General features: G+C 71.9%; 877 protein-coding genes, 16 tRNA genes, 3 pseudogenes and 3 riboswitches (1 of these 899 cut by a window edge). Of the genes and pseudogenes, 355 read left to right on the top strand and 541 right to left on the bottom strand.

Going from position 1 to position 902,911, the window contains the following annotated elements:
• On the bottom strand, positions 1-646 hold the start of the coding sequence (gene ligA / locus NMQ01_RS04470) for an NAD-dependent DNA ligase LigA (RefSeq protein ID WP_255185667.1). It extends 1,565 nt beyond the left edge of the window; only the first 646 of its 2,211 coding nucleotides appear in the window; its start codon is at positions 644-646; its stop codon lies off the left edge, out of view.
• Between the two features lie 94 nt (positions 647-740).
• On the opposite strand from ligA, the gene NMQ01_RS04465 reads away from it, so the two are divergent.
• Positions 741-2,240, top strand: coding sequence for a long-chain fatty acid--CoA ligase (locus NMQ01_RS04465; protein WP_255185666.1), 1,500 nt, complete (start codon positions 741-743; stop codon positions 2,238-2,240).
• Positions 2,241-2,370: 130 nt separating this feature from the next.
• On the opposite strand, the gene NMQ01_RS04460 is transcribed toward NMQ01_RS04465, so the two are convergent.
• From NMQ01_RS04460 to NMQ01_RS04435, 6 genes are read right to left on the bottom strand one after another with little or no spacing between them, the layout of a single operon-like run.
• Positions 2,371-3,348 (bottom strand): methionine synthase, encoded by a 978-nt coding sequence (locus tag NMQ01_RS04460; protein WP_255185665.1) that lies wholly within the window; start codon positions 3,346-3,348, stop codon positions 2,371-2,373.
• Positions 3,345-4,460: a tRNA 2-thiouridine(34) synthase MnmA gene (mnmA, locus tag NMQ01_RS04455; protein ID WP_255186321.1), complete on the bottom strand. Its 1,116-nt coding sequence runs from the start codon at positions 4,458-4,460 to the stop codon at positions 3,345-3,347. Before mnmA ends, NMQ01_RS04460 begins: the two co-directional genes overlap by 4 nt.
• Complete coding sequence (locus NMQ01_RS04450; protein ID WP_255185664.1) at positions 4,460-5,644, bottom strand: cysteine desulfurase family protein; 1,185 nt, start codon at positions 5,642-5,644, stop codon at positions 4,460-4,462. Before NMQ01_RS04450 ends, mnmA begins: the two co-directional genes overlap by 1 nt.
• A 31-nt stretch (positions 5,645-5,675) precedes the next feature.
• Positions 5,676-6,002, bottom strand: a complete 327-nt coding sequence (locus NMQ01_RS04445) for a type II toxin-antitoxin system PemK/MazF family toxin (protein WP_255185663.1) — start codon at positions 6,000-6,002, stop codon at positions 5,676-5,678.
• A gap of 2 nt (positions 6,003-6,004) precedes the next feature.
• Positions 6,005-6,244 carry an antitoxin MazE5 gene (locus NMQ01_RS04440; RefSeq protein ID WP_255185662.1) on the bottom strand — a complete coding sequence of 80 codons (240 nt, stop codon included), beginning with the start codon at positions 6,242-6,244 and terminating at the stop codon, positions 6,005-6,007.
• A gap of 34 nt (positions 6,245-6,278) precedes the next feature.
• On the bottom strand, positions 6,279-7,283 hold the full coding sequence (locus tag NMQ01_RS04435) for an ABC transporter permease (RefSeq protein ID WP_255185661.1): 1,005 nt from the start codon (positions 7,281-7,283) through the stop codon (positions 6,279-6,281).
• Between the two features lie 105 nt (positions 7,284-7,388).
• Here NMQ01_RS04435 and NMQ01_RS04430 point away from each other — a divergent pair, with 105 nt between their 5' ends.
• Positions 7,389-7,949 (top strand): TetR/AcrR family transcriptional regulator, encoded by a 561-nt coding sequence (locus NMQ01_RS04430; protein WP_255185660.1) that lies wholly within the window; start codon positions 7,389-7,391, stop codon positions 7,947-7,949.
• 22 nt (positions 7,950-7,971) lie between these two features.
• Here the strand turns inward: NMQ01_RS04430 and NMQ01_RS04425 are convergent, their stop codons facing one another.
• The 10 genes from NMQ01_RS04425 to NMQ01_RS04380 all read right to left on the bottom strand — a co-directional run bounded on the left by NMQ01_RS04425 (position 7,972) and on the right by NMQ01_RS04380 (position 15,743).
• On the bottom strand, positions 7,972-8,913 hold the full coding sequence (locus NMQ01_RS04425) for a cation diffusion facilitator family transporter (protein ID WP_255185659.1): 942 nt from the start codon (positions 8,911-8,913) through the stop codon (positions 7,972-7,974).
• A complete protein-coding gene (locus NMQ01_RS04420) occupies positions 8,910-9,191 on the bottom strand; it encodes an ArsR/SmtB family transcription factor (protein ID WP_369694846.1) in 282 nt (93 codons plus the stop codon). Before NMQ01_RS04420 ends, NMQ01_RS04425 begins: the two co-directional genes overlap by 4 nt.
• A gap of 251 nt (positions 9,192-9,442) precedes the next feature.
• On the bottom strand, positions 9,443-10,354 hold the full coding sequence (locus NMQ01_RS04415) for a hypothetical protein (RefSeq protein ID WP_255185658.1): 912 nt from the start codon (positions 10,352-10,354) through the stop codon (positions 9,443-9,445).
• Between the two features lie 176 nt (positions 10,355-10,530).
• Entirely contained in the window at positions 10,531-11,472 is a 942-nt protein-coding gene (locus NMQ01_RS04410; RefSeq protein ID WP_255185657.1) for an electron transfer flavoprotein subunit alpha/FixB family protein, read from the bottom strand.
• Positions 11,473-11,503: 31 nt separating this feature from the next.
• The gene (locus NMQ01_RS04405) at positions 11,504-12,283 is read right to left on the bottom strand and encodes an electron transfer flavoprotein subunit beta/FixA family protein (RefSeq protein WP_255185656.1); all 780 of its coding nucleotides are present in this window, start codon (positions 12,281-12,283) and stop codon (positions 11,504-11,506) included.
• Between the two features lie 192 nt (positions 12,284-12,475).
• Positions 12,476-12,829 carry a hypothetical protein gene (locus NMQ01_RS04400; protein WP_255185655.1) on the bottom strand — a complete coding sequence of 118 codons (354 nt, stop codon included), beginning with the start codon at positions 12,827-12,829 and terminating at the stop codon, positions 12,476-12,478.
• A gap of 1 nt (position 12,830) precedes the next feature.
• Complete coding sequence (locus tag NMQ01_RS04395; protein WP_255185654.1) at positions 12,831-13,475, bottom strand: acyltransferase; 645 nt, start codon at positions 13,473-13,475, stop codon at positions 12,831-12,833.
• An 8-nt stretch (positions 13,476-13,483) separates the two neighbouring features.
• Positions 13,484-14,446 (bottom strand): class I SAM-dependent methyltransferase, encoded by a 963-nt coding sequence (locus tag NMQ01_RS04390; RefSeq protein ID WP_255185653.1) that lies wholly within the window; start codon positions 14,444-14,446, stop codon positions 13,484-13,486.
• The gene (locus NMQ01_RS04385; protein ID WP_255185652.1) at positions 14,446-15,228 is read right to left on the bottom strand and encodes an enoyl-CoA hydratase/isomerase family protein; all 783 of its coding nucleotides are present in this window, start codon (positions 15,226-15,228) and stop codon (positions 14,446-14,448) included. The genes NMQ01_RS04390 and NMQ01_RS04385 overlap by 1 nt, the downstream gene beginning before the upstream one ends.
• Positions 15,225-15,743, bottom strand: a complete 519-nt coding sequence (locus tag NMQ01_RS04380) for a YbjN domain-containing protein (protein WP_255185651.1) — start codon at positions 15,741-15,743, stop codon at positions 15,225-15,227. Before NMQ01_RS04380 ends, NMQ01_RS04385 begins: the two co-directional genes overlap by 4 nt.
• Before the next feature lie 34 nt (positions 15,744-15,777).
• Here NMQ01_RS04380 and glgX point away from each other — a divergent pair, with 34 nt between their 5' ends.
• A complete protein-coding gene (glgX, locus tag NMQ01_RS04375) occupies positions 15,778-17,841 on the top strand; it encodes a glycogen debranching protein GlgX (RefSeq protein WP_255185650.1) in 2,064 nt (687 codons plus the stop codon).
• 255 nt (positions 17,842-18,096) lie between these two features.
• Here glgX and glgP read toward each other — a convergent pair whose 3' ends face one another.
• Entirely contained in the window at positions 18,097-20,673 is a 2,577-nt protein-coding gene (gene glgP, locus NMQ01_RS04370; RefSeq protein WP_255185649.1) for an alpha-glucan family phosphorylase, read from the bottom strand.
• A 98-nt stretch (positions 20,674-20,771) separates the two neighbouring features.
• Here glgP and NMQ01_RS04365 point away from each other — a divergent pair, with 98 nt between their 5' ends.
• The 3 genes from NMQ01_RS04365 to glgB are packed head-to-tail and all read left to right on the top strand — an operon-like array spanning position 20,772 to position 26,448.
• The gene (locus NMQ01_RS04365; protein ID WP_303708221.1) at positions 20,772-22,817 is read left to right on the top strand and encodes an alpha-1,4-glucan--maltose-1-phosphate maltosyltransferase; all 2,046 of its coding nucleotides are present in this window, start codon (positions 20,772-20,774) and stop codon (positions 22,815-22,817) included.
• Positions 22,817-24,229, top strand: a complete 1,413-nt coding sequence (locus NMQ01_RS04360) for a phosphotransferase (protein WP_255185648.1) — start codon at positions 22,817-22,819, stop codon at positions 24,227-24,229. Before NMQ01_RS04365 ends, NMQ01_RS04360 begins: the two co-directional genes overlap by 1 nt.
• A complete protein-coding gene (gene glgB / locus NMQ01_RS04355) occupies positions 24,226-26,448 on the top strand; it encodes a 1,4-alpha-glucan branching protein GlgB (protein ID WP_255185647.1) in 2,223 nt (740 codons plus the stop codon). The genes NMQ01_RS04360 and glgB overlap by 4 nt, the downstream gene beginning before the upstream one ends.
• On the opposite strand, the gene NMQ01_RS04350 is transcribed toward glgB, so the two are convergent.
• The 6 genes from NMQ01_RS04350 to NMQ01_RS04325 form a co-directional block, all read right to left on the bottom strand.
• The gene (locus NMQ01_RS04350) at positions 26,424-26,900 is read right to left on the bottom strand and encodes a C40 family peptidase (RefSeq protein WP_255185646.1); all 477 of its coding nucleotides are present in this window, start codon (positions 26,898-26,900) and stop codon (positions 26,424-26,426) included. The two genes, glgB and NMQ01_RS04350, sit on opposite strands and share 25 nt — an antisense overlap.
• Positions 26,901-27,023: 123 nt before the next feature.
• Entirely contained in the window at positions 27,024-28,010 is a 987-nt protein-coding gene (locus NMQ01_RS04345) for a co-chaperone YbbN (protein ID WP_255185645.1), read from the bottom strand.
• A gap of 70 nt (positions 28,011-28,080) precedes the next feature.
• Positions 28,081-29,049 (bottom strand): hypothetical protein, encoded by a 969-nt coding sequence (locus tag NMQ01_RS04340; protein ID WP_255185644.1) that lies wholly within the window; start codon positions 29,047-29,049, stop codon positions 28,081-28,083.
• Positions 29,046-29,690 (bottom strand): hypothetical protein, encoded by a 645-nt coding sequence (locus tag NMQ01_RS04335; protein ID WP_255185643.1) that lies wholly within the window; start codon positions 29,688-29,690, stop codon positions 29,046-29,048. Before NMQ01_RS04335 ends, NMQ01_RS04340 begins: the two co-directional genes overlap by 4 nt.
• An 89-nt stretch (positions 29,691-29,779) precedes the next feature.
• Positions 29,780-30,091 carry a thiamine-binding protein gene (locus NMQ01_RS04330; protein ID WP_255185642.1) on the bottom strand — a complete coding sequence of 104 codons (312 nt, stop codon included), beginning with the start codon at positions 30,089-30,091 and terminating at the stop codon, positions 29,780-29,782.
• A gap of 12 nt (positions 30,092-30,103) precedes the next feature.
• On the bottom strand, positions 30,104-31,597 hold the full coding sequence (locus tag NMQ01_RS04325) for a serine/threonine-protein kinase (protein WP_255185641.1): 1,494 nt from the start codon (positions 31,595-31,597) through the stop codon (positions 30,104-30,106).
• Between the two features lie 102 nt (positions 31,598-31,699).
• Here NMQ01_RS04325 and NMQ01_RS04320 point away from each other — a divergent pair, with 102 nt between their 5' ends.
• Positions 31,700-32,257 carry a hypothetical protein gene (locus tag NMQ01_RS04320; RefSeq protein WP_255185640.1) on the top strand — a complete coding sequence of 186 codons (558 nt, stop codon included), beginning with the start codon at positions 31,700-31,702 and terminating at the stop codon, positions 32,255-32,257.
• A gap of 52 nt (positions 32,258-32,309) precedes the next feature.
• Here the strand turns inward: NMQ01_RS04320 and meaB (NMQ01_RS04315) are convergent, their stop codons facing one another.
• Both meaB (NMQ01_RS04315) and NMQ01_RS04310 read right to left on the bottom strand, forming a co-directional pair.
• A complete protein-coding gene (gene meaB / locus NMQ01_RS04315) occupies positions 32,310-33,275 on the bottom strand; it encodes a methylmalonyl Co-A mutase-associated GTPase MeaB (RefSeq protein WP_255185639.1) in 966 nt (321 codons plus the stop codon).
• A gap of 2 nt (positions 33,276-33,277) precedes the next feature.
• Positions 33,278-34,477 carry an acetyl-CoA C-acetyltransferase gene (locus NMQ01_RS04310; protein ID WP_255185638.1) on the bottom strand — a complete coding sequence of 400 codons (1,200 nt, stop codon included), beginning with the start codon at positions 34,475-34,477 and terminating at the stop codon, positions 33,278-33,280.
• 230 nt (positions 34,478-34,707) lie between these two features.
• Here NMQ01_RS04310 and mce point away from each other — a divergent pair, with 230 nt between their 5' ends.
• Together mce and ccrA are read left to right on the top strand one after the other, a co-directional pair.
• A complete protein-coding gene (gene mce, locus NMQ01_RS04305) occupies positions 34,708-35,139 on the top strand; it encodes a methylmalonyl-CoA epimerase (RefSeq protein WP_255185637.1) in 432 nt (143 codons plus the stop codon).
• Between the two features lie 272 nt (positions 35,140-35,411).
• Positions 35,412-36,752, top strand: a complete 1,341-nt coding sequence (gene ccrA / locus NMQ01_RS04300) for a crotonyl-CoA carboxylase/reductase (protein ID WP_255186319.1) — start codon at positions 35,412-35,414, stop codon at positions 36,750-36,752.
• Positions 36,753-36,966: 214 nt separating this feature from the next.
• Here the strand turns inward: ccrA and NMQ01_RS04295 are convergent, their stop codons facing one another.
• The 4 genes from NMQ01_RS04295 to NMQ01_RS04280 form a co-directional block, all read right to left on the bottom strand.
• Positions 36,967-38,967, bottom strand: coding sequence for an ABC transporter ATP-binding protein (locus tag NMQ01_RS04295; RefSeq protein ID WP_303708220.1), 2,001 nt, complete (start codon positions 38,965-38,967; stop codon positions 36,967-36,969).
• On the bottom strand, positions 38,964-40,697 hold the full coding sequence (locus NMQ01_RS04290; protein ID WP_255185636.1) for an ABC transporter ATP-binding protein: 1,734 nt from the start codon (positions 40,695-40,697) through the stop codon (positions 38,964-38,966). Before NMQ01_RS04290 ends, NMQ01_RS04295 begins: the two co-directional genes overlap by 4 nt.
• 163 nt (positions 40,698-40,860) lie before the next feature.
• The gene (locus NMQ01_RS04285; RefSeq protein ID WP_255185635.1) at positions 40,861-41,145 is read right to left on the bottom strand and encodes a hypothetical protein; all 285 of its coding nucleotides are present in this window, start codon (positions 41,143-41,145) and stop codon (positions 40,861-40,863) included.
• A 136-nt stretch (positions 41,146-41,281) separates the two neighbouring features.
• Positions 41,282-42,490, bottom strand: coding sequence for a 3-hydroxyacyl-CoA dehydrogenase NAD-binding domain-containing protein (locus tag NMQ01_RS04280; RefSeq protein ID WP_255185634.1), 1,209 nt, complete (start codon positions 42,488-42,490; stop codon positions 41,282-41,284).
• A gap of 106 nt (positions 42,491-42,596) precedes the next feature.
• Here NMQ01_RS04280 and nucS point away from each other — a divergent pair, with 106 nt between their 5' ends.
• Entirely contained in the window at positions 42,597-43,292 is a 696-nt protein-coding gene (gene nucS, locus NMQ01_RS04275; RefSeq protein ID WP_255185633.1) for an endonuclease NucS, read from the top strand.
• Positions 43,293-43,295: 3 nt separating this feature from the next.
• Here the strand turns inward: nucS and NMQ01_RS04270 are convergent, their stop codons facing one another.
• The 5 genes from NMQ01_RS04270 to NMQ01_RS04250 all read right to left on the bottom strand — a co-directional run bounded on the left by NMQ01_RS04270 (position 43,296) and on the right by NMQ01_RS04250 (position 47,616).
• Positions 43,296-43,610, bottom strand: coding sequence for a hypothetical protein (locus NMQ01_RS04270; RefSeq protein ID WP_255185632.1), 315 nt, complete (start codon positions 43,608-43,610; stop codon positions 43,296-43,298).
• A gap of 104 nt (positions 43,611-43,714) precedes the next feature.
• A complete protein-coding gene (locus NMQ01_RS04265; RefSeq protein WP_255185631.1) occupies positions 43,715-43,972 on the bottom strand; it encodes a hypothetical protein in 258 nt (85 codons plus the stop codon).
• Positions 43,969-45,984: a protein meaA gene (locus NMQ01_RS04260; RefSeq protein WP_255186317.1), complete on the bottom strand. Its 2,016-nt coding sequence runs from the start codon at positions 45,982-45,984 to the stop codon at positions 43,969-43,971. The genes NMQ01_RS04265 and NMQ01_RS04260 overlap by 4 nt, the downstream gene beginning before the upstream one ends.
• 177 nt (positions 45,985-46,161) lie before the next feature.
• Positions 46,162-47,229 (bottom strand): DUF418 domain-containing protein, encoded by a 1,068-nt coding sequence (locus NMQ01_RS04255; RefSeq protein WP_255185630.1) that lies wholly within the window; start codon positions 47,227-47,229, stop codon positions 46,162-46,164.
• A 30-nt stretch (positions 47,230-47,259) separates the two neighbouring features.
• On the bottom strand, positions 47,260-47,616 hold the full coding sequence (locus NMQ01_RS04250) for an STAS domain-containing protein (RefSeq protein ID WP_255185629.1): 357 nt from the start codon (positions 47,614-47,616) through the stop codon (positions 47,260-47,262).
• Positions 47,617-47,780: 164 nt separating this feature from the next.
• Here NMQ01_RS04250 and NMQ01_RS04245 point away from each other — a divergent pair, with 164 nt between their 5' ends.
• A complete protein-coding gene (locus NMQ01_RS04245; protein WP_255185628.1) occupies positions 47,781-48,413 on the top strand; it encodes a cob(I)yrinic acid a,c-diamide adenosyltransferase in 633 nt (210 codons plus the stop codon).
• Between the two features lie 17 nt (positions 48,414-48,430).
• Here the strand turns inward: NMQ01_RS04245 and NMQ01_RS04240 are convergent, their stop codons facing one another.
• The 19 genes from NMQ01_RS04240 to rpmE all read right to left on the bottom strand — a co-directional run bounded on the left by NMQ01_RS04240 (position 48,431) and on the right by rpmE (position 64,008).
• Positions 48,431-48,865 (bottom strand): DUF2550 family protein, encoded by a 435-nt coding sequence (locus NMQ01_RS04240; protein WP_255185627.1) that lies wholly within the window; start codon positions 48,863-48,865, stop codon positions 48,431-48,433.
• 10 nt (positions 48,866-48,875) lie between these two features.
• The gene (locus NMQ01_RS04235; RefSeq protein WP_255185626.1) at positions 48,876-49,142 is read right to left on the bottom strand and encodes a F0F1 ATP synthase subunit epsilon; all 267 of its coding nucleotides are present in this window, start codon (positions 49,140-49,142) and stop codon (positions 48,876-48,878) included.
• A 72-nt stretch (positions 49,143-49,214) separates the two neighbouring features.
• Positions 49,215-49,682, bottom strand: coding sequence for a DUF2752 domain-containing protein (locus tag NMQ01_RS04230; protein ID WP_255185625.1), 468 nt, complete (start codon positions 49,680-49,682; stop codon positions 49,215-49,217).
• Positions 49,679-50,227, bottom strand: coding sequence for an NINE protein (locus NMQ01_RS04225; protein WP_255185624.1), 549 nt, complete (start codon positions 50,225-50,227; stop codon positions 49,679-49,681). Before NMQ01_RS04225 ends, NMQ01_RS04230 begins: the two co-directional genes overlap by 4 nt.
• A gap of 109 nt (positions 50,228-50,336) precedes the next feature.
• Positions 50,337-51,791: a F0F1 ATP synthase subunit beta gene (gene atpD / locus NMQ01_RS04220; protein WP_255185623.1), complete on the bottom strand. Its 1,455-nt coding sequence runs from the start codon at positions 51,789-51,791 to the stop codon at positions 50,337-50,339.
• 17 nt (positions 51,792-51,808) lie between these two features.
• Positions 51,809-52,708, bottom strand: a complete 900-nt coding sequence (locus NMQ01_RS04215) for a F0F1 ATP synthase subunit gamma (RefSeq protein WP_255185622.1) — start codon at positions 52,706-52,708, stop codon at positions 51,809-51,811.
• A 107-nt stretch (positions 52,709-52,815) separates the two neighbouring features.
• The gene (gene atpA / locus NMQ01_RS04210; RefSeq protein ID WP_255185621.1) at positions 52,816-54,453 is read right to left on the bottom strand and encodes a F0F1 ATP synthase subunit alpha; all 1,638 of its coding nucleotides are present in this window, start codon (positions 54,451-54,453) and stop codon (positions 52,816-52,818) included.
• Between the two features lie 72 nt (positions 54,454-54,525).
• Complete coding sequence (locus NMQ01_RS04205) at positions 54,526-55,335, bottom strand: F0F1 ATP synthase subunit delta (protein WP_255185620.1); 810 nt, start codon at positions 55,333-55,335, stop codon at positions 54,526-54,528.
• Entirely contained in the window at positions 55,335-55,931 is a 597-nt protein-coding gene (locus tag NMQ01_RS04200) for a F0F1 ATP synthase subunit B (protein ID WP_255185619.1), read from the bottom strand. The genes NMQ01_RS04205 and NMQ01_RS04200 overlap by 1 nt, the downstream gene beginning before the upstream one ends.
• A gap of 50 nt (positions 55,932-55,981) precedes the next feature.
• Positions 55,982-56,188 (bottom strand): ATP synthase F0 subunit C, encoded by a 207-nt coding sequence (locus NMQ01_RS04195; protein WP_211596790.1) that lies wholly within the window; start codon positions 56,186-56,188, stop codon positions 55,982-55,984.
• 91 nt (positions 56,189-56,279) lie between these two features.
• Positions 56,280-57,077, bottom strand: a complete 798-nt coding sequence (atpB, locus tag NMQ01_RS04190) for a F0F1 ATP synthase subunit A (RefSeq protein ID WP_255185618.1) — start codon at positions 57,075-57,077, stop codon at positions 56,280-56,282.
• The gene (locus tag NMQ01_RS04185; protein ID WP_255185617.1) at positions 57,074-57,454 is read right to left on the bottom strand and encodes an AtpZ/AtpI family protein; all 381 of its coding nucleotides are present in this window, start codon (positions 57,452-57,454) and stop codon (positions 57,074-57,076) included. Before NMQ01_RS04185 ends, atpB begins: the two co-directional genes overlap by 4 nt.
• A complete protein-coding gene (locus NMQ01_RS04180) occupies positions 57,451-57,870 on the bottom strand; it encodes a hypothetical protein (RefSeq protein WP_255185616.1) in 420 nt (139 codons plus the stop codon). The genes NMQ01_RS04185 and NMQ01_RS04180 overlap by 4 nt, the downstream gene beginning before the upstream one ends.
• 120 nt (positions 57,871-57,990) lie before the next feature.
• Complete coding sequence (locus NMQ01_RS04175) at positions 57,991-59,127, bottom strand: glycosyltransferase family 4 protein (RefSeq protein ID WP_255185615.1); 1,137 nt, start codon at positions 59,125-59,127, stop codon at positions 57,991-57,993.
• 76 nt (positions 59,128-59,203) lie between these two features.
• Positions 59,204-60,481, bottom strand: coding sequence for a serine hydroxymethyltransferase (gene glyA / locus NMQ01_RS04170; protein ID WP_255185614.1), 1,278 nt, complete (start codon positions 60,479-60,481; stop codon positions 59,204-59,206).
• Positions 60,478-61,443: an L-threonylcarbamoyladenylate synthase gene (locus NMQ01_RS04165; RefSeq protein WP_255185613.1), complete on the bottom strand. Its 966-nt coding sequence runs from the start codon at positions 61,441-61,443 to the stop codon at positions 60,478-60,480. The genes glyA and NMQ01_RS04165 overlap by 4 nt, the downstream gene beginning before the upstream one ends.
• Before the next feature lie 287 nt (positions 61,444-61,730).
• Positions 61,731-62,606 (bottom strand): peptide chain release factor N(5)-glutamine methyltransferase, encoded by an 876-nt coding sequence (prmC, locus tag NMQ01_RS04160; protein ID WP_255185612.1) that lies wholly within the window; start codon positions 62,604-62,606, stop codon positions 61,731-61,733.
• Positions 62,603-63,688 carry a peptide chain release factor 1 gene (gene prfA / locus NMQ01_RS04155; protein ID WP_255185611.1) on the bottom strand — a complete coding sequence of 362 codons (1,086 nt, stop codon included), beginning with the start codon at positions 63,686-63,688 and terminating at the stop codon, positions 62,603-62,605. Before prfA ends, prmC begins: the two co-directional genes overlap by 4 nt.
• A gap of 101 nt (positions 63,689-63,789) precedes the next feature.
• The gene (rpmE, locus tag NMQ01_RS04150) at positions 63,790-64,008 is read right to left on the bottom strand and encodes a 50S ribosomal protein L31 (protein WP_072623991.1); all 219 of its coding nucleotides are present in this window, start codon (positions 64,006-64,008) and stop codon (positions 63,790-63,792) included.
• Positions 64,009-64,199: 191 nt separating this feature from the next.
• On the opposite strand from rpmE, the gene NMQ01_RS04145 reads away from it, so the two are divergent.
• Positions 64,200-64,787, top strand: coding sequence for a GNAT family N-acetyltransferase (locus tag NMQ01_RS04145; RefSeq protein ID WP_255185610.1), 588 nt, complete (start codon positions 64,200-64,202; stop codon positions 64,785-64,787).
• A 109-nt stretch (positions 64,788-64,896) separates the two neighbouring features.
• Here NMQ01_RS04145 and NMQ01_RS04140 read toward each other — a convergent pair whose 3' ends face one another.
• From NMQ01_RS04140 to argS, 10 genes are all read right to left on the bottom strand, one after another.
• A complete protein-coding gene (locus NMQ01_RS04140; protein ID WP_255185609.1) occupies positions 64,897-66,870 on the bottom strand; it encodes an ATP-binding protein in 1,974 nt (657 codons plus the stop codon).
• Positions 66,867-68,324, bottom strand: a complete 1,458-nt coding sequence (locus NMQ01_RS04135) for a glycosyltransferase family 2 protein (protein ID WP_255185608.1) — start codon at positions 68,322-68,324, stop codon at positions 66,867-66,869. The genes NMQ01_RS04140 and NMQ01_RS04135 overlap by 4 nt, the downstream gene beginning before the upstream one ends.
• Entirely contained in the window at positions 68,324-69,412 is a 1,089-nt protein-coding gene (locus NMQ01_RS04130) for a HEAT repeat domain-containing protein (RefSeq protein WP_255185607.1), read from the bottom strand. The genes NMQ01_RS04135 and NMQ01_RS04130 overlap by 1 nt, the downstream gene beginning before the upstream one ends.
• Before the next feature lie 2 nt (positions 69,413-69,414).
• Complete coding sequence (locus NMQ01_RS04125; protein WP_255185606.1) at positions 69,415-69,789, bottom strand: response regulator transcription factor; 375 nt, start codon at positions 69,787-69,789, stop codon at positions 69,415-69,417.
• Between the two features lie 135 nt (positions 69,790-69,924).
• Positions 69,925-71,832: a transcription termination factor Rho gene (rho, locus tag NMQ01_RS04120; protein ID WP_303708377.1), complete on the bottom strand. Its 1,908-nt coding sequence runs from the start codon at positions 71,830-71,832 to the stop codon at positions 69,925-69,927.
• A gap of 305 nt (positions 71,833-72,137) precedes the next feature.
• Positions 72,138-73,079, bottom strand: a complete 942-nt coding sequence (thrB, locus tag NMQ01_RS04115) for a homoserine kinase (RefSeq protein ID WP_255185604.1) — start codon at positions 73,077-73,079, stop codon at positions 72,138-72,140.
• Positions 73,080-73,081: 2 nt separating this feature from the next.
• On the bottom strand, positions 73,082-74,185 hold the full coding sequence (gene thrC, locus NMQ01_RS04110) for a threonine synthase (RefSeq protein WP_255185603.1): 1,104 nt from the start codon (positions 74,183-74,185) through the stop codon (positions 73,082-73,084).
• A 3-nt stretch (positions 74,186-74,188) separates the two neighbouring features.
• Complete coding sequence (locus tag NMQ01_RS04105; RefSeq protein ID WP_255185602.1) at positions 74,189-75,511, bottom strand: homoserine dehydrogenase; 1,323 nt, start codon at positions 75,509-75,511, stop codon at positions 74,189-74,191.
• On the bottom strand, positions 75,508-76,968 hold the full coding sequence (gene lysA, locus NMQ01_RS04100) for a diaminopimelate decarboxylase (protein WP_255186316.1): 1,461 nt from the start codon (positions 76,966-76,968) through the stop codon (positions 75,508-75,510). The genes NMQ01_RS04105 and lysA overlap by 4 nt, the downstream gene beginning before the upstream one ends.
• A gap of 19 nt (positions 76,969-76,987) precedes the next feature.
• On the bottom strand, positions 76,988-78,631 hold the full coding sequence (argS, locus tag NMQ01_RS04095; protein ID WP_255185601.1) for an arginine--tRNA ligase: 1,644 nt from the start codon (positions 78,629-78,631) through the stop codon (positions 76,988-76,990).
• Between the two features lie 95 nt (positions 78,632-78,726).
• Between argS and NMQ01_RS04090 the strand changes: the two genes are divergently transcribed.
• Positions 78,727-78,799: transfer RNA gene (locus tag NMQ01_RS04090), tRNA-Arg, on the top strand.
• A gap of 129 nt (positions 78,800-78,928) precedes the next feature.
• On the opposite strand, the gene NMQ01_RS04085 is transcribed toward NMQ01_RS04090, so the two are convergent.
• From NMQ01_RS04085 to NMQ01_RS04070, 4 genes are all read right to left on the bottom strand, one after another.
• Positions 78,929-79,834, bottom strand: coding sequence for a hypothetical protein (locus NMQ01_RS04085; RefSeq protein WP_255185600.1), 906 nt, complete (start codon positions 79,832-79,834; stop codon positions 78,929-78,931).
• Between the two features lie 118 nt (positions 79,835-79,952).
• Positions 79,953-80,096 (bottom strand): methionine/alanine import family NSS transporter small subunit, encoded by a 144-nt coding sequence (locus NMQ01_RS04080; protein WP_255185599.1) that lies wholly within the window; start codon positions 80,094-80,096, stop codon positions 79,953-79,955.
• Entirely contained in the window at positions 80,093-81,643 is a 1,551-nt protein-coding gene (locus NMQ01_RS04075; protein WP_255185598.1) for a sodium-dependent transporter, read from the bottom strand. The genes NMQ01_RS04080 and NMQ01_RS04075 overlap by 4 nt, the downstream gene beginning before the upstream one ends.
• 193 nt (positions 81,644-81,836) lie before the next feature.
• Positions 81,837-82,976 carry a helix-turn-helix domain-containing protein gene (locus NMQ01_RS04070; protein ID WP_255185597.1) on the bottom strand — a complete coding sequence of 380 codons (1,140 nt, stop codon included), beginning with the start codon at positions 82,974-82,976 and terminating at the stop codon, positions 81,837-81,839.
• 232 nt (positions 82,977-83,208) lie between these two features.
• Here NMQ01_RS04070 and NMQ01_RS04065 point away from each other — a divergent pair, with 232 nt between their 5' ends.
• Positions 83,209-83,655 carry a hypothetical protein gene (locus NMQ01_RS04065; RefSeq protein WP_255185596.1) on the top strand — a complete coding sequence of 149 codons (447 nt, stop codon included), beginning with the start codon at positions 83,209-83,211 and terminating at the stop codon, positions 83,653-83,655.
• A 117-nt stretch (positions 83,656-83,772) separates the two neighbouring features.
• Here NMQ01_RS04065 and NMQ01_RS04060 read toward each other — a convergent pair whose 3' ends face one another.
• The 3 genes from NMQ01_RS04060 to NMQ01_RS04050 all read right to left on the bottom strand — a co-directional run bounded on the left by NMQ01_RS04060 (position 83,773) and on the right by NMQ01_RS04050 (position 87,227).
• On the bottom strand, positions 83,773-84,711 hold the full coding sequence (locus tag NMQ01_RS04060) for a hypothetical protein (protein WP_255185595.1): 939 nt from the start codon (positions 84,709-84,711) through the stop codon (positions 83,773-83,775).
• A gap of 138 nt (positions 84,712-84,849) precedes the next feature.
• A complete protein-coding gene (locus tag NMQ01_RS04055) occupies positions 84,850-85,881 on the bottom strand; it encodes a hemolysin family protein (RefSeq protein WP_255185594.1) in 1,032 nt (343 codons plus the stop codon).
• Positions 85,878-87,227 carry a hemolysin family protein gene (locus NMQ01_RS04050; RefSeq protein ID WP_255185593.1) on the bottom strand — a complete coding sequence of 450 codons (1,350 nt, stop codon included), beginning with the start codon at positions 87,225-87,227 and terminating at the stop codon, positions 85,878-85,880. The genes NMQ01_RS04055 and NMQ01_RS04050 overlap by 4 nt, the downstream gene beginning before the upstream one ends.
• Positions 87,228-87,388: 161 nt before the next feature.
• Here NMQ01_RS04050 and NMQ01_RS04045 point away from each other — a divergent pair, with 161 nt between their 5' ends.
• The 5 genes from NMQ01_RS04045 to NMQ01_RS04025 all read left to right on the top strand — a co-directional run bounded on the left by NMQ01_RS04045 (position 87,389) and on the right by NMQ01_RS04025 (position 94,120).
• Positions 87,389-88,390 (top strand): ABC transporter ATP-binding protein, encoded by a 1,002-nt coding sequence (locus NMQ01_RS04045; RefSeq protein WP_255185592.1) that lies wholly within the window; start codon positions 87,389-87,391, stop codon positions 88,388-88,390.
• The gene (locus tag NMQ01_RS04040; RefSeq protein WP_255185591.1) at positions 88,390-89,196 is read left to right on the top strand and encodes an ABC transporter permease; all 807 of its coding nucleotides are present in this window, start codon (positions 88,390-88,392) and stop codon (positions 89,194-89,196) included. Before NMQ01_RS04045 ends, NMQ01_RS04040 begins: the two co-directional genes overlap by 1 nt.
• A 230-nt stretch (positions 89,197-89,426) precedes the next feature.
• Positions 89,427-93,230, top strand: coding sequence for a multifunctional oxoglutarate decarboxylase/oxoglutarate dehydrogenase thiamine pyrophosphate-binding subunit/dihydrolipoyllysine-residue succinyltransferase subunit (locus NMQ01_RS04035; protein WP_255185590.1), 3,804 nt, complete (start codon positions 89,427-89,429; stop codon positions 93,228-93,230).
• Positions 93,230-93,415, top strand: a complete 186-nt coding sequence (locus NMQ01_RS04030; protein ID WP_255185589.1) for a DUF6104 family protein — start codon at positions 93,230-93,232, stop codon at positions 93,413-93,415. The genes NMQ01_RS04035 and NMQ01_RS04030 overlap by 1 nt, the downstream gene beginning before the upstream one ends.
• A gap of 45 nt (positions 93,416-93,460) precedes the next feature.
• Positions 93,461-94,120, top strand: coding sequence for a GDSL-type esterase/lipase family protein (locus NMQ01_RS04025; RefSeq protein WP_255185588.1), 660 nt, complete (start codon positions 93,461-93,463; stop codon positions 94,118-94,120).
• A 182-nt stretch (positions 94,121-94,302) separates the two neighbouring features.
• Here NMQ01_RS04025 and NMQ01_RS04020 read toward each other — a convergent pair whose 3' ends face one another.
• The 4 genes from NMQ01_RS04020 to NMQ01_RS04005 all read right to left on the bottom strand — a co-directional run bounded on the left by NMQ01_RS04020 (position 94,303) and on the right by NMQ01_RS04005 (position 99,117).
• A complete protein-coding gene (locus tag NMQ01_RS04020; protein ID WP_255185587.1) occupies positions 94,303-94,926 on the bottom strand; it encodes a hypothetical protein in 624 nt (207 codons plus the stop codon).
• A 724-nt stretch (positions 94,927-95,650) separates the two neighbouring features.
• Entirely contained in the window at positions 95,651-96,628 is a 978-nt protein-coding gene (locus NMQ01_RS04015; RefSeq protein WP_255185586.1) for an acyltransferase family protein, read from the bottom strand.
• Positions 96,629-96,664: 36 nt separating this feature from the next.
• On the bottom strand, positions 96,665-97,666 hold the full coding sequence (rfbB, locus tag NMQ01_RS04010) for a dTDP-glucose 4,6-dehydratase (RefSeq protein ID WP_255185585.1): 1,002 nt from the start codon (positions 97,664-97,666) through the stop codon (positions 96,665-96,667).
• A gap of 2 nt (positions 97,667-97,668) precedes the next feature.
• Entirely contained in the window at positions 97,669-99,117 is a 1,449-nt protein-coding gene (locus NMQ01_RS04005) for a bifunctional dTDP-4-dehydrorhamnose 3,5-epimerase family protein/NAD(P)-dependent oxidoreductase (RefSeq protein ID WP_255185584.1), read from the bottom strand.
• Positions 99,118-99,152: 35 nt separating this feature from the next.
• Here NMQ01_RS04005 and rfbA point away from each other — a divergent pair, with 35 nt between their 5' ends.
• Positions 99,153-100,016 (top strand): glucose-1-phosphate thymidylyltransferase RfbA, encoded by an 864-nt coding sequence (rfbA, locus tag NMQ01_RS04000; RefSeq protein WP_255185583.1) that lies wholly within the window; start codon positions 99,153-99,155, stop codon positions 100,014-100,016.
• 176 nt (positions 100,017-100,192) lie between these two features.
• Here rfbA and NMQ01_RS03995 read toward each other — a convergent pair whose 3' ends face one another.
• The 3 genes from NMQ01_RS03995 to NMQ01_RS03985 form a co-directional block, all read right to left on the bottom strand.
• Positions 100,193-100,969: an SGNH/GDSL hydrolase family protein gene (locus NMQ01_RS03995; RefSeq protein ID WP_255185582.1), complete on the bottom strand. Its 777-nt coding sequence runs from the start codon at positions 100,967-100,969 to the stop codon at positions 100,193-100,195.
• A 9-nt stretch (positions 100,970-100,978) separates the two neighbouring features.
• On the bottom strand, positions 100,979-102,130 hold the full coding sequence (locus NMQ01_RS03990; protein ID WP_255185581.1) for an O-antigen ligase family protein: 1,152 nt from the start codon (positions 102,128-102,130) through the stop codon (positions 100,979-100,981).
• A 154-nt stretch (positions 102,131-102,284) separates the two neighbouring features.
• The gene (locus NMQ01_RS03985; RefSeq protein WP_255185580.1) at positions 102,285-102,872 is read right to left on the bottom strand and encodes a low molecular weight phosphatase family protein; all 588 of its coding nucleotides are present in this window, start codon (positions 102,870-102,872) and stop codon (positions 102,285-102,287) included.
• An 83-nt stretch (positions 102,873-102,955) separates the two neighbouring features.
• Between NMQ01_RS03985 and NMQ01_RS03980 the strand changes: the two genes are divergently transcribed.
• Positions 102,956-104,380: a polysaccharide biosynthesis tyrosine autokinase gene (locus tag NMQ01_RS03980; RefSeq protein ID WP_255185579.1), complete on the top strand. Its 1,425-nt coding sequence runs from the start codon at positions 102,956-102,958 to the stop codon at positions 104,378-104,380.
• A 25-nt stretch (positions 104,381-104,405) separates the two neighbouring features.
• Here NMQ01_RS03980 and NMQ01_RS03975 read toward each other — a convergent pair whose 3' ends face one another.
• On the bottom strand, positions 104,406-105,884 hold the full coding sequence (locus tag NMQ01_RS03975; protein ID WP_255185578.1) for a polysaccharide biosynthesis tyrosine autokinase: 1,479 nt from the start codon (positions 105,882-105,884) through the stop codon (positions 104,406-104,408).
• A 206-nt stretch (positions 105,885-106,090) separates the two neighbouring features.
• Here NMQ01_RS03975 and NMQ01_RS03970 point away from each other — a divergent pair, with 206 nt between their 5' ends.
• From NMQ01_RS03970 to NMQ01_RS03945, 6 genes are all read left to right on the top strand, one after another.
• A complete protein-coding gene (locus NMQ01_RS03970) occupies positions 106,091-107,893 on the top strand; it encodes a nucleoside-diphosphate sugar epimerase/dehydratase (RefSeq protein ID WP_255185577.1) in 1,803 nt (600 codons plus the stop codon).
• Positions 107,890-109,050 carry a DegT/DnrJ/EryC1/StrS aminotransferase family protein gene (locus tag NMQ01_RS03965; protein ID WP_255185576.1) on the top strand — a complete coding sequence of 387 codons (1,161 nt, stop codon included), beginning with the start codon at positions 107,890-107,892 and terminating at the stop codon, positions 109,048-109,050. The genes NMQ01_RS03970 and NMQ01_RS03965 overlap by 4 nt, the downstream gene beginning before the upstream one ends.
• Entirely contained in the window at positions 109,047-109,658 is a 612-nt protein-coding gene (locus NMQ01_RS03960; protein ID WP_255185575.1) for a sugar transferase, read from the top strand. Before NMQ01_RS03965 ends, NMQ01_RS03960 begins: the two co-directional genes overlap by 4 nt.
• Positions 109,651-110,295 carry an acetyltransferase gene (locus tag NMQ01_RS03955; protein ID WP_255185574.1) on the top strand — a complete coding sequence of 215 codons (645 nt, stop codon included), beginning with the start codon at positions 109,651-109,653 and terminating at the stop codon, positions 110,293-110,295. The genes NMQ01_RS03960 and NMQ01_RS03955 overlap by 8 nt, the downstream gene beginning before the upstream one ends.
• Before the next feature lie 44 nt (positions 110,296-110,339).
• A complete protein-coding gene (locus tag NMQ01_RS03950) occupies positions 110,340-111,278 on the top strand; it encodes an NAD-dependent epimerase/dehydratase family protein (protein WP_255185573.1) in 939 nt (312 codons plus the stop codon).
• A gap of 149 nt (positions 111,279-111,427) precedes the next feature.
• A complete protein-coding gene (locus NMQ01_RS03945; protein ID WP_255185572.1) occupies positions 111,428-112,555 on the top strand; it encodes an O-antigen ligase in 1,128 nt (375 codons plus the stop codon).
• On the opposite strand, the gene NMQ01_RS15945 is transcribed toward NMQ01_RS03945, so the two are convergent.
• The 4 genes from NMQ01_RS15945 to NMQ01_RS03930 all read right to left on the bottom strand — a co-directional run bounded on the left by NMQ01_RS15945 (position 112,491) and on the right by NMQ01_RS03930 (position 119,313).
• Positions 112,491-113,804: a glycosyl hydrolase family 28-related protein gene (locus NMQ01_RS15945; protein WP_369694859.1), complete on the bottom strand. Its 1,314-nt coding sequence runs from the start codon at positions 113,802-113,804 to the stop codon at positions 112,491-112,493. The genes NMQ01_RS03945 and NMQ01_RS15945 overlap by 65 nt on opposite strands.
• A 76-nt stretch (positions 113,805-113,880) precedes the next feature.
• Complete coding sequence (locus NMQ01_RS03940) at positions 113,881-114,972, bottom strand: acyltransferase (RefSeq protein ID WP_255185571.1); 1,092 nt, start codon at positions 114,970-114,972, stop codon at positions 113,881-113,883.
• Complete coding sequence (locus tag NMQ01_RS03935; RefSeq protein ID WP_255185570.1) at positions 114,969-116,177, bottom strand: hypothetical protein; 1,209 nt, start codon at positions 116,175-116,177, stop codon at positions 114,969-114,971. Before NMQ01_RS03935 ends, NMQ01_RS03940 begins: the two co-directional genes overlap by 4 nt.
• A gap of 919 nt (positions 116,178-117,096) precedes the next feature.
• On the bottom strand, positions 117,097-119,313 hold the full coding sequence (locus NMQ01_RS03930) for a glycosyltransferase (protein ID WP_255185569.1): 2,217 nt from the start codon (positions 119,311-119,313) through the stop codon (positions 117,097-117,099).
• A 149-nt stretch (positions 119,314-119,462) separates the two neighbouring features.
• Between NMQ01_RS03930 and cysD the strand changes: the two genes are divergently transcribed.
• The 3 genes from cysD to NMQ01_RS03915 are packed head-to-tail and all read left to right on the top strand — an operon-like array spanning position 119,463 to position 122,214.
• A complete protein-coding gene (gene cysD, locus NMQ01_RS03925) occupies positions 119,463-120,377 on the top strand; it encodes a sulfate adenylyltransferase subunit CysD (protein WP_255185568.1) in 915 nt (304 codons plus the stop codon).
• Positions 120,377-121,708 (top strand): sulfate adenylyltransferase subunit 1, encoded by a 1,332-nt coding sequence (locus tag NMQ01_RS03920; RefSeq protein ID WP_255185567.1) that lies wholly within the window; start codon positions 120,377-120,379, stop codon positions 121,706-121,708. Before cysD ends, NMQ01_RS03920 begins: the two co-directional genes overlap by 1 nt.
• A 53-nt stretch (positions 121,709-121,761) precedes the next feature.
• Positions 121,762-122,214 (top strand): type II toxin-antitoxin system Phd/YefM family antitoxin, encoded by a 453-nt coding sequence (locus NMQ01_RS03915; protein ID WP_255185566.1) that lies wholly within the window; start codon positions 121,762-121,764, stop codon positions 122,212-122,214.
• 4 nt (positions 122,215-122,218) lie between these two features.
• On the opposite strand, the gene NMQ01_RS03910 is transcribed toward NMQ01_RS03915, so the two are convergent.
• From NMQ01_RS03910 to NMQ01_RS03900, 3 genes are all read right to left on the bottom strand, one after another.
• A complete protein-coding gene (locus tag NMQ01_RS03910) occupies positions 122,219-123,082 on the bottom strand; it encodes a nucleotidyltransferase family protein (protein ID WP_255185565.1) in 864 nt (287 codons plus the stop codon).
• Positions 123,079-123,354, bottom strand: a complete 276-nt coding sequence (locus NMQ01_RS03905) for a hypothetical protein (protein WP_255185564.1) — start codon at positions 123,352-123,354, stop codon at positions 123,079-123,081. Before NMQ01_RS03905 ends, NMQ01_RS03910 begins: the two co-directional genes overlap by 4 nt.
• A 61-nt stretch (positions 123,355-123,415) precedes the next feature.
• A complete protein-coding gene (locus NMQ01_RS03900; protein WP_255185563.1) occupies positions 123,416-124,576 on the bottom strand; it encodes an NADP-dependent malic enzyme in 1,161 nt (386 codons plus the stop codon).
• A 338-nt stretch (positions 124,577-124,914) separates the two neighbouring features.
• Here NMQ01_RS03900 and NMQ01_RS03895 point away from each other — a divergent pair, with 338 nt between their 5' ends.
• Positions 124,915-125,742, top strand: a complete 828-nt coding sequence (locus NMQ01_RS03895; protein ID WP_255185562.1) for a helix-turn-helix domain-containing protein — start codon at positions 124,915-124,917, stop codon at positions 125,740-125,742.
• 67 nt (positions 125,743-125,809) lie between these two features.
• Positions 125,810-127,792 (top strand): hypothetical protein, encoded by a 1,983-nt coding sequence (locus NMQ01_RS03890; RefSeq protein WP_255185561.1) that lies wholly within the window; start codon positions 125,810-125,812, stop codon positions 127,790-127,792.
• Between the two features lie 9 nt (positions 127,793-127,801).
• Here the strand turns inward: NMQ01_RS03890 and NMQ01_RS03885 are convergent, their stop codons facing one another.
• The 3 genes from NMQ01_RS03885 to NMQ01_RS03875 form a co-directional block, all read right to left on the bottom strand.
• On the bottom strand, positions 127,802-129,061 hold the full coding sequence (locus NMQ01_RS03885) for an HD-GYP domain-containing protein (RefSeq protein WP_255185560.1): 1,260 nt from the start codon (positions 129,059-129,061) through the stop codon (positions 127,802-127,804).
• A complete protein-coding gene (locus NMQ01_RS03880; RefSeq protein ID WP_255185559.1) occupies positions 129,058-130,161 on the bottom strand; it encodes an HD-GYP domain-containing protein in 1,104 nt (367 codons plus the stop codon). Before NMQ01_RS03880 ends, NMQ01_RS03885 begins: the two co-directional genes overlap by 4 nt.
• A 125-nt stretch (positions 130,162-130,286) precedes the next feature.
• Positions 130,287-130,505 carry a hypothetical protein gene (locus NMQ01_RS03875; RefSeq protein ID WP_255185558.1) on the bottom strand — a complete coding sequence of 73 codons (219 nt, stop codon included), beginning with the start codon at positions 130,503-130,505 and terminating at the stop codon, positions 130,287-130,289.
• 561 nt (positions 130,506-131,066) lie between these two features.
• On the opposite strand from NMQ01_RS03875, the gene NMQ01_RS03870 reads away from it, so the two are divergent.
• From NMQ01_RS03870 to galE, 3 genes are read left to right on the top strand one after another with little or no spacing between them, the layout of a single operon-like run.
• Positions 131,067-131,717: a sigma-70 family RNA polymerase sigma factor gene (locus NMQ01_RS03870; RefSeq protein WP_255185557.1), complete on the top strand. Its 651-nt coding sequence runs from the start codon at positions 131,067-131,069 to the stop codon at positions 131,715-131,717.
• The gene (gene rsrA / locus NMQ01_RS03865; RefSeq protein ID WP_255185556.1) at positions 131,714-132,013 is read left to right on the top strand and encodes a mycothiol system anti-sigma-R factor; all 300 of its coding nucleotides are present in this window, start codon (positions 131,714-131,716) and stop codon (positions 132,011-132,013) included. Before NMQ01_RS03870 ends, rsrA begins: the two co-directional genes overlap by 4 nt.
• A 39-nt stretch (positions 132,014-132,052) precedes the next feature.
• Positions 132,053-133,072: a UDP-glucose 4-epimerase GalE gene (gene galE, locus NMQ01_RS03860; protein WP_255185555.1), complete on the top strand. Its 1,020-nt coding sequence runs from the start codon at positions 132,053-132,055 to the stop codon at positions 133,070-133,072.
• Positions 133,073-133,157: 85 nt separating this feature from the next.
• Here the strand turns inward: galE and NMQ01_RS03855 are convergent, their stop codons facing one another.
• Positions 133,158-134,402, bottom strand: coding sequence for an acyl-CoA desaturase (locus NMQ01_RS03855; protein WP_255185554.1), 1,245 nt, complete (start codon positions 134,400-134,402; stop codon positions 133,158-133,160).
• Positions 134,403-134,404: 2 nt separating this feature from the next.
• Complete coding sequence (locus NMQ01_RS03850) at positions 134,405-135,517, bottom strand: ferredoxin reductase (protein ID WP_255185553.1); 1,113 nt, start codon at positions 135,515-135,517, stop codon at positions 134,405-134,407.
• 106 nt (positions 135,518-135,623) lie between these two features.
• On the opposite strand from NMQ01_RS03850, the gene NMQ01_RS03845 reads away from it, so the two are divergent.
• On the top strand, positions 135,624-136,805 hold the full coding sequence (locus NMQ01_RS03845; protein WP_255185552.1) for a CdaR family transcriptional regulator: 1,182 nt from the start codon (positions 135,624-135,626) through the stop codon (positions 136,803-136,805).
• 78 nt (positions 136,806-136,883) lie between these two features.
• On the opposite strand, the gene NMQ01_RS03840 is transcribed toward NMQ01_RS03845, so the two are convergent.
• Together NMQ01_RS03840 and NMQ01_RS03835 are read right to left on the bottom strand one after the other, a co-directional pair.
• On the bottom strand, positions 136,884-137,507 hold the full coding sequence (locus NMQ01_RS03840) for an alpha/beta family hydrolase (RefSeq protein ID WP_255185551.1): 624 nt from the start codon (positions 137,505-137,507) through the stop codon (positions 136,884-136,886).
• Positions 137,500-138,336: an SOS response-associated peptidase gene (locus tag NMQ01_RS03835; protein WP_255185550.1), complete on the bottom strand. Its 837-nt coding sequence runs from the start codon at positions 138,334-138,336 to the stop codon at positions 137,500-137,502. The genes NMQ01_RS03840 and NMQ01_RS03835 overlap by 8 nt, the downstream gene beginning before the upstream one ends.
• 98 nt (positions 138,337-138,434) lie before the next feature.
• On the opposite strand from NMQ01_RS03835, the gene NMQ01_RS03830 reads away from it, so the two are divergent.
• The 4 genes from NMQ01_RS03830 to hisN are packed head-to-tail and all read left to right on the top strand — an operon-like array spanning position 138,435 to position 142,247.
• Entirely contained in the window at positions 138,435-138,950 is a 516-nt protein-coding gene (locus tag NMQ01_RS03830; protein WP_255185549.1) for a DoxX family protein, read from the top strand.
• 6 nt (positions 138,951-138,956) lie between these two features.
• A complete protein-coding gene (gene aroA, locus NMQ01_RS03825) occupies positions 138,957-140,261 on the top strand; it encodes a 3-phosphoshikimate 1-carboxyvinyltransferase (protein ID WP_255185548.1) in 1,305 nt (434 codons plus the stop codon).
• Positions 140,261-141,406, top strand: a complete 1,146-nt coding sequence (locus NMQ01_RS03820; RefSeq protein ID WP_255185547.1) for a ribosome small subunit-dependent GTPase A — start codon at positions 140,261-140,263, stop codon at positions 141,404-141,406. The genes aroA and NMQ01_RS03820 overlap by 1 nt, the downstream gene beginning before the upstream one ends.
• Before the next feature lie 43 nt (positions 141,407-141,449).
• On the top strand, positions 141,450-142,247 hold the full coding sequence (gene hisN, locus NMQ01_RS03815) for a histidinol-phosphatase (protein WP_255185546.1): 798 nt from the start codon (positions 141,450-141,452) through the stop codon (positions 142,245-142,247).
• A 147-nt stretch (positions 142,248-142,394) separates the two neighbouring features.
• Here hisN and NMQ01_RS03810 read toward each other — a convergent pair whose 3' ends face one another.
• The 4 genes from NMQ01_RS03810 to NMQ01_RS03795 form a co-directional block, all read right to left on the bottom strand.
• Positions 142,395-143,198: a hypothetical protein gene (locus NMQ01_RS03810; RefSeq protein ID WP_255185545.1), complete on the bottom strand. Its 804-nt coding sequence runs from the start codon at positions 143,196-143,198 to the stop codon at positions 142,395-142,397.
• Positions 143,199-143,388: 190 nt separating this feature from the next.
• Complete coding sequence (locus NMQ01_RS03805; RefSeq protein ID WP_255185544.1) at positions 143,389-144,765, bottom strand: pitrilysin family protein; 1,377 nt, start codon at positions 144,763-144,765, stop codon at positions 143,389-143,391.
• On the bottom strand, positions 144,762-146,057 hold the full coding sequence (locus tag NMQ01_RS03800; RefSeq protein ID WP_255185543.1) for a pitrilysin family protein: 1,296 nt from the start codon (positions 146,055-146,057) through the stop codon (positions 144,762-144,764). The genes NMQ01_RS03805 and NMQ01_RS03800 overlap by 4 nt, the downstream gene beginning before the upstream one ends.
• A gap of 34 nt (positions 146,058-146,091) precedes the next feature.
• Positions 146,092-147,471 (bottom strand): NAD(P)/FAD-dependent oxidoreductase, encoded by a 1,380-nt coding sequence (locus NMQ01_RS03795; RefSeq protein WP_255185542.1) that lies wholly within the window; start codon positions 147,469-147,471, stop codon positions 146,092-146,094.
• 185 nt (positions 147,472-147,656) lie between these two features.
• On the opposite strand from NMQ01_RS03795, the gene NMQ01_RS03790 reads away from it, so the two are divergent.
• Positions 147,657-148,178, top strand: a complete 522-nt coding sequence (locus NMQ01_RS03790; protein WP_255185541.1) for a 4'-phosphopantetheinyl transferase superfamily protein — start codon at positions 147,657-147,659, stop codon at positions 148,176-148,178.
• Here the strand turns inward: NMQ01_RS03790 and NMQ01_RS03785 are convergent.
• The 4 genes from NMQ01_RS03785 to NMQ01_RS03770 all read right to left on the bottom strand — a co-directional run bounded on the left by NMQ01_RS03785 (position 148,145) and on the right by NMQ01_RS03770 (position 156,463).
• The gene (locus NMQ01_RS03785; protein ID WP_255185540.1) at positions 148,145-149,458 is read right to left on the bottom strand and encodes a M1 family metallopeptidase; all 1,314 of its coding nucleotides are present in this window, start codon (positions 149,456-149,458) and stop codon (positions 148,145-148,147) included. The two genes, NMQ01_RS03790 and NMQ01_RS03785, sit on opposite strands and share 34 nt — an antisense overlap.
• Entirely contained in the window at positions 149,455-153,327 is a 3,873-nt protein-coding gene (locus NMQ01_RS03780) for a Pls/PosA family non-ribosomal peptide synthetase (protein ID WP_255185539.1), read from the bottom strand. Before NMQ01_RS03780 ends, NMQ01_RS03785 begins: the two co-directional genes overlap by 4 nt.
• A 135-nt stretch (positions 153,328-153,462) precedes the next feature.
• Positions 153,463-153,539: transfer RNA gene (locus NMQ01_RS03775), tRNA-Met, on the bottom strand.
• A 44-nt stretch (positions 153,540-153,583) separates the two neighbouring features.
• Positions 153,584-156,463 (bottom strand): UPF0182 family protein, encoded by a 2,880-nt coding sequence (locus NMQ01_RS03770; protein WP_255185538.1) that lies wholly within the window; start codon positions 156,461-156,463, stop codon positions 153,584-153,586.
• A 120-nt stretch (positions 156,464-156,583) separates the two neighbouring features.
• On the opposite strand from NMQ01_RS03770, the gene NMQ01_RS03765 reads away from it, so the two are divergent.
• Genes NMQ01_RS03765 through NMQ01_RS03750 form a run of 4 tightly spaced genes read left to right on the top strand, consistent with a single transcriptional unit; the run spans position 156,584 to position 158,897 of the window.
• Complete coding sequence (locus NMQ01_RS03765) at positions 156,584-157,159, top strand: PPA1309 family protein (RefSeq protein WP_255185537.1); 576 nt, start codon at positions 156,584-156,586, stop codon at positions 157,157-157,159.
• Positions 157,160-157,201: 42 nt separating this feature from the next.
• The gene (locus NMQ01_RS03760) at positions 157,202-157,693 is read left to right on the top strand and encodes an RNA polymerase sigma factor (protein WP_255185536.1); all 492 of its coding nucleotides are present in this window, start codon (positions 157,202-157,204) and stop codon (positions 157,691-157,693) included.
• Entirely contained in the window at positions 157,690-158,289 is a 600-nt protein-coding gene (locus tag NMQ01_RS03755; RefSeq protein WP_255185535.1) for a methylated-DNA--[protein]-cysteine S-methyltransferase, read from the top strand. Before NMQ01_RS03760 ends, NMQ01_RS03755 begins: the two co-directional genes overlap by 4 nt.
• Entirely contained in the window at positions 158,286-158,897 is a 612-nt protein-coding gene (locus NMQ01_RS03750) for a DNA-3-methyladenine glycosylase I (protein ID WP_255185534.1), read from the top strand. The genes NMQ01_RS03755 and NMQ01_RS03750 overlap by 4 nt, the downstream gene beginning before the upstream one ends.
• 9 nt (positions 158,898-158,906) lie before the next feature.
• Here NMQ01_RS03750 and NMQ01_RS03745 read toward each other — a convergent pair whose 3' ends face one another.
• Positions 158,907-160,004, bottom strand: coding sequence for a PDZ domain-containing protein (locus tag NMQ01_RS03745; RefSeq protein ID WP_255185533.1), 1,098 nt, complete (start codon positions 160,002-160,004; stop codon positions 158,907-158,909).
• A 92-nt stretch (positions 160,005-160,096) separates the two neighbouring features.
• On the opposite strand from NMQ01_RS03745, the gene NMQ01_RS03740 reads away from it, so the two are divergent.
• The 4 genes from NMQ01_RS03740 (at position 160,097) to NMQ01_RS03725 (ending at position 164,522) form a co-directional block, all read left to right on the top strand.
• Positions 160,097-161,545 (top strand): zinc-dependent metalloprotease, encoded by a 1,449-nt coding sequence (locus NMQ01_RS03740; protein ID WP_255185532.1) that lies wholly within the window; start codon positions 160,097-160,099, stop codon positions 161,543-161,545.
• Complete coding sequence (locus NMQ01_RS03735; protein ID WP_255185531.1) at positions 161,542-162,168, top strand: NUDIX hydrolase; 627 nt, start codon at positions 161,542-161,544, stop codon at positions 162,166-162,168. Before NMQ01_RS03740 ends, NMQ01_RS03735 begins: the two co-directional genes overlap by 4 nt.
• A 141-nt stretch (positions 162,169-162,309) precedes the next feature.
• The gene (locus tag NMQ01_RS03730; protein ID WP_255185530.1) at positions 162,310-163,215 is read left to right on the top strand and encodes a hypothetical protein; all 906 of its coding nucleotides are present in this window, start codon (positions 162,310-162,312) and stop codon (positions 163,213-163,215) included.
• Complete coding sequence (locus NMQ01_RS03725) at positions 163,212-164,522, top strand: AarF/ABC1/UbiB kinase family protein (RefSeq protein WP_255185529.1); 1,311 nt, start codon at positions 163,212-163,214, stop codon at positions 164,520-164,522. The genes NMQ01_RS03730 and NMQ01_RS03725 overlap by 4 nt, the downstream gene beginning before the upstream one ends.
• Before the next feature lie 34 nt (positions 164,523-164,556).
• Here the strand turns inward: NMQ01_RS03725 and NMQ01_RS03720 are convergent, their stop codons facing one another.
• The 6 genes from NMQ01_RS03720 to nudC form a co-directional block, all read right to left on the bottom strand.
• Complete coding sequence (locus tag NMQ01_RS03720) at positions 164,557-165,135, bottom strand: HhH-GPD-type base excision DNA repair protein (protein ID WP_255185528.1); 579 nt, start codon at positions 165,133-165,135, stop codon at positions 164,557-164,559.
• Between the two features lie 131 nt (positions 165,136-165,266).
• Positions 165,267-165,395, bottom strand: coding sequence for a hypothetical protein (locus tag NMQ01_RS03715; RefSeq protein WP_255185527.1), 129 nt, complete (start codon positions 165,393-165,395; stop codon positions 165,267-165,269).
• A 26-nt stretch (positions 165,396-165,421) separates the two neighbouring features.
• The gene (locus tag NMQ01_RS03710; protein ID WP_255185526.1) at positions 165,422-165,688 is read right to left on the bottom strand and encodes a WhiB family transcriptional regulator; all 267 of its coding nucleotides are present in this window, start codon (positions 165,686-165,688) and stop codon (positions 165,422-165,424) included.
• 130 nt (positions 165,689-165,818) lie between these two features.
• A complete protein-coding gene (locus tag NMQ01_RS03705) occupies positions 165,819-165,989 on the bottom strand; it encodes a hypothetical protein (protein WP_255185525.1) in 171 nt (56 codons plus the stop codon).
• 137 nt (positions 165,990-166,126) lie between these two features.
• Positions 166,127-168,280, bottom strand: a complete 2,154-nt coding sequence (locus NMQ01_RS03700; protein ID WP_255185524.1) for an ATP-dependent DNA helicase UvrD2 — start codon at positions 168,278-168,280, stop codon at positions 166,127-166,129.
• A gap of 58 nt (positions 168,281-168,338) precedes the next feature.
• Positions 168,339-169,247 (bottom strand): NAD(+) diphosphatase, encoded by a 909-nt coding sequence (nudC, locus tag NMQ01_RS03695; protein WP_255185523.1) that lies wholly within the window; start codon positions 169,245-169,247, stop codon positions 168,339-168,341.
• 102 nt (positions 169,248-169,349) lie between these two features.
• Between nudC and NMQ01_RS03690 the strand changes: the two genes are divergently transcribed.
• Positions 169,350-170,834, top strand: a complete 1,485-nt coding sequence (locus tag NMQ01_RS03690) for a phosphotransferase (protein WP_255185522.1) — start codon at positions 169,350-169,352, stop codon at positions 170,832-170,834.
• A gap of 322 nt (positions 170,835-171,156) precedes the next feature.
• On the opposite strand, the gene NMQ01_RS03685 is transcribed toward NMQ01_RS03690, so the two are convergent.
• Positions 171,157-174,447, bottom strand: coding sequence for an ATP-dependent DNA helicase (locus tag NMQ01_RS03685; RefSeq protein WP_255185521.1), 3,291 nt, complete (start codon positions 174,445-174,447; stop codon positions 171,157-171,159).
• Complete coding sequence (locus tag NMQ01_RS03680; protein ID WP_255185520.1) at positions 174,444-177,596, bottom strand: ATP-dependent DNA helicase; 3,153 nt, start codon at positions 177,594-177,596, stop codon at positions 174,444-174,446. Before NMQ01_RS03680 ends, NMQ01_RS03685 begins: the two co-directional genes overlap by 4 nt.
• Positions 177,597-177,708: 112 nt before the next feature.
• Between NMQ01_RS03680 and NMQ01_RS03675 the strand changes: the two genes are divergently transcribed.
• From NMQ01_RS03675 to NMQ01_RS03665, 3 genes are all read left to right on the top strand, one after another.
• Entirely contained in the window at positions 177,709-178,371 is a 663-nt protein-coding gene (locus NMQ01_RS03675; protein ID WP_255185519.1) for a TetR/AcrR family transcriptional regulator, read from the top strand.
• Positions 178,372-178,414: 43 nt separating this feature from the next.
• Positions 178,415-178,633 carry a DUF3107 domain-containing protein gene (locus NMQ01_RS03670; protein WP_255185518.1) on the top strand — a complete coding sequence of 73 codons (219 nt, stop codon included), beginning with the start codon at positions 178,415-178,417 and terminating at the stop codon, positions 178,631-178,633.
• A 149-nt stretch (positions 178,634-178,782) separates the two neighbouring features.
• Positions 178,783-179,034, top strand: coding sequence for a GlsB/YeaQ/YmgE family stress response membrane protein (locus NMQ01_RS03665; protein WP_255185517.1), 252 nt, complete (start codon positions 178,783-178,785; stop codon positions 179,032-179,034).
• Positions 179,035-179,121: 87 nt separating this feature from the next.
• On the opposite strand, the gene NMQ01_RS03660 is transcribed toward NMQ01_RS03665, so the two are convergent.
• Entirely contained in the window at positions 179,122-179,823 is a 702-nt protein-coding gene (locus tag NMQ01_RS03660) for a ferritin-like fold-containing protein (RefSeq protein ID WP_255185516.1), read from the bottom strand.
• Between the two features lie 215 nt (positions 179,824-180,038).
• Between NMQ01_RS03660 and NMQ01_RS03655 the strand changes: the two genes are divergently transcribed.
• Both NMQ01_RS03655 and NMQ01_RS03650 read left to right on the top strand, forming a co-directional pair.
• Positions 180,039-181,586: a DEAD/DEAH box helicase gene (locus NMQ01_RS03655; protein ID WP_255185515.1), complete on the top strand. Its 1,548-nt coding sequence runs from the start codon at positions 180,039-180,041 to the stop codon at positions 181,584-181,586.
• Positions 181,587-181,655: 69 nt separating this feature from the next.
• On the top strand, positions 181,656-183,323 hold the full coding sequence (locus tag NMQ01_RS03650) for a glycosyltransferase family 4 protein (protein WP_255185514.1): 1,668 nt from the start codon (positions 181,656-181,658) through the stop codon (positions 183,321-183,323).
• 6 nt (positions 183,324-183,329) lie between these two features.
• On the opposite strand, the gene NMQ01_RS03645 is transcribed toward NMQ01_RS03650, so the two are convergent.
• The 19 genes from NMQ01_RS03645 to NMQ01_RS03555 form a co-directional block, all read right to left on the bottom strand.
• Complete coding sequence (locus tag NMQ01_RS03645; RefSeq protein ID WP_255185513.1) at positions 183,330-185,033, bottom strand: glycosyltransferase; 1,704 nt, start codon at positions 185,031-185,033, stop codon at positions 183,330-183,332.
• Complete coding sequence (locus NMQ01_RS03640) at positions 185,030-187,147, bottom strand: glycosyltransferase family A protein (RefSeq protein WP_255185512.1); 2,118 nt, start codon at positions 187,145-187,147, stop codon at positions 185,030-185,032. The genes NMQ01_RS03645 and NMQ01_RS03640 overlap by 4 nt, the downstream gene beginning before the upstream one ends.
• Positions 187,148-187,155: 8 nt before the next feature.
• The gene (locus NMQ01_RS03635; protein ID WP_255185511.1) at positions 187,156-187,929 is read right to left on the bottom strand and encodes a ParA family protein; all 774 of its coding nucleotides are present in this window, start codon (positions 187,927-187,929) and stop codon (positions 187,156-187,158) included.
• A gap of 132 nt (positions 187,930-188,061) precedes the next feature.
• A complete protein-coding gene (locus tag NMQ01_RS03630) occupies positions 188,062-189,393 on the bottom strand; it encodes a DUF2252 domain-containing protein (protein ID WP_255185510.1) in 1,332 nt (443 codons plus the stop codon).
• Complete coding sequence (locus NMQ01_RS03625; protein WP_255185509.1) at positions 189,390-190,232, bottom strand: PHP domain-containing protein; 843 nt, start codon at positions 190,230-190,232, stop codon at positions 189,390-189,392. Before NMQ01_RS03625 ends, NMQ01_RS03630 begins: the two co-directional genes overlap by 4 nt.
• Before the next feature lie 33 nt (positions 190,233-190,265).
• The gene (locus NMQ01_RS03620; protein ID WP_255185508.1) at positions 190,266-191,051 is read right to left on the bottom strand and encodes an enoyl-CoA hydratase/isomerase family protein; all 786 of its coding nucleotides are present in this window, start codon (positions 191,049-191,051) and stop codon (positions 190,266-190,268) included.
• A 22-nt stretch (positions 191,052-191,073) separates the two neighbouring features.
• Positions 191,074-192,282 carry a 3-oxoadipyl-CoA thiolase gene (gene pcaF, locus NMQ01_RS03615; RefSeq protein ID WP_255185507.1) on the bottom strand — a complete coding sequence of 403 codons (1,209 nt, stop codon included), beginning with the start codon at positions 192,280-192,282 and terminating at the stop codon, positions 191,074-191,076.
• Entirely contained in the window at positions 192,279-192,821 is a 543-nt protein-coding gene (locus NMQ01_RS03610; protein ID WP_255185506.1) for a DUF6158 family protein, read from the bottom strand. Before NMQ01_RS03610 ends, pcaF begins: the two co-directional genes overlap by 4 nt.
• Positions 192,822-192,843: 22 nt before the next feature.
• Positions 192,844-193,365, bottom strand: coding sequence for a gamma carbonic anhydrase family protein (locus NMQ01_RS03605; protein WP_255185505.1), 522 nt, complete (start codon positions 193,363-193,365; stop codon positions 192,844-192,846).
• A 1-nt stretch (position 193,366) separates the two neighbouring features.
• On the bottom strand, positions 193,367-194,227 hold the full coding sequence (locus NMQ01_RS03600; protein ID WP_255185504.1) for an amidohydrolase family protein: 861 nt from the start codon (positions 194,225-194,227) through the stop codon (positions 193,367-193,369).
• Positions 194,228-194,233: 6 nt separating this feature from the next.
• Positions 194,234-194,563, bottom strand: a complete 330-nt coding sequence (gene fdxA / locus NMQ01_RS03595) for a ferredoxin (protein WP_255185503.1) — start codon at positions 194,561-194,563, stop codon at positions 194,234-194,236.
• 11 nt (positions 194,564-194,574) lie between these two features.
• Positions 194,575-195,591, bottom strand: a complete 1,017-nt coding sequence (locus NMQ01_RS03590; protein ID WP_255185502.1) for an NAD(P)/FAD-dependent oxidoreductase — start codon at positions 195,589-195,591, stop codon at positions 194,575-194,577.
• A complete protein-coding gene (locus NMQ01_RS03585) occupies positions 195,588-197,171 on the bottom strand; it encodes a benzoate-CoA ligase family protein (RefSeq protein ID WP_255185501.1) in 1,584 nt (527 codons plus the stop codon). Before NMQ01_RS03585 ends, NMQ01_RS03590 begins: the two co-directional genes overlap by 4 nt.
• Positions 197,172-197,176: 5 nt before the next feature.
• Entirely contained in the window at positions 197,177-198,910 is a 1,734-nt protein-coding gene (gene boxC, locus NMQ01_RS03580) for a 2,3-epoxybenzoyl-CoA dihydrolase (RefSeq protein ID WP_255185500.1), read from the bottom strand.
• 105 nt (positions 198,911-199,015) lie between these two features.
• Positions 199,016-199,732 carry an ABC transporter ATP-binding protein gene (locus NMQ01_RS03575; RefSeq protein WP_255185499.1) on the bottom strand — a complete coding sequence of 239 codons (717 nt, stop codon included), beginning with the start codon at positions 199,730-199,732 and terminating at the stop codon, positions 199,016-199,018.
• Positions 199,729-200,565, bottom strand: a complete 837-nt coding sequence (locus NMQ01_RS03570) for an ABC transporter ATP-binding protein (RefSeq protein ID WP_255185498.1) — start codon at positions 200,563-200,565, stop codon at positions 199,729-199,731. The genes NMQ01_RS03575 and NMQ01_RS03570 overlap by 4 nt, the downstream gene beginning before the upstream one ends.
• Positions 200,562-201,524, bottom strand: a complete 963-nt coding sequence (locus NMQ01_RS03565) for a branched-chain amino acid ABC transporter permease (RefSeq protein WP_255185497.1) — start codon at positions 201,522-201,524, stop codon at positions 200,562-200,564. The genes NMQ01_RS03570 and NMQ01_RS03565 overlap by 4 nt, the downstream gene beginning before the upstream one ends.
• Positions 201,521-202,426 (bottom strand): branched-chain amino acid ABC transporter permease, encoded by a 906-nt coding sequence (locus NMQ01_RS03560; protein ID WP_255185496.1) that lies wholly within the window; start codon positions 202,424-202,426, stop codon positions 201,521-201,523. Before NMQ01_RS03560 ends, NMQ01_RS03565 begins: the two co-directional genes overlap by 4 nt.
• A 34-nt stretch (positions 202,427-202,460) precedes the next feature.
• Positions 202,461-203,642 (bottom strand): ABC transporter substrate-binding protein, encoded by a 1,182-nt coding sequence (locus tag NMQ01_RS03555; protein WP_255185495.1) that lies wholly within the window; start codon positions 203,640-203,642, stop codon positions 202,461-202,463.
• A gap of 269 nt (positions 203,643-203,911) precedes the next feature.
• On the opposite strand from NMQ01_RS03555, the gene NMQ01_RS03550 reads away from it, so the two are divergent.
• Entirely contained in the window at positions 203,912-204,778 is an 867-nt protein-coding gene (locus NMQ01_RS03550; protein ID WP_255185494.1) for a PaaX family transcriptional regulator C-terminal domain-containing protein, read from the top strand.
• A gap of 75 nt (positions 204,779-204,853) precedes the next feature.
• Here NMQ01_RS03550 and boxB read toward each other — a convergent pair whose 3' ends face one another.
• The 4 genes from boxB to NMQ01_RS03530 all read right to left on the bottom strand — a co-directional run bounded on the left by boxB (position 204,854) and on the right by NMQ01_RS03530 (position 209,570).
• Positions 204,854-206,350, bottom strand: coding sequence for a benzoyl-CoA 2,3-epoxidase subunit BoxB (gene boxB / locus NMQ01_RS03545; protein WP_255185493.1), 1,497 nt, complete (start codon positions 206,348-206,350; stop codon positions 204,854-204,856).
• Positions 206,351-206,434: 84 nt separating this feature from the next.
• Positions 206,435-207,994, bottom strand: a complete 1,560-nt coding sequence (gene paaZ / locus NMQ01_RS03540; protein WP_255185492.1) for a phenylacetic acid degradation bifunctional protein PaaZ — start codon at positions 207,992-207,994, stop codon at positions 206,435-206,437.
• Positions 207,991-208,863 carry a 3-hydroxyacyl-CoA dehydrogenase family protein gene (locus NMQ01_RS03535; protein ID WP_255185491.1) on the bottom strand — a complete coding sequence of 291 codons (873 nt, stop codon included), beginning with the start codon at positions 208,861-208,863 and terminating at the stop codon, positions 207,991-207,993. Before NMQ01_RS03535 ends, paaZ begins: the two co-directional genes overlap by 4 nt.
• Positions 208,860-209,570 (bottom strand): SDR family NAD(P)-dependent oxidoreductase, encoded by a 711-nt coding sequence (locus NMQ01_RS03530; protein ID WP_255185490.1) that lies wholly within the window; start codon positions 209,568-209,570, stop codon positions 208,860-208,862. The genes NMQ01_RS03535 and NMQ01_RS03530 overlap by 4 nt, the downstream gene beginning before the upstream one ends.
• A 138-nt stretch (positions 209,571-209,708) precedes the next feature.
• Between NMQ01_RS03530 and NMQ01_RS03525 the strand changes: the two genes are divergently transcribed.
• Complete coding sequence (locus tag NMQ01_RS03525; RefSeq protein WP_255185489.1) at positions 209,709-211,211, top strand: aminopeptidase P family protein; 1,503 nt, start codon at positions 209,709-209,711, stop codon at positions 211,209-211,211.
• A gap of 15 nt (positions 211,212-211,226) precedes the next feature.
• On the opposite strand, the gene NMQ01_RS03520 is transcribed toward NMQ01_RS03525, so the two are convergent.
• On the bottom strand, positions 211,227-211,919 hold the full coding sequence (locus NMQ01_RS03520) for a type IV toxin-antitoxin system AbiEi family antitoxin domain-containing protein (protein ID WP_255185488.1): 693 nt from the start codon (positions 211,917-211,919) through the stop codon (positions 211,227-211,229).
• 277 nt (positions 211,920-212,196) lie between these two features.
• Here NMQ01_RS03520 and NMQ01_RS03515 point away from each other — a divergent pair, with 277 nt between their 5' ends.
• Complete coding sequence (locus NMQ01_RS03515; RefSeq protein ID WP_255185487.1) at positions 212,197-213,249, top strand: MaoC family dehydratase; 1,053 nt, start codon at positions 212,197-212,199, stop codon at positions 213,247-213,249.
• Between the two features lie 47 nt (positions 213,250-213,296).
• Positions 213,297-214,169, top strand: a complete 873-nt coding sequence (locus NMQ01_RS03510; protein ID WP_255185486.1) for a crotonase/enoyl-CoA hydratase family protein — start codon at positions 213,297-213,299, stop codon at positions 214,167-214,169.
• Between the two features lie 123 nt (positions 214,170-214,292).
• Here NMQ01_RS03510 and NMQ01_RS03505 read toward each other — a convergent pair whose 3' ends face one another.
• The 7 genes from NMQ01_RS03505 to NMQ01_RS03475 form a co-directional block, all read right to left on the bottom strand.
• Positions 214,293-215,222, bottom strand: coding sequence for a type IV toxin-antitoxin system AbiEi family antitoxin domain-containing protein (locus NMQ01_RS03505; protein ID WP_255185485.1), 930 nt, complete (start codon positions 215,220-215,222; stop codon positions 214,293-214,295).
• A gap of 184 nt (positions 215,223-215,406) precedes the next feature.
• Positions 215,407-216,147, bottom strand: a complete 741-nt coding sequence (locus tag NMQ01_RS03500) for a PIG-L deacetylase family protein (protein WP_255185484.1) — start codon at positions 216,145-216,147, stop codon at positions 215,407-215,409.
• Between the two features lie 53 nt (positions 216,148-216,200).
• Entirely contained in the window at positions 216,201-216,788 is a 588-nt protein-coding gene (locus tag NMQ01_RS03495) for a general stress protein (protein WP_255185483.1), read from the bottom strand.
• Between the two features lie 142 nt (positions 216,789-216,930).
• Positions 216,931-218,133 carry an acyl-CoA dehydrogenase family protein gene (locus NMQ01_RS03490; RefSeq protein ID WP_255185482.1) on the bottom strand — a complete coding sequence of 401 codons (1,203 nt, stop codon included), beginning with the start codon at positions 218,131-218,133 and terminating at the stop codon, positions 216,931-216,933.
• A gap of 165 nt (positions 218,134-218,298) precedes the next feature.
• Complete coding sequence (locus NMQ01_RS03485) at positions 218,299-219,003, bottom strand: peptidoglycan-binding protein (protein WP_255185481.1); 705 nt, start codon at positions 219,001-219,003, stop codon at positions 218,299-218,301.
• A 176-nt stretch (positions 219,004-219,179) separates the two neighbouring features.
• A complete protein-coding gene (locus tag NMQ01_RS03480; protein ID WP_255185480.1) occupies positions 219,180-220,049 on the bottom strand; it encodes a CoA ester lyase in 870 nt (289 codons plus the stop codon).
• A gap of 3 nt (positions 220,050-220,052) precedes the next feature.
• A complete protein-coding gene (locus NMQ01_RS03475) occupies positions 220,053-221,123 on the bottom strand; it encodes a CoA ester lyase (RefSeq protein WP_255185479.1) in 1,071 nt (356 codons plus the stop codon).
• A 118-nt stretch (positions 221,124-221,241) separates the two neighbouring features.
• On the opposite strand from NMQ01_RS03475, the gene NMQ01_RS03470 reads away from it, so the two are divergent.
• The 4 genes from NMQ01_RS03470 to NMQ01_RS03455 all read left to right on the top strand — a co-directional run bounded on the left by NMQ01_RS03470 (position 221,242) and on the right by NMQ01_RS03455 (position 225,038).
• A complete protein-coding gene (locus NMQ01_RS03470; protein ID WP_255185478.1) occupies positions 221,242-221,757 on the top strand; it encodes a hypothetical protein in 516 nt (171 codons plus the stop codon).
• Between the two features lie 36 nt (positions 221,758-221,793).
• Entirely contained in the window at positions 221,794-223,068 is a 1,275-nt protein-coding gene (locus tag NMQ01_RS03465) for a magnesium transporter MgtE N-terminal domain-containing protein (RefSeq protein WP_255185477.1), read from the top strand.
• Entirely contained in the window at positions 223,061-223,615 is a 555-nt protein-coding gene (locus tag NMQ01_RS03460; RefSeq protein WP_255185476.1) for a DUF1003 domain-containing protein, read from the top strand. The genes NMQ01_RS03465 and NMQ01_RS03460 overlap by 8 nt, the downstream gene beginning before the upstream one ends.
• Positions 223,616-223,892: 277 nt before the next feature.
• Positions 223,893-225,038 (top strand): Mrp/NBP35 family ATP-binding protein, encoded by a 1,146-nt coding sequence (locus NMQ01_RS03455; RefSeq protein WP_255185475.1) that lies wholly within the window; start codon positions 223,893-223,895, stop codon positions 225,036-225,038.
• A gap of 108 nt (positions 225,039-225,146) precedes the next feature.
• On the opposite strand, the gene NMQ01_RS03450 is transcribed toward NMQ01_RS03455, so the two are convergent.
• From NMQ01_RS03450 to sigE, 3 genes are read right to left on the bottom strand one after another with little or no spacing between them, the layout of a single operon-like run.
• The gene (locus NMQ01_RS03450) at positions 225,147-225,524 is read right to left on the bottom strand and encodes a hypothetical protein (protein ID WP_255186315.1); all 378 of its coding nucleotides are present in this window, start codon (positions 225,522-225,524) and stop codon (positions 225,147-225,149) included.
• Positions 225,525-225,535: 11 nt separating this feature from the next.
• Complete coding sequence (locus NMQ01_RS03445; RefSeq protein ID WP_255185474.1) at positions 225,536-226,957, bottom strand: S1C family serine protease; 1,422 nt, start codon at positions 226,955-226,957, stop codon at positions 225,536-225,538.
• A gap of 36 nt (positions 226,958-226,993) precedes the next feature.
• On the bottom strand, positions 226,994-227,620 hold the full coding sequence (gene sigE / locus NMQ01_RS03440; protein WP_255185473.1) for an RNA polymerase sigma factor SigE: 627 nt from the start codon (positions 227,618-227,620) through the stop codon (positions 226,994-226,996).
• A gap of 66 nt (positions 227,621-227,686) precedes the next feature.
• Here sigE and NMQ01_RS03435 point away from each other — a divergent pair, with 66 nt between their 5' ends.
• Entirely contained in the window at positions 227,687-228,319 is a 633-nt protein-coding gene (locus NMQ01_RS03435; RefSeq protein WP_255185472.1) for an O-methyltransferase, read from the top strand.
• Positions 228,320-228,360: 41 nt separating this feature from the next.
• Here NMQ01_RS03435 and NMQ01_RS03430 read toward each other — a convergent pair whose 3' ends face one another.
• The 6 genes from NMQ01_RS03430 to dapE form a co-directional block, all read right to left on the bottom strand.
• Entirely contained in the window at positions 228,361-228,717 is a 357-nt protein-coding gene (locus NMQ01_RS03430) for a hypothetical protein (RefSeq protein ID WP_255185471.1), read from the bottom strand.
• A 142-nt stretch (positions 228,718-228,859) separates the two neighbouring features.
• Positions 228,860-229,036 (bottom strand): DUF3117 domain-containing protein, encoded by a 177-nt coding sequence (locus NMQ01_RS03425; protein WP_007923758.1) that lies wholly within the window; start codon positions 229,034-229,036, stop codon positions 228,860-228,862.
• Between the two features lie 114 nt (positions 229,037-229,150).
• Positions 229,151-230,401: a hypothetical protein gene (locus NMQ01_RS03420; RefSeq protein ID WP_255185470.1), complete on the bottom strand. Its 1,251-nt coding sequence runs from the start codon at positions 230,399-230,401 to the stop codon at positions 229,151-229,153.
• Complete coding sequence (locus NMQ01_RS03415) at positions 230,379-230,705, bottom strand: DivIVA domain-containing protein (protein ID WP_255185469.1); 327 nt, start codon at positions 230,703-230,705, stop codon at positions 230,379-230,381. Before NMQ01_RS03415 ends, NMQ01_RS03420 begins: the two co-directional genes overlap by 23 nt.
• Positions 230,706-230,708: 3 nt before the next feature.
• Positions 230,709-231,491 (bottom strand): TIGR00730 family Rossman fold protein, encoded by a 783-nt coding sequence (locus NMQ01_RS03410; protein WP_255185468.1) that lies wholly within the window; start codon positions 231,489-231,491, stop codon positions 230,709-230,711.
• A gap of 10 nt (positions 231,492-231,501) precedes the next feature.
• Positions 231,502-232,578, bottom strand: coding sequence for a succinyl-diaminopimelate desuccinylase (dapE, locus tag NMQ01_RS03405; protein ID WP_255185467.1), 1,077 nt, complete (start codon positions 232,576-232,578; stop codon positions 231,502-231,504).
• Between the two features lie 203 nt (positions 232,579-232,781).
• Here dapE and NMQ01_RS03400 point away from each other — a divergent pair, with 203 nt between their 5' ends.
• From NMQ01_RS03400 to NMQ01_RS03390, 3 genes are all read left to right on the top strand, one after another.
• Positions 232,782-233,690 carry an endonuclease domain-containing protein gene (locus tag NMQ01_RS03400; RefSeq protein WP_255185466.1) on the top strand — a complete coding sequence of 303 codons (909 nt, stop codon included), beginning with the start codon at positions 232,782-232,784 and terminating at the stop codon, positions 233,688-233,690.
• Positions 233,691-233,817: 127 nt separating this feature from the next.
• Positions 233,818-234,750 (top strand): 2,3,4,5-tetrahydropyridine-2,6-dicarboxylate N-succinyltransferase, encoded by a 933-nt coding sequence (dapD, locus tag NMQ01_RS03395; RefSeq protein ID WP_255185465.1) that lies wholly within the window; start codon positions 233,818-233,820, stop codon positions 234,748-234,750.
• A 1-nt stretch (position 234,751) separates the two neighbouring features.
• The gene (locus tag NMQ01_RS03390; protein ID WP_255185464.1) at positions 234,752-235,627 is read left to right on the top strand and encodes a hypothetical protein; all 876 of its coding nucleotides are present in this window, start codon (positions 234,752-234,754) and stop codon (positions 235,625-235,627) included.
• A gap of 90 nt (positions 235,628-235,717) precedes the next feature.
• Here NMQ01_RS03390 and NMQ01_RS03385 read toward each other — a convergent pair whose 3' ends face one another.
• The 3 genes from NMQ01_RS03385 to fdxA (NMQ01_RS03375) all read right to left on the bottom strand — a co-directional run bounded on the left by NMQ01_RS03385 (position 235,718) and on the right by fdxA (NMQ01_RS03375) (position 238,602).
• Positions 235,718-237,001 (bottom strand): citrate synthase, encoded by a 1,284-nt coding sequence (locus tag NMQ01_RS03385; RefSeq protein ID WP_084450154.1) that lies wholly within the window; start codon positions 236,999-237,001, stop codon positions 235,718-235,720.
• Positions 237,002-237,095: 94 nt separating this feature from the next.
• A complete protein-coding gene (gene dapC, locus NMQ01_RS03380; protein ID WP_255185463.1) occupies positions 237,096-238,259 on the bottom strand; it encodes a succinyldiaminopimelate transaminase in 1,164 nt (387 codons plus the stop codon).
• A 16-nt stretch (positions 238,260-238,275) separates the two neighbouring features.
• A complete protein-coding gene (gene fdxA, locus NMQ01_RS03375; protein WP_072626107.1) occupies positions 238,276-238,602 on the bottom strand; it encodes a ferredoxin in 327 nt (108 codons plus the stop codon).
• 22 nt (positions 238,603-238,624) lie between these two features.
• Between fdxA (NMQ01_RS03375) and NMQ01_RS03370 the strand changes: the two genes are divergently transcribed.
• The gene (locus NMQ01_RS03370; RefSeq protein ID WP_255185462.1) at positions 238,625-239,632 is read left to right on the top strand and encodes an N-acetyltransferase; all 1,008 of its coding nucleotides are present in this window, start codon (positions 238,625-238,627) and stop codon (positions 239,630-239,632) included.
• Here the strand turns inward: NMQ01_RS03370 and NMQ01_RS03365 are convergent.
• A complete protein-coding gene (locus tag NMQ01_RS03365) occupies positions 239,614-240,162 on the bottom strand; it encodes a 4'-phosphopantetheinyl transferase superfamily protein (protein ID WP_255185461.1) in 549 nt (182 codons plus the stop codon). The two genes, NMQ01_RS03370 and NMQ01_RS03365, sit on opposite strands and share 19 nt — an antisense overlap.
• Positions 240,163-240,223: 61 nt before the next feature.
• Between NMQ01_RS03365 and NMQ01_RS03360 the strand changes: the two genes are divergently transcribed.
• From NMQ01_RS03360 to NMQ01_RS03345, 4 genes are read left to right on the top strand one after another with little or no spacing between them, the layout of a single operon-like run.
• Complete coding sequence (locus tag NMQ01_RS03360; RefSeq protein WP_255185460.1) at positions 240,224-242,800, top strand: AMP-binding protein; 2,577 nt, start codon at positions 240,224-240,226, stop codon at positions 242,798-242,800.
• Between the two features lie 21 nt (positions 242,801-242,821).
• On the top strand, positions 242,822-243,841 hold the full coding sequence (locus NMQ01_RS03355) for an iron ABC transporter substrate-binding protein (protein WP_255185459.1): 1,020 nt from the start codon (positions 242,822-242,824) through the stop codon (positions 243,839-243,841).
• 10 nt (positions 243,842-243,851) lie between these two features.
• A complete protein-coding gene (locus NMQ01_RS03350; RefSeq protein ID WP_255185458.1) occupies positions 243,852-245,363 on the top strand; it encodes an iron ABC transporter permease in 1,512 nt (503 codons plus the stop codon).
• Complete coding sequence (locus NMQ01_RS03345; RefSeq protein ID WP_255185457.1) at positions 245,360-246,400, top strand: ABC transporter ATP-binding protein; 1,041 nt, start codon at positions 245,360-245,362, stop codon at positions 246,398-246,400. The genes NMQ01_RS03350 and NMQ01_RS03345 overlap by 4 nt, the downstream gene beginning before the upstream one ends.
• Positions 246,401-246,419: 19 nt before the next feature.
• Here NMQ01_RS03345 and NMQ01_RS03340 read toward each other — a convergent pair whose 3' ends face one another.
• The 5 genes from NMQ01_RS03340 to typA are packed head-to-tail and all read right to left on the bottom strand — an operon-like array spanning position 246,420 to position 253,220.
• Complete coding sequence (locus NMQ01_RS03340; protein ID WP_255185456.1) at positions 246,420-248,165, bottom strand: VanW family protein; 1,746 nt, start codon at positions 248,163-248,165, stop codon at positions 246,420-246,422.
• A 4-nt stretch (positions 248,166-248,169) separates the two neighbouring features.
• A complete protein-coding gene (locus NMQ01_RS03335) occupies positions 248,170-248,658 on the bottom strand; it encodes a flavin reductase family protein (RefSeq protein WP_255185455.1) in 489 nt (162 codons plus the stop codon).
• Positions 248,655-249,566 carry an N-acetyl-1-D-myo-inositol-2-amino-2-deoxy-alpha-D-glucopyranoside deacetylase gene (mshB, locus tag NMQ01_RS03330; RefSeq protein WP_255185454.1) on the bottom strand — a complete coding sequence of 304 codons (912 nt, stop codon included), beginning with the start codon at positions 249,564-249,566 and terminating at the stop codon, positions 248,655-248,657. Before mshB ends, NMQ01_RS03335 begins: the two co-directional genes overlap by 4 nt.
• Positions 249,563-251,311: an ABC transporter substrate-binding protein gene (locus tag NMQ01_RS03325; RefSeq protein WP_255185453.1), complete on the bottom strand. Its 1,749-nt coding sequence runs from the start codon at positions 251,309-251,311 to the stop codon at positions 249,563-249,565. Before NMQ01_RS03325 ends, mshB begins: the two co-directional genes overlap by 4 nt.
• A 13-nt stretch (positions 251,312-251,324) precedes the next feature.
• A complete protein-coding gene (gene typA, locus NMQ01_RS03320) occupies positions 251,325-253,220 on the bottom strand; it encodes a translational GTPase TypA (RefSeq protein WP_255185452.1) in 1,896 nt (631 codons plus the stop codon).
• Between the two features lie 264 nt (positions 253,221-253,484).
• Between typA and NMQ01_RS03315 the strand changes: the two genes are divergently transcribed.
• The 5 genes from NMQ01_RS03315 to NMQ01_RS03295 all read left to right on the top strand — a co-directional run bounded on the left by NMQ01_RS03315 (position 253,485) and on the right by NMQ01_RS03295 (position 259,462).
• Positions 253,485-255,143, top strand: coding sequence for an ABC transporter substrate-binding protein (locus tag NMQ01_RS03315; protein ID WP_255185451.1), 1,659 nt, complete (start codon positions 253,485-253,487; stop codon positions 255,141-255,143).
• Between the two features lie 89 nt (positions 255,144-255,232).
• Positions 255,233-256,237: an ABC transporter permease gene (locus tag NMQ01_RS03310; RefSeq protein WP_255185450.1), complete on the top strand. Its 1,005-nt coding sequence runs from the start codon at positions 255,233-255,235 to the stop codon at positions 256,235-256,237.
• Positions 256,234-257,259, top strand: a complete 1,026-nt coding sequence (locus NMQ01_RS03305) for an ABC transporter permease (protein ID WP_255185449.1) — start codon at positions 256,234-256,236, stop codon at positions 257,257-257,259. Before NMQ01_RS03310 ends, NMQ01_RS03305 begins: the two co-directional genes overlap by 4 nt.
• Before the next feature lie 5 nt (positions 257,260-257,264).
• Positions 257,265-258,320 (top strand): ABC transporter ATP-binding protein, encoded by a 1,056-nt coding sequence (locus tag NMQ01_RS03300; protein ID WP_255185448.1) that lies wholly within the window; start codon positions 257,265-257,267, stop codon positions 258,318-258,320.
• The gene (locus NMQ01_RS03295) at positions 258,317-259,462 is read left to right on the top strand and encodes an ABC transporter ATP-binding protein (protein WP_255185447.1); all 1,146 of its coding nucleotides are present in this window, start codon (positions 258,317-258,319) and stop codon (positions 259,460-259,462) included. The genes NMQ01_RS03300 and NMQ01_RS03295 overlap by 4 nt, the downstream gene beginning before the upstream one ends.
• A 78-nt stretch (positions 259,463-259,540) precedes the next feature.
• Here the strand turns inward: NMQ01_RS03295 and NMQ01_RS03290 are convergent, their stop codons facing one another.
• The 6 genes from NMQ01_RS03290 to malQ form a co-directional block, all read right to left on the bottom strand.
• A complete protein-coding gene (locus NMQ01_RS03290) occupies positions 259,541-260,683 on the bottom strand; it encodes an ABC transporter ATP-binding protein (protein ID WP_255185446.1) in 1,143 nt (380 codons plus the stop codon).
• The gene (locus tag NMQ01_RS03285; RefSeq protein WP_255185445.1) at positions 260,676-261,683 is read right to left on the bottom strand and encodes an ABC transporter ATP-binding protein; all 1,008 of its coding nucleotides are present in this window, start codon (positions 261,681-261,683) and stop codon (positions 260,676-260,678) included. Before NMQ01_RS03285 ends, NMQ01_RS03290 begins: the two co-directional genes overlap by 8 nt.
• A 19-nt stretch (positions 261,684-261,702) precedes the next feature.
• Positions 261,703-262,701 (bottom strand): ABC transporter permease, encoded by a 999-nt coding sequence (locus NMQ01_RS03280; RefSeq protein WP_255185444.1) that lies wholly within the window; start codon positions 262,699-262,701, stop codon positions 261,703-261,705.
• The gene (locus tag NMQ01_RS03275) at positions 262,694-263,623 is read right to left on the bottom strand and encodes an ABC transporter permease (protein ID WP_255185443.1); all 930 of its coding nucleotides are present in this window, start codon (positions 263,621-263,623) and stop codon (positions 262,694-262,696) included. Before NMQ01_RS03275 ends, NMQ01_RS03280 begins: the two co-directional genes overlap by 8 nt.
• A 166-nt stretch (positions 263,624-263,789) precedes the next feature.
• The gene (locus NMQ01_RS03270) at positions 263,790-265,388 is read right to left on the bottom strand and encodes an ABC transporter substrate-binding protein (RefSeq protein WP_255185442.1); all 1,599 of its coding nucleotides are present in this window, start codon (positions 265,386-265,388) and stop codon (positions 263,790-263,792) included.
• Between the two features lie 294 nt (positions 265,389-265,682).
• On the bottom strand, positions 265,683-267,812 hold the full coding sequence (malQ, locus tag NMQ01_RS03265) for a 4-alpha-glucanotransferase (RefSeq protein WP_255185441.1): 2,130 nt from the start codon (positions 267,810-267,812) through the stop codon (positions 265,683-265,685).
• Positions 267,813-267,875: 63 nt separating this feature from the next.
• Here malQ and NMQ01_RS03260 point away from each other — a divergent pair, with 63 nt between their 5' ends.
• Together NMQ01_RS03260 and NMQ01_RS03255 are read left to right on the top strand one after the other, a co-directional pair.
• A complete protein-coding gene (locus NMQ01_RS03260) occupies positions 267,876-268,796 on the top strand; it encodes a pirin family protein (RefSeq protein ID WP_255185440.1) in 921 nt (306 codons plus the stop codon).
• 1 nt (position 268,797) lies between these two features.
• Positions 268,798-269,493 (top strand): alpha/beta fold hydrolase, encoded by a 696-nt coding sequence (locus NMQ01_RS03255; protein ID WP_255185439.1) that lies wholly within the window; start codon positions 268,798-268,800, stop codon positions 269,491-269,493.
• A gap of 13 nt (positions 269,494-269,506) precedes the next feature.
• Here the strand turns inward: NMQ01_RS03255 and NMQ01_RS03250 are convergent, their stop codons facing one another.
• Both NMQ01_RS03250 and NMQ01_RS03245 read right to left on the bottom strand, forming a co-directional pair.
• On the bottom strand, positions 269,507-270,421 hold the full coding sequence (locus tag NMQ01_RS03250; protein WP_255185438.1) for a universal stress protein: 915 nt from the start codon (positions 270,419-270,421) through the stop codon (positions 269,507-269,509).
• A gap of 42 nt (positions 270,422-270,463) precedes the next feature.
• On the bottom strand, positions 270,464-270,916 hold the full coding sequence (locus NMQ01_RS03245; protein WP_255185437.1) for a deaminase: 453 nt from the start codon (positions 270,914-270,916) through the stop codon (positions 270,464-270,466).
• Between the two features lie 44 nt (positions 270,917-270,960).
• On the opposite strand from NMQ01_RS03245, the gene NMQ01_RS03240 reads away from it, so the two are divergent.
• A complete protein-coding gene (locus tag NMQ01_RS03240) occupies positions 270,961-272,184 on the top strand; it encodes an MFS transporter (protein WP_255185436.1) in 1,224 nt (407 codons plus the stop codon).
• On the opposite strand, the gene NMQ01_RS03235 is transcribed toward NMQ01_RS03240, so the two are convergent.
• From NMQ01_RS03235 to thiC, 4 genes are read right to left on the bottom strand one after another with little or no spacing between them, the layout of a single operon-like run.
• The gene (locus NMQ01_RS03235; protein WP_255185435.1) at positions 272,165-272,815 is read right to left on the bottom strand and encodes a thiamine phosphate synthase; all 651 of its coding nucleotides are present in this window, start codon (positions 272,813-272,815) and stop codon (positions 272,165-272,167) included. The two genes, NMQ01_RS03240 and NMQ01_RS03235, sit on opposite strands and share 20 nt — an antisense overlap.
• Positions 272,806-273,618, bottom strand: coding sequence for a hydroxyethylthiazole kinase (gene thiM / locus NMQ01_RS03230; protein ID WP_255185434.1), 813 nt, complete (start codon positions 273,616-273,618; stop codon positions 272,806-272,808). Before thiM ends, NMQ01_RS03235 begins: the two co-directional genes overlap by 10 nt.
• Positions 273,615-274,964, bottom strand: a complete 1,350-nt coding sequence (locus NMQ01_RS03225) for an MFS transporter (RefSeq protein WP_255185433.1) — start codon at positions 274,962-274,964, stop codon at positions 273,615-273,617. Before NMQ01_RS03225 ends, thiM begins: the two co-directional genes overlap by 4 nt.
• Complete coding sequence (gene thiC, locus NMQ01_RS03220; RefSeq protein ID WP_303708374.1) at positions 274,961-276,637, bottom strand: phosphomethylpyrimidine synthase ThiC; 1,677 nt, start codon at positions 276,635-276,637, stop codon at positions 274,961-274,963. The genes NMQ01_RS03225 and thiC overlap by 4 nt, the downstream gene beginning before the upstream one ends.
• 72 nt (positions 276,638-276,709) lie before the next feature.
• Positions 276,710-276,817: riboswitch (TPP riboswitch) on the bottom strand.
• Between the two features lie 52 nt (positions 276,818-276,869).
• On the opposite strand from thiC, the gene thiD reads away from it, so the two are divergent.
• The 3 genes from thiD to NMQ01_RS03205 all read left to right on the top strand — a co-directional run bounded on the left by thiD (position 276,870) and on the right by NMQ01_RS03205 (position 279,116).
• Positions 276,870-277,700 carry a bifunctional hydroxymethylpyrimidine kinase/phosphomethylpyrimidine kinase gene (thiD, locus tag NMQ01_RS03215; RefSeq protein ID WP_255185432.1) on the top strand — a complete coding sequence of 277 codons (831 nt, stop codon included), beginning with the start codon at positions 276,870-276,872 and terminating at the stop codon, positions 277,698-277,700.
• Between the two features lie 54 nt (positions 277,701-277,754).
• Positions 277,755-278,510: a LuxR family transcriptional regulator gene (locus NMQ01_RS03210; RefSeq protein WP_255185431.1), complete on the top strand. Its 756-nt coding sequence runs from the start codon at positions 277,755-277,757 to the stop codon at positions 278,508-278,510.
• 165 nt (positions 278,511-278,675) lie between these two features.
• Positions 278,676-279,116: a hypothetical protein gene (locus NMQ01_RS03205; RefSeq protein ID WP_255185430.1), complete on the top strand. Its 441-nt coding sequence runs from the start codon at positions 278,676-278,678 to the stop codon at positions 279,114-279,116.
• A gap of 16 nt (positions 279,117-279,132) precedes the next feature.
• Here NMQ01_RS03205 and NMQ01_RS03200 read toward each other — a convergent pair whose 3' ends face one another.
• Complete coding sequence (locus NMQ01_RS03200; RefSeq protein WP_255185429.1) at positions 279,133-279,660, bottom strand: DinB family protein; 528 nt, start codon at positions 279,658-279,660, stop codon at positions 279,133-279,135.
• 22 nt (positions 279,661-279,682) lie between these two features.
• Here NMQ01_RS03200 and NMQ01_RS03195 point away from each other — a divergent pair, with 22 nt between their 5' ends.
• Positions 279,683-280,027 (top strand): multidrug efflux SMR transporter, encoded by a 345-nt coding sequence (locus NMQ01_RS03195; RefSeq protein WP_255185428.1) that lies wholly within the window; start codon positions 279,683-279,685, stop codon positions 280,025-280,027.
• Positions 280,027-280,347, top strand: coding sequence for a multidrug efflux SMR transporter (locus NMQ01_RS03190; RefSeq protein ID WP_255185427.1), 321 nt, complete (start codon positions 280,027-280,029; stop codon positions 280,345-280,347). The genes NMQ01_RS03195 and NMQ01_RS03190 overlap by 1 nt, the downstream gene beginning before the upstream one ends.
• A gap of 30 nt (positions 280,348-280,377) precedes the next feature.
• Here the strand turns inward: NMQ01_RS03190 and NMQ01_RS03185 are convergent, their stop codons facing one another.
• From NMQ01_RS03185 to NMQ01_RS03170, 4 genes are read right to left on the bottom strand one after another with little or no spacing between them, the layout of a single operon-like run.
• Positions 280,378-280,818 carry an SRPBCC family protein gene (locus NMQ01_RS03185; RefSeq protein ID WP_255185426.1) on the bottom strand — a complete coding sequence of 147 codons (441 nt, stop codon included), beginning with the start codon at positions 280,816-280,818 and terminating at the stop codon, positions 280,378-280,380.
• Positions 280,819-280,828: 10 nt separating this feature from the next.
• Complete coding sequence (locus tag NMQ01_RS03180) at positions 280,829-281,332, bottom strand: hypothetical protein (protein WP_255185425.1); 504 nt, start codon at positions 281,330-281,332, stop codon at positions 280,829-280,831.
• Complete coding sequence (locus NMQ01_RS03175) at positions 281,325-281,699, bottom strand: hypothetical protein (protein ID WP_255185424.1); 375 nt, start codon at positions 281,697-281,699, stop codon at positions 281,325-281,327. The genes NMQ01_RS03180 and NMQ01_RS03175 overlap by 8 nt, the downstream gene beginning before the upstream one ends.
• Before the next feature lie 9 nt (positions 281,700-281,708).
• Positions 281,709-282,632, bottom strand: coding sequence for an NADP-dependent oxidoreductase (locus NMQ01_RS03170; protein ID WP_255185423.1), 924 nt, complete (start codon positions 282,630-282,632; stop codon positions 281,709-281,711).
• A gap of 82 nt (positions 282,633-282,714) precedes the next feature.
• Between NMQ01_RS03170 and NMQ01_RS03165 the strand changes: the two genes are divergently transcribed.
• Positions 282,715-283,839 carry a PLP-dependent cysteine synthase family protein gene (locus tag NMQ01_RS03165; protein WP_255185422.1) on the top strand — a complete coding sequence of 375 codons (1,125 nt, stop codon included), beginning with the start codon at positions 282,715-282,717 and terminating at the stop codon, positions 283,837-283,839.
• Positions 283,840-283,851: 12 nt separating this feature from the next.
• On the opposite strand, the gene NMQ01_RS03160 is transcribed toward NMQ01_RS03165, so the two are convergent.
• Positions 283,852-285,618 carry a GNAT family N-acetyltransferase gene (locus tag NMQ01_RS03160; RefSeq protein ID WP_255185421.1) on the bottom strand — a complete coding sequence of 589 codons (1,767 nt, stop codon included), beginning with the start codon at positions 285,616-285,618 and terminating at the stop codon, positions 283,852-283,854.
• Between the two features lie 53 nt (positions 285,619-285,671).
• Between NMQ01_RS03160 and NMQ01_RS03155 the strand changes: the two genes are divergently transcribed.
• A complete protein-coding gene (locus NMQ01_RS03155; RefSeq protein ID WP_255185420.1) occupies positions 285,672-286,451 on the top strand; it encodes an alpha/beta fold hydrolase in 780 nt (259 codons plus the stop codon).
• Positions 286,448-287,062 carry a hypothetical protein gene (locus tag NMQ01_RS03150; RefSeq protein ID WP_255185419.1) on the top strand — a complete coding sequence of 205 codons (615 nt, stop codon included), beginning with the start codon at positions 286,448-286,450 and terminating at the stop codon, positions 287,060-287,062. Before NMQ01_RS03155 ends, NMQ01_RS03150 begins: the two co-directional genes overlap by 4 nt.
• Here NMQ01_RS03150 and NMQ01_RS03145 read toward each other — a convergent pair.
• The gene (locus tag NMQ01_RS03145; protein ID WP_255185418.1) at positions 287,049-288,149 is read right to left on the bottom strand and encodes a sorbosone dehydrogenase family protein; all 1,101 of its coding nucleotides are present in this window, start codon (positions 288,147-288,149) and stop codon (positions 287,049-287,051) included. The genes NMQ01_RS03150 and NMQ01_RS03145 overlap by 14 nt on opposite strands.
• Before the next feature lie 34 nt (positions 288,150-288,183).
• On the opposite strand from NMQ01_RS03145, the gene arr reads away from it, so the two are divergent.
• Together arr and NMQ01_RS03135 are read left to right on the top strand one after the other, a co-directional pair.
• The gene (gene arr / locus NMQ01_RS03140) at positions 288,184-288,642 is read left to right on the top strand and encodes an NAD(+)--rifampin ADP-ribosyltransferase (RefSeq protein WP_255185417.1); all 459 of its coding nucleotides are present in this window, start codon (positions 288,184-288,186) and stop codon (positions 288,640-288,642) included.
• Between the two features lie 31 nt (positions 288,643-288,673).
• A complete protein-coding gene (locus NMQ01_RS03135; RefSeq protein WP_255185416.1) occupies positions 288,674-289,111 on the top strand; it encodes a VOC family protein in 438 nt (145 codons plus the stop codon).
• A gap of 14 nt (positions 289,112-289,125) precedes the next feature.
• Here the strand turns inward: NMQ01_RS03135 and NMQ01_RS03130 are convergent, their stop codons facing one another.
• The 5 genes from NMQ01_RS03130 to NMQ01_RS03110 form a co-directional block, all read right to left on the bottom strand.
• Positions 289,126-289,482 carry a DUF488 domain-containing protein gene (locus NMQ01_RS03130; RefSeq protein WP_255185415.1) on the bottom strand — a complete coding sequence of 119 codons (357 nt, stop codon included), beginning with the start codon at positions 289,480-289,482 and terminating at the stop codon, positions 289,126-289,128.
• The gene (locus NMQ01_RS03125) at positions 289,479-290,510 is read right to left on the bottom strand and encodes a tellurite resistance/C4-dicarboxylate transporter family protein (RefSeq protein WP_255185414.1); all 1,032 of its coding nucleotides are present in this window, start codon (positions 290,508-290,510) and stop codon (positions 289,479-289,481) included. Before NMQ01_RS03125 ends, NMQ01_RS03130 begins: the two co-directional genes overlap by 4 nt.
• Positions 290,511-290,672: 162 nt before the next feature.
• Positions 290,673-291,341, bottom strand: a complete 669-nt coding sequence (locus NMQ01_RS03120) for a hypothetical protein (protein WP_255185413.1) — start codon at positions 291,339-291,341, stop codon at positions 290,673-290,675.
• Positions 291,338-292,042, bottom strand: coding sequence for a hypothetical protein (locus NMQ01_RS03115; RefSeq protein WP_255185412.1), 705 nt, complete (start codon positions 292,040-292,042; stop codon positions 291,338-291,340). The genes NMQ01_RS03120 and NMQ01_RS03115 overlap by 4 nt, the downstream gene beginning before the upstream one ends.
• Positions 292,039-292,878 carry a hypothetical protein gene (locus NMQ01_RS03110; protein ID WP_255185411.1) on the bottom strand — a complete coding sequence of 280 codons (840 nt, stop codon included), beginning with the start codon at positions 292,876-292,878 and terminating at the stop codon, positions 292,039-292,041. The genes NMQ01_RS03115 and NMQ01_RS03110 overlap by 4 nt, the downstream gene beginning before the upstream one ends.
• 90 nt (positions 292,879-292,968) lie before the next feature.
• Between NMQ01_RS03110 and NMQ01_RS03105 the strand changes: the two genes are divergently transcribed.
• Positions 292,969-293,571, top strand: coding sequence for a histone deacetylase (locus tag NMQ01_RS03105; RefSeq protein ID WP_255185410.1), 603 nt, complete (start codon positions 292,969-292,971; stop codon positions 293,569-293,571).
• Between the two features lie 35 nt (positions 293,572-293,606).
• Here the strand turns inward: NMQ01_RS03105 and ychF are convergent, their stop codons facing one another.
• The 5 genes and pseudogenes from ychF to NMQ01_RS15940 form a co-directional block, all read right to left on the bottom strand.
• Entirely contained in the window at positions 293,607-294,692 is a 1,086-nt protein-coding gene (ychF, locus tag NMQ01_RS03100) for a redox-regulated ATPase YchF (RefSeq protein WP_255185409.1), read from the bottom strand.
• A 12-nt stretch (positions 294,693-294,704) separates the two neighbouring features.
• A complete protein-coding gene (locus NMQ01_RS03095; protein ID WP_255185408.1) occupies positions 294,705-295,004 on the bottom strand; it encodes a hypothetical protein in 300 nt (99 codons plus the stop codon).
• Positions 295,001-295,555: an NUDIX hydrolase gene (locus tag NMQ01_RS03090; RefSeq protein ID WP_255185407.1), complete on the bottom strand. Its 555-nt coding sequence runs from the start codon at positions 295,553-295,555 to the stop codon at positions 295,001-295,003. The genes NMQ01_RS03095 and NMQ01_RS03090 overlap by 4 nt, the downstream gene beginning before the upstream one ends.
• A 25-nt stretch (positions 295,556-295,580) precedes the next feature.
• Positions 295,581-295,772: pseudogene (locus NMQ01_RS03085) on the bottom strand (DUF664 domain-containing protein); the annotation flags it as partial.
• Positions 295,773-295,896: 124 nt separating this feature from the next.
• Positions 295,897-296,094: pseudogene (locus tag NMQ01_RS15940) on the bottom strand (DUF664 domain-containing protein); the annotation flags it as partial.
• 93 nt (positions 296,095-296,187) lie between these two features.
• On the opposite strand from NMQ01_RS15940, the gene NMQ01_RS03080 reads away from it, so the two are divergent.
• The 3 genes from NMQ01_RS03080 to NMQ01_RS03070 are packed head-to-tail and all read left to right on the top strand — an operon-like array spanning position 296,188 to position 300,054.
• A complete protein-coding gene (locus NMQ01_RS03080) occupies positions 296,188-298,116 on the top strand; it encodes a DUF222 domain-containing protein (protein ID WP_369694858.1) in 1,929 nt (642 codons plus the stop codon).
• A 37-nt stretch (positions 298,117-298,153) separates the two neighbouring features.
• Positions 298,154-299,425 carry a DNA recombination protein RmuC gene (locus NMQ01_RS03075; RefSeq protein ID WP_255185406.1) on the top strand — a complete coding sequence of 424 codons (1,272 nt, stop codon included), beginning with the start codon at positions 298,154-298,156 and terminating at the stop codon, positions 299,423-299,425.
• Positions 299,422-300,054 (top strand): DUF664 domain-containing protein, encoded by a 633-nt coding sequence (locus NMQ01_RS03070; RefSeq protein WP_255185405.1) that lies wholly within the window; start codon positions 299,422-299,424, stop codon positions 300,052-300,054. Before NMQ01_RS03075 ends, NMQ01_RS03070 begins: the two co-directional genes overlap by 4 nt.
• A 7-nt stretch (positions 300,055-300,061) precedes the next feature.
• Here NMQ01_RS03070 and hutI read toward each other — a convergent pair whose 3' ends face one another.
• The 4 genes from hutI to hutH all read right to left on the bottom strand — a co-directional run bounded on the left by hutI (position 300,062) and on the right by hutH (position 305,509).
• A complete protein-coding gene (gene hutI / locus NMQ01_RS03065; protein ID WP_255185404.1) occupies positions 300,062-301,222 on the bottom strand; it encodes an imidazolonepropionase in 1,161 nt (386 codons plus the stop codon).
• A gap of 2 nt (positions 301,223-301,224) precedes the next feature.
• Positions 301,225-302,154: a formimidoylglutamase gene (gene hutG, locus NMQ01_RS03060; RefSeq protein WP_255185403.1), complete on the bottom strand. Its 930-nt coding sequence runs from the start codon at positions 302,152-302,154 to the stop codon at positions 301,225-301,227.
• A 2-nt stretch (positions 302,155-302,156) separates the two neighbouring features.
• Positions 302,157-303,845, bottom strand: coding sequence for a urocanate hydratase (gene hutU, locus NMQ01_RS03055; protein ID WP_255185402.1), 1,689 nt, complete (start codon positions 303,843-303,845; stop codon positions 302,157-302,159).
• 107 nt (positions 303,846-303,952) lie between these two features.
• Positions 303,953-305,509 carry a histidine ammonia-lyase gene (gene hutH / locus NMQ01_RS03050; protein ID WP_255185401.1) on the bottom strand — a complete coding sequence of 519 codons (1,557 nt, stop codon included), beginning with the start codon at positions 305,507-305,509 and terminating at the stop codon, positions 303,953-303,955.
• 79 nt (positions 305,510-305,588) lie between these two features.
• On the opposite strand from hutH, the gene NMQ01_RS03045 reads away from it, so the two are divergent.
• The gene (locus NMQ01_RS03045; protein ID WP_255185400.1) at positions 305,589-306,329 is read left to right on the top strand and encodes an IclR family transcriptional regulator; all 741 of its coding nucleotides are present in this window, start codon (positions 305,589-305,591) and stop codon (positions 306,327-306,329) included.
• A 39-nt stretch (positions 306,330-306,368) separates the two neighbouring features.
• On the opposite strand, the gene NMQ01_RS03040 is transcribed toward NMQ01_RS03045, so the two are convergent.
• On the bottom strand, positions 306,369-307,421 hold the full coding sequence (locus NMQ01_RS03040; protein ID WP_255185399.1) for a 4-hydroxy-3-methylbut-2-enyl diphosphate reductase: 1,053 nt from the start codon (positions 307,419-307,421) through the stop codon (positions 306,369-306,371).
• A gap of 166 nt (positions 307,422-307,587) precedes the next feature.
• Here NMQ01_RS03040 and NMQ01_RS03035 point away from each other — a divergent pair, with 166 nt between their 5' ends.
• From NMQ01_RS03035 to NMQ01_RS03020, 4 genes are all read left to right on the top strand, one after another.
• Positions 307,588-308,334: a hypothetical protein gene (locus NMQ01_RS03035; RefSeq protein WP_255185398.1), complete on the top strand. Its 747-nt coding sequence runs from the start codon at positions 307,588-307,590 to the stop codon at positions 308,332-308,334.
• A gap of 99 nt (positions 308,335-308,433) precedes the next feature.
• Positions 308,434-309,666 carry an exodeoxyribonuclease VII large subunit gene (xseA, locus tag NMQ01_RS03030; RefSeq protein ID WP_255185397.1) on the top strand — a complete coding sequence of 411 codons (1,233 nt, stop codon included), beginning with the start codon at positions 308,434-308,436 and terminating at the stop codon, positions 309,664-309,666.
• A gap of 26 nt (positions 309,667-309,692) precedes the next feature.
• Positions 309,693-309,923: an exodeoxyribonuclease VII small subunit gene (locus tag NMQ01_RS03025; RefSeq protein ID WP_255185396.1), complete on the top strand. Its 231-nt coding sequence runs from the start codon at positions 309,693-309,695 to the stop codon at positions 309,921-309,923.
• Positions 309,924-309,933: 10 nt separating this feature from the next.
• A complete protein-coding gene (locus tag NMQ01_RS03020) occupies positions 309,934-310,338 on the top strand; it encodes an NUDIX hydrolase (protein ID WP_255185395.1) in 405 nt (134 codons plus the stop codon).
• Between the two features lie 20 nt (positions 310,339-310,358).
• Here NMQ01_RS03020 and NMQ01_RS03015 read toward each other — a convergent pair whose 3' ends face one another.
• Positions 310,359-311,051: a DUF4245 domain-containing protein gene (locus NMQ01_RS03015; RefSeq protein ID WP_255185394.1), complete on the bottom strand. Its 693-nt coding sequence runs from the start codon at positions 311,049-311,051 to the stop codon at positions 310,359-310,361.
• A gap of 98 nt (positions 311,052-311,149) precedes the next feature.
• Here NMQ01_RS03015 and glpX point away from each other — a divergent pair, with 98 nt between their 5' ends.
• A complete protein-coding gene (gene glpX / locus NMQ01_RS03010) occupies positions 311,150-312,169 on the top strand; it encodes a class II fructose-bisphosphatase (protein WP_255185393.1) in 1,020 nt (339 codons plus the stop codon).
• A 13-nt stretch (positions 312,170-312,182) separates the two neighbouring features.
• The gene (locus NMQ01_RS03005) at positions 312,183-313,145 is read left to right on the top strand and encodes a PfkB family carbohydrate kinase (RefSeq protein WP_255185392.1); all 963 of its coding nucleotides are present in this window, start codon (positions 312,183-312,185) and stop codon (positions 313,143-313,145) included.
• A gap of 43 nt (positions 313,146-313,188) precedes the next feature.
• On the opposite strand, the gene NMQ01_RS03000 is transcribed toward NMQ01_RS03005, so the two are convergent.
• From NMQ01_RS03000 to NMQ01_RS02985, 4 genes are all read right to left on the bottom strand, one after another.
• Positions 313,189-314,448, bottom strand: coding sequence for an ABC transporter ATP-binding protein (locus NMQ01_RS03000; protein WP_255185391.1), 1,260 nt, complete (start codon positions 314,446-314,448; stop codon positions 313,189-313,191).
• A 31-nt stretch (positions 314,449-314,479) separates the two neighbouring features.
• Positions 314,480-315,337 carry a carbohydrate ABC transporter permease gene (locus NMQ01_RS02995; RefSeq protein WP_255185390.1) on the bottom strand — a complete coding sequence of 286 codons (858 nt, stop codon included), beginning with the start codon at positions 315,335-315,337 and terminating at the stop codon, positions 314,480-314,482.
• Between the two features lies 1 nt (position 315,338).
• Positions 315,339-316,181: a carbohydrate ABC transporter permease gene (locus NMQ01_RS02990; protein ID WP_255186312.1), complete on the bottom strand. Its 843-nt coding sequence runs from the start codon at positions 316,179-316,181 to the stop codon at positions 315,339-315,341.
• A gap of 95 nt (positions 316,182-316,276) precedes the next feature.
• Positions 316,277-317,587 carry an extracellular solute-binding protein gene (locus NMQ01_RS02985; protein ID WP_255185389.1) on the bottom strand — a complete coding sequence of 437 codons (1,311 nt, stop codon included), beginning with the start codon at positions 317,585-317,587 and terminating at the stop codon, positions 316,277-316,279.
• Positions 317,588-317,822: 235 nt separating this feature from the next.
• Here NMQ01_RS02985 and NMQ01_RS02980 point away from each other — a divergent pair, with 235 nt between their 5' ends.
• From NMQ01_RS02980 to NMQ01_RS02970, 3 genes are all read left to right on the top strand, one after another.
• Positions 317,823-318,344, top strand: coding sequence for a carbonic anhydrase (locus NMQ01_RS02980; RefSeq protein ID WP_255185388.1), 522 nt, complete (start codon positions 317,823-317,825; stop codon positions 318,342-318,344).
• 64 nt (positions 318,345-318,408) lie between these two features.
• Complete coding sequence (locus tag NMQ01_RS02975; RefSeq protein ID WP_255185387.1) at positions 318,409-319,482, top strand: Glu/Leu/Phe/Val dehydrogenase dimerization domain-containing protein; 1,074 nt, start codon at positions 318,409-318,411, stop codon at positions 319,480-319,482.
• Positions 319,479-319,874, top strand: a complete 396-nt coding sequence (locus NMQ01_RS02970) for a nuclear transport factor 2 family protein (protein ID WP_255185386.1) — start codon at positions 319,479-319,481, stop codon at positions 319,872-319,874. The genes NMQ01_RS02975 and NMQ01_RS02970 overlap by 4 nt, the downstream gene beginning before the upstream one ends.
• 73 nt (positions 319,875-319,947) lie before the next feature.
• Here the strand turns inward: NMQ01_RS02970 and glmM are convergent, their stop codons facing one another.
• On the bottom strand, positions 319,948-321,297 hold the full coding sequence (gene glmM, locus NMQ01_RS02965; RefSeq protein WP_255185385.1) for a phosphoglucosamine mutase: 1,350 nt from the start codon (positions 321,295-321,297) through the stop codon (positions 319,948-319,950).
• A 115-nt stretch (positions 321,298-321,412) separates the two neighbouring features.
• Between glmM and NMQ01_RS02960 the strand changes: the two genes are divergently transcribed.
• Positions 321,413-322,549: a glutamate--cysteine ligase gene (locus NMQ01_RS02960; RefSeq protein ID WP_255186311.1), complete on the top strand. Its 1,137-nt coding sequence runs from the start codon at positions 321,413-321,415 to the stop codon at positions 322,547-322,549.
• Positions 322,550-322,672: 123 nt separating this feature from the next.
• Here NMQ01_RS02960 and rpsI read toward each other — a convergent pair whose 3' ends face one another.
• On the bottom strand, positions 322,673-323,182 hold the full coding sequence (gene rpsI / locus NMQ01_RS02955; protein ID WP_255185384.1) for a 30S ribosomal protein S9: 510 nt from the start codon (positions 323,180-323,182) through the stop codon (positions 322,673-322,675).
• 30 nt (positions 323,183-323,212) lie between these two features.
• On the bottom strand, positions 323,213-323,656 hold the full coding sequence (gene rplM / locus NMQ01_RS02950) for a 50S ribosomal protein L13 (protein WP_255185383.1): 444 nt from the start codon (positions 323,654-323,656) through the stop codon (positions 323,213-323,215).
• A gap of 230 nt (positions 323,657-323,886) precedes the next feature.
• On the opposite strand from rplM, the gene NMQ01_RS02945 reads away from it, so the two are divergent.
• The gene (locus tag NMQ01_RS02945; RefSeq protein ID WP_255185382.1) at positions 323,887-324,450 is read left to right on the top strand and encodes a helix-turn-helix domain-containing protein; all 564 of its coding nucleotides are present in this window, start codon (positions 323,887-323,889) and stop codon (positions 324,448-324,450) included.
• An 18-nt stretch (positions 324,451-324,468) separates the two neighbouring features.
• Positions 324,469-325,161: a signal peptidase I gene (gene lepB / locus NMQ01_RS02940; RefSeq protein WP_255185381.1), complete on the top strand. Its 693-nt coding sequence runs from the start codon at positions 324,469-324,471 to the stop codon at positions 325,159-325,161.
• 1 nt (position 325,162) lies between these two features.
• Here lepB and truA read toward each other — a convergent pair whose 3' ends face one another.
• The 8 genes from truA to infA all read right to left on the bottom strand — a co-directional run bounded on the left by truA (position 325,163) and on the right by infA (position 330,224).
• Entirely contained in the window at positions 325,163-325,990 is an 828-nt protein-coding gene (gene truA / locus NMQ01_RS02935) for a tRNA pseudouridine(38-40) synthase TruA (protein WP_255185380.1), read from the bottom strand.
• A gap of 112 nt (positions 325,991-326,102) precedes the next feature.
• Positions 326,103-326,831 carry a 50S ribosomal protein L17 gene (gene rplQ, locus NMQ01_RS02930; RefSeq protein WP_255185379.1) on the bottom strand — a complete coding sequence of 243 codons (729 nt, stop codon included), beginning with the start codon at positions 326,829-326,831 and terminating at the stop codon, positions 326,103-326,105.
• Positions 326,832-326,890: 59 nt separating this feature from the next.
• On the bottom strand, positions 326,891-327,925 hold the full coding sequence (locus tag NMQ01_RS02925; RefSeq protein WP_255185378.1) for a DNA-directed RNA polymerase subunit alpha: 1,035 nt from the start codon (positions 327,923-327,925) through the stop codon (positions 326,891-326,893).
• Positions 327,926-328,073: 148 nt separating this feature from the next.
• Complete coding sequence (rpsD, locus tag NMQ01_RS02920) at positions 328,074-328,682, bottom strand: 30S ribosomal protein S4 (RefSeq protein ID WP_255185377.1); 609 nt, start codon at positions 328,680-328,682, stop codon at positions 328,074-328,076.
• 29 nt (positions 328,683-328,711) lie between these two features.
• The gene (rpsK, locus tag NMQ01_RS02915) at positions 328,712-329,110 is read right to left on the bottom strand and encodes a 30S ribosomal protein S11 (protein WP_007928041.1); all 399 of its coding nucleotides are present in this window, start codon (positions 329,108-329,110) and stop codon (positions 328,712-328,714) included.
• 74 nt (positions 329,111-329,184) lie between these two features.
• Positions 329,185-329,556, bottom strand: coding sequence for a 30S ribosomal protein S13 (gene rpsM, locus NMQ01_RS02910; protein ID WP_255185376.1), 372 nt, complete (start codon positions 329,554-329,556; stop codon positions 329,185-329,187).
• Positions 329,557-329,782: 226 nt separating this feature from the next.
• The gene (gene rpmJ / locus NMQ01_RS02905) at positions 329,783-329,896 is read right to left on the bottom strand and encodes a 50S ribosomal protein L36 (protein WP_007928044.1); all 114 of its coding nucleotides are present in this window, start codon (positions 329,894-329,896) and stop codon (positions 329,783-329,785) included.
• 106 nt (positions 329,897-330,002) lie between these two features.
• Entirely contained in the window at positions 330,003-330,224 is a 222-nt protein-coding gene (gene infA / locus NMQ01_RS02900; RefSeq protein WP_007928045.1) for a translation initiation factor IF-1, read from the bottom strand.
• A gap of 167 nt (positions 330,225-330,391) precedes the next feature.
• Here infA and NMQ01_RS02895 point away from each other — a divergent pair, with 167 nt between their 5' ends.
• Entirely contained in the window at positions 330,392-331,903 is a 1,512-nt protein-coding gene (locus NMQ01_RS02895) for a type II CAAX prenyl endopeptidase Rce1 family protein (RefSeq protein ID WP_255185375.1), read from the top strand.
• Positions 331,904-331,914: 11 nt separating this feature from the next.
• Here the strand turns inward: NMQ01_RS02895 and meaB (NMQ01_RS02890) are convergent, their stop codons facing one another.
• The 30 genes from meaB (NMQ01_RS02890) to NMQ01_RS02745 form a co-directional block, all read right to left on the bottom strand.
• Complete coding sequence (gene meaB / locus NMQ01_RS02890; RefSeq protein ID WP_255185374.1) at positions 331,915-332,910, bottom strand: methylmalonyl Co-A mutase-associated GTPase MeaB; 996 nt, start codon at positions 332,908-332,910, stop codon at positions 331,915-331,917.
• Complete coding sequence (gene scpA / locus NMQ01_RS02885) at positions 332,903-335,113, bottom strand: methylmalonyl-CoA mutase (RefSeq protein WP_255185373.1); 2,211 nt, start codon at positions 335,111-335,113, stop codon at positions 332,903-332,905. Before scpA ends, meaB (NMQ01_RS02890) begins: the two co-directional genes overlap by 8 nt.
• Positions 335,110-336,993 carry a methylmalonyl-CoA mutase family protein gene (locus NMQ01_RS02880; RefSeq protein WP_255185372.1) on the bottom strand — a complete coding sequence of 628 codons (1,884 nt, stop codon included), beginning with the start codon at positions 336,991-336,993 and terminating at the stop codon, positions 335,110-335,112. The genes scpA and NMQ01_RS02880 overlap by 4 nt, the downstream gene beginning before the upstream one ends.
• 170 nt (positions 336,994-337,163) lie before the next feature.
• Positions 337,164-338,012 (bottom strand): type I methionyl aminopeptidase, encoded by an 849-nt coding sequence (gene map / locus NMQ01_RS02875; RefSeq protein WP_255185371.1) that lies wholly within the window; start codon positions 338,010-338,012, stop codon positions 337,164-337,166.
• A 3-nt stretch (positions 338,013-338,015) separates the two neighbouring features.
• On the bottom strand, positions 338,016-338,579 hold the full coding sequence (locus tag NMQ01_RS02870; protein ID WP_255185370.1) for an adenylate kinase: 564 nt from the start codon (positions 338,577-338,579) through the stop codon (positions 338,016-338,018).
• Complete coding sequence (gene secY, locus NMQ01_RS02865; protein ID WP_255185369.1) at positions 338,579-339,901, bottom strand: preprotein translocase subunit SecY; 1,323 nt, start codon at positions 339,899-339,901, stop codon at positions 338,579-338,581. The genes NMQ01_RS02870 and secY overlap by 1 nt, the downstream gene beginning before the upstream one ends.
• Before the next feature lie 204 nt (positions 339,902-340,105).
• On the bottom strand, positions 340,106-340,588 hold the full coding sequence (gene rplO / locus NMQ01_RS02860; protein WP_255185368.1) for a 50S ribosomal protein L15: 483 nt from the start codon (positions 340,586-340,588) through the stop codon (positions 340,106-340,108).
• A 2-nt stretch (positions 340,589-340,590) separates the two neighbouring features.
• Complete coding sequence (rpmD, locus tag NMQ01_RS02855) at positions 340,591-340,773, bottom strand: 50S ribosomal protein L30 (protein ID WP_072623779.1); 183 nt, start codon at positions 340,771-340,773, stop codon at positions 340,591-340,593.
• The gene (gene rpsE / locus NMQ01_RS02850; protein WP_255185367.1) at positions 340,773-341,438 is read right to left on the bottom strand and encodes a 30S ribosomal protein S5; all 666 of its coding nucleotides are present in this window, start codon (positions 341,436-341,438) and stop codon (positions 340,773-340,775) included. The genes rpmD and rpsE overlap by 1 nt, the downstream gene beginning before the upstream one ends.
• A 34-nt stretch (positions 341,439-341,472) precedes the next feature.
• On the bottom strand, positions 341,473-341,847 hold the full coding sequence (gene rplR / locus NMQ01_RS02845; RefSeq protein WP_303708048.1) for a 50S ribosomal protein L18: 375 nt from the start codon (positions 341,845-341,847) through the stop codon (positions 341,473-341,475).
• A gap of 3 nt (positions 341,848-341,850) precedes the next feature.
• Positions 341,851-342,387: a 50S ribosomal protein L6 gene (gene rplF / locus NMQ01_RS02840; RefSeq protein WP_255185366.1), complete on the bottom strand. Its 537-nt coding sequence runs from the start codon at positions 342,385-342,387 to the stop codon at positions 341,851-341,853.
• A 12-nt stretch (positions 342,388-342,399) separates the two neighbouring features.
• Positions 342,400-342,798, bottom strand: coding sequence for a 30S ribosomal protein S8 (gene rpsH / locus NMQ01_RS02835; RefSeq protein WP_255185365.1), 399 nt, complete (start codon positions 342,796-342,798; stop codon positions 342,400-342,402).
• 130 nt (positions 342,799-342,928) lie between these two features.
• Positions 342,929-343,114, bottom strand: a complete 186-nt coding sequence (locus NMQ01_RS02830) for a type Z 30S ribosomal protein S14 (RefSeq protein WP_007924699.1) — start codon at positions 343,112-343,114, stop codon at positions 342,929-342,931.
• A 1-nt stretch (position 343,115) separates the two neighbouring features.
• Complete coding sequence (gene rplE, locus NMQ01_RS02825) at positions 343,116-343,688, bottom strand: 50S ribosomal protein L5 (RefSeq protein WP_255185364.1); 573 nt, start codon at positions 343,686-343,688, stop codon at positions 343,116-343,118.
• A gap of 1 nt (position 343,689) precedes the next feature.
• A complete protein-coding gene (gene rplX, locus NMQ01_RS02820) occupies positions 343,690-344,028 on the bottom strand; it encodes a 50S ribosomal protein L24 (RefSeq protein WP_255185363.1) in 339 nt (112 codons plus the stop codon).
• 3 nt (positions 344,029-344,031) lie between these two features.
• Complete coding sequence (rplN, locus tag NMQ01_RS02815; RefSeq protein WP_068315433.1) at positions 344,032-344,400, bottom strand: 50S ribosomal protein L14; 369 nt, start codon at positions 344,398-344,400, stop codon at positions 344,032-344,034.
• Positions 344,401-344,509: 109 nt separating this feature from the next.
• Positions 344,510-344,770 carry a 30S ribosomal protein S17 gene (gene rpsQ / locus NMQ01_RS02810; protein ID WP_303708372.1) on the bottom strand — a complete coding sequence of 87 codons (261 nt, stop codon included), beginning with the start codon at positions 344,768-344,770 and terminating at the stop codon, positions 344,510-344,512.
• A gap of 20 nt (positions 344,771-344,790) precedes the next feature.
• Positions 344,791-345,018, bottom strand: coding sequence for a 50S ribosomal protein L29 (gene rpmC, locus NMQ01_RS02805; RefSeq protein ID WP_303708045.1), 228 nt, complete (start codon positions 345,016-345,018; stop codon positions 344,791-344,793).
• The gene (rplP, locus tag NMQ01_RS02800; RefSeq protein WP_255185361.1) at positions 345,018-345,437 is read right to left on the bottom strand and encodes a 50S ribosomal protein L16; all 420 of its coding nucleotides are present in this window, start codon (positions 345,435-345,437) and stop codon (positions 345,018-345,020) included. The genes rpmC and rplP overlap by 1 nt, the downstream gene beginning before the upstream one ends.
• Position 345,438: 1 nt before the next feature.
• Positions 345,439-346,254 carry a 30S ribosomal protein S3 gene (gene rpsC, locus NMQ01_RS02795; RefSeq protein ID WP_255185360.1) on the bottom strand — a complete coding sequence of 272 codons (816 nt, stop codon included), beginning with the start codon at positions 346,252-346,254 and terminating at the stop codon, positions 345,439-345,441.
• Positions 346,254-346,664, bottom strand: a complete 411-nt coding sequence (gene rplV / locus NMQ01_RS02790; protein WP_255185359.1) for a 50S ribosomal protein L22 — start codon at positions 346,662-346,664, stop codon at positions 346,254-346,256. The genes rpsC and rplV overlap by 1 nt, the downstream gene beginning before the upstream one ends.
• A complete protein-coding gene (gene rpsS, locus NMQ01_RS02785; RefSeq protein WP_007924678.1) occupies positions 346,664-346,945 on the bottom strand; it encodes a 30S ribosomal protein S19 in 282 nt (93 codons plus the stop codon). The genes rplV and rpsS overlap by 1 nt, the downstream gene beginning before the upstream one ends.
• Before the next feature lie 15 nt (positions 346,946-346,960).
• A complete protein-coding gene (gene rplB, locus NMQ01_RS02780) occupies positions 346,961-347,797 on the bottom strand; it encodes a 50S ribosomal protein L2 (RefSeq protein ID WP_255185358.1) in 837 nt (278 codons plus the stop codon).
• 19 nt (positions 347,798-347,816) lie between these two features.
• Positions 347,817-348,119, bottom strand: a complete 303-nt coding sequence (gene rplW, locus NMQ01_RS02775; protein WP_255185357.1) for a 50S ribosomal protein L23 — start codon at positions 348,117-348,119, stop codon at positions 347,817-347,819.
• Entirely contained in the window at positions 348,116-348,763 is a 648-nt protein-coding gene (gene rplD / locus NMQ01_RS02770; RefSeq protein ID WP_255185356.1) for a 50S ribosomal protein L4, read from the bottom strand. Before rplD ends, rplW begins: the two co-directional genes overlap by 4 nt.
• A 1-nt stretch (position 348,764) precedes the next feature.
• On the bottom strand, positions 348,765-349,421 hold the full coding sequence (gene rplC / locus NMQ01_RS02765; protein ID WP_255185355.1) for a 50S ribosomal protein L3: 657 nt from the start codon (positions 349,419-349,421) through the stop codon (positions 348,765-348,767).
• An 11-nt stretch (positions 349,422-349,432) separates the two neighbouring features.
• Complete coding sequence (gene rpsJ / locus NMQ01_RS02760; RefSeq protein WP_007924661.1) at positions 349,433-349,741, bottom strand: 30S ribosomal protein S10; 309 nt, start codon at positions 349,739-349,741, stop codon at positions 349,433-349,435.
• A 394-nt stretch (positions 349,742-350,135) separates the two neighbouring features.
• The gene (locus NMQ01_RS02755) at positions 350,136-351,230 is read right to left on the bottom strand and encodes a YihY/virulence factor BrkB family protein (protein WP_255185354.1); all 1,095 of its coding nucleotides are present in this window, start codon (positions 351,228-351,230) and stop codon (positions 350,136-350,138) included.
• 133 nt (positions 351,231-351,363) lie between these two features.
• Entirely contained in the window at positions 351,364-351,885 is a 522-nt protein-coding gene (locus NMQ01_RS02750) for a hypothetical protein (protein WP_255185353.1), read from the bottom strand.
• 158 nt (positions 351,886-352,043) lie between these two features.
• Complete coding sequence (locus NMQ01_RS02745; RefSeq protein WP_255185352.1) at positions 352,044-352,619, bottom strand: LuxR C-terminal-related transcriptional regulator; 576 nt, start codon at positions 352,617-352,619, stop codon at positions 352,044-352,046.
• A 16-nt stretch (positions 352,620-352,635) separates the two neighbouring features.
• Here NMQ01_RS02745 and NMQ01_RS02740 point away from each other — a divergent pair, with 16 nt between their 5' ends.
• Positions 352,636-353,298 (top strand): hypothetical protein, encoded by a 663-nt coding sequence (locus tag NMQ01_RS02740; RefSeq protein ID WP_255185351.1) that lies wholly within the window; start codon positions 352,636-352,638, stop codon positions 353,296-353,298.
• 73 nt (positions 353,299-353,371) lie between these two features.
• Here NMQ01_RS02740 and tuf read toward each other — a convergent pair whose 3' ends face one another.
• The 9 genes from tuf to rpoB all read right to left on the bottom strand — a co-directional run bounded on the left by tuf (position 353,372) and on the right by rpoB (position 366,921).
• On the bottom strand, positions 353,372-354,565 hold the full coding sequence (gene tuf / locus NMQ01_RS02735; protein WP_255185350.1) for an elongation factor Tu: 1,194 nt from the start codon (positions 354,563-354,565) through the stop codon (positions 353,372-353,374).
• A 110-nt stretch (positions 354,566-354,675) separates the two neighbouring features.
• A complete protein-coding gene (gene fusA, locus NMQ01_RS02730; RefSeq protein ID WP_255185349.1) occupies positions 354,676-356,799 on the bottom strand; it encodes an elongation factor G in 2,124 nt (707 codons plus the stop codon).
• Between the two features lie 88 nt (positions 356,800-356,887).
• Positions 356,888-357,358: a 30S ribosomal protein S7 gene (gene rpsG / locus NMQ01_RS02725; protein WP_072623757.1), complete on the bottom strand. Its 471-nt coding sequence runs from the start codon at positions 357,356-357,358 to the stop codon at positions 356,888-356,890.
• Positions 357,358-357,732 carry a 30S ribosomal protein S12 gene (rpsL, locus tag NMQ01_RS02720; RefSeq protein WP_007930014.1) on the bottom strand — a complete coding sequence of 125 codons (375 nt, stop codon included), beginning with the start codon at positions 357,730-357,732 and terminating at the stop codon, positions 357,358-357,360. The genes rpsG and rpsL overlap by 1 nt, the downstream gene beginning before the upstream one ends.
• 297 nt (positions 357,733-358,029) lie before the next feature.
• Complete coding sequence (locus NMQ01_RS02715; RefSeq protein ID WP_255185348.1) at positions 358,030-358,560, bottom strand: GNAT family N-acetyltransferase; 531 nt, start codon at positions 358,558-358,560, stop codon at positions 358,030-358,032.
• Complete coding sequence (locus tag NMQ01_RS02710; RefSeq protein ID WP_255185347.1) at positions 358,561-358,836, bottom strand: hypothetical protein; 276 nt, start codon at positions 358,834-358,836, stop codon at positions 358,561-358,563.
• A gap of 84 nt (positions 358,837-358,920) precedes the next feature.
• A complete protein-coding gene (locus NMQ01_RS02705; protein WP_072623754.1) occupies positions 358,921-359,196 on the bottom strand; it encodes an HU family DNA-binding protein in 276 nt (91 codons plus the stop codon).
• A 220-nt stretch (positions 359,197-359,416) separates the two neighbouring features.
• The gene (locus NMQ01_RS02700) at positions 359,417-363,298 is read right to left on the bottom strand and encodes a DNA-directed RNA polymerase subunit beta' (protein ID WP_303708039.1); all 3,882 of its coding nucleotides are present in this window, start codon (positions 363,296-363,298) and stop codon (positions 359,417-359,419) included.
• Between the two features lie 140 nt (positions 363,299-363,438).
• Positions 363,439-366,921 (bottom strand): DNA-directed RNA polymerase subunit beta, encoded by a 3,483-nt coding sequence (rpoB, locus tag NMQ01_RS02695; protein WP_255185346.1) that lies wholly within the window; start codon positions 366,919-366,921, stop codon positions 363,439-363,441.
• 368 nt (positions 366,922-367,289) lie between these two features.
• Between rpoB and NMQ01_RS02690 the strand changes: the two genes are divergently transcribed.
• Complete coding sequence (locus NMQ01_RS02690) at positions 367,290-368,546, top strand: phosphatidylserine/phosphatidylglycerophosphate/cardiolipin synthase family protein (RefSeq protein WP_255185345.1); 1,257 nt, start codon at positions 367,290-367,292, stop codon at positions 368,544-368,546.
• Positions 368,547-368,674: 128 nt separating this feature from the next.
• On the opposite strand, the gene rplL is transcribed toward NMQ01_RS02690, so the two are convergent.
• The 7 genes from rplL to NMQ01_RS02655 all read right to left on the bottom strand — a co-directional run bounded on the left by rplL (position 368,675) and on the right by NMQ01_RS02655 (position 372,756).
• On the bottom strand, positions 368,675-369,067 hold the full coding sequence (rplL, locus tag NMQ01_RS02685; protein WP_007929164.1) for a 50S ribosomal protein L7/L12: 393 nt from the start codon (positions 369,065-369,067) through the stop codon (positions 368,675-368,677).
• Between the two features lie 73 nt (positions 369,068-369,140).
• Positions 369,141-369,761 carry a 50S ribosomal protein L10 gene (gene rplJ / locus NMQ01_RS02680; protein ID WP_255185344.1) on the bottom strand — a complete coding sequence of 207 codons (621 nt, stop codon included), beginning with the start codon at positions 369,759-369,761 and terminating at the stop codon, positions 369,141-369,143.
• Between the two features lie 333 nt (positions 369,762-370,094).
• A complete protein-coding gene (gene rplA / locus NMQ01_RS02675) occupies positions 370,095-370,838 on the bottom strand; it encodes a 50S ribosomal protein L1 (RefSeq protein WP_255185343.1) in 744 nt (247 codons plus the stop codon).
• Between the two features lie 65 nt (positions 370,839-370,903).
• Positions 370,904-371,338 carry a 50S ribosomal protein L11 gene (gene rplK / locus NMQ01_RS02670; protein ID WP_255185342.1) on the bottom strand — a complete coding sequence of 145 codons (435 nt, stop codon included), beginning with the start codon at positions 371,336-371,338 and terminating at the stop codon, positions 370,904-370,906.
• A gap of 87 nt (positions 371,339-371,425) precedes the next feature.
• Positions 371,426-372,298, bottom strand: a complete 873-nt coding sequence (nusG, locus tag NMQ01_RS02665; protein ID WP_255185341.1) for a transcription termination/antitermination protein NusG — start codon at positions 372,296-372,298, stop codon at positions 371,426-371,428.
• A 70-nt stretch (positions 372,299-372,368) separates the two neighbouring features.
• Entirely contained in the window at positions 372,369-372,626 is a 258-nt protein-coding gene (secE, locus tag NMQ01_RS02660; RefSeq protein ID WP_255185340.1) for a preprotein translocase subunit SecE, read from the bottom strand.
• 57 nt (positions 372,627-372,683) lie between these two features.
• Positions 372,684-372,756, bottom strand: a tRNA-Trp gene (locus tag NMQ01_RS02655).
• Positions 372,757-372,941: 185 nt separating this feature from the next.
• On the opposite strand from NMQ01_RS02655, the gene NMQ01_RS02650 reads away from it, so the two are divergent.
• The 4 genes from NMQ01_RS02650 to NMQ01_RS02635 all read left to right on the top strand — a co-directional run bounded on the left by NMQ01_RS02650 (position 372,942) and on the right by NMQ01_RS02635 (position 377,402).
• Positions 372,942-374,213 carry an aminotransferase class I/II-fold pyridoxal phosphate-dependent enzyme gene (locus NMQ01_RS02650; RefSeq protein WP_255185339.1) on the top strand — a complete coding sequence of 424 codons (1,272 nt, stop codon included), beginning with the start codon at positions 372,942-372,944 and terminating at the stop codon, positions 374,211-374,213.
• A 2-nt stretch (positions 374,214-374,215) separates the two neighbouring features.
• Positions 374,216-374,719: a DUF5709 domain-containing protein gene (locus tag NMQ01_RS02645; protein ID WP_255185338.1), complete on the top strand. Its 504-nt coding sequence runs from the start codon at positions 374,216-374,218 to the stop codon at positions 374,717-374,719.
• Between the two features lie 17 nt (positions 374,720-374,736).
• The gene (locus tag NMQ01_RS02640; protein ID WP_255186307.1) at positions 374,737-375,777 is read left to right on the top strand and encodes an adenosine deaminase; all 1,041 of its coding nucleotides are present in this window, start codon (positions 374,737-374,739) and stop codon (positions 375,775-375,777) included.
• A 131-nt stretch (positions 375,778-375,908) separates the two neighbouring features.
• Positions 375,909-377,402 carry a S8 family serine peptidase gene (locus tag NMQ01_RS02635; RefSeq protein ID WP_255185337.1) on the top strand — a complete coding sequence of 498 codons (1,494 nt, stop codon included), beginning with the start codon at positions 375,909-375,911 and terminating at the stop codon, positions 377,400-377,402.
• Positions 377,403-377,600: 198 nt separating this feature from the next.
• On the opposite strand, the gene NMQ01_RS02630 is transcribed toward NMQ01_RS02635, so the two are convergent.
• The 8 genes from NMQ01_RS02630 to NMQ01_RS02595 form a co-directional block, all read right to left on the bottom strand.
• Complete coding sequence (locus tag NMQ01_RS02630) at positions 377,601-378,677, bottom strand: UDP-N-acetylmuramate dehydrogenase (RefSeq protein ID WP_255185336.1); 1,077 nt, start codon at positions 378,675-378,677, stop codon at positions 377,601-377,603.
• Positions 378,677-379,102, bottom strand: coding sequence for a MaoC family dehydratase (locus tag NMQ01_RS02625; protein WP_255185335.1), 426 nt, complete (start codon positions 379,100-379,102; stop codon positions 378,677-378,679). The genes NMQ01_RS02630 and NMQ01_RS02625 overlap by 1 nt, the downstream gene beginning before the upstream one ends.
• 2 nt (positions 379,103-379,104) lie before the next feature.
• Positions 379,105-379,551: a MaoC family dehydratase N-terminal domain-containing protein gene (locus NMQ01_RS02620; protein WP_255185334.1), complete on the bottom strand. Its 447-nt coding sequence runs from the start codon at positions 379,549-379,551 to the stop codon at positions 379,105-379,107.
• A 98-nt stretch (positions 379,552-379,649) separates the two neighbouring features.
• Positions 379,650-379,820 carry a 50S ribosomal protein L33 gene (gene rpmG / locus NMQ01_RS02615; RefSeq protein ID WP_084450001.1) on the bottom strand — a complete coding sequence of 57 codons (171 nt, stop codon included), beginning with the start codon at positions 379,818-379,820 and terminating at the stop codon, positions 379,650-379,652.
• A gap of 172 nt (positions 379,821-379,992) precedes the next feature.
• Positions 379,993-380,066 (bottom strand) — tRNA-Met (locus NMQ01_RS02610).
• A gap of 39 nt (positions 380,067-380,105) precedes the next feature.
• A tRNA-Thr gene (locus tag NMQ01_RS02605) sits at positions 380,106-380,178 on the bottom strand.
• Between the two features lie 83 nt (positions 380,179-380,261).
• A complete protein-coding gene (locus NMQ01_RS02600) occupies positions 380,262-380,693 on the bottom strand; it encodes a thioesterase family protein (RefSeq protein ID WP_255185333.1) in 432 nt (143 codons plus the stop codon).
• 98 nt (positions 380,694-380,791) lie between these two features.
• Positions 380,792-380,877: transfer RNA gene (locus tag NMQ01_RS02595), tRNA-Tyr, on the bottom strand.
• 68 nt (positions 380,878-380,945) lie between these two features.
• Here NMQ01_RS02595 and NMQ01_RS02590 point away from each other — a divergent pair.
• Positions 380,946-381,440 (top strand): YajQ family cyclic di-GMP-binding protein, encoded by a 495-nt coding sequence (locus NMQ01_RS02590; protein ID WP_255185332.1) that lies wholly within the window; start codon positions 380,946-380,948, stop codon positions 381,438-381,440.
• Between the two features lie 85 nt (positions 381,441-381,525).
• On the opposite strand, the gene NMQ01_RS02585 is transcribed toward NMQ01_RS02590, so the two are convergent.
• The 10 genes from NMQ01_RS02585 to NMQ01_RS02540 all read right to left on the bottom strand — a co-directional run bounded on the left by NMQ01_RS02585 (position 381,526) and on the right by NMQ01_RS02540 (position 395,838).
• Complete coding sequence (locus NMQ01_RS02585; protein WP_255185331.1) at positions 381,526-382,875, bottom strand: MFS transporter; 1,350 nt, start codon at positions 382,873-382,875, stop codon at positions 381,526-381,528.
• A 137-nt stretch (positions 382,876-383,012) separates the two neighbouring features.
• Complete coding sequence (locus NMQ01_RS02580; protein ID WP_255185330.1) at positions 383,013-384,683, bottom strand: AMP-binding protein; 1,671 nt, start codon at positions 384,681-384,683, stop codon at positions 383,013-383,015.
• 15 nt (positions 384,684-384,698) lie between these two features.
• Positions 384,699-387,926 carry a carboxyl transferase domain-containing protein gene (locus tag NMQ01_RS02575; RefSeq protein WP_255185329.1) on the bottom strand — a complete coding sequence of 1,076 codons (3,228 nt, stop codon included), beginning with the start codon at positions 387,924-387,926 and terminating at the stop codon, positions 384,699-384,701.
• Between the two features lie 34 nt (positions 387,927-387,960).
• Positions 387,961-389,157, bottom strand: coding sequence for an acetyl-CoA C-acyltransferase (locus NMQ01_RS02570; RefSeq protein ID WP_255185328.1), 1,197 nt, complete (start codon positions 389,155-389,157; stop codon positions 387,961-387,963).
• 79 nt (positions 389,158-389,236) lie between these two features.
• On the bottom strand, positions 389,237-390,343 hold the full coding sequence (locus NMQ01_RS02565; RefSeq protein ID WP_255185327.1) for an acyl-CoA dehydrogenase family protein: 1,107 nt from the start codon (positions 390,341-390,343) through the stop codon (positions 389,237-389,239).
• Positions 390,340-391,509, bottom strand: a complete 1,170-nt coding sequence (locus NMQ01_RS02560) for an acyl-CoA dehydrogenase family protein (protein WP_255185326.1) — start codon at positions 391,507-391,509, stop codon at positions 390,340-390,342. The genes NMQ01_RS02565 and NMQ01_RS02560 overlap by 4 nt, the downstream gene beginning before the upstream one ends.
• Positions 391,502-392,719 carry an acyl-CoA dehydrogenase family protein gene (locus NMQ01_RS02555; RefSeq protein ID WP_255185325.1) on the bottom strand — a complete coding sequence of 406 codons (1,218 nt, stop codon included), beginning with the start codon at positions 392,717-392,719 and terminating at the stop codon, positions 391,502-391,504. Before NMQ01_RS02555 ends, NMQ01_RS02560 begins: the two co-directional genes overlap by 8 nt.
• A 16-nt stretch (positions 392,720-392,735) precedes the next feature.
• Positions 392,736-394,262 carry a class I adenylate-forming enzyme family protein gene (locus NMQ01_RS02550; protein WP_255185324.1) on the bottom strand — a complete coding sequence of 509 codons (1,527 nt, stop codon included), beginning with the start codon at positions 394,260-394,262 and terminating at the stop codon, positions 392,736-392,738.
• Positions 394,259-395,077, bottom strand: a complete 819-nt coding sequence (locus NMQ01_RS02545) for an SDR family oxidoreductase (RefSeq protein ID WP_255185323.1) — start codon at positions 395,075-395,077, stop codon at positions 394,259-394,261. Before NMQ01_RS02545 ends, NMQ01_RS02550 begins: the two co-directional genes overlap by 4 nt.
• Complete coding sequence (locus NMQ01_RS02540; protein WP_255185322.1) at positions 395,077-395,838, bottom strand: SDR family oxidoreductase; 762 nt, start codon at positions 395,836-395,838, stop codon at positions 395,077-395,079. The genes NMQ01_RS02545 and NMQ01_RS02540 overlap by 1 nt, the downstream gene beginning before the upstream one ends.
• A 107-nt stretch (positions 395,839-395,945) precedes the next feature.
• Between NMQ01_RS02540 and NMQ01_RS02535 the strand changes: the two genes are divergently transcribed.
• Positions 395,946-396,416 carry a MaoC family dehydratase gene (locus NMQ01_RS02535; protein WP_255185321.1) on the top strand — a complete coding sequence of 157 codons (471 nt, stop codon included), beginning with the start codon at positions 395,946-395,948 and terminating at the stop codon, positions 396,414-396,416.
• On the opposite strand, the gene NMQ01_RS02530 is transcribed toward NMQ01_RS02535, so the two are convergent.
• The 3 genes from NMQ01_RS02530 to NMQ01_RS02520 are packed head-to-tail and all read right to left on the bottom strand — an operon-like array spanning position 396,406 to position 398,914.
• A complete protein-coding gene (locus NMQ01_RS02530) occupies positions 396,406-396,915 on the bottom strand; it encodes a thioesterase family protein (protein ID WP_255185320.1) in 510 nt (169 codons plus the stop codon). The genes NMQ01_RS02535 and NMQ01_RS02530 overlap by 11 nt on opposite strands.
• Positions 396,912-397,865 (bottom strand): NADPH:quinone oxidoreductase family protein, encoded by a 954-nt coding sequence (locus tag NMQ01_RS02525; protein WP_255185319.1) that lies wholly within the window; start codon positions 397,863-397,865, stop codon positions 396,912-396,914. Before NMQ01_RS02525 ends, NMQ01_RS02530 begins: the two co-directional genes overlap by 4 nt.
• A 47-nt stretch (positions 397,866-397,912) precedes the next feature.
• The gene (locus NMQ01_RS02520; RefSeq protein WP_255185318.1) at positions 397,913-398,914 is read right to left on the bottom strand and encodes an NADP-dependent oxidoreductase; all 1,002 of its coding nucleotides are present in this window, start codon (positions 398,912-398,914) and stop codon (positions 397,913-397,915) included.
• 135 nt (positions 398,915-399,049) lie between these two features.
• Here NMQ01_RS02520 and NMQ01_RS02515 point away from each other — a divergent pair, with 135 nt between their 5' ends.
• Positions 399,050-399,835 (top strand): SDR family oxidoreductase, encoded by a 786-nt coding sequence (locus tag NMQ01_RS02515; RefSeq protein WP_255185317.1) that lies wholly within the window; start codon positions 399,050-399,052, stop codon positions 399,833-399,835.
• A 19-nt stretch (positions 399,836-399,854) separates the two neighbouring features.
• Here NMQ01_RS02515 and NMQ01_RS02510 read toward each other — a convergent pair whose 3' ends face one another.
• From NMQ01_RS02510 to NMQ01_RS02495, 4 genes are read right to left on the bottom strand one after another with little or no spacing between them, the layout of a single operon-like run.
• A complete protein-coding gene (locus tag NMQ01_RS02510; RefSeq protein WP_255185316.1) occupies positions 399,855-400,535 on the bottom strand; it encodes a TetR/AcrR family transcriptional regulator in 681 nt (226 codons plus the stop codon).
• A 10-nt stretch (positions 400,536-400,545) separates the two neighbouring features.
• Positions 400,546-401,562 carry a phosphotransferase family protein gene (locus tag NMQ01_RS02505; RefSeq protein WP_255185315.1) on the bottom strand — a complete coding sequence of 339 codons (1,017 nt, stop codon included), beginning with the start codon at positions 401,560-401,562 and terminating at the stop codon, positions 400,546-400,548.
• The gene (locus NMQ01_RS02500; protein ID WP_255185314.1) at positions 401,559-402,779 is read right to left on the bottom strand and encodes an acyl-CoA dehydrogenase family protein; all 1,221 of its coding nucleotides are present in this window, start codon (positions 402,777-402,779) and stop codon (positions 401,559-401,561) included. The genes NMQ01_RS02505 and NMQ01_RS02500 overlap by 4 nt, the downstream gene beginning before the upstream one ends.
• Before the next feature lie 39 nt (positions 402,780-402,818).
• The gene (locus NMQ01_RS02495; protein ID WP_255185313.1) at positions 402,819-403,487 is read right to left on the bottom strand and encodes an HAD family phosphatase; all 669 of its coding nucleotides are present in this window, start codon (positions 403,485-403,487) and stop codon (positions 402,819-402,821) included.
• A gap of 131 nt (positions 403,488-403,618) precedes the next feature.
• On the opposite strand from NMQ01_RS02495, the gene NMQ01_RS02490 reads away from it, so the two are divergent.
• The 3 genes from NMQ01_RS02490 to NMQ01_RS02480 are packed head-to-tail and all read left to right on the top strand — an operon-like array spanning position 403,619 to position 406,402.
• Positions 403,619-404,935: an MFS transporter gene (locus NMQ01_RS02490; protein WP_255185312.1), complete on the top strand. Its 1,317-nt coding sequence runs from the start codon at positions 403,619-403,621 to the stop codon at positions 404,933-404,935.
• Positions 404,932-405,744 carry an enoyl-CoA hydratase-related protein gene (locus NMQ01_RS02485; protein WP_255185311.1) on the top strand — a complete coding sequence of 271 codons (813 nt, stop codon included), beginning with the start codon at positions 404,932-404,934 and terminating at the stop codon, positions 405,742-405,744. Before NMQ01_RS02490 ends, NMQ01_RS02485 begins: the two co-directional genes overlap by 4 nt.
• Positions 405,745-405,799: 55 nt before the next feature.
• Entirely contained in the window at positions 405,800-406,402 is a 603-nt protein-coding gene (locus NMQ01_RS02480; protein WP_255185310.1) for a dienelactone hydrolase family protein, read from the top strand.
• Between the two features lie 3 nt (positions 406,403-406,405).
• Here NMQ01_RS02480 and NMQ01_RS02475 read toward each other — a convergent pair whose 3' ends face one another.
• From NMQ01_RS02475 to NMQ01_RS02465, 3 genes are read right to left on the bottom strand one after another with little or no spacing between them, the layout of a single operon-like run.
• The gene (locus tag NMQ01_RS02475) at positions 406,406-407,365 is read right to left on the bottom strand and encodes a phosphotriesterase (RefSeq protein WP_255185309.1); all 960 of its coding nucleotides are present in this window, start codon (positions 407,363-407,365) and stop codon (positions 406,406-406,408) included.
• Between the two features lie 55 nt (positions 407,366-407,420).
• Positions 407,421-408,761, bottom strand: a complete 1,341-nt coding sequence (locus NMQ01_RS02470) for an MFS transporter (RefSeq protein ID WP_255185308.1) — start codon at positions 408,759-408,761, stop codon at positions 407,421-407,423.
• Between the two features lie 28 nt (positions 408,762-408,789).
• Positions 408,790-409,314, bottom strand: a complete 525-nt coding sequence (locus NMQ01_RS02465) for a methylated-DNA--[protein]-cysteine S-methyltransferase (protein ID WP_255185307.1) — start codon at positions 409,312-409,314, stop codon at positions 408,790-408,792.
• Between the two features lie 79 nt (positions 409,315-409,393).
• On the opposite strand from NMQ01_RS02465, the gene NMQ01_RS02460 reads away from it, so the two are divergent.
• A complete protein-coding gene (locus tag NMQ01_RS02460; protein ID WP_255185306.1) occupies positions 409,394-410,383 on the top strand; it encodes an NADPH:quinone oxidoreductase family protein in 990 nt (329 codons plus the stop codon).
• 78 nt (positions 410,384-410,461) lie between these two features.
• Here the strand turns inward: NMQ01_RS02460 and pepN are convergent, their stop codons facing one another.
• A complete protein-coding gene (gene pepN / locus NMQ01_RS02455) occupies positions 410,462-412,939 on the bottom strand; it encodes an aminopeptidase N (RefSeq protein ID WP_255185305.1) in 2,478 nt (825 codons plus the stop codon).
• A 135-nt stretch (positions 412,940-413,074) separates the two neighbouring features.
• On the opposite strand from pepN, the gene NMQ01_RS02450 reads away from it, so the two are divergent.
• Both NMQ01_RS02450 and NMQ01_RS02445 read left to right on the top strand, forming a co-directional pair.
• Positions 413,075-415,393 (top strand): molybdopterin cofactor-binding domain-containing protein, encoded by a 2,319-nt coding sequence (locus NMQ01_RS02450; RefSeq protein WP_255185304.1) that lies wholly within the window; start codon positions 413,075-413,077, stop codon positions 415,391-415,393.
• 10 nt (positions 415,394-415,403) lie between these two features.
• Positions 415,404-415,880 (top strand): (2Fe-2S)-binding protein, encoded by a 477-nt coding sequence (locus NMQ01_RS02445; protein ID WP_255185303.1) that lies wholly within the window; start codon positions 415,404-415,406, stop codon positions 415,878-415,880.
• A 12-nt stretch (positions 415,881-415,892) separates the two neighbouring features.
• Here the strand turns inward: NMQ01_RS02445 and htpX are convergent, their stop codons facing one another.
• The 11 genes from htpX to NMQ01_RS02390 form a co-directional block, all read right to left on the bottom strand.
• Positions 415,893-416,747, bottom strand: coding sequence for a zinc metalloprotease HtpX (htpX, locus tag NMQ01_RS02440; RefSeq protein WP_255185302.1), 855 nt, complete (start codon positions 416,745-416,747; stop codon positions 415,893-415,895).
• Between the two features lie 24 nt (positions 416,748-416,771).
• Positions 416,772-418,268, bottom strand: a complete 1,497-nt coding sequence (locus tag NMQ01_RS02435; protein WP_255185301.1) for a proton-conducting transporter membrane subunit — start codon at positions 418,266-418,268, stop codon at positions 416,772-416,774.
• Positions 418,265-419,755 (bottom strand): NuoM family protein, encoded by a 1,491-nt coding sequence (locus NMQ01_RS02430; protein WP_255185300.1) that lies wholly within the window; start codon positions 419,753-419,755, stop codon positions 418,265-418,267. Before NMQ01_RS02430 ends, NMQ01_RS02435 begins: the two co-directional genes overlap by 4 nt.
• Entirely contained in the window at positions 419,752-421,596 is a 1,845-nt protein-coding gene (locus tag NMQ01_RS02425; protein ID WP_255185299.1) for an NADH-quinone oxidoreductase subunit L, read from the bottom strand. Before NMQ01_RS02425 ends, NMQ01_RS02430 begins: the two co-directional genes overlap by 4 nt.
• Positions 421,596-421,895, bottom strand: coding sequence for an NADH-quinone oxidoreductase subunit NuoK (nuoK, locus tag NMQ01_RS02420; RefSeq protein WP_255185298.1), 300 nt, complete (start codon positions 421,893-421,895; stop codon positions 421,596-421,598). The genes NMQ01_RS02425 and nuoK (NMQ01_RS02420) overlap by 1 nt, the downstream gene beginning before the upstream one ends.
• Entirely contained in the window at positions 421,892-422,398 is a 507-nt protein-coding gene (locus NMQ01_RS02415) for an NADH-quinone oxidoreductase subunit J (protein WP_255185297.1), read from the bottom strand. Before NMQ01_RS02415 ends, nuoK (NMQ01_RS02420) begins: the two co-directional genes overlap by 4 nt.
• Positions 422,395-422,922: an NADH-quinone oxidoreductase subunit I gene (locus NMQ01_RS02410; protein ID WP_255185296.1), complete on the bottom strand. Its 528-nt coding sequence runs from the start codon at positions 422,920-422,922 to the stop codon at positions 422,395-422,397. Before NMQ01_RS02410 ends, NMQ01_RS02415 begins: the two co-directional genes overlap by 4 nt.
• Positions 422,919-423,875 carry a complex I subunit 1 family protein gene (locus tag NMQ01_RS02405; protein ID WP_255185295.1) on the bottom strand — a complete coding sequence of 319 codons (957 nt, stop codon included), beginning with the start codon at positions 423,873-423,875 and terminating at the stop codon, positions 422,919-422,921. The genes NMQ01_RS02410 and NMQ01_RS02405 overlap by 4 nt, the downstream gene beginning before the upstream one ends.
• Positions 423,872-424,396 (bottom strand): NADH-quinone oxidoreductase subunit C, encoded by a 525-nt coding sequence (locus NMQ01_RS02400; protein WP_255185294.1) that lies wholly within the window; start codon positions 424,394-424,396, stop codon positions 423,872-423,874. Before NMQ01_RS02400 ends, NMQ01_RS02405 begins: the two co-directional genes overlap by 4 nt.
• Before the next feature lies 1 nt (position 424,397).
• The gene (locus NMQ01_RS02395; RefSeq protein ID WP_255186306.1) at positions 424,398-424,919 is read right to left on the bottom strand and encodes an NADH-quinone oxidoreductase subunit B; all 522 of its coding nucleotides are present in this window, start codon (positions 424,917-424,919) and stop codon (positions 424,398-424,400) included.
• A 69-nt stretch (positions 424,920-424,988) separates the two neighbouring features.
• Positions 424,989-425,345: an NADH-quinone oxidoreductase subunit A gene (locus NMQ01_RS02390; protein WP_255185293.1), complete on the bottom strand. Its 357-nt coding sequence runs from the start codon at positions 425,343-425,345 to the stop codon at positions 424,989-424,991.
• A 131-nt stretch (positions 425,346-425,476) separates the two neighbouring features.
• On the opposite strand from NMQ01_RS02390, the gene NMQ01_RS02385 reads away from it, so the two are divergent.
• The 5 genes from NMQ01_RS02385 (at position 425,477) to NMQ01_RS02365 (ending at position 431,149) form a co-directional block, all read left to right on the top strand.
• Positions 425,477-426,982 (top strand): M28 family metallopeptidase, encoded by a 1,506-nt coding sequence (locus NMQ01_RS02385; protein ID WP_255185292.1) that lies wholly within the window; start codon positions 425,477-425,479, stop codon positions 426,980-426,982.
• A gap of 191 nt (positions 426,983-427,173) precedes the next feature.
• Positions 427,174-427,602 (top strand): DUF4870 domain-containing protein, encoded by a 429-nt coding sequence (locus NMQ01_RS02380; protein ID WP_255185291.1) that lies wholly within the window; start codon positions 427,174-427,176, stop codon positions 427,600-427,602.
• Complete coding sequence (locus NMQ01_RS02375; RefSeq protein ID WP_255185290.1) at positions 427,599-428,051, top strand: hypothetical protein; 453 nt, start codon at positions 427,599-427,601, stop codon at positions 428,049-428,051. Before NMQ01_RS02380 ends, NMQ01_RS02375 begins: the two co-directional genes overlap by 4 nt.
• Positions 428,052-428,174: 123 nt before the next feature.
• The gene (locus tag NMQ01_RS02370; RefSeq protein ID WP_255185289.1) at positions 428,175-430,052 is read left to right on the top strand and encodes a 2-oxoacid:acceptor oxidoreductase subunit alpha; all 1,878 of its coding nucleotides are present in this window, start codon (positions 428,175-428,177) and stop codon (positions 430,050-430,052) included.
• Positions 430,049-431,149 carry a 2-oxoacid:ferredoxin oxidoreductase subunit beta gene (locus NMQ01_RS02365; protein WP_255185288.1) on the top strand — a complete coding sequence of 367 codons (1,101 nt, stop codon included), beginning with the start codon at positions 430,049-430,051 and terminating at the stop codon, positions 431,147-431,149. Before NMQ01_RS02370 ends, NMQ01_RS02365 begins: the two co-directional genes overlap by 4 nt.
• A gap of 3 nt (positions 431,150-431,152) precedes the next feature.
• Here the strand turns inward: NMQ01_RS02365 and NMQ01_RS02360 are convergent, their stop codons facing one another.
• Both NMQ01_RS02360 and NMQ01_RS02355 read right to left on the bottom strand, forming a co-directional pair.
• Positions 431,153-432,463, bottom strand: coding sequence for a D-arabinono-1,4-lactone oxidase (locus NMQ01_RS02360; RefSeq protein ID WP_255185287.1), 1,311 nt, complete (start codon positions 432,461-432,463; stop codon positions 431,153-431,155).
• Positions 432,460-433,617 carry an alanine racemase gene (locus tag NMQ01_RS02355; RefSeq protein ID WP_255185286.1) on the bottom strand — a complete coding sequence of 386 codons (1,158 nt, stop codon included), beginning with the start codon at positions 433,615-433,617 and terminating at the stop codon, positions 432,460-432,462. The genes NMQ01_RS02360 and NMQ01_RS02355 overlap by 4 nt, the downstream gene beginning before the upstream one ends.
• Positions 433,618-433,790: 173 nt before the next feature.
• Here NMQ01_RS02355 and NMQ01_RS02350 point away from each other — a divergent pair, with 173 nt between their 5' ends.
• The 3 genes from NMQ01_RS02350 (at position 433,791) to rarD (ending at position 437,687) form a co-directional block, all read left to right on the top strand.
• Entirely contained in the window at positions 433,791-435,857 is a 2,067-nt protein-coding gene (locus NMQ01_RS02350) for a PhoX family phosphatase (protein ID WP_255185285.1), read from the top strand.
• 119 nt (positions 435,858-435,976) lie between these two features.
• On the top strand, positions 435,977-436,711 hold the full coding sequence (locus NMQ01_RS02345) for a class F sortase (RefSeq protein ID WP_255185284.1): 735 nt from the start codon (positions 435,977-435,979) through the stop codon (positions 436,709-436,711).
• Positions 436,712-436,751: 40 nt separating this feature from the next.
• Positions 436,752-437,687, top strand: a complete 936-nt coding sequence (rarD, locus tag NMQ01_RS02340) for an EamA family transporter RarD (protein ID WP_255185283.1) — start codon at positions 436,752-436,754, stop codon at positions 437,685-437,687.
• 60 nt (positions 437,688-437,747) lie between these two features.
• Here rarD and NMQ01_RS02335 read toward each other — a convergent pair whose 3' ends face one another.
• The 17 genes from NMQ01_RS02335 to NMQ01_RS02255 all read right to left on the bottom strand — a co-directional run bounded on the left by NMQ01_RS02335 (position 437,748) and on the right by NMQ01_RS02255 (position 456,802).
• The gene (locus NMQ01_RS02335) at positions 437,748-438,755 is read right to left on the bottom strand and encodes a polyprenyl synthetase family protein (protein ID WP_255185282.1); all 1,008 of its coding nucleotides are present in this window, start codon (positions 438,753-438,755) and stop codon (positions 437,748-437,750) included.
• Positions 438,756-438,757: 2 nt separating this feature from the next.
• Positions 438,758-440,320 carry an NADH-quinone oxidoreductase subunit NuoN gene (nuoN, locus tag NMQ01_RS02330; RefSeq protein ID WP_255185281.1) on the bottom strand — a complete coding sequence of 521 codons (1,563 nt, stop codon included), beginning with the start codon at positions 440,318-440,320 and terminating at the stop codon, positions 438,758-438,760.
• Positions 440,320-442,002 (bottom strand): NADH-quinone oxidoreductase subunit M, encoded by a 1,683-nt coding sequence (locus NMQ01_RS02325; RefSeq protein ID WP_255185280.1) that lies wholly within the window; start codon positions 442,000-442,002, stop codon positions 440,320-440,322. The genes nuoN and NMQ01_RS02325 overlap by 1 nt, the downstream gene beginning before the upstream one ends.
• Entirely contained in the window at positions 442,002-443,882 is a 1,881-nt protein-coding gene (nuoL, locus tag NMQ01_RS02320; protein ID WP_255185279.1) for an NADH-quinone oxidoreductase subunit L, read from the bottom strand. Before nuoL ends, NMQ01_RS02325 begins: the two co-directional genes overlap by 1 nt.
• 9 nt (positions 443,883-443,891) lie before the next feature.
• Entirely contained in the window at positions 443,892-444,191 is a 300-nt protein-coding gene (nuoK, locus tag NMQ01_RS02315) for an NADH-quinone oxidoreductase subunit NuoK (RefSeq protein WP_084449949.1), read from the bottom strand.
• Complete coding sequence (locus NMQ01_RS02310) at positions 444,188-444,955, bottom strand: NADH-quinone oxidoreductase subunit J (RefSeq protein WP_255185278.1); 768 nt, start codon at positions 444,953-444,955, stop codon at positions 444,188-444,190. Before NMQ01_RS02310 ends, nuoK (NMQ01_RS02315) begins: the two co-directional genes overlap by 4 nt.
• Positions 444,952-445,551: an NADH-quinone oxidoreductase subunit NuoI gene (gene nuoI / locus NMQ01_RS02305; RefSeq protein ID WP_255185277.1), complete on the bottom strand. Its 600-nt coding sequence runs from the start codon at positions 445,549-445,551 to the stop codon at positions 444,952-444,954. Before nuoI ends, NMQ01_RS02310 begins: the two co-directional genes overlap by 4 nt.
• Positions 445,544-446,947 (bottom strand): NADH-quinone oxidoreductase subunit NuoH, encoded by a 1,404-nt coding sequence (gene nuoH, locus NMQ01_RS02300; RefSeq protein WP_255185276.1) that lies wholly within the window; start codon positions 446,945-446,947, stop codon positions 445,544-445,546. Before nuoH ends, nuoI begins: the two co-directional genes overlap by 8 nt.
• Positions 446,944-449,313 (bottom strand): NADH-quinone oxidoreductase subunit G, encoded by a 2,370-nt coding sequence (locus NMQ01_RS02295; RefSeq protein ID WP_255185275.1) that lies wholly within the window; start codon positions 449,311-449,313, stop codon positions 446,944-446,946. Before NMQ01_RS02295 ends, nuoH begins: the two co-directional genes overlap by 4 nt.
• Positions 449,310-450,629, bottom strand: coding sequence for an NADH-quinone oxidoreductase subunit NuoF (gene nuoF / locus NMQ01_RS02290; RefSeq protein ID WP_255185274.1), 1,320 nt, complete (start codon positions 450,627-450,629; stop codon positions 449,310-449,312). Before nuoF ends, NMQ01_RS02295 begins: the two co-directional genes overlap by 4 nt.
• Positions 450,626-451,483 (bottom strand): NADH-quinone oxidoreductase subunit NuoE, encoded by an 858-nt coding sequence (gene nuoE / locus NMQ01_RS02285; RefSeq protein ID WP_255185273.1) that lies wholly within the window; start codon positions 451,481-451,483, stop codon positions 450,626-450,628. Before nuoE ends, nuoF begins: the two co-directional genes overlap by 4 nt.
• Complete coding sequence (locus tag NMQ01_RS02280) at positions 451,480-452,832, bottom strand: NADH-quinone oxidoreductase subunit D (RefSeq protein ID WP_255185272.1); 1,353 nt, start codon at positions 452,830-452,832, stop codon at positions 451,480-451,482. The genes nuoE and NMQ01_RS02280 overlap by 4 nt, the downstream gene beginning before the upstream one ends.
• Positions 452,832-453,647, bottom strand: a complete 816-nt coding sequence (locus tag NMQ01_RS02275) for an NADH-quinone oxidoreductase subunit C (protein WP_255185271.1) — start codon at positions 453,645-453,647, stop codon at positions 452,832-452,834. Before NMQ01_RS02275 ends, NMQ01_RS02280 begins: the two co-directional genes overlap by 1 nt.
• Complete coding sequence (locus NMQ01_RS02270) at positions 453,644-454,231, bottom strand: NADH-quinone oxidoreductase subunit B family protein (RefSeq protein WP_255185270.1); 588 nt, start codon at positions 454,229-454,231, stop codon at positions 453,644-453,646. The genes NMQ01_RS02275 and NMQ01_RS02270 overlap by 4 nt, the downstream gene beginning before the upstream one ends.
• A gap of 27 nt (positions 454,232-454,258) precedes the next feature.
• Entirely contained in the window at positions 454,259-454,621 is a 363-nt protein-coding gene (locus tag NMQ01_RS02265; protein ID WP_255185269.1) for an NADH-quinone oxidoreductase subunit A, read from the bottom strand.
• Positions 454,622-454,702: 81 nt separating this feature from the next.
• A complete protein-coding gene (locus tag NMQ01_RS02260; RefSeq protein WP_255185268.1) occupies positions 454,703-456,013 on the bottom strand; it encodes a geranylgeranyl reductase family protein in 1,311 nt (436 codons plus the stop codon).
• A 96-nt stretch (positions 456,014-456,109) separates the two neighbouring features.
• A complete protein-coding gene (locus tag NMQ01_RS02255; protein ID WP_255185267.1) occupies positions 456,110-456,802 on the bottom strand; it encodes a demethylmenaquinone methyltransferase in 693 nt (230 codons plus the stop codon).
• A 41-nt stretch (positions 456,803-456,843) separates the two neighbouring features.
• Between NMQ01_RS02255 and NMQ01_RS02250 the strand changes: the two genes are divergently transcribed.
• Positions 456,844-458,145, top strand: a complete 1,302-nt coding sequence (locus NMQ01_RS02250) for an isochorismate synthase MenF (RefSeq protein WP_255185266.1) — start codon at positions 456,844-456,846, stop codon at positions 458,143-458,145.
• 7 nt (positions 458,146-458,152) lie between these two features.
• Here the strand turns inward: NMQ01_RS02250 and menD are convergent, their stop codons facing one another.
• From menD to NMQ01_RS02215, 7 genes are all read right to left on the bottom strand, one after another.
• Positions 458,153-459,904, bottom strand: a complete 1,752-nt coding sequence (gene menD, locus NMQ01_RS02245) for a 2-succinyl-5-enolpyruvyl-6-hydroxy-3-cyclohexene-1-carboxylic-acid synthase (RefSeq protein ID WP_255185265.1) — start codon at positions 459,902-459,904, stop codon at positions 458,153-458,155.
• A gap of 46 nt (positions 459,905-459,950) precedes the next feature.
• Positions 459,951-461,405: a hypothetical protein gene (locus tag NMQ01_RS02240; protein WP_255185264.1), complete on the bottom strand. Its 1,455-nt coding sequence runs from the start codon at positions 461,403-461,405 to the stop codon at positions 459,951-459,953.
• Positions 461,398-461,715 (bottom strand): hypothetical protein, encoded by a 318-nt coding sequence (locus tag NMQ01_RS02235; RefSeq protein WP_255185263.1) that lies wholly within the window; start codon positions 461,713-461,715, stop codon positions 461,398-461,400. The genes NMQ01_RS02240 and NMQ01_RS02235 overlap by 8 nt, the downstream gene beginning before the upstream one ends.
• Before the next feature lie 91 nt (positions 461,716-461,806).
• Positions 461,807-462,802, bottom strand: a complete 996-nt coding sequence (locus tag NMQ01_RS02230; RefSeq protein WP_255185262.1) for an o-succinylbenzoate synthase — start codon at positions 462,800-462,802, stop codon at positions 461,807-461,809.
• A complete protein-coding gene (locus NMQ01_RS02225) occupies positions 462,799-463,206 on the bottom strand; it encodes a VOC family protein (RefSeq protein ID WP_255185261.1) in 408 nt (135 codons plus the stop codon). The genes NMQ01_RS02230 and NMQ01_RS02225 overlap by 4 nt, the downstream gene beginning before the upstream one ends.
• Before the next feature lie 9 nt (positions 463,207-463,215).
• Positions 463,216-464,208 carry a GTP pyrophosphokinase family protein gene (locus tag NMQ01_RS02220; RefSeq protein ID WP_303708025.1) on the bottom strand — a complete coding sequence of 331 codons (993 nt, stop codon included), beginning with the start codon at positions 464,206-464,208 and terminating at the stop codon, positions 463,216-463,218.
• 22 nt (positions 464,209-464,230) lie between these two features.
• Positions 464,231-465,064 (bottom strand): oxidoreductase, encoded by an 834-nt coding sequence (locus tag NMQ01_RS02215; protein ID WP_255185260.1) that lies wholly within the window; start codon positions 465,062-465,064, stop codon positions 464,231-464,233.
• Positions 465,065-465,157: 93 nt separating this feature from the next.
• Between NMQ01_RS02215 and NMQ01_RS02210 the strand changes: the two genes are divergently transcribed.
• The 6 genes from NMQ01_RS02210 (at position 465,158) to NMQ01_RS02185 (ending at position 470,289) form a co-directional block, all read left to right on the top strand.
• Positions 465,158-466,579 (top strand): GntP family permease, encoded by a 1,422-nt coding sequence (locus tag NMQ01_RS02210; RefSeq protein ID WP_255185259.1) that lies wholly within the window; start codon positions 465,158-465,160, stop codon positions 466,577-466,579.
• Between the two features lie 43 nt (positions 466,580-466,622).
• Positions 466,623-467,579, top strand: a complete 957-nt coding sequence (locus tag NMQ01_RS02205) for a 1,4-dihydroxy-2-naphthoyl-CoA synthase (protein WP_255185258.1) — start codon at positions 466,623-466,625, stop codon at positions 467,577-467,579.
• 83 nt (positions 467,580-467,662) lie between these two features.
• Positions 467,663-467,908 (top strand): hypothetical protein, encoded by a 246-nt coding sequence (locus tag NMQ01_RS02200; protein ID WP_255185257.1) that lies wholly within the window; start codon positions 467,663-467,665, stop codon positions 467,906-467,908.
• Positions 467,905-468,225 (top strand): type II toxin-antitoxin system RelE/ParE family toxin, encoded by a 321-nt coding sequence (locus NMQ01_RS02195; protein ID WP_255185256.1) that lies wholly within the window; start codon positions 467,905-467,907, stop codon positions 468,223-468,225. Before NMQ01_RS02200 ends, NMQ01_RS02195 begins: the two co-directional genes overlap by 4 nt.
• A gap of 5 nt (positions 468,226-468,230) precedes the next feature.
• The gene (gene menE, locus NMQ01_RS02190; RefSeq protein WP_255185255.1) at positions 468,231-469,376 is read left to right on the top strand and encodes an o-succinylbenzoate--CoA ligase; all 1,146 of its coding nucleotides are present in this window, start codon (positions 468,231-468,233) and stop codon (positions 469,374-469,376) included.
• 22 nt (positions 469,377-469,398) lie between these two features.
• Positions 469,399-470,289, top strand: coding sequence for a 1,4-dihydroxy-2-naphthoate polyprenyltransferase (locus NMQ01_RS02185; RefSeq protein WP_255185254.1), 891 nt, complete (start codon positions 469,399-469,401; stop codon positions 470,287-470,289).
• Positions 470,290-470,415: 126 nt separating this feature from the next.
• On the opposite strand, the gene NMQ01_RS02180 is transcribed toward NMQ01_RS02185, so the two are convergent.
• From NMQ01_RS02180 to rsmI, 7 genes are read right to left on the bottom strand one after another with little or no spacing between them, the layout of a single operon-like run.
• Positions 470,416-470,733, bottom strand: coding sequence for a DUF4229 domain-containing protein (locus NMQ01_RS02180; RefSeq protein ID WP_255185253.1), 318 nt, complete (start codon positions 470,731-470,733; stop codon positions 470,416-470,418).
• A 10-nt stretch (positions 470,734-470,743) separates the two neighbouring features.
• Positions 470,744-471,709 carry a c-type cytochrome biogenesis protein CcsB gene (ccsB, locus tag NMQ01_RS02175; RefSeq protein ID WP_255185252.1) on the bottom strand — a complete coding sequence of 322 codons (966 nt, stop codon included), beginning with the start codon at positions 471,707-471,709 and terminating at the stop codon, positions 470,744-470,746.
• Positions 471,706-473,274: a cytochrome c biogenesis protein ResB gene (locus NMQ01_RS02170; RefSeq protein WP_255185251.1), complete on the bottom strand. Its 1,569-nt coding sequence runs from the start codon at positions 473,272-473,274 to the stop codon at positions 471,706-471,708. The genes ccsB and NMQ01_RS02170 overlap by 4 nt, the downstream gene beginning before the upstream one ends.
• Complete coding sequence (locus tag NMQ01_RS02165; RefSeq protein WP_255185250.1) at positions 473,274-474,050, bottom strand: cytochrome c biogenesis CcdA family protein; 777 nt, start codon at positions 474,048-474,050, stop codon at positions 473,274-473,276. The genes NMQ01_RS02170 and NMQ01_RS02165 overlap by 1 nt, the downstream gene beginning before the upstream one ends.
• Complete coding sequence (locus tag NMQ01_RS02160; protein ID WP_255185249.1) at positions 474,047-474,637, bottom strand: TlpA disulfide reductase family protein; 591 nt, start codon at positions 474,635-474,637, stop codon at positions 474,047-474,049. The genes NMQ01_RS02165 and NMQ01_RS02160 overlap by 4 nt, the downstream gene beginning before the upstream one ends.
• 9 nt (positions 474,638-474,646) lie before the next feature.
• A complete protein-coding gene (locus NMQ01_RS02155) occupies positions 474,647-475,414 on the bottom strand; it encodes a histidine phosphatase family protein (protein WP_255185248.1) in 768 nt (255 codons plus the stop codon).
• 18 nt (positions 475,415-475,432) lie between these two features.
• The gene (rsmI, locus tag NMQ01_RS02150; RefSeq protein WP_255185247.1) at positions 475,433-476,269 is read right to left on the bottom strand and encodes a 16S rRNA (cytidine(1402)-2'-O)-methyltransferase; all 837 of its coding nucleotides are present in this window, start codon (positions 476,267-476,269) and stop codon (positions 475,433-475,435) included.
• Between the two features lie 28 nt (positions 476,270-476,297).
• Here rsmI and NMQ01_RS02145 point away from each other — a divergent pair, with 28 nt between their 5' ends.
• The 5 genes from NMQ01_RS02145 to NMQ01_RS02125 all read left to right on the top strand — a co-directional run bounded on the left by NMQ01_RS02145 (position 476,298) and on the right by NMQ01_RS02125 (position 481,643).
• Positions 476,298-477,851: a dolichyl-phosphate-mannose--protein mannosyltransferase gene (locus NMQ01_RS02145; protein WP_255185246.1), complete on the top strand. Its 1,554-nt coding sequence runs from the start codon at positions 476,298-476,300 to the stop codon at positions 477,849-477,851.
• Positions 477,852-477,916: 65 nt separating this feature from the next.
• Positions 477,917-479,434 (top strand): TM0106 family RecB-like putative nuclease, encoded by a 1,518-nt coding sequence (locus NMQ01_RS02140; protein WP_255185245.1) that lies wholly within the window; start codon positions 477,917-477,919, stop codon positions 479,432-479,434.
• Between the two features lie 26 nt (positions 479,435-479,460).
• A complete protein-coding gene (locus NMQ01_RS02135) occupies positions 479,461-480,282 on the top strand; it encodes a DUF3152 domain-containing protein (protein WP_255185244.1) in 822 nt (273 codons plus the stop codon).
• Between the two features lie 2 nt (positions 480,283-480,284).
• Positions 480,285-480,872, top strand: a complete 588-nt coding sequence (locus NMQ01_RS02130; protein WP_255185243.1) for a hypothetical protein — start codon at positions 480,285-480,287, stop codon at positions 480,870-480,872.
• Positions 480,873-480,929: 57 nt separating this feature from the next.
• Entirely contained in the window at positions 480,930-481,643 is a 714-nt protein-coding gene (locus tag NMQ01_RS02125; protein WP_255185242.1) for a YcnI family protein, read from the top strand.
• 21 nt (positions 481,644-481,664) lie between these two features.
• On the opposite strand, the gene NMQ01_RS02120 is transcribed toward NMQ01_RS02125, so the two are convergent.
• Entirely contained in the window at positions 481,665-482,876 is a 1,212-nt protein-coding gene (locus NMQ01_RS02120) for an alpha-hydroxy acid oxidase (protein ID WP_255185241.1), read from the bottom strand.
• A gap of 86 nt (positions 482,877-482,962) precedes the next feature.
• Here NMQ01_RS02120 and NMQ01_RS02115 point away from each other — a divergent pair, with 86 nt between their 5' ends.
• Entirely contained in the window at positions 482,963-486,544 is a 3,582-nt protein-coding gene (locus tag NMQ01_RS02115) for an indolepyruvate ferredoxin oxidoreductase family protein (RefSeq protein WP_255185240.1), read from the top strand.
• Positions 486,541-487,236 (top strand): GntR family transcriptional regulator, encoded by a 696-nt coding sequence (locus NMQ01_RS02110; protein ID WP_255185239.1) that lies wholly within the window; start codon positions 486,541-486,543, stop codon positions 487,234-487,236. Before NMQ01_RS02115 ends, NMQ01_RS02110 begins: the two co-directional genes overlap by 4 nt.
• A gap of 3 nt (positions 487,237-487,239) precedes the next feature.
• Here NMQ01_RS02110 and NMQ01_RS02105 read toward each other — a convergent pair whose 3' ends face one another.
• The gene (locus NMQ01_RS02105; RefSeq protein ID WP_255185238.1) at positions 487,240-487,977 is read right to left on the bottom strand and encodes an IclR family transcriptional regulator; all 738 of its coding nucleotides are present in this window, start codon (positions 487,975-487,977) and stop codon (positions 487,240-487,242) included.
• Positions 487,978-488,110: 133 nt separating this feature from the next.
• Between NMQ01_RS02105 and NMQ01_RS02100 the strand changes: the two genes are divergently transcribed.
• From NMQ01_RS02100 to NMQ01_RS02085, 4 genes are read left to right on the top strand one after another with little or no spacing between them, the layout of a single operon-like run.
• Positions 488,111-489,166: an ABC transporter ATP-binding protein gene (locus NMQ01_RS02100; RefSeq protein ID WP_255185237.1), complete on the top strand. Its 1,056-nt coding sequence runs from the start codon at positions 488,111-488,113 to the stop codon at positions 489,164-489,166.
• Between the two features lie 33 nt (positions 489,167-489,199).
• Positions 489,200-490,243 carry an ABC transporter substrate-binding protein gene (locus NMQ01_RS02095; protein WP_255185236.1) on the top strand — a complete coding sequence of 348 codons (1,044 nt, stop codon included), beginning with the start codon at positions 489,200-489,202 and terminating at the stop codon, positions 490,241-490,243.
• A complete protein-coding gene (locus tag NMQ01_RS02090; RefSeq protein WP_255185235.1) occupies positions 490,240-491,946 on the top strand; it encodes an iron ABC transporter permease in 1,707 nt (568 codons plus the stop codon). The genes NMQ01_RS02095 and NMQ01_RS02090 overlap by 4 nt, the downstream gene beginning before the upstream one ends.
• 21 nt (positions 491,947-491,967) lie before the next feature.
• Positions 491,968-493,041: a mandelate racemase/muconate lactonizing enzyme family protein gene (locus tag NMQ01_RS02085; RefSeq protein ID WP_255185234.1), complete on the top strand. Its 1,074-nt coding sequence runs from the start codon at positions 491,968-491,970 to the stop codon at positions 493,039-493,041.
• A 20-nt stretch (positions 493,042-493,061) separates the two neighbouring features.
• Here NMQ01_RS02085 and NMQ01_RS02080 read toward each other — a convergent pair whose 3' ends face one another.
• The 3 genes from NMQ01_RS02080 to NMQ01_RS02070 are packed head-to-tail and all read right to left on the bottom strand — an operon-like array spanning position 493,062 to position 497,129.
• A complete protein-coding gene (locus NMQ01_RS02080) occupies positions 493,062-494,417 on the bottom strand; it encodes an amidase family protein (RefSeq protein WP_255185233.1) in 1,356 nt (451 codons plus the stop codon).
• Positions 494,414-495,787: an FAD-binding oxidoreductase gene (locus NMQ01_RS02075; protein WP_255185232.1), complete on the bottom strand. Its 1,374-nt coding sequence runs from the start codon at positions 495,785-495,787 to the stop codon at positions 494,414-494,416. The genes NMQ01_RS02080 and NMQ01_RS02075 overlap by 4 nt, the downstream gene beginning before the upstream one ends.
• A 13-nt stretch (positions 495,788-495,800) precedes the next feature.
• The gene (locus NMQ01_RS02070; RefSeq protein ID WP_255185231.1) at positions 495,801-497,129 is read right to left on the bottom strand and encodes an MFS transporter; all 1,329 of its coding nucleotides are present in this window, start codon (positions 497,127-497,129) and stop codon (positions 495,801-495,803) included.
• 194 nt (positions 497,130-497,323) lie between these two features.
• Here NMQ01_RS02070 and NMQ01_RS02065 point away from each other — a divergent pair, with 194 nt between their 5' ends.
• Positions 497,324-498,223: a LysR family transcriptional regulator gene (locus NMQ01_RS02065; protein ID WP_255185230.1), complete on the top strand. Its 900-nt coding sequence runs from the start codon at positions 497,324-497,326 to the stop codon at positions 498,221-498,223.
• A 15-nt stretch (positions 498,224-498,238) separates the two neighbouring features.
• Here the strand turns inward: NMQ01_RS02065 and NMQ01_RS02060 are convergent, their stop codons facing one another.
• Both NMQ01_RS02060 and NMQ01_RS02055 read right to left on the bottom strand, forming a co-directional pair.
• Positions 498,239-498,817 (bottom strand): dihydrofolate reductase family protein, encoded by a 579-nt coding sequence (locus tag NMQ01_RS02060; RefSeq protein WP_255185229.1) that lies wholly within the window; start codon positions 498,815-498,817, stop codon positions 498,239-498,241.
• Positions 498,818-498,877: 60 nt separating this feature from the next.
• A tRNA-Ala gene (locus NMQ01_RS02055) sits at positions 498,878-498,953 on the bottom strand.
• 89 nt (positions 498,954-499,042) lie between these two features.
• On the opposite strand from NMQ01_RS02055, the gene NMQ01_RS02050 reads away from it, so the two are divergent.
• Positions 499,043-500,326 (top strand): AI-2E family transporter, encoded by a 1,284-nt coding sequence (locus NMQ01_RS02050; RefSeq protein WP_255185228.1) that lies wholly within the window; start codon positions 499,043-499,045, stop codon positions 500,324-500,326.
• Between the two features lie 14 nt (positions 500,327-500,340).
• Here NMQ01_RS02050 and NMQ01_RS02045 read toward each other — a convergent pair whose 3' ends face one another.
• The 4 genes from NMQ01_RS02045 to NMQ01_RS02030 are packed head-to-tail and all read right to left on the bottom strand — an operon-like array spanning position 500,341 to position 503,265.
• Complete coding sequence (locus tag NMQ01_RS02045; RefSeq protein WP_255185227.1) at positions 500,341-500,496, bottom strand: hypothetical protein; 156 nt, start codon at positions 500,494-500,496, stop codon at positions 500,341-500,343.
• Positions 500,472-501,176, bottom strand: coding sequence for a hypothetical protein (locus tag NMQ01_RS02040; RefSeq protein ID WP_255185226.1), 705 nt, complete (start codon positions 501,174-501,176; stop codon positions 500,472-500,474). Before NMQ01_RS02040 ends, NMQ01_RS02045 begins: the two co-directional genes overlap by 25 nt.
• Before the next feature lie 41 nt (positions 501,177-501,217).
• Entirely contained in the window at positions 501,218-501,871 is a 654-nt protein-coding gene (locus NMQ01_RS02035; RefSeq protein ID WP_255185225.1) for a GNAT family N-acetyltransferase, read from the bottom strand.
• Positions 501,868-503,265 carry a UTP--glucose-1-phosphate uridylyltransferase gene (locus tag NMQ01_RS02030; RefSeq protein WP_255185224.1) on the bottom strand — a complete coding sequence of 466 codons (1,398 nt, stop codon included), beginning with the start codon at positions 503,263-503,265 and terminating at the stop codon, positions 501,868-501,870. The genes NMQ01_RS02035 and NMQ01_RS02030 overlap by 4 nt, the downstream gene beginning before the upstream one ends.
• 23 nt (positions 503,266-503,288) lie before the next feature.
• Between NMQ01_RS02030 and NMQ01_RS02025 the strand changes: the two genes are divergently transcribed.
• The 5 genes from NMQ01_RS02025 to mscL all read left to right on the top strand — a co-directional run bounded on the left by NMQ01_RS02025 (position 503,289) and on the right by mscL (position 506,686).
• On the top strand, positions 503,289-503,870 hold the full coding sequence (locus tag NMQ01_RS02025; protein ID WP_255185223.1) for a 5-formyltetrahydrofolate cyclo-ligase: 582 nt from the start codon (positions 503,289-503,291) through the stop codon (positions 503,868-503,870).
• Between the two features lie 40 nt (positions 503,871-503,910).
• On the top strand, positions 503,911-505,428 hold the full coding sequence (locus NMQ01_RS02020) for a potassium/proton antiporter (RefSeq protein WP_255186305.1): 1,518 nt from the start codon (positions 503,911-503,913) through the stop codon (positions 505,426-505,428).
• An 11-nt stretch (positions 505,429-505,439) separates the two neighbouring features.
• The gene (locus NMQ01_RS02015) at positions 505,440-505,730 is read left to right on the top strand and encodes an FmdB family zinc ribbon protein (protein WP_255185222.1); all 291 of its coding nucleotides are present in this window, start codon (positions 505,440-505,442) and stop codon (positions 505,728-505,730) included.
• A gap of 41 nt (positions 505,731-505,771) precedes the next feature.
• A complete protein-coding gene (locus tag NMQ01_RS02010; protein WP_255185221.1) occupies positions 505,772-506,206 on the top strand; it encodes a hypothetical protein in 435 nt (144 codons plus the stop codon).
• 111 nt (positions 506,207-506,317) lie between these two features.
• The gene (gene mscL, locus NMQ01_RS02005; protein WP_255185220.1) at positions 506,318-506,686 is read left to right on the top strand and encodes a large conductance mechanosensitive channel protein MscL; all 369 of its coding nucleotides are present in this window, start codon (positions 506,318-506,320) and stop codon (positions 506,684-506,686) included.
• Positions 506,687-506,796: 110 nt separating this feature from the next.
• Here the strand turns inward: mscL and NMQ01_RS02000 are convergent, their stop codons facing one another.
• Genes NMQ01_RS02000 through NMQ01_RS01990 form a run of 3 tightly spaced genes read right to left on the bottom strand, consistent with a single transcriptional unit; the run spans position 506,797 to position 511,878 of the window.
• Positions 506,797-506,994: a hypothetical protein gene (locus NMQ01_RS02000; RefSeq protein ID WP_255185219.1), complete on the bottom strand. Its 198-nt coding sequence runs from the start codon at positions 506,992-506,994 to the stop codon at positions 506,797-506,799.
• A complete protein-coding gene (locus NMQ01_RS01995; protein WP_255185218.1) occupies positions 506,991-510,632 on the bottom strand; it encodes a hypothetical protein in 3,642 nt (1,213 codons plus the stop codon). Before NMQ01_RS01995 ends, NMQ01_RS02000 begins: the two co-directional genes overlap by 4 nt.
• A 10-nt stretch (positions 510,633-510,642) precedes the next feature.
• Positions 510,643-511,878 (bottom strand): MFS transporter, encoded by a 1,236-nt coding sequence (locus tag NMQ01_RS01990; protein WP_255185217.1) that lies wholly within the window; start codon positions 511,876-511,878, stop codon positions 510,643-510,645.
• A gap of 60 nt (positions 511,879-511,938) precedes the next feature.
• Here NMQ01_RS01990 and NMQ01_RS01985 point away from each other — a divergent pair.
• Positions 511,939-512,010, top strand: a tRNA-Arg gene (locus NMQ01_RS01985).
• Between the two features lie 14 nt (positions 512,011-512,024).
• Here the strand turns inward: NMQ01_RS01985 and NMQ01_RS01980 are convergent.
• On the bottom strand, positions 512,025-513,461 hold the full coding sequence (locus NMQ01_RS01980; protein WP_255185216.1) for an HNH endonuclease signature motif containing protein: 1,437 nt from the start codon (positions 513,459-513,461) through the stop codon (positions 512,025-512,027).
• Positions 513,462-513,652: 191 nt separating this feature from the next.
• Between NMQ01_RS01980 and NMQ01_RS01975 the strand changes: the two genes are divergently transcribed.
• From NMQ01_RS01975 to mnhG, 6 genes are read left to right on the top strand one after another with little or no spacing between them, the layout of a single operon-like run.
• Complete coding sequence (locus NMQ01_RS01975; RefSeq protein ID WP_255185215.1) at positions 513,653-516,472, top strand: Na+/H+ antiporter subunit A; 2,820 nt, start codon at positions 513,653-513,655, stop codon at positions 516,470-516,472.
• Positions 516,469-516,912 (top strand): Na(+)/H(+) antiporter subunit C, encoded by a 444-nt coding sequence (locus NMQ01_RS01970; protein WP_255185214.1) that lies wholly within the window; start codon positions 516,469-516,471, stop codon positions 516,910-516,912. The genes NMQ01_RS01975 and NMQ01_RS01970 overlap by 4 nt, the downstream gene beginning before the upstream one ends.
• Positions 516,909-518,540, top strand: a complete 1,632-nt coding sequence (locus NMQ01_RS01965; protein ID WP_255185213.1) for a Na+/H+ antiporter subunit D — start codon at positions 516,909-516,911, stop codon at positions 518,538-518,540. The genes NMQ01_RS01970 and NMQ01_RS01965 overlap by 4 nt, the downstream gene beginning before the upstream one ends.
• Entirely contained in the window at positions 518,537-519,103 is a 567-nt protein-coding gene (locus tag NMQ01_RS01960) for a Na+/H+ antiporter subunit E (RefSeq protein WP_255185212.1), read from the top strand. The genes NMQ01_RS01965 and NMQ01_RS01960 overlap by 4 nt, the downstream gene beginning before the upstream one ends.
• Positions 519,100-519,366 carry a monovalent cation/H+ antiporter complex subunit F gene (locus NMQ01_RS01955; protein ID WP_255185211.1) on the top strand — a complete coding sequence of 89 codons (267 nt, stop codon included), beginning with the start codon at positions 519,100-519,102 and terminating at the stop codon, positions 519,364-519,366. Before NMQ01_RS01960 ends, NMQ01_RS01955 begins: the two co-directional genes overlap by 4 nt.
• Positions 519,363-519,740 (top strand): monovalent cation/H(+) antiporter subunit G, encoded by a 378-nt coding sequence (gene mnhG / locus NMQ01_RS01950; RefSeq protein WP_255185210.1) that lies wholly within the window; start codon positions 519,363-519,365, stop codon positions 519,738-519,740. Before NMQ01_RS01955 ends, mnhG begins: the two co-directional genes overlap by 4 nt.
• 60 nt (positions 519,741-519,800) lie before the next feature.
• On the opposite strand, the gene NMQ01_RS01945 is transcribed toward mnhG, so the two are convergent.
• The 3 genes from NMQ01_RS01945 to NMQ01_RS01935 form a co-directional block, all read right to left on the bottom strand.
• Positions 519,801-520,706 (bottom strand): C40 family peptidase, encoded by a 906-nt coding sequence (locus NMQ01_RS01945; RefSeq protein WP_255185209.1) that lies wholly within the window; start codon positions 520,704-520,706, stop codon positions 519,801-519,803.
• A 2-nt stretch (positions 520,707-520,708) separates the two neighbouring features.
• Positions 520,709-520,884, bottom strand: a riboswitch (cyclic di-AMP (ydaO/yuaA leader).
• A gap of 116 nt (positions 520,885-521,000) precedes the next feature.
• Complete coding sequence (locus NMQ01_RS01940) at positions 521,001-521,717, bottom strand: metal-dependent transcriptional regulator (protein WP_255185208.1); 717 nt, start codon at positions 521,715-521,717, stop codon at positions 521,001-521,003.
• Between the two features lie 7 nt (positions 521,718-521,724).
• A complete protein-coding gene (locus tag NMQ01_RS01935; RefSeq protein ID WP_255185207.1) occupies positions 521,725-522,924 on the bottom strand; it encodes an MFS transporter in 1,200 nt (399 codons plus the stop codon).
• 42 nt (positions 522,925-522,966) lie between these two features.
• Here NMQ01_RS01935 and NMQ01_RS01930 point away from each other — a divergent pair, with 42 nt between their 5' ends.
• Genes NMQ01_RS01930 through NMQ01_RS01920 form a run of 3 tightly spaced genes read left to right on the top strand, consistent with a single transcriptional unit; the run spans position 522,967 to position 525,747 of the window.
• On the top strand, positions 522,967-523,707 hold the full coding sequence (locus tag NMQ01_RS01930; protein WP_255185206.1) for a hypothetical protein: 741 nt from the start codon (positions 522,967-522,969) through the stop codon (positions 523,705-523,707).
• Positions 523,704-524,444 carry an SDR family NAD(P)-dependent oxidoreductase gene (locus tag NMQ01_RS01925; protein ID WP_255185205.1) on the top strand — a complete coding sequence of 247 codons (741 nt, stop codon included), beginning with the start codon at positions 523,704-523,706 and terminating at the stop codon, positions 524,442-524,444. Before NMQ01_RS01930 ends, NMQ01_RS01925 begins: the two co-directional genes overlap by 4 nt.
• Position 524,445: 1 nt before the next feature.
• On the top strand, positions 524,446-525,747 hold the full coding sequence (locus NMQ01_RS01920; RefSeq protein WP_255185204.1) for a hydroxyacid-oxoacid transhydrogenase: 1,302 nt from the start codon (positions 524,446-524,448) through the stop codon (positions 525,745-525,747).
• A gap of 185 nt (positions 525,748-525,932) precedes the next feature.
• Here the strand turns inward: NMQ01_RS01920 and pdxH are convergent, their stop codons facing one another.
• The 3 genes from pdxH to NMQ01_RS01905 are packed head-to-tail and all read right to left on the bottom strand — an operon-like array spanning position 525,933 to position 530,698.
• Positions 525,933-526,637, bottom strand: a complete 705-nt coding sequence (gene pdxH / locus NMQ01_RS01915) for a pyridoxamine 5'-phosphate oxidase (protein ID WP_255185203.1) — start codon at positions 526,635-526,637, stop codon at positions 525,933-525,935.
• 21 nt (positions 526,638-526,658) lie between these two features.
• Positions 526,659-528,692 carry an acyltransferase family protein gene (locus NMQ01_RS01910; RefSeq protein ID WP_255185202.1) on the bottom strand — a complete coding sequence of 678 codons (2,034 nt, stop codon included), beginning with the start codon at positions 528,690-528,692 and terminating at the stop codon, positions 526,659-526,661.
• On the bottom strand, positions 528,689-530,698 hold the full coding sequence (locus NMQ01_RS01905) for an acyltransferase (RefSeq protein ID WP_255185201.1): 2,010 nt from the start codon (positions 530,696-530,698) through the stop codon (positions 528,689-528,691). The genes NMQ01_RS01910 and NMQ01_RS01905 overlap by 4 nt, the downstream gene beginning before the upstream one ends.
• Before the next feature lie 91 nt (positions 530,699-530,789).
• On the opposite strand from NMQ01_RS01905, the gene NMQ01_RS01900 reads away from it, so the two are divergent.
• The 3 genes from NMQ01_RS01900 to serC are packed head-to-tail and all read left to right on the top strand — an operon-like array spanning position 530,790 to position 534,000.
• Positions 530,790-531,899: a citrate synthase 2 gene (locus NMQ01_RS01900; protein WP_255185200.1), complete on the top strand. Its 1,110-nt coding sequence runs from the start codon at positions 530,790-530,792 to the stop codon at positions 531,897-531,899.
• Between the two features lie 5 nt (positions 531,900-531,904).
• A complete protein-coding gene (locus tag NMQ01_RS01895; RefSeq protein WP_255185199.1) occupies positions 531,905-532,819 on the top strand; it encodes an LppX_LprAFG lipoprotein in 915 nt (304 codons plus the stop codon).
• 59 nt (positions 532,820-532,878) lie between these two features.
• Positions 532,879-534,000 (top strand): phosphoserine transaminase, encoded by a 1,122-nt coding sequence (gene serC / locus NMQ01_RS01890; RefSeq protein ID WP_255185198.1) that lies wholly within the window; start codon positions 532,879-532,881, stop codon positions 533,998-534,000.
• On the opposite strand, the gene NMQ01_RS01885 is transcribed toward serC, so the two are convergent.
• Positions 533,979-534,140, bottom strand: coding sequence for a hypothetical protein (locus tag NMQ01_RS01885; RefSeq protein WP_255185197.1), 162 nt, complete (start codon positions 534,138-534,140; stop codon positions 533,979-533,981). The genes serC and NMQ01_RS01885 overlap by 22 nt on opposite strands.
• On the opposite strand from NMQ01_RS01885, the gene NMQ01_RS01880 reads away from it, so the two are divergent.
• Positions 534,132-535,496, top strand: a complete 1,365-nt coding sequence (locus NMQ01_RS01880; protein ID WP_255185196.1) for a glycosyltransferase family 39 protein — start codon at positions 534,132-534,134, stop codon at positions 535,494-535,496. The genes NMQ01_RS01885 and NMQ01_RS01880 overlap by 9 nt on opposite strands.
• Before the next feature lie 86 nt (positions 535,497-535,582).
• Here NMQ01_RS01880 and NMQ01_RS01875 read toward each other — a convergent pair whose 3' ends face one another.
• The 5 genes from NMQ01_RS01875 to NMQ01_RS01855 form a co-directional block, all read right to left on the bottom strand.
• Complete coding sequence (locus NMQ01_RS01875; RefSeq protein ID WP_255185195.1) at positions 535,583-536,866, bottom strand: MFS transporter; 1,284 nt, start codon at positions 536,864-536,866, stop codon at positions 535,583-535,585.
• Positions 536,863-537,309: a MarR family winged helix-turn-helix transcriptional regulator gene (locus NMQ01_RS01870; protein WP_255185194.1), complete on the bottom strand. Its 447-nt coding sequence runs from the start codon at positions 537,307-537,309 to the stop codon at positions 536,863-536,865. The genes NMQ01_RS01875 and NMQ01_RS01870 overlap by 4 nt, the downstream gene beginning before the upstream one ends.
• Before the next feature lie 110 nt (positions 537,310-537,419).
• Entirely contained in the window at positions 537,420-538,904 is a 1,485-nt protein-coding gene (locus tag NMQ01_RS01865) for an NCS2 family permease (protein WP_255185193.1), read from the bottom strand.
• The gene (locus NMQ01_RS01860) at positions 538,901-539,638 is read right to left on the bottom strand and encodes a DUF3027 domain-containing protein (RefSeq protein ID WP_255185192.1); all 738 of its coding nucleotides are present in this window, start codon (positions 539,636-539,638) and stop codon (positions 538,901-538,903) included. Before NMQ01_RS01860 ends, NMQ01_RS01865 begins: the two co-directional genes overlap by 4 nt.
• Position 539,639: 1 nt before the next feature.
• Positions 539,640-540,035, bottom strand: coding sequence for a cold-shock protein (locus tag NMQ01_RS01855; protein ID WP_255185191.1), 396 nt, complete (start codon positions 540,033-540,035; stop codon positions 539,640-539,642).
• Between the two features lie 126 nt (positions 540,036-540,161).
• Here NMQ01_RS01855 and NMQ01_RS01850 point away from each other — a divergent pair, with 126 nt between their 5' ends.
• The gene (locus NMQ01_RS01850; protein ID WP_255185190.1) at positions 540,162-541,472 is read left to right on the top strand and encodes an MFS transporter; all 1,311 of its coding nucleotides are present in this window, start codon (positions 540,162-540,164) and stop codon (positions 541,470-541,472) included.
• A gap of 14 nt (positions 541,473-541,486) precedes the next feature.
• Positions 541,487-543,685, top strand: a complete 2,199-nt coding sequence (locus tag NMQ01_RS01845) for a helicase-associated domain-containing protein (protein WP_255185189.1) — start codon at positions 541,487-541,489, stop codon at positions 543,683-543,685.
• A gap of 41 nt (positions 543,686-543,726) precedes the next feature.
• Here the strand turns inward: NMQ01_RS01845 and NMQ01_RS01840 are convergent, their stop codons facing one another.
• Positions 543,727-544,665 (bottom strand): hydroxymethylglutaryl-CoA lyase, encoded by a 939-nt coding sequence (locus NMQ01_RS01840; protein WP_255185188.1) that lies wholly within the window; start codon positions 544,663-544,665, stop codon positions 543,727-543,729.
• A gap of 69 nt (positions 544,666-544,734) precedes the next feature.
• Between NMQ01_RS01840 and NMQ01_RS01835 the strand changes: the two genes are divergently transcribed.
• The gene (locus NMQ01_RS01835) at positions 544,735-545,199 is read left to right on the top strand and encodes a hypothetical protein (RefSeq protein ID WP_255185187.1); all 465 of its coding nucleotides are present in this window, start codon (positions 544,735-544,737) and stop codon (positions 545,197-545,199) included.
• A 1-nt stretch (position 545,200) separates the two neighbouring features.
• The gene (locus tag NMQ01_RS01830; RefSeq protein ID WP_255185186.1) at positions 545,201-546,841 is read left to right on the top strand and encodes a DNA repair helicase XPB; all 1,641 of its coding nucleotides are present in this window, start codon (positions 545,201-545,203) and stop codon (positions 546,839-546,841) included.
• Positions 546,842-546,845: 4 nt separating this feature from the next.
• Here NMQ01_RS01830 and ehuA read toward each other — a convergent pair whose 3' ends face one another.
• The 4 genes from ehuA to ehuB are packed head-to-tail and all read right to left on the bottom strand — an operon-like array spanning position 546,846 to position 549,883.
• The gene (gene ehuA / locus NMQ01_RS01825; RefSeq protein WP_255185185.1) at positions 546,846-547,646 is read right to left on the bottom strand and encodes an ectoine/hydroxyectoine ABC transporter ATP-binding protein EhuA; all 801 of its coding nucleotides are present in this window, start codon (positions 547,644-547,646) and stop codon (positions 546,846-546,848) included.
• Positions 547,636-548,304, bottom strand: coding sequence for an amino acid ABC transporter permease (locus NMQ01_RS01820; protein ID WP_255185184.1), 669 nt, complete (start codon positions 548,302-548,304; stop codon positions 547,636-547,638). The genes ehuA and NMQ01_RS01820 overlap by 11 nt, the downstream gene beginning before the upstream one ends.
• The gene (ehuC, locus tag NMQ01_RS01815) at positions 548,304-549,002 is read right to left on the bottom strand and encodes an ectoine/hydroxyectoine ABC transporter permease subunit EhuC (RefSeq protein ID WP_255185183.1); all 699 of its coding nucleotides are present in this window, start codon (positions 549,000-549,002) and stop codon (positions 548,304-548,306) included. Before ehuC ends, NMQ01_RS01820 begins: the two co-directional genes overlap by 1 nt.
• Positions 548,999-549,883, bottom strand: a complete 885-nt coding sequence (ehuB, locus tag NMQ01_RS01810; protein WP_255185182.1) for an ectoine/hydroxyectoine ABC transporter substrate-binding protein EhuB — start codon at positions 549,881-549,883, stop codon at positions 548,999-549,001. The genes ehuC and ehuB overlap by 4 nt, the downstream gene beginning before the upstream one ends.
• A gap of 197 nt (positions 549,884-550,080) precedes the next feature.
• On the opposite strand from ehuB, the gene NMQ01_RS01805 reads away from it, so the two are divergent.
• From NMQ01_RS01805 to NMQ01_RS01785, 5 genes are all read left to right on the top strand, one after another.
• Positions 550,081-550,794, top strand: coding sequence for a response regulator transcription factor (locus NMQ01_RS01805; RefSeq protein ID WP_255185181.1), 714 nt, complete (start codon positions 550,081-550,083; stop codon positions 550,792-550,794).
• A gap of 7 nt (positions 550,795-550,801) precedes the next feature.
• Complete coding sequence (locus NMQ01_RS01800; RefSeq protein WP_255185180.1) at positions 550,802-552,277, top strand: cell wall metabolism sensor histidine kinase WalK; 1,476 nt, start codon at positions 550,802-550,804, stop codon at positions 552,275-552,277.
• Positions 552,278-552,382: 105 nt separating this feature from the next.
• Complete coding sequence (locus NMQ01_RS01795; RefSeq protein ID WP_255185179.1) at positions 552,383-553,672, top strand: S1C family serine protease; 1,290 nt, start codon at positions 552,383-552,385, stop codon at positions 553,670-553,672.
• A 251-nt stretch (positions 553,673-553,923) separates the two neighbouring features.
• Positions 553,924-555,858 (top strand): DUF2339 domain-containing protein, encoded by a 1,935-nt coding sequence (locus NMQ01_RS01790; RefSeq protein ID WP_255185178.1) that lies wholly within the window; start codon positions 553,924-553,926, stop codon positions 555,856-555,858.
• Between the two features lie 50 nt (positions 555,859-555,908).
• The gene (locus NMQ01_RS01785) at positions 555,909-556,205 is read left to right on the top strand and encodes a WXG100 family type VII secretion target (RefSeq protein ID WP_255185177.1); all 297 of its coding nucleotides are present in this window, start codon (positions 555,909-555,911) and stop codon (positions 556,203-556,205) included.
• Positions 556,206-556,276: 71 nt separating this feature from the next.
• Here NMQ01_RS01785 and NMQ01_RS01780 read toward each other — a convergent pair whose 3' ends face one another.
• The 4 genes from NMQ01_RS01780 to groL form a co-directional block, all read right to left on the bottom strand.
• A complete protein-coding gene (locus NMQ01_RS01780) occupies positions 556,277-558,811 on the bottom strand; it encodes an ABC transporter permease (RefSeq protein ID WP_255185176.1) in 2,535 nt (844 codons plus the stop codon).
• The gene (locus tag NMQ01_RS01775) at positions 558,811-559,551 is read right to left on the bottom strand and encodes an ABC transporter ATP-binding protein (RefSeq protein ID WP_255185175.1); all 741 of its coding nucleotides are present in this window, start codon (positions 559,549-559,551) and stop codon (positions 558,811-558,813) included. Before NMQ01_RS01775 ends, NMQ01_RS01780 begins: the two co-directional genes overlap by 1 nt.
• Before the next feature lie 102 nt (positions 559,552-559,653).
• Positions 559,654-561,309 (bottom strand): alkaline phosphatase D family protein, encoded by a 1,656-nt coding sequence (locus tag NMQ01_RS01770; protein ID WP_255185174.1) that lies wholly within the window; start codon positions 561,307-561,309, stop codon positions 559,654-559,656.
• A 103-nt stretch (positions 561,310-561,412) separates the two neighbouring features.
• Positions 561,413-563,047: a chaperonin GroEL gene (gene groL / locus NMQ01_RS01765; protein ID WP_255185173.1), complete on the bottom strand. Its 1,635-nt coding sequence runs from the start codon at positions 563,045-563,047 to the stop codon at positions 561,413-561,415.
• Between the two features lie 222 nt (positions 563,048-563,269).
• On the opposite strand from groL, the gene NMQ01_RS01760 reads away from it, so the two are divergent.
• Positions 563,270-563,734 (top strand): hypothetical protein, encoded by a 465-nt coding sequence (locus tag NMQ01_RS01760; RefSeq protein ID WP_255185172.1) that lies wholly within the window; start codon positions 563,270-563,272, stop codon positions 563,732-563,734.
• Positions 563,735-563,824: 90 nt separating this feature from the next.
• Positions 563,825-564,400: a hypothetical protein gene (locus NMQ01_RS01755; RefSeq protein ID WP_255185171.1), complete on the top strand. Its 576-nt coding sequence runs from the start codon at positions 563,825-563,827 to the stop codon at positions 564,398-564,400.
• 9 nt (positions 564,401-564,409) lie between these two features.
• On the opposite strand, the gene NMQ01_RS01750 is transcribed toward NMQ01_RS01755, so the two are convergent.
• Positions 564,410-564,757, bottom strand: a complete 348-nt coding sequence (locus NMQ01_RS01750) for a hypothetical protein (RefSeq protein ID WP_255185170.1) — start codon at positions 564,755-564,757, stop codon at positions 564,410-564,412.
• A gap of 204 nt (positions 564,758-564,961) precedes the next feature.
• Here NMQ01_RS01750 and NMQ01_RS01745 point away from each other — a divergent pair, with 204 nt between their 5' ends.
• Positions 564,962-565,525, top strand: a complete 564-nt coding sequence (locus NMQ01_RS01745) for a hypothetical protein (protein WP_255185169.1) — start codon at positions 564,962-564,964, stop codon at positions 565,523-565,525.
• 146 nt (positions 565,526-565,671) lie between these two features.
• Here NMQ01_RS01745 and NMQ01_RS01740 read toward each other — a convergent pair whose 3' ends face one another.
• Positions 565,672-565,971 (bottom strand): DUF3263 domain-containing protein, encoded by a 300-nt coding sequence (locus tag NMQ01_RS01740; protein WP_255185168.1) that lies wholly within the window; start codon positions 565,969-565,971, stop codon positions 565,672-565,674.
• Positions 565,972-566,198: 227 nt separating this feature from the next.
• Between NMQ01_RS01740 and NMQ01_RS01735 the strand changes: the two genes are divergently transcribed.
• The gene (locus NMQ01_RS01735; RefSeq protein ID WP_255185167.1) at positions 566,199-566,513 is read left to right on the top strand and encodes a hypothetical protein; all 315 of its coding nucleotides are present in this window, start codon (positions 566,199-566,201) and stop codon (positions 566,511-566,513) included.
• 18 nt (positions 566,514-566,531) lie between these two features.
• Here the strand turns inward: NMQ01_RS01735 and NMQ01_RS01730 are convergent, their stop codons facing one another.
• Positions 566,532-567,866, bottom strand: a complete 1,335-nt coding sequence (locus tag NMQ01_RS01730; RefSeq protein WP_255186304.1) for an aminotransferase class V-fold PLP-dependent enzyme — start codon at positions 567,864-567,866, stop codon at positions 566,532-566,534.
• Positions 567,867-567,968: 102 nt separating this feature from the next.
• Here NMQ01_RS01730 and NMQ01_RS01725 point away from each other — a divergent pair, with 102 nt between their 5' ends.
• From NMQ01_RS01725 to NMQ01_RS01695, 7 genes are all read left to right on the top strand, one after another.
• Positions 567,969-568,232: a three-helix bundle dimerization domain-containing protein gene (locus NMQ01_RS01725; protein WP_255185166.1), complete on the top strand. Its 264-nt coding sequence runs from the start codon at positions 567,969-567,971 to the stop codon at positions 568,230-568,232.
• Between the two features lie 67 nt (positions 568,233-568,299).
• Positions 568,300-568,977, top strand: coding sequence for a uracil-DNA glycosylase (locus NMQ01_RS01720; protein ID WP_255185165.1), 678 nt, complete (start codon positions 568,300-568,302; stop codon positions 568,975-568,977).
• The gene (locus NMQ01_RS01715; protein ID WP_255185164.1) at positions 568,974-569,792 is read left to right on the top strand and encodes an SGNH/GDSL hydrolase family protein; all 819 of its coding nucleotides are present in this window, start codon (positions 568,974-568,976) and stop codon (positions 569,790-569,792) included. The genes NMQ01_RS01720 and NMQ01_RS01715 overlap by 4 nt, the downstream gene beginning before the upstream one ends.
• A 72-nt stretch (positions 569,793-569,864) precedes the next feature.
• A complete protein-coding gene (locus NMQ01_RS01710; RefSeq protein WP_255185163.1) occupies positions 569,865-570,266 on the top strand; it encodes a molybdopterin-binding protein in 402 nt (133 codons plus the stop codon).
• Positions 570,263-571,024, top strand: a complete 762-nt coding sequence (gene modA, locus NMQ01_RS01705; protein ID WP_369694833.1) for a molybdate ABC transporter substrate-binding protein — start codon at positions 570,263-570,265, stop codon at positions 571,022-571,024. Before NMQ01_RS01710 ends, modA begins: the two co-directional genes overlap by 4 nt.
• Positions 571,021-571,797, top strand: coding sequence for an ABC transporter permease (locus NMQ01_RS01700; protein WP_255185162.1), 777 nt, complete (start codon positions 571,021-571,023; stop codon positions 571,795-571,797). Before modA ends, NMQ01_RS01700 begins: the two co-directional genes overlap by 4 nt.
• A complete protein-coding gene (locus tag NMQ01_RS01695) occupies positions 571,794-572,864 on the top strand; it encodes a sulfate/molybdate ABC transporter ATP-binding protein (protein ID WP_255185161.1) in 1,071 nt (356 codons plus the stop codon). The genes NMQ01_RS01700 and NMQ01_RS01695 overlap by 4 nt, the downstream gene beginning before the upstream one ends.
• Here the strand turns inward: NMQ01_RS01695 and NMQ01_RS01690 are convergent.
• On the bottom strand, positions 572,857-573,993 hold the full coding sequence (locus tag NMQ01_RS01690; protein ID WP_255185160.1) for an LCP family protein: 1,137 nt from the start codon (positions 573,991-573,993) through the stop codon (positions 572,857-572,859). The genes NMQ01_RS01695 and NMQ01_RS01690 overlap by 8 nt on opposite strands.
• Positions 573,994-574,069: 76 nt before the next feature.
• Here NMQ01_RS01690 and NMQ01_RS01685 point away from each other — a divergent pair, with 76 nt between their 5' ends.
• Complete coding sequence (locus NMQ01_RS01685; RefSeq protein ID WP_255185159.1) at positions 574,070-575,230, top strand: acyl-CoA dehydrogenase family protein; 1,161 nt, start codon at positions 574,070-574,072, stop codon at positions 575,228-575,230.
• A gap of 15 nt (positions 575,231-575,245) precedes the next feature.
• On the opposite strand, the gene NMQ01_RS01680 is transcribed toward NMQ01_RS01685, so the two are convergent.
• Positions 575,246-576,583, bottom strand: coding sequence for a nitrate/nitrite transporter (locus NMQ01_RS01680; protein WP_255185158.1), 1,338 nt, complete (start codon positions 576,581-576,583; stop codon positions 575,246-575,248).
• A gap of 143 nt (positions 576,584-576,726) precedes the next feature.
• Here NMQ01_RS01680 and NMQ01_RS01675 point away from each other — a divergent pair, with 143 nt between their 5' ends.
• The 3 genes from NMQ01_RS01675 to NMQ01_RS01665 are packed head-to-tail and all read left to right on the top strand — an operon-like array spanning position 576,727 to position 578,518.
• On the top strand, positions 576,727-577,650 hold the full coding sequence (locus tag NMQ01_RS01675; protein ID WP_255185157.1) for a hypothetical protein: 924 nt from the start codon (positions 576,727-576,729) through the stop codon (positions 577,648-577,650).
• A complete protein-coding gene (locus NMQ01_RS01670; RefSeq protein ID WP_255185156.1) occupies positions 577,647-578,024 on the top strand; it encodes a GntR family transcriptional regulator in 378 nt (125 codons plus the stop codon). Before NMQ01_RS01675 ends, NMQ01_RS01670 begins: the two co-directional genes overlap by 4 nt.
• Positions 578,021-578,518, top strand: a complete 498-nt coding sequence (locus NMQ01_RS01665) for a GNAT family N-acetyltransferase (RefSeq protein WP_369694857.1) — start codon at positions 578,021-578,023, stop codon at positions 578,516-578,518. Before NMQ01_RS01670 ends, NMQ01_RS01665 begins: the two co-directional genes overlap by 4 nt.
• 4 nt (positions 578,519-578,522) lie before the next feature.
• On the opposite strand, the gene NMQ01_RS01660 is transcribed toward NMQ01_RS01665, so the two are convergent.
• The 3 genes from NMQ01_RS01660 to NMQ01_RS01650 are packed head-to-tail and all read right to left on the bottom strand — an operon-like array spanning position 578,523 to position 581,001.
• Positions 578,523-579,182, bottom strand: coding sequence for a hypothetical protein (locus tag NMQ01_RS01660; RefSeq protein ID WP_255185155.1), 660 nt, complete (start codon positions 579,180-579,182; stop codon positions 578,523-578,525).
• Positions 579,179-580,039, bottom strand: a complete 861-nt coding sequence (folP, locus tag NMQ01_RS01655) for a dihydropteroate synthase (protein WP_255185154.1) — start codon at positions 580,037-580,039, stop codon at positions 579,179-579,181. The genes NMQ01_RS01660 and folP overlap by 4 nt, the downstream gene beginning before the upstream one ends.
• Positions 580,036-581,001, bottom strand: a complete 966-nt coding sequence (locus tag NMQ01_RS01650) for a glucosyl-3-phosphoglycerate synthase (RefSeq protein ID WP_255185153.1) — start codon at positions 580,999-581,001, stop codon at positions 580,036-580,038. Before NMQ01_RS01650 ends, folP begins: the two co-directional genes overlap by 4 nt.
• 23 nt (positions 581,002-581,024) lie before the next feature.
• Here NMQ01_RS01650 and NMQ01_RS01645 point away from each other — a divergent pair, with 23 nt between their 5' ends.
• On the top strand, positions 581,025-581,435 hold the full coding sequence (locus NMQ01_RS01645; protein ID WP_255185152.1) for a transporter substrate-binding domain-containing protein: 411 nt from the start codon (positions 581,025-581,027) through the stop codon (positions 581,433-581,435).
• A gap of 566 nt (positions 581,436-582,001) precedes the next feature.
• On the opposite strand, the gene NMQ01_RS01640 is transcribed toward NMQ01_RS01645, so the two are convergent.
• From NMQ01_RS01640 to NMQ01_RS01610, 7 genes are all read right to left on the bottom strand, one after another.
• Positions 582,002-582,304, bottom strand: a complete 303-nt coding sequence (locus tag NMQ01_RS01640; RefSeq protein WP_007924834.1) for a thioredoxin family protein — start codon at positions 582,302-582,304, stop codon at positions 582,002-582,004.
• Between the two features lie 641 nt (positions 582,305-582,945).
• Positions 582,946-583,021: transfer RNA gene (locus NMQ01_RS01635), tRNA-Thr, on the bottom strand.
• 75 nt (positions 583,022-583,096) lie between these two features.
• Entirely contained in the window at positions 583,097-583,822 is a 726-nt protein-coding gene (locus tag NMQ01_RS01630) for a transglycosylase family protein (RefSeq protein ID WP_303708012.1), read from the bottom strand.
• Between the two features lie 262 nt (positions 583,823-584,084).
• Positions 584,085-584,876 (bottom strand): transglycosylase family protein, encoded by a 792-nt coding sequence (locus NMQ01_RS01625; RefSeq protein WP_255185151.1) that lies wholly within the window; start codon positions 584,874-584,876, stop codon positions 584,085-584,087.
• A gap of 178 nt (positions 584,877-585,054) precedes the next feature.
• Positions 585,055-586,641 (bottom strand): threonine/serine exporter ThrE family protein, encoded by a 1,587-nt coding sequence (locus tag NMQ01_RS01620; protein WP_255185150.1) that lies wholly within the window; start codon positions 586,639-586,641, stop codon positions 585,055-585,057.
• Positions 586,638-588,437 (bottom strand): serine/threonine-protein kinase, encoded by a 1,800-nt coding sequence (locus NMQ01_RS01615; RefSeq protein ID WP_255185149.1) that lies wholly within the window; start codon positions 588,435-588,437, stop codon positions 586,638-586,640. The genes NMQ01_RS01620 and NMQ01_RS01615 overlap by 4 nt, the downstream gene beginning before the upstream one ends.
• A gap of 70 nt (positions 588,438-588,507) precedes the next feature.
• Entirely contained in the window at positions 588,508-588,936 is a 429-nt protein-coding gene (locus tag NMQ01_RS01610) for a CBS domain-containing protein (protein ID WP_255185148.1), read from the bottom strand.
• Positions 588,937-589,024: 88 nt separating this feature from the next.
• Here NMQ01_RS01610 and NMQ01_RS01605 point away from each other — a divergent pair, with 88 nt between their 5' ends.
• Genes NMQ01_RS01605 through NMQ01_RS01590 form a run of 4 tightly spaced genes read left to right on the top strand, consistent with a single transcriptional unit; the run spans position 589,025 to position 593,107 of the window.
• A complete protein-coding gene (locus NMQ01_RS01605; protein WP_255185147.1) occupies positions 589,025-590,461 on the top strand; it encodes a trehalose-6-phosphate synthase in 1,437 nt (478 codons plus the stop codon).
• Position 590,462: 1 nt separating this feature from the next.
• Positions 590,463-591,212, top strand: coding sequence for a trehalose-phosphatase (otsB, locus tag NMQ01_RS01600; RefSeq protein WP_255185146.1), 750 nt, complete (start codon positions 590,463-590,465; stop codon positions 591,210-591,212).
• A 57-nt stretch (positions 591,213-591,269) separates the two neighbouring features.
• The gene (locus NMQ01_RS01595; protein WP_255185145.1) at positions 591,270-592,520 is read left to right on the top strand and encodes a DUF4032 domain-containing protein; all 1,251 of its coding nucleotides are present in this window, start codon (positions 591,270-591,272) and stop codon (positions 592,518-592,520) included.
• Positions 592,517-593,107: an RDD family protein gene (locus NMQ01_RS01590; protein WP_255185144.1), complete on the top strand. Its 591-nt coding sequence runs from the start codon at positions 592,517-592,519 to the stop codon at positions 593,105-593,107. The genes NMQ01_RS01595 and NMQ01_RS01590 overlap by 4 nt, the downstream gene beginning before the upstream one ends.
• Positions 593,108-593,274: 167 nt before the next feature.
• On the opposite strand, the gene rlmB is transcribed toward NMQ01_RS01590, so the two are convergent.
• Positions 593,275-594,231 (bottom strand): 23S rRNA (guanosine(2251)-2'-O)-methyltransferase RlmB, encoded by a 957-nt coding sequence (rlmB, locus tag NMQ01_RS01585; RefSeq protein WP_255185143.1) that lies wholly within the window; start codon positions 594,229-594,231, stop codon positions 593,275-593,277.
• Positions 594,231-595,664 (bottom strand): cysteine--tRNA ligase, encoded by a 1,434-nt coding sequence (gene cysS, locus NMQ01_RS01580; RefSeq protein WP_255185142.1) that lies wholly within the window; start codon positions 595,662-595,664, stop codon positions 594,231-594,233. Before cysS ends, rlmB begins: the two co-directional genes overlap by 1 nt.
• Before the next feature lie 40 nt (positions 595,665-595,704).
• Here cysS and NMQ01_RS01575 point away from each other — a divergent pair, with 40 nt between their 5' ends.
• The gene (locus NMQ01_RS01575; protein WP_255185141.1) at positions 595,705-596,163 is read left to right on the top strand and encodes a hypothetical protein; all 459 of its coding nucleotides are present in this window, start codon (positions 595,705-595,707) and stop codon (positions 596,161-596,163) included.
• Between the two features lie 9 nt (positions 596,164-596,172).
• Here NMQ01_RS01575 and NMQ01_RS01570 read toward each other — a convergent pair whose 3' ends face one another.
• Complete coding sequence (locus NMQ01_RS01570; protein ID WP_255185140.1) at positions 596,173-596,802, bottom strand: MBL fold metallo-hydrolase; 630 nt, start codon at positions 596,800-596,802, stop codon at positions 596,173-596,175.
• Positions 596,799-597,887, bottom strand: coding sequence for an S-(hydroxymethyl)mycothiol dehydrogenase (locus NMQ01_RS01565; RefSeq protein ID WP_255185139.1), 1,089 nt, complete (start codon positions 597,885-597,887; stop codon positions 596,799-596,801). Before NMQ01_RS01565 ends, NMQ01_RS01570 begins: the two co-directional genes overlap by 4 nt.
• 91 nt (positions 597,888-597,978) lie before the next feature.
• On the opposite strand from NMQ01_RS01565, the gene NMQ01_RS01560 reads away from it, so the two are divergent.
• Together NMQ01_RS01560 and NMQ01_RS01555 are read left to right on the top strand one after the other, a co-directional pair.
• On the top strand, positions 597,979-598,308 hold the full coding sequence (locus NMQ01_RS01560) for a hypothetical protein (RefSeq protein ID WP_255185138.1): 330 nt from the start codon (positions 597,979-597,981) through the stop codon (positions 598,306-598,308).
• Positions 598,305-599,006, top strand: coding sequence for a type 1 glutamine amidotransferase (locus NMQ01_RS01555; protein WP_255185137.1), 702 nt, complete (start codon positions 598,305-598,307; stop codon positions 599,004-599,006). Before NMQ01_RS01560 ends, NMQ01_RS01555 begins: the two co-directional genes overlap by 4 nt.
• A 10-nt stretch (positions 599,007-599,016) precedes the next feature.
• Here NMQ01_RS01555 and ispF read toward each other — a convergent pair whose 3' ends face one another.
• Complete coding sequence (gene ispF, locus NMQ01_RS01550) at positions 599,017-599,520, bottom strand: 2-C-methyl-D-erythritol 2,4-cyclodiphosphate synthase (protein WP_255185136.1); 504 nt, start codon at positions 599,518-599,520, stop codon at positions 599,017-599,019.
• Here ispF and NMQ01_RS01545 point away from each other — a divergent pair.
• A pseudogene (locus tag NMQ01_RS01545) lies at positions 599,464-600,450 on the top strand (NAD(P)-binding domain-containing protein); the annotation flags it as partial. The gene ispF and the pseudogene NMQ01_RS01545 overlap by 57 nt on opposite strands.
• A gap of 252 nt (positions 600,451-600,702) precedes the next feature.
• Here the strand turns inward: NMQ01_RS01545 and ispD are convergent.
• Positions 600,703-601,359, bottom strand: coding sequence for a 2-C-methyl-D-erythritol 4-phosphate cytidylyltransferase (ispD, locus tag NMQ01_RS01540; protein WP_255186300.1), 657 nt, complete (start codon positions 601,357-601,359; stop codon positions 600,703-600,705).
• Between the two features lie 59 nt (positions 601,360-601,418).
• Positions 601,419-601,901, bottom strand: coding sequence for a CarD family transcriptional regulator (locus tag NMQ01_RS01535; protein WP_007927253.1), 483 nt, complete (start codon positions 601,899-601,901; stop codon positions 601,419-601,421).
• A 155-nt stretch (positions 601,902-602,056) separates the two neighbouring features.
• Between NMQ01_RS01535 and NMQ01_RS01530 the strand changes: the two genes are divergently transcribed.
• Positions 602,057-602,581: a hypothetical protein gene (locus tag NMQ01_RS01530; RefSeq protein ID WP_255185135.1), complete on the top strand. Its 525-nt coding sequence runs from the start codon at positions 602,057-602,059 to the stop codon at positions 602,579-602,581.
• A gap of 76 nt (positions 602,582-602,657) precedes the next feature.
• On the opposite strand, the gene NMQ01_RS01525 is transcribed toward NMQ01_RS01530, so the two are convergent.
• Complete coding sequence (locus NMQ01_RS01525; RefSeq protein ID WP_255185134.1) at positions 602,658-603,338, bottom strand: response regulator transcription factor; 681 nt, start codon at positions 603,336-603,338, stop codon at positions 602,658-602,660.
• A complete protein-coding gene (locus tag NMQ01_RS01520) occupies positions 603,338-604,564 on the bottom strand; it encodes a cell wall metabolism sensor histidine kinase WalK (protein WP_255185133.1) in 1,227 nt (408 codons plus the stop codon). The genes NMQ01_RS01525 and NMQ01_RS01520 overlap by 1 nt, the downstream gene beginning before the upstream one ends.
• Before the next feature lie 156 nt (positions 604,565-604,720).
• Here NMQ01_RS01520 and phoU point away from each other — a divergent pair, with 156 nt between their 5' ends.
• On the top strand, positions 604,721-605,395 hold the full coding sequence (gene phoU / locus NMQ01_RS01515; RefSeq protein ID WP_255185132.1) for a phosphate signaling complex protein PhoU: 675 nt from the start codon (positions 604,721-604,723) through the stop codon (positions 605,393-605,395).
• 75 nt (positions 605,396-605,470) lie between these two features.
• Here phoU and NMQ01_RS01510 read toward each other — a convergent pair whose 3' ends face one another.
• Genes NMQ01_RS01510 through NMQ01_RS01495 form a run of 4 tightly spaced genes read right to left on the bottom strand, consistent with a single transcriptional unit; the run spans position 605,471 to position 608,841 of the window.
• Positions 605,471-606,205 (bottom strand): phosphoglyceromutase, encoded by a 735-nt coding sequence (locus tag NMQ01_RS01510; RefSeq protein ID WP_255185131.1) that lies wholly within the window; start codon positions 606,203-606,205, stop codon positions 605,471-605,473.
• 22 nt (positions 606,206-606,227) lie between these two features.
• Positions 606,228-606,779, bottom strand: a complete 552-nt coding sequence (locus NMQ01_RS01505) for a YbjN domain-containing protein (RefSeq protein ID WP_255185130.1) — start codon at positions 606,777-606,779, stop codon at positions 606,228-606,230.
• Positions 606,776-608,071 carry a D-inositol-3-phosphate glycosyltransferase gene (gene mshA, locus NMQ01_RS01500; protein ID WP_255185129.1) on the bottom strand — a complete coding sequence of 432 codons (1,296 nt, stop codon included), beginning with the start codon at positions 608,069-608,071 and terminating at the stop codon, positions 606,776-606,778. The genes NMQ01_RS01505 and mshA overlap by 4 nt, the downstream gene beginning before the upstream one ends.
• The gene (locus NMQ01_RS01495) at positions 608,068-608,841 is read right to left on the bottom strand and encodes a hypothetical protein (RefSeq protein ID WP_255185128.1); all 774 of its coding nucleotides are present in this window, start codon (positions 608,839-608,841) and stop codon (positions 608,068-608,070) included. Before NMQ01_RS01495 ends, mshA begins: the two co-directional genes overlap by 4 nt.
• Before the next feature lie 40 nt (positions 608,842-608,881).
• Between NMQ01_RS01495 and NMQ01_RS01490 the strand changes: the two genes are divergently transcribed.
• Positions 608,882-609,703, top strand: coding sequence for a class I SAM-dependent methyltransferase (locus NMQ01_RS01490; RefSeq protein ID WP_255185127.1), 822 nt, complete (start codon positions 608,882-608,884; stop codon positions 609,701-609,703).
• Here the strand turns inward: NMQ01_RS01490 and NMQ01_RS01485 are convergent.
• From NMQ01_RS01485 to NMQ01_RS01455, 7 genes are all read right to left on the bottom strand, one after another.
• A complete protein-coding gene (locus tag NMQ01_RS01485; RefSeq protein ID WP_255185126.1) occupies positions 609,691-610,056 on the bottom strand; it encodes a phosphomannose isomerase type II C-terminal cupin domain in 366 nt (121 codons plus the stop codon). The two genes, NMQ01_RS01490 and NMQ01_RS01485, sit on opposite strands and share 13 nt — an antisense overlap.
• A 48-nt stretch (positions 610,057-610,104) precedes the next feature.
• A complete protein-coding gene (locus NMQ01_RS01480; protein ID WP_255185125.1) occupies positions 610,105-610,398 on the bottom strand; it encodes a DUF2516 family protein in 294 nt (97 codons plus the stop codon).
• 9 nt (positions 610,399-610,407) lie between these two features.
• A complete protein-coding gene (dtd, locus tag NMQ01_RS01475; RefSeq protein ID WP_255185124.1) occupies positions 610,408-610,836 on the bottom strand; it encodes a D-aminoacyl-tRNA deacylase in 429 nt (142 codons plus the stop codon).
• On the bottom strand, positions 610,833-611,822 hold the full coding sequence (locus NMQ01_RS01470) for an asparaginase (RefSeq protein WP_255185123.1): 990 nt from the start codon (positions 611,820-611,822) through the stop codon (positions 610,833-610,835). The genes dtd and NMQ01_RS01470 overlap by 4 nt, the downstream gene beginning before the upstream one ends.
• A gap of 100 nt (positions 611,823-611,922) precedes the next feature.
• Entirely contained in the window at positions 611,923-612,549 is a 627-nt protein-coding gene (locus NMQ01_RS01465) for a hypothetical protein (protein ID WP_255185122.1), read from the bottom strand.
• Positions 612,546-613,253: a helix-turn-helix domain-containing protein gene (locus tag NMQ01_RS01460; protein WP_255185121.1), complete on the bottom strand. Its 708-nt coding sequence runs from the start codon at positions 613,251-613,253 to the stop codon at positions 612,546-612,548. Before NMQ01_RS01460 ends, NMQ01_RS01465 begins: the two co-directional genes overlap by 4 nt.
• Before the next feature lie 84 nt (positions 613,254-613,337).
• Positions 613,338-614,357, bottom strand: a complete 1,020-nt coding sequence (locus tag NMQ01_RS01455) for a folate-binding protein YgfZ (RefSeq protein WP_255185120.1) — start codon at positions 614,355-614,357, stop codon at positions 613,338-613,340.
• A 56-nt stretch (positions 614,358-614,413) separates the two neighbouring features.
• On the opposite strand from NMQ01_RS01455, the gene NMQ01_RS01450 reads away from it, so the two are divergent.
• On the top strand, positions 614,414-615,415 hold the full coding sequence (locus tag NMQ01_RS01450; RefSeq protein WP_255185119.1) for an LCP family protein: 1,002 nt from the start codon (positions 614,414-614,416) through the stop codon (positions 615,413-615,415).
• Positions 615,416-615,566: 151 nt separating this feature from the next.
• On the opposite strand, the gene NMQ01_RS01445 is transcribed toward NMQ01_RS01450, so the two are convergent.
• Both NMQ01_RS01445 and NMQ01_RS01440 read right to left on the bottom strand, forming a co-directional pair.
• Positions 615,567-616,064, bottom strand: a complete 498-nt coding sequence (locus tag NMQ01_RS01445) for an FABP family protein (protein ID WP_255185118.1) — start codon at positions 616,062-616,064, stop codon at positions 615,567-615,569.
• Between the two features lie 44 nt (positions 616,065-616,108).
• The gene (locus NMQ01_RS01440; RefSeq protein ID WP_255185117.1) at positions 616,109-616,951 is read right to left on the bottom strand and encodes a hypothetical protein; all 843 of its coding nucleotides are present in this window, start codon (positions 616,949-616,951) and stop codon (positions 616,109-616,111) included.
• A 40-nt stretch (positions 616,952-616,991) separates the two neighbouring features.
• Between NMQ01_RS01440 and NMQ01_RS01435 the strand changes: the two genes are divergently transcribed.
• The 8 genes from NMQ01_RS01435 to pstB all read left to right on the top strand — a co-directional run bounded on the left by NMQ01_RS01435 (position 616,992) and on the right by pstB (position 626,080).
• A complete protein-coding gene (locus tag NMQ01_RS01435) occupies positions 616,992-617,696 on the top strand; it encodes a response regulator transcription factor (protein WP_255185116.1) in 705 nt (234 codons plus the stop codon).
• Complete coding sequence (gene mshD / locus NMQ01_RS01430; RefSeq protein WP_255185115.1) at positions 617,693-618,586, top strand: mycothiol synthase; 894 nt, start codon at positions 617,693-617,695, stop codon at positions 618,584-618,586. The genes NMQ01_RS01435 and mshD overlap by 4 nt, the downstream gene beginning before the upstream one ends.
• A 5-nt stretch (positions 618,587-618,591) precedes the next feature.
• On the top strand, positions 618,592-620,874 hold the full coding sequence (locus NMQ01_RS01425; RefSeq protein ID WP_255186299.1) for an RNA degradosome polyphosphate kinase: 2,283 nt from the start codon (positions 618,592-618,594) through the stop codon (positions 620,872-620,874).
• A 2-nt stretch (positions 620,875-620,876) separates the two neighbouring features.
• The gene (locus tag NMQ01_RS01420) at positions 620,877-621,833 is read left to right on the top strand and encodes an NUDIX hydrolase (RefSeq protein WP_255185114.1); all 957 of its coding nucleotides are present in this window, start codon (positions 620,877-620,879) and stop codon (positions 621,831-621,833) included.
• Positions 621,834-622,047: 214 nt separating this feature from the next.
• The gene (gene pstS / locus NMQ01_RS01415; RefSeq protein WP_255185113.1) at positions 622,048-623,139 is read left to right on the top strand and encodes a phosphate ABC transporter substrate-binding protein PstS; all 1,092 of its coding nucleotides are present in this window, start codon (positions 622,048-622,050) and stop codon (positions 623,137-623,139) included.
• 93 nt (positions 623,140-623,232) lie between these two features.
• Positions 623,233-624,177, top strand: coding sequence for a phosphate ABC transporter permease subunit PstC (gene pstC / locus NMQ01_RS01410; protein ID WP_255185112.1), 945 nt, complete (start codon positions 623,233-623,235; stop codon positions 624,175-624,177).
• Complete coding sequence (gene pstA / locus NMQ01_RS01405) at positions 624,177-625,274, top strand: phosphate ABC transporter permease PstA (RefSeq protein ID WP_255185111.1); 1,098 nt, start codon at positions 624,177-624,179, stop codon at positions 625,272-625,274. Before pstC ends, pstA begins: the two co-directional genes overlap by 1 nt.
• Before the next feature lie 26 nt (positions 625,275-625,300).
• A complete protein-coding gene (pstB, locus tag NMQ01_RS01400) occupies positions 625,301-626,080 on the top strand; it encodes a phosphate ABC transporter ATP-binding protein PstB (RefSeq protein ID WP_255185110.1) in 780 nt (259 codons plus the stop codon).
• Positions 626,081-626,179: 99 nt separating this feature from the next.
• On the opposite strand, the gene NMQ01_RS01395 is transcribed toward pstB, so the two are convergent.
• From NMQ01_RS01395 to NMQ01_RS01365, 7 genes are all read right to left on the bottom strand, one after another.
• Entirely contained in the window at positions 626,180-627,181 is a 1,002-nt protein-coding gene (locus NMQ01_RS01395; protein WP_303708006.1) for an inorganic phosphate transporter, read from the bottom strand.
• A 5-nt stretch (positions 627,182-627,186) separates the two neighbouring features.
• Positions 627,187-627,816, bottom strand: coding sequence for a DUF47 domain-containing protein (locus NMQ01_RS01390; RefSeq protein ID WP_255185109.1), 630 nt, complete (start codon positions 627,814-627,816; stop codon positions 627,187-627,189).
• Between the two features lie 293 nt (positions 627,817-628,109).
• Complete coding sequence (locus NMQ01_RS01385) at positions 628,110-628,712, bottom strand: hypothetical protein (protein WP_255185108.1); 603 nt, start codon at positions 628,710-628,712, stop codon at positions 628,110-628,112.
• Positions 628,713-628,714: 2 nt separating this feature from the next.
• Positions 628,715-629,437: an enoyl-CoA hydratase/isomerase family protein gene (locus tag NMQ01_RS01380; protein WP_255185107.1), complete on the bottom strand. Its 723-nt coding sequence runs from the start codon at positions 629,435-629,437 to the stop codon at positions 628,715-628,717.
• A 70-nt stretch (positions 629,438-629,507) separates the two neighbouring features.
• Positions 629,508-630,551, bottom strand: coding sequence for an ABC transporter substrate-binding protein (locus tag NMQ01_RS01375; protein WP_255185106.1), 1,044 nt, complete (start codon positions 630,549-630,551; stop codon positions 629,508-629,510).
• Positions 630,548-631,348: an ABC transporter ATP-binding protein gene (locus NMQ01_RS01370; protein ID WP_255185105.1), complete on the bottom strand. Its 801-nt coding sequence runs from the start codon at positions 631,346-631,348 to the stop codon at positions 630,548-630,550. The genes NMQ01_RS01375 and NMQ01_RS01370 overlap by 4 nt, the downstream gene beginning before the upstream one ends.
• Complete coding sequence (locus NMQ01_RS01365) at positions 631,345-632,403, bottom strand: iron ABC transporter permease (RefSeq protein ID WP_255185104.1); 1,059 nt, start codon at positions 632,401-632,403, stop codon at positions 631,345-631,347. Before NMQ01_RS01365 ends, NMQ01_RS01370 begins: the two co-directional genes overlap by 4 nt.
• A 40-nt stretch (positions 632,404-632,443) precedes the next feature.
• A riboswitch (cobalamin riboswitch) is annotated at positions 632,444-632,622 on the bottom strand.
• An 83-nt stretch (positions 632,623-632,705) separates the two neighbouring features.
• Between NMQ01_RS01365 and NMQ01_RS01360 the strand changes: the two genes are divergently transcribed.
• Together NMQ01_RS01360 and NMQ01_RS01355 are read left to right on the top strand one after the other, a co-directional pair.
• Positions 632,706-633,275 (top strand): sugar O-acetyltransferase, encoded by a 570-nt coding sequence (locus NMQ01_RS01360; RefSeq protein WP_255185103.1) that lies wholly within the window; start codon positions 632,706-632,708, stop codon positions 633,273-633,275.
• A gap of 51 nt (positions 633,276-633,326) precedes the next feature.
• The gene (locus NMQ01_RS01355; protein WP_303708004.1) at positions 633,327-635,021 is read left to right on the top strand and encodes a S8 family serine peptidase; all 1,695 of its coding nucleotides are present in this window, start codon (positions 633,327-633,329) and stop codon (positions 635,019-635,021) included.
• A 51-nt stretch (positions 635,022-635,072) separates the two neighbouring features.
• Here the strand turns inward: NMQ01_RS01355 and NMQ01_RS01350 are convergent, their stop codons facing one another.
• The 7 genes from NMQ01_RS01350 to NMQ01_RS01320 all read right to left on the bottom strand — a co-directional run bounded on the left by NMQ01_RS01350 (position 635,073) and on the right by NMQ01_RS01320 (position 641,085).
• Positions 635,073-636,266 (bottom strand): MarP family serine protease, encoded by a 1,194-nt coding sequence (locus tag NMQ01_RS01350; RefSeq protein WP_255185102.1) that lies wholly within the window; start codon positions 636,264-636,266, stop codon positions 635,073-635,075.
• A gap of 75 nt (positions 636,267-636,341) precedes the next feature.
• Positions 636,342-636,415, bottom strand: a tRNA-Lys gene (locus NMQ01_RS01345).
• A 55-nt stretch (positions 636,416-636,470) separates the two neighbouring features.
• Positions 636,471-637,178 (bottom strand): ABC transporter ATP-binding protein, encoded by a 708-nt coding sequence (locus tag NMQ01_RS01340; protein ID WP_255185101.1) that lies wholly within the window; start codon positions 637,176-637,178, stop codon positions 636,471-636,473.
• A complete protein-coding gene (locus tag NMQ01_RS01335; protein WP_255185100.1) occupies positions 637,175-637,954 on the bottom strand; it encodes an ABC transporter ATP-binding protein in 780 nt (259 codons plus the stop codon). Before NMQ01_RS01335 ends, NMQ01_RS01340 begins: the two co-directional genes overlap by 4 nt.
• The gene (locus NMQ01_RS01330) at positions 637,954-638,973 is read right to left on the bottom strand and encodes a branched-chain amino acid ABC transporter permease (protein ID WP_255185099.1); all 1,020 of its coding nucleotides are present in this window, start codon (positions 638,971-638,973) and stop codon (positions 637,954-637,956) included. The genes NMQ01_RS01335 and NMQ01_RS01330 overlap by 1 nt, the downstream gene beginning before the upstream one ends.
• The gene (locus NMQ01_RS01325; protein WP_255185098.1) at positions 638,970-639,836 is read right to left on the bottom strand and encodes a branched-chain amino acid ABC transporter permease; all 867 of its coding nucleotides are present in this window, start codon (positions 639,834-639,836) and stop codon (positions 638,970-638,972) included. The genes NMQ01_RS01330 and NMQ01_RS01325 overlap by 4 nt, the downstream gene beginning before the upstream one ends.
• 40 nt (positions 639,837-639,876) lie before the next feature.
• Entirely contained in the window at positions 639,877-641,085 is a 1,209-nt protein-coding gene (locus tag NMQ01_RS01320; protein WP_255185097.1) for an ABC transporter substrate-binding protein, read from the bottom strand.
• A 206-nt stretch (positions 641,086-641,291) separates the two neighbouring features.
• Here NMQ01_RS01320 and NMQ01_RS01315 point away from each other — a divergent pair, with 206 nt between their 5' ends.
• The gene (locus tag NMQ01_RS01315; protein WP_255185096.1) at positions 641,292-642,548 is read left to right on the top strand and encodes an FAD-binding oxidoreductase; all 1,257 of its coding nucleotides are present in this window, start codon (positions 641,292-641,294) and stop codon (positions 642,546-642,548) included.
• Positions 642,549-642,614: 66 nt separating this feature from the next.
• Here NMQ01_RS01315 and NMQ01_RS01310 read toward each other — a convergent pair whose 3' ends face one another.
• Positions 642,615-643,871: a DUF445 domain-containing protein gene (locus tag NMQ01_RS01310; RefSeq protein WP_255185095.1), complete on the bottom strand. Its 1,257-nt coding sequence runs from the start codon at positions 643,869-643,871 to the stop codon at positions 642,615-642,617.
• Between the two features lie 41 nt (positions 643,872-643,912).
• Here NMQ01_RS01310 and NMQ01_RS01305 point away from each other — a divergent pair, with 41 nt between their 5' ends.
• The 7 genes from NMQ01_RS01305 to NMQ01_RS01275 all read left to right on the top strand — a co-directional run bounded on the left by NMQ01_RS01305 (position 643,913) and on the right by NMQ01_RS01275 (position 650,938).
• Positions 643,913-645,349: a GuaB1 family IMP dehydrogenase-related protein gene (locus NMQ01_RS01305; RefSeq protein WP_255185094.1), complete on the top strand. Its 1,437-nt coding sequence runs from the start codon at positions 643,913-643,915 to the stop codon at positions 645,347-645,349.
• A gap of 4 nt (positions 645,350-645,353) precedes the next feature.
• Entirely contained in the window at positions 645,354-646,403 is a 1,050-nt protein-coding gene (locus NMQ01_RS01300) for a PHP domain-containing protein (protein WP_255185093.1), read from the top strand.
• Positions 646,404-646,500: 97 nt separating this feature from the next.
• Positions 646,501-646,573, top strand: a tRNA-Glu gene (locus tag NMQ01_RS01295).
• Positions 646,574-646,643: 70 nt separating this feature from the next.
• A tRNA-Asp gene (locus NMQ01_RS01290) sits at positions 646,644-646,717 on the top strand.
• Positions 646,718-646,743: 26 nt separating this feature from the next.
• Positions 646,744-646,820 (top strand) — tRNA-Phe (locus NMQ01_RS01285).
• A gap of 78 nt (positions 646,821-646,898) precedes the next feature.
• Positions 646,899-648,740, top strand: a complete 1,842-nt coding sequence (locus NMQ01_RS01280; protein WP_255185092.1) for a glycosyltransferase — start codon at positions 646,899-646,901, stop codon at positions 648,738-648,740.
• A 41-nt stretch (positions 648,741-648,781) separates the two neighbouring features.
• On the top strand, positions 648,782-650,938 hold the full coding sequence (locus NMQ01_RS01275; protein ID WP_255185091.1) for a glycosyltransferase family 4 protein: 2,157 nt from the start codon (positions 648,782-648,784) through the stop codon (positions 650,936-650,938).
• Positions 650,939-651,005: 67 nt separating this feature from the next.
• On the opposite strand, the gene NMQ01_RS01270 is transcribed toward NMQ01_RS01275, so the two are convergent.
• The 3 genes from NMQ01_RS01270 to NMQ01_RS01260 all read right to left on the bottom strand — a co-directional run bounded on the left by NMQ01_RS01270 (position 651,006) and on the right by NMQ01_RS01260 (position 655,495).
• Positions 651,006-653,150 (bottom strand): acyltransferase family protein, encoded by a 2,145-nt coding sequence (locus NMQ01_RS01270; RefSeq protein ID WP_255185090.1) that lies wholly within the window; start codon positions 653,148-653,150, stop codon positions 651,006-651,008.
• Positions 653,147-654,247, bottom strand: coding sequence for a non-hydrolyzing UDP-N-acetylglucosamine 2-epimerase (gene wecB, locus NMQ01_RS01265; RefSeq protein ID WP_255185089.1), 1,101 nt, complete (start codon positions 654,245-654,247; stop codon positions 653,147-653,149). The genes NMQ01_RS01270 and wecB overlap by 4 nt, the downstream gene beginning before the upstream one ends.
• A 111-nt stretch (positions 654,248-654,358) precedes the next feature.
• Complete coding sequence (locus tag NMQ01_RS01260; protein WP_255185088.1) at positions 654,359-655,495, bottom strand: glycosyltransferase family 2 protein; 1,137 nt, start codon at positions 655,493-655,495, stop codon at positions 654,359-654,361.
• A gap of 33 nt (positions 655,496-655,528) precedes the next feature.
• Here NMQ01_RS01260 and NMQ01_RS01255 point away from each other — a divergent pair, with 33 nt between their 5' ends.
• Positions 655,529-656,068 (top strand): hypothetical protein, encoded by a 540-nt coding sequence (locus tag NMQ01_RS01255; RefSeq protein WP_255185087.1) that lies wholly within the window; start codon positions 655,529-655,531, stop codon positions 656,066-656,068.
• 82 nt (positions 656,069-656,150) lie between these two features.
• Here the strand turns inward: NMQ01_RS01255 and NMQ01_RS01250 are convergent, their stop codons facing one another.
• Entirely contained in the window at positions 656,151-657,587 is a 1,437-nt protein-coding gene (locus tag NMQ01_RS01250; RefSeq protein ID WP_255185086.1) for a hypothetical protein, read from the bottom strand.
• Positions 657,588-657,712: 125 nt separating this feature from the next.
• Between NMQ01_RS01250 and NMQ01_RS01245 the strand changes: the two genes are divergently transcribed.
• Genes NMQ01_RS01245 through NMQ01_RS15935 form a run of 3 tightly spaced genes read left to right on the top strand, consistent with a single transcriptional unit; the run spans position 657,713 to position 661,609 of the window.
• A complete protein-coding gene (locus NMQ01_RS01245; RefSeq protein WP_255185085.1) occupies positions 657,713-658,969 on the top strand; it encodes a nucleotide sugar dehydrogenase in 1,257 nt (418 codons plus the stop codon).
• Positions 658,966-659,865, top strand: coding sequence for an ABC transporter permease (locus NMQ01_RS01240; RefSeq protein WP_255185084.1), 900 nt, complete (start codon positions 658,966-658,968; stop codon positions 659,863-659,865). The genes NMQ01_RS01245 and NMQ01_RS01240 overlap by 4 nt, the downstream gene beginning before the upstream one ends.
• Complete coding sequence (locus NMQ01_RS15935) at positions 659,858-661,609, top strand: ATP-binding cassette domain-containing protein (protein WP_369694830.1); 1,752 nt, start codon at positions 659,858-659,860, stop codon at positions 661,607-661,609. Before NMQ01_RS01240 ends, NMQ01_RS15935 begins: the two co-directional genes overlap by 8 nt.
• Before the next feature lie 75 nt (positions 661,610-661,684).
• Here the strand turns inward: NMQ01_RS15935 and NMQ01_RS01230 are convergent, their stop codons facing one another.
• On the bottom strand, positions 661,685-662,827 hold the full coding sequence (locus NMQ01_RS01230) for a glycosyltransferase family 4 protein (RefSeq protein WP_255185083.1): 1,143 nt from the start codon (positions 662,825-662,827) through the stop codon (positions 661,685-661,687).
• Between the two features lie 202 nt (positions 662,828-663,029).
• Between NMQ01_RS01230 and NMQ01_RS01225 the strand changes: the two genes are divergently transcribed.
• Positions 663,030-663,227: a DUF3073 domain-containing protein gene (locus NMQ01_RS01225; protein WP_255185082.1), complete on the top strand. Its 198-nt coding sequence runs from the start codon at positions 663,030-663,032 to the stop codon at positions 663,225-663,227.
• A 10-nt stretch (positions 663,228-663,237) separates the two neighbouring features.
• On the opposite strand, the gene NMQ01_RS01220 is transcribed toward NMQ01_RS01225, so the two are convergent.
• The 4 genes from NMQ01_RS01220 to NMQ01_RS01205 are packed head-to-tail and all read right to left on the bottom strand — an operon-like array spanning position 663,238 to position 666,887.
• Complete coding sequence (locus NMQ01_RS01220) at positions 663,238-663,825, bottom strand: LuxR C-terminal-related transcriptional regulator (protein WP_255185081.1); 588 nt, start codon at positions 663,823-663,825, stop codon at positions 663,238-663,240.
• A gap of 20 nt (positions 663,826-663,845) precedes the next feature.
• Positions 663,846-664,979 carry a phosphoribosylformylglycinamidine cyclo-ligase gene (purM, locus tag NMQ01_RS01215; protein WP_255185080.1) on the bottom strand — a complete coding sequence of 378 codons (1,134 nt, stop codon included), beginning with the start codon at positions 664,977-664,979 and terminating at the stop codon, positions 663,846-663,848.
• Entirely contained in the window at positions 664,976-666,499 is a 1,524-nt protein-coding gene (gene purF, locus NMQ01_RS01210; RefSeq protein ID WP_255185079.1) for an amidophosphoribosyltransferase, read from the bottom strand. Before purF ends, purM begins: the two co-directional genes overlap by 4 nt.
• Positions 666,500-666,530: 31 nt before the next feature.
• Positions 666,531-666,887, bottom strand: a complete 357-nt coding sequence (locus tag NMQ01_RS01205) for a MerR family transcriptional regulator (RefSeq protein WP_255185078.1) — start codon at positions 666,885-666,887, stop codon at positions 666,531-666,533.
• A 60-nt stretch (positions 666,888-666,947) separates the two neighbouring features.
• Between NMQ01_RS01205 and NMQ01_RS01200 the strand changes: the two genes are divergently transcribed.
• Together NMQ01_RS01200 and NMQ01_RS01195 are read left to right on the top strand one after the other, a co-directional pair.
• The gene (locus tag NMQ01_RS01200) at positions 666,948-667,154 is read left to right on the top strand and encodes a hypothetical protein (protein ID WP_255185077.1); all 207 of its coding nucleotides are present in this window, start codon (positions 666,948-666,950) and stop codon (positions 667,152-667,154) included.
• A 189-nt stretch (positions 667,155-667,343) separates the two neighbouring features.
• Entirely contained in the window at positions 667,344-667,472 is a 129-nt protein-coding gene (locus NMQ01_RS01195) for a hypothetical protein (RefSeq protein WP_255185076.1), read from the top strand.
• A 3-nt stretch (positions 667,473-667,475) separates the two neighbouring features.
• Here the strand turns inward: NMQ01_RS01195 and NMQ01_RS01190 are convergent, their stop codons facing one another.
• Complete coding sequence (locus tag NMQ01_RS01190) at positions 667,476-667,709, bottom strand: hypothetical protein (RefSeq protein WP_255185075.1); 234 nt, start codon at positions 667,707-667,709, stop codon at positions 667,476-667,478.
• A gap of 22 nt (positions 667,710-667,731) precedes the next feature.
• Between NMQ01_RS01190 and NMQ01_RS01185 the strand changes: the two genes are divergently transcribed.
• Entirely contained in the window at positions 667,732-668,778 is a 1,047-nt protein-coding gene (locus tag NMQ01_RS01185) for a Gfo/Idh/MocA family protein (RefSeq protein ID WP_255185074.1), read from the top strand.
• On the opposite strand, the gene NMQ01_RS01180 is transcribed toward NMQ01_RS01185, so the two are convergent.
• Positions 668,762-669,139 carry a sterol carrier family protein gene (locus tag NMQ01_RS01180; protein WP_255185073.1) on the bottom strand — a complete coding sequence of 126 codons (378 nt, stop codon included), beginning with the start codon at positions 669,137-669,139 and terminating at the stop codon, positions 668,762-668,764. The two genes, NMQ01_RS01185 and NMQ01_RS01180, sit on opposite strands and share 17 nt — an antisense overlap.
• Positions 669,140-669,290: 151 nt before the next feature.
• Between NMQ01_RS01180 and NMQ01_RS01175 the strand changes: the two genes are divergently transcribed.
• Both NMQ01_RS01175 and NMQ01_RS01170 read left to right on the top strand, forming a co-directional pair.
• Entirely contained in the window at positions 669,291-671,456 is a 2,166-nt protein-coding gene (locus NMQ01_RS01175) for a bifunctional UDP-sugar hydrolase/5'-nucleotidase (protein ID WP_255185072.1), read from the top strand.
• A 129-nt stretch (positions 671,457-671,585) separates the two neighbouring features.
• Positions 671,586-672,401 carry a spermidine synthase gene (locus NMQ01_RS01170; RefSeq protein ID WP_255185071.1) on the top strand — a complete coding sequence of 272 codons (816 nt, stop codon included), beginning with the start codon at positions 671,586-671,588 and terminating at the stop codon, positions 672,399-672,401.
• A 3-nt stretch (positions 672,402-672,404) separates the two neighbouring features.
• Here the strand turns inward: NMQ01_RS01170 and NMQ01_RS01165 are convergent, their stop codons facing one another.
• Together NMQ01_RS01165 and NMQ01_RS01160 are read right to left on the bottom strand one after the other, a co-directional pair.
• On the bottom strand, positions 672,405-673,073 hold the full coding sequence (locus NMQ01_RS01165; protein ID WP_255185070.1) for an HAD family phosphatase: 669 nt from the start codon (positions 673,071-673,073) through the stop codon (positions 672,405-672,407).
• Positions 673,066-673,524, bottom strand: a complete 459-nt coding sequence (locus tag NMQ01_RS01160) for a MarR family winged helix-turn-helix transcriptional regulator (protein ID WP_255185069.1) — start codon at positions 673,522-673,524, stop codon at positions 673,066-673,068. The genes NMQ01_RS01165 and NMQ01_RS01160 overlap by 8 nt, the downstream gene beginning before the upstream one ends.
• A 154-nt stretch (positions 673,525-673,678) precedes the next feature.
• Here NMQ01_RS01160 and NMQ01_RS01155 point away from each other — a divergent pair, with 154 nt between their 5' ends.
• Positions 673,679-674,830, top strand: a complete 1,152-nt coding sequence (locus NMQ01_RS01155; protein WP_255186400.1) for an MFS transporter — start codon at positions 673,679-673,681, stop codon at positions 674,828-674,830.
• Positions 674,831-674,928: 98 nt separating this feature from the next.
• Here the strand turns inward: NMQ01_RS01155 and purL are convergent, their stop codons facing one another.
• From purL to purS, 3 genes are read right to left on the bottom strand one after another with little or no spacing between them, the layout of a single operon-like run.
• Complete coding sequence (purL, locus tag NMQ01_RS01150; protein ID WP_255185068.1) at positions 674,929-677,202, bottom strand: phosphoribosylformylglycinamidine synthase subunit PurL; 2,274 nt, start codon at positions 677,200-677,202, stop codon at positions 674,929-674,931.
• Complete coding sequence (gene purQ, locus NMQ01_RS01145; protein ID WP_255185067.1) at positions 677,199-677,870, bottom strand: phosphoribosylformylglycinamidine synthase subunit PurQ; 672 nt, start codon at positions 677,868-677,870, stop codon at positions 677,199-677,201. Before purQ ends, purL begins: the two co-directional genes overlap by 4 nt.
• Positions 677,867-678,157 carry a phosphoribosylformylglycinamidine synthase subunit PurS gene (gene purS, locus NMQ01_RS01140; protein ID WP_255185066.1) on the bottom strand — a complete coding sequence of 97 codons (291 nt, stop codon included), beginning with the start codon at positions 678,155-678,157 and terminating at the stop codon, positions 677,867-677,869. The genes purQ and purS overlap by 4 nt, the downstream gene beginning before the upstream one ends.
• A 62-nt stretch (positions 678,158-678,219) precedes the next feature.
• Here purS and NMQ01_RS01135 point away from each other — a divergent pair, with 62 nt between their 5' ends.
• Entirely contained in the window at positions 678,220-679,875 is a 1,656-nt protein-coding gene (locus NMQ01_RS01135) for an AarF/ABC1/UbiB kinase family protein (RefSeq protein WP_255185065.1), read from the top strand.
• Positions 679,876-679,891: 16 nt separating this feature from the next.
• On the opposite strand, the gene NMQ01_RS01130 is transcribed toward NMQ01_RS01135, so the two are convergent.
• Complete coding sequence (locus NMQ01_RS01130) at positions 679,892-681,445, bottom strand: fatty acyl-CoA synthetase (RefSeq protein WP_255185064.1); 1,554 nt, start codon at positions 681,443-681,445, stop codon at positions 679,892-679,894.
• Positions 681,446-681,595: 150 nt separating this feature from the next.
• On the opposite strand from NMQ01_RS01130, the gene NMQ01_RS01125 reads away from it, so the two are divergent.
• Positions 681,596-683,350, top strand: coding sequence for an alpha/beta hydrolase (locus tag NMQ01_RS01125; protein WP_255185063.1), 1,755 nt, complete (start codon positions 681,596-681,598; stop codon positions 683,348-683,350).
• Between the two features lie 139 nt (positions 683,351-683,489).
• On the opposite strand, the gene NMQ01_RS01120 is transcribed toward NMQ01_RS01125, so the two are convergent.
• From NMQ01_RS01120 to soxR, 6 genes are all read right to left on the bottom strand, one after another.
• Positions 683,490-683,690, bottom strand: a complete 201-nt coding sequence (locus tag NMQ01_RS01120; protein ID WP_255185062.1) for a hypothetical protein — start codon at positions 683,688-683,690, stop codon at positions 683,490-683,492.
• Positions 683,691-683,780: 90 nt separating this feature from the next.
• Positions 683,781-684,680 carry a phosphoribosylaminoimidazolesuccinocarboxamide synthase gene (locus tag NMQ01_RS01115; RefSeq protein ID WP_255185061.1) on the bottom strand — a complete coding sequence of 300 codons (900 nt, stop codon included), beginning with the start codon at positions 684,678-684,680 and terminating at the stop codon, positions 683,781-683,783.
• Positions 684,681-684,723: 43 nt separating this feature from the next.
• A complete protein-coding gene (locus tag NMQ01_RS01110) occupies positions 684,724-685,581 on the bottom strand; it encodes a hypothetical protein (RefSeq protein ID WP_255185060.1) in 858 nt (285 codons plus the stop codon).
• A complete protein-coding gene (locus NMQ01_RS01105; protein WP_255185059.1) occupies positions 685,578-686,096 on the bottom strand; it encodes a SigE family RNA polymerase sigma factor in 519 nt (172 codons plus the stop codon). The genes NMQ01_RS01110 and NMQ01_RS01105 overlap by 4 nt, the downstream gene beginning before the upstream one ends.
• 73 nt (positions 686,097-686,169) lie before the next feature.
• A complete protein-coding gene (locus NMQ01_RS01100) occupies positions 686,170-686,673 on the bottom strand; it encodes a hypothetical protein (protein WP_255185058.1) in 504 nt (167 codons plus the stop codon).
• A 36-nt stretch (positions 686,674-686,709) separates the two neighbouring features.
• Positions 686,710-687,168: a redox-sensitive transcriptional activator SoxR gene (soxR, locus tag NMQ01_RS01095; RefSeq protein WP_255185057.1), complete on the bottom strand. Its 459-nt coding sequence runs from the start codon at positions 687,166-687,168 to the stop codon at positions 686,710-686,712.
• A 54-nt stretch (positions 687,169-687,222) separates the two neighbouring features.
• Here soxR and NMQ01_RS01090 point away from each other — a divergent pair, with 54 nt between their 5' ends.
• Complete coding sequence (locus NMQ01_RS01090; protein WP_255185056.1) at positions 687,223-687,465, top strand: WhiB family transcriptional regulator; 243 nt, start codon at positions 687,223-687,225, stop codon at positions 687,463-687,465.
• A gap of 77 nt (positions 687,466-687,542) precedes the next feature.
• Here NMQ01_RS01090 and purD read toward each other — a convergent pair whose 3' ends face one another.
• Positions 687,543-688,826 carry a phosphoribosylamine--glycine ligase gene (gene purD, locus NMQ01_RS01085; protein WP_255185055.1) on the bottom strand — a complete coding sequence of 428 codons (1,284 nt, stop codon included), beginning with the start codon at positions 688,824-688,826 and terminating at the stop codon, positions 687,543-687,545.
• A 225-nt stretch (positions 688,827-689,051) separates the two neighbouring features.
• Here purD and NMQ01_RS01080 point away from each other — a divergent pair, with 225 nt between their 5' ends.
• On the top strand, positions 689,052-691,382 hold the full coding sequence (locus NMQ01_RS01080; RefSeq protein WP_255185054.1) for an AAA family ATPase: 2,331 nt from the start codon (positions 689,052-689,054) through the stop codon (positions 691,380-691,382).
• A gap of 70 nt (positions 691,383-691,452) precedes the next feature.
• Here the strand turns inward: NMQ01_RS01080 and NMQ01_RS01075 are convergent, their stop codons facing one another.
• The 7 genes from NMQ01_RS01075 to NMQ01_RS01045 all read right to left on the bottom strand — a co-directional run bounded on the left by NMQ01_RS01075 (position 691,453) and on the right by NMQ01_RS01045 (position 697,874).
• Positions 691,453-691,632 carry a DUF5302 domain-containing protein gene (locus NMQ01_RS01075; protein ID WP_255185053.1) on the bottom strand — a complete coding sequence of 60 codons (180 nt, stop codon included), beginning with the start codon at positions 691,630-691,632 and terminating at the stop codon, positions 691,453-691,455.
• 95 nt (positions 691,633-691,727) lie between these two features.
• Positions 691,728-693,017 (bottom strand): adenylosuccinate synthase, encoded by a 1,290-nt coding sequence (locus NMQ01_RS01070; protein ID WP_255185052.1) that lies wholly within the window; start codon positions 693,015-693,017, stop codon positions 691,728-691,730.
• An 87-nt stretch (positions 693,018-693,104) separates the two neighbouring features.
• Positions 693,105-693,902 (bottom strand): hypothetical protein, encoded by a 798-nt coding sequence (locus NMQ01_RS01065; protein ID WP_255185051.1) that lies wholly within the window; start codon positions 693,900-693,902, stop codon positions 693,105-693,107.
• Positions 693,903-694,172: 270 nt separating this feature from the next.
• Positions 694,173-694,577, bottom strand: a complete 405-nt coding sequence (locus NMQ01_RS01060; protein WP_255185050.1) for a DUF3151 domain-containing protein — start codon at positions 694,575-694,577, stop codon at positions 694,173-694,175.
• The gene (fbaA, locus tag NMQ01_RS01055) at positions 694,577-695,611 is read right to left on the bottom strand and encodes a class II fructose-bisphosphate aldolase (RefSeq protein ID WP_255185049.1); all 1,035 of its coding nucleotides are present in this window, start codon (positions 695,609-695,611) and stop codon (positions 694,577-694,579) included. Before fbaA ends, NMQ01_RS01060 begins: the two co-directional genes overlap by 1 nt.
• Before the next feature lie 191 nt (positions 695,612-695,802).
• A complete protein-coding gene (locus NMQ01_RS01050; protein ID WP_255185048.1) occupies positions 695,803-696,681 on the bottom strand; it encodes a GNAT family N-acetyltransferase in 879 nt (292 codons plus the stop codon).
• On the bottom strand, positions 696,678-697,874 hold the full coding sequence (locus NMQ01_RS01045) for a pyridoxal phosphate-dependent aminotransferase (RefSeq protein ID WP_255185047.1): 1,197 nt from the start codon (positions 697,872-697,874) through the stop codon (positions 696,678-696,680). The genes NMQ01_RS01050 and NMQ01_RS01045 overlap by 4 nt, the downstream gene beginning before the upstream one ends.
• Positions 697,875-697,951: 77 nt before the next feature.
• Here NMQ01_RS01045 and putP point away from each other — a divergent pair, with 77 nt between their 5' ends.
• The gene (gene putP, locus NMQ01_RS01040) at positions 697,952-699,478 is read left to right on the top strand and encodes a sodium/proline symporter PutP (protein ID WP_255185046.1); all 1,527 of its coding nucleotides are present in this window, start codon (positions 697,952-697,954) and stop codon (positions 699,476-699,478) included.
• Between the two features lie 23 nt (positions 699,479-699,501).
• Here the strand turns inward: putP and NMQ01_RS01035 are convergent, their stop codons facing one another.
• Positions 699,502-700,125, bottom strand: coding sequence for a TrmH family RNA methyltransferase (locus NMQ01_RS01035; RefSeq protein ID WP_255185045.1), 624 nt, complete (start codon positions 700,123-700,125; stop codon positions 699,502-699,504).
• A 93-nt stretch (positions 700,126-700,218) separates the two neighbouring features.
• On the opposite strand from NMQ01_RS01035, the gene NMQ01_RS01030 reads away from it, so the two are divergent.
• The 3 genes from NMQ01_RS01030 (at position 700,219) to NMQ01_RS01020 (ending at position 702,796) form a co-directional block, all read left to right on the top strand.
• Entirely contained in the window at positions 700,219-700,869 is a 651-nt protein-coding gene (locus NMQ01_RS01030) for a DedA family protein (protein ID WP_255185044.1), read from the top strand.
• A gap of 95 nt (positions 700,870-700,964) precedes the next feature.
• Positions 700,965-701,930 (top strand): ATP-binding cassette domain-containing protein, encoded by a 966-nt coding sequence (locus tag NMQ01_RS01025; RefSeq protein ID WP_255185043.1) that lies wholly within the window; start codon positions 700,965-700,967, stop codon positions 701,928-701,930.
• Entirely contained in the window at positions 701,927-702,796 is an 870-nt protein-coding gene (locus NMQ01_RS01020; protein WP_255185042.1) for an ABC transporter permease, read from the top strand. Before NMQ01_RS01025 ends, NMQ01_RS01020 begins: the two co-directional genes overlap by 4 nt.
• 144 nt (positions 702,797-702,940) lie before the next feature.
• Here NMQ01_RS01020 and NMQ01_RS01015 read toward each other — a convergent pair whose 3' ends face one another.
• Together NMQ01_RS01015 and serS are read right to left on the bottom strand one after the other, a co-directional pair.
• Positions 702,941-705,688 carry a LuxR C-terminal-related transcriptional regulator gene (locus NMQ01_RS01015; RefSeq protein WP_255185041.1) on the bottom strand — a complete coding sequence of 916 codons (2,748 nt, stop codon included), beginning with the start codon at positions 705,686-705,688 and terminating at the stop codon, positions 702,941-702,943.
• 100 nt (positions 705,689-705,788) lie between these two features.
• Positions 705,789-707,108, bottom strand: a complete 1,320-nt coding sequence (gene serS / locus NMQ01_RS01010) for a serine--tRNA ligase (RefSeq protein ID WP_255185040.1) — start codon at positions 707,106-707,108, stop codon at positions 705,789-705,791.
• Positions 707,109-707,200: 92 nt separating this feature from the next.
• Here serS and NMQ01_RS01005 point away from each other — a divergent pair, with 92 nt between their 5' ends.
• Positions 707,201-708,331 carry a diacylglycerol kinase family protein gene (locus tag NMQ01_RS01005; RefSeq protein ID WP_255185039.1) on the top strand — a complete coding sequence of 377 codons (1,131 nt, stop codon included), beginning with the start codon at positions 707,201-707,203 and terminating at the stop codon, positions 708,329-708,331.
• A 130-nt stretch (positions 708,332-708,461) separates the two neighbouring features.
• Here NMQ01_RS01005 and NMQ01_RS01000 read toward each other — a convergent pair whose 3' ends face one another.
• Positions 708,462-708,986, bottom strand: a complete 525-nt coding sequence (locus NMQ01_RS01000) for a gluconokinase (RefSeq protein WP_255185038.1) — start codon at positions 708,984-708,986, stop codon at positions 708,462-708,464.
• A gap of 1 nt (position 708,987) precedes the next feature.
• Positions 708,988-710,391 carry a GntP family permease gene (locus NMQ01_RS00995; protein WP_255185037.1) on the bottom strand — a complete coding sequence of 468 codons (1,404 nt, stop codon included), beginning with the start codon at positions 710,389-710,391 and terminating at the stop codon, positions 708,988-708,990.
• A gap of 129 nt (positions 710,392-710,520) precedes the next feature.
• Here NMQ01_RS00995 and NMQ01_RS00990 point away from each other — a divergent pair, with 129 nt between their 5' ends.
• Positions 710,521-711,231: a FadR/GntR family transcriptional regulator gene (locus NMQ01_RS00990; protein ID WP_255185036.1), complete on the top strand. Its 711-nt coding sequence runs from the start codon at positions 710,521-710,523 to the stop codon at positions 711,229-711,231.
• A 58-nt stretch (positions 711,232-711,289) separates the two neighbouring features.
• Here NMQ01_RS00990 and NMQ01_RS00985 read toward each other — a convergent pair whose 3' ends face one another.
• Both NMQ01_RS00985 and NMQ01_RS00980 read right to left on the bottom strand, forming a co-directional pair.
• Positions 711,290-712,708: an acyl-CoA synthetase gene (locus NMQ01_RS00985; protein ID WP_255185035.1), complete on the bottom strand. Its 1,419-nt coding sequence runs from the start codon at positions 712,706-712,708 to the stop codon at positions 711,290-711,292.
• Positions 712,708-714,099: an SLC13 family permease gene (locus NMQ01_RS00980; protein ID WP_255185034.1), complete on the bottom strand. Its 1,392-nt coding sequence runs from the start codon at positions 714,097-714,099 to the stop codon at positions 712,708-712,710. The genes NMQ01_RS00985 and NMQ01_RS00980 overlap by 1 nt, the downstream gene beginning before the upstream one ends.
• A 104-nt stretch (positions 714,100-714,203) precedes the next feature.
• Between NMQ01_RS00980 and NMQ01_RS00975 the strand changes: the two genes are divergently transcribed.
• Complete coding sequence (locus NMQ01_RS00975) at positions 714,204-715,067, top strand: IclR family transcriptional regulator (protein ID WP_255185033.1); 864 nt, start codon at positions 714,204-714,206, stop codon at positions 715,065-715,067.
• Here NMQ01_RS00975 and NMQ01_RS00970 read toward each other — a convergent pair.
• Positions 714,986-716,440 (bottom strand): HAD-IB family hydrolase, encoded by a 1,455-nt coding sequence (locus tag NMQ01_RS00970; RefSeq protein WP_255185032.1) that lies wholly within the window; start codon positions 716,438-716,440, stop codon positions 714,986-714,988. The two genes, NMQ01_RS00975 and NMQ01_RS00970, sit on opposite strands and share 82 nt — an antisense overlap.
• Positions 716,441-716,502: 62 nt before the next feature.
• On the opposite strand from NMQ01_RS00970, the gene NMQ01_RS00965 reads away from it, so the two are divergent.
• Positions 716,503-717,165: a 4a-hydroxytetrahydrobiopterin dehydratase gene (locus tag NMQ01_RS00965; protein WP_255185031.1), complete on the top strand. Its 663-nt coding sequence runs from the start codon at positions 716,503-716,505 to the stop codon at positions 717,163-717,165.
• A gap of 37 nt (positions 717,166-717,202) precedes the next feature.
• Here the strand turns inward: NMQ01_RS00965 and NMQ01_RS00960 are convergent, their stop codons facing one another.
• Positions 717,203-718,033: a hypothetical protein gene (locus NMQ01_RS00960; RefSeq protein ID WP_255185030.1), complete on the bottom strand. Its 831-nt coding sequence runs from the start codon at positions 718,031-718,033 to the stop codon at positions 717,203-717,205.
• 92 nt (positions 718,034-718,125) lie between these two features.
• Here NMQ01_RS00960 and NMQ01_RS00955 point away from each other — a divergent pair, with 92 nt between their 5' ends.
• From NMQ01_RS00955 to NMQ01_RS00900, 12 genes are all read left to right on the top strand, one after another.
• Positions 718,126-718,854, top strand: a complete 729-nt coding sequence (locus NMQ01_RS00955; RefSeq protein ID WP_255185029.1) for a hypothetical protein — start codon at positions 718,126-718,128, stop codon at positions 718,852-718,854.
• Complete coding sequence (locus NMQ01_RS00950; protein ID WP_255185028.1) at positions 718,851-719,585, top strand: hypothetical protein; 735 nt, start codon at positions 718,851-718,853, stop codon at positions 719,583-719,585. Before NMQ01_RS00955 ends, NMQ01_RS00950 begins: the two co-directional genes overlap by 4 nt.
• The gene (locus NMQ01_RS00945; RefSeq protein WP_255185027.1) at positions 719,582-720,304 is read left to right on the top strand and encodes a hypothetical protein; all 723 of its coding nucleotides are present in this window, start codon (positions 719,582-719,584) and stop codon (positions 720,302-720,304) included. Before NMQ01_RS00950 ends, NMQ01_RS00945 begins: the two co-directional genes overlap by 4 nt.
• Entirely contained in the window at positions 720,301-721,080 is a 780-nt protein-coding gene (locus tag NMQ01_RS00940) for a hypothetical protein (RefSeq protein ID WP_255185026.1), read from the top strand. The genes NMQ01_RS00945 and NMQ01_RS00940 overlap by 4 nt, the downstream gene beginning before the upstream one ends.
• Positions 721,077-721,835, top strand: coding sequence for a hypothetical protein (locus NMQ01_RS00935; RefSeq protein WP_255185025.1), 759 nt, complete (start codon positions 721,077-721,079; stop codon positions 721,833-721,835). The genes NMQ01_RS00940 and NMQ01_RS00935 overlap by 4 nt, the downstream gene beginning before the upstream one ends.
• A gap of 40 nt (positions 721,836-721,875) precedes the next feature.
• A complete protein-coding gene (locus tag NMQ01_RS00930) occupies positions 721,876-725,517 on the top strand; it encodes a DUF2126 domain-containing protein (RefSeq protein WP_255185024.1) in 3,642 nt (1,213 codons plus the stop codon).
• A 185-nt stretch (positions 725,518-725,702) separates the two neighbouring features.
• Positions 725,703-726,653: a WXG100 family type VII secretion target gene (locus tag NMQ01_RS00925; RefSeq protein WP_255185023.1), complete on the top strand. Its 951-nt coding sequence runs from the start codon at positions 725,703-725,705 to the stop codon at positions 726,651-726,653.
• Complete coding sequence (locus NMQ01_RS00920; RefSeq protein WP_255185022.1) at positions 726,650-727,231, top strand: hypothetical protein; 582 nt, start codon at positions 726,650-726,652, stop codon at positions 727,229-727,231. Before NMQ01_RS00925 ends, NMQ01_RS00920 begins: the two co-directional genes overlap by 4 nt.
• A 58-nt stretch (positions 727,232-727,289) precedes the next feature.
• Entirely contained in the window at positions 727,290-727,745 is a 456-nt protein-coding gene (locus NMQ01_RS00915) for a MarR family winged helix-turn-helix transcriptional regulator (RefSeq protein WP_255185021.1), read from the top strand.
• 2 nt (positions 727,746-727,747) lie between these two features.
• Entirely contained in the window at positions 727,748-728,170 is a 423-nt protein-coding gene (locus NMQ01_RS00910; RefSeq protein WP_255185020.1) for an organic hydroperoxide resistance protein, read from the top strand.
• 5 nt (positions 728,171-728,175) lie between these two features.
• Entirely contained in the window at positions 728,176-729,186 is a 1,011-nt protein-coding gene (locus NMQ01_RS00905) for an NADP-dependent oxidoreductase (RefSeq protein WP_255185019.1), read from the top strand.
• Entirely contained in the window at positions 729,186-730,532 is a 1,347-nt protein-coding gene (locus NMQ01_RS00900; RefSeq protein WP_255185018.1) for a deoxyribodipyrimidine photo-lyase, read from the top strand. Before NMQ01_RS00905 ends, NMQ01_RS00900 begins: the two co-directional genes overlap by 1 nt.
• A gap of 48 nt (positions 730,533-730,580) precedes the next feature.
• Here NMQ01_RS00900 and NMQ01_RS00895 read toward each other — a convergent pair whose 3' ends face one another.
• The 4 genes from NMQ01_RS00895 to NMQ01_RS00880 all read right to left on the bottom strand — a co-directional run bounded on the left by NMQ01_RS00895 (position 730,581) and on the right by NMQ01_RS00880 (position 734,028).
• Positions 730,581-731,204, bottom strand: coding sequence for a hypothetical protein (locus tag NMQ01_RS00895; protein ID WP_185221334.1), 624 nt, complete (start codon positions 731,202-731,204; stop codon positions 730,581-730,583).
• On the bottom strand, positions 731,201-732,157 hold the full coding sequence (gene egtD / locus NMQ01_RS00890) for an L-histidine N(alpha)-methyltransferase (protein ID WP_255185017.1): 957 nt from the start codon (positions 732,155-732,157) through the stop codon (positions 731,201-731,203). The genes NMQ01_RS00895 and egtD overlap by 4 nt, the downstream gene beginning before the upstream one ends.
• Positions 732,154-733,404, bottom strand: a complete 1,251-nt coding sequence (gene egtB / locus NMQ01_RS00885) for an ergothioneine biosynthesis protein EgtB (protein WP_255185016.1) — start codon at positions 733,402-733,404, stop codon at positions 732,154-732,156. The genes egtD and egtB overlap by 4 nt, the downstream gene beginning before the upstream one ends.
• 150 nt (positions 733,405-733,554) lie before the next feature.
• The gene (locus NMQ01_RS00880; protein ID WP_007927195.1) at positions 733,555-734,028 is read right to left on the bottom strand and encodes a pyridoxamine 5'-phosphate oxidase family protein; all 474 of its coding nucleotides are present in this window, start codon (positions 734,026-734,028) and stop codon (positions 733,555-733,557) included.
• Positions 734,029-734,271: 243 nt separating this feature from the next.
• Here NMQ01_RS00880 and NMQ01_RS00875 point away from each other — a divergent pair, with 243 nt between their 5' ends.
• Positions 734,272-735,063, top strand: a complete 792-nt coding sequence (locus tag NMQ01_RS00875) for an isocitrate lyase/phosphoenolpyruvate mutase family protein (RefSeq protein WP_255185015.1) — start codon at positions 734,272-734,274, stop codon at positions 735,061-735,063.
• Positions 735,064-735,950: 887 nt separating this feature from the next.
• On the opposite strand, the gene NMQ01_RS00870 is transcribed toward NMQ01_RS00875, so the two are convergent.
• Entirely contained in the window at positions 735,951-736,400 is a 450-nt protein-coding gene (locus NMQ01_RS00870; RefSeq protein ID WP_072623437.1) for an isoprenylcysteine carboxylmethyltransferase family protein, read from the bottom strand.
• A gap of 167 nt (positions 736,401-736,567) precedes the next feature.
• Positions 736,568-737,380 (bottom strand): helix-turn-helix domain-containing protein, encoded by an 813-nt coding sequence (locus tag NMQ01_RS00865; protein ID WP_255185014.1) that lies wholly within the window; start codon positions 737,378-737,380, stop codon positions 736,568-736,570.
• A gap of 78 nt (positions 737,381-737,458) precedes the next feature.
• Here NMQ01_RS00865 and NMQ01_RS00860 point away from each other — a divergent pair, with 78 nt between their 5' ends.
• On the top strand, positions 737,459-737,968 hold the full coding sequence (locus tag NMQ01_RS00860) for a glyoxalase/bleomycin resistance/extradiol dioxygenase family protein (RefSeq protein ID WP_114204390.1): 510 nt from the start codon (positions 737,459-737,461) through the stop codon (positions 737,966-737,968).
• 18 nt (positions 737,969-737,986) lie between these two features.
• On the opposite strand, the gene NMQ01_RS00855 is transcribed toward NMQ01_RS00860, so the two are convergent.
• The gene (locus NMQ01_RS00855; RefSeq protein ID WP_255185013.1) at positions 737,987-738,997 is read right to left on the bottom strand and encodes an aldo/keto reductase family protein; all 1,011 of its coding nucleotides are present in this window, start codon (positions 738,995-738,997) and stop codon (positions 737,987-737,989) included.
• Between the two features lie 20 nt (positions 738,998-739,017).
• Positions 739,018-739,818, bottom strand: coding sequence for a maleylpyruvate isomerase family mycothiol-dependent enzyme (locus tag NMQ01_RS00850; RefSeq protein ID WP_255185012.1), 801 nt, complete (start codon positions 739,816-739,818; stop codon positions 739,018-739,020).
• 250 nt (positions 739,819-740,068) lie between these two features.
• Here NMQ01_RS00850 and NMQ01_RS00845 point away from each other — a divergent pair, with 250 nt between their 5' ends.
• Both NMQ01_RS00845 and NMQ01_RS00840 read left to right on the top strand, forming a co-directional pair.
• Positions 740,069-740,650, top strand: coding sequence for a hypothetical protein (locus NMQ01_RS00845; protein WP_255185011.1), 582 nt, complete (start codon positions 740,069-740,071; stop codon positions 740,648-740,650).
• Positions 740,651-740,679: 29 nt separating this feature from the next.
• Positions 740,680-741,522: an SDR family NAD(P)-dependent oxidoreductase gene (locus NMQ01_RS00840; protein WP_255185010.1), complete on the top strand. Its 843-nt coding sequence runs from the start codon at positions 740,680-740,682 to the stop codon at positions 741,520-741,522.
• 6 nt (positions 741,523-741,528) lie between these two features.
• On the opposite strand, the gene NMQ01_RS00835 is transcribed toward NMQ01_RS00840, so the two are convergent.
• A complete protein-coding gene (locus NMQ01_RS00835) occupies positions 741,529-742,614 on the bottom strand; it encodes a hypothetical protein (protein ID WP_255185009.1) in 1,086 nt (361 codons plus the stop codon).
• Positions 742,615-742,724: 110 nt separating this feature from the next.
• Between NMQ01_RS00835 and NMQ01_RS00830 the strand changes: the two genes are divergently transcribed.
• A complete protein-coding gene (locus tag NMQ01_RS00830) occupies positions 742,725-743,507 on the top strand; it encodes an acyl-CoA thioesterase II (RefSeq protein WP_255185008.1) in 783 nt (260 codons plus the stop codon).
• A 117-nt stretch (positions 743,508-743,624) separates the two neighbouring features.
• Here the strand turns inward: NMQ01_RS00830 and NMQ01_RS00825 are convergent, their stop codons facing one another.
• Positions 743,625-745,169 (bottom strand): DEAD/DEAH box helicase, encoded by a 1,545-nt coding sequence (locus NMQ01_RS00825; protein WP_255185007.1) that lies wholly within the window; start codon positions 745,167-745,169, stop codon positions 743,625-743,627.
• Between the two features lie 212 nt (positions 745,170-745,381).
• On the opposite strand from NMQ01_RS00825, the gene NMQ01_RS00820 reads away from it, so the two are divergent.
• Positions 745,382-745,969, top strand: a complete 588-nt coding sequence (locus tag NMQ01_RS00820; RefSeq protein WP_255185006.1) for a hypothetical protein — start codon at positions 745,382-745,384, stop codon at positions 745,967-745,969.
• 31 nt (positions 745,970-746,000) lie between these two features.
• Positions 746,001-746,261 carry a hypothetical protein gene (locus tag NMQ01_RS00815; protein WP_255185005.1) on the top strand — a complete coding sequence of 87 codons (261 nt, stop codon included), beginning with the start codon at positions 746,001-746,003 and terminating at the stop codon, positions 746,259-746,261.
• A gap of 126 nt (positions 746,262-746,387) precedes the next feature.
• Here the strand turns inward: NMQ01_RS00815 and gdhA are convergent, their stop codons facing one another.
• Positions 746,388-747,743, bottom strand: coding sequence for an NADP-specific glutamate dehydrogenase (gene gdhA, locus NMQ01_RS00810; protein WP_255185004.1), 1,356 nt, complete (start codon positions 747,741-747,743; stop codon positions 746,388-746,390).
• 107 nt (positions 747,744-747,850) lie between these two features.
• Between gdhA and NMQ01_RS00805 the strand changes: the two genes are divergently transcribed.
• The 4 genes from NMQ01_RS00805 to NMQ01_RS00790 are packed head-to-tail and all read left to right on the top strand — an operon-like array spanning position 747,851 to position 750,340.
• Positions 747,851-748,165, top strand: a complete 315-nt coding sequence (locus tag NMQ01_RS00805) for a GNAT family N-acetyltransferase (protein ID WP_255185003.1) — start codon at positions 747,851-747,853, stop codon at positions 748,163-748,165.
• 2 nt (positions 748,166-748,167) lie between these two features.
• Positions 748,168-749,079, top strand: coding sequence for an exodeoxyribonuclease III (locus NMQ01_RS00800; protein ID WP_255186399.1), 912 nt, complete (start codon positions 748,168-748,170; stop codon positions 749,077-749,079).
• A gap of 16 nt (positions 749,080-749,095) precedes the next feature.
• The gene (locus NMQ01_RS00795) at positions 749,096-749,974 is read left to right on the top strand and encodes a bile acid:sodium symporter family protein (protein ID WP_255185002.1); all 879 of its coding nucleotides are present in this window, start codon (positions 749,096-749,098) and stop codon (positions 749,972-749,974) included.
• A gap of 9 nt (positions 749,975-749,983) precedes the next feature.
• The gene (locus NMQ01_RS00790) at positions 749,984-750,340 is read left to right on the top strand and encodes an ArsC/Spx/MgsR family protein (protein ID WP_255185001.1); all 357 of its coding nucleotides are present in this window, start codon (positions 749,984-749,986) and stop codon (positions 750,338-750,340) included.
• A gap of 85 nt (positions 750,341-750,425) precedes the next feature.
• On the opposite strand, the gene NMQ01_RS00785 is transcribed toward NMQ01_RS00790, so the two are convergent.
• Both NMQ01_RS00785 and NMQ01_RS00780 read right to left on the bottom strand, forming a co-directional pair.
• Positions 750,426-750,743, bottom strand: a complete 318-nt coding sequence (locus tag NMQ01_RS00785) for a putative quinol monooxygenase (RefSeq protein WP_255185000.1) — start codon at positions 750,741-750,743, stop codon at positions 750,426-750,428.
• Positions 750,744-750,775: 32 nt separating this feature from the next.
• Entirely contained in the window at positions 750,776-752,068 is a 1,293-nt protein-coding gene (locus NMQ01_RS00780) for a hypothetical protein (protein WP_255184999.1), read from the bottom strand.
• Between the two features lie 89 nt (positions 752,069-752,157).
• On the opposite strand from NMQ01_RS00780, the gene NMQ01_RS00775 reads away from it, so the two are divergent.
• Entirely contained in the window at positions 752,158-753,225 is a 1,068-nt protein-coding gene (locus NMQ01_RS00775; RefSeq protein WP_255184998.1) for an App1 family protein, read from the top strand.
• Positions 753,218-754,078 (top strand): Fpg/Nei family DNA glycosylase, encoded by an 861-nt coding sequence (locus NMQ01_RS00770; RefSeq protein ID WP_255184997.1) that lies wholly within the window; start codon positions 753,218-753,220, stop codon positions 754,076-754,078. Before NMQ01_RS00775 ends, NMQ01_RS00770 begins: the two co-directional genes overlap by 8 nt.
• Before the next feature lie 3 nt (positions 754,079-754,081).
• On the opposite strand, the gene NMQ01_RS00765 is transcribed toward NMQ01_RS00770, so the two are convergent.
• Positions 754,082-754,810 carry a FadR/GntR family transcriptional regulator gene (locus tag NMQ01_RS00765; protein ID WP_255184996.1) on the bottom strand — a complete coding sequence of 243 codons (729 nt, stop codon included), beginning with the start codon at positions 754,808-754,810 and terminating at the stop codon, positions 754,082-754,084.
• A 173-nt stretch (positions 754,811-754,983) separates the two neighbouring features.
• Between NMQ01_RS00765 and NMQ01_RS00760 the strand changes: the two genes are divergently transcribed.
• Genes NMQ01_RS00760 through NMQ01_RS00745 form a run of 4 tightly spaced genes read left to right on the top strand, consistent with a single transcriptional unit; the run spans position 754,984 to position 759,579 of the window.
• A complete protein-coding gene (locus NMQ01_RS00760) occupies positions 754,984-756,714 on the top strand; it encodes an L-lactate permease (RefSeq protein ID WP_255184995.1) in 1,731 nt (576 codons plus the stop codon).
• Entirely contained in the window at positions 756,711-757,475 is a 765-nt protein-coding gene (locus NMQ01_RS00755; protein ID WP_255186398.1) for a (Fe-S)-binding protein, read from the top strand. The genes NMQ01_RS00760 and NMQ01_RS00755 overlap by 4 nt, the downstream gene beginning before the upstream one ends.
• Positions 757,472-758,938 carry a LutB/LldF family L-lactate oxidation iron-sulfur protein gene (locus NMQ01_RS00750; RefSeq protein WP_255184994.1) on the top strand — a complete coding sequence of 489 codons (1,467 nt, stop codon included), beginning with the start codon at positions 757,472-757,474 and terminating at the stop codon, positions 758,936-758,938. Before NMQ01_RS00755 ends, NMQ01_RS00750 begins: the two co-directional genes overlap by 4 nt.
• A complete protein-coding gene (locus tag NMQ01_RS00745; protein ID WP_255184993.1) occupies positions 758,935-759,579 on the top strand; it encodes a lactate utilization protein C in 645 nt (214 codons plus the stop codon). Before NMQ01_RS00750 ends, NMQ01_RS00745 begins: the two co-directional genes overlap by 4 nt.
• 120 nt (positions 759,580-759,699) lie before the next feature.
• Here NMQ01_RS00745 and NMQ01_RS00740 read toward each other — a convergent pair whose 3' ends face one another.
• The 5 genes from NMQ01_RS00740 to NMQ01_RS00720 form a co-directional block, all read right to left on the bottom strand.
• Positions 759,700-760,548, bottom strand: coding sequence for a hypothetical protein (locus tag NMQ01_RS00740; RefSeq protein ID WP_255184992.1), 849 nt, complete (start codon positions 760,546-760,548; stop codon positions 759,700-759,702).
• 4 nt (positions 760,549-760,552) lie between these two features.
• Positions 760,553-761,245 (bottom strand): response regulator transcription factor, encoded by a 693-nt coding sequence (locus NMQ01_RS00735; protein ID WP_255184991.1) that lies wholly within the window; start codon positions 761,243-761,245, stop codon positions 760,553-760,555.
• On the bottom strand, positions 761,245-762,531 hold the full coding sequence (locus NMQ01_RS00730; protein ID WP_255184990.1) for a sensor histidine kinase: 1,287 nt from the start codon (positions 762,529-762,531) through the stop codon (positions 761,245-761,247). Before NMQ01_RS00730 ends, NMQ01_RS00735 begins: the two co-directional genes overlap by 1 nt.
• 85 nt (positions 762,532-762,616) lie before the next feature.
• Positions 762,617-763,396, bottom strand: a complete 780-nt coding sequence (locus tag NMQ01_RS00725) for a fructosamine kinase family protein (RefSeq protein WP_255184989.1) — start codon at positions 763,394-763,396, stop codon at positions 762,617-762,619.
• Positions 763,397-763,736: 340 nt separating this feature from the next.
• The gene (locus NMQ01_RS00720) at positions 763,737-765,212 is read right to left on the bottom strand and encodes an NAD-dependent malic enzyme (RefSeq protein ID WP_255184988.1); all 1,476 of its coding nucleotides are present in this window, start codon (positions 765,210-765,212) and stop codon (positions 763,737-763,739) included.
• A gap of 165 nt (positions 765,213-765,377) precedes the next feature.
• Between NMQ01_RS00720 and NMQ01_RS00715 the strand changes: the two genes are divergently transcribed.
• From NMQ01_RS00715 to NMQ01_RS00705, 3 genes are all read left to right on the top strand, one after another.
• Positions 765,378-766,592: an ATP-binding protein gene (locus NMQ01_RS00715; RefSeq protein ID WP_072623412.1), complete on the top strand. Its 1,215-nt coding sequence runs from the start codon at positions 765,378-765,380 to the stop codon at positions 766,590-766,592.
• A gap of 36 nt (positions 766,593-766,628) precedes the next feature.
• Positions 766,629-767,684 carry a zinc-dependent alcohol dehydrogenase family protein gene (locus tag NMQ01_RS00710; RefSeq protein ID WP_255184987.1) on the top strand — a complete coding sequence of 352 codons (1,056 nt, stop codon included), beginning with the start codon at positions 766,629-766,631 and terminating at the stop codon, positions 767,682-767,684.
• Positions 767,685-767,753: 69 nt separating this feature from the next.
• Positions 767,754-768,338, top strand: a complete 585-nt coding sequence (locus NMQ01_RS00705; protein ID WP_255184986.1) for a dihydrofolate reductase family protein — start codon at positions 767,754-767,756, stop codon at positions 768,336-768,338.
• Positions 768,339-768,557: 219 nt separating this feature from the next.
• Here NMQ01_RS00705 and NMQ01_RS00700 read toward each other — a convergent pair whose 3' ends face one another.
• The gene (locus NMQ01_RS00700) at positions 768,558-770,150 is read right to left on the bottom strand and encodes an HNH endonuclease signature motif containing protein (RefSeq protein WP_255184985.1); all 1,593 of its coding nucleotides are present in this window, start codon (positions 770,148-770,150) and stop codon (positions 768,558-768,560) included.
• Positions 770,151-770,250: 100 nt separating this feature from the next.
• Positions 770,251-771,189: an MBL fold metallo-hydrolase gene (locus NMQ01_RS00695; RefSeq protein ID WP_255184984.1), complete on the bottom strand. Its 939-nt coding sequence runs from the start codon at positions 771,187-771,189 to the stop codon at positions 770,251-770,253.
• 96 nt (positions 771,190-771,285) lie between these two features.
• On the opposite strand from NMQ01_RS00695, the gene NMQ01_RS00690 reads away from it, so the two are divergent.
• Both NMQ01_RS00690 and NMQ01_RS00685 read left to right on the top strand, forming a co-directional pair.
• Entirely contained in the window at positions 771,286-772,125 is an 840-nt protein-coding gene (locus NMQ01_RS00690; protein WP_255184983.1) for a sigma-70 family RNA polymerase sigma factor, read from the top strand.
• 70 nt (positions 772,126-772,195) lie between these two features.
• Complete coding sequence (locus NMQ01_RS00685) at positions 772,196-772,432, top strand: hypothetical protein (protein ID WP_084450809.1); 237 nt, start codon at positions 772,196-772,198, stop codon at positions 772,430-772,432.
• A 22-nt stretch (positions 772,433-772,454) separates the two neighbouring features.
• Here the strand turns inward: NMQ01_RS00685 and NMQ01_RS00680 are convergent, their stop codons facing one another.
• Positions 772,455-772,679 (bottom strand): DUF2809 domain-containing protein, encoded by a 225-nt coding sequence (locus NMQ01_RS00680; protein ID WP_255184982.1) that lies wholly within the window; start codon positions 772,677-772,679, stop codon positions 772,455-772,457.
• On the opposite strand from NMQ01_RS00680, the gene NMQ01_RS15930 reads away from it, so the two are divergent.
• The gene (locus tag NMQ01_RS15930; RefSeq protein WP_369694866.1) at positions 772,596-773,024 is read left to right on the top strand and encodes a GMC oxidoreductase; all 429 of its coding nucleotides are present in this window, start codon (positions 772,596-772,598) and stop codon (positions 773,022-773,024) included. The genes NMQ01_RS00680 and NMQ01_RS15930 overlap by 84 nt on opposite strands.
• Positions 773,025-773,039: 15 nt before the next feature.
• Here the strand turns inward: NMQ01_RS15930 and NMQ01_RS00670 are convergent, their stop codons facing one another.
• The 3 genes from NMQ01_RS00670 to NMQ01_RS00660 form a co-directional block, all read right to left on the bottom strand.
• Complete coding sequence (locus NMQ01_RS00670) at positions 773,040-773,666, bottom strand: maleylpyruvate isomerase family mycothiol-dependent enzyme (protein ID WP_255184981.1); 627 nt, start codon at positions 773,664-773,666, stop codon at positions 773,040-773,042.
• Positions 773,667-773,772: 106 nt separating this feature from the next.
• Positions 773,773-774,438: a hypothetical protein gene (locus tag NMQ01_RS00665; RefSeq protein WP_255186404.1), complete on the bottom strand. Its 666-nt coding sequence runs from the start codon at positions 774,436-774,438 to the stop codon at positions 773,773-773,775.
• Between the two features lie 304 nt (positions 774,439-774,742).
• Entirely contained in the window at positions 774,743-776,059 is a 1,317-nt protein-coding gene (locus tag NMQ01_RS00660; RefSeq protein ID WP_255184980.1) for an alpha-hydroxy-acid oxidizing protein, read from the bottom strand.
• A 186-nt stretch (positions 776,060-776,245) separates the two neighbouring features.
• On the opposite strand from NMQ01_RS00660, the gene NMQ01_RS00655 reads away from it, so the two are divergent.
• The 4 genes from NMQ01_RS00655 to NMQ01_RS00640 are packed head-to-tail and all read left to right on the top strand — an operon-like array spanning position 776,246 to position 779,742.
• Positions 776,246-777,940, top strand: a complete 1,695-nt coding sequence (locus tag NMQ01_RS00655; protein ID WP_255184979.1) for a sodium:solute symporter family protein — start codon at positions 776,246-776,248, stop codon at positions 777,938-777,940.
• A gap of 15 nt (positions 777,941-777,955) precedes the next feature.
• Complete coding sequence (locus NMQ01_RS00650) at positions 777,956-778,087, top strand: putative transporter small subunit (protein WP_255184978.1); 132 nt, start codon at positions 777,956-777,958, stop codon at positions 778,085-778,087.
• A gap of 37 nt (positions 778,088-778,124) precedes the next feature.
• Complete coding sequence (locus NMQ01_RS00645) at positions 778,125-778,592, top strand: GNAT family N-acetyltransferase (protein WP_255184977.1); 468 nt, start codon at positions 778,125-778,127, stop codon at positions 778,590-778,592.
• Positions 778,593-778,596: 4 nt separating this feature from the next.
• Positions 778,597-779,742 carry a hypothetical protein gene (locus NMQ01_RS00640; RefSeq protein WP_255184976.1) on the top strand — a complete coding sequence of 382 codons (1,146 nt, stop codon included), beginning with the start codon at positions 778,597-778,599 and terminating at the stop codon, positions 779,740-779,742.
• Between the two features lie 63 nt (positions 779,743-779,805).
• Here NMQ01_RS00640 and NMQ01_RS00635 read toward each other — a convergent pair whose 3' ends face one another.
• Positions 779,806-781,044 carry an MFS transporter gene (locus NMQ01_RS00635; protein ID WP_255184975.1) on the bottom strand — a complete coding sequence of 413 codons (1,239 nt, stop codon included), beginning with the start codon at positions 781,042-781,044 and terminating at the stop codon, positions 779,806-779,808.
• A gap of 163 nt (positions 781,045-781,207) precedes the next feature.
• Between NMQ01_RS00635 and NMQ01_RS00630 the strand changes: the two genes are divergently transcribed.
• Genes NMQ01_RS00630 through NMQ01_RS00600 form a run of 7 tightly spaced genes read left to right on the top strand, consistent with a single transcriptional unit; the run spans position 781,208 to position 789,599 of the window.
• The gene (locus NMQ01_RS00630; RefSeq protein ID WP_255184974.1) at positions 781,208-782,716 is read left to right on the top strand and encodes an aspartate aminotransferase family protein; all 1,509 of its coding nucleotides are present in this window, start codon (positions 781,208-781,210) and stop codon (positions 782,714-782,716) included.
• Complete coding sequence (locus NMQ01_RS00625) at positions 782,713-784,050, top strand: lysine N(6)-hydroxylase/L-ornithine N(5)-oxygenase family protein (RefSeq protein ID WP_255184973.1); 1,338 nt, start codon at positions 782,713-782,715, stop codon at positions 784,048-784,050. Before NMQ01_RS00630 ends, NMQ01_RS00625 begins: the two co-directional genes overlap by 4 nt.
• Entirely contained in the window at positions 784,047-786,485 is a 2,439-nt protein-coding gene (locus NMQ01_RS00620; protein ID WP_255184972.1) for a GNAT family N-acetyltransferase, read from the top strand. Before NMQ01_RS00625 ends, NMQ01_RS00620 begins: the two co-directional genes overlap by 4 nt.
• A complete protein-coding gene (locus NMQ01_RS00615) occupies positions 786,482-788,356 on the top strand; it encodes a penicillin acylase family protein (protein WP_255184971.1) in 1,875 nt (624 codons plus the stop codon). Before NMQ01_RS00620 ends, NMQ01_RS00615 begins: the two co-directional genes overlap by 4 nt.
• Positions 788,353-788,865, top strand: coding sequence for a GNAT family N-acetyltransferase (locus NMQ01_RS00610; RefSeq protein WP_255184970.1), 513 nt, complete (start codon positions 788,353-788,355; stop codon positions 788,863-788,865). The genes NMQ01_RS00615 and NMQ01_RS00610 overlap by 4 nt, the downstream gene beginning before the upstream one ends.
• 51 nt (positions 788,866-788,916) lie before the next feature.
• Positions 788,917-789,093: a hypothetical protein gene (locus NMQ01_RS00605; RefSeq protein ID WP_200811194.1), complete on the top strand. Its 177-nt coding sequence runs from the start codon at positions 788,917-788,919 to the stop codon at positions 789,091-789,093.
• Entirely contained in the window at positions 789,090-789,599 is a 510-nt protein-coding gene (locus NMQ01_RS00600; protein WP_255184969.1) for a GyrI-like domain-containing protein, read from the top strand. The genes NMQ01_RS00605 and NMQ01_RS00600 overlap by 4 nt, the downstream gene beginning before the upstream one ends.
• Before the next feature lie 8 nt (positions 789,600-789,607).
• On the opposite strand, the gene NMQ01_RS00595 is transcribed toward NMQ01_RS00600, so the two are convergent.
• Entirely contained in the window at positions 789,608-790,459 is an 852-nt protein-coding gene (locus NMQ01_RS00595; RefSeq protein ID WP_255184968.1) for an SDR family oxidoreductase, read from the bottom strand.
• 13 nt (positions 790,460-790,472) lie between these two features.
• Positions 790,473-790,787: a hypothetical protein gene (locus NMQ01_RS00590; protein ID WP_255184967.1), complete on the bottom strand. Its 315-nt coding sequence runs from the start codon at positions 790,785-790,787 to the stop codon at positions 790,473-790,475.
• A gap of 76 nt (positions 790,788-790,863) precedes the next feature.
• Between NMQ01_RS00590 and NMQ01_RS00585 the strand changes: the two genes are divergently transcribed.
• Together NMQ01_RS00585 and NMQ01_RS00580 are read left to right on the top strand one after the other, a co-directional pair.
• Positions 790,864-792,042: a thiolase family protein gene (locus NMQ01_RS00585; protein ID WP_255184966.1), complete on the top strand. Its 1,179-nt coding sequence runs from the start codon at positions 790,864-790,866 to the stop codon at positions 792,040-792,042.
• Positions 792,042-792,791, top strand: coding sequence for an enoyl-CoA hydratase/isomerase family protein (locus NMQ01_RS00580; protein WP_255184965.1), 750 nt, complete (start codon positions 792,042-792,044; stop codon positions 792,789-792,791). Before NMQ01_RS00585 ends, NMQ01_RS00580 begins: the two co-directional genes overlap by 1 nt.
• An 83-nt stretch (positions 792,792-792,874) precedes the next feature.
• On the opposite strand, the gene NMQ01_RS00575 is transcribed toward NMQ01_RS00580, so the two are convergent.
• Complete coding sequence (locus NMQ01_RS00575; protein WP_255184964.1) at positions 792,875-793,381, bottom strand: DUF4395 domain-containing protein; 507 nt, start codon at positions 793,379-793,381, stop codon at positions 792,875-792,877.
• Between the two features lie 74 nt (positions 793,382-793,455).
• Here NMQ01_RS00575 and NMQ01_RS00570 point away from each other — a divergent pair, with 74 nt between their 5' ends.
• Together NMQ01_RS00570 and NMQ01_RS00565 are read left to right on the top strand one after the other, a co-directional pair.
• On the top strand, positions 793,456-793,848 hold the full coding sequence (locus NMQ01_RS00570) for a hypothetical protein (RefSeq protein WP_255184963.1): 393 nt from the start codon (positions 793,456-793,458) through the stop codon (positions 793,846-793,848).
• A gap of 10 nt (positions 793,849-793,858) precedes the next feature.
• Positions 793,859-794,326 (top strand): aminoacyl-tRNA deacylase, encoded by a 468-nt coding sequence (locus tag NMQ01_RS00565; RefSeq protein ID WP_255184962.1) that lies wholly within the window; start codon positions 793,859-793,861, stop codon positions 794,324-794,326.
• Positions 794,327-794,559: 233 nt separating this feature from the next.
• On the opposite strand, the gene NMQ01_RS00560 is transcribed toward NMQ01_RS00565, so the two are convergent.
• Positions 794,560-795,318 carry an SDR family NAD(P)-dependent oxidoreductase gene (locus tag NMQ01_RS00560; protein ID WP_255184961.1) on the bottom strand — a complete coding sequence of 253 codons (759 nt, stop codon included), beginning with the start codon at positions 795,316-795,318 and terminating at the stop codon, positions 794,560-794,562.
• Between the two features lie 80 nt (positions 795,319-795,398).
• On the opposite strand from NMQ01_RS00560, the gene NMQ01_RS00555 reads away from it, so the two are divergent.
• From NMQ01_RS00555 to NMQ01_RS00545, 3 genes are all read left to right on the top strand, one after another.
• Positions 795,399-796,358 (top strand): 5,10-methylenetetrahydrofolate reductase, encoded by a 960-nt coding sequence (locus tag NMQ01_RS00555; RefSeq protein WP_255184960.1) that lies wholly within the window; start codon positions 795,399-795,401, stop codon positions 796,356-796,358.
• A 171-nt stretch (positions 796,359-796,529) separates the two neighbouring features.
• A complete protein-coding gene (locus NMQ01_RS00550; protein WP_255184959.1) occupies positions 796,530-797,693 on the top strand; it encodes an LLM class flavin-dependent oxidoreductase in 1,164 nt (387 codons plus the stop codon).
• Positions 797,690-798,331: an FMN reductase gene (locus NMQ01_RS00545; RefSeq protein ID WP_255184958.1), complete on the top strand. Its 642-nt coding sequence runs from the start codon at positions 797,690-797,692 to the stop codon at positions 798,329-798,331. Before NMQ01_RS00550 ends, NMQ01_RS00545 begins: the two co-directional genes overlap by 4 nt.
• Before the next feature lie 28 nt (positions 798,332-798,359).
• Here NMQ01_RS00545 and NMQ01_RS00540 read toward each other — a convergent pair whose 3' ends face one another.
• Both NMQ01_RS00540 and NMQ01_RS00535 read right to left on the bottom strand, forming a co-directional pair.
• Complete coding sequence (locus NMQ01_RS00540; RefSeq protein ID WP_255184957.1) at positions 798,360-799,844, bottom strand: hypothetical protein; 1,485 nt, start codon at positions 799,842-799,844, stop codon at positions 798,360-798,362.
• Between the two features lie 31 nt (positions 799,845-799,875).
• Positions 799,876-800,796 (bottom strand): nitronate monooxygenase family protein, encoded by a 921-nt coding sequence (locus NMQ01_RS00535; protein ID WP_255184956.1) that lies wholly within the window; start codon positions 800,794-800,796, stop codon positions 799,876-799,878.
• Positions 800,797-800,834: 38 nt separating this feature from the next.
• Between NMQ01_RS00535 and NMQ01_RS00530 the strand changes: the two genes are divergently transcribed.
• Entirely contained in the window at positions 800,835-801,518 is a 684-nt protein-coding gene (locus NMQ01_RS00530) for a peptidylprolyl isomerase (RefSeq protein WP_255184955.1), read from the top strand.
• A 26-nt stretch (positions 801,519-801,544) separates the two neighbouring features.
• The gene (locus NMQ01_RS00525; RefSeq protein WP_255184954.1) at positions 801,545-801,880 is read left to right on the top strand and encodes an MGMT family protein; all 336 of its coding nucleotides are present in this window, start codon (positions 801,545-801,547) and stop codon (positions 801,878-801,880) included.
• Between the two features lie 145 nt (positions 801,881-802,025).
• Here the strand turns inward: NMQ01_RS00525 and NMQ01_RS00520 are convergent, their stop codons facing one another.
• Positions 802,026-803,534, bottom strand: a complete 1,509-nt coding sequence (locus tag NMQ01_RS00520; protein WP_255184953.1) for a DHA2 family efflux MFS transporter permease subunit — start codon at positions 803,532-803,534, stop codon at positions 802,026-802,028.
• Between the two features lie 113 nt (positions 803,535-803,647).
• Between NMQ01_RS00520 and NMQ01_RS00515 the strand changes: the two genes are divergently transcribed.
• On the top strand, positions 803,648-804,883 hold the full coding sequence (locus tag NMQ01_RS00515; RefSeq protein WP_255184952.1) for an XdhC/CoxI family protein: 1,236 nt from the start codon (positions 803,648-803,650) through the stop codon (positions 804,881-804,883).
• Here NMQ01_RS00515 and NMQ01_RS00510 read toward each other — a convergent pair.
• On the bottom strand, positions 804,874-805,434 hold the full coding sequence (locus NMQ01_RS00510; protein ID WP_255184951.1) for an NTP transferase domain-containing protein: 561 nt from the start codon (positions 805,432-805,434) through the stop codon (positions 804,874-804,876). The two genes, NMQ01_RS00515 and NMQ01_RS00510, sit on opposite strands and share 10 nt — an antisense overlap.
• A 167-nt stretch (positions 805,435-805,601) precedes the next feature.
• Between NMQ01_RS00510 and NMQ01_RS15890 the strand changes: the two genes are divergently transcribed.
• The 5 genes from NMQ01_RS15890 to NMQ01_RS00485 all read left to right on the top strand — a co-directional run bounded on the left by NMQ01_RS15890 (position 805,602) and on the right by NMQ01_RS00485 (position 811,930).
• Positions 805,602-806,270, top strand: coding sequence for a TetR/AcrR family transcriptional regulator (locus NMQ01_RS15890; protein ID WP_303707981.1), 669 nt, complete (start codon positions 805,602-805,604; stop codon positions 806,268-806,270).
• Positions 806,267-807,283, top strand: a complete 1,017-nt coding sequence (locus tag NMQ01_RS00500; RefSeq protein ID WP_255184950.1) for an ABC transporter ATP-binding protein — start codon at positions 806,267-806,269, stop codon at positions 807,281-807,283. The genes NMQ01_RS15890 and NMQ01_RS00500 overlap by 4 nt, the downstream gene beginning before the upstream one ends.
• Complete coding sequence (locus NMQ01_RS00495) at positions 807,280-808,869, top strand: ABC transporter permease (protein WP_255184949.1); 1,590 nt, start codon at positions 807,280-807,282, stop codon at positions 808,867-808,869. Before NMQ01_RS00500 ends, NMQ01_RS00495 begins: the two co-directional genes overlap by 4 nt.
• 894 nt (positions 808,870-809,763) lie before the next feature.
• Positions 809,764-811,026 carry a beta-propeller fold lactonase family protein gene (locus NMQ01_RS00490; RefSeq protein WP_255184948.1) on the top strand — a complete coding sequence of 421 codons (1,263 nt, stop codon included), beginning with the start codon at positions 809,764-809,766 and terminating at the stop codon, positions 811,024-811,026.
• Positions 811,027-811,036: 10 nt separating this feature from the next.
• The gene (locus NMQ01_RS00485) at positions 811,037-811,930 is read left to right on the top strand and encodes a diacylglycerol kinase family protein (RefSeq protein WP_255184947.1); all 894 of its coding nucleotides are present in this window, start codon (positions 811,037-811,039) and stop codon (positions 811,928-811,930) included.
• A gap of 79 nt (positions 811,931-812,009) precedes the next feature.
• On the opposite strand, the gene NMQ01_RS00480 is transcribed toward NMQ01_RS00485, so the two are convergent.
• Positions 812,010-813,491 carry a peptide MFS transporter gene (locus NMQ01_RS00480; protein WP_255184946.1) on the bottom strand — a complete coding sequence of 494 codons (1,482 nt, stop codon included), beginning with the start codon at positions 813,489-813,491 and terminating at the stop codon, positions 812,010-812,012.
• Positions 813,492-813,857: 366 nt separating this feature from the next.
• Here NMQ01_RS00480 and NMQ01_RS00475 point away from each other — a divergent pair, with 366 nt between their 5' ends.
• Positions 813,858-814,922: a phosphotransferase family protein gene (locus NMQ01_RS00475; protein ID WP_255184945.1), complete on the top strand. Its 1,065-nt coding sequence runs from the start codon at positions 813,858-813,860 to the stop codon at positions 814,920-814,922.
• Between the two features lie 31 nt (positions 814,923-814,953).
• Positions 814,954-815,712, top strand: a complete 759-nt coding sequence (locus NMQ01_RS00470; protein ID WP_255184944.1) for an SDR family oxidoreductase — start codon at positions 814,954-814,956, stop codon at positions 815,710-815,712.
• Between the two features lie 78 nt (positions 815,713-815,790).
• Here NMQ01_RS00470 and NMQ01_RS00465 read toward each other — a convergent pair whose 3' ends face one another.
• Positions 815,791-816,753 (bottom strand): YafY family protein, encoded by a 963-nt coding sequence (locus NMQ01_RS00465; protein ID WP_255184943.1) that lies wholly within the window; start codon positions 816,751-816,753, stop codon positions 815,791-815,793.
• Positions 816,754-816,775: 22 nt separating this feature from the next.
• On the opposite strand from NMQ01_RS00465, the gene NMQ01_RS00460 reads away from it, so the two are divergent.
• The 4 genes from NMQ01_RS00460 (at position 816,776) to NMQ01_RS00445 (ending at position 820,473) form a co-directional block, all read left to right on the top strand.
• Entirely contained in the window at positions 816,776-817,471 is a 696-nt protein-coding gene (locus tag NMQ01_RS00460; RefSeq protein WP_255184942.1) for a DUF664 domain-containing protein, read from the top strand.
• A gap of 7 nt (positions 817,472-817,478) precedes the next feature.
• On the top strand, positions 817,479-818,108 hold the full coding sequence (locus NMQ01_RS00455) for a VOC family protein (RefSeq protein WP_255184941.1): 630 nt from the start codon (positions 817,479-817,481) through the stop codon (positions 818,106-818,108).
• Between the two features lie 167 nt (positions 818,109-818,275).
• Complete coding sequence (locus tag NMQ01_RS00450) at positions 818,276-818,788, top strand: MarR family winged helix-turn-helix transcriptional regulator (protein ID WP_255184940.1); 513 nt, start codon at positions 818,276-818,278, stop codon at positions 818,786-818,788.
• A complete protein-coding gene (locus tag NMQ01_RS00445; protein WP_369694824.1) occupies positions 818,785-820,473 on the top strand; it encodes an MDR family MFS transporter in 1,689 nt (562 codons plus the stop codon). The genes NMQ01_RS00450 and NMQ01_RS00445 overlap by 4 nt, the downstream gene beginning before the upstream one ends.
• 379 nt (positions 820,474-820,852) lie before the next feature.
• Here NMQ01_RS00445 and NMQ01_RS00440 read toward each other — a convergent pair whose 3' ends face one another.
• Positions 820,853-821,725, bottom strand: coding sequence for a pseudouridine synthase (locus NMQ01_RS00440; protein WP_255184939.1), 873 nt, complete (start codon positions 821,723-821,725; stop codon positions 820,853-820,855).
• Positions 821,726-821,786: 61 nt separating this feature from the next.
• On the bottom strand, positions 821,787-822,311 hold the full coding sequence (locus NMQ01_RS00435; RefSeq protein ID WP_255184938.1) for a hypothetical protein: 525 nt from the start codon (positions 822,309-822,311) through the stop codon (positions 821,787-821,789).
• Between the two features lie 91 nt (positions 822,312-822,402).
• Between NMQ01_RS00435 and NMQ01_RS00430 the strand changes: the two genes are divergently transcribed.
• The 3 genes from NMQ01_RS00430 to NMQ01_RS00420 all read left to right on the top strand — a co-directional run bounded on the left by NMQ01_RS00430 (position 822,403) and on the right by NMQ01_RS00420 (position 825,509).
• Positions 822,403-823,425, top strand: coding sequence for a pirin family protein (locus tag NMQ01_RS00430; RefSeq protein WP_255184937.1), 1,023 nt, complete (start codon positions 822,403-822,405; stop codon positions 823,423-823,425).
• Positions 823,426-823,502: 77 nt separating this feature from the next.
• Positions 823,503-824,606, top strand: a complete 1,104-nt coding sequence (locus NMQ01_RS00425) for a DUF2330 domain-containing protein (RefSeq protein WP_255184936.1) — start codon at positions 823,503-823,505, stop codon at positions 824,604-824,606.
• A 54-nt stretch (positions 824,607-824,660) separates the two neighbouring features.
• Positions 824,661-825,509 (top strand): hypothetical protein, encoded by an 849-nt coding sequence (locus NMQ01_RS00420; protein ID WP_255184935.1) that lies wholly within the window; start codon positions 824,661-824,663, stop codon positions 825,507-825,509.
• Between the two features lie 8 nt (positions 825,510-825,517).
• Here the strand turns inward: NMQ01_RS00420 and rsgA are convergent, their stop codons facing one another.
• The 3 genes from rsgA to NMQ01_RS00405 form a co-directional block, all read right to left on the bottom strand.
• Positions 825,518-826,615: a ribosome small subunit-dependent GTPase A gene (gene rsgA, locus NMQ01_RS00415; protein ID WP_255184934.1), complete on the bottom strand. Its 1,098-nt coding sequence runs from the start codon at positions 826,613-826,615 to the stop codon at positions 825,518-825,520.
• Positions 826,616-826,685: 70 nt separating this feature from the next.
• Entirely contained in the window at positions 826,686-827,189 is a 504-nt protein-coding gene (locus NMQ01_RS00410; RefSeq protein WP_255184933.1) for a hypothetical protein, read from the bottom strand.
• 9 nt (positions 827,190-827,198) lie between these two features.
• Positions 827,199-827,678, bottom strand: a complete 480-nt coding sequence (locus tag NMQ01_RS00405; RefSeq protein ID WP_255184932.1) for an ATP-binding protein — start codon at positions 827,676-827,678, stop codon at positions 827,199-827,201.
• Between the two features lie 100 nt (positions 827,679-827,778).
• Between NMQ01_RS00405 and NMQ01_RS00400 the strand changes: the two genes are divergently transcribed.
• Genes NMQ01_RS00400 through NMQ01_RS00385 form a run of 4 tightly spaced genes read left to right on the top strand, consistent with a single transcriptional unit; the run spans position 827,779 to position 831,827 of the window.
• A complete protein-coding gene (locus NMQ01_RS00400; RefSeq protein WP_255184931.1) occupies positions 827,779-828,660 on the top strand; it encodes a DUF5926 family protein in 882 nt (293 codons plus the stop codon).
• 14 nt (positions 828,661-828,674) lie between these two features.
• On the top strand, positions 828,675-829,364 hold the full coding sequence (locus NMQ01_RS00395) for a glycosyltransferase (RefSeq protein ID WP_255184930.1): 690 nt from the start codon (positions 828,675-828,677) through the stop codon (positions 829,362-829,364).
• Positions 829,361-830,839, top strand: coding sequence for a hypothetical protein (locus NMQ01_RS00390; RefSeq protein WP_255184929.1), 1,479 nt, complete (start codon positions 829,361-829,363; stop codon positions 830,837-830,839). Before NMQ01_RS00395 ends, NMQ01_RS00390 begins: the two co-directional genes overlap by 4 nt.
• Positions 830,840-830,873: 34 nt before the next feature.
• Positions 830,874-831,827: a hypothetical protein gene (locus NMQ01_RS00385; protein ID WP_255184928.1), complete on the top strand. Its 954-nt coding sequence runs from the start codon at positions 830,874-830,876 to the stop codon at positions 831,825-831,827.
• Between the two features lie 20 nt (positions 831,828-831,847).
• On the opposite strand, the gene NMQ01_RS00380 is transcribed toward NMQ01_RS00385, so the two are convergent.
• Positions 831,848-834,220 carry a hypothetical protein gene (locus NMQ01_RS00380; protein WP_255184927.1) on the bottom strand — a complete coding sequence of 791 codons (2,373 nt, stop codon included), beginning with the start codon at positions 834,218-834,220 and terminating at the stop codon, positions 831,848-831,850.
• Positions 834,221-834,298: 78 nt separating this feature from the next.
• Between NMQ01_RS00380 and NMQ01_RS00375 the strand changes: the two genes are divergently transcribed.
• The 3 genes from NMQ01_RS00375 to pheA are packed head-to-tail and all read left to right on the top strand — an operon-like array spanning position 834,299 to position 836,909.
• Positions 834,299-835,546, top strand: a complete 1,248-nt coding sequence (locus tag NMQ01_RS00375) for a glycosyltransferase 87 family protein (RefSeq protein ID WP_255184926.1) — start codon at positions 834,299-834,301, stop codon at positions 835,544-835,546.
• Positions 835,543-835,950, top strand: coding sequence for a DUF4446 family protein (locus NMQ01_RS00370; protein ID WP_255184925.1), 408 nt, complete (start codon positions 835,543-835,545; stop codon positions 835,948-835,950). The genes NMQ01_RS00375 and NMQ01_RS00370 overlap by 4 nt, the downstream gene beginning before the upstream one ends.
• A gap of 26 nt (positions 835,951-835,976) precedes the next feature.
• Positions 835,977-836,909: a prephenate dehydratase gene (gene pheA / locus NMQ01_RS00365; RefSeq protein WP_255184924.1), complete on the top strand. Its 933-nt coding sequence runs from the start codon at positions 835,977-835,979 to the stop codon at positions 836,907-836,909.
• Positions 836,910-837,220: 311 nt separating this feature from the next.
• On the opposite strand, the gene NMQ01_RS00360 is transcribed toward pheA, so the two are convergent.
• The 6 genes from NMQ01_RS00360 to NMQ01_RS00335 all read right to left on the bottom strand — a co-directional run bounded on the left by NMQ01_RS00360 (position 837,221) and on the right by NMQ01_RS00335 (position 845,107).
• Entirely contained in the window at positions 837,221-838,231 is a 1,011-nt protein-coding gene (locus NMQ01_RS00360) for an alpha/beta hydrolase (RefSeq protein ID WP_255184923.1), read from the bottom strand.
• A complete protein-coding gene (locus tag NMQ01_RS00355) occupies positions 838,228-839,256 on the bottom strand; it encodes a 1-acyl-sn-glycerol-3-phosphate acyltransferase (protein ID WP_255184922.1) in 1,029 nt (342 codons plus the stop codon). Before NMQ01_RS00355 ends, NMQ01_RS00360 begins: the two co-directional genes overlap by 4 nt.
• Positions 839,253-840,080 (bottom strand): patatin-like phospholipase family protein, encoded by an 828-nt coding sequence (locus tag NMQ01_RS00350; protein ID WP_255184921.1) that lies wholly within the window; start codon positions 840,078-840,080, stop codon positions 839,253-839,255. Before NMQ01_RS00350 ends, NMQ01_RS00355 begins: the two co-directional genes overlap by 4 nt.
• Positions 840,081-840,090: 10 nt before the next feature.
• Positions 840,091-841,161, bottom strand: coding sequence for a transglutaminase family protein (locus tag NMQ01_RS00345; protein WP_255184920.1), 1,071 nt, complete (start codon positions 841,159-841,161; stop codon positions 840,091-840,093).
• Positions 841,158-843,752, bottom strand: coding sequence for a circularly permuted type 2 ATP-grasp protein (locus NMQ01_RS00340; RefSeq protein ID WP_255184919.1), 2,595 nt, complete (start codon positions 843,750-843,752; stop codon positions 841,158-841,160). The genes NMQ01_RS00345 and NMQ01_RS00340 overlap by 4 nt, the downstream gene beginning before the upstream one ends.
• Before the next feature lie 146 nt (positions 843,753-843,898).
• Positions 843,899-845,107 carry an endonuclease/exonuclease/phosphatase family protein gene (locus NMQ01_RS00335; RefSeq protein ID WP_255184918.1) on the bottom strand — a complete coding sequence of 403 codons (1,209 nt, stop codon included), beginning with the start codon at positions 845,105-845,107 and terminating at the stop codon, positions 843,899-843,901.
• A gap of 112 nt (positions 845,108-845,219) precedes the next feature.
• Here NMQ01_RS00335 and NMQ01_RS00330 point away from each other — a divergent pair, with 112 nt between their 5' ends.
• Both NMQ01_RS00330 and NMQ01_RS00325 read left to right on the top strand, forming a co-directional pair.
• The gene (locus tag NMQ01_RS00330) at positions 845,220-845,801 is read left to right on the top strand and encodes a helix-turn-helix domain-containing protein (protein WP_255184917.1); all 582 of its coding nucleotides are present in this window, start codon (positions 845,220-845,222) and stop codon (positions 845,799-845,801) included.
• Complete coding sequence (locus NMQ01_RS00325) at positions 845,798-847,102, top strand: MFS transporter (protein WP_255184916.1); 1,305 nt, start codon at positions 845,798-845,800, stop codon at positions 847,100-847,102. Before NMQ01_RS00330 ends, NMQ01_RS00325 begins: the two co-directional genes overlap by 4 nt.
• A gap of 43 nt (positions 847,103-847,145) precedes the next feature.
• Here the strand turns inward: NMQ01_RS00325 and NMQ01_RS00320 are convergent, their stop codons facing one another.
• From NMQ01_RS00320 to NMQ01_RS00305, 4 genes are read right to left on the bottom strand one after another with little or no spacing between them, the layout of a single operon-like run.
• A complete protein-coding gene (locus NMQ01_RS00320) occupies positions 847,146-848,309 on the bottom strand; it encodes an acyl-CoA dehydrogenase family protein (protein ID WP_255184915.1) in 1,164 nt (387 codons plus the stop codon).
• 23 nt (positions 848,310-848,332) lie between these two features.
• The gene (locus tag NMQ01_RS00315; RefSeq protein ID WP_255184914.1) at positions 848,333-849,175 is read right to left on the bottom strand and encodes a CoA transferase; all 843 of its coding nucleotides are present in this window, start codon (positions 849,173-849,175) and stop codon (positions 848,333-848,335) included.
• Position 849,176: 1 nt separating this feature from the next.
• On the bottom strand, positions 849,177-851,351 hold the full coding sequence (locus tag NMQ01_RS00310; RefSeq protein WP_255184913.1) for a 3-hydroxyacyl-CoA dehydrogenase NAD-binding domain-containing protein: 2,175 nt from the start codon (positions 851,349-851,351) through the stop codon (positions 849,177-849,179).
• A 35-nt stretch (positions 851,352-851,386) separates the two neighbouring features.
• A complete protein-coding gene (locus NMQ01_RS00305) occupies positions 851,387-852,607 on the bottom strand; it encodes an acetyl-CoA C-acetyltransferase (protein WP_084450918.1) in 1,221 nt (406 codons plus the stop codon).
• Positions 852,608-852,721: 114 nt separating this feature from the next.
• Here NMQ01_RS00305 and NMQ01_RS00300 point away from each other — a divergent pair, with 114 nt between their 5' ends.
• Positions 852,722-853,294 (top strand): TetR/AcrR family transcriptional regulator, encoded by a 573-nt coding sequence (locus NMQ01_RS00300; RefSeq protein WP_255184912.1) that lies wholly within the window; start codon positions 852,722-852,724, stop codon positions 853,292-853,294.
• 104 nt (positions 853,295-853,398) lie between these two features.
• Here NMQ01_RS00300 and NMQ01_RS00295 read toward each other — a convergent pair whose 3' ends face one another.
• A complete protein-coding gene (locus tag NMQ01_RS00295; RefSeq protein ID WP_255186403.1) occupies positions 853,399-853,530 on the bottom strand; it encodes a hypothetical protein in 132 nt (43 codons plus the stop codon).
• 75 nt (positions 853,531-853,605) lie between these two features.
• Here NMQ01_RS00295 and NMQ01_RS00290 point away from each other — a divergent pair, with 75 nt between their 5' ends.
• The gene (locus NMQ01_RS00290; RefSeq protein WP_255184911.1) at positions 853,606-854,154 is read left to right on the top strand and encodes an NYN domain-containing protein; all 549 of its coding nucleotides are present in this window, start codon (positions 853,606-853,608) and stop codon (positions 854,152-854,154) included.
• A 15-nt stretch (positions 854,155-854,169) separates the two neighbouring features.
• Positions 854,170-854,769, top strand: a complete 600-nt coding sequence (locus tag NMQ01_RS00285) for a dihydrofolate reductase family protein (protein ID WP_255184910.1) — start codon at positions 854,170-854,172, stop codon at positions 854,767-854,769.
• 34 nt (positions 854,770-854,803) lie between these two features.
• Here the strand turns inward: NMQ01_RS00285 and NMQ01_RS00280 are convergent, their stop codons facing one another.
• Together NMQ01_RS00280 and NMQ01_RS00275 are read right to left on the bottom strand one after the other, a co-directional pair.
• Positions 854,804-855,040, bottom strand: a complete 237-nt coding sequence (locus NMQ01_RS00280; RefSeq protein ID WP_255184909.1) for a hypothetical protein — start codon at positions 855,038-855,040, stop codon at positions 854,804-854,806.
• The gene (locus NMQ01_RS00275) at positions 855,031-855,576 is read right to left on the bottom strand and encodes a hypothetical protein (RefSeq protein ID WP_255184908.1); all 546 of its coding nucleotides are present in this window, start codon (positions 855,574-855,576) and stop codon (positions 855,031-855,033) included. Before NMQ01_RS00275 ends, NMQ01_RS00280 begins: the two co-directional genes overlap by 10 nt.
• Positions 855,577-855,650: 74 nt before the next feature.
• Between NMQ01_RS00275 and NMQ01_RS00270 the strand changes: the two genes are divergently transcribed.
• On the top strand, positions 855,651-856,889 hold the full coding sequence (locus NMQ01_RS00270) for a hypothetical protein (RefSeq protein WP_255184907.1): 1,239 nt from the start codon (positions 855,651-855,653) through the stop codon (positions 856,887-856,889).
• A 19-nt stretch (positions 856,890-856,908) separates the two neighbouring features.
• Here the strand turns inward: NMQ01_RS00270 and NMQ01_RS00265 are convergent, their stop codons facing one another.
• Positions 856,909-857,172 carry a hypothetical protein gene (locus NMQ01_RS00265; RefSeq protein WP_255184906.1) on the bottom strand — a complete coding sequence of 88 codons (264 nt, stop codon included), beginning with the start codon at positions 857,170-857,172 and terminating at the stop codon, positions 856,909-856,911.
• Positions 857,173-857,236: 64 nt separating this feature from the next.
• On the opposite strand from NMQ01_RS00265, the gene NMQ01_RS00260 reads away from it, so the two are divergent.
• Entirely contained in the window at positions 857,237-857,842 is a 606-nt protein-coding gene (locus NMQ01_RS00260; protein WP_255184905.1) for a M23 family metallopeptidase, read from the top strand.
• A gap of 55 nt (positions 857,843-857,897) precedes the next feature.
• Here the strand turns inward: NMQ01_RS00260 and NMQ01_RS00255 are convergent.
• Both NMQ01_RS00255 and NMQ01_RS00250 read right to left on the bottom strand, forming a co-directional pair.
• Positions 857,898-857,980 (bottom strand) — tRNA-Leu (locus tag NMQ01_RS00255).
• 78 nt (positions 857,981-858,058) lie between these two features.
• Positions 858,059-858,211: a hypothetical protein gene (locus NMQ01_RS00250; protein ID WP_255184904.1), complete on the bottom strand. Its 153-nt coding sequence runs from the start codon at positions 858,209-858,211 to the stop codon at positions 858,059-858,061.
• Positions 858,212-858,235: 24 nt separating this feature from the next.
• Between NMQ01_RS00250 and NMQ01_RS00245 the strand changes: the two genes are divergently transcribed.
• From NMQ01_RS00245 to NMQ01_RS00190, 12 genes are all read left to right on the top strand, one after another.
• Positions 858,236-858,733, top strand: coding sequence for a monooxygenase family protein (locus NMQ01_RS00245; RefSeq protein ID WP_255184903.1), 498 nt, complete (start codon positions 858,236-858,238; stop codon positions 858,731-858,733).
• A 308-nt stretch (positions 858,734-859,041) separates the two neighbouring features.
• Complete coding sequence (gene urtA / locus NMQ01_RS00240; RefSeq protein ID WP_255184902.1) at positions 859,042-860,292, top strand: urea ABC transporter substrate-binding protein; 1,251 nt, start codon at positions 859,042-859,044, stop codon at positions 860,290-860,292.
• A 2-nt stretch (positions 860,293-860,294) separates the two neighbouring features.
• Positions 860,295-861,179, top strand: a complete 885-nt coding sequence (gene urtB / locus NMQ01_RS00235; protein ID WP_255184901.1) for an urea ABC transporter permease subunit UrtB — start codon at positions 860,295-860,297, stop codon at positions 861,177-861,179.
• Positions 861,176-862,330 carry an urea ABC transporter permease subunit UrtC gene (gene urtC, locus NMQ01_RS00230; RefSeq protein ID WP_255184900.1) on the top strand — a complete coding sequence of 385 codons (1,155 nt, stop codon included), beginning with the start codon at positions 861,176-861,178 and terminating at the stop codon, positions 862,328-862,330. Before urtB ends, urtC begins: the two co-directional genes overlap by 4 nt.
• Entirely contained in the window at positions 862,327-863,091 is a 765-nt protein-coding gene (gene urtD, locus NMQ01_RS00225) for an urea ABC transporter ATP-binding protein UrtD (protein WP_255184899.1), read from the top strand. Before urtC ends, urtD begins: the two co-directional genes overlap by 4 nt.
• Positions 863,091-863,774, top strand: a complete 684-nt coding sequence (locus tag NMQ01_RS00220; protein WP_255184898.1) for an ATP-binding cassette domain-containing protein — start codon at positions 863,091-863,093, stop codon at positions 863,772-863,774. The genes urtD and NMQ01_RS00220 overlap by 1 nt, the downstream gene beginning before the upstream one ends.
• A 1-nt stretch (position 863,775) precedes the next feature.
• Positions 863,776-864,078 (top strand): urease subunit gamma, encoded by a 303-nt coding sequence (locus tag NMQ01_RS00215; protein ID WP_255184897.1) that lies wholly within the window; start codon positions 863,776-863,778, stop codon positions 864,076-864,078.
• Between the two features lie 8 nt (positions 864,079-864,086).
• The gene (gene ureB, locus NMQ01_RS00210; protein ID WP_255184896.1) at positions 864,087-864,413 is read left to right on the top strand and encodes an urease subunit beta; all 327 of its coding nucleotides are present in this window, start codon (positions 864,087-864,089) and stop codon (positions 864,411-864,413) included.
• Positions 864,413-866,116: an urease subunit alpha gene (locus tag NMQ01_RS00205; protein ID WP_255184895.1), complete on the top strand. Its 1,704-nt coding sequence runs from the start codon at positions 864,413-864,415 to the stop codon at positions 866,114-866,116. Before ureB ends, NMQ01_RS00205 begins: the two co-directional genes overlap by 1 nt.
• Before the next feature lie 7 nt (positions 866,117-866,123).
• Complete coding sequence (locus NMQ01_RS00200) at positions 866,124-866,777, top strand: urease accessory protein UreF (RefSeq protein WP_255184894.1); 654 nt, start codon at positions 866,124-866,126, stop codon at positions 866,775-866,777.
• Positions 866,770-867,540, top strand: coding sequence for an urease accessory protein UreG (gene ureG / locus NMQ01_RS00195; protein ID WP_255184893.1), 771 nt, complete (start codon positions 866,770-866,772; stop codon positions 867,538-867,540). The genes NMQ01_RS00200 and ureG overlap by 8 nt, the downstream gene beginning before the upstream one ends.
• Positions 867,524-868,222: an urease accessory protein UreD gene (locus tag NMQ01_RS00190; RefSeq protein ID WP_255184892.1), complete on the top strand. Its 699-nt coding sequence runs from the start codon at positions 867,524-867,526 to the stop codon at positions 868,220-868,222. Before ureG ends, NMQ01_RS00190 begins: the two co-directional genes overlap by 17 nt.
• A 285-nt stretch (positions 868,223-868,507) precedes the next feature.
• Here NMQ01_RS00190 and NMQ01_RS00185 read toward each other — a convergent pair whose 3' ends face one another.
• The gene (locus tag NMQ01_RS00185) at positions 868,508-869,422 is read right to left on the bottom strand and encodes a LysR family transcriptional regulator (protein ID WP_255184891.1); all 915 of its coding nucleotides are present in this window, start codon (positions 869,420-869,422) and stop codon (positions 868,508-868,510) included.
• Between the two features lie 81 nt (positions 869,423-869,503).
• Here NMQ01_RS00185 and NMQ01_RS00180 point away from each other — a divergent pair, with 81 nt between their 5' ends.
• The 7 genes from NMQ01_RS00180 to pknB all read left to right on the top strand — a co-directional run bounded on the left by NMQ01_RS00180 (position 869,504) and on the right by pknB (position 877,312).
• Complete coding sequence (locus tag NMQ01_RS00180; protein ID WP_255184890.1) at positions 869,504-869,695, top strand: hypothetical protein; 192 nt, start codon at positions 869,504-869,506, stop codon at positions 869,693-869,695.
• A 139-nt stretch (positions 869,696-869,834) separates the two neighbouring features.
• Positions 869,835-870,770, top strand: coding sequence for a DUF3662 and FHA domain-containing protein (locus tag NMQ01_RS00175; protein WP_255184889.1), 936 nt, complete (start codon positions 869,835-869,837; stop codon positions 870,768-870,770).
• Between the two features lie 36 nt (positions 870,771-870,806).
• On the top strand, positions 870,807-871,307 hold the full coding sequence (locus NMQ01_RS00170) for an FHA domain-containing protein (protein ID WP_255184888.1): 501 nt from the start codon (positions 870,807-870,809) through the stop codon (positions 871,305-871,307).
• A 3-nt stretch (positions 871,308-871,310) separates the two neighbouring features.
• On the top strand, positions 871,311-872,546 hold the full coding sequence (locus tag NMQ01_RS00165) for a Stp1/IreP family PP2C-type Ser/Thr phosphatase (RefSeq protein WP_255184887.1): 1,236 nt from the start codon (positions 871,311-871,313) through the stop codon (positions 872,544-872,546).
• Positions 872,543-873,919 carry an FtsW/RodA/SpoVE family cell cycle protein gene (locus NMQ01_RS00160; RefSeq protein WP_255184886.1) on the top strand — a complete coding sequence of 459 codons (1,377 nt, stop codon included), beginning with the start codon at positions 872,543-872,545 and terminating at the stop codon, positions 873,917-873,919. The genes NMQ01_RS00165 and NMQ01_RS00160 overlap by 4 nt, the downstream gene beginning before the upstream one ends.
• Positions 873,916-875,370: a penicillin-binding protein 2 gene (locus tag NMQ01_RS00155; protein WP_255184885.1), complete on the top strand. Its 1,455-nt coding sequence runs from the start codon at positions 873,916-873,918 to the stop codon at positions 875,368-875,370. The genes NMQ01_RS00160 and NMQ01_RS00155 overlap by 4 nt, the downstream gene beginning before the upstream one ends.
• Positions 875,371-875,416: 46 nt before the next feature.
• A complete protein-coding gene (gene pknB / locus NMQ01_RS00150; RefSeq protein ID WP_255184884.1) occupies positions 875,417-877,312 on the top strand; it encodes a Stk1 family PASTA domain-containing Ser/Thr kinase in 1,896 nt (631 codons plus the stop codon).
• Between the two features lie 123 nt (positions 877,313-877,435).
• On the opposite strand, the gene NMQ01_RS00145 is transcribed toward pknB, so the two are convergent.
• Genes NMQ01_RS00145 through NMQ01_RS00135 form a run of 3 tightly spaced genes read right to left on the bottom strand, consistent with a single transcriptional unit; the run spans position 877,436 to position 879,904 of the window.
• Complete coding sequence (locus NMQ01_RS00145) at positions 877,436-878,416, bottom strand: YihY/virulence factor BrkB family protein (RefSeq protein ID WP_255184883.1); 981 nt, start codon at positions 878,414-878,416, stop codon at positions 877,436-877,438.
• 16 nt (positions 878,417-878,432) lie between these two features.
• A complete protein-coding gene (locus tag NMQ01_RS00140) occupies positions 878,433-879,089 on the bottom strand; it encodes an aminodeoxychorismate/anthranilate synthase component II (protein ID WP_255184882.1) in 657 nt (218 codons plus the stop codon).
• Positions 879,090-879,106: 17 nt separating this feature from the next.
• The gene (locus NMQ01_RS00135; RefSeq protein ID WP_255184881.1) at positions 879,107-879,904 is read right to left on the bottom strand and encodes a DUF881 domain-containing protein; all 798 of its coding nucleotides are present in this window, start codon (positions 879,902-879,904) and stop codon (positions 879,107-879,109) included.
• 81 nt (positions 879,905-879,985) lie between these two features.
• Here NMQ01_RS00135 and NMQ01_RS00130 point away from each other — a divergent pair, with 81 nt between their 5' ends.
• Positions 879,986-880,345 carry a cell division protein CrgA gene (locus NMQ01_RS00130; protein WP_255184880.1) on the top strand — a complete coding sequence of 120 codons (360 nt, stop codon included), beginning with the start codon at positions 879,986-879,988 and terminating at the stop codon, positions 880,343-880,345.
• A gap of 137 nt (positions 880,346-880,482) precedes the next feature.
• On the opposite strand, the gene NMQ01_RS00125 is transcribed toward NMQ01_RS00130, so the two are convergent.
• Both NMQ01_RS00125 and NMQ01_RS00120 read right to left on the bottom strand, forming a co-directional pair.
• On the bottom strand, positions 880,483-881,403 hold the full coding sequence (locus tag NMQ01_RS00125; RefSeq protein ID WP_255184879.1) for a rhomboid family intramembrane serine protease: 921 nt from the start codon (positions 881,401-881,403) through the stop codon (positions 880,483-880,485).
• Positions 881,404-881,407: 4 nt separating this feature from the next.
• Entirely contained in the window at positions 881,408-881,929 is a 522-nt protein-coding gene (locus NMQ01_RS00120) for a peptidylprolyl isomerase (protein ID WP_255184878.1), read from the bottom strand.
• Positions 881,930-882,050: 121 nt separating this feature from the next.
• On the opposite strand from NMQ01_RS00120, the gene NMQ01_RS00115 reads away from it, so the two are divergent.
• Positions 882,051-883,097, top strand: a complete 1,047-nt coding sequence (locus tag NMQ01_RS00115; protein ID WP_255184877.1) for a hypothetical protein — start codon at positions 882,051-882,053, stop codon at positions 883,095-883,097.
• 157 nt (positions 883,098-883,254) lie between these two features.
• Here NMQ01_RS00115 and NMQ01_RS00110 read toward each other — a convergent pair whose 3' ends face one another.
• The 4 genes from NMQ01_RS00110 to NMQ01_RS00095 form a co-directional block, all read right to left on the bottom strand.
• A complete protein-coding gene (locus NMQ01_RS00110; protein ID WP_369694822.1) occupies positions 883,255-883,461 on the bottom strand; it encodes an alpha/beta fold hydrolase in 207 nt (68 codons plus the stop codon).
• Positions 883,419-884,084: an alpha/beta fold hydrolase gene (locus NMQ01_RS00105; protein ID WP_369694821.1), complete on the bottom strand. Its 666-nt coding sequence runs from the start codon at positions 884,082-884,084 to the stop codon at positions 883,419-883,421. Before NMQ01_RS00105 ends, NMQ01_RS00110 begins: the two co-directional genes overlap by 43 nt.
• 76 nt (positions 884,085-884,160) lie before the next feature.
• Positions 884,161-884,661: a hypothetical protein gene (locus NMQ01_RS00100; RefSeq protein WP_255184876.1), complete on the bottom strand. Its 501-nt coding sequence runs from the start codon at positions 884,659-884,661 to the stop codon at positions 884,161-884,163.
• 177 nt (positions 884,662-884,838) lie between these two features.
• Positions 884,839-886,293, bottom strand: coding sequence for an MFS transporter (locus tag NMQ01_RS00095; protein ID WP_255184875.1), 1,455 nt, complete (start codon positions 886,291-886,293; stop codon positions 884,839-884,841).
• Between the two features lie 67 nt (positions 886,294-886,360).
• On the opposite strand from NMQ01_RS00095, the gene NMQ01_RS00090 reads away from it, so the two are divergent.
• Positions 886,361-886,888: a MarR family winged helix-turn-helix transcriptional regulator gene (locus tag NMQ01_RS00090; RefSeq protein ID WP_255184874.1), complete on the top strand. Its 528-nt coding sequence runs from the start codon at positions 886,361-886,363 to the stop codon at positions 886,886-886,888.
• Positions 886,889-886,892: 4 nt separating this feature from the next.
• A complete protein-coding gene (locus NMQ01_RS00085; RefSeq protein ID WP_255184873.1) occupies positions 886,893-887,246 on the top strand; it encodes an MmcQ/YjbR family DNA-binding protein in 354 nt (117 codons plus the stop codon).
• A gap of 46 nt (positions 887,247-887,292) precedes the next feature.
• Here the strand turns inward: NMQ01_RS00085 and NMQ01_RS00080 are convergent.
• From NMQ01_RS00080 to dnaA, 16 genes are all read right to left on the bottom strand, one after another.
• Positions 887,293-887,365 (bottom strand) — tRNA-Ala (locus tag NMQ01_RS00080).
• Positions 887,366-887,378: 13 nt separating this feature from the next.
• Positions 887,379-887,552, bottom strand: a complete 174-nt coding sequence (locus NMQ01_RS00075) for a hypothetical protein (RefSeq protein ID WP_255184872.1) — start codon at positions 887,550-887,552, stop codon at positions 887,379-887,381.
• A 20-nt stretch (positions 887,553-887,572) separates the two neighbouring features.
• A tRNA-Ile gene (locus NMQ01_RS00070) sits at positions 887,573-887,649 on the bottom strand.
• A gap of 86 nt (positions 887,650-887,735) precedes the next feature.
• On the bottom strand, positions 887,736-888,206 hold the full coding sequence (locus NMQ01_RS00065) for a DUF3566 domain-containing protein (RefSeq protein WP_255184871.1): 471 nt from the start codon (positions 888,204-888,206) through the stop codon (positions 887,736-887,738).
• Positions 888,203-890,773: a DNA gyrase subunit A gene (gene gyrA / locus NMQ01_RS00060; RefSeq protein ID WP_255184870.1), complete on the bottom strand. Its 2,571-nt coding sequence runs from the start codon at positions 890,771-890,773 to the stop codon at positions 888,203-888,205. The genes NMQ01_RS00065 and gyrA overlap by 4 nt, the downstream gene beginning before the upstream one ends.
• A 63-nt stretch (positions 890,774-890,836) precedes the next feature.
• A complete protein-coding gene (gyrB, locus tag NMQ01_RS00055) occupies positions 890,837-892,909 on the bottom strand; it encodes a DNA topoisomerase (ATP-hydrolyzing) subunit B (RefSeq protein ID WP_255184869.1) in 2,073 nt (690 codons plus the stop codon).
• A 304-nt stretch (positions 892,910-893,213) separates the two neighbouring features.
• On the bottom strand, positions 893,214-894,098 hold the full coding sequence (locus tag NMQ01_RS00050) for a hypothetical protein (protein ID WP_255184868.1): 885 nt from the start codon (positions 894,096-894,098) through the stop codon (positions 893,214-893,216).
• Position 894,099: 1 nt separating this feature from the next.
• Positions 894,100-894,960 (bottom strand): hypothetical protein, encoded by an 861-nt coding sequence (locus NMQ01_RS00045; protein ID WP_255184867.1) that lies wholly within the window; start codon positions 894,958-894,960, stop codon positions 894,100-894,102.
• Positions 894,957-895,586: a hypothetical protein gene (locus NMQ01_RS00040; protein ID WP_255184866.1), complete on the bottom strand. Its 630-nt coding sequence runs from the start codon at positions 895,584-895,586 to the stop codon at positions 894,957-894,959. The genes NMQ01_RS00045 and NMQ01_RS00040 overlap by 4 nt, the downstream gene beginning before the upstream one ends.
• 2 nt (positions 895,587-895,588) lie before the next feature.
• Positions 895,589-895,957 carry a 2Fe-2S iron-sulfur cluster-binding protein gene (locus NMQ01_RS00035; protein ID WP_255184865.1) on the bottom strand — a complete coding sequence of 123 codons (369 nt, stop codon included), beginning with the start codon at positions 895,955-895,957 and terminating at the stop codon, positions 895,589-895,591.
• A 128-nt stretch (positions 895,958-896,085) separates the two neighbouring features.
• Positions 896,086-896,640: an LURP-one-related/scramblase family protein gene (locus NMQ01_RS00030; protein ID WP_255184864.1), complete on the bottom strand. Its 555-nt coding sequence runs from the start codon at positions 896,638-896,640 to the stop codon at positions 896,086-896,088.
• A 14-nt stretch (positions 896,641-896,654) separates the two neighbouring features.
• A complete protein-coding gene (locus NMQ01_RS00025; RefSeq protein ID WP_255184863.1) occupies positions 896,655-897,221 on the bottom strand; it encodes a DUF721 domain-containing protein in 567 nt (188 codons plus the stop codon).
• Positions 897,218-898,423: a DNA replication/repair protein RecF gene (gene recF, locus NMQ01_RS00020; RefSeq protein WP_255184862.1), complete on the bottom strand. Its 1,206-nt coding sequence runs from the start codon at positions 898,421-898,423 to the stop codon at positions 897,218-897,220. Before recF ends, NMQ01_RS00025 begins: the two co-directional genes overlap by 4 nt.
• 1 nt (position 898,424) lies before the next feature.
• Entirely contained in the window at positions 898,425-899,471 is a 1,047-nt protein-coding gene (gene gnd / locus NMQ01_RS00015; RefSeq protein WP_255184861.1) for a phosphogluconate dehydrogenase (NAD(+)-dependent, decarboxylating), read from the bottom strand.
• A gap of 49 nt (positions 899,472-899,520) precedes the next feature.
• Positions 899,521-900,654, bottom strand: a complete 1,134-nt coding sequence (dnaN, locus tag NMQ01_RS00010; protein ID WP_255184860.1) for a DNA polymerase III subunit beta — start codon at positions 900,652-900,654, stop codon at positions 899,521-899,523.
• A 754-nt stretch (positions 900,655-901,408) separates the two neighbouring features.
• Positions 901,409-902,911, bottom strand: coding sequence for a chromosomal replication initiator protein DnaA (gene dnaA, locus NMQ01_RS00005; RefSeq protein WP_255184859.1), 1,503 nt, complete (start codon positions 902,909-902,911; stop codon positions 901,409-901,411).

The following is a 902,911-nucleotide window of genomic DNA, read 5'->3' as shown; positions in this document are numbered from 1 at the left end:
GCTTGCCCGCCTCGACGAGGCCGGCGTTGAGCTCGGCGAAGTCCTCGAGCCGGAAGAAGACCTCCCCGCGGATCTCGACGAGGTCGGGCACGGGGTGCACGCTGTCGTCGAGCTGGGTCGGGATGCCCTCGATGGTGCGCACGTTGAGCGTGACGTCCTCGCCAGTGCGCCCGTCGCCGCGGGTCAGGGCCCGGGTGAGCTTGCCGCCCTCGTAGAGCAGGTTGATCGCGACGCCGTCGATCTTGAGCTCGCACAGGTAGTGGAAGCCGCTCACCTCGGTCTCGACGCGCTGCGCCCAGGCGAGCAGGTCGTCGCCCTCGAAGGCGTTGTCGAGGCTGAGCATCCGCTCGAGGTGGTCGACCGCGGTGAAGTCGGTGGAGAAGATCGCCCCGCCCACCTGCTGCGTCGGCGACTCGGGAGTGCGAAGGGAGGGGTGCGCCTCCTCGATCTCCTGCAGCCGACGGATGAGCCGGTCGTACTCGGCATCACTGATCGTCGGGGCGTCCCTGACGTGGTAGGCGAACTGCGCGGCCGTCGCCTGCTCGGCGAGGTCGGTCCACTCCTGACGCAGCTCGTCGGGCACGTCGGCGGGGGTCTCCGGCTGCGCGTGCGCTGCGGACTCGTCCGTCTCGGGGATCTCGCTCACCGGACCATCCTGCCGCACACCCCCGACACCTCTTCCCTCCACGCGGGAGACCGTGTTGGATGGGGCCACCCGAACCAGCATTCAGGAGTCGACGATGACGAATCTGGCGAGCAACCTCGTCACCACAGCCCAGGCCCACCCGGACAAGGTGGCGATCAAGCTCGACGATGCCGAGCTGACGTGGTCACAGCTGCACGGCCTCGCGGCCAAGGCGGCCGGCTCCCTTCGTGCTGCCGGGCTCGAGCCCGGCGACCGGGTCTCGCTGATCCTGCCCAACATCCCGGCCTTCCCCGTGCTCTTCTACGGCACCCTCCTCGCCGGTGGCGTCGTCGTGCCGATGAACCCCCTGCTCAAGGCCAACGAGATCGAGTACTTCTACACCGACTCCGGCGCGAAGTTCTCCTTCGTCTGGGGCGACTTCGCCGCGGAGGCGCAGGCCGGTGCCGAGGGCACCGACACCCAGGTCATCGTCTCGGGCCCCGTCGGCCCGGCCGAGGACGCGCTGCCGGCCGGCGAGCCGATCGCCGTGCCCGCCGAGCGTGCCGGCGACGACGACGCCGTCATCCTCTACACCTCCGGCACCACCGGCCGGCCGAAGGGGGCCCAGCTCACCCACGACAACCTGCGGCTCAACGCGCAGCGCTCCGCCGAGGACATCATCGGGATCCGACCCGAGGACGTCATCATGGGCTGCCTGCCGCTCTTCCACGTCTTCGGCCTGACCTGCGGGCTCAACACCGCGGTGCTGCAGGGCGCGACCCTGACCCTCATCCCCCGCTTCGACCCCGGCAAGGCGCTCGAGGTCATCGCCCGCGACCAGGTGACGATCTTCGAGGGCGTGCCGACGATGTACGGCGCGATGCTCCACCACCCGTCGGTCGCCGACACCGACACCTCGAGCCTGCGCACGTGCGTCTCCGGTGGCTCATCGCTGCCCGGCGAGACGCTGCGCGAGTTCGAGGAGACCTTCAAGGTCAGCCTCCTCGAGGGCTACGGCCTCTCCGAGACCTCGCCGGTCGCCTCCTTCAACATGCTCGACCAGCCGACCAAGCCCGGCACGATCGGCCGCGCGATCCCCGGCTGCGAGATGAAGCTCATCGGCGAGGACGGCCAGGCGGTCGGCCCCGGCGAGGGCGTCGGCGAGATCGCGATCCGCGGCGACAACGTCATGAAGGGCTACTGGAACAAGCCGGAGGCGACCGAGGCCGCGATCCCGGACGGCTGGTTCCGCACCGGCGACATCGCGAGCGTCGACGAGGACGGCTACTACACGATCGTCGACCGCAAGAAGGACCTCATCATCCGCGGCGGCATGAACATCTACCCGCGCGAGGTCGAGGAGGTGCTCTACACCCACCCCGACGTCCTCGAGTGCGCGGTCGTCTCCGTGCCGCACCCCGAGCTCGGCGAGGACGTCGGCGCCGCCGTCTCGCTGCGCGAGGGCGCCTCGGGTGACCTCGAGGAGATCAAGCAGTACGTCAAGGACCGGGTCGCGGCCTACAAGTACCCGCGCACCGTCTGGGTCCTCGACGAGCTGCCCAAGGGCCCGACGGGCAAGATCCTCAAGCGGGAGATCCACGCGCCGACCTCCTGACGCCTCTGGCCCGCGAGCCTCTGGCCGGGAAATCCTGAGCGGGCCGGGAAAACCGGAGATGACCGTGCAATTGCGCGGTCGTCTCCGGTTTTCCCGGCCATTTGCGGTTTTCCCGGCCTGGGCGGGTGGCTCAGCCGGCGGCGAGGTCGGTGAGGGCCGAGGCAAGATCCGTCGTGGTCCGCACCGCTGCCACGGCGGACGAAGTGGGAGCCCCCGCTAGTCCGCAGGTCGGCGTGACGACGACGTCCGCGAGCGCGGAGACTGGCAGGCCGATCCGCTGCCAGGCACCGACGAGCCGGTCCCGCGCCGTGCGCCACTCGCCGCCGGCCGTCGGCACGGCACCGGCCCAGAGGGTCACTCCGGCCTCGACGGCCTCGGCGATCTGCTCCCAGCGGGCGCCGTCGAGCAGCGAGGTGTCGAGCGAGATGCCACGAGCACCGCTCTCCCGCACCAGCTGTACCGGCACCTCGCCGGCGCAGCAGTGCACGAGCGTCGTCCGCTCTCCCGCCGCATCAAGCACCTCGCGCAGCCCGTCGCGCACCTCCGAGCGGTCGACCGCGCGCAGGGTGCCGTAGCCCGAGGCGGTGGGCAGCCGCCCCTCGAGCACTGCCGGCAGTCCCGGCTCGTCGACCTGGACGATCACCTCGGCACCGGGCACGAGGCGCTCGACGTCGGCGATGTGCGCGCGCAGTCCCTCGGCGAGAGAGCCGACGAGGTCGCGGCGAGCACCGTGGTCGGCGACCGCCCGCTCACCGCGCGGCAGCTCGATCGTCGCGCCGAGCGTCCACGGTCCGGTGACCTGGATCTTCAGCGGGCCGGTCCACCCGTCGTAGGCCTCGGCGAGCTCGTCGAGGTCCTCGCGCAGGAGCGCGCGGGCCCTCCCTTCGTCATGGCCGGGACGACCCGCGAAGCGCCACCCGTAGGGCTGGGTCTCGACGTGCAGCCCCTCGAGCAGGGCCGCGGCCCGGCCGACCATGTCGGCGCCGACGCCCCGCGCGGGCAGCTCGGGCAGGTGCGGGATGCCGTCACCGAGCAGGTCGCGGACGGCGACGACGGCCTCGCGGGATCGCGTGCCGGGCCAGGACCCGACACCGGACGCCCGGGTCACGCGCTCGCCCTCGCGGCGCGCCCGGCGCGCGCGATGGTGCCCGAGCCGACGACACGGGTGCCGTCGTAGAGGACGATCGACTGACCGGGGGCGGCACCGCGCACGGCCTCGTCGAGACGGACCACGAGACGCAGACCCCCTTCGGCAGCAGCATCGACGACCACCTCGGCGGTCGCCGCGATCTCCTCGCCGTGGGCCCGGATCTGTGCGCCGAGGCGGTGCCGTCCGGAGGCCGCCGGCCCGCACCACCGCACGTGGTCGGCCTCGATCTCGTCGGTGCCGAGCAGGTCCGCGGTGCCGATGAAGACCCGGTTGGACGCGGCCTCGACCCGGGTGACGTAGCGCGGCTGCCCGTCGAGGTCGGAGCGGTCCAGGCCGAGCCCGCGACGCTGGCCGACGGTGAACCCGTAGGCCCCGCGGTGCTCGCCGACGACCTCGCCGGAGCCCTCGTCGACGATCTCGCCGGGCTGCTCGCCGAGCCGCTGGGTCAGCCAGCCGCGGGTGTCGCCGTCGGAGATGAAGCAGATGTCGTGGCTGTCGGGCTTCTTGGCCACTGCGAAGCCGCGCGCGGCGGCCTCCTCGCGGATCTGCGGTTTCGTCGTGTCGCCGAGGGGGAAGAAGGCGCGCGCCAGCTGCTCCTCGTCGAGCACGCCGAGGACATAGGACTGGTCCTTGGCGGAGTCGACCGCACGGTGCAGCTCGCGACCGTGGGGACCGTCGACGATCTGCGCGTAGTGACCGGTCGCCACGGCGTCGAAGCCCAGGGCCAGCGCCTTGTCGAGGAGCGCGGCGAACTTGATCTTCTCGTTGCAGCGCAGGCAGGGGTTGGGCGTGCGGCCGGCCTCGTACTCGGCGACGAAGTCGTCGACGACGTCCCGGGCGAAGGGGGTCGCCATGTCCCAGACGTAGAAGGGGATGCCGAGTCGGTCGGCGACCCGTCGCGCGTCACCGGCGTCCTCGATGGTGCAGCAGCCGCGGGCGCCCTCGCGCAGCGTCTTGGCGTTCTTGGCCAGGGCGAGGTGGACCCCGACGACGTCGTGCCCGGCCTCGATCATCCGCGAGGCGGCGACTGCCGAGTCGACGCCCCCGCTCATCGCGGCGACGACGCGCATCACGCGGCCCCGCTGGCCCGTCGCGCGCGGGCGATGGCCTCGGGCAGGGCGGCGAGCACGGCGTCGACGTCGGCCTCGGTCGAGGTCCAGCCGAAGGACACGCGCAGAGAGCCGCGTGCCTCCTCCTCGGAGCGCCCCATCGCGAGCACGACGTGCGAGGGCTGCGGGATGCCGGCCTGGCAGGCAGAGCCGGTCGAGACGGCGATGCCCGCGGCGTCGAGCAGGTAGAGCATGGAGTCGCCCTCGCACCCGGGGATGGTGATGTGGGCATTGCCCGGCAGCCGGGTCGTCACGTCCCCGGGCTCCCAGCAGCCGGTGACCCGGATGCCGAGGTCGAGGGCCTGGGTGCCGGCGAGGAAGCGGTCGCGCAGCGCACCGACGCGCGCCGCCTCGGCCTCGCGCTGCTCCACGGCCTCGGTGAGGGCGACGGCGAAGCCCCGGATCGCCGGCACGTCGAGCGTGCCCGAGCGCACGCCGCGCTCCTGGCCGCCGCCGTGGCTCAGGGCGACGAGCCGCGCATCGCGCTTGGCGACGAGCGCCCCGATGCCGAGCGGCCCGCCGAACTTGTGCGCGCTGACGCTCATCAGGTCGACGCCGCTGCCGGCGAAGTCGACGGGCAGGTGGCCCGCCGCCTGGACCGCGTCGGTGTGGAAGGCCAGCCCGTGCTCGTGGGCGATCGCCGCCATCGTCGTGACGTCCTGGACCGTGCCGACCTCGTTGTTGGCCCACATGACCGAGACGAGACCGACGCTCGCGGGGTCCTCCTCGATCGCGGCGCGCACCGCGTCGGGCTGGACGGTGCCGCACTCCCCCGGCGCCACGAAGGTCGCCTGCGCGCCCTCGTGCTCCACCGCGTGGTCGACGACGTCGAGGACGGCGTGGTGCTCGACGCCGCTCACGACGACCCGATGGCGAAGGGGGTCCGCCGCACGGGCCGCACGGAGCGAGCCGGTGATGGCGAGGTTGTCGGCCTCGGTCCCGCCGGAGGTGAAGACGATCTCGCTCGGTCGGGCCCCGAGGGCGGTCGCGATGCGCTCGCGCGACTCCTCGACGACCCGGCGGGCGTCGCGCCCGGGGCCGTGGAGGCTGGAGGCATTGCCGGTGAGCCCGAGCTGCTCGACCATCGCCTCCCGGGCAGCGGGAGTCATCGGCGTGGTCGCCGCGTGGTCGAGGTAGGTGGTCATCGGATGAAGTCTACGAGTCAGGTCGCCGACGTCAGTCCGAGCAGCCGGTCGCCACCCCCAGTGCGGCGCACAGCCGACGCACCGCCTCGTCGCTCAGTCGCCCGAGCCGTCGCGTGAGGAGGGCCACCGGCAGGTCCGTGACGGCGTCCAGCTGTGCCGCGCAGAGACGGTCGACCGGTTCCTCGCCGGGCTCGAGGAGCACCTCGCTCGGCAGGTCGCGGACCACCGTGCTGCACGGCGCGACCAGGGTCCGGCGGCGACCCGCGATGGCCGCCCCCCTGCTGAGCACCACGACCGGCCTGGCCCCGGCATCCGCCAGGTCCGCCCACCACAGCTCACCTCGCGCAGGCAGTGCCACCCTCAGCGCCTCGCCGCCTCGTCGAGGAAGGACCCGAGGTCGCCCCAGTCGTCCGACAGGTCTGCAGGTGCCTCGCGGTAGGCCCTGCGGTAGGCCTCGTCGATCTCGGCCGCCCGGTGGGTGCGCAGCAGGGCCTGCAGGGAGGCCTCGACCAGCGACGCATCCGTCGCTGCCCCGTGCGCCGCGCGAGCCCGCTCGAGGAGGTCGGCGTCAACCGTCGTGCTCACCCTGACCTTGGCCATGCCACAAGTATGCCACGGTGATGGCACATCGGGTTCAGGCCGAGGCCAGCGCCTCCTCGCGCTCGGCCGTCGCGACGTGCGTGCCACGCCCCTGCCGCGCGACCCCGAGACCCGCGAGCGCGACGCCGAGGACGATCCACACGGCGAGGACGACGAAGTGCGACATCGCGCCGCCCCCGTCGAAGAAGGCGACCGAGCGGACGAGCGAGCCGGCCGCACCGACGGGCAGCAGCTGCCCGACCTCGCCCCAGACCCCGGGCAACCACTGCGGGCCGTTGGCCATGCCGGAGAGCGGGTTGGCGACGAAGAGCATCGTCACGGCACCGATGCCGATGCCGGGGGCGCCGACGAGCGTGCCGAGACCGAGCACGGTGGCCGAGATGGCGAGGATCCCCGCGGAGATGGACAGCGAGGTCAGCCAGTAGTCACCGTCGAGCGCACCGAAGCCGAGCTGGAGGATCGCGGTGGCGACGAAGCCCGCGAGCAGGGCGATGGCGGTCGCACCGACGAAGCGCATGAGGGTCGAGCCCTTGTAGACGAGCACGAGCAGCGCGGCCGTGGCCATCCCGCCGAAGACGAGCGGCAGGCCGAGGGTCGAGACACCGACGGCCTGCGGGTCGTCGGTGGTCGTCGGGGCGAGCTCGACGTAGGTGACCTTCTGGCCGGACTCCTCGAGGCCGGCGCCGACGCCCTTGAGCACCTGGGTGTAGGCCGTGCCGGCACCCGTCGCGGTCTGGACGGTCACCCCCTTCGCCCCGACGGTGATGCCACCGATGGCCTCGCGGTCGGTGATGGCCTCGGCCCCCTCCTGCTCGGTGGCATAGGTCGTGACGTCGAAGGTGCCGGACGCCTGCTTGTCCAGGGCGGCGGTGACCTTCGAGGTGGCCTGCTCGGGGCCGCTCACGGCGAGCGGCAGGTCCTTCGGACCGGAGGTGAGCGCCGGTGCGGCGAAGGCGAGCAGCATGAGCGCGACCATGACCGTGATGCCGACGACGATCGCGACGAGCGTGCGGGGTGAACTGGTGGTGCGGGTGGCCATGGCCGACTCCTTGGCTAGAAGCGGAGGATAAAACTCCATTTACAAATGGAGAGCATTCCTCCGCTATGGTGGTTGGCACGTCAGCCACCGTCGAAGGGAGCGCCCGTGCGCGCCGACGCCCGCGCCAACCGCGCCGCGATCATCGATGCCGCCCGGCGCCTCTACACCACTCGTGGTCCGGACGCCCCCCTCTCCGCGATCGCCGAGGAGGCCGGCGTCGGGGCGGGCACCCTCTACCGCCACTTCCCCACCCAGCAGGACCTCGTGCTCGGGGTCGTCGAGTGGCTGAGCGCGACGATCCACGAGGTCCGCGAGCGCTGGCTGGGGCCGATGCAGACGAACCCGCACGAGGCCTGGCCCGGCTTCGTCGCCGACATCGTCGAGCTACGGGTCGCCGCCCTCATGCCCCGCGTCGTCGAGGGCGTCGACATCGAGACGGTCATCGCCCAGATCTCTCGGCGCCGCGACGCCGCACTGGCCGCCGTCGGTGAGGTCGTCGAGCTGGCGAAGGGGGCCGGCCTGGTCCGCGAGGACGTCACCGCCGCGCAGTTCCAGATGGGCCTGGCGGTCGCCACGCGCCCCCTGCCGAGCGCCGCCTCGGCCCTCGTCCCCGACGTGAGCAGCTGGCTCGTCGAGGTGTACCTGCGGGGCCTGCGCCCGGACTGACGGCTCGGGCCGGCGCCCGACCTCAGACGTGCTCCATCGACCCGCACGTGCGCTCGCGCACGGCTGCGGTCTCGAGCTGGATCGTCGCGTGGTCGAAGGAGACCGGGAAGTGCTCGCGCAGGCACCCACGGATCTGCTCGAGGATCTGCGGTGCATGCCCGGACTCGAAGCAGCCGTCGTCGATGACGACGTGGGCCGAGATCACCGGCAGCCCGGTGCCGATCATCGAGGCGTGCAGGTCGTGGACCTCGCACACGTGCTCGAGCTCGAGGACGTGGGCGCGCACGACGTCGAGGTCGACGTCCTCGGGGGCGAACTCCATGAGCACCCGCGTCGTCTCCCGCAGCAGCCGCACCGCCCGCGGCACGATGAGCGCCGCGATGAAGAGACCGGCGATCGTGTCGGCCCGGGTGAAGCCGGTCGTCGCGATGACGATCGCCGCGACGATGACCCCGAGCGAGCCGAGCGCGTCGCCCACGACCTCGAGGAAGGCCGCGCGCATGTTGACGTTGGCCCCCCGCCCCGAGGCGAGCACGGTCATGGCGACGAGGTTGGCGAGCAGGCCGAGCACGCCGAAGACGAGCAGCTCGCGGGCGGGCACCTGGGCCGGCTCGACGAGGCGGCGCACCCCCTCCACCGCGGCGTAGAGCCCGACGACGAGCAGCAGGCAGGCCTGGCCGAGCGCCGCGATGACCTCGATGCGCGCGAATCCCCACGTCCGCCGGCTGCTCGGCGGCCGCAGCATCATCGTCGCGGCGACGAGGGCGACGAGCAGCCCCACGGAGTCGGCGAGGGCGTGCGCGGTGTCGGTGAGCAGCGCGAGACTGCCGGTGAGCAGGGCACCCACGGCCTGCGCGACGACGACGAGCACCGTGATGCCGAAGGCGATCGCCAGCCGGTTGCGCAGCCCCCGGCCCGGGGCCGCCGAGGTCGGCGTGTGGGAGTCACCGTGCCCGTGGCTCATGCCGCCTCCCCCGCCAGCACCTCGGCACAGCGCAGCAGGTCCTGCAGACGCTCCGGATGGCGAAGGGAGAACCAGCTGGCCCTCCCTTCGGCACGGACCTGCACGAGACCGGCGTCGCGCAGGCAGGCCAGGTGGACGCTCACGGTGGACTGCGCCAAACCCATGTGGTCGACGAGGTCGCGCACCCGGTGCTCGCCGCTGCGCAGGTGCTCGAGGAGCGCGAGCCGCGTCGGCTCGGACAGCGCGTGGAAGACGAGCGTCACGTCATTCATCGTCATGTGACGATGTTATACCCACGCGACGATCACCGGCAGGTGCGAGCGGGCGCGGACTCGGGGCGCGGATGACCGCCTACGCCGTTGCTCCGTGCTCTGAACCCCGGCTCACGGCACGGAGCAACGGCGTAGCGCGATGTGGGCGTCCCGGCTCCGCCCAGCGGGGAGCCGCGGCCCGTCGTACGGAGCAACGGCGGGCCGGACGCCGACAGCCCCGGCACGCGGGGCGTGCCGGGGCTGTCGGGTGCGGGGTCTCAGTTGACCGAGACGTGCACGTGGTCGTAGTGGTTCTGCGTCGGGTCGCCGCGGTCCTCCATCATCTTCCAGCTGCCGCCGGGCATCCAGATGCGCTGCTGCCAGATGATGTACTTGATGTTGAGCGAGCCGGCGTTGGACTGCAGCCAGGCCGCGATCTGGTCGCCGCGGGCGCCGGTCACCATGATGTCGACGGCATTGCCGGTGCCGTGGTCGCCCGGGTCGCCGGCGCGGTAGCCACCGATGTTGGTCATGTCGGGGAACTGGGTGCGCACGGCGGAGTAGACCTGCTGCGCGTTGGGGCCCAGGCCGAGACCGGCAGCCTCCTCGGCGAAGTTGCCCGTCTGGGGCGCGCCGGTGGAGGTGCTCTCGGTGGACTCGGTCGACTCCTGCGGGGCCTCGTCGGCCGTCGCGTCGCTCTCCTGCTCGGTCGGCTCGGGGGCCTCCTGCGTCGCCTCGTCCTCGGCCGGGGTCTCGGTCTCCTCGACGGGCTCGGGCTTCGGCTCCGGCTTGGGCTCGGGCTTCGGCGGCACGTAGTCCGGCTTCGACACCGCGTCGACGTCGAGCTCGCCGACGTCACCCTGGGAGTCCTCGGACTGGGAGCTGGCGGGGGCGGTGATCGCGGCGCGGGCCGTCGACCGCGAGGCGGCCTCGCCCTTGCGGTCGGCGAAGAGGTCGCTCGCGCTCGTGCGCGCCGTGGCGACGGAGTCGATGCTCGGGGTCGAGGTGCCCTCGGCCTGGCTCGGGGCGACGACGAAGGCGCCGGAGCCCAGGACGATCCCGATGCCGGCGACCGACTTGGCCGCGGTGCGGGCGCCGTGCGAGCCGACCGACGACGGCAGGCTGCTCAGGCGGGACAGGGGGCTGGGACGACGGCTGCCGTGGCGGCCGACGTAGCGGGGGGAACTCACGCGAGACCTCGGGGTGGAAAACAGGGGACGGGCCTCACGGCCGCCAACACCATAACCACACCTCCCGCCAGAAGTCACGTTTTGGTAAAGGGCGGTGTCACAGGTCACTGCCCGGGACGGCGAAAGGCGCCGCCCCCTGATGGGGAGCGGCGCCCTTCGTCAGGCGTGACCGGAGGTCACTTGCCCTTGACGGCCTCCGTGGCCTGGGGCAGGACGGTGAAGAGGTCACCGACGACACCGAAGTCGACGAGCTCGAAGATCGGGGCCTCCTCGTCCTTGTTGATCGCGACGATCGTCTTGGAGGTCTGCATGCCGGCCCGGTGCTGGATGGCACCGGAGATGCCCGCCGCGACGTAGAGCTGCGGCGAGACCTGCTTGCCGGTCTGACCGACCTGCGACGAGTGGGGGTACCAGCCGGCGTCGACCGCGGCGCGCGAGGCACCGACGGCGGCACCGAGCGCGTCGGCGAAGGTCTCGACCGGCGAGAAGTCACCGCCGGTGCCACGACCACCGGAGACGACGATCGCCGCCTCGGTGAGCTCGGGACGACCGGAGGCCTTCTTCGGCTCGGACGCGGTGACCTTGGCGGCCTTCGCGCCGTCGGAGAGGCTCACGGAGAGCTCCTCGAAGGCACCGGCGCCGTTGGCCTGCTCCGGCGCAGCGGAGTTGGGCTTGACGCAGATGATCGGGGTGCCCTTGGTGACCTTGGCCTGGACCGTGTAGCTGCCGGCGAAGACGGACTGGGTCGTGACCGGCCCCTCCTGCACGTCGACGGCGTCGGTGATCAGACCGGAGTCGGTCTTGACCGCGAGGCGGGCACCGATCTCCTTGCCGGCGGAGTTGCTCGGGATGAGCACCGCGGCGGGGGACGTCGACTGGACCAGCTGCGCGAGGATCTCGGCCTGGGGGGCGACGAGGTGCTCGAGGGCGGCCGGGTCGGAGACGGCGTAGATCTTCTCGGCGCCGTAGCGGGCGAGCAGGTCCTTGGCGGTCTCGGCGCCGGGGCCGATGAAGACGGCGGAGGGCTCACCCAGGCGGCGGGCGATGGTCAGCATCTCCGCGGCGGGCTTCTTCACCTCACCGTTTGCGTGGTCGACGAGGACGAGGACTTCAGCCATGTCTGTTGCTCCTTGGTGTCCGGGTCGTCGCTCAGACGAACTTGTTGGTGGTCAGGAACTCGGCGAGCTTCGTGCCGCCGTCACCCTCGTCGGTGACGATCGTGCCCTGCTCGCGCGGGGGACGCTTGGTCGTCGCCTCGACGGCGGTCGCGGCGTTGGCCAGACCGACCTGGCCGGCGTCGACACCGAGGTCGGCGAGGGTCCACTCCTCGACCGGCTTCTTCTTCGCGGCCATGATCCCCTTGAAGGAGGGGTAGCGCGGCTCGTTGATCTGGTCGGTGACCGAGATGAGGGCCGGGAGGGAGGCCTCGACGGTCTCGCTCGCGGTGTCGCCGTCCCGGCGCATCTTCGCGACGCCGCCGTCGACGGTCAGCTCGGAGGCGTAGGTGACCTGCGGCAGACCGAGACGCTCGGCGAGCATCGCGGGGACGACACCCATGGTGCCGTCGGTCGAGGCCATGCCGGTGAGGACGATGTCGGGGGTGCCGATCTTCTTGATCGCCTCGGCGAGGATGAGCGAGGTGGCGAGCGCGTCGGAGCCGGCGATCGCGTCGTCGGAGACGTGCACGCCCTTGTCCGCACCCATCTGGAGCGACTTCTTGACCGCCTCGGCAGCGTCGGCGGGACCGATGGTCAGCACGGTGACCTCGCCCTCACCGGCCTCGACGATCTGCAGGGCCTGCTCGACGGCGTACTCGTCGAGCTCGGACAGCAGACCGTCCACGCCTTCGCGGTCGGTCGTGTTGTCCTCGTTGAATCCGCGGTCGGACTGTGCGTCCGGAACGTACTTCACGCAGACGACGATGTTCATCGGCGAATCGTCCTCTTCCTGGGTGAGGGGGCTGGGTACCGGGCGATCCTCTCAGCAGCCGCGCCGGTTGGGCCCGAACTGTGGGGAGGCTCCCAGTCCGCTCACGCTATCCAGCGCGGCACCAGACCTCCAACGCGGGTGAGGGTGCCCTTCACCACACCGCCCTTCGAGGCGGTCGCTGCGCGACCTTCCTCAGGGAGCGGGAGGGACGGAGGGCGTCTCGTCCCCGACGTTGGTGAGCACGTGGAAGGAGGGCTCCTCGTAGGGGTGCGCCGCGCGAAGCGCCTTGACCACCAACGCCCTTCGCGATCGCGGGAAGGTCACCTCGACCCGGTCCTCGACGACCCGCTCGGGCCGGCCGACCTCGCCGATCGTCGGGTTCGCCCCGCCCACGGGACGGAACCTCCCTTCGCCACGCTGGACGAAGGCGCACTCGCGGTACTCCCCCACCGCACCCGCGCCGGCGTCGAAGAGCGCTGCCAGCACCTGCTCGGTGTGGGTGGCCGGGATGTGCGCCACGAGGACGTCGAGGGCTTCGCGGGTCACGTCACCACCCCGCGGGCAGGTCGAGGTCGTCCGGGACCGGGACGGGCTGGCGCTGCTTGACGACGCGTGCCGGCACACCGCCGAGGACGACGAAGGGGGGATGCGTCCCGCGGACCACGGCGCCGGCACCGACGACCGAGTGGTCGCCGATGTCCGTGCCGCGGGTGATGACGCACTTCGTCGCGACCCACACGTCGTCGCCGATGCGCACCGGCGACTTGATGATCCCCTGGTCCTTGATCGGCGTCTCGAGGTCCTCGGTGCGGTGGTCGAAGTCGCACACGTAGACGTCGTCGGCGAAGAGGCAGGCCTCACCGATCTCGATGTCGAGCCAGGTGTTGAAGGTGTTGCGAATGCCGATGACCGTCTTGGCCCCGATGCGCAGCGTGCCCTCGTGGGCGCGCAGCGCCGACCCGCCACCGATGTGCGTGTAGGCACCGATGACGAGGCGGGCGGTGCCGGGCGCGACCTGGAACTGCACGTCCGGCCCGATGAAGCACGGACCCTCGAAGACGAGGCCGGGGGTGCGGGCCTTCGCCCGGACCATCCGCAGGTAGCCGAGGACGTGGTGGTGGCTCCAGGCCCGGTTGGCGACGACCCACCGGGCCCAGTGCCACCACGTGAGGTGCGAGGAGCGCGCTGTCACCGCTCGCGTCACCGCAGGGGCTTGGTGCCGGTGACGCCGACGTTGTAGAAGAAGCGCTGCGGCACGACGCGGCCGAGGACCGCGTCGACCTTCATGAGGTTCTTCCACGTGCCGTAGGCGAACTTCGCCCAGCCGAAGCCGAGCGCGTCGTCGGCGACGGCGTACTCGAAGGTGCGGATCGGCCACCCGGCGAGCGCGGAGGTCAGCTCCTCCGTCGCCGTGCCCACGTGCTTCGCACCCGCGTGACGGGCCATGGCCGCCAGCTGCTTCGGGTCGAAGGTGTGCAGGTCGACGACCGCCTCGAGGGCCGCTGCGCGGGAGGACTCGTCGAGCTCGGCCTGGGCGCGAGCCCACTTGCGGCGCAAGGGAGGCAGCTTGGCCACCCGCGTCGCCGTCTCCCACGTCGCCCGGGAGATGTGCCGGGCGTACCAGTGCCCGATGGTCGTCGGCTCACCCGCGATGACGAAGCGCCCGCCCGGCTTGAGCACGCGCACCACCTCGCGCAGGGCGCCCTCGACGTCGGGGATGTGGTGGATCACCGCGTGCCCGACGACGAGGTCGAAGCTGTCGTCCTCGTAGGGCAGGGCCTCCGCGTCCGCGACCTGTCCCTCGATCTCGAAGCCGAGCCGCCGCGCATTGGCCTTGGCCGCCTCGACCATGCCGGGTGACAGGTCGGAGACGTGCACCTCGTCGACGAGGCCGGCGAGCTTGAGGTTGAGCGAGAAGAAGCCGGTGCCGGCGCCGAGCTCGAGCGTGCGCCCGTAGGGCAGCGACTCCCCCGGCTGGCGGGTCGACTCGAGCACGTGGAGGAAGCGGTCGCGCACGACGGAGGTACAGCGGTCGTCGAAGCTGATCGACCACTTCTCGTCGTAGGTCTGCGCCTCCCAGTCGTGGTAGAGCACCTGGGCCAGCTTGTTGTCCTCCCAGGCGGCCTCGACCTGCTCTGCGCTCGCGGCGCCGGCAACGGTCATCAGATGCCCTCGAAGGTGGCCTTGCCGGGGCCGTTGTCGACGAAGCTGCGCATGCCGGACTTCTGGTCCTGCGTGGCGAAGAGCGCGGAGAAGAGCTGCGCCTCGATCTGCAGACCGGTGTCGAGGCTCGTCTCGAGCCCGCGGTCGACGGCCTCCTTGGCGGCACGCAGGGCCTGCGTCGGCCCGGTGACGAAGGGGGCGACGAGCGCCTTCGCGGCGTCGAGGACCTCGGCGGCGGGCACGACCCGGTCGGCGAGACCGATCTCCAGGGCCTCGGCGGCGTCGACCATCCGGCCGCTGAAGATCAGCTCCTTGGCCTTCGCCGGGCCGACGAGGCGCGGCAGGCGCTGGGTGCCACCGGCGCCGGGGATGATGCCGAGCGTGATCTCGGGCAGGCCGACCTTCGCGTTGTCGGCGACGACCCGGAAGTCGCAGCACAGCGCCGTCTCGAGACCGCCGCCGAGCGCGAAGCCGGTGATCGCGGCGACCGTCGGCTTGGGGATCGAGGCGAGCGCGCGGGAGAAGCGCTGGAGCAGACGCACGTGGGCGGCCATGTCCGTGTAGGACATCTCTGCCATCTCCTTGACGTCGGCGCCAGCGGCGAAGACCCGCTCGCCACCCCAGACGATGACCGCCTTGATGTCGTCGCGCTCGGCGGCCTCGTCGGCCACGGCGACGAGCTCGCGCTGCATCTGCGCGTCGAGGGCGTTCATCTTCGGGCGGTCGAGGACGATCGTGCCGATGCCGTCGGCGACCTCGAGCCGGACGACCTGCTCGCTCATGCCGGGGCCTGCCCGTCGGTCTGCTGACCCTGCTGCTCGGCGACGGCCTCCTCGAGGTCCTGGCCGGTGGCGCGCTGGTGCCACAGCTGCACGCCCTGCAGGACGAGCGGGAGGGCGAGGCCGAGCAGGCCGCGCACGTCGGCGCCGCGCGGGAGGATGTGCTCGCTCGTCACGAGGAGGGTGTCGCCGGCGACGGCGGCCTTGACGAGGTTGAAGGCGACGTTGAGGTCGTTGCTGACCTGCAGCCGCTCCATCGGGTCGGTCGGCACCGGGTCCTCGAGGGCCCACTGGCCGAAGACGCGCAGCACGTTGGACTCGTCGTCCGCGGCGCGCACGAACATCTGCTGCTCGGAGAAGGTGAAGGCCACGTCACCCTCGTCGTCGATGCGCGGCTCGAGGCCGAGCTCGCGCAGCGCCGCCTCGATGCGGTCGCGCAGCGGGGCCTCGGGCTCGCTCTGCTCGCCGGAGGGGGTGGGGGTGGTGCCGAAGTTGGGAAGGGCGGTCGGATCGCTCATGGCCTCAACGTACCGACTGCTTACCCTGTGAGCCATGTCGACGACCACAGCCCAGGCGCTCCCCGACCGTCCCGCCCCGGGTGTGCGCCCCGTCGCGGGCGGGGTCGAGGTGGCCGTGCCGGCCGCGCACGCCACCGCCGTGTGGCTGTGCCTCTTCGACGACGAAGGGGAGGAAACTCGCGTCTCCCTGCCCGCCGCGGGCGAGGGCTGGTGGGGCGGCTTCGTCCCCGACGTGCACCCCGGCACCCGCTACGGGCTGCGGGCCGACGGCCCGTGGGACCCGGCCGCCGGGCACCGTCACAACCCCGCGAAGCTGCTGCTCGACCCGTGGGGCCGCGCCGTCGAGGGCCGCGTGACCTACGAGCCGGCCGTCTACGGGCATGCCGTCGACGAGGCCGGCGAGGGCGACGTGACCGTCCGCTCGGAGCTGGACTCGGCCCCCTTCGTCCCCCGCAACGTCGTGCTCGACACGACCTTTGACTGGGGCGACGACGCCCCGCCGGCGCACCCGCGTGACGAGCGGGTGGTCTACGAGGCGCACGTGCGCGAGGTGACCCGACTGCTCGACGGCGTGCCGGAGCACCTGCGCGGCACCTACGCCGGCATGGCGCACCCGGTGACCATCGAGCACCTGCAGCGGCTCGGCGTGACGACCGTGGAGCTGCTGCCGGTGCACGCCTTCGCCGACGAGCCGCACCTCGTCGAGCTCGGCCTGACGAACCACTGGGGCTACAACACGCTCGGCTTCTTCGCCCCGCACGCGCCCTATGCCAGCGACGCCGACCCGCACGAGGTGCTGCGCGAGATCAAGGGCATGGTCAAGCTGCTGCACGCGGCCGGCATCGAGGTGCTGCTCGACGTCGTCTACAACCACACGGCCGAGCAGAGCACCGGTGGCGCGACCCTCTCGTGGCGGGGGCTCGACGCGGCGACCTGGTACCGGCTCGACGAGCAGGGCCACGACGTCGACGTCACCGGCTGCGGCAACACGCTCGACCTCACCGAGCCACTCGTGCTCGAGATGGTCCTCGACTCGCTGCGCTACTGGGTCGAGGAGGTCCACGTCGACGGCTTCCGCTACGACCTGGCCGTCGCGCTCGGCCGCGGTGACGACCTCGGCTACGACCCCGACCACCCCTTCCTCGTCGCGCTGCGCGAGGACCCGGTGCTCTCGCGGGTGCTGCACGTCGCCGAGCCCTGGGACCTCGGGCCCGACGGGTGGCGCACCGGGCAGTTCCCCGGGGCGTGGGCGGAGTGGAACGACCGCTTCCGCGACGCGACCCGCGACTTCTGGCTCGCCGACGCGGGGGCGCTCTCGCGCGGCGAGGTGAGCGGCCCCGGTGTGCGCGAGATCGCGACCCGGCTCGTCGGCAGCCGCGACCTCTTCGGCGAGCGCACTCCCCTGTCGTCGGTCGGCTTCGTCACCGCGCACGACGGCTTCACCATGGCCGACCTCGTCGCCTACGACACGAAGCACAACGAGGCCAACGGCGAGGACAACCGCGACGGCAACGACCACAACCGGTCGTGGAACCACGGCGCCGAGGGCCCCACCGACGACGCCGTCATCTCGCTCGCCCGCCGCCGCTCGGTGCGCAACCTGCTCGGCACCCTGCTGCTGTCGGCGGGTGTGCCGATGATCGCCTCCGGCGACGAGATCGGCCGCACCCACGACGGCAACAACAACCCCTACTGCCAGGACAACGAGATGACCTGGCTGCACTGGGACCTCGACGACGCCCGGCGCGACCTGCTCGCCACCGCCGCCCACCTCACGGCGCTGCGGCGCGAGGTCCCCGTGCTGCGCGACCACGACGAGTCGGTCATCGGCTGGTACGACGAGACCGGTGCCGCGATGACCGACGAGACCTGGGCCCAGGACGAGCGGCGGACCCTGCAGCTGCACCTCGCCGGCGAGCCCGCGGCGCTGCTCGTGGTGCACGGGGGCCTCGCCGAGGCTGCCGTCACGCTCCCGGACGTCGGCCCCCTTCGCCTGAGGTGGGACAGCGCCTGGGAGCGCCCGCAGGACGCCGACTCGGGCTCCACCGACCGCCAGCAGACCCTCACCCCCCTCAGCCTGCGCCTCTACACGACCTGACGCCGCGAGAGGGCGGGTCGAGGTACCAGCGACCGCATAGCCGGACGCCACCACCTCCACCCAACGCGCTCCAGGAGCGGACGAAGGGAGGGGTCGGCCCGACTCATGGGAAAGTCCGGCTGCCCGCACGACGTGAGTCGGCTTGCCAAGCGGCCGGACTTTTCCTTAGGGCCACCCCTCCCTTCGCCCGCGACGCCAGAGGCGCCGGCGACGCCGGAGGCGACCCCGCGGGTATTGAGCAGCGGGGGGCGAAGATCAGGCGTTGGCGACGAGCCCCAGGCTCGACGGGAAGGCCATGAGCTCGTGCCGGGGCAGCACGCGCACGGTCCAGCCGAACTGGCCGGTGCGCTCGATGGGGACCTGGCCGGAGAACTTCGCCTTGCCGTCCTCGTAGGACTCGACGAAGCCCAGCGACGTGGCGTCCCAGTCGACGAGGTCGTCGGTGCCGAGCTCGACGCGGCCGGCGACGACCTGCACGTCGACCTCGTGCGGCGCGAGGCCGTCGAGGGCGACGTAGGCGTCGACGCTCAGCTGCTCGCCGACGAGCGGGCTGTCGGAGATGCCGGAGCCCTCGACGTGGTCGACGTGCACGGCCGACCAGCCGGCGCGGGCGCGGGCCTTGTAGTCGGCGAGCGCGCGGGCGCCGGCGTGGTCGTCGGCGTTGACCCGGGCGTTGTGCGCGGCCGCGGGGGCGTAGAGCTGCTCGGTGTAGTCGCGGACCATCCGGGTGGCGAGCACCTTGGGCCCCAGGGTGGTGAGGGTGTGGCGCAGCATCGACAGCCAGTGCTGCGGCAGCCCCTGCTCGTCGACGTCGTAGAAGCGCGGCGCGACCTGGGTCTCGATGAGGTCGTAGAGCGCGGCGGCCTCGATGTCGTCGCGACGCCCTTCGTCCTCGACACCGTCGGCGGTGGGGATCGCCCAGCCGTTGTCGCCGTCGTACCACTCGTCCCACCAGCCGTCGAGGATGGAGAGGTTGAGCCCGCCGTTGAGCGCGGCCTTCATGCCCGAGGTGCCGCAGGCCTCGAAGGGGCGCAGCGGATTGTTGAGCCACACGTCGCACCCCGGGTAGAGGGTGCGGGCCATCGCGATGTCGTAGTTGGGCAGGAAGACGATGCGGTGGCGCACGTCGTGCTGGTCGGCGAAGCGGACCATCTGCTGGATGAGCTGCTTGCCGGTCTCGTCGGCCGGGTGCGACTTGCCGGCGATGACGAGCTGGACCGGGCGCTCCGGGTGGAGCAGCAGGGCCTTGAGCCGCTCGGGGTCGCGCAGCATGAGGGTGAGGCGCTTGTAGGTCGGCACCCGGCGGGCGAAGCCGATCGTCAGGACGTCGGGGTCGAGGACGGAGTCGGTCCAGCCGAGCTCGGCGTCGGTCGCCCCGCGCTTGCCCCAGCTCGCCCGCAGGCGGGCACGGGCGTCCTCGACGAGCCGGGCGCGCATCTGCGCCTTGGCCGCCCAGATCGCCTCGCCGGGCACGTCCCCGATCTGCAACCACTGGTCACCGGCCTCGACGTCTCGGCCCCCGAGGTACTCGGCGGCGACGTCGAAGACCGCGTCGTCGACCCAGGTCGGGGCGTGCACGCCGTTGGTGATCGAGGTGATCGGCACCTCCGAGTCGTCGAACCCCGGCCACAGCCCGTCGAACATCTCACGGGAGACGTGCCCGTGCAGCTGCGAGACGCCGTTGGCGCGCTCGGCGAGGCGCAGCCCCATGACCGCCATGTTGAAGATGCCCTCGGAGCCGCCCTCGTAGGTCTCGGCGCCGAGCGCCCGCAGCTTGTCGAGCGGCACGCCCGGCAGCTCCTGCGCACCACCGAAGTAGCGCTCGAGCAGGCTGACGTCGAAGCGGTCGATGCCGGCGGGCACGGGGGTGTGCGTCGTGAAGACGGTGCCGGCCCGGGCGGCCTCCATCGCCTCCTCGAAGCTCATCCCCGCGGACTGGGTGAACTCGCTGATCCGCTCGATGCCGAGGAAGCCGGCGTGGCCCTCGTTGGTGTGGAAGACCTCCGGCTCGGGTGCTCCGGTGAGGCGCGACCACAGCCGCAGGGCACGCACACCACCGATGCCGAGGAGCATCTCCTGCTGGAGCCGCTGCTCACCCCCGCCGCCGTAGAGGCGCTCGGTGACCGCGCGCATCGCGTCGTCGTTGCCGGGGACGTCGGAGTCGAGCAGGAGCAGCGGCACGCGGCCGACCTGGGCGCGCCACACGTGCGCGCGCAGCTGACCGCCCCCGGGCATCGCGATGCTGATGACGCAGGGGGTGTCGTCCGCCTCGCGCAGCAGGTGCAGCGGCAGCCCCTGCGGGTCGGCGACGGGATAGGTCTCCTGCTGCCAGCCGTCGGCGTTGAGGCTCTGCTTGAAGTAGCCGGTCTTGTAGAAGAGACCGACGCCGACGATCGGCACGCCGAGGTCGGAGGCCGCCTTGAGGTGGTCGCCGGCGAGGATGCCGAGGCCGCCGGAGTACTGCGGCAGCACGGCGGTGATGCCGTACTCGGGGCTGAAGTAGGCGATCGAAGCGGGGGCGTCACCCTTCGCGCTCTCCTCCTGGAACCACCGCGGGGCGGACAGGTAGGCGTCGAGGTCGGCCTTGGCGGCGGCGACGCGGGAGACGAAGTCGGTGTCCGCGGCCAGCGCGTCGAGCTCGCTCGCCGAGAAGGCGGAGAGCATGCGAACAGGATCGTGGTGCACGGTGTCCCACCGCTGGGGGTCGATGCCGGCGAAGAGAGCGCGGGTCGGCGAGTGCCAACTCCAGCGCAGGTTCATGGCCAGGTCGCCGAGGGCGGCGATCGGCTCGGGGAGGGCAGTTCGGACACTGAAACGTCGGATGGCCTTCACCCGGGCCATCTTTGCGCCTCCCAGCCGTTGTGGCCAAGTCCACACCGATGACCTCCCCCCGCTGGGGTCGACGCCCTGCGGCGGGTAGTTTCACAGGGGTGAGCACCGACTTCACCGTTGCCCCGTCCCCGACGACCGGCACGCCGGTCTCCGGGCCGCCGCAGTTCCCCCTCGGCCGCATCCCCGTCACGGGGGTGCGTCCGGTGGTCGACCACGGCGCCCGCCCCGCGAAGTCCGTCGTCGGCGAGCCCTTCACCGTCACTGCCGAGGTCTTCCGCGAGGGGCACGACGCGGTGAGCGCCACGCTCGTGCTCACCGACCCCGACGGCGCCGAGCGCCACCTGCCGATGACCTGCACCAACCCCGGCCTGAGCCTGTGGGAGGCCGAGGTCGTGGCCGACCGCGAGGGCCTGTGGCACTACCGCGTCGAGGGCTGGTCGCACCCGTGGGGCACGTGGGTGCACGACGCCGGCATCAAGATCCCGGCGGACATCGACGCCGACCTCATGCGGGAGGAGGGGGCGATCGTCCTCGACCGGGCCGCGGCCGAGCCCTTCCGTGACGAAGTGGGGCGGACCTCCCTTCGCCAGGCAGCGGCGGTCCTGCGCGACCTCACGGGTCACCAGGCGACCGCGGCGCTGCACCTCGTGACGACCGGTCCCGCTGCCGCGGAGCTCGAGGCCCGCCCGCTGCGCGAGCTGGTCAGCCCGAGCACGGACCTGCCGCTGCTCGTCGAGCGCGAGCTGGCGCTCTTCGGGTCCTGGTACGAGATCTTCCCCCGCAGCGAGGGGGCACGCTTCGACGAGGCGACCGGGCGGTGGGTCACGGGCACGCTGCGCACCGCGGCCCAGCGGCTGCCGGCGATCGCGGCGATGGGCTTCGACGTCGTCTACCTCACGCCGATCCACCCCATCGGCACGACCGCGCGCAAGGGGCCCAACAACACCCTCGAGGCCGGGCCCGACGACCCCGGCTCGCCGTATGCCATCGGCTCCCCCGACGGCGGGCACGACGCGATCCACCCCGAGCTGGGCACCTTCGAGGACTTCGACGCCTTCGTCGCCGACGCCACCGGGCTCGGCCTCGAGGTCGCCCTCGACCTCGCGCTGCAGTGCTCCCCCGACCACCCGTGGGTCACCGAGCACCCCGAGTGGTTCACGACGCGCGCCGACGGGACCATCGCCTATGCGGAGAACCCGCCGAAGAAGTACCAGGACATCTACCCGGTCAACTTCGACAACGACCCCGCCGGCATCTACGCCGAGGTCCGTCGCGTCGTCCAGGTGTGGATCGACCACGGCGTGAAGATCTTCCGCGTCGACAACCCGCACACCAAGCCGGTGGAGTTCTGGCAGTGGCTCATCGCCGATGTCGCCGTCGACCACCCCGACGTCATCTGGCTCTCGGAGGCTTTCACCAAGCCGGCGATGATGCACACCCTGGCCAAGGTCGGCTTCCAGCAGAGCTACACCTACTTCGCCTGGCGCACGACCGTGCCCGAGCTCGTCGAGTACGGCACCGAGGTGAGCGGCGAGGCCGCGGCCTACATGCGGCCGAGCTTCTGGCCGACGACGCACGACATCCTCACGCCCTACATGCAGTTCGGCGGGCGGGCCGCCTGGCAGGTGCGTGCCGCCCTCGCCGCGACGATGGTGCCGACGTGGGGCATCTACGCCGGCTACGAGCTCATGGAGCACGTCGCCCGCCCCGGCGCCGAGGAGCAGATCGACAACGAGAAGTACGAGTTCAAGGACCGCCGCTGGGCCGAGGTCGCCGAGCGCGGCGACTCGCTCATCGGGTGGCTGACGATGCTCAACCGCGCGCGCCGGCAGCACCCGAGCCTGCAGCTGCTGCGCAACCTGACCTTCCACCACGTCGACGACGAGAACCTCATCGCCTACTCGAAGTCGCGCACCCTCGATGACGGCACCGTCGACACCGTCATCGTCGTCGCCAACGTCGACCCGCACACCACGCGCGAGTCGACCCTGCGTCTCGACATGGGCGCCCTCGGCCTCGAGCCCGACGCGCGCTTCGAGGTGGAGGACCACGTGACCGGCGCGCGCTGGGAGTGGGGCCAGGCCACCTATGTGCGCCTCGGCCCCGACGCCGAGCCGGTGCACATCGTCTCGGTGCGGCGCTGATGGCCACCGTCCACGACGCCACCCTCGTCCCGACGAAGCTCGAGCTGCTCGCCGGCTGGGTCGGCGACCAGCGGTGGTTCCCCGGCCAGGGCCGCCCGCGCCTGCGCCGTCTCGACTCGTGGCGCCTCGACGACCCGGCCGGCGAGGTCGGCATCGAGGTGATCATCGTCCTCGACGAGTCCGGGCCGAGCCCGACCGTCCACCAGGTGCCGCTCACCTACCGCGGCGCTCCCCTGCCCGGCGGCGAGGCCGCGCTCGTCGGCGAGATGGAGCACTCCGTCCTCGGCCACCGGTGGGTCTACGACGCCCCGCACGACCCCGTCTTCGTCACCCAGCTCATGGCACTGCTCCGCGGGCGCGTTGCAGCACAGGCCGGCTCGGTGTCCGACGACGTCGACCCCGACGTCGTCGGGGCACCGCACCCGGCGTGGCCCGACGACCCGGTCGTCGCCTCGAGCCGGGTGCTCACCGGCGAGCAGTCCAACACCTCCGTCGTCGTGCAGCCGGTCCCCGGCACGGGCGCCCCGGTGATCCTCAAGGTCTTCCGCACCCTCTCCCCGGGCGACAACCCCGACATCACCCTCCAGGGTGCACTCGCCGCGTCGCACTCCCCCTTCGTCCCCGCGAGCGTCGGTCACGTGGCCGGCGCCTGGCAGCGGCCCGATGGCGAAGGGAGGGACGTCGGTCAGCTGGCCTTCGCCCAGGAGTATCTCGAGGGCACGACGGACGCGTGGCGCGAGTGCCTGCGGATGGCTGGCGACGGCACCGACTTCACCGCCCGGGCCCGCGAGCTCGGCCGGGCGACCGCCGAGGTCCACGCGACCCTGGCCCGCGCCCTGCCCACGGTGGCGCCCGGCGCCGACGAGGTCGCCCGCCGGGTCGCGGCCATGCGCCGCCGGGCCGCGATGGCGACGAGCGAGGTGCCCGGGCTGGCCGCCCAAGCGGCCGACCTGGAGGCCGTGTGGGCGGCCGCCGAGGAGGCGAGCTGGCCTGCGCTGCAACGCATCCACGGCGACCTCCACCTCGGCCAGGTGCTCGACGCGCCCGACCGCGGCTGGGTGCTCATCGACTTCGAGGGCGAGCCCCTGCGCCCCCTCGCCGAGCGCAACGCACCGGACTGCACCCTGCGCGACGTCGCCGGGGTGCTGCGCTCGCTCGACTACGTCGCCGGCACCGTCGAGCGGGCCGAGCCCGGCCGCGACGTCCGCCGCTGGTGCACGGCCGCACAGACCGCCTATCTCGACGGCTACGCCGACGTGGGCCCCGACCCGCGCTCCCACGGCGCGCTGCTCACCGCCTTCGTCCTCGACAAGGCCCTCTACGAGGTCGTCTACGAGGCGCGCACCCGCCCGACCTGGCTCGAGCTGCCGACGACCGCGATCGACCGACTGCTGCAGGAGGCACGCCCGTGACGCCCGTCCCCGACTCCGCCCTGCCCGGCGCCCTGTGGGCCGTGACCCACGGGCGCAGCGCCCAGCCGCACGACGTCCTGGGCCAGCACCTCGAGGAGGGCGGACTGCGCGTGCGGGTGCGTCGACCGCTCGCCACCCGGGTGCGCGTGCGCTTCGAGGACGACGTCGTCGTCGATCTCCAGCACGAGAACGATGGCATCTTCTCCGGCCTGCGCCCCGACGCGACCCGCACGATGGACTACCGGGTCCTCACGACCTGGGAGGACGGCATCGAGCACGTCGGCGACGACCCCTACCGCTTCGTCCCGACGCTCGGCGACGTCGACCTGCACCTCATCGGCGAGGGCCGCCACGAGCAGCTGTGGACCGTGCTCGGCGCCCGACCGCAGCGCTACGACGGGCCGATGGGGCCGGTGCACGGTGTCGCCTTCGCCGTGTGGGCCCCACGGGCCAAGGCCGTGCACGTCATCGGCGACTTCAACGGCTGGGACGAGCGCACCCACCCGATGCGACTGCTCGGCGAGTCCGGCGTGTGGGAGCTCTTCGTCCCCGACGCCGCGGTCGGCAGCGTCTACAAGTTCGCCGTGCGCGGCGCCGACGACGTGCTGCGGCACAAGGCGGACCCGATGGCCCGGCTCGCCGAGACCGCCCCGGCGACCGGCTCGGTCGTCACCGAGAGCACGTATGCGTGGCGCGATGCCGAGTGGCTGGCCGAGCGTGCCGAGCGCGACCCGCACACCGGCCGGATGAGCGTCTACGAGGTGCACCTCGGGTCCTGGCGCCAGGGGCTGACCTATCGCGAGCTGGCGACCGAGCTCGTCGACCACGTGCGCGAGCACGGCTTCTCACACGTCGAGCTCATGCCGGTCATGGACCACCCCTACCCGCCGTCGTGGGGCTACCACGTGACGAGCTACTTCGCGCCCAACTCGCGCTTCGGCCACCCCGACGACTTCCGCCACCTCGTCGACGAGCTGCACAGCGCTGGCATCGGCGTGCTGCTCGACTGGGTGCCGGGGCACTTCGCGACCGACGAGTGGGCCCTCGTGCGCTTCGACGGGCTGCCGCTCTACGAGCACCCCGACCCGCGCCGCGGCTGGCAGCCCGACTGGGGCAGCTATGTCTTCGACTTCGGTCGCCCCGAGGTGCGCAACTTCCTCGTCGCCAACGCGCTGTACTGGCTCGAGGAGTTCCACGTCGACGGGCTGCGCGTCGACGGCGTCGCCTCGATGCTCTACCTCGACTACTCCCGCCAGGCCGGCGAGTGGGTGCCCAATGTCCACGGCGGGCGCGAGAACCTCGAGGCCGTCGCGCTCCTGCAGGAGATCAACGCGACCGCCTACCGCCGCTCCCCCGGCATCGTCACCATCGCCGAGGAGTCGACCGCCTGGCCGGGCGTCACCCGGCGCACGAGCGAGGGCGGCCTCGGCTTCGGGCTGAAGTGGAACATGGGCTGGATGAACGACGCCCTGCGCTATCTCGCGGAGGACCCGATCAACCGCGAGCACCACCACCGGCTGCTCACCTTCGCGATGATGTACGCCTACGCCGAGCACTACCTGCTGCCGATCAGCCACGACGAGGTCGTCCACGGCAAGGGCTCGATGCCCTACAAGATCCCGGGCGGCGACGCCGAGCGTTTCGCGACGCTGCGCGCCTTCTACGCCTACCAGTGGGCCTTCCCGGGCAAGCAGCTGATCTTCATGGGCACGGAGTTCGGGCAGACGAGCGAGTGGTCGGAGAGCCGCTCCCTCGACTGGCACCTGCTCGACCACGCCGACCACCGACGGCTGGGCGAGCTCGTCGCCGACCTCAACTCCTTCGCCACGGCGCATCCGGCGATGTGGGCGCTCGACGCGCAGCCGGCCGGATTCCAGTGGCTCGACGCCGACGACGAGCAGGGCAACACCGTCTCCTTCCTGCGCTTCGGCGACGGCGAGCGCCACGACGACGTCGTCGCCGTGGTCGTCAACTTCGGCGGGGTGGCGCGGACCCCCCTTCGCATCGGTCTGCCGAAGGGGGGTCGCTGGGAGGTCGCGCTCGACACCTGCGGCTACGACGGGGCCGGCTCACCGAGCCAGGCGGGCGTCGTCGTCACGGCGCAGGAGTGGCCCTGGCAGGGCCAGCCGTGGTCGGCGGAGGTGCACGTGGCGGCGCTCGGCGCGGTTTACCTCACGCCGGTCGCCGAGGTGGGTCAGGCCGGGCGCAGCGTGCCGTAGGTCCGGGAGCCGGACCACATCTTGCGCTTGCTGACCACGCGGCCCGAGGAGGGCGCGTCGACGATGTAGCCGTTGCCGACGTAGACGCCGACGTGGTAGCTGCCGTAGAAGACGAGGTCGCCGGGGCGCAGCCAGGTCTTCGAGGTCTGGCGCACGGCCGCCTTCTGCTGGGAGACGGTGCGCGGGAGCTTCACGCCCTGCTTGGCGAAGACCGTCTGGACGAAGCCGGAGCAGTCGGCGCCGGTCCACAGCGAGGTGCCGCCGTAGCGGTAGGGGGTCTTGCTGACCCGCGACTTCGCGAGCGTCGTGGCGTCCGTGCGGTCGCCCGACGAGGCGGTGACCTTCGTGGCGGCCTCCGCCGGCGTCGGGGCGACGGTCTCGGCAGCGACACCACCGGTGGCGGCGACCGCGAGGGCGGACAGGGCGGTCGTGATCTTGGGCAGGTGACGCATGGCGTGGCTTCCGGATAGGCGCAGGGGCGCACCGATGGTCACAGACAGATCACGGGTCGGTCAAGTCGAGGTCACGGGCAGCGTGTCGTCGTTGCCAACTTCACGCCACCCGCGGCCGGTGATCTAGAAGAGCGCGCTCATGAGCGTCGTGCGGCCCTTGCGCACGCGCTCGTCCTGCGAGCCCACGACGGAGAAGAGGTCGAGCAGGTGCGCCTTGACCCGCTCGCGGTCCTCGTCGGCCGTGACCCGCACGAGGTCGATGAGCCGGGTGAAGGCGTCCTCGACGTGCCCGCCGAGGACGTCGAGGTCGGCGACGACGAGGGCCGCGTCGATGTCCTGCGGGTCTCCGGCAGCTGCCTCGCGGGCGGCCTGCAGGTCGACGCCGCGGGTACGGCGCATCAGGCCGACCTGGGCGAGCCCGAGCTGGGCCTCGGTGTCCTTGGGGTCGGCGGCGATGGCCTGCTCGTAGGCGGCGGCCGCCGCGTCGAGGTCGTCGCGCTCGATGGCCTCGTAGGCCTCCTGGTGCAGGGGCGGCAGCTCGTCCTCGGCGCCCTCGGGCGCGGCCGCGCCGCTGACCCGTCCGGTGACCCCGTGCTGGACCGCGACCTGCAGCAGCTGGTCGACGACCTGGCGGAACTGCTCGCGGTCGACGAGCCCGCTGAAGAGCGGCACCGGCTGCCCGCCGACGAGACCGAGGGCGAGGGGCACCTCGGGCGGCTGGATCGCCTGGGTGATCTGGGGGTTGGTCGCGATGTCGATGCTCACGACCTGCAGGCGACCGTCGAGGGCGCCGGCGATGTCGAGCGCGTCGTCGAGCAGCGCCTTGCTCTGCGGCTGCCGCGACGACCAGACGACGGCGACGGAGGGCACGACGCTGGAGCGGCCGACGATCTGGTTGAAGGTCGCGTCGGTCGCCTCGACGAGCATGGCGTCGAGACCACCGGCGGGAGCACCGGCGGGGGGCGCACCAGCAGGCGCGCCGCCAGCGGCCGCACCCCCAGCGGCACCACGCGGTGCACCGGCGCCAGCGGCCGGGGAGTCGGGACGGGCGGGGGCGCCGAGCCCGGAGAGGTCGACGGCGCCGCGCAGGGCTCGGGTCGGGTCGTTCATGCCGTCATTGTCCCCCACCGGCCCGGGCCGCCGGCACCCGGCGTCGAGCGCCGGGAGCCGGTCGGGCCCGTCAGCTGCCGGCTGCGGAGGCGACGACCTCGCTGGCACCGACGACGCGGGCCTTGCCCTGCTCCGGGGTGACGAGCGCGAGGGTCTCGACGTGCTTGACCGAGAGCGCGCGCTCCACCGTCGACGCGTCGAGCACGTACTTGAGCGCCGGCTCGCGGACCTTGAGCTCCTTGAGCTTGTTGGTCGCGCGGATCGTGTCGGTGCGGGTCATCGGCAGGAAGGTGATCGCCCCGCCGTCGGCGAGCTCGAAGCTCACCGTCTCGCCCTTGGCCACCGTCTGGCGCTGCGCGTAGTAGCCGAGGTCCCCGAGGTCCTCCTTGGTCTTCGCGGCGTTCTTCTTCAGCGCCTGGGAGAAGCCGTCGCCGACGGACACCTCCTTGGAGGCCTTCTTCGACGCGGGGAAGGCGACCCCCTTCGCCCAGGCATTGGCGGCGGAGGTGACGTCCTGCTCGGGCGCGGAGGAGAGCTTGACCGCGGCTCCCTCCTCGACGGGCGGCAGCGCGGGGACGCTCGCCCCGGCGGCCATCGGCACGTCGGCGAAGAGCGTGTAGGCCCGGTCCGCGCTCTGCGCGACGAGCACGTGCAGGTGCTGCACGTCGCCGGTGCGCGAGGTCGCGAGGACGGCCCGAGGCCAGTCGGTGCCGCGGCTGACCGCGAGCACCTCGAGGTCCTTGGGGGTGGCCGTGGAGCGGCCGGAGACGTCCTTGCTCGTGACGACGGCCTCGATCTCGCGCAGGGCGGGGCCGCTGAGCAGCTCCTTGCGCAGCCGGGTGTCGTCCTCGGCGAGGCTCACGCCGGCGACGTCGCCGACGACCCGACTGGCGACCTTGGTCGCGGTCGTCGTCGTGATCGACGCGCCGTCGGAGCGCTCGGCCGGGGCGTCGTGGACACCGGCGATGGACGAGCCGACGCCGCAGCCACCGAGGGCGAGCGGCAGGGCCAGGACGAAGGGGGTCAGACGGCGGCTCATGCGCGGGCCTCCTCGGTGGTCGGGCGGGCGGTCCGGTCACGGCGACCGCCGAGGCGCCCGAAGGAGCGGGCGAGCAGGGCCAGGCCGAGCAGCAGCACGACGATGCCGACGACGAGGGTCGTCAGGGCCTTCGTGCCCCAACCACCGTCGACGACGGTCATCGTCACGGAGTCGACCTCGGCGCCCGTGGGGGCCGCGACGACGAGGGTCTGCGGGGCGTCGGCCTGCTCGATGGTGCGGGTGACCTCGCCGTCGCCGGTGGTCGTCTCCTGCCACACGTCGAGGGTGCCCGGCGAGACCGCCTTGCCGGAGCCCTCGTCGGTGCTCACGAGGGCCCAGTCGGAGACGTCGACACCGGCCACGTGGGCGCGGGCGCCGTCGCCGAGGAGGGCCTCGACGTCGGAGGGGCGCGCGGTCCCGGACCACATGCGGCCGGAGCCGGTCGCGGTGATCTCGACGGGGTGGTCGACGCGGTTGAGCACGTCGGGCTCGAGGACGACGACGCGCTGGCCGGGCTCGGCGGTGAAGGTGGCGGTGCCGGAGGTGCCGAGGTTGGCGAGGAACCAACCGCCGACCACCGCGGCGACGAGGCCGAGGAGGGCCAGGATCGCGCCGGCCACGCGCTGCAGGAGCGTGCTCACATCGGGGACTTTCCGTGGGACATCAGGGGGTGCCCACCGAGGTGGCGGACGATCCACCATCCCAAAGACCCCCGAAGGTCACAAAATCGTCACGACTGCGTCGGGTCGTCGAGCAGGCCCCGGACCCGCTCGACCTTGGCGCTCATCTGGCCCGAGCGACCGGCGCGGATGTCGGCCTTCATGACCAGGCTCACCCGGTCTCCGTAGGGCCCCATCGCGTCGACACAGCCCTTGACGACGGCCATGACCTCGTCCCACTCCCCTTCGATCGTCGTGAACATCGAGCCGAGGTCGTGCGGCAGCCCGCTGTCACGCACGACCCGCAGGGCGGCGGCCACGGCCTCGGCGTAGGAACCGGTCGGGTCAGGCGTGGCCGGGGCGATCGAGAAGGCAAGCAGCACAGGGGACTCCGATCACTTCGTCATCTTGATCTGACCGTCGATGCGGGTCAGCACATAGGTGTGGGTCTCGGCGCTCGGGGGCTTGGCCTTGCCCTTGCCCTTGGCCTTGGGGTGGTACTCGATGGTGACGGTCGCGGCGCTCGCGTCCTCGTCCCACGACAGGTCCGTGACCTTGGCCTTGTCGATCGAGTCCCAGAAGCCGTCGTAGCCGGCCCGGTCGGTCTGCCGCGTCGGGGCGAGCATGTCCCAGGCCGCATCGCGGTCGCTCGTCACGGTCGCGAAGTAGGTGTCGATGAAGTCGCGCGCCTCGTCCCCGCCGATCTGCTCCTCGTCCGCGTCCGGACTCGTGGGCTCCTCCGAGGAGCTCTCGGAGGTGGACGACTGGGTGGGGGTCGAGGTCGTCGTCTCCGTCGTCGTCTCGGTGAGCGTCTCCGGTTCGCTGGAGGTCGGCTCCTGCTGGGTACCGGTCGACGACGAGCCACCGCTCCCGGTGCTGTCCCCCTGCGACATCGCGAAGGCGATCGCCCCGACCGCCAGCGCGACGACACCGGCGACGAGCAGGGCCCACAGCAGGGCATTGCCCCGGCGCGGCGGCGGCGCCTGCCCGGTCTGAAGGGGGGCTCCCACCGGTCCCGCAGCCCCCGCCGCGGGTGCCACGGTCGTCGCGGCGGGTGCGGGCGAGGCGCCGGCCGTGCCACCGGCGGCGACGCTCTCGAGCCGGCGCAGGACCTGGGCCATCGTGCCGCGACGTGCGGTGTCGCGGGAGAGCATGTCGGCGAGCACGGGCTCGAGCGGGCCGGCGCGCTCCGGGCGGCGCGGGGGCCGCGAGGAGATGCTCCGCAGGGTCGCCAGGGCATTGCCCTGCGAGGGGTAGGCGTCCTGGCCCTCGACGGCGAAGTAGATCGTCGCGCCGAGCGCCCAGACATCCGCGGACTCGCCACCCTCGCCGCCCACGGCGACCTCGGGGGCCATGTAGCTGGGGGTGCCCGTCACGAGACCGGTCTGGGTCAGCTGGTCGTCGGTGCCGGCCCGGGCGATGCCGAAGTCGCCGAGCTTGGGGCGGCCCCCGCCGATGAGGACATTGGCCGGCTTGACGTCGCGGTGGACGATGCCCGCCCGGTGCGCCGCCGCGAGCGCGCCCGCGAGCTGCGCACCGAGGTCCGCCGCTCCCTTCGGCGTCATCGGGCCGCGCTCGCGCACCGCCGACGAGAGGGTCGGGCCGGCGACGTACTCCATGACCAGCCACGGGGTGCCGTCGTGCTCGGTGACGTCGTAGACGGCGACGACGTTGGGGTGGTTGAGCGCGGCCGCGGCCCGTGCCTCGCGCATGGCGCGACGGGTCTCCCCTTCGCTCTCGCCGGGGAAGTCACCGATCTGCTTGACCGCCACCCGGCGGCCGAGGACGGTGTCGCGAGCCAGCCACACGGTGCCCATACCCCCACGGCCGATCGGTCGCAGGCGCTCGTAGCGGCCACCGATGAGCTCGGGCGTTGTGTCGTCAGTCATGTCCGGGCCAGCGTAGACGGCCGGGCCCGGCTACCGGGACGTAGACTGCCGACCCAGGGCACTCGCCCAGTCCAGACACCTCAGATCCAGGGGGATCCACGCATGTCCTACCCAGCCCCGCCTCCGCCCGGTGGCGCCGGTGGCCCCAACCCCTACCAGGCGCCGTACGGCAGCGCGCCCCAGGGCATCCCGCCGAAGAAGCAGGACAACACCCTGTGGTGGGTCCTCGGCATCATCGCCGCGGTCGTCATCCTGTGCTGCTGCTCGGTCGGCGGGTTCTTCCTCTTCGTGGCCAACGAGGCCAGCGACCAGGTCTCGAGCTACAGCTCGTCGGCCAACTCGTCGAAGAATGCCGACGCGGCCGGAGCGAGCACCGTCTCGGAGGGCGGCTCGATCACCGTCGACGGCGCCGCCGTCCAGAGCGGGTGGTCGATCGACTCGACCGGCGACGTGGTGAACCTGAGCGTCAGCAACACGAGCGGCACGGCCGACTCCTTCTACCTGACCTTCTACCTGATGGAGGACGGCAACGTCCTCGACGACGTCACGTGCAACACGTCCTACCTCGAGCCCGGCGAGACGGACAGCAACGTCACCTGCATCGGCGCGGTCTTCGACGTCGACGACCGCGACGAGATCCGGGTCTCCGAGGGCCTCTGACCCAGCCCTCCCGCACCGTCCTGAGTCCGCATCTCCCTGGGGAGATGCGGACTCAGGACATGTCGAGGGTCGTGAGCAGCTCGTCGACGGCGGCATAGGGGTCGCTGCTGCCGTCGACGACGCGCTCGGCGAGCGACTGCAACAGCCCACCCGAGCCGAGGTCGCCCATCCGGGCGCGCAGCCGGGCGATGGCCAGGGCCGTGATCTCGTCGCGGGCGCGCGCGGTGCGCCGCCGGCGCAGGGTGCCGCTCGAGGCGAGGTGCTGCAGGTGGTCGGTGACGGCCGTGACGACGTCGTCGACGCCGTCGCCGTTCATCGCGGAGGCGCGCACGACCCGGCGGCGCCAGCCGCCGGGGGCGGTCCCCTCGCCCAGCTGGATCATGTGCCGCAGGTCGCGGACGGTCGCGTCGGCACCCTCACGGTCGGCCTTGTTGACGACGAACACGTCACCGATCTCGAGGATCCCCGCCTTGGCCGCCTGGATCCCGTCGCCCATGCCGGGCGCGAGGAGCACGAGCGTCGTGTCGGCGGCGCCGGCGATCTCGACCTCCGACTGGCCGACGCCGACCGTCTCGACGAGCACGGTGTCGAAGCCCGCGGCGTCGAGGACCCGCACGGCTTGCGGCGTCGAGACCGACAGCCCGCCGAGGTGCCCGCGGCTGGCGAGCGAGCGGATCCACACGCCCGGGTCGCTCGCCGAGTCGGTCATCCGGATGCGGTCGCCGAGCAGCGCACCGCCGCTGAAGGGTGAGGACGGGTCGACGGCCAGCACCGCGACCCGCTGACCCTGCTCGCGCAGGGCCCGCACGAGGGCATTGGTCGTCGTCGACTTGCCGACGCCGGGGGCCCCGGTGATGCCCACGACGTGCGCCCGGCCGGTGTGCGGCGCGAGCAGCCGCATGACCTCGGGGAGGTCCGGGTGCTGGTCGTCGACGAGCGAGACCAGACGCCCGATGGCACGGGACGTCCCCGTCCTGGCCTCCTCGACCAGGACGGGGACGTCGACGCTGCGGCTCAAGCTCAGGCGCTCGGCACGCGGATGATCAGCGCGTCACCCTGACCGCCACCACCGCACAGGGCAGCGGCACCGACGCCGCCACCGCGGCGCTTGAGCTCGTGGGCGAGCGCGAGGGTGATGCGGGCGCCGGACATGCCGAGCGGGTGACCCATGGCGATCGCGCCGCCGTTGGGGTTGACCTGCTCGTCCGCGAGGCCGAGCTGCTTGGCCGAGGCCAGGCCGACGGCCGCGAAGGCCTCGTTGATCTCGACGACGTCGAGGTCGGAGACGGCGATGCCCTCCTTGGCCACGGCGGCCTCGATGGCATTGGCCGGCTGGGCCTGCAGGGTCGAGTCGGGGCCGGCGACGACGCCGTGGGCGCCGATCTCGGCGAGCCAGGTCAGGCCCAGCTCCTCGGCCTTGGCCTTGCTCATGACGACGACCGCGGCAGCACCGTCGGAGATCTGCGAGGCGGAGCCGGCGGTGATGGTGCCGTCCTTGGCGAAGGCGGGACGCAGCTTGCCGAGGGACTCGGCGGTCGTGTCGGCGCGCACGCCCTCGTCGGTCGCGAAGACGACCGGGTCGCCCTTGCGCTGCGGGATCTCGACCGGGACGACCTCGTCGGCGAACTTGCCGTCGGCCCAGGCCTTGGCGGCCTTCTGGTGGCTCGCGGCGGCGAAGGCATCCTGCTCCTCGCGGGTGAAGTCCGAGTTCTCGGCGTTCTTGGCCTCGGTGAGCGCGCCCATCGCCTGGTTGGTGATGACGTCGTGGAGACCGTCGTAGGCCATCGAGTCCTTGAGCGTGGCGTCGCCGTACTTGATGCCGTCGCGGCTCTTGGGCAGCAGGTGCGGGGCGTTGGTCATCGACTCCTGGCCACCGGCGACGACGATGTCGAACTCGCCGGCGCGGATGAGCTGGTCGGCGAGCGCGATGGCGTCGATGCCGGACAGGCAGACCTTGTTGACGGTCAGGGCCGGGACGTTCTTGGGGATGCCGCCCTTGATGGCCGCCTGACGGGCGGGGATCTGGCCCTCGCCCGCGGTGAGCACCTGGCCCATGATCACGTAGTCGACGTCCTCGCCCTTCACGCCGGCCTTGTCGAGCGCGCCCTTGATGGCGAAGCCGCCGAGGTCGGAGCCGGAGAAGCCCTTGAGCGAGCCGCTCATGCGGCCCATCGGGGTGCGGGCCCCGGCGACGATGACGGACACGGGACGATCGGACATGTAAAAGCCTCCAACATGTGTGGTCCCACGGGCACCGGTCCCGGGCCGCGGCTTGCGCTCACCCTAGCGACGAGGACGAAGGGAGGGCAGGCCCCACCCGGGTGGGGCCCGCCACACACGCGCCGGCACGACGGGCCGCGTCGGGGCCCGACCACGCACCACCTGCGGGTGGGACAGACCACAGCCGAAGGGGGGCGCGGCGCCCCCCTTCGGCTCTCTAGAGTGCGAACATGACTGATCTCTTCACCGCCATCGACCACGTCGGTGTGGCCGTTCCCGACCTCGACGAGGCCATCGCCTTCTACCGCGACTCCTACGGCATGGAGCTCGCCCACGAGGAGACCAACGAGGAGCAGGGCGTGCGCGAGGCGATGATGCGCGTCGGCGACTCCGGCTCGTGCATCCAGCTCCTGGCGCCCCTCTCCCCCGAGTCGACGATCGCGAAGTTCCTCGACCGCAACGGCCAGGGCATCCAGCAGCTCGCCTACCGCGTCGAGGACATCGACGCCGTGTGCGCGACGCTCCGCGAGCGCGGCCTGCGCCTGCTCTACGACACCCCGAAGCGCGGCACGAGCAACTCGCGCGTCAACTTCATCCACCCCAAGGACGCCCGCGGCATCCTCGTCGAGCTCGTCGAGCCGGCCGCCGACGGCGGTCACTGACACTCCGCAGCAGCACGCGAAGGGGGTGGCGCACCGATCGGTGCGCCACCCCCTTCGTCGTGTGAGAGGGAGGTCACGAGCCGGGGTCCTGCGTCGGATCGTCGGACGGGACACGATGGCTCCGATGCGGTCCGCACCCCGGTGCGCACCGTCCCACAGCGATGTGTGAACTGGGTCATGAGTGCCGCCCCCACGGCGCCATGACGACCTAAGTTGCACGCAGACGCATCACCCAGACACCCCGACGAGGCCGAGGAGCCCCCTTCATGGCAATCGACCAGATCCGCGACGCGATCCTCTCCGGTGACCGCAGCGAAGAGACCTACGCCAACCTCCCCCTGCCGGACACCTACCGCGCGACGACCGTCCACAAGGACGAGGTCGAGATGTTCAAGGGTCTGCAGAGCCGCGACAAGGACCCGCGCAAGTCGCTGCACATCGACGACGTGCCGATCCCCGAGCTCGCCCCCGACGAGGCGCTCGTCGCCGTCATGGCCAGCGCGATCAACTTCAACACCGTGTGGACCTCGATCTTCGAGCCGGTCTCGACCTTCGGCTTCCTCGAGCGCTACGGCCGGCTCAACAAGTACTCCAAGCGTCACGACCTGCCGTACCACATCGTCGGCTCCGACCTCTCCGGCGTCGTCCTGCGCACCGGCGGCCACGTCTCGAAGTGGAAGCCCGGCCAGGAGGTCGTCGCCCACTGCCTGTCCGTCGAGCTCGAGGACGCCGACGGCCACGACGACACGATGATGGACCCGCAGCAGCGCATCTGGGGCTTCGAGACCAACTTCGGCGGCCTCGCCGAGCTCGCCATCGTCAAGGCCAACCAGCTCATGCCCAAGCCGGAGCACCTCACCTGGGAGGAGTCCGCCTCCCCCGGTCTGGTCAACTCCACCGCCTACCGCCAGCTGATCTCCAAGAACGGCGCCGCCCTCAAGCTCGGCGACCGCGTCCTCATCTGGGGCGCCTCGGGTGGCCTCGGCTCCTACGCCACGCAGATGGCCCTGGCCGCCGGCGCGACCCCGATCTGCGTCGTCTCCTCCCCCGAGAAGGCCCAGATCTGCCGCGACATGGGTGCGGAGCTGATCATCGACCGCAACGCCGAGGGCTACAAGTTCTGGAACGACGACAACACCGAGCAGAACCCCAAGGAGTGGCAGCGCCTCGGCAAGAAGATCCGTGAGCTCACGGGTGGCCACGACGTCGACGTCGTCTTCGAGCACCCGGGCCGCGAGACCTTCGGCGCCTCGGTCTACGTCACCCGCAAGGGCGGCAAGATCGTCACCTGCGCCTCGACCTCTGGCTACATGCACGAGTACGACAACCGCTACCTGTGGATGAACCTCAAGAGCATCATCTCCAGCCACTTCGCGAACTACCGCGAGTCGTGGGAGGCCAACGAGCTCATCAACCGCGGTCTCGTCCACCCGACCCTGAGCAAGACCTACAAGCTCGAGGAGGTCGGTCAGGCGACGCTCGACGTGCACCACAACAAGCACCAGGGCAAGGTCGGCGTCCTCGCCCTCTCCCCCGAGCCTGGCCTCGGCGTCACGGACCCCGAGAAGCGCGCCAAGTTCGAGAAGCAGATCAACCGCTTCCAGGCGGTCTGACCGCACCAGCACCACAGAAGGGGGCTGCACCGGATCACCGGTGCGGCCCCCTTCGTCATGCCGTGAGGCGCGCCTGTGGTCGAGCGAAGGGGGCGGACGGCGAGGAGGGTCGGCGCAGCAACGACAACGGGACGACACGACGACGACGGACGTCGGCAGCGCGCCGGCCCTCCACGCCGGGAGCGGCCCCCTGCCTCGGGCTGCTCGGCGCTCCTCAGGCGAGGCTGACCGAGGTGTCCAGCTCCGTGACGGCTGCGGCGAACTGGCTGCGGTACAGGCGCGCATAGGCACCGTCGGCGGCGAGCAGGCTCTCGTGCGTGCCCTGCTCGGCGATGTGCCCGTCCTCCATGACGACGATGAGATCCGCGTCGCGGATCGTCGAGAGCCGGTGCGCGATGACGAAGCTCGTCCGGTCGCCCCGCAACGCCGCCATCGCCTGCTGCACGAGACGCTCGGTGCGGGTGTCGACCGAGCTCGTCGCCTCGTCGAGGATGAGCAGGCTCGGGTCGGCGAGGAAGGCGCGGGCGATGGTCACCAGCTGCTTCTCGCCGGCGGAGATGTTGCCGCCCTCGTCGTCGAGGTGGGTGTCGTAGCCGTCCGGCAGCGAGTGGACGAAGCGGTCGACGTAGGTCGCCTCCGCTGCCGCACGGACCTCCTCACGCGTCGCGCCCGGGCGCCCGTAGGCGATGTTGTCGCCGATCGTCCCGCTGAAGAGCCAGGTGTCCTGCAGGACCATGCCGGTGCGCGAGCGCAGCTCGGCCCGCGACATCGTCGTGATGTCGACGCCGTCGATGGTGATCCGCCCGGAGTCCAGCTCGTAGAAGCGCATGATGAGGTTGACGAGCGTCGTCTTCCCGGCGCCGGTCGGACCGACGATCGCGACCGTCTGTCCCGGCTCGACGACGAGGTCGAGCCCCTCGATGAGGGGCTTCGCGGGGTCGTAGCGGAAGCTGACGTCCTCGAAGGCCACCCGCCCGTGCCCCTCGCCGCGCGCCGCCGGCACGGCCGGGTCCTCGAGCTGCTCCTGCGCGTCGAGCACCTCGAAGACCCGCTCGGCCGAGGCGACCCCCGACTGCATGAGGTTGGCCATCGACGCGACCTGGGTGAGGGGCTGGGTGAACTGCCGCGAGTACTGGATGAAGGCCTGCACGTCACCGAGAGTCATCGTGCCGGAGGCGACCCGCAGGCCACCGATGACGGCGATGACGACGTAGTTGAGGTTCCCGACGAACATCATCGCCGGCATGATGATGCCGCTGACGAACTGCGCGCCGAAGCCCGCGGACCGCAGCTGCTCGTTGCGCTCGGCGAAGGCCGCGTCGACCTCCGCCTGCCGCCCGTAGACCTTGACGAGCGAGTGGCCCGTGTAGGTCTCCTCGATGACCGAGCTGAGCTCGCCGGTGGACTTCCACTGCTGGATGAAGTGCCGCTGGCTGCGCTTGCCGATCGCGCCGGTGAGCACGATCGAGATCGGGATCGTCACGAGCGCGATGAGCGAGAGCAGCGGCGAGATCCACACCATCATCGAGACCATCGCGACGACGGTGATGAGGCTCGTCAGCAGCTGGCTGAGGGTCTGCTGCAGCGACTGCGCGACGTTGTCGATGTCGTTGGTCACCCGGCTGAGCACCTCGCCGCGCGGCTGCTTGTCGAAGTACGGCAGCGGCAGCCGGTGCAGCTTCGCCTCGACCTCGGCCCGCAGGTCGAAGACGACCTGGTTGACCGCGTGGACGATGACCCGCCCCTGCAGCCACGACAGCACCGCGGCGACGACGTAGAGGCCGAGCGCGAGCAGCAGGATCCGGCCGATCGCCCCGAAGTCCATCCCCTGCCCCGGCACGAGGTGCGGCATGGCCGCGAGCATGTCGGCCTGCCGGTCCTCCCCCTGCGCCCGCAGCTGCTCGACGATCGTGTCGAGCGGGACACCGGCGGGCAGCTCGGAGCCGATCCACCCGGCGAAGATCCGGTCCGTGGCCCGGGCGAGCACGAGCGGTCCGACCGCGCTCAGCGCGACGGAGACGACGGTGAGGACGATGGCCGTGAGCACCCGCGAGCGCTGCGGGCGCAGCCGACCGAGCAGCCGTTTGGCCGAAGGGAGGAAGTCCTGCGACTTCTCCCCCGGCGTGCCCATCTGCATGGGTCCGCGACGCGCAGCTGCACCCGGCCCCCGTCGCGCCTGTGCGGCCTTCTCCTCCGCGGTGGGTACCTCGCTCATGCTGCCTCCTCCCGCGATGCCTGGGACTCGACGATCTCGACATAGGTCGGGCAGGTCTCGAGCAGCTGCTCGTGGGTGCCGTCGCCGACGACCCGGCCGTCGTCGAGGACGACGATGTGGTCGGCGTCCATGATCGAGGAGACCCGCTGGGCGACGACGAGGACGACGCTGTCGGCGACGACGGGACGAAGGGCGGCGCGCAGCCGGGCATCGGTCGTCAGGTCGAGCGCGGAGAAGGAGTCGTCGAGGAGGTAGATCGCCGGTCGACGCACGATGGCGCGGGCGATCGACAGGCGCTGGCGCTGCCCGCCGGAGAGGTTGGTCCCGCCTTGGGCGACGGGGGCCTCGAGCCCGAGGTCGAGGGCCCGGACGAAGTCCTCGGCCTGCGCGACCCGCAGCGCCTCCCACAGCTCGTCGTCGCTCGCGTCGGGCTTGGCCTGGCGCAGGTTGGAGGCGATGGTGCCGCTGAAGAGGAAGGCCTTCTGCGGCACGACGGCGATGCTCGACCACAGCTGCGCCGGGTCGAGCTCGCGGACGTCGACGCCACCGACGAGCACCCGCCCACCCGTGACGTCGTGCAGCCGCGGCACGAGGTCGAGCAGGGTCGTCTTGCCGGCACCCGTCGAGCCGATGATCGCCGTCGTGCGACCGGGCTCGGCCCGGAGGTCGACATCGCACAGGACCGGCGAGTCGGCGCCCGGGTAGGAGAACTCGACGTCCTCGAGGACGACCGCTGGCCGCTCCTCGAGCATCGGCCGCGGGGCGATCGGCGGGACGACGCTCGACTCGGTCGAGAGCACCTCGTCGATGCGCCCGGCCGAGACCGCCGCGCGCGGCAGCATCATCGACATGAAGGTCGCCATCATCACCGACATGAGGATCTGCATGAGATAGGTCATGAAGGCCGTGAGCGCACCGATCTGCATCTGGCCGCTGTCGATGCGCTGGGCGCCGAACCACAGGACCGCGACGGTCGAGAGGTTGAGGATCACCATGACGATCGGGAAGGCGAGCGACATCAGCCGGCCGACGGCGACGGCCGAGGCCGTGTACTCGGCATTCGCCACCCCGAAGCGCTCGCGTTCACTCCCTTCGCGCACGAAGGCACGGACCACGCGCACGCCGGTGATCTGCTCGCGCAGGATCCGGTTGACCGTGTCGACGCTCGTCTGCATCCGGCGGAAGTTGGGGATCATCGCCCGGATCACGAGGCCGACGCACACGGCGAGGAGGGGGACCGCGACGGCGACGAGCCAGCTGAGGCCGACGTCCTCGCGCAGCGCCATGATCACGCCGCCGATCATCATCATCGGCGCGGTGACCATCATCGTCAGCGCCATGTTGGTGACGGTCTGCACCTGCGTGACGTCGTTGGTCGTGCGCGAGATGAGCGTGGGCGCGCCGAAGCGGGCGACCTCCTGCGCGCTGAAGCTGCCGACCCGGGAGAAGACCGCCGCCCGCAGCCGCGCGGCCATCGTCGCCGACAGCCCGGCACCGATCCACGTCGCGGCGATCGTGGCGACGATCTGCACGACGGAGACCGCGAGCATGAGCCCACCGTGCCGGACGATGTAGCCCGTGTCGCCGGTGGCCACGCCGTTGTCGATGATCTCGCCGTTGAGGCTGGGGAGGTAGAGGGAGGCGAGCGTGGCGGCCAGCTGCAGCACGAGGAGCAGCACCACCCGTCCGCCCGTGCCGCTCAGATGGCGGCACACGAGGGGTAGGAGCACCCCGTGATTGTTGCACCGTGCACGTAGTGCACCAACATCTTTTCGGTCCCTGCCCTTCGAGATGCTCGCCCGCTTCGCGGACTCGCTCCTCAGGATCCGGAGGCCCCCCGCGGCCGTCTCGTGCCCGCTCCCTGAAGAGGCCGCCCGCGGCCGTCTCGAAGGGTCAGCGCCCGTAGCGCCCCTGGTCCCGCGCCTGCCAGCACCGCGAGTGCCAGTGCCGCCGGTCGTCCGCTCCCCCGAGCCCGTCGTCGGGCCAGACGACGACGTGCGGGGTCCCGGGCCGGATCTCGTGCGTGCACCCCGGGCAGGTGTAACTGCGCTCCGAGGTCTGCCCGGTGAGCCGGCGCACGATCCAGGCCCGCCCCATCCACGTCTCCCGCGTCTGCGGCGCCCGACCGAGCGCGAGCGGTCGGTGCTCGTCGCGTCGACGACGGTTGTTGCGGGGCATGGCTCCAGTCTCCCAAACCGATGGCGGCGCGTCGTCCTGCAGTTCACCAAACCGAAGGGAGCCAACCACCGGTGATCCGGGGGTTGGCTCCCTTCGTGCGGCCGAACTGCAGGACGACGCGCTGTGACGCAGGTGCTCAGTAGGTGCGGAAGCCCTCACCGGTCTTGCGGCCGAGCTTGCCGGCGGCGACGACCTCGCGCAGGAGCGGGGCCGGGGTGAGCGAGGCGTGCTCGAACTCCGCGAGCAGCTCCTCCTCGATCGCGAGCGCGACGTCGTTGCCGACGACGTCGAGCAGGGCGAAGGGACCCATCGGGTAGCCGTAGTGCTCGGTGATCGCGCCGTCGATCGCGTCGAGCTCGGCACCCTCCTCGTGCGCCTTGATGGCGTCGTTGAGATAGGGGAAGAGCAGCGCGTTGACGATGAACCCGGAGCGGTCGGCGCAGCTGACGGCGACCTTGCGGGTGCTGCGGCACAGGTCGAGGACGGTGTCGAGCACGTCCTGGCCGGTCGTCGGGTGGTTGATGACCTCGACGAGCTTCATCACCGGCGCGGGGTTGAAGAAGTGCATGCCGACGACGTCCTGCGGGCGCTTCGTCTGCGCGGCGAGGTCGGCGATGCTCAGCGAGGAGGTCGTCGTCGCGAGGACGGCGCCGGGCTTGCAGATGCGGTCGAGGTCGGCGAAGAGCTGGTTCTTGATGCCGATCTCCTCAGCGATCGCCTCGACGACGATGTCGACGTCACCGAGTGCCTCGCGCTCGGTGGCACCGGTGAGGCGGCCGAGGATCGCGTCGGCGTCGCCCTGCTCGAGGCGGCCCTTGTCGACCTGGCGGGCGAGGTTCTTCGCGATCTTGGCGGCGACGGCGTCGACCTTGTCCTGCGTGCGGGCGACGTAGGTCACGGGGAAGCCGTTGGCCGCGAAGACCTCGACGATGCCGCTGGCCATGGTGCCGGAGCCGACGACGCCGACGGTCTTGACCGGGCGGGCCGCGCCCTGACCGGTGCCGGAGGGGGTGAGCTCGTCGGCGACGACCTCGTCACTCTCGTAGGTGTAGAAGCCCTTGCCGGCAGCCTTGCCGGTGCGCCCCTCGGCGATGAGTCGCTCGATGGCGGGGTTGGGCTGGTGGCGCGGGTCGCCGGTCTGCTCGAAGCGGGCGGCGAGCGCGTCACGCACGGTCTCGAGGCCGAGCTCGTCGATGACGGTGAGCGGCCCCTTGGGCAGACCGCAGCCGAAGCGCATGCCGTTGTCGATGTCCTCACGCGAGGCGTACTGCTCGTCGAACATCGAGGCGGCGTGGTTCAGGTACGGGAAGACCAGGGCGTCTGCAAGGGCGCGGGAGTCTGACATGTCGAGCACTATCGCAGTCCCCATGACCCCCCGGTAGGGGTTCGTGGCGTGATGGTCCGCACAGGGATGTCGCCGTCGATTTCTTTGTGCGCGTAGGGTCTGCGGGGTGCGAGTGGTGATTGCGACCTGCAGCGTCGACTACGAGGGGCGGCTCAACGCCCACCTGCCCCTGGCGACCCGTCTGCTCATGGTCAAGGCCGACGGCTCGGTCCTCGTCCACAGCGACGGCGGCTCCTACAAGCCGCTCAACTGGATGGCCCCGCCCTGCTCGATGGCCGAGGTCGACCCCGACGAGGCCGAGGCCGCCGAGGGCGTCGAGTCCGTGTGGGTGGTCCAGCACGCCAAGACCGAGGACCGCCTACGGGTGAAGCTCCACGAGGTCCACCACGACTCCGCCCACGACCTGGGCGTCGACCCCGGTCTCGTCAAGGACGGTGTCGAGGCCCACCTGCAGAAGCTGCTCGCCGAGCACATCGAGACCCTCGGCGAGGGCTACACCCTCGTGCGCCGGGAGTACATGACCGCGATCGGTCCGGTCGACATCCTCGCCAAAGACGCGCAGGGCGTCTCCGTGGCCGTCGAGATCAAGCGTCGCGGCGAGATCGACGGCGTCGAGCAGCTGACCCGCTACCTCGAGCTGATGAACCGGGACCCCGCCCTGCGCCCGGTCACCGGCGTCTTCGCCGCCCAGGTCATCAAGCCGCAGGCGCGCACGCTCGCGGAGGACCGCGGCATCCGCTGCGTCACCCTCGACTACGAGGAGCTCAAGGGCATCGACACGAGCATGCACCGCCTCTTCTGAGGCTCAGTCCAGCTCCAGCCGGACGAAGGGAGCGCCCCTCGCCTCCCCGGGTGGCGTGAGCACGAGGACCGTCTCCCCACGGTGCAGGTCCGCGATCGCGTCGAGGGTCGCCGGGTCGGGCTCGTCAGCGGCGAGGCCGACCTCGTCCTCCAGCGGTGCCCCGAGCCGCTCCGCGAGCTCTTGCCCGACCGCCACGCCGGGGGCCCGCACAACGGCCAGCACCCGGTCGCCCGTGAGGGCGTCGACGAGGGAGGCCGCCCCCTTCGCATCACGCGGAGCAGGGGCCACGAGCAGTGTCGCCGGGCAGTGCAGGGCCATCCCCCGACACTAGCCCTCCCAACACTGCAGGACCCTAGGGTTGTGCAGGGTTACCGGGCCCCAACCCCGCAGGACCCTAGGGTTCTGCGCAGTTACCGGCCAGCTCACATCAGGCTGACGGCGAGACCGATCGCGCACGGCAGCATCGTGACGATGGAGCCGAGACCGGCGCCGCGCGCTCCGGGCCGGGGCACGAGCAGCAGCACGGCACCCACGGCCGCGCCGACGCCACAGGCGACGAGGCCACCGAGGGCGATGTCACCGAGCACATAGGCGAGCGCTCCGGAGACGACGACCCACACGACCGCCGCGACCGGGATCGCGACGACCGCGTGGAGCCAGGAGACGCGGGCAGCGCTCACGCGTCGACGGTCTCCCGGTCCGCGAGGCCGCGGCGCTCGCGGATGATGTCGACGAAGGAGCCCATGATCTCGTTGAGCCCGAAGTCCTTGGGCGTGAAGACGGCGGCCACGCCGAGCTCGCGCAGCTTCGCCGCGTCGGACTCGGGGATGATGCCGCCGACGACGACCGGGATGTCACCCGCGCCCTCGGCCTTGAGCCCCTCGAGCACGTCGGGGACGAGCTCCATGTGCGAGCCGGAGAGGATCGAGACGCCGACGAGGTCGACGTCCTCGGCGACGGCCGCGGAGACGATCTGGTCCGGCGTGAGGCGGATGCCCTGGTAGACGACCTCGAAGCCCGCGTCACGCGCCCGCACGGCGATCTGCTCGGCGCCGTTGGAGTGGCCGTCGAGACCCGGCTTGCCGACGAGGACGCGCAGCTGGCCGCCCAGCTCCTCCCCCGTCGCCTTGACCCGCTCGCGGACCTCGACGAGGTCGGACGAGCCGCCGTCGGCGACGCCGACCGAGCCCGAGACGCCCGTCGGGGCGCGGAACTCGCCGAAGACCTCGCGCAGCGCCTGGGCCCACTCGCCGACGGTGACACCGGCGCGGGCGCAGGCCAGGGAGGCCTCCATGAGGTTGTCGTCGGTCTTCGCCGTCTCCTGCAGGGTGGCGAGCGCGCTGCGGGCGGCCTCGGCCTGCTCCGGGTCGGCGTCCCGCTCGGTGCGCCAGGCCCGCACGGCCTCGATGGCCTTGGCCTCGACGTCGGCGTCGACCGTCTGGATCGCGGTGTCGAGGTCGGCGGTCAGCGGGTTGGGCTCGGTGGTCTCGAACTTGTTGACCCCGACGACGATGTCCTCGCCGGCCTCGATCCGCTGGCGGCGCAGCGCGTGGCTCGCGACGAGGGCGGACTTCATGTAGCCCGACTCGACGGCGGGCACGGCGCCGCCCATCTCCTGGATGCGCTCGATCTCGGCCTTGGCGCCCTCGACGAGCTCGGCGACCTTGCGCTCCACGACCGGCGAGCCGGTGAAGAGGTCGTCGTACTCGAGCAGGTCGGACTCGAAGGCGAGGACCTGCTGCAGGCGCAGCGCCCACTGCTGGTCCCACGGGCGGGGCAGGCCGAGCGCCTCGTTCCACGCGGGCAGCTGGACGGCGCGGGCGCGCGCGTCCTTGCTCAGCGTGACGGCGAGCATCTCGAGGACGATGCGCTGGACGTTGTTCTCCGGCTGGGCCTCGGTGAGGCCGAGGCTGTTGACCTGGACGCCGTAGCGGAAGCGGCGCTGCTTGGCGTCGGTCACGCCGTAGCGCTCGCGGGTGATCTCGTCCCACAGCTCGACGAAGGCGCGCATCTTGCACATCTCCTCGACGAAGCGCACGCCGGCGTTGACGAAGAAGGAGATGCGGGCGACGACCTTGCCGAAGTCCTCCTCGGCCACGCGGCCGGAGTCACGCACGGCGTCGAGGACGGCGATGGCCGTCGACATCGAGTAGGCGATCTCCTGCACCGGCGTCGCGCCGGCCTCCTGCAGGTGGTAGCTGCAGATGTTGGTGGGGTTCCACTTGGGGATCTCGCCGACGGTGTAGGTGACCATGTCGGTGATCAGCCGCATCGAGGGCCCGGGCGGGAAGACGTAGGTCCCGCGGCTCAGGTACTCCTTGATGATGTCGTTCTGCGTCGTGCCGGCGAGGCGGGCGCGCACCTCGGCGGGGTCCTCCCCTGCGGCCTCGGCCTGCTCCTCGGCGGCGACCTGGTAGAGGGCGAGGAGGTACATCGCGACGGCGTTGATCGTCATCGACGTGTTCATCTCGCCGAGCGGGATCTGGTCGAAGAGCCGGCGCATGTCACCGATGTGGCTGATCGGCACGCCCACCTTGCCGACCTCACCGCGGCTGAGCACGTGGTCGGGGTCGTAGCCGGTCTGGGTCGGCAGGTCGAAGGCCACGGAAAGACCGGTCTGGCCCTTCGCGAGGTTGCGGCGGTAGAGCTCGTTGGACGCCGCAGCGCTCGAGTGCCCCGCGTAGGTCCGCATCACCCACGGACGGTCACGCTCGGGACGCACTGCCTCGGCTGCAGGGGTGGGGGCATCGGTGCTGTCGGCCATGGTGGCAACGTACCCGCGGCGCCCGCCGCCGCGTAGGCCTGTCCGCGGTGAATGACGCCACACCCGGCGCATGTGGCCGCCTCCCCACGACGAAGGGAGCCCGCCTCACCCGATGCGGTCGGTCACCGCGGCGACGACCCACTCGACCGGCCCCTTGCCCAGTCGCGCCCACCACAGGTGGCAGACGACGAGGGTGACCAGGAGGATCCCGCCGCCCAGCGGGGCCCACCACGCCTGGGCGGTCGGCCACGGGACCGCGCGCATCGCGACGGCGATGAGGCACACGTGCAGCACGTAGGCGGTGAGGGCGAGCGCCCCGGTCGCGCGCACCGGGGCCGACGCCGCGACGAGGGGGCGCGCCGGCGTCCAGCGGGCGAGCAGGACGACGGCGCCGCACGCCGTCGCCGCGAGGGCGAGGTCGAGCAGGGCGTCCGGCAGGTCACCGGAGCGCACCTCGCTGACACCGAGCCCGTGACCGGCCAGCCGCAGTGCCACGACGCCGAGGCCGGCGACCAGCCCGAGCCCGAGGGTCGCGCCGGCGACCCTCGGTGTCAGCCGCAGGCGGGCGAGCACCACCCCGAGCAGCACGAAGGGCAGCAGGCTCACCACGCGGTAGTGGGTCGACAGGACGACCCACTGGAGCACCTGGTCGAGCAGTGCTGGCGAGTGCACCCGAGCAGGGTTGAAGGCCGAGCGGGCGGCGGCGGTGACCCAGGGCCCGACGGCGAAGCTCGCGGCGGCGAGGCCGGCGACCGCAGGCAGGGGCAGCAGGGCGAGCGGGGCGGCGACGGCCAGGGTCAGCCCGAGGGACATCAGCACGATCGCGACGAAGGTGCCGAGCGACTGCAGGGCCAGGCCGACGAGCACGAGCAGCAGACCCCGCACGACATCGCGCGCGACGAAGACGGGACCGCTCACCCTCCGCTCGCGGCGGGTGAGGACGATGCCGGCCGAGATGCCCATGACGAGGGCGAAGAGCGGCGAGGCGACGTTGTTGACGAGCAGCAGGACGAGCCGGGCAGGACCGGAGTCGAAGGGGGACCACACCCGCACGTGGGCGATGACCATGCAGACGACGGCGATGCCCCGCACGAGGTCGACGGCGGGGTCCCTGCGGCCGTCCCAGGGCATCCGGGCTCGGGCACTCTCCGCGGGCGGGTCGACGTCGATCACCCGCGCGAGTCTAGGCAGGAGCGGGCGCGGTCAGACGGCGGCGCGGCGGCGCCGCACGGCGACGGCGGGCTCCGGGGTGCCGTGGAGCAGCCGGGCGAGGCCGGCGCGGCGCAGCAGACGGGTGGTGCGCTCGTCGGCGCCGACGTAGCGCAGACGACGGCCGGCGCGCGCGGCCCGGGCGTGCGCCCCCACGAGGGTCGCGAAGCCGACCTTGTCGACGACCGTGGACTCGGTGAGGTCGACGAGGAGGAGGTCGCCCCCTTCGTGCAGGGCGGCGACGAAGCCCTGCCGCAGGTCGGCGCTGTGCCGGATGTCGAAGGGCACGTGCACCCGCACGCGAGTGGTCCCGGTGCCGCCCACTGGGCTCAGCGCGGTCATTGCGCTCATGACGGTTACCTGCTTTCCCCTGCCGAACCGTTGTCATCCAGTGTGACGTGCGAGACACCGATCCGGTTGCACCCAGCCGTCACGATGCGATCACGTCATCTCCTGCAGCGAGTCAGGACCGCACCGCCGGGCGGTCAGGCGGCGGGGTCTGCCACGATGGCGGCATGGTCAACCTCACCCGGATCTACACCCGCACCGGCGACGAGGGGACGACCGCGCTCGGCGACTTCAGCCGCACGAGCAAGACCGACTCCCGCCTGCAGGCCTACGCCGACGCCAACGAGGCCAATGCCGTCATCGGCGTCGCCATCGCGACGGGCGAGCTTTCGGAGGAGGTCGTCACGACGCTCACCCGGGTGCAGAACGACCTCTTCGACCTCGGGGCCGACCTGTCGACGCCACTGCAGAGCGACCCGGAGTACCCGCCGCTGCGCGTCAAGCAGGAGTGGGTCGACGAGCTCGAGGCGGACTGCGACCACTACCTGACGCAGGTGGAGAAGCTGCGCTCCTTCATCCTCCCCGGCGGCACCCCGGGCTCCGCCCACCTGCACCACGCGACGACGGTCGTGCGCCGCGCGGAGCGCTCCGCGTGGGCGGCGCGCGAGGACTACGGCACGGAGACCGCCGACGAGCGCGGCGTGGGCGGGGTCAACCCGCTGACGACGACCTATCTCAACCGGCTGTCGGACCTGCTCTTCATCCTCGCCCGCGTGGCCAACCTGCCGATCGGCGGCGACGTGCTGTGGCAGCCCGGCGGCGGCCGCGAGGAGCGCCCCACCAAGGGCGCACGACCTTAAGCAGATGCGAAGGGGGCTCAGGTCACGTTGACGTTGTGGCCGGGGGGCGCCGACTCCAGCCACGACCGCACGGCCGGGTAGATCTTCGGCTCCAGGGCCAGGCGGGCGACCTCGCTGCCGTGGGTGGTCAGCGTGATGGCCACGGCCGCGTCGAGCCCGGGGATCGAGATCGTCTCACCGGACGTCGGCGTGGAGATCTCGAGGCCCGCGCGGTGCCAGGACATCGTCGGGTGGGTCGTCACTCCCCCGACGCTGAACCAGTCGAGCTGCTCGGAGCCGAGACGCAGCAGCCCGAGTCGCCAGCGGGGCGACTCGGGCAGCTTGACGGCGCAAGGGCTGACGGGTCCGTGGGCGGCCAGCGACCGGCGTCGCAGCCAGAGGACGACGAGCCAGAGCGCGATGACCACGCACCCTGCCAGCAGGACGAGCTCGACCGCCTGCAGGGTGGACATGGGACCTGTGTCAGGCCTTGGCCGGGGTCTGGACGGTCTCGGCGACGATGGTCACGGTGTCGCTGTCGACGGAGAGGAAGCCGCCATCGATCGTGGCGGTCTGCTCCCCACCCTCGGTCTGGATGACGACGTCGCCCTCGACGAGGACGCCGAGCAGGGGGGTGTGGCCGGGCAGGATGCCGATCTCGCCCTCGGTGCTGCGGGCACGGACCATGCTGGCCTCGCCGGACCAGACCTTGCGGTCGGCGGCGACGAGTTCGACGTTGAGGGAGCTCACTGCGGGGTCCTTCGTCTCGGGGTGGTGCGGGAGTCCATCGTATCCCGCACCCGGAGGGGGTCTGCGCGCGCCTCAGGCGACGACGAGCGCGAAGTAGTCCTGCCCCAGCGAGAGGCTGATGATCCGCACGGCTGAGTAGGCCAGCCACAGCACCGTCAGGCCGAGCAGGATGCGGGGGTTGACCTTGTCGAGCAACGAGTGCGTCGGTACCCGCCGCACGAGGGCGTAGACGGTCCACACGACGATGCCGGCGGCCGCGGCCATGGCGACCGGGCCGAAGAGGTTGTACTCGAAGGCGGTCGCGACGTCGCCGTGCGCCAGGTGCACCCACGAGCGGGTCATGCCGCACCCGGGGCAGGGCAGCCCGGTGAGGGTGCGCATGAGGCAGGTCGGTGTCCCGCCGTCGACGGAGGGGACGGGCCACAGCCGGGCGATGACCAACCCGACGAGGCTGATCGCGGCGACGACGGGCACGACCCATCGCTCCGCGATGCTGACGCCTCGCGCCAGGTGGACCCGGCCGTGGACCTGCTGGGTCACCGCAGCGGCCGCCCGTCGACGTCGACCATCTTGCGGGTGACCACGAAGATGATGTCGATGATCTGCCAGATGCCCGCGCCACCGCAGGTGAGCAGCTTGAGGACGCCGAGGCCGGTCTGGCCGAGGTAGAAGCGGTCGACGCCGAGGCTGCCGACGAAGATCGACAGCAGCAGGGTCGTCATCCACTCGCGGCTGGAGAAGAGCCCGGGCACCTGCGACGCGGGGAACCAGTTCTGCTGCCCCTCCGCCCGCACCGGGGTGTCGCCCTTGAGCTGGCCGCCGGTCGCCATGCCGGCGAGCTCGGTCAGTCCGTAGGGGCCGTACTCCTGGCCCATGACGTTGAGGTGGTAGCGCTCGCCGCCGGTCAGCTGGGGCGCCTGCTGGTAGCCGGGCGCCTGCTGGTACCCACCCTGCTGCTGGTAGGCACCGTGCTGCTGGTAGCCGCCGGCCGTGGGCTGACCGCCCTGCCCCTGCGGGGCGCTCTGCGCGCCGGGCGGAGGGGGCGGACCGGGCTGCTGGTCGGGGTGCTCACCGGGAGTCGTCATGGCCGCCAGTGTAGGTGCCGCGGCCCCCTTCGCCCCAACGGGTCCGGGGACGGCGACGGCCGCCCCCTTCGAGCGAAGGGAGCGGCCGTCACGGTGACGCGGGGTCGGGTCAGAGGCTCTTCTGGATGTCCGCCCACTGGCGCTCGACGTCGTCGAGGCCACCGCACATGAAGAAGGCCTGCTCGGCGACGTGGTCGTACTCGCCGTCGGCAATCTTGGTGAAGGCCTCGATCGTGTCGGTCAGCGGGACCGTCGAACCCTCGATGCCGGTGAACTGCTTGGCGACGTAGGTGTTCTGCGACAGGAAGCGCTGGATGCGACGGGCACGGTTGACGAGGATCTTGTCCTCCTCGGACAGCTCGTCGATACCGAGGATCGCGATGATGTCCTGCAGCTCCTTGTTCTTCTGGAGGATCTGCTTGACGCGCACCGCGGTGTTGTAGTGGTCCTCCGCGATGTACCGACGGTCGAGGATGCGGCTCGTCGAGGTGAGCGGGTCCACAGCCGGGTAGATACCCATGGACGCGATCTCACGGTTGAGCTCGGTCGTCGCGTCGAGGTGGGCGAAGGTCGTCGCCGGGGCCGGGTCGGTGTAGTCGTCGGCCGGCACGTAGATCGCCTGCATCGAGGTGATCGAGTGACCACGCGTCGAGGTGATGCGCTCCTGGAGGACACCCATCTCGTCGGCGAGGGTCGGCTGGTAGCCCACGGCGGAGGGCATGCGACCCAGCAGCGTGGAGACCTCGGAGCCGGCCTGCGTGAAGCGGAAGATGTTGTCGATGAAGAGCAGGACGTCCTGCTTCTGCACGTCGCGGAAGTACTCCGCCATCGTCAGCGCGGACAGGGCGACGCGCAGACGCGTGCCCGGCGGCTCGTCCATCTGGCCGAAGACCAGGGCGGTCTGACCGAGGACGCCGGCCTCCTCCATCTCGACCATGAGGTCGTTGCCCTCACGGGTGCGCTCACCGACACCGGCGAAGACGGAGACACCACCATGGTCGCGCGCGACACGGGCGATCATCTCCTGGATGAGGACGGTCTTGCCGACACCGGCACCACCGAAGAGGCCGATCTTGCCACCCTGGACGTAGGGGGTGAGCAGGTCGATGACCTTGATGCCGGTCTCGAACATCTGCGTCTTCGACTCGAGCTGGTCGAAGGCCGGGGCGGAGCGGTGGATGCCCCAGCGCTCGTTGACCTCGAGGGTCTCGCCCTCCTCGAGGTTGAGGCAGGCGCCGGTCGTGTTGAAGACCTTGCCGAGGGTGACGTCGCCGACGGGGACGCTGATCGGGCCGCCGGTGTCCTGGACCTGGGCGCCGCGGACGAGACCGTCGGTGGGCTGCAGGGAGATGGCTCGCACCATGTTGTCGCCGATGTGCTGGGCGACCTCGAGGTTCAGCGTGCGGGTGGTGTCCCCGATCGTGACCTCGGTGGTGAGCAGGTTGTACTGGTCGGGCATGGTGTCGGCGCTGAACTCGACGTCGACGACCGGGCCGGTGACGCGGGAGATGCGCCCGACCCCACCCGCCTGGGTGGTGTTCTCTTCGGTGACGGTGGCAGTCATGGGTTCTCTCTACCTTCTCACTTGGACTCGGCCAGGGCCCCGGCCCCGCCGACGATCTCGGAGATCTCCTGGGTGATCTCGGCCTGACGGGCCTGGTTGGCCAGTCGGGTGTACTTCTTGATGAGCTCCTCGGCGTTGTCGGTCGCCGACTTCATGGCGCGCTGACGGGCCGCGAGCTCGGAGGCCGCCGCCATGAGGAGGCAGTTGAAGATGCGCGCGTTGACGTAGCGCGGGAGCAGCGTGTCGAGCAGCTCCTCGCCGCTCGGCTCGAACTCGTAGAGCGGGTGCACCTCGTCCTCGCTCGGCTCCTCGACGCCCTCGACGACCTCGAGCGGGAGCAGCCGGATGACCTCGGCCTCCTGGGTGACCATGGAGACGAAGCGGGTGTAGACGACGTGGACCTCTTCGACGCCACCGTCCTCGTAGTCCTTGATGAAGTCCGCCACGAGGCGCTCGCCGATCTCGCGGGCGTTCTCGAAGGTCGGCTTCTCGGACGAGCCGGTCCACTCGGCGACGAACTCCCTCTTGCGGAAGGAGTAGTAGGAGACCGCGCGACGACCCACGAGGTACGTCTGGACCTCCTTGCCCTGGTCACGCAGAGCGGCAGAGACCCGCTCGCCCTCCTTGAGGACGTTGGCGTTGTAGCCGCCCGCGAGACCGCGGTCGGCCGCGACGACGAGGACCGCGGCGCGGCGCACCGTCTCCGGCTCGGTCGTCAGCGGGTGGTCCTCGTCCGAGTGGGTGGCCACGGCCGAGGCCGCGCGGGTCAGCGCGCGGGCATAGGGCGTGGACTCACGCACCGCCTGCTGGGCCTTGACGACACGCGAGGCCGCCATGAGCTCCATGGCGCGCGTGATCTTCTTGGTCGAACTGACGGCCCGGATGCGCTGCCGGTACTCCCGGATCTGCGCTCCCATGTGCTTCCGCCTCTCTGATGGTCTGTGGTCGGCTCACCCGGGGTGGGCCGGTCGGGGGTGCTGCTCCCCCGGTCGGGCGCCGCTGGCGACGCCCGACCGGTGGTGGGTCAGCGCTTCTGCTTGACGATCTGGACCTGCTCGGAGTCCTGGGCGTCCTCGCCCGACTCCTCGGCAGAGCCCACCGGGACGTCCTCGACGTTGGAGGGGGCGAAGGTGTCGCGGAAGCTGGCGATCTCGGCCTCGAGGGCGGAGATCGTCGAGTCCTCGAGCTTGCCCGTCTCCTGGATGCCCTCCATGAGGTCGTTCTTGTTGCGACGCAGGTGGGCGAGGAACTCCGACTCGAAGCGACGGATGTCCTCGACCGCGATCGAGTCGAGCTCACCGGTGGTACCGGCCCAGATCGCCACGGCCTGCTCCGGCACCGGGTAGGGGTCGGCCTGCTTCTGCTTGAGCAGCTCGACGAGGCGGGCGCCGCGGGCCAGCTGCTGCTTCGAGGCCGGGTCGAGGTCGGACGCGAACATCGCGAAGGCCTCGAGCGCGCGGTACTGGGCCAGGTCGAGCTTGAGGCGACCGGAGACCGACTTCATCGCCTTGGTCTGCGCGGCCGAGCCGACACGCGAGACCGAGACACCCACGTCGATGGCGGGGCGGACGTCGGAGTTGAAGAGGTCGGCCTGCAGGTAGATCTGGCCGTCGGTGATCGAGATGACGTTGGTCGGGATGTACGCCGAGACGTCGCCCGCCTTCGTCTCGATGATCGGCAGACCGGTCATCGAGCCGGCGCCCATGTCGTCGGAGAGCTTGGCGCAGCGCTCCAGCAGACGCGAGTGCAGGTAGAAGACGTCACCCGGGTAGGCCTCGCGGCCCGGCGGGCGGCGGAGCAGCAGCGACATCGAGCGGTAGGCCTCGGCCTGCTTGCTCAGGTCGTCGAAGACGATGAGGACGTGCTTGCCCTGGTACATCCAGTGCTGGCCGATGGCCGAGCCGGTGAAGGGGGCGAGGTACTTGAAGCCGGCGGCGTCGGACGCGGGGGCCGCGACGATCGTCGTGTACTCCATGGCGCCGGCCTCCTCGAGCGTGCCCTTGACGGACGCGATCGTGGAGCCCTTCTGGCCGATGGCGACGTAGATGCAGCGGACCTGCTTCTGCGGGTCGCCGGTCTCCCAGAACTGCTTCTGGTTGATGATCGTGTCGACCGCGACCGTGGTCTTGCCGGTCTGGCGGTCACCGATGATCAGCTGACGCTGGCCACGGCCGATCGGCGTCATGGCGTCGACCGACTTCAGACCGGTCTGCAGCGGCTCGTGGACCGACTTGCGCTGGACGACGCTCGGAGCCTGCAGCTCGAGCTGGCGGCGCTCCTCGGACTCGATGTCGCCGAGTCCGTCGATCGGCTGGCCGAGCGGGTTGACGACGCGGCCGAGGAAGCCCTCGCCGACCGGCACCGAGAGGACCTCGCCGGTGCGCTTGACCGCCTGGCCCTCCTCGATCTTGGAGAAGTCGCCGAGGACGACGACACCGATCTCGTGGACGTCGAGGTTGAGCGCGAGGCCGAGGGTGCCGTCCTCGAACTCGAGCAGCTCGTTGGTCATGGCCGAAGGGAGTCCCTCGACGTGGGCGATGCCGTCACCGGTGTCGGTGACGCGGCCGACCTCTTCGCGGGAGGCCGCGCCCGGGTTGTAGGACCGCACGTAGCCGTCCAGGGCGTCCCGGATCTCCTCCGGACGGATCGAAAGCTCCGTCATGTTGTCTTCTCCTCGTTGCCGGCCGCTGTGGTGGCCGAATATGTGGTCTGCATGGTGGGTCTGGACCCGGGCTCAGCCGGCCAGGTGGCGCTTCGCCTCGTCGAGACGTCGCAGGACAGTCCCGTCGACGACCTCGTCGCCGATCTGGACCCGGATCCCGCCGATGACGTCCTCGTCGTGGACGATCTGCAGCTGGACGGGCTTGCTGTAGATCTGCTGCAACGCGGCGGCGAGCCGACTGCGCTGCTCCTGCGTGAGGTCGACCGCGGACGTGACGACGGCGGTCAGCTGCTGGCGACGCTCCGCGGCGAAGTCGAGGAACTCCTCGATCGTCCGGTCGAAGCGGCGGCCCCGGGGCGCGAGCACGGCCTGTCGGGCCAGGCGCACGGACTCGGGACGGGCCTTGCCGTCGAGCAGTCGGCTGATGACCTCGGCCTTGCCCTGCGGGTCGCCCTGCCGGTTGGCGAGGGCGTCACGCAGCTCCGGCGAGCCGTCGACGAGGCGCTCGAAGCGGAAGAGCTCGTCCTCGACCTGGTCGAGCGCACCGGCGGCCTCGGCTCCCTTGAGGGTGGCCTCGACGGCGAAGCGCTCGAGCGTGTCGGTGAGGTCGCGCTCCTGGGCCCAGCGCTGACCGGCGAGCACCGAGACGATGCCGACGGTCTCGTTGGACACCTTGCCGTGGAGCAGGCGGGTGACCAGGTCGGACCGGTCCTTGCCCTCGCGGGAGGGGTCGGCGACGCTGCGGCGCAGGGCCGCGTTGTCGTCGAGCAGCCCGGTGACGGCGAAGAGCTCGTCGGCCACGACGGCCGCGTCACCCGACGTCAGCGCGGTCTCGAAGGACTGGCGTCCCTCGGCCACGGCGGCGCGGGAAGAGCCTCGCATCAGGCGTCACCCTGCTGCGTCTGCCCGACCTTCTCCGGCTGGACCTGGCCCGACTCGAGCTCCGCGAGGAAGCGGTCGATGAGGCCCTGACGGCTGGAGGAGTCCTGCAGCTCGTGGCCGACGATGCGACCGGCCAGGTCGGTCGACAGACGACCCACCTCACCGCGCAGCGAGACGGAGGCCTGCTGGCGCTCGGCCTCGATCTGCTTGTGCGCCGACTCGGTGATGCGGTTGGCCTCGTCCTGCGCCTGCCCGCGCATCTCCGCGACGATGGCCGCGCCCTCGGCGCGTGCGTCCTCACGGATCTTCGCGGCCTCGGCGCGGGCCTCGGCCAGCTGGGCCTCGTACTGGGCCTTGGCGGCCTCGGCCTCTGCCTGGGCGTTCTCGGCCTGGGCAATGCCACCCTCGATCGCGGCGTGGCGCTCGGCGTAGGCCTTCTCGATGTTCGGGACCACGAACTTCGCGACGACGAAGTAGAGGATCGCGAACATGACGAGACCGAAGACGAGCTCCGGGATGTGCGGGATGAGCGGCATGCTCTCCCCGTCGGCCGCGGCGAGACCCACGACCGACGAGGCGGTTGCGGTGATGTGCACGGGTACTCCTAGTTACTGGTGCCGATGACGGATGGCCGTTGCCGGCAGGCTCAGAGGAAGAAGAGCACCAGACCGAAGATGGCGAGCGCCTCGGCGAGGGCGAAGCCGAGGATGGCGATCGGCTGCAGCAGGCCGCGGGCCTCGGGCTGACGGGCGACACCGTTGATGTACGCGGCGAAGATCAGACCGACGGCGATGGCCGGGCCGATGGCGGACAGGCCGTAGCCGACGAGCGAGAGGTTGCCTTCCACGATGATTCCTCTTTCGTGTGTTTCGTGTGACCCCTGAGCTTGTGCCCTGGGGAAGTTCAGTGTGGGGACGATCTTCAGTTGTAGGTCGGTGGGTGACTCAGTGGTCGTCGGCGAGCGCCCCAGCGATGTAGCTGGAGGTCAGGAGGACGAAGACGAAGGCCTGGAGGAACTGCACCAGCGCCTCGAAGAGCACCATGACGCCGGCCATGAGGAAGGTCGGCAGCGACAGCACCTTCAGCAGGGCGCCACCGTCGAGCAGGAAGTAGGCACCCGCCGTGACGAAGAGGTAGATGACCATGTGGCCGGCGAACATGTTGCCGAAGAGTCGCAGCGCCAGCGTCAGCGGCCGGGTGATGAAGTAGGTGATCAGCTCGAGCAGGAAGACCACGGGCACGATCCAACCCGGCAGGCCCGGCGGGACCATGTGCTTGAAGTAGCCGACGAAGCCCATCTTCTGGAAACCGATCCAGTGGTAGACCACGTAGACGACCGCGACGAGGGCGATCGGGAATCCGATCTTGCCCGTCACCGGGTTCATCGCGAAGGGGAAGATGCCCATCAGGTTGTAGAAGAGCACCATCGTGAAGAGGGTGACGATGAGCGGCACGAACTTGCGGAACTCCTTGGTCCCGATCATGTCGCGCGCCACGCTGTTGCGCGGGAAGTTGTAGAAGCCCTCGAGGAGCCACTGGCCCTTGCTCGGGACGACGGCCGCCTTGCGGCTCAGGGTGACCAGCGCGATCGAGACGACCGCCGTGACGATGGCGGCCCACGCCATCTGGTTGGTGACGACGATGCCGCCGACCTCGAAGAGCGGCTGCCAGAAGATCTCCGGCGTCGGGGAGTGGAACTCCCCCCCACCGGCAGCAGGCAGCGCGGGCGCAGTCAGGATCACTGGTTCTCCTCGTTGTGTGGCTGGGCACCGAGCGTCGACGCGGTGGCGCGGTCGGAGTGGGGTGCTTGGGACGTACCGTACCGGAGCCAGATCACGTACAGCGACAGAGCCATTCCGCCGACGACACCGACGACGACGAGGAACGACGTTCCCAGCCAGCGGTCGAGCAGCCAGCCGATGGCTCCGTACAGGATCGGCCCGGTGATCAGGTGTGCCAGGACCGTCGCCGCCATCGCATCCGACCCTGCGGCCGGATGCGGAGCGGACGGGTCGTGGCGGTAGCGCGCGGTCTGTGCCGCGGAGTCCTCGGCGCTGGGGAGCGCCTTGGTCACGAGTCGGGGGTTGCCGCCCTTCGCCCGGCGGGTCAGGGCGCTCATGCGCCGACCCCGGCCGGGTGGATCAGGTGGCGGCTACGCACGTATCCGGCGATGACACCCACCTGGAGCAGCACGGCGGCGGCAACAGCCGACAGCGCGGCGGTGCGGCCGTCGAGCCACGTCATCTCGCGCAGCGCGGCGACCGCGGCGACGAGGATGATGAGCTGCCCGAGGTAGACGACCCCGGCTCCGGCCATCGACGTGCCGACGTCGCCGGCGACGATGAGCGAGATCGCCACGAGGCCGGTCAGCACGACGAAGAAAGCGAGCAGGGAGCCGGCCAGCGCGCTGAGGGCGGCGTCTCCCCCCTTCGCCACGGCCGCGACGGCGGTGGTCAGGACCGTCCCGACGACACCGGCGACGAGGACACCACGGCGCATGCCCGGCACGGGGCTGCGGCGCTGAGTCGTGGTCATCGGCTCACTTCGGGAACGGGAGCACGAGGTGCTCTGGCGGGTCGGACCGAACGGTCCGGTGGGCGCTTGTGAAAGTTTACACAAGCGCCGCGAGGGCCACCAATTCGCCCTGGCCGGCCCTCAGACGTCGAGACGCTGGCCCTGGGTGTCGTACGTCTTCGGGCGGTGGCCCGGGCGCGAGAACCGCGGCAGCCAGATCGTCAGGACGGCGGCGACGACGAGCATCACCACTCCCCCGATGCCGGCGACGAGCAGGGGCAGGAAGACCAGGCTCACGGCGCCGAGGGCGACGACGGCCGCCCAGAGCCACAGCAGCAGGACCGCACGCCGGTGACCGTGGCCGATCTGGAGCATCCGGTGGTGCAGGTGCTGGCTGTCGGCGTCCCAGGGGCGCTGGCCGCGGGCGGTGCGCCGCGCGACCGCCCACACGACGTCGAGCAGCGGCAGCAGCATGATCGAGATCGGGATGAGCAGCGGCAGCACGGTGGCCGCGAGCGCGTTGGCGCTCACCTGGTCGGGGTTGATCTGACCGACGTTGGAGATCGTCGCGGCCGCTAGCAGCAGGCCGAGGAGCAGCGCGCCGGAGTCACCCATGAAGAGCTTCGCCGGGAAGACGTTGTGCGGCAGGAAGCCCAGGCAGCACCCGGCGAGCGCCGCGGAGACGAAGGTCGCCGAGGAGAAGACATTGGGCGGGTCGTAGCTGCCCGAGATGAGATAGCTGTAGATGAAGAAGGCGCCGGCGGCGATCGCCACGAGGCCGGCGGCCAGGCCGTCGAGCCCGTCGATGAAGTTGACCGCGTTGATGCACAGCACGACGACGAAGATCGTCAGCAGCACGAGCAGCGGCGCCGGCAGCACGGTCACCGTGCCCAGCGGCAGCGAGAAGAACTGCACCCCCGCGAAGGCGATGATCGCCGCGGCGACGAGCTGGCCGCCGAGCTTGGTCAGGGCGTCGAGCTCCTTGACGTCGTCGATCGCCCCGACGAGGCAGACGACGGCCGCGCCGACGAGGATCCCGATGAGCTCACCGGTCTCGAAGACCTGCCGCAGGAAGGGCATGCGCGAGGCCGCGAGGGTCGCGGCCGCGTAGCCGAAGAACATCGCCACCCCACCGAGGCGCGGGATCGGCACGACGTGGACGTCGCGCTCCCGCACCTCGGTGAAGGCGCCGACGCGCACCGCGATGGTGCGCATCAGCGGGACGAGGACATAGGTCGTCGCGAGCGCGACGAGGAAGACGAAGAGGTACTCCCTCACCGCTCACCCCTCCCCTGCGAGGCGTCGAGGCCCCGTCGCGGAGCTCCTCGCACCTCGACCACGGTCCGGAGGGGGATCAGCGCGGGTAGGCGGGGAAGGTGGTGACCAGCTCGCTCACCTGGGCACGCACCTCGCGGGAGACGGCGTGCTCGGGGTCGGCGTCGCCCGTCGTCACGGCGGTGTGGATGAGCTCGGCGATCTTGACCATCTCGTCGGTACCCATGCCCTGCGTCGTGACGCAGGGGGTGCCGACGCGGATGCCGGAGGCGACCGAGGGCTTCTGCGGGTCGTTGGGGATGGCGTTCTTGTTGAGCGTGATGCCGGCCGCGTCGCAACGCGCCTCGGCGTCGACACCGGTGACGCCCACGCCCTGCAGGTCGAGCAGCGCGAGGTGGGTGTCGGTGCCGCCGGTCGTCGGGCGGATGCCGCGCTGGAGCAGCTCGTCTGCGAGGACCTTGGAGTTGGCGATGACGTCGGCCGCGTACTGCTGGTACTCGGGCGTCGCACACTCCTTGAAGTTGACCGCCTTGGCGGCGATCGTGTGCATCTGCGGGCCGCCCTGCATCATCGGGAAGATCGCCTTGTCGAGCGCCTTGGCGTGCTCCTCCTTGCACACGAGTGCACCGGAGCGGGGGCCACGCAGCACCTTGTGCGTCGTGAAGGTGACGACGTCGGCGAGCGGGACCGGGCTCGGGATCGCCTTGCCGGCGACGAGGCCGATGAAGTGCGCCGCGTCGACCCACATGATCGCGCCGACCTCGTCGCAGATCGCGCGGATGCGCTCGAAGTCGAGCAGGCGCGGGATCGCGGAGCCGCCGGAGCAGATGACCTTGGGACGGTGCTCCTTGGCCAGGCGCTCCATCTCGTCGTAGTCGACGTCCTCGGTCTCCGGGTGCACGCCGTAGTGGACGGCGTCGAACCACTTGCCCGAGAAGGAGACCTTGGTGCCGTGGGTGAGGTGGCCACCGTGCGGCAGCGACATCGCGAGGATCTTCTCCCCCGGCTGGAGGAAGGCACCGTAGACGGCCTGGTTGGCGCTGGCGCCGGAGTGGGCCTGCACGTTGGCGTGCTCGGCGCCGAGCAGGCTCTTGGCGCGCTCGATGGCGAGGTTCTCGGCCTTGTCGACCTCGGAGCAGCCGCCGTAGTAGCGACGCCCCGGGTAGCCCTCGGCGTACTTGTTGCTCAGCGTCGACCCGAGCGCGGTGAGCACCTCGGGAGAGGAGATGTTTTCGCTCGCGATGAGCTGGAGGCCGCCGCGGATGCGGTCGAGCTCGCTGGTGAGGACACCGGCGATCTCCGGGTCGAAGGCGCTCAGGGCGCCGAAGTCGGAGCCGTAGAAGGTGTCGTCGGTCATCGCGGGGCCTCCGTGGGGGTGGTGGGGTCGGTCTGCGGCGGGTCGGTGGGCGCGGCCTGCGCCGTCGCACGGTCTGACGAAGGGAGATCCTCCCACTCGGCGTCGGCGGCGTCACCGCCGGTGCCGTGACGCGGCTCGCGCAGGCGGGCGGCCTCGGCGGCCGCGACCTCGGGGTCCTCGTCGTCGTAGGTTGGCAGGTCGCCGCGCTGCGGCTCGGACCCGGCCTCGGCCTCTGCCACGTCGGCGACGGGCGACTCCGGCTGGGGCTCGGGCTCGGCACCGGGGTCCGCGACGTCGGCGACGCCCTCCCCCGCGTCGTCCGGCCGGTCGAAGCCGACACCGAGGATCTCCTCGAGCCGCTCGCGGCCGACGGCGCCCTGACGCAGCACGACGGGGTGCTCGCCGGTGCAGTCGATGATCGTCGACGGCTCCTGGGTGGCCCGCGGACCACCGTCGAGGTAGACGCTCACGGCCGGCCCGAGCTGCACGGCGGCGTCGGTGACGGTCGTGGCCGCCGGCTCGCCGGTGCGGTTGGCGCTCGTCACGGCGAGCGGGCCGGTCTCGCGCAGGACCTCGAGGGCGATCTCGTCGTCGGGCATGCGCAGCGCGACGGTGCCGGCGGTCTCACCGAGGTCCCAGTGCAGCGAGGGCTGCGCCCACAGCACGAGGGTCAGCGGACCGGGCCACAGCTGGTCGACCAGCCGGCGGGCCCACTCGGGCACGGCGCGGGCCAGTCCGTCGACGGTGCGCACGTCGGGGATGAGGACGGGCGGGGGCATGTCGCGGCCCCTCCCCTTCGCGCTGAGGACGGCGGCCACGGCCTCGGGGTCGAAGGCGTCGGCCCCGATCCCGTAGACGGTGTCGGTGGGGATGACGACGACCTCGCCGCGGCGGACGGCGTCGACCGTCGCCGTCACGCTCTGCTCGCGGTCTGCGGTGGTCGCATCAACGACGGGACTCATGGGGCCCACCCTATGCCGCAGGCTCGCGGCGGACGGGCCCGGTCGGGACGCCGCCGAATTGGTGACGCCGCTTCGCCCCCCACGCGCCCCTCGCGGCGATAGGTTGAACGACCGCCCAAAACCGATCCCCTCGAGGAGGAGAACATGCGAGGCTCAGGTCTCATCTGGACGATCGTCGGCGTGCTGCTGATCATCGTGCTGCTGATGTACATCCTCTGAAGTTCCCAGCACCACCGAAGGGGGCGTGGCCGACCGGCCACGCCCCCTTCGTCATGCTCGTGCCGGGCTCAGGCGCGACGTGCGGTCGTGGTGCGGGGGCGTCCGGCGAGGTCGGTGTGGTCGGTGGCGTCCGCCCAGTCGCCCGTCGCCACCAGCGCGCGGGGCAGGCTCTCGCCCTGGCTGTCGGCGTGCTCCATGACGAGCAGCCCGCCCGGCCGCAGCAGGCGCGCGGCGGTCGCGGCGACCGCGAGCGGGATCGCCAGCCCGTCGGCGCTGCCGCCGTAGAGCGCCACCTGGGGGTCGTGCTCGGCGACCTCCGGCTCGAGCGGCACCATCCCGACGGGGATGTAGGGCGGGTTGGACACGACGACGTCGACCCGGCCGACGAGCTCGGCGAGCTCGGGCACGGTGGCCGGGTCGGCGGTGGCGTCGGCGGCGACGAGCCGCACGGGCAGCCCGCTCGCCTCGATGTTGCGGGCGGCCCAGGCCACGGCGAGCTCGCTGAGCTCGACGGCGGTCACCTCGGCACCCGGCGCCTCGTCGGCGACGCCCAGCGCGAGCGCGCCCGAGCCGGTGCACAGGTCGACGACGACCGGCGCGTCGAGCCCGTCGAGCGCCGCCAGCACGTGGTCGACGGCGGCCTCCGTCTCGGGGCGGGGCACGAAGACCCCGGGCCCGACGTGCAGCTCGAGCCGGCGGAAGGGGGCGGTGCCGGTGAGGTGCTGCAGCGGCACCCGGGTGGCGCGCTCCTCGACGAGCGCGTCGAGCCGCCGCGAGGTCATCTCGTCGAGGTCGGCACCGAGCAGCATCCGGCGCTCCACCTCGGCCCGGTCGCAGCCCAGGGCGTGGGCCGCGAGGAGCAGCGCGTCAGGTCGTGGGGTCGGCACGCCCGCAGCGGTGAGCGTCGCCGTCGCCTCCCCCACCGCCGAGCGAAGGGAGGTCACTCCCCGTCCCCGGCGAGAGCCGCGAGCCGCGCCTCCTCGTCGGCCTGCACCGCGGAGTCGATCACCGCGTCGAGGTCGCCGTCGAGCACGGTGTCGAGCCGGTTGGCCTTGAAGCCGGTGCGGTGGTCGCTGATCCGGTTCTCGGGGAAGTTGTAGGTGCGGATCCGCTCCGAGCGGTCGACGGTGCGCACCTGCGAGGCACGCGCCTCCTTGGCCTCGGCCGCCGCCTCGTCCATCGCCATCTGGTGCAGCCGGGCGCGCAGCACGCGCATCGCCGACTCCTTGTTCTGCAGCTGCGACTTCTCGTTCTGGCAGGAGACGACGGTGCCGGTCGGCAGGTGGGTGATCCGCACGGCCGAGTCGGTCGTGTTGACCGACTGCCCGCCGGGACCCGACGAGCGGTAGACGTCGATCTTCAGGTCGTTGGGGTCGATCTCGACCTCGACGACGTCGCCGACGTCGGGCATGACCCACACGCCGGCCGCGGAGGTGTGGATACGACCCTGGCTCTCGGTGACGGGGACGCGCTGGACGCGGTGGACTCCCCCTTCGTACTTGAGGCGGGCCCACGGGGCGGCGCCCGGCTCCGGCGTGCCCTTGGCACCGACCGCGACCCGCACGTCCTTGTAGCCGCCGAGGTCGGACTCGGTGGCGTCGAGCAGGCGCGTGGTCCAGCCGCGCTTCTCCGCATGGCGCAGGTACATGCGCAGCAGGTCGCCGGCGAAGAGGGCGGACTCCTCTCCCCCTTCGCCCGCCTTGATCTCGAGGATCACGTCACGGTCGTCATCGGGGTCACGCGGGATGAGCAGGCGGCGCATCCGGTCCTCGCCGGCGGCAACCGCCTCCTCGAGCGCGGGGACCTCGGCGGCGAAGGCCGCGTCCTCCGCGGCCAGCTCGCGGGCGGCCTCGAGGTCACCGACGGCCAGGTCGAGCTCACGCTGGGCCGTGACCACCGGGGTCAGCTCGGCATAGCGCCGGTTGACGTCGCGCAGGCGGTCGGGGTCACCGATGACGGCCGGGTCGGCGAGCGACGCCTCGAGCTCGGCGTGCTCGGCGAGCAGCGCCTCGACGGACTCGAGCACGGTGGCCTCCCGGCGGTCGGTGGGTGGAGCGGAGGTGGAGGGGTGGTGGAAACGACTGATGCGCCGGCCAGCCCTGTGGGCTGACCGGCGCATCGAGTGGGTTACTTGGCCTCGGTCTTCTGGCCGTAACGCTTCTGGAAGCGGGCCACGCGACCACCGGTGTCCATGATCTTCTGCTTGCCCGTGTAGAAGGGGTGGCAGTTGCTGCAGATCTCGACGCGGATCTCGCCGCCCGGCTTGGTGCTGCGGGTGGTGAAGGTGTTGCCGCAGGTGCACGAGACGCTGGTGGCCTCGTAGGTGGGGTGGATGTCCTTCTTCACGTGGTGCTCCTTGGTCGTGTCGTCCGGGTCGGCGTTGCGCCCTCGCTGGGGCCGACAACTGCGAGCGTCTGTGCCGCGTGCCGTGAACCGGACCAGCAGTCGATTGTGCCAGAGCAGGCACGGTGGTCCAAACACGACGTCGGTCCCGGATGTTCCCGTGCGGGCGCACCCGGCTGGGGCAGGATGGGCGCATGGCACCTCGAGCCCCCCGCCTGCCCCGCCGCACCACCCGTGACCGGCGAAGGGAGCCCGCGCCCGGGCCCGTGGAGGGCTCGGTGATCCGGCCGGCCACGGCCGGCGACATCGGCACCATCGTCGCCCTGCGGGCACTGATGTTCGAGGCGATGGGCACCTCCTCCGAGGAGGTCTCCGACATCGGCTGGCAGCAGGACGCCGCCCGCTGGCTGCAGCTGCGACTCGGTGAGGACGACGTGCGGGTCGTCGTCGCCGAGGCCCACGGCACCGTCGTCTCGTGCGCCATGGGTCAGGTCACCGACCTCATGCCGGCGCCCGGCCGCCGCGGCACGGGTGGCCTCGTGTCCAACATCGCCACCTTCCCCCGGCACCGTCGCCTGGGCTTCACCCACGCCGTCGTCGCCGAGCTCATCGCGTGGTTCGAGGACGAGACCGACGTCGAGGTGCTCTCGCTCAACGCGACCGAGATGGGCCGCGACATCTACGAGGACTTCGGCTTCACCGAGGCGGCCTTCCCCGAGATGCGCCGACGCATCGACCGCACCTCCCCCGAGCTGGACGCCACCACCCCCGACGAGGCTTGACCTCCCCTCCCTTTTCGCATTCCCCAACGGCAATGCAGGCTCAGCCACCCCCAACTTCGCAAAACCCTAGGGTTTTGCAGGGTTGGCCGCCCCTCAACTTCGCAAAACCCTAGGGTTTTGCAGGGTCGGGGGCGAGGGTGATCGTCACCGTCGTCCCCTCCCCTTCGACCGAGTCGAGGGTGACGCCGCCGCCGTGGGCCCGGGCGATCGTCTCGACGATGACCAGGCCCAGACCGGTTCCGGGCACGTGGCCCTCCTGGGCGTTGGACGCCCGGAAGAAGCGGGTGAACAGCCGCTGCTGGTCGGCAGCGGGGATGCCCATGCCCGTGTCGGAGCAGACGATGCGCACCTCGCCGCCCTCCTGCCGGGTGGTCAGGTGCACCCGACCACCGGCGGGCGTGAACTTCACGGCATTGCTCACGACGTTGCCGACGGCACGCTCGATCTGCCCCGCGTCACCGCGCACGAGCAGCGGCTCGTCACCGTGGTCGAGGACGAGCTCGACGCCGGCGGAGCGCGCCACGGGCTCGAGCTGCTCGACGACCCGGGTGGCACCGCACCGCACGTCGTGCTCCTCGTGCGTCTGCTGGACGGCGCCGCTGTCGAGCCGGTTGAGCAGAAGCAGGTCGTCGATAAGGCTGCGCAGCCGCTCGACGTTGCGCGAGATGACACCGAGCGCATTGCCCTGCGGCGCGGTGAGCTCGCCGAAGTCACCGTCCTCGAGCAGCTCGAGGTAGCCGGCGATCGAGGTCAGCGGGGTGCGCAGCTCGTGGCTCGTCGTGGCGGTGAAGTCCGACTTCTGCTGGTCCAGCTCCTCGAGCGAGGCGACGTAGCGCTGCTCGACGAAGGTGTGCGCCGCGTACTCGGCGACCCGCTCCATCGCCTGGACCTCGGCCTGGTCCCAGTCGTGCGGGGTGAGCGTGGCCACCGACAGCGCGCCCACCGCCTCGTCACCGAAGAGCAGAGGATGCAGCACCCAACCCTCGATGGACTCGCCGGCGGCCACCTTGGGCAGCGGCCGCGGGAAGGTCGCGGTGACCTCCTGCAGGTCCCGGGCGCGCAGGATCGGGGTCTCGGCGAGCAGCCGGGCCAGCCCCGGGATCTCCAGCTCCTGCACCGCAACCGAAAATCCCGCGCCGCTGGAGCTCCAGCTCCCGATCCGCTCGGCGGTGCGGGTCCCGGTGAGCCGGTAGATGGACACGGCGTCCACCCCGAGCCCCTCGCCCAGCCGGGCGCACGCGCTGTCCCAGCCACCGTCCCGGGCGGTGAGCAGTCCGGGCACGCTGCCGGTCACCCGGTAGAGATCGATCCGACGTTCGCGCTCCCGGTGCATCGAGGCATTGGACTCGGCGAGCGTGTTGAAGGCGCCCGCGAGCGCGATGACCTCGTCGGCGCCGTCGGTGACGTCCGCCCGCTCCAGCGTCGTCCCCGTCTGGTGCCCGGTGACGACCCGGTGCAGGGCCTGCAGCGGCCGCGCGAGTCGGCGGTGGGTGCGCCGCGTCTGGCCGATCGTCACGACGAGGGCGACGAGCGCCGCGCCCCCCATGACCGCCACCCCGCCCGTCATGAGCAGCCCGTAGCGGTCACGCCGCTCCTGCCGGACCTCGGTGATCTGCGTGACGAGGGCGTCGTGCTCCCGCTCGACCTCGGCGAAGGCCGGCGCGGTCTGCCGCAGGGGCGCCCGGGAGGGAGACCTCATCTGGGCGTCGGCGAGGCGGAACCACTCGTCGGCCGCGGCGATGAAGTCCTCGACCCTCCCTTCGTCCATGTCGGCGCGCTCGGCCCGCTGCAGCAGCACCGCCTCACCCCGCCGGAAGTCGTCCCTGGAGGCGACGTAGTCCTCGCGGAAGGTCTCCTCCTCGGTGAGGAGGTAGGCGCGATAGCTGCCCTGGGCCTCGGAGACGGTGATCCGCATCTGCCCGCTCTGCTCGTTGAGCGGACTGATCGTGCGCGTCGTCTCGAGCACCTCCTGGCGGATGACGAAGATCGAGGCGATCGACAGCAGCGACATGACGAGGATGACGAGCGAGAGCACGATGACGAGGCGCTCGAGCACCCGGGCGACGGTGTTGCGAGGGCTCATGACGTCGTCTCGTCACGGGTGTCGAAGCCGGTGCGGGTCATCGTCCCCCACTCGTGGCGGCTCCCCCGCAGGCTCTGCCACCACCCTTCGAGCCGCCAGACGGCGGTGGCCTGGCGGTAGCCGATGTTTTCGACCACGGCCGACGCGAGCGTGCTCAGCAGGTCACGCCAGCGCGGGTACTTGTGGAAGCTCAGCTCCTCGACGGTCATCGCCGCGAGCGTCACCAGCCCCGCGTAGCCGTAGGCGACGGCCATGAAGAGCAGGAAGTAGCCGACATCGACCACCCCGAGCAGCGAGCCGACGACGACGAGGACGAGGCCGAAGAGCTCGAGTGCGGGGGCGAGCAGCTCGAAGACCCAGTAGTAGGGCACGGCGATCATGCCGACCCGACCGTAGCGCGGGTTGAGCAACATCGAGCGATAGGCCCAGAGGGTCTCCCACAGCCCGCGGTGCCACCGGCGGCGCTGCTTGCGCAGCACCTTCGTCGTCTCGGGGACCTCGGTCCAGCAGATCGGCTCGGAGATGAACTCCACCCGGTAGTCACGCCGCTGCCGTCGCATGTGACGGTGCACCCGCAGGACGAGCTCGAAGTCCTCGCCGATGCTGTCCGGGTCGAGCCCACCCACCTCGACGAGCGCGTCCCGACGGAAGATCCCGAAGGCGCCGCTGATGAGGATGAGCGACTTCAGCCGTGACCAGCCGCTGCGCCCGAGGTGGAAGGCGCGCAGGTACTCGACGACCTGGATGCGAGCGAGCCAGTTGCGCGACATCCGCACCTCGGTGACCCGGCCGCCCCGGACGACGCAGCCGTTGACCGCCCGGATCACTCCCCCGCCGGCGACCATCCGCACCGGGTCCTCCGCGAAGGGCCGCACGACGGCGAGCAGGGCGTCGGGGTCGAGCACGGAGTCGGAGTCGACGAAGACGACGAGGTCCTGGGTGGCGAAGTTGACCCCGACGTTGAGCGAGTCGGAGCGCCCGGAGTTGGGCTTGCGCACGACGGTCAGCCGGGTGCGGCCGTTGCGGGGCACGTGCACGGAGGTGGCGTGCTCGCGCACCGCGAGGTCCTCGGGCATGCGACGCGGCACCTCGACGAGGTCGAAGGTCTCCCGCAGCACCTCGAAGCCCCGATCGCTGCTGCCGTCGTCGACGATGACGACCTCGTGCCGCGGGTAGTGCAGCGCGAGCATCGCCTGCGCCGCGACCCGGATGCCGGCCTCCTCGTTGTACATCGAGGTGACGACGCTGACCCCGGGCACGAGCCCGGAGCCGAGGAGCTCCTCGCGGCCGGCGAAGGGGAGCTGCCGGGACGAGCGTCGGAACTCCAGTGCCGCGGCGACGACGAGGACGAGGTAGGAGGTGTTGATGATGAGGAAGTAGACGAGGACCGGGAGCGCGATGGCCCCGAAGATCGCCTCGACGACAGGGGTGACCGGCTCCAGGACCTCGTCCATCAGCCTCGGCCTCGCCGCAGCTGGTGGACGGCCAGGCCGTAGGCCGCGGCCTGGCCGGAGGCGCCGGCGTCGTCCGCGTGGGCCTCGAGAGCGGCGATGCCGGCCGGTCCGTGGTCGACGAGGATCTCGGCCACGAGCTCACCCAGCCGCGGGTCGTCGTCGCCGAGGAGATCTGCGAGAGCGGCCACGGCATCCGGTCCGCCGAGCTCGCCGAGGGCGAGCGCCGCCGCCAGACGCACCGACCGGGGGCGGCCCGCGCGGGCCAGCGGGAGCAGGGTCCCGACGTCCGTGGCGGTGCCGACGGAGCCGAGAGCCCCGGCAGCCGCGGTGAGGACGACGGGGTCCTCCTCGTGGTCGAGCAGCGCTCGCAGCGCCGGTGCCTGCGAGAGGTGCTGGGCGCGACCGATCGTCAGCGCGGCAACGGCGCGCGTGCTCGCGTCATCGCTGGCGAGGGCGGCGCCGACGGTCGACGCCGCGGCCGGCCCGAGGGCGACGAGCGACTCGACGACGACCCACACGGGCAGCTGGCCGCGTCCCCGGCTGCCGGGGACGACGGCGTCGAGGAGCGAGCGCGCCGTGGCCGGGTCGCCGAGCAGTCCGAGCGAGCGAGCTGCGGTGACCGACACCCCGCGGTCACGGTCCTGCAGGAGGGGCGCGACCGCCTGGGATGCACCGTCCGCACGCATCGTGCCGAGCGCCCATGACGAGCGGGCCCGCTTCGTGCCGGACCAGGAGTCGACGCCGGCGAGGGCCCGCTCGTGCATCCCGTGCGCGGCGAGGACCTCGGTGATCCGCTCCGCAGGGGTGCCGCGCACCTTGCTCAGGTAGCCCACGAGCACCGGCTCGACGAGATCCGCCGAGCGGCCGCGGAGCCCGGCGAGCAGAGCTCGGGATCGCCCGTCGTCATCGCCGGAGACGACGGCCAGCACGTCCTCGCGCAGCGGGCCGACCCGCCGGGTCACGGCCCGGGCCCGCTCGCGGCGGGCCAGTCGCGCGACGACGATCGTCGCGACGAGGGCGACGACGGTGCCGAGCATGATCCACAGGCTCAGCCGCAGGATCCAGGGTTGGACGACGATCTCGCCCACGGTCAGCCTCGCTCGAGCAGAGCGGTGACGCGGTGCACGAGCTCGCGAGGGCTGAAGGGCTTGGTGAGGTAGTCGTCGGCGCCCGTGCTGAAACCCGCGTCGACGTCGACGTCCCGGGCCCGGGCGGTCAGCAGGATGACCTTGGTCGCGGTGAGCGCGTCGTCGGCACGGATCGCCCGCAGGACATCCAGTCCGGAGCGCCCGGGCATCATCACGTCGAGCACGGCGAGGTCAGGCCGGTGCTCGTCCACGGCGCGCAGGGCCTCGTCGCCGTCCGTGACCGGCACGACGGTGTAGCCGGCGTTCGAGAGCTTGAAGGACACCAGGTCTCGGATGTCCGCATCGTCGTCGGCGACGACGACGGTCCGCTCGGTCATGTGCGACCTCCGCAACGAATCGTGGTGTGCCGCAACCCTAGGCGTCATGCCCGGGTCGCGCAGGATGAGTGCTGACGACGAAGGGGGCCGCCGCGCACGTAGCGCAGCGGCCCCCCAGCCGTGTGTGGTCAAGACTCAGGCGGTCTCGTCCTCGTCGTCGAGCTTGATCGAGCTCGTCTGCTGGACCTGCATGAGGAACTCGTAGTTCGTCTTGGTCTTGCGCAGCCGGTCGATGAGCAGCTCGACGCCCTGCTGGGTGTCGAGGGCAGCGAGCACGCGACGCAGCTTCCACATGATCTTCAGCTCCTCGGGCGCGAGGAGGATCTCCTCGCGCCGGGTGCCGGACGCGTTGACGTCGACCGCGGGGAAGATGCGGCGGTTGGCCAGGCCACGGTCGAGCTTGAGCTCCATGTTGCCGGTGCCCTTGAACTCCTCGAAGATCACCTCGTCCATGCGCGAGCCGGTCTCGACGAGCGCGGTCGCGAGGATCGTCAGCGAGCCGCCGTTCTCGATGTTGCGGGCCGCGCCGAAGAACTTCTTCGGCGGGTAGAGCGCCGCCGAGTCGACACCACCGGAGAGGATGCGCCCGCTCGCCGGGGCGGCGAGGTTGTAGGCGCGACCCAGCTTGGTGATCGAGTCGAGCAGCACGACGACGTCGTGGCCCATCTCGACGAGGCGCTTGGCGCGCTCGATGGCCAGCTCGGCGACCGTCGTGTGGTCGTCGGCCGGGCGGTCGAAGGTGGAGGCGATGACCTCACCCTTGACCGCGCGCTGCATGTCGGTGACCTCCTCGGGGCGCTCGTCGACGAGGACGACCATGAGGTGGCACTCGGGGTTGTTGGTCGTGATCGCGTTGGCGATCGACTGCATGACCATCGTCTTGCCGGCCTTGGCCGGGGCGACGATGAGGCCACGCTGACCCTTGCCGATCGGGGCGACGAGGTCGATCATCCGCGTCGTGAGGACATTGGACTCGGTCTCGAGGCGCAGTCGGTCCTGCGGGTAGAGCGGCGTGAGCTTGCCGAACTCCGCGCGGCGCTTCGCGTCGTCGGGGGTCATGCCGTTGACCGTCTCGAGCTTGGCCAGCGGGTTGTACTTGCCGCGGTTGCCCTTGGTTCCGACGGTCTGTTGCTGCGGCTCCTCGCCCTCGCGGGCGGCCTTGACCTGGCCTGTGACGGCGTCACCCTTGCGCAGGCCGTTGCGCTTGACCATGCCGAGCGGCACGTAGACGTCGCCCGGGCCGGGCAGGTAGCCCGAAGTGCGCACGAAGGCGTAGTTGTCGAGGACGTCGAGGATGCCCGCGACCGGGACGAGCACGTCGTCCTCGGAGATCTGCGGCTCGGTGTCGTCGAACTGCTGGCCGCCGCCGCGACGCTTGTCCCGGTTGCGGTTGCGGTTGCGGTTGCGCCGACGGCCGCCGCGCTCGTCGTCGCCGCCCTGCTGGCCGCCGCCACCCTGGTTGCCACCCTGCTGGTTGCCACCCTGGTTGCGGTTGTCGTTGCGGTTGCCGCCCTGACGGTCGTTGCCGCCCTGGTCGTTGCGGTTGCCGCCCTGGTTGCGACCACCCTGCTGGTCGTTGCGGTTGCCGCCCTGACGGTCGCCCTGCTGGCGGTCACCGCCCTGCTGACGGTCGTTGCGGTCGCCGCGCTGCTGGCGGTCGTTGCCGCCCTGCTGGCGGTCATTCCCCTGACGGTCGTTGCCGCCGCGGCGCTCGCCGGAGTCGCGCTGGCCGCGCTCCTGCTGGTCGTTGTCCTGCTGGCCGCGGTCCTGCTCGGCGGGAGCCGACTCGCGGGAGGGGCGCTCGCCCCCCTTCGCCTCGGGGGCGGACTGCTCGGCCGGAGCGGCCTGCTCGACCGGGGCGCTCTGCTTGGCCGGGGCGCTCTGCGCTGCCGAAGTGCTCTTTGCCGCGGACTTCGCCGGGGCGGGCGCGGAGGAGCCGGACTGCTGGGCGCGGATGGCGGAGATGAGGTCGCTCTTGCGCATCTTGGCGGTGCCGGTGATCCCCATGCTCGAGGCGAGCTGCTGGAGCTGGGCGAGGCGCATGGCGCTCAGGGCGCCGGAGCGACGGGGCTGCTCGCTGGTCGCGGGAGCAGCGCTGTCGCCAGTCGTGGTGTCGGTCACGAAGGACCCTTCCCTCGTTGGGGCCACCCGGGACGGGCAGGCCTGATGAATCCCGTCAAGAGCGGGACGACTTGTCACTGATCCCCACGGCTGCGTGCCGGACCCGGAGGCCGATGGCACTCACGTGGGAGGAGGCTCCGGCCCATCGTGTGCGACTCGACGACGTCGCCGAGGCACCGGACCTGAAGGAGCACCGCCAATGTATCACTGCGGTGCCGGGTGAGGGATCACCCGCGCAGCTGCACCCCGTGCGCGGGCACCCCGGGGGTGAGCACCTGCCAGCCGGCGGCCACCTCCACCGTCACCCGACGCACCTCGTCGACGCGGTCGGCGTCGACGAGGACGAGGACGGACGGCCCCGCGCCGGAGATCGTCGCGGCCAGCCCTGCGGCGCGCAGGGCGTCGACGAGCCCCATGCTCTCCGGATAGCTCGGGCGACGGGCCTCTTGGTGCAGCAGGTCCGCGGTGGCGTCGACGAGCAGCTCGGGGGCGCTCGTCAGCGCGTGGACCAGCAGGCCGGTGCGCGCGGAGTTGGCCGCGGCGGTCGCCAGGGGCACGACCTCCGGCAGCACGGAGCGTGCGGTGTGCGTGCTCAGCGTCGTGCCCGGCACGAGCACGACCGGCGTGATCCGCGGGTCGAGGCGAAGGGGGACGGTCCGGGTCCGCGGCAGCGGCGCGCCGGCCTCCGTGACGGAGAGCGTCGCCCCACCGAAGACGCTGGCGGACGAGTTGTCCGGGTGCCCCTCGAGAGCTGCCGCGATGGTGTTGACGACCTCGAGGTCGAGCTCCTCCCCCGCGAGTGCGCCGCCGCGCACGGCCAGGGCGTGGGCAGCTGCCACGCCGGTGACGATCGCCGTCGCCGACGAGCCCAGCCCGCGTCCGTGGGGCACCGCGTTGGTCGCCTCGAGCCGCAGCCCGGCCGGAGCCGTGACGTCGAGGTGCTGCCACGTGGTCGCCATCGTCCGCACGACGAGGTGGCTCTCGTCGCGGGGCACCGAGTCGGCGCCCGAGCCCGTGACCTCGACCTGCAGGCCGGGCTGCTCGGTCACGGTGACCGTGCACTCGTCCCACACGCCGAGCGCGAGCCCGACGCAGTCGAATCCCGGGCCGAGGTTGGCGCTGGACGCGGGCACCGCGAGGGTGACCGACGTCCCGACGGGGATCGACATGGTCAGTCCTGCAGACCGAGCTCGCGGGCGATCGCGTAGGCCTCGGCGGGCACGCTCACGGGAGCGACGTCGGAGCCGTCGGCGTTCTTCAGGGCCCACTGCGGGTCCTTGAGGCCGTGGCCGGTGACCGTGCAGACGATCGTCGCGTCGGCCGGGACCCGGCCGGCGGCCGAGGCCTTGAGCAGGCCGGCGACCGAGGCGGCGGAGGCTGGCTCGACGAAGATGCCCTCGCGCGCGGAGAGGATGCGGTGGGCGGCGAGGATCTCCTCGTCGGTGACCGCCTCGATGCGCCCGCCGGACTCGTCACGGGCGGCCTCGGCCTGCTGCCACGAGGCGGGGTTGCCGATGCGGATCGCCGTGGCGATCGTGTCGGGCTCGTCGACCGGGTGGCCCAGGACGATCGGCGCGGAGCCGGCGGCCTGGAAGCCCCACATCTGCGGGGTGCGGGTCGACACCGGCGCGAGCGTGCCCGAGACGCCCTCGGTCTCGGTGGCGTACTCGCGGTAGCCGCGCCAGTAGGCGGTGATGTTGCCGGCATTGCCGACGGGCAGGCAGTGGATGTCCGGGGCGTCACCGAGCGCGTCGACGATCTCGAAGGACGCGGTCTTCTGCCCCTCGATGCGCGCGGGGTTGACCGAGTTGACCAGCTCGACCGGGTAGGTCTCGGCGAGCTTGCGGGCCACGTCGAGGCAGTGGTCGAAGTTGCCGTCCACCTGCAGCAGGGTCGCGCCGTGCGCGATCGCCTGCGAGAGCTTGCCCATCGCGATCTTGCCCTCGGGCACGAGGACGGCACAGGTCATGCCGGCCTTGGTCGCATAGGCCGCAGCCGACGCCGAGGTGTTGCCGGTGGAGGCGCAGATGACGGCCTTGGCCCCCTTCGCCGCGGCCATCGACATCGCGGTCGTCATGCCCCGGTCCTTGAAGGAGCCGGTGGGGTTGAGGCCCTCGTACTTGACGTGGACCTGCGCGCCGACGAGCTCGCTGAGGTGCTCGGCGGGGATGAGGGGGGTCCCCCCTTCGCGCAGGGTGACGGTCGGGGCACCGGCCAGCATCGGCAGCCGGTCGGAGTACTCGGTGATGACGCCGCGCCACTGGTGGGCTGCCATGTGTCAGTTCCCTTCAACACGCATGACGGAGGTGACCTCGTTGACCGTCTCGAGCCGGGCGAGCTCGGCGACGGTCGCGGAGAGTGCGGCATCGGTCGCCGCGTGGGTGACGATGATGAGCATCGCCCGCGCCTCGCCGTGGTCGTCGGTGACCACCTGCTGGCGCACGGTCTCGATGGACACGCCGTGGTCGGAGTAGACCTGCGCGACGCTCGCGAGGACACCCGGACGGTCGGCCACGTCGAGGCTCACGTGGTAGCGCGTGATCGCCTGCCCGATGGGCAGGACCGGCAGGTGCGCATAGGCGCTCTCCCCCGGCCCGCGACCGCCGGTGACCCGGGTGCGCGCGACGGCCACGATGTCGCCGAGCACGGCGCTGGCCGTCGGGTCGCCGCCGGCGCCCTGGCCGTAGAACATCAGGTCGCCCGCGCCCTCGGCCTCGACGAAGACCGCGTTGTAGGCCTCGCGCACGGAGGCGAGCGGGTGGCTGAGCGGGATGAGCGCCGGGTGCACCCGGGCGGAGATGCCCGGGGTGCCGTCGGGGCCCTCGACCCGCTCGCAGATCGCGAGCAGCTTGACGGTGCAGTCCATGTCGCGCGCGGCCGCGATGTCGCGGGCGCTCACCTCGGTGATGCCCTCGCGGTGCACGTCGGCGCTGCCCACGCGGGAGTGGAAGGCCAGCGAGGACAGGATCGCGGCCTTGGCCGCCGCGTCGAAGCCCTCGACGTCGGCGGTCGGGTCCGCCTCCGCGTAGCCGAGTGCCTGGGCGCGCTCGACCGTCTCGGAAAAGCCGGCGCCCGTGGAGTCCATGGCGTCGAGCACGAAGTTCGTCGTGCCGTTGACGATGCCGATGACCCGACGGATCGAGTCGCCGGCGAGCGAGTCGCGGATCGGGCGCAGGATCGGGATCGCCCCGGCGACCGCAGCCTCGTAGTAGAGGTCGACGCCGTGGTCGGCGGCCGCCGCGTAGAGGGTCGGGCCGTCCTCGGCGAGCAGCGCCTTGTTGGCCGTCACGACGGAGGCGCCGTGCTCCATCGCCGAGAGGATGAGGCTGCGGGCCGGCTCGATGCCGCCGATGACCTCGACGACGATGTCGGCGCGGGTCACCAGCTCGGCGGCGTCCGTCGTGAAGAGCGCCGGGTCGACGCCCAGGTCGGAGCGGTCGCGGCCGGCGCGGCGCACCGCGATGCCGACGAGCTCGAGCGGGCGACCGATGCGCTGGGCGAGGTCGTCGGCCTGCGTGATCAGCTGGCGGGCGACGCTGCCGCCGACGACGCCGCCACCGAGCAGGGCGACGCGAAGGGGGGTCTGCTGGTCGGTGGTCATCGGACCTCCTGCGGGGCGGGCTCGTCCACGTCGAGGGCGAGCAGGTCGTCGATCGTCTCGCGGCGCACGATGACGCGCGCGACACCGTCCCGCACGGCGATGACCGGCGGGCGGGGCGTGTGGTTGTACTGGTTGGACAGGCTGCGGCAGTAGGCGCCGGTGCCGGGGACGGCGATGAGGTCGCCGGGCGTGATGTCGGCCGGCAGGTACTCGTCCATGACGACGATGTCGCCGCTCTCGCAGTGCCGCCCGACGACGCGGACGAGGCGCGGGCCGGCGCTCGACGTGCGGCTGGCGAGGGTGCACGAGTAGTCGGCGCCGTAGAGCGCGGTGCGCACGTTGTCGCTCATGCCGCCGTCGACGCTGACGTAGGAGCGGATCGCGTCGTGGGCGACCTCGACGTCCTTGACCGTGCCGATCTCGTAGAGGGTGAAGGCGCTCGGGCCGGCGATCGCACGGCCGGGCTCGATGGAGATCCGCGGCAGCGGCGCCTCGGGGTGCCCGTCACGCAGCTCCTTGAGCTCCCGGTCGACGAGGGCGGCCATCTGGCTGCCGAGCTCGCCGGCGGTCAGCGGCGTGTGCTCCGAGGTGTAGGCGATGCCGTAGCCACCACCGAGGTCCATCTCGGGCATCGCGATGCCGTGGACGTCGGCGACCTCGGTGTGCAGCGCGACGAGCCGCCGGGCGGCGATCTCGAATCCGGAGACGTCGAAGATCTGGCTGCCGATGTGGCTGTGCAGCCCGAGCAGGCGCAGGTGCTCCCCCTTCTCCACGATGGCGTCGATCGCGGCGCGGGCCTGGCCGCCGGCGAGGGAAAAGCCGAACTTCTGGTCCTCGTGCGCCGTCGCGATGAACTCGTGGGTGTGGGCCTCGACGCCGACGGTCACGCGGACCATCACCGGCGCGACGACCCCGAGCTCGGCGGCGACGGCGGCGACGCGGTCGATCTCGGCGAAGGAGTCGACGACGATCCGGCCGACGCCGTACTCCAGCGCCTGGCGCAGCTCGGCGACGGACTTGTTGTTGCCGTGCAGGGCGATCCGCTCGCCGGGGAAGCCGACGCGCTGCGCGACGGCGAGCTCGCCACCGCTGCAGGTGTCGAGGTTGAGCCCCTCCTCCATGACCCAGCGGGCGACCGCGGTGCACAGGAAGGCCTTGCCGGCGTAGTAGACGTCGGCACCGGCCACGGCGTCGAAGGGAGCGGTGAAGTCGTCGCGGAAGGCCCGTGCGCGGGAGCGGAAGTCGTCCTCGTCGAGGACGTAGGCGGCGGTGCCGAAGTCACGGGCGATGTCCGTGACGGGCAGGCCCGCCACCGCGAGCACGCCGTCGACGTTGCGCTCGACGTGGGTCGGCCACAGCTGCGGGAGCAGCTCGTTGACGTCGTGCGGCGTCGGCAGCCACTGGGGCGCCGCCCCGTAGCCGTCGGCGTGGAGGATGCCGGCCTCGTGGGCCCTCATGTTCGTCGCCATGCCGGCCTCACATCCGCTCGGGCGCGGAGACGCCGAGCAGGTCGAGGCCGTTGGCGAGCACCTGGCGGGTGGCGTCGTTGAGCCACAGGCGGGTGCGGTGCGTGTCGGTCGTCTCCTCGTCGGAGCGCGGGCGCACGCGGCAGGTGTCGTACCACTTGTGGAAGTGGCCGGCGAGGGTCTCGAGGTAGCGCGCGACCCGGTGCGGCTCACGCAGCTCGGCGGCATGGGCAACGACCCGCGGGAAGTCGCCGAGCGTCGCGAGCAGGGTCGCCTCGGTCGGGTGCGACAGCAGGCCGGGGTCGAAGGCGTCCTCACGACGCACGCCGTCCTCGGCCGCCAGACGGGCGACGTTGAAGGTGCGGGCGTGGGCATACTGCACGTAGAAGACGGGGTTGTCGTTGGTCTGCTTGCGCAGCTCCTCGCCGTCGAGGCTGAGCGGGCTGTCCGCGGGGTAGCGGGCCAGCGAGTAGCGCACGGCGTCGGAGCCGATCCACGAGATGAGGTCGCGCAGCTCGACGATGTTGCCGGCGCGCTTGGACAGCTTGGCTCCGTCGAGGTTGACCAGCTGCCCGATGCGGATCTCGATGTTCTTCGCCGGGTCGTCGCCCGCGCAGGCGGCGATCGCCTTGAGCCGGGCGACGTAGCCGTGGTGGTCGGCGCCGAGGAGGTAGATCTTCTCCGGGAAGCCGCGGTCCTTCTTGCTCAGGTAGTAGGCGGCGTCGGCGGCGAAGTAGGTCGGGACGCCGTCGGCGCGCACGAGCACGCGGTCCTTGTCGTCGCCGAAGTCGGTCGTGCGCAGCCAGACGGCACCGTCGCGGTCGTCGACGTGGCCCTGCTCGCGCAGGCGGGCGATGGCCTGCTCGACCGCTCCCCCGTCGTGCAGCGTCTTCTCCGAGAACCACACGTCGAAGGTGACGCCGAAGTCCTCGAGGGTGCTGCGGATGTCGGCGAGCTGCGCCTCGTAGCCGATGGAGCGGGCGGTCGCGAGGGCCTCGTCGGCGGGCAGCTCGAGCAGGTCGGGGCGCTGCTCGAGGGCGGTCGCGGCCAGCTCGTCGACGTAGGCGCCGGGGTAGCCACCCTCGGGAGTCGGCTCCCCCTTCGCCCGGGCGAGGACCGAGGCGCCGAAGTTGTCCATCTGGGCGCCGGCGTCGTTGATGTAGTACTCGGCCGTGACGTCGGCGCCGGAGGCGGCGAGCAGGCGGCGCATCGAGTCGCCGAGCGCGGCCCAACGAGTGTGGCCGATGTGCAGCGGGCCGGTCGGGTTGGCCGAGATGAACTCGAGGTTGACCACGTGGCCGGCCATCGCGTCGTTGCGGCCGTAGTCGGCACCGGCCTCGACGATGGTGCGCGCGAGCGCGCCCGCGGAGGCGGCCTCGAGGGTGATGTTGAGGAAGCCGGGGCCGGCGACCTCGACGGAGGCCACGCCCTCGGCCTGCTCGAGGCGGGCGGCGATCGCGGTCGCGACGTCACGGGGCTTCATGCCGGCAGGCTTGGCGAGCTGCATCGCGACATTGGTCGTCCAGTCGCCGTGGCCCTTCTGCTTCGGTCGCTCGACCCTGATCCCGGTGGGCACCTCGACGGTCAGGTCGCCGGCCTCGACGGCGGCGGTGAGGGCGGCACGGATGGCGTCGACAAGCTCTTCGGGGGTCACGGTCGCTCAGTCTAGGTGCGCTACCACGTGCGTCGATGCGCTGGCCGATTCTCGGGACGCCCACCCCCGGTGCTAATCTCACCGGGCACCACCCCGCCTCCGTAGCTCAGGGGATAGAGCACTGGTTTCCGGTACCAGGGGCCGCAGGTTCGAATCCTGCCGGGGGCGCGTTTTTTCACGAAGGGCCGCCAGCACTCGCTGGCGGCCCTTCGTCGTGCCCGGCGGTCCTCCCGCGGGCTGGGTCGATGTATCCGGGTGCGTCAGGACTCACCCGGATACATCGACCCAGGTGCTCACTCAGCCGGTCTGCACGACCTTGGGGATCTCGGGGGTCGGCGCCGTGACCACGGGGGTGCCGGCGTCGTCGCCCGGCTCCTCCGTGCCGGTGCCCGGGTCGTCGGTGCCGGGCTCGTCGCTGCCGGGCTCGTCGGTGCCGGGCTCGTCGGTGCCGGGCTCGTCGCTGCCCGGATCGTCCGTACCGGGGTCAACCGTCCCGTCGTCGCTGCAGTCTGGCGCGGTGACGGTGACGCTGTCGAGCAGCTCCCCCTTCGCCCCGTAGAGGCTGTAGGTGTGCTCGCCCTCCTCCATCGCGATCGCCTGGGTGCGGCTGCCCCCGGGGCTGACGAAGGTCCCGAGCTGGACGAGGCCGTCGACGGCGTAGGCGATGAAACCGTTGTCCGTGCCGGTGTTGTCGTAGTCGAAGGGCAGGACCGGCGGCTCGAGGGACTGCTCGGTCGGGTTGGTGCACGTCGGCTCGGTGAAGGCCCCGTCGACGACCGCCGCGGCGACCCGGTCGTTGGGGAACACGTCGGACGTCGGGTCCGGCGATCCCTCGGGACACTCCGGCGCGGTCACGGTGAGCTCCTGCTCGCCCCCGGCGACCTCGCGCAGCCGGTGCTCGCCGCTGGCGATCGGCGCGAGGGTCTCGGTGACCGTGGTCTGCCCCTCCTGCAGCGCGGTACGTGAGTAGCCGGACTGGTCGTCGACGGCGAAGAGGATGTTGCGCCAGGAGGTCACCGCGGTCGGCACCGTGTACGTCACCACGGGCGAGGGCGCGCCGTGGTTGCGGCACGACGCCTGCGTCTCCCACTCGACGACCTGGAAGCTCCCCTCGACCGGCGCGGAGGTCGCGGCGGGCGCCGCGATCCCGACGAGAGCCACCCCCAGCGCTCCGGACATGACCCAGCTCGGCAACGTGCGCATGGCATCTCCCCTGGTCCTTGCGCGGCCCATCGCCGCGCCGGCAGTCACAAGATAGCGGCACCACAGCACGAAGGGAGCCGACGACACCTGGTCGTCGGCTCCCTTCGTCCTGCTGCGGTCAGAGGTCGCGGTGGACCTCGAACTCACGCACGTCCTCGGCGGCGGAGTCGCCGTTGCGGGCCAGGTTGGTGATCGCCAGCGCGAGGCCTCCCCAGATGACGAGGATCGCGACGATCATCATGATGATCGCGGTGGTGGTCATGACTGCTCACCTCCGTCGACGGCCACGGTCGGGTCCTCGAGCGAGACGTCCTTGCGCCACGGGATGAAGGACAGCACGATCGCGATGATCGGCAGCGCGATGACCATGCCCCAGCCGAAGACGTTGAGCAGGTCGGCCGGGTAGTCCTCGTAGGGCGCGGCGAGCCTGTCCCGCAGCGCCTGCCAGAGCATGACGATCAGCAGGATCGGGACGACGACGGCCACGAGCGCCGGCCACCAGCCCTTGAGCTTGACCGAGCTGCGCGCGTCGAGGTGCTCGCGCAGCACGGGCAGCTTGCGGAAGACGTAGGTGACGGCGAGCATCATCACGGCCGCGACGGCGATGATGCCGAAGCTGTTGACGAAGGCGTCCATCGTGTCGAGCACGTAGAGCCCACCGGTCGTCGCAAACATCAGCACGCTGATGACGGCGATCGGCACACCCACGACGAAGGTCGCCGCGAGGCGGGAGATGCCGACCTTGTCGCGCACGGCACCGATGATCACCTCGACGATCGAGATGAGCGAGGTGATGCCGGCGAGCAGCAGCGAGACGAAGAAGAGCACGCCGATGATGACGCCGCCGGGCGCTTCGTTGATGATCGTCGGGAAGGCGATGAAGGCCAGACCGATGCCGCCGCTGCCGAGGACCTCGCCGACAGAGGTGCCCGCCGTCGTGGCCATGAAGCCGAGGGCGGCGAAGACACCGATGCCGGCGAGCAGCTCGAAGCCCGAGTTGGAGAAGGCGACGACCGCACCCGAGCCGGTCATGTCGGTCTTGCGGCCGACATAGCTGGCGTAGGTGATCATGATGCCGAAGCCGACGGAGAGGCTGAAGAAGATCTGCCCGACCGCGGAGATCCACACGGCGCCGTCGGTCAGGGCACCCCAGTCGGGGGTGAAGAAGGCGTTGAGCCCCTCCATCGCACCGTCGAGCGTCAGCGCCTGGATGACGAGCACGATGAAGGCGAGCACGAGCACCGGGATGAAGACGACGGCCGTGCGGCCGATGCCGGTCTGGACGCCGAGGGCGAGCACGCCGATCGTCACGACCCAGACGATGACCATCGTCCAGGTGATCTCGGGGACGAAGTCCATCGTCGGCCCGGGGGCCTTGGCCCGCTGCAGGTAGTCGTGCATGAAGTACGTCTCGGGGTCGTCGCCCCAGCCCTTGGTGAAGGACAGGACCGCGTACTTGCTCGCCCACGCGAGGATCGCCGCGTAGTAGACGGCGATGATCACGCAGATGAGGACCATCCACCAGCCGAGCCACTCGGCGCCCCGGCCGAGACGGCGAAGGGAGAGCGGCGCCGACCCGCGGTAGCGGTGACCGATCGCGTAGTCGAGGTAGAGCAGCGGGATGCCCGCGAAGAGCAGCGCGCAGAGGTACGGGATGATGAAGGCTCCGCCGCCGCCCTCGTAAGCGACGTAGGGGAAGCGCCAGATGTTGCCCAGGCCGACGGCCGAGCCGATGGCCGCGAAGATGAAGACCTTGCGTGAGGAGAAGCCTTCCTTCGCGGGGGCCTGCACCTCTGGTGTGCTGGACATGTCACTCTCCTGGTGTCGGATGAACCCCAGCATGTTCCAGTATCCGCCCCAGATGTGGCCCACGCCACGCCGACTTCGCCGCGATCCGCCCCTGCTCCCTGCTCCCTGCTCCCTGCTCCCTGCTCCCTGAGGAGCTTGCGCAGCAAGCGTCTCGAAGGGAGGCGTCGTCCGGGACCGCCAACAGCGGCCGGGCTCAGTCCTCCGCCGCCAGCGCGGTCAGCAGCAGGAGCAGCTCGGAGCGCACCTGGGCGTCCTCGAGCTCGTCGGCGAGCAGGTCGCGCAGCCGGTTGATCCGGCCGCTCACCGTCTGCGGGTGCACCCCGAGCGCCTTGGCGGTCGCAGGCCGGTGGCCCCAGTGCCGCAGCCACTCGTGCAGGGTCTGCAGCAGCGGCTCGCGGACCTCCGCGGGCAGGCGGTCGATCTCGACGAAGTACTTGCGCCGCAACGCCTCGAGCACCGAACGGTCGGCAGTGCTGGCCAGCTCGAGGAGCTCGTCGTCGACGAAGACCGGACCCGCCCCCGACGCCCGGCGTCCGGTGAGCCGGTCGCCCAGCGCGAGCGAGTCGGGCAGCCCGGCCAGCGGCACGACGGGGCCGACGGTGCAGTCGACGTCGGCGACGAGCGGACGCAGCGTGGTGGCGAGCAGCCCCTCGGTCACGGGCGCGACGAGGACGACGTCGCGCTCCCGCTCGTACCGGGCGAAGGGGAGGTCCCCCCGGCCCCGTAGCCGGTCGGCGTCCTCGGGCGCGACGACGACCGCGCTCACGTGGGTGCCCGCCGGCCACCCGACGAGGGCGGCGAGGTCGGCCGCGCCGGGCGCGCCCGCGACGAGCAGCTCGCCGAGGCGCCGCGCCTGCACCGACTCACCGTCGCCTGCCGCGAGGGCGTGGCCGCGCAGCGCGGCGACGACGACCGCCTCCCCCGCGGCGACGACGCGCGCGAGGAGCCCGACGACGGCTTCGGGGTCGGCAGGGGTGGCCCCGGCGAGAACGAAGCGGTGGACCTGCGCCTGGGTTCGCACGGCCGACAGCCGGATCCCGACGGCCAAGTCGTCGGCGGAGATGCCCGCGCCGGCGGCGCCAGTCCCGACGCGCTCGTAGATGCTGCCCGGGGCGTCGATGCGCTGGAGGTCGTCGGCCACGAGGACGTCGAAGAAGTCGCGGAGCAGCTCGGTCACGAGGCCGGGCCATTGGCTCTCCGCGGGGACGTCGAGGCGCCCGAGCCGGCGGGCGACGTCACGCATGAGCCCGGGCGTCAGCTGCTCGACCTGCTCCGCGTGGGTGGCCAGGAGCTCGCTCGCCAGCCGGCTGGCGGCCGCGGTGGTCCCCGTCATCGCACCGCCTCCCTCGCGGTCTCGCGGGCCCCTCCCCAGGTCCCGTCGTCCGGAGGATCGTCACACATCCCCTCTCGAGATGCGAGGACTGTCATGTCGTGATATTGGCAACCCTCGCTCCTGTCACCTCGGGCGAAGGCGCGGGGGCGGGCGGCTGAGCACGATGACGCGTGGCGGGGGCCGGTGTTGGAGGGGGTCCGCGCGACACCGACATCATCAGGAGAAGCACCACATGAGCACCCCGCAGATCTCTCGCCGCAGCGTCGCCAAGGGCATCGCCTGGACCGCGCCGGCCATCACCATCGCCGCCACCGCCCCGTCGCTCGCCGCGTCCGAGAGCGAGATCCCGAGCATCGACGAGGGCCGCAGCCACGGCACCCGCTGCCAGGGCGCCTCCCAGGAGCCGGCCGGCTACAACAAGGGCTACCGCGTCTTCCTCGCCGTCGAGCCCGCGACCGCGCCGGCCCCGGTGCTCGTCTCCGTGGTCAACGGCAGCGGCGAGACCCAGACCGTCGTCCGCGGCCCGCTCGCCGTCTCCGGCGAGCCCGGTGTCTACGAGTACGTCGTCGAGGGCGGCTCCAGCGCGACCTGGCTCGACATCACCTACACGATCGGCGACGGCCCGGTCACGGCCGCCCGCATCCAGACCAGCCCGCACTGCGCCGGCTACGAGTACTGAGCGACTGGCCGTCTCCCTGCCAAGCGCTGCATCAGGTGGTCGAGTGGTGCTGCATACCCGCAGGTATGCAGCACCAACTGACCACCTGATGGCGTTGTCAGCGCTCTCGCACCATGGTCACGCCCCGCACGGGCGGACGGGAGCCCCGGGGAGCTCGAGGGAGTCCTCGATCGCGGCCAGGCCCGCCGGATCGAGCGCGCAGTCGAGATGTCCCGCCAGCCGCCGGAGCAGGGCCAGTCGCCGTGGCCGCGCGTAGTAGTCACCCTTGGTGAAGTCGACGAAGAGCCACCCGCTGCCCTCGATCAGTCGCCGCCGCGCGATGTCGTCGTCACCGCGCCCGTAGTCGCCGAAATGGTGCGCGCCCTGGTACTCCCCCACGACCCGCCGCTCGCGCCAGACGAGGTCGCTCGTGGCGAGCCAGCCGCCGTCGGGGTCGTGGATCTCGACGTTGAGCGCGGGCTCCGGCAGACCCGCCCGCACGAAGAGCACCCGCGATCGGGTCTCCATCGCCGACCGACTGCCCAGCCGGATCCACTCGAGCGCCTCCCGCGCGCGGACCGCTCCCGGCACCCGGCGCCCCGCCCGCTGGCGAAGGGGGTCCATGCTCCTCAGGCGTCGGGCGACCGCGTCCCCGAGCACGACGAGGTCGGCGAGGGGCAGACTCGCCGCGAGGTCGATCCACGTGTCGGCGAGAGAGGTCACCGGCACTCCCGCGACCCGGTCCGCCTCGCGCGCGCCCCGGTGTGCGACCACCCCCGGTCGACGCAGCCGCGTGCCCGGTGCCGTGACGTGCAGGGCCAGGTGCTCGCAGGAGCGTGGGACCGGCAGATCCCACACCAGGGCCGCCGAGCAGTGCGACAGCAGCAGGCCAGGCCGCACGAGCGAGAGCATCGCGAAGCGCTCGGCGATCGTCACCGGCGGGGCGTGGGCCCGGACCCCGCGATAGGGGTTGGGCAGAGTCCGCAGACTGCTCATCGGGACCTTGGCCCCCTTCGCCACGCGCACGGCGAAGGCCCCCTGGGCGAAGGGGTCGGGAAGGTCTCGAGGTCGGGCCACCTCCTCAGCGTGCCGGAGTCGCCGGGGGCCGCCGCGATGTTGTGCACATCCAGAGGTCAGGTGGTCACGTGGTGCTGCATACCCGCGGGTACGAAGCACGACCCGACCACCTGACCCGCCAGATCCGGACGAAGGGGATCACCCCCGCTGCGTGGAGTCCGTCACCTCGCCCACGAGCTCCTCGATGACGTCCTCGAGGAAGACGACGCCCAGCGTGGAGCCGGCGTCGTCGACGACGCGGGCCAAGTGGGTGCCGGTGCGCTGCATGGTCGCCAGCACATCCTCGACCTCGTCGGCCGGCTGGACCGTCGCCATGCGGCGCAGACGCTTGCGGGGCACCGGCTCGGCGCGCTCGGTCTCGTCGGCGTAGAGCACGTCCTTGAGGTGCAGGTAGCCCATGAGCTCGCCGGACTCGTCGGTCGTCGGGTAGCGCGAGTACCCGTAGCGGGCCACGAGCCGCTCGATGTCGTCGGGCGTCGCGTCGCGCGGCACGGTCACCAGGTCGGCGACGGGCACCCCGACGTCACGGGCGTCCTTGTCGGAGAACTCGAGGGCCGCGCCGACGAGGCCGTACTTCTCGGTCTCGACGAGCCCCTCGCGGTGCGACTCGGTGACGATGTGCTGCACCTCCTCGGCCGTGAAGGCCGAGCCGACCTCGTCCTTGGGGTCGATGCCCATGGCCCGGACGAAGGCCTTGGAGACCCAGTCCATGACGAGGATGACCGGCTTGGCGATCTTCATGACCCACATGAGCGGCGGCACGAGCATGATCGCGGAGCGCTCGGGGCCGGCGATGGAGAGGTTCTTGGGGACCATCTCGCCGACGACGACGTGCAGGTAGACGACGATCGCGATGGCCAGGACGAGCGAGGCCGCGTCGGTGAAGGCGTGCGGCACGCCGATGCCCTCCATGACGGGGTGCAGCGCGTGGTGCAGCGCCGCCTCGGAGATGGCACCGAGGAGCACGGAGCAGATGGTGATGCCCAGCTGGCAGGTGGCGAGCAGGACACCGGTGTGCTGCAGGGCGTCGACAGCGATGGCCGCGCGCTTGTTGCCGGCGTCGGCGAGGGGCTCGAGCTGCGAGCGCCGCGCGGACATCGCGGCGAACTCGGCGCCGACGAAGAAGCCGTTGGCGAGCAGCAGGGCGACGGTGATCAGCACGGTCGTCACTGGAGCTCACCCCCCTTCGTCCCACGCTCGTCGCTCGAGGCGTCGCCCTCCGCGGGGGCCTGCCGGACGAAGCGGAGGCGGTCGACGCGGCGGGTGTCCATGTCGGTGACGGTCACCTGCCAGCCGTCGAGCTCGACGACGTCACCGACCTCGGGGACCCGGCCGAGCTCGGCCATGACCCAGCCGCCGACGGTCTCGTAGGCCGCACCCTCGGGCACCTCGGCGCCGAGACGGTCACGCACCTCGTCGGGGCGCCACAGGCCGGGCACGGTCCACACGCCGTCGCGGAGGCGACGACCGGTGGTCTGCGCGAGGTCGTGCTCGTCGCTCACCTCGCCGACGATCTCCTCGACGAGGTCCTCGAGCGTGACGACGCCCGCGGTGCCGCCGTACTCGTCGACGACGACGCCCATCTGCAGGCCGGAGTCACGCAGCTGGATGAGCAGCGGGTCCAGGCGCAGGGTCTCGGGGACGACGATCGGGTCGATCATCAGCGCGGAGACGGGCACGCCCGCGCGGCGGTCGTGCGGGACGGCGATGGCCTTCTTGACGTGGACGACGCCGTCGATGTCGTCCCAGTCCTCCCCCGTGACGGGGAAGCGCGAGTGACCGGTGCGGCGCGCGAGCGAGACGAGATCCTCGGCGGACGCGGTGCGGTCGATGGCGCTCGCGCGGTTGCGGGGCGTCATGACGTCGGCCGCGGTCTGCTCGCCGAAGCCGAGCGAGCGGGTCACGAGCCGGGCGGTGCCGTAGTCGAGCGTGCCGGCCTCGACGGAGGTGCGCACGAGCGAGGCGAGCTCGGCAGGGCTGCGGGCGGCCGACAACTCTTCCTGCGGCTCGACTCCCATGCGGTGCAGCACCCAGTTGGCGCTGCCGTTGAGGACGAAGATCAGCGGCTTGAAGAGCACGCCGATGACGCGCATCGGCACGGCGACGAGCTTGGCGACACCCAGCGGCTCCGACACGGCGAGGGTCTTGGGCACCATCTCGCCGAGGATCATGGAGAAGACGGTGGCGATGATCAGGGCCAGTCCGTCGGACGAGGAGGACGCCACGCTCTCCGGCACCCCGACGGCCTCGAGCCCCGGCTGGATGAGCGAGCCGACCGCGGGGCTGGCGATGTAGCCCAGCGCCAGGGTCGTGACGGTGATGCCGATCTGGCACGCGGAGAGCAGCGTGGAGAGCTGGCGAAGGGAGCCCAGCACGGGCTTGGCCGCGGTGTCGCCGTGGTCGACGGCTCGCTGGACGGCGGGTCGGTCGAGGGCGACGAGGGAGAACTCGGCAGCCACGAAGAGGGCGGTACCCAGAGTGAGCACCAGGGCCAGGATGAGAAGACCTATGGTCATGGTGGGCGAGATTCTACGGGGAGCTCGCTGAGCATTGCCTGTGTGCGCCAACTCTGCAAAACCCCAGGGTTTTGCAGAGTTCGGCTGGGCGGTCTCCCCCGACGGGGGGAGGTGAGGTTCAGACGAAAGGCGGATGCCCTCCCTTCGGCCGGGATGGTTGCATGGTCTGCGACATCACCGACGAAGGGGACCTGATGACCACGACAGGAGCGCGCGTCGAGGTGCGCAACCTGACGAAGCGGTTCGGCGGCTTCACGGCCGTCGACGACCTCAGCTTCAACGTCGAGCCCGGGAGGATCACCGGGTTCCTCGGACCCAACGGCGCCGGCAAGACGACGAGCCTGCGCATGCTGCTCGGCCTCGTCCACCAGACCTCCGGCACCGCGACGATCGACGGCCAGGACTACCGCGAGCTCGACCAGCCGCTGCGGGTCGTCGGCTCGGCGCTCGAGGCGACCAACTTCCACCCCGGCCGCTCCGGCCGCGACCACCTGAGGGTCCTCGCCGCCACCGCCGGCATCCCCGCCACCCGCGTCGACGAGCTGCTCGAGCTCACCGGGATCCCCGCCGCCGCCCGCAAGCGGGCCGGCGGCTACAGCATGGGCATGCGCCAGCGCCTCGGCCTGGCCGCGGCCCTGCTCGGCGACCCGCGCCTGCTCGTCCTCGACGAGCCGGCCAACGGCCTCGACCCCGAGGGCATCCGCTGGCTGCGCGGCTTCCTGCGCCACCTCGCCGCCGAGGGCAAGACCGTGCTCGTGTCGAGCCACCTGCTGCAGGAGATCGAGCAGACCGTCGACGACGTCGTCATCATCGCCAACGGCAAGCTCGTCAAGGAGGGCACGGTCGGCGAGCTGCGCGGCACCGCGACGTCGCTCGTGCGCACGACCGACTCCGACGCGCTCGTCGGCGCGCTGCGCATCGCCGACGTGCCGGCCGCGGTCCAGGCCGACGGCGGCATCGTCGCCGAGACCGACGACCTGCGGCTGGTGGGCGACGTCGCCCTGCGCGCCGGTGTGCCGGTCCACGAGCTGCGGCCGCTCTCCGCGGACCTCGAGCAGCTCTTCTTCTCCCTCACCGAGGGCACCAACCGCAACCTCGGCGACGACCCGATGGCCGGCATCTCCCCGGTCTCGGCCCCGGGCCAGGAAGGAGGGACGCACTGATGCTGGGTGCGATCCGATCCGAGTTCCTCAAGTACTTCTCCACGCGCATGTGGTGGGGCATGGCCATCGCCGTGCTCCTCGTGAGCGCCGCCTTCGCCGCGCTCTTCGGCATCGTCTACACCCTCGACCAGAGCGGGGTGCCGCCGGAGTCGCAGATGCAGGCCGACCCGACGCAGATCGCCAACTCCGTCTACACGGGCGGCCTCGGCATCGCCTACCTGATCACGCTGGCCATCGGCGTCATGCAGATCGGCAGCGAGTACCGCCACAAGACGATCACGAGCACCTTCCTGTCGACGCCCAAGCGCACCACCGTCATGGGCGCCAAGGTCATCTCCCTGCTCGTCATCGGCGCCTTCTACGGCGTCATCTCGCTCATCGGCTCGGTGGGCGCCGGCGGCATCGTCCTCGCCGCGCGCGGGGCCGAGGTCTTCCCGAGCGCGGAGGTCGGGCGCACGCTGCTGCTCAGCCTGCTCGTCCTCGGGCTGTGGGCGCTCATCGGCCTCGGCGTCGGCATCCTCATCCCCAACCAGGTGGCCGCGCTGCTCATCGCCATCGGTGTCGCGTGGATCGTCGAGCCGATCGCCGGCGTCATCCTCAGCTTCTGGGACTGGGGCGCCGACATCGCGAAGTTCCTGCCGTCGAGTGCGACCAATGCGATCGTCAGCGGGGTCGACGCCAGCGCCATGGGCGGCCCGGGCGGCGACCAGCTGCAGTGGTGGGCAGGGGCGCTCGTGCTCATCGCCTACGCCGCGGTCCTCGCCGGCATCGGCACCCTCCTCACTGTCCGCAAGGACATCGCCTGAGGAGCGAGGCACCAGCAGGACGAAGGGGGGAGCGAGTGCTCCCCCCTTCGTCACGTTATGGGGTGCGGGGGCGGCGGCTCGTGCCTCGCGTCAGCGGGCGGACCGGGGGCTCGCGCATGGGCTGCGTCACGTTAGGCTGACCCGAGTGGGGTCCGCGCTGACTTCGGGCCCTGATTCGCGACTGTGACGAAAGAGGCGTATGCGCCGTGCCTGACCCCCAGGATGGCTCCGTGTCCCTGAACGACTTCGGCCCCAACGAGTGGCTCGTCGACGAGCTGTACGAGCAGTTCAAGAACGACCGCAACAGCGTCGACAAGGCCTGGTGGGAGTTCTTCGAGAACTACACGCCGGGCCAGTCCGGCGGGGACAACGGCACCAGCCCGAAGGGGGCTGCCGCACCTGCCGCGACGAGCGCCCCGACCTCCGAGCCGAAGAAGGCCGAGGCCCCCGCCCCGGCGAAGGCGGAGCCGAAGAAGGCAGAGCCCAAGAAGGCGGAGGCCGCCCCGGCCAAGGCCGAGCCGAAGAAGGCCGAGCCCAAGGCCGAGGCGAAGAAGGCCGAGCCCACCCCGCGTGACGAGCAGAAGCCCGCCTCCGCCCAGAAGCCGGTCGAGGAGGACGTGCACACCCCCCTTCGCGGTGCTGCCGCCCGGGTCGTGACCAACATGGAGTCCTCGCTCGAGGTCCCGACCGCCACGTCGGTGCGCGCCGTCCCGGCGAAGCTGCTCATCGACAACCGCATCGTCATCAACAACCACCTCAAGCGCAGCCGCGGTGGCAAGGTCTCCTTCACCCACCTCATCGGCTACGCCCTGGTCAAGGCGCTGCGCGCCATGCCCGAGATGAACGTCGGCTACACGACGAACGACAAGGGCAAGCCGGTCGTCATCCAGCCGGCCCATGTCGGTCTCGGCATCGCCATCGACCTGCAGAAGGACGACGGCTCCCGTCAGCTCATGGTCCCGGCGATCAAGCCGGCCGAGACGATGGACTTCACCGCCTTCTGGAATGCCTACGAGGTCGTCGTCAAGAAGGCGCGCGACGGCAAGCTGACCGTCGAGGACTTCCAAGGCACGACGATGTCGCTGACCAACCCCGGCGGCATCGGCACCGTCCACTCGATCCCGCGCCTGATGAAGGGCCAGGGCGCGATCATCGGCGTCGGTGCCCTCGACTACCCCGCTGAATGGCAGGGCGCGAGCACCGAGACGCTCAACCGCAATGCCGTCTCCAAGATCCTCACGCTGACCTCGACCTACGACCACCGCATCATCCAGGGTGCGCAGTCGGGCGAGTTCCTGCGGATCGTCCACCAGCTGCTCCTGGGTGCCGAGGGCTTCTACGACGAGATCTTCGAGAGCCTGCGCATCCCCTACGAGCCGGTGCGCTGGGTGCAGGACATCTCCACCACGCACGACGACGACATCAACAAGGTCGCACGTGTCCAGGAGCTCATCCACGCCTACCGCGTGCGCGGTCACCTCATGGCCGACATCGACCCGCTGGAGTACAAGCAGCGTCGCCACGAGGACCTCGACATCACGAGCCACGACCTGACGCTGTGGGACCTCGACCGGCACTTCGCCACCGGCGGCTTCGGCGGCGAGCCCTTCCTCAAGCTGCGCAAGATCCTCGGCATCCTGCGTGACTCCTACTGCCGCACCACCGGCATCGAGTACATGCACATCCAGGACCCGGAGCAGCGCCGCTGGATGCAGGAGCGCGTCGAGGTCGGCTACGCGAAGACGACGAGCGACGAGCAGCTGCGGATCCTGCGCCGCCTCAACGCCGCCGAGGCCTTCGAGACCTTCCTGCAGACGAAGTTCGTCGGGCAGAAGCGATTTTCCCTCGAAGGCGGCGAGTCGGTCATCGCCGTGCTCGACCGCATCCTCACCCGCGCTGCCAGCGAGGGCATGGACGAGGTCTGCATCGGCATGCCGCACCGCGGCCGCCTCAACGTGCTGGCCAACATCGCCGGCAAGTCCTACGCGCAGATCTTCCGCGAGTTCGAGGGCCAGCTCGACCCGAAGTCCGTCCAGGGCTCCGGCGACGTCAAGTACCACCTCGGCACCGAGGGCGAGTTCACCGGCGAGGACGGCGAGACGACCAAGGTCTACCTCGCGGCCAACCCGAGCCACCTCGAGGCGGTCAACCCCGTCCTCGAGGGCATCGTCCGCGCCAAGCAGGACCGCCTCAACCACGGCGGCGAGGACTTCCCGGTGCTGCCGATCCTCATGCACGGTGACGCGGCCTTCGCCGGTCAGGGTGTCGTGGCCGAGACGCTGCAGCAGAGCCAGCTGCGCGGCTACCGCACCGGCGGCACGATCCACGTGGTCGTCAACAACCAGGTCGGCTTCACCACCTCGCCGTCCGCGAGCCGCTCGTCGGTCTACAGCACCGACGTCGCGCGGATGATCCAGGCGCCGATCTTCCACGTCAACGGTGACGACCCGGAGGCCTGCGTGCGGGTCGCCGAGCTCGCCTTCGAGTTCCGCCAGCGCTTCCACAAGGACGTCGTCATCGACGTCGTGTGCTACCGCCGCCGCGGTCACAACGAGGGCGACGACCCGTCGATGACCCAGCCGCTGATGTACAAGCTCATCGAGTCCAAGCGCTCGGTGCGCAAGCTCTACACCGAAAACCTCATCGGCCGTAAGGACATCACCCCGGAGGAGGCCGACGCCGCGCTGCGCGACTACCAGGCCCAGCTCGAGCGGGTCTTCGTCGAGACCAAGGAGGCCCTCAAGGCCCCCGCCTCGCCGGCCGACGCCTCGAGCGACTCCGGCGACACCGGCTCCGACGCGCCGGACAACGCCGGCCTGGAGCGTCCGTCGTCGCAGACGAGCGACGCGACGACCCGCTCCGCCGACGAGACCGGCATCTCCGAGACCGATCTCAAGCACATCGGTGACCTCTTCGACTCCCCGCCGGCCGACTTCACGATCCACCCCAAGCTGCAGCAGGCCATGCAGAAGCGCGCGGCCTCGGTCAGCGAGGGCGGCATCGACTGGGGCACCGGCGAGATGCTCGCCTTCGGCTCGCTCCTCATGGACGGCACCCCGGTGCGTCTGGCCGGTCAGGACTCGCGTCGCGGCACCTTCGTGCAGCGGCACGCGGTCCTCATCGACAAGAACGACGGTGAGGAGTGGACGCCGCTCAACTACCTCGGTGGCGGCCAGGCCCGCTTCTGGGTCTACGACTCGCTGCTGTCGGAGTTCGCGGCCCTCGGCTTCGAGTACGGCTACTCCGTCGAGCGCCCCGACGCGCTCGTGCTGTGGGAGGCCCAGTTCGGTGACTTCGTCAACGGCGCGGCCACGATCATCGACGAGTTCATCTCCTCCTCCGAGCAGAAGTGGGGCCAGAACTCCTCGGTCGTCCTCCTCCTGCCGCACGGCTACGAGGGCCAGGGGCCGGACCACTCCTCCGCCCGCATCGAGCGCTTCCTCGCCCTCTGCGCGCAGAACAACATGACGGTCGCCTTCCCGTCGACGCCGGCGAGCTACTTCCACCTGCTGCGTCGTCAGGCCTACCACCGTCCGCGTCGCCCGCTCATCGTCTTCACCCCGAAGTCGATGCTGCGCCTCAAGGCCGCGAGCAGCCAGCCCGAGGACTTCACCAGCGGCGGCTTCCGCGCGGTCCTGCCCGACATGACCCAGCCGAAGGGGGATCAGGTCACCCGGGTGCTCATCGCCGCGGGCAAGGTGACGTGGGACCTCGAGGCCGAGCGCAAGAAGCGCGGCGACGAGCAGACCGCGATCCTGCACCTCGAGCGCTTCTACCCGCTGCCGGGTGAGGAACTCGCGGCCGAGCTGGCGCAGTACCCGGGCGCCGAGCTCGTCCTCGTGCAGGAGGAGCCGGAGAACCAGGGCGCCTGGCCCTTCCTCGGGATGAACCTGCCGGCCGACCTGGCCAAGCACGGCGAGACCCGCGCCCTGACGGCGGTCACCCGCCCGCCGAGCGCCTCCCCCGCCGCCGGTACCGCGAAGAAGCACGCGCAGGAGCAGGCGGACCTCATCGCCCGCGCCTTCGACCGCTGATGTACTTCACGGACCGCGGCATCGAGGAGCTCGCGGACCGACGTGGTGAGGAGCAGGTCACTCTCGAGTGGGTGAGTGACCAGCTCCGAACCTTCGTCGACCTCAACCCCGAGTTCGAGACGCCGATCGAGCGACTCGCGTCGTGGCTGGCACGCCTCGACGACGAGGAGCTCGACGACGAGTAACGTCGGCCGGGACCCACAGACCGACCCACCCCAGGAGTACCCCACGTGAGCGGCCACCCGATGACGGACGCAGCCGGCAACGAGTTCACCCCCAGCGCGACCTTCGGCCAGGAGGACGGGCGCCGGGAGATCTCGCTGGTCTTCATCGGCGACTCCTTCGTCGCCGGCGAGGGTGACGACAAGGCTCTTGGGTGGGTCGGTCGGGTCATGGCCCGCACCCAGGTCAAGGACGCGGTCGTCGCGCACTACAACCTCGGGGTGCGCGGCGAGACCGCCGGCGGGGTCGCCGAGCGCTGGCTGCGCGAGTCCCCCGCCCGCTTCGAGGGGGTCTTCGAGCGGCGGCTGGTCGTCCAGATCGGCCATGCCGACGTCGCCCAGGCCACCTCGATCGCCCGCCTGCGGCTCAACCTCGCCAACATCCTCGACGAGGCCTCGAGCCAGGGTGTCGCGACCTTCGTCGTCGGCCCCCCGCCCTCCGCCGACCCGGAGGTCAACAACCAGCTGCGCCACGTCGTCGAGGCCCAGCGCGACGTCTGCGACCGCCGGGGCGTCACGTTCGTCGACACCTTCACCCCGCTGGCCGGCCACGACCAGTGGGAGTCCGACATCGCCGCCTCCGCTGATGGCGTGCACCCCGGCCAGGCGGGCTACGGCCTGATCGCCTGGCTCGTGCTGCACCACGGCTGGGGCGAGTGGATCGGCTGACCCCGGTCCCCCTTCCCACCTTCGTCGCCTCCTGCGAGCCCTCCTGCAGGGCCCCCGGACCGCTCGGTTGAGGTATCCCTGACCGACTATCCGGTCGCTCACACCTCGACCCAGCAGGCAACCTCCGGCCCCCGCTCCCCCAACGCGCGGGTTGAGGTATCTCTGACCGACTATCCGGTCGCTCACACCTCGTCCGGTGGCACCTCGAGCGTGTCTGCGTTGTGTCTGGCGAGGTTTTCCCGTGCCCACCCGGAGCGAAGGGCGGCAGTCACCTGATCCATGAAGGCGTCGGCATCGAGCCGCCAGCCCAGGACGTTGATGCGCAGCACGCGGTCTCCGTCGATGACGACTTGATTGGCTCGGAGGGCGTCGGCGATACCGTTGAGTCCCCAGAGGTGGCCGGCACCATCGATCTCGACGACCAGCCCGTGCTTTTCGAAGAGCACGTCGAGGTACACCCTCCCTTTGGACCCCGTGCGCACCGCCTGACGAGTCGGCTCCGGAAGCCCCCGCGCCCGGCACGCCGCCGCGAAGTCGAGCTCGTTGAGCGAGTGGGCGCCGGTGGCGATGTCGGCGACGACCTGTGCGATGAAGGCTCTGCGCGTCCGCCCCTTGACGATCTGCCCTGCCGTGACGAGTTGATCGGGGGTGACAAGGCGCTGTTGCACGGCCATCGCGAGCAGAGTCGCTGCCGCGCGGTCGCTCGCTGCCCAGTGCGCGGCCCGGATCGCTGCCACTGCGGGGCGCGTGCGCGGTACCCCCGAGGAGATGACCTCGTCGGGGACGCGGCGAGCGAGCTTGCGCACCTGTACTCCCTCACGGTGAGTCCGGTCGTGCCGGTGGACGACGGACACGAAGACGACGTCGCCTTCGTCCCACCCCTTGAGCCCGGCGAGCCGGAGCGAGCTCACCCCGTCGATGACGGCGATCCTCTCCCCCGTCTCCCACACGCCTCGCCAGCACCGGGCGTGAAACCCCAACGGCCCGGTGCGCACAGCGAAGGTCCGGCTGCCGCACTTCGTCCAACGACCGGCCGAGACCTGACGCGCTGCCTGCTGCCGGCTCACTCCGATGGCGCGCAGCATCTGGTGGCTAACGACGAAGTCGGTGTCCTCCGCGACGGCGAGCACCCGCTGATGGCGGTCCAGCGGTCCTTCGCGCGTGACGTGCGGTCGACCCCCTTCGTCGTCGTGGCTGTGGGCATCCTCTGGCTGCTCGGGCGTGGTGTCGGTCATCTCCGAACAGTGGAGGAGAGTGCTCCCCTCGCGGCCCCCCTCGCGAGATCGGTGGACAACTGGACCCGCCCAGACAAACTTGGGGACAACCGTGTCGACGCGTCGAGGTATCAGCGGACGAGGTACCTCCGACCGATTAGTCGGTCACGGTTACCTCGACCCAGCGCTATGAGCGCGAGCACGCCCCGCTGACCCCGCCAGTAGAGGTACCTCCGACCGAATAGACGGTCGCGATTACCTCAACCGAGCTGCTGGGGGTGGGGCAACCGACCTCCCGACCTCCCGACGCAGAGGCTCACGCAGCCGGCACCAGCGGCTTGGGCCGAGAGCAGCCGAAGACCCACCCCCACCGCGTGCGCGCGAGCAGCAGCCCGAGGGTCCACGGCACGACCACCGCCACGACGGCGACGGCCCAGGGGTGGTAGTCCTTGCCCAGCCACACGAAGAGCGCGTGCAGCAGGATCACCGCCATGCCCGACTGGGCGAGCGTGCTGATCCGGTGCGACCACACCCCGCCGATGTAGATCGGGGCCATGATCATCCCGGCGCTGATGAGGATCCCCGCGAGGACGGCCCACACCGGCTCGTTGAACTGCGCGAACTTCAGGTTGAGGTTGCCCACCCCCGGCCACGTCGTGATCCACACCCCGGCCGCAAAGGTCGCGATCGCCATCACCCACAGCGTCCGGCGACTCCACCGCGAGCGCTGCCCCGAGCGCCCGGTGAGCAGCCGCGCCAGGTAGCCCGCCTGCACGAAGATGACGCACCCCAGCCCCTGCGCGATCGCGAAGGGCGAGTTCACCGAGATGTCCTGGTAGATCTGCACGAGCGCGCACAGCCCCACGCCCACCCCGATCTGCAGCCACAGCGGCAGGCGCAGCGCCTCCATGGCGCGGACGACGACGACGGCGACGAAGAGCGCGGTGATGAACCAGAAGGCGGAGTACGGCTCGATCGCATAGGCCCCGCCCGGCAGCTGCTCCTCGACCTTGCCGGTGCTGTCGCGCCCCCTTCGCCACAGCTCGAGCCCGTAGACGAGGGAGACGATCGCAAACCACGGGACGTACGGCAGCAGCAGGGTCTTGGCGCGCACCTTGACCTCGCTGCCGAAGTCACGTGACCCCGGCCGCCACAGCCACCCCGACAACATGAAGTACAGCGGCACGTGCCAGGGGTAGACGTAGTCCGGCAGCGGCTTGAGACCCTCGATGTGCCCGAGGACGATCGCGACCGTGCCGACGACCCGCAGCAGGTCGAGATAGCCGTTGCGCATCCCGGCATGGTCCCAAAAACCGAGGGCGAAGGGGAATCACAGCACCTTTTCGCTCCGGGCGTAGCGGGCCTCGGTGGCCGACTTCTGCGGCCGCCACCACTCCTCGTGGGTCCGGTACCAGTCGATCGTCGCCGCCAACCCGGACCGGAAGTCGCGGTACCGAGGCTGCCAGCCGAGCTCCTCGCGCAGCCGGCTCCAGTCGATGGCGTAGCGCCGGTCGTGCCCGGGGCGGTCGGTGACGTGGTCGTAATCGCCGGCCTCGCGGCCCATGAGCTCGAGCACCGACTCGACGACGGTCGTGTTGTCGACCTCGCCGTCGGCGCCGATGAGATAGGTCTCGCCGAGCTGCCCGCGGTCGATGATCGCCCAGACGGCGCTGTTGTGGTCGTCGACGTGGATCCAGTCGCGCACGTTGAGCCCGTCGCCGTAGAGCCGCGGCCGGCGCCCGTCGATGAGCTCGGTGATCTGGCGCGGGATGAACTTCTCGACGTGCTGGCGGGGGCCGTAGTTGTTCGAGCAGTTGGAGATCGTCGCCTCGACGCCGAAGGACCTCACCCACGCCCGCACGAGCAGGTCACTCGCCCCCTTCGTCGACGAATAGGGGCTCGACGGGTTGTAGGGCGTGGCCTCGCTGAAGCGCTCCGGCGAGTCCAGCGCGAGGTCGCCGTAGACCTCGTCGGTGGAGATGTGGTGGTAGCGCACGTCGTGGCGGCGGACGGCTTCGAGCAGCTCGTAGGTGCCGACGACATTGGTCTGGACGAAGGGCCCCGGCGAGGCCAGCGAGTTGTCGTTGTGCGACTCCGCGGCGAAGTGCACGACGACGTCGGCCTCCCCCACGAGCCGGTCGACAAGGCCACCGTCCTCGACCCGGCCTTCGACGAAGCGCACGTCGTCGAGCACCCCGTCGAGCGAGGTCCGCGACCCGGCGTAGGTCAGCGCGTCGAGCACGGTCACCTCCGCGTCCGGCCGCGTCGCCAGCGTCTGGTGCACGAAGTTGCTCCCGATGAACCCGGCTCCCCCGGTCACGAGCACCCGCATGATCAGCTCCCCTCTCCTTCCGGTCCCTGAGGAGGCCGTCCGCGGCCGTCTCGAAGGGCCACGAAGCGCCGCAGCGCCTCCACCTGGTCCACGGGCTCGTACCCCGCGGCCACCAGCTTGTCGAGCGCGAGCGTCGAGTGCCGCGGGCGCGGCGCGCTCACGCGTTCGCCGAGCCCGGCCTCGTAGGCGGCCGTCGTCACCGCGGTCACGTCGTCGCGCGAGCGTCCCCGCAGCGCAAAGACCTCCCGGGCGATCGCCGCCCAGGTCATCGGCTCCCCCGCCTGCGTCACGTCATAGGTGCCGAAGGGGGCCCCGCTCGCCACGAGGTGGAGCGTCGCCGCCGCGATCTCGTCGGCGAAGGACAGCCGGCCCCACTGGTCGTCGACGACGCGAGGGGACCTCCCTTCATCCGCCAGGCGGGCCATCGTCGCGACGAAGTTGCCCCCGTCCCCCACCACCCAGGACGTGCGCAGCACGTAGTGGCGCGGGGCGACGCCGACGGCGAGGTCGCCGGCGGCCTTGGTGCGGCCGTACTCGCTCACCGGGGTGAGGGGCTCACCTTCGTCATGGACCTCGCGCTGCCCGTCGAAGACGTAGTCCGTGGAGTAGTGCACGAGCGTGCAGCCTTGCGCCGCAGCCTTCCTCGCGAGCTGGGCGGGCAGCTCGGCATTGAGCCGCCAGGCGAGCCGACTGCCGTCGGGCGTCTCGGCGGCGTCGACGGCGGTCATCGCCGCGGCATTGATGACCAGGTCGTGACCGCTGAGGTCGAGGGCTTCGACGGCGGCGGGGTCGGTGAGGTCGAGCTCGTCGCGGCCCGGCGCGACGGCATCGGGCAGGAGACGATGCAGGGCCGAGCCGACCTGCCCGCTGCCACCGAGGACCAGCGCCGGCCGCGGGACGAAGGGGGTGACCTCCGCCAGTCGCGGGTTGGTCCGGTCCTTGTCGCTGATCTGCGCCCCCTCACACCCACTCTGCGACAACGGGATCGGCCAGTCGATGGCGGCAGTGGGGTCGTCGAGGGCGAGAGCGGGATAGGTGAGATCGGGGCGCCAGTGCTCGTTGACGAGATAGGAGTAGACGGTCTCGTCGGCGAGGGCCTGGTAGGAGTTGCCGACGCCGCGCGGGACGAAGACGGCGGTGCTCTCGTCGAGCTCGAGGGTGACGGTGGCGCCGAAGCCCTCACCCGCGCGCAGGTCGACCCAGGCACCGAAGACCCGGCCGTGGACGACGGTGACGAGCTTGTCCCAGGGTTCGGCGTGGATGCCCCGGGTGGCGCCGCGCGCGGCGTTGTGGGAGACGTTGTGCTGCACCGGCCCGAAGTCGGGCAGCCCCGCCGCGACCATCTTTGCCCGCTGCCAGGACTCGGTGAACCACCCCCGCGCGTCACGGTGCACCGGGCGCCGGACGACGAGCAGGCCTGCGATCGAGGTCGGCTCCACCGAGAGTGACATGCGCACAGGTTAACCAGTCCCCTAGGCTCGCTCGCATGCGAGGCATCATTCTCGCCGGGGGGACTGGATCCCGGCTGCACCCGATCACCTTGGGCATCTCGAAGCAGCTCGTCCCGGTCTATGACAAGCCGATGATCTACTACCCGCTGAGCACGCTCATGCTGGCCGGGATCCGAGACATCCTGGTGATCACCACCCCGCACGACGCCCGCCAGTTCGAGGCCCTTCTGGGCGACGGCTCCCAGTTCGGGATCTCCATCACCTTCGCGCAGCAGCCGAGCCCCGACGGGCTGGCGCAGGCCTTCCTCATCGGCGAGGAGCACCTCGCCGGAGGCCCCGCGGCCCTCGTCCTCGGAGACAACATCTTCTACGGTCCCAGTCTGGGCACCCAGCTGCGACGATTCGAAGCCATCGACGGCGCCGCGGTCTTCGGCTATCAGGTGGCAGACCCCAGGGCCTACGGGATCGTCGAGTTCGATGGCAACGGTCGAGTCCTGTCGCTCGAAGAAAAGCCGGAGACTCCGAAGAGCCGCTACGCCGTCCCGGGCCTCTACTTCTACGACGACAGTGTCGTCGAGCGCGCGAAGAAGGTCCGCCCGTCGGGGCGAGGTGAGCTCGAGATCACGGACCTCAACCGTAGTTACCTCGACGAGGGCAAGCTGCAGGTCGAAATCCTCCCCCGCGGCACGGCGTGGCTGGACACGGGCACCTTCGACTCGCTCAACGACGCGAGCAACTTCGTCCGCACCCTCGAGAGTCGGCAGGACACCAAGATCGGCGCCCCTGAAGAGGTCGCTTGGCGTATGGGTTACCTCGACGACGACGGCCTCCGCCAGCGCGCCGAGCCCCTCGTCAAGAGCGGCTACGGCCAGTACCTCCTCGACCTCCTCGGTCCCTGAGGAGCTTGCGGTCCCTGAGGAGCTTGCGGTCCCTGAGGAGCTTGCGGTCCCTGAGGAGCTTGCGGTCCCTGAGGAGCTTGCGGTCCCTGAGGAGCTTGCTCTGCAAGCGTCTCGAAGGGCTGCAAGCGTCTCGAAGGGCTGCAAGCGTCTCGAAGGGCTGCAAGCGTTACGAAGGGCTACCCCAGCGCCTCCGCCACCGTCTCCGCCCACAGCTGCGAGCCCGCCAGCGACGGGTTGATCTCACCGTCGAGCAGCTCCTCGGTCGAGTCCGTGTCCTCGAAGGCCGCCGCGACGTCGATCGTCGGCAGCCCCGCGCCCTCCGCCCAGTCGGCAATGGCGGTGCGGGTCGGCTCGTTGGCGTCGTCGGCCTGCGGGTTCTGCAGGACGACGACGACCGGTGCCTCGGGGTAGCGGTCGGCAACCTGCTCGCTGAGCTCCTCGAGCCCCTCCGCTGCGGCGTCGCCCGACTCCTCGTAGTGGCCGTAGTTGAGCAGCACGAGGTCCGGGTCCTGCGCGGGCCAAATCGCGTCGTGGTCGAGCGGGTAGTCGGCAGTGCCCCTGTTCATGGCGCCCGACCAGATCCGCGTCTCCTCGGTCTCGTCGACGTAGCCCGCCTCGCCCGCCGTGTCCCAGAGCGCGACGGGCATCTGGGCCTGCTGCCCCCACTGGCTCACCCAGTCCTCACTGCCGTTGCCGGTCGAGTCGCCGAGCACGAGCACCCGCGACCCGTCGCCGGCGAGGGCATCACGCGCCTGGTCGATGGTCCAGGTCGGCTCGGCGACCGACGGCGAGCTCGTGGACGAGGACGATGACGAAGGGGGGGCTGCCGCCGTCGCCCGGGCCGGCGCCGTGCCCTGCTCGGCGAAGACCCAGGCCCACGCGCCCCCGACCGCCAGCACGAGCGCGAGCAGCGCCGCTCCGACCACGACCGGTGAGCTCCACGCTTTCGACATGGCTAAAACCTACGTGTCATCGGGGGTTGAGGGGCGACGAAGGAGCCTCGAAACCAACCCCGGTCCCTGAGGAGCTTGCGCAGCAAGCGTCTCGAAGGGCCCCACCACCAGCACCGCACACCAGAAGAGCAGCGCCGAAGGAAACCCCCGCACCAGATACGTCTCGACCAGCATCGCGGGCAGCGCGAGCAGCACAGCCACGGCGACGAGCTCGAGCTCCCCACCTCGCCGGATCTCCCGGACGCACCGCCGCACGACCAGCCCGAGCACGACCACCAGCAGGGCGAGCCCCACCATCCCGTACTCGACGAGCAGCTCCAGATAGGTCGAGTGCGCGTGGTAGAGCACGGCACCCCACGGCCCGTCGTACTGCAGCGGTCCGTCGAACTGCTCCCCGGGCCGCCCTCGCTCGAGCTCCAGCCACGGCCACATCCGCATGGGCCCGAGCCCGAAGAGCACCGCGCTCGTCGAGCCGGACCATGCATCGAGGCCGGTGGTGATGTTGTGCCAGCGCGCCTCGTCGACGAAGAGGCTGAGCCCCCGCCGACGGGTCAGCTCACCCAGCCCGACCGCGACGACGAGCAGGACGGCCGGGCCGCCCCATCGCAGGTTCCAGTGGCGATGTCGCACGATCGCCACGACCGCGACGACGAGCGCCAGCGCCCACCCCGCGCGCGAGAGGCTCTGCACGACGAGCAGTGCCGTCACGGCGGCGAGACACCACCACAACCAGCGCCGCTCGGGCCACATCCGTCGACCGGTGATCACGCCCGCGAGCACGAGGGTCAGGCCGACCGCGTTGTTGGACGCACCACCGATCGGCAGGCCCGGCCGCCACCCGACGCCCTGGTGGAGGACGAGTGGGACGATCCACGCCGCGAGCGCCGTCCCGACGGCCGCCGCCCCGAGCACGAGGACGAGGGCCTGCGGTCTCTCCTCGGGTTTGACCGCGCGGGCCCACGCCCACGCGGTGAGCAGCGCGAGTGTCGTCAGAGCCGTGGCAGCCAGAGCCGTGTCCCAGCGCTCCCCGGACCGCAGCAGGCAGAGCCAGAGCCAGCCGAGCAGCGCGCCACCGGCCCACACCTCACCGCGCGAGACTCCCCTGCGCCCGTGCCCGGCTGCGCCGAACCACCACAGCGCACCGGTCAGCACGAGCAGCACCCACACGTACCCCAGCGGCCCCGGCCCGACATTCGACGCCGGCGGCCCGATGGCCAGCAGGAAGGCGACAACCGCCCCACCTTTCGCCCCCGGCCCCTGAGGAGTGAGGCCGCCCGCGGCCGAACGTCTCGAAGGGCCCGACCCCCACCCCTCCCTAATCGAACTGCCGCTCGAAGGCCACGACCCGCTCCACGGCCGCGTCGACCTCGGCGGCCATCCGGTCGAAGACCTCCTGCGGCTGCCGGTAGGGGTCGTCGATGTCGTCGGCGCCTTCGGGGACCCTGCTCAGTCCCCGCTCCCGCGCCAGGTGCGAAGGGAGCGCCGCCCACCTCTCCTCAGGCGTGGCCAGCCCTGCGAGACGCTCGGTCCACGGTTCCCGCTCGTCGGCGGAGTCGAGGAGGCGGGCCAGCTCCTTGACCGTGTAGGCCCGCTTGAGGTGGCGCGGGGAGTAGGAGAGCACGATCTTGCGGTGGCTCACCTCGAGCGGCAGGACGATGTCGATGTCGTCGAGCATGCGCTCGCTGATCTGCCGCGCAGCGAAGTGGTCGTGGGTGATGTCCTTCGCGTCAAGGATCGAGGCGCTCCCCGGCTCGACCGGGTTGCCGATGAGCGCCTGGGTCCCCGCACTCACCACCTCGAAGGCGCCCGGACGCACGCCCTCGAGGGCATGTCCCAGCGCCAGCTGGGCATAGGGCGATCGGCAGATGTTGCCGGTGCAGACGGTCATGATGCGCACGCTCATGGGGCAATCCTGCCGGATGCTTGCCCCTGTGCCAGACTCGCGGTTGCTGTCATCATTTGCGACCCGAGAGAGGCACCAAGAGCGTGGAGCTGCAGGACTACCTGAGGATCGTCCGCAAGCGGTGGATCACCATCGTCGTCACCACCTTGGTCGTCGTCGGGCTCGCCGCGGTCGTCACCGCGCTCCAGACGAAGAAGTACACCTCCTCGACACAGTTCTTCGTATCGGTGTCAGGTGCCGACACCACCCAGCTGAGTCAGGGCAGCACCTTCACCCAGCAGCGGGTGAAGTCGTACGCCCAGCTGCTCAAGACTCCGAGGGCGCTCAACCCGGTCGTCGACGAGCTCGGGGACGACACGACGACGTCGGACCTGGCGCAGCAGCTGGCGGTCACCACACCGCCCGAGACGGTCATCCTCGAAGTCGCCGTCACCGACACCGACCCCGCGCACGCGCAGGAGATCGCCACGGCGATCGGCGAGACCTTCCCCCAGGTCGTCTCCGAGGTCGAGCGACCCGAGGGGTCCAATCGCACCTCTCCGATCAAGGTCTCGCTCGTCGAGCCCGCCTCTACGGGCGAAACCCCGACCAGCCCGGTACCCGCTCGCAACCTCGCGCTCGGGGTAGTGCTCGGCCTACTGCTCGGACTGGGCCTGGCCGCGCTACGTCACCTCCTCGACACGACGGTCCGCACCGACGAAGACGTCGAGGAGATCACCGAGGAGCCGGTCATCGGCGCCGTGCACTTCGATCCGCGCGCGGGCAAGGAGCCGCTCATCGTCGAGTCGGACCCGTCGTCGCCGCGGTCCGAAGCCTTCCGCGCAGTGCGCACCAACCTCATGTTCGTCGACGCGGCCAACCACCCGCGGACCATCCTGCTCACCTCCTCCATCCCGGGCGAGGGCAAGTCGACGACCATCGCCAACCTCGCGCTGACCCTCGCCCAGTCCGGCTCGACGGTCTGTCTCATCGAGGGCGACCTGCGCCGACCTCGACTGCTCGAGTACCTCGGTCTCGAGGGCGCCGCAGGTCTGACCGACGTGCTTATCGAGCGTGCCGACATCAACGACGTGCTCCAGCCCTATGGCCAGGACCGTCTGGAAGTCATCGGCGCGGGAGCCATCCCGCCCAACCCGAGCGAGCTGCTCGCCTCCGACGCCATGAGTCGCGTGCTCACCCACCTTTCGGCACGCTTCGACTACGTCCTCATCGACACCCCACCCGTGCTTCCTGTGACGGATGCAGTAGTGCTGAGCACCAAGGTCGACGGCGTCATGGTTCTCGTCGGGACGACGATCGTCCGCAAGGAGCAGCTCAAAGCGACCCTCGAAGCACTGGGCGGTGTCGACAACACCCTCCTCGGGCTCGTTCTCAACCGTGTCGGGCACAAGTCGGCCGGCGGCTACGGTGCCAGCTACTACGGCTATTACGACCCTGAAACTGCCCCTCGCTCGGAACGTCGGGCCAAGCGTCAGCTGGGCCTGCCCGGAAGGAGCGCCCAGCGCTGACCTCCAGCCTCAGTCAAGCGTCCGTTCAGGACCGACCGCGGCGGGCGGCCTTGACGTCGCGACGCGACATGGCACCGTCGGCCTCGGCGGTGTACTCCTTCTCGTAGGACGTGACGTTGCCGTACTCGACGTCGCCGTAGCGGATCCGGTCGACCTTCTTCGTCGATGCCTGGTTGAGCACAGCACCGAGCACCTTGGCATCCACGCCCCTTAGTGACGCGGCCGCCCGATCGAGCGCCTCCTTGTGCGTCCTACCAGCGGCGACGACGAGCACTGCGCCGTCCGCGCTGCGGGTGAGCAGGACCGCATCGGTGACCGGCAGCAGCGGCGGCGCATCGAGGATGACGAAGTGTCCGTGGGCGAGCTCCTCGATGAGCTGCTCCATCCGGTGCGACCCGAGCAGCTCCGACGGGTTGGGCGGGGTCGCGCCTGCCGCGAGGATCTGCAGACCGGGCACGTCAGTGTCCTGGAGTGCGTCGGGCAATGTGATCGTGCCGGCGAGCACCTCGGTGAGCCCCACCGACCCATCGAGGTCGAAGGCGCGAGCCACCGCCGAGCGTCGCAGGTCGGCATCGACGAGCACGACCCGCTCCCCCGACTCGGCCAGGACGGTGGCGAGGTTGCCGGCCACGGTCGACTTGCCCTCGCCCTGGTTGGCGCTGGTGACGACGATCGAGCGCGGCTGGTTGTCGACGTCGACGAAGCGCAGGTTGGTGCGCAGTTTGCGCAGCGCCTCTCGCTCGTGGAAGGCCTTGGACCGGCGCGCCTCCCCGCGTTCCGACCCCAGGTCCTTGCTCATGGGCAGCACCCCGAGCACGCCCGCGCCTACTGTCTCCTCGACATCATCGACGTGTCGCAGCTTGGTGTCGTTGTAGTGCCGGACCGCAGCGATGCCGTAGCCCACGAGCAGGCCAAACACGAGGCCAAGCGGCAGGACGCGGGTGGGATCCGGCGACGAAGGGGCCGTGGGCAGGATCGCTGATTCATTGGGCTCGATGAGCACCTGAGCCTGCGACTTGACCGTGCGGGTGCTGCCGTCCGCCTGCACCACCCGCCTCGTCGGCCCGGACTCCTCAATCCGCTTGGCTTCCGCCGCTGCGGCGGTGACGACAGAGTCGGCGATCGACTTCGCCTCCTGTGGTGAGGGCCCGGAAGCAGTCACGCTGATCGAGACCCCCTCGTCGGGCACGGTGGCTGTGATTCGCCCTGCCAGAGCCTGTGGCGTGGCGTCGAGACCGAGGTCCTTGATGACTGCTTCGGTCACGCGCCGGTTGGTGAAGAGGGTGACGTACGCCTGAGCCTTCTGCTGCGCCAGCGTCTGCGACGAATAGGACTCGCCGATGCTCGAGCCGCCACCAGCCGTGACGTAGCCGGCGGCGGTCGCGGTGTAGACCTTGGGCTGCAGGCTCATCCACACGAAGGCCAGCAACAGCCCGGCGAGCGCGGCAGCGCCAATGACGACGAACTGTCTGCGAGTCAGCTTCCAGAGATCTTCCAGGGTCACGCGGTCTCCTCGTCGGTGTCGCGCCCCCCGAGTCGTGCGCGTCGGCCGTCGGCAAGTATAGGTCGGAGGCGATCGCGGCGGTCTGCGCGCATCCGGTCAATCGGCGCGTTGAGACCTGGTCAGAAAGTGGCTCCGATCGCCTATACGATGAGGCCGCAACGCCCCAACGAACGACGGTTGGCATGCGCGCGAGGGAGGCACAAAGGGTGGGCAAGGCTGGGGCGACATCTGCATCAACACGGTGGCGCTGGGCGGGGATTGACGGGGGGCTCTGGATCGGGGCTACCGTCGCTGCGGTCTTTCTACGATTCGACTTCAGCTTCACGGAGGCGCTGGCAAGCGGCACCCTGCTGTTTGCCTTGCTCTCCGCAGCCGCCTACTTGGCGCTCGGCGGGCTAGCCGGCCCGTACGCAGTGGGCCACTCCCGCGGTTCCTTCGAGGAGATCGTCGACCTGACGAAGACGGCATTGATCGTCGGCCTGCTGGGTCTGGTTGTGAACGCGTTGCTGCCGGCGCAGCTCGTCCCGCGGTCGGTGCCTCTAACCTCTGCACTGGTCGCTGCCATGGCCATGTTGGCTGCACGTACCGTGCTACGTACGCGGCGGGCTCGGCACCGTGCCACAGATGACGACCGTCGCGTCATAGTCCTCGGTGCCGGCGAGGGTGGCCGCCAGCTCGTGCGCACGATGCTCCGCGACCCCAAAGCCGGCCTCTTACCTGTTGCGCTGGTCGATGACGATCCGGCCAAGGCACGCTTGAGCATCGACGGGGTACGCGTGCGCGGCACCCGTCACGACATCGCCGCGCTGGCGGACCAGACCAACGCGTCAACTGTGGCCGTGGCCATTCCATCCGCGAACTCTTCCCTCCTGGCCGAGGTGCGGGAGCTCACACGCGACGCAGGCCTCGACGTCCTCGTCCTACCCCAGACGAGCGAACTCTTCCGCCGTCCGACCGGCCGCGACTTGCGCGCCCTGGATCTTGCCGACCTCCTGGGGCGCCGCCCGATCGAACTCGATTCCGCTGCCATCGCCGAGTCGATCAACGGCAAGGTGGTCCTCGTCACCGGCGCCGGCGGTTCAATCGGGTCCGAGCTGTGCCGCCAGATCGCGAAGTTCGGCCCACGCAAGTTACTCCTGCTCGACCGCGACGAGTCCGCCCTGCACGCCACCCAGATCAGCATGTCCGGGCGCGGACTGCTCGACAGCGACGACACCGTCCTCGCTGACATCCGCGACCCAGGACGACTGCAGGAAATCTTCAGCGAGCACCGGCCACAAGTGGTCTTCCACGCAGCCGCCCTGAAGCACCTCCCGCTGCTGGAGCGCTATCCGATGGAGGCGTGGAAGACCAACGTGCTCGGCACGCTCAACGTCCTGCAGGCGGCCTCCGACCACGGCGTGGAGACATTCGTCAACGTCTCGACGGACAAGGCAGCCAATCCGACCAGTGTCCTCGGCTACAGCAAGCGCCTGACGGAGAGGCTGACGTCCGAATTCGCCGCACGCGACGACAACACCTACGTGAGCGTCCGCTTCGGCAATGTGCTGGGCTCGCGAGGTTCCGTGATCACCGCTTTCACAGCGCAGATCGAGGCGGGCGGCCCGGTGACTGTGACCCATCCCGAGGTCGAGCGGTATTTCATGCTCATCCCCGAGGCCTGCCAGTTGGTGCTTCAAGCAGCAGCGATCGGCGCCGATGGCCAGGTGATGGTTCTCGACATGGGCACACCGGCCAAGATCAACGACGTGGCCACTACCCTCATCGACCTGTCGGGACGAGACGACATCGAGATCGTCTACACCGGTCTGCGGCCCGGCGAGAAGCTTTCGGAGGAGCTCTTCACCCCCGGGGAGGACATCCAGCAGTCCGCCCACCCACTCGTCAACCACGTCGACGTCGCGGCCCTAACTCCACACGATGTGCTGGCAGCCGACTCCGCGAGCGACACCGTCGCTTACATGCGAGCCGAGGGCCTGCGCGGCAACCACGAGGTTTCAACCGCATGAGCGAACGCATCCTGATGTCCCAGGCCGTGGTCTCCGACCTTGAAGAAGAGTTCGTCCTCGACGCCCTGCGTTCCGGGTGGGTCGCCCCCCTCGGGCCGCACGTCGACGCCTTCGAACGCGAGATCGCTGAACGGGTCGGAGTGGAGCATGCCCTCGCGCTGAGCTCGGGCACCGCTGCCTTGCATCTCGCGCTGCTCCATCTGGGCGCTCGACCGGGGGCCAAGGTGGTGGTGGCCAGCATGACCTTCGCAGCCACGGTCAATGCTGTGGTCTACACCGGCGCCGACCCGGTCTTCGTCGACAGCCTGACGAGCGACGGCAACGTTGATGTCGAACTCATGCTCGACGCGGTGAGATCCCTCCAGGCCGAGGGCGAGACCGTAGTCGCGGCGATCCCGGTCGACCTCTTCGGCCGGGCTGCCGACTACTCGGTGGTCGAGCCCGGACTGGCCGAGCTCGGCGTCCCGCTCCTGGAGGATGCGGCGGAGTCCTTGGGCGCCTCGCTCTCCGGCCGTGCCGCCGGCTCCTTCGGCCGGGCCGCCGCCTTGTCCTTCAACGGCAACAAGATCATGACCACCTCGGGTGGTGGCATGCTCCTGAGCGACGACGCGGAACTGATCGACCACGCACGGAAGCTGTCGACCCAGTCCCGTGAGCCCGTGCCGTGGTACGAGCACACCGAGATCGGCTACAACTACCGCCTCTCCAACGTGCTGGCGGCTCTTGGACGGGGCCAGCTGCAGCGCCTCGACGGGATGATCGCCCGTCGTCGGGAGATCCGTGACCGCTACGCAGCCGCCTTCGCCGACCTGCCCTTGCGCTTCCTCGGCCGAGACGACGCCGACCGTGACGACTCCGACGACAACTGCTGGCTCACCACCGTTGTCCTCGACCCATCGCTGGTTGAGGAGCGAGGGAGCGGCACCACCCCCGCAGACAAGATCGTTGAGGCCATGTCCGCCCAGCAGATCGAAGTCCGCCACCTATGGAAGCCGATGCACCTTCAGCCGGTCTTCTCCGACGCCCGCTCCTTCACGACCGGAGTCAGCGAAGACCTCTTCAGCCGAGGGGTCACCCTGCCCAGCGGCCCCGCCCTGACAGACGCCCAGATCGACCGCGTCATCGATTCACTTACGCAGGTGGTCGAGGCTCCATGAGCTACCGCGGCAAGCGCGCCCTCGACCTCCTGGTTGCCGGGCCCGCCCTGGTCCTGTCACTGCCGGTCCAAGCCATCACCGCGATCGCCATCCGGATCAAGCTGGGCCGACCGGTGCTCTTCCGTCAGGCTCGCCCCGGCCTCAACGGTGAGGTCTTCGAAATGCTCAAGTTCCGCACGATGCTGCTCCCGGATCCCGAGCGCGGTCTCGTGACGGACGCCGAACGCATGACTCGGTTGGGCGCCTTCCTGCGCAGCACGAGCCTCGACGAGCTGCCGACGCTGTGGAACATCGTCCGGGGAGACCTGTCCGTCGTCGGCCCCCGGCCGCTCCTCGTGCAGTACCTCGAGCGCTACTCCCCCCACCAAGCCCGTCGCCACGAAGTCCGCCCGGGCCTCACCGGGCTTGCTCAGGTCAACGGACGCAATGCGATCTCATGGGAGGAAAAGTTCGCGTACGACGTCGAGTATGTCGACAAGCACGACTTGGCGCTCGACGTGCGGATCATCCTCCGCACGGCGCTCCAGGTGCTCCGGCGGGATGGCATCTCTGCCGGAGGCGAGGCCACCATGCCGGAGTTCATGGGCTCCACGGTGCCTGATGCGTGACCTCGTCATCGTCGGTGCCGGTGGGTTCGGCCGCGAGACCATCGACGTCGTCCGTGCGATCAACTCCGTGTCTCCGACGTGGCGACTGCTCGGGGTCGTCGACGACGCCCCGTCGGAGGCCAACCTCGAGCGTCTACACGCGCTCGACGTCGACCACCTGGGCACGCTCAGCGACATTCCGGCGGACACCGCTGTCGCCGTCGGGGTCGGCAGCCCGTTGGCGCGTACAGCGATCGTGTCTGCGCTGTCGTCACCCGGTCGCCACTTCCCCGCCCTCATCCATCCGACCGCCATCGTCGGCAGCCAGTTCCGCCACGGCGAGGGCCTGATCGTGCTGGGCGGGGTCTCGATCGGGACCAATGTCCGCCTCGGGCAGCATGCCCATCTCAACGGTCACGCCGTGCTCGGCCACGACACTGTCTGTCACGACTTCGTAAGCATCAACCCCAATGCCACCCTGTCGGGTGAGTGCACCGTGGGCGCACATACCCTCGTGGGAGCCAACTCAACCGTGCTGCAGCAACTGACGCTTGGTGCAGGAGTGACGGTGGGCGCAGGCGCCTGCGTCACTCGCAATGTCTCTGACGGCACTACCGTCGCAGGAATCCCGGCGCGCCCTCTTCAAAAGCGGGCCTAGAGCAGTCCAACAGGTTCACACGACAGACAGGATCCCTTCCAACGATGCGCATTCTCATCACAGGTGGAGCTGGCTTCATCGGATCCAACCTCGCAAAGACAATGATCGAGGCTGGCCACACCGTTACAGTTATTGACGACCTGTCGACCGGCTACGCCGACAATCTCGACAACATGAACATTGAGTTTCACCACGCATCGATACTCGACGAAGGAACGCTCGACCAAGCAGTCGCTGGACAAGACTCAATTGTCCACCTCGCCGCACTTGGCAGCGTCCCGCGCAGCATTCGCAACCCTGGCCGCTCGCACGAAGTCAACGCGACCGGCACGTTGAAGGTCCTCGAGTCAGCTAGGCGCGAAGGCGTCGGGCACGTCATTATGTCCAGTTCATCCTCAGTTTATGGATCAAATCCCGCCCTGCCAAAGCATGAACGCGAATGGGTCCGCCCCATGAGCCCTTACGCGGTGAGTAAGTTGGCTGCTGAACAGTACCTTCTCGCCTACCAAAGCGCCTACGACATGCAGACTCTCGCCTTCCGGTTCTTCAACGTCTATGGGCCTGGGCAAAGAGCCGGGCACGTCTATGCAGCAGTAATTCCCATCTTCCTTGACGCACTGCTCCGAGGAGAACCACTCCCCATTAACGGCGACGGAACCAACTCCCGGGATTTCACCTACGTGGGCACGGTATGCGAAGTCCTGAAAAGGGCAGTGGAGAATCGTTCCGAAAGCCCTGAACCCGTCAACCTTGCATTCGGAACGAACACTAGCCTCATCGAATTGACGGAAAAAATCGCAGAGGTTACCGGTTTCCCAGTGGATCTGGACTTCCGAGCGCCCAGAGCAGGTGACGTGCCACACTCCCAAGCCGCAAATGAAAAGCTGCGCAACCTGTTTCCAAGCCTTCAACCCACATCTCTCACACAGGGTCTCAGGGAAACTTTCGCCTGGTTCCAGTCCACCATCTCCAAGAACTCATGAAGCCCTCTGGAAGTCCCGCAGGACAACCTCACAGCACCCATACTGTTCCGGAACCCTGGTCCATCGGAGCTGCGCTATCAGGGATCACCTTCCTCCTCATCCCTCTCGGCACAACCGCCGACATGGGCATTTCAAGCCTCCCGCTTCCCATGCCCTATCTCGTCGCACCGCTCCTACTGCTCCACACAGTCGGCGCGCGGATGCAGAAAGACCCTGCCGGCAAGGGGCGCATCGAGTCACTCGGACCTCTGGGGCTGTGGAGTCTCATTCCGCTCGCCGCGCTCATCCTGGTCATCCACCCAATAACCTCCAGGGCCGCACTAACAGCCCTCCACTTCATGGTCGGAGTCCTTCTCGGCGCCCTCATCGGTGTGAACTGGCGCAAGGCCGGCCTCGGGAAAAGCTTCATATCCCTTGGCCTACTCGGGTTCACCGCAATTACCGTTGCCCAGCTTGCCCTGATCTTTCTGGAGAGCGGATCGCCAACAGCCTTCCACTCGGAGGCCGTCCTATCGTGGGGCGCATCGAATTATATCGCCGGGGTGCTCGTCACAGCAGCATTCGTTCTCATCGGACAGAAGCCTTTCGCGCGCCTCAGCGTCTTGGTGGGCTTTGCCGCTCTAGTTGCGGCCCTGGGAACCCTCTCAAGAGGTGCCATCCTTGCAGTCGGCGTAGCAGCGGCCGCCCACTTGTGGTCCACAGGACGCACCCCCGCGTCGCGATTCGCCTTGCGCCTTTCATGCATCGGCCTTCCCGTCCTTGGGCTGACGCTTCTCGGAAAGGTAACGGCACTTCGCTCCGTCGGCGGCTACGACCCAACACAGAACACCGATGCCCGGTTCATTCTTTACCGCGCAGCGTGGGATCAGTTCCGGACGAATCCGATCTTTGGCACAGGATGGACTGGATTGGAGGGCGCACTCCCCTCCCAGTTTGTCACCTCCCTAGCCCACAACATTGTCCTTTCACTGCTGCAGATTGGCGGCACGCTGGGAATCATAATGCTGGCGATTCTCTTGCGACTCAATGGAGCCGCTTGGCGCACAGCGAGTGCTCGCGGAGCCATTGCAGGAGCTGCGACGATCAGCATGTCTGACCCCTTCTACGAAGGGCTAGTCGGGTCTATGCTCATTTTGGCCTTCATCGTTTCCGTCACGAGGTATCCCGGGTCGCCCCCAGACGCAAACTCCGATCCACGGACCTCACCTGCGTCTACATCACTTGTGCGGAACCATCGTCAACGAAGCGGCACGCAGTCCCTTTCGGCCAACCCTTGAGTTGGACTCCCTCCAACTTCCACCCCTCGACATCACCTGGCCCCCCGATCCCAAACGCGCCGCGGGCCCCGCGGGACAAATCCCCAGAAATGCGAACCCCGGTAGATCTACCACTAACCGCCTTGCTGATTAGCCCCGAGTTTACTCCCGGATCTCGCAGCGTCATCGCAATGGATGACTGCGAGAGTCCGTAGACATCAATCAGGTTCCCCTCTCCACCAGTAAGCGCTCCAGTTAGCTGGAGGTTCTCCACTCCGGCTCTCTGTCCAAGAGACACTCCTCGAGGGCCGATGCGATCTGCCACCAAACCCACACGAATATGACGTGCGTCATCGATGGCTAGAACCTGCGTTGACACGCCGACCGCCCGAGACACCTCAACTAGTTCAATTCGCACATTCTGCGCCCCGCGAATGTGGACGTCACACCCTTCCACCGGGGCCCCCTGAAGTTTAGAAAGACTGAACCGCCCCACACGCACGTCGTTTACTGGAGAGCCAAACGCCGCAATAACGCCCAAGCCAGTAGCGCCGGCAGTAGAGATCGTGGCTGACCGCAAACTCACCCCGTCCACACGGTCTCCACGATTTGGCTCAATAAGAAAGCCTCCGGGCATCGCGGGCGAAGTATGGGGATACCCCACGTTGAATCCGTAGACGTCACCAAACTTGAGATCCTCTCCGGCGACGATAGACACGACATTGCGGCCGGAGTGGATACTCGACGTAGCGACGATGCGCTCAATGCTGACACGCTCATTAGCCCCGTCACCACCAGCGAGGTAGAGCACATCTCCCGTCGGATCGACGCTCTCCAATAGGTCAATACGAACATCCTGACACTGATCCAGACGTAGAGAATGGCTCACCTCGTCAAAAGGAACCGAACCTCCGTCATCGGTGGCCCGACGATTCCCCACCACATTGCCATCAAGCCGAATGGAACGACAATGCATGTTTCGACACTTAACGAACGAAAGAAGAGGTTGTTGCGCACTGTTCGGCTTCCGAACAAATGCGCCTTGCATATCAAGTTCAAACCCGGCTACGCCTCGAACCATGATTGGCGCCTCTACGACGTAACGACCGGGTGGCACGATCAATGGCCGTCGAGAGCGGGACGCCTCATCAATGGCCATTTGGACAGCGCGAGTGTCATCAGTGACCCCATCCCCCACCGCACCCTTGTCAAGGACCGACAGAGGGGGACGACCATCGGCGCCGATTACGTAGGCGGCGCCTGCCCCCATTAGCCCAAGGCCGCCTCCGATCAGCGTCCTCCGTGAAAGCTTGGAGCCGCGCCACCTTGTGCCCTGAGCCCTCAAGTCACTTCCGTCCATCTCGGACCTTAGAACTCCGGGCACGTGGAACGGGAACCACCGACGTGGCCGCGCGCCGCGCCCTTACCCACCTGAGGGCCGGCCGCTCCACTGCGCACCAGCTGAGGTACGCCACGGGAACAGTTGCGAGGATGCTCACTACGACGAACGCTCCCGGCCCCAGGCCGGACATCCCAGCCGCCGCCATCATTTGTTGAACCGGAAAGGCAAAGACGTACATCCCGTAGGAGAGATCATTGGTGACTCCAACTCTCGTCCAGGTCCCAGGGAGACGCGCACCAAGCCAAAGAATCACGTAGGCGGTCGGGATCGACGCGAGTGAAGTACCCCAACCCGACGCCACAACGAGCCCCAGCGCCGCTAGGGCCAACAGGAATAGCCAGAGCCTACCTGAGACAACACTTCTAAACTTGTAGATCGTCGATCCAGCGAGAAAGAACGGCAACAGATAGGCCACATTTGCGATCGAGCCATCCGCCGAAGCCTGGGCGACAGCGAGCGACAGAAATTGGGCACCGACCAGGGCGACGACCAGGTGTGCCCCCCTCCACAAGACCTTGCTCCACACGACGATGGCGATTCCTGCGTAGCACGCCACCTCGTAGGTCAAAGTCCACAGAGAACCGTTCATAGCGTCTAGAGGATTCCCGCGAAGGACATCTCCGACCCTATTTCCGCCGTCGGTAAACGTCATTGTGTGCCACGCATACGACCAAGCCTCGCTGAAACGCCATTCCGCAGAGTTCAACCACCCAATGAATGGGCTGATAACAAACGCCGTCACTAGCGCACAGAACCAGAGGCCCGGCAATATCCGGAGCAGTCGGGCACGAATATAGGCGCTCTTCCCAGACCCCTCTGCACTTCTGGTGATCAAATAGCCACTGATGGCGAAGAAGCCTCCGACCGACCAGGTGCCCAACTTCAATCCGGCCCAGCTCGGATCAGAAGAGAATCCTGCGATGGGATACGAATGGGACACGATGACGAGACACGCAAGAATCAAGCGTAAAGCATTGAGAGCATTCGCTCGTGGGTGGAATATGTCGTCGAAGGTTATCGGCGAGCGAGCAATCACGAGTTGTACCTTCGCTTGAGGGCGTTCAGGCACCAGAGGCACACCACTACCTCTGCCGCGTTCATCGCCCACATTACGGCAGAAGCCCCACTCGTTCTCGCAGCCAGAACGATCAATGGAACCCCAATTACAGTGCCCGCGATACGGGCAGCGGCCACTTCCCTAACTTGGCCGAGGGGAACAAGCCAGTGAAAGGCCAGAGTGGCACTCAGCGCGACCGGCAGGGCTCCAGCAGCTAGCGCCATGGCTAGCTGGCGGTCTACCGGCGCCACATCGCCAAAGAGGACCTCGGCAATCCACGGTGCGACGACTGCGAGCGCTACCGCTGAGATTGCGCCGCAGATGACCACGAGGACTGATGCCGTGACCCGCTTGCGGGCCGCCCTACCGTCATCGTCGTCAGGAACCCATCCTTGAAGCGCCGTGGTTACCGAATTGGTCCCGAACTGGCCTAATGTTTTGATGCGGAATGCCGAGGCTAGGCTGGAAACGGCTCCCACTTGAAGCCCCGATGCGCTAGCCAATGGCACCGCTAGGCTCGTGTAACCCGCACCGACCACCGACGACAAGGCCAGGGCCACGTTGGTCCGCAGACGATCCGACGCCCCTGGGGGTGCAACCGTCGCTTGACCCCGGGGAACGAGCATTCTGTGGGCCAATGTGACCGGAAGGAGGGATCCCAAGAGCACGAGAGTGGGATAGAAGTACGCGACTCCCGTGAAGTGGACGAAGGGTATGGCCATCAGAGAGGCAGCTAGGCGCGGAAGCGTCTCAAAGTTGAGAATCCCTCTCGGATTCCCCACGCCGACGAAATACCAGCTAGGCGTTAGTCCCCAAGAGGCCATCGCAATCGCCATGGCTACTGCCAGTCCCCGCGCACCGTCAGGGGCGAGCATCGCGGCGGCGACGCTCGCCACGGTGGAAGTGGCCACGAAGCAGTAGGTGCGCGTACGGACACTTTCCAGATAGTAGGCGGCGCGCACATTAGGAGACTCGATTGCGACAAGACTCGGCCCAACAACCGGCCACGCCAGCGCGACCATGATCGCGGCAGCCGCACCGATTCCATAGCCGATTGAGAGACCTACCCACCCGTGTTCGCCCACTTGCGCCACAACGACCGGAAGAACGAGGACTGGGGAGATTGCGGCTACAAGTTGCAGGACGCCAAACTGCAGGAGACGACGCCAAGGCGCTCCCGTCACGGCTGATCATATGAGGGCAGCGTCGGCGGCTTGCCCCTAAGCAGGTGAATCGCGCTGCGAACGATTCCCTTTGAGTGAGAGGTCTTGGGAATATCCACCCATGGCACAACGAACATTCGTCCAACGGACGCTACGGCACATAGGTATCGGGCGCGACGAGGAGGCAATCCCATTGTGATGAGATACATCGCGGCAGACCAAGCAGCGACAGGCAAGACTGTTTCCGGGTACTTGCGACTCGTACCGGAGCGCAGATGATCAAGGCCCCGAAGCGTCGGGTAGGACACCTCGGCGCCCATTTCAATTGCACGTCGCCCAAAATCGGCGTCCTCAAAGGTATAGATGAGGCGTCGATCAAATCCGCCAAGCCTGTTCCAAAGGTCGCGGTCGAACGCCACGATGCTGAATGGCTTGAACGTTGGCTGCTCAGCGAGGCGTTGGACACTGGGCCGCGTTCGAAACAACTTTGCCCTCAGCACTAGCTTTAGCCGTGAAGCGACCCCTCCCCACAGGCTGACTTGTCCTAGAACGTTGGCAACTCCCGGAATTTTTTTCCTGGGCCCCTGATCCAGATAGACTAACTGACCTGGCGGCCTGCCCTGCCATGTCGCGACCTCGGCACGAAGTTCGTCGGAGTGGACCTCGACATCGTCGTTTACGGGCATCAACCAATCCCACGCTCCGACCTGCTCTTGGGCCAGAGTCAAGGCTGCGCCAAATCCGGGATTTGCGCGGATTGACCTGTATGGAATGCCAGTTCCTTCGAGCGAGGATTCGACCCGGGAACTTGTGGGAACGACGAACGGTTCAACGCCGGCCTCTTCGAGTGATTTCACCAGGGCGCCCAGTTCCGAGACGGACCGTGAATAGGAAAGAATTAGCGCCACAACGCGCGGACTATTGTTCAAATCGACGCTCCTCAACAAGCCCGACGATCGGGCCGACGTTCGTACAGTTCCTCATACAAAGCAGCGGTCGCCTCAATAGAGAAGTCTCTTGCCCGCAATCTCGCCATTTCAGAGTGGCGGCGCCATGAAATCGGGTCACGCAACGAACTGAGTGCCCGCGCCGCACTGTCAAGATCCCCGGGCTCGAAGAGAATTCCCGCGTCACCGACGATCTCCGTAAGGCCGGGGACCCGTGGAGCCACAACTGGGAGGCCGGCCGCCATGGCTTCCAGCGCCGCAATGCCAAAGCCCTCATAGGTCGAGGTACTGAGGAATACGTGCTGGCCGGCCAGCAATGCTGGAACGTCATTACGTTGACCTAGAAGTTTGACCTGCCCCCTCCGTGCCGCCGCCTCTCGTGACAAATTGTCCCTTTCCGGCCCATCACCAACAATTACGAGAGCGGATGGAACGAGCACTCTGTCCATGATTTGAATCGCGGCGGAGATATTCTTACGGTGATCTAACCGACCTACGGTAATTACACGTAGCGGGTCCGCAAGTGTTGGCGCGTTGGTGACAGGCTTGATGGCGTTCAAATCAATCCCGTTTGGCACGGTGGTCACGTTTACGTCGTGCCCGATCCTGCCTCGGAGCGCCTCCTCCACCCCATCGCTGATGGCGGCAACCTTTCCATGCCTGCGATAGATCGCCCTGTCCAGATATCGGCCGAACGCTGAATCCGCACGGCGATTATGGGGTGAATGTTCAGTGACGACGGTCTTCCTCCTAGGAAGAATTGCCACAAGCCACACCACAGGGAACAGATGTCCGTGGACGACGTCGGCACCTCCAGCTATGCGAATCATTCTGAGCCACGCCAAGGGGCTCAGCCGGTGTCCGCCCAATACCTGGACGGGTACGTCACGACGCGCAGCCTGCTCCGCCAGATGTGAACTGCCCGATCCCCTGAGAGTGAAGATTCGAGCGTCGTGTCCGGCCCGTCGCTGCTCATACGCAAGTTGGACTACGAGGTTCTCCGCTCCTCCCGGTCGGAGGTCGTTGATAACGTGCGCAACGCGGCGAGAGTCGCTAGCAAGGGAACCCAACGCCAGGGGCTCAAGGAGGGACGCCACCACCTTGGAGGGCTCGAATTCTGTGGCCATCCACTCGCGAGCACGCATCCCCATGGTGCGCGCCTCAGTTGGGTTCTCGAGTACCGCGGACATGGCCGCCGCGAGCTCCGTGGCGCTCTTAACGGTCGTGACCAGTCCGGTCTCTCCATGCCGGACGCTGTCAACGGCACCGGTCGCATCGCTCACGATTGCGGGTACGGCGCATGCGGCAGCTTCCATCACAACGTTGGGGAAGCCTTCGCGATAGGAGGGCAGCAGCAGCGTGTCCATTTGCGCATAGAACGGTCTTAGATCCTCCTGACGTCCGACGCACACCACCCTGTTGTCGCGTTGTAGTGCCTCGAGGTACCGGATGGAATCAGGTTCGTTTTGGGGCCCCACCACCAACACGTTGAACGACCGGTCAGACAGTATGTGGAGTGCCTCAATCAACTCATCGATGCCCTTGTCTCGAGTTAGCCTCCCAACGAATCCGAACGTGGGGACTTCACGGTCTAGGCCCAAGTCCTTGGCCATCTGCGGGTCACGTGAACGTGGAGAAAAGTAGACGGCGTCCACGCCGTGGCTGCTAGCCGGGACCGTTTTAGCCATCTTGCGTGGGTGGTACAACCCGAGCTGCTGAGCACGAGTGAAGGCAGATTCGGAGTTCAGCGTCACGACCGTTGCGAAGGCAGCGGTTAACTTCTCCATGAGCTGCAACACGACCCGCTTTGCCCCGCGGTCACCCTCAAAACGCAGCCCTCCCACGTAGTAGAGACGTTTGCGCGCCCCGAACAGTAGTCCGCAAGCCTGACCGAGGAGACTTGCCTTCGGTGTCGCGGTAACCACCACCTCGGGTCGCACTCGGCGCATCACGGTCAACCATCGGAAGAAGGACACGAGGTCCTGGCGAGGCGAAATGCTGCGGGTCATGGGAACAGCGTGCGTCTCCACCCCCATCTCGGTGCGCAGTGCCTCCAAGTCGCGCCCGGGCGAGGAGACGACGTGCACGTGATGCGTGGTCTGCATTTGCCGGATGAGCTCGCGATGGAAGAGGTTCAACGTTTCCGGGACCGTCGATGCAACCAGCGCGGTGGGCGGCCCCGCGGCCGTTCTGGCCAGCCGAGTACTCATGCCGCAATGTTAGGCGACAGCAGGGCGACGACTGCGACCCTCCGCCGGACCGAGCATCAAGCTCCCGACATCCAACACCTGAACACGAGTTTGGTCATCCATAACAGACAGTTATGCTCCGAGGGTCCCGTTCGAAGAGAGGTTCCCTCGTGCCCACTGCCGCCCCACAGGCTGCCCTGACGCACCTCGACGCCCTCGAGTCCGAGTCGATCCACATCATCCGTGAGGTCGCTGCGGAGTTCGAGCGCCCCGTCCTGATGTTCTCCGGTGGCAAGGACTCGATCGTCATGCTCCGGCTGGCCGAGCGAGCCTTCGCCCCGGCCAAGATCCCCTTCGGCCTGCTCCAGGTCGACACCGGCTTCGACTTCCCCGAGGTCCTCGCCACGCGCGACCGGTGGGTCGAGCGCCTGGGCATCGAGCTGCACGTCGCCTCGGTCGAGCAGGCGATCGCCGACGGCATCGTCATCGACGACGGCAAGACCTCGCGCAACCGGCTGCAGATCGGCACGCTGCTGCACGCCATCGAGGAGCGCGGCTACACCGCAGCCTTCGGCGGCGGCCGACGCGACGAGGAGAAGGCACGGGCCAAGGAGCGCATCTACTCCCACCGCGACGACTTCGGCCAGTGGGACCCCAAGAACCAGCGCCCCGAGCTGTGGTCGCTCTACAACGGGCGCATCCACGAGGGCGAGCACATGCGGATCTTCCCGCTGTCCAACTGGACCGAGCTCGACATCTGGCAGTACATCGGCCGTGAGCAGCTCGACATCCCCGAGATCTACTACTCGCACCAGCGAGCAGTCTTCGAGCGCGACGGGATGCTGCTCACCGCGAGCGAGCACAACCCCCTTCGTCCCGGCGAAGAGGCCCGCGAGCGCACCGTGCGCTTCCGCACCGTCGGCGACCTGACGCTCACCGGCTGCGTCGAGTCCGACGCCAGCACTGTGGACGAGATCATCGACGAGATCTCCGTCGCCCGTCTCACCGAGCGCGGCGCAACCCGTGGCGACGACCGATTCAGCGAGGCAGCCATGGAGGACCGCAAGAAGGAGGGCTACTTCTGATGAGCACCGACACCCTGACCACTCCCCCGCCCGAGACGACGACCGTCGGCACCGACCTCGACCTGGGGCTGCTCCGTGTCGCGACGGCCGGGTCGGTCGACGACGGCAAGTCGACGCTCATTGGGCGGCTCCTGCTCGACAGCAAGGCGATCTTCGAGGACCAGCTCGAGGCCGTCGAGGCCACGAGCAAGTCGAAGGGTCACGACCACACCGACCTCGCGCTGCTCACCGACGGTCTGCGCAGCGAGCGCGAGCAGGGCATCACCATCGATGTCGCCTACCGCTACTTCGCGACGCCGCGGCGCAAGTTCATCCTCGCCGACACCCCCGGCCACGCGCAGTACACGCGCAACATGGTCACCGGCGCCTCGACGGCCGACCTCGGCCTCGTGCTCGTCGACGCCCGCCACGGGCTGACCGAGCAGTCGCGCCGGCACACCGTGCTGCTGTCGCTGTTGCAGGTCCCCCACATCACTCTCGTGGTCAACAAGATGGACCTCGTCGGCTACGACGAGTCCGTCTACACGCAGATCCGCGAGGACTTCCTCGCCTTCGCCGAGCAGCTGCAGGTGCCGGCCGTCGCGACCTTCCCCATCAGCGCCCTCGTCGGCGACAACGTCGTCGAGACCAGCGATGCGATGCCCTGGTACACGGGCACGAGCCTGCTCGAGCACCTCGAGACCGCTGAGAGCGCCGACCTCTTCGAGACGAAGGGGGACCGCTTCCCCGTCCAGTACGTCATCCGTCCGCAGCAGGGCGAGCACCGCGACTATCGCGGCTACGCCGGCCGCGTCGAGGCGGGGACATTCCGCGTCGGCCAGGACGTCGTCGTCCTGCCGAGCGGGGTGCGGACAACCGTCGCCGGCATCGACACCCTCGACACCACCCACAACCAGGCCGTCACCGGGCAGTCCGTGACCCTGCGTCTGGGCGACGAGGTCGACGTCTCCCGCGGTGACCTCATCGCCGATGTCGAGCACTCCCCCGAGGTGACCCGCGAGATCACCGCGACCGTCTGCTGGATGACGACCGGCACGCTGCACAGCCGTCAGAAGCTGCTGCTCAAGCACACGACCCGCACGGTCAAGGCGATCGTCGACGGCCTCGGAGCACGCTTGGACGTCAACACGCTCGAGCGTGACGGCGAGGCCAGTGAGCTGGGGCTCAACGAGGTCGGGACCGTCTCCCTTCGCCTGTCGCAGCCACTCGCCGTCGACGCCTACGCGACCCACCGGGCGACGGGATCCTTCATCCTCATCGACCCGGCCACCGGCAACACGGTCGGCGCCGGGATGATCTCGGGCACCCACGGGGTCGAGTACACGATCTGAGCGCGTCCCCAATTTCCCTTGATTGTTCTGAATGCATTCAGAACAATCAAGGGATGGCTCTGCTGACTACCTGTCGAGCGTCGGACCTGTCCAGCGACAGTGCACAGGCCTTCCGGTCGACGGACATCTCTCCTGTTGAGGTCACTCGTCGCGATGGCGAGTCGCTCCTGCTGATTCGCAAGAGCGAGTACGACCGACACCACGCAGTCGTCGCGATTGCGGCGGACCTCATCGCGATCGCTCTGGCTCCAGACGACCCACCGCGTGAATCGCGTCTCCAGGCACGCTTCCCCTGGCTTGCCCTCCTCGATGTCGAGGACCAACGGTGCTTCACCACCGAAATCGTCAGCACGCTCCGGGAGTGCGCGACCGCCCACGACTTCGAGCCCTTCCTCGTCGAGCTGCACGAGTGGCAGCAGACGGCAGCCGCAGTCGCCGCCGGTTACACCGCCCCAGCGGATCTGGAGTGGCTGGAGCGTCCCAACCCTGTCGCCGGCATCGAGTAGCGAACTACCGCGACCGACCGTCTCGCCTCATGACCAAGCCGCGCAGCCGGAGCCACAGCACCTGCCGCCGGCTGCGGTAGGTCACGCCATGCGCCTCTGCCCACCATCGGGCGTGCTTCTCCGGCAAGTTGATCTGCTGCCACAACACCCGGGGGATGGACTGCGGCGATCGAGTCACGATCCGCCAGAAGTAGATCCGGCTGCGGAAGCGACCTGCCTCCTTCGCCCAACGTAGGAACTTTGGCGACGCGTGCGGGGCCGGCGGGCCACCGAGGGCTGAGATCAACGCGCTAGCGGACTCGGTGGCTCCGAGCTCTTCCGCCGCACGACGGACCTGCGCGAGCTCATGCCACTGCGCCGCGTCGACGACAGCTCGGGCAGTGTCGTCCCACTGGCCGACCCCCACGGCCTTGAACTTGTTGAGCGCCTCGAAGATCAGCGCGTGTGCACTCGGCATTGTGACCACCTGGGCGTGCGCCATGTCGACGCTGACCCGCTGCGTCCACATGGCCTCGAAGGCGTCGGCGCGCGCGAAGACCCCCGAATAGTAGTGGTGCACGTCGACCGATGCTGGGAACGAAGGGTGCGCGTACGTCACCGAGTAGATGACATCGTCCAGCGCAGGTGGGAACCAGTGGGAGATGCTCTGCCACCTTGCCGCCTCGAGAAGGCCCGCCACTCGCTCGCGGTCATCAGGGTGGATCAGCAGGTCGATGTCGTTGCTGTGCTTGGGCTTGCGCACGCCCAGCTCGACGAAGGCCGGCCCCTTGATCACCAGCGAGCGGATCCCCGCGTCGTCGAGCAGCCGCTGGAGCAGGACGGTGCCGAGCGGCACGGCTTCGGCCAGCGTCAGCGGGATGCTGCTCACGACCTGACCTCCGCGACGACACCCAGCCCGCCGAGGGACTCGACGAAGCTCGCGACGAAGGCGGCTTCCTCCCCTTCGTCCACGACGCCCGCGGCAGCGAGCTCGAGGTCCGCCTGCGCGACCGGACCGTCCTCGAGGGCGGTCCACAACGTGGCGAAGGGGGCCTGCACGTGCATCGGCACCGCCTCCGCCCCGCGGCGGGTGTCGACCAGCGCGACGCGGTGGGCATCACCCACCCAGGCGACGCCGTGGGCGATCCGCCAGCGGGTCATGCGGCTCCCTTCGTCATGGTCTCGAGGCTCGCAAGCTCGCACCTCGACCACCGTGAGGAGGCTAGCCCGCGTGCGCGGCGACCGCAGCGGCGACGGCCTCGGCGACGCCCTCCTGGAAGACCGGCGGGACGATCTTGTCCGCCGAGGGATCCTCGACGAGGTCGGCGATGGCGCGCGCGGCGGCGAGCTTCATCTCCTCGCTGATCTGGACCCCGCCGGCGTCGAGCGCCCCGCGGAAGATGCCGGGGAAGGCGAGCACGTTGTTGATCTGGTTGGGGTAGTCGCTGCGACCCGTCGCGACGATCGCGGCGTACTTGTGCGCGAGGTCGGGGTGCACCTCGGGCGTGGGGTTGGCCAGCGCGAAGATCATGCAGTCCTCGGCCATCGAGGCGACCTGCTCCTCGGGGACGGAGCCACCGGAGACGCCGACGTAGACGTCGGCACCCTTGAGCGCGTCACCGATGGTGCCGGTCTTGCCCGAGACATTCGTCGTCGCCGCGAGCATCTCCTTGTGCGCCACGAGGTCGTTGCGGTGCTTGCCGATGATGCCGCGCGAGTCGCACACGACGATCTCGGTGACGCCGGCGAGCTGCAGCAGCTGGGTCACGGCGACACCGGCCGCACCCGCGCCCGAGACGACGACGCTCAGCGTCGACATCTGGCGGTCGAGGACCCGGCAGGCGTTGATCAGGCCCGCGAGAACGACGATCGCCGTGCCGTGCTGGTCGTCGTGGAAGACGGGGATGTCGAGCCGCTCGCGCAGCTTGCGCTCGAGGTCGAAGCACCGCGGCGCCGAGATGTCCTCGAGGTTGATCCCGCCGAAGCTCGGCGCCATCCGGGCGATCGCGTCGACGAGCTCGTCGACCGACCCCGACTCGATGCACACCGGGATCGCGTCGACCCCGCCGAAGTGCTTGAAGAGCACCGCCTTGCCCTCCATGACCGGCATGGCGGCGAGCGGGCCGATGTCACCCAGACCGAGGACCGCGGTGCCGTCGGAGACGACCGCGACGGTGTTGTTGCGGGCGGTGAAGCGGCGCGAGAGCGACGGGTCCTGCTCGATGGCCAAGCACACGTCGGCGACGCCGGGCGTGTAGAGCAGCGACAGGTCGTCCTGGTCGCGCAGCGGCTTCGTGGCCCGTACCTCGACCTTGCCACCCTCGTGCGCCGCGAAGGGGGGCGACGTCAGGTCGAAGGTGGTGGTGGGCTCGGACGCAGACACGGCAGACAAACCTCGGACTAACTCGATGAAGCAGATGGTGGGGCGCCCTGCGGCAGCCGGGTGTGGCCACGACGGGCGGCGGGTGAGCCGAGCGCAATCCTCGCACATCGGGTGAGCGGGTTTCGAGGCTCCTCCGTCACATCCCGACCCGCGAGCAGGTTTCGAGGCTCCTGCGTCGCACCTCAACCAGCGAGGGGTGCCATGATCGAATTCGGACACGATGCGGGCGGATTCGGACATGCGGCGAAGAGTCAGGAGATGGTCAGTTGAATCTTGAAGGGCAGCACACCAGCCTCCGGGGGGAGACGCCGAACGCATCGGCGGCCACGTGGCGCCCCGTGACGGATGACATCCGGGGCCGCCACGTGGCGGGGCCAGCCGCCGTCGACGTCGACCGACAGCGCCACCCCGTCCACATGGCCCTCGTCCTCGAGGGCGCCTGCCGGCTGCGGCACCACGACGGCGGGCTCGTGCCGCTCCCCCACTCAACGCTCCTCATCGAGCCCACCCACGCCACCATCGAGGTGCTCGAGGGCGCCAGGCTGGGACTGGTGAGCTTCCTGTCGGTCGCCTCGGGCCCCGGCCTGCTCGAGGTCACCCCCGGGCTGCGACAGATCGCCCCCGTCGACCCCGCCCTGACCCGCATCACCGAGGTCGTGAGCGCCTGGGTCCTCGCCGAGCCGCCGACCGGCACCTTCGCCCGCCACATCATCGAGCGCACCATCCGCGACCTCGTGGGTGGCGTCATCCTCGACAGCCGGCTGCGGCCGACGAGCGAGCGCGAGCAGAGTCTCTACTCGGCCGCGCTGCACCACATCGCCGACCACTACGCCGACCCCCACCTCGGGCCGGAGAGCATCGCAGCCGCCTTCAACGTCTCGACGCGCCATATGACTCGCGCCTTCCAGGAGGAGGCCACGACCATCACGGCGAGCATCGCCTCGATCCGGGTCAACGTGGCGGCCGCCCTCATCAGCCAGCAGCCCGAGCTCGGGCTGGCCGAGGTCAGCGCCAAGAGCGGATTCCCGTCGCTGCAGGCGATGCGGCGGGCCTTCCGCGCAGGTGAGCGTCCCTCCCCTTCGGCCGTGCGGACGCTGGCTGCACGACGTCACCAAGCCGCCAACCGCTCCCGCCGCGAGCCCGACGGCGCGGGTGACGACCAGTGAGGTGTCCGCGGTCTACGATCCGGTGAGCGAGGCCGGTCGGTGCCTCCCCTTCGCCACGGAGCACCACTTGCGCGCACGCCCTCTCCTCGCCGTCCTGCTCAGCCTCGGCCTCGCCGGTGGCACGCTCGCCGCGTCCGCCCAGGCCAGCCCTGCCGCCCCCGACGGCCGCGTCCGTCTCACCGGTGACCTCGTGCGCACGTCCGTCGAGTCCGCGGGCAGCCAGCCGTCCTTCGGCGTCCTCGTCGACGGCCGTCTCGTGCCCGTCGCGGGCGACGAGCTGACCACCACTACGGGCCGCTCCCGCGTCACCGTCGACGTCGCGGTCCCGCAGACCGTCGCCGACGCGGCCGCCGCGGGGCGCACCCTGCACGTGCCCACGACGAAGGGGGGCGCTCGCCATGACCTGCACCGCGCGGACCTCGCCGCGGCCGCCGACGCCACCCCCGCGCCTGCAGACTCCGACATCGCCGCCGCGAGCATCGACACCGCCCTGGCTCCCGGCTCCGAGCCGCTCGAGGTCACCCACCTGGCCGGCGCCACCCAGGCGGCGGCGAGCTACACCCCAGCCACCCGCGCCATCACCTATGTCGAGGTCACCCCGCGCGGGATGACCCGCGAGCCGGTCACGACGACCTCCGCCACCCAGCAGGTCACCAGCGCCGACGGCTACTGGCGCGACCAGTCGCGCAGCGAGATCAAGATCGGGGCGCCGTCGATGCGCACCCACTACACGTCCGCCTACTCCTGCGCCGACGACCCGATCGCCCGCTTCCAGGAGGCCGCCGACCGCGTCGGATATGCCTTCCGGGACAACTCCAGCCTCGTGCTGCGCCTGCCGCGCGCCGCCGAGGCCGGCTGCGGCTACGGCCTCGGCATCGTCGGCGACTCCCCCAACGACTGGGGCGTGCTGCACGTCGCCGACTCGCGCTGGCCGGTCCTCGCCCACGAGCTCGGGCACAACATGTCCTATGGCCACGCCAACTCGCTCGTGTGCAGCGGCCGCAGCGACGACACCGAGCGCAGCGGCGAGTGGAGCACCTGCCGGGAGGAGGGCTACGGCGACGCCCTCGACGTCATGGGCATCTCCGGCGACACCGCCGGCATGCTCTCCGCACCCCAGGCCCTCGCCACCGGCATGCTCGCGTCGGCCGCGTCGGTGTCGGTCGGCGCCGGCACGAGCACGGTGACGCTCAAGCCGGTCTCGGGCCGGGCGGGCGTGCGCGCCGCGGTCGTCACCCACCGCCGCACCGGCGTGAAGTACTGGGTCGAGTACCGCACCGCCACCGGCCGCGACGCGACCAACCCCACCGGCCAGTCGACCGGCGTGCGCGTGCTGCGCCGCAACTCCCAGACCGGCGACACCGTGCTCCTCGACCCCACGCCGACCGGTGCCCACGACCGCAGCATGAGCCTCGCGGTCGGTCGCACCCTGACGAGCAGCGACGGCAAGATCACCGTGACGACCCAGTCCGCGAGCGCCACCGAGGCCGTCGTGCGGATCAGCAACACGTCGACGCCGGGCACCTTCAGCCTCGTCTCGTCACCCAGGATCACCGGGACGAAGGGGGTCGGCAGCACCCTCACCGCGTCGACCGGCTCGTGGTCGCCGACGCCGACGTCCTACAGCTACCAGTGGCGGCGCAACGGCGTGGCGATCAGCGGTGCGACCGGCCGCACCTACCGCGCCACGACGTGGGACGCCGGCCGCTACCTCACGGTGACCGTGACGGCCCGGCGCAGCCACTACACCTCGCGCTCGGCGACGTCGGCGAAGGTGGGCATCCCGATCCACGCGACCACCCGCCCGTCGATCAGCGGCACCCCGCGGGTCGGCCGCACCCTGACGGTCATGGTCGGGTCGTGGACCCCGAAGCCGAGCTCCTACAGCTATCGGTGGTACCGCGACGGCGCCGCGATCAGCGGCGCGAGCGCGAAGACCTACACCGTGCGCTCGGCCGACCGCGGCCACAAGGTGCAGGCGAAGGTCACCGCCCGCCGCACCGGCTACGTCACGGGCTCGAAGCTGACCTACAGCGTCGTCCCGCAGTGACCAACGCGCTCACCTCCACGCGACCGCCCGCTCGAGGGCGGTGACGACCTCCGGGTCGTAGTCGTAGCCCAGGCCGAGGTGCAGCCGCTCGAGGGCGACGGCCTGGGCCCGGGCCGAGACGGCACCCTCGGTGATGTCGTCCCAGGCATTGGCGACCCGCACGATGCGCGAGGGCAGCGGGATGTGCTCGCCGAACTCCCGGGTGCGGCGGAAGGGCGTGCGCACCTGGTCGAGATAGGGCGTGAGCTCCGCGAGCTGTGGGGTGCCGGCGATGACCCGCGCGACCGACCGGGCCATCGTCGCCTCCTCGGCGGTGCTCGCGTGGATCGTCGCTCCCCCGCGCAGCTGCTCGCGCAACCCGAGCTGCCCGACGTCGTGCAGCAGGGCGGTGCGCTCGATGGCGCGCAGGGTGACGACGTCGGCGCCCATCTCCCGGCCGATGGCGACCGAGAGGTCGGCGACCCGCTGCACGTGACCGACCCGGGTCAGGCCGGTGATCTCGCTGAACCTCGACAGCGCCACCACGGCCTCCTCGAGGGCCTGGCGGGTCGCGACGACGCGCTGGACGGACAAATAGCTGAGCAGCACGGGCAGGGTGAGCAGCGGGGTGGCCGCCCAGTCGAGGACCGGGCTCGCGAGGGCGATGAGCGGCCCGGTCGCGACGGTCGCTGCGGAGATGCCGGCGAGCGGCCCGACCTCGGCGGCAACGACGTGCCGCCACCCGCCGCGCTCGGCGAGCCAGACCACGACGTTGTCCAGACCGCGCTCGACGAGGCCGCCGACCATGGCCGCGACGAGCAGGCCGAGGGCGCCGAGCGCGCTGTGGGTGCGCTCGTCGAAGGCCCACTCGACGAGGGTCTGGCCGTCGCTGACGATGCCGCGTGCGAGCAGGGTCGTCACGACCATTCCGAGGAAGCGCGAGCCGAGCGAACCCTCGACGACCGAGAGCCCACGGGCCCTGGCGACGAGGCCTCCGGCGAGGATGCTCAGCCACACGACGGCCAGCACGGTCCATGCGCTCGGCGCCTCGCCGCCGAAGCTCAGTGGGCTGAGGATCAGGCCGAGGGCCGGGGCGGTCGTCAGGGGCGCGATGACCCGGCCGGCGATGCGCAGCGGCAGCTGCTCGCCGAGGACGATGGCGATGATCGCCACGACGCTCGCCGCGGTGACCATCTCCGGCGTGACGTCCGCCCACAGGGCGGCGACCGAGCCGATGAGGATCGCCAGGCAAAAAAGGATCAGGCCAGGGCGCTGCACGAGGCCGCTCATGGCGCGCCCACCCGCGGCAGCTGGCGACGCTCGAACGCCCGGCGGAGCGCGGCGACGCACTGCCCGTCGAGGCCGTGGCCAACCACCGACTCGCAGTGGTCGATGGCATCGGCCGGGCTCCCCCCTTCGGCCACGAGGCGGCCCCAGGTGTCGGCGACCGCCAGCACGCGCCCCCCGATCGGGATGCCCTCCCCGACGAGCCCCCGGGGATAGCCCTCGCCGTCGATGCGCTCGTGGTGCGCGGCGACGAGCTCGAGGGGCTCGCGCAGGAAGGTCACCGACCCGAGCACGCGGGCCGCCGCCTCGGGGTGGTCACGGCGCACGATCGCCGGCGCGGCCCCGTCGAGGGCGAGCATGCCGACGTCGCGCAGGCGGGCGGCCGTCGCGACCTCGTCGACCTCGGCGGGCCCGAGCCCGATGCCGGTGGCCACGGCCGTCGCTGCCCCCGTGACGAGCCGGGTCTCCTCGGCGGCGCCGGGGTGGCGCAGGTCGACTGCTTCGACGAAGGGGGTGAGCAGCGAGTGCCGCGTCGACCACTCGCGGGCGTGGGTGTGCAGACCCCACTGGATGACGAGGATGGCCGGGAGGAAGAGGACCGCCGACGCCAGCCCGAGGCCGGCCGGGGCCCAGAGGACGACGAAGAGGTAGGCCGCGAGCGCGTAGCTGGAGTACGAGGAGACGACCTGCGGCACGAGGTCGGCGACGATGGCGCGCAGCGAGCCGTCGGAGCTCAGCTGGATGACGACGGCGAGGAGGATCGCGTTGGTCAGACTCGCCGCGACCGCGGCGGCGCCCATCTGGAGGGCCAGTCCCACGGGGTCGACGAACTCGTCGGTCCCGAGCTGAGTCCCACCAGCGGCGGCGTAGGCCGCGGAGCTGGCAACGACGATGAGGACGCGCTGCCCGGCGTTGAAGACGCGCTTGACGAGTTCAGCGCGGTCGAAGGCCAACGGGACGAGCGCCACGAGGATCGCGCCGACGGGTCCGGTGAGGGGGATCGCTCCCATCTGCACGATGGGAGCGACGGAGACCTGCATCGGCCCCAGTGCCTGCGCGCGGCCGATGGTGCTGAGGCAGGCCACGACGACGGTGGCGGCCACCCAAGTGAAGTGATGAGGAAGTCCGGCAACGAGAGTGGTCGCGAGCGTCGCGACCAGCGCCGCAGCTGCTACTCCTGCGACGTATGCGTTGGTCGACCGGTCAGGGGTCGACCCAGGCGTCTGGCTCAGGCGTCGCCGAGGTGGGTGCTGCCGGCGTCAGGCGCCGCCCACTCCCAGTTGTCAGCATTGCCGCCCGCCCACTCGAAGTTGGCGGACGTCTTGGCCCACTCCCAGTTGTCCCCGGTGGTGCCCGCCCACTCGTAGTTGGCGGCACGGAAGCCGAGGAAGCCGGCGAGGGTCAGGGCCATCGTGGCGGCGCCGAGCATCACAGTGATCTTCTTCACGTGGTCGATTATGCCACCTGAGCGGGGTCCGACGGAACCACCACGACTGAGTTCACACGCGCGCGTGTGACAGAATGACGCGTTGTTCTGAGTCCCGCTCCGGTGGGACACCACCGTCAAGGAGTCACCATGAGCAAGCGCGCCCGCAAGCGTCGCTCCCGCAAGGGCAAGGCCGCCAACCACGGCAAGAAGCCCAACAGCTGAGCACTGCACCACCCCGAAGGGGGCCGCACCGGATCACCGGCGCGGCCCCCTTCGCGTGTCTCCGCTGGTCGCCACCACCCGCTGGTCGAGGCGCGAGGCCGCCGGGGCGCGGCCCCGCATACGCCGTTGCTCCGTACGGCGGGCACGGCCTGGCTCGCGGTACGGAGCAACGGCATAGCACTCCAGGAGACCCCTTGGAGCGACGCTCCCGGTACCCCCAGACCCGGCCACCGGGACGGGAATGGGGACGAGCGTTGGGCTGTTGGACCGCGGGAAGACATGCCGCGAAGGACAGGAGTCCAGGTGCTCGTACTGCACGCCGGAGAGCGCACCGCCACCCCGCTAGGGTGGAGCGCGATGACTGAACCCACGACCGACGAGCTGGCCGCCCAGGCGCAGGCCGATGCCGACGTCGACGTCGCCTCCGAGACCACCGAGCAGCGGCGCGCGCGATTTGAGCGCGAGGCGATGCCGCTGCTCGACCAGCTGTACTCCGCCGCCCTGCGCAACACGCGCAACCCCACCGACGCGGAGGACCTGGTCCAGGAGACCTACGCGAAGGCCTTCGCCGCCTTCCACCAGTACCGGCCGGGGACCAACCTCAAGGCGTGGATGTACCGCATCCTCACCAACACCTACATCAACAGCTATCGCAAGAAGCAGCGCGAGCCGAAGCAGTCCGACTCCCCCGAGGTCGAGGACTACCAGCTGCACAAGGCGGAGCAGCACACCAGCCGTGGGCTGCGCTCGGCCGAGGTCGAGGCGCTCGACCGCATGCCCGACACCGAGGTCAAGCGCGCGCTGCAGGAGCTGCCCGACGACTTCCGCATGGCGGTCTACCTCGCCGACGTCGAGGGATTCGCCTACAAGGAGATCGCCGAGATCATGGGCACGCCCATCGGCACCGTCATGTCGCGTCTGCACCGCGGCCGCCGGCAGCTGAGGGAAAAGCTGAGTGACTACGCCGCCGAGCGCGGCGTGGCGAGCGCGAAGGGGACGCAGGCATGAGCCACCCCGACCACATGGACTGCTCGCAGGCCCTGCTGCGGATGATGGAGTACGTCGACGGCGAGATGACCGCCGAGGACGCCCGCGACTTCGCCGCCCACCTAGCCTCCTGCAGCCCCTGCCTCGCCGAGCACGACCTCGACCAGGTCCTGCGCGAGGTCGTGCACCGCTCGTGCGCGCAGGAGCAGGCTCCCCCGCAGCTGCGGGCGACGATCATGCAGCGCATCACGACGATCTGCGACGACGGGTCGTGGAGCGAGGTCACGCAGGTGCGTCACATCTCCACCGAAGGGTGACCACAGGGGCCGCACAGGCCCCCTCACGACGGTGGGCGCATGCGCGTCCTCGTCACCGGCGGAGCCGGATACATCGGCTCCCACACCGTCGTCCAGCTCATCGCCGCGGGCCATCAGCCCGTTGTCGTCGACAGCTTCGTCAACTCCCGGCCGAGCGTCATCAGGCGCCTCGAGGAGCTGACCGGTGAGTACGTCGAGACCCACTCCTTCGATCTGCGGGACGTGGACAAGACGTCGGCGCTCCTGGCGGGGGGCGGTTTCGACGCGGTGATCCACTTCGCCGGGCTCAAGGCGGTCGGCGAGTCCGCGCGGTTCCCGCGCGGCTACTACGACAACAACCTCGGCTCGACCCTCACCCTCGCGCGGGCGATGGAGCGCCACGAGGTGCGCCGCCTCGTCTTCTCGTCGTCGGCGACGGTCTACGGCGAGGCCGCGCCCGTCCCCTACGTCGAGGGCTTCGAGCCGCTCGCCGCGAGTAGTCCTTACGGCCGCAGCAAGGTCATGCAGGAGTTGATCCTCGGTGACGTCGCCGCGACCGGCGGGCTGCAGGTCGCGCTGCTGCGCTACTTCAACCCTGTCGGCGCGCACGTCTCCGGCCGGATCGGCGAGGACCCGCTGGGCGTGCCCAACAACCTCATGCCCTTCGTCGCGCAGGTTGCGGTCGGACGAAGGGAGCGGCTCCAGGTCTTCGGTGCCGACTACCCGACACCGGACGGGACCCCCCTTCGTGACTACATCCACGTCGAGGACCTCGCCGCCGGCCACGTCGCCGCACTCGACCACCTGGCCGACCATCCCCAGCTCACGGTGCGCGCGTGGAACCTCGGCGGCGGGCACGGCACGTCGGTGCTCGTGATGGTCGCGGCCTTCGAGGCTGCGAGCGGTCGGCCGGTCCCCTACGACGTGGTCCCCCGCCGGGCGGGGGACCTCGCGGCCTTCTGGGCCGACCCGACCCGCGCCGAGACCGAGCTCGGCTGGCGGGCCACCCGGACCATCGAGGACATGTGCGCCGACACGTGGCGGTGGCAGTCGGCCAACCCTCTGGGCTACCCGGGCTGATCTCCCTTCGGCCCAACCCCGCTCCTGTCGAAGAAGGAACGCCCGCTCGAGCGGGCGTTCCTTCTTCGATACATCGGTGACGGGCTCAGTCAGCCAGGCGGAAGCGGGTGGCGCGGGCGCGCGCCTTGAGGCCCTTCATCCCCTTCGTCGCCAGGATCTGGAGCGTCTGGCGCAGCGAGGTGTCGTTGGGCAGGGAGAGGCGGATGATCTCGCTCCACGCGGAGGCGACCTGCTTGGGCAGGGGGCCGGTGACGTAGTCGAGGTCGTACTTGACGAAGAGCGCCCGGATCTGCGGGGCGATTTCCTGGTAGCGGCGGCTCGGCATGTCGGGGAAGAGGTGGTGCTCGATCTGGTAGCTGAGGTTGCCGGTCATGACGTGCATGGCCTTCGACCCGGAGATGTTGGCGGAGCCGAGCATCTGGCGCAGGTACCACTCGCCGCGGGTCTCGCCCTCGATCGAGGTCTTGGTGAAGGTGCGCACGCCCGCCGGGAAGTGGCCGCACATGATGACCGAGTGCGTCCAGTAGTTGCGCACGAGGTTGGACACGGCATTGGCCGCGAGGGTCGACAGGAAGTTGGGCCCGGAGAGCAGCGGGAAGAGCAGGTAGTCCTTCGCGGCCTGCTTCTTGATCTTGTTGACGACCTGCTTGGCCTCGGCGCGCCACTGGGGGTTGTCGTGGCGGGTCGGCCAGTTCTTGCCGAGCTCGAGGTCGTAGGCGGCGATGCCGTACTCGAAGAGGGTCGCGTTGATGAACTGCGTGACCGGCTGGATCAGGTAGCCGGGGTACCACTTCTGCGCGTCGTCGACCCGCATGATCCCGTAGCCGAGGTCGTTGTCGTGGCCGACGACGTTGGTGTAGGTGTGGTGCACCTTGTTGTGGCTGTTCTTCCAGTGCGCGGCCGGGGTGACGTTGTCCCACTCCCACACCGAGGAGTGGATCTTGGGGTCGCGCATCCAGTCCCACTGGCCGTGGATGATGTTGTGCCCGATCTCCATGTTGTCGAGGATCTTGGCGACGCTCAGCCCGGCGGTCCCGGCGACCCAGGCGATCGGGTTGCCGCTGAAGAGCAGGACCGCGCGCGAGCCCATCTCGAGGTAGCGCTGCGTCGTGATCATCCGACGGATGTAGCGGGCATCGGCCTCGCCGAGGTCGTCCATGACCGACGCGCGGATCGCGTCGAGCTCGCGGCCGATGTCCTCGATGTCGTCGGGGGTCAGGTGCGCGATCGGGTCGTCGGTCGCGTTGACCCGGGTGTGGACGACGTCGGAACGGCCGCCGGTGATCCGGGCGTCGGGGGTGCGGGTGGGGCGCTCGAGAGTTGCGGTCATGGTCACTTCTCCTGGGTCTCGATCGTGCAGGCACCGGCGACGGCGGAGATGCAGGTCTGCACCTTGACCGCCGGGTCGTCGGGAGTGGTCGTGGTCAGCTCGCCGGTGCGCAGGTCGCGCACGGAGCCGTCAGTCATGGGCAGCACACAGCCGAAGCAGATGCCCATCCGGCACCCGCTCGGCATGAGGACGCCGGCGTCCTCCGCCGCGTCGAGGATCGTCGTGCCGCCGTCGAGGTCGAGCGTGGTCGTGTCCGACCCCACGCGAAGGGAGGCGGTCCCCCCTTCGCCCGCCTCGACGACGCTCGGGCGGAAGCGCTCCACGTGCAGCAGCTCGGTGTGGCCGTGCGCCGCGTAGTGCTCCTCGAAGGCGTCGAGCATCGGGGTCGGGCCGCAGATCCACGTCTCGCGCTCGCGCCAGTCGGGGACGACCTCGTCGAGCTGGTCGGGGGTGAACATGCCCTCGTCGTCGGTGTGCCGGACGATCGCCCGCACGCCGGTCGGGGCGTCGGCGAGCTCACGGGCGAAGATCACGTCGTCGGCCGTCGGCGCGGAGTGCGCGTGGACGACGTCGAGACCGTCGAAGTCGTGGTTGCGCAGCATGCCCATGACCGGCGTGATGCCGGAGCCGCCGGTGAGGAAGAGGACCTTGGCCGGCACCGACTGCGGCAGGACGAAGTCGCCGCTCGCCTGGTCGATCTGGATGATCGTGCCCGGCCGGGCGTGGTGCACGAGGTGCTGCGAGACGAGGCCGTCGGGCATCGCCTTGACGGTGATCGAGATCAGGCCGTCGCGGGCGCTCGTGTCGGAGGTCAGGGAGTAGGCGCGCCAGTGGCGCACCCCGTCGACGTCGACGCCGACGCGGATGTACTGCCCGGGGGCGTGGCCCTGCCAGTCGCGGCCGGGGCGGATCGTGATCGTCGCGGCGTCGCGGGTCTCGGGCGTGATCGCCACGATCCGGCCGCGCAGGTCGGCCCCGGAGCGAAGGGGGGCGAAGAGGTCGAGGTAGTCGTCCGGCACGATCGGCGTCGCCAGGCTGTGCGCGATGCGAACGGCGGCGTCACGGAGCGAGCGTGCGCTGCCCGCGGGGCGGGGACGGGACGCTGTAGCTGTCATGCCTCCATCCTCCCGCCTCAACCCCTCGCTCCTGCTGTCCTTCACGAGTAGGGTTCGTGGCACCCGTTTGTTCGCTCGGGACAAAGGGGTGGCGAAGGGAGCGGCAGTGGCAGCAGCAGGGTCCGGGCGCACCGCCCGGCAGGCGGCCGGGCTGGTGCTCGACGAGGCGACGGTCGACGCCCTGCGCGCGCAGCTGCCGAGGGTTGCCTCGGTCGTCGTCGCCGAGGTCATGCAGCAGGTCCCGGCCTACGACGTGCCCTTCCAGGGACGGATGGGCAAGATCATCGAGCGGGCGGTCCAGGTCTCGCTCGCCAGCTTCGTCACGCTCGCGGCCGGCGCCGCGCCGCAGGGCGCCCCCGTCGGGGTGGGTGTCGCCGCCGCGCGCGAGCTGGGGCAGGCGGAGGCCAAGCGGGGCCGCCCCGTCGAGGCGCTGCTGTCCGCCTATCGCGTCGGCGCGAGCGCCGCGTGGCGCGAGCTGTCGGTCGAGGCCATCGCGGCCGGGGTCGACGCCGCGACCCTGGGGCGCTTCGCCGAGCTGGTCTTCACCTACATCGACGAGTTGTCGGCCGCCTCGGTCGCCGGGCACAACCAGCAGACGAGCAGCGCCGAGCGCGAGCGCCTCGTCCAGCTCGACCGCCTCACCCGAGGGCTCCTCACCGGCCTGCCGGAGGCGGCACTCGAGGACGCGGTCGCCGCGGCCGGCTGGGTGCCGCCGCGCACCCTGACCGCCGTGCTCGTCGAGCGCGATCGGGTGCTCACCACCGCGGGCGTGCTCGACCCGCGCACCCTGACCCTCGCCGAGGACCTGCCGGGTGCCGACGACCACGCCGTCCTGCTCGTCCCCGACAGCGGCGGGCGCTCGCGGGCGCGCCTGCTCGACGTCCTCGCGGGGCACGACGCGGTCGTCGGGCCCGCCCGACCCTGGGCCGAGGTCTCCGGGTCCTACTCCCGCGCTCTCTCGGCCGTGGAGCTCGGGCGCCCGGGCGTCCTCGACACCGACGCCGTGCTGCCGGAGCTCGTGATGCACGCCGACCCGGCCGCCCTGGCGGAGCTGCGCGAGGCCGTGCTGGCTCCCTTCGCGCAGGTGGCCGAGGGCACCGCCGAGCGGCTCATGGAGACCCTGCGCGCGTGGCTGCTGCTCCAGGGGCGACGTGAGCTCGTCGCCGAGTCGCTGCACGTGCACCCGCAGACCGTGCGCTACCGGATGAACCAGGTGCGCGACCTCTACGGCGAGCGGCTCAACGACCCCGACGAGGTGCTCGCGCTCGTCCTCGCCCTCGGCCGCTGAACCGCAACCCTGCAGGACCCTAGGGTCTTGCGCAGTTGGTCGGCCGCAACCCTGCAAAACCCTCGGGTCTTGCAGGGTTCAGCGGGTCCAGTGGTCGGCCACGGCGTCGGCGACCGCGCCGCCGCCGGTGAAGGAGTGCGTCCCGGGCGCTTCGTCGACGCGGACGTCGGCGGCCTTGTCCCCCAAGGCTGCTCGCACCACACCCGGTGAGCCGAAGGGGTCCTTGGCGCCCTGCACCACCTGCACGGTCAGCCCCGCCTCGACCGGCAGGAGCAGCTCGTGGATGCGGGACTTGTCGGGGCCCTTGCCCGGCGGCACGAGCGGGAAGCTCAGCGCGAGCACCCCGTCGGCCCCGAGCTCGGCGGCAAGCCGGCAGGCCACCCGCGCGCCCGCACTGCGACCGCCGAAGACCACCCGCTCCCCCAGCGAGTCCCGCACGCCCGCGACGATCTCGCGCCACGCGGCGTCGAGCTTCGGCGGCATGGGCGCGACCTTCTTGCCCGCCACCCGCCACGGCATCTCGACGAGCGCGACCTGCCAACCGTGGGCGGGCAGCCGGGACGCGATGGCCTGCAGGTCCTTGGCCCCGATGCCGCCGCCGGCCCCGTGGGTGAGCAGCAGGCTGCCGAAGGGGGTCCCCGTCGCCTCGTGCAGGTGGACGCGGGCGGGGCCCTGGGCCGTGGGGGTCTCGAGCTCAACCATCGGGGTTGACCACCTCTCCGGTCTCGGGGTCGACGACGCCGACCAGGTCGGACGCGGGCGCCGGCTCGATCAGGCCTGGCCCGTTGTTGCGGGTGGCGTTGACCGCGGTCGAGATCGGGTGGGCGGCAAATCGGCCCGGCTGGGCGAAGCCGAGCATCTCCCCCACGTCGTCGAGGTCCGTCAGACCCGGGTCGAGCCAGCGCGCCCAGTCGTCGGGCTCGAGCACGAGCGGCTGCCGGTCGTGGATGCGGTCCATGCCCGGGTCGGCGCTCGTCGTGATGATCGTGAAGGTCGTCAGCCACGCGTCGGGGTCGTCACCGGCCGCGACCGCCGGATCGCGCCAGAACTCGTAGAGGCCGGCGAAGGCGATGGGCGCACCGTCGCCACGGTGGATGTAGAAGGGCTGCTTGCGCGGCTTCCCCTTCGCGTCCTTCGCCACCGGCGAGACCTGCCACTCGTACCAGCCGGCCGCCGGCACGATGCAGCGGCGGCTCGCCGCCGCCTTGGCGAAGGCCGGCTTGTCGAGGACCGACTCGGCCCGCGCGTTGATCATCCGCAGGCCGACCCCGGTCTCCCTCGCCCACGACGGCACGAGACCCCAGGTGAGCAGCCGCAGCTGACGCACCGCAGCGTCCTCCCCCTTCGGCACGCGGGTGAGGACCACCGGAGCCTGCTTCGTCGGCGCCATGTTGAAGTCGGGGGTACCCGCCGGCGGGTCCTGGGGTGACTTGAGGATCGAGCGGGCCGGGTCGCCGACGCGGTCGGCATCGATCTCGAACTCCTCGACCAGGTCGTCGGGGTTGGCCGTGGCCGCATATCGTCCGCACACGCCTCCGAGACTAGGCCCACAGCCGATCCCGACTACGGTAGGAGACGTACCCGCCGGGAGATTCCTGGCGACCACACGACGACAAGGAGCACTCACCCATGATCGTTCGTCGCATCGCCCGACCCATGCTGGCCGGCATCTTCGTCTGGGGCGGCATCAACGCCCTGCGCTACCCCGCTGCCCACGTGCCCGCGGCCGAGCCCGTGACCAAGCCGCTGGCCGCGAAGACCCAGCTGCCCGACGACACCGAGCTCCTCGTGCGCGCCAACGGTGCCGCCATGGTCGCCGGCGGCGCGCTCCTCGCCACCGGCAAGGCCCCGCGCCTGGCCTCCACGCTGCTGCTCGGCACGATGGTGCCGACGACGGCGACCCACAACTTCTGGGCCGAGTCCGACCCGCAGGCCAAGGCCGGCAAGCTCACGCAGTTCATCAAGGACGTCAGCCTCATGGGCGGCCTGCTCCTCGCCGCGGTCGACACCGCGGGCAAGCCCGGCGTGGCCTACCGCGCCAAGCTCGCCGGCGAGAGCGTCGAGCGCACCGCGCGCCAGGCCCGCAAGGCGGCCGCCCGCGAGGCGAAGCTCGCCGCGCTCCAGGCCAAGCAGGCGGTGTCCTGACCCGCGATGAGCAGCCCTGATTGGCATGCCCCGGCAGCGTCCGGTCGCCTCGACGCGACCGTGACGCTGCCGGGGAGCAAGTCCCTCACCAACCGCTACCTCGTGCTCGCGGCCCTCGCCAGCGACACCTCACGCCTGCGCCGTCCCCTTCGCTCCCGGGACACCGAGCTCATGGCCCAGGCCCTGCGCCAGCTCGGCGCCGGCGTCGACGACGCCACCTCGGCCTCCGCCCAGGGCGCCTCCCCCGACTGGATCATCACCCCCGCGACGCTGCGCGGCGGGCGCACCGTCGACTGCGGCCTCGCCGGTACCGTCATGCGCTTCCTGCCGCCGGTCGCGGCGCTCGCGAACGGCCCGGTGACCTTCGACGGCGACGAGCACGCGCGGGTGCGGCCGATGGCCGCGATCATCGACGCGCTGCGTGACCTCGGCGTCACCGTCGAGGACGAAGGGAGGGCCACGCTCCCCTTCGTCGTGCAGGGACAGGGCTCCGTGCGGGGCGGGCGGGTCGTGCTCGACGCCTCCGCGTCCTCCCAGTTCATCTCGGCGCTGCTGCTCGCCGGCTCGCTCTTCGACGAGGGCGTGACCGTCGTGCACGACGGCAAGCCGCTCCCTTCGCTCCCGCACATCGAGATGACGGTCGAGGCGCTGCGCGATGCCGGTGCCGCCGTCGACGACTCCGAGGCCAACACCTGGCGGGTCGAGCCCGGTGAGCTGCTGCCGCTCGACGTCACCGTCGAGCCCGACCTGTCCAATGCCGCGCCCTTCCTCGCCGCCGCGCTCGTCGCCGGTGGCCGGGTCGCGGTCCCCGACTGGCCCGGGCACACCACCCAGGCCGGCGACATGATCCGCGACGTCCTCGCCCAGATGGGCGCCGAGGTCACCCTCGACGCGCGCACGCTCACGGTGACGGGCGACGGGCGGGTCTCCGGCATCGACATCGACCTGCACGACGCGGCCGAGCTGACCCCCGTCGTCGCGGCTCTCGCCGCGTGCGCCGACGGGCCCTCGATCATCCGCGGCGTCGGGCACATCCGCGGCCACGAGACCGACCGGATCGCCGCGCTCTCGCGCGAGCTGGGAGGCCTCGGCGTGGGGGTCACCGAGCTCGAGGACGGGCTGCGGATCGACCCGGCGCCGTTGCGCCCCAGCACCTTCCACACCTATGCCGACCACCGCATGGTCATGGCCGGTGCGCTGCTCGCGCTGCGCGCGCCGGGCACGGTCATCGAGGACCCGGCGACGGTGGGCAAGACGCTGCCGCAGTTCGTCCACCTGTGGGACGGCATGCTCGAGGCCACGGAGGGCTGATGGGCAGGTCCGCGCGCAGCTGGGACGAGTCGGACGTCCGCGTGCGCCCCAACCGCCGCGGCTCCCGCCCCCGCACCAAGGACCGGCCCAAGCACGAGGACGCGATCGTCGGCCGGGTCACGGCCGTCGACCGCGGCCGGTGGACGACGCTCGTCCCCGCGGGCGACGGCCTGCCGGAGCGGGTCGTCATCGCCATGCGCGCCCGGGAGCTCGGCCGCTCGCCCGTCGTCGTCGGCGACCAGGTCGGCATGGTGGGCGACACCTCCGGCCGGCCCGACACCCTGGCGCGCATCGTGCGCATCGAGGAGCGGGCGACCGTGCTGCGGCGCACCGCCGACGACACCGACCCCGTCGAGCGGGTCATCGTGGCCAATGCCGACCAGCTCGTCGTCGTCGCCGCCCTCGCCGACCCGCAGCCCCGCCCGCGCCTGATCGACCGGTGCCTCGTCGCGGCCTACGACGCCGGCATGGACCCGCTGCTCGTCCTCACGAAGTCCGACCTCGCCTCCGCCGACGACTTCCTCGCCCAGTACGCCCCGCTCGACGTCCCGCACGTCGTCACCTCGGTCCTCACCGAGGGCAGCGCCGGCCTGGCCGAGCTGCGCCGTCGGCTCGCCGGCCGGGTCTCGGTGCTCGTCGGCCACTCCGGCGTCGGCAAGTCGACGCTCGTCAACGCGTTGTGCCCCGACGCCGACCGCGCCACCGGTCACGTCAACGACGTCACCGGTCGGGGCCGGCACACCTCGACGAGCGCGCTCGGCCTGCGCCTGCCTCCCCTCCCCCCTTCGCCCGAAACTCCGCAAGACCCTAGGGTTTTGCAGAGTTCGGACGCCTCAACCCTGCAAGACCCTAGGGTTTTGCAGGGTTCGGAGCCGGACCCGGACGCGGCGGGCTGGATCATCGACACCCCGGGCATCCGCTCCTTCGGGCTGGCCCACGTCGAGCCGGACCGGATCATCGGGCACTTCCCCGAACTGGCCGAGGGCGCCGAGGCCGGCTGCCCGCGCGGCTGCACCCACGACGAGCCGGACTGCGCCCTCGACGCGTGGGTCGCCGCCGGCCACGCGGGGCCCGGCGGAGCGCTGCGGCTGGACTCCCTTCGCCGCCTGCTGCGAGCGCGGTCCGGCGAGTCCGACGAGCGCTGAGCCGGTCCCCCGCCGGGGCCACCGGTGCAGGTACGTTGACCGGATGGCTGACAGCTCCCCCTACGCCGATGACCTGCGGCTGGCCCACGTGCTGGCAGACCAGGTCGAGCGGATCACGATGGCTCGCTTCCAGGCGTCCGACCTCGTCGTCGAGTCCAAGCCCGACCTGACTCCCGTGAGCGACGCCGACCGCTCCTGCGAGGAGGCGATCCGCGCCCAGCTGGCCCGCTCCCGTGGCCGCGACGCCGTGCTGGGCGAGGAGTTCGGCAGCGTCGGCAACTCGCAGCGCCGCTGGATCATCGACCCGATCGACGGCACGAAGAACTACGTGCGCGGCGTCCCCGTCTGGGCCACGCTCATCGGGCTCGTCGACGGCGAGGACTGCGTCGTCGGGCTGGTCGCGGCACCCGCCCTCGGCAGGCGCTGGTGGGCGGCGAAGGGGGCGGGAGCCTGGACCGGTCGTTCGCTCGCCCAGGCCAAGCAGATCCACGTCTCGGGGGTCTCGCAGCTGGCCGATGCGTCGATGTCCTACAGCTCGCTCGACGGCTGGCGCGAGGCCGGGCGCGCGCGCAACTTCCTCAACTTCACGTCCGACCTGTGGCGCACCCGCGCCTACGGCGACTTCTGGTCCTACATGCTCGTCGCCGAGGGCGCCGTCGACGTCGCGGCCGAGCCCGAGCTCGAGGTCTACGACATGGCCGCGCTCGTCGCGATCGTGCAGGAGGCCGGCGGCCGCTTCACCTCGCTCGAGGGCGCCCCCGGCCCCTGGGGTGGCAATGCCGTCGCGACCAACGGCCTGCTGCACGACGAGGTCCTGCGCCGGCTGGCGCCGGACGCCTGAGGAGCCTCGCTCGTCCAGGCGCCCACTCGGGCCGCTCGGGCCGCCCCGGCCCCGCTGGTTGTGTGTTGAAGTGGTAGTCCAGCCTGCCTGCACGACGCACCAGAGGCTGCCGGCACCAACGGCTACTGGTTCAACACACAACCATGGTCAGAGCGCCCAGCGGTCCGGCGGGTCCAGGTGTCGCCCCGACCGGATCACCTGCAGCAGGGTGGCGGACGTCCTCGCCCAGCCTGCAAAGGTCATCGCGTGCGTCAGCCGGGTCGTGAAGTAGCCCAGCTCGAGCGCGCGCAGATCACGCGCCCGGTCCTTGGCGTAGGTGTCCTTGCCCGTGTGGTGATGACGGCTGTCGCACTCGATGATCCACCGCCGACCCGCAAGATTGTCCACAAAACCGACGCCCGGGATCTTCATCTGAGGAGTGACGCTGACGTTGTGGAGCAACAGGAAGAGCCTGACCTTGCTCTCCGTCCCCGACTGGGCCTTGCCGGATGCCCGCTCGAGTACTCGTCGGACTCCCCGAGGCGCCGTCGCGGCCAGCTCGGTCACAGTGTCCTGGTCCACCAGCTTGTTGTGCAGGGCACTGTCGGCCAGGATGCCGACCTCGAGCGGGTCGAGACACCTGATGGAGTGCTCGAGCAGGAGCCGAGGCGAGGCGATCGGGCTCGGCTCCGGCCACGACTGGTGCCATCCGTGGCCCACCCAGCCGGCACCCACCTGCCCGCGCCGGCCGTACACGTGCAGCCCGGCTGCGGGCGGCACCCACAGCCCGTGCTGCTCGACCGCCGTGACACAGGTCGGGCGCAGGCCGGCTGTCAGAGCCGCGCGGACCCCTTCGTCAGTGTCGGGCGTGACGTAGTAGCGGCCCGCGCGGACCAGCTCACCGCGCCCCACGATCTGTGGGATCGCGCGCGCAGCGACGCGGTCATGGACCTGACGGCTCGTGTAGATCATCCCGCCAGCACAGCCGGGGGGTGCGGTCCCTTCCACGGGCCGACGCGATGTGTGGACAACCTCGAGATGCTCCACACGGTTGTGCGTTGAAGTGGTAGCCCAGCCTGCCGGCAAGCCTCACCAGAGGCTGCCGGCTCGCAGGGCTACCTGTTCACCACACAACCATCGGCCCCACCGGCCGGTTTGGCCCTCAGTTGGCGACGACGGTCACCGACCCGAGCCCGAGCTCCTCGACCTCGTCCCGGTAGAGCGAGGCATCGCCGACGACCACGATGGTCCACTCGGGCCGCACGTGCTCACGCCACGCGGCGTCGAGGTCGGCAGCGGTGAGCTCGCGCATCGCGGCGATCATGTCGCTGGTGAAGGTCAGCGGCAGGTTGTCGCCGGCCAGCCCGCTCGTCTCGTCGGCGATCGCGTCGGCCGTGTCGTAACGGCCCGGCGCCGTCAGGCTCATGAAGTCGACACCGGCGCGGGTCTCGGCATCGGTGAAGCCCTCACCGACCCCGCTGAGGATCTCCGCGAGCAGGCGAAGGGAGTCGACCGTCGAGTCGGCGCGGACCGACCCCGAGACGGTGAAGGCGGAGCCCACCTGCCGAGGGCGGAAGCCGGCCCGGATGCCATAGGTGTAGCCCTTGTCCTCGCGGAGCACCTGGTCGATGCGGGCATTGGGCGCGCCGCCGATCACCCAGGCGAGGACGGGGAAGGGGGCCCACCCGGACTCGACCCGTCGGTCCGGGCCGGGCCCGCCGATGAGGATCTCCGACTGCACCGACCCCGGCCGGTCGACGAGCACGACCCGGGCGGCGTCGTCGGCGCGGGGCGCAGGGGTCCGCTCGACGGAGACCGCGCGACCAGCGGTTTCCCACGCGCCGATCGTCCCGGCGAGCAGATCGTCGACGTCGACCCCGGTGAGGTCACCGGCGACGACGACGGTCGCCCCCTCGGGGTGCACGTGCGTGGCGTGGAAGTCGACGACGTGCTCACGACGGATCGCCGCGACGGTCTCGGCCGAGCCCGACGCCGGGCGGCTGGCCCGGGTGTCCACGTCGTAGTAGGTCGCGGCCCACTCCTTGAAGGCACGACGCCCGGCGGAGGCGCGCTCCTGCTCGATCTCGGCGAGACGGGTGCGCGTCACCCGCGCGACCTCGGCCTCCTCGAAGACCGGCTCCGACAGGCACTCGGTGAGCAGGTCGAGCGCCTCGCCCAGGTGCCGCTGCGGCACGTCGACGTCGACGCCGAGAGCCGCTTCGCTCATGCCCGCGCCGAGGGCGATGCCGCGGCGCTCGAGCAGCTCGGCGAGCTCGCGCTGGCCATGGGTGCTCGTGCCCTCGTCGAGCAGGCGCGCCATGATCCAGGCGACGCCCTCGACCTCGCGCGGCTCGTGCCGCAGGGCCACGGGCACGGTGACCCGCACCGAGACGACGTACTGCCCCGGCACGTGGTGGACCAGTGCCCGGATGCCGTTGGGCAGATCCAGCTCGCGCGGCTCGGGGAAGGCCCACTCCCCCGGCGGCGTCACCTCGGGCCGCGGGACGACCGGCGTGCTCATGCTCTCGACCTCGCTCACGCGACCTCCTCCTGCTCCTGGGCGACCCGGTAGACGACGGCGGCTCGGCTCTGCGGCCGCAGCCACCGGTCGGCCGCGGCACGCACCTGCTCGGGGCTGACCTCGGCCAGCCGGTCGAGGAAGGTGTTGATGAAGCCGGGGTCGTCGTGCAGGCAGGTGTAGTGCCCGATGAGGTCGGCCCGCTCGTCCTTGGCCGCGAGCGCCGACAGCCAGGCCCGCTCGGCCTGGGTGCGCACGGCCTCCATCTGCTCGGGCGTCGGCCCCTCGTCGGCGAAGGCCGTCAGCTCGGCGCACACCCGCTCCTCGAGGGCGTCGGTGTCGACCCCCTCGGCGACGTCGACGACGACGAGACCGAGCGAGACGCCGTCGACGAAACCCATCGCCCCGACGTCGACGCTGTTGGCCACCTGCTCCTCACGGACCAGACGCTGCTCGAGCGGTGAGAAGCTCAGGCCGCCGAGGCAGTCCAGGGCCATCGAGGCGGCGAGGAACTCGTCACGGGTGTCACCCCCTTCGGCAGGCAGGCGGAAGGCCAGGTGGATCCGGTCGTTGGGCACCTCGTCGACGACCTCCTCCCGCAGCGGCTCCGGCAGCGGCGGCAGGGGCGCAACCGGCGCCCGCCGCGGCTCGGCCCGGTGGGTGATGTGCCCGAAGTAGCGCTCCGCCAGCTCCAGCGCCCGCTCGGCGGTCACGTCACCGACGATCGTCAGGACGGTGTTGTCCGGGGCGTAGTGGCGGGTGAAGAAGTCGTGGACGTCCTGCACGGACGCGGCGTCGAGGTCCTCCATCGACCCGATCGTCGGGTGGTGGTAGGGGTGCCCCTGCGGGAAGACCGTCGCGTAGACGCGGGTCAGCGCCTGACCGTAGGGCTGGTTGTCGTAGCGCTGGCGCTTCTCCTCCTTGACCACGTCGCGCTGGTTGTCGAGGTTGGCCTGGTTGACCGCCGCCAGCAGGTTGGCGTGGCGGTCGGCCTCGAGCCAGAGCGCGAGCTCGAGCGCCCCGGAGGGGATCGTCTCGAAGTAGTTGGTCCGGTCGAACCACGTCGTCGCGTTGAGCCGGCCGCCGACCCCCATGAGCGCCTGGAAGTGCTCGCCGTTGGCCACGTGCTCGCTGCCCTGGAACATCAGGTGCTCGAAGAGGTGGGCGAAGCCGGTGCGGCCGGGCTCCTCGTGACGTGACCCGACCCCGACCCACAGGTTGACTGTGACGGTCGGGGTCGTGTCGTCCGGCTGCACGACGACGCGCAGGCCGTTGGGGAGGGTGCGGTCCTCGAGGGTGAAGTCCAAGGGCATGGACGCACCTTACGACGCGCGTGCGCGCATCGGGTCAGGAGGCGTCGCGCTGCTCCTGCTCACCGGTGCGCGGCAGCTCGGGGAAGGCGTCCTCGCCGAGGTCCTCGATCGCCCGGCGGGCGAAGACCTGCTGCATCGTCGTCGCACGCTCGTTGCGGTTGTTGCCGACGAAGGTGATGATCCAGTTGAGCAGCGTGGAGACGCGGTTCTTGAAGCCGACCATCGCCATGAGGTGCACGGCCAGCCAGGCGAGCCAGGCGATGAAGCCGGTGAGCTTGATCTTGCCGATGCTCGCGACGGCGGAGTACTTCGAGATCGTCGCCATCGAGCCCTTGTCCTTGTAGACGAAGGGGGCCTGCGGCTCCTTGCCCTCGAGACGGCCGATGATCTCCTTGGCCGCGTAGCGGCCGCCCTGGATCGCCAGCTGGGCGACGCCCGGGTAGCCCTTGAGGTTGATCATGTCGCCGACGAGGAAGATCTCGGGGTGACCCTTGAGGGTCAGGTCCTCCTCGACGTGGACGCGCCCAGCGCGGTCGATCTCGGCGCCGGCCTGCTCGGCGACGAGCTTGCCGAGCGGCGAGCCGGCGACACCGGCGGCCCAGACCTTGGTCATGGCCTCGATGCGCTGGGTCGAGCCGTCCTTGTACTTGACGTCGATGCCGGCGCCGTCGACGTCGGTGACCATCGCCCCGAGCTGGACCTCGACGCCACGCTTCTCGAGGCTGGCGCGGGTCTTGCCACCGAGGTGGTCACCGAAGGAGGGCAGCACCTGGTCGGCACCGTCGAGCAGGATGACCCGGGCGTCCTTGGGGTCGATGTGGCGGAACTCGTGGGCGAGCGTCTTGTGCGCGAGCTCGGCGATCTGGCCCGCCATCTCGACTCCGGTCGGGCCGGCGCCGACGACGACGAAGGTGAGCAGCCGCTCGCGGTCCTCGGGGTCGGTCGTGGTCTCGGCCAGCTCGAAGGCACCGAAGATGCGGCCGCGCAGCTCGAGGGCGTTGTCGATGTCCTTCATGCCCGGCGCGTAGCGGGCGAAGTGGTCGTTGCCGAAGTACGACTGTCCGGCACCGGCGGCGATGATCAGGCTGTCGTAGGGCGTGACCGTCTCCTGGCTCAGCGAGCGGGAGGTGACGGTGCGCGCCTCGATGTCGATCTCGTGGACGTCGCCGAGGATCGTGCGCACGTTCTTGTCGCGGGCGAGGATGTCGCGGGTCGCCGGGGCGATGTCGCCCTCGGAGAGGATGCCCGTGGCCACCTGGTAGAGCAGCGGCTGGAAGAGGTGGTGGCCGGTGCGCGAGATGAGGGTGACCTCGACGTCCTTGCCGCTCAGGGACTTCGCGGCGAAGAGGCCGCCGAAGCCGGAACCGATGATGACGACGCGGTGCTTGCCAGAGTTAGCGCTCACGCCTTCCATTGTGGCCCAGCCCATGCCGAAGGGAGAAATCGTGCCCCTATTCCTCTGGTCACAACCGCCCCGGACCTGATAAAGCCCTCACCTCCCCGGCCGCCACCCACCTCCAGTCCGCATTGCCCAACGGCAATGCGGACTGGATCTGCATTGCCGTTGGGCAATGCGGACTCAGGGCCTAGCCTCGCCCCGTGGACATCCAGTGGCACCGGGGGCTGAGCGCGGACGCCGCCCTGCGCGCCCACCTTCTCCGCGGGTCGAGGTGCGAGCTTGCGAGCCTCGAGACCGCCACCGGCCGGCACTGCACGGCCTGCGGCTCCGAGCGCCACGGCCGCCCGTGGGCGCGGCTGGCCGACGGCTCCCGGCCGCACGTCAGCCTGGCCCGCTGCGGCGACGTCGTGGTAACGGCGGTGGACCCCCTTCGTCCCGTCGGCGTCGACGTCGAGGACATCACCGCGGTCGACGCCCGCTGGGACCCCACCCTCGTCCTCGCGCCCGGCGAGCGTGCCGACACACCTGCCGAGCGGGCCGCGACGTGGTGCCGCAAGGAGGCGATCCTCAAGGCGCTGGGCACCGGCCTGCGCACCCCGATGAGCGAGATCCGGTGCGCCAACTGGCCCGTCGAGGACCTGGCCGCACCACCGGGACTGGCCGCGGCCGTCGTGGCGCTCCCGCCCGGTCAGACCGGCAGCGGCGGCAGCTCGACGGCGTAGAGCCAGGCCTCGAAGAGCTCACCGAGGTCTTCGCCCGTGACCCGCTCGGCGTGCTCGACGAACATCGCCGTCGTCACCGTGCGGTGCTGCTGCTCCTCGCACCACGTCCGCAGCACCTCGAAGAAGCGCGCATCCCCGACCCGGCAGCGCAGCGCATGCAGCGTGAGCGCGCCCCGCTTGTAGACCCGGTCGTCGAACATCAGGTCCGGCCCGGGGTCGCCGAGGAGCAGCTCGTCGCCGTCGTCGGTGCGCACCCGCTCGTGGTGCACCTCGGCCCGCTCGCCCACGGTCATCAGGCCGATCCGCTCCGACCACAGCCACTCGGAGTAGCAGGCGAAGCCCTCGTGCAGCCAGATGTCGCGCCAGTGCCCGAGAGTGACCGAGTTGCCCCACCACTGGTGGCTCAGCTCGTGGGCGACGAGCCGGATGCACTCCCAGTCGTCACGCATGAAGTTGCGCCCGAAGGTCGACAGGCCCTGCGACTCCAGCGGGATCTCGAGGTCGTCGTCAGTGATCACGGCGGTGTACGACGCGAAGGGGTAGTCGCCGAAGGTCTCCGCGAAGAAGCCGAGCATCTGCGGCTGCATCCCGAAGGCCGCCTCGAAGCCCTTCTCCGGCCGGTCGGCGGGCGCGACGACGCGCACGGGCACGGGCGCACCCGCCTGGTCGATGACCTCGTAGCGCCCGATCTGCACGGTCGCGAGATAGGTCGCCATCGGCGCGTCCTGCACATAGGTCCACGTCGTCGTGCTCCCCCGGGTCGAGCGGTCGACGAGCTCGCCGGCGATGGCGACGTGGTAGTCGCGGGAGGTGCTCAGCACGAGGCGGTAGGTCGCCTTGTCGTCCGGACGGTCGTTGCACGGGAACCACGACGGGGCGCCATGGGGCTGGGCGGCGACGATGACGCCGTCCGTCAGCTCCTCCCAGCCGGCCTCGCCGAGACGGCGGCTGCGCACCTGCTTGGGGGTGCCCGCGTACCGCACCCGCACCTCGAAGCCCTCCCCCTCGGGCACCGTGCGCCCGAGCGTCACGGCGAGCCGGTCGCCGCGGTGGGAGTAGCGGGCGCTCTCGCCGTCGACGTGGACGCGAGCGACCTTGAGCGCGTGCAGGTCCAGCTCGACCCGGCTCGCCGGCTGCAGCGCGCGGCAGCGCAGCGTGGCCTCGCCGGAGAGCCGGTTGCCGGCGACCTTGTAGTCGAGCTCGAGGTCGTAGTGCTCGACGGCGAAGCTCGCGTCGCCGTGCCCGGGCACGTAGTCGTCGGTGCCGTCCTGGCGCCTCACTCTGTCTCCTCCCACGGACCGATCGGGTTGCCGATCCAGCGTGTGCGCGACGGTACGCCCTCGCCGCGCATGACGAGCGACGCGGGTCCGACGGTCGCGTCCCGGCCGACGCTGGACGAAGGGAGGATGACGCTGTTGGGCCCGAGGGTCGCCCCGGCCTCGAGCACGACCTTGTCCATCTGCAGGACCCGGTCGTGGAAGAGGTGGGTCTGCACGACGCAGCCGTGGTTGACCGTCGAGCCGTCGCCGAGCTCGACGAGGTCGCTCTCGGGGAGCCAGTAGGTGTCGCACCAGACTCCCTCGCCGACCTTGCTGCCCATGAGCCGCAGCCAGGCGTTGAGCGCCGGGGTGCCGGCGGTGATGCGGGCGAACCACGGGGCGGCGAGCATCTCGGTGAAGGTGTCGGCGAGCTCGTTGCGCCAGACGAAGGAGGTCCACAGCTCGTGGTCGCCGGCGCGGTGGCGCCCGACGATGAGCCACTTGGCGAGCACGGTGACGGCGGCCGCGAGGTGCCCGGCGACGAGCAGGACCGGGCCGGCGAGCAGCACGGCCGCCCACACCGACCGGTCGAGGAGGGCGAGCAGGGTCGCCCCGACCCCGACGGGCAGCGCGACGCTGCAGACGAGAGGCACGACGCGGCAGAGCTCGACGACCGACCGCAGGGCCTTGAGCCGGGTCGGCGGGTCGTAGGTGCGGCTCGCGTCCTGCTCGTCGGCGGTGCGCCGCAGCTTGCGCGGGGGCGAGCCGATGTAGGAGGCGCCGGCCTTGGCCTTGGCCCGCTGCGGGGCGGCGGAGAGCACGGCGACGAGCGAGCGCTTGGGCACCCGGCGGCCGGGCGCGAGCATGCCGGAGTTGCCGACGAAGGCCCGCTTGCCGACCTTGACCCTCTCGACGCGGACCCAGCCGCCACCGAGCTCGTAGGAGCCGATGAGGGTGTCGTCGGCGAGGAAGGCGTGGCCGCCCACCCGCACGAGCTTGGGCACGAGCAGCACCGTCGAGGCCTCGACGCCCTCGCCGACGCGAGCGCCGAGCAGCCGCAGCCAGATCGGGGTGAAGGCGCTGGAGTAGATCGGGAAGAGCCACTCGCGCGCCTCGTCGAGCAGCCGCACGGTGTAGATGATCGCCAGCCCCTGCACCGAACGCACCGGGAAGTGACCGGGCTCGATCCGGCTGCCGAGCAGCCGGGTGAGGCCGAGGACGAGCAGGGCGAGCGCGATGAACCCGACGACGGCGGCCAGCGGCAGCCACGGCAGCGCGGCGCGCACCGCCTCGCCGAGCGAGTCGGCCCCCGAGACGCCCGGCCAGAGCACGAGGCCACCGACGAGGGTCGCCACACCGGGCAGGCTCGCGACGAGCGGGGCGATGAGCCCCATGCCGACGAGCCAGCGGCGCGGGGCCGGCGCGTCCTCCCGCGACCACGGGCCCCGGGCCGATGCCTGGCGCTCGGCCGGCGAGCCGGACCAGAACTCCCCCGCCGTCACGCTCCCGAGGACGTGCGAGCCGGGGGCGACCTCGGCCCCCGCGCCGACGACCGTGCCGGGCGAGAGGGTGCTGCGTGCGCCGACGCGCGCGTGGTCACCGATGGTGATCGGGCCGACCTGCACCCGGTCGCCGTCGATCCAGGAGCCGAGCAGGTCGACCTCGGGCTCGATGGCCGCACCCGCGCCGACGTCGAGCCAGCCGGTGACCGGCGGGAGGGCGTGCAGGTCGACGCCCTCGCCGATCCGTGCCCCGAGCAGCCGCGCGTACCAGCGGAACCAGACGGCCCCGGACAGCGCCGCCGCCGCGAGCTCGTCCTGCGTGCGAGCGGCCAGCCACAGCCGCAGGTGGACCTTGCCGCCGCGCGGGTGGGAGCCCGGGGTCACCCCGCGCAGCACGAGCCGGGCCAGGGCCGCGGCGAGCAGCATGCGCCCGGGGCCGGTGAGGAAGACCAGGCCCATGGGCACGACGAGCCACAGCGGGAAGGTCGGCAGCCACGGCAGGGCGAGGTGGCCGATGGTGGAGCCGAGCATGATCCAGGCGAGCCAGCGCATGCCGGCCAGAGCACGAAGGGGGATCATCCCGACGAGCTGCGCCACCTGGGTCTTCGTGCGGATCGGGCGGACCTTGCGGTTGGTCCGCACCATCGTCGAGGTCGCCATCGCCTCGTCGAGCCAGGCGCCGAGGTCTCCGATCGTCGGGTGGGCGTAGAGGTCGCCGACGGTCGTCTCGGGGTGCTTCTCCCGCAGCCGGCTGACGACCTGCGCGGCGGTGAGCGAGCCTCCCCCGAGGTCGAAGAAGTCGTCGCTCGGGTCGCCGACGTCGGCGCCGATGACCTCGGCCCAGATGCCGGCGACCCACTGCGCGGTCTCGCCGAGCTCCCCCTTCGCCGGGGTGTCGCCGGAGGTGGGCAGGGGCCACGGCAGGGCGTCGCGGTCGACCTTGCCCGAGGTGCGGGTCGGCAGCTCGTCGACGACGGCCAGGCGCGGCACGAGGGCTGCGGGCATCCGCTCGCGCAGCAGGTCGCGGGCGTGCGCGGCGTCGTAGCGCTCGTCGGTCGTCAGGTAGCCGACGAGCAGCTTGTTGCCCGCGGCGGTCGCACGCACGGCGGCGGCCGCCGAGACGACGCCGGGCACGCGGAGCAGCTGCTCGTCGATCTCGCCGAGCTCGATGCGTCGGCCGCCGAGCTTGATCTGGTCGTCGGCGCGACCGGCGAAGACGAGACCGGCCGGGTCGTTGCGCACGACGTCGCCGGAGCGGTAGGCGCGATCCCAGCCGAGGGTGGGCATGGGGGCGTACTTCTCGGCGTCCTTGGCCGGGTCGAGATAGCGGGCGAGGCCGACACCGCCGATGATCAGCTCGCCGGACTCCCCTTCGGCCACCGGGTGGCCCTCGCCGTCGACGACCGCGAGGTCCCAGCCGTCGAGCGGCAGGCCGATGCGCACGGGGTCGGAGCCGTCGAGCATCGCGCCGCACGCGACGACGGTGGCCTCGGTGGGACCATAGGTGTTCCACACCTCGCGGCCCTCACGCTGCAGGCGCGAGGCGAGCTCGGGCGGGCAGGCCTCGCCGCCCATGATGAGCAGCCGCACCCGCTCGAGCGAGCTCGGCGGCCACAGCGAGACGAGGGTCGGCACGGTCGAGACGATGGTGATCTCGTTGGCCACGAGCCACGGGCCGACGTCGACGCCGGAGCGCACGAGCGAGCGCGGCGCGGGCACGAGGCAGGCGCCGTAGGCCCAGGCGAGCCACATCTCCTCGCAGCTGGCGTCGAAGGCGACCGACAGGCCCGCCATGACCCGGTCGCTCGGCCCGATCGGGTCGTCGACGAGGAACATCCGCGCCTCGGCGTCGACGAAGGCGGCGGCATTGCGGTGGGTGACGGCGACCCCCTTCGGCGTGCCGGTGGAGCCGGAGGTGAAGATCACCCAGGCGTCGTCCTCGGGGGTGGGCGCCGCCGGCTCGATCGGCGAACGGCCCTGTGCCACAGCGGTGGTCGTGACGACGAGGTCGTTGCCGATGATCGCGGCCGCCCGCGACTCCGAGAAGACGACCCGCGCCCGCTCGTCGGGGTCGTCGGCGTCGACGGGCACGTAGGCGGCGCCGGCGACGAGCACGCCGATGATCGCCACGTAGAGGTCGGTGGAGCCGGAGCGGATGCGCACCCCGACCTTGTCCCCCGGCCCGATGCCGAGCTCCGCGAGCTGATCGGCCAGCGCCGTCGCGGCCTCGGCGAGCTCGGCATAGGTGAGCATCTCCTGGCCGCTGTCGACGGCCCGCGCGTCCGGGTGCTCCTCGACGACCCCCATGAAGATGTCGACGAGCGTGCGCGGCGCGGGCGCGCGATCGCCGGCCAGGAGCGAAGGGAGCAGGGGCGAGGGTGGCGTCACGCGCTGAAGGATCCCCCACGAAGGTGAACGATCGGCGCACCGGGTGCCCCGGTCCCTGAGGAGGCCGCCCGCGGCCGTCTCGAAGGGCCGGACATGCGAGAGGCCCCCGACCAGATGGTCGGGGGCCTCTCGGAGTGGTAGCGGGGGCAGGATTTGAACCTGCGACCTCCGGGTTATGAGCCCGGCGAGCTACCGAACTGCTCCACCCCGCGTCGTTGCGTTCTCAACTCTACGTGAACGCACGGGGCACACCAAATCAGCCCTCGTCGAGAGTCGCCGAGCCGCCTCCCGGCTGCGCCTCGGCGGCGTCCTCGAGGTACTTCTTCAGCTCCTTCTGGGCCTCGCCGTAGGCGGTGAAGTCGCCCTTCTCGAGGGCCTCCTCCGAGTCCTTGTAGGCCTGCTGCATGCCGGCGATCGCCTCGCGGAGCTTCTTCTCGTCGGCGGTGAGGTTCTTCGGCTCGGCCGGCTCCTTGCCCTTCGGCTCCTTGCTGCCGTCGTCACCGCCGTCCACGCCCGCGTCGCCGCCGAAGAGCTCGTCGAGGGCGGCGTCGAGGGTCTGGCCCCACGCCACCCGCCCGGCGAAGGTCGCGACGACGACCCGCAACTGCGGGTAGCTCGTGCCCGAAGCCGAGGAGACGTAGATCGGCTCGACGTGGAGGAAACCCTCGCCCACCGGCAGCGCGAGCTGGTTGCCGAAGTGCACCTGCGAGCCACCGCGGTTGGCGTTGTTGATCCAGTCGGTCAGCGTCTGCGAGCCCGAGCCGGTCGTCGCCGTCGAGGAGACGATGTTGTTCTGCACCTGGCCGACGCCCGGGACGGTCGTGTCCCGTGGCACCGAGAGCAGGCGCAGGTCGCCGTAGCCGTCGGCCGGCTTGCCCGCCGTCGACCCGGCATCGCCGTCGGCCGACAGGTAGCCGGCCATGACATTGCGCGTGCCCCGCGGGATGTAGGTCGAGGTGAGCGACCACACCGGCTCGCGCTGGTCGGGCATCGCGAGCGAGAGGAAGTAGGGCGGCTGGGCCACACCGTCGTCCCCGCGGGAGGGATCGTCCGGCACCCGCCAGCGGTCCTGTCCGGCGCGGAAGTCGCTCGCCGCGGTCACGTGGTAGTCGGCGAGGACCGCGCGCTGCATGCGGAAGATGTCCTCGGGGTAGCGCAGGTGCGACATGAGGTCGCCGCTGATCGACTGCGTGCTCTTGAGCAGCCCCGGGAAGGCCTTGTCCCAGGCGTTGACGATCGGGTCCTCGTCGTCCCACTTGTAGAGCCGCACGGTGCCGTCGTAGGCGTCGACGGTCGCCTTGACCGAGTTGCGCATGTAGTTGATCCGGTCGCCGACGAGCGAGCTGTTGCGCTGCGTCTGCACCGAGGAGACCTGCCCCGACTGCACGCCCGAGATGGAGAAGGCGGTGCTGTAGGGGTAGTCGTTGGAGGTCGTGTAGCCGTCGACGACCCACTGGATGCGACCGTCGACGACCGTCGGGTAGACGTCGTCGTCGAGGGTCAGCCACGGCGCGACCCGCTGGACGCGCTCGGTGGGCGTGCGGTGCTCGAGCAGGCGCGAGTCGCCACCGACCGCGTCGGAGAGCAGGAACTTCAGGTCGCGGTGGGTGATGGCATAGGCGGCTTGCCGGGGCCACGAGCCGATGCCCACGCCGCCCTCGCCCTGGTAGGTGTAGCGCGACTCCTCGCCGCCCGTCGGCCGGTCGACCTCGCGCGGGGTCGAGGTGTCGCCCTGCCCGACGATGGAGAAGTGGCGCATCTCCTCGCCGAAGTAGATCCGCGGCTCGTACTCGCCGATCGCGCTCGTGGGGTTGAGCCACTCCGGGTCGCCACCGCGCGACTGCGCACCGCGAGCCATGACCAGGCCGTAGCCGTGCGTGTAGACGGTGTGGTCGTTGACCCAGTCGCGCCGGTCCGAGGGCACCTTGTCGAGGTCGAGCTCGCGGGCCCCGACGACGACGTCGACCATGTCGCCGTCGACGTCGTAGCGGTCGACGTCGAGCTCGTCGTGGAAGGTGTAGTAGGGCTGCTGCGCCTGCAGCTCCTGGTAGGTCGGGCTGACGACCGCCGGGTCGAGCAGGCGGATGCCGGGGATCGAGTCGGCGTCCTCGCGCAGCTGCCCGGACGAGACGTCGGAGACCGCGTCATAGCTCGACGTCTTGACGTCGGTGACGCCGTAGGCCGCCCGGGTCGCGTCGATGTTGCGCTGGAGATAGGGCTCCTCGAGCGAGTTGCGCGAGGGCGAGACCTTGTAGGTCTCGACGAGGGCCGGGTAGATCGAGCCGACGACGACCGACAGCACGACGAGCGTGCCGACGGCGATGACCGGCAGGCGCCACGAGCGCGAGCGCACCGAGGCGAGGAAGAGCCCGGCGCACATCGCCGCGGCGACGGCGAGGATGTACTTCGTCGGCACGATGGCGTGCGCGCCGGTGTACCCGACACCGGTGAGGACCTCCCCTTCGCGCGTCGTCAGGCCGTGGGCGTCGAGGACATAGCTCCACGCCCGCAGCAGCGCGAGGACGGCGGCGATGATCGCCAGGTGGAGGAAGGCCGCGCGGCTGGACCGGCCGCGGCCCGGCGGGACGATGCCGCCGTAGACGTAGTGCGCGAAGAGCGCGGCGAGCAGGGTCGCGATGGCGACGACGGTGAGGAAGCCGACGAGGAAGCTCCACCACGGCAGGGCGAAGAGGTAGTAGCCGACGTCGCGGCCGAACTCGGGATCGGTCACGCCGGTGGAGCTGCCGTTGCGCCACAGCATCCAGGTCTGCCACTGGGCGGCGGCGGCCAGTCCGCCGAGGATCCCCAGGACCGAAGGGAGGGCGATCGCCGTCGCGCGACGGAAGGGTTCGATGGCGCTGCGGTACTGCGCGAGCGCGTGCTCGCCGGCCGTCATCGGCACGGTCAGCGGGCGGGTGCGGTGGGCGAGCCACAGGCTCACCCCGACGGGCACGGCCGTGAGCAGGCCGCCGACGACGAAGAGCATGACCTGGGTGCGCAGCCGCGACCACCACATGCCGGAGTAGCCGAGGGAGCCGAACCACAGCGACTCGGTCCACAGCGAGGCGGCGAGGCTGACGGCCACGACCACCGCCGCGACGGCGAGCAGCACCTTGGCCAGGCGTGCCTGCGGCACGCGTGAGGCGGGGGGCCCCTCTCCCCGGGGCGGCTGCTCGCCCCCCTTGTCTTCCGGCCAACTCGCGCTGCTCATGGTGGGGCCACCGTACCCAGCCCGGCTGGGGGCCCGTAGGGCAGCATGGTCTTCGTGCCCGACTCGTCACCAGACCAGACCCCCGACCCCGCGCCGCAGCCGACCACCGAGCCGCTCGCCGTCGCCGCCCTCGAGACCGAGCGCCACGTCGCCTCCGCCGGGTGGGACCAGAACCCCCGCGTCTTCGCCCTCGTCGACACCGCCTCCCTCGCCGCGGCCGAGCCGCAGCTGGCCGCTGCCCTGAGCGGCGACGCCGACCGGGCCCCCGGCGCCCTCACGGCCATCGAGCAGGAGGACCTGCCCCGCACGTCCAACCTCGAGTCCCTCCTCGGTCGGATGGCCTGGCCCGAGACCGTCGACGGGGTCGCCCTCGCCGTCGAGCGGGTCGTCATCCCGCCGGGCGCCGAGCGCGACCTGCCGCAGGACCCCGACGAGGCCGTCGACGCCCTCGCCCAGCACCCGCAGCGGCAGGACGTGCGCCTGCTCGTCGCCGTCCACCGCGACGGCCGGGCCGTGTGCCTGCTGCGGCAGCGGGCCAACGACCGCGACGACCGGGTTGCCACCGGTGAGGACATCGCCCCCGGCCTCGTCCACGCCCTGCGGGCGACGCTGGAGGACTGACCTCACACCCGGGCGCGCCCACGCGTCTACCCGGTGATGACGATGCAGCAGCCCTTCGAGACCGCGGTCGCGCAGCACGGCGACACCGTGCTGCGGGTCTGCCGCGCCGTCCTCGGCCCCGGGCCGGACGCCGACGACGCGTGGTCGGAGACCTTCCTCGCGGCGCTCCGCTCGTGGCCGGACCTCGACGAGGACACCACCGTCCAGGCCTGGCTCGTGCGCGTCGCCCACCGCAAGGCGATCGACGTGACCCGGGCCAGGGCCCGGCAGGCGGTGCCCACGGACGACCTGCCGGACCTCCCTTCGCCCGTCGGCAACCCCGGCGAAGGGGGTGGCGACCTCTGGCAGGTCGTGGCCCGGCTGCCGGAGCGCCAGCGGCTGGCCGTCGCCTACCACTACCTCGGCGGGCTGCCGCACACGCAGACGGCCGAGCTCATCGGCGGCACCCCGGCGGCCGTGCGCCGCGCCGCCTCCGACGGGATCGCGCGGCTGCGCGCGATGCTCGCCGACGACCGACAAGGAGAGATGTCATGACGACCGACGTGAGCCCGGAGGACTTCACCGTGACGGCCGGCGACCGTGAGCGGCTGCGCGGGCGGCTGGCCGCGGCCGCCGACGCCGAAGGGCTGCTCGACGTCGCCTACCGGACCGTCGACTCCCCCGTCGGGCCGCTGCTGCTCGCGGCGACGACGACCGGGCTGGTGCGGGTGGCCTTCGAGCGGGAGGGCTTCGACGAGGTGCTCGAGTCGCTCGCCGCGCGGGTGAGCCCGCGGGTGCTCGAGGCGCCGGCCCGGCTCGACGCGGTCGCCGCGGAGCTCGAGGAGTACTTCGCCGGCCGCCGGCACGACTTCGACCTGCCGCTCGACCTGTCGCTGTCGTCCGGGTTCCGCCAGGAGGTGCAGGCCTGGCTGCCGCACATCGGCTACGGGAGCACGCAGACCTATCGCGAGGTGGCCGAGCACGTCGGTCGGCCGCGCGCGGTGCGCGCCGTCGGCACGGCCTGCGCGACCAACCCGCTGCCCGTCGTCGTCCCCTGCCACCGGGTGCTGCGCTCCGACGGGTCGCTCGGCGGCTACCTCGGCGGTCTCGAGGCGAAGTCGACCCTCCTCGCGCTCGAGGCGGCCGCATGAGCGCCGACACCGGCGTCGTCGTCGGCGAGGACGGGCTGGCCCGACCCACGTGGGCGAGCACCGACCCCCTGATCCGCGACTACTACGACACCGAGTGGGGCATGCCGGTGCGAGACGAGCAGGGGCTCTTCGAGCGGATCAGCCTCGAGGCCTTCCAGTCCGGGCTGTCGTGGGCGACGATCCTGCGCAAGCGACCGGCCTTCCGCACGGCCTTCGACGGCTTCGACCCCGAGGTCGTCGCGGCCTACGGCGACGACGACGTCGAGCGCCTCATGGCCGACGCCGGCATCGTGCGCAACCGGGCGAAGATCCTCGCCACGATCGGCAATGCCGCCGCGACCGTCCGGCTGCGCGAGGACGGCGGGCTCGTCGACTTCGTGTGGTCCTTCCAGCCGGAGCAGACGCCCCGGCCGCGCACCATCGCCGAGGTCCCGACCCGCTCCCCCGAGTCGCTCGCCCTGTCCAAGGCGCTGCGCGCCCGCGGCTTCTCCTTCGTCGGCCCGACGACGATGTACGCGCTCATGGAGGCGGTCGGCATCGTCGACACCCACCTGCTCCACTCCCACCGGCGCGGCAGCTCCGGCGTCTGGGAGGAGCACTCCGGCTGACGGACCACCTCAGCGGGACGTCGCCACGACCTGCTCGCACGTGGGCAGGTCGGAGGTCTTCCCCTTCGCGATGGCCTCGACGGCCTCCGTGGCCTCCTCGAAGTCGCCGACCGCGGTGACGTGCAGACCCTCGGGGACGTGCCCGACGACCTCGTCGCAGTTGCTCTCCGGGGCGAGGAACCACTTCGCGCCGCCGTCCTGGGCGCCGATGAGCTTCTGCGCGATGCCGCCGATCGGGCCGACGGTGCCGGAGTCGTCGATGGTGCCGGTGCCGGCGATCTCCTTGCCGCCGGTCATCTCGCCCGGCGTGATGCGGTCGCGCACGGCGAGGGCGAACATCATCCCCGCGCTCGGCCCGCCGACGTCGCCGGCGTCGATGCGCACCTCGTAGGGGTAGTCGTACTTCGGCTCGATGCCGATGCCGATGCCGGCGCGGCCGCCGCCGAGGTCGGTGGTGCGCACCCGGACCTCGCGCTCACGGCCCTTGCGCTCGACGGTCAGCGTCACCGTGTCACCCGGCTCGCGGTCGGAGATCGCGGCGACGATGTCGGCGACGTGCGGGGTGCGCGTGCCGTCGACGGCCTGCACCCGGTCCTCGAGCGCGAGCCGACCGTCGGCCGGCAGGCCCTCCGCGATCGTCGCGACGAGGTTGTCCTGCGGGACCTTGACCCCGGTGCTGCGCATGCCGACGGCGATCGAGTTCTTCTGCGCGCCCTGCATCTGCGCGGTGTTCATCTGCTTGATCTGCTCGTCGGTGCTGTCCTTGGGGAAGACCTCCTCCTCCGGCACCACCCGCGCGCTGGAGTCGAGCTTGCCGGCGACCCACTCCCACGCCGAGATGTGGCGGTCGGGGCCGCCGATGACCCGCACGGTCGTGAAGAAGAGGGCGCCGTCGGTCGGGTAGGTCTTCGCGCCCGTGACCCGCACGAGGTCGGTGCCGTCGTCGAGCCTGCCGAGGGTGTCGGTCACCGGGCCCGGCTTCTCCACGGCATAGGGCACCTTGATGAAGCTGCCGCCGACGACGACGATGAGCAGGACGAAGGCCACGGCGAGGACCCATCTGGCGATGCGCTCGCTGCGCGGGATGGAGTGCACCGGCTCGGTCACAGGACCTCCTGCCCCGGGTGGGAACCATCCGGGACCGCTCGTGGTTGGGTTGAAGGACAGCACATCCTCTCAGGAAGAGACGAGACGCCCACGTGAGCAACGACCCCAGCACCCCATCCGGTTCCCCCGGGGACGACGGTCTGCCTCCGGAGATCGCGAGGATCTTCCGCGATCTCAACGGCGGACGTGACCTGCCGCCCCAGGTCGTCGAGCAGCTCAAGGCCATGGGCATCGGCGACGCCGACCCCGCGCAGGTCGCGGCGATGACCTCCCAGATCACGTCGATGTTCACCCCCGGCGCCATGACGAAGGGGGTGGACATCACCTCCGCGGTGACGGCCGCGCAGGAGGCCGCCGAGGACGACGACCACGAGATGGGTCCGCGCGAGCGCGGCCTCGCCGAGCAGGCCGTGCACGTCGCGTCGATGTGGCTCGACCAGGTGACCGACCTCGAGGCCCCCGGGCTCACCGGCGCGGCCCTGTCCCGGGCCGAGTGGATCGAGGCGACCATGCCGGTCTGGGCCTCGCTCGTCGACCCGGTCGCCGACGGGCTGTCCGCCGCCATCCGCGACTCCTTCACCTCCCGGCTCCAGGGGCCCGACGCCCCCGACCTGCAGGCCCTCGGGCTGCCGGCCGGCATGGACCTGTCGATGCTGGCCCAGCAGATGGCTCCCTTCGTCGACACGATGGCGTCCTCCCTCATCACCGGCCAGACCGCGGAGGCCGTCGGGGCGCTGTCGTCCGAGACCCTGACCGCGACCGAGGCCGGCGTGCCGCTGCTCACGACGCAGGTGGGGCTGCTGCCGGGCAATGTCGCCGACTTCGCCGAGGGGCTCGACGTCGAGCTCGACGAGGTGTGGCTGCACCTGGCGGCCCGGGAGGTCGCGCGGATGCGGCTCTTCACCGCCGTGCCGTGGATCGGCCCGCAGATCCTCGCCGCCATCCAGTCCTATGCCCGCGGCATGGCGATCGACACCGACGCCATCGACGCCGCCGTGCGCGAGGTCGACCCAAGCGACCCCTCGGCGATCCAGGAGGCGCTGACCGGCAGCTTCCTCAACCCCGCGCCCACCGCCGCCCAGCAGCACGCCCTCGGCCAGCTCGAGACCTGGCTGGCGCTCATCGAGGGCTGGGTCGACCACGTCGCCGCCCGGGCCACCGCCGACCATCTGCCGCACACCGTGGCGATGACCGAGATGATCCGTCGTCGGCGCGCGACCGGTGGGCCGGCCGAGCGCACCTTCGCCGGGCTCGTCGGGCTCGAGCTGCGGCCGCGCCGCCTGCGCGACGCCGCCAACCTCTTCGCCGCCCTCGAGGAGCGGGTCGGCGCCGCCGGTCGCGACGGCGTGTGGGCGCATCCCGACGTCGCGCCGACCGCCGCCGACCTCGACGACGTGCTCGGCTTCGTCGAGCGCACCGCCGCCGGCGGGGGTGGCAACGAGCGCAGCGACCTCGACGACGTGCTCGAGTCGATCCTGCGCGAGGCGGACGAAGGCGGCTCTGCCGCAGGCGGATCCGGCTCCGACGACCCGACCGCGTGAGCGCGCCGGGGAACGGCGCGGCCAGCGGTGGCCCGGCCGGCGGCGGCGCGGCTGGCGGCGGCGCGGCAGCAGCCACCGGTACGCACGCCCACCTCGACGCCGACCTGCGCGCCGTGCTCGAGGCCTGGCCCGCGCCGACGCCCGAGCAGGAGCAGCTGCGCCGCGACTACCTCGCCCACCTCTCCGCGCACGCCGACGCGAGCGCCAAGGCCGGCCCGCCGGCCCACTTCACCGCGTCGTGCCTCGTCGTCGACGAGCCGCGCGAGCGGGTGCTGCTCACCCTGCACCGCAAGGTCGGTCGCTGGCTGCAGTTCGGCGGGCACATCGAGGCCGACGACCCGAGCGTCGCCGCCGCCGCGCTGCGCGAGGCCGTCGAGGAGTCGGGTCTGCCCGCCGGCAGCCTCCACCTCCTCCCCGGTCCGGCGCAGCTCGACCGGCACGCGCTGGGGTCGGGCTTCACGAGGTGCACCGAGCACCTCGACCTGCGGTGGATCGCCGTCGCCGACCCCGGCGCCGAGCCGGTCGTCTCGCCGGAGTCGCTCGACGTCGCGTGGTGGCCGGTCGACGCCCTGCCGCCCGACACCGACGCCTCCATCCGCGCCCTCATCTCCGCATTGCCGTAGGGCAATGCAGACGGCCGCGCTCCCATCTCTGCATTGCCCAACGGCAATGCAGCGTCCAAGGCCTGTGGATGACGCGGCCGCCGCCGCGGCGAGATCCGACACAGTGGGCAGACCATCGTCCACCTCGTCGAGCGAGCCGCCATGCCCCACCCGTCGCACCCTCCCCGCCCACCACGCGGGGCGCGCCTGCACCCCCTTCGTCGTCCTGACGGCAGCGTCCAGCTCGGCACCGGGCCGCACTCCGCCCGGCTCCTCGGGCTGACCGACGCCGAGGTCCGCTGGCTCGCGGCCCTCGACCCGGGGCAGGCGCTCACCGAGTCGCTGACGACCGCCGCGCTCGAGGGGGTCGACCCGACCCGCGCCGCGGACGTCCTCGACCGGCTCGTCGGGCTCGGGCTCGTCCGCCCGGTCGACCCCGAACGCCGACCGCGGGTCGCCGTCGTCGGTGCCGGCGCGCTGCCCGCGCTCCTCGCCGACGTCCTGCGGCAGGGCGAGCAGGTCGAGGTGACCCGGGTGCGCCCGGGCGGGGAGTGCACCGCCGACGACCTCGCCGTCGTCGTCAGCCCGGCGCCGGCCGACCCCGCCGGCATCCACCCCTGGCACGCGGCCGGAACCGACGTGCTGCCGGTGTGGTGCCAGCCCGAGCACGCGAGCATCGGGCCGGTGCTCACCCCTGCCGGCGGTCCGTGCCTGCACTGCCTCGACCTCACCCGGGCCGCCGCCGACCCCGACTGGCCCTATCTGCGCGCCCAGCTCGTGCGACCGCGCGTCACCGGGCCCGAACCGACGGACGGGCTGCCCGCCGTCCGGCTGCTCGCCGCCGGCCTGACGACCGCGCTCGCCCTCGACCACCTCGCGGGTCTGGTCGCCACCCCGGAGTGGTCCTTCGAGGTGGCCACGCCCGGCCCCACCCTCGAGCGGCACCGGTGGCCCTCCCACCCGGGCTGCCCGGGGTGCGCGCGGACCGGGGGCGCACCCCCGGCCGACACCACGCCCGAAGGGGGGTGCGCCGCAGCGTCAGGGTGGGGCGACACAATGGCCGTGTGAGCCAGATCCCACGACGAGCCGCCGGGCGCGCGGCACGGTTGGCAGCCGTGCCCCTCGGCCATGCCGGCCGCAGCGCCCGCGGCGTCGGGCGCCGCCTCACGGGCACACCCGCCGACGTCGTCACCGAGGAGATCCAGCGCCGCACCGCGGAGCAGCTCTTCGCCGTGCTCGGCTCGCTCAAGGGCGGCGCGATGAAGGTCGGCCAGGCCCTCTCCGTCCTCGAGGCCGCGATGCCCGAGGAGATGGTCGAGCCCTACCGCGAGATGCTCGTGCGCCTGCAGGACGCCGCTCCCCCGATGTCGACCGCCGAGGTCCACGAGGTACTCGCCCGCGACCTCGGGGCCCGGTGGCGCGAGCACGTCGACATCGAGGACGCACCGGTCGCGGCCGCGTCGATCGGCCAGGTGCACCGCGGCATCGCCGCCGACGGCCGGGAGGTCGCCGTCAAGGTGCAGTACCCCGGCGCCGACCGGGCGCTTCGCTCGGACCTGCAGCAGATCGCCCGGCTGGCGCGGGTGGCGACGACGTGGATGCCGGGCATCGACATCAAGCCGGTGACCGACGAGCTGCTCGCGGCCGCCGACGAGGAGCTCGACTACGGGCTCGAGGCGGCCAACCAGCGGGCCTTCGCCCAGGCCTTCAGGGACGACCCGCACGTCGCGGTCCCCGACGTCGTGCTGCACACCCGGCACGTCATCGTCGGCGAGTGGCTCGCCGGGGCACCGCTCAGCCAGGTCATCCGCGACGCCGACCAGGACGTGCGCGACCGGGTCGGTCAGCTCTACCTCGAGTTCCTCCTCGACGGGCCCGGCCGGGCTGGGCTGCTCCACGCCGACCCGCACCCGGGCAACTTCCGGCTCACCCCCGACGGGCGGCTCGGCGTCATCGACTACGGCGCCGTCGCGCACCTACCCCACGGCATCCCCCCGGTCGTCGGTCGCCTCGTGCGGCGGGCGCTCGCCGGTGACGCCGAGGGTGTCGTCGACGGGCTCCGCTCGGAGGGCTTCATCCTCCCGGGCATCGAGGTCGACGCCGACGAGGTGCTCGCCTACCTGCTCCCCTTCGTCGAGCCGCTGCGCGAGCCCGAGCACGCCTTCACCCGCGAGTGGCTGCGGGCCGCGGCCCGCGGGGTCACCGACCTGCGCGCGCCCGAGTTCGCCACCGGGCTGCGGATGAACATGCCGCGCGAGTACGCGATGATCCACCGCGTCTTCGTCGGGTCGACCGGCGTGCTGTGCCAGCTCGGCGCGACGATCCCGGCCCGGGGGTCGATGGAGCGGCTGCTGCCGGGCTTCGCCGACGGCTGACGCCCGCCCCGTGTTCGCATTTCCTCGAGGGGCGTCAGCCCTTGGCGGCCTTCGCCTTGGCCTTTGCGGCCTTCTTGTAGTCCCGGACCTCCTGCAGCGAGGTCTCGTCGGTGACGTCGGCGACCGAGCGGCGCGAGCCCTCCTCCGCGTAGGGGCCGATCGCCTCGCGCCAGCCGGCCGGCTGCACGCCGAGCTGCTTGCCGAGCAGGGCGGCGAAGATGCGCGCCTTCTGGTCGCCGAAGCCTGGCAGCGCCTTGAGGCGCTTGACGATCTCGGCGGGGTCGTCGGTGCTCGTCCAGATGCGGGTGACGTCGCCGTCGTAGTCGTCGCGCACGACCTCGGCGACGGCCTGGATGCGACCGGCCATCGAGCGGCCGTAGCGGTGCACGGCCGGCGGCGTCGCGCACAGGTCGGCGAACTTCTCCGGGTCGGCCGCCGCGATCTTCGCGGGGTCGAGCGACCCGAAGCGCTCCTTGACCTTCGCCGGACCGGCGAAGGCCCGCTCCATCGGGAACTGCTGGTCGAGGAGCATCCCGAGCAGCAGGGCGAAGGGGTCGGAGGAGAGCAGCTCGTCGGCAGTCTCGTCCTGGGCGATGCGCAGCGTGGTGGCCATGCGCACCAGAGTGCCACGTGCACTCCCTTCGCCTCCCGCAGCGCAGACGACAACAGGCCCCACCCGGGGCATCGGGTGGGGCCTGTCGGCCTCTCGGGCGGAGTCGTGATCGACGCCGCCGGCGATCCTGCTCATCGGAAGCTCAGGTGAGCGGGTCGGGGGTCGTGGCGGCGAGCCAGCAGCTCACGGCGCTCACGCTCGGGCACGTAGGCCAGCGGTCGGTCCGTGTGCCGCAGACGCGGCATCTTGGGGAACTTCATGGTGTCTCCTCCTCTCGGTCTCTCGCTCAGGCGGGGATCGGGTGCTTGCGGGGGCGGCCACGCGGCCGCTTGCGGGGGATGACGCGTCCGGCGTCGAAGAGCTCTCCGCCCCAGACACCCCAGGGCTCGCGGCGCTCGAGCGCGCCCTGGAGGCACATCGTCTGGAAGGGGCAGTCCTGGCAGAGCGCCTTGGCGTACTCGACGCCGGCGGGCGTCTCGGCGAACCAGATCTCGGGCTCCTCCGCCTGGCACGGGGTCAGGCGCTGTATCGGTGGGTGGGTCAGGGTCGTCACGTCGGGTTCTCCTGGTGGCGTGTGATGCGTGGGTGGCGGGTGCTTGTGGCGGTGCCGGGACACGACGAAGGCCGCGGTTCCCGGTGTCGGGATGCCGCGGCCTGAGAAGGAGGACCTGTGAGTCCGTCTCCTAGACGGGAGGTCCTGCAGGGCGCGGGTCCACGACGAAGGGGGTCTTCGGCTCAGCGGCCAGGGTGCGGCCACGGTCGATGAAGACGCCGGTGGCGTCGCCGATGCAATCGGCGGACGGCACGAGGGCAGCCCAAGACTCCGGGATGAGGTTCATCGTGATGTTGTCCATGGGTCCTGCCCTCCTCTCGTCGACGCGCTCTCGGATCACACGCGATGGCGTGACCGACTGACAAGGACCAACGTAGAGCACGCTTCTCGTGCGCGCCACCGAATTAAATTTCGCGTGCCGGTCGAGGTGGTCCCGGGTCAGTCCTCGGGCTCACCGACGGCGGCCTCGGCGACCTCGTCGGGGTCCGCTCCGCCGACGACGGCGAGGACCTGGTCGGCGTAGAGCGAGAGCTTGCGCGGGCCCACCCCGCTGATGGCGGACAGGTCACGCTGGTGGGCCGGCTCGGCCTCCGCGATCGCCTCGAGGGTGGCGTCGGTGAAGACGACGAAGGCGGGCACGGAGGCCGCCCTGGACACCGCGAGCCGCCAGGACCGTAGGCGCTCGAAGGTCGCCTCGTCGTAGGTCGGCGGGCACTGCGGGCAGCGCCCCGAGGCCCGCTCGGTCGCGGTCTGCAGCTCGGTGCCGCACACCTTGCACACCTTGGGCCGGGCGGCCTTGAGCGGGCCGCCCGAGCCGCGAGCGGCCTTGGCGCGCTTGGGGGTCGAGCGCGCGCCCTCGCCGAGGATGCCGCTCGCCTGGTCGAGAAATCGGCTGACCCGTCGCGTCCCGCGGGCACCCGGGGTCCGGGCGCGCGCCCACGACAGGTGGAGGACCTCACGGGCGCGGGTGACGCCGACGTACATCAGGCGCCGCTCCTCCTCGATCTCCTCCGGCCCCTCGGCCATCATGATCGGCATCAGCCCGTCGGAGCAGCCGACGAGGAAGACGACGTCCCACTCCAGGCCCTTGGCCGCGTGGAGCGACGCAAGGGTCACGCCCTCGACGTCCGGCGCGTGCTGGGCGGCGATGCGCTCGTCGAGGTCGCGCACGAGGTCGGGCAGCCGCGCGTCGGGTGTCGTCGACGCCAGCCTGGCGGAGAGATCGACGAGCGCCTTGAGCGACTCCCACCGGGCCCGCACGGCGCCCGAGCTCGAGGGCGGGTCCTCGTGCCAGCCCATGCCGCCGAGCACGTCGCCGACGAAGGCGGGCAGTGGCTTGCTCCCGTCGTCGGTGCGGGCAGCGCCGCGCAGCAGCAGGACGGCCTCGCGCACCTCCTTGCGGGAGAAGAAGCGCTCGCCCCCGCGCACGAGGTAGGGCACGTCGGCGTCCGCGAGCGCGGACTCGAAGGCCTCGGACTGGCCGTTGGTGCGGAAGAGGACCGCGATCTCGCGCAGCGGTCGCCCCTGGGCGACGAGCTCCTTGATCCGGTCGGCGACCCAGGCCGCCTCGGCAGGGTCGTCGTCGAGCGCCGTGAGGCGGGGCGGCTCGCCGCCCTCGCGCTGCGGCACGAGCTCGACGGCACCGCCGCGTCGCTGGCCGCTCGGGTCGGTGAGCAGCCGGTTGGCCAGGGCGAGCACGGGCGGGGTGGAGCGGTAGTTGCGCACGAGGCGCACGGTCGCCGCGCCGGGGTGGGTGCTCGTGAAGCGCAGCAGGTGATGGGGGGTGGCGCCGGTGAAGGAGTAGATCGTCTGGGCCGGGTCACCGACGACGCAGATGTCGCCGCGGCCGCCGACCCACAGGTCGAGCAGGCGCTGCTGCAGCGCGTTGACGTCCTGGTACTCGTCGACGACGAAGTGCCGGTACTGGTCGCGCACGGTGCGGGCGATGTCGTCGCGCTCCTCGAGGATGCCGACGGTCAGCAAGAGCACGTCCTCGAAGTCGATGACGCCACGCTCCCCCTTGACCTCCTCGTAGGTCGCGATGAGCCGGGCCATGGCGGTGTGGTCCATGCCGGGTGCCTCGCGCTGGTCACGTCGGGCCGCGGCCGCATAGCTCTCGGGGGTGAGCAGCGAGACCTTCGACCACTCGATCTCGGCGGCGACGTCGCGCAGCTCGCTGCGGTCGAGCCGCATGCCCATGCGGGAGGCGGCCTCGGCGACGGCCGGCACCTTGTGCGCCATGACCTCGGGGGCCGCGCCGCCGATGGCCTGGGGCCAGAAGTAGTGCAGCTGCCGCAGCGCGGCGGCGTGGAAGGTGCGGGCCTGCACCCCGACGACTCCGAGGTCGCGCAGGCGGGTGCGCATCTCGCCGGCGGCGCGGGCGGTGAAGGTCACGGCGAGCACGCGCTGCGGCTGGTAGGCGCCGGAGCGCACGCCGTAGGCGATGCGGTGGGTGATGGCGCGCGTCTTGCCGGTGCCGGCACCGGCGAGCACGACCATGGGTCCGCTCGGGTTGGCCGCGACCTCGCGCTGCTCGGGGTCGAGCGCCGCGAGGATGTCGTCCGCGGTCTGCGGGTCGGCCGAAGAAATCACCCCGGCACTCTCTCACCCGCGCCCGACACCCGTGGTCCCCGGGCCGCGGCTGCGGCCGTCAGGCCACCTCGTCGAGCCGCTCCCCGAGCCAGCCCTCGATGAGCCGGGCCGAGATCGACAGCCGGCCGGCGGCGCGCAGGTAGCCCTCGCGCAGCTCGCGGCGGAAGTCGTCGCGGGTGAACCACCGCGCCTCGGCGATCTCGTCGGGCTGCGGGGTGATCGCCGTCGTCGTGGCGCGGGCGGTGCAGCCGATCATCAGCGACGCGGGGAAGGGCCACGGCTGGTCGGCGACGAAGCGCACGTCGGTCACCTCGACCCCCGTCTCCTCCCCCACCTCGCGAGCGACGGCGCCGGCGATGGTCTCGCCGGGCTCGAGGAAGCCGGCGAGGACGGAGAAGCGGCCCTCCGGCCACCCGACGTTGCGCGCGAGGAGCAGCCGGTCCTGGTCGTCGGTGACCGCCATGATGACGGCCGGGTCGGTGCGCGGGTAGTGCTCCGATCCGTCCTGCGGGCAGCGGCGCACCCAGCCGGACTGCACGACCTCGGTGGGCGTCCCGCAGCGGGGGCAGCGGGGGTGGCGCACGTGCCAGTTGGCCAGGCCGAGCGCCGTGGCGAAGAGCGCCGCCTCGGTCGGCGGCAGCTGGACCGCGACCTCACGCAGGGTGGCGAAGGGGGCGGAGTCCAGTCGCTCCTCGCGGGGCACCGGCTCGCCGGGGGGCGCGGGGTGGCAGGTGGCGACGTGGGCGATGCCGTCGACGAGACCGAGGTGGACGAGCAACCCGTCGGCGTCGTCCGGCTGCGGTGGGCGCAGCGCCAGCCGACCGTCGGGGCGAAGGGGGGACCGGTCGCCGCGCAGCTCGAGCACCCGCGTGGCCGGGTCGGCGAGCAGGCGCGGCAGGAGGTCGGGGTCGGACCGCCGCTGGCCGTCGCGGTCGATGTCCGAGGCGGTCATGGGCAGGTCGCGCATCGGGTCATGGTCCACGTCACCCACCCTAGGCCCGGGCACGGATCCCCGGCTCGGAGGGCGTTGCTCCCCGTCTCGGGGCCGCCGGGCTCGTACGGTGGGCGGGTGACCTCTCGTGGACCGCTGACTCTCGCCGCTCTGGCCAGCGCTGCCGTGCCCGGCCTGGACCCCGACTCGGTCGAGGGGGTCGTCACGCCGTCGGTCTCCCCCTTCGACGTCGCCTTCGTCCAGGACCACGACCACCGCCGGTGGGTGGTGCGTGCTCCCCGGACCCCTGCTGCCTCGGCGCAGCTCGAGCAGTCGGCAGCCCTGCTGGCGCTGCTCGCGCGGCGACTGACGATGCCGGTGCCTGCGGTCAAGGGGTGGGCCGCGCTGCCCGAGGGTGGGCGCGCGTGCGTCAGCAGCTACCTCACCGGGCGGATGGTCGACGTCGCGTCGATCGCGCCCGGGTCCACGCTCGCTGCCGGCCTCGGGCGGGCCCTGGCGCAGCTGCACAACCTCGACGTGCGCATCTACGAGGAGGCCGGCGTCCCCGTCTACGACGCTGCGGCCTACCGGGCCCGCCGGCTCGCCGAGCTGGACCGCGCGGCCGCGACCGGCCGGGTGCCCACCGGGCTGCTCGGTCGGTGGGAGGGCATCCTCGACGACGAGTCGCTGTGGGGCTTCACCGCCACCCCGACCCACGGGGCGATCGGTCCCGGCACGATCCTCGCGAGCCCCGACGACGGCGACGAGCCGGACGTCAAGGGATTCCTCGGCTGGGAGTCCGCGCAGGTCGCCGACCCCGCCGACGACCTCGCGCCCCTGGTCGGTGAGCTGCACCCGGAGGCGCTCGACACCGTCCTCGAGGCCTACGCCCACGCCCGCGTCGAACGCCCCGACAAGCACCTCCAGCGCCGCGCCCGTCTCGTCCACGAGATGCAGCTGGTGCGCACGATGATGGTCGCCGTCGCGGCTGGCGACGACGCCGGCGCCGAGCGTCGCGCCGCCGAGCTGCGCCGCCTCGACGAGCAGCTGGCTGCCGAGGAGGAGGCCGAGCGCGCCCGCCTCGAGGCGAAGGGGGCGGACCGCGCAGCCTCGGCCACGGCCGCGTCGGGCGACGCGACGTCCGCCACGGACGACGCGAGTGCGGACGAGGCGCGTGCCGACAAGGCGACGGCTGCGGACGGGAACGCTGACGAGCAGTCCGCCCCGGCACCCGCGGCCCGGTCCGCCCAGGTCACGCAGCCCGTGGCCACTGCCGCGGTGGCTGCACAGGCCACCCCCGACGCTGACCCGGAGGACTCTGACGCCGACGAGGCTGTCGAGGTCGAGCCGGCACCGCCCGCCCAGCCGGTCGCGGTCGCTGCGCCCCTCGACGCCGACGGCGAGGGCGAGGGCGACGACGGTCAGGACCACCCCCAGCAGGACAGCGACCTCCAGCAGGATGTCGGGGCCAGCGAGGACAGCTCGGGCGGAGCCGACGAGACGGCCGCCAGCCTGCCGGAAGCACCCCGTCGCCCCGGCACCGACCACGCAACCGCCGAGATCGTCCCGATCAACGACGAGGACGACGGCGACGACATCATCCCGGTCCACCCCCGCCGCTGACGGACGGCGGCGTCCGGACCAGCGCACCACGATCGGGCTCTCCGCCCACTACGCCGTTGCTCCGTACTCCGGGCACGCCCCCACCAGCCCACCCCGACCGGGCTCTCCGCCCACTACGCCCTTGCTCCGTACTAGGGCACCGAGCCGGCCTGCCGTGCGAACCGCCGGCTCATCCGCTGGCTCATCGGACGGAGCAGCGGCATAGGCGCTCCGCACCCCGACGTCCCTGCTCCACCGGGCCGACGCGCCCCCGGCTCACCGTACGGAGCAGCGGCATAGGCACCGCCGCGGCCCACGATCGGGCGGCGGCGGCCGCCCCCGATCAGGCGACGACGTCGCCGAGGAGGCGGACCACCTCGTCCTCGTCGAGCAGGCGGGGTCGGGTCGTCTCGCCGGTCGCGGCGTGGAAGAAGGCGCCCCGGACCCGCTCGGGGTCGAGCCCGCGCCAGCGCGCATAGGCGATGCGATAGGCCGACAGCTGCACAGCGCGCACCTCGGCCTCGGGGCCGCGGGGCGGGCGCCCGGTCTTCCAGTCGACGACCGTGACTCCCCCGTCCTCGTCGGCGAAGACCGCGTCGACCCGCCCCCGCACGGCGTGCTCGCCGAGGACCGTCTCGAGCGAGAGCTCCACCTCGAGCGGCACGCGGTCGGCCCACTCGCTGGCGAGGAAGTGCTCCTGCATCGTCGACAGGTCCGTATCGGCCAGCGAGTCGTCCGCGCTGCCCGGTAGCTCGAGCACGTCGACGAGACCGGCATCGGCGTAGTGCTGCTCGACCCACGCGTGGAAGGCCGTGCCGCGTCGTCCGGCCACCTGCGGCGGCTGCGGCATGGGGCGCCGCAGGTCCATCGCGAAGGCCTGCGGGTCCCGCGCGAGCGCGACGAGCTGCGAGGTCGACAGGTGGGCCGGCAGGTCCACGCCGACGTCCTCCCCCCGCGCCCGACGGCGCTGCTCACGCTCGGTCAGCAGCAGCCGCATCGTGTCGTCGATCGGGTCCGGCCCACCGTCATCAGCGTCGACGCCACCGGCGCCACCTCTGTCGGCAGCACCAGCGCGCGCAGCCATCCCTGCAGCCGCCGCCTCGAGCCCGGCCCGCTCGGGCGCCGGCTCGGCGCCGGGCCACACGACCTGCCGCTCGACCGCCAGCGAGGGGTTGGGCTCGTCCTTGGTCTCCGGCATGTCCGTCCACTCGAGGATCTCGACCGGACCGGCAGCGCGCGCCTCGTCGAGGAATCGTGACTGCAGCCGCGGCTGCTGCCCCGTCGCGCCCCACACCCACGACCCGAGCAGCAGCTGGCTGCGCGCGCGGGTGAAGGCGACGTAGGCCAGACGGCGCTCCTCGAGCAGCCCGTGCTCGCCGTTGGCCGCGCGATAGCGCTTGAGCTCGTCCTGGAGCGCCTTCGTCTCGCCGAGCGACAGGTCGAGGTGCGGCAGCCCCTCGCGGTCACCCCGCAGCGGGAAGGGCACGCCGTCGAGCCCGGTGATCCACCCCGAGTCGTTGACCTGCCCGACCACCCATGTCCCGTCGTCCTTGAGGGAGGCCCGCGACAGGTGCGTCGGGAAGACCCCTTCGGACAGGCCGGGCACGGCGACGACGTCCCACTCGAGGCCCTTCGCCGCGTGGCAGGTGAGGATCTGCACGGCGTCGGCGGCCGGCTCGACGACCGGCTTCTCCAGGCCCCGCTCCTGCTCGACGGCGGCCTCGATCCAGTCGATGAAGCCACCCAGCGTCGGGCGGTCGGCGCTCGAGGAGAACTGCGCCGCCACGTCGGCGAAGGCGTCGAGGTGCGCCCGCGCGGCACCCGGCGACCACTTCGGCCGGGCCAGCACCTCGATGTCGACCCCGAGCTCCCGCTCCGCCTCGCCGACGAGGTCGGGCAGGGGCATACCGGCCTGGCGTCGCAGCCGGGCGACCATCGCCCCGATCTGCTGCAGCCGGCGCAGCGCCGTGTCGGAGATCGACTGCCCGCCGTCACCCCGCCACCCCGGGTCGGGCAGCCGGTCGAGGGCGTCGACGATCGTGACCGCATCGTCCGGCCCGGGCGGAGGCGCGTCCTCGCCGAGGTCGTCCCGGGCAGCCTTGGCCAGCTGACGCGCCCACGCCCCCAGCCCGTCGAGGTCGGCCGGACCGAGGAGCCCGGGGGGCCCGGTGAGCAGCCGCATGAGCCGGTCGCCGCGGGAGGGGTCCTGCACGATCGTCAGCAGGGAGACGACGTCGGCGACCTCCGGCGTGAGCAGCAGCCCGCCGAGACCCACGACCTCGTGCGGGATCCCCCGCGCGGCGAGCGCCTCGGCGACGAGGGTGAACTGACTGCGCTTGCGGCACAGCACCGCCGCTGAGCGCCGGCCACCGGACCACCGGGTCTCGATCCACTCCGCGACGGCGGCCGCCTCGTCGTGGGCGGTGAGGCTGCGCATCACCTGCACCTGTCCCCGACCGGCCCCGGGCCGAGGACGAAGGGAGGTCACCGGCACCCCGCTCACGGCACCGAGCGGCCCGGCCACGGCATTGGCGACGGACAGGATCGACTCGTCGTTGCGCCAGCTCGTCGACAGGTGCTTGACGGGAGCGGCCTCCCCTTCGGTGGAGAAGAAGCGGGGGAAGGTCGCCAGGGTCGTCGCGCTCGCCCCGCGCCAGGCGTAGATCGACTGGTGCGGGTCGCCCACGGCCGTGACCGCAGCCGGCGGCTGCCCCTCCGGGGCGAAGAGCTCCCGCATGAGGACCAGCTGCGCCTCCGAGGTGTCCTGGAACTCGTCGAGGAGCACGACGCGGAAGCGGTCGCGCTCGGCCTGCCCGAGGTCGGGGAAGCGCGTCGCCAGGGCCGCCGCGAGCGCCATCTGGTCGGAGAAGTCCATGACCGAGCGCTCGCGCTTGACCTCGCGGTAGCGCTCGACGATCGGCAGCACGAGCCGCTGCTGCTCCATCGGCGTCATGACCTTGCCTCGGAAGTCCTTCGTGAAGTCCTTGCCTGCCGCCGCCACGGACTCGAGGTGAGCGAGGGTTCGGCGGGCGAAGTCGTCGACGTCGGCCGGCGTGCGCAGGTGCTCAGCGAGCTCGCCCGCCAGCGAGACCACGGCATTGGTCACCGTCGATTCGGTCTTGTCGATGTCCTCCATCGGGCCGTCCCACGCGACGACCACCTCGTGGGCCAGCTGCCAGGTGGCGGCCTCCGAGAGCAGGCGGGAGTCCTTCTCGTAGCCCAGCCGCAGCGCGCCCTCGCGGACGAGGCGCCCGGCATAGGCGTGGTAGGTCGAGATCGTCGGCGCGCCACCGAGACCGCCGGCGTCGGCCTCCCCGTCGGCCTGCGCATCGGGCGCCCACACGCCGGCCTGCTCGAGGGTGGCCAGCCGGCGGCCGACGCGCTCGGCGAGCTCGCCGGCCGCCTTGCGGGTGAAGGTCAGGCCGAGCACCTGCTCGGGCGTGACGAGGCGGTTGGCGACGAGCCAGACGACCCGGGCGGTCATCGTCTCGGTCTTGCCCGAGCCGGCTCCCGCGACGACGAGCAGCGGCTCGAGCGGGGCCTCGATGATCTCGCGCTGCTCGTCGGTCGGCGGGTGCTCCTGGCCGAGGGCCCGGGCGAGGTCGACGGCGGAGATGACGGGCGGGTAGCTCATCGCAGCCGCCCTCCTTCCTCGTGGGCGGGGCAGGACGAGCGCACCGGGCAGATCCGGCAGCGGTTGTCCTCGGGCTGGGCGACGAAGGTCGCCGCCGCCATCCCCTCGGCGGTGTCGGTGATCAGGTCGTGGAAGTGGCGCGGCTCGTCGCTGCTCGCGATCGGCTGCTGCTCCTGCACGGCATTGCGCGAGGTGCGGGCCCGGCCGAGGTGGACGAGCGCGGCCCCGGCACCCTCGCTGCCGTGCCCGACAAAGCCGCTCTCGGCGATGGCCACCTGGTAGGACCCGAGCTGGGGGTGCTCGGCGAGCTCGGCGGCCGTCGGTGCCGAGGCGCCGGTCTTGTAGTCGATGACCCGCAGCCGGCCGTCGGCGTCGGCCTCGAGCCGGTCGACGCTGCCGGCGAGCACCGCCCGACCGAGTTCGACGCGGAAGCCGACCTCGGTGGCGACCGGGCGCCACCCCTCGCTCTCGGCACGCCGGTGGTAGTCGGCCAGCCAGTGTGCCATGCTGCGCGCGCGCTCGAGCTTCTGGTCGGTCACCCACCCGGGCGCCATGCCGAGCTCCGGCCAGCGCCGCTCGAGCTCGGCGAGGAAGGCCTCCTCACCCGCGTCGCCGAGCTCGTGCGCGATGTCGTGGATGAGGGTGCCGACCTCCTGCGAGACGCTGCTCGGCCCGTCGCCGCCCGAGGACTGCAGCAGCCAGCGCAGCGAGCAGTCGGCGAACTGCGCGACCTTCGACGGGCTGACCCTCACCGGGTCCTGCGGACCCCGCACGGACCGGGTGTCGCTGAGGTCGCGCAGCGCCCACCACGTCGACGGCGAGGCGCCCGGCACCCCGGCGTCGGCGAGGTGCGCCAGCCGGGCCACCGCGCGGGCCACCTCGCCCGGGTCGGGGCTCGCGAGTCGCTGCCGGAGCACGGCGACGAGGCCGGTGAGGTCGAGCGGCGCGGGCACCTGGGTCGGCTCCCGTCGGCTGCCGTCGTCGGGCAGCGGGTCGACGAGGTCGAGGTAGACCGACGGCTGCTCGTCCTCGGCGGCCACTGCGGTGACGATCACCCGCTCGCTCGCGCGGGTGATCGCGACGTGGAAGAGGCGGGTCTCGTCGTGCCGGACCGCGGTCGCCGCCCCCGCCCCGGTGCGGTCGCGACCGGTGACGACGTCGACGAGGCGCTCGGAGCCCAGGAGGGATCCGCGCAGCCGCAGGTCGGGCCACACGCCCTCCTGCACTCCGGCGACGACGACCGTGTGCCACTCGTGGCCGGCCGCCGTCTGCGGGGTGACGAGGGCGACCGCATCGGCGTCGGGGCTGCGGGCGGCGAGGGAATCGGCGGCGACGGCCTGGCCGGCGACCGCGTCGAGGAAGGCGTCGGGGCCCGAGGCCGGCAGCGCATCCTGGTGCGCCGCGGCGGCGTCGAAGAGCGCGACGACGGCATCGAGCGCCCGGTCGTGACGGGCGCCCGTGGCGCCGCCGGCGAGCGCCGCAGCGCGCCAGGTGTCGGCGACGCCGAGGGCCTGCCAGAGCGCCCAGAGCACCGACTCGGCGGAGACCCCGGGCGCCCACCCCGTCTCGCTCGTGACGGCGGCCGCCCGCCCCGCGGCGAGGGCCACGGCGAGCCGGTGCAGCGGGGCGACGTCCTCGCCGAGGTGGGCTAGCCGCTCGGTGTCGAGGACGAGCTCGCCGAGCAGCTCGTCGCTCGTGCGCTTGCCACCGGCGAGCAGCTCCTCGTGGCGCAGCACCCGGCGCAGCCGGCGCACGGCGACGGTGTCGGCGGCGATGACCGGCGAGGTGAGCAGGTCGAGCACGTCGGCCGCGTCGAGCGCCTCGACCCGTCCGCGGGCGAGGTCGACCGCGGACGCGAGCAGCTGGAGCAGCGGCCGTGCCGCCGGCTCGTCGCGCACCGGCACCCGGTGGGCATCGCCCTGCACGGGCACGCCGCGAGCAACGAGGACCCGGCGCAGCGTCGCCTGCCGTGAGGAGCCGCGCACGACGACGGCGAGCCGGTGCCACGGCACCCCGTGGAGCAGGTGCGCGGCCCGCAGCTCGTGGGCGACGAAGGCCGCCTCCTGGGCCCCGGAGTGCAGCACGTGCGCCTCGACGATCCCGCCGCCGGCCGCGGGCGCCGCCTCGCGCTGCCGGCCACCGCCGAGCGCCGCGATCTTGGGGGTCACCCGCGCGGCCGCCTCGTGCACCGCCTGCGGCAGCCGGTGCCCGCGACCGAGGACGTGCGTCTCCTCAGTGCGCCCGGGCCAGACGTCGACGAGGTGGTGCGGGTCCGCCCCGCGGAATCCCTGGACCGTGGCGTCGGGATCGCCGACGAGGACGAGGTCGACGCCCGCCCCGGTGAGCACCCGCAGCAGCCGCGCGGCGGGAGCGGTGAGCTCGTGGGCGTCGTCGACGACGACGACCCGCATCCCCGAGCGCACCCGCTCGCGCGCCTCGGGGTCGTCCTCGAGCAGCTCGGCCGCGGCCGCGAGGACCCAGGCGGGGTCGAAGGCCCCCGGCCGCGACAGTGCCGTCACCTCGTCGTACTCACGGGCGACCTGGGCGGCGGCGACCCACTCGGGGCGACCGTGCTCGCGTCCGAGGGTCGCGAGGTCGTCGGGCGAGACCCCGTGCTCGATGGCCCGCATGAGCAGGTCGCGCAGCTCCTCGCGGAACCCGCGGGTCGTCAGCGCCTCGGCGAGGTCGTCGGGCCAGGCCGGTCCGCGGCCCGACTCGCGATGGCCGGCGAGCAGCTCGCCGAGCACGAGGTCCTGGTCCGCACCGGAGAGCAGCCGCGGAGCCGGCTGGCCGAGCAGGACCGCCTGCTGCCGCAGCACGGCGAAGCCCAGGGACTGCATCGTGCGGGCCATCGGCTCGGTCGTCGCGCCCGTGAGACCGGCGGTGACGGCGTCGCGCGCCTCGGCGGCGCCGAGGCGGGTCGCGGCGACGAGGAGCACCTCGTCGGGCCGGCACTCCCCCTGCCGCACCCGGTCGAGGACGGCGGCGACGGCGACCGTCGTCTTGCCCGTGCCGGGACCACCGAGGACCCGCACGAGGTCGGCGCGGGAGGCGACGGCCCGCGCCTGGTCCTCGTCGAGACGAAGGGGGGCGTCCTCCCCCTTCGTCGTCGGCCGCCGCAGGTGCACGCTCGTCAGGTCCTCAGCCACGACGCCATCCCATCACCTCGGCCCGACAGCCTCCCCCGCGCGCAGGTTGTCACTACCGCGCAGTAGGATCCTGTGACTCACCACACGGTGAGCCACCCATCCCGGAGGAACCATGAGCTCCCACGCGACCGGTACCCGCGTCCAGCGGATGCCCCGTGCCCAGCGGCGGGCGCAGCTGCTCGGCGCCGCCCTGACCGTCTTCGTCTCGAAGGGCTACCACGCCGCCGCGATGGAGGACATCGCCGACGAGGCGGGCGTCTCCAAGCCCGTTCTCTACCAGCACTTCCCGGGCAAGCTCGACCTCTACCTCGCCCTCCTCGACGACCAGTGCGACCACCTCGAGTCACTCGTGCTCGAGGCGCTCAACTCGAGCGACGACCACGAGGAGCGGGTCTACGCGACCGTCCGCGCCTACTTCGACTTCGTCGCCGACGAGGGCGGCGCCTTCCGCCTGATCTACGAGTCGGACCTGACCAACGAGCCGCAGGTGCGTCACCGGATCGACGCCCTCGAGGCGCAGCTCGGCGAGGCGATGACCCAGCGGATCACCGAGGACACCCCGCTGCCCAAGGAGCTGGCCGAGATGCTCGGTCTGGCGATGTCCGGTGCCGCGCAGGTCATGGCGCGCACCTGGCTCGCGCACGGCGCCCACTTCACCAAGGACGTCGCCGCGCAGGCCGCCGGCCACCTCGCCTGGCGCGGTCTCGGCTCCTTCCCCGTCAACCGCATGGGCACCACCGACGACCCCGGCACCGCCGCTGTCGGGAGTGAGTGACACGATGAGCCCGAGCTCACCCGTCGACAACGAAGGAGTGACCGTGGAGGTCAAGATCGGGATCCAGAACGTCGCCCGCGAGATCGTCATCGAGGCGACCGGCGCCGAGGCGGAGATCGAGGCCGCCGTGCGCACCGCACTCGACGGCGGAGCGCTCGTGCTCACCGACGACAAGGGCCGTCGCGTCATGGTCCCGGCCGGCGCCCTCGGCTACGTCGAGGTCGGCGAGCCCAGCCGCGGACGGGTCGGTTTCGGCGCCTGATCGCCGGGCCTGCGGGTCGCCGCACCCAAATCGTCACTTCCTGAGAGTCGCCCCACCCGCCTCAGGAGTCTATGTTGGTCACGGAAGCCCGCACGGGCTGCCTGAGCGCGTCCGCTCACCCCTGTCGGACGCAGAAGGAGTGATTCACTGTGTGGACCATCATCGTCACCGTCATCGTCGGCGCCATCATCGGCGCGCTCGCTCGTCTGGTCCTGCCGGGCAAGCAGAGCATCTCGACGCTCGTCACCGTCATCCTCGGTGTCCTGGGCGCGCTGATCGGCTCCTACCTGATCAACGGCACGAAGACGGACTTCAGCTTCCTCGCCGTCATCGTCGGTGTCGTCGTCGCCGCCGTCCTGATCGTCCTCTACGGGATGATCGCCGGCCGCAAGCAGGTCTGACGCACCACGACGAAGGGGGGTCCCGCCGAGTCGGCGGGACCCCCCTTCGGCATGTCGTGGGGACGGGTCACCCTCGGGACGCGGCGCTCAGGCGGACATGCCGAGGCGGGCCATCCGCTGCTGGTGCCGGTCGGTGAGCCGCTGCATGAGCTCACCGACCTCCGCGAGGGTGGCGCCGGGGCGGTCGTGGCTCAGGCCGAGGACGAGCTCGCTGAGGGCCTCGCGCTGGGCGGCCACGACCTGCCCCTGCGTCAGGGCCTCGCCCATGAGCCGTCGGCCCCACAGCGCGAGCGGACCGCCGCGACGCGGGTCCTGCTTGATGCCGCGACGCACCGCGTCGACGATCGTGTCGCGGTCGGCCTGCAGACCCCCGGTCTGCTCGATGACCGCCTGGGCGGAGGGGTCGACGTAGCGCGAGATCTCGACGAAGAAGTCACGGGCGATGCCGTCGCCGATGTAGGCCTTGACCATGCCCTCGAGCAGGTCACGCGGGCGGGTGCGCGCGTGGTAGGCCTCGAAGGCGTCCTCGAAGGGCGCCATGGCGGCGACCGGGTCGCCGCCGAGGGCGACGATGTGGTCGCACAGCTGCTCGTGGCTCTGGAACTCCCGGACCGCCATGCGCGCCAGCGCCCGCTTGAGGACGAGGTCGCGGGCCATCTCGGAGTCCGCCGCCATCCGCGTGAAGCCGGAGATCGCGCCGTAGGCGATGACCCCGAGGAGCTCGATCGTCCCCTCGCGCTCGCGGGTGCCGAGCTCGGGCGTGGACGAAGGGGGAACCTGCTCGCTCATGGGTCGCAGCCTAGTGGCGCACCGGCCACGTTTCGGCTCCGGGAGGGGGTCGCGGGTAGCATGACGACGACCAGCGGTGCCCGGTCGGCATCCTTCTCCCCGGACGAGACGTCCGGCGCGGTCGCCCCTCGTGGCGGCGGACCGCTTGACTCACCTCCGATCGGCCCGTGCCATCCACGGCGCGCGATGCGTCGTCCACGCTGATCGAGAGATTCATGACTGAGCCCGACACGACCGTGCCCGCGTCCGACGCCGAGCGCGAGGCCGTCCAGGCCACCCCCGACATCGAGGGCACCGCGCCCGAGGCCGCGCAGCAGACCTTCGGCGACTTCGACGTCCACCCCGAGATCGTCGCGGCCCTCGCCGACGCGGGGATCGTCCACCCCTTCCCCATCCAGGCGATGACCCTGCCCGTCGCCCTCGCCGGTCACGACATCATCGGCCAGGCCAAGACCGGCACCGGCAAGACCCTCGGCTTCGGCGTCCCGATGCTCAACCGCATCGACCTCGAGTCCGACGACGTCCGCCCGCAGGCCCTCGCGGTCGCCCCGACCCGTGAGCTGGCCAGCCAGGTCGCCGCCGACCTCGAGCGCGCCGGCAAGCGCCTGGGCATCAAGGTGCTCACCGTCTACGGTGGTCGCGCCTACGAGCCGCAGATCGAGGCGCTGAAGAAGGGCGTCCACGTCGTCGTCGGCACCCCCGGTCGCCTCATCGACCTGGCCCAGCAGCGCCACCTCGACCTGTCGGGCACCAAGACGGTCGTCCTCGACGAGGCCGACGAGATGCTCGACCTGGGCTTCCTGCCCGACGTCGAGAAGATCATGGCGATGACCTCCCCGGCCCGCCACACGATGCTCTTCTCCGCGACGATGCCCGGCGCGATCGTCGCCCTGGCCCGTCGCTACATGACCCAGCCGACGCACATCCGCGCGATGAGCGAGGACGGCGAGGGCGACAGCCACACCGTCAAGGCGATCGAGCAGTTCGTCTACCGCGCGCACGCGATGGACAAGGTCGAGATGCTCGCCCGTATCCTGCAGGCCAAGGACCGCGGCCTGACGATCATCTTCTCGCGCACCAAGCGCACCGCCGCCAAGGTCGCCGACGAGCTCACTGACCGGGGCTTCGCCGCGGCGTCGATCCACGGTGACCTCGGCCAGGGCGCCCGCGAGCAGGCGCTGCGTGCCTTCCGCAACGGCAAGGTCGACGTCCTCGTCGCCACCGACGTCGCCGCGCGCGGCATCGACGTCACCGACGTCACCCACGTCATCAACTACCAGTGCCCCGACGACGAGAAGACCTATGTCCACCGCATCGGCCGCACCGGCCGCGCGGGCAACACGGGCATCGCCGTCACCTTCGTCGACTGGGACGACGAGACGAAGTGGGCGATGATCAACCGCGCCCTCGACCTGGGCATCCCCGAGGCCGTCGAGACCTACTCCTCGAGCCCGCACCTCTTCACCGACCTCGACATCCCCGAGGGCACCAAGGGCCGCCTCCCCCGCGGGCAGCGCACCCGCGAGGGCCTCGACGCCGAGCGCCTCGAGGACCTCGGCGAGACCGGCAAGTCCAGCGGTCGCCGCTCCGGTGGCGGTCGTGGCGGCAACGGTGGCGGTCGTGGTGGCAACGGCGGAGGCCGTGGTGGCGAGCGCTCCGGTCAGGGCGAGGCGAAGGGGGACGGCGAGTCCCGTCCCCGTCGTCGCCGCAACCGCCGCCGCACCCGCGGTGGCCAGTCGCAGTCCTCGGGCTCGGAGAGCTGAGCAGCTCCTCCGGTGCGAAGGGGGCCGGCCTCCCGGCTCCCTTCGGCCCGGCGAACTAGGCTGCCTCGGGTGCGTGACCCCAAGAGCCTCGCCCGCGGCGCCGCCCGCCGGACCTACGCGACCCTGCAGCGCCTGCGTCCCCGTCCCACCGCCTCGGACGGGTCGAGCGCGGCGGCCGTCACCGCCCGTCTCGCGGCGCTGACCGAGCAGCGCGACCACGCCGCGGCCGTCGACCTCGTCCGCGCCGAGCTCGACGCCCTCGGTCGGGACACCGGATTCCTCGACCAGGCGCGGCGCAGCTCCTCGCGGGCCGGCGAGCCGAGCCTGCAGGCGGAGGTGACTCGGGCCGAGCTCGCGGCGACGCCGCGCTTCGCCGGTCCGGCCCGCACCCGGCTCACGGCGGCCCTCGACCAGGTCACCGGCCGGCTGCGCGAGACCGACCCGACGTGGTCCCCTTCGCTCGACCCGGCCGCCGTGGCCGCCGCCCGCACCCTGCAGGAGCGGTCCGAGCCCGGAGCCGGGCGCCGCGTCGTCCACCTGCTGAAGATCGCCCTGCCCCACCGGCAGTCCGGCTACTCCGTGCGCACCCGCTACAACCTCGCCGCCCAGACCGACGCGGGCATGGAGCCGGTCGCGATCACGGCGCTCGACTTCCCGGGCGGCGACGCACCCGACGTCGAGATGGTCCACGGGGTGCGCCACCGTCACCTGCTGCGCGACCACGTCCCCGGCACCGAGCGCGTCGACAGCTATCTCGACGCCTATGCCAGCGCCCTGCTGCCCGCCGTCGCCGAGGAGGCCCCCGACCTGCTCCACGTGCACTCGGGTGGCCGCGGCTACGAGGCCGCACTCGTCGGGCGGGCCGTCGCCGAGGCCCTCGACATCCCGTGGGTCTACGAGGTCCGCGGCTTCTTCGAGGCGATCTGGAGCCAGGACCTCGACCGGGCCGAGTCGGCCGAGACCTATCGCCGGCGCCGCGACACCGACACCCGCTGCATGCTCGCCGCCGACGCCGTCATCACCCTCAGCGAGTCGATGCGCTCCGACATCATCAGCCGCGGCGTGCCCGGCGACCGCGTCCACGTCGTGCCGAATGGCGTTGACGCGCAGGCCTTCTCACCCCGCCCCCGGCGAGATGACCTCATCGACCAGTACGGCCTGCGCGACCGCTTCGTCTTCGGCTACGTCTCAAACCTCGACCACTACCGCGAGGGTCAGGAGCTGCTCGTCGACGCCGCCGTCGCCCTGCGCGAGCGTGGCATCGACGCCGTCGCGCTCGTCGTCGGCGACGGCACCCGCCGCGCCGAGCTCGAGGCACACGCCGCCGCGGTCGACGCCGGTGACGCCGTCGTCTTCACCGGCCGGGTCCCCCACGACGAGGTCCTCGACCACTACGCCCTCATCGACGTCTTCGTCGTGCCCCGGGTCGACGAGCAGGCGGCCCGGCTCGTCACGCCGCTCAAGCCCTTCGAGGCGATGGCCACCGGGCTGCCCGTGCTCGTCTCCGACCTGCCGGCCCTCACCGAGATCACCGGCGAGGGCGCGTGGGGCGAGTCCTTCGCCGCCGGGGACGCCGACGCGCTGACCGATGCGCTCGCCCGCCTGGCCGGTGACCCGGAGCGTCGCACGGAGCTCGCCGCCGCCGGCCGTGCCTGGGTCGAGGCCGAGCGCTCCTGGGCCGCCAACGGCCCGCGCTACGCGCAGGTCTACGAGCAGGTGCTCGGCGCCCGGGAGTGACCCGCGTCAGACCTCGACCTGCTCCCGCGGGTCGCCGTAGAAGACCACCCGGCTCGAGGCATTCATGAAGGACGCGTCCTCGAGGGTCCACGTGTGGGCGTGCCGGTCGGTGCCCCGGATGCTCACGAAGTTGAACCGGTCGGCCGAGTAGGTCCGCACCCCCGCAGCCTGCGCGCGGTTGAGCAGGTCGGTGTCGACCGCCCGCGGCAGGTCGGAAAATCGCAGCCCCCGCGCCACCTCACCACGCATGAGGATCGAGCCGCCCTGCACGAGCCGCTCGTAGCGGTGCTCGCTCTTGGGGAAGCGCAGGATCACGGCGCCGGTGCTGCGCAGCCACGTGTAGTGCGCCCACTTGCCCGCGATCCCCGCCCCGGAGTAGTCGACGGCGTCGACGAGGTCGAGCAGGTAGTGGCGACCGTAGAAGTTGTCGTCGTCGATCTTCGCCACGTGCGCGCCGTCGCTGGCGTCGATGCCGAGGTTGAGGCAGGCGCCGAGCGTGAGCGAGGCGTCGGCGGGCACGACGACGAGCTGGTCGATGCCTCGCTCGCGGAAGCGCGCCTCCACCTCGGCGACGTCGACGTCGAGCCCGTGGAGGACGAGGACGACCTGCAGCTCGCCGCTCTCGCGCAGCGACTGCCGGGCCATGTTGTCGGCGACGGTGTCGAGCTCGTGGGCCCGGTTGGTCGAGATGACCGCGCTCACGCTCCGGTCGAAGGGAGCGCCCGTCGCCTCCCGCAGGTCGCGGGAGCGTCCGACGAGGGCCTCGAGGTCGGCGGCCCGGTGGGCGAAGGTGTGCCCGCCCCGCACGACGCGGGCGGCCGGCAGGGCGACCCGCTCGACGAGCTCGTCCTGCCACAGGTGGGCGCGCACCTGCAGCGCCAGCTGGGTGTCGTCCTCAACGCGGCAGGCACGGTCGGCCAGCTCGTCGGGCAGCCGCTCGATCGTGGGGCCGGTGCCGACGAGGGCCGTGCCGGCGGCGGCGGCCTCGAGGGCGAGCCAGGGGGTCAGGGGTCGATCGGCGACGAGGGCGGCCGCGCGGTAGCGCCCGAGGACGGGGCGGTCGCCCGGCAGCTCGCTCGCCGCGTCGTCACCCCCGACGACGTCGAGCCGCTGCGGCTGCACGGGCGCCAGTCGCTCGAGGTCGACGTCGGCGTCACCGACGAGGGCGACGACCTGCTCCCGCCGTGCGGTGGAGCCGACGACCGAGGGTGCGTGGACGGTGTGGTCGACGGCGGGCGCGAGGTGGCGCACCTCGCGCCCCAGTGCGGCGGCCCACTCGGGCACGCTCGCGGCGTCGTCGACGTGGATGTGCACGGGCGCGGTGACGCCCTCGACGAGCCGCGCGACGTCGTCGGCGACGACCCGGGCGCTGCTCGTCACCCAGACGATGACCGGCACCTCGACCCCTGCGACGGCGGCACGCTGCCGGGCGAAGGGCGCCGCCACGGTCACCGCCGAGCGCGCGTCGACCTCGACGAGCACCGCCTCGGGGTCCTCGTCGGTGATCAGCCACTGACCGGCCAGGCCGGCGCGCACCCGCTCCGAGGCGTGCACCTCGACGCGCAGCCGCTCGTGGGAGCGTCGCTCCCCGGCGGCCGGGGCCATGACCCGGGCACGCCGCCTGCTCTCCTCGCGCCGGGCACGCGGCCCCGCGGTCGCGTCGCGGACGGCGGACCGCACCGCCTGGGCCGGTCCGGACAGTGCACTCATCGCATCTCCTCGGCGAGCTGGTGGATCCGGGCGCGGACCTCGTCCTCGGGCAGCCAGAGGGCGCTCCCCTCGGGCACGCCCCACGTGGCGAGCTCGGCCTCGACGGCGGCGTGGGTCCACGCCGGGTCGACCCGGTGGGTGCGGGTCGCGGTGGGCCGGGTGACGAGCACCTCGCCCGTCGTCAGGTCGGGCGCGGGCCGGCCGACGGACAGTGCCTCGGCGCGGCGCACCCAGGTGACCGCCGCCTCGACGTGCTCCTCGGGGTGCACCTGCACGAGGTCGTCGGCGTGGTCGACGAGCCGGCGCACCGCAGGCAGCAGGCCCTTGCGGTAGAGGCGCAGGCGCGCGGGGTTCTCGCGGTGGAGCAGCGCGACCCGCAGGTCGAGGTCGAGCAGCTCGTCGAGCACACCCCGCAGCTCGGCCGGGTCGGCCATCGTGTCGGCGGCGTCGTCGACGACGAGCAGGTCGAAGGGAGCGAGCGGCCGCGTCGAGATCCAGGCGTGGGGTGCGGTGAAGGGACGGCCCGGCGCGCTCTCTCGCTCGGGGTCGGACTCGCCGTGCCGGGTGGCCCAGTCGAGGACGAGCTCCTGCGGGACGTCGGCCCCCTCGGCCATCGGCGGCAGCTCCCCCTTCGTCCTGGCGGTGGCGAGGCGGCGGTGCCACGCCTTGTAGGCCGAGCGATAGGCCAGCCGCGCGCCGATGCCCCAGCCGACGCCGAAGTCGCTGCGGGACAAGGACCCCGAGCGCAAGCGGGTGATCTGCAGGGGCGGGGTGACCATGGGCGGGACCTGGCCGGTGACGGCTTCGATCCGGGCGTTGTACTCGCTGTCGGCGCTCTTGCGCACGTCGTCGAAGCTGCCGACGCGGTCGTGCGTCGACCGCCGCATGACGAGCCCGGCGGCGTTGTGCCGCACCGCCGGGTAGCCAAGCCAGGCGAGCCGGAGGTCCTCGCTCGCGCGGATCGCCAGGGCGTGGGTCGCGACGAGCGAGGGGTCGGCGAGCAGCGGGAGCACCTGGCGCTCGATGCGCTCGGGGTGGCACCAGTCGTCGGCGTCGAGGAAGGCGAGGTACTCCCCCTTCGCCTGGGCCAGACCGAGGTTGCGCGCGCGATAGGCCCCGCCGTTGCGCTCACGGGTGATGACCCGCGCCCGCGGGTCCAGCGCGGCGATGCGGGCGATCTCGTCGGCGAAGTCCGGGCCGGACGCGTCGTCGACGACGAGCACCTCGAGCCGTGACCAGGTCTGGTCGAGCAGGGCGCGGATCGCCGTGGCGAGCCACGGGCCCGGGCGATAGGCGGTGACGACGACGCTGACGAGCGGCAGCTCGTCGGGGTCGATGTCGCGGCCGGTCGCCTCACGGACCCGCTCGCGCAGACCCTCCCGGCGGGCGGCGAGCTCGCCCCGGTCGGGGCCGACGCGGTCGTAGACATCGAGGTCGTCGCCGAAGGCCGCGACCGACTCCGCCCCGACGACCGCCGCGAGCTCGTCGTCGGTGAGCCGGCGGGGCACGAGCATCCCGGCGTCGCGCCAGCGGCGGGTGAGCAGCGCCCACCACGCCTCGCCGTCACCGGCGGTGCCGGGGTGCGCCAGGTCGGTCTCGAGGTCGAGCCGCTCGTCGTCGGAGAGCTGGGTGAGCTCGGGCAGCTGGGCCGCGAGGACGGCCGCGCCCTCGCCCGCCTCGGTCTGCCGGGCGAGCAGGGTGTGGGCGTGCAGCAGGCACTGCCGCGCGGTCAGGGCACCGGCGTGACCCTCGTCGACGAGCTCGCGGAAGACGGCCGACCCGGTCCGGGCCAGCTCGGCGTCACCGCTGGTGACGAGCAGCTCGGCCCAGCCGGCCCGCCAGCTCGGGGCGCCGGTGCGCTCGGCGAGCAGCCGCGCGGCATCACGCAGCAGCGCGGAGCGGGTGCGGTGGCCGGTCGCGACCAGGTCGTCGACGCCGATCTGCTCCGCGCCGCGGGCATAGGCGGCGACGAGCGGGGCGGCGCCGGTGAGCGGGGTCGGCCGCAGCCGGGCACGAAGGGGGTCGACGACCCGACGTCGTGCGGCGGGATCACGGGTGACGACGGCGCGCAGGCCGCCGACGGCGAGGGTACGAGCGCGTTGCAGGGTGGGCACGGGGCGACTCAGATCGCGGCGAGGATGGCCTCGGTGACCTCGCGGTAGGCGGCGGCACCCTTGCTCGAGCGGGCGGTGTCGAGGATCGAGCGGCCCGCGGCCGGCGCCTCCGCGAAGCGCACCGTGCGCGGGATCGGCGGCGAGAGCACCGGCAGCTTGTAGCGCGTGCCGAGGTCCTCGAGCACCTCGCGGGCGTGGTTGGAGCGGCCGTCGTACATCGTCGGGAGGATGCCGATGGTCTTGAGCTTCTTGTTGAGCAGCTTCTTGACGTCCTTGACCGTGTCGAGCAGCTGGCCGACGCCGCGGTGGCTGAGCATCTCGGCCTGCATCGGGATGATCAGACCGGTCGCGGCCGTGAGCGCCGAGAGGGTGAGCACGCCCAGGCTCGGGCTGCAGTCGAGCAGGACGACGTCGTAGTCCTCGCGGACATCCTCGAGGACCGACTGGAGGACGAACTCGCGCCCCGGACGGGTGAGCAGCTGGGCCTCGGAGCCCGCGAGCTCGATCGTCGAGGGCAGCAGGTCGATGCCGTCGCTCGCCTCGAGGATCGCGTCGGCGATCTCGGCCTGGCCGAGGACGACCTCGTTGACCGACAGCTCGACGGCGTCGGGGTCGATGCCGAGGCTGAAGGTCAGGCTCGCCTGCGGGTCGAGGTCGACGAGCAGCACGCGCTTGCCGAGCTCCGCCATGGCGGCGCCGATCGAGGCCACGGAGGTCGTCTTGGCGACCCCGCCCTTCTGGTTGGCGACCGCGATGATCGCCGCCTTCTTCGCACGTGCCACGTGTGACGCCCTTCTGTCCGTCGGGATGCGCCGCCATCCTCTCAGGTCGGCGCCCTGCCGGGGCGTCACCACCCCGCGGCGCGCGTCACGTCGCGGCCTCGTCGAGGTGACGGGCTCCCCCTTCGCCCCGGGTCAGACCGCCTGCACGCGCCCGATGCGGCCCCGGCGGAAGGCCTCGACGAAGAGCGCGTGGTCGGCACGGACCCGCTCGGCGTAGGCGACGGCGAAGTCGACGAGGTCGCCCACGAGCTCCTCCTCGCGGCCCTCGAGGACCGAGGCGATCGCCTCCTCCGTCTGGAAGTCGACGACGGTGTGGTCGCTGTCGGCGTCGGAGACGCAGTGGATCTTGGCCGTCGCCCGCCCGAGGTCGCGCACGACCGGCTCCATGTCGACCGGCTCGTGCAGCTCGTCCCACGACAGGTCGATCTCGTAGGGCGAGACCTCGTCGACGACGAAGCCGACGCCCGCGACCGTCGTGTAGCCGAGCAGCGGGTCGGCGTGCACCTGCAGCGCCCGCTGGCTGACGACGGTCCGCTCCCCCTCGTGGGCGAAGAGGTCACGAGCCTGCGGCAGGTCGACGACGTCGGCGAGCGCGGGGTGGTTGGCCTGCTTCATCGACAGGAGGATGTCATTTTCGTGCGCCTCGTCGAAGCCCTCGATGAGCAGGCTGTAGGCCGGCAGACCGGCGCTGCCGATGCCGAAGCCGGAGCGCCCGACGACGTCCTTGACCTCGTAGAAGGTCTCGTGCTCGGCCCGCTTCGCCTCCGGGATCGTCTCGACGTAGCGCGCGAAGGCCTCGAGGACCCGCCCGCGCTCGTCGTCGTCGAGGCGGCGCACGCCGGGCCCGTCGGTGAACCGGCGCCCCTCGTCGGTCACCTCGCTCGCCGCGTCGAGCAGCGCGGACCGGCTGTTGCGCCGAGCCGCCTGCAGGGTCGCGTGCACGGCACCCTCGGTGTTGCCCAGCCGGAGCGCGAAGTCGGTGTCCATGGCACCGGCGACGAAGTCGTGGACCTGCTCGAGATAGCTGCGCAGGTAGGTCGCCGCCAGGTCACGGACGTCCTGCTCGGGCAGGGCCTTGCGCCAGCCCATGACCGCCAGCCCGGCGACGAATCGCCGCAGGTCCCACGTGTAGGGCCCGACATAGGCCTCGTCGTAGTCGTTGACGTCGAGGACGAGCTCGCCGTGGGAGTTGATGTAGGTGCCGAAGTTCTCCACGTGCAGGTCGCCGTGGATCCACACCCGCGAGGTCCGCTCGTCGGTCCACGGCTCGTCGAGCGAGGCCATGTCGCGGTGGAAGAGGCAGGCGCTGCCGCGATAGAAGGCGAAGGGGGAATCGGCCATCTTGCGGAACTTCACCCGGAAGGCGTCGGGCGAGGCGGCCATGAGGTCGGAGAAGGCGGACTCGAGGGTGTCGACGACGTGCTGCTGGCGAGCCCGCTCGTCGCCCGTCTCGACCCAGCTCATCGCAGGACCGGCAGCCCGGTGGCCAGCGACTCGAGGCGGGCGAGCACCTCGGGGTCGGTCGTGTTCTCACCGAGCCGGTTGGTCTTGCCGTCGCCGTGGAAGTCGCTGCTGCCGGTGACGAGCAGGTCGTGCTCGGCGGCGAGCTCGCGGGCCAGGCGGCGACCGGCGTCGTCGTGGTCGCGGTGGTCGGCCTCGAGGCCGAGCAGCCCGGCGTCGACGAGGCGGGCGACGTCGTCGGCGTCGAGCGAGCGCTGGCGCTTCGCGGCGAAGGGGTGGGCGACGACCGGGACCCCGCCGGCGGCGCGCACGAGCCGGACGGCCTCCTCGGTGCCCACCGCGTAGTGCGCCTCGTAGTAGCGCGAGCCGTTGTGCAGCCAGTCGGCGAAGACGGCATTGCGGTCGGGGGCGAGCCCCTTGGCCACGAGGGCGTCGGCGAGGTGCGGGCGGCCGAGGGAGGCCGGGCCGTCGGCCTGCGCGAGGACGTCGTCCCACGTGATGTCGAAGCCGTCGGCGGCCATGTACTCGACGATGCGCTGCAGTCGCGGCACGCGGTCGTCCCGCATCCGGCGCATCTCCTCGGCGAGGGCCGCGTCCTGAGGGTCGAAGAGGTAGGCGAGCAGGTGGACCGAGCGCCCCTGGTGCCGCGTCGACAGCTCGGCCCCGCGGACGAGGGCGACGCCGTGCTCGGCGGCCGCCTGCGCCGCCTCCTCCCACCCGACGGTCGTGTCGTGGTCGGTGAGCGCCACCGTCGTCAGCCCGGCCCCCGCCGCCTGACGGACGAGCTCACCGGGCGCGTCGGTGCCGTCGCTGCGGGCGCTGTGGGTGTGCAGGTCGATCACATCTGCACCCTATGGCCTCGCACCGACGGCCGGTCAGCCCAGACCGGGCCAGTCGGGCGTGCGCTTCTCGGCGAAGGCGCGCACGCCCTCGGCGCGGTCGGCGCTGAAGGCCGTGTCGTGCCAGCGGGCGTCCTCGAGGTCGAGGCCCTCGTCGAGGGTGAGGTCGAGGCCGCCACGCATGGCCGCCTTGGCATTGCGCATCCCCACCGGCGAGTGCTGGGCGATGGTCGCCGCCATGGCGAGAGCCTCCCCCTTCGCGTCGTCGACGAGGCGGTCGGCCAGGCCGAGGCGCAGGGCCTCCTCGCCATCGACCCGGCGCGCGGTGAAGATCAGGTCGGCCGCCCGCGACCAGCCGATGCGGCGGGTCAGCAGCTGCGTGCCGCCACCGCCGGGGATGACCCCGACCGAGACCTCCGGCAGCGCGAAGAGCGCCCGCGGCCCGGCGACGATGAGGTCACAAGCGAGCGCGAGCTCGCAGCCGCCGCCCATGGCATAGCCGTCGACCGCGGCGATCGTCGGCACCGGCAGGTCGAGCAGCGCGCGGTAGGCCAGCCGGTTGCCCGGGCGCTGGGCGCGCAGCTGCTCGTCGGTGAAGCCGTTGCGCTCCTTGAGGTCCGCGCCGACGCAGAAGGCCTTGTCATGGCTCGAGGTGAGCACCACGGCCCGCACCGAGGTGTCGTCGGCGAGGGCTCCACCGGCCGCGGTGAGGGCGGTCGCCATCTGCGTGGAGACGGCGTTCATCGCCTCGGGGCGGTCGAGGACGACCTCGACGACGCCGGACTCGTGGCGGTCGATGCGGATGAGCGGGGTGTCGATCATGGGGTCCATCCAACCAGTCGGGTCACGGGCGCGAGAGCAGAGCGGCGATGCCCTGCCCGACGCCGATGCACATCGTCGCGATCGCGTGGTCGTGGTCGCCGTCGGCCATCGACAGGGCGGCCGACCAGGCGATCCGGGCACCACTCATCCCGAGCGGGTGACCGAGGGCGATCGCACCGCCGTGCGCGTTGACCCGCGGGTCGTCGTCGGCGATGCCGAGCCGGCGCAGCACGGCCAGGCCCTGCGAGGCGAAGGCCTCGTTGAGCTCGATGACGCCCACCTCGTCGAGCCCGACGCCGGTGTGCGTCAGCAGTCGGGTGACGGCCGGCGCGGGGCCGAGCCCCATGACCCGCGGCTCGACGCCGATGGCGGTCACCGCGTCGACCCGGGCGACCGGCGTCAGGCCGTGACGCTCCACCGCCTCCTCCGAGGCGACGAGCAGCGCGGCGGCGCCGTCGTTGACGCCCGACGAGTTGCCGGCGGTCACCGACCCACCGTCGAAGAGCGGCCGCAGCCGACCGAGCGCCTCGAGCGAGGTCGCGCGCGGGTGCTCGTCGGCGTCGACGACCACGGGGTCGGCCTTGCGTCGGGGCACGGTGACCGGGACGATTTCCCGGGCCAGCCGGCCCGAGGCGATGGCGGCGGCCGCCCGCTCCTGCGAGCGCAGCGCGAAGGCGTCCTGGTCCTCGCGGGAGACGGCGTCGTCGACGGCGACGTTCTCCGCCGTCCTCGGCATCGGGTCGGTGCCGTGGCGCCGCTCCATCTCGGGGTTGACGAAGCGCCACCCGATCGTCGTGTCCTCGACGCCCATCCCCCGGGCGAAGGGGGTCTCGGCCTTCGGCAGGACGAAGGGGGCCCGGCTCATGCTCTCGACCCCACCGGCGACGACGAGGTCGGCGTCGCCGGCGACGACCGCGCGGGCCGCGTAGCCGACGGCGTCGAGCCCCGAGCCGCACAGCCGGTTGATCGTCGTCCCGGGGACCGTGACGGGCAGGTCGGCGAGCAGCGCGGCCATCCGTGCGATGTTGCGGTTGTCCTCCCCCGCCTGGTTGGCGCAGCCGACGACGACGTCGTCGACGAGCTCCGGGTCGAGGTCGGGGTGCCGGGCGAGCAGCTCGCGGATCGTGTGCGCCGAGAGGTCGTCGGGGCGCACGCTCGACAGCGCCCCGCCATATCGACCGATCGGCGTGCGGACCCCGTCGACGAGATAGGCCCGGCGGGCGCCGCTCATCCGGCGCCCTGGCCGCTCAGCCGGGCGCGGCCGGCGTCGGTGAGCACCCGGTCGGTGCCCTCCGTGGCGACGAGCTGGGGGTCGGCACGGTAGAGCTCGGCCCGCACGGCCGGGTCGAGCCCGACCTCGCGGGCGACCTGGTGGGCCTCGAGCTTGTTGAGCCGGCCGCCGTTGTCGGCGAGCCGCTGGAGGAAGGCGGCCACCGGGTCGGCGGTCGCCGAGGCGTCGCTCGGCGCGGGGTCGGGCAGCTCGACGAGCGCCTCGAGCTGGGCGATGACCGCCCGCACCGTCTCGCGCCAGGAGGCGGCGGTCTGGGCGAGGTCGGTGGCCGCGCCGCCGCTGCCCTGCCAAGTGCGCTTGGGGTGGCGGCGCACGTACTCGCGCTCGAGCTCGAGCATGCGGGCCGTGTGGTGGGCGAACTGCTCGGCGCTGCCGTGGAGGAAGACCCAGTTGCGGGTCTCGTGCGCGCTCTTGCCCTGCGCCTCGAGCTCCTCGTCGCTCAGCTCGGACGCCGGGACGCCGGTGGTGGCATCGGACATGGTGGGTTCCCTTCCTCGTGCGTCAGTCGAGCCGACGCAGCTGGTCGCGATAGCGGGTGGAGTTGTCCAGGTACTCGCCGACGCCGAAGCGGATCCACTCCGCCGCGTCGGCCGGGACCGGGCGCACCTGCGCGGGCACGCCGACGGCCATCGAGCCGGCGGGCACCTGCGCCCGCTCGCGCACGACGGCACCGGCCGCGATGACCGAGCCCGTGCCGACGGACGCGAAGTTGAGCACGACCGACCCGGACCCGACGAGGCACCAGTCGCCGATCGTGCAGCCCTCGAGGTGCGCGTTGTGCCCGACGACGCAGTCGGCACCGATCGTCGTCGGCTGCTCCTCGATGACGTGGACGACGGTGCCGTCCTGCACCGAGGTGCGGTCGCCGACGACGATCCGGCCGAAGTCGGCACGCAGGACCGCGGTGGGCCACACCGAGGCGCGCTCGCCGAGCGTCACGTCGCCGATGACGACGGCGTCGGGGTGGACGAAGGCGGAGGCGGGGATCGTCGGCACCGCGTCGCCGAGGGCGTAGATCGCCATGTCAGGCCGCCTCGGTCAGGTGCTTGTAGATGCGAAGGGCGTTGCCCCCCAGGACCGCAGGCACATCCTCGTCGGGCACGAGGTCGGCGACCGCGCGGGCGTTGACGTCGGTGCCGGGCACGCCCGGCCAGTCGGTCGCGAAGATCATCTTGCGCGCCAGCCGCTCGAGGCCGGAGGCCGCGTAGTACTGCGGCAGGCGCTTGGGCGGCAGGCCCGACAGCTCGATCCACACGTGCGGGTTGCTCAGCGCCATGAAGGCCGCCTGCTCGTACCACCAGCCGCGCCCGCCGTGGGCGAGGACGATGTCGAGCTCGGGGAAGTCGCGCGTCACGGCGAGCAGGTGCGAGGGGTCGGCGTACTGGTTGGACGACCCGGCGAAGGTCGAGGTGCCGCAGTGCACGACGAGCGGCGCCCCCTCCTCGCACAGCACCTGGTAGGCCGGGTAGAGCATCGGGTCGTCGCAGGTGAAGCCGCCGTGGACCGGGTGCAGCTTCAGCCCCGCGGCACCGTGCCCGAGCTGGCGGCGCACCTCGTCCCCGAGGGGGAAGTGCAGGTGCGGGTTGACGTTGGCCATCGGGCGGAAGCGCTGCGGGTTGTGCTCGACGACGGGTAGGAGGTCGTCGAAGAGCTGCATGCCCGTCGCCTTGGGGCTGTACTCGCAGAAGAGGATCGCGACGTCGACGCCCTGCTCGGCGAAGAGCTCGTCGACGACCGCCGGGCGTGGGACGCCGTCGGCGTCCCACGCACGCTCCAGCAGGCCCTCGGGCCCGAACTGCCGCGCCCAGTCGATCCACGACGGGGACAGGGTCGGCAGGACGGGCAGGTGGACGTGCGCGTCGACGAGGGTGTGACCGTCGAGCACGGCGCCTCAGAGGTCCGCGACCATCGGGGTGTCGACCCCGATCGGCCCGGTCTTGTGGCTGCCGCCGGGTGCGCCGAGCGGCTCGTCGCGGCCGTCGAGGACCTCGGTGAAGAAGCGCCGGTTGTCCTCGATGTGCTCCTGCATCTCCTCGGGCACCCGTCGGTCCTGGCTGATCGCCTCGACGGGGCACACCGGCTCGCAGGCGCCGCAGTCGATGCACTCCTTGGGGTTGATGTAGAGCTTGCGCTCGCCCTCGTAGATGCAGTCGACGGGGCACTCCTCGGTGCACGAGGTGTCCATGACGTCCAGGCAGTGTCCGGCGATGACGTACGGCATGTGAGTTCCTCTCAGGCGGGCTGCGGGACCGCGGGCTGGTTGTCGGTGGAGTGCCCGGGGAAGAGCTGGGCCTCCGGGTCGATGTGGACGGCCGCGTTGTTGACCGCGGTCGCCACCTCGCCGAAGCCGACGGCGATGAGGCGCACCTTGCCGTCGTAGTCGGTGATGTCACCGGCCGCGAAGATGCCGGGGACGTTGGTGCGCATCGCCGGGTCGACGACGAGGTGCCGGTTGTCGTGGAGCTCGACGCCCCAGTCGCGCAGCGGGCCGAGATTGGCGGTGAAGCCGAGGGCGGCGACGAGCCGGGTGCAGCGAAGGGAGCGGGGCTCCTCCCCCTTCGGCGTCACCATGACCGACTCGAGGGCACGGCCACCGACGGTCTCGGTCACCTGCGCGTTGAGCACGATCTCGACGGGCGCCGCGTGCAGCTGCTCGACCGACCCGTGGTGGGCGCGGAACTGGTCGCGTCGGTGCACGAGCGTCACGGACTCGGCGATCGGGTGGAGCATGTTGGCCCAGTCGACGGCCGAGTCACCGCCGCCGACGACGACGACGTGCTGGCCGGCGTACTCCGCCGAGCTCGGGACGAAGTACTCGAGCCCGCGACCGAGGAAGTCCTCGCCCGCCGGCAGCTTGCGCGGGGAGAAGGTGCCGATGCCGCCGGTGACGACGATCGCCCCCGCCTCGACGCGGTCGCCGGTGCTCGTCGTCACGACGAGCCGCTCACGGCCCTGGTCGTCGGTGGTCCGCTCGAGCTCCTGCGCCTCCTGGCCCAGCAGGTAGACCGGGTCGTAGGGCGCGGCCTGCTCGACGAGGTTGGCGATGAGCTGGCGGCCCGAGACGGCGGGGAAGCCGGCGATGTCGAAGATCTGCTTCTCCGGGTACATCGCGCTCACCTGGCCGCCCACCTGGCTGAGGCTGTCGACGACGGCGGTCCGCAGGCCGCGGACGCCGGCGTAGTAGGCGCCGAAGAGCCCGACGGGGCCGGCTCCGACGATGAGCAGGTCGACACGGGTGGTGGTGCTCATGAGACGACCTCCATCGCGGCGAGCTCCTTGACGAGAGCGCGCACCTTGAAGCGCTGCATCTTGCCGGTCGCGGTTTTGGGCAGCTCGTCGACGAAGTAGACGTGCCGCGGCCGCTTGAAGGGCGCGAGCCCCTCCCGGCACCAGGCGTCGAGCTCGTCGGCGGTGACCTGCCCGCGGGTGACGACGACGGCGACCGGCTTGACCAGGCCGTCGGCGTCCTCCTGCCCGACGACGGCGCACTCGGCGACGGCGTCGTGCGCGAGGAGCCGGTCCTCGACCTCGGTCGGGCTGACCCAGATGCCGCCGGCCTTGAGCAGGTCGGTGGCCCGGCCCATGCAGGCGTAGTAGCCCTCGCTGTCGCGGACATAGGTGTCGCCGGTGTTGAGCCACTCCCCCTGGAAGACGGTGCGGGTGGCCTCGGCGCGACGCCAGTAGCCGAGCGCGGCGGAGGCACCCCGCACGAAGAGGGTGCCCGGCTCGCCGTCGGGGACGAGGGCGCCGTCGAGGTCACGGATCTCGAGGTCGTAGCCCGGAACGGCCTTACCCGTCGTGCCGGGCTTGATCTCACCCGGCCGGTTGGACAGGAAGATGTGCAGGCACTCGGTCGACCCGATGCCGTCGAGGATCTCGAGGCCGAAGCGCGAGAGCATCCGCTCCTGCACCCCGCGCGGCAGCGGCTCGCCGGCCGAGGCGCCCAGCCGGACCCCTGCGAAGGTGTCGTCGGGGATGTCGCTCGCCAGCAGGCCGGCGTAGAAGGTCGGGACGCCGAAGAAGAGCGTGGGTCGCCCCTCGCGGATGCGCTCGGCCATGCCGGTCGGGGTCGGCCGCTCGGGGTTGAGCACGGCGGTCGCCCCCACCGACAGCGGGAAGAACATCGAGTTGCCGATGCCGTAGGCGAAGAAGAGCTTCGCCACCGACAGGCACCGGTCCTCCGACGTGATGCCGAGGACCTGAGCGCCGTAGGTCTCGGTGACGATGCGGAGGTTGTCGTGCCGGTGCATCGCGCCCTTGGGCTTGCCGGTCGTGCCCGAGGTGTAGAGCCACAGGGCCCAGGCGTCGGGACCCGTGGGCACCGGGGCGTGCTCGGCCGGGTCTGCCTGCGCGCCGCGGGCGACGAGCTCGTCCCACGACTGCTGACCGACGTCGCCGAGGTCGGCGGCCACGGCCCCGGGGTCGCCGTCCCAGACGACGTGGCGCAGCTCGGGGCACCGGCCGGCGGCACGCACGGCCGCCTCGGCATAGGTCGAGCTCGCCACGAGGGCGACGGCACCGGAGTCGGCGATGATCTCGGCGAGCTCGTCCGGGCCGTACATCGTCGAGACGGGGACGGCGACGAAGCCGCCCCGGATCGCGCCGAGGATGCCCGCGAAGAGGGCGACGTCGTCGTTGGCCACGAAGACCACCCGGTCGTCACGGCGCAGCCCGAGGGAGCGCAGTCCCGCGGCGGCGCGACCGGTGAGGTCGACGAGGTCGGTGTAGGTGACGGTCTGCGTCGGGGTCTCGACGGCCGGGTGGTCACCGCGCTCCTGCGCGATCCGGTCGACGAGCCAGGCTGCTGCGTTGAAGCCTGCGTCGCTCATGGTGCTCAGACCCTCTCGAGGTTGTAGTCGCCCTTCTGACCCGAGCCGTAGCGGCGCAGGGCGCCGTCCGGACCGGAGGCATTGGGCCGGATGAAGATCCAGTTCTGCCAGGCCGTGAGCCGGCCGAAGATCTTGGTCTCGACGGTCTCGGGACCGACGAAGCGGTGGTTGGCCTCCATGCCCGTCAGGGCGTCGGGGCTGAGGGCCGCACGCTCCTCGAGGACGATGCGCAGCTCCTCCTCGAAGTCGATGTCGTCGAGGGCCACCGTCACGAGGCCGGCGGCATCGGCAGCCGCGGCGTCGAGGTCCGTGCCCGCCGTCGCGAGCGCGGCCTCGAGGTCCTCGTCGCGCCCGTAGAAGCGCGACTCGAGCCGGGTCAGGCCGTTGCCCATCGGGTAGCGGCCGCGGTTGGCGTCGGTGATCCGCACGGTCGCCGGGTCGGCGTCGGGGTCGACGTCCTCGAAGACCCCCTCGAGCATGTACTGCCGGTCGGCGGCGAGCGCCAGCTCGAGCAGGGTGCCGACGAAGGCCGACCCCGGCTCGATGACCGCGACGAGGCTGCGGGAGGTGACGTCGAGGCGCTTGAGCGTGCGCTTGAGGTAGTGCACGACCTCGTTGACGAACCAGTGCTCGGACCACTCCGCGAGCTTGTCGTCGTGGGCGATGACGAGGGCCTGGTCGCCCTTCGCGCGCAGCACCCACGTGCCGAGCTGCAGCTCGTTGGTGCGCAGGTGGAGGATCAGGTCGTCGAGCTCGCGAGCCAGCGCCAGCGGGTAGTAGTCGACGCCCTGGGCGCGGGCGGCCTCGGCATCGGCCGGCGGCTCCTCGGTCGGGGCGGAGACGACGATCTCGACCCGGCGCCCAGCCCGGTCGAGGGTCGCGGTCACGTGACGGTAGGAGATCGTGTCGCCGTCCTCGGCGCGCTCGACCGGGGTGAGCTCGACCCCCTCGCCGGCGGCACCGCCTCGGGTCGAGGCCGCAGCGGCGGCGTGCGCGCGCTCGGCGATCTTCTCGTCCCACTCACGACGCGGGATGGTCGCGTCGATCAGGCCCCAGTCGACCGCGGTCTGGCCGCGGTAGCCCTCAGACTTCGTCGCGAAGAGGTCGGCACGATCCTTGCGCACGTGGCGCTTGTCGACGACGCGGGTCAGGCCGCCGGTGCCGGGGAGCACGCCGAGCAGCGGCACCTCGGGCAGCGAGACGGTCGAGCTGTTGTCGTCGACGAGGACGATGTCGTCGCAGGCCAGGGCGAGCTCGTAGCCACCACCGGCGGCCGTGCCGTTGAGCGCGGCGATCCACCGCTGGCCGGAGTTCGCCGTCGCGTCCTCGATGCCGTTGCGGGTCTCGTTGGTGAACTTGCAGAAGTTGACCTTCCAGCTGTGCGGCGAGCCGGCGAGCATCCGGATGTTGGCCCCGGCGCAGAACATCCGCTCGATGCCGCCGGTCATGACGACCGCCTTGACCTCGGGGTGCTCGAAGCGCAGCCGCTGGACGATGTCGTAGAGCTCGATGTCGACGCCGAGGTCGTAGGAGTTCATCTTCAGCTCGTAGCCGGGCACCAGACCGCCCTGGTCGTCGACCGCGAGCGCGACCGTCGCGACGTCACCGTCGTAGGTGACGCGGAAGTGCCGGTAGCGATCGGGCGAGGTGCGGAACTCGACGACCGGGGGGCCGTCCTGCGCTGCGGGCGCGGCCTGGGCCTCTGCGGGTGCCGCCTTGTCGATGGTGGTCTCGCTCACGTCATGCCTTCCGTCGATCGACGTCGGACGCCACGGACCGCGGCGTCGGGGTACGACACTTATTCTCTACATTGCATCTGCGATACGTCAAGAGGTTGTAGCACTTTATTGCCCCACGCCGAGGAGCCGGCGGGCCCGGTCGGCGTCACCGCGGAAGTCGGCGGTGCTGCTGTCGTGGACGATGCGCCCCTTGTCCATGACGACGACGCGGTCGGCGACCGAGAATGCGGCGCGCAGGTCCTGCTCGACGACGAGCACGGTGATGCCCTCACGGGCGAGCTCGTGCACGACCCCCATGACCTGCTGGACGATCGCCGGCGCCAGGCCGTCCGAGGGCTCGTCGAGCAGGAGCACCCGGGGGCCGAGCAGCAGGGCCCGGCCGATCGCGAGCATCTGCTGCTCGCCGCCCGAGAGCTGGTCACCTCGGTTGCCTCGGCGCTCACGCAGCCTCGGCATGAGCTCGTAGACCCGCTCGAGGGTCCACTCGCTCTCGCGCGCCCCCTCGGCGATGCGCAGGTTGTTGTGCACGGTCAGCGGCGCGAAGACCCGCCTCCCCTGGGGGACGATCGCCAGCCCGGCTCGCGCCCGCGCGTGGGTCGGCAGCGCGGTCACCTCGTCGTCGCCGATGTGGATGCTCCCCCGCTGTGCGCGGACGAACCCCACGACGGTCGACGTGAGCGTCGTCTTGCCGACGCCGTTGCGGCCGAGCAGCGCGACGGTCTCCCCCGCCGCGACGTGCAGGTCGACGCCGGTGAGGACGGTGCTGCCGCCGTAGCCGGCCTCGACCCCCTCGACCCGCAGGTCCGCTCCCTTCGCCGTCATCGCGTGCTCTCCTCGGGCAGGGCCGGCACGGTGACCGGCGGTGGTGCGGTGGGGGTCTCGTCGAAGAGCTCCTCGAGGGAGTCCTCGCCGAGGTAGGCCTGCTGGACGACCGGGTCCTCACGGACCTCGCTCGTCGGCCCGTCGGCGATGAGCGCCCCCAGGTGGAGCACGCTGATCCGGTCGGCGAGCTCGAAGACGAGCTCGAGGTCGTGCTCGATGATGACGACCGTGAGGTCGTCGGGCAGCGACCGGACGAGGTCGGCGAAGCGGGCGCTCTCGGCGGGCGACATCCCGGCCGCGGGCTCGTCGAGCAGCAGCAGCCGCGGTCGGGTCGCCAGGGCGACGGCGACCTCGAGCTGGCGCCGCTCGCCGTGCGAGAGGTTGCCGGTCATGATGTGCGACCGGTCGGCGAGGCCGACGTCGGCGACGCACTGCTCGGCGACGTCGTCGATCTCGCTCGAGCGGCGGGAGGCCGGCGTCAGCCAGGACATCCCCTTGCCCGCGACCCGCTGGGCCGCGAGGGCGACGTTGTCGAGCGGGCTCATCGACAGGAAGAGCGAGCTGTGCTGGAAGGTCTTGCCCAGCCCCCGCCGCGCCCGCCACGCGGCCGAGCGCGCGGTGACGTCCTCGTCGCCGAAGAGGATCTGGCCGGACGTCACCGGCAGCCCGCCGGCGACGAGGTTGAAGAGCGTCGACTTGCCCGCGCCGTTGGGGCCGATGAGGGCGTGGCGGCCCCCCTTCGCCACCTCGAGGCTCACGTCGTCGACGGCGGTGAGCGCGCCGTACCGCTTCGTCACGCCGCGCAGGGTGAGCGCGGGGGCCTGGGTGGTCATGCCGATCCCTCCTGGGTGCGACGGGAGAGCAGCCGACGCCAGCTCGTGCTGGCGAAGCCGTGCGGGAGCAGGTAGACGACGGCGATGAAGACGAGGCCGAGCAGCAGCGGTCCGCGACCGCCGAGCGAGGCGCCGATGTCGTCGCGCACGATCGTCACGAGCGCGGCGCCGAGCACGGCACCCCAGAGCCGACCGCGACCGCCGACGACGACGGCGAGCAGCGCCATGGCGGAGACCTCGAAGGCGAGGTCCTCGGGCGAGACGAAGCGGTTCTGCGCCACCCACATCGAGCCGGCCGCGCCGGCGACCGCACCGGCGATGGCGTAGACGGTCAGCTTGAGGCGGAAGGTCGAGTAGCCGAGCGAGCCCATCCGCTCCTCGTTGTCGCGCAGCCCGCGCAGCGACCGGCCGAGGGCGGTGCGGGAGGTCCACCAGACGACGGCGAAGCCGACGAGGAAGACGAGCAGCACCCACCAGTAGCGGATGCCGGCGAGCGTCACCGGCTCACCACCGGGCACGAGCGTGATCGACGGGATCCCGTAGAGCCCGTTGGTCCCGCCGGTGAGGCCGACCCAGCGCTGCGCGAGCACGTGCGCGAGCTCGGCGACGGCCAGCGTGAGCATGAGGAAGTAGGTCCCCTTGGTCCGCACCATGAGCACGCCCGTGAGGAGGGCGAAGATCCCGCCTGCGAGCACCGCGACGAGGAGCGGGACGGGAGCCCAGGCGTCGACGTCGCGGGCGACGAGGGCTGCGGTGTAGGCACCGACACCGAAGGGGGCGGCGTGCCCGAGCGAGGGCATGCCGGAGACCCCGACGAGCAGGTCGAGGGAGACGGCGAGCAGGGCGAGGGCGAGGACCCGGCTGAGCGTGTTGGCGGCGTCCGCCGGCAGCACGAGGGGCACCGCGGCGAGGAGCAGGACGACGACGAGGCCGACGAGCGTCGTGGCGCGGGACCTCATGCCGCCGCCTCCTTGCGCCCGAGCAGGCCCTGCGGCCGCAGCAGCAGCACCAGGCCCATCGCGCCGAAGACGAGGAAGCTCGCGTGGTCGGGCAGCAGCGAGACGCCGAGCGTCTCGATCTGCCCGATGACGAGCGCCCCGACGAGGGCACCGCTCACCGACCCGAGACCGCCGATGACGACGACCACGAGGCCGAGGAGGAGCACCCGGTTGTCCAGGCCCGGGTAGGCGGAGAGGATCGGGCCGCCGATGACCCCGCCCGCGGCGGCGAGCGCCGCCCCGGCGGCGAAGACGCCGGTGACCAGTCGCCGGGTGTCAACCCCCAGGGCGGAGACCATCTGGGGGTCGACGACCGCGGCGCGCACGAGCGAGCCCACGCGGGTGCGCTCGATGACGTAGAGCGCGACGACGGCGAGCAGCCCGCCGACGCCGATGACGACGAGCCGGTAGAGCGGGTAGGACTGGCCGAGGATCGACACGCTCCCGTCGAGGCCGGTCGGGGCCGGGATCGAGCGCACGTCGTTGCCGAAGCGCATCGAGACCAGGTCGCTCACGACGAGCGCGATGCCGAGCGTGAGCAGGGCCTGGTCGAGGTGGCCCCGGTGGGCGACCGGCCGCACCATCGCCGACAGGCCCCACCCCCCGAGCCCGCCGACGAGCGCCGCGACGAGCACGGCGGCGACGAAGGCGAGCAGCGTCATCGTCGAGCTGCCCCCGAGGAGGGCGACGGCGACGTAGGCGCCGACGAGGTAGAGCGCGCCGTGGGCGAGGTTGAGCACGTCCATGACGCCGAAGACGAGCGAGAGGCCGAGGGCGATGACGAAGAGCAGGACGCCGGTGGCGAGCCCGTCGATCATCGTCACGCCGTTGTCGGTGATGAAGTTGGCCGGCAGTGCGGTCACGAGATCCTCCTGGCAGTCGGTCGGGATGGCCGGGTCAGGAGGCGGGCGTGGTCAGCTCACCCTCGACGACATTGGTCCACGCGCCGTCCTTCTCCTCGACCTTGCGCAGGTAGTAGGTCTGGTCCGGCCCCTGCTCGTCGGAGAAGGACCACGTGCCGCGCGGGCTGTCGATGTCGCCGGTCGCCTTGAGCCCGTCGACGATCTCGTCGCCGCCGGTGCCCTCCTCGAGCGCGCTGTCGAGGACCGCGCCGGCGTCGTAGGCCTGCACCGAGTAGACGGTCGGCGTGCCGTCGTTGGCCGCCTCGTAGTCCTTGACGAAGGCGGTGTTGGTCTCGTTGTCGAGCTCGGAGGAGTAGTGCAGCGAGGTGAAGATGCCGTCGGCGGACTTGCCCTGGGCGGTCAGGGCGCCGCCCTCGGTGAGGAACCCGGTGCCGTAGAAGGGGATCTCGTCGTGCAGGCCGAGCTGGTCGTACTGCTTGACGAAGGTGACCGCCTCGGAGCCGGCGTAGAAGGCGAAGACCGCCTTCGGCTGGGCCTTGCGCACCTTCTGGAGGTAGGGCTGGAAGTTCGTCGTCTTGCCGAAGGGGGTCATCTGGGTGCCCGCGATCTGGCCGCCGGCCTTCTCGAAGGCGGTCTTGAATCCGGCGAGGAACTCGTCGCCGGCCGCGTAGTCGGGCCCGACGAGGTAGACCTTGCCGTCGCCGACCTCCTCGGCGACCTTCTCGCCGATGGCGCCGCCGACCTCGCCGTTGGCGAAGCTCGTGCGCCACACGTAGGGCGAGCCCTGCGCGCCGGTGATGTCGTCGGCGCCGGCGTTGGCGACGATGAGCGGCTTCTTCGCCTCGTTGAAGGCATCGGTCAGGCCCAGTGCAGTCGCGGAGTTGACGACGCCGACGACGGCGTCGACGGACTCGTCCTGCGCGAGCTTCGTGCCGGCGGGGACACCGTCCTCCGGGCCGCCGCCCTCGTCGACGACGGTGAGCTCGACCTCCTTGCCGCCGAGCTTGCCGTCGTGCTGCTCGAGGTAGAGGCGGAAGCCCGCCTCCATGTCCTTGCCGAGCGGGGCGTAGACGCCGGACTGCGGGACGAGCAGGGCGATCTTCACCGAGTCGTCGTCGCCACCACCACCCCCGTCACCGGAGAGCGCCGAGCCGCCGCAGGCGGTGAGGGCGAGGGTCAACGTCAGGGCCAGGGGGAGAGAACGGGTGGCGCGCATCGGGACTCCAGGTGCGATCTCGTCATTGAGGGCACGACGGGACCGCTGGGAAACCGACCCCGTCGTCGGTGGAATGAGGATGGCGGTCAATCCTTCTACAGTCAATAGCCGTATCGAAAGAAATTAGTAGTAGATTTTTCGATGCGGCCTCCCCACCGAGGTGGGGCGTCCACGGCACACGCACGGACTCGTCACGGGCGCCTGCGCGACGCCGGACCACTTCGGTGCAACCCTGACGGGAGACCACGAGACGAGGAGCAGACCGACCCATGACGACGAAGGCCGACACCGGACGTGCGACGACCACCGTCGGCGAGCGCCCCACCGCGGCGAGCGCGCGCGCCCTCCTGCTGACGATCCTCGGCGAGTTCGCCCACCCTCGCGACGGGTCCGCGTGGACCGGCACCCTCGTCTCAGCACTCGCGGCCCTCGGCGTCGAGGAAAAATCGGCCCGCCAGACCATCGCCCGCACCGCCGGCCAGGGTCTGGTCGCGTCGGAGCGGCACGGCCGCCGGGTGCGATGGCAGACGACCCCGGAGGGCCGCACGCTCCTCGCCGAGGGCACCGAGCGCATCTACTCCTTCCTGCGCAGCCCGCACACGTGGGACGGCGAGTGGCTCGTCGTCGCCGCCGCGGTCCCCGAGTCGCAGCGCGCCACCCGGCACAAGCTGCGCACCCGCCTGACCTGGCTCGGCCTCGGCTGCCCGACCCCCGGGATGTGGATCATCCCCGACGCGCACAAGGAGGCCGAGGTGCAGTCCACGCTGGCCGACCTCGGCCTCGCGGACCGCGCCTTCGCCTGGGTCGGCCGCCGCGCGGCAGGCACCGACCCCGCCTCGCTCATCGACGCGGCATGGGACCTCGCCGAGGTCCGCGCCGGCTACCACGACTTCATGGTCGACTTCGCCGACCGGACCGTCGACTCCGACGAGGAGGCCTTCGTCGCGCAGGTGGAGCTCATCCAGGCCTGGCGGCACTTCCCCTTCGTCGACCCGGACCTGCCCGCCGAGCTGCTGCCCGCCGACTGGCCGGGACCGCAGGCCGCAACCCTCTTCCACACCCTCCGCGACCGCTGGCACCGCCGTGCGCAGCGCGAGTGGGAGCGCCTCGAGCAGGCAGCCGGCGAGCGCACCTGACGACACCGCACCTGACGAAGGGGGTGCCCCGGGACTCGATCCCGGGGCACCCCCTTCGCACGTCGTGGCGGCCGGTCAGGCCATGCCCTCCTGACGCAGGCCCTCCTCGTAGAGGTGGACGTAGTCATACTCCACGGGCTGGCCGTTGATGCCCGTCGGGGGCTCGGCGATCCAGCTGGCGAACTTGCCGTACTCGTACTCGGGGACCATGAGCTCGGCGACCCGGGCCCGGTCCTGCTCGCTCGGCAGCCACTCGTCCTTGCGGGACTCCCACGTCGCGTCGTCGAGGACCTCGCCCTGCGGGCTCACGTGGTGCCCGGCGTAGACGCCGACCTGGCGGTGGAAGCCCTCGTGCGGCAGGTAGAGGCGCTCCTCCACGCCGGCGTCCTCGAGCGCCTGGTTCCACCGGTTGACGCCGTTGGCGCAGTCGGCGACGTACTCGTCACGCAGGTCGAGGTTGAGCGCGGAGATCATCGGGACCTTCTTCGTCCGGATCTCGCCGTCCTCGACGTAGGACATCTCACGCTCGTCGTCGAGGAGCGTGTGGTCGTCCTTGCGGCGGGTCTCCTGCCAGCGGCCCTTGAGGCCGGAGGAGTAGTAGTTGCCCGCATTCGTCGACTGCTCCGAGCCGAAGAGGTCCATCGAGACGGAGAACTGGAAGTTCAGGTACTTCTGGATGACGTCGAGCGGGATGACCCCGTCCTCGAAGGTGGCATCGGTCCCCTTGTCCTGCATGACCTGCGCGGTGCGCTCGACGGTGCGCTGCACGCCGGTCGTGCCGACGAACATGTGGTGCGCCTCCTCCTTGAGCATGAACTCGCAGGTGCGCGCCAGCGGGTCGAAGCCCGACTCCTTGAGCGTGCCGAGCTGGTACTTGCCGTCACGGTCGGTGAAGTAGGTGAACATGAAGAACTGCAGCCAGTCGGTCGTCTCCTCGTTGAAGGCGCCGAGGATCCGCGGGTTGTCGTAGTCGCCGGAGTTGCGCTTGAGCAGCTGCTCGGCCTCCTCGCGCCCCTCGCGGCCGAAGTAGGCGTGCAGCAGGTAGACCATCGCCCACAGGTGCCGCCCCTCCTCGACGTTGACCTGGAAGAGGTTGCGCATGTCGTAGATCGACGGCGCGGTGTTGGCGAGGACGCGCTGCTGCTCGACCGAGGCCGGCTCGGTGTCGCCCTGGACGACGATGAGCCGCATGAGGTCGGCGCGGTACTCGCCCGGCACCTCCTGCCAGGCCGGCTCGCCCTGGTGCTTGCCGAAGTTGATCTTGCGGTCGGGGTCGCCCTCGGCGAGGAAGATCCCCCAGCGGTACTCCTCCATCGGCACGTGGTCGAAGTGCGCCCAGCCGTCGCGCCCCACGGCCACGGCGGTGCGCAGGTAGACGTCCTGCGTCGGCAGCTGCGGGCCGAGGTTCTTCCACCAGTCGAGGAACTTCGGCTGCCAGCCCTCGAGCGCCCGCTGCAGACGACGGTCGTCGCTGAGGTTGACGTTGTTGGGGATGCGCTGGCTGTAGTCGATGGGGCTCGTCGGGCCGTCGGGGTCCGGGGCGGAACCGATGCGGTCGTCAGTGGTCGTCATGGTCTCTCCTTGGGTCGCGTCCGTGCGAGGTCCTGTCATATGTTCTACACCTTGCAGGGCGTCACGACAAGACTTTGTGGAATATCAGTCGCCGAGCGAGCCGAGCCGCTCGAGGACGGCGGGGCTGCCCTGGACCGCGGAGCGCTGCAGGTGGGCGTGCACCGCGCGCAGGCCGCCCTCCTCCTGGCCGCCACCGGCACGGCCGGGGCCGCCGTGGACGAGCTGGGGCATCGGCGTGCCGTGGCCGGTCGACTCCGGCGCGCTGTCGCGGTCGAGCACGAGGAGGCGGCCGTGCCAATGCGCCGCTCCGGCGACGACCCGGTCGACGAAGTCGGCGTCGGCCGAGACGACGGAGCCGGCGAGGCTGCCCTCGCCGCGGGCGAGCAGCTCGACCGCGTGCTCGGCGTCGCGATAGCCCATGAGCGAGCTCACCGGGCCGAAGGCCTCGACCTCGTGGGGCTCGGCGCGATCGGCGTCGTCGACGCGCACGAGCACGGGCGAGAGGAAGGCGCCGCGCTCGGCGTCGGCGCCCACGACGTCGACGCGGTCGAGGTCGCCGTGGACGACCGTGCCCGCGGCGGCGATGCGCCGGGCGGCGTCACGCACGTCGTCGCGCTGCTCGGTGCCGACGAGCGCACCCATGCGCACCCCCTCGGCACCCGGGGCACCGATCGTCACGCCGGCGAGGCGCTCCGAGACGGCCTCGGCCACCGCGTCGACCCGGTCGGCAGGCACGAGGGCGCGGCGGATCGCCGTGCACTTCTGCCCGGCCTTGACGGTCATCTCGGTGACGAGCGCCTTGACGAAGAGGTCGAACTCCGGCTCCCCCGGCGCCGCGTCGGGGCCGAGGACGGAGGCGTTGAGGCTGTCGGCCTCGGCGTTGAAGTGCGCCGAGCGGCGGGTGACGGCCGGGTCGCCGCGCAGCGCGGCCGCGGTGTCGGCCGACCCGGTGAAGCCGATGTGGTCCTGGCCGCCGAGCTCGTCGAGCAGCCCGGGGATCGAGCCGGCGACGACCTGCAGCGAGCCCTCGGGGAGGGCCCCCGAGTCGATCATCATCCGCACCGCCTCGACGGCGATGTAGGCCGTCGGCGTCGCGGGCTTGACGATCGTCGGCACGCCGGCGAGGAGCGCGGGTGCGAGCTTTTCGAGCATGCCCCAGACGGGGAAGTTGAAGGCATTGATCTGCAGCGAGATGCCGTGCGGGCTGGTCAGCACGTGCCGACCGCCGAAGACGCCCTCCTTGCCGAGCTGGATGAACTCGTCCTCGACGACGACCCGGGCGTCGGGCAGGCCCTTGCGCCCGAGCGAGGCGTAGACGAAGGCGGTGCCCGTCCCGCCGTCGACGTCGACGGCGGCGTCCCGGGTGGTGCACCCGGCCCGGGCGGACAACTCGTAGAGCCGGTCCTTGCCCTCGTGCACCGCGGTCGCGGCGGCCTTGAGGGCGGCGGCCCGCTCGTGGAAGGTCATCGCGCGAAGGGCGGGACCCCCCTTCGCCCTGGCGTGCGCCACGGCGGCGCCGAGGTCGAGGCCCTCGCTCGACACCCGGTTCACGGTCTCGCCGGTCACGGCGTCGCGGACCTCGCGACCCGAACCGGTGCCGGCGCTCCAGCGGCCGGCGACATAGCTCTCGAGGATCTCGCTCATACGGTGCTCTCCTTGGTCCAGTCGTAGAAGCCGCGTCCGGTCTTGCGGCCGTGGTGGCCCTGCTCGACGAAGTCGACGAGCAGCTGTGGTGGGGCGAATCGGGGGCCGAGCTCGCGCTCGAGATAGCGGGCGATGCCCAGGCGCACGTCGAGCCCGACGAGGTCGGTGAGGCGAAGGGGGCCCATCGGGTGCCCGTAGCCGAGCGACATCGCGGCGTCGATGTCCTCCGCCGAGGCAACGCCCGCCTCGAGCATCCGGATCGCCTCGAGGCCGAGCGCGACACCGAGCCGGCTGCTGGCGAAGCCCGGCGAGTCGGCGACGACGACCGGCGTCTTGCCCAGCCCGTCGCGCACCCAGGTGACGGCTCGCTCGCGCCAGGCCTCGTCGGTGGCCGAGGCGATGACGATCTCGACGAGCTTGCTCGCCGGCACGGGGTTGAAGAAGTGCAGGCCGAGCAGGCGCTCGGGGCGGCGCAGCGAGGTGGCGAGCGCGTCGAGCGAGATGCTCGAGGTGTTGGTCGCCAGGGCCGCGTCGTCCGCGATGACCGCCTCGACCCGCTGGAGCGTCTCGCGCTTGAGCTGCTCGTCCTCGGGCACCGCCTCGACGACGAGGCCGCAGGCGGCGAGGTCCGCGGCATCGGTCGTCGTCGTGAGGCGACCCATCGGCTCGGCGGCGTCGGCGATCTTGCCCCGCTCGACGCTCTTGTCGCACGAGCGGCCCACCCGCTCGTCCGCCCCCTGCGCGGCCGTCGGGTCACGCTCGAGCAGGACGACCTCGCTGCCGGCGAGGAGCAGCGCGTGGACGATGCCCGCGCCCATCTGGCCCCCACCGACGACACCGGTGCGGGTGGGGATCTCTCCGAGGGTCATGCCAGGCCTCCCGTGGCGTCGATGACGTCGCCGGTGACCCAGGCGGCGTCGGGCGAGACGAGCAGCGCGACGACGCCCGCGATGTCCTCGGGGGTGCCGAGGCGGCGCATCGCATTGCTCCCGGCCATCGCGTCGATGGCCTTGTCGCTCGTGATCGAGCGCATGTACTCGGTGTCGGTGGCCCCGGGGCGCACGACGTTGACGGTCACGCCCCGGCGGGCGACCTCCTTGGCCGCGACGCGGCTGGCGGCCTCGAGACCGGCCTTGGCGGCGGCATAGGTGCTCTGCCGAGCCGGGGCGACGCGGGCTGCCGCGCTGGAGACCATGACGACGCGGCCGCCGTCGGCCACGCGCCTGGTCGCCTCGCGCAGGACGAGCAGCCCCGAGACGAGGTTGAGCGAGAGGGACTCGTGGATCTGCTCGCTCGTCAGCTCGGTGATGCGGGGGTAGTCCCAGCCGCCGACGCAGTCGACGACGACGGTCAGCTCGCCGCGCTCCTGCGCCGCGTCGAAGGCCGCCACCACCCCCTCCTCGGTCGTCGCATCGGCCGTCACCGTGCGCACCCGGTCGCCGAGCTCGGCGGCGAGCGCCTCAGCCCGCTCGGGGTGGCCGTGGTGGGTGATCGTCACGTCGTGGTCGGCCGCGAGGCGGCGGGTCACGGCCGCGCCGATCCCTCCGGCGCCGCCCAGCACCAGGGCAGTGGTCATCGTCGACTCCCTTCGTCGAGACCAACATGCCACATATTTGTGTCGCCACGCCAGTGCTTATGTAGAACATGAAGAAGGGAGGCGGCCTCCCCCTTCGCCCGCCCGAGACGGGGATCCACGAAGTGAGACGATGGGGCGATGAGCGAGGAGCAGCAGCAGGCAGACAACCGCAAGCGGCCGACGACCGACGAGTTCCGGGCCTTCGTCGCGCAGGACTGGGCCCCGCGCTCGGGCGAGCGCCCGACGCTCACCGAGGCGGCCGAGCGGGCCGCCGAGCGCCGCGCCGCGGTCTCCGTCGCCCACCAGGGCGAGCGCCTCGTCATCCCCGCCGGCGGTCTCAAGGTGCGCAGCAACGACTGCGACTACGTCTTCCGCCCGCACTCGGCCTTCGCCCACCTCACGGGTCTCGGCGCCGACCGCGAGCCCGACGCCGTGCTCGTCATGGAGCCCCTCGGCGGGCCCGACGAGCAGGCCGGCCACGAGGCCAGCCTCTACTTCCGCCCGCTCGCACCGCGCGACTCCGAGGAGTTCTTCGGCGACGCCCGCTACGGCGAGTTCTGGGTTGGTGCGCGTCCGTCCATCGAGGACATCGAGGCCGAGCTGGGCCTCGTCGGTCGGCACGTCGAGCAGCTCGAGGACGCCGTCGGCAAGGACGCGGGCCAGGTCACCGTGCGCGTCGTGCGCGACGCCGACCGCGACCTCACCGCCCGCCTCGACACGGTGCGCAGCCAAGCCGGCGCCGACACCGAGACGCTCGCCGAGGGCGACGCCGCGCTCGCCCACGACCTGTCGCACCTGCGGATGATCAAGGACGACTGGGAGCTCGACCAGATGCAGCAGGCCGTCGACGCGACGCGCGTCGGCTTCGAGGCGGTCATCCGCGAGCTGCCCGGCCTGCCCGAGCGCGGCCGCGGCGAGCGCTGGGTCGAAGGCACCTTCGGCCTGCACGCCCGCCACCAGGGCAATGGCGTCGGCTACGACTCGATCTGCGCCTCCGGCGACCACGCCAACACGCTGCACTGGATCAAGAACGACGGAGAGGTCAAGGACGGCGACCTCATCCTCCTCGACGCCGGTGTCGAGGTCGACTCGCTCTTCACCGCCGACATCACCCGCACGCTGCCGGTGAGCGGCGCTTTTTCCCCCACCCAGCGCGAGGTGCACGAGGCCGTCGCCGCCGCGCAGGCCGCGGGCATCGCCGCGGTCAAGCCGGGCAACAAGTTCTCCGACGTCCACGCCGCCGCGATCCGCGTCGTCGCCGAGCACCTCCACGCGTGGGGGCTGCTCCCCGAGGGCGTCTCGGTCGAGGACACGCTCGACACCGAGCACGGCCAGTACCACCGCCGCTGGATGGTGCACGGCACGAGCCACCACCTCGGCATCGACGTCCACGACTGCGCCCTGGCGACCCGCGAGGAGTACATGGACGCCGAGCTGCAGCCGGGCATGGTCCTCACCGTCGAGCCGGGCATCTACTTCAAGGCCGACGACCTCAAGGTGCCCGAGCGCTTCCGCGGCATCGGCGTGCGCCTCGAGGACGACGTCGTCGTCACCGAGGACGGTTGCCGCAACCTCTCCGGCGACTGGCCGCACACCGCCGACGAGGTCGAGGCCTGGATCGCCGAGGTCCAGGGGCGCTGACCCTCCCTTCGCCTCTCACACGGGCGAGGTGGCCGAGAAGTCCTGAGATGGCCGGGAAATCCGGACCTGGCCGTGCAATTGCGCGGTCATCCCCGGACTTCCCGGCCATCGGCGCTCTCCCCGGTCAGGCCACCCGCGCGCCTGCCCCACGAGGAAGTCCACCCGGCCGATCTTGCCGCGACGGTCGTAGATCTCGACCTGCGGCCCCGTCACCTGCTCGGTGTGCAGCGCCCCGTCGAGGCAGACGAGACCGGGGAGGAGTCCGTACTCGTCGGTGACCTGGGCGACGGCGGTCGCGACGGGGACGACGCGCAGCCCGTCGACGACCTCGGCCTCCACCCCGTCGGGCCAGGGATGCAGGCGCACACCCCCACGCAGCCGCCGTCGGGGCGACGAGCAGATCACCTCGACGGTCGAGAGCCCCACGCCCCAGAGCGGTAGCCCGTGGAGCACCGCGGCGCTGGCGTGCGATGCGGCTGCGTCCGGCCTCTCCCCCAGAACCGCTCGGGTGCACAGGGCAAGACGAGCTTCGGGCTTCGCCGAGCGCCACCTCTCGCCCGCGGCGTAGAGCCCGCGACGCAGTCGCACGAGCTCCCCGGACCGCACCAGACGCTCGGTCTCGTCCGCATCGATCTCGATCGCCCGCAGCCTGGCGGTCGTGCACACCTGATCGCCCGCGACGAGCACACCTGCGAGTCGTGGATCCATCACGACATCCTTGCGGGGTCCTCCCTTCGCTCGCCGGCGTCATCCACAGGCCACCGGGCTGCGCTGCCCACGACGGCCGAGAGATCCGGAGATGGCCGGGAAACCCGGAGTTGACCGAGCAATTGCGCGGCCAGGTCCGGCGATCTCGCCCAGTCGCGCGCGGCCCGGCCAAGTGGCCGGGTGTGGCCGGGTCAACAGCCGGACGGCCTGACCACCACGGGGGCGAAGGGGGAAGATGTCACCGACCCCCTTCGCCCCCACCGAAAGGCCCACGCACATGTCGACCAAGACGGTCCCCGGCAACTACTTCGAGGACTTCTCGATCGGCCAGGAGATCCGGCACGCGACGCCGCGCACGGTCACCGAGGGCGACATCGCGCTCTACACCGGCCTCTACGGCTCGCGCTTCGCGGCGACGAGCGCGGCGACCTTCGCGCAGGCGATGGGCTTCGAGCGGATGCCGGTCGACTCCCTGCTCGCATTCCACCTCGTCTTCGGCAAGTCGGTGCCCGACATCAGCCTCAACGCCGTGGCCAACCTCGGCTACGCGGGCGGGCGCTTCGGGGCCCCGCTGCACGTCGGCGACACGGTGACGACGACCTCGACCGTCATCGGGCTCAAGGAGAACTCCAACGGCCGCACCGGCGTTGTCTACGTCAACTCCGTGGGCGTCAACCAGCGCGGCGAGATGGTCGTCGACTACGTCCGCTGGGTCATGGTCCACAAGAAGGACGCGGCCTCCCCCGCCCCCGAGACGGTCATCCCCGACCTGCCGGGCGCCGTTGCGGCAGAAGACCTCCTCGTCCCCTTCGACCTCACCGGTCGCGACTACGACGTCGAGCTCGCGGGCTCCCCCTTCCTCTGGGGTGACTACGAGGTCGGCGAGCGAATCGACCACGTCGACGGCATGACGATCGAGGAGTCGGACCACATGCTGGCCACGCGGCTCTACCAGAACACCGCGAAGGTCCACTTCAACCAGCACGCCCAGTCGCAGGCGAAGATCGGGCGCCGCCTCATCTACGGCGGCCACATCATCAGCCTCGCGCGGGCCCTGTCCTTCAACGGTCTGGCCAACGGCCAGCTCGTCGCGGCGATCAACGCCGGCGCCCACGCCAACCCGACCTTCGCCGGCGACACGATCTACGCCTGGTCCGAGGTGCTCGAGCGCATCGAGCTGCCCGGCCGCACCGACGTCGGCGCCCTGCGCCTGCGCACGGTCGCCACGAAGGACACCCCGTGTGCCGACTTCCCCTACAAGGGCGAGGACGGCAAGTACCTGCCCGAGGTCGTCCTCGACCTCGACTACACGGTGCTCATCCCCCGCTGAGGCGAAGGGAGCGCACCGCCCGTCACCACCACCCAGGAGGCCACCCGATGAGGACCGACCACGAGACCATCTCCCTGAGCGTCACCGACGGGATCCTCCTCGTCACCCTCGACCGCCCGGAGGCGATGAACTCCTTCACGGTGACGATGGCCGACGAGCTCGAGGCGACCTTCCGCGAGGTCAACGACGACGACGCGGTGCGCGCGGTCGTCGTCACCGGCGCGGGCCGCGCCTTCTGCGCGGGCATGGACCTCACTGCCGAGGGCAATGTCTTCGGTCTCGACGAGAGCCTCACGCCGGTGCTGTCCGACATGGAGGACCTCGAGGACCCCGGCCTGGCCCGCGTGCGGGACACCGGCGGTCGGGTGGCCCTGGCGATCCACGCATGCCGCAAGCCGGTCATCGCGGCGATCAACGGCGCCGCGGTCGGCATCGGCGCGACGATGACCCTGCCGATGGACGCCCGACTCGTGTCGACGAAGGGGAGGATCGGCTTCGTCTTCGGCCGCATCGGCATCACGCCCGAGGCGACCTCGTCGTGGTTCCTCCCCCGCATCGTCGGCATGCCCGACGCGCTCGACCTCGTCTACTCGGCCGACATCATCGACGCCGAGGGGGCCCTCGAGATAGGCCTGGTCCGCTCGGTCCACGAGCCCGACGAGCTGCTCGACGCGGCGATCGCCCTCGCCGACCGGTGGACCAAGGACCGCTCGCCGGTCGCCACGGCCCTCACCCGCCAGCTGATGTACCGCAATGCCGGCCTCGACCACCCGGTCGACGCGCACCGGGTCGACTCGCTCGCGATCTTCTACGCGAGCATCGGCGACGGCAAGGAGGGCGTGGCCGCCTTCCTCGACAAGCGCACGCCGGTCTACTCGGGCAAGGCCTCGCAGATGCCGCCCTTCTACGGCGCCTGGTAGCCACCACTCGTCGCGGAGGGGGCGACCACGCGCCGGTTGTCGAGCGCCGCACGGGTTGTCGAGCGCCGCACGTGGAATACCCAGCGCGGGACTCGACAGGACCGGCACCGCTCGACGTCCCCGTCAGGCCGCCCGCGCCGCCAACCGCATCAGCGCCTCCTGCACCCGGGCCTCCACGCGCTCCGGGTGCTCCAGGTCCGCCCAGACGAGTCGGATGACGATGCAGCCGAGCCCGGTGAGCCGTTCCTCGCGCGCCTTCTCCCGGGCCAGGGCCTGCTTGCCCTCGGCCCCCTCGTACTTGACCAGGCCGTCGAACTCGATGACGAGCAGGTCGCCGACGAGGAAGTCCACCCGGCCGACGAAGTTGCCGTCGCGGTCGCTGATCCGCACCTGGCTCCGCAGGTCGAGGTCCAGCTCGCGCAGCAGCATCCGGGTGCGGGACTCCCCGACCGACTCGCACTTCGCATCGCTCGCGTCGATCACCGCCCGCAGGCGGGCGCGCTGCAGAGGACCCCGAGCGAGCCGGTCCCCGGCAGCCTCCACCTGCTCGATCCGGCACCGACGGGTCTTCAGCGCATGATCCAGCGACACGACGGCGGCGGTCGTGCTCTCGGAGAGCGCGACCTGGACGAGCGCGACGGCCACCGCGACGCAGGGAACGCCCTCGACCTCAGTGGGCTCGATCCCCTCTCGCAGGCGGTGGATGCGCAGGGTGGGGTCCCGTCGGGACCGTGTCACCGCTGACGTGACCTGCACCGTCTGCACCGGCAGGCCCCACAGCGAGATGCCGTGCAGGGCCAGAGCGCTCTGGTGGCTCGCGAGGTCACCCGGTCGGGTCCGCAGCACGGCCCGGGTGGCGAGCGCCAGCTGCTCCTCGGGTCCGGTGCCCTGCCAGGCCTGCGCCAGGACGTAGGCATCGCGGCGCACCCGGATCGCCTCACCCTGCCGCAGGGCGAGGCGCAGGTCGTGCTCACCCTGCAGGCACGCGCGGGCGTCACCCCACGTGAAGACCCCCGCCTGCCGCTCCGCCCGCCGCCTGAGTCGCTCGTCCATCCCCCGATCATCACGGAGACCGCCCGGAGACGGCCGACGTTCTCCACAGGGCCCGCGAATCCGGCACCACATGTCGAGCCGCGCGTGGGTTGGCGAGCGACGCGCGGGACATACCCAGCGCGGGACTCGACAACCCCTGCCCCTCTCGCCCTCCCGCGCATGACGAAGGGGGCACCGGTTCCCCCTACCGCTCGAAGACCTCGAGCAGCAGCGCGTGCTCGACCGCCGGGTCGGCGACGGCCTGGCCGCCACCGCCGAGGATGTTGCCGAGCAGCTGCGCGGGCTTCGGGAAGTCGTCGGGCAGCGCGGCGTTGTAGAGCCGGTGCTCCTCGAGCGACTCGATCGCGTCGTCGAGGTGGCCCGTCACGTCGACGAAGTGCGTCGGTCGCTGGCTGCCGCCGACCGCGAGCAGCTTGACGTGCCACGGCTCGAGGCCGTCGGCGACGAGCTCGGGGAAGATCCACCGGTTGCCCGCGTCGGCGCACGCGTCGACCGTTGCCAGACCCACGGCCCGGTGGTCGGCCTGGTTGAGGATGCCACCGGGGAAGGTCACGTCGAAGGTCGTGCCGATGACGAGGTCGGGGCGAGCCCGCCGGATCGCCGCGGCGATGTCGCGCCGCAGGGTCAGGCCGTACTCGATGGTCCCGTCGGGGTGGTCGCCGAACTCGACCTCCTCGACACCGACGACGGACGCGCTCGCGCGCTCCTCGTCGGCGCGGGCCGGCGCGGCGTCGACGGGGTCCATCGTGTCGATGCCCGCCTCGCCGCGGGTCAGCAGGAAGTAGCGCACGCGCTTGCCGGCGGCGGTCCACCTCGCGACAGCGGCGGCGGTGCCGTACTCGATGTCGTCGGGGTGGGCGACGACGCACAGCACGGAGTCGAAGGAGGTCTCGTCGAGGGCGGCCAGGTCGGGCTGGGTGCTCACACCGACGACGCTAGTCCCGCCCCGCCGCCGGGGGAAGGGCGCGCGGGGCGGGATCAGCCCTGCTGCGGGTGCTGCTGGGCGCGGTCCATCTGCTCCTGAGCGGCACGCGCCGCCTCCTGGTTGCGCCGCAGCTGCTCGAGCCCGGCGCGGGTCGGGTCGAGCTCGTGCAGCAGCTCGTTGGCCCGCGCCGCGTGGCGGTGCTCGGTGAGCACCTCGTAGCGGGAGGCGACCACCTGGGTCACCGAGGTGAAGTCGCGCTGGCCACCGGTGGAGCGGTAGCCGAGCCAGGCCCACACGGCACCGAAGAGCGCGCCCATCGCCACCGTCGAGGCCAGCCGCAGGAGCAGGCCGTCGCTCCCTTCGAACATCGCGAAGATCAGGCCGACGAAGACACCGATCCAGATGCCGGAGAGCAGTCCCCCGAGGACGACCTTGCCGCTCGTCAGCCGGCCACGAACCCGCTCGACCTGCTTGAGGTCGGTGCCGACGATCATGACGTCCTGGACCGGGAACTCCTTGTCCGCGAGGAAGTCGACCGCGCGCTGGGCCTCGGCATAGCTGTCGTAGGTCGCCAACGACCGCGGGTACTCCAGACGCAGGAACTGCTGCATGTGGGCGGCCATACCGGGCTGGGTGCTCATGGGTCCAGTCTCCCACCCCGACCTGTGGGCCCGGTGGACGGGGCGGATGGACGAAGGGGGCTGGCCCGTCACCTGGGTGACGGCCAGCCCCCTTCGATCGGGCGAGCGCGAGCGGTGTCGGTGCCGGGCACCTACCCGGACATCACCCCTTGAGCTGGTAGTCCTTGAGGATGCTCTTGCCGATGATCATCTTCTGGATCTCGGCGGTGCCCTCACCGATGAGCAGCATCGGGGCCTCGCGGTAGATCCGCTCGATCTCGTACTCCTTGGAGTAGCCGAAGCCGCCGTGGATGCGGAAGGACTGGTTGACGACGTCGGCGCAGTACTCGGCCGCCATGTACTTCGCGATGCCGGCCTCGAGGTCGTTGCGCTCGCCCTTGTCCTTCAGACGCGCGGCCTTGACCATCAGCTGGTGCGCGGCCTCGACCTTGCTCGCCATGTCGGCGATGCGGAAGAGGATCGCCTGGTGGTCGACGATCTTCTTGCCGAAGGTCTCGCGCTGCTGGGCGTACTGGACGCCGAGCTCGAAGGCGCGCATCGCCAGGCCGCAGGCGCGGGAGGCGACGTTGACGCGACCGACCTCGACGCCGTCCATCATCTGGTAGAAGCCCTTGCCGGGCTCGCCACCGAGGATCTGGCCGGTCGTCGTCTTGTGGCCCTCGAGGATGAGCTCGGTCGTGTCGACGCCCTTGTAGCCCATCTTCTCGATCTTGCCGGGGACGGTGACGCCCTGGGCGGTCTCGCCGAAGCCCTCGGTCTTGTCGATGAGGAAGGTCGTCATGTTCTTGTGCGGGCTGTCGTGACCGAGGTCGGTCTTGACGAGCACCGCGACGAGGTTGGCGGAGGCGCCGTTCGTCAGCCACATCTTCTGGCCGTTGATCGTCCAGTCGTCGCTGTCGCCGTCACGCACGGCCTTGGTCTTGATGCCGGCGACGTCGGAGCCGAGCCCCGGCTCGCTCATCGAGAAGGCGCCGCGGATCTCGCCCGTGGCCATCTTCGGCAGGTAGTGCTGCTTCTGCTCCTCGGTGCCGTGCTTGAGGATCATGTAGGCCACGATGAAGTGGGTGTTGATGATGCCGGAGACCGGCATCCAGCCGCGGGCGATCTCCTCGACGCACAGCGCATAGGTGAGGAGGGACTCGCCGAGCCCACCGAACTCCTCGGGGATCATCAGGCCGAAGATCCCCATCTCCTTCATCTGGTCGACGATCTTCTGCGGGTACTCGTCCGCGTGCTCGAGCTCCTGCGCGACCGGGATGATCTGCTCGTCGACGAACTCCTTGACCAGGCCCAGCAGGTCGACCTGCTCCTCGGTCAGTCCGTCGGTCGTCTGCAGTCGGGACATGCGTCCACCTTTGCTCTCGTGGTTCAAGGATCCGGGTCAGTATCCCAGCGCACCCCGCCACCCGCCACGGAGTCTCAGGGTGTCCTCGGCCACGATGAGACGGACGAAGGGAGATGTCAGCGCATGCTGTGCGCTGACATCTCCCTTCGCCCGTCGTGTGGAAGGTCAGTAGACCTTGACCGTGCGCCCGATGGGCGCGAGGTTCTTCCACCAGATGTAGTTGATCGCCGGGTCGCTCAGTCGGGCGCAGCCGTGCGAGGCCGGGTAGCCCGGGATCGACGGCGAGCCGTGGATCGCGATGCCGCCGTTGAAGTAGCGCGGCCGCCACAGCTCGCCGAGCGGGGCATTGCGCATGCCGTTGATCGCCCGGTAGAAGCGGAAGGTGCCGCTCGGGGTCGTCGCGTAGACGTAGGCGCCGGAGGCCGAGGACCAGTAGCGCTCGCCGTTGCCGGTGCTCGTGTTGAAGACCCACTGGGCCCAGCCGTAGCGGGCGACGATCTGCAGCTGACGGGTCTTGTCGATCTCGAAGGCCGAGGTCGTGCGGGGCCGCGGGGTGCGCGGCGAGTAGACGGCCGACCAGGTCTGCGGGCCGACGACGCCATCACGGGTCAGACCGTGCGCCTTCTGCAGGGCCATGACGGCCTGCTGGGTCGTCTGGTCGTAGCTGCCGTTGGCGGTGCGCAGCCAGAACTTCGCCTTGAGCAGACGCTGCTGCAGGTTCTGCACCCACCAGCCGGTGTCACCCTGCTTGAGCGTCGTGGGGCGGGCTGCGTGCGCGTCCTCCCCGGCCGTGACGAGCAGGCCACCGGCGACGGCCGTGGCAGCGGCGCCGCGGAAGAGGTCGCGGCGGTCGAGCGAGATGGTGTCCATGTTTCCCCCCTGATGAGAGCGCTGATACCGGGACAGACGCCTGGATCGTCCGGCAGGTTGCGCGGTGATGAGGAAAATATAGCGCCACGGCGCACGGCCCCCGGACGACGACATCCCGCACGCGATGGCGTGCGGGATGTCGTGCGCAGCCGGGCTGCGGCGGGGCGAACCGAGGGTCAGCCGCGGGCGGCGATCGCCTCGTGGGTCGCGAGCACGCGACGGGCGATGTCGACGTGCAGGTTCTCGATCATCTTGCCGTTGTGGGTGACCACGCCCTTGCCGGCGCCGTCCTCCCAGGCCTGCAGGACCCCCTTCGCCTCCTCCACGGCCTCCTCGCTCGGGGCGAAGGTGGAGTTGCACACCTCGACCTGGCCGGGGTGGATGAGGGTCTTGCCGTCGAAGCCCATGTCGCGGCCCTGCTCGCACTCCGCGGTGAAGCCCTCGAGGTCCTTGACCTTGTTGTAGACGCCGTCGAGGACCGCGATGCCGGCCTCGCGCGCGGCCAGCAGCGCCCACGACAGCGACGTGAGGAGCGGGGCGCGGCCAGGCACGTGGTCGGCCTGCAGCTCCTTGACGAGGTCGTTGGTGCCCATGACGAAGGCGACGAGACGGTCGGACGCCTGCGCGATCTCGCGGATGTTGAAGATCGCGGCGGGCGTCTCGATCATCGCCCAGAGCTTCGTGTGCTCGGGGGCGCCGGCGGCCTCCATCGCGGCGACGAGCTGGCGGACCTCGTCGGCGGTGTTGACCTTGGGCACGACGATGCCGTGCGGGCCGGCCTGGGAGGCGGCCGCGATGTCCTCGTCGTGCCACTGGGTGCCGATGCCGTTGACCCGGATCGTCAGCTCACGCTCGCCGTACTCGCCGGAGCGCACCGCGGCGCACGCGGCCTCACGGGCGGCCGGCTTGTCGTCGGGGCCGACGGCGTCCTCGAGGTCGAGGATCAGGGCGTCGACCGGCAGGGTCTTCGCCTTGTCGAGGGCGCGGGCGTTGGAGCTCGGCATGTAGAGGACCGAGCGGCGGGGGGTGTAGGTGCTCTCGGTCATGGCTCAGGCCTCCGCGTAGAGCTTGGCGAGCTCGGGGTCGTTGGCGGACAGGCGCTCGGCGAGCTCGAGGATGACCATGCACTGCTTGTAGCTGGCGTCGTCCTCCATCTTGCCGTCGATCATCACGGCGCCACCGCCGCTCGGCATCGCGTCACGCACCTCGCGGGCGTGGGCGACGTCCTCGGCACTCGGGCTGAAGACCTTCTTGGCGATGTCGATCTGCACCGGGTGCAGGCTCCACGCGCCGACGCAGCCGAGGAGGAAGGCATTGCGGAACTGGTCCTCGCAGGCCACGACGTCCTTGATGTCGCCGAAGGGGCCGTAGAAGGGGAAGATCCCGTGCATCGCGCAGGCGTCGACCATGCGGGCGATCGTGTAGTGCCACAGGTCCTGCTGGAAGACCGTGCGCTGGCCCTGGTAGTCGGGGGTGCCGTCGGCTCCCTTCGAGGGGTCCTGACGCACGAGGTAGCCGGGGTGGCCGCCACCGACGCGGGTGGTCTTCATCCGGCGGTCGGCGGCCAGGTCGGCCGGGCCGAGCGAGATGCCCTGCATGCGCGGGCTGGCACCCGCGATGGCCTCGACGTTGGCCATGCCGCGGGCGGTCTCGAGGATCGCGTGGACCATGATCGGGCGCTGCACGCCCCCCTTCGCCTCGAGCTGCGCGAGGAGACGGTCGACGTAGTGGATGTCCTCGGGGCCCTGCACCTTGGGGACCATGACGACGTCGAGCTTGTCGCCGACCTCGGTGACGAGGGTGGTCAGGTCGTCGAGGACCCACGGGCTGTCGAGGGCGTTGACCCGGGTCCACAGCTGGGTGTGCTCGCCGAAGTCGACGTCCTTGGCGATCTGCACGAGGCCCTCGCGCGCGGCCTCCTTCTTGTCCGCCACGACGGCGTCCTCGAGGTTGCCCAGGAGCACGTCGGCGACGCCGACCATGTCGGGGACCTTGGCGGCCATCTTGGGGTTGCTCGGGTCGAAGAAGTGGATCATCCGGCTGGGACGCGCCGGCACCTCACGGGCCGGGGCGGGCGCCCCGACGGCGAGTGGGGCGAAGAAGTCCTTGGCACTGCGCATGTGTGGCTCGAGTCCTCTCGGGTGAGCGAAGGGGGGTTCTCGCGCAACCTAGCAAGGCGCCTCACCGCGCCGTTATGACGGACGACACCCGGACGGGCCCGACCCCTAGGCTGCTGGCATGAGCGAGGTCAACCTGTCGGCACTGACGACCGAGGCGCTGGCGAAGTCCGACGTGCTGTGGCTGCGGGTCGACGGCCGCGAGCGCCTCACCTGGTTCGCCAGCGGCGCCGACGAGCTCGCCGGGCAGGTCCTGCTCGTGTCCGGCGGGGCCGAGGCCGACCTCGGGCCCCTGCCCGAGCAGGTCGAGGTCGTCCTGCGCAGCAAGGGCGACGGCGGTCGACTGCTCACCCTGCGCGCCCGCGCCCAGGCCCTCTCCCCCGGCAACCCGTGGTGGGAGCCGGCGGCCGCCACCCTGCTCGCCGAGCGGCTCAACGCCCCCGCCGACCTGCTCGACCGGTGGCGCGCGGGGTCGACGATCTGGCTGCTCTCCCCCTTCGGCCTGCCGGTGCAGGCACCGGGGCGGTCTGGACCCGACGGCTCGGCCCGGGCCGACGCGCCGATCACCGCGGGCGCCGCCGCCACGCGGGTGCGGCATCCGTGGCACTTCGGGGGCCGCGGCACCCGACGCGGCTGACGGGCGCACCCGCTCGCCGCCGTTACCCTGTCAGGCGTGAGTGCTCCCACCCGGTTCTTCGTCGCGCGTCTGGCGAGCCTCAATGTCTTCGACCCGCTCGGTGACCAGGTCGGCCGCGTGCGCGACGTCGTCGTCACCTTCTCCCCCTCGCGGCGTCCGCGCGTCATCGGTCTCGTCGTCGAGGTGCCCGGCCGGCGCCGCGTCTTCGTGCCGATGACCCGGGTGACCTCCGTCGAGGGCGGGCAGGTCATCACGACCGGCCTGGTCAACATGCGTCGCTTCGAGCAGCGCGCCACCGAGACGCTCGTGCTCGCCGAGCTCCTCGAGCGGCCGGTCACCGTGCGCACGGACGACGGCCAGGTCGACGCGACCGTCGAGGACATCGGGGTCGAGCAGTCGGCCAACCGCAGCTGGTTCGTCACCAAGGTCTTCGTCCGCGGCGGGCGACAGTCCCGGCGCGGCCTCCTTGTGCGGCGAAGGGGGGAGACCTTCACCGTCCCCGTGGAGGAGGTGACCGGCCTGTCCGCGACGGTGAGCGCCGCCGAGCACTCCGCGGTCAAGCTCCTCGAGTCGGTCGAGGACCTCAAGGTCGCCGACCTCGCCGAGGTCATCGCGGACCTCTCCCGGGACCGCCGCGAGGCCGTCGTCGCCGCCCTCGACGACGACCGGCTCGCCGACATCCTCCAGGAGCTCGGTGACGACGACCAGGCCGAGATGGTCGGGCTGCTCACCCAGGCACGGGCCGCCGACGTCCTCGAGGCGATGGACCCCGACGACGCCGCCGACCTGTTGTCCGTGCTGCCGCCCGAGCGCGCCGAGACGCTGCTGCAGCTGATGAAGCCGGACGACGCCGAGCCGCTGCGTCGACTGCTCAGCTACGACGAGAACACCGCGGGTGGTCTCATGACGACCGACCCCGTCGTGCTCGCGCCCGAGGACACCGTCGCCGAGGCGCTCGCCGTCGTGCGTCGCGAGGAGATCACCGCCGCCCTGGCCGCGACCGTCTACGTCTGCCGCCCGCCGCTCGAGACCCCCACGGGCAAGTACCTCGGCATGATCCACATCCAGCGGCTGCTGCGCGAGCCTCCCCACGAGAGCATCGGGCGCTACATCGACAAGGCGATCGACCCCCTTCGTCCGGAGGCCCCGCTGGGGCAGGTGACGCGCACGCTCGCGACCTACAACCTCATCTCCGCGCCGGTCGTCGACGAGGACGAGCACCTGCTCGGCGTCGTCACGGTCGACGACGTGCTCGACCACATCCTCCCCGAGGACTGGCGCGAGGAGCGCCACGAGGTGACCGATGAGTGACCGCCGCACCACGACCCGCGTCGACACCCCCCAGGAGGTGCGGCGCCAGCTGATCCGCAAGCCGTCGAGCTTCTCGACGGAGGCCTTCGGCGTCATCTCGGAGAAGTTCGCGCGCTTCATGGGCACGCCGCGCTTCCTCATCTGGATGTCGGTCTTCGTCGCCGTCTGGCTGGCGTGGAACACCTTCGCCCCGGAGCCGGCGCAGTTCGACCCGCGGGCGCTCAACTACACCCTGCTCACGCTGATCCTCTCGCTGCAGGCCTCCTACGCCGCGCCGCTCATCCTGCTCGCGCAGAACCGGCAGGACGACCGCGACCGGGTCGCCCTCGAGCAGGACCGCGTGCAGGCCGAGCGGGCCCTCGCCGACACCGAGTACCTCACCCGCGAGGTCGCCGCGCTGCGGCTGGCCCTGCGCGACGCCGCGACCCGCGACTTCATCCGCAGCGAGCTGCGCGACCTGCTCGAAGAGCTCGAGGCCCGCCGGCGCGAGGACGACGCCGAGGCCGACTCCGACGAGCTCACCGAGCCCAAGCCGCTCGCCCCCTGATCCCCCGGTCCCTGAGGAGGTCGCCCCGCGACCGTCTCGAAGGGTTCGCTGTCGGCTCTGCTCCCGGCGAGGGGGTCCGACGCGCTGCCGATGTCCTTCGTCGTCGTGTGGTCCCGTTGTCGTCTTCGACATCGGCTTGACGCTGCGCCGGGCCCCCTCGCCGTCCGCTCCGCCTGGTCCTGCGCCGGGCCTCCTCGCCGGGAGCGGCGGCTGGCAGCGGCGGGAGCCTCGACGGGTGAGACACAGGCCACTCCGTGGGGCGATCTACGATGGGGCAATGGCTTCTTCGCACCCCACGATCACCGATGAGCAGCTCCGCGAGGCGCTGAGCACGGTCATCGACCCCGAGATCCGTCGTCCGATCACCGAGCTCGGCATGGTCGAGACCGCGGCGGTCGACGCCGACGGCCTCGCCACGGCGACCATCCTGCTCACGGTGTCCGGGTGCCCGATGAAGGACACGCTGACCACCGACACGACCAAGGCGCTCGCCGCGATCGACGGCGTCACGGACGTCAAGGTCACGCTCGGCGTGATGAACGACGAGCAGCGCGCGGAGCTCAAGACCCACTTGCGCGGCGGCCAGGCCGAGAAGGAGATCCCCTTCGCCAAGCCGGGCTCGCTGACCCGCGTCTACGCCATCGCCTCGGGCAAGGGTGGCGTCGGCAAGTCGTCGATCACCGCCAACCTCGCCGCCGCGCTGGCCGCCGAGGGGCTCAAGGTCGGGGTCGTCGACGCCGACATCTACGGCTTCTCGATCCCCCGCATGCTCGGCGTGACGCACCCGCCGACGCAGGTCGACGACATGATCCTGCCGCCCATCGCCTCGGACGTGAAGGTCATCTCGATCGGCATGTTCGTCCCCGGCAACCAGCCGGTCGTCTGGCGCGGGCCGATGCTCCACCGCGCGCTGCAGCAGTTCCTCGGCGACGTCTTCTGGGGCGACCTCGACGTCCTCCTGCTCGACCTGCCGCCCGGGACCGGTGACATCGCGATCTCCATCGCCCAGCTGATCCCCAACAGCGAGATCCTCGTCGTGACGACCCCGCAGCAGGCCGCCGCGGAGGTCGCCGAGCGCGCCGGCTCGATCGCGATGCAGACGCACCAGCGCCTCGTCGGCGTCATCGAGAACATGTCCTGGCTCGAGCTGCCCGACGGCTCGCGCCAGGAGCTCTTCGGCTCCGGTGGCGGTCAGGCCGTCTCCGAGTCGCTCAGCCGCACGGTCGGCGCCGAGGTCCCGCTGCTCGGCCAGATCCCGCTCGACGTCTCGCTGCGCGAGGGCTCCGACCACGGCAACCCCGCGGTCCTGTCCAACCCCGACGGCCCGGCCGCCGTCGCCCTGCGCGGCATCGCCCGCAGCCTGGCCACCCGCTCCCGCGGTCTCGCCGGCCGCAGCCTGGGGCTCACCCCGACGGGTCGCTGACGCAACGGGCCCCGGCCCACAAGACCCCGGCCAGCACGAGTTCACCCTCGCGCTCGGCCGGGGTCTTCTCTCAGCCCGAGGCGCCGCGCACCACCCGGTCGAGGAGGCTCAGGTCGCCTCGCGGTCCCAGGGGGTGCCGGCGACTGCGGCGGCAACCGGAGCCTCGTCGGGTGCGGTCGAGGTGCTGGCACGCGAGGCCGCGCTGCCGGCCGGCGCCGCGTCGATGGTGAAGGCGTCCTCGAGGGGCTCCATGAGGGCCTGCTTGACGATCCGTCGCGGGTCGTACTGACGCGGGTCGTACTGACGCCAGTCGAGGTCGTCGTACTCCGGGCCCATCTGCTCCTTGAGCTGGACCTTGGCGTCGTTGGCCATCCGGCGGACCCGGACGACGAGACGGGCGAGCTTGGCCGCGTACTCGGGCAGCTGCTGCGGACCGAGGATGATGATGGCCAGGACGATGAGGACGACGAACTCCCAGCCGTTCATGATCCCCACGTCTACTTCTCCTCGGCCGCTTCAAGCGTCATCGACAGGTCCTGCTGCTTGCCATCCCGCTGGATCGTCAAGGTGACCTTATCGCCCACGGCCTTGGCGCGGATCCGGGTGATCAGCTGGTCGAGATCGGTGATCCGCCGCCCGTCGAGCTCGGTGATGACATCACCCGGCTCGACACCGGCGTTGTCCGCCGGCCCGTCGGGGATGACGGCCCGGCCGCTGTCGACGTCGGAGTCCTCGAGTACCTTGGCGCCCTCGCCGTCCCAGCGCCGGTCGAGGCTGACCCCGATGATCGGGTGCTGGGCCGTACCGGTCTCGATCAGCTGGTCGACGGTGCGCACGACGACGTCCGAGGGGATCGCGAAGCCCACCCCGATCGACCCGCTCGCCTGCTGCTGCCCCGGGACCTGGGCGATCGCCGAGTTGACCCCGATGACGTCGCCGTCGCCGTTGAGCAGCGGCCCTCCGGAGTTGCCGGGGTTGATCGCGGCGTCGGTCTGGATCGCGGAGATGAAGGACTCGTCGCCCGCCTCGCCCGCGGTGACCGGACGCTCGAGCGCCGAGACGATGCCGGCGGTGACCGTCGACCCCAGGCCCAGCGGGGAGCCCACGGCGACGACCTCGTCGCCGACGACGACCTCGCTGGAGCGGCCGATCGCGAGCGGCTCGAGGCCCTGGGGGTCGACCTCGAGGACGGCGAGGTCGTAGGAGGAGTCCTTGCCGACGACCTTGGCGTCGCGGCGGCTGCCGTCGCTGAGCTCGATGCTCACCGAGCCGCCGCTGCCGGCGCCCTCGACGACGTGGTTGTTGGTGACGATGTGGCCGCTGTCGTCGTAGACCCATCCGGAGCCGGTGCCGCCGCCCCCGGCGGCCCGCACCCGGACGGTGACGACGCTCGGCACGGCGTCGGCTGCGATGGACGCGACCGAGCCGTCGGGGCGCTGCGCCGTGTCGCCGTCGCGCTGGACGATCGTCGGTCCACCACCGGTGTCGTCGGCGGTCACGCCGCCTACGAGGCCGCCGAGGCCACCGGCGACGAGGGCCGCGGCGAGCGCCAGGGCGATGGCGCCACCCCACCCGGGACCGCGACGTCGCGTCGGCGGCGGCGTGGTGAGGTGCTGCTGCGTGTAGAGCTGGTGGTCCATGTTGTAGGGCTGCGGCGTCGCGCCCCAGCCGGCCTGACGCGGGGCCTGCCCCTGGCCGCCCAGGCTGTCGAAGGGGAGGTACGGGCTGCGCGGGAGCGGCTCGTTGTGCTGCGTGGCCGGCTGTGCGCCGCCGGGCTGCCCACCAGCGGGCTGATCACCAGCGGACTGCTCGTGAGCGCTCGGCATGGCCCGCTGCTCGGGCGTCGCCGGCACCGGTCGGGTCGGCTCGGTGGGGGCGTCCTGGGGACGCGGCTCCTCACCTGGGTGCGGAGAGCTCATGGCTGTAGATCATGCCTTGTCGGGACGGTGCCGACCTCAGAGGGTGCCGGTGACCGGGCGGGCCAGCGGGAAGCCGGAGCCGCCGCGGCGACGGCTCTCGGTGCGGGTCGACGGGGTGGGAGCGCGGTGGCTCAGGCTCTCGCGCAGGAGCGAGCGGCCGCGGTGGATGCGGGAGCGGACGGTGCCGAGCTTGATGTCGAGGGCCTCGGCGACCTCTTCGTAGGTCAACCCCTCGATGTCGCACAGGACGACCGCCGCGCGGAACTGCGGCGGCAGGGCGTCGAGCGCCCGCTGGATGTCGGCGTCGAGGTGGTGGTCGAGGACGACCTGCTCGGGGGTCGGCGAGCCGCTGTGCAGCAGTGCGGCGAACTCGTCGGTCAGCGCGTCGAAGCGGATGCGCTGCTTGCGGCGGGCGCGGTCGAGGAAGAGGTTGGTGGTGATCCGGTGCAGCCACCCCTCGAAGGTGCCCGGCGTGTAGCCGTCGAGGGAGCGGAAGACGCGCACGAAGACGTCGTGGGTGAGGTCCTCGGCGTCGTGGACGTCGCCGGTCAGTCGGTAGGCGAGCCGGTAGACGCGGGCGCTGTGCTCCTCGACGATCTCCGCCCAGGTCGGGGGGACCCACTCCTGCCCCTCGAGGTCGCGGACGTCGGTGTTGCTGGTCACCCCTCAATGCTCACGCGTCAACCTGAGGGAAGTCTGTGATCCAGCGCGCCACTAGGGTGGACTCCCATGACCGCCGCCCAGCTCAACAGCCATGCCTACGCCGAGCAGTTCGTCCCCGAGGACGAGAGCTTCGAGGCCGCACGTCGCACCGGGACCGAGCTCGGGGCGGTGCCGATCGGTACGGGCGGAGGCGCCGCCCTTCGTCTGCTCGCGGCAGCCAGCGGTGCCCGCCACGTCGTCGAGGTCGGGACCGGGGCCGGCACCTCGGGCCTGTGGCTGCTCGCCGGCATGCCCGCCGACGGCGTGCTGACGACGATCGAGATCGAGCCGGAGCACGCGCTGCGCGCGAAGCGCTCCTTCGCGGCCGCGGGCATCGCCCCGCAGCGCACCCGGGTCATCACCGGCCGCGCCGTCGACGTCCTGCCGCGGATGAACGACTCGTCCTACGACCTCGTCCACATCGACGCCGACAAGGAGGGCTACCCGCAGTACGTCGAGCACGCGATCCGGCTGCTGCGCCCCGGCGGCGTGCTCGCGATGGACAACATGCTCTGGCACGACAAGGTCGCCGACCCCGCGGCGCGGGACGCGACGACCGTGCTGCTGCGCGACCTGGGCAAGCAGCTGCGTGACGACGAGCGGCTCGTCATGAGCCTGCTGCCGGTCGGTGACGGCATGATCGCCGCCGTCAAGCGGTAGGTGCCGGCTCGGGCCGCGCCAACGGCCGCCCGGCGGCTCGGTCAGACCGAGCCGGGTCCGGGGCCGCGGCGGAACTGCGCCGGGCCCTCGGCGATGGCGACGACCTCGAAGGGCGTGATCTCGATCGGCGCGGAGCCGATGATCCGCGAACCGGCCGACTCCGTCGCCGTCGCCGTGAACTCCTCGCAGAAGTCGTCTCGGTCCTTCGCGGCGTCGAAGACGTAGGTGCCCTCGAACCACTCCCCCTCGCGCATGCGCCAGGTCTTGAAGGCCAGGCCGTCGAGAAACATGAAGTTGGCCATCGAGGTACCGACGACGTACTCCCGCAGCTGCTCCGCGACATCGCCTGACGCCTCGGTCAGCGACCAGCGGACGGCGAGTCCGTATCCAGCGTTCATGCAGTCCTCTCGTGGGCCTCGGTCGAGGTCGACAGTGGTCTCGGCACGGTAACCACTCGCACCCACGACTGACAGTCCCGTGTCACCATCCGAGCACGACGAAGCCCCCGGACGCAGGTGTCCGGGGGCTCTCGTACGGGGCTTACTTCTGCAGGCCCTCGCAGTTGTCGATGGCCTCACCGAGGGCGAGGACCTCGTCGGGCTTCATCTCGACGACGAGACGACCACCGCCCTCGAGGGGCATCCGCAGGACGATGCCACGACCCTCCTTGACGACCTCGAGAGGACCATCCCCCGTGCGTGGCTTCATTGCCGCCATGTGCGTTCCCTTCGATCAACACCGGACGGAGCCTCACCGACCGGGCGGCGCAGTCGCGCCGACGCTGGGCTCCATTATCCACCTCCCGTGCGCGCTCGGCCTAATCGCCGCCGGTCACGGAGGAGTGACGTGCCAGGGCACGTAGGGCAGCAGTCCGCACGACCAGGCGAAGATCCCACCGACGAGGACGAGCACGACGACGGCGGCCCTGCGACGCCAGTGCTCGACGATCCGACCGCCGCTCGAGGTGCGCATGACGACCGACGCGAGGAGCGCGGCGAGCGGGAAGTCGAGGAGCAGGAAGCGCCACATGCTCGTGATCGGCCGCACGACCGCGAAGAGGTACATCGGGTAGACGAGCGCCCACATGCGCACCTCGAGCGGGATCCACTGACCGTGGCGGCCGAGGACGAGCGCGAGGTAGGTACCGACGAGCGCCACCATGACGACGACGGCGAAGAGCCCGCGCTGCTCCCACGCCCAGCTGAACCACAGGACGAAGGGCCCCTCGTCGGGGCGCTGGCCCCACGCCGCCTGCACCCGGAAGAAGGCATCGGGCAGTCCCGACAGGTAGCCGACGGTGAGCGGCCAGGCGATGCCGGACACCCCGGTGGCGAGGACCATGACGGCGATCCGCAGGCGGTCGTGGGCGAAGGGGGCGACCCCCGCCTCGCGCTCCTGCCGCCAGCGCAGCCACAGGTGGGCGAGCACGGCCAGGCCGAGCGGGGCGGCGACGCCCCGGGTGAAGCCGAGGAGGAGGGCGATGCCCGCGACGCCGAGGTAGTTGCCGCGCATGAGCAGCAGCAGGGCGCCGGCGATGAGGACGGCGGCGAGCGCCTCGGTGTAGGGGATGACCATGACGCCGGTTGCCGGGTAGAAGCACCACAGGGCGGCGGCGACGAAGGCGAGCCGCTCGCGGGCCGGCTGGGCCGCCGCGTGGCCGGAGAAGCTGAGGACCTTCCACACGAGGACGGTCGCGGCGGCACCGAGCACGAGGTTGAGCACGACCGCGGAGGCGGTGAAGCCGATGCCCGTCGCCATGACGAGGCGCACCAGGCCCGGGAAGAGCGGGAAGAAGGCCCAGGCGCTGTAGGTGATCTCGCCGGTCTCGGGGTCGGCGGGCAGGGGGATCGGGTAGCCCTCGGTGACGATCCTGCGGTACCACTGCGTGTCCCAGAGGCCGAACATGTCGGGCAGGCCGGGATCGAGGTGCCCCACGCCGGCCGGGGACTGGTAGTAGCGGGCGGCGACCCAGATCGCGAGGACCGCGACGACCCGGGAGAGGGCGTAGACGACGAGGAGGGAGCGGATCGGTCGGGCGACCGCCTCGTCAACCCACGCGTCAACCCTCGCGCGGACCGACATCGTCTCGGGCGGCCGACATGTCCGGGACGGCCGACGTGTCCCGGGCAGCCGACTCGAGCTCGGCGAGGCGCTGCTGCAGCCGGTCGAGCACCTCGTCGACCTGGTCCATCCGGTATCCGCGGAGCGCGGTGTCGAAGCGGACGGCGTCGACGTCGCTCGCGGCGAAGTCCGACTCCGGGAGCCCGTGGTGCGGCGCGGAGGCCACCGGCTCGGCCATCGGGTCGGTGGTGATCCGGCCGGTGACCGCGGCGGCGACGGCGACGACGACGAGCAGTGCGACGAGGACGAAGAAGATCCAGACCACGGTCTACTCCGGCTGCTTCGTCGCGGCGGGGCGCACCCGGTCGGACGCGGTCCGCAGGTACTCGACCGCCTCGACGAGGTCGTCGGTGACGAAGAGCCGGTCGATGTCCTCGGGGCTGATCATGCCGCCCTCGAGGACCGAGTCGCGCAGCCAGTCGATGAGGCCCTGCCAGTAGTCGACGCCGACGAGCACGATCGGGAAGCTCGTCACCTTGCCCGTCTGGGCGAGGGTGACCGCCTCGAAGACCTCGTCGAGCGTGCCGAAGCCTCCGGGCAGGACGACGAAGCCCTCGCTGTACTTGACGAACATCGTCTTGCGGGCGAAGAAGTAGCGGAAGTTGATGCCGAGGTCGCAGTAGGGGTTCAGACCCGCCTCGAAGGGCAGCTCGATCCCCAGGCCGACGCTCGTGCCGCCGGCCTCCCTGGCCCCACGGTTGGCCGCCTCCATGGCGCCCGGACCGCCGCCGGTGATGACGGCGTAGCCGGCCTCGGCGACGAGGCGGCCGAGCTCGATGCCCTGGGCGTAGCGCGGCGAGTCCACGGGGGTGCGGGCGCTGCCGAAGATGCTCACGGCCGGCCCGAGCTCGGCGAGCGCACCGAAGCCTTCGACGAACTCCGCCTGGATCCGCAGCACCCGCCACGGGTCGGTGTGCAGCCAGTCGGCGTGGCCGCGGTCGTCGAGCAGTCGCTGGTCGGTCGTGGACTTGGGCACCTGGCGGCCGCGCATGAGGACCGGGCCCTTGTGGTACCAGCGGTCGGACGCCGGCTGCTTCCCCTGATCAGTCACGTCAGCGACCCTACGCGAGCCACCGCAGGACGGCCGCCTCCGCGGTCTCGATCTGCTCGACCGGGCAGCGTTCCTCGTCGTGGTGGGCGAGGTTGGGGTCCCCGGGGCCGAAGTTGACCGCCGGGATGCCGAGCGCGGAGAAGCGCGCGACGTCGGTCCAGCCCTCCTTGGGCCCGACGGGCACGTCGAGCGCGGCGACGAAGGCCTGCGCTGCAGGCAGGTCCAGCCCGGGCCTGGCCCCCTCGGCGACGTCGCGCAGGTGCAGCTCGCGGCCGGGCAGGACGGTCTGGACGTAGGCGAGCGCCGCCTCGGTGTCCTTGTCCGGGGAGAAGCGGTAGTTGATGAGGACGCTGCAGCTGTCGGGGATGACATTGCCCGCGATGCCGCCGGTGATGCCGACGGCCTGCAGGGCCTCGTGGTAGTCGAGTCCGTCGACGGTGACGGTCTGCTCCTCGTGGGCGGCGAGGGCGGCGAGGACCTCGTGGGCGTCGTGGATGGCGTTGTGGCCGTTCCACGGCCGGGCCGAGTGCGCGGCGATCCCCTTCGTGATCACCTCGACGCGCATCGTGCCCTTGCACCCGCCCTCGACGGCAGCATTCGTCGGCTCGAGCAGGACCGCGAAGTCGGCCGCCAGCAGGTCGGGGTCGGAGTCGGCGAGCAGCTGCAGGCCGTTGTAGACCGCGTCGACCTCCTCGGCCTCGTAGAAGAGGAAGGTGATGTCGCGGCTCGGCTCCTCGAGCAGCGCGGCCTTGAGCTGGACGGCGACCCCGCCCTTCATGTCGACGGTCCCGCGCCCCCAGAGGACGTCCTGGCCGCCGACCTGCTCGCGCCGGGTCGGCAGGTTGGCGGGGTCGCTCGTGAGCGGCACGGTGTCGATGTGGCCCGCGAGGACGACCCGCTCGTCGCGGCCGAGGTGGGTGCGGGCGATGACCGTGTTGCCCCGGCGGACCACCTCGAGATGACGAAGGGGGCGCAGCGCCGCCTCGATCGCGTCGGCGATCGTCTCCTCCTCGTGGCTCACCGACTCGATGTCGCACAGCTGCTGGGTGAGGGTCACGACGTCCGCGGTCAGGTCCAGGCTCGGCATGCCGCCACCCTACGACCGCTCACGCCCCCTCCCCCACAAACTGTGGCTGGCCACAGCTTGGATGGTCGGCCACAGCACGTCGTGCGGCTGACCATCCAAGGTGCGGCTGGCTGGAGCCGGACGAAGGGGGGTGCCGCCACCTTGGGCGGGCCCGCTGTGGAAAAGCCCGCGGCGAGGCGTGTCGCGGACGCCAGACTCCAGCCATGGAGGACGAGGTCGAGCTGCTGCGTCAGGCGTCGGTCAACGGTGTCTTCTCGAGCGCTGACGCGGAGCGCCATGGCATCCCACGACTCCGCCTGGTGGCCCTGGCGAAGGTTGGCCTGCTCACCCATCTCACCCGTGGCATGTGGTCGACCATCCACACCGTCGACGCTGCCCAGACCCATCTGCTGAGGACCGTGGCGATCATCCGGCGACTGCGCCAGCCCGCGGGCGCCACCGCCCAGTCGGCGCTGGTCCTCCACGACCTGCCGATCCTCGACACCGACCTCGATCGCGTGCACCTCGTCCGTGGCCGCGGGCACGCGACCAGACGAAGCCACGACTACACCGTCTGGGGGTGCGCGGGTGGGCTGCGCGCGGCGACACGACCTCCCTTCGTCGACACGCCGCTGGCCTGCGCTCCCGTCGCCGTGGCGCTGACCCACACCGGGGTGACCTGCACTCCCCGCGCCGCCCTCGCCGCGGCGGATGCCGCCGTGCGGCGCGGCCTCGTGACGTCGACCGAGATCGAGGTCGCCGCCGCTGACCTGCCGCTCGGAACCCCTGGGGCGGCCGCCGTCCGGCGGGCACTGGCCGATGTCGACGGTCGCCACGAGTCACCGGGTAAGACCCTGACGGCCCGGGTGATGCGCGATCTGGGGTACTCACTCGAACCCCAGGTCTGGATCGGGCCGTATCGCGTGGACTTCCTCGTGACCGGAACCCGGGTGATCGTCGAGTTCGACGGCGCCGTCAAGTACGACGACCGCCAAGCCATCGTCGCCGAGAAGCGCCGGGAGGACGATCTCCGTCGCCGCGGGTACGTCGTCGTCCGGCTCATGTGGTCGGACCTGCACGACCCGGCGCGGGTACGTCGCCTGGTCGTCGCGGCGCTGACAGCAGCCGCATGAGTCGGCCACAGTTCGTAGGGTGGGCCACAGCACGTCGTGTGGCTGATCATCCAAACTGCGGTCAGCCACAGTTTGTGGGGGCGGGCGAGATCGCGGGACGGGGCCGCCGTTTCGTAGGATCTGGCCCATGACGACGACGCGCGCAGCCTGGGGCCACGGAGTGGCCACCGTGACGACCGAGGGCACGGTCCTCGACACCTGGTACCCCGAGCCGGCGCTCGGCGAGGCCCCCGAGGCCACCCGGGTCCCCGAGGAGCTGCTCGCGCTGGCCGGCGACGACGAGGCGCGCGGCGTGCGCACCGAGGTCGTCACCGTCGCCATCGACCTCGACGCCGCCCCCGAGGGCGCCTCCGACGCCTACCTGCGGCTGCACCTGCTCTCGCACCGGCTCGTCCAGCCCAACTCGATCAACCTCGACGGCCTCTTCGGCCAGCTGAGCAATGTCGTGTGGACCAACCACGGCCCGTGCGCGGTCGAGGGCTTCGAGACCACCCGCGCCCGGCTGCGCGCCCGCGGCCCGGTCCAGGTGACGAGCATCGACAAGTTCCCCCGCCTCACCGACTACGTGACCCCCTCCGGCGTGCGCATCGGCGACGCCGACCGGGTGCGCCTGGGCGCCCACCTCGCCTCCGGCACCACCGTCATGCACGAGGGCTTCGTCAACTTCAACGCCGGCACCCTCGGCACCTCGATGGTCGAGGGCCGGATCAGCCAGGGCGTCGTCGTCGGCGACGGCTCCGACATCGGCGGCGGCGCGTCGACGATGGGCACTCTCTCCGGCGGCGGCACCGAGCGCGTCTCCATCGGCGAGCGCTGCCTCGTCGGCGCCGAGGCCGGCGTCGGCATCGCCCTGGGCGACGACTGCGTCGTCGAGGCCGGGCTCTACGTCACCGCCGGCACCAAGGTCACCCTGCCCGACGGCGCCGTCGTCAAGGCCGCCGAGCTCTCCGGCCGCAGCGGGCTGCTCTTCGTGCGCAACTCCGTGACCGGCACCGTCGAGGCACGTGACCGCACCGGCCACGGCATCGCGCTCAACGACGCGCTGCACGCCAACGACTGACGTGCCCAGGGCCGAGCACCCACCGCTGCCCGACGACTCCGGACCGCGCTGGTCCGGGGTCGTCGCGCTCGTGTGCGTGCTCGCGCTCGTCGTCGGGGTCGGCGCCTGGTACGCCCGCGACCGGATCGGCCTCTTCCTCGGCGAGCAGTGCAGCGCGACCGCCCTCGGCGAGACGGTCACCTTCGCGCCCGACCAGATGCACCACGCGAGCACGATCGTGCTCCTGGGGGTCAAGCGCGGCCTGCCCGCCCGCGCCGGCACGATCGGCATCGCCACGGCGATCCAGGAGTCGAAGCTGCGCAACCTCTCCTACGGCGACCGCGACTCCGTCGGCCTCTTCCAGCAGCGACCGAGCCAGGGCTGGGGCACCGCGGCACAGCTGCAGGAGCCGGTCTACGCGACCAATGCCTTCTACGACGCCTTGGTCAAGGTCGACGGGTGGCAGCAGATGGTGATCACCGAGATCGCCCAGGAGGTCCAGCGCAGCGGCTACCCCGAGGCCTACGCCGACCACGAGCACGAGGGGCGGGCGATCGCCTCCGCCCTCAGCGGCCACTCCCCCGAAGGCTTCGTCTGCCGCCTCGACGACCCCACGGCCGCCGGCCGCCCCGACCGCTTCGTCGCCGCGCTCGACGAGGAGACCGGGCACTCCGGCACCGCCGACGGCCAGACCATCAGCATCACCGCCGCGGACTCCCGCCACGCGTGGGCGGTCGGCTCGTGGTCGGTCGGCCAGGCCAAGGCCCGCAACGTCGTGCGGGTGCAGGTCGGCGACCGCGAGTGGGTCCGTGGCTCCGGGGACGACGCGATGCAGTGGCGCGACGCCGACGAGCCGATCGAGGACACCCGCGTCATCGTCACCCTCCACGAGAGCTGAGCGCACCCCCCTTCGCCCGGCCCGACATGCGGCGACCCCCTCCGCCCGTGAGGACGAAGGGGGTCGACGTGCCGTGCCGCAGGTGGCGGCTCAGCGGCCCTCGATGCCGACGTAGTCGCGCTCGGTCGGGCCGGTGTAGATCTGGCGGGGACGGCCGATCTTGGTGTCCTTGTCCTCGATCATCTCGCGCCACTGGGCGATCCAGCCCGGCAGGCGGCCGATGGCGAAGAGGACGGTGAACATCTTCGGCTGGAAGCCCATGGCCGTGTAGATCAGGCCGGTGTAGAAGTCCACGTTGGGGTAGAGCTTGCGCTCGACGAAGTAGTCGTCCGCCAGCGCGATCTCCTCGAGCTTCATGGCGATCTCGAGCTGCTCGTCGCCACCCATCTTCTCGAGGATGGTGTGCGCGGTCTCCTTGACGATCGCCGCGCGCGGGTCGTAGCTCTTGTAGACCCGGTGGCCGAAGCCCATGAGGCGGACGCCGTCCTCCTTGTTCTTGACCTTCTTCATGAAGGTCTCGGCGCCGTCGTCGGAGGCCTGGATCTGCTGGAGCATCTCCAGGACCGCCTGGTTGGCGCCGCCGTGCAGCGGGCCGGAGAGGGCGTGGATGCCCGCGGAGACGGAGTTGAAGAGGTTGGCGTGGGCCGACCCGACGAGGCGCACCGTCGACGTCGAGCAGTTCTGCTCGTGGTCGGCGTGCAGGATGAAGAGCTGGTCGAGCGCGCGCACGATCTCGGGGTCGAGGTCGTAGGGCTCGGCCGGGAAGCCGAAGGTCATCCGGAGGAAGTTCTCCGTCAGGCTCAGCGAGTTGTCCGGGTAGAGGAAGGGCTGGCCGACGCTCTTCTTGTGCGCGTAGGCGGCGATCGTCGGCAGCTTGGCCAGGAGGCGGATCGTCGAGATCTCGACGTGCTCCGGGTCGAAGGGGTCGAGGCTGTCCTGGTAGAAGGTGCCCAGCGCGGAGACGGCCGAGGACAGGACCGGCATCGGGTGCGCGTCGCGCGGGAAGCCGTTGAAGAAGGCCTTGAGGTCCTCGTGGAGCATCGTGTGGCGCGAGATGCGCTCCTCGAAGTCGCCGAGCTGGTCGGCCGTCGGCAGCTCGCCGTAGATCAGCAGGTAGGCGACCTCGGTGAAGGTCGACTTGCTCGCCAGCTGGTCGATCGGGTAGCCGCGGTAGCGCAGGATCCCGGCGTCACCGTCGATGTAGGTGATGTCGCTCTTGCAGGAGGCGGTGTTGACGAAGCCCACGTCGAGCGTGGTGTTGCCCGTCTCCTTCATCAGCGTGGAGATGTTGTAGCCGTCATTGCCCTCGGAGGCCTTGACGAGGGGGAACGTCAGGTCCTTGCCCGCGGCGGAGAAGGTGGCGTCATCGGTCATGGAGGTCATCAGCCCTTCGGTCGTGCCGTGCCGCAGGGGCGGTGGCCCCGGGCATGCGGTGTCATCACTGAAACTACCCCAGCCGTGTGCTGGGTCACGATGCGGGTCCGGCGGCCAGCCGGGCCGCCGCCATCGCGATGCGTTGGTCGGTCGCCGTGAGGGCGACCCGCACGTGCTGCTCGCCGGCCGCGCCGTAGAAGTCGCCCGGCGCGACGAGGATGCCGCGCTGCGCGAGCCGATCGACGGTCACCCGGCTCGGCTCCCCCGCGCTCGCCCAGAGGTACAGGCCCGCCTCGGAGTCGTCGATGCGCAGGCCGAAGCCCTCGAGCGCCGGGCGCAGCACCTCGCGGCGGGCCCGGTAGATCTCCCGCTGGGCCGCGACGTGCGCGTCGTCGCCGACGGCTGCGAGCAGCGCCCGCTGGACCGGCCACGGCACGATCATGCCCGCGTGCTTGCGCACCTCGAGCAGCCGCCCCACGAGGGCGGGGTCACCGGCGACGAAGGCCGCGCGATAGCCCGCGAGGTTGGACTGCTTGGAGGTCGAGTAGACGGCGAGCAGGCCCTCGTGGGAGCCACCGGTGACGCGCGGGTCGAGGATCGACGGCGTCGTCGGCAGGCTGTCGTAGCCCTCGCCGCGCGCCTCCTCGGTGCGCCAGTCCAGCTCGGCATAGCACTCGTCGGAGGCGACGACGACGCCGCGCTCACGGGCCCAGGCGACGACCTTGGCCAGGTGCTCGACCCCCAGGACCTTGCCCGTGGGGTTGCTCGGGGTGTTGAGCCACAGCAGCTTGGGTGCGGTGGCCGACGTCGTGGGACCGAAGGCGGTCGTGGCGTCGGCGGCGAAGGGGGTCGCCCCCGCCATCCGCGCGCCCACGTCGTAGGTCGGGTAGGCCACCCGGGGGAAGGCGACGGTGTCGCCCGCGCCCAGGCCCATGAGGGTCGGCAGCCACGCGACGAGCTCCTTGGAGCCCACCGTGGGCAGCACGCCGTCGGGGTCGATGCCCGGGGCGCCGCGGCGGCGCTCGAACCAGCCGGCGATGCCCTCGCGCAGGTCGGCCGTGCCCCAGGTCTGCGGGTAGCCGGGCGCGTCAGCGGCGTCGCGCAGGGCCGTCTGCACCACCTCGGGGGTGGAGTCGACGGGGGTGCCGACCGACAGGTCGACGATGCCCTCGCCCTGGGCGGGGTCGGAGGAGACAAAGGAGCTCGCCCGCTCCTTGGCAGGAGCGAGCGAGTCCCAGGGGAAGTCAGGCAGGTCCATCAGCGGGCGCCGACCATCACTCGTCGTGCTCCTGCGGGGGCAGGGCGGCGATGATCGGGTGATCCTTGTCGATCATGCCCATCTTCGCGGCGCCGCCCGGGCTGCCGAGGTCGTCGAAGAACTCGACGTTGGCCTTGTAGTAGTCGGCCCACTCCTCGGGGGTGTCGTCCTCGTAGTAGATGGCCTCGACGGGGCAGACGGGCTCGCAGGCACCGCAGTCGACGCACTCGTCCGGGTGGATGTAGAGGCTGCGCTTGCCCTCGTAGATGCAGTCGACCGGGCATTCCTCGATGCAGGCCTTGTCCTTGAGGTCCACACAAGGCTGCGCGATCACATACGTCATGCGGCACATACTATGACGCCCCATGAGTGATCTGCCCGCGGGTCTCACCACAGGTCAACGCGTCGCCGTCCGCTCCCGGATCGACCCGCCCCCGACCGCGGGCCCCACCCTCACGGACACCGTCGGCGAACTCGTCGACATCGACGCGACCCACCTGTGCATCGCCACCCGCACCGGCGACGTCACCGTGGCCCGTGACCGGGTCGTCGCCGCGCGCGTGATCCCTCCGAAGCCCACCCGTCGCGGCGCCCCGCACCGTGCCATCACGCTCGAGGACCTGCACCTCGTCATGACCCGCGGTCAGCCGGGCGTCGAGGAGGCCTGGCTCGGCGCACCGGGCTCCGGCTGGCTGCTGCGGGCCGGTCTCGGGTGGACCGGTCGCTCCAACTCCGCTCTGCCCGTGGGCGACCCGGGCCTGCCCCTGCCGGAGGCCGTCGACGCCGTGGAGGCCTGGTACGCCGAGCGCGACCTCCCTCCGCTCGTCATGCTCCCCCGGCCGGCCGGTGCCGGCACCGCGGACGACGCCCTCGGCCGGCTGCTCCTCGACCGCGGCTACCGCGAGCGCACCGTCGCCGAGGTGCTCACGGGGTGGACGGACACCCTGCTCGACGCGCCCGTCCCCGCGCCCGCGGGCATCACCGCGGAGTGCCGCGACCACGTCGACGAGGCGTGGCTCGCCGGCAGCTCGCCGCGGGTCCTCGAGCACCGCGACGCGGCCCGGGAGATCCTCGCTCTGCCCCGCCACCAGGTCTTCCTCACCGCCCACGACGACGAAGGGAGCACCGCCGGCGTCGTGCGCGTGGCACTGAGCGACGGGTGGGCCGGCGTCTTCGGCCTGCACGTCGCCCCCGAGCACCGCGGCCGCGGCGTCGGCCGATGGCTCACGGTCGAGTCGCTGCGGGCAGCCGCAGCCGACGGCGCCAGCCTGACCTACCTGCAGGTCGAGCCGGGCAACGCGCCCGCCCAGCACCTCTACCGCGATATGGGCCTGACGACCCACCACGACTACGTTTACCTCGCGCTGCGCTGAGCGGCGGCCGACTCCGACGGCCCGTGCGTGACGAGGGTGACGTCGGCGCCGGCCACGGCGAGCGCCGCGCGGTAGCCCGGCACCGGGACCTCGAGATCGACGACCCGGACGCCGGCTGACGAGCGCGCCCCCGTGGCCTTGAAGGTCGCCTCCTCGACGACCCATCCGGCGACGTCCCCTCCGCGCCGGAGCGACTCGACGTCGACACCGACCGGCACCGCAGCGGTGGCGACGAGGACGAGCGGCCCGGCGTGCGCGACGCTCACGTGCGTGCCGTGCACGAGCGGCCGCCCGTGCGGCCCGCCGCAGTCGGTGCAGGTCCGCTCGACGGCGACGGAGCGGGGGTCGGTCCCCGTCGCGGCCCCCACTGCGACCCGCAGCAGCCACGCCCCGACGACGAAGCGCCCGAGGTCGGCCGAGCCGGCGATGCCCGCGGCCCGTGCCGCCTCGACCGGGTCGAGCAGCGGCAGGAGCGCCAGGTCCATCGCCCGCAGGTCCGACCACCAGACGTCCACGACGTGGTTGTCCATGTGAGGTCCTGACATCAACGGTTGTACTCTCGCCCTAGCTACTAAGGATAGGCACACCAACATGACTCCCACGGCGACGCTCACGGAGGTGGCCCGCCCGGCTCCCGAGCGCGTCCCGGGCCGGGGGACCGCCCCCTTCGTCCACCCCGGGTCGACCCGTCCCGCGCTCCTCGACGGCGACCGGGTGCTGACGCACGCCGACCTGGCGGCACGGGTCGCGGCGCTCGCGGAGCGCCTGCCCGACGCGGCGACCGGTCGTCGCCTGGTCCACCTCCACCCGACGCGCGACGTCCCGGGTGTCGTGGCCCACCTGGCGGTGCTCGCCGCCGGTCACGTCGGGCTCGTCACCGGACCGGGCGCGGAGTCGGTCACCGAGCGCTTCGCCCCGGACGTGAGGCTCGTCGGCGAGCGCGTCGAGGCCCTCTCGACCGAGCCCCAGCACCTGCTGCACCCCGACCTCGCGCTGCTGCTGTCGACCTCCGGCAGCACCGGCAGCCCCAAGCTCGTGCGCCTCTCGCACGACAACCTCACGAGCAACGCCGCAGCCATCGCCGAGGGCCTGGGCCTGCGCGCGGACGACCGCGCGATCACCTCACTCCCCCTCCACTACTGCTACGGCCTGTCCGTCCTGCACAGCGCGCTCCTCGCCGGCGGCGGCATCGTCGTCACCGAGCGCTCGGTGACCGACGACGAGTTCTGGCGGCTGCAGGCCGAGCACCGCGTCACCGTCCTCGCGGGGGTGCCGCACACCTTCGACCTCGTCGATGCGCGCCTGCGCGCCGGGACGCCCGGGCTGCGCCTCGTGACCCAGGCCGGCGGCGCGCTCGGCGTCGAGCGGGTGCGCGAGTTCGCGGTGCTCGGCCGGCGCCAGGGCTGGGAGCTCGCGGTGATGTACGGCCAGACCGAGGCGACCGCCCGGATGGCGATCCAGCGCGGCGCCGAGGTCCTCGAGCACCCGGACGCGGTCGGGCGGGCCGTCGCCGCCTCGGCCTTCCGCCTGGACCACGACGTCCCGGGCGGGAGCGACGAGGTCGGCGAGCTCGTCTTCACCGGCCCCGGCGTCATGCTCGGCTACGCCGAGCACCCCGACGAGCTCGCCCTCGGCCGCATGGTCGCCGAGCTGCGCACCGGCGACCTCGGGCGGCTGGACGACGGCCGCGTGCGTATCGTCGGCCGCCGCGACGACATCGCCAAGGTCCTCGGCCTGCGCATCGACCTCGGCCGCGTCGCCGACGCGCTCGCGGATGCCGGTCACGAGGTGGTCGTCACCGCCGACGCCCGCCACCTCCTCGTCACCCTCGTCACCGACGAAGGGGGCAACCCCCACCTCGTCCGCTCGGTCCGCGAGCGGGCGGTCCGGGCCGCCGGCCTCGCCCCCGGGGCCGTCATCGTCGACACCGTCGCCGAGCTGCCCCGGCTGCCCAACGGCAAGACCGACCGGGCCGCGTGCCGCGAGCGCGCGCTCGCGGCGACGACCGGCGACCCCCTGCCCTCCGGCGACCAGCTCGCCGCCACCGTCGCCCTCGTCGCCGCCGCCCTGCGGCGCGAGGACGTCGACCCGGACCGCTCCTTCGCCGAGCTGGGCGGGGACTCCTACAGCCTCGTGCAGACCTCGGTCGCCCTCGAGCGGGCCCTCGGGCCCCTCCCCGACGGCTGGCACCGGGTCCCCCTTCGTCGTCTCGCGGCGCAGGCCGGCACCCCCGGACGCGTCGTGCGCTGGGCCGAGACACCCGTCGTCGTGCGCGCTCTCGCCGCCCTGGCGATCTGCGCCAGCCACCTCGGGATCATCTCCGTCCCCGGCGGCGCGCACACCCTCCTCGCCCTCGCCGGCTGGTCGCTCACCAAGTTCACCCTCGACGACCCGCGGCCCGCGGAGCGGCGCCGACGCGGCCTGCGCTCGATCGCGACCTTCGCGGTGCCGTCGATGGCGGTCGCCCTCTTCGGGCTGGTCACCGCCTCGGGCTACGGCTGGGAGAACGTGCTGCTCGTCAACTGGCTCGTGGGCGAGGTCGAGTGGGGCGCCCGGATCAACCTGTGGTTCATCGAGGCCCTGCTCGCCTGCAGCGTGCTCGCCCTCGCGCTCGTCTCCGTGCCCGCGCTCGGGCGGCTCCACGTGCGCCACCCGTGGGCGTGGAGCATGGCCCTGGCCGCGGTCGCCCTGGTGCCCCGGTGGATCCTCGTCCCGGAGTCGACCGGCGCGACGCGTGGCCTGCCCGGGTCCGTCCTGTGGCTCTTCGCCCTGGGCATGGCCCTCGGCGCCGCCCGCACCCACCGCCAGCGCGCGGCGACCCTGGCGCTCACCGCCGTCGGCATGTGGGACTTCTTCGTCGAGCCCAGCCGCGGCCTGACGGTGCTCGTCGCGATCGCCGTCCTCGGCCTCGTCCCGCGCGTGCCGCTCCCGCGCCCCCTCGCCCTCCCGCTCGGGCTCGTCGCGGCCGCGTCGCTGCACATCTACCTCGTCCAGTGGCAGGTCTTCCGGGTCGTGGACGACCCGTGGCTCGCCCTGGCCGGGTCCCTCGTCCTCGGGGTCGTGCTGTGGTGGCTGCTGCAGCGCCCGACGCACGCCCTGGCCGACCTGGCCACCCGGGACCGCCGTCCCGCCCCCGCACCGACCGGCCCCCGGGCCGAGACCGCCTGAACGATCGGAGACCCCGCGATGATGACCCGACGCACCCTCATGGTGAGCGCCCTCGGCGCCTCCGTCCTCGCCCTCGCCGCCTGCGGCGGCTCGGACGGCCCGGCGACCGACCCGGACGCGCTGCAGATCTACTCCAGCCAGCACGACACCCTCACCAAGGCCTGGGCCGAGGGCTTCACCAAGAAGACCGGCATCAAGACGCAGGTCCGCGCCGGCAAGGACTCCTCGATGGGTCACCAGATCGTCCAGGAGGGCGATGCCTCGCCCGCCGACGTCTTCCTCACCGAGAACAGCCCCGCGATGACTCTCGTCGAGGAGGCAAAGCTGCTCGCCCCCATCGACGCGAAGACGCTCGCCAAGGTGCCCGAGGACCGCCGCCCCAGCAGCGGCGACTGGACGAGCGTGGCCGCCCGGTCCACCGTCCTCGTCTACAACCCCGACAAGATCGACGCCAAGGACCTGCCGGCCTCGCTCATGGACCTGCAGGACCCGGAGTACAAGGACCAGTGGGGCGCCGGCGCGACGGGCGCCGACTTCCAGGCGATCGTCGCCGGCATGCTCGCCGACCAGGGCGAGGCGAAGACGAAGACCTGGCTCGAGGGCATGAAGACCAATGCGCGCATCTACGAGAACAACATCGCGACGATGAAGGCCGTCAACGCCGGCGAGGTCCCGATGGGCGTCATCTACCACTACTACTGGTACCGCGACCAGGCCGAGACCAAGGAGGGCACGGCCAGCACCAAGCTGCACTACTTCAAGCACGAGGACCCCGGCGCCTTCGTCAGCCTCTCCGCCGCGGGCGTGCTCAAGAACGCCAAGCACGCCGACGAGGCCCAGCAGTTCGTCGACTACGTCCTCTCGAAGGAGGGCCAGCAGGTCCTCGAGACGAGCGGCTCGAAGGAGTACGCGGTCGCCACCGGCGCCGCCTCCGACCCGGACCTGCCCACTCTCGACTCCCTCGAGTCGCCCGACGTCGACCCCTTCGGCCTCGACTCCGAGAAGGTCACCCGGCTGATGACCGATGCCGGTCTCCTCTAGGCACCTCGTGGTGGCCGCGGCGGTCCTCGCCGCGGCCATCACCCTGCTCCCGATCGGGGTCGTCGCCGTCGACGCGATCGGGCGGACCCCCGGCGGGCTCGGCGGCGCCGCGGACTACCTCGTGCGCCCGCGCATCGGCGAGCTGCTCGCCAACACCCTCCTGCTCATCGCCGTCACCGTCCCCGCGACGGTCGTCCTCGGTGTCGGCTCCGCGTGGCTCGTCGAGCGGACCGACCTGCCCCTCGCCGGCGTGTGGCGGGTGCTCCTCGGCGCCCCGCTCGCCGTCCCGGCCTTCGTCGCCGCCTATGCCTGGGTCTCCTTCCGCCCCGGCCTCGACGGGCTGGGCGGGGCGGCGCTCGTGACGACCGCCGCGTACTTCCCCTTCGTCTACCTGCCCGTGGCGGCCATCCTGCGTGACCTCGACGCCGCCCCGGAGGAGGACGCCCGGGCGCTCGGGGCCGGACCGTGGGCTGCCTGGCGGCGCACCGTCCTGCCGCGGCTGCGCCCCGCGATCAGTGGCGGCGCGCTGCTCGTCGCGCTGCACCTGCTCGCGGAGTTCGGCGTGCTCGAGATGATGCGCTACCCGACCTTCACCACCGCGATCCTCGTGCAGTACCAGGTGAGCTTCAGCAGCAACCAGGGCAGCCTGCTCGCGCTCGTCCTCGTGCTGCTGTGCGTCACCGTCCTCACCCTCGAGCACCTGGTGCGCGGCAGCGCCCGCACCTCCCGCGTCGGCCGCGGCGTCCACCGCCGGGCCGAGGCCGTGCGCCTGGGCCGCTGGGCCCCGCTCGCCTGCCTCGCGCTGACGGCCGTCGTCCTCGTCTCCCTCGTCGTCCCCGTGACGCTCGTCGGACGCTGGCTCGCGCGCTGGGCCGCCGCCCCCGCCGCAGAGATCGCGATGCGCCCCTCCCTGCTGCTCACCACCGGCTCGACGATCTCCCTCGCGCTCGCCGCGGCCGCCCTCACCCTGCTGTTCGCCCTCCCCGGGGCCTGGCTGCTCAGCCGCCGTCGCTCCGGGTGGACGCTCCTGCTCGAGCGCGTCACCTATGTCGCCAGCTCGCTGCCCGGCGTCGTGATCGCGCTGGCGCTGATCACCCTGTCGGTGCGCTACCTCCCGGCGGCCTACCAGAGCCCCGCCCTGCTCGTGCTCGGCTACACGATCCTCTTCATCCCGCGGGCGATGGTCTCGCTGCGCTCCGGCCTGGCCGCCGCGCCCCCGGAGCTCAGCGACGCAGCGCGCTCGCTCGGCAGCAGCCCGGCCGAGGCCTTCCGCCGGGTCGTGCTGCCGCTCATCCTCCCGTCGGCCCTCACCGGAGCGGCGCTCGTGGCCATCGCGACGGCGACCGAGCTCACCGCGACCCTGCTGCTCGCGCCGACGGGCACCTCGACCCTCGCGACGGCCTTCTGGGCCGCCAGCGACGAGTTCGACTACACGGGGGCGGCCCCCTTCGCGGCGATGATGATCCTGCTGTCCGCCCCGCTGACCTTCCTGATGCTCCGACAGAGTGGGATCGAAGAATGAGCACCGTCGACATCCACGGCATCACCGTCGGGTACGGCTCCGAGCCGATCCTGCACGGCGTCGACCTCACGGTCCCCACCGGCACGACGACCGCGGTCCTCGGCGCCTCCGGTGGCGGCAAGACGACCCTGCTGCGGGTCATCGCCGGCTTCCTCGCCCCAGACGCGGGGACCGTGCGCATCGGTGAGCGGATCGTGTGCGGCGAAGGGAGGTCCGTCCCGCCCGAGCGGCGCGGCATCGGCTACGTGCGCCAGGACGGGGGACTCTTCCCGCACCTCGACGTCGCGCACAACATCACCTTCGGCATGCGCCGCGCCGCGCGGCGCCGCGGCGACCGGGTCGGCGAGCTCCTCGAGCTCGTCGGCCTGCCCGCGAGCACCGCGAGCCGCCGGCCCGACCAGCTCTCCGGAGGGCAGCAGCAGCGCGTGGCCCTGGCCCGCGCGCTCGCCCTCTCCCCCGCCGTCGTCCTGCTCGACGAGCCCTTCTCGTCCCTCGACACGGCGCTGCGGGCGAGCACCCGTGAGGCGGTCGCCGCCGCCCTCGCCGAGACCGCGGCGACGACGATCCTCGTCACCCACGACCAGCAGGAGGCGCTCTCCTTCGCCGACCAGGTCGCGATCATGCGCGGAGGCAGCTTCAGCCAGGTCGGCACGCCGCACGAGATCTACGAGACGCCGGTCGACGCGCGCGAGGCGGCCTTCCTCGGCGACGTCGTGCGTCTGCCCGGGCGGGCCGGCTCCGAGGGCATCACCTGCGCCCTCGGGCTCCTCACCCCGCGTGCCGACGTCGCGCCCGGCGACGTCGAGGTCGTCCTGCGCCCGGAGGACCTCTCGCTCACCGACTCCCCCGGTTGCCCGCACGGCACGGTCCAGCGCATCACCTACCACGGGGCCCACGCCCTCGTGCAGGTCGCCCTGGGCGACGGCATGCTCGTCGCCGTCCGCGTCACCGGCCGCCGCGCCCCCGCGCCCGGCGAGCAGGTCCCGGTGAGCGTCGACGGCCCGGTGCTGGCCTACCCGGGCTCCGCACTCGGCTGACCCCGCTCGGGTGGCCCCGTCAGGGGTTGGTGCAGGTGACGTCGTCCTGGGGGATGTAGGTCGTCGTGAAGCTCGACGACTTCACGGTGCGCCCGCCCTTGATGAAGGTGCGGGTGATGTCGACGGAGAAGCCGGGCGCGGGCGACTGGGGCACGCAGCCCTTCTTGTTGTCGGTGATCTTCTTGGGCTGCACGAGGTTGCGACGGGCGCTCTTGTTCGCCTCGACCTTGTCGTAGGCCTTGCGCCCGTCGAAGCTCACCGTCACCTCGTCGCCGTTGACCGAGGCGTTGATGAGGATGCCGGCGCCGGTGTCGTTGGTGAAGCGGTTGTCGACGTCGGGCCAGGAGATCGTCGCCTCGCGGCCCTCGGGGTAGCGCGAGATGTAGAAGGAGTGCGGGTGGAACTCCTCGATCTTCGCCCCCGAGAAGAAGACCGCGTTGAAGAGGGTCGTCGACAGCTGCGAGATGCCGCCGCCGTAGTCCTCCGTGAGGCGGCCGGCGTTGATGACGCCCGCCTTCTGGTAGCCCTTGGCCGCGGTGCGCGGACCGAGCAGACCGTTGAGCGAGAAGGTCTCGCCGGGCGCCACGTAGGCGCCGTTGAGCTGGCGAGCGGCGATCTTGATGTTGTTGGTGCGCACCGGGTTGTCCGGCAGATAGGTCGTGAAGGTGGAGATCTGCTCCTTGGGCAGGGTGCGCCGCGCCTCCATCGTCGTGAAGTCGGGCTTCGTCTGCTTCGACGTCGCCGCCACGGTGCGCTGCGCACCGGACTTCTTCATCGCCTCGGCGACCTTGGCGCCCAGTCCGGTGGAGTCCAGCTCGAGACCGGTGCTCGAGGGTGAGACGGAGAAGCTGCGCCCGTTGCGCGTCACGACCGCGTCCTGCGCCGCGCGGAAGCGACCCGAGCCCCGGCCGGCGGCGGCCGCCATCTCCTGGAGCTTCGCCTCGTCGACCTTCGCCGAGAGCTTGCCCTGCGAGTCCTGGACGGACACGGCGGCGGCGAGCTGCTCGGCCGTGACCTCGAAGGAGATGTTCTTCGCGGCGCCGGACCCCTTGGGATCGGTCGTCGTGACCTTCACCGGCGCGGAGACGAGCGGCGTGAGGTCGTCCTTGGCGAAGCGGTCGATCTCCGCCTGGCTCAGCTTCGGCTTCGGCGCGGTGGTCGGCACCTCGAAGCTGCGCTCGGCCGGCCACCCGTCGGCGATCGCCGCGACGGCCTTGTCCCGCTCCAGCGCCAGACCGGGCTTCGAGGAGGTCTTGACGACCTTGGCCCCGTCGAGCGAGACCTTGCCCTCGGTCGGCTTCTTGTCCATGCCGTCGGTGGCCTCGTCCACGGCCGCGGCGAGCGCGTCCTCGTCGACCTGCACCTCGACCTCGCGCTCGACGCCGCCGCGCACGTGGTTGACGAGGTCGACGGGGTTGAGGCTGAAGCCGGTCAGGCCGGCGACGGAGGCCTCGTAGTCGTAGGACAGGCCGGCCTCGGCCGGGGTGAGCTCCACGCTCTTGCCGGCGACGTCGAGGGTGACCGGCTCGGCCTCCTCGTCCGCGAGCTGCTCCTCGAGCGTGCTCTGGGCCTCGGCGGGCGTCTTGCCGCCGACGGCGACGCCGCCCACGCGGGTGTTGGCCGGCACCTTGTCGCCGAAGTACATCGCCGCGGCGACGTAGAGCGCCGCGATGACGAGCAGCACGAAGGCGCCGGCGATCCAGCCGCGCCCCCGGCGGGGCCGGTCGACGAGCTCGTCGTCGCTCCAGCGGTCGTCGTGGGTCATGCGGTCACCTCGTGCTCGTGTACTGGCTGCGGTAGTAGATCAGTGGGTCGTCTCGGCGGGCATCGGCCCGGCTCGTCACGACCTCGCCGACGACGATGGTGTGGTCGCCGGCATCGTGCAGGGCGCTCGTGCGGCACTCGAGGGTGCCCAGGGCGTCGTCCAGGAGGGCGACGCCGAGCTCGCCGCGGTGGTGCGGCACGCGCGAGAGCTGTCCCTGCAGCGGCCGACCACCGGTGCTCAGCCAGCTGGCCGCCGGTCGAGCCGCGCTCGGGAGGATCGAGATCCCCCACACGCCGGATTGTGTCACGGCCTCGTGCCAGCCGGTGTCCTTGACGACGCAGACGAGGACGAGCGGCGGGTCGAGCGAGACCGACGTGACCGAGTTGGCGGTCATCGCGTGGTCGTGCCCGTCGGCAACCGTCGTCACGACGGTCACCCCGGTCGCGAAGTGGGCCATGGTGTGCCGCAGGGTCGTCGGCGACAGCCCGGTCATCGGCGGGCCACGAGCGGCGGGCGCTCCCCCACGACGACGGCCGGCACGGGCTGCCCGGTCGTCAGGTCGAGCCGGGCGAAGCCCTCCCGCCCCGGCAGCCGCGCCGCGATGTCGTTGGACAGGGCATAGGTGCGCGAGGGCCCGAGCGTCACCTGGGTGCGGTGGTGCCGCAGCGCGGCCTCCTGCCGGTCCACGGCGACCTCGTCGACGATCGCGTGGGTCACGACCGCGTCGTCCACGACCGAAGGGGGCAGCTCCCCCGTCGGCTGCGTCCAGCCGTGCTGGGCCGGCGCGTGCAGCGTGGCGAGGACCTCGCGGTCCTCCAGGGCCCACGAGCGCGGGGTGAAGACGCCGAAGAGCGCCGGGCGGCTGCCCTCGGGCCGGGCGGCCACGGCCGCCCGGGTCACCTCGTGGGTGCGGATGTGGTCGGGGTGGGCATAGCCACCGTGGGCGTCATAGGTGACGACGACGTCGGGGTCGATCTCGTCGATGACCGCGCCGACGGCGGCGACCGCCTCGTCGGTGTCGGAGCGCACCCACGCGCGCGGGTCGTGCGCGCTCGGCGTGCCGGCCATGCCGGAGTCGCGCCACCGCGAGAGCCGGCCGGCGGCCGGGTCCTCGCCGAGCACCCGGCTGCGGGCGCCGATGGCCGTCATCGCGCCGCGCAGCTCGTCGCGGCGGAAGTCGCCGAGGGTGTCCTCGTGGTCGGCGTCGAGGTGCGCCAGCTCGGGCGGGATGACCTCGCCCTGCTCCCCGAGGGTGCAGGTGAGCACGTGCACCTCGTCGCCGGCGGCGACGTGGTGCGCGATGGCGACCCCCGTCGCGAGGCTCTCGTCGTCGGGGTGGGCGTGCACGAAGAGCAGCCGCGCGGGCCGCCCTTCGACCAGGACGGGCTCGGCGCGGCTCATCGAGACACCCCGATCAGACCCATCTCCGGCGTCCCGCCGTGCACGGGGTTGCCGACGAGCGAGGTGACCTCGGAGCCGGCGACATAGGTCAGTCGGCTCTGACGAAGGGGGATGTAGGCCCCGTCGCGCAGGAGGTCGGTGTCGACCTCGGCCCAGGCCTTCGCCCGCTTGCCGCGGTCGGTCTGCTTGCTCGCCCGGTCCATCGCGGCGTCGACCTTGCGGTCGGCGAGCAGGCCGTAGTCGCGGCCGACCGAGGTCTTCGACAGGTTGACCCGGTCGTCGAAGAGCGGCGGCAGGACGCTGGCGGCCGAGGGGATGTCAGGACCCCAGTTGGCCCAGACGACGTCGAGGTCCTCGGCGACCTTGCGGGTGCCGATCTGCTCGAAGTAGTCGTCCTCGGGGATCGCCTTGAGTGTGACGTCGAAGCCCGCGTCCTCCCACGGGCCCTCGAGCGCCCGCATCGCCGCGTCGGCACCCTCCGTGTCGCGGTAGCCGACGGTGATCTTCACCGGGGTGCGCACCTTGGCCTCGCGCAGCTGCTCGCGAGCGGCGGCGGTGTCGCCGCTCGGGCCGTGGTCGAGCACGGTGTCGTGAGCGGAGGGCAGCGCGGTGCCGAGCAGCGACCAGGTCGGGGTGCCGGAGCCGGCGCCGAGCGCCTCGGTGTAGGCCTCGCGGTGGGTCGCGGCGGCCAGTGCGGTGCGCACCGAGGACTTCTTCAGCGCGCTGCTGCGCACGTTGACCGCGAGGTAGTCGACGAGCTGCCCGTCGACGGAGACGGTCTGCGCGAGGTCGCCGGCCTCGTCCACGGCGGGGGCGAGGGATGCGGGCAGCGGGTCGAGCGCGAGCGTGCGTCCGCCGTCCTTGCCCTCGACGATCGTCTCGACGGCGTCCTTGGGCTCGACGCCCTCGCGGTGCTCGATGGTCCGGGGGCCGGTGCGGCGCAGCGGGTCGCTGCTGCGCGACCACTCGCGGTTGCGCACCCACGTGCCGCCCTTGCTCGGGTCCCACCCGTCCTCGAGCCGGTAGGGCCCGGAGGAGAAGGCCGCGTGCGTCGCGTCCTTGCCCTCCTGCGAGGCCTTGAAGGGGGCGAACTCCGGCAGCGAGACGATCTCGCCGAAGTTGCCCACCGGCTCGGCGAGGTGGAAGACGACCGTCCGCTCGTCACGGCACTCGACCGCTCGCTCCAGGAGCCGACGGTTGGCGGCGGAGGTACCCCCCTTCGCCAGCGGTCCGGGGTAGCGCGAGGTGCCGTCCGGCTTCTTGGGGATGTCGAGGTAGGTCAGGGCGTAGCCGCTGGAGGTGATGTCGGCGTCGAAGGACCGGGCGACGCCGTACTGCACGTCCTCGCAGGTGATCGCGGAGCCGTCCTGCCACGTCACCCCGGGGCGAAGGGAGAAGGTCCACGTCGTCGCGTCCTTGCTCGGGCGGCCGGAGCTCGTGGCGAGGTCACCGCGCAGGGTGCGCTGACCGGCGAGGTCGGCCGCCGGGGCATAGGCGGTGAGCGTGCGCATCCACGTGCGCGAGGCGAAGCCCGCCGTCTGACGGCTGGTGATGCGCTGCGGGTCCCACGAGGGCAGCGGACCGGCGGAGAGCACGGTCAGGCGGTCCTTCGGGCCGCTGACGCCGCCGGTGCTCGTCCCCGGGCCGGGCCCGGGACCGCCGCCGGAGTGGGTGCACCCGGCCGCGCCCGCCGCGAGGGCGAGCGCGGTCGCGGTGGCGACCAGGGCGGCGGTGCTGCGCCTCATCGGCGCCCCGACCTCAGGAGTTGCGGGCGCGCGCTGCCGCCCGGGCCCGCAGAGAAGCGGTCAGCTCGACCTTGCGGATGCGGACCGCGTCGGGGGTGACCTCGACGCACTCGTCCTCGCGGCAGAACTCGAGCGACTGCTCGAGGCTCAGCTTGCGCGGCGGGACGACCTTCTCGAAGTTGTCCGCGGAGGAGGCGCGCACGTTGGTGAGCTTCTTCTCCTTGGTGATGTTGACGTCCATGTCGTCGGCGCGCGAGTTCTCGCCGACGATCATGCCCTCGTAGACCTCGGTGCCCGGCTCGACGAAGAGGGCACCGCGCTCCTGGAGGTTGACCATCGCGTAGGCGGTGACCGGCCCGGAGCGATCGGCGACGAGCGACCCGGAGACGCGGGTGGTGATCGTGCCGAACCACGGCTCGTAGCCCTCGAAGACGTGGTGCGCGATGCCCGCGCCCCGGGTCTCGGTGAGGAATTCGGTGCGGAAGCCGATGAGACCGCGCGAGGGCACGAGGAACTCCATGCGGATCCAGCCGGTGCCGTGGTTGGTCATCTGCTCCATGCGGCCCTTGCGGGCGGCGAGGACCTGGGTGATCGAGCCGAGGTACTCCTCGGGGGTGTCGATCGTCAGGCGCTCGACCGGCTCGTGGACCTTGCCGTCGACCTCACGGGTGACGACCTGCGGCTTGCCGACGGTCATCTCGAAGCCCTCGCGGCGCATCTGCTCGACGAGGATCGCCAGCGCGAGCTCGCCTCGGCCCTGGACCTCCCACGCGTCGGGGCGCTCGGTCGGCAGCACGCGCAGCGAGACGTTGCCGATGAGCTCCTTGTCGAGGCGGTCCTTGACCATGCGGGCGGTGACCTTCGTGCCCTTCGTCGGGCCGCGGCCCACGAGGGGCGAGGTGTTGGTGCCCAGGGTCAGCGAGATGGCCGGCTCGTCGACGGTGATGACCGGCAGCGGGATCGGGTTGTCGGCGTCGGCGATGGTGTCGCCGATCATGATGTCGGGGATGCCCGCGATGGCGATGATGTCGCCGGGGCGCGCCGCACCGGTGTCGAGCGGCTTGCGCTCCAGACCCTCGGTGATGAGCAGCTCGGTGATCTTGACCCGCTCGGTCGTGCCGTCGTGGCGGCACCAGGTGACCTGCTGGCCCTTGCGCAGCTCGCCGTTGAAGACGCGCAGCAGCGCGAGGCGGCCGAGGAAGTTGCTCGAGTCGAGGTTGGTGACGTGCGCCTGGAGCGGGGCGTCCGACTCGTAGGAGGGAGCCGGGATCGTCTCCATGATCGTCTTGAAGAGCGGCTCGAGGTCCTCGTTGTCCGGCAGGGTGCCGTCCGCGGGGCGGGCCAGGCTCGCGGCGCCGGCCTTGCCCGAGGCGTAGACGATGGGGAACTCGATCTGGTCCTCGTCGGCGTCGAGGTCCATGAAGAGCTCGTAGACCTCGTCGACGACCTCGCTGATCCGGCTGTCGGGCCGGTCGACCTTGTTGATGCACAGGATGACCGGCATCTTGGCGGCGAGCGCCTTGCGCAGGACGAAGCGGGTCTGCGGCAGCGGGCCCTCGGAGGCGTCGACGAGCAGGACGACGCCGTCGACCATCGACAGGCCGCGCTCGACCTCGCCACCGAAGTCGGCGTGGCCGGGGGTGTCGATGATGTTGATCGTCACGCCGTCGGGGGCGTCGTGGGCCGCGGCCGACGGGCCGTTGTAGTGGATCGCCGTGTTCTTGGCGAGGATGGTGATGCCCTTCTCCCGCTCGAGGTCACCGGAGTCCATCGCCCGCTCGTCGACGTGGTCGTGCTCGCCGAAGGCACCCCCCTGCCAGAGCATCTTGTCGACGAGGGTGGTCTTGCCGTGGTCGACGTGGGCGACGATGGCGACATTGCGGATGTCGCTGCGAGAGATCAGGGGCATGCTCGCGATCATCTCAGCCCGTGGGCCCCTGCCCCAAATGGACGAAGGGGGGACCCTCCCCCTTCGCACGGAGCAGGTGAGGGTTTTCCCCCTTCGCCGGACATCCTGCGGTCGGTCGGGTCTCGCTCCGATAAAGGTCGTCGCCTCGCCGCGCCCCGACCGCAGGATCGGGCTAGATTGCCGCAACCGTGTGCGCTGGGTCACTGGCGCCCCGGTCGCGGCCCGGTCGACCCCGCTGGGCCGGATCTGACAAGCGAGGAACACATGTCGATGAGGAAAGCAGCGCCCCTGGCCGCTCTCGCCGCCACCGCACTGACGCTCAGCGCGTGCGCCCAGAGCGACCGCGACGACTCCGGCTCCGGCGGTGGCGACACCGACGGCACCTTCACCTTCGGCGCGGCCGGCGCCCCCGAGGTCTTCGATCCCTTCTACGCGAGTGACGGCGAGACCTTCCGCGTCACCCGCCAGATCTTCGAGGGTCTGGTCGAGGTCGAGGAGGGCAGCTCCGAGATCGGGCCCGGCCTGGCCGAGAAGTGGGAACCGTCCAAGGACGGCAAGACGTGGACCTTCACCCTGCGCAAGGGCGTGAAGTTCAGCGACGGCGAGACCCTCGACGCGCAGGCGGTCTGCGACAACTTCGAGCGCATGGCCGACCAGAACGAGACCGCCCAGGCCGGCCCCGCCGAGTACTGGGCCTACTCGATGGAGGGCTTCGGCAAGGACTCGCTCTACCGCAGCTGCGAGGCGAGCGACGACCAGACCGTCGTGCTCAAGATCGCCCGGGCCACCTCGAAGTTCCCGGCGATGCTCTCGCTGTCGGCCTTCGGCATCCAGTCCCCCAAGGCGCTGGAGGAGGGCAAGGCCAACGACGTCAAGAAGCAGGGCGAGGGCTTCGCCTACCCGAAGAACTCCGAGAACCCCGTCGGCACCGGCCCGTACACCTTCGACAGCTACGACGAGGCCAACAAGACGGTCACGCTCAAGCGCAACGACGACTACTGGGGCGACAAGGCGAAGAACGCCGAGATCGTCTTCGACATCATCCCCAACGAGTCGACGCGCCGGCAGGAGCTCGAGGCCGACAGCATCAACGGCTACGACCTGCCCAACCCCGTCGACTGGAAGGGTCTGGAGGACGCCGGCAACCAGGTCGAGGTCCGCGACCCCTTCAACGTCCTCTACGTCGCCTTCAACCCGGAGAAGAACCCGGCCCTGAAGGACCTCAAGGTCCGCCAGGCGCTCGACATGGCGGTCAACCGCGAGCAGCTGGTCAAGTCCCAGCTGCCGGAGGGCGCCACCGCGGCCTCGCAGTTCTACCCCGACACCGTCGAGGGCTACAACAAGGACCTCGCGGTCACGAAGTACGACCCCGAGGGTGCCAAGAAGCTGCTCAAGGAGGCGGGCCAGGAGAACCTCAAGCTGACCTTCGCCTACCCGAGCGAGGTCACCCGGCCCTACATGCCCAACCCGCAGAAGATCCACGAGGCGATCCGCAAGGACTTCGAGAAGGCCGGCGTCAAGGTCGAGGTCGTCACCAAGCCGTGGAACGGCGGCTACCTCGACGGCGTCGACAACGGCCAGTTCGACGCCTGGCTGCTCGGCTGGACGGGTGACTACAACTCGGCCGACAACTTCATCGGCACCTTCTTCGGCAACCTCAAGTCCAACGACTTCCACACCTCCGCGACGGACTTCGGCTCCGACCTGAGCAAGGAGCTCAAGGACGCCGACCAGACGGTCGACGAGGCCGAGCGGACGAAGAAGTACGAGGACCTGAACAAGAAGATCCACGACGAGTACGTGCCCGGCCTGCCGATCTCGCACTCGCCGCCCGCGATCGTCGTCAACGAGGACGTCGAGGGTCTCGTCGCCAGCCCGCTGACCGCCGAGCGCTTCTCGTCGGTCACGGTCGGCGGCAAGTGACCCACACCCGCAGGTGACCTCGTGACGGGGCCGCCTCGACCGACCGGTCGGGGCGGCCCCGGTCCGCGGTCCACGTCAGGAGTCCCCACGTGCTGAGATTCATCATCCGCCGGCTCATGCAGCTGGTGCTCGTCGTCTTCGTGCTCTCGCTGCTGCTCTTCCTGTGGTTGCGCGCGCTGCCGGGCGGCATCGTCTCGGCGATGCTCGGTGAGCGCGCCACCCCCGAGACCCGCGCCCGGCTGACCCACGAGCTCGGCCTCGACGAGCCGATCTGGGTGCAGTACTGGACCTTCCTCAAGCGCGCGGTCACCGGCGACTTCGGCGTCTCCAACGGCGTCCAGCCCGGCAAGCCGGCGATGGACCTCCTCCTCGAGCGCTTCCCAGCGACGATCGAGCTCAGCGCGGTGGCCCTGGTCATCGCCATCGGCCTCGCCCTGCCGCTCGGCTACCTCGCCGCCAAGCGCCGTGGGGGCCTGCTCGACAACCTCAGCATCGTCGGCTCGCTCGTCGGCGTGGCCGTCCCCGTCTTCTTCCTCGCCTTCCTCCTGCGCTACGTCTTCGCCCAGGAGCTGCACTGGCTGCCGGTCTCCGGGCGCCAGGAGGTCGACGCCACCCGCGTGACGGGCTTCTTCATCCTCGACGGCCTGCTCACCCGCGAGTGGGATGCGTCGTGGGATGCCTTCAAGCACCTCATCCTGCCGGGCATCGCCCTGGCCTCCATCCCCTTCTCGATGATCTTCCGCATCACCCGCGCGAGCGTGCTCGAGGTCCTCGACGAGGACTACGTGCGCACCGCCCAGGCCAAGGGCCTGACCCAGCGGGTCGTGCGCGGTCGACACGTCATGCGCAATGCCTTGCTGCCCGTGCTCACCGCGATCGGTCTGCAGATGGGCGGCCTGCTCGCCGGCGCGGTGCTCACGGAGTCGGTCTTCAACATCGCCGGCATCGGCGACGCCCTGCGCCAGGCCTTCACCCTGCGCGACTACCCGGTGCTGCAGGTGCTCATCCTCGCGGCCGCGGTCACCTACGTCATCGTCAACCTGGTCGTCGACGTCCTCTACGCCGTCGTCGACCCCCGAGTGAGGACCCGATGAGCCAGGACTCCCAGCACCCGGACGAGCAGCCGGACCGGCCCCGCCGCGGCCTCGGCGCCCGGCGCAAGCAGCGCATCGACGACCTCGCCGCCACGAGCGGCGCCACGGGCGGCGCGACCGTCATCGAGGCCGGCACGATCGACGACGGAGCCGGGGTCGGCCTCGTCGCCTCCGCGTGGCGCCGGCTGCGCCGCAACCCGATCTTCCTGCTCGGCCTGGCCATCACCATCGCCTTCGTCGTGCTCGCGATCATCGCGCCGTGGATCGCACCGCACGACCCGGCCGACAACCCCCTCATCGACAAGGTGAGCCCGCAGTCCAACCCGATCCCCGGCGCGGAGCCGGGCTTCCCCCTCGGGGCCGACAGCTCGGGACGGGACTTCTTCTCCCGGCTGCTCGTCGGCTCGCGCCAGACCCTCGTCGTCGGCGTGGCCGCGACGCTCGGCGGGCTGGGCGGGGGGCTGGCGCTCGGCACCCTCGCGGGCGCCTTCGGCGGGGTGGTCGACGCGGTCATCATGCGCGTCGTCGACGTCATGCTCTCGATCCCGAGCCTCCTGCTCGCCTTCTCCATCGCGGCCATCGCCGCCCGACCGAGCCAGTGGACGGTCATCATCGCCATCGCCGTCGTCCAGGTGCCGATCTTCGCCCGGCTGCTGCGTGGCTCGATGCTCGCGCAGCGCAGCAAGGACCACGTCCTCGCCGCCCGGGCACTCGGCGTCAAGCGCTCGGCCATCGTCCTGCGGCACATGCTGCCCAACTCGCTCGGCCCGGTCATCGTCCAGGCGACCCTCGTGCTCGCGACGGCGATCATCGACGCCGCGGCGCTCTCCTACCTCGGTCTCGGGCTGCCCGACGACCGCGTCCCCGAGTGGGGCCAGATGCTCGGCACCTCGGAGGTCTACTTCCAGGACCACCCGCACCTGGCCTTCTACCCGGCCATCTGCATCATCGTCGTCGCCCTCGGCTTCACCCTCATGGGCGAGTCGCTGCGCGAGGCGCTCGACCCCAAGAGCCGGAGGTGAGCGGCATGACGACCGCCCCCACGCCCCGCGGTGCCCGTCCGGGCGCCGGCACTCCCCTGCTGTCCGTGCGCGACCTGTCGGTGACCTTCACGCGGCAGGGGCAGGCCCCCTTCGCCGCCGTCGACGGGGTCAGCTTCGACGTCCAGCCCGGTCAGACCGTCGGCCTCGTCGGCGAGTCCGGCTGCGGCAAGTCGGTCACGTCGCTCGCGATCATGGGCCTGCTGCCCGGCCGCGGCAACGAGGTCAGCGGTTCGGTGACCTTCGACGGCACCGACCTGCTCGGCCTCTCCGACAAGCAGATGCGCGCGCGGCGTGGCCGCGACGTCAGCATGATCTTCCAGGACCCGCTCTCCTCCCTCAACCCCGTCGTCCCCATCGGCCGACAGGTCACCGAGGTGCTCGAGCGGCACAAGGGCATGTCGCGCAAGGAGGCCACGCCCCACGCGCGCGACATGCTCAAGAAGGTCGGCATCCCCGACCCCGACCGCCGGCTCAAGGACTACCCGCACCAGCTCTCCGGCGGCATGCGCCAGCGCGCGCTCATCGCCATGGCCCTGGCCTGCGAACCCCGGCTGCTCATCGCCGACGAGCCGACGACGGCGCTCGACGTGACGATCCAGGCCCAGATCCTCGCGCTGCTGCGCGAGCTGGTCGAGGAGACGGGCACGGCCCTGATCATGATCACCCACGACCTCGGTGTGGTCGCCGGGCTGTGCGACGAGATCAACGTCCTCTACGGCGGCCGCATCGTCGAGCGGGCGGAGCGCCACGACCTCTTCGCCCAGCCGCGCCACCCGTACACCGGCGGGCTGCTCTCGAGCGTCCCGAGCCTCGACGGCGAGCGCGGCGCGCGGCTCGACCCCGTGCCCGGGTCGGTCGCCGACAACCTCCCGTGGACGAGCTCGTGCGCCTTCGCCCCACGGTGCGCCAGCGCGACCGACCACTGCCGCGAGGCCACCCCCGACCTCGCCGTCGGGGGCTCGCGTGCGCTGCGCTGCTTCAACCCCCTCGCCGGCGACCCCTCGCCCGCCGAGGCCGCGACGACCGAGGAGGTCCGATGACCACCACGAGCCCCGAGCCGACCGCCACGACCAGCGACACCGACGTCCTCGTCGACGTCCGCGGCCTCAAGGTCCACTACCCGATCACCAAGGGCGTCGTCTTCGACAAGGTCGTCGGCCACGTCTACGCCGTCGACGGTGTCGACCTGCAGATCCGTCGCGGCGAGACCTACGGACTCGTCGGCGAGTCCGGCTGCGGCAAGTCCACCCTCGGCCGCGCGATCCTCCACCTCGAGCCGGCGACCGACGGCACGGTCACCTTCGACGGCGAGCCGATCTCCACGCTGACGGGCGAGGCACTGCGGAGCCGGCGCAAGGACCTGCAGATGGTCTTCCAGGACCCGATGGGCAGCCTCGACCCGCGCCAGAGCGTCGAGGCGCTGCTCGTCGAAGGGATGAAGGCCCACGGGATCGCCAAGGACGCCAAGGAGGCCGAGCCCCGCCTGCGCCAGCTGCTCGCCGACGTCGGTCTGCCGCCCGCCGCCCTGAAGAAGTACCCCCACGAGTTCTCCGGCGGTCAGCGCCAGCGCATCGGCATCGCCCGGGCCCTGAGCGTCGACCCCGAGCTCATCGTCGCCGACGAGCCAGTCTCCGCGCTCGACGTGTCGGTGCAGGCGCAGGTCATCAACCTCATGTCCGACCTGCAGGACGAGTACGGCCTGACCTATCTCGTCATCGCCCACGACCTCGCGGTGGTGCGGCACATCAGCGACCGCGTCGGGGTCATGTACCTCGGCGGCATCGTCGAGGAGGCCCCGGCCGACGACCTCTACGCCACTCCCCTGCACCCCTACACGCGGGCCCTGCTGTCCGCCGTGCCGGTGCCGGACCCGGTCGTCGAGGACACCCGGGAGCAGATCCTGCTGAGCGGCGACCTGCCCTCCCCCGCCAACCCGCCGTCGGGCTGCCGCTTCCACACCCGCTGCCCCTGGCGGCAGGAGACCCGCTGCGACACCGAGCGTCCGCAGCTGCGGGTCGTCTCCGACGCCGCCGAGCACAAGGTCGCCTGCCACTGGGCCGAGCAGATCGCCTCCGGCGAGATCCAGCCGCACGCCGTCACGGCGACGGTCGACGAGACCGGCGCGGCCCTCGCAGCGGAGGCGGAGGCCGAGCGGATCGTCGGGGAGATCCCCTTCTCCTAGCGGATACCGGCACGGCGAAGGGGGTGTCCCACCGATCGGTGGGACACCCCCTTCGTCGTGGTGCGGTCGGTGACCCGACTACGCCCCGGCCGTCGAGGTGTCGGTCGTGGCCCCACCGGCGGCAGCGCCACCGGCTCGGCCCGCGGCCATCACGTCGTCGACGTCGGCGAGGCCCTGGCCGGCGAAGAGGCCCGAGTCGATGTCGGTCACGTCCTGCGTCTCGACGATGACCCGCGGCTCGGCGAAGTGGCAGCGCGAGGGGTGCTCGCCGGCACCGTCGCTGCGCAGCTCGAGCACGGGGGTCTCCGTGCGGCAGATGTCCTGCGCCTTCCAGCAGCGGGTGTGGAAGTGGCAGCCCTGCGGCGGGTTGGCCGGGGACGGCACGTCGCCGCTGAGGACGATCTGGTCGCGCTTGCCGCGCAGGGTCGGGTCCGGCACCGGCACGGCGGAGAGCAGAGCCTGGGTGTAGGGGTGCGTCGGGCGCGAGTAGATGTCGTCCTCGTCGCCGATCTCGACCATGCGGCCGAGGTACATGACCCCGACCCGGTCGGAGATGTGGCGCACCACGGACAGGTCGTGGGCGATGAAGATGTAGGACAGGCCGAGCTCGTCCTGCAGCTTTTCCATCAGGTTGATGACCTGCGCCTGGACCGACACGTCGAGCGCGGAGACCGGCTCGTCGCAGATGAGCACCTTGGGGTTGAGCGCGATGCCACGGGCGATGCCGATGCGCTGGCGCTGGCCGCCGGAGAACTGGTGCGGGTAGCGGTTGATGTGCTCGGGGTTGAGACCCACGAGCTCCAGCAGCTCCTGGACCCGGCGCTTGCGTCCACCACGCGGCACGACGTCGGAGTGGATCTCCAGCGGCTCGGCCACGATCTCGCCGACGGTGCGCCGGGGGTTGAGCGAGGTGTAGGGGTCCTGGAAGACGATCTGGATGTCGCGACGCAGCTTGCGCATCGCGGACCCCGACTGGCTGTACATGTCGACCCCGTCGAAGTCGACGGTGCCCTCGGTCGGCTCCTCGAGCCGCATGAGCAGTCGACCCAGGGTCGACTTGCCGCAGCCGGACTCACCGACGATGCCGAGCGTCTCGCCCTTGTAGAGCTCGAAGTCGACACCGTCGACGGCCTTGACGTGGCCGACGGTCGTGCGGAGCACACCGCCCTTGATCGGGTAGTGCTTCTTCAGGCCCTTGGCCGTGAGGATCGCCTCAGGCATCGAGCACCTCCTGGCTGAAGTGGCAGGCGGACTGGCGACGCGGGCCGATGTCGAGCAGCTCGGGGCGCTCGGTCCGGCAGATGTCCTGCGCCATGACGCAGCGCGGGTTGAAGGCGCACCCCTCGGGGATGCGGGTGAGGTTCGGCGGCAGGCCACCGATGGCCGAGAGCGACTGGCCCTTCTGGTCCAGGCGCGGGATCGACTCGAGCAGACCCCGGGTGTAGGGGTGACCCGGCCGCGCGTAGATCTCGTCGACGTCGGCCCGCTCGACGATCCGACCGGCGTACATGACCGCGATGCGGTCAGCGACGTCGGCAACGACACCCAGGTCGTGCGTGATGAGGATCAGACCCATCTTGAACTCCTCCTGCAGCTCCTGCAGGAGGGACATGATCTGGGCCTGGACCGTCACGTCGAGCGCCGTCGTCGGCTCGTCGGCGATGAGCACCTTGGGGTCGAGCGCGATCGCCATGGCGATCATGATGCGCTGCCGCATACCGCCCGAGAACTGGTGCGGGTAGGCCTTGACGCGGTCCTTGGCCGCCGGGATGTTGACGCGCTCCATGAGGCGCACGGCCTCGGCGTAGGCGTCCGCGCGGTTGGACCCGCGGTGCACGCGGAACATCTCCGCGATCTGCCAACCGACCGGGAAGACGGGGTTGAGCGAGCTGAGCGCGTCCTGGAAGATCATCGAGATCTCCGGGCCACGGGTCGCGCGCCGCGCCTCCTCTGGCATGGTCAGCAGGTCCTGACCCTTGTAGAGGATCCGCCCGCCCGGGATGACGGCCGGGGGCATGTCGAGGATGCCCATGATCGCCTGCGCGGTCACGGACTTGCCCGACCCGGACTCGCCGAGGATCGCCAGCGTCTCGCCCTCGTCGAGGGTGAAGTTGACGCCGTTGATCGCCTTGGCGATGCCCTCCCGGGTGTGGAACTCGACGTGGAGGTCGTCGACCTCGAGCAGGTGCTCGCCGGACGACGGGGTCGTCGGTGTGGTCATGTGGTCACTCACCTGTCTCTCAGCGCCCCTTCGGGTCGAAGGCGTCACGCACGGCGTCGCCGAGCATGATGAAGGCCAGGACCGTGATGCTCAGGAAGAGCGCCGGGAAGAAGAGGATGTGCGGGTAGGTCTGCAGCGGCACGAGGGCGTCGTTGATCATCACACCCCAGGACACGGTCGGCGGGCGCAGACCGATGCCGAGGAAGGACAGCGTCGCCTCCGCGGCGATGTAGCTGCCGAGGTTGATCGTCGTGACGACGATCGCCGGGGCCATCGCATTGGGCAGGACGTGCCGGCGGATGATCCGCATCGGCGAGGCGCCGAGGGCGCGGGCCGCCTGGACGTAGTCGTTGGGCTTGACCTGGATGACCGAGCTGCGCATGAGGCGCATGAGGCTCGGCCAGCCGAAGAGGACGAAGACGAGCACGACCTGCATCACGACGCCGAAGTAGCCCTGGATCGGGATGCCGAAGATCTCCTCCCGCTCCCGGATCGAGGACAGGAAGATGATGCCCGACAGCAGCAGCGGGATGGCGAAGAAGATGTCGCCGGCACGGCTGATGAGGGCGTCGACCCAGCCGCCGATGTACCCGGCGATCAGACCCAGCAAGGACCCGAGCAGGAGCACGCCGAGGGTCGAGAGCACGCCGACGATGATCGACGCGCGGGCGCCGTAGATCGTGCGGGTGTAGATGTCCTGGCCCTGGGTGTCGGTGCCGAACCAGTGCTCGCCACTCGGGGTCTGGCGGGCCTTGCTCAGGTCGTTGAACTTCAGGTCGTAGGTCGTGAAGAGGGAGGGCCAGATCGCCATCAGCAGGAGGATGATGATCAGCACCCCCGAGATCCAGAAGAGCGGGTTGCGACGAAGGGAGGCGAAGGCGTCCGCGGTGAGGGAGCGGGCCTCGCCCCCTTCGGGCGCGGTGCCGACCGCGATGGCCGCCTCGCGCGTCGTCGTCGACGTCGCCTCGTCCTGGCCGGGGTCCTGTGCGGCGTCCTGGGCCGTGCTCTTGTCAGTCATTGCTGATCCTCGGGTCGAGGGCGCCGTAGAGGAGGTCGACGATGAGGTTCATCACCAGGTAGACGATGACCAGCGCCGTGACCGCCCCGACGACGGCGATGCCGTCACGGTTGCGGATACCGGTGAAGATGTAGCCACCGACGCCCATGATGTTGAAGATGCCCTCCGTGACGATGGCGCCACCGAGCAGGGCACCGAAGTCGTAGCCCATGAAGGTGATGACGGGGATCATCGAGTTGCGCAGGGTGTGGATGCCGATGATGCGCTTGGGCGAGAGGCCCTTGGCCTTCGCGGTGCGCACGTAGTCGGACTTGATGTTCTCGGCGATGTTGGTGCGCATGAGGCGCGCGATGTAGGCCAAGGAGGTCGAGCCGAGCACCATCGCCGGCATGATCAGGCTGTAGAAGCTCGGGTCCTTGCCGGACGCCAGCGCCGGGAAGATGCCCCACTTGAGGCCGAGGAAGTAGCGGGCCGCGAAGCCGACGACGAAGATCGGCACGGAGATGACGAAGAGCGTGCTGATGAGCACGAGGTTGTCGATGAACCCGCCCTTGCGCAGACCTGCGAGGACACCGGCGATGATGCCGATGACGCCCTCGAAGACCAGGGCCATGACGGCGAGCTTGCCGGTGACCGTGAAGCGCTCACCGAGCTCCTCGGCCACGGAGTTGCCGTACTGGTTCTCGCCGAAGTCGCCCTGCAGGACGTTCTTGGCGTAGTAGCCGTACTGGACCGGCAGCGGGTCGTCCAGGTGGTACTTCTCGTTGAACTTCTCGACGTAGGCAGCGGGACACGGCCGCTCGCCACACTTGCCTGCCGTGGGGTCGCCGGGCATGGCGAAGACCATGGCGTAGATCAGGAACGTGGAGAGGATGATCACCGGGATCATCTGGAGCAATCGGCGAACGATGTACTTGCCCACGTGCACCTCCTATGGAGCTGGTAGCGCACCTCAGTCCCGGGGTGCCGGGAGAGGGTAACTCATTGGGTGTGACCGGTATCCGCGATCGGCGGGAGGTCGGCACGCCACCGGCCGGCCATCGAGCGATGGCCGGCCGGTGCAGTGCGAAGTCAGCCCTGGATCAGGGTCACTCCTTGACGGTCATCGCCGCCAGGTCGGGGCTGCCGAAGGGCGTCGCCTGGACGTCGCCCACGCGCTCCGACCAACCGATGATGGTCTTGCCGTACCACGTCGGGATGGTCGTGAACTCCTTCGCGATCATGCCCTCGGCCTCCTGGTACAGCTTGTTGGCCTCCTCGGGGGTCTCGGCAGCGCCGGCCTCCTTCATCTTGGCCTGGAAGTCGGCGTTGTCGTAGCCGTAGTAGTTCGAGCCGGCACCCTTGCCGTAGATCGGCGCGAGGTAGTTCTCGATCGACGGGTAGTCCATGACCCAGCCCATGCGGAACATGCCCTTGAGCTCGTCCTCGCCGAGCTTGGTCAGCATGGTCTTGAAGTCGACCGCCGGGGTGGCGACGCAGTCGATGCCGATGGCCTTGTTGACCGAGTTGCAGACCGCCTCGGTCCACTCCTTGTGGCCGCCGTCACCGTTGTAGGTCAGGGTCAGCTTGCCCTTGAAGCCGCCACCCTCCTTGAGCAGCTGCTTGGCCTTCTCCGGGTTGTACGTGCAGTACTCGCCGCAGGCGCCTTCCTTGTAGCCGTCGACGATCGGGGAGACCCAGCCGGTGGCCGGCGTCATCGCGCCGTTGAAGATCTGCTTGACGATGGTCGGCCGGTCGATGGCCATCGAGATCGCCTGGCGGACCTTGACGTTCTTCAGCTCCGGCGTGACGTGGTAGTTCATGCCGATGAACTGGAGGGTGGAGTTCTCCTTCTCCAGGTAACGGCCCTCACCGAGGTCGCTCTTGAACTTGTCGTCGATGAGCGCGCTCGCCGGGATCTGGCGGACGACGTCGATCTCGCCGGCCTGGAGGGCGGTGTACTCGGCGTCGGCGTCCTGGAAGATCTGGAAGGTGATCTTGTCGGCCTGGCCACCGAAGTCACCCGCGTAGTCGTCGAACTTGCTGACGACGATCGAGGAGTTCTCGTCCCACGAGTCGAACTTGTACGGGCCGGCGGCGACGGGCTTCTTGCCGAAGGCCTCCGGGTCGTCGAAGAAGGAGTCGGGCTGCGGGGCGAAGGCGGTGTAGCCGAGGCGCAGCGGGAGGTTCGAGACCTTCTCGGAGGTCTTGATCGTGAAGGTGTAGTCGTCGACGACCTTCAGGCCCGACAGCTCCTTGACCTTGGACTTGGGGTCCGAGACCTTGTCGTAGCCCTCGAAGGGCTCGAAGAAGTAGCCACCCTGCTGGCCGTTGGGGCCGAAGGCGGTGTAGTTCCAGGCGTCGACGAAGTTCTTCGCCTTGACCTCGGTCCCGTCGTGGAACTTGTAGCCCTTCTTGATCTTCACCGTGAAGTTCTGGTTGTCATCGGTGTCGATCGACTCGGCGATGTCGTTCTCGGGCTCGGCCGTCTCGGGGTTGTAGTGGACCAGCTTGGCGGTCAGGACGTCGAGGACGTCACCGCCACAGGTCTCTGCGGTGTTGCCCGCAACCAGCGGGTTCTCGGGGTTGCAGCCACCGGCCTTGATCTCGCCGCCGGCGCCGCCGCCGCCCGAGGTGCTGTCGCTGTCGCTGTCGCCGCCGCACGCGGTCGCGAGAAGTGCGATCGCGGAGATGCTGGCAACTGCCATCGCGCGAGACTTCACTCGCATGGGTCCTCCTACGTCATGCCGCCGGGAAGGCGGGTCTATCGGCTTTCCCGGCTCGATGCGGGTCCACCCCTGGGGTCGCAGCGCGGTCCGCGACTGCTCGTGACATCAAAAACCACGAGGTCGATTCGCACCATGACCCGGTGTGCCCTGAGACACAACTGTGACTCTTCGGTGACCGCCCCGGCACCGGTCAAAGGAGATGCAGGGTTAACCCTCACGTTCCGGAAACCTTGCGGTGATCCGGCCGTGACACCGCCGATATCGCGGCGCGGGTCAGGATCGCGGCGACTCCGGCGAGCGGGTCCCCACGACCCCCTCGACGACGTCGTCGAGGCTGACCTGCCGCCGGTCGGGGCCGGCGAGCGGCAGCCGCCAGTTGGGGTACTCCTCGTCGGTGCCGGGCTGGTTGATCGCCCGCACGTCGCCGACGAGGTCGGTCAGGGCGATGCCCCGCAGGCGCGAAGGGGTCAGCCCCAGCCAGTGGTGCAGCGCGGCCACCACCTCAGCCGGGTCGGCGTCGACGTCGGCGAGCAGCCCCCGCTCGTGCAGGGCCTCACGCACCGCCCGCACGCTCGCCTCCTCGGCGGCGCGCTCCTCGTCGACGGGTCGGGTGAGCAGGCCGAGCCGTTCACGGATGGCGACGTGCTCGAGGCCGAGGTAGCCCGCGCTCGGCGGCAGGTCGTGGGTGGTCACGGTCGCCAGGCACAGCTCGCGGTAGGCCTCCGGCGGCAGCGGCCGGCCGTCGTCGCCCCACTCGAACCACGCGACGCTCGTGCCGAGGACGCCCCGCTCGGCGAGGTGCTCGCGCACCCACGGCTCGACGACACCGAGGTCCTCGCCGACGACGAGGGCACCGGCCCGGTGGGCCTCGAGGGCGAGGATCCCGACGAGCGCCTCGTGGTCGTAGCGCACGTAGGCCCCCTCCCCCGGCGAGCAGTCCTCGGGCACCCACCAGAGGCGGAAGAGCCCGATGACGTGGTCGACGCGCACGCCACCGGCACCGGCGAGCACGGCCCGCAGCATGTCGCGGAAGGGGGCGTAGCCGAGCTCGGCGAGCCGGTCGGGCCGCCACGGCGGCTGCGACCAGTTCTGCCCGAGCTGGTTGAACTGGTCGGGCGGTGCGCCGACGTCCACGCCCCGGGCGAGCGCATCGCATAGCGCCCACGCGTCGGCACCCTCGGGGTGGATGCCGACGGCGAGGTCGGTGACGACACCGATGCCCATGCCCGCCTGGCGCAGGCGCTGCTGGGCCCGCGTCAGCTGGGTGCGCACGACCCACTGGAGCCACACGTGGAAGGAGATCTCCTCGCGGTGGGCCTCGCGGTGCGCGCGGACGGCGGGCCCTGCGGGATCGTGCAGGTCGGTCGGCCACTCGCTCTCCCACAGCGCCCCGTGGGTGGCCGCCAGCGAGCACCACGTCGCGAAGTCGACGAGCGCCTGCCCCTCGGTCGCGTGCAGCGCGCCGACCTCGCGCGCCTGCCCCGCGCCGAGGTGGCGGAAGGCGGTGCGCAGGGCCGGCTCCTTGAGCGCCCAGACCGCGTCGCGGTCGATGGTGTCGTGGGCGTCGAGGACCCTGGCCTGCACGGCGAGGGCCTCGATCTCCGCGCGCGCCTGCGGCGGCAGCGTCTCGGCCCCGGGCAGCTGTCGCAGGTCGATGTAGACGGGGTTGAGGAAGCGGCGCGAGGTCGGCAGGTAGGGCGAGGGCTCCATCGGTGGCACCGGCTCGGCCGCGTGCAGCGGGTTGACCAGGACGAAGTGCGCGTCGTGCTCGCGGGCCGCCCATTCGCCGAGCGTGGCGAGGTCGCCGAGATCGCCGATGCCCTGGCTGCCGGAGCCGCGCACCTGGTACAGCTGCGTCAGCAGGCCGGTGCGCGGCGCCTCCTGCACCACCGCGGGCAGCTCGAGACGCTGCGGCACGGTGACGAGCACGGCCCGGTCGGTGCCCGGCGACAGCGGACCGGCCTCGGGCTCGGCGACGATCTCGTGCCAGCCGAGCGGCAGGTCGCCCGGGACCTCGAAGGCGGCCTCGCCGACGAGCCCACCGTCGACGTCGTGCGGCTCGACGACGTGCTCGAGCTGCTGCAGGTCACGGCGGGACCCCCCTTCGAGCGTGATGTGCACGGCCACACCACTGCCGTGCGGCACGTGCACGAGGAGGCGAAGGGGGTCCCCCTCGCGCTGGACGACGGTCGGGGGCAACGTACGGCGCCACGGCGCCGTGCGGGTGCGCTCGAGCGAGGCGAGGACCGAGGCGTCGTCGCCGACCTCCTCCCCCATCGCCGCGAGGACCGCGCGCAGCGACTCCGGCGGCACCTCGCGGTGCTCGCCGCGCCAGTCCCACCACTGGGTCTCGACCCCCTTCGCGGCAGCCAGGGCGTGCAGGTGGTCCGTCGACTCCGTCACGGCGACAGCCTCTCCGAGCGGACGGATCCCTGTCCACCACGACGCGGGGGTAGCGTGGGAGTGGTGGACGACGTGCAGATCCTGGCGCCCCGGGAGGTCCCCCTCGGCGGCCCCCGGGCGATGACGGTGCGACGCACCCTCCCCTCCAGAGCCCGCTCCCTCGTGGGCGGCTGGTGCTTCCTCGACCACTACGGGCCCGACGACGTCGCGGCCACCGGCGGCATGGTCGTGCCGCGGCACCCGCACACCGCGCTGGCGACCGTCTCGTGGCTCTTCACCGGCGAGATCGAGCACCGCGACTCGACGGGTGCGCACGCGATGGTCCGCCCCGGCGAGCTCAACCTCATGACGGCCGGGCGCGGCGTCAGCCACTCCGAGTTCTCCACGCCGGACACGAGCGTGCTGCACGGGGTGCAGCTGTGGTTCGCGCTGCCGGGCGACGCCGTCGACACCGAGCCGACCTTCGACCACCACGTGCCCGAGCCGGCCTACGTCCCCGGCGGCATCGCCCGAGTCTTCCTCGGCGAGCTCTTCGGCGAGCGCTCCCCCGTCGTCACCCACGGCGCCCTCACCGGGGCCGAGCTGCTGCTCGACGCCGACGCCGAGACCGTCGTCGAGGTCCCGGCCGGCCACGAGCACGCCGTGCTGCTCGACGACGGCGACGTGAGCATCGACGGCACCGCCCTCGAGCGGGGCGAGCTGGGCTACGTCGGCACCGGCCGCGAGCGCTTCACCCTCACCTCCCGCACCGGCGCCCGCCTCGTGCTCGTCGGCGGTGAGCCGCTCGGCGAGCAGATCGTCATGTGGTGGAACTTCGTCGGCCGCAGCCACGAGGACGTCGTCGCCGCCCGCGACCGCTGGATGGCCGAGATCGGCGAGCAGCCGCCGGAGGGCGAGGAGCGCTTCGGTCCCTTCCCCGAGGGGCAGCCCGCCCCCCTTCCCGCCCCGGCGCTGCCCGGCGGACGGCTGCGGGCGAGGGGCTGACATGGGCTGGCACACCCCGACCGTGCGCACGGTCTTCATCCACGGCCGCGGCCGCAGCGGCGCGCAGGCCTGGCCCCTCCAGGCGGAGGAGGCCGACCCCGACCACGTCTTCCTCGAGCGCACCTGCGCCGCCGACCAGCCCGAGCGCGACGCCGACCGCGTCGTCGAGGCACTCGGCGGGCGCGGGCACGTCGTCGGCCACTCCTACGGCGCCGTCACCGCGATGCTCGCCGCGCAGCGGCGGCCCGACCTGCTGCGCAGCCTCGTGCTCATCGAGCCCGCGTGCTACGACGTCGCCCGCGGTGGCCGCCATGTCGAGGCCCACATCGCCGCGATGGCGCCGGTCTACGCCGTCGCCGACGACCCGGAGGTCGACGGACGGGACTTCCTCGACCGATTCGCCGCCGGCATGAGCCACGCCCCGCTCGACATCGACACCGTCACCTGCGATGCCCTCGCCGCGCGGATCCGAGCCACCCCGGCCCCCTGGGAGGTCGCGCTGCGCACCGACACCCCGCGCCTGGTGCCGACGCTCGTCATCACCGGCGACGACCGGCCGATGTACACGGAGGTCGCCGCCGCCCTCGAGGCGAAGGGGGCGACGCACCTCGTCCTGCCGGGTGCGGACCACCGCCCCCAGGACCACCCGGAGGGGTGGGCCGCCATGCGCGACTTCCAGGCGGCCCACGCCCGCTGAGGCGGCCGGGCGATCAGCCCCGGTGGTGGAGCACCGCGACCGGGCAGGTCGCCAGGGCGAGCACCCGCTGCGAGACGGAGCCGAGGAGCAGCCCGCGGAAGCCGCCGCGACCGCGCGAGCCGACGACGAGCAGGTCGGCGCCCGCAGCGACCTCGACGAGGGCGTCGGCGGCCCGGCCGTGCCGGACCTCGACGGTGACGTCGACCTCGGGGTGGGCCGCACGGCCCTCGGTGATGGTGCGCTCGGCCATCTCGCGGTAGCGGGAGTCGACCCTCTCCCACTCCGGCGAGCCGGGCTCGGTGACGACGACGCCGTTCTCGACCTCGACATTCCACGAGGTGACGGTCGTGACCGCGCGACCACGCACGAGCGAGGCGTCGAGGGCGTAGTCGAAGGCGAGGCGGCTGTGCTGGCTGCCGTCGATGCCGACGACGACGCGACCGTCCCCCTTGGTCCCGACGTCCTCCGGGACCAGGACGACGGCGCACGGGGCGTGCGCGACGACACTCAGCGAGGTCGTGCCGAGGACGATCCGCTCGGCGCGGTTCTTGCGGGCGGAGCCGACGACGAGGACCCGGGCCCCCTCGGCAGCGGCGAGGAGGGCGCCGGTGGGCGAGCCCGTCGGCAGCGCGGTGGTCACGGCGAGGTCGGGACTCTCCGACCGCACCCGCGCGGCGGCGGCGACGACGACCTTCGTCGACTCCTGCTCGACCCGCTCGACGATCTCGGGGCTCGTGAGCAGCTCGCCGTAGGCGGACAGCGGGGTACCGAGGTCGACGGCGTGCACGAGGTGCAGGGGCGCGGACAGCGCCGCGGCCTCGGCGACCGCCCAGGCGGTGACGGCGTCGTCGCGGTGGCTCCCGTCGAGGGCAGCCACCACGGCGCCGGAGGGTGTCGGGGTGTCGTGGGTGCTGGCGTCGGTGCTCATGCCTCATTGTCCCCATGAAGGCGCCTCAGCGGGAGGGGAGAGTCACCCCCAGTTCGTCAGACCCCGACGATCGTGGGAGCCGCCGGGCCACACGGCCCGCACGATGCCGGCCGCGGCGAGCGCCTTGCGGCACCCCGGGCACGGAGGGTCGGTGATGTAGGCCGTCGCGCCCTTGGTGTCCCGGGTCGCGAAGAGCAGCGCGTTGACCTCCGCGTGGATCGCGATGCAGAAGCCCTCGGTGCCCGGCCGGTCGTAGTCACCCAGACCGGGCACGGCGTCGTAGCCGAGCCGGCCACGGGGACAGGCGCCCTCGAGGCAGTCGGGCTCGCCGGGGGCCGCGCCGTTGTAGCCCGTCGCGATGATCCGGTGGTCGATCGTCAGCACGGCACCGACGCGGCGGCGGGTGCACTTGGCGCGGGCGGCGACGGCCGTGGCGATGCCGAGGAAGTAGTCGTCCCAGCTCGGCACGCTCGTGGTGGGGGTCTCGTCGGGCACGGACCGATCCTAGGCAGACCGGGCGCGCGTGATAGACCGCTGGGGTGACGAGCCACGAGACGACGCGACGGACTCCGCCCTTCGGACCCGGGCTCGCGCTCCTCGGCGTGGCACTCATCTCGATCAACCTGCGCCCGGGGGCCACCTCGATCGGCCCGCTCCTGGCGGAGGTGCGCGCCGCCCTGGAGATCGGCCCCACCCTCGCCGGTGTCGTCACGGCGCTCCCGGGCTTCGCCTTCGCCGTCGCCGGTGGTGGTGCCGTCGCCCTGGCCCGGCGCGTCGGGGTCTCCGCGGGCATCGCACTCGGCGTCGCCGCGGTCGTCGTCACGCTGCTGGCCCGCGTGCTCACCGACTCCTCCGGCGTCTTCCTCGTGCTCACCGCGGTCGGACTCGCCGGCATGGGGCTGGGCAATGTGCTCGTCCCCGCGTGGATCAAGGCGCACTCCACCGACGGCGGGGTGCGGCTCATGACGATCTACTCGATGGGGCTGACCGTCGGCGGCACCCTCGGGCCGCTGCTCGCCGCCCCGGTCGCCGCCGTCGCCCCCGGCCAGTGGCGCGGCGCGCTCGGCATGTGGGGGCTCGTCGCCCTGCTCGCCCTCGTCCCCTGGGTCGTCATCGCCCTGCGCGACCGGGTCCACCGCCGCGCCGCGGGCGAGACCCCGACGTCGCGGATCTGGCACTCCCCCATCGCGATCGCGCTCACCGTGCTCTTCGGCGTGCAGTCGACCAATGCCTACGTGCAGTTCGGCTGGCTGCCGCAGATCTACCGCGACGCGGGGCTGTCGGCCGCGACCGCCGGCCTGCTCACCTCGGTGCTCGCCGCGCTCGGCATCTTCGGCGGGCTGCTCATGCCGACCGTCATCGCCCGCAGCCGCGACCTGTCCGCGTGGATGATCGGCTTCGGGACGCTCGCCGTCGCCGGCTACCTCGGTCTGCTGCTCGCGCCGGCGACCGTGCCGTGGTTGTGGGCGGTGCTGCTCGGTCTGTCGGGCTTCGCCTTCCCCACCGCCATCGCCCTCATCGCGGCCCGGACCCACAACCCGCACGTGACGGCCCAGCTGTCGGGCTTCGTCCAGCCGGTCGGCTACCTGCTCGCGGGCATCGGCCCCTTCGCCGTCGGCCTCCTGCACGAGCTGACCGGCGGTTGGACCGTCGTGCTCCTGCTGCTCATGACGACCGGTGTCGGCATCACCCTCGCCGGCCTGCGCGTCGCTCGCCCGGTGCTCGTCGACGACGAGATCGGCGTCAGCTCTCCCACGCCCTGAGGCACGCGGCGGCAGCGGCCCCCGGGTCGGCAGCGCCCATCACCTCGCGCACGACCGCGACACCGGCGACGCCCGTGCGGGAGAGCGGCGCGACGTCGGCGAGCGTGACGTCCCCGATGGCGACGACGGGCAGCCGCGTCGCCGCGATCCGAAGGGGGTAGCCCGCCAGCCCGATCGGCGGACGGCCCACGTCCTTCGTCGGCGTGGGACGGAAGGGCCCGCTGCCCAGGTAGTCCGGACGGTGCGCACCGGTGCGCGCGTCGGCCTCACGGACGTGGTCGAGGGTGCCGGCGGTCAGCCCGACGAGCGCGTCGGCGCCGAGGAGGGCGCGCGCCTCGCCGACGGGCAGGTCGGCCTGGCCGAGGTGCACCCCGTGGACCGGGGCGCCCCGTCGGCGGGCTGCGTGGGCGACGTCGGCGCGGTCGTTGACGAGCACGCGCGTGTCCGGGGCGACGTCGGCCACGGCGGACGCGACGTCGAGGACGAGCTCGAGCAGCTCGCCGGCGAGCAGGTGCTTGGCCCGCACCTGGACGACCCCCGCTCCGGCCGCAGCGGCGGCTGCCGCGGCCCGCACGGTCGCCGGCCCATCGCCCGAGGTGACGAGGTAGAGGCGCCAGTCGATCACGGCCACGCGAGGTCCACCTCCGCGGCGACCTCGTCGCCGGTCACCGCGTCGAGCGCGTCGAGGAGCCCGATCCTGAAACTCCCCGGCCCGGTCGCGCGCACCCGGTCGGAGGCCACGGTGAGCAGCGCCGTGGCCGCGACCGCTGCGACGAAGGGGGTGGCCCCCGGCAGGTGCGCCGCGGTGAGCGCCCCGAGGAGGCAGCCGGTGCCGCTGACCCGGGTCAGCAGCGGTGAGCCGGAGGCGATCCGGGCCACGCGCTCGCCGTCGGTGACGAGGTCGACCGCGCCGGAGACCGCGACGACGCAGCCGGCGCGGCGGGCGAGCGTCGTCGCGGGGACGGCCGCGGCGTCGGGCCCGAGGGTGCTGTCGGCGCCCCGTCCCCCGCCGCTGCCGCCCGCGAGGGTGAGGACCTCGGAGGCATTGCCGCGCACCACCGTCGGGCCGAGCGCCAGCAGCTCGTGGGCGAGCGGGGTGCGCACCGGGGCCAGCCCGACCGCGGTCGGGTCGAGCACCCACGGCACCCCGTGGGTGGCGGCAGCACGCGCGGTCGGCAGCAGTCCGGCCATGCCGTCGCCGCTCAGCGAGCCGAGATTGACGAGCAGGGCGTCGGCGACGCCGACGAGGGTGGGCGCCTCCTGCTCGCTCTCGGTGAGCATCGGCCGGGCCCCCGCGGCGAGCAGACCGTCGGCGACCAGAGCGCGGGTCACCGAGCCGGTCGCCCCGTGGACGAGCGGCGCCGAGGCGCGCACGGCGTCGACCGCCGCGGCGATCTCCGCCCGGTGGTCGCGAGCCCGCGCGACGCCGATCATGCGAGCGCCCCTGCGGCAGAAGGGGCCTCGGGCCGCTGGGCGACGAGCTCGACGTCACGGTCGAGGTCGGGGCCGGCGAGGCGGGGGCCGAGCGCCCCGCACCCGGCGACGAGCAGACCACCCACGACCAGGACGGCGGCGACCGATCCGTCACGGCCCAGCACGGACTGCAGCTCCGGCAGCCACCACGGCCACAGCGCCGGGACGACGATCGACAGCGAGTAGGCCGTGCCGTAGCCGGTGGAGCGCACGTGCGCCGGGAATCGCTCGCACAGGTAGGCCCCGACCGGCCCGTAGCCGCACACCGTGACGACCTGGAGCAGCGCGACGCCGACGACGGCCGGCACGACCTGCGTCGCCATCGTGCCCGCCCACAGGAGCGGGGCGACGACCGCGGCGCCCAGCCCCCACCCGACGAAGAAGCGTCGCCGCCCGAGGAGGGTCGACCAGTGGCCGGTGAGCGACATGACGAGCGCCTGGGCGACCGACGCGATGCCCATGACGAGCGCGACCTCTCCCCCGTCGGACCCCGGGTCCGCCGAGAGCCGGCCGGTTGCGTGGATGACGACCATGTTGGTCATGAGCCACAGCCCGCTCATCAGGCCGAAGATCTGCCAGAAGGCACCGGCGAAGGCGCCACCGAGGACCGCGCGCAGACCGAGGGAGGCGGGGGCCCTCCCTTCGTCGGCCTGCTCGCGCTGCCGTACGACCTGCGGTGCGTCGGCGACGCGCGCGGAGTAGTAGGCCAAGAGAGCCAGGCTCGCGAGGCCGCCGCAGACGAAGGCGAGCCGCCACCCCCACTCCGCGTAGGCCTGCGGCCCGAGCGCGGCGAGCAGGCCCGCGGTGGGGAAGGCGATCGTCGACTGCGCCCACGGCGCCATCGACATGATGAGCCCGGAGACGAGGCCGCGGCGTCGCGGCACCGACCACTCCATCGCGAGCGGGATGGCCGAGGTGTACTCCCCGGCGAGGAAGACCCCGCCGACGAACCGCAGCACGACCACCGCCGCGATCGCCAGGGCGCCGATGCTCTCGTGCGTCGGCACCGCGGCGATCGCGAGGCTGCACGCCGCGGTGCCGGCGATCGCCACCTGGGTCGTGCGGGTGCGCCCGGCCCGGTCGGCGATGCGGCCGAAGACCATCGCGCCGATCGGCCGACCGAGGAGCGTCGCGACGATGACGACGGCGCCCGCGGTGACGCCCGCGTGCGGGCCGGCGAGGGTCGCCAGCGCCGGGGCGAGCGCGACGACGGGCAGGAAGATGTTGATCTGGTCGACGTAGTTGCCGACGATGCCGGCGCGCACGGCCGCGCGGCCGGTCGGCGGCAGCCCGGGCACGAGGCTCACCGGGTCGCCTCGTCGCGCACGTAGACGCTCGAGCCGAGCTCGACGAACTGACGCGACTTCGCCGCCATGCCGGCCTCGGCGATGGCCTGCTGCGCCGCACCGGACCCGTAGGCGTCGCGGATGTCCTGGCTGATCCGCATGGAGCAGAACTTCGGTCCGCACATCGAGCAGAAGTGCGCGGTCTTCGCCGGCTCCGCCGGCAGGGTCTCGTCGTGGAAGGCCATCGCGCGCGGCGGGTCGAGGGCGAGCGCGAACTGGTCGTGCCAGCGGAACTCGAAGCGCGCCCGGCTGAGCGCGTCGTCGCGCTCGCGTGCCCGCGGGTGCCCCTTGGCCAGGTCGGCGGCGTGCGCGGCGATCTTGTAGGTGACCACCCCGGTGCGCACGTCGTCGCGGTCGGGCAGGCCGAGGTGCTCCTTGGGCGTGACGTAGCAGAGCATCGCCGTGCCGTGGCGGGCGATCTCGGTCGCGCCGATCGCCGAGGTGATGTGGTCGTAGCCGGGCGCGATGTCGGTGACGAGCGGGCCGAGCGTGTAGAAGGGCGCCCCGTGGCACCACTCCTGCTCGAGGTCGACGTTGTCCTTGACGAGGTGGAGCGGCACGTGGCCCGGGCCCTCGACCATGACCTGCACGTCGTGCTCCCAGGCCCGCAGGGTCAGCTCGCCCAGGGTGCGCAGCTCGGCGAGCTGCGCCTCGTCGTTGGCGTCGGCGACCGACCCCGGCCGCAGCCCGTCGCCGAGCGAGAAGGCGACGTCGTAGCGGGCGAAGATCTCGCACAGCTCGTCGAAGTGCGTCCAGAGGAAGGACTCCTCGTGGTGGGCCAGGCACCAGCCGGCCATGATCGACCCACCCCGGGAGACGATGCCGGTGACCCGCTCGGCCGTCAGGGGCACGAAGGCGAGCCGCACCCCGGCGTGGATCGTCATGTAGTCGACGCCCTGCTCGCACTGCTCGATGACGGTGTCGCGGAAGATCTCCCAGGTGAGCTCCTCCGCCTTCCCGTCCACCTTTTCGAGGGCCTGGTAGATCGGCACGGTGCCGATCGGTACGGGGCTGTTGCGGATGATCCACTCGCGCGTCGTGTGGATGTCGTCGCCGGTCGACAGGTCCATGACCGTGTCGGCACCCCAGCGGGTGGCCCAGGTGAGCTTGTCGACCTCCTCGGCGATCGACGAGGTGACGGCCGAGCTGCCGATGTTGGCGTTGATCTTCGTGAGGAAGGCGCGGCCGATGACCATCGGCTCGGACTCCGGGTGGTTGACGTTGGCCGGGATGATCGCCCGGCCGGCGGCGACCTCGTCGCGGACGAGCTCGGGCGAGCAGCCTTCTCGCAGTGCGGCGCTGCGCATCTCCGCGGTGATCTCGCCGCGCCTGGCGTAGTGCAGCTGGGTCACCGTGCTGCCGGCCACGGCACGAAGGGGGCGACGCGCCGGGCCCTGCCACGCCGCCGCAGCAGCACCGCGCCGCTGCGCCGCACGGCCGTCGTCGGCGAGGTGACGGGGTCTCCCTTCGTAGGGCTCGACGTCACCGCGACCGGTGATCCACGCACCCCGGTGGTCGGGCAGGCCGACCTCCGGGTCGGCACCGGGCCCGCTGGTGCGGTAGACGTGGACGTCCTCGTTGGGGGTGCCGTCGGGGCTGTCGGCCAGGGAGATCGCGGTGACCGCGACCCTGATCGACGGGTCGTGGGGGTCGACGACCTCTTCGCGACGGTGCTGGGGGTGGAGCTCTGACTCGACGGGTGTGCGCACGCGGGCGCCTCCTCTTCCTTCGCCGGCATGATCCGGACAGGTTCAGACGGTCCGGACGGCAGCAGTCCGATCTCAGCCCGTGCCCGGGCTCCCGCGGGGGTACCCCGATCCAACCACACGCCGTCGGTGCCCCGCCGGGCACCGTTACGGTGCGACCATGACCGCCCTCCCGCGACCGCCGGTCGCCCTGTCCGTCGCCGGCTCCGACCCGTCGGGCGGTGCCGGGGTCCAGGCCGACCTGAAGACCTTCAGCGCCCTGGGCGCCTACGGCACCTGCGTCATCACGGCCCTGACGGCGCAGTCGACGCGGGGCGTGACGCTCGTGCACGAGGTGCCCGTCGACGTCGTGCGCGCCCAGGTCGAGACGCTCGTCGAGGACGTGCGCATCGACGTCGTCAAGGTCGGGATGCTCGCCTCCGCGGAACTCGTCGAGACCGTGCACGAGCTGCTGACGAGCGAACCCCTCGCGACCACGCCGGTCGTCCTCGATCCCGTCATGGTCTCGACCTCGGGGTCGCGCCTGCTCGCCCCCGAGGCCGTCGACGCCGTGCGCGCGCTGCTCCCCCGCGCCGACGTCATCACCCCCAACGTGCCCGAGGCCGCCGTCCTCCTCGACGCGTCCCCGGCCGGCAGCGAGGCGGACCTGCCGGAGCAGGCCGGGCGGCTGCGCGCGCTCGGTGCCCGCCGGGTGCTGCTCAAGGGTGGCCACCTCGACGGCCCGGAGGCCGTGGACCTCTGGCACGACGACGACGGAGCCGTGCCGCTGCGCGGGCCGCGGATCGCGACGACGGCGACGCACGGCACCGGCTGCACGCTCAGCTCGGCGGTCGCCGCCCTTCGCCCCCGGCACGAGCGGTGGCTGCCGGCCGTGCGGGAGGCGCGCGGCTGGCTCACCGAGGCGCTGCGGCACGGGGAGTCGCTCGGGATCGGGTCCGGCGCCGGGCCGGTGCACCACTTCCACGAGCAGCGGCGGTGGCAGCACCCGTGACCATCTGCTGACCACGCCTTTACCATCCCCCGACGCGCGAGGAAGATGTCCCCCATGTCGGGCAAGGGCATCGACGAGTACGCGACGGTCGTCAGGCTCGTCACGGGGGTCGCTGGCGCCTCCGAGCACGTCGACGCCCGGCTGGCGCGGATGAGCGACCTGCTCGTCGACCTGCTCTCCTCACCGACCGGGCTCATGGTCCACGGGGCCCCCGACGGCTTCGAGGTCCGCGCCGTGGGCAGCGCCGCGACACCGGCGGCCCGCGCCCGGATGAGCGACGAGCTGCGCATCACGGGTGGCCCCGACCCGCTGCTCGACCCGATCCGTGCCGGAGACCTCGAGCCGACGACCGCCGGCCTCGCCTACGGCGGCCAGGCCGCGTGGCAGGCCTCCGGCAAGTGCCGCGGCAGCCTCGAGATCTGGGGCATCGACCAGGTCGCTGCCCTGCCCGTGCGGTCCGGCACCGAGTTCGTCGCCTTCCTCGTGGGGCGCCGCGGGGAGGACTACGGCGAGCGCGACCTCGCGCTGCTCACCGCGGTGCAGCCCGTCGTCGCCGGGCTCGTGCGTCTGCTCGAGCCGGAGCACCTGGCGCCGCCCACCCTGCACGTCGCCCAGCTGACCCAGCGGGAGCACGAGGTCCTCTGCCTGCTGGCCGCCGGCCACAAGGCCGCGACCATCGCCCGTCACGCCGGCTGCTCCGAGCGCACGGTCCACCGCCATCTCGCCCACATCTACGCCAAGCTCGGCGTCACCGATCGGCTGAGCGCCGTCGTCAAGGCGCAGCGGATCGGTCTGCTCGCGACGGGCTGAGGGCGAGCCACGACCGGCTGGTCCGGGGCCACGGCTGGCCGCCACCACGACTCGGCCGGGCCCTCCCCCTGTGGGTAGAACTGCCAATAGCGGCGCCCGGCGCAGCAGGAGTCTGCTGGGTCCGAGGCCGCCGCAGCGGAGCGGCGGCCCGGGAGAGGAGCAGACATGTCACACCACATCCTGCGTCGGGCGGCGACCACGACGGCAGCCGCAGCGGCCCTCGGCCTGGCGACGGCCAGCATGGCCTCGGCCCACCACTGCTACAAGGTCGACTGGAACGAGCGTGCCTACGCCCAGCTCTCGCAGGGCGGCACCCCGTGGATGTCGCTGACCACGCTCGGCAGCATGATCATCGCCGAGGACATCGGCATGCCGGAGTGCGCCGGCTACGCCTCCGTCGCGATCGACCACTGGATGGCCGAGACCGGCGCGACCTCGGTGCCGCTCATCCACTCGAAGGCGACCGTGGGTGGTGGCGCGCTCCACAACAACCCGCAGGGCAGGACGCCCACGGCGATCAACTTCCTGGGCGAGGCCGACTTCCCCATCCTCGACGAGGGGCTCGGCATGGCGATCGCGCAGTGCCAGGCGGACCAGGCGAGCTGAGCCGCTGGCACCGCCGTCAGGCCCCGACGTCGTGCAGGTGGTGCTCCACGTCGTGGAGCAGGTAGCGGCTCAGGCCGGCGATCGTGAAGGGCGCGCCGTCACCCCGGGTGCCGGCGCGCTCCCACGCCTCATCGCGCACGCGGTCGAGGACGGCGACGGTGCGCTCGGTCTCCTCGGCGATCTGGCGCGCCACGACCTGCGGGTCACTGGCCCAGAACTCCTGGCGCACCGCCTCGGCCTCCCCGTCGTAGCTCGCGAAGGGGGCGCCCTCCCGGGCGAGCACGGCGCCCACCCGCTCGCCGAGGACCCGGACGAGGTCGCGCGCGTGGCAGGCGTACTCGAGGGGTGACCACACCCCCGGGGCCGGCCGTTCACCCACCCCCGGACGCTGCAGGGCCGCGGCCCAGCGGGGCACGCCGGCGAGGAGCCGGGCACTCGTCGTCGCCGGGTCGTGCGGGACGTAGCCGCACTCGTCGCACCCGTCGTCGACGACGAAGGTCCAGTCACGGGTGTCGTGGTCGGCCGGCGGCGGCGTGGCGCTCATGCGTCCAGCCTAGGGTCGGGGCATGACGACCTGGCAGCTGCTCGCCGCCGCCATCGCCTGCGAGGTCGCGGCCACCGTGAGCCTCAAGGCGGCGCTCGACCGGCCGGCGCTCTACGTCGTCGTCGTGACCGGGTACGCCCTGTCCTTCGGCCTGCTCGCCGTCGTGCTCCGGCGAGGCACGCCGCTGGGCATCGCCTACGGGATCTGGTCGGCCTGTGGTGTCGCCCTGACCACCGTCCTGTCGACCCTGCTGCTCGGCGAGGCCTTCACCCCCCTCATGGGGCTCGGCGTCGTGCTCGTCATCGGAGGCGTCCTGCTCGTGGAGACGGGCGCCCCGAGCGCGACGACAGCGCCCGAGGAGCCGTGATGACCGCCTGGGTGTGGCTGGTCGTCGCCGTGGCGGCCGAGGTCGCCGGGACGCTGTCGCTGCGCGGGGCGGTGCACACCGACCGTCGGTGGTACGCCGCCGTGGCCCTCGGCTACGTCACGGCCTTCGCCGCGCTGTCGACGAGCCTCGCGCGCGGCATGCCCCTCGGCGTCGCCTACGGGACGTGGGCCGCGGCCGGGGTCGCGCTGACCGCCATCGGCTCGCGCGTGCTCTTCGGCGAGGTCCTCACCCGGCGGATGGTTGCCGGGATCGGCCTGATCATGGTCGGTGTGCTGCTCGAGCTCGGCGGCGGGCACTGACCGAGCGCGCGCGGCCCGGTCCGGTGCAGGTCAGCCGAAGAGCGCGGCGAGCCGGTCGAGGGACGAGCGCAGGTTGGCCTCGGTCGTGTTGCGCGCCCGCTCGAAGCGCGACTCGTCGGTCAGCTCGCCCCAGTCGTAGGTGTGGGTGACCTCGGTGCCGCCGTCGTCGGTCGGGGTCAGCTCCCACCCCCACTGGTGGCCGAAGGGGGCCTGCCCCTGCGCCGCCGGACGCCAGGCGATGCGACGCCCCTCCTCGAAGTCCACGACGTGGTTGTAGCGGTCGTTGCCCGAGGTCGTCGTCGTCATGAAGACGTCGCCGACCGCGTGGACCCGCTGGCCGGGTGCGGACGCGCCGAGGTTGTCGTTGCCGTCCCACGCGAGCTGGCGCGCGGGGTCGGCGATCTCCTCGAAGACCGCCTCGGGCGCGGCGGGGATGGTGGTGGATGCGGTGACGACCTTGGTCTCGTCCATGCCCGCCACTCTAGGGGCGCTGCGCGAGGCTCGCTCGGACATCGCGGGCCAGCTGCGGGGTGCGACCCTGCGCCACCCCGGACCACCACCTGGTGACGGGGAAGGCCAGTCGTCGGAGCGAGTAGTTGACCAGCTCGACGACCCCGAAGCACCAGACGAGCAGCAGCAGGACCAGCCACGCGGTGGAGGGCGCCGCGACGAGCGTCACGACGAGCCCACCCGCGAGGAGCAGCGCGGCGAGCGCCCCGAGACCGAGGTAGGTCACGGCGAGCGCGCGCGGCATGGGCGCCACGCCGACCCAGCGTCGGGCGAGCAGCCAGTAGACGCCGGCGGCGACGAGCACGAGGACGAGCGGTCCCACGGCGCCGGCGACCGCGGCACGGCCGTGCCACCCGAGGTCGGCGCCGTACCAGGTGGCCACGCCGCCGAAGACCCCTGCGGCGACGAGCTCACCCAACCCGAGGGACAGGTACTGGCGCCGTCGCAGCTCGCGCCGGTCGGTCGGCTCAGCCACGTGGGACGACGGGCACCACGCGCCGCAACGCCTCGACGTCGGGCTGGTGCACGCCGAACCCGAGTGCCGCGACCCGCTTGCCGGTCGGCACGTGGAGCAGGTTCTTGCCGTCGAGGACGAGATCGCGGGGCTCGGTGAGGGGGAACCGGCGCAGGGTCATGCCCAGGGGGTTGCACATGCGCACCTCGTGCGGCTCGATCCGCAGCATCGGGTTGACGAGCTGGAGGATGCCGAGGGCGGTGAGCACGACGCCCGCCGCGACGGTGACCCAGGCCGAGGTCAGCAGGGACACGAGCGCGATGAGCACGCCCAGTGCGACGAAGGTGATACCCATGGGACGGCTGTGGCGGATGGTCAGCGGCTGCATGGCCGCACCCTAGTCGGCGACCTCGATGACGAGCTTGCCGCGGGCGGCGCCGGACTGGCTGGCCGCGAAGGCCTGCGGCACGTCCTCCAGCGCGAACGTCCGCTCGACGTCGACCCGCAACCGGCCGGCGGCGACCTCGTCGAGCAGGTCGGCGAGCCGTGCCCCGTCAGGTCGCACCCACACCCAGCGGCCGCCGTGCTCCTCGACGCCGGGGTCGGTGATCGAGGCGAGCCGTCCGCCGTCACGCAGCACCGCCCGGCTGACGTCGAGGACGCCGCCGACGAGGTCCGCGACCGCGTCGAAGCCCTCGGGCGCCACCTCGCGCAGCCGCTCCTCGAGCCCGTCGCCATACTCCACCGGCGTGACACCGATGTCGCGCAGCTTGTCGTGGTTGGCCGCGGAGGCGGTGCCGACGACGGTGGCCCCGGCGGCGACCGCCAGCTGGGCGGCGGCGAAGCCGACGCCACCGGAGGCGGCGTGGACGAGGAGGGTGTCCCCCTTCGTCACGGCCAGGGTCTCGAGGACACGAAGGGCGGTGAGCCCGGCGAGCGGAAGCGCCGCGGCGACGTCGTCGGTGACCTCGTCGGGAACGGCCGCGACGTCGTCGACACGCACGGTGACGTACTCGGCGAAGGTGCCGGCGGACAGGACCTGCTTGCGGGCGTAGGCGGCGACCCGGTCACCGGGGGCGAACTCCGGGGTGTCGGGGCCGACGGCGTCGACGACCCCGGCGACGTCCCAGCCCGGGATGACCGGGAAGTCCGCGGCGAGCATCGGGTCGAGGCCGCCGGACATGAGCTTCCAGTCGACGGGGTTGACCCCGGCCCGGGTGACCCGGATGCGGACCTCGCTCGGCCCGACCTTCGGGACCGGCTGGTCGCTGATCCGCAGCTCGTCGGTGGTGCCGTACTGGTCATAGGTGATGGCGCGCATGCTCGGTGCAACTCGCACGGACGGGCACGGCATTCCATCGCCCGCCCGCCACGTGGCCCAGCGATCTCGCACAATGGGCGGCATGCCGCTCGACCACGCTGACCCCTTCGTCGACGTCGAGGAAGACGTCAACCGCTACGACCCCGACTACCGGCGCTGGCTGGCCGCCGCGATCCGGACCGTCCGCAGCGACGCCACGCGGTCGGCCGACACGCACCTCGTGCGGGTGCCGCTGCCGGCGGAGTGGGGCGTGCACCTCTACCTCAAGGACGAGTCGGTGCACCCCACCGGCTCGCTCAAGCACCGGCTGGCCAGGTCGCTCTTCCTCCACGCGCTGTGCAACGGCTGGATCCGGCCGGACCGGCCGGTCATCGAGGCGTCGAGCGGCTCGACGGCCGTGTCGGAGGCCTACTTCGCCTCGCTCATCGGCGTGCCCTTCCTCGCCGTCATGGCCCGGTCGACGAGCCGGCAGAAGGTCGACCTCATCGAGTTCCACGGCGGCCGGTGCCACTTCGTCGACAACGCCCACGAGGTCTACGCCGTCGCCCAGTCCCTCGCGCAGGAGACCGGCGGTCACTACATGGACCAGTTCACCTACGCCGAGCAGGCCACCGACTGGCGCGGCAACAACAACATCGCCGAGTCGATCTTCCAGCAGATGTCGATGGAGGAGCACCCCGAGCCGACGTGGATCGTCGCGACAGCGGGCACCGGCGGCACGTCGGCGACCCTCGCCCGCTACGTGCGCTACACGGGCCGCGACACGGGCATCTGCGTCGCCGACCCGGAGAACTCCGCCTTCTTCCCCGGGTGGCGCGACGACGACCCGTCGGTGACGACCTCGGTCGGCTCGCGCATCGAGGGCATCGGGCGCCAGCGGGTCGAGACGAGCTTCATCGCCGCGAGCATCGACCGGATGATGCGGGTGCCCGACGCCGCCGCGGTCGCCGCGGTGCGGCTGCTCGAGCAGCTCATCGGCACGCGCGCCGGCGCCTCGACCGGCACGAGTCTGTGGGCCGCGCTGCGGATCGTCTCGGAGATGGTCCGGGCCGGCGAGACCGGGAGCGTCGTCTCGCTCATCTGCGACCCGGGCGAGCGCTATCTCGACAAGTACTACTCCCCGCAGTGGCTGGCCGACGAGGGCATCGACATCGAGCCCTACGAAGGGCGACTCGAGCAGCTCATGCGCACCGGTCGCCTGCCCTGACGGCGGGGTCGCTCACAGCGGACGCTTGAAACCGAGGTGGCTCGCCTCGTAGCCCAGTCGGTCGTAGAAGGCATGCGCCCGGGTGCGCACCCGATCGGTCGTCAGCTGGGACAGGACCGCGCCGTGCGCGCGCCCGTGCTCGTGGGCCCACTCGAGCATCGCGGCACCGAGTCCCATGGACCGCTCGCTCCCGGCGACGCGCACCCCCTCGACCTGCAGTCTGGTCGCGCCGTTGCGCGAGAGTCCCGGCACGATCGACAACTGCATCGTCGCGACGACGCGGTCCTGCTCGTCGCGCACGACGGCGAGGTACTGCGCGCGGTCACGGCTGATCGCGTCGAAGACCCGCTCGTAGTGGGCGAGGTCGGTGCCCTCGCGGGTGGCGCCGAGCTCGTCGTCGGCGAGCAGGGCGACGATCGACGCGACATCGGTGCGCACCGCTCGGCGGACGCGGTAGCGACGCTCCCCGAGCTCGAGGACCCCGCCGACGGACTCGGCTGCCCGAGCCCTCAGATCGAGTGCGAGGGCGTCGAGCCAGCCGCCGACGTGCCGTCGGGCCTCGTCGGTGTCGGGGTATCGGCAGCGCAGGTGAAGGCCGGCCTCGTCGAGGATGAACCACAGCATCACCCCGTCGGAGCGGATCGTCGCCCCGACGTACTGGGCGTCCAGACCCGCCGCGTCGACCCGTACCGGCAGCCGCCGCAGGTCGAGCCAGGAGACGGCGAACATGCCGGGTGCCTCCGGCATGCCGCCCCACGGACGCATGACGTCGTCGAGCGGCCACGAGCCGAGGTGCACCGCTTCTCTGACGGCGGCGGCGCAGGCCTGCGGGTCAGGGTCGGACGACTCGAGGACCGAGTTGGCGATGAACCACCCGACCGAGTCGTGCCACCTCGCGTCGTATCGCGAGTGGACGGGGAAGACGGCGCGCAGCGGTGAGTCGGCGAGGTCGCGGGTGACGGCGGTCATCGCGGCGACGACGGTGGTCAGGATCGAGACACCGTCACCGCGGGCCTGTGCGGCGAGCGCGGCCGCGTCGTCGACGTCGAGCACGTCGCGCAACTCGACGCGCTCGGCGTGCGGCACCGGCTCCCCGAGCGGCAGCGGGAAGCGGGGCATGACGTCACCGCTGGCGGCGAGCACCTCGGCCCACCGCCGGCGGACGTCGTCGGGCGCGGGGTCACGGTCGGCCAGGGCCGCGGTGTGGTCGGCGAAGGGAGGAACGAGCGTCAGCTCGGGGATGCTCTCGCCGTCGGTGAGGTCGAGCGCCGCGAGGAGGTCGCGGATGACGACGAGCATCGACCACATGTCGACGTGGGCGTGGTCGGCGCCGATGACCACCGTGGGACGTTGCGCGGTCTCGAGGACGAGGAGTCGGTGCGAGGGCGTGGCGAAGGGGGTGCACGTCGCGTCGAGCACGTCCCGGACGCAGTCGTTGACCGCCTGCCCCGAGGCGACGGGGTGCTCGACCCACTGCCCCGGCGTGACCTCGAGCTCCTCGAGCACGGGCACCCCGTCGGGACCGGGTGCGAAGCCCGACCGCAACGTGCCGTGTCGCGCGATGACGGCGAGCCAGGCGGCCGAGAGCCGTTGGCGCGCAACGGGGGCGGGCAGGGTGAAGCAGATCGCCATCCACGAGCCGGGCCGGTCGCCACCACCGACGTGGCGACGCTGGTCGAAGGAGAGCGGCAGGGCGCGTCCTGTGCGGTGGGCGGTGACGTCGTAGCCCAGGAGCCTCCCGAAGGGCAGCCGCAGGTGGGCGACGTTGGACAGCCTCATGGCGGTTACCGTAGCCGCACGGTGCCGCCCGCGCGCCGGGCGAGGAGGTACCCGTGACCAGCTTCGACGTCCCCGGTGCGCGGCTGAGGCTGGAGTACAGCGACGAAGGGGGCCACCCCGTCGTCCAGCTCCACGGCCTGACCTCCAGCCTGGAGCGCGACCGGGTCCTCGACCTCGACCTCGGTCGCGGCCTGAGCGGTACTCGGCTGCTGCGCTACGACGCCCGCGGGCACGGTCGGTCGACGGGCCGGCCGGTGGGCGACGACTACCGGTGGCCCCGGCTCGCCCAGGACCTGCTCGCCCTGCTCGACGTGTGGTTCCCGGGCGAGCGCGTGCACGGGGTCGGGCCGTCGATGGGCTGCGCGACCTTGCTGCACGCGGCGCTGCTCGACCCCGGGCGCTTCAGCGGGCTGACCCTCATGGTGCCGCCGACGGCCTGGGAGACCCGCGCGGCCAAGGCGCACGACTACGAGCGCTCCGCCGAGGCTGTCGAGGCCCATGGTCTCGAGCTGCTGCGGGCCCAGGCAGCGGCGCCGGCGCCGCCGGCGACCGCCGGGGCACCGGACACCGTGCCCGACGTGCGGACCGACCTGCTGCCGTGGGTCTTCCGCGGAGCCGCCCGCAGCGACCTGCCCGACCGCAAGGCACTGCGCTCGATCGACCTGCCGACGACGATCCTCGCCTGGACGGACGACCCGGCGCACCCGCTGTCGACGGCCGAGGCGCTGCTCGACCTGCTCCCCCGCGCGACCCTGCAGGTGGCGAGCACCCGGGCCGAGGTCGACCGCTGGCCCGCGGTGCTCATGGCCGACGTCGAGAGGACCGTGCGATGAGCGGCCCGCCACCCCTGCACCAGGCGATCGCCGTGCTCGACGCGGGCGGGCAGGTGCGTGTCGCGCGCTCGCGCGGCTACGCGATCGGCCTCCTCGTGCTGGGTCTGCTCGTCGGAGCGGGGCTGCTCGCCTGGCTCGTCTTCGCCGTCGCCGACGGACTGCGCCGCGAGCGGATGGGCGTGGTGCTCGCGCATCCGGTGACCTGGGCCAGCACCATCGCCGTCGTGGCCTGCGCCCTCCTGCCGGTGGTCATCGCGGTGCGGCTCCACCGCCGTGAGGCCCTCGTCGTCACCCACGGGGGGCTGGCCACGGAGTCGGGTGGCGTCATCCGCTCACACGTGCCGTGGACCGGCATCGAGCGCGTCGGCTTCGAGAGGGTGACCGGCCCGTATTACAACTTCGCCCCGCGGTCGGTGACCTACGTGCTGACTCCGGCGGCCGTCGAGGCCAGGGACCGCGCCATGGTGGCCGCGGGCCGGCGCCCGCCCCGCTACGGGCTCCTGGGTCCCGGCGGCTACGTCCTCGAGGCCGGGTACGTCGGTGGGCGGCGGCGCCTCTACGAGCTGCTCGCCGCAGCGCACCAGCACTACGGCGGCGTCAGGCCTTCCTGACGACGCCCACGCGCAGGATGCGGTCGTCGCCGTCGTCGGGATCACCCCGACCGTCGGTGTTGTTGGTGAGCACCCACAGCGAGCCGTCGGTCGCCACGGCCACGTCACGCAGCCGCCCGTGCTCGCCGACGAGGTGCTCGGTGGACGTGCTCGGGTCGTCGAGCGGGACCTCGCGCAGCCGCGCGCCGCGCAGGTTGGCGATCCAGATGCTGCCGTCGGCGATCGCGATGCCGCTCGGGCTCGCCTCGTCAGGCGCCCACTGCTGGACCGGGTCGGTGAAGCGCTCGTCGTCGGCGATGCCCTCGACGGTCGGCCAGCCGTAGTTGTCGCCGGCCGTGATGACGTTGAGCTCGTCCCACGTGTCCTGGCCGAACTCGCTCGCGTACATCGTCCCGTCGTCGGCCCAGGCGAGGCCCTGCGGGTTGCGGTGGCCGAGAGTCCAGACGAGCGAGTCCTCGAAGGGATTGCCCTCGGGCACCTCGCCCTCGGGTGTCAACCGCAGGATCTTGCCAGCGAGGCTCTCCCGGTCCTGGGAGCGCTCCGTCTCGCCGGCGTCCCCTGTCGTCACGTAGAGCATGTCGTCGGGCCCGAAGGCGATCCGACCACCGTTGTGAAAGCTCGCCGACGGGATGCCCGCGAGGATCGTCTCGGCATCGCCGAGGCCGAGCGCGCCGGGCTCGCCGGTCAGCTCGTGGCGCACGACGCGGTTGTCCTCGTCGGTCGTCAGGTAGGTGTAGAGGTGGTCCTCGTGGAGGGCCAGGCCGAGCAGGCCCCCTTCGCCTCCCGCGGAGACGCCCTCGACGGTGCCGACCTCCCTGGTGCCGCCGTCGTCGGTGATCTCGAGGACGAGGCCGGAGTCACGCTCGCTGACGAGCGCCACCTCGTCGTCGATCGCGATGGACCAGGGCGCCTCGAGGTCGGTGACGACGTCGGTCGGCGCGCTGCCGGACGATGACGAAGGGAGTGCACCCGACGTCGTCGTGCCGGACCCGGAGGAGCCGCGGTCCGTCACCTCCCCCGAGCACCCGACGAGCAGGGCCACCGCCGCGGCGAGCGTGGCGACGCGGGGAGCTGTCCGGCGGTCCATGACCTGACGCTACCGGCGGGCCCAGCCTGTGGCCATGGACGAGACGACGCGGCCGGGCCCGACGAAGTCGGCGCTGGCGGAGCAGGGCCCCTTCTTCCACGGGACGATCGCGCGGCTCGAGGTCGGCGACCTGCTCACCGCCGGCTTTCCCTCCAACTACCGCTCCGACGTCCTGATGAACCACGTGTACTTCACGGCGCTGCGCGACGGCGCCGGCGTCGCCGCCGAGGTCGCCGTCGAGCTCGCCGCGCAGGGCTCGGGAGCGGGTGGGCTGGGCCCGCACGTGTACGAGGTGGTGCCCACCGGGGACTTCGAGGACGACCCCAACGTCACGGACAAGAAGTTCCCCGGCAACCCGACCCGCTCGTACCGCAGCCGGGACCCCCTTCGTGTCGTCGCCGAGGTCGACGACTGGACCCGCCTGACCCCGGAGGCACTCCGGGCCTGGCGTGAGCGACTCGGGACGCTGCGGCAGTGCGAGATCGTCAACTGACGCGCCCGCCCGGCCTCCCTACGCTGGGGTGATGGGACTGCGTCTGGACAACGTCGGCATCGTCGTGGAGGACCTCGCCGCGGCGGTGGACTTCTTCCGCACGCTCGGTCTCGAGCTCGAGGGCGAAGGGGAGGTCTCCGGCGAGTGGGCCGGTCGCGTCACCGGTCTGGGCGACCAGCGCGTCGAGATCGCGATGATGCGCACCCCGGACGGTCACGGGCGGCTCGAGCTGTCGCGCTTCGTCGAGCCGGCGGTCGTCGCCGACCACCGCACGGCGCCGGTCAACGCCCTCGGCTACCTGCGGGTGATGTTTGCCGTCGATGACCTCGACGAGACCCTGGATCGCTTGCGGGACAAGGGAGTCGAGATGGTGAGCACCGAGGTGGTGCGCTACGAGGACGCCTACCGGCTCTGCTACGTCCGCGGACCCGAGGGGCTCCTGCTGGGGCTGGCGGAGGAGCTGCGCTGAGCAGCTGACGCGAGTCAGCGCGTCAGCAGGTCCTGCAGGACGATCGCCTGGTTGTGCTCGTGGTCGGCAGCTCCGAAGAGCAGGGTGACCCGGCCGTGGTCGGCGACGATGTCCTGCAGCTGCTGCCAGGCCTGCGAGCCGTCGAGCTCACGCTCGTAGCGCTGCGCGAACTCCTCGAAACGCTCCGGGTCGTGGCCGAACCACCTGCGCAGCTCGGTGGAGGGCCCGACCTCCTTGAGCCACTCGTCGAGGGCGGCGGCCTCCTTGCTCACCCCGCGCGGCCACAGCCGGTCGACGAGGACCCGGTAGCCGTCTCCAGGCGCCGCCTCGTCCCGGACCGAGCGGACGTGGACCTGCGCTGTGGTGCTCACGCCCCGACCGTACTCCCGCGTGGGCGTACCCAGCTCAGAGCCATCGTGCCTGCCGTGTAGAGCCACGCGACGACGGCGACCCACAGCCAGCTGGCACCGATCTGCTCGACGAGCGGCAGCTCGTCGGCGCGACCGAGGTACATGCCCGCGACCGCGTACATGCCGAGGGGAAAGACGATGCTCCACCACGTCGACTCGTAGCGCAGCGGGATGCGGTGGATGACGTGGCGCCATACGCCGACGGCGAAGAGCACGGGGATCAGCCAGGTCGCCCATGCCCAGCAGAGCACGACGAGGCCGGCGATGAGCCCGCCCGTCGCGTCGACGATCGGCGTCGAGTCCATCTCGACGATCTTGGCCCCGGCGACGATCGAGATCGCCACGGCACCCATCGAGACCCAGTAGGGCGGGCTGAGCTCGTGCACGTCGAGGGGGTAGAGCGTCAGGCGCAGGGCGACGAGGACCGCGCACGCGGCGTACAGGACGATCCCGACCGACCACGCGCAGACGGCGAGGACGGCGAGCTCGGACTGCCCGCGGCCGACGAGCGGCTCGAGTCCGGCCGCGGTCGTCGCGACCGACTGGCTGGCGACGACCCAGATGAACCACGTGCCGTTGGCCTCGGCGAGCGCCGGCCGCTCTCTGCGGGAGAGCACGGCGGCCCACGGGACGGCATAGCTGAGCAGCAGCCCGACCGGGGCCGCGACCGCCAGCAGCACGGCGCTCACGGTGTGGCCGAGGTCGAGCAGGCGCACCGCGACGACCCCTGTGCCGGCGATGATCGTGTAGAAGCCGAAGGCCTTGCGTGGGTCGCGCAGGTCAGTGATCACCCGGCCGCGGTAGGCGACCAGTCGCGCAGCGAGCGCGACCAGCAGCACGATCCACGCGCCGCCGGCGATGACGAGCAGGACGAGCGAAGGGAGGTGCAGCCCCTGCTGGTCGAGCCCGATCGACACGATGCCCGTCGCCATGACGAAGGCGAAGGCTCCCGGTGGCAGGTCCGCGACCGCGGATCGGATCCTCTGCACGGGTCAGCCGACGACGTCGTGGGGATGGAGCTGGACGTCATGGAGCAGGCAGCGGCACCCGGCAAGGTCGTGCCCGGTGGGTGGCGGTGCGGCGTCCATGTCGCCATGGTGCCACCGGGTCCAGGGTCAGCGGGTGGAGAGGGCTGAGCGCCCGCCCATGCCTCACCCGAAGTCGTCGCCCCGCAACCACACCTCGACGCCGTGGGCCTCGGCGATCGCCACGATCTGCGGCGCAGCGGCGGCGAAGGACCCGGGTGACAGCGGGAGCGTGAGGTCGCGGTGGCCGCGTCTGCCGTCGACGAGCACCAGCTCGACGGCTCGGTGACCGTCGCGCATCCCCAGGCCCGTGCCCGCCGTGCGGTCGAGGCCGGTCTTGACCGACTGCCGCAGACGGAACTCGGGGTCGAGCTCTGCCACGGCAGAGGTGCGCCGCGCACCCGGCCCCCGGGCGGTGAGATCGATCCTCGAGATCTCGCCCCAGTCGATGTGCGGCTGGTCTGCGCTCACCATGCCGTCGACGACGGTGGTGCCGTCGACGCCGGTCTCGTCGACGACGAGCAGCGGCTCCTCCTGCCGGGAGTCCCGGCGGATCGTCATGAAGACCTCGGCCGCGCTCACGAGGCTCGCGAGGGCGAGCAGGACGAAGAAGGCCCCGAAGCCGCAGCCGATGATCCGGCCGCCGAGATCCAGCTGCTGGAAGGAGGCGATGATCATCCACGCGCCGAGGGCGCCCAGAGCGACCATGAGCAGAGCGGCGACGCCGAAGCCGACGACCTGCCGGCCGGCGCGGCCGGGGTCGTAGCGCAGCGCCACTGCCGGCGGATGCGTCATGGCTGAGCCCACGGCACGAGGTCCGACCGGCCCAGCCACGAGCCGTGCTCGGACAGCGGCCGGAAGCGGTAGGTCGCGAACTCGTGGTGGAAGTCGCGCCGCTCCCGCTCGCGCATCGCCGCGGAGTGCCGATCCGGCTCGGGCACCTCGGAGCGGCCGTGGACCATCTCGACCATCTCGCGCACGCTGCGCCAGATCGAAAAGGTCGAGACCGTCCGCGGTGGGCGCAGTGCCGCCCCGGCGAGCGTCACCCCCGGGTGGTCGCGGACCAGGCGCTCGACCGGCCGCCCGTGGTGCAGGAAGCGCGGGAGCTCGGGGATCTTCATCCGGGCGAGGGTGACGGCGACGACGGGCTCGTCCTGACGCATCGTGCCGGTGCGGGCCGGCAACCCGTCGAAGGCCGCGATCGTCGACCAGCGCCGCACGAACTCCAGCCGCACGTGCCAGCCGGTGTCGAGCCGCTGCCCCAGCGGGTCGCGCTCGAGGAACTGGGCGAGGGCATCCTCGTCGCGCCACTGGGCGAAGACTGCCAGCCGGGTCAGCTGGAGCCGCTCCGGCGAGACGACTGGCGCCCCGAGCCGCATGAGGGAGAGGCTCTCGAGGTGGTCGAGACCGGGCACGGTCGCCGGGGTGGGCGGCCGGACGAGTGCCGCCGCGCCGGCCCGGACGGGCACCTGCGCGAGGTGGAAGCTGTGGATCATGCGGCGGGCTCCAGCTTGTAGTGCAGGCGAAGGGCGGGACGGTCCCACATGCGCAGCACGTGATCGGTGCGCAGCACCCCCTGCGGGTCGAGGTACATGTGGAAGGTCTCCCGCAGCGGCACCTTCGCCGCGTGGCTGCGTTGCCCCCGGACGACGACGTAGGCACCGTCGTCGCCGAAGCGGCCGCCGAGGGACTCGAGGAGGAAGCCGCCGTCGTCGAGGACCGTGGGGCGCAGGAAGACCTGGAGGTTGCCCGACTCGAGGGGGAAGGTCACGTGGACGCTCGGGCGGTCGACCCCGGGGAGGGTCCGGGTCGAGTAGGCACCGCTGAAGACGGTGCGGCCGGTGGCGCGCAGGGCGCGGGTCCATGCGGCGGCCACCTGCTCGCCCTGCCCGTCGAGGATCGGGGTCACGACGCTGTCCATGCCGTGGGCGACGTCGAGCGGGCGCATCGGCAGGGCCAGCTGCTCGACCCGCCTCCCCCACAGCCGGGCGACCAGCTCCCCGCCCGGCCAGAAGAGCGGGGACCAGGACGACCAGACCTCCATCTGCCACGAGGCGGTGTGCTCGTAGAAGTCGCGCACCGCCGGGTGCAGCCGGGTCGCGTCGAAGCCGGGGCCGTCGAGGAGTGACATCGACGGCAGCAGACCGGCACTCGGGTCCGCCTCGGCCACCGAGCCGCCGTGGCGCTCGGCCTCGGCTGCCAGCCAGTCGGAGGCCACCCGAGGTGAGCCGCTCACGGGGCCGTCGAGCCAGCTCTCGTCGCCATCGAGGTCGACGGATCGCCCGGTGATCGTCCAGAACTTCCGGGATCCGATGTCGAGCAGGTGCGGCACGCGCTCGATTGTGCCGCAGAGCGCGGGAGGGTCGGGCGCGATCGCGGGGCCGGTGCCTCCGGTCGGAGGCGGGGGACGACAATGGGAGGGATGCTCCCTTCGCACCTCTGGTACGTCAGCTACGGCTCCAACATGTCCCGCCGACGTCTCGGCTGCTATCTCGCCGGCGGCCAGCCGCCCGGGTCGATGAGGACCTATGTCGGGGCGCGCGACCGGACCATGCCGACGCGCGATCACGCGGTGACCCTGCCGGGGAGCCTGTACTTCGCCGGCGAGTCACGGACCTGGGGTGGCGGGGTCGCCTTCTACGACCACGACTCCCCCGGCGAGACCGCCGGCCGGGCCTACCTGCTGACGATCGGCCAGTTTGTCGACGTCGCCAACCAGGAGATGCACCGGCCGGCCGACCCGGACGACCCGCTCGAGGAGGTGCTGCTCACGGGGCTGCCCGGCGAGCGCCACCAGGCTGGGCCCGGCCACTACGAGACGCTCGTGCGTGTCGGCGAGCACGAAGGGCTGCCGATGCTCACCTTCACCGCGCCCCACGGCATGCACGCGGTCCCGCACACCGCTCCCCGACCGGCCTACCTCGCGATGCTCGCCGAGGGACTGCGCGAGGCGCACGAGTGGGACGAGGAGCGGATCGAGGGGTACTTCGCGGCGCGTGCGCTGCGCGATCAGCCGATCGTGTAGACCATGCCGCGGCCGCTCTGCGCGAAGGCCCGGCGTCACACGTTGAAGCGGAACTCCACCACGTCACCGTCGGCCATGACGTAGTCCTTGCCCTCCATGCGCACCTTGCCGGCGGCCTTCGCCTCGGCCATCGAGCCGAGCGAGTCGAGATCCTCGAAGGAGACGACCTCGGCCTTGATGAAGCCGCGCTCGAAGTCGGTGTGGATGACACCGGCGGCCTTGGGGGCGGTGTCGCCCTTGTGGATCGTCCACGCGCGCGACTCCTTGGGGCCGGCGGTGAGGTAGGTCTGCAGGCCGAGGGTGTTAAAGCCCTTGCGCGCCAGCTGGTCCAGGCCCGGCTCGTCGATGCCGACGCCCTCGAGCAGCTCGCGGGCGTCCTCGTCGTCGAGCTCGGCGACCTCGGACTCGAGCTTGGCGTTCAAGAAGATCGCCTCGGCCGGCTCGACGAGTGCCTGCCACTGGGCCTGCAGGTCGGTGTCGGTCAGCTGGTCCTCGTCGACGTTGAAGACGTAGAGGAAGGGCTTGGTCGTGAGCAGCCCGAGCTGGGAGGCGATGGTCATGTCGACCCCGGCCGCGGCCCCCTTCGCGAAGAGGGTGTCGCCGGCCTCGAGGACCCCGCGGGCGGCGATGGCCGTGTCGAGGACGTCCTTGTCGGTCTTCTTGCCCTTGACCTCCTTCTCGATCCGCGGGATCGCGGACTCGAGGGTCTGCAGGTCGGCGAGGACGAGCTCGGTGTTGATCGTCTCCATGTCGGAGGCGGGGTCGATCTTGCCGTCGACGTGGGTCACGTCGTCGTCGACGAAGGCGCGCACCACCTGGCAGATCGCGTCGGCCTCACGGATGTTGGCGAGGAACTTGTTGCCCAGCCCCTCCCCTTCGCTCGCACCACGGACGATGCCGGCGATGTCGACGAAGGAGACGGTCGCGGGCAGGATCTTCTCGCTGCCGAAGATCTCGGCGAGCCGGCCCAGCCGCGCGTCCGGCAGCGGGACGACGCCGACATTGGGCTCGATGGTCGCGAAGGGGTAGTTCGCGGCGAGGACGTTGTTCTTGGTCAGTGCGTTGAACATCGTCGACTTGCCGACGTTGGGGAGACCGACGATTCCGATGGAGAGTGCCACGGGGACAGGAGTCTAACCGGGCGAAGGGGGCTCCCCCGCCTCGTCCCGTCGGCCGGCGGCGACCCAGCGCCGCAGCACGGCCCGCAGGGCCCACCAGATCGCGACGAAGAGGACGAGCAGACCGAGCAGTCGCGGCCACGACCCGCCGGACGTCGCGATGACCGGCACGTAGACCAGAGCGCACACGATCGGCAGCGCCGCGAGCAGCAGGACGAAGTCCTTGGCCGTCTCGCGGCCCCACATCTGCCACAGGAGGGTCCGGTTCGTCGGCTGGCGGCGGGGCACCTTCAGGTCGTCGAGGGGGTCGCTCACGGGTCGGCCCGTTCCGTGGAGTTCTCGAGGTAGAGCGTCGTGTCGGTCGCGACTGCCTCGGCGATCATCGCAGCGGTATAGGGCGCGACCCGCTCGGCAACCGTCGCAGGGTCGACCCAGTGCACGGCCTTGATCTCGCGGGCCTGCAGGGTCGCGTCGTCGAGCAAGGTGCTGGGCACGGCCCCGAGGTCGAAGAGGCACAGCAGCGCGTCGTCCCACCCGCGGTAGGGCGGCAGCCAGTTGACCGCGAGCATCCCGCGGACGGTGACGTCGAGGCCGAGCTCCTCGCGCACCTCGCGGACCACGCAGTGGGCCGGTGACTCCCCCGGGTCGACGATGCCGCCGGGCAGGTCCCAGTCGCGCTTGTAGACGAGCTCGCAGAGGGCAATGCGTCCGTGCTCGTCGCGCAGCAGGCCCTGAGCGATGAGGCGCTTCTTGGGCAGGCGGGCGTTGAGGACCTTGATGAAGGCGAGCCGGCCGGCCTCCGTCGCGAGGTTCGGGCGGGTCGTCGCCGCCTTGACCTCTTCCTCGGTGGGCTCGTCGCTCGTCATGGCCACGAGGCTACAGAGGGCGCCGCTACTCCCCGAGCCGGCCGTCGATCCGCTCGCGCAGCAGGTCGGCGTGCCCGATGTGGCGGGCGTACTCCTCGATCATGTGGAGCACGAGTCCGCGCACGCTCCATGTCCACCCACCGTGGTCCTCGAAGGTGTCGTCCAGCGCGTGCCGCGCGATGATCTCGTCCGAGGCCAGGCACTCCGCCCGCCACGTGGCGAAGGCGTCGTCGACGCACCTGCGTACCCACCGCGTCGTCCCACTCGCCGTCCATGTTGCCCGGGCCGCGGTAGAGGGTGGCGACGTCCTCCCCTTCGACGCACTGGCGGAACCAGCCCCGCTCGACCCGCGCCATGTGCCGCACGAGACCGAGCAGCGAGATCGTCGACGGCTCGACCGAGCGCGTGGCCAGCTGCTCGGGCGAGAGGTCGGCGCACTTCGCCGCGAGCGTCTCGCGCTGCCACCGCAGGTACTCGCCGAGCAGGTGCCGCTCGTCGCCGACCGGGTCGACCGGCGTCCGCGGGTCGTCGTCGATCATCTGCGCCCGCTGGGTCTCGCTCATGGAGCCACGCTCCTGCGTCGGCGGGCCGGCGTCAACAGGCCGAGTGGGCTGTCGGTGCTCGGCGAGAGCATGGGTCATGGGTCGTCGACGATGACGAAGGGGGATGACGTGACGGTCATGCAGGTGGACACGGTGGGGGCCGAGGCGGTCGGGGAGGTGCGGTCTCGGACGGGTCCGGGTGACGGGCCTGACGACGGGTCCGATGAGGTGCGTTCGGGGCCACTCGAAGACGGGCCCGGGCACGCATCGCGGGTCGCAGACCAGTGGCTCGACGGGGTGCTGGCGTCGGTGGGCGCGGCCCGTGACCGGGCGGTGCGCGATGCCGCACGGCTCGACGACGGGCAGCTGGAGCGGGCACTCGTCGCGACCGAGGCGGTGCGCCGGGCCGTGGACGGCCTCGAGCTCGTCCTCGTCGCCGAGGTCGGACGCCGGGGCGAGGAGCGCGGACCGGATGGGCAGTACCGCGAGGTGCGGTTGCCGGCGGGTGAGGTCGCCGAGATGGCGCCCGACGCGGTGGCCGTCGCCATCGGCACCGGTCCCACCGAGGCGGGCCGACGGTGCGCCGTCGCCTCCCGCGCCGCGACCGACCTGGCCGCCCTGGCCGAGCTCGTCGCCGAGGGCCGCCTCGGACGCCGCGCCCTGGAGCAGGTGCACAAGCACACGCGCGACACGACCCCCGAGACGACGCAGGCGATCGTCGAGCACCTCCTCAGCGCTCGGCGCGGGGCGCCCGGGTCGATCCGGATCATCGACATGGAGCCGCACGAGGTCGCCAAGACCTGCCGGCGCCTCATCACGCGCCTCGAGCCCGAGCTCATGCAGGCGCGGGCCGATGCCAACCGCGCCAGCAGGCTCGACGTACGCACCGAGGCCGGCCCCGTCGGCACGACGTGGCTGACGGCCGTGCTGCCGAGCGAGATCGGCGCGGCGATCAAGGCGGCCGTCGACGCCGCCGGGCAGCGATGGCGGGCCGACGACCCGGAGATGCCGATCGGCACGGCCCGTGCGATGGGCCTGGCGGACCTCGTCCTGTGCGGCAGCGAGGTGACTGCCGAGGTGCGGCTCGGCGTGCCCGTCATCGCGTCGGCGGTCTCGCGGCTGACCTTCGCGCCGGTGGACGACCCGTCGTGCCCCATCTGCAGTGGCGAGGAGGATCCCGTGGCCGGCCTCCTCGAGGAGGGCATCACCTATGACCGGGTCGATCACGAGCGCGTGCGCATCGTCAGCGGCGAAGGTGCCGACCAGGTCGACGTCCTCGCCGAGGAGTGGATGAGCGACGACGTGGCGACGCAGGTGCGCGTCGGGTGCGGTTGCACGTGCACCACCGACGCGTGCCACCACGGCGAGGACAGCACGGGCGGGGGCGGCCATCCGTGCACATGCCGCACGGGCGGTGGGCGATGGGTCTCCGGGACGACGATCCCGGGCGTCGGCTACGTGCCGCCGGACGTCGTCGCCGCGATCGTCCGGCGTCTCGACACCCGGGTGGGCCGGGCACTGATCGATGCCCGGACCGGCACGCTCCTCGAGACCTCGACGTCGGCCTACGCGATCCCGAAGGCGCAGCGCGAATTCGTCGCGACGCGTGATGGCGTCTGCCGGATGTGGGGTTGCGAACGGCCGGTCCAGTCACGGCGGCTGGGATGGGCGGCGGACGTCGACCACGCGACGCCGTGGCCGCACGGCGACACGAGCCCGGCCAACCTGTCGGACCTGTGCCGGCACCACCACCGCGTCAAGCACTCCGCACGCTGGAGCCACCGGCTCCGAGAAGACGGGTCGACCGAGTGGATCACCCCCGGCGGCGTCGTCGCCCTCACCTTCCCGGTCCACGCCGTGGACGAAGGGGAGGAGAGTTCGTCCCCGCCGGTGGGGACGAGCGATCTGGACAACGCCTCGTCCCCGCTGGCGGGGACCCACGACCCGTACACCTCTTCGTCCCCGCTGGCGGGGACCAACGAGGCAGAGGAGGCCGCCGACAACCCGCCGCCCTTCTGATCCGCGGGTTGTCGGAGGTCGCTGGTTGGCTGGCCCCATGGACATCACGACCCTGATCACGGGACTGCTGGTGGGCCTCGTCGTCGGCGGGCTGCTCGCCTGGCTGGCCGTGCGGGCCGAGGTCGCCGGCCTGCGCGCCGAGCGCGACGGGCTGCGCGAGCAGCTCGAGGGACTGCGTGAGCGCCTCGACGAGCAGGCCCATGCTGCCGACGAGGACGACCGCACCGCGGCCGCGCTGGCGCCCCTCGGCGAGACGCTGCGCCGCGTCTCGGCCAAGGTCGAGCAGCTCGAGCGGGACCGGGTCTCGCAGTTCGCCTCGGTGCGCGAGGCCCTCGGCCGCGTGGAGGACACCACCACCCGGGTGGGTCGCGAGGCTTCCTCCCTCGCCTCGTCGCTGCGGGTGTCGTCCGTGCGTGGCGCCTGGGGCGAGGTCCAGCTGCGCCGGGTCCTCGAGGTGTCGGGCATGATCGCGCGCTGCGACTTCGACGAGCAGGCGCGTGGGGCGACCGCTGCCGAGCGCGAGGTGCGCCCCGACGTCGTCGTCCACCTGCCGGGAGGCAAGCACCTCGTCGTCGACGCCAAGGCACCGATGAGCCACTGGCTGCAGGCGCAGGCCGAGGAGATCGACCCGTCGGAGCACGACCGCCTGCTCGAGGCGCACGCCGCCTCCCTTCGCGCGCACGTGACGACCCTGTCGAGCAAGGCCTACTGGACCGCCTTCGAGCCGTCGCCGGAGATGGTCGTGTGCTTCGTCCCCTCTGACGCGACCCTCGCGGCCGCCCTGTCGCGCGCGCCGGGCCTGCACGAGGAGGCGATGGCCGAGCGGGTCGTGCTGGCCTCCCCCGGCACCCTGCTCGCGCTGCTGCGCACGGTCGCCTATGCCTGGCAGCAGGATGCCGTGACCCGCGACGCCCAGGAGCTGCTCACCGTCGGTCGCGAGCTCTACGCGCGGCTCGGCACGCTCGGCGAGCACGCGACGCGCATGGGGCGTTCGCTCCAGCGCAGCGTCGAGGACTACAACCGGCTCGTCGGCTCGCTCGAGTCGCGGGTGCTCGTCAGCGCCCGACGCATGGGTGAGATCGGGCTGAGCAGCGACGAGATCGACGAGGTCCCCGCCGTGACGACGACGCCGCGGCCGCTCACCGCCCCCGAGCTCCTCGACGTCGTCGCCGACCATCGGCCCGAGCTCGACCTCGACCTCGGTCTGCCGCACCCGCGCGAGCAGGCGGCAGACCCCCGAGAGCAGGTGGCGCGCTCCCGCGCGCAGGAGGAGGGTGGTCGCACGACATCCCGCGAGGAGGCCTCATGACCGACGCACCCGGCACGCCCGACGCCCCCGGTACGCCCGACGCCCCCGGCACGCCTGGCGGGGGCGCACCCGGCACCGGCGCCCCGGCCTGGGAACCACCGCTCACCGGCACCGACGCGGAGCAGATCGTGGCGGCGCTCGACCGGCAGCGCGCGACCTTCCGATGGAAGGCCGATGGACTCGACGCCGCCGGCCTCAGCCAGCGCATCGGCGCGTCCGAGCTGACCCTGGGTGGCCTGCTCAACCACCTCGCCTTCGTGGAGGACCTCTACTCCACGCTCCGGCTCGACGACTCGGCCCTCGACGAGCGCTGGGCCACGATGCGCAGCCAGGATGCGTGGGAGGCGCACTTCCACCCGACGGACTCGCCCGCCGAGCTCTACGCCCGCTACGACGCGACGGTCGCCCGCGCCCGTCAGCGCGTGGCCGACGCGATCGCCTCCGACGGCATCGACCAGCGGGTCACGACGGGCAGCGACGAGACCGGCTGGGCCAACCTGCGCCGCCTGCAGCTCGACCTGCTCGAGGAGTACGGCCGGCACACCGGCCAGGCCGACATGCTTCGCGAAGCCGTCGACGGACGCACCGGCGAGGACCCGTCGCCGGACTGGCGCCCGGCCTGGCTCTGAGGGGCCCTCAGACCTCCAACGCCCGCGCGATCGGCACACCGGCCCGGTAGCTCAGGTGCAGGTGGTTGGGCGCCTCCAGCACCGCGAGGTCAGCGCGCGCGCCGACCTCGACCCGACCGATGTCCTCGCGGTGCAGCGCGCGAGCACCACCGCGGGTCGCGGCGACGACGGCTTCGCTCGGCGTCAGCCCCATCTCGCGCACGGCGAGCGCGATGACGAAGGGCATCGAGCTCGAGTAGCAGGTGCCGGGGTTGCAGTCGCTCGCGAGCGCGATGGAGACCCCCGCGTCGAGGAGCGCCCGCGCGTCCGGCCACGGCGAGCGGGTCGAGAACTCCACGCCGGGCAGCAGCGTCGCCGTCGTCGTCCCGGCCGACTGCACGAGAGCGTCGACGTCGGCGTCCGACAGGTAGGTGCAGTGGTCGACGCTCGCGGCACCGAGCTCGCAAGCGAGCTGCACCCCGGGCCCGTGGCCGAGCTGGTTGCCGTGGACCCGCAGCCCCAGACCGGCGTCACGCCCGGCGACGAGCACCTCGCGGGACTCCTCCCCGGTGAAGGCGTGCGGCGAGTGCGGCTCGCAGAAGACGTCGACCCACCGGGCATGCGGCGCGCACGCCGCGAGCATCTCCCCCGTGACGAGCGAGACGTAGCCGGCACGGTCCTCCCGGGCCTCGGCGGGCACGACGTGCGCCCCGAGATAGGTCACCTCGTCGGTGACCTCGGCCGCCAGGCGCAGCGCCCGTTCCTCGTCGGCGACGGTCAGCCCGTAGCCCGACTTCACCTCGACGGTCGTCGTGCCCTGCGCGCGCATCTCCGCGACCCGTGCGGCCAGGGCGGCGCGCAGCCAGTCATCGCTCGCCTCCCGGGTCGCGGCGACCGACACCCCGATGCCACCGCCGTCGTAGGCCTGGCCGGCCATCCGCGCGGCGAACTCCGCGGACCGGTCGCCCGCGAAGACGAGGTGCGCATGGCTGTCGACGAAACCCGGTGTGACACAACGCCCTTCGACGTCGACGACCTCGTCCGCGGCGGGCGCGGACGCAGCCGGCCCCACCCAGACGATGCGTCCGGCGTCGACGACGAGCGCGTGGTCGATGCGGGCGCCGACGCCCCCTTCGCCCGTGCCGTCGCAGGTGACGAGCTCACCGATGTTGGTCACGAGGGTCGACATGCTCAGGCCTCCTGGTGGCGTGGGGTGCTCGCGTGGCGGGTGATGATCCGGTGGACCAGGCGCGCCGCGACCCGCGCGGTGCGCTGGTCGACGTCGAAGCGCGGGTTGAGCTCGGTGACGTCGAGGTGGACGAGCTTGCCGGAGGCGACCACCGCGTCGCACACCGCCTGGATGACGAAGGGGGGAACCCCCAGTGCCGCAGGCGCGCTCACGCCGGGCGCCACGGCAGCCGGCAGCACGTCGAGGTCGATCGTCAGGTAGACCGCGTCGACCCCGGCGAGGAAGTCCTCGACGAAGCGCACCGGCGCGCCGGGCTCCTGACTGTCGTCGTCGAGCAGCCAGCGCACGCCGAGCTCGTCGGCGGTGTCGAAGAGCGTGCCCGTGTTGCTCGTGCGCGAGATGCCGACGACGGCGTAGTCGAAGTCGACGCCCGCCTCGTGGCGGTCGGCCGCGATCTGCCGGAAGGGCGTGCCTGACGTCGGCCGCTCCGCCGCCCGCAGGTCGAAGTGGGCGTCGAGGTTGAGCACACCGAGTCGCGGGCGCGGCCCGAGCCCGAGGTGGCTGCCGTAGGCCGTCTCGTGGCCCCCACCGAGGACGACGGTCAGGTCGGCGCTCTCGCGGGCGGCGGCGATCACCTCGCCGAGGCGACGCTGCCCCCCTTCGAGATCACCGTCGGTGACCGCGACGTCCCCGTGGTCGACGACCGTGAGGTCCTCGTGGACCGCGAGCGAGGCGAGCGCCGCACGCAGCGCGCCGGGCCCCTCGGCGGCGCCGACCCGACCGTGGTTGCGCCGGACCCCTTCGTCGCTCGCGAAGCCGACGAGCGCGACGTTCGTCTGCCGGCCCCGCTCTGGCTCGCTCACGACATTCCAGAAGCGCCGGTGCTCGGGGCCGTCACCGTCACTGCGTCCGCTCCAGGCGAAGGGGGCCACGCTCAGGCCTCCTTCGCGTCCCGGACGACCGGCTCCATCGGCACGCGCACCCCGCGCTCGGCGGCGACCTCCGCGGCCCGCGAGTAGCCGGCGTCGACGTGCCGCAGCACGCCCATGCCGGGGTCGTTGGTGAGCAGTCGGTCGAGCTTCTGCGCGGCGAGGTCGGTGCCGTCGGCGACGCCGACCTGACCGGCGTGGATCGAGCGGCCGATGCCCACGCCACCGCCGTGGTGAATCGACACCCAGGTCGCGCCGGAGCTCGTCGCGGTCAGCGCGTTGAGCAGCGGCCAGTCGGCGATCGCGTCGGAGCCGTCGAGCATCGACTCGGTCTCGCGGTAGGGCGAGGCGACGGAGCCGGAGTCGAGGTGGTCGCGGCCGATGACGATCGGTGCCTTGACCTTGCCCTCGCGCACGAGCTCGTTGAAGAGCAGGCCCGCCTTGTGCCGCTCGCCGTAGCCGAGCCAGCAGATGCGCGCCGGCAGCCCCTCGAACTCGACGAGCTCGCCGGCCGCGTCGAGCCAGCGGTGCAGGTGCTCGTTCTCCGGGAAGAGCTCCTTGAGCGCGGCGTCGGTGACGGCGATGTCCTCGGGGTCACCCGACAGCGCCACCCAGCGGAAGGGCCCGAGCCCCTCGCAGAAGAGCGGCCGGATGTAGGCCGGGACGAAGCCGGGGAACTCGAAGGCCCGCGTGTAGCCGGCGTGCCTGGCCTCGTCGCGGATGCTGTTGCCGTAGTCGAAGACCTCGGCGCCCTCGTCCTGGAACTCGACCATCGCCTGGACCTGCGCGGCCATCGACTCGCGGGACTTCTTCGTGAAGCCCTCCGGGTCGGCCTCGGACTCGCGCTGCCACTCGTCGAGCGCGACCTCCGCGGGCAGGTAGCTCAGCGGGTCATGCGCGCTCGTCTGGTCGGTGACGACGTCGACCTCGATCTCTCCGGCACGGTGGCGGCGCAGGATCTCGGGGAAGACCTCAGCGGCATTGCCGACGAGACCGACGGACAGGGCGCGGCGCTCCCCCTTCGCCTGCATGACCTTGGCCAGGGCGACCTCGAGATCGGTCTCGACCTCGTCGAGGTAGCGCTTCGACTGGCGCCGGCGCAGCCGCGTCTCGTCGACGTCGACGATGAGGCAGGCGCCGCCGTTGAGCGTGACGGCCAGCGGTTGCGCGCCGCCCATGCCGCCGCAGCCGCCGGTGAGGGTCAGGGTGCCGGCGAGCGTGCCTCCGAACCGCTTGCGCGCGACCGCGGCGAAGGTCTCGTAGGTGCCCTGGAGGATCCCCTGGGTGGCGATGTAGATCCACGACCCGGCGGTCATCTGGCCGTACATCATCAGGCCCTCGGCCTCGAGCTTGCGGAACTCCGGCCACGTGGCCCAGTCACCGACGAGGTTGGAGTTGGCGAGGAGCACGCGCGGCGCCCACGGGTTGGTCCGCAGCACGCCGACCGGCTTGCCCGACTGCACGAGCAGGGTCTCGTCGTCGGCGAGGTCGGTCAGCGTCTCGACGATCGCGTCGAAGGCCTCCCACGACCGCGCGGCCCGGCCGGTGCCGCCGTAGACGACGAGGTCGTCGGGGCGCTCGGCGACCTCGGGGTCGAGGTTGTTCATCAGCATCCGCAGCGGCGCCTCGGTCTGCCAGCTGCGGGCGGTCAGCTCGGTGCCTCGGGGGGCACGCACGGGACGGGCTCCGTCCATGGTGGGACTCCTTTGTCTTCTCCCCGCTCCCTGAGGAGCCAGGTCTCTTCCCCCGCTCCCTGAGGAGCTGGCGCAGCAAGCGTCTCGAAGGGACGGGACGGGATGGATTACTTCAGCGGGCCGGTGACCGACTGGGCGGCCGCGAGGACCGACCCGTCGACGACGGCGAGGTGGGCGGCGGTGAGGTCGGGCGAGGTGAAGCGGTCCGGGCCGGGTCCGGTCTGCCCGTGCTCGGCGAGGGCGTCGATGACGGCACCCGTCGCCGGCGCGGGACGAAGGGGGGCGCGCAGCGCGATCCCCCGCGCGGCGGTGTGCAGCTCGATGGCGATGACCCGGGCGAGCGCGTCGACGCTGCGGCGCAGCTTGCGGGCGGCACCCCAGCCCATCGAGACGTGGTCCTCCTGCATGGCGCTGCTCGGGATCGAGTCGACGCTGGCGGGGGTGGCCAGGCGCTTCATCTCCGAGACCATCCCGGCGGCGGTGTACTGCGCGATCATCAGACCGGAGTCGGTGCCGGGGTCGTCAGCGAGGAAGGGCGGCAGCCCGTTGGACCGCTTGACGTCGAGGAAGCGGTCGGTGCGCCGCTCGCTCATGCTCGCGACGTCGGCGGCGACGATCGCGAGGAAGTCGAGGACGTAGGCCACGGGCGCCCCGTGGAAGTTGCCGTTGGACTCCACGCGCCCGTCGAGGGTGACGACGGGGTTGTCGATGGCCGAGGCGAGCTCGTGGCCGGCGATGGTCGCGGCGTGCTCGACGGTGTCGCGGGCGCCACCGTGCACCTGCGGCGCGCAGCGAAGGGAGTAGGCGTCCTGGACCCGTGTGCAGGCGGCCGGGTCGCGGTGGCTGTCACGGATCGGGCTGTCGGCGAGCACCGCGCGCATGTTGGCGGCCGAGAGCGCCTGGCCGGGCTGGGGGCGCAGCGCCTGCAGGTCGGCGGCGAAGACGTCGTCGGTGCCGAGCAGGCCCTCGACGCTCATCGCGGTGGCGATGTCGGCGGTGGCGAGCAGTCGGCGCAGGTCGTGGACGGCGAGGCACAGCATGCCGAGCATGCCGTCGGTGCCGTTGATGAGGGCCAGGCCCTCCTTCTCGTGGAGCTCGACGGGCGTCAGGCCGGCGTCGGCGAGCGCGCCTGCGGCGTCGACCTCGTCGCCGCCGTCGACGCGCACGCGGCCCTCTCCCATGAGCGTGAGCGCGCAGTGGCTGAGCGGCGAGAGGTCGCCGGAGCAGCCGAGCGAGCCGTACTCGTGGACGACCGGCGTGATCCGCTGCTGCAGCAGGGCGAGGTAGAGGCGCAGCGTCTCCTCGCGGATGCCGGTGCGGCCGGTCGCGAGCGTCTGCACACGCAGCAGCATGAGCGCGCGCACGACCTCCTCCTCGACCTCGGCGCCCGCGCCGGCGGCGTGGCTGCGCACGAGCGAGCGCTGCAGCTGGGCGCGCTTCTCATGGGGGATGTGGGTCGTGGCGAGCGCGCCGAACCCGGTCGAGACGCCGTAGTGGGCGACGGTGTCCTCCGCGAGGCCCTCGATGACGGTGCGCGCGGCCCGCACCCGCTCCCAGGCGCCGACACTGATCTCGACGGGGGCGTGGTGGCGGGCGACGGCGACGACCTCGTCGATGGTGAGGGGCCGGTCGCCGAGGACGACGGTGGTGGTGTCGGTGCTCATGGGTCCATGCAACCCCCCTTCGCCCCGGCTCGTGAGGCCCGCGCAGGCGATAGTGTCTCGGATACAAGACAGGAGCCCCATGCCCAATGCCACCTCCGCCGGTCACGCCCTGCGCGCCCTGACCCACCTCGCGAGCCGGGCCGAGCCGATCCCCGCTGCGCACCTCGCGCGAGCCCTCGACCTGCCGCGCAGCAGCACCTATCACCTGCTCGCGGTGCTCGTGGAGCACGGCTACGTCGTGCACTACGCGGAGGAACGCACTTATGGCATCGGGGCGGCGGTGCACGAGCTCGGCGCCGGCTACCAGCGGCAGGACCCGCTGCAGCGGCTCGCCCGGCCCCTCGTCGAGCGCCTCGTCGACGCGACGACCCACAACGCCCACCTCGCGGTGCTCTCGGGTCGCGACGTCCTCTACGTCATCGAGGAACGTGCCGCGGGACGCCCTTCGCTCGTCACCGACGTCGGGGTCCGGCTGCCGGCGACGCTCACGGCGAGCGGCCTGGCGATGCTCGCCGCGCTCCCCCGCAAGCAGGTCACCGCGCTCTACCCGTCGGCAGCGGTCATGGTCGGGGGAGGTCCGGCGACCCCGTCGGCGCTGCGCCGGCTCCTCGTCGACGTGCGCGCTCGTGGCCACGCCGTCGAGGCGGGCAGCGTCTCGCCCGACCTGTCATCCGTCGCCTCTGCGGTCCTCGACCGCGACGGTCACCCCGTGGCCGCCGTGGCGGTCACCTATCGCACCGCCGACGTCGACGAAGGGGGCGCCGCCCACCTCGCGCAGGCGGCCGCCGACACCGCCGCGCGGATCAGCCAGCGGCTCTAGCCGCTCCCTGAGGAGGCCGCCCGCGGCCGTCTCGAAGGGCTAGTGCAGCTGGCCCGCGTCGCCGAGCGCGCCGGCGTCGTGCTTCATCTGGTCGCTCATGCCTGCGGCCTTGAGGTCGCGGCGCAGCTCCTTGGGCAGCGCGAAGAGGAGCGACTCCTCGGCCGCGGTCACCGGCTGAGGCTCGCCGTAGCCACGCTCGGCGAGGAAGTCGAGGACCCCGCGCACGAGGATCTCGGGGACCGAGGCACCGGAGGTGACGCCGACGGTGCGCACGCCGTCGAGCCAGGACTCGTCGATCTCGTCGGCGTAGTCGACGAGGTGCCCGTCGCGCGAGCCGTGCTCGATGGCGACCTCGACGAGGCGCACCGAGTTGGACGAGTTGCGCGAGCCGACGACGATCATCAGGTCGCAGTCCTTGGCCATCTGCTTGACGGCGAGCTGACGGTTCTGCGTCGCGTAGCAGATGTCGTCGGACGGCGGGTCCTGCAGCTTGGGGAACTTCTCGCGCAGCCGGCGCACCGTCTCCATCGTCTCGTCGACCGACAGGGTGGTCTGCGACAGCCACACGACCTTGTCGGGGTCACGGACCTCGACGTTGGCGACGTCGTCGGGGCCCTCGACGAGGGTGATGTGCTCGGGCGCCTCGCCGGAGGTGCCGATGACCTCCTCGTGCCCCTCGTGGCCGATGAGCAGGATGTCGAAGTCGTCGTCGGCGAAGCGCACGGCCTCGCGGTGCACCTTGGTGACGAGGGGGCAGGTCGCGTCGATCGTCTTGAGGCTCAGGGCCTTGGCCTCGTCGTGCACGACCGGGGCGACTCCGTGCGCCGAGAAGACGACGGTCGCACCCTCGGGGACCTCGTCGGTCTCCTCGACGAAGATCGCGCCGCGCTTCTCGAGAGTCGTCACGACGTGCTTGTTGTGCACGATCTCCTTGCGCACGTAGACGGGGGGACCGTAGAGCTCGAGGGCCTTCTCGACCGTCACGACGGCCCGGTCGACGCCGGCGCAGTAGCCGCGGGGGGCGGCGAGCAGGACGCGCTTGGCGTCCTGCGGGGCGTCGGTCTCGGCGGGAGGGGTCACGCTCGTCGTCATGCCACCCATCGTAGGTGAGTGGGCTGGACGGCCCCTGATCGTGGCCCATCCCACGGCCGGGGGCCGGTGTCAATGGGCAGATCCGACCGGTGTCGGGCGCCGTCGTCGCGGACCGACACTGGCGGGGACCTCGTCGACGACGACGAGGCTCTCGGGAGGAACCACCATGCACACGCTCGACCCCCTTCGTCCGCTGCGCGTCGGCACGGCACTGCTCGCCGCCCTCGCGCTCGTCCTCGCCGCCCTCGCCCTCGCGCCACCGGCCGGGGCCGCCACCCAGCACTGCACCGACCACACGACCGCGACGAAGATCGACGCCGACCTCGACGGGCCGACAACGGTGACCGTCACCGACACCCGCACCGGCGACCCGATCGACGTCGTCGTGACCATCACCGGGACGAGCTTCACCCTCGTCAGCGGCGACCCGGACCTCACCCTCGAGGACGCCTCGTGGTGCCTGAAGTCCGCCACCCTCGCGCACGACGGCAGCGGCACCTCCGGCGTCAGCAGCAGCACCAACAAGCAGGGCAGGACCCAGGACATCTCCTACCTCGTCCTCTACTCGGTGACCACCACCGACCCGACGCCGGTGACGCCGTGCAATGCGTCGACCTCGTCCGGCGGCGCGGGGGTCACGACCACCGTCCACGGCATCGGGGCCGCGGGCCCGACCTCCTTCCTCTTCGAGTGGGAGGCCTATGGCGTACCTGACCAGTTCCAGGTCTTCTACGAGGGTGCCCTGATCCACGACACCGGTGTCGTCGGCGACGACATCAACGAAGGCACCGGCTCGGCCACGCTCACCCTGCCCGCGGGGACGAGCACTGAGGTGACCGTCGTCGTCACCGGCCCCGACGGCACGGCGTGGGACTACCGCGTCAACTGCCCGGCCGGTACCACCGCTCCCTGACCCACCCACGGGCACACGCTCCCTTCGCCCCGGACCCCGGCTCGCGCCTCGCAGCGAGCCGGGGTCCGGCCGTCGGCACGGGCTGCTTGACTGTGGGCCGTGAGCACCCCCCTTCCCGACAAGGCAGCCGACACGACGGCCGAGCAGCCGTGGCCGGTGCGCCTGCTGAGCATGAAGATCGCCGACTACGTCGACAAGATGTCGGTGACCTGGGTCGAGGGTCAGGTCGTGCAGCTGACCCGGCGCCCGGGGGCGCGTACGGCCTGGCTGACCCTGCGCGACCCCGACGTCGACATGTCGCTGTCGTGCATGGTGCGGGTCACCGCGCTCGACGCGATGGCCGCGCCGCTCGGCGAGGGCGCGCGGGTCGTCGTGCAGGCCAAGCCGAGCTACTGGACCCAGCGCGGGTCGCTGTCCATGGACGTCCGACAGATCCGACCGGTCGGCGTCGGTGAGCTGCTCGCCCGCATCGAGTACCTCAAGCAGCACCTGCGCTCCGAGGGGCTCTTCGAGGCCTCGCGCAAGCGACCGCTCCCCTTCCTCCCCCGCCGCGTCGGCCTCGTCTGCGGCCGCGCGAGCGCCGCCGAGCGTGACGTGGTCGAAAATGCGCGGCGCCGCTGGCCGGGGCTGCCCTTCGAGATCCGTCAGGTCGCCGTGCAGGGGCCGACCGCGGTGACCGAGGTGACCGCGGCCGTCGCCGAGCTCGACGCCGTCGACGAGGTCGACGTCATCGTCGTCGCCCGCGGCGGCGGGTCGGTCGAGGACCTGCTGCCCTTCAGCAACGAGACGATGGTGCGCGCCGTCGCCGACGCGCGCACCCCGGTCGTCAGCGCCATCGGCCACGACGTCGACAGCCCCCTGCTCGACCTCGTCGCCGACGTGCGCGCCTCCACCCCCACCGACGCCGCGAAGCTCATCTGCCCCGACGCCGCCCAGGAACGCGCCGGGGTCGTCGACGCCCGCACCCGGGCCCGAGCCGCGCTCGCCGGCCTCGTCGAGCGCGAACGCCGTGGCCTGGTCCACCTGACGAGCCGGCCGGTGCTCACCGACCGCACCGCCTTCGTCCGGGCGCAGCGCGAGGTCGTCACCTCCCTGCGGCGGCGGGCCCACGGCCGGGTCGAGGCGCTGCTGCACCGCGAGCGCGACCGCATCGGCCACCTGCGGTCGCAGGCGAGGGTCCTCTCCCCCGCCTCCACCCTCGAGCGCGGCTATGCCATCGTCCAGCGGCCCGAAGGGGAGGTCGTCGCCTCCCGCGCCGCCCTCGCCGTCGACGACCTGCTGCGGGTGACCGTGGCCGACGGCGACTTCGCCGTGCGGGTCACGGACTCCTGACGGCAGCCCCGCCTACAGTGGTCGCCATGGCCACCGACCCGCAGCCCGAGCAGGAGCAGCCCGACGTCGCCGACCTGTCCTACGAGGAGGCGCGCCAGGAGCTCATCGAGCTCGTCGCCCGGCTCGAAGGGGGTCAGGCCGGTCTCGAGGAGTCGATGCGGCTGTGGGAGCGGGGCGAGGCCCTCGCCGCCCACTGCGAGGCATGGCTCGACAAGGCCGAGGCGAGCCTGGGGTCGCAGGACACGACCGACGAGTGAGCGGGCTGCCGTGACGGGGCGCCTGCACCGCGTCGCGATGGGGCTTCTCGTCGCCGACGGCTGCGTGCTGTTGGCGCACCGGCACCCCCGTCGTCAGCACTACCCCGACTGCTGGGACGGGGTGGGCGGTCACATCGAGGCCGGCGAGTCACCCGAGGAGGCGCTCGTGCGCGAGTGCCGTGAGGAGATCGGCGTGACCGTCACCCGGTGGCGCGCGCTCGACCCGCCGGTGGTGCGGCTCGGCGACGACCTGGAGCTGCACACCTTCGTCGTCGACGGCTGGCAGGGCACGCCGGCCAACCTCGAGCCCGAGGAGCACGACGACCTCGCCTGGTGGCAGCTCGACGAGATCAGCGGGCTCCACCTCGCCCACTCCGGTCTGGTCCCGCTCGTCACCACGGCGTTGGGCCGCTGAGCGAGGGACCTCTCAGGACGTCATGAGGACGGCGACGCGCTCGGGCTCGCACTGCCGCCGGGCTTCGTCACCTTCGCGGGGGTCAGGTGCTCGGCGAAGGCCTGCAGCTGCTCCCAGCTGCCCGTGCCGGTGACGAGGGTCGTCAGCTCCCCCTTCGCGTCGGGGACGTTGACGAGGCTGCGCTGGACCTTGCCCTCGCGGTCACGCTTGGCCCACTCGCGACCGTCGGAGGTCTCGACGGTGCCGACGGGGCGACCGTTGTTGGTCTGCGTGTCGATCCAGGCCTGGCCGGGGTCGACCGCCTGCTGCACGGAGACGAACTCGCCGTCGGGGGTCGTGTAGCCGGCATTCCACACCATGACGCCGCCCTTGGAGCGCACGTAGCGCACGCTCGTCGCGGTCCACCCGTCGGGCAACTGGTCCGCGTAGGCGAAGGGCTCACCCGCCTCGGCGGCGCGGTACTCCGCGGCGGCGGAGACGTCGACGGCCTGCGGCGTGACGCTGTTGGGGCGCCCGGTGACGAGGAAGAGGGCGAGCGCGAGCCCGACGATGACGACCATCGAGCGAACCATGTTGGCGCTCGTGCCCTTGGCGTAGTGGCTCGCGCCGCGTGCGGGGACCCCCTGCTGGGCGGCGAGCTCCTCGGGGGTCGACTCGCGATCGGGAGCCGACGAGGAGGGGGTCGCGGCCTGGTCGCCGGGGGCTGAGCTCATGCCTTCCATGGTCGCACGCGCCACAGCGCGGCCCGGACACCTGTCGGCGGCCCGGCCGATAGGCTCGGCCCGACGACCAGCCGTATCTGAGGAGAAGCATGAGCCAGGCCCAGACGTCCACCCCGAGCGCCGGGGTGATGCACCCCGACCGCAACCTCGCGATGGAGCTCGTGCGGGTCACCGAGGCCGCCGCCCTCGCCGGGGGCCGGTGGGTGGGTCGCGGCGACAAGAACACCGCCGACGGCGCCGCCGTCGACGCGATGCGCTCGATGATCTCCAGCGTCCAGATGCGCGGCGTCGTCATCATCGGCGAGGGCGAGAAGGACGAGGCCCCGATGCTCTTCAACGGCGAGGAGGTCGGCGACGGCACCGGCCCCGCCTGCGACGTCGCGGTCGACCCCATCGACGGCACGACACTGACGGCGAAGGGGATGACCAATGCGGTCTCCGTCCTCGCCGTCGCCGACCGGGGCACGATGTACGACCCCAGCGCCGTCTTCTACATGGACAAGCTCGTCACCGGGCCCGAGGCCGCCGACGTCGTCGACATCCGCCTGCCGGTGAAGGAGAACATCAAGCGCATCGCCAAGGCCAAGGGCCAGCAGCCCGAGGACGTCACGGTCGTCATGCTCGACCGCCCGCGGCACACCGACCTCGCCGACGAGGTCCGCGCCGCCGGGGCGCGGATCCGCTTCATCTCCGACGGCGACGTCGCGGGCGCGATCATGGCCGCCCGCCCGGACACCGGCATCGACCTGCTGCTCGGCGTCGGCGGCACCCCCGAGGGCATCATCACCGCCTGCGCGATCAAGTGCCTCGGCGGAGTCATCCAGGGCCGCTTGTGGCCCCGCGACGACGAGGAGCGCCAGCACGCGGTCGGCGCCGGCCACGACCTCGACCAGGTCCTCACGACCGACGACCTCGTCCAGACCGACAACTGCTACTTCGTCGCGACGGGCATCACCGACGGCGAGCTGCTGCGCGGCGTGCGCTACCGCGCCGGCGGCGCGACGACCCACTCGCTCGTCATGCGCAGCAAGTCGGGCACGATCCGCACCGTCGAGGCGCACCACAACCTGACGAAGGTCCAGCGCGTCTCCCCCTACCCGACCGCCTGACCCGACTGGTCCCGTGCCCCGCCGCCGCCGCTCCGCACCGCCCGCCCCGACGCTCGTCATCGGCGAGTCGCTCGTCGACGTCGTCGTCGGGGCGGACGGGCAGCGCAGCGAGCACGTCGGCGGCAGCCCCCTCAACGTCGCCGTCGGGTTGGCCCGCCTCGACCACCCGGTGACGCTCGCGACCCACTTCGGCCGCGACGCCCGGGGGGCCGCGATCGGCGAGCACCTCGCCGCGGCCGGCGTCGCCCTCGTCCCGGGCAGCGACCGCGCCCGGGACACCTCGATCGCCACGGCGACCCTCGACGGGAGCGGCGCGGCGACCTACACCTTCGACCTCGACTGGCGCCTGCCCGAGCTGCCCGAGGTCGGTGGCCACGTGCACACCGGCTCCCTCGGCGCCCTGCTGCGCCCCGGTGGCGTCGACGTCCTCTCCGCGATGACCGGTGCCGCGCGCGCCCACACGATCTCCTACGACCCCAACTGCCGACCGGACCTCATGCCCGACCGCGACGCCGCCCGGGCCGAGATCGAGCGCCGCATCGCGGTGAGCGATGTCGTCAAGGCGAGCGACGAGGACATCGCCTGGCTCGCCGGCCGCCCGCTCGACCACAACGAGATCGCCGACGTGCTGCGCTCTTGGCGAGACCTCGGGCCCGCGCTCGCCGTGTGCACGCTGGGCGCCGCCGGGGCCCTGGCGATCCTCCCTTCGGGCCGCCGCATCCAGCTGCGCGCTCCCCGCGTCGACGTCGTCGACACCGTGGGTGCCGGCGACTCCTTCATGGCGGGCCTGCTCTCCGGCTTGCTCGACGCCGGCCTCCTCGGCGGGGCCGAGCCCAAGGCCCGCCTGCGCAAGGCCCGTGGCCGGGTCGTCTCCGCGGCCATCGAGCGCGCTGTCGACGCCGCCGCGCGCACCGTCGCCCACGCCGGGGCACACGCACCGAGCCGCGCCGACCTGGGGGTCGACGCGGCTCGATAGGCCTTCGGGACGGCGCCGACGCGTCGCCCGTCAGCCCTGCTCGTCAGCCGGTGGTGACGGACTCCGCCTCGCGGGCCCGGGCCCGCTCGAGCGCGCGCTGCCGGTCCTCCTCGGACTGGTGGGCGATCTCCGCGGCCTTCGCGTCGTCACGGGTGAGGCAGTCGCCGGTCTCCGGGTCGAAGACGTGCATGAGGGCGGGGTCGAAGACAAAGTTGCCGTCGTCCCCCTCACGCACCCGCGAGCGGGGGTCGAGGTTGATGACCATCTGGGTGCGCATACCCTCGCCGTCGAGCTCCTTGTCGAGCTCGTCGAGCTTGTGCTTGACGTCGCCCTCGACGGCGAAGGGGATGTAGGCGTACTGCTCGTTGCCCAGCCACTCCGTCTGGTCGACCGGTGCCGCGAAGCGCACGCCGCCGGCGGGCACGTCGCCGAGGTCGGCGTCCTTGATGTGCTCGGGGCGGATGCCGACGATGAGCAGGTCCTTGCCCCCGGCGCGCTCGCGCACGGCCTGCGGCATCGGCACCCGGCAGAAGGGCAGCTGCAGCTCGTCGCCGTGGACCTCCGCGGGCAGGAAGTTCATCGGCGGCGTGCCGATGAAGCCCGCAACGAAGAGGTTGACCGGCTGGTCGTAGAGCTCGCGCGGACTGGCGCACTGCTGCAGGACGCCCTTCTTGAGCACCGACACCCGGTCGCCGAGGGTGAGCGCCTCGGTCTGGTCGTGGGTGACGTAGATCGTCGTCGTGCCCATGCGGCGCTGCATGCGGGCGATCTCGGTGCGCATCTGGCCGCGCAGCTTGGCGTCGAGGTTCGACAGCGGCTCGTCGAAGAGGAAGGCGTCGGCGTCGCGGACGATCGCCCGGCCCATCGCGACGCGCTGCCGCTGACCACCGGAGAGGTTCGCCGGCTTGCGGTCGAGGTGCTCGTCGAGCTCGAGCATCGAGCTGGCCATGCGCACCTTGCTGTCGATGTCGGTGTCGCTGTGCTTCCCCTTCGACAGGCGAAGGGGGAAGGCGATGTTCTCGTACACGCTCAGGTGCGGGTAGAGGGCATAGTTCTGGAAGACCATCGACAGGTTGCGGTCCTTGGGCGAGAGGTCGTTGACCCGCTTGCCGTCGATGAGCAGCTCGCCGCTCGTGATGTCCTCGAGCCCGACGACCATCCGCAGGAGCGTGGACTTCCCGCAGCCGGAGGGGCCGACGAAGATCATGAACTCGCCGTCCTTGATGTCCAGGCTCACGTCGTTGACCGCGGGGAAGCCGTCGCCGTACTTCTTGACGATGTTGTTGAGGGTGATCTCAGCCATGGGGTGTTCTCCAGTTCTGTGAAGGCGGGGGTCAGCCCTTGACGGCGCCCGAGGTCAGGCCGGCGACGATCCGGCGCTGGAAGATCAGCACGAGGATGACGACCGGGATGGTGACGACGACCGAGGCCGCCATGATCGCGCCCGTCGGCTGCTCGAACTGGCTGGCACCGGTGAAGAAGGCGAGCGCGGCGGGGACCGTGCGGGCCTGGTCGGAGGTCAGCGAGATCGCGAAGACGAAGTCGTTCCAGGCGGTGAAGAAGGTGATGATCGCGGTCGTGAAAACGCCCGGCGTCGCGAGCGGGATGATCACCTTGCGGAAGGCCTGCCAACTCGTCGCGCCGTCGACCTGCGCCGCCTGCTCCATCTCCCACGGGATCTGCTGGAAGAAGGCCGACATCGTCCAGATCGACAGCGGCAGGGTGAGCGCGAGGTAGGGGATGATCAGGCCGGGGATGGTGTCGAAGAGACCGATCCGGCTCCACACGTCGAAGAGCGGCGTGACCATCGCGACGACCGGGAAGAAGCTAACCGCGAGGGCGGTCGTGAGGATCATCTTCTTGCCCTTGAACTCCAGCCGCGAGATCGCGTAGGCGCAGAACATCGCGAGCACGACGGAGATGAGCGTCGCGAGCAGGCAGACGATGAGCGAGTTGCGCAGCGCCGGCATGAAGAGGTCGCTCGCGCCGCCGGTGAAGATCAGCCGGTAGTTGTCGAGCGTCGGGTCCTTCGGCCAGAAGTTGCCGAGGTAGGCCTTGTCGGGGTTGGCCAGGTCGCTCGCGCTCTTCAGCGAGAGCGAGAGCATCCACAGCAGCGGCAGCACGGTCCAGATCATGATCGGGATCGCGAGGACGCTCCAGATGCCGGTGCCCTTGGCGGATTCCTTCGCCATGTCAGCTCCTCCCCTGCGTCAGGTCGACCTTGAAGCCCTTGACGAAGAGCGCCGCGATGATCAGCACGCAGATGAAGAGGATCACCGACAGCGCCGACCCGAGCCCGATCTCCGTCCGGTCGATGGTCTGGCGGTAGATGAGGCCGGAGAGGGAGTTCGTCCCGTTGGCACCGCCGGTCATGATGAAGATGTTGTCGAAGATGCGGAAGGCGTCGAGGGTGCGGAAGAGCACCGCGACCATGATCGCCGGCTTCATGTTCGGCAGGATCACCTTCGTCAGCACCTGCATCCACGAGGCGCCGTCGACCTTGGCCGCCTCCTCCATCGAGGTGTCGACCTGGGCCAGGCCGGCGAGGAGCAGCAGCGACATGAAGGGCGTCGTCTTCCAGATCTCAGAGAGGCAGATGACGAAGATCGAGGGCCAGAAGCTGCCGAACCAGTCGTAGTTGTCGCTCACGCCCGGCAGCCAGCTCGTCCAGCGGTTCACGAAGCCGGTGTCCGTCTGGTACATGAAGAGCCAGGTGAAACCCGAGACGACCGTGATGATCGAGTACGGGATGAGCACGATCGTGCGCAGCGTGCGCCGCGGGATGACGATCCGGTGCATCACCAGGGCGATGATGAAGCCGAGGACCAGCTCGACGACGACGGTGATGACGGTGATGAGGACCGTCGCCGCCATCGCGCTCCAGAAGACCGAGTCGCCGAAGGAGACGACGTAGTTGTTGAGCCCGACGAACTCGCGGTTGTCGGGGTCGGTGAGCCGGTACTTGAAGAAGCTGTTCCAGATGGCCTGCAGGATCGGGTAGGCCGTGACGAGCAGCATGACGACGAAGGCCGGCATCGCGAGCTTCCAGCCGAGCCGCTGCTCGGCCCGGGCCCGGTCGGACAGCCGGGGCGCTCCCCCCTTCGCCGTCGTCGTGGTGTCGGTGGTGGCGCTCACAGCAACGCATCCCCCTTCAGGACGTCCTCGAGCAGCGTCGTCGCCTGCTTCGGGGTGGAGCCCGGGGCGACCGACCCGGGCGGGCTGTACTCACGCTGGATGCCCGAGGAGACGTCGCCGTAGTACTGCGTCAGCGGGCGCGGGCCGCTGGAGTCGAGGGACTGGCGGATGAGGGCCGCCATCGGGAAGTCCTTCTTGACGTCGGCGTCGTCGTAGACGGCCTTGCGCGCGGCGGGGTTGCCGGTGCCGAGCATGTAGGCCTTCTGGCTCTCCTTCGAGGTGAGGCACTCGACGGCCTCCCACGCCTGCTCCTGCTTCGACGAGGACTGGGCGACGCCCATCTCGATGCCGCCGAGCGGGGGCTTGGACTCCGTGCCCTCGGTCGTCTGCGGGTAGCGGGTCCAGGCGAGGTCCTTGATCCAGTCGACCTCTGCGCCCTTGAGCGCGGCGTAGACGTAGGGCCAGTTGACCATGAAGCCGGCCTGCTCGTTCTGGAACATGTCGAGCGTCGTCGTCTCGTCGGTCGAGCCCATCGCCGGGCCGCCGACGCCCTCGTCGCTGACCTTCTGGATGATCTCGGCGGCCTTCTTGCCGCCCTCGGACTCGAGGCCGAACTTCAGCTCCGGCCCGTCCGCCCCCGGGTTCTCGACGATGTGGTCGCCACCGCCCTCGACGAGCGCGTTGATCCACACCATGTAGCCCTCGTAGCGCGAGGCCTGGACGCCGACGTTGCTGTCGCTCTTCTTCGCCGCGTCGATGACCTGGTCCCAGGTGACCGGCTTGGTCATGTCGAGTCCGGCCTTCTTCGCCACCGACTTGCGGTACCAGAGCAGTTGGGTGTTGGCCCAGAAGGGCGCCGCGTAGAGCTCGTCCTTCCACGTCGCGTTGGTGACGGCCGGGTCGACGACGTCGTCGGTGAAGGTCGACTGCTTGTCCTCGGGCACCGGCGCGAGGTAGCCGGCCTCGGCGAACTCGGCGACGAAGACCGGGTCGATCGACATGATGTCGACACCCTTGTCGTTCGACGCCAAGCGCCGCAGCAGCTGCTGACGCTGGTCGCTCGCGCTGTTGGGCAGCAGCTGGATGCCGATCCTGTAGCGGCCGTCGGAGGCGTCGGAGCACTCCTTGGCCAGCTGCGCCTGCCCACCGCCGGCGGGGTCGGAGCCACCGCCGTCGGGGTTGATGTACCACGTCAGGTGGGTGGTCCCGCCTGACGAGCTGTCGCTGCCGCAGGCCGCCAGTCCGAGGCTCGCGGCCGTGGCCGCAGCCGCCACGAAGGCGATCCGACGTCGTCGTCGACTCTCCACGTCGTTCCTTTCGTCCGCAGGGGCGGCGTGGACCGGCGCCCGACGCTGCCTCCTAGTCATGTGTCTACACCCCCGCTGCGCTCTGCGTCACGCAAGCGGGCCGACGACTTGGGCCACGGGCTGATTCGTGACCACCCGGGGTCGGTCGCCAACGTGACCGACAGCGCGCGGACGGCCGTCGAAGGGAGGTCACGCGCAGGTCTACTGTGCAAGGGACCCCACGAAAGGTGCACCCATGACCGACCCCACCACGACCGCCGGCGACTCCCCCTTCGCCGATCTGATCGCCGCCAACCAGGCCTTCGCCGACGACTTCACCCTCGGCGGCTTCGACGGCGTCGCCAAGGCAGGCGTTGCCATCGTCACCTGCATGGACAGCCGCATCGACCCGCTCGGCATGCTCGGGCTCAAGCCGGGCGACGCGAAGATCTTCCGCAACCCCGGTGGCCGCGTCACGGCCGCCGCGCTCGAGGCCCTCGTCCTCGGGGTGCACCTGCTCAACGTCAACCGCGTGCTCGTCATCCCGCACACCCGGTGCGCGATGACCAGCTCGACCGAGGTCGAGCTGCGGCAGAAGGTCGGAGAGTCCGCCGGGCAGGACGCCTCGTGGCAGGGCTTCCACGTCGTCACCGACCAGCTGGGCTCCCTGCGTCAGGACGTCTCGGCCGTCCGCTCGCACCCCCTCATCGCCGAGCGCGCGTCCGTCGGCGGCTTCGTCTACGACGTCGACACCGGGCTGATCAGCCAGCACTACTGAGGCCCCCCGCCGGGACACCCGGGGTCGGTGACGGCGGTCACTCCCGCAGTGCCACCATGGGCGCATGACCACCGTCACCGAACCCACCCCGACGTCTGACGCCGTCGCCGCACCCTGGGCGAGCGAGCAGATGATCACCTGCCACGACGACCGCGTCGGACTGCGTGCCGTCATCGCGATCGACGACACGACCCTCGGTCCCGGCTTCGGAGGGGTGCGCTACCGCGCCTATCCCTCGACCGAGGCCGCCGCGCGCGAGGCCCAGCGCCTCGCCGCCGCAATGACCCTCAAGCACGCACTCGCCGAGCTGCCCTACGGCGGCGCCAAGTCCGTCGTCGTGCTCGACGGCGAGCCCGCTGCCCCCGGCTCTCCCGAGCGCCGGGCGCTCTTCGCCCGCTTCGGCGAGATGATCGCCCGCACCGCCGGCTTCTACGTGCCCGGCGTCGACATGGGCACCCTGCTGGAGGACATGCAGACGATCCGCGACGACGGCCACGCCCGCGCCTTCTGCGACGAGGTGAGCCCCTCCCCCTTCACCGCCCGCGGCGTCTACGCGGCGATGCGGGCCGCGGCGGTCCACCACCACGGCGAAGGGGGTCTGTCCGGTCTGCGCGTCGTCGTCCAGGGCGTCGGCAGCGTCGGCGAGGAGGTCGCCCGCCTCGCGCACCGTGACGGCGCCCGCGTCACCGTCGCCGACATCGACACCGCCCGCGCGAGCGCCCTCGCCACCGAGCTCGGCGGCGACACGGTGCCGACGCAGGATGCCCCCTTCGCCGAGGCCGACGTCTTCGCCCCGTGCGCCATCGCCCGGGTCGTCACCCGCGAGGCGATCGACCGGATCCCCGCGCGCATCATCGCCGGCGCGGCCAACGACACCCTCGACACCCCCGACTGCGCCGAGGCGCTGCAGGCGGCGGGCATCACCTTCGTCCCCGACTTCGTCGCCAACGCCGGCGGCGTCATCCAGGTCCACGGCGGTGTCGCCGGCTGGTCCGACCACGAGACGCTCGCCGCGATCGACCGGATCGGCGAGCGGGTCACCGGCCTGCTCGAGACCGCCGAGGCGGAGGGCATCACGCCCCTCGAGGCCGCGCTGCGCCGTGCGGACGCCGCGCTCGGGCGCACGGTGCCGCGATGATCGGCGGCGCGGGCACGGAGCCGGGCACCGAGGTGCCGCGCGACCCGCAGGAGGCGGTGCGGCGCTACTACGCACTCGTCGACGCGGGTGACGTGCCCGGTGTCGTGGGGTGCTTCGCGGCGGAGGCCGTCTACCACCGGCCGGGCTACCCGCCGATGGTCGGGCACGCGACCCTGACCGACTTCTACGCCGGCGAGCGGGTCATCGCCGACGGCCGGCACGAGCTCGACGAGGTCGTCACGCAGGGGCGTCGCGTCGCCGTCCACGGTCGCTTCGTCGGCACGCTCAAGGACGGCAGCGCCGCGAGCGTCGGCTTCGCCGACTTCTGGGTGCTCGACGAGACCGGCCGGGCCCTGACCCGCCGGACCTTCTTCGACTCCCCCGCCGTCTGACCCTGCAAAACCCTCGGGTTTTGCAGGGTTGGACCTGCAGGACCCTAGGGTTTTGCGGAGTTAGGGGGCGGCGTCAGAGGGCCAGGCGCTCCTTGACGACGACGGACAGGCGCTCGGCGGACTCCTGGGCCCGCTCGTGGGTGGCGGCCTCGACCATGACGCGCACGACCGGCTCGGTGCCGGACTTGCGCAGCAGGACGCGGCCCTCGTCGGCGAGCGCGGCCTCGGTCTCGGCGACCGCGGCCCGCACGCCCTCGTCGCCGTCGACGCGGTGCTTGTCGACGCCCTTGACGTTGATGAGCACCTGCGGCATCCGGGTCATCGCACCGGCGAGCTCGGCCATCGAGCGGCCGGTCTCGGCGACCCGCGCCGCGAGCATGAGGCCGGTGAGGACCCCGTCTCCGGTCGTCGCGTGCTCCTGGAGGATGACGTGGCCGGACTGCTCGCCACCGAGGGAGTAGCCGCCCTTGCGCATCTCCTCGAGGACGTAGCGATCGCCGACGCCGGCCTGCACGACGTGGATGCCGGCGGCCTCCATCGCCCGGATGAGACCGAGGTTGCTCATGACCGTCGCGACGAGGGTGTCCTGCGCGAGCTCGCCGTGCTCCTTGAGCGCCAGCGCGAGGATCGCCATGATCTGGTCGCCGTCCACCTCGTTGCCCGTGGCGTCGACGGCCAGGCAACGGTCGGCGTCGCCGTCGTGCGCGATGCCGAGGTCGGCGTCGTGCTCGACGACCGCGGCGCGCAGGCCCTCGATGTGCGTCGAGCCGACGCCGTCGTTGATGTTGAGCCCGTCGGGGCGGGCACCGATGACGTGCACCTCGGCGCCGGCGAGGCGGAAGGCCTCGGGCGAGACCTGGCTCGCCGCGCCGTGGGCGCAGTCGAGGACGATCGTCAGGCCGTCGAGGCGCTGCTCGACCGCGTCGAGCAGGTGCCGCACGTAGCGGGCGCCGGCGTCCTCCATCGGGGTGACCCGACCGACGTCGATGCCGGTGGGCCGGTCGGGGGTGTCGTCGAGAGCCGCCTCGATGGCGTCCTCGACGGCGTCGGGGAGCTTGTGGCCCCCCTTCGCGAAGAACTTGATGCCGTTGTCCGGCATGGCGTTGTGCGATGCCGAGAGCATGACGCCGAAGTCGGCGTGCACCTCGGCGGTGAGGAAGGCGACGGCCGGCGTCGGCACCACACCCGCGTCGAGGACGTCGATGCCGCTGCTCGCGAGCCCGGCGACGACCGCGGCGGAGAGGAACTCGCCCGAGGCGCGCGGGTCGCGGCCGACGACCGCCACGGGGCGGTGGCCCTGCAGGCCCTCGGGGTCACGCAGGACGCGGGCGGCGGCCTGGGCGAGCGAGAGGGCGAGGTCTGCGGTGATGACCTCGCCGTTGGCGAGGCCGCGAACACCGTCGGTGCCGAAGAGTCGGGACATGTGCGTGCTGAACCTTCCGTGGGGGGCCCGTCGCATGACACACGAGAGACGGGCTCGTGCGACGATACCCGCTGGTTAGGCTGGGAGACCGTAGGTGCGACGTCGAGAGGCCCTCATGATCGAGTTCACCCCGTCAGACGGCCCCACCCTCGGGGTCGAGTGGGAGATCGCCCTCGTCGACCGGGAGACCCTCGACCTCGTCCCGCTCGCCGACAGCGTCGTCGAGCCGCTCGCCGCCGAGGACGGCCTCGCGCCCAAGGTGCACCGCGAGCTGCTCACCAACACCGTCGAGCTCGTCACCGGCATCTGCCACGACGTCCCCGAGGTCGTCGCCGACCTCTCCGACAGCCTCGCGAGGTTGCGCGGGGTGACCGACGGGCTCGGGCTGGAGCTCATCAGCGCCGGCACCCACCCCTTCGCCCGCTGGGAGTCGCAGCAGGTGAGCGAAGGGGAGCGCTATGCCACGCTCATCGACCGCACCCGCTGGTGGGGCCGGCAGATGGTCATCTACGGCGTGCACACCCACGTCGGCGTCACCCACCGCGACAAGGTCCTGCCGCTGCTCGGCGGCATGCTCACCTATGCCCCGCACCTGCAGGCGCTGTCCGCCTCCTCCCCCTGGTGGGGCGGGGTGCCGACCGACTACGCGAGCAACCGCGCGCTGCTCTTCCAGCAGCTGCCGACGGCCGGGCTGCCCTTCCAGTTCGACACCTGGGCCGAGTACGAGCGCTATGTCGACGACCTGCTCGTCACCGGCGTCATCGACGAGCTCAAGGAGGTGCGCTGGGACCTGCGCCCGGCCCCGCACCTGGGCACGCTCGAGGTGCGGGTGTGCGACGGGGTGCCGACCCTGCACGAGATCGCGGCCCTCACCGCCCTGACGCAGTGTCTGCTCGTCCACCTCGACGACCGGCTCACCGACGGCGGCACGATCCCGACGCTGCCGCCGTGGCACGTGCAGGAGAACAAGTGGCGCACCGCGCGCTACGGCATGGACGCGATCATCATCCTCGACTCGCGCAACCGCGAGCGGCTCGTCACCGACGAGCTGCACGACCTGCTCGAGCGGCTCTCCCCGATCGCCCGCCGCCTGGGCTGCGAGGCCGAGCTCGCCGGCGTCGAGGAGATCATCCGCTGCGGCGCGAGCTACCAGCGCCAGCTGGCCGCGGCCGACGCCCACGGCGGCGACCTCGTCGAGGTCACCCGCTCGCTCGTGGCGGAGATGCGCGCCGGGCGACCGCTGACGGTCTAGCCGGGGCGTCTCGAGGCTCGTTCCTCGCACCTCGACGACCGGAGCGGGTATGACGAAGGGCGGTGCCCACCGTGAGGTGAGCACCGCCCTTCGTGGTCTCGAAGACCAGCGTCGATCCGTGGATCAGCGCTTGCTGTACTGCGGCGCCTTGCGGGCCTTCTTGAGACCGGCCTTCTTGCGCTCCGGGACGCGGGCGTCACGGGTGAGGTAGCCGGCCTTCTTGAGGGTGGCGCGGTTGAGCTCGGGGTCGACGCCGTTGAGCGAGCGGGCGACGCCGAGACGGACGGCACCGGCCTGGCCGGAGGGGCCACCGCCGTGGACGCGCACGAGCACGTCGTAGGCGCCGTCGAGCTCGAGCGCGACGAGCGGCTCGTTGACGATCTGCTGGTGGACCTTGTTCGGGAAGTAGTCCTCGAGCGCACGCCCGTTGACCTTCCACTCGCCGGTGCCCGGGACGATCCGGACGCGGGCGATGGCCTGCTTGCGGCGGCCGGTGGCCGAGCCGGGGGCCGACGCGGAGGGGCGGCGCACGGGCTCGTCGGTGCCGACGGGGCCCTCGGACTCGGAGGTGTAGGAGCTCAGCTCGGGCTCGTCGCCCTCGAGCACCTCGGTGTTGTCGGTGGTGTCAGCCACAGTGGTTCCTCAGTTCCTTGTGGGCGGCGCTTACTGCGCGACCTGGGAGATCGTGTAGGGGGTGGGCTGCTGAGCGGCGTGCGGGTGCTCGGCACCGGCGTAGACCTTGAGCTTGCTCAGCTGCTGGCGGCCGAGGCTGTTGCGGGGCAGCATGCCGCGCACGGCCTTCTCGACGGCGCGCGTCGGGTGCTTCTCCAGCATCTCGGTGTAGTTCATCGAGGACAGACCGCCCGGGTGACCCGAGTGACGGTAGGCGCGCTTCTGCTCGGCCTTGGCGCCGGTCAGCGCGATCTTGTCGGCGTTGATGATGATGACGAAGTCGCCGGTGTCCACGTGGGGGGCGAAGGTCGTCTTGTGCTTGCCGCGCAGCAGCGTCGCGGCCTGGCTCGCCAGACGGCCGAGCACGACGTCGGTGGCGTCGATGACGTGCCACTGACGGGTGATCTCACCGCCCTTGGGGGTGTACGTGCGCATGATGATGCCTTCTGCTCGTCGTTCGCTTGCCCCTGCGGGGGCGAAGGGGAGGCGCCGCACGTCGCGAGGACGGGGCGCCGCTGGGTTCAATTCTACGGACACCGCACCCGCGGCAGAAATCCGCACACCGGCCGCAAAACCCTTGGTAGATCAAGGATCTCCCACCTCCAGCGGCCTCCCCCGGCAGCCCGGGACCGGAGATTGCACAAAACTTGTGCGATTCTGGGCAGGTGAGCGACTCCCCTTCGACCGATGCCTGGCGACTGCTCGCGCACCCGCTGCGCTCGCGCATCCTCGCCCACCTGCGGCTGCACGGCGCCGCGACCGCGGCCGAGCTCGCCCGCGCGCTCGGGACCAACACCGGTGCGACGAGCTATCACTCGCGGGTGCTCGCCGAGGCGGGGCTGCTCGAGGACACCGGCCTGGGCGACGGCCGCTCCCGGGTGTGGGCCGCCGCCGAGGAGGACGAGGAGCGCGCCGTCGACACCTCGGTGGCCGTGAGCACGATCGACGACGCCGACGACCTGGCCGACGCCCTGTGGCTCGCCCACGACCTCGTCGACCACCACACGCAGCGCATGCACGGGTGGGTCGACGCGCAGGTGTCGTGGCCGCTGGTGTGGCAGGAGGAGTGCGGCCTCGACGACCGCGAGGTGCTCGTCGACGAGACCCAGCTCGCGGCGCTGCGGGCCGAGCTGGGCGCGGTGCTCGACCGCTACCGGCGACGCGGCGCCGGCACACCGGGCGCTCGTCGGGTGAGCGCCGTCGTCGCCCTCACCCCCCTGCCCCGCTGACCGGCCTAGGCTGACGGCGTGGGCGGAGACGGGACGGGCACCGAGCGGCACTGGCTGTGGGGCGTGCTGCTGCGCCTGGTCATCGCCTTCGCGGTCGTCGCCGTCGTCACGCACACACTCGTGCGCCCCTTCGTCATCCCGTCGGCGTCGATGGAGCCGACCCTCATGACCGGCGACCGGGTCATGGCGCAGATCGTCGGGGTCGACGGCGAGCACCTCGAGCGCGGCGACGTCGTCGTCTTCGGCCACGGCGAGACGTGGGCGTCGGACGGCATCGACGAGCCCAACCCGGTCAAGGACGTCATCCGCTACGGCGGCGACCTCCTCGGCGCCGGGCCGAGCCACACCGCGCACACGGTCAAGCGCGTCATCGGCCTGCCGGGCGAGACGATCTCCTGCTGCGACGACCAGGGCCGCGTCCTCGTCGACGGCGAGCCCCTCGACGAGCCCTACGTGCGGCGCGACCTCCCCTTCGCCGGAGGGTGCGAAGGGGGCACCGCCGCCCGCTGCTTCCCCGACGTCACGGTCCCCGAGGGCTCCTACCTCGTCCTCGGCGACAACCGCGCCAACAGCGACGACTCCGTCGCCGGGTGCCGCGGCCGGGCCACGGGTCGCTGCGACGCGAAGTTCGTCGGCGCCGACCACGTCGTCGGCACCCTCGGCTGGCGCTGGTGGCCCCTGCCACCCGGCCGCGCCGAGCGGCTCGACTGACTCAGTCGCGACGGGCGCGGGCCTCGACGGCTCGCGCCCCGAGCGCGTCGTCCGCCGGATAGGTCACCTCGACGAGGCACAGCCCGTGCGCCGGCATGACCTTGACCCGAGGGTCGCGGGCCCCGGCCGTGAGCACCTCGGCGGGGAAGTCGACGTCTCGTTGACCGGCACCCACCGGCACGAGGGCCCCGATGAGGGCGCGCACCATCGAGTGGCAGAAGGCATCGGCCACGACCGTGGCCTCGAGCAGCCCGTCGTCACGGCGGGTCCAGGCGTAGCGCAGCAGGGTGCGGGTGGTCGTCGCCCCCTCCCGCTTCTTGCAGAATGCCGCGAAGTCCCGCAGGCCCAGCAGGCGCTGCGTGGCGGCGTTCATCGCGTCGACGTCGAGCGGCGTGCGGAGCGAGACCACCTCACGACGACGAAGGGGGTCCACCCGTGCCGGGTCGTCACCGACGAGATAGCGGTAGCGCCGGCTCGTCGCGGAGAAGCGCGCGTCGAAGCCCTCAGCAGCCCGGGTGACGCGGTGGACGACGACATCGGGTGGGAGCACTCCCCGCAGCCGGGTGGCCAGGGCCTCCTCCGCGGGCCGGTCGGAGTGGCCCCGCGCCCGCTCGAGCTCCGCCGGCTCGACGTCGACGTGCACGACCTGACCGGCAGCGTGGACGCCGGCGTCGGTGCGACCGGCGACGGTCAGCCGCGCCGGCTCGGGCAGGCGCAGGACGGTCGTCACCCCGCGCGACAGCTCCTCCTCGACCGTCCGCAGCCCCGGCTGCGCGGCCCAGCCGTGGAAGTCCGTGCCGTCGTAGGCGAGGTCGAGTCGCAGCCGCATGCGGGCCAGCGTAGGCGACGCCTCCGACGTCACCGCCGAGCCAAGACCAAGGGAGCGCCGCCCACCCCGTGGGGTGAGCGGCGCTCCCTTCGCATGCAGTCGGCCGTCAGGCTCAGGCCTCGTCGGACTCCTGCTGCTTGGCCTCGCCACCGGCGGGCTCGAAGCCCGCGGCCTTGGCCTCGTCAGCGGTCTTGAACCAGACCTCGGCGACCGTCTGGTCGTACCACTGCGAGCCGGCGACGTGGTACTTCATCGAGTCGAGGTTGCCCTTGACCGTGTAGTCGTCGCTCGGCGCGGCGCCGTCCTCGAGGGGCGCGGCGGCACCCTCGGGCAGGTCGGCGACGGCGGCCGGAGCGGCGGTCTCCTCGGCGGCAGCCTCGGTGGTCTCGACCGGGGCCTCGGCCTCGGCGGCCTCGTCCTGGGCGGAGCGCTTCGTGGCGGCCTCGGCCTCGGCGACGACGGCGCGCTTCGGCTTGGCGTTGACGGGCTCGCGGACGAGCTCGATGACGCACATCGGGGCGTTGTCACCCTTGCGGGGGGCGATCTTCGTGATGCGGGTGTAGCCACCCTCGCGCTCGGCCATGTCGGGCGCGATCTCGACGAAGAGGCGGTGGACGACGCTCTTGTCCTGGACGGTCGTCATGACCTTGCGGCGGGCGTGCAGGTCACCGCGCTTGGCGAAGGTGATCAGACGCTCGGCCAGCGGACGCAGACGCTTGGCCTTGGCCTGCGTCGTCGTGATCTGGTCGTGCTCGAAGAGCGCGGTGGCGAGGTTCGCGAGGATGAGCCGCTCGTGAGCCGGGCCGCCACCGATACGGGGACCCTTGGTGGGGGTGGGCATGGTGTTCTCCTTGGAAGTTCTGACCTACCGCGTCAGCGGTGAGGTCGGGAAGCGGTGGGTCAGAGCTGCTCGTCCTCGGCGAACGAGGCGTCCTCGTCGCCGGACTCGTCGTAGTCGTCCTCGCCGTAACCGGGGATGGTCGTCGGGTCGAAGCCGGGAGGGCTGTCCTTGAGGGCCAAGCCCATCTCGTGCAGCTTGGCCTTGACCTCGTCGATCGACTTCGCACCGAAGTTGCGGATGTCGAGCAGGTCGGCCTCGCTGCGGCCCACGAGCTCACCCACGCTGTGGATGCCCTCGCGCTTGAGGCAGTTGTAGGAGCGGACGGTCAGGTCCAGGTCCTCGATCGGCAGGGCCAGGTCGGCGGCGATCGCGGCGTCGGTCGGCGAGGGGCCCATGTCGATGCCCTCGGCCTCGACGTTGAGCTCACGGGCCAGGCCGAAGAGCTCGACGAGGGTCTTGCCGGCGGAGGCCAGCGCGTCCCGCGGGGAGATCGAGTTCTTCGTCTCGACGTCGACGACCAGCTTGTCGAAGTCGGTGCGCTGCTCGACACGGGTCGCCTCGACCTTGTAGGTCACGGCGAGGACCGGCGAGTAGATCGAGTCGACCGGGATGCGGCCGATCTCCTGGTCACCGGTCTTGTTCTGCTGCGCGGAGACGTAGCCGCGGCCGCGCTCGACGGTCAGCTCCATCTCGAGGGAGCCCTTGTCGTTGAGCGTCGCGATGTGCAGGTCCGGGTTGTGGACCTCGACACCGGCCGGGGGGTTGATGTCGGCAGCGGTGACCGCGCCGGCGCCCGACTTGCGCAGGTACATCACGACCGGCTCGTCGTTCTCCGAGGAGACGACGAGGGACTTGATGTTGAGGATGATCTCGGTGACGTCCTCCTTGACCCCAGGGACCGTGGAGAACTCGTGGAGCACGCCGTCGATCCGGATCGAGGTGAGGGAGGCACCCGGGATGCTCGAGAGCAGGGTGCGACGCAGCGAGTTGCCGATGGTGTAGCCGAAGCCGGGCTCGAGGGGCTCGATGACGAACCGCGAGCGGTTGTCGGCGATGACCTCTTCGCTGAGGTTGGGGCGCTGTGCGATGAGCACGTCTGTTTCCTTCCCACGGGCGACCGCTATATGACGCCTCGTGAAGGTGCCGGTCTGGTGGCCGGCGGTTGGTGCGCCTCTGTCCGTGCACCAACCGTGAGGCTCCTGCTCCCTTCGCACGAGGCGAAGGGAGCAGGAGCGACGGTGATCAGTTCTTCGAGTAGAGCTCGACGATCAGCTGCTCGGTGAGCTGGGTGTCGATCTGCTCGCGGGTCGGCAGCTGGTGCACGAGGATCTTCAGGCTGCCCGGGACGACGTGGAGCCACGCCGGGACCGGACGCTCGCCGAAGGTCTCACGCGCGAGCTGGAAGGGGAAGGCCTCCACCGACTGCTTGCGGATCGTGATGATGTCGTACTGCTCGACGCGCTGGCTCGGGACGTCGGTGCGGACACCGTTGACCTCGAAGTGGCCGTGCGTGACGAGCTGGCGAGCCTGACGACGCGTGCGGGCCAGGCCCGCGCGGTAGATGACGTTGTCGAGGCGCGACTCGAGGATGGTCAGCAGGTTGTGACCGGTCTGGCCGGGGCGGTTGGCCGCCTCCTTGTAGTACCGGACGAACTGCTTCTCCATGACGCCGTAGGTGAAGCGGGCGCGCTGCTTCTCCTGCAGCTGGGTGAGGTACTCCTTCTCCTGGATCCGCCGACGGCCGTGCTGGCCGGGCGGGAAGGGACGGAGCTCGAAGTTCTTGTCGCCGCCGACGAGGTCGAGCTTGAGTCGACGCGACTTCTTGGTGATGGGGCCGGTGTAACGAGCCATGTCTTATCTGTCTCCCGTATCTCTGCTGCTCAGACGCGACGGCGCTTGGGCGGGCGGACACCGTTGTGCGGGCTGGGCGTGACGTCCTGGATCGCGCCGACCTCGAGGCCGGCGGCGGTCAGGGAGCGGATCGCGGTCTCACGACCGGAGCCCGGGCCCTTGACGAAGACGTCGACCTTCTTCATGCCGTGCTCCATGGCGCGGCGTGCAGCGGCCTCGGCAGCCATCTGGGCGGCGTACGGGGTGGACTTGCGCGAGCCCTTGAAGCCGACCTGGCCGGCAGAGGCCCACGAGATCACGGCACCGGTGGGGTCGGTGATCGAGATGATGGTGTTGTTGAACGTGCTCTTGATGTGGGCCTGGCCCACGGCCACGTTCTTCTTGACCTTGCGGCGCACCTTGGCGCCGGAGCGGGTCTTGGGGGGCATGTTTCTCCTACGAAGCTCTTCGGTGTGTGGTGATCACCGCGCGGCCGGAGCCGGCTGCGGCGACACGTGGTGTGTCAGGCCTTCTTCTTGCCTGCGACGGTGCGCTTCGGGCCCTTGCGGGTCCGGGCGTTGGTCTTGGTGCGCTGACCGCGGACCGGGAGACCGCGGCGGTGCCGCAGGCCCTCGTAGGTGCCGATCTCGACCTTGCGGCGGATGTCGGCGGCCACCTCCCGGCGGAGGTCACCCTCGAGCTGGACGTTGGCCTCGAGGTAGTCACGGAGGGCGACGAGCTGGTCGTCGTTCAGGTCCTTCACGCGGGTGCTCGGGTCGACGCCGGTCTCGGCGAGGGCCTTCTGTGCGGTCGTGCGTCCCACACCGAAGATGTAGGTCAGGGCGACCTCGGCGCGCTTCTCGCGCGGCAGGTCGACTCCAACAAGTCGTGCCATGTGCTGGCTTCCTTCTCGTTCTCTCGGAGGTCTGGTGCACCACCGGTCCGGCGGTGGGTCCCGCCGATGGTGGCGGGCCGCTCGGTCCCCGGCCTCCGAGCCGGGGGTGACGTCCTGCTCCGCGAAGGGAGAGGGGCCGGGTGGTGCGTCGTTCTTCAGTTGGCGTTGCTCGAGGATCTGTGGCGATGAGCCAAGGTCCCCGCCGTGCGGGCCGTGGTGGCCGCGATCAGCCCTGGCGCTGCTTGTGGCGCAGGTTGTCGCAGATCACCATGACCCGACCGTTACGGCGGATCACCTTGCACTTGTCGCAGATCTTCTTGACGCTCGGCTGAACCTTCATTGCCGTCTCGCATCTTTCATCGATCTGTCCCGACCCACGGGTGGTGGATGCCGGGTCGTGCGGGAGTTGCGTCCCTCGTCGGTCGCCGTGTCGACGACCGCCTCGGTCAGCGGTAACGGAAGACGATCCGGCCGCGGGTCAGGTCGTACGGGCTGAGCTCGACGACAACCTTGTCCTCGGGGAGGATTCGGATGTAGTGCTGCCGCATCTTGCCCGAGATGTGGGCGAGAACCTTGTGACCGTTGGTCAGCTCGACCCGGAACATTGCGTTCGGGAGCGCTTCGACGATCGTGCCCTCGACCTCGATGACACCGTCCTTCTTGGCCATACCCTCTCAATCCGTTGGTGGTCGCCTCCTGGATGGAGGCCACCGCGTGTGGCACGCGCGAGATGACCTCCCCGGAGACGGGAAGGCATGACACACGTGACCGACAGTCAAGAGTAGGGCACCGGCCCACTCGGAGGGAAATCGCACCCCCCACGTAGGCTCGCTGCATGACCGGCCTGACCATCGCACTCGTCGGCTCCGCGGACTGGCCGGACGCCCCCTTCGTCTCGCGGGCGGTGACCGCCCTCGCCCCCGACGCGCAGGTGCGGTGGCTGCCGGCGGGGGCCACGATCACCCCCGACGTCGACGCCGTGTGGCTCCTCGCCCCGCCGGCCTCCGCCCCGGCGACGACCCACGACGCGACGACCGGCTGGGCCCTGCAGCTCGGCGTCCCGGTCGTCGGTCCACTGCGTGCGGGCGAAGGGGGTCACCTGGCCCCCTCCCCCGGCAGCCGCTTCGCCGCGATCACCGGCACGGCGCCGGTCGACCTGCCGGCACACCGGGGCGCCGCCCGCCCCGGCCGCGACTACGTCGACGCCCCCGGCACCGTCTGGTACCCGCAGGCCCACCGCGGCGGCGAGCCGGCGGTCGTGAGCGCGGGCGGGTCCCCCTTCGCCACCCTCACCGACTTCCCCCTCGCCACGGCCGACGGGGTCCACCCGCTCGCCCTCGACCTCGTCGCCGCGGCCCGGCAGCGGGCCGCCGGCCGCAGGGCGCCGGTCGCGTCCGGACCGTCGATGCGGGCGCTGCCCGACGACGAGCCGCGCAGCTATGTCCACCAGATGCGCACAGCCGGCCACCGCTGGTGGCGACCCCTGCTCGCCCTGACCGCAGGGGTGGGGACGTGGCTCGTGCTCGCGACGGTGCTGAGCATCGGATGGTTCATCGCCGACCCCTCGCTCCTCGAGGCCTCGAGCGCCACCGAGATCGACCCCTCGGACCCGCTGACGATGCTCATCAGCAACCTCACGCTCGCCGCGCTCATCCCCGCGACGCTCGTCGCCACCCGCGTCGGCCACTGGCGGCCCATGGGCAAGGTGTGGTCGGTGACCGGTCGCATCCGGTGGCGCTGGCTCGGCACCGCCTCGCTCGTCACCCTCGTCGTCTGGGGTGGCTATCTCGCGGCGACGTGGGTGCTCTCGGGCGAGGAGCCCACCGAGCGGCCCGAGCACTGGCCCTGGCTGCTCGTCATCACCCTGCTCACGACGCCGCTGCAGTCCGCCGGCGAGGAGGTCGCCTTCCGCGGCGGGCTCATGCAGGGCGTCGGCGCGTGGATCCGCCGCCCGGTCGTCGCGCTCGTGGTGACGACCGTCCTGTCGGCGGTGATCTTCGCGCTGGCGCACACCTCGCTCGACCCGTGGGTGCTGCTCGACCTCGGCGGCATGGCCGTCGCCTGCTGCTACCTCACCTGGCGCACCGGCGGCCTCGAGGCCGCCATCGTGCTGCACGTGGTCAACAACCTCGTCATCATCGTCGGCCTGACCCTGCTCGGTGGGCTCGACACCGCCTACGTCACCGAGGACACGACGAGCACCGCCGCCTCGGGCGGGCTCGGGGTCGTCGCCACCTTCGTCATGACGGCGATCCTGCTGTGGCTGGCCCGGCGCTCGGGCATCGCGCCCCGGGGCTTCGGCCGCCCGGCCCTCTCCCCCGACCGCGCCGTCCCCGCGCCCAGGTAGGCCGCATTTCCCTAAGGTCGTGCGGCGAGGTCCTCGGCGAAGGACGCGATGATCCGGGCGGCGCCGTCGACGGCGCTCACCTCTCCGGTGCGCACGCCCGGGGTGATCTCGGCGAGCAGCTCGCGCACCCGCGGCGAGCGCCGCACGGCGTCCCGCAGCTCGGAGTCGACCATCGCCCACATCCACTCGCGCTGCTGCTCGGCCCGACGGGCGTGCAGCGATCCCTGCGCCTCGAGCCACTCGCGGTGCTCGAGCACCGCGGCCCACACGTCGTCGAGCCCGTCGCCGGTCTGCGCGCTGCACGTGAGCACCGGGGGGCGGCGGGCGTCGGGGTCGGAGTTCATCAGCCGCATCGCGCCCGAGAGCTCGCGAGCAGCGACCCGGGCGTCGCCGGCGTGCTCGCCGTCGGCCTTGTTGACCGCGATGACGTCGGCCATCTCGAGGATGCCCCGCTTGATGCCCTGCAGCTGGTCGCCGCCACGGGCGAGGGCGAGCAGGAGGAAGGTGTCGACCATCTCGGCGACAGCGACCTCCGACTGACCGACGCCGACGGTCTCGACGAGCACGACGTCATATCCAGCGGCCTCGAGGACGAGCATCCCCTCACGGGTCGCGCGGGCGACACCGCCCAGGTGCGCCCCCGACGGCGAAGGCCGGACGAAGGCGTCCTCGCTCGCCGTCAGCTGCGCCATCCGGGTGCGGTCACCGAGGACCGACCCACCGGTGCGCGAGCTGCTCGGGTCGACGGCGACGACGGCGACCCGGTGCCCGCGCTCGATGAGGCGGGTGCCGAGGGCGTCGATGAAGGTCGACTTGCCGGCACCGGGGATGCCGGAGATGCCCACGCGCATGCCCTGCCCGGTGTCGGGGGCGATGAGCGCGAGCAGCTCGCGAGCCCGCTCCCGGTGGTCCGGGCGCGAGGACTCGACGAGCGTGATCGCCCGGGCGATGTGGGCGCGCGAGCGCTCCCGCACCCCCCGGGCGAGGTCGGCGACCGACTCAGGCATCGGTGCCGGCGGCCTGCTCCCGCAGGCGGTCGACGAGTCGGCCGGCCGCCTCGGCGATGACCGTGCCGGGCGGGTAGATGTCGTCGGCCCCGGCGGCACGCAGCTCGTCGAAGTCCTGGTCGGGGATGACACCACCGACGACGATCATCAGGTCCTGGCGCCCGAGCGCGTCGAGCTCCTGGCGCAGCGCCGGCACGAGGGTCAGGTGACCAGCGGCCAGCGACGACACCCCGACGACGTGCACGTCGCCCTCGACGGCCTGACGGGCCACCTCGCCGGGGGTCTGGAAGAGCGGGCCCACGTCGACGTCGAAGCCGAGGTCGGCGAAGGCCGTCGCGATGACCTTCTGCCCGCGGTCGTGACCGTCCTGGCCCATCTTGGCGACGAGGATGCGGGGGCGACGCCCCTCCTCCTGCTCGAAGTCCTCGACCTTGGCCAGGACCTCGTCCACGGCGCCGCCCTTGCCAGCCTCGTCCCGGTACACACCGGAGATCGTACGGATCTGCGCGGTGTAGCGGCCGTAGACCTCCTCGAGCGCCGCGGAGATCTCGCCGACGGTGGCCTTGGCGCGGGCCGCGTCGATGGCCAGCGCGAGGAGGTTGGTCTCCATCGTGCCGCCGTCGGCCTTGGCCGCCTCGGTGAGCGCTGCGAGAGCCGCGCGGGTCTCCCCTTCGTCACGCTCCGACCGCAGGCGCTCGAGCTTGGCGATCTGGGAGGCGCGGACCGCGGCGTTGTCGACCTTGAGGATCTCGATGGCCTCGTCGGCGGTGCTCTCGGTGACCGGATAGGTGTTGACGCCGATGACCGGCTGCTGGCCGGAGTCGATGCGCGCCTGGGTGCGGGCGGCCGCCTCCTCGATGCGCATCTTGGGGATGCCGGCCTCGATCGCCTTGGCCATGCCGCCGGCCGCCTCGACCTCCTCGATGTGGGCCCAGGCACGCTGCGCGAGGTCGTGCGTCAGGCGCTCGACGTAGGCGCTGCCGCCCCACGGGTCGATGACGCGGGTCGTGCCCGACTCCTGCTGGAGGACCAGCTGGGTGTTGCGCGCGATGCGGGCGGAGAAGTCCGTCGGCAGCGCGATCGCCTCGTCGAGCGCATTGGTGTGCAGGCTCTGCGTGTGGCCCTGCGTCGAGGCCATCGCCTCGACGCACGTGCGCACGACGTTGTTGTAGACGTCCTGCGCCGTCAGGCTCCAGCCGGAGGTCTGCGAGTGGGTGCGCAGCGAGAGCGACTTGGCGCTCTTCGGCTCGAAGTTCTCCTTGACCAGGCGCGCCCACAGCAGGCGGGCCGCGCGCAGCTTGGCCACCTCCATGTAGAAGTTCATGCCGATGGCCCAGAAGAAGGACAGCCGCGGCGCGAAGGCGTCGACGTCCAGGCCCGCCTCGCGGCCGGCGCGGATGTACTCGATGCCGTCGGCGAGGGTGTAGCCGAGCTCGAGGTCCTGCGTCGCCCCGGCCTCCTGCATGTGGTAGCCGGAGATCGAGATGGAGTTGAAGCGCGGCATCCGCTGGCTGGTGAAGGCGAAGATGTCGGAGATGATCCGCATCGAGGGAGCCGGCGGGTAGATGTAGGTGTTGCGGACCATGAACTCCTTGAGGATGTCGTTCTGGATGGTGCCGCTCAGCTGCTCCGGGCTCACCCCCTGCTCCTCGGCCGCGACGACGTAGAGGGCGAGGATCGGCAGGACCGCGCCGTTCATCGTCATCGACACGCTCATCCGGTCCAGCGGGATGCCGTCGAAGAGCGTGCGCATGTCGTAGATCGAGTCGATGGCGACACCGGCCATGCCGACGTCTCCCTCGACCCGCGGGTGGTCGCTGTCGTAGCCGCGGTGGGTCGCCAGGTCGAAGGCGACGGACAGGCCCTTCTGCCCCGCGGCGAGGTTGCGCCGGTAGAAGGCGTTGGACTCCTCGGCCGTCGAGAAGCCGGCGTACTGCCGGATCGTCCACGGCTGGTTGACGTACATCGTCGGGTAGGGACCGCGGAGGAAGGGGGCGGCGCCGGGGGCGGTCTCGAGGAAGTCGAGGTCGGCGGTGTCGGCCTCGGTGTAGACCGGGGCGACCTCGATCTTCTCCGGGGTCTCCCAGCCGTCGGCCGCACCGGGGGTGGCGTCGAGGGCCTCCTGCCAGCGCTCGGCGGCGTCGGCGGACGGGACTCCGTCGCCGAGGTCGACGGTGTCGAAGGTGGGGATCTGCGCGCTCATGCGTCTGCTCCTGCCTGCGTGGCGCCCGGGGCGCCGAGGGTGTCGAGGAGATCAAGAAGTTCTGCGAGGAAGTCCACGATGTTGATGCCGTCGCGGACCTCGCCGTCGACGGTGGTGTCGCCGACCTCGGTGGCCTTGCCGGCGACGAGGATGCGCTGCACACCGGCATCGCGAAGGGAGGCGACGCCCGCCTCGGCATGTGCCTCGTAGCCGCGGGCGGAGGAGGCGAGGATCGCGACGGGCGCGCCCTGCGCGGCGCTCGCCACGGCGCCCGGGTCGCTACCCTCACCGACCTCGACGACCTCGGGGCGGATGCCCGCGACGCCGAGGAGGTTGGTGACGAAGGTCAGGCGGGCGGTGTGCTCCTTGGCCGGGCCGAGGGCGAGGACCGGCACGCTGACGTCGCCGGCGGCGGTGCGCTCGCGCAGCGCCTCGAAGACCTCGCTGTCGCGGCGACGCGGCAGGCCGCCGGTCGGCTCGGTGCGCGGCGTGCGGGTCAGCAGGGTCTCCCCCGCGAGCGGGAAGGTCGAGGTGCCGGTGATCGGCATCGCCCGGGTGGCCAGGGCCTCGTCCCGCTCGGCGCGGGTGGCGGCGAGGCGCTCGGCGACGGCGCCCGCGGCGAGCGCGGCGGCGGCACCGCCGGCGGCGTCGAGCTGACCGAACCAGGTCCAGGCAGCGCGGGCGAGCTCGTCGGTGAGGGCCTCGACGTAGGCGGAGCCGCCGGCCGGGTCGGCGACCCGCGCGACATTGGACTCCGACGACAGCAGCGACTGCGTGTTGCGGGCGACCCTGCGGGAGAAGGCGGTCGGCAGGCCGAGCGCGTGGTCGTAGGGCAGCACGGTGATCGCGTCGGCGCCACCGGCGGCGGCTGCGAAGCAGGCGATCGTGTCGCGCAGCAGGTTGACCCACGGGTCGGTGCGCGTCTGCATGCGCCACGAGGTGACGGCGTGGATCCAGGCGCCCCGGTCGGCCTCGGGCACCTCGAGGACCTCGCCCACGCGGGCCCAGGTGCGTCGCAGGGCGCGCAGCTTGGCGATCGTCGCGAACTGGTCGGCGGTCGCTGCGACGCGGAAGTCGATGCGACGGAAGGCCTCGGCCGGCTCGACGCCCGCCTCGGCGAGGTGGCGCACGTAGTCGAGGGCGGTCGCCAGGGCGAGGGCGATCTCGTCCTGCGCGTCGGCACCGGCGTCGTGGTGGACCCGGGTGTCGACGGTGATGGCGCGCACCCCGGCGAAGCGGTCGCGGCAGGTGGCGACGGCCTCGACGAGCGGCGCGAGGTCGGGCGTGCCGCCGACCGTGGCGACCTGACCGATGGGGTCGTGACCGAGGCTGCCGCTCACGGCGGTGGGGTCGACCCCCTTCGCCTCCCAGGCGGCGACGAGCGCGGCCGCGGCGGCGCTCTGGTCGTCGGTCGAGCTGACGACGACCGGGGCGAGGTCGGCCATGACGTCGGTGAGGACCTCGGCGACGTCACCGGCGGCGATGCCGTCGGCGCCGACGTGCAGCCACACCGAGCTCACGCCGTGCTCGAGGTCGTCGAGGACCGCCTTGCGGCTCGCGGCCGCGTCGGGGTCGTCGTGCAGCTGGCGTACGTCCCACGGCAGGTCGGGGTTGCGGGGGCCACGGCCACGGGTGAAGGGCATCGCGCCCGGCACGCCGAGGGCGGTGCCCGGCTGCGGCCAGTAGATCGGGTCGATGTCGATGCCGCCGGGCAGGTGGCTGGTCAGGGCCTCGCGGGCGCCGGCGCCGTCGACCTTGCGGTCGTCGGGACGGGACTTGTTGACGACGGCGGCGGCCAGGTCCGCCCACGCGTCCGGGCCCACCGGGGCGAAGCCCTCGGCCAGGCCCATGACGTCGTCACGTGCAGGGGGAAGGGTCATCCTCGAAAGCTCCTCATCGACCCGGCCGCGGCGTCACGGCGTCGGACATGACTGACTTCGCACCCTACCGACCGTCACCACGGTGCGAAGGGGGTGTCCAGCGTCGCGTGGGCCACACCCCACGCTCCCTGAGGAGCTTGCTCTGCAAGCGTCTCGAAGGGTGTCCGAGATCAGTCCAGCGGACCGAAGGGAGCGCCCAGCGCGGTGAGCTCTGCCTCGCCACCGTCGAGGGCGGTGAGCACCCACAGGCCGCGCTCGGTGAGCGCGACGGTGTGCTCCCAGTGGCTGGCGACGGAGCCGTCGTCGGTGACGACGGTCCACTCGTCGGGCAGCACGTGGTTGGCCTGGTCGCCGAGGGTGACCATCGGCTCGATGGCCAGGGTCGTGCCGACCGGCGTGCGCGGCTGACGGCCGGGCTCGCGGTAGTTGGGCACATTGGGCGGCAGGTGCATGTGCTCACCGATGGCGTGACCGGTGTAGTCCTGCACGATGCCGTAGTCGACGCCGTCGGCGCGCGCGTCGTCGGTGATCGAGTCCTCGACCGCGCCGCCGATGTCGTTGAGGTCCCCTCCGGGGCGAAGGGCGGCGAGCCCGGCCCAGAGGGAGCGTCGGGTGACCTCGTTGAGCCGCACGGCGGCCGGGTCACCTGCGGCATCGCCCCCGACGACGAGGGTGATGGCGGAGTCGCCGTTCCACCCGTCGACCTCGGCGCCGCAGTCGATGCTCAGCAGGTCGCCGTCACGCAGCACCCGGTCGCCCGGGATGCCGTGCACGATCTCGTCGTTGACCGAGGTGCACAGCGTGTTGACGTAGCCGGGGACGAGCTGGAAGTTGGACACTCCCCCGCCGCTGCGGATGAAGTCCTCCGCGAGGGCGTCGAGCTGCCCGGTCGTGACGCCGGCGCGGACCTCGCCGCGCAGCATCTCGAGGGTGCGACCGGTGAGCAGACCCGCCACGCGCATCGCCCGGAGCTGGTCCGGGGTGCGCGGGCGGATCCGCTCACGGCCGAAGAGGGACAAGACTCAGGCGCCCAGGGCCGCGACGATGCGCTCGGCGACCTCGTCGACCTCGCCCTCACCGTCGACGGTGACGAGCAGGTTGCGCTCGGCGTAGGCGTCGGACAGCGGCTTGGTCTCACGGTGGTAGATGGCCATCCGCTCGCGGATGACCTCCTCGGTGTCGTCGACGCGACCCTCGAGCTCGGCCCGCTTGAGCAGGCGCGCGACGACGACCTCGTCGTCGACGACGAGCTCGAGCACCTTGTCGATCGCGTGGTCGCCCTTGGCGAGCATCGCGTCGAGGGCGGTCACCTGCGCGGTCGTGCGCGGGTAGCCGTCGAGGAGGAAGCCCGGAGCGGCGTCGTCCTGCGCGAGGCGGTCCTCGACGATCGCGTTGGTGATGTCGTCGGAGACGTAACCACCGGAGGCGAGGATCTCCTTCACCTGGAGACCGAGCTCGGTCTCGTTCTTGATGTTGGCGCGGAAGATGTCACCCGTGGAGATCGCGGGGATGCCGTAGTGCTCGGCGATCCGGCCGGCCTGGGTGCCCTTGCCGGCACCGGGGGGACCCAAAATGATCAGACGCATCAGCGGAGGAATCCTTCGTAGTGGCGTTGCTGGAGCTGGGACTCGATCTGCTTCACCGTCTCCAGACCGACCCCGACCATGATGAGGATAGAGGTACCGCCGAAGGGGAAGTTCTGGTTGGCCCCGACGAGCACGAGTGCGATGAGCGGGATCAACGAGACGAGAGCGAGGTAGATGGCGCCCGGCACGGTAATGCGGGTGAGCACGTACTGGAGGTACTCGGCCGTGGGTCGCCCGGCCCGGATACCTGGGATGAAGCCTCCGTACTTCTTCATGTTGTCGGCAACCTCGGTGGGGTTGAACGTGATCGACACGTAGAAGAAGGTGAAGAAGAGGATCATCGCGGTGAAGACCGCCATGTAGATGGGATGGTCACCCCGCACGAGATAGGTGTTGATCCAGTCGACCCAGCCGGGGTTGTCACCCTGCGGGTCGGTCTGGAACTGCGCGATCATCTGCGGCAGCGCAAGCATCGAGCTCGCGAAGATCACCGGGATGACGTTGGCCATGTTGACCTTGATCGGGATGTAGGTCGAGGTGCCGCCGTACATCTGCCGGCCGACCATCTTCTTGGCGTACTGGACCGGGATGCGGCGTTGGCTCTGCTCGACGAAGACGACCGCGGCGATGATGACCAGGCCGATCGCGATGACGAGGAAGAAGAGGTCCCAGCGGCCGTCGCGCTGCTGGATCGCCCACAGCGAGCTGGGGAAGGTCGCGGTGATCGACGTGAAGATCAGCAGCGACATGCCGTTGCCGACGCCCTTGTCCGTGACGAGCTCGCCGAGCCACATGATCAGACCGGTGCCGGCCGTCATCGTCAGGACCATGAGGATGATCGAGAACATCGAGTCGCGGTAGAGGATCGGCCCGCACTCGGCGTTGTTGAACAGGCTCGCGGGGTTGCGCGCGAAGGTGATGAAGGTGGCCGACTGGAGGATGGCCAGGGCGATCGTCAGGTAGCGCGTGTACTGCGTCATCTTCGCCTGACCCTGCTGCCCCTCCTTCTTCAGCGCCTCGAAGCGAGGGATGACGACCGTGAGCAGCTGCACGATGATGCTCGCGGTGATGTACGGCATGATCCCGAGCGCGAAGATCGACAGCTGGAGCAGCGCCCCACCGCTGAAGAGGTTGGCCATCCCGAGGAAGTTGTTGCCGGCGTCCTGCCGGGCCCCCGCGATGCAGTCCTGCACCGCCGTGTAGTTGACGTTGGGCGTCGGCACGTGCGACCCGAGGCGGAAGAGCACGATGATGCCCAGCGTGAAGAGCAGCTTGCGCCGCAGGTCGGGCGTCTTGAACGCCCGGGTGAAGACGGAGAGCACGTGGGTTCCTCCAGGACGGTGCCGGGATGCAGATGTGGGCTGCGGGCAGGGCCCACCGACGGTGAGCAACCTGTCAGACGATACCTGCCGCGACTGCGAGGTCGCGACGTGACCCGCATCCCCCTTCGACGAAGGGGGCCGGGAGACGCGTCGAGGCCGTCCCGGTGAGCCGGGACGGCCTCGATGCAGATGGACCGAAAGGGGTCAGCGAGCAGTGATGCTGCCGCCGGCCGCCTCGATCTTCTCCTTGGCGCTCGCGGAGAAGGCGTCGACCGTGAGGTCGACCTTCACCGTGATCTCGCCGGAGCCGAGCACCTTGACGAGGTGACCGTCGCGGACGGCACCCTTCGCCACGAGCTCCTCGACGCCCACGCTGCCACCCTCGGGGAAGAGCGCGGAGATGCGGTCGAGGTTGACGACCTGGTACTCGGTCTTGAAGGGGTTCTTGAAGCCACGGAGCTTGGGCAGACGCATGTGCAGCGGCGTCTGACCACCCTCGAAGCGCTCCGGCACCTGGTACCGGGCCTTGGTGCCCTTGGTACCGCGGCCGGCGGTCTTGCCCTTCGAGCCCTCACCGCGACCCACGCGGGTCTTGGCGGTCTTGGCCCCGGGGGCCGGACGCAGGTGGTGCACCTTGAGAGCGTGCGTGCCCTGCTCCGGGGTCGGGTTGGCCTTGGAGTCAGCCATGATCAGTCAACCTCCTCGACGGTCACCAGGTGGCGAACCGTCTGGACCATGCCACGGATCTCCGGGCGGTCCTCCTTGACGACGACGTCGCCGATGCGCTTCAGACCGAGGCTGCGCAGCGTGTCGCGCTGGTTCTGCTTGCCACCGATCTCCGAACGGGTCTGGGTCACCTTGAGCTGTGCCATCACGCACCCGCCTTTGCCTTCTCGGCGGCCTCGGCGCGACCAGCGGCCTGGGCGCGCAGCATGGCTGCCGGGGCGACCTCGTCCAGGGGCAGACCGCGGCGAGCCGCGACGGCCTCGGGACGCTCGAGGCCGCGCAGGGCCTCGACGGTCGCGTGGACGATGTTGATCGCGTTGTCCGAGCCGAGGCTCTTGGACAGCACGTCGTGGATGCCGGCGCACTCGAGCACCGCACGCACCGGGCCACCGGCGATGACACCGGTACCGGGGCTGGCGGGGCGGAGCATGACGACGCCGGCCGCGGCCTCACCCTGGATGGGGTGCGGGATCGTGCCCTGGATGCGCGGGACGGTGAAGAAGTTCTTCTTCGCCTCCTCGACACCCTTGGCGATCGCGGCCGGGACCTCCTTGGCCTTGCCGTAGCCGACACCGACGGTGCCGTCGCCGTCACCGACGACGACCAGGGCGGTGAAGCTGAAGCGGCGACCGCCCTTGACGACCTTGGCCACGCGGTTGATGGTCACGACGCGCTCGAGGAACTGGCTCTCGGTGCGGTCACGGCCACCGTCACGACGGTCACGGCCACCGCCGCGGTTGTCACGACGGTCGTTGTTGGAGCGCTCGTTGGTGCCTGCGGCACCGGCGCCTCGACGCTGGGGTCCGGGCATCAGATGTTCCTCTTCTCGACGTTCTGGGTCTGCATCACAGCGTCAGACCCCCTTCGCGGGCGCCGTCCGCGATCGCGGCGACGCGACCGTGGTAGCGGTTGCCACCGCGGTCGAAGACGACGGCCTCGACACCAGCGGACTTGGCGCGCTCGGCAACGAGCTCCCCGACCTTCTTGGCCCGCTCGGTCTTGTCGGCCTCGAGCGCACGCACGTCGGCCTCCATGGTCGACGCGGACGCGACGGTCTTGCCGATCGTGTCGTCGACGACCTGGACGAAGACGTGGCGGCTGCTGCGGGTGACCACCAGCCGCGGACGGGCCGCGGTGCCGGTGACCTTCTTGCGCAGGCGAAGGTGGCGACGCCCGCGAGCGGCGCTCTTGCCCTTGGCACGCTTGACGATCTTGGCCATGGGTTACTTACCAGCCTTTCCGACCTTGCGACGGATCTGCTCGCCCTCGTACCGGACACCCTTGCCCTTGTACGGGTCGGGGCGGCGGAGCTTGCGGATGTTGGCAGCGGTCTCGCCGACGAGCTGCTTGTCGATGCCCTGGACGCTGAAGCGCGTGGGGTTCTCGACGTTGAAGCTGATCCCCTCGGGGGCCTCGATGGTGATCGGGTGGCTGTAGCCGAGCGCGAACTCGAGCGAACCGCCCTTGTTCTGCACGCGGTAACCGGTGCCGTGGATCTCGAGCTTCTTCTCGTAGCCCTCGGTGACACCGACGACCATGTTGTTGATGAGGCTGCGGGTCAGGCCGTGGAGCGAGCGCGACTCGCGCTCGTCGTCGGGACGCTTGACCTCGACGCCGGCCTCGGTCTTCTCGACCGTGATCGGCTCGGTCACGATGACCTGCAGCTCGCCCTTGGGGCCCTTGACCTTGACGGTCTGGCCCTCGATGGCGATGTCGACACCGCTGGGGATGGCGACCGGGAGTCGTCCGATACGCGACATGTCTGCTTCCCCTTACCAGACGTAGGCGAGGACTTCCCCGCCCACACCCTTGGTTGCGGCCTGCTTGTCGGTGAGGAGGCCGGAGGACGTGGAGATGATCGCCACGCCCAGGCCGCCGAGCACCTTCGGCAGGTTGGTGGACTTCGCGTAGACGCGCAGACCGGGCTTGGACACCCGGCGCACGCCCGCGATGGAGCGCTCACGGTTGGGGCCGTACTTGAGGTTGATCGTCAGCGTCTTGCCGACGGTCGCCTCCTCGACCTCCCACCCCGCGATGAAACCCTCCGCCTGGAGGATCTCCGCGATGTGCGACTTGAGCTTGGAGTACGGCATGGAGACGACGTCGTGGTGCGCCGAGTTGGCGTTCCGGACGCGGGTCAGCATGTCCGCAATCGGGTCGGTCATGGTCATGGGCTCTGCCTGCCCTCTCTCATCGCGGTTTCCCTCCGGAGCCCGGAGCGACCTTCGATGTAGAACGGTTCGTGGGTTGTGGTGCGACCTGGGTCGCGGTGGGCCCGACAGGTGTCGGACCCAGGGTGGGTCACCAGCTGGACTTGGTCACACCGGGGAGCTCGCCGCGGTGTGCCATCTCGCGAAGGCACACACGGCACAGGCCGAACTTGCGGTAGACCGAGTGCGGCCGGCCGCAGCGCTGGCACCGCGTGTAGCCGCGGACCTTGAACTTCGGCTTCTTGTTCGCCTTGTTGATCAGGGCGGTCTTCGCCATGTCAGTTCTCCTTGAAGGGGAAGCCCAGCTGCTTGAGCAGCGCGCGGCCCTCGTCGTCGTTCGTCGCGGTCGTGACCACGGTGATGTCCATGCCGCGGACGCGATCGATCTTGTCCTGGTCGATCTCGTGGAACATCGACTGCTCGGTCAGACCGAAGGTGTAGTTGCCGTTGCCGTCGAACTGCTTCGGGTTCAGGCCACGGAAGTCACGGATACGGGGCAGCGCGATCGCCGTGAGGCGGTCGAGGAACTCCCACATGCGCGCACCGCGCAGCGTGACGTGGCAGCCGATCGGCATGCCCTCGCGCAGCTTGAACTGCGCGATGGACTTGCGGGCCTTGGTGACCTGCGGCTTCTGACCGGTGATGGCGGTCAGGTCGCGGATCGCGCCCTCGATCAGCTTGCTGTCCTTGGCGGCGTCGCCGACGCCCATGTTGACGACGACCTTGACGACGCGGGGAACCTGCATCGCGTTGTCGTAGCCGAACTGCTCCTGCAGCGCGGGGACGACCTGATCGGCGTACTTGCCCTTGAGGCGCGGGGCCTCGACGGCGGTCTCGATGGTGTCAGTCATCTCAGAGGTCCTTGCCCGAGCGGCCCGCGACGCGGGTGCGGCTCGCCTTGGTGCGACCGTCGCGCTCGACGGTCTCGACGCGGGTCTTGATGCGGGTCGGCTTGTTGTCCTCGGGGTCGACGATCGCCACGTTGCTCACGTGGATCGGCGCCTCGGAGACGACCAGGCCGCCGGCCTGGCCGCCGATGCCGGCCTTGGTGTGGCGGGTGACCCGCTGGACACCCTCGACCACGACGCGCTGGGTCTCGGTGTTGACCGAGATGACCTTGCCCTGCAGGCCCTTGTCCTTGCCGGACAGGACCTGGACGAGGTCGCCCTTCTTGATCTTGAGCTTGGCCATGGATCAGATCACCTCCGGTGCGAGCGAGACGATCTTCATGAACTTCTTGTCGCGCAGCTCGCGACCGACCGGGCCGAAGATGCGCGTCCCGCGCGGCTCGCCGTCAGCCTTGAGGATGACGGCGGCGTTCTCGTCGAACTTGATGTAGGAACCGTCGTTGCGACGACGCTCCTTGGTGGTGCGGACGATGACGGCCTTGACGACGTCACCCTTCTTGACGTTGCCACCGGGGATGGCGTCCTTGACGGTGGCGACGATGGTGTCGCCGACGCCGGCGTACCGGCGGCCGGAGCCACCGAGCACGCGGATGCACAGGATCTCCTTGGCACCGGTGTTGTCGGCGACGCGCAGTCGCGACTCCTGCTGGATCACTTCTCACTCCTGTCGTCGTGCTGGTTCTCGCTCGCGGCGAGCCTGGCCGAACTGATGTGGTCTTCGCGGGCGAAGGGGGCGGATGCGCCCCCTTCGCTCCGGGGTGGCCTTACTTGGCCTTCTCGAGGATCTCGACGAGCCGCCAGCGCTTGTTGGCGGACAGCGGTCGGGTCTCCATGATGAGGACGTGGTCACCGATGCCGGCGACGTTCTCCTCGTCGTGCGCCTTGACCTTGGAGGTCTTGCGCATGACCTTGCCGTAGAGCGCGTGCTTGACGCGGTCCTCGACCTCGACGACGACGGTCTTGTCCATCTTGTCGCTGACGACGTAGCCGCGGCGGGTCTTGCGGTCGTTCCGCTGGGTCACGATGGTGTCCTTCTCGTTCTCGGTCACTTGCTCTCACCGATCCCGAGCTCGCGCTCGCGCATCTCGGTGTAGATGCGGGCGATGTCCTTGCGGACGGCGCGGAGCCGGCCGTGGTTCTCCAGCTGGCCGGTGGCCGACTGGAAACGGAGGTTGAAGAGCTCCTCCTTGGCCTTGCGCAGCTCGTCGACCAGGCGGTCGTCGGTCAGCTCGCGCAGGTCGGCCGGGGTCAGGTCCTTGGATCCGACTGCCATCAGTTGACACCACCCTCACGCACGACGAAGCGGCACTTCATCGGCAGCTTGTGCATCGCCAGGCGCATGGCCTCGCGTGCGACGGTCTCGTCGACACCGGAGATCTCGAACATGATCCGGCCCGGCTTGACGTTGGCGACCCACCACTCGGGCGAGCCCTTACCGGAACCCATGCGGGTCTCAGCCGGCTTCTTGGTGAGCGGACGGTCCGGGTAGATGTTGATCCAGACCTTGCCGCCACGCTTCATGTAGCGCGTCATGGCGATACGAGCCGCCTCGATCTGGCGGTTCGTGACGTAGGCCGGCTCGAGAGCCTGGAGGCCGTAGTCACCGAAGGAGACGACGGTGCCGCCCTTCGACATGCCGGAGCGCTTGGGGTGGTGCTGCTTGCGGTGCTTGACCCGTCGGGGGATCAACATCTCAGGACTCTCCCTCGGTCTTGGCCGGGGCCTCGGCGGCGGGGGCCTCAGCGGGGGCGGCCTGGGCCTGACCCTCGTTGCGGTCGCCGCGGCGGGCGCGGGCGGGACGGTCGTCGCGGTCGCGACGCGGGCCACGACCACGGGGGGCCGCGGTCGCCTGCTGGGCCGCGAACTCCTTCTCGGTCATGTCGCCCTTGTAGATCCAGACCTTGACGCCGATGCGGCCGAAGGTCGTGCGGGCCTCGTAGAAGCCGTAGTCGATGTTCGCGCGGAGGGTGTGCAGCGGCACGCGACCCTCGCGGTAGAACTCCGAGCGCGACATCTCGGCGCCACCGAGGCGACCGGAGCACTGGATCCGGATGCCCTTGGCACCGGCGCGAAGGGAGGACTGCATGCCCTTGCGCATGGCGCGACGGAAGGTGACGCGAGCAGCGAGCTGCTCGGCGATGCCCTGGGCGACGAGCTGAGCCTCGATCTCGGGGTTCTTGACCTCGAGGATGTTCAGCTGGACCTGCTTGCCGGTGAGCTTCTCGAGCTCGCCGCGGATGCGGTCGGCCTCGGCGCCACGGCGACCGATGACGATGCCCGGGCGCGCGGTGTGGATGTCCACACGCACGCGGTCACGGGTGCGCTCGATCTCGACGCGGGCGATGCCGGCGCGCTCCATGCCCGTGGACATGAGCTTGCGGATCGCGACGTCTTCCTTGACGTAGTCGCGGTAGCGCTGACCCTCCTTGTTGGAGTCGGCGAACCAGCGGCTCTTGTGGTCGGTGGTGATGCCCAGACGGAAGCCGTGCGGGTTGATCTTCTGACCCATCAGCGGGTCCCTCCCTTCGCGGCCTTCTCAGGCTTGCTCGTCACGAGGACGGTGATGTGGCTGGTGCGCTTGTTGATCCGACCCGCGCGGCCCTGGGCCCGGGGACGGAAACGCTTCATCGTCGGGCCCTCGTCGACGAAGGCGGAGGAGATGACGAGGTTGCGCTCGTCGAAGGGCTCCCCGGCCTCGTCAGCCTTGACGCGGAGGTTGGCGATGGCGCTCTGCAGGACCTTGAGGGTCGGCTCGGCCGCACCCTGGGGGGCGAACTGCAGCGACGCGATCGCGGTCTGGGTGTCCTTGCCGCGGATCATGTCGACGATGCGACGCGCCTTCTGGGGCGTGACGCGGACGTGGCGGGCGGAGGCGCGGGCGACCAGCGTCTCCTGCTCGGTGGTCTCGGTGGCAGGCATCAGCGACGACGTCCCTTCTTGTCGTCCTTCACGTGACCGCGGAAGGTGCGGGTCGGTGCGAACTCGCCGAGCTTGTGGCCGACCATCGCCTCGGTGACGAACACCGGGACGTGCTTGCGGCCGTCGTGGACGGCGAAGGTGTGACCCAGCATGTCCGGCGAGATCACCGAACGGCGCGACCAGGTCTTGATGACGTTCTTGGTGCCCGCTTCGTTCTGGACGTCGACCTTCTTCTGAAGGTGGTCGTCGATGAAGGGGCCCTTCTTCAAACTACGAGGCATGTCCAAAGGCTCCTATCAGCGCTTCTTGCCGGTGCGGCGACGACGGACGATGAGCTTGTCGCTCGCCTTGCCGGGACGCCGGGTACGGCCCTCGGGCTTGCCCCAGGGCGAGACGGGGTGACGGCCACCGGAGGTGCGGCCCTCGCCACCACCGTGCGGGTGGTCGACCGGGTTCATGACGACACCACGGACGGTCGGGCGCTTGCCCTTCCACCGCATGCGGCCGGCCTTGCCCCAGTTGATGTTCGACTGCTCGGCGTTTCCGACCTCGCCGACGGTGGCGCGGCAGCGCACGTCGACGCGACGGATCTCGCCGGAGGGCATGCGCAGGGTCGCGTACGGACCCTCCTTGCCCAGCAGCTGGATGCTGGTGCCGGCCGAGCGAGCGAGCTTCGCTCCCCCACCCGGACGCAGCTCCACGGCGTGGATCGTCGTACCGGTCGGGATGTTGCGCAGCGGCAGGTTGTTGCCCGGCTTGATGTCCGCGGCGGGACCGTTCTCGATGACGGTGCCCTGCGTCAGCTTGTTCGGCGCCAGGATGTAGCGCTTCTCGCCGTCGGCGTAGTGCAGGAGCGCGATGCGCGCGGTGCGGTTCGGGTCGTACTCGATGTGCGCGACCTTCGCCGGGACGCCGTCCTTGTCGTGACGACGGAAGTCGATCACGCGGTAGGCACGCTTGTGGCCACCACCGATGTGACGGGTGGTGATGCGGCCGGAGGCGTTGCGGCCACCGGACTTCGTCAGCGGGCGGACGAGCGACTTCTCGGGGGTGGAGCGCGTCACCTCGACGAAGTCGGCGACGGAGCTGCCGCGACGACCCGGGGTGGTCGGCTTGTACTTACGGATTCCCATGTCTTCCTTGTCCTCTCCGTCAGCCCTGGCCGCCGAAGATGTCGATCGAGCCCTCACGGAGGGTGACGATCGCGCGCTTGGTGTCCTTGCGCTTGCCGGTGCCGAACCGCGTGCGTCGGGCCTTGCCGACACGGTTCATGGTGTGGACGGAGTCGACCTTGACGCCGAAGATCTGCTCGACGGCGATCTTGATCTCGGTCTTGTTCGCCCGCGGGTCGACGATGAAGGTGTACTTGCCCTCGTCGAGCAGGCCGTACGACTTCTCCGAGACGACGGGGCGGATCAGGATGTCGCGCGGGTCCTTGAGCTGGGACGCGGTCACTTGCTGACCTCCTCGGTCTTGGTCGGGCCAGCGAGGAAGGCCTCGAGGGCCGCCTGGGTGAAGACGACGTCGTCGGCGCACAGCACGTCGTAGGTGTTGAGCTGGTCGGCCGGCAGCACGTGGACGTCGGCCAGGTTGCGCACCGACTTCCACGCGGTCTCGTTGCCGCGCTCGATGACGACGAGCAGGTTCTTGCGCTCGCTGAGGCCACCGAGGACGGTCGCGACGCCCTTCGTCGAGGGGGTGTCCCCGTCGACGAGGGAGCTGAGGACGTGGATGCGGCCGTGACGCGCCCGGTCGGAGAGGGCACCGCGCAGGGCGGCGGCCTTCATCTTCTTGGGGGTGCGCTGCGAGTACTCACGCGGCTGCGGGCCGTGGACGGTGCCACCGCCGGCGAACTGCGGAGCGCGGGTCGAGCCCTGACGGGCGCGGCCGGTGCCCTTCTGGCGGTACGGCTTGCGGCCACCACCGCGGACGTTGCCGCGGGTCTTGGTCGCGTGCGTGCCCTGGCGCGCCGCGGCGAGCTGGGCCACGACGACCTGGTGGATCAGCGGGACGTTGACCTGCACGTCGAAGATCTCGGCGGGCAGCTCGATGGTGCCGTTGGCGGCACCCTGCGGGCTGATGATGTCGATGGTCGGCACGTCAGGCTCCCTTCACCGCGGTGCGGACGAGGACGACGCCGCCACGGGGGCCGGGGACGGCGCCCTTGACGAGCAGCAGGCCCTTCTCGGCGTCCACGGCGTGGATCGTGAGGTTCTGGGTGGTCTGGCGCACGCCGCCCATGCGGCCGGCCATGCGCATCCCCTTGAAGACGCGACCCGGGGTGGCGCAGCCACCGATCGAGCCGGGCTTGCGGTGATTGCGGTGCGCACCGTGGGAGGCGCTGACACCGGCGAAGCCGTGACGCTTCATGACGCCGGCGAAGCCCTTGCCCTTGGTCGTGCCGGTGACGTCGATGGCCTGCCCGGACTCGAACAGCTCGACGGTCACCTCCTGACCCAGGGAGTACTCGGAGGCGTCAGCGGTGCGCAGCTCCACGAGGTGGCGGCGCGGGGTCACGCCGGCCTTGGCGAAGTGGCCGCTCTTGGGCTGGTTGACCTTGCGCGGGTCGATGGCGCCGTACGCGATCTGGACGGCGTCGTAGCCGTCGGTCTCGGCATTGCGGACCTGGGTGACGACGCACGGGCCGGCCTGGATGACGGTCACGGGGACGAGACGGTTGTCCTCGTCCCAGACCTGCGTCATGCCGAGCTTCTCGCCGAGGACGCCCTTGACGGTCTTGGTGGCAGTAGTAGTCATCTCGTTCAGCCTCAGAGCTTGATCTCGATGTTGACGTCAGCCGGGAGGTCGAGACGCATCAGCGAGTCGACGGCCTTGGGCGTCGGGTCGATGATGTCGATGAGGCGCTTGTGGGTGCGCATCTCGAAGTGCTCGCGGCTGTCCTTGTACTTGTGGGGCGACCGGATGACGCAGAACACGTTCTTCTCCGTGGGCAGCGGCACGGGGCCCACCACCGTCGCGCCGGCACGGGTCACGGTGTCGACGATCTTCCGCGCCGAGTTGTCGATGACCTCGTGGTCATACGACTTCAACCGGATGCGGATCTTCTGTCCCGCCATCTTGTGTCCGTCTCTCTCTCGCCGTCTTGCCTTGGTCTGTGTCGGTCGGCCTGGCCTCCGACCCACGCGGTCGGGTGTGTCGCACCCGCTCCGCGACGCGACGACATGCCGAAGGGCAGGTCGCGCGATCTGGTCGTCGACCCGGTCGAACCGGATCGTGCTTCGTGTCCGATGTGTCGCCCCGCCTCAGGCGGTTCGATGCGTTGTCATCGGGGGAGGCGGTGGCACCTGGCGATCGGGGCAAAGTCCGATAGCGGCGTCACCGCACAACAAGCAACCTGAACAGTGTGCCAGAGCCTGCAGGCTCAGTCCAAATCGGGCCGGGCCGGTGCTTGACAGGCCCCCCACCGGCTCTCCGGTGCGGTCGGCCGGGGTCGCACCCGGCCGACCGGAGTCAGTCCTGGTCGGCGAGGTCGGCGGTCGACCTGCCCTGGTCGCGCAGCCCGTCGATGCGCAGGGAGCGGGCCTCCTCGCGCACCTCCACCTCGGCCTCGGCGGCCGCGTCGGACTTGGTCGTGTCGCGCAGCGGGAGGAGCAGGTCCTCCTCGGCCGCCATGCCGGCCTGCAGCTGGCGGGAGCGCTCGATCTCGGAGTCGACCTCGGCACCCAGGAGCAGCACGTTGTTGAGGATCCACAGCCACAGCAGGAAGACGATGACACCGGCCAGCGAGCCGTAGGTCGCGTTGTAGGAGCCGAAGTTGGAGACGTAGAAGCCGAAGGCCACGGACGCGACGATCGCCACGACGATCGCGACGGCCGCGCCGGGGCTGAGCCAGCGGAACGTCGGCTGCTTGACGTTGGGGGTGGCCCAGTAGAGCAGGCCCACCATGAAGGTGACGACGAGCAGGATGACCGGCCACTTGGCGAGGTTCCACGTCATCACCGCGGCCTCGCCGAGGCCGATGGTGTTGCCGATGGCCCGGGCCACGTCACCGCTGACGGCGACGGACATGATCGTGGCGGCGGCCAGGACGAGCAGCACCGCGGTGACCGCGAGCTGCATGGGCCGCAGCTTGACGAAGCCGCGCCCCTCGGGGACGTCGTAGATCCGGTTGAGGGCGCGGCCGAAGGCTCCGACGTAGCCCGAGGCCGACCACAGGGCACCCGCGATACCGACGACGAGTCCGAGGCCGGCCCCGCTGGAGTTGACCATCTGGTCGATCGGGCCCTCGAGGATGTCGACGACGTTGTCCTGGCCCAGCTGGCCGATGACGTCGAGCAGGGTCTTCTTCGTCTCGTCGGGGTCGCCCACGAGACCGATGATCGAGACGAGCGCCAGCAGCCCGGGGAAGATCGACAGCACCGCGAAGTAGGTGAGCGCGGCGGCCAGGTCGGTGCACCCGTCGGCGCTGAACTCCTTGATCGCCCGCTTGAAGGCGAAGACCCAGCTGCGCTTCTTCATCTGGCGCAGGGTCGGCTTGGCCACCTCGTCGAGGCCCTCCTCCTCGGGGGCGAGGTCCTCGGTCGTGGTGCTCTCGTCGGTGGCCATGTGGCGCGGTCTCCGTGGTCGGGTGCAGCGGTCGTCCCCACCATAGGCCGAAGGGGGCCGCCCCACCCGTTGTCACACGCCAACGCGCCCACCGCCCCGAAGGGCGATGGGCGCGTCGGTGTCGGTGACTCGCTCAGTCGTTGGGCGAGCTGCAGACGCTCACCAGGGTGCCCACGCCAGCCGCGAGGGTGAACTCGGCCGTGGCGCCGAGGACGGCCAACTGGTAGGTGCCCAGCGCATTGATGTTCAGCCCCTCGGGGAAGACCTGGACGGTCACGGTCTGGCCGGGCGCGATGTCGTTGGCCAGGGTCGCACTGCCGATGTCGGAGCCGAAGGTGAGCACGCCGACGTTGAGGTCCACGAGCGCAGTCAGGCCGATCGACGCCAGCGCGCCACCCGTCAGCGAGACCGGGGTTCCCTGCGGGATGGTGCAGTCGGGGCCAGCGGTGATCGTGAAGCTCGCCTCGGGCGACAGGAGCCCAACGAGGGTGCAGTTGGAAACACCCAGCGTGATGTCTGCGCCGGTGCAGACCGGGTTGGGCGAGGCGGCGAGGGTGGGTGCGGCGGCCGCGACGGTGACGGCGGGGACGGCCCAGGCGGCCCCCTTCGCGATCTGACGGCGCGACGGACCGGCGGTGGTGATGTCCTTGGACAAGGCGGGGCTCTCTCTGCGGACAGGCGCGGTCAGGTGTGCCGCGCGGATGCCACGGCCGGATCCAGGGTCCTCCCCCCGGCGAACGCCCCCCTGTCGAGGCACTCACGCGTGAGATTAGGGACACCTTCGGGACCCCACCTCGAATGCCCCCAGAAGGACTAGAGCCACTCGGACACGACGAGCGCTCGCCGCAGCCCTTCGCGCGTCTCGGCGCCCCGGTGACCCGCCTTGGCGCGGATGTTGGCGATGTGCACCTTGAGGGTGCGCTCGCTGATCCCGAGCCGCCGCGCCACCTCCGCCCGGGGGTGGTCCGACCAGTCGGCGAGGTAGGCCCGCGCCACCTCCTGCTCCCGCTCGGTCAGCCGCACCATCGCCTCCGGCGGCGGTGGCCACGGCACGGGTTGCCCGGCCAGCACCCGTCGCACGACGTCGACGACCTGCTGGGGTGGCTCGAGCATGGAGACGTACGCCGCCGCTCCCGCCTGCCGCAGGGCCGCGACCCGGGGCGAAGGGAGGACCCCACCCCAGACGACCGTCGCCAGCCCCGCGGACCGTCGCCGCTCGAGCAGGTCGGTGAGGTCCGGCAGCAGCGCTCCCCCCACGAGCAGGCCGGTGGCCTCGTCGACCGACGCCACCGTCCTGGCATCGAGCCAATCGGCCACGAGCACCGAGGTGACCGCGTCCGCGTGCAGCCGCCAGCGCGACCAGACGAAGACCTCGGCGTCGGCGCGCATGGGAGCATCGTGCCCGATGTCCGCAGCCACCCGCCTCGACCTGGTCCACACCTCCCCTGTGGTGACGATGGCTCTGCGGCAGGAGCTGCAGTCCGGACCGCGACCGCTGCGCGTGACGACGGCGGTCCACGCCTGGACCGACTTCCAGGCCGAGTGGGACTTCGCCGGGGACTTCGTCGTCGTCGACGCACAGCTCGACGACCACCTGCCGCTGGCCGTCAAGGTGCGGGCCCTGCGCCGACTCGGTTCGCACCCGATCATCATCGGGCCGCAGCGGCACTCCCCCTTCGCCCGCCGGGCAGCCGCCGAGGGCGCGACCGCCTGGATCGAGCCGACCCTCGGTCTGGCGCAGACCGCCGACGTCATCCGCTCGGTCGCCGCCGGCGAGACCCCCGACATCGCGCGCGTCGAGCCGGCCGAGCCGCCCGAGGTGCACCTGACCGATCGCGAGCTCCAGCTGCTCTCCCTCTTCGTCGCCGCCCGCGGGCACTCCCCAGCCTTCCTCGCGCGCGTGCTGTCGCTGCGCACCGAGACCGTGCGCAGCCACATCGAGCGTGGCCGGGCCCGCTACCGGGAGGCCGGCCACGCGACCAACAACCGTGCTGCGCTGCGCACGGCGATGGTCGCCGACGGGTGGACCTACGACCCGCAGGTGTGGATCGACGCCGGCCGGCCGTGACACGACGAAGGGCCCGCCTCCCCTGACGGGGAGACGGGCCCTTCGTGGTTGCTGACTCGAGGTCAGCCCAGGATCACTTGACGATCTTGGTAACGCGACCGGCGCCGACGGTGCGGCCACCCTCGCGGATGTTGAACTTCAGGCCCTCCTCCATGGCGATCGGCTGGATGAGCTCGACCTTCATGTCGGTGTTGTCGCCGGGCATGACCATCTCGGTGCCCTCGGGCAGGGAGACGACGCCGGTGACGTCGGTGGTCCGGAAGTAGAACTGCGGACGGTAGGAGTCGTAGAACGGCGTGTGCCGGCCACCCTCCTCCTTCGACAGGATGTAGACCTGCGCCTCGAACTCGGTGTGCGGGGTGATCGAGCCCGGCTTGCAGATGACCTGGCCGCGCTCGACGTCCTCGCGCTTGGTGCCACGAAGGAGCAGACCGACGTTCTCACCCGCGCGGCCCTCGTCGAGCAGCTTGCGGAACATCTCGATGCCCGTGACGGTCGTGGTGGTCTTCTCCTCGCGGATACCGACGATCTCGACCTCCTCGTTGACGTTGAGGATGCCGCGCTCGATACGACCGGTGACGACGGTGCCACGACCGGTGATCGTGAAGACGTCCTCGACCGGCATCATGAACGGCTTGTCGAGGTCGCGCTCCGGCTCGGGGATGTACTCGTCGACGGCCGTCATGAGCTCCATGATCGACTCGCCCCACTTGGCGTCGCCCTCGAGCGCCTTGAGCGCCGAGACCTTGACGACCGGGACGTCGTCGCCGGGGAACTCGTAGGAGGACAGCAGCTCGCGGACCTCCATCTCGACGAGCTCCATGATCTCCTCGTCGTCGACCATGTCGGCCTTGTTGAGCGCCACGACGATGTAGGGGACGCCGACCTGGCGGGCCAGGAGGACGTGCTCCTTCGTCTGCGGCATCGGGCCGTCGGTGGCGGCGACGACGAGGATCGCACCGTCCATCTGGGCCGCACCGGTGATCATGTTCTTCACGTAGTCGGCGTGACCCGGGCAGTCGACGTGCGCGTAGTGACGCGACTCCGTCTGGTACTCGATGTGCGCGATCGAGATGGTGATACCGCGCTGCTTCTCCTCGGGAGCCTTGTCGATCGTGTCGAACGCCGAGGCCTCGTTGAGGTCGGGGAGCTGGTCGTGCAGCACGCGGGAGATCGCGGCCGTCAGCGTCGTCTTGCCATGGTCGATGTGACCGATGGTGCCGATGTTGACGTGCGGCTTGCTCCGCTCGAACTTTGCCTTCGCCACTGTGTTGTCCTCCTCAGGACGTTTTCTCGGTTACGCCTTTGCCCGGCAGGGTGGCGTCGTGTGTGGGTGTGTGTGGATGGTCCGTGTCGGGATCCCGGTAATGCTACCGGTCACTCGCCTCGGGTCTTCTTGATGATCTCCTCGGCGACCGCCTTGGGGACCTCCGCGTAGGAGTCGAACTCCATGGAGTAGTTCGCCCGGCCCTGGGTCTTCGACCGCAGGTCGCCGACGTAGCCGAACATCTCCGACAGCGGGACGAGGCCGGTGACGACCTTGGCTCCGCTGACGTCCTCCATGGACTGGATCTGGCCACGGCGGGAGTTGATGTCGCCGATGACGTCGCCCATGTAGTCCTCGGGCGTACGCACCTCGACCTTCATCATCGGCTCCATGAGCACCGGGTCGGCCTTGCGGGCGGCCTCCTTGAAGGCCATCGACCCGGCGATCTTGAACGCCATCTCCGAGGAGTCGACGTCGTGGTAGGCACCGTCGATGAGGGTGGCCTTGACACCGACGACCGGGTAGCCGGCGAGCACGCCGTACTGCATGGCGTCCTGGATACCGGCGTCGACGCTCGGGATGTACTCACGCGGGATGCGACCACCGGTGACGGCGTTCTCGAACTCGTAGAGCTCGCCGTCCGTGTCCTCCGTGGCCTCGAGGGGCTCGAAGGTGATCTGGACCTTGGCGAACTGGCCGGAGCCACCGGTCTGCTTCTTGTGCGTGTAGTCGTACTTCTCGACCGCGCGACGGATCGTCTCGCGGTAGGCCACCTGCGGCTTGCCGATGTTGGCCTCGACCTTGAACTCGCGCTTCATGCGGTCGACGAAGACGTCGAGGTGCAGCTCGCCCATGCCGGCGATGATCGTCTGGCCGGTCTCCTCGTCGAGGCTCACCTGGAAGGTGGGGTCCTCGGCGACGAGCTTCTGGATCGCGGTGCCCAGCTTCTCCTGGTCACCCTTCGTCTTGGGCTCGATGGCGACCTGGATGACCGGCGCCGGGAAGGACATCGACTCGAGGATGACCTGGTCGTTGACGTCGCTCAGGGTGTCACCCGTCGTGGTCTCCTTGAGACCGATGACGGCGTAGATGTGACCCGCCATCGCCTCGTCGACCGGGTTCTCCTTGTTGGCGTGCATCTGGAAGAGCTTGCCCAGACGCTCCTTCTTGCCCTTGGTCGAGTTGATGACCTGGGTGCCCGGCGTGATCCGACCCGAGTAGACCCGGATGAAGGTCAGCGTGCCGAAGAAGGGGTGCGCCGCGATCTTGAAGGCCAGCGCGGAGAAGGGCTCCTCGGTGCTGGGCTTGCGCAGGACGACCTCGTCCTCGTTGCCCGGGGCGTGGCCCTCCATGGCCGCGACGTCGAGCGGGTTGGGGAGGTAGTCGACGACCGCGTCGAGGACCGGCTGGACACCACGGTTCTTGAAGGCGGAGCCGCAGAAGACCGGGTAGAGCTCGGAGTTGACCGTCAGCTTGCGCACGGCGGCCTTGATCTCGTCGGTCGTCAGCTCCTCGCCACCGAGGTACTTCTCCATGAGGTCGTCGTCGGACTCGGCGACGCGCTCGACGAGGTGGTTGCGGTACTCCTCAGCCTTGGCCTGGAGGTCCGCGGGGATCTCCTGGACCTCGTAGGAGGCGCCCATGGTGACGTCACCCTTGGCGTCGCCGGGCCAGACGAGCGCCTTCATGCTGATCAGGTCGACGACACCGACGAAGTCGTTCTCGGCGCCGATCGGCAGCTGCATGACGAGCGGCTCCGCACCGAGGCGGTCCTTGATGGTGTCGACGGTGAAGTAGAAGTCGGCGCCCAGCTTGTCCATCTTGTTGACGAAGGCGATGCGGGGGACGTCGTACTTGTCCGCCTGGCGCCAGACCGTCTCGGACTGGGGCTCGACACCCTCCTTGCCGTCGAAGACGGCGACGGCGCCGTCGAGGACGCGCAGGGAGCGCTCGACCTCGACCGTGAAGTCCACGTGGCCGGGGGTGTCGATGATGTTGATCTGGGTGCCCTCCCAGAAGGAGGTGACCGCGGCGGAGGTGATCGTGATGCCGCGCTCCTTCTCCTGCTCCATCCAGTCGGTGGTGGAGGCACCGTCGTGCGTCTCGCCAAGCTTGTGGTTGACGCCGGTGTAGAAGAGGATGCGCTCAGTCGTCGTCGTCTTGCCGGCGTCGATGTGCGCCATGATGCCGATGTTGCGGACCTTGGTGAGGTCCGTCAGGACGTCCTGTGCCACTCGTTATCTCATCTCGCTCGTTGCGGTCGTGTCTGCCCGGGAGGGCGGGTGGTGGTCGGGGCCGACGGTCGCCGGCCCCGACCTGCTGTCACCAGCGGTAGTGCGCGAAGGCCTTGTTGGACTCGGCCATCTTGTGCGTGTCCTCGCGACGCTTGACCGCGGCACCCAGGCCGTTGCTCGCGTCGAGGATCTCGTTCATGAGGCGCTCGGTCATCGTCTTCTCGCGACGCTGACGGGCGTAGCCGACGAGCCAGCGCAGCGACAGGGTCGTGGCGCGGCCGGGCTTGACCTCGATCGGGACCTGGTAGGTCGCACCACCGACGCGGCGGGACTTGACCTCCAGAGAGGGCTTGACGTTGTCGAGCGCGCGCTTGAGCGTCTGGACCGGGTCGGTGCCGGTCTTCTCGCGGCAGCCCTCGAGGGCGTCGTAGACGATGGACTCGGCGATGGACTTCTTGCCGTCGAGCAGGATCTTGTTGACCAGCTGGGTGACCAGCGGGGACTGGTAGACCGGGTCGACGACGAGGGGGCGCTTCGGAGCAGGACCCTTGCGAGGCATTACTTCTTCTCCTTCTTCGCGCCGTAGCGGCTGCGGGCCTGCTGGCGACCCTTGACACCCTGGGTGTCGAGCGAACCGCGGACGATCTTGTAGCGGACACCGGGGAGGTCCTTCACACGACCACCACGCACGAGCACGATGGAGTGCTCCTGCAGGTTGTGGCCGACACCCGGGATGTACGCGGTGACCTCGATGCCGGACGTCAGGCGCACACGGGCGACCTTGCGCAGGGCAGAGTTCGGCTTCTTGGGGGTGGTCGTGTACACGCGAGTGCACACGCCACGGCGCTGCGGCGACCCCTTGAGGGCCGGGGTGGCGGCCTTGGACGGCTTGTCCTGCCGCCCCTTGCGCACCAGCTGGTTGATGGTAGGCAACCTGTTCTCCGTACGTCGGTGATGTTGTCTGCACCGTCCGGCGTGAGCCGGCCGATGCTCCTTGGATGCCACCGGCGACCCACGCACTCGGGTGTGTCGTCGGTGGTGCTCTCCCCTGCACTTCCGGTCACGGCCTGTCGGTCCGCCACCGGACGCCCGGCGAGAGAGGCGAGTCGGGTCGTCTCCGACCCTCCTCAGCACGCGTCACGGCACAGCCGTGCCACGTGCGGAGATCAACGATACCGGCGGCCCCCGTGGGGTCACAAATCCATACCGTCCGGAGGGCGCTCCGCGCGTTCAGCCCAGGGCGTCGAAGGCGGGGGCGTACCGGAAGTCCCCGGCCATCTCGGGCCGCCAGGCGCGCAAGGTCAGGGCCTGGAAGTACCTGTCCCCCCAGGGGCCCGGTGACCCGATCCCCAGGCCGGAGGCGGTGACGAAGCCGAAGAACCCGTAGTAGTCGGGGTCGCCGAGCAGGACGAGCGCCGGCTCAGCCTGCTGCTCGGCACTGGCGACGACGGCCATCATGAGGGCGGCACCGATCCCCTGCCGCTGCAGGTCCGGGCGCACACCGATCGGGCCGAGCCCGACGCTGGGCGCGCCCGCGAGGCTGCCGCGGCTGCAGACGACGTGGCCGACGACCTGCCCGTCGAGCTCGGCGACGAAGGTCAGCTCGTCGATGACCGAGCCCTCGGCCCGCAGCGCGCGCAGCAGCTCGCGCTCGACCGACTCGCTGCGCCCTGACGGCACCCCGAAGGCCGCGTCGTGCAGGGCCTCCGTGGCCGCCGCGTCGTCCGGCGTCTCGCGCCGGATCACCATGTCGTCGCGCATTCAGTACCTGTCCGTGATCCAGTGGCTGTTGCCGGAGAGGAAGGCGCCGACGTAGACCGCCGCCACCACGAGTAGCACGACGGTGACGACCGTGGCATCGCTGCGCGAGCGCCGGGTGAAGATCGCGACGGCCGCGCCGGCGAGCACCAGCGCCAGGAGCTTGCTCAGCCCGCCCGGCTTGAGCAGGAGCACCAGGGCACCGACGACGAGCAGGGCCCCGAGGGCCCACCGGGCCGCGGTGGCCCGCACCGACATCGGTTGTTCCCGGTCACTCATGGCGCCATCCTCCCCCATCCGGGCACGGCGAAGGGGGCCGACCACCTCGACGGTGGTCGGCCCCCTTCGCGTGGTGCCGGGCAATCAGCCCTTGGCGGCCGCCTTGAGGGCGCTGCCGGCGGTGAGCTTGGCGGCGTAGCCACCGGGGATGGTCATCTCCTCGCCCGTCTGCGGGTTACGGCCCTTGCGCTCGGCGCGCTCGACGCGCTCGAGGCTGAAGAAGCCGGGGACGGTGACCTTCTCGCCCTTGGCGACGGAGTCGGACAGGACCGCCTGGAGGGCGGTGATGACCTCGGACGCCGCGGAAGCGGACACGCCAGCCTTCTCGGCGACGGCGCTGGCGAGCTCGGACTTGTTCATAGTGGGATCTCCATCCTTGAAGTTCGTAGGTCGAACAAGGCCAATCAACCACGAAACCGGGGCCTTCGTCGACTTCGCCCACGGCGTGTTTCCCTTGATTTTCCGGCGATCTGTCGCCCGTCGGCCCCTCTGGCCACACCGCTCACGTGCGTCTCGCGGACGACGAAGGGGGTCGCCTCCCTCGCGGGAAGCGACCCCCTTCGGGTCACGAGAGGACGGCTCAGACGTCCAGGTCCAGGTCGTCGAGGCGGATGGCCTCGCCGGAGCCAGGACCGAAGACCGGGTAGGCGTACTCGTCGTAGTTGGGCAGCGAGTACATCGCGGCCTTGGCCTCCTCGGTGGGCTCGACCTCCACGTTGCGGTAGCGGGGCAGGCCCGTACCGGCGGGGATCAGCTTGCCGAGGATGACGTTCTCCTTCAGACCCAGCAGCGGGTCCGAGCGGCCCTCCATCGCGGCCTCGGTGAGGACACGAGTCGTCTCCTGGAAGGAGGCGGCGGAGAGCCAGGAGTCCGTGGCCAACGAGGCCTTGGTGATACCCATGAGCTCCGGACGACCCGAGGCCGGGCGACCGCCCTCGGCGACGACGCGACGGTTCTCCGCCTCGAAGCGGGCGCGCTCGGCGAGCATGCCCGGCAGGAGGTTGGCGTCGCCCGACTCGAGGATCGTGATCCGGCGCAGCATCTGCCGGACGATGACCTCGATGTGCTTGTCGTGGATCGACACACCCTGCTGGCGGTAGACCTTCTGGACCTCGTCGACGAGGTGCTTCTGCGCGTGGCGCGGGCCGAGGATGCGCAGGACCTGCTTGGGGTCGATGGCGCCCTGGACCAGCTGGGTGCCGACGGCCACCCGCTCGCCGTCCTCGATGAGCAGGCGCGAACGCTTGCTCACCGGGTAGGCGTGCTCCTCGCCGTCGCGGTCCGCGACGAGCAGGATGCGCCGGCCCTTGTCGGTCTCCTCGATCGTCACGCGGCCGTCGGCCTCGGCGATCGGGGCGACACCCTTGGGGGTGCGCGCCTCGAAGAGCTCGACGACACGCGGCAGACCCTGCGTGATGTCGTCACCGGCCACACCACCGGTGTGGAAGGTACGCATCGTCAGCTGGGTGCCGGGCTCACCGATCGACTGGGCCGCGATGATGCCGACGGCCTCGCCGATGTCGACGAGCTGGCCGGTCGCCAGGCTGCGGCCGTAGCACTTGGCGCAGGTGCCGACCTTGGACTCACAGGTGAGGACCGAGCGGATCTTCACCTCGTCGACGCCGGCCTTGTAGAGCTTGTCGATGACGACGTCACCGAGGTCGGACCCGGCCTCGGCGAGGACGGCGCCCTCGTGCTCGACGTCGGCGGCGACGCAGCGCGCGTAGACGGTGAACTCGACGTCGTCGTGCTTGCGGCGGGTGCCGGTCAGCTCGTCGAACTGGGCGATCGGCATGGTCAGACCACGCTCGGTGCCGCAGTCGTCCTCGCGGATGATGACGTCCTGCGAGACGTCGACGAGACGACGCGTCAGGTAGCCGGAGTCGGCGGTACGAAGGGCGGTGTCGGCCAGACCCTTGCGCGCACCGTGCGTCGAGATGAAGAACTCGACGACGGAGAGACCCTCACGGAAGTTCGTGCGGATCGGGCGCGGGATGATCTCGCCCTTCGGGTTGGCCATGAGGCCTCGCATACCGGCGATCTGGCGCAGCTGGAACCAGTTACCACGGGCACCCGAGTTGACCATGCGGAAGATCGGGTTGTCCTTGGGGAAGTTGGCCTGCATCTCCGCGGAGACCTCGTTGGTCGCCTGGGTCCAGATCTCGATCTGCTCCTGACGACGCTCGTCGTCGGTGATCAGACCGCGCTCGTACTGCTTCTGGACCTTGGTGGCCTTCTCCTCGTAGGTCGCGAGGATCTCCGGCTTGCGCGGCGGCGTGACGACGTCGGAGACGGCGACCGTCGTGCCCGAGCGGGAGGCCCAGTGGTAACCGGCCTCCTTGAGGGCGTCGAGCGATGCCGCGACCTCGACCTTGGTGTAGCGCTCGGCGAGGTCGTTGACGATCGTCGACAGACGCTTGCGGTCGACCGGCTCGTTGACGAAGGGGTAGTCCTCCGGCAGCGTCTCGTTGAAGAGCGCGCGGCCGAGGGTGGTCTCCGCCGTCCACGTCGCGAGCATGCCGCGCTCGTCGAGCTCGGCACCCTCGGGCACCGCGTCGCCGGTCGGCAGCACGACGTCGTTGAGCCGCACCTTGATCGGCGTGCCGATCTTGATCTCGCCGGCGTCGAAGGCCATGCGGGCCTCCGCCGTCGTCGCGAAGGCGCGACGGTGCTCGGTCTCGAGGGCCACCTCGGAGGTGAGGTGGAAGAGACCGATGACCATGTCCTGCGTCGGCATGGTGACGGGGCGACCGTCGGCCGGCTTGAGGATGTTGTTGCTCGAGAGCATGAGGATCCGGGCCTCGGCCTGGGCCTCCGCGCTCAGCGGCAGGTGGACGGCCATCTGGTCACCGTCGAAGTCGGCGTTGAAGGCCGTGCAGACGAGCGGGTGGATCTGGATGGCCTTGCCCTCGACGAGCTGCGGCTCGAAGGCCTGGATGCCCAGACGGTGCAGCGTGGGCGCACGGTTGAGCAGCACCGGGTGCTCGGTGATGACCTCTTCGAGGACATCCCACACGACGGAGCGCTGACGCTCGACCATGCGCTTGGCCGACTTGATGTTCTGGGCGTGGTCGAGGTCGACGAGCCGCTTCATGACGAAGGGCTTGAAGAGCTCGAGCGCCATCGCCTTGGGCAGACCGCACTGGTGCAGCTTCAGCTGCGGGCCGACGACGATGACCGAACGGCCCGAGTAGTCGACGCGCTTGCCGAGGAGGTTCTGACGGAAGCGACCCTGCTTGCCCTTGAGCATGTCGGACAGCGACTTCAGCGGGCGGTTGCCCGGGCCGGTGACCGCACGACCGCGACGACCGTTGTCGAAGAGGTTGTCGACGGCCTCCTGCAGCATCCGCTTCTCGTTGTTGACGATGATCTCGGGAGCACCGAGGTCGAGCAGTCGCTTGAGGCGGTTGTTGCGGTTGATGACCCGGCGGTAGAGGTCGTTGAGGTCGGAGGTCGCGAAGCGGCCACCGTCGAGCTGGACCATCGGGCGCAGGTCCGGGGGGATGACCGGGACCGCGTCGAGGACCATGCCGGCGGGCTTGTTGTCCGTGGTGAGGAAGGCCGTGACGACCTTGAGGCGCTTGAGGGCGCGGGTCTTCTTCTGACCCTTGCCCGTCGCGATGATCTCGCGCAGCTTCTCGACCTCGGCCTCGAGGTCGAAGGTCTCGAGGCGCTTCTGGATCGCCGCGGCACCCATGCCGCCCTCGAAGTACAGACCGAAGCGGTCACGCATCTCGCGGTAGAGGACCTCGTCGCCCTCGAGGTCCTGGACCTTGAGGTTCTTGAAGCGGTCCCAGACCTGGGAGAGGCGCTCGACCTGCTGGTCGGCGCGCTTGCGGATCTGGTTCATCTCGCGCTCGGCGGAGTCGCGGACCTTGCGCTTGGCGTCGGACTTGGCGCCCTCGGCCTCGAGCTCGGCGATGTCCTTCTCGAGCTTCTGCGTGCGGGTCTCGACGTCGGCGTCGCGACGGTTCTCGAGCTCACGCTTCTCGGCCTCGATCTGCGCCTCGAGCGAGGGCAGGTCGCTGTGACGCTGGTCCTCGTCGACGCTCGTGATCATGTAGGCGGCGAAGTAGATGACCTTCTCGAGGTCCTTCGGCGCCAGGTCGAGCAGGTAGCCCAGACGGCTCGGGACACCCTTGAAGTACCAGATGTGGGTGACGGGGGCGGCGAGCTCGATGTGGCCCATCCGCTCACGACGCACGCCGGCGCGGGTGACCTCGACGCCGCAGCGCTCGCAGATGATCCCCTTGAAGCGGACGCGCTTGTACTTGCCGCAGGAGCACTCCCAGTCCCGGGTGGGGCCGAAGATCCGCTCGCAGAACAGGCCCTCCTTCTCGGGCTTGAGGGTGCGGTAGTTGATGGTCTCGGGCTTCTTGACCTCGCCGTGGCTCCACGTACGGATGTCCTCCGCGGTGGCCAGGCCGATGCGCAACTCGTCGAAGAAGTTGACGTCCAGCACTGTGTGCTTCCTTCTCTCGTTCTCTCGAGGATGACTCTCGATAAGTTCAGTTGCCCTGGGGCGACCGGGGTCGCCCTGCGGGCTTGTGGGGGGCCGGAGCCGGGGACCGCCGACCGGTCAGGTCGGCGGACCCCCGGGACTCAGACCTCCTCGACGCTGCTCGGCTCGCGCCGGGACAGGTCGATACCAAGCTCCTCCGCGGCGCGGAAGACATCGTCCTCGTTGTCGCGCATCTCGATGGTGCCGCCCTCGGAGTTGAGGACCTCCACGTTGAGGCAGAGGGACTGCATCTCCTTGATGAGCACCTTGAAGGACTCCGGAATCCCCGGCTCGGGGATGTTGTCGCCCTTGACGATGGCCTCGTAGACCTTGACGCGACCGGTCACGTCGTCGGACTTGATCGTCAGCAGCTCCTGGAGCGCGTAGGAGGCGCCGTAGGCCTCGAGGGCCCACACCTCCATCTCGCCGAAGCGCTGGCCACCGAACTGGGCCTTACCACCCAGCGGCTGCTGCGTGATCATCGAGTACGGCCCCGTGCTGCGGGCGTGGATCTTGTCGTCCACGAGGTGGTGCAGCTTGAGGATGTACATGTAGCCGACGGACACCGGGTCCGGGTACGGCTCGCCGGTGCGGCCGTCGAAGAGGTTGGCCTTGCCGGAGCGGTCGATGAGCCGGACGCCGTCGCGGGTCGGGGTCGTCGAGTCGAGCAGACCGGTGATCTCCTCCTCGCGCGCACCGTCGAAGACGGGGCTCGCGACGCGCGTGTTGGCCGGGGCCTGGCGCGCGTCCTCGGGGATCATCTCGGCCCACTCGGGATCGCCCTCGATCTGCCAGCCGCGGCTGGCAGCCCAGCCGAGGTGCAGCTCGAGGATCTGACCGATGTTCATTCGACCGGGGACACCGAGCGGGTTGAGCACGACGTCGACCGGCGTGCCGTCCTCGAGGAAGGGCATGTCCTCGACGGGCAGGATCTTGGAGATGACGCCCTTGTTGCCGTGACGGCCGGCGAGCTTGTCACCGTCGGTGATCTTGCGCTTGTTGGCCACGTAGACGCGGACGAGCTGGTTGACGCCCGGGGGCAGCTCGTCGCCCTCGTCCTTGTCGAAGACCTTGACGCCGATGACCGTGCCGGTCTCGCCGTGCGGGACCTTCATGGACGTGTCGCGGACCTCGCGCGCCTTCTCGCCGAAGATGGCGCGCAGCAGGCGCTCCTCCGGGGTCAGCTCGGTCTCACCCTTGGGCGTGACCTTGCCGACGAGCAGGTCGCCGTCGCGGACCTCGGCACCGATGCGGATGATGCCGCGCTCGTCGAGGTCGGCGAGGACCTCCTCCGAGACGTTGGGGATGTCGCGGGTGATCTCCTCGGGGCCCAGCTTGGTGTCGCGGGCGTCGACCTCGTGCTCCTCGATGTGGATCGAGGAGAGGACGTCGTCCTGCACCAGGCGCTGGCTGAGGATGATCGCGTCCTCGTAGTTGTAGCCCTCCCACGGCATGAAGGCCACGAGCAGGTTGCGCCCGAGGGCCATCTCGCCGCCGTCGGTCGCGGGACCGTCGGCGATCAGCTGGCCGGCCTCGACACGGTCGCCCTCGGAGACCATGACGCGCTGGTTGTAGCTGTTGCCCTGGTTGGACCGGGAGAACTTCATCATCTTGTACGAGCGCGAGCCGCCCTCGTCGTGGGTGACCGTGACCAGGTCCGCGGAGACCTCGGTGACGACACCGGCCTTCTCCGCACGCACGACGTCACCGGAGTCGAGCGCCGCGCGGTACTCCATGCCGGTCCCGACGAAGGGGGCCTCGGCCTGGACGAGCGGCACGGCCTGACGCTGCATGTTGGCGCCCATGAGCGCGCGGTTGGCGTCGTCGTGCTCGAGGAAGGGGATCATCGCGGTCGCGGCCGAGACCATCTGGCGCGGCGAGACGTCCATGTAGTCAACGTCCTCGGCCGGGATCTGGTCGACCTCGCCACCCTTGGTGCGGGCGAGGACGCGCTCCTCGGCGAAGGTGCCGTCGTCGAGGAGGACGGCGTTGGCCTGGGCCACGATGACCTTGTCCTCCTCGTCCGCGGAGACGTAGACGATCTCGTCGGTGACGCGACCGTCGACGACCTTGCGGTACGGGGTCTCGATGAAGCCGAAGGCGTTGATCCGCCCGTAGCTCGCGAGCGAGCCGATCAGACCGATGTTGGGACCCTCAGGGGTCTCGATCGGGCACATGCGGCCGTAGTGCGACGGGTGGACGTCACGGACCTCCATCTGGGCACGGTCACGGGAGATACCGCCCGGGCCCAGCGCGTTGAGACGACGCTTGTGCGTCAGACCCGACAGCGGGTTGTTCTGGTCCATGAACTGCGACAGCTGGCTGGTGCCGAAGAACTCCTTGATGGAGGCGACGACCGGCCGGATGTTGATCAGGGTCTGCGGCGTGATGGCCTCGACGTCCTGGGTCGTCATCCGCTCGCGCACGACGCGCTCCATCCGGGACAGGCCCGTGCGGACCTGGTTCTGGATGAGCTCGCCGACGCTGCGCAGGCGACGGTTGCCGAAGTGGTCGATGTCGTCGGTCTCGACGGGCACCTCGAAGGGCTCGCCGTCGCGCGTCCCCGGCAGGGTCGGCTGGTCGGCGTGCAGCGCCACGAGGTACTTCAGCGTCGCGACGATGTCCTCGAGCGTGAGCACCGAGGCGTCGAGCTCGGCCTCGACACCCAGCTTGCGGTTGACCTTGTAGCGGCCGACCTTGGCCAGGTCGTAGCGCTTGGGGTTGAAGTAGAGGTTGTCGAGCAGATTCTGCGCGGCCTCGCGGGTCGGCGGCTCGCCGGGGCGCAGCTTGCGGTAGATGTCGAGCAGGGCAGCGTCCTGGTCCTCGACGGTGTCCTTCTCGAGGGTGGCGCGCATCGACTCGTAGTCGCCGAACTCCTCGAGGATCTCGGCGGAGGTCATGCCCAGGGCCTTGAGCAGGACGGTGACCGACTGCTTGCGCTTGCGGTCGACGCGCACGCCGACCATGTCGCGCTTGTCGACCTCGAACTCGAGCCAGGCACCCCGGCTGGGGATGACCTTGGCCGAGTAGATGTCCTTGTCGGACGTCTTGTCGGGCGTGCGCTCGAAGTAGACGCCCGGGCTGCGGACGAGCTGCGAGACGACGACGCGCTCGGTGCCGTTGATGATGAAGGTGCCGCGCTCGGTCATGAGCGGGAAGTCACCCATGAAGACCGTCTGGCTCTTGATCTCGCCGGTCTCGGCGTTCATGAACTCGGCGGTGACGAAGAGGGGCGCGGAGTAGGTCTGGTCGCGCTCCTTGCAGTCGTCGACGGAGTACTTCGGCTCCTCGAAGCGGCTCTCCCGGAAGGAGAGGCTCATCGAGCCGGAGAAGTCCTCGATCGGGGAGATCTCCTCGAAGATCTCCTCCAGCCCCGGGTGCTCCGGGACATCGCGTCGACCAGCGTCGAGAGCCTCAGCGAGACGCTCCTGCCACTTCTCGTTGCCGAGGAGCCAGTCGAAGCTCTCGGTCTGGAGGGCCAGGAGGTCTGGGACCTCGAGCGGCTCGCGGATCTTCGCGAAGGACAGACGGCCACTGGCCGTCCGTGCGGTGGACATCGGGGAAGCGGTGCGCGAGGCAGCCAAGGATGGATCCTTCCACGGGCCTGAGAGTCGGGCGGTGCCACCAGGTCCGGACCATCACCTGACGGGGGGCTCGACACACCTCGGAGAAGAGGGGATTGGAGCGATCCGACCGGGCGACGACAGGAACAAGGCAGCGCAAAGCGACAGCGTAATGCACAAACACACAAGTGTCCAACCCGGTCGAGCCGACGGCTCGACGGTGGTCCACGGCCCGCCTCCCGCAGAAGCGGTGGGGCCGGATCAATCGACGCCATGAGGATGGACGACACGGCAGCCGACGTCAAGGCTGTCTCCCGGCGGGTCGCGAAGGGGGGCCGGCGCACGAGGGGCGGGGACCCCCCTTCGCCCGGTCCCCCTAGGGTGGGGCCATGGACCTGCGCAAGATCCGCCGCCGACGCCGGCGGCTCGAGGTGCAGCGCACCGTGCGCCGCGCCGCCGGAGCCGCGCTCGCCACCCAGCTCCTCACTGCCGCAGGGCTGCTCGTCTTCGACAGCCAGCGACGCAAGGACCGCCCGGACAAGGAGTTCCCCCACCGTCACGGCGGACCGGTGCCCGTCCCCGGCGGCGACGTGCGCATCTACACCTTCGGCGAGAACCTCTTCGAGGACATGCTCGCGGACATCGAGGCGGCCACCGAACGGATCTACCTCGAGACCTACATCTGGAAGGGCGACGCGACCGGTGAGCGCTTCCGCAAGGCCCTCACCGACGCGCACGCGCGCGGCGTGCAGATCTACGTCGTCTACGACACCTTCGCCAACCTCGTGGTCCCCCGCGACTTCTTCCGGCAGCTGCCCGAGGGCATCCACGTCAACCGCCACCCGCTCGTCACCGGCGGGGTGGCCTTCCTCAGCCCGCGACACTGGGGGCGCAACCACCGCAAGCTGCTCGTCGTCGACGACACCGCCGCCTACCTCGGCGGCTACAACATCGGCCAGGACTACGCCAACCGCTGGCGCGACACCCACGCCCGCTACTCCGGGGAGATGGTCGTCGAGCTCGAGAACGCCTTCGTCGACTACTGGAACCTCTACGGCGGGCGCCCGGAGCTGCCCCAGCCGCGCCGGCGCACGTGGAGCCGGGACATGCGCGTGCACCGCAACATGCCCGCCGACATGGTCTACCCGATCCGCAACATGTACCTCGAGGCGATCGACCGGGCCAGCACGCGCGTCTGGCTGACGACGGCCTATCTCATCCCCGACGACGCCTTCGTCCGCAGCCTCGTCAACGCCGCCGGCCGCGGGGTCGACGTGCGCGTCATCGTCCCCCACTTCAGCAACCACATCGTCGCCGACTGGCTCAGCCGTGCCCTCTACGAGCGGCTGCTGCGCGGCGGCGTGCGGCTGCTGCGCTTCGAAAATGCCATGGTGCACGCCAAGACCGCGACGATCGACGGCCTGTGGTCGACGATCGGCACCGCCAACATCGACCGGCTGAGCCTCGCCGGCAACTACGAGATGAACATGGAGATCCTCGACGCGGACGTCGCCGCCCGGATGGAGGAGATCTTCGCCCTCGACTCCGGCAACTGCACCGAGCTGACCCTCGACGAGTGGACCCGGCGCCCGCTGATCAGCCGGGTCACCGAGGGCATCCTCTCCCCCTGGCGCCCGCTGCTCTGACCCTTCGAGACGGTCGCTGAGCGACCTCCTCAGGGACCGAAGACCGGAGCGCACGACGAAGGGCGGGTCGCACCAGATGGTGCGACCCGCCCTTCGGCAGATCAGTGCTCGTCAGTGACGAGCCGAGATCACTTGAGCTCGACGGTGGCGCCGGCGCCCTCGAGGGCCTCCTTGGCCTTCTCCGCGGCGTCCTTGTCGACCTTCTCGAGGACGGGCTTGGGGGCGCCGTCGACGAGGTCCTTGGCCTCCTTGAGGCCGAGGCTCGTGAGCGCGCGGACCTCCTTGATGACCTGGATCTTCTTGTCGCCGGCCGCGGCGAGGATGACGTCGAACTCGTCCTGCTCGGCGGCGGCGTCGCCACCGGCGTCGCCACCGGCGGCCGGGGCGGCACCCGCGACGGCAACCGGGGCCGCGGCGGTGACCTCGAAGGTCTCCTCGAACTGCTTCACGAACTCGGAGAGCTCGATGAGGGTCATCTCCTTGAAGGCCTCAAGGAGCTCGTCGGTGCTGAGCTTCGCCATGATGGGCGTCCTTTCTCGAAAAAACGTGTGTGCCGAAAGTGGCGGGGTCGTGCAGTGGCCGGAGGCGGGTGCCTCAGGCCTCGTCGCCACCCTCGGGGGTGGTCTCGGTGGAGGCGTCGGCCTCGGCGGCCGGCTCCTCGGTCTCCGCAGCGGGGGCGTCGGTCGCGACCGGGCCCTGCTCCTCGACCTTCGCGCGCAGCGCGTCGACGACGCGAGCCGTCTGCGCGAGCGGCGCGTTGAAGAGGTACGCGGCCTGGGTGAGCTGGGCCTTCATGGCGCCAGCCAGCTTGCCCAGGAGAACCTCGCGGGACTCGAGCTTCGCGAGCTTGTCGATCTCCTCCGGCGTGAGCGGGTTCCCGTCGAGGATTCCGCCCTTGATCACCAGGAGGGGGTTGTCCTTGGCGAAGTCACGCAGACCCTTGGCAGCCTCGACGGGGTCGCCCTCGACAAAGGCGATCGCGTTGGGGCCGACGAGCTGGCCCTCGAAGGCGGACTCGATGCCCGCCTCCTTGGCAGCGCGCTCGGTCAGCGTGTTCTTCACCACGGAGTAGGTGGCGTTGCCACGGAGCTTGCTGCGCAGCTCGCCGAGCTGCGCCACGGTCAGACCGCGGTACTCCGTGATCACGGCCGCGCTGGAGCTGCGGAACTTCTCCGCGAGCTCGGCGATGGCGGCGTCCTTCTGGGGGTTCGCCATGCGGGCCTCCCTTCTCGTGTGGTGCCACCGGGGCCCGGAACGAGAAAAGGAGCCCCGGCGCAGGCACGGGACTCCGGCACGCACGTCACGAGGACGGGTGCGAATCAGGTGGCCTGCGCGGGTCGCCCGCTCTCGCGGAACCTTCAGTCACGATCACGTGGATCACGACAACCGGCGGTCAGTGGTCGTGGACAACGGTACGGCAGGTGGGCCCGGTGTCCAAATCGCGGCAGGCGGGCCGGCCCCATCGCCTCTGCCTCACCCTGCCGCGGCATGACGAAGGGGGGCGCCTCCCTCGCGGGACGCGCCCCCCTTCGTGGCTGCAGCCTCGGATCACTCCGCGGCGGGAACCTCGTCGGCGGCCACCGGGGTGGACTCCTCCAGGAGGTTCTTGACCCGCGAGCTGTCGAGCTGGATGCCGGGGCCCATGGTCGTGCTCAGCACGGCCTTGGTGATGTAGCGACCCTTGGAGGCAGACGGCTTGAGACGCAGGATCTCGTCGAGCGCGGTCTGGTAGTTCTCCACGAGCGCCTTCTCGTCGAAGCTCGCCTTGCCGATGATGAAGTGCAAGTTGGCGTGCTTGTCGTTGCGGAACTCGATCTTGCCGCCCTTGATGTCGGCGACGGCCTTGGCCGTGTCCATCGTGACGGTGCCCGTCTTGGGGTTGGGCATGAGGCCACGGGGACCGAGGACCTTGCCGAGACGACCGACCTTGCCCATGAGGTCCGGGGTGGCGACGACGGCGTCGAAGTCCATCCAGCCGCCCTGGACCTTCTCGAGCATGTCGTCGGACCCGACGAAGTCGGCGCCGGCCTCACGGGCGGCGTCGGCCTTGTCGCCGTTGGCGAAGACGAGGACGCGGGCGGTCTTGCCCGTGCCGTGCGGGAGGTTGACCGTGCCGCGGACCATCTGGTCGGCCTTGCGGGGGTCGATGCCGAGTCGGAAGACGACCTCGACGGTCTCGTCGTAGGACTTCTTCGCGCCCTCCTTGGCGAGGCGGACGGCCTCGAGGGGGGCGTAGGCGAGGTCGCGGTCGATCTTGTCGGCTGCGGCGCGGTAGCTCTTGCTGCGCTTCATGCGTGCTCCTTGGTGGTGGTGGAGGTGTGGTGCGGGCCAGCGCGTGGCCCTCCCACGGGTCGGGCTCAGATACCCGGGGTCTCGATGCCCATCTGGCGGGCGGTGCCGGCGATGATCTTCATCGCGGCGTCGATGTCGTTGGCGTTGAGGTCGGGCATCTTGGTCTGCGCGATCTCACGCACCTGGTCGGGGGTGAGGGAGCCGACCTTGACCTTGTGCGGCTCGCCCGAGGCCTTCTTCAGGCCAGCAGCCTTCTTGATCAGCTCGGCGGCCGGCGGGGTCTTCGTGATGAAGGTGAAGGAGCGGTCTTCGTAGACCGTGATCTCGACCGGCACGACGTTGCCGCGCATGTCCGCCGTGGCGTCGTTGTACGCCTTGACGAACTCCATGATGTTGACGCCGTGCTGACCCAGCGCCGGACCGACCGGCGGGGCGGGGGTGGCGGCACCAGCCTGGATCTGCAGCTTGATGTAGCCGGAGACCTTCTTCTTGGGGGGCATGCGGTGTTCCTACTTCCTGTGTTGTGGGCCCACGCCGTGGGCGATGACCCGGTTGCAGATGTGCCGCCGGTCGGCGGCACTGGACCATCAGATCTTCGCGACCTGGTGGAAGCCGAGCTCGACCGGGGTCTCCCGGCCGAAGATGGAGACGAGGACCTTGAGCTTCTGGCTCTCGGGGAGGATCTCGGAGATCGTCGCCGGCATGGTCTCGAAGGGGCCGTCCATGACGGTGACCGACTCGCCGATCTCGAAGTCGACGTCGACCGCGGTGGCCGGCGCGACGCCGTCCTGGGCCGGGGCCGCACCCGCGGCGGCCGGGGCGGCGGGCTTCTCGAGGTCGGCCGGCTTGATCATCGTGAAGACCTCGTCGAGGCTCAGCGGCACCGGGTCGTGCGCGTTGCCGACGAAGCCGGTGACGCCCGGGGTGTGCCGCACGGCGCCCCACGACTCGTCCGTCAGGTCCATGCGGACGAGGACGTAGCCGGGCATGCGCGGCTGCTTGCGCACCTTCTTCTGGCCGGACTTGATCTCGGTGACCTCGTCGATCGTGACGGCCACCTCGAAGATGTAGTCCTCCATGTCGAGGTTGGCGACACGCGTCTCGAGGTTGTGCTTCACGCGGTTCTCGTAGCCCGCGTAGGTGTGGATGACGTACCAGTCGCCGAACTTGCCGGCGAGGTCGTCCTTGAAGGCCTGGACCGGGTCGGCGCTGTCCTCGGGCAGGACGTCGCCGTCCTCGTCGGCGGCGGCCGCGGTCGGCTCGTCGGCGACCTGCTCGTCGTCGGCCTGCTCGGCAGCGGCCTCCTCGAGGGCCTCGTCGGCGGCGCGGGCGTCGTCCGCGTCCTGGGCCGAAGGGAGGTCCGCCGGCGGCTGCGCAGCGTGCTCGGCCTGCTCGGCGGCGATGACGCTCGAGGTGCCCTCGGTGTCCTGGGACTCGGGGGTCGGGGCCTGCTCGGACATGACCTGTTTCCTCATTTCGACTTCGTACGACGGCGCGGGAGCGCCCGGGATGCGGATCGGTGCGGCGGCGTCAGCCGCCGAACACCCAGAGCACAACCCGGGTGAAGACCGCGTCCAGTCCCGAGACGACGAGCATCATCACGGTGACGAAGACGATCACCACGAGCGTGTAGTTGATCAGCTCGGACCGAGTCGGCCGGACGACCTTGCGGAGCTCGTCGAGCACCTGGGCAAGGAAGAGGCCGATGGACCCGAAGAAGCGAGAGATCGGGTTGCCACCCTTCGGCTCGCGCCGCGCCTTGGTCGGCTGCGCTCCGAGCTGGCTCACGTCGTCTCATCTCCGTCGAGGGGTCTCACCTGGCTGCGCAACGGGTGTCGTGCAACGCAGGGCAGGAGGGACTCGAACCCCCAACCGCCGGTTTTGGAGACCGGTGCTCTACCAATTGAGCCACTGCCCTTCGGGAGGTCGCGTTGGGGGCGATCTCCCGCGGTCGTCCCGGTCCGTCGTCACCGATGTGCGGGCACGCCGGAGAGTCTGGTCCAAGTCAACCGAGGCATCACTGTACGTCACGCAGGCACTGCACCGCGAACCCGCACGAGGTGGAAGACTGTCCGCGTGACTTCGACGCCCGACGCTCGCCCCATGTCCGATCTCTCCGCCGAGGAGCTGCGCACCCTCGCGCAGACCCAGCGGGAGGCCCACGCGGCCCAGGCCGCGAAGGGCGCCAAGCTGGACGTCACCCGCGGCAAGCCGAGCTCCGCACAGCTCGACCTCGCCGACCCGATGCTCTCCCTCCCTTCGGCCACGACGGACCGCGCCGGGACCGACGTGCGCAACTACGGCGGCCTCTCCGGCCTCACCGAGCTGCGCGAGATCTTCGCCGAGCTCCTCTGGGTCGAGCCGGAGCAGATCGTCGCCGGGGGCAACTCCTCGCTGACGATGATGCGCGACGTCCTCGTCGACCTGCTGCTCTTCGGTGCCATCGACTCCCCCCGCCCGTGGGCGAAGGAGGACAAGGTCACCTTCATCTGCCCGGTCCCGGGCTACGACCGCCACTTCGCCCTGCTCGCGGACCTGGGCATCGAGATGGTGACCGTGCCGATGACGGACGACGGGCCGGATGTCGAGGAGGTCGCCCGCATCGCCGGCTCCGACCCCTCGGTCAAGGGCATGTGGATCGTGCCGACCTATGCCAACCCGACCGGCTCGATCGTCACCCACGAGGTCGCCAGCCGTCTGGCCGGCATGGAGACGGCCGCCCCCGACTTCAAGATCTTCTGGGACAACGCCTACGCGGTGCACCACCTCACCGAGGACGAGGCCAAGAGCGCCGACATCATCACGCTGTGCTCGGGCGCCGGCCACCCGCACCGCACCGTCATGTTCGCCTCGACCTCGAAGATCACCTGGGCGGGCGCGGGCGTGGCCTTCCTCGCCTCGTCCGTGGAGCAGGTCGCCTGGTACCTCGAGCACCTCGGCAAGGGGTCGATCGGGCCCGACAAGGTCAACCAGCTGCGCCACGTCGAGTTCTTCGGCGACGCCGAGGGCGTGCGGGCGCACATGCGCAAGCACGCGGAGATCATCGCGCCGAAGTTCGCCGAGGTCGACCGCGTCCTCACCGAGCGGCTCGGCGGCCTCGGGGTAGCCACGTGGAACCGCCCGACCGGTGGCTACTTCGTCAACCTCGACGTCCTGCCCGGCACCGCCTCGCGCGTCGTCGCCCTCGCCAAGGAGGCCGGCCTCTCGCTCACGCCGGCCGGCGCCTCCTTCCCCCACGGCGACGACCCGCAGGACACCAACATCCGCCTCGCCCCGACGATGCCGCCCATGGCGGAGCTCACCGAGGCGATGGAGACGGTCGCGACCTGCGTCCTGATCGCGGCCGCGGAGCAGCTGGAGACCACCAAGGAGTGATGATGAGCGAGCGCGAGGACCTCGACACCGACCTCACGAGCTACAGCCTCGACGACGAGGACCAGCTGCAGCCCGGCGACAGCCTCATGGGCACGGGGGCGGAGGGCGAGGACGTGCTCGACGCGGGGTACTCCCCGCCCGACTCCCCCCGCGGGTCCTACGCGCACGGGGTGACCGCTGCGGAGCAGGCCGTCGGCGAGACGATCGACGAGCGGCTCAAGCAGGAGGAGCCCGACACCACGTGGTCCGAGGAGGACCCCTCGCGACGCGGCGACGGTCGGGTGGGCGGCGACGACCCCGACGCCATCGCCGCCGAGGACGACTGGATCGGCGACTCCGAGGTCGGCGACGCTCGCGCCGGACGCCTCGTCAGCCCCGACGAGGGCAGCCACGAGGACCACGACGACCAGGCCTGGTGTCGCGACGTCGGCGTCGACGGCGGCGCCGCCTCGGCCGAGGAGGCGGCGGTGCACATCATCGACGGCCGCGACGAGGAGCGGGACTGAGCGCCCCGGCACGGGACCTGCGGGCCCTGCCCAAGGCGCACCTCCACCTGCACTTCACCGGGTCGATGCGCGTCGAGTCGGTCCGGGACCTCGCCTCGGCCCACGGGCTGCGGCTGCCCGACTCCCTCCGCTCGGCCTATCCCCCGCGGCTGTCCGCGGCCGACGAGCGCGGCTGGTTCCGCTTCCAGCGGCTCTACGACGCCGCGCGGCACTGCGTGCACGGCGAGGCCGACATGCGGCGCATCGTGCGCGAGGCCGCCCTCGACGACGGCGCCGAGGGGTCGCGCTGGCTCGAGATCCAGGTCGACCCGACGTCCTACGCCGGACCGGTCGGCGGGATCACGCCCGCGATGGAGATCGTGCTCGACGAGGCCCGGTCGGTGAACGCCACCGCCGATGCGACCGGCTCGGCCCGGGTCGGGGTCGTCATGGCCGCCAGCCGGATCCGGCACCCGCTCGAGGCACGCACGCTCGCCCGCCTCGCGGCCCGGCTCGCCGACCGCGGGCCCGAGGGGGTCCTCGGCTTCGGGCTGTCCAACGACGAACGCCGCGGGTCGACGCCGGACTTCGCCCCGGCCTTCCGCATCGCCGAGCGGGCCGGGTTGGCCCTCGTGCCCCACGCCGGCGAGCTGCTCGGGCCGCAGGCCGTCGCCGAGACGCTCGAGACCCTGCGACCGCAGCGGTTGGGCCACGGCGTCCGCAGCGTCGAGGACCCACGCGTCCTCGACCTCGTCGTCGAGCGCGGCGTGGCGCTCGAGGTGTGCCCGGGGTCCAATGTCTCGCTCGGCGTCTACCGCGAGGCGCCCGACGTGCCCCTGCGCACGCTGCTCGACGCCGGGGCCACGGTCGCGCTCGGCGCCGACGACCCGCTGCTCTTCGACTCGCGGCTGCTCGCGCAGTACGAGACCGCCCGCACGGTCCACGGCCTCACCGACCCCGAGCTCGCCGAGCTCGCCCGCGGCTCCTTCCGCGCCAGCCGCGCTCCGGAGGAGGTCGTCGCCACCGCCCTGGCGGACATCGACGCCTGGCTGGAGACACCCCCTTCGTCCGCGGCGTAGCCGTCTCTCCCGGAGCGCGAACGCGGCCGAAGATCCTGCGGCTCTCATCCCGCACGGCGTGACATCTTCTGCCAAGATCGCAGTGCCGCGGCTCGATCCCCGGCCCGCGGTCACCAAGGGAGGAAATGCACATGGCTTCACGCATGCGACCGCGCGGCGCGCGCCTGGCGGCTGCTGCCGCCGTCATCGGGCTCGGCGTCATCGGCGCCCAGTCCGCCACGGGCGCGACCCAGGACGAGCCGACCTCGACCCCGGTCCCGATCTCGACCCCGGACGGTCAGATCTCCAGCTACGTCATCAACACCAAGCTCGTCACCCCGGGCCAGGTCCGCAAGGTCGAGTCGGCCGTGACCGCCGCCGGTGGCGTCGTCGTCCAGTCGTGGCCGCAGATCGGCGTCGTCGTCGCCCACTCGACGAAGGCCGACTTCCGCACCGCCGTCGTCGCGGCCTCCGGCAATGCCATCGAGTCGGTCGGCCCGACCCGCTCCGTCGCCGTCAGCGAGGGCACCCCAGCCGGCGCGCAGGCCCCGTGGGGCCCCGGCACCGGGCAGCAGAAGAAGGCCCTGACGAAGAAGGGCGACGTCTCCGAGGGCACCGCCGCCACCTCCACCGACCCGCGCGAGGGCGAGCAGTGGGACATGGCGATGATCAAGGTGCCGCAGGCGCACGCGATCACGACCGGCTCCCCCGACGTCCTCGTCGGCGTCCTCGACTCGGGCATCGACCCCGACCACCCGGACCTGGCCAACCAGATCGACCGCGCCAACTCCGTCGGCTGCACCGACGCCGGCCGCCCGGCCACCGGTGAGTCCGCCTGGGCCCCGACGACGAGCGACCACGGCACCCACGTCGCCGGCACCATCGGCGCCGAGCGCAACGGTGTCGGCATCGTCGGCATCGCGCCGGGCGCGAAGATGGCCTCGGTCAAGGTCGTCAACGACGACGGGTTCATCTACCCCGAGTACGCGGTCTGCGGCTTCATGGAGGCCGGGCTCAAGGGCATGGACGTCACCAACAACAGCTACTACGTCGACCCCTTCGAGTTCTGGTGCGGTGACCAGCCCGAGCAGGCCCCGGCCATGGAGGCCGTGCGTCGCGCGGTCGACTGGTCGACGAAGCGCGGCACCGTCCACGCGGCGGCCGCGGGCAACAGCTCCTACGACCTGTCGAACAAGACGACCAACGACTCGAGCCCCAACGACGGCACCTCCGTCGAGCGCACGATCAACAGCTCGTGCAAGGACATCCCGACCGAGCTCGACGGCGTCGTCACCGTCTCCTCGCTCGACCGGGCGGGCACGCTGTCGTCCTTCTCCAACCGCGGTCTCGGCTCGATCGACGTCTCGGCCCCGGGCCGCTCGATCCTGTCGACGATCGTCAAGGACAACGGCTGGGGCCTCAAGAGCGGCACCTCGATGGCCTCGCCGCACGTCGCCGGCGTCCTCGCCCTCATGAAGTCGGCGCACCCGACGTGGGGCCCGCAGAAGATGATCACCGAGCTGCGGGCGCAGGCCACCGACACCCCGTGCTCGACCACGACCGCCGGCGCCCCCTGCGTCGGCACCCCGGAGGAGAACTCCTTCTACGGCGACGGCATCGTCGATGCCTACGCGGCGGTGCGCTGACCCGCACGCCCACGCAGAACGCAGGGCCCCCGGCCATTCGGCCGGGGGCCCTGCGTTCTGCCGGGTCTGAACTCTGCACAACCCTGGGGTCTTGCAGAGTTGCCGGGCCCGGACCGCGCAAAACCCTAGGGTTGTGCAGAGTTGCCGGGCCTGGACCGTGCACGACCCTAGGGTCGTGCAGAGTTGGCGCCGGGCGGCCTAGAGGGCGTGCCCGACGAAGACGGGCTCGTTGACGAGCGTCACCCCGAAGGCCTCGCGCACGCCATCGCGCACCTCACGAGCAAGGGCGGCGACGTCGGCCGCCGTCGCGTCGCCACGGTTGGTGATCGCCAGGGTGTGCTTCGTCGACAGCGCAGCGGGGCCGGGCATGCGGTGCCCCTTGCCGAAGCCCGCCTTGTCGATGAGCCAGGCCGCGCTCGTCTTGACCCGCCCCTCCCCCGCGGGGAAGACCGGCGGGACCGGCCCGTCAGGACCGAGCCGGGCGGCCGCGCGCTCGACGAGCTCGTCCATCTGCTCCGTCGGCAGGATCGGGTTGGTGAAGAAGGAGCCACAGCTCCACGTGTCGTGGTCGGGCTCGTCGAGCACCATGCCGCGGATGCCTCGCTGGGCGAGCACCGCCGCCCGGGCATCGGCCAGCGGGACCCGGGCGCCCTGCTCGACACCGAGCTCGCGGGCGAGGTCGGCGTAGGCGACCGGCGCGGACAGCCCGTCGTCGCCGAGGCGGAAGGTCACCTCGAGCACGACGTAGCGGCCGGTCTCCTTGAAGACCGAGTGCCGGTAGGTGAAGGCGCAGGCGGCGTTGTCGAAGGTGACCTGCGCCCCCTGCCGCCGGTCCCACGCGAGGACCCGCACGATGGTCTGGGCGACCTCCTGGCCGTAGGCGCCGACATTCTGCACCGGGGTCGCCCCGGCGAGGCCGGGGATGCCGGACAGGGCCTCGATGCCGGACCAGCCCTCGGCGACGGCGCGGGCGACGACCTCGTCCCACACCTCACCGGCGGCGACGGTGACCTCGACGGTCCCGGCCTGCGACGACGGGGCGACGTCCACCCCCTTCGTCATGATCCGCACGACGGTGCCGCGGAAGCCGTCGTCCGCGATGACGAGGTTGGACCCACCCGACAGCAGGAGAAGGGGGGTGCCCGCGTCATCCGCGGCGCGCACCGCCTCGACGACCTCGCTCGTCGTCGTCGCGGTGACGAGCGTGTCGGCCGGGCCACCGACACGCATGGTCGTCAGCGGCGCCAGCGCGGCGCCGTGCTCCGTGCCGCCCATCAGTCGAGCTGGACGGTCGCCCGGCAGCGGCCGAGGACCTTGTCGTCGCCGCAGGTCACGGTGAGCTCGACGGTGACCTGCCGGGTCTGCGCGTCGAGCGACCGCACCGCGCCGGACACCTCGATGGCCGCGCCCCCGTCGTGGGGGACGACGACCGGCTTGGTGAAGCGGGTGCCGTAGTCGACGACGCGGCCGGCGTCGCCGACCCAGTCGGTGACGACCTGGACCGCGGCACCCATGGTCCACATGCCGTGCGCGATGACGTCGGGCAGGCCGACGGCCTGCGCGGTGCGCTCGTCCCAGTGGATGACGTTGCGGTCGCCGGAGGCTCCGGCGTAGTGCACGAGGGTGGCCCTCGTGACCGGGATGGTGCGGCTGGGGAGGGCCTCGCCCTCGCTCACCTGCGAGAACTCGCGCACGGCCATGGTCACTCTCCTCCTCGCACGACGATCGTCGACAGGCTCGTCGCGACCGGCTCGTCGTGGGCGTCGATGATCTCGCTGCGCATCGTCACCATCTGGTGGCCGCCGGCGGCGCGGATCGCGTCGATGTGCAGCACGCCGCGCAGCTCGTCGCCCGCGACGATCGGTCGGTGGTGGGTGAAGCGTTGCTCGCCGTGGACGACGCGCGTGTAGTCGACGCCGGCCTCGGGGTCGACGACGAACTGGCGGTCGGTGCGCTGCCCGGGGATGACGGCGAAGGTCGGCGGGGCGACGAGGTCGGCGTAACCGGCGGCCCGCGCGGCCTCGACATCGGTGTGGATCGGGTCGGTCGCACCGACGGCCGCGGCGAAGTCGCGGATGTGCTCACGCCCCACGTCGAAGGGGGGTGTGGGCTCGTAGCTGCGCCCCTGGAAGTCCTCGTTCACGGCCATGCGGTCAGTCTAGGCGGGCACCTCGTGCACGACGACGCGGCCGCTCGAGCAGGTGCTCGGGCGGCCGCGTCGGGAAGCGTGCAGGTGCTGCTGGGACCTCAGCGGGTCTCGCGGTGCGCGGTGTGCTTGCGGCACCGCGGGCAGAACTTCGCCAGCTCCATGCGGTCGGGGTTGTTGCGGCGGTTCTTCTTGGTGATGTAGTTCCGCTCCTTGCACTCCGTGCACGCCATGGTGATCTTGGGGCGGACGTCGGCGCTCTTCGTGGCCACGGTAAGAACCTGCTCTCAGACACTTCGGGTGGTACTCGCCTGGCGCCGGTCTGCGCTGGGCGGGAGGTGTGTGGTGCGTTGCCACCTCGGGGGCACAACACAACGACGCACAAGAATAGTCCACGGGGCGGCCCCACCGGAAATCGGTGGTGGTCGCACCCGTGGCACTGCGTAGCGGGAGCGGGACTCGATCCCGCGACCTCACGATTATGAGTCGTGCGCTCTAACCAGCTGAGCTACCCCGCCGTGGCGGTCGACCTGCGCGCGCGGCGCGGGCCGAACCCGAGCCCCCTGTCGGAATCGAACCGACGACCTTTTCCTTACCATGGAAACGCTCTGCCGACTGAGCTAAGGGGGCAGGTCCTCCGGCTCTCGGGGAGATCCGGTGGACAACCTCGGGAGAGATTACACGCCAGATGGCGTGGTCATGAAATCGAGGGCTCACCCGCCGGCGACGAGGGCCTCCAGAGCGGGCCTCAGCCCGGCCGGGACCGGCACCGGACGCCGCGTCTGACGGTCGACGAAGACGTGCGCGGAGGTCGCGATGGCGACGGCCTCGCCGTCGCTCGCCCGCAGGAGCGCGCACTCCCAGCGCACGCTCGTGCGGCCCACGGCGAGGCTGCGCAGCCCGATCTCGAAGACGTCGGGGTAGGAGATCTCGGCGAGGTAGCGGCAGCCGGTCTCGGGGATGAGGTTGATCGTGTCGCCACCGGCGGCGACGTCGAAGCCGTGCGCCTTGAGCCAGTTGTTGATCGTCGTGTCCATGACGGAGTAGTGCACGGCGTTGTTGACGTGGCCGAACTGGTCGTTGTCGCTCCAGCGCGTGGGCATCGTCGTCCAGTGGCCGTAGCTCGAGCGGTCGAAGGGGGTCACCCGGCCCATCCTGCCCGACCGGCTCCGCGCGGTGGCCGGGTGCCCGGGCACGAGCAAGGCCCCCGGGACGCGGACGTCCCGAGGGCCTCGTGCACTGCTGGTGGCAGGTGAAGGATTCGAACCTTCGTAGGGATAACCCGACGGATTTACAGTCCGTTTCCATTGGCCGCTCGGACAACCTGCCGTGTGCGTCTGAGAGGATAGCAAGCCGAACGCCCAACAGCAGAATCCACCCCGAGGAGCGCCCCGGACATGGCCAGCAGCAGCTTCGACATCGTCAGCAAGGTCGACCGCCAGGAGGTCGACAACGCGCTCAACCAGGCGGCCAAGGAGGTCGCGCAGCGATACGACTTCAAGGGCGTCGGCGCCTCGATCGAGTGGAGCGGCGAGAGCATCGTCATCAAGGCCAACACCGCCGAGCGGGTGCTCGCCGTCCTCGACGTCTTCGAGTCCAAGCTCGTGCGCCGCGGCGTCTCGCTGAAGAACATCGACTTCGGCGACAAGGAGCCCAAGCCCTCCGGCAAGGAGTACGTCCTGTCGGGCCCGACCAAGGAGGGCATCGACCAGGACAACGCGAAGAAGATCTCCAAGATCATCCGCGACGAGGGCCCGAAGGGCGTCAAGCCGCAGATCCAGGGCGACGAGCTGCGCGTCACCGGCAAGTCCCGCGACGAGCTGCAGGAGGTCATCTCGCTGCTCAAGGGCAAGGACCTCGACGTGGCGCTGCAGTTCACCAACTACCGCTGACCCTCCCTTCACCCCCGGCACGCCGGGCAGCACGAGACGACCGGCCGCGACCCTCGGGTCACGGCCGGTCGTCTCGTCCGCAGGGTCAGACCGCCACGGGGGCGACGTCGTCCGCGGGGTCGCCGACGGGGTTGTCGGCGTCGTGCCGGCGCAGCAGGCGAGCGAGCAGCGGCACGCAGAGCAGTCCCAGGCAGGTGGCCGCGATGAGCACCCACAGACCCGACGAGGGCGCGCCCGTCGCCTGCTCCGCGAGACCGAAGGCATAGGGCCCGACGAAGCCACCGGTGAGGCCGATGGTGTTGACGAAGGCGAGGCCGGCGGCCGCACCCACTCCCCCGAGCCGGGCCATGAGCACCGACCAGTAGAGCGGCTGGACGCCGACGATGAAGAGCATCGTCGCGCTGAGGATGATCATCCGGGCGACCGGCTGCTCGACGGCGACGAAGCACAGCGCGAGGACGATCGCGGCTGCGGTCGTGATGCCGATGAGCCGCACCTCGCTGCCGGGGTTGCGCCGCAGGACACGGGGCACGACGAGCACACCGATGACCGCCCCGATGCCGACGACACCGGAGATCAGCCCGATGAGGAAGCTGTCGGTGACGTTCATCGCCTGGACGATCGAGGGCACGAAGAAGATGACGCCGTAGGTGGCGATCTGGTTCATGAAGTAGATCGCCGCGACGGTCAGCAGGAAGGGCGTGGACATCGCCTGGCGGACGATCGCCCCGGGGCTGCCGACCGGCTCCTCCGCACCGACCGCGCGCCGGGTCAGCTCGGCGGCCTCGTCGGGCGTCAGCCAGCTCGCCCTGGCCGGCGCGTTGGGCAGAACGAAGAAGATGATGACGCCGAGGAGCACCGTCGGGATGCCCTCGAGGACGAAGAGCCACTGCCAGCCGTGCAGGCCGCCGACGCCGTCCATCTTCATCAGCGCACCGCCGATCGGGTTGGCCACGATGAAGGCGACGGACGAGGCGGTGAGGATGAGCCCGACGGCGGTGGCGCGGTCCTTCTGCGCGAACCACGTCGTGATGAGATACATGATCCCGGGATAGAGGCCCGCCTCCGCGGCACCGAGCAGCAGGCGCAGCACGTAGAAGATCGTGGGGCTGGAGATGAACATCATCGCCATCGTGATCAGGCCCCACGTCACCGCGATCCGGCTGATCCAGACCTTCGCGCCGATGCGGTGGAGGATCAGGTTGCTCGGCACCTCGAGGACCGCATAGGTGATGAAGAACAGGCCCGCCCCGAGCCCGTAGGCGGCGGCGTCGATGCCGGCGTCGACCTCGAGCGCGGACTTCGCCAGGCCCACGTTGGTCCGGTCGACGAAGGCCATGAAGTAGGCCGCCATGAGCAGCGGGACCAGACGCACGAAGGCCTTGCGCGTCGCCGAGGAGTGGAGCGCGTCCGACGTCGTTGTCGGTGTCGTCATGTGATCTCCCAAGATCTGAGGATTGAATCCACATTCATATTGAATGTGGATTCAAGTTGTGTCAAGGGTCACGTCAGCGTGCGGACGCCCGCGAGCGGGGCGGGCAGGGCCACGGCGGAGCCGGCGGACGAAGGGGGTCACCCCCGGGCGGCGAGCACCTCACCGGCGCGGTCGAGCAGCTCGCCCTTGCGGATCTTGCCGGTGTCGGTGAGCGGGAAGGCACCGAGCACCTCGACGAGCGGCACCTTGTAGACCGCCATCTGCTCGCGGGCCCAGACCTCGAGCGCCGGTGCGTCGACCGCGGCGCCGTCGCGCAGCGTGGCGAAGGCGACCGGCCGCTGCCCGGTGCCCCCGTCGCTCGCGGGCACGACGGCGACGGTGTCGACGTCGGGGTGACCGGCGAGCATCATCTCGACCTCGGCCGGGAAGACGCTCATGCCGTTGACCTTGATCATGTCCTTGGCCCGCGCCAGGTAGTGCAGGCAGCCGTCCTCGTCGAGGTGTCCGGTGTCGCCGGTGTGCAGCCAGCCGTCGCGCAGCTGGCTCGCCGTCGCCTCGGGGTTGCGCCAGTAGCCGGTCGTGATCGAGGGGCTGCGCAGGATGATCTCGCCGGGCTCGCCCTGGGGCATCGGCTCCGCGGTCACCGGGTCGACGACGAGCACGTCGGTGCCGGGCACCGGCAGTCCGCAGAAGACGGGCGTGGTCGTCAGGTCGTGGTCGTCGTCGGCGAAGCCGTAGGGCACGACGTCGACCGTGTGGCTCTCGGTGAGCCCGTAGGAGCCCTCGCGCAGCACCGAGTGCTCCCCCACGACCTGCGCCCACCGACGGCGCACCTCCGGCGTCAGCTTGCGGATGAAGGACATCGCCATCGGCCCGGTGAAGCTCGACAGGTCGCGCTCGGCGATGTCGGGCAGCTCGAGGATCTCGAGATAGCTCTCGACGGTCGCGGCGGTCATCGTCACGCCGTGGCGCTCGACGAGGTCGACGACGGTCGCGGCATCCCACCGGGGCAGCAGCACGCTCGTGCCACCCATGACGAGCGGGATGAGGATGCCCAGGTCCTCGCCGGCGATCCAGAAGACGGGCACGAAGCACAGCGAGACGACCTCGCGACCCAGGCCGTTGGCCCCCGCACCGCTCACCGCCGTGTAGACCATGTGACGCTGCGAGTGCTCGCAGCCCTTGGGCAGGCCGGTCGTGCCCCCGGTGTAGTTGAGCGCCGCGAGCGCGTCGAGGTCGCGCTCCGGCTCGACGAGCGGGTCCGCGGTGAGCGCCTCGTCCCACGGGACGATCTCGACCCCCTCCCGGCGAAGGGAGGAGACCTCACCTCCCACGACGACGACCGTCTCCACTCCGGCCTCTGCGGCTGCCGGCAGCAGGCGCTCGACGAGCGCGGCGTGGGTGACGACGACGCGGGCACCGCTGTCGGAGAGCTCGTGGACGAGCTCGGCCCGCTGGAACATCGGGTTGACCGGCACGTGGACGCAGCCGGCGCGCAGGGTGCCGAGCATGGCGACGACGAACTCGTGCGCATTGCCCAGGTGCACGCCGACGCGGTCACCGGGGTCCACCCTCCTCGCGCGCAGCCACCCGGCCCACCGGGAGTGCCGACCGGCGAGGTCGGCGTAGGTGAGCGTCTCGTCGCCGACGACGACCGCCGGGTGCTCGGGCTGGCGGTCGGCCCACGCGTCCACGTACTCGGGCACGGTCATCTCGCCGAGCGGGTGGACGACCTCGCGGGGCGTGTCGGCGGGGCGCACCCGCTCCTGCCGGGCGCGCACGTCGGCGAGGTGCTGCGTGTAGTCCATCGGGCACTCCTTGGGTCACCAGGTGTCGACGTACCTCCGGGGCACGTCCTCGGGGACGGCCGAGCCCATGGCGGTGACGATCCACCGCCGGGTCTCGACCGGGTCGATGACGTCGTCGAGCTCGACGACGGCCGCGGCGTTGACCGCCCGCCCGCGCTCGTACATCTGCGCGAGCAGCTCGGCCTCGAGCTCGGCCCGCTCCGCCGGGTCGGCGACGGCCTCGAGCTCGCGGCGGAAGCCCAGGCGCACGGCGCCCTCGAGCCCCATGCCGCCGACCTCGCCGGTCGGCCACGCGAGGGTCGCCGCGGGTCGGTGGAATCCGCCGGCGGCCATCGCCTGCGCCCCGAGGCCGTAGGCCTTGCGCAGGACGACGGTGACGACCGGCACCCGCAGGTGCGAGCCGATGACGAAGAGCCGCGAGAAGTGGCGCACCGTCGCCGTGCGCTCGTGCTCGGGGCCGACCATGAAGCCCGGGGTGTCGCAGAGCGAGACGACGGGCAGGCCGTGCGCGTCGCACAGCTGGAGGAAGCGCGCGAGCTTGTCGGCCGCCGGGGTGTCGATGGCGCCGCCGAGGTGACGCGGGTTGTTGGCGACGAGGCCCATCGGCCGCCCTTCGACCCGCACGAGGGCGGTGATGACGCCGGGCGCGAAGCCGGCCCGCAGCTCGAGGACGGAGCCCTCGTCGGCGAGGGTGTCGATGGCGACGTGCACGTCGTAGGCGCGCACCCGGCTCTCCGGCACGACGTGCCGCAGCCGCCTCTGGTCGGGTGCGCTCCACTGCTCGTGGGAGCCCTGGAAGTAGCCGAGGTAGCGCTGCGCGACGGCGACCGCCTCGGCCTCGTCGTCGACGACCACGTCGACGACGCCGTTGCTGCCCTGCACGCCGATCGGGCCGACCTCCTCGGGCGCGAAGACACCGAGGCCACCGCCCTCGATCATCGCCGGGCCGCCCATGCCAATCGTCGAGTCACGGGTGGCGATGATGACGTCGCAGCAGCCGAGCAGCGCGGCATTGCCGGCGAAGCAGCGCCCGGCCGCGATGCCCACGGTCGGCACGAGCCCGCTCAGGCGACCCATCGTCGCGAAGGTCGGCACGTCGAGCCCGCTCGCCACCGTCGTGTCGGTGTCGCCGGGGCGGCCGCCGCCCCCTTCGGCGAAGAGGACCACGGGCAGCCGCTGCTGCTCGGCGATCTCGAGCAGCCGGTCGGTCTTCTTGTGGTTGAGGTAGCCCTGCGTGCCAGCGAGGACCGTGTAGTCGTAGGCGAGGACCGCGGTGCGGGTGCCGGTCGCACCGGGGCTCGTCGTCACGTGCCCGATGCCGGTGACGATGCCGTCGGCCGGGGTGCTCGCGACGAGGTCCTCCTCGCTGCGTCGGGCGCGCTGGGCCGCGACGGCGAGCCCGCCGTACTCGACGAAGCTGCCCTCGTCGACGAGGTCGGCGACGTTTTCACGAGCGGTCCGCTGGCCGCGGGCGTGCCGCTTGGCGATCGCATCGGGGCGGGCAGCGTCGAGGCGTCGCTCCTGCCGCTCGCGCAGGCGGGTGAGGTCGGCGCGCTCCGCGTCGAGGTCGGGACCGTCGTCGACGCTCGCGGTCTCCTCCCCCACCGACGAAGGGAGCAGCCGCACCAGGAGGTCTCCGGCAGCCGCGGTGGCCCCGGGCCGTGCCGCCACCGCCGTGACCGTGCCGGAGGCGGGCGCGGTGACGACGTGCTCCATCTTCATCGCCTCGACGACGAGCAGGGGCGCGCCGAGCGCGACCTCGTCACCCGCGGCGACGAGCACGTCGACGACCGCTCCGGTCATCTCGGCGCGCACCTCACCGACCGGGCCGGCCTCGCCGCTCGCGGTCTGCGCGAGCCCGGCCTCCCCGATCCAGCGGGTGGTCACCCGCCAGTCGGCGACGTCGTCGTGCGCGAGCAGCTCGCGCAGCAGGGGCAGGTTGGTCTCGACACCGTCGATCGAGCACTCGAGCGCGGCCCGGAGCGCCTTGTCGAGCGCGCCGGAGACACCGGAACTCTGCAAGACCCTAGGGTCCTGCAGAGTTCCGGTGCCGTGGCTGTGGGTGACGACCTTGGCGACGAGGGAGTCGAAGCTCCCGTCGATGCGGGTGCCCTCGACGAGGTGGGTGTCGACCCGCACGCCCGGGCCGCTCGGCCAGGCGAGGCCGGTGGCGACGCCGTGGGCGGGCAGCGCCTCACCACCGGAGCCGACCCGCTCGGCCGCCACGCGCAGCTCGACCGCGCTCCCCCGCACCTCCGGGGGTCGGTCGAGACCGATCTCGGCGAGGGTGCGGCCCGCGGCGAGCGCGAGCTGGGTGAGCACGAGGTCGACGCCGGTCACCATCTCGGTCACCGGGTGCTCGACCTGCAGGCGCGGGTTGACCTCGATGAACCACCAGCGGGTCGGGTCGTCGGCGTCGAGGAGGAACTCGACCGTCGCCAGCCCGCGGTAGCCGCGCCCGGCGAGCAGCCGCACGGCCGACTCGTGCAGGGCGGCGCGCACGTCGTCGGGCAGGCCGGGTGCGGGAGCGACCTCGACGACCTTCTGGAAGCGCCGCTGGAGGGTGCAGTCACGCTCGCCGAGGTGGGTGATTCCCCCTTCGCCGTCGGCCGCGACCTGCACCTCGACGTGCCGCGCCCGCTCGACGTAGAGCTCGGCGAAGAGGTCACCGGAGCCGAAGCTGCGCTCGGCCTCCGAGCGGGCCCGCTCCCAGGCGGGGGCGACCGGCTCGCCCGCCGGGACGGCCCGCATGCCGCGTCCACCACCGCCGGAAGCGGCCTTGATCATCACCCCGCCCGGCAGCTGCGCGCGGGCGAAGTCCTCGACCTCGGCCGCGCTCGCCCCGACCGCCGTCGCCGGCAGGACCGGGACCCCGGCCTCCTGTGCGGCCGCACGGGCTCGGCCCTTGTCGCCGAAGAGCTCGAGCAGGTCGGCCTCGGGGCCGACGAAGGTCACGCCCGCCGCGGCGCAGGCGCGCGCCAGCTCCGGCGACTCGCTGAGGAACCCGTAGCCGGGGTGGAGCAGGGTGCATCCGTGCTCCCGGGCCCCGGCCGCGAGGGCCGCGGCGTCGAGATAGGCCGCCGGGCCCTCGCCGGGGAGCACGTGGACGCCGCTCGCCAGACGCGCGGCGAGGCCGTCGGCCTCGGCCCGCGTCACCGCGACGACCGCCTCCAGCCCGGCTTCCCGGGCCGCCCGCACGATGCGGACGGCGATCTCACCACGGTTGGCGACGAAGACGCCCACGGTCTCTCCCTTCGGCTCGGACACTCTCTTCGGCTCAGAAGATCTCGAAGAGCCCGGCCGCACCCATGCCGCCGCCGACGCACATCGTCACGACGCCGTAGCGAGCCCCGCGGCGCTTGCCCTCGATGAGGACGTGGCCGGCCATGCGGGCGCCGGACATGCCGTAGGGGTGACCGATGGAGATCGCACCGCCGTTGACGTTGTACTTCTCCGGGTCGATCCCGAGGGTGTCGCGGCAGTAGAGCGCCTGGACCGCGAAGGCCTCGTTGAGCTCCCACAGGCCGATGTCGTCGACGGTCAGGCCGTGCTGCTTGAGCAGCTTCGGCACGGCGAAGACCGGGCCGATGCCCATCTCGTCCGGCTCGCAGCCGGCGACGGCCATCCCGCGGAAGGCGCCGAGCGGGGTCAGGCCACGGCGGGAGGCCTCCTCGGCCTCCATGACGACGGACGCCGAGGCGCCGTCGGAGAGCTGCGAGGCATTGCCGGCGGTGATCGAGAAGCCCTCGGTGCCGTCCTTGGCCAGGACCGGGTTGAGCTTGCTCAGGTCCGCGAGCTGCGTGCCGGGGCGGTTGCCCTCGTCCTTGGCGAGGGTCACCTGCTGGGAGCCGACCTCGCCGGTCGCCTTGTCCTTGGTGAGCATCGTCGACGGCAGCGGCACGATCTCGTCGTCGAGGGCTCCGGCCTCCTGCGCGGCGGCGGTGCGTCGCTGCGACTCGAGGGCGTACTCGTCCTGCGCCTCGCGGCTGATGCCGTAGCGCTGCGCGACGACCTCGGCGGTCTCGAGCATCGACATGTAGGTCGCGGGCACGTGCTCGACGAGCCACGGGTCCTGGGCGCGATAGGTGTTCATATGCTCGTTCTGCACGAGCGAGATCGAGTCGACGCCACCACCGACGGCGATCTGCTGACCGTCGACGATGACCTGCTTGGCGGCGGTCGCGATGGCCATGAGACCGCTGGCGCACTGGCGGTCGACGGACATGCCGGCGACGGTGACGGGCAGGCCGGCCCGCAGCGCGGCCTGGCGGCCGATGTTCATCGCGGTCGAGCCCTGCTGGAGGGCGGCGCCGATGACGACGTCCTCGATCTGCTCGCCCTCGACGCCGGCGCGCTCGACGGCGTGCCGCACGGCGTGGCCGATGAGCTCCTGGGCCTGGGTGTCGTTGAAGGCGCCGCGGTAGGCGCGGCCGATCGGGGTGCGGGCGGTGGAGACGATGACGGCTTCGCGCATGGTCACTCCTGGTGTGGTCGAAGGGGGGATGGGGCCAGTCTGTCGTGGTGGCGGACGGGCAGGTCAGGCGACGGGGAGGTCAGGCGACGGGCAGGTCGACGAGCGTGGCCAGATCGGCACGGTGCCGGTCGGGGGTGCCCAGGGCCAGCTGGTCGGACTTCGCCCGCTTGAGGCGGGTGTGCACGGAGTGCTCCCACGTCATGCCGATGCCGCCGTGCAGCTGCAGCGCCTCCTCCGCGGCGCGGACCGCGGCGTCGGAGCAGAAGGCCTGCGCCGTGGCCGTGGCGATCTCTCCCTGCACGGTGTCCTGTGGTGCGGCGGAGGAGCCTCGAAGGGCGGCGCCGTCGGCGAGCACGCCGGCGGCCTGGCGGGCCGCGGCCTGGGTGTTGACGAGCAGCAGGTAGAGGTCGGCGAGGCGGTGCTTGATCGCCTGGAAGGAGCCGATCGGGCGGGCGAACTGCACCCGTGTCTTCGCGTAGTCCACGGTCGTCTCGAGGCACCACTGGGCGAGCCCGAGCTGCTCGGAGGCGAGCAGGGCGGCACCCGCGGCCAGCGCGGCGTCGACGGCCGCCACGGCGGCCTCGCCCGAGGCGACCTCGGTGCCGGTGCCGGTGACCGTCACCCGGGCGAGCGGGCGGGTCATGTCGAGCGAGGTGATCGGCTCGAGGTCGACCTCCTCCCGCCCCAGGGCACGAAGGGAGGTCCCGCCCCCTTCGCCGGTGACCGGCACGAGGAAGAGGTCGGCGTCGAGGGCACCGGCGACCGGCGCCACCACCCCGTCGACCGGCGACCACGCGCCACGGCTCGCGGTCCACGGCAGGACAAGGGCGGCGGTGCGCTCACCGGACGCGAGTGCCGGCAGGTGCGCCTCGTCGCCGGCGGCGAGCAGGGCGCTCGTCGCGACGACCGCGCTGGTGAGGAAGGGCACCGGCGCGACGGCGCGGCCGAGCTCCTCGAGGACGACGGCTGCCTCGCGGGCACCGGCACCGGCGCCGCCGAGGGACTCGGGCACGAGCAGTCCGGCGAGGCCGAGCTGCTCGGCCAGGGCGCGCCAGATGCCGCTGACGTCGGTGTCCGGCTCGTCGTAGAGCCGGGCCGCCAAGCCGTCGTCGAGGACGCGCTGGAGGGTCGAGCGCACGCTGCCGCGCAGCGACTCCTCGACATCGGAGTAGAGCAGGTCGGTCATCGCGGCACGTCCTTGAAGGCGACGCCCTTGTCGGGGCGGTGGTCTGGGGGCAGGCCGAGCACCCGCTCGGCGATGACATTGCGCATGATCTCGCTCGTCCCGCCCTCGATGGAGTTGCCCTTGGCGCGCAGGTAGCGGAAGCCGGGGCCGTGGCCGAGGAAGGAGCCACCCCGGGGGCGGACCATGGTCCAGTCGTGGTACTCGAGCCCCTCCTCGGGGGCGAGCTCGAGGGCGAAGCCGCTCACCTGCTGCGCCTGCTGGGCGAAGGCGAGCTTCATCGCCGAGCTCTCCGGGCCGGGCTGCCCGGCCTCGAGGCCCTGCCGCAGCCGCTCACCGGCGAGCCGGGTCACCTCGGTCTCGACCCACCACTGCATGAGCTCGGCGTGGTGGCCCGGGGTGCGCACCGACGGGTCGCTGCGCCAGCGCTCGGTGACCAGCCCGATCTGGCCGGCCTCGCGCTCGCTGCCGGCGCCGATGGCGACGCGCTCGTTGTTGAGCGTCGTCGTCGCGACCCGCCAGCCCTCGCCGACCTTGCCGACCCGCTCGCGGTCGTGGACGCGGACACCGGTGAGGAAGACCTCGTTGAACTCCGCCTCGCCGGTGATCTGGCGCAGCGGGCGCACCTCGACGCCGGGGTCGGTCATGTCGACGAGGAAGTAGGTCATCCCGGCGTGCTTGGGCACCGAGGTGTCCGTGCGGGCCAGGAGGATCGCGAAGTCGGCGTTGTGCGCACCGGAGGTCCACACCTTCTGCCCGTCGACGACCCACTCGTCACCGTCGGGCACCGCGCGCGTGGCGACCCCGGCGAGGTCGGAGCCGGCGCCCGGCTCGCTGAAGAGCTGGCACCAGATCTCGGTGCACGCGAAGAGCGGGCGCAGGTAGCGCTCCTGCATCTGCGGCGTGCCGAAGGCGAGGATCGTCGGGGCGGCCATGCCCAGGCCGATGCTGTTGCGGGCGACGTCGGGCCGGGGTGCGCCCGCCGCCTCGAGCAGGGCGTCGACCTCGAGCTGGCGGCCACGGGGCAGGCCGAGCCCGCCGCGCCCCTCGGGGAAGTGCACCCACGCCAGCCCGGCGTCGAACTGCGCACCGAGAAATTCTGGAGGAGGCGTCTTCTTGGGGTCGTGGCTCGCGAGGAGCTCCTCGACCCGCTGCTGCAGATCAGGCACGGCTGGTCATCCTCCGGATCTCGTGACGGGCGAGGGCATTCTTGTGCACCTCGTCGGGGCCGTCGGCGAAGCGCAGCGTGCGCACCTGCGCATACCACTCGGCGACGGGGAAGTCCTGGCTCAGGCCGCCGGCACCGTGGACCTGGACCGCCTTGTCGACGATCCACTCGACGGTCGCCGGGGCGGCGATCTTGATCGCCTGGATCTCGGTGTGGGCGCCCTTGTTGCCCACGGTGTCCATGAGCCAGGCGGCCTTGAGGGTGAGCAGCCGCAGCTGCTCGATGCGCACCCGGGACTCGGCGATCCAGTCACGGATGACGCCCTGGTCGGACAGCGGCTTGCCGAAGGCGACCCGGCTCGCGGCCCGCTCGACCATGAGCTCGAGGGAGCGCTCGGCGATGCCGATGAGGCGCATGCAGTGGTGGATGCGGCCGGGGCCGAGGCGGGCCTGGGCGATGGCGAAGCCGGAGCCCTCCTCGCCGATGAGGTTGCTCACCGGCACGCGCACGTCGTGGAAGTCGATCTCGGCGTGGCCGCCGTGGTCGCGGTCGTCGTAGCCGAGGACCTTCATCCCCCGCCGCACCTCGACGCCCGGGGTGTCGCGCGGCACGAGGATCATCGACTGCTGCCGGTGGCGGTCGGCCGACGGGTCGGTCTTGCCCATGAGGATGAAGACCTTGGCGTTGGGGTTCATCGCGCCGGAGATGTACCACTTGCGGCCGGTGATGACGTATTCGTCGCCGTCGCGCACGATCGCGGTCTCGATGTTGGTCGCGTCGGAGCTGGCGACCCGCGGCTCGGTCATGGCGAAGGCCGAGCGGATCTCGCCGGCGAGCAGCGGGGTGAGCCACTGCTCCTGCTGCTCGGGGGTGCCGAACATGTGCAGCACCTCCATGTTGCCGGTGTCGGGCGCCGCGCAGTTCGTCGCCACGGGGGCGATGTGCAGGCTGCGGCCGAGCACCTCGCACAGCGGGGCGTACTGCAGGTTGGTCAGGCCGGCGCCGTCCTCGCCGGGGAGGAAGAGGTTCCACAGCCCCTGGCTGCGGGCGGCCTCCTTGGCCGGCTCGATGATCGGCGGCGGTGCCCACACGTCGGGGGCGGCGTCGAGCTGCTCCTGGTAGGTCGCCTCGATCGGGTAGACGTGCTCGTCCATGAAGGCGGTGAGCTGCTCGCGCAGCTCGAGGGTGCGGGCGTCCAGCGCGAAGTCCACGGGTCGCTCCCTTCGGTCAGGTGGTGGGGGTGGTGGCCCGGGCGGGCCGCTCACCGGAGGTGGCGATCGTCGGGCGGTCGAGGGCCCGCTTGAGGATCTTGCCGGTGGCGCCCTTGGGCAGCTCCTCGACGAGCTGGTAGATCCGCGGCACCTTGTAGGCCGCCAGTCGCTCCTCGAGCCAGGCCCGCAGCGCTCCCGGCTCGATGTGCGCACCGGGCTGCGGGGTGACGACGGCGGCGATCTCCTCGCCGAGCCGCTCGTCGGGCACGCCGACGACCGCGGCCTCGCGGATGTCGGGGTGGCCGTAGAGGACCTCCTCGATCTCGCGGGGGTAGACGTTGTACCCACCGCGGATCACGAGGTCCTTCTTGCGGTCGACGATCCACAGGTCGCCGTCCTCGTCCATGCGACCGATGTCGCCGGTGAGGAACCACTCCCCCTCGAAGACCGCGGCGGTCGCCTCGGGCCGCTGCCAGTAGCCACTCATGACGTAGGGACCGGCGATGGCCACCTCACCGGTCTCGCCGGGCGGCAGCTGGTTGCGGTCGTCGTCGAAGATCGCGAGCGCACCGCCGGGCAGGGCCCGGCCGACGCTCATCTCCTTGCGCGGGAGGTCGGACCGGTTGAAGGTCGCCGCCCCCGCGGTCTCGCTCAGGCCGTAGCCGTCGAGGACGACCGCGCCGAAGCGGTCGCGGAAGGCCTTGGCCACCTCGAGCGGCAGCGCCGCGCCCCCCGAGCACGCCAGGCGAAGGGAGGTCAGGTCCTGCGGGGTCACGTCGGTGTCGGCGTGGAGCATGGCATTCCACATCGTCGGGACCCCGGCGACCGAGGTGAGCTGCTGGTCGGCGGCCATGCGCAGCAGGCCCGCCGGGTCGAAGGGCCGCTGCAGCGACAGGCAACCGCCGGCCGTGTAGACGGTGAACATCACCGACGACTGGCCGAAGACGTGGAAGAGCGGCAGGGCCGTGCCCATGCTCTCCCGAGGCCCGAGGTCGAGCGCCTCGGCGAGCGAGGCACCGCAGCCGAGGAGGTTGCCGTGGGTGAGGATCGCGCCCTTGGGGGCTCCCGTCGTGCCCGAGGTGTAGAGCAGCACGGCCGGGTCGTCGGTGCCGACCGACGCCGGCTCGGGCGTGCCCTCGGGCTGCGGCACGCACCCCGGCTCGAGGACCCAGGCGTCGAGCCCACCCTCCTGCGCGGTCGCGGTGAGCGCCTGTGCCCCCTCGTGCCAGCCGATGGCGAAGGAGCAGCCGGCGTCCTGGACGAAGTGGGTCAGCTCGCGCTGGGTGCACAGCGGGTTGACCGTCACGGCGGTCGCCCCGAGGGCGAGCAGGGCGTGGTAGGTCAGGACGAACTCGGCGCTCGTCGGGACGACGACGAGGACCCGGTCGCCGGGACGCACGCCCCGGCGGGTCAGCTCCTCCATCGCGCCGCGGATGCCCGTGCGCAGCTCGTCAAAGGTCCACGAGCGCTCGCCCTCGCGCAGGGCGGGGGCGTCGGGCGTCGTGTCGGCCCAGCGCCACATCAGCTCGGCGGTGCCGGTCATCGCGTGCTCTCCCTCAGGTGGTGCTGGTAGCGCTGCATGCCGCCGATCCACCGGTCGTGGTCGTCGACCTTGCGCCGGAGGAACTCGCGCACGTCCTCGTGCGGGGTGATGAGGAAGCGCCCCTCGGTGACGGCGGCCAGCACCTGGTCGGCGACGTCGCTCGGGGCGAGCACCTCACCGGCCCCGGTGACCGCGGCCGCGGCGACCCGGCCCCCTTCGTCGTCGCCGGAGGTCATGCCGCTGCGGAGCAGGTCGGTGTCGACACCCATCGGGCAGAGGCAGCTGACGCCGATGCCGTCGTCGCCGTAGGTCACGGCGAGCCACTCGGCGAAGGCGACGGCACCGTGCTTGGAGACGGAGTAGGTCGCCGAGCCGATCTGCGTGAGCAGCCCTGCGGCAGAGGCGGTCGAGACGAAGTAGCCGGTGCCGCGCTCCACCCATCCGGGCACGAGCTGACGGGCGGCGCGCACGTGCGCGAGGAGGTTGATGTCGAGCGCGGCCTGCCACTGGGCGTCGGTGGCCGAGAGGCCGAGGCCGTCGCCGATGCCGGCATTGGCGAAGAAGAGGTCGACCGGTCCGTGGGCCTGCTCGGCCGCCGCGATCATCGCGGCGATGACCTCGTCGCTCGAGGCGTCACCGGCGACGGCGACCGCGCCGAGGCGCTCGGCCGTCGCGACCACGCGGGCCTCGTCGAGGTCGGAGACGACGACGTGCGCACCCGCGTCGACGAGGGCCTGCGCGATGGCGGCACCGATGCCGCCGGCGGCGCCGGTGACGACCGCGACCTTGTCCTGGAGCTGCATCGGGGCGCCCATCAGTCGCACGGCCCGCCGGCGACGTAGAGGACCTGACCGGTGGTGAAGCCGGCCCCCTCGCTCGCGAAGAAGGACGCCGCATGGGCGATGTCGGCCGGGGTGCCCGTGCGGGCGACCGGTGCGGCCGCGCTCGCCTGCGCCTTGAGGTCCTCGAAGGAGATCCCGATGCGCTCGGCCGTCTCGGCGGTCATCTCGGTCTCGATGAAGCCCGGGGCGATGGCATTGGCCGTGACGCCGAACCTGCCGAGCTCGATGGCCAGGGTCTTGGTGAAGCCCTGCATGCCCGCCTTGGCGGCCGAGTAGTTGACCTGGCCACGGTTGCCCTGGGCGGAGGTCGAGGAGAGGTTGACGATGCGGCCGTGGCGCTGGGCCGTCATGTGCGTCTGGCAGGCGCGGGTCATGAGGAAGGCCCCGCGCAGGTGCACCGCCATGACCGCATCCCAGTCGGCGACCGACATCTTGAAGATGAGGTTGTCGCGGATGATGCCGGCGTTGTTGACCAGGACCGTCGGCGGACCGAGCTCGTCGGCGATGCGCTGCACCGCCGCGGCCACCTGCTCCTCGTCGGAGACATCGGCCCCGACGGCCAGGGCACGGCCCCCGTCGGCGGTGATCTCCTCGACGACGGGCACGCAGGCCGACTCGTCGAGGTCGAGGACGGCGACGGCCATCCCGTCGGCGGCCAGGCGGCGGGCGACGCCCGCACCGATGCCCCGGGCTGCGCCCGTGACGACGGCGACGCGCTGCTGGTCAGTGGTCATGTGAGAGCTCCTGTGGTCTCGACTGCCGGATGCCCGTGACGCTACTTGAAGCCGGGTTCAAGTTCAACTAGGTTCGAGGGACAAGACCGTGACCGAAGGAGCTCACCGTGACCCAGACCGCGCAGTACCGCCCCACGTCCGTGCAGGACCTCAAGGACCTCGTCGGCACCGAGCTCGGCCCGACACAGTGGCACGTCGTCGACCAGGCGAAGATCGACGCCTTCGCCGACCTCACCGGCGACCACCAGTGGATCCACGTCGACCCGCAGCGGGCGGCGGACTCCCCCTTCGGCTCGACGATCGCGCACGGGCTCTACAGCCTCTCGCGCACGCCGGCCTTCCTCGAGGAGCTCATGGCCTTCGACGGCTTCGCCCACAGCCTCAACTACGGCTACGACAAGGTCCGCTTCATCCACCCGCTGCCGGTGGGCTCGCGGATCCGCCTGCGCGCCGAGCTGGCCTCCGTCGAGGAGACCGGCCCGGGCGCGGTCAAGGTCGTCACGACCCTCACCGTCGAGGCCGACGGCATCGACAAGCCGATCCTCGTCGCCGAGTCGATCGGCCGCTTCAGCGCCTGATGCCGATGGCCCCGCACGTCGGGGCCGGCCACGGCAGCGCCGTGTGGGCCTCCACGAGCTCGTCGATCCGCTCGGCGATCGTGGGGGCCCACGCGCATGCCCGGCGGGTCGTCAGGTCGACGTGCGCCTCGAGGACCTCGAGCGAGTTGGCCACCCGCCCGGTGGTGCGGTCGACGACGAAGGAGATCGCGTGCATGACCTTGTCGCCACGGGCCACCCAGCGCAGGTGGACGCTCACCTCGTGGCCGACGTGCACCTCGCCGAGGAAGCGCAGGTGCTGCTCGACGCTGAAGACGCTCCACCCGGTCTCGGCCCGGTAGGCGTCGTCGACCCCGAGCGCCCGCAGTGCCGCCTCGGCGCCGCGCAGGTGCAGGTCGTAGTAGCGGGCGACGTTGACGTGCCCGTTGACGTCCTCCCACTCCGGCGGGGCCGTCTCGACGACCGCCGCCGGGAGGGCGAGGACCTCCTGGGCCGAAGGGGGTGCCGCCACCGTCGTCATGGGAGCAGCAGCACCTTGCCGGTGACCTGTCGCGTCTCGAGGGAGGCGATCGCCTCGGCGGCCTGCTCGAGCGGGTAGGTCGTGCCGAGCACCGGGTCGAGGGCGCCGCTGCGCAGGTGGGGGAGCATCGCCTCCCACTCGGTGCCGATGTGGCCGGGGCGGGACATCGCGTAGGCGCCCCAGCCGACCCCGACGACGCTGATGTTGTTGAGCAGCAGCCGGTTGACCTTGACCTCCGGGATGCTGCCGGCGGTGAAGCCGATGACGAGCAGGCGGCCGTGCTCGCGCAGCGAGCGCAGCGAGTCGGTGAAGCGGTCGCCGCCGACCGGGTCGACGACGACGTCGACGCTCGCCTTGCCCACCGCGTCGAGGAAGCCGTCGGCGAGGACGACCTCGTCGGCACCCGCCGCCCGGGCGATCTCCCCCTTCGCCTCGGTGGAGACGACCCCGATGACCTTGCCGGCACCGAAGGCCTTGGCCATCTGGATCGCCGCGGTGCCGATGCCGCCGGCGGCGCCGTGCACGAGGACGGTCTCGCCCTCGGTGAGGTGGCCGCGCTCGAGCAGCGCGAAGTAGACCGTCGCGTAGTTGAAGGTGAAGGCGGCGCCGGACTCGAAGCCGACCTCGTCGGGCAGGTGGAAGGTCAGGTCGGGCTGGGCCTGGACGACCTCCGCGAAGCCACCGAGCATCGACAGCGCCGCGACGCGGTCACCGGGCGCGAAGCCGCTGCCCTCGGGTGCGGCCGTGACGACACCGGCCACCTCGGCCCCCGGGACGAAGGGGAGGTCGGGCTTCATCTGGTAGAGCCCGCGGGTCTGGAGCAGCTCGGGGAAGGCCACGCCGGCGGCCCTGACCTCGATCGTCACCAGACGCGGGTCGGCCGGGGCGGGGACGTCGACGACCTCGACGGCCTGCGGCCCCTCGAGGGAGGAGATGTGGATGGCGCGCATAAGAAATCCTTTCGGTGGTCGAGGTGCGAGGGACGAGCCTCGAGACCTCAGACCTTGAGCAGCAGCTTGCCGGTGTTGACCCCGTCGAAGAGGCCGAGGAGGGCATCGGGGAAGGCGGCGACGCCGCCCTCGAGGATCGTCTCGGTGGCGACAAGACGCCCGTCGCGGATGAGCTCGCTGATGCCGGCGATCGCCTCGGCGTAGCGGTCCTCGTAGTCCATGACGACAAAGCCCTGCATGCTCGCGCGGAAGACGAGCAGGGCCATGTAGCGCCGCGGCCCCTCGGCGAGGGTCTCGTCGTTGTAGGTCGAGATCGCGCCGCAGATGGCGATGCGCGCGCCGTGGGCGAGGTTGGCCAGGGCGGCGTCGAGCAGCTCGCCGCCGACGTTGTCGAAGTAGACGTCGACGCCGTCGGGCGCTGCCCGGCGCACCTGGCGCAGCAGGTCGCCGTCCCGACGGTCGATGACCTCGTCGAGGCCGAGCTCGCGCAGCCAGGCAACCTTGTCCGGGCCACCGGCGACGCCGATGACCCGGCACCCCTTGGCCTTGGCGAGCTGCGCGACGGTGGACCCGACGGCACCGGCCGCGGCGGAGACGAGGACGGTGTCACCGGGCTGGGCCCGGCCGACGTCCTCGAGCCCGAACCACGCGGTCATGCCCGGCATCCCGAGGGCACCGAGCCAGGTGCTCATCGGGGCGACGTCGAGGTCGAGGTGGGCGACCCCCGTGCCGTCCGAGATCGCGTACTCGCGCACCCCGAAGGTGCCGCTCACGACGTCACCGACGGCGAAGTCGTCGTGCTGCGAGGCGATGACGGTGCCGGCGCCGAAGGCCCGCATGACGGCACCGATCTTCACCGGCGGCAGGTAGGAGCGCACGTCGTTGAGCCAGCCGCGCATCGCGGGGTCGAGGGAGATCTGCTCGAGCTCGACCAGGAACTCCCCCGGTCCCGGCTCGGCGACCTCGGTCGTGGCGAGCTCCCAGGTGCTCGCATCGGGGCGGCCCTGCGGACGGGCGGCGAGGCGGATCTCCTGCGAGGTCCGGGACATGTGAGCTCCTGTGGTCGACGTGCCGGTGTGGCGCCAGCCTGTCACAACGTGAATCCGGCTTCAACTACTGTTGAACCCTGATTCAGGTCACGCTACGGTCGACGGGACAACCCCCCTTCGAGCGTCAGGACCAGCATGGACCTCACTGCACTCTTCTCCCTCGAGGGCCGCATCGCCCTCGTCACCGGCGGCAGCCGCGGCATCGGCCGGATGATCACCGAGGGCCTGCTCGCGCAGGGCGCCACGGTCTACATCACCGCCCGCAAGGAGGAGGCCTGCCGGGCCACCGCCGCCGAGCTGTCGCAGCAGTACGGCGAAGGGCGCTGCGTCGCCCTGCCCTGCGACGTCTCGACGACCGCCGGGATCGGTGCGCTGCTCGAGGCCTTCGGCGAGCACGAGGACCACCTCGACGTCCTCGTCAACAACGCCGGCGCGGCGTGGGGGGCGGGCTTCGACGAGTTCCCCGAGAGCGGCTGGGACAAGGTCATGGACCTCAACGTCAAGGCGCCCTTCTTCCTCACCCAGGCCGCCAAGCCGCTGCTGCTCGCCGGCCGCGAGCGCAGCGGTCACCTGGCCAAGGTCATCAACATCGCCTCGATCGACGGGCTCTCCCTCAACCCGCTCGAGACCTACAGCTACCACGCGAGCAAGGCGGGCGTCGTGCACCTGACGAAGCGGATGGCCGTGCGGCTCGCCCCCGAGGGCATCGTCGTCAGCGCCATCGCGCCGGGCGCCTTCGCCTCGTCGATGAACAAGGAGGCCCGCGACCAGGAGGCCGAGACCGCCGCGCAGATCCCCTCCGGCCGGATCGGCCGCGACGAGGACATGGCCGCCGCTGCGGTCTACCTCGCCTCGGACGCCGGCGACTACGTCGTCGGCAGCACGCTGACGGTCGACGGCGGGGTCAACATCGCCCGATGAGGCCGCTCGGTCCTGCGCGTCAGTCGGCGCGCAGGACCGGCTCGGTCAGGCCGAGGGCATTGGTCCACAGGCGGGTCGCGGTCGCGACGACGTCCTCGACCGTCTCCGGCCCGCCGATGACGAAGATGTCGTAGGCGAGGCGGGCGACCATGCCCGACAGGGCCATCGCCGCGAGCTCGGGGTCGACGTCACGGTCGGCCAGACCGCGCTCCTGCAGGTCGCGAATCGCCCGCGAGTTGCGGGCGACGAAGGCCTCGCTGCGCGCGCGGCGCATGTCGCGGAAGCGCGGGTCGACCGCCGCGACCTGCTGGAGCAGGGCGTTGAGCTTCGCATTGCGGCGGAAGGCCTCGAAGTAGGCGCGGTTGCTCGCGGCGATGATCGCGATCGGGTCGTCGGTCGCCTCGATCCGGCTGGTGCCGGGGTGAAGCATGTCGCTCTGCGCCTCGTGGAGGACGGCGGCCAGGACCTCGTCCTTGCTGTCGAACCACGTGTAGAAGCTGCCGATCGAGCACTTCGCCTCCGCCGCGATGTCGACGAGCCGCGAGTCGACGTAGCCGTCACGCTCGAAGACGGTGCGCGCGGCGGCGATCAGGGCGTCCCGGGTGCGCTTGCCCCGGGGGGTCTGGGGCAGCGTCCCGAGCTTGGCGGCGTCGACGAGGTCAGGGACCTCGGGGACGGCGGAGTCGGTGTCGCTGGGCATGGCGGACACCCTAGTCCGCGTCGAGGACGGCGTGCGCACACGCGACGAGCTCGTCGACCGCCTCGGCGGGGATGCGGCCCATCGCGGTGAGGTTGCGCGGGTCGTCGAGCTGTCGGCGACGCACCCCCTCGAGGATGATCGCGAGCTTCCACAGCCCCAGGCCGTGCCAGAAGGGCACGTGGGTGACGTCGCGCCCGGTGGCCGCGACGTAGCGCTCGACGAGCTCCTCCCGCGTGGCGAAGCCCTCGACCATCGAGGCGTCGAAGCGCATCGTCGGCCGGTCGCCCGGCTGCGGCCAGTAGGCGAGGACCGTGCCGAGGTCGGCGAGCGGGTCGCCGAGGGTGCACAGCTCCCAGTCGAGGATCGCCCGCACCGACGCGTCGTCGGGGTCGACGATGACATTGCGCAGGTGGCTGTCGCCGTGGACGAGCACGACCTCCCCCGGCTCCGGCTCGAGCGCCCGCAGGCGCTCGGTGAGCTGCTCCAGCGCCGGCAGCTCCCGGGTGCGGGAGAGCTCCCACTGCCCGGACCAGCGCTTGAGCTGGCGGGCGGCATAGGGCTTGTGGCTCGCCAGGTCGTCGAGCCCGACCGCGGTCAGGTCGACGCCGTGGATCCGGCCGAGGGTGTCGACGAGCGCGAGCCCGATCGCATGCCGGGCCGCCGGCGCGAGCGCCTCGGCGTCGGGCCGCTCGTCGACGACCGTGCCCTCGACGTGGGACACGGCGAGGACCGGCACGTCGGTGACGCTCGGGTCCTCGCACAGCCCGAGCACCCGCGGCAGCGGGACGTCCGTGCCCTGCAGCGCCGAGAGGATCCGGTGCTCGCGGGCCACGTCGTGGGCCGAGGCGAGCAGCTCACCGAGGGGCGGCCGACGCAGGACCAGCCGCTCCCCCTTCGCATCGGTGACGAGATAGGTGAGGTTGGACTGGCCCAGGCCGACGCGCTCGTAGGTCAGGGGCGCCTGCAGGCCGACCCCGAGACCGACGAGCCAGCCGGTCAGCGCGTCCTCGCGCAGCCCCTCGGTCACTTCTTGCCCCACTCCGGGCTGCGGCGGCGGTACTCGCGGCGGGCGATGGTCATCTTGTGCACCTCGTCGGGCCCGTCGGCCAGGCGGAGGGTGCGCATGTGGGCGTACCACTGGGCGAGCGGGAAGTCGTCGCTCACGCCACCGCCGCCGTGGACCTGGATCGCCCGGTCGAGGACCTTCAGCGCCACCTGCGGCGCGGCCACCTTGATGGCGGCGATCTCCGTGCGGGCGACCTTGTTGCCCACCGTGTCCATCATGTGCGCGGCCTTGAGCGTCAGCAGGCGGGCCATCTCGATCTCGATCCGCGCCTCGGCGACCCAGTCCATGATGTTGGCCCGGTTGGCGATCGGCTCGCCGAAGGTCACCCGCGACTGGGCGCGGTCGATCATCAGGTCGAGGGCGCGCTCGGCGACGCCGATGGCGCGCATGCAGTGGTGGATGCGGCCGGGGCCCAGGCGGGCCTGGCTGATCATGAAGCCATCGCCCTCGCCCGCGAGCAGCGCCTCGCGCGGCACCCGCACGTGGTCGAACTCCACCTCGGCGTGGCCCTCGCGGTCCCAGTAGCCGAAGACGGGCAGGCCGCGCAGGATCTTCACGCCCGGGGCGTCGATCGGGACGACCATCATCGACTGCTGACGGTGGGTCGGGGCGTCGGGGTCGGTCTTGCCCATGACGATGAGGACCTTGCAGTTCTTGTGCAGGGCGTTGGAGGTCCACCACTTGCGGCCGGTGATGACGTACTCGTCGCCGTCGCGGACCATCCGGGTCTCGACATTGGTCGCGTCGGAGCTGGCGACGGCCGGCTCGGTCATCGCGAAGGCCGAGGCGATCTCGCCCGCGAGCAGCGGCTTGAGGTAGCGCTCCTTGTGCTCGTCGGTGCCGAAGAGCGTGAGCACCTCCATGTTGCCGGTGTCGGGGGCATTGCAGTTGATCGCCTCGGGGGCGATCTCGATGCTGCGCCCGGTGATCTCGGCGAGGTGGGCGTACTCGAGGTTGGTCAGCCCGGGCCCCCACTCGGGGTGCGGGTGGAAGAGGTTCCACAGGCCCCGGCTGCGCGCCTCGGCCTTGAGGTCCTCGAGGACCTGCGGGTGGTGGTTGGCGTCGCCGGAGGCGCGCATCTGCTCGCGGTAGACGCTCTCGGCGGGGTAGACGTGCTCGTCCATGAAGGCGAGCAGGCGGTCGCGGTAGTCCTGGCCGCGGTCACTGAGGTCGAACATCGTGGGGTCCTTTGGTGAGTGGTTCAGGGGCGAAGGGGGTCACGCTGCGGTCTGCGTCGGCAGGCCGAGGGCGGCCCGCACGCGCGGGATGGTCTCGTCGGCGGTGCGGTGGTGGATGCCGCGGATGTCGAGGCGGGCGGCCCCGACGAGGTTGTGCTCGAGGTCGTCGACGAGCACGCACTGCCCGGGGTCGACCCCGAGCCGCTCGCAGGCGATGCGGTAGATCTGCCGGGAGGGCTTGCGCACCCCGACCTGACCGGAGATGACGGTGACGTCGAAGAGCTCGTCGAGGTCGACCCGGGCGTAGCAGTCGCGGCCCAGGGAGTTGGAGACGAGCGCGACGGGCACGCCGGCGGCGCGGACCTCGCGCACGAGGTCGATCATCGGCTCGTCGAGGTCCATGTGCTCGGCGAGGCGGGCGAGCAGGCCGCGCGGCTCGGGGTGGCCGCCGGCCTCGGTGAGGGCGGCGGCGAAGGCGTCCTCGAAGCCCTCGTCGTCGAGGCGGCCGACCTCGTGCTCACCCAGCGCGGTGCGGGCGCCCTCGTGGGTGGCGAGGAGGCGCAGACCGGCGTCCGGGTCGAGCCCGATGTCGGTGGAGAGCGCGCCGAAGGCGGCGCGGAGGGGGACGGTGAGCACTCCCCCGAAGTCGATGAGCAGCGCTGCGGCACAAGCGGTCTCGCCCGCTGCGGCATCCGACGTCGTCGTCATGGTGCGCATCCTCTGGTCGGTCGGCTCTGGTCGTCCGTGGTCCTCACAGGTATACTTGAACTCGGATTCAGATACAAGCCGACGAAGGGGTCGACATCGCCACCGCACCCGCCACCGAGCACCGGGGCGCCGTGGCGAGCGCGATCGCCGTCCTCTTCGGGGTCACCGGCATGGGCAGCGCGGCCGTCGCCGTCGCCCTGCCCACCCTCGCCGACGACCTCGAGCTCACCGCGGGCCGGGCAGCCCTCGTCGTCAGCTGCTACTCCCTCGCCCTGGCCGTCGGCAGCGCGATCTGCGGTCGGCTCGGCGACCTCCTCGGCATCCGACTACCCCTGCTCGTCGGGCTCGGCGTCATGGTCGCCGCGGCCTGCGCCGGCGCGCTCGTCGACAGCCTGCCGGCGCTCATCGCTACCCGCACCCTCCAGGGGCTGGGCGCGTCGGCGATCCCCGCACTCACCCTCGCGGCGGTGCAGGCGCTCTTCGCCGGCGACGCGCGGGCCCGGGCACTGGCCACCTATGCCGGGGTGGGCGGCACGGTCAACGCGCTCGGGCCGGTCATCGGCTCGGCGCTCGTCGACCCCTTCGGCTGGCGACCGGTCGTCGCGATCCCGCTCGTGACGCTCGCGCTCGTGCCCGTCGCCTGGCGCTGGCTGCCCACCGAGCGGCAGCCGGGCGCCACCCTCGACCCCGCCGGCGTGCTGCTCGTCGCGCTCGCCGCCACCGGCGCGGTCCTCACCCTCCAGGCCGCCACCCTCGGCCCGGCCGTCGCCGTCGGCGGCGCGGTGCTGCTCCTCGTCGCCGCCCCGGTCGTCGTGCTCCGCTCGCGGGGCACCCCCTTCGGCATCGTCCCGCTGGCGCTCGTGCGCAGCGCCGCCGCCCGCCGCTCCCTACTCACCGCGGGCAGCCTGTCGTCGGCGTGGTTCGGCATGCTCGTCGCCGTCCCGACGAGCCTCGCCGCACGCGGCTGGACCGGCGTGCAAGTCGGGCTGATGCTCCTGCCGGCGGCCGCGCTCGGGGTCGTCGCGCCGCGCATCACCGGGCCGGCGCTGCTGCGGCTCGGGACCGCCCGCGCCCAGCTCGTCGCGACGACCGGCGTCACCGCCGCCGTGCTCGTCGCCGCCGTCGGCACGACCCTCGCCCAGCCGGCCGTGCTCGTCGGCGCGACGCTCGCGCTCATGCTCTCCTTCGGGCTCGGGCAGCCGGCGATGACCGCCCTCGTCGCCGACTCCGTGCCCGCCCGCACCCGCGGCAGCGCACTCGGCCTGCTCACGCTGTGCTTCCTGCTCGGCGGCAGCCTCGGCGCGGCCGCCGTCGGCGGGCTCGGCGACGTCATCGGGTGGCCCCGCTCGCTGCTCCTGCTCGCCCTGCTGCCGGCCCTCGGCGCCCTCGCCTTCGCCCGCCCCCTTCGTCCCGCCGTCCCCGACCCGACCCCTCAGGAGTGCCCATGACCGCCCCCACCGACCACGTGCTGCTCGACGTCACCGACGGCATCGCGACGATCACGCTCAACCGGCCGGAGCGACGCAATGCCATGTCGCCGGAGATGGTCGAGCGCCTCGGCGAGCTGCTCGCGCAGACCGAGGCCGACCCCGCCGTGCGGGTCCTCGTCCTCACCGGCGCCGGTCGCGCCTTCTGCTCCGGCGGCGACGTCCAGCAGTTCGACGCCGACGGTGGCGAAGGGGGTGGCGCCAGCGAGGTCGACCCGGCGGCGGTCGCGGAGCAGCTGCGCCACCAGGAGCTGACCGTCGGGCGGATCCACGCCTTCGCCAAGCCGGTCGTCGCCGCCCTGCCGGGCGCGGCCGCGGGCGCCGGGCTGGGCTTCGCGCTCGCCGCCGACCTGCGCATCGGCACCCCGCGGACCGTCGTCGCGACGGCCTTCGCGAGCATCGCCCTGTCCGGGGACTTCGGTGTCGCCTGGCTGCTCGAGCGACTCGTCGGGCCGGCGACCGCCCGCGAGCTGATGTTCCTCAACCCTCGCCTCGACGGGCAGGCCTGCCTCGACCTCGGCCTGCTCAACCGGCTCGTCCCCGAGGAGGAGCTCGAGGCGCGCACCCGCGAGCTCGCCGAGCAGCTGGCGGCCGGCTCGGCTGGCACGCTCGCGAGCATCAAGCGCAACCTCCTCGAGGCCCCCGGCCAGACCCTCGCGGAGTCGATGGCGGCCGAGGTGCCGCGGCACAAGGCGTGCGGCCTGACCGCGGACCACGTCGAGGCCGCCCGGGCCTTCGTCGAGAAGCGGCCGCCGGTCTTCACTCGCTGACCGGACGGCGGCTCGCTGACGCGACGTTGTCGGCGCCCGGGTCTACGGTCGGGACATGGCACAGGTACTGCTCTTCCCGTCCGTCCTCGGTGTGCGTCAGGGCATCACCGACCTCGCCGACGCCCTCACCGGCGCGGGCCACAGCGTGACCACCGTCGACCACCTCGAAGGCGTCACCTTCGACGACTACCCGGCCGCCGCAGCCCGCTCGCAGGAGATCGGCTTCCCCGCGCAGATGGCCTACGCGCTCGAGGCCGCGCGAGCCGTCGAGGGCGCCTTCGTGGCCGTCGGCTTCTCCAACGGCGCCGCGATGGCCCAGTGGATCGCCGCACAACGCCCGGCCGACGCCCGCGGCGTCATCATGGTCGGCGGCGGCATGCCCATGCGCCACCTCGAGGCGACGTGGCCGCCCGGGGTGCCGGGGCAGGTCCACGTGACGGCCGGCGACCCCTTCCACGAGGAGGACCGGCAGTTCGACCCGATGGTCGACGAGCAGCTCCAGGACGACGTCGAGCACGCCGGCGGCGCCTACTCCTACGTCGAGTACCAGGGGGACGGCCACCTCTTCAACGACCCGACGCTGCCGGCGGAGTACCAGCCCGAGGAGGCCCGCATCCTCACCCGACGGGTCATCGAGTTCGTCGACGAGGTGGGCTGAGCCTCACTCGAAGTAGCGGCGCGGGTTGTCGACGAGCATCGTGTCGATGTCGGCCTCGCTCGCGCCGCCCTCGAGGAGGGCGGGCAGCACGTCCTGGCTGATGTGCCGGTAGTTCCAGCGCGGGACGACCTGCCGCTTCGCCTCCGGGTCGAACCAGTCGATGAAGCACGACGCGTCGTGCGCGAGCACCATGCGTTCGGCGTACCCGCGCCGCAGCAGCTCGAGCACCGTCGCGATGCGGTCCTCGAAGGGCAGCAGCACGTCGAGGCCGAAGCGGTCCATGCCCAGGAGGGAGCCGGCGTCGGCGACCGTGCACAGGTAGTCGACATCGGTCGAGTCGCCGCTGTGACCGATGACGACCTTCGTCAGGTCGGCCCCCTCCTCGGCGAGCACCTGCTGGGTGACCAGCCCCGACTGCGTGTGCGGGTTGGTGTGCACGGTGATGGGGGCGCCGGTCTGCACGTGGGCCTGGGCGACCGCGCGCATGACCCGCTCGACGCCGGGGGTCAGGCCCTGCTCCTCGATGGCGCACTTGAGGAAGCCGGCGCGGACCCCCGTGTCGGCGATGCCCTCGGTGAGGTCCTTGACGAAGAGCTCGGTGAGCGGCTCCGGCACGTCGAAGAGCAGACCCGGCCCGGTGTAGTGGAACTGGAAGGGGATCTCGTTGTAGGTGTAGACCCCGGTCGCGACGACGACGTTGAGGTCGATCTGCTCCGCGACGCGCTGCACGCGGGGCAGGTACCGGCCCAGGCCGATGACCGTCGGGTCGAGGATCGTGTCGATGCCCAGGCCCTTGAGCTCGGACAGCTGGGTCACGGCGTCGGCGACCTTGGCGTCCTCGTCCCAGTCGGACTGGTAGTTCTGCCGGTACTCCTCCCCCACGACGAAGATGTGCTCGTGGGCCAGCACCCGGCCCAGGTCGGCGGAGTCGATGCTCCCGGTCACGGTGGGGACGGCGGCCATGCTGACTCTCCTTCGAGTACGGGTGGCCCGAGACTATGCCCACCTGAACCTCGTTTCAAGTATCGAGCGCGCGTCCTCGCGTCTCGGGCAGGAGGAAGGCCGCCGCGGCCGCGACGACGAAGGCCGCGGTGAAGATCGTGAAGACGAGGACGTCGCCGCCACCTCGCTCGAGGAGCACCGGCACCACGAGCGGCGCGGCGATCGAGGCGAGTCGCCCGAAGCCCGCAGCCGCACCGGCTCCCGAGCCGCGCACCGCCGTCGGGTAGATCTCGGGCGTGATCGCGTAGAGGGCGCCCCAGGCGCCGAGGTTGCAGAAGGAGAGGGCCGAGCCCGCGACGATGATCGACGTCGCCGAGTCCGACTGCCCGAAGAACCACGCGGCCACCGCCGAACCCAGCAGGAAGAGGGCGAGCGTCGAACGCCGACCCCAGGCCTCGACGAGGACCGCCGCGAGGGCATAGCCCGGCAGCTGGGCGAGCGTGATGACCAGCGTGTAGCCGAAGGAGGTCGTCACGTCGTGGCCCCGCGCGACGAGGAGCGAGGGGATCCACAGGAAGGCGCCGTAATAGCTGAAGTTGACCCCGAACCACACGAGCCAGATGCCCAGGGTGCGGCGGCGCAGCCCACGCGACCACAGGCCCGGCGCCGGCTGCGGGACCGGCTCGGCCACCGCAGCGGGCACCCCCTTCGGGCTCGTGGGCGGCGCGACCACCCCCGCCGACGCCTCGAAGCCGCGCACCACCCGCTCGGCCTCCTCGCGCCGGCCGCGGCGCTCCAGCCAGGCGGCCGACTCCGGCAGGCCGAAGCGCACGACGAGCGCGTAGGCCGCCGGGACCAGCCCGAGGGCCAGGCCCCACCGCCAGCCGTCGTCGCCGCGGGGCACGACGTAGAAGCCGATGACCGCGGCGAGGATCCAGCCGAGCGCCCAGAAGGACTCGAGCGCCACGACGAGGCGACCGCGGATGCGCGTCGGGGACAGCTCGCTGACGAGGGTCGAGGCGACGGGCAGCTCGGCGCCCAGCCCGAGGCCGACGACGAGCCGCAGGACAAGGAAGGCCGCGAGCCCGCCGACGAGGGCGGACGCGCCGGTGGCCAGCCCGTAGACGAGCAGGGTCGTCGCGAAGACCGCCCGCCGACCGAAGCGGTCGGCCAGCCACCCGCCGACGGTCGCGCCGATCGCCATGCCGATGAAGCCGACCGTGACGATCCACGACCGCTCGCCCGTCGTGAGGTCCCACTGGTCGGCGAGGACGACGATGACGAAGGAGATCAGCCCGACGTCCATGGCGTCGAGGGCCCAGCCGGTCCCCGACCCGACGAGCAGGCGGGTGTGGCGGCGGGTGTACGGCAGCGCGCCGAGGCGCTCGGCTCGCGACGGGGTGGGGGTGGTGCTCATGCGGCGACGGTAGCCCCGACGCCGTCGCTCAGAAGAGCGCGTCCCGCTCGACGGCGCTCGGCTCCTCGAGGGCGAGCAGGGTGCGCTTGCGCTCCAGTCCGCCGGCATAGCCGGTGATCGACCCGTCCGCACCGATGACCCGGTGGCAGGGGACGAGGATCGAGATCGGGTTGGCCCCGACGGCGCGGCCGACGGCCTGGGCCGCGCCCCCCGTCTCCCGGGCGAGGTCGCCGTAGGTCACGGTCTGCCCGTAGGGGATCCGCTCGAGCAGCGCCCACACCTGCCGGTGGTGCGCGCCGCCGCGCAGCTCGTAGGCCACCTCGAAGTCCGTGCGCTCCCCCGCGAGGTACTCGCGCAGCTGGTCGGCGAGCGCGGCGACGACCGGCTCCTGCGCCACGTCGACCCGGGGGCCGTGGTCGGCGCCGTCGGGCAGGGTCCAGTGGCCCGGGAAGTACAGGCCGATGAGCACCGCTCCCCCGCCGTCGCGGGCGTCGTCGACGACGGCGGTCAGCTCGCCGAGGCTCGTGGAGATGCGGGCGTGCCGGGTGGTCATGGGGTCGATCATCGTGGATGTGCTCACACCCTGCAGACGCGTGGGCGGGACGGGGTGTGAGGTCGGTAGCCTCCGCGACATGACGATCCGTGCATGGCAGGCCCAGCAGCTGGGCGACCCCTCCGACGTGCTCCGCCTCGTCGACCTCCCCGAGCCCACCCCCGGGCCGGGCCAAGTGCGGGTCGCGGTGCGCGCGAGCGCGGTCAACTTCGCCGACACCCTCATGTGCCGCGGCGAGTACCAGGTCCGGCCGGAGCCTCCCTTCGTCCCGGGGCTGGAGGTCTGCGGCGACGTCCTCGAGGTCGGCGAGGGCGTCACCCACGTCGCCGTCGGCGACCGCGTGCTCGGGGGCACCGCGGTGCCCGCGGGCGGCTTCGCCACCGAGTGCCTCATGGACGCGGCGAGCACCTTCGCCGCACCGGCCGGGCTCGACGACGCCGCCAGCGCGGCGCTGATGATCAGCTACCAGACCGGCTGGTTCGGCCTGCACCGCCGGGCCCACCTGCGCGAAGGGGAGACCCTCCTCGTCCACGCCGCCTCCGGTGGCGTCGGGTCGGCGGCCGTCCAGCTGGGGAAGGCGGCGGGAGCGCGGGTCATCGGCGTCGTCGGTGGCGCCGACAAGGTCGAGATCGCGCGTGACCTCGGCTGCGACGTCGTCGTCGACCGTCGCGAGCAGGACGTCATCGAGGCGGTCAAGGAGGCGACGGGCGGCCGCGGCGTCGACGTCGTCTACGACCCGGTCGGCGGCACGGCCTTCACCCAGAGCACGAAGTGCATCGCCTTCGAGGGGCGGATCATCGTCGTCGGCTTCGCGAGCGGCCGGGTCCCCGAGCCGCGGCTCAACCACGCGCTCGTGAAGAACTACACGATCCTCGGGCTGCACTGGAGCCTCTACCAGCAGCACGACCCCCAGTCGGTGCTCGACGCCCACGCCGAGCTCGTGCGCCTGGCCGACGCGGGGCAGGTCGCCCCGCTCGTCGCCGAGACCTACGACTTCGCCGACACCCCGGCCGCGCTCGCCCGCCTCGCCGGCGGGTCGAGCACCGGTCGGATCGTCATCACCGCCTGAGACCTCCGCATTTCCTTGAGGTCGTGCGCACCCGGGTTCGCATGTCCTTGAGGTCGTGCGCACCCTGGCCGCATTTGCCTAAGGTCGTGCGGCGGGGAAGGCGCGGCGTGAGGCCAGGGCCTCCTCGAGCTCGGACTGCGCGTCGACGATCGAGCGCCGCACGCCCTGGTCGATGTCGGTGCGCGCCAGCGTCGCCCGCGACAGCTCGAGGGTCTCGTCGCTGACGAAGCGCGACGGGTAGGTCATCGCCGCCACGCGGGCGAGGGCGTCCTCGCCGAGCCACTCCCGCATCGGCGGGACGTCGGCGAAGTAGCGCTCGACGTAGGGCTCGACGAGCGAGCGGTCGGCCGGCCCCCAGAAGCCGGCGGCGATCGCGACGAGCTCGTGGTTGCTGCGCTCCCGGTTGGTCGTCAGGTCGGCCCAGGCCGCGGCCTTGCCCTCCTCGGTGGGGATCGCGGCGCGAGCGGTGAGTGCGCCGAGCTGCCCCGACATCGTGCGGTCCTGCGCCAGGGCCTCGTCGACCTCGGCCGCGCCGACGAGACCACGGCGGGTCAGCTGCCCGATGAGGATCCAGCGGAAGTCGGCATCACCCTCGAGCCCGGCCGGCAGGTCCCGGCCCTGCGACCACGGCACGAGCCGACCCTCGACGTCGTCGCTCGTGCGGGCGACGAGGCGCGCGGCGTGCAGCGCGAGCGAGGAGCCCGGCTCGGCCGCCGCGAGCACCTGCTCGCCGACCGCGGCCAGACGCGCCCGCGCGGCGTCCTGCTCCTCCTGCGGCAGCAGGACCCGGATAACGCGGTTGGTCAGGTGCAGGCCGGCGCGGGAGAAGATCGAGTCGTTGGTCTCGGTGACCAGGGCCGCCTCGCCGAGGTCGACGAGCAGGCGCGGGTCGACCTGGGCGAGCGCGACGCCGTCGCGCAGGCCGACCCAGATGACGGCTCGCGCCTGGGCATCGGTCATCGCCGGCAGCTCGGTGCGCAGTGCGGCGAGCGACTGCTCGTCGAGCAGCGGGGTGGCCCAGGTGCGGTCGCCGGCATTGGGCAGCACGAGCGGGGCGGCGAGGTCGACGCCCTCGAGCGGGGCCGAGTCGGCGTCGAGGGTCAGGGTCGTGCGGGAGGTCTCGGCGCCCTGGGCATAGGTCGCGACGTCTACGGCGTGTGGCCGCTGCGCGGGGTGCCCCGCGGGTGCCTGCCGCGTGACCGTGCCGGCCGCCCGGTCCACGGCGATGGTGTCGACGCCGGAGGTCTCGAGCCAGGCGGCGCTCCACGCCGCGAGGTCCTGCCCGCTCGCGCGGGACATCGCCGCGAGGAAGGCCGCGAGCGTGCCGTTGCCGAAGGAGTGCGCGGTCAGGTAGTCGCGGATCCCCTCGAGGAAGGCCTCGTCGCCGATGAACTCGATGAGCTGACGGATGACGGCCGCGCCCTTGGCGTAGGAGATGCCGTCGAAGTTGGCCAGGGCCGACTTCGCGTCGGGCGCGGGCGAGCCGGCGACCGGGTGGGTCGAGGGCGAGCGCTCGGCGCCGTAGCCCCACGACTTGCGCGACATCGTCGAGTCGACCCAGGCCTCGGTGTACTCCGTGGCCTCGACGAGGCAGCGGTGGGCCATGTACTCGGCGAAGGACTCGTTGAGCCACAGGTCGTCCCACCACCGGGGGCTGACGAGGTCGCCGAACCACATGTGCGCCATCTCGTGGCTGATCGTGTTGGCCCGGGTGAGCATCTCGTCGCGGCCCACCGCCCCGCGGTAGAGGTAGGCATCGCGCAAGACGACGCACCCCGGGTTCTCCATCGCGCCGGCGTTGAACTCCGGGACGAAGACCTGGTCGTAGTCGTCGAAGGGATAGCGGATGCCGAAGATCGAGTGGAAGTAGTCGAAGCTGCGTCGGGTCACCTCGAGCATCTCGGGCGCGTGCTCCTCGAGCTGCTGGCGAAGGGAGCGCCGCGCCCAGAGCCCGAGCTTGATGCCGTCGTGCTCGTCGGTCACGGACACGTAGGGTCCGGCGCACAGCGCGACGAAGTAGGTCGACAGCGGCTGGGTCTGGGCGAGGTGCCACACCCCGCCGTCGGCGATCTGGCCGGAGCCGTTGCCGATGACGTGCCACTCCTGCGGCGCCTTGACGCACACCGCGTAGGGCGCCTTGACGTCGGGCTGGTCGATGCACGCGAAGACCGCCGGGGCGGCATCGAGGAAGAGGTGGCTGAAGACGTAGTCCTCCCCGTCGGCGGGGTCGGTCGCCCGGTGCAGCCCCTCGCCGTCGTGGCTGTAGGCCATCGTCGCCTCGACCTCGACGACGTGGTCTCCCGCCGTCACCGTCAGGGGCAGCCGCCCCTCGTCGAGGGTCGTCACGTCGATCTCGGCGCCGTCGAGGCTCGCGCGGTGCAGGGTCCGCGGCTTGACGTCGACGAAGGTCGTGCCGTCACCGCTCGCCGTGAGGTGGATGCGGGTCACCGACCCGAAGGTCTGCGGCCCACGGTCGAGATCGAGCTCGACCTCCATGAGCGACACGGTGAGCAGGTCTGCGCGGGCGACGGCTTCGTCGCGGGTCAGGGAAGGCACACCGGCATCCTGTCACCCCCTTCGTCCGAAGGGGGTGAGCCACATCGTGGACGTCGGTGGCTCTCCGGTCGCGAGACCCCACCGACAGGTGTCTACTGCTCGGTAGCGACAGCGCCGTCGACCATGGGAGACATCGTGACCGAACCTCAGCCCAGCATCGAGAGCACCTCGTCGGGCCCGAGCCGTCGTGCCTTCATGGGCTACGTCATCGCCGGGGCCACGCTCGTCACCGGGGCCGAGATGAGCCTGGGTGCACCGACCGCGGAGGCGGTCGTGCCCACCCCGCCGCAGCCGGCGGAGATCCTCGATCTCAACGACCTGCTCACCCTCGCCGCGGCCCCGACGGCCGCCCTCATCACGGTGACGATCGGCACCGACGGACGCGCCTCCTTCGCCCTGCCGCGGGCCGAGGTGGGCCAGGGCATCGTCACCTCCACCGCGATGATCATCGCCGAGGAGCTCGACCTGCCCGTCGACCGCGTCGACGTCACCCTGGCGCCGGCCCGACCGGAGCTGCTCTTCAACCAGCTGACCGGCGGGTCCAACACGACGATCTCGACCTACACGCCGATCCGAGTCGCCGCCGCGCTGGCCCGACAACAGCTGCTCAAGGCCGCCGCGACCGTCCTCGGGACCACGGTCGACGCGCTGACCATCAAGGCGGGTGTCATCACCGACGCCGTGGGCAATGCGCTCACCTTCGGCGAGCTGTCGTCCAAGGCGGCGGCCACCACGACCACCCGGGCCTCGGTGACCCTCAAGGACGCCTCCGATCGCACCGTCGTCGGCACCCCGCAGGGGCGGACCGACGCCCGGGACGCGGTGACCGGCGCGAAGACCTTCGCCATGGACGTCAAGGTCCCCGACGCCCTGCCGACGATGGTCTGCCGACCGCCGACGCACAACGGACGCCCCGTCGCGCTGCGCAATGCCGCCGACATCGAGGCCATGCCGGGCGTCACCGACGTCGTCAAGGTCGCCACCGGCATCGCGGTGCGCGCCCGGACCTTCGGCCAGTGCATCGACGCGATCCAGCAGATGGACGTCGAGTGGGAAGGGGGCCGCCTCGCCGGCGCCACCGACGCCTCCGTGCTCGAGGGCGTGAAGAAGGCCGAGCTGCCCATGCTCACCCCCAAGGTGTCGCTGCTCGCCAAGAAGATCGACGCTTCCTTCACCTTCCGCTTCCGCAGCAACTCCTCGCTCGAGCCCAACTGCGCGATCGCCGACGTGCGCTCCGACTCGGCGACGATCTGGGGCTCGCTGAAGTCGCCCGTCGTCGCCCAGGAGAACATCGCGCTGGAGCTCGGCCTGCCGGTGTCGAAGGTCAAGGTCCACGTCACCCAGGGCGGGGGCTCCTTCGGGCGCAAGCTCTTCCACGACGCGGCCCTCGAGGCCGCCCGCATCTCGAAGGCGATGGGCAAGCCGGTGCGCCTCATGTGGCACCGCGCCGACGAGCCCCGGCAGGGCCGGCTGCACCCGATGGCGACCTCTCGTGTCCGGGCGGCCTACCTCGGCGGCGAGGTCCTCTCCTTCGAGCAGAAGCACACGAGCGTCACGACCGACTTCGGCCACGGCCTCGGCGACATCATCACCAACCACGCGGCCAAGCTGCCCGTCGGCCAGATGACCTTCGCGCAGACGATCTTCGCCCTGACCCAGGAGGTGCCCTACAACTTCGGGGCCGTGAGCCAGACGCTCACCGAGACCGACGACCGCTTCAACACCGGCAGCATGCGCCAGATCTACTCCCCCGACGTGCGCTGCGCCAACGAGCTCGTCATCGACGAGCTGGCCCGGCGGATGCGGATGGACCCCGTCGCCTTCCGCCGGAAGTTCCTGCGGGACAAGCGCACCCGGGCCGTGCTCGACAAGGCCGCCGAGGTCGGCGAGTGGGGCCGCTCCCTGCCCGACGGCGTCGCCCAGGGCATCGCGGTCCACAAGGAGTACAAGGGCGCGACCGCCTGCCTCGTCGAGATCGACTGCCGCCCCGAGACGGTGAACCGCACGGTCCGCGATGCCGTCACCGGGCCGCGGGTCACCAAGGTCGTCTTCGCCGTCGACGCCGGCCTGGTCATCAACCCCACGGGCCTCGAGGCCCAGATGCTCGGTGGCGTCATGGACGGCATCGGCCTGGCCCTGACGACGAGCTGCCACCTCGAGGAGGGCCACTTCCTCGAGGCCAGCTGGGACAACTACTTCTACACGCGGCAGTGGAACGTCCCACCCGAGATCACCGTCGAGATCATGCCGTCGGACTCGCAGCAGCCCGGCGGCGCGGGCGAGGCGGGCGTCGCGTCGAGCTTCGCCGCGATCGCCTGCGCCTACGCGCGCGCCACGGGCCGCATGCCGACCGAGTTCCCCATCAACCACCCCGACCCGATCAGCTTCGAGGTCAAGAGCTTCGTCCCATCCGTCCCGCAGTCGCCGACCGACGGCCTCGACCACACCCGCTGAGGAGCGCGCCATGTCCAGCCACACCTTCGTCCTCAACGGCGAAAAGGTCACCGTCGACGTCGAGCCGGGCGTGCGCCTGCTCTGGGTCCTGCGCGACGTCCTCGGGGTCACCGGCCCCAAGTACGGGTGCGGGATCAACGTCTGCAAGGCCTGCACGAGCCACATCAACGGCAAGGCCTTCAACCCCTGCGCCGTGCCCGTCGACCAGATCAAGGAGACCGACGAGGTCACGACGATCGAGGGTCTCGCCGACACCGTCGACGGCGACCTGCACCCCATGCAGGAGGCCTGGATCGAGCACGACGTCGCGCAGTGCGGCTACTGCCAGCCGGGCCAGATCATGGCCGCGGTCGCGCTCGTGCGCAAGGTGCAGCGCGAGGGCCGCGCGATCACCGAGGCCGACCTCGACACGATCCGCAATGTCTGCCGCTGCGGGACCTATCCACGCATCCGCGACGCGATCAAGGACGGCGCCCAGCGCATGTGATGCACCCGGGGGTCACCGCAGGTGGTGGCCCCCGGCCATGCCCTCGAGGCGCGCGATCCGCTGGTCCATCGGCGGGTGGGTCGAGAAGAGCTTGCCCACGTCGCGGGCGCTGAAGGGGTTGGCGATCATCATGTGACTCGCGTTCTGCAGCTGCGGCGTCGGCTCGAGCGGCGCGCGCTGCACGCCGCCCTCGAGCTTGCGCAGGGCCGAGGCCAGAGCGAGCGGGTCACCGGTGAGCCTGGCGCCGTCCTCGTCGGCGTCGTACTCACGGGTGCGCGAGATCGACATCTGGATGACCATCGCGGCGATGGGCGCGAGCAGCGCGACCGCGATGCCGGCGATGGGATTGCGGTCGCGGTCGCCGCCGAACCACAGGGCCATCGAGGCGACGGAGGAGATGACTCCGGCGATCGCCCCGGCGACCGAGCCGGTGAGGATGTCGCGGTTGTAGACGTGCATGAGCTCGTGGCCGAGCACTCCGCGCAGCTCGCGCTCGTCGAGCAGTTGGAGGATTCCCTCGGTGCAGCACACGGCGGCGTGCTGGGGGTTGCGCCCGGTGGCGAAGGCATTGGGCGCGGCGGTCGGGCTGACGTAGAGCCGCGGCATCGGCTGCCCGGCGCGCTGGCTGAGCTCCTCGACGATGCGGTACATCTGCGGGAACTGCTGCGGATCGGCGGGCTGGGCACGCATCGCCCGGATCGCGAGCTTGTCGGAGTTCCAGTAGCTGTAGGCGGTCGTGGCCAGGCCGATGAGGGCGAAGATCCACACGTAGCGCGCACCGGCGAGGGCGTAGCCGACGAGGATGAGCAACGCGAAGATCGAGCCGAAGAGGCCGGCGGTCTTCAGACCGTTGTAGTGGTTGTGCATGTCATCCCCAACGCTCGCAGGGGGTCACGGCGTTCCCGTCCCCAGCAGCAGGACGGGCACGAGGGTGGCGGCGAGCAGCACGACCCCGGTGACGACGGCGACGACGGTCGCGGTCCGATCGGTCCGCTCGGGCGGCCGGTGCTCGTCGCCGGGCTGCAGCACGAGCGCCACCCAGCGCAGGTAGACGGCCAGGCCGATGACCGCGGCGACGACGGCCGGCAGAGCCACCCACCACAGGCCCTCGGTGGCGAGGGGGCGCAGCGCCATGACCTTGGCGAGCAGGCCGGCGACGCCCGGCGGCAGGCCGGCCATCGTGAGCAGCGCGAGGGTGAGGACGGCGGCGTGCACGGGCCGGCGGCGCAGCAGCCCGCGGTCGTCGTCGAGGCGTCGCGGACCGTCGACCGACAAGGCGGCGACGACGGCCAGGGCGGCGACGACCGCGACGACGTAGACGGCGAGGTAGCCGACGGCGGCGAAGGTGTCGCCGGCAACGAGCGGGGCGAGGATCCAGCCGCCCTGGGTGACCCCGGACCAGGCGATGAGGCGAAGGGGGTCGCTCGCCCCGAGCGCGAGCACCGCACCCCCGATCATGGAGACGACGGCGAGCACGCCGAAGGCCGGGGTCGCGGCCGCGCGCACGCTGGCTGCACCGTCGGTGACGGCGACGAGCCCACCGACGGCGGCGACAGTCGAGACGCCCGCGAGGAGCATCGCCACCTCGAGCCCGGCGCGGGGATAGGTCGCCGGCGCCCAGGCGTGGAAGGGCACGAGCGAGAGCTTGAAGCCGACGGCCGCGAGGAGCAGGACGACCGCGAGGGTCAGCACGGCGCGGGTCTCCCCCGTCTGACCGGCCGCCCACGAGGCGACCCCGCTCAGGCGCAGGCTCCCGGTCGCGGTGACCCACAGCCCGGCGCCGACGACCGCCACGGCGAAGCTCGCGACGGACGTCGTCACCAGCTGCATCGCCCCGCTGTCGCGCCCGCCGCGCAGGACCGCGAGCGCGACGATGGGCAGCGTGGCCAGCTCGAGGCCGACGAGCCAGGTGCCGAGGTCGTGCGCGACCGAGACGGTGCACGCGCCGGTGACGGTCGCCAGGAGCAACGCGGCCTCGACGACGCCGTCGGGGCGGTGGGTCGTGCCGTCCTCGAGCGAGGGCACGCCACGCTGCCGGGCGAGCAGGACGAGCACGGCGAGACCGGCCGCGCCGGCGAGCGCCTGGAGCAGTGCACCCGACTGGCTCACCCGCAGCAGGCACTCGCTCGCCTGCGTGCCCGGCGGCGGGGTGAGGCTCATGGCAGGGTCCCCGGGCCGGCACAGGGTCGTGACCTCGCCGCCCCCGGAGGCCTGTACGCGCAGGGCGAGAGCGGTACCGAGCGAGACGAGGAGCGCGAGGGCCGCCAGCAGGATCGCGGGCAGGCGACGTCGCGGGGCGAGGGCGTCGACCGCGAGGACGAGCACGGCCCCGACGGCGGGGGCGAGGACGGGCGCGGCGACGGCCACGTCGATCTGCGGGGCGCTCATCGGGTCACCACCGCGGCGAGGGCCGGGTCGGTCACGGCGAGGACGAGCCCCGGCGCGACGCCGAGGGCGACGACCGCGAGGGCGAGGACGGCACCGGGCACGAGATCGGTGACGGGCAGCTCCGCGCGCCGCTCGGCCGGCGTCGGGGCGTCCGGCGCCCCGCTGCCCTCGCCGAGCCAGACGAGCCGGGCGACGCGCAGGGAGTATGCGGCGGCGAGGGCCGCACCGACGGCCGCGACGACCGCGCACCCGACGAAGAGCGGCCCAGGGCGGCCGTCGGCGGGCGAGAGCGCGGCGACGACGGCCATGATCTCGCCCCAGAAGCCGGCGAGGCCGGGCAGCCCCAGCCCGGCGGCCAGGCCGGTGACGAGGAGCAGCCCGGTGACCGGCGCCTCCTCGCGAAGGGGGGTCCGCGCCGTGTCGAGGAGGTCGTCGCCCCAGCGGTGCTTGAGCCCGCCGACCACGAGGAAGAGCAGTGCGGAGATGACGCCGTGCGCGAGGTTGGCGTAGAGCGCGGCGGCGACACCGGTGTCGGTGCCCGAGGCGAGCGCCAGGGCGACGAAGCCCATGTGCGCGATGGACGACCAGGCGATGAGCCGCTTGAGCTCGCGCTCGACGAGGCAGACGAGCCCGCCCCAGATGATGCCGATGGCGCCGCAGACGGCGAGCACTGGCGCGACCCGGGCGAAGCCCTCGGGCACGGCAGCCAGGGGGAGCCGCACGAGGCCGTAGGTGCCCATCTTGAGCAGCACGGCGGCGAGCACCATCGAGCCGGCGGTCGGTGCCGTCGTGTGCGCCATGGGCAGCCACGAGTGCAGCGGCCACACGGGCACCTTGATCGCGAGGCCGAGGGTGAGCAGCACGGCGACGGCCACCTGCACGCCGGTCGACAGACCCCGGCCGTGGGCGGCGCCGAGCGTGCCGAGGTCACCGGTGCCCGACTGGGAGACGAGCAGCAGCACCCCGAGGAGCAGGAGCGTCGAGCCGAGCCCGGTGTAGAGGACGAAGCGGGCGCCGGCCTCGCGGCGGGCCACCGGGTCGCGGTCGTCGCCGAAGCGGGTGATGAGCACCCACATCGGCACGAGCACGAGCTCGAAGGCGACGACGAAGAGCAGTGCGTCGCGCGCCGCGAAGGTGCCGATCGCCCCGCCGAGGGTGATGAGCAGGGTGCCGACGAAGGTCGCGGCGCTGCCCCCGCGCGGCGCGTCACCGAGGGCGGTCGTGCAGGCCGCAGCGGTGACGACGGCGGCGAGGAGGGCGAGCGGCCCGCTGATGCCGTCGAGCCCGAGGTGGATGCGCAGGTCGAGGGCGGGCAGCCAGGCGATGTCGACGACGGCGTGACTGCTCCAGGCGACGACGACGAGGGCCGCGGTGACGAGGGCGCCGGCCAGACCGATGCGGGCGGCGAGCCGGGCGCTCATCTCCGTGCCGGCGCCGAGCAGGACGGCACCGAGGAGCAGCGGCAGGACGCAGGCGAGGCCGATCACGAGTCCCCCAGCAGGACGAGGGCGGTGACGACGGCGACGAGCAGCAGGCCCCCACCGAGCAGGGCGAGGCCGTTGGCCGGCCGGGCGCGACGGTGGGCCTCGGTGCCGACACCGCTCGCGCCGAGCACGCCCCAGGCGGCGGCGCGCACATAGGTGTCGACGACGCCGCGGTCGAGGAAGGCGACGAGCCCGGCGAGAGCGGTGACCGGCCGGGCGACGACCGCGCGCTGGGCCCGGTCGGCCCCGAGGCCGGCGCCGACGAGGCCACCGAGGCGGCCGGTGACGAGCCGCTGCTGCCACCCGGAGGCGTGGAGCAGCCAGCCGAGCGCGATGCCGGCGACGACGAGCACGAGGACGACGGCGAAGAGCGCGAGCGGGACGTGCCCGGCGTCGGGCAGCCGGGGCCCGAGGGCCAAGCCACCGAGGATGCTGGCGGCGGTGAGCACGAGCAGGATCCCGGCCACCGCGGTCGGCATGACCGCCCGGTCGCGCACCCGGCCCTCGTCGCCGAGGGCGACGACGAGCAGGGCGCGGGTGGCGTAGGCCGCGGTGACGACCGTCGTCGCGAGCAGAGCGACGAGCACGATCGCGGCGACCGGGCCGCGGCTGCCGACGTCGCTCCCGACGGCGGCGATGACGTGCTCCTTGGTCAGGCCGCCGAGGACGAGCGGGATGCCCGCGAGGGAGACGAGACCGGCAGCCCACGCGGCGAGCCCGACGGGGTGGGCCCGTCCGCTGCCGACGAGGGCACGCGCGGCGGTCGAGCCACGCGTCGTGGCGAGCCAGCCGACGGTGAGGAAGAGCAGCGCCTTGAAGATCGCGTGGCCATAGAGGTGCCCGAGGGCGGCGCCGGCCGTCGGGCCGCTGCCGGCGGCCGCGAGCGGCGCGAGCATGACGCCCACCTGGCTGATCGTCGACCACGCGAGCAGCCGCTTGAGGTCGGGCTCGACGAGCGCGCACAGGGCGGCGAGCAGCATCGTCGCGGCGACCGAGAGGCCGAGGAGCGCCCGGGCCGGGTCGGAGCGCAGCAGCAGCGGGAGCAGCTGGGTCAGCACGACGGTGCCGGCGGCGACCATCGTCGCCGCGTGGATGAGTGCGGAGGCGGGGGTGGGGCCCTCCATGGCGTCGAGCAGCCAGTGGTGGAAGGGGATCTGCGCGGACTTGCCGAGCACCCCGACGACGACGAGGACGAGGGCGATCGAGCGGGCGGTCGGGTCGGCCGCGGCGGAGGTCCAGTGGTCGATGACGTCGGCGCGGGCGGTCGTGCCGGCGCCCGCGACGAGCACGGCGGTGCCGAGCAGCAGCCCGATGTCGGCGACCCGCGTGACCATGAAGGCCGCGTGGGCGGCCCGCCGCGGCCGCTCGCGACGCGACCAGTGGCCGATGAGCAGGTAGGAGCACCAGCCCATCACCTCCCAGCCGACGACCGTGAGGAGCAGGTCGGCGGAGAGGACGACGAGCACCATCGCGGCGCTGAAGAGGGCGACGGTCGCGTGGAAGGCGCCGCGCCGGTCGTCGTCGGCGAGGTACCACGCGGCATAGGCCTGCACGAGCGCGGTGACGAGGGCGACGACGAGGACGAGGAAGGCGCTCGTCGCCGACAGGCCCAGACCCAGCGGGAGGTCGGTGCCGCCCATGACGAGGCCCGGTCCGGTGGCGTGCTCCTCGGCGAAGGGGGCGCCCCGCACCCCCGCGGGTGCGCCGGCGAGCGCGATGACGGACAGCACGAGCGTGCCCACGCCTCCGGCGACGCCGGTGAGGGCGGACAGCGGCCCGCTGCGTCCGACGAGGAAGGTGAGCACCGCTGCGGCCAGGGGCAGCACGACGAGGGACCAGGCCATCACTCGGCGTCCTGCGCGAGGTCGATGTGGCCGCGCCGGCGGTAGGCGGCGACGATGACGGCGAGGGCGAGGACGACCTCGGCGGCGGCGATGGTGATGACGAAGAGGGCGAGGACCTGGCCCGACCAGGTCGCGTCGTTGCCCAGGGCCCCGGCGGTGACGAGCAGCAACCCACCACCGGCGAGGACGAGCTCGGCGCCGACGAGGACGAGCACGGCATGGCGCCGGGCGAGGATGCCGTAGACACCGAGCGCGACGAGGACGCTCGCGAGCAGGTAGGGACCGGCGCTGTGGATCATCGGCGCTCCCGGTCGGTCGTCAGTCCGGCGACGGCGAAGGCCCCGACGAGCGCCGCGAGCAGCAGCAGCGAGAGCAGCTCGAAGGGCCACACCCAGGTCGAGAAGATCTGCCGGGCGAGCTCGTCGGTGCCGCCGGGGCGGACCTGCGTGGGCACCGCGATCGGCAGCAGCACCGCGACGAGCAGGCCGCCGGTGCCGGCGCCGACGAGCGCGGCGAGCAGCCGGTGGGCACGGCTCGTCGAGTGCTCGGTGCGCGGCCCGATCGGGGCCCGGGTGAGCATGAGCGCGACGATGACGAGCACGACGACGGCGCCGACGTAGACGAGCACCTGGACGAGGGCGACGAGCTCGGCGCCGAGGACGAGGTAGCAGCCGGCGAGCCCGAGGAGGGCGACGACGAGCCACAGCGCGGCGTGGACCACCTGACGGGTCGTCACGGCCAGGGCCGCGGCCGCCGCCGTGATGAGACCGGTCGCGGCGAAGGCGAGGTCGAGGCCCGTCATCGGCGCCCCTTGCGCGCCGGCTTGTTGGCGGCGCTCACCTCGGGGGCCTCGGCGGCGGCGGGGTCGAGCTCCGGCGGGGCCGGGACGTCGGCGGCCCACTGGCCGAGGCGCTCCTTGTCGTGGAGCAGGTCGCGGATGTCGGTCTCGGCGTACTCGAACTGCGGGCTCCAGAAGAGCGCGTCGAAGGGGCAGACCTCGATGCAGATGCCGCAGTACATGCACAGCGAAAAATCGATGTCGAAGCGGTCGAGGACATTGCGCTGGCGGGCGCGCCCCCCTTCGCTCGCCGGGGGGACCTCCTCCTTGTGCGAGTCGATGTGGATGCACCAGTCGGGGCACTCCCGGGCGCAGAGCATGCACGAGGTGCAGTTGCTCTCGACGAGCGCGATGACCCCGCGGGAGCGTGCCGGCAGCTCCGGCGCGACGTCGGGGTACTCCGCGGTGTGGGGCGGCCGCATCATCTGGCGGGCGGTCGTCGCCATGCCCTTGACGAGCCCGGGGACGAAGCTGCGGTCGGTGCTCATGCGGTCATCACCACTCCCACGGCGGTCAGGGCGAGCTGGGCCAGGGCCAGCGGGACGAGGACGGTCCACGCGAGCCGCTGCAGCTGGTCCTCGCGCAGCCGCGGCCACGACACCCGCATCCAGATGATGAGCAGGACGACGAGGCCGCCCTTGAGCAGGGTCCACAGCCAGCCGAGGTGGTCGGCGAAGGGGCCCTGCCAGCCGCCGAGCCACAGGATCCCGAAGAGCAGCCCCATGACGACCATGCCGGCGTACTCGGCGAGCATGAAGAAGGCGAAGCGCAGCCCCGTGTACTCCGTCCACGGGCCCATGACGACCTCGCTGTCGGCGATGGGTGCGTCGAAGGGGGGTCGCTGCAGCTCCGCGGTCGCGGCCACGAGGAAGACGATCGCGCCGGGCAGCTGCCACAGCAGCCACCACGGGGACCAGGCCTCGACGACGCCGGCGAGCGAGAGCGTGCCCGCCGCCATGGCCACCGAGGCGACGGCCAGGACGAGCGGCAGCTCGTAGGCGAGCAGCTGTGCGGCAGAGCGCATCCCGCCCACGAGGGCGTACTTGTTGGCGCTGGCCCAGCCGGCCATGAGGGTGCCGAGCACCCCGACCCCGGTCACGGCGAGCACGAGGAGGACGCTGCCCGGCACCTGAGCGGCGGCGACCCCGGGGTGGATCGGCAGCAGGGCCATGGCGATGACATAGGGCACGAGCGCCACGGCCGGCGCGAGGCGGAAGACGCCGCGGTCGGCGGCGGCCGGCGTGATGTCCTCCTTCTGGACGAACTTCACCCCGTCGGCGACGAGCTGGGCCCAGCCGTGGAACCCGCCGGCGTACATCGGGCCGAGCCGGCCCTGCATGTGCGCCATGACCTTGTGCTCCGTCTGGCCGGCGACGAGCGGGAGCACGAGCACCGCGGCGAGGGAGGCGAGCGAGCGCAGGGTGATCTCGAGCAGGCTCATCCCTGCCCCCACTCCGGGCCGGGCACACCGGGCGCGGTGACGCGGCGGCGGCTCGGCGACTTGCTCGAGTGCCCCTCCCCCGGCTCCTTGCCGCCGGGCCAGGGGCGGGTCGCCCGCGAGGCGAGGACGAAGGACTTGCGCAGCGGCGTGCCCTCGAAGCCGTCGGGCAGGAGCAGCGGCCGCAGCCCGAGGCCGGTGCCGTCGACGAAGCCGGTGAAGTCCTGGCCGAACATCTCGTGCGTCTCGCGCTCGTGCCACGCGGCGCCGGCGAAGATGCCGGTGATGCTGTGCAGGCTGTCGCCGAGCGGGACCCGGGTGCGCAGGAGCGCGGTGCGCTGGTCGCGCTCGGGCGTCGGGCGCGGGTCGACGAGGTGGCAGACGATGTCGAGACCGGGGTGCTCCTCGCGGTCGGTCTCGTCGACGGCGCTCAGCCAGTCGAAGAAGGTGTAGCCGCGGTCCACGGCGTCGCGCACGGCGCGCAACCACTCCAGCGGGCTGACGGTGAGGTCCTCCTGGGGCACGTCACGCCCCCTTCGTCGGTCGTCGCAGCAGGCCGCGGCGCACCTCACCGGCACCGGCGGACCGGTGCCCGGCATAGCGCGCCCGCATCCCGGCGGTCGTCAGCGACTCCGCGGCGATCTTGTCCTGGAGGGTGAGGATCCCGTGCAGGAGCGCCTCCGGGCGCGGCGGGCAGCCGGGCACGTAGACGTCGACGGGGACGAGCTGGTCGACCCCCTTCGTCACGGAGTAGGAGTCCCAGTAGGGGCCACCGGAGTTGGAGCAGGCGCCGAAGGAGATGACGTACTTGGGCTCGGGCATCTGGTCGTGCAGGCGGCGGATCGCCGGCGCCATCTTGTCCGTCACCGTGCCGGAGACGACCATGAGGTCCGCCTGCCGCGGGCCCGGGGCGAAGGGGATGACCCCGAGCCGGATGAAGTCGTGCCGGGCCATCGACGCGGCGATGAACTCGATGGCGCAGCAGGCCAGACCGAAGTTGAAGACCCAGAGGGAGTAGCGCCGGCCCCAGCTGAGCACGACCTTCATCGGCTTGGGGGCATGGGCCCCGACGGGGCCCACGCGCGGCATCGGCAGGTCGGTCGTCACGAGATCACCTCACGTCCACCGCAGCAGGCCGCGGCGCACGGCGTGGAGGAGGCCGATGAGCACGACGCCGATGAAGATCGCGACCTCGACGAGGCTCACCGGGCCGAGGTCGCTGCGCAGCACGAGCGCCCACGGGAAGAGGTAGACGGCGTCGACGGCGAAGACGACGTAGAGGAAGGCGTAGGCGAGGTAGCGCACCTGGGTCTGCGCCCAGTCCTGCCCGACGGGGTCGACGCCCGACTCGTAGGTCGTCAGCTTGGCTCGGGTGGGCGCGGCCGGCGCGATGAGCCGCCGCGCGGTGTAGGCCGCGACGACGAGCAGCACACCCACGACGAGGGTGCCGGCGACGACGAGGTATCCATCCACCCCCGCACCCTATCCACGCCCACCCGCCGACGAGGGGACCCCGTAATCCCCCGCAGCGCCGACGCCACCCCTATGGTCTGCGTCACACCGGCGGGCAAACGGCGCCCGCCGGCCTACCGGAGGAAACCATCGTGCGATCACGTACCGCTGCCGCTACCGCGGCCGCCGCGACCGCGGCCCTGGCACTCACCACCCTCGCCAGCAGTCCGGCCCAGGCAAGCAACCCCAACAACAGCAAGAAGATGACGAAGGCCGTCACGGTCGAGAACGTCCACAAGCACCTCGAGGCCTTCCAGGAGATCGCCGACGCCAACGACGGCAACCGCGGCGCCGGGACCTCCGGCTACGAGGCCAGCGCCCGCTACGTCGAGAAGACCCTGCGCGACGCCGGCTACACGACGGAGCGGCAGCCCTTCTCCTTCGTCTACGAGGAGGTCCACTCCTCGAGCCTGACCGAGATCTCGCCCGAGGCACGCACCGTCGACGCCGTCGAGATGTCCTACAGCCAGCCGACGCCCGACGACGGGGTCACGGCCACCCTCGCCGCGCCGACGACGGCCATCGGCTGCACCGCCGGTGACTACGCCGGCGCCGACGTCGCCGGCAAGATCGCGCTCGTCAGCCGCGGCACCTGCTCCTTCGCGGAGAAGGCGATCGCCGCCAAGGCGGCCGGCGCCTCCGCGGTGATCATCTACAACAACGCGCCGGGCACCCTCAACGGCACGCTCGGTGGCGTCGAGCCCGACAGCGCGCCGGCCACCGGCGTCACCCAGGAGGAGGGCCAGAACCTCCTCGCCAAGATGGCCGCCGGCCCGGTGACGATGAAGCTCGTGCTGACCAAGACGATGGAGGAGCGCGAGACCTTCAACGTCATCGCGGAGACCACGAGCGGGCGCGACGACAACGTCGTCATGCTCGGCGCGCACCTCGACAGCGTTGGCGACGGCCCCGGCATCAACGACAACGGTTCCGGCAGCGCCGGCATCCTCGAGACCGCGGTCCAGCTGGGCAAGGTCAACAAGCTCAACAACAAGGTGCGCTTCGCCTGGTGGGGCGCCGAGGAGCTCGGCCTGCTCGGCTCCGACCACTACGTGGCCGACCTGCAGGAAAATGACCCGGCCGCTCTGGACGACATCGCGACCTACCTCAACTTCGACATGATCGCCTCGCCCAACCACATCATCGGGGTCTACGACGCCGACGAGTCGACCTACGAGGCCCCGGTCGAGGTCCCGGCCGGCTCCGCCGCCACCGAAGAGGTCTTCACCGACTACTTCGACGGCACGAACCAGGCGTGGGTCGACACCGAGTTCTCCGGTCGCAGCGACTACTCCGCCTTCATCGCCGCGGGCGTGCCCGCGTCGGGTCTCTTCACCGGCGCCGACGGGGTCAAGACCCCCGAGGAGGTCGAGAAGTTCGGCGGTGAGGCCGGTGTCATCTACGACCCGAACTACCACACCCCCGCTGACGACATCTCCAACGTCAACAGGGAGGCCCTCGACACGATGAGCGATGCGATCGCCCACGCGACGATCACCCTCGCCCAGTCGACGGCGGACATCAACGGCAAGACCAGCCGCGGCAAGTCCGGCAAGCCGGCGCCGACCGTGCTGCCCGAGGACGTCGACGCGGCCTGACCGCAGACCCGTCCCGACGGGGGCGTCCCGGCACCGTGGATCCACGGTGCCGGGGCGCCCCCTTCGTCGTGCCGGGCCCGCGCTGGACCAGGCGAAGGGGGGATGTCCCCCGACCGGTCCGGCGGCGGGCCGCATTGGCCCGCGGGCCCGTCCACGGCAGAGTCGTGCCGAGACCACAGGAGGTACACCCCATGAGCGAGCACCCGCAGCTCCCGCCCCAGCAGGGCTTCCCCGGCCGGACCCCCCCGCCGCCTGCCTACACGCCGGCCCCGATGTCACCGACCGAGGAGCGCAACCTCGGCATGATCGCCCACCTCGTGCCGGCCGTGCTGCTGCCGCTGAGCGCCGGCACCCTCGGCTTCGTCGGGTCGCTCGTCATCTACCTCGTCTACAAGGACCGCGGCCCCTTCGTGCGGGCGCACGCGGCCAACAGCCTCAACGTGCAGATCATCACCGCGATCCTGCTGCTCGCCTCGAGCGTGCTCATGCTGCTGCTCGTCGGCTTCATCCTCTACCCGCTCGTCATCGTCGTCGCGACCGTCATCCACGTGCTCGGTGCGGTCAAGGCCAACAACGGCGAGTGGTGGACCCCGCCGATGACGCCGCAGCTGGTCAAGTGACCCAGCAGGCGAAGGGGGTGGTCGTCGCCGGGCACGGGGTCGCCTCCGGCCGGGCGAGCGACTCCCCCTTCGCCGCGGGGACGATCGAGCTGCAGGCGCCGCACTTCGCGGCCCGCGGACTGGACCTGTCCCCCTTCGTCATGGCGACGGTCAACGTCGACCTCGCCCCGCACCGGCTCGTGCTGCGGGAGCCGCGGTGGACCTTCGTCGACGTCGACTGGACCGAGGTGCACCCGCCGGAGACCTTCTCCTTCGTGGGGTGCACGGTGACTCGCGGCGACGAGCAGGTCGAGGGCCTCGTCTACCACCCGCACCCCGAGACCAAGCCGATGCACCACCAGCCCTCGACCGTCGTCGAGCTGCTCCTGCCCCGGTTGACGGGCCTCGCGACCGGCGAGGTCCTGGGGCTGCGCCTGCCCGACGCCACCCAAGCCACCCTCATTGCATAACGGCGCGTTATCCATCTCATAACGTGACCGATTGATTGGCCCGGAGGTCGCGGACCTACCATGGACAGATGTCCGGGGAGCGCCCGCGACACGACCGACCTGCGAGGGGCACGACCACCCATCATGAGCAGTACTGCGACGACCCAGGCCAAGGACCGCGTCATCATCCGCTTCGCCGGCGACTCCGGCGACGGCATGCAGCTGACCGGCGACCGGTTCACGGCCGACAGCGCGGCGCTGGGCAACGACCTGTCGACCCTGCCCAACTTCCCCGCCGAGATCCGCGCGCCCCAGGGCACGATCCCCGGCGTCAGCTCCTTCCAGCTGCACTTCGCCAGCTGGGACATCCTCACCCCCGGCGACGCCCCCGACGTGCTCGTCGCGATGAACCCCGCGGCGCTCAAGGCCAACCTCGGTGACGTGCCGCGCGGCGCGACGATCATCGTCAACACCGACGAGTTCACGACGCGCAACCTCAAGAAGGTCGGCTGGACGACCAGCCCGGTCGAGGACGACAGCCTCGAGTCGTGGCACGTGCACGCCGTGCCGCTGACCTCGATCACCGTCGAGGCGCTCGCGGACTTCGACACCCTGACCCGCAAGGAGAAGGAGCGGGCGAAGAACATGTTCGCCCTCGGCCTGCTGTCGTGGATGTACTCGCGTCCGACGACGGCCACCGAGGACTTCCTCGCCTCGAAGTTCGGCGCCAAGCCCGACATCCTCGCCGCCAACCTCGCCGCGCTGCGCGCCGGGTGGAACTACGGCGAGACGACCGAGGACTTCGCCGTCCCCTTCACCGTCGCCGCGGCGCCGACGCCGCCCGGCACCTACCGCAACATCACCGGCAACACCGCGCTCTCTCTCGGCCTCGTCGCCGGTGCCCACCGCGCGGGCCGCCCGCTCGTGCTCGGCTCCTACCCGATCACCCCGGCGAGCGACATCCTGCACAGCCTCTCCGGTCTCAAGCGCCACGGCGTGACGACCGTGCAGGCCGAGGACGAGATCGCCGGCATCGGCGTCGCGCTCGGTGCCTCCTTCGGCGGTGCGGTCGGCGTGACGACGACCTCCGGCCCGGGCGTCGCCCTGAAGTCCGAGACGATCGGCCTCGCGGTGAGCCTCGAGCTGCCCCTCGTCATCGTCGACGTGCAGCGCGGCGGACCCTCGACGGGTCTGCCGACGAAGACCGAGCAGTCCGACCTGCTGCAGGCGATGTTCGGTCGCAACGGCGAGTCGCCGGTGCCGATCGTCGCGCCGCAGACCTCGGCCGACTGCTTCGACGCGGCGCTGGAGGCGGTGCGCATCGCGACGACCTACCGCACCCCGGTCTTCCTGCTCTCCGACGGCTACCTGGCCAACGGCTCCGAGCCGTGGCAGGTCCCGCAGGTCGCCGACCTGCCGTCCTTCCCCGTCGAGCTGGCCAGCGAGCCCAATGCCACCGACGCCAAGGGCAACCCGACCTTCCACCCCTACGTCCGCGACGAGGAGACCCTCGCCCGGCCGTGGGCGGTGCCCGGCACCCCCGGCCTCGAGCACCGCATCGGCGGGATCGAGAAGGACGCGGTCACCGGCAACATCTCCTACGACCCCGACAACCACGACCTCATGGTCCGCACCCGCCAGGCCAAGGTCGACAAGATCGCCGACTCCATCGGTGACCTCGAGGTCGACGACCCGAGCGGCGAGGCCAAGGTCCTCGTCCTCGGCTGGGGCTCGACCTACGGGCCCAACCTCGCGGCGGTCCGCCGCCTGCGCGCGGCCGGCAAGAGCGTCGCCCACGCGCACCTGCGCCACCTCAACCCCTTCCCGGCCAACACCGGCGAGGTCCTCCAGCGCTACGAGCGCGTCATCGTGCCCGAGATGAACCTCGGTCAGCTGGCGATGCTGCTGCGCGCGAAGTACCTCGTCGACGTCCGGTCCCACACCTCGGTCCGCGGTCTGCCCTTCAAGGTCGCCGACCTGGCCGAGGTCATCGACGCTGCCCTCCAGGAGGTCACGGCATGAGCATCGATCTCGGCATCCCCACGGTGGCGTCCGGCACGGCCGGCGTCCCGACCCTCCCCGAGGGCGAGAAGCAGACCCGCAAGGACTTCGCCTCCGACCAGGAGGTGCGCTGGTGCCCCGGCTGCGGTGACTACGCGATCCTCGCGGCCGTCCAGGGCTTCCTGCCCGAGCTCGGCCTGCGCAAGGAGAACATCACCTTCGTCTCCGGCATCGGCTGCTCCTCGCGCTTCCCGTACTACCTCGACACCTACGGCATGCACTCGATCCACGGGCGCGCCCCGGCGATCGCGACGGGACTGGCGACGAGCCGCCCCGACCTGTCGGTGTGGGTCGTCACCGGTGACGGCGACGCCCTGTCCATCGGTGGCAACCACCTGATCCACGCGATGCGGCGCAACGTCAACATGACGATCCTGCTCTTCAACAACCGCATCTACGGCCTGACCAAGGGCCAGTACAGCCCGACCTCGCAGCCGGGTCTGGTCACCAAGTCCTCCCCCATGGGCTCCGTCGACGCCCCCTTCAACCCCATCTCGCTGGCGCTCGGTGCCGAGGGCACCTTCGTCGCGCGGACGATGGACTCCGACCGCAAGCACCTCACCGAGGTGCTCAAGGCCGCTGCGGCACACCGCGGCACGTCCATCGTCGAGATCTACCAGAACTGCCCGATCTTCAACGACGGCGCCTTCGAGCTCATCAAGGACGTCGAGCAGCAGAAGGCGCGTCTGGTGCACCTGCGCGACGGCGAGCCGGTCGCCATCGGCGACGAGGGCGAGCGCGAGCTGCTGGTCCGCGGCGAAGGGGGCTCCGTCCGCTTCGTGCCGGAGGCCGAGGTCTCCGAGCAGGGGCTGGCCGACCAGGTCGTCGTCCACGACGTCACCCTGTCGGACCCGAGCCAGGCCTTCTCGATCAGCCGGCTGGACTCCGAGTCGATGACGCACGTGCCGATGGGCATCTTCCGTGCCGTCGACCGGCCGACCTACGACGACCAGACCCGCGCGCAGGTCGAGTCCGCGGTCGACCTCGCCGGCGGCCCGGCCACCGACGACGACCTGCAGGCGCTGCTCCACGGCAAGGACACCTGGACCGTCGAGTAGCCCTCAGTCGCCGAGGACCCTCGTCAGGTAGTCGTTGGCGAGGATCCGGTCTGGGTCGAGCCGGTCGCGCAGGGCGACGAAGTCGCCGTGCCGCGGGTAGAGCGCGGCCAGCCGCTCCGCGTCGAGGGTGTGCAGCTTGCCCCAGTGCGGGCGCCCCGCGTGGGCCGCGACGATCTCCTCGAAGGCCGCGAAGTAGGCCGTCGGGTCGGCGCCCCGCACGTGCTGGTGCACCGCGACGTAGGCGTTGGCCCGCTCGTGGCCCGTCGAGAGCCAGATGTCGTCGGGCGCGGCGACCCGCACCTCGACGGGGAAGCTGATCGGCTCGCGCCGACGCTCGACCCACGCCCGCAGGTCGGTGAGCACGTCGGCGACCGCCTCGCGCGGGACGGCGTACTCCGACTCGACGAAGCGGACGGTCCGCGGCGTGACGAAGACCTCGTGCGAGGGCGCGGTGTAGGAGCGCTGCGACAGCGCCCGGGCGGCAACGGCGTTGAAGGGCAGCACCGCTCGCGGCGCGTGGGCGAGGACGCGGTTGACGGCGCCGAAGACCGTGTTGGAGAGCAGCTCGTCGTCGAGCCGCCGGCGCCACTCGGGCAGCGGCTCGTCGACCTCGTCGGGCACGAGGTCGTTGGCCTTGGTCTGCACCCGCCCCGTGCCGGGGAACCAGTACATCTCGAAGTGCCGGTGGGCGTCGAAGTGCTCCTGAATCCGCGGCAGCACGACGTCGAGCTCGTCGGGCGACTCCACGGCGCGCAGCCGGTAGGCGGGCAGGCAGGCGAGCTCGATCTCGGTGACGACGCCGAGCGCGCCGAGCCCGACCCGCGCCGCCCCGAAGAGCTCCGGGTCGCTCTCGTCGACCCACCGCTCCTGCCCGTCGGGCGTGACGAGCTGCAGCCCGACGATGCCCGCGGCGAGCCCCGGCAGCCCGGCGCCGGTCCCGTGGGTGCCGGTCGACGTGGCGCCGGCGAGGGTCTGGGCGTCGATGTCGCCGAGGTTGGGCATGGCCAGCCCGAGCCAGTCGAGGGCCTGGTTGAGGATGCGAAGGGGGGTCCCCGCCAGCACCCGGACCCGCCCGGTGTGCCGGTCGGCCGAGACGATGCCCGACAGGTGGTGCAGGTCGAGCCGCAGCTCGTCGGCCTGCGCGATGGCCGTGAAGGAGTGGCCGCTGCCGACGGGGCGGATGCGCCGCCCTTCGCCCGCCGCGGAGCGGACCGCCTCGGCGACCTCCTCCGGGGTGCGTGGGGCCACCGCCTCGGCGCTGTCCGTGACATTGCCGGCCCAGTTGGACCACGTGTGCCGTCGGCGAGACCTCATCCGAAGCACTTCCCTTCGCCGCGGTAGGTCGGCACGACGTCGACCACCTCTCCTCCGCTGATGACGACGTACTCGGCGAAGCGCTCGGCGAGCTCGCCGGCCTTGGCATGCCGCCACCACACCCGGTCACCGATCGCCAGGTCGCGAGCAGCCTTGCCGCGCACCGGAGTCTGCACCTCACCGGCACCCTCGGTCCCGACGAGCGAGAGCCCGGCGGGGTGCACCGGGGTCGGTACCCGGGAGTCGCCCGCGGGGCCGGAGGCGATGTAGCCACCGGAGAAGCAGGTGACGACGTCGCGGGCCGGGCGGCGCACGACGGGCAGCGCGAAGCCGACCGCGGGCTGCGGGGTGAAGGCGTCGTAGCCGTCGAAGAGGGTCGGCCCGATGAGCCCCGACCCGGCGGCCAGCTCGGTGAGCGCGGGGTCGGCGCCGGTCACCTCGAGCGAGCCGGTGCCGCCGCCGTTGACGATCGTCAGCGGGCCGACGGCCCGCTCGAGGGCGGCCCGCACGGCCCGGCGACGGCGCCGCAGCGAGGCATCGCTGCGCCGCTTGACCAGACGCACGGCCGGCGAGCTGTCGGGCAGCCCGGCGATCTGGGCGTCGTAGAACATCAGGCCGACGACCCGCAGCCCGGCACGCTGTGCAGCGGTCGCCACGGCCGCGGCGGCCCGCGGGGAGCGAAGGGGGCTGCGCCGCACCCCGAGGTGGGCCGGCCCGACCCGCAGCGAGGCGTCGACGTCGACGACGACCCGCACCGGGGCGCCGTGCGGCAGCCACCGGCGCAGCGCGTCGACGTGCTCGGCCGAGTCGACGGCGATGCTCACCTCCCGCAGCGCCCGCTCGTCGCCGGCGAGCGCGGCGAGCGCCTCGCGGTCGACGCTCGGGTAGGCGACGAAGACGTCGCGCACGCCGTTCCCGACGAGCCACAGCGCCTCGGGCAGCGAGTAGGCCATCACCCCGGCGAAGCCGGGCGTCGCCAGGGCCCGCTCGAGCAGGTGGCGCACCCGGATCGACTTGCTCGCCACCCGGATCGGGCGGCCACCGGCCCGCCGCACGAGGTCGGCGGCATTGGCGTCGTAGGCATCGAGGTCCACGACGGCGAAGGGGGCGGACCTCCCCTTCGTCGCCCGGTCCCACGTCTCGAAGCTCGTCACCCGCCCGACGCTACCGGCTGGTCACCACCGGCGCGGGGGACGTGCGACGTTCGACTGGGCGTTACCTGCTCGTCACGTCGATGCCGCCCGGGGTGACCCGCGCCTCCCTAGGTTCGGCTCGTCACCCCTGCTCACCCCCGCCCGTGCTCGGGCGGATCTCCCGGAGGAACCTGATGACGCCCCCTCGCAACGACCGCACCCTGCTGCCCCTGGCCACCGGCCACCGTGACGGCGGCCGCGCCGCCGCGACCTGCACCTGGAAGTGCAACGACGCGTGCAGCAAGCCGGTCCCCAACACCTCGGACAACGACTACTTCGGTGACGTCGTCGCCGCCTCGCGTCGCTCCGTGCTCAAGGCCGGCGGCGCCGCCGCGGCCCTCGCCGGCCTGACGACCGTCGCCACCGGCGCGGCCACCCCCGCCGCCGCTGCCGGCCCGGGCAAGAAGGCCCCCTTCGGCTTCACCCCCATCTCCCCGGTACCCGCCGGCACCGACGAGGTCGTCGTCCCCGAGGGCTTCCAGTGGGCCCCGGTCATCGCCTGGGGCGACCCGATCCTCAAGGGTGCACCGGCCTTCGACTTCGACCACCAGACCGCCGCCGCGCAGGCCGGCCAGATGGGCTACAACTGCGACTACGTCGGTGTCGTGCGCACCAAGGGCGCGAACAACGCGGTGCTCGTCGTCAACAACGAGTACACGAACAACAACCTCATGTTCCACGGCTACACGACCGCGGCCGCGATGACCGACGACCAGGTCCGGATCACCATGAACGCCCACGGCATGACCGTCGTGGAGATGTCGCGCAAGAACCCCAACAGCAAGTGGGTCTACACCAAGGGCGCGCCGCTCAACCGCCGCATCACGGCCACGACCCCCTTCGAGCTCGTCGGCCCGGCCCGCGGCAGCGACCTCGTCAAGACCTCCGCCGACCCGGCCGGCACGACGCCCCTGGGCACCTTCGGCAACTGCGCCGGCGGCACGACGCCGTGGGGCACGATCCTGTCCGGCGAGGAGAACTTCAACGGCTACTTCACCCAGCCGGCCGCCCCGACCGCCGACCTCAGGGGCCAGGCCGCCAAGCGCTACGGCCTCGCCGGCGGCAGCACGAGCCAGCACAACTGGGACCGCCTCGACTCCCGCTTCGACCTGACGAAGGAGCCCAACGAGGCGCACCGCCACGGCTGGGTCATCGAGGTCGACCCGAGCGACCCGACCGCTCCCCCGCGCAAGCTCTCCGCGCTCGGCCGCCTCAAGCACGAGGGCGCCAACGTCGTCATCGCCGACGACGGCCACGTCGTCGCCTACATGGGTGACGACGAGCGCTTCGACTACATGTACAAGTTCGTCTCGAAGCGGACCTACCGCGAGGGCGACCGCGCCCACAACAAGACTCTCCTCGAGGAGGGCGACCTCTACGTCGCGAAGTTCACCGGCGACGGCGCCGCGGACGGCGAGCACGACGGCACCGGCCAGTGGCTGCCGCTCGTCGTCGGTGGCGAGTCCAAGGTCGACGGCATGAGCGTCGAGGAGGTCCTCGTCTACACCCGCGTCGCCGCCGACAAGGTCGGCCCGACGAAGATGGACCGCCCCGAGGACGTCGAGGTCAACCCGGTCAACCGCCGCGTCTACGCCGCCCTGACCAACAACTCGGCCCGCACCCCCACGCAGGTCGACGAGGCCAACCCGCGCGCCAACAACAAGCACGGCCAGGTCCTCGAGATCACCGAGGACGGCGGCGACCACACCGGCACGACCTTCGCGTGGAAGCTCGTCCTCATCTGCGGTGACCCGAGCGACCCGCAGACCTACTTCAACGGCTACGACACGTCGCAGGTCAGCCCGATCTCCTGCCCGGACAACGTCGCCTTCGACGGTGACGGCAACCTGTGGGTCGCCACCGACGGCAACGCCCTGGGCCACTGCGACGGCATGTACCTCATGCCGCTCGAGGGCGCCCACAAGGGACACCTGCAGCAGTTCCTCTCGGTGCCCGCGCACGCCGAGTGCTGCGGCCCACTCATCGAGTGGGACGACCGCGTCGTCTTCGCCGCGATCCAGCACCCGGGCGAGTCGGACGGCGCCACCACCGCCGCCCCGACGAGCCTCTTCCCCTACCAGGGCAACACGCAGCCCCGCCCCTCGGTCATCATGATCTGGCCTGAGGCGAAGGGCGGCAAGGGCGCCGGTCAGCGCAAGGGCAAGAACAACGGCAAGGGCGCTGGCAAGGGCAAGGGCTGATCCCAGCCCGAGGCAGCACCCGCAGGGCCGTCCGCGACATCCGCCGCGGGCGGCCCTGCGCCGTGTCGTGCGCTCGCCCGGCCCACGGCGTCCTCGCTCGCCGTGGCAGGGTGAGCGGCATGCGCTCCCGTCGTGGCTCGGTCGTGGTCCGTGGCCTCGGCGTGGGGCTGGCGCTGGGGCTGGGGCTGGGCACGGCACTCGGTGGGTGCGGCGGCGGGGCGAGCGAGGACCCGGTGCCGGCGACCGGCTCGACCTCCGCGAGCAGCGCGAGTACGTCGACGAGCTCGACCGCGACCACGGCGACCACCTCGACCACTGGCGGGGGCTCCCCTTCGTCCTCGGCGCGGAGCGACCCACCCCAGCCCGCCGACGCCCGAGACGCCGGCCTCGCCGACGTCGACACCGGCGCGGAGGCGATGACCCTCGACGTCCCCGCGCTCGACCTGACCGCGCAGCTGTCACCGCAGGCACTGCGCGACGGACGCCTCGACCCCGGCCCGGGCCGCGTCGTGCGGGCGACCGGCGGGGGCCGGGTGGCCCCTGGCGCCGAGGGCACCGCGCTGCTCGCGGCCCGGGCTCGCTCCGGCGGGGCCGCCGACGTCTTCGCCGACCTCGCGGCGCTGCGGCCCGGCGACGGGGTCGTGCTCACCTACCCCAGCGGCACCCAGCTGCGCCTCGAGGTGACCCGCACCGCCGTCGTCGACCGCACGGCGCTCGCGAGCGACGACGCGCTCCGCGCCCGCCCCGCCGCCGGCACCCGACGGGTCGTGCTCGTCACGAGCGACGACCGGATCCACCTCGACCACGGGCCCCGCTACGCCGCCCTCCTCGTCGTCGCCGAGGTGCCGTCCTGACCGGTCGGTGCGGCCCGCCGGCCCGGAGTAGCCTCGCCGGGTGACACCCTCTCGCGACGGCCGCGGCATCATCGCCGCCTGGCTCGCCTACGGCATCTGGGGCCTCTTCCCCCTGTACTTCCACGCCCTTCGCCCCTCCGGCTCGGTGGAGATCCTCGCCCACCGGATCATCTGGACCTTCGCCCTGTGCGTGATCGTCCTGCTGCTGCGGCACGAGCTCGTCGCGCTCGTGCGTCGCCTGCGTGGGCGGCTGGCCCTCGGCGTCGGCATCGCCGCCTACCTGATCGCCGGCAACTGGTTCGTCTACGTCTACGCCGTCGGCACCGGCCGCACGAGCGAGGCGGCGCTCGGCTACTTCCTCAACCCCATCGTCACCGTCGCCCTGGGCGTCCTCGTCCTCGGCGAACGGCTGCGGCGCCTGCAGTGGGTGGCCGTCGGCATCGGCGCCCTCGCGGCGCTCTACCTCACCGTCGCCGGCGGCGGGCTGCCGTGGATCTCCCTCGTGCTCGCCATGACCTTCGGCGGCTACGGCCTGACCAAGAAGCGCCTCGGCGCGAGCCTGCCCGCCCTGCACTCCCTGTCGGCGGAGACGATCTTCCTGCTGCCGCCGGCGCTCGGGCTCGTCTGGTGGCTCACGGCGACCGGCGAGTCGACCTTCACCATCGACGCCCCGTGGCACCCGCTGCTGCTCGTCTCGGCGGGCGTGGTCACGGCGATCCCGCTGCTGCTCTTCGCCGAGGCGGCCCGGCGCATCCCGCTCGTGACGATCGGACTCATCCAGTTCATCACCCCGGTGCTCCAGCTCGTCGTGAGCGTGACCCTCCTCGGCGAGCATCTCGAGCCGGCCCGGTGGATCGGCTTCGCCATCGTCTGGGTCGCCCTGGCCTGCCTGACGGTCGACTCGCTCGCCTCCGCGCGGCGTCGGCGGCGGCCCGCCGACGAGTGCGAGTCCCTGGAGCCGGTCGAGCCGGTATGACGTGACGAAGGGAGGACCGGTCCGGTCCTCCCTTCGATCCCGTGCCGGGCTCGCCCCTCGTCAGCCGACGCGGTGGATGACGCCGTCCATGAGCGCGAGGAGCGCGGTCTTGGCGTCGCTGTCCGGCAGCACGTCGAGGGAGGCGGTGGCCCGGCGGCCGACCTCGAGGGTCTCCTCGCGGGCCGCGGCCATGCCGGGGTGGACCCGCAGCAGCTCGAGCGTGCGCTCGAGGCGCTCGTCGTCGTCCTTGAGCTCGGAGCGCAGCAGCTCCTGCAGCTCGGCGTCAGCCGGGTCGCTCGAGGCCAGGGCATTGAGCACCGGCAGGGTGCGCTTGCCCTCGCGCAGGTCGGTGCCCGGCGTCTTGCCGGTCTCGCCCGACTCGCTGGCGATGTCGATGATGTCGTCGACGAGCTGGAAGGCCATGCCCAGCTGCTCGCCGTACTCCGTGACCAGCTCGACGACCTGCGGCGGGCAGCCGCCGTACATCGCGCCGTAGCGCGCCGCGGTCGCGACGAGCACGCCGGTCTTGTCGGCGAGGACCCCGCGGTAGTACTCGCGCGGGTCGGTGCCCTCGGGGCAGGGCCGGTCGTCGCGGATCTGGCCCGAGCAGAGCCTGATGAAGGTCTGCGCCTGGATCTTGACCGCGTCGGCTCCGAGGTCGGCGATGATGTCGGACGCCGTGCCGAAGAGCAGGTCGCCGACGAGGATCGCCGTCGAGTTGTCGTACTTCGCGTTGGCGCTCGGAGCGCCTCGCCGCAGGTCGGCCTCGTCCATGACGTCGTCGTGGTAGAGGCTCGCCAGGTGGGTCAGCTCGACGCCGGCGGCCGCGGCGACGACCTCGTCGGTGATGCCCTCGCCGAGCTCGGCGACGAGCATCGTCAGCACCGGGCGAAACCGCTTGCCGCCGGCACGGGCGAGGTGGAGGTTGGCCTCGGTGATGAAGTCGTCCTCGTTGCGCGTGCGCTCGACGATGAGGGCCTCGACCCGCTCGAGCCCCTCGGCCAGCCTCGAGCTCAACGCGTCACTGGCCTCCGGCAGAGCGAGGACAGGGGGCGTTGCGCTGGTCATGGTCACCTCGGGATGAAGACGCTGGACTGCTGGGCCAGCTCCAGGAGCGGACCGGGGAAGACACCGAGAGCGATCGTCGCGAGGACGCCGATGCCGATGACGACGAGGGACAGCGTAGCCGGGGCCGCGACGGTGACCTCACCGCCCGGCTCGGTGAAGAACATCAGCACGATGAGGCGGATGTAGACGAAGGCGGTGACGGCCGACATGAGCACGCCGATGACGACGAGCAGGACACCGGAGAGCCCACCGTGCTCGACCGCCGGGATGAAGGCGGCGACCTTGGCCGTGAAGCCGGAGGTCAGCGGGATGCCGGCGAAGGCGAGCATGAAGAGCGCGAAGGTCCCGGCGATGTAGGGGTGCGCCCGGCCGAGCCCAGCCCACTGCGACAGGTGGGTCGCCTCGGCCCCGCGCTCGCGCACGAGGTTGACGACCGCAAAGGCGGCGATCGTCGTGATGCCGTAGGCGACGACGTAGAAGAGCACACCCTCGACCGCCGTGCGGTCGAAGCTGATCAGTCCGACGAGGATGAAGCCGGCGTGGGCGATCGAGCTGTAGGCGAGCAGCCGCTTGATGTCGGTCTGGGTCACCGAGAGCACCGCGCCGATGACCATCGTCAGGGCGGCGATGACGACGACGCCCATCCGCCACTCCCAGCGGGTGGTCTCGAGACCGACGTAGAGCAGACGCAGCAGGGCACCGAAGGCCGCGGCCTTGGTGCACGCGGCCATGAAGCCGGTGACCGGGGTCGGGGCGCCCTGGTACACGTCCGGGGTCCACGAGTGGAAGGGGACGGCGCCGACCTTGAAGAGCAGGCCGACGAGCACCATGACGACGCCCGGCAGGAGCAGCCCCTCGAGGTCGCCGGTCGAGGTCGACGCGGCCGCGGCGATGCGGGCCAGGTCGATGGAGCCGGCGTAGCCGTAGAGCAGGGCCGCACCGAAGAGGAAGAAGCCCGACGAGAAGGCGCCGAGGAGGAAGTACTTCAGGGCCGCCTCCTGCGAGAGCAGGCGACGGCGGCGGGCCAGGCCCGACATGAGGTAGAGCGGCAGCGACAGCAGCTCGAGCGCGACGAACATCGTCAGCAGGTCGTTGGCAGCAGGGAAGAGCAGCATGCCCGCGAGGGCGAAGAGCGCGAGCGGGAAGACCTCGGTCGTCGACCAGCCCTTGCGCGCGGCCTGGGACTCGAGCGTCGAGCCCGGGCTCGCGGCACCCATCGGGGTGAAGGCATCGGCGGTGTCGCCGCCGAGCCGGTCGGCCATGACGAGCAGGCCGAGCAGCCCGAGGACGAGCAGCGCACCCTGCATGAATCGGGTCGGGTCGTCGATGGCGACGGTGCCGCCGACGGTCACCCCGGCGGAGTCACCGGTGAGGACGAGCGCGACGAAGGCGATGACGATCGTGGCGACCGAGACGACGACCTGCGCGAGGTGGCGGGTGCTGCGCGGCGCGAAGGCCTCGACGAGGACCCCGACGAAGGCCCCGACGAGCAGGACGATCATCGGCGAGAGCGCCTGGTAGCTGATGTCGGCGGCCTCGAAGGCCGCGGGCACGGTCAGGGTCATCAGTGGTCACTCCCGGAGGTCGAGCCGGCGTCGGCGGGGGCGGACGGGGCCGGGTCGCTGACGCCGACGATCTGGAGGGTCCGCTCGACCGCCGGGTCGAGGGTGTCCAGCACCGGCTTGGGGAAGAAGCCGAGCACGACGAGGGCCACGACGACGGGGGCCACGACGGCCTTCTCCCGCCAGCCGAGGTCGCGCAGCGGCGCGGACAGCCGGGCCGGGGTGACGCCCTCGTCGAGGTCGGCCCGCACGTAGGGCAGCTCGGCCGCGGCCGGCGTGGCCTCCTGCGTCCGGGCGGCGACGGCGAGGTCGTCTGCTCCGGCCTCGGCCTCGGCGTCACCGACGACGACCGGCGGCGGGCCGGTGAAGATCCGCTTGTACATGAGCAGCACGTAGATCGCGGCGAGGACGACGCCCCACACCGCGAAGGCCGTCGCAACCGGCTGGCGCGACCAGGACCCGGCGATGACGAGGAACTCCGAGACGAAGGTCGACAGACCCGGCAGCGACAGGGTGGCGAGCCCGGCGATGAGGAAGGAGCCGGCCAGCCACGGGGTGGCGCGCTGCCAGCCGCCGTAGTCGTCGATGCGCTGGCTGCCGCGGCGGGCGATGAGCATGCCGGCCACGAGGAAGAGGCCGGCCGTCGCGAAGCCGTGGTTGACCATGTAGAAGTTCGCGCCCGACTGGGAGACGGACGTGAAGGCGAAGATGCCCAGGACGATGAAGCCGAAGTGGCTCACCGAGGTGAAGGCGATCAGGCGCATCATGTCGCGCTCGCCGATCGCCAGGATCGCCCCGTAGAGGATCGAGATCACCGCGAGGGTGACGACGACCGGCGTCGCCCACTGGCTCGCCTCGGGGAAGAGCTGGAGGCAGAAGCGGATCATCCCGTATGTGCCGACCTTGTCGAGGACGCCGACGAGCAGCGTCGCGACGGCGGGCCGCGAGGCCGCGGCGGCGTCGGGGAGCCAGGTGTGCACCGGCCACATCGGCGCCTTGACCGCGAAGGCGATGAAGAAGGCGACGAAGATCCAGCGCTCGGCCGAGCCGCCGATCTCGAGGCCGGTGAGCCGCTGGACGAGGAAGCCCTCGGACCCGCCCGGACCCTGGAGGTAGAGGGCGATGACGCCGACGAGCATGATCAGCCCGCCTGCGAGGGAGAAGAGGAGGAACTTCATCGCAGCGGCCTGGCGGTGGGCACCGCCGTACATCCCGATGAGGAAGTAGACCGGGATGAGCATGGCCTCGAAGAAGACGTAGAAGAGGAAGACGTCGATCGCGGAGAAGACACCGACCATGAAGGGCAGGAGCGAGAGCAGCAGGGCGAAGTAGCCCTTGTGCCAGGCGCCCCCCTCGGGCACGTCGTCCCACGCGGCGAGGATGCACACCGGCACGAGCACGAGCGCCATGAGGATCAGGGCGAGCGAGATACCGTCGACGCCGAGGGCGTAGCTGACGCCGAACTGCGGGATCCAGTCGTGGCGCTCGACCATCTGGAACTGCTCGCTGCTGCCGCGGCTGAAGCTCGTCGCGGTCGCGACGATGCCGAGCACGAGGGTGAGCAGGGAGACCCCGAGGGCGATGGGTCGGGCGAGCTGCGCACTGCGCGAAGGGAGGACCGCCACCACGAGCGCGCCGACGAGCGGCACGACCATGAGCAGGGTCAGCCAGGGCAGGTTGTCCATCAGTTGATCACCCACAGTGCACCGAGAAAGACGACGACACCGGTGAGCATCGTCAGGGCGTAGGAGCGCGCATAGCCGTTCTGGGCCGTGCGCAGCCAGGAGGAGGTCGTCTCGATCGCGCGGGACAGGCTCAGCACGGAGCCGTCGACGAGCTCACGGTCGGAGGAGGTCAGACCCCGGGTGAGCCCGATGCCGGGCCACTGCAGCAGGGTCGAGTTGAGCTCGTCCTGGTAGAGGTCGGCGCGAGCCGCGCGGGTGAGCGCGCTGCCGGCCGGCGCGACGACGGGGACCTCGTCGCGGCCGTAGACCAGCCAGGCCCAGACGGCGCCGACGGCCACGACGAGCAGCGTGCCCGCCATGAGGACCGGCACCGGCAGCACCGGCTCGTGGTGCTCGACGTGGCCGAGGACCGGCTCGAGCCAGGTCGTGATCGGGGCGACGGTCGCGAGGACGAGACCCAGCAGGGCCGAGCCGACGGCGAGGACCATCATCGGGATCGTCATCGTCAGGGGCGACTCGTGCGGGTGGACGTCGTCGGTCCAGCGCCGCTTGCCGTGGAAGGTCATGAAGAACAGGCGCGACATGTAGAAGGCCGTGATGCCGGCGCCGAGGAGCGCGACGAGTCCGAAGACCCACGGCCGCCAGCCCTCGCCGACGAAGGCGGCCTCGATGATCTTGTCCTTGCTCCAGAAGCCGGCGAAGGGGGGAACCCCGAGGATCGCGAGCCAGCCCAGGCCGAAGGTCACCCAGGTGATCTTCATGACCGTCGACAGGCCGCCGAAGCGGCGCATGTCGACCTGGTCGCCCATGCCGTGCATGACGGACCCGGCACCGAGGAACATGCCTGCCTTGAAGAAGCCGTGCGTCACGAGGTGGAAGATCGCGAAGGCGTAGCCGACCGGGCCGAGACCCGCGGCGAGCATCATGTAGCCGATCTGGCTCATCGTCGAGGCGGCGAGCGCCTTCTTCATGTCGTCCTTGGCGCAGCCGACGATCGCTCCGTAGACGAGGGTGATCGCGCCGACGACGACGACCGCGAGCTGGGCATTCGGCGCCGCGTCGAAGATGTGGTGGCTGCGCACGACGAGGTAGACACCGGCGGTGACCATCGTCGCGGCGTGGATGAGCGCTGAGACCGGGGTCGGGCCCGCCATCGCGTCACCCAGCCAGGACTGCAGGGGGAACTGCGCCGACTTGCCGCAGGCGCCGAGCAGGAGCAGCAGGCCGATCGCGGTGAGCACGCCCTCCCCCGCGCCCCCGACCGCGGCGTCGACCGCGGCGAAGTCGACGGTGCCGAAGGTCGCGAGCATGAGCGTCATCGCGAGGATCAGGCCGACGTCGCCGATGCGGTTGGCGATGAAGGCCTTGTTGGCCGCCGTGGCGTAGGCGGGGTTGTGGTTCCAGAAGCCGATGAGCAGCCAGGAGGCCAGGCCCACGCCCTCCCAGCCGACGAAGAGCAGCAGGTAGGAGTCGGCGAGGACGAGCAGGAGCATCGACGCGACGAAGAGGTTGAGGTAGGCGAAGAAGCGCCGCTTGTCGGGGTCGTGCTCCATGTAGCCGAGCGAGTACACGTGGATGAGCGACCCGACGAAGGTGATGAGCAGGACGAAGGCGACCGAGAGCGGGTCGACGAGCAGCCCGGCGGCGACGTCGATGCTGCCGGCGGGGACCCAGTCCCACAGCTGCACGGTGCCGGAGCGCTCCTCCGCGGAGGTGCCGAGCATCGAGACGAAGATGGCGGCGCCCACGAGGAAGGAGCCCCAGGACAGGGCGGTCGCGAGCAGCGGCCCGAAGGAGTCGGTGAGGCGGCCGCCGAGGAGCAGCAGCGCCGCCCCGAGGAGGGGCAGGGCCACGAGGAGCCAGGCGATGTCGGTGAGCAAGGTGGCTCCTTACAGCTTCAGCAGGTTGGCGTCGTCGACCGAGGCCGAGCGGCGGGCACGGAAGACGGCCATGATGATGGCGAGTCCGACGACGACCTCGGCGGCGGCCACGACCATGACGAACATGGCGATGACCTGCCCCTCGACCGACCCGTGCATGCGGGCGAAGGTGACGAAGGCGAGCGAGGCGGCGTTGAGCATGAGCTCGACACCCATGAAGACGATGATCGCGTTGCGTCGCAGCAGGACGGTCGCGCCACCGATCACGAAGAGGATCGTCGCGAGGTAGATGTAGTTCATCGGGCTCACTGCTGCTCACCTCCCTCGGTGGTGGTCTCGGTGTCCTCGAGCTGGCGGTAGCGCGTCGGGGTCGTCACCTGGTCACGGGCGACGAGCACGCGGTTGAGCGAGAGCTCGGAGATGCTGCCGTCGGGCAGCAGGGCCGGGGTGTCGACGGCGTTGTGCCGCGCGTAGACGCCCGGGACCGGCAGACCGGAGAGGTGCTTGCCCTCGCGGAAGCGGCGCTCCATCCACTCTCGCTGGGTCGGCTTGGCGATGATCCGCTCGCGGTGCGCGAAGACCATGGCGCCGAGCGCGGAGACGGTGAGCAGACCGGCGGTGACCTCGAAGAGCCACACGTAGCGACCGAAGACGAGGTAGGCGATGGCCTCGACGTTGCCGGGGTCGGCGTTGACCTCCGCGAGCGTCGGGTTGCCCTCGTAGACGACCCGGCCGATGGCGGAGAAGAGCAGCAGCAGGCCGGCGACCGAGACGAGCACGGTGAGCAGACGCTGGCCCTTGATCGTCTCGACGAGCGAGGACGAGTGGTCGACGCCGACGAGCATGACGACGAAGAGGAAGAGCATCATCACCGCGCCCGTGTACACGAAGATGTGCACGACGCCGAGGAAGGGAGCCTCCTGCAGGAGGTAGAAGACGCCCAGGACGATCATCGTCGTCACCATGCCGATGGCCGCGTGCACCGCCTTGCGGGCGAAGAGCAGGGCGAGCGCGCCGGGGACGGCGACGAGACTGAGGACCCAGAAGACGACGGCCTCACCGGTGCCGGTCATCGGCCCTCCTCCGAGCTCGCGTGCTGCTCGACCCACTCGCGCTGCTCGGGCGTGGCCGTGGCGACCTTGCCCTGGTAGTAGTCGCGCTCCTCCATGCCCTCGACCATCGGGTGGGGCGCGGGGAGCATCCCCTCCTGGAGCGGCGCGAGGAGCTGCTCCTTGGTGAAGATCAGGTCGGCGCGGTTGTTGTCGGCGAGCTCGTACTCGTTGGTCATCGTCAGCGCCCGGGTCGGGCAGGCCTCGATGCACAGCCCGCAGAAGATACAGCGCAGGTAGTTGATCTGGTAGATGTGCCCGTAGCGCTCGCCGGGGCTGAAGCGCAGCCCCCGCTCGTCGTCGTTGCCGCGGCCCTCGACGAGGATCGCGTCGGCCGGGCAGGCCCAGGCGCACAGCTCGCAGCCGACGCACTTCTCGAGACCGTCGGGGTGACGGTTGAGCTGGTGGCGGCCGTGGAAGCGCGGCTGGGTGGGCCACTTGACCTCGGGGTACTCCTGGGTCGCGACCTTGCGGAACATCGTCGCGAAGGTCACGCCGAAGCCGGCCACGGGGGCGAAGAGGTCGGCGAAGAACCCTCCCTTGGCGGTGTCGTCAGCCACGGTGCTCCTCCTCGGAGGTGGACGGGGTGCTGGTCTCGGTCGAAGGGGGTGCCGGCCGGGTGTCGATGGCCGTCCCACCACGGGGCGCCTCGACGAGGCGCTGGCCGGGCAGCGGCGGCACGGGGTAGCCCTCGGCCCAGGGGTCGACCTCCTCGGGCACCTCCGCGGCGGCCTCCTCCTCGCGGGCGCGCTGGTCGACCTTCGTCTCCCAGATCCACGTGGAGCCGAGGACGAGGACACCCAGGACACCGACGATGATCAGCGAGGAGATCGGGAACTCGCGGCCGAGCAGGCCGACCGTTCCGTCACCGAAGAAGCCGGCGTCGGCGCCGCGGATGAAGGCCACGGCGATGACCCACGCGACGGTGACGGGGATGAGGAACTTCCAGCCGAAGCGCATGAACTGGTCGTAGCGGGTGCGGGGCAGGGTGCCGCGCAGCCAGACGAAGAAGAACATGAAGAGCCAGAGCTTGACGGTGAACCACAGCAGGCCCCACCAGCCGGTGTTGAGCATGCCGTCGCCGATGGCGGCGATGCCGGGAGGCGCCTGCCAGCCACCGAGGAAGAGCGTCGTCGCCAGGGCGGAGACGGTGAACATGCTGATGTACTCGCCGAGGAAGAACATCGCGAAGCGCATGCCGGAGTACTCGGTGAAGTACCCGCCGACGATCTCGCCCTCACCCTCGGCGAGGTCGAAGGGCAGACGGTTGGTCTCGCCGACCATCGTGATGACGTAGATGACGAAGGAGACGCACGCCGGGACGATGTACCAGAGGTCGCTCTGGGCGGCGACGATCTCGCTCGTGCTCATCGAGCCCGCGTACATGAAGACGGCGACGAGGGCCAGGCCCATGGCGATCTCGTAGGAGATCAGCTGGGCGGTCGCCCGCAGGCCACCGAGCAGGGGGTAGGTCGAGCCGGCGGACCAGCCGCCGAGGACGATGCCGTAGGCCGCGACGCCGGCGACGGCGAGGACGAGCAGCGCGGCGACCGGCAGGTCGGTCAGCTGCAGCGGGGTGTGGTGACCGAACATCCAGACCATCCCGCCGAGCGGCATGATCGAGAAGCCGACGAAGGCCATCGACGCGAAGATCACCGGCGCGATGGTGAAGATCAGGGCGTCGGCGGCCTTGGGCCGCACGTCCTCCTTGAACATCGACTTCATGCCGTCGGCGAGGGTCTGCAGCAGGCCGAAGGGGCCGTTGCGGTTGGGGCCGGGGCGCTGCTGCATGCGACCGATGACGCGGCGCTCGAACCAGATGACGAGCAGCACCGACACGAGCAGGTAGACGAAGAGCAGCAGCGCCTTGACGAGCGAGAGCCACAGCGGGGTGTCGCTGAAGTCCGCCGGGACCGGCTTGTCGGCTGCGGCGGCGAGGAGGGTCATGCCCGTCATGCCGCACCCCCCTTCGTCACGGAGACGATCGCTCCGGCTCGGCCGGAGAGGCTGCGCAGGTCGCAGCTCTCCGAGTGGGTCGGCAACCACACGACGTGGTCGACCATGTCGCGGATGACGACGGGGACGGTGACCCGCAGGTCCTCGGCGCTCACCGTGACGAGGTCACCCTCGACGAGGCCGAAGGACTGCGCCGTCGCCGGCGACACGAGCGCTCGCGGCGCCTGGGCCGTGCCGGCGAGGAAGGCCTCGCCGTCCTGCAGGCTGCCCTTGTCGAGCAGCAGGCGCCAGGTGGCGAGGACGAGCTCTCCCTCACCGGGCTGCGCCGGGTCCGCCTGCGGCACCTGCGGGGCCTCGCCGGTCGCGCGGGGCGCGGCGGTGGCCTCGAGCGCGCGGCGCGCCTCGGCGGTCGTGCGCGTGCCGAGGAACTCGCCCATCTCGTCGGCGAGCATGTGCAGCACCCGGTGGTCGGGCAGGGCGGTGGTCGACAGCGCCGCCTCGAAGGACCGCACGCGACCCTCCCAGTTGACGAAGGCGCCCTCGCGCTCGGCGTGCGGGGCCACCGGCAGCACGACGTCGGCGTGCTCGGTGACGCTGCTGGGCCGGATCTCGAGGGAGACGACGAAGGCGCGCTCGAAGGCCTCACGGGCACCGGCGACCCCGAGGTCGTCGGCGTCGACGCCACCGACGACGAGGCCGCCGACCGAGCCGGAGGCGGCCGCGGCGACGATGCCGGCGGTGTCGAGACCGCCCTCGCCGGGCAGGCAGCCGGCATCGATCGCGCCGCGCTCCCCCGCCCGTCGCGGGACCCAGGCCAGGCGGGCCCCGGTCACCTCCGCCAGGCGGGCAGCCGCGGTGAGGGCACCGGGCACGGTGGCCAGACGCTCGCCGACGAGCACGACCGGCCGCTCGCCGCGCAGCGCGGCGTGGGCGGCGGTCAGCGGGTCGCCCTCGGAGCCGGGCCCGATCTCGCCCGTGAGCGCGGTGAGCACCTCGGTCTCGGTGCCGGGCGCCGACGGGATGAGCGTGCCGCCGAGCTTGTCGAGGCCGCGGGTCGCCAGCGGGGCGACGGTGAAGACGCTCGTGCCGGCCTTGCGGTGCGCCTTGCGCAGCCGCAGGAAGAGGATCGGGCTCTCCTCCTCGGGCTCCAGCCCGACGAGCAGGACCGAGCTGGCCCGGCCGACCTCCTCGAAGGTCACGCCGGTCTCCGGCGTCGTCCCCGCGACGTGCCGCAGGAGGAACTCGCGCTCCTCGGCCGAGTGCGGCCGGGCGCGGTGGTCGACGTGCTCGGTGCGCAGCACCGAGCGGGCGAAGGTGGCGTAGGCGTGGGCGTCCTCGACGCTCACCCGGCCGCCGACGAGCACCCCGTGACCCTGTGCGGCGCGCAGCCCGTCGGCCGCGACGGCCAGGGCCTCCTGCCACGAGGCGACCCGCAGCTCGCCCTCGGCGTCGCGCACCATCGGCAGCTCGAAGCGGTCACCGAGGTCGGCGGAGACGAAGGCCCAGCGGCCCTTGTCGCAGTTCCACTCCTCGTTGACCTGCGGGTCGTTGCCGGCCATGCGGCGCAGCACGCTGCCCCGGCGGTGGTCGGTGCGAAGGGAGCAGCCGTCGGCGCAGTGCTCGCAGACGTCGGGGCTCGAGACGAGGTCGAAGGGCCGGGAGCGGAAGCGGTAGGCGGCACCGGTGAGCGCGCCGACCGGGCAGATCTGGACGGTGTTGCCGGAGAAGTAGCTCTCGAAGGGCTGCTCCTCGTAGATGCCGACCTGCTGCAGCGCCCCGCGCTCGACGAGCGCGATGAAGGGGTCGCCGGCGACCTGGTCGGAAAACCGGGTGCACCGGGCGCACAGGACGCAGCGCTCGCGGTCGAGGAGCACCTGCGAGGAGATGTTGATCGGCTTGGGATAGGTGCGCTTGACGTCGTCGAAGCGCGAGGTGGCCCGGCCGTTGCTCATCGCCTGGTTCTGCAGCGGGCACTCGCCGCCCTTGTCGCACACCGGGCAGTCGAGCGGGTGGTTGATGAGCAGCAGCTCCATGACGCCCTGCTGCGCCTTGTCGGCGACCGGCGAGGTGTGCTGGGTGCGCACCTGCATGCCCTCGCTCACCGTCATCGTGCAGCTGGCCTGCGGCTTGGGCATCGGCTTGACGTTGCCCTCGCGGTCGGGCGTCGCGACCTCGACGAGGCACTGCCGGCAGGCGCCGACCGGCTCGAGGAGCGGGTGGTCGCAGAAGCGCGGGATCTGGATCCCGGCCTCCTCGGCCGCCCGGATGACGAGGGTGTCCTTGGGCACGGCGACGGCGATGCCGTCGATGCTGAGGTTGATCAGCTCCGGGGGTGCCTGCTGGTCGGTAGTGTCTGCGACGGTCATGCGGTCACCTGTGCGGTCTCGTGGTGGAAGAGCGTCGAGGCGGCGGGCGGGAAGAGCTCGCTCGCCGGGGTGTGGCACCCGGCCTCGAACTCCTCCCGGAAGTGCTTGACCGCCGAGGTGATCGGGCTGGTCGCACCGTCACCGAGGGCGCAGAAGGAGCGGCCGAGGATGTTGTCGCAGATGTCGACGAGCTTGTCGATGTCCTCGGGCGTGCCGTGACCGTGCTCGAGGCGCTCGAGGATCTGGGCGAGCCACCACGTGCCCTCGCGGCACGGGGTGCACTTGCCGCACGACTCGTGCTTGTAGAAGTCGGTCCAGCGGCTGACGCAGCGCACGACCGAGACGGTGTCGTCGAAGATCTGCAGCGCGCGGGTGCCGAGCATCGAGCCGTGGGCCGCGACCGACTCGAAGTCGAGCGGCACGTCGAGGTGCTCCTGGGTGAAGATCGGCGTCGACGAACCACCCGGCGTCCAGAACTTCAGCGGGTGGTTGGGGTCGCGCATGCCACCGGCCATGTCGATGAGCTCGCGCAGCGTGATGCCGAGCGGTGCCTCGTACTGCCCCGGCCGCTTGACGTGGCCCGAGAGCGAGAAGATGCCGAAGCCCTGCGACTTCTCCGTGCCCATGTCGGAGAACCACTCGGCGCCCTTGCGGATGATGACCGGCACCGAGGCGATGGACTCGACGTTGTTGACGACCGTCGGTCGCGCGTAGAGGCCGGCGACGGCCGGGAAGGGCGGCTTGAGCCGCGGCTGGCCGCGACGGCCCTCGAGGGAGTCGAGCAGGGCCGTCTCCTCGCCGCAGATGTAGGCGCCGGCGCCCGCGTGCACCGTGACGTCGAGGTCGAAGCCGGTCCCGAGGATGTCCTTGCCGAGGTAGCCGGCCGCGTAGGCCTCCTCGACCGCGCGCATGAGGCGGCGGTAGACGTGGACGACCTCACCGCGCAGGTAGATGAAGGCGTGGTTGCAGCCGATGGCGAAGGAGGTGATCGCCACCCCCTCGACGAGGAAGTGCGGCGCCGCCATGAGCAGCGGGATGTCCTTGCACGTGCCCGGCTCGGACTCGTCGGCGTTGACGACGAGATAGCGGGGCCCGCCGTCGGGCGGGGGCAGGAAGCCCCACTTCATGCCGGTCGGGAAGCCGGCGCCGCCACGGCCGCGCAGGCCGGAGTCCTTGGCCGCCTGGACGAGATCCGCCGGGTCGCTCTGCAGCGCCTGACGAAGGGCGGCGTAGCCGTCGTTGTCCTCGTAGGTCGCGAGGGTCCACGACTGCGGGTGGTCCCAGAACTTCGTGAGGATCGGGGTCAGCGTCGTCACTTGTCAGCCTCCGTGCCCTCGCTCGTCGGGCGCTCGTCGGGCGCATTCGCCGGGGTGTCGACCGAGGTCTGCTCGCCGGTGGCGATGCCCTCGGTCGACGCTGCGGTCGTGGACGTCGCCGCGTCGGCGTCGCCCCCTTCGCCCGGTGCCGTCCAGCCCTCGCGTCGGGCCAGCTCCACACCGCGAAGGGAGGCCTCCCCCGCCCCGATGCCCTCGTCGGCGAGCCCGTCGGGGAAGCCGGCGAGCACGCGCGAGACCTGCTTGAAGGTGCACAGGCGGTCGGGTCCGCGGGTCGGCCGCACCGGTGTGCCGGCGCGCAGGTCGTCGACGAGCCGGACGGTCGACTCCGGGGTCTGGTTGTCGAAGAACTCCCAGTTGGTCATGACGACCGGGGCGTAGTCGCACGCGGCATTGCACTCGATGCGCTCGAGGGTGATCGTGCCGTCCTCGGTCGTCTCGTCGTGGCCGATGCCCAGGCGCTCGCTGACGGTCTCCCAGATCTGGTCGCCGCCCATGACCGCGCACAGGGTGTTGGTGCACACGCCGACGGTGTAGTCGCCGTTGGGGTGGCGCTTGTACTGGGTGTAGAAGGTCGCGACGCCCGAGACCTCGGCCGTCGTCAGGCCGAGCGTGCTCGCGCAGAAGTCGATGCCGCGACCGGTGACGTAACCGTCGACGCTCTGCACGAGGTGCAGCAGCGGCAGCAGCGCCGAGCGCGGCTGCGGGTAGCGGGCCACGACCTGCTCGGCCTCGGCCGACAGCTGCTCGAGGACCTCCGCCGGGTAGGGCTCCTTGCTCTCCGACGGCACGTGCAGGTGCCCGGACGCGGTCTGCTCTCCGAATCCACCGCTCATCGGTCGACTCCTCCCATCACCGGGTCGATCGAGGCGACCGCGACGATGACGTCGGCGAGGTTGCCCCCTTCGCACATGGCCGCGACGGCCTGCAGGTTGTTGAAGCTCGGGTCCCGGAAGTGGGCCCGGTAGGGGCGGGTGCCGCCGTCGGACACGACGTGGCAGCCCAGCTCGCCCTTCGGCGACTCGACGGCGACGTAGGCCTGGCCCGGCGGGACCCGGAAGCCCTCGGTCACGAGCTTGAAGTGGTGGATCAGGGCCTCCATCGAGGTGCCCATGATCTCGCGGATGTGGTCGAGGCTGTTGCCCATGCCGTCGCCGCCCACGGCGAGCTGCGAGGGCCACGCGACGCGCTTGTCGGCGACCATGACCTGGCCGGGGTTGCGCTGCAGCTCGTCGGTCACCTGCTCGACGATCTTGAGGCTCTCGCGCATCTCCGCCAGGCGGATCGCGAGCCGGTCGTAGGCGTCGGCGCCCGTGCGGGTGATGACGTCGAAGTCGTACTTCTCGTAGCCGCAGTAGGGCGTGAGCTTGCGCAGGTCGTGCGGCAGACCGGTCGAGCGCAACACCGGGCCGGTGATGCCCAGGGCGGTGCAGCCGGTGAGCGAGAGCTCTCCGACCCGCTTCGTGCGGCCCTTGAGGATGGGGTTCTCGAGGAGGAGCTGCTCGAGCTCGCCGATGCCCTTGCGCACCTGCGGCACCATCTCGCGGATCTTGTCGATCGCGCCGTGCGGCAGGTCCTGGGCGACGCCGCCGGGGCGGATGTAGGCGTTGTTCATCCGCAGGCCGGTGATGTTCTCGATGACCGACAGGATCCGCTCGCGCTCGCGGAAGCTGATCGTCATGATCGTCGTCGCGCCCATCTCCATGCCGCCGGTGCCGAGGCAGATGAGGTGGCTCGAGATGCGGGTCAGCTCCATCATGAGCACCCGGATCACGCTGGCCCGCTCGGGGATGTCGTCGGTGATGCCGAGGACCTTCTCGACCGCGAGGCAGTAGGCGGCCTCCTGGAACATCGGCGTCAGGTAGTCCATGCGCGTGCAGAAGGTCACCCCCTGCGTCCACGTGCGGAACTCCATGTTCTTCTCGATGCCCGTGTGGAGGTAGCCGATGCCGGCGCGGGCCTCGGTGACCGTCTCGCCGTCGAGCTCGAGGATGAGCCGCAGGACGCCGTGCGTCGAGGGGTGCTGCGGACCCATGTTGAGGACGATGCGCTCCTCGGGGTTCATCCCGAGCTCGCCCATCTCCTGGTCCCAGTCACCGCCCTGGACGTTGACGATGCGGCCCTCGGCGAGGTCGTCGGCGCCCGGGGTCGCGTGGACCCGGCCACCCTGCGTGTGCGTAGCCATCAGTTGTACGACCTCCGCTCGTCGGGCGGCGGGACGGTGCCGCCCTTGTACTCCACCGGGATGCCGCCCAGCGGGTAGTCCTTGCGCTGCGGGTGCCCGGCCCAGTCGTCGGGCATGAGGATGCGGGTGAGCGCGGGGTGCCCGTCGAAGACGACGCCGAACATGTCCCACGTCTCGCGCTCGTGCCAGTCGGCCGCGGGATAGGTCTCGACGATGCTCGGGATGTGCGGGTCGGCGTCGGGGGCGGTGACCTCGACGCGCAGCCGCCGACCACCGTGGGTGATCGAGAGCAGGTGGTAGGCGACGTGCAGCTCGCGCCCGCTCTCCTGCGGGAAGTGCACGCCGGAGACCGACATGCACATCTCGAAGCGCAGGTCCGGTCGGTCGCGCAGGGCGCGCATGACGACCGGCAGGTCCTCGCGGGCGACGTGCAGGGTCAGCTCGCCGCGGTGGACGACGACCTGCTCGAGCAGGTCGCCCCCGGTGGCGTCGGCGAGCCGGTCGACGACCTCGTCGAACCAGCCGCCGTAGGGGCGCTCGCTCGCGCCGGGGAAGGCGACGGTCGTCTTGAGCCCGCCGTAGCCGGAGGTGTCCTGACCGTTGCGGGCGCCGAACATGCCGCGACGCTCGTCGCGCACGACGGGGGCGTGCGCCGGGTCGACCTCGCCGGCACCCTCCCCTTCGACATTGCTGTACTCGACCGGCCGGTTGCCGCCGGTCAGACCCTGGGTCGAGGGGAAGCCCTTGTTGGCGGTGCCGCTCAGGCCGACGCCGTCCGGGTGGACGCCCTCGGCGGGCTTGTCGATCTCGCTCATGCCAGGAGGTTCCTTCCGAGCAGGCCCTCGTGGTCGTGCGTCGGGGGCTGCAGCTCCGTCGGGGTGGCGCCGAGGGCAGCCTGCTCCGCGGCCCGGGCGGCGGCGACGCGGTTGACACCCAGCGGCGTGCTCTGGATCTGCTGGTGCAGCTCGATGATCGCGTTGAGCAGCATCTCCGGGCGGGGCGGACAGCCGGGCAGGTAGATGTCGACGGGGATGATGTGGTCGACGCCCTGGACGATCGCGTAGTTGTTGAACATGCCGCCGGAGCTGGCGCACACGCCCATCGAGATGACCCACTTGGGGTTGGCCATCTGGTCGTAGACCTGACGCACGACGGGGGCCATCTTGTTGCTCACCCGGCCGGCGACGATCATCAGGTCAGCCTGGCGCGGGGTCGCGGCGAAGCGCTCCATCCCGAAGCGGGCCAGGTCGTAGTGCGGCGTGCCCACGGCCATCATCTCGATGGCGCAGCAGGCCAGCCCGAAGGTCGCCGGCCAGATGGACGCCTTGCGCATGTAGCCGGCCAGCGCCTCGACCGTCGTGAGGGCGATGCCCGACGGCAGCTTTTCTTCGATCCCCATTGATCCGTCTCCTCGTCCTCGTCCTCGTCAGTCCCACTCGAACCCACCGCGGCGCCACACATAGGCATCCGCGATGAAGAACGCGTTGAACAGGAACAGCACCACGGCAGCGAGGGTGAAGGCCCCGAGCTCGTCGAAGGCGACGGCGAAGGGGTAGAGGAAGAGCGCCTCGATGTCGAAGATGATGAACAGCATCGCGGTCAGGTAGTACTTGACCGGGAAGCGGCCGCCCTCGGCGGCCTGCGGCGTCGGCTGGATGCCGCACTCGTAGGCCTGCGCCTTGGCGGCGTTGTAGCGCGCCGGGCCGACGACCAGGCTCGTGCCCACGGACACGAGCGCGAAGCCGAGACCGATGGCGAAGAGGATGAGCAGCGGGATGTACGGGTTCATCACTGCTCCCGCCTTTCTTCCGTCATGTGATCCAGTCCACGCCCGATCCTAGGGGTGACGCCGGACACACCCGACACCGCCTCACGCATCGGGGGCCACCCGGGTCATCAGCTGGACGAGGCGGTCGTCGAGACCCCCGCCCTTCTCCTCCGGGAGGTTGGCCATGAGCTTGAGCATGAACTTCATCAGCGTCTGCCGGGGCAGGCCGTACTTCGTCGCCAGGCGCATGATCTCGGGCTTGCCGATGAGCTTCGCGAACTGCGCGCCGAGCCGGAAATAGCCGCCGTGCATGTCCTTCATCCGGGCGACGTAGGACTGCAGCACCCGCTCCCGGTCCACGGCGGTCGGCCGGGCGAGGGCCTGGACGATGACCTCGGCCGCGGCGTGGCCGGCCTCGAGCGCGTAGTCGATGCCCTCGCCGTTGAAGGGGTTGACCATGCCGCCCGCGTCACCGACGAGCATGAGGCCGTCGGCGTAGAGCGGCTGGCGGTTGAAGGCCATCGGCAGCGCGGCCGCGGTGATCTCGCCGGTGATCGTGCCCTCGTTGATGCCCCACTCCGCCGGCATCGTCTCGACCCAGCGACGCATGACGTCCTTGTAGTCGGTGCGACCGAAGGCCTCGGAGGTGTTGAGGACACCCAGCCCGATGTTGGAGCGCCCGTCCCCCAGCCCGAAGAGCCAGCCGTAACCCGGCATGAGGATGCGCCCCCCTTCGGGCGTCGTCGACCACAGCTCGAGGTGGCTCTCGAGGTACTCGTCGTCGTGGCGGGGCGTCTCGTAGTAGGCGCGCACGGCGACCGCCATCGGCCGGTCCTCGCGCTTCTCGCGGCCCATCTTCACCGACAGGCGGGAGGAGACGCCGTCCGCGGCGACGACGACGGGGGCGCGATAGGTCTCGGTCTCGCCCGTGGCGCGGCCGCGCTCGTCGACGACCTTGGCCACGACGCCGACGATCCGGCCGGACTCGTCACGGATCGGCTCGGAGACATTGCGCCCCTCGAGCAGCTCGGCGCCGCAGGAGGCGGCGTGGCGGGCCAGGACCTCGTCGAGGTCCTGGCGGGCCCGGACCATGCCGTAGCCGGGGAAGGAGGTCACGTCGGGCCAGTCGAGCTGCAGCCGCATGCCGCCGCCGATGATCCGCAGACCCTTGTTGTGCGCCCACCCGTCGGTCTCCGACAAGGGGACGCCGAGGTTGATCAGCTGGCGCACCGCGCGCGGGGTGAGCCCGTCACCGCAGATCTTGTCGCGGGGGAAGCGGGACTTCTCCAGCAGGACGACGTCCTTGCCGGCCTTCGCCAGCCACGCGGCGGTGGCGCTGCCACCCGGGCCGGCTCCGACGACGATGACGTCGACACTGCGGTCTCCGTCGGCCGCAGGCAGTGCACTGGTCACGAAAGGTTCCTCAGCTGCTTGTGAAGCAATTCACGATCGCGGGTGACACTACCCGGCAGGAACTTCGGCGGTCACACAGGTAGACCTAACCCGTCGTCAGCTCTTGGTGGCTCGGTGCAAGGCCACGATCCCACCCGTCAGGTTGCGCCACTCGACGCCGCCCCACCCGGTGCCGGTGATCATCTGCGCGAGCTGCTCCTGCGCCGGCCAGCTCTGGATCGACTCGGCGAGGTAGACGTATGAGTCGGGGTTGGAGCTCAGCCGCCGGGCCACCGGCGGGAAGGCCGCCATGAGGTACTCGGAGTAGATCGTGCGGAAGGCCCGGTTGACCGGCTGGCTGAACTCGCAGATGAGCAACCGCCCGCCGGGCCGGGTCACCCTGAGGAACTCGCCCAGGGCGACCTCGGGCTCGACGACGTTGCGGAAGCCGAAGGACATCGTCACGACGTCGAAGGAGGCGTCGGCGAAGGGGAGCCGGGTCGCGTCGGCAGCGGTGAAGTCGAGCTCGGGGCTCTGCACGAGCCCCTGGCGCAGCATGCCGAGGGAGAAGTCGGCCGAGGCGACCTGCGCGCCGGCGCGGCGCAGCGGCAGGCTCGAGGAGCCGGGGCCGGCGGCGATGTCGAGGATGCGCTCCCCCGGCTGCGGGTCGATGGCGTCCACGACCGCCCGCCGCCACAGCCGCGTCTGACCCAGCGACATCACGTCGTTCATCAGGTCGTACTTCGCGGCGGTCTCGTCGAACATCGCGGCGACGTCCTTGGGGTCCTTCTGCAGGGTGGCGCGGCTCATGTCCTCATCCTCGCACCCGCCGCCGTAGGCTGATGCCCGACATGTCATCGCCTTCCCCTGCCGACGCCCCCACCCCCACGGGCGTCCCCCACCCCGCGCTCGTCGTCCGCACCGTCGCCGTCCCCGCGGCCAGGGTCGCGGACCTCCTCTCCCTCCTGCCGGAGCCGGACGACGCGGGCGACGTCGTCTCCTGGGTGCGCAAGGGCGAGGGCTTCGTCGGCTGGGGCCGGGTCGCGACCTTCCGGGCGAGCGGCCCCGACCGCTTCGACCGGGCGCAGGAGTGGTGGCGGCAGGTCACGGCCGAGGCGATCGTGCGCGACGACGTCGACGAGCCGGGCACCGGGCCGATCGCCTTCGGCTCGATGGCCTACTCGCGGCGCTCGCAGACCGAGTCGGTCCTCGTCGTGCCCGAGGTCGTCGTCGGCCGGCGCGGCGCCCTCGCGTGGGTCACGACGATCACGACCGATGCGACGGTCCCCGCGGCCGACCAGCCGCTCGAGCGCCAGCCCGAGCCGCGGACCCCCGGCCCCGTGGACTTCGCCGACCTCGACCTCACCGCCGACCGCTGGGCCGCCGCGGTCGACGAGGCGGTCGCCCGGATCAGCGCCGGCGAGCTCGACAAGGTCGTGCTCGCCCGCTCCGTGCGGGCCACCGCGCAGCAGCGCATCGACCCCCGCTGGGTCCTCGCCCGTCTCGCCGAGGACTACGACACGACGTGGGTCTTCGCCGTCGACGGTCTCGTCGGCGCCACCCCCGAGATGCTCGTGCGCCTCGAGCGGGGCCTGGTCACCTCGCGGGTCCTCGCCGGCACGATCCGCCGCACCGGCGACGACAGCCACGACCTCGCCCTCGCCGGCTCCCTCGCCCGCAGCAGCAAGGACCTCGAGGAGCACGAGTACGCCGTGCGCTCGGTCGCCGACGCCCTGACGGCACACACCTCCTCGATCAACGTGCCGGACTCCCCCTTCGTCCTGCACCTCAACAACGTCATGCACCTGGCGACCGACGTCGCGGGAGTCGTCGACGACGACTCGACCTCGCTCGCGCTCGCCGCCTCGCTGCACCCGAGCGCCGCGGTGTGCGGCACGCCGACCCTCGTCGCCGACGGGGTCATCGCCGAGCTCGAGCAGATGGATCGCGGTCGCTATGCCGGACCCGTCGGCTGGATGGACGCCTCCGGTGACGGCGAGTGGGGCATCGCGCTGCGCTGCGGCGCCTACGAGAGCGCGTCCTCGCTGCGCCTCTACGCCGGGTGCGGCATCGTCGCCGGCTCGGTCGCGGCCGACGAGGTCGCCGAGTCGGCGGCCAAGCTGCTGCCGATGCGCACCGCCCTCGGCGGCTGACCGACGGTCAGCCGCCCAGCGCCGCCACGACGGTCTTGCGAGCGAGTCGGCCCGCCTCGCGCCGCGCGGCCCCGTCGACGGGCACCCGCACCACCCGGATCCCCTCGCTCGGGCGCGCCACGAGTGCGGTGAGCTGCTCCGCCGACGTCGCCGTCGTCGCCGGCACCCCGTGGGCGGCGCAGAGCACCTCGATGTCGGTGCCCGTCGGTGTCGTGAAGAGCCGGCGCATCGGTCCCGCGAGCTCGTCGGCGCCGTACTCGAGCGTGCCGAAGATGCTGCCCCCGTCGTCGTCGACGACGACGAGGGTCAGGTCGGGGCGCGGCTCGTCGGGCCCGATGAGCAGGCCGTTGGCGTCGTGGAGGAAGGTCAGGTCGCCGAGGACCGCCACCGTCGGCCCGGTGCGGGAGAGGGCCAGCCCGACGGCCGTGGAGACGCAGCCGTCGATGCCGGCGAGCCCGCGGCTGGTGATGACCTCGACGTCGGCGCGCACCCGGGCGACACCGTGGGCCACGTCGCGGGCGACGCTGCTGCTGCCGAGGAAGAGCGCGCTGTCGTCGGCGAGCGCGTCGTGCACCGCCCGGGCCACGGCGGGCCCGTCGAGCGTGGCACCGGTCGGGGCGAGCGCGGCGGCGACCGTCTCGCCGGCGGCGAGCCACTCCCGGGCGAAGGGAGTCGGCTCCTGCCCCGCACCCTCGGTCCGCAGCGCCGCGAAGGGGTGGACGGCGGCCGCCGTGTGGGCGGCATCGGCCCAGCCGTCGGCGCCGGGTTCACCGCTCGTCACGACCTCGACCCGCAGCCCCGGCGTGCGGGTGAGCGCGGGCACAGCCCGGCCGAGGGTGGGTCGGCCGACGACGACGACGCGCGAAGGGAGGTGCCCCCCGACCCACTTCGTCGCGGCGAGCAGCCGGTCGCCGTGCGGCAGGACGAGCGGGCTCGTGCCGGGGCCGGGCTCGGCGAGCACGGGGGCGCCGTGGTGCTCGGCCCAAGCGAGGGCGGCCGCCCGGTGCTGCGCCGTGGGCAGCTCGCCGACGACGACGAGGGTCCGCTCGTCGTGCGCGAGCGGGGTCGCGGCGCCGGAGAGGACCTCGGGCGGTGCGGGCAGGGCGAGCGACGGGTCGCCGCCCGGGCGCCCGGCGCGCGCCGGGTCGAGGTGATCCCGACCGGATAGCCGGTCGCCGGTACCTCGACCCGACGGGTGGTCGTCCGGCGCGAGCGGGTCGCGGAAGGGCACGTCGAGGTGGACCGGGCCGGCCCACCCCTGGCCGGTGAGCGCACCGGTCGCGGCGGCGACGGCGCGGGCCGCTGCCGTGCGCCAGGCCGGCGTCTGCCGCTCGGGGTCGGCGGGGGTCTCGAGCTCGAGGGTCAGGCGCACGGCACCGCCGAAGACGCCCGGCTGGACGGTCGCCTGGTTGGCCCCGACCCCGCGCAGCTCGGGCGGCCGGTCGGCGGTGAGCAGCAGCAGCGGCACGGCGCCGTGGTGCGCCTCGAGGACCGCGGGGTGGAGGTTGGCGACCGCGGTGCCGCTCGTCGTGATGACCACGGCGGGGCGGCGCGAGGTCTTGGCCAGCCCGAGCGCGAGGAAGGCGGCGCTGCGCTCGTCGACCCGCACGTGCAGCCGCAGGCGCCCCGCCGCCTCGAGGTCGTGGGCGGCATAGGCCAGCGGGGCCGACCGGGACCCGGGGCACAGGACGACCTCGCGCACGCCGAGGCGGACGAGCTCGTCGAGCAGCACACGGGCGGCGGCGGTCGAGGGGTTCACCCGCCCGATCCTGCCACTGGCACCCGCCGGGCCCGACGACGACCGCTCACCGGCGGGCGACGTCGTAGTCGGTGGTGACGGTCGTGGCGAGCGGCGACCCGACGAAGGGGGCGGCGCCGTCTCGCCAGGCCTGCACCGACGGGTCCTCGCTCGCGTCGACGAGACGGGCGGTGTCGACATAGGCCGCGTTGTCGTGCGCCTGCGACGCCCGACCGTCGGGCCCGAGGTCGTCCGCGAGCGACCGCTCGACGGTCACCCAGCCACGGCGGTCGGGGTTGTCATCGCCCTCGAGACCGGGCACGAGGTCCTCGTCGTGCTCGAGGCTGAGCACGCTCACCTCCTCGGGTACGGCGAGCGAGGCGACGGGCGCTCCCGAGGTGACGACGTGGGTGACCCGGTGGCGGGAGCGGAAGGCCGGGTCGGCGGCGAGCGCCGCCGCCGTGAGCCCGCCCTGGCTGTGCCCGGTGAGCATGACCCGGCTCGTGGTGCTCGTGTCGCCCGCGCGGCGACGGGCGTCGTCGAGGGCTTGCGCGACCGCCTGCATGACGAGCGGACGGCGGCCGGCGACGAGCAGCGCATTGGTCGTCATGTCCCAGGGGTTCTCGCCCGCGCGCGGGTCGAAGGTCTGCGTCCCCGGGACGTCGACGACCCAGCTCCAGCTGCCGTCAGGCCCGCGGATGCCGGCGACCCGCACGCGGGAGCCGCCCGAGGTGGGGCCGTGGTTGGACACGAGGTCGGCAACCCCGGCGGGCGGCCGACCTGCGAACGACGGCCGCGCGCTCACGCGGACCGACCGGCCCGACTCGTCGAGGACGATGCCCCTGGTCGCGGCGAGCACGACACCGAGCGCGTCGGCCTCGTTGCGCGGCGGGTAGGGCACCCCCGCGCGGCCGCTGCGCCAGGCGAGGAGCACCCCGAGCGCGGGCAGGCCCTCGCCGAGACCGATGAGCAGCCCGTCGAGACCCTCGGCGGCCGCAGGCACGAGCCACGGGTGGTCGAAGAGGATCTCGTCGACCTCCTGCCCCAGCCCGAGCCCGACGGCGACGGCCGCATCGCGCCCGGCGGGGGTGGACAGCACGACGGCGGCCACGGGGGCGGCAGCCACCGCGACCCCGAGGGCGACCGGCGCGACGGATCGCCCGACCCACCGCCCCACCTCGGTCGCCACCCCGTCGGCGAGGGCCTCGACCGCGCGCTCGCCCTCGCGATAGGCCCGGACCGCGGCCCGCGTCGCGACACCGGTGGCGGCGACGTCGACCGACAGGCCCGCCGCCCCTGTGGGCCCGGCGCAGGTCAGCACCGCCCGCTCGACGGCGAGGTACTCCAGCGGTGCCGTCAGCGCCGCGAGCTGCACCCGCGGGTCGAGCCCGACGAGCCCCACGGCGACGGCGACCTCACCCACCTCGGTCGCGACCCGGCCCAGACGGTCCGCCGCGGCCTCGAGCTCGTCGAGCGCCACGGACAGGCCGGCTGTCCCACCGCTCACCCTGATCTCAGCCACGGCCGACCACCTCGACCGGCCAGTCACCGGCGGTGACGTCGACGTCTCCCACGAGGTCGATCCGCCGCCGCGCGGCCGCCTCGAGATCGCGGACCAGCCCGGCCGCCTCGCGCAGCCGACGGGCGAGCGCGCGCAGGTCGCTCGCGTGCTCGTCGACCCGGTCGTGGTGGAGCACCGCCGCCTCGCCGCGCCAGGTCGTCGACGTGGCGGTGCGCGCCTGCACGGCGCACACCTCGACCCGTCCGGCGGCCCGCTCGAGGCGGGCAACGACGTCGCTGAGGTCGACGGGGTTGAGGGGCGAGATCTCCATGCCGTCAGCCAACCCCGGCTGGTCGGCGCGCGGCCGGGCGCGGCCGGTTCTGTGGACGGACGGCTGCGGCGCCGCGCGGCTGTGGACGACCTCAGCCGCGGGCCGCCCACGCGGCCCGGACCCGCTCGCGCCACCACATCACCCGCTCCGGCGGCGCGGCGTGCGCCGCCAGCCGGTCGGGGTCGACGACGACATCCCGCACGGCCAGAGCCCCGGCCACGGGGACGAGCGGGTCGCTCGTGACGTCGGCCGTGAGCAGGGCGGCGGTGCCGAGACCGCAGGCGTGCGGCAGCTCGGGCAGCGCCGCGGCGAGCGCGACGCCGGCGCGCAGGCCGACGCTGGAGTCGATGGCCGAGGAGACGACCGCGGGCAGGCCGCAGTCCTCGACGATGTGCAGCGCGGAGCGCACTCCCCCGAGGGGCGCGACCTTGACCACGACGACGTCGGCCGCCCGCAGCCGCGCGACCTCGAGCGGGTCCTGCGCCTTGCGGATCGACTCATCGGCAGCGACCGGCACGTCGAGGCCCTGGTGGGCGAGCTCGACGCGCAGCCGGGCGAGGTCACGGACGTCGGCGCACGGCTGCTCCGCGTACTCGAGGCCGAAGGGAGCCAGCCCGGCCAGCGCATCGGCGGCCTGGGTCAGCGACCAGCCGCCGTTGGCGTCGACCCGGATGCGGGCCCCGGGCCCCATGACGTCACGCACCGCGGCGACCCGGTCGAGGTCGTCGGCGAGGGCCTGGCCGCGCTCGGCGACCTTGACCTTCGCCGTCGTGCACCCGTCGTAGCGGGCGAGCACCCCGGCGACCTCGTCCGCCGCGACGGCCGGGACGGTCGCGTTGACCGGGACCTCACCGCGCTGCGGCTGCGGCCAGCCGGCCCAGGCCGCCTCGATCGCCGCGTCGAGCCAGCGGGCGGCCTCGGCCGGTCCGTACTCGACGAAGGGGGCGAACTCCCCCCACCCGAGCGGCCCGCGCACGAGCGCGACCTCTCGCTCCTGCACCCCGCGAAACCGCGTGGCCAGCGGCAGGACGACGACGTGCAGCCCGTCGAGGAGCTCGTCGACGGTGCCCGGACCGGCGCCGCTCACCGGTCGCGGGAGGAGAGCACGCAGAACTCGTTGCCCTCCGGGTCGGCGAGCACGGTCCACGTCACCTCGTCGTCGTCCTGACCGACAGCGGCGCGGGTCGCTCCCTTCGCCAGGAGCGCCTCGATCTCCGCGTCACGGTCCTGGTCGACGTGGGGGGCCAGGTCGATGTGCAGGCGGTTCTTCACCGTCTTGCCCTCGGGGACCGGGACGAAGCTGAGCATCGTGCGGCGGGCCAACCACGTCGCGGTCTCGTCGACGGGATCGGGACTCGCCTCGGGCGGGAGCACCTCGCACTCGTGCTCGTCCTCGTAGCCGATCCGCCACCCGAGGACGTCGGCCCACCACCGGGCCAGGGTCCGGTGGTCCCGGGCGTCGACGGTCAGCGAGTACAGGTGCAGGGCCATGCCCCGACGTTAGTCCGCGAGGCGGGCCAGCCGGGCGCGCAGCAGGGCGAGCCGGTGGGCATTGCCGTGGAGCGCGATGTAGCGCTCGCCGTAGACCGACAGCAGGGCGTCGTCGAGGCGGCGCACCGCACCGGGCGGGTAGCGGTAGCCCATGTGGTGGTCGATGGCGGGGACGTCGACCTCACGCAGCACCTCGCGCAGCTCGGACAGCGAGCTGATGCCGAGCTCGAGCAGCAGGCCGCTGATCCACGCGTAGTGGTCGGTGCGCGACCAGCCGGCATCCGTGAACTGCCCGGCGAGGAAGGCCGCCAGGTCGGTCGGGCTGATCCGCGGGTCGTCGTCGTCGCCGTCGGCCGGTGAGGTCAGCTCGTCGCGGTGCCGGTCACGGATCGCGGAGAACTGCTGGTCGGCCAGCTCGAGCAGCCCGGCCGCGAGGGTGAAGCGGCGGTCGAAGTCGGGTGCGTGCTCGGCCGAGACCGAGCCCTTGTAGCGCACGTCGTGCTCGAACTCGGCCCAGGCGTGCTGGAGCACGGTGCGGATCTGCACCGAGGCGGGACGCTCGGGCGGGATGCCCGGCTCGTCCCGGTCCTCGCCCAGCCCGACGAGCAGGTGCCGGCTGGAGTAGCCGAAGCGGCCGGCGGCCGCCGTCTCCTGGCCCATGTCGCGGTCCTCGTGGACCTCGAGCTGAGAGGAGAGCAGCTGGGCTACCGCATCGACGTCGGCGAGGACATAGGTGACGACCCGCACCCCGACCTGGTCGGTGATGTCGGTGAGCGGCTTCGGGTGGGCCATCCGGCCACCGGGCAGCCGGCGGGCGGCCTTGCCCGCGAAGGACTCGACCGACTTCGTCCGACCCGTGACCGTCAGGTAGTTGATACCCGCGTCGTCGAGCAGCCGGGTGACGAGCGCGACGTAGGCGTCGGTGACACCGCGCAGCTCGTCGAAGCTCGCGGCGTACCGCTGGACTGCCCGGCGCACCCGGGTCGACTGCGTGGTCGCCATGGGGGACAGCCTGCCTCAGTGCTCAGCGTCGGTGTGTGCCGAACATGCGCCCCATCACCGCATCCATCACCGGGCTGGGCACGACCTTGGTCGCCGCGACCATCGCCCGGGCGGACGCGGGCACCTGGTAGCGGCTGCGCGGTCGTCGCGCCGTCGCCGCGTGGACGATCGCGTCGACGACGACGTCGACCTCGGCCGCGTCGGCGCCGAACATCCGCTCGTGGGCCCGGGCCATCCGGCGCGCCTGCGCGGCATAGGCGCCCGAGCCGGAGTACTCCGCGAGCGAGTCCGCCGCGATGTCGCCGAACTCGGTGCGGATCGCCCCCGGCTCGATGATCGAGACGCGCACCCCGTGCGGCGCCAGCTCCATCCGCATCGCGTCGCTGAGGGCCTCGACCGCGTACTTGCTCGCGTGGTACCAGCCGCCGAGCGGCTCGCTGACGTGGCCGGCGACGGACGCGATGTTGATGATCCGACCGGAGCCGGCAGCGCGCATGTGCGGCAGCACGAGCTGACTCATCCGTGACAGGCCCAGCACGTTGACCTCGAGCTGGCGGCGGGCGACCTCGACCGGCACGTCCTCGACCGCGCCGAAGACCGAGTAGCCGGCATTGTTGACGAGGACGTCGATGCGTCCGTGCTCGGCGACGACGTCGTCGACGAGGGTCACCATCGACTCGTCGTCGCTGACGTCGACGACGTGCGGCGTCACCCCCTTCGCCCGGAGGGACTCGAGTCGCTCCAGACGCCGGGCGGCGCCGACGACGGTCCACCCCGCTCCCGCGAGTGCGACGGCGGCGGCCTCGCCGATGCCCGAGGAGGCACCGGTGACCAGGGCGACACGTGAGTCGGTCATGGGTCCATGAGACGCGAAGGGGGTCGGCGCCGCCAGTCCCGAGGAGCGGGCTGCTGGTGTGACGGTGCTCACGGACGCGTAGGGTCGGCTGCCGTGGACATCGCACTGACGCTCGTCGCGATCGCCCTGGCGATCGTGCTCATCCTCCGCTTCAAGGTCGACCCGGTGATCTCGCTGATCATCTCCTCGGTCTTCCTCGGCCTGTCGGCGGGGGTGGGGCCGGCCGACACGGTCGCGGCGATCACGACCGGCTTCGGCGAGATCATGGGCGAGGTCGGTCTGCTCATCGGCTTCGGCGTGCTCATCGGCTCGCTCCTGCAGGCGACGGGCACCTTCCGCGCGCTCGTCGAGATCATCGCGCGACGGGTCGGCCGCAAGCTGCCCTATGCGATGACCGCGGCGCTCTCGGCGATCTTCCCCTCGATCTACGTCGACGTGCAGGTCGTCCTCGCCTCGCCGATGGCGCGGCAGGCGGCACCGGTCGTCGACCGTCGCAAGGGCCTGCCGTGGCTCGCCGGCGCGATCGGCATCGGCATCTTCGCCGGCTACGTCTTCGTCGTGCCGGGCCTGGCTGCGGTCGCCGTCGCCGGGCAGCTGAAGCTCCCGCTCGGCGAGTACCTGATCTTCGGCGCGCCGATCGGCATCGCCACGGCCCTGCTCACGACCTTCCTCTTCCGCCTGCTGCTGCAGACCCGCTTCTGGGACGAGCGCACCGACGTCGACCCCGACGAGGAGGAGCACCCCGACAACCCGGGCCACGCCGCCTACCTCGCCCGCGGGGAGGTCGGCCACGACGGCACCGGCCACAGCGCCGACGCCGACCTCGACGACCCGGATGCCGTGCCGGAGCGGGCGCTGCGCCTGCCCCTGCTGCTGCGCCTGACGCCGATCCTCGTGCCGCTCGTGCTCATCGCCTTCGGCGCCTTCATGGACCTCTTCGACGCGAGCAATGCGGTCATCGCCTTCGTCGGCGACGCCAACATCGCGCTCTTCATCGGCCTGCTCATCGCCTTCGTCATCGGCCGCTCGACGCTCGGCTCCGACGGCACCGAGCACGCCCTGTCGGGTGGGTTCCGCACGACCGGCGAGATCCTGCTCATCACCGGTATCGGCGGCTCGCTCGGCGCGGTCATCACCGAGACCGGCCTCGACAAGACGCTCGAGGGCCTCTTCTCCGCCGACGCCGGCGCACCGGTGCTCATCACCGTGCTGCTCGCGTGGTTCATCGCGGCCCTGCTGCACTTCGCCATCGGCTCGGTGTCGGTCGGCGCGATCACCGCCTCGGGCATCATCGGCCCGGTCGTCGCCTCGACGGGCGTCGAGCCCGTCGTCGTCGCCCTGGCCATCGCCTCCGGCGCGATGTTCGCCCTGCACGTCAACAGCAACTTCTTCTGGATGTTCAAGTCGCTGCTCGGCCTGTCGACCAAGGGCGCGCTCAAGACGCTCACCCTGGCCACCTCGCTCGGGGCCGTGGTCTCACTGCCGATGGTCCTGCTGGCGAGCCTCGTCGCCTGACGGGGGCGGCCCCCTTCGTCCTCGCGGTGGTTAGGCTCGCCCCGTGAGTGCACTGGACGACGTCAGCGAGACCTTCGACCCGCAGGCCTGGGAGGTGGTCCCCGGCTTCGAGGACCTCACCGACCTGACCTACCACCGCGCCAAGGACGTCGGCTGCGTGCGCATCGCCTTCGACCGACCAGAGATCCTCAACGCCTTCCGGCCGCACACCGTCGACGAGCTCTACCGCACCCTCGACCACGCCCGCCGCACCCCCGACGTCGGCGTCGTCCTGCTCACCGGCAACGGCCCGACTCCGCGCGAGGGCAGCAGCGCGACGACCGAGGGCTGGTCCTTCTGCACCGGCGGCGACCAGCGCATCCGCGGCCGCTCCGGCTACCAGTACGCCGCCGACCCCGGTGGCGACGACTCCGCGGCCGGCATCGACGAGCGTCGGGTCAAGGCCGAAGGGGGGCGCCTGCACATCCTCGAGGTCCAGCGCCTCATCCGCACCATGCCCAAGGTCGTCATCGCGCTCGTCGGCGGCTGGGCCGCCGGCGGTGGGCACTCGCTGCACGTCGTGTGCGACATGACCCTCGCCAGCCAGCACGCCCGCTTCAAGCAGACCGACGCCGACGTGGGCTCCTTCGACGGCGGCTACGGCAGCGCCTACCTCGCAAAGATGGTGGGGCAGAAGCGCGCTCGCGAGATCTTCTTCCTCGGCCGCGCCTACACCGGCCAGGAGATGTACGAGATGGGTGCGGTCAACGCGGTCGTCGAGCACGCCGAGCTCGAGGTCGAGGGGCTGCAGATGGCCCGCGAGATCATGGCGAAGTCGCCCACCGCGATCCGGATGCTCAAGTTCGCCTTCAACCTCACCGACGACGGGCTCATGGGCCAGCAGGTCTTCGCCGGCGAGGCGACCCGTCTGGCCTACATGACCGACGAGGCGGTCGAGGGGCGCGACCAGTTCCTCGAGAAGCGCGACCCGGACTGGTCGCCCTTCCCCTGGTACTTCTGAGGGCTGGTCCCGCAGCGATCACGCCGCGCACCCTGTGGACGAGGCCCAGCAAGGGACGGAGGCTGCGGCGTAAACTCGGATGCATGTCGGTGAACGAGTCGGAGTTCTACGAGGCAGGGATGTCGCTGCCTCCCGACGTGCGCCGAGAGGTGGCGCTGCGCCTGCTCGAGTCGGTCGACGGCGACGACGCCTGGAGCCTGGCCACCACGTCGTGGCTGCACCGCGAGGTCGGTGCGGCCTACGACGCGCTCAAGGCGGACCCTGACCGAGCGATCCCGGCCGCTGACGTGCGTGCCCACTTCGAGAGCAAGTGGGCCGCCCGTTCATGACGGAGCGGATCAGCTACACGCCAGAAGCCCAACGCCAGCTCGACGATCTCGACAACTGGATCACCGCCAACGCGGGTCCCGAGATCTCACAGCAGTTCATCTCGGCCATCATCGACCACATCGAAGGCATCCCTGCCTTTCCCGATGCGGGCAGGAACCGTGACGACGTCCGCCCCGGGGTGAAGACCACCAGCTTTCGGAGGCGGACCCTCATCGCCTACGAAGTTGTCGGCTGCGCGACCGACCTGACCGTGATCGTCCTCGGGATCTTCCACCGCGGTCCCGACTGGGAGACCGCTCTGCGAGAGAAGGAATGAGTCCGGTGCCGATCACCCCACTCCCCCTGCCCGCCGGCCCCGCCGTGCTCGACGCGCTGCCCGCGCTCGAGCGGGCGCTGACCGGCACCGCGCCGATCCACCCGCACGCGCCCGGCGAGACGCCGACCCTGCCGGAGGGTGAGCTGCCCGACGACCTCGCCGTCGCCATCGCGACCTCCGGCTCGACCGGCACACCGAAGCTCTCTCTGCTCACCGCCGCCAACCTCCTCGCGAGCGCCGAGGCCACCGCGCACCGCCTCGGGGGCCCCGGTCAGTGGCTGCTCGCCCTGCCGCCCCACCACATCGCCGGCCTGCAGGTGCTGCTGCGCAGCATCGCCGCCGGCACGACGCCGGTCGTCGTCGACGCGTCGGCTCCCCCCTTCGCCCTCGTCGAGGCCACGGCGGGCATGCACGCGGAGCGCCGCTACACCTCGCTCGTCCCCACCCAGCTGACCCGACTCGTCGAGGACCCGATGGGCCTGGAGGCGCTGCGGCGCTTCGACGCCGTGCTCGTGGGCGGGGCCGCCACTCCCGGGGCGCTGCTCGACCGCGCCCGCTCCCTCGGCGTGCGGGTCGTGACGACCTATGGCATGTCCGAGACGGCCGGCGGGTGCGTCTACAACGGCCAGCCCCTGCAGGGTGTCGCCGTGCGCACCGGCGCCGACGGCGTCATCGAGCTCTGCGGTGCGGTCGTCGCCCACGGCTACCTCGGTCTCGACACAGGGGCCTTCCGGACCGAAGGGGGTCAGCGCTGGTTTCGCACCGGCGACCTCGGCACCGTCGACGGCGACGGCCGGGTGAGCGTCACCGGCCGGGCCGACGACGTCATCAACACCGGCGGCCTCAAGATCGCGCCCCGCGTCGTCGAGGAGGCCGTGGTCGCCCACGTCCCTGCCGTCACCGAGGCGGTCGTCGTCGGGGTGCCCGACCCGCAGTGGGGGCAGGCGGTCGCGCTGGCCGCGGTCACCTCGCCCGGAGGCCCGCCCGTCGGGCCCGTCCCCGACGCCGGGGTCGCCGAGATCCGCGAGATGCTGCGGCCCCACCTCGAGCCCGCGGCCCTCCCCCGCCGCGTGCTCGTCGTCGACTCGCTGCCGATGCGCGGACCCGGCAAGCCGGACCGCTCCGCCGTGGCGCGTCTGCTCGGAGGCTGAGCGCCTCGTAAGATCGGCGGTCGTGGCCACCCTCAAGCAGTGGATCGCCGGCGCCCGCCCGCGAACCCTCCCCGCAGCACTCGCCCCCGTCATCGTCGGCACCGCCGCCGCAGCGGCCAACCGTGACCTCGAGGAGGGGACGAAGGGGGCCAACCTCGGCCTCGCGCTCCTCGCCCTCATCGTCTCGTGCTGCCTGCAGATCGGCGTCAACTACGCCAACGACTACAGCGACGGCATCCGCGGCACCGACGAGGAGCGGGTCGGCCCGGTGCGGCTCGTCGGCCAGCGCCTCGCCGACCCGGCCAACGTCAAGCTCATGGCCTTCACCTTCTTCGGCATCGGCGCCTTCGTCGGGTTCGCGCTCGTCGCCCTGAGCCAGGCGTGGATCATGATCCCCATCGGTGCCCTGGCGATCCTCGCGGCCTGGCGCTACACCGGCGGCGGCAACCCCTACGGCTACCGCGGCCTCGGCGAGGTCTACGTCTTCATCTTCTTCGGCCTGGTCGCCACCCTCGGCACGCAGTACACCCAGATCGGCTCGATCACCCCGGTCGGCGTGCTCGGCGCCATCGGCGTCGGCGCCCTCGCCAGCGCGATCCTCGTGGCCAACAACCTGCGCGACATCCCCACCGACTCGGTGACCGGCAAGACGACCCTCGCGGTCCGGCTGGGCGACGCGCGCACCCGCCAGCTCTACCTCGGGCTCTTCGGCGTCACGGTCGTGTGCACCCTGCTCATGGCGATCTGGCGCCCGTGGGCCCCGATCGGCCTCGTCGGGCTGGTCATCGCCTGGCCCGGCATCCAGGCCGTGCGCTCCGGCGCGACCGGCAAAGCGCTCATCCCGGCCCTCGGGCTCACCGGCTTCGCCGAGCTGATGTGGGCGATCTGGCTCTTCGCGCCGCTCGCCCGCTGACCCTCCCGGGCGCCGCTCGCGCGCGTGGCCGGGAAAGTCCCTGGTGGACGCGATCATCCCGGCCAGCTGCGAGGATCTCGGCCTGCACGGCCTGAGCCACCGCGGGGCCGAGCGCGGCGTCACTCCTCAGCGGAAGGTCTCGGGCTCCTCGGCCTCGGCCTCCGCCTCGGGCTCGGGCTCGCTCGTACCCCGCCCGTCCTCGACGGCCTCGTCGGTGTCGGTGCGCTCGGCGCGAGCGCGAGCCTTGGCGGCCTGGCGGTCCTGGATCTGCTGGATCATCTCGGCGCGGAAGGGCTTGAGCACGATCGCGGAGATGACCATCGACGCGATCGCCGAGATGACGACGAGCCAGGGCAGCTCGGTGGGCTCACGCAGGCCGACGAGCCACAGGGCCGCGAGGCAGCCGAAGAAGATGAGCATGCGCAGCAGCGAGTAACGGATCATGCGGGGGACCTCACTGCGCGTAGCTGTGCTGGCCGATGAAGTAGAAGTTCACGACCGTGTAGTTGATGACGATGCAGGCGAAGCCGGCCAGGGCGATCCAGTTGGCCGTGCGCCTCGAGGTGTTCTTCGTGGCCCGGGCGTGCAGGTAGGCGGCGTAGACGACCCAGATGACGAAGGTCCACACCTCCTTGGGGTCCCAGTTCCAGTAGGAGCCCCAGGCCTCGCGGGCCCAGATAGCGCCGGCGATGAGGGTGAAGGTCCACAGCGGGAAGCCGATGATGTGCAGCGAGTACGCGAGCTTCTCGAGCTGCTGCGCCGCGGGCAGCTTGCGCCAGAAGCGCTCGCCACCGACCTCGCGGTCGCTCATGAGGTAGAGCGCGCTGAGGATCGCGCCGACGATGAAGATGCCGACGGACAGGGTCGCGACGGTGACGTGGATCGGCAGCCAGTAGGACTTGAGCGAGGGGACGAGCTCGTCGGCCTCGACGTACCAGGCGGTCGAGGCGACCATGAGCACGAGCACGACGAAGGCCGTGACGAAGACGCCCAGCCAGCGCAGGTCGCGGCGCAGCCCGGCGACGCAGAAGACGGCCATCGCGAAGAAGCACCCGGCGATGCTGAACTCGAAGAGGTTGCCCAGCGGCACCCGGTCGACGGCCACCCCGCGCAGGACGATCGAGCCGAGCAGCAGCAGCGCGCCCAGCCACGAGAGGGACCCACCGATGCCGGCGGCCTTGCGGGCCCGGGCGGGGGTCTCGACCGGCTCGTCCCCGGCGGCTGCGCCCCCTTCGTCCGTCAGGTCCTCGCCCGCACCGCCACCGACCGTGGCCGGCACCCGCGCCGTGGACTCGGCGCGCTCACGCACCGGGACCGACTGGGCGAGGTAGAGGGCGTAGCAGAGCATCGCCACGGTGATCACCAGCGCGGCCGAGGCCAGCGCGTAGTTGGCGTTCTGGGCCAGCATCTCGTTCGTCATGATGTCCTCGATTGTCCCACGAGCTCGTCGCGGATCTCCTGGACGACCTCGGGCAGGCCGTCGTCATCGTCTCGGCTCATGCCGCCGACCTCGACGCGCACGACGTCGCCGTCCTGGACGAGCCGGACGAAGACCCGGCGGCGCTTGATGGTCAGGGTGGCGATGAGCCCGGCGAGGGCGGCGAGCGCCGACCACAGGGTCAGCCCCTTGCCGGGGTCGTGCCGCACGGAGAAGCCGGCGAAGCGCTCCACCCCGTCGAAGGTGATCGTGCCGCGATCGTCGGGCAGGTTGGCTCCCTCGCCGGGCTTGAGCCAGATGCGCAGCTGGTCGGTGCCCTTGGCGTTGGTGACCTTGTCCATCGACTCGGTGTCGAGCGTGAAGACCGACTGCGGGCGCCCGCCGGGGTAGAGGTCGCCGGTGTACATGCTCAGGGCGAGCGCCGGGTCCTTGGTGTCCGGGAAGACCGAGACCGGCCCCTGGTCGGGGTCGATGTAGGCCGTCGGCAGGAAGAGCCCCATGAAGCCGAACTGCTCGGGCGTCGCGGCCCCGACCTTGATCGCGCCGGTGGAGCGGTAGTTGCCGTCCTGCGCGAGGAAGGGGGTGGCCCCCGAGTAGAGGACCTTGCCGTCGGCGTCCTTGACCGTGACGACGGGGGCGTAGCCGTTGCCGAGGAGGAAGACGGTCGCGTCCTGCATCTCCAGCGGGTGGTTGACCTTGACGACGTCGGTGAAGTCCTCGCCGTCGGCGGTCGTGCCGGTGACGTGCGCCTCGAAGTCCCGCGGCTGGCCGAAGGTCTGCGCCCCGGGCTCGCGGTCGTTGAAGTCCGCGGTCATCTTCGTGACCTTCATGCCGAAGGGGGCGAGCGAGGACTCGTCGACGAGCGGCCCCGGGGCGAAGGTGTCGTAGCGCGTCACGGTGTTGACGAAGGAGTCCCCGGCGGGGACGACGACGTCGGCCTTCCAGCCCCACAGGTGGCCGACGGCGACGCCGATGATCAGCGTGACGAGGGCGGTGTGGAAGACGAGGTTGCCGGTCTCCTTGGCATAGCCCTTCTCCGCCGACACGGAGGCGTCGTCGTGGCTGGCGACGCGGAAACGACGCTTGCGCAGCACCCGGGTCGCGGCCTCGCGCACCTGCTCGAGGTCGTCGGCGACCTCGCCGTCGGCGTGCGCCTCGAGCCGAGCGAGCCGCTTGGGAGCGCGGGGAGGCTTGCTGCGCAAGGACTTCCAGTGCACCGCCGTGCGCGGCACGATGCAGCCGATGAGCGAGATGAAGAGGAGCAGGTAGATCGCGGAGAACCACGGCGAGCTGTAGACCTCGAAGGCCCCGAGCTTGTCCAGCCACGGACCGGTGGTCTCGTGCCGGGCGATCCAGTCCTCGGTGCGCGCCGGGTCGAGGCTGCGCTGGGGGAAGACCGAACCGGGCACGGCACCGATCGCCAGGAGCAGCAGCAGGAAGAGCGCGGTGCGCATGCTCGTCAGCTGGCGCCAGCCCCACCGCAGGTAGCCGATCGCGCCGAGCCGGGGCTGGGTCACCTCGGGCCGCTGACGGGTCGAGCTGGCCATCAGAGGATCACCTCCGTGTCGCTGATGAGATGGATCTGCAGCCACTGGGTGATCGCGTCCCAGCCGCCGGTGAGCAGGAGCAGCCCGATCGCGATGAGCAGCACGGCGCCGACGACCTGGATGGCGCGCTGGCGGCGGCGCAGCCAGGCCGAGACCGGCGCCCACCGCTCGTAGGCGGCGGCGATGAGCAGGAAGGGCAGCCCCAGACCGAGGCAGTAGGCGACGGCGAGGACCACGGCGCGGGTCGTCGAGCCGTCACCGGTGAGGTTGAGGGCGAGGACCGCGCCGAGCGTCGGGCCCATGCAGGGCGCCCAGCCGAGGCCGAAGACCGCGCCGAGCACCGGCGCCCCGGCGAGCCCGGTCGCGGGCTTGATCGGCAGGCGGAAGGTCCGCTGCGAGCCGGCGCCGAGGAAGACGAGGGCCATGAGGATGACAAGCACGCCGCCGATGCGCATGAGCAGCTCGCGGTGCTCGACGAGCGCCCGGCCGGCGGTCGCGACGAACATCGACGCGAGGACGAAGACGGCGCTGAAGCCGAGGATGAACAGCAGCGTCCCCAGGACCATCCGCCCGCGGCTGCGCTCCTCGAGGGCGACATCGGACAGGCCGGTGACGTAGCCGAGGTAGCCGGGCACGAGCGGCAGCACGCAGGGCGTGGCGAAGGAGACGAGCCCGGCGAGGGCGGCGACGAGGACGGCGAGCGGCAGCGCCCCCTCGGTGACCTGATCGCTCAGTCCGCCGGCGAGCGAAGGGAGCGTGGCCAGGGCCCCGCTCATGCCGTCTCGGCGGCGGTGTCCTCGACGAGCCCCACGAGGGTCGAGGTGGTCACCGGACCGAGGACGACGGCCGCGATGCGGCCCTCACGGTCGAGCACGGCGGTGGACGGCGTGGCGGTCATCTTGCCCTGCATGTCGAGGGCGCTCTGGCCGGACTTGTCGTAGACCGAAGGCCAGGTGAAGCCCCACTCCTGCGCCTGCGCCCGGCCGGTCTCCTTGGAGGACTCGCGGAAGTTGATGCCGACGAACTCGACGTCCTCCCCCTTCGTCTGCTCCTGCGCGTCGACGAGGTGCGGGGCCTCCGTGGCGCACGGGCCGCACCAGCTCGCCCAGCTGTTGACGACGACGACCTTGCCGCGCTGGTCCGCGCTGTCCCAGGTCTTGCCGTCGATCGTCTCGCCGGCGAGCTCCACCGGCTTCCCCCGGTCGGCCTCGGCGATGAGGTGCGTGGAGCCGTCACCGTTGCGGGTGCCGAACTCCTTGGCCGCCTTCTCCGACGGCGAGTCGCTGCAGGCGGCGACGCCGCCGGCGAGGGCCAGGGCGCTCGCCGTCGCGACGAGGGTGCGGGTGATGCGGTGTCGTCTCATCGAAGGGGGTCAGGCTCCAGGGGTCTTGGCCGCGTGCGCGTAGAGGTGCGCCGCCGGCTCGCTGTAGGTGACGTCGACGACCTCGTCGCCGACGAAGGTGACCGAGGTCAGGGAGGCGAGGTTGCACTCCCGGCGCCGCGGGTCGTGCCACAGCGGCCGCTGCTCGAGGACGCTGCGGATGGTCCAGATCGGCAGCTGGTGGCTGACGACGAGCGCCTCGTGGCCGCGGGCGTGGTCGCGGGCGTCCTCGATGGCGGCCATCATCCGCTTGCCGATGGCGCGGTAGTGCTCGCCCCAGGTCGGCTTCGTGGGGTCGCGCACCCACCACCAGCGGCGCGGGTCGAGCAGCAGCCGCTTGCGGAAGCGGCGGCCCTCGAACTTGTTGCCCGCCTCGATGACCCGGGGGTCGACGACGGCGGTCAGGCCGTGGCGGGCGAGGGTCGGTGCGGCCGTCTCTGCGGTGCGCTCGAGCGGGCTGTGGACCACGAGCGCCAGGTCGGCGTCGCCGAGGTGCTCGCCGACGACCTCGGCCATCTCTCGGCCCAGGGGCGAGAGGTGGTAGTCGGGCAGGCGGCCGTAGAGGATCTTGTGCGGGTTGTCGACCTCGCCGTGGCGCAGGAGGTGGACGACGGTGCGCTCGCTGCCGGGACGGGTCCCGTGCTCGGCGTGGGCCTCACGGGCGCCCTCGGCGGCCTCGGTCGTGGCTCCGCGGGCCTGGGCGGAGGACTCCTCGTCGATGGGCAGGTCGGTGCCGGAGTCGGGCATCGGCTCGGTCATGGCCGGGATTGTCCCACCTCAGTCTGAGTGCTCCCTGCGGTGGTCGACGACGGCGTCGTAGAGCGCCTTCTTGGAGTGGCCCGTCGACGTGGCGACGGCCGCGCAGACGTCCTTGAGCCGGGCGCCGCGGTCCTTGCGGGCGAGCACCTCGGCGATCGCGTCCTCCATGGAGATCGTCGTGCGCTCGGCGCCGCCGACGACGATCGTGATCTCGCCCTTGACCCCCTCGGCCGCCCACTGGGCCAGCTCGGCCAGGCCACCCCGGCGGACCTCCTCGTAGGTCTTCGTCAGCTCGCGGCACACCGCGGCCGGCCGGTCGGGGCCGAGGATCTCGGCCATCGCCTCGAGGGTGGCGGCGATGCGGTGCGGCGCCTCGAAGAAGACCATGGTGCGCCGCTCCTGAGCGACCTCGGTGAGCAGCCGGCGACGCTCGCCGCCCTTGCGCGGGAGGAATCCCTCGAAGGTGAAGCGGTCGACCGGCAGTCCCGAGACGGCCAGGGCCATGAGCACGGCGCTCGGCCCGGGCACGCAGGTGACGACCTCGTCGGCGTCGATGCACGCCCGCACGAAGCGGTAGCCGGGGTCGGAGACCGAGGGCATGCCGGCGTCGGTGACGAGCACGACCCGCTCCCCCGCGACGACCGCCTCGAGCAGCTCGGCGGTCTTCGTCGCCTCGTTGTGCTCGTGATAGCTGACGACCCGCTCGGGCAGCGTCACCCCGATCTCGCCGGCGAGACGGCGCAGCCGACGGGTGTCCTCGGCGGCGACGATGTCGGCCCCCTCGAGCTCCTCCCGCAGCCGGGGGCTGGCGTCGCGCGGGTCTCCGATGGGCGTGGCGGCGAGGACGAGTGGCATGCGTCCATCCTCGCCTACGATGGCGGCCATGGACCGGGGGGAGCAGCTGCGCGCGCGTCTGCTCGGCTTCCGCCCCAGCGACGTGCTGTGGGGCTGGCTCGGTCCGCTCCTCTTCGCCGCGATCGGTGGCGTGCTGCGCTTCTGGTCCCTCGGCCGCCCCCACCAGCTGGTCTTCGACGAGACGTACTACGTCAAGCAGGGCGTCTCGATGCTCGAGTACGGCGTCGAGATGCGGTGGAAGGGCGAAGGGGAGAAGGTCGACCCGCTCTTCACCGCCGGCAACCTCGACGTCTTCAAGACGACCGAGGGCGACATGGTCGTCCACCCGCCGGTCGGCAAGTGGATCATCGCCTTCGGCGAGTGGGTCTTCGGCTCGACGTCGAGCTTCGGCTGGCGTTTCTCCGTCGCGCTGCTCGGCACGATCTCGATCCTCATGGTGGGCCGGATCGCCCGTCGCCTCTTCGGCTCGAGCTGGCTCGGCACCATCGCGGCCTTCCTCATGGCCTTCGAGGGGCACCACTTCGTCCACTCGCGCACCGGCCTGCTCGACCTGATCCTCATGTTCTTCGCGCTCGCGGCCTTCGGCGCGCTGCTCGTCGACCGCGACTGGTCGCGCGCCCGCCTGGCCGACCGGGTCGCCGCCCTGCCGAGCACCTCCTTCGGCACCGGCCCGATGCTGTGGTGGCGCCCCTGGCGGCTCGTCGCCGCCCTCTCCCTCGGTCTGGCCTGCGGCACGAAGTGGTCCGGGCTCTACTTCTTCGCGGCCTTCGGCCTGATGACCGTCTTCTGGGACATGGGTGCCCGCCGCGCCGCCGGCGCCCGGCACTGGGCCGTCGCCGGCATCGGCAAGGACGGCGTGTGGGCCGGCATCTCGATGACGGTCGTCGTGCTCGCGACCTACCTCGCCTCGTGGACCGGCTGGTTCGTCACGAAGACGGGCTACAACCGCACGTGGGCCGTGGACCACCCCGGCGAGGGCGTGCAGTGGCTGCCGCCCGCCCTTCGCTCGCTGTGGCAGTACCACGTGCAGGTCCTCGACTTCCACGACCACCTGACCTCGCCGCACACCTACATGTCCAACCCGTGGTCGTGGATGATCCAGTCGCGGCCGACCTCCTTCTTCTACGAGACGAAGTCCGCCGGCATGACCGGCTGCGAGGTCGACAAGTGCTCCAAGGCGATCACCTCGCTCGGCTCGGTCTCGATCTGGTGGCTCGCGACCGCCGCCCTGTTCTTCCTGCTGTGGCACTGGGCCTTCCGCCGCGACTGGCGGGCCGGCGCGATCCTCGTCGGCTTCGTCGGCGGGTGGCTGCCGTGGTTCTTCCTGCAGCACCGCACGATCTTCACCTTCTACACGATCGCCTTCGAGCCCTGGGTGATCCTCGCGGTCGTCTTCATGCTCGGTCTCGCGCTCGGCCCGCCGGGTGCGAGCGCCCGTCGCCGCCGCATCGGGCACCTCGTCGTCGGCGCCTACCTGCTCCTCGTCCTGGCCAACTTCGCCTTCTTCTGGCCGATCTGGACCGCCCAGGTCATCCCCTACGACCACTGGCGCTGGCGCATGTGGTTCCCGAGCTGGGTCTGACCCTTCGAGGCTCCTCCGTCGCACCTCAGGGAACGTTGTGGGTGCGGGCTCGTACCCTCGAGGCCATGGACCTCCCCCTCCTCGACGGCCGGCCGCAGCCCGCGGTCATCACCGCGGGCGACCTGCGTCGCGGCCGCGAGTGCGAGTTCGGCCTGCTCGTCGAGCTCGACGTGCGGCTCGGTCGTCGTGAGGCGGTTCCCGCCGAGGTCGACCCGATCCGCGAGCGCTTCGGCGACCTCGGGCGCGACTACGAGCAGGAGGTCACCGACGAGCTGACCGCGGCGATCGGCGACGGCGTCATCGACGCCGGCCGCATGTCCGCCACCGAGGTCCTGCGCGTGCTGCAGGACCCTGCTGTGCGGCTGGTCCACCAGGTCCCGGTCGCCGGCGAGCGCTTCCGTGGCCGGGCCGACCACCTGCTGCGTGACGAAGGGGGCTGGGTCGCGGCGGAGACCAAGCTCGCCCGCAAGGCGCACCGGCACGCCCAGCTGCAGGTGGCCGCCTACGCCGAGGCGCTGGAGTCCGCCGGGGTGCCGTTGGCCCCCTTCGTCCGGCTGATCCTCGGCGACGGGACGCACGTCGACACCCCGCGCGAGGAGCTGGCCGACGAGTTGCACGAGGTGCGCTCGCGCATCCTCGAGGTCATCGACGCGCACGCCGCCGAGAGCGGGCCGGTCGTGTGGGAGGACCCGCGGTGGAAGGCGTGCCTCTTCTGCGACGCCTGCCGCGCCGAGCTCGCCGTGCGCGAGGACGTCGGGCTCGCCGCCGGGGTGCGCGCGACGACCCGGGCGCGGCTCGTCGACGCCGGGGTCACGACGCTCACGGCACTCGCCGAGCGGACCCGACCGGTCGAGGGGCTCGACGACGAGCAGCTGGCCGTGCTGCGCAGCCAGGCCGGGCTGCAGCTCATCGAGCCGACGCCGCAGGAGCCGCTGCCCTACGAGGTCTTCGCGCCCGAGCTGCTCGCGCAGCTGCCGGCGCCGAGCGAGGGCGATGTCTTCTTCGACTTCGAGGGCGACCCGATGTGGCGGGGCGCGACCCCGACCGACACGGGTCTGGAGTACCTCTTCGGGTCGCTCACGGCGAGTGGCGACTTCGTGCCCTTCTGGGCCCACGACCGTGAGCAGGAGCGGGCCGCGCTCGTCGGCTTCGTCGACTGGCTGCGGGAGCGGCTGCAGCGGTGGCCCGGCCTGCACGTCTTCCACTACTCCGGCTACGAGCGCTCCGCCCTGACCCGCCTGGCCGCCCGGCACGGCGTCTACGAGGCGGAGGTCGCGCAGCTGCTCGATGGCGACGTCTTCGTCGACCTCTACGCCGTGGTCAAGTCGGCCGTGCGGGTCGGCAGCCGCTCCTACTCGATCAAGGCGCTCGAGCCGCTCTACATGGGTGACGAGCTGCGCGACGCCGACGGCGTGACGGCCGGCGGCGACTCGATCATCGAGTACCAGCGCTACCGCGAGGCGGTGGCCGCGGGCGACGAGCTCGAGGCGGCGGCCCGGCTCGAGGACCTGCGGCAGTACAACGAGTACGACTGCCTCTCGACGCTGCGGCTGCGGGACTGGCTGCTCGACCACGCCGGCTGAGCGCGGGCCGCGCCTATCCTGTGGGGGTGTCCCCCCTTCGGTCCCTGGCTCCGGCGAGCGCTGTGCAGGCGCGGCGCCGACAGCTCGCCGCGACCGCCCTCGTGCTGCTCGTCGTGCTCGCGGTCGCCGTGGGCCTGACGACCGCAGAGGGCGCCCCCACCCGGGATGCTCCCGATGCGGGCGGGGCGGTGACGAGCTCCTCCGGGACCGACCGGGACGAGGCCGCCGGCACCGGCTCCGCCACGACGAGCCCGCAGACCTCCCCTTCGCCCACCGCGCCGGAGTACTGGTCAACGGGCCGCTACACGCGGCTGACCGCCGGCACCGGCGTGCGCGGCGAGTCCGGCCAGCTCGTCACCTACCGCGTCGAGGTCGAGCAGGGCGCCCGGGTGACGAGCGGCGACTTCGGCCGGGTCATCGACCGCGCGCTGTCGCACCCGCGCGGGTGGACCGGCGGCGGGCAGTGGCGCTTCCGCCGGGTCGTCGACGAGCCGGCGCAGTTGACGATCCGCCTCGCGACGCCCGCGACCGTCGACAAGCAGTGCGAGGCCGCCGGCGCCTCGACCGACGGCTACACCTCCTGCCGCGCAGGGGAGTTCATCATGCTCAACCTCGACCGGTGGTTCCTCGGGGTGCCGCACGTCGACGACATCGACGCCTATCGGACCTATCTCGTCAACCACGAGGTCGGGCACGGGCTGGGGCTGGGGCACGAGCGCTGCCCCGCCCCGGGGTGGCGCGCGCCGGTCATGCTCCAGCAGACGCTCGGTCTCGACGGCTGCACGGCCAACCCGTGGCCGCTCGACACCGACGGCAAGATGATCAGCGGACCTCCGGCGGCGGAGTGAGCGTGACCGAACCGAGCCGGGGTGTGCTGCGAGTGGCGCGCACCCTCGCCTGGACGATCGCGGCCGGCGGGCTGTCCACCGGCGCCCACCTCGCCGCCGGCGGCGGACTCCCTTCGGCCGGAGGGATGGTGCTCATCGTCGGGCTGCTGCTGTGGAGCGGTCTCGTCCTCACGCAGTGGCGGCTCGGCCGCGCGGCGATGGCCGTCACGCTCGGCGGGTCCCAGGTGGTCCTGCACACCCTGCTCTCCGCGGGGCACCCCGACCCGACGTGCGCGGTCGGCGGTGGTCACCACGAGATGGTCCTCGGGTGCGCGGGCGGCGCCGAAATGTCCCACACCAGCCCGGCCATGCTCCTCGCGCACACCGTCGCCGCACTGCTGCTGGCCCTCGTCCTCGCCCGTGGTGAGGAGGCGGTCTGGTTCCTCGCCGGCCTGCTGCGACCGGTCCTGCCGGAGACGGTGCGGCGGGTCGTCATCCCCGCGCCGTGTGCAACCCCGGCCGTCGCGGACCAGCCGCGGCGGCCCCCCTTCGTCCTCGGTGGGGTGGGCCGACGCGGCCCGCCGGCGCTGCCCGCTCCCACTCCTGCCTGACCCGCCCCTCGCCGTGAGGGCGCGGGCGGGCCCCGCACACCTCACCGAAGGACTCTCATGAACCGCACCATCCTGCGCTCCGGCGCAGCCCTGACCCTCGCCCTCGCCGCCACGGCCGCGACGGCCCTGCCCGCCTCCGCCCACGTGCGCGTGATCCCGGACGCCACGGCGTCCGGCGGCTACGCGGCGCTCACCTTCCGCGTGCCCAACGAGTCGGACACCGCGTCGACGACGAAGCTCGTCGTCACGCTCCCCCAGGACCGGCCGCTCGCGACCGTCTCCGTCCGCCCGGTCCCGGGATGGACGGCGAAGGTGACGACGGCGAAGCTCCCCGAGAAGGTCACCGCCAACGACCTCGTCCTCAGCGAGGCGCCGCGGACGGTCACGTGGACCGCCGACTCCGACGCGGCCGGCATCGCGCCGGGCGAGTACGCGGAGTTCGCGATCAGCGCCGGCCCGCTCCCCACCCCCGGCGAGCTCGTGCTGCCGGCGAAGCAGACCTACTCCGACGGCGAGGTCGCCGACTGGTCGGACGTCGCCACGGAGGGCGGTGAGGAGCCGGAGTCCCCGGCTCCGAGCTTCGAGGTCACGGCCGCCGAGGAGGGTGGCCACCACGCCACCACCGATGACGAGGGCAGCAAGGACGCGCGCAAGGACGCAGGGAGCGAGCCCGCCGCCTCCGACACCCTCGCCCGCACGCTCGGCGGTCTGGCCCTCGTCGTCGCGCTCGCGGGCGCGGGTGTCGCCGTGGCCGGGCGTCGCCGGGCCTGACCCGTCAGGAACCCGCCGGGCTCACCCCAGGGTCACGTACTCCGGGGTGAGCTCGGCGACGCTCGTCACGCCGAGGAGCTGCATGGTGCGACGCACGTCCTCCTCGAGCAGTCGCAGGGCCCGCCGGGCACCGTGCTCACCGGCAGCCATGAGGCCGTAGAGGTAGGCGCGACCGACGAGGACGAAGTCCGCCCCCAGCGCCAGTGCCGCCACGACATCGGCCCCGCACATCACGCCGCTGTCGACGACGACCTCGGCCGAGGTCCCGGTGAGCGCCGCACGGACCTGCGGGAGCCTGCGCAGCGGCGCGGTCGTCCGGTCCAGCTGGCGCCCGCCGTGGCTCGAGATGACGACACCATCGGCCCCCAGGTCGACCGCACGCCGGGCGTCCTGCGGGTCCTGCAGGCCCTTGACGAGCAGTCGGCCCGACCAGTGCTCCCGGAGCCAGGCGAGGTCGTCGAAGGTCAGGGTCGGGTCGAACATCTCGGTGATGAGCTCGCCGACCGACCCGTCGAAGGCGCTCAGCGAGGCGAAGGCGGGCGGCTCGGTGGTGAGGAAGTTGGCGAGCCAGACCGGCTTGGTGGCCACCCGCGCCGCGTCGAGCAGACCGAAGGACGGCGGGATCGTCATGCCGTTGCGCACGTCGCGCAGGCGCTGCCCGCCCACGGGCGTGTCGACGGCGAGCAGCAGGGTGTCGTACCCGTGGGCGGCGGCGCGGGCGACGACGTCCATCGACCTCTCGCGGTCCTTCCACAGGTAGAGCTGGAACCAGCGCCGTGCATCCGGGGCAGCCGCCGCGACGTCCTCGAGGGAGACCGAGCTCATCGTCGACAGGGCGAAGGGGATGCCCGTGGCGGCCGCCGCCCGCGCGCCCGCGGCCTCGCCCTCGTGGTGGAGCAGGCGCGTCAGCCCCACGGGGGCCACGCCGAAGGGCAGCCGTGACCTCTCCCCGCAGACGGTGGTGGACAGGTCCACGGTCCCGACGTCGGTGAGCACCCGCGGGTGGAAGTGCACGTCGGCGAAGGCCTGCCGCGCGCGCAGCAGCGAGGTCTCCGAGCCGGCCGCCCCGTCCATGTAGTCGAAGGCGACGGCAGGGACCCGGCGACGCGCGAGCCGGCGCAGGTCCTCGATGCTCGCCGCCCGGTCGACGCGGTCACGGTGCGGGTGGCGGGGCAGGCGGGGCGCCCGCAGCGTCTCCCGGAGGAAGGTCGGCGACGGCCACTGACGACTCACGATGGTCCTCCTCGGACTCGCGCGGAGCCCCTCGGCACTTGACGGCCGCGTCGTCGCGCCCGCAGACTGATTGTGACACAAAGACTGTGTCACAATCTTGGAGGACGATGTCAATGAAGTTGTCGGACCGCCTGGTGGCCGAGCGCGGCACCCACTACCTGCCCGGGATGCAGGCCCTCATCCGCTTCCCCCTCGAGCAGGCTCGACGGGACCGCGAGGACGGCCTGCGCATCGGCACCTTCATCTGCGGCTACCCGGGCTCGCCCATCGGCAGCCTCGACCTCAACCTCGAGCGCATCCCCGACCTCCTCGCCGAGCACGACGCGACCTTCCTGCCCGCGGGCAACGAGGAGCTCGCGATGACGGCACACATGGGGACCCAGATGCTCGACGACCACCCGCACTCGCAGTGGGACGGCGTGACGAGCATCTGGTTCGGCAAGGGACCGGGCGTCGACCGCAGCGGTGACGCCCTGAAGCACGGGAACTTCGCGGGCACCTCGACCCACGGGTCGGTCGTGATCCTCTCCGGTGAGGACCACGAGGCGAAGTCGTCGACGATGCCCTTCCAGCAGGAGTACGCGTTCATGTCGGCCGGCGTCCCGGTCGTCTACCCGTCGTCGGTCGCGGAGTTCCGCACCTTCGGCATGCACGCCATCGCGATGTCGCGCTTCTCCGGGTGCTGGGTCTCGATGAAGCTCACCAGCGCCCTGTGCGACTCCGCCGCCTCCGTGACCTTCGACCCGGACGACGCCCGACCGGTCCTTCCGGAGGTGACGATCGAGGGCGCCCCCTTCGTCAAGCGGACCGACTTCTCCTTCTTCCCCGGCAAGAACATCGAGATGGAGCGCCACCTCTACCAGGAGCGTCACGTCGCCGTCCGCGAGTACGCCCGGGCCAACCACCTCGACGAGGTGGTCGTGAGCGGCGACCACGACACGGTCGGCATCGTCACCGCGGGCAAGTCGTACACCGACCTGCGGCAGGCACTGAGCGACCTCGGGGTGGACGAGGAGGCGCTGGTCGCCGCCGGCGTGCGCATCCTCAAGCTGGGCCTGATCTACCCGATCGACGGTGACGCCGTCCGCAGCTTCGCCGAGGGGCTCGACCGGGTCATCGTCATCGAGGAGAAGCGCGACGTCATCGAGCAGCAGGTGCGCGCCGCCCTGCAGCCCCTCGGACGCCCGGTCGACGTGACGGGCAAGACCGACCGCTCTGGGCGCCGGGTCTTCCCCGTCGAGGGGGCCATGGACGCGGACTTCGTCAGCGCACGCCTCGCCGAGCTGCTCGGCGACGTCGTCCCCGGCCTGTCGCACTCACCCCACCTGGGCCTCCTCGCGGACGTGGCCGCGCGAGCCCACGAGGTCCACCAACCGCGGACCCCGAACTTCTGCTCCGGCTGCCCCCACAGCGCCTCGACCGTCCTCGCCCCCGGCCAGGAGGCCTGGGGGGCGCCCGGGTGCAACTGCTTCAACACGGTCATCGAGCAACCCGAGCGCCACATCGACGTCATGACCCAGATGGGCGGCGAGGGGCTGCCGTGGATCGGGCTGAGCCGGTACACGGACAAGCAGCACATGGTCCAGCACCTCGGCGACGGTGCGCTCTACCACTCGAGCTATCTCAACATCCGCTGGGCCGTGACGACGGGCACCAACATCACGTACAAGATCCTCTACAACGGCGTGCTGGCCAACACCGGAGCCCAGGACCCCGTCGGGCAGCACGGCCTGGCCGACCTCACCCGCGGGCTCGAGTCCGAAGGGGTGCGGCGCATCGTCATCCTCACCAAGGAGCCGCGCAGGTACGCCGACCAGCCCGTCGCGCCACTCGTCGAGGTACGCCACGCCGACCGGATGGTCGAGACCGCGGCCGAGCTCGAGCAGGTCCCCGGGTGCACCGTGATGATCTACGACGAGTCCTGCGCCAACGAGCGACGCCGGCTGCAGAAGCGGGGGAAGCTCGCCAGGCCCACGGAGTTCGTCGTCGTCAACGAGGAGGTCTGCGAGAACTGCGGCGACTGCGGCCGGTCCAGCAACTGCATGTCGCTGCAGAAGACCTCGACGGAGTTCGGGCCGAAGACGAGGATCCACACCTCGTCGTGCAACCAGGACTTCTCCTGCGTCAAGGGCGACTGCCCCGCCTTCGTCACGGTCCGGACGGAGGAGGGCCACGGGTACCGGCGGCGCGACCCGCGCACACTCGACGCCGCCGACCTGCCCGAGCCCACCTCCCGCCGGTCCGTGCCGACTGACGAGGCCTTCCACCTCTACATGCCCGGGGTGGGTGGCACGGGGGTCCTGACGCTCAACGGCGTGCTCTCGGTCGCCGCCATGCTCGACGGCTACGACGTGCACTCCTTCGACCAGACGGGAGCCGCCCAGAAGTGGGGTCCGGTCCTCTCCAGCCTGGCCATCGTGCCGAAGGGGGTGACCCACTGGACGAGCAAGACCGGCGAGGGACGGGCCCACGCCTACCTCGCGCTCGACGAGGTCGGCGCGGCATCGGTCGCCAACCTGCGCCGCTGCCACCCGGACCGCACCAGCGCGGTCCTCAACTCCGACCTCTTCCCGACCGGCGAGCAGGTCCGCGACGTGTACGCGAGCGTCGACTCCGAGGGCCTGCGGGCCAGCATCGCCGCGGTCACCGATCGGATGGTCGAGGTCCGTGCCCGGTGGATCGCCGACGAGCTCTTCGCCGACTACATGCTGACCAACATCATCGTCGTCGGCACCGCCTACCAGCACGGACTGCTCCCGCTGTCTGCGCAGTCCATCGAGGAGGCCCTCCGGGTCAACGGCGTGGCCGTCGAGCGCAACATCCAGGCCTTCCGGTACGGGCGGCTGTGGGCCGTCGACCGGCAGCAGGTCGTCGACGAGATCACGCCGCCACCCACCGACGCCGAGACGGAGCTCTCGCGTCGACGGGTCGCGCTGCCCTCCCGCGCCCGGTCGGCACTCGACGACCTCTGGGTCCGGACCGCGGGCCTCGACGAGGAGAGCCGCCGGCTGCTCGCGGTGCGCCTCCCCGAGCTGCTCGACTACGCCAACCGGGCCGAGCCGGCGACGGCATACCTCGACCGGGTCGTCGCGGTGGCGCGGGCCGAGGACCTGGCCGCCCCCGGTCGTCGCGAGCTGACCCACGCCGTCATCCGGTACTTGTACAAGGTCATGACCTACAAGGACGAGTACGAGGTCGCCCGGCTGCACCTCAAGCCGGAGTTCGCCGAGCACGTCCGCGAGACCTTCGACGGCGACGTCGAGATGGCCTACAACCTGCAGCCACCGCTCGCCCGGCGCCTCGGCTCCGGCAAGATCCGCGTCGGGTCGTGGTTCGACGTCGGGTTCAAGGCGCTGCGTGCGGGCCGCCGCCTCAGGGGCACCGTCGTCGACCCCTTCGCGCGGCAGTCCTCGCGGGTCGAGGAGCGCGAGGTCCGCGACTGGTACGCGGAGATCGTCGACGAGATCGTCGAGCGCGTCTCGCCGCTCAACCACGCGGTGGCCGTCCAGCTGGCCGAGCTGCCCGACGGCATCCGCGGCTACGAGCAGGTCAAGCACGCCGGCGTCGTGTCCGCCCGCGAGCGCGCCGAGCTCCTCCGTGGCCAGCTGTCCCGGCCACCGCTCACCCTGAGCGTGGTCGCCCGGGACCACGCGGGGCTGACAGGATGACCGACGTGGGCACGGAGTCGAGCAGGTCGAAGGTCGTCGGCACGGTGCGCGACCTCCTGCTCGACGGGCGCCTGCGTCAGGGTGAACGCATCACCGAGGAGTCGGTGGCTCAGACGCTCGGCGTCGGTCGCCACACGGTGCGTGCCGCCTTCGCCGAGTTGATCTCCATGGGCCTCCTCGAGCACGTGCCCCATCGCGGGGCACGCATCCCGGTGCTCGACGCCCCCCGGATCAACGACCTGTGGGACTACCGCCTGACGCTCGAGGCCGGCGCCATGCGCATCATCCTCGACCGGGGTCACGACCTGGAGCCGCTCGCCGAGCGCACCCAGGACCTGCTCGACCTGCCCGGGGACGCCCCACCGGGCAGGGTCGCCTCGGTGCACCAGCGGATCCACAGCACCATCGTCGAGCTCTCGGGCGTCCAACGCCTCCAGGAGGCCTACCAGCGCTGCGAGGTCGAGCTGCTCTGGACCGTGTCGACCGTGGGCGACGTGTACGACGCCCGCGTCCTCGGCGAGATGCACCGCGACCTGCTCTCCGCCGCCCGCGAGGGAGGGCAGGTCGCCCTCGACACCCTGGTCACGGACATCGAGAACGGTCGCGCCGCACTGCTCGAGACCGTGTGGCGCGACCAGATGACACGCGCCCCCTTCGCCGCAGCCATGGGGGCACAGACCATCGAGGGCTGACGTTCAGCCGAGGTCCCACCGGGCGATGTCGGCGACGACCTCCAGCAGGCGCGGCCCCATGCTCGCGATCTGCTCCGCGGTGATGCGCTCGGTGGGTGCGGCGATCGCGAGCGCCGCCTCAGGCCCGCCCCGCGTCGGGATGGCCGCGGCGACCCCGGAGACGCTCGCCCGCCACTCCCCCGTGTTGATGGAGTAGCCACGCTCCCGGATCCCGTCGAGCTCCTCGAGGAGCGCATCCGGGTCCACGAGGGTGCGGTCGGTGAACTGCTCCAGCGCGCGGTCGACGTAGGCCGCCCGGTCCTCGGGCGTCGCGGCTGCGAGCAGCGCCTTGCCCGACGACGACGCGTGCATCGGCACCGGGATGCCCAGGGGGTCGTAGACCCGCACCCCGTGCGTCGACTCGACCTTGTCGACGATGACGATGACGTCCCCGTGCCGCACGGTGAGGTGGACGTTCTCGTTGAACTCGTCGCGCAGCGCGACCATGGCCCGACGCACGTTCTCCGTCCGCAGCTGGGGGCCGCCCTGGGCCGCCACCGCGAGCGCGCGGGTCGTGACCACCCATCGGGTCGTGGCACTGCCCGCGGCCGGCTCGATCCACGACACGTCGGCGAGCTCGTTGAGCGCGCGCTGCACGGTGCTCTTGGGGATCTTCAGTCGCCGCGCCAGCTCACCCACGCCGACCGGCTGGTGCGCCGCCACCCCCTCGAGCACCCGGATGGCCGTCCCGATCGCACTCATGCCTCACACCCCTGTCGTCGCGTCACGAAATTGTGGAAACCCCTTGACGTGGCCACCCCGGCTCGATCAAAGTGTTCCGTATTGGAGCACACTGTGCCGCAAATCGGCACAACTCACAAGGGAGTGAGCAGCGATGACCGAGATCCAGCTACGAGGACTGACCAAGGTCTTCGGCGACGCCACCGCGGTGGACGACATCGACCTGGCGGTCTCGTCGGGCGAGTCCGTCGTCCTCCTCGGACCCAGCGGGTGCGGGAAGACGACGACCCTGCGGATGATCGCGGGCTTCGAGCGCCCGACATCGGGGACCATCTCCATCGGCGGGTCCGTCGTCGTCGGGGACGGGACCTTCGTCCCACCGGAGAAGCGGCACGTCGGGATGGTCTTCCAGTCCTACGCGCTGTGGCCCCACATGACCGTCGCGGAGAACGTCGCCTTCGGTCTGACCACCCGCCGGCCCCGCGTGCGCAAGCAGGACGTGCGCGAGCGGGCCGACCAGGCCATGGCGACCGTCCAGCTCGAGGGGCTCGGCGACCGGTACCCCCACGAGCTCTCCGGCGGGCAGCAGCAACGGGTCTCGCTTGCCCGCGCCCTGGTCACGCGGCCCGGCGTGCTCCTCATGGACGAGCCGCTGTCCAACCTCGACTCCCGGCTCCGGGAGGACATGCGCCGGATGATCCGCACGCTGCAGCAGGACCTCGGCATCACGATGGTCTACATCACCCATGACCGCACCGAGGCGCTCGGCCTCGCGGACCGGGTCGTCTCCCTTCGCTCCGGTCGCGTCCAGCAGGTCGCTCCGCCCGCGGAGATCTACAACCGCCCGACGACGGGCTTCGTCGCCCGGGCCCTCGGGCCGGCCAACCTCGTCCCCGGCACCCGCACCCCGGAGGGCACCGAGGTCCGCCTCGTCACCGGGCAGACGGTGAGCGCCTCCGGCCTCCAGGGAGTCGGCGACGCCGTCGCGTGCATCCGCCCTCACGACATCGAGCTCACCCCCGCTGAGGACGCGTCCGGCGTCATCACCGACGTCGCGTACTTCGGCGACGAGACGCACTACCGCGTGGCCCTCGACGACTGGGACGGAGTCATCGACGCGCACGACCGGGGCGTGGAGCAGCACTCCGTGGGCGACCGCGTCCGCGTCCACGCCGACGCCCGTCGGCTCTCTTTCGTCGATGCCGCCTGACCCCCTGACCGCACGCAGACCGAAGGAATCGTCATGACCCCGCTGACCCGCAACGCCCTCGCCCTCACCATCACCCTCGGCCTCGCCGCCACCGCCGCGTGCGCTCCCCCGCAGGCCGCGGACACCGAGCCGCTGCCGGACGACCAGAGCGCCCTCGTGGAGCGCGCCAAGGAGGAGGGTGAGGTCCGGCTCGGCGCCGGAGGCCACACCAAGCCCCAGGCCGACCTCCTCGCCAAGGAGTTCAAGAAGAAGTACGGGATCGAGGTGAAGTACGTCCGCGAGAACTCCGGCCAGATCGCGCAGAAGGTCGAGGCCCAGGGTGAGGGCAACCGGCCCTTCGACGTCGTGAGCCTCAACGACGGCGGCACGATGAAGCAGTGGGCGGACGACGGCCTGCTCGAGGAGGCGCCCGTCGACAACCTCGACGACGTCCTCCCACCCCTGCAGTCGGACGCTGCCTACGTGCCCTTCACCTGGTACGCCCTCGGCTTCGCCTACAACTCCAGCCGGACCGAGGCCGCCGACGTCCCGAAGACCTGGGAGGAGCTGTCGAAGGCCCAGGGGAAGAAGGCCGTCGCCGACCCGTCCGCCTCGGGCGCCGCGCTCACCTTCGCCACGGGGATGCAGGAGATCGAGCCCGACTTCGTCCCCACCGTCGGCAAGGACAAGTCGCTGGTGACGGACTCGGCGCTGGCCCTGAGCCAGCTGCTGACGACCGGCGAGGCCACGTGGGGCATCCCCGGGATCGAGTCCGACGTCGCCACCGCTCGCGCGGCCGGCGAACCGCTGGCGATGGCCTACCCCGAGGGGAAGATCGGCTCGATGCCCTCCTTCGCCGCTCCGCTCAAGGGGGTGGCCAACCCGGCGGCAGCCCGCCTCCTCATCCAGTTCATGCTGTCCGACGACTTCCAGGCCCAGCAGGTCGGCATCGGGTCCCGCTCGGTCCTCGCCGACCAGGAGGTGCCCGAGGGCGGCCAGGAGATCGACGCGAAGGACATGCTCGTGCTCACCCCGGAGAGCCTCGAGGAGTCCAAGGAAGAGGTCACCACCGGCTTCGACGAGGCCTTCGGTCGATGACCGCCCACACCCAACGGCAGCCGGGGGTCCTCGTGCGCGCACGGCGGAAGGGCCGCGCCGTCATCGGCGTCGCGCCGGCCCTCTGGATCGCTGCCATCGCCTTCTTCGTCGTCGTCCCCCTCGTCGCGGTCCTGGCGCGAAGCCTCCAGCACCGGGACGAGGGGCTGGGGCTGGCCAACTACGCCGAGGTGCTCTCGCGGCCGCAGATCTGGGAGGCGATGCTCAACTCGCTCCTGCTGGGCCTCGGCTCCTCCGTCGGCTGCCTCGCCATCGCGGTGCCGTACGCCTACCTGGTGAGCCGGACCAACCTGCCGATGCGCGGGTTCTTCCGGTCGACCGCGGTCCTCACCTTCGCCGCCCCCGGCTTCGTCGCGGCGATGGGGTGGATCCTGCTCCTCGGCCCGGAGAGCGGGCTGATCAACACCTACGTTCTGGACCCGCTCGGCCTGCCGCGCTTCAACGTCTTCAGCATGCCGGGGATCCTCCTGTGCCTCGTGCTCTTCCTCTACCCGCTGATCTTCCTGCCGCTCGTCGAGGCGCTCGACACCATGGACTCCCGTCTCGAGGAGGCCGCGCAGTCGGTCGGCGCGTCCCGCCTGACGGTGCTGCGCAAGGTGACGCTCCCGCTCACCACTCCGGCGCTCTTCTCCGGGACGCTGCTCGTCTTCGTCAGCGCCTTCACGATCTTCGGGCCCGTCGCGCTGCTCGGCAGCCCGGTCGGCATCGACTCGATCCCCACGGCGATGTTCGGCCTCATGTCCTCGCCGCCTCGCATCGAGTACTCCGCCGTCCTCGGCCTGCCCGTCGTGCTCGTCCTGGCGCTGCTCCTGTGGGTGCAGCACCGGATCAAGAACCGCCGGCGCTACACGACGGTCACGGGCAAGCCCGGCACCGCGCAGCGAGTCGACCTCGGCCGGATGCGGTGGCCCATGTGGTGCGCCTGCCTCGGGGTCTTCGTCGCCAGCATCGTCCTGCCCTTCGGCGTCCTCGTCCTCACCTCCTTCCGACGTGCCGTGGGTGAGCCGCTCTCGTGGGACAACCTCGTGCTCTGGGACAACTACGCGGCCCTGCTCGAGCAGGAGACGGTACTGCGCTCCTTCGTCAACAGCATCTGGATCGCGCTCGTCGCGAGCCTGGGTGCCATGGCCCTGGGCTATCTCGCGGTCTGGCTGCGGACGAGGGCGGGGTGGCGCGGGGCCAAGGTCGTCCAGCCCCTCATGCTCGCTCCGCTCGCCTTCCCGGGAGCGATCCTCGGCATCGCCATGCTCATCGCCTACAGCGGTGGCCCCATGTGGCTCGGCGGCACGCTGACGATCATGGTCGTCGCCTACATGATCCGGGTGATCCCGCAGTCCTTCTCCTACATCGACGCGGGCGTGGAGCAGATCAACAGCGAGACGGAGGAGGCGGCGCGCAACCTCGGGGCGGGATGGTTGCAGACGGTGCGGCGGGTGTCGATCCCGCTCATCCGCGGCCCGCTGCTCGCCGTCGGCATCCTCAACTTCGTCATCCTCTTCCGCGAGCTGGACATCTCGATCTTCCTCTACACCGGCAACAACGGCGTCGCGCCGGTCATCCTCTACAACCTCGCCGCCGAGTCCCAGTTCCAGGTGATGGGCGCGCTCTCGGTCGTCATCCTCGCCATCAACCTCGGCGTCGTCATCGCCGCCACCCGTCTGCTCAGGATCAGGCTCTCCGCCTGAGTCCGCATCCGAAAGGACCCCATGCACACCATCGAATCCTTCGAGACCTACGTTCTCCGGATCCCCTTCACCCCCAGCAGCGCCGACTACGACGGGGCGATGCACGAGCTCATGGTCGTCGAGGTCGCCGCGGCCGGCGAGACCGGCCTCGGGTACTGCTTCATCACCGACGTCACGGCGGGCGCCTCGGTCAAGCGCCTGGTGGACGACCTGCTGGGCCCGCGACTCATCGGGCAGTCGGTCCGGGACGTCGAGCGGATCTTCACCGACAACACCGCGCTCACCCACCGCATGGGCGAGGGGCACAACCGGTTCGCGATCGCCGCGATCGACATCGCGCTGTGGGACCTGCGCTCGCGCATCGACGGGCTCCCGCTGGCCAAGGCGCTCGGGCAGCTCGTCGACAGCGTCCCCGTCTACGGGTCGGGCAAGGCCGGCAACCGGCTGTCGACCGACGACCTCGTCAGGCTGAGCGCCGGCTACGCCGAGGAAGGCCTGGCCGGGGTGAAGATCCGCGTGGGTCTCGAGCCCACGGAGGACCATCGTCGCGTGGCGGCGGTGCGGGCCGAGGTCGGCGACGACCTGCTCATCATGTGCGATGCCAACGAGCGGCTCGACCTCCCCGGCGCCCTGCACCTCGGGCGCCGGCTGGCCGAGTCCGACATCTACTGGTTCGAGGAGCCCGTCGCGAGGCACGACATCCGCGCCCACGAGATCCTCGGCGAGCGGCTCCCCATGGCGATCACCGGCGGTGAGCACCACTGCGCGGCAGCGGAGTTCGTCCCCTACACGCATTCGGCGCTCCAGATCCTCCAACCCAATGCCTGCATGGTGGGCGGCATCACGGAGATCATGCGGGTCGCCCGGCTCGCCGAGCTGCACGGCCTGGGGTTCGCGCCGCACCTGATGACCGAGCTGCACGTCCACGTCGCGGCAGCGACGACGAGCAGCTCCTACCTCGAGTACTTCCCCTTCCTCGAGCCCTTCATCACCGAGCCGCTCAAGCTCGACGGCGGACGAGCGGTCGTCCCGACCGGCCCCGGTCACGGCATCCGCTTCACGCCGGACGCGATCGAGCGCTGGCGGACCCACTGAGGCCGGGGCCGGGCAGCCCCTCAGGGCAGCCCGGCCTCGAGGCTCTCCCCGAGGGCCAGCAGGTCGTCGTCGGCGAAGAAGACTCCCTCGAGGCACAACCCCACGGGGAGACCCGACGCACTCGTCCCGGCCGGCAGCGACAGCATGGGGACCCCGGCGACGCTCCCCGGCCCGGCGTTGCGGATGATCGTCGCGAAGGTGGGGGCCGGCCGACCGTCGACGTCGAGCACGTCGTCCGCACCGATGGGCGGGGGGAGGACCGGCGACGTCGGCCCCACGAGTGCGTGGGCACCCGAGGCGGCCAGGGCATCCCCGTACGCCCGCCTGAGCTCCGCGCGGGCCAGCCGCGCCGCCTCGTAGTCCGCCGCGGAGAGACCGCAGGCCGCCAGGTGCTCGACGAGCGCACGCACGTCGGGTGAGGCGATCCGGTCGAGCATCGTGACGAGGTTGACCGACCCCGGTCCCGGCCCCAGCGCGAAACGCGCCGGAAGCAGTCGGGCGGCCTCGTAGAAGACCAGGTCCAGCCCGGCACCACCCGCCACCGCCAGGTCGCCGGGCACCTGCACGTCGACGAAGGTCACCCCGTGCTGCCGAAGCAGCTCGAGCGCACCGTCCAGCGCCTGCGCCACCTCCGTCTGCAGGTCGTCGAACCGGGAGGGGACCAGACCGAGCACGACTTCGGAGAGGTCGGGAGGTGGCGCCGGGCGCGCGCTCGGCGCGATCACCCGGTCGACGAGTCGCACGTCTCGCACGCATCGGGTGTGCAGCCCCACCGTGTCGCGCGACGTCGACAGGTTGACCACACCGGTGCCCGGGTACCGACCCGTGGTCGGCCGGAACCCCACAACCCCGCAGAATGCCGAGGGAACCGTCACGGACCCCCCGGTGTCGGTGCCCAGAGCGAAGGGGACGCTGCCCAGCGCCACCGCGGCCGCGCTACCTCCGCTCGACCCACCGGCGACCCGGGTCGGATCGACGGGGTTGCGGACGGCGCCGTGGGTGCGGTTGTTGCTGGTCCCCCCGAAGGCCAGCTCGTGCAGGTTGGTCTTGCCGAGCACGACGGCTCCGGCCTGCCGCAGCAGGCTGACGACATCGGCGTCGAGCACCGGACGCTGGTGCTCGAGCAGCGGACTCCCCGCAGTGGTCGTGAAGCCCGCGACGTCGATGTTGTCCTTCACGGCGAAGGGGATGCCGTCGAGCGGGCCCCCGCGCCCGCCACCTTCTGGCAGCTCATCACCGACGCTGATCCACGCGTGGTGGGTGCGCTGCTCCTCCGCGGCTGTCTCCCGGGCGCGCCGCCGCATCGACCTGCGACGCGCCGAGCCTGCGGCGATCCAGGGGCCGAGACCGGGGTCCTGCGAGTGCTGCACCGTCACCAGCCCCGTCCCGGGTTGAGGATGCCGTCGGGGTCGAGGGCGGACTTGATGGCGGCCTGCACCGACAGGGAGGTCTCCGAGAGCTGTTGGTGGAGCATCCCGCGCTTGAGCTCGCCCACGCCGTGCTCGCCGGTCACGGTCCCGCCGAGAGCGATGGCCGCCTGGCAGATCCGGTCCGCGGCACGCAGGCCGAGGTCCTGCGACTCCGGGCCGAGGTCCGGCAGGCACAGCATGGGGTGCAGGTTGCCGTCACCCGCGTGACCCACGGTGCAGATCTCCAGCCCGAGCTCCTCACCGATCTGCTCGACGCGCTGGAGCATCTGCAGCAGCCGGGTGCGGGGCACCGCGACGTCCTCGACGACCGTCGCGCCCCGCTCCATGACCACCCATCCGGCCAGCCGCCGCGCGTGCATGAGCCGCTGCCCGTCCTCGGGGTCGCTCGTGGCGAGTGCCATGGACGCGCCCGCCTCCTCGCACAGGGCGACGAGACGGTCGGCGTCCTCCGCGCTGCGGTGCCCGTCCGTCTGCCCGATGAGGAGCAGTGCCGTGCCTCGGTCGAGGTCCATCCGCTGGTGGTCCTCGACCGCGTTGACCGTCGCCCGGTCGAGCACCTCGAGGACGCTCGGCGTCATGTCGGACGCGCAGATCGCCGCGAGGGCCGCACCACCGTGGTCCAGGGTGGGGAAGGTCGCGACGAAGGTCGCGGTCGACTCCGGCAGCGGTCGGACTCGCAGGCTCGCCGAGGTGATGATGCCGAGGGTCCCCTCGGAGCCGATCATCAGCTGGGTGAGGTCGAGACCGGCGCTGTCCTTGAGCGTGCGCCCACCCGTCGTCAGGACCCGCCCGTCGGCCAGGACGACCTCCAGCCCGAGGACCGACTGGCGGGTCACGCCGTACTTGACGCAGCGCATGCCGCCCGCATTGGTCGCGAGGTTGCCGCCGATCGTCGAGACCTCGAAGCTGCCGGGATCCGGCGGGTAGAAGAGCCCGTGCTCGGCGACCGCCCTGGACACCTCGGCGTTGACGACGCCGGCCTCGACGACGACGGTGTGGTTCGCCGGGTCGACCTCCCGGATCCGGTCCATCCGCTCCAGCGAGACGACGATGCAGTCGTCACGGGCGGTGGCCCCACCCGACAGGCCGGTGCCTGCCCCGCGGGGGACCACAGTCGTCCCCGTGCGGGAGGCCCAGGCCAGGCACGCCGAGACGGCTTCGGTGGTGCGGGGCCGGACCACGGCGACCGGCGTGCCCGGGGGCACGAGGCTGGCCATGTCGGCGCGGTACCCCTCGATGACGTCGGCGTCCCGGACGACGGTGCCCTCGGGCAGCGCATCGACCAGGTCCGTCAGGTCGACCAGCTCCGTCAGCATGTGCGCCGCCACCTCAGCGGCCGGGGTCCGCGGCCAGGGTCGGCTCAGCGGCCGTCGGTGCGGCCGATGCGGCTGGCGCGCGCAGCTCGCGACGCCGGGGAACGAGGAGCGAGACGACGGCGCCGAAGCAGGCCACCCCCGCGAAGAGGTAGAAGGCGGGCGAGACGCTGCCGCCGGCGATGACCAGGCCCACGAGAGTCGGCCCGGCGATGCCTCCGATCCGACCCACCGAGGCGGTCCATGCCGTGCCCGCGGCCCGGCAGGAGGCCGGGAACGAGGCAGCCGCGAAGCCGTAGATCAGCACCTGGGCCCCGATGGTGCCGGCGCCGGCGACGAAGGCCATGACGTAGAGCAGCCCGATCGGCGCGTGGGTGCTCAGGACGATGATCGCGACGGCAGCGGCTGCCAGGGTCCCCGCCGTGACGACCTGCGCACCGATGCGGTCGGAGGCGCGCGAGACGACGATGGGCACGAGGATGGCACCGGCATTGAGCGCGAGGAGGAACCCGAGCGCGGAGCCGGACCCGAAGCCCGTCGACTCCATGATCTTGGGCAGCCAGGTGTTCAGGCCGTAGGTGAGCATGAGCCCGCACGCGCTGAGGACGCCCATGAGGACCGTCGTGAGCCACAGGCGGCGGGTGAAGAGGCCTCGGGGGCCGGTCCGCTCGTCGGCCATCGGGGGCAGCGGGCGGTCGATGCCGGCGGCGTCGGCGACGGCGAAGGCCTCGGCCTGCCGCCCGCGGGCCAGCAGCAGCGACGGCGACTCGGGCAGGTGCCGCACCATGAGCGGCACGAAGAGGATGAGCGGGATGGTGCCGATCGCGTACATCGCCCGAGGCCCGAAGGCGTCGACGACCCAGAGGCCGAGCAGCGAGGCGAGGACGCCACCGGCCGGGTAGCCGGCCCAGACGACGGCGCTGTGGGCGTGCGCGCGCCCCTTCGGCGCGAACTCGACCGCCATGGCTGCCGCGAGGGGGATGAGCGCGCCGACGCCGAAGCCGACCATGAACCGGGCGACACCGAAGAGCGTGGCGTCGGGGGCGAGCGCGCAGACCCCCGTCCAGAGGGAGTACCAGGCGGTCGAGCCGATCATCAGCCACCGGCGTCCGACGAGGTCCGACACGGCGCCGCAGGCGATCGATCCGGCGAGCATGCCGATGAGTGCATAACTCCCGACCACGCCGGCGTACTCCGTCGACAGCCCCCAGCTGGGGTCGGCGAGCATCGAGGGCAGGGTCACGCCATAGGCGACCATATCGTACCCCTCGAAGACGATGGACAGGGCGCAGATCAGCAGCACCAGACGGGCCGACGTCTGCGCGGTGGGCTTCGAGCGAGGCATGGGACGCAACTCCTCGTGGCTGGTCGGAAGGGGCACGCACCGGCCCTCGCCACCCGAGCCGGCTACGCGCGCACGAGCCCGGCGGGAGACCTCCCCGCACCACCCTGTGCGTGGTCCGAGACGTTATGAGCGACCGGAAGATAGGTCCAATGAAAGTTGGTCATATCGACATGCACATCGTCTATGTTGGTGCGATGTTGTCCGACCTGAACCTCATCCGGACCTTCCTCGTCCTCCACGAGACCCGCAGCGTGACTCGGACCGCCGAGCGCCTGTCGGTGACGCAGCCGTCGATCAGCCACGCGCTGGCCCGCCTGCGCCGCGACCTCAATGACCAGCTCTACAGCCGCTCGTCCGACGGGTTGCGCTCGACCCAGCTCGCCGACGAGCTCTACCCCCGGCTCCGGGAGGCCATGGACGCGATCGACGCCACGCTCACCGGGACCACCGGCTTCGACCCGGCCACGTCGGGCCGGACCTTCCGCCTCCTCTGGACCGACCTGGGCGAGATGAGTCTCCTCCCGCCGCTCCTCGAGAGGATCTCGACCGTGGCCCCCTCGGTCACCCTGCGCGTCGACCCCCTCGACATCGCCCGGGCGGAGGACCGGCTGCGCCAGGGGCAGGCGGACGCCGTCATCTGCATCCCCCGCATCGCCGCACCCGACATCGAGCGGACCGTGCTCTTCGACGACGTGTACTGCGGCATCCGCGCGACCGACCACCCACGGCTGCAGCACGAGCCCACGCTCGCGCAGTTCTGCGCCGAGCGGCACATCGCCGTGGATGCTGCCGCGGGTCACACCGACGTCGACGAGGCCATGGCCCGGGTGGGCGCCATCCGCGACGCGGCCCTGCGGATCTCCCACTTCGGCGCGCTGCCGCAGCTCGTGGAGCACTCCGAGCACCTCGCGATCATCCCGAGGACGGTGGCTCGCCAGTTCGGCCGCAGCGCTCGGGTCACTCCCTTCGCCCTGCCGATCGAGGTGCCGCCGGTCCAGGTGTCGCTCTACACCTACCGCCGTCGGATGCCGGACCCGGGGATCCAGTGGCTGCGGCGCACCGTCAGCGAGGTGCTCCGGGACTGGAGCAGCTGACGGGTCGACGCGGGGTCACCGCACCACCCGGTAGCGCGATGCGACCACGCCGTTGCCGAAGGTGCGGCTGGACACGCGCTCGAGGTCGATCCGGGCCAGCCCCTCGGGCCAGTAGGGGCGCCCGCCCCCGACGACGACGGGTAGGACGAAGGGCCGGTACTCGTCGACGAGGTCGGCGGCCGCAGCCGCCGCGGCGAGCTCGCCGCCACCGAGGGCGATCTCCCCTTCGTCGGACTCGGCTCGCAGGGCCGCGATCTCCTCGGCGAGGCCGCGCGTCGCCAGCCGGGTGTTGGTCCCGGTCACCTCGGTGAGGGTGCGGGAGAAGACGACCTTGGGCACCGCCCGCCACATCCGCGCCCACTCGACCGTGGAGTAGTCGGACTCGGGCTCCTGGTCGGCGGTCTCCCAGTAGGACATCGTCTCGTGCAGCCGGCGGCCGAGCAGGTGCACGCCGATCCCCCGCAGCTCGTCGGTGTGGGCCGCGAAGACCTCTTCGTCCGGCTCCGACCAGTCGAAGCCACCGTCCGGCCCGACGATGTAGCCGTCGAGCGAGATGTTCATCGAGTAGGTGACGAGGCGGGGCGTGGGTGCCATGGACCGACGCTACTGCTTGGACACGACGAAGGCCCCCGGCGAGATGCCGGGGGCCTTCGGTGGTGGAGCTGAGGGGATTCGAACCCCTGACCTTCTCATTGCGAACGAGACGCGCTACCAACTGCGCCACAGCCCCGAGAACGACGGCAACCATAACACCGGGGTGGCCGAGGCTCGCAATCCGGGCGACTAGAGTCGGCAGACCATGGACCTGTGAGGAGCCGCATGAGCGACCAGCGCCGCCCGAAGGGGGTGCGGCTGCCCCGCATCACCCGCCGCCTGCCCCAGCTGCCGGCGGCTCCGCCACCGGAGCGGCAGATCGTCATCCAGACCACGCCGCCGACACCGTCGGCCCCGCCGACGGTGCCCCCGACCTTCCGCGCGGCCTCGGAGTGGGTGTGGCGCTCGCTGATCATCGGCGTCGGGGTCCTCGCCCTGCTGTGGCTCATCTCGAAGCTCTCCGAGGTCGTCTTCCCGGTCATCATCGCGCTGCTGCTCGCGGCTCTGCTCGAGCCGCTCTACCAGCGCCTGCGGATCGTCCTGCCTCGCGGGCTGGCCGCGGGCGTCACGGTGCTCGGCACGCTCGCGGTCCTCGTCGCGCTCTTCAGCTTCGTCGGCAACCAGTTCACGACCCAGCTGGGCGACATCGTCGGGCAGGTGACCCAGGGCGTGAACCAGTCGCGCCAGTGGATCGTCGACACCTTCGGCCTCACCGAGGGCCAGATCACGACCTGGCTGACCGACCAGTGGGCCAAGGTCAGCCAGCAGCAGGACGTCGGCGCCCGGGCGACCCAGGCCGGCCTGACCGTCGGCCACCTGCTCACCGGCTTCTTCCTCGCGATGTTCTCGCTCTTCTTCTTCCTCTACGACGGCCCGGGCATCTGGGCGTGGGTCGTGCGCCTCTTCCCCCGCGGCGCCCGCGCCAAGGTCCTCTCCTCGGGCGCCATCGCGTGGAACCAGCTCAAGGCCTTCACCCGCGCGACGATCCTCGTCGCCGCGACCGACGCCCTCGGCATCGGGCTGGGCGCGCTCCTGCTGGGCGTCCCCTTCGCCTCCGGCATCGCGCTGCTCGTCTTCGTCGGCTCCTTCGTCCCGATCGTCGGTGCGCTGCTGTCGGGCTTCGTCGCGGTCGTCCTGGCCTTCGTCGCCAAGGGGCCGATCACCGCCCTCATCATGCTCGGCGTCGTCGTCGCGGTGCAGCAGCTCGAGTCGCACGTACTTCAGCCACTGCTCCTCGGCCGGGCCGTGCGGGTCCACCCGCTCGCGGTCATCCTCGCCATCGCGACGGGCATCATCGTCGGCGGCGTCATCGGTGCTCTCGTCGCCGTTCCGACCGCGGCCGTGCTCAACGCCGTCGGCCACAACCTCCTCGACCCCGTGCCGGAGGACGCCGACGAACCGTCAGACCTTGTGGAGTCACCTGCCGAGGCGGCGGAGATCCGTGAGGACGTCGCCGAGGCGGACGAGCGGGCCGAGCTCGACCCGGGAGAGTCCCCCTACGACGTCTGAGGGACGAAGGGGGGTCAGCCCCAGCCCGCGATGGCCGGCAGCTCGTCGTCCTCGACGTCGATGACCTGCGGCACGTCGTCGGCGGGCACGGCCGGCGCGGCCGGAGCCGCCATCGGGGCCGGCTCGGGACGGTGGGCGGCGGCCTTCATCGTGTAGACGGGGCGCGGCACGGGGGTGGGCTGCCAGGTGCCCGGCTCCGGCTCGGCCTCGACGATCGGGGTCGCGACCTCGGCCTCGGGCTCGACGGCCGGGGCGGCAGCAGCGACGTCGTAGATGCGCTCGGGCGCGCGGCGGGGGCAGCGGCCGGAGCAGCGCTGGCACGCGGCGCGCTCGGCGCGGCGGGGCGGGCGGCGACGCGCTCGCGCGAGCGAGCGGCAGCCCGCTCGGCAGCCCGGGCCGTGCGCTCGGCCTGCACCGCCTGGCGCAGCCAGCCGAAGGCCGCGACGGTGCCGACGAGCCAGGCGAGCGCCACCCACCAGGGCAGCGGACCGAAGGCCGCGACGAGGGCGACGACGGGCAGCAGCACGAGCATCGTCAGCAGGGCCAGACCACGCACCCGCCGCGGGGCACCGACGACCGGCTCGGCGAGGCGACCACGCTGCGGGGCCTCGGCGTGCTTGACCGTCACCTCGGGTCGCGCGGCGCGCACCGGAGCGACGGAGTAGGAGCGCGGGGTCGGCTCGGCCGACTCCCGTCGCAGGCGGTGGTCGTCGAGCACCCGCATGGCAGCGGAGAAGCGGTCGACGGACCGCACGGTGGAGAGGTGGTCGCGGCGCTTGATCCAGTACTGGAGGAGGTAGACAGCCCAGATCGCCACGACGAGGACGAAGATGAGGCTGCTCGGCTGCACGAGGACAACGCTATGAGGGCAAACGCTTCGCGGCGCGCAGGTTACTCGGTGTGTCGCGTACGTGACGGATGGTGTTGGTGTGACAGACGTGCCATGAGCCCTCCGGGACCGAGCTCCTCGCGCACGACGGCGAAGCTGCGGTGGTCGCGCCAGTCGCCGTCGATGTGCAGGTAGGCCCGCCGCACACCCTCCTCGCGCAGCCCGAGCTTCGTCGCGACGACCAGGCTCGGTGCGTTCTCCGGGCGGATCTCGAGCTGCACGCGGTGCAGGTTGCGACCCTGCGGGTCCATGAGGTGGTCGGCGATCATCGCGACCGCCGTCGGCGCGATGCCGCGTCCCGCGACCTCCCGCCCGACCCAGTAGCCGATGCTCGCCGAGCGCAGCGCCCCCTCGACGATGCTGCTCGCCGAGACCATGCCGACGATGCGGCCGCCGACGACGATCAGCAGGCTCAGCCCGCCGCCCGAGCGGGCCTCTGCCCGCAGAGCCCGCACATAACCACCGAAGTCCGCCGCGATGTCCCGCCGCGCCGGCCCGCCCGGCGGCACCGTCGGGTCCCACGGCCGCAGCCAGTCGGCATTGCGCTCCCGCAGCGCGATGAACTCGGCGCGGTCCCCCCTTCGCACCGGTCGAAGGGAGACTCCCTCGCCTGCCGGGGTGGCCCCGGTGAGGACGACCTCTCGCGAGCGCCTCACTGCGGCAACGTGACTCGGCCCTCGAGCCGGGTCCCGTCCGCCACCGTCGCCGGCTCCGCGGCGACGACCTCGACGTCGCCGGCCGCCGCGACATCGGCGCCGAAGGTCACGTCACCCTCGACGGCGAAGCTCGTGCACTCGCGCAGCGAGGGCACCCCCGAGGGGAAGCGTGCGTCGAAGTCGGCGATGAACTTGTAGGCCCCGTCGAGGCTCACCCGCGGGTCCTTGCGGTCGATGAGCGAGACGACCCGCGACGCCTCGTCGAGCTCGAAGACGTCGCTGCGCAGCAGGAGCAGCTCGTTGGTCGTCTTGACCGGGCGAAACCGCGAGCGCGGCACGCGCAGCGCGACGCTGCCCTCGAAGGCCTCGACCGCGGTCCCCATCGCCGACTCGATCTGGATGATCGGCGTCGAGTCGGCGCGCGTCGGGTCGACGGTCTTGCGGTTGATGATGATCGGCAGCCCGAGCACGCCGTCGCGCTCGCGCAGCAGCGCGTCGAGCTCGTCGAGGCCGACCCAGAGGTTGTTGGTGTTGAACCACCCGTGCCGCGAGGTGTCCTGGAAGAGGTCCTCCTCGCCGTCGACGACCATCGCGGACTCGCGCAGGACGATCCGGCCGTCGCTCCTGCGCACCGCGACGTGGCCGCCCTTGCGGTCGTTGGCCGTCCGCTCGGCGACCTCCGCGGCGAAGGGGATGCCCTCGGCGATCAGCCAGGCCGCGATGTCGGGGTCGCAGGTCGCGCCGAGGTTGTCGGCATTGGAGATGAAGGCATAGCGGATGCCGGCCGCGCGCATCTGGTCGAGCAGGCCCGAGGCGGCGAGCGAGACGTAGACGTCGCCGTGGCCGGGCGGGCACCACTCGAGCTCGGGGTCGTCGGGCCACGAGACCGGGGCGAGGGTCTCGGCGTCGAGCTTCGGCTCCATGCTCTGCACGAAGTCGAGCGGCAGGTCCTGGCGCGCCAGCTGCGGGTAGCGCTCGAGGATCTCGAGCGAGGCCGCGCGGGTGCGGAAGGAGTTCATCAGCACGAGCGGCGGCCGCGTGCCGAAGCGCTCCTCGAGCCCGATGAGCTGGCGGGCGATGATGTCGAGGAAGGTCAGCCCGTCACGGGCGACGACGGCCGACTTCGGCCCAGACATCCCCATGCTCGTGCCGAGACCGCCGTTGAGCTTGATGACGGCGACCTGGGCCATCGCGGCGCGGCGCTCGTCGTCGCTCACCTCGATGGCGGCGAGCTCGGGCGGGTCGACGAGTGGCTCGATGCTCGCCTCGGGGATCGTGCCCTGGGCGCCGTCGGCGAGCTGCTGCCAGTAGTCCTCGAAGACGGCCACGGCCCGCCGGTCCACCCCGCGCTGGGTCATCTTGGCGACGGCCGCGTCACGCCCTTCTGCTCCCATGCCGGTCACCCTACGATGCCGCCATGTCACCAGGCGCCAGGACGAAGGGAGAGGTCCGTCGCCTGCTGCGGGCCCAGCGGCGGGCGCTCGCCGCCTCCCGCGACCTCCCGTCGGACGGGGCGGCGCTCGCCCACGCCCTGCTCGCGGACCCGCCGCCGGGCTGGCCCGGGGCGGGGTCGGGCACCGGGCCCGGCACCCCGACGACCGTCCTGTCCTACGAGTCGCTCCCCCACGAGCCGCCGACCGAGGCGGTCAACTCCGCCCTGCAGGCGGCCGGGCACTGCGTGCTCGTGCCGATCACGCTGCCCGACATGCGCCTCGACTGGTGCGACCTCGCCGACCCCGAGCGCACACCCCTCGGCATCGACACCCCGACCCGCGCCGACCTCGTGCTCACCCCCGCGCTCGCCGTCGACACCACCGGCACCCGCCTGGGCCAGGGCGGCGGGTGCTACGACCGGGTGCTGCCGATGCTCGGCGAGGGGACCCCCTTCGTCGTCCTGCTGCATCCCGGCGAGCTCACCGACGAGGCCCTGCCGGCCGACCCGCACGACGTGCCCGTCCGCCTCGTGCTGACGGCCGACGGACTCACCCGCATCGCCTGAGAGACTGATCCCGGACAACAGAGGAGATGGTCGCGTGACGATGACCGAGCAGGCAGCCGGCTTCGGGCTGGGCCAGCTCTCGGTCGTCCTCCTCACCGGCTCGCTCGTCCTCGTCGTCGCCGTCGCCGCCGTGCGACTGGCCTCCCACTCGGGACTGCCGACGCTCCTGCTCTACCTGGCCATGGGTCTGGCGCTGGGCAAGGAGGGGCTGGGTGTCCCCTTCGACTCCGAGCAGGCGGCGCAGGTGCTCGGCTACTGCGCCCTCGTGCTCATCCTCGTCGAGGGCGGCCTGACGACGACGTGGTCCTCGATCCGCAGCTCCGTCGCGCCCGCGCTCGCCCTGTCGACCGTCGGCGTGCTCGTGTCCGTCGGGGTCGTCGCCGTCGCGCTGCACCAGATCCTGCACACCGACTGGCAGATCAGCCTGCTCATCGGCGCGATCCTCGCCTCGACCGACGCCGCCGCCGTCTTCTCCGTGCTGCGGGTCGTGCCGCTGCCGCGCCGGCTGTCGGGGATGCTCGAGGCCGAGTCGGGCTTCAACGACGCCCCCGTGGTGCTGCTCGTCACCGCCCTGTCGCTGCAGATCGCCCACCCCGCCGACGCCGAACCCTGGTGGGCCATCGGGCTGCTCGCCGTCGCCGAGCTCGCCGGCGGTGCCGCGATCGGCCTCGTCCTCGGCTTCCTCGGCGGCAAGCTCATGCGGCGCCTCGCGCAGGGCACGTCGGGCCTGTTCTCCCTCGGGGTCGTCGCCATCGGCGTGCTCGCCTATGCCTCCGCCGCCACGGTCCACGCCTCCGGCTTCATCGCCTGCTACCTCGCGGCGCTCGTCCTGGGCAACATGCACCTGCCCCACCGGCAGGCGGTCACCGGATTCGCCGAGGCGCTCGGCTGGCTCGCGCAGATCGGGCTCTTCGTCATGCTCGGCCTGCTCGCGACGCCCTCGGGGTTCTTCGACGAGGTGCCGCGGGCGATCCTCGTCGGCCTCGTCCTGCTCCTCGTGGCCCGGCCGCTGTCGGTCCTCGTCTCGCTCACCCCCTTCGGCATCCCGTGGCGCGAGCAGGCCTTCATCTCCTGGGCCGGGCTGCGCGGCGCGGTGCCCGTCGTCCTCGCGACCGTGCCGGTGACCAACTCCGTGCCCGGCGTCGAGTGGGTCTTCGACCTCGTCTTCATGCTCGTCGTGATCTTCACCCTCGTGCAGGCGCCGCTGCTGCCGTGGATGGCCCGGCACCTGCGGGTCACCGAGCCGGCCGTGGCCACCGGAGTCGTCGTCGAGGCGGTGCCCCTGGAGCAGCTCGGCGCGGAGATGCTCGAGGTGGCCGTCCCGCCGGGGTCTCGCCTCGCCGGCGTCGAGATCTACGAGCTTCGCCTGCCGAAGGGGGCGAATGTCTCGCTCGTCGTCCGCGACCGCGACACCTTCGTCCCCGACGCGCACACCCGCCTGTGGACGGGTGACCGGCTGCTCGTCGTCACCCCAGGCAATGTGCGCGAGGCGACCGAACGACGCTTCCGTGCCGTATCGCGGTCGGGGCGTCTGGCCGGGTGGCGGAGCGACGTATGATAACGGCCGATATGCCTACCTATGCTTACGCCTGCGCCGACTGCGGCCACGCCTTCGACATCGTCCAGTCCTTCAGCGACGACGCGCTGACCGTGTGCCCCGAGTGCGGCGGCAACCTGCGCAAGCAGTTCAACGCGGTCGGCGTCGTCTTCAAGGGGGGCGGCTTCTACCGCAACGACTCGCGGAAGACCTCGTCCTCGAGCGACTCCGCGTCGTCGAGCTCGTCCAGCACCTCGGGCTCCTCGAGCGACAGCTCGTCCACAAGCTCGACGCCTGCTGCCTCGTCGTCCACCGCGAGCTGACACCCACTCCCTTCGACCCGCCGCGTCCCTAGCGTCGGGTCATGGCCGCATCCCCGCTCGCTCAGCACCTGCCCGCCCTCTTCGGGCCCTCCCGTCGTGCCGCGTGGCGGCTGGGCGTGCTGCGCCGCGCCCTCGCCGCGCTGGCGATCCTGCTCGCGATCCAGCTGGCGCTCGGCGCGCTCGCGCCGACCGAGAGGCTGGCCCCGAGCGGCTCGACGCCCACCGGCCCCGAGCTCTCCCTGCCTCTGGCGATGCCCGCCGACCACCTCTCCCCCGGCGACCGGGTCGGCGTCTACCTGCCCGGCCGCGAGGAGCCCGTCGTGCGCTCGGCGCGCTTCCGCGGCGGCGACGAGGACGCGGCCGGGCGCAGCGTGGCTCGGATCACGCTGCGAGACAACGACATCGGCGCGATCCTGCGCCAGATGGGGGTCGACGGGCAGCCCCAGGGCGGCTTCGTGCTCGTGCGCCAGGGGTGACGCGACACGACGAGGGGCCCACGGCTGCGCAAATGGCCTGCTCATGGTTCACACTGAAAGACGAGCGGCCTCGGCCGCGACCCCTGTTATCCAGTTTGAAGGGAGACCCTCATGAAGGGCTTCAAGGACTTCCTCATGCGCGGCAATCTCGTCGAGATCGCCGTCGGCCTGATCATGGCGACCGCCTTCGCCAGCGTCGTCACCGCGTTCACCACATTCCTCCTCGAGGTCATCGGCAAGCTCACGGGCGGCGCCGACTTCAACTTCGACAAGATGGAGATCCTCGGCTTCAAGACGGTCGGCCCGCTGCTGACCGCGATCGTCGCCTTCATCATCATGGCCGCGGTCGTCTACTTCGGTGTCGTCAAGCCCTACACCGCGATGCGTCAGCGCTTCGTCGCCGCCGAGGAGGAGACCACCGACGAGTCCGTCGAGCTCCTCCGCGAGATCCGCGACTCCCTGCGCGCCGGCCGCGCCTGAGTCACGCCACACGGGTAGACCCCGGCCCGCGCGGATGATCCGTGCGGGCCGGGGTCTTCTTGTGGGCGGCTGCGGTGGCGGCAGAGAGCGTCGCCCTCAGCTCCGCAGCCTCACTCCCAGTGCGGCGGGCGCTGCTCGCGCAGCCAGCGGTCGTGCTCGTCCTCGTCGGGGCGCTCGCCCCACCCGCGGTCGGTGTCGTCGCGGGTCTGCTCCGGGCGGGTGCGCGGGCGGGCCTTCTGCGAGGGCTCGGCCGGCTGCGACTCCTCCGCCGCGTCGGCTCCCTCGGGTGTCTCGTCTGCTGCACTCATGACTGCTCCTCTCGGGCGACGGCGTCGCGCACGGCCCGGGCGACCTGCGCCTCCTGGCGCGCCGGGTCGGCGAAGATGTCGACCGCCCACAGCCGCAGGTGGTGCCAGCCGAGGTCGGTGAGACGCTCGACGAGGATCCGGTCGCGCTGCCGGGTCGAGGCGAGGCCGGCGTAGCCCGGGCCGTCGACGTCGACCGCGAGCAGGAGTCGCTGCGTGTCACGGGGGTCGGCGATGGCGATGTCGATGCGGTGCTCGCCGACACCCACGCCGGTGCGCACCGACAGTCCGGAGTCGCGCAGCCGCTGGACGAATCCGGACAGCAACGGGCTCAGCTCCGCACCGTCTGCCGGGGGCTGCGGGGCCGGCGAGCCGAGGCCCGTGAGCAGGGTCCGCAGGGCGCGGTGGCCGGGCAGCCCACCCCGCTCGCCGGCGAGGTCGTCGGGTCCGAGCGCGCTGACCCAGGTCGCGGCCTGCCGGGCCCGGGTCGCGGCGAGCAGGACGAGCTCGCCGCCGAGGACACCGCTGAGCGCCCCGAGACGCTGCACGACCCGCCCCTGCGGGGTGCGGCCGAAGCCGACGGTGACGACGACGGCATCACGTTGCTCGCGCTGCCACCGGTCGGCGGGCTTGATGACGAGAGGTTCGGGCAGGGCCCTGATCGTCTCGGCGACGGCCGGGTCGCGGTGCGCCAGCTCGGCGACCGCTTCGGCGACGCGCTCCGCGTGCGCCTGGCCGAAGGTGACGACGCCCAGCGAGCGCCCGGGGCGCTCGACCAGCTCGCGCCGCACCTGCTCGACGACGGCCTCGACCTCACCGGTCGAGGTCTCGACGAGACCGGTGCGCTCGTCGATGACCCCGAGGCCCTCGACGCGCACGAGCCGCACGGTCTCGCGCACGCTCGGCGCGGGTGGATGGACGACCTCGCCGGCGCTCACCCCCTCGACGAGCAGGTCGGCGACGCGCGGGCGGGGGTAGGCACTGTCGCGCAGGCTCGCGGTCGGCAGCACGCGTGCGGCGACGTCGGCGAGCGAGCGCGAGGGGGGCTTCGGGGCGGAGACCCCGGCGTCGGCGGTCCACGTCGCGGGCGGCAGCTGGCCGTGGTCACCGACGACGAGCAGCTGGTCACCGCGAGCGATCCCCGAGATGGTCCGCGCCAGGCTGGTGCGCGAGGCGTCGTCGACGATCACGAGGTCAAACCGCTCGTCCGCGGGCAGGACCTGACCGATGACGAAGGGGGACATCGCCCAGGCGGGAGCCGCCGCCCGCAGCAGCCCACCCCACTCCGCGAAGGCACGCGTCCACGGCGGCCCCGACACGAGACCCTCGTGCGCTGCGGCCACCTGCCGGGCTGCGGAGCGGAAGCGCCGCCCTTCGGCATGGAACCGCTCGCGCTGGCGGGTGGTGGTGCGAGCAGCATTGGCGCCCAGGCTCGCCCGGTCGGCCTCGACGAAGGTGCGCAGCGCCTCGTCGAGGCTCTCGCCGGTGATCGCGGAGTAGCGCTCGTCGCGGCTGGCCTCGGCGAGCACGGAGGTCCACCAGACGAAGCGCACCTCGTCGGGCACGGCCTCGGGGGCGACCCGGCGGGCGGACAGGTCGTCGACGAGCTCGCCGAGACCACGGGCGCGCAGGTCGTCGAGGTCGTCGATGACGTCGGGCACGGCCCGCGCACCGGTCGTGTCCTTGGCGAGGGCGTCGAGCCGGGCGGCGAGCTCGTCCCAGGGGGTGTTGAGCAGGTCGGCGCCCCGCTCGGTGTCGGCGAGCACCGAGGAGACGTGGGTGAGGTCGGCGTAGACGCGCTCGTAGGCCGAGTGCGCGCGGTCCATGTCGGTGGGGATGCGCGGACGCCCGCCACCGCCGGTCAGGCGCGACCAGGTGCGCCGCTGCTCGGACGCCAGCCGCAGCGCCGCGTGCAGGTCCTCCGGCGGGCGACCGGGTCGCAGCAGGCGCTTGGCCTGGCCGCGCAGGCGGCGCCGCTCGAGCCCGCCGAGGGCCTCGAGGTCGGGCGTGCCCTTCGCGGCCGTCGCGGCGAGCAGGTGGTCGAGCGGGGTGTCGAAGACCTCGGGCCGGAAGACCTCGAGGGTGTCGCGGATCTCCTCGATGCCGGCGAGGAAGCGGCCGAGGTCGGCGGGACTGCCGGCGCGCGGCTCGGCGATGTCGGCGAAGACGTCGCGCACCGTCGTGCGCAGCGTCGCCAGGGTCCCGTCGGCACCCCGCAGCCGCTCGAGGGCGGCCAGCACCTCGTCGACGTCGGCGGCCGAGGTGAGGCGGGCGCCCTCCCACGGCTGGTCGGTGCGGCCGGGCCGCCACGCCTTGCGCTCGGCGACACCGGCCACCTGGGCGACGAGGGCGTCCCGGCCGGCGGCATCGAGGGTGGCGAGGGTGCGGCCCGAGAGGCGCACGCGGGAGCGCGGCGCGGGCCGGCAGGTCGACAGGCCGACGATCGCGTCGTGGGCGTCGGCGATGGAGACACCCCACGGGTCGCGGGGCTGGTGCATGGCGTGGGTGTGGCCGTCGAGGATCCGCGCCGCGGACGCCGCCCGTCGCCCCGGCTGGGTGAAGGACCGGTCCGACTCCGGCAGGCCCCGCGGCCAGCGCTCGGCGACGATCGCGGGGTCGACCTCGGCCGCGGGGTCGGTGACGTGGACGAGCAGGTCCTCGAGGCCGGCGAGGCGCAGTTCGGCGGCGACGGCCTCGATGGCTGCCGCCTTTTCGGTGAGGAGGAGGACGGAGCGGCGTTCGCCCGCGGTCTGGGCGATGACCGAGGCGACGAGGCGGGCGACGCCGGTGCCGGGCGGGGCGTCGACGTAGAGGTCCTCGCCCGCGGCGACCCGGTCGAGGACCGTCTGCTGGTCGGCCGTGACGTCGAGGACGGCGGAGTCGGCGACGCTCGGGGCCGGCGCCTCGGGCGAAGGGAGCGCCTCGCCCGCGCGCAGGGCCGCCGCCGGGCCCTCGGCGAGACGGCCGGAGTCGACGATGCGGGACAGGTCGGCCAGCGCCTCGGCCTTGCCGTAGGGGAAGGCGGCGACGACGATCCGCTGCGTGATGTTGAGCTCGGGCAGGTCGGCGCACTGCTCGCGCAGCGCCTCGAGCACGGGGGTGGGGTTGAATCCGCCGCCCTCCGTGCGGCCGAGGTCGGCCAGCGCCTCACCGTCGATGTCGCGCCGCAGGGCGCGGCGCAGATAGGTGAGCAGCACGGGGTTGATCTCGACGCGGGGTGCGAGATCGAGCGCGAAGTCGGGCCCGGGCCGCAGCCGGCGCAGCGCCGCGCGGCGCAGGACGACCGGGGCGAGCGGACGCTCCTCCTCGCCGGGCACGTGCCACGAGGCGGCCCCCATCGCGAGGAAGCAGGTGTGCACACCGTGCTCCTGGGAGATCCGCTCGACGTGCTCGGTGAGGCTGGTGGCCCGGCGCTGGGCGCGCAGCAGAGCCCCGGGCTCGCGGACGAGGTCGGACAGGCGGGCGTCGCGGCCGGACAGGAGCATCGCGACGCCGCCGGGGTGAGCAGTCGTCAGGTCGACGACGTGCGGGTCGCGGGCCGGCCAGATGAGGGTGTTGGGGCCGCCGAGCTCCATGAGCTCGCGGCGCAGGGGGGACACGTCGGCCGGCGCCTGGGCAGGGGTCGTCGGCGGAGGAGTCACGGTGCCAACGCTAACAACCGAAGCGCCGCCCGAGCGGGACCAGCAGACCGAGCAGGAGTGCCGCGCCGCCCGCGAGCAGCCCGAGCGCCGGGTAGCCCCACCAGCCGACGACGACGCCGGCGAGGGCTCCCCCACCGCCCCCGGCCAGGCCCATCGCCACGTCGGACAGGCCCTGGGCCGCGGGCCGCTGGCGCAGCGGGACGGCGGCGGTGAGCAGGGTCGAGCCGGCGATGAGGGTGCACGACCAGCCCATCCCCAGCAGCACGAGCGCTGCCGTCAGGCGAAGGGAGTGCCCGCTCGCCGTCGAGGCTGCGAGGAGGCTCGCGGTGAGCAGCACACCGGAGCCGACGGCGATGACGACCCGTGAGCCCCAGCGGTCGACGGCCCAGCCGGTCAGGGGCGAGAAGGCGTACATGCCGACGACGTGGAGCGAGATGACCAGGCCGATGATCTCGAGGCCGGCGTGGCCGTGGCGCATGTGCAGCGGGGTCATGATCATCACCGACACCATGACGACGTGCCCCAGGGCCATGGCGACGACGCCCATGAGCGCGTCGGGTCGGCTGCGGATGACGGCCCACCCGCGGGAGGCCTCGCCCTCGAGGGCCGTCGGGTCCGGCTCGTCGTGGTCGACGTGCAGGCTGCGGGCGGTGAGCAGGGGGTCCGGGCGCAGCGCGAGCGTCAGGACGAGCGCCGCGAGGGCGATGCCGACGAGCGAGAGGACATAGGGGCCGACGAGGGCCGGCAGCCCGAGCTGGCGAGCGACCCACTGCCCCGGGCCGGTGAGGTTGGGCCCCGCCACGGCGCCGATGGTCGTGGCCCAGACGACGACGGACAGGTGCCGACCGCGGTGGGCCTCGTCGGCGAGGTCCATCGCGGCGAAGCGCGCCTGCGAGTTGGCCGCCGTCGCCCCGCCGAAGAGCAGGAAACCGAGCAGCAGCAGGACGAAGGAGCCGACCACCGACGCGGTCACGATGACCAGGCCGCCGACGATCGCCATGAGGTACCCCGTGGTCAGGCCGGGGCGCCTCCCGTTCGCCGCCATGACCCGCGCGACGACGAGCGCCGCCAGCGCTCCGCCCAGGGTCTGGGCCGTCCCGCCCAGCCCGGCCCAGGTCTCGCTGCCCGAGATGTCGGCCGCGAGGAGCGCACCGACCGCGGCCCCCGCGCTCACCCCGACGCCGCCGAGGACCTGCGATCCGGCGAGGGTGGTGACGGTGCGCCGCTGCAGTGCCGGGATGCTCACCGAAGGGAGTATGACGCGTACCCTGTCCCGTGGCGTGGTCGCCTCACCGCACCGCGCCCGGCCTCCGTAGCTCAGGGGAAGAGCACTTCTCTCCTAAAGAAGGTGTCGCTGGTTCGAATCCAGCCGGGGGCGCCCAGCCCTCTCCCCTACGCAGCGTCGAGCAGGGCCTGCAGGTGGGCCTCGAGCAAGGACTCCGGTGGCCGGGGCCCGCGGCCCGGGCCGAGCAGGGGTGGCGCGAGGCAGCGGACATCACCAGCAGCCGGGGTCGACAGCCTCACCTCGTGCGGCCCACCACCGGGGTCGAGCCCGGTCGAGATGACCTCGGCGCGCCAGCCGGGGGCCTCCTTGTCGAGGTTGTGCCGCTGGCACAGGCCCATGCCGTTGGCCGCGGAGGTCTCGCCACCCCGGGCGACCGGGCGGACGTGGTCGACCTGCCGCACCGGCGCATCGCACCACGGCACCCGGCAGGTCGGGTCGCGCAGCTCGATCAGCCGCCGCAACCTCCCGCCGAAGACCCGCTGCCGCGAGTCGACGGCCACGAGGTCGCGCCCGTCGGGAGTCGTCCACAGACGCCGCAGCCACAGGGCCGTCTCGCCGTCGCCGTCGTCGCCCGTGTCGAGCAGGCGGAGCACGTGCTCACGGGCGAGGTCACCGGCGAGCGCGCCGTGGCCCGGCACCTCGACCTGGTCGTCGGCGTCGCCACCCGGGAGCACGACACCCTCGCGCATCACCAGCCCGATCTCGACCGGCTGCGGCTGACCGGGCGCCCGCCCAGAGAGCAGCTCGAGCGCGGTGTCGGCCATCCACGCGCCGCGACCTCGCTGGTCGGCTGCGCGGGCTGCGTCGCTCTCGGGGTCACCGGTCGCCACGTGCCGCGCCTGCTCGGCCGCGCGCAGCGCGACGTGCGCGCCGACGACGTCGACGAGCGGCCCGAGCACGGACAGCCAGGCCATCCCGTCGGGCGCCGGGCGGACCGACACGTGCCGCGACGCCGCGGCCCGGCGCCGCCGCTCGACGACCGACCCCTGGTCCAGGTCGACGCAGGCCCGGTGCGCGGCGGCCGCAAGCGCCCGCTCCCCCAGGTCACGCAGCCCACCGGCAAGCCGACGATCGGCCTCGCGCCGGTGGTCCGGCGACAGGCACGCGGTCTCGCGCACGACGATCGTCGCCCGCCACTCGCTGATCTCCCCGGCCGTCAGCGCGGCCATCGTGCCGGGCAGCTCGTGGACGAGGGCCCGCGCAGCCCCGACGTGCCGGTCGGCCTGACCCGGCGAGCAGCGGCGCGCCAGCGCCACCTCGCTGCGCGTGGCCCGGCGCCGCAGCGAAGCCTCGCGACGGGAGATCTCCTCGGCGGCGGCCATCTCGGCCACCCGCGCGTCACGCTCCTCGACGAAGCGTGCAGTGGCGCGGGCCTGCGCGGCGGAGGCGGCCCCCTTCGTCATCTCGAGGAGGGCGACGACCTCGAGCAGCTCGACGTCGGTCAGCCCGTCGACGCCGGTGGCGGACACCTCGGCGAGGACGGCGCGCAGGCGCCCCGGGACCGTGGTCCCACTGACCTGATCGGTGATCGACTGCTGTGTCATGGCGCCTCCCCTCGCCCCTCCAGTATCGAACATGTGTTCGAAGAGTTCAAGAGGGTGGGCCGAGATTTCTTCGGGAACATGCCGAGCCGGGCACCTACGGCACCGCGAGGACGCGCGTGCACCCCGGCCTCGGGGCGCCGGTCACCTGCCGTTAAACTGGACTCCCGTCCCCGGACCCGTGAGAGGCCCTCGTGACCCTGCTGCTGCTTGCGCACTTCGCGGCGGCAGCAGTTGCGCCCGGCCTCGCCAAGTTCCTCAACCGACGCGCCTTCCTCGTCCTGGCCCTCGTGCCCGCCGCGGCCTTCGCCTGGCTTCTCGCCCAGACCGGCGACGTGACCGCCGGCCGGTCGATCGTCGAGGGCATCGCCTGGGTCCCCTCGCTCGGCATGGACTTCGCACTGCGGCTCGGCACCCTCCAGTGGCTCCTCGGGCTGCTCGTCACCGGCGTCGGTGCCCTCGCCCTGCTCTACTGCGCCTGGTACTTCAAGCCCGACGACCCCAGCCTGTGGCGCTTCACGGGCGTCTTCACCGCCTTCGCGGGCGCCATGCTCGGCCTCGTCCTCGCCGACAACCTCCTGGCGCTCTACATCTTCTGGGAGCTGACGACGGTCTTCTCCTACACGCTCATCGGGCACAACCCGGTGCGCTCGGCCAACCGCCGCTCCGCCACCCAGGCCCTGCTCGTCACGACCTTCGGCGGCCTGGCGATGCTCATCGGCACGGTGATCATCGGCGAGACGAGCAGCTACACGATCAGCGAGATGCTCGCCTCGCCGCCCCCGGCCGGCGCCCTGACGACGACGGCCGCCCTCCTCGTCCTCGTCGGCGCCCTCACCAAGTCGGCGCAGGTGCCCTTCCACTTCTGGCTGCCCGGCGCCATGGCCGCCCCGACCCCGGTGAGCGCCTACCTGCACGCAGCCTCGATGGTCAAGGCCGGCATCTACCTCATCCTGCTGCTCGAGCCGATCTTCGCGGACGTGCCCGGGTGGCGTCCGGTCCTGCTCGTCCTCGGCCTGTGGACGATGATCCTCGGTGGCTGGCGCGCCCTGCGTCAGGACGACATCAAGCTCCTCCTCGCCTACGGCACGGTGAGCCAGCTGGGCTTCATGACCGTCCTCGCGGGCGTCGGCACCCAGGCCGCCGGGCTGGCCGCCCTGGCCCTCGTCCTCTCCCACGCCCTCTTCAAGTCGGTGCTCTTCTTCAGCGTCGGCATCATCGACAAAGGGACCGGCACCCGCGACCTGACGCAGCTGCACGGCCTCGGGCGCACCGCACCGGTCCTCGCCGCGGCCGCGACCCTGTCCGCCGCCTCGATGGCCGGCCTGCCGCCGCTCGTCGGCTTCGTCGCCAAGGAGTCGGCGCTCACCGCCGTCATCGAGTCCGCCCACGGCCCCCTGTCGACGACCACCGGCTGGCTGGCCGTCGCCGGCCTCGTCACCGGGTCCGTGCTCACGGTCGCCTACTCCGCGCGGTTCGTCTGGGGTGCCTTCGCGACGAAGGGGGCGACCGGCGCCGCCCCGAGCCCCACCCCCTTCGCCGCACCCCACGCGCTGCTCATCGCGCCGGTCCTGCTGTCGCTCACGACCCTGGCGTCCGGCTTCTTCGGTGACCTGCTCACCGAGCTCTTCCACCCCTACACCGAGACGCTGCCGGGCGCCGAGCCCGAGCACCTCGCGCTGTGGCACGGCCTCACCCCGGCCCTCGGGCTGACCGTCGTGGCCATCGTCGCCGGCCTCCTGCTCTTCGTGGGGCGGGCCCCCTTCGCCCGGGTCCAGGCCGCGCTGCCCGAGGTGGTCAACGCCGAGCGCGTCTACCAGCGCTTCATGAAGGCCCTCGACCGCTTCGCCGTCGAGGTCACCGCCCTCGCCCAGGGCGGCTCGCTGCCGACCTACCTCGGCACGATCTTCCTCGTCGTCATCCTCCTGCCGGGCGTCGTCGCCGCCACCGCCCTGCCCGGCACCGAGGTGCGGCTGTGGGACACCTTCAGCCAGGCGGCCGTCGGGCTCTTCGTCATCGCCGCGGCGATCCTCGCCGTGCGCGGCCGCAACCGCCTCCAGTCGGTGATGTTCGTCGGCCTCACCGGCTACGGGCTCGCGCTGCTCTTCCACCTGCACGGGGCGCCCGACCTCGCCCTGACCCAGGTGCTCGTCGAGACCTTCTCCCTCGTGCTCTTCGTCCTCGTGCTGCGCATGCTCCCGCAGGACTTCCGCCGCCGTCCCCGCTCCGGCCGCCGCTCGCGCCGCCGGCTGTGGCGCCTCGCCCTCGCCGGGACCATGGGCGCGGCGATCTCCACCCTCACGGTCGTCGCGGCCAATGCCCGCATCCACGAGCCGATCAGCAAGGCCTTCCCCGAGCAGGCCTACGACTTCGGCCACGGACAAAATGTCGTCAACGTGACCCTCGTCGACATCCGCGCCTGGGACACCCTCGGCGAGATCTCGGTCCTCGTCGCGGCCGCGACCGGCATCGCCAGCCTGGTCTTCGTGCGCACCCAGGACGTCGAGCGCTCGTGGACCCGCCGGCGCAACCAGGGCCCGGTCACCGCGTCGATCCCCCGCGAGCGCCGCTCGGTCATCCTCGAGACCGCCACCCGGCTGGTCTTCCACGTGATGATCGCGCTCTCGCTCTACCTCCTCTTCTCCGGGCACAACCAGCCCGGCGGTGGCTTCGCCGGTGGCCTCGTCCTCGGTCTGGCGCTGCTCGTGCGCTACCTCGCCGGCGGTCGCGCCGAGCTCGACCGCGCCGCCCCGGTGAGCGCCGGTCTCGTCCTCGGGGCCGGTCTGGCCGTCGCGGCGATCTCCGCGCTCGCGCCGCTCGCCTTCGGCGGCACCGTCCTGCAGTCGGCGGTCGTCGAGTTCGACGTCCCCGTCTGGGGCCACGTCAAGCTCGTCACCGCGATGTTCTTCGACATCGGCGTCTACCTCATCGTCATCGGGCTCGCGCTCGACGTCGTCCGCTCGCTCGGTGCGGGTGTCGACAAGCAGGCCGAAGAGGACGGGGCCATCGCATGAACGCCGTCGCCCCCAACCTCAGCCTCGTCGTCGTCGCCGGCTTCCTCATCGCGACCGGCGTCTACCTGCTCCTCGAGCGAGCGCTCACCCGCCTGCTCCTCGGCATCGTCCTCGCGTCCAACGGCGTCGCCACGCTCTACCTCGTCGTCTCCGGACCGGCGAAGGGAGCCCCCTTCGTCGGTGCACGACCGGCCGACGAGATGAGCGACGCGCTCCCCCAGGCGATGGTGCTCACCGCGATCGTCATCGCCCTGGCCTCGGTCGGCTTCGTCCTCTCCCTCGCCTACCGCCAGTGGCGGATCACCGGCAGCGACGACGTCCCCGACGACGCCGAGGACGAGCTGATCAAGCGCCTCGCCGACCGCGACGAGGTCTCCAGCACCTACGACGACGACACCCAGTCCACGACCGAGGCCGAAGAGGAGGACGCGACCGCATGACCGTGGCCAACCTCCTGCCCATGCCGGTGCTGCTGCCGCTGCTCGGCGCCGCCCTCACCCTCGTCGCGCGCCGCCACCCCCGCGCGCAGGTCGCCATCAGCATCGCCGTGCTCGCCGCCAGCCTCGCCGTCGCCGCCACCCTCATGTGGTCCACCCACCACGACGGACCCATCGCGCTGTGGCTCGGGGCGTGGTCCGAGCCCTTGGGCATCGCGCTCGTCGCCGATCGGCTCTCGGCCCTGATGCTGCTCATCAGCTCCTTCGTCATCCTCGTCGTGCTCGTCTTCGCCATCGGGCAGGGCGTCGCCGACGGCGACGAGGACTCGCCGCTCGCGATCTACTTCCCGACCTATCTCGTGCTCTCGGCCGGCGTGTCCAATGCCTTCCTCGCCGGCGACCTGTTCAACCTCTTCGTCAGCTTCGAGATGCTGCTCTTCGCGAGCTTCGTCCTGCTGACCCTCGGCGGCAGCGGCACCCGGATCCGGGCGGGCACGACCTACGTCATCGTCTCGATGGTCTCCTCCTTCCTCTTCCTGTCGGCGATCGCCGGGGTCTACGCCGCGACCGGCACGGTCAACCTGGCGCAGCTCTCCCTTCGACTGCCCGAGATCGACCCGACGGTCTCGCTGGCGCTGCAGCTGATGCTCCTCACCGTCTTCGGCATCAAGGCAGCCGTCTTCCCGATGTCGGCCTGGCTGCCCGACTCCTACCCGTCGGCGCCGGTGCCCGTGTCGGCCGTCTTCGCCGGACTGCTCACCAAGGTCGGCGTCTACGCGATCGTGCGCACCCAGTTCCTGCTCTTCCCCGAGTCACCGCTGCACCACCTGATCATGGGGGCCGGCCTGCTGACGATGATCATCGGCATCCTCGGGGCAGTCGCCCAGCCGGGGATCAAGCGGATGCTCTCCTTCACCCTCGTCAGCCACATCGGCTACATGCTCTTCGGCATCGGGCTGGCGAGCGAGTCCGGGGTGTCGGCGGCGATCTTCTACATCGCCCACCACATCACCGTGCAGACCGCGCTCTTCCTCATCTCCGGCCTCATCGAGCGGGTGGGCGGCTCGACGGTCATCGACCGCCTCGGCGGGCTCGCCGCGAGCACCCCGGTGCTCGCCGCCCTCTTCTTCGTCCCGGCGATGAACCTCGCCGGCATCCCGCCCTTCTCCGGCTTCGTCGGCAAGGTCGGCCTGCTGCAGGCCGGCACCCAGGACGGCAGCATCATCGCTTGGACGCTCGTCGTCGGCTCGGTCGTCACCTCGCTGCTCACCCTCTACGCCGTGGCCAAGACGTGGAGCGCCGCCTTCTGGCGGCCGCGCGCGGTCGAGGGCCAGGACCAGACCTTCGAGATGCCGACGCTCACCCCGAGCTTCGGGCGGCTGAGCGACGCCATCGGCGCCGCCGTCGCGGCCCAGCGCCCCTCGACCCCGATCGCCCCGCCGCCGGCGGTGACCCAGGTCGAGCGGCCGATGCCGCCGCTCATGCTGGGCGCGGCCGCCGCGGTCGTCGCCTTCAGCCTGGGCCTCTCGCTCTTCGCCGGCCCGCTCTTCACCTACACCGACGCGGCGGCCCGGCAGATGCTCTCCAGCGATGCCTACGTCCGCGCCGTCCTGCCCGAGGAGGCGCCGTGAGCGACACCGCCATCGACACGACCCCGGCGACCCGTCGGCGCGGCGGCTTCCAGCCCCGGGCGATCATCGGCCTGGCCGTCGTGTGGGTCCTGCTCTGGGACCGCATCACCCTGGGCAACATCATCAACGGCCTGATCATCGGCGCGGTCGTCACGCAGATCTTCCCGCTGCCCTCGATCCAGTACTTCGGCCGGATCCACCCGTGGCGCCTCCTGCTGCTCATCGGGCGCTTCCTCGTCGACCTCGTGAGCGCCGCGGTCCAGATCGCCGGCGCCACCCTGAGCCGCCGCCCCAGCCAGGGTGGCTCGATCGTCGAGGTCCGGATGCGCACGCACTCGGAGTTCTACATGACGATCGTCTCCGCGCTCGTCTCCCTCGTGCCCGGGTCGATCGTCGTCGAGGCCCGACGCGGCGCCAACGTCCTCTACGTCCATGGCTTCCACGTCACCACGCCGGAGGGCATGGAGGAGCTGCGACGAGACGTCCTGGCCGTCGAGACCCGGGTCGTGCGGGCCATCGGCACCCCCGAGGAGATCTCGATCTGCACGCAGGAGGTCGCATGAGCATCATCCTGTCGATCGGACTCGGGCTACTCTTCGCCGCCGCCGGCCTGGTCCTCGTGCGCATCGCGCGGGGTCCGACCAACCTCGACCGCGCCCTGAGCCTCGACGTGGTCATCGTCATCGTCATCGGCATCATGGCGACGCAGATCGTGCGCAGCGGTGACGCCGGGACGCTGCCGATCCTCGTCGTCTTCAGCCTCACCGGATTCGTCGGGTCGGTCTCGGTCGCCCGCTTCATGGCCCGCAAGGACGATGCCTCGTGAGCTGGGCACAGATCCTCGACCTCGCCGGGGCGATCAGCCTGCTCCTCGGTGCCACGCTGGCCCTCGTCGGCGCGATCGGCTTGGTGCGCCTGCCCGACCTCTTCGCCCGCATGCACGCCGCCACCAAGCCACAGACCCTGGGTCTGCTGCTCATCCTGCTCGGCCTGGCGCTCACGGTGCGCACCTGGGCCTCGGTCGCCACGCTGCTCATCGTCCTCGGCGCCCAGGCCCTCACCGCGCCCGTCACCGCGCACATGCTCGGCCGCGCCGGCTATCGCACCGGCGTCACCGAGGACGACCTGCTCCACCACGACGAGCTCGGCGCCGCCTACCGACGGATGCAGGAGCAGGACCGGCAGCGCGAGCAGTCCTGACGACATGACGCAGGGGGCGAAGGGAGCGGCTGCTCCCTTCGCCCCCTGTCGGGTCGGCGCTCAGACCCGGCCGTAGCCGGAGACGCCGTCGAAGATCGGACGGATCGAGATCGACGAGCCGGTGCGCGGCGAGTCGATCATCATGCCGTCGCCGACGTAGATGCCGACGTGCCACGACGGGGAGCCGAAGAAGACCAGGTCGCCGGGCTGCGGGTTGGACACCGGGGTGGCGGCGGCCTGCTGGGCGGTGGTCACGCGCGGGATGGACTTGCCGGCCTTGGCGAAGACGTACTGCGTGAAGCCGGAGCAGTCGAAGCCCGCGGGGGTCGAGCCGCCGTAGACGTAGGGGGTGCCGATGTACTGCTTGGCGATCGCGATGACGCCACCGGAGGTCGGGGCCGGCGCGGAGGGAGCCTGCGTCGGCTCGGGGGTGCTGGCCGGGGCCGGCGTGGTCGCGGGGGCCTGACGCTCCTGCGAGCGGCTGGCGGCGGCCTCCTCCGAGCGCTGCTCCTCCTGGGCCTCACGGGCCTGCTCGGCGCGGCGGGCCTCGGCGGCCTGCTCCTGCTCGCGCTGACGCTCGGCGGCGGCCTCCTGGCGGGCCTGCTCGCGCTCGGCGCGCATGCGCAGCTGGTAGGGGGTCGGGCCGGTCGGCTTGGCGACGGGCTCGACCTCGATCTGACCGAAGTCGGCGCTCGTGGCCTTGGCCGTGGCGGTCGTGCTCGGGGCCGTGACGGCGGCGGCAGCCGGGGCGGCCGGCGCGGCGGCGGCCGCGGGCGTGGCGTCGGCCTGCTCGACGGCGGGGGCGGCCTGGGCGGGGATGGCGATCGCGGCGACGAGGCCACCGGAGGCGGCGAGGACGGCCGAGCCCTTGGCCAGCGGGGTGCCGGTCTGGCTGATGACGGTGCCGATCTCGGCGAGGGGGTTGTAACGCTCAGGAGCGCGGTGGCGCCCGACGGAGTGAGACACGATGAATACCTCTGTCCCGCCTGCGAGGTCAGCTGTCGGGTTCGGGCGAGAGGTGCGGCCCGGTCCCGCGGCTCCGGACCGACCTAGCGGTCCGCGTGCCGTGGGACTTCACCCCGAGGAGCATCCGCGATGCCCCATGAGTGGGTCCCCCGCTCCTGCCATGCGGTGAAGTGCAGCAGCCGTCGGTGCGGTGGCAGGACAAGGCGTCCGCGAGACGGATCCGCCCAGGGGAGGCGGACTCAGGAACCGTACCCGCTGATCACGAAAATGTCACACCGCGGTCACGGACTGCGCTCAGGAGGCGGACGCCGGCTCGACGAAGACGTGCATGGCGACGTCGCGCGGCAGCGAGACGGCGTCGCTGGCGGCGCCGTCGCGGGCGACGACCACCCGGTCCTCCTCGGGGGTGACGAGCACGATCTCGCCGGGGCGCAGCCGCGCCTCGGTGAGCAGCTCGAGCGCCTCGTGGTCGACCTGCGCGGGCTCGCCGATGCGGCGCACCCGGAAGGTCCCGGTCAGGCCCTCGTCGACGATGTCGGTCAGGCTGCTCAGGCCCTCGAGGTAGTCGTCGGCGGGCGCCTCGTCACCACCGGCGAGCAGCTCCTCGAGGCCGGGGATCGGCGTGCCGTAGGGCGACTCGCGGTGCTCGGGCAGCATGGCGAGGATCTTGCGCTCGACCCGCTCGCTCATGACGTGCTCCCAGCGGCAGGCCTCGTCGTGGACGTGCTCCCACTCCAGCCCGATGACGTCGGCGAGCAGTCGCTCGGCGAGCCGGTGCTTGCGCATCACCCGGGTCGCGAGCAGACGACCCTCGTCGGAGAGCACGAGGCGCCGGTCGTCGCCGAGGCTGACCAGCCCGTCCCGCTCCATGCGCGCGATCGTCTGCGAGACGGTCGGGCCGGAGTGGCCCAGCCGCTCGGCGATGCGGGCCCGCATGGGAGGGATGTCCTCCTCCTCGAGCTCGAAGATCGTGCGGAGGTACATCTCCGTGGTGTCGATGAGATCCTTCACGGCACCATCATGCCTTGCCCGCGCGAGCGCGGTCCGCCCGCGATACCCACACGCTCGTCCACGCCAGCCCGGTGAGGCCGGCGACCCCGAGGACGACCGCGGCGGCCGGCAGCGAGACGAGGGCGGTGACGGCGCTCAGCCCGAGCGATCCGCCGGCGTGGCCCACCTCGCCCATGAGCCGCCAGGCGCCGAGGAACTGCGCCCGGTCGCGGGTCGGTGCCGCGTCCGCCCCGAGCGTCATGACGATGCCGGACCCCAGACCGTTGCCCAGGGACATCACGAGGGCCACGGCGAGCAGCTCCCCCTTCGTCCCCGCGAGGGGCAGGGCGAGGAAGGCGGCGGAGACCACCGACAGCAGCACCGCGACGACCCAGACCCGGCCGAGCCGGTCCATGACCCAGCCACCCGGGTAGACGAGGAGCAGCTCGGCGACGCCGGCCGCGGCGAAGATCTGCGAGGAGTCGACGCCGTCGAGGCCGATGTGCACGGCCCACAGCGGCAGGATCACCAGACGCGACTGCCGCAGGGCCGAGATGACGGTGACGCCGATGCCCTGCGTGAGCAGCAGCCGCGCGTGCCGCCGGATGACGGCGAAGACCCCCGCGTGGTGGTCCTCGGCCCGGGCGCGCTCGTGGTCGCCGGTGAGGTCGGGCGCGGTGAGCACGGTGACCACGGAGCCGACGGCGAGGACGACGGCCACCCCGTAGGCCCCCTGCAGGCCGAAGGGGGCGATCGCCACCGAGCCGACGACGGGCCCGAGGAGCAGCCCCGCGCGCATCGCACCGCCGAGCAGGGACATGCCGCGGGCGAGCAGGTACTGCGGCAGCACGTCGATCATGTAGCCCTGCCGGGCGAGGAAGAAGGCCGAGGAGGCCAGCCCGGAGACGAGCAGGGCGAGCGCCATGAGCCACAGCGAGGGGGCCCACCCGGCGACGGCGAGCGCGACGATGTCGAGCAGGCCGGCGCGCACGAGGGTGGCCCGCTCGCCGATGCGGGCGACGAGGGCGCCGGCGGGCAGCACCCCGACGAGCTGCCCGATGCCCGTGAGCGAGACGACGAAGGCCGCCAGGCCCAGGCTCGCGCCGAGCTCGTCGGCCCGCAGGGCCGCGATCGGGACGACGGCTCCGCTCGCGGCGGCGGACAGGAAGGTGGGCCCGAAGGCGGGTACGGCGATGCGCCTCCAGCCGAAGGCCTCGCTCGTACTCATCCCCCTCATCCTCTCCCGGGGCACCGTCGCTAGGTTGGGGTGGTGCACACCACAGCCGAGACGACGACCGTTGCCCCGCTGCACGTCGGCCCGCCGGGGACCGGCAACGGCGGCTGGGTCTGCGGTCTGCTCACCGAACGACTCGACGACCTCGTCCCCGCTGAGGGGGACCTGACGGCGGCGACGGTACGCCTGAGCGCTCCCACCCCGCTCGGCAGTCCACTGCGGTGGGAGGTCGACGGCACCGTCGCCGACGGCCCCGACCTCGCGGTGCACCTCCTCGACGGCGAGACCCTGCTCGGCACGGCCCGTCGCACGACCGCCCCCGGCCTGGCAGTCCCCGCACCGGTCTCCCTCGAGGCGGCCAGGGCCGCGGCCGCCGAGTTCGACGCGAGCGGGCACCCCTACCCCGGCTGCTACGTCTGCGGGCCGGAGGCCGAAGGGGGTCTGCGCGTCTTCGCGGCGCCGGTCGCCGGCCGCGAGGACGTCCTCGCCGCGCCGGTGACGATCACCGACGAGGGGCTGCCTCCCGTACTCGCCGCGCTCGACTGCCCGGGCGCCTTCGCCGTCGGCTTCGCCGACGGCCCGCTCCTGCTCGGCACCCTCACCTCGACGGTGGCCGCCGACGTCCCTCGTGGGCGCGAGCTCGTCGTCATCGCGTGGGAGACCGGTCGCGAGGGCCGCAAGCGCCACACCGGCACCGCCCTGCTCGACGGCGAGCGCGTCCTCGCGAGCGCCGCCGCCACCTGGATCGCCCCCGCACCACGACAGGAGTCCTCATGACCCGCCCCCTCGCCGTCGTCACCGGAGCCAGCGGGGGGATCGGCGCGGCCACCGCGCGGGCCCTGGCTGCCGCCGGCCACGAGGTCGTCTGCGCGGCCCGCAGCACCGAGGCGATCACCGCGCTCGCGGCCGAGATCGACGGCCGGGCGGTCACCTGCGACGTCACGGACCCGGACTCCGTCGCGGCCCTTGCGGCCGAGGTCGGCGACCGCCTCGACGTGCTCGTCAACAACGCCGGCGGCGCCTACGGCCTCGACCCCGTCGCCACGGGTGACGTCGAGGACTGGCGGGCGATGTACGAGGTCAACGTCATCGGCACCCTGCGCATGGTGCAGGCCCTGCTCCCTTCGCTCGTCGCGGGTGAGGGGATCATCGTCAACGTCGGCTCGACGGCGGGGCGCACCTCCTACGAGGGCGGCGCGGGCTACACCGCGGCCAAGCACGCGCTCGCGACGATGACCGAGACGATGCGCCTCGAGCTCGTCGACCAGCCGGTGCGCGTCACCGAGATCGCGCCGGGCATGGTGCACACCGAGGGCTTCTCGCTCACCCGCTTCAAGGGTGACCAGGAGCGAGCGGACAAGGTCTACGCGGGCGTCGCCGAGCCGCTCGTCGCCGAGGACATCGCCGACGCCATCACGTGGATGGCCACCCGGCCGCGCCACGTCAACGTCGACCTCATGGTCGTCAAGCCCCGCGCGCAGGCTGCCGCGCACAAGGTCCACCGGGAGAGCTGACATGACCGACCTGCCCACGCCCACCACGCCCGAGGCCGTCTTCACCTATGCCGCACCGCGGCTGAAGTTCGGCCCCGGCGCCGTCCGCGAGATCGGCCACGACGTCGCCGGGCTCGGCGGCCGTCACGTCCTCGTCGTCACCGACCCCGGCCTCGCCGCGACCGGCCACCCCGAGCGGGTCGCCGAGGCCCTGCGGGCCGCCGGCCTGACGGCCGAGGTGCACGACTCGGCCGCCGTCGAGCCGAGCGATGCCTCGCTGGCCGCCGCCGTCGAGAGGGCGAAGGGGGGTCCCCGCCCCGACGTCGTCGTCGCCGTCGGCGGTGGGTCGAGCATCGACACGGCCAAGGCGGTGTCCCTGCTGCTGAGCAACCCCGGCGAGCTCATGGACTACGTCAACGCACCGGTCGGCGGCGGGCGCGCGCCCGAGCAGCCGGTGCTGCCGCTCGTCGCCGTGCCGACGACGACCGGCACCGGGGCCGAGTCGACGACCGTCTGCGTCCTCGACGTGCTCGCGTCCAAGGTCAAGACCGGCATCAGCCACGAACGGCTGCGCCCCGTGCTCGCCGTCGTCGACCCCGAGCTGACCGCGACCCAGCCGGCGGGGGTCACCGCCTCGGCGGGCATGGACATCCTCTGCCACGCGCTCGAGTCGTGGACCGCGCGGCCCTACACGAGCTACGAGCACAAGAGCGCCGACCAGCGCGTGCCCTACTGCGGGTCCAACCCGATCTCCGACCTCTACGCGGAGAAGGCGATGCGGCTGCTCGCCGGCGCCTTCCGCGGGGCCGTCGCCGGGCAGGAGCAGGCGCGCGTCGACATGGCGCTCGCGGCGACCTTCGCGGGCATGGGCTTCGGCAACGCCGGGGTGCACGTGCCGCACGCCAACGCCTACCCGATCGCCGGTCGGGTCCACGACCTCGGCTCCGACTTCCGGCCGCGCGACTACGACGTCGACGAGGCGATGGTCCCGCACGGCATGGCGGTCGCCTCGACCGCGCCGGCGGCCTTCGCGATGACCTACGCGGCCGACCCGCAGCGGCACCTCACCGCCGCCGGCTGGCTCGACCCGCAGGGCCTGGACGCCGACGCCCCCGAGCCGGAGCGCCTCTCGGCCGTGCTGCGACGGCTCATGCACGACATCGGCCAGCCCTCGGGCCTGGCCGAGATCGGCTACGGCGAGGCCGACGTCGACGGCATCGTCTCGGGCACGATGCAGCAGCAGCGCCTGCTCGCCACCGCCCCGCGCCCCGTCACCGAGGAGGACGTCGCCGGCGTGGTCCGGGCCTCGATGCACCACTGGTGAGGACGCCGGACCTCCCCCGTCGCGCACGGTCGCGGGCACAGGGCTGGGGGTGGCCCTCAGGAAAAGTCCGGACCGCTCTCCCCGCATCTCGCGGAGCGTAGGACGTCCGGACTTTCCCATGAGTCGGGCCGACCCCCACCCTGCACCCGCTCCCTGACGTCACGTCGTCGTCCGGTCGCCGGGGCTCAGGGCTGGAGGCGCCCGACCCGCCAGGCTCCTGGGGTCTCGAGGCCGCCGTCGGCGACGCGCGTCCAGCGGAAGCGGTCGTGGAGCCGGTCGCTGCGCCCGGCCCAGGCCTCGACCTCGTCGCAGACGATCCGCCAGCCACCCCAGAAGTCGGGACGCGGCACGTCCTGGCCCGCGAAGCGCTCCTCGACCTGGGCCCAGGCCCGGTCCAGCGACTCGCGGCCCTCGATCGGCTGCGACTGGTGCGAGACCCACGCGCTCAGCTGCGACCCGCGGGGGCGCTGGGCGAAGTAGGCGTCGACCTCGGCCTCGGCCACGAGCTCGGCCCGCCCGCGGAAGCGGATGGCACGAAACATCGCCGGCCAGGTGATCGTCGCGGCGATGACCGGCGTCGCCTGCAGCTGGCGGCTCTTCGTCGAGTCGAGGTTGGTGACGAAGCCCGGGCCGCGACCGTCGAGGAAGCGCATGAGCACCGTGCGCACGTCCGGCCGCCCGTCGGCGTCGACGGTCGCGACGGCGAAGGACAGCGGCTCGGGCACGTCACCGCGATCGGCCTGGCGTGCCCGGGCGGCGTCGATCCACGACGTCACCAGCGCGAAGGGGGCGCCCGGCACCTCGGTCTCGGACAGCCCCTCCCCGGAGTAGTCCACGTGGTCCGCCGCGGGCGGTGTGCGAGGGATCATCCCGTCGGGCGAGGCGCTCATGGCCGCCAGACTACGACCGGCCTAGGAGCGCGTCGCCTCGACCACCCGTGGGGTCAGCCAGGTCCAGACCATGGCGGCCCCGGCGGGCGAGAAGTGGACCGTGTCGGAGTAGAGCGGCACGCCCTTGATCTCCTCGCGGTAGCCGTCGCCGCACAGCGGCTCCCAGAGGTCGAGGACCTGCCGGTCGACCCCCTTCGTCCCTCGTGACCCACCCTCGCCGCGCGCCCAGTCGCGCACGACGTCGTTGACCCAGCCGACATTGGCCGGGTCGGAGATCGGGCCGGCGAACTGCCGCAGCGAGGGGTCGAGCTTGTCCGGGTCGACCTCGCGGCAGGGCATCGTCGCGACCTGCACGTGGGTGACGCCGGCCTCGTGGGCGCGCCGCTCGATCTCGTCGAGGGTCTCGGTGACGAGCGCGGCGTGCTCGTCCGAGCGCGAGCCGACCGTGCTGCCGTCGACCTCGTGCTCGCCGATGAGCTGCGGCCCGGGCAGGACGAGCAGGTCGGTCGCGCCGGCCTCCTCGACCTGCTGCGGCCAGTTGCGGCGCCACTCGTCGCAGGACTCGTCCTCGGGCATCGGGGAGCCGTCGGCGAGCAGCGGGGCGTCGACGAGGTCGCAGCCGATGCGCGAGAGGTTGGTCATCGTCACGCCGGGGTGGTCCTCGGCGCGCCAGCCCTTGCCGAGCGAGACCCCGACCGAGTCGCCGAGCAGCGCCATGTCGACCGGAGGGTCCGCGGGCGCCGGGTCGGCGTCGGCCGCGACGAGCGGCGGCACCTCGAGGTCGGCCTCGCTCACCGGCCGGGTGAAGACGAAGCCCGCGAGCACGGCCACGACGGCGACACCGGCGACCGGGACCGACCACACCGGCGCCCCGCCGCGGCGGGCCCTGCGGGCCGCGCGACCGGAGCGGGCGCGTGGTGCTGGCCGCAGCGCGTGCGGCAGGAGCGCGCCGAAGCCGTGCTGCAGCACCGGCACCTCGAGCCAGCGGAAGGACGCGTAGGCGACGCCGACGGTCACGGCGAGCTGCGCGAGCACCGAGACCACGAGGGGCAGCGGGTCGAGGAGCGGACCCAGCCAGAGGTGGATGGGCCAGTGGTAGAGGTAGAGCCCGTAGGTCATCTGGCCGAGCAGCACCGCCGGCCCCCAGCTCGCGACCCGGTTGATGAGCAGCGGCCGCGGGTCGGTCGCGGCCAGGCCCATCATCGCGGCGCCGACGGCGAAGAAGAGCATGCCGCCGCTCGTGAAGAGCCACTCGCTGCGCGGCCCGACGACGACGAAGGCCGAGAGCGAGACGAGGAAGCCGACGAGACCGATGGCCTGCGTGACCCCGGCCGAAGGGCGCCGCCCCAGTCGTCCTCGGTGGTCCCGGCCGAGGAGCGCCGCGACCACCGCACCCACGAGCAGCGCCTGCGCGCGGGTGTCGGTGCCGTAGTAGAGCCGGGCGAAGTCGACGCCGGAGCGGGCGAGGTGGGCGGTCCACGCGGCGGAGGCGACGGCGAGCGCCGCGAGAGCGACGACACGGGCGGTGCGGCTGGTGCGCCACACGGCGAAGAGCACGAGCACGAGGAGCGGCACGAGCAGGTAGAACTGCTCCTCGACGCCGAGCGTCCACGCGTGCCGCAGCGGCGAGGGGTTGCCGACCTGCTCGAAGTACGCGTCGTCCTGGCTGATGAGGCGCCAGTTCTGCACGAAGAAGAGCGAGGCGAGCACGTCGCCGGCGTCGCGGTGGCGGTTCGCCGACCCGGCGAAGAGGCTCGCGACGAGCACCGCGGTGCACACGGCGACGAGCGCCGGCAGCAGCCGCTCGGCGCGGCGGCGGTAGAAGCGCAGGACGTCGATGCCACCGGTGCGGGCCCGCTCGGAGATGAGCAGCCGGGTGATCAGGTAGCCGGAGAAGGCGAAGAAGTGGTTGATGCCCACCCAGCCGCCGACGAGGAAGGTCGCGCCGAAGTGGTAGAGCAGCACGAGGGTGACGAAGAGCCCCCGGTAGCCGTCGAGGGCAGCCAGCCGCTGCTCCCCCGTCGACGTCCTCAGGGATGCGGTCAGCGCCCTCACGACCGGGCCCGCACGTAGTTGCGGCTCACCTGGCCGAGGACGTGCTCCCAGATCATCGGGGTCGCCTCCGGCGAGAAGTGGAGGTAGTCGTTGAAGACCTTGATGCCGCCGATCTCCTCGGGGTAGCCGTCGGAGCACAGGGCACCGTGCAGGTCGACGACCTGCACGTCGTCATGGGAGTCGGCCCACTGCTCGACGAGCCGGTTGATCCGCTTCGGCTCCTTGTACTCCTTGACGATCGCGGGGTTGGAGTCGAAGACGACGCGGAACTCCTCGGGGATGGAGTCCTTGACCGGCTTGCGGCAGGGGACGTTGACGATCTGCACCTGCGTCGCACCGGCGTCGAGCGCCTGGCGGCGCAGCCGGTCCCAGCGCGAGCGGATGAGGTCGAGGTAGGCCTTGTCGTCGAGCCAGAGCCGCTCGCCGTCGACGATGTGCGGTACCGCGAGCAGCGGCGAGGCCCAGATGAGCAGGACGTCGTCGCCGTTGCTCTTGAACTCCTGCGGCCACTCCTTCTTCATGGCCGTGCACTTCGGCTCGTTGCCCATCTGGAAGCCCGGGGCCCAGCTGATCGGCTCGGAGAGCAGGTCGCAGCCCTCGCGGGAGTAGTTGTCGAGGGTGACGCCGGGGAAGGTCTCCTGCGGGAAGCGGTCGACGAGGAAGAAGGGCACCGAGTCGCCGAAGACGCCGATGCGGGCCGGCTCGCCCTCGCGGTAGGAGGGCTGCCCGGCGACGATCTTCGGCGGCGGGCCCTGCGGCACCGCGACGGTCGGCTCCGCGGGTGCGGTGGGGGCGCTGCTCGCGACGGCGAGCCCGGCGCCGGCGAGCAGGACGACCGGCAGCAGGGTCGCGACGACCGGGGTGCGCACCGACGGCAGCAGGCCGCGGACGCCGCGCTTGATGACCGGGCGCTCGACGTACTGGTAGGACAGCTGGGCGATGCCGATCGTCAGCACGGCGCACAGGACGAACTCGATGATCGCGTTGTCGGTGAGCCGGCCGTTGCCGACGGCCAGCCAGATCGGCCAGTGCCACAGGTAGAGGCCGTAGGAGAGGCGGCCGGCGTGGGCCAGCGGCCGCCAGCCGAAGATCGCGTGCACCCAGCTCGGCCGCTCGTCGACGCAGGCGATGACGAGCAGCGCGCTGCCGAGCGCGAAGAAGAACATGCCGCCGAGGTTGAACATCCAGCCCGAGTAGGGCCCGACGACGACGAAGGAGAAGACGCTCGAGACGACGCCGACCACCCCGGCGACGGCGACGACCGGCCGGGAGAAGGACGGCAGCGCCCCGCTGCGCCCGGGGGCGAGCCACACGCCGAGGGCGGCACCGATGAAGAGGGCCTGGGCGCGGGTGTCGGTGCCGTAGTAGACGCGGGGGTAGTCGCTCGCGTCGTGGAAGCCGACGACCGCGGTCCACACCGCGCTGGCGACGGCACCGGCGAGCAGCACGAGGGCCATCCGCCGGCGCGTGCGGGCCCAGAGCATCAGACCGAGGATGACGAAGGGGACGAGGACGTAGAACTGCTCCTCGATCGCCAGGGTCCAGGCATGACGAAGGGGGGACTCCCCCCCCTTCGTCCCGAAGTACTGGTCACCCTCGGCGATCAGCCGCCAGTTCATGACGTAGCCGAGGGTGGCGAGGACGTCGCCGCCGATCTTGCGGCGGACCGCGTCGTCGGCCCACAGCACCGCGTAGACGAGGACGAAGGTCAGGACGAGGAAGAGCCCGGGCAGGAGCCGGCGGGCACGGCGCCGGTAGAAGGCCCAGACGTCGATGTCACCGTGCTGGACCCGCTCCTCGACGAGCAGTCGGGTGATGAGAAAGGCCGACAGGACGAAGAAGAGGTTGATGCACACCCACATGCCGGCGAGCTGGTCCACCCCGAAGTGATAGGCCATGAAGCAGAGCATGAAGAGCCCTCGCACCCCGTCGAGAGCCGGGCTGTACCCGAGGCGTGAACGCACCACCCGGAGCTCCTCGTCGATCGTCTGCGTGGCCCCGGGCATGCTACCGGCTGGTTGCCCCGGGATCGTCCTGTCGTCGGGAACGTGCAGAATGGCCCTGAGATCACCTTGCGCACGAAGGAAGGCCACCGAGATGACTGACACCGAGGTCAAGCACGGGCTGGAGGGCGTCGTCGCCTTCGAGTCGGAGATCGCCGAGCCGGACAAGGCTGGCGGCAACCTGCGTTATCGCGGGGTCGACATCAACGACCTGGTCGGCAAGGTCTCCTTCGGGCGGGTCTGGGGCCTGCTCGTCGACGACAGCTTCGACCCGGGCCTGCCGCCCGCCGAGCCCTTCCCGCTGCCCGTCCACAGCGGAGACATCCGCGTCGACGTCCAGTCGGCCCTGGCCCAGCTCGCGCCGCTGTGGGGCTTCAAGCCGCTCCTCGACATCGACGACACCCAGGTCCGTGACGACCTGGCCCGCGCCTCGGTCATGGCGCTGTCCTTCATCGCCCAGTCGGCGCACGGGCAGAACTCCGCGATGGTCCCGCAGGCCCGCGTCGACGAGGGCAAGAACATCGTCGAGCGCTTCATGATCCGCTGGCGCGGCGAGCCGGACCCGAAGCACGTCGAGGCCATCGACGCCTACTTCATCTCCGCCGCCGAGCACGGGATGAACGCCTCCACCTTCACCGCCCGCGTCATCGCCTCGACCGGCGCCGACGCCGCGGCCTGCCTCTCCGGTGCCGTCGGCGCGATGTCCGGCCCGCTCCACGGCGGCGCCCCCTCGCGTGCCCAGCACATGATCGAGGGCGTCGAGCGCACCGGCGACGCGACGAAGTACGTCAAGGACGCGCTCGACCGCAAGGAGCGCCTCATGGGCTTCGGTCACCGCGTCTACCGGGCCTACGACCCGCGCGCCGCCGTCCTGCGCGACACCTGCAAGCGCCTGGGCGCGCCCCGCTACGAGGTCGCCCTCGAGCTGGAGAAGGCCGCGATCGCCGAGCTCGCGGACCGCTACCCGGACCGCAAGATGGAGACCAATGTCGACTACTGGGCCGCGGTCCTGCTCGACTTCGCCGACGTCCCCGGCGAGATGATGACCCCGCTCTTCGTCTGCGCCCGCACCGCAGGCTGGGCCGCCCACGTCCTCGAGCAGAAGCGCACCGGTCGCCTCATCCGCCCGAGCAGCAACTACATCGGCCACGGCCCGCGCGCGATCACCGAGGTCGCCGGCTACGACCAGCTGCCCGGCGCCTGAGCCGCATGCGACGCCGCTCCCCCGCCCTGACGCTCGCGCTCGCGGCCGCCCTCACCCTCTCCGCGTGCGGGGGTGACGGCGGCCCCGGGCCGACCGCCGGGACGGGGGGTGACAGCGTGTCCAACTCCTCGACGCCGACCCCCGGCGGCGGCAAGGACAGCACACCGGGCGGCTCGAGCACGAGCTCGCCCCGCTCGACCTCCGGCTCCACGACGGACTCCGACGCCGACTCCGACGAGCCGACCCTGTCCAACTCGACGAAGTCCTCGAGCACCTCGTCGTCGACCTCGACCGACACCGGCGCCCCCTTCGACGCCGCGGAGTTCACCGACCGCCTCGAGGCGGCGGTGGACGCCAACCCCACGGTCAAGATCGACGTGACGGCCAAGATCGCCGGCCAGTCGCAGGCCTCGGCGACCGGTGTACAGGACCTGTCCGCCGACTCCCTCGACATGGACGTCTCCCTCGCGGGGCAGCAGCTGGGCTACCGGCTCGTCGACGGGCAGTACTACCTCGCCCAGCCCCCGAAGTGGGTCAAGGTCGACGAGGACTCGACCAACCCCCTCGTCAAGACGACCATCGACCAGGTGCAGATCCTGTCGATGCGCCGCCAGCTCGACGCCTTCGTCGCCGGGGTGGAGAAGGCGGGCAACAAGGGCACCGAGGACGTCGGCGGCGTCTCGACGACCCACTACACGGCCACCGTCGACACCGCGACGTCGTTGCGCGAGCTCGGCATGAAGCCCGCCCCGGGCGCACCCGAGACGGTCATCTACGACGTGTGGCTCGACGAGGACGACCTCATCCGCCGGATGGAGTTCACCCTCAACGGCGCGACCGCCCGTCTTCTGGCCTCCGAGTGGGGCGAGCCGGTCTCGATCACCGCGCCGAGCGGCTCGCAGCTGGCCAAGACCCCCTGACCGCACGGCATCTGGGACCGGGTGGCAGCCGCCACGCCCGGTAGGTCAGACTCGGGGCCGTGAGCGACGCGATCATCATCCCCGACGAGCGCAAGCCCCGGGACGGCCGCTTCGGCTCCGGCCCCTCGCTGGTGCGCCCGGAGCAGCTGGCCTACCTGCAGTCGATCGCCGGTGACGTCCTGGGCACCTCCCACCGGCAGGCGCCGGTGCGCGGGCTCGTGCGCGACCTGCGCGAGGGCCTGACCGAGCTCTTCTCCCTCCCCGACGGCTACGAGGTCGTCCTCGGCAACGGCGGCTCGACCGCCTTCTGGGACATCGCCGCCCTCGGCCTGGTCCGCGAGCGTGCCCAGCACTGCGTCTTCGGCGAGTTCTCCGGCAAGTTCGCCGCGGTCACCCGCCGCGCCCCCTTCGTCGCCGACCCCGACGTCCGCACGGCCGAGCCCGGCGGGCTGAGCCTCCCCGAGGCGGTCGCGGGCGTCGACACGTATGCGTGGCCGCACAACGAGACCTCGACCGGCGTCATGGCGCCGGTGCAGCGCCCGGCGGGGGCCGACGACGGCGCCCTCGTCCTCGTCGACGCGACCTCCGGCGCCGGCGGACTGCCCGTCGACATCGCGCAGACCGACGCCTACTACTTCGCCCCGCAGAAGTCCTTCGCCTCCGACGGCGGCATCTGGTTCGCGATCATGAGCCCGGCGGCGCTGGCCCGGGCCGAGGAGATCGCCGCCACCGACCGGTGGATCCCCGACTTCCTCTCGCTGACCGCCGCGATCGACAACTCGCGCAAGGACCAGACCCTCAACACCCCCGCCGTCGCCACGCTCGCCCTCATGGCCGAGCAGGTGCGCTGGATGCTCGCCTCCGGCGGCCTCGACTTCACCACCGCCCGCACGGCCGAGTCCTCGTCGCGGATCCACGACTGGGCGACGAAGGGAGAGCACACGCACCTCTTCGTCACCGACCCCGCGGCCCGCTCGCAGGTCGTCACGACGGTCGACCTCGACGCGTCCGTCGACGCCGCCGCCGTCGCGGCGACCCTGCGGCGCAACGGCGTCGTCGACATCGAGCCCTATCGCAAGCTGGGGCGCAACCAGCTGCGCATCGCGACCTTCCCCGCCGTCGACCCCGACGACGTGTCGGCGCTCCTCGACTGCATCGACTACGTGGTGGAGCGGCTCTGACCGCTCGCCTCCGGGCCCGACACCTCCTCCTGCTCGCCGCGAGCGTCGTCGGTGCCCTGACCATCGGCTGGCGGCTCGATGCGGCGCACCTCGCCGGCGACGAGCTCTACTACCACCAGGCCGCCGTCGGCATGTTCCACGGCGACTGGTTGGTCAATGCGCAGCACCCACCGCTCGTCAAGCAGCTCATGGCGGTGGCCCAGCTCGTCCTCGGCGACACCCGCGTCGCCGCCCGGCTGCCCTCCGCCGTCGCCGCCTGGGTCACCGGCCTGCTGCTGGCGGTCCTCGTGTGGCGGACCGGCCGACCGGGTCGCTGGAGCGCCGCCGCCGGGATCGGCACCGCGCTGCTGTGGTGGACGCTGCCCTTCGACCCGGCGCGGGTGGCCACCCTCGAGGCGGTCACCTGCGCGCTCGTCGTCGCCGCCCTGCTCGCGTGGGTGCTCGCGACGACCGGCCGCGACCCGCGGTGGCTGCTCGTCGGCGGTGCCGTGGCCGGGCTCGCCGGGGCGGCCAAGCTCACCGGCGGCCTCGCGCTCGTCGGGCTGCTGCCCGCGGCGCTGCTCCTCGCCCGTGACCTCGGCACCCGGCGGGTCCTCCCCTTCGCCCTCGGGTCGGGGGTGGCGGCGGTGGTCGCCTGGGTCTTCACCTTCGTCCCGATGGAGGGCGATGCGCTGGCGGCGATGACGACGCCGGTGACCTTCCAGCTCGGGCACGCCGAGGCGGGGCACGACGTGCTGCTCGCCGGCACGACCTATCGCTATGCCCCGGCGTGGGCGTCGGGGTGGCTCTTCGTCGACGCGCTCGGCCCGCTGGCGGCCGGTGGGCTCACCCTCGCGGCGCTCGTCGGGGTGCTGCGGCACCCGCGGACCACGGCGCCCGTGGCGGTCACGCTCGTCGCCCTCGTCGCCGCGCTGAGCAGCTCGCCCGTGCAGCTCTCGCACTACCAGTTCGCCTGGTGGCCGCTGTTCGTCGCGCTCGCCGGTGCCGGGCTCGCGCCGCGCCGCACTCGCCGGGGCCCGACCCGTCCCCTCTGGCAGGGCGCCGCCGCGACGCTCGCCGTGCTCGTCGCGCTCGCGCCCGTGGCCCGCCTGTCCGTCGACCACGTCCGGGACGTCGCCGCCACCCGCACCTCGGGGCTGCTGCTCGCACCGCACCTCGTCGACCGCGAGATCGGCCGCGGCGCACCGCTCGTCATCTGGGCGGACCCGTGGACGACCCGCACCGCGCTGCCCGACCAGCGCCTGACGACGCGCATGCCGCGCAGCCTCGCGCCGCGGGCGCTGCTCGTCGACCGGCAGTGGGCCGGGCGCGAGGGCAAGGAGCTCGGCCTGTGGCTGGGCTGCCGACCGGTGCCCTATGCCGAGCACGACCTCGGCGAGGTCATCGTCTACGTCCGCGAGCGCGAGCCGCGCGCGGGCGAGGTCGCAGGCCCGCTGTGCGGCCCGCTGCTCGACGCGCCGGCCGATGCCCGTCCGGCGCCGGGCGACGTGCCGTAGGCAGGCTCAGAGGAAGGCCGAGAGGACCGCGACGAGGACGAGCGAGCCGAGCACGAGCCAGGTCATGACCCGGCGAAACCGCGGGGTCATCGGGCGGCCTCGGGGACGTCGTGGGTCGGGGTCGAGAGCACCCGCACGCGCGGGCGGCGCTGGCTGGAGTAGGTCACCTCGACATTCTCGTGCCGACCGAGCCAGATCGACACCACGACGAGCGTGATCCCGACCGCGGCCGCCCCGATGCCGATCGTCCAGCGCGGGCCGAGGACGTCGCCGATCCAGCCGATGATCGGGGCGCCGAGCGGCGTGCCGCCGAAGAAGATCGCCATGTAGAGGGCCATGACCCGGCCACGCATCGTCGCCTCGGTGCGCATCTGGACCATGGCATTGGCCGTCGTCATCGCCGTGAGTGCGGTCAGGCCGCACGCGGCGAGCGCGACGGCAAAGGTCGCGTAGGTCGGGGCGAGGGCGGCGCCGGTCGCGGCGAAGGTGAAGCCGACGAGCGAGAGCAGCAGCACCCGCAGGCGCGGCTCGCTGCGGCGGGCGGCGAGGAGCGCGGCGCTCAGCGAGCCGATCGCCATGACCGAGCCGAGCAGGCCGTACTCCTCCGCGCCCTTGCCGAAGACCTGGGTCGCCATGAGCGCGATGGTGATCTGGAAGTTCATGCCGAAGGTGCCCAGCACGAAGATCAGCACCATGACGAGCACGATGTCGGGGCGCCCGCGCACGTAGCGCAACCCCTCGAGCGCCGACCCGCGGCCGGTCACGCGTGGCGCCGGGGTCAGCTCGCTCGCCCGCATCGACAGCAGCGCGATGATCACGGTGACGAAGGACAGCGAGTTGACGAGCAGCGCCTGCCCGGAACCGATGCCGGCGATGACCAGGCCCGCGACGGCCGGGCCGATGAGCCGGCCGAGGTTGAAGGAGGCGCTGTTGAGCGCCACGGCATTGCTCAGCCGCTCGCGGGGCACCATCTCGGAGACGAAGGTCTGCCGCGTCGGGTTGTCGAAGGCGGTCGCGATGCCGGTGACGAGGGCCAGCAGGTAGAAGTGCCACAGCGCGGCGGTGCCGGTGACGACGAGGAGACCGCCGGCGAGGGCGGCGAGGCCGAGCGCGGCCTGGGTGATGTAGAGCAGCACCCGCTTCGGGTAGCGGTCGACCACCGCTCCGGTCCACGGCGCGAGCACGAGCATCGGCAGGAACTGCAGACCGGTGACGATGCCGAGCGCGCTCGCCGAGTGGTCGGTCAGCTCGGTGAGCACGACCCAGTCCTGCGCGACGCGGCCCATCCAGGTGCCGACGTTGGAGATGATCGCCCCGAGGGCGTAGATGCGGTAGTTGCGGATCGACAGGGAGGCGAAGGTCGGGCTCATCGGGCCGCGATCCCCCGCAGGATGGCGCTCGCGGCCTGGAGTGTCGCCTGGTCGGCGCCGGAGAGCTCGGCGACCCGCTCGGTCATCCACTTGTCCCGGCGGCGGCGGGTCTCGGTGAGGGCCTCGCGCCCGGCGGTCGTCAGCTCTACGAGCACCCGGCGCCCGTCCTCCGGGTCGTCGTGGCGCTCCACGAGCCCCTCGTCGGCGAGGCAGCCGACGGTGCGCGTCATGCTCGGGGCGGAGACCTTCTCGATGTCGGCGAGGGCCCGCGGCGTCAGCGGGCCGTCCTCGAGCCGGGCGAGGACGGAGAACTGGTGCGGCGCGATGACGTCGACGCTCTCGAAGCGCACCCGGCGGCTGATCCGCATGCACGCCAGGCGCAGGTCCTCGCTGAGCGCGCTCACCCCGTCGTCGCCCAGCTGGGCCACCTCGTGATCTGCCACGGCTCTCCTTTCGTCCGGACAACAAGTTAGCACAACTCATTACCTTTGCTAACTAAATGGCCAAAAGGAACCCTGCAGGACCCCGGGGTCCTGCAGGGTTCGAAGGGGGGTCACTCGACGCCGAGGATCCCCTTGATCGGGTCGATGCCGAAGTAGAGGACGAAGAGCGCGGCGACGAGCCACATCAGCGGGTGGATCGTCGCGGCACGACCGCGCACCACCTTGATGAAGACATAGCTGACGAAGCCGGCGCCGATGCCCGCGGTGATCGAGTAGGTGAAGGGCATGAGGATGATCGTCAGGAAGGCCGGGATGGCGATCTCGAGGTCGTCCCAGTCGATCTCCTTGACCTGCTGCATCATCAGGAATCCGACGAGCACCAGGGCCGGGGTCGCGGCCTCGTAGGGCACGACCGCGACGAGCGGCGAGAGGAAGGTCGCGAGCAGGAAGAGCACGCCCGTGACGACGGAGGCCAGGCCCGTACGCGCGCCCTCGCCGACACCGGAGGCGGACTCGATGTAGCTCGTGTTGGAGCTGACCGACGCGGCACCACCGGCGACCGCGGCGATCGAGTCGACGACGAGGATCCGCTGGCTGCCCGGCGGGTTGCCCTCCTCGTCGAGCAGGTCGCCCTCGGCGCCGACGGCGACCATCGTGCCCATCGTGTCGAAGAAGTCGGCGAGCAGGATCGTGAAGACGAGCAGGGCCGCCGAGACGACGCCGATCTTGCCGAAGGAGCCGAGGAGGCTGAAGTCGCCGAGCAGGCCGAAGTCCGGGGTCGCGACGAGCGAGTCCGGCAGGCTCGGCACGTTGAGCCCCCAGCCGGTGGGGTTGACCAGCTCGCCCTTGGCATTGGTCTGGCCGCCGATGTCGAAGACCGCCTCGACGACCATCGCGAGGATCGTCGTGCCGAGGATGCCGTAGAGGATCGCGCCCTTCACCCCGCGCACGTGCAGCGTGATGATGATGAAGAGGCCGATGACGAAGACGAGGAGCGGCCAGCCGGCCAGGAAGCCGCCGACGCCGAGCTCACCCAGGGGACCCCCTTCGGCCTTGCGGACGAAGCCCGCGTCGACGAGGCCGACGACGGTGATGAAGAGACCGATGCCGACGCTGATCGCGGTCTTCAGCTGCGGCGGGACCGCGTGGAGCACCGCCTTGCGGAAGCCGGTGAGGACGAGCAGCAGGATGATCAGGCCCTCGAGGACGATCAGGCCCATCGCGTCGGCCCAGGTCATCTCCGGCAGCTTGGCGATGCCGAAGGCGACGAAGGCGTTGAGCCCCAGACCCGCGGCGAGCGCCAGCGGGTAGTTGGCCACGACACCCATGAGCAGCGTCATGACGCCGGCGACGAGCGCCGTGCAGGCCGCGACCATCGCGAGGTTGGGGCCGTCGCCGCCACCGAGGAAGCCTCCGGTCGAGTCCTCCTGGGTGCCGATGATCAGGGGGTTGAGCACGACGATGTAGGCCATCGTGAAGAAGGTGGCGAAGCCACCGCGGACCTCACGGCCGACCGTCGACCCGCGCTCGCTGATCTTGAAGAACCGCTCCAGGGCCGAGCCCTGCGTCGACGGGCTGCCGGCGGTCGTGCTCACAGGGTCTCCAGGATCTCGTCGTCGAGGATCGGTTCGCCGACCTTCTCGGGCTCGGGGGCGGCCATGTCGACCTCGGAGTGGGCACCGCAGCCGTGGTCGCGGCTGACGACGCCGCCGTCGCTCGGGCTCCACTCGTTGGCGCAGACGCCGAAGACCGAGCGCAGCGCGCCCGCCATCGGCAGGAAGTAGCCGCAGCCGTCGCAGCGGGCGGGCGCCTTGACGGCGACCTCGGCGGTCGGGCCGTGCGCGCCGTCGTACCAGCGCTGGGCGGCCTGGTCGCGGCCCTCGGCGGACAGGACGCGGGGGCGGCCGAGGCCGAGCTCCCACAGGGCGACGGCATCGACGTCCTCCTCGCCCGTGGCCTCGAAGCCGGCCTCGAGGTTGGGGTCGTCCTCGATCTTGGGGGTCACGTCGCCGGGGCCGACGTCACCGGGAGCGAGCCGGTCGGCCCACGGGAGCCACTCCGGCGACAGCAGCGCGTCGTCACCGGGGAGCAGCTGGGTCTCGCACACGGTCGCGCTCTTGGCGCGGGGCGCGCGGGTCACGGTGACGGCCCAGTGCCAGCCGCCGTAGCCCGGCAGGGTCGCGGCGAACCAGTGCGTGCCGAGGCGGTCGGCGTCGAGGGTGAAGCCGACGTGCTCGCCGACCCCCTCCCCCTTCGTCGCCTCGAGCAGCTCACGGCGGGCCGGCTCGACGGCGGCCGCGAGCACGGCGTCGGTCTTGGCGCGTGCCATCTCAGCCCTCCAGGTCGTCGGCGATGCGGCGCAGGACCTGCGCGACCTTGGCGCCCTGGGCGCGCTCGGGGTAGCGACCACGGCGCAGGCCGTTGCCGACGTTGTCGAGCAGCTTGATGACGTCCTCGACGATCGCGGCCATGTCCTCGGCGCTCTTGCGGTCGCGCTGGCGCAGGTTGGAGGCGACGCTCGGCGGGGTGTCGAGGACCTTGACCGCCAGCGCCTGGGCGCCGCGGCGGCCCTCGACGACGCCGTAGTCCACGCGGGTACCGCCCTTGAGCGTCGTCGTGCCCTCGGGCAGGGCATTGGCGTGGAGGAAGATGTCCGCCCCGTCGTCCCCGGAGATGAAGCCGAAGCCCTTCTCCGCGTCGTACCACTTGACCTTGCCAGTGGGCACCGTGCACCTCTTGCTGTCTTACGAAAGTGTGTGGGCGCACGGGATCGTGCACCACCCCCAAGGCTAACCCGAGCCGGCCGAAACCCAGTGGTCGGCTGTCGGTGCCGTGGGGCAGCATTGCCCCTCGTGACCGCGCTGCCCAAGGACCTCCCCGCCGACGAGATCGGGTCCGGTCTGGCCGGCTTCTGGCGGGCGCTGCCGCGCGAAGGGAGGTTCCTCCTCTCCACGGTCGCGCTCCAGCACCTCGGGCGGGGCATGACCCTGCCCTTCACCGTGATCTACCTGCACGAGGTGCGGGGCTTCTCCCTCGACACCGCGGGTTCGATCATGGCGCTGCTCGCGCTGGTGGCCGCCCTCGCCGCGGCGCCCCTCGGTGCCCTCACCGACCTTCTCGGCGCCCGGTGGATGCTCATCGTCGCCGGCGTCTGCCAGAGCCTCGGCGCCGTCGCTCTGGCCTTCGCGACGAGCCTGCCGATCGCGGTCCTCGGCGCGGTCCTCATGGGGCTGTCGCAGAGCATCGGCTGGTCGGCGTCCAACACCTTCATCTCCGCCCTGGTGCGAGGACCCCTGCGGCAGCGGTACTTCGGGGTCAACTTCGCCCTGCTCAACCTCGGCATCGGCGCCGGCGGGCTCATCGCCGGGGCCTTCGTCGACGTCACCCGGCCGGTGACCTTCGAGACGATCTTCCTCGTCGACGCCGTGCTCGTCCTCATCCCCGGCATCTGGCTGCTCGGCCCCCTTCGTCATGTGCACGCGCGGGCCGAGCGCCCCGACGACGACTCCGCGACCGCGAGCTACGCGACGGTCCTGCGATTGCCCGGCATGCGCTGGGTGCTGCTGCTGGCGCTCGTCACGAGCTTCGTCGGCTACGGCCAGCTCGAAGCGGGCATCCCGGCCTTCGCGCACGGGGTCGCGCAGGTGAGCACGTCGGTCGTCGGTCTGGCCTTCGCCGCCAACACCGCCGTCATCGTCATGCTGCAGTTCTGGGTGCTCCAACGCATCGAGGGCCACCGGCGCACGCGCGTCGGCCTCGTCATGCTCGGCATCTGGGCCCTCGCGTGGCTGGCCCTCGGGCTGAGCGGCCAGCTCCCGGGGAGCCTGGCGGCCGCCGTGCTCGTCGTCGCCTTCCTCACCCTCTTCGGCCTCGGCGAGACCCTGCTGCAGCCGACGCTGCCCGCGATCACCAACGACATGGCGCCCGACCACCTGCGCGGGCGGGTCAACGCCGCGCAGTCCACGGCCTTCATGGCCGGCGGGGTGCTCGGACCGCTCGTCGCCGGGGTGCTCCTCGAGCGCGACCTGTCGACGACCTTCGTCCTCGTCGTCGTCGCAGGGCTCGTCCTCACGGCCTGGCTCTTCCTGCGGCTGGAGCGGATCATCAGCCCGACCGTCAACGGCCTGGCCGTGACCGCGACGGACGAGCAGCCCGTCCGCTGAACTACCGTGGGTCGGTGCGTTCCCTCGCCGAGGACATCCGTCAGCGCTCCGACGCGGAGCTGACGGCACTGCTCGACCTCCGCCCGGACCTCGCCCGACCGCAGCCCGCCGACCTCACGGCCCTCGCCGCCCGGGCGAGCACCCGGGCGAGCACCGCCCGCGCCGTCGACCACCTCGACCTGCCGCACCTCACCGCCCTGCAGGCCTGCGCGATCGCCGGCTCCACGGACCCCGCGACGATCGCCCCCTTCGTCGGGGTGGACGAGGAGGAGGCCGGCACCCTCGTCGACGACCTGACGACCGCGGCCCTGCTGTGGCGCTCCCCCGACGGGCCGGCCCTGGTGCGCACCGTCACCGACGTCCTCGGCCCGCACCCGGCGGGGCTCGGCCCGAGCGCAGCCACCCTCGGCCACGCCCTGCCGCTCGACCTGCCGGCGACGCTCGCCGACCTCACCGTCGAGCAGACCCAGGTGCTCGCGCACATCACCGCCCACGGCCCCACCGCCACCGTCCCCGGCGACCCCGACGGGCGCACCGGGCGGGCCGTCGCCGAGCTCGTCGACGCCGGTCTGCTCGCCGCCCCCGACGGCGACCACGTCGTCGTGCCGCGCGAGGTGGGGCTGGCCGTCCGCGGTGGCCGGCTGCGGGCAGAGCCCGTCGGCGAGGTCACGCCCCCGCCGACCTACGACCCCGACGACGTCGACCGCGCCGCGACGGCCTCGGCCACCGAGCTCGTCGCCCTCGTCGACGAGCTGCTCGACCACGCCGACGACCTGCGTCCGCGCGTCCTGCGCAGCGGCGGCCTGGCCGTGCGCGACCTGCGCACCCTCGCCACCCGCATCGACCTCGACGAGACCGGCACGACGCTCCTGCTCGAGCTCGCCCTCGGCGCGGCCCTGCTCGCCGACGACCACGCCCTCGACCCGACCTGGCGCCTGACGACCCGCGTCGACGACTGGCGCGCCCTGCCACCCGCCCGGCGCTGGAGCGCGCTCGCCCTGCCGTGGCTGCACTCGCTGCGGGCGACGGTCGTGCCCGCGCCCGAGGACGGCGGGCGGGTCAACGCCCTGTCCGAGGGCATGGTCTGGCCGCCGGTGCGGGCGCTGCGCCACGAGGTGCTCGAGATCCTCGCCGCGCTCCCCGCCGGCAGCGCTCCCGACACGGCCACCGTCGTGCGCCTGCTCCACGAGCGCCGCCCGCGCCGCATGCCGCACCAGGCCGACGAGGTGATCGCCGCCCTGCTGCGCGAGGGCGAGACGCTCGGGGTCACCGGCCGCGGCGCCCTCGGCTCCTTCGGCCGGCTGCTGCTGAGCGACGAGGCCGCGGCGACCGACCGGCTCGCCGAGCTCGTCCCCGACCCCGTCGACCAGCTGCTCCTCCAGGCCGACCTCACGGCGGTCGTGCCGGGCACCCCGGTGCCGGAGCTCGCCGCCGTGCTGCGGCGCAGCTCGGTCCTGGAGTCCCGGGGCGGCGCGAGCGTGCACCGGTTCACCGAGACCGCGCTGCGCGGGGCCCTCGACGCGGGCTGGACCGCCGACGACCTGCTCGAGTCGCTCGCCCGCTTCAGCGCGACGCCCGTGCCCCAGCCCCTCGACTACCTCGTGCGCGACGTCGCCCGGCGCCACGGCCAGCTGCGCGTCGGGAGCGCCGGCAGCTATCTGCGCAGCGACGACCCGACGCACCTCGAGGCGCTGCTCGGCCACCGCGACCTCGGCCACCTGCAGCTGCGCCAGCTCGCACCGACCGTCCTCGTCTCCCCCGCGGGTCCGTCGACCCTCCTCGAGGCGCTGCGCGAGATCGGCGCCGCACCGGCGCTCGAGGGATCGGGCGGCGTCGTGAGCAGCCCGGCGACCGGCTCACGGATCTCGCCGCGCACCGCGCGGCCCGCCGTCGAGGTGCGCCCCGAGCCGGCGGTCGACGTGCTCGAGCGGCTGCGCGCCGGCGAGGCACGTGCTGCCGCGCAGCGGTCCACCGCGGCGCCCGACGGGCCGACCATCCCTGCACTCGACCCGGCGAGCAGCTCGGCGCTGCTGCGCGAGGCGGCCGCCGACCGGCTGCCGGCCTGGGTCGGGGTGACCGACGCGGTCGGCGCGACCCGCCGGGTGCTCTTCCACCCGGCGTCCGTCGAGGGCGGCCGGGTCGTCGGCGAGGTCGACGGGGTCCCGCAGGTCTACTCGCTGCACCGGATCACCGGCGTCGTCATCGACGGCTGAGCCCCGCCCCCTTCGCCGCTGGCCTGCTGCTCCCCCGCCGGTCAGGCGCCGGAGAGCGCCTTGACCACGCGCGAGGGCGAGGGCTTGCCGAGCTGCTGCGCCATCCACACGCTCGTCTCGACGAGGGCGTCGAGGTCGACACCCGTCTCCACTCCGGCGCCGTCGAGCATCCACACGAGGTCCTCGGTCGCGAGGTTGCCCGTGGCCGACTTGGCATAGGGGCAGCCGCCGAGACCACCGGTCGAGGCGTCGACGACGCTCACGCCGGCACGCAGCGCGGTCAGCGTGTTGGCCAGGGCCTGCCCGTAGGTGTCGTGGAAGTGCACGCCGATCCGGTCCATCCCGATGCCCCGCCGGTCGAGGGCGGCGAGCAGCGCCTCGACGTGGCCGGTCGTGCCGGTGCCGATCGTGTCGCCGACGGAGAGCTGGTCGCAGCCGAGGTCCATGAGCTCGGCACAGGCGTCGGCCACCTGGTCCACCGGCACCGGCCCCTCCCACGGGTCGCCGAAGCACATCGAGACATAGGCCCGCACCCACAGCCCCGCGTCCTGCGCGCGCCGCACCACGGGGGCGAACATCTCGACCGACTCCGCCCGCGAGCGCCCGAGGTTCTTCTGGGCGAAGGTCTCCGTCGCGCTGCCGAAGATCGCGACCGCCCCGACCCCGGACTCGAGGGCACGGTCGAGACCGCGTTCGTTGGGCACGAGCACGGGGCGAAGGGGGCCGCGCCCCACCTCGTCGAGGTCGGCGAGCAGCTCGGTCGCGTCGGCCAGCTGCGGCACCCAGCGGGGCGAGACGAAGGAGGTCGTCTCGATCGTCTGCAGGCCGGCGGCGGCGAGCCGGCGCACGAACTGCGCCTTGACCTCGGTCGGGACGGTCGCCTTCTCGTTCTGCAGGCCGTCGCGCGGACCGACCTCGTAGATCGTCACCCGACGGGGCAGGTCGGCGGCGGGCTCGGTCTGCGGCAGTGCACGACTCATGCCGCCCATCATCGCCCATCACGTACCGTGGACCCGGCTGCTGCACCAACCCGGGAGGACACCAGAGGCATGAGCAACACCCCGTACCCGGACGAGCGGCCGGACCCCTACTCCGCCGACCCGTACTCGAGCGACCCCTACGTCCCGGGCAACCAGCCCGAGACCTCGCAGCCGCCCCTGCCCTACCCGCAGCAGCAGCCGCAGCAGCCGCCGACGACGCACCTGCCGATGGCGGCCCCGCCCGGAGCCGGCGCCCCGCCGCCCTATGCCTACGCGACGCCCGTGCGCCCGGTGCCGGCCTCGCCGATCGTCCTGGTGATCCTGTCGGCGCTGGCGACGATGAGCGTCTACTGCTGCATCATCGGCATCCCCTCGCTCACGCTCGGCATCATCGCGCTGACGAAGAACTCGTCGGAGCCCGACGAGGCCGACCGGATGACCCGCTACGGCTGGATCTGCTTCGCGGCGACCACCGCCGTCCACATCCTCGGCGTGATCGCCCTGGTCGTCGCCATCGCCCTGTCGGAGGCCTGAGGTGGGGGCCGCCCCCGACGGTGCGCTGATCGTCCAGAGCGACAAGACCCTGCTGCTCGAGGTCGACCACGAGCGGGCCGCCGACGCCCGCCGGGCCATCGCCCCCTTCGCCGAGCTCGAGCGCGCCCCGGAGCACATCCACACCTACCGGGTCACCCCGCTCGGCCTGTGGAATGCCCGCGCCGCGGGCCACGACGCCGAGCAGGTCGTCGACGCCCTGCTCACCCACTCGCGCTACCCGGTGCCGCAGGCGCTGCTCGTCGACGTCGCCGAGACGATGGACCGCTACGGCCGTCTCGTGCTGGAGAAGGATGGTGAGCAGCTCGTCCTGCGCGCCACCGACCGGGCCGTTCTCACCGAGGTCATGCGGCACAAGAAGATCAAGCCGCTGCTCGGCGCCCAGCTCTCCCCCGACGAGGTCGTCGTCCACCCCTCCGAGCGGGGCACGCTCAAGCAGGAGCTGCTCAAGGTCGGCTGGCCCGCCGACGACCGGGCCGGCTACGTCGACGGCGAGGCCCACCCCATCGACCTCACCGAGGACGGCTGGACCCTGCGGCCCTACCAGCAGCAGGCGGTCGACGGCTTCTGGGACGGCGGCTCCGGCGTCGTCGTCCTGCCGTGCGGCGCGGGCAAGACCCTTGTCGGGGCCGGCGCGATGGCCGCCGCGAGCGCCACGACGCTCATCCTCGTGACCAACACCGTCAGTGCCCGGCAGTGGAAGCAGGAGCTGCTCGAGCGCACCTCGCTCACCGAGGACGAGATCGGCGAGTACTCGGGGGCGCGCAAGGAGATCCGCCCGGTCACCATCGCGACGTACCAAGTGCTCACGCTCAAGCGCAAGGGCGTCTACCCGCACCTCGACCTGCTCGACGCCCGCGACTGGGGCCTGATCGTCTACGACGAGGTCCACCTGCTGCCGGCGCCGATCTTCCGGATGACCGCCGACCTGCAGGCCCGCCGCCGGCTCGGTCTGACGGCCACCCTCGTCCGCGAGGACGGCCGCGAGGCCGACGTCTTCTCGCTCATCGGCCCCAAGCGCTTCGACGCACCGTGGAAGGACATCGAGGCGCAGGGCTACATCGCGCCCGCCGACTGCGTCGAGGTGCGGGTGACGCTCAGCGACTCCGAGCGGATGGCCTATGCGACGGCCGAGCCCGACGACCGCTACCGGCTCTCGTCGTGCTCGCCGGTCAAGCTGCCCGTCGTCCGCTCGCTCGTCGAGCAGCACCGCGGTGAGCCCACGCTCGTCATCGGTCAGTACCTCGACCAGCTGCACGAGCTCGCCGAGCAGCTCGACGCCGACCTCATCACCGGTGAGACCTCGGTCAAGGAGCGCCAGGAACTCTTCGCCGACTTCCGCGAGGGCCGCTCCAGCCTGCTCGTGGTGTCCAAGGTCGCCAACTTCTCCGTCGACCTGCCCGAGGCGACCGTCGCCATCCAGGTGAGCGGCACCTTCGGCTCGCGGCAGGAGGAGGCCCAGCGCCTCGGTCGGGTCCTGCGGCCGAAGGGGGACGGTCGCACCGCGCACTTCTACACCGTCGTCACCCGCGACACCGTCGACGCGGAGTTCGCCGCCCACCGGCAGCGCTTCCTCGCCGAGCAGGGCTACGCCTATCGCATCGTCGACGCCGACGACCTGTAGACCGTCACAGGATCGACGTCAGGAAGCGCTTCGTCCGCTCGTGCTCGGGGTTGCTGAGGATCGCGTCGGGTGTCCCCTGCTCGAGGATCTGGCCGTGGTCGAACATCATCACCTTGTGCGAGACGTCGCGGGCGAACTGCATCTCGTGGGTGACGATGAGCATCGAGATGTCGGTCGAGTCCGCGACATCGCGCAGCACACCGAGCACGTCGCCGACGAGCTCCGGGTCGAGCGCCGAGGTCACCTCGTCGAGCAGCAGGATCTTGGGGTCCATCGCCAGGGCCCGGGCGATCGCGACGCGCTGCTTCTGACCGCCGGAGAGGCGGCTGGGGTGCTCGTCGGCGCGGTCCTTCAGCCCCACCTGGTCGAGCAGCGCCAGCCCGCGCTCACGGGCCTCCTCCTTGCTCCGGCCGAGGACGTGCACGGGCGCCTCGGTGACGTTGTCGATGACCGACATGTTGGGGAAGAGGTTGAAGTGCTGGAAGACCATGCCGATCTTCTTGCGGGTCTGGGCAACCTCCTTCTCCCGCAGGCGGACCCGCTTGCCGTCGCGGCGGTCGTGGGTCAGCGGCTTGCCGTCGATCCAGATGTAGCCACCGGTCAGCTCCTCGAGCGTCATGACGAGCCGCAGGATCGTCGTCTTGCCCGAGCCGCTCGGGCCGATGAGCGTCACCCGCTCGCCCTGCGCGACGTCGAAGTGCAGGTCCGACAGCACCGTGTGGTCCCCGAAGGACTTCTCGACGTCCTCGAAGCGGATGACGGGGGTGGACGAAGGGGGCGTCCCCCCGGTCGGGTCAGTAGACAAGAGCTTTTTCCAATCTGCGCACGGCCACCGCGGTGACCAGGCTGGCGACGAGGAAGATCAGGCCCGCGATGGTGAAGGCCTCGTTGTAGCGGAAGGTGTTGCCACCGGCCTGCTGGGCGACGGTGACCATCTCGAGCACGGAGATCGCGAAGAGGTACGGGGTGTCCTTGAACATCGAGATGGCCCAGTTGCCGAGCGCCGGGAGCGTCGACCGCAGCGCCTGCGGGAGGACGATGTCCCGCCACGTGCGCCCCTGCGGGAGGCTGAGCGCGCGGGCCGCCTCCCACTGGCCGGCGTCGACCGAGCGGATGCCGGCGATGAAGGACTCGGCCATGTAGGTCGCGTAGTGGATGCCGATGACCACGGTCCCGACCCAGAGCATGTCCCAGTCCACGGGCACGAGGAACTTCGCGAAGACCAGCTGGACGATCAGCGGCGTCATCCTGATGACGTCCATGACCCAGCGCACGGGGCGCGACAGGATCGCCGGCGCGACCTGGGTGATGACGGCCAGGAGCAGGCCCACGACGACGGCGACGGCCGTGCCGACGACGGTGATGAGCAGGGTGGCCGTGAAGAAGGCCTCGATGATCTCGGGGGCCAGCTCGCGCGCGGCCTCCCAGCTCCAGAACTCCTCGAAGGTGATGGCGGGCATCATCACAGCGCCACCCCCGCTCCGGCGTGGGCGCTCCGAGCGGGCAGGCCGAGCCGCCGGCGCGCCCGCTTCTCCAGCTGCCTCAGCCCGGAGGAGAAGACGAGCGCGAAGAGGTAGTAGATGACCAGGCCGATGCCGTAGGCGAAGACCGTCGTCGTGTTGATGCGCAGCTGGTCGATCTCGTAGGCGAGGTCCTGCAGCCCGATGAAGAGGGCCACGGCCGTGCCCTTGATGAGCATGACAAGCAGGTTGTTGTAGCCCGAGAGCATGAGCACCCAGGCCTGCGGCCAGATGATCCGTCGCATCCGGGTCAGCGGCGACATGTTGAGGGCCTTGGCGCCCTCCCACTGGCCGCGGTCGACGGCATTGATCGAGCCGCGCACGATCTCGGCCCCGTAGGCGCCGTAGTTGAGCCCCAGCGCGATGACGCCGGTGAGCACGGCATCCCAGCTGACGCCGAAGAGCGGCATGACGTAGTAGAGCCAGAAGAGCTGGACGACGAGCGAGGTCCCGCGGAAGAACTCCACGATGATCGTCGCGAGCCACCGCAGGGGCGCGACGGGGCTGATGCTCAGCAGGCCGAGGGCGACCGAGACGACGAAGGCCACCAGGGCCCCGCCGAGCGTGAGCTGGAGCGTGACGAGCACGCCCTCGCCCAGTCTCGGCAGGGCATCCCGGAGCGTGTCGAGATGATCGGTCACTTGGCGTCCGGCAGCTCGCCCTTGCAGAGCTGCTCGGTCGTCAGGTCGCCCTTGGGCCGCTCGGCGTCGGTGAAGCCGAACTCACCGATGACGTCGGTGTAGGCCTTCTCGTCACCGGTGATCTTGGCGAGCTCCTTGTTGTAGGCGTCGCGCAGGGTGTCGTCACCCTTCTTGAAGACGGTCGCACCGGCACCGACCTGCTCCTTGCCGTCGACGACGGCGACGAAGGAGTCGGTGACCTCGACCTTCACATCGGGGTTGTTCTCGTCCATGGTCCGCAGCGAGATCCCGGTGAGCGCGAAGACGTCGCTGCTGCCGCGCGCGACCGCGTCCATGCCGTCCTGGGGAGTCTTGACCTGGGTGGCCTCGATGTCGAGCGACTTGGCGTAGTCGGTCTCGATGGCGCCGCTCATCGTCGCGAGCTTGGCGCCGGACTTCTTGACGTCGTCGAGGTTCTTGAGGTTCTTCGGGTTGCCCTCGGGCACCATGAGCGCCGTCGTGTAGAGGATCTCCGGGTCGCCGAAGGAGGCCTCCTTGCAGCGGTCCGGCAGGATCGACATGCCCGCCGAGATGGCGTCGTAGCGCCCGGCCTTGAGCCCGGGGATGAGGGCATTCCACTCGGTCTTGACGCCCTTGACCTCCTCGATCCCCATGTCCTTGAAGATCTTCTTGTGGAGGGCGATCGTCGCTCCCGTGAGCTCGCCGTCCTTCTCGAAGGAGTAGGGCTCCTCGCCGGCGAAGGCGACGGTGATCGTCCCCTTGTCCTTGAGCTCCGACAGCTTGTCCCCCGACGAGCTGTCCGACTCGGAGTCGCCGCAGGCCGCGAGGGTCAGGGCGAGGGTCAGCGCGGCCGTTCCGGCCAGGGTCTTGGTGTGGCGCACAGGTTTCCTCCCATCGGAGGGTCTTCCCCGAGCCGGTCCCGGTCCTCCGAGTCCCTCCACCCGACCAAATCATCAGCGCGAAGGGGGGTTCCGCCGGTCTCCCCGCCCCCTTCGTTGTCAGTCCGTGACCAGCGCAACAGGCGGCCGGCACAGCCGGCGTTCAGCCGACGCCCAGACAACGGGCGCACACTCGATGGGTGAGCACTCCCACCACCTCCGTCGACGTCCCCCACCTGCTGGTCGTCGAGGACGAGCCCAACATCCGCGAGCTGCTCGCCACGTCGCTGCGCTTCGCCGGCTTCGAGGTCGAGGTGGCGGGTGACGGGGCGAGCGCACTCGACGCGGTCCACCGCATGGAGCCCGACCTCATCGTCCTCGACGTCATGCTGCCCGACACCGACGGCTTCGAGGTCGCCGCGCAGCTGCGGGCCTCCGAGCGGCACCAGCCGATCCTCTTCCTCACCGCACGCGACTCCCTCGACGACAAGCTCAAGGGCCTGACCGTCGGCGGCGACGACTACGTCACCAAGCCCTTCTCGCTCGAGGAGGTCATCGCCCGTATCCGGGTGATCCTGCGCCGCACCCAGGACGTGCCCTCGAGCGAGTCGGTGCTCAGCTTCGCCGACCTCGAGCTCGACGACGACGCCCACGAGGTGCGCCGCGCCGGCCGCGTCATCGACGTCTCGCCGACGGAGTTCAAGCTGCTGCGCTACCTCATGCTCAACCCCAACCGCGTGCTGTCCAAGGCGCAGATCCTCGACCACGTGTGGGACTACGACTTCCGCGGCGAGATGGGCATCGTCGAGTCCTACATCTCCTACCTGCGGCGCAAGATCGACACCGAGGGCCTGCCCTCCCTGATCCACACCAAGCGCGGCTTCGGCTACGTGCTGCGCCTGCCTCCCGAGTGAGCCCCGCATGAGCATGGAGCGGGTCACCGCACCCGTCGTCCGCAAGCTCGAGGCGATGCCGCTCACCTGGCGGCTGATCGTCATCCTGCTCGCCCTGCTGCTCGCGGCCCTCGTCGCGACCTCGACCGCCATGGCCTGGCTGCTGCAGCGCGACCTCGAGGCCAATGTCGACGAGCAGCTGCGCACGGTCGCGATCCCGATCGCCGAGGACGAGGCCTCCTACTACGGCACCGACGACCCGACCGACATCTACAGCGGCAGCGACGGCAGCCCGACCAACCTCTACTTCGTGCGCCAGCCCGGCGACGGGGGCCCGTGGCGCTACCGCTTCCCCACCGGCGAGACCTCCCGGCCCGACGTGCCGGTCCTGCACGCCGACGACGTGCGCGTGCTGACCCAGGAGCCCTTCACGGTGACCTCGGTCGACGGCACCGCCAAGTGGCGCTTCATCGCCGGCCGCTACACCAACGGCTCGACCTTCGCGATCGGTATGCCGCTGTCGGGCGTCAACAAGATCATCGGCCGCTACGTCGCCGTGACCCTCGCCGTCGGCCTCGGTGCACTCGTCACCTGCGGCGTCCTCGGCTGGTTCGCCACCCGCCGGGCCTTCCGCCCCCTTCGTCGCATCGAGGACACCGCCGCGGCCATCGCCGCCGGAGACCTCACCCGACGCGTGCCGGTGCGGCACAGCCACGACGAGGTCGCGAGCCTGAGCGACTCGCTCAACTCCATGCTCGGGCAGGTCGAGCGCAGCTTCGCCGTCCAGGAGGCGTCGGAGACCAAGATGCGCCAGTTCGTCGCCGACGCGAGCCACGAACTGCGCACCCCGCTGGCGACGGTCCGCGGCTACGCCGAGCTCTACCGCCAGGGCGCGGTGCAGGGGCCCGAGGCGACGACCCAGGCCATGGACCGGATCGAGGGCGAGGCCTCACGCATGACCGGGCTCGTCGACGACCTGCTGCTGCTCGCCCGCCTCGACGACCAGCGGCCGCTCGAGCTCTCCGACGTCGACCTCGTCGTCCTGTGCGCCGAGACCGTCCACGACGCGCGCGCCCGCGCGCCGCACCGCCGGATCCAGCTCGTCGGTCTCGACGGCGAGCTGCGGCCGGTCGTCGTGCGGGGTGACGACGGCCGCCTGCGGCAGGTGCTCAGCAACCTCATCGGCAATGCCCTCATGCACACCGCCGACGACGTCGCGGTCGAGGTGCGCACCGGGCAGGTCGGCGACCGGGCCGTCATCGAGGTGCGTGACCATGGCGCCGGCATCGACCCCGAGGCGGCCGCGCGGGTCTTCGAGCGGTTCTTCCGCGTCGACAAGGCCCGCTCGCGCGCCCGCGGCGGCAGCGGTCTCGGGCTGGCGATCGTCGCCGCGATCGTCGGCCAGCACCAGGGCGACGTCGACGTCCGCGAGACGCCGGGAGGCGGCGCGACCTTCCACGTCGAGCTGCCCGGTGCGACCCCGGTCCGGCCCGCGCGCGTCTAGCGCGACCCCGGGCGCTGGGCGCACAGGAGACTGACAGGTGGGACCAAGGGCGGTCCGAAGTGCGCGGACGAGAGTGGGACCACAGCCTCGAGAAGGAGCCCCACGATGGACCAGCCCACCGCGCCACTGCCGCCGCAGCACCCTCAGCGGGGGGCGGCCGGACCCGTGCCGACCACCTCCTACGCCAGCGCCCTGTCCGCGCCCCCGCCGCCGCGCATGCCGCGGCACCGCCGCCGCCGGCTCGGCGAGCTCACCGCGGTCGCCCTGCTCACGGCCGCCCTCGCCAGCGGGGGCACGTGGGGCGTGATGTCGCTGACCGACGCCGGTGACGCCTCGGCCGCGACCGCCGGCACCTCGGCGAGCACCGCCGACGGCTCCTCGGCCGCGAGCGTCGTGCCCGTGAGCAGCGCGTCGAAGACCAACCCGGACTGGAATGCCGTGACCGCGGCCGTCTCGCCGAGCGTCGTGTCGATCACCGTCGAGGGCAACGGCTCCGGCGGCGAGGGCTCGGGCGTCGTCCTCGACACCAAGGGGCACATCCTCACCAACCACCACGTCGTCAGCGGCGCGGGCAGCAACCCGACGATCACCGTCACCCTGGCCGACGGCAACAGCTATGCGGCCACCATCGCCGGCGAGGACGCCTCGACCGACCTCGCGGTCGTCACCCTGAAGAACCCGCCGAGCGACCTGACCCCGATCACCGTCGGCTCCTCGGCCGGCCTCGAGGTCGGCGACCCGGTCATGGCGGTGGGCAACCCGCTCGGTCTCTCGGGCACCGTGACGACGGGCATCGTCAGCGCCCTCGACCGCCCGGTGACGACGAGCTCCTCCGAGAGCGAGCAGCAGGACCCCTTCGCCCAGCAGCAGCAGTCGAGCCCGGTCGTCACCTCGGCCATCCAGACCTCGGCCGCGGTCAACCCCGGCAACTCCGGCGGCGCGCTCGTCGACGCGGCCGGCCGCCTCGTGGGCATCAACTCCTCCATCGCGAGCCTCGGCAGCAGCAGCGGCCAGTCGGGCAGCATCGGCATCGGCTTCGCCATCCCCGTCGACGAGGCCACGTGGATCGCCCAGCAGCTCATCGAGGACGGCTCCGCGGAGCACGCCTTCCTCGGCGTGACGCCGACCGACGGCACGGCCACCCTCGGGTCGGCGACCCGCGCGGGTGCGCAGATCCGCTCGGTCTCCGACGGCAGCCCGGCCGCCGACGCGGGTCTGGAGGCGGGCGACCTCGTCGTGGGCGTCGACGACTCCCCCGTCACCTCGGCCGAGTCGCTCGTCGGCATCATCCACTCGCACCGCATCGGCACCCAGGTCTCGCTCGCCGTGGTGCGCGACGGCAAGGAGCAGACGATCGAGGCCACCCTCGGGACGGCTCCCGCGTCCCAGGGGTGACCTGCGGGAGCCGTGCCCAGCAGACTCACAGGTCGATGCCAGCGCCGTCCCAAGCCGGTGTCGCAGGATGGTCTCAGGAGCACAGGAAAAGGGAAGCAACGGTCGCTCGTTCGTCTCCTCCCCCGACGCAGGCACCGACTTCCTCCGGCTCCCACAGGGGTGCTACCCCCGCCTTCGGGTGTGGCGTCTGAAGGCGGCGCTGAGTAGCCGAACTCATGCCCCCGGTGTCCTGGCAGCAGGACACTGGGGGCATGAGCATGTCTGGAGACCCGGTCCTCGAGCGGGTGCGCGCGATCGAGGACGACTTCGCGGACGCGATGTCGCGCATGTACACCGTGGGCAACGAGCTGGCCACGCTCCGCGCCCGCCTCGAGACCGAGGCCTCCCCGGCGCAGTGGACCCCCGTCGCGGAGCCCGCCGCTCCCCCGACGCCGGCCGCAGCGACGGCCGACCCGCAGCCCTCCCCCGTGCCGACCGCCCCCGCCGGCCTGGTCACGCCTCCGCCGCCGGCCCACGCGCCGGCGTACGCCCCGGCCGCTGTGCCTCCGCCGGCCCGACCGCTGCCTCCCGCAGAGCCGTGGTGGCAGCGCGACGGCGTCGTCGCCAAGATCCTCGCCGTCGTCGGCGCGACGATCACCCTCATCGGCGTCGCCTTCCTGCTCGCCCTGGCCATCCAGATGGGCTTCTTCGGCCCGGTCGCCCGGGTGACGAGCGGCGCTCTGCTCGCCATGGGCCTCGTGGGCGCCGCCGCGCTCGTGCGCCGCCGCGAGGCCGGCACCGTCGGTGCCCTCGGCCTCGCCGCGACCGGCATCGCGACCGCCTACCTCGACGTCCTCGCCGTCACCCGCATCTACGACTGGGTGCCGCTCGCCGGGGGCATGGTCATCGCCGGCCTCATCGCGCTCGGCGGCGTGCTGCTCGCCCGGGCCTGGGACAGCCAGCTGCTCGCCGTCGTCGCCGTGCTCGGGGTGGCCCTCATGGCTCCCTTCGTCGGCCTCGAGCACGCCCGGCTCACCGGGGCCTTCCTCCTCGTCCTCACCATCGCGACCTGGCCGGCCCAGGTCGGTCGCCGGTGGTGGGCCCTCGAGCTGGCCCGGGTCGTGCCGACCGGTCTCTTCCTCGCCGCCCTCGCGCTGGCCCAGGAGCGCACGGCCGTGCCGGTCGTCCTCGCGCTCGGCCTCGCCGTCCTCGTCGTCGGCACGACCGTCGCCGGGACCCGCAGCGAGCGGCTCCCGCTGCAGCTCGGCGCCCTCGTGCCCGTCGGGGTCATGCCGGTGTGGAGCGCCGGCGTCGCCGCACCTGACCGCTGGGTCGGCACCGCACTCCTCGTCGTCGCCACCTGCCTGCTGCTGCTCGCCGCCGGCCTCGTCGTCCACCGCGAGGGCACCGCACTCCAGCACCGGGTGCCCGAGATCGCGCTCGCGGCCGCCGGCGTCACGTCGCTGACCGCGGCCCCGCGCGCCGTCGACGGCGGCAGCCTCGCGATCGTCGCGATCGTCGGCGTGGCCCTCGTCTGGGCCGTCGCGGCCCTCGTGCCGCGGCAGCGGTCGGTGCTGCTCGTCGCGTGGGGGCTGGGCGTCATCGCCCTCCTCGGGTCGCTCGCCCTCCTGCCCTATGTCGTCCTGCGCAGCCAGGCGGGCGACGTCGGGCCCCGCCACCTCGTGACGGCGGTGCTGCTCGTGGCCCTGCTCGTCGTGACCGCCCGGGCCAGCGACCGGATCATCCCGGCGACGGCTCCGGTGCTCTCGCGGGCGCTGCTCGCCCTGGCCGTGGTGTCCACCGGCGGCGCGGTCGTCGTCAGCGGTGTCCTCCTCGGCCAGCTGCTCGACGACCCGCGCGGCGGCTTCACCGCAGGCCAGGCCGGCGCCACCGTCGTCTGGATGGCCGCGGCCGCGCTGCTGCTCCTGCGGGGGCTGCGCGGCTCGACGATCGCCGTCCCCGCCGGGCTGACGCTCGCCGCCGCGAGCGTGGTCAAGCTGCTGCTCTTCGACCTCGCCTTCCTCGGCGGCCTCGCCCGGGTCGTCTCCTTCATCGTCGCCGGCCTGCTGCTGCTCGGCATGGGCGCCGGCTATGCCCAGGCCCTCGAGCGCTCGCGCCGCGAGGGAACCGACCGGACCCCGCCCGGCCCGCCGCCGGGGCCTGTGGATAACCCCACGGCGCCGACGCCCATCCCGCCTACGGTCTGAAGGACATCCGGGCGAGGGGCCCGGTGACCGCAACCAGAAGGGGAACCACCATGGCCAGCTTCACCGTCGACACCGCACAGGTCGCGAGCAGCGCGTCCGACGTCTCCCGGATCTCCGAGGACGTCGAGACGACCGTCGCGAGCATGATGAGCCGGCTGATCTCGCTGCAGAACGAGTGGCAGGGCGAGGCCTCCTCGTCCTTTCAGGACCTCATCAACGACTGGCGGGCCACGCAGCGCACGGTCAAGGACAGCCTCGACGAGATCGGTCGGGTCCTCGGCGAGGCGGGCCGCACATACGACGACACCGAGAGCTCGGTCAAGAGCACGATGCGCCCCGGCCGCTGACCGTCGCGACACCCCGCACCACGACGAAGGGGGCGGCACCCGTCGCCGGGTGCCGCCCCCTTCGCCCGTGGTCACTCCGTGCTGATCGCCCGCAGGATGTCCATCCGCGAGGCCCGGCGGGCCGGCAGCAGCGCGGCGAGCACCCCGATGACGCCGGCGAGGCCGACGAAGACGAGCATCTGCACCCACGGGATCGCCAGTTCGGTGATGCCGTCGTCGACGAGAGCCCGCTGGATCGCGACCCCCGCGATGACCCCGAGGACGATGCCCAGGAGGGCGCCGAGCAGGGCGATCGTCACCGACTCGAGCGTGATCATCCGCCGCAGCTGGCGGCGGGAGAGGCCGACGGCACGCAGCAGCCCGACCTCGCGGGTGCGCTCCATGACCGACAGGCCGAGGGTGTTGACGATGCCGAGCACCGCGATGACGATCGCCAGCCCGAGGAGGGCGTAGATCAGGTAGAGCAGCTGGTTGATGCTCGCCCGCTGCTCGTCGGCATAGCCGGCCTGGTCCTTGAGCGTCACGAGCGGCTGCTTGTCGACGATCTGCTCGATGTCGGACTCGACCTGCGCCTTGTCCGCCCCGGAGTCGAGGAAGATGAAGGCCCAGTTGTCGGCGGCGGAGCCGTTCATGGCCTCGACGGTGTCGACGGACATGAGGACCTCGGGCGAGCCGATGGCCTGGATCTCGTCGTAGAAGCCGACGACCGTCAGCTCCTTGGTGCTCGAGCCCATCGTCACCTTGACGGTGTCGCCAACGGAGCGGCCACCCTCGTGCTTCGTCGAGAGCATGACGGAGTCCTCGTCGAGGTCGGCGGTGCCGCTCGTCGGCTCGATCTGCTCGACGTCGGCGAAGCTGCGCGGGTCGATCGCCGTCACGTAGAGCTGCCCCCCGTCGACCTGGGCGCTGCTGAAGCGGACCGGCGAGACCTCGCGGACCCCGTCGACCTTCGCCACCCGGTCGGCGACCGTCGAGGAGAAGGGTTGCCCGACGGCATTGCTGAGGATGTAGTCGGCCCGGAAGGTCTCCTCGATCTGCTTGTCGACGCTCGCCGTCGTGCTCGACGCGACGACCCCCATGAGGGCCACCAGCGTCATACCGATCATCAGCGCGGACGCGGTGGCCGCGGTGCGGCCGGGGTTGCGCACGGAGTTCTGCTCCGCCATCCGGCCGACGCTGCCGAAGACCGCGCGGTAGACCCCGCCCAGGCCCGCGATCACCGGCCGACCGACGAAGGGAGCGAGGAAGGCCGTGCCGAGGACGAGGCCGACGATGCCGCCACCGATCCACCACAGCTCGCGGCTGTCGGCGACGAAGAGCCCGCAGAGGAAGGCGACGACACCGAGGACGAGCACCCCCACCTCAAGGCCCCGGCGGACCGGGTGGTGCCCGATGCCGGTGTCGATGGAGTCGCGCATCGCCGCGACGGGCGGGACGGACCCGGCCCGTCGGGCGGGCACCCACGCGGCGACCATCGTGACGAGGATGCCGACGACATAGGCGGCGATGACCGTGCGCGGCGCGAAGACGAGCCCGCTGCCCGACAGGTCGAGGCCGATCGTCGCGAAGAGGGCCTTGATGCCCATGGCGAGCACGACGCCGAGCAGGAGCCCGAGGGTGGCGCCGACGACCCCGATGAGGAAGGCCTCGAGGAGCACCGAGCGCACGACCTGACGCTTCGAGGCGCCGATGGCGCGCAGCAGCGCCAGCTCTCGACCACGCTGCGCGACGATGATGCTGAAGGTGTTGATGATGAGGAAGGAGCCGACGAAGAGCGCGATCCCGGCGAAGACGAGCAGGAAGGTCGTGATGAACCCGAGCGCCTGCTGCACGTCGTTCTGGTTCTCCTCCGCGAGGCCCTTGCCGGTCCAGCCCTTGTAGCCCTCGGGGACGAGCGGCTCGGCCTGGGTGAGCAGCTCCTGCTGGCTCACGCCGTCCTTCGCCGTGACCCACACGGAGGAGTACTCGTCCTTGCCGTCCATGAAGTACTTCTGCATGGTCTTCGTGTCGAAGATGACGACCGAGGCGCCGGCCATTCCCCCTTCGCCGAAGGTCATCGTGCCGACGAGCTCGGCCTTGATCTCAGGGGTGTCACCGGTGGTGACGAGGGAGATGTCGTCGCCGACCTCGTAGCCGGCCCGCTCCGCGGTCGCGGTGTCGACCATGACCTCGCCGTCGCGCTCGGGGGCCCGGCCGTCGTCGATGACGATGGGGTTCTTGCCGAGCTGGTTGGGCGCTTCGGAGTAGTTGAAGGACAGCGCCGGGGCACCCTGGCCGCCGACGACCTTGCCGTTCTTGCCCACGACGAAGACGCCGATCGCGTCGACCGAGCCGTCGGCGCGCTCGGCACCGGGCAGCTGGGCGAACTTCTCGACGTCGGCAGCCGTGACCCGGCCGCCGCCGGAGCCGCCGTAGTCGTCGGTTTGCTCGGGCTGGACGACGACGTCACCGACGGTGCCGTCCATGATCCCGTCGAAGGTGCGACCGAGAGTGTCGGTGAAGATGAGCGACCCGGCGACGAAGGCCGTGCCGAGGACGATCGCCATGGCGCTCATCAGCAGGCGCGCCTTGCGCGCCAGCAGACTCTTGAAGGTGGCCTTGAGCATCAGTGGGCCCCGGCGCTCAGCGCGACCATGCGCTCGAGGACGGTCTCGCGCTCCGGCTCCCACAGCTCGTCGACGATGCGACCGTCGGCGAGGAAGAGCACCCGGTCGGTGTGGCTCGCGGCGACCGGGTCGTGCGTCACCATGACGATCGTCTGGTCGAAGTCGTCGACGCTGCGCCGCAGGAAGCCGAGCACCTCGGCACCCGAGGTGGAGTCGAGGTTGCCGGTCGGCTCGTCGGCGAAGATGATCTCGGGCTTCGACACCAGGGCGCGGGCGCACGCGACGCGCTGCTGCTGACCGCCGGAGAGCTCGTTGGGCCGGTGGCCGAGCCGGTTGCGCAGGCCGACCGTCTCGATGACGAGGTCGAACCACTGCGGGTCGGCCTTGCGGCCGGCGATGGCCAGCGGCAGGAGGATGTTCTCCTCCGCGGTCAGCGTCGGCACGAGGTTGAAGGCCTGGAAGATGAAGCCGATCCGGTCGCGGCGCAGCCGCGTGAGGTCCTTCTCCTTGAGCCGGGTGATGTCGGTGTCGCCGATGAGGGCACGCCCGCCGCTCACCGCGTCGAGACCCGCGAGGCAGTGCATGAGCGTCGACTTGCCGGAGCCGGAGGGCCCCATGATCGCCGTGAACTGCCCAGCCCCGATGTCGAGGTCGATCCCGTCGAGCGCAGCGACCTGCGCCTCTCCCTTGCCGTAGACCTTGCGAAGGTCGTGCGTGCTGGCGGCAACCTGCGTGCCCATGTCCCCTGCTCTCGTCCGTCGTGGATGTCCGCGGACCAATCTAGGGTCGGGCTCGGCGACCGGTCACTGGGGTATCCCCCCGGTGCCGGGCGCGGGCCCGCCTCAGATCTCGACGGTGGAGACCACCCGCAGGCGCGGGTGGGCGTCGTCGCCGTCGACGACGTCACCGGTGACCCAGCGCATCGTCAGCCGACCGTCCTGCACCTGGGCCATCGCGAGGTTGTTGTCGAACCACGGTCCCTCGGTGAGCTCCCACGGGTAGCGCAGCTCGGGCACGCCGTCGGTCCGGGCCGCGAGCCAGCGCATCGGGCGGACGAGCCCCTTGGCCATCTGCGACATGAGCACGCGCAGCGAGCGGGGCATGGGGTTGCGGATCGGGCTGCACACCGCCTGCACGATGCGGCTGCGCGCGCCGTGGCTCGCCGGGTCGCTCACCTCGGCGACGTAGGAGTGGTGGACGTCGCCGGAGAGGAAGGTGATCGTGCCGGGCGCGGTGCCGCGCTCGCCGCGGGCGACCGACATGACGAGGTCGAAGACCTCGGTGAAGCCGGACTGGAAGGCACCCCAGTGCTCGAGGTCGACGACCTGGCGCAAGGCCTCGGTCGCGCGGTGCACCGGCTGCGACCGGTCCGGTCCGGCGAAGGACTCGCTGATCGCCTCGGCATCGTGGAGACCGGGCGGCAGGAGGAAGGGCAGCGAGGTGCCGACGAAGAGGTGGTCGAGGTCGCCGGTCATCTGCTCGTCGAGCCACGCGAGCTCGTCGTCGTCGAGCATCGAGCGACGCTCCGGCTCGAGGACCCGCGCGGCGCGGGAGTCGAGCATGATCAGCCGCGAGCCGCCGAGGGCCCGGGTGTAGCTCCAGCGGTAGGTCTCCGGCTGCCGGTCGACCCGCTCCGCTAGGGCACGAAGGGGGACGGTCAGGTCGACCTCGCCCGGTCCGGCACCATCGAGCCGGGCCCAGATCTCGTCCTGCGCCAGCTCCTCCGGCGCGAGGTTGCCGATGTGCTGGTGCACCCAGTAGCTCGTCAGGCCGGCGACGAGGCGCTCGTGCCACCACGGGGTCCGGTTGATCTCCTGGTGCCACGACCACGAGGTGTTCCAGTCGTCGCGGATGTCGTGGTCGTCGAAGATCATCGCGCTCGGCACGACCGAGAGGACCCACCGGATCGCCGGGTCGCTCCACGCCAGCTGGTAGAGGTGCGAGTACTCCGCGTAGTCCTTGATCTCCTCGCCGGGCGGCTCCTCGATGTCGCGCCGCGAGGCGATGAAGTCGTGCATCTCCGGGCTCGTCTCGTCGGCGTAGACCTGGTCGCCGAGGAGGGCGAGGACGTCGGGTCGGTGGGACTCCCCCTTCGCCAGGGACAGGGCGAAGGTGCGCAGCGCGTCGACCCCGTGGCTCGCGTGGTGCTCCGCGTCGTGCGGGACGCTCGTGCGGCAGGAGCCGAAGGCGAGCAGCGTCGGACGCGCGTGATCGAGCGTCGCGATGCTCGATGGCGGCAGGTCGGAGCCGGCCAGCGGCCACACCTGCTCGTCGTCGACGCTCACCGTGTAGTCATAGGTGCGGCCGGGCTCGAGGCCGTCGAGCAGGACGAGGGCGTAGTGGTGGCCCTCGACGACGAAGCTCGCGGCGTGCCACGCGCGGCCGTCGGCCGCGACGGTCACCCGCGCGGGAGCGGCGGTCTCCACCCAGACGGAGGCGTCGTGCTCACCGACGAAGCGCAGGAGGGGACCGAGGACGAGGGGGCTGGTGCTGGTCATCGCCGGCCATCCTCTCCCGCGGACCTGTGAGCACGCCGAAGGGCGGTCCCCCGGTGACCGGGGAACCGCCCTTCGCGCGTGGTGCAGGTGGTGCGGGGTGGGCTCAGAAGCCCATGCCGCCCATGCCACCCATGTCGTCGCCACCGGGCATGGCCGGGGCGGCCTTCTCCGGCTTGTCGGCGACGACGGCCTCGGTGGTGAGGAAGAGCGCCGCGATGGAGGCGGCGTTCTGCAGCGCGCTGCGCGTGACCTTGGCCGGGTCGATGATGCCCTGGGCGATCATGTCGACGTACTCACCGGTCGCGGCGTTGAGGCCCTCGCCCGCGGGCAGGTTCTCGACCTTCTCGGTGACGACGCCGCCGTTGAGGCCGGCGTTGGCCGCGATCTGCTTGAGCGGCGCACCCGCGGCGACGCGCACGATGTTGGCGCCGGTCGCCTCGTCGCCCTCGAGCGAGAGCTTGTCGAAGGCGGCCTTGGTCGCCTGCAGGAGCGCGACGCCACCACCGGCGACGATGCCCTCCTCGACGGCAGCCTTGGCGTTGCGCACGGCGTCCTCGATGCGGTGCTTGCGCTCCTTGAGCTCGACCTCGGTGGCCGCACCCGCGCGGATGACGGCGACGCCGCCGGCGAGCTTGGCGAGGCGCTCCTGGAGCTTCTCGCGGTCGTAGTCCGAGTCGGAGTTCTCGATCTCGGCCTTGATCTGGTTGACCCGGCCGGCGATCTGGTCCTGGTCGCCCGCGCCCTCGACGATGGTCGTCTCGTCCTTGGTGACGACGACCTTGCGAGCGCGGCCGAGCAGGTCGAGCTCGGCGGTCTCGAGGGAGAGGCCGACCTCCTCGGAGATGACCTGGCCACCGGTGAGGATGGCGATGTCGGCGAGCATGGCCTTGCGGCGGTCACCGAAGCCCGGAGCCTTGACGGCGACGGACTTGAAGGTGCCCTTGAGCTTGTTGACGACGAGCGTCGACAGGGCCTCGCCCTCGAGGTCCTCGGCGATGATCAGCAGCGGCTTGCCGGCCTGCATGACCTTCTCGAGGACGGGCAGCAGGTCCTTGATCGAGCCGATCTTGGAGTTGGCGATGAGGACGTAGGGGTCCTCGAGCACGGTCTCCATGCGCTCGGTGTCGGTGACGAAGTAGCCGGAGATGTAGCCCTTGTCGAAGCGCATGCCCTCGGTGAGCTCGAGCTCGAGCCCGAAGGTGTTGCTCTCCTCGACGGTGATGACGCCTTCCTTGCCGACCTTGTCCATGGCCTCGGCGATCTTGGCGCCGATCTCCTGGTCAGCGGCGGAGATGGAGGCCGTGGCAGCGATCTGCTCCTTGGTCTCGATCTCCTTGGCCATCGCGAGCAGCTCGCTGGAAACTGCAGCGACGGCGGCCTCAATACCGCGCTTGAGGGCCATCGGGTTGGCGCCGGCCGCGACATTGCGCAGGCCCTCGCGCACGAGTGCCTGGGCGAGGACGGTCGCCGTCGTCGTGCCGTCACCGGCGACGTCGTCGGTCTTCTTGGCGACCTCCTTGACGAGCTCGGCCCCGATCTTCTCGTAGGGGTCGTCGAGCTCGATCTCCTTGGCGATGGACACGCCGTCGTTGGTGATCGTGGGGGCGCCCCACTTCTTCTCCAGGACGACATTGCGGCCCTTGGGGCCGAGGGTGACCTTGACGGCGTCGGCGAGGGTGTTCATGCCCCGCTCGAGGCCGCGACGGGCCTCCTCGTCAAAAGCAATGAGCTTTGCCATTCGGGTGGTTCCTCCACGCGAATCGAAGGGTGCGACCGGGGGTGCCCGCGACGGACGGAGTGCGACCACCCGGCTCACGTCACCGTGCGATCGCGCCCCTCACCTGACCGGTCAGGACTGTCACTCTCACGAGGAGAGTGCTAAGGCCCATTATTGGCACTCTCCCCCTGCGAGTGCAAACGATCCTCCCCTTCGCCCCCGCCGCCTTGGCACAGTGGAGCCATGAGCGATCTCGACTGGAGCACGCCCGCCGGCCTCGCCGCGATCAAGGCCCACCTCGCCGAGCGCATCGACGGCTGGACCCCGCCGGTTGCCTGGGCCGTCGGCATCACGCCGGCGAGCAGCGACCCGGAGGTGCAGTTCCCCCACGTCAACCTCCCCGGGGGCAGCCACGGCCTGGCCGCCGTCGTGCTCGCATCGGTGCTGCGCCACGACGGCAGCACGGCCACGCTCGACGTCTCGGCCGAGCAGCTGCAGGCCGCTGTCGACGGGCTCGCGCCGGCGCAGGCGTGCGCCGAGGTCGAGCACCCCAACCTCGCCGCCTGGCAGGGCCTGCTCACCGAGGCGGGCGACAACCCCGCCCGCGCGCTCGTCGCCGTCTTCGTCGCCGACCTCGACGACCCGGTCGGCTCCGACGCCGACGGGCAGATGCGCGCCGGCTTCGAGGGGCTGCACCCGCGCACCTGAGCGACTGCACGCAACCGTCGAGGCGCCCCACGCGTCCTACCATGTGAGGCTCGTCACACCGACGACTCCTCATCGACGAAGGGGTTCACCATGCGACGCACAGCCACCCTCACCATCCCGACCCTGGCCGCCGCCATCGGCCTGACGCTTGCCGGCGCGAGCGCCGAGGCGACGACCTCGGCCGACGGCGACGTCATCGAGGAGCACGTCGACGTGCAGGTCATGCTCGACGGCCCGATGAGCCAGGTCCGCGGCAACCAGCACCGGCTGATCTTCGAGACCGACGCCGAGGGCGTCCAGTGGCCGCGGGGCAAGCGCAAGATCGTCTCCTACTTCTGCCCGAGCGGGGCGACGGTCAACACGCGGTGGGTCTCGTCGCGCTGCGTCTTCCGCAGCACGGTCTACCTCGACCACGACCGCAGCGACTACCGGGTGAGCTCGACGATGCGCTCGGCCGTCGTCGACGGACCGCTCGAGGGCGCCGGCCGCACCTTCCCCTCCGACCTGGTCCTGCGTGCCGATGGCTGGGCCTGGACCGGGGAGTGGGTCGGCGGCACCCGGCTACGCCAGACGCACGCGACCGTCAGCGGGCGCGTCGACGGGGCGAAGGTCCGCTGGAACACCCGCGAGGACTCCTTCATCCACCGGATCGAGGCGACCCGCTGACGACCACGGTCACCGGAGGGTGATGAAGCCCCCGGGCTCGATGTCGCGGGAGACCCCGGCGAAGGTGCCGTCGGCACGCGTGATGCCGTGGTTGACGCCGGTCCACGGCGACCCCTTGAGCGTGAGGTCCACGGCGAGGTCGCGGGTGACGTGCGAGTCCAGGTTGACGGCCCGAGCCCGTCCGACGACCTTCGCCGAGAGCCCGGTCGAGCTGACGCGGAAGGTCAGCGGGCTCTTCTCGGGCAGGATCATCCGCTGGGCACGCAGCGTGCAGCCGGAGGTGAACCTCGGGTCCTGACCCGCGGGGCAGAAGTAGCTGTGCACGTAGTTGATGTCGCCCTCGCTCTCGAGCGACATCTCGTGGACATTGCCCCGCAGTCCGGCGGCCTTGCCCAGATGGGTCGCGTGGTAGCGGGCCCGCCCCTGCGACGGGCCCTCACCTCCACCGACGCACCCAGCCCGTCGCGGGTTGCCTCAGCGCGACGACGGAACCGGACGCCCCCTTCGCCCGTCCAAGCGGTGAGCGGCCGCGTCGGGCGGCCGCCTCCCCGAGGAGACGCCATGACCCGCATCGCCGCGTCCGTCGCCACGACGGCGCTGACCCTGGCTGCCACCCTGACCAGCGCACCGGCGGCAGGAGCCGCGACCACGACGACGGGCGACCTCGTCCGCCTGACCGCCGTGGCGCCCGGAGCCATCGACCGAGTGCCGGGCAACCGGCACCGCCTGCAGCTCGCCGAGAGCCCCGACGGCCAGGGCGGTCGGCTGCGCTCCTGGTACTGCCCCCGCGGTGCCACGGTGACGCCGACGTGGACCTCCGCGCGGTGCACCCCGCGCCTCGACCTGCCGGTCACCTTCGACCCGGCCGGGACGCGGGTGGGGTCCAACGGGCACATCGCCGTCGTCGACACGACCGTGACGGCCGGCGCCTGGGCGCGGGTGCCGCTCGACCTGGAGGTCCGGCTCGTCGCCTCCGGAGACCGCCAGATCATCATCACCGACGGCAGGGACCAGTCGGTCGAGGTGCGTGACGCCGCAGCCTGGGGCTACGGGCGCCTCGAGGGGCGCCCGCTCGATGTCGGTGGCGGCACGCGCATCGGCCGGTGGACCGCGACGAGCATCTGATCGCCCGCACGCCCGAGGGCGGCTCCGGTACCCCCTGCGCACCGGAGCCACCCTCGGCGTCCCTCTCGTGGAGTCAGACGTGGCCGGGGCGGCTCCGGTTGGCCCGGACGTGAATCCGAGACCGATCTGTGATCTGGGGCGGGCGCTCAGACCTCGAAGCCGAGGCGGCGGGCGCTGCGGGTGCGCTGGCGCTGGTCGCGCAGTCGGCGCAGCCGCTTGATGAGCATCGGGTCCTCGGAGAGCGCCGCGGGGTTGTTGATGAGCGCGTTGAGCACCTGGTAGTAGCGCGTGGAGCTCATGTCGAAGAGCTCCTTGATCGCCTGCTCCTTGGAGCCGGCGTACTTCCACCACTGGCGCTCGAAGGCGAGGATCTCGCGGTCGCGGTCCGAGAGCGGGACCGAGGGGGTCGGCGCGGCGGCCTGGTCTGCGAGGTTCACGCGTCGCACTGTACCGGCGTAATCACACGCCTGTCATTCCTCCCGGCGTGTCGGCTGGACAGGCCGGACGAAGGGGGTCACTCACGCCCCCTTCGCCCCATCCGTCACAGGTTGGACCGCTCGGCGCACGGCCGAACCCCAATGGTCAGGGAAGAGTAAATTTTTGCGGTGGCGACAACGGGGTCGCCAGCCCGGGAGCGGGGGCCCGAGCGCCATCCCTGCGGGAAGGAAGCACCATGAAGAGGACGATCATCGGCTGCGTCATGGCAGCCGGGCTGCTCGTCGGCAGCGCGAGCGCCGCATCCGCCGGCGAGGTCACCGGCAACGGCAAGCCGACGCCGATCACGGAGCACAAGGCGCGCTCGATCTGCGCCTTCTCCGGGCTCGACACCCCCGACGAGATCGAGGGCAACCCGCCCGGCTTCGACGACGACTTCCTCGGCCACGGCACGCAGAGCTACGGCCAGTTCGTCGCCTTCGGACTCAAGGACGCTCTGGCCGCCGAGGCGCCGCGCTACACCTGTCGGGGCAACGCCGGCTTCGAGGAGTGAGACACCTCGTCGCGATCCTCACGCCATGGAGTCGAGGATCGCGACGATGTCCTCCGCCGTCGTCTGCGGGTTGACGACGGCAAATCGTGCGAGGGTCTCGCCGTCGTGGTTGGTCGGCACGACGAAGGCGAACTCCTCGTCGAGCATGCGGTCGGACCACGCCTGGTAGTCGGCGGTCGTCCAGCCGCGACGCCGGAAGACGACGACGGACAGGAATCGCTCACCGACGAGCTCGAGGTCGTCGCGGCGGGCGATCTCGGCCTCGGCGAAGGCGGCGACCGACAGCGTCTGCTCCACCGAGTCGCTGTAGGCCTGCGTCCCGTGGGTGGCGAGGGAGAACCAGAAGGGCAGCCCCCGGGCCCGGCGGGTCAGGCCGACGGAGTAGTCGGTGGGGTTCCAGTCGGTGGCCTCGGTGAGCACGTCGAGATAACCGGCGTGCTGGGTGTGGGCATTGCGGGCCGCCGCGGGGTTGCGGTAGATGAGCGCGCAGCAGTCGAAGGGGGCGAACAGCCACTTGTGCGGGTCGACGATGAAGCTGTCGCAGTGCTCGATGCCCGCGTAGAGGTGGCGCACCGAGGGCGCCGCGAGACCGGCGCCGCCGTAGGCACCGTCGACGTGCAGCCAGATGCCGAGCTCGCGGCAGACCTGCGCCACCGACTCGAGGTCGTCGACGATGCCGAAGTTCGTCGTGCCGGCGGTCGCGACGACGGCGAAGTAGGTCTCGGGGCCGTTGGCCAGAAGCACCTCGCGCAGTCGCTCACCGGTGAGCCGGCCGCGCTCGTCGGGCTCCACGGTGCTCAGCTCGGCGTCCATCACGTCGCAGGCCGACTGGATCGAGGAGTGCGCACCGTGGGTCGTCGCCACGCGGAAGGGCCGCTGCCCCGGCGCGGCCGTGCGGCGCGCCTCGGTCCGGGCGGCGACGAGGGCCGAGAGGTTGCCGATCGTGCCGCCGGGCACGAAGACCCCGCCGGCCGACTCGGGGAGACCAACGAGGTCGGCGATCCAGCGCAGCGCCTGGTTCTCGGCATAGACCGCACCCGAGCCCTCGAGCCACGAGCCGGCGTAGATCGAGCTGGCGCCGACGACGAGGTCGAACATCGCGGCCGCCTCGGTGGGGGCGCACGGGATGAAGGACAGATAGCGCGGATGGTCGACCGACAGGCAGGCCGGCGCGAGCACCTCGGTGAAGAGGTCCATCGCCTGCTGGCCGCCGATGCCCTCACGGGTGATCGTCTGCCCCGCCTGCTCCTGCAGCTCGGCCGGCGTCAGGGTGCGGTCGAGCGGCACCGGGTCGAGCTCGAGCCGCTCGCGCGAGTAGTCGAGGACCGTCTGCGCCAGCTCGGCGAGGGACATGTTGTCGTCAGCGAATCCGTGCACGCGTGAACTGTAGGCCCGACACCGGCTCCCGTCGTTCGTCCACCTTCTGTTAACCTTGTGTTCACCAAAGCAGACCGCATGGTTCACCCGGCCCACCAGGAGGCCCACATGTTCACGATCAACGTCGATCACGCCGTCGCCCACATCGCGACGGACCTGTGCGTGCGCTACCCCCAGGTGGCCTGCGAGCGCATCGAGGCCATGGTCGCCTCGGCACGAGAGCGCATCGAGCCGACCAACGCGCACCCCGAGTTCCTTGCGCCGCTCATCGAGCACGCCGTGCGCATCGAGCTGCACGACCTCGCCGGCGCGCCCCTGCCGCCGACGACCGCCACCTGCTGATCCCCCTTCTCACCGCGACGATCCCCCCGGCACCCCTGCGCCGGGGGGATCGTCGTACGTTGGGGGCGTGCCCACGCGACCGCTGACCGAGCTCGTCCACCCCTCGTGGGCACAGGCCCTCGAGCCGGTGGCTCCGACGATCGCCGCGATGGGCGACTACCTGCGCGAGGAGGTCGCGCAGGGCCACGGCTACCTGCCCGCGGGCGAGCACGTGCTGCGCGCCTTCACCATCCCGCTCGAGGAGGTGCGCGTCCTCGTCGTCGGCCAGGACCCCTACCCGACGCCCGGGCACGCGATCGGGCTCTCCTTCGCCGTCGCGCCCGACGTGCGGCCGCTGCCGCGCTCGCTGACCAACATCCACCGTGAGCTCGTCGACGACCTCGGCCTGCCCCAGCCGAGCAATGGCGACCTGAGCCCGTGGGCCCGACAGGGCGTCATGCTGCTCAACCGCTGCCTCACCGTCCGGCCCGGAGCGCCGGCGAGCCACCAAGGCCGCGGCTGGGAGGCCGTCACCGACCGCGCCATCGAGGTCCTCGCCGCCCGCGGCGGTCCGCTCGTCGCGATCCTCTGGGGCCGTCAGGCCCGCAACCTCGCCCCCGCGCTCGGCGAGGTGCCGCGCATCGAGAGCGCCCATCCCTCTCCCCTGTCCGCCCGCAACGGGTTCTTCGGCTCCCGGCCCTTCAGCCGGACCAACGAGCTGCTCACCCGCCAGGGCGCCGATCCGATCGACTGGAGCCTGCCGTGACCGACCCGACCACCCCCGCCGAGCACCCCTGGCGCCGCTACGTCGCGATCGGCGACTCCTTCACCGAGGGCATGGTCGACGTCGACCCCCGGCACGAGGGCCGCTTCCTCGGCTGGGCCGACCGGCTCGCGGCCGAGCTCGCCGGCCGCACCGGCGGCGAGGAGCTGCACTACGCCAACCTCGCGATCCGCGGGCGCAAGCTCGACGACGTCGTCGGCCGCCAGCTCGAGCAGGCGCTGACGATGGCCCCCGACCTCGTGTCGATCGTCGGCGGCGGCAACGACATCCTGCGGCCGCGGGTCGACCTCGACGACATCGCCGGGCGGCTCGAGTCGGCCGTCGAGCGGATCCGCGCCACCGGCGCCGACGTGCTGCTCGCGACGCCGACCGACCCGCGGGGCGCCGGCCTCTTCTCCGCGCTGCGCACCCGGCACGCGGTGCACACGGCCAACCTCTACACGATCGCCTCGCGGCACGGCGCGCACGTCCTCGGCCTGTGGGGCATGCAGTCGATGCGCGATGCGCGCATGTGGGGCGAGGACCGCATCCACCCGAGCACCGAGGGGCACAAGCGGCTCACCCAGGCAGCCCTCGCGGCGCTCGGCCTCGGCGCCCGGGAGGGCTGGGACGAGCGGCTGCCCGCGGCGCCCCCGGTCCCGGCCGCGCAGCGGCGTGCCGAGCAGGCCAGGTGGGCGGTCGGCTACGCCGGCCCGTGGGTGCAGCGCCGTCTGACCGGCCGCTCCTCCGGCGACTCGGTGACGGCGAAGATCGGCGAGCCGACCCCCTTCGGCCCGCAGGACCTGCCCACCGACTGACCGTGCCGAACCCAGCAAGACCCTAGGGTCTTGCAGCGTTTGAGCCGCAGATGCGCTGATAGCGTCCCCTTCATGACGCAGATGCGGGTGTCCGAGGCGGCCGAGCTGCTCGCCGTCTCCTCCGACACGGTCCGGCGCTGGATCGACGGTGGGCGCCTCGCGGCGACAAAGGGGGACGGCGTCACCCTCGTCGACGGGACCGACCTGGCCCGCCTCGCCCAGGAGATCGCGCAACCACCGGCCATCGGCACGGTGCGTGACGAGTCCGCGCGCAACCGCATGCGCGGCATCGTCACCGAGGTCCTGCGCGACGGCGTCATGGCGCAGGTGAGCCTGCAGGCCGGGCCCTTCCGCATCGTCTCGCTCATGTCGCGCGAGGCCGCCGACGAGCTGGGCCTCGAGCCGGGCGTCGTCGCGGTCGCCTCGATCAAGTCGACCAATGTCGTCATCGCCACCCCCGGGACCCCCTCGTGATCCGCCGCCTCGCCGCCTCCTCGTCCGTCGCCGTGCTCGCCCTGGCCCTCGCCGCCTGCGGCTCCGACGCCTCCGACGCGTCGGACGACGGCGAGACGACCCTGCACGTCGCCGCTGCCGCCTCGCTGACCGATGCCTTCGAGGAGATCGCCACGGACTTCGAGGCGACCCACGAGGGGGTCACCGTGGACCTCCAGTTCGCCGGCTCCTCCGACCTCGCGACGCAGATCGAGGGCGGCGCGCAGCTCGACGTCTTCGCCTCGGCCGACCAGGCCAACATGGACAAGGTCGAGGACGCCGTCGACGACCCGCAGGTCTTCGCGACCAATGTGCTGACCATCGTCACCGAGCCGGGCAACCCGCAGAAGATCACCGGCCTGGAGGACCTCGCCGACCCGGACCTCGCGGTCGTCGTCTGCGCCGAGCAGGTGCCCTGCGGTGCCGCGACGAAGACACTCACCGAGCAGGAGGACGTCACCCTCGACCCGGCGAGCGAGGAGTCGAAGGTCACCGACGTGCTCACCAAGGTGAGCACCGGCGAGGCCGACGCCGGGCTCGTCTACGTCACCGACGCCACCGGCGCGGGCGACGACGTCGAGGCGGTGCGGACCGAAGGCGCGGACAAGGTCGTCAACCGCTACCCGATCGGCGCGCTCACGGACGCGGCCTCCCCCGACGTCGCCGCCGACTTCGTCGACCACCTCCTCGGCCCGCAGGGGCAGAAGGTCCTGCAGGACAAGGGCTTCGGCGCCCCGTGAGGCCACCCGGCTGGCTGTGGGTGCCCGCGGCGGGAGCCGTCCTCGTCGTCGTCGTCCCGCTGCTCGGGCTGCTCACCTCCGTCGACGCCGGCCGGCTCTGGCCGCTGCTGACCTCCGACGCGTCGGTCGACGCCCTACTGCTCTCGCTGCGCACCGCCTTGGCCGCCACCGTCCTGTGCCTGCTCCTCGGGGCGCCGCTGGCGATCCTGCTCGCCCGGGGCCGCTGGCCCGGGCAGTCCGTGCTGCGGGCCCTCGTGCTCGTGCCGCTCGTCCTGCCCCCGGTCGTCGGCGGCCTCGCACTGCTGACGACCTTCGGCCGACGCGGGCTCATCGGCGAGCATCTCGTCGCCGCCGGCATCACGATCTCCTACACGACGACCGCGGTCGTCCTCGCGCAGACCTTCGTCGCCCTCCCCTTCCTCGTCCTCTCGCTCGAAGGTGCCGTCCGCGGCCTCGACCCCCGGCAGGAGGAGGCGGCCGCGACCCTCGGGGCGAGCCCGTGGCGGCGCCTGACCCGGGTCACCCTGCCGCTCGTCGGGCCCGGCCTGCTGTCGGGGTCCGTCCTCGCCTTCGCCCGCGCCCTCGGCGAGTTCGGCGCGACGCTGACCTTCGCCGGGTCGGCCCAGGGCCGCACCCGCACCCTGCCGCTCGAGATCTACCTGCAGCGCGAGACCGACCAGGACGCCGCGATCGCGCTGTCGCTCGTCCTCGTCGTGCTCGCCACGGTCATCGTCGGCGCGGTCTACGCCCGGACGACGAAGGGGGCGCGATGAGTCTGCAGGTGCGCGCCCGGTGGGCGCAGCGCGGGCTCGACGTCGACCTCGAGCTGCCGCCGGGTCGGCATGCCGTCGCCGGGCCCAACGGCGCCGGCAAGTCCTCGCTGCTGTCGGTCGTCGCCGGTCTGGCTCGGGCGGACGAGAGCCGGGTCGTCCTCGACGGCCGGGTGCTCGACGCGCTGCCCCCGCACCGACGCCGGGTCGTGCTGCTCAGCCAGGCCGGGCAGCTCTTCCCCCACCTCGGCGTGCGCGACAACGTCGCCTTCGGCCCGCGCAGCCTCGGCCGCGGCCGCCGCGAGGCCCGGGAGGTCGCCGACCACTGGCTCGACGTCGTCGGCATGACCCCCTTCGCCGACCGTCGCCCGAGCCAGCTCTCCGGCGGACAGGCCGCCCGCGTCGCCCTGGCCCGCGCCCTGGCCGCCGAGCCGGCGGCCCTGCTCCTCGACGAGCCGCTCGCCGCCCTCGACGTCGAGGCGACCCCGGCCATGCGCGCCGTCCTCGCCGATGTCACGCACGAGCGCTCCGACCTCGTCGTCGTGCTCGTCACCCACGACGTGCTCGACGTGCTCACCGTGTGCGACGGACCGCGCGACACGCTCACCGTGCTCGGCGACCCGGTCGAGCACGGCCCGGTGCGCGATGTCCTGGCGCGCCCGCGCAGCGGATTCACCGCCGGGCTCGCCGGGGTCAACCTCGTGCGCGCCCGGGCGACCGCGGGTGGCGGCGCCGTGGCCCACGACGAGACGGGCGCCCCGGTCGAGATCGCGACCGGACCGCACGACCTCACGGGTGACTGCTGGGTGTCCTTCGCCCCCGACGCGCTCTCGCTGCACCGCACCCGGCCCGAGGGGTCGCCCCGCAATGTCTGGCGTGGCCGGGTCGCGCGGGTGGAGACCCACGCCGGCCGCGTGCGGGTCCGGCTGGACTCCCCCTTCGTCATGGGAGCGGAGGTCACGCCCGCCGCCCTGACCGACGTGCCGCTGCGGCCGGGCGACCCGGTGTGGGTCTCGCTCAAGGCGACGCAGGTGCGGGTGCACCCGGCGCACGCCGCGCAGATCAGCTGAGGCGACCGTCGCGGAAGTCGCGGAAGGCCCGCCGGGAGTCCTCGTCGAGACGCACGATCGACTGGCCCGACTGCATGCCCGTCGGCCCCTTCGCCACGGCGTGCCCCACCTGCGTGGGGTTGACCCGGAAGAAGGCCGCTGTGAAAAGGAGCATCTCCTCCGCCGAGAGGTTGCTGCTCGCGTGCTCGTCGATGACCGTCAGCGCCTCGGGCAGCGAACCCGGCCCGCGCAGGCGCGCCTGGATCGCCGCCGAGGCCAGGAGCAGGCCCTGGTTGCGCGAGCGGTCGAAGTCGCCACCGGGCAGGGTCTTGCGCTCGCGCGACCAGGCGAGGGCCTCCATGCCGTCGAGGTGGTTGTAGCCCTTCTTGACCTGGCCACCGCTCAGGTGCGAGTCCATCGCCTTCGGCGCCATGAAGTTCAGCCCGCCGAGGTCGTCGACGATCGCCTTGAAGCCGTCGAAGCCGGTGACGACGTAGCCGTCGGCGTCGATGCCGCTCACGCTGCTCACCGACTCCGTCTGCCCGCTCGGGCCGGCGAAGACCATCGAGGAGTTGAGCTTGCCCTCGCCGTGGCCGGGGATCGGCACCCACAGGTCGCGGGCGAAGCCCATGAGGCCGGCGCCGCCGACCCCGTCGACACCGAGGAGCTGGATCGCGTCGGCCCGCGAGTGCTCCACGTCCTGACCCTCGCGGGCGTCGGAGCCGATGACGAGGACGTGACGGCTGCCCCCGACGTCGGCCTTGCCGCGGGTCGCGCCGAGGCTGGGCCACCAGCCGCCGACGACCTTCCACCCCTGCCGGCCCTTGGGCCGCACGGCGAAGGTCGCGTCGTCGCCGGCGGTGACGACCGCGACCTTCGCGCCGCGCCAGGTGCCGAGGGAGGCCTTGCCGCGCAGCGGGCTCCTGCCGTACTTCTTCGCGACCGCCGCGGTCAGCGAGGCCGGGGCGCCGGTGACGCGAGGTGCCGGGGCGGTGGTGCTGCTCGGCGACGTCGTCGGCTGCGAGGACGTCGCGGCGGAGGAGGTGGACGACGAGGAGGTGGGGCTCGGGGTCTCGTCGGCGGAGCAGGCGGTCAGGGCCAGCGCGATGGCGGTCGTCGTCGCTCCGGTGCGGGCGAAGGGAGGTCTCACCCCTCCACCGTAGGCGGCCACAGGGTGGGCGCACCGGATGGGCGCAGCCAGCGATGCCGCACCTACAGTGATGCCCATGGCAGCAACGAGGCTCATGCCCACGGACATCGGTGACGATCTCATCGAGCTCACCCGGGCGATCTGCGACAAGACCCTGCGACCGCAGGTGGACGAGGTCGAGGCGCGCGCGGCGACCGAGGAGATCTTCCCGCGGGAGGTCTTCCGCACCCTCGGGCGGGCGGGGTTGCTCTCGCTGCCCTATCCCGAGGAGCTCGGTGGCGGTGGACAGCCCTACGAGGTCTACCTGCAGGTCGTCGAGGAGATCGCCTCGGCCTGGGCCGCGGTCGCGGTCGGCGTCTCGGTCCACTCGCTGACGGCCTATGCCGTGCACACCTACGGCACTCCGGAGCAGCAGCAGGCCCTGCTGCCCGACATGCTCTCCGGCGAGACCCTCGGCGCCTATGCCCTCTCGGAGCCGCTCGCCGGCTCCGACATCGGCGCGATGACGACGCGCGCGACGCCCGACGGCGACGACTGGCGCATCCGCGGGCGCAAGGCGTGGATCTCGCACGCCGGTCACGCCGACTACTACACGACCTTCGCCCGCACGAGCGACGACGGCGGCCGCGGGGTCAGCTGCTTCGTCGTGCCGGCCGACGCCGAGGGGCTGTCCTTCGGCACCCCCGAGAAGAAGATGGGCCTGCACGGCGACACCGTGCGCGAGGTGATCTTCGAGGACGTGCCGGTGAGCGGTGAGCGCCAGGTCGGCGAGCTCGGGCGCGGGGTGCCGATGGCGCTGGCCGGGCTCGACGCCGGGCGCCTGGGCATCGCCGCGGTGGCGACGGGCCTGGGGCAGGCGGCGCTCGACGTCGCGGCCCGCTATGCGGCAGAGCGCGAGCAGTTCGGCCGGACCATCGCGAGCAACCAGGGCCTGGCCTTCCTCCTCGCCGACATGGAGGCCGCCGTGACGAGCGCCCGGGCGACCTACCTGCACGCGGCGCGGCTGCGCGACGCCGGGCGGGCCTTCGGCAAGGAGGCGGCGGTGGCCAAGCTCGTCGCGACCGACGCGGCGATGCGGGTGACGACCGAGGCGATCCAGGTCCTCGGCGGCGCCGGCTTCACCCAGGACTTCCCCGTCGAGCGCTACTTCCGCGAGGCGAAGGTGACCCAGATCTTCGAGGGGACCAACCAGATCCAGCGGCTGGTCATCTCGCGCCAGCTGCTCGCCGGGCTCTGACCCCCCCTTCGTCCGTCAGTCCTCGTGGTCCCGGGAGATGCCCGGGAGCAGCGCCTCACCCCGACGCAGGGCCTCCATCGCGCCGGCGTCGGCGACCCGCCGCAGGCTCAGCCGGCGGTAGCGCAGGATCATCGCCGCGCCGAATCCCCACAGGAGGAACTGCACACTCATCGCGATGCGGAAGTCGTCGAGGCTGTAGGTGTCGGGGCCGCCGGGCGCCAGCCGGTCGAGGACGAGACCGATGAGCGCCATCGTCACGAGCGAGGCGATGAAACCGCCCATGTTGACCACGCCGGAGGCGCGGCCGAGGCGGTCGTTGCGGTGGAAGGTGCGGGCGAGGTCGAAGGCGATCATCGACCCGGGGCCGCCCACCGCGGTGACGGCGACGAGCACGACGAGCAGCCACAGCGGCGCACGGTCGGGCAGGGCAAGGACGACCGCCCAGACGATCGCGATGGCGCCGACGACACCGAGGGCGACGACCGAGCGGTAATAGGGGTTGCGTCCGGTCCAGCGGCCGATCGTCGGGCCGGCCACGAGCGCGACGAAGGTCATCAGGGTGAGCAGCGTCGAGGCGGTCGTCGGCGACAGGCCCTGCCCCGACACGAGGAAGGGGTACCCCCACAGCAGGGTGAAGACCGTCGGGGCGAACTGCGAGGTGAAGTGCACCGACAGCCCGAGCCGGGTGCCGGGGTCGCGCCAGACCTCGGTGAGGCTGTGCCGCAGGGCGCGCAGCTTGATCCGCTCGACCTCGCCGCGCTCGTAGGGCGAGTCCTTGATGATCGCGAAGGCGCTGAGCAGGAGGATGACGCCGAGCGAGGCGGCGAGCGCATAGGTGCGGGTCCAGCCGAGGTCGTGCAGGGCGGCGCTCAGCGGCACCGCCGCGGCGACGGCGCCCATCTGGCCGATCATGCCGGTGATCTGGGTGATGACCGGCGCCTGTCGCACGAGGAACCACACCGCGACGAGCCGCAGGACGGCGGTGAAGACCATCGCGTCGCCGGCGCCGACGAGGGCGCGGGCCCCCAGGCCCATGGCGAAGCTGTCGGCGACGGCGAACCACAGCTGCCCGATGGTCATGCACACGAGCCCGCTGATGATCAGGGCGCGCGAGCCGAAGCGGTCGAGCGCCACCCCGACCGGCACCTGCATCGCCGCGTAGACCGCGAGCTGGAGGACGGTGAAGGTCGCGAGCTGGCTGGCGTTGATCCCGAACCGGTCGGCGGCGAGCAGGCCCGCGACGCCGAGCGAGGTGCGGTGGAAGACCGCGAGGACGTAGACCGCCAGGGCGGCACCCCAGATGGCGTAGGCGCGTCGTCGGCCGATGGAGTGCAACTGTCGGGGACCGGTCACTGGATAGATGATACGAATCCGTGCGCCATGCAGGCAATCGCGTCCACGGGTCGGCGCACGACGACTTGTCACATGCACTTGACACAAGGCGAAGGGAGGAGGACTCTCGTCTTGTCACACTCACCTGACACAAGGAGCCGGCCATGGCCAGCGTGCTCGTCCTCCCCTTCGTCCTCCTGGCGGTGCTCGCCGTCGCGCTCCTCGTGTGGCTGCTCGCCCGCTCGCGCACCCCGCTCACGGCACCGGAGCACGCGGCCGTGGTGCACCTGCACCGCCGCTCGACCCGGTGGTTCGCCTGGGCCGTCGTCCTCGCGCTGGTCACGACGGTCGCGCTCTTCGCCCTGGCCGGCGTCTCGCTGGGGCGGGTCGCCGCCCTCGCACCGGCGGTCGGCGGCATGGCCCTGATCCTGGTCATGTGCGTCGGCGAGCTGCGCAGCCCGCGGCAGACGACCCTCACCCGCACCGCGCTGGCCAGACCCCGACGGGTGCGCGACCACATCGGCGCCGGCCCGCTCGCCCTCGCGACGATCGCGGTCGCCGCGCTCGCCACGACCCTCGTCGTCGGCACGGTCATGGGCTCGCCTGACGACCTCGGCCGGGCCGGGCGCGCGCTGACGACGGTGTGCGGGGACGTCACGACGATCCGCACCCCGTGGCCCGGCAGCTACTACGCCATCCCGATCGCCGCCGCCCTGCTCGTCGGCCTGGTGGCCGCCGCGGTCACTTGCCGCACGATCGCCGCCCGCCCCGCCCAGGGGGCCGAGGGGGCCGACGTCGACGACGCCGTGCGGCGCTGGTCGACGCGGTCGGTGCTGCTCGCCGTCGCGCTCGTGTGCTGGGCGACCCTCGTGCCGCTGCTGCTGCTCATGACGGTTGCGCACTCCGGCGGCACCTGCGCGACCTCGTCGACGCGAGCCCTCCAGCTCACCTTCGGCGCGGGCGCGCTCGTGTCGGCGGTGGCGGCGATCGGGACCTTCGCCGCGCTGTGCACCGGCCCGCGGCTGCGGCCGGGGCAGGCTCCGCCTCCGGGCAGCTCCGACCGCTCGCCCGTGGGGGTGCCGCTGTGAACGACGTCGTGACGATCGACCTCGTCGACCCGACTCCTCCCTTCGAGCAGGTGCGCCGCCAGCTGACCCTGCTCATCGAGACCGGCCAGCTCGTCACCGGCGAACGCCTGCCGTCCGTGCGCCAGCTCGCCGGTGACCTCGGTCTGGCGACCGGCACCGTCGCGCGCGCCTATCGTGAGCTCGAGTCCGCCGGGCTCGTCGTCACCCGGCGCGGGGGCGGCACACGGGTGGCCGACCGGCCGAGCTCCGCGAGCGCGGCCGCGACGTCGCTGCTCGAGGACGCCGCCCGCGAGTACCTCGCCCGGGCCAAGGCGCTGGGCGCGGGGCCCGACCGCGCCATGCAGGTCGTCGAGATCGTCTCGCGCCGCCACTGACGGCACCACCGAGGAGAACCACGGACCGCATCACCACCGCGACGGCCGACGTCGTCGTCACCCGCGCCACCCGCGAGGACGTCGCCGACATCGCGGCACTGCTGCGCGACGACGTCCTCGGCGCCGGCCGCGAGGGCACGGACCTGACCCCCTATCTCGCGGCCTTCGACGCGGTCGACGCCGACCCGCAGCAGCTCCTCGCGATCGTGCGCGACGAGGAGGGCGCGCCCGTCGGCACGCTGCAGCTGACCTTCGTGCCCGGCCTGAGCCGCGGTGGTGCGATGCGGATGATCGTCGAGGGCGTGCGGGTCCACTCGAGCACCCGCGGCAGCGGCCTCGGCGGTGCACTCATGGAGTGGGCCCACGACCAGGCGCGCGCCCGCGGGGTGACCCTTGTGCAGCTGACGAGCGACAAGCGGCGCCCCGAGGCGCACCGCTTCTACGAGCGGCTCGGCTACGTCGCGACGCACGAGGGCTTCAAGCTCGAGGTGTGACCCCTCAGGCCCAGCGGGCGAGCAGGTACTGCACGCCGAAGGGGGCCTCGTCCGCGACGAGCTCGCCGGCCAGACCGTCGGTCGCGGCGGCGAGCACCTGCAGGGCCGGTCGACCGCGCATCCAGAGCCGGTCGCAGACGGCCGGGTCGAGGGCGGCGAGCGCAGCCGAGTCCGCCTGCGCCACAGCCCTGCTCAGCTCCGCGGCGAAGGGAGCGGCGTCCAGCTGCAGGTGACCCGGCGCCTTCTCGGTGAGCGTCGCGGGGCCGTCGGCGACGACGACCAGCACGGCGGGCGGACCGGCCGCCAGCTCGCGGCCGAGGTCCGCACACTCCTGCGGCGTCGCGTCGGTGGCGACCGACTGCAGGACGACGTCGCCCCCTGTGGAGGGGGCGAGCAGGCGCCCGATCTCGAGGTCGGTGGGCAGCGCCCCGTCGGGCACGCGGCCGGTGGTGAAGCGGGCTGCGCCCGAGGGCGCGTCGCCGGGCCACACGCGAGTGGCCGGGCCCGACCCCACGACGACAAGACGGTCGGCCCCCTTCGCCCCTGCCGTGGTGGCGACGAGGGCGGCAGCCCGCTCGCGCAGGTCCGCCAGGGGGTCGGCGGTGCCCCCGATCCCGGGCAGAAGGGCCGGGGCGGCCGGGACGACGACGGCGGCGCGGATCATGCCAGCCCTCGGATCGTGCGGGCCGGCGGACGTTCGCCTCGCAGGGTCGCGACCATGTCGAGGACCTGCCGCGTCTCGGCGACCTCGTGGACGCGGTAGATCCGCGCGCCGAGCCAGGCGGAGACGGCGGTCGTCGCGAGCGTGCCGATCAGGCGCTCGTCGACGGGGCGGTCGAGGGTCTCGCCGACGAAGTCCTTGTTGGACAACGACACCAGGACCGGCCACCCGGTATCGACCATCTCGTCGAGGCGGCGGGTGACCTCGAGGGTCTGGTGGGTGTTCTTGCCGAAGTCGTGCGCCGGGTCGATGACGACCGACTCGCGGGCGACGCCGGCCGCGACCGCCCGCTCGGCGTAGCCAAGGACCCCGTCGATGACGTCGGCGACGACGTCCCGCTCGAAGCCCGTGCGGAAGGGCCGGGTGCGGGGCTCGACCCCGCCGGTGTGCGTGCAGATGATCGCGACGTCGTGCTCAGCGGCGACGTCGACGAGTCCCGGGTCGGCTCCACCCCACGCGTCGTTGAGCACGTCCGCGCCTGCGGCACAGACGGCTTCGCCCACCTCGGCCCGCCACGTGTCGACCGAGATCACCAGCTGCGGGTGTGCCTCGCGGACGCGGGAGACGAGCCCGGCGACCCGGTCGATCTCCTCGGCGACGTCGACGTCACCGCCGGGCGCGGCCTTGACCCCGCCGATGTCGACGATGTCGGCGCCCTGCTCGACGACGAGGTCGACGCGCTCCATCGCCTTGTCCTCGGCGAAGGTCGCGCCCTTGTCGTAGAAGGAGTCGGGGGTGCGGTTGACGATCGCCATGACGAGCATCGCGTCGTCGGCGAAGGGGTGACGGCCGAGTCTCATCGGGCTCCTGCGGGGTAGCCGGGCTGGGTGATCGCCGGTGGCCGCTGACGAAGGGGGACCGCCCGGGTCCGCCAGCCGCCGTCGCGGGTGAACTGCTCGAGCTCCTCGCTCGCCACGGCGACGTCGACCGGCCCGCCGTGGCGGCGGGCGTGGACGACGGCGAGGAGCTCGGCGGCCATGACGGCGAGGTCGTGGTCCTTCTGGTGGCGGTGGGCGCGGGCGCCGAGGTCGACCTGGGCGATCGCGTCGAGGCCGTGGCGGGTGTGGGTGTCGAGGAGCGAGGCGATCTCGACGCCGTAGCCGGTCGGGACGGTCAGGCGCTCCATGAGTGAGCGGCGGGCCGCCCACTCACCGGCGAGCGGCTGGACGACGCCGGCGAGGTCGGGCCACCACAGGTCGAGGGCCGGGCGGGCGACGAGCTCGGTCACGCGCCCACCCTCGGTGCTCGAGGCGCGGCCGGGCACGTCCATGACGCGGTCGTACCACCCCTTGACGAGCATCGTCGCGGGGTCGGCCGTCAGGGCACCGACGAGGCCGGTGACGAAGTGGGGACCCCACTCGGTGAGGTCGGCGTCGACGAAGACGAGCAGGTCGGCGGTGGTGACGAAGAGCGACTTCCACAGCGCCTCGCCCTTGCCCCGGTGGGTGCCGAGGTGGGGCGCGATGTCCGCGGCGCGGTGGACGGTGGCGCCGGCGTCGGCCGCGATGCTCGCGGTGTCGTCGGTCGAGTCGGAGTCGATGACGACGAGCTCGGAGACCAGCGGGACCGCCTCGACGAGCTCGCGCCGCAGACCGGTCACGACATCGCCGACGGTGGCGGCCTCGTTGCGGGCCGGGACCACCACGGCGACGGACTCCCCCTTCGCCCCGAGGTCGGCGACGAGGGAGGCGGCGTCGAAGTCCGTGTGGACGTGGCTGCGCGCCGACAGCCACTCACGGGTCGACGGGCGCATGTCGCTCATCGTATGCAGGCAAGATGGGGGCCATGCGACGACTCCTGGCGACCCTGGTGCTGCCGCTGCTGCTGGCCGCCTGCTCCGACTCCGGGTCCGCGCTGTCGCGGGCCGAGAGCACGGGCATCCTCACCGTCGGCGTCGTCGACAACCCGCCCCGGACCGTCCCCGCCGAGGGTGGCGAGGTCACCGGCCCGGCGGCCGACCTCATCAGCGACTACGCCGACTCCATCGGGGCGCACCCGAGCTGGCAGGTCGGCGAGCTCGACGCCCTGGCCTCCGCCGTGGACCGCGGCGAGGTCGACGTGATCATCGGTGCCGACGCCGAGGCGAAGGGGGTCACCCCCACCTCATCGGCGGGAGACGCCGGCACGGTCCTCGTCGGCGAGCAGGAGACCCCGCTCAAGGAGTCGATCGACGCCTGGCTGGCCGAGCGAGGCTGAGCCGACCGCGTGTCGCCCTGCAGTTCGCCTCTCCGCGCCAGCAGAACCGTTGGATCTCCGGGGCCTCAGATCAGGCCGCGCCACGAACTGCAGGACGACGCGCTGGCACCGTGGAGCTGGCGAAGGGACTCGAACCCTCAACCACCTGTTCCCTCTGGCGCTCGTCGGCCTGTTGCTGGCGGGCTGCCTCTCCCCCGGCATCCCGGGCTTCTCGGCATGCTTGCGGTGCCGTGCCTCGGGGTGGGTCGGCCACTCTCGCGGCCTAAGTGGAGGCGTAAGTGGAGGGCTGGCCGGATCTAGCCACCGACCCTGTAGCGGAGCAGAGGAGCCTGCCGGAGTGGCCGGGTCAAGGGTGGACGGAGTCCATCACGCAGTGACGCGGAGCGCTCTTGATGCGGTCCGGAGGTGGGCGGAGAGTGAAGCGGAGGGTCGGAGGCGTGAGGGTGACGTATTCGCGCGGCGGCGTGTCCGCCCAACTTCACTTCTGGACCACCGACCTTGCTCACGTCATTGCTCCGAGCCAGCAAGGCCATCTCGGCTGCAGTTCCGTCGATGTTTCGTTGGCGCTATGTCCCAGATAGGACCTGGACTAGCTGTTCAACTGTGGGAGAACCCTCCACGCCATCTGGTGTCCGATACAGCCGACACGACAGCCCGACCGGCGCGCCTGGCTCGGCGAAGTGGTCCTCACCGTCGACAAGGATCGACGGCGAGCCACGAAAGCTCCACTGTTCAGCTTGTTCGGGGGTGGTCACCAGGACCTTCTCCACGTCGACGTGGATGCCTAGGGTTTCCAGCGCTTCACGGATGCGGCCGTCGGCCACCTGCCAGTTCGGGCACCCGTCGAAGTACAGGAGTTGGACGCGCATACTGCCAGCCTACTTATCGCACGGTGGCAATCACGTAGCTGCATGGCGAAGGGAGCGACGCTCGGGATGAGGTCCTGGGCGTCGCTCCTTTTGGTCTGCCGGTTGGGTCGAGGTTCGCCGCCGCGTGCGGGGAGACATCGCGCATGTGGAGGTGTTGCGGGATCTGCTGGCGATCATCGATGAGCGTGCGGTCCGCATGGTCGGGCAGTCGCGGCTTCATGAGCCGATGTCGGGCGATCCGCTGCACGTCTTGGTCATTGACGAGCTGGCGGCGTTGACGGCCTACGCGGATGCCGGGGTGAAGAAGGAGGGCAATCGCCTCCAGAGCCGTGGTCAGTGCCCGTTGAGCCGCCGCCTGCGACGACCCCCACCGCTCCACCCGACGCTTGCGACCGTCGAAGCCCCGGAACCACGCCCTAGCCTTGTACGTCGCCCCGGAGTCCGTGGCCACGCGCACCGCTCGGCCACTCGCGGGTGTCGATGACGCAGGACGTCTACCTGGGCCGTGGCGAGCAGGATCCTCGGGTGCTGGCGGCGCTCGAAGCGGCCGACCCGCGACCCCCTTCGCCGGGCCAAAGTGGAGGCGAAAGTGGAGGCTTCGGCCTTCCGGAGGGTGTGGAGTGAGGTGTTTCCCTTGATTTTGGAGCTGGCGAAGGGACTCGAACCCTCAACCACCTGTTTACAAGACAGGTGCGCTACCAATTGCGCCACGCCAGCGGGCCCGGACGTGCGACGACCGGGACCGCGGCATCGTAGCCCGCGGCCCCGGTCATCACCGAGCCGGTCGTGCGATCAGAGCACGTTGTTGTTCAGCCAGCTCTGCAGGCGCGAGGTGGTCTGAGGGCCCCACTTGCCGTCGACGTCGGCGCCGACCTTGCGCTGCAGCGCGCGGGTGGTCATCGGGCCGATGACGCCGTCCTGCGCGGTGCCGACGCGGGCCTGGAGGGCGCGCTTGTCACCGGAGTCGAGGTAGCCGTTCATCGGGCGGCCGCCCCACTTCTCGATGCCGGCGTTGGTGCGCGGGCCCTGGATGCCGTCGACGACGAGCTTGCCGCCGGTCGACGTCACGGGCGGACGCGTGGTGTCGCGCGAGGGGCGCTCACCGGTGCCGTAGGGGTCGACGGCCAGGCCGTTGGCGACCGTCAGGCCGGCGCGCTGGGAGCACACGGGCCAGGCGCCGGGGCCCTGGACCTTGAGCACCTCCTGCGCGATCTCGATCTGCTGCGCCTTGGTCGCCCGGTTGGCCGTGTAGGCGTACTTCTGCCCACCGAAGCCCTTCCAGGTCTGGAAGGTGAACTGCAGGCCGCCGTAGAAGCCGTTGCCGGTGTTGATCGACCAGTTGCCGGACGACTCGCACATCGCGACGCGGTCCCAGACCGTGTCGGACGCGCCGGCATTGGAGGCGACGACGAAGCCGCCGGCGACGAGCGCGCCGGCCGCGACGGCGCCACCGGCCATCCGCAGACGACGGCCACGGCGCCCGACGGGCTGGTCGGGGAAGTCGTTGGTGCTGAACATGAAGATCCTCTTTCGACGGTGCGCGGCAGGGGTCCCCGCGCAGGTCCGAGAGAGACGCTAAGGACACTCCAGTCACACAGACAACACCTGCAACGTAAATACAGACCTGTAACTCAGGGCCCTCGGACACCTTCCGTCACGGCCTCCACGCCCCCTTCGCCCACCGTCCGGGCATGACGAAGGGGAGGGGAGACCAGTGGTCTCCCCTCCCCTTCGTGCGGAGGAGTCGGGCCGATCAGCTCGGCACGTCAGCCTGCTGCGATCAGCGCCCGTTGAGGTAGGTCTGGAGGGCAGCGGTGGTCTTGGGACCCCAGATGCCGTCCTGCGTGGCGCCGACGACCGACTGCAGCGCACCGGTGGTCTTCGGGCCGATGATGCCGTCCTGCGCCGTGCCGACCTCGCCCTGGAGGGCCTTGATGTCGTCGACGGAGAGGGTGCCGTCCTGCTGGGCGCCAACCCACTTCTCGATGGCGGCGTTGGTCTTCGGGCCGCGGATGCCGTCGACGGCCAGACCGGCGCCGGTGGCGGCCGGGGTGCGGACCTCGGAGCGCGACGCGGTCTGCGGCGCCTGCTGCTCGGTCTGCTGGGCCGGCTTCGGGGCCGGGGCCGGGGCCGGGGCCGGGGCGGGGGCGGGCTCCGGGGTGGAGGCGACGGCGGCGCCGCCGTTGGCCTGGGTCAGGCCGGCCTTCTGCGAGCAGACGGGCCAGGCGCCGGGGCCCTGGGTCGCGAGGACCTTCTGGGCGATCTCGATCTGCTGCGCCTTGGTGGCCTGGTGGGCGTTCGGGGCGTACTTGTCGCCACCGAAGCCCTGCCACGTCTGGGTGGTGAACTGCAGACCACCGTAGAAGCCGTTGCCGGTGTTGATGGACCAGTTGCCACCGCTCTCGCACTGGGCGACGGCGTCCCAGACGGAGGAGGTGGTGGCAGCGGAGGCGCCCTGGGCGGACGCGATGGTGCCCACGGTGGCGGTCGCGCCGGCCACGGCGACGCCGGCGATGCGGCGGCGAGCGGGCGAGGACTGCTTCGTCTGGGCGTGCTTGGGGCTGTAGAACATGGGGGTGTGGTTCCTTCCACGGAGTTCAGGGGCTTCGTGGTCGAAGCGGGCCAGGGGATCTGGCTTTGTCACGGACGGCGGCGACGTTACCTGTTCGTGATCTAACGAGTCAAACGATCCGCCCGGATTTCGTCAGGACATGGTCAAGGCCACACCAGGTCGGCGACCGCCCGACGGGTCAGACGATCTCCCAGCCCTCGTCCTCACGACCCGCGCCCTCCTGCTCGACAGCGGCCCGGCGCCGTTGTGCCACAGGGGCGTCGAAGGGGGCCGCCAGCCGGTCCCCGAGGGTGGTCCCGGTGGCGATCGCCATGATGACGCCGAGCGCCCCGAGGACGCTGAAGAGACCCTGCGTCGTGTCCCCGCCGCTCGATGTCGTGGGGCTGGTCATGTGGTACAGACCGACGAAGATGCCCAGTCCGGGGAAGAGGCCGAAGGTCGCGGGCACGGCGATCGTCAGGGCCGGCGCGTCCATGCGCAGCGCGATGACCCGGGCGGCGAAGCCGATGACGACAGCGGCGATGCCCGTCGCGGTGACCCGTCCGAGCCCGGCCTGCGCGATCACCGCGGCGACGGCCACGCCGACGGCGCAGAGCAGCGACGCGGGCACGAGCATCCGGCGGCTGCCCTGGAGGGTGACCGCACCCGCGAGCCCGATGAGGACCGCTCCGGCGACGACCATGGGGACCGCTGCCGAGGCCCACGCCAGCTTGTCGATCGGCGGCGGCTGCAGACCGATGCCGAGCAGCTCGCCCACCTGCAGGCTCATGCCCAGGCCGCCGGCCACACCGACGATGAGGCCGAAGGTGTGCAGCATGACGGCGAAGATGCGCGCCGACCCGGTGACGGGGAACCCGGAGAGCACGTCCTCCATCGCCGAGATGAGGGTGCGCGAGGGCAGCAGGGCGACGATGCCGCCGGCGACGATGAAGGCGAAGTCCGACGGTGAGATCGGCACGACGGACCACGTGCCGAGGACGTAGGCGAGGAAGGCGACGAACGTCGCGACCGCCCCGCCGAGGGCGCCGAGGTAGAAGTCGGGCAGGTTGAGCCGGTCGACGAGCGAGGCGAGCCCGATGGTCACGCAGGCGGCGAGCAGCGCGACGAGGACGGCGAAGTTGCCCGCGCCGAGGATGATCGCGACACCGGCGGCGACGCCACCCTCGGCGAGCGTGACGAACCAGCGCGACCACATCCGCGGGGTGCGGCTGATCTCGCGCAGCTGGGAGTCGGCCTGCTCGAGGTCGATGTCGCCCGAGACGAGGTCGTCGACGAGCGCGTGGACCATCGCCAGCCGGGCGAAGTCGAGGCGCGGCTGGCGCACGACGCGCAGCCGGCTGATCGTCTGCCCGGAGGGCGTGCGGCACTGCATGTGCATCGACTGCATCGTCAGGTCGACGTCGAGGTCCTCGAGGCCGGCGGCCACGCCGACGGCGATCGTCGCGGCCTCGACACCGGCGGCCGACGAGCCCGAGCGCAGCATGATCTCGGCGACCCGCAGGGCGAGGTCCATCGCGTGGGCGGCGGCCTGCTCCTCGGCGACCGCGCGGGTGACACGGGGGTCGCGATAGGGCGTGCCGCGCAGGGAGCCCCGCAGCGGGATCGTCTCGGTCGGCTGCTCGCCGCGCAGGGTCGGGCGGCGCCGCGGCTTGGGCTGCGGGCGCTGCGGGATCGACCCGGTCGTCGTCAGCTCCTCGGGCGTCGGGCCGGGTCGGCGCCGCGGCCGGGGAGTGGGCCGCGGAGGGGGCGGGGTGCTGCTGGTCATCGTCCGGGCAGCTGCTCCGGGCCGGGCAGGGGCGAGGAGACGTCGGGCCACCACGAGACGTCGAGCGCCCCGGCGGCGAGTGCGCCGAGCACGCCGACGGCGAAGACGACGAGCACGCCGAGGACGAGGACGCGCAGCGCCGACGGGCCGGTCACGCCGCGCACGAGCGAGCGGCTGCCGCGACGCAGGCTCGGGCCACCGGGGCCCCACCAGGCGACGAGCAGCGCGAGCAGGGAGCCGACGGCGAGCGGGACGGGCGCGGACAGCCGCACGCCGAGCCCATCGACGGCGCTCTGCGCGAGGGCCGCGGCGAGCAGTCCGGCGGCGCCGACGGCGACCGGCAGCAGGGAGGTGACGACGGTCGCGAGCGCGGCCGTGACGAGGTGCCATGGCGAGGCCATCGCGGCGACGACCCCGTCGCTGCGTCGACGACCGGCCTGGTGCCGGCGGCGCACCGTCGCGGTCATCGACCGGTCGACGGTGCGAGCGAGCCAGGACCACAGGACGGCCAGGGCCAGACCGACGAAGGGGACGGCCGTCGCCATCGCGACCGCGGCCGCGAGCAGGGCGGCGAGCACGTCGCTACGGCGCGGCTTGCCGATGCGCGGGTCGCCGGGCCGGTCGAGCGCTCCGGCCGCGGGTGCACCGGCACCGGGCCACGGGGCACGCTCCTGCCCGGGCAGCATGCCCCAGCCGCCGCGGTCGGGCTGGGCCACCGGGGCGGGGGTGGGGTCGGGCGCCGGGGCCGGCCGGGGGTCGGTCCAGTCACCGCTCCCCCACGGCGCCGGCGGCTCGGCACGCTGCGGCGCGGGCGCACGGCCGGCAGCCGCACCGGCTGCGCCCGCGGCGGCGCCTGCTGCACCGGCGGCCGCGACCGGCGGCAGGGTGCGGGTCGCGTCGGCCTGCAGGGCGCGGGTGCGCTGCGGGAGCACGTCGGTCACCGGCCGGCCGCGCGCCCAGGCCTCGAGGGCGATGAGCACCTCGTCGGCGTCCGGGCGCAGCTGCGGGTCGGGGGTGAGCGCCGCGTAGAGCAGCGGCGCGAGCTCCGGGTCGACCTCGTGCAGGTCGGCGTCGCCGCGGCACACGCGGGCGAGGACCGCCTCCATGCCGCCACGACCGAAGGGAGAGCGGCCGGTCGCGGCGAAGACGAGCGTCGCCGCCCAGCCCCACCAGTCGGTCGCCGGGGTGACGTCGCCGCCCTCGACGAGCTCGGGCGAGAGGTAGCCGGGCGTGCCCATGACGAGGCCGGTCATCGTCATGCGCGAGGTGTCGGCGACGTGCGCGATGCCGAAGTCGATGACGACCGGGTCGCCGTCGAGCATGAGGACATTGCCCGGCTTGAGGTCGCGGTGGATGACGCCGACCTCGTGGATGGCGCGCAGCGCCTCGGCCAGACCGCGGGCCAGCCGCAGCAGCGACTCGGCGTCGAGCGGGCCCTCCTCGCGGACGTGCTGCTCGAGGCTCGGGCCGGGGACGTAGCGGGTGACGATGTAGGGCTGGTCGGCCTCGAGGTCGGCGTCGAAGACCGGCGCGATGCGCTGCGAGCGCACTCGCGCCAGCGTGTCGACCTCGCGGGCGAGGCGGGCGCGGGCGTCGTCGTCGTGGGCGACGTGCGTGCGCAGGACCTTGACCGCCACCGCGCGCCCACGGGCGTCGAGCGCGAGGTGGACGATGCCCATCCCGCCCTGCCCGAGCTGCTGGAGCACGCGGTAGGGACCGATCGTGTCGAAGTCCGCGACGCTGACGTGGCCGCGCTCGTCCGGGGCGGGGTCGTCCCCGATGAGCTCTGTCGTCATGGGATCAGCGTAGAAGGCCGACCTTGTGAGATCACGGAGCACCTCCTGAGCGCGGCCTGTGGCGCCGCCGTCACTGGGTGATGTAGGCCTCGAGCTGGTCGCGCTCGGCCGCGAGGTCGCGGATGCGCTGCTTGACGATGTCGCCGATGCTCACGATGGCGACGAGCTGCCCGTCACGCACGACGGGCACGTGCCGGATGCGCCGGTCGGTCATCTCGCCCGCCAGGTCACGCACGTCGGCGTGCTCGTCGCAGGTGTGCACCTCGGCGGTCATGATCGCGCTCACCGGGCCCTCGAGGACGCCGACACCGTCGCTGTGGAGGCGGCGCACGACGTCTCGCTCCGAGACGATGCCGTCGACACTCCCGTCGCCCGTGGAGACCACGACGGCACCGATGCGGTGCTCGGCGAGCAGGGCGAGGAGCTCACCGACCGTGGCGTCGGGCGCGACGGTGACGACGTCGGTGCCCTTGCTGCGCAGTACGTCCGAGATCTTCATGTACCGACGGTAGTGGCCCGGGACCGCCGAGGGAAGGTCGAGCGCGGGCACATAGGGTGGGGACATCGAGCCCCGGAGGTGCACCCCCGTGACGACCCAGCGCACGTACGACCTCGTCATCGCCGCCAACCGCCTGCCCGTGGACCGGGTCCTCACCGCCGACGGGAGCGAGGAGTGGCACCGCTCCCCCGGCGGCCTGGTCACCGCGATGGACTCGGTGATGCGGGGTCGCGACGGGGCCTGGGTCGGTTGGGCCGGCGAGCCCGGCGAGGCTCCCGCCCCCTTCGCCGAGGCCGGCATGTGGCTGCACCCCGTGCCCGTGTCCGCCGACGAGCTCGAGACCTACTACGAGGGCTTCAGCAACGACACGCTCTGGCCGATCTACCACGACGTCATCGTCCCGGCGCACTTCCACCGCGAGTGGTGGCAGGCCTACGAGCGGGTCAACGAGCGCTTCGCCGCGGCGGTGTGCGAGGTCGCCGCACCCGGGGCGAAGGTCTGGATCCACGACTACCAGCTGCAGCTCGTGCCGGCGCTCGTGCGCAGGATGCGGCCCGACGTGCGGATCGGGTGGTTCAACCACATCCCCTTCCCGCCCGTGGAGCTCTTCGCCCAGCTGCCGTGGCGCTCGCAGATCATCGAGGGGCTGCTCGGCGCCGACTACCTCGGCTTCCAGCGGGTCGCCGACGCGCAGAACTTCCTGCGCGCCGCCCGCCGGCTCGACGGCCGCGCCACCCGCGGCGACACGGTGACCACGCGCGACGCGGACGGCACCGAGCGGGTCGTGCGCGCCTCCGCCGTGCCGATCAGCATCGACGCCTCCGGCCTTGAGGAGCTCGCCCGCAGCGAGCCCGTGCAGGAGCGGGCGCGGCAGATCCGCACCTCGCTCGGCAACCCCGACATCGTCATGCTCGGCGTCGACCGGCTTGACTACACGAAGGGGATCCGCCACCGGCTCAAGGCCTACGAGGAGCTGCTCGCGCAGGGCACGCTGCGGCCTCCGGAGGTCACCTTCGTCCAGGTCGCGACCCCGAGCCGCGAGCGGGTCGAGGCCTACAAGCGGCTGCGGACCGAGGTCGAGACGACCGTCGGCCGGATCAACGGCACCTACGGCGCGCTCGGCGCCCCGGCCGTGCACTACCTGCACCAGAGCTATCCGCGCGAGGAGATGGCCGCGCTCTTCCAGGCGGCCGACGTCATGCTCGTGACCCCGCTGCGCGACGGGATGAACCTCGTCGCCAAGGAGTACGTCACCTGCCGCCACGACAACGGCGGGGCCCTCGTGCTCAGCGAGTTCACCGGCGCGTGGCACGAGCTGCACCAGTCCTTCGTCTGCAACCCCCACGACATCGAGGGGCTCAAGCAGACGATCCTGCGGGCCCTGCGCACCGACGACAAGGAGCGGCGTCGCCTCATGCGGGCGCTGCGCCGCCGCGTCGCCGACAACGACGTGCAGCGGTGGGCCGACCGCTTCCTCACCAACCTCGAGACGGCACCGCACAAGCCCGGCACGAAGGGGGCCTGACGTGCCCCTGCCGCAGGAGCTCACCACGGCCCTGGCCGCGGTCGCGGCCGCGCCGCGGCTGCTCGTCGCCACGGACTTCGACGGGGTGCTCGCTCCCTTCGTCGTCGACCCGATGGACTCCCGGGCCCAGCCGGGCACGCTCGAGGCGCTCACCGCGCTGGCGGCCGCCCCGGCGACGTGGTCGGCCGTCGTCTCCGGGCGCGACCTGGCGACCCTCGACGAGCTCACCGGGCTCGCCGGGTCGACCGTGACCCGCATCGGCAGCCACGGCGCCCAGTCGAGCCGGGGCGGCGACCTGCCCGAGGGCACCGCGGCCGCGATCGCCGCACTACGCGGGGCCGTCGAGGCCGCCGTCGCGGACCGCGAGCCGCGAATCCGCCTGGAGCACAAGCCCGCTGCGGTCGTGCTGCACACCCGGGGCCTGCCCGACGACGTGCTGCCTACGGCTGCCGCGATCGCCGACGAGGCCGCCGCCGCCCCCGGTGTCACCCACCTGGCCGGAAAGGGCGTGCACGAGCTGAGCGTGCTGCGGGCCGACAAGGGCACCGCCTTGCGCGAGCTCGCGAGCGCGCTCGGGGTCGACGCGACCGTCTACCTCGGCGACGACGTCACCGACGAGCACGCCTTCGCCGTGCTCGGGGAGGGTGACCTCGGGATCAAGGTCGGGGCCGGCGAGACCGCCGCGAGTGCCCGGGTCGACGACGCCACGGCCGTGCCCGAGATCCTCGCGACGCTTGCCTCCCTTCGCTGAGGCGGCTGCGCCACACTGGGCGGATGGGCCCACCCGGACCCGCGAAAGGGAGGACCCGTGCCCCTCGACATCTCAGCCGCCCGGCCCGACCCGGCCCTGCTCGACCTGCCGTGGTCGGTGCCGCTCGAGGACTGGCCCGCCGAGCGGCTCGCCGCGCTGCCGCGCGGCATCTCGCGGCACGTCGTGCGCTTCGCGCGGCTGTCCGGCGGGATCGTCGCGGTCAAGGAGATCAAGGCCGACCTCGCCCGCAACGAGTACCGGCTGCTGCGGCAGCTGCGCCGCCTCGACCTGCCGTGCGTCGAGCCGCTCGCGGTCGTCTCCGGGCGCACCGACGCCCACGGGGAGCCGCTCGACGCCTGCCTCGTGACCCGGCACCTGCAGTTCTCCCTGCCCTACCGCATCGTCTTCAGCCAGAACCTGCGCGAGGACACCGCCGTCCGCCTCGCCGACGCCCTCGCCGCGCTGCTCGCCCGGATGCACCTCGCCGGCTTCTTCTGGGGCGACGTGTCGCTGTCCAACACGCTCTTCCGCCGCGACGCGGGCGCCTTCGCCGCCTACCTCGTCGACGCCGAGACCGGTGAGCTGCACGACCGGCTGAGCACCGGGCAGCGCGAGCACGACCTCGATCTCGCCGAGACCAACATCGCCGGCGAGATGATGGACCTGGCCGCCGCCGGCTACCTCCCCGAGGGGCTCGACCCGCTCGCCATCGCCGAGGACATCATCGAGCGCTACCGCGGGCTGTGGCAGGAGCTCACCGGCGACGAGTGGTTCGACGCGGGCGAGCGGTGGCGGGTCGACGAGCGGATCCGCCGGCTCAACGCCCTGGGCTTCGACGTCGACGAGCTGGCCATCACGACCGACCTCGACGGCACCCACCTGCGCATCGAGCCCAAGGTCGTCGACGCCGGCCACCACAGCCGGCGCCTGCTGCGCCTCACCGGCCTCGACGTCGAGGAGAACCAGGCCCGCCGCCTGCTCAACGACCTCGACTCCTACCGCGCCGCCCTGGACCGGCAGAATGACGACGAGTCGCTCGTCGCCCACGACTGGCTGACCCGCGTCTACGAGCCGACGACCCGGCGGATCCCGCCGGAGCTGCGGGCGAAGCTCGAGCCCGCCGAGATCTTCCACGAGATCCTCGAGCACCGGTGGTACATGGCCGAGCGGCTGGGGCAGGATGTGCCCATCGAGGACGCCATCGCCGCCTATCTGCGAGAGGTCCTGCCGAGCAAGCCCGACGAGCAGTCCGTCCTGGGTGCCGACACCCAGATGCTGCCCGTCGTCGACCCGGGGGAGACCAGATGACCGTGCCCGACCCGTTGCAGCAGCCCGCGGCCCCTCCCTTCGTCACGGGGAGCGACCCGATGCGGCCGGGGTCGCGCGCTTGGGTGGAGCAGCGCTTCGGCCGCAGCGCGAGCTTCGGCGACCGGATCCTGCCGGGCGTCGTCGACAGCCTGCTCGTCTCCCTCGCCGGGCTCGTGCCGCTCGTCATCGGCATCATCTGCTTCGTGCAGGGCCTGCCCGAGCGGGAGTACTGCACGCTCTACGGCACCAACGGCTGCAGCGTGCCGGGCACCGGGTCCACCGCCCTGGTCACCCTCGGCGTCGTCCTCATGATGCTGTCGGTCGTCACGGCCCTGGCGATGGTCGCCTACAACCGGGTGTGGCGGGTGACCCGCACCGGGCAGAGCCTGGGCAAGCGGCTCACCGGCCTGCGCATCGTCGATGCCGAGACCGGCGCGGTGCCGCGGCTCGGGCCGGCGGCGCTGCGCGAGCTCGTCCACCAGTTCGCCGGCATCATCAGCTGGATCTGGATGCTCGTCGACCACGACGACCGCACGCTCGCCGACATCGCCGGCCACACGCACGTCGTGCACGTCGACAAGTCCTGACGGCGCTCGCCACACCAGCCCCATGATTTCCGGGTGACCCGGAAATCGCCCCCTTCGCATGAGTTCCAAACCCTTGCGAAGGGGGTGTTTGTCCTGTCGAGCAGTGGCCAGCGGGCTCCCGCGAGCAGCCGCACCCCCGGAGCCGAGAGCGAAGGGGGCGGGTCAGGTCAGCGGGCGGCCGTGCGCAGGCGGGCGATCTCGTAGAGGGTCACGCCCGCGGCGAGGCCGGCGTTGAGCGACTCGACGCTGCTGCTCATCGGGATCGAGACGATCTGGTCGCAGGTCTCACGGACCAGGCGCGAGAGGCCCTTGCCCTCCGAGCCCACGACGACGACGAGCGGCGAGGTCGCCAGCTCGAGGCCGGGCAGCTCGACGTCGCCGTCCATGTCGAGGCCGACGACGAAGAAGCCCGCCTTGCGGTAGTCCTCGAGCGCCCGCACGAGGTTGGCCGCCTGGGCGACGGGGACGCGGGCGGCCGCGCCGGCCGAGGTCTTCCACGCCGAGGCGGTCATGCCCGCGCTGCGGCGGGACGGCACGACGACGCCGTGGCCGCCGAAGGCCGCCGTCGAGCGGACGATCGCGCCGAGGTTGCGCGGGTCGGTGATGCCGTCGAGGGCGACGATGAGCGGCGTGCCCGGGATCTGCGAGTCGACGAGGTCCTTGGGGTGCGCGTAGTCGTAGGGCGGCACCTGCAGCGCCATGCCCTGGTGGACCGCGCCATCGGTGATCCGGTCGAGCTCGGTGCGGGGCGTCTCCATGATCGGGATGCCCGCCTCGGCGGCGAGGGTGAGCGCCTCCTTGACCCGGTCGTCGCTGTCGATGCGGCTCGCGACGTACATCGTCGACACCGGCACGTCGGTGCGCAGCGCCTCGAGCACGGAGTTGCGGCCCGCGACGACCTCGGTGGAGCCGGACTTCTTGCGCGTCGGGCCCGGGCGGCCGGAGGCGCGCTTGTCGGCGGCCTTCGACATCTTGTAGGCCTTGTGGTTGGGGCGGTCGCTCGCCTTGGGCGTCGGGCCCTTGCCCTCGAGGCCGCGGCGGCGCTGACCGCCGGAGCCGACCTGGGCGCCCTTCTTCGACCCGCTGCGGCGCACGGCGCCACGTCGCTGGCTGTTGCCGGCCATCAGTGCTCCTTCTTGCCGAGGCTCCACCGGGCGCCGCCCGGGGTGTCCTCGATGGTGATGCCCGCGGCGGTGAGTGCGTCGCGGATCTGGTCGGCGGTGTCGTAGTCACGGGCCGCACGCGCCTTGGCGCGCGCCTCGACCTGCAGCTGGACGAGGGCGTCGAGGGCGTCGGTGAGCTCCTCCTCGCGGCTGCCACCGGCACCGCCCCACGTCGCCGACAGGGGGTTGATGCCCAGGACGTCGGTCATCGCGACGACGGTGGCGGCGATCTCCGCGGCCTCGTCCCGACCCCCTTCGTCGAGGGCGGTGTTGCCGGCACGGACGGCCTCGTGGATCACCGCGAGCGCGCCGGCGACGCCGAGGTCGTCGTCCATCGACGCGGCGAAGTCGGCGGGCAGCTCGACGGCCGGGTCGGCCTCGACGACCGTCTGGCCGGGCAGGGCCCGCCGCAGGAAACCGGCGATGCGCTCGACCGCCGCGCCCGCCTCCTCGAGGGAGCCGGGGTGGTACTCGATCATCGAGCGGTAGTGCGCCGCGGTGAGGAAGTAGCGGACGGTCAGCGGGTCGTGCTCCTGCACCAGCTGCTGGACCTCGAGGGCGTTGCCGAGGGACTTGCCCATTTTCTCCCCCTTGACCGTCACCCAGCCGTTGTGCAGCCAGTAGTGGGCGAAGTCGAGCCCGGCGGCACGCGACTGGGCCTGCTCGTTCTCGTGGTGGGGGAAGCGCAGGTCGATGCCGCCGCCGTGGATGTCGAAGGTGTCGCCGAGGTACTTGCGGGCCATCGCCGAGCACTCGAGGTGCCAGCCGGGGCGCCCCTCGCCGTAGGGGGTCTGCCAGTTCGCCGTGGCCGGCTCCTCGGCCTTGCGGCCCTTCCACAGCGCGAAGTCGCGCGGGTCGCGCTTGCCCCGCGGGTCGGCGTCCTCGGCCGCGACCATGTCGTCGAGCCCCTGGTGGCTCAGCTCGCCGTAGTCGGCCCAGCTCTTGACGTCGAAGTACACGTCGCCGCTGCCGTCGGCCGCCGGGTAGGCGTGGCCGCGCTCGACGAGCAGGTCGATGAGCTCGACCATCTCGGTGATGTGCCCGGTCGCGCGCGGCTCGTAGGTCGCCGGCAGCACTCCGAGCAGGTCGAGCGCCTCGCTCGTGTAGCGCTCGTTGCGATAGCTGAGCGCCCACCACTCCTCGTCGGTGTCGGCGGCCTTGCGCAGGATCTTGTCGTCGATGTCCGTCACGTTGCGCACGAGGGTCACGTCGTAGCCGTGACCGCGCACGAGCCAGCGGCGCAGCACGTCGAAGGCGACGGCGAAGCGCAGGTGACCGATGTGCGGTGCGCCCTGGGTCGTGAGCCCACAGATGTACATCCCCACCCGGCCGGGGGTCACGGGGACGAAGTCGCGCTGCTCGCGCGTGGCGGTGTCGAAGAGCTGCAGGGTCACGGGCCCAAGGCTAACGGGCGCAGGTGGTTACCTTGGCCCCGTGACGACCCAGATGCCGTCGTGGGCGGCCGTGACCCTCGCCGTGCTCCTCGGCCTCTGGTCCCTCGGCGTGGGCATCGCCTTCGGGCGTCAGCTCACGCGGCTGTGGTTTCGCCCGGGCTCGGGCGCGTGGCGCACGGCCGCGCGGGTGCTCCTGCTGCACGGCGTCCTCATCACGATCCTCCTGATGAGCGGGCTCGTCGTGCTCGCCGTCCGCGAGGAGACGACGTACCGGACGTGGCCGCTGGGCGGCCTGCTCGTGGCGATCCTCGTGCCGCTCGGCCCGGTCGTCGCCAACGTCCTGCCGAGCCGGTCCGGCCTGGCCCCCGACAAGGAGACCCTCGCCCGCGCGGGGGCCGACGAGAGCCAGGCCGCAGTGGTCCGATGGCTGGGTGCCCCCTTCGCCATCGTCGAGATGGCGATGCTCGTGACGGTCTGCTTCCCGGCACTCGCGGCCTGACCCTGCGGCTCAGTGCCCCCGGTCGAGCCACTCCTGCACGTGGGGCGCCTCGGCGGCGATCGTCGTGTCATCGCCGTGGCCGGTGTGCACGGTGGTCTCCGAAGGGAGGGTCAGCAGCTTGTTGCGGATGGACTCCACGATCGTCGGGAAGTCGGAGTACGACCGCCCCGTCGCGCCGGGGCCGCCCTGGAAGAGGGTGTCACCGGAGAAGACGACCCCGAGCTCGGGGGCGTGCAGGCAGCAGGCGCCCGGTGCGTGGCCGGGAGTGTGCAGCACCATGAGGTCGGTGCCGGCGACGGTGATGACCTGGCCGTGCGCGAGCGCGCCGTCGGGAGCACGGTCCGGGTAGGTCATCCGCCACAGCGGTGCTTCGTCCGGGTGCAGCAGGATCGGCGCGCCCGTCGCCTCGGCGACCTGCGCCGCGGCGTTGACGTGGTCGTTGTGGGCGTGGGTGCTGACGATCGCCTTGAGGGTGCGGTCACCGACCGCCTCGAGGATCGGGGCGGCCTCGTGCCCGGCGTCGATGACGATCACCTCGGCGTCGTCGCCGACGAGCCAGACGTTGTTGTCGACCTCCCACGAGCCGCCGTCGAGCTCGAAGCTCCCCGAGGTGACGACCTTGTCGATGCGCGCGGTCACAGGACCACCACCGAGCGCAGCACATCACCGGAGTGCATCTTGTCGAAGGCCGACTCGATGTCGCCCAGACCGATCCGCTCGGTGACGAAGGCGTCGAGGTCGAAGCGCCCCTGGCGGTAGAGGTCGACGAGCATCGGGAAGTCGCGGCTCGGCAGGCAGTCGCCGTACCAGCTGGACTTGAGGGCACCGCCGCGGCCGAAGATCTCGATCATCGGGAGGGTGACCTCCTTGTCCGGGGTCGGGACGCCGACGAGCACGACGCGCCCGGCGAGGTCGCGGGCGTAGAAGGCCTGCTCGTAGGTCTGCGGCAGGCCGACCGCCTCGACGACCACGTCGGCGCCGAAGCCGCCGGTCAGCTCACGGATGCGCTCGACCGTGTCCTCGGCGCTCGCATCCACGGTGTGCGTGGCACCGAAGCCCTTGGCGATCTCCAGCTTCCGCGGATCCATGTCCACCGCGATGATCGTCGTCGCACCCGCAACCTTCGCGCCCGCGATCGCCGCATCACCGACACCACCGCACCCGATGACCGCAATCGACTCACCACGAGTGACCTCACCGGTGTTGACCGCGGCACCGAAGCCGGCCATGACACCGCAGCCCAGCAGGCCCACGGCCGCCGCGTCGGCGTCCCCGTCGACCTTGGTGCACTGCCCCGCAGCGACGAGGGTCTTCTCGGCGAAGGCGCCGATACCCAGCGCGGGGGTCAGCTCCTCGCCGGTCTCGGCGATGGTCATCTTCTGGGTCGCGTTGTGCGTGTCGAAGCAGTACTGCGGCTTGCCCTTCCGGCACGCGCGGCACTGACCGCACACCGCCCGCCAGTTGAGGATGACGAAATCACCGGGCGCCACCTCGGTGACCCCCTCGCCGACAGCCTCGACGACACCCGCGGCCTCGTGGCCGAGGAGGAAGGGGAACTCGTCGTTGATCCCACCCTCGCGGTAGTGCAGGTCGGTGTGGCACACCCCGCACGACTGGACCTTGACCACGGCCTCTCCCGGGCCGGGGTCGGGGACGACGATGTCGACGACCTCGACATCGACTCCCTTCGAGCGAGCGATGACTGCCTTGACGGTCTGCGGCACGGTGCGACTCCTTCGCTGGCGGGGGCCGGTGGCCCGGCTCTCAGGCCCCATCTTGGCCCATGACGTGACGGCCGCGACATAGGGTCTGCCCATGGGACTCGACTTCGCCTTCCGCCACCTGATCACGCAGGTGGGCTGGGCCGCGCCGTTGGCCATCACGGCACTGGTCATCGGCGGGTGGGCGCTGCTGCGTCGTGACGAGGGGATGTGGTGGAAGCTCGTCGTCGGCGGCGTCGCCGCGCTCCTCGCCGCGCAGGCCGTGAGCGTCGTGGGCACCTTCATGCTCTACCAGCTCGACGGCTTCTACCGCGCCTACTGGATCGTCTCGCTGCCCACCCTCGTGCTCAACGTCGTGGGCCTGGCGCTCCTCGGCGCCGGCGCCGTCTCGGGCCGCCGCGGCACGCAGGGCACGTCGCGATGAGCCTGCTCGTCGTCCAGCACCAGACGACCTGCCCGCCGGGCCGGGTCGGGACATGGCTTCGCGACGCCGGGGTCGAGCTCGACGTGCGCCGGCCCTACGCCGGCGAGGCGCTGCCTGCCGACCTCTCCGGGCACGACGGCCTGCTCGTGCTCGGTGGCCAGATGGGCTGCCGCGACGACGAGGTGGCCCCGTGGCTGCCGGCCGTGCGTGATCTCATCAGCACCGCGGCGAAGGGGGGCACCCCCGCACTGGGCATCTGCCTGGGCCACCAGCTCGCGGCCGTCGCGCTCGGCGGCGAGGTCGGGCGCAACCCCGGTGGCAGGACCATCGGCGTGCTCACCGTCGGCAGCACCGACCAGCTCGCCGACGACGCCGTGCTCGCTGCGGCGGCGGGCGCGCCCGTGCCGCAGTGGAACGACGACATCGTCACCCGGTTGCCCGAGGGCGCGGTCGCCCTCGCCGACAACGAGCGCGGCGACCTGCTCGTCGCCCGGCTCGCCCCGACCGTCTGGGGCGTCCAGGGCCACCCCGAGGCCGACCTCGACATCGTCACGGCCTGGGCGGCCTCCGACGCCGGGGCGCCCGAGGTCGAGGGCGTCGACGTGCCCGCAGCCCTGACCGCCGTCGAGCAGGCGCAGCCGGCCATCGAGGCCGCGTGGCGTCCGGTGACCGAGGCCTTCGCCGCGCGCCTGGGCTGAGCGCGGGCGTCTAGGCGACCGCGACGACGAGGGCGGTCGCGATCGCAGCCGCACCCTCGCCCCGACCGGTGAGCCCGAGCCCGTCGGTCGTCGTGCCGCTGAGGCTGACCGGCGCTCCGCAGGCAGCGGACATCGCCTGCTGCGCCTCGTCACGACGGGTGCCGATCTTGGGCCGGGTGCCGATGACCTGCACCGCGATGTTGCCGATCTCGAAGCCCGCCTCGCGCACCAGACGCGCGGCCTCGGCCAGCAGCCTTGCGCCAGAGGCGCCCTCGAGCTCGGGGCGCCCGGTGCCGAAGTGCTGGCCGAGGTCACCGATGCCGGCCGCGGCGAAGAGCGCGTCGCACGCCGCATGGCACGCGACGTCGGCGTCGGAGTGCCCCTCGAGACCGACCTCGCCGGGCCACAGCAGCCCGCCGACCCACAGCTCGCGCCCGGAGTCGGGCGCGGCGAAGGCGTGGACGTCGACACCGATCCCGGTGCGCGGCAGCCGGGCGACCTCGTGTGCACTCATGGCGACAGTCTCGCAGCCGGGATCAACCGCGGCCGCACCTGCGTTGGACGCAGCGTGACCCCCTTCGACTCCCTCGTCATCGGTGCCGGTCAGGCCGGGCTCTCGGCGAGCCACCACCTGCGCCGGCTCGGCATCGACCACGTCGTGCTCGACGCCAACGAGCACGCCGGCGGCGCCTGGCAGCACCGGTGGGACTCGCTGACGATGGCCGACGTGCACGGCGTCGCCGACCTGCCCGATGCGCCCGCGCCCGGCGAGAGCACCGAGCGGGCCAACGAGGTCATCGCCTGCTGGTTCGACGACTACGAGCAGTCGCACGACCTGCCCGTGCTGCGCCCGGTCCGCGTCGAGCGGGTCACCGACGACGACGGTCTGCTCGTCGTGCACGCCGACGTCGGCACGTGGACGACGCGCACGCTCGTCAACGCGACGGGCACGTGGACCCACCCCTTCGTCCCCACCTACCCCGGGCAGCGCGACTTCGCCGGGGAGCAGTGGCACACCGTCGCCTACCCGGGGCGCGAGCACTTCCGCGGCATGCGCGTGCTCGTCGTCGGGGGCGGCGCCTCGGCCGTCCAGTTCATCGGCGAGCTCGCGACGATCGCGCACGTGCAGTGGGTGACGCGCCGGCCGCCGGTGTGGACGACGGAGTTCTCCGGCCGGGCAGCGATCGAGATGGTCGAGGAGCGGGTGCGCGAAGGGAGACCCCCGGCGAGCGTCGTCTCCGTCACCGGGCTCTCGCTGCGCCCCCAGGAGATGGCCGCGGCGCGGACCGGGGTCTACGAGCGCCGCCGGCCGATGTTCGAGCGGATCGAGCGCGACGGGGTGCGCTGGGCCGACGGCAGCACCGAGCGCTTCGACGCGATCCTGTGGGCCACCGGGTTTCGCCCCGCGGTGCGCCACCTCGCGCCGCTGGGTCTGCGTAGTGCGGAGGGCGGCATCGCCCTGCTGCCGGGATCACGGGACGTGCAGACCTCGGTGACCGCGGCCCGCGACCCCCGCACGCAGCTCGTCGGCTACGGGCCCTCGGCGAGCACGATCGGCGGCAACCGCGCCGGCCGCGCCGCGGCCCTGGCCGTCCGCGCCCACCTGGCCGCCCCCAACTCTGCAAACCCTAGGGTCTTGCGCACACAACTCTGCAAAACCCTAGGGTTTTGCAGAGTTGGGGGGGAGCAGGCGGGGTCAGTCGGCGGTGGCGAGCAGGCGCTCGGCGCGGGCGAGGTCGTCGACGGTCGTGATCTTCATCGCGAGCAGGTCGCCCTCGACGACGACGACGTCGTGGCCGAGGGCCTCGACGAGCGCGGCGTCGTCGGTCGCGACGGCGCCGGAGGCGTGGGCGGCGACGAGCACCGCCCGGTCGAAGCCCTGTGGTGTCTGCACCGCGCGCAGCGACTCGCGCAGCGGGGTGGCCGTGATGACGCCCGCGGCGTCGACGACCTTGATCGTGTCGACGACGGGCACCCCGGGGATCGCACCGGCGGCACCCGCGGTCAGGGCGGCGAGCACCCGCTCGAAGACGGCGACGGGAGTCAGGCAGCGGGCCGCGTCGTGGACGAGCACGACGTCGACGTCCTCGCCGAGTGCGGCGAGGCCGGCCGCGACCGAGTCGGTGCGCTCGGCGCCGCCGGCGACGACGGTGACGTCGACCCCCTTCGGACGCAGGGGGTCGACCAGCTCGGTCGCCTCCGCGACGAGGTCCTCGGGCACGACGACGACGAGCTCGTCGACGGGAGCCTGCAGCACCCCGGAGACCGCACGCTCGAGGATCGTCACGCCCTCGATCTCGACGAAGGCCTTGGGGCGGTCGGCCCCGAGTCGGGTGCCGGACCCGGCGGCCACGACGACGACGCCCACACCGTGATCGGTGTGGGCGTCGGACTGCGTCAGCAGTGAGTCGTTCAGGACGCGAGGACCTCGTCGAGGATGACCTCGGCCTTGTCCTCGTCCGTCTTCTCGGCGAGCGCGAGCTCGGAGACGAGGATCTGGCGGGCCTTGGCCAGCATGCGCTTCTCGCCGGCCGAGAGGCCGCGGTCCTTCTCGCGGCGCCACAGGTCGCGCACGACCTCGGCCACCTTGATGACATCGCCGGAGGCCAGCTTCTCGAGGTTGGCCTTGTAGCGGCGCGACCAGTTGGTCGGCTCCTCCGCGTGCGGGGTGCGCAGCACCTCGAAGACGCGGTCCAGACCCTCCTTGCCCACGACGTCGCGGACACCCACGAGGTCGCAGTTCTCGGCGGGCACCTCGATGGTCAGGTCACCCTGGGCCACCTTGAGCTTGAGGTACTGCTTGTCCTCGCCCTTGATCTTTCGAATCTTGATCTCTTCGATCAGAGCAGCCCCGTGGTGGGGGTACACGACCGTCTCGCCGACCTTGAAAACCATGTGGAGATTTCCCCTTTCGCGACCTCCAGATTATCACGGCGTGTCGTGGGTCGCACAGCCGTCAGCCCCGCCACAATGCCCCTTCGCGCGCGCGTGGAGAGCACGAGCCGTGGCCCGGCGCATCCCACGCGCACGCCCCCGCTAGGCTGTGCCCCGTGAAGCGCAACCTCCTCACCCGCACCCCTGTCGTGGCCCTGGCGGCCCTGCTCGCCGCCGGCACCGCCGGCTGCTCGGTCAACTCCCCCTTCCAGACGGCGAAGACCCAGTCGATCACCGATGGTGTGTCCGTCGACCTCGAGGGCGCCCACGTGCGCAACCTCGCCCTGGTCAGCGGCGAGGCGGGCGGCGACGCGGTCGTCACCGGCGCCGTGGAGAACGAGACCGGCAAGGACATGACCTTCACCGTCACGGCCGGCAGCAGCAAGGTGCAGGCCAAGATCCCGGCCCACCAGGCGGTCACCCTCGGCGGCAAGGACAAGGCCGAGCTGACGCTGAAGTCCGTCAAGGCCGGCCCGGGCGAGATGACCGACGTCGAGATCAGCACCGGCGGCTCCGCCACCCCGGTCAGCGTCCCGGTCCTCGACCCCGAGGGCTACTACGAGACCGACGCCCCCGAGGGCTGGACCCCCACCCCCTCCGAGACCCACAGCGAGAGCGAGTCGGAGTCCGAGGGCCACTGAGCACTCCCCCTTCGCACGACGAGAGGCCGGCACACCATCGGGTGCCGGCCTCTCGTCGTCATGACCGAAGGGGAGGTCAGGCCTCGAACTTGTAGCCCAGTCCGCGGACGGTGACGATGTGCACCGGCTTGGCCGGGTCCGGCTCGATCTTGGCCCGCAGCCGCTTGATGTGGACGTCGAGCGTCTTGGTGTCGCCGACGTAGTCGCTGCCCCACACGCGGTCGATGAGCTGCACGCGGGTGAGCACCCGACCGACATTGCGCAGGAGCATCTCGAGCAGCTCGAACTCCTTGAGCGGCAGCTGCACCTGGGTGCCGTCGACGGCCACGACGTGCCGGTCGACGTCCATGCGCACGGGCCCGCCCTCGATGGTCGCGGGCAGCAGCTCCTCGGGCTCGCTGTTGCGTCGCAGCACCGCCTTGATCCGGGCGAGCAGCTCGCGCGAGCTGTAGGGCTTGGTCACGTAGTCGTCGGCACCGATCTCGAGGCCCACGACCTTGTCGATCTCACCGTCCTTGGCGGTGAGCATGATGACCGGCACGTTGGACTTCTGCCGGATCGATCGGCAGACGTCGATGCCCGACAGGCCCGGCAGCATCAGGTCGAGCAGCACGAGGTCGGCGCCGTCGGAGTCGAAGGCCGTGATGGCGTCCGGACCGGTCTCGGCGACCTCGACGTCGTACCCCTCCTTGCGCAGCAGGTACGACAGGGGGTCCGAGAAGGACACCTCGTCCTCGACCACGAGGATGCGTGTCATCAGCGGGGCTCCTTTGTGAGGGTGGGGGAAGGGGTCTCGGCGGCCGGGGAGGCCGCATCGGGGGCGTCGTCGCCGGCGAGCTCCAGCTCGACGCCGTGGGCGTCGAGGGTCTCGGGGGCGGCGGGCAGGCGGATCGTGAAGGTCGAGCCCTGCGACCCGTCGCTCCACACGCGCACGTCTCCCCCGTGGTTGGCGCAGATGTGCTTGACGATCGACAGGCCGAGACCGGTGCCGCCGGTGGCCCGCGAGCGCGCGGCGTCCATGCGGTAGAAGCGCTCGAAGATGCGCGCCTGCTCCGGCTCGGGGATGCCCGGCCCCTGGTCGGTGACGGCGATCTCGATCGTGTCGCCGTGCAGGCGCGCCCCCACCCCGACGGCCGTGCCGGCCTCGGAGTAGGAGATGGCATTGCCGACGAGGTTGCGCACCGCGGTGACGAGCATGTCCTGGTCACCGCGCACGTAGAGGTCCTCGGCGACCTTGTCGGTCAGGGTCATGTCCTTGGCCTCGGCCTCGATGCGCAGGTGCTCGAGGGCGAGCGCGACGACGTCCTCGACGTCGACGAGCGGCGGGTCCTGCAGGACCGGCGTGCCCTGCAGCCGGGAGAGCTCGACGATCTCGCGGATGAGGCTCGACAGCCGGGTCGCCTCGCCCTGCATGCGGCGGGCGAAGCGGTCGACCGCCTCGGGGTCGTCCTTGGCGTCCATGACCGCCTCGGCGAGCAGCGAGATGCCGCCGACCGGCGTCTTGAGCTCGTGGCTGACATTGGCCACGAAGTCGCGGCGGGTCTCCTCGACGCGGCGGCCCTGGGACTGGTCGTCGACGAGCAGCAGCAGGTGGCGCGCCCCGAGCGGGGCGACGCGGGCGGCGACGTAGGTCGTCGTGCTCATCCCCGGGCGGCGCAGCTCGAGCTCCTGCTCCTCGATGACGCCGTGGCGGGCGGCCTTGTCGACCATCGCCCGGATCGCCGGCTCGACGAGCCGGCCGTGGCGCACGAGGCCGTAGGAGACCGCTGCGGGCGAGCTCGACAGGACCCGGCCCTCGTGGTCGAGGACGACACCGGAGGAGCGCAGCACGGCGAGGACGTCACCGACCCCCTTCGGCACCTCGGGCTCGGGCGCGTGGTCCACGGCACGCTCCCGGTCGCTCATCGTGATCGCAGCCCACACGAGGAAGGCGATGAGCAGGCCGGCAGCACCCCCGAGAATTGCCGCGGTCGTTGGCTCCACGTCACCGAGCGTACTTCTCCCGTGGGGCATGCTGGGACCGGGCAGCGACCGGTGCCGGGGCGCGCCCGCGATGTTCACCTGCGCGCCCGACGACGTTCACCCGTGCCGCGTAGACAGTCACCAGCGACACTGCCAACACCCATCGAAGGGGGCGCCATGCGCCAGGTCTTCCACGACGAGCTCGAGGCCATCGCCGACGACCTCGTCTCCCTCTCGGAGCTCGTCAGCACCGCGATCCGCGACTCCACCCGCGCGCTGCTCGAGGCCGACGTCCAGCTCGCCGAGCGCGTCATCGAGTCCGACCAGGACATCGACGCCCGGCGCAACGACCTCGACGCGCGCTCCGTCGACCTGCTCGCGCGGCAGGCCCCGGTCGCCAGCGACCTGCGCACGGTCGTCGCCTCGATGCGCATGTCCGGCGACCTCGAGCGCATGGGCGACCTCGCGCGCCACGTCGCCCAGGTCGCGCGCATGCGCTACCCCGAGCACGCCGTCCCCGACGAGATCGCCGCGACCTTCGCCGAGATGGGCGGCATCGCCGAGGACCTCGTCGCCCGCGTCGGGCAGGTCATCCGCACCCAGGACCTCGCGCAGGCCCGGGACATCGAGACCACCGACGACGAGCTCGACACGCACCACCGCGAGATGTTCACCCGGCTCGCCGAGGGCGCGTGGCAGCACGGCACGACGAGCGCCGTCGACGTCGCCCTGCTGAGCCGCTACTACGAGCGCTTCGGCGACCACGCGGTCACCGTCGCCCGTCGGGTCGGCTTCCTCGTCACCGGTGACCCGGGCGCCATCGACCTCGCGGAGGAGGCGGAGCGGGACTGACCCCCTTCGCCTGCCGAGCACACGAGAGGGCCCGCCGACTGCACGTCGGCGGGCCCTCTCGCTGTCGTCCGGCGGTCAGCGACCCTGGTTGGCGACCGCAGCGGCCTCCGCGGCCGCGGCCTCGGGGTCGAGGTACTCGCCCGGGCGGGTCGGCATGAAGTCCTCGCCGAGGTCGTAGACCAGGGGCATGCCGGTCGGGATGTTGAGCCCGGCGATGTCCTCGTCGCTGATGCCGTCGAGGTGCTTGACCAGGGCCCGCAGGGAGTTGCCGTGGGCCGTGACGAGGACGGTGCGGCCGGCGGCGAGGTCCTCGCGGATCGGCCCCTCCCAGTAGGGCATGAGGCGGGCGATGACGTCCTTGAGGCACTCGGTGCGCGGGACCTCGGGCAGGTCGGCGTAGCGCGGGTCGTCGGTCTGGGCGAACTCGTCGTCCGGCTCGATGGCCGGCGGCGGGGTGTCGAAGCTGCGCCGCCAGAGCATGAACTGCTCGTCGCCGTACTTGTCCCGCGTCGCAGCCTTGTCGAGGCCCTGCAGGGCGCCGTAGTGGCGCTCGTTGAGCCGCCAGTCGCGACGCACCGGGATCCAGTGGCGGTCGGCCGCGTCGAGGGCGAGGTTGGCGGTGGTGATCGCCCGGCGGAGCACGGAGGTGTGCACGACGTCCGGCAGCAGACCGGACTCCTTGATGAGCTGGCCGCCGCGGACGGCCTCCTCGCGGCCCCTGTCGATGAGGTCGACGTCGACCCATCCGGTGAAGAGGTTCTTCTCGTTCCAGTCGGAACGGCCGTGGCGCAGCAGGATCAGAGTCGACATGGGGCCAGCGTATCGACGCCGGTCACTCCGGCGCGGACCCGTCCGTCCGCTCGAGGACGGAGCGGAAGGCCTCGAGGTTGCGCAGCGACTCGCCGCGCGAGACGCGCCAGTCCCACTCCTTCTGCATCGAGCTGCGGAAGCCGAGGAGCAGCAGCTCGTTGAAGGGCCCGTCGGCGGCCTCGAGCACGACGCCGAGCACCTGGTCGACGACCTCCTCCGTCACCGCGTGAAGGGGGATCCGCCCGCCCACGTAGACGTCGCCGGAGGCGTCGATCGAGTAGGCGAGCAGGGGCATGCGCAGGTTGCGCCGGAGCAGGTGGCGGTAGAACTGCGCGTGGTTCTCGTCCGCGTTGCGGATGACGAAGGCCGAGACGGACAGGGCCCGCTCGCCGACGACGAGGGAGACGACGGTCTTGAGCTTCTTCTCCCCCGGCAGGGTGACGACGAGCTCGCCGTCACGGGCCCCGGCCTCGTGCTCGAGTCCGGCGTCGGTCACGACGCGGCTGACGACGTCGAGAGCCCGTCGGGCCTCGTCCGGGTCGGGGGTGGGTGCGTGCTCGGGCTGCTCGGTCATCGGGCCACCTCCAGGGGCTCGTCGGTCAGGGTGTCGGCGGAGAGCGACTCGCGCTCGGCGACGGCATCGGCGTAGACGTCGAGGAGCCGGTCGACGGTCACCGCCCAGCCGAATCCCTCGGCGTGCGCGCGCGCCCGGCGGCGCAGGTCGCTCGCCCGGTCGGGGTCGTCGAGGACGGCGAGCAGCTCGTCGGCCCACACGCTCGGGTCGTGACCGGCCACGAGGACGCCGGCGTCGCCGACGGCCGTCGGCAGCCCGCCGACGTCGGCGGCGAGGACGACGGCGCCCGAGGCCTGCGCCTCGACGGCGACGAGGCCGAAGGACTCGGTGTAGGAGGGCACCGTGACGACGTCGGCGGCGCGGTACCACTGCGCGAGCCCGGCACGGCTCACCGGCGGGGCCAGGTGGAGCACGTCGGCCACCCCGAGCTCCTCGCCGAGGCGCTCGAGCCGGTCGGGCGCCGCGAGCCCGCGGCCCGACACGCCTCCGACGACCGCGACGACGAGCCGCTCTCGCAGCTCGGGTCGGCGCTCGAGCAGCTCGGCGGCGGCGCGCACGAGCACGTCGGGCGCCTTGAGCGGCTGGATCCGACCGACGAAGAGCAGGACGACGGCGTCGTCGGCGAGCCCGAGCGAGGCCCGGGCCTCTTCACGGTCGCCGGGGACGAAGGTCTCGAGGTCGACCCCCGGCGGCACGACGACCACCTTGTCCGGGTCGGCGCCGTAGTAGTCGACGAGCTCGCTCGCCTCGCGGTCGGTGTTGGCGACGAGCCGGTCGGCGATGTCGACGACCTGGTCCTCGCCGATCTCCCGGCCGGACGGCTCGGGCACGTCGTCGTCGGCGAGCTGGCGGTTCTTCACCCGCGCCATCGTGTGCATCGTGTGCACGAGGGGCACCTGCCAGCGCTCGGCGACGAGCCAGCCGACCTGGCCGGAGAGCCAGTAGTGCGAGTGGGCGACGTCGTAGTGCCCCTGGGGCACCCGCGCGATCTCGCGCAAGATGCCCGCGGCGAAGGCGCACAGCTGCCCCGGCAGGTCCTCCTTGGCCAGGCCCTCGTAGGGCCCGGCGTCGACGTGCCGCACGGTCACGCCGGGGAACATCTCGACGACGTCGGGCAGGTCGGCGGCGGTGCGGCGGGTGAAGATCTCGACCTCGACGCCCCGCGCGGCCAGCTCGCGGGCCGACTCGACGACGTAGACGTTGAGCCCCCCGGCATCGCCCGTGCCGGGCTGGGCCAGGGGCGAGGTGTGGACCGAGACCATCGCCACCCGCCGGATGCGTTGCTGCGTCACTCCTCCACCGTCCTCCGATAGCTGGTCATGGCCACTGTCGCCGACGGCGACCACACGTGCAGGTCGGTGTGACCCATCCGACGCAGATCGACGCCGCGGGCGGTCCCTCGCGGACCGATCCCGATCGTCGTGCCGAGCTGCGTCGAGTAGGCGTCCGCGACGGGCGCCGCCCCCGGGCCGACCCACCACGCCCGCTTGCGCAGCAGGCGCTCCGGCAGCCCCGGCTGGCGACCACGGGTCGCCAGCTCCTGGTGCGAGTGCACGACGACGGCATCCGCCCCCTTCGCCGTGGCGGTGAGGGTGATGAGCACCCCCTCGAGACGCACGGTGAGGGTGACCGGCAGGCTGCGGTCGTCGCCGGTGAGCCGGCCCGACCAGGTGACCTCGCCGTCGCGGATCGACAGGCGGTCGACCTCGAGGTCGCTCAGCGTGTGGGTGATCTGCTCGCTGCGCCCCTCGCCGCGTCCTTCGACGTCGCCGAGGAGGGCCGACAGCGGCGAGCCGCCGCGGACCGTGCGAAACAGGGTGTTGCCCCGCGAGGTCACCCGCAGCCCGGTGTCGTCGAGCTGGACCGCGCGGCCCTCGCCGAGGGTCACGACGCCGCCCGCCTCGGGGGCCACGACGAGCAGGCCCGGCTGCACCGGCCGCAGGCCGGAGTCACGGCCGAGCGCCGGCGGCACCCAGATCACCGCGGCGAGCAGGAGCGCGCCGCACAGGGAGGCCACGAGGGAGACCATGCTCCAGCTCACCCGTCGGTCGGTACGCCACACGTGCACCAGCGTAGTTCCGCGCAGCGCCTACGCTGCCGGGGTGCCCAGCCAGCGCCCCCTCGGCAACATCACCCGTGGGACGACCAACCCCAACCGCCTGCGTCGCTGCGACCGGTGGCTGCTGGCGACCCATCGCGACGTCCTGACGAAGGGGGACCCGCCCCACCTCGTCGACCTCGGCCACGGGGCGAGCGGCGTCACGACCGCCGAGTGGGCGCAGCGGGTGCGCACCCTGCGGCCCGACGCGCACGTCACCGGCCTGGAGATCGACCCGCAGCGGGTGGCGACGGCGCAGGCCTGGGCGGGGCCCGGGGTGGACTTCGCGCTCGGGGGCTTCGAGGTGCCGCTGCCGGGCGATGCGCAGGTGCGGGTCCTGCGGGCCTTCAATGTGCTGCGGCAGTACGACGAGACCGAGGTCGAGGGCCCGTGGCGCACGATGGTCGACCGGCTCGACCCGCTGGGGATCCTCGTCGAGGGCACGTGCGACGAGCTCGGTCGGCTCGGCAGCTGGGTGACCCTCGACGCCGAGGGCCCGCGCACCCTCACCCTGTCGTGGCGGCTGCGCGACCTCGGCCCGGACCGGCCGCCGTCGGTCGTCGCCGAGCGCCTGCCCAAGGCGCTGATCCACCGCAACGTCCCCGGCGAGCCGGTGCACGAGCTGCTCCTGCTCGTCGACGAGGCGTGGCGACGCTCCTCCCCCTTCGCCCCCTACGGGGCCCGGCAGCAGGCCGTAGCCGCCTGGGGTGACATCGCTCGGCAGGTGCCGGTGCTCGGGGGTGCGGCGCGCTGGCGCCTCGGGGAGCTCACCGTGCCGTGGTCGCTCGTCGCGCCCCGCGGGGGCCCGCTGGCTCAGCGCTGGTAGTCGTCCTCGAGGCGCACGATGTCGTCCTCGTCGAACTCGCCGTAGCCGATCTCGAGGACCCGGCCCGGCTGCTGCGTGGAGTTGCCCATGCGGTGCACGGCCCCCCGCTCGACCCAGATCCGCTCGCCGGGCTGCGCCGACCAGGTCTCGTCACCGACCGTGACGTCGATCGGCCCGTCGAGCACCTGCCACAGCTCGGCCCGCAGCGCGTGGGTCTGCAGCGAGAGGCGGTGCCCCGGGGCGACGGTGATGATCTTGACCGTCGTCGGCTCGTTGAGCGTCAGCTGCTCGAAGCGCCCCCACGGGCGCTCGGAGACGAAGACGTCCGGGCGCGGGTCCGGCAGGTCGGTCACGACGGGTCCCCCTGGCTCGTGGTGCGGTCCGTGGTCATTGTGCCCGACTCACCGACGGCGACCGAGGATCTCGTCGATGGCCGGACGCACGTCGGCGAGGTAGACGCCCGCGACGACGATGCCGATGATCGCCAGCAGCCCGACACCGCCGACCGCGGCGACACCCATGAGCGTCGCGATCGCGAGTGCGGCGACCCAGAAGGTCTTGGACTGCTTGCCCGTCGCAGTGAAGGCATCGGGCCGCTGCCGCACCGCGTGGACGAGCGCGAAGACCTCGGCACCGAGCGCGAGGAGGCTCAGGACGAGGACGATCGTCGCCTGGATGCTCGAGAAGATCTGCACACCGCCAGCCTAGGCGGGCACGTCGACGACGATGGTCACCGGACCGTCGGCGCGCAGGTCGATCTGCATGTCGGCGCCGAAGCGACCGGTCGCGACCTCGACCCCGCGCTCGCGCAGGCCCTCGGCCACCGCGTCGACGAGCGGCTCGGCGACGGGTCCGGGGGCGGCGGCATTCCACGACGGTCGGCGGCCCTTGCGCACGTCGGCGTGGAGGGTGAACTGGCTGACGACGAGCACCCCTCCCCCGCTGTCGGCCACCGAGGTCTCGTCGGCCATGATCCGCAGCTCGGCGATCTTGCGCACCGTCGTCGCGACCTCGTCGGGGCCGTCGTCGTGGGTGACGCCGACGAGGGCGAGCAGGCCCGGGCCGATCTCGCCGACGACCTCGTCGTCGACGAGCACCCGGGCGGAGGCGACCCGCTGCAGGACGGTCCTCACGAGGTCGTCAGGTCGAGCACCTCGACGGCGCCGACCGGTCGGCCGTGGCCGAGGACGGGCTGGTCGGCGAGCTCGCGCAGGGCCGGGGTGTCGGCGCCCAGAGCCATGAGGGCGTGGGCGAGCAGGCCCTGCCGGGCCCGGGCGACCGGGGCCCCGTCGGCCACCTTGATCGCGATGCCGCGCCCGTCGTCGAGGCCGGCGGCGTACACCGACTCGGCCCCGTCCTTGGCGATGAGCCCCGGCACGGCCCGCATGAAGGCGGTGACGTCGCGGCCGGTGCCGCCGACCATCTCCGGCGCGGTGCGCATGGCCGCGGCGACCCTCCCTTCGTCCGTCGTGGCGTCGGCCCCGGCGAGGGAGCCGAAGGCCGCCGCCAGACCGGACAGCGGCACGGCGAAGAGCGGTGCGCCGCAGCCGTCGACGGTCGTGTGGGTCACCGGGCCGACGACCTCGGCGACGGTCTCGCGGATCGCGACCTGCAGGGGGTGCTCGGGGTCGAGGTAGGTCTCGGTGGGCCAGCCCTGGAGCACGCAGGTGACGAGCATGCCGGCGTGCTTGCCGGAGCAGTCCATGGCGACCGGCGTCGGCGCCTCGCCGGCGGCGAGCCAGCGGGCGTGCTCGAGCTCGCCGAGCGGCAGCGAGGGGGTCGTGCGCAGCGCGTCGAGCCCCAGGTCGGCGGTCGCGAGGATCTCGGCGACCGCCTCGCGGTGGACGGCCTCGCCGGAGTGGCTCGAGCAGACGAGCGCGAGCAGGTGGGGCGGCAGGTCGAGACCGAGGCGGACCATCGCGAGCGCCTGGACCGGCTTGAGCGAGGAGCGCGGCAGCACGGGGTCGTCGACCCGACCGTGACGAAGGGGGGTCCCCCCGTCGCCGTCGGTCGCGACGAGCGTCGCGCGGTGGGCGGACTCGACGAAGCCCCCGCGGGTCACGTGGACCAGCACGGGGGCGTCGTCGAGGGCTGTGGTGTCGGGGGCCGGTGCGGTCACCTGCCGGAGGCTAGCCTTCGAGGCTCGTTCCTCGCACCTCAGGCACCGCCGATCACCACAGCGTCGGCTGCTCCGCGGACGGAGCCGGAGCCGGATCCCTTCAGTCGCCGACCTTCTCGGCAGCCTTCTCGGCGGCCTGGGTGGTCTTGGCGGCCGTGTTCTTGGCGGCGGTCGCGGTCGACTTGGTGGCGGTGCGGGTGCGGGTCGCAGCCTTCTTGGCGGTGGTGTTGGTGCGCTTGGCGGCCGTGGTGGTGCGCTTGGCGGACGTGGAGACGGCCTTCTTCGCCTTGGCGGTGTCGACCTTGACGTCGACGTCCACGGAGTCCTTGACGGCCTCGGCAGCCTTGACGGCCTCCTTGCGACCGATGGTCAGCGTGGCCTTGGCGGAGCGCTCGACGTCGGCGACGGCCTTCTTGACCGTGGTGACGACACCCTTGCCGAGGGCGACGGTCGCCTCGGCCTGGCCCACGAGGTCCTGGGTGGCCTTCTGCTTCTTGATGCGGGTCACGAGGGCCTCGCCGCGCTTGGTGAGGTCGGCGTAGTAGGCCTGCGCGTCGGCCGGGGCGGCCTTGACGCGGGCCTGGACCTTCTTCGGCTCGAGCTCGGCGCGCAGGGCGGCGATCTGCGAGGTGTAGCCGCGGAAGGTCTCGACGGTCAGGTCGGTGGCGCCGATGGTGGCGTAGGTCTGGTCGGTGACGACCTTCTTGACGGTGGTGGTGACGCTCATGAGGTTCTCCTGGTGGTAGTCGAGCGAGACGAGGACTGCGACCCGCGCGGTGCGCGCTTGGCGGCCGGGGCCGCGGTCTTCGAGCCCGACGACGACGTCGAGCCCTTCGTGCTGGCCGCCGTGCCGGCGGCCTTCTTCTTGGTGCCGGCCGTGGTGGTGCTGGCCGTGCTCTTGGCGACCTTCGCTGTGCTGGCCTTCTTCGTGGCGACCTTCTTCGCGGCCGCGCCCCCGGAGGCCGGTGCGGCCCCCTTCGCCTGCTTGGCCGCCTTGCGCGTCGCCCGTGCCCGAGGGGTCGGGCGCGACGGCTCGGCCGTGTCCTGCGACGTCGCGGGCTCCGCGCCGACGAAGGACTCATAGATCTCGAGCAGGGTCTGACGCTGACGTGCGGTCAGCGCGGGGTCGGTGCGGATGGCGGCCCGGGTCGTGGCCCCGGCCTCCGCTGCCGCGTCCTTGGGGTCGAGCAGACCCGCCTGGACGTAGAGGGTCTCGGCCGAGATCGACAGGCCCCTGGCGATCTGCTGGAGGATGTCGGCGCTCGGCCGCTTGACCCCCCGCTCGATCTGGGAGAGATAGGGGTTGGAGATCCCGGCCAGCGCCGACAGCTGCCGCACGGAGAGCTTGGCCAGGACGCGCTGCTCACGCAGGTAGTCGCCCAGGGAGTTGCCGAGGTGGCTCGGCAGGCCCTCCAGCGGATTCTTCGACATGGCCACCATTGTGCTTGCCGTAGTTAGCATGTGCAAGCCGTAGGCAGCGGTTGGTGAGCGGAGTCACCTCCGGGCGCAGAGCCGTCAGCGCGGGACGATCACCGTCTGGGCCGCCGCGACGTCGGGGGCGACGAGCAGGTCGGCGGCGGCGTCGGTGTTGCGCTTGAGCACGGCGAGGGCGATCGGCCCGTCCTCGTGGTGGCGAGCACGGGAGGTGATGCGGCCGACGACCTTGTCGCCGAGGAGCACCTCGGCCCCGACCTCGGGCAGGGTGTGGCCGGATCCGTCGAGGTGGAGGAAGGCAAGACGACGCGGCGGGCGACCGAGGTTGTGCACCCGGGCGATCGTCTCCTGCCCGCGGTAGCAGCCCTTGTGCAGGTGAACCGCGGTGCGCAGCCAGTCGAGCTCGTGGGCGATCGTCCGGTGGTCGGTCTCGGCGCCGAGGCGCGGGCGCCAGGCGGCGATGCGCAGGGCCTCGGCGGCCCACGTGCCGACGAGCTCACGGTCACCGACGGCCGAAGGGAGGTCCGCCACCGGCACGATGACCTCGCGCCAGCGCCGGTCGCGGGCCGGGTGCTCCTCGGCCGCGGGCCCGTAGGTGGCGGTGTCGCCGACGACGCGCGGCCACGGGTCGAGCCAGGTCGGCGGCTCACCCTCCGCGCCCTCGCGGTCGACGCTCTCGCCGAGCACCGCGTAGTCGTCGCTGACGTCGGCCACCTCGACCCGCAGCATGAAGCGCATGGAGTCGAGCCACGCCGCGAGCGCGGGCGCCGTGCCCGGCTCGACGGTCAACCAGGTCGTCTCGCCGTCGTCGACGACGTGCAGGGCGTGCTCGACGTGCCCCTTGGGCGAGAGGACGAGCGACTCGGCCGAGGTGCGCGGCGGCAGGTCGACGAGCTGCTGCGAGGTGAGGGAGTGCAGCCACGACAGCCGGTCGGGGCCGGTGACCGTGACGACCCCGCGGTGCGAGAGGTCGACGACCCCGAGCCCCTCCGCGAGCAACCGCTGCTCGCGCAGCGGGTCGCCGTAGTGCGCGGCGACCCCGGAGTCGATCCCGTCGCCGGGCACGGCACCGGCGGTCTGCAGCAGGGGCGAGGCACTCATGCAGCCCAATCTACGTCTCCCAGCCGGCTGCCGAACTCGCCCCGTACGATGACCGCATGCTCGAGGAGTTCGACGACGACACCGCTGGCGAGACCACGACTCGCCGCTCAGGCCGCCGCCGCATGGGGTGGGGGCGACGGCTCGCCGTCTCCGTCCTCGCCTTCCTGCTGCTCCTCGTGATCGGCATCGGCGGGTACGCGTGGTTCATCAGCAGCAAGGTCGACCGCAACCTCGCGCACGACGACCTCCTCGGGGAGGCACAGAACCAGACCGAGTGGCGCGATGGCGAGCAGCTCGTGACCGACGCAGGGACCAACTACCTGCTCATCGGCTCCGACGCCCGGCCGGGCGAGACCGCCAGCCGGGCCGACGTCATCCAGCTCGTCCACGTCGACGAGGACCACGGCGACGTGTGGATCATCCACTTCCCCCGTGACCTCTACGTGCCGATTCCCGGGCACGGCAAGAACAAGATCAACGCCGCCTACGCCTTCGGCCAGTCGCCGCTGCTCGTGCAGACCATCCAGGACCTCGTCGGCGTCAAGGTCGACCACGTCGCCAAGACCGATTTCGATGGCTTCAAGCAGCTCACCGACGCGCTCGGGGGCGTGCAGGTCAACAACGCCCAGGCGAGCCCCAAGTACCCCGCGGGTACCCACGACCTCGACGGCGAGCAGGCGCTGGAGTACGTCCGCGAGCGCAAGACCCTCGCCGAGGGCGACATCTCCCGCGGTCAGCGTCAGCAGGCCTGGCTCAAGGGGATCATGACGAAGACCCTCACCCCCGGCGTGCTGCTCAACCCCAGCCGTCTCGGCAACGTCATCGAGGCCGGCACCAAGAACACGATCGTCGACAACTCGCTGACGACGGGCAAGATCCGCAGCGAGGCGATCAAGCTGCGCGGCGTGCGCGGCGGCAACATCCACTTCGTCACCGCGCCCTTCAGCGGCTACGGCACCGCGCCCGACGGCGGGTCGATCGACATCCTCGACGAGCAGGGCATGTCCCGGCTGAGCGATGCCCTGCGCACCGACGACATGGCGGGCTACGAGGAGTGACCCGACCCCGCCCCCTTCGCACCCCCTGGACCCTGCAAAACCCTAGGGTTTTGCGAAGTTCCGGGCCGCCAACCCTGCAAAACCCTAGGGTTTTGCGAAGTTCCGGGCCGCCAACCCTGCAAAACCCTGGGGCGCTGCGCGGCGGGGGCGGTCAGCCGTCGACGCGCTTGAGCTCTGCGGAGACGTGGCTGCTCATCGGCTGACCGGCGGCGGTCATGTCCATGACCCACATGAGGTTGGACTTCACGAGGCCGTACATGCGCTTGGCCGACGAGTACTCCTTGGCCTGCGGGCTGCGGATGATGCCGTCGGTCTGCAGCTCGATCCGGCCCGGCTCGACGGTGCCGTAGTACATCTCGACGATGCCCGTGGGGTGGGCGAGGAGGAGCTCCGCCTCCCCTTCGCCACCGGCACGCCAGAAGCCGAGCTCGGTGCCGGAGGGACGGACCTTGTTGCCCGCGTCGTCGAGGATCCAGGTCGTGCTCTCCCAGCGCAGGAAGGGCCGCTCGTCGTGGGTGACGACGAGCTCCTGGCCGAAGTTGGCCGACTCGATGGTCGGGTAGCCGACGACACCGGCTCCCTCCCAGCGACCGACGAGCCAGGCGAGGGGGGCGATGTCCGGGTGGATCGTGGGATCGAGGGTGAACACCCGCCCATCGTAGGGCGGACGCCGGGCCGGGAGCGCGCCGGCGGTCAGGCCAGGGGCAGGCGGGCGACGAGGTGCACGAGCGGCCCGGCGACGAGCACGGAGGCCGCGCCGGCGGCGAGCGCACCGGCCACGGTGTCGATCGCCCGCTGCTGCGACAGCGCGCGGCGCAGCGCGACCGCGGTGCCCGCACCGATGACCCCGAGCAGCGCCGACCACGCCGACAGCGACCCCGAGAGCACGAGGTGCGCGACCAGACCGGCGAGCCCGCCGACACCCATCGCGGCCGGGATCATCCACGCGCTCGTCGCCGGGCGCTCGAGGACGAGGTCGACGAGGGCGGCGACGGCCAGACCGATGCCGACGATGACGACCGGCCCGTGGTTGTCGGCGTAGACGGTGCTCGTGAGCAGCCCCCCACCGCCGATGAGCAGGATGCCGAGGGAGGTGCCGGCCATCGAGCGGGCCAGCTGCACCCGGGCCGGCGCCTGCAGCAGCGGGTGCAGGCACATGGCGACGATGCCCAGGGCCATCGCTGCGGGCACGTGCTCGAGGTAGGGCTCCTCGTCCTGCAGCACCAGGGCGGCACCGAGGGCGAGCGAGGTCACGGCGAGGACGGCGGTCGTGCCGACGGGGGTGCGAGACCCGACGAGCGAGGGCCAGCCGATCGCGACGACCAGGCCCGCGGCGACCACGGCGAGCAGCTCGAGGATGCGCTCGCCCGAGGCCGCCGAACCGGCGACCAGCAGGGCGGTGACGACCGTGGCCGCGGCGACGACCGGGCGTGACCGGGGCGGCGGAGCCTGGGGGTCGGCGACCTCTCCCGCACTCGCGCGCAGGGCACGGCGGGCCGCTCGGGTCTCTGGCTCGACGGGTACTGGCGTGGTCACCACGCGAGGGTAGCGGGCCGCCCGATTATTCTGGGTCGCGATGGCCCGACTCCTGCTCCTCACGGACGACCTGGCGCCGAGCGCCGAGGTCCTGCCGGCCTTGGGGCTGCTCGGGCACCAGGTGCGCACGCTGCCCGCCGAGGCATCGGCGATCATCGACGCCCCCGCCGTCGACGTCGTCCTCGTCGACGCGCGCACCGCGCTCGTCCAGGCCCGCTCGCTGTGCCGCGTCATCCGCGCCACCGGCACCTCCGCGCCGGTCATCGCGATCCTCACCGAGGGCGGCCTGACCGCGGTCAACGCCGAGTGGGCGGTCGAGGACATCCTCCTCGAGCACGCCGGCCCCGCCGAGGTCGAGGCCCGGCTGCGGCTGGTGATGACCCGCAGCGACACGGTCGAGGACGAGGCCGACGAGCGGATCGTCGCCGGGGACCTGACGATCGACGAGGGCAGCTACTCCGCCCGGCTCGGCGAGCGCCTGCTCGACCTGACGTACAAGGAGTTCGAGCTGCTCAAGCACCTCGCCCAGCACCCCGGCCGCGTCTTCACCCGCGCCCAGCTGCTCCAGGAGGTCTGGGGCTACGACTACTACGGCGGCACCCGCACCGTCGACGTGCACGTGCGTCGCCTGCGGGCCAAGCTCGGCAGCGAGCACGAGCAGCTCATCGGCACGATCCGCAATGTCGGCTACCGCTTCGTGCCCGCCCATGACGACGAGGCCGACACCGAGGCGGTGTCCCTGTGACCGTGACCGTCACCCCCTTCGACCTGCTGCCGGACGCCCTGGTGGACCGGGTGGCCGCAGGTGCCCTCGACGCGACCTCCGCCGACGGCGTCGCGCCGCTCAGCGAGGCCTTCGAGCTCGCCCTGCCGCGCCCCGGCACCCACTACGTCGCGGCCGACGGCGACGACCTCGCCGGCTACGCGGCCGTCGCCGAGGACGGGTCCGTCGAGCTCTTCGTGCACCCCGACCGACGTGCGAAGGGGGTCGGCGCCCGCCTGCTCGAGCGTGTGCTGCAGGAGCGCCCGGACGCGCGGCCGTGGGCCCACGGCGACCTGCCGGCCGCCCGCGCCCTGGCCTCCCGGCTCGGCCTGCAGGTGGTCCGTGAGCTGCTCGTCCTCTCCCGCGACGTGCGCGAGGGCGACGAGACCGACCCCGGCCTCCCCGACGGCGTGCGGCACCGGACCTTCGTCCCCGGCACCGACGAGACCGCGCTGCTCGAGGCCAACGCCGCGGCCTTCGTCCACCACCCCGAGCAGGGCGCCCTCGACCGGGCCGGTCTCGACGAGCGGATGGCCCAGCCGTGGTTCGACCCCGAGGGGGTCATCCTGCTCGAGGACGACGACCCGAGCCGGCTCGTCGGCTTCCACTGGACGAAGATCGACCCGCCCGGCGGCGACGTCGGCGAGGTCTACGTCGTCGGCGTCCACCCCGACTGCCAGGGTCGCGGGCTCGCCGGCCCGCTCACCGGCCTCGGCCTGGCGCACCTGGCCCGTCGGGGCGTGCGCGAGGTCGAGCTCTACGTCGAGGGCGACAACACGCCGGCGCTGGCGACCTACGAGCGGGCCGGCTTCACCCGCAAGGCCCTCCACGTGATGTATTCACACGAGGTTCACCCCTCGGTGCAAGGATGAGCGCCATGTCGGACGCCTCCGCCCCAGCACCCCGACCGTCGGTCCCGGCTCGCCGACCGGGCGCGGCCCCGACCAGCGACGTCTCGATCACCTCCTCGGCCCCCGACGCCACCCCCGAGCTGCGGCCCCGCGCGGCCAACGGCCGCTTCGTGCGCAGCCGTCCCGAGGACGCGGCGCCCGCCACCGACCTGCCGGTCGACCGCTTCCTCGACCGCGAGATCAGCTGGCTGCAGTTCAACGAGCGGGTCCTGCAGCTCGCGGCCGACGAGAGCGTCCCCCTGCTCGAGCGGGCGCGCTTCCTCGCGATCTTCACGAGCAACCTCGACGAGTTCTTCATGGTCCGGGTCGCCGGCCTCAAGCGGCGCATAGCCACCGGCATCGCCGTGCGCAGCCCCTCCGGGCTCGAGCCGCGCGAGGTGCTCGAGCAGATCGCCCGCATCGCGCACGACCTGACCCACATGCAGACGCGCATCTTCGACGAGAGCGTGCGCCCCGCCCTCGCCGAGGAGGGCATCAGCATCGTGCGGTGGAGCGAGGTCGAGGAGTCCGAGCAGGAGCGGCTCAGCGAGCTCTTCCGCGACCAGATCTACCCCGTGCTCACGCCGCTGGCCGTCGACCCGGCCCACCCCTTCCCCTACATCTCGGGGCTCTCGCTCAACCTCGCCGTCATCCTCATCAACCCCAAGACGGGCAAGGAGCACTTCGCGAGGATCAAGATGCCGCCCTCACTCCCCCGCTTCCTCAAGGTGCGTCGCGCGCAGGCCTCGGTGACCTCCGACCTCTTCGAGGCGCGCTTCGTCCCGCTCGAGGACGTCATCGCCGCGCACCTGCACCACCTCTTCCCCGGCATGGAGGTGCACGAGCACTACTCCTTCCGAGTCACCCGCAACGAGGACCTCGAGGTCGAGGAGGACGACGCCGAGAACCTCCTCGCCGCGCTGGAGAAGGAGCTGATCCGGCGGCGCTTCGGCCCGCCGGTGCGGCTGGAGGTGGAGGAGGACCTCGACGACCACGTCATGGAGCTGCTCAGCCGCGAGCTCGGCGTCAGCGACGACGAGGTCTATCGGCTGCCCGCCCCGCTCGACCTGCGCGGGCTCAACGAGATCGCCGACATCGACCGGACCGACCTGCACTTCCCTCCCTTCGTGGCCCGGACAAATGCCGACCTGGCGCCCGCCGAGTCATCGAAGGCCGCCAACCTCATCGGCCGCATCGCCCGGCAGGACGTGCTGCTGCAGCACCCCTACGACTCCTTCTCCACCTCCGTGCAGGCCTTCATCGAGCAAGCGGCGGCCGACCCGCACGTGCTCGCGATCAAGCAGACGCTCTACCGCACCAGCGGTGACAGCCCGATCGTCGACGCGCTCATCGACGCCGCCGAGGCGGGCAAGCAGGTGCTCGCGGTCGTCGAGATCAAGGCGCGCTTCGACGAGCAGAACAACATCGAGTGGGCCCGCAAGCTCGAGCACGCGGGCGTGCACGTCGTCTACGGCATCGTCGGCCTCAAGACCCACTGCAAGCTCGCCCTCGTCGTGCGGCAGGAGCCCGACGGGGTGAAGCGCTACTGCCACGTCGGCACCGGCAACTACAACCCCAAGACCGCTCGTCTCTACGAGGACATGGGGCTGCTCACCTCCGACCCCGAGGTCGGCGAGGACCTCACCCGGCTCTTCAACCAGCTCTCGGGCGTCGCGCCGCGCAGCAAGTTCAAGCGGCTGCTCGTCGCACCCCGGCACATCCGCGACGGGCTCGTCGAGCGGATCGAGGAGCAGGCGGCGCGCCAGGCCAGGACGGGCGATGGCTACGTCGCGGTCAAGGTCAACTCGCTCGTCGACGAGCAGACGATCGACGCGCTCTACCGGGCCAGCCAGGCCGGGGTGCAGGTCGACGTGTGGGTCCGCGGCATCTGCGCCCTGCGACCCGGCGTGCCCGGGCTGAGCGAGACGATCCGGGTGCACTCGGTCCTCGGGCGCTTCCTCGAGCACTCGCGCATCTTCCTCTTCGGGACCGGCGCGGACCGCCAGGCGTGGATCGGCTCGGCCGACCTCATGCACCGCAACCTCGACCGACGCGTCGAGGCCCTCGTGCGGATCAAGGAGCCGCGCCACGTCGAGCAGGTCTTCGACCTCGTCGAGCGCGGCATGTCGGGCGACTACGCCCACTGGAACCTCGACGGCGACGGCCGCTGGACCCGGGTGCACCAGAACCCCGACGGTGAGCCGCTGCCCGACATCCAGGCCGCGCTCATCGCGATGCACGCCAAGCGCCGCCGCAAGGCCCGGCGCTGAGCATGGCCACCGTCCTGGCCGCGGGCACCCTGCCATGGAGACGTCGTCGGGGGCGCCTGCAGATCGCTCTCGTCCACCGCCCCCGCTACGACGACTGGTCGTGGGCGAAGGGCAAGCTCGACCCCGGCGAGACCTTCCCCGTCGCCGCGGCCCGCGAGACCCTCGAGGAGACCGGGCTGCGCGTGCGGCTCGGCCACCCGCTGCCGACGACGACCTACACCGTCGCGTCGAAGTCGGGGCCGGCGGTCAAGGAGGTGCGCTACTGGGCGGCCGAGGTGACCGGCGGTGACGGTGGCCTCGTCCACGAGGTCGACGAGGTCGCCTGGCTCGAGGCCGGCGAGGCCCTCTCCCGGCTCAGCTATGCGCACGACGTCGCCCAGGTCGAGGCCCTCATGGCCGCCGACTCCCGGGGCACCCTGTCGACCTGGCCCCTCGCCGTCGTGCGCCACGCCAAGGCGCAGCCCCGCGCGACGTGGACCGACGACGACTGGCTGCGGCCCCTCGACGACCGGGGCCGCGAGCAGGCCGCCGACCTCGTGCCCCTGCTCGCCGGCTACGGCATCGAGCGCCTCGTGAGCAGCCCCTCGACCCGCGCCAGCGACACCCTCGCCCCCTATGCGACGGCCAGCGGCGAGCGGCTGCGGCTCAAGCCGGGCCTGTCGGAGGAGGGCTATGCCGCCGACCCGGGCAAGGCACGACACCACCTCGGGCGCCTGCTCGAGCGCGGCGTGCCCGCCGCCCTGTGCAGCCACGGCCCGGTCCTGCCCGACCTCGTGGCGCTGCTCCTCGAGCGCGCCGACCCCTCGCTCGCGCCCGGGCTCGTCGGCCGGTCGGTCATCGAGGACGCGCTCTCCGGGGGCCTGGCGAAGGGCGAGGTGCTCCTCGTCCACGTCGTCGGCACCGGCGACGCCGCCCGGATCGTCGCGGCCGAGCGGCACCACCCGCGCGACCGCGGCTGACTCCGCACGGGCGGCACTGTCGCGCGCGTTACATCGCCGACGGCCGGGGCGCGACCCGACCACGCACTGTGCAGCCGTGATTCACCGACTGTTCACCGATCTCGACCCGACAGGTCACCGAGCCTCCCTACCTTCGATGCGTACGACCACGGCGGTCGCGACGGGCTGCCGTCGCGATTCACGTGGCCAACCCCTGTAGAGAGGTTTGACAGACGTGATTCGTTCCACCCGCAGCCGCAAGGCCCTGACCGCCACCGCTGCCCTCGCCCTGACCTTCACGATGGCCGCCTGCAGCGAGTCGGACTCCGGCTCCGGCGCGTCTGGCGACGGCGGCGAGTCCGTCTCCGGCTCGATCAAGGGCATGGGTGCCAGTTCCCAGCAGGCCGCCGTCGAGAAGTGGAAGGCCGACTTCGAGACCGCCAACGGCGGCGCGACGGTCAACTACGACCCGCAGGGCTCCGGCGCCGGCCGTGAGCAGTTCGCCGCCGGTGCGGTCGACTTCGCCGGTACCGACTCCGCCTTCGAGGAGGAGGAGCTCGACAAGGCCAAGAAGGTCTGCGGTGGCGACATCGTCCAGATCCCGGTCTACGTCTCCCCGATCGCCATCGCCTACAACCTCGAGGGCGTCGACAAGCTGCAGCTGAAGCCGGCCACGGTCGCCGAGATCTTCGACGGCAAGATCAAGACCTGGAACGACCCGAAGATCAAGGCCGACAACCCGGACGCCGACCTCCCGTCGACGAAGATCACCACGGTCCACCGCTCGGACGACTCGGGCACCTCGAAGAACTTCTCCGACTACCTGGGCAAGGCCGCCGAGAAGTCCTGGACCCACGAGGCCGAGGACGCCTGGCCGGTCAAGGGCGGCACCGCTGCCAAGGGCACCTCGGGTGTCGTCGACGCGATCGGCAAGGGTGACGGCACCATCGGTTACGCGGACCTCTCGCAGGTCGGCGAGCTGAAGACCGTCGCGCTCGGTGTCGGCGACGAGTACGTCGAGCCCACCGCCGAGTCCGCCGCCAAGATCCTCGACGCCTCCAAGGCCAAGAGCGAGTCCGAGACCGACCTCGCGGTCGACGTCGCCAAGGACACCGAGGAGGCCGGCGTGTACCCCAACGTCCTCGTCTCCTACCAGGTCGGCTGCCTCAAGTACGACGACGCCGCGAAGGCGAAGGTCGTCAAGGCCTGGCTCAACTACGTCACCGGCGAGGAGGGCCAGAAGGCCTCCGCCGAGGCCGCCGGCTCCGCCGAGCTCCCGGCCGAGTGGGTTAAGAAGAACACCGCCGCTGTCGAGAAGATCAGCTGATCCTGATCGCCTCCTGGTGAGGGCCCGGGCGGTGTGCGTCACGCCGCCCGGGCCTTCGCCGCGCCCCTGCCCCTGCTGCTCCCGGAGAGTCACGTGAGTACCGCTTCCTCCGCCCCGTCCCCCCGGAAGGGTGTCCGCCGGCTCGGCGACAAGGTCTTCAGCGGCCTGTCGACGACCTCGGGGGTCTTCATCCTCGTCGCCCTCGTCCTCGTGGCCATCTTCCTGTTCCTGCAGGCATGGCCGGCCGTCACGGCCGACCCGAGCGAGGTCCGCGGCGGCGAAGGCCTCGTCACCTACATCGGTCCGCTGCTCTTCGGCACCGTCCTCGCGGCGGTCATCGCGCTCATCATCGCCGTGCCGCTGTCGATCGGCATCGCGCTCTTCATCAGCCACTACGCCCCGCGCAAGCTGGCCCAGGCCCTCGGCTACCTCGTCGACCTGCTGGCCGCGATCCCCTCGATCGTCTTCGGCTTCTGGGGTCTGTCCGTCGTCGGCCCCGGCTCCAAGCCGGTCGGCACCTGGCTCAACGAGCACCTCGGCTGGATCCCCTTCTTCGCCGGTGACGCGTCGGTGACCGGCAAGACGATGCTCGTCATCGGCATCGTCCTGGGCATCATGATCCTGCCGATCATGACGGCCGTGAACCGCGAGGTCTTCCTCCAGACCCCGCGCCTGCACGAGGAGGCCTCGCTGGCCCTCGGCGCCACCCGCTGGGAGATGATCCAGCAGGCGGTCATCCCCTTCGGCAAGTCCGGCATCGTCTCCGGCACCATGCTCGGCCTGGGCCGCGCGCTCGGCGAGACCATGGCCGTCGCGCTCATCCTCTCGCCCGGTCTGCCCTACTCGATCGAGCTGCTCTCCGACAACAGCAGCTCGACGATCGCCGCCGACATCGCGCTCAACCTGCCGGAGAGCTCCGGCGTCGCGGCCAACACGCTCGTCGCCGCCGGCCTCGTGCTCTTCTTCGTCACCCTGCTCGTCAACATGGCCGCCCGCTGGATCGTCTCCCGCCGGGCCGAGTTCTCGGGAGCCAACTGATGACCAACGTCTCCATCCCCACCGGGGGCACCCCCCACGACCCGGGCCAGGGCGTCGGCGGCGACACCGCCGCTGCCGGCAGCCTCTCGCAGACCGCCCGCTGGGGCGTCCTCGGCGGGTCCGCGCTCGTCGGTCTGGCCGTCGTCCTCCTCCTCGGCGGGTTCTCGGTCCTGCCGTGGGTGCTCCTCTCCGCGATCGTCTACTGCCTCGCGATCTACGTGGTCAGCCGCGTCACCGAGGGGTCCCGGCACGCGACCGACCGCCTCGTGACCGGCGTCGTGACGACCTTCTTCCTCCTCGCGCTCATCCCGCTCGTCTCGCTCGTCATCGACGTGCTGAGCAAGGGCACCAAGCGCCTGGACGCGGAGTTCTTCACGGTGTCCATGCGAGGCGTCGTCGGCGAGGGCGGCGGTATCGCGCACGCCCTGCAGGGCACGCTCATGATCACCCTCTTCACGACGGTCATCGCCGTCCCGATCGGCATCATGGCCGCGATCTACCTCGTCGAGTACGGCAACGGCAACCGGCTGTCGCGGGCACTGACCTTCTTCGTCGACGTCATGACGGGCATCCCGTCGATCGTCGCCGGCCTCTTCGCCTTCTCGCTCTTCAGCATCTTCGTCGAGCCGGGCTACAAGTCGGGCATCGTCGGTGTCGCGGCGCTGACGATCCTCATGATCCCGGTCGTCGTGCGCAACACCGACGAGATGCTCCGCCTCGTGCCCAACGAGCTGCGCGAGGCGAGCTATGCCCTCGGCGTGCCGAAGTGGCTGACGATCGTCAAGGTCGTCCTGCCGACCGCGGTCGCCGGCATCGCGACCGGTGTCACCCTCGCGATCGCGCGCATCATCGGTGAGACGGCGCCGCTGCTCGTCACCGCAGGTCTGAGCACGTCGCTCAACCCGAACATGTTCAAGGACCCGATGGCGACCCTCCCGGTCTTCGCCTACTACCAGATCATGAACCCGGGCGTGGACAAGCAGCCCTACATCGACCGGGCCTGGTCCGCGGTGCTCGTCCTCATCGTCATCGTCATGGCGCTGAACATCATCGCGCGACTCATCTCCAAGTTCTTCGCCCCCAAGACCGGTCGCTGACCGCAGACAGACAAGGAATCGCTGACGTGTCCAAGCGCATCGACGTCCAGAACCTCGACATCTACTACGGGGACTTCCTCGCCGTGAAGGATGTCAACGTCACCATCGAGCCCCGCTCGGTGACGGCACTCATCGGCCCCTCGGGCTGCGGCAAGTCGACCTTCCTCCGGTCGATCAACCGCATGCACGAGGTCATCCCCGGCGCCCACGTCAAGGGCTCGATCGTCATCGACGGCGAGGACCTCTACGGCAAGGGCGTCGACCCGGTGGGTGTCCGCCGCAAGGTCGGCATGGTCTTCCAGAGGCCCAACCCCTTCCCGACGATGTCCATCAAGGAAAACGTCCTCGCCGGGGTCAAGCTCAACAACAAGAAGATCAAGAAGGCCGACGCCGACGAGCTCGTCGAGACCAGCCTGCGCGGCGCCAACCTGTGGAACGAGGTCAAGGACCGCCTCGACAAGCCCGGCTCGGGCCTCTCGGGTGGCCAGCAGCAGCGTCTGTGCATCGCCCGCACGATCGCGGTCAAGCCCGAGGTCGTCCTCATGGACGAGCCGTGCTCGGCGCTCGACCCGATCTCGACCCTCGCGGTCGAGGACCTCATTGCCGAGCTCAAGGACGACTACACGATCGTCATCGTCACGCACAACATGCAGCAGGCCGCCCGCTGCAGCGACAAGACGGGCTTCTTCAACATCGAGGGGACCGGCAAGCCGGGCCAGCTCGTGGAGTTCGACGACACCCAGACGATCTTCAACAACCCGCGCGAGAAGGCGACCGAGGACTACATCTCCGGCCGCTTCGGGTGAGTGACCTCCCCTTCGTCGGGGAGGCGAAGGGGACAACGGCGAGGCCGGCGGATCCGACAGGGGGGATCCGCCGGCCTTCGTCGTGCCGGGAGAGTGCGGTCAGACGCCGGTGAGCGGGCGGAGCACCAGCATGAAGAGCACCGCGGACAGTCCCGCGCCGGGGAAGGTGAAGATCCACGCGCCGACGATGTTTTTCGCCACGCCCCACCGCACGGCCTTGAGCGAGCGGGTGGACCCCACGCCCATGATCGCCGCGGTGATCGCGTGCGTCGTCGAGATCGGCGCCTTGAGCATCGTCGCCACGTAGAGGATCGACGCGGCCGTGACCTCGGCGGCGAAGCCCTGGGGCGGGTCGAGGTGGATGATGCCGCGACCGAGGGTGCGCATGATCCGCCAGCCGCCCGAGTAGGTGCCCATCGAGATGACGACGGCCGACATGACGAGGACCCACAGCGGGATGTGGTGGTCGGCCGACGACTGGTAGCCCGAGACGGTGAGCGCGAGGACGACGACGCCGGCGGTCTTGGCGGCGTCCTGCATGCCGTGGCCGAAGGCCATGGCGGCCGCGGAGGCGGTCTGCGCCATGCGGAAGCCGCGCTTGGTCCGGCCGGGGTTGGCGTCGCGGAAGATCCGCAGGATCAGCTTCATCACGAGGAAGCCGACGACGATGCCGACGACCGGCGAGAGGACCATCGGGATGACGACCTTCTCGAGGATGCCGCCCCACTTGACCGTGGCGCCGGCCGCCAGGGCCGCACCGCCGAGCCCGCCGATGAGGGCGTGCGAGGACGAGGAGGGCAGGCCGAACCACCAGGTGATCAGGTTCCACACGATGGCGCCGAGGAGCGCCGCCGCGCACAGGACGAGACCGAGGTGCCCGCCGGGCGCCTCGATGATGCCCTGGCCCACGGTCTCGGCGACCTTGGCGCCGAAGAAGGCGCCGGCGAGGTTGGCCACGGCCGCCATGGCGAGCGCCGCCCGCGGCGTGAGCGCGCGGGTCGACACCGACGTCGCGATCGCATTGGCCGCGTCGTGGAAGCCGTTGGTGTAGTTGAAGCCCATCGCCAGCAGGGTGACGACGGCCACGGGGAGGAACTCCACGGGGGTCAGGACTCCTTGATGGCGATGCTCTCGACGCGGTGCGCCACCTGCTCGAAGGCGTCGGCGGCGTGCTCGAGGCGCTCGATGACGTCCTTGTGCTTGATGAGCTCGATCGGGTCGCTCACGCGACCGTCGAAGAGGTCACCGAGCAGCGCGCGGTAGATCTGGTCGCCCTCGTTCTCCAGGCGGTTGATCTCCACCCAGTACTCAGGCATGGCCTTCATGCTCGCCAGGCGCGGCATCGCGTCGGCGGTCAGCTCGGCCATCCGCACGATGACGGCCATCTGGCGGGCGATGCCCTCCATCAGGCCGTCCATGCGGTAGAGCACGATGTGCTGGCCCACGGACTCGAGGATGTCGGTGCAGTCGTCGAGCGCACCGGCGAGCTCGAGGATGTCGCCGTGGTCGAAGGGGGTGACGAAGCTGGAGTTGACCTTGTGGATGATCGCGTGGGTCGCCTCGTCGGCCTCGTGCTCGACCTCCTTCAGACGGGGCAGGAGGCCAGCGCGCTCCTCGGGAGGCGCTGCGAGGAGCTGGGTGAGCAGCTCGGCTGCGGTCACGGCATGGCGAGCGCTGGCGGCGAGGAGCTGGAAGAAGGCGTCGTCGCGAGCGGACGACGGTCGGAAGAAGGCCACGGGGTGGGTCTCCGGATCAGGGGGGGGGAACGTGCGGTTGTCGTGCACAGCCTAGAACCGTCCGGCCACCTGTGTGTCATCGGGAGTTCACCACCATCCGGTGGGGATGCGCCGGGTCGGGAGCGCCTCACGGCGCACGGCCGCTCGTGGCGGCGAATTTTGGGACCCGGGGCTACCGCGACCCGGCGCACCGACCCAGCGTAACCGCGACGAAGGTCACCGCATTCCCGCGGGGGGGCCTCGCGACCGTGTCGCAGCGCGGCCGACGGGGCCTGACGGAGGTCCCGACCGGGTCAGTCCAACGCGCCGGTCCGCCAGAGCCGGGCACTGGCCTCGAGGTCCTCGGCGGTGCCGACCATGGCCGCGGCGGCCTCGACGTCGCCGTCGTCGAGATGGGCGCGCCCGGTCGCCACGACCCGGCAGAAGGCGGCCGCCCGCTCGAGGGCGACCGCGAGGTCCCCGTCGAAGACTCCCCCGAGGATCCGGTCGGACAGGTCGCGCACCTCGTCGGCGCCCGGCGGGTCGACGACGCCGGCGATCGCGTGGTTGACGTGCGCGACGGCCATGCCCGCGCCGTACTCGCGGGCGGCGACCTCCGGCGAGCGCTGGATCCAGGCGCGCAGGACGTAGACCCGCCACAGCGCGCCGGGGAGGCTGCGCGCGGGCCGATCTGCCCACAGCTGGGCGAGGGTGTCGATGCCGAGGTCCTCGACGAGCCGCACGAGCCTGGCGGTCGTCTCCGGCGAGGCCGACCCCCTGCCCGCCTCGACGACGGTCTGCGCCGCGGCGTGGGCGGCCGCAGCGGTCTCGGCGGGGTCGGGCAGGGTCCCGCCGTGCGCCTCCATGGCGTCGGGACCGAAGTGCAGCGGCCGGCGGGGTCGGCCCGGCTCACTCATGCTCAGCCCCGGTTGCGGTTGAGCAGGGCGCGCACGAGGGTCACGGCCTCCGACTGCGAGAGCTCGGTGCGCGAGGTCTCCCACGAGGCGTGGAGCAGACGCCGCATCTCGGAGTTGGCCCACAGGTGCTTGCCGCCGAGGTTGGACGCGGCGTCCTGGAGCGCGGCCGCGACGTCACCGTCGGGGGCGAGCTCGGCGATGCCCCAGTCGTCGGCGGTCGCCGCGTCGAGGGTGCGGCCACCGAGGCCGAAGGAGAGGGCGCGCTGCTGGCCGATGGCCCGCGGCAGGAGCCACGCGAGGCCGGGGTCGGGCGCGCCGGTGCCGCCCTTGGGCGGCACGCGGAAGGTCGTGTCGCCGGCGCAGAAGGCGAGGTCGCCCGCGAGGACGAGGCCCAGGCCGGAGCCGGCGGCCAGTCCCTGGACGCCGACGAGCACGAGCTTGCTCGAGTTGTTGAGCAGCGAGAAGAGCTCCTCGAGGGCGGCCGCGAGCTCGAAGACCGCGGTCGTCGGGTCCTCGGCCTGCTCCGCCGCGGAGGTGTCGGACCCGACGCAGAAGTCCGCGCCGTTGGCCGTCAGCGTCAGGATGTCGACATAGGGGTCCCCGAGCGCCCGCTCGACCGCCTCGCGCAGGGCGCGGGCCATCTCGAGGTCGAGCGCGTTACCGGCCTCGGGCCGGTCGAGGACGATGCGGGCAAGGCGGTCGGATGCTTCGTACGTGACTCCCACACCACGCACCCTAGCCACCGGGGCGGCGCAGGCCCACCCACCCGGCCCGGCGGCCCGGCGGCCTCGGCCGTCACGGCTCGAGGTCGTGCTCGGGCTCGATGTCGCTGGCGGGCACGAGGTCGTGCTCCTCGAGGGCCACGCGCAGCTGCTCGGCCGAGTTGATGTTGAGCGGGCTGCTCGTCCACGCCGGGATCGGCAGGTTGAGGAAGCGCTTCTCCTTGACGGCCGGCAGGTCCCGTGTCGCCGGGTTGCTCTCGAGGACCTTGACCTTGTCCTCGAAGCTCTGCCCCTCGTAGGCGACGAAGGCGAAGAAGTCGGGTTCCGAGGAGACGAGCTGCTCCCACGAGACCTCGGTCCACGTGTCCTTGACGTCGGCGGTCGCGTTCTTCGCCCCCGCCGCCTCGATGATCGCCTGCGGCGCGCCGAAGGACCCGGAGGTGAAGATCTGCTTCGTGCCGGAGTCGAAGACGAAGACCGTCGGGGGCTTCGTCGCCTGGGGTGCCTCCTCGAGCGCGGCGCGCCGCCGGGCGATGTCGTCGTTGACCTCGGTGGCCCGGTCCTCGTGACCGGTGATCCGACCGAGGTTGTCGATGTCGGCCGCCATGGCCTTCCACGGCGGCATCGTCCCGCGCTTGCCGTCGGCCTGGCGGCAGCTCTCGGAGAGCACGTAGCCCGAGATGCCCCGGTCCTCGAGGAGGTCCGGGGTGAGCTTCTTCTCCTCGGTGTAGCCGTAGTTCCAGCCGGCGAGCATGACGTCCGGTCGCTGCGCGATGACGTTTTCCATCGTCGGGTAGTCCTTCGTCGCCACCGGGAGGGCGTCGACGACGTCGGCGCCGTAGGCGGTGGACAGGGCCTGCCGGGTGTCGCTCAGACCGCTCACGCCGGCCACCTGGTCCTCGGCACCCAGGGCCAGCACCATCGCGAGCAGGTTGCCGTCGCCACCGACGTACATCCGCTCCGCCGGCGAGGGGAAGGTCGCCTCCTGGCCGCAGTTGGTGATCGTCACCTGGCCCCCGGCAGAGGGTGCGTCCGCGCTGCTCCCACCACCGCAGGCGGCGAGCAGTCCGACCGCGAGGACCGCGGCGGTGGCCCGGGCAGGGCGAAGGGAGGTCATGCGTGGGCCTTCCGGTGGGCGGGTGCGGGCGCTCCTGCGCCCACGACGAGGTGGACCCGGCCGGTGGCCGGGTCGGTGAGGTGCCGTGCCTCGACGTCGAAGACCTCGCGCAGGACCTCGGGGGTGAGCACGTCGGCGGGGTGCCCGACGCCGTGCAGCCGGCCGTCGTGGAGGACGGCGACGGCGTCGAAGTGGGCGGCCGCGAGCTGCAGGTCGTGCACGGCGGCGACGACGGTGCAGCCGAGGGCCCGGACCGTCTCGAGGAGCTGGATCTGGTGGTGCACGTCGAGGTGGTTGGTCGGCTCGTCGAGGACGAGCAGGTCGCTGCCCTGGGCGATGCCGCGCGCGAGCATGGCCCGCCGGCGCTCGCCGCCGGAGAGGTGCTGGCACGGGTGGTCGACCTTGTCGACGAGGTCGACGTGCTCGAGCGCCGCGAGGACGAGGGGACGCTCCCCCTTCGCGTCGAAGGCCCACGGCGGCCGGTGCGGGATCCGGCCCATGGCGACCATCTCGCCGACGAGCAGGTCCTCCGGCGGGCCGTCCTCCTGCCCGACGTGGGCCAGGCGGGTCGCCCGCTGGCGCGGGGTGAGGCTCGCGAGGTCGGTGCCGTCGACGAGCACGGTCCCGGCCGCGGGCGGCCGCAAGCCGGTGAGGGCCCGCAGCAGCGTCGACTTGCCGCTGCCGTTGCGCCCGACGACCGCGAGCATCGACCCGTGCGGCACGTCGAGGTCCACGCCCGAGACGATGGTGTGCCCGCCGATCGCGGCGGCGAGGCCGTGGCAGCTCAGGTGACTCATTCGCCGCCTCCTGCATAGGTGTAGTGCCGCCTGCCGAGCAGCAGGAGGAAGACCGGGGCCCCCACGAGGCCCGTGACGACGCTCAGCGGGATCTCCTGCGGGGCGACGATGGTGCGGGCGGCGACGTCGACCCACAGCATGAAGAGCGCTCCCCCGACCGCGGCGACGGGCAGGACGACGCGGTGGCGGGCGCCGACGAGGATCCGGGCGAGGTGCGGGACGACGAGGCCGACGAAGCCGATGCCTCCGGAGACCGCGACGAGCACGCCGACGAGGACCGACACGAGGACGAAGAGGGCGATCCGCAGCCCCCGCACCGGCACACCGAGCGCCGACGCCACCTCGGCGCCGGCCGCGAGCGCGTCGAGCCAGGAGTGCAGCGCGACGAGCAGCGCGGTGGCGAGGACGACGACGAGCACCGACGGCAGGATCTGATCCCAGACCGAGCCCGACAGGCTGCCGAGCAGCCAGAAGAGCACCGACTGGGTCGCCCGCGGGTCGGCGCTGAAGAAGACGAGGAAGCTCGAGATCGACGAGAAGGCGGCGGACATCACGACGCCGGTCAGCACGAGGCGAAGGGGGGTGATCCCGCCCTGCGCCATCGAGATCCCGAAGACGAGCGCCGTCGCGAGCAGGGCACCACCGAGGGCTCCCGCCGACAGCGCCCACACGCCCAGGCCGCTGAGGACCCCGAGCACGATGACGAGGGTGGCGCCGACCCCGGCGCCCGACGAGACCCCGAGCAGATAGGGGTCGGCGAGCGGGTTGCGCACGAGTGTCTGCATGCACGCCCCGGCGATCGACAGCCCCGCCCCGACGACGACGGCCATGACGACCCGCGGCGCGCGCAGCTCCCACACGATGGTGTCGTAGGTCGGGTCGCTCCCCCGGCCGCCGGCGAGGCGTGCGCGCAGCACGTCGACGACGCCCGAGACGCTGAGCGGCTCCGAACCGAAGGCGAGCGAGACGACCGCGCTCACCACCGTCGCCACGACGAGCGTGACGAGCAGCGGGACGGTGGGGACGCGTCGTCCACCGGGACGGTCGTGGGACACCGAGGTCTCCAGGTGCATCGGGGGCCTGATCGCGAGGCCCGGTCGGATGAGGCGAGTCAGCAGGTCTTCGGACTCGGGGTCGTCCCGACGGGGTGCCTTCCCGGGCTGGTTGCCCAGTGGCGTCGTACCCCGCCAGTCACCCTCACCGCTGCGCGACAGTCCCGGACTCGCACCGGGTTCCCTCTGCACTGGTGTGCGTCTGACTCGCCACCGAGCCTACGACACCGGCGGCCGCGACCCCCTTCGCCCTCCCTCCGGCACACCCGGCCCCCACCACCACCGCATCTCCCTAAGGTCGTGACATGAGCGAGGACACGAGGACCCAGCGGGAGCGGATGCTCGCCGGAGACCCCTACGACGCGAGCGACCCGGAGCTCGCGGCAGCGAGCGCCCGGGCCCGCGACCTGCAGGACCGCTACCACCGGGCCACCCTCGACGCCGACGGCGAGGACCCACGGGCCCTGCTCGCCGAGCTCGTCGGCGAGCTCGGCGAGGACGTCGAGATCCGCCCGCCCCTCTACCTCGACTACGGCGCCCACCTGAGCATCGGGGCACGCACCTTCGTCAACTACGGGCTCACCGCGCTCGACGTCACGCCGATCCGCATCGGCGAGGACTGCCAGATCGGACCGCAGGTGCAGCTGCTCACCGCCACCCACCCGCTCGAGCCCGGCCCACGACGGGACAAGGTCGAGGCGGGCGAGCCCATCACCATCGGCGACAACGTCTGGCTCGGCGGCGGCGTCATCGTCTGCCCGGGCGTGACGATCGGCGACGACTCGGTCATCGGGGCGGGCGCGGTCGTCACCCGCGACATCCCCGCGGGGGTCGTGGCCGTCGGCAACCCGGCCCGGGTGGTCCGCGAGCTGTGACCCCCTTCGCCTCCTAGACTCTGGACACACCGCACGGACAGAGGGGACACCATGCGCGGACGCAGGACCTGGGGTGCGCTCGTCGCGCTGACGCTCGTCGCGAGCGGGTGCTCGCTCCTCGAGGGGGACGACGGGACCAGCACGAGCACGTCGTCGTCGACCTCTCAGGCGCCGACGTCGAAGCCCGCGAGGTCGAGCATCGAGACCTTCGACCCGCCGCGCACGGGGCGCGACTGGGTCGTCCTCGTCGACGACCCGGGCGAGACCCAGCGCGTCGCCGACGAGCTCGAGGCCGACGGCCTGCCCCTCACCTCGGTCAACACCGCCGTGGGCATGGTGACCCTGCGGACCGACGACACCGACGTGGCCGAGCGGGCGAAGGGGGTCGACGGCGTCACCGATGCCGTCACCGACCGCGCCGCCTCCTGGTCGCCGGAGCCCCCGGCCGAGCCCGACCCCGGCGACACGACTCCCGCAGCGGACCTCCCTTCGCCCCCTCAGGCACCGGAGGGCGGTGACCCCTTCGACGGCTGGCTCTGGGGCATGGAGGCGGTCAACGCCCGGGGCGCGCACGAGGTGACCACGGGGCGGCCCGAGGTACGCGTCGGCGTCATCGACACCGGCATCGACAAGACCCACCCCGACCTCGCGCCACGGCTCGACGCCGGGCTGTCCAAGAGCTTCGTCGTCAGCGACATCGCCGACATCGACGGCGAGTGCGAGCACGAGAGCTGCGTCGACCCGGTCGGCGAGGACGACGGCGGGCACGGCACGCACGTCGCCGGCACGATCGCCGCCGCGGCCAACGACCTCGGCGTCACCGGCGTCGCCCCCGACGTGACCCTCGTCGACCTGCGCGCCGGGCAGGACGGCGGGCTCTTCTTCCTCGGGCCGGTGGTCAACGCGCTGACCCACGCCGCCGACCAGCGGCTCGACGTCGTCAACATGAGCTTCTACGTCGACCCGTGGCTCTACGCCTGCGAGGGCGGCGCGCCCGGCGACACCCCGGAGCAGGTGGCCTTCCAGGACGTCATGCTCGAGCTCGTGCACCGCTCGCTCGACCGTGCGCACGAGCAGGGAGTGACGCTCGTGACCTCCGCGGGCAACGACGGCGCGGACATGGGCGCCCCGAGCCGCGACACCTCGAGCCCCAACTACGGCGGCGACACCCGCACCCGCCGGGTCGACCCGAAGACCTGCGAGCGCCTGCCGCTGTCCGGCGAGCACGTCATCGCCGTCGCCTCCGTCGACGAGGGCAATGTGCGCTCGACCTTCAGCAACTGGACCTCGCACCCCGACGACGGTCTCGTCGACGTCGCCGCCCCCGGCGGCGAGGAGAGCTCGGGCCGCGGCGGCATCCTCTCCGCCGCATCGCGCTCGGTCGTGACGGCCGAGGGCTTCGTCGACGACGAGGGCCGGGTCACCGAGACCGGCACCGAGATGGTCGTGCGCAGCTGTCCCGAGTCGATCGCCGGCAACGATCCCGACCCGGACGGGGAGTGCGGGCTCTACGTGTGGAACCAGGGCACCTCGATGGCCTCGCCGCACGCCGCCGGGGTCGCCGCGCTGATCATCAGCGCCCACGGCGACCGGATGGCGCCCGACGACGTGGCGCGGCAGCTCGGCGAGAGCGCCACCGAGATCCCCTGCCCCGATGCCGAAGGGAGCGTCCGCTGCGTCGGCACGACGGCGGACAACGGCATCTTCGGCGAGGGCGTCGTCAACGCCGACCGCGCGGTGCGCTGACCCCTCCCGGTCGCTGAGGAGGTCGCGCAGCGACCGTCTCGAAGCGCTGCCTCAGCGCACGCACTCACCCGTCCCGACCTCGGCGCTCGCCCGCAGGCCGTCCTCGACGACCGGGCGGGTCTCCTCGAGGGTGAGGACGTAGCCGGTGGTCTCGTCGGAGGGCGACTTCGCGAAGACGGTGCCCACGACCTGGCCCGTCGGCGAGAGGAGCGGGCCGCCCGAGTTGCCCTGCTGGACCCGCGCGTTGATCGAGTAGATGTCGCGGGTGACACCGAGCGTGCCGTCGATGCCTGCGCCGCGGGCCTGCAGGACGTCGCGGACCCGGCCGGCCTCGAGGTCGTAGGGCCCACCGAGCGGAAACCCCGCGACGACGACGTCGTCACCGTGCGCCTGCCGGTCGCCGGTGGGCAGGGCGGGCGCGGTGAGGTCGGGCACGGCGAGGACCGCGACGTCGCGCAGCGGGTCGAAGGCGACGGTCGTGGCGGCGTGGGTGCGGCCGGTGCCGCCCACCTGGACGACGGGGTGGTCGACCCCGGCGACGACGTGCGCGTTGGTGACGATCCGCTGGTCGGCGACGACCCAGCCGCTGCCGGTCTGGGTGCCACCGCAGGCCCCGCCCATGACCTTGACGACCGACTGGCCGGCGGCGGCGATGCCCCGGCCCTGCGTCGTGCCCGGCTCGGGGGCCTCGACCGGGCGGATGCGCTCGGGCTGCACGCCGGCGAAGACCCGGGGGAAGCCGCTGTCGAGCGAGCGGTAGGCACCGCTGATGACCTGCTCGGCGCTGGCCGGCATCACCCCGTCGATGCCCTGCAGGACCCGTGAGTCGGCGACCGCACGCGGGGTGGACTGGAGGCTGCCGACGACCGCCCCGGCGCCGAGCCAGACGAGCCCGGCGCCGACGACGACGGCTCCCACCGCACCCAGGAGCGAGTCGACGAGGCGTGCCGGGCGGTTGCGCAGGCGGGAGCGCCAGCGGGCCCCGAGCGCGGCCCCGACCTGCTGGCCGATCACCGCACTGAGGAAGGAACCGATGATGACGACGAGCACCCTGACCGTCGGGTCGCCGCCCGCGGGCTGCCAGCGGTCGAGCACGAGGGGCAGCCCCCAGAGGGCGAGCAGCCCGCCACCGAGCAGGCCGGCGATGGCCAGCGCCCCGGCGACGATCCCGGCGCGCCACATCCCGGCGGCGTAGAGGACGAGCGCGAGCACGAGGACCACGTCGAGCAGGAGGGCATCGGTCATGAGCGGGGCAGCCCCATGGCCCGGGAGACGAGGGCGACGGGTGCGGTCATGGGGCGCTCCTGGTGTGCTGGCGAGTGGGCCCCGTGGGACTCGAACCCACAACCTACGGATTAAAAGTCCGCAGCTCTGACCGGTTGAGCTAGAGGCCCGGCAGACACAGCGTAGTTGTCCGACGACGACGGTCGGTCGGCCCCCTTCGCCCCGTCAGACACCGAGGTAGGCGCTCTGCACCGCCGGGTCGTCGGTCAGCTGCGCCGCCGGACCGGAGAGGACCACCCGCCCCTCCGCCAGCACGTAGCCGTAGGACGCGATCCGCAGCGCGGAGCGGGCATTCTGCTCCGCCAGCACGACGCCGATCCCCTCCCGGTTGATGTCGACGATGGCGTCGAAGACCTGCTGGGTCACGAGCGGGGCCAGGCCCATCGACGGCTCGTCGAGGATGAGCATCTTGGGGTCGGACATGAGCGCGCGCCCGATGGCGACCATCTGCTGCTGGCCGCCCGAGAGGGACCCCGCACTCTGCCCGGCCTTGTCCTTGAGGATCGGGAAGAGCTGGAAGGTCCGGTCGAGGAGCTCGCGCGTGCGGGCCTTGTCGCGGCGACCGACGTAGGCACCGAGGACGAGGTTCTTCTCGACCGACATCCGCGGGAAGAGGTGACGCCCCTCCGGGCAGTGGGCCAGCCCCCGGCGCACGATGGCCGCGGTGCTCGCCCGCGTCACGTCGGCGCCGTCGAACTCCACCGTGCCGGACCGGGCACGGATGACGCCGCTCACGGCGCGGAAGAGCGTCGACTTGCCCGACCCGTTGGCCCCGAGGATCACGGTGAGCTCGCCAGCGGCGGCCGTGATGTCGACCGCGTGCAGGACGTCGACCGCGTCGTAGCCGGCCCCCAGGCCGGAGATGGTCATCATGGCGTGGCTCCCTGCTGGTCTGCGCCCGCGCCGAGGTATGCCTCGATGACGAGCGGGTCGGTCCTGATCTGCTCGGGCGTCCCGAGCGCGATCCGCTGCCCGTGGTCGAGGACGACGATCTGGTCGGCGAGGTTCATGATCATCGACATCTTGTGCTCGACGAGGCAGATCGTCGTCCCGTCGGCGACGACTCGCCGGATGAGCTCGCCGAAGCCCTCCGTCTCCTCGTCGGTCGTCCCCGCAGCGGGTTCGTCGAGCAGGAGCAGCCGGGGTTCCGTGGCCAGCGCGAGCGCGAGCGAGACCCGCTTCTGGGTCTCCTGCGGGAGGGTCGTCGCGATCTCGTCGCGCAGGTGCGCGGCGCCGACGAAGTCGAGCACCCGCATCGCCTTCTCGAGGCTCTTGCGCTCGTCGCGGCGGTGCCGCGGGGTGCGCAGCACGGCGTCGAGGGCGGTCGAGCGGGTCCGCACGACGCAGGCGGCCAGGACGTTGTCCAGCACGCTCGCCCCGTCGAAGAGGTGCGTCGTCTGGAAGGTTCGGGCGATGCCCTGCCGCACGGTCTGGTGCGGCTTCATCCCCGTGATGTCCGTCCCGTCGAAGGTCACCGACCCCGACGTCGGGCGGTAGAAGCCCGCGAGGAGGTTGAAGAGGGTCGACTTGCCGGCGCCGTTGGGGCCGATGATCGCGGTGACCTGCCCCTCCGGCACGTCGAAGCTGACGTCCTTGACGGCGTCGAGCCCGCCGAAGCGCTTGCTGAGATCACGCACCTGCAGCAGCATCAGTGCACCTCCTCGACGACGTCACGGTGGTCGGCCACGTCGACCCCGGCCGGGTCCGTCGGTGGGCGGGAGCGACGCCGGGAGAGCAGCGCGTTGAGATAGCCGACGATCCCCTTGGGCGCGAAGATCACGAGGAGCACGATGATCGGCCCGAGGACGATGAAGCGGTAGGACTCCAGGTCCTGCAGCATCTCGAAGAGGAAGGCGACGAGCAGGCTGCCGACGAGCGGCCCCATGACCGTCCCCATCCCGCCGATGAGCAGGAAGAGCAGGAACTGGAAGGTCAGGTCGATCGCCGCGGAGTCCGGCCCGATGAATCCGGTGAAGGAGGCGAAGAGCCCGCCCGCCAGCCCCGCGATGCCGGCCGAGGCCGTGAAGGCGAGCTGCTTGCTCACCGCGACGTTGACGCCGATGGACTTCGCGAGGTCCTCCGAGGTGCGGATCGCGACGAGCGAGCGCCCCGCGGGCGAGGTGAGCAGGGCGTGGGTGGTGTAGATCGCGAGCGCGAGCACGACGAGGACGAAGAAGTACATCGTCGTCTCCCGGGTGAAGTCGATCGGCCCGATGTTCTCGGGGAACTTCACGCCGCTCACCCCGGAGTGCGCGTGGGTCACGCTCTCCCAGCGCGTGATGACGATGAAGACGAGGAAGCCGAGCGCCATCGTGAAGATCGCGAAGTAGGACCCCTGGGTCCGCAGCGCGATGAGTCCGGAGACGTAGCCGAGTGCCGTGGTCACGAGGATCGCGAGGGCGAAGCTGGCCCAGAAGCTCCATTCGCGGTCCGTCGTCAGCAGGCCGACGACATAGGCCCCGATCCCGAAGAAGGCGCCGTGGGCCAGCGACAGCTGACCGGTGAGCCCGAGGATGATGTTCATCCCGTAGGCCGCGATGGCGTAGATGAGGGCCGTGGTGACGATGCGCACCAGATAGGGCTGTCCGCTCAGGACGAAGGGGGTGGCCACCAGTGCGAGGGCGACGATCCCGACGCCGAGGAGTCGCGGGTTGAAGGAGGTCGTCATCGCTGGGCCACCGTCCCGAAGAGTCCTGTCGGCTTGAGGGCCAGCACGCCCATGAGGACGACGAAGATCGCCGCCTCACCCGCCCCCACCGAGATGTAGGTCGAGGCCATGACCTCGGCGAGGGCGATGAGGAAGCCGCCGAGGATCGCCCCGGGCAGCGAGCCGAGCCCGCCGAGGATGATGATCGCGAAGACGATGAGGTTGAGCGACTCCCCCATCCCGGGCGAGAGCAGCTGGATCGGGGCGACCAGGCCGGCCGAGATGGCGACGAGGGCGAAGGACACCGCGAAGGTGACCATCGAGACCACGCCGGGGTTGATCCCGACGAGCGCGGCACCGGTGCGGTCCTGCTCGACGGCCTCGATCGCCTGGCCGTGGACCGAGCGCTTGAGGAACCACGTCAGGGCCAGGAGCACGACGACGGCCGTGACGATGATCAGGACCCGCTGGGCCGAGATCTCCGCCCCGAGGAGCCCGACCCGACCGCTGAAGGGCGACTCCATCCGCAGGAAGCCGGTGCCCCACACCTCCTGCACGACGGAGATGACGAAGAACATCACCCCGACCGTGGCGATCATGTGGTGCGTGTGCGGCGCTGTGCGCAGCGGGTGGAAGACGAGCCGCTCGAAGACGACCCCGATGACGGCCAGGACGAGTGCCGCGCACACGATCGCCGCGACATAGGGCAGACCGACGTCGACCATCATCGAGTAGGTCACGTAGCCGCCGAGCATGTAGATGGCGCCGTGGGCGAGGTTGGGGAAGCCCAGGACCCCGAAGACGAGGGTCAGGCCGACGGCGGCGAGGCAGTAGATGCCACCGAGAGCGAGACCGTTGATCAGCTGCTGCAGGAAGAGCGTCATGTCAGACCCCTGTGCCGGCGCGGTGCCTGCGGTCCCGACCTCATTCCGTCGGCTGCTCGATCTCGAAGGACTCGTACGTCCCGTCCTCCGTGCGCTGGGCGGCCTTGAGGTCGTCGGCGACGAGGTGCCCGGAGTCGGTGATCCGGTTGGGCGCGAAGGCGACCTGGTACCTGGGGTCGACCTCCTCGACGGCCTCGCCCATCGCCTCGCGGATCGCCTTCGGGTCGTCGACGCTCCCCGACAGCTCCATGGCCTTGATGAAGATCGGCAACGCCTGGTAGTTGAGGGCGATGTCGGCGTTGACCGGCTTCTTCGAGTCGAACTTCTTCTGGTAGTCGGCGATGAACTTCTCGGTCCCGTCGAACTCGGTGAGCGGCGCGATGCCGACGGAGTTGTCGAGGTTGTCGGGGTCGGTGAACTCCTCCATCTCCTCGTACTTCGCCTGGTCGAGGATCATGAAGGAGCCGTCGAAGCCCTGCTTGCGGGCCTCTTCGATGATCAGGGCGGTCGGCTGGGAGGGCCCGCCGACCATAATGACGTCCGGCTTGCCGGAGAGGGTCTTGGCGACCGGGCCGGCGAAGTCGGAGACCGTGCCGTAGTTGATGTTGTTGTTGGCCTGCACGGTGCCGCCCGCGTCCTTCCACGCCTTCGTCATGTGCGTGGTCCACTCCTGGCCGAACTCGCTGGAGGTCGCGAGGAGGCCGAGCTTGCCCTTGCCCTTGGTGTCGACGTGCTCGATGAAGGGCTGGATGTAGCTGGTGAAGGACGGCGGGATCATCACGGTGAGCGGGTTGTCGCTCTCGACGATCGCCGGGTCGGAGCTGTAGGCGCCGATGAGGAACTCGCTGCGGCCGGAGTTGAGCTCCTGGGCCGCCTTGATCCCGCCGGCGTGCGGGACGAAGACGACGACCGCGCCGTCCTTCTGGACGAGGCGCTGGGCATTCGTCCCCGTCGTGCCGGGCTGGTACTGGTCGTCGAGGCTCTCGAGCTTGATCGTGTACTTCTTGCCGTCGACCTCGACGCCCTCGTCGTTGAGCTGGTCGATGGCCATCTGCAGGCCGTTTTGCACGTTGAGGCCGTACTCCGCGGCGCCCCCGCTGATCCCGGCCGAGTAACCGATGGTGATCGTGTCCCCGTCTCCGGAGCCCCCGCTCCCGGAGCCCCCGCACGCGGCGAGGGCTGCGACGAGCACCCCACTGGCGGTCACGGCGAACAGGCGGGTCGTGCGCGTCGACAATGCAGCGGCCATCGAGCTTCTCCTCATTGAGAACGTGTGAATCCGGGTTCAGATTCAACTCTGGGACGCAGACTAGGAGAGGGTCGTGAGCCTGTCAACGGGTGGCCGGGCGACGACGGGAGGCCCGACATCTCGGGGGACTTTGCCCGCGCACGTGATCTGGGGCACAGTGGCCTGATGCCTGCGGAGACCCTGCGGGCCGAGCCCGAGAGGACGCGATGAGCACCCTGGATCCCGCGCCGAAGAAGGTCGCCGTCATCGGCGCCGGCATGGTCGGACTGTCCACCGCCTGGTTCCTGCAGGAGCACGGCGTCGAGGTCGAGGTCCTCGACCGTGACGGCGTCGCCGCCGGCTCCTCGTGGGGCAATGCCGGCTGGATCACCCCCGGCATCTCGACGCCGCTGCCGGACCCGGCCGTCCTCTCCTACGGGATCAAGGCGGTCATCTCCCCCGCGTCCCCGGTCTACGTGCCGGTGACGGCCGACCCGCGGCTGCTGCGCTTCCTCGCGGCCTTCACCCGCAACAGCACGATGCGCCGCTGGAGCCTGTCGATGCGCGCCCTCGTGCCGATCAACGGTCACGCGATCAGCGCCTTCGACGACCTCGCCGCCGGGGGCGTGAGCGCCCCTGCGCGAGAGGCTCGTTCGTTCATCGCTGGCTACGAGACCAAGGAACAGACCGAGTTCCTGCTCACCGAGCTGGAGCACATCGCCGCCTCCGGGCAGGACGTCGGCTTCGAGGAGCTGAGCGGCGACGAGGTCCGGGCCGCCGAGCCGACCTTCTCCGACCGGATCGGGGCCGGCATCCGGCTGCTCGGCCAGCGCTATCTCAACCCCGGCGAGTACGTCGCAGCTCTCGCCGACTCCGTCCGGGCGCGCGGCGGCAAGATCCGCGAGGGCAGCGAGGTCACCGGCATCACCGACGAGACGAAGGGGGTGCGTCTCGCCGTCCGTGGTGGCGGCGACGAGCGCTTCGACCGGGTCGTCGTCGCCACGGGCACCTGGCTGGACCACCTGGCCCGCCCCTTCGGCGTGAAGATGCACGTCCAGGCGGGCCGCGGCTACAGCTTCAGCGTGCCGATCGACCACACCCCGCAGGGCCCGGTCTACCTGCCCGCGCAGCGCGTGGCCTGCACGCCCCTGGGCGACCGGCTCCGGGTCGCCGGGATGATGGAGTTCCGCAAGCCCGAGGCCGCCCTCGACCCCCGGCGGATCACCGCGATCGTCGACGCGGCCCGCCCCTACCTCACCGGCGTCGACCTCGACGACCGGCAGGACGAGTGGGTCGGCTCGCGCCCGTGCACCTCCGACGGGCTGCCGCTCATCGGCGTGACGAGCTCGCCGCGGGTGAGCGTCGCCGGCGGCCACGGCATGTGGGGCATCACCCTCGGCCCGGCCACGGGACGCCTGCTCGCGGAGGCGATGGTCACCGGTCGCCCGGCGGCGGAGCTGACCCCCTTCGACCCGCTGCGCTGAGCGACGGGTCGATGTATGAGGGTGAGTCCCAGCGCACCGAGACACATCAACTCGGCTGCGGGGAGGTCAGGCGATGAGGACCGCGACCGTGTGGATCGCCAGGCCGGCGAGCGCGCCGACGACGGTGCCGTTGATCCGGATGAACTGCAGGTCGCGCCCGACGAAGAGCTCGATCCGCTCGCTCGCCTCGTCGGCGTCCCACCGCTCGACGGTCACCGAGATGACCTCGGCGAGCTCGTCGCCATAGGTGTTGACGAAGAAGGCGACGATCTCGCCGAGGTGCTGCTCCAGACGCTCCTGCCACGCCTCGTCGTGCGCAAGGTGGTCACCGAGGTGCGTGAGCAGCTCGTCGCCGCGCGCCCAGAAGTAGGAGTCCCGGTCGGCCATCGCGCCCAGGAGCGAGGCGCGCAGGGACTGCCACACCGCGACCGCGCTCGTCGGCACCTGCGGGTGCGCGAGCAGGCGCTCCTTGAGCGACTCGGCGCTCGCCATGACGTCGGGGTCGTGCTGCAGGTCGGCCGCGAGACGCCGGAGCAGGTCGTCGAGGGCGGTGCGCGCCGGGTGACGCACGTCGGTGCGCATCTCGGCGAGCCACCCGAGCGCCTGGCGATAGGTCCAGTCGATGACCTTGTCGTCGACCCACTCGGGGGTCCACCACGGGGCGCGGTCGCCGACGACCTGCTTGAAGAGGTCGGGGTTGTCGTCGAGCCAGCGCCGCACCTCGTCGAGGCCGAGGTCGACCAGCCCGGTGTGGTTGCCGCCCTCGACGACCCCCTCGAGGAGGAAGCCGAGGATCGGGCTGATCGGCTCCTGGGCCAGCCGCGGCAGGAGCAGCTGCTCGAGGAAGTCGTGGACGTCGTCGTCGGCGACCCGCTCGAGGGCCCGGGCGCCGCCGCGGGTGACCTCGGTGAGCACCCGCTCGCGGTGCGCCGGCTCGCCGAGCCAGGTGCCCACACGCTCGGCGACGTGTGCGGCGGCGAGCCGGTCGCGGGCGATCTCCTCGGTGAGGAAGTTCTCGGTCACGAACTCCTGCAGGCTGCGCCCCAGCTCGTCCTTGCGCTTCTTGACGAGCGCGGTGTGCGGCACCGGCACCCCGAGCGGGTGGCGGAAGAGCGCCGTCACGGCGAACCAGTCGGCGAGTGCACCGACCATGGCCGCCTCGGCGGCCGTGTTGACGAAGCCCCACACCCCTTCGTGGTCGAGGCGCAGGGTGGCGACGAAGACGACGGCAGCGAGGACGAGCAGGCCGGTGGCGACGGTGCGCATGCGGCGCAGACCCGCTCGGCGCCGCTCGTCGGCCGGGGACTCCTGGAGGAAGCTCACGCCCCGATGATGTCCCATCGAGCGCCTTACACTGGACTCCCGTGGAGTTCCTCAACGGCCTGATGCCCCAGTTCGACCTGACGTACGACGACGTCTTCATGGTGCCGCGGCGCAGCGAGATCGCCAGCCGCCACGAGGTCGACCTGACGACCACCGACGGGACCGGGACGACGATCCCGCTCGTCGTCGCCAACATGACCGCTATCGCCGGCCGCCGCATGGCCGAGACGACCGCCCGCCGCGGCGGCCTGACGGTCATCCCCCAGGACATCCCCGTCGACGTCGTCGCCGACGTCATCTCCTTCGTCAAGAGCCGCGACCTCGTCCACGACACCCCGATCACGCTCGAGCCGAGCGCGACCGCCGGGGAGGCGCTGGCCCTCATCAGCAAGCGGGCCCACGGCGCCGGCATCGTCGTCGAGGACGGCCGCCCCGTCGGCGTCGTCACCGAGCGCGACCTCGACCGGGTCGACCGCTTCACCCAGGTCCGCGACGTCATGTCGCCCGACCCGATGACCCTGCCGGCCGACGCCGACCCGCGCGCCGCCTACGAGCAGCTGCACCGGTCCCGTCGCCGCGTGGCCCCGGTCGTCGACGCCGACGGCCGCCTCGTCGGCATCCAGACGCGCAAGGGCGCCGTGCGCGCGAGCATGTACTCCCCCGCCGTCGACGCACAGGGCCGGCTGCGGATCGCCGCAGCGGTCGGCATCAACGGCGACGTCGGCGGCAAGGCCGCTGCCCTGCTCGACGCCGGCGCCGACGTCCTCATCGTCGACACCGCCCACGGGCACCAGGCCAAGATGCTCGACGCCCTGGCCGCCGTCCGCGCCCTCGACCCGCAGGTCCCGGTCGTCGCGGGCAACATCGTCTCGGCCGACGGGACCCGCGAGCTCATCGAGGCGGGCGCCGACATCGTCAAGGTCGGCGTCGGCCCGGGCGCGATGTGCACGACCCGGATGATGACCGCCGTGGGCCGCCCGCAGTTCTCCGCGGTGCTCGAGTGCGCCGCCGCCGCCCGCGAGCTCGGCAAGCACGTGTGGGCCGACGGCGGGGTCCGCCACCCGCGCGACGTCGCCCTCGCGCTGGCCGCCGGAGCGAGCAACGTCATGATCGGCTCGTGGTTCGCCGGGACCCTCGAGTCCCCCGGAGACCTCGTCACCGACCCCGACGGGCGCAGCTACAAGGAGTCCTTCGGCATGGCCTCCGCGCGGGCGGTGCAGAACCGCACGGCGAGCGACTCCCCCTTCGACCGTGCCCGCAAGGGCCTCTTCGAGGAGGGCATCTCCAACTCGCGGATGTACATCGACCCGGCCGGCCCCGGCGTCGAGGACGTCATCGACGAGATCATCGGCGGCGTGCGCAGCTCGTGCACCTATGCGGGCGCCACCTCGCTCGAGGAGTTCCGCGAGCGCGCGCTCGTCGGCCTCCAGTCGACGGCGGGCTTCGCCGAGGGTCGACCGCTGCACACCTCCTGGTGATGTCGTGAGATCCCTCGAGCCGCTGCAGGCGCCCGTCGACCCCGTCGAGGCGCTGCGCCGCGTCGGCTTCCTCCTCGAGCGCTCCCGGCAGCACAGCCGGCGGGTCGAGGCCTTCCGCGGGGCCGTGGCGGTCCTGCGCGACCTCGCCGAAGGGGAGGTCCGCCAGCGGGTCGAGGACGGCACCATCACCGAGCTCAAGGGCATCGGCAGCTCGACCGCGGGCGTCATCGAGCAGGCCGTGCGCGGCGAGCTGCCGGACTACCTCGTCCGCCAGCAGGAGGAGCACGGCGGCCCGCTCGTCGAGGGCGGCGAGGACTACGCCGCCGCGATCATCGGCGACTGCCACCTGCACTCCGACTGGTCCGACGGCGGCAGCCCGATCGACGAGATGGTGCTCACCGCCGTCGAGCTGGGTCAGGAGTGGATGGTGCTCACCGACCACTCCCCGCGGCTGCGCATCGCCAATGGCCTGTCACCGCAGCGCCTCGGCCAGCAGCTGCAGCTGCTCGCGGCGATCGACGACTCCCTCGGCGACGCCTTCACCGTCATGTCGGGCATCGAGGTCGACATCCTCGACGACGGCGAGCTCGACCAGACACCCGAGATGCTCGGCCGGCTCGACCTCGTCACCGCCTCCGTCCACTCGAAGCTCAAGATGGCCAAGGGCCCGATGACCCGGCGCATGGTCGCGGCCGTGAGCAACCCCCGGGTCAACGTGCTCGGCCACTGCACCGGTCGGCTCGTCACCGGATCGCGCGGCACGCGGCCGCAGAGCGACTTCGACGCCCGCGCCGTCTTCGAGGCCTGCGCCGAGCACGACGTCGCCGTGGAGATCAACTCCCGCCCCGAGCGCTGCGACCCCCCGGACGAGCTCGTCGAGCTCGCCCTCGAGATCGGCTGCCTCTTCGCCGTCGACTCCGACGCGCACGCCCCCGGACAGCTGGAGATGAAGGCCTACGGCGCCGAGCGCGCGGAGCGTCTCGGGGTGCCGCTGGACCGCATCATCACGACGTGGGATGCGGAGCGGGTGCGGGCCTGGGCGGCCCCCGCCTGACTCGTTTTGGCGATCCGGGATGTGTCTGCGTATGCTTTCCGAGTCCTCGACGGATTCGGGTGCTGCCTGCTGCGTAGCGAGGGGTCTTCGGAGACGGGTCCCCATCGTCTAGCGGCCTAGGACCCCGCCCTTTCACGGCGGTAGCACGGGTTCGAATCCCGTTGGGGATACAACCTCGCAAGACCCTAGGGTTTTGCGGAGTCACGCACAGATGTATCGTGCACGTGCCTTGCACACCAAGGCCCTGTAGCGCAGTTGGTTAGCGCGCCGCCCTGTCACGGCGGAGGTCGCGGGTTCGAGTCCCGTCAGGGTCGCTCGCTGGTCCGGTTCGGACCGGCTCGGCCAGGTAGCTCAGTTGGTACGAGCGTCCGACTGAAAATCGGAAGGTCGGCGGTTCGACCCCGCCCCTGGCCACCAGAGCCTCGTCCGAAGGGCGCCACCGACACGGTGGCGCCCTTCGGCGTTCCCGGTACCGACATGGAAGACTGACCGCTCGTGAGCCGACCGTCGAAGACCCCTGCCTTCACCCACCGGCTGCGACGGGCAGCCCGCGCCGCGGTGACCGAGCTGCAGCCCGCCCCGGCTGCCCCGGCCGAGCCCGCCGACGCGCCCCAGGAGCCGACCTCCGAGCCGACTCCCGAGCCGGCCGCCCCGACCGCCACGGCGCCCGCTCCCGCCGAGCCGCTGGCGCCCGAGCGGACCGTCACGGCCGTCCACTCCCCGGTCCCCGCCCTCGACCTCACCGTCGCCGTCGCCGCCGGGCCGCGCCTGAGCGCCCTGCTCGCGCCGGAGTGGCAGCAGCGTCAGCTCGACCGCCGCAGCTGGCAGCCGGCCCTCGAGGGCGCCGACCTCGTCCTCCTCGAGGGCGTCGACGGCACCGTCCCCGGCTGGGGCGACGGCAGCGCGCTGACCGAGGTGCTCACCGCCGCGCGCGAGGCCGGCGTCCCGACCGCCCTGTGGGTCACCGACGACACCCTCCCCGGCGCGTGGGCCGAGCAGGTCGACACCGTCGGCAGCTCCTCGGCCACCGCCCGCGAGGCCCTGGCCGCCACCGGCCGCGAGGTCCACGACTGGGCCCCGGCCGCCCAGCCCCGCGCCCTCGGCCCGGCGCGCGAGGACGCGACAACCACCCGCCGCTCCGGCGTCCTCGCCGTCGTCGACGGCCTCTCCCGCCTCGGTGACGACTCCTCCCTTCGTCTCGTGGCCGATGCGCTCAAGCCGATGGCGAAGGGGGACACCCGCCTCGTCCGCCGCCCCGGCAAGTCCTCGCTCGTCACCCTCCCCCCGGCGCTCACCGACCGGACCGGTGACGACGTCGCCGTCGGGGACGCCCGGGTCCTGCTCGACCTGTCGGCGACCTCGCCCGCCGCGGCCTGGACGACGCTCGACGCGGCGATGGCGCAGACGCCCGTCGTCGGCACCACCGAGCACGCCGACCTGCCCGCCGAGATCGAGGCCCTCGTGCCCCGCGTCGAGGACGGCAAGTCGCTGCGCAGCGAGCTCGTGGCCCGGGTCAACCAGGAGGAGCTCGTCGCCCGCGAGGGGCTGCGCCTGCAGCGCGCCGTCCTCGCCGGCCACACCGGCGCCCACCGGGCCCGCGCGATCGCCGCGGCCGCCGGTCGGGACGTGCCCGCCCTCACCCCCGCGACGATCTCGGCCGTCGTGCCGACCAACCGCACCCACGAGCTCGACAACGTCTTCGCCAACCTCGGCCGGCAGGACCACCCCGCTGTCGAGCTCGTGCTCGTCCTGCACGGCCTCGAGACCGACGACGACGAGCTGCGCCGCCGCGCCACCGCCGCCGGGGTGCAGGAGCTGCAGATCGTCCACGCCGACGCCTCGCTCACCCTCGGTGCGTGCATGAACCTCGGCGTCGACGCCTCCGGCGGGCAGTACATCGCCAAGATGGACGACGACAACTTCTACGGCCCGCGCTACCTGTCGGACCTGCTCGCCGCCTTCTCCTACACCGACGCCGGCATCGTCGGGAAGTGGGCGCACTACGTGTGGCTGCGCTCCACGGGCGCGGTCGTCCTGCGCTACCCCGACTCCGAGCACCGCTACGAGCGGCGCATCCAGGGCGGCTCGATGCTCTTCGCCGGCGACGTGGCCCGCGACGTGCGCTTCAGCGACATCCCGCGCGCCGTCGACTCCGACATCCTCGACCGCTCGATGGAGCAGGGCGTGCGCGTCTACTCCGGCGACCGCTACAACTACGTGTCGGTCCGCGGCGACGACCGGCACGCCCACACGTGGACGGTCACCGACTCGACCTTCCTCACCGCCACCGGTCGCCTGCTCTTCTACGGTGACCCCACGACCCACGTGAGCCTCTGACCCCGGCGTCCCGCACGCCCCGACGACGACAAGGACCCCCATTGGCCCCCATCGACAAGAACGCCGCCCGCGCCCAGGGCAAGCGCGCCGCCCGCGCCGTCGTGCGCCGGGTGCGCCTCGACCCGCTGGCGACCCTGCCCAACCAGGGCGGCTCGGTCGGCAAGCGCGCCATCTTCGCCCAGGCGCGCCTGCTCATCCTCGACGCCCGGGCCTTCGACCAGGGACTGCGACTGCTCTCCCGGGTGCCCGAGTCGGCACTCGGCGCGACCGGCCACGGTCTGCGCGCGTGGTCGCACATGTCGCTCGGCGCGATCGACGAGGCCGTCCAGGAGGCCTGGGCCACCCTGGAGCGCAACCCCGACGCCGAGGCCCTCGGCCTGGCCATGGCCGTCGCCACGCGGGCCAACCACAAGGACCTGCTCCGGCGGGTCAACGACCTCGCCGAGAGCACGACGCCCCGCACGACCAAGGACGCCGAGCGCCTCCTCGGCTGGTACACCTCGCGCGACGTCGCCCAGGCCGAGGCCTTCATCGCCAACGTCGACACCTGGCGGGTCAACCACACGACCCACTCCCTCGACCTCATCCGCACCGAGACGCAGATCCGCGCCGCCGGCGACGAGGACGCCCAGCGGGCCACCGCGCTCGAGGTCGGGCGCACCGGCAAGGCCGGCTTCCGCTCCGCGACCCGCGCCCTCGGCAAGCTCAAGGGCTGGGACGAGCTGCGCGAGCTCTACCGCGAGGCCGACCTCGAGACGATCACCGTCGTGCCCAACAAGACCTCGCACTCGCTGGCCCAGCGGGCCGCGCGCGCCGGGTGGCTCGACACCGCTCAGGTCATCTCCGGCCGCCTCATCGAGCTCGGTCACAAGAAGGCGCGCGAGACCCACGCGCAGGTCTCCGACCAGATCCACATCGGCGCCACCGGCTGGCCCGTCGACGAGGCGCAGGAGCGCTCCTACGAGCCCAACCCGCGCGCCGTGCTCTCCGTGCTCGCCCAGTCGCTCCCGCACCGCTCCGGCGGCTACGCGACCCGCAGCCACGGCATCCTCACCGGCCTGCAGGGCCTGGGCTGGGACATGCTCGCCGCGACCCGCCTCGGCTTCCCCTACGATTTCTGGGGCCAGGGCGACAAGCGCGAGGTCGAGCCCTTCGACGTCGTCGACACGATGACCTACCGCCGCCTGCTCGAGCCGGGCGAGCGCGAGTACCGGACCACCCCGATGGCCGGCTACATCGAGCGCTTCGCCGAGCGCCTCGAGGAGGTCGCCCGCGACCACCGCGCCGGCCTGATCCACGCGAGCAGCTTCCAGAACAACGGCCTCGCCGGCCTGCGTGCCGCTCGCCGGCTGGGCATCCCCTTCGTCTACGAGATGCGCGGTCTCGAGGACCTGATGAAGATCTCGCGCAATCCCGAGTTCGGCCGCACCGACGCCTACCGCTACATGACCGGGCTCGAGCTGCACATCGTCCAGAACGCCGACCTCACCTTCGTCATCACCGAGGCGCTGCGCGAGGAGATGATCCGTCGCGGCGGCCCCGCGGACCGGATCGCCGTGCTGCCCAACGGCGTCCACACGGCGCAGTTCGAGCCCCGGCAGCCCGACGAGGCGCTCATCGACGAGCTCGGCCTGCGGGGCAAGACGGTCATCGGCTACGCCGGCGGCCTCGTCGACTACGAGGGCCTCGACCTGCTGCTGCTCGCCGCCGCGGAGCTGAAGAAGACCCGCGACGACTTCGCCGTCATCATCGTCGGCGACGGGCACTTCGAGGGTCAGCTCCACCGGATGGCCCGCGAGCTCGACGTCCTCGACGTCGTGACCTTCACCGGCCGCGTGCCGCACGAGGAGGTCGCGCGCTACCTGTCGATCTTCCAGATCACGCCCTTCCCGCGCCTGCCGCTGCCGGTGTGCGAGCTGATCAGCCCGATCAAGCCCTTCGAGTCGATGGCCATGGGCAAGGCGTGCATCTCGAGCTCCGTCGCGGCGCTGACCGAGATCGTCAAGCCCGACGAGCGCGGCCTGGTCTTCGAGAAGGGCAGCTCGCAGGACTTCGCCCGGCAGATCGCCCGCTATCTCGACGACCCGCAGCTGCGCGAGCGGATGGGCCGCCAGGCCCGCGAGTGGGTCCTCGCCGAGCGGGACTGGAGCGACGTCACCAAGATCGCCGACGAGGCCTACCACCGCCTCCTCGGCTGACCGCTGCGCCCATGACGAAGGGGGCGCTCACCTCGCGGTGAGCGCCCCCTTCGTCGTGCTGGTACTGCTAGGGGATGTCCTTGACGGAGATCTCGTCGGAGTTCTTCGACGTGAGGTCCTCCGCCGCCAGCGCCCGGTAGAGCATGGGCGTCAGGGTGCGGATGTAGGTCGCCGTCACGTGGCTGCCCTGGCGGTAGACGAGCGAGTCGCCGATGACCGGCGGGCACTCCTTGCCGGGCGGGCAGATCCACTCGTTGAGGTCGACGAAGGGGACGTCGGCGGCGGTGGCCGACTCCTGCAGCGCCTTGGTGCCGCGGCCCTTGCGACCGTTGTCCTCGTCCGCCGGGAAGGCGCACGTGGAGAAGTCGTCGGGGTGCTCCTCGACGCAGGTGTAGACCTGCTCCTTGCCCGGGCGGGGGCTGTCGGAGAGGACGACGACCTTGGTGCCCTTGGCCTTGAGCTCCGAGATGGCCTCGGTCATGCCCTTGCGCAGGGCGGGCGAGCTGCCGGCACCGCCGGAGACGAGCGCGACATCGGGTGCGCCCTCCTCGTCGAAGTGCTTGTTGGCATTGCGGCCGAACTCCTCGCAGTCGCTGCGGGCCCCGTCGTAGGTGAAGGAGCACGCGGACTTGAGGTAGAGCTCGACGCGCCAGCCCTCGTCGTGGGCGATCGCCTCGACGGCCGGGAACCACTGGCCCATCTTGGAGTCGCCGAGCATGGCGATCGTCTGGTCGCCGTCGGTCTTGCCGTAGACGCACGAGGTGTCGACGTCGGCGTCGCCGGGCTGCACCTGGCAGTCGTCGTCGTAGTAGCGGGGCACGTCCTCGGGCGCGACCGCCGGGTCCGGCGTCGTCGTGCCCGAGCTGGCGAAGACCTTGCTCGCGTCCTCGCGGACCTTCCACACGTCGCTCGACGGGTCGGCGACCAGGGCGGTCGCCCCGGGCACCTTGGCGTCCTCGTCGAGCTTCGGGACGGTGGCCCACACGGCGGTGCCGACGAGCGCGGTGACGATCATCGATGCCAGGCCGAAGAGCAGGCCACGCGATGCCTTGGCGCTCAGGCCGGGGTGGAAGCGCACCGGGTCCTCGACGAGGTGCTTGGTCAGCCAGGCGAGGACGACCGAGACGATGCCGATGAGCACGAGGTGGCGGATGCGCACGTCGGGCCAGGCGGTCTTGGCGATCGTGATGAGCGGCCAGTGCCACAGGTAGATCGCATAGGAGATGCCGCCGATCCACACCATCGGCTTGAGGCTGAGCAGCCGCGCGGTGGCGGTGGCCTGGGTGGCGCAGCCGGCCGCGATGATCAGCGCCGCGCCGACCGTCGGGGCGAGCGCCCACGCGCTCGGCCACGGGGTCTTGGAGGTGAGGAAGAAGGCCGACCACAGCACGAGCAGCAGGCCGGCGCCCGCGAGCAGCTCGGCCGCCAGGCGGGGCAGTCGCGTCAGCCGCAGGACGAGGAAGGCCAGGAGCGCGCCGATGGCGAGCTCCCACACCCGGGTCGTCGTGTAGAAGTAGGCCGTCGCCGGGTCGCTCTTGGTGTGCAGCACCGAGTAGACGAGCGAGGCCGCGGCGATGACGGCGAGCACGCCGAAGAGCAGCGGCTTGGGCCGCATCCGGGTCCGGCGCGCCACCATGAGGCCGACGATGATGATGAGCGGCCAGACGACGTAGAACTGCTCCTCGACCGACAGCGACCAGTAGTGCTGCAGCGCCGAGGGTGCGGCGTCCTCCGCGAGGTAGTCGACCGACCTCAGGGCCAACGCCCAGTTGATGACGTAGAAGGTCGCGGCGATGACGTCGGCGCCGAGGTTGAGCCGGTCCGGTCCGGGCAGCAGCGCCCAGCCGAGCAGGGCCGTGACGATGAGCACGACCGAGGCGGCCGGCAGGAGCCGCCGGGCCCGGCGGGCGTAGAAGTCGGCGATCGAGATCGTGCCGGTCTTCACCGTCTCGCGCAGCAGCAGCGAGGTGATGAGGAAGCCGGAGATGACGAAGAAGATGTCGACGCCGACGAAGCCGCCGGGCAGGAAGGGGATGCCGACGTGGTAGATCAGGACGGTGCCGACGGCGACGGCCCGCAGGCCCTCGATGTCGCCACGGAGGTTCTTCTTCCCCTTCGCCCCGTGGTGCGCCTCGGCCGCGGCCTCCTTGGCCCCGGCCTCTGCCTCGGTGACCTCCGACTGCAGGGAGGTGTCCCCGGTCCCAGCGGTCACGCGTCGCCCCGTCGGGTCGCCCCCACCGAGCTGGCGAGGACCTTGGCGATCCGCTCGCCGGCGTGGCCGTCCCACAGCGGCGGGGTGTCCCACTCCTGGAGCGGGCCGGTCGCGAGGACCTCGGAGACCCGCTCGGAGAGGGTCTCGCGGGTGACGAGCTGGTTGGTGCCGTGGGTGATCGTCACCGGGCGCTCGGTGTTGGGGCGCAGGGTGAGGCACGGGACACCGAGGATCGTCGTCTCCTCCTGCACGCCGCCGGAGTCGGTGACGACCGCGGCCGCACCGCGGACCAGGCCCATGAACTCGATGTAGCCGAGCGGGTCGATGACGCGCATGCCCGGGTGGTCGAGGAAGCCGGCCTCCTCGAGGCGGGCGCGCCCGCGCGGGTGCAGCGGGATGACGACCTGCGCCTGGTCGGCGACGGCGTGCATCGCGGCGACGAGCGCCTTGACGTCCTCCGGGTCGTCGACATTGCCCGGGCGGTGGAGCGTGGCGACGATGTAGTCGCCCTCGATGCCGACCTCCTGGCGCACCGCGTCGGCGTCGAAGCGGGGCTTGTTCTTCAGGAGGGTGTCGATCATCGGGTTGCCGACGAAGTGGATCTTGTCGGGGTCGGTGCCCTCGTTGCCGAGGTGGCCGATGGCGTCGGTGCTCGTCGTGAGGAGCAGGTCCGAGAGCTTGTCGGTGACGAGCCGGTTGATCTCCTCCGGCATCGTCATGTCGAAGGAGCGCAGGCCCGCCTCGACGTGGGCGAAGGTGATGCCGAGCTTGCTCGCGACGAGGGCCGCGGCGACCGTCGAGTTGACGTCGCCGTAGACGACGACGAGGTCGGGGCGGCGCTCGGTGAAGAGCTCCTCGAGGGCGATCATCACCTTGGCCGTCTGCGCGCCGTGCGCGCCGGAGCCGACACCGAGGTTGACGTCGGGCTTCGGGATGCCGAGCTGGCGGAAGAAGACGTCCGACATCTTGTCGTCGTAGTGCTGACCCGTGTGCACGAGCAGCTGCTCGACGTCGTAGGCGGCCAGGGCCTCGAGGACCGGGGCGGCCTTGGGGAAGTTGGGGCGCGCACCGGTGACGTGCACAACAAGGGGAGCCATGTCAGCCCTTCGCTCTCGGGGGGATTACAGCCAGTCAGTGTGTCACGGGCCGGTGGACGGCCCATGATCCACACGCCGTGGCCGGGCGAAGGGGGGCGCGCCCCCCTACGCTCAGGTCCCGAAGTCGGGGTGGCGCAGCAGCCCGAGCCACTGCTCGCGGGCATTGGCGAGGAAGTGCCCCGCGTCGGCGGACCACGTGTGACCGTCGCCGGCGTGCCGCACGTAGACGTAGCCGATGTCGTGGGGGCGGTAGATCATCGCGCCGGCGGCGGTGGCCGCCCGCATGAGGGCGCTGTCGACGGCGCGGGGGACGTCGGCCCAGCCGCCGAGGTCACGCAGCTCGTCGGCCCCGACGAGGATCGTGCCGCCTGCCACCCGGTGCACCGCCGACTCGGGGGTGCCGATGACGCGGCGCACGGTGGTGTCGAGGGCCTCGACGTGCACGACGGTGCTGCTCTTGCCGACGACGGGCGCCCCGGAGACCCGGCGCGCGATGGCCAGGTCGAGCAGGTGGTCGGGCCCGTAGTGGTCGTCGTCGTCCATCTTCGTCAGCAGCTGCCCGCTCGCGGCGTCGGCGGCCAGCTGCAGGGCGTGGCCGAGGCTGCGGTCCCCCGGCGCGGCGACGACGGTGACGGCGATGTCGCCGAGGTCGGGCGTCGGCAGGTCGTCGGGGTCGCCGCCGTGGACCGCGACGACGACCTCGGCGGGCGGCAGCGTCTGGGCCCGGATCATCGCGCCGATCGCGCCGAGCAGGTGCGGCCGGCGGGTGGCGAGCAGCACCGAGGTGCTCGGGGCGAGCGCGTGGTCGGCGAGCGGGGCGAGCACCTGCCGGCGCTGGCGGACCGACGCGACGTCGAAGCCGAGGTCCCCCGGCCGTCCGTGCGCGGCGCCGGGCACGACGGCGTGGACGCGGCGGGCCACGACGGCGGGCAGGTCGCCCACGACGAAGGTCCCGCGGGCGATCGCCCGGGTGACGAAGTCGGCGAGGGCCGCGGTCGTCGCCGCGTCGGGCGAGGGGCCGGCGGGCTCCGCGTCGACGGTCAGGGCGTGCACGTGGTCGAGCCGGGCGAGGCCGTCGGCGAGCGCCTCGGGTCGCTCCCACGTCCCTCGAAGGGGGCGACGCCACGGGCTGGTGAGGGTCCAGCCGCTCTGGGCCAGGTCGAGGTGCGCGCGCCGGTCGCTGTCGGGCCCGGGCACCCGGCCGACGGGGGTGTCCCCGGCGGCGGGGGCGCTCGCGTGCGTCGTCATGGCCCCCACGCTAGTCGTCACTATCCTGCTGGCATGCCCGCTCACCCCCCGTCGTGCGCCGTCGTCGACGCCGACGCCCCCGATGCCGCCGACCGCCTCGAGGAGGCGATCGGCTCGGCCGAGGCCGTGCTCGTCCACCGGTCGGGCGCGCAGCTGCTCGAGGGTGCGCCCGAGCGGCTGCTGCGCGTGCTGCACCGCCCGCACCGCCGGCTCGTGCGGGTGCACAGCGACGCGGGCCCCTGCTACCTCGCGCGGACCGAGCTGCTCGTGGCCGCGATGCGGCACGGCGTCGAGATCGACGAGCTCGTCGCCGACGCCCCCGGTCTCGACCGCCGCCTCGCCGAGGCCTCCGGCGCGGTCCACCTCGACGGGCCGACCGCGCTCCACGACCCGGCCGCCGGGCGGTGGCGGGTCTGGGTCGACGGCGCGGTCGTCGGCATCGGTTCAGCACCCGACGCCCGCGCGGTCGGGCGGGCGCACAGCACGCCGGCCGTCCTCCTCGGGCTCGCCCGGCGCCGCGCCGGTCGGGTGCGCCGCGAGGCCGTCCGGCTGCGTCAGCGCCCGGGCCGCTAGCCCGGCCCCAACTCTGCAAAACCCTAGGGTTTTGCAGAGTTCAGGGCGGCCAACCTTGCAAGACCCTAGGGTTTTGCAGAGTTCAGCGGCCGGGGCGGTAGATCCAGCGCAGGATGTCGGAGCGGGCGCGGCGGTAGTCCGCAGACGCCCCCTCGACGAGGTGCTCGACGGGCTCATCACCCACCCGGTGCGCGGGCAGGTCCTCGGTGATCCGGAGCGGACGGCGGCCCCGCGCAGTCGCGCTGGCTCCCGCGCCGACGCGCTCGCCCACAACCTCCACCCGCGTGCGCGGGTCGGGCAGCGCCCGGCGCCACGCCGGCGGCCCCCACGGGGCACCGGCGGCCAGACCGGCCGGCACGGGCGCGGTGGCGGCGAGGTCGACGAACAGCCGGGCCGTCTCGGCCCCGCCCGTCGTCGCCGGCAGCTGCGCACAGGCATCCCGCAGCTCGGCCGCCGCAGCCGGGTCGAGCAGGCGGGTCACGGCCGCCCGCATCCCCTCGGCGTCACCGGGGTCGACGCTCAGGCAGGCACCCGCGGCGGCGAGCGTCGCCGCACGGCCGGGCTGGTCGTCGGTGCCCAGCGACTGGCCGGGGACGAGGACGGTCGGGATCCTCGCGCCGAGCAGCTCGTGCACGGAGTTGTAGCCCGCGGCGCTCACCGCCCCGTCGAAGGCCGCGAGCGAGCGCGCGAGCGGATAGGTGTCGGTGAGCAGGTGCACGTCCTCGCCGTCGCGGCCGATGCCGTGGCGGGCCAGGGCCGGGCTCGTCACGGCGACCTGCCACTCGGGAGCGGAGCGGCGCAGCACGTCGAGCGCGACCCGCACCGGGCTCGCGACGTCCTCGAGGGCACCGGTGCCGGGGGTGAGCAGCAGCGCCGGCCGGTCGGGGTCGAGCCCGAGCGCGGCCCGCGCCTGCGCGCGGTCGTGCCGTTCGATCGCGTCCGCGATCGAGATCGGGGCCACCCGGGTCGCGTCGTCACGGGCGGCGGTCGGCCCGCGGTCCCCGGCGGCGGCGAAGTCCCCCGGCTCGACGACGAGGTCGAAGATCCCGGCGTGGGCGAGCCACTCGTCGCCGACGCCGGCGCGCCACATCCCCCGCCGCATCCAGACGAAGGGGGTGCCCGCCAGCTGCTCGCGGGCGGCCCGCAGCCCGGCATAGGGGACGACGCCGTCGAAGAGGACGAGCCGGGCGCCGGTCTCGGCGACGAGCGCCCGCAGCCGGTCGGCGAAGTACGGCTCCCAGCCGTAGGCGGGGTGGAGCTCACGCAGCCGCCGGGAGGGACCCCCCTTCGGCAGCCATCCGCTCTTGCGGCTGGGGCAGTACTCCGTGCGCACCCCGGCCAGCTCCGGCAGGCGTCCGGCCGCGACGGCGGTGCGGACCGTCGGCAGGGCCCCCGAGAGGGACAACAGGACGGGGTCGAGCGTGTCCGGCGCGCTGAGCGCGACGGTGAGCTGCCGGGTGAGGTGGCCCATCCCCACGCCGTTGCTCGTCACGAGCAGGACAGGGAGGCGCTGCGACATGCGGCCCACTGTATGGCGGCGATGGTCATCGTCCCGACAGGGCCGGCCGGTATGATCGCGCCAGCCACCGGAGACCCGGTTGCCCCCTGGAACCCCGGGGAGCACGACAACGAGAAGGATGCACAGTGGCGGACGTCGCGATCATCGGCCAGGGATATGTCGGACTTCCCCTTGCCCAGGAGGCCTCCAAGGTCGGGGTCAAGGTCCTCGGCTTCGACATCAACCAGGGCGTCGTCGACGCGCTGAACTCGGGCGTCTCCCACATCGACGACCTCTCGGACGACGACGTCCGCGCGATGATCGACGCCGGCTTCGAGGCGACCACCGACCCGGCCCGCCTCGACGAGGTCAAGACCATCGTCATCTGCGTGCCGACCCCCCTCTCGGAGGACGGCGGCCCCGACCTCGGCCCGATCAACTCCGCGGTCAAGACGATCAGCGAGCACCTGCAGCCCGGTCAGACGATCATCCTCGAGTCGACGACCTACCCGGGCACGACCGACGAGGTCGTGCGCCCGGTCCTCGAGGCCGGCGGCCTCGTCGCCGGCAAGGACTTCTTCCTCGCCTTCTCCCCCGAGCGCATCGACCCGGGCAACGAGCAGTTCGGCGCCAAGAACACCCCCAAGGTCGTCGGCGGCCACACCCCGGCCTGCGGTGACGCGGCCGCGGCCTTCTACGGCCAGTTCGTCGACACCGTCGTGCGCGCCAAGGGCACCCGCGAGGCCGAGACGGCCAAGCTGCTCGAGAACACCTACCGCCACATCAACATCGCCCTGGTCAACGAGATGGCGCGCTTCTGCCACGACCTCGACATCGACCTGTGGGACGTCATCGCGGCGGCCAAGACCAAGCCCTTCGGCTTCCAGGCCTTCTACCCCGGCCCCGGCGTCGGCGGTCACTGCATCCCGATCGACCCCAACTACCTGTCGTACAACGTGCGCGCCAAGCTGGGCTACCCCTTCCGCTTCGTCGAGCTGGCCCAGGAGATCAACTCCACGATGCCGGCCTACGTCGTGCAGCGGGCGCAGAACATCCTCAACGAGGACAGCAAGTCGCTGCGCGGATCGACCGTCCTGCTCCTCGGTGTCACCTACAAGCCCGACATCGCCGACCAGCGCGAGTCGCCGGCGGTCCCGCTGGCCCAGCAGCTGATCGCGAAGGGGGCGAGCGTCCAGTACTTCGACGCCAAGGTCGAGGACTGGAAGGCCGTGCCCGAGGCGACCCGCGCCGACGACCTCGACGCCGCCGTGGCCGCCGCGGACCTGACGGTCCTCGTGCAGAACCACAAGTCCTTCGACGTCGAGGACCTGGCGAGCAAGGCCCAGCGCTTCTTCGACACCCGCGGCGTGGCGGCCGACAGCGACAAGGTCGAGCGCCTGTGACGGAGGCCCCCTCGCGGGCCCCCCTCCCCCCGGCTCTCTCCACCGACGAGGCCGCGGAGCTCGCGGCCAGGCACGGGCTGCGGACGCTCAGCGAGCGTCCGCCGCTGCGCCAGTACGTCGCGGACATCTGGCGGCGGCGGTCCTTCGTCTGGACCCTGTCGTCGGCGCAGTCGTACGCGAAGAACGAGGACAACCACCTCGGTCAGGTCTGGGCGGTGCTCAACCCGCTCTTCCTGATCCTGAGCTACTACGCGATCTTCGGCCTGCTGCTCAAGACGAGCCGGGGGGTCGACAACTTCGTCGGCTTCCTCGCGATCGGCGTCGTGATGTTCTCCTTCACGTCGACGGTCGTCACCCGCGGCGCCAAGGCGATCACGGGCAACCTGTCGATCGTGCGGGCGCTGCACTTCCCCCGGGCGATCCTGCCGATCTCGATCACCCTCACCGAGCTCATCGCGCTGCTGCCCGCGCTCGGGCTGATCCTCGCGCTCATGCTCTTCACCGGTGAGCGGCCGACGTGGGAGTGGCTCCTCTTCCCCGTCGCCGTGGTCATGCAGGCCCTGGCCCTGTCGGGCCTGGCCATGATGGCCGCGCGGCTGGTCAACGCCTCGCGCGACCTGGGCAACCTCATCCCGGTCGTCGTGCGGCTGCTGCGCTACGTGTCGGGCGTCTTCTTCCCCGTCGTGCACTACGCGCAGAACCTGCCGGACGCCGTCGGCAACGTCCTGATCTACCAGCCCTTCGCGCTCATGCTCAACATCGGCCGGCAGTCGCTGCTCGGGGACGAGAGCATCATCGCGCGCGACTGGCTGATGATGGCCGCCTGGGCGATCGCCCTGCCCGTCATCGGGCTGCTCGTCTTCTGGCGCGACGAGGCGAGGTACGGCCGTGGCTGAGCAGGCACCCGAGCAGGTGACGATCGGCGACCCGACGGTCGTCGTCAGCCACCTCGACGTCAAGTACGCCGTCTACGGCGGTGGCCGCATGGGCAGCCCCTCCGGGCAGGGCGAGTCGCGCTCGCTCAAGGACCTCGTCGGGCGCCGTGAGCCGCGGGTGCGCGAGGTGCACGCGGTCAAGGACGTCAGCTTCGTCGCCCGGCACGGCGAGTCCATCGGCATCATCGGCCGCAACGGCTCCGGCAAGTCGACGCTGCTGCGTGCGGTCGCCGGGCTGATCCCCCCTTCGTCCGGCCGCCTGTGGGTGGCCGGTGAGCCCTCGCTGCTGGGGGTCAATGCCGTCCTCATGAGCAAGCTGAGCGGCGAGCGCAACATCTACGTCGGCGCCCAGGCGCTCGGCCTGACCCGCGACGAGATCCGCGAGCGCTTCGACGACATCGTCGAGTTCTCCGGCATCGGCGACGCGGTCTACCTGCCGATGAGCACCTACTCCTCCGGCATGGGCGCGCGGCTGCGCTTCGCGATCTCGACCGCGGCGGCCCCTGACGTGCTGATGATCGACGAGGCGCTCGCGACCGGTGACGCCGACTTCCGCGCCAAGAGCGCCGAGCGGATCGCGGCGATCCGCGAGCAGGCCGGCACGGTCTTCCTCGTCTCGCACTCCAACGGCAACATCCGGCAGATCTGCGACCGCGTGCTGTGGATGGACCAGGGTCGGCTCATCGCCGACGGCCCGACCGAGGAGGTCCTGCCGCTCTACGAGGAGACCCTGCCCAAGCGCGCCAAGAAGCGGGCGGCCACCCCGACGGAGCCCGAGGTGCCGGGCACCCGGCGGTTCGGTGGCGACTCGCGGGTCGACGTCGCCACCTCGCTCACCCGGCACACCTGGGAGCCCGGCGTCGACGGCGCCTTCGTCGTCAGCGTGCACAAGGTCGCCACGGCCCGCGTCGTCGCGCCGATCGCGGCACGGCTGGGCTGGCCGCTGCTGTGGGTACGCCCCGGCTCGGTGCCCTCGACCACCCGTGACGAGATGCGCCGGCTCGACCCGCAGCGCGTCGTCGTCGTCGGTGGCGAGGACCTCGTCGCGGCGTCGACGGCCGACCGTCTCGAGGACATGCTCGGCCGGCCGGTCGAGCGCATCGGCGAGGACGACCCCGCCATCACCTCGGCCCGGCTGCTGCGCGACTTCCCGCCGCGCGACCGAGAGGTCGTCCACGTGACCCTCCCGGCGAGCGGTGGCCGCGCCCCCGCGATCTCGCAGATGGCCGCCGAGAGCGGTCGGGCGGTCGTCGTGTGCGAGGAGACCCACGTGCCCGACGAGCTCGTGAGTGCCCTCGCCGACCTCGCGCCCGAGCGACTCATGCTCGACGGCAACGAGGAGGACTGGTCGCTCGACGTCGTCCAGCGCCTGCAGGAGGCGACCGGCGCCGAGGTGACCTTCGGGCCGACCGAGGGCCCGATGGCCCTCGCCGCGGGCCTCTACGCCGACGCGCCGACCGGTGGCACGGTCCTCGTCTCGGCACACACGACGGGGGTCGAGACGCTCAGCGCGGTCGTCGCCGCGGCGCACACCGGCAGCCCGCTGCTGCTCCTGCGCAGCGACCGGGTCCCGGCGGCGGTCAGGCGCACCCTCGAGCGCCTCGCCCCGACCGAGATCGGCCTCGCCGGCACGATCGACGGGCTCTCCCCTGCCCTGCGGGCCGAGCTCGGCGAGCTCGTCCCCGCGTCGTCCTCCGAGGCCTGACTCCCACGCCGGGTCGATGTACGACGGTGCGCTGGGACGCACCCGCACACATCGAACCCCGGCACAGGCTCCGCGTCAGCGCCGGGGCGAGCGGGCGGCGGCGACCTCGGTGAGGGCCGCGACGAAGGCGGCGCCTCCCTTCGCCCAGTCGTAGCGCTCGCGCACGAGCTCACGACCGCGGCGCCCCATCGCCGCGGCCTCCTCCGGCGTCCGCCACAGGCGAAGCACGGCATCGGCGGCCGCCTGCACGTCCTCGAAGGGCACGACGAGACCTCCCCCGGACTCCTCGACGAGCTCGCGGGCCAGCGGCAGGGGCGTCGTGACGGCCGGGACGCCGTGGGCGAGGTACTCGACGACCTTTGTCGGCATCGAGCCGCGGTAGTTGGGCAGGTCGCGCAGCAGCGCGAGCCCGGCGAGGGCGCCGTCGATGGTCGCCATCGCCCGCTCGGCGGGCTGGAAGCCGTGCCACACGACGATCCCCTCGGCGACCCCGGCCTCCATCGCCGCCCGCGAGGCCTCGTCACGGGCCGGGCCGACGACCTCGAGGGTGATCGCCCCGTCGGACCCGGCATGCGCCCGCCGGGCCACCTCGACCATCGCCTCGCTGCCACGGGCGGTCGTCAGGTTGCCGACGTGCACCAGGCGTGCGCCCCCAGCCGGAGGGACCGTCTCGGGCACGACGACGGCATTGGGCACGACGGTGTGCTCGCGGCGGAAGCGCCCCGCGTAGGCGTGCTCGGCGAGCAGCAGCGGGTGCCGGCGCTCGACGAGTCGCTCGGCGCCGCGCCAGGCGGCGGCCACGGGACGCCGCAGGGGGGCCGGCAGCCAGTCCTTGACGACGAGGGCGCCGGCGGGGTCCTCGTGCACGTCCCAGACGAGGTGGCGCAGCCCCAGCCCGGCGACGGCCGGCACGAGCTCGGGGTCGTGGACGAGGACGACGTCGTGGTCGGGCGCGAGCCGCCGCACGGCCGCGCGGGCGGCCCGGGCGGCGGCCAGCCGGTCACGCCCGGCGGCCCGGGGCAGGTCGCGGCAGGTCAGGCCGTCGGCCGGTGCGGGCACGGCCAGGTCGTGGGCGACGAAGGGGGCGAGATAGGTGACCTGCCAGCCCGCCGCGAGCAGCGCGGAGATCTCGCGATGACGGATCCGGGAGTCCTGCGGGTGGTGCACGACGGTGACGACGAGGGCGCGAAGGGGGGTCCCCGCGGTGGTCCCGCTCACGTCAGCTCCTGTCGTCGTGCCGTCCGGGCCGATCCTACGTCTCGCCGCGCCGGACCGATGGGACGGAACAGCCGTGGACCATGTACCGTTGGCCTCACGAGAAACCACACAGATCCGGGTCCGCTCTGGTAGTTCTGCCGTCCCCACGGGGCGGCGGGAGGATCAGCGCCGACCCGCACTAGCGTAATGAGGGGGTCACGCCATGGGGCGCGGCCGAGCGAAGGCGAAGCAGACCAAGGTTGCCCGCGAGCTGAAGTACTACTCGCCGGACACCGACCTGCGAGCGCTGGAGGCGGAACTTCACGGTCAGTCCAACCAGCCGACGCGGCGCACCACGCGCGACGACGTCGACGAGACGGACGACGACGACTACGACGCCTGGAGCACCCCCGAGCGGTGACGCTCCGGGGTCAGATCAACCCCTGACGACGCGCCTCCGCGGCAGCCGCCTCACGGCGCCGCACCCCGAGACGACCGTACGTGTGGGACAGGTGTGATTTCACGCTCGAGAGGCTGAGGTAGAGCCGCTCGGCGATCTCTTGGTTGCCCAGGCCCGCGTCGACGAGCCGCAGCACCTCGACCTCCCGCTCCGTCAGCGGCGGCGCCTCGCGCCGCACCCGCTGCACGAGCGGGCCGGTCGTCGGCTGGTCGAGCTCGGCGACGTCACCCCGGGCGGCAGCCCGCAGCGCGGCACCGATCTGCACCGGCGTGCTCGACTCCGCGAGGCAGCCGTGCGCTCCTGCGGTGATGACCTCGTCGGCGAGGTGGGTCTCCTCGGTGAGGACCACCCACGCGGGCCGCTCGGGCGCCCGCACACCACGCAGCAGACCGACCGGGCCCTGCGCATGCCCGAGGTCCCCGAGCAGCACGACGACGTCGACGTCGGGCGTCGAGGCGATCTCGTGGACCGTCGCGGCAGGGGTGAGCAGGTCGAGGTCCGGCTCTGCGGCCAGGACGGCGACGAGGGCCTGGCGGCGACGCTCGTCGGCGTCGGCCACGAGGACCCGTACCGCGGGTGTCAGGCGTGCTCCCCGACGACCTGCACGGCCCCGCCGTGCACTCCCTTCGCCCCCTGGACGACCTCGACACCGGCCACCGGCTCGGTCGTGGCGGCGTCGGCGACCTCGCCGAGGACCCAGGCGTCGATGCCGGCCGCTCGGGAGCGGGCGATGGCCGCGTCCACGCTGGCCTGCGGCAGGGCCGCGACGAAGCCGATGCCCATGTTGAGGGTCCGCTCGAGGTCGGCCCGCGGGACGGCACCGAGCTCACCGACGAGCGAGAAGATCGGCGGCGGCGTCCAGGACGCGCGGTCGACGCGGGCGATGGTGCCCTGCGGGAGCACCCGGGCGAGGTTGGCCGCGAGGCCACCGCCGGTGACGTGGCTGAGGGCGTGCACGTCGACGTCGTCGGCGCGCACGAGGTCGAGCAGGGCCCGCGAGTAGATGCGGGTCGGCTCGAGCAGCTCGTCGCCGAGGGCGCGGCCGAGCTCGTCGACGTGACGGTCGAGCTGCCAGCCGGCGGCGGCGATGACGCGGCGCACGAGGGAGTAGCCGTTGGAGTGCAGGCCCGAGGAGGCCAGCGCGACGACGACGTCGCCCGCAGCCACCCGGTCGGGACCGAGGACCTCGTCGTGCTCGACGACACCGGTCGCGGCACCGGCGACGTCGTACTCGTCGGGGTCGAGGAGGCCGGGGTGCTCGGCGGTCTCGCCGCCGACGAGGGCGACACCCGCGAGCTCGCAGCCCCGCGCGATGCCGCCGACGATCGCGGCGATGCGCTCGGGCACGACGCGGCCGGTGGCGATGTAGTCGGTCATGAAGAGCGGCTCGGCGCCGCAGACGACGATGTCGTCGACGACCATGCCGACGAGATCCTGACCGATCGTGTCGTGCCGGTCCATCGCCTGGGCGATGGCGACCTTCGTGCCGACACCGTCGGTGGAGGTCGCGAGGACGGGTCGGTGCATGCCCTGCAGGGCGCTCGCGTCGAACATCCCGGCGAAGCCGCCGAGGCCGCCGAGGACCTCGGGGCGGGTGGCGCGGCGGACCGACTCCTTCATCAGGTCGACGGCCTTGTCACCGGCCTCGACGTCGACGCCGGCGTCGGCGTAGGTGATCGGGGTCTGCGACGGGGTGGTCTCGGGGGTCGTCACGGGCGTCGTACCGCTTCCTCGGTCGGGGTGAACTCCAGCTCGAGCAGCGACTTGCCGAGACGGTCCTCGCTCGGCAGCTCCATCGGGTAGGTCCCGGAGAAGCAGGCCGTGCACAGCTCGTCGCGCGACTGCTCGGTCGCCGCGATCATGCCGTCCTCGCTGATGTAGCCGAGCGAGTCGGCGCCCAGCGAGGTGCAGATCTCGTCGACACCGAGCCCGGTGGCGATGAGCTCGGCCCGGGTGGCGAAGTCGATGCCGAAGAAGCAGGGCCACTTGATCGGTGGCGAGGAGATGCGCACGTGCACCTCGGCGGCACCGGCCTCGCGCAGCATCCGCACGACGGCCCGCTGGGTGTTGCCGCGCACGATCGAGTCGTCGACGATGACCAGCCGCCGGCCCTTGATGACGTGGTGCAGGGGGTTGAGCTTGAGCCGGATGCCGAGCTGGCGGATCGTCTGGCTCGGCTGGATGAAGGTGCGGCCGACGTAGGCGTTCTTGACCAGGCCCTGGCCGAAGGGGATACCCGACTCCTGGGCGTAGCCGATGGCGGCCGGCGTGCCCGACTCGGGCGTCGCGATGACCAGGTCGGCCTCGACCGGGTGCTCGCGGGCCAGGGCGCGGCCCATCTCGACCCGGGCCTCGTGGACCGTGCGCCCGTTGATCGTCGTGTCGGGGCGGGCCAGGTAGACGTACTCGAAGACGCAGCCCTTGCGCGTCGGCTCGGCGAAGCTGCGGGTGCGCAGGCCGTCCTCGTCGATGGCGACGAGCTCGCCGGGCTCGACCTCGCGGACGAAGGAGGCGCCGACGATGTCGAGCGCCGCCGTCTCGGAGGCGACGACCCAGCCGCGCTCGAGCCGGCCGATGACGAGCGGGCGCAGGCCCTGCGGGTCGCGGGCGGCGTAGAGGGTGTCCTCGTTCATGAAGACGAAGCAGAAGGCGCCGCTCAGCTGGGGCAGCAGCTCCATCGCCGCCTCCTCGAGGGAGCGGTCCTGCTCGCCGGCCAGGAGCGCGGTCACGAGGGCGGTGTCCGTCGTGTTGCCGCGGCGCAGCTCGCCCTTCGACAGGCCCCGCCAGGTGCCGTCGACCTCGGGGGTCTCGGAGCGCGACTCGACGAGCTCGAGCAGCTCGGCGGAGTTGATGAGGTTGCCGTTGTGCGCGAGCGCGACCGTGCCGGCGTCGTGGCCGCCGAGGGTGGGCTGGGCATTTTCCCACGTGGACCCGCCGGTCGTGGAGTAGCGGCAGTGGCCGACGGCGATGTGACCGCGAAGGGTGGACAGGCTCCGCTCGTCGAAGACCTGGGAGACCAGCCCCATGTCCTTGTAGACGAGGATCTGCTGGCCGTTGCTCGTGGCGATGCCCGCGGACTCCTGCCCGCGGTGCTGCAGGGCGTAGAGCCCGTAGTAGGTCAGCTTGGCGACGTCCTCACCCGGCGCCCAGACGCCGAAGACACCGCAAGCATCCTGCGGTCCCTTCTCGCCGGGGAGCAGGTCGTGGGACAGGTTTCCGTCTCCGCGTGGCACGAGGTCCAGTCTCCCACACGGCCCGCGCCGCTCAGCCCCCCAGCCGGGTGCTGAGCACGCCCAGCACGGCGGCGATCTCGCGACGGCTGCGATCCAGCTCACCGATGCGCGCATCGAGGACCTCGAGCTGGTCCCGCAGGATGTCGGCCCGCTCCGCGTCGCTCATGGTCGACCAGTGCTGCATCCGGGTGCGCATGTCGTCGAGGCCGAAGCCCGCGGCCCGACCGGCGAGGACGAGGGCCAGACGCTGCTCGGCCTCGGGCGTGTAGTCGCGGTAGCCGTTGGGCAGGCGCCGCACCTGCCCGGGGCTGAACATGTCGCGCTCCTCGTAGTAGCGGATCGCCGACGGCGCCAGGCCCGTGCGGCGGGCGAGCTCTCCGATGCGCATGCCTGCTCCCGGCTCTCGAGGACTTGACCTTCAAGCCGCTTGAAACTCTGGCGTCGAGCCGTGACCACGCCCCTCGCCCTCGCCGCCGCCGCACTCTTCGTCTGCCGACTCGGTCTCTTCGCGCTGCTGCACCTGCGGCCCGGGGGGATCGACCCCCTTCGGCACGCGGTGAGCGACTACGCGCGCTCGACGTCACCGGCGACGCGGCGCCTCGCCACGGCGGCGTCGCGGCCGCCGCCTGGGCCGTGCTGGGTCTGGCCGCGCTGACCGTGCCGGCCCCCGCCCGCAGCGTGCCGCTCGGGCTCTGGCTGCTGGCACTGGCCGCGGTGCTCGCGACGATGCTGGTTCACCATCGCCTACTCGACGATCGGACCGACCGGGGACCTGCTCGTCCGGCTCACGGGGGCGGCGCCGCCCGGCCTGGCCCTGCTCGACCACGTCGCCGCGGTCGCGCTCGTGTGCCTCGTCGTCTCGCTGGTCGTGCGGCCGCTGCGGTCGCGGACCTTCGGGGTGAGCGAGCGGGCCTTCATCCTCGCCGTCACCCTCGCACCGCTCGTCTCGGCGGTGGCGTTGGCGCGGGCCTGAGGACTACTTGCGATAGGTGAGCAGGGCGACGACGACCGCGCCGACGAAGCCACCGACGCACAGGCCGAGCACGCTCATGAAGCCGAGGGCGGCGCCCGGGTCGTAGTCGATGTTGAAGCCGGCGTTGCGGTCGGGGCCGAGCATGCTGACGACGCCGAAGACGACCAGGCCGATGATCGCCCCCGTCACGATGAAGGGGACGGGCTTGGGGTTGCTCCGGGGACGCTGCGCACTCACGCCTCCATCGTAGGTTGGATCCATGAGCAGCCAGCGCCCGCATGCCGATGTCCCCGGGATGAAGCTCCCTGCGCCGCGCACCCCCGACCCGGCGGCCGCGCCCGGTCTGCGGTGGGGCCTGCTCGGTGCCGGGTGGATCGCCGGGCAGATGGCGATCTCGCTGCGCGGCACCGCCCAGCAGGTCGTCGCGGTCGGCTCGCGGGACACGCAGCGCGCGCAGGCCTTCGTCGGCGAGCACGTCCCCGGCGCGCGGGCCCACGGCAGCTATGCCGACCTCGTCGCCGACCCGGAGGTCGACGTCGTCCACGTCGCCAGCCCGCACAGCGAGCACCTCGAGCACGCGCTCCTCGCGATCCGCGCCGGCAAGCACGTGCTCGTCGAGAAGCCTCTGGCCCCCACGGCCGACGAGGCCGCGCAGATCGCCGCCGCAGCCCGCGAGGCCGGCGTCTTCTGCATGGAGGCGATGTGGACCCGCTTCCTCCCCCACATCGACGTCCTGCGCCAGGTGCTCGACGCCGGGATGCTCGGCGAGGTGAGCACGGTGCTCGCCGACCACTCGATCCAGCTCTGGCCCGACGGCCCCGAGCGGCTGGCGAGCCCGGACCTCGCGGGCGGCGCGATGCTCGACCTGGGGATCTACCCGCTCTCCTTCGCCTCGCTCGTCCTCGGCGGGATCAGCTCGGCGGCCGGCCTGGGCTCGCTCACCGACCGTGGCGTCGACCGTCGGGTCGCCTTCGTCGTGCAGGGCCCGAGCGGGGCCGTCGCCTCGTGCGCCACCGACATGTCCGTCTCGTCGCCGACCACCGCCTCGGTCAACGGCACGTGGGCCCGCCTCGAGCTCGAGACGCAGTTCTACACCCCGACGACGATGCGACTGGTCGGCGCCGACGGCGTCGTCCTCGACACGATGGCGGGCGACCCGATCGAGAAGCACCGCGGCCTGCGGCACGAGGCCACGGAGGTGGCCGTGCGGGTCACCGCCGGCGAGACCGAGTCGCCGGTCATGCCCCTCGCCGAGAGCGTGCGGGTGCTCGAGGTCGCCGAGGAGCTGCTCAGCTCCCTTCGGTGAGCGGGAGGTGGGCGGACAGGTCGGTCCGCTGACCGCTCACCCGCACCCGGCCCGAGGCGACGCCGTCGGCCCACGCGAGGTCACCGACGGCCAGCTCCAGCCAGGTCTGCGGGTCGGTTTCGACGACCGCCGGCGGGGTGCCGCGGGTGTGCACCGGCCCCTCGACGCACTGCGCCGCGGCGAAGGGAGGCACCCGCACCTCGACGCTGCGGCCGGGGGCCACGTCGGCGAGCTCGGCGACCGTGTGCCGCACCGCGGTCGCCACCGTCGCCCGGTCGACCGCCGAGCGGTCGTCGCTGGCGGACCACGCGTGCAGCGCGGCCCACCCTTCGTCCACGGGAATGCGTCGTCGTCCGGCCACGGCGTCAGTCTCCCACCACCAGAGGTTCACCCGACCGTCAGGAAACCTCCCCCCTTCGTCCTGCGCCCGTCTCCCCGGTAGGGCACGATCGGGTGCGATGCGCCCGGTGTCGGGCACGTCACACACCCCTGTTTGTCCCGGAGGAACCCACATGTCCCTGAAGAAGAGGGGCGCGTCGCTGCTCGTCGGAGCGGGTGCGGTCGCCGCACTCGTCGCCACGGCCGGCACCGCCCACGCCGCCGACCCGGTCCAGCCCGGATCGATCGACCCCGTCCTGACCACGGTCAACCTGCTGAACTTCAACGACTTCCACGGTCGCATCGACGCCGACAACAAGGGCACGCTCGGCAAGTCCTTCGCGTGCACCGTCGTCTCGACGCGCGCGGCGCTCGGCGAGGACTCGACGGCGCTGCTGTCGGCCGGCGACAACATCGGGGCCTCCCCCTTCACCTCCTCGTCGCAGCAGGACCTGCCGACGATCCAGTTCCTCAACGCGCTCGGGCTCAAGGCAAGCGCCGTGGGCAACCACGAGTTCGACCAGGGCATGTCCGACCTCACCGGCCGGGTCTCCCAGGCGGCGGACTTCGACCTGCTGGGGGCCAACGTCTACGAGCGCGGCACGACGACGCCCGCCCTCGACGAGTACACGATCATCGAGGTCTCCGGGCTCAAGGTCGGCGTCGTCGGCGCGGTCACCGAGCAGACCGCCTCGCTCGTCTCCCCCGCCGGCATCACGGGCGTCGACTTCGGCGACCCGGTCGCCGCGGTCAACCGCGTCGCGGGCCAGCTCAAGGACGGCGACGCGACCAACGGCGAGGCCGACATCGTCGTCGCCGAGTACCACGAGGGCGCGACCACCGGCGACGACACGAGCACCCTCGACGAGCAGGTCGCGGCGGGCGGCGCCTTCGCCGACATCGTCAACGACACGGCCGGCGAGGTCGACGCGATCTTCACCGCGCACACCCACCGCACCTATGCCTGGGACGCCCCCGCCCCCGGTGGCGGCACCCGCCCCATCATCCAGTCCGGCTCCTACGGCAACCCGCTCGGCCAGGTGCAGCTCGGCTTCGACCCGCAGACGCGCAAGGTCACGCAGTACTCCGCGACGAACCTCAAGGTGAGCGCCCCGACCGCGGACTGCGCCGCCGACCCGGCCTACGTCGAGGCCGCCGCGATCGTCGACACCGCCGTCAGCGAGGCCGCCGAGGTCGGCAAGCAGGTCGTCGGCAAGGTCTCGAGCGACATCACGACCGCCTTCAGCGCCGCCGGCGGCCGCGACGACCGTCAGCGCGAGTCCACCCTCGGCAACCTCACCGCCGACATCTGGCTCGACGCGCTCAACCAGCCCGGCCGCAGCGGCGCCGACATCGGCATCATGAACCCCGGCGGTCTGCGCTCGGACCTCATGTACGCCCCGACGGCCGCCGAGGCCCCCGGCGAGGTGACCTACGCGGAGGCCGCGTCGATCAACCCCTTCGCCAACACGCTGATGACGGTCGACATCACCGGCGCCCAGCTGCGCACCCTGCTCGAGCAGCAGTGGCAGCCCGAGGGTGAGTCGCGGCCCTTCCTCAAGCTCGGCCTGTCCGACAACGTCACCTACACCTTCGACCCGGACGCGGCGAAGGGCAGCCACATCACCTCGGTCATGGTCGACGGTGCGCCCGTGGACGAGGCCGCGACCTACACGATCGCTTCCGGCTCCTTCCTCATCAGCGGCGGTGACAACTTCACCGTCCTCGGCGAGGGCACCGACCGCAAGGACTCGGGTCTCATCGACACCGACGCCTTCATCAACTACTTCGGTGCCCGCGACGTCGTCGAGCCCGACTACCGCAAGCAGGCCGTCGCGATCAGCGGTCAGCCGAGCGAGCTGACCGAGGGCGAGCAGGTCTCCTTCACCGCCTCCGGCTTCGACATGACCTCCAAGGGCGCCCCGACGGCCACCGAGGTCGAGGTCTTCGTCGGCGAGACCTCCGTCGGCACCTTCCCGGTCACGGCCGGTCTGGTCGACGGCGTCCCGACCCGCAACGGCACCGCGGACATCAGCTTCACCGCCCCCGCGGGCGTCACCGGCGACAGCACGGTCCGCCTCGTCGCCGCCCCGAGCGGCACGACGGCGAGTTTCCCCGTCACGGTGACCGCTGCCGAGACCGGCGGCGGTCACGGCGACGGCAACGGCAAGGGCACGGGTCCCGGTACGGGCAAGGGCCACGGCAAGGGCAACACCGGCGACCACCCCGGCCAGGGCAAGGGCCGCACCGGCGAGCACCCGAGCCAGGGCAAGGGGCGGGCGACCGGCCTCGTCCGGTGACGATCGCCTGACGCACGACCCGAAGGGGGTCACGCACCGGTCGGTGCGTGGCCCCCTTCGCGTCTCGAGGGCCTCGCGAGGGCTCGGCCACCTCGACGACCGAAGCGGCACCTGTGTGAGGGTTGCCCCATGGCGGAGGTCGAGTTCGTGCCGGATGAGCACGGCGGTGTGACGGTGATGCGCGACGGGCACCCGCAGAGCCACGTCGACGTCGACGACCCCGAGCACCTCGTCTTCGAGTACGTGCAGCACATGGCGGCCGTGCTCGACGCCGTCCACCCCGCGCCGGAGCCGATCGGCGTGACCCACGTCGGCGGGGCCGGGCTGAGCCTGCCGCGCTGGGTGCACGCGACCCGGCCGGGCTCGCCGCAGATCGTCCTCGAGCCCGACGAGGCGCTCACCACGGCCGTCCGCGAGCAGCTACCGCTGCCCCGCGGGCACCGGATCCGCGTGCGGCCCCAGCTCGGCCGACCCGGTCTCGAGGCGCTCAAGGACGCCTCGGCCCATGCAGTCGTCGTCGACGCCTTCGACGAAGGGAGGGTCCCGGCGGACCTGCAGACGGTCGAGTTCTTCGGGCACGTGGCGCGGGTCCTGCGGCCCGACGGCGTGCTCGTCATGAACTCCCCCGACGAGCCGGGCTGGCGGCATCTCGCCGATGTCGTTGCCGGACTGCGAGCGGCCTTCTCCCCCAACGGCTCTCTGGCCCTCGTCGCGATGCGCGACGTCATCAAGGGGCGCCGCTACGGCAATGCCGTGCTCGCCGCCGCGCACCGCCCGCTCGACCTCGACGAGATCCGGCGGCAGGTGGGGCGCTGGCCCTTCCCCTCGGGGGTGCTCGGCGCGAACGAACTGGCCCGGCGCACGGCCGGCGGCCGCGCGCTGACCGACGCCGACTCGCGGCCTGCGCCGACGGCTCCCGATCCGGGAGCCTGGCGGGTGCGCTGACCCTCAGCCCGCGCCGGTGATCCGGGAGACGACCGAGGGCAGGTCGGTCATGTCGGTGATGACCGCGGTCGCCTCGTCGAGCCAGCCGGCCGGGGTCATGTCGCTGTGGTAGCCGACCGCCGGCATGTCGGCGGCGACGGCCGCCTCGACGCCCGCGCGACTGTCCTCGACGACGACGCACCGGTCGGGGGCGAAGCCCATGGACTCGGCGGCGAGGAGGAAGACGTCGGGTGCCGGCTTGCCGCGCTCGACCTGCTCGGCGCTGAAGCGCGCGGACTCGGGGAAGAGTCCCTCCAGCCCGGTGCGCGCGAGCTTCGCGCCGATGGCCGCACGGAGCGAGCCCGAGGCGACGCACACCTGCAGGCCCAGCTCGCGGACCGCAGCCACCGCCTCGGCAGCACCCGGGACCGGCTCCAGCTCCTCCTGACTGCGGGCGAACTCGGCCCGCCAAGCGCGCTCCCACTCGGGATCCGGCACGGCGCCGGTCAGCTCGGTGAGGGTGACCCGGTTGTCCTTGTAGGCCTTGCCGACGAAGGTCTCGACGGCATCGGCCTCGGTGAAGTCGACGCCGGCGTCGCGCATCATGCCGGTCCACGTGCGTACGTTGAGGCGCTCGCTGTCGACGAGCACCCCGTCGCAGTCGAAGATGACGAGCCAGGGGGCCTCAGGCATGGGTCGGGACGACCTCGAGGGCGTGCAGGGCATCGACGAGGGGGGCGAGCTCGGGTTGCTCCTGCGCCTCGTCGAGGGCCTGCTCGAGCACCCGGTGGTGCGTCGGCCGGGCCGTCTCCAGCAGCTCGCGCCCGGCGGGTGTCAGCTCGGTGTAGATGCCACGGCGGTCGTCGGCGCAGATGATCCGGGTGAGCAGGCCGCGGTCCTCGAGCCGGTTGACCAGGCGGGTCGTCGCGCTGCTCGACAGGGCAGCGGCACGGGCGAGCTGGGACATGCGCATGTGCCAGCCCTCCTGCCGGCTGAGTGCGTCGAGGACGGTGAACTCCACGACGGACAGGCCGTGCTCGCCCTGCAGCTCACGCTCGAGGACGGCCTCGATGTGACCGTGGAGCGCGGCGAGGGTGCGCCAGCCGCGGGCGCGGATCTCGACGGCGTCATCAGCGATTCCCATGACCCAAGATTAGCAGTCGACTTGCAACAACCCGCGCGTGCAACTAGTTTCCCTTCCCATGACCACTACTTGCACACGCGCTCTATCGGCGCAGGACGCATCGACGGACGAGGTCGACCCGACGACCGGGGCGACGCCCCCTTCGACCCGACGGGTGCCGGCCGGGCTCGTCGCCCTGGCCGCGGGCGGCTTCGGCATCGGCCTGACGGAGTTCGTCATCGCCGGCCTGCTGCCGGAGGTCGCAGCCGACTTCCGCGTCGACGAGGCGAGCGCGGGCTGGCTCATCTCCGGCTACGCGCTGTCCGTCGCCGTCGGCGCGATCGTGCTCACCGCGGCCGTCACCCGGCTGGACCGCAAGCGCGTCCTCCTCGGCCTGATGACGCTCTTCATCGCCGGCAACACCCTCTCGGCCGTCGCCGGCAGCTACGAGGCGATGCTCGCCGGCCGGGTCGTCGCGGCCCTGTGCCACGGCGCCTTCTTCGGCATCGGCTCGGTCGTCGCCGCCTCGCTCGTGGCTCCGGCGCGACGCTCGGCCGCCATCGCGGTGATGTTCACCGGCCTGACCGCAGCCAACGTCCTCGGCGTGCCGCTCGGCACCCTGCTCGGTCAGCAGCTCGGCTGGCGCTCGACCTTCTGGGCGATCACCGCGATCGGCGTCCTCGCCTTCGTCGCCATCGCCACGCTCGTGCCGCGCGGCGCTGGTCAGGGCGAAGGGAGCGCCTCGCTCCGGCACGAGGTGGCCGCCTTCCGCGAGCCCCAGGTGTGGCTCTCCCTGCTCATGACCGTGCTCGGCTTCGGCGGGATGTTCGGTGCCTTCACCTACATCGCCTTCCTGCTCACCGACGTCTCCGGCTTCGCGTCGGCGACGGTGCCGTGGCTGCTCATCCTCTTCGGCGGTGGCCTCTTCGTCGGCAACACCCTCGGCGGCCGGGCGGCCGACCGGTCGGTGTCCCGGGCTCTCGTCGGCTCCCTCGCGGCGCTGACGCTCGTCATGATCGGCTTCGCGCTCGTCGCGAGCTCGCCCTGGTTGGCCGTCGTCGCGCTGGTGCTCATGGGCGGCTTCGGCTTCGCCACCGTCCCGCCGCTGCAGACCCGGGTCATGTCCTGGGCGGGCGATGCCCAGACCCTCGCGTCGGGCGCCAACATCGCGGCCTTCAACGTCGGCAATGCCATCGGCGCCTGGCTCGGTGGCCTGACGATCGCGGCTGGCCTGGGCTACACCTCGCCGCTGTGGGTCGGCGCCGCCATGGCTGCGGCGGCGCTCGTCGTCAGCCTCGGCGCGGACCGGCTGGCCCGAGGTCGCTGAGGCTGCACCCCCCTTCGCCAAGGAGACCCCGCGCCCACGAGCTGTGGCCGACCACCCGGAGGTGATCGGCCACAGCTCGCTGGTGCGGTGGGAGGGGCTCAGCCGAAGTAGCGGGCCATCGTCCCGGTGTGGGCGGTGCGCATCTCGTCGAGGCCGAGGTCGAGGGCGTCCTTGACCTTGAGCCGGTCACCGTCGGTGACACCGAGGCGGGCGACGGGCACGCCGTGCGTCTCGGCGATGCCGACGACCGTGGCCACGTCGGCCTCGGAGCGGACCGTGACGAGGGCACGAGCCGTCGACTCGGAGTACAGCGCGGTGAAGGCGTCGATGCCGTCACGCTCGAGCACCGGGGTCAGGTCGACCGAGGCACCCGTGCCGCCGGTGAGCACCGACTCGGCCAGCGCCACGGCGAGGCCGCCGTCGGACAGGTCGTGCGAGCTGGCCAGGGCACCGCGGCGGGCCGCGTCGACGAAGAAGGACGCGAGCGCCTTCTCCGCGGCGAGGTCGACCCGCGGCGGCTGCCCGCCGAGGTGACCGTGCAGGGCGTGCGCCCACTCGCCGCCGTCGAGCTCATCGCGTGTGGCGCCGAGGAGCAGCACGACCTCGCCGGGGGCAGCGAAGCCGGAGGCGACCGAGGTGGCGACGTCGTCGATGACCCCGAGGACGCCGACGACGGGCGTCGGGTGGATCGCCGTCTCGCCGGTCTGGTTGTAGAAGGAGACGTTGCCGCCGGTCACCGGGATGCCGAGCTCGAGGCAGGCGTCGAAGAGCCCGCCGATGGCCTGCTGGAACTGCCACATGACGCCCGGGTCCTCCGGCGAGCCGAAGTTGAGGCAGTCGGTGACGGCGAGCGGCAGGGCGCCGGAGGTCGCGACATTGCGGTAGGACTCGGCGAGCGCGAGCTGGGCCCCGGCATAGGGGTCGAGCCGGCCGAAGCGGCCGTTGCAGTCCGTCGAGACGGCGACGCCCAGGCCGGACTCCTCGTCGACGCGGATGACGCCGGAGTCGTGCGGCATGGCCCGCTTGGTGTTGCCCAGGACGTAGCGGTCGTACTGGTCGGTGACCCACGACTTGTCGCAGATGTTGGGCGAGGCGAGCAGCGCGAGCAGGTCGGCGCCCAGGTCCGCGGGACGAGGAAGGGAGGAGCTCGCGTCGGCCTGCACCGCGTCGATCCACTCGGGCCGGGCGATCGGACGCTCGTAGACAGGCCCGTCGTGGGCGACGGAGCGCGGCGGCACGTCGACGATCGTCTCGCCGTGCCAGGTGATGACGAGCCGGTCGCCGTCGGTGACCTCGCCGAGGACGGCGGCCTCGACGTCCCAGCGGCCGGTGATCGCGAGGAAGGCGTCGAGCTTGTCGGGCGCGACGACGGCCATCATGCGCTCCTGCGACTCCGACATGAGGATCTCCTCCGCGCGGAGGGTGGAGTCGCGCAGCGGCACCTTGTCGAGCTCGATCTGCATGCCGCCGTCACCGGCGGACGCGAGCTCGGAGGTCGCGCAGGACAGCCCGGCTCCGCCGAGGTCCTGGATGCCCTCGACGACGCCCGCGGCGTAGAGGTCGAGGCAGCACTCGATGAGCACCTTCTCGGCGAAGGGGTCGCCGACCTGGACGGCGGGCCGCTTGGCGGGGCCACCCTCCTCGAAGGTCTCGGAGGCCAGGACGGACACACCGCCGATGCCGTCGCCGCCGGTCTTGGCGCCGAAGAGGACGATCTTGTTGCCGGTGCCCGACGCGTTGGCGAGGTGCAGGTCCTCGTGACGAAGGGAGCCGACGCACAGCGCGTTGACGAGCGGGTTGCCCTGGTAGCAGTCGTCGAAGACGATCTCGCCGCCGACATTGGGCAGCCCGAGGGAGTTGCCGTAGCCGCCGATGCCCTTGACGACGCCGGGCAGGACGCGGGCGGTGTCGGGGTGGTCGATGGCACCGAAGCGAAGGGGGTCCATCACCGCGATCGGGCGGGCGCCCATCGCCATGATGTCGCGGACGATGCCACCGATGCCGGTCGCGGCACCCTGGTAGGGCTCGACATAGCTCGGGTGGTTGTGGGACTCGACCTTGAAGGTCACCGCCCAGCCCTGACCGATGTCGATGACACCCGCGTTCTCCCCGATGCCGGCGAGGGTCTTGCCGAGCGGGGTCTCGGCCGGCAGGTCACCGAAGCGCTTGAGGTGGACCTTGGAGGACTTGTAGCTGCAGTGCTCGGACCACATGACCGAGTACATCGCCAGCTCGGCGCTCGTCGGGCGACGGTCGAGGATCTCGCGGATGCGCTCGTACTCGTCGGCCTTGAGCCCGAGCTCGGCCCACGGCTGCTCGGTGTCGGGGCTGCCCTGCGCGACGGTCACGGTGTCGAGGTTGCTGACGGTCACGCGGACACCACCTGCTCGAGGACGGACGTGAAGAAGGTGCGGCCGTCGAGGCTCGGGCCGAAGCCCTCCTCGACGGCGTGCTCGGGGTGCGGCATGAGGCCGACGACGTTGCCGCGCTCGTTGGTGATGCCGGCGATGTCGCGGGAGGAGCCGTTGGGGTTGCCGCCGACGTAGCGGAAGGCGACCTGTCCCTCCCCTTCGAGCCGGTCGAGGGTGGCCTCGTCGGCGACGAACTGGCCGTCCTGGTTCTTCAGCACGATGCTGATCTCCTGGCCGGCCTCGAATCCGGAGGTCCACGCCGTCGAGGTCGACTCGACGCGCAGGACCTGGTCCTTGCACAGGAACTTGCGGTGGTCGTTCTGGATCATCGACCCGGGGAGCAGGTGCGACTCGGTGAGGATCTGGAAGCCGTTGCAGATCCCGAGGACCGGCATCCCTCCCTTCGCCGCGGTGATGACCTCACCCATGACCGGGGCGAAGCGGGCGATGGCCCCGGCGCGCAGGTAGTCGCCGTAGGAGAAGCCGCCCGGGATGACGACCGCGTCGACGCCGTGGAGGTCCGCGTCGCCGTGCCACAGGGCGACGGCCTCGCCGCCGCAGAGGGTCACGGCGCGGCGGGCGTCGGAGTCGTCGAGGCTGCCGGGGAAGGTGACGACGCCGATCTTCACGCGCCGGCCCCGGTGATCGGCGCCTGCTCCGGCTCGTCGCTCGTGAGCTCGTGGACGCTCACGACGTCCTCGATGACGGGATTGGACAGGAGGGTCTCGGCGGCCTCGCGGGCCGACGCCAGGTGCGCCTCGGTCACGTCGCCGTCGACGGACAGCACGAAGCGCTTGCCCTGCCGCACGTCGGTGAACTGGTCGATCCCGAGCCGGGGCAGCGCCCCCCGGACCGCCTGGCCCTGGGGGTCGAGGATCTCGGGCTTGAGCATGACGTCGACGACGATGCGTCCCACGGGGAATCTCCTGGTGCGAAGGGGGTGCGTCCGCGGCGAGTCTAGTTGGGCAGGATGGACCCATGAGCAGCAGCCGGTACTCCGACCTCGTGCGACTCCTCCTGCGTCACGGCCGGGGTGACCTGCTCGCCGGAGCGCAGCAGGACGATCTCGGCGCCGACGAGGACCTGCCGGACGGGGCGACGAAGGGGGCGAAGGCCTTCGCCGCGGACCTCGAGGCGATGGGGCCCACGTACATCAAGCTCGGCCAGCTGCTCTCCACGCGCTTCGACCTGCTGCCGCCGGCCTACACCCAGGCCCTGACCCGGCTGCAGGACTCGGTGGAGCCCTTCCCCTTCGAGCAGGTCCGCGAGATCGTCGAGGAGGAGCTCGGGGCGCGGATCAAGGACCTCTTCGCGTTCTTCGACGAGGAGCCGCTCGCGGCCGCCTCGCTCGGCCAGGTCCACCGGGCGACGACCCGCTCCGGGAGGGACGTCGTCGTCAAGGTGCAGCGTCCCGACGTGCGCGAGGCGGTCCGCGGCGACATGGACGCCCTGGACACCGTCACCGGCCTGGCGGACAAGCACACGAGCATCGGTCGCTCCTACGGTCTCAACCAGCTGCTGCGCCAGTTCCGCCGCTCGCTCGTCGACGAGCTCGACTACCGCCGCGAGGCGCGCAACCTGCTGCGCTTCATCGAGCTGACCGCCGAGCACGACCGGCTCGTCGTGCCGGAGCCGGTGATGCAGCTGACGACGAGCCGGGTGCTGACGATGGAGCACATCGAGGGCCGCAAGGTCACCGACCTCGGGCCTCTGGCGCTCATCGACCTCGACGCCCGCCCGCTCGTGGAGCAGCTCTTCCACTGCTATCTGCGGATGATCCTCGACGACGGGGTCCTCCACGCCGACCCGCACCCGGGCAACCTGCTCGTCACCGACGACGGGCGCCTGGCCCTGCTGGACCTCGGGATGGTCGCGACGGTGCCCCAGCGGGTGCAGACGCACGTCACCAAGCTCCTGCTCGCGATCAACGATGGTGAGGGCGAGGAGGCCGCAGCCGTCCTGGCGGACATGGGCCACCCTCTCGAGGACCACGACGCCGCGGCCTTCCGCGACGACGTGGCGCACCTCGTGAGCGAGGCGGTGGCCAGCGGCTCCGATGTGCAGGCCGGCCGACTGCTCGTCGAGCTGTCGCGCCTCTCGGGGGTCCACGGCCTGCGACCACCGGCGGAGATGGCGATGATCGGCAAGGCGCTGCTCAACCTCGACCAGACGACCATCCACCTCGACCCGGACTTCTCCCCCGCGGACGCGATCCGGGACAACGTGTCCGACATCTTCGCCTCGTCGCTCAAGGTCTCGCCCGGAGGGCTGCTCACGGCAGCCATCGAGACCAAGGAGTTCACCGCGCAGCTGCCCAAGCGGGCCAACCGGATCCTGGACACCCTCGCCCGCGGCGAGATGCGGGTGCGGGTCGACGCCATCGACGAGCAGCGGCTGCACCTCGTGCTCCAGCGGGTCGCCAACCGGCTGACCCTCGGCCTGATCATCGCGGCAACGATCATCGGCGCGGCGATGATGATGCGCGTCGAGACCGACGCGCGCATCCTCGGTTTCCCGGCGATCGCTATGGTCTTCTTCACCGTCGCCGTGCTGGCGGCCGTCGCGCTCGCGGTGCACATCGTGCTCACCGACCGGGAGATCGCGCGCAACCACCCTTCGCGTGAGGAGGACTAGCCCGAGCGGCGCACCATCAGCTGAAGCGCTCCCGCAGCTCGCGCTTGAGGATCTTGCCGCTCGGGTTCTTGGGCAGCTCGGTGAGGATCTCGATCCGCTTGGGCCGCTTGTACGTCGCGAGGACCTTGGCGCAGTGCTCCTGGACGGACTCGACGGTCAGGCCCGACCCCTCCTTCGCCACGACCGTCGCGGTGACCGCCTCGACCCACTTCGCGTCCGGCAGGGCGAAGACCGCGACCTCGGCGACGTCGGGGTGGGCGTAGATCGCCTCCTCGACCTCACGGGAGGCGACGTTTTCACCCCCGGTCTTGATCATGTCCTTCTTGCGGTCGACGATCGTGATCCGCCCCTCGTCGTCCGCGATCGCGAGGTCACCGGAGTGGAACCAGCCACCGGCGAAGGCCTCGGCGGTCTTGTCCTCGTTGCGCCAGTAGCCGGCGGCGATCTGCGGGCTGCGGTGGACGACTTCGCCGACCTCGCCGACGGGCACCTCGTTGCCGTCGTCGTCGACGAGCCGGGTCTCGACCATGAGCACGGGCCGCCCCGCGGAGCCGGCATGCGAGAGCTGTTCGTGCGGCGGCAGGATCGTCGCCACGGGGGCGAGCTCGGTCTGGCCGTAGAAGTTCCACAGGTCGACGTCGGGCAGCCGCTCCTGGATCTCCCGCAGCACTTCCACGGGCATCGGCGAGGCGCCGTAGTAGCCCTTGCGCAGACTGCTCAGGTCGGTCCCGTCGAAGTCGGCGTGCCGCAGCAGCGAGATCCACACGGTCGGCGGCGCGAAGTACTTCGTCACCCCGTGCTCGGCGATCTTCGTCAGCACCGTCGCCGGGTCGGGTGCGGGCAGGATGATGCTCGTCGCGCCGAGCATGATGTCCGGCCCGAGGAAGCAGTCGAGCTGCGCGCAGTGGTACAGCGGCAGTGTGTGCAGGTCGATGTCGTCCCCGCTCATGCCGCCGTCGATGATCGCGCTGAGGTACTCGGCCTGCAGCGCGCGGGAGGTGAGCAGCGCCCCCTTCGGCCGGGACTCGGTGCCGGAGGTGTACATCAGGCGGATCGGGTCGTCGTCGGCGACGATCGGCGGCTCCCAGCCCGTCGCGTCGGTGGCGACGAGGTCGGCGAAGGGAGTCCACCCGCCGCTCGCGTCGCCGGTCACCACCCGGGTCCCGATCTCGAGCCCGCCCGCGGCGATCGCCTCGTCGGCGGTGGGCACGAACTCCGGCTGGGTCACCACCGCGACCGGCTCGCTGTCGCGGAGGATGTAGCCGACCTCGTCGGCGGTGAGCATGAAGTTGATCGGCACGAGGACCGCGCCGAGCCGCGCGGCGCCCCAGGCGAGGGCCGCGAAGTCGGCGCTGTTGCGACTGAGCAGGGCGACGCGGTCCCCCTTCGCCACGCCGCGCGCGGCGAGGCCGGCGGCCACCGAGGTGACGATCGCGTCGAGCTCGCGATAGGTCCAGCGGACCTCGCCGTCGATGATCGCGACCTTGTCCCGGTGGCGAGCAGCGCTGCGGCGCAACACCTCCCCGAGTCCGTTGGCGCGAGCGGTGGCCATCTCGGTCGTCGTCGACATGGGGGCAGTCTGCCCGCGCAGGGGCGCCGCGTCATCCCCCTTCGTCGGTCCGTGAAACACCCCGGGCGACCTTGCCGGGCAAGTGATGCACCTCACCCCTAGATTGATCGCAGCCGGCGCACCCGGTGCCGGGACAACAGGGGATGACAGATGCACAGCTTGAGACTGCGAGCGCTCGCGCTCGGCGCCACCGCCGCCCTCGGACTGGGGCTCACGACCACCGCCACCGCGGCACCGACCACGGCGCAGGCCGACACCACCGCCACCGCGTGGAAGCCCAGCGAGAACAGCAAGCTCAACAAGGTCGCCACGCCGCGCCTGTCGTGGTTCAGCTGCTACGGCGGAGCCCGCTGCGCCAACGCCAAGGTGCCGCTCGACTACGACAAGCCGACGGGCACGAAAACAAACGTCGCCGTCCTGCGCCTGCCCGCCACGGGCAAGCGGATCGGGACGCTCTTCGTCAACCCCGGCGGCCCCGGCGGCTCGTCGACCGAGATGGCCTACTACGCCGACCAGTGGCTCTCGCCGGAGGTCCGCGCGAAGTTCGACGTCGTCGGCGTCGACCCTCGCGGTGTCGGCTTCAGCGACCACGTGCAGTGCCTGCCCGTCGAGGACCAGGACACCGTCTTCAGCAAGGTGAGCAGCGCCTTCCCCGTCGGCTGGACCCAGGAGCAGCGCTGGATCCAGGGGATGAAGAAGATCTCCCGGGCCTGCTCCACCAATGCACTCGCGACGTCGATGTCGACCGCCGAGGTCGCCCGCGACATGGAGATGGTCCGGCGCGCGATCGGCGACGGACCGCTGAGCTACCTCGGCTTCTCCTACGGCAGCCACCTCGGCACCACCTACGCCAATATGTTCCCCGGCAACTTCCGCAGCATCGTCATCGACGGCACCCTGAGCCCGACGTCCTGGTCGGGCACCGCGTGGAACCAGAGCCTCCCCCTCGAGCGTCGGTTGCGCTCTGGCGTCGGTGCTCACAAGGCGCTCGACAAGATCCTCACCGAGTGCGGCAAGGCCGGCCCCGACCGGTGCTACTTCGCCACCGGCGGCGACCCGAAGAAGAAGTACGCCGCGATGACCGCGTCCCTGAAGAAGGAGCCGGCCGTCATCACCGACCCCTACACCGGCGAGGAGATGACCCTCACCTATGCCGACCTCGTCGGCACGGTGCTGTCGGGCCTCTACGACCCGGAGGCGCCGATGCTCGTCGACTTCATGCTCAGCGACATCGAGTGGATGATCGGCCAGTCCCAGGGTGCCGCGGCACGTCGCGCCGGTGGCCACCAGGTCGACCAGCGCACCATCACGGCGATCAAGCAGGCCGACCAGGCACCCCGGCGCGCCTTCGCCTACGACAACTCGCTCGACGCCTTCCTCTCCGTGACCTGCACCGACAGCCGCGAGACGACGAAGATCGCCGACTACCCGGCCTACGCCAAGCAGCAGGAGACCAAGGCCCCTGGCTTCGGCCCGCTGTGGCTCTGGGGCAGCGCCGGGTGCGCCGGCGACTCCTTCACCGGCCAGGACGAGGACGCCTACGTCGGCCCCTACGACAAGGTCTCGCCCAAGGGCGTGCTCATCGTCGGCAACTACTGGGACCCGGCCACCAACTACGACGGCGCGGTCCAGACCCGCAACACGCTCGGCCGCTCGCGGCTGATCTCGAGCGACTCGTGGGGCCACACGGCCTACGGCGTCTCCCAGTGCGTCACGACGCGCGTCGACCGCTACCTCGTCTCCGGCGCCTCACCGTCGAGCGATGCCACCTGCCCGGCGGAGTCCGAGCCCTTCCCTGCCACCGAGGAGCCCGTAGAGGAGACGGTGCAGCAGCTGCTCGCCACGAAGTCCCTGCCCAAGGCCGCCCGCGGCCAGGGCTTCCCGGCACCGACCGTCGTGCGCTGACGCTCGCTGCCTGAGGAGGCCGCCCGCGGCCGCTTCGAGGACCCGAGGGGCGAAGGGGGACTCCCCCCTTCGCCCCTCGGCACATCCGTGATCCGGTTCAGCGTGGCCGGCTCAGTGCGGCCGGTTCAGTGCGGCCGGCTCAGTGCGGCTCCTCGGTGGAGCGCGAGTCGGTCAGGGAGCTGGCGCCGAGGGCGGCGACGGCGCCGACGACGACGACCGCGAGGACCGCATAGGTGATCCGCTCGCCGTGGAAGAAGGAGGCGACGAGACTCTCGCTCCAGGCCCCGGCGGGCAGGCGGGTCGTGACGAGGGCGGCGATGATCGTGCCGACGCCGGCCACGACGACCGCGAGCAGTTCCTCGCCGGTCTCGACCTCATCCTCGCGGGGCTGCGGCTCCAGGCCGGCGCCTGACCGGACCTGCGACGCGCGTCAGGCCGAGAAGGTCTGGCCGGTCAGCCGCTCGTAGGCCTCGACGTACTTCGCCCGGGTCTGCGCGACGACCTCCTCCGGGAGCGAAGGGGGCGCCTCGCCCGAGCTCTTGTCCCAGCCGCTCGCCGGCGAGGTCAGCCAGTCGCGGACATATTGCTTGTCGAAGCTCGGCTGCTGCCGGCCCGGCTGCCACTCGTCAGCGGGCCAGAAGCGGGACGAGTCCGGTGTGAGCACCTCGTCGGCGAGGACGATCTCGTCGCCGCGCATGCCGAACTCGACCTTCGTGTCCGCGAGGATGATGCCGCGCTCGGTGGCGATCTCGTTGCCGCGCTGCAGGATCCGCACGGTGAGGTCGCGCACGCGCGCGGCGAGGTCCTCGCCGATCTCGGCCACGACGCCGGAGTACGGGATCGGCTCGTCGTGCTCGCCGACGGGCGCCTTGGTCGAGGGGGTGAAGATCGGCTCCGGCAGGGGCGAGCCGTCGACGAGGCCGGCCGGCAGCTCGATGCCGCTGACGGCGCCGGTTGACTGGTACTCCCCCAGCCCGCCGCCGGTGAGGTAGGCGCGGGCGACGCACTCGACGGGCAGCATCTCGAGGCGCTCGACGAGCACCGCCCGGCCGGCGACGGCCGCGGGGACGTCGGTCGAGATGACGTGGTGCGGCACGAGGTCGGCGAGCTGGTCGAACCACCAGAGCGACATCTGCGTGAGCACCGCGCCCTTGTCGGGGATCGGGGTGTCGAGGACGAAGTCGTAGGCCGACATCCGGTCGCTCGCGACGAGCAGCAACTGGTCCTGGCGCGGCTGCCCGTCGGCGCCGACCGGCGCGTAGAGGTCGCGCACCTTGCCGGAGTAGACGTGGGCGTAGCCGGGCAGCTCGAGGTGGCCGTCAGTCGTCATGGCGCACATCCTCGCAGCAGGACGAAGGGAGCCGCCGCTCGCCTCAGCCTCCGGTCACCTCGGGGTCCTCGAGGAGGAGCCGGAGCAGGTCGACCACGGCGTCGTCGGTGAAGACGCGCCCGTCGCTGCCCGGCTTCTCCTGGACGAGCACGTAGACGGCACCGTGCCCCTCCCCCTCGGGCACGGCCCAGGTGTCCTGCCCCTGCCCGTCGACCACCCTGGCCTCGAGTCCCGGCCGGACCTCGACCGAGCGCACCTTCCTCTCCGCTGGCCCCGGGTCGCTGGCGGGCCGCGGCTCCCAGAAGTAGTTGCCCGAGCCCCGAGCCGTGACGTAGACGTCGACCTGGGGCGGGAAGACGATCTGGTCGATCGGCTGGTCGGTGTCGACGATCGACTCCATGTGCGCCGTCGTGAACCACCGCGTGCCGGCGGGGAACCCCTCGAGCGAGCTCGTCGACGCCGCGTCCTCGAAGGCCAGGTCGCCGGTGGCGCGCAGCGCGGCGACGTGGTCGGCGAACCAGCCCGCGACCACCGTGCCGTCGCAGGTCTCCGGTCGCAGGGTGCAGCCGTCCCATCCGGCGAAGGGGGTCGATGTGGCGCTGGCCGTGGGCGAGGTCGTGCTCGCGGTGGGCGAGGTCGTCGGCGTCGAGGACGCAGACGCGCTCGTCGACACCGGCGGCGCGGGCTGGACCTCACCCCGGCCACCCGTCAGGGTCGCGGCGAGGCCGCCGGCGACGAGGGTCAGGCCCAGCGCGGGCACGAGGACCGCTGCCCGGCGGCGGCGCACGCGGCGACGGCCACCGGCGACGACGTCGTCGACGGACCCCGGCCACCCGGCGGTCTCCGACTCCCGCGCGGCCACGGCCGCCTCCACGAGCCGCTGCTCCTCGGTCGTGCTCATGACGCACTCCTCTCCGCCGCGCGGGGCGCGGGGTCGTCCAGGTGGGTGCGCATGCGGGCGAGCGCATCGCTCGTCGTGCTCTTGACCGTGCCCTCGCTGCACCCGATCGCCCGCGCGGTCTCGGCGACCGACAGGCCCTCGAGGTGACGCAGGACGACGCACGCGCGCTGGCGGGCGGTGAGCGCAGCGAGGGCGTCGTGGACGACGAGCCGGGCGTCGGTGGCCTCACCGGGGTCGACGCTGCCACCGTCGACGTCGTCGGCGACGACCTCGCGCCCCCAGCTCAGCCGGCGGCGCTCGGCGAGCAACGAACGCACGAGGGTCTGCCGCGCGTAGGCGTAGGGAGACGTGGCGCGGGCGACCTTGGGCCAGGCGACATAGAGCTTCTCCATCGTCGTCTGGACGAGGTCGTCGGCGGCGTGCGGGTCTCGGCTGATGCCGAGCGCCACCCGCCGCAGCCGGGGCATCGCCGATGCGGCGAACTCCCGGAAGTCGGCTTCGCTCGAAGACCTCACGTCACTCCCCTTCGCACCGACCGGGACGATCCCGGTCACCCATCCAGATGCGTCGAGCCCGCGATCGGTTGGGTCAGCGCCGGCGGCGGGCCAGCCGGCGGGCACCGGCGGCGCCGAGCCCGGCTGCGAGGAGCACGGCCCCCAGCGGCAGCAGGACGGTCTCGTTGGCCACGCTGTAGAGCGGGGTCTGCAGCGTGACCGGCCCCTCGCGCCCCACCTCGGCGACGAGGCTCGCGCCGGCCCTGGTCGCCACGAAGAGACCGGCGGCGAGGGTGGCCAGACCGGCCACGGTCGTCCCGGACGACGACCAGGCGGTGAGCACCGCCCACAGCAGGGCCGCGACGACGAGCAGCACGAGCCCGCCGACGAGCTCGCCCCAGCCTCGCTCGAAGTTGACCCGGTAGGCCAGCGCCGACCGGGCGACGAGCAGTGCCCCACCCACCATCAGGAGCCACGGCACCACGGCGGCGAAGGGAGTGACCAGCCAGGCGACGAGGCGACCTCCGCCCCCTTCGGTCCGGTCCTCGGCGCGCTGTGCGGCGGTCGTGGCGGTCGTGGTCCCGGGCTCCCCTGTCATGCGGCCATGCTCCCACCACGGACGGGCGAAGGGGGGTCAACCCTCGTCGCGGAGTCCGGCCGGCCAGCGGCGGGCGCCCGGCCCCTCGCTGCCGCGCTCGTCGCCGGGGTTGTAGATCGGGCAGCTGCTCGTCGACAGGCAGCCGCAGCCGATGCACCCGCTCGTCGTGTCACGCAGCTCGACGAGGGCGTCGATGCGCGCCTGCAGCGCGTCGTGCCAGCGGCGCGAGAGGCGCTGCCAGTCACGCGCGGTCGGGGGCCGTTGCGCCGGAAGGGAGTCCAGCGCCTCGCGGATCTCGTCGAGGGACAGGCCGAAGCGCTGGGCCGCGCGCACGAGGGCGAGCCGGCGCAGCGTGTGCCGAGGGTAGCGCCGCTGGTTGCCCGGGGTGCGGGTGGCGTGGACCAGCCCCTTGGTCTCGTAGAAGCGCAGCGTCGGGACGCTCACGCCAGCCCGGGCCGCGGTCTCCCCGATGGTCAGCAGGTCCCGCGTGTCCATGTCCCCGAGGCTAGCGGTTGACCTCACGTGAACTTGAGGTTGGAGGGTGGTCGCATGACACCGACGACCCCGCCGTGCCAGACCATGTCGCCCGAGCTGTGGTTCGCCGAGACACCCGAGGGCCTGGAGTACGCGAAGTCGCTGTGCGCCGACTGCCCGCTGCGGACGATGTGCCTGCAGGGCGCGCTCGAGCGCCGCGAGCCGTGGGGCGTGTGGGGCGGCGAGATCCTCCACGAGGGCACCGTCATCCCCCGCAAGCGGGTGCGCGGGCGCCCCCGCAAGGACGTCGCCGCGTGAACCCTGCACAACCCCAGGGTTCTGCAGGGTTCAGGGCCGACAACTCTGCACAACCCTGGGGTTGCGCAGAGTTGGGGTCAGGCGCGGATCTCGCCGCGGGCGGCACGCAGGGCGATGTCGGTGCGGTGGTGGCCGCCGTCGAGCTCGACGAGGTCGACGGCCGCGTAGGCCCGCTGGCGAGCCCGGGCGAGGTCGTCGCCCAGGGCGACGACCGACAGGACCCGCCCACCCGAGGAGACGAGCTGACCGTCGTTCGTCGTCGTGCCGGCGTGCAGCACGTGCACGTGCTCGGCGAGCTCGCCGTCGGCGATCGCGTCGAGGCCACCGATCGGCGTGCCCGTGACCGGCTTGGCCGGGTAGCCCTCGGCCGCGACGACGACGGTCACCGCCGACTCCGGGCGCCAGCGCAGCGGGTCGTGCTCGTCGAGCCGACCCTCGGCCGCTGCGGCGAGCAGCACCGCGAGCGGCGACTCGAGCCGGGCGAGCACCGACTGGGTCTCGGGGTCGCCGAAGCGCACGTTGAACTCGATGACCCGCGGGCCACGGGAGGTGAGGGCCAGCCCGACGTAGAGCACGCCGACGAAGGGGGTGCCCCGTCGCGCCATCTCGTCGACGACCGGCTGGGCGACCCGTGCGACGACGTCGTCGACGAGCCCCTCGGGGGCCCAGGTCAGCGGGCTGTAGGCGCCCATGCCGCCGGTGTTGGGGCCCTCGTCGCCGTCGAAGACGCGCTTGAAGTCCTGGGCGAGGTCGAGCGGCACGACCCGCTCGCCGTCGCAGATGCAGAAGAGGCTCGCCTCGGGCCCGTCGAGGAACTCCTCGATGACGACGCGACCATCGTCCCCCTTCGCCAGGCAGGCCAGACCGTGCGCCATGGCGGCATCCCGGTCCTCGGTGACGACGACGCCCTTGCCTGCTGCCAGCCCGTCGTCCTTGACGACGAAGGGAGCGCCGAAAGCGTCGAGCGCCTCCGCGAGGTGCTCCGGCGTCGTGCACACGTGCGCCATCGCGGTCGGCACGTCGGCGGCGGCCATGACCTCCTTGGCGTAGGCCTTGCTGCCCTCGAGGCGCGCGGCCTCGGCACTCGGGCCGAAGCAGCTGATGCCGGCCTCGCGCACGGCGTCGGCGACGCCCGCGACGAGCGGCGCCTCGGGACCGACGACGACGAGGTCCACCTCGTGGCGTCGGGCCAGCTCGACGACGGCCTGCGGGTCCTCCGCGGCGACGGGCTCGGTGAGCGCGATCGCCTCCGTGCCCGGGTTGCCGGGGGCGGCGATGACGGCCGAGACCGTCGGGTCGAGGGTGAGGGCGCGGACGAGGGCGTGCTCGCGGGCGCCGGAGCCGATGACGAGAACCTTCACGGGGGCGAGCCTACGGCCCTTCGAGACGGGCGCGGGCCCCCCTTCGGCCGACGGGCGAGAGGTCGCAGAACGCAAAGGGGGGCGCAGCTCGCGGCAGGCAGGGGGTATCTGCCGTGAGCTGCGCCCCAAGGTCGCGGGTCCAGACATCAGGGGGGACACCGACCGCGCGACCGTCGACCGTGGCCGACCAACTGATACTGACACCTTGTTGAGGGTGAAATCAAGATGGAGCGGACCAGTTCCTGCGACGACCCCCTCCGCAGGCCCCCACGACCCGCGTCATCGGGGCGCCGTCGCGAGCAACTAGACTCAGTCCTCCTGTCCAGCCGAAGGGGAGCACGAGGCCCTGTGACCGACACCCACGTCGATGCCGTCGCCGCCGAGATCGCCATCGAGCAGCAGCATCTCGACCGCGTCCACACCGAGCTCGCGAAGGCTGGGAAACGCGCTGATCTCGTGGCCGTCGACGGCATGTCGCGGGGTCGGACCGACCGCACCGGCGACGTCCGCGACGAGGAGATGTCGGGCCTCTTCGAGCGCGACGCCCTCGTCTTCAACGCCGCGCGCCGCATGGCCAGTCTCGAGCACCAGCACGAGGGCCTCGTCTTCGGCCGGCTCGACCTCGACCACGCCGCCGAGGGAGCAGACCAGTCGGACCGTGAGGTGCGCTACATCGGCCGTCTCGGCGTCCGCGACGACGACTACGAGCCCCTCGTCATCGACTGGCGGGCCCCCGCCGCCTCCCCCTTCTACCGCGCGACCCCGGGCGACAACCAGGGCGTCATCCGCCGGCGCGTGCTGCGCTGCCGCGGCGAGCAGGTCGTCGGGGTCGAGGACGACCTCATGGTCCCCGAGGCACCCGACGACCTCGTCGTCGTCGGCGACGGCGCGCTCCTCGCGGCCCTGACCCGCAGCCGCGGCCAGCAGATGCGTGACATCGTCGCGACGATCCAGACCCACCAGGACGAGGCAATCCGCGCGAGCGACCGCGGGATCACCGAGATCAGCGGCGGCCCCGGCACCGGCAAGACGGTCGTCGCCCTGCACCGCGCCGCCTACCTGCTCTACGCCAACCGACGCCGCTACGAGTCCGGCGGCATCCTCGTCATCGGACCTTCCGCGGCCTACACCGCCTACATCGAGCGGGTGCTCCCTTCGCTCGGCGAGGACTCGGTGACGCTGCGCTCGCTCGGCGACGTCGTCGACGTCATCACGGCGGTGCGCCACGAGTCGCCCGAGGTCGCCGCGATCAAGGGCTCGCTGCAGATGCGCACCGTGCTCAACCGGCTCGCCGCGCTGCCCGTGCCGGGAGCCCCGACGAGCCTGCGCGTCATGGTCGGCGGCCTGCCCGTGCACCTCGACGAGCGCGAGCTCACCGACATCCGCCGGCGTGCGCTGCGCGACCGCACGCGCAACCAGGCGACCAAGCACGTGCGCGAGCTGCTCGCCGAGGCCGCCTGGCGGCAGGTGCGCGAGGGTGACCGCGACGAGTTCCTCGACGCCTTCGACGAGTCCATCGCGGTCGACGACTTCGTCGCCGCCTGGTGGCCGCAGGTCGACCCCCGCGAGGCGCTGCTGTGGCTCGAGGACACCGAGCTGGCCTACGAGGTCACCCGATCCGTCCTCAGCCAGGGCGACGCCGCCGCCCTCGCCCACGCCGCCCGCGAGACCCTCGAGCTCGGCACGTGGACCGTCTCCGACGTCGCCCTCGTCGACGAGCTCTCGGTACGCCTCGGCCAGGTCGAGGAGGCCGCCCCGGAGGAGCGCTCCTTCTACGAGATCGAGGAGCTCGACGGCGTCGCCGAGTTGCAGGCCATGGGCTCGGCGATCCGCGAGCCCGAGGTCACCCAGACGCTCAGCCCGACGACGGCCCGCGAGCGGCTGCTCCACGGCACCGTCGGTCGCTACAGCGACTACGCCCACGTCCTCGTCGACGAGGCCCAGGACCTCTCGCCGATGCAGTGGCGGATGATCGGCCGGCGCGGCCGCCGCGCCTCGTGGACCGTCGTCGGCGACGTGGCCCAGGCGTCGTGGCCCGATGTCGCCGAGGCCGACCGCGCTCGCGAGGAGGCCTACGGCACCCAGCCGCGCCAGGCCTTCCACATGACGACGAACTACCGCAACGCGCAGGAGATCTTCGACTACGCACGCGACGTCATCCTGCCCGTCGTGCCCGACGCCGACATCCCCGACGCCGTCCGCGAGACGGGCGTGCGGCCGCAGGACGTCACCTTCGGCGACGCCCTCGACACCTCGCGCCCCGACGTGGCGACCGTTGCGGCAGAGGCGCTCTCGCACCTGGCCCAGGAGGTCGACGGGTCGATCGCGGTCATCACGCCGCAGCGTCACGCCGAGGCCGTGCTGCCGCTCGACGGCACCCACGACGGCCGGGTCGTCGTCATCGACCCGCTGTCGACCAAGGGCCTGGAGTGGGACGCGACCCTCGTCGTCGACCCCGACGCCATCGTGCGCGAAGCCCCCGGCGGCGCCCGTGTGCTCTACGTCGTGCTCACCCGCGCGGCGCACCGGATGACGGTGCTGCGCCCGCTGGACTGACCCCCTTCGTCACACGCGGAACGGCCCCGGGGCAGCAGGTGCCCCGGGGCCGTCCGTGTGGAGTGAGTGGTCAGCCGCTCTTGCGGCGGAACATCTGCTGGGTCGCACTGGTCTCGGCGCGGTGCGCGTCCTCGACCTTGCCGTGCGAGCCGTCGGGCGAGACATTCGCTCCGCCGTGCGACTGCTTCTTCTCCAGCGCTTCCCGGAACTTCGCCTTCACGTCCTCAGGAGCGCTCTCGTGGTTGCTCATGGGACCTCCCTTCGTCGGCGGCCGGGACCGCGGCTGCGACCCCGTGTGCCCACCTTCCAGCACGAAGGGGGTGAAGGCAACGCCTTTTCGTCGGGTCAGGCGTCGAGGAGGGGGTGGCGCTGGATGATCTCCTCGCGGCCCGGCCCGACACCGATCGCCGAGACTCGGGCGCCGATGAGCTCCTCGGCGCGCAGCACGTAGGCCTGGGCATTGGCCGGCAGCTCCTCGAAGGTGCGGCAGTGGGTGATGTCCTCCCACCAGCCGTCGAGGTACTCGTAGATCGGGGTGGCGTGGTGGACGTCGGACTGGTTGACCGGCATCTCCTCGACCCGCTCGCCGTCGATCTCGTAGGCGACGCAGATCGGCACCCGCTCGAGCCCGGTGAGCACGTCGAGCTTGGTGACGACGAAGTCGGTGACGCCGTTGATCCGGGTCGCGTAGCGGCCGACGACGGCGTCGAGCCAGCCGGTGCGGCGCGGGCGGCCGGTCGTCGTGCCGTACTCGTGGCCGGTCTTGCGCAGGAACTCGCCGTCGTCGTCGAAGAGCTCGGTCGGGAAGGGCCCCTCGCCGACGCGGGTCGAGTAGGCCTTGAGGATCGCGATGACCCGGCCGACGCGGGTCGGCGGGATGCCCGAGCCGGTGCACGCGCCACCGGCGGTCGCCGACGACGAGGTGACGAAGGGGTAGGTGCCGTGGTCGACGTCGAGCAGGGTCGCCTGGCCGGCCTCGAGCAGGACGTTCTTGCCGGCGTCGAGCGCCTTCTCCAGCTCGAGGCTGGTGTCGGCGACCATCGGGCGCAGCCGGTCGGCGTAGGAGAGCAGCTCGGCGACGACGGCCTCGGCGTCGGAGGCGCGGGTGTTGTAGATCTTCGCGAGGATCTGGTTCTTGACGTCGAGCGCGGCCTCGACCTTCTGCCGCAGGATCCCCTCGTCGAAGATGTCCTGCACCCGGATGCCGACGCGGTTCATCTTGTCGGCATAGGTCGGGCCGATGCCGCGACCGGTCGTGCCGATCTTGCGCTTGCCGAGGAAGCGCTCGGTGACCTTGTCGAGCGTGCGGTTGTAGGGCGCGATGATGTGCGCGTTGGCGCTCACGAGCAGCTTCGAGGTGTCGACACCGCGCGCCTCGAGCCCGTCGAGCTCCTGGAAGAGGACCTCGAGATCGATGACGACGCCGTTGCCGATGACCGGCACGACGCTCGGGGTGAGGATGCCCGAGGGCAGCAGGTGGAGGGCGTACTTCTCGCCCTCGATGACGACGGTGTGGCCCGCGTTGTTGCCCCCGTTGAACTTCACGACGTAGTCCACGTCGTTGCCCATGAGGTCAGTCGCCTTGCCCTTGCCCTCGTCGCCCCACTGGGCCCCGATCAGCACGATCGCCGGCATCGGTCCTCCTCGCCCACCCCGTGACGGGAGCGGGTCTCGACAACACATCAGCCGCGGGGCGGCCCCGCGGCTGCTGACGAGCACACTCTACCGAGGCGCCGCCCCGAGCCGACCGTCGCGCTCCAGCGCGACCCCGAGCTGGAAGCGCGTGCTCACGCCGTAGCGGTCCATGTGGGCGGCCACCCGGCGGCGCACGGTCCGCAGCCCGACGTGCAGGGTGCGCGCGATCATCTCGTCCTTGGCCCCGAGGGCCAGCATGCGGATGAGGGCGTCGTCGGCGCTCCCTTCGGGCACCTCGATCTCCGGGGAGACCGCCCACATGAGCTCGAACCAGCCGGCGAAGCACTGCACGAGCGCGGGGTTGCGGATGAAGACGTAGGGCGCGTGCGGGTCGCCCCACTCGGCCAGCGTCACGACGGCCTCGTCGCCGAGGACGAGGAACTCCGTCGCGACGAGGTCGGAGACCCGCTGCTCCTGGCCGGAGCCGCGCTTGGCGGCGAGCTCGGCCCGGGCGAGCTCGGTCTCGAGGACCCCGGGGTGCACGAGGGCGCGCTGGCGCTGCCCCTCGACGGCACGGTCGCGCTCGTGGCGCGAGTTCGCCTCCTGCTGACCGGCGCCGGTGTCGGTCGAGAGGATGACGTTGTCGGTGCGGTCGACGTGGCCGGCGACCCGGTCGATCATCGGGGCCGCCATCTCCTGCGTGAGCACCTGGACGCCGGGGTCGTCACCGAGGTCGATGTTGTGCATCCGGGCGCGCAGCGTCATCAGGGCGTCGCCGATGTCGGCGAGCTGGTCCCGGGCCCGCTCGACGCGCAGGGTGTCGGAGGCGAGGTACTGCTCCAGCCGACGCAGCGGTTCGTCGTCGACAGGGTCATGTCCGGACATGAATGGCATGTTAGTGCCACTGGCCTCCTCGTGCCGTTTTTCGGGGTGAACGTGGGGCACAATCAGTCCTGCGGGGGCGCCGCGTTGGGATCAGGGGACTTCGAGCGGCGCTCCCCGCCTTGCTGTGGTGAGGCAGGGCCGCACAGCACCAGCAGACTTCCGGGCAGGGACACCGGACCGACGACGAAGGGCGTCACGACCAGTGGTCGTGACGCCCTTCAGGTGTTCCCTTCGAGACGGTCGCTGCGCGACCTCCTCAGGGACCGAAGCTCAGCCGAGCAGCGCCCGCGCCGCCTCGAGCGAGGAGTCGGTGAGGAAGGTGCGGCAGCGCGCCTCCTCGTCGCTCTCGCCGATCTCGCCGGCGGCCTGCGACAGCGCGGCGAGCGCCCGCAGGAAGCCACGGTTGGGCACGTGCGCCCACGGCACCGGCCCCTGACCCTTCCACCCGGAGCGGCGCAGCGCGTCGAGCCCGCGGTGGTAGCCGGTGCGGGCGTAGGCGTAGCCCTCGATGGAGCGGCCGCCGTCGAGGGCGGCCTCGGCGAGCACCGCCCACGGCAGGGAGGACGAAGGGAGGTCCGCCGCCACCTTCGCGGCGTCCTCACCGGCCTCGATCCGCGCAGTCGCCGGGTCCTCGGGCAGCTTCGTCTCGGGGATGCCGAGCAGGTTGTCCACCATCAGGCCTTCACCGACGTCCCGGCCGAGCGGAGGTTCTCGCAGGCCTCGACGATGCGGGCGGCCATGGAGGCCTCCGCCTCCTTGCCCCACGCACGCGGGTCGTACTGCTTCTTGTTGCCGACCTCGCCGTCGATCTTGAGCACGCCGGAGTAGTTCTCGAGCATGAATCCGGCGACCGGGCGGGTGAAGGCGTACTGGGTGTCGGTGTCGACGTTCATCTTCACGACGCCGAAGTCGACCGCGTCGCTGATCTCCTGAGCGGTCGAGCCCGAGCCGCCGTGGAAGACGAGGTCGAGCGGGCGCTCACCGTGGTCCTTGCCGTACTTCGCGACGATCGCGTCCTGGCACTGCTTGAGGATCTCGGGGCGCAGCTTGACGTTGCCCGGCTTGTAGACGCCGTGGACGTTGCCGAAGGTCAGGGCCGTCATGTAGCGGCCCTTCTCGCCGAGGCCGAGCGCCTCGACGGTCGCGAGCGCGTCCTCGGGGGTCGTGTAGAGCTGGTCGTTGATCTCGTTGGCGACACCGTCCTCCTCGCCACCGACGACCCCGATCTCCACCTCGAGGATGATGTCGGCGGCCGCACTCAGCTCGAGCAGCTCCTGCGCGATGGTGAGGTTCTCGTCGAGCGGCACGGCCGAGCCGTCCCACATGTGCGACTGGAAGATCGGCAGGCCGGTGGCGTCCCGGCGCTCCTTGCTCGCCGCGAGCAGCGGGCGGACGAAGCCGTCGAGCTTGTCCTTGGGGCAGTGGTCGGTGTGCAGCGCGATGTTGACGTCGTAGTTCTTCGCGACCTGCTCGGCGTAGGCGGCCAGCGCGAGCGAGCCGGTCACCATGTCCTTGATCGTCGGACCGGAGAGGTACTCGCCGCCGCCGGTCGAGACCTGGACGATGCCGTCGCTGCCGGCCTCGGCGAAGCCGCGGATCGCAGCATTGAGCGTCTGGCTGGAGGTGACGTTGATCGCCGGGTAGGCGAAGGACCCGGCCTTCGCGCGGTCGAGCATGTCGCGATAGACGTCGGGAGTGGCGATGGGCATGGCGTGAGGCCTCCTGGCGCGGTGATCGGTGGTCTTGGCGCCGATCCTCGCAGATCGTCCTGCGCCCGACCACGCACCGTGGACGTTACGCGCGGGTACGGATATCAGTCGCCGGGCGACTGCCCGGCCACACCCGTCATCCCGGGGTCCCAGGGCATGTCGGCGTGAGACGTGGTCGTCGTACCCGCGGGTCACCTCACGACGGGCAGCGTGGCCGGCACGGTCGTCGCGACCCGCTGCAGCCCGAGCCGGGTGAGGATCGGCAGCGACTCCGGGGAGCAGTCCACCCGGACGAAGGGGAAGCCCCGCGCCGCGGCCAGGCGGGCCCGCTCCGCGACGAGTGCGCGGTAGACCCCGCGACCGCGGGCGTCGGGATGGGTCGACCCGCCCCAGAAGGAGCAGAAGTCGGTGCCCGGCGAGTAGCGCACCCAGGCGGCGGAGACGATCTGCCCGTCCAGCTCGGCGACGAGCACGTCGAGCCCCTCGGGCGCGGCCCGCAGCTCCTCGCGCAGCCGGGCGGTGTGCCCGTCGCGCCGCCCCCAGACGACCTCCATGAGGGCCTCGATGCCGGCGAAGGCGGCATCGTCGTCCACCTCCACCCGCCGCAGGTGGACCCCCTTCGCCCCGCCGCGCCCCTGCCCAGAACTCTGCAAGACCCTGGGGTCTTGCGAAGTTGCGGGCCTGGAACTCTGCAAGACCTTAGGGTCCTGCAGGGTTGGCGAGGCGGGGTGGACGAGGTCCGCGACGCGTCCCAGGACGAGCGCCTCGTCGTCACCGATCTCGAAGCCCCTGTCCCGCAGGCGGTCGAGCAGGTCCGCGGGCTCGTCGTCGTCATAGGTCTTCCACTCGAGCTCCTGCCCCCGCCCGCGGAAGAACTCGACCTGGCGGTCGATCCAGTGGTCGGGGTCCTCCCCCAGACCGGCCGGGCACTCGACCATGGCGAAGCCCGCCGGGTCGTCCATCCAGGTGCGCCGCACCGGCCCGTCGCGGTCGACGACCATCCCGGGCCGGGGCTCGTCCTCGCGCCCGGCGAGCCGGATCTGCTCGTGGAAGACCTCGAGGAGGGTCATCGCGCGTCCTGCCAGGCGATGATCCGGTCGAGCGCATCGGCGATGGCCTCCGGCCCCGCGGCGAGCGACAGCCGCACGCAGTGCGACCCCTCGACCGGGTCGAAGTCACCACCCGGCGTCACGGCCACACCGGTCGCCTCGAGCAGCGCCGACGCGTACTCCCGCGCATCGGCGAAGCCCGCGAGCTGCTCCCCCAGGTCGGCCCAGTAGTAGAAGGCCCCGTCGGCGGGCGCCGCGGCGCCCCACCCGAGCTCGGGCACCCGATCGAGCAGCACATCGCGGGCCCGGCCGAAGTCGACGAGCGCAACCTCGCACTGCCGGTAGGACTCCTCCGAGAAGGCCGCAACCGCCGCCTCCTGCGCCGCGGCCGGCGGGCACAGCGCGATGTTGCCCGCGAGCGCGTCGACCGCGGCCCGCAGGTCCTGCGGCACGAGGAGCCAGCCGAGGCGCCACCCGGTCATGCCCCAGTACTTGCTGAAGGAGGAGACGACGATCGCGTGCTCGTCGACCTCGCGGGCGCAGACCCCCTTCGCATCGGGGCCGTCGCCGTAGGTGACGCCGTGGTAGATCTCGTCGCTCACCAGCCGCACACCGTGCGCGCTGCACCAGGCGGCGATCGCCGTGAGCTCGCCGCGGTCGACCATCGTTCCCGTGGGGTTGGCCGGCGAGGCGAGGACGAGCCCGGCGAGCGGGGCCGGCGCGTGCGCCGCCTCGAGCTGGGCGACGGTCGGCTGGTAGCGCTCCGCCGGCCCGGTCTCGACGTCGACGACCTCGCAGCCCAGCCCGGCGAGGATGTTGCGGTAGGCCGGGTAGCCGGGCCGGGCCAGCGCGACCCGGTCGCCGTGGTCGAAGGCCGCGAGGAAGGACAGGACGAAGCCACCGGAGCTGCCGGTCGTCACCGCCACCTCGGTGGGGTCGACGTCGAGGTCGTACCACCGCCGGTAGTGGCCGGCGATGGCCGACCGCAGCGCCGCGGTGCCGAGCGCGGGCGTGTAGCCCAGGGACCTCCCTTCGGCATGGATCGCCGCCGCGGCCTCGTGGACCGGACCGGGCGCACCCTGGCTCGGCTCGCCGGCGCACAGCGAGATGACCTCGCGACCCTCCGCGCGCATCCGGGCGACGGTGGCGAGGACGTCCATGACCTCGAAGGGGGCGACCGCGGACCGGGTGGAGGGGGCGAAGGGAGACGTCATGCGGTCATGGTCGCACTGTGATACGGGCCACGTCCGGGTGTACTGTCTCCCGGCCACACCTTCCAGAGAGGACTCCCGTGTCGGAGACGACTTATCAGCTCATCGCCATCGGCGTGTACTTCGCCGCGATGCTCGCGATCGGCTACTACGCCTACACCCGCACTCGCAACATCGACGGCTACATGCTCGCCGAGCGCGGGCTGCACCCGGCCGTCGCGGCGCTGTCCGCCAACGCCGCCGACATGTCCGGCTGGCTGCTCATGGGCCTGCCCGGCGCCATCTACGCCTCCGGCCTCATCGAGTCGTGGATCGCCATCGGCCTGACGGTCGGCGCCTGGCTCAACTGGAAGTTCGTCGCGCCCCGCCTGCGCGCCTACACCGAGATCGCGGGCGACTCGATCACCATCCCGAGCTTCTTCGGGCGCCGGCTGCGTGACCGGACCAACCTGGTGCGCATCGTCGCCGCGCTGGTCATCCTCGCCTTCTTCACCTTCTACGTCTCCTCCGGCATGGTCGCCGCCGGCAAGTTCTTCGAGAGCTCCTTCGGCTGGGAGTACCTGCACGGCGTGCTGCTCGTCGCCGCGGTCACGCTCCTCTACACGCTCTTCGGCGGCTTCCTCGGCGCGACGCTCACCGACGTCGCCCAGGGCTTGCTGATGTTCGCCGCGCTCGTCGCGGTGCCGATCGTCGCCGTCTTCAAGATGGGCTCGCCGGGCGACATCGTCGACGGGGTCACGGCGGTCAACCCCGACGCCTTCAACCTCTTCGCCGGCGACGACGGCGCCGCCCTGCTCGCGCTGGGCATCTTCTCCACGGCCGCGTGGGGCCTGGGCTACTTCGGCCAGCCGCACATCATCGTGCGCTTCATGGCCCTGCGCACCTCCGCCGACGCGCACTACGGCCGCATCGTCAGCACGACGTGGATGATCATCACCGCCCTCGGCGCGATCACGACCGCGCTCATCGGCGTCGCCTACTTCAACGGCCCCGACCCGGCCAAGCAGATCGACGACCCCGAGACCGTCTTCCTGCTCCTGTCGCAGGTCTTCTTCCACCCGCTCGTCGCGGGCTTCGTCCTCGCGGCCGTGCTCGCCGCGATCATGTCGACGATGTCGAGCCAGCTCGTCGTGTGCTCCTCCGCCCTCGTGGAGGACCTCGTCAACCTCACCGGCCGCAAGGCGTCGGACAAGGCGCTGCTCCTCTACGGGCGGGTCGGCGTCCTCGTCGTCGCGCTCGTCGGTCTGGTGCTCGCGCTCGACCCGAGCTCGGCGATCCTCGAGCTCGTCGCCTTCGCGTGGGCCGGCTTCGGTGCGGCCTTCGGCCCGATCGTCCTGCTCGCGCTCTACTGGCGTCGCCTCACCGCGACCGGCGCCCTCGCCGGCATGGTCGTCGGCGCGGTCACCGTCTTCGTCTGGGGCAACATCGACAGCCTGAGCGACCGGATGTACGAGATCGTCCCGGGCTTCGCGCTCAACCTGCTCGTCGCAATCGTCGTCTCGCTGGTCAAGCCGTCGACCGACCCGGAGATCCAGGCGGAGTTCGAGCGGATGGAGCACGAGCTCGCCGACGGACGCGGCGACATCGACCTCGCCCGTCAGGGCTGAGCCGACAGCGGCGCCTGCCTGGTCTACGGCACCTGACCGAAGTGGTGCCGCCGCACCCAGGCGTGCATCGCGATCGCCGCGGCCGCGCCGGCGTTGATCGAGCGGGTCGAGCCGAACTGCGTGATCTCGAGCACGACCTCGCACACCTCGAGCATCTGCGGCGAGATCCCCGGGCCCTCCTGGCCGAGGACGAGGACGCAGTCGCGGGGCAGGTCGAAGGTCTCGATCGGGACCGAGCCCGGGACGTTGTCGATGCCGATGATGCGAAGGGGGGTCCCCCCTTCGCCCGCCGTCGCCGCCCACTGGGCGAAGTCCGCGACGGACGGATGGTGGTGCTCCACCTGGTAGCGGTCGGTGACCATCGCGCCACGCCGGTTCCAGCGCCGTCGGCCGACGATGTGGAAGGCGGCCGCCCCCATGGCGTTGGCGGTGCGCACGACCGAGCCGATGTTGAAGTCGTGCTCCCAGTTCTCGATCGCCACGTAGAAGGAGTGGCGCCGGGCGGCGAGGTCAGCGGTGATCGCCTCGTGGGACCAGTAGCGGTAGCGGTCCTCGACATTGCGTCGGTCGCCGTCGCGGAGCAGCTCAGGGTCGAGGCGCGGGTCGTCGGGCCACTCACCAACCCATGGACCGACGCCGTGGCTCACAGGTTGCGCGGAGGGTCCGCCCCTAGCCTTGGCATGATCATCCGGGGTGCTCACGGGCCCCCACCGTAGACGTCACCGCCGCGGAAGGGCCGCATGAACACCATCGTCGAGTGGGTCCTCGACCTCATGGACCGGATCGGGGGCCCCGGCATCGCGTTGGGCATCTTCCTCGAGAACGTCTTCCCGCCGATCCCCAGCGAGGTGATCCTGCCGCTCGCCGGCTTCACCGCCGCGCAGGGCCGCTACTCGATCGTCGAGGCGGTGCTCTGGGCGACGCTCGGCTCGGTCACCGGCGCGCTGCTGCTCTACGGCATCGGCGCGGCTCTGGGCCTCGACCGGCTCAAGGTCATCGCGCACAAGATGCCGCTCGTCGACGTCGCCGACATCGACAAGACCGACGCGTGGTTCAGCAAGCACGGGCCCAAGGCGGTCTTCTTCGGCCGCTTCGTCCCCGGCATCCGCAGCCTCATCTCGATCCCGGCGGGCATCGACCGCATGCCGGTGGCGAAGTTCGTCGGCTACACGACCGCCGGCTCGCTCATCTGGAACACCCTCTTCGTGTGGCTGGGCTTCCAACTCGGCGACCGCTACCACCTCGTCGAGCAGTACATGGACCCGATCAGCAAGGCGGTCTACGCCCTCATCGTCCTAGCCGTCCTCGGGGTCATCGCCTGGATGTGGCGGCGCTCGGTGCGCCGCAGCCACGACCCCGACGACCGCATCGACGTCGAGACCCTGGAGTAGCCACCCGGGCTCCCTCGGGCCCCGGGCCCGGCCATGGGTGCCTCGAAGGGAAAACCACTGTCCGTTGTCGGTGCCGCCCCCTAGCGTGGACCGACATGACCGCACCCGTGATCGAGGCCTCCGGCCTGGTGAAGACCTTCGGCGACTTCGTCGCCGTCGACGACGTGAGCTTCGAGGTCCCTCAGGGCACCGTCTTCGGCCTGCTGGGGCCCAACGGTGCCGGCAAGACGACGACCGTGCGCATGATGACGACGCTCGCGACGCCCACCCGCGGCACGGCTCGCGTCGCCGGCCACGACGTCGTCGCCGAGCCCGAGGCGGTGCGCGCGAGCATGGGCCTGACCGCCCAGTCCGCGACGGTCGACGACCTGCTGACCGGCCGCGAGAACCTGCGGCTCATCGGCGACCTCTACGGGCTGCCCGGGCGTGAGGTCCGCCGGCGGGCCGACGACCTGCTCGAGCGCTTCTCGCTCACCGAGGCGGGCAACAAGGTCGTCAAGGACTACTCCGGCGGCATGCGCCGCCGGATCGACCTGGCCGTGAGCCTCATCGCCCACCCGTCCGTGCTCTTCCTCGACGAGCCGACGACCGGTCTCGACCCGCGCAGCCGGGTCGAGCTGTGGGACGTGCTGCGCGACCTCGTGCGTGACGGCACGACGCTGCTCCTGACGACCCAGTACCTCGACGAGGCCGACCAGCTCGCCGACCGCATCTGCGTCATCGACCACGGCCGGATCATCGCCCAGGGCACCCCGCTCGAGCTCAAGGACCAGTCCGGCGCCACGAGCCTGGTCGTCACCGTCTCGCGCCACGACGAGGTGGCCCGGGCCGCCGAGCTCGTCCGCGAGAGCGTCGGCGAGGTCCACGTCGACGCGGACGCCCGCCGGCTGACCGCGCCCGGCGCCGGCGTCGCCGACCTCACCCGCATCGCCGGCGCCCTCGACGGGGCCGACATCGACGTCGACGACCTGGGCATGCAGCGCCCGAGCCTCGACGACGTCTTCCTCTCCCTCACCGGCCATGCGGCCGAGGAGACCACCAACCAGGAGGCACCGGCATGACCGCCCAGAGCGAGACCGGCTCCACCCCCTCCCCGACAGCAGCCACCTCGGCGACGAGCCTGGCACCGGCCGGCGCCGGTCGGGTCCGCCAGATCACCACCCTGGTGCGCCGCAACCTCACGCACATCAAGCGCCAGCCCGAGATGCTCACCGACGTGACGATCCAGCCGGTCATGTTCGTCCTGCTCTTCGCCTACGTCTTCGGTGGCTCGATCCAGATCCCCGGGGTCGACTACAAGCCGTGGCTGCTGCCCGGGATCATGGCGCAGACCATCGCCTTCAGCGCCTTCATCGTCGCCATCGGGCTCAACACCGACATCGGCAAGGGCATGGTCGACCGGCTGCGGTCGCTGCCCATCCGCCGCTCGTCGATCCTCATCTCGCGCAGCATCGCCGCGCTCATCCACTCGAGCATCGGCGTCGCCGTCATGTCGGTCACCGGGCTCTTCATCGGGTGGCGGCTGCACGACGGCGTGGTCAACGCCCTCATCGGCTACGGGCTGCTCCTGCTCTTCGGCTTCGCGATGATCTGGATCGGGATCCTCGTCGGGTCGGCGATGCGCTCGGTCGAAGCGGTCAACGGCCTGATGTTCACGACGATCTTCCCAATCACCTTCCTGTCCAATGCCTTCGCGCGGACCGACGTCATGCCGAGCTGGCTGCGCACCGTCGCCGAGTGGAACCCCATCTCAGCCCTCAGTCAGGCGATGCGTGACAACTGGGGCGTCGCGGGTCAGCCGTTGCGCGCCGACGCCCCGTGGCCGCTGCACCACCCCGAGCTGGCGACGATCATCTGGTCGGTGGGCATCACGCTCGTCGTCGCGCCCCTGGCCCTGCGCGCCTTCAACGCCCGCACGACCGACTGACGCGCCGCGCATCCCCTCGAGCCCCCGACGCGGGTAGAGGTATCACCGACCGGATAGCCGTCTCAGATACCTCGACCCGGCCTTCAGGGGGCGGGCTATCAGGGGCGCAGGGCTCTTGAGTGCGAGCGGTGAAGGAGGGGCGGGTCAGCGGGGGCCGTGGCCGAGGACGAGCGCGGCGAGCTGGGTGCGCGAGCGCAGCCCGGACTTCCGGTAGACGCGGGTGAGCGTGCCCTCGACGGTCTTGACGCTCAGGTGCAGGCGCTGGGCGATCTCGCGGTTGCTCGCGCCGTCGGCGACGAGCCCGGCGACCTGCTGCTCGGTGAGCGTGAGCGATGCGAGCAGGGTCTGCGGGTCGCCGCCCTCGGGCTCCTCGGGCTCGAGCGTGTGCAGCGCCGCCCCCTCGGGGAAGCGGTCCTGCACCCACGCCGTCCACGGGTGGGCGTGCAGGGGGCGCAGGACCTCGCGCGCCCGGGCAGCGGCCTCGCGGCTGCGACCGGTGCGGCGTGCCCGACGCTCGACATGGGCCAGGGTGACGAGCGAGCGAGCCTGCTCGATCGGCAGGCGCCGCTCGGCGGCCGCCGTCGCGGAACGCGAGGCCAGTCGCCGGGCGAGGTCGAGGTCACCGCGGGCCGCCGCGATCTCCGCCTCGGCCCGGTCTGCGGCGATGACGACACCCGGCGCACCGCGCCCGGCGTCGATCTCCTCACGGACCCGGGCGAGCAGGTCGGCCGCCTCGTCGACCTCACCGACGAGGGCGAGGGCCATGATCCCGTCGGTGTGCCACCGCAGCGAGGTGACGTCGCGGATCCCGCTCGCCTCGTCGATCGAGCGCAGCTCGCGGAAGGCCGCGACGGCCTCGTCGAGCTCGTCGAGGTGCAGCCGCGCCAGCCCGAGGTGGGCCAGCTGCCGGCGCAGGTAGCGCTCGTCCTCCTGCTCACGGGCGAGCTCGACCCCGCGACCGCTGACGACGGCCGTCCGCTCGAAGGTCCCGCCGACCGACTCGGCGATCGCCTCGATGTACCAGGTCGTCGCGACGGGCGTGTCGAAGTGCGTCGCCGCCCGGGTCGCCCGCCCGGCGAGCTCGAGCGCCTCCCGGCCACGCCCCTGCCTGGCGACGATCTCGACGAGGCTGCGCAGCACGTGGACGGTGTCGTAGCCGGCGTCGGGGCCGACCCCGGCGAGCATGTCGACGAACTCCGCCCGGGCCCGGCGCAGGTCGTCGTCGTGCAGGGCGAAGCGCGCGGCGATGTAGCGCGCGGAGGTGTGCACCTGACCGGGGCGCGGCGGTCCGGCCAGCCCGGCTGCGGCGTCGATGAGCGCGCGCGAGCCACCGTCGCCGAGGGTGCGGGTGACCGATGCGGCGACGGTCAGCGCCTCGACCTCGATGTCCGGGCGCCCGGCCCGCTCCGCCAGCTCGACGGCACGGCGGGCGAGGTCGAGGGCGGTGCGCAGGTCGTGGGTGCCGAGCAGCAGGCGGGCGCGCTGCAGCAGCACCCGGGCCTGCAGGTCGGGGTGCTCACGAGCGGCCTGCAGCGCGGTGACGAGCACCTCGTCGGGCGAGACGTCGCCGAGCTCGACGAGCGCGAGGTCGGCGCGCACCCGGTGGCCGGGCTCGGCGAGCCGGGCCGCGCCCTCGATCGCGCGCTGCAGCACACGGGTCTCCTTGCCGATGACGGCATTCTCGAGACAGCAGGTGATCCACTCGTCGCGCTCGGCGGTGCCGGCGTCGGCGGCGAGGAGGTAGAGGTGCGCGGCGAGGTCGTGCTCGCCGCGGGCGGCGGTCTCGGCAGCCGCCGCGGCGAGGTCCGCCGGCGTGGTCGCCGTGTCGCCGGCGAGGGCGAGGTGGTAGCGGTCGAGCGCGTCGCTGTCGGCGTGCGCGGCGAGCTCTCGGTGCAGTCCGACGAGCTCGTCGCTGTCGATGGACTCGAGCAGCACGTCACCGAGGGCGGTGGGCGTCAGCCGCACGTACTCGTCCTCGCTGACGAGCAGGGCGAGCGCCCGGGCGGTGCGCAGGCTGGCGACGGCCTCGTCGCCGCCGAGGCGGGTGAGCACGGCCGTCGTCGGCTGGTGCATCGCGGCAACCCGCCGCAGCGTGGTCCGCACCGGCCCGGAGAGGGAGAGCGCCTCCTGCCGCACGAGGGAGTGCACGGCGCGCGTGGCCTCTGCGGGCGGCAGCCCGTCGACGGCGCGCGCGATGTCGTGGGCGAGACCGGGGTTGCCTCCCGACTCACGGTGCGCCCACAGCGCGGTGTCGGTGGGCACGCCTGCAGCAGTGAGCATCTCGACCGTGTCGGCACCGGCGAGCGGCAGCAGCTCGAGGTGCAGCAGCTCGAGCTCGCGGGCAGCCGCGAGGCTGGGGACGAATCCCGTGTCCGGCGACACCTCCGGCGGACCGACGCTGATGAGGATGCCGAGCGCACCGGGCCCCAGCGAGCGGGAGGCCGCGGTGCGCATCGCGGTGAGGGTGAGCGGGTCGAGGTGCTGCCCGTCGTCGATGACGAGGACGAAGGGGGCTCGCCCCGCCTGGGTGGTGAGCAGCTCGGTGAGCGCATCACCGAGGAGCACCGCCGGGTCGCCGCTGGGCAGGGAGCCCGGGTCGAGCAGCCCGGTGCGCATCCGCTCGGGCAGCTCGTCGAGGGTCTCTGGGGGGAAGGCGCCGGCGATGAGCGCAGCGCCGTGGCCCGGGGTGCCGAGCCGCTGCAGCCGAACGGTGATCGCGTGCGGCAGGCCGGCGGTCACGAGGTCGAGGACCGTCGAGCGGCCCATCCCGCGCGGTCCATGGACCGCGACGGCCTGGCCGTCGAGGACACGCGCGGTGATCGAGGCGACGAGGCGGGCACGCCCCACCGGGGCGGGCGCGCCGACCGCATCGTGCCGCGCAGGCTGGATCACTCGTGCTCCTCCGTCGTCGGGGGGACGAGTCCAACGTAGCCCCCGCACCTGAACGACAGGGGGCAGGCCCCCTTCGACGGGGCGAACTGGCCGATCACCGTCAGCGCGGGCTGATGACCTCGGTACCGAGGAATGGCTGCAGCGCTGCGGGGACGCGGATCGAGCCGTCGGCCTGCTGGTGGTTCTCGAGGATCGCGACGATCGGGCGGGTGCTCGTGATGGCGGTGCCGTTGAGCGTGGCCACCGTGCGGGTGCCGCCGCCCTCGGCGTTGCGCTCACGGATGTTGAGGCGGCGCGCCTGGAAGGTCGTGCAGTTGCTCGTCGACGTCAGCTCGCGGTACTTGCCCTGGGTGGGGACCCACGCCTCGCAGTCGTACTTGCGGCTCGCCGGGCCGCCGAGGTCGCCGGCGGCGACGTCGATGACCCGGTAGGGCAGCTCGAGCGCCTCGAGGATCCGCCGCTCGATGCGCAGCAGCTCCTCGTGCTGGGCCTGGGCGTCCTCGGGGCGGCAGAAGACGAACATCTCGGTCTTCTGGAACTGGTGGACGCGGAAGATGCCGCGCGTGTCCTTGCCGTAGCTGCCGGCCTCGCGGCGGTAGCAGGTCGACGTCGACACGTAGCGGATCGGCCCGTCGGAGAGGTCGAGGATCTCGTCGGCGTGGTAGCCGGCGAGCGCGACCTCGGAGGTGCCGGTGAGGTAGAGGTCGTCGGCGGGCAGGTGGTAGACGTCGTCGTGGGCGTCGAGATAGCCGGTGCCGGCCATCGTCTCGGGGCGCACGAGCGTCGGGACGACGAGCGGGGTGAAGCCCTCCTCGGCGGCGATCTGCTGGGCGAGCGCCATGAGGGCGATCTCGAGCCGGGCGCCGGCGCCGCGCAGGTAGTAGAAGCGGCTGCCGCTCACCTTGGCCCCGCGCTCCATGTCGATGGCACCGAGCAGCTCGCCGAGCTCGAGGTGGTCCTTCGGCTCGAAGCCCTCCGCGGCGAAGTCACGGGGGGTGCCGACCTCCTCGAGGACGACGAAGTCGTCCTCGCCGCCAGCGGGGACACCCTCCTGGATGACATTTCCGATGCGACGGATCGAGGCGTCGAGCGCCCCCTTCGCCTCCTCGGCTGCGGCCTCGAGCTCCTTGACCCGGGCCGACATCGCAGCGCCCTTGTCGCGCAGCGCGGCGGCCTCGGTCTCGAGCTCGGTGACGTCCTCGCCGGCCTTCTCGGCCTTCTTGAGCCGACCCATCACGGGGCCGAGCTCCTTGCTCGCCGCCTTCTGCTCGGCGCGGGCCGTCTCGAAGGCACCGATGGCGCTGCGGCGCTGCTCGTCGGCGGCGATGACGGCGTCGACGAGGGACTCGTCCTCGCCGCGGGCACGCTGGCTCGCTCGGACGGCATCGGGCTGGTCGCGCAGGGTCTTGAGGTCGATCACGACAGGCAGGATATCCGCGCCACGCGCCGGCGCCGCCCGCCACCGGCGTGACGACCGGGGCGCAGGCCCCTCGCTGGGGTAGCGTCACGGCCGTGTCGGACTGGACTCTCCTGGCGATCGTCATCGCCATCTCGCTCGCGCTCGTCGCCGTCGTCGTCGCCCTGGTGCTCCGTGGCCCGGGTGCCGCGGCCCCCCGTCACGGCCGGTCCCGGCCGGACCGTCACCGCTTCCGGCGGGACGAAGGGAGCGCCCCGGCGCCTCGTCGCGCGGGCATCATCATCAACCCGACGAAGTTCGACGACGTCGCCGCGACCCGCGCCGAGCTGACCGCCGCGAGCGTCTCGCTCGGGTGGGAGGAGCCGCTCTTCATCGAGACGACGATCGAGGACCCGGGCACCGGGCAGGCCCGTGAGGCGCTCGAGGCCGGCGTCGACGTCGTCTGCCCGCTCGGTGGTGACGGCACGATCCGCGCCGTCGCGGTTGCCCTCGCCGGCACCCGCACCCCGATGGGCCTGCTGCCGCGCGGCACCGGCAACCTGCTCGCCCGCAACCTCGACATCCCCTTCGGCGCCGACCTCACCGAGGCCCTGCGGGTCGCCTACAGCGGGCGCAACAAGGCGATCGACGTCGCGTGGATCGAGCTCGACCCGGCCGAGGAGGCCGCGACCGAGGACTCCGGCCAGGCGGAGGAGCCGGTCGAGGGGCCGCCGGTGGAGCGGCACCCCTTCCTCGTCATGGCGGGCATGGGCTTCGACGCGGCGATCATGGGCAACACGAGCGAGGAGCTCAAGGCCAAGGTCGGGTGGACGGCCTACTTCGTCACCGGCTTCCGCAGCATCTTCATCAAGCGATTCCGCGTCCGGTGGACCATCGACGGCAAGGCGCAGGAGCCGGTGCGAGCCCGCACGATCCTCTTCGGCAACTGCGGCACCCTGACCGGCGGCATCCAGCTCGTGCCCAGCGCGCGGCTCGACGACGGTCGCCTCGACGGCGTCGTCGTCGCCCCGAAGACGATCATCGGGTGGGGCTCGGTCGCCGTGCGCGTCCTCGGCCGCTCCGAGAAGGACGGGACCGAACTCATTCGCACCTCCGGCTCGGTCTACACCGCCCGGGTCGACGAGCCGCACCCCGTGCAGGTCGACGGCGACGTCATCGGCGAGGCCACGCGCCTGCTCGTGACGGTCGACCAGCAGGCACTCATCGTGAGGGTCGCGAGCATCTGAGCGAGGTCTCGACCGGGGCCCGCCCCACCCGTACCTCGATTTCCGGGTGACCCGAGAAACACCCCCTTCGCAAGGGTTTGAAACCCTTGCGAAGGGGGTGTTTCTCTTGTCGAGCGGCGACGAAGGGGGGTCAGCGCCCCGGCGCCACGCTCGCCATGACCTGGTCGACGAGCTCGTCCGGCGCGGCGGTGAGGTCGAGCACGACCCCGTCCTCGTCGGGCTCCAGGTCCTCGAGGGTGTCGATCTGCGACTGGAGCAGCGAGGCGGGCATGAAGTGGCCCTTGCGCCCCGAGAGCCGCTCGGCGATGACCTCCGCCGACCCATCGAGGTGGGCGAAGACGACCCGGTGGCCGCCCCCGAGGGCGGCGACGTCGGCGCGCAGCACGTCGCGGTAGACCCGCTTGAGCGCCGAGCAGGTGATGACCGTGTCCTCGCCGCGGGCGGCGTGCTCGGCCATCCACGCGGCGAGGTCGTGCAGCCAGGGCCAGCGGTCCTCGTCGTCGAGCGGGATGCCCTGCGACATCTTGTCGATGTTGGCCTGCGGGTGGAAGGCGTCGGCCTCGGCGAAGACCCAGCCGGTCCGCTCGACGACGCCCTGGGCGACGGTGCTCTTGCCGCTGCCCGAGACGCCCATCGCGATGACGTGCACGGTCATCTCACAGCACCAGGCTCAGCGCGAAGGCGAAGACGAAGCCGATGCCGCCGATGAGGGTCTCCATGACGGTCCACGTCTTGAGCGTCGTCTTCTCGTCCATGCCGAGGAAGCGGCCGACGAGCCAGAAGCCGGAGTCGTTGACGTGCGACAGGACGGTGGCGCCACCGGCGATGGCGATGACGATGAGCACGAGGTCGATCGAACTCAGCCCCGACGAGGCCTCGATCGTCGGCGCCATGAGCCCGGCGGCGGTCGTCAGGGCGACCGTGGCGCTGCCCTGGGCGACGCGCAGCGCCGCGGAGACGACGAAGGCGGCGACGATGACCGGCAGCCCGGTGGACTCGAGCGTCTCGGCGAGGGCCTGGCCGATGCCGCTGGCCCGCAGGACGCCACCGAACATGCCGCCGGCGCCGGTGATGAGGATGATCGCGCAGACCGGGGCGAGCGCGTCGTTCATGATCGTCTCGACGTCGGCGCGCGAGCGGCGGCGCCAGCCCAGCGCGACCATGGCGACGAGCGTGGTGATGAGCAGGGCGATGGGGGTCTTGCCGATGATCCGCAGCGCGTTGACCCACACGGCGTCACCGTCGACGACGCCCTGGGTCGCCAGGGTGTTGAGCCCGGTGTCGACGAAGATCAGCAGCATCGGCAGGAGCAGCACCGCGAGGACCAGGCCGAAGGACGGCCGGCGGGCGTCGTCCCCCTTCGCCTCGGGGACGTGACCACCTGAGAGCAGGTCGGGCACGTCGACCATGAAGCGGCTGCCGGCCCACAGGCCGTAGAGGTAGGACGCGAGGTACCACGTCGGCAGCCCGATCAGCAGGCCGAAGACGAGGAGCAGGCCGATGTCGGCGCTCACGAGGTCGGCCGCGGCGACCGGGCCCGGGTGCGGCGGGACGAAGGCGTGCATGACGGCGAAGGCACCCGCGGCGGGGAAGGCGTAGCGCAGCACCGAGCCGCCGAAGCGGCGGGCGACGCTGAAGATGATCGGCAGCATGACGACCAGGCCGGCGTCGAAGAAGATCGGGAAGCCGAAGAGCAGCGAGGCCACACCCAGGGCGAAGGGGGCCCGGTCCTCGCCGAAGCGCGCGATGAGGGTGTCCGCGAGGACCTGGGCGCCGCCGGTCACCTCGAGCAGGCGGCCGATCATCGCGCCGAGACCGACGAGCAGGGCCACCGACGCGAGCGTGGCGCCGAAGCCGTCGGTCATCACGGTGACGACGTCGGCGGGGGCGATCTTCGTCGCGAGGGCGGTGAGGAAGCTGACGAGCACGAGGGCCACGAAGGCGTGGACCTTGAAGCGGATGATCAGCAGGAGCAGCAGCGCGACGGCGGCCGCGGCGATGGCGAGCAGGGGCCCGGAGCCGTAGGCGGGCTCGGGCACGGCGTCCTCGACGAGAAACATCGTTGTCCTCCGGTGGGTGGTGTCAGGGCGGTCGCCCGCCGGACACCTTCCCAAAAGTATGCTTATTGCGCAACCAATCGTCATCCTTTTCTTTGGAGGTGCACCATCGCGTCTGCGACAATCCGCGGCATGACGAGTGCGTCGGGGGGCTTGCACCACGCCGTCCTCACGCGCATCGGGGCCGACCTGACCTCGGGGCGCCTGGGCGCCGGTGACGTCTTCTCCATGGAGCAGATCGAGGGGCGCTACGGCGTCTCCCGCACGGTCGTGCGCGAGGTCATCAAGGTCCTCGAGTCGATCGGGGTGGCGACCTCACGCCGTCGCGTCGGCGTGACCATCCAGCCGGAGTCGCAGTGGGAGGCGCTCAGCCCGGTCATCATCCACTGGCGCCTCGCCGGCCCGCAGCGCCTCGCGCAGCTGCGCGAGGTGAGCGAGCTGCGCCGCGGCGTCGAGCCGCAGGCCGCCCGCCTCGCCGCGCAGCGCGCGACCCCCGAGCAGGCCGAGCGCCTGCAGGCCGCGGCGGCGGGCATGGCCGAGACCGGGCCGAAGGGGGACCTGCTCACCTACCTCGGTCACGACATCGACTTCCACCGCACCCTCCTCGAGGCGTCCGGCAATGCGCTGCTGGCCGGCTTCGCCCCCTTCGTCGCCGAGGCGCTCACCGGCCGCACCGAGCACGACCTCATGCCGGAGATCCCCGAGCAGGGCGCCATCGGCTGGCACGTCGAGGTTGCCGCAGCGATCGCCGAGGGCTGCCCCGACAGCGCCGAGGAGGCGATGCGCCGCATCGTCTCCGAGGCCCAGGAGGCCATGGACGAGATCGAGGCCTCCGGCGACTGAGCGCCCCTGCGGCTCAGGGGCGCCCAGCCATCGGCGTCCGGATCGGACGGCAGACGACTCAGGGAGCCAGCTGCTTCTTCTGCACCTTGCCCATGGCATTGCGCGGCAGGGAGTCGGTGAAGCGCACCTCGCGTGGCCGCTTGTGGCGCGAGAGGTCGTGGGCGACGTGGTCGACGAGCGACTGGGCGAGATCGTCGCCCGTCGGCCCCTCGGCGACGACCCAGGCGACGATGCGCTGACCGAGATCGGGGTCGGGCTCACCCACGACGGCGACCTCCGCGACCTCGGGCCGGGCCAGGAGCGAGGCCTCGATCTCCCCGGCCCCGATCCGGTAGCCGCCCGACTTGATGAGGTCGACCGACTCCCGGCCGACGATCCGGTGGAATCCGGAGGCATCGCGCGCGGCGAGGTCACCCGTGACGAACCAGCCGTCCCGGGTGAAGGAGGCCGCGGTGGTCTCGGGACGGCCGAGGTAGCCGGAGAAGAGGACGGGACCGCGCACCTCGAGCCGCCCGATCGACTCGCCGTCGGCGGGCACCTCGCTGCCGTCCTCGGCCCGGACACGGGTCTCGACACCGGTGATCGGCAGCCCCACCCAGCCGGCCCGCCGCTCACCGTCGGCCCGCGCGCTCAGGGTGATCATCGTCTCCGTCATGCCGTAGCGCTCGACCGGCGCCTGCCCGGCGAGGCCCGCGATCGCCTCGAAGACCGGCGCGGGCAGGGGCGCGCTGCCCGACACGAGCAGGCGGGCGCGCCCGATCGCCCGGGCGGCCCCCGGCGCCGCCGCGACCCGGGACCACACCGTGGGCACGCCGAAGTACATCGAGCCGGGGGTCGCCGCGTAGGCCTCGGGCGTCGGCCGACCGGTGTGCCGCACGCGGGAGCCCACGCGCAGCGCACCGAGCACGCCGAGGATCAGCCCGTGGGTGTGGAAGAGCGGCAGGCCGTGGACGAGGGTGTCCTCCTCGCTCCACTGCCAGGCGTCGACCAGCCCGTCGAGACCGGCGGCGATGGCACCGCTCGACAGCTCGACGCCCTTGGGCGCACCCGTCGTGCCCGACGTGTAGAGGATCAGGCTCGTCGCGTCGGCAGCCGGCAGGTCCGGGGACGCACCGCTCGGGGCGCTGGCGGCCAGGTCGAGCGGAACGACGGGCAGGTCCAACCCGTCGGGCCGGGGCCCGGCCCAGGCGCTCGCCCCCGAGTCGCGCAGCACGTGCGCCACCTCGCCGGGGCCGGCGTCGGGCGGCACCGGGACGACGGGCACGCCGGCGAGCAGCCCGCCGACGACCGCGACGACCGTCTCGGCCGTCGGGGTCGCGTGCACGGCGACCGGCTCGGGGCCGCTGAGTCGCGCGCCGAAGGCGAGCGCCGCCGAGACGAGCTGCTCGCTCGACAGGCTCGTGCCCGCGACCTCGACAGCGTCGGCGCGACCGGGTCCGTCGAGCAGACCGCTGAGCAGGTGGGACGAAGGGGACATCACAGGACCTTCCCGGGGAGGAGGAGCACGAGGGTGAAGAGGATCGGCCCGACGAGGACCATCGACAGGCCCCAGCGGGTGAGCAGCGTCGTCATCCGAGCACGGTCGTCCGCCTCCGCGCTCGCGACATAGGTCGCACCGACGGTGGAGAAGGGCGAGACGTCGACGATCGAGGCGCACACACCGATGGCGCAGATGAGCGCCCAGCCGGGCAGGCCGCCCTCGCCGATGAGCGGGAGGGAGAGGGGCACGAGCGCGGCGAGCATGCCGGTCGTCGAGGCAAAGGCGGAGATCAGACCCGCGACCACGCAGAGGAGGAAGGCGGCCACGAGCGGGTTGCCGAGGTCTGCGGCGCCCTCGCCCAGCATGTCGAGGACTCCCATCTCGGTGAGCACGCCGACATAGGTGATGATGCCGCCGACGAGGAGGACGGAGCCCCAGTCGATGCGGGTCATGGCGCTCTTGCCGGCCGCCGGGTCCACCACGGCGAGGAAGGCCGCGAAGGCGAAGCCGAGGACACCGATGTCCGGCTCGCCACCCGTGAGCGCGATGACCATGACGCTGCCGACCAGCGCCGCCATGCACACGAGCGTGAGGACCTGGACACGACTCGGGCGCGGCACCACGGCATCGGTCACCGCGGTCTCGACCGTGCGCGACTGCGTCGCCAGCTGCAGCGACGACTGGCCGTAGCCGCCGATGGCGCGCTCTTCGCCCGACCCACCGGAGGGGCCGGCAGACCCGCGGTCACCGCCGGAGCCACCGACGCCGTCAGCTCCGGGCTCGTCGGCGACGACCGACCGCCGACGACCGAAGAGCGCGTAGGCGACGGCCAGCAGCGCGATGTTGACGACCACGGCGATGGCCATCAGCAGCATCGGGTTGAGCTCGATGCCGGCGGAGTCGGCCGTGCCCCACGTGATGATGCCGAAGAGGCTCGTCGGGGCGAAGGCACCCGCCGACAGCCCGGTGCCCATCGCCAGGGCCATGAGCATGGGGTCGATCCCCCGGCGGCGCGCGACGGTCATCCCGACGGGTGCCATCACGAGGCCACCGAGCGGGGCACCCATGGCGGAGATGACCGCGGTGAGCAGGAAGAAGACGAGCGGGTAGAGGCCGTCGCGCCCCGCCACCCGGGAGATCGCGGCGTCGATGAGCCACTCGATCGTGCCGTTGCTGTGCGCGATGCCGAAGAAGTAGGTGACCCCCACGAGGAGCACGAGGATCGACAGCGGGAACCCGCCGACGACGTCCTCGAGCGCGAGGTCCGCCAGCCCCAGCCCCACGGCTGCGGCGAAGGGGAACATCGCGATCCCGATGTTGACATTGCGCACGGCGGCGAGTGCGAAGACACCGACGAAGATCGCCAGCGCCACGAGCTGTGCAGTCATGCCCGCTCCTTTTCACGTCATTGTGAGTGCGGTCCACTGTATGGCACAGTGGTCTATTGTGTGGACCGTGGCAACCTAGCCGAGACGTCTGGGAAGGGCAAGGGATGGCGACGAACAGCGTGGCGGGGGCATTCAAGGTGCTCGAGGCGGTCGCGGAGCTGCAACCGGTCGGTCTGTCCGACCTCGCGCGCACCGTCGACCTGCCCAAGAGCACGACGCAGCGGATGCTGCTGACCCTGGCCGAGATCGGCTGGTTGCGAGCGTCGACCGACGCACCGACCCGGTGGAGCCTGACCTATCGCGCGCTGCGCATGGGCCGGCGCGTCGACGCTCGGCTCGGCGTGCGCGAGGTCGCCCTGCCGGTGATGAGCGAGCTGCAGCTCGAGACGACCGAGACGGTCCACCTCGCCGTCCCCGACGGCGACGTGCTCATCCTCCTCGAGCGCGTGGACACCTCCCACCGGCTGCGGGCCTTCCTCCCCCTCGGCGAGCACATCCCCTTCCACGCCTCAGCGACCGGCCAGGCCTACCTGTCGGCCTGCACCGACGAAGAGGTCGAGCGCTACCTCGCCGGAGACCTCACCGCGGTCGCCCCGGACACGGTCACCGACGCCGCCGCGCTGCGCGAGCGGGTGCAGACCATCCGCGAGCGCGGGTGGTCGATCAACGAGGGTGGCCTGTCGCAGGGCATCACCGCGCTGGGCGCGCCCATCGTCGACCGTTCCGGCAGCCCGGTCGGCGCCATGTCGGTCTCGGGGCCGAGCAGCCGGATGACCCCCGACCGCTACGACGCACTCGGGGCCGCGGTCGCCGCGGCCGCTGCCCGCACGAGCCAGCAGCTCGAGCCGGGCGCCCTGGCCGGGCGCGACACCGGCCGGACCGGGCCCTACTCGCCGTACTCGACCTGCGCGTCGGCGCCGTCGACGGCGTACCAGCGGTCCTCGTCGGGCACGACGCCGTCGGGGTAGGTCAGGGCCATCTCGGCGAGGGTCGGTCGGGCCGGCTCGCGGACGTCGTCGGGCAGCATCTCGGTGATCGCCTCGAGGATCCGTTCCATGTCGCGCGGCACCGACCGGTACTTCAGGTCGACCGGCTCGCCGAAGGTCACCGTCACCTCGGGCCGGGTCAGCGGGTTGGTGAGCATCCGCGGCACCCTGGAGCTGCGCGGCCAGACCTTCTCGGTCCCGGTGATGGCGAAGGGGATGACCGGCACCTCGGTGAGGTGGGCCAGGCGGGCGGCGCCCGGGAAGCCGCGCATGCCCGGCTCGAAGAAGTGGATGCCCCGCGGGATCGTCCCCTCGGGCATCATCGCGACGAGCTCGCCGCCGCGGAGGGCCCGCACGGCCGAGGCGAAGGCGTCGGGGCTGTCGGGGTCGTCCTGCCGACGGTCGACGCTGATGCCGCCGCCGGCACGGAAGATCGTCCCCAGACCGGGCACGTCGAAGAGCTCCTTCTTGCCCAGGAAGCGCGCCGAGCGCGGGGTGCGGCGGAAGGCGACCGCCATCGCGACGAGATCGAAGTAGGAGCGGTGGTTGCCCACGAGGATCGCCGGCCCGTCGGCCGGGATGTTCTCCGCGCCGCGGACGGTGAACTTCGCGTACGGGAAGACCTCGGGCCGCGAGAGCAGGGCGATGGCGCGCTGCAGCTCCATGCCGATGACCGGCAGCTTCATCACCCCGGGCGAGGTGTCGAAGTGCAGCACCGGCCAGCGGGCGGCGACGGCCAGGGCGTGCAGCCGCGGGTCGGGGTTGACCGCACCGGGGTTGCCGACGGCCCGCAGCAGCGGCGCGTCGTAGATCGAGTCGGAGTAGGCGAAGGACGCGTCGAGGTCGATGCCCTCCTCCTCGGCGAAGTCGCGCACCGCCGCGATCTTGCCCATCGACCACACGAAGTGCCCGTCGTTGCGCCCGGTGAAGCAGCCGTCGTCGCCGACCTCGTAGCGGGTGGCGATGACATAGTCGATGCCGAGCCGCTCGGCGAGGGGCAGGACGAGGTGCTCGGGGGTGGTCGTGGCGAGCACGACGTGGCGCCCGGCCTCGTGGTGCTCCTCGATGAGCATGCGGGCGAAGGGTCCGACCATCGGCTCGAGGATGTCGGCGGCCAGCTGGGCCGCCTCGTCGAAGGCGTCGGCGGGCTTGCCCTTGGCCACGAGCACCGCCTGGCGGGCGAGCGCGATCGAGCCGAGGGACTCGCCGAGGAGGTTGAAGTAGCCGAAGAGCAGCGCCTCCCCCGGCATCCGTGCGGAGACCACGCCGGTGTCGCGCATGGCGGCCGACAGCGCCGGGCCGGAGGCCTTGGGCAGCAGGGTGCGGTCGAGGTCGAAGAATGCGGCGGCCGTCATGCTCGCGAGGCTATCCACGCGGGGGCCTGCCGGGAACACCTCGAGGGCCTAACGTGGGTCACATGAGCGACGACGCCCTGCAGACCCTGACCAGCTCCCAGGTCGCCGACCGGGCGCCACGCGACTGGCGCGAGGTCAACGGCATGTTGCGAACCCGCTTGCGCACCAAGGGCTTCGAGGAGTCCCTCGCCCTCGTCAACGAGATCGCCAAGGTCGCCGAGGAGGCCGACCACCACCCCGACATCGACCTGCGGTGGGGCTGGGTCGGGCTGGCGCTCGTCAGCCACGACGCCGGCGGCATCACCGACCGCGACATCTCGCTCGCCGGCGAGATCAGCCGGATCGCCTCCGACCGCGGTGCGAGCCCGCAGCCCGAGGTCGGCGCCTCGCTGACCGTCGGCATCGACACGGCCGACGCGGACCGGATCCGGCCCTTCTGGACCGCCCTGACCGGCCACGAGCCGGCGAAGGGGGACCCGGACACGCTCCCTTCGCCCGACGGCCAGATGCCGACCATCTGGTTCCAGACGAGCGAGCCTCGCGACGACCGGGGGCGGCTGCACATCGACGTCTACGTCCCCCACGACGAGGCACGGGCCCGCGTCGACGCGGTCGTCGCGGCCGGCGGCCGGCTCGTCACGGACGAGTACGCCCCGTCGTGGTGGGTGCTGGCGGACGCCGACGGCAACCTCGCCTGCGTCTGCACCTGGCAGCCGCACGCCTGACGAAGGGGGGGTCCCCACCTCCGCGGGCGGGCTCGGTTCAGCGGCGGCGGCCCTTGCCCTCGAAGGCCTTCGCGGCCGCGACGGCGTCCTTGAGCTGGTCGGCCTGCATGCCGGGGCCGAGCCGCTGCAGCTGCGACATGTTGACCCGGGTGCCCGCCTTGATGACGGCCGAGGCGGCGGAGCGCAGCGCGCTGGAGTGGTCGCTCTCGCCCTCCTGCCCCCACAGGAGCAGCCACTCGATCGTCGTGTCGTCGTCGCGGGGGTAGAAGGTCATCTTGTCGAAGCCGCCCTCGCTGGGCACGCCCGAGACCCGCTGCCAGCGCTTGCGGTCCCACCCCAGGACGAAGCCGACCGAGGCATTGCTCGGCAGCAGCTCGTCGAAGTCGTTCCACCACCTCGGGGCCCCCGCGGTGAGCGCCTTGCGCATCTTCTTCTCGTCGGCGACGGAGCGGATCACGTCGGGGTTGGACTGGCCGACGAGGAGCGCCCGACCGTCGCTGTAGCGCAGCAGGTGCGCCCACTCGCCGAGCTCCATCGAGTACTCCCAGTCGCCGTTCGTGGCGCGGGGACCGGACCCGTCGTCGGAGACCTCGGCCGCCGTCCACACCGCCGCGATCGCCGCCCAGCGGCCGCGCAGGGTGTCCGGGGGGTCGAGCTCCACCGTCTGGAGGGCGGAGTCGGTGGGGCTCGCGCTGTCGGAGGGGGAGCCGGAGCCACTCCCGGTGTCGCTCCCCGAGCCACCGTCCCCGCCGACGCGGTACGTCGAGGCGATGTCGACGGGCTCGGAGTCGTCCGCGCAGCCGGCGACGGCGGTCGTGCCGACCGTGCCGATCGCGGCGAGCAGCGTGCGCCTGGAGATCTGCTCCACTGGTCCCTCCCGGGGTCGTCTCGCCCCGAGGATACGGTCCGCGGCCCGCGCCGGGCGCGCCGGAGCGGCCCCTGCGTGGGATGCTGACGGCGATGCTCGCCACACACCACCGTCGTCTCGCGGCCGCCTTCGCCGTCGCGGCCATCCTGCCTCTCGCCGGGTGCGGCGACGAGTCGACCCAGCCCCCGGACCCCGGCACGGTGACCGTGACCACCGAGGTCGGCGAGGCCCTCGACCTGCCGGAGCAGCAGGAGATCGACAAGGCGACGGCCCGCAAGGCCCTGCCGACCCTCGCCGACATGCCGGACAAGACCTGGCACGTCGACACCTCGACCTTCGGCAACCACAAGTCGACCTACGACCCGCCCGGGTGCGCGAGCATCCTCTTCGACAGTCCCGAGGCCCGGACCTTCACCGACGACCACCGCACGGTCCACGAGCAGGCGCGCTTCAGCCAGAACCAGGCCGACGGCGGGCTGATCATCGCGACCTACGTCCAGTCCTTCGACGAGCCCTACCCGCTCTCCCTCTACGACGACGCGGGCGAGGAGGTCACCGGCTGCGACTCGTACACCCAGTCGCGCAGCGTCGGCGAGAGCAAGGACGGGGCCACCGCGATCACCGTCCCGCAGCTCGGCGACCGCACCTTCGGCGTGCGGATCCGCAGCCGGGAGTTCGACCACTCCGTCGACCGGCTCTACGTGCGCAGCGGGCACAATGTCATCACCGTCCTGGTGCTCAGCCGCGAGAAGAGCTACGACGGCAAGCTGATGACGAGGTACGCGCAGGGCGTCCTCGACGACCTGAAGAAGGCCACATGACGACGCGCCGCGCCGCCCCCTTCGCCCTCGCCGTGATCACGGCCCTCACCCTCGCCGCGTGCGGGGGTGACGACGCGCCGCCCCCGGCCGAGCCGTCGACGGTGACCGTCACGAGCACCCGGGAGGCCGAGACCGCTGACGCGCCCGAGCAGCAGGAGCTCACCCCGCGGCAGATCAAGGCCGCGCTGCCGTCGACCGACGAGGCGCCCAAGGGCTTCGTCAAGGACCCCGGAGGCTTCGACGCCGCCGTCCACAGCAAGCGGGTCGCCGACCCGACGGAGTGCCTCGCGGTCTACCTCGACGCGCCGGACGTCCGCGACTGGCGCGAGGAGCACCGCAGCGAGGGCGCCGGCGTGCGCTACACCCGCAAGGCCGGCGGCACGCCGCCGCCGAGCATCTCGATCGCCCTGTGGACCTACGACGAGGCCTTCCCCACGCGCTTCTTCGACGAGGCCGGCGCCGCCCTGGCCACCTGCTCGGACTTCACCTCCGCGACCGAGCCGGGCGCCAGCAAGGGCACGTGGACGGCGACGCACATCACCACGCCGGCCCTCGGCGACCGCAGCTTCGCCGTGCGCATCGGCAACCGCGACAGCGACCTGGCCATCGACTACCTGTGGGTGCGCAGCGGCCACAACCTCGTCAACGTGCGCATGCTCACCGGGTTCCGCGCCAACAACGAGGAGATCCTCGAGACCTATGCCCAGGGCGTCCTCGAGGACCTGAAGTGAGCGTCCGCGCGCCCCGCCGGGCCGCCACGACCCCGGCCGTCGTGGGCATCGCCGCTCTGGCCCTGACCGCGGGGTGCGTGCCGACCCTCGGCCGCGACACCCCGTCGAGCTCGACGACGGCCGAGGCCGGCGGGCGCGGCCAGCTCACCGAGGAGCAGCTGCGGTCGGTGCTGCCCGCGGACGACCAGCCGCCCTCGGGATTCACCCTCGACACCTCGGAGTCCGAGGGACCCGACCCCGACTCGACGACCTATCCCGCGGTCTGCGACGACGTGCGCCTGCAGGGCACGACGGCCGACGACCTCGAGGAGCACAAGGTCGCGAGCGCGGAGAAGTCCTATGTCGGCGAGAACGGCCGCGGTGTCCTGTCGGTCAAGGTCACCAGCTACGACGAGCCGGTGCCCGAGGCACTCTTCGACGACGCCGGCCAGGCCCTGAGCCGGTGCTCGACCTTCAAGATCATCGACCGCTACGGCACGACCGACTGGAAGCTCGACCCCGTCTCGCTCCAGCCCGCCGGCGACCGCACGTGGTCCATCCGGGTGCAGAACACCACCGAGGGCGATCCCTTCGGCGGGGGCGTCGTGCAGGTCGCGAGCGCCTCCCTCGGCAACAACCGGGTCCACGTCGTGCAGAGCGCCGGCGAGGCCTCGACCTATCGCAGCGAGGCCGTCGAGCAGCTCGTGGGCGCCACTGTCGCCGAGCTCGAGGCGCTGTGACCCGGGCCCGGGGGCTGGCCCTCGCCGCCGCCGTGGCGCTCCTGCCCGGGTGCGGCCTGGTCCCCGGTGTCGGCAGCACGGCGACCGAGACGGTCACCGTGTCGAGCAGCGAGTCACCGTCCTCCTCTCCGGCGTCGACCGCGTCATCGGTGGACGAGGACCCCGGGACCCTCACCGGCGCCGGACGGGTCATGGACGAAGGGGGTCTGCGCGCCGCCCTGCCGTCGGCCGGTGACCTCGGGTCGGGCTGGGTCGACGACGAGGTCGCGACGATCTTCGAGACGCAGGCCGACGAGGTCGAGCCCTCGAGCTGCGCCGCCCTGATCCAGAAGGGTCCCGGCTGGGACGAGGTGCGTCGGACGGAGAAGGCGCGGGTGCAGGCCAACTTCCGCCGCGCCGACAACCCCGCTCCTCCCGGGACGCGCCGCCACCTGGGGATGTGGCTCTACTCCTTCGGCGACCCCTACCCGACGGGCCTCTTCGACGAGGCCGGGGCGCGGGTCAGCGACTGCTCGAGCTTCGAGGTGAAGCAGACCGACACGGGCAACTGGACGACCTACGAGGCGACGCCGCTGACCTTCCCCACGCTCGGCGACCGGACCATCGCCTACCGCCTCACCGCCCGGCAGACCTTCGAGACGCTGTCGATGGACTACGTCGTCGTCAAGGTCGGGCACAACACCGTCTCGGTCGCCAACGGTGCCTACGGCACCACCCCCGACACCGAGGTCACCGAGTCCGCCGCCCGCGCGGCCGTCGACGGGCTCGAGCCGTGACCGGGCGCCGGGTGGCGCGCGGTCTCACCTGCCTGGCCACCTCGCTCGTGCTCCTCACGGGGTGCGGGGACCTCCCCTTCGCCTCCTCGCCCTCGGCCACCGCCCCGACGCCGGTGCCCACGCCCGAGCCGGTCACCTCGTCGCCGACGACCGACCCGCGCCTCGAGCGAGCCGGCCGACAGCTCGACGAGGCCCAGGCCGAGGCCGCCCTCGCCGGGCTGCCGCGCAGCGCGAAGCCCGGGCCCGAGCCGAGCGCGCAGTACCGCAAGACCGACCCGAAGCCCTGCATCGACGTGCTGCGCCTCGGCTGGTACGCCACCAACTTCAAGCGGTCGCGGACCGTCGCGGTCACCCGCGGGTGGACCCAGGGCAAGGGCACCGGGCTCCAGGCGCACAACGTGCGGATCGAGTCGCACTCGCGCCCGGTCGGCGCGACCCTGCTCGACCAGGCCGGGGCCGCCCTCGCCGGGTGCGACTCCTTCTCGCTCACCGGGCGGGACGAGGCCGGGCCGATCGACCTGCGGCTGCTCGCCGAGCCGCGGACCACCGCGACGCTCGGCGACCAGACCTTCGCGGTGCGGATCACGACCTTCGGGGAGATCGGCGGGCGGCAGACGCGCATCTACGCCGACTACCTCGTCGTCCGCGTCGGGCACAGCCTCATCACGCTCACCCAGACGAGCACGGACGAGGCGAGCGACATGACCACCCTCGAGCGCCACGCGGAGGACATCATCTCGAGACTCGCCCGGTAGTCCCCGCCCAGGCACCCTCGGCGTGCCTAGAGTGGTGAGGGTGACCATCCGAGTGGCCCTCGAGCACCGCACGGCCTACGAGTTCGCCGAGCCCGTCCACGTCTACCCGCACACGATCCGGCTGCGGCCGGCGCCGCACTCGCGCACGCCGATCCCGAGCTACTCGCTGCGCATCGACCCGCCCGAGCACTTCCTCAACTGGCAGCAGGACCCCTTCGGCAACTGGCTGGCCCGAGTCGTCTTCCCCGACAAGGTCTCCCGCCTCGAGATCACCGTCGACCTCACCGCCGACATGACGGTCATCAACCCCTTCGACTTCTTCGTCGAGGACTGGGCCGCGACCTTCCCCTTCGCCTACCCGGAGCAGCTGCGCGAGGACCTCGCGCCCTACCTGCGCCCCGTCGACGACGGCGCGGAGGGCAGCGGCCCGGCCCCCGAGGTGAGCGCGTGGCTCGAGCAGGTACTGCCCGGCCTGCTCACCGGGCCACGCGACGCGCAGGTCGGCGAAGGCACCCCGATCGTCGACTTCATCGTCGGCCTCAACCGCGCCGTGCGCGAGAGCGTCGACTACACGGTGCGTCTCGAGGCCGGCGTGCAGACCCCGCAGCACACCCTCGAGCGGGGCATCGGCTCCTGCCGCGACTCCGCCTGGCTGCTCGTCTCCGCGCTGCGGCAGCTCGGCCTCGCCGCCCGCTTCGTCTCCGGCTACCTCGTGCAGCTGACCGCCGACCTCAGCGCCGTCGGCGACGACAGCCTCAACGGCCCGGCGCAGGACTTCACCGACCTGCACGCCTGGGCCGAGGTCTACGTCCCCGGCGCCGGCTGGATCGGCCTCGACGCGACCTCCGGCCTGCTCTGCGGCGAGGGGCACATCCCGCTGTCGTGCACCCCGCACCCGGCCTCCGCCGCACCGATCAGCGGCGCGACCGCCCCGACGCAGGTGAGCTTCGACTTCAGCAACACGGTGACCCGGTTTGCCGAGGACCCACGCGTCACCAAGCCGGTGAGCCAGGAGCAGTGGGACCGGATCACCGAGCTCGGCGAGGCTGTCGACCGGCTGCTCGTCGAGGGCGACGTGCGCCTGACGATGGGTGGCGAGCCGACCTTCGTCGCGGCCGGCGGGACCAAGGACCCGCAGTGGCACACCGCCGCCGACGGGGAGGAGAAGCGCGAGCTCGCCATGGCCCTCGCCCGGCGCCTCTCCGGGCCCGGCACCCTGCGCCACCACGGCCAGGGCAAGTGGTACCCCGGCGAACCGCTCCCCCGCTGGCAGATCGGCCTGAGCGAGCGCACCGACGGCGAGCCGCTGTGGCGCGCGCAGGAGCTGCTCGACGACCCCTGGGGCGAGGCGCGCGCGGAGTCCGGCTCGCCGGAGGCCGCGGGCGCCGCCCGCGACCTCGCGCTCGGCATCGCCCGGCGGCTAGGCATCCCGCCCGAGCAGCTCGTCGCCGCCGTCGAGGACCCGCTGCAGCAGGTCGTCACCGAGGCCCGCCTGCCCCACGGCGACGGCCCCTCCGCCGGGGACGTCGCCCCCGACAGCGAGGACGCCGCCGACGCCGAGCACCGCGCGGCCGTCGTCGCGCGGGTCGACGAGCAGGTCGACCTCGACACCCCGGCCGCCTGGGTGCTGCCGGTCTTCCCCGCCCCCGACGGCGAGGGCTGGGCGACGACGACGTGGCGCACCCGCCGCGGCTTCCTCGCCCTCGTGCCCGGCGACTCGCCCGCCGGTCTGCGGCTGCCGTTGTCCTCGATCGCCTGGACGGAGGGCCCCGACCAGCCGGAGCGGTCCCCCTTCGACCCGCGCGGAGCGCTGCCCGCCCTCGACCCGACGACGCTGCCGGCCAGCGATGCCGCACCCGCCCGGGTGCTGCCGATCGACGAGTCGCCGCGCACCGCCCTGGCCGTGCAGCACCGCGACGGGCACCTCTTCGTCTTCCTGCCGCCGGTGTCGCACCTCGAGGACGCCCTCGAGCTCGTCGGCGCCGTCGAGGGCGCCGCGGTCGAGACCGGCCACGCGGTCGTCCTCGAGGGCTACCCGCTGCCGGGCGACGACCGGGTCCGCACGATGTCGGTGACGCCCGACCCCGGCGTCATCGAGGTCAACGTCGCGCCGACCGCCTCGTGGGCCGAGCTCGTCGAGCAGACCGAGGGCCTCTACGAGCACGCGCGCCAGATCCACCTGTCGACGGAGAAGTTCGAACTCGACGGCGCGCACACCGGCACCGGCGGCGGCAACCACCTGACGCTCGGCGGACCGACGGCCGCCGACAGCCCGCTGCTGCGTCGACCCGACCTGCTGCGCTCGCTCGTCACCTACTGGCAGCACCACCCGGCCCTGAGCTATCTCTTCTCCGGGCGCTTCATCGGCCCGACCTCGCAGGCGCCGCGCGTCGACGAGGGCCGCGCCGACACGCTCTACGAGCTCGAGATCGCCTTCGCGCAGCTCGACCACGTCATCGCGATGGAGCACGTCGAGTCCGACGTCACCGAGCCGCTCGACGAGACCTTGCGGCCCAAGCGCGACACGCGCCCGTGGCTCGCCGACCGGCTGCTGCGCCACCTGCTCACCGACATCACGGGCAACACGCACCGGTCGGAGTTCTGCATCGACAAGCTCTTCGCGCCCGGCTCCGAGCGCGGGCGGCTCGGGCTGCTCGAGATGCGGGGCTTCGAGATGCCGCCGCACCCGCGGATGGCGCTGCTGCAGGCGCTGCTCGTGCGCGCACTCGTCGCGCGCTTCTGGGCCGAGCCCTACACGGGCCCGCTCGTGCAGTGGGGCACCCGGCTGCACGACCGCTACCTGCTGCCGGCCTTCGTCGCCGCCGACCTGCGCGACGTCCTCGACGACGTCAACCGCTACCTGGAGCGGGCCGGGGCCGGACGCATCGACCCGGCGTGGTTCGACGCCTTCCTCGAGTTCCGCTTCCCGCGGCTGGGGGACACGACGATCGCCGGCGTCGAGCTCGAGCTGCGCACCGCGATCGAGCCGTGGCACGTCCTCGGCGAGGAGGTCAGCCAGTTCGGCACCGCCCGCTACGTCGACTCCTCGGTCGAAAAGGTCCAGGTCCGCGCCGTCGGCCTCGTCGAGGGCCGGCACGTCGTGACGTGCAACGGCGTGCCCGTGCCCATGGTCCCCGTCGCCGAGCAGGGCTGGGGCGGTCCCGTCGGGGCGAAGGGGAGCTCCGGCGCCTTCGTCGGCGGCGTCCGCTACCGCGCCTGGGCGCCGCCCTCGGCGCTGCACCCGACGATCGGGGTCCACGGTCCGCTCGTCTTCGACCTCGTCGACCGGTGGACCGGCCGCTCCCTCGGCGGGTTCACCTACCACGTGACCCACCCGGGCGGCGTCGCCTACGACACCTTCCCGGTCAACGCCGCGTCCGCGGAGTCGCGCCGGGCGGCGCGCTTCGTCGCGAGTGGTCACACCCCCGGCCCGGTCGACCTGGCGGCACTGCCCGACCCGATGACGGGCTTCGGCCCGGCCGTCACCGATTTCCCCGTGACGCTCGACCTGCGCCGCTTCCCCGGCACGGACCGACAGCCGGGCACCGAGGACGAGTTCGCCACCCCGCCGACCGAGGCGGTCGACCCGGGCATGCCACCGGTCGACGGTGAGCCGGTCGTCGAGATCACGGCGGAGGGCCCGGTGCAGGAGACCGTGGGCGCTCCCGACGACCAGGCCTGAGCACGCGGGGAGCCCGCCGGCAGCCGGCGCCGATCTCCCCTTCGAACTCTGCAAAACCCTAGGGTCCTGCGGAGTGGGCCGGGGGGAACTTCGCAAGACCCTAGGGTTTTGCGAAGTTCGGGGGCCGGACGGCGTGGGGAGCGCTCCCCCTGCCGTCAGCGCGGCGGATTCCCTAGGCTCCGACCATGAGTCCGGTGACCCACGGCGCTGACACCGCGCGCCTGCACGAGATCGCCGCCCAGCTCGGGCGGTGCGCTGAGGACGTGCGCGACGTCGGCACCACGGGCAGCCGGCTGCTGGCGGTGCTCGGCGACGCCTGGCAGGGCCCCGACGTCGAGCACTTCGCGCACGGCTGGGCCGGCGCCAGCCGGGTCGTCGACGACCTCGCGAGCCGGCTCGACGGCTTCGCCGGCGACCTGCGGCGACAGGCCGGGGACCAGGACGAGGTGAGCACGACAAGGCCGGGGGGCGCCCCCTTCGCCCCGGGCGTGAGCCCCGAGCCCGCCACCGGGGACGGCGACACGGACACCAAGCCGGGGCACGGCATGACCAAGATCGCCCGCTCCCCCGGCGCGGAGCTGCCCGAGGGGCTCGACCCGGACGACCCCGGTGTGCCCGAGCTGATGCAGACGGAGCAGGGCCGCGAGCTGCTGCAGTGGCTCGCCGACGAGGGCATCGAGGTCGTCGTGGGCGGCAACGGCGGCACCTTCTACAACCCCGGCACCGACGTCATCGTCCTCGGTTCGACGGCCGACGAGTGGTCGCTCATCCACGAGGCGAGCCACGCCCGCTCGGACATCGAGGGCCTGACCGTCGAGACCACCGAGGTCACCCGCGACGAGTACGTCACGGCGCAGATCGACGGCGAGGTCGAGGCGATGACCCAGGAGGCCTACTACTACCAGGCGGCCGACGGCGAGAGCTCGCTGTCGACCGACGAGCAGCACATCACCAACTACCTCGTGGCCCACGACGAGGCCGTCGCCGCCGGCGCGACCCCCGAGGAGGCCGACGCCGCCGGGCGCGCCGCGATCCGCGAGCTCTTCGAGAGCGGCTACTACTCCCCGTCGACGGGCGACGGCGACGAGACCTACATGGACTACTACGGCGAGCAGTGGGACGAGGACAACTCATGACCGACATCGCGACCATCTCGACGACGACGGACGAGCCGATGCTGGCGTCGGTCGTCACCGACGCCAGGACCCGTCTGCGTCCCGTGCCCGTGGCGGCGCTGCGCGGGTGGCGCCTGCTCGACGTCGTCTGGCGCGGCGCATCGCACCCGGCCCGGTGGTTCGTCGCCGTCGCCGACGACGGCCGCGTCGTCGTGCTGAGCGGCCATCCCGAGCGCTGGGCGCAGATCGACGGCACCCGGGTGGGCTCCGCCGACGAGGCGCTCGAGCTGGCGACCGCGCGGGCCGATGCCACCCGTGACATGGCGAAGGGGTGGCAGCTCCTGACCTCTGCCGATGACCTGCGCCTCCGCCCCGCCACCGGGGCGGACGCCCGGCAGCAGGTCGACGAGGCGAGGGAGCAGGTGCGCGCGCTCGCCGAGCCGCCCCGGGTCGCGGGTGACGGGCCCTGGCAGGTGCGGCTGTGGTCGGTCACCGACGGCGACCTCGTGCTCCACGAGGTGACCGTGGCGCCGGACGGCGCGGTGACCGAGCGGACCGGCGTCGAGCTCGCCGGCCTGCCGGTGCCGATCGCGCGCTGAACACCTCGATCCGCCCGAATAGATTGCGCGCAAACCAATTGCGTGCAATGCTTCAGAGGTGCAGACGGACCACCAGCTCGACCAGCAGATCTGCTTCGCCCTCTACTCGGCGTCGCGCTCGGCGACCGCGGCCTACCGCGACGGCCTCGCCGAGATCGGGCTGACGTACACCCAGTACGTCACCCTCCTCGCCCTGTGGGAGCGCGACGGCCGCACCGTCACCGAGCTCGGCGAGGCGCTGCACCTCGACAGCGGGACGCTCTCCCCCCTTCTCAAGCGCATGTCGGCGAGCGGTCTCGTCGAGCGCCGTCGCGAAGGGGAGGACGCCCGCCGCGTGACGATCCACCTGACCACCGCCGGTCGGGACCTCGAGACGCAGGTCGCGGCGATCCAGCGCCGCCTGTACGACGCCGTCGACATGGAGCCCGAGGAGCTGGCGACCCTGCGTCGCCTGGCCCAGAGGTTCTGCGCATCCGTCGGCACTCCCACCCCCACCCCCACCCAAGGAGCATGACGATGAAGACTCTCTACACCGCAGAGGCCCTCGCCACCGGCGCCGGCCGCGACGGGCACGGCCGCACCAGCGACGGCCGCCTCGACCTCGACCTCGCGATCCCCCAGGAGATGGGCGGGTCGGGCGAGGGGACCAACCCCGAGCAGCTCTTCGCCGTCGGCTACGCCGCGTGCTTCCACTCGGCGCTGCAGGCCGTGGCCCGCGCCGGCAAGGTCGACGTCGCCGACTCCGCCGTCGGCTCGCGCGTGCACATCGGCCCCAAGGAGGGCGGCGGCTACCAGCTGGCCGTCGAGCTCGAGGTCACCCTGCCGCACCTCGACGCCGAGGCCGCCCAGCAGCTCGCGGACCAGGCCCACCAGGTCTGCCCCTACTCCAACGCCACCCGCGGCAACATCGACGTGACCGTCACGGTCGTCCAGGACTGAGGCGCGTGACCAGCACCCCCACCACCACCCGCCAGATCGTCCTCGCCGCGCGCCCCCAGGGTGCACCGAGCGCCGACGACTTCCGCCTCGAGACCGTCGAGCTGCCGCAGCTCGCCGACGGCGAGGTCCTCGTGCGCAATGTCGTCATGTCGGTCGACCCCTACATGCGCGGTCGGATGAACGACGTGAAGTCCTACGTCGCCCCCTTCGAGATCGACGCCCCGCTCGACGGCGGCGCCGTCGGCGAGGTCATAGCCTCCCGCTCCGACGACGTCGCCGTGGGCCAGCACGTGCTGCACGGCCTCGGCTGGCGCGAGCACGCGGTGCTCCCGGCGAAGTCCGTGCGGGTCGTCGACACCGACGCCGCGCCCGCCTCGACCTATCTCGGCGTCCTCGGCCTCACCGGCCTGACGGCCTACGTCGGGCTGACCGCCGTGGCCGGCATGCGCGAGGGCGACACCGTCTTCGTCTCCGGCGCGGCCGGCGCCGTCGGGCAGGCCGCCGGCCAGATCGCCAAGGCGCTGGGCGCCGGCCGGGTCGTCGGCTCCGCCGGCTCGGCCGACAAGGTCGCTCGCGTGCTCGAGCTGGGTTACGACGCGGGCTTCAGCTACCGCGACGGTCCCGTCGCCGAGGGGCTGGCCTCGGTCGCGCCCGACGGCATCGACGTCTACTTCGACAACGTCGGCGGCGAGCACCTCGAGGCCGCGATCGGCGCGCTGTCGACCTTCGGTCGGGTCGCGATGTGCGGGGCGATCTCGCAGTACAACTCGACCGAGCCGCCCGCCGCACCCCGCAACCTGGCCCTCGCCATCGGCAAGGGACTGACCCTGCGCGGCTTCGTCGTCGGTCAGTACCCCGAGCTCGTCGCCGAGTACCACTCCCGGGCGCCCCAGTGGCTCGCCGAGGGGCGGCTGCGTTCGGACGAGACCTTCCGCGACGGTCTCGACGCCGCCCCGCAGGCCTTCATGGACCTGCTCGACGGTGCCAACATGGGCAAGATGCTCGTCCGTCTCTGATGGCGCCCTCACTCATGTGGTTCCGCCGGGACCTGCGCCTGCGCGACCACCCAGCCCTGCGGGAAGCCGCCTCACGCGGTGCGGTGCTCCCCCTCTTCGTCATCGACCCGACGATGTGGGGGCCGGCCGGTGCGGCGAAGACCGCGTGGCTGGCCGCCACCCTGCGAGCACTTGACGCCTCCCTCGACGGTCGCCTCGTGATCCGGCTCGGCGACCCGGCCGAGGTCGTGCCGCGCGTCGCCCGCGAGGTCGGGGCCACCTCGGTCCACGTCAGCCGGGAGAACGAGCCCGGCGGCGTCGAGCGCGATCGTCGTGTCGTCGCCGCGCTGCGCGAGATCGGCGTCGAGGGTGTGGCCACCGGCTCGCCCTTTGCCGTCGACCCCGGCACGGTGCGGACGAAGGAGGCACCCCTTCAAGGTCTTCACCCCTTCGCCACCGCGTGGCGCGAGCACGGCTGGGACGAGCCGACGAGTGCGCCGCGTGGGGTCGAGTGGATCGAGGCCGACACCGACGGCCGGGTCGAGGCGATGCTCGACAAGGCGGCCCGCGAGTGCCCGATCGACCTGCCGACCGCGGGCGAGGACGCCGCCCGGCGGCGCTGGGTGCGCTTCCGCGACGAGGCGCTGGCCGACTACGACCACGATCGCGACCTCCCGGCGGTCGAGGGGACCTCGCGCATGTCCGCCGACCTGCACCTCGGGGTCGTCCATCCCCGCCAGCTCCTCCACGACCTGCGCGGCGAGCGCGGCGACGGGGCGCAGACCTACCGCACGGAGCTCGCCTGGCGGGAGTTCTACGCCGACGTGCTCTGGGCCAACCCGGACTCCGCGTGGCAGGACCTGCGGCCACTCCCCCTTCGCTACGACGAACCGCAAGACGCCATCGAGGCGTGGCGCGAGGGGCGCACCGGTTACCCGATCGTCGATGCCGGCATGCGCCAGCTGCTCGGCGAGGGATGGATGCACAACCGGGTGCGGATGGCCACGGCGAGCTTCCTCACCAAGGACCTGCACGTGTGGTGGCCCGTCGGCGCGCGGCACTTCCTCGAGCACCTCGTCGACGGGGACCTCGCGTCCAACAACCACGGCTGGCAGTGGGTCGCCGGCACCGGCACGGACGCGTCCCCGTACTTCCGTGTCTTCAACCCCGTCACGCAGGGCAAGCGCTTCGACCCCGACGGTGCGTACGTGCGCCGGTGGGTGCCGGAGCTGGCCCATCTCGAGGGCGCCGCAGCGCACGAGCCGTGGAAGCACGACGACGGGTACGCGCACGACTACCCGGAGCGGATCGTCGACCACGCGGAGGAGCGGCTCGAGGCCCTGGCGCGCTACGACGAGGCGACCTGAGGCGAGCTGCTCGCCGGGTCGGGCATCACGCTGCCCCGACTGCGCTCGTCAGTCCGCGTCGACGCCTCGCTCGACGGTCGTCGTCACCCGCGTCAGGCTGGGTGACGCGGGCGTGGAGCTGAAGCCGAATCGTGGCGGCGGCGTGACCGGGGTGAGGCCGCCGATGGACTGGCCCGACCAGGTGCCGGACAGCGACGTCACCTGCCGCTGGTCGTGCGCCCCGTAGTACTCGCGCCGCCCACCGCCGGCGCTGCCGACGGTGCGCACCCCCGGAAGCAGCCGCCGCGCGATGGGGTCGGCGAGATGCGCGAAGGCGCGGCTGCGCCCCACCCGCTCGGGCACGGTTCGCAGGACCAGGCCGAGGGCCGTGCGCCCTCCCAGACCGATCGTGCACCGCAACGGGCCTGCGTCGAGGCGCCACACGTCATCGTCGACCTGCAGGGCAACCGGGCCGACCCGGACCTCGTCGAAGGAGTACGTGGCGGCGACGTACTGAGCGACCTCGTCGTCCGGCGCCAGCAGGACCCGACGGTCGTCAGGCGTCGCGACCATGACATCGGTGAAGGCCCCGAGGGGCGAGTCCCACCAGTCGCCGACCACCAGCCGCAGCCCGCTGCTGCTGCCCGCCCCGAGGATGCGCCCGTGGAAGCGCTCGAGGAGGGTGCGGGTCACGGCGTGCCGTCGTCACGGCCGGCGACCCGGGCGAGGGTCAGCGAGAAGTCGTCAACCGCGTCGGTCCAGCTCGTCACCGGCTCGAAGCCGTGCTCGGTCAGCTCGTCACGGAGCAGGCCGAGGTCGAACTTGCGCGAGATCTCGGTCCGCAGGTGCTCCCCCTTCGCCAGGCGCCACGTGCGACCGATCCCGGTGAAGTCGGCCGTGATGTCACGCACCGCACGCAGCCGCATCTCGATGCGCGAGGCGCGGTCGTCCCACGCGGCCTCGTGGACGAGGTCGTCGCGGGACAGACCCGTGACCGGCGTGGTGCGGGTGATGACGTCGACGAGGTTGAGGTTGAAGCGCGCGGTCACGCCTGCCCCGTCGTCGTAGGCCGCGACGAGCCGGTCCGGGTCCTTGACGAGGTCGGCTCCGAGGAGCAGGTGGTCACCGGGGGCGAGGGCCGCGTGCACCATGTCGAGGAATCCGGAGCGCTCGTCCTCCTCGAAGTTGCCGATCGTGCCGCCGAGGAAGACGAGCAGACGTTCACCGGGCTCCCCCGACAGCGGTGGCAGGTGGTGGAAGTCGGCGACCGCCGGCTCGACGTTCAGGGCCGGGTAGTCCGTGCGCAGACGGTCGGCGGCCTCGAGCAGGACCTCCTTGCTGATGTCGAGCGGCGCGTAGAGCGCCGGCCGCCCCTGCGCGGTGAGGGCGTCGAGCAGCTCACGGGTCTTGGTCGCCGTGCCCGCCCCCAGCTCGTGCAGGCTCCGCGCGGCGCTCAGCGCGATGATCTCGCCGCTGCGGTGGGTGAGGATCTCCTGCTCGGCACGCGTCGGGTAGTACTCGGGCAGGGTGGTGATCTCGTCGAAGAGGCGGGAGCCCCGCTCGTCGTAGAACCAGCGTGGCGGCAGGGTCGCCGGCTGCGACCAGAGGCCGGAGCGGAGGTCGGCCTCGAGCTCGGCGCGGCTCACCGGGCGAGTCGCAGTCCGGAGAAGGCCCACCGGGACGCGGCCGGGAAGAAGTTGCGGTAGGTCGTGCGCGGGTGGTCCGGCGGGGTCACCGCGGAGGCTCCCCGCAGGACGTGCTGGTCGTTCATGAACTTGCCGTTGTACTCGCCCACGGCGCCCGGGGCCGTCTCGAATCCCGGGTACGGCAGGTACGCGCTCGCCGTCCACTCCCAGACGTCGCCGAAGGTGACCTCGGCCGCCGGCCCGGGGTGGCAGCGCTCGGGGTCGAGCAGACCGCCGTGCGTCTGGTGACCGCTCACGGCGCGGGCCTCCCACTCCTGCTCGGTGGGCAGGCGGTGGCCCGCCCACCGGGCGAAGGCATCGGCCTCGAAGAAGGAGATGTGACACACCGGCTCGGCGGCCACCACTGGACGGCGTCCCGACAGGGTGAAGGTCGTCCAGCCGTGGTCGTCGTCCCGGCGCCAGTAGCCGGGCGCGTCCCACCCCGTGGCCTGCAGGGTCGCCCACCCGTCGGAGAGCCACAGGTCAGGGCGGGCGTAGCCGCCGTCGTCGATGAACCGGACCCACTCGGCGTTGGTCACCTGGCGGGTGCCGACCTCGACGTCGTCGAGCCACACCCGGTGACGCGGGCGCTCGTTGTCGAAGGCGAAGCCGCTGCCGTCGTCTCCGATGTGCGTGACCCCACCGGGCACGTGCGTCCAGCGCTGCGGGAGGGGGTCGGCCGCGGGGTCGGGGTCGGGCGCCCGCTCGACGTAGACCGGCTGGAGGACATTGCCCGAGAGGAGGTGCTTGACGTCCATGAGGAGCAGCTCCTGGTGCTGCTCCTCGTGGTGGCAGCCGAGCTCGACGAGGTCGAGCAGCGCCTCGTCGAGGGTCCCGTCCTCGAGCCGGGCGACGAGCTGCTCCTCGACGTCCTGGCGGTAGGCCGCGACCTCGGCGACGCCCGGGCGGGTCACGTGTCCGCGCGCGGCGCGGGGGTGACGCTCCCCCACGGCCTCGTAATAGCTGTTGAAGAGATAGCGGAAGGCGGGGTCGCGCGGTCGGTAGGCAGGGTCGGCACCGAGGACGAACTCCTCGAAGAACCACGTGGTGTGGGCTCGGTGCCACTTCGTCGGGCTGGCCTCGGTCATCGACTGCGGCGTCTGGTCCTCGGGACCGAGGTCCCGGGTGAGCCGGTCGGTCCGTGCCCTGACGGCGAGGAACCGCTCGGTCAATGCGGCGAGGTCTGATCGGGGAGAGGTCGTGGTCATGCTGTCCTCCATGCGACGGAGGTTGACGACCACCGTCGGGCACCGGGCAAGTGGAGCTTCGGACGGGTTCGACGCTACACGCATCCCCCGACGAGCGCGCGTCGTGGCACCGCGTGGGGGCGGCGCGACACGCCGGGGACGCGGCGTCGCTCAGAGGCTGACGGTGCCGGTGTCGCCGAGGTCGGGCCGCCCGTCGCTGACGAGTCCCTTGGCCATCTGGACGACCGTCGCCACGGTGCCGGGCGAGGTCCAGTAGCGCGCGGTGTCGGCCGTGACCGTGATCAGGGTGCTGTTCGGGTCATCAGGGCCGCCCTCCATGAAGGCACCGGCCGACGCGTCCCACAGCCGCCCGAGCAACTCCCGGTCGTCGTTGCGACGGGCCGTGCCGCTGACGCTCACCCAGCCGTCGTCCGTGGCATACGCGATGTTGACCTCGGGGTGGGCCGCGATCGCCCGCACCTTGTCGGTGTCGGCCTCAGTGATGAAGTGGATGGTGCCCGGGTCGTCGAGGTCTTGGGTGCCCATCGGCACCGACACCAGACGTCCGTCCTCGACGTGGGTGAGGACGGCGATCCTCGTCTCCCGCATGATCGTGGCGACGGTCTCGATCTCGGTCTCGCTCATCGTGCGCTCCTTGTGCTCTCGGGGCGGTCTTCGTCGGCTGACTACCCGCTCCACTCGTGTCGAAACGGGGCCCGCGGATCTGAGGCACCCGACAGCGCACCTGACCGATGTCGGGGCCCACCTCGGGCGCTCCGTGCCGAGCCGGGCGCCGCGACGCGCGGCGAGGCCGTCTCGCTCGCCCGGGACGCCGGCCTGATCGGCTGAGGCCTTGTCGCCCCCTTCGCCAGTTGGGAGGGTGGAGCCATGAGCGATCTCAAGAGCCTGGCCAGCGACCTCCTCCGCCTGCACCACACCGACGAGACCCTCGTCCTGCCCACGGTCTGGGACGTGTGGTCCGCGCGTGCGGTCGTCGACGCGGGCTTCCCCGCCCTGACCATCGGCAGCCACCCACTCGCTGACTCGCGCGGGCAGCAGGACGGCGAGGGCATGACCCTGGACGACGCGCTCGACGGCATCCGTCGGATCTGCTCGGCCGTGCGCGTGCCGGTGAGCGCCGACGTCGAGTCCGGTTACGACACCCCCGCCGCCGAGCTCGTCGAGCGGGTCCTCGACGCCGGCGCGGTGGGCATCAACGTCGAGGACACCGTGCACTCGCAGGACCGGGTGCGCGAGGTTGCCGAGCACGCCGACTACATCGGGGCGCTGCGCCAGGCCGCCGACGAGGCCGACATCGAGCTCGTCATCAACGCGCGCACCGACGCGCTGCTCCACGGCACCGACCGTTTCCCCGACCCGGTCGCCGAGGCGATCACCCGCATCCGGGCGTGCGAGGAGGCCGGGGCCCGCTGCGTCTACCCGGTGAAGATCCCCGACGCGGCCACCCTCGCCACCCTCATGGAGGCGACCTCGCTGCCGCTCAACGTCACCGCCCACCCCGTCGACGGCGCCCCCTCGGGGTCCCTGCAGGAGCTGCGCGACGCGGGGGTGCGCCGGGTGACCTTCGGCCCGCTGCTGCAAAAGGCGCTCACCCAGTCGGTCGCCGAGCTCACCGGCCCGTGGCTCGGCCGGGCCGGCTTGGCCGACCAGTCGGACTGACCTCCGGCAGACTCGGGCGCGTGCGACCCCTCCCCCAGCACTGGCAGTTCGCGAGCGCCGAGGTCGAGCACGAGGGGCGGCGCTTCCCCCTTCGCATCTGGGGGTGGTCGGCGGAGTCGGCCGCCGACGCGGCCATGCGCGCGCAGCACCGGCTCGCCGCGGCCGTCGACCAGCTGACCCGCGGGCGGGCCGGCTTCGACTACTACCCCCGCACGCCCGTGCGCGAGGAGGTCCTCCACGAGGTACGCGGCGCCGACGGTGCACTGATCGGGGCCGTGACGCGCAACCGGATGGGTGTCGAGGTGCTCAACACCGACGTCCTGCTCGTGGCCGACGTCGACCTGCCGCCTCAGCGCAAGCTGTTTCGCACCGGGCAGCCCGACCCCCGCCCTGCGCTCGAGCGCATCGCCCGGTGGGCGGCCGCGCACCCCGACCTCGGTGTGCGCACCTATCGCACCGCAGCCGGCCTGCGCGTCATCATCACCGGGCTGGCGAGCGGGCCTCCCGACCTGACGGCCCCCGTCGACCTCGGCTCGGACGATCTCTACGTGCGGCTGTGCGGACTGCACGAGACCTCGCGGGCCCGGCTGACGCCGAAGCCCCACCGGGTCGGCATGCCGAGGATCCGTGCGAGCTGGCCCTACCTCGGTGACGCCCAGCGGATCGCGGAGAAGTGGCTCAGGGACTACGAGCGGGGTTGCGCCCACCGTGCCGTCTGCGAGCTGCTGTCGGTGACCGGTCACGCCCGGACGGAGACGCCGCCGTGCTCGTCGACCTGCACGACCGGGCCACGCAGGCGACCTCGGGCCAGCAGTTGGCGTGAGCCGCCCCGGGCGCGGGCCGGCTCACGGGCGCGGGCAGACGCGGGCGCGGGCCGGCGCCCAAGGTCACAACCAGCGCCGCACGCTCGCCACGTAGTCGCCGTAGGTCGAGCCGAATCGGTCGCGCAGCGCCTCCTCCTCGGCCGAGACCTGGAAGGTGTCGATGACCCCGACGAACCCGGCCACCGGCAGGATGGCGAGCAGGTCGCGGCGGTGGATCGCGTAGCCGGCGAGCAGCAGGGCGTCACCGAGGTAGATCGGGTTGCGGGAGTAGCGATAGATGCCCTGGCGCACGACCTTGCTCGCGTCGGCCGGGCGGGTCGGGTCGAGGGTCGTGCCCGCGGCGCGGATCTCGCGGATGCCGGCGGCGGCGACCCCCAGGCCGGCCACCGCGACCGCCGCCCCGAGGAGCGACGTGGCAGGTGACGTGGACGACCCCCGGCTCAGCAGGCGTTGCGCCGCGAGCGAGGCCAGCCCGACGACGGGTGGCGAGCGCAGGATCGAGAGGGGCTCCATGCACCAACGGTAGTCGCGTCGGCCCTCCGTGGACAGGCCCCGATGATGACGAGGACCTCACCCCCTCCGCCAGTCGAAGAAGATCCGCGACCTGGATGTCGCGCTCCTTCTTCGACTGGCCATTCCCGGGCCGGGCTGTGCCGCGACCCAGCGGTCCGGACACTGAGTCAGTGTGACTCAGTGCCCCCGGCGCGGTACCCGGTCGGGGTGAAGCCGAGCATCCTGCCGAACTCGCGTGTGAGGTGGGCGTGGTCGGCGTAGCCGAGGTCCGCGGCGATCGTCGACAGGTCGGCTCCCGGCTCCTCACGGACGCGCTCGGCCGCCTCCTGCAGCCGGCGGCGACGGATGATCTCCCCCGGGCTCATCCCGACGTGCGTGCTCGCCAAGCGCTGCAGGGTGCGCACGGACGCACCCAGTCGCGCGGCGAGGTCGTCGACCCGCAGCAGGGAGGGGTCGCTGTCGGCCAGCTCGACGAGACGCCGGGCCGGGACCGCGTCGGGATCCGCGGCCACCGCCGCCCCCACCTGCGTGGCGAGCCAGACCTCGAGCAGCCGCGCTGCGGCGGTGTGCCGTTCGTCCGCGTCGCCCGGGCCGTCCATGACCCGGGTGACGTCCGCGTGGAGGCGGGTCGCCCCCTTCGTCTCGGTGTCGCGGTCCCGCAGCGTGCCCACGTCGCCGACGAGCGCATGGGCCGCCCCCGGACGCAGCAGGGCGCCCACGGCCCAGCCGCGCCCGGTGAGGTCGCGCCGCCAGGCCCGGGAGACCGGGCCGTACACCCGCACCGCATCGGCCTCGACGACGAGCTGGCACGCAGGGAAGGGCAGCGTCAGCGCCTCGTGCACCGCCCCCTCCGGCAGGTCCCACTCCGGCACCCAGAACCACCGCGCGAGGGGCTCTCCCTCCGCCGTCGGGAGGATCCGGGAGACCGGCGCCCGGGCGTCCGGACGCAGCTGGCCCTTGCGCGGGATCGCCTCGCTCACGGGCCGAGCGTAGGGGCACCCACGAGGTTGGCGCAGATCTTCAAGCGTCCCGCCCTCGGGCTGCCTAGCGTCGTACCCATGGACACCACCACCGCAGCGACCGGCCAGCACACCGACCACGGCGTGCCGCACGGGTTCACCAGCTTGACCCCCTTCCACACCGTGCAGGACGCGCAGGGCGCGATCGCGTGGTACGAGCGGGTCTTCGGCGCGCGCACGGTCGACGTGACGCACATGCCGGACGGGAAGGGAGGGACTCTCGTCGCGCACGCGACGCTCGACTTCGGGCGGGGCCGGCTGCAGATCTCCGACCCGATGCCGGACTTCGGTCTCGTCGCACCCCACGAGGACGACGTCGTCTGCTCCTCGATCGCGCTCTACGTGCCCGACGTCGACGCCGTGGTCGCCGAGGCGCAGGCCGCGGGCGCGACGATCCGGGAGCCGCTCGCCGACTTCGTCTCCGGCGACCGCTTCGCCTCGATCCGCGACCCGCACGGGCTGCGCTGGGCCGTCATGACCCGCGTCGAGGACCTGTCCGACGAGGAGTCGGCGGCGCGGGTGCGGGAGTGGGCGGCCGGGCAGGGGTGAGCCCGGCCGCCCCCGCGGTCAGCTCGGGCGACGCTTGGGCGCGTTGGCCTCGGTCAGGCCGGCGTCGCGCTCGACGTGCTCGCCGAGGACGGCATCGATCTGCGCCAGGACCTGCGGCTCGAGCGTCACGCCGGACGCGGCGACGTTTTCCTCCACCTGCTCCGGTCGCGAGGCGCCGATGATCGCGGCAGCGACGTTGGAGTTCTGCAGCACCCACGCGACGGCGAGCTGGGCCATCGACAGGCCGACCTCGTCGGCGATCGGCCGCAGCCCCTGGACCGCGGTGAGCAGGGCGTCGTCCTGGACCCGGCCCGCGATGGAGCCGCCGACCTCCTCGTGGGCGGCGCGGCTCCCTTCGGGCAGGGGCTGACCGGGCTGGTACTTGCCGGTGAGGACGCCCTGGGCGATCGGGCTCCACACGATCTGCGAGAGGCCGAGCTCCTCGCAGGTCGGGACGACCTCGCCCTCGATGACCCGCCAGATCATCGAGTACTGCGGCTGGCTCGAGATGAGGCGGATGCCGAGCTCGCTTGCCAGGCGGTGGCCCTCGCGGATCTGCTCGGCCGTCCACTCGCTGACGCCGATGTAGAGCGCCTTGCCCTGCCGCACGACGTCGGCGAAGGCCTGCATCGTCTCCTCGAGCGGCGTCTCGGTGTCGAAGCGGTGCGCCTGGTAGAGGTCGACGTAGTCGGTCTGCAGCCGGCGCAGCGAGCCGTCGATCGACTCGCGGATGTGCTTCGCGGACAGGCCGGAGTCGTTGTGCCCGCCAGGGCCGGTCGGCCAGTAGACCTTGGTGAGGATCTCGAGCGACTCGCGGCGCTCGCCCTTGAGGGCTTCGCCGAGGACGCTCTCCGCCTTGGTGTTGGCGTAGACGTCGGCGGTGTCGAAGGTCGAGATGCCGTGGTCGAGGGCCGCGCGCACGCAGGCGGTCGCGGCGTCGGCCTCGACCTGCGAGCCGTGGGTGAGCCAGTTGCCGTACGCGATCTCGCTGATCTTGAGACCACTCTTGCCGAGGTATCGGTACTCCATGCGGCTCACGCTACGCCCGGTCAGGGCGTGACGTTGAGCCGCCCGAGGACGACCTGCGCGATGCCCTCGTCGCCGGTGACCTGCACGTCCGCCTGCTCCGGGTCGATCCGGCCGCCGGTGAGCAGCAGCCACGTGGCGTCGTCCATCGCGAGGGTGACGTCGCTCCCTTCGCTCGGGTCGAAGGGAGCAGCCCTCCCGTCGTCGCCGACCCGGGCAGCGAGCACCCGGCCCTGCGGGCCGGAGATCTCGGCGACGACGGCGGTGCCGACGGGCAGCCGGCGCAGCGCCACGGGGAAGGCGCGCGTCATGATGCCGGCGACGTGCGCGGCCCCGACGCCGGTCGTCGTCAGGGCGCGGCCGGTCGCCCGGCGGATGTCCTGCTCGTGCACCCACAGGTCGATCGGGCGGTTGCGCAGCCAGGTGCCGAGGTCCCACCCGAGCTCACCGGCGAAGCCGGGCGCCAGCGCCTTGGGGTCGGACAGGTCGAGGCCGGCGAGCGCCTCCTGGCGACGGGCACACGCGTTCTCGAACTCGTCGAGCAGCGTTGCGGCAGAGCGCCCACGGCGCGCGACGACGCCCGCCTCGGTGATGTCCGTGGGCATCGGTTGGTTGGCCGCCGCCTCGACGTCCACGCGCCCGCCGTCAGGCTGCGGCATGCCCGCCGCCTCGGACTCGAGGTGCGCGAGGTGGGCGAGCACGTCCTGGACGGTCCAGCCCGGCAGCGCCGGCCGGTCCCAGTCGTCGTCGCCGAGGTCGCGCAGGACGGCGAGGAGGTCCTGGGATGCCTGCTCCCAGAGGTCGAGCGGGTCAGGTCGCGTCATGGCCTCACCCTAGGGGCCGACGGGGAGACCTCCCCATCGACCGGGGCCCGCCCCGGCTCGTACGTCGACGTCACGGGGGTCGAGATAGCGTCCACGCACCATGCTGACACTGCCCCCCGCCCCCGCCCGAGCACACCGCGTCCTGGCGGGCCTCGCCCTCGCCGTGGCGTTGACGGCCTGCGGGGCGGATGCCCCCACGAGCACCACCAGCACGACAGCCCAGAGCAGCACGAGCCCAGGAGGCACGGACATGAAGGACCAGATCGCCACGGCGTTGGAGGACGTGAGCCCGTCGATCGCCCGTGCGGTGCGGGCGGAGGGCACCACCGCGACCCCGGTCGATGCGGCGGCACTCGCTGACTGGCAGGTCGTCGACGTGCTCAGCCGCGGGGGCGCGCACCCGCAGCGATGGTTCATCGGGGTCAAGGGCGAAGGGAGCGAGGTCGTCGTCCTCAGCGGCTTCCCCGAGCGGTGGAGCCGGGTGGCCGAGGGCGCGCAGGTGACCAGCGCCGACCAGGCCGTCGAGCTCGCCACGGTCCACGCGGACGCCACCCGCGACATGACGAAGGGCTACACCCGCATCGAGGCCGTCGACGACATCCGCTTCCTGCCGAAGCCCTCGCCCGAGCAGACCGACCGCATCGCCGCCATCACCCGCGACCACGACGTCACCCCCGCGAAGGCCACCGGTCAGGGGCCGTGGGAGGTGCGGCTGTGGACCGTCACCGACGGTGACCTCGTCCGCCACGACGTCCGGGTGGCGACCGACGGGTCCATCACGGACACCCCCGAGGTCGTCGAGCGCGACCTGCCCGTCCCGATCGCCCGGTAGGGCCGGCGCCCGGGTGGGATAATCGGGCGGTGACCACGGACCGACCGGACAGCTCCCCCCTTCGCGCTGTGCTGCTGGGATGCGGTGATCTCGGGATCCGCGTCGGCACCGCGCTCCATGCGAAGGGGGTGGACGTCACCGGGGTGCGTCGCACCGTCGCGGCCCTGCCGCCGCACATCCGCGGCGTGGCCGCTGACCTGGTGGCCGGGGCCGTACCCGACCTGCCGGCGGACCTGCTCGTCATCACGATGACCCCCGACCGGCGCGATCCGGCCGGTTATCGCACCACCTATGTCGAGGCGGTGCGGCGAGGCCTGGACGCGGTGCTTCGGGCCGGCACTCCTCGACGGGCCGTGCTCGTGTCGTCGACGAGCGTCTACGGCGACCTCGAGGGAGAGCTCGACGAGACGACCGCCGTTGCGCCACAGGCGGATCGGCCGCAGATCCTGCTCGAGTCGGAGGCGCTCTTCCACGCGGCCCTCCCCCACGGCACGGTGCTGCGCCTCAGCGGTCTCTACGGGCGGCCCGGCAGCCGGCTCGTGCAGCGGGTGCAGGCCGGCGACAACCCCGACCCCGGGCGCTGGACCAACCGGATCCACCGCGAGGACGCCGCCGCCGTGATCACCCACCTGCTGACGATGGCCGCGGACCCGGCAGACCTCTACGTCGGCACCGACGACGAGCCGGCGCTCGCCGGCGACGTGCGCGACCTCGTGGCCGACGAGCTGGGGGTCCCGCGGCCCGAGTCCACCGGGATGCTCGAGCCGACGGGCCGGCGCCTGCTCAACGCGCGCCTGCGGGCGACGGGGGTCGAGCTGCGGTACCCGACCTATCGCGAGGGGTACCGGGCGATCCTGCGGCAGCAGGGATGACGACGATCAGCCGCCCTCGCCGGCCTCCTCGCGGACGTCCTGCCACTGGTCGGCGTAGTACTCCTCGTAGCCCTCACCGGTGGTCGAGGTCTCGAACTCGACGGCTCCGTCCTCGCCCGCCACGAACATCTCACGCACCCGCTCGCGCCCCGCGGCGTCGGCCTCCTCGGGCGTCTTGCCCGCGTCGATCGCCTCGGTGTAAGCCGTGTCGTAGTTGACCTCGGTGGTGGACCGCTCGATCGGGTAGCCACGCATGCGCATCTCCTTGTCGTAGTAGATGCCCTCCGTCGTGGCGTCGACCTCGTTGTCGATCTGGCTGCGGACGTAGTCCTCCTGCGACACCTTGGTCGCGTCCGCACGAGTGCCCTCGGCATCCCACTGGGCGTGGCTCGCCTCGTGGATCGCCGACGAGCCGTCCGCCGAGCTCGCGATGTACATCGTGTTGCTCTCGGGGTCGTAGTAGGTGCCCGAGCCCTCGGCCGGGGCCAGCGTGACGTCGTTGTCCGTCATCCACTGGAGGGTCTCGCGGCCACGCGGCGAGGCCATCAGCTCCTGGACCAGGGGGTCGTCGGGGTCGGCTCCCGCGGGGAGGGTGACGCCGTCGACGCCGGGGTCGTCGGGTCGCTTGTCCTCGGGGACCTCCCTCACCGGGTCGTCGCCCCACAGCCCCACGCTCTCGAGAACACCTCTCATCCGGTCGAACACGCTGCCCGGGCGCTCCATGGGACCGTCGCCGTTACGGTGCGGCTCGGGAGAGCCGTCGGTCGCGGCGCTGCTGGGCCCCGGACCGCCCGAGCCCGCGCCGCCTCCGCCACCCAAGCGGCTGCTCGTCCGCTCCTGGTCGGCGGCCTGGCGCTGCAGCTCCTGCTCGAGGCGGCTGAGCATGTCGGCGGCGGCGTCGATCCTGGGCCGGGCCGCGCTCCACTCGGCGGCGAAGTGCTCCATGTCCGGGCCCATCCACGACTCCGCGAGGACGGTCACGAGCTGGCTGCCGGTCACCCCCACGGTGCGGGTCGCATGGGCGTTGGCGCGCAGACCACCCGCGATCTGGTCGAGTCGCGTGGTGTCGGCGCCTTCGCTGACCGGTGCCATGTCCTCCCCTTCGTCGCCGGGCCGTCGCCCTGTGCAGCCCTGTGTCACCGACCCTACGGAGGCGGCAGGCCGGCTGCGATGGGGAGGGCTCCCCTCCATAGGCTGACCGCATGGATCTGCAGGAGATGCTCGACCAGGCCGCGACCGGCGACGTCCACGTCGAGGAGGGTTGGGGGCAGGGCCGCGCGACCTTCGGCGGGCTCGTCGGCGGGCTGCTCGTCTCGGCGATGCAGCCGCACGTGCCGCAGGCGGCATCGTTGCGCAGCCTGACCGTCAACTTCGTCGCGCCGGTGGCTCCCGGAGCGGCGCAGGCCGAGGTCGAGGTGCTGCGGTCGGGCAAGAGCGCCACCCAGGTCCTGGCGACCCTGCGGCAGGAGGGTGCCCCGGTGGCCGTCGCGCTCGGCGCCTTCGGCGCGCCGCGCGAGTCGGCGATCAGCGTGGCGCCGACCGCCGAGGCACCGCAGATGGCGGCGCCCGAGACGATCGAGCCCTTCCCCCACATCGCCGGCATGACGCCCGACTTCTTCCAGCACCTCGACATGCGGCTGGCCGACGGCGGCTTCCCCTACTCCGGCGCGAGCACCTCGCACATGGACGGGTGGATGCGCTTCCGGCAGGCGCCGCCGACCTTCGACATCCGGCACTTCGTCACCCTCGTCGACTGCTGGCCCCCGGCCGTCGTGCAGATGCTGTCGGAGCTGAAGCCGGGCAGCAGCATGACGTGGACCCTCGAGATCGTCGACGACGTCACGGCCGAGCCCGACGCGCACTGGCCCTACGCCGTGCGCACCGATGTCGCCGGTGGCGGCTACGGGCACACCGACGCCCGCGTCTGGCACCCGGACGGGCGGCTCGTCGCGATCAGCCGGCAGACGGTCGCGGTCTTCGGCTAGGGAGCCGCGCGCGATCTGCGGCCGGGCCGCCGTGGGACAAAGACACCCCGCGTCCGTGGAGACGCGGGGTGTCTTTGACTCGCGACCGGTCAGGCCGGCGAAGGGAGGAAGCTCCCGTCAGCGGCGACCGCTGCGACCGGTGCTGCTCGAGGAGAAGGCGACGACGCTGCCGCCGCGCGAGGCGCCCTGGCGGTTGCCGCCCTGACCCCCGCGACGCAGACCGCCGCCGTTGCCCTGGCTGCCACCGCTGCGCGACTGGCCGCCCTGGCCGCGGCCGGAGCCACCGCCCTGACCGCCACCGTTGCGGTTGCGCCCGGCGCCGCCGCGCTCACCGCGGCCGGATGCCTGGCCGCCGGAGCCGCCACGGCCCTGCGAGCTGCGCCCGCCCTGACCGCCTCGGCCACCCTGGCCACCTCGACCACCGCCGCGGTTGCCTCCCTTCGCCCGGCCGTTGCCCTGCTGGGCAGGAGCCTCGACGACGAAGGGACCGGGGAAGGTGCGCTCGCCCGGGGCGAGCTCGGCGAGGAGCTCGTGGCCGACGCCGACGCGGGTGGTCGTCGGCTTGATGCCGGCCTTGCGGGTGAGGTCGCGGACGTCGCGGACCTGATCGTCGGTCATGAGCGTGACGACCGTGCCCTCGGCGCCGGCGCGCGCGGTGCGACCGGAGCGGTGGAGGTAGGCCTTGTGCTCGACCGGCGGGTCGGCGTGGATGACGAGCGAGACGTCGTCGACGTGGATGCCGCGGGCGGCGATGTCGGTGGCGACGAGGGTCTGCGCGGTGCCCGAGTGGAAGGCCTCCATCGTGCGGGTGCGCGCGTTCTGGCTGAGGTTGCCGTGCAGCTCGACCGCGGGGACACCGGCGGCGTTGAGCTGGCGGGCCATCTTCTTGGCGCGGTGCTTGGTGCGGGTGAAGACGACCTTGCGGCCCGGCGCGGCCACGAGGTCGGTGAGGACCGGCAGGTGGTCGTTGCTGCTGATGTGCAGGACGTGGTGGGTCATCTTCGCGACCGGCGACTGGGCCGAGTCGGCCTCGTGGGTCACCGGCTGCTCGAGGTAGCGCTTGACGATCTGGTTGATCGCGCCGTCGAGGGTCGCGGAGAAGAGCATCCGCTGGCTGCCGCGCGGGGTCTTGTCGAGGATGCGCTTGACGCCCGGGAGGAAGCCCAGGTCGGCCATGTGGTCGGCCTCATCGAGGATCGTCACCTCGATGGCCGACAGGTCGACGTGACCCTGGCCCATGAGGTCCTCGAGGCGGCCCGGGCAGGCGACGACGACGTCGACGCCCGCGGCGATGGCCTTGACCTGCGGGTTCTGGCCCACGCCGCCGAAGACGGTGCGGCTGCGCAGGCCGACGGCCTGCGCGAGCGGGGTGAGCGAGTCCTCGATCTGGGTCGCGAGCTCGCGGGTGGGGGCGAGGATCAGCGCGCGGGGGCGCTTGGTCTGGCGCCGCGTGCCCGACTCGACGAGGCGGGCGACGAGCGGCAGGAGGAAGGCGTAGGTCTTGCCCGAGCCCGTGCGCCCGCGGCCGAGCACGTCACGGCCGGCGAGGGAGTCCGGCAGCGTCGCCGCCTGGATCGGGGTCGGGGTGATGATGCCCTGCTGCTCCAGGACGGAGGTCAGGGAGGTGGGCACGCCGAGGTCGGCGAAGGTCGTGGTCGTCACGAAAAGAGGTGCTCCAGACGGAGTCATGATGCTTCGGTTCTGCCCGGCGCGGGTCATGCCTGCTGCTGGGCAGGGGACGCTCGCGGCGCGATGGCATCGTTGCAAAAGGAGAAGCAGCTCGCTGCAGAACTGAACGGCTGCTTCGTCGAGTGTAGCGGCGAAGGGGGTGGCGCCCGACCGTGGGTGTCGTCGGCAGCTGCCAAGCTGCGGACATGCCGATCGAGATGCGCTCCTTCGCGCGCAGCAGCTTGGACGACGACGAGCGTCGTGAGGTCGAGCCCGTCGCCATGCTCGCCGACCACCTGCGCGACGAGCTCGCCGAGCGCGAGGCCGCCATCAATCAGGCGCACGTCGTCAATGCGCCGAGCAAGGACATCCAGGACATTGTCGCGGAGATCCTCACGGACGAGTTGGGCTTCGCGCAGGAGGTCGTGCTCACTCGGCAGGATGGGATCGTCACTCACGCCCGGCCCGATTTCGTCTACTCACTGTCACCCGGTCGCGGGGTCATGGCCGAGGTCGAGCGTGGTGGCACTCTCAACAACAACCACGACCTCAAGGACATGTGGAAGGCGCACATCGCGCAGGACGTGCAGCACCTCTTCCTCGTCGTGCCCAACTCCAATTGGACCCGGACCGGCGGGGGCCGGGAGAAGCCCTACCCGCGCGTCCTGAACCGGATCGGAGCCTTCTTCGGCACGCCACGGCGAGAGGTCGATGTCCTGTCGGCCCACGTCTTCGGATACGGCTGGCTGAGTTTGGAAGCTGCAGGTCAGCTACGACCCGACGGCGGGAGCTGACACCCCCTTCGGCGCAGCTCAGGGTGGCGGAATGACCCGACACACCCAGCGCCCTGACCACACCGCCGAGCTCACGAAACTGCGCGCCCGCCTCTACTCACCCGAGCTCAGCCCGCTCGAGGCGAGTGCCATGCTCACGGCGACGGAACTGCTGCGCCTCCACGAGAGCGGGGGCTTCGAGATCTGCACGAGCATCCATGCCGCGGGGATGGTCCGGCTGTGTCTCGGGACCCCCTTCGATCTGGTGCACCTCGAGGACCATGACTGCTGTGACTCCTGCGGGTGCACGTGAGCCGCAAGCCCGTCCATGCGCGAACAGCCAGCCACAGCTCGTATCGCCGGCTGCACCACGAGCTGTGGCTGACCACTCGAGGTGTGGCCAGCCACAGTTTGTGGTGGAGGTGGTGGAGGAGCGGGATCAGATGACGCCCTGGGCAACCATGGCGTCGGCGACCTTGATGTAGCCGGCGAGGTTGGCGCCGGCGACGTAGTCACCCGGGACGTCGAACTCCTCGGCGGTCTCGAGGCAGTTGGCGTGGATGTCGCGCATGATCTCCTCGAGGCGCAGCTCGGTCTCCTCGAAGCCCCACGAGTCGCGGCTCGCGTTCTGCTGCATCTCGAGCGCGGAGGTCGCGACGCCACCGGCGTTGGAGGCCTTGCCCGGGGCGTAGAGCGTGCCGGCCCCGCGGAAGACCTCGATCGCCTCCGGCACGCACGGCATGTTGGCGCCCTCGGCGACGAGCCGGACACCGTTCTTCACAAGGGTGCGGGCGTGCTCCTCGGAGAGCTCGTTCTGCGTGGCGCAGGGCAGGGCGACGTCGCAGGGCACGTCCCAGATGGTGCCGTCGGCGATGTGGCGGGCGGACCCTCCCTGCGCCTCGGCGTAGTCGGTGAGGCGACCACGCTGCACCTCCTTGACCTCCTGCAGCAGGGCCAGGTCGATGCCGGACTCGTCGACGACGTAGCCGCCCGAGTCGGAGACGGCGACGACGGTGCCGCCGAGCTGGTGGACCTTCTCCACGGCGTAGATCGCGACATTGCCGGAGCCCGAGACGACGACCCGCTTGCCGTCGAGGGACTCCCCCTTCGCCTTGAGCATCTCCTGGGCGAAGAAGACGGTGCCGTAGCCGGTCGCCTCGGTGCGCACCTGCGAGCCACCCCACGACAGGCCCTTGCCGGTGAGGACGCCGGCCTCCCAGCTGTTGGTGATGCGCTTGTACTGGCCGAAGAGGTAGCCCAGCTCGCGCCCGCCGACGCCGATGTCACCCGCCGGCACGTCCGTGTACTCGCCGATGTGGCGGTAGAGCTCGGTCATGAAGGACTGGCAGAAGCGCATGATCTCGGCGTCGGACTTGCCCTTGGGGTCGAAGTCGGAGCCACCCTTGCCGCCACCGATCGGCATGCCGGTCAGCGAGTTCTTGAAGACCTGCTCGAAGCCGAGGAACTTGATGATCGACAGGTTGACGCTCGGGTGGAAGCGCAGGCCGCCCTTGTAGGGGCCGAGCGCGGAGTTGAACTCGACGCGGAAGCCTCGGTTGATCTCGACGTCCCCGGAGTCCGTGGTCCACGGCACGCGGAAGATGATCTGCCGCTCCGGCTCGCACATCCGCTTGAGGATCGACCACTGCGCGTACTCGTCGACGCGGCCGGCGATCGGCGACAGCGACTGCATGACCTCGTAGACGGCCTGGTGGAACTCGCGCTCACCGGGGTTGCGCGCGATCACCTCGTCGAAGTGCCCCTGGAAGTTGGGGTGCAGGGCCTGGGTGGTCACAGCCGATCTCCTTCGAAGGGGGTGGGGTCGCCTCACGTTAACCGCCGCGGGTTCGGGGCTGCCGGGCTGTCCGAGGGTTGTCCCTGTCACGTGCGAGGCTTGGCGCCATGAGCGCTTCCGTGAGCAGAGAGACCGGACCCGACCGCTTCGAGGTGAGCACCGACGGAGTCGTCGCCGGCTTCGCCCAGTTCGTCGACCACGACGGTCGCCGAGTTTTCTTCCACACCGAGGTCGGCGAGGAGTTCGGCGGGCACGGCCTGGCCGGCATCGTCGTCGAGGAGGCCGTGCAGGCCACCCGCGAGGAGGGCCTGACCGTCGTGCCGGTCTGCCCCTACGTCAAGAAGTGGCTGACCAAGCACACCGACCACGGCGCCACCATCGCCCAGCCGACCCCCGACGACCTGGCCGCGATCCCGCAGTGACCCTGCGCGTCGCCACCTTCAACGTCAACGGCATCCGGGCGGCGCAGCGGCGGGGCTTCGAGGCATGGCTCGCCGAGCGCGAGCCCGATGTCGTCGCGCTCCAAGAGGTCCGCTGCCCGCCCGGCCAGCTGCCCTCCGGCGTCTTCGGTGACCACCACCTGACCTACGAGCCGGGCCAGATCGCCGGCCGCAACGGCGTCGCCGTGCTCACCCGCACCCGTCCCGCGGCCGTGCGCACCTGGGACGGCGAGGTCCTCATGCGTGCCCCCGGCGAGGAGCACGTGCACACCGAGCCGTCCCCGCCGGGCACGATGGCGCGCGGGTTGTCCCCCTTCGCCTCCGAGGGGAGGTACGTCGAGGTGGACCTCGCAGACCAGCCGCTCACCGTGGCCTCGTTGTACCTGCCGAAGGGAGGGCTGCCGGCCCACCTGCAGAAGCCCGGCGGGCGCGAGGCGCCCGACGGTGGGGCGAAGTACGAGCGCAAGATGGGCTTCCTCGCCTCCTTCGCCCGCCAGCTCGACCGCTCCCGCAAGGCGGCACGGGCGGCTGGGCGCGAGTTCCTCCTGCTCGGCGACCTCAACGTCGCGCACACGCAGCTCGACGTCACCAACTGGCGCTCCAACCAGAAGTCCGAGGGCTTCCTGCCCGAGGAGCGCGAGTGGTTCGACTCGATCGTCTCGCCGCGCACCCTCGTCGACGTCGTGCGGCGCACGCACCCCGACACGACCGGCCCGATGTCCTGGTGGTCGTGGATGGGCGGCGCCTTCGAGCGCGACACCGGCTGGCGGATCGACTACCACCTCGCCACCCCCGGCCTGGCGAAGCGCGCGATCACCGCCGGCACGGACCGCCCGGCGAGCGGTCCGGAGCGGGTGAGCGACCACGCGGCAGTGGTGGTGGACTACGACTACTGACGGGTAACCTCTCGTCATGGACCAGTCGCCGGCCCTGACCATCGGGCTCCCCATCGCCATCGGCATCGTCATGCTCGGACTCGGGCTGTCGCTCACCCGGGCCGACTTCACCCGGGTGCGGGAGGCCCCGCGAGCGGTCGTCGTGGCCTTGGGGCTGCAGATGCTCTTCCTGCCCGTGCTCGCCTACGGGCTCATCCGGCTCTTCGACCTCGACCCGCTGCTCGCCGTCGGTGTCATGCTCCTGGCCGCGGCCCCGGGCGGGACGACGGCCGGCATGTTCAGCTACCTCTTCCGCGGCGACGTCGCGCTCAACATCACGCTGACGGCGCTCAACTCGATCCTGTGCATCGTCACCCTCCCCCTCATCACGGGGTGGGCGGTCAACCACTTCGACGCGGGCAGCGAAGGGGTGGGTGTGCAGCTCGGCAAGTTCGCCAGCGTCGTCGCCGTCGTGCTCGTCCCGGTCGCCATCGGCATGTGGATCCGCTCGGCGCGGCCCACGATCGCGGAGCGCGCTGAGCGACCGATCCGCATCTTCGCCATCGTCTTCCTCGTGCTCGTCGCCATCGGCGCGATCGTCGCCGAGCGGGACAACGTCGTCGACTACGCGCAGTCCGCAGGCGTGGTCGTCGCGCTGCTGTGCGGACTCTCCCTCACGCTGGGCTATGTCGTCGCCCGACTGCTGCGGCTGAGCCGTCCGCAGGGCGTGGCCACCGCCTTCGAGGTCGGCATCCACAACACGACGCTCGCGATGACCCTCGCCCTGAGCGTCATGGGCAGCACCGAGATCGCCATCCCCGCCGCCGTCTACTCGATCGTCATGAACATCTTCGGCTTCGCCTTCGGCATCGCCCTCAACCGCATGCCCGAGCGGGCTGTCGTCCCGGCCGTCTAGGTTGACCCCATGAGCGATGTCACCGTGCTGCACAACCCGAAGTGCTCGACCTCCCGCGCCGCCGTCGAGACGATCGAGGGCGCCGGGGTGGATGCCGAGGTGCACCAGTACCTCAAGCAGCCCCTCGACGAGGCCGCGCTGCGCGAGCTCATCGGCAAGCTCGAGGACGAGCCGACCGACCTCGTGCGCCGCGACTCCTTCTTCAAGGACCAGGGCCTGACCGACGCCGACGTCGCGACGGTCGACCAGGTCGTCGCCGTCCTCGTCGAGCACCCGCGCCTCATGCAGCGCCCGGTGGTCGTCAAGGGCGACCGGGCGATCATCGGCCGGCCCAAGGACCGGGTCGCGCCCTTCGTCGAGGGCTGACGGTCGGTCTCGCACCACGACCCACATGACGAAGGGAGCGCCCGTCACCTGCACGAGGTGACGGGCGCTCCCTTCGCGTGCTCGGTCAGACCTGCAGCTCGCCCATCTCGTCCCAGCCGGAGCCCTCGACGGTGCGGCTGACGATCTTGGGCGTCTCGGCGAGGGCCGGGCGCATGGCCTCCAGGCCCTTGGCGAAGTGGTCGCTCGTCACGTGCGCCTCGCCGGCGTCGTCCTGGAAGGCCTCGACGAGGACCCACTCGTCCTCGGCCTCGATGCTCTTGCTCCACTCGAAGAAGATGTTGCCCGGCTCGGCGCGCGTCGCCTCGGTGAACTCGCGGACGAGCTGCGGCCACTGCTCGGTGTACTCGGGCTTGGTGCGGTACTTCACGACGATGAAGATCATGTCCTCACCGTAACGCCCGCGGCCGAGGCCGGTCAGGCCCGGCGGAGCGCCCCGTGGTCGACCAGGTCGGCCACCGCCGCGGCCACGATCTGCTCGGCCTCGGGGTGGTCGCCGAGCTCCGCGACGACGGTGGTGGTGAGCTCGGCGACGGTGACCGGCTCGCGCGCCGCCCGCCAGACCACGGCTCCCGGACCGGCCAGACGAAGGGGGCGTGCCCCGGCGAGCACGAGCACCTCGCCGTCGCAGGCGATCGCGTCCGACCACGGCGCCCGGACGACCCTGGCCGCCCCCTCCGGCTCCAGGTCCCGGGGCAACTCCATATCCCGGGGCGCCGGGGACTCCCCGTCGTCCAAACTGCGCAAATCCCTAGGGTTTTGCGACGTTCTGTCGTCCGAACTGCGCAAAACCCTAGGGTCCTGCGACGTTCTGGGGGCGGTCGGAGGCACCTCGTCGCGGGGCAGGCGCTCCTGCGGGCGCGGGGGCAGGTGCTCCCAGGTCGGCTCGACGGGAGCGGCCTGCGCCAGGTGCTCGGCGACGAGCTCGTGGCAGGTGTCGACCTCGGCGTAGACGAGCCGGGCGGGGGCGCCGCCGGCGGTCACGGCGCGGGCGAGGCGGTCGAGGCCGTCGTCGAGCCACCACGTCGACGAGGTCTCCGGGAGCACGGCGAGCAGCTGGTCGACGAGCCCGACGGGCTCGATCCGCGAGGAGGTCACCGCGGGGTCGCGGGCGAGGGTGAGCAGGGCGGCGATCGTGGGCGAGGGCGGGGTCGGGCCCAGACCCGACTCGTCCGGCGACGGCTCCGCCTTGTGCCACCGGTCGGCCGGGTCGATGACGAGCGAAGGGGGCTTGGGGTGCGGCGCGATCCGCCCGTCGGCGAGCAGCACGACCGACTCGTCGGTGACATAGCCCAGCCGCTCCCCGAGGACCCGCGTGGCCGTCGACTTGCCCCCTCCGGAGGGGGCGACGAGCACGACCGCGCGCCCGTCGGGGTCGGCGAGCGCCGCGGCGTGCAGCAGGGTCACGCGGCCCCGCAGCCGGGTCAGGCCGAGCCGGGTGATCTCCCGCGAGAGGACATAGGGCAGGCGCTCGAGGTCACTGGCGACGACCGTGGCTCCCGTCCCGTCGCCGGCCAGCCCGACGCGCAGCATCTGCGGCTGGTCGTCGAGGAGCAAGGTCGTCGGGTCGGCCGCGAGCTCGGCGCAGCGCCCCCAGCGGGCGCGCATCTCGGCGGCGGCAGCCGCGGGCAGCGCCGACAGGTCGAGGGTCCACGCGCACCCCATCGTCACGAGGTCCACCACCTCGTCCCCCGCCACCTGCACAGCCACCGCGTGCACTCCCTTCGCCGGGCGTCACTCTGCCAGAGAGGCCCCGGTGCGGCGACGATCGTCGCCGACCGACCACTAGGCTCGGCCACATGCCGCGACCGCACGCAGCCGCGATCTTCGAGGACGCCTGGAACCGCCAGGTGGCCGGTGCCATGCGCCGCCGGGGCTGGGGCACCCGCGTGCTCGCCCACACCGGCTACGGCAGCACCGACCGCATCCGCGTCCTCGGCCGGGTCCTCATGACCCGACGCCCCTACGCCCCGGCCGCCGCCGACGCCCGCGCCACGTGGCTGGAGCTGCGCACCGCCGACAACGAGCGAAGGGGGTGGCGCGTCTTCTTCACCACCCCGGCGGCGGGTGAGCCGGTCACCGTGACGATCGGCGAGCGCGAGTTCCGCACCCGGGTCGACCGCTCCGGGCTGCTCGACCTGACGATCACGGACCACGGGCTCGAGCCCGGCTGGCACGACCTGAGCATCTCCTCGCCGCGCGCGGCGGACACGACGGCGGCGGTCTTCGTCGTCGCGCCGGGCGAGACCTTCGGCATCGTCTCCGACATCGACGACACGATCATCACGACGACGATGCCGCGACCCTTCATCGCGGCGTGGAACACCTTCTTCCGCCACGAGGGCACCCGCCGCGCCGTGCCCGGCATGGCGACGATGTACCGCGAGCTGCTCGCCGAGCACCCGGGCGCGCCGATCGTCTACGTCTCGACCGGCGCGTGGAACCTCGTGCCCGCCCTCACCCGCTTCCTGCGCCGCGCCGGCTACCCGCTCGGACCGATGCTCATGACCGACTGGGGGCCGACGAACACCGGCTGGTTCCGCTCCGGGCAGGACCACAAGCGCGCCGCGCTGCACCGGCTCGCGCGGGAGCTGCCCGAGGTGCGCTGGGTGCTCATCGGCGACGACGGCCAGCACGACCCGAGCCTCTACGGCGAGTTCGCCGAGCAGCTGCCCGAGCGGGTGCGCGCCATCGGGATCCGTGTGCTGTCGACGACGGAGCAGCTGCTCAGCCACTTCACCCCGATCTCGACCGACGACTTCGAGCAGCACGTCGGCGTCGAGCTGCCGATCTGCCGAGCCAACGACGGCTGGACGATGCTCGAGCAGATGCGCGAGGCCCTCGGGACGGAGCGGGCCGGTGCCTGAACTGCCGGAGGTCCAAGGGCTCGTCGACTTCCTCGGCGAGCGGATGGCCGGGCTGGCGGTCGAGTCGCTGGAGCTCGCGTCCTTCTCCGTGCTCAAGACCTTCGACCCGCCACCGCAGGCCCTCGCCGGCGCGCCCGTCGACGGGGTGACCCGCCACGGCAAGTGGATCGACATCGACTGCGACGGCATCCACCTCGTGCTGCACCTCGCCCGCGCCGGCTGGGTCCGCTGGTCCGAGGAGTTGCCGCGCACCGTGCTGCGGCCCGGCAAGTCACCCATCGCGCTGCGGGTGCGGCTCGTCGACGGCTCGGGCTTCGACGTCACCGAGGCCGGCACGAAGAAGAGCCTCGCCGCCTACCTCGTGCGCGACGTGCAGGCCGTGCCGGGCATCGCGAGCTTGGGACCCGACCCGCTCACCGACGACTTCACCCGCGAGGCCTTCGGCGAGCTGCTCGCCGGCCGCTCCGCCCAGATCAAGGGCGTGCTGCGCGACCAGTCGGTCATCGCGGGGGTGGGCAATGCCTACTCCGACGAGGTCCTGCACGTGGCAAAGCTGTCTCCCTTCGCCAAGGCGTCGACCCTGACCGACGAGCAGGTGGACACGCTCTACCAGGCCCTGCGCTCGACCCTGACCGACGCCGTCGCGGCTGCCTCGGGCAAGCCGGCGAAGGAACTCAAGGACGCCAAGCGGGCCGGGATGCGGGTCCACGGACGCACTGGCGAGGCCTGCCCCGTGTGCGGTGACGTCGTGCGCGAGGTGAGCTTCGCCGACCGGTCGCTGCAGTACTGCGCCACCTGTCAGACCGGCGGCAAGCCGCTCGCCGACCGGCGGACGAGCAAGTTCCTCAAGTAGCCGTCAGTCGGTGGCGATCAGCCGCCAGGCCGAGCGGATGTGCTCCTCCGTGGCCGCCGCCGCGAGATCACCGTCGCCGGCCGCGATCGCCGTGTGGATCCGCCGGTGGTCCGCCCGCAGCTTGTCGGCGACCTCGTCCCAGTCGCCGACGGTGCGGAAGGCGTCGAGGATCGGCAGTCGCATCGACTCCCGGATGGCTGCGGTGACGTCGCGAGCCAGCTGGTTGCCCGCGGCCTCGGCGAGCGCGACGTGGAAGGCGGTGTCGTGGTCGTTGAACCGCTCCCGGTCGATCCCCGGGGTCTCCATGAGGTCGAGCAGGCGGGTCATCTCGGCCAGCTGCTCCGGTGTCGCGTGGGCCGCGGCGAGGCGCACGCTCACCGTCTCGAGAGCCACCCGCACCTCGAGCACGTCGGGCAGCGGGAAGTTGGCGAGCGCCACGTGCAGGCGCAGCAGACGGGCGAGGGCGCCGCTGGGCACGGCGGTGATCATCGTCCCGCCGGCGCCACCGGCCCCGACCGACGAACGCACGACCCCCTGGGCCTCGAGCGTGCGTACCGCCTCGCGCACCGCAGCACGACCCACGTCGAGCATCCGGGCCAGCTCGCGCTCCGCCGGCAGGGTGTCGCCGACCCGCAGCCGACCGTCGAGGATGCGCTCGTCGACCCACGCGAGCACGACCTCGTAGGCCTTGAGGCCCGCTCCGGGCCTCGCGGGGCTGGGATCTTCGATCACGAGCACAGGATGGCACGGCCTCGCGGCGGCCGGGAGAAGTGGTCGGACCATTATCGGTTCTTTTGGTCCGACCATTGACGGGATGGCCTTACCGGGTCTACGGTCAATGCTCGACACAATGGTCCGACCATTATGTCGATCCTCCCGCCCGACGACGTGCACCCGGAGCCCCGATGACCCCCACCGCCGTACCGATGGACTTCACACCGGAGATCGCTCCGGTGCTCGACAGCCTCACCGTCTCAGCCCTCGTGGCCCTCGTGCCGCTGGTGACGATCTTCGTCACCCTCGGCCTGCTGAAGTGGAAGGCGCACTGGGCCGGCCTGACCGCCGTGGCGGTCGCGATCCTCGTGGCGGTCGTCTTCTTCGGGATGCCAGCCCACCTCGCCGCGCTCGCGGCGACCGAGGGCGCCGTCTTCGGCCTCTTCCCCATCATGTGGATCGTCTTCACCGCGATCGTCCTCTACGAGGTCACGGTGCGCTCGGGTCACTTCGAGGACCTGCGCGCGACCTTCCGGCTCATCTCCGACGACCCGCGGATCCAGGCGATCATCATCGCCTTCTGCTTCGGCGCGCTCCTCGAGGCCCTCGCCGGCTTCGGCGCCCCCGTGGCCATCACCGGCGTCATGCTCATGGCGGTGGGCTTCGCCCCCCTTCGCGCCGCCACGGTCGTGCTGCTGGCCAACACCGCCCCGGTCGCCTTCGGGGCGATCGCCATCCCGATCCTCACCGCCGGCAACCTCACCGGCATCCCCTACGAGGAGATCGGTGCCTACGTCGGCCACCAGGCACCGATCATCGCCATCTTCGTCCCGCTGCTCCTCGTCTTCATGGTCGACGGGCGAAGGGGGGTCCGCCAGACCTGGCCGGCCGCCGTCGTCATCGGCCTCGCCTTCGCCAGCACCCAGTGGGTCTCGGCGACGTGGATCTCGGTCGAGATGACCGACATCATCGCCTCCCTCGTCTCGCTCGCCGTCGCCGTCGCCTTCCTGCGGACCTGGCAGCCGACCGGCGGTGACGAGGCCACCGAGTCGCTCCAGGTCGAACGGGAACAGCAGTTCGCGCTCGCCGGGGCCGACGGCCCTACGACCGGCGGCGGGTCGGCCGACGCCTACCAGATCACGCCCGAGGAGCTCGACTCCCAGGCCCGCGCCCTCACGCCGCGCCGCATCGCCTGGGCGATGTTCCCCTACGTCCTCGTCGTCGCCGTCTTCTCGATCGCCAAGCTCGTGCCGGCCGTCGACACCTGGCTCACGGGGACCAACGTCAAGATCCCCTGGCCCGGTCTGGCCGGTGAGGTGCTCACCCACGACGGCAGCGTCAACGCCTCGGCGACCTACTCCTTCTCCTGGCTCTCCTCCCCCGGCACCATGCTCCTCGCCTGCGCCGTCGTCGTGGCCCTGGCCTACGGGATCGGCTTTTCCGGCCTGGCCGCCGAGATGAAGGAGACCGCGGTGAAGATGCGCTGGGCCTTCGTCACCGTCGCCTCGGTCCTCGCCCTCGCCTACGTCATGAACCTCTCCGGGCAGACGATCACCATCGGCGCCTGGATCGCCGGGACCGGAACCGCCTTCGCCTTCCTCAGCCCCTTGCTCGGGTGGCTCGGCACGGCGGTCACCGGCTCGGACACGAGCGCCAACGCGCTCTTCGCCACCCTGCAGCAGAGCGCCGCCGAGCGGGCGGGGATCGACCCGACCCTGCTCGTCGCGGCCAACACCTCCGGAGGAGTCGTCGGCAAGATGATCAGCCCGCAGAACCTCACGATCGCGGCCACGGCCGTCGGTCTCGTCGGCCAGGAGTCCGCCATCCTGCGCAAGGTGCTCCCCTGGAGCATCGGACTCATCGTCGTCATGTGCCTCATCGTCGGCCTGCAGTCGACAGTCCTGTCGTGGATGCTCCCGTGACCGCGCCGGCCCGCACCGACCTCAAGGTCGCCCTCTTCGCCACCTGCTTCAACGACACGATGTGGCCGGGCACGCCCAAGGCGACCGTGCGCCTGCTCGAGCGGCTCGGGGTCCGGGTCGAGTTCCCCATGGAGCAGGCCTGCTGCGGCCAGGTGCTCACCAACACCGGCTACGGCCGCAACGCCGTGCCGATGGTGCAGCGCTTCGCCGACGTCTTCGAGGGCTACGACGCCGTCGTGGCGCCGTCGGGCTCGTGCGTCGGCTCGGTGCGCGAGCAGCACGCGACGATCGCCCGGCAGGCCGGTGAGGAGCGGCTGCTCGGCCGGGTGCAGGAGGTGACGCCCAGGGTCCACGAGCTGTCCGAGTTCCTCGTCGACGTGCTCGGCGTGACCGATGTCGGGGCGTACTTCCCCCACCGGGTCACCTACCACCCGACCTGCCACTCGCTGCGCATGCTGCGGGTCGGCGACAAGCCGCTGCAGCTGCTGCGCGCGGTCCGCGGGCTCGAGCTCGTCGACCTGCCTGGCGACACGGAGTGCTGCGGCTTCGGCGGGACCTTTGCGGTGAAGAACGCGGACGTCTCCGTCGCGATGGGCGCCGACAAGTGCCGCAACATCCGCTCGACCGACGCCGAGGTCGTCGTCGCGAGCGACAACTCCTGCCTGGCCCACATCGGCGGGATGCTCGACCGGCAGCGGTCGGGGGTCCGGCAGATGCACCTGGCGGAGATCCTGGCCAGCACCGAGGAGGACCCCGCATGAGCACGCAGGCACGAGGCGGACCGGTCCAGCAGACCTCGTCCACCTTCATCGGCATGCCGGCCTTCCCCGAGGCCGCCCGTGAGGCGCTCGACAACACCCAGCAGCGCAAGAACCTGCGCCACGCGACCCACACGATCCGCGACAAGCGGGCCGCGGTGGTCGACGAGCTCCCCGAGTGGGAGGCCCTGAGGGTTGCCGGCGCCGACGCCAAGGACGAGGCGCTGACCCACCTGGCCGACTACCTCGAGCAGCTCGAGGAGTCGCTCGTCGCGCAGGGGGCCACGGTCCACTGGGCGCGTGACGCCGTCGAGGCCAACCGGATCGCGCTGGAGATCGCGCGGGCCAAGGAGGTCGACGAGGTCGTCAAGGTCAAGTCGATGGCGACCCAGGAGATCGAGCTCAACGAGGCCCTCGAGGAGGCCGGCGTCCACGCGTGGGAGACCGACCTCGCCGAGCTCATCGTCCAGCTCGGGCACGACCGCCCCAGCCACATCCTCGTCCCCGCGATCCACCGCAACCGCAACGAGATCCGCGAGATCTTCCTGCGTGAGATGGCCAAGGTGGGCCGCCCCGCCCCTGACGACCTCACCCAGGACCCGGCACGCCTGGCCGAGGCCGCGCGCCTGCACCTGCGCGAGAAGTTCCTGCGGGCCAGGGTCGGCATCTCCGGCGCCAACTTCGCCATCGCCGACACCGGCACCCTCGTCGTCGTCGAGTCCGAGGGCAACGGCCGGATGTGCCTGACCCTGCCCGAGACGCTCATCTCCGTCGTGGGCATCGAAAAGGTCCTGCCGACGTGGGACGACCTCGCGCCGATGATGCAGCTCCTCCCCCGGTCGAGCACCGGCGAGCGGATGAACCCCTACACGACGATGTGGACCGGCGCCCATGACGGCGACGGCCCGCAGGACGTGCACGTGATCCTCCTCGACAACGGGCGCAGCCACGTCCTCGCCGACACCGTCGGCCGTGAGGCGCTGCGCTGCATCCGCTGCTCGGCCTGCCTCAACGTCTGCCCGGTCTACGAGCGCACCGGCGGCCACGCCTACGGCTCCGTCTACCCGGGTCCGATCGGCGCGGTGCTCAACCCGCAGCTGCGCGGCACCAGCAGCGCGGTCGACCAGTCGCTGCCCTATGCCTCGAGCCTGTGCGGCGCCTGCTTCGACGCGTGCCCGGTGCGGATCAACATCCCCGAGCTGCTCGTCGAGCTGCGCGGGCGGGTCACCGAGGAGGGCCACGCCGCCGAGAGCGCGGCCATGAAGGCCGCGGCGTGGGTGCTCTCCGACCCCAAGCGGCTCGCCGGCGCCCAGCGGGCCTCGAGCCTCGTCGGCCGGGTCGTCGGCGACCGGACGATCCGATCACTGCCTGGCCTCGGCGCGTGGACCAGTGCGCGCGACGTCCCCACCCCACCCACCGAGAGCTTCCGCCAGTGGTGGGCTCGCGAGAGAGGCGATGACCGATGAGTGCACGCGAGGAGATCCTGCGCCGGGTCCGCGACGCGACCACCGACGTCACCACGTCGGCCGGCGCGACCCCCCGCGAGCCGCTGACCGGCAGCGGTGCGGTCGGCGCCGACGGGCTGACGCAGTTCGTCGAGACGGTCGAGGACTACCGGGCCGACGTCGTCCGGGTCGGCCCCGACGGGGTGGCCGTGGCCATCACGGCCGCCCTGCGCGAGCGCGGCTGCGGCAGCGTCGTCGTCCCCGAGGGCCTGGAGCCCACGTGGGTCGACGCCGTGGCCGAGGTCGCCGAGGTGCGACGTGAGTCGCAGACCCGCACGCACGCGGACCTCGACGCCACGGACGGCGTCGTCACCGCGGCGGCCCTGGGCATCGCGGTCACCGGGACGATCGTGCTCGACCACCGCGCGGACCAGGGCCGGCGGGCGCTCACCCTCGTGCCCGACACCCACGTGTGCGTCGTGCGCGCGGACCAGGTCGTGCAGGACGTGCCCGATGCGGTGGCCCGGCTGCGGCCCGACGCCGGTGACGCCCGGCCGCTGACCTGGATCAGCGGGCCGAGCGCCACGAGCGACATCGAGCTGCAGCGGGTCGAGGGCGTCCACGGCCCGCGCAACCTGGTCGTCCTGCTCGTCGAGGGCTGATCCGGGCCGCGCCCTTGCACCTGCACCTGCACCAGGACCCCAAGGTCCTGCGCGCCCAACTCCGCAAGACCCCAGGGTCTGCGGAGTTGGGGGCAGCGCTCGGCTGCGCGGGGCGCAGGCTCAGCTCGGGTCGACCCTGATCGCCCCGACGCCGTTGTCCAGCGTGATCCGGCGGCTCGCGGACGGGTCGCTGCCGATGGAGTTGGCGACCTCGGTGGAGCCGCTGGAGGTCGCGACCCGGTAGCCCACGGTGTCGGGAACCCGCACGACGAGCTCGCCGACGCCGACGCTCGCCTCGACCGTCCGGGGCGGCTCGACGGCTTCGTAGTCGAGCGCCCCGACGCCGATGTCGACGCTCAGGTGCTCGCCCTCGGCCTCGGCGACGGTCACGTCACCGACGCCGACCTCGACGTCCACGTCGCGGGTCATGCCCTCCACGCTCACCGCGCCGACGCCCTGCTCGATGTCGACCTCGGTGTCGGCCGGCACGACGACGAGCCAGTCGACCTCGCAGACCGTGCCGATCGCCGGCCCGGTGCACGACGAGGACAGCCGCGTGGTGTCGCCGCTCGTGCGCACGCTGGTGCGCGGTTCCCACAGCCCCCAGGTGCGGGTCGTCGTGACGTGCGGCGTCTCGCCGGGCTCGGCCGCGCGCACCCGGACGTCACCGACCTGGGCGTTGATCTCGAGGGAGCCGGCGGCGGTGATGCGCTGGTCGGAGGTGGCCGACTGCTTGAGCATGGGGCCGACGAGGCTCAGACCTGCCACGACGACGAGCACGACGGCGACGAGCAGCGCGAGGACCCGGATCGGGCCGACGGGAGTGCGCGAGGGGCGCGGCTCCGCCGCGAGGCGGACCGTCTCGGCCCGACGCGCCTCACGCTCGCGCGAGGCGTCGGTGCGATAGCGATCGCGCAGCTCGGGGTCGGTGGGCTCGCCCGGTCGGGGCGGCAGCGGGGTGGTCGTCATCGTCTCAGTCCTCCTGGTCGAGCCAGCGCAGGACGGCGAGCACCCGGCGGTGGTCACCCTCTGCCGGCGGCAGGTCGAGCTTGGTGAAGATCGAGGTCACGTGCTTCTCCACGGCCCCGTCGGAGATGTAGAGCTCCTTGCCGATCGCGGAGTTGGTCCGGCCCTGGGCCATGAGCCCGAGGACGTCCCTCTCTCGCGGCGTGAGCGCGGCCAGCGGGTCGGCGTGCCGGGCCCGCGTGAGCAGCTGGGTGACGACCTCGGGGTCGAGCACCGTGCCGCCGGCGGCGACGTCGCGCAGCGCGCCGATGAAGTCGCTCGTGTCGGCGACGCGGTCCTTGAGGAGGTACCCGACCCCCTTCGACCTCGCCGCGACGAGCTCGGTGGCGTACTGCTCCTCGACGTACTGCGACAGGACCATGACGGCGGTCTCGGGGTGCTTGTCGCGCACCGCGAGCGCCGCGACGATCCCCTCGGAGGTGAAGGTCGGGGGCATCCGCACGTCGACGACCACGAGGTCGGGCCGGTGCTCGTCGACGGCGGCGACGAAGGTCTCGGCGTCGGGGCACGCGGCCGCCACGTCGAAGCCGGCCGAGGTCAGCAGGCGCACGATCCCGTCGCGCAGCAGGACCGAGTCCTCGGCGAGGACCACGCGGGTCGCGGGGGTCTCGTCGGGCTGGGTCGTGGTCGGCTCGGTCATCACAGGCTCCGTCCGGGGCGAAGGGGGAGGGTTGCGGTCAGGGTGGTCGGTCCCCCGGTCGGGGAGGTGACCTCGAGGGTGCCGTCGACGGCGCTCACGCGCTGCCGCAGGCCGGTCAGGCCGGTGCCGCGGGAGGGGTCGGCACCGCCGCGGCCGTCGTCGGTGACCGTGGCGACGAGGTGCTGCTCGTCCTTCGTCACGACGACGCGGGCGTGCTCGGCGCGGGAGTGCTTCGCGACATTGGTCAGGGCCTCGCTGACGACGAAGTAGGCGATCGCCTCGGTCGTCGGGTCGACCCGGCCGACCTCGTGCACCTCGACGGAGGCGGGCACGGCGGAGCGGGCGGCCAGGGCGGGCAGGGCAGCCTCGAGCCCGCGGTCGGCGAGGATCGGGGGCACGATGCCGCGGGCGACGTGGCGCATCTCGACGATGGCCTCCTTGGCGCTGCGGTGCGCCTCGTCGACGAGCTCGGCGGCCGCCGCGGGGTCACGGTCGATCGCCTCCTTGGCCATGCCGAGGGTCATCGCGATCGCGACCATCCGCTGCTGCGGCCCGTCGTGCAGGTCGCGCTCGATGCGACGACGCTCGGCCTCGACGGAGTCGACGGCCTCGCGGCGCGACTCGCTGAGGGTGTCGACGCGGGCGGTGAGGTGCTCGACGACCTTGCGCTCGTCGCGCCCGAGGAGCCAGCGGGCGAGCATGACGTCGACCGAGGTGAGCCCGTGGGCGACCAGCGGGATGACGACGAGGGTGACGAGGGCGATGGTCCAGGCGCTGGCCAGACCGATGACCCCGTCGACGGGGATCCACCCGAAGACCGAGATCCCGCTGTCGGGCAGGCGGCTGCCGAGCAGCGGCACGAAGAGCAGCAGGAGCGCCTGGGTGAGGACCGCCAGCGTGAGCCAGCCCATGAAGCTGCCCCACAGCGCGTGCAGCGCGAAGTACGCGGTGCTGCGCCACGAGTGCACGTCGAAGAAGAGCCGCCGCCACAGCGGCTGCGCCCGCCGCGCCGGCGGGTGCACCTGACGCCCGGTCAGCGCGATGATCCGGTGCCGCTCCGCGTGCCCGAGGACGCCGCAGAGCCACACGAGCGGCACGAGCAGCAGGATCCCGACGCCGCCGGCGGTGATGAGCGCGACGGAGACGAGCACGAGGGTGACGAGCAGCATCGCGCCGATCGACGTCACGGTGCTCGTCAGGAGGAGCAGCACGCTCCCCCAGCCGGCGAGCCAGCGCCGCGGGAGGGACAGCCGCTCGAGGGGCGGGGTGATGGTCTGGGTGGTCACGGCATCCAACCTAGGGATCCGAGACGTCCGGGTCTGCCCCGATCTCCCCGAGACGAAGGGGGTCATCCCCCTTCGTCAGGTCCGGTCAGGCGTAGGCCCGGGCCATCTCCACGCTTTGGCGCACGTAGTCGCCGCCGAAGACGACGGCGTGGACCATGACCGGGAAGAGCTGGTGCAGGCCGACCCGCTCCTGCCAGCCGTCGGCGAGCGGGGCGGCCTCGTCGTAGGCCGCGATGATGCGGGCGATGTGCGGCGCGGTGAAGAGCAGCAGCATCGCCAGGTCGGTCTCGGCGTGACCGCCGTGCGCGGCCGGGTCGATGAGGACGGGCCCCTCGCGGGTCCAGATGATGTTGCCCGCCCAGAGGTCGCCGTGCAGGCGGGCCGGCGGCCGGCCGTCGTCGAACTCGCCTGACACGAGCCGGTCGGCGACCCGCTCGAAGAGGGTGCTGTCGTCCTCCCACAGGCCCTGCGCGCGGCCGAGCTGCAGCATGTGGCGGATGCGCTGCTCGCCGAAGAACTCGCCCCAGCGCTCGGTGGGCTGCAGCGGCATCGGCAGCGGGGAGTCGGCCGGGCCGACGAAACCGTGGCTCGTCCACCGCGCTGGCGGCGCCCCGAAGGCCGGCGCCCCCGCCGCGTGCATCGCCGCGAGCGCCACCCCGAGGCCGTCGGCATGGAGGTTCGTCGACGGACCCGCGTCGTACTGCAGCAGGTCGATGTGGTCGAGGTCGACGTCCTGCAGCTGCGCGATGCGGGCACCGCCCTGCTCCTGCGCCTCCGCGAGCCACAGCAGCCCGGCCGCCTCCCAGGAGGAGTAGCCGCGCGGGGCTGCCGAGGTGTCCTTGCGATAGGTGCGGGGAGGCTTCACGTGGCCAAGCCTGCCACTCGCTGACTCCGGTCCCTGAGGAGGCCGCCCGCGGCCGTCTCGAAGGGCCGCTCCGGACGAAGGGGGACGCCGGCGCCTCTCCCCGCTCCGGACGAAGGGGATGCCACCCGCACTCCCCCGCTCCGGACCAAGGGGGACGCCGGCGCCCGCCGAAGTCCCTTCGTCCGTCCGCACGTCACGTCGGTCCGACGGACTTCGGCTTGATGTGCGCCGACATCCCCTTCGTCCTGCGCTGGTGGTCAGCGAGACCCCGGGCCGCCGCTCGCACATCACCCGTGGGTTGAGGTGCGAGCGTCAGCGAGCCTCGAGACCGGGGCCGTGGTCAGCGGACCTGGGGCAGCGTGCCGGTCTCGTCGACGGGGGCGGCGGTGGAGCGCGAGCCGACCTTGATGGGGCCGGTGGCGCCGGCCGAGGTCTTGCCCTCGCCGGCGATGGCGACGGCCACGGTGTCGGCGACGTCGGGGTGGAAGACGCTCGGGATGATGTAGGAGGGGTTGATCTCCTCGTCCTTGACCACCGCCGCGATCGCGTCGGCGGCGCGGATGAGCATCTCGATCGACACGTCCTCGGCGTGGGCGTCGAGCAGCCCGCGGAAGACGCCCGGGAAGGCGAGCACGTTGTTGATCTGGTTGGGGTAGTCGCTGCGGCCGGAGGCGACGACCTTGGCGTACTTCGCGGCCTCGGCCGGGTCGATCTCCGGGTCGGGGTTGGCCAGGGCGAAGACGATCGCGTCGTCGGCCATGTTGTCGCGGATCCACTCGGCCTTGAGCAGGTTGGGCGCCGAGACACCGATGAAGACGTCCGCGCCCTGCAGCCCGTCGGCGAGGTCACCGCGGACCTTGCGCGGGTTCGTCCGCTCGGCGAGCTCGCGCTTGGCGCCGGTCAGGGACTCGTCGTCGGAGGAGAGCAGTCCCTCGCGGTCGTAGACGACGACGTCCTTGGCGCCGGCGGCGAGCAGCAGGGTGACGATCGCCGAGCCGGCGGCGCCGCCACCGGAGACGACGATGCGCACCTGCTCGAGCCACTTGTCGACGACCCGCAGCGCATTGCGCAGCGCGGCGAGGACGACGATCGCGGTGCCGTGCTGGTCGTCGTGGAAGACCGGGATGTCGAGGCTCTCGCGCAGCCGGCGCTCGATCTCGAAGCACCGCGGGGCGGCGATGTCCTCGAGGTTGATGCCACCGAATCCGGGGGCGATCATCTCGACGGCGCGGATGATCTCCTCGGTGTCCTGCGAGGCGAGGCAGATCGGCCAGGCGTCGATGCCGGCGAACTGCTTGAAGAGCGCGGCCTTGCCCTCCATGACCGGCATCGCGGCCTCGGGGCCGATGTTGCCCAGGCCGAGGACGGCCGAGCCGTCGGTGACGACCGCGACGCTGTTGCCCTTGACCGTCAGGCGGCGGGCGTCCTCGGGGTGCTTGGCGATGGCGCTCGAGACGCGGCCGACGCCGGGCGTGTAGGCCATCGAGAGGTCGTCACGGGTCTTGAGCGCGACCTTGGAGCGGACCTCGATCTTGCCGCCGAGGTGGAGCAGGAAGGTGCGGTCGGAGACCTTGTGCACCTTGACCCCGTCGATCGCCTCGACGGCCTCGACGAGGTCGTCGGTGTGGTTGACGTCGAAGCCCGAGCACGTGGCGTCGATGACGAGACGGTCGTGGCGCGAGTCGGCGATGTCGACGGCGGTGACGATGCCGCCCTGCTCGGCGATCGCGGTGGCGATGCGGCCGACGACGGCGTAGTCGGGCGAGGTGTGCAGGCGGATGGTGATGGAGTACGACGAAGGGGTTGCTGCGGGCATGTGAGCAGTGTCTCACCGGCGCGACGATGCTCGTCGATCGGTCCTTATCGGCGGCGGTCTAGACGTCCGTAGACGTCACGATCGGGACGAAGGGGGGGCGACGCGCCGATTCGCGAATCTGCCGAGATATCCCCCTTCGCCTAGACAGGTGGATACGGTCCCATCGTGGACCCGATCACCAACCCCTACGCCCCCGGCGCCGGCCAGCGTCCGCCCGAGCTCGCGGGACGCGACGAGCAGTTGACCCGCTTCGACGTCGTGCTCAAGCGGATCGTCGCGGGCAAGCCGGAGCGCTCGCTCGTGCTCACCGGCCTGCGCGGGGTCGGCAAGACCGTGCTGCTCAACCAGTTGCGCTCCGCCGCCGTCCGCGCGAAGTGGGGCACCGGCAAGCTCGAGGCGCGACCCGATCAGGGGCTGCGTCGGCCGCTCGCGAGCGCCCTGCACCAGGCGGTCCGCGAGCTCGGGCACACGCAGGCCGAGGAGGTCGAGCACGTCCTCGGCGTCATCAAGTCCTTCGCCCAGCGCGACGCGAAGCCCGGCACGAAGCTGCGTGAGGTCTGGAACCCCGGCATCGACGCCCCCGCCGTCAAGGGGCGCGCCGACTCCGGCGACATCGAGATCGACCTCGTCGAACTCTTCACCGACGTCGGCGGGCTGGCCGCGGACCTGGGGCGCGGCGTCGCCGTCTTCATCGACGAGATGCAGGACCTCGGCCCCGAGGACATCTCGGCGATCTGCGCGGCCTGCCACGAGATGAGCCAGACCGGCCTGCCGCTCATCGTCGTCGGCGCCGGCCTACCGCACCTGCCCTCGGTGCTGTCGGCGAGCAAGTCCTACAGCGAGCGGCTCTTCCGCTACCAGCGCATCGACCGGCTCGCCCGCGAGGAGGCCGACCGGGCCCTCACCGCGCCCGCGGCCGACGAGCTCGCCGAGTACGAGCAGGCGGCGCTCGATGCCCTGTACTACGCGACCGGCGGCTACCCCTACTTCATCCAGGCCTACGGCAAGGCGGTGTGGGACCAGGCGCCGGAGTCGCCGATCCGCGCCGAGGACGTGCGCGTGGCCTCCCCCGAGGCCGAGTCCGAGCTGGCGGTCGGGTTCTTCGGCTCGCGCTACGAGCGCGCGACCCCCGGCGAGCGCGAGTACCTCAAGGCGATGGCCGATGTCGCTGCCGAGATCGCGGCGAAGGGGGAGGAGAGCCTCGACGACATCGAGTCCGTCCTCACCTCGGCCGTGGCCACCTCGCTCGGCAAGAAGCCCCAGTCGCTCTCCCCCGCCCGCGACGCCCTGCTGAAGAAGGGCCTGATCTACTCCGCCGAACGCGGCCGGATCGCCTTCACCGTGCCGCACTTCGGGCGGTACCTGCGCGAGCAGACCTGACCAACCGCCGCAGCATCGGCCTGACACGATGGCGTCGTGCGCGCCGTGGTCATCGATGAGGTCCGAGCCCAGCCCGAGGTCAGGGAGGTGTCGGCCCCCTTCGCCCCTGACGGTGGGGTGGTCGTCGACGTGCGGGCGACCGGGCTCTGCCGCAGCGACTGGCACGCCTGGGCCGGCCACGACGACGGGATCACCTGGCCGCACGTGCCGGGCCACGAGCTCGCGGGGGTCGTGAGCGCGGTCGGTGCCGGCGTGCAGCGGTGGCGGGTCGGCGACCGGGTGACCGTGCCCTTCGTCTGCGGCTGTGGCCGGTGCTCGTGGTGCGCGGCCGGCGAGGCGCAGGTCTGCCCCGACCAGGAGCAGCCCGGCTTCACGCACTGGGGGTCCTTCGCCGAGCAGGTGGTGCTGCACGCTGCCGACACCAACCTCGTGGCTCTCCCCGAGTCGGTGGACTTCGCGACCGCGGCGAGTCTGGGGTGCCGCTTCGCCACCGCCTACCGGGCCCTCGTCGCCCGCGCCCGCCTGACGAAGGGGGAATGGGTCACCGTCGTCGGCGCCGGCGGCGTCGGGCTGAGCGCGGTGATGATCGCCCGGGCGCTCGGCGCACGGGTCATCGCGGTCGACCGCAACCCGGCAGCGCTGGCCGTCGCGGCCGAGCTCGGCGCGGAGCACACCGTGCTCGCGGTTGGCGCCCACGGCGAGGCAACGGATGTCGAGGCCACTGTCATGGAGCTGACCGACGGCGGGGCGCACGTCGCCGTCGACGCCGTGGGCAGCGAGCAGACCTGTGCCACAGCGCTGCTCAGCCTGCGGCGACGCGGTCGGCACGTCCAGGTCGGCCTGCTGCCGCCTGTCGACGGTCACCCGCGCGTGCCGATGGCGCGGGTCATCGGGTGGGAGATCGACGTGCTCGGCAGCCACGGCATGGCCGCCGTCGACTACCCGGGGATGCTCGCGCTCATCGACTCCGGCGACCTCGCCCCGCAGCGCCTCGTGGAGCGGGTCGTCGGTCTCGAGGAGGCGGCGGCGCTGCTGCCGGGCTTCGACAGGGCGAACGTCGCGGGGATGACGATCATCGACCCGTCGCGCTGAGGCGGGGCGAAATTCGCTGCGACACACCCCCCTTCGGCCCGTAGCGTGCCGCCTGACGGAAGGGGCACCATGCGCACACTCACCTACTACGTCGCGGCGACGCTCGACGGCTTCATCGCGGGGCCGGACGGCGGCGACCCGAGCGGCGAGGACTTCATGGCGGTCACGCCGGACCTCGTCGAGTTCATCGCGACCCACTACCCGGAGACGCTGCCCGGACCGGCCCGCGAGGCGATGGGTCTGACCGAGCCGGGCCGGGTCTTCGACACGGTGATCGAGGGACGGCGCTCCTACGAGATCGGGCTCGCGGCCGGCATCGACGATTCCTACCCGCACCTGCGGCACCTCGTCGTGTCGACGACGCTCGGGTCCGCGCCCGCGGCGGCTGTCGAGGTCGTCTCCGATGACCCGCTCGCCCGGGTGCGCGAGCTCAAGGCCGAGGACGGCCTGGGCATCTGGCTCGTCGGCGGCGGCCGCCTCGCCCACACCCTGCTGCCGGAGATCGACCGGCTCGTCATCAAGCTCAACCCCTCGGTCATCGGCTCTGGGGTCCCGCTCTTCGACGGGGGCTTCGCCCCCACGCTCTTCGAGACCGTCGACGTCGTCGGCCTCGCCAGCGGCGTGCAGGTCATCACCTGCGAGCGAAGGGCGTAGCCGGGCAAGTCCGGGCGCACAACTCTGCAAGACCCTAGGGTCTTGCAGAGTTGGGCGCTCCTCTCCGGCTGCGGGCCGCACGACCTTGAGGAAATGCGACGCCCCTCCCCCGACTTCGCACGACCTCAAGGAAAATGCGACGTCCCTGGCTGTTGAACTCGGACGCGGGGCGTGCGGAGGCGCCCGACCCGGGCCGGGGTCGGGCGCGGGGCGGGGTGGCTACAGGTGCCAGGTCACCCCGTCGTCACGGATCGTGCAGGTCAGCTCCTGCTGGTGCACTCGGGTGTGGTGCCGCTCGCACAGCAGCGCCGCATTGCCGATGTCCGTGCGCCCACCCAGCGACCAGTACTGCACGTGGTGCGCGTCGGTCCAGTGCGCGGGCATCGTGCACCCCGGGAAGGTGCAGCCACCGTCCCGCAACCACAGCAACCGCTTCTGCCCGGGGGTGAAGAACCGCGTGGCGCGGCCCAGCTCGAGCGGCTCGCCGTCACTGCCGAGCATCACCGGGATGACCCCTGCCTCGCAGGCCAGCTTGCGCACGCTCGCCGGGGACAGCACCGCGCCCGAGGCCGTGACCCCGCCGGCGTGACCGCCACCGGCGACTCCTCCGGCACCCAGCCCGACCCCCTTCGAGCCGGGTGCGTCGCCACAGCCGCCGAGATCCGCGCGGTGACCGAAGGGATGCGTGTCGCTGAAGGGCATGCCGGTCGGCCCGAAGGCGCCACCCGGTCGGCGGGACCCGCACACCCCGCAGGTCCCGTCCGTGGCCGTCAGCAACGAGGTCATCGAGATCGTCACCATGACCTGCGCCTTGTCGCTCGTGCCCACCTCACCCGGGCTGGACACCCCACGACCCACGACCGTCACCAGGGCATCGGCGCGGCGCCGCGCCGGGGGCCGCGGGTCACGCTCACCGTCGGGGCCCTTGACCGGCTTCGACAACCCCGCCACCGCCGCGTCGACGATCGCCGCGCCCTCGGCGTCGAGCACGAGCTTGTAGCGCGTCAGCCCGCTGGCATCGGTGTGACTCGTCAACGACCGCGCCGACCTGGCCCGCTCGTCATCCGCCGCGAGGTCCTTGGCCGGACGCAGCATCCGCGTCGTCTGCGTGATCGCCGTCGCCAGCCCGCGCTCGTCGAGCCCCGGGACCCGAGCCGAGATCCGCCCACCCGGGCCGGTGCGCACGACCTCGTCACGCGCTGCATCGAGCAGGACCCCCAGGTCCGCCTCCAGGAGCTCCGGGTCGGCGACCCGCCGCACCCCGTCGTGGAAGCGCACCAGCTGATCGGCCTTGCCGAGCGGCAGCTGGCCACCCTCGAGGTCGGCGAGCACCCCGGCGAGGCCGGCCGGCGGCGGCCGCTCACCCCACTCCCCTGCTCCCGGCTCCGACTCCCCAGCCACCTGCTCGGGTGCCTCCGGGCGAAGGGGGGCGCCGCCCCCTTCGTCGTCGTGCGTGGGGTCGACGAGCGCGGAGCCGGCCCGCAGACCCGCCCTGGCCACCCGCACCACGGACGCCACATGACGCACCGCCGGCCGCGGCGCCGACCGGCCCTCGCTGACCCCGACCCAGTCGGTGTCCGACCACGACTGCCGCTGCGGCACACCCCGCGAGATGCCCTCGCGCACGAGGGCCACCTCGGCCGCCTCGAGCACCGCCCGGGCCCGACCGATCGCGGCCAGCCCGTCGGCCAGCTCCTCCTCGGGCGCCTGCCACAGATCCGGCATCTCGAGGGCGGCGATCGTCAGGGCGCGCACCGAGTCCCGCAGGCCCGACACGAGCCCCAGATCCCCCCACTGCGTCGCCTCTGACATGCTTCGATCATACGTTCGACTTGAGGCCTGGGGAACCCTCTGGGCCCTGTGAATTCAAGGAACTTCGCCGCGAGCTTGTGGACAACTGGCCCGTGCGACGTCAGCCGCCGAGGCCCGCCCACGGGTCCTCGCGCTCCCAGAGCCGCGGCAGGTGGAGGGCGACGCCGTCCTCGTCGGCGAGGCGATCGAAAACGCTCATCGTGACGTCGAGGTCATCACCGGCGTAGGGCAGGGCGCGCAGCGGCTGGTCGAGGGGACGGAAGAAGTCGTCCCAGTGCGTCAGCACCACCCGGCGGGCCCCCACGGCGCGGACCGTGTGCTCCCAGTAGGCCTCGATGTAGTCCTGTGGCTGCACCCCCAGCTGCCCGACCCCGAGGTAGGCAACCTCGGCGTCGAGACCGGCGAGCGCGCCCGGCACGTACCCGGCGCTGCCCTGCAGCAGGGCGGTCCGGCCGCTGCGGTGGGTGAGCAGGATCGACCACGCCTCACCGCAGCGGTAGGCACCGACCTTGACCGGTGGGGTCACCGGGGCGTCGATGTCGCCCGGGTACCGATCCGGCGGGCAGTGGCTCGACGCGACGAAGGTCAGGGAGAAGGCACCGCACTCCACGGAGTCGCCGGAGGCGACGACCCGGATGCGCTCCCGGTCGAGACCTCCGCCGACGCCCAGGTTGGCCGTCGACTCGCCGCCGACGAGCAGGGCACCCGTGCGCTCGGCGACGACGGCGGAGTCGAGGGCGTGGTCGTAGTGCGTGTGGACGGGGACGACCGCGTCCAGCCCGTCGAGGCCCGCATCGCCGAGGGCTCGGTCCAGGGCGGCATCGATGCGCTCGACGGACGGCGCGACCTTGCCCAGACCCACCTGGAGCAGACCGGGCCGGGAGAAGAACCCATCGGTCATCACGGCGGACTCGCCGTCCTGGACGAGGAGCGTGGAGACGCCCATGAAGGTCACCGCCAGCGCGCCCTCCCCAGCGGCCGGGACGTCGAGGCGCGAGTCGTAGGTGGTGATGTCCGGTCGGCCGGGCTTCAGACGCATCCGGTCAGGCTATACAGGCCCGGCGAAGGGGGGCGGTCACATCCGTGGTGCCCGCGTCGTCAGATCGGTGACAGCATCGACCCGAGAGGAGCGGTCATGGACCCGGCACAGCAGGCAGAGGACTTCGAGGCGGAGCGCCCACGGCTCGTCGGCCTGGCCACGCGCGTCCTCGGTGACCACGCCGAGGCCGAGGACGTCGTGCAGCAGGCGTGGCTGCGGCTGCACGGTACGGACACCGACATCGAGTCGCTGCCCGCCTGGCTCACGACGGTGACCACACGCTTGTGCCTCGACCGGCTCAAGTCACGAACCCCGGTGCCGCACAGCGAGATCGAGCCCACGGAGACCGCACCTGACATCGCCGACGACGTCGTCATGGCCGACACCGTCGGGGTCGCGCTGCAGGCGGTCATCGACCGGCTCTCGCCCGGTGAGCGGGTCGCCTTCGTGCTGCACGACAGCTTCGGCTTCGACTTCGCGACCATCGCCGCGATCCTCGGCACGACACCCGCCGCGGCGCGCAAGCTCGCCTCGCGGGCGCGGGGGAAGGTGCGGGGGCGGGGGTCAGAGAGGGCCGACTGGGAGGTCGTGGACGCCTTCATGGCGGCCGCGCGCGAGGGCGACTTCGACTCCCTTCTGCGGCTGCTCGCACCGGACGCGACGATCACGGCCGACGCCGCCGCCGTCGCGAGCGGCACGCCGGAGCGGGTCGACGGACGACGGGAGATCGCCGAGTTCTTCAACGGCAGCGCCCACGCAGCACTCGCCGTGCTCGTCGACGAGCGTCCCGGCGCCGCGTGGTTCCACCGTGGCGAGGCCAGGGTGCTCTTCGACTTCGACGTCGTGGACGGCGTCGTGCAGGGCATCACCTTCCGCGCCGCGCCCGAGGTGCTCGAGCGCGTCACCCGGCGCGAGGACACCCGACGCTGCTCCTGAGGCCCACCGGTCACATCCGCAGGCCCCCGATCGTCAGCACCACGAGAGACCACCACGAGAGGATCACCCGATGAAGACCATGACCTGCCAGCAGCTCGGCGGCCCCTGCGACCTCGCCCACCGAGGCGAGACCCACGACGACGTCATCAACGCCCAGGACCAGCACCTCAAGGCGATGGAGAAGGCCGGCGACGCCGCGCACCAGCCCGCCCGCGACGAGATGAAGAAGCGCTGGCGCCGCCCCCGCAAGGCGCTCGGTTGGTACAACGAGATGAAGCAGACCTTCGCGGCCCTGCCGGAGGACTGATCCGGCCGGCCCAAGCGTCGGCTCAGGGACGCAGACGCCCCACGAGCACCATCGCCCCGGCACCGCCCAGTGCGCCCACCGCGTACCAGAGGAGGTCGACCGGGGCGAAGGTCGTCCCGAGCACCCAGCGCAGCTGCGGCACCCGCGCCGGCAGACCGGTCAGCTGGGCCAGCTCGACGACCACGCACAGCGCCAGGGCCACCCCGGCCACGACGAGCGGGCGCGGCGTCTCACGACTCGGCCACACCAGGCGAAGGACGACGTCATCGTCGACTGGCCGGAGGACGGCAACAAGGCGTCCGAGGAGGCGCTGCGCGAGATGCAGAACAAGGTCGCCGAGGCCGCGGGCGTCGGGGTGGGTGTGCCCGTCCTCGGCGTGCCCGACGTCGGGACGAGCTTCACGGCGCACCCGCTCGGCGGAGCCGTCATCGGCCGGGCGTCCGACGCCTACGGCCGGATCAAGGGCCACCCCGGGCTCTACGTCATGGACGGTGCCGGCATCCCCGGCAGCACCGGCACGGCCAACCCCTCGCTGACGATCACCGCGCTCGCCGAGCGCAACATCGCGAAGATCATCGCCGACGGGCGGTGACCTCCTCGGGGTCGGTCACGCCTCGAGCAGGCCGACCCCCGGGCCGTCGAGATCCGCCATCGCCACGTCGCGCCCCGCGATCACGAGCAGCAGGGCGAGGGCTGGCCCGCGCACCTCGGGTCCGTCGCCGAGGGTGAGGTCGAGGTCGGTGGCCCGCAGCGTCACCCGCGCGACGGTCTCGCGACCTCCGCCGACGGCGGCGGGCGTGCGCGCCTGGTAGCGAAGCGCGCCCTCGACCGCCTCGGGGGCGTAGTCGTGCCCGATGCCGAGCGGTCGCCGGATGTCCTCGCCGTGGACGACCTCCTCGACGAGGCGGCTCTCGAGCGGGGCGAGCCGGGTGGGCGGTCCCGTCCGCCGACCGGCCACCTCACGCAGGCTGCGCAGCGTCTCGCGGGGCGTCGCCCCGCGGTGCCGGTCGACGCCCTCCTGGGTCATCCGCTCGAAGTCACCGCGTGCCCGCACCATCCCCCGCACGAGGCCGAAGGGGGTGGCGAGCGCGTTGGCGACGAGGTGCGCCGCGACGTCGTGCACGCTCCACCCGTCGCAGAGCGAGGCCGTGCGCCACTGCTCGTCGGTCAGCTGCTCGAGGTCGTCGGCGAGCGCCCGGCGCTCGGCGTGGACGAGGTCCCACACATCGGTCATGGCCTCACCCTGACAGGTCCGGCCGACAGCGTCGCCGGACCCGGCCCATCACGAAGGGGAGGTCCCGCGCCGAGCGCAGGACCTCCCCTTCGGGGCGTCGGATGGGTCAGGGGACGACGGGTCGCCCCTGGAGAACCCGCCACGTGTATGCCGTGCTGATGGCGAAGAGCGGGGTCGTCAGGATCCCGCCGATCCCGCAGGTGAAGCACGAGACGAGGAAGATCACGACGATGGCGATGAGCGCGTAGAGGAAGGTGTCGGCGAGATTTTCCTTGACGAAGGTGAAGCTCGCCGAGATCGCCTCCGTCGCGCTCTTGCCGTCGAGGACCGCGGCGTTGGTGTAGTAGAGGAAGAAGAGCACGACGACGATGCCGACGCACAGAGCGAGCAGGCCGACCATGGCCGCAAGGAAGACGAGGATCGCTGCGAGCAGCGCCTGGCCCCACGGGACCCGGGAGAACATCGCCCCGAAATCGACCCGGCCGGTGTCGACGGCATCGAGGGCGCCGCGCAGGAGGGCGACGCCGAGGACCCACTGGATGGCGCCGCCGATCAGCTGGCCGCTCAGCTGGAGCAGGGAGGACCCGAGCTGGCCCGCCGTGCTCACCCCGTCGGGGTCCAACGGGTCGGGGTTGAAGACCTCGACGCCTCCGCTCGCCATGCCGAAGGCAAAGGGGATTCCGACCGAGAGCACGGTGATGATCGCCCCCATGCCGAGGAAGGGGCCGATGTTGGCAGTGAACTTCCGCCAGGCGTACTCGATGGCAGCCATGGGACTGTAGGGCCCCATGACCGGCGCCGGCCCGCCCCCTCCCGGCGGCCCTGGCGGCATCCCGCCACCCGCGTAGCCGCCGCCGTGGGCAGGCTGCCCACCGTAGGGCGGCTGGCTGCCGTAGGGCGGCAGACCACCGGCGCCCGGGGGCGGAGGCGGGGTGCCGTAGGGCTGCCCGCCCCCCGGTGACTCACCCGACCCGGAAGGCGGCGGCTGCTGTGGCGGGTACGGAGGCTGGCTCATGGGCCCCACCCCATCGCATGTGGCGCACCGCGGCAAGCAGCGACGCGGGGGAGGACTCCCCTCACGCCTCGACGAGCAGCTCCCGGGTGATGTCGGCGATGGTGGCGGCCCCGACGAGACCCATGGTCAGGTCGAGCTCGGCGAGCACGTTGTCGATGACCGCGCTGACCCCGGCGGCGCCGTCGATCGCGAGGCCGTAGACGTGCGGGCGGCCGAGCAGGCAGGCGTCGGCGCCGAGGGCGAGCGCGACGAAGAGGTCCGCCCCGGAGCGCACCCCGCTGTCCATGAGCACCGTCGGCTCGGGCCCGACCGCGTCGCGCACGCGGACCAGCGCGTCGAGGGCCGCGATCGACCGATCGACCTGTCGCCCACCATGGTTGGAGACGACGACGGCGTCGACGCCGGCGTCGAAGGCCCGCCGCGCGTCGTCCTCGTGGAGGATCCCCTTGAGCACCACGGGCAGGCGGGTGCGCTCCCGCAGGGTCGCGATGTGCTCCCACGAGAGCGCGGGGTTGGAGTAGATGTCGAGGAAGGTCTCGACCGCCGCCCGCGGCTCCGGCGAGCGCAGGTTGTCGCGGACGCCGCCGGGGTGCTCGCGGCTCATCGAGAGCAGGGTGCCGACTCCTCCCTTCGCCGCACGGGCCGCCTGCAGCGGCTTGCGCGGGTCGATCCCGAGCGACTGCGCGGCGCGCGCCGTGTCGGCGAGCCGCTCGCGGACCAGCTGCATGAAGCGGGGGTCGGACGTGTACTGGGCGATGCCCTGCCCCCGGGCGAAGGGGAGGGACCCCAGGTCGAGGTCGGCGGTGCGCCAGCCGAGCATGGTCGTGTCGAGCGTGACGACGAGCGCCTGCGCCCCGGCTGCCTCGGCCCGGCCGATCATCGAGTCGACGAGGCCCTCGTCGGTCGACCAGTAGAGCTGGTACCAGAAGGGGGTGCCGGCCATCGCCTGCGCCGTCTCCTCCATCGGCGAGCAGCCCTGGCAGGAGAAGACGTAGGGCACGCCGCTGGCGTGGGCCCCCTGCGCGATGAGCAGGTCGGCGTCGTCGGTGACGAGCCCGGCGGCACCGACCGGGGCGAGGAGCAGCGGTGCGGCGAGCTCGGTGTCCAGGACCGTCGTCGTCAGGTCACGCGTCGTCGTCGCGTGCAGCATCCGCGGCACGACCTGCCAGCGGTCGAAGGCGGCGCGGTTGGCGCGCATCGTCGCACCGCCCCCGGCTCCACCCGCGATGTAGGCCCAGGCCTTGCGGCTCAACGCTGCTCGTGCGCGACGCTCGAGCTCGGCGACGTCCGTCGGGACGGTGGGCGCCACGCCGAGCGCACCGGGTCGGTAGATCGCGTCCTGGCGGGCACGACCGGGGGCGGGCTGGGGAGTCGTCATGAGCGCAGGTTAGGGCCCCGAACCGGTGAGATCGGCCACAACGAGGACCCCGTCCGCACCCTGACCTTTCGTTGACCTCATGGGCTTCTGGGGTGGTTTGGGCGCGATTGCCATCATTAGCCCTTCGTTGGCCTGCGAGTTACCTTCCGCTCAACGCCACGCACAACACCACATCGGAAGGAAGGCATGTCGACGCCACCCCTGGGGATCGCCACGATCGTGCTGCTGCTCGCCCTCTTCTACGGCCTGACCATGGTCATGTCGGTGAAGATCAGCCGCGGTGAGGAAAATGCCGACGAGTACATGACGGCCGGGCACAACATCGGCTTCGGCATCTCCGCGGCCTCGATGACCGCGACGTGGATCTGGGCCTCGTCGATGTATGCCTCCGTCACCTCCGGCTACACCTACGGCATCTCCGGGCCGATCCACTACGGGCTCTGGGGCGCGCTGATGATCCTCTTCATCTACCCCTTCGGCCGGCGGATCCGGGCGGTCGCCCCCCACGCGCACACCCTCGCCGAGGTCATGCGGGCGCGGCACGGCCGCTCGAGCCAGCTGATGCTCGCGATCTCCAACGTCCTCGGCAGCGTCATCTCGCTGATGTCCAACTTCATCGCCGGCGGTGCGCTCATCGCGATGCTCTCGCCGATGAGCTTCATCCAGGGCGTGCTGATGATCGCGGCCGGCGTGCTCATGTACACGATCTGGTCGGGCTTCCGCGCCTCGGTGCTCACCGACTTCGCCCAGGTCGTCGCCATGCTCCTGGCCGTCGTCGTCCTCGTCCCCGCCTTCTTCTTCGTCCTCGGTGGGCCCGACCTGCTGCGCGAGGGCGCCGGCAACCTCACCGCCCACCAGTCGAGCTTCTTCTCCTCCGAGGCCTTCCTCGGCCAGGGCGCGCCCTACATCGCCGCCGTCCTCGCCTACGCCATCGGCAACCAGACGATCGCCCAGCGCCTCTTCGCCGTGCGCGAGGACCTCATCAAGCCGACCTTCGTCACCGCGACGATCGGCTACGGCGCGACGATCATCGGCGTCGGCATGATGGGCGTGCTCGCCCTCTACGCCGGCATCGACCCGGCCGGCGGCGACCCCAACAACCTGCTGCCGCAGATGGCCGCGACCCACCTCGCGACCCCGCTCATCGTCGTCTTCTTCGTCATGATCATCGGGTCGCTGTCCTCGACGGCCGACTCCGACCTGGCCGCGCTCTCGTCGATCGTCATGACCGACATCTACGGCGACCGCGCCCGCCGCCAGGGGACGATCAACCCCGCGACGATGCTGCTCATCGGGCGCCTGACGATGGTCGTCGCCACGGTCGCGGCGGTGCTCTTCGCCGCCCTCGAGCTCAACATCCTCGACCTGCTCGTCTTCGTCGGCGCGATGTGGGGCTGCCTCGTCTTCCCCGTCATCGCCTCCTTCTACTGGTCGAAGGTCACCAACGCCGCCTTCACCGTCTCCGTCCTCGTCGCCTTCGCGGTCTTCCTCCCGGTGCGCTTCGGCTGGCTGCCGCAGAGCGGGGCACTCGACCTGCTCATCGACGTCGTCGGCATCGTCGGTGCCGGCATCGTCATCGGCCTGATGGCCTTCGGCTTCTTCGGTGCCCGGGTGGGCATCGCGCTCGGCGCCGTCTTCGCGGTGGGGGTCGCCCCCTTCGCCATCGGGGTGATCTCGCAGTACCCGGCGCTGTCCGGCTCGCTCACCGCCTATGCCGTCTCGACGATCGTCTGCGTCGTCATGTCGCTGGCCTCCCGCGAGGAGCCCTTCGACTTCGCCCTCATCTCGCGGCGGACCGGGGACTTCACCGATGACGACGAGGCGGCGGGCGCCCAGCCCGCCGGCGACGACGACCCCGACCTCGAGCCCGCTCGCGCCTGACCCGGAAGGACCACCATGTCGATCACCGCACTGACCCTCTACATCCTCGTCTGGCCGGCCATCGTGGCCGTGATCTTCGGCGTCATCTGCGTCGCCTTCTACAAGGAGTGGCGCGCCGCCAAGGACGAGGGGCGCCGGATCATCTGACCCGCACGGGGCGGGCCGGAGGCGCCACACTGGGTGGATGGCCGCGACCGTCCGCCCCGCCGGTCCGCCCGACGCCGAGGTCGTCGGGCGGCTGCTCCACGACTTCAACGTCGAGTTCGACGAGGTGTCGACGCCGAGCGCCGAGGACTTCGCCGGGCGCTTCGAGCACCTGCTGGCCCGTGACGACGTGCTCGTGCTGCTGACCGAGGAGGGTGCTGCGACAACGGGCTTCGCCTACCTCACGCTGCGCCCGACGCCCTACTACGACGGGCTGCTCGGCCAGCTCGAAGAGCTCTACGTCGTGCCGGAGCTGCGCGACCAGGGCATCGGCACGCTCCTGCTCACCACCGCGGTCGAGCACATCGTGGCGAAGGGGGCCGCGGAGCTGCACATCAACGTCGACGAGATCGACGTGGACACCCGCCGCTTCTACGAGCGGCACGGGTTCGTCAACGTCCACCCGGGCGCCGACTACAGCATGCTCTGCTACCTGCGCGAGCTGTGATCCCGTGCGCCCGTGGGTCGCAGGTCTCGTCGCGGCGACCGCGCTGACCCTCGTCGCGTGCACGAGCCCCGCGCCGGAGGCCGGCCGGTGGCAGCCGGTCGACCTCCCCGGTCCGGGGCGGGTGGTGACCCTGACCGGGATCGATGACCGGCTGCTCGTCGGCCGCTACGACAAGGGCGCCCGGGAGCGGGCTTCGCTCACGGTCGTCGGCCCGGACGGCAGCAGCCGGCCGGTCGCGATGGACACGCGCTGGGAGTGGGCCGGGCGGGAGGCGGAGCTGCTCTCCGTCAGCGAGCACGAAGGGGAGGTCGTCGCCCTCGGCGGGCACCGCGCGGGCGCGCACGGGAATGTGCGCTGGACCGTGTGGAGCGGCGACCTCGACGAGGTGGTCGAGCAGCCGCAGACCTTCGAGACCTTCGGCGGGTGGGACGCCGGCGGCATCGCCGGCACCTCTGCCTCGCAGGCCGGCCCGATGATCCTCGGCAGCTGGGTCGACCCGGGCCGGCACGGTCTCGACGTGGCGTTGTGGACGCGGCACGGCGACCGGTGGACCCGGGCGGCACGGCCCGGCAGCGGCCTGGCCGCGACCGCCGACCGACAGCCCTCACCCGGCGCGGTGACCGACCTGCCCGGTGGAGGCCTGCTGGCCGTGGGCTGGGTGACGGTGCTCGGCGAGCGCATCCGCGACGAGGCGGTCCTGTGGACCGCTGCCGACCCGGCCGGACCGTGGCGCGAGGTGGCGCTCCCTTCGACCGGGGCTGGCACGCAACGCCCGACGGCGGTCGACTGCGCCGACGACCACTGCGTCGTCGCCGGGAGCAGCGACGAGGACGTCGCTCTGTGGCGGGTCGACCTCGCGGACGGTCGGGTGGTGCCGGCGCGGCCGCGGACGGTGCTGTCCGACGTGGTGCACTCCTCCGCCCCGGTGATCCGGGTGGCCGCCGGTGAGGTCGACACCGTCGCGCACAGCGAGCCTGCGGGCGGCGCTGCCGGCGGTCGGGAAGGGACGACGCGGGTCGTGCGGACGGCTCCGGGTGACGAGGACCTGGCGACCACCGAGTTGCCCGGCCGGCTCGCCGCAATGGCCACCGAGCCCAGCGGCGCCGTCGTCGTCGCGACGACGACCGCCGCCTGGCGCCACGAGCCCTGACCGGCCCGGGTTGTCGCATTGCCCAACGGCAACGCAGACCAGAGGGGGCGGGAGGGGCCGACCTCAGGCGGTGACGCCGTGGCGGCGCTGGTGGCGCAGGCCGAGGGCGGTGCCGAGCAGCACGAGGACGATCGAGGCGACGAGGACGCCTTCGTAGCCGATCCACGCGGCGGCGGTGAGCGCCACGGCCGCCGCGACGAAGGAGATCGCGAGCGCGAAGGAGGTCAGCGTCGTGAAGTCGGTGCCGGCCGAGTCGGGCCGGGCGAAGTCCATGTTGATCGTGTAGACGACGACATTGGCCACGGCGTAGGCGGCCATGAAGGAGCACAGGGCCACGGTCGTCCACACGGTCGAGGTCTCGCCGAGGGCCAGCGGCATCAGGCCGAGGGTCGCCACGGCGAGCAGCGCACCACCGAGGACGAGCACCCGACGACGACCCCAGCGGGTGATCAGGGCACCGGCACCCAGTGCGGCGAGCACCGCTGGGGCCGAGGCGATCGCGCCCGAGACGATGCCGATCTTCGTCAGCGACCACCCGGCGTCGACGAGGGCCGGCGAGACGATCGCGTAGCCCACGGCGGCGCCGATGTAGTAGAGCGGCACGACGACGAGCACCCAGCTGCGGCACCCGGGCTGGCCGAAGACGGTGAGCAGCTCCCGCAGCCCGGCACGACGCACGAGCACCTCCCGCTCGGGCTCGCGGAAGGCGATGACGACGCCCAGGGCCGTGGCCGTGAGTAGCGCGAGCAGCAGGATCGCCGGGACCCAGCCCCACTGGTCGTAGACGACGACTGCCAGGCCACCGCCGACGACGCTGCCGAGGTAGTTGCCGCCCACCTGGATGCCGTTGCCCAGCCCACGGTCGCCGTCGCCGAGCAGCCGCACGGTGAGCGCGTCGGCGGCGATGTCCTGGGTGGCGGAGAAGAGGACGAAGAGCGAGCAGATCGCGATGACCGGGCCGAGGTGGTCGGCCGGCGTGACGAAGGGGGTGAGCGCCAGGAGCGTGATGACCAGCCCCAGCTGGAGCGGGACGAGCCACGAGCGGTAGTGGCCGAAGCGGCGGCTGCCGTAGCGGTCGACGAGCGGGGCCCAGAGGAACTTGAGCGGCCAGATGAGCCCGATCGTCTGGATCAGACCGAGCGTGGCGAGCGAGGTGCCCCCGTCGCGAAGGATCGCGACGAGCCCGATCGTGAGGAAGCCCACACCGAGGTACTGGGTGAAGTAGAGCGCGGTGATGAGCCGGAACCGCTCTGCGCCAAGGGTTTTGGCGTCTTCGGTGGCCGTCGGGGCAGTGGTGGTCACGGGGGTCTTCCTCGCGCTCGTGGGCAGGTGCCCGGGTAGGGGTCATCGCGCATCGGCGGTGATGCGTGGCGCCGCGAGCTCGACGAGCGGGAGCGGCGCACGACGGTTATGTTAGGCCAGCACTACCTAAGTTAGGTATCCCTTACTTCTAGGAGCATGCTCGGTGAACCCCCACCTCCTGACGCACGAGACCACCGACGACTACGTCGACGGCATGGCGCGCGTGACCCGGCTCGTCGCCCAGCACCTGGCCGCCGACGCCCCGTCGACGGGTGCGACCGTGGCCGACCTCGCCCCCGCGGTCGACGCCGTCGACCTCGACCGCCCCGCGGCCGACCTCGACGCCGCCCTGGCCGAGGTCACCGACATCTACCTGCGCGACGCCATCTGGTTTCACCACCCCAGCTACGTCGCCCACCTCAACTGCCCCGTCGCCCTGCCGGCGGTCCTCGCCGAGGGGATCATCTCGGCGGTCAACACCTCGGTCGACACCTGGGACCAGAGCGCCGGCGGCACCCTCGTCGAGCAGCGCCTGATCCGCTGGACCGCCGGGCGCATCGGCTTCGGCGAGACCGCCGACGGCGTCTTCACCAGCGGCGGGACCCAGTCCAACCTCCAGGGCCTGCTCCTCGCCCGGGGCGAGGCCGTGCGCCACCACGGCGAGGGAGTGCAGTCGCGACTGCGCGTGCTCGCCACCGAGCACAGCCACTTCAGCGTCATCAAGGCCGCCCGGATCATGGGCCTGCACCCGAGCGCGATCATCGCCGTGCCCACCGACGAGACCGGTGGCATGAGCACCGCCGCCCTCGCCGCCGAGCTCGACGGCATCCGGGAGCGGGGCGAGACGGCGATGGCCGTCGTCGCGACCGCCGGCACGACCGACCTCGGGGTCATCGACCCGGTCGCGGCCATCGCCGACCTCGCGGCCGACCACGGCGCCTGGCTGCACGTCGACGCCGCCTACGGAGGTGGCCTGCTGACCTCCCTTCGTCGTCGTCACCTGCTCGACGGCATCGAGCGGGCCGACTCGGTGACCGTCGACTTCCACAAGACCTTCTTCCAGCCGGTGAGCTCGAGCGCGATCGTCGTGCGCGACGGCGCGACCCTGGGCCACGTCACCCACCACGCCGACTACCTCAACCCGCGGACGGCCGTGACGCCCAACCAGGTGGACAAGTCGCTGCAGACCACCCGGCGCTTCGACGCGCTCAAGCTGTGGCTCACGCTGCGGGTCACCGGCGCCGACGCCGTCGGCGAGATGTTCGACGAGGTCATCGACCGCGCCCACCAGGTGTGGGAGGTGCTGCGCGACGACGAGCGCTTCGAGGTCGCCGTCGAGCCCGTGCTCAGCACGGTCCTCATGCGCTACCGGCCGAAGGGGGTCGGTGTCACCGACGCGGACTCGCTCAACCCCCGCATCCGGCACGCGCTCCTCGACGACGGGTCGGTCATGGTCGCCGGCACGACGATCGACGGTCGGGCGTGGCTGAAGTTCACCCTGCTCAACCCGCAGACCTCGCTGGCCCACCTGCGCGGGATCATCGAGACGATCGCCGCGACGGGTGAGGCGCTGCTCGCCGAGGACGCGATGGACGAGCTGAGCCTGGATGCACCCTTCGAGACGCTTGCTTCGCAAGCTCCTCAGGGAGCGGGAGTGGAGATGGCCCGATGAGCGGGCGCATCCACGACGTCGTCGGGATCGGGCTGGGGCCCTTCAACCTCGGGCTGGCTGCGCTGACGCACGACCTGCCCGACGTCGACGGGGTCTTCCTCGAGGCGCGGGACGAGTTCTCATGGCACCCGGGGATGATGCTCGAGGGCGCGACGATCCAGGTGCCCTTCATGGCCGACCTGGTGACGATGGCCGACCCGACGAGCCGCTTCGGCTTCCTCAACCACCTCAAGCAGATCGGGCGGCTCTACCCCTTCTACATCCGGGAGAGCTTCTACCCCCTGCGCGCGGAGTACGACCAGTACTGCCGGTGGGTCGCCGACCAGCTCGACACCGTCCGGTGGGGCCACGAGGTGACCGCCGTCGAGCGCGAGGCCGATGGCACCTACGTCGTCACGGCCCGCCTCGGGGACGGGACGGTCACCTCCCTTCGCGCTCGTCATGTCGTGCTCGGCATCGGGACCGCGCCGACCGTGCCGCCCGTCGCGGAGGGCCTCGGCGGGCCGGTGACGCACTCCGGCCACTACCTCGAGCACCGAGCGGCCGTGCAGGACAACGCATCCGTGACCGTCGTCGGCAGCGGGCAGTCCGCCGCCGAGATCTACCTCGACCTGCTCGAGGGCGTGCAGGAGCACGGCTACCACCTGACGTGGATCACCCGCTCGCCGCGGTTCTTCCCCATGGAGTACACGAAGCTCACGCTCGAGATGACCTCGCCGGAGTACGCGCGCTACTTCCGCGAGCTGCCGATGGAACGGCGCGACGTGCTGCTGCGCGAGCAGCGCAACCTCTACAAGGGGATCAGCGGCGACCTCGTCGACCAGATCTACGACACGCTCTACCGGATCCGCGTCGAGACCGGCGCGCCCGTCCCCACCACCCTGCTGACGAACAGCGAAGTGCGAGAGGCGAGCTGGGACGAGACCAATGGCCGCTACACGCTCGGCGTGCACCACGAGGAGCAGGACGCCGCCGTCGAGGTGACGACCGAGGGACTCGTGCTCGCCACCGGCTACCGCCCCCGCACCCCGCACTTCCTCGCGCCCGTCGCCGACCGGATCCGGCGCGACGCCCGCGACCGCTACGACACCGGGGTCGACTACAGCGTCGACCTCGACGGAAGGATCTTCGTGCAGAACGCCGAGGAGCACACCCACTCCGTCCTCGCCCCCGACCTGGGCATGGGCGCCTACCGCAACTCCGTGATCATCAACGCGATCGCGGGACGTGAGGTCTACCCGGTGGAGGAGCGAATCGCCTTCCAGCACTTCGGTGTCGGGGAGATCGAGTCGCCGGTGGTTTCTCGTGGCCTCGCGGCGGTGATGTCCCGATGAGCGACTTCGCGATGATCACGCCGGTCGGGCGGGTGACGATCGAGCCGGTCGTCCCCGCCGAGCACATCGAGCTGCTCCACGCGTGGGTGACGCACCCGCGGTCGGCCTTCTGGGGCATGCAGGGGTTGCGCCCCGAGCAGTCGCGTGCGGCCTTCGACGAGATCGACGCCGACCCGCACCACGAGGCGTGGCTCGGGCGGGTCGACGGCGTCCCGACCTTCCTCACCGAGACCTACGACCCCGGCCACTCGGTGCTCGCGGCGCACTACCGCGTCGAGCCCGGACAGCTCGGTATGCACGTGCTCGTCGCGCCGACGGAGACCCCGGTGCACGGGATGACCTCGCAGGTCTTCCGCGCGGTGATGCACTTCTGCTTCCGCGACCCCTCGGTCACCGAGGTGGTCGTCGAGCCGGACGTGCGCAACCACGCGATCCACGCCAAGAACGCCGCCGCCGGCTTCGTCGTCGACCGGCGGATCACGTTGTCGGACAAGGAGGCCCTGCTGAGCTTCTGCACGCTCGCGGACTTCGCGGGCAGCGAGCTCGAGGGACGAAGGGGGGCACTCCCCTCCCCCGACGTCGCGCACCTCGAGCCCGAGGTCATGGCGCGGGCCCACCGGCACGTCGCGGCCAAGGCGATCGGCGAGCTGACCCACGAGCGGGTGCTCGCGCCCGAGCCGACCGCCGACGGGCGGTGGACGATCGCGGCGGGGGCGGCGACCTACACCTTCGCCGCGACCCGGCACGCCCTCGAGCACTGGCGGGTCGACCCTGCGAGCATCGAGCGCACCGTCGACGGCCGGGCCACCGAGGTCGACGCCCTCGGCGTCGTCTCCGACCTGCACGAGGTCCTCGGCATCCCCGAGCACCTGTGCTCGACCTATCTCGAGGAGCTGAGCGGCACGCTGGCGAGCCTGGCGCACAAGTGGCACCACGCGCGGCACACGAGCCGTGACCTCGTCGGCGCCGACTTCCAGACGATCGAGTCCGCGATGACCGAGGGCCACCCCGCCTTCATCGCCAACAACGGCCGGATCGGCTTCTCCGCCACCGACCACGCGGCCTACTCCCCCGAGGCCGGCGCCGACGTGCGGCTGGAGTGGATCGCAGTGCGCCGCACCGTCGCCCACCTCTCGCTGGCCGAGGGTCTGACGGAGGAGGACCTCTACGCCGGCGAGCTCGACCCTGCGGACCGTGAGGGGTTCTCCCTTCGCCTGGAGACGCTGGGGCTCGACCCCGCGGACTACCTGCTCATGCCGGTCCACCCGTGGCAGTGGGACCACAAGCTCGCGGTGACCTTCGCCGCGGACGTGGCCCGACGCGATGTCGTTCACCTCGGCCACACGCGGGACCGCTACCTCGCGCAGCAGTCGATCCGGACCTTCTTCAACACCGACCGTCCCGAGCGGCACTACGTCAAGACGGCGCTGGCGATCCAGAACATGGGCTTCCTGCGCGGGCTCTCGCCGAAGTACATGGAGGCGACGCCGGCGATCAACGACTGGGTGGCCGACGTCGTCGCCGGTGACCCGGAGCTCGCCGACTGCGGGTTCCGCGTGCTGCGCGAGATCGCGGCGATCGGCTACACCGGCGACGCCTACCACCGCCTCGGGGTGCCCAACCCGCACACCAAGATGGTCGCCGCGCTGTGGCGCGAGTCGCCGGTGCCGAAGCTCGCTGCGGGACAACGGCTCCAGTCCCTCACCGGGCTGCTGCACCGCGACGCCGACGGCGCCGCGCTCATCACCGAGCTCATCGCAGCGAGCCCGATCGGGGCCGGCGAGTGGGTGCGGCGGATGCTGCGCGCCTACCTGCGACCGGTCGTCCACTGCCTCGGCGTGCACGACCTGGCCTTCATGCCGCACGGGGAAAACCTCATCCTCGTGCTCGAGGACCACGTGCCCACCGGCGTCTTCATGAAGGACATCGGCGAGGAGGTCGTCGTCATGTCCGACCGCGAGCTGCCGCCCGAGGTCGAGCGCATCCGGCACGTCCTCGACCCGCAGGTGCAGTCGCTGTCGGTGCTCACCGACGTGCTCGACGGCGTGCTGCGCTTCGTCGCCGAGATCCTCGCCGACGACGAGATGCTCACCGGTGAGGACTTCTGGGCGCTCGTCGCCGAGTGCATCGCCGCGCACGCGGCCGACCACCCGCGGGCCGCGCGGCTGGACCTGCTGCGGGAGAGCTTCGAGCACTCCTGCCTCAACCGGCTGCAGCTGCGCAACACCCTGCAGATGGTCGACCTCACCGACCCCGAGGGCTCGCTCATCCGGGTCGGCGACCTCGCCAACCCCCTCCACGCTGCGCACAACCCTGAGCTCCTGCCCCCAACCCTGCAGGACCCTAGGGTTTTGCAGAGTTCTGGGGGCGGAACATTGCAAAACCCTAGGGTTTTGCAGAGTTCCGGCGCCGGCGAAGGGGGCGTGGCCGGGTGAGCCGACACTGGCGGGTGGAGCGGGATGCCCACGGCATCCCGCTCTGCTGGGGGGCCACGCTCGACGACCTCGCCTATGCGCAGGGGCGCTCGGCGGCGATCGACCGGGCCTGGCAGATCGAGGTCGAGCGGCGGCGGTCCGAGGCGACCTCGGCGACGCTGCTCGGGCCGTCCGACTGGGACGACTTCGCGACCCGCGCCGACCTGGCCGGCATCGCCCGGGCCGCGGTCGAGGGTCTCGACGACGAGACGCTCGCCTGGGTGGACGCCTACGTCGCCGGCGTCAACGACGGTCTGGACGAAGGGGGTTCCCGCGCACCGGAGTTCGCCGCCACCGGCACGCAGCCGGAGCGGTGGGAGCGCTGGTCGCCGGCCGGGGTCTTCCTCGTCCAGCACGTGCTCATGGGCAACTTCGGGCACCTGCTGTGGCGCCGGCACGTCCGCGCGCAGCTCGGCGAGGACGCCCTCGACCTGCTGAGCCACGAGGGAGTTCCGCTCGGCGGCAGCAATGCCTGGGCGCTCACCGGGTCACGCACCGACACGGGCGCACCGATGATCGCCGCCGACCCGCACCGCGTGCTCGAGGCGCCCGGCATCTACCAGCAGGTGAGGCTGACCACCCCCGACATCGACGTGTCCGGGCTCGCCTTCGCGGGCGTCCCGGGAGTGCCGCACTTCGGTCACGCCGGCTCGGTCGCCTGGGCGGTCACGCACGCGATGGCGGACTACCAGCAGATCGCCCCCGACGCGGACCTCGTTGTCCCCCACCCGATCTCGCCCGCGGGCGTCGACGGCGACATCGGGCTGGCCACGATGCGCCGACTGCTCCTGGCGCGGACGGTCGACGACGTCGACACGGCCCTCGACGGCTGGGTCGAGCCGGTCAACGCCGTCGTCATCGCCGGCGCCGACGGCCGGGTCCGCGAGCGCGTCGCCGGCCGCCTGGTCACCGCCGGGGGTTCGCATCTCCTTGAGGAAATGCGGAGTCAGGGCAGCCAGGTGGGGACGGTGGCGGCGCCGTCGGCACGCCGCGACCTCGCCGACGGCGAGGTCGTCGTGCACGCCAACGACCGGCGGGACTCGGTCGCGGCGCTCGGCGAGGAGTTCGCCGCGCCGCACCGCGCGCAGCGGATCACCGCGCTCCTCGGCGAGCGCGAGGACTGGGACGTCGCGGGGCTCGCGGCGGTCCAGACCGACACCCGGCTCGGCTCCTGGCCGACCTTCCAGACTCTCCTCGGCGGGGTCGCGGCCACCGGCCCCGCCGAGGAGCTTCGCCTGCGGCTGCTCGCGTGGGACGGCCACATGGACGCAGGCAGCCACGACGCGGCTCTCTTCGCGGCCTGGCGCACCGAGCTCGTCCTCGCCGTCGCGGCCCACCCGCGACTCGCCCCGATCCACGAACCCGCCGGTCTCGCAGCGCTCTTCGCGCCCTGGGTGGACCCGGTCGCCCGGGTCGGCGCCGGCATCGAGCGGATCGTCCACGTCGGGTGTGACTGGGGCCTGCCGCTCGACGAGATCGCCGTGCAGGCCCTCGTGCGGGTCGCCCAGGCACCCGCCGATGACCGCACCTGGGGAGAGCGGCACATCGCCCCCTTCGTCCGGGCGGAGCACACCGCCACGCCACCCAGCGGGCCGCTCGGCGGTGACGGGGACTGCGTGCTGGCCACCGCCGCCGCGCCCGGCCTGACCGACCTGTGCTGGCGAGGACCAGCCGCGCGACTCGTGTGGTCGCTCGACGGCCCGAGCTCGTGGGTCGTGCCGCTCGGCGCCGACGGGCCGGCCGACTCACCGCACGCCCACGACCAGCACGACACCTGGCGCGCCGGCGACCTGCACGCCCTGACCACAGACCACGACGAGGAGACGACATGACCGACCTGACCTTCCGCCCCCTTCGCCCCGAGGAGGACGCGGCGCTGGTCCACGGCTGGGTCACCCAGCCACGCGGACGCTTCTGGGGCATGACCGACAAGAGCGTCGAGGAGGTGCGCGACATCTACGCCTTCGTCGACTCGCTCGAGGCGCACTGGGCGTGGATCGGCGAGAGCGACGGGCGGGCGGTGGCGCTGGTGCAGACCTATGAGCCCGAGCACGACCCGGTCGCCGAGGCCTACGCCGTGCAGCCGGGGGACGTGGGTGCGCACGTCTTCGTCGCCCCGGGCGAGGACGCGGCGACGGTCGGCGTGGGGATCTACCGGTGGCTCTTCGCCGACCCCGCGGTGCAGCGACTCGTCGGCGAGCCGGACGCCTCCAACCGCGCGGTCCTCCTCCGCGCGCAGCAGATCGGCTTCGAGCTCGGCGAGCGGGTGCGCGTCGGCGACAAGGACGCTCGCATGGTCTACCTGACCCGTGAGCGCTTCGAGTCGCTCGTAGGGGTCTGATCCGACCTTCCGGTCATGGACAGCGCCCCCGGCCCCCGGCAGACTCGCCGCATGGGGACACGCACACCCGCGATCATCGCGGTCATCATCACCATGGCCTTCGGCCTCGGCTTCGCCTTCTTCGACGAGGTGCCGCGCTGGTACCCGGTCGGCGGCGGCGTGCTCGTCGCGGCCGCTTGGGTAGCCGTGGGCATGATCAACAACCGCAGCCCGAGGAGGGACCCATGAGCCAGCCGAGCTACTTCGCCCCGCCGCACACCGACGTCACCTATCTGTCGAGCCCGCACGTGCCGACCGTCGTCCGTCTGGCCAAGGACGTCGCGCCCGACGGGATGCCGGCGATCTTCGACGAGACCTTCAGCGCCCTCGTGCCGGCCCTGGCCGAGCAAGGCATCGAGATCGCCGGCCCGGCCTTCTCGCTGCACCACCGCATGCCGGGCGCGACGATGACCTTCGAGGTCGGCATGCCCGTGGCCGCGCCGCTCGACGGGGAGCTCGAGGCGGGCGGCATCACCTTCGTCCCGTCACAGCTGCCGGCGGCCGAGGTCGCGACGATCTCGCACCTCGGCGGCTACGACGGGCTCGGCGGGGCGTGGGGCGATCTCATGCAGCGGGTCGCCGCCGACGGTCGTCAGCCGGGGCTGCCCTTCTGGGAGGTCTACGTCACCGAGCCCTCGCCCGACATGGACCCGAGCACGCTGCGCACCGACCTGGTGGTTCCCTACGGGGCCTGAGCCGTGGGTCAACCCTCGGGGGCGAGCACCTCGCGCAGCGACGTCGCCGGGTGACCCGTGAGCGCCTCGACGTCGCCCGTCACCTCCGCGTGCTCGCCAGCCGCGACCGCGGTGTAGGTCGAGATCCAGCCGGCGACCTCCCAGTCGGGAGCGCCGTAGCCGGCACGTGAGGCCCGAGCCTCGTCGAGCGTCTCGTCGACATAGCGCACTTCGCGCCCGCTCGCCTCGCCGACGATCGCCGCGATCTCGGTGAAGGACAAGGCTGCCGGTCCGGTCAGCGTGTAGGTGCGCCCTGCATGTGCTGCCGGGTCGAGGAGCACTGCGGCAGCCGCGTCGGCGATGTCGTCCTGGGCGACGACGGCGACCCGACCGTCACCTCCCGGGCCGCGGATGATCCCGTCGTCACCGACGAGCCCGGGCATGAAGTCGGCGTAGAAGCTGTCCCGCAGGAAGGTCCACGACATCCTCGAGGCGCGGATCGCCTCCTCGGTCACCGCGTGGTCGCGGGCGAAGGTGAAGGTCGACTCCGGGCTCGCCCCCTGGAAGGACAGGTAGACCAGGTGTCGCACCCCGGCGGCCGCGGCCGCCTCGACGAAGGTCACGTGCTGCTGGGCCCGGTCGGCCGCCTCCGAGGCCGAGACCATGAAGGCCGTCTCGACCCCCTCGAGGGCCGCGCGGACCGCATCACCATCGGCGAAGGGGGCCACGACCGGCGTCGCCCCCGGCAGGTCCGGTGCCCGGTCGGGGTCGCGGACGAGGAGGCGAAGGGGGACCCCCTTCGTCGCGAGGCGGTCGGCCACGCGGCCACCGATGCGACCGGTCGCCCCGGTGAGGGCGGTTTCGAGGCTCCTTCGTCGCACCTCAACCACCGGGCTAGCGCCGATCGGACAGGACGTAGGACGCGGCGGCCGAGGCAGCGGCGACGCCGAGGACGGCGGGCCAGGCGCCGACCTTCTTCGCCAGCGGGTGGGAGGCGCCGAAGCCGCCGAGATAGATCGCCGACAACGCGGCGGTCGTGGCCGGGTCGGTCTTCGCCAGCCAGCTGCGGCCGGCGAAGAGGCCCGCGGCGCCGAGGACGACGCCGCCGAGCGGACGGATGCCGCTCTCGCGGGCGGTGAGGTAGCCACCGATCAGCCCGAGGGCGGCGACGGGCGCGGTCTGGACGCTCTCTGCGCTGCGAAGTGCCATGCGGACAGGCTACGACCGCCCTCACCGCGGGTGGGATGCTGACCCCCGAACGCACCCCACGACCACGGAGCAGCTGATGAGCACCGAGAAGATCGTCGTCGTCGACGGCGCCCGTACCCCGACCGGAAGCTTCGGCGGGATGTTCAAGGACGTGCCGGGCTTCGAGCTCGGCGCCGAGGCCAGCCGGGTGGCGCTGCAGCGTGCCGGCGTCGCCGGTGAGGACATCTCCGAGGTCGTCATGGGCTGCATCGGCCAGGTCGGCCCCGACGCCTACAACGCGCGTCGCGTCGCCGTGACCGCCGGCCTGCCGAGCAATGTCCCGGCCTACACGGTCAACCGCCTGTGCGGCTCGGGCCTGCAGGCGATCTGGTCCGCCGCGATGGAGATGCGGTGGAACGACCTCGACTTCACCCTCGCCGGCGGCGACGAGTCGATGACCCGGATGCCCTTCTACGACTTCGGCGCCCGCAACGGCTACAAGCTCGGCAACCGCCAGCTGCAGGACGGCACCGTCCTCATGCTCACCGACCCCTTCCACGACATCCACATGGGCGTCACGGCGGAAAACGTCGCGAAGAAGTACGGCGTCTCGCGCGAGGAGCAGGACGAGTTCGCCCTCGAGTCGCAGCGCCGCGCCGCGACCCCCGAGGCGCAGGCCGCCTTCGCCGAGGAGATCACCCCCTTCGAGGTCGGGGGCCGCAAGCCCTTCACCGCCGACAAGGACGAGCACCCCAAGCCCGACACCACCCTCGAGACGCTCGCCAAGCTGCGCCCGGCCTTCGCCAAGGACGGCACGGTCACCGCCGGCAATGCCTCGGGCATCAACGACGGCGCCGCCTCGGTCGTCCTCGGCCGCGAGTCCGCCGTCGCCGAGCGCGGCCTCACCGGTCTCGTCAGCCTCGAGGCCGTCGCCACCGCCGCGATGGAGCCGGAGCTCATGGGCTACGCGCCGACCCACGCGCTGCGGGCGCTCTTCGAGAAGACGGGGACCTCCCCTTCGGACATCGGCTCCATCGAGCTCAACGAGGCCTTCGCCTCGCAGGCCGTCGCCGTCATCCGCGACACCGAGCTCGACCCCGCGCGGGTCAACCCCTATGGCGGCGCCATCGCCCTGGGTCACCCGGTGGGCGCGACCGGCGCGATCCTCACCCTGCGCCTGGCCAAGGACATGGTCCGCCGCGACCTCGAGCTCGGCATCGTCACGATGTGCATCGGGGGCGGCCAGGCGCTCGCCGCGATGTTCCGGCGGATCTGATGGCGGTCGTCGAGTACACCGTCGCCGACGGTGTCGCCCACATCGAGCTCAACCGGCCGGAGTCGGCCAATGCCCTCGACCTGGCGCTGGGTGTGGCCCTGCGCGAGGCCGCCGAGCGTGCTGCCGAGGACGAAGGGGTGCGCGCCGTCGTCCTCAGCGGTGCCGGCAAGCGCTTCTGCGGGGGCGGCGACATCGCCTCCTTCGCCGACTCGCAGGACACCGCCGCGGACCTCTACGAGCTCGCCGTCGCCGGGGACGCGGCCGTGGCCGCGCTCGAGGCGCTCGCCAAGCCGGTGGCCGTCGCCGTCCACGGGGCCGTCGCCGGCGCCGGGCTGGGCATCATGCTCGCCGGAGACGTCGTCATCGCGGACGAGGGCACGAAGTTCGTCGTCGCTTACCCCAAGATCGGGCTCAACCCCGACTGCGGCACCTCGACCCTGCTGCCGCTGGCGATGGGCCGGCAGCGGGCGCTCGCCTTCGCGCTGCGCGACCAGCCGCTGTCGGCCGACGAGGCCCGCGAGCAGGGACTGGTCGCCGAGGTCGCCGCCGACCCGCTCGCCCGGGCTCGTGAGCTCGCGGCCACCTGGGCCGCCGGACCGGCCGGCGCCTACGGCCAGACCCGACGCCTGCTGCGGGCTGGCTCCCTTCGCTCTCGTGAGGAGAGCGGTCAGGACGAGGCGGAGACGATCCGCGCCCGGGCCGCGCTGCCCGAGACGCAGGCGCTCTTCGACGCCTTCCTCGGTCGCTGAGGGCCGCGGACGGCACGACGCCCCCCTTCGAAGAAGAAGCGCCCGATCGACCGGGCGCTTCTTCTTCGAAGGGGGGCGGCGGCTCAGGCCGTCGTCACCGGCTCCTCGACGGCCGGGCGGCGACGGGTGATGTCGGCGCAGGCCTCGCACGTCTCCTCGGGGATGACGCCCAGGCGCATGAGGTGACCGAAGGCCCAGCAGCCGGCGCAGAAGCCGAGCGCCGCCTCGAGGGTCGCGAAGACGACGAGCACGCTGAGCACGATCCCCGCGGCGGTCTGCAGGCCGAGACCGAGGGCGAGGACAGCTGCGGTCGTCGAGAAGGCCAGGCCGATCCCCTGGGCGAAGCGCTTCGGCGGCCCCGGGGTGAGCACCGGCTCGCCGAGGCGCGGCGCGACGACCCGCATCGCCAGCCAGCCGAGCGGGCTCAGGCGGGGCCCGGCGAGGACCCGGCCGAGGAAGCCCAGCGCGAGCGGCACGAGCAGCCACCACCAGCCGCTCACGAGCGTCAGCGCGCTGATCGCGACGACACCGGTGGCGACCGTGCGCGCCGCCTTGTCGTTGACCGGGTTGGGGAAGGTGAAGAAGGCCATGCACCGAATCATAAGTCTGCGTTTGGACATCAATAACGTCATGTGATGCACGCGTACTGGCAGGATGAGGCGACATGCGCTCCCTGACCCGCCTGGTGACCGTCGTCGAGCTCGACGATGGCGCCAACGGGCCCCGATCGATGTCCGTGTCCGCTCTCCACCTGGCCGTCCTCGACGACGGCACCCGACGGATCCTGCTCGACGATCGGGGCTGGAGTGCGGGGGGCCCGGACGGCCTGTGGGAGCGCATGACCGTCGAGGAGATCGCCGAGACGGCCGTGACCGTGGTCGGCCCGGACGAGCCCGACGAAGACCTCACGCCTGACGACATGGCGCAGGCCCACTGGGAGTACCTGGCGGAGCACTTGCGGACGCAGGGAGTGGCTGCTCGCGCCGCCGAGCTCAGCCGGCTCCAGCACGACGTCGACCTGAGCCAGCGCCTGAGAGCGCGACTCGGGCGGCCGTAGGCTGCTGACCATGGACGGCGGCACCCGAGCGGCACGAGCCCTGACCGACAGCGGCATCGAGCACACCATCACCCGGCACGGGATGGTCCGCTCCCTCGAGGAGGCGGCCGCGGCCCGCGGGGTCGAGCCGCGCGACATCATCAAGACCTTGGTCGTGCGAAGGGGGGAGGGTGACCACCTCTTCGTCCTCGTCCCCGGCGACCGCCAGATCTCCTGGCCCAAGCTGCGGGCGCTGCTGTCGGTCAACCGGATCTCGTTGCCGGACAAGGAGATCGCCCGCGAGGTGACCGGCTACGAGCGGGGGACGATCACCCCCTTCGGCTCGCTGCGGGCCCTGCCGGTCATCGCCGACGAGACCGTCGCCGGCCGCGCCGTCTCGATCGGCGCCGGCGCCCACGGCGTCGCCGCCACCCTCGACGCCGACGCCATGCTCGCCCACCTCGGCGCCCAGGTCGCCGACGTCACCGACCCCGCCTGACCGGCCCCTTCGAGACGGGCGCGGAGCGCCCTCCTCAGGGACCGGGGCAGATGGGAGCGGGCGCAGGGTGGGGGTCGGCCCGACTCATGGGAAAGCCCCGACCCTGCTGCGCCCGGTGAGGCGTCTGCGACAGGAGTCGGGACTTTTCCTTAGGGCCACCCCCAGCCCTGCGCCCGCGAACGGACCCTTCGAGACGGGCGCGGGGCGCGCCCCTCAGAGACCGAAGCGCGAACTCAGCGAGGGGCCATGCGCAGCGACCCGTCCATGCGGATGACCTCGCCGTTGAGGTAGTCGTGGTCGACGATCGCCAGAGCCAGCTGGGCGTACTCATCGGGGCGGGCGAGGCGCTGCGGGAAGGGAACTCCCTTCGCCAGGCCCTCGCGGAACTCCTCGGAGACGGTCGCGAGCATCGGGGTCTCGACGATGCCGGGGGCGATGGTCATGACGCGGATGCCGTGCTGGGCGAGGTCGCGGGCGGCGGGGAGGGTGAGGCCGACGATGCCGCCCTTGCTCGAGGAGTAGGCGGCCTGGCCGACCTGGCCGTCGTAGGCGGCGATCGAGGCGGTGTTGATGATGACGCCGCGGGCGCCGTGCTCGAGGGCCTCGGTCTGGGAGATCTTCTCGGCGGCGAGGGTCAGCACGTTGAAGGAGCCGACGAGGTTGACCTGGATGATCTTGGCGTAGAGGCCGAGGTCGTGCGGGCCCTTCTTGCCGAGGATGCGCATCGACGGGCCGATGCCGGCGCAGTTGACCACGGTGCGCAGCGGGACGCCGGCGCCGGCGGCGGTGTCGACCGCGGCCTGGACCTGCTCGGGGTCGGTGACGTCGACGGCGACGTACTCGATGCCGTCGACCTGCGGGGCACCCTCGATGGCGGCCGGCAGGTCGAAGGCGAAGACGCGCGCGCCGCCCGCGGCGAGCGCTGCGGCGGTCGCCGCGCCGAGGCCCGAGGCTCCTCCGGTGACGATGGCGGCGGTGTCGGTGATCTGCACGGTGCTCTCCTCGAAGGGGGATGGTGTCCGGGTGTCGGGCCGAGCCTAGCCAGTGGCCGGTGGGCGGTTACGGTGCCCGCATGAGCGAGCTCCCTCCGGAGGAATCCAAGACCCCCTCCCCCGGCGACTTCCCCGCCGCGGTGCGCAACCCGCGCGAGGTCCTGCTCTTCGGCATCACCCCTCCCCGCGCCGAGACCGCCCCCGAGCGGATCAGCGAGATCGCCGCGCGGACCCTCGCCCGCGTCGAGGCCCTGCCCGTCGACGCCCTCGTCCTCTACGACATCACCGACGAGGCCGACCGCAACGCGACCCCCCGCCCCTTCCCCTTCGCCTCGATGCTCGACCCGGGCGACTACCTCGACCGCCAGCTCGCGGGCTGGCACCGGCCGGCGATCGTCTACCGGGCCGTCGGCAAGTACCGCGAGGAGGAGCTCACGGAGTGGCTCGCCGCCGCACCCGACAACGTCCTCACCGTCTTCGTCGGCAGCTCGAGCAGCGATGCCGAGGTCCGCACGAGCCTGCCGCGGGCGCTGGAGCTGCACCGCGAGGTGCGCCCGAGCCTGCCCCTGGGTGGCGTGACGATCCCCGAGCGCCACTCGAGTCGCGGCGACGAGCACGAGCGCCTCCTGCGCAAGCAGCACGGGGGCGCCGGCTTCTTCATCAGCCAGATCGTCTACGACATCGGCGCGGCCAAGAACCTCGCCTCCGACTACCGCTATGCCGTCGTCGAGGACGAGCTCGACCCGGCGCCGCTGATCTTCACGCTGTCGCTGTGCGGGTCGGACAAGACGCTGAGCTTCCTCGAGTGGCTCGGCGTGCGGGTGCCCAGCTGGGTGCGCAACGAGATCGTCCACGCCGACGACCCGCTGAAGTGGTCGCGGCAGCACGCGCTCAACGCCGCCCGCGAGCTCACCGACTTCTGCCGCTACCTCGGCATCCCCTTCGGCTTCAACATCGAGTCCGTCTCCAGCCGGCGGGTCGAGATCGAGGCCGCCGAGGAGCTGACCCACGAGGTCGCGGCCCTGCTCGAACGGGACTGACCGAGGGCCCGGACGGCAACTGAGCAAGAGAAGCTGCCCCTTCGCAAGGGTTTCAAACCCTTGCGAAGGGGCAGTTTCTCGGGTCACCCGAGAATCTCGAGGCCTACGGGAATGCATCGCCAGCCCCCTGCCGTTAGACTAGTTGACGATTCAACAAACTTGGAGGCGGCAATGCAGTTCGGACTCTTCTCCGTCGGCGACGTGACGATGGACCCCACGACTGGTCGCACGCCGAGCGAGGGCGAGCGGATCCACGCGATGACCCAGATCGCGCTCAAGGCCGAGGAGGTCGGGCTCGACGTCTTCGCCACGGGTGAGCACCACAACCCGCCCTTCGTCCCCTCCGCGCCGACGACCCACCTCGCCTACATCGCCGCCAAGACCGAGCGCCTCAAGCTCTCGACCGCGACGACGCTCATCACGACGACCGACCCGGTGCGCATCGCCGAGGACTACGCCTTCCTCCAGCACCTGTCGGGCGGGCGCGTCGACCTGATGATGGGCCGCGGCAACACCGGCCCGGTCTACCCGTGGTTCGGCAAGGACATCCGCCAGGGCATCCCGCTGGCGATCGAGAACTACCACCTGCTCCGCCGCCTGTGGCGCGAGCAGAACGTCACCTGGAAGGGCCAGTTCCGCACGCCGCTGCAGGGTTTCACCGCCACCCCGGCGCCACTGGACGGCGTCGCCCCCTTCGTCTGGCACGGCTCGATCCGGTCCACCGAGATCGCCGAGCAGGCCGCCTTCTACGGCGACGGGTTCTTCCACAACAACATCTTCTGGAACATCGAGCACACCGCCCAGATGGTCGGTCTCTACCGGCAGCGCTTCGAGCACTACGGCCACGGCGACGCCAGCCAGGCGATCGTCGGGCTCGGCGGGCAGGCCTTCATGGCCGACACCGAGGCCGAGGCGAAGCGGGTCTTCCGGCCCTACTTCGACAACGCGCCGGTCTACGGGCACGGGCCCTCGCTCGAGGACTTCACCCGGCAGACGCCGCTGACCGTCGGCACGCCCGAGATGGTCATCGAGCGCACCCTCTCCTTCGCCGACCACGTCGGTGACTACCAGCGCCAGCTCTTCCTCATGGACCACGCCGGCCTGCCGCTCGAGATGGTCCTCGAGCAGGTCGAGATCCTCGGTCGCGAGGTCGTGCCGGTGCTGCGAAGGGAGTTCGAGGCACGTCGTCCCGAGGGCGTGCCGAGCGAGCCGCCGACCCACGCGTCGCTGGTGGCCGAGGGCCCCGACAGCCCGCACCGTAAGGTCGTCACCAGCCCGGTCGCCATCGCCGAGCAGGAGGCGGCGGCGCAGCGCGAGGAGGTCGCCGCCCGATGAGCAGGTCCGTCGTCGTCATCACCGCTGGGCTCTCGTCGCCCTCGAGCACCCGGCTGCTCGCCGACCAGCTCGCCGACGCCACCCGCGCCGCCGTGGGCGGGCGCGGCGAGTCGGTCGACATCGAGTTCGTCGAGCTGCGCGAGCTGGCCGTCGAGATGGCCCAGACGATGGTCTCGGGCAACCGGCCGACGCCGGGCCTGGAGGCGGTCCAGGCCAAGGTCGACGCCGCCGACGGCCTGATCGCCGTGACGCCCGTCTTCACCGCGAGCTACTCCGGCCTCTTCAAGACCTTCGTAGACCTGCTCGACAAGGACGCGCTCATCGGCAAGCCGGTGCTCGTCGCGGCCACCGCGGGCACGCCCCGGCACAGCCTCGTGCTCGAGCACGCGATGCGCCCGCTCTTCGCCTACCTGCGCGCGGTCGTCGTGCCGACCGCGGTCTTCGCCGCGACCGAGGACTTCGGTGGCGACGCCGACCTCGAGCGCCGCGTGCACCGCGCGGCCGGCGAGCTCGCCGCCCTGGTCGTCGCCGAGCACACCGGAGTCGCCGGCTTCGCGCCCACGGGTGACGAGGCGAGCGGCCCGCTGGCCCCGGTGACCGACTTCAGCCAGCTGCTGCGCGGGCACGACGGGAGCTGATCCCCCTTCGCCCGGCCGGCGGCTGTGCTCAGCCCCGCAGCCGCCGACGAAGGGAGCCGGGCAGGCCTGCCACGGCGGCGACGCCGAGCGCGGTCTTGGGCTCGTAGCCCACGCGCCACAGACCACCGTGGGCCGCCGCCTCGCTGAAGAGCTCCTCCGGGTGCGCGCGCTGCGGGGTCTCCCGCACGAGGTCGCGCACGAGCAGCGCCGCCATGAGCGGGCGCACCGTCTCGGGGCGGAAGACCTCGACCCCGAAGTGGTGGGCGCCGCCGTAGGCCGCGCCGAGCACGGGGTTCTTCGTCACCGAGCGGGTCCACGTCGCGGGCGCAACGTTGAAGGAGACGGTCTGGCCGGCGCCCTCGGCCGCGACGCCCCGCCAGCGCTGCAGCCGCTTGGCCACCGCGTAGTTGGGCCCCTGCTGCGGCACGAGGACGTCGGCGATGCCGGACTCCCCCGCGCGGGCATCGCGGTAGGCCGGCGCGAAGAGCCGCCCACGGCCCAGCGCGCGGACCGGCGCCTGCACCCCCTTGAGCGCGAACCCCCGTGCGGCCCAACGGCGCCGGGACTCCTCGACGACCTCCGGCGGCACGACGAAGGCATCGGTCGGCGTCGCCAGCCAGGCGAGCGCGGTCCGCGCGTCGTCGTCGGTGAGCTCGCCCATGAGCAGGTCCATCGCGGCGCTCACCCGCACGTGCACCCCCGAGTCGGCGTAGGCGTGCATGCCGACGGCGAGTGGCTCGTCGCCGCGCACCCGGCGCACCCACTCGAGGACCTGACCGGGCTGGTGGACGACGTCGGCGCCGGAGTCGCCGGCGGCGTCGACGGGGAAGGTCAGGGTGCCGGCACCACGGCTGGCCAGCCCCTTCTTGTAGCGCCAGGCGCGGCTGCGCGGCAGGTCGATGGCGAGCACGTCGGCGCCCCACGACAGCAGCGTCTCGAGCGGCCCCATCTCCGCGCCGGCCCCGACGAGCAGCGCGCGGTGGCCGGGCAGGGCGAGCCACTCCGGGTGGTCGATGACCTCACCGACCGCCTCGGCGAAGGAGGGCTCGACGAGCCCGGCGTCGACCCAGGCGCCGAGCTGACCGCGCAGCTCCTCGCCGGCGAGCTCGCGACCGCCGACGGGGACGCGCAGCTCGGTGACCGGCTCCGCCGTCCCGCGCACGCTCTCGGTGCCGAAGGGGGCCGCCCCGGCGGGCATCCCCGCGTGCGCCTCGTCGAGCGGCACCTCGCTGCCGGCGTCGTCCACGAGGACCATCCGGCGCCGCATCGAGGCGAGCCCGTCGGCGGCGATCCGGCTCGCGGCCTCGGGCGAGCGGGCGCTGGCGGCCGTGACGTCGTGGACGAGGTCGACGTAGTCGGTGCGCCACTCGCGGGCGCCGTCGATGCGCTCGGCGAGCGCGGGGTCGACGGCACGCACCGAGTCCGCGAGGACCCCCTTCGTCGTCGTGGTCGTCGACCGCTTGCCCTGGTCGTCGGCCGGAAAGTGCACACCCGCGGTGGTCTCGTGGCTCATGCCCTCATCCTGTGACGGCGATCACGTCAGATCAAATGCCGTCCACGAGGGACCGCACAACGCTCGCTGCGTCGGTCTCGGCGGTGAGCCGGTCGACACCCACCCCGGCGTAGAGCGGGGTGTAACCGGTGTCGCCGCGCTCCCGGCCGTCGGCGTGCTCGGCGCGGGCGGCGTCGGTCATCGCGTCCTCGTCACCGGCCCACCGCTGGACGAAGGGGGTGTCCACCGCCCGTCCGCCGAACTCCCGCGGCCACGCGAGGTCCTGCGCGACATCGTGCACGCGGGACCAGCGGGTGGCGTCGGCGGCGACGAGCGCGGCCCGCGCCGCTGGCGAGTTGTCGGCCTCGACGCAGGTGAGGAAGGTGGTGCCGCACCACACGCCGGCAGCGCCAGCACCCATGACCCGGGCGACGTCGGCGGCGGTCGAGATGCCGCCCGCGGCGAGCACGGGGCGGTCGGTCGCGGCCAGGGCCATCGCGAGCAGGTCGTCGGTGGCCACCTCGTCACGCCCGTGTCCGCCCCCTTCGCCACCGCGGGCGACGATGACGTCAGCGCGCGCCTCGATCGCCTGCTCGAGATCGGCCGCGTTGCCGACCTGGCAGGCGACGAGCAGGCCCCACTCGTGCAGGCGGCGGACAGGTTCGACGAGCTCGCCGAAGGAGACCGACACGAGCTTGGGCCGGGACAGGCCGGCGAGCGAGGTGATCGCGTCGATCTGCTCGTCGAGCTGCGGCACCCACGCCATGAGCCCGATGCCGAAGGGGGAGGCCCCCTCTCCCGCGATCGCCGCCTGCTCGGCGATCCACTCCGGCGACGAGGTGCCGCGGGCGCCGATCATGCCGAGCCCGCCCGCCGCCGAGACGGCGTGCGCGAGGCGGCCGCCGGCGACCCCGGCCATGGGGGCGCTGATGATCGGGTGGGTCGTGCCGAGCAGGTCGGTGATGGCGATCATGGCCCTCATCATGCTCCGCCGCTCCTAGACTCCCGCCCATGACCCGACGTGCAGCCGCCCTCGCCGCCTCCGCCGTGCTCGCCCTCGCCGGGTGCGGCTCCGACGACGGGTCGGGGGACGGGGCCGGGGCCGGCGGGGCGTCTGGCGCCGAGACCACGGCGATCAGCGGCGAGACCGAGTGCCCGCCGGAGGGCGGGGCCGAGGTGCGTGCCACGAGCTTCGAGCAGGCGCCGCCGATGTGCATCGACGAGGCGAAGACCTACACCGCGACGATGACCACCGACGCCGGTGAGGTGACGATCGAGCTCGACGCGAAGCAGGCGCCGAAGACGGTCAACAACTTCGTCGTGCTCGCGCGCTACAAGTACTACGACGGGCTGACCTTCCACCGGGTCATCAAGGACTTCATGGCGCAGGGCGGCGACCCGTCGGGCGACGGCAGCGGCGGGCCCGGCTACGAGTTCGACGACGAGCTGCCGCAGCAGGGCGACTACGAGATCGGGTCGGTCGCCATGGCCAATGCCGGCGCGAACACCAACGGCTCGCAGTTCTTCATCATCACCGGCGACGCGGGCGTGCAGCTGCCGCCGAGCTACAGCCTCTTCGGCAAGGTGACGAAGGGGATGGATGCGGTCGAGACGATCGAGGCCGACGGGTCCGCCGGCGACGGCGCCCCGGCCAAGGTGCACACCATCGAGAGCGTGACGATCGCGGAGAAGTAGGCGCTGGGTAGAGGACGGGAGCAGTCGTGGACGACGTCCTCGTCGAGCGGGTGCTGCGGGCGGTCGAGCTCGTGCCCCGGGGCCGGGTCGTCTCCTATGGCGACCTCGCCGCCCTCGTCGGCACCGGCCCGCGTCAGGTCGGCGCGATCATGCGCGTCTACGGCGGCAACGTCACGTGGTGGCGGGCGACCAATGCGTCGGGCGACCTGCCCTCGCACCTGCGGCCCGAGGCCTTCGAGATCTGGGCGACCGAGAGCATCGAGGTCAAGCCCAACCGTCTGGGCTGCCGGATCCGCGACCACCGGGCAGATCTGGAGGCGCTGGCCGTCGCGTGGGAGGCTGCGGTCGCCGACCTCGGGTGAGCGGCGGGGCGCGAGTCGATGTATCCGGGTGAGTCCCAGCGCACCCGGATACATCAACCCAACGGTGGCCCCGACCTCGACCACGCGAGTCGATGTATGAGGGTGGGTCCCAGCCCACCCGGATACATCAACCCAACGAAGGGGGTCAGCCCCGCTGGTGGCGCATCTGCTCCAGCGCCAGGGCGGCGAGGGCGCCGACGACGAGGACCGCAGCGGGCAGGAGCAGCGACTCGGCGAAGGCGGCCGACAGTGCCTCGGCGACCTGCGGGGGCAGGGCTGCGGGGCCGGCGGCGGCGCTCCCTTCGCCCGAGCCGAAGCGCTCGGCTGCCTGCGGACCGAGGTGGGAGGCGATGCGCGCGGACATCAGCGCCGCGATGGCCGCCGACCCGATGACCGAGCCGACCTGGCGGGTCGTGTTGTAGATGCCCGAGCCGGCGCCGGCGAGGTGGATCGGCAGGTTGCGGTTGGCCGTCGTGGCGAGCGGGCCCCAGATGCACGCACCCGTGACGCCGATGAAGGTCATCGCGACGCACACCGCGACGATCGACGAGTCGGGGGTCATCAGGCGCGAGAGGACGAAGAGCGTCACGGCGAAGCCGCCCAGCCCGAGCGTCGGCAGCACCCGCGGGTGGATGCGGTCGACGAGCTGGCCGACCGGGCGGGCGAGCGCGATCGACGCGATGGCCTGCGGCGCCATGAGCAGCGCGGCCTCGGTCGGCGTGTAGCCGCGCACGCTCTGCAGCCACACGAGCAGGGGGAACATCATCGCCGTCACGGACAGGCCCATCGTCGTGATCGCGAGGTTGGACAGCGAGAAGTTGCGGTCGCGGAAGAGCCCGAGCGGCACGAGCGGCTCGGCCGGGCCCCGCGCCTGCCACGCGACGAAGCCGACGAGCACGAGCACCCCGGCGCCGATGAGCATCGGGACGGTGAGCGGCCCGACGATCTGGCCCCAGTCGTGGCCTTCGCCCTCCTGCAGGCCGAAGATCACGAGGAAGAGGCCGACCGCCGACAGGCCCACGCCGACCCAGTCCATCTGGTGCGCGTGCTGCTGCAGCCGCGGCACGAGCCGGGCCGCGGCGACGAAGCCGATGATGCCGACGGGCACGTTGATGAAGAAGATCCACTCCCAGCCGGCCGAGTCGAGGAGCAGGCCACCGAGCAGCGGGCCGACGAGGAAGGCGACGCCGGCGGTCGCACCCCACAGCGCCATCGCGGACCCGCGCCGCGCGGGCGGGAAGGTGCGGGTGATGACGGCCATCGTCTGCGGGGTCATCATCGACGCACCGAGGCCCTGGACGACGCGTGCGCCGATGAGCCAGCCGATGGTCGGGGCAAGCCCGCAGGCGAGCGAGGCGAGGGTGAAGATCGCCAACCCGGTGAGGTAGAGCCGCCTGGGCCCGAAGCGGTCGCCGAAGCGCCCGGTGATGAGCAGCGGCACCGCGTAGGCGAGCAGGTAGGCGCTCGTCACCCACAGCACCGGCTCGATGCCCGTGTCGAAGGACTCCATGAGGGCCGGCGTCGCGATCGAGACGATCGAGACGTCGACGAGGATCATGAAGAAGCCGACGACGAGCGCCCACAGCGCCGGCCACGGGTTGTCGGGGAACTCGTCGTCGCTGAGCACGGGCGCCTGGCCCGCCTGGGTCGTCATGGGAAGGACGCTACGCCCGAGGGCTGACAGTCCCGCCATGCGTCGTCGGGAGGCGGGGCCGGGCCCACCGGCCTAGGCTGCGCAGGCGTCAACGCCGACCGAAGGGAGTGCCCGTGCACGACGTCCTCGACGACCTCGAGACTGCCTGGCACGCCGGTCGGTCCGTGGGCCTGGCGACGCTCACCGGCACCTGGCACTCCGCCCCGCGCCCGCCCGGCGCGACGATGCTCGTCGACGAGGACCGCGCCGTCGGGTCGGTCTCGGGCGGCTGCGTCGAGGGGGCCGTCTACGAGCTGGCCCGCGAGGTCGCGGCCGAAGGGAGCCCGGTCCTCACCCGCTACGGGGTGAGCGACGGCAACGCCCTCGAGGTGGGCCTGACCTGCGGCGGTCAGCTCGAGCTCTTCGTCCAGCCGGTGTCCGCCACGACCTTCCCGGAGCTGCCGGAGGTCGTCGCCGACATCCGCTCGGGCCGACCTATCGCCGTCGCGACGGTCATCGAGCACCCGGACCCCGGCCTCGTCGGCCGGCGGCTCGTCGTGCGGCCGGAAGGCGACTCCCCTCTCCCGGCCCCTGAGGAGCGAGGCCGCCCGCGGCCAAGCGTCTCGAAGGGCACCTCCCTTCGAGACGGTCGCGGGGCGACCGCCCACGCGGAACGTGGGACCCACTCAGGGAGCGGGAAGCTCAGCACCCGACAGGTCGCGGCGCTGACCGACGACGCCCGGGGGCTGCTCGCCCAGGGCCTGTCCGAGGTCCTCACCTACGGGCCCGACGGCGAACGTCGCGGCGAGGGCATGCGCGTCTTCGTCGAGGCCTTCGCGCCGCCGCCGCGGCTCATCGTCTTCGGCGCGATCGACTTCGCCTCGGCCATGGCCGACCAGGGCCGGCTCCTCGGCTACCGGGTCACCGTGTGCGACGCCCGGCCAACCTTCGCCACCGCGGAGCGGCTGCCGGGGGCGCACGAGGTCGTCGTTCGGTGGCCGCACGAGTACCTGCGCGAGGAGGCCGAGGCCGGTCGCATCGACGCGCGCACGGTCCTCACCGTCCTCACCCACGACCCGAAGTTCGACACCCCCCTCCTCGAGGTCGCCCTGCGCCTCGAGCGGGTCGCCTACGTCGGCGCGATGGGTTCGCGCCGCACCCACGACCAGCGCCTGGCGCAGCTCCGCGAGGTCGGCATCACCGACGAGGAGATCGCGCGGCTCAGCTCCCCCATCGGCCTCGACCTCGGCGCCCGCACCCCCGAGGAGACGGCCGTGTCGATCGCCGCCGAGATCATCTCGCTGCGCTGGGGCGGCGCCGGCTCGCGCCTGTCGGACCGGGGCGGCCCGATCCACCACCCTCACTCCTGAGGCCGGTCCACGTCCTGCCCGGTCGCGAGGTCGGCGCACTCGACGGTCTCGGCGTCGTGCCGCCGCAGGTAGTCCGCGGCCCCACGGTCCCCGTCCAGCTCGGCGACGAGCGGCGCCCAGTGGTCGCGACCGATGAGCACCGGGTGCCCCGGCCTGCCGTCGTACACCGCCCGGCGAAGGGAGCCCCTGCCCACCTCTCCCCCGAGCAGCCGCCGCGCCACGGCAGCGGTGACGTCCGGCAGGTCGACGAGGTGGACCAGGGCGGCGTCGGCCTCACCCTCGCCGAGCACTCGCAAGCCATGACGAAGGGAGTGACCCACCCCCTTCGCCCAGTCCGGGCAGTGCGTCCACGCGGTGTGCGGCAGGTCCAGCTCCGCCTGCTCCCCACTCGCCCCCAGAACGACGAGCCTTGCGGCACAACCCCCTTCGTCCAGGACGGACACCGCACGGGCCAGCCATGACGTGCCGTCGGGATCGGTGACGAGGGCCTTGGGCCGGCCCATCCGCCGGCCGGCGCCGGCGGCGAGGAGGAGTCCGTGGACGAGGGCCATGCGCACGACTGTAGGGAGGTGCCGGCCCTTCGAGACGCTTGCAGAGCAAGCTCCTCAGGGACCGGGGGTCCGCATTGCCCAACGGCAATGCAGCGTGGAGTGAGCATTGCCGTTGGGCAATGCGGCGTCCTTGACCGGGGACTGAACGCAGGTTTAGCCTGCTGAACATGAGTTCAGTCGACGATCGGACCGGGCGGGCGCGGGTGCGCGATGCCGCCCTCGAGCTCTTCGCCGAGCGCGGCGAGGACGCCGTGACGATGCGGCAGATCGCCGAGCGGGCCGAGGTGTCGCCGGCGCTCGTGATCCACCACTTCGGGTCGAAGGCCGGTCTGCGCGAGGCGGTCGTCGAGCACGTGCGGGCCTGGATGGACGAGCTCTTCGACCTGTCGACCGACACCGACCTCGCCGAGGACATGCAGGCCGCCCAGTGGGCCTCCATCGGCGAGATGCTCCAGCAGGCACTGCCGGAGGGCTCCCCGATCGTGCCCTACCTGCGCCGCCTGCTCATGGGCGGCGACCCGCTCGCCACCGAGCTGCTCACCGCGTGGCACCGGCGGACCGTCGAGGTCTTCCGCATCTGGGACGCCGCCGGCAAGCTCGTGGCCGGCCCCGACCCCGAGATGCGCGCGGCGCTGGCCATGTCGTCCGACCTCGGCACCCTCTTCCTCGCCGACCACTGGCGCCAGATCCTCGGCGTCGACCCGCTGCGCGGCGAGGGCCTCGCCCGCTGGGGCGACGAGGCGATGCGCTTCTATGCAGCAATATTGCCCACACCCGATACAGCCGCAGACGGTGACATCGGGACCCCACCCCCTTCGTCCGAGGAGTCCGCATGAGCGACGCCGTCATCCATGCCGAGGGCCTGCACAAGACCTACGGCAGCACCCACGCCCTCGACGGCCTCGACCTGCACGTCGGGGCCGGCGAGGTCCACGGCTTCCTCGGGCCCAACGGCGCCGGCAAGTCGACGACCATCCGGGTCCTGCTCGGCCTGACCCGGGCCGACGCCGGCCGGATCACCGTGCTCGGCGGCGACCCGTGGCGCGATGCCGTCGCGCTGCACCGCCGCCTGGCCTACGTGCCCGCCGGCGTCACCCTCTGGCCCGGCCTGACCGGCGGCCAGTGCATCGACGTCCTCGGGCGGGCGCACGGTGGCCTCGACGACAGGCGGCGCCGTGACCTCGTCGAGCGCTTCGACCTCGACACCCGCAAGCGCACCCGCGACTACAGCACCGGCAACAAGCAGAAGGTCTCGCTCATCTCCGCCCTCGCCGCCGACGTCGACCTGCTCCTCCTCGACGAACCGACCTCCGGCCTCGACCCGCTCATGGAGCAGGTCTTCCAGGAGTGCGTCCGCGAGCGCGTCGCCGAGGGCACGACGGTGCTGCTCTCGAGCCACATCCTCGGCGAGGTCGAAGCCCTCGCCGACCGGGTGAGCATCATCCGCGCCGGCCGCACCGTCACCACCGGCACCCTCGCCGACCTGCGCCGCAGCACGAGCAGCCGGGTCCACGCCGTCACCGACGTCTCCCCCGGGCTCACCGGGGTCGCGGGGGTCACCGCGCTGGACGAAGGGGAGGTCGACGGCCGCGTCGAGACGCGCTGCCACGTCGAGGCCCAGGACGTCGCCGAGGTCGTCGGCCGGCTGCACGCCGCCGGGGTGCACACGCTGACCATCGAGCCGCCGAGCCTGGACGACCTCTTCCTCGAGCAGTACCGGGGTGAGCCGGCTTCGAGGCTCGCTGGCGCTCACACCTCAGCCAGCGAAGGGGAGGGGCACCGAGACGCGGCTTCGAGGCTCGCCGGCGCTCGCACCTCAGCCAGCGAAGGTGCGGGTGAGCAGCGATGAGTGCGCTCAGCATCGCGGGGGTCGGGACGAGCCTGCGGGTGCAGTGGCGCACCGGGTGGAAGGCCGTCGTCGGTTGGGTCCTCGGCCTGACCGCGATCGTGCTGCTGACGACGACGTCGATCACCGGCCTCTACGACACCCCGGACAAGCTGCGCTCCTACGCCGAGACGACGGCCGGCCCCGGCATGCGGGTGCTCAACGGCGCGGTCGCCGGCACCGACACCCTCGGCGGCGTGCTCGTCAACGAGCTCGGCTTCGTCGTCGCCTTCGGCATCCCCCTGCTCGCGATCGCCCTCACCGTCCGCGGCACCCGCCGCGAGGAGGAGGCCGGGCGCCTCGAGCTGCTGCTCGCCTCGCGGGTCGGCCGTCAGGCCCCGCTCGTCGCGGCGGTCGTCGTCGCCCTCGCGGCCCTCGTCGGCCTGGGCGCCCTCACGGCCCTCGCCTTCGTCGCCGCCGGCGCGCAGACGAGCGGGTCCATCGCCTACGGCGCGGCGCTGGCAGCGCTCGGGGCGGTCTTCGTCGGGGTGAGCGCCGTGCTCGCCCAGGCCTTCGGCCACCAGCGCAGCGTGTGGGCCGGGAGCCTCGCGGTCGCCCTCGCCGCCTATCTCGTCCGCGGCGCCGCGGCCATCGACGAGGGCCCGGCGCTGTGGGCCACGCCGCTCGGCTGGTACGACAAGGTGGCGGCCTTCGGGGAGACGCGAGCGCTCCCCTTCGCCCTGAGCCTGGGCGCCACCGCCCTGCTCCTCGCCCTCGCCCTGTGGCTGTCGACCCGGCGCGACGTCGGCGGCTCGCTCGTGCCGGCACGCACCGGCCCCCGCCGGGCGAGCGCGGCGCTCGTCGCCCCCTTCGGCCTGGCCGTCCGCGAGCACCGCGGCACGACGCTCGGGTGGGCGGTGCTCGTCGCCGTGCTCATGGGCACCTACGGGTCGCTCATGCAGACCGTCATCGACGCGATCACGGGCAACCCCGACCTCGAGGTGTGGATCGCCGGCGGCGAGAGCGGCATCGTCGAGCCGATGGCCGCGATGTTCGTCCTGCTGCTGTCGATCCTCGTCGGCGGATACGTCCTGCAGTCGCTCGGGTCCCTGCGACGCGAGGAGACCTCCGGGCGCCTCGAGCTGCAGCTGAGCGAGGCCCGCAGCCGTGCCGCTTGGCTCGCTCCGCACCTGACCGTCATCGCCGTCGGCACCCTGGTCGTCGGCGGGGCTGGAGCCCTCGCCCTCGCGCTGAGCACCGCTGCGGCACTGGGCGACTCGTCGTGGGTGGCCACCCTGCTGCGCGCCGCGCTGCAGCACCTGCCGGTCATACTCCTGCTCGGCGGCATCTCGCTCGCGCTCTTCGGCTGGCGGCCCCGCCTCCAGGCCGGGGCCTGGGTCGTCTTCGGCATCGCGGCCGTCATCGGCTACATGGGGCCAGGCCTGCAGCTGCCGTCATGGCTCGTCGAGTGGGCGCCCTTCGGCCTCGTCGGCAACGTGCCCGCCGACGCGCCGGACGTCACCGGCACCCTCGTCGCGGGCGTCGGCGGGCTGGTCCTCGTCGTCCTCGGGATCGTCGGCTTTCGCCGCCGCGACGTCCCGATGCACTGACTCCCGGCCCGAGTCGTGAGCGGAGGGCACCCCTGCGGCCCTCCGCTCACGCTCGGCGTCCTGATGCTGCCGCCGCATGATCTCCGCCCGGGCGAGGAGCAGCCCGGCGAGGATCGGGAGGATGTACTTCAGGTGGTCGAGGACCCACACGAGCCACCCCGGCGCGCTCCAGTCCGGCCACGGGATCGACGGCAGGTCGATCGAGGGCCACGGGATGGTCGGCAGGTCGAGGTCCGGCATCGGGATCGACGGCAGGTCCCAGTCGGGCCACGGGATCGACACGACGAAGCGCGCCGCGAGCGCGGCGAGCAGGATCGGGATGACGACGTTGCCCACCCCGGCCGCGACGTGCCGGGCGGCGTAGAGGCGGGGCCGGGCCCGCATCCGCTCCTCGCGCACCGCGGCCGGGGACCCCGGCTCGGGCACGAGGTCGAGCCCGCCGACCCCGACCTGGGCCTTGGCCTCGGCCACCGAGCGCTCTCCCTCGAACCACGTCGCCCGCACCGGCTTGCTCAGCGTGGTGAAGCGAGCGCGCACGGCACCGACCTCGTCGGCGAGCGCGTGCTCCTCGTCCGCGACGAGGTAGAGGTTGTCGGCCGCGGCCGACGTCGCGGTCGCCAGCTCCTCGTCGTCGACCCACCACGTCGCGGAGTTCTTCCACCCGTCGCCGACGGAGGTCTCGACCCGGTGCCGGCGACCGTCGATGACCATCTCGTAGACCTGCGTCCCTCCCATGACGACGAGGCTACGAAGACGCCCGGGAGCGGCACATCGGCCGAAGGTCTCCCCCTTCGTCCGCCTTTGGGACCGGTTTGGTCAGGTCCGGTGCGCCTCCGACCCGTCGACCCGGTGCGCCCCTAGGTTGCTGGGCAACTCCGACCTGCAGAGGTGCCCGTGAAGATCAACAACGACCCGGTCTACGTGCAGCGCCGTCGCATCGCGACGGTCGTGGCCATCGTCGTGCTCATCGTGCTCGTCGTCTGCCTGGCGAAGCTCTTCGGCGGCGAGGACGAGGCCGCGGCCGACCCCAAGGCGGCACCCGCAGCGACGAGCGCCGCCCCCGCCAAGCGGGCCGAGCCGGCGAAGGTCGAGAAGGCGGCGCCCAAGGTCCGCCCGGCGAAGAAGCAGGGCGCCGAGGCCGCCCCGGCGGACTCGTCGATGGTGCGGATCCAGCGGATCACCGGCCCGATGACCCCGAAGTCGGTCGTCGCCTCGCGCACGGGCCACGTCTTCGCGCAGAACATGATGTACAGCCACTCGGTCACCGCCCTCACCCCCGACGGCGCCATCGAGGAGACCATTCCCGACGGGGTCGACCTCGCCGACTTCGGCATCAAGGGTCACCCCGGCACGAGCAAGGGAGCGCCGGTCGAGATGGCCTTCAGCCCCGACGGCAAGACCGCGTGGGTGAGCAACTACGCGATGTACGGCCAGGGCTTCTCCCCCGAGGGCGCCGACGCGTGCACCGGGCCGGAGGGCATCTCCGACAGCTATCTCTACAAGATCGACACGGCGACCCACGAGATCAAGGACGTCATCCAGGTCGGCGCCGTGCCCAAGTACGTCGCCGCGACCCACGACGGCAGCAAGGTGCTCGTCACCAACTGGTGCTCCATGGACCTCGACGTCGTCGACACGGCGAAGGGGGAGGTCGTCACCACGATCCCCATCGACGGCAAGCACCCCCGCGGCATCGCCATCACCCCGGACGACAAGACCGCCTTCGTCGCGGTCATGGGCTCGGACAAGACGGTCAAGGTCGACCTCGAGTCGGGCGAGGTCAGCGACTTCGCCGCGACCGGTGACGGCCCGCGCCACCTGCTCGTCTCCCCCGACGGCTCGAAGCTTTACGTCTCCAACAACGGCGCGGGTACCGTGAGCGAGGTGGATGCCACGACCGGCAAGACCCTGCGCGAGGTGCAGGTCGGCAACCAGCCCCGCTCGATGACGATGAGCCCGGACGGCGGTGCGATCTACGTCGGCAACTACGGCAGCAGCACGGTGAGCAAGATCCGCACCAAGGACTTCGAGGTCGTGCAGACCGAGAAGACCGACGCGCTGCCCATCGGCATCACCTACGAGCCCACCAAGAAGCGCGTGTGGGTCGCCAGCTACGGCGGCACGATCGTCGTCTTCGACGACTCCCGGACGGTGTGAGGGCCGCGCCATGAGGATCGGGCTCGTCCTCAATCCTTCGAAGGGGGGATGGGAGCGCGCCCTCGAAGGTGTCGTCGCCGCGGCGCAGGCCGCCGGCTGGCCCGACCCGGACGTCCACCTGACGACCCGCGAGGACTGCGGGCACGGGCAGGCCGCCGCAGCGGTCGAGGCGGGGGCCGAGCTCGTCGTCGCGGCAGGCGGTGACGGCACGGTCCGGCACGTCGCGCACGCCCTCGGCGGCACCGGCGTCGAGCTGGGCATCGTGCCGATCGGCACAGCCAACCTCCTCGCCCACAACCTCGAGCTGCCGCGCACGGTCGAGGCGGCCGTCGAGGTGGCTCTCACCGGCCGCGCCCGTCCCGTGGACCTGGGTCTCGCGCAGGTCGACGACGAGGCGGCGGACCTCCCCTTCGTCGTGCTGGCGGGGATGGGCCACGACGCGGCGACGGTGGCGGCGGCCAACCCGCGGCTCAAGGACCGCATCGGCTGGCCTGCCTATGTCGCGCCGGCGGCGGTCACGGCGCTGCGGCGGCCGGTGCCCGTGACGGTGCGCCATGACGGCGGCGAGCCCGAGCACCTGCGGGTGTGGAGCGTGCTCGCGGCCAACTGCGAGCGGGTGCGGGCCGGCGTGCGGATCGCGCCGGGCGGTCTCGTCGACGACGGGCTCTTCGACGTGCTCGAGGTGACCGTGCGGCGTCCCGGGCAGTGGCTCGGCGTCGCGGCGAAGGGGGTCTTCCGCCTCCCCGGTGACGTGGCCGGGCTGGCGACGCGGGCCTCGCGCGAGGTCGAGGTCGTCAGCGAGCAGCCGCTGCACGTGCAGCTCGACGGCGACGTCGCCGGGCCCGCCCGGCGGCTGCGGGTGCGGTGCGAGCCGCACGCGCTGGCGATCCGCGTCGCGGGTTGAGCACCGGCGCCCGCGAGTCGATGTATTCGGGTGAGCTCCAGCGCACCCGCATACATCGACCCAGCGGTGGTGACCCGGGTCAGGCGTGCTCGGGCTCGGCGTCCTTCATGCGCGCGTGCACCCACGGCGACAGGGCCGCGAGGACGACGCCGACGACGACCGCCATGACGCCCAGGGTGATGAAGAAGGTGCCGTCGGGCAGCCCCTCCATCGCGCGGATGAGCTGCGCGGCGAGCGACTGGCCGGTGGCGACGGCGAGGAACCACAGCGCCATCGCCTGGCTCGTGAAGGCCTTGGGCGCGAGCGAGGTCGTCGCCGACAGGCCCACCGGCGAGAGGCAGAGCTCACCGAGGGTCTGGATGACGAAGACGCCGACGAGCACCCACACCGGGGAGGTCGCGCCGGGGAAGGCGGCCGAGGCCGCCGACAGCAGCACGAAGGACAGGCCGGCGAGGGTGACACCGAGGGCGAACTTCATCGGCGTCGACGGGAAGCGACCGGCCCGGCGCATCCACAGCAGGCCGAAGAGCGGCGCGAGCAGCATGATCGAGACCGGGTTGATCGACTGGAACCACTCCTCGGAGAAGTGGAACCCCAGCGAGTCGAGGTCGGTCCGGTTGGCCGCGTAGGCCGCCATCTTGGACGCCGCCTGCTCGAAGATCATCCAGAAGAGCACCGCGCCGACCCACATCGGCAGGTAGGCGGCCAGGTGGGTCCGCTCGCGCGGCGTGACCTGCTTGCTGCGGAACATGACGACGAAGTAGGACACCGACGCGACGACCGACAGGATCGAGATCGTGTCGATGACCGCGTCGGCCCAGGCGCCTCGCAGCGCGCGGGTCGCCAGGAGCAGGACGACGACGAGCGCGACGAGGCCACCGGCCAGGAGCGGGACGCGCGCCCGGTCGCGGGGCTGCAGCGGGTTGGGCACGAGGTTGGACTCGGGCGCCAGCGTGCGACGGCCGACGACGTAGGCGATCAGCGCGAAGAGCATGCCGACGGCGGCGGCGAGGAAGCCCGCGTGGTAGCCCCACTGGTCGCGCAGGAAGGCGACGACGAAGGGGGAGAAGAAGCTGCCGATGTTGATCGACATGTAGAAGATCGTGAAGGCCGAGTCCTTGCGCGCGTCACGCTCCTCGTAGAGGTGGCCGACCATCGCCGAGACATTGGGCTTGAGCAGACCGGTACCCAGGGCGACGAGCGCGATGCCGAGCCAGGACGTCGCCGGCGAGGGGACGGCGAGGCTCACGTGCCCGGCCATGATGATGACGCCACCGACGAAGACGCTGCGCTGGGCGCCGATGACCCGGTCGGCCAGCCACCCGCCGACGACCGAGAGCAGGTAGACCGCGGCACCGTAGGTCGCGACGACCGCCTCACCGAGCGACTGGTCGAGCCCGAGCCCGCCGTTCGCCGCCGTGTCGACGATGTAGTAGAGCAGGATCGCCCGCATCCCGTAGTACGAGAAGCGCTCCCACAGCTCGATGTTGAAGAGCGTGGCGAGCCCTCGGGGGTGACCGAGGAAGGTGCGTTCGGCCGGCGGTGTCGCGGCGGTGGTCATGGTGACCCTTCTGGTGGTGGTCAAAAACGCCGGACACGATACGCCCGTGAACTGGGTGGTCCGAACCAGTCGCTCCTCTGCCCGCCTCCGGACGAAGGGGGACGGCTGCGCCCGCCGAAGTCCTTCGTTGTCCTTGTGCCGGCGGTTGTCGTTGCTGACTTCGGCTTGATGTGCGCAGCCGTCCCCCTTCGCCCTGCGGCCGCCCACCACCCCGGTCCCTGAGGAGCAAGGCCGCCCGCGGCCGCAGCGTCTCGAAGGGCCCGGCACCTCCCTTCGAGACGCTTGCTGCGCAAGCTCCTCAGGGAGCGGGTGGGCGGGGCAGGTAGGGTCGGGCGACATGAACCCGGGTTCAGCACAGGAGCGGCGATGAGTGCCGGAGCGGTCCGCGAGGAGGACGCCTTCGACATGGGGCGGGTGAGCGCGTGGCTGCGCGAGCACGGCGACCCCGAGGTCGTTGGGGCGCTCGAGGGCGAGCCGCAGGTGCGGCAGTTCGACTCCGGCGCGTCCAACCTCACCTACGAACTGCGCTGGCCCACAAGGGCTCTCGTGCTGCGTCGCCCGCCCCACGGGGCCCTCGGCGGCAGCGCGCACAACATGCACCGCGAGCACGACCTGCAGGCGGCGCTGCGCCCCGTCTTCCCCCACGTGCCGCGGATGGTCGGCCTGTGCACCGACCCCGAGGTCCTCGGCAGCGACTTCTACGTCATGGACAAGCTCGAGGGCACGATCGTCGGCCGCGACCTGCCCGACGGCGTCACCCTCACCCCAGAGCAGGCCACGTCCCTGTGCGAGGCCGCTCTGGCCACCCTCGTCGAGCTGCACGAGGTCGACGTCACGGCGGTGCCACAGCTCGCGGCCCTCGACCGTGGCGACGGCTACGTCCACCGCCAGGTCGAAGGGTGGTCCTCCCGCTACCGCGCAGCGGCGACCGACGACGTCCCGGACTTCGAGGACGTCATGGCCTGGCTGGCGCAGCACGAGCCGGCCGATCGGCCGCATGCCTTGATCCACAACGACTTCCGCCTCGACAACCTCGTCCTCGACGCCGCCGACCCGACGCAGGTCGTCGGTGTCCTCGACTGGGAGCTGGCGACCGTCGGCGACCCGCTCATGGACCTCGGCGGGGCGCTGGCCTACTGGGCCCAGGCCGACGACGACGCGACGATGCGCTCCCTTCGCCTGCAGCCGACGCACCTGCCGGGCATGCTCACCCGCGCCGAGATCGTCGAGCGCTACTGCGCCGCACGGGGACTCGAGGTGAGCGCTCGGGAGTGGGCCTTCTACGAGGTCTTCGGCCTCTTCCGCCTCGCGGGCATCGCCCAGCAGATCTACGCCCGCTACGTCTCCGGCGCCACGACGAACCCGCGCTTCGCGGCCTTCGGGCCGATGGTCACCTATCTCGACGCCCGCTGCCGCACCCTCATCGGCTGATCCCCCCTTCGCCCCACACCCAGGAGTCCCCATGACCTTCACGACCCTCATCACCGGCGCCAGCTCCGGCCTCGGCGCCGAGATGGCCCGCCAGTTCGCCGCGCTCGGCCACGACCTGGCGCTCACCGCGCGCCGCACCGACCGGCTCGACGAGCTCAAGGCGCAGATCCTCGCCGCCCACCCCGGCCGCCGGGTCGAGACCTATGCCCTCGACGTCACCGACGACGACGCCGTCACCACCGTCTTCGACCAGGCGAAGGGGGACTTCGGTCGCCTCGACCGGGTGATCGTCAACGCCGGCCTCGGCAAGGGCGCGCCCTATGGCAAGGGCAGCCACTACGCCAACCGGCAGACCATCGAGACCAATGTGCTCGGCGCCGCGATCCAGACCGAGGCCGCGATGGCGATCTTCCGCGAGCAGAAGGCCGGCCACCTCGTGCTCATCGCCTCGGTCACCGCGCTGCGCGGCATGCCGAAGTCGATGACGACCTACGGCGCGTCCAAGGCCTTCCTCGCCTCGCTCGGCGAGGGCATTCGCAGCGAGATGATCGGCAAGCCCGAGCTCGACATCGACGTCACCGTCCTCTACCCGGGCTACATCCGCTCGGAGATGAACGAGAAGGTCGAGCAGCGCACGAAGTTCATGGTCGACACCGAGACCGGCGTGCGCGCGATGGTCGTCGCCATCGAGGGCCGCAAGGCCAAGGCACTCGTCCCCGCGAAGCCCTGGGTCGCCGTCGGCTCCGCGATGAAGGTGCTCCCGCTCTCCGTCGTCCGCAAGATGCTCTGACGCCTGGCCCCTCTGCGCAAAACCCTAGGGTTTTGCACTCTCAACCCTGCAAAACCCTAGGGTTTTGCAGGGTTGGCGTCAGAGCATCTTGCGGGTGGCGGCGAGTCCTGTCGTGAAGTCGTCGATGGCGTCGGCGAGGCCGGGGCCCTCGAGGACGGTCAGGGTGGCGCCGAGGTCGAAGGCCGCGAGGGTCAGGTGGCGGGCGAGGCTCGCGAGGTCGTCGGCGCTCGACTCGAGGTCGGTGACACCGGGGCGCACCTGCGTCGCGACCCCGTAGGCGGCAGGGACGCGGCGGCGCACCGCCTCGACGTCGGCGGTCAGCCGCACCCGCACCCGGTGGGCGTATCCGGCCCGGGTAACCGCCCGCCGCACGTGCTCGACGGCATCGGGTGCCGGCCGCGGCCGGAAGCGGAAGGTCGACGCCCGCACCCCCGCCATCCGGTCGAGGCGGAAGGTGCGCCAGTCCTCCCTTCGCCCGTCCCACGCGAGCAGGTACCAGCGCCGGCCCGTCGCGACGAGGCGATAGGGCTCGACGTCACGGTCGGTCATCTCCCCGCCGCGCCCGGTGTAGCCGAAGTGCACCCGCACGTGATCGCGCACCGCGTGGGCGAGGACGACGAGCATGCCGGTGTCGACGTCGTCGGTCGCGCCGGGCAGCAGGGCGGTGGCGTCGGCGAGCGCCGCCACCTCGCCGCGCAGCCGCGGCGGCATGACCTGGTCGAGCTTCGTCAGGGCCCGCACGGCGGGCTCACCGATCGCCGAGATCCCTTGTGCGCCCACGCGAAGCGCCACCGTCACGGCCACGACCTCGTCCTCCTCGAGGAGCAGCGGCGGCATCCGCCCGCCGCTGCCGAGCCGGTAACCACCACCCACCCCGGGCGTCGCCTCGACGGGATAGCCGAGCTCGCGCAGCCGCTCGACATCCCGCCGCAGGGTGCGGGTGGTCACCCCGAGCAGCTCGACGAGCTCGGGCCCGGTCCACACCGACCGGGTCTCGAAGAGCCCGAGCAGTCGCAGCGCACGTTCGGTCGTCTCGGCCATGTCCACCATCATCCTCGGATCGGTGACAGAACCTGTCCGCAATGCCCTGAACAGTGGGTTCCAGACGAAGGGGAGGTCCTTCCCTTCGCGGCACGAGCACCGAGACCACGACCGCAAGGAGCCCGACATGTACAACCCGGCCGTCCACGACGAGATCACCGGCTACGCCGAGTACGTCGACCAGCAGCTCGAGGGTCTGCGCGCCAGCGCCCACGGCCTCACCGAGGAGCAGGCGCGCCTCACCCCGACCCGATCGGCGCTGTCGATCGGCGGGATCATCAAGCACACGAGCTATGTCATCGCCGCGCCGGACGAGAAGGAGGCGCGCGTCGAGGAGGGCGGCGAGATCACCGAGGACGCCTATGCGGCCTTCATGGACACCTTCGCCCTGCGCGCCGACGAGACCCTCGCCGAGACGATCGCGACCTTCGACCGGCGCCGGGTCGCGGTCGTCGAGTGGATCCGCTCGCTCGACGCCGATGCCGACTCGAGCGTCCCGCCGGCCCCCTGGTACGGGCTGATGACGAGCTCCGACGTCAAGATGCGCTACTCGATCGTCCACTTCATCGAGGAGCTCGCCCGCCACGCGGGTCACGCCGACATCATCCGCGAGCAGATCGACGGGGCGACGTCGCTCGAGCTGATCCTCGCCGACACGGGCCGGCCGGCGACTCCCTTCGCCCAGCCGTGGAGCGCCCCGGAGCCGGCCACGCCATGATGGCGGGGTGAGGATCACCGGCCTGACCATCGCCAGCCCCGACGTCGCCGCCACTCAGGACGCGTGGCGGCGACTCGGCACGCTCGACCGCGAGATCGAGGTCCAGTCCGGGGACGGCGGCCTGACCGCTGTCACCCTCGGCGTCGCCGACGTCGCGGCGACCGAGCGGCTGCTCCAGCGGCGCGGTCTCGTCGGTGACGCCAGCGGCTTCGACCTCGGCGGGCTGATCTGGCGACTCGCTCCCTTCGTCGAGGGCGAAGGGAGCACGGACATCGTCCTCGACCACGTCGTCGTGCGCGCCGGCGACGCCGAGCGGGCCGCCGCCGACCTCGGCGCACGCGTCGGTCTCGACCTCCGGCTGGACCGGCGCCTGACCGAGCACGGCTTCCGCGGGCTCTTCTTCCGGTGCGGCGACGCGGTCGTCGAGGTGGCCGCGCCGATCGAGCCGACGGGCGAACCCGACTCCTTCGGCGGCCTGGCCTGGCGGTCCACCGACATCGGGGCCACTCGCGAGCGCCTCGTCGCCAGCGGCGTCGAGGTCTCCGAGGTGCGCACCGGCCGCAAGCCCGGCACCCGCGTGGCGACCGTCCGCGACCGCGCCCTGGGCACCCCGACCCTGCTCATCGAGCAGGGCTGACCGTCCCCCCTTCGCCAGGTAGGCCGTCCCATCCCGGTGCACCCGCCCCGACGAACTCCGCAAAACCCTAGGGTCCTGCATAGTTCCAGCCCACCGGCCGCCCGGGACCCAACACCTCGACCGACGTTGATTTGGATGCTTGCGGCACGCAGGTATATAGTTGATGTATGCACGCAACCAACCCCACCGTCGCAGTTCAGCTGCAGGAGACGCTGGGTCAGGTCTTCGGGCTCTTCTCGAAGATGATCGCCCGCCGCCAGGCGCTCGACCCCCAGGCCATGAGCCGCACCGACTACGCCCTCCTCGGCACGCTGGCGCACTGCCCCACCGAGGCCGGGATCCGCATCTCCAAGCTCGCCGAATCCCTCGGCCACGACCTGTCGACGATCAGCCGACGGGTGAGCCACCTCGAGACGCACGGGCTCCTCGAGCGCCTGCCCGACCCCAGTGACGGGCGCGCCTCCACGGTGCGCCTGAGCGGGGACGGCCTCCAGACGCTCCTCGACGAGCGCAGCGCCCGCACCGGCCTCCTCGGCCGGATGCTCGCCGACTGGCCGGAAGAGGACCTCGTCGACCTCGACCGTCTCCTCACCCGGCTCGCCGCAGATCTTGCCGCCGACGCGCAGTCGGCGACGCACCCCCCTTCGCCCCTCCAGACCTCCGGAAGGACCGCCCCTTGAGCACCACCACGGCATCCGCCCCCTACAAGATGAGTACGGAGAACAAGCGCGTCTTCGCCGGCCTCATGCTCGGCATGCTCGTCGCCTCCGTCAGCCAGACCATCGTCGGCCCCGCCCTGCCCCGGATCGTCTCCGAGCTCGGCGGCATGGACCACTACAGCTGGGTCGCCACCGCGGCCATGCTCGTCTCGGCCGTCACCGTCCCGATCGTCGGCAAGTTCTCCGACCTCTACGGCCGTCGCGCCTTCTACCTCGGCGGCATCGTCGTCTTCATGATCGGCTCGATCATCGCCGGCTTCTCGCAGAGCTTCTGGATGCTCGTCGCCGGCCGTGCCGTGCAGGGCCTCGGCATGGGCACCCTGATGCCGTTGTCGCAGACGATCATCGGCGACATCATCCCGCCGCGGCAGCGCGGCAAGTACCAAGGCCTCATGGGCGCGGTCTTCGGCGTGACCTCGGTCGCCGGCCCGCTCCTCGGTGGCGTCATCACCGACCACCTCGGCTGGCGCTGGCTCTTCTTCGTGTCGCTGCCCGTGGGCCTGATCGCGCTCGTCTTCATCGCGCGATTCCTCCACGTGCCGCACACCCCGCGCAAGGCGCCGATCGACTACCTCGGCATCAGCACCCTCTCGACCGGTCTCGTCGCGCTGCTGCTCGCCGTGTCCTTCGGCGGGTCGAGCTGGGCCTGGGGCTCCACCGAGTCGATCAGCCTTTTCGTCCTGAGCGCCGTCCTGCTCACCGCCTTCGTCCTCGTCGAGCGCAAGGCCGTCGAGCCGGTGCTGCCGCTGCGCCTCTTCGTCAACCGCACGATCAGCCTGAGCCTGGTCTCCGCCTTCGGCGTCGCGATCGTCATGTTCGGCGCGATCATCTACATCCCGGTCTTCGCCCAGGGCGTCATCGGCGTCAACGCGACGAACTCCGGCCTGATCCTCATGCCGCTCATGCTCGGCTTCATCATCTGCGGCATCGTCACCGGGATGCTCATCACCCGCACCGGCCGGTACCTGCCCTTCATGCTCACCGGCATCGCGATCATGGCGGTCGGCGTCTTCCTGCTCACCCGCCTCGACCACAACGCCACGAGCCTGCAGCTCACCGAGGCGATGGTCGTCCTCGGCGTCGGTCTGGGCATGGCGATGCAGCAGTACACGCTCGTCGTGCAGAACGCCGTCGCCCGCGCCGACATGGGTGTCGCCACCGCGTCGACCCAGTTCTTCCGCAACGTCGGATCGACCGTCGGCATCGCGATCTTCGGTGCGGTCATGTCGAGCGGTCTGCAGGAGAAGATCGCCTCGCACCTGCCCGGCGGCATGCCCGCGCAGGCCGGCGGTCACATGGACGCCGGTGCGGTGCTCGACCCGAGCGCCCTGGCGAAGCTGCCCCCGGCCGTCGCCGACGCCGTCCGCTGGGGCCTGGCCGACAAGCTGACCGATGCCTTCGCACTCGGCCTCCCGATCCTCGCGGTCGTCTTCGTCGCGACGCTCTTCATCCCCAACAACCCGCTGCGCGAGTCCAACGACGACCACCCGGTCGAGGACGCCGGCCAGCAGGTGCTCGACGCCTATGCGTCGGAGTCCGGTGAGAGCGACCCCCGCACCTCGGGCGAAGGGGGCGCTGCCGCCGGTACCGGGTCGGTCGGGTCCGACTCGGCCGAGTCCGACCTGGCCGGGTCGCGCCGGGGCTGAGTCCCGGCCGGCGGCCAGCGGACAGCGGCCGGCGGCCGGCGGCCGGCGGTCCGGGCCCCCGATATCGGGAGGTCTGGGACCGATCCGGGCCCTACGCCGTTGCTCCGTACGGTGGGCATCCCGGCCACGAAGGCGGGATCGGGGTCCAGCCCAACTGCATACGCCACTGCTCCGCCCTCTGGGCCGACCCGGGGTACGGAGCAGTGGCGTACGGAGCCGAGCGACCCGCCGGTTCGCAGCATGACCCCAGCACCACGCGGCCGACCCGGGGTACGGAGCAACGGCATAGGCAGGCCACGGACCTGCACGGCCAGCGGCAGCAGGCACCCCCGCCTGCGGCCGACCCGAGGGCCCGACCCGTCGGGCTCAGCCCGCGGGCTCAGCGCGGCGGGGCGATCGGCAGGGTCCGCCCGCTGACGAAGCGCCGCTCGCGCCCGTCGACCGGGTCGACGAGCTCGAGGGTGCTCGCGAGCAGCTGCAGCGGCGTCGAGAAGTCGTCGACCGACACGTCGAGCACCTCGGGGTAGAGCGGGTCACCGACGATCGGGAGGCCCAGGCCGTGCAGGTGCAGTCGCAGCTGGTGGGTTCGCCCGGTGTGGGGCGTCAGCCGGTAGACGGTGAGGTCCCCGGCGACCGACTCAACCTCGATGTCGGTCACCGCGTTGACCGGGGCGTCGGGGACGACCTGCGCCTGCCACACGCCGCGCGTCTTGGCGATGTGGTTGCGCACGGTGAGCGGGAAGGCCAGGTCGTCGCGCCGGGGCGCGAGCGCGAGGTAGGTCTTGCTGACCCGGCGGTGCTCGAAGAGCGTCTGGTAGGGCCCGCGCCACCGCCGCTCGGTCGCGAGCAGGAGCACGCCCGAGGTCACGCGGTCGAGCCGGTGCAGCGGGGTGAGCTCCGGCAGACCGAGCTCGTCGCGCAGCCGCACCGTGACGCTCTGCATGACGTGCCGCCCGCGCGGGATCGTCGAGAGGAAGGGCGGCTTGTCGACGACGACGAGCCGCTCGTCACGGTGCAGGAGGGCGATCTCGCCGGGCACCTCGGGCTCCTCGCGCAGGTCGCGGTGGAACCACACGAAGGTGTGCGGCCGGTAGGCGTCACCGGCGAGCAGCACGGAGCCGTCGTCGTAGACGAAGCGCTCGTCGGCGAGCATCCCGTCGACGTCGACCCCCTCGGGCGAGGTGTCACGCAGCCACTGGCCCATCGTCGACCAGGGACGCGGCCGGCCGTGGTCGTGGTCAGGTGTGCGCACCCACGCGGCACCGAGACCGTGGCGCGCGGGCAGCGGCGATCGAGGCGGCACGAAGGGGGCCTCAGCCGGCCAGCGGCTGCGCGCGCCGTGCCTCGGAGCGCCGGACGAGCCACAGGACGAGGCCGATGACGAAGGTCACGAAGCCCACGCACCCGAGGGCGCACCCGATGGGCAGCGGCACCCACGCATTGCCCTGGGCGTGCAGGACGAAGCCCGCGGTGCACTCGACGGCGTACTCGCCGCTCGCGTCGGCGTCGACCGTCATCACCCGGTAGAGGTCACCGGAGCCCAGGTCGATGGGCGCCGTCGGGTAGCCGTCGTTGGTCTCTCGCCCTCCGGGGCCCTCGACGGTGCACCTCGCCTGCTCGGACTCGGAGATGACCCGGGTGCTCTCGCCGGCCTCCAGCTGCACGGTCTGGGTGTCGGTCTGCAGCGGGAGCGACTCGATGTCGTGCGCCTCCTTGAGCAGCAGGCCCATCCCCAGGACCCACGAGGCGATGGCCAGCAGGACCAGCACCCCGCCGACGATCATCGTCCAGGGACGGCGCCGGGCCGGAGCGGTCGAAGGATCAGGAGAGGCAGCCATGCGGCGCACCCTACGTGCCCGTCCACCCGGGCGGAATGTTTGATTTTCAACTACTGTTGTCCCAGGTGACCATCAACCGAAGGAGCACCAGATGCCCGCCGTGACCGTCGACAACATCCTCACCCTCCCGCGCGTCACCCAGCCGGTGCCCGACGCGGTCTCCCGCCCGGTGCTCTCGGTGAGCACCGCGCCCAAGGGCTTCGAGGGCGAGGGCTTCCCGGTCCGCCGCGCCTTCGCCGGCGTCGACATGGCGCGCCTGGACCCCTTCATCCACATGGACCAGATGGGCGAGGTCGAGTACCAGCCCGGCGAGGCCCGCGGCACCAGCTGGCACCCGCACCGCGGCTTCGAGACCGTCACCTACATCATCGACGGCACCTTCGCCCACGAGGACACCCACGGCGGTGGCGGCCTGATCACCGACGGCGACACCCAGTGGATGACCGCCGGCTCCGGCCTGCTGCACATCGAGGCCCCGCCGGAGGAGCTCGTCGTCAGCGGCGGCGTCTTCCACGGCCTGCAGCTGTGGGTCAACCTGCCCAGCCACCAGAAGATGGCCGACCCGCGCTACCAGGACATCCGCTCGGGCCAGGTCGGCCTGCTCTCCAGCCACGACGGCGGCGCCCTGCTGAGGGTCATCGCCGGCGAGCTCGACGGCCACGAGGGCCCGGGCATCACGACGACGCCGATCTCGATGATCCACACGACGATCGCCCCGGGTGCGCGCCTGCACATCCCCTGGCGCGAGGACTTCAACGGCCTGGCCTACGTCCTCTCCGGGCGCGGCACCGTCGGACCCGACCGTCGCCCGATCCGGGAGGGCCAGCTGGCGGTCTTCGGCGCCGGAGGCGCCCTCGAGATCACCGCCGACGACAGCCAGGACTCGCGCAGCCCCTCGCTCGAGGTCGTTCTGCTCGGCGGGCGCCCGATCCGCGAGCCCGTCGCCGCCTACGGCCCCTTCGTCATGAACACCCGTGACGAGCTCGTCACCGCCTTCGAGGACTTCCAGGCCGGCCGCCTCGGCGTCATCCCCAAGACGCCGAAGGTCCGCCCCGCCCTCGAGATCGCCGAGGCCATGGCCCAGGGCGGCCACCCCGGGCACGACGTCCTCTGACCCGATCACCGGGCAGTCCTCCCCCTTCGCCCCGCCGCTGCGGTGGACCACACTGACGAGGGACGAAGGGGGATGACGTGACCATCTCGAGGACCGGCCGTCGGGCCGCTGCGGTCGCGCTGCTCGCGACACTCGTGCTGTCGGTCGGCATGGTGGCGCCCGCGAGCGCCTGCGCGTGCGGTGGCGTCGGCGCCCCCACGGGCGAGAGCGTCTCGGTCAACGAGGAGTCCGCGGTCGTGCGCCACGACGGCGAGACCGAGGACATCCTGCTGAGCTTCGACATGTTCACCTCGGCGCAGGACGTGGCGCTCATCCTGCCGCTGCCGGCCCAGGCCGAGCTCGACGTCGCCGACGTCGACACCCTGGGGCAGCTCGAGCGCGCCACCGCGCCCGACATCGTCGAGCGGCGGGTGCTGCGTGGCCTGCAGCTCCCCGTGATCGGGGGCGCGGCCGGCGACGGTGCCGGAGCGGGCCAGCCACCGGGCGTCCACGTCCTCGAGGAGCGTGAGCTCGGGCCCTTCACCGCCACCCAGCTCACCTCGACGTCGACCGCGCCCCTGACCCGGTGGCTCGACGAGCACGGCTACGACGTCCACGACGAGGTCGTCGCGGCCACCCGCCCCTACCTGCGCGAGGGCTGGGTCATCGCCGCCATCAAGCTCACCGCCGGGCCCGACTCGCCGCACGCCCTAGACGGCGAGCTGCAGCCGATCCGGGCGACCTTCCCCTCCCGCGAGATCGTCTACCCGATGCGGATGCAGGCCACCGCGGCCTCGGTCAGCACGCTGCGCGTCTACACGTTGACCGAGCACCGGACCGACGTCGACTTCGGCGAGATCGAGCCGGGCGTCGCCTTCGCCGGTCCGCTGCGCGCGGGCGACGTGCCGGCCGGCTCCACGCTGGCCGAGCTGACCCGCGAGACCCCTTTCGTCACACGGTTCGACACCTACGTGCGCCCGGAGGAGGTCACCACGGACATGACCTTCACCCGATCGGCGACCGACGCCACCTATCGCCGCCAGGAGGTCGTCGAGACCGACTACCCCTGGTACCTGCGGATCTTCGTGCCCTCCTGGGGGACCTTCGCCTTCTGGTTCGTCGTGCTGCCCCCGGTGCTGCTGATGGCCGGGGTGCTCTGGCTGTTCCTCCGACTGGTCCGGGGGCAACGACGGGCCCGGTGACTCCCCCGGGCGAGTCGCCGCAGCGCTGTCGGACCCGTGGGTGAGGATGAACCCGTGACCAGCCCGTCGGCGACCCGTCAGGCGGCCCCGGCCGATGCGGCCCGGCCCGCGACGAAGGGGGGAGGCTCCCCCCTTCGCCACTGGCCGTGGGCGCTGCTCGCCGTCGCGCTCCTCGCCCTGCTCATCGTGGGGTGGTCGGCGACGGCGTGGTACCCGGAGCACGCCGGCTCCTGCGCCGAGCCCGGCTGCGAGGCGGCCGCCGGCCGCGAGGTCATCACCCACTGGGCCGGCATGGCCGCCGCCGGCCTCGCCGTGGCCGCCGGGCTGCTCGCCTGCCTGCGCTCCCGTTCGCGCGAGTCGACGACCTTCCCCGCGCGGCTGTCGCCCATGTGGCACGGGGCCGTCGTCGGCATCGTCGTCATGGTGCTGGCGACCTTCACGCTGTGGCCGACCGTGCGCGTCGGCATGCTCAGCCCGCCGCTCGGGCTCGCCCTGCTCGCCGTCGAGTGGGTGCTGCTCGCCCTCGCCCTCGACCGCATGCACCTCGCCGCCCGCCCCGCGACCGCTCCCCGCCGCCGCCTGCTGCAGTCGCTCGTCGTCGCCGCCTGCGTCGTCGTGCTCGAGGTGGCGCTGCCGCTCGTGTCCCCCTTCCGCGCGCTGTCTGCGGGCATGCTGCAGATCGCGCTCGTCCAGGCCGGCGTGGCCCTCGCCCTGACGACCTGGCTGTCGCTGCGCGACCCGGCCGGCCATGGCGACGCCGCCGACGAACGGCGCACCGCCCGCCTCGCCGCCCTCGGCATGCTCGTGGTCGTCGTGACCGTCGCCGTCACCGGCCTGCACCTCGGCCCCGGCAGCGCCGCGCGCTTCGGCCACGACCTGGCCGACCTCGTCCACCCCTGGTAGCCCGCGGCTCAGGCGAAGGGGTCGACCCCCCGCTTGAGCGCTGCCTGCGCCTTGCCCGACTTCCCGATCGCCGCCCACCGCTTGCGGGCAGCGGCCCGGGCGGCGGGGTCGGTGCGCATCGCGATCCACGCCGCCTCGCGCTGGAGCTTGCCCCAGCTGTGCCAGCGACGCTCGTCGAGCTCGCCGGAGGCCAGTGCGGCCTGCACCGCGCAGCCGGGCTCGGTCTCGTGGGCGCAGTCGGCGAAGCGGCACGACGCGATGAGCTCCTCGACGTCGGGGAAGGTCAGCGCCACCCCGTCGCCGTCGTCGTGCAGGCCGATCGAGCGCAGGCCGGGGGTGTCGACGAGGACCCCGCCGCCGGCGAGGACGACGAGCTCGCGGGCGGTCGTCGTGTGCCGCCCCTTGCCGTCCTGCCGGGTGCCCGAGACGAGCTGGACCTCTTGCCCCGCCAGGGTGTTGACGAGCGTCGACTTGCCGGCGCCGGACTGGCCGACGAGGGCGGTCGTACCGCCGGCGAGCGCGGCGGCAAGGACGTCGATGCCCTCGCCGGTCTCTGCGGAGACGACGTGGACGTCGACCCCGGGAGCGCTCGCCTCGACCTCGGCGCGGGTCGTGTCGGGGTCGTAGGCGAGGTCGGACTTCGTGAGCACGACGAGGGGCTGGGCGCCGGACTCCCACGCGACGACGAGATAGCGCTCGATCGTCGAGAGGTTGACCCGGGTCTCGAAGGGCACCGCCACGAGCACGAGGTCGAGGTTCGCCGCCATGACCTGGGCGTCGGAGCGCTCACCGGCGACCTTGCGCACGATCGCGGTCCGCCGCGGGAGGACCAGCCGCACGACGTCACCGTCGGGGCGCCGCTCGAGACCGACCCAGTCACCCGTGGTCGGCGCCTCCTCGAGCGTGCTGCCGGCGGGCAGCCGCACGAGCGCGGGCACGGCCCCGTCGGTCGTGTGCACCGTGACCCGGCCGCGGTCGACCCGGCCGACGCGCCCCGCCACGAGGTCGAAGGGAGAGCCCGTCACGGCCTCGTCGAAGGCCGCGGCGGTCGCCTCGTCCCAGCCGAGAGCGGCGAGCGTCGGTGCTGCAGAAGTGGTCTCGTCCATCCCCGTCACGGTCGCACCGCGCGGGCCGGGGCCGCCACCGAATTTCGGGGGGTCCCCCCTTCGTCGTCGGTCAGGCGCGGCGGCGACGCAGCCAGAGGACGAGCCCGACGACGGTGACGACGACCGCGATGCAGCACAGCGCGCCACCGATGGAGGCCAGGACGATGCTGCCGACGGACAGGTTGTCGCCGACGACGAAGGGGGCGGTGCACGTGATCGTGTGGCTGCCGGCCTGGTCGGCGTCGATCGCCATGACCCGGTGCAGCGTCTTGCCGCCGGCTGTCACCGTCTGGTCGCCGGAGCCCGAGTCGGTCACCGCGCCCGCGGGACCGGTCACGGTGCACGAGGCGGACTCCGTCTCCGACCAGACGGCCACCGACTCACCCTCCTCGAGGGTGACGGTGAAGGCGCCGGTCTGCATCGGCTCGTCGGCGAGGTCCTGGCTCTGCCCCAAGACGGCAAAGCCGCCGATGCCGCACAGCACGAAGGAGATGAGGAGGATGACCAGACCGGTCACGAGGACCCACGGGGTCCCGCGCTTCGTGGGCTGCTGGGGCGGCATCGCGTAGCTCATGCGCCCACCCTACGGACCGACGCGGCGCCGCGAGGGCCCGCCGAGCGCGGCCCAGACGGTCGTCTGCTTGTCGTCGCGCTGCACGCCCCACTCGTGGGCGATGCTGCGCACGATCCGCAGGCCGCGGCCGGAGGTGGCCCACATCTGGCGAGGCGCCGGCGCCGGCTCGGTCTCCGCGCCGCCGTCGCTCACCTCGACCTCGACGTTGTCGCCGCGGGCCTTCCAGTGGATGCGCACCGTGCGGTCGCCCAGGGGCGAGGCGTGCCGCAGCGAGTTGGTGACGAGCTCGGTGACGACGAGCTCGGCCTCGCCGATGACCTGCTCGCTGACCTCGCGGGCGGCGAGGTCGAGCGCGATCGCCTCGCGCACCCGGGTGACGGTCTGCAGCTCCCAGCGGGCCCGGATCGTGCGGGCCTGCCCCCGGCCGATCTCGCCCCCGAAGGAGTCGAGCGTCGGTGCGCTCGTGGCGCCGTCGTGTGGCTGGCCCATGGTCTGACGATCCCTTCATCGCGGTCGCTGGCCCCGACATTGTCCCTGCCCCGGCGGTGCGACCCAACTCCCGGGCCCGTCACCGCCTACGCTGACCGCCATGGGTAAGGCTTCACGTCGCAAGAAGGACGCGCAGGGCAAGACCAAGGTCGCCCCCGCGCCATACGTCGCACGCCCCTTCGAGGGGCTGCCGGGCGAGCCCGACTGGGTGGCCGCCTACGAGATCCTCCCGGCGGCCACGGCGACCCTGACGCTCAAGGCTGACGCGGTGCCCGAGGGCTCCCCGGAGACGGTGACCCTCGCGAGCGTGCTGCCGATGGCATGGCCCGCACTGCGCCGCCAGGACGGCAGCGTCCTCATCGCCAGCCAGTCCGGGTCGAGCAGCGGCGACCCGAGCCGCGACCTCGCGCAGGCGCTGCTCACCGCCCTCGCCGCCGAGCCGGGCGCCCCGATCTCGCAGCTGCCCCGCACGACCGCCGAGACCCCGCGGCTGCAGGACCTGCTCGACCTGTCCGCCCCCTTCGACATCACGGTGCACGAGGGCTTCGACTTCTGGGTCGAGGGCCAGGAGGTGAGCGGCGAGGCCGCCGCCTCCCTCGAGCGCGCCAACGAGTCCGTCGTCCCGACCGTCGCGATCGCCGGCACCCCGAGCACCTACTGGTGCCGCATCGGCGAACGCACCTACATCCGGCACGTCCTCGCCGACGACGAGGAGTCCGCGACGACCGCGATGGCCCGGCTCCAGGCGAAGGGGGAGGCTCACCTCGACGAGGAGCGTCGCCTCCTCGGCGCCTTCCGCGCCGGTGGCCTCATCGTCCCCGTCTGGGAGGTCGCGCCCGACTCCGACCCGTCGGAGCACGAGAGTGCGGTCGCCGACTTCGCCGGCCGCTACGCGGCGGCCGCCGCCTCCACCGACGAGCTGACTGCCGAGGAGCGCCGGGCCCGATCCGGTCTGCTCTCGCGGCAGGTGACCCTGCGCTGACCATGTCGGCGAGGGTGGCCGCGATCGTCCCGGCCAAGGACGAGGCCGAGCGGGTCGCCGCGACGGTCACCGCGCTGCTCTCCCTCGCCGACGTCGACGTCGTGGTCGTCGTCGACGACGGCTCCACCGATGCGACCGCCGCCGTGGCGGCCGACGCGGGTGCCGTCGTCGCCCGCCACCCCGCCAACCGCGGCAAGGCGGCCGCCCTCGAGACCGGGGTGGCCCGGCTCGTCGAGCACGAGCAGCGCACCGGTGGACCGGAGCACGTGCTGCTCTTCGCCGACGCCGACCTGGCGGGGTCGGCGGCCAACCTCGAGCCGCTCCTGCTGCCCGTGCTCATCGGGTCGGCGGACCTCACGGTGGCCAACATCCCCCGCAGCGCCTCGTCGCTCGGCTCGGGCCGGGTCGTCCGGCTCGCTCGCGCCCAGATCGAGGCGATGACCGGGCGGGTCGTCGAGCAGCCGCTCAACGGCATGCGAGCCCTGACCCGCGAGACCTTCGCCGACGCGACTCCGCTCGCGAGCGGCTGGGGCGTCGAGGCGGCGATGCTCGTCGACGTGCTGCGCGCCGGGCGCCGGGTCGTCGAGGTCCCCGTCGAGCTGACCCACCGCCGCACGGGCAACGACATCAAGGGCCGCGTGCACCGAGCCATGCAGCTGCGCGACGTGTCGACGGCGCTGCTGGCCCGACGCTTCCTGTCGTGAGTCACGAGGACGAAGGGGAGGTCGACCAGCTCGGGGTCGGGCTGCTCGTCGCCGGCATCGGGCTGCTGCTCCTCGTCGGTGCGAGCGGCACCTCGCTCGCCCTCCCGCCGCTCGGGGACCGGGGCTGGGCACCCCCTTCGCTCCCGTGGCGGCTCGGCGGCTGGACCGTCGGCGCGCTGCAGGCCACCGGCTACCTCCTCGGCGCGGCCTCGCTGTGGCGGCACGTGCGGCGGCCGAGCCCCCTTCGCCTGCGGTGGTGGCACGTCGGGCTGCTCGCGGTGCTCGTGCTGCTGACCGCGCCCTTCGGCACCGCCGACCACACGAACTACGCCGCCTACGGGCGGATCCTCGTCGAGGGCGGCGACCCGTGGTCCGTCGTGCCGGCGGACTGGCTGGGCGGGGCCGACCCGGTCGTGCGCCTCGTCCAGGACCCGTGGCGCGAGGCGACGAGCGTCTACGGCCCGGTCGGCACGTGGCTCATGGGGCTCGCGGCGTGGGTCGGCGGCGACCTCGCCCGACAGGTCGTGTGGGTCTGGCAGGTGCTCGTCGTCGCGGCTTGGCTCGGCACCCGCGAGCTGCTCGTGCGGCTCGGCACGCCGCGGCCGACCGTCGACCGGTGGTGGACGACCAATGTCCTCGTCCTCGGGGCCGGCGTTCTCGGCGCGCACGTCGACACGCTCGCGGTCTGCGCGATGGCGGCGGCACTCGGGCTGGGCCTGGCCGGCCGGCCGCTCCTCGCGGGCCTGGCCACCGGGCTCGCGGCAAGCACGAAGCTGACCGCCGGCGTCGTCGGCCTCGCTCTGCTGTGGGGCCTGCTCTCGCGGCGTGGGGGGCGGGGAGCGCCGCGGGCGGGAGTGGCGCGGCTCGTCGTCGGGACCCTGCTCGTGCTCGTCCCGGCCCACGCCCTCGTCGGGATGCACGCGCTCGGGCGGATCGCCGAGGCGGGCGGGGGCATCTCCTATGCCATGCCGTGGCGGGCGCTCTACACGCTGCTCGACCTCGCGACGAGCGAACCCCTCGCCCGCACGATGACGACCTGGATCGCTGCCTTCGGGTGCGTGCTGCTCGCCGTCGCGCTCTGGCGGATCACCGAGGGCCTCACCGAGGTCGTCGCGGTGCGGGCGCTCTTCGTGCTGACGACGGCCTACTCGCTCGGCGCCGGCTATGTCCTGCCCTGGTACGAGCTGCCGCAGTGGCTCGCGACCGCCGTGCTCGTCGGTCTCGTCGGGCGCGAGGGGTGGCGCCGACTGGCTCCGCTCCTGCTGCTGCTCGTGGGTCGCTCGCTCGTCCTCGCCCTCGCCTACGTCCCCGGCCGGGTGCGGCTGCCCGACGACGTCGAGATGGTGACGCTGGGCTTCCGCTTCGTCGCCTCGCCACTGGCGACGCTGGCGGTCTGGGTCGCGATCTGGGGGCTGTGGCGCCGGGCGGGTCAGCACCCGGTCAGGGGATGGTCAGAAGGGGGTCAGCGGATCTAGGATCCAGTGATCGCGCGCAACCCAGGGGGACGACATGGAGTGCACTTCGTGCGGGACGACGAGCACGGGGGCCTTCTGCCCCGAGTGCGGGGCACGCTTGGCGACCCAGGGTGGCTCGGACGACGCCGAACGCTTCTGGCAGGACGACGAGCCGACCCGCACCCAGGCAGCACTCGACTCCGGTCCGGCGTGGCCACAGCCGTCGCCCGAGACCTCGTGGGACGACTGGATCGTGCAGCAGCCGACCCAGCATGCGGGCCCCGGGCCGCTCCCGGTCGCGCCCGTGGCAGGTGCGCCCATGTCCGGTGCGGCGGCGGGAGCCTCGATGGCCCCGCCTCCGGGCTCGCACGGCGGTCCGCACTGGGCCGCCATCGTCGCTGCCGTCGCTGCTGGCGTCCTGCTCCTCGGTGCAGGTGGCGCTGCGCTGTGGTTCTTCGGCTCTGACGGTGAGCCCGCTGCTGCGCCCCCTCCGACCTCGACCACGACGCCCCCGACAACCGTCACGGCCACGCCCCCGCCCACGACGACGGTGACGAGCACCGCGACGCCACCGCCGACGACCACGGTGACGACCACAGCGGCCCCACCGAGCGTTGCCGAACAGCTGAGCGACAAGCGCGACGAGTCCCTCGGCCGGCTCGTCACCGATGGCGACTGGGCGGTGAGTCTCTCGGCCAAGCAGGACGGCACCCGTGACGACCGCCAGCTCACGAGCAGCGGGTCACACGTCTTCCGCCTCCCGGACATCCTCGAGCTGCACGAGGAGATCGAGTCGACCTACGCCTGGACCGACGTCTACCTGCTCAAGGCCGAGGACCTCGGCAGCACCGTGGGCGCCGATGACGACAAGATCTGGATGACCATCGTCGATCCCGGCTGGCTGACGACCCGCGAGGACGCCGAGGCGTGGTGCGAGGTCGAGTTCTCATGGCTGAGCGGGGACGACCTCGACAACGCCTGCTACCCCCGCCAGCTGCGGGCTCCCTGACGCCTGCAGTGCGCAGTCGGTCAGCCAGTCGCTGACCCCTCCACCCGCTCATCCCGCGCTCGGCCGACTCCGGCCCACAGGACGAGCAGCGCCGGCGCGAGGACGAGCGCCGCGGCGGCCGGGATCGCCGTGCCCGAGTCGTTGAGCAGGAAGCCGACCGTGAGCGCGACGACGAGCCCGATGAGGCCGACGCGCAGCCCGGGGTAGGTGGCCATCAGTGGCTGGACCCGTTGTCCCGCAGCGCTGCTCGGGCGCGCGAGCACCCAGATGACGACGACGAGCACGACCGGCACGAGCAGTGCCGTGCGCTCCGGGCCGAGCAGCAGGTCGACATTGGTCTCGAGCTTGCGCACGAGGATCCCCCACGCGTCGCCGTCGAGCAGGCTCTGGAAGAAGCGGCCGAGATGGGTGCGCTGCTCCTCGGGCCGCAGCCAGTCCGCACCGGCCATCGCGAGGAAGCCGACGCCCGTCACCACACCGATCCCGACGACCCGCGTCCAGGTGAGCCGCACGCCCGCGACCGCGAGCACGAGGTATCCGACCGACGGGATGAGCGCGAGCGCCCCGCCGCCGTCGGCCCCGAGCCAGGCGTCGACGACGAAGGTCGCCCCGCCCACGACGGCGACGACGAGCGCGGCGGTGCGGCGGGCCCCCTTCGTGCCGAAGGGGGCCGCCTCGGCAGCAGGTGCCCGCCCCGAACTCTGCAGGACCCTAGGGTCTTGCAAGGTTCGGTCGGACGAACTCTGCATAACCCTGGGGTCGTGCAGAGTTGGGGCGACCAGCGCGGCCATGAGGAGGAAGGCCGCGGCGACGAAGATCGCGAAGGGGACGTTGCCGAAGCCGTGGAAGCGGCCGCCGTCCAGCGGCAGCAGACCGAGGACGGAGAGCATCGTCATCCGTCCGCGGCCGACGAGCAGGTCGCCGGCGAGCAGCAGCCACGTGACGGCGGAGAGCACGGCGACCCCGACGAGCGCGACGGCCGGACCCTCGGCGAGCCATCGGGGCCGGGCCCGGCGGAGCACCGCGAGGACGGCGGCGAGGGTGAGCGCGAGGAGCGCCAGGTCGATGACCGCCAGGCGCAGCACGAAGGCGCCCATCGGGTGGTCGGAGTCGAACCAGCGGGTCGTCGTCAGCAGATAGGTGGAGGCCGGCACGGCCATCGCGGCGAGCCCGACGAGACCGGCGGCACGGGGCACGACCGGTCGCCAGCGGCGGGGCCCGACGCGCAGCAGGACGAGGGGGAGCGCGAGCAGGCCGACGAGACCGAAACCGAAACCGCGGAAGAAGGGCGGGATGACCCGGTCGGCCTCCTGCAGCTGGGCGTCGTCGTCGACGAGCGTCGCGAGCCGGTCGGCGAAGGGGGCGCCGTCGTCGACCGGCACGAGCTGCCGCCCGGCGAGCCCCGGGGGCGGGGTGAAGCCGGCCGTCGCGAGCGCCGTGTGGGTGACGTCGGCGACCTGCCCCATCTCGTCGCGGGTCGTCGAGTCGGAGTGCAGCCAGCCGGAGGGGATGCCGGCGCCGCCCATCGCGAGCACCCGCAGCCCCGGCTGCCCGCCGTCGTCGGACAGGCCGGCGAGGACGACGACCGTGTCGGAGTGCGCCCCGGCGACGACGTCGGCGACGACGTCGTCGACGGCCTCGACCTGACGGGTGCGCACTGTGTCCTGCGAGCTTCCCTTCGAGGCTCCTTCGTCGCTCCTCAGGGAGCGGGAGGAGGGCACGGTGATGGCCGGCGCCCCGACGAGGGTGATCGCGCAGGTCTCGTTGACCCCCGGATCACCGGACCGCACGACGCCGTCGCGGTCGGCCATCGCGAGGACGGCACCGGCACCGCTGCCGTCGATGCACCCACCGGCCTCGTGGACGGTCGAGGCGAGGGTGCCGATCCGTGCGTCGAAGCCCTGCGCGGCCACCCCCTTCGCCAGGTCCTGCCAGTAGCCGTGGTCCATCTCCACGGCCATCAGCTCCGGGCCGGGGTCGGGCAGGGTCGGCAGCGGCGAGCAGTGCGGCAGCGCCCGGGGGTCGGACCGCAGCTCGCCGCGGGTGACGTCGCGGGGCTCGGCCGCCCGGGTGCCCGCGGACAGGCCGAGCCAGCCGTCGGTCGGGCAGGAGGTGAAGTACGTCGAGCGGACGTTGAGGTTGGCGACGGCCGCCCCCGCGGCGAAGCTCGTGATCGCCGGCGCCTGCTCCTCGGTCACGTCCTTCCACGACAGGCCGGGCGCCCCGATGACGATGACATCGCGCGCCCCGGCCTCCACCCCGCTCACGTCTCGCTCGCTCTCTTGACGAAGGGAGTCAGCCCCCACCGGCCCCGCGGCGAGCCCGACGAGGACGAGCACGGCCAGCAGGAGGGTGAGCGCACCCCGACGACGAAGGTGCGAGCCGCTGACCATGGACCCACCGTAGTGACCGGCGGCGCCGACCCGGACGACCTGCGGCGTGGGCGCGTGGCGGTCGGACACAATGGCCGCATGCGCCGCCTGAGCCGCCCCCACCTCCTCCTCGGGGTCGTGCTCTTCGTGCTCATCGCGGCCTGGCCCGTGGCGAAGTTCCTCGTCTTCTTCCCCCAGGACCAGTGGCAGGTCGACGTGCAGGTCTACCGCGAGGGCGGCCTGTCGATCCTCCAGGGGCGCGACATCTACGCGCAGATGACCCAGCCACCGCAGCTGCTGCCCTTCACCTACCCGCCCATCGCGGCCTTCCTCTCGGTGCCGCTCGCGCTCGTCCCCTTCGCGGTCGCGGCGTGGGGCTGGACCATCGCCCAGCTCCTCGCCGACGTCGCGATCGTGTGGTTCGCCTGGTACCGGCTGCGCGAGCGGGTCGGGGTGTGGGCGCCGGTGCTCGTCGGGGTCGTCGCCGCGGGCTTCCTGTGGACCCAGCCGGTCGGCGACGGGATCCGCTTCGCACAGGTCAACGCCTTCCTCGTCCTCGCCTGCCTGCTCGACCTGCAGCGCCCCCGGCAGCGGTGGCTCATGACGGTCCCGCCGGGCGTGCTCGTCGGCCTCGCGATGGCGATCAAGCTGACCCCCGGAGTCTTCGTCATCCACTACCTGCTCAACAGGCGCTGGCGCGAGGCCGGCTGGGCGGTCGGCACCGCGACCTTCGTCTCGCTCGCCGCGTGGTTCGTCCTGCCGCAGGCCTCCTTCGCCTTCTGGGGCGGGGCGCTGTCGGACCCGACCCGGCTGGGGCCCAACGACGGCTCGGCCAACCAGTCCTTCCGCGCGACCCTGCTACGCTGCGGGATCGCCGACGGGCCCGAGCTGCTCCTCGCCTGGGCGCCGTGGCTTCTCGTCATGGGTGTCGTCGTCTTCTGGGTCGCCCGGCGGGCGTACCGGCAGGGCGACTGGGTCGCCGAGGCGGCGGCGGTCGGGCTCGCCGGCTTCCTGCTCTCGCCCGTCTCGTGGGTGCACCACCTGCACTGGATCATGGTCGTCGTCCCGGCGATCCTCGGCCCGGCGGTCGCCCGCTGGCGACGCCCGGACTGGCCCCGCGTCGGGGCTGCGGCCGTCGTCGTCGCGTGGTTCGTCTGCACGATGCCCTTCTGGGGCGTGCTGTGGAAGCGCGAGATGCGCCAGCCCACCTGGGTCGGCGACCTGCTCGTCGAGGGCAATGTCATCGGCAGCGTCGTCGTCCTCGCGCTGCTCGCGTGGGCGGTCCGGCGCACGGACCGTGAGATGCCGGCCACGGCACCCGAGCCGGCGCCTAGGGTGACGGCATGACCGCCGTCGAGATCGCCCTGCTGTGCGGGCTGGTCGTCGCGCTGGCGGTCGCCGCCGTCGCGCTCGCCGCATCCCGGCGGCTCGCGGCGCGGGTCGCCGAGCTCGAGCACCGGTCGCCGATCGGTGAAGGTGACCTCGCCTCCCTTCGTCACGACATCGCGCAGGCCCTGCGGCATGTGGCCGTCGTGCGCTACGACGCCTTCGGCGACATGGGCGGACGGCTGAGCTTCTCCGCCGCGATCATCGATGACGCCGGCGACGGGCTCGTCGTCAGCAGCATCCACGGGCGCGGCGAGTCGCGGACCTATGCCAAGGGCGTCGTCGGTGGCGATGCCGACGCCACCCTCACCCCCGAGGAGCGCCAGGCGCTCGCCGCGGCCCGCACCGGGTCACCGGACGCCTGACCCCCTTCGTCCATCCAGGAGGAGACATGACCCGCTACGCCTACCTCGGTCCCGAGGGCACCTTCACCCAGCAGGCGCTGCTGTCGTGGGTCGGCGCCGCGGAGCACGAGCAGGTGCCGCTCGGGTCGGTCGACGCGGCCCTCGAGGCGCTGCGCTCCGGTGACGTCGACGCGGCGGTCGTGCCGATCGAGAACAGCGTCGAAGGGGGTGTCTCAGCCACCCTCGACGCCCTCGCCTCGGGCGACCCTCTAATCGTCGTGGGCGAGGTGCTGGTGCCGATCACCTTCGTCGCGTGCGGTCGGCCCGGCACGAGCCTGGCCGCGGCCCGCGCCATCGGCACCCACAGCCATGCCTGGGCGCAGGTGCGGGGGTGGGCCGCCCGCACGGCGCCGCAGGCGATCTACGTGCCGACGCTGTCGACCGCGTCGGCGGCCAAGGACCTCGCCGAGCACCCCGACGACCTCGGCTACGAGGTTGCCGTCTGCGCGCCGATCGCGGCGGAGCACTTCGGCCTCGAGGTGCTCGCCCACGACATCGGTGACATGACCAATGCGGTGACCCGCTTCGTGATCGTCTCCCGGCCCGACTGGCTGCCGGCGCCGACCGGGCGCGACAAGACGACCGTCGTGCTCTACCAGCGCAGCGACCGGGCCGGCGGCCTGCTCGAGCTGCTCGAGCAGTTCGCCGTGCGGGGCATCAACATGACCCGGCTGGAGTCCCGGCCCACGAAGGAGTCGATGGGCTCCTACTGCTTCTCGATCGACCTCGAGGGGCACGTGCAGGACGAACGGGTCGGGGCCGCGCTGATGAGCCTGCACCGGGTGTGCGCCGACGTCCGCTTCCTCGGGTCCTACCCCGCGGCCGCCGACACCCCGATCTCGGTCGACCCGATCACGAGCGACGCGGCCTTCGTCGCCGCGCGGCAATGGCTCGACCGGCTGCGCCGGCTGGGGGGCTGACGGGCTGACGCGGGGAGGTCGTCCCGGCTGCGCGCGCAGAAGCCGTTGCTCCGTGCGACGAACCAGCCGGTGGGCGGGAGCATCACGCCCGGCCTCCGCCCCCTACGCCACTGCTCCGTACGACGAGCCACCCGCGTGCCCAAGGTACGGAGCAACGGCGTAGCGCACCGACCAGCCCCACATGCGTGCGTGGCCATCCCGCGTGCTCAGAGCACGGAGCAGCGGCGTAGCGCGCCATACGGCCCGCATGGGCACCCGCGGCCAAGGCCCCGCCGGCTGCGAGCCCATACGCCGTTGCTCCGTACGACGGGTCACCCCTTCCGCGCCAGCAGCTCCTCGCACCAGTCGAGCAGCCGGGCCATCAGCGCGGCCGACTCCGGCAGCCGCGCGTCGGAGAGGTACGAGTGCCACAGCCCTTCGGCGAGCACGAGGTCGGCCTCGCCACCGGCAGCCCGCCAGGCGGTGTGGATCCGCGCGGTGTCCGAGAGGAAGAGGTCGCGCGTGCCGGTCGTGAAGATCGCCGGCGGCAGCGTCTCGCCCGACCAGTCCGCGTGCACCGGCGAGACGAGCGGGTCGAGCAGGTCGGCCCGCCCGGCATAGGCCCACGCGAAGCGCTCCTGCTGCCCGCGCCACCGCAGGTAGGCGTCACGGCCTTCGTTGACGCGATAGGAGTCACCCTCCCCCGCCAGATCGCCGAAGGGGGTCAGCCCCACCACCCCGAGGGGCAGCGGCAGGTCGTCACCCGCCGCACGTCGCTCCCGGATCCGTTGCAACACACCGAGGGCGAGGTTGGCCCCGGCGGAGACCCCGCCGAGCAGCACCCGCGGCCCGCGCTCGCGCACCCCGGCCTCGTAGGCGGCCAGGCAGTGCTCGATCGCCACCGGGAAGCGCGCCTCCGGCGCGAGCGGGTACTCGACCGAGACGACCGGACGCCCCAGCCCGGCGGCCAGCCGCAGCCCGGTCCCGTCACGTGCCGACCCCCAGCAGAAGCCGCCCCCGTGCACCCACAGCACCCACGCCTCCGCCCGCCCGGCCTCGCCCTCCCAACTCTGCAAAACCCTAGGGTTTTGCAGAGTTGTGTCCGGCGCCCCGGCCAGTGCCCCGGCGACCGTCATCACCAGGTCGCCGCGGGCGTCCGGGGCGACGTCCACGCCCAGGGCCGCACGATCGGTCTCGAAGCCCGCGAGGCGGGCGTCAGCCCCCTTCGTCCGCAGCCAGCGGGTGATCCGGGGCGTGAGCGGCCACCGGTGCACCCGGTTGTCCGCCTCGGCCGCGGCGGCCACCGCCACCGAGCTCACCGTCGGCGGGAACCACGGCTTCACAGGTGCTCGCGTCCGCTGATGCGCGTATCGACCCAGTGGTTGACCTCGCCCCACCGCGCGTCGAGCCACTCGGCGACCTCGTCGCCGTCGGTCGGCACGTCCTCGCTGCGATAGGTGCGGCCGCGGATGAGCAGCCGGTTGCGGAAGGGCACGGCGCGGATCACGGCGCCCGGCCCGGAGATCATGTCGAGCCCGGTGTGCGAGATGACCATGACGTCGGCGTCCGGCGCGTGCTGGCGCATCGACGCGACGCCGCGGGAGCGCGCCTCGAGCACCCAGGGCCGCGCCACGGCGGTCGCCAGCCGGTCGGCCTCACCCTGCTCGCGCAGCTTGCGCACCTGGTCCTCGTGACGCTCGCGGGTCCAGTTGCGCCCCTCGGGGAAGATGAGCATCGCGTCCTTGGCCGAGAGGGTCGAGGCGAGGGTGGCGACCCCCTTCGTCCGGTCGTCGCCGGCACCGGAGCGCGACGGCACGAAGTAGGAGTCCAGCCGCTGCAGCACCATCGCGATGCCCGGGTCCCAGAGCATCGCGTCGGCGAGGACGATCCGCGGGATGCGGCCGGCGGTGCCTGCGAGCAGCCAGGCGATGGCCAGCGAGTCGGCGGGCCCGGCGTGCCGCGAGATGACGACGAGCGGGTGGCCGGGGCGCCCCACGGTCATCTCGCCCTCGATCTCGATGTGGAACCCGACGACCTTCTTGGCCGTGTAGAGCACGTTGTTGAGCGCCCGCTGGATCAGCGCGAGGTGGTCGGCGTCCCACGTCGGGCTCGTGCCGCGCGGCGAGCGCAACCGCAGGTACCAGCACTCGACGACGAGACCGATGTCCTCCCACATGACGTAGACGGTGAGGAAGAGACAGCGCAGCAGCGCCAGGTGCCGGTCCCACGGCCACAGCAGGAGCAGGAAGGGCGCGACGATGCAGAAGAGCAGCGACATGACGATGCCGAAGAGCGGGTAGATCGCCTGCAGGACGATCCGCAGCCACAGCGGCGGTGCCCCGAGCGAAGGGAGGGCACTGACCCTCATCGCGTGGTCCCGTCGAGGTAGGCGTTCGTCGCGTCGAAGGCGCGCGCCATCCGGTCCTCGACCTTGGCCACCGTCCCGCGGCCGAGTGGCACCGAGGTCGTCGGCGCCTTGTCGGTCCCGCTCGGCAGCACGTGCAGGCGCACCGAGTCGGGCACCTCGGCGATCTCCTCGACGAAGCGGTGCCGTCGGGCGATCTCGAAGGCGACGAGACCGACGTCGAGAGGGTTGGTCGGCGCGGAGAGCAGCTGCTCGACCCGGCCCACCTGCAGCACGTGGATCTCGGTGGCGCCCAGGGCGATCGCGCGCCCGACGGGGATCGAGTGCACGAGCCCGCCGTCGTAGTAGTGCGCGCCGTCGATCTCGACGGGCGCGAAGAGCCCCGGGACGGCACAGCTGGCGGCCACGGCGGTGGCGATCGGCCCGGAGGTGAACCACCGCGAGGCGGAGCTCTCGATCTCGGCGGCGACGCACTGGAAGGGCACCGGCAGGTCCTCGACGAGGTCGACGCCCAGGTGGCGCTCGACGAGCCCCGGGATCAGGCCCGGGCGCATGACGTGGGTGCCGTAGCGCGCGAAGCGGGCGGCCTGGCGCACCGGATTTTCGCTCATCTCGCCGGAGCGGACGACGTCACGCCACAGCTCCTCGAGCCGGGCGACCCCCTCGGCCGTCGGGTCGGCGGCGACGAAGGCGCCGTTGACCGAGCCGATGCTCGTGCCGACGACCAGGTCGGGGGTGATGCCCGCGGCGAGGAGCGCGCGCAGCATGCCGACCTGGGTGGCTCCGAGGACACCGCCTCCGCCGAGGACGAAGGCGGTCATGGACATGGGCGTCAGATTACTGGGCGGGGGTGTCGGCCCGCGGGTCGGAACCGTCCTGGGGGATGACGTCGACGCCGACCTTGAGGCTGGAGCCACCCCCTTCGCCGAAGATCACGCCCTTGAGCGGCGAGACGTCGCGGAAGTCGCGCCCCCACCCCGTGACGATGTAGCGCGAGTCGGCGAAGTGGTTGTTCGTCGGGTCGAGGTCGACCCAGTCGCCGTCCGGCGTCATCGCGGCGACCCAGGCGTGCGAGGCGTCGGAACCCTGGAGCTTGACCTTGCCCGGGGCCGGGCGGGTCTCGATGTAGCCCGAGACGTAGCGGCCGGGGATGCCGACGGCGCGCAGGCAGCCGGCGGCGAGGTGGGCAAAGTCCTGGCAGACACCTTCGCGCTGGGCGAGCAGCTCGGGCAGCGTCGTCTTGACGCTCGTCGTGCCCTTGGCATAGCGGAAGTCGCGGTAGATGTCGGCGTAGAGCGCCACGAGAGCCTCGCCGAAGGGCCGGTCCGGCGGCAGGATGCCGGCCGAGTAGGCGACCACCTCGGGCGCGATCTCGACGAGCGCGGACGGCAGGAGGTACTGGGCGGCTTCGGCGCGGTCGATGCCCTCACCCGCCGCGAGCAGCTCGGCGGCCTCGGCGACGGTCCACTGGCCCAGCCGCTCCATGTCGGGGGCCGGCCACTCGATCTCCATGAGGCTGACCTTGTTGACGTCGAGGACCGTGTGCGGCGTGCGCACCTCGAAGAAGCTCGAGTGGTTGCCGAAGTGGTCGACGTGCTCGGTGAGGATGTGCGGCTCCGGCGAGATCTCCACCCGGTGCTCGAGAACCCGCTGCTGCCCGGTCTCCCTGGGGCGCAGCAGCGCCCGACCGAAGGAGTCGGTGACGTACTCCTCGTAGGTGTAGGTCGTGCGGTGGCGCACCTCGTACTGACGAAGGGTGTGGTGCTCCGGCTTGATCACGGGGACCGTGGGGTCGCCGGTGGCGACCGGCTCGGGAGCCGGCGGCCGCTCGGGGACGGCCGACTCCCCCTTCGGCTTGACGACGTCGGGGCTGGACTGGTCGACAGGAGGCTGCTCGTCGGTGCTCACCAGGTCTCCTCCCCGCCGTTCCACTGCACCCACTGGACGTTGCGGCCCGGGGTCTTGCGCTGGAAGTAGGCCCGGTCGATGGACCGGTGCGTCTCGCGCAGGTCGGTGCCGAGCCGGGTCAGGGTGCGCACGAGGGGCGTGCGGTTGTCGGCGAAGAGCGCATCGAGGTCGAGCCCGGCGATCTGGTCGACGATGGCCCGCGCCTGCGGCAGCGCGGCCTCGTCGTCGATGAGCTCGAGCCCCTCGACGAGCCGGTCGACCTGGAAGGCGACCGAACGCGGGTTGGTCCGGTCCCGCAGGAGCAGGTCGAGGGCGGCCTGCAGCGCCGACATCCCGCCGAGGCCCGCGGTGAGCCGACGGCGATAGGTGATGACCGACTCGGCGGCGAGGAGGGCTGCCTCGGTGGTCGTGCCCTCGACGACGGGGGTGCGCTCGACGGCGATGACCGAGGCGAGCAGCCGGATCGTCTGCTGGGCCCGCTCGACGCGCTTGCCGGCGTCGGCGAAGGCCCAGGCCGGGTCGCGGATGAGGGACTCGACGCCGATGCCCGCGAGCGCGAGCAGGCCTTCGATCGTCTCCATGAGCAGCTCCTGCAGGTCGTCCTGGGGGACGGCGTGCTGCAGGGTCCGCTCGAGGCGCGACATGACCAGCCAGGTGTCGAGCGACAGGCTCTCGCGCACGGCCTGGGCGGCGATGACGGCGCGGTGGGTGGCATAGGCAACCGACCCGACGATCCGCGGGTCGAGCGTCAGCTCGCGCAGGTGCGGCAGCGGATCCGCCCGGCGCTCCTGCGCCTCCTCGCCGATGAACCCCGGGCGCACGGCCATGACCTCGGTGACCGCCCCGAGGATCGCGAGCATCGCGGCGTGGCCGGTCGTGCCGGGGCGGGCGGCGTGGTCGTCGACGAGGTTGTCGGCGACGCGCAGCAGACGGGCGGCCGCTTCGGCGCGCTCGGCGTAGCGGCCCATCCAGTAGAGGTCGGCGGCGACACGGGGGGCCGGTGCGGCATAGCCGGCCGCGCTCGTGCCCTCGAGCAGGCTGGAGACGGGGAGGACCTCGCCCTCGGTCCGCGGGGTCTCGCTGTCGACGCGGACCCACACGTCCTTGCTCATCGCGCCGGTGAGGCTCGAGATCTCGCCGGAGTCGGCCCGCACCGAGACGCGGCCGAGGCCGCCGGGCATGACGGCGTAGTCCTCCTCGTCGGCGACGGCGAAGGTGCGCAGCACGACATGGCGCGGCTCGAGGCCGCCGGCGGTGACGACCGGGGCGGTCGACATCGTCAGGGGGTCCTGCGCGGTCCAGCGCCACGGCTCCGCCTGAATGCGCATCGCGAGGTCGTCGCGCTCCTGAGCGCTCAGCTGCCAGCCGAAGATCGAGTTGGTCGCGCCGCTGCGGGAGGCCGGCTTGACGACGAGGCTGCCCAGCTGGGTGACGATGTGGCTCAGGTGGGTCGGGTCGCCGGCCCACCAGGTCTGCGTGGAGGCGAGGAGCAGGTCCTCGCCGAGGACCTGGCGGCAGATCTGCGGCAGATAGGGGATGAGCGCAGGGTTTTCGAGGACGCCCGAGGAGATCGGGTTGACGACCGAGACATTGCCCAGCCGGGCGGCCTCGACGAGGCCGGGCAGGCCGAGGCGCGAGTCGCCGCGCAGGTCGAGCTGGTCAATGGCATCGCCCTCGACGCGGCGCATGATGACGTCGACCGGGGTCAGCCCGGAGGTCGTGCGCATCCAGATCCGCCCGTCGCGGCTGACGAGGTCCTCGGACTCGACGACGGGCACACCGAGCACGGTGGACTGCAGCGCCTCGTCGAAGGCCGCGGCGCTCAGGGCGCCGGGGGTGAGGATGACGACGCGCGGGACGTCGTCGGTCTGCGGGGCGGCGGCGACGAGCGCCTTCTGCACCTGGAAGAAGAAACCGCGCAGCCGGGCGAGGTCGACCTGGCGGTGCAGGTCGGGCAGGACGCGCGCGATGATCCGACGGTTGGCCATCGCGTAGCCGGCGCCGCTCGGGGCCTGGGTGCGGTCGGCGAAGACGCGCCAGGTGCCGTTGCGGTCCCGGGCGAGGTCCATCGCGGGCATGACGAGCTGGCGAGGGCCGGGCAGCTGGATCCCGTCGGCCTGCGGCAGCCAGCCGTCGTGGCCGTAGACCGCCGCCCCGGGGACGACGCCGTCGCGCACCAGTCGCTGCTCGCCGGTGAGGTCGGTGAGCACGGCGTCGAGGAGTGCGGCCCGCTGGCGCACGCCCTGCTCGAGGGTGCTCCACTCGCCGGCGCCAAACGTCAGCGGCAGCGGGTCGAGCTCCCACTCGCGCGGCTCGGTCGGGATCTGCCGGCCCTCGGCGGCCGCGTCCTCGTCGGGGGTGATGCTCGCGCCGTAGGTGATGCCGTCGTCGGCGACGAAGCGCCGGGCCGCAGCTCGGGCCGCGAGCAGCGCCGTCAGCCCGGCCCCGCCGACCTGGTCGGCGAGCGGCTCGGAGGCCTCACGAACCCCCTCGAGCGTCACGAGCTCGTCGACGCCGTCGCTGCTCGTGACGACATCGCGGTAGTCGTCGATCAGGCCTGAGGAGGTCTCTGCGCTGGCCGCTGCGGACATGTGGCGACACTAACGCGGTTGGGTGGGCGGGCCCGAACCTCATCCGCACCACGATTCTCGGGTCACCCGAGAAACTGCCCCTTCGCAAGAGTTTCAAACCCTTGCGGAGGGGCAGTTTGTCTTGCTGAGTTGCCGCGAAGGGGGGGTCAGCCCCGGCCGTGCCCCCGCCCCACGGTCGTGTCGACCCACACCAGGCGGTGGTCGCTCGTCGGGAAGGGGTAGCTGCCGGTGAGTCGGTACAGGGGGCTGTCGCTCGTGGGCCAGAAGACCCGCGCGTCCCGGATCGGCAGGTCGTTGCTCGGCAGAACGTAGTCGGCACGGATGTTGCCCGGCGGCTCGGCGAAGTCGGCCGTGTCCTGCGCCGGGTCGCCGACGTGCTCGTCGTTGATCCCGCCCTGCTGCTCGCTCGCCTCGACGGCGCCGTCGCTCGTCGGCGTCTTCGAGGTGTTGACCCGCGGGTGGTCGAGCAGCTGGTGGATCGCGTTGTCGGTGCTGTCGCCGTCGTCGGGGTCGGCGTTCTGGTCGCCCGCGATGACGAAGCTCGCGCCCTGCGAGAGGCCACCTCGCCCCCCTTCGTCGTCCCGGATCCAGCGCGCGTCCCTGCCGCCGGAGACGTAGTCCGCCCAGAAGCGGATCTCGTCGGCATTGCGCCGCCCGTTGCGGTCCTCGGGCCCGTCGAAGGTGGGCGGCGTCGGGTGGCTCGTGAGGACGTGGACGGTCCTGGTGCCGATGCGGATCGGCAGGTCCCAGTGGCTCTTGCTGCTCAGCCGCAGGTCGGCCTGCTCGGCGGGCGAGTACCAGTCGGTGGGCATGCGGTTGCCGGGCATGTCCTGCCACTTCTGCAGCTGGAAGGTGCGCACCTTGGCGGCGTCGATCGGGTACTTGCTGTAGACGACCATGCCGTACTGCCCGGGGAAGAGCCCGAAGCCGTAGGCGTCGTCGCCCCCGCCGACGGTCCCGTCGTTGTTGAGGTCGTGCCCGCTCGGCACGCCCGTGTTGCTCGGCGCGATGTAGTGGTAGGGGTAGTCCACGGGGTCCGCGCCGCGCTGGCCGACGGCCAGGTAGTTGTCGCGGAAGAGGCGAGCGGCCTTGCGGGAGTAGTCGAACTCGTTGACCAGCACGACGTCGGGGTTGGCCCGCTGGATCGTCTCGGCGACATTGCGCGCCTGCTCGTTGTGCCCGGTCGACAGGTCCCGCTCGAGCTGACCCTCGGTGGCCCGGTTGAGCGAGGCGTTGAAGGTCGCGAAGCGCACCTCCTCGGGTCCGGGGCGGGCGGCGGTGGCCGGGGGGGCCAGGGTCAGGGCGAGGGCGGCGGCTCCGGCGAGCGCGCCGGCCGTGCGGATGCGTGGCGTCATGCGCCCGACGCTAGGGCCGAAGGGAGAACGCCGCCTGACGAGCACACGAACACCTCCCGCGCTTCGCAAAGGGCTTTTTGCAAACAAACCTTTGCGGTCTACGATGCCTCTCATGGACCCCGTCACCCCCGGCGTCACCCAGCTGCGCGCGCTGACCCACCCGGTGCGCATGCGCATCCTCGGTCTGCTCCGCACGCTCGGGCCGGCGACGGCCAGCCAGGTCGCCCGCCGCCTCGGGCTCAACTCGGGCGCGACGAGCTATCACCTGCGACAGCTGGCGGAGCACGGCTTCGTCGAGGAGGCGAGCGACCTCGGCAACAACCGCGAGCGGTGGTGGCGGGCGAGCGCGATGACGACCTCCGTCCGCGACGACGACGTGACGACGGACGAAGGGAGGGACGCCACCGACGCCTTCCACCAGCTCGCGGTGACGCACTCCGCGGCCCGGATGCAGGCGTCCGCCGCACGGCGGGGCGGCGAGAGCGAGCAGTGGCGTCCGCTCACCTCGGTGAGCGACCTGCAGGTGCCGGTGACCGTCGAGCAGGCGGCCGTGATCCAGTCCCGCTTCGAGCAGCTGCTGTGGGAGGTGCTGGCGGAGTTCCCCCCGACCCCGGGGGACCTCCCGCCCGACCAGCGCCGCTACTCCGTCATCGTGGCGAGCTTCCCCGACGACACCCCATGGGAGTCCCGATGACCGAGCCCCTCTCCCCCACCGCCGCCCGCCGGGTCTTCCTCACCCTGACGACGAGCCGCTGGCTGCCGATCGGCTTCGTCGTCGGGATCCTCGTGCTGTGGATGCTCGAGCGGGGCCTCACCCTGCCGCAGACGCTGACCGCCATGTCCGTCATCGGCTTCGTGGTCCTCGCGCTCGAGCTGCCGACCTCGGGCTTCGCCGACGCGCTCGGACGACGACCGGTGCTCATCGCGGCGGCCCTGGCCAATGTCGCTTCGCTCTTCGCCTTCCTCCTGGCCGACTCCTTCGCCGGCTTCGTCGTCGTCGCCGCGCTCATGGGGGTCTTCCGCGCGCTGGACTCGGGGCCTCTGGAGGCCTGGTACGTCGACACCGTGCACCGGACCGAGCCCGGGGCCGACGTCGACCAGGACCTCTCGCGCGCCGGGACCGTCGTCGGGCTCGGCATGGCCGCCAGCTCGGTCGTCTCCGGCGGGCTCGTCGCCTGGCACCCGGTCTCCTCCCACTCGGCGCTGTGGCTGCCTGTGCTCATCTGCGCCGTGCTCTCGGTGGTGCACCTCGTGGCCGTCGTCGTCCTCCTGCGCGAGCCGGTCGTCCACCTGGACTCGACGGGCTGGTCGCGGGCCGTGGCCTCGGCCAAGGAGACCCCGGGGGTCATCGGCTCCGGGCTGGCGCTCGTCCGGGACAACCCCGTGCTGCGGGGCCTCGTGCTGCTCGAGTGCTTCTGGTCCACGGCGATGATCGGGATGGAAAACCTCACCCCGGTGCGCATGGCCGAGCTGCTCGGCGGCGAGGACCACGCGGGCGTCATCATGGGCCCGCTCGCCGCCGGCGCCTGGGCGGTCTTCGCCCTCGGTGCCCGGATCTCCGGGTGGCTCTCGGCGCGCTGGGGTGTGGCCCGCGCGGCCATCATCGGCCGCGTGGCGCACAGCCTGCTCAGCGTGACCCTCGCTCTGGCCATCGGCCCGGTCGGGCTGGTCGTCGCCCACCTGATGGCCTACACCGGCCACGGAGTGCAGGGACCCGCCTACAACACGCTCCTGCACCGCGAGGCCAGCGCGAAGAACCGGGCCACCGTGCTGTCGCTGGCCTCGATGTGCGGCTTCGGCGCCTTCTCGGTGGCCATGCCCCTCGTCGGCCTGCTCGCCGACGCGACGTCGACCTCGGTCGCCATGGCCGTCTCCGGGGTCTTCGGCCTCGGTGGCGTCTGGTGCCTGCTGCCGGCCCTGCGCGCCGAGCGTCGCCGCCCTTCGCTCGCTGAGGCCGCTCCCGCCGGCCGAGCCGAGGTGCCCACGACCGAATAGGCAGACCCGGATACCTCGACCCGCCAGCAGCGGCGCCGGGGCCTCACAGGGTCCGCGAGATCAGCTCCTTCATGATCTCGTTGGTCCCGCCGTAGATCTTCTGCACGCGCGCGCCGGCGTAGAGGCGGGCGATGGGGTACTCGAGCATGTAGCCGTAGCCGCCGAAGAGCTGCAGGCACCGGTCGATGACCTCGCACTGGACGTCGGTCGTCCAGTACTTCGCCCGCGAGGCGGTCGCGGCGTCGAGCCTGCCGTCGATGTGCAGGGCGACGCAGTGGTCGAGGAAGGTGCGCGCCGCCATGACGTCGGTCGAGACCTCGGCGAGGGTGAAGCGCGTGTTCTGGAAGGCGCTGATCGGCTTGCCGAAGGCGGTGCGCTCCTTGGTGTAGGCGACCGCGAGGTCCACGGCGAGCTCGGCGGAGGCCACCGCGCCGACGGCGATCGCCAGCCGCTCCTGCGGCAGCTGCATCATCAGCTGGTAGAAGCCCTGGCCCTCCTCCTCGCCGAGCAGGTTGGCCACGGGCACCCGCATGTCGGTGAAGGCCAGCTCGCGGGTGTCCTGCCCGTGCTGACCGACCTTCTGCAGCACCCGCCCGCGCTCGAAGCCCTCGAGACCGTCGACCTCGGCCACGATGAGCGAGATCCCTTGTGCCCCTTCGCCGCCCGTGCGCGCGACGATAACGACGAGACCGGCGTGCGAGGAGTTGGTGATGAAGGTCTTCGACCCGTTGATGACGTAGTGGTCGCCCTCGCGCCGGGCCGTGGTCTTGACGGCTTGCAGGTCCGACCCGGTGCCCGGCTCGGTCATCGCGATGGCGCCGACGAGCTCGCCAGAGGCCATCCGCGGCAGCCAGCGCTGCTTCTGCTCCTCGGACCCGTAGGCGAGCAGGTAGTGCGCGACGATCGACGAGTGCACGGAGTAGCCGAAGGCGTCGTCGCCGGCCCGCCCCTGCTCCCACATCACGGCCGCCTCGTGGGCGAAGCTGCCGCCACCGCCGCCGTACTCCTGCGGGATCGAGATGCAGAGCAGGCCCGCGGCCCCCGCGGCCAGCCAGGTCTCCTTGTCGACCTGGTGCTGCTCGGCGAAGCGCTCCGCGTGCGGCGTCACCTCCCGCGCGAAGAAGGTGCGGGCGAGGGTGAGCACGTCGGCCACCTCGTCCTGCATCCACGGGGAGACATAGGGCTGGGGCATGAGGATCTCGGGCATCGTTGCCTTCGGGTCGGGGTCGGTCAGCTGGAGCGAAGGGGGGCGAGCGGCACGTCGTGCTCCGCCGCCCAGGTGGCCCACTCGTCGGCCGTGCGGGTGGCGAAGACCTCCGCCAGCCGCTCCGTCGTCAGCTCCTCGGGCGCGATCCCGAGCGCCTCGACGACCCGCGCGGTGAAGTGCGGCTCGAGCGCGGCGAGCGCGATCGGTCGGTCGGCGGTGTCGTAGACGGCGTAGACCGGCAGGCCGCCGCCGAGCAGGGCACCGGGTGCGGTGAGCCCGTGCAGGAGCGGCCCGGCGATCGTCTGCGACACGTCCGACAGGGCCACCTCGCGGCGTACCCCTTCACCCGTGCGGGACCGGGCCACGAGCGCGGCCGCGGCCTCCGCCGCCGCCCGCTCCGACCCGGCGAGGTCGACGACGAGGGTGGCGGGCATGCTCCCTTCGCCGAGCAGTCCGGTCACGGCCTGATAGGTGAGGTCGTGACCGGGGGTCTCCGCCTCGTCACCGGGGTGGCCGACGATGTCGACCTGGCAGACCTGCGGGTGCCGCGCGTGCACGGAGTCGAAGTCGAGCCCGAGCCGGCTCAGCGCCGACGGCCGCGAGCTCGTGACGAAGACGTCTGCGGCAGAGAGGAGCTCGTCGACCTCGGCCCGACCGGCGTCGGACTTCAGGTTGACCCGACGCACCTCCTGACCGACGTGCAGCTCGTCGTAGTAGTCCCTCGCGAACTGCTCCATCGGGTCACCACCCGGGGGCAGGACCGTCACGACGCTCGCCCCCTGCCCGGCCAGCCGCGCGACGGCGGCCGGCCCGGGCAGGTTGATGGCGATCGAGACGACGCGGACGCCGGTCAGGGGGCCGGTCATGTCAGGCCTGGTCGACGAGGGTGCCGGCGGCGACGCGGCCGCGCAGCCACTCCGACGGGCGGAAGCGCTCGCCGTAGGTCTCGGCGAGCTCGTCCGCACGGGCCACGAAGCCCGCCAGGCCGCCCTCGTAGTTCGTCATGAAGGTCGCCGGCCCACCGGTGTGCGGCGGGAAGCCGATGCCGAAGATGCCGCCGATGTTGGCCGACGGGGTGTCGGTGAGCACGCCGTCCTCGAAGCAGCCCGCGGTCTCCAGCGCCATGATGAAGAGGTAGCGGTCCTGCAGATCACGAAGGGGGACCTGCGTCCCCTTCGCGAAGCGCTCGCGCAGCCCCGGCCACAGGACCTTGGGCCCGTCAGCCGGGTAGTCGTACATGCCGGCGCCTGCGGCGCGGCCCTTGCGGCCCTCCGCGACCATCGTGTCGATGAGCTCCTCGCCCGGGCCCTTGGGCAGGGTCTTGCCCTCCGCGGCCGCGGCCTTGTCGGCCTCCGCGCGGATGTGCTGGGTGAGGGTCAGCGAGACCTCGTCGAGCATCGCCAGCGGCGGCGCGGGAAAGCCCGCCGTCGTCGCGGCCCGCTCGACGACCATCGGGTCGATGCCCTCGGCAACCGCCACGGCGCCCTCGAGGATCAGCGTGCCGAAGACCCGGCTGGTGTAGAAGCCGCGACCGTCGCCGACGACGACCGGGATCTTGCGGATCTGCTGGACGATGTCGATCGCGCGGGCGGTCGTCTCGTCGGAGGTCTGCTCGCCACGGATGATCTCGACGAGCTGCATCTTGTCCACCGGGGAGAAGAAGTGCAGGCCGATGAAGTCCTTCGGCCGGCTGGAGAACTCCTGCAGCGAGGTGATCGGCAGGGTCGAGGTGTTGGAGCACAGAAGCGTGTCCGGCCCGACGACGGCTTCGACCTCGGAGAAGACCTGCTTCTTGAGGTCGTAGTCCTCGAAGACCGCCTCGATGACCGCGTCGACACCGGCGAGGTCGTTGACGTCCGCGGTCGGCGTAATACGGGCGAGCACGGCGTCGGCCTTGGCCTGGTCCATCTTGCCGCGCTCCACGCGCTTGGCGAGCAGCTTCTCGGTGTAGCTCTTGCCCTTCTGCGCGCCCTCGATCGAGACGTCCTTGAGGACGACCTCGATGCCCGACATGGCGGCGGAGTAGGCGATGCCGGCGCCCATCATCCCGGCGCCGAGGACCCCGACCTTGCCGACCTGACGGCGCTCGACGCCCTCGGGGCGCAGCTTGCCGCTGTTGATCGCCTGCAGGTCGAAGAAGAAGGCCTGGATCATCGCGGTCGACTCGCGGCCCGCCGCGAGCTCGGTGATGTAGCGCGACTCGATCCGGCTCGCGGTGTCGAAGTCGACCTGCGAGCCCTCGACGGCCGCGGCGAGGATCGCGCGGGGCGACTTCGTCGGGGCACCCTTGAGCGTCTTGCGCAGGTTGGCGGGGAAGGCGGGGAGGTTCGCGGCGAACTTCGGGACCGACGGGGTGCCGCCCGGGATCTTGTAGCCCTTGGCGTCCCAGGGCTTCACGGCCGCGGTCTCGTCGTCCTGGTGCTCGCGGATCCAGGCCTTCGCGGCCGGCACGAGCTCCTCGCGGGTGGCGACGAGCTGGTCGACGACCCCCTTCGCGTGGGCCTGCGCCGGGGCGTACTGCTGGCCCTGCAGCAGCCAGCCCATGAGGGCCTCCTGGATGCCGAGCATCCGCACGAGGCGGGTGACGCCGCCGCCGCCGGGCAGCAGACCGAGGGTGACCTCGGGCAGGCCGAGCTTGACCTTGGGGTCGTCGACGGCGATGCGGTGGTGGGTCGCGAGCGCGAGCTCGAGGCCGCCGCCGAGCGCGGCGCCGTTGATCGCGGCGACGACCGGCTTGCCGAGCTGCTCGAGGCGACGCAGCTGCGACTTGATGCCCTCGATGCCGGTGAAGAACTCACCGGCGGTCTCGGCGGTGACCGACTGCAGGTCGGTGAGGTTGCCGCCGGCGAAGAAGGTCTTCTTGGCGGAGGTGATGACGACGCCGGCGATCTCGTCGCGCTCGGCCTCGAGGCGGTCGACGGTCTCACCCATCGCCGCGATGTAGGTGTCGTTCATCGTGTTGGCGCCCGCGCCGGGGTCGTCCATCGTCAGCGTGACGATGCCCTCATCGTCGCGCTCGTAGCGGATCATGTTGTCGCTCATGGCTTCTCGTGCTTCCTGTCCGTGACGAAGGGGGGTCAGACGCGCTCGACGATCGTGGCGACACCCATGCCGCCGCCGATGCAGAGGGTGGCGATGCCGCGCTCGAGGTCGCGGCGCTCCAGCTCGTCGACGAGGGTGCCGAGGATCATCGCGCCGGTGGCGCCGAGCGGGTGGCCCATGGCGATCGCGCCGCCGTTGACGTTGGTCTGCTCCTCGCTCCAGCCCATGTCGCGCATGAGCTTGAGGGCGACGGCGGCGAAGGCCTCGTTGATCTCGACGAGGTCGATGTCGCTGGCCTTCATGCCGACCCGGTCGAGGGCCTTGCGGCACGACGGGGCGGGACCGGTGAGCATGATCGTCGGCTCGGAGCCGATGACCGCGGTGGAGACGATGCGGGCGCGGGGGGTCAGGCCCATCTCCTGGCCGACGCGCTCGTTGCCGACGAGCAGCAGCGCGGCGCCGTCGACGATGCCCGAGCTGTTGCCGGCGTGGTGGACGTGGTTGATCGCGTCGACGTGCGGGTACTTCTCGGTGGCGACGAAGTCGAAGCCGCCCTGCTCGCCCATCGCGGCGAAGGAGGGGCGCAGCCCGCCGAGCGACTCGGCGGTCGTCCCGGGGCGGATCGTCTCGTCGCGGTCGAGGATCGTGATGCCGCTGGCGTCCTTGACCGGGATGACGCTCTTGTCGAAGTAGCCGCCCTCCCAGGCAGCCGCCGCACGGGCGTGGGACTGCGCGGCGAAGCGGTCGACCTCGGCGCGGTCGTAGCCCTCGATCGTCGCGATGAGGTCGGCGCTGATGCCCTGCGGGACGAAGTCGGTCTCGAGCGCGGTGCGCGGGTCCATCGCCCACGCGCCACCGTCGCTGCCCATCGGCACGCGCGACATCGACTCGACGCCACCGGCGATGAGCAGGTCCTCGAAGCCGGAGCGCACCCGCGCCGCGACCTGGTTGACCGCCTCGAGGCCGGAGCCGCAGAAGCGGTTGAGCTGCACGCCCGCCACCGGCTCGGGGTAGCCGGCCTTGAGCGCGGCGATGCGCGGCAGGACCGCGCCCTGGTCGCCGACCGGCGAGACGATGCCCATGACGAGGTCGTCGACCTGCGCGGCGTCGAGGCCGGGGTTGCGCTCCCGGATCGCCTGCAGGAGACCGACGGTCAGGTCGATCGGCTTGACCTCGTGGAGGGAGCCGGAGGACTTGCCCTTCCCTCGGGGCGTGCGGACGGCGTCGTAGATGATCGCCTGGGGCTGCTCGGGCATGGGCCGGCTCCTTCGCGGGTCACTGCTGGGGTTCGCCTCGCACCCTACGCAGCCGTTGAACACATGTGCAATGGTGGGTCGACTTGTTCACCGTCACAGCGAAGGGGGGTCCCCGTGGGTTCACGTGAAGGCGCCGCCGGCGACACCAGCACCCGCATCCGGGCCGCGGCACTGGCGCTCTTCGCCGAGCGGGGCGTCGCCGCGACGAGCCTGCGCGAGGTCGCCCGCTCCGCCGGGGTCGCCCCCGGCCTCGTCGGGCACTACTTCGGCAGCAAGGACGGGCTGCAGGAGGCGGTGGAGGACGCGGTCGTCGCGCTCTTCCGTGACGCCCTCGGGTCGGTGCCGCTCGACGGCCCGGTCGACGAGGTCGTCGCCGGGCGCGACGCGGCGATCCACGCGATGTTCCTGGCCAACCCGCACGCCGTCGACTACCTGCGCCGGGTCGTCGTCACCCCGGGCGCCGGCGACGGGCGCCTCGTGCGCAAGCTGCTCGACGAGCAGGTGGTGCAGACGCAGACCCTGCGCGACCACGGGATCGGCGCGAGCCGCACCCCCGTCACCGAGCAGGCGGTCCGCGTGCTCGTTCGCCAGCTCGGCACCTGGCTGCTCCAGCCGGCCCTCGGCCGGCTCTGGGACCTCTCCGGCGCCGAGGGCCCGCCCCCCGAGGTCCGCATCACCCTCCGCTGACCGTCACCCAACTCTGCACAACCCTAGGGTTTTGCGCAGTTGCGTCGCGTGAACCCTGCAGGACCCTAGGGTTTTGCAGGGTTGGAGGTCAGGGGCGAAGGGCGTCAGGCGTTGGGGTCGGCGTTCTCCGGGCACTGGCACCACTGGTCGGCGGGTACCTGCGCCCGGACCTGGGCCACGTGCTCACCGCAGCCGCTCCACGTCGTCTTGCCGCACTGCTGGCACCGGACCGGCATGCACACGAGCGGTCACTCCCCTTCGTCATCCTGGCGCCGGCGACGTGCCGGCCCCTCTCACAGTAGGGTCCGATCATGGCCGATCGCACCACCTACCTCCTCGTCGACGGGGAAAACATCGACGCCACGCTCGGGGTCTCCGTCCTCGGGCGCCGGCCCGAGCCGCAGGAGCGTCCGCGGTGGAACACGCTGCTCGACTACACCGAGGCGGTGTGGGACCAGCCGGTCAAGGGGCTCTTCTTCCTCGCGGTCGCCGGTGAGCTGCCGGCCTCCTTCGTGCAGGCGCTGCTCGCCATGGGCTACCGGCCGGTGCCGCTGCGCGGCGAGGGCAAGGTCGTCGACATCGCGATCCAGCGCACAGCCGAGGCCCTCCTCGAGCGTGACGCCGACGTCATGCTCGTCAGCCACGACAACGACTTCACCCCGCAGATGGAGGCGCTGGCCCAGGACGAAGGGCGGCGGCTCGGCGTCGTCGGCTTCGGCGAGTTCATGGCCAACGGCCTGCGGCAGGTCGACGGCGTGGAGTTCTTCGACCTCGAGTACGACGTGTCGGCCTTCAAGAGCCGGCTGCCGCGGGTGCGGGTCATCGAGATCGACGAGTTCGACCCGCTCGAGTTCATCTGACGAAGGGGCCCCGCCGTGGGCATCGTGTACTCCGACATCGCCGTCTCCGCCGACGGCTTCGCCGCGGGGCCGCGGCAGAGCGAGGCCTCGCCCATGGGCGAGATCGAGGAGGGCGCGCTCCACGCCTGGATGTTCGAGGGTTACGAGGACAACCGGGCGGAGGTCGACGCGATCGTCGATTCGGGCGCGACGATCATGGGCCGCAACATGTTCGGCCCGGTCCGCGGCGAGTGGGACCGTGACTGGCGGGGGTGGTGGGGCGACGAGCCGCCCTACCACGGGCCGGTCTTCGTGCTGACGCACTTCGCCCACGAGCCGATCGAGATGCAGGGCGGCACGACCTTCCACTTCGTCACCGACGGCATCGAGTCCGCGCTCGAGCGCGCCCGGGCGGCCGCTGGCGAGCGCAACATCTCCGTCGCCGGAGGGGCGAGCACGGTCAACCAGTTCCTCGCCGCCGGGCTGCTCGACGAGCTGCGGCTGCACGTCACGTCGAGCATCCTCGGGGCCGGCGAACGGATCTTCGACGGGGTGCCGCCGCAGACCCTCGAGCGCGTCTCGGTCCGGGCCACGCCACTCGTCACCCACATGACCTACCGGCCCGTGCGGGGCTGAGCGGGCGCGCCCTTCGCGGCGCTGAGGTCACCCGTCAGGGGTGCTTCGCGTCGGCCGCGCGGTCGAGCAGGTACCAGTCGCCGAGCGGCGTGGCGAGCGCCTCGGCCGCCTGCTCCTCGGTGACGAGCTTGCGGTCCAGCAGGACCGAGACGATCTCCTGCCTCTCGTCGAGCAGCGTCTGCTGGTCGGCCTGCGGCAGCCGGCGGAAGCCCTCGGCCCGAGCCGCCCACCGGGCCTCGTCGGGGCTGCCCGGCCGCGACGTCACCAGCATGAGGACGAGGGCGACGGCACCCAGGACGAGGGTCGCCCGATGGGCACGGCGACCGCCGCGTAGTCCTCCGGCGGCAGCAACGAGTGGAACCACCACAGCGAGAGCGCCGAGCAGATGATCGCCAGGGCCGAGAAGCCCGTCCACGTGCCGGCGCTGTGCCGCCCCCACCGGGACCACTCGACGAGGGTCCACACCTGACCGATCGCGGCGAGGGTGAAGACGATCAGCGCCATCCCCCGCAGCCCGTCGCCCGCGAAGCCGTCCGACTCCATGACCGACTGGTCGGGTCCCCCGGGGTTGCCCAGCGGGAGCAGCAGACCGCCGAAGGGGGCGATGAGGCACAGCGCCCGCAGGCACCCGCCGAGCATCTCCGCCCACACGCCGCCCTTGAGCAGCGGCGCCTCCCATCGCTGGAGGTGCTCCAGCGATCCCCAGCTCACCCCGTCGGCGAAGCCGTTGTCACGAGCCGCCTTCACCGCCCCGCTCACCTGCGGCTCGTCCGCCTGCTCCGGCTCCGCCCCCGCGTCCTGCGTCATGCCGGCCAGCCTGCCACGGCCGGTCTGGGTCGAGGCCCGCTGCGTCCCCCCCTTCGCCCGTTACGGTCGAGGACATGACGGCAGGGGACGGCAGCAGGGGGCCCGGCGCGCGCCTCGCCGGCCTGGCCGACGACGAGAGGGTGCTGTGGCTGGCGCAGCGGGGGCGACGCGCGCCGCGCGCCGCTGACCTCTTCGGCGCGCTGGTCTTCCTCGGCATCGTGGGCGCCCTCGTGGGCGGCATGGTGACGATGGCCTTCGTGGCGGCGGGGCCGGACGCCGGCTCGCCGGACCCGGTGGCCGCAGCCTCGACCTACGGGGTGGGCGGCGCCGTCGTCGGGATCGTCCTCGCGGTGCTGCTCGTCCGGCCGCTGCGTCGCGCCGTACTCGGCACCCCGCCGGTCGCCTCCGTCGTCACCGACCGCCGCGCGGCGGAGATCGACCGGCCCGACGGGCGGGCGCGCGTCGCCGAGGAGGTGGCGCTCGACGCCCTCCCGCAGCTGACCCGTCGGGTCCCGAACCGCGGTCCGGCGCAGCTCTCCTGGGACGTGCTCACGACGCAGAGCTCGCGCGGGTCGGACATGTCCGGCCACCGTCCGGTCGGCTTCCTCGACCTCACCGCCGACGAGTCACGAGAGGCCGAGCGGACCATCGTCGAGGCGAAGGGGGCGACCTCCCCTTCGCCCGTCACGCTGCGCCAGGCGACCATGGGACCGCACCACGAGCAGCTGCTCGCCGAGGTCGTCCACCCCGGGGAGCGGGTGACCTGGCGGGAGCCGGGCCGGCTGCCGGTGCTCGTCGAGCGGTGGAGCAGCCAGCTGGTGCTGGGGGCGGTGGTCTTCCTCTTCATCGTCTTCGGCTTCTGCTCCGATGGCATGTGGAGCGTCGTCGGGTCGATCAGCACGACGGCCGGCCTCGTCGCGGTCGGCGTCGTCGTCCTCTTCGGGCTCGTCGTGCTCACCGGCCTGCTGCGGCGGGCCGCCACGGTGCACCGCGCCCACCAGGCGGCGACGAACCCGCACCCGACCGGCGACGGCCCGCCCGCCTTCGTCGCGGTCAGGGCTGTCACCGACCGGCGCGCCCTCATCGCCCAGCGCGACGGCAGCGGCGCCCTCGTCGTCAACACCTTCCTGCCGCAGCACGTGGCGACCCTGCAGGTCAGACCCGGTCAGGACGGGACGACGACCTTCGTCCTCGGGCGTTCGCAGCACCCGGAGGCCGACGACCTGCTGTCTTCGCAGCATGCCTTCTCCGAGGTGCGGGACGGGGCTGGTGCGCACGCGGCGCTGCAGGCCCTGCTCGGCCGCAGCGGCTGAGAAGCCCGCCCTCGAGCCGTCAGCCGCGGGGGCGCCGCAGCAGCATGACGATGCCGATGACGAGGGCCACGAGAGCGATCACGCTGGCGGCGAGACCGAGGACGAGCGACCACACGACCCAGGGGTCCTCGCTCGCCTGGTCGACCATGATCGCGCCGAGCCCGCCGTAGGCGACGACCCCCAGACCGCAGCAGCCCAGGAGCGCGCCGAGCCCGATGAGCAGGTAGGGCACGGCACCCCGCACCCCCGACGAGGGTCGCGGTGCGGGAGGAGGTGCGCTCATGCTGGGACCCTAGGCCAGCACAGGGGTCCTCCGACACGGCACGAGGCGAAAGGAGTCGGTCACGATGACGATCGAGCTCGCCCTCCCCTTCGCCGGGAGGTGGATCGTGCGCAACAGCCCGGCCGACCGGGTGCCGAGCCACGGCACGACCCGCTTCGCGTCGGCCCACGCCATCGACTTCGTCCCCGTGGGCGGGGACCAACGGACCGCGCCGATCACGTGGGCGAGCCTGCTGCGGCCGCAGGCGCCGGAGCGCTTCCCGGGCTTCGGTCGGGCCATCGTCGCGCCCGTGGCCGGCGAGATCGTCGCGGCGCACGACGGCGAGCCCGACCACGCGGCGTACCGCGGGCTGCCGTCGCTCGGTTATGCCCTGACCCAGGGCCGGCGGGCGGCCGCCGGCTGGCCCGCCCTCGCCGGCAACCACGTGATGATCCGCTGCGACGGCGGCGTGGTCGTCATGTGCCACCTCCAGCGCGACAGCGTGGCGGTGGCGGTCGGCGAGCAGGTGCGCACCGGTCAGCTCGTGGCCCGCTGCGGCAACTCCGGCAACAGCACCGAGCCGCACGTGCACGTGCAGGCGATCGACCGGCTGCCCGTCGAGGTGGCGCAGGCGGTGCCGATGAGCTTCGGCGGTCGGCTGCCGCGCAACGGCGAGGTCGTCGGCGCCTGACCCCGAGCACGACGAAGGGCGTCGCACCAGCTGGTGCGACGCCCTTCGGCATCTGTGCGCGAGGGGGGATTTGAACCCCCACGCCCTTTCGGACACTGGCACCTGAAGCCAGCGCGTCTGCCGTTCCGCCACTCGCGCAAAGAGTGTGCCCAGCGCCTTCCGGCGCACGAGCCGTCTCATTGTGCCCCATGACCCGCCGGATCCCCAAAGCGAGGGTCAGTCGCCCTCGCTCACGGCGATGTGCTGCTGGGCCAGGCGACGAAGGAGGGCGAGCACCCGGTCGACGAGGACGGTCCCGAGCACCACCTGCCGCACCGCACCGGCGGGGTCCTGCGGGACGGAGTCAACCTCGTCGAGGTCGTCGATCACCGGGTCCTATCAAGGAGTCGCATCATGGAGCACCGCACGCACGCCCTCGAGGACGACGTCGTCGTCTTCAACATCAGCATGACCATCGCCAAGCCGCACCGCGTCGACCTGTGGTGGCCGGTCTTCGTCGCGATGCCGCGGATGATCTCCGAGCTCAAGCATTCTCGACGAGGCGCCGAGCGGGGCGAGGGCGAGGACCTCGGCTTCCTCGGCGCGACGACCCTCATGGGCCGCAGGGGACCCTGGGTCGTGCAGTACTGGTGCAGCACCGAGAACCTCTACGACTACGCCGCCAACCCCGACGCGCGGCACCTGCCGGCCTGGAAGGCCTACAACGCCGTCGGCCGCAAGCACCCCGGCGCCGTCGGCATCTGGCACGAGACCCCTGCCGTGCCCGCCGCCGGCATCAAGACGCTCTACGGCAACGGCGCTGACGTCGGACTGGGCGCCGCCACCGGCACCGTCGAGGTCACCCGGCGCGGCCACCGAGCCCGCGAGCGGATGGGCTCGAAGGTGGCCTGACCCCCCTTCGTCACGATCTCGGACCCGCGTCCTGCAGAGGACGCGGGTCCGTCCATGTCCGGATGCCGAGACCGGCGGCTCTCGATTCAGACGGTCGAAGGGTGTGAACCCGCGCCCCGTCGGGGTGGTCCGGAGATGAAACGCCTCAGCGACCGACGCGAAACAGTGACGAAACACACCGCGGCCACAGTCCGTCGAGTTCGGCAGAGGGCGCCCCACACGCGGGCGCCGACCGGGGGCAGCGTCGCCCGCGTGGGCCGATCCCCCGCCGACCCGACCCCCGGGCGGCACGGACCGAAAGGCACCCCGTGGCACGCTCCATCACGCGACGCACCGTCGCCGCCAGCTCCACCGCCCTCCTGCTCCTCGCCACCGCCGCCTGCGGCGCCAAGACCGGCGAGGGCACCGCCGCCGCGGCCGACTCCTGCGTCGACACCAGCGGCGACGAGATCAAGGTGGGCTTCCTCAACTCGCTCTCCGGGACCATGGCGATCAGCGAGACGACCGTCAACAAGTCGCTCAAGATGGCCGCCGACGAGATCAACGCCGACGGCGGTGTCCTCGGCAAGCAGCTATCCGTCGTGTCCGAGGACGGCGCCTCCGAGCCGACCGTCTTCGCGGAGAAGGCGACCAAGCTCATCCAGCAGGACTGTGTCGCAGCGGTCTTCGGCGGCTGGACCTCCAGCTCGCGCAAGGCGATGCTCCCCGTCTTCGAGGGCAACGACGCGCTGCTCTTCTACCCTGTGCAGTACGAGGGTCTCGAGAGCTCGGACAACATCTTCTACACCGGCGCCACGACCAACCAGCAGATCGTGCCCGCCCTCGACTGGCTCAAGGACGAGAAGAAGATCAAGAGCATCTACCTCGTCGGCTCCGACTACGTCTTCCCCCGCACGGCCAACAAGATCATCAAGGCCTACGCCGCGGCCAACGGCATCGAGGTCAAGGGCGAGCAGTACCAGCCGCTCGGCTCGACGAGCTTCGGCAGCGTCGTCGACAAGGTGAAGGCCGCTGACGCCGACGCCGTCTTCAACACGCTCAACGGTGACTCCAACGTCGCCTTCTTCAAGGAGTACAAGGGCAAGGGCCTCACCGCCCAGGAGATGCCGGTGCTGTCCGTCTCCATCGCCGAGGAGGAGGTGCCGGGCGTCGGCGTGGCCAACCTCAAGGGCCAGTACACGGCGTGGAACTACTACCAGACCCTCCGCTCGAAGGAGAACAGCACCTTCGTCGCCGACTTCAAGAAGGCCAACGGCGCCAAGGCAGTGACCTCCGACCCTATGGAGGCCGCGTACACCTCGCTCCACCTGTGGAAGGCGATGGTGGAGAAGGCCGGCAGCTTCGACGTCCCCAAGGTCCAGGCCGCCGCCGACGGCGTCACCTATGACGCGCCGGAGGGCACGGTCACCGTCAACGGCGACAACCACCACATCGCCAAGACCGCGCACATCGGGCAGGTCCGCGACGACGGGCTCATCGAGTCGGTGTGGTCGTCCAAGGAGCCGATCGAGCCGGACCCGTACCTCGAGGACTACTCGTGGTGGAAGGCCAACGACTGAGCATGGACGCCATCGTCGCCCAGGTCTTCACGGGGCTCTCCACGGGCGCCGTGCTGCTGCTCATCGCCATCGGCCTGACGCTCACCTTCGGCCAGATGGGCGTCATCAACATGGCGCACGGCGAGTTCATCATGGCCGGCGCCTACACGGCCTTCGTCACGACGAGCATCCTCGGCGGCTCCGGCCTGAGCCTGGTCGTCGCGCTCCCGCTCGGCTTCGTCGTCGGTGGGCTCCTCGGGGTGCTGCTCGAGGCCACGATCATCCGCTGGATGTACCACCGGCCGCTTGACACGCTCCTCGTGACCTTCGGCATCGGGCTCATCCTCCAGCAGCTGGCGCGCGACATCTTCGGCGCGCCGGCCAAGGAGGTGCCCTCGCCGGGGTGGCTCGACGGCAGCGTCGACATCCTCGGCTACGGGTTCCCGATCACCCGGCTCTTCATCATCGTCCTGTCGGTCGTCTGCGTCGCCGGGGTGTGGCTCGTGCTGCGCCGCACCGCCCTCGGCCGGCGCATCCGGGCGACCGTCGCCAACCGCGACCTCGCCGAGAGCGTCGGCATCTCGACCCGCCGCATCGACCAGACGACCTTCTTCATCGGCTCCGGGCTCGCCGGGGTCGCCGGGGTCGCCCTGACGCTGCTCGGGTCGACCGGGCCGACGATCGGGTCGACGTACATCGTCGAGGCCTTCCTCGTCGTCGTCGTCGGTGGCATCGGCCAGATCAAGGGCACGATCCTCGCCGCCCTCGGCGTCGGGCTCGGGCAGTCCGTCCTCGAGTCGCTCACGAGCGGGTCGATGGCCAAGGTCCTCGTCCTCGTCGCGATCGTCGCCTTCCTCCAGATCCGCCCCCAGGGCATCTTCACCGTGAAGACGAGGAGCCTCGCATGACCTCCCCCACCGCACGCCTGCGCGACGCCGGCCGGTCCGGGCTGGGCCCGTGGATCGGGATCGCCGCCCTCGCGCTCGTCCTGCTCCTCGTCGCGCCGGCCGTGCTCAGCACCTTCCGCCTCGGCCTGCTCGCGAAGTACCTCTGCTACGCCATCGCCGCGGTCGGCATCGGTCTCGCGTGGGGCCGGGGCGGGATGCTCGTCCTCGGCCAGGGGCTGTACTTCGGCCTCGGCGGCTACGCGATGGCGATGCACCTCAAGCTCGCCGACGCCGGCCCCGGCGGGGTCCCGGACTTCATGCAGCTGTACTCCGACGGGCAGGTGCCCGGCTGGTGGGAGCCCTTCCGCTCCGGCGGGTTCACCCTCGTCGCGATCGTGCTCGTGCCGGCGCTGCTCGCGGCCCTGCTCGGCCTGGCGATCTTCACCCGCCGGATCCGTGGGGCGTACTTCGCGATCCTGTCGCAGGCGCTCACGGCGGCCTTCGCCATCCTGCTCGTCGGGCAGGTCACGACGACGGGTGGGCTCAACGGGCTGAACAACTTCCAGGGCTTCTTCGGCTACTCCCTGCACGACCCGGCGAACAAGCAGATGATCTACCTCGTCACCGCCGGGGTGCTCGTCCTCGCCCTGGCGCTCGTCGCGCACCTCAACCGCAGCCGCTTCGGCGAGCTGCTCGTCGCGGCGCGGGACGGCGAGGAGCGGGTCCGCTTCCTCGGGCAGAACCCCGCGATGACCAAGCTCGTCGCCTACGTCATCGCGGCGGTCCTCGCGAGCGTCGCCGGGGCGCTCTTCGTTCCGACCGTCGGCATCATCTCGCCGGACGACGTCGGCGTCGTGGCCTCCATCGGCCTGCTGTCCGGGGTCGCCCTCGGTGGCCGCGCCTCGCTCTTCGGCCCCGCTCTCGGCGCCATCGCCGTCGGCTACGCCGAGACGACGCTGTCGGAGAGCTTCGCCGGGTCGTGGACCTACTTCCAGGGCGCGCTCTTCGTCGTCGTCCTGCTCCTGCTGCCCGGTGGTCTCGCCGACCTCGTCACCCGGGGTCGCGATGCCCTCCGACGAAGGGGGGCCACCGCCCCCGGTCCTCGGGTCGCCACGGCCACCGCCGGACCACACCGACCCAGCGACGACACGACCGAGGTGCCCGCCCGATGACCACCACCCCCACCCGCACCGACGACTACCTCGAGGTCCGCGGCCTGCGCGTCGCCTTCGGCGACTTCGTCGCCGTCGACGGGGTCGACCTGACGCTGCTGCAGGGCCAGGTCCACTTCCTCGTCGGGCCCAACGGCGCCGGGAAGACGACGATCATCGACGCCCTCACCGGCCTCGCCCCGGGCCAGGGCGTCGCCACCCACGGCGGGGTCAACCTCCTCGGCAAGCCGTCGCACCGCATCGCCGCGCTCGGCGTCGGCCGCACCTTCCAGACCGCCACCGTCTTCGAGGAGCTGAGCGTGCTGCAGAACCTCGACATCGCCGGCGTGCGCCACCGCTCGCGGTGGAGCCAGCTGCGGGCGCGGCGGGAGGTGCCTGCCGAGGTCTCCGCGGCCGCGGAGACCATCGGGCTCACCCACCTTCTCGACCACCCCGCCGGCGTGCTGAGCCACGGGCAGAAGCAGTGGCTCGAGATCGGCATGCTCCTCGTTCAGGACGCCTCGGTGATGCTCCTCGACGAGCCGGTCGCCGGCATGAGCGCCGAGGAGCGCGAGGAGACCGGCGAGCTCCTGCGACGCATCGGGCACGAGCGCACGATCGTCGTCGTCGAGCACGACATGGACTTCGTGCGCCGCTTCGCCGACGGCGTCACCGTGCTGCACGCCGGCCGCGTCCTCGCCAGCGGCTCGATGGACACGATCAGGGCCAACCCCGAGGTGCAGCGCGTCTACCTCGGCCAGACCACGGAAGGAGCAGCCTGATGCTGCAGCTCGACGAGGTCGTCGCCGGCTACGGCCGCACGACCGTCCTCCACGACGTCTCGCTCACCGTCCCCACCGGCGGCTGCGTCGCCGTCATGGGGCACAACGGCGCCGGCAAGACGACCCTCCTGCGGGCCGCGATGGGCCTGCTGCCGACGAGCGGCGGCCGGGTGCTCATCGACGGCGAGGACGTCACCGGCTCCCGGCCCAACGAGCGGGTCCGCCGCGGCCTGGGCTACGTCCCGCAGGGGCAGCTGAGCTTCCCCGACATGTCGACGTGGGACAACCTGCTGCTCGTCGCCGGCAAGGACCGGGCCGCGATCGACGAGGTGCTCGACACCTTCCCCGCGCTCACCGGGCTGCTCCAGCGCCCGGCGGGACTGCTCTCGGGAGGCCAGCGCCAGCAGCTGTCCATCGCGAGGACGCTCCTCACCCGCCCTTCGCTCCTCATCCTCGACGAGCCGACGGAGGGCATCCAGCCCAATGTCGTCGCCGAGATCGAGCGGGTCATCACCGACCTCACCGGCCGCGGCGACCTCGGGGTGCTGCTCGTCGAGCAGCACATCGGCTTCGCCCTGCGCACGGCCGAGCGCTACTACGTGCTCGAGTCCGGCCGGGTCGTCGGCGAGGGCGCCGGCGGCGCCGAGGCCGGGGCCGACGTCCGCGCGCTCATGGCGGTGTGACGTGCACCTGACCCCCGCCGACGTCGACAAGCTGCTGCTCGCCACCGCGGGCATGGTCGCCCGCGACCGCCTGGCCCGCGGGGTGCGGCTCAACCACCCCGAGGCGGTCGCGCTGCTGAGCACCTGGGTCATCGAGCGCGCCCGCGAGGGCGCGGGCGTCGCCGAGCTCATGGAGACCGGCCGCCACGTGCTCACCGCCGACGACGTCATGCCCGAGGTGCCGGCGATGGTCACCGATGTGCAGGTCGAGGCGACCTTTGACGACGGGCGCAAGCTCGTCACCCTCCACCACCCGATCAGCTGAGGAGCACCATGGCCACCCCGACCACCGAGGGCCCCGGAGCGATCCGCGTCGGCGCCGGCGACGTCGTGCTCAACGGCGACCGCACCGACGACGAGCGACGCCGCGTCGTCATCGTCAACACCGGCGACCGTCCGGTCCAGATCGGCTCGCACGTCCACCTCCCGCAGGTCAACGCCGCGCTGTCCTTCGACCGAGAGGCGCTCGTCGGGTTTCGCCTCGACATCCCGTCGGGGACGTCGCAGCGCTTCGAGCCCGGCGTGAGCCGCGAGGTCGACGCCGTCGCCCTGCGCGGGCGGCGTCGCGTCCCCGGCATCCAGATCGGGGGCGGGCTCTGATGGCGCGCATGTCCCGCGCCGCCTACGCCGCGCTCTACGGCCCGACGACCGGCGACCAGCTCCGGCTCGGCGACACCGACCTGTGGATCGAGGTCGAGGACGACCGCACCGTCGGCGGGGAGGAGGCCATCTTCGGGGGCGGCAAGTCGATCCGCGAGTCCATGGCCCAGTCGACCCTCTCCCGCGCCGAGGGCGCGCTCGACACCGTGATCACCAACGCGATCGTCCTCGACCACTGGGGCGTCGTGCGCGGCGACGTCGGCATCCGCGACGGGCGGATCGTCGCCATCGGCCGCGCCGGCAACCCCGACATCGCCGACGGCGTGCACCCCCAGCTCGTCATCGGGCCCTCGACCGACGTCATCGCGGGCGAGGGCAGGATCCTCACCGCCGGCGCCGTCGACGTGCACGTCCACCTGCTCTCCCGCTCCCAGGTCCACGAGGCCCTCGCCACCGGCATCACGACGATCGGTGGCGGCGGCACCGGCCCCTCCGAGGGATCGAAGGCCACGACCGTCACCCCCGGCCCGTGGCACCTGGCCGCGGTCCACCGCGCCCTCGACCCGCTGCCGGTCAACGTCCTGCTCATGGGCAAGGGCAACACCGTCTCCGCCGCCGGTCTGACCGAGCAGGCGAAGGGGGGAGCCGCCGCCTACAAGGTCCACGAGGACTGGGGCTCGACCCCCGCGGCCATCGACGCAGCGCTGCGCGCCGCGGACGAGCACGGGCTGCAGGTCGCCCTCCACTCGGACTCGCTCAACGAGGCCGGCTACGTCGACTCGACGCTGCAGGCGATCGGTGACCGATCGATCCACGCCTTCCACGCCGAGGGCGCCGGCGGCGGGCACGCGCCCGACATCATCACCGTCGCGGGGCAGCCGCACGTCATCCCCGGGTCGACGAACCCCACGCTCCCGCACACGGTCAACACCGTCGCCGAGCACCTCGACATGCTCATGGTCTGCCACCACCTCAACCCCCGCGTGCCGGAGGACCTCGCCTTCGCCGAGTCGCGGATCCGGGAGAGCACGATCGCCGCCGAGGACCTGCTCCACGACCTCGGGGCCATGTCGATCACCTCGTCCGACGCGCAGGCGATGGGCCGCATCGGCGAGGTCGTCTGCCGCACCTGGCAGGTCGCGCACGCGATGAAGGCCCGCTTCGGCCGGCTCGGCGAGAGCCTGCCCGCGGACAACGAGCGGGCCCGCCGCTACGTGGCGAAGTACACGATCAACCCCGCGATCGCGCACGGCATCGGCCACGAGGTCGGGTCGGTCGAGCCGGGCAAGCTCGCCGACCTCGTCCTGTGGGACCCGCGATTCTTCGGGATCCGCCCCCAGGTGGTGCTCAAGGCGGGGATGCTCGTCGTCGGGGCGCTCGGGGATGCCAACGCGTCGATCCCCACGCCGCAGCCGGTGCTCATGCGCCCGACGCTCGTCGGCGGGGACGGTGCCGACCACGCCGTGTCCTTCGTCAGCCCGGCCGCGCTCGACGACGGCCTCGCCGAGCGGCTCGGGCTGCGCCGCCGGCTCGCCGCGGTCACCGACACCCGGGCGGTCGGCAAAGCGCAGATGGTCAACAACGACGCGCTGCCCGACATCGTCGTCGACCCCGAGACCTTCGCCATCACCATCGAGGGCGAGCGCGTCGTGCCTGCCCCCGTCGCGTCGGTGCCCCTCGGGCGCCTGTACTCGATGTTCTGAGCCGACGATGACGACCGACAACTCGACGGGAGGCCTCGTCGCACTGCTCCTGGCGGACGCCCGCCTACCCATCGGCGGGCACGCCCGCTCCGGGTCGCTCGAGCCGGCGCTGGCCGCGGGGCTGACCGACATCCCAGGCTTCATCGACCTGCAGCTGCAGACCATCGCCCGCACCGACGCGGGCACCGCGGTCGTCGCCCGCGCGCTCGCCCTCGCCGGGCACGACCTGCGGCCGGTGCTGCGCGCCTGGGCGGCCCGGACGCCGAGCGCCGCCATGCGGGAGGACGCCGCGATCGTCGGGGCAGCCCTCACCCGCCTCGCCGGACGCCTGTGGCCGGGGGCCGGGATCCCCCCTTCGTCCCCCGGGCCGGTGGCGCTCGGGGTCATCGCGGCGCACGCCGGCGTCGCCCCGGACGCCCTCGCCCGGGTCGTCGCGCACGACACGATCCAGACGATCACGTCGGCGACGCTGAAGCTCGCGCCCGGCGACCCGCTCGAGGTGGCGGCGTGGACGCTGGCGGCCTTCCCCGCGGGTGAGGCGCTCGTCGCCGCCACCGCCCACCTCACCGACCCCGACGACATCCCCGCCGGCAGCGCGCCGGCGATCGAGACCTGTGCAGAGACCCACACGACCGCGACCAGGAGGCTCTTCCGTGCCTGACCACACCCACCCCGCCCTGCGACTCGGGATCGCCGGCCCCGTCGGCACCGGCAAGAGCTCGCTGATCATGATGATCTGCCGGGAGCTCGCCGCCGAGCTCGAGATCGGGGTCGTCACCAACGACATCTACACGGACGAGGACGCGCGGATGATCCGGGCCGCCGGCGTGCTCGACCCCGCCCGGGTACGGGCCGTCGAGACCGGCGCGTGCCCGCACACCGCGATCCGCGACGACGTCACGGCCAACGCCCTGGCGTGCGACGCGCTCGAGGCCGACCACGGCCCGCTCGACCTCGTGCTCGTCGAGTCGGGCGGCGACAACCTCACCGCGACCTTCTCCCCCGCGCTCGTCGGGACGCAGATCTTCGTCATCGACGTCGCCGGCGGCGGGGACGTCGCGCGCAAGGGCGGTCCCGGCATCGAGCGGGCCGACCTGCTCGTCGTCAACAAGACCGACCTCGGGCCGCACGTCGGGGTGGACGTCGACCGGATGCACGCCGACGCGACCGCCGCGCGCGACGGCGGCGAGGTCATCGCGCTCTCCCGCACCGACCCCGCGTCCGTGGCCCGGCTGCGGGCCTGGGTGCTGGAGCAGGTGGCGGACTACCGGGCCGGCACGTTGACGCCCCAGGACCCCGGGCCGATGGCGCCGCACAGCCACGGCCCCGGCGAGGAGCCGCACACCCACGGTGACGGGGCGCACGGCCACGGCGGCGGGGAGCCGCTCGCGCACGACCTAGCCGGCAGTGCGCACGCGCACTGAGGCGACCCGCGTCGAGGTCTCGCTGCGGGCGGGCCGGGCGGTCGTCAGCAGCGGCGGAGGGGTGCTGCGCGTGGTGACCCTGGGGGCCACGGGCGCCCGGCTGCGGCTGGCGCTCGTGCCCGAGCGAGCGCTGCTGCTCGCCGGCGACGACGTCGCCCTCGACGTCCGGGTCGACGACGGGGTGCAGCTGCACCTCGTCGAGACGGCCGGCACGGTCGCCTACGACATGCGCGGCGGTGAGGCCCGGTGGCACGTTCGCCTCGGCGTCGGCGACGACGCGTCGCTGGTCCACGATGCTCTGCCCTGGGTCTCGGCCCAGGGCTCGCGGGTCGAGCGGCGCCTGGACCTCGAGCTCGTCGGGTCGGGCACCGCGCTCCTGCGGGAGACGCTCGTCCTCGGTCGCCACGGCGAGCGCCCGGGAGCCCTGGTGTCGCGCACCCGGGTGAGCCGGGACGGGGAGCCGGTCCTCGTCGAGGACCTCGACGCCGCCGACCTCGCCCCAGCGCGGGTGCTCGACGCGGTCTACGCCTTCGGCCCGCCCAGCGAAGCGGTGCCCGGGCTCACCCGGCTCGTCACCGCTGACGGCGACGTCATCCACCGCTCGCTCGCGGACGCGGCACACGAAGCCTCAGGCCTGCTCGACCGCGCCTGGGCGCAGACACTCGCCCCCGGCGGGCGTTGACGGCGCCCGGCGGTGCGGGGTGGCGGCGCGGCCAACGGCGGTGCGGTCGGTGGAGGTAATCGGCGTCCGCCTATCGAGTCGCCAATACCTCGACCCGGGCCGTCGTTGGCAGCGGCGAAAGGTCGGTGCAGGCACTACGGTCCTGACTCGTCCTATGCATCACCCGCCGCTCGGGCGCGATCCAGAGGACGACTCAGGGGCGTAGTCACCCGGACAGCCGCCAAAGGTGCCCCGACCCCGTCCGGTCACCGTTGATGTGGCACGTACTTCAGCACATGCGAGGGGTCAGGCGGCGTCGGCCTCGTCGACGCCGCGGGCGGCCTCGGTGAGGAGGGCGATGGCGCGCTGGGCGGCGGGGCTGCCTTCGGCGGAGTCACGTAGGAGGGCGACGATGCGCCGGCGGGGCGCGGGGTCGCGCACGTCGAGCACGGCCGTGCCCGCCGGTGCGGCCAGGGCCGCGAGCCGCGGCAGCACGCACACACCGACGCCCGCGGCGACGAAGGCCATCGCCGTGTGGTGGTCGTCAGAGCGGGCGACGTAGTTGGGGGCCACGCCCGCGGCGGCCGCGGCCCGGTTGATGATCTGCGTGCACATGCTCTCGACGCGGTCGTCACGGATCCATGCCTCGCCCTCGAGGTCGAGCAGGCCGATCTCGCCACGCCCGGCGAGCGCGTGGTCACGGGGCACGACGCAGACATAGGCCTCCTCGGCGAGCACGCGACGACAGCGCCCCGGCGTCTCGGGCACCTCGGCCTCGGGGTCCTCGACCCGGATGTCGATGTCGGCACGCAGTCCCTGCTGCTGCACGGCCGACTCGTTGAGCGCGAGGTCGATGACCAGCCCGGGGTACTCCTCGCGCAGCCGGCGCACCACCCCGGGCACCCACTCCTGCGCCGCCGAGCTGAAGGACGCGATCTCGAGCCCCCCGGTGTGCCCCGAGCGCAGGTCGTCGACCATCCCGGTGAGCCGAGCGAGGTTGCCCATGAGTTCCTCCGACTCGGTGGCGAGCAGCCGGCCCGTGGCGGTCGGCACGATCCCGCGACCAGCCTTTTCAAACAGGGTCAGCCCGGTCTCGCGCTGCAGCGCGGTGATGTGCTGGCTGATCGTCGACGGCGTGTAGCCGAGATGGCGGGCGGCGGCCTGCACGGAGCCGCTGGCGACGACGGCGCGAAAGACCCTGAGACGGTTGACGTCGAGCATCCGCCAACCATACGCCTGCACCGAACGATCCGTCGATAATCTTCGCTTGTCCCCAACGGTTGCGCGGAGGACCGTGGAGGCATGAGCCGCTTCCGATTCCCCTTCGACCCGACCGCCCCCGCCGACCGTGACGACGTCCGCCTGACCGCGGAGCTCCAGGCCATCGCCCAGGACGAGACCCGCACCCCCGCGCGCCCCGAGCCGACCCGTCGGTCGCGCCGCGGGCACTCCCTTCGCCACGCCCTCCGGCCGAGGGCGCTGCGCCTGCACTGAACACGAAACGGAGACGGGCCGCGCACGCTGCGCGGCCCGTTTCCGTTGTCGCGGCGCGGGGTACAGGCATCGCCCAGAGTCAGACGTTAGGCTCGCCGCACCTGTGACCGTGATGACGTCTGCCCGAAGGGAGGAGCGCGTGAGCCTCTTCGAACGCATGGAGCGCAAGCTCGAGCGCACCGTCAACGGCGTCTTCGCGCGCGCCTTCCGCGCCGAGGTCCAGCCGCTGGAACTCGCGTCCGCCCTGCGCCGCGCGATGGACGACCGCGCCACGATGCTCGGCCGCGGCCGCACCATCGTGCCCAACCTCTTCACCATCGAGCTCGCGCCGAGCGACTACGAGCGGCTCACCGAGTTCGACGAGGAGCTCGAGGACGAGCTCGTCGCCGCCGCCCAGGAGCACGCCGACTCGCAGCGCTACCAGCCCGGCGGCCCCCTGCAGGTCCTCTTCGACGAGGACGAGGAGCTCGAGACCGGCGTCTTCCGCGTCCGCCCGGCCACCGCCCGGCAGCGCGTCGAACGCCCTGACCAGGCCCGCGCCTACGCCGACCAGCAGTCCGGTGACGACGACGCCTACGACGAGTACTCCGGCGGTTGGGACCTCGACGACGCCCACGGCGACGACGAGCCCGGCGACCACGACCACCACGCCGTCGCCGCCGCGCCCGCCGCGGCGCCGGAGCGGACGGTGCCGCGCCCCCCTTCGCCCCGCCGCGAGGAGGACCAGCCGACGTCGGTGCACCGCCCCGAGCCGCCGCGCCAGGCCCCGACCCGGTCCGTCCACGACCGGCCGTGGCTCGAGATCGACGGCGAGCGCTACCCGCTGATCTCCGCGATGACCGTGCTCGGCCGCGACGAGACCGCCGACGTGGTCCTCGACGACCCCGGGATCTCGCGGCGGCACTGCGAGGTGCGCGTCACCCACGACGGCCCGCACCTCGTGACCCACCTGCGCGACCTCGGCTCGACCAATGGCACCTTCGTCAACGGCGAACCGACCGACGCGGTGCGGCTCACCGACGGTGACTCGATCACCGTCGGGCGCACGCACGCCACCTTCCACGTCGGCCGCTGAGCCGGCCCCACCACACACCCGACAGGAGTCCCGGACGTGAGCGAGTTGACGGTCACCGTGCTGCGCCTCGGCCTGCTCGTGCTCCTGTGGGTCTTCGTGCTGTCCGTCGCCTCGGTGCTGCGCACCGACCTCTTCGGCACCCGCGTCGTCAACCGGCGCCCGGCCCCGCCCAAGAAGGCCGCACGGCGAGGAGCGAAGGGGGCCGCCCCCGTCTCCGAGACCCCGCGCCCCCCGCGCAACCCCCGCACCCCGACCCACCTCGTCCTCACGACGGGGCCGCTCACCGGCACCTCCCTGCCGCTGCGCGAGTCCGGCGTGCTCATCGGCCGCAACCCCGAGTGCGCCCTCGTCCTCGACGACGAGTTCGCCTCCGGCCGGCACGCCCGGATCATCCGCGGCGAGGACGGCTGGTACGTCGAAGACCTCGGCTCGACCAACGGCACCTTCCTCGGCCAGTACCGCGTCGGTGACCCCGTGCCGGTCGAGACCGGCACCTCGATCCGGATCGGCCGCACGGTCATCGAGCTGAGGAACTAGCCGATGGCGCTGACCTTCCACTTCGCCGCAAGGTCCGACGTCGGGCTCGTCCGCAAGGACAACCAGGACTCGGGCTATGCCGGGCCGCACCTCCTCGTCGTCGCCGACGGCATGGGCGGGCACGCCGGCGGCGACCTCGCCTCCGCGACCGTCATCACCGAGCTCGTCGAGATCGACCACGACTCGCTCACCGCCGCCGAGGCCTCGACCCAGCTCGGCCGGGCGATCACCCGCGCCAACGGCGAGATCGCGCGTACCTATGCCGACAACGCCGAGCTCGAGGGCATGGGCACGACGGTCACCGCGATCATGCGGGCCCGCAACAAGCTGATCCTCGCCCACATCGGCGACTCGCGTGCCTATCTGCTGCGCGACGGCCGGCTGTCGCAGATCACCAAGGACCACTCCTTCGTCCAGACCCTCATCGACGAGGGCCGGATCACCGAGGAGGAGGCGAGCACCCACCCGCAGCGCTCCGTCGTCACCCGTGTGCTCACCGGCGCCGACGACGACGAGCCCGACCTCGGTGCCCGCGAGGCCCACCTCGGCGACCGCTACCTGCTGTGCTCCGACGGCCTCTCCGGCTTCGTCGCCCTCGACACCATCGAGGAGATCCTCACCGGCGGCACCCCGCCCGGCCAGGCCGCGGACGACCTCGTCTCGCTCGCGCTGCGCGCCGGCGCCCCCGACAACGTCACCGTCGTCGTCGCCGACGTCGTCGAGTCGGGCACCGCCCCCTCGACCCAGCCGCAGGTCGTCGGCTCCGCCGCCCTGCGCCGCCCGCGCAAGCGTGTCGACACCTCGCCCGCCGCCCGCGCCGCCGCGCTGACCCGGCCCGACGAGGACGAAGAGGCCGTCGAGCTCGACGAGGAGCACACCGGCCGCCGTGGTCGCTGGGCCCGCCGCCTCGGCGGGCTGCTCGTCGCCCTGCTGCTCGTCGGCGCCGTCGGCTACGCCGGCTATGCGTGGACCCAGACGCAGTACTACGTCGGCGCCCAGGACGGGCACGTCACCGTCTACCGTGGCGTCGCCCAGGACCTCGGGCCGATCTCGCTGCACTCGGCGGTCGACCAGACCGACATCGAGCTGTCCGAGCTGCCCTCCTTCTACCGCGACGAGGTCGAGGCGACGATCTCGGTCGGCTCGCGCTCCGCCGCCGACGAGCGCGTCGACAGCCTGCGCACCGCCGCGAAGAAGTGCGGCCAGCTGCGGGCCACCGGGGAGCCGTGCGGACGATGAGCCGGGCCATCACGACGATCACCCCCGCCCGCGGGCGCAATGTCGAGCTGCTGCTCACGGCGCTCGCCATCGGCGTGGTCATCCTCGCCTACATCAACGTCTCGGTCGCCGAGTCCGGCGAGATCCCCCCGGACCTGCTCGGCCACACCGGCATCCTCGCGGCGATCGCCCTCGCCGTGCACCTCGTCCTGCGCTGGCGGGCCTCCTTCGCCGACCCGATCATCCTGCCGATCGTCACCCTGCTCAACGGCATCGGACTGGTGATGATCCATCGGCTCGACCTCGCGGCCGGACGTGACTTCTCCAGCGGGCTCGCCCTTCGCCAGCTCATCTGGACCGGCCTGGGCGTCGGCATCGCCCTCGTCGTGCTCGTCCTGCTGCGCGACCACCGCGTGCTGCGGCGCTACACCTACACCGCGGGGCTCTTCGCGCTGATCTTCATCGCGCTGCCGCTCACGCCCCTCGGCCACTCGGTCTACGGCGCGAAGATCTGGATCAAGCTCGGCGCCTTCACCTTCCAGCCCGCCGAGGTCGCCAAGATCCTGCTCGCGATCTTCTTCGCCGGCTATCTCGTGCAGACCCGCGACATGCTCGCCCTCGCCGGGCGCAAGTTCCTCGGCATCACCTTCCCCCGCGGCCGCGACCTCGGCCCGCTCGTCATCGCCTGGCTCGCCGCCGCGCTCGTCCTCGTGCTGGAAAACGACTTCGGCACGACGCTGCTGATCTTCGGGCTCTTCGTCGCCATGCTCTACATCGCGACCGAGCGCACCTCGTGGATCGTCCTCGGCCTGGGTCTGGCCGCCGTCGGCGCGGTCGTCGTCTACCAGTTCGCCGGGCACGTGCAGACCCGCATCCTGTGCTGGACCGACACCTTCTCCGAGGCCGGCATGGAGCAGTGCGGCCAGCTCGGCACCGGGATCATGGGCATGGCCGCGGGCGGCATCTCCGGCACCGGCCTGGGCCGCGGCCGGCCGTGGCTGACCCCGCTGCCCGAGTCGGACTTCATCTTCACCAGCCTCGCCGAGGAGCTCGGCCTCATCGGCGTCTTCGCGCTGATCCTGCTCTACGCGCTGCTCGTCGAGCGCGGCCTGCGCTCGGCCATCGGCCTGCGCGACGGCTTCGGCAAGCTCCTCGCGAGCGGCCTGACCTTCGTCCTGGCCATCCAGGTCTTCGTCGTCATCGGCGGCGTCACCCGGGTCATACCGCTGACCGGTCTCACCCTCCCCTTCGTCGCCTACGGCGGGTCCTCGCTGCTGACCAACTGGACGCTCATCGCGATCCTGCTGCGGATCAGCGACCACGCCCGCCGCCCGGAGCCGGAGTTCGACCCGGCCTCGATGGACGCCCCGACGCAGGTGGTGAAGACGCGATGAACCAGCCCATCCGCCGCCTGTCGATGCTCGTCGCGCTGATGTTCGTCCTCCTGCTCGGCGCGAGCACGTGGATCCAGGTCCTCGGCAGCCAGGACATCAACGACCGCCCGGGCAACCGCCGCACGCAGCTCGAGAGCTACGCCCGCGAGCGCGGCCAGATCCTCCTCGGCGGTCGTGCCATCGCCTCGTCGTCGCCGACGCAGGACGACCTGCAGTGGCAGCGCACCTACAGCGACCCGCAGCTCTACTCGCACATCACGGGGTGGAACTCCTTCACCTATGGCCCCGGTGGCGGCGTCGAGTCCGCCGCCGACGGCCTGCTCTCCGGCCGCGACGACAAGCTCTTCTACGACCGGCTCACGGGCACGATCGCCGGCCGCACGCCGAAGGGGGCGAGTGTCGAGCTGACCATCAACCCCAAGGTGCAGCGCGCCGCGGACGAAGCCCTCGGCGACCAGCGCGGCGCCGTCGTCGCCCTCGACCCGCGCACCGGCGAGATCCTCGCGATGGTCTCGCACCCCGACTTCGACCCGACGCCCCTGGTGAGCCACTCGCCGGCGACGGAGAAGAAGGCGTGGGACTCGCTCAACTCCGACCCGGGGCGCCCGCTCGTCAACCGTGCGATCTCCGGCAACCTCTACCCGCCGGGCTCGGTCTTCAAGATCGTCACGGCCGCCGCCGCCATCGAGGACGGCCAGTGGTCCAAGGACTCCGAGATCCCCGGCCCCGCGGAGCTCGACCTGCCGCAGACCACGACCAACCTGCCCAACTCGCACGCCGGCGCCTGCGGGCCCAACGACATGGTGACCCTCGCGGTCGCCATGCAGGACTCGTGCAACACGGCCTTCGGCTGGCTCGGCATGGAGCTCGGCGGCGACGCGATGCGGGAGCAGGCGAGCAAGTTCGGCTTCGGCGAGGACCTCGACATCCCGATGAAGGTCACGCCGTCGACGCTCCCCGACGAGATGAACCCGCCGCAGGAGGCCCAGGTCGGCATCGGCCAGTACGACGTGCGCGTCACGCCGCTGCAGGTCGCCATGGTGAGCGCGGCGGTCGCCAACGACGGCGTCGTCATGACCCCGCACCTCGTTCAGTCGGTGCTCGGCTCCGACCTGTCGGAGATCAGCGAGACCAAGCCCGAGCAGCTGTCCAAGGCCATGGAGCCCGAGACGGCCGACGAGCTCACCGACATGATGAAGCTCGTCGTCGAGCGCGGCACGGGCACCCAGGCCGCCGTCCCCGGCTACAGCGTCGCCGGCAAGACCGGCACCGCCGAGCACGCCGACGGCGCCGCGCCGCACGCGTGGTTCACCGGATTCGCCCCGGCCGACAACCCGAAGATCGCCGTGGCGGTCGTCGTCGAGGACGGCGGCCGGGCCGGCAACGAGGCCTACGGCGGATCGGTCGCCGGACCGATCAGCGCGGCCGTGATGAAGGCGGCGCTCGAGTGACCCGCCACCCCAGCACCCACACCACCCGCACGTCCAGGGGGACAGCATGAGCACCTCGACACCGCGTCTGCTCGGCGGCCGCTACGAGGTCGGCGAGCTCATCGGCCGCGGCGGCATGGCCGAGGTCCACCTGGGCCACGACGCCCGCCTCGGCCGTCCGGTCGCGATCAAGATCCTGCGCACCGACCACGCCCGCGACGCGGCCTTCCTCGGCCGCTTCCGCCGCGAGGCGCAGTCGGTCGCCGGCCTCAACCACCGCTCGATCGTCGCCGTCTACGACTCCGGCGAGGACCGCATCACCGAGGCCGGTGGCGCGACCCTCGACATTCCCTACATCGTCATGGAGTACGTCGACGGCCGCACGCTGCGCGAGCTGCTCAACGAGTCCGAGCACGGCTACCTCGACCCCGCCGACGCCGCCCGCATCGTCCAGCAGGTCCTCGAGGCCCTCGACTACAGCCACGACATGGGCATCGTCCACCGCGACATCAAGCCCGGCAACGTCATGGTCACCGACGACGGCAGCGTCAAGGTCATGGACTTCGGGATCGCCCGGGCCATCGCCGACACCCAGGCCACGATGACCCAGACCCAGGCGGTCATCGGCACCGCGCAGTACATCTCGCCCGAGCAGGCGCGTGGCGAGACGGTCGACAAGCGCAGCGACGTCTACTCCTCCGGCTGCCTGCTCTTCGAGCTGCTCACCGGGCGCACGCCCTACACCGGCGAGCCCATCTCGCTGACCTACCAGCACGTCAACGCCGACATCCCGCTCCCTTCGTCGGTCAACCCCGACGTCCCGGCGGAGCTGGACGCGATCACCCACCACGCGCTGACCAAGGACCGCGACGAGCGCTACCCCGACGCCCGGACGATGGCCGAGGACCTCGGGGCCTACCGCGGCGGCATGCCGATCAGCCCGGTTGCCACCGAGCGGCTCGAGGCCGCGACGACGACCCTGCCGGTCACCGCGCCCAGCGCCGCCGCGCCGCTGGCGGCCGACCCCGACACCGCATCGATGCCCCTGGCCGGACCACGGCGCCGCCGCTCCGGCCTGGGCTGGGTCTTCGCTGCCCTCCTGCTCATCCCGCTCGCCCTGCTCGGCTGGTACGCCTGGAGCGCCAGCCAGAGCGAAGAGGTCGTGCAGGTGAGCGTGCCCGACCTCGTCGGCAAGGACGAGGCGGTCGCCCGCTCGGAGCTGACCAAGGCGGGCCTGCGGCCCGATGTCGAAAAGGTCGCGGACGACGCGCCGGTGGGCGAGGTCGTCTCGCAGGACCCCGGCACGGGCGCGAGCGTGCCGACGGGTGACACCGTCGTCATCGAGGTGTCCGCCGGCCCGGACGACGTCGGGGTGCCGAGCATCATCGGCATGAGCCGCAGCGAGGCGAAGTCCGCCCTCGAGGCGCAGGGCCTCACGCTCGGCACGGTCACCGAGGAGGACAGCCCCGACCAGGCGGCCAACCACGTCATCAGCACCGACCCCGGCGTCGCCGAGCCGGTGGCGAAGGGGAGCAGTGTGGACGTCGTCGTCGCGAGTGGCGACGTGCAGCTCAAGGACTACACCGGCCAGCAGATCGACGACGTGCGCAACGAGATCTTCGCGCTCGGCCTCGAGGTGAGCGTCGAGTCCGAGATCTCCAGCGAGGAGCCGGGCACGATCCTGAGCCAGGATCCCGACGCGGGCAAGGTCCGGCAGGGGCGCACGGTCACCTTCGTCGTGGCGCGCGAGCCCAACCAGACGACGACCGCGACCGTCACCGAGACGCCGACGGACACCTCGACGAGCGAGTCCTCGAGCGACTCCCCGACGAGCAGCGACAGCCCGAGCAGCTCGGAGCCGTCGTCGACCTCGACCTCGCCGTCGGGCACGCTCAGCCCGTCGCCCAGCTCGACCCGCACCCCCGGGTCGGACCGCACGACCCAGTCCCCCTCGAGCCCGTAGTCGTCCCTCGACCCCGCGAGCGCATCCGCTGATCCCGTCGGCACTCGGGTGTGCCCTCGTGGCGGGCGAGAACCCTGCACAACCCTAGGGTCTTGCAGGGTTGTCCCCCCCCTGTCGGCGGGATCAGTCGTCCCCGCGCCCGCGGGACTCGTCGAAGAAGACATCGATGCGCTGGAACCCCTTGAGCCGCTGCGCCTCGGCGTGCCGGGCATAGGCCCGCTGGTCGGCGCTCGTCAGCACGACCTGGTCGGTGAAGGGCGTGAGCAGCGCCCGCGGCCACAGGTGCTCCTTGCGCACGACGTTGACCTCGACGCAGAGCATGATGGCGACCGACATCGTGTAGAGGAAGACGAGCAGGCCGAGGACGATGGCGAAGACCGAGTTGAGGTTGCTCGCCCGCTCGATGACCGTGCTGACGTAGACCGCGCCGACCGCCTGCATCGCCTGCCATGACAGCGCGGCGAGCAGGGCGCCCGGCAGCACGTCGGTGAGGTCGAGCGGCCGACTCGTCGCGATGATGAAGATGACGGCGATGACGAGCGTGTTGAGCAGCACCGAGGCGATGGTGATCGCCCAGCCGGTGTAGCCCCCGGAGACGAGCTGCTGGAGATAGGTCGTCAGGCCGGTGGTGACGACGATCGTCAGCCCGGCGACGAGGAGCAGGAGCAGGCCACGGCCGCGGCTGGCGAAGGGGTTGGGCCGGCTGTTGCGCGGGACCATCCACGCGGTGTTGCTCGCGTACTGCAGCGCCTGCCCCACACCGAGGCCACCGTAGAGCGCGGCGAGACCACCGACGAGCAGACCGACCGGGCCACCACCGATGGTGCCCGTCGTGCGCAGCTCGTCACCGACGATCGGGAACTCCGACAGGGCCGAGTCGAGGATCCGCTCCTGCCATTCCGGCTGGCCCTGCAGGACGATGCCGACGACCGTCGAGAGCAGGAGCAGCCCGGGGAAGAGGGAGAGGAACCCGTAGTAGGTGAGCAGCGCGCACAGGTAGCCGCCGAAGTCGTCGAAGAACTTGTAGACGACCGCGATCGGGAAGCCCAGGACGGGGTGGCGGCGCTGGATCCGGTCCAGCGGGCCGACGGTCGGCTCGCTCATCTCCCCCCTTCGCCCGTCAGCCGGCGGCGACGGCCCGGGCCACGCCCTCGACGTCGCGCACGAGGGGCGACATGCCGGCGCTGCGCGCGACGGCACCCGTGTCACCGGTCATCTCCAGCCAGTTGGCGAGGATCCGGTGGCCGCCCTCGGTGAGGACGGACTCGGGGTGGAACTGCACGCCGTGCAGCGGCAGGTCGCGGTGGTGGGCGGCCATGATGACGCCGGACTCGGTGTGCCCGTTGGGCACGAGGGTGTCGGGCACGGTCGCCGGGTCGATCGTCAGCGAGTGGTAGCGCGTCGCGGTGAAGGGCGAGGCGAGGCCGGCGAGGACGCCGGTCTGGTCGTGCAGCACCCGGCTCGTCTTGCCGTGGAGCAGCTCGGGGGCCCGGCCGACGGTCGCGCCGAGCACGATCCCGAGGGCCTGGTGGCCGAGGCAGACGCCGAGCATCGGCTGGGCCCGCTCGGCACAGGCCTCGATCATCGCGGTCGAGACGCCGGCCTCCTCGGGAGTGCCCGGCCCGGGCGAGATGAGCACGCCGTCGAAGTCGGCCCCGTCGGCCGGCGAGACGGCGTCGTTGCGCACGACCGTCGTCTCGGCACCCAGCTGCTGGAGGTACCCGACGATGGTGAAGACGAAGCTGTCGTAGTTGTCGACGACGAGGATGCGGCTCACTGGCACAGTATGGGCCCTCACCGCGCCGACGTCAGCGGGCGGGCGTGCTCCAGGGTCGTACGCCCGTCGAAGGGGGGCAGCTCGGTCTCGTCGGACTGCTGGACCTCGTAGCCCAGGCCGACCGCGTCGACGTACTGCTTGTAGATGCTCACCGAGGGGTCGCTGTCGAGCTCCGAGCGCAGGTCCTCCGGGTCGCCGATCGCGGTGATCGTGAAGGGCGGCGAGTAGACCCGCCCCTGGAGGATGAGCGTGTTGCCGACGCAGCGCACCGCGCTCGTCGAGACGACCCGCTGGTCCATGATCTGCATCGCCTCGGCCCCACCGCGCCACAGGGCGTTGACCACGCCCTGCACGTCCTGCTGGTGGACGACGACGTCGTCGACGGTGAAGCCCTCGGGGACCTCGCTCGCCTTGAGGTGCGCGTCGTCGAGGGTGACGGTCACCGACGGGCCCTCGACGGCCGTGGTGCCGGCCGTGCGGGCGCTGGCCCGGCTCTGCTTGTCGATGGACCGCAGCCGGGAGCTGCCGGGGGCGGCCTGCTTGGTGAGGTCGTCGACCTCGGTGCGCAGCGACCGCACGCGGGAGGCAGAGCGCTCGTTGTCGATGGTGCGCTCACGGATGACGTCGGGCAGGTCGGTCGCCTCGCTGCGCAGGTCGGTGCCGCGGGCGGTCGTGCTCGACGTCGCGAAGAGCAGGCCGGCGGCCATGGCGATGACGGGCACGAGTGCCGACCACCGGCTCGGTCGGTGGGTCAGCCAGGTGCGCACGCGCGAGCGCAGTGCCGCTGCGGCGTGGGCCGGGTCCAGGTCCGGCACGGAGGCACCCCCCTTCGGTCGGTCGTGCGGTGCTCGGCATCTACGCTAGGCCACGACGTCCGCAGACCCGAGGAGCACCCAGTGGCGAAGCCCGCCGACGACGCGCAGGAGACGACCGACGAGGCCACCTCGTCGGCCGAGACGACCGCGAAGAAGTCCGCCAAGAGCGCCTCGCGCTCCGGCGACCCGAGCAAGCGCGCGGCGGCGGCCGAGGCCGAGACGCGCAGCGGCTCGCGGCACAAGGTCAAGGCGCAGCGGGTGGGCAACCCCAGCTGGTTCGTCCCCGTCATGCTCGGCCTCATGCTCATCGGCCTCGTGTGGGTCGTGACCTTCTACATCACCCAGGAGCAGTACCCCGTGGAGTCCTGGGGCCGGTGGAACCTCGGTGCGGGCTTCGCCTTCATCCTCGCCGGCTTCGCGATGACGACACGCTGGCGCTGAGCCGGCCGGGCGGCTGCGCCCACCCACCGGTGGGGACGATTCCCCACAGAGCCTGTGGACAACTCGAGTTGTCCACAGGCTTTTTCACATCTGGGGACAAATGACACGCGTGTAACTCGCCTGTCCACAGGGCCGGATCAGCCGAAGGGGGCCTCGAAGCCGGTCGGGGAGAGGGCATAGCGCGCGACGCCCAGCACGACGACGACCGCGAGGACGGCGACGATCCCCACCCAGGCGAGGCCGGGCTGACGGCGGCTGCGGGAGAGGGCGATGACCGCCGCGAGGAGCGCGCCGGCGACGAGCCCGCCGAGATGGGCCTGCCAGGCGACGTTGGGGACGAGGAAGCCGATGACGGCGTTGATCGCGATCGTCGCGATCATCGACGAGCTGTCGCGGCCGAGGTGACGGTTGAGCACGATGACCGCCGCGAAGAGGCCGAAGACGGCGCCGGAGGCCCCGACGATCGGCACATAGGCATTGGGGTCGGCCGGGTTGACCGGCTGGAAGAGCAGCCAGGTCACCGAGCCGGCGAGCGCGGTGACGAGGTAGATCGCGAGATAGCGGGCCCAGCCGAGCATCCGCTCGAGGTAGCCGCCGACGAGCCACAGCGCGAGCATGTTGAAGAGGATGTGCATCGGCTGGTTGGGGCTGTGGGCGAAGGCCGAGGTCAGCAGCCGCCACGGCTCGCTCGTGCCGAGGGCGGGGGCGAAGGCCACCTCGCTGAAGACCCGGGGCGAGAGCAGCTCGCCGATCCACACGACGACGCAGACGGCGATGATCGAGATCGTCAGCCAGGGGCGGTCGGTGCCGGTCGTGGCGCGCCCGCCGAAGACGGTGCGCTGGGGGCGCTCCCCCTTCGAGCCCTCACGGACGCAGTCGACGCACTGGACGCCGACGGCCGCGCTGCGCTGGCACTGCGGGCACACCGGTCGGTGGCACCGCTGGCAGCGGATGTAGGAGATCTGGTCGGGGTGCCGGGGGCACGTCGGCGCCTCCGGGGAGGCGCCGGTGCCGCCGTCCGTGGACGATCCGCCCCAGCCGGACGGCGGCAGCGACACGAGATCAGTCCTGGACGATCTCGACGGACTCGATGGTCACCGGCTCGACCGGCTTGTCCATCGCGCCGGTCTGGACGCCGGCGATCTTGTCGACGACCTCGCGGCTCGGGCCGTCGGCCACCTCGCCGAAGATCGTGTGCTTGCCGTTGAGCCACGGGGTCTCGCCGACGGTGATGAAGAACTGCGAGCCGTTGGTCCCGCGGCCCATCTGCTTGCCGGCGTTGGCCATGGCGAGCAGGTAGGGCTTGGAGAAGGTCAGGTCGGGGTGGATCTCGTCGTCGAAGGTGTAGCCGGGGCCGCCGACGCCCTGACCCAGCGGGCAGCCGCCCTGGATCATGAAGCCGGAGATGACCCGGTGGAAGTCGAGGCCGTCGTAGAACTTCGTCGGGTTGGTGCGACCCGCGTCGTCCTGGTACTCCTTCTCGCCCGTGGCGAGGCCGACGAAGTTGTCGACGGTCTTGGGGGCCTGGTTGGGGAACAGCTCGATGGAGATGTCGCCGTGGTTGGTGTGCAGGATCGCCTTCATGGCGTCCATGCTAACGACCGCGGGCGAAGGGAGGACGTGGCGGGCCCCTCGCCCCTATCGGTTTCATCGGCCGACGATCCGGTGCAGGATGGGGGAGTACCCCATCGGCGCAGGAGGAAGTGTGTTCCAGAAGAACAGCAAGGTCGAGGACGGGCGAGTCAAGGCCCACGAGACCGCCGAGGCAGCATCGCTCAAGGTGCACGAGATCATCGACAAGGTCGCCGAGCACACCGAGCACGGCAGCGAGCGGGCCCAGGAGCTCAAGGCCGCCGCCTCGGAGCAGGCCGCCGCGACCCGCGAGGGTGCCGCGAGCAGGGCCGCCGACCTCAAGGAGCAGGCCGAGGAGGCCAAGAAGCAGGCCGCCAAGGATGCCAAGAAGGGCCGCAAGCGGGCGCGCAAGCAGGTCCGCTCGGCCCAGAAGCAGGCCCGCAAGAAGGGCGATCAGGCCGGCAAGGACGTGCAGGACGTGCGCGACACCCTCGTCGACGAGGTGCTGCCCAAGGTCGTCCAGACCGCGAGCGGCCTGGCTGCCGCCGGCGCCGTCGCGGGCCGCAAGGCCGCCGACGAGGCCGCCGTCCGCGCTCCCGAGGTCGTCGCCGCGCTGCGTGACGAGCGTGACCCGCAGCTGGCCCTCGCCGCCGCGAAGGGGGAGAAGCCGCGCAAGAAGCGTCGCGGCCTCAAGCTCCTGCTCCTCGCCCTCGTCGCCGGTGGCATCGCGGCCGTCGTCGCGAAGCAGAAGCAGGGCCCGAAGAAGGACCCGTGGGCCGTGCCGGCCGGCGACCCCTACAAGGCCCCGGCCTCGGGTCGCGCCTCGACGCTCGCCACCCCGGCCACCACGGGTGCCGCCGCCGGTGCCGGCGCTGCCGCGGCCCCCGCCGTGAGCGAGGCTGCCGACACCCCGGACGCCCCGACCACGACCGACCCGCTGGCCGCCCCGGCCGCGATCGACGAGGACCCGCTGGCCGCCCCGGCCGCCCCGGTCGAGGACACCCCCGAGGCTCGCGCCCAGGACGAGGCCGAGGTCGAGGGCACCGACGCGTGGAGCTCCGCGCGCGACTGGGCAGACAACTCGGCCGTCCCGTCGACGACGGAGACCTCCGAGGGCAGCGACGTCACGCCGCACAACCTCGGTGGCGACCTGCCGGTCGACGAGGACCGCAAGGCCTGACCCACTGACCCACGGTCCCTGAGCACGAAGGGGGGTCGGTTCCGCACCAGCGGAACCGACCCCCCTTCGTGACGGTCGGTGCGCGACCTCAGGACGGCGCCTTCGTCATGCCAGACGATCCCTGAGGAGGGCGCCCCGCGCCCGTCGCGAGGGGACGTCAGGCCAGGAAGTCCCCGACGAGCCGCGCGAAGCCCTCCGCGTGCTCGATCTGCACCCAGTGACCGCACCGGCCGAAGACGTGCAGCTGCGAGTCGTCGATGAGCTCGTGCAGTCGCATCGAGGTGCTCAGTGGGATCACCTCGTCGTCGCGGCCGTGGAGGATCAGCGCGGGCTGCGTGAGAGCGCGGATGTCGGCGTCGGGCACGGCCAACGCCTCGACCCAACGCTGCCGCGGGGCGGGGAACATCGCGCTGAAGGCCTCGTGGACCCCGGCCGAGTCGCCGCGTCGAGCCGCAGCTGGGCCAGGTCCTCGGTGAGCAGCGACTTGTCGTACGCGAAGACGTCCATGAGCTCGATCATGTTGGGCAGCGACGGCTCGAAGCCCCACACCTTGTCCAGGCCCTCGGTGATCTCGAAGGGCACACCCGCCGCGCCCATGAGGACGAGCTTGTCGACCCGCTCGGGGTGGTGCGTCGCGATGTTGAGCGCGAGCGCCCCGCCGAAGCTGTTGCCGACGACCGCGACCCGCTCCAGGCCGAGTGCGTCGAGCAGCCCGACGAGGTGCTCGGTCCACGTCGCCATGTCATAGGTGACGCCCTCCGGCCGCTCGGTGTACCCGAAGCCGAGTACGTCGGGGGCGATGACCCGGTGCTGCTGCGACAGGGTCGGCAGCACGCCGCGCCAGTTGGCCCAGGCACTCACGCCGGGACCGGAGCCGTGGATGAGCAGGACGGGATCGCCCTCGCCGACGTCGTGGTAGTTGGTGGCGATGCCGCCGACGTCGATGGTGGCGGCGATTTCGGGATTTGCGGTCTGCACATCGGTCATGTCGGCACCGTAGGCCCGTCGACGCCATGTCGAAGGGGGGTGCTCCGCTGTGCGGAACACCCCCCTTCGTCCTGCGTCAGCCGCCGTAGGTGAGCAGCACGTTGCCCGTGCTGTCGTGGGTGTGACCCGGCCAGTAGGTGTTGCTCCACAGGCGCAGGAACTCACCCGACTCCGGGTCGCTCGCGATGACGGTGGGCCCCAGGCCCTGCATCTGCTCCGAGGTGCACCCGGTCGCGAAGGACGCGGTTGCGCCCGCTGGCACCTGGACCGTTCCCGACTCCGGCGGGTCGGGCATCTTGGCGACGCGACCGAGGAGCATCGACTTCTCGTAGAGGCCGTCGTAGAGGGCGAGCGGTGGCTGGTTGTCGCGCAGGACGACCCCCGAGTGGAGGTTCTGGTCCGTCATGAGCAGGACGTCGACGGGGTCGTCCGAGGCATTGTGCACCGCGACCTCGCAGGTCGGTGCGGCCCAGAAGATCCCTCCCCCAGCGCGGGTGGCTGCGGGTGCCGCGCTCGCGGTCCCGGCGATGAGAGCTACGGCCGCGGCCGCGCCCAGCAGGTGTGTGGTCGTACGCATGGTGTCCCCTTTGATCACCGGCGCGGTCACGGTTGGGCCGCGTCCACCTGAGCAGACGCGTGGGGCCGGGGTCCGGTTGCATCCGGACCCCGGCCCCAGGCCGCCCGCTGATCGGGGAGCGAGGACAGAGCGTCTATCCCCCCGCTGATCGAGGAGCGAGGGACGAGCGTCTCGAGATCAGACCCCGCTCGCCACCGGCTCCGGCTCGGTGGTGGCCGCCCGGGCCCGGTGGCGCGGGATGAGCAGGCAGACGAGGGCGCCCGCGAGCGCCGCCCCGGCACCGACGACGAAGCAGACCTTGAAGGCCGACTCGTCGGGGATGACGTGGCCGCCGAGGGTGATCGTGCGGCTGGTGAGGATCGCCGCCATGACCGCGCCGGCGATCGTCGTGCCGACCGAGCGCATGAGGCCGTTGACCCCGACGCTGGAGCCGGCCTCGGCCTCGGGGACGTTGTCGAGGATGAGGGTGGGCATCGCGGCGTAGCCGATGCCCACGCCCGCACTGGCGACGAGGCTGGCGACCATGAGCTGCCAGGGGGCGCTCATGAGGAAGAGTGCGACGAGGTAGCCCAGGCCGACGACGGTCGCACCGACGGCGAGGGTGATGCGCGCGCCGAGGGTCGTGATCATCCGGCTGGAGACCGGCGCGAAGACGAGCATCATCAGACCGCCGGGCGCCATCCACAGGCCGGCCTCGAGGATCGTCTGGCCGAGGCCGTAGCCGGTGGCCTCGGGCATCTCGAGCAGCTGGGGCACGACGATGGCCTGGGCCATCATGCCGAAGCCGATGAGCACGGCCGCGAGGTTGGTGAAGAGGACCGGGCGGCGCGCGGTCGTGCGCAGGTCGACGAGCGGGTCGCGATGGCGCAGCTCGTACCAGCCCCACGCGAGGAGGACCACGACGCCACCCGCGATGCTGCCCACGGTGCGGCCGGAGTCCCAGCCCCACTCCGAGCCCTTGCTGATGCCGATGAGGGCGGAGCAGAGACCGACGGCGAGGCCGATGATGCCGACGACGTCGAGGTGGGCCGGGTGCGCGTCGTGCACGTGGGGGACGACGACGAGCGTGGCGCCCAGGACGACGAGCGCGAGGCCGGAGGAAAACCAGAAGAGGCCGTGCCAGGAGAAGTCCTGGGCGATCCAGGCGGCGAGCGGCAGGCCGATGGCGCCACCGACACCCATCGTGGCGCTGACCGCGGCGACGGCCCCGGCACGCTTGTCGACCGGCGCGACCTCGCGGACCATGCTGATCGCGACCGGGATGTAGCCCATGGCCATGCCCTGCAGGACGCGCCCGACGAGGAAGGGCGTCAGCGTGTCACCGAGGGCAGCGACCGCCGAGCCGACCGCGAGGAGCGCGGCGGAGGCGACCATGACCTTCTTCTTGCCGAACATGTCGGCCAGGCGCCCGGTGACCGGCATGGTCACAGCAGCGGCCAGCAGGGTCGCGGTGACGGCCCAGGAGGCAGAACCTGCGTCGGTCCCGAGCAGCTTGGGCAGCTCGGCCTGGATCGGGATTACGAGCGACTGCATGAGCGCGCCGCTGAAGCTGCCGAGGCACAGGACGACGATGACGACGACCGGTGAGAAGCGGGACGGCGCGGGCGCGACGGCCGGCGACGAAGCTGACATGAGGAGGGGTCCTTGTCCCGAGGGGGTATGTAACCTACACAAGAAGGCGATGTGTACTCTACACATCATGGAGTCGACAGCCCAAGCCGGTTTCGCGGAGACCTCGCTCACGCCCACCGACGGCCCCGCCTGGACGGCGATCAAGGTCTCGGCCAGGTGGGAGCGGGCACGGCGCCACGTCGAGGTGACCCAGCAGCTCAAGGTCGCCGAGGGGCGCCTGCTCTGGCTGCTGCGCGACGGGCAGCCGCGCTCCCTTCGCCAGATCGCCGAGGAGCTCGACCTCGAGCAGTCGACGGTCAACCGGCAGGTCCACGCGGCCCTCGAGTCCGGGGTCGTCGAGCGCTCCCGCCCGCAGGACTCGCCGACCTATGTCATCACCATGAGCGAACAGGGCCGCGACCGCTTCCTCGCCGACATGGAGCGCCTGCTGCGGGTCTACGGCCACGGCATCGCCGCCGTGCCGGCGGCCGAGCAGGAGCGCTTCCTCGAGCACCTCGAGGCCTTCGCCACCGCCATCGGCGACTGCTCGCAGGCCCCCGCCGGCCCCGCTGGTCGCGGTGCGAGCGCCAGCGAGCCTCGAGACCTGCCACGCTGACCCCATGAGCGCCGACGCCATCCGTGAGCACGCCCTGTGCCTGCCGGGCGCCTGGCCCGACGAGCCCTGGGAGGGCGACCTCGTCGCCAAGGTCGGCCCCGGCGAGCGGGGCAAGATCTTCGCCTTCCTCGGGGAGAGCGGCGTGGGTGTCAAGGCGGGCAGCACCCGCGAGGAGGCCGACGAGTGGCTCGCCCGCTACCCCGCCGACGCCGCGGTCATGGCCTACATCGGCCGCAACGGCTGGAACACGCTGATGATCGGCGGCGCGATCCCTCTGGACGAGCTGCTCGAGGCCGTCGACGACTCCTACGAGGCGATCGTGGCCAAGCTGCCGAGGAAGTACCGACCCCAGGCATGACGAAGGGGGGTGCACCGCCAAGCGGTGCACCCCCCTTCGCTCTCGGTGGAGGCGATCGGACTCGAACCGACAACCCTCTGCTTGCAAAGCAGATGCGCTACCAATTGCGCCACGCCCCCGAGGGCTGGTGGATCAGGTGGGACGGTCGGTGGCCGCGGCCCAGACGCCGCCCTCAGCAGGCTGGGGAGTGCGGGACATCCGGCTGGTGGCCGCGTGCAGGTCCTTGTCAGAACGATGCAGCTCGACCTTGCGCCGGGCGTACACCGCACCGGCTGCTGCCGCGACGAGTACGAGGACCTTCTTCATGGAGATCTCCTCACCGTCAGTGGTGGGCCCAGGAGGACTTGAACCTCCGACCTCTTCGTTATCAGCGAAGCGCTCTAACCGCCTGAGCTATGGGCCCGTGTGCGCCGTGGATCTCTCCGTGGCGCGACGCCCGAGATTACCCCACACTTCCCGCCGACACCAAAACGGCGGTCGGTGCGCGGATCAGTCGTCGGTCAGCGTCATGTGCACGCCGCCGACGAGGCTGGCGACGATGTTGTAGAGGAAGGCACCGAGGGTGGCGACGGCCGTCAGGAGGAAGACGTCGATGACCGCGATGACGATCGACAGGGACAGCACGCGGCCGAAGCCGAGGAAGTCCATGACGTCGAAGGTCTCGCCCGAGCCGTCACCGATGATCTGGCCGGCGAGCTCGTTGATCGAGTCGAAGACGCCCATCGCGGACAGCAGGGCCCACATGACGCCGGTCATGACGACCAAGGCGATGCCCATGGCCACCGAGACGAGGAAGCCGACCTTCATCACGGAGAAGGGGTCGACCCGCGAGACCATGAGCTTGACCCGGCGGCCACCTCGCGGCGCAGGTCGTGAGGCTCCGGCCGACGCGGTGCGTCGGGTCGCCTGGGACGGCCCCGCGGCCGTGCGGACGGCCGTGGTGTCTCCTGTCGTGCTCACTCCTGGTCACCTCCGGGGGCATCCCCCTGCTGGGCGGTCCCCGCCGAGTCCTCGACGGGTGCGTCAGGGTCCGACGCTACATCGTCACCCTCGGCATCCGTTTCTTCGCCACGGTCGACGTTGCGGGCAACGGCGACGATCGAGTCACCCTTGCGCGGCGTCGCGAAGCTGACGCCCATGGTGTTGCGGCTCGTGCGGTTGACCTCCGAGACGGCCGACCGGACGATGTTGCCCTTCTCCATCACGACCATGACCTCGTCGGTCTCGTCGACGACGAGCGCCCCGACGAGCTGGCCGCCCTTGCCGGAGTTGGCGGCCGTGACGCCCAGTCCGGCGCGACCCTTGGCCGTCCACTGGGAGGCCGCGGTCCGCTTGGCGACGCCGTTCTCGAAGACGACGAAGACGTCGGGGTCGGTGCCGTCCTCGATGACGTTGAGCGCCAGCAGCGAGTCGTCGCCGCGGAACTTCATGCCGGTGACACCGCTCGTCGAGCGGCCCATCGGTCGGATGATGTCGTCGCTGGCGTGGAAGCGCACCGACTGCGCATTGCGCGAGACGAGCAGCAGGTCGTCCTCCGGCCCGACGAGGCCGACGCCGATGAGCTCGTCGTCCTCGCGCAGCTTGATCGCGATGAGGCCGCCGCTGCGGGGGGAGTCGTACTCGGTCAGGCGGGTCTTCTTCACCAGGCCGCGCTTCGTCGCGAGCACGAGGTAGGGGGCCGCCTCGTAGTCCTCGATCGCGTAGACCGCGGCGATCTGCTCGTCGGGCTGGAAGGCGAGCAGGTTGGCCACGTGCTGGCCCTTGCCGTCGCGCGCCGCCTCGGGCAACTCGTAGGCCTTGACCCGGTAGACCCGGCCGAGGTTGGTGAAGAAGAGCAGCCAGTGGTGCGAGGTCGTCGTGAAGAAGTTGCGCACGACGTCCTCGCCGCGCAGGGAGGCCCCGCGCACGCCCTTGCCGCCGCGCTTCTGGGCGCGGTACTCGTCGACCCGGGTGCGCTTGGCGTAGCCACCGCGGGTGATCGTCACGACGACGTCCTCCTGCGGGATGAGGTCCTCCATCGCGACGTCGCCGTCGTAGGGCAGGATCCGCGTGCGTCGGTCGTCGCCGTAGCGGTCGACGATCTCGGCGAGCTCGTCGGAGACGATCTGCCGCTGCCGCTCCGGGCGGGCGAGGATGTCCTTGTAGTCGACGATCCGGGCTTCGATCTCGTCGTGCTCGTCGATGATCTTCTGCCGCTCCAGGGCCGCCAGGCGGCGCAGCTGGAGGTTGAGGATCGCCATCGCCTGCAGCTCGTCGATGTCGAGCAGCTCGATCAGCCCTTCGCGGGCCTCGTCGACCGTCGGGGAGCGGCGGATGAGCGCGATGACCTCGTCGAGCATGTCGAGGGCCTTGAGATAGCCGCGCAGGATGTGGATCGCGGCCTCGTCCTTGCGCAGCCGGTACTCGGTGCGGCGCACGATGACGTCGATCTGGTGCTCGACCCAGTAGCGGATGAAGGCCGAGATCGGCAGGGTCCGCGGCACGCCGTCGACGAGGGCGAGCATGTTGGCGCCGAAGGTCGTCTGCAGCTGGGTGTGCTTGTAGAGGTTGTTGAGCACGACCTTGGCCACCGCATCGCGCTTGAGCACGATGACGAGGCGCTGGCCGGTGCGGCCGGAGGACTCGTCGCGGATGTCGGCGATGCCCGACAGGCGACCCTCCTTGGTCATCTCCGCGATCTTCTGGGCGAGCGCGTCGGGGTTGACCTGGTAGGGCAGCTCGGTGACGACGAGGCAGGTGCGGCCCTGGATCTCCTCGACCTCGACGACGGCCCGCATGATGATCGAGCCGCGGCCGGTGCGGTAGGCCTCGTCGATGCCACGGTTGCCCATGATGAGCGCGCCGGTGGGGAAGTCGGGGCCCTTGATCAGGCCCATGACCGCCTCGAGCGCCTCCTCGCGGGGGGCCTCGGGGTGCTCGAGCATCCACTGGGCGGCGTCGGCGACCTCGCGCAGGTTGTGCGGCGGAATCTGCGTGGCCATCCCGACGGCGATGCCGGCGGAGCCGTTGGCGAGCAGGTTGGGGAAGCGCGCCGGCAGCACGTCGGGCTGCAGCGTCTTGCCGTCGTAGTTGGGGACGAAGTCGACCGTCTCCTGGTCGATGTCGCGCACCAGCTCCATCGACAGCGGCGCCATCTTGCACTCGGTGTACCGCGGGGCGGCGGCACCGTCGTTGCCGGCGGAGCCGAAGTTGCCCTGGCCGTCGATCAGCGGGTAGCGCAGCGACCACGGCTGCACGAGGCGGACCATCGCGTCGTAGATCGCGGAGTCACCGTGCGGGTGGTACTGACCCATGACGTCGCCGACGACGCGCGAGCACTTGTTGTAGCCGCGGTCAGGGCGGTAGCCGCCGTCGTACATGGCGTAGACGATGCGGCGGTGCACCGGCTTGAGGCCGTCGCGCACGTCAGGCAGCGCGCGGGAGACGATGACGCTCATCGCGTACTCGATGTAGCTGCGCTGCATCTCCGCGTTGAGGTCGACCGGCTCGGTCCGGTCGGTCTCGGGCGTGGTGGGGGTGTCGGTCATGTGGTCAGGTCACCTCGGGGTCGTGCCGAAGGGGGGCGAAGGCTGGCTCGGCGCGTGGTCGCGTCAGATGTCGAGGAAGCGCACGTCGCGTGCGTTCTTCTGGATGAAGCTGCGGCGGGACTCGACGTCCTCGCCCATGAGGACGGCGAAGATCTCGTCGGCCGCGGCGGCGTCGTCGAGCGTCACCTGGAGCAGGACCCGGGTGTCGGGGTCCATCGTCGTCTCCCACAGCTCCTGGTAGTTCATCTCGCCCAGACCCTTGTAGCGCTGGACGGGGTTGTCCTTGGGCAGGCGCCAGCCCTTCGACTGGCCCTCGGCGATCATCGCGTCGCGCTCGCGGTCGCTGAAGGCGAACTCGTGGTCGTGGTTGGACCACTTGAGCCGGTAGAGCGGCGGCTGGGCGAGGTAGACGTAGCCGGCCTCGATGAGCGGCTTCATGAAGCGGAAGAGGAGCGTGAGCAGCAGGGTGCGGATGTGCATGCCGTCGACGTCGGCATCGGCCATGAGCACGATCTTGTGGTAGCGCGCCTTGCTCAGGTCGAAGTCCTCGCCGATGCCCGTGCCGAAGGCGGAGATCAGGGCCTGGACCTCGTTGTTGGCGAGGATCTTGTCGATCCGGGCCTTCTCGACGTTGAGGATCTTGCCGCGGATCGGCAGGATCGCCTGGTTCTCGGGGTTGCGGCCCGCCTTGGCCGAGCCGCCGGCGGAGTCACCCTCGACGATGAAGACCTCGGAGACCGTCGGGTCCTTGCTCTGGCAGTCGGAGAGCTTGCCCGGCAGCCCGCCGGACTCGAGCAGACCCTTGCGGCGGGTCGCCTCACGCGCCTTGCGGGCGGCCATCCGGGCCGCGGCGGCCTGCACGGCCTTGCGGACGATGTCCTTGCCGTCGTTGGGGTGGGCCTCGAGCCAGTGGCCGAACTCGTCGGTCATCGCCCGCTGGACGAAGCCCTTGACCTCGGAGTTGCCGAGCTTGGTCTTCGTCTGGCCCTCGAACTGCGGCTCGCCCAGCTTGACCGAGACGACGGCCGTCAGACCCTCGCGGATGTCGTCACCGGTGAGATTGTCGTCCTTGTCCTTGAGCAGCCCCTGCTTGCGGGCGAAGTCGTTGATGAGCTTCGTCAGCGCCGCACGGAAGCCCTCCTCGTGGGTGCCGCCCTCGTGCGTGTTGATCGCGTTGGCATAGGTGTGGACCGACTCGCTGTAGGCCGTCGTCCACTGCATCGCCAGCTCGAGGGAGAGCTCGCGGGCGGTGTCCTCGGTCTCGATCGCGATGATCTCCTGGGTGACCGGCTCGGCCTTCTTGGACCCGACGAGGTGGGTGACGTAGTCGACGATGCCGTTGTCGTAGCGGTAGGAGACCTTGCGCGCCTTCTTCGGCGCCCCCTCCTCGGAGTCGACGACGTCGGTGATGTCGTCGTCGACGTGGTCGAGGTCCTCGGCCTGCTCCTCCTCGGTGGGCTCCTCGACGCGCTCGTCGACGAGGTTGATCGTCAGGCCCTTGTTGAGGAAGGCCATCTGCTGGAAGCGGGCCCGGATCGTCTCGTAGTCGTAGGTCGTCGTCTCGAAGATCTCGGGGCTGGCCCAGAAGGTGATCGTCGTGCCGGTCGCGTCGGTCTCCTCCTCCTGGCGAAGGGGGCCGGTCGGCACCCCGCCCTCGAAGGACATGCGGTGGGCGTGGCCCTTCTGCCGCACGCAGACGTCGAGGCGGGTCGACAGGGCGTTGACCACGGAGGAGCCGACGCCGTGGAGGCCACCGGAGACCTTGTAGCCGCCGCCGCCGAACTTGCCGCCGGCGTGCAGCTGGGTGAGCACGAGCTCGACGGCGGAGACGCCCTCGGCCTCGTGGATGTCGGTGGGGATGCCGCGGCCGTTGTCCTTGACCCGGACCGCGCCGTCCTCCATGAGGGTGACGTCGATGGTGTCGGCGTAGCCGGCCATCGCCTCGTCGACGGAGTTGTCGACGATCTCCCAGACGAGGTGGTGCAGGCCGCGCTCACCGGTCGAACCGATGTACATGCCGGGCCGCTTGCGGACCGCCTCGAGACCCTCGAGGACGGTGATGGCACTCGCGTCGTACTCGGGAGAGCCGGTGTCCGGCGTCGTCGGCTGGGTCTGGGGAGACTGCTCGTCTGCCACGGTGCTCCTCGAGGGCGGTGCATGGGTCGCCGCGGGCTCGCCCCGTGGGGGCTGGCACCGCGGCCTCAACCCCCCGATCCTACCTCGCGACCGGCCCCGACGACGCATCTGCGGCGCCCGTGGCGGCGTCTCTCGTCGCCGGTCGGGCCGCCGCGCGACTCCCGGTACGCGCACCGGCCCCCCGGGCGCTCTCAGCGCCCCTCCCGAACGTCGCAAGACCCTAGGGTCTTGCAGGGTTGTCGGGGTCGAACTTCGCAAGACCCTAGGGTTTTGCGGAGTTGGGGGAGCGGGGCCAGGGGCGGGGTCAGGGGCAGCGGCCGGAGGGCAGGCGGCGGAGGTGGTCGGCGAAGGCGTCCGCGAGCTCGTCGGCGATCGCCGTGCCCTGCTCGTGGGTGCCCGTGCGCACCTGCAGCGCGACGGCGACGTCCCCCTTCGCCCCGGGAACGACGCCGAGCTGGCGCACGACGTAGCCCTCGGGCGTGGAGCCCCAGCCGCCCTTGTAGCGGGCACCGTCGACCGTGCCCAGGCCCCAGCGCTGGCCATCGACGACCCGGCCCATCGCCTCGGTCACCGTGTCGGAGCCGGCGAGGCAGGGCAGCTGCGAGGCGAAGCGGGTCTGGTCACGCAGTCGCCAGTGCGCCTGGCCGAAGGGGGAGTAACCCGCCACGGTGACCTCGGGCGGGACCCGGGTGCGGCTGTCGCCGCCGCGCGCGAGCTGGGTCTCGACGGCGGAGGCGGCCGCCTGGCCGGAGCCGAGACGCTCCCACAGGGACTCGGCCGCGTCGTTGTCGGAGGCGGTGAGGGCGGCGTCGATGTCCGTGGTGGCGGACTCACCCTGCTCCGAGCGGATGACCGCGAGCGCCAGCGGGACCTTGATCGTCGACCAGGCGACGAGGTCCCGGTCATCACCGTGCTCGTGCACCCGGCCGCCGCCGACGGGTGCGTGGGCGAGCGCCAGCTGCGCGTCGGGGTGGGCCGCGGCGACCTCGTCGACCGCCCGGTCGAGGGCCCGCTCGCCCGACGTCGACGCCGGGCGGGTGGCCGTGGTCCGGTGCGCGGCCGGGTGCGTGCTGCTGCTGCTCCGCGTCGCCGACGAGGTGGGGTCGGCCGGGGCCGTGCCGCCGGCGCAGGCGGGCATCGCGAGCACCGCGGCACCCACGAGCGCGACCGCCGGGAGGCGACGGGTCACGTCAGTAGATGACGACGACGGCGTCGTTGCCACCGGTGCAGCGGGTGACGGCCGCGCCGGTGCAGCGCATCGTGTAGGCCTTGTCGGTCACCGGGCTGGTGACCCGCACCGTCGCCTTGCCGCCGTCGGGAGCGGCCGCGAGGTAGGCATCGCGCACGGCGATGGCGAACTCGCAGCTCGTCACCGTCGAGCCCGCACCGGCCGCGGCGCCACCGGAGGGCCCGGCGCACTGCTTGACGCCGGCAGGGGCGACGTTGGAGCGGGTGGGCTTGGCCTTCGTCGAGCTCTTGGTCTTCGGCTTCGTCGAGCTCGTGGTGCTCGACTCCTCGCTCGAGGTCGACGACGGCTGGGTCGTGTCGGGGGAGGAGGTCTGGGTGACCGTCGTCTGCGCGGTCGGCTCGTCGTCGCCACCACCCATCGCCATGACGGTGCCGCCGACGCACAGGCCGCCGAGGAGCACGCCGCCGACGAGGAGGGCGACGAGGCCGAGCGGGGAGGTGCTGCGGCCCGAGCGCCGGGGCTCGTCGTGGTAGGGGCTCGGCTGCTGGGCCGGGACGGTCTGCCAGGTGCCGCCGGCGGCGGCCGCGGGGGCGGAGGGGGTGGTGACCGGCTCGGGGTCCCACCAGTCCTCGGGCACGGCGCCCTGCGGCGTCGGCTCCGGCTCGATGGCCGGCAGCGGCTGCGCGGCCTGGGTGGGCTGCTCGGTGCGGCGGGCGAGATCGACGTCCTGCGTCGGCTGGTCCTCGGCGGAGGGGGACACGCCGGGCTCGGTGGGCAACGGACCCATCCGACCGGACGGCGTCGGGTCGCCGAAGAAGTCGTCGAAGGCGTCGCCGCCTCGCGGGTTCTCCGGTCCGCTCATGGTTGCTCTCCTCGAAGGCATAGGGCCGCCCTCTGGATCAAGAGCGACATCTCACGATGCCATAACAACCCGGGGGGTCCGCCAATCGACGAGGTGACGTGGACCCCCCTTCGGGCTGTCAGGAGGCGCCCTCGACGGTGCGGTCGATCTGCATGACGACGGCCTTGGGCTCGGTGAAGAACTCGCGGCTGAAGTTGCCGCCCTCGCGGCAAGGGGTCGGGGTTGTGCGTCCCGACCTCGGTACCGATCGAGGTCGCCTGGTGGTAGACCTCGAAGACGTGCTCGCTCGGCGTGACGAAGCGAATGCCGTCGCCGATCTCCGGGTTGTCCCCCTTCGACATGCGCTCGACGGTCAGGCCGAAGGCCCTGGCCTTGGCCTCGACGTCGTCGATGTCGGCCTCGTGCTCGACCTTCCAGCCGTACTTGACGACGCCGACGCCCCCCTCCTCGAGGACGACCGAGTGGTGGTCCCACTCGTCCCAGCCCTTGTAGAAGACACGCTTGTTGCCCTCCGGGGAGGTGTCCTCGAGGGTCTCGTACAGACCCAGGGTCGAGGCGTAGTGGTTCTTCGCCTCGGTCATGTCGGTGACACGCACGTGGGCGTAGCCCATTCGCATGATGCCCATGTCTACTGCTCCTCCGGTGGGGTCCCGGCAGACCGTTCGCGGTCGCAGCGCGCCGCGTTGATCGTGCCGAGCAAGGGGTTGACGAGACGCAGGGATGCGTCGCGCATCTCGATGACGAGGTCACACTCGGCGACGGCACGGCAGCTCAGGCAGGTGCCGTCGCCACGCTCCTCGTCGGTGATGACCGTGTCGGCCACGGGTCGGTTGTAGGAGAACTCTCCGTCGACGACGTCCACCTTGCAGATGCCGCAGCCCCCACGGCGGCAACCCACCGTGTAGGCATAGCCGGCCTTCTGCAGGCCGGCGAGCAGCGTGTCACCGGGCTCGACGTGGATCTGCGTGCCCGACGGCTGCACGATGATCGTCGCCATCGGGCACTCCTTCGTGGTCACCGGGTCGTCGGCGACCCGGTCCACACACTGTGGTCGACGCCACGGACGAAGGGAGCGGGCGTTCCCCTTCGCGGAACGCTGGCCGCGGGCGAAGGGTGGTCCCCACGTCAGCCGTTGTTGCGCTCCTTGGCCCGGATCAGGTCGAGCGCGATGACGGCACCGATGGTGCCGAGCTTTTCCGGCACGGGCACCTGCGGGACGAAGCCGAGGACGTAGCGCTCCCTGCCGAGGAAGGCCTGCGCGACGCCCGGCCAGTGGCGGCTCGCGGTCGCGGCCAGGCCGCCGGGGCCGGTCACCTGGAACTCCCGGTCCCACATCGAGCCCTCGAGCCGCAGCTGCGGGCCGGTCGCGAGCTCGATGCGCAGTGCCTTCTTGAAGAAGGTGAACTCCTTGACCACCCGCGCGATGACCTGGCCCTGCGCGTCGTGCACCTCGTAGCGGTCGAGGCCGATGCCCGGCGGGTCGACGACCCGCACGAGCAGGGTCCCGTCGGTGTCGACGATCGCCAGCTGGCGGTTGCCCATGAGCAGCCGCGAGCCCATGCCACCCTCGGTGACGATGCGCCCGATCGGCGCACCGGCGAGGTCGTGGATACCGAAGTCGTTGCTCATGAAGGAGCGCACCTGGTCGAGCACCAGCGCGTCGGTCTGCAGGATCCCCATGTGCCCAGTGTGCGCTACCCGTAGGTGTCGCGCGGCCCCCGACCGTCACTCGTGCGCCGCGGCCCCCGCGACCACGACGGGGCGCTCGGCCCGTGGACCCGCAGCTCGTGCACGACATCGGGACCGACGGCCTCGGCGATGCTTCCGAGCAGCGAGCTCGACAGCAGCCGGATCTGCGTCGCCCAGGCCGTCGAGTCGGCCCGCACCGAGAGCACCCCCGCCTCGAAGGTCACCGGCTCGCAGTGCTCGGCCACCTGCCGGCCGACGATCTCCGGCCATCGCCCCATGACCGAGCCGGCGGCGACGTCGACCTGCCACCCGCGGTCGCCGACGAGCCGCTCCACCTGCTCGCCGACGGTCATCGGGTCGCGACCGGTGCCGGCGAGCACGCCGCGGGGCTGCCACTTCCGCTTGGGCCGCGGCTTCATGCCGGGGCGCAGCCCCTTCGTCGCCGCGACCGCTCGGGCGCGGGCCAGGGCGGCGGCCGCCGCGTCCTGCTCCTCCTCGGCCGGCGCCGTGGAGGGCTGTGGCTCGTCCCCGCCATCTCCCGACGAAGGGGGCGGGACCTCCCCTTCGCTCATGGGCCGGACACCTCGCCGAGCGTGACGGAGTAGCGGCGTCCGGACATCGACTCCGGCACGTCCTCGGGCACCGCCGCGGTGATGAGCACCTGCTCGCAGTCGGCGATCATCGCCGCGAGCCGCTCCCGGCGGCCGCTGTCGAGCTCCGCGAAGACGTCGTCGAGGACGAGGACCGGGTCGTCACCGAGGTCGTGGCGCAGCAGGTGGTAGGCCGCCAGGCGCAGCCCGAGCGCGAAGGACCACGACTCGCCGTGCGAGGCATAGCCCTTCGCCGGCATCGGCCCCAGGCCCAGCACGAGGTCGTCGCGGTGCGGGCCCACGAGGTTGACCCCACGCTCGATCTCCTGGTCGCGCCGCTGCGCCAACGTGTCGAGGAGCATCTGACGCAGCTCGTCAGGCTCCGGCACCGCGCCGCCGGCGATCGCCTCGGCCGCCTCGTCGTGGAGCGAGCTGCGGTAGACCGCCGTCGCCTCCGACTGGTTCGCACTGACCTCGCGGTAGGCCTCCTGCAGGTGGGGCACGAGGTCTCGCAGCAGCCGCAACCGGGCGTAGAGCAGCTGGCTGCCGACCGTCGCGAGGTGCTCGTCCCAGATGTCGAGGGTGCGCACGGCGTCCTCCGCGGCGGCCTTCGGGTCGACGCCCTCCGGTGCCGCCGCGCTGCGCCGGCCCCGACCTCGCCGGCCGCCGAGGAGGGTGGCGGCGGACTTCAGCAGGGCCCCGCGCTGCTTGAGGATCTTGTCGTAGTCGGAGCGCACCCCCGACCAGCGCGGCTGCCGCTGGACGAGCAGGTCGTCGAGGAAGCGGCGTCGCTCACCGGGGTCGCCCTTGATGAGGGCGAGGTCCTCGGGGGCGAAGAGCACCGTGCGCAGGGTGCCGAGCACGTCGCGGGTACGGGTGAGCGCGGAGCGGTTGAGCTTCGCGCGGTTGGCCCGACCCGGGGTGATCTCGAGCTCGACGAGGCTCTCCCGCTCGTCGCGCACGACGGCGCAGCGGACGATCGCCCGGTCGGCGCCGAAGCGCACGAGCGGCTGGTCGGTCGCAACCCGGTGGCTCGAGAGCGAGGCGACGTAGCCGATCGCCTCGACGAGGTTGGTCTTGCCCTGGCCGTTGAGCCCGACGAGGGTCGTCACCCCCGGCTCGAGCGCCAGCTCGGCGGTCGGATAGCTGCGGAAGTCGCCGATGCTCAGGTGGCGGACGTACACGTCACTCGGTCGAGCCCGACCCGCTCGTCGGGCCGGCCTCTGCGGCGTCGCCCTCGGGTGCCCGGCCCGGCGAGGTCGGCCGCTCGATCTTCTTCTCCTCCTGGGCGTGGCTCGCCGCGGGGGAGGCCACGCCCTTCGCTGCCTCGGCTCGCAGGTCATCGCCCTCGGCGACGGTCATGACCTGGTGCCCGCCGAACTGCCCGCGCAGCGCGGCGACGGCCTGCATCGTCGGGCTCGTCTGCTGCCGGGAGGCGAAGCGCGCGAAGAGCGAGGCGGAGATGACCGGCATCGGCACGGAGTTGGCGATGCCCTCCTCGACGGTCCAGCGGCCCTCGCCGGAGTCGGCGGTGTAGTCGCTGACGTCCTCGAGCGTCGGGTTCTCCTCGAGGGCCTTGACCATGAGGTCGAGCAGCCAGGAGCGCACGACCGTGCCGCGGCTCCACGCCTTGAAGGCGCCCGGCACGTCGGTGACGATGTCCTTCTTCTCGAGCAGCTCGTAGCCCTCGGCATAGGCGTGCATCAGGCCGTACTCGATGCCGTTGTGGACCATCTTCACGTAGTGCCCTGCGCCGACGTCGCCGGCGTGGACGAAGCCCTCGTCGCGGGGGCCCTCCGGCCGCAGCGCGTCGAAGATCGGCATCGCCTGCTCGACGTGCTGCGCGTCGCCGCCGACCATGAGGCCGTAGCCGTTGTCCAGGCCCCAGATGCCACCGGAGACGCCGCAGTCGAGGTACCCGACCCCCTTCGCGCCGAGCAGGTCGGCATTGGGCTGGTCGTCGCTGAAGCGCGAATTGCCACCGTCGACGACGAGGTCACCGGGCTCGAGGCGATCGGCGAGGTCGGCGATGACCGTGCGGGTGATCTCACCCGCCGGCACCATGACCCACACGACCCGCGGCGCGGCGAGCGCGTCGACCATCGCCTGCACGCTCTCGACGTCGGAGACCTCGGGGTTGGTGTCGTAGCCGACGACCTCGTGGCCGGCGCGGCGGACCCGCTCGCGCATGTTGCCACCCATCTTGCCGAGGCCGATGAGACCGAGCTGCATGACAGTGCCTTCCTGACGGGGTCACCCCACGACCGGGGCGAAGGGGGGTTCAGCCGGCGAGGCGCACCGGCTGCAGGACGTAGCGGTAGGTGGTGTCGATCTCGCCCTCCTGGCTGTCCTGGCCGGTGATCATCGCCGGCTTCAGGGGAGCGGTGAAGGACAGGCGGGTGAAGGTCGTGCCGAGCACGCCGAGCCCGTCGAGGAGGTAGCCGGGGTTGAAGGCGACCTCGATGTCCGGACCGTCGACCTTGGCCTCGACGGCCTCGGACGCCTGGGCGTCGTCACCGGCACCGGCCTCGATGGTCACCTGGCCGTCGGTGAAGCGCAGCCGCACCGGGGTGTTGCGCTCGGTGACCAGGGCGACGCGCTTGACGGCCTCGGTGAGCACCTCGGTGTCGACGACCGCCTCGGTCTCGCTCGCGGTGGGGAAGATCTTCGAGACCTTGGGGTACTCGCCGTCGAGGAGGCGGCTCGTCGTGTGCCGCTGACCGGCCTCGAAGCCGACGAGGCCCGAGCCGCCGGCGGCCGCGCCGAGGGAGACCTCGACCGACCCGGAGGCGCCGAGGGCCTTGGCGGTGTCCGACAGGGTGCGGGCGGGGATGAGCGCGACGTGGCTGGCATCGGAGGAGTTCGGGCTCCACGTCAGCTCGCGCATCGCGAGGCGGTAGCGGTCGGTCGCCAGCAGCGTCACCCGCTCGCCCTCGATCTCGACGCGCACGCCGGTGAGGATCGGCAGCGTGTCGCCACGGTCGGCGGCGATCTGGACCTGCTGCACGGCCTGGGTGAAGAGCGTGCCATCGATGCTGCCGCTGCCCTCGGGGGAGGTCGGCAGCGTCGGGTACTCGTCGGCCGGCATCTGCAGCAGGGCGAAGCGCGAGCTGCCGCAGGTGACCTGGACCTTCGAGCCCTCGGTCGCGACGTCGACCGGCTTGCCGGGCAGGTTGCGCGAGATGTCGGCGAGCAGCCGGCCCAGGACGAGCACCGTGCCCGCCTCGGCCACCTCGGCGGCCACGGTGATGCGCGCGGAGACCTCGTAGTCGAAGGTCGAGAGGGTGATCGTCCCCTCGTCGGAGGCCTCGACGAGGACACCGGCCAGGACGGGAACCGGCGGACGGTTCGGCAGGCCACGGGCCACCCAGGTGACCGCCTCGGCCAGCACATCGCGCTCGACGCGGAACTTCACGACAGACCTACCCTTCGACGCGCTCGAGCGCGAGGTCATGGGAATGACACGGACCCACGCACGTAGCCGCGCATGGGTTCCTGACATTACGTGGTCGAGGGCGCTCCTGGGAACCGAGGTCGCTTCTTGTCATTCACCCGCGCCTCGCAGTCCACAGGCAGGGCAGCAGCCATGCGTGGGGGAGGGAATGGATGGAGAGAGGACTCATCATTGTCTTAGGCGGTGTGGACATCGTGGACAACCGCCTCCAGCCCGCCAACGGCGCGGGATCCGGGTGTGGACGACGGCGTGGACAGAGTGTCGACGCACTGCGGGTGGGTGTGGACGACGCCGGCGAATCCCAAGGCCGTCCTGGGCGTGCACACGTCATCCACAGTCTCGTCCGCAGCCCGGGCCGTCCGAATGTGAATTGTCGGGGGACGTCGCGTGCCCGTCGGGTGTCGGAAGGGCGAGGTGCTCCCCGCTGCGGGCTCGGTGTGGGCGACGCACCGGGTGGCTGTGGACGAGCTCGGGCGTGTTGCCCGGCATACCGGGAGCCGGTGGTACCCACAGGAGTGTCCACAGCCTGTGGATCTGTGGACGACGGAGGTCCCGGACAGGTACCCGCGGGTAGGTCACGGAGTGGTCGCGAGGGCACACACAGGTGGGGAGAAGCCTGTGGACAACGTCCCGATGCGTGGATATCCGGCGATATGTGTTCTTCGCTAGATAGCGTGATATACGACGATCGCGGGGGAGGAGGGCGAAGGGAGGGTCAGCCGGCCTGCTGCTTGATCCGGTTGGTCAGCTCGGTGACCTGGTTGTAGATCGCGCGGCGCTCGCCCATGAGCTCACGGATCTTGCGCTCGGCGTGCATGACCGTCGTGTGGTCGCGGCCGCCGAACTGCTCGCCGATGCGCGGCAGCGACATCTCGGTCAGCTCGCGGCACAGGTACATCGCGATCTGACGGGCCGTCGTCAGCTTGCGCGTGCGCGATGCGCTCTGCAGGTCCTCGATCGTCAGCGAGAAGTAGTCAGCCGTCTGCGCCATGATCGTCGCGCTCGAGATCTCACTCGACTGCTCGTTGGGGATGAGGTCCTTGAGCACGATCTGCGCGAGGCCGATGTCGACGGCCTGGCGGTTGAGGCTCGCGAAGGCCGTGACGCGGATGAGGGCGCCCTCGAGCTCACGGATGTTGGTGCTGATCCGGCTGGCGATGAACTCGAGCACGTCGGCAGGGACGGAGAGCTTTTCCTGGATCGCCTTCTTGCGCAGGATCGCGATGCGGGTCTCGAGGTCCGGCGGCTGCACGTCGGTGAGCAGACCCCACTCGAAGCGGCTGCGCATGCGCTCCTCGAAGCCGGAGAGCAGCTTCGGCGCGACGTCCGAGGTGATGACGACCTGCTTGTTGGCGTTGTGCAGCGTGTTGAAGGTGTGGAAGAACTCCTCCTGCGTCTGCATCTTGCCCTGGAGGAACTGGATGTCGTCGATGAGCAGCACGTCGACGTCGCGGTAGCGGCGCTGGAAGTTGGCCGCCTTGTCGTCGCGGATGCTGTTGATGAAGTCGTTGGTGAACTCCTCGGAGTTCACGTAGCGCACCTTGACGTGCGGGTAGAGACTGCGCGCGTAGTGGCCGATGGCGTGGAGCAGGTGGGTCTTGCCCAGCCCGGACTCCCCGTAGATGAAGAGCGGGTTGTAGGCCTTGGCGGGGGCCTCGGCGACCGCGACGGCCGCGGCATTGGCGAAGCGGTTGCTCGCGCCGATGACGAAGGTGTCGAAGGTGTACTTGGGGTTGAGCCGGGTCAGCTCGACCTGCTCCGGCTCGGGCCGGCCACGGCGGGCACGCACCGGCGCCGGCTCCGGGTCCTCGTCGACGAGCCCGTCGTCACGACCCTCCACGGGGAGCGTCGAGGACAGTCCCTGGGGCGTCGGCTGCTGCGTCGCCTCGCTCGAAGGGAGGGCCGGCTCGTCGCCGGCGAGTCCCTGGGTCGGTGGCAGCGGCTCGCCGTCGGCGAGATCGGGGTCGACGGTCACGGCCAGACGGACCTCGCGACCGAGCTGCTCCGAGAGGGCCTGGGTGACGTGCATGCGCAGTCGCTGCTCGACGAAGTTCTTCGAGAAGTCGTCGGGGACGGCGATGAGCGCGGTGTCGTCGAGCAGGCCGACGAGGCGGGCCATGCTCAGGAAGGCGCGTCGGGTGACGGGGACTCCGTCGGCGTCCAGGGTGTCGAGGGTCGTGCGCCACACCTCGCCGAAGTCGACCTCGCCTCCGGCCAC

This window comes from Janibacter sp. CX7, assembly GCF_024362365.1.
In the GTDB taxonomy this organism is placed as follows: domain Bacteria; phylum Actinomycetota; class Actinomycetes; order Actinomycetales; family Dermatophilaceae; genus Janibacter.
Note: the sequence above shows the minus strand (reverse complement) of the source record. Positions and strands in the feature narration are given on the sequence as shown.

Coding starts and splice junctions, on each gene's coding strand:
- rplP (WP_255185361.1), bottom strand. CDS start 345,437: ATGTTGATCCCCCGACGGGTCAAGCACCGCAAGCAGCACCACCCCAAG.
- NMQ01_RS03750 (WP_255185534.1), top strand. CDS start 158,286: ATGAGCGCCGACACCGGCGTCGTCGTCGGCGAGGACGGGCTGGCCCGA.
- NMQ01_RS00265 (WP_255184906.1), bottom strand. CDS start 857,172: ATGAGCGCACCTCCTCCCGCACCGCGACCCTCGTCGGGGGTGCGGGGT.
- NMQ01_RS00435 (WP_255184938.1), bottom strand. CDS start 822,311: ATGGCTGCCTCTCCTGATCCTTCGACCGCTCCGGCCCGGCGCCGTCCC.
- NMQ01_RS01965 (WP_255185213.1), top strand. CDS start 516,909: ATGACCGTGGCCAACCTCCTGCCCATGCCGGTGCTGCTGCCGCTGCTC.
- NMQ01_RS03585 (WP_255185501.1), bottom strand. CDS start 197,171: ATGAGCGACGCAGGCTTCAACGCAGCAGCCTGGCTCGTCGACCGGATC.
- thiM (WP_255185434.1), bottom strand. CDS start 273,618: ATGATCGGCGTCGCGCGGGCTCGCGACCACCGGGCGGAGATCGCCGCG.
- NMQ01_RS03090 (WP_255185407.1), bottom strand. CDS start 295,555: ATGACGAGCGACGAGCCCACCGAGGAAGAGGTCAAGGCGGCGACGACC.
- NMQ01_RS02620 (WP_255185334.1), bottom strand. CDS start 379,551: ATGGCCGTGAACGAGGACTTCCAGGGGCGCAGCTACGAGCCCACACCC.
- NMQ01_RS00410 (WP_255184933.1), bottom strand. CDS start 827,189: ATGAGCTACGCGATGCCGCCCCAGCAGCCCACGAAGCGCGGGACCCCG.
- NMQ01_RS01875 (WP_255185195.1), bottom strand. CDS start 536,866: ATGAGCCCGACCTTCGCCTCCCTGTCGATCCGCAACTACCGCATCTAC.
- NMQ01_RS00245 (WP_255184903.1), top strand. CDS start 858,236: ATGGAGCACCGCACGCACGCCCTCGAGGACGACGTCGTCGTCTTCAAC.
- NMQ01_RS00380 (WP_255184927.1), bottom strand. CDS start 834,220: ATGGTCAGCGGCTCGCACCTTCGTCGTCGGGGTGCGCTCACCCTCCTG.
- NMQ01_RS03035 (WP_255185398.1), top strand. CDS start 307,588: ATGCACACGCTCGACCCCCTTCGTCCGCTGCGCGTCGGCACGGCACTG.
- NMQ01_RS01330 (WP_255185099.1), bottom strand. CDS start 638,973: ATGACGACCTCCTTCAACCCGCGACTCCTCGGCGTCGGGATCGTCGCC.
- NMQ01_RS03795 (WP_255185542.1), bottom strand. CDS start 147,471: ATGGAAGGCGTGAGCGCTAACTCTGGCAAGCACCGCGTCGTCATCATC.
- rpsE (WP_255185367.1), bottom strand. CDS start 341,438: ATGCCCGGACCCCAGCGTCGAGGCGCCGGTGCCGCAGGCACCAACGAG.
- NMQ01_RS03045 (WP_255185400.1), top strand. CDS start 305,589: ATGCCCAATGCCACCTCCGCCGGTCACGCCCTGCGCGCCCTGACCCAC.
- NMQ01_RS02165 (WP_255185250.1), bottom strand. CDS start 474,050: ATGAGCGGGGCCCTGGCCACGCTCCCTTCGCTCGCCGGCGGACTGAGC.
- NMQ01_RS03905 (WP_255185564.1), bottom strand. CDS start 123,354: ATGACCCGCTGGCGGATCGCCCACGGCGTCGCCTGGGTGGGTGATGCC.
- NMQ01_RS04245 (WP_255185628.1), top strand. CDS start 47,781: ATGGTCAACCTCACCCGGATCTACACCCGCACCGGCGACGAGGGGACG.
- NMQ01_RS04325 (WP_255185641.1), bottom strand. CDS start 31,597: ATGACTGACGACACAACGCCCGAGCTCATCGGTGGCCGCTACGAGCGC.
- NMQ01_RS00790 (WP_255185001.1), top strand. CDS start 749,984: ATGAGCGATGTCACCGTGCTGCACAACCCGAAGTGCTCGACCTCCCGC.
- NMQ01_RS02100 (WP_255185237.1), top strand. CDS start 488,111: ATGACCGAGATCCAGCTACGAGGACTGACCAAGGTCTTCGGCGACGCC.
- NMQ01_RS00720 (WP_255184988.1), bottom strand. CDS start 765,212: ATGCCCGCAGCAACCCCTTCGTCGTACTCCATCACCATCCGCCTGCAC.
- NMQ01_RS00805 (WP_255185003.1), top strand. CDS start 747,851: ATGAGCGCTTCCGTGAGCAGAGAGACCGGACCCGACCGCTTCGAGGTG.
- NMQ01_RS00310 (WP_255184913.1), bottom strand. CDS start 851,351: ATGAGCGACAACATGATCCGCTACGAGCGCGACGATGAGGGCATCGTC.
- NMQ01_RS02325 (WP_255185280.1), bottom strand. CDS start 442,002: ATGGACAACCTGCCCTGGCTGACCCTGCTCATGGTCGTGCCGCTCGTC.
- NMQ01_RS01750 (WP_255185170.1), bottom strand. CDS start 564,757: ATGTCGCTCGAGAGCGAGGGCGACATCAACTACGTGCACAGCTACTTC.
- rplR (WP_303708048.1), bottom strand. CDS start 341,847: ATGGCCAAGATCGTCAAGCGTGCCAAGGGCAAGAGCGCCGCTCGCGGG.
- NMQ01_RS00145 (WP_255184883.1), bottom strand. CDS start 878,416: ATGAGCGAGCCGACCGTCGGCCCGCTGGACCGGATCCAGCGCCGCCAC.
- NMQ01_RS03515 (WP_255185487.1), top strand. CDS start 212,197: ATGTCGACCAAGACGGTCCCCGGCAACTACTTCGAGGACTTCTCGATC.
- NMQ01_RS00325 (WP_255184916.1), top strand. CDS start 845,798: ATGACCGAGCCCCTCTCCCCCACCGCCGCCCGCCGGGTCTTCCTCACC.
- NMQ01_RS02380 (WP_255185291.1), top strand. CDS start 427,174: ATGAGCGAGCACCCGCAGCTCCCGCCCCAGCAGGGCTTCCCCGGCCGG.
- NMQ01_RS03660 (WP_255185516.1), bottom strand. CDS start 179,823: ATGAGCGAGCAGGTTCCCCCTTCGTCCACGCCCGAGCTCGGCACCCGC.
- NMQ01_RS02345 (WP_255185284.1), top strand. CDS start 435,977: ATGCGCTCCCGTCGTGGCTCGGTCGTGGTCCGTGGCCTCGGCGTGGGG.
- NMQ01_RS02500 (WP_255185314.1), bottom strand. CDS start 402,779: ATGTTCGACCTCAGTGACCGCGGCCAGGACTACCGCGACCGCCTGCTC.
- NMQ01_RS00400 (WP_255184931.1), top strand. CDS start 827,779: ATGGGTAAGGCTTCACGTCGCAAGAAGGACGCGCAGGGCAAGACCAAG.
- NMQ01_RS00550 (WP_255184959.1), top strand. CDS start 796,530: ATGCAGTTCGGACTCTTCTCCGTCGGCGACGTGACGATGGACCCCACG.
- NMQ01_RS02060 (WP_255185229.1), bottom strand. CDS start 498,817: ATGGCACCCACGCCCCGCCTCGTCACCTACTCGATGAACATCTCGCTC.
- nusG (WP_255185341.1), bottom strand. CDS start 372,298: ATGTCCGAGCAGGCCCCGACCCCCGAGTCCCAGGACACCGAGGGCACC.
- NMQ01_RS01025 (WP_255185043.1), top strand. CDS start 700,965: ATGACCGCACCCGTGATCGAGGCCTCCGGCCTGGTGAAGACCTTCGGC.
- NMQ01_RS00160 (WP_255184886.1), top strand. CDS start 872,543: ATGAGCCGGGCCATCACGACGATCACCCCCGCCCGCGGGCGCAATGTC.
- NMQ01_RS03820 (WP_255185547.1), top strand. CDS start 140,261: ATGGGCAGGTCCGCGCGCAGCTGGGACGAGTCGGACGTCCGCGTGCGC.
- NMQ01_RS03605 (WP_255185505.1), bottom strand. CDS start 193,365: ATGGCGATCTACGCCCTCGGCGACGCGGTGCCGACGATCCCCGCCTCC.
- NMQ01_RS03755 (WP_255185535.1), top strand. CDS start 157,690: ATGACGACCGACGTGAGCCCGGAGGACTTCACCGTGACGGCCGGCGAC.
- NMQ01_RS00975 (WP_255185033.1), top strand. CDS start 714,204: ATGGCGACGAACAGCGTGGCGGGGGCATTCAAGGTGCTCGAGGCGGTC.
- NMQ01_RS00520 (WP_255184953.1), bottom strand. CDS start 803,534: ATGACGACCCAGGCGGGCCAGGCGCCCGTGCTCAGCGACGACGAGTTC.
- NMQ01_RS02895 (WP_255185375.1), top strand. CDS start 330,392: ATGACCGGCCTGACCATCGCACTCGTCGGCTCCGCGGACTGGCCGGAC.
- NMQ01_RS02075 (WP_255185232.1), bottom strand. CDS start 495,787: ATGCTGACGGAGCTGGTCGACCTGACGGACCTGGTCGATGCGCTGCCC.
- rplK (WP_255185342.1), bottom strand. CDS start 371,338: ATGCCCCCCAAGAAGAAGGTCTCCGGCTACATCAAGCTGCAGATCCAG.
- NMQ01_RS04075 (WP_255185598.1), bottom strand. CDS start 81,643: ATGTCCAGCACACCAGAGGTGCAGGCCCCCGCGAAGGAAGGCTTCTCC.
- NMQ01_RS01775 (WP_255185175.1), bottom strand. CDS start 559,551: ATGGGCACGCAGGTTGCCGCCAGCACGCACGACCTTCGCAAGGTCTAC.
- NMQ01_RS00530 (WP_255184955.1), top strand. CDS start 800,835: ATGACCCGACGTGCAGCCGCCCTCGCCGCCTCCGCCGTGCTCGCCCTC.
- thrC (WP_255185603.1), bottom strand. CDS start 74,185: ATGGCAGCCCACCAGTGGCGCGGCGTCATCACCGAGTACTCCGACCGG.
- NMQ01_RS02265 (WP_255185269.1), bottom strand. CDS start 454,621: ATGAACCCGTACATCCCGCTGCTCATCCTCTTCGCCATCGGTCTCGGC.
- NMQ01_RS04045 (WP_255185592.1), top strand. CDS start 87,389: ATGGTCTGCGACATCACCGACGAAGGGGACCTGATGACCACGACAGGA.
- pcaF (WP_255185507.1), bottom strand. CDS start 192,282: ATGAGCGGCGCCCGCCGGGCCTATCTCGTCGACGGGGTCCGCACGCCG.
- NMQ01_RS02585 (WP_255185331.1), bottom strand. CDS start 382,875: ATGACGACACCGACAACGACGTCGGACGCGCTCCACTCCTCGGCGACG.
- NMQ01_RS00485 (WP_255184947.1), top strand. CDS start 811,037: ATGAGGATCGGGCTCGTCCTCAATCCTTCGAAGGGGGGATGGGAGCGC.
- rpmC (WP_303708045.1), bottom strand. CDS start 345,018: ATGGCAGTCGGATCCAAGGACCTGACCCCGGCCGACCTGCGCGAGCTG.
- ureB (WP_255184896.1), top strand. CDS start 864,087: ATGGCCACCCCGACCACCGAGGGCCCCGGAGCGATCCGCGTCGGCGCC.
- NMQ01_RS04165 (WP_255185613.1), bottom strand. CDS start 61,443: ATGAGTCCCGTCGTTGATGCGACCACCGCAGACCGCGAGCAGAGCGTG.
- NMQ01_RS01820 (WP_255185184.1), bottom strand. CDS start 548,304: ATGATGCCCGCCATCACCTTCGAGGAGTTCTGGAGCTGGGAGGCCGCG.
- NMQ01_RS04295 (WP_303708220.1), bottom strand. CDS start 38,967: ATGAGCGAGGTACCCACCGCGGAGGAGAAGGCCGCACAGGCGCGACGG.
- NMQ01_RS02990 (WP_255186312.1), bottom strand. CDS start 316,181: ATGCCGGCCTTCGTCGTCATGCTGCTCGTCACGGCCTACCCGATCCTG.
- NMQ01_RS00035 (WP_255184865.1), bottom strand. CDS start 895,957: ATGGCGACGATCATCGTGCAGCCGTCGGGCACGCAGATCCACGTCGAG.
- NMQ01_RS02010 (WP_255185221.1), top strand. CDS start 505,772: ATGGCCGCATCCCCGCTCGCTCAGCACCTGCCCGCCCTCTTCGGGCCC.
- hutI (WP_255185404.1), bottom strand. CDS start 301,222: ATGTCGACCCTCGTGACCAACATCGGTGAGCTCGTCACCTGCGACGGC.
- NMQ01_RS03645 (WP_255185513.1), bottom strand. CDS start 185,033: ATGAGTGCACTGTCCGGACCGGCCCAGGCGGTGCGGTCCGCCGTCCGC.
- NMQ01_RS01725 (WP_255185166.1), top strand. CDS start 567,969: ATGGTTCACCCGGCCCACCAGGAGGCCCACATGTTCACGATCAACGTC.
- NMQ01_RS01420 (WP_255185114.1), top strand. CDS start 620,877: ATGGCCACCGTCCTGGCCGCGGGCACCCTGCCATGGAGACGTCGTCGG.
- NMQ01_RS03610 (WP_255185506.1), bottom strand. CDS start 192,821: ATGTCCGATGCCACCACCGGCGTCCCGGCGTCCGAGCTGAGCGACGAG.
- NMQ01_RS04050 (WP_255185593.1), bottom strand. CDS start 87,227: ATGACCATAGGTCTTCTCATCCTGGCCCTGGTGCTCACTCTGGGTACC.
- NMQ01_RS00750 (WP_255184994.1), top strand. CDS start 757,472: ATGAGCACGCAGGCACGAGGCGGACCGGTCCAGCAGACCTCGTCCACC.
- NMQ01_RS04125 (WP_255185606.1), bottom strand. CDS start 69,789: ATGACCGAGCGGACCGTCGTCGTCGCCGACGACGATGCGGACATCCGA.
- NMQ01_RS03175 (WP_255185424.1), bottom strand. CDS start 281,699: ATGCAGCCGCTGACCATCCGCCACAGCCGTCCCATGGGTATCACCTTC.
- mscL (WP_255185220.1), top strand. CDS start 506,318: ATGAAGGGCTTCAAGGACTTCCTCATGCGCGGCAATCTCGTCGAGATC.
- NMQ01_RS02155 (WP_255185248.1), bottom strand. CDS start 475,414: ATGACCGAGCCGATGCCCGACTCCGGCACCGACCTGCCCATCGACGAG.
- NMQ01_RS04465 (WP_255185666.1), top strand. CDS start 741: ATGACGAATCTGGCGAGCAACCTCGTCACCACAGCCCAGGCCCACCCG.
- NMQ01_RS04340 (WP_255185644.1), bottom strand. CDS start 29,049: ATGAGCCGCCGTCTGACCCCCTTCGTCCTGGCCCTGCCGCTCGCCCTC.
- rplV (WP_255185359.1), bottom strand. CDS start 346,664: ATGCCTGCCACCGAGACCACCGAGCAGGAGACGCTGGTCGCCCGCGCC.
- NMQ01_RS03455 (WP_255185475.1), top strand. CDS start 223,893: ATGGCTTCTTCGCACCCCACGATCACCGATGAGCAGCTCCGCGAGGCG.
- NMQ01_RS00605 (WP_200811194.1), top strand. CDS start 788,917: ATGGGGACACGCACACCCGCGATCATCGCGGTCATCATCACCATGGCC.
- NMQ01_RS03015 (WP_255185394.1), bottom strand. CDS start 311,051: ATGAGCTCAGCCCCCGGCGACCAGGCCGCGACCCCCTCCTCGTCGGCT.
- NMQ01_RS00385 (WP_255184928.1), top strand. CDS start 830,874: ATGGAGTGCACTTCGTGCGGGACGACGAGCACGGGGGCCTTCTGCCCC.
- fdxA (WP_255185503.1), bottom strand. CDS start 194,563: ATGCCGTACGTCATCGCCGGACACTGCCTGGACGTCATGGACACCTCG.
- NMQ01_RS00855 (WP_255185013.1), bottom strand. CDS start 738,997: ATGGAGTACCGATACCTCGGCAAGAGTGGTCTCAAGATCAGCGAGATC.
- rplL (WP_007929164.1), bottom strand. CDS start 369,067: ATGGCGAAGCTCAGCACCGACGAGCTCCTTGAGGCCTTCAAGGAGATG.
- NMQ01_RS01175 (WP_255185072.1), top strand. CDS start 669,291: ATGTCCCTGAAGAAGAGGGGCGCGTCGCTGCTCGTCGGAGCGGGTGCG.
- NMQ01_RS01900 (WP_255185200.1), top strand. CDS start 530,790: ATGACTGACACCGAGGTCAAGCACGGGCTGGAGGGCGTCGTCGCCTTC.
- NMQ01_RS00165 (WP_255184887.1), top strand. CDS start 871,311: ATGGCGCTGACCTTCCACTTCGCCGCAAGGTCCGACGTCGGGCTCGTC.
- NMQ01_RS02370 (WP_255185289.1), top strand. CDS start 428,175: ATGAGCAGTACTGCGACGACCCAGGCCAAGGACCGCGTCATCATCCGC.
- NMQ01_RS00655 (WP_255184979.1), top strand. CDS start 776,246: ATGTCGACGCCACCCCTGGGGATCGCCACGATCGTGCTGCTGCTCGCC.
- NMQ01_RS03620 (WP_255185508.1), bottom strand. CDS start 191,051: ATGATCGACACCCCGCTCATCCGCATCGACCGCCACGAGTCCGGCGTC.
- NMQ01_RS03945 (WP_255185572.1), top strand. CDS start 111,428: ATGCCCTATCTCGTCGCACCGCTCCTACTGCTCCACACAGTCGGCGCG.
- NMQ01_RS01465 (WP_255185122.1), bottom strand. CDS start 612,549: ATGAGCGTCACCACCACCGTCAAGAAGGTCGTCACCGACCAGACCTAC.
- NMQ01_RS03715 (WP_255185527.1), bottom strand. CDS start 165,395: ATGAAGTTCCCCAAGATGCCGCGTCTGCGGCACACGGACCGACCGCTG.
- NMQ01_RS03565 (WP_255185497.1), bottom strand. CDS start 201,524: ATGAGGTCCCGCGCCACGACGCTCGTCGGCCTCGTCGTCGTCCTGCTC.
- NMQ01_RS04310 (WP_255185638.1), bottom strand. CDS start 34,477: ATGTCCGATCGTCCCGTGTCCGTCATCGTCGCCGGGGCCCGCACCCCG.
- NMQ01_RS02215 (WP_255185260.1), bottom strand. CDS start 465,064: ATGACCGACTCACGTGTCGCCCTGGTCACCGGTGCCTCCTCGGGCATC.
- atpA (WP_255185621.1), bottom strand. CDS start 54,453: ATGACGGAGCTTTCGATCCGTCCGGAGGAGATCCGGGACGCCCTGGAC.
- NMQ01_RS00785 (WP_255185000.1), bottom strand. CDS start 750,743: ATGATCTTCATCGTCGTGAAGTACCGCACCAAGCCCGAGTACACCGAG.
- NMQ01_RS03025 (WP_255185396.1), top strand. CDS start 309,693: ATGGCCACCGACCCGCAGCCCGAGCAGGAGCAGCCCGACGTCGCCGAC.
- NMQ01_RS03915 (WP_255185566.1), top strand. CDS start 121,762: ATGGCTCTGCTGACTACCTGTCGAGCGTCGGACCTGTCCAGCGACAGT.
- NMQ01_RS01735 (WP_255185167.1), top strand. CDS start 566,199: ATGAAGAGGACGATCATCGGCTGCGTCATGGCAGCCGGGCTGCTCGTC.
- NMQ01_RS00850 (WP_255185012.1), bottom strand. CDS start 739,818: ATGACGCGACCTGACCCGCTCGACCTCTGGGAGCAGGCATCCCAGGAC.
- NMQ01_RS03840 (WP_255185551.1), bottom strand. CDS start 137,507: ATGGTTGAGCTCGAGACCCCCACGGCCCAGGGCCCCGCCCGCGTCCAC.
- NMQ01_RS04240 (WP_255185627.1), bottom strand. CDS start 48,865: ATGTCCACCCTGCAGGCGGTCGAGCTCGTCCTGCTGGCAGGGTGCGTG.
- NMQ01_RS00685 (WP_084450809.1), top strand. CDS start 772,196: ATGAAGACCATGACCTGCCAGCAGCTCGGCGGCCCCTGCGACCTCGCC.
- NMQ01_RS02480 (WP_255185310.1), top strand. CDS start 405,800: ATGGCACAGGTACTGCTCTTCCCGTCCGTCCTCGGTGTGCGTCAGGGC.
- pheA (WP_255184924.1), top strand. CDS start 835,977: ATGACCCGCTACGCCTACCTCGGTCCCGAGGGCACCTTCACCCAGCAG.
- NMQ01_RS03995 (WP_255185582.1), bottom strand. CDS start 100,969: ATGTCGAAAGCGTGGAGCTCACCGGTCGTGGTCGGAGCGGCGCTGCTC.
- NMQ01_RS01110 (WP_255185060.1), bottom strand. CDS start 685,581: ATGAGCACGACCGAGGAGCAGCGGCTCGTGGAGGCGGCCGTGGCCGCG.
- NMQ01_RS00555 (WP_255184960.1), top strand. CDS start 795,399: ATGAGCGAGCTCCCTCCGGAGGAATCCAAGACCCCCTCCCCCGGCGAC.
- dapE (WP_255185467.1), bottom strand. CDS start 232,578: ATGCCGAGCCTGGACCTGACCGCGGACGTCGTGACCCTCACCCAGCAG.
- NMQ01_RS01000 (WP_255185038.1), bottom strand. CDS start 708,986: ATGACCGTGCACGTCATCGCGATGGGCGTCTCGGGCAGCGGCAAGAGC.
- wecB (WP_255185089.1), bottom strand. CDS start 654,247: ATGGCTCCCCTTGTTGTGCACGTCACCGGTGCGCGCCCCAACTTCCCC.
- NMQ01_RS03590 (WP_255185502.1), bottom strand. CDS start 195,591: ATGAGCACCACCACCCGTGTCGACCTGCTCATCGTCGGAGCCGGCCCC.
- NMQ01_RS01360 (WP_255185103.1), top strand. CDS start 632,706: ATGAGCGAGGACACGAGGACCCAGCGGGAGCGGATGCTCGCCGGAGAC.
- NMQ01_RS03270 (WP_255185442.1), bottom strand. CDS start 265,388: ATGGCAGTTGCCAGCATCTCCGCGATCGCACTTCTCGCGACCGCGTGC.
- fbaA (WP_255185049.1), bottom strand. CDS start 695,611: ATGCCCATCGCCACTCCCGACGTCTATCGCGACATGCTCGACCGCGCG.
- NMQ01_RS01525 (WP_255185134.1), bottom strand. CDS start 603,338: ATGACACGCATCCTCGTGGTCGAGGACGAGGTGTCCTTCTCGGACCCC.
- NMQ01_RS02145 (WP_255185246.1), top strand. CDS start 476,298: ATGGACCGGGGGGAGCAGCTGCGCGCGCGTCTGCTCGGCTTCCGCCCC.
- NMQ01_RS03920 (WP_255185567.1), top strand. CDS start 120,377: ATGAGCACCGACACCCTGACCACTCCCCCGCCCGAGACGACGACCGTC.
- NMQ01_RS03210 (WP_255185431.1), top strand. CDS start 277,755: ATGTCGGGCAAGGGCATCGACGAGTACGCGACGGTCGTCAGGCTCGTC.
- NMQ01_RS01070 (WP_255185052.1), bottom strand. CDS start 693,017: ATGCCGGCGATCGTGCTGATCGGGGCCCAGTGGGGCGACGAGGGCAAG.
- NMQ01_RS03555 (WP_255185495.1), bottom strand. CDS start 203,642: ATGCGCGCCACCCGTTCTCTCCCCCTGGCCCTGACGTTGACCCTCGCC.
- NMQ01_RS02225 (WP_255185261.1), bottom strand. CDS start 463,206: ATGGCCCTGCACCTGTACTCGCTGACCGTCGACGCCCGGGACCACCGG.
- NMQ01_RS01695 (WP_255185161.1), top strand. CDS start 571,794: ATGAGTCTGCAGGTGCGCGCCCGGTGGGCGCAGCGCGGGCTCGACGTC.
- pdxH (WP_255185203.1), bottom strand. CDS start 526,637: ATGAGCGCCTCGCCCGACGGGATGATCCCTCGCACACCGCCCGCGGCG.
- NMQ01_RS01615 (WP_255185149.1), bottom strand. CDS start 588,437: ATGACGACAGAGCTCATCGGGGACGACCCCGCCCCGGACGAGCGCGGC.
- NMQ01_RS03955 (WP_255185574.1), top strand. CDS start 109,651: ATGCGTGACCTCGTCATCGTCGGTGCCGGTGGGTTCGGCCGCGAGACC.
- NMQ01_RS03360 (WP_255185460.1), top strand. CDS start 240,224: ATGACTCCCACGGCGACGCTCACGGAGGTGGCCCGCCCGGCTCCCGAG.
- NMQ01_RS02050 (WP_255185228.1), top strand. CDS start 499,043: ATGAGCGACCAGCGCCGCCCGAAGGGGGTGCGGCTGCCCCGCATCACC.
- NMQ01_RS03520 (WP_255185488.1), bottom strand. CDS start 211,919: ATGGATCCACGACTCGCAGGTGTGCTCGTCGCGGGCGATCAGGTGTGC.
- NMQ01_RS02540 (WP_255185322.1), bottom strand. CDS start 395,838: ATGACCACTGACCAGCAGCGCGTCGCCGTCGTCACGGGCGCAGCCCGG.
- NMQ01_RS00330 (WP_255184917.1), top strand. CDS start 845,220: ATGGACCCCGTCACCCCCGGCGTCACCCAGCTGCGCGCGCTGACCCAC.
- NMQ01_RS00835 (WP_255185009.1), bottom strand. CDS start 742,614: ATGGCACCGGTCAGCGAAGGCGCCGACACCACGCGACTCGACCAGATC.
- NMQ01_RS00120 (WP_255184878.1), bottom strand. CDS start 881,929: ATGAAGGCGATCCTGCACACCAACCACGGCGACATCTCCATCGAGCTG.
- rpmD (WP_072623779.1), bottom strand. CDS start 340,773: ATGGCACAGCTCAAGGTGACCCAGACCCGTTCGGAGATCGGTGGCAAG.
- NMQ01_RS01840 (WP_255185188.1), bottom strand. CDS start 544,665: ATGAGTCGTGCACTGCCGCAGACCGAGCCCGCCGCCGACCTGCCCCGT.
- NMQ01_RS00900 (WP_255185018.1), top strand. CDS start 729,186: ATGGCGCCCTCACTCATGTGGTTCCGCCGGGACCTGCGCCTGCGCGAC.
- NMQ01_RS01450 (WP_255185119.1), top strand. CDS start 614,414: ATGCTCGAGGAGTTCGACGACGACACCGCTGGCGAGACCACGACTCGC.
- NMQ01_RS01760 (WP_255185172.1), top strand. CDS start 563,270: ATGAGCGATCTCGACTGGAGCACGCCCGCCGGCCTCGCCGCGATCAAG.
- NMQ01_RS01610 (WP_255185148.1), bottom strand. CDS start 588,936: ATGAAGATCTCGGACGTACTGCGCAGCAAGGGCACCGACGTCGTCACC.
- NMQ01_RS00350 (WP_255184921.1), bottom strand. CDS start 840,080: ATGTCCATGACCGCCTTCGTCCTCGGCGGAGGCGGTGTCCTCGGAGCC.
- NMQ01_RS01260 (WP_255185088.1), bottom strand. CDS start 655,495: ATGACGACGCACGCGAGCGCCCCCGCCGCCGGGGACACCCCCGTCGGC.
- NMQ01_RS00100 (WP_255184876.1), bottom strand. CDS start 884,661: ATGCGTACGACCACACACCTGCTGGGCGCGGCCGCGGCCGTAGCTCTC.
- NMQ01_RS02365 (WP_255185288.1), top strand. CDS start 430,049: ATGAGCATCGATCTCGGCATCCCCACGGTGGCGTCCGGCACGGCCGGC.
- NMQ01_RS03080 (WP_369694858.1), top strand. CDS start 296,188: ATGGGTCATGGGTCGTCGACGATGACGAAGGGGGATGACGTGACGGTC.
- NMQ01_RS00450 (WP_255184940.1), top strand. CDS start 818,276: ATGCACGCAACCAACCCCACCGTCGCAGTTCAGCTGCAGGAGACGCTG.
- NMQ01_RS00275 (WP_255184908.1), bottom strand. CDS start 855,576: ATGACGCAGGACGCGGGGGCGGAGCCGGAGCAGGCGGACGAGCCGCAG.
- rplC (WP_255185355.1), bottom strand. CDS start 349,421: ATGACTACTACTGCCACCAAGACCGTCAAGGGCGTCCTCGGCGAGAAG.
- NMQ01_RS01165 (WP_255185070.1), bottom strand. CDS start 673,073: ATGCCTGAGGCCCCCTGGCTCGTCATCTTCGACTGCGACGGGGTGCTC.
- rpsD (WP_255185377.1), bottom strand. CDS start 328,682: ATGGCTCGTTACACCGGCCCCATCACCAAGAAGTCGCGTCGACTCAAG.
- NMQ01_RS00565 (WP_255184962.1), top strand. CDS start 793,859: ATGGACGGCGGCACCCGAGCGGCACGAGCCCTGACCGACAGCGGCATC.
- dapC (WP_255185463.1), bottom strand. CDS start 238,259: ATGGACCTGCCTGACTTCCCCTGGGACTCGCTCGCTCCTGCCAAGGAG.
- NMQ01_RS01770 (WP_255185174.1), bottom strand. CDS start 561,309: ATGACCAGCACCAGCCCCCTCGTCCTCGGTCCCCTCCTGCGCTTCGTC.
- NMQ01_RS03075 (WP_255185406.1), top strand. CDS start 298,154: ATGGACATCACGACCCTGATCACGGGACTGCTGGTGGGCCTCGTCGTC.
- NMQ01_RS03655 (WP_255185515.1), top strand. CDS start 180,039: ATGACTGAGCCCGACACGACCGTGCCCGCGTCCGACGCCGAGCGCGAG.
- NMQ01_RS02435 (WP_255185301.1), bottom strand. CDS start 418,268: ATGAGCGCCCCGCAGATCGACGTGGCCGTCGCCGCGCCCGTCCTCGCC.
- NMQ01_RS00335 (WP_255184918.1), bottom strand. CDS start 845,107: ATGACGCCACGCATCCGCACGGCCGGCGCGCTCGCCGGAGCCGCCGCC.
- lysA (WP_255186316.1), bottom strand. CDS start 76,968: ATGAGGGCCCACGAGGCCGGCATCCTCCACGCCGACGGCTACGGGGCG.
- NMQ01_RS03870 (WP_255185557.1), top strand. CDS start 131,067: ATGACTGAACCCACGACCGACGAGCTGGCCGCCCAGGCGCAGGCCGAT.
- NMQ01_RS02970 (WP_255185386.1), top strand. CDS start 319,479: ATGATCGGCGGCGCGGGCACGGAGCCGGGCACCGAGGTGCCGCGCGAC.
- NMQ01_RS01205 (WP_255185078.1), bottom strand. CDS start 666,887: ATGCGCATCGGAGAGCTCGCCCGCCGCACGGGCCTGGCGCCGTCGGCG.
- NMQ01_RS03335 (WP_255185455.1), bottom strand. CDS start 248,658: ATGACCGGGCTGTCGCCGACGACCCTGCGGCACACCATGGCCCACTTC.
- NMQ01_RS00500 (WP_255184950.1), top strand. CDS start 806,267: ATGAGCGACGCCGTCATCCATGCCGAGGGCCTGCACAAGACCTACGGC.
- NMQ01_RS03630 (WP_255185510.1), bottom strand. CDS start 189,393: ATGAGCTGGGTCGAGACGGGCGACGAGCGGGCTCGCCAGCAGCACGTC.
- NMQ01_RS03355 (WP_255185459.1), top strand. CDS start 242,822: ATGACCCGACGCACCCTCATGGTGAGCGCCCTCGGCGCCTCCGTCCTC.
- nuoN (WP_255185281.1), bottom strand. CDS start 440,320: ATGACCCTGACCGTGCCCGCGGCCTTCGAGGCCGCCGACATCAGCTAC.
- NMQ01_RS00625 (WP_255184973.1), top strand. CDS start 782,713: ATGAGCGGGCGCATCCACGACGTCGTCGGGATCGGGCTGGGGCCCTTC.
- NMQ01_RS03575 (WP_255185499.1), bottom strand. CDS start 199,732: ATGACGGCGAAGGGAGCGGACCTGCGGGTCGAGGGGGTCGAGGCCGGC.
- NMQ01_RS00095 (WP_255184875.1), bottom strand. CDS start 886,293: ATGTCAGCTTCGTCGCCGGCCGTCGCGCCCGCGCCGTCCCGCTTCTCA.
- NMQ01_RS01535 (WP_007927253.1), bottom strand. CDS start 601,901: ATGGTTTTCAAGGTCGGCGAGACGGTCGTGTACCCCCACCACGGGGCT.
- NMQ01_RS03950 (WP_255185573.1), top strand. CDS start 110,340: ATGCGCATTCTCATCACAGGTGGAGCTGGCTTCATCGGATCCAACCTC.
- NMQ01_RS02870 (WP_255185370.1), bottom strand. CDS start 338,579: ATGCGTCTGATCATTTTGGGTCCCCCCGGTGCCGGCAAGGGCACCCAG.
- folP (WP_255185154.1), bottom strand. CDS start 580,039: ATGAGACTCGGCCGTCACCCCTTCGCCGACGACGCGATGCTCGTCATG.
- NMQ01_RS00705 (WP_255184986.1), top strand. CDS start 767,754: ATGCGCACACTCACCTACTACGTCGCGGCGACGCTCGACGGCTTCATC.
- NMQ01_RS01125 (WP_255185063.1), top strand. CDS start 681,596: ATGCACAGCTTGAGACTGCGAGCGCTCGCGCTCGGCGCCACCGCCGCC.
- rplO (WP_255185368.1), bottom strand. CDS start 340,588: ATGGCTGACTCCAAGGCCAACCCGACCCCGGAGCAGGGCACGCACGCT.
- NMQ01_RS00610 (WP_255184970.1), top strand. CDS start 788,353: ATGACCGACCTGACCTTCCGCCCCCTTCGCCCCGAGGAGGACGCGGCG.
- NMQ01_RS03370 (WP_255185462.1), top strand. CDS start 238,625: ATGAGTGATCTGCCCGCGGGTCTCACCACAGGTCAACGCGTCGCCGTC.
- NMQ01_RS03930 (WP_255185569.1), bottom strand. CDS start 119,313: ATGAGTACTCGGCTGGCCAGAACGGCCGCGGGGCCGCCCACCGCGCTG.
- NMQ01_RS01160 (WP_255185069.1), bottom strand. CDS start 673,524: ATGGGAATCGCTGATGACGCCGTCGAGATCCGCGCCCGCGGCTGGCGC.
- NMQ01_RS03720 (WP_255185528.1), bottom strand. CDS start 165,135: ATGGCCACCACGCTGCGCATCGCCCAGGACGAGACTGCCGACGAGCTG.
- NMQ01_RS01785 (WP_255185177.1), top strand. CDS start 555,909: ATGGCCAGCTTCACCGTCGACACCGCACAGGTCGCGAGCAGCGCGTCC.
- paaZ (WP_255185492.1), bottom strand. CDS start 207,994: ATGAGCGAGATCCTCGAGAGCTATGTCGCCGGCCGCTGGAGCGCCGGC.
- NMQ01_RS02405 (WP_255185295.1), bottom strand. CDS start 423,875: ATGAGCCTGCTCGAGATCACCCTGCGCTCGCTCGCCTCCCTCGCCGCG.
- NMQ01_RS03315 (WP_255185451.1), top strand. CDS start 253,485: ATGTCGATGAGGAAAGCAGCGCCCCTGGCCGCTCTCGCCGCCACCGCA.
- NMQ01_RS01185 (WP_255185074.1), top strand. CDS start 667,732: ATGAGCAGCCAGCGCCCGCATGCCGATGTCCCCGGGATGAAGCTCCCT.
- NMQ01_RS02280 (WP_255185272.1), bottom strand. CDS start 452,832: ATGGCTACGCACACGCAGGGTGGCCGGGTCCACGCGACCCCGGGCGCC.
- NMQ01_RS01320 (WP_255185097.1), bottom strand. CDS start 641,085: ATGGCCGCTGCATTGTCGACGCGCACGACCCGCCTGTTCGCCGTGACC.
- NMQ01_RS02335 (WP_255185282.1), bottom strand. CDS start 438,755: ATGACCAGCGCAACGCCCCCTGTCCTCGCTCTGCCGGAGGCCAGTGAC.
- NMQ01_RS02395 (WP_255186306.1), bottom strand. CDS start 424,919: ATGAAGGTCGTGCTCAGCTGGGGCCGGCGCTACTCCCTCTGGGTCTTC.
- NMQ01_RS01130 (WP_255185064.1), bottom strand. CDS start 681,445: ATGTCGACGACGACCGAGATGGCCACCGCTCGCGCCAACGGACTCGGG.
- aroA (WP_255185548.1), top strand. CDS start 138,957: ATGAGCAGCCCTGATTGGCATGCCCCGGCAGCGTCCGGTCGCCTCGAC.
- NMQ01_RS03460 (WP_255185476.1), top strand. CDS start 223,061: ATGAGTGACCGCCGCACCACGACCCGCGTCGACACCCCCCAGGAGGTG.
- NMQ01_RS03855 (WP_255185554.1), bottom strand. CDS start 134,402: ATGACCGCAACTCTCGAGCGCCCCACCCGCACCCCCGACGCCCGGATC.
- NMQ01_RS02180 (WP_255185253.1), bottom strand. CDS start 470,733: ATGATCCGTTACTCGCTGCTGCGCATGCTCATCTTCTTCGGCTGCCTC.
- NMQ01_RS01135 (WP_255185065.1), top strand. CDS start 678,220: ATGAGCAGCAGCCGGTACTCCGACCTCGTGCGACTCCTCCTGCGTCAC.
- NMQ01_RS01020 (WP_255185042.1), top strand. CDS start 701,927: ATGACCGCCCAGAGCGAGACCGGCTCCACCCCCTCCCCGACAGCAGCC.
- NMQ01_RS00480 (WP_255184946.1), bottom strand. CDS start 813,491: ATGACCACCGCCGCGACACCGCCGGCCGAACGCACCTTCCTCGGTCAC.
- NMQ01_RS01355 (WP_303708004.1), top strand. CDS start 633,327: ATGCGCGGACGCAGGACCTGGGGTGCGCTCGTCGCGCTGACGCTCGTC.
- rfbB (WP_255185585.1), bottom strand. CDS start 97,666: ATGCGGGTGCTCGTGACCGGGGGAGCCGGGTTCATCGGGAGCAACTTC.
- NMQ01_RS03295 (WP_255185447.1), top strand. CDS start 258,317: ATGACCACCACGAGCCCCGAGCCGACCGCCACGACCAGCGACACCGAC.
- rplB (WP_255185358.1), bottom strand. CDS start 347,797: ATGGGAATCCGTAAGTACAAGCCGACCACCCCGGGTCGTCGCGGCAGC.
- NMQ01_RS00970 (WP_255185032.1), bottom strand. CDS start 716,440: ATGACGGCCGCCGCATTCTTCGACCTCGACCGCACCCTGCTGCCCAAG.
- NMQ01_RS00085 (WP_255184873.1), top strand. CDS start 886,893: ATGAGCGCCGACGCCATCCGTGAGCACGCCCTGTGCCTGCCGGGCGCC.
- NMQ01_RS02690 (WP_255185345.1), top strand. CDS start 367,290: ATGGACCTGCGCAAGATCCGCCGCCGACGCCGGCGGCTCGAGGTGCAG.
- NMQ01_RS00575 (WP_255184964.1), bottom strand. CDS start 793,381: ATGGCCTTCTTCACCTTCCCCAACCCGGTCAACGACAAGGCGGCGCGC.
- NMQ01_RS04135 (WP_255185608.1), bottom strand. CDS start 68,324: ATGGACGAGGTCCTGGAGCCGGTCACCCCTGTCGTCGAGGCGATCTTC.
- NMQ01_RS01030 (WP_255185044.1), top strand. CDS start 700,219: ATGAACACCATCGTCGAGTGGGTCCTCGACCTCATGGACCGGATCGGG.
- NMQ01_RS02125 (WP_255185242.1), top strand. CDS start 480,930: ATGAACCGCACCATCCTGCGCTCCGGCGCAGCCCTGACCCTCGCCCTC.
- NMQ01_RS01350 (WP_255185102.1), bottom strand. CDS start 636,266: ATGACCGATGCCCTCCTGCTCGACGTGGTCCTCGTGCTCGCGCTCGTC.
- rpsS (WP_007924678.1), bottom strand. CDS start 346,945: ATGCCTCGTAGTTTGAAGAAGGGCCCCTTCATCGACGACCACCTTCAG.
- mce (WP_255185637.1), top strand. CDS start 34,708: ATGACTGATCTCTTCACCGCCATCGACCACGTCGGTGTGGCCGTTCCC.
- NMQ01_RS02030 (WP_255185224.1), bottom strand. CDS start 503,265: ATGGGAGCAGAAGGGCGTGACGCGGCCGTCGCCAAGATGACCCAGCGC.
- NMQ01_RS00910 (WP_255185020.1), top strand. CDS start 727,748: ATGAAGACTCTCTACACCGCAGAGGCCCTCGCCACCGGCGCCGGCCGC.
- NMQ01_RS01730 (WP_255186304.1), bottom strand. CDS start 567,866: ATGTCCCTCGCCGAGCTGGCGCAGACGGTCCTCGACTACTCGCGCGAG.
- NMQ01_RS03495 (WP_255185483.1), bottom strand. CDS start 216,788: ATGAGCACCCAGCCCGGTATGGCCGCCCACATGCAGCAGTTCCTGCGT.
- NMQ01_RS03345 (WP_255185457.1), top strand. CDS start 245,360: ATGAGCACCGTCGACATCCACGGCATCACCGTCGGGTACGGCTCCGAG.
- NMQ01_RS01710 (WP_255185163.1), top strand. CDS start 569,865: ATGACGCAGATGCGGGTGTCCGAGGCGGCCGAGCTGCTCGCCGTCTCC.
- NMQ01_RS02270 (WP_255185270.1), bottom strand. CDS start 454,231: ATGGGGATCGAAGAAAAGCTGCCGTCGGGCATCGCCCTCACGACGGTC.
- NMQ01_RS01880 (WP_255185196.1), top strand. CDS start 534,132: ATGTTCCACGGCGACTGGTTGGTCAATGCGCAGCACCCACCGCTCGTC.
- NMQ01_RS04285 (WP_255185635.1), bottom strand. CDS start 41,145: ATGCCCCGCAACAACCGTCGTCGACGCGACGAGCACCGACCGCTCGCG.
- NMQ01_RS02110 (WP_255185239.1), top strand. CDS start 486,541: ATGACCGACGTGGGCACGGAGTCGAGCAGGTCGAAGGTCGTCGGCACG.
- NMQ01_RS03170 (WP_255185423.1), bottom strand. CDS start 282,632: ATGCGCGCCATCACCTATGACCAGTACGGCACCACCGACGAGCTGCGG.
- NMQ01_RS03195 (WP_255185428.1), top strand. CDS start 279,683: ATGACGACCTGGCAGCTGCTCGCCGCCGCCATCGCCTGCGAGGTCGCG.
- glyA (WP_255185614.1), bottom strand. CDS start 60,481: ATGACCGACGACACCTTCTACGGCTCCGACTTCGGCGCCCTGAGCGCC.
- NMQ01_RS03120 (WP_255185413.1), bottom strand. CDS start 291,341: ATGACGCATCCGCCGGCAGTGGCGCTGCGCTACGACCCCGGCCGCGCC.
- NMQ01_RS02645 (WP_255185338.1), top strand. CDS start 374,216: ATGAGCGAGCGCGAGGACCTCGACACCGACCTCACGAGCTACAGCCTC.
- NMQ01_RS03290 (WP_255185446.1), bottom strand. CDS start 260,683: ATGCCTGAGGCGATCCTCACGGCCAAGGGCCTGAAGAAGCACTACCCG.
- NMQ01_RS02105 (WP_255185238.1), bottom strand. CDS start 487,977: ATGAGTGCGATCGGGACGGCCATCCGGGTGCTCGAGGGGGTGGCGGCG.
- NMQ01_RS00185 (WP_255184891.1), bottom strand. CDS start 869,422: ATGCTCGACGTCAACCGTCTCAGGGTCTTTCGCGCCGTCGTCGCCAGC.
- NMQ01_RS04070 (WP_255185597.1), bottom strand. CDS start 82,976: ATGACGGGGACCACCGCGGCCGCCAGCCGGCTGGCGAGCGAGCTCCTG.
- NMQ01_RS01340 (WP_255185101.1), bottom strand. CDS start 637,178: ATGATGACCATCTCCGGCCTGGGGGCCGGCTACGACGCGGTCGACGTC.
- NMQ01_RS02255 (WP_255185267.1), bottom strand. CDS start 456,802: ATGAGCCGCGCCACCCTGCAGAAGGACCCCAAGGACGTCGCCGCGATG.
- gyrA (WP_255184870.1), bottom strand. CDS start 890,773: ATGACCGACACCCCCACCACGCCCGAGACCGACCGGACCGAGCCGGTC.
- NMQ01_RS00405 (WP_255184932.1), bottom strand. CDS start 827,678: ATGGGCCAGCCACACGACGGCGCCACGAGCGCACCGACGCTCGACTCC.
- NMQ01_RS04420 (WP_369694846.1), bottom strand. CDS start 9,191: ATGACGATGAATGACGTGACGCTCGTCTTCCACGCGCTGTCCGAGCCG.
- NMQ01_RS03965 (WP_255185576.1), top strand. CDS start 107,890: ATGAGCGAACGCATCCTGATGTCCCAGGCCGTGGTCTCCGACCTTGAA.
- NMQ01_RS04085 (WP_255185600.1), bottom strand. CDS start 79,834: ATGCGCACGTTGCCGAGCTGGGTCATGTCCGGAGCGCTGGGGGTGGCT.
- rho (WP_303708377.1), bottom strand. CDS start 71,832: ATGCGCCTCGCCCAGCTCCAGCAGCTCGCCTCGAGCATGGGGATCACC.
- NMQ01_RS01170 (WP_255185071.1), top strand. CDS start 671,586: ATGGCGGAGGTCGAGTTCGTGCCGGATGAGCACGGCGGTGTGACGGTG.
- NMQ01_RS03730 (WP_255185530.1), top strand. CDS start 162,310: ATGCCCCACCCGTCGCACCCTCCCCGCCCACCACGCGGGGCGCGCCTG.
- NMQ01_RS04140 (WP_255185609.1), bottom strand. CDS start 66,870: ATGAGCCCTCGCAACACCGTCGCCCGGGTGCTCGAGCGCCTCGTCATC.
- NMQ01_RS01685 (WP_255185159.1), top strand. CDS start 574,070: ATGGCAGCAACGAGGCTCATGCCCACGGACATCGGTGACGATCTCATC.
- NMQ01_RS01370 (WP_255185105.1), bottom strand. CDS start 631,348: ATGAGTCACCTGAGCTGCCACGGCCTCGCCGCCGCGATCGGCGGGCAC.
- phoU (WP_255185132.1), top strand. CDS start 604,721: ATGCGCCAGGTCTTCCACGACGAGCTCGAGGCCATCGCCGACGACCTC.
- NMQ01_RS02170 (WP_255185251.1), bottom strand. CDS start 473,274: ATGGCCAGCTCGACCCGTCAGCGGCCCGAGGTGACCCAGCCCCGGCTC.
- NMQ01_RS03530 (WP_255185490.1), bottom strand. CDS start 209,570: ATGACCACTGCCCTGGTGCTGGGCGGCGCCGGAGGGATCGGCGCGGCC.
- NMQ01_RS03705 (WP_255185525.1), bottom strand. CDS start 165,989: ATGGACAACATCACGATGAACCTCATCCCGGAGTCTTGGGCTGCCCTC.
- NMQ01_RS00370 (WP_255184925.1), top strand. CDS start 835,543: ATGACCGCCGTCGAGATCGCCCTGCTGTGCGGGCTGGTCGTCGCGCTG.
- NMQ01_RS01625 (WP_255185151.1), bottom strand. CDS start 584,876: ATGTTCTACAGCCCCAAGCACGCCCAGACGAAGCAGTCCTCGCCCGCT.
- NMQ01_RS01425 (WP_255186299.1), top strand. CDS start 618,592: ATGTCGGACGCCTCCGCCCCAGCACCCCGACCGTCGGTCCCGGCTCGC.
- NMQ01_RS00205 (WP_255184895.1), top strand. CDS start 864,413: ATGGCGCGCATGTCCCGCGCCGCCTACGCCGCGCTCTACGGCCCGACG.
- NMQ01_RS02475 (WP_255185309.1), bottom strand. CDS start 407,365: ATGGCCGCCGTCCCCACCGTGACCGGGAGCATCGACTCCGCCGACCTG.
- NMQ01_RS04440 (WP_255185662.1), bottom strand. CDS start 6,244: ATGGCCAAGGTCAGGGTGAGCACGACGGTTGACGCCGACCTCCTCGAG.
- NMQ01_RS00700 (WP_255184985.1), bottom strand. CDS start 770,150: ATGTCAGAGGCGACGCAGTGGGGGGATCTGGGGCTCGTGTCGGGCCTG.
- NMQ01_RS01510 (WP_255185131.1), bottom strand. CDS start 606,205: ATGTCGACTCTGATCCTGCTGCGCCACGGCCGTTCCGACTGGAACGAG.
- NMQ01_RS00290 (WP_255184911.1), top strand. CDS start 853,606: ATGGCCGATCGCACCACCTACCTCCTCGTCGACGGGGAAAACATCGAC.
- NMQ01_RS02065 (WP_255185230.1), top strand. CDS start 497,324: ATGTTGTCCGACCTGAACCTCATCCGGACCTTCCTCGTCCTCCACGAG.
- urtC (WP_255184900.1), top strand. CDS start 861,176: ATGACCTCCCCCACCGCACGCCTGCGCGACGCCGGCCGGTCCGGGCTG.
- NMQ01_RS04380 (WP_255185651.1), bottom strand. CDS start 15,743: ATGAGCGATCCGACCGCCCTTCCCAACTTCGGCACCACCCCCACCCCC.
- NMQ01_RS01905 (WP_255185201.1), bottom strand. CDS start 530,698: ATGCCCGGGGCCACGCAGACGATCGACGAGGAGCTCCGGGTGGTGCGT.
- NMQ01_RS01315 (WP_255185096.1), top strand. CDS start 641,292: ATGAGCACCCTGGATCCCGCGCCGAAGAAGGTCGCCGTCATCGGCGCC.
- NMQ01_RS02350 (WP_255185285.1), top strand. CDS start 433,791: ATGACGCCCCCTCGCAACGACCGCACCCTGCTGCCCCTGGCCACCGGC.
- NMQ01_RS00990 (WP_255185036.1), top strand. CDS start 710,521: ATGACGAGTGCGTCGGGGGGCTTGCACCACGCCGTCCTCACGCGCATC.
- NMQ01_RS00660 (WP_255184980.1), bottom strand. CDS start 776,059: ATGACGACTCCCCAGCCCGCCCCCGGTCGTGCCCGCCAGGACGCGATC.
- NMQ01_RS01050 (WP_255185048.1), bottom strand. CDS start 696,681: ATGACCCTCCTCGAGGTCTTCCACGAGCAGATCCGGCTCGCCGGGCGC.
- NMQ01_RS02995 (WP_255185390.1), bottom strand. CDS start 315,337: ATGGCGAAGGAATCCGCCAAGGGCACCGGCATCTGGAGCGTCCTCGCG.
- nuoK (WP_255185298.1), bottom strand. CDS start 421,895: ATGATCCACAGCGCCGGTCCCTACCTGCTCGCGAGCGTCCTCGTCGCG.
- NMQ01_RS03280 (WP_255185444.1), bottom strand. CDS start 262,701: ATGACTGACAAGAGCACGGCCCAGGACGCCGCACAGGACCCCGGCCAG.
- nuoH (WP_255185276.1), bottom strand. CDS start 446,947: ATGACGGGCATGACCCTCCTCGCCGCCGCAGCCGACAAGCCGGTCCCG.
- NMQ01_RS00665 (WP_255186404.1), bottom strand. CDS start 774,438: ATGGCTGCCATCGAGTACGCCTGGCGGAAGTTCACTGCCAACATCGGC.
- NMQ01_RS03490 (WP_255185482.1), bottom strand. CDS start 218,133: ATGTCCCGACTGCAGACGACCGACGGACTGACCGAGGAGCAGGTCGAC.
- rpsJ (WP_007924661.1), bottom strand. CDS start 349,741: ATGGCGGGACAGAAGATCCGCATCCGGTTGAAGTCGTATGACCACGAG.
- atpD (WP_255185623.1), bottom strand. CDS start 51,791: ATGACTGCCACCGTCACCGAAGAGAACACCACCCAGGCGGGTGGGGTC.
- NMQ01_RS01650 (WP_255185153.1), bottom strand. CDS start 581,001: ATGAGCGACATGCGCCCGTCGACCCGTGAGTGGCTGTCGGCGCGCAGC.
- NMQ01_RS04410 (WP_255185657.1), bottom strand. CDS start 11,472: ATGGCTGAAGTCCTCGTCCTCGTCGACCACGCAAACGGTGAGGTGAAG.
- glpX (WP_255185393.1), top strand. CDS start 311,150: ATGAGCCAGGCCCAGACGTCCACCCCGAGCGCCGGGGTGATGCACCCC.
- NMQ01_RS02250 (WP_255185266.1), top strand. CDS start 456,844: ATGTCATCGCCTTCCCCTGCCGACGCCCCCACCCCCACGGGCGTCCCC.
- NMQ01_RS04405 (WP_255185656.1), bottom strand. CDS start 12,283: ATGAACATCGTCGTCTGCGTGAAGTACGTTCCGGACGCACAGTCCGAC.
- NMQ01_RS04015 (WP_255185586.1), bottom strand. CDS start 96,628: ATGCGCAACGGCTATCTCGACCTGCTGCGGGTCGTCGGCACGGTCGCG.
- NMQ01_RS01090 (WP_255185056.1), top strand. CDS start 687,223: ATGACACCGACGACCCCGCCGTGCCAGACCATGTCGCCCGAGCTGTGG.
- NMQ01_RS04425 (WP_255185659.1), bottom strand. CDS start 8,913: ATGAGCCACGGGCACGGTGACTCCCACACGCCGACCTCGGCGGCCCCG.
- NMQ01_RS01385 (WP_255185108.1), bottom strand. CDS start 628,712: ATGAGTGAGCCGGGCCGACCCCGCCGGCCGCTGCACTTCGGTCCCGAC.
- urtD (WP_255184899.1), top strand. CDS start 862,327: ATGACCACCACCCCCACCCGCACCGACGACTACCTCGAGGTCCGCGGC.
- rpsG (WP_072623757.1), bottom strand. CDS start 357,358: ATGCCTCGCAAGGGTCCTGCTCCGAAGCGCCCCCTCGTCGTCGACCCG.
- NMQ01_RS00585 (WP_255184966.1), top strand. CDS start 790,864: ATGAGCACCGAGAAGATCGTCGTCGTCGACGGCGCCCGTACCCCGACC.
- rlmB (WP_255185143.1), bottom strand. CDS start 594,231: ATGGCCGGCAACAGCCAGCGACGTGGCGCCGTGCGCCGCAGCGGGTCG.
- NMQ01_RS02310 (WP_255185278.1), bottom strand. CDS start 444,955: ATGACCGGCACCGGTGAGGCCGTCGTCTTCTGGGTCCTCAGTCTCGTC.
- NMQ01_RS03685 (WP_255185521.1), bottom strand. CDS start 174,447: ATGAGCTACCCGCCCGTCATCTCCGCCGTCGACCTCGCCCGGGCCCTC.
- NMQ01_RS02025 (WP_255185223.1), top strand. CDS start 503,289: ATGTCACCAGGCGCCAGGACGAAGGGAGAGGTCCGTCGCCTGCTGCGG.
- NMQ01_RS02565 (WP_255185327.1), bottom strand. CDS start 390,343: ATGACCGACCTGCTCTACTCCGATGTCGAGGAGTCGCTGCGCGGCAGC.
- ccsB (WP_255185252.1), bottom strand. CDS start 471,709: ATGACGAACGAGATGCTGGCCCAGAACGCCAACTACGCGCTGGCCTCG.
- typA (WP_255185452.1), bottom strand. CDS start 253,220: ATGCCCCTGATCTCTCGCAGCGACATCCGCAATGTCGCCATCGTCGCC.
- NMQ01_RS02520 (WP_255185318.1), bottom strand. CDS start 398,914: ATGTCCCGGACCTCGCAGGAGATCCGCCTCGCCGCCCGTCCGCAGGGC.
- NMQ01_RS02085 (WP_255185234.1), top strand. CDS start 491,968: ATGCACACCATCGAATCCTTCGAGACCTACGTTCTCCGGATCCCCTTC.
- NMQ01_RS02000 (WP_255185219.1), bottom strand. CDS start 506,994: ATGAGTGCAGCAGACGAGACACCCGAGGGAGCCGACGCGGCGGAGGAG.
- rpsC (WP_255185360.1), bottom strand. CDS start 346,254: ATGGGTCAGAAGATCAACCCGCACGGCTTCCGTCTGGGCATCACCACC.
- NMQ01_RS04065 (WP_255185596.1), top strand. CDS start 83,209: ATGAGCACCCCGCAGATCTCTCGCCGCAGCGTCGCCAAGGGCATCGCC.
- NMQ01_RS04350 (WP_255185646.1), bottom strand. CDS start 26,900: ATGCGTCACCTGCCCAAGATCACGACCGCCCTGTCCGCCCTCGCGGTC.
- NMQ01_RS00925 (WP_255185023.1), top strand. CDS start 725,703: ATGAGTCCGGTGACCCACGGCGCTGACACCGCGCGCCTGCACGAGATC.
- NMQ01_RS02410 (WP_255185296.1), bottom strand. CDS start 422,922: ATGAGCACCGACCGCAGCTTCGTCCCCGGGCTCGTCAAGGGCATGGCG.
- NMQ01_RS02570 (WP_255185328.1), bottom strand. CDS start 389,157: ATGCGCGAAGCCGTCATCGTCTCCACCGCCCGCACCCCGATCGGCCGC.
- NMQ01_RS00545 (WP_255184958.1), top strand. CDS start 797,690: ATGAGCAGGTCCGTCGTCGTCATCACCGCTGGGCTCTCGTCGCCCTCG.
- NMQ01_RS00075 (WP_255184872.1), bottom strand. CDS start 887,552: ATGAAGAAGGTCCTCGTACTCGTCGCGGCAGCAGCCGGTGCGGTGTAC.
- NMQ01_RS01925 (WP_255185205.1), top strand. CDS start 523,704: ATGACCCGCCCCCTCGCCGTCGTCACCGGAGCCAGCGGGGGGATCGGC.
- NMQ01_RS03105 (WP_255185410.1), top strand. CDS start 292,969: ATGCTCCCTTCGCACCTCTGGTACGTCAGCTACGGCTCCAACATGTCC.
- NMQ01_RS02020 (WP_255186305.1), top strand. CDS start 503,911: ATGACCGAGCAGGCAGCCGGCTTCGGGCTGGGCCAGCTCTCGGTCGTC.
- NMQ01_RS02530 (WP_255185320.1), bottom strand. CDS start 396,915: ATGACGACGGTGGCGGCACCCCCTTCGGCCCAGGAGGTCCTCGCCCTC.
- NMQ01_RS01795 (WP_255185179.1), top strand. CDS start 552,383: ATGGACCAGCCCACCGCGCCACTGCCGCCGCAGCACCCTCAGCGGGGG.
- NMQ01_RS02550 (WP_255185324.1), bottom strand. CDS start 394,262: ATGACCGGCACCGCCGAGCTGATGTGGCGCTGGGCCGACACGACGCCC.
- NMQ01_RS00045 (WP_255184867.1), bottom strand. CDS start 894,960: ATGAGCGGACCGGAGAACCCGCGAGGCGGCGACGCCTTCGACGACTTC.
- NMQ01_RS02495 (WP_255185313.1), bottom strand. CDS start 403,487: ATGACGACGACGTCGGATGCCGCAGCGGGCGAGACCGCTTGTGCCGCA.
- NMQ01_RS03040 (WP_255185399.1), bottom strand. CDS start 307,421: ATGACGACGAGCGTGACCCCTCCCGCCGAGACCGACGCCCCGCAGGAC.
- NMQ01_RS03475 (WP_255185479.1), bottom strand. CDS start 221,123: ATGCGCAGTGCCAAGGACTTCTTCGCCCCACTCGCCGTCGGGGCGCCC.
- NMQ01_RS00535 (WP_255184956.1), bottom strand. CDS start 800,796: ATGATCGCCATCACCGACCTGCTCGGCACGACCCACCCGATCATCAGC.
- NMQ01_RS01675 (WP_255185157.1), top strand. CDS start 576,727: ATGGCCAGCGTGCTCGTCCTCCCCTTCGTCCTCCTGGCGGTGCTCGCC.
- NMQ01_RS00695 (WP_255184984.1), bottom strand. CDS start 771,189: ATGCGTCTGAAGCCCGGCCGACCGGACATCACCACCTACGACTCGCGC.
- NMQ01_RS03510 (WP_255185486.1), top strand. CDS start 213,297: ATGAGGACCGACCACGAGACCATCTCCCTGAGCGTCACCGACGGGATC.
- htpX (WP_255185302.1), bottom strand. CDS start 416,747: ATGCACAACCACTACAACGGTCTGAAGACCGCCGGCCTCTTCGGCTCG.
- NMQ01_RS01065 (WP_255185051.1), bottom strand. CDS start 693,902: ATGTCCGGACATGACCCTGTCGACGACGAACCGCTGCGTCGGCTGGAG.
- thiD (WP_255185432.1), top strand. CDS start 276,870: ATGACCGCCCTCCCGCGACCGCCGGTCGCCCTGTCCGTCGCCGGCTCC.
- NMQ01_RS03165 (WP_255185422.1), top strand. CDS start 282,715: ATGCCGCTCGACCACGCTGACCCCTTCGTCGACGTCGAGGAAGACGTC.
- NMQ01_RS03570 (WP_255185498.1), bottom strand. CDS start 200,565: ATGACCACCCAGGCCCCCGCGCTCACCCTGCGCGGCGTGACGAAGCGG.
- NMQ01_RS02235 (WP_255185263.1), bottom strand. CDS start 461,715: ATGGAGATCTCGCCCCTCAACCCCGTCGACCTCAGCGACGTCGTTGCC.
- NMQ01_RS02510 (WP_255185316.1), bottom strand. CDS start 400,535: ATGCCCAGCGACACCGACTCCGCCGTCCCCGAGGTCCCTGACCTCGTC.
- NMQ01_RS03830 (WP_255185549.1), top strand. CDS start 138,435: ATGATCGTTCGTCGCATCGCCCGACCCATGCTGGCCGGCATCTTCGTC.
- dapD (WP_255185465.1), top strand. CDS start 233,818: ATGACGACGACGCGCGCAGCCTGGGGCCACGGAGTGGCCACCGTGACG.
- gnd (WP_255184861.1), bottom strand. CDS start 899,471: ATGCAGCTCGGTCTCATCGGCCTCGGCAAGATGGGTGGCAACATGCGC.
- NMQ01_RS04360 (WP_255185648.1), top strand. CDS start 22,817: ATGGCCACCGTCCACGACGCCACCCTCGTCCCGACGAAGCTCGAGCTG.
- NMQ01_RS03400 (WP_255185466.1), top strand. CDS start 232,782: ATGGAGGACGAGGTCGAGCTGCTGCGTCAGGCGTCGGTCAACGGTGTC.
- NMQ01_RS00090 (WP_255184874.1), top strand. CDS start 886,361: ATGGAGTCGACAGCCCAAGCCGGTTTCGCGGAGACCTCGCTCACGCCC.
- NMQ01_RS03810 (WP_255185545.1), bottom strand. CDS start 143,198: ATGATCTACACGAGCCGTCAGGTCCATGACCGCGTCGCTGCGCGCGCG.
- NMQ01_RS03300 (WP_255185448.1), top strand. CDS start 257,265: ATGACGACCGCCCCCACGCCCCGCGGTGCCCGTCCGGGCGCCGGCACT.
- NMQ01_RS03205 (WP_255185430.1), top strand. CDS start 278,676: ATGTCACACCACATCCTGCGTCGGGCGGCGACCACGACGGCAGCCGCA.
- NMQ01_RS02200 (WP_255185257.1), top strand. CDS start 467,663: ATGTCGGTGAACGAGTCGGAGTTCTACGAGGCAGGGATGTCGCTGCCT.
- NMQ01_RS02715 (WP_255185348.1), bottom strand. CDS start 358,560: ATGCGCGACGACATGGTGATCCGGCGCGAGACGCCGGACGACGCGGCG.
- NMQ01_RS00795 (WP_255185002.1), top strand. CDS start 749,096: ATGGACCAGTCGCCGGCCCTGACCATCGGGCTCCCCATCGCCATCGGC.
- NMQ01_RS03960 (WP_255185575.1), top strand. CDS start 109,047: ATGAGCTACCGCGGCAAGCGCGCCCTCGACCTCCTGGTTGCCGGGCCC.
- rpsM (WP_255185376.1), bottom strand. CDS start 329,556: ATGGCACGACTTGTTGGAGTCGACCTGCCGCGCGAGAAGCGCGCCGAG.
- NMQ01_RS03675 (WP_255185519.1), top strand. CDS start 177,709: ATGAGCTCCCACGCGACCGGTACCCGCGTCCAGCGGATGCCCCGTGCC.
- NMQ01_RS01790 (WP_255185178.1), top strand. CDS start 553,924: ATGAGCATGTCTGGAGACCCGGTCCTCGAGCGGGTGCGCGCGATCGAG.
- NMQ01_RS03285 (WP_255185445.1), bottom strand. CDS start 261,683: ATGACCACACCGACGACCCCGTCGTCCGGCGAGCACCTGCTCGAGGTC.
- hisN (WP_255185546.1), top strand. CDS start 141,450: ATGGCTGACAGCTCCCCCTACGCCGATGACCTGCGGCTGGCCCACGTG.
- NMQ01_RS01060 (WP_255185050.1), bottom strand. CDS start 694,577: ATGGTGGACAACCTGCTCGGCATCCCCGAGACGAAGCTGCCCGAGGAC.
- NMQ01_RS03450 (WP_255186315.1), bottom strand. CDS start 225,524: ATGAACGGCTGGGAGTTCGTCGTCCTCATCGTCCTGGCCATCATCATC.
- NMQ01_RS04185 (WP_255185617.1), bottom strand. CDS start 57,454: ATGAGCGCCCTGACCCGCCGGGCGAAGGGCGGCAACCCCCGACTCGTG.
- NMQ01_RS00650 (WP_255184978.1), top strand. CDS start 777,956: ATGTCGATCACCGCACTGACCCTCTACATCCTCGTCTGGCCGGCCATC.
- rplQ (WP_255185379.1), bottom strand. CDS start 326,831: ATGCCCACCCCCACCAAGGGTCCCCGTATCGGTGGCGGCCCGGCTCAC.
- NMQ01_RS04435 (WP_255185661.1), bottom strand. CDS start 7,283: ATGGCCACCCGCACCACCAGTTCACCCCGCACGCTCGTCGCGATCGTC.
- NMQ01_RS03760 (WP_255185536.1), top strand. CDS start 157,202: ATGCAGCAGCCCTTCGAGACCGCGGTCGCGCAGCACGGCGACACCGTG.
- rplJ (WP_255185344.1), bottom strand. CDS start 369,761: ATGGCGAACCCCCAGAAGGACGCCGCCATCGCCGAGCTCGCGGAGAAG.
- truA (WP_255185380.1), bottom strand. CDS start 325,990: ATGCGGCTGCGACTCGACCTCGCCTACGACGGCACGGACTTCCACGGC.
- infA (WP_007928045.1), bottom strand. CDS start 330,224: ATGGCCAAGAAGGACGGTGTCATCGAGGTCGAGGGCACGATCGTCGAA.
- mnmA (WP_255186321.1), bottom strand. CDS start 4,460: ATGCGCGTCGTCGCCGCGATGAGCGGGGGCGTCGACTCGGCAGTCGCC.
- NMQ01_RS00340 (WP_255184919.1), bottom strand. CDS start 843,752: ATGTCCGCAGCGGCCAGCGCAGAGACCTCCTCAGGCCTGATCGACGAC.
- NMQ01_RS01980 (WP_255185216.1), bottom strand. CDS start 513,461: ATGACACAGCAGTCGATCACCGATCAGGTCAGTGGGACCACGGTCCCG.
- mshB (WP_255185454.1), bottom strand. CDS start 249,566: ATGAGCCGCGCCGAGCCCGTCCTGGTCGAAGGGCGGCCCGCGCGGCTG.
- NMQ01_RS03420 (WP_255185470.1), bottom strand. CDS start 230,401: ATGTCGGTCCGCGCGAGGGTTGACGCGTGGGTTGACGAGGCGGTCGCC.
- NMQ01_RS15945 (WP_369694859.1), bottom strand. CDS start 113,804: ATGGGGGCAGGCGCCGCCTACGTAATCGGCGCCGATGGTCGTCCCCCT.
- NMQ01_RS01620 (WP_255185150.1), bottom strand. CDS start 586,641: ATGACCAGCAGCACCCCGCCCCCTCCGCGGCCCACTCCCCGGCCGCGG.
- NMQ01_RS03885 (WP_255185560.1), bottom strand. CDS start 129,061: ATGAGCGGCCTCGTGCAGCGCCCTGGCCTGATCCTTTTTTGCCTGGCG.
- NMQ01_RS03985 (WP_255185580.1), bottom strand. CDS start 102,872: ATGAGCGTGCGCATCATGACCGTCTGCACCGGCAACATCTGCCGATCG.
- NMQ01_RS04080 (WP_255185599.1), bottom strand. CDS start 80,096: ATGACCACCACCGCGATCATCATGATGATCGTCGCGATCCTCGTCATC.
- NMQ01_RS02015 (WP_255185222.1), top strand. CDS start 505,440: ATGCCTACCTATGCTTACGCCTGCGCCGACTGCGGCCACGCCTTCGAC.
- NMQ01_RS00180 (WP_255184890.1), top strand. CDS start 869,504: ATGAGCCGCTTCCGATTCCCCTTCGACCCGACCGCCCCCGCCGACCGT.
- NMQ01_RS02465 (WP_255185307.1), bottom strand. CDS start 409,314: ATGACCACCCGGCACGCCCGCATCTCCACGAGCCTCGGCGAGCTGACC.
- NMQ01_RS02590 (WP_255185332.1), top strand. CDS start 380,946: ATGGCCAGCAGCAGCTTCGACATCGTCAGCAAGGTCGACCGCCAGGAG.
- NMQ01_RS00465 (WP_255184943.1), bottom strand. CDS start 816,753: ATGGCCGAGACGACCGAACGTGCGCTGCGACTGCTCGGGCTCTTCGAG.
- NMQ01_RS02140 (WP_255185245.1), top strand. CDS start 477,917: ATGGACCTCCCCCTCCTCGACGGCCGGCCGCAGCCCGCGGTCATCACC.
- ispF (WP_255185136.1), bottom strand. CDS start 599,520: ATGAGTGCACACGAGGTCGCCCGGCTGCCGCGCACCGGGATCGGTGTC.
- NMQ01_RS00580 (WP_255184965.1), top strand. CDS start 792,042: ATGGCGGTCGTCGAGTACACCGTCGCCGACGGTGTCGCCCACATCGAG.
- pknB (WP_255184884.1), top strand. CDS start 875,417: ATGAGCACCTCGACACCGCGTCTGCTCGGCGGCCGCTACGAGGTCGGC.
- NMQ01_RS02740 (WP_255185351.1), top strand. CDS start 352,636: ATGTCCGCAGCCACCCGCCTCGACCTGGTCCACACCTCCCCTGTGGTG.
- NMQ01_RS04205 (WP_255185620.1), bottom strand. CDS start 55,335: ATGCGAGGCTCTTCCCGCGCCGCCGTGGCCGAGGGACGCCAGTCCTTC.
- NMQ01_RS03525 (WP_255185489.1), top strand. CDS start 209,709: ATGAGCGAGGAGCAGCAGCAGGCAGACAACCGCAAGCGGCCGACGACC.
- NMQ01_RS03250 (WP_255185438.1), bottom strand. CDS start 270,421: ATGAGCACCGACGCCAGCACCCACGACACCCCGACACCCTCCGGCGCC.
- NMQ01_RS00540 (WP_255184957.1), bottom strand. CDS start 799,844: ATGAGCCACGAGACCACCGCGGGTGTGCACTTTCCGGCCGACGACCAG.
- NMQ01_RS02980 (WP_255185388.1), top strand. CDS start 317,823: ATGACCGACCCCACCACGACCGCCGGCGACTCCCCCTTCGCCGATCTG.
- NMQ01_RS00645 (WP_255184977.1), top strand. CDS start 778,125: ATGGCCGCGACCGTCCGCCCCGCCGGTCCGCCCGACGCCGAGGTCGTC.
- NMQ01_RS00670 (WP_255184981.1), bottom strand. CDS start 773,666: ATGACCGATGTGTGGGACCTCGTCCACGCCGAGCGCCGGGCGCTCGCC.
- NMQ01_RS03160 (WP_255185421.1), bottom strand. CDS start 285,618: ATGAGGCTGTCCAACGTCGCCCACCTGCGGCTGCCCTTCGGGAGGCTC.
- NMQ01_RS01460 (WP_255185121.1), bottom strand. CDS start 613,253: ATGTCGAAGAATCCGCTGGAGGGCCTGCCGAGCCACCTCGGCAACTCC.
- hutU (WP_255185402.1), bottom strand. CDS start 303,845: ATGGACGGAGCCCGTCCCGTGCGTGCCCCCCGAGGCACCGAGCTGACC.
- NMQ01_RS03765 (WP_255185537.1), top strand. CDS start 156,584: ATGGTCTTCGTGCCCGACTCGTCACCAGACCAGACCCCCGACCCCGCG.
- NMQ01_RS03255 (WP_255185439.1), top strand. CDS start 268,798: ATGGGCTGGCACACCCCGACCGTGCGCACGGTCTTCATCCACGGCCGC.
- NMQ01_RS03150 (WP_255185419.1), top strand. CDS start 286,448: ATGAGCGGCCCGCCACCCCTGCACCAGGCGATCGCCGTGCTCGACGCG.
- NMQ01_RS02625 (WP_255185335.1), bottom strand. CDS start 379,102: ATGGCCGTGCGCGAGTTCTCGCAGGTGAGCGAGGGCGAGGCCCTCCCC.
- NMQ01_RS00620 (WP_255184972.1), top strand. CDS start 784,047: ATGAGCGACTTCGCGATGATCACGCCGGTCGGGCGGGTGACGATCGAG.
- NMQ01_RS15890 (WP_303707981.1), top strand. CDS start 805,602: ATGAGTTCAGTCGACGATCGGACCGGGCGGGCGCGGGTGCGCGATGCC.
- NMQ01_RS01455 (WP_255185120.1), bottom strand. CDS start 614,357: ATGAGTGCCTCGCCCCTGCTGCAGACCGCCGGTGCCGTGCCCGGCGAC.
- NMQ01_RS03480 (WP_255185480.1), bottom strand. CDS start 220,049: ATGACCGAGAGCACCTACACCCCCCGCCGCTCGGTCCTCTACATGCCG.
- rpsH (WP_255185365.1), bottom strand. CDS start 342,798: ATGACCATGACCGACCCGATTGCGGACATGCTGACCCGCGTCCGGAAC.
- NMQ01_RS00875 (WP_255185015.1), top strand. CDS start 734,272: ATGAGCGATCTCAAGAGCCTGGCCAGCGACCTCCTCCGCCTGCACCAC.
- NMQ01_RS04280 (WP_255185634.1), bottom strand. CDS start 42,490: ATGTCAGACTCCCGCGCCCTTGCAGACGCCCTGGTCTTCCCGTACCTG.
- NMQ01_RS03145 (WP_255185418.1), bottom strand. CDS start 288,149: ATGGACCGCCGGACAGCTCCCCGCGTCGCCACGCTCGCCGCGGCGGTG.
- NMQ01_RS03445 (WP_255185474.1), bottom strand. CDS start 226,957: ATGAGCTCTCCGCACCCAGGTGAGGAGCCGCGTCCCCAGGACGCCCCC.
- NMQ01_RS03200 (WP_255185429.1), bottom strand. CDS start 279,660: ATGAGCGCCACGCCGCCGCCGGCCGACCACGACACCCGTGACTGGACC.
- NMQ01_RS01970 (WP_255185214.1), top strand. CDS start 516,469: ATGAACGCCGTCGCCCCCAACCTCAGCCTCGTCGTCGTCGCCGGCTTC.
- NMQ01_RS04260 (WP_255186317.1), bottom strand. CDS start 45,984: ATGCGGACCTACGCGGGGCACTCGAGCGCTGCGGCGTCCAACGAGCTC.
- NMQ01_RS01435 (WP_255185116.1), top strand. CDS start 616,992: ATGGCCCGACTCCTGCTCCTCACGGACGACCTGGCGCCGAGCGCCGAG.
- NMQ01_RS04450 (WP_255185664.1), bottom strand. CDS start 5,644: ATGACCACCTACCTCGACCACGCGGCGACCACGCCGATGACTCCCGCT.
- NMQ01_RS01645 (WP_255185152.1), top strand. CDS start 581,025: ATGCGACGACTCCTGGCGACCCTGGTGCTGCCGCTGCTGCTGGCCGCC.
- NMQ01_RS03535 (WP_255185491.1), bottom strand. CDS start 208,863: ATGACCCTCGGAGAGATCCCCACCCGCACCGGTGTCGTCGGTGGGGGC.
- NMQ01_RS03550 (WP_255185494.1), top strand. CDS start 203,912: ATGACGACGAAGGCCGACACCGGACGTGCGACGACCACCGTCGGCGAG.
- NMQ01_RS00570 (WP_255184963.1), top strand. CDS start 793,456: ATGCGCTCCCTGACCCGCCTGGTGACCGTCGTCGAGCTCGACGATGGC.
- NMQ01_RS03190 (WP_255185427.1), top strand. CDS start 280,027: ATGACCGCCTGGGTGTGGCTGGTCGTCGCCGTGGCGGCCGAGGTCGCC.
- NMQ01_RS03385 (WP_084450154.1), bottom strand. CDS start 237,001: ATGACCGATGACGCCACCTTCTCCGCCGCGGGCAAGGACCTGACGTTC.
- NMQ01_RS00775 (WP_255184998.1), top strand. CDS start 752,158: ATGCCGCGACCGCACGCAGCCGCGATCTTCGAGGACGCCTGGAACCGC.
- NMQ01_RS04180 (WP_255185616.1), bottom strand. CDS start 57,870: ATGACCACGACTCAGCGCCGCAGCCCCGTGCCGGGCATGCGCCGTGGT.
- NMQ01_RS00745 (WP_255184993.1), top strand. CDS start 758,935: ATGAGTGCACGCGAGGAGATCCTGCGCCGGGTCCGCGACGCGACCACC.
- NMQ01_RS03850 (WP_255185553.1), bottom strand. CDS start 135,517: ATGACAGCTACAGCGTCCCGTCCCCGCCCCGCGGGCAGCGCACGCTCG.
- rsmI (WP_255185247.1), bottom strand. CDS start 476,269: ATGCCACTCGTCCTCGCCGCCACGCCCATCGGAGACCCGCGCGACGCC.
- NMQ01_RS00830 (WP_255185008.1), top strand. CDS start 742,725: ATGGATCTGCAGGAGATGCTCGACCAGGCCGCGACCGGCGACGTCCAC.
- NMQ01_RS02755 (WP_255185354.1), bottom strand. CDS start 351,230: ATGGCCACCGACGAGAGCACCACGACCGAGGACCTCGCCCCCGAGGAG.
- NMQ01_RS01250 (WP_255185086.1), bottom strand. CDS start 657,587: ATGTCGCAGCGCCTCCCTGTCCTGCTCGTGACGAGCAACGGCGTGGGG.
- NMQ01_RS00980 (WP_255185034.1), bottom strand. CDS start 714,099: ATGACTGCACAGCTCGTGGCGCTGGCGATCTTCGTCGGTGTCTTCGCA.
- NMQ01_RS03135 (WP_255185416.1), top strand. CDS start 288,674: ATGGGACTGCGTCTGGACAACGTCGGCATCGTCGTGGAGGACCTCGCC.
- scpA (WP_255185373.1), bottom strand. CDS start 335,113: ATGAGCGCGCAGATCCCCACCTTCGACACCGTCGACCTCGGCGACGGA.
- NMQ01_RS01335 (WP_255185100.1), bottom strand. CDS start 637,954: ATGCTGCTGCAGGTGCGTGATCTCAGCAAGCGCTTCGGCGGGCTCGAC.
- NMQ01_RS01075 (WP_255185053.1), bottom strand. CDS start 691,632: ATGAGCAACCACGAGAGCGCTCCTGAGGACGTGAAGGCGAAGTTCCGG.
- NMQ01_RS03430 (WP_255185471.1), bottom strand. CDS start 228,717: ATGAACGCTGGATACGGACTCGCCGTCCGCTGGTCGCTGACCGAGGCG.
- NMQ01_RS00820 (WP_255185006.1), top strand. CDS start 745,382: ATGCCGATCGAGATGCGCTCCTTCGCGCGCAGCAGCTTGGACGACGAC.
- NMQ01_RS00375 (WP_255184926.1), top strand. CDS start 834,299: ATGCGCCGCCTGAGCCGCCCCCACCTCCTCCTCGGGGTCGTGCTCTTC.
- NMQ01_RS01045 (WP_255185047.1), bottom strand. CDS start 697,874: ATGACGTCTCCCTTCGCCCCCTCCACCCGGTCCGCGGTCGCCCCCTTC.
- NMQ01_RS02705 (WP_072623754.1), bottom strand. CDS start 359,196: ATGAACAAGTCCGAGCTCGCCAGCGCCGTCGCCGAGAAGGCTGGCGTG.
- NMQ01_RS04385 (WP_255185652.1), bottom strand. CDS start 15,228: ATGAGCGAGCAGGTCGTCCGGCTCGAGGTCGCCGACGGCATCGGCACG.
- rpmJ (WP_007928044.1), bottom strand. CDS start 329,896: ATGAAGGTTCAGCCGAGCGTCAAGAAGATCTGCGACAAGTGCAAGGTG.
- pstA (WP_255185111.1), top strand. CDS start 624,177: ATGACCAACGTCTCCATCCCCACCGGGGGCACCCCCCACGACCCGGGC.
- NMQ01_RS04390 (WP_255185653.1), bottom strand. CDS start 14,446: ATGACCGTTGCCGGCGCCGCGAGCGCAGAGCAGGTCGAGGCCGCCTGG.
- NMQ01_RS02295 (WP_255185275.1), bottom strand. CDS start 449,313: ATGACCGTCGCAGACACTACCGACCAGCAGGCACCCCCGGAGCTGATC.
- NMQ01_RS02090 (WP_255185235.1), top strand. CDS start 490,240: ATGACCGCCCACACCCAACGGCAGCCGGGGGTCCTCGTGCGCGCACGG.
- NMQ01_RS01630 (WP_303708012.1), bottom strand. CDS start 583,822: ATGTTCAGCACCAACGACTTCCCCGACCAGCCCGTCGGGCGCCGTGGC.
- NMQ01_RS02425 (WP_255185299.1), bottom strand. CDS start 421,596: ATGGCCTGGTCCCTCGTCGTGCTGCCCCTGGCCGCAGCGGTGCTCACC.
- NMQ01_RS00760 (WP_255184995.1), top strand. CDS start 754,984: ATGACCCCCACCGCCGTACCGATGGACTTCACACCGGAGATCGCTCCG.
- glmM (WP_255185385.1), bottom strand. CDS start 321,297: ATGTCCCGACTCTTCGGCACCGACGGTGTTCGCGGCCTCGCCAACGGC.
- NMQ01_RS00995 (WP_255185037.1), bottom strand. CDS start 710,391: ATGTTTCTCGTCGAGGACGCCGTGCCCGAGCCCGCCTACGGCTCCGGG.
- egtB (WP_255185016.1), bottom strand. CDS start 733,404: ATGACCACGACCTCTCCCCGATCAGACCTCGCCGCATTGACCGAGCGG.
- NMQ01_RS03425 (WP_007923758.1), bottom strand. CDS start 229,036: ATGGCGGCAATGAAGCCACGCACGGGGGATGGTCCTCTCGAGGTCGTC.
- NMQ01_RS00735 (WP_255184991.1), bottom strand. CDS start 761,245: ATGACCGAGCCGACCACGACCCAGCCCGACGAGACCCCCGCGACCCGC.
- NMQ01_RS02580 (WP_255185330.1), bottom strand. CDS start 384,683: ATGGACTACACGCAGCACCTCGCCGACGTGCGCGCCCGGCAGGAGCGG.
- NMQ01_RS02070 (WP_255185231.1), bottom strand. CDS start 497,129: ATGCCTCGCTCGAAGCCCACCGCGCAGACGTCGGCCCGTCTGGTGCTG.
- NMQ01_RS01895 (WP_255185199.1), top strand. CDS start 531,905: ATGCGACGCCGCTCCCCCGCCCTGACGCTCGCGCTCGCGGCCGCCCTC.
- rplX (WP_255185363.1), bottom strand. CDS start 344,028: ATGGCCAAGCTCAAGATCAAGAAGGGCGACCTCGTCCAGGTCCTGTCC.
- nudC (WP_255185523.1), bottom strand. CDS start 169,247: ATGCGCGACCTGCCCATGACCGCCTCGGACATCGACCGCGACGGCCAG.
- rplM (WP_255185383.1), bottom strand. CDS start 323,656: ATGCGCACGTACACCCCCAAGGGCGGTGAGATCACCCGTCAGTGGCAC.
- NMQ01_RS02445 (WP_255185303.1), top strand. CDS start 415,404: ATGTCCAGCCACACCTTCGTCCTCAACGGCGAAAAGGTCACCGTCGAC.
- NMQ01_RS01555 (WP_255185137.1), top strand. CDS start 598,305: ATGAGCCTGCTCGTCGTCCAGCACCAGACGACCTGCCCGCCGGGCCGG.
- NMQ01_RS03070 (WP_255185405.1), top strand. CDS start 299,422: ATGACCGACGCACCCGGCACGCCCGACGCCCCCGGTACGCCCGACGCC.
- hutH (WP_255185401.1), bottom strand. CDS start 305,509: ATGAGCACCGACACCACCACCGTCGTCCTCGGCGACCGGCCCCTCACC.
- NMQ01_RS04105 (WP_255185602.1), bottom strand. CDS start 75,511: ATGACCACCGACCAGCAGACCCCCCTTCGCGTCGCCCTGCTCGGTGGC.
- rsrA (WP_255185556.1), top strand. CDS start 131,714: ATGAGCCACCCCGACCACATGGACTGCTCGCAGGCCCTGCTGCGGATG.
- NMQ01_RS01800 (WP_255185180.1), top strand. CDS start 550,802: ATGAGCATGGAGCGGGTCACCGCACCCGTCGTCCGCAAGCTCGAGGCG.
- meaB (WP_255185374.1), bottom strand. CDS start 332,910: ATGCCTGAGTCGGTCGCCGACCTCGCCCGGGGGGTGCGGGAGCGCTCG.
- NMQ01_RS04225 (WP_255185624.1), bottom strand. CDS start 50,227: ATGACGACTCCCGGTGAGCACCCCGACCAGCAGCCCGGTCCGCCCCCT.
- NMQ01_RS04030 (WP_255185589.1), top strand. CDS start 93,230: ATGTACTTCACGGACCGCGGCATCGAGGAGCTCGCGGACCGACGTGGT.
- NMQ01_RS04270 (WP_255185632.1), bottom strand. CDS start 43,610: ATGGCCCTGCACTGCCCGGCGACACTGCTCGTGGCCCCTGCTCCGCGT.
- NMQ01_RS02095 (WP_255185236.1), top strand. CDS start 489,200: ATGACCCCGCTGACCCGCAACGCCCTCGCCCTCACCATCACCCTCGGC.
- fdxA (WP_072626107.1), bottom strand. CDS start 238,602: ATGACGTATGTGATCGCGCAGCCTTGTGTGGACCTCAAGGACAAGGCC.
- rpsK (WP_007928041.1), bottom strand. CDS start 329,110: ATGCCCCCCAAGACCCGCTCCGGCGCCAAGGTGCGCCGCAAGGTCAAG.
- NMQ01_RS00305 (WP_084450918.1), bottom strand. CDS start 852,607: ATGCCCGAGCAGCCCCAGGCGATCATCTACGACGCCGTCCGCACGCCC.
- NMQ01_RS04005 (WP_255185584.1), bottom strand. CDS start 99,117: ATGTCACTCTCGGTGGAGCCGACCTCGATCGCAGGCCTGCTCGTCGTC.
- NMQ01_RS00315 (WP_255184914.1), bottom strand. CDS start 849,175: ATGACCGGCCCCCTGACCGGCGTCCGCGTCGTCTCGATCGCCATCAAC.
- rplA (WP_255185343.1), bottom strand. CDS start 370,838: ATGAAGCGCAGCAAGAGCTACCGCGCCGCAGCCGACAAGATCGACCGC.
- NMQ01_RS00985 (WP_255185035.1), bottom strand. CDS start 712,708: ATGTCCCCTTCGTCCCACCTGCTCAGCGGTCTGCTCGACGGACCCGGT.
- thrB (WP_255185604.1), bottom strand. CDS start 73,079: ATGTCGATCCCCGTCGGGACGTCGGTCACCCTCGCGGTGCCCGCGTCC.
- NMQ01_RS00920 (WP_255185022.1), top strand. CDS start 726,650: ATGACCGACATCGCGACCATCTCGACGACGACGGACGAGCCGATGCTG.
- NMQ01_RS02525 (WP_255185319.1), bottom strand. CDS start 397,865: ATGCGCGCCATCCACATCTCCTCCCTCGAGGGGCCGCAGGCCGTCGAG.
- NMQ01_RS04040 (WP_255185591.1), top strand. CDS start 88,390: ATGCTGGGTGCGATCCGATCCGAGTTCCTCAAGTACTTCTCCACGCGC.
- NMQ01_RS00040 (WP_255184866.1), bottom strand. CDS start 895,586: ATGGGCATCATGCGAATGGGCTACGCCCACGTGCGTGTCACCGACATG.
- NMQ01_RS02830 (WP_007924699.1), bottom strand. CDS start 343,114: ATGGCGAAGACCGCCCTGATCAACAAGGCGAACAAGAAGCCGAAGTTC.
- NMQ01_RS00740 (WP_255184992.1), bottom strand. CDS start 760,548: ATGACGACCACCCCGCTGCCGCCCCGACCGGGCGAGCCCACCGACCCC.
- NMQ01_RS00815 (WP_255185005.1), top strand. CDS start 746,001: ATGACCCGACACACCCAGCGCCCTGACCACACCGCCGAGCTCACGAAA.
- NMQ01_RS03115 (WP_255185412.1), bottom strand. CDS start 292,042: ATGATCCACAGCTTCCACCTCGCGCAGGTGCCCGTCCGGGCCGGCGCG.
- NMQ01_RS01835 (WP_255185187.1), top strand. CDS start 544,735: ATGAGCAACACCCCGTACCCGGACGAGCGGCCGGACCCCTACTCCGCC.
- NMQ01_RS00200 (WP_255184894.1), top strand. CDS start 866,124: ATGACGACCGACAACTCGACGGGAGGCCTCGTCGCACTGCTCCTGGCG.
- NMQ01_RS00025 (WP_255184863.1), bottom strand. CDS start 897,221: ATGAGCGAAGGGGAGGTCCCGCCCCCTTCGTCGGGAGATGGCGGGGAC.
- NMQ01_RS03000 (WP_255185391.1), bottom strand. CDS start 314,448: ATGGCTGAGATCACCCTCAACAACATCGTCAAGAAGTACGGCGACGGC.
- soxR (WP_255185057.1), bottom strand. CDS start 687,168: ATGGACACGCGGGACCTGCTGACCATCGGGGAGACCGCGGCCCGGGCT.
- NMQ01_RS01745 (WP_255185169.1), top strand. CDS start 564,962: ATGACCCGCATCGCCGCGTCCGTCGCCACGACGGCGCTGACCCTGGCT.
- NMQ01_RS00690 (WP_255184983.1), top strand. CDS start 771,286: ATGGACCCGGCACAGCAGGCAGAGGACTTCGAGGCGGAGCGCCCACGG.
- NMQ01_RS03340 (WP_255185456.1), bottom strand. CDS start 248,165: ATGACCCACGACGACCGCTGGAGCGACGACGAGCTCGTCGACCGGCCC.
- glgX (WP_255185650.1), top strand. CDS start 15,778: ATGTCGACGACCACAGCCCAGGCGCTCCCCGACCGTCCCGCCCCGGGT.
- NMQ01_RS01560 (WP_255185138.1), top strand. CDS start 597,979: ATGGGACTCGACTTCGCCTTCCGCCACCTGATCACGCAGGTGGGCTGG.
- NMQ01_RS00260 (WP_255184905.1), top strand. CDS start 857,237: ATGACGATCGAGCTCGCCCTCCCCTTCGCCGGGAGGTGGATCGTGCGC.
- rplE (WP_255185364.1), bottom strand. CDS start 343,688: ATGACTGACACCATCGAGACCGCCGTCGAGGCCCCGCGCCTCAAGGGC.
- NMQ01_RS01590 (WP_255185144.1), top strand. CDS start 592,517: ATGACCGTGCCCGACCCGTTGCAGCAGCCCGCGGCCCCTCCCTTCGTC.
- NMQ01_RS02960 (WP_255186311.1), top strand. CDS start 321,413: ATGATCGAGTTCACCCCGTCAGACGGCCCCACCCTCGGGGTCGAGTGG.
- NMQ01_RS02470 (WP_255185308.1), bottom strand. CDS start 408,761: ATGAGCACCACCCCCACCCCGTCGCGAGCCGAGCGCCTCGGCGCGCTG.
- NMQ01_RS01755 (WP_255185171.1), top strand. CDS start 563,825: ATGCGACGCACAGCCACCCTCACCATCCCGACCCTGGCCGCCGCCATC.
- rplF (WP_255185366.1), bottom strand. CDS start 342,387: ATGTCGCGTATCGGACGACTCCCGGTCGCCATCCCCAGCGGTGTCGAC.
- NMQ01_RS03305 (WP_255185449.1), top strand. CDS start 256,234: ATGAGCCAGGACTCCCAGCACCCGGACGAGCAGCCGGACCGGCCCCGC.
- NMQ01_RS00470 (WP_255184944.1), top strand. CDS start 814,954: ATGACCTTCACGACCCTCATCACCGGCGCCAGCTCCGGCCTCGGCGCC.
- NMQ01_RS02635 (WP_255185337.1), top strand. CDS start 375,909: ATGGCTTCACGCATGCGACCGCGCGGCGCGCGCCTGGCGGCTGCTGCC.
- rsgA (WP_255184934.1), bottom strand. CDS start 826,615: ATGGACGAGACCACTTCTGCAGCACCGACGCTCGCCGCTCTCGGCTGG.
- NMQ01_RS00600 (WP_255184969.1), top strand. CDS start 789,090: ATGAGCCAGCCGAGCTACTTCGCCCCGCCGCACACCGACGTCACCTAT.
- NMQ01_RS02630 (WP_255185336.1), bottom strand. CDS start 378,677: ATGGGCGGCACGGAGCACGGCGCCGCGCTGGCGCCGCTGACGACCATG.
- NMQ01_RS02415 (WP_255185297.1), bottom strand. CDS start 422,398: ATGACGGGCCTCGACCTCGCCTTCGCCGCGACCGGTCTCATCACGGCG.
- NMQ01_RS00510 (WP_255184951.1), bottom strand. CDS start 805,434: ATGGCCCTCGTCCACGGACTCCTCCTCGCCGCCGGCGCCGGCCGGCGG.
- NMQ01_RS03185 (WP_255185426.1), bottom strand. CDS start 280,818: ATGGACGAGACCAAGGTCGTCACCGCATCCACCACCATCCCCGCCGCG.
- NMQ01_RS02195 (WP_255185256.1), top strand. CDS start 467,905: ATGACGGAGCGGATCAGCTACACGCCAGAAGCCCAACGCCAGCTCGAC.
- NMQ01_RS00430 (WP_255184937.1), top strand. CDS start 822,403: ATGCCCGCCGTGACCGTCGACAACATCCTCACCCTCCCGCGCGTCACC.
- NMQ01_RS00320 (WP_255184915.1), bottom strand. CDS start 848,309: ATGCCCGAGATCCTCATGCCCCAGCCCTATGTCTCCCCGTGGATGCAG.
- NMQ01_RS01640 (WP_007924834.1), bottom strand. CDS start 582,304: ATGCGCGTCCAACTCCTGTACTTCGACGGGTGCCCGAACTGGCAGGTG.
- groL (WP_255185173.1), bottom strand. CDS start 563,047: ATGGCAAAGCTCATTGCTTTTGACGAGGAGGCCCGTCGCGGCCTCGAG.
- NMQ01_RS01115 (WP_255185061.1), bottom strand. CDS start 684,680: ATGACGACTGACGGCCACCTCGAGCTGCCCGGCTACGCCCACGTCTAC.
- NMQ01_RS00495 (WP_255184949.1), top strand. CDS start 807,280: ATGAGTGCGCTCAGCATCGCGGGGGTCGGGACGAGCCTGCGGGTGCAG.
- NMQ01_RS02650 (WP_255185339.1), top strand. CDS start 372,942: ATGTCCGATCTCTCCGCCGAGGAGCTGCGCACCCTCGCGCAGACCCAG.
- NMQ01_RS03325 (WP_255185453.1), bottom strand. CDS start 251,311: ATGAGGCGCAGCACCGCCGCCCTGGTCGCCACCGCGACCGCGCTCGCC.
- NMQ01_RS03800 (WP_255185543.1), bottom strand. CDS start 146,057: ATGCCCTTGGACTTCACCCTCGAGGACCGCACCCTCCCCAACGGCCTG.
- NMQ01_RS02515 (WP_255185317.1), top strand. CDS start 399,050: ATGGACCTCACTGCACTCTTCTCCCTCGAGGGCCGCATCGCCCTCGTC.
- NMQ01_RS04215 (WP_255185622.1), bottom strand. CDS start 52,708: ATGGGAGCGCAGATCCGGGAGTACCGGCAGCGCATCCGGGCCGTCAGT.
- NMQ01_RS01935 (WP_255185207.1), bottom strand. CDS start 522,924: ATGAGTACGAGCGAGGCCTTCGGCTGGAGGCGCATCGCCGTACCCGCC.
- NMQ01_RS01920 (WP_255185204.1), top strand. CDS start 524,446: ATGACCGACCTGCCCACGCCCACCACGCCCGAGGCCGTCTTCACCTAT.
- arr (WP_255185417.1), top strand. CDS start 288,184: ATGGACGAGACGACGCGGCCGGGCCCGACGAAGTCGGCGCTGGCGGAG.
- boxB (WP_255185493.1), bottom strand. CDS start 206,350: ATGACGACCACTGACGACCGCATCGGTTCCGCCCCGGACCCCGACGGC.
- NMQ01_RS00950 (WP_255185028.1), top strand. CDS start 718,851: ATGACGACGCGCCGCGCCGCCCCCTTCGCCCTCGCCGTGATCACGGCC.
- NMQ01_RS02975 (WP_255185387.1), top strand. CDS start 318,409: ATGACCACCGTCACCGAACCCACCCCGACGTCTGACGCCGTCGCCGCA.
- NMQ01_RS04145 (WP_255185610.1), top strand. CDS start 64,200: ATGGCACCTCGAGCCCCCCGCCTGCCCCGCCGCACCACCCGTGACCGG.
- NMQ01_RS00105 (WP_369694821.1), bottom strand. CDS start 884,084: ATGACCGATGTGCAGACCGCAAATCCCGAAATCGCCGCCACCATCGAC.
- NMQ01_RS00880 (WP_007927195.1), bottom strand. CDS start 734,028: ATGAGCGAGACCGAGATCGAGACCGTCGCCACGATCATGCGGGAGACG.
- NMQ01_RS02460 (WP_255185306.1), top strand. CDS start 409,394: ATGACGATCCGTGCATGGCAGGCCCAGCAGCTGGGCGACCCCTCCGAC.
- NMQ01_RS03485 (WP_255185481.1), bottom strand. CDS start 219,003: ATGGACACCATCTCGCTCGACCGCCGCGACCTCTTCCGCGGCGCCGCT.
- NMQ01_RS02745 (WP_255185352.1), bottom strand. CDS start 352,619: ATGCGCGCCGACGCCGAGGTCTTCGTCTGGTCGCGCTGGCGGCTGCAC.
- NMQ01_RS00280 (WP_255184909.1), bottom strand. CDS start 855,040: ATGCTGGTGACGTCGCGGCCGGGCAGCCCCGACGAGGCCCGGTGGGCG.
- NMQ01_RS00955 (WP_255185029.1), top strand. CDS start 718,126: ATGCTCGCCACACACCACCGTCGTCTCGCGGCCGCCTTCGCCGTCGCG.
- NMQ01_RS00475 (WP_255184945.1), top strand. CDS start 813,858: ATGAGTGCCGGAGCGGTCCGCGAGGAGGACGCCTTCGACATGGGGCGG.
- NMQ01_RS00590 (WP_255184967.1), bottom strand. CDS start 790,787: ATGGCACTTCGCAGCGCAGAGAGCGTCCAGACCGCGCCCGTCGCCGCC.
- NMQ01_RS03505 (WP_255185485.1), bottom strand. CDS start 215,222: ATGGACGAGCGACTCAGGCGGCGGGCGGAGCGGCAGGCGGGGGTCTTC.
- NMQ01_RS01660 (WP_255185155.1), bottom strand. CDS start 579,182: ATGATCCGCGCCGCCGTCGTCGTCCCGGCCGCCCCGGCCCTTCTGCCC.
- NMQ01_RS00870 (WP_072623437.1), bottom strand. CDS start 736,400: ATGGAGCCCCTCTCGATCCTGCGCTCGCCACCCGTCGTCGGGCTGGCC.
- rfbA (WP_255185583.1), top strand. CDS start 99,153: ATGCGAGGCATCATTCTCGCCGGGGGGACTGGATCCCGGCTGCACCCG.
- NMQ01_RS01860 (WP_255185192.1), bottom strand. CDS start 539,638: ATGGCACGCGCCAAGACCGACGCCGTGCTCGCGGCCGCCGTCGAGCCG.
- urtB (WP_255184901.1), top strand. CDS start 860,295: ATGGACGCCATCGTCGCCCAGGTCTTCACGGGGCTCTCCACGGGCGCC.
- NMQ01_RS02710 (WP_255185347.1), bottom strand. CDS start 358,836: ATGAGTGACCGGGAACAACCGATGTCGGTGCGGGCCACCGCGGCCCGG.
- NMQ01_RS01100 (WP_255185058.1), bottom strand. CDS start 686,673: ATGACAGGGGAGCCCGGGACCACGACCGCCACGACCGCCGCACAGCGC.
- NMQ01_RS01955 (WP_255185211.1), top strand. CDS start 519,100: ATGAGCATCATCCTGTCGATCGGACTCGGGCTACTCTTCGCCGCCGCC.
- NMQ01_RS02485 (WP_255185311.1), top strand. CDS start 404,932: ATGACCGCCCCCACCGACCACGTGCTGCTCGACGTCACCGACGGCATC.
- nuoE (WP_255185273.1), bottom strand. CDS start 451,483: ATGAGCGGTGGATTCGGAGAGCAGACCGCGTCCGGGCACCTGCACGTG.
- NMQ01_RS00355 (WP_255184922.1), bottom strand. CDS start 839,256: ATGAGGGTCAGTGCCCTCCCTTCGCTCGGGGCACCGCCGCTGTGGCTG.
- NMQ01_RS01225 (WP_255185082.1), top strand. CDS start 663,030: ATGGGGCGCGGCCGAGCGAAGGCGAAGCAGACCAAGGTTGCCCGCGAG.
- NMQ01_RS01325 (WP_255185098.1), bottom strand. CDS start 639,836: ATGACGCTCTTCCTGCAGCAGCTGATCAACGGTCTCGCTCTCGGTGGC.
- NMQ01_RS03470 (WP_255185478.1), top strand. CDS start 221,242: ATGAGCGAGGTCAACCTGTCGGCACTGACGACCGAGGCGCTGGCGAAG.
- NMQ01_RS02360 (WP_255185287.1), bottom strand. CDS start 432,463: ATGAGGTCTCGCCGACGGCACACGTGGTCCAACTGGGCCGGCAATGTC.
- NMQ01_RS00860 (WP_114204390.1), top strand. CDS start 737,459: ATGGACACCACCACCGCAGCGACCGGCCAGCACACCGACCACGGCGTG.
- NMQ01_RS04250 (WP_255185629.1), bottom strand. CDS start 47,616: ATGAGCGCAATGACCGCGCTGAGCCCAGTGGGCGGCACCGGGACCACT.
- NMQ01_RS02275 (WP_255185271.1), bottom strand. CDS start 453,647: ATGAGCGAGATCGACAAGCCCGCCGAGGGCGTCCACCCGGACGGCGTC.
- NMQ01_RS00220 (WP_255184898.1), top strand. CDS start 863,091: ATGCTGCAGCTCGACGAGGTCGTCGCCGGCTACGGCCGCACGACCGTC.
- galE (WP_255185555.1), top strand. CDS start 132,053: ATGCGCGTCCTCGTCACCGGCGGAGCCGGATACATCGGCTCCCACACC.
- NMQ01_RS03435 (WP_255185472.1), top strand. CDS start 227,687: ATGACCGCCGCCCAGCTCAACAGCCATGCCTACGCCGAGCAGTTCGTC.
- NMQ01_RS01255 (WP_255185087.1), top strand. CDS start 655,529: ATGCCCGCTCACCCCCCGTCGTGCGCCGTCGTCGACGCCGACGCCCCC.
- NMQ01_RS03365 (WP_255185461.1), bottom strand. CDS start 240,162: ATGGACAACCACGTCGTGGACGTCTGGTGGTCGGACCTGCGGGCGATG.
- NMQ01_RS01505 (WP_255185130.1), bottom strand. CDS start 606,779: ATGACCGAGCAGCCCGAGCACGCACCCACCCCCGACCCGGACGAGGCC.
- NMQ01_RS01375 (WP_255185106.1), bottom strand. CDS start 630,551: ATGACCTCCCTTCGCCCTGCCCGGGCCACCGCCGCGGTCCTCGCGGTC.
- NMQ01_RS00030 (WP_255184864.1), bottom strand. CDS start 896,640: ATGGGGATCCTGCAGACCGACGCGCTGGTGCTCGACCAGGTGCGCTCC.
- NMQ01_RS00270 (WP_255184907.1), top strand. CDS start 855,651: ATGACGGCAGGGGACGGCAGCAGGGGGCCCGGCGCGCGCCTCGCCGGC.
- NMQ01_RS01780 (WP_255185176.1), bottom strand. CDS start 558,811: ATGCTCAAGGCCACCTTCAAGAGTCTGCTGGCGCGCAAGGCGCGCCTG.
- NMQ01_RS04320 (WP_255185640.1), top strand. CDS start 31,700: ATGTCCTACCCAGCCCCGCCTCCGCCCGGTGGCGCCGGTGGCCCCAAC.
- NMQ01_RS00845 (WP_255185011.1), top strand. CDS start 740,069: ATGAAGGACCAGATCGCCACGGCGTTGGAGGACGTGAGCCCGTCGATC.
- NMQ01_RS00155 (WP_255184885.1), top strand. CDS start 873,916: ATGAACCAGCCCATCCGCCGCCTGTCGATGCTCGTCGCGCTGATGTTC.
- NMQ01_RS02880 (WP_255185372.1), bottom strand. CDS start 336,993: ATGACCCTTCCCCCTGCACGTGACGACGTCATGGGCCTGGCCGAGGGC.
- NMQ01_RS00965 (WP_255185031.1), top strand. CDS start 716,503: ATGAGCGACGACGCCCTGCAGACCCTGACCAGCTCCCAGGTCGCCGAC.
- NMQ01_RS01080 (WP_255185054.1), top strand. CDS start 689,052: ATGGAGCGGACCAGTTCCTGCGACGACCCCCTCCGCAGGCCCCCACGA.
- NMQ01_RS00295 (WP_255186403.1), bottom strand. CDS start 853,530: ATGCCGGTCCGGTGCCAGCAGTGCGGCAAGACGACGTGGAGCGGCTGC.
- NMQ01_RS02545 (WP_255185323.1), bottom strand. CDS start 395,077: ATGGGCGCCCCGATGCAGCTCCAGGACAAGGTCGCGGTCGTCACCGGC.
- NMQ01_RS02160 (WP_255185249.1), bottom strand. CDS start 474,637: ATGAGACGACACCGCATCACCCGCACCCTCGTCGCGACGGCGAGCGCC.
- NMQ01_RS02220 (WP_303708025.1), bottom strand. CDS start 464,208: ATGGCGACCACGCAGTCGACCCGGGTGCGCCGGGCAGTCCAGCGGTAC.
- NMQ01_RS04345 (WP_255185645.1), bottom strand. CDS start 28,010: ATGAACGACCCGACCCGAGCCCTGCGCGGCGCCGTCGACCTCTCCGGG.